This window comes from Christiangramia pacifica (genome assembly GCF_057221535.1).
Window position 1 is genome coordinate 714,203 of record NZ_CM170146.1, and the last position, 922,746, is coordinate 1,636,948.

A 922,746-nucleotide genomic window follows, 5' to 3' on the forward strand; every position below is an offset into this window, starting at 1 on the left:
AAAATTAATAGACGCTGCGAAAAATGCGAATGTTAAGAAATTCGTGATGCTAAGTTCTATGGGCGCTGATGATCCTTCAAAAAATGAAGATTTAAGGCATTACCTGGAAGCCAAAAAAGAGGCCGACGAATATCTTCGTGAAAGCGGATTGAACTATACCATCGTTCGTCCAGGAGCCCTTACCGATGATCTTGGACTGGCCAAGGTTAAAGTAGCAAAAGGTTCCTTGAATGAAAGAGGTGAGATCTCTCGAGATGATGTTGCTTTTATTCTGGTAATGTCGCTGGCAGATCCATTGGTAAAAAATGTAACCTTTGAAGCCATCGAAGGTGAAGAATCCATCAAAACTGCACTTATTGAATTAAGTACTTTATAATCAAAACAAATATTTAATAGAAAAAGCCACGATCTCTCGTGGCTTTTTCTATTTCCAAATCTTCAAAAAACTATTTCTCCTCACCTTTTCCAAAGGCATCAATGATCTTGTCTGCAATCACCGTAGCGAGGCCTTCGTGAGATTCTTTAGTCCAACCGGCAACGTGCGGACTAAGCAAAGTGTGCGGCATGAACATCAATTCTCTTAACGCCTCAGGAATTGGATCTGCGGCACTAATAGAAACGTTTTTCTTGTTTCCGAAAAGACTTTCAAAAGAAGCTTTTTCATACTCTAAAACATCAAGTCCTGCTCCCAATACTTTTCCTTGTTTTAAGGCTTCAACAAGATCTGCCGTCACCACGCTCTTTCCCCTGGCGGTATTGATGAACCAGAATGGCTTTTTAAATTTCGAGATGAATTCTTTATTGAACATATGCTCGGTCTTTTCAGTAAGCGGAATATGGAGGCTTACCACATCGGCTTTTTCAAAAAATTCATCATAATCTACCTGGCGCGCATTTCCATCTGAAATTCCTTCCTTGATATCGTAAAAAATCACATCTACCTCAAAACCTTTCAGTTTTTTTGCAAAGGCTTTTCCCATATTCCCGTATCCTATGAGACCTACGGTTTTACCATCAAGTTCCACTCCGCGGTTCTCTTCTCTTTGCCACAGCCCTTCACGAACCTCTTTATCAGCTTTATTAAGCCTGTTAAATAACGATAATAGCATTCCCAGTGAATGTTCCCCTACAGCATTTCTATTTCCTTCAGGAGCTGAAAAAAGCTTTATTCCTCTTTCCTCAGCATAATCTACATCAATGCTTTCCAGTCCCGCACCAACGCGTGCAATAAACTTAAGGTTTGGCGCTGCATCAATAAATTCCTTATCTATCTTATAACGGCTTCTTATCACGATACCGTCATATAAATGTTGATTTTGCAGAGTTTCTTCTCTGGTTTGTTCGTAACCTTCAATATTGTGATGCCCGGCTTCTTCCAGCTTTTTCATCAACGTGGGATGATTCGTGTCGGCATGCAGAATAATCATATTCTTTTCTTTTTCTAATTAATATTAAAATAGCATTCTTCATAGTTTCAGCTTTTTAGCTAAAACGGAACTTGCAAATTTAAAGAATGATTTTCAGCCCCCGAAAAAATAGGGAAGGCATTCTAGAAACCGAGGATGGTCTTGGCGAGAAAAAAGAAGATAAAGATCCCGAAAATATCATTACTGGTCGTGATAAAAGGCCCGGTGGCGATCGCCGGATCAATTCCCTGCTTATCCAAAATAATAGGAACGAAAGTCCCTATAAGTGCGGCTATGATGATCACGGTGAGTAAAGCCAGAGCAATGGTAAAACTTACGATCTGTGGCTGCCCCACAATATATCCGAATATAATGACCAGGGTTCCCAGGGCAACTCCATTGATCAAAGTAAGGCCAACTTCTTTGATAAGCCTGTTGAACAAGCTGCCTTTCAAATTATCATTTGCCAGACCCTGCACGATGATCGCGCTGGATTGAACTCCAACATTCCCGGCCATTGCGGCAATAAGCGGAGTAAAGAAAAACAGTTCCACGTAGTCTGAAAGTGCTTCATCAAAACTTTTCATTACATATACGGAACCTAATCCTCCAAAAAGTCCGAGGATCAACCAGGGTAAGCGTGCGCGAGTAAGTCTCCATATACTTGCATCTGCCTCTACATCTTCAGAGATACCGGCCGCCATCTGGTAATCCTTTTCAGCTTCTTCCTTAATAAAATCTACAATATCGTCGATGGTAATTCTACCTACAAGGCGATTCATTTCATCAACTACAGGAATGGCTTCAAGGTCATATTTCTGCATGATCCTGGCGACTTCCTCTCCTTCGGTATGCACATTTACAAAGTCTACCTGCGGAATATAAATATCGCTGATATTGGCGTTGCTGGAGGCGGTAAGCAGATCTTTTAAGGAAAGGCGACCTTTCAGCTTATTTTTATCATCTACCACGTAAATTGAATGAACACGGGTAACATTTTCAGCCTGTTTACGCATCTCTGCCATACAACCGGTCACACTCCAATTTTCATTGACTTTTACAAGCTCCTTCGCCATTAAACCACCGGCAGAATCTTCATCATAACGCAATAGCTCCACGATATCATCAGCGTGCTGCTCATCGGTCATTTCAGAAATTACATCCTGCTGTAATTCAAGGGAAAGTTCAGAGATGATATCTGCCGCGTCATCGGTATCCATCTCGCTAAGCTCAGAGGCGATCTCCTTCGGAGAAAGATTTTCAAGAATACGTTCTCTAACGCCTTCTTCCAGCTCCATAAGAGCCTCAGCAGTTTTTTCACTATCAAGAAGCTTTATCAGGTAGGTCGCTTCTTCAAGATTCAATTCAGTTAGAATTTCAGCAATATCCGCGTGGTGCACATCCTCGAGGTGCAGCAACAATTCCTCATCGTTCTTTTCTTCAATGAGGTACTGGATCTTATCTATTAATTCATCACTTATTTGAAACTGCATGCGGCTCAATTTTTTTTGTCAGTTCTATAAACTGCTGGAAACCGAGTTGTTCCGGCCGAAGCCCAAAGATAGCATCTTCCCTTAAATTATCAGGAAGATTAAGACTTTTTAAACTATTACGAAGGGTCTTTCTACGCTGGTTAAATGAAGTTTTAACGATCCTAAAAAACAATTTTTCATCACAGTCAAGGCTGAAATTTTCTTTTCTCTTCAACCTCAACACACCGCTGTCTACTTTTGGCGGCGGATTGAAAACTGAAGGTGGCACTGTAAACAAATATTCCGCTTCATAAAACGCCTGGGTAAGTACACTCAGGATCCCGTAAGTCTTATTACCTTCTTTTTCACAAATACGTTTGGCCACTTCTTTCTGAAACATCCCGGAAAATTCAGGGATCTGGTCTCTCATTTGAAGAACCTTAAACACGATCTGAGTGGAAATATTATAAGGGAAATTCCCTATTACAGCGAATTGCTCCTCTCTGAATATCTGGCCGAGATCATGTTTTAAAAAATCTTTCTCATGGATCCTTCCGCGCAGGTGCAGGTAATGACTTTCCAGGTATTCCACGCTCTCAGTATCGATCTCGATGACGTGAACTTCGGTATCCTTTTCCAGCAGATACTTGGTAAGCACGCCCATTCCCGGTCCTATTTCCAGCACTTTATCATAGCCTTGAAAACTTAGGGTGTCAGCGATCTTTGCCGCGATATTCTCATCGGTAAGGAAATGTTGTCCCAGATGTTTTTTTGCTCGTACATCAGATGAATTTCCCTGAGGAGCGCGGTTCTTATTTTTCATATTCGAATTTTAGAACAGGGATTACTGCTCGGTGATCACTTCCAGTTCGGTTCTAAAAGCTACGAATTTACCTTCAAAGGCCTTCGATTTTGAACGAAGTTCTTCCGCATTTTCTTCATAATATCGCTCCAGCATTTCCTTGCTCTCTGCGGTATACTGAACAGAATAGGTGATTCCTCCCATCGGCTCCTGCACCATCACTTTGGTCATAAGCGCCTTGGTGAACTTTTTCGTGTCCAGCATATCCGGGATATGCTCTTCTTTCATCCATTTTAACCAATCGTCATGAATATCTTCCTGTACGTTCAGGGTTACGTTATATATGATCATTACTGAAATTTTAGAATTTTGGAATTACTCTATGGCATCCCCGCGAAGCAATCGATATTTTTTACGCGCTTCAACAAAGTAAATACTGTCGGCAAAGTTAAAGATAATTTGCTCGTAAAGCGACTTTGCCTTTTCTGGATTCTCAAGCTGATTCGCATAGAGTTCGGCAAGAAAATAATGCGCGTTATCAGAAAGGATATCGTCATTAAAAGAATTGATGATCTCTAGATAATTTTTTTCGGCTTTTTCAAAATCCTGCTCTTTTTCATATAATTTCGCCTGACTCAATAGTGCCTCGTCTTCGATCTTCTCTCCTTTATGATTTACGAGAATCGAATCCAGGGCTTTGATGGCTTCAGGATTTCGCTTTTGAAAGGCGAGAAGGTCTGCCTTCGCATATTTCTTTAAAGCGGTTTGGGTAGAATCTTCCAGGGAATTATCACTGATAAGCAAACTAAGTTCCATCGCGTCATTGGCAATCAACTGTGAAGTAGAAGATTTTAAGATATCAAGCTGGGTTTTCGCCCATTTAAAATCGCCCTTATAGTAGCTTGTTTTTGCCACTTTAAAGCGGGCATCCTGTGAAATTACATCATTCTTTACCAGATTCTGGATCTGCGAATAATAGATAAGCGCTTCATTGAATTTCTCCTGAACCACAAGAATATCAGCCATGGCCATTTTCACTTTGGCCAGGTTAAAATTATCTGGAGTGATCTCGCCAGATTTTTTTAAAAGTTCTATCGCTGCTTCCTTTCTATCCTGGCGAAAGGCCATAAAGTTCGCGTAATCTATCTGAACGTCCAGCGTTTCAAGATTGTATCCATATTCTTCCAGAAGAGTTTTAAAATCTTCCTGAACTTTGGCCAGGCCATCTTTACCGGCAGTTTCCAATTCTATCTTCAGTAAAAAATGCCTTGCCTGAAGGTTGAATGTTCGAGATGGTGACTCTTCAATGGCGTAGGAAATGATCTCTTTGGCAGTATCATATTTTTCAGCTTCCCGGGCCAGAACGGCAAGATTTAAAATACCCTGCAAGGAATTTTCTCCTCTTTTAAAAATCGCTCTTTCCTGCGCGAAAGCTTTATCAAAATCCTTTTGCTGAATGAATAGCCAGCTCAGCATTTCATTATATAATAGTTGTGGCTCTTCCTGAAGTCTTTTCAGCAGAAGTTTTCTAAAGATAATATTGGCTTCAGACTGAGAATCATCGGTGATATAACGGTTGAACTCCCTATTGGCAATGCCATAGAACTTCATATCATCTTCAATAAGATCCAGGTAATTGCTGAACATTTCCTCGATCTTTCCCTGTTCACCATAAATACGCGCCAGCTGCAGGTTGTAATTCCTGTCTGAACTCATTTCCATCGCTCTTTCATAGGCTTTGGCAGCATAATCCAGTAAATTGTATTGTTCAAAACTCCTCGCTATGGAATAGGCATAATTTGGTCTTGCTTCAACAGACTGCAGCGCTTCATCATAAAAACGGGTAGCTTTCCCTTCGTCATTCTGAAGTTCAAAATTGTGACCTAATTCTATGAGAATAGCCGGATTATTGGCTGAGCGTCCAAGACGCTCCATGAGCAGTCTTTCGGCTACTTCAAAATTTTCCATTTGCTGGTTAGAAGAAACCAGACCATTGAAATAAACAGGGTTCGCAGGATTTTCTTTGTAAAGTTGCTGGTAGATCTTCAGGGCTTTTTCATATTCGCCCTGGTCAAAAAAGTTCTTTGCCAGCTGTTCACTTTGAGCATAAAGTCCACAACCGGCTAACCACCATAAAGCTATAAAAACAAAACAGCGCATATGTAAATATAAACATTTGCGCTGTTTTAATATGGTGATAGTGAGATTAATCTATGAGGTCGAAACCACAGTAAGGCACAAGTACTTCAGGTACTTTGATACCATTTTCGGTTTGATAGTTCTCCAGGATTCCTGCGAGCACTCTTGGTAATGCCAGCGCACTACCGTTAAGCGTATGAGCAAGTTCCTTGGTATTCTCTTTCGTTCTGTATCTTAATTTAAGCCTGTTGGCCTGGAAGTTCTCAAAATTGGAAACTGAACTGATCTCCAGCCAGCGATCCTGTGCTGTAGAAAATACCTCGAAATCATAGGTTAGCGCAGCGGTAAATCCAAGATCACCTCCGCACAGTCTCAAAATACGGTATGGTAATTTTAGTTCTTTCAGCAAACCTTTAATATGTTCTACCATGGTATCTAAGGCAGCGTAAGAATTCTCTGGAGTTTCCAATCTTACGATCTCCACTTTATCAAACTGGTGCAGCCTGTTGAGTCCGCGTACATGAGCACCGTAAGAACCGGCTTCTCTTCGAAAACATGGTGTATATCCTGTACAAAGCACCGGAAAATCCTTTTCCTCCATGAGGTTGTCACGGAACATATTCGTCACTGGAACCTCAGCCGTTGGGATCAGGTAAAGGTCATCGCCGGTCACGTGGTACATTTGCCCTTCTTTATCTGGCAACTGACCAGTTCCAAAACCGGAAGCTTCATTTACCAGTAAAGGCACCTGGAACTCGGTATAACCAGCTTCAGAAGCCTTATCCAGGAAATAAGTGATCAAAGCTCTTTGCAGCCTCGCTCCCTTTCCTTTATAAACAGGAAATCCTGCCCCGGTGATCTTATTTCCGAGGTCAAAATCTATAATATCATATTTCTTGGCCAGTTCCCAATGCGGAAGCGAACCTTCAGCCAGCACTGGAATATCACCTTCCTTGAAAACCTCTTCATTATCATCTTCACTCATTCCAGCCGGAACAGATTCGTGCGGGATATTTGGAATGGTAAAAAGCAGGTTCTGAAGTTCTGCGATCGTGGAATTAAGCTTTTCTGAAAGTTCTTTGGATTCTTCCTTCAGCTTACCGGTCTTTTCCTTGAGCATATTGGCCTTCTGATGCTCACCGTTCTTAAACATCATTCCAATTTCCTTGGACATTTTATTTGAGCTCGCAAGCGTGTCATCCAGTTTTGCCTGGGTAGACCTTCTGGTCTCATCCAGGGTTAAAACCTGTTCAAAGATATCTTCAGCATTAAAGTTCCTTTTTTTAAGGGCTTTAATATATTCTTCTTTATGTTCTGCAATATTTGAAACCTGTAACATAAGGCCGGGTTTTATTTACCGTTCATATTTTTTCTAAGCCGCAAATGTAACAAAAGCAGGCAAGATATTTACTCTGAATTGGAAGGAAGAATCCAGTCGTGGTGTTTAAAATGCTGCCACTTTTCTGCAGCCAGATCTACTTTAGGATCTATAAGCGGTTTGTATTCTCCACCGTTTACACTTATTTTACCTTCCACATAAACTTCCACCTCTTTGCCCTGCTCGGCGTATTCTTTTTCCAGACGTTGGGCAAACTGCCAGATCATATCTGGTTTGGTAGAGATGGATCGCAATTGTTTTCTGGAGAGGTAATTACTTTTATCTACGTAAATGGTGTCTGAAGTTCCTTTTTCAACTACTTTAAATGAAGCCCTTCCGCTTTTTCCCCGCAACATCATACGCCAGCTTAAACGGTGACCTTCTTCTGTCCAAAGCACATCATCCTGAAAGAACCAGTGCCTAAGAGGCAAGGAGATTTGAACGATGAACCAGACCGCCATGGCACCGACCAATATATTTCTATAGGAAGGCACGATGATCTCTCCTTTATCGTAGTATTCTTTCTTATTCCGCAGGAACCATTTATTGATCTTTTTGGAAGGGAAGAAGAAAATGCAAAAAGCCAGGGACATATAGGGGAAGATCCCTATATGGAATATAAAACTATTGAATAGATGGAAAAATATCGCGGCCAGAAAAATAGGCAAGCGTGTAGGTTTCCATAATAACAGCGGAATGATCAAAAGGTCAAATAGCAGTCCGAAATAAGCGATGGCATAACGTATCCAGCCCTGCTGAAGAAATTCTCCCACGAGCCAGTAATCGGCTTTGGAACGCATCAAAAGCGCTGGGAAACTACCATCCAGCCAATCAGGATACATTTTCGCAATTGAGGCATAGGTATACACGATCCAGAGTTGCAGCACGATGACTACCCAAACCCAGCGCGGCATCGATATTTTACTAATTTCGGGCCTAAATTTCGCATCCAGTGAAAACCAGCGATGGGCTGGCAGAAAGCTCATGATAAAGCACAATAACATCAATAAATAATAGTGGTTATTGTAAGATGATTTCTGCATCAGGTAAACCGCAGACCACATGATGCCATAACAGATAATACTCATCCGGTAACGGAATCCCAGCATCACGAAAATTCCGAATATTCCCATTACCCCGTAATACCAGAGCATCCCATTGCCCGGCAAGGGCTGTAAAAATTCGAAACCTATAAAATTGAAAGTAACCGATGGTTCTATAAGCGTTCTTCTAATCCAACCAGTCCAGATCGCTCCAAAAGCTTCTATGGCGATCAACAGACCAAAAAGCGCACGGAAAACCACCAGCGCAGAATTATCGACCTGTTTAAAAAGCCACCTGTTAAGCATGGTTATCTTTTAAATATTGTTTGGAAAATGCCTGGTCCTGCTTCATGGCAACTTTTAGATCGTCTACCGAAGCAAATTTCTTCTCGTCACGAATTCTCACCAGCATTTCTATTTCGATTTCCTTACCGTAAAGGTCTTTATCCAGATCAAAAAAGTAAGATTCAATGGTCTTTTCTTTTCCGCCCACAGTTGGATTGGTACCGATATTCATCATGCCGTGCACCGTTTCTCCGTCAATCTCTGTTCGCACCACGTAAACCCCGTTCTTCGGAATCAGTTTATAATCGTCAGCAATTTCAAGATTGGCGGTTGGAAATCCCAGATCTTTCCCGATACCACGACCTCTGACTATTTTGCCATTGAGCGTGAAGGGATGTTTCAAATACAAATTGGCTCTTTCTACCCTGCCCTCGAGCAAGGCAGTCCTGATCTTGGTTGAACTTACGGCGACCTGCTCCACATCCTGCTGGGTGATCTCTTCTACTTCAAAGCCGAAGTCTTCCCCAAATTGCTTCAGGTCATTGATATCTGCGGTACGGTTACGACCAAACCTGTGATCATAACCAATAATTATTTTCTTGGCCTTTAGCTTGTTCACGAGGATATCACGAACAAATTCCAGCGCAGTAAGCCTGGAAAACTGGTGCGTAAATGGATGGATCACGAGATGATCTATCCCGGTTTCCTCTAATAATCTTTTACGCTCCTCTATGGTATTGATCAGTTGGATGCCGCTTTCTTTTTGCAGCACCATCCTGGGATGCGGGAAAAAAGTAAGCACCACCGAATCCAGGTTGTTCGCACTGGCAGAATTCACGAGTCTTTCTATGATCTTTCTATGTCCTGCATGAACTCCGTCAAAAGTACCTATGGTCACTACCGTTTGGCGTTCACTTATGAATGAGTTTGCTCCTTTATGCTCTTTCAAATTCTGCTATTTTCCGTTAAATGAATTCATGGTATTGGAAACTCCCGCGGTTCCGAAAGATTGTATCAATTCAGCCGATTTCTTCAAACGCTCCGGCATTTCTTTTTCCTCTTCATCGCTCCATTCTCCCAATACATAATTCACCTGGTTCCCTTTCGAGAATTCATCGCTGATCCCGAACCTGAACCGGTTGTATTTGGTGGTATTGAGTTGCGCCTGGATATCTTTGAGACCGTTATGCCCACCATCGCTGCCTTTTGTTTTTAATCTTAAGGTTCCAAAGGGAAGGTTAAGATCATCGGTCACCACCAGTAGGTTTTCCAAAGCGATCTTTTCTTTTTGCATCCAGTAATTCACGGCTTTCCCGCTAAGGTTCATATAAGTGCTGGGCTTTAGCATCACGAAAGTTCTTCCTTTATGCTTAAAGCTGGCTACATCACCAAGTTTCTGGGTCTCAAAAGTCACTTCCTTTTCACGAGCCAGTTCGTCCAGGATCTTAAAACCAATGTTATGTCTGGTATTTTCGTATTTAGGGCCAATATTTCCCAGGCCAACGATCAAAAATTTCTTCATGGGATCTATTTTCTCCCCGGTCTCTTTCTTTCCTAAAATCCTTCCGAAGAATGAAAGCATCCAATTAGTGTTTTGGTAAAGATAAAATTAATCAGATACTTTTAAATCAGAAAGACGAAAACCGAAGTTTTAATTTCAATTTCTACCGCAATTTTCCTTCCGCAGAAAAAACGGCTGTAATAAAAAAAGCATTCCGAAATAGGAAAAACCTACCAAGGAATGCTTTTAGAATATATTTAAAGAAGTTTACTCTTTATCTTCTCCCTCTTTAACAGCTGCCTGATCATCAACTTCAGTTGCTGGTACTTCATCTGCTGCTACATCATCTTCATCCTCATCATCTTCAAGTTCAACGATGTTACGAGATGTTCTAACCTGGCAAATTACAGTGTTATCTGGATGCTGGATCACATAGTCTTTACTATCTACTCCAGTTACGTAAAGCTTCTGACCAATTTTAAGTTTAGTCACGTTCGCTACGATATAATCTGGAAGATCTCCTGGCAATCCTCTTACTTTTAGACGACGAAGGTTGTATCTTAAAACACCACCGTTCTTAACCCCTCTTGCAACACCTTCAGTGTGGATTGGGATTTCCATAGTAATTGGTCTGTCATCAAAGATCTGGTAGAAGTCGATATGCAGAATCGCATCACTTACCGGGTGAAACTGGATATCCTGAAGGATAGCATCGTAAGATTCACCACTTCCTAATTTGATTTTTACTGTGTGTACGTCTGGTGTATACACTAAGTTCTGGAATGATATTTCCTCTGCTGCAAAGTGTAGTGGATCACCTTCTACCCCGTACAATACGCAAGGAACCTGTCCAGCATTACGTAGAGCTTTCGTTGCCTTCTTGCCTACGCTTTCTCTTTTAGATCCGTTGATCGTAATTGATTTCATTATAAATGATTTAAGTTAACAAATGTCGTCAAGTTCAGGGGAACCGCCTTCATTTGCATAAAAATTTTCAGGCTGCAAAAGTATGTTTTTTTATTTATCTATAAAACCCTGAAGCTTAAAAAGTTCTGCGGAAGCAGGCTTTAGTTTTCTGAAGTGGTCAAAATTAATAATTCTACCTGAACATCTGTAGCTTAGCCAGCATTTTTCCGCCGAAAATCTGAACCGGGAAAGCATTATTTCACATAACCTTATCAACCAGACCCGCCGAATTTCAGTAAATTGAAGGTTCAACTATTTCAATCAACTGAAGCTACTTCCCATGGAAAACGATCAAGACCAGAAAACCTCCACCAAAAGGATCGCCGCCATTGACCTTGGAACCAATTCCTTTCATGCCGTAATCGTGGATATTTATCCAGACGGCAGTTTCAGGACCATCGATAAACTCAAGGAGATGGTGATCCTCGCAGAAAAAGGCATGGAAAACCACCTGAGCGAGGAAGCGATGCAACGTGGGCTAGATGCTTTAAAACGTATCAAATTCCTTTGCGACAGCCAGGAAGTGGAAGAAGTGCTTGCCTTTGCCACCAGCGCCATCAGGGAAGCCAAGAACGGCGGTGAACTCATTCAAAGAATACAGGATGAAATTGGCATCCAGGCACGGGCGATCCCGGGTAAAATGGAAGCTGAACTCATTGGTTACGCAGTAAGGCACAGCATTGCCATGAGCGAGGAAATGGTATTGATGGTGGATATTGGCGGTGGCAGCGTGGAATTTATCGTGGGGAACAACCAGGAATTTCTTTACCATAAAAGCCTGAAACTCGGGGTGGCGAGAATGGCGGCGAAATTCGTCAAGAATGACCCTATTTCCAAAGACGAGATCAAAAACCTGCGGAAACACTATAAAAAGGAACTGAAAGAGATCAAAAAGATCCTGAAAGAACACGAGGTAAAGACCATGATAGGCTCTTCCGGAACCATGGAAAACATCGGGGCGATGGTGGCGAGCAGAAATTCGCATACCGCCAACCTCAGCCTGAACGAACTCAGTTTCCCGGCTTCAGAATTCAAGGAACTTTATAAGGATTTTATTCAGCTGGACCGGAAAAAGCGCAAAAAGATCAGCGAGCTGGATGAAAAAAGGATCGATATCATCAACCCGGGAATGGTGCTGGTAAAATATATTCTGAAAAAGTTTGATATCGAGACCATTAAAATTTCTGAAGCTGCTTTAAGAGATGGGATGATCCTGAACTTTATCAAGCAGGAACGCCCAAAACTGGATATGGTGGCAAGCTTTCCCGAACCGCGAAAAAGAAGCATCCATGAATTGCTGAGAAAGACCAACTGGCTGGAAGCACATTCCCGACATGTAGCCACGATGGCGCTTCAGCTTTTTGATGAATTCCAAGAAGAACTGGAACTGGAAGATACAGATCGCGAATTGCTGGAATATGCCGCACTTCTGCACGATATCGGCTATTATATTTCGTATCGTAAACACCATAAACACGCCCTTTACCTCATCATACATTCAGACCTGCGCGGGTTTACCGAAGATGAGATCAATATCATGGCCAATGTGGCGAGGTATCACCGCAGGTCGCTTCCGAAGAAAAAACATTTTTTATATAAAAAACTGGAAAAACCAATGCGGAAAAAAGTGAAAAGACTTTCCGGGTTATTACGGGTAGCAGACGGACTGGACCGCAGTCATTACCAGAACGTGGAACGACTGGAAATTAAGAACAGCAACGAAAAAGTGTATTTTTACCTAAGCACGATGGGCGATCCCGAACTAGAGATCTGGGGAGCAGAGCAGAAATCGAAACTATTTCAAAAAGTGACCGGTAAAAAACTGGAGATCTACGCTGTGAACAAAAATGAACGTGAGCGCAGCCAGAATCTTACCGGCAATAAAGTTTCTTAAATATCAGGTTTGCTGAAAACAACTTCAGCAAATGGGATTACATAATGAATTTAGAACTGATAGACTCATTGTCCTGAACGCGCTTCATCACATCGGCAAATAGTTCAGCACAGCTTACTACTTTGATCTTACGGCTTTCCTGTCTTAGAGGGATAGAATCTGTCACGATCAATTCCTGCAGTTTGGACTTTTCAATACGGTCATAGGCTTCGCCAGATAGTACCGGGTGCGTACAGATAGCGCGAACACTTTTGGCTCCGCGTTCCATCATAAGATCGGCAGCCTTGGTAAGCGTTCCGGCAGTATCTACCATATCATCTACCAATACCACGTTCTTCCCGGTAACATCCCCAATAAGTTCCATATGCGAGATCACATTGGCCTTGGCGCGTTGCTTGTAACAGATCACCACGTCGCTTTCCAGCGCTTTGGAATAGGCATAAGCTCTTTTTGAACCACCCATATCTGGTGAAGCAATGGTGAGGTTATCCAGGCCAAGTTCTTTAAGATATGGCAGGAATACGGTGCTGGCATACAGGTGATCTACCGGCTTTTCAAAGAATCCCTGGATCTGGTCTGCATGCAGGTCCATCGTAATGATACGTGTGGCCCCGGCAGTTTCCAGGATGCTGGCGATCATCTTTGCGGCGATAGGCACACGAGGTTTGTCTTTACGATCCTGTCTTGCCCATCCAAAATAAGGCATCACGGCGGTAATATGGCGGGCAGAAGCTCTTTTTGCCGCATCCAGCATAAGCAGCATCTCCATAAGGTGATCGCTTCCCGGATGGGTGGAACCAATGATAAAAACGCGGGAACCTCTAACCGACTCTTCAAAGGAAGGCTGGAATTCACCATCGCTGTAGGTGGAGGTGATCACGTTCCCAAGTTTGGATCCATAAAATTCAGCGATCTTTTCAGCGAGTTCCCGGCTTTGGGTACAATTAAAGATCTTAGCTTCTGTTGCAGGCATGTTGTGTTGTTTTTGTTGTGTGTTTGTTATCGTTGCCTGCAAATTTAAAAATTTATCCTTGCGAAAAGAGAATAAAACTCACTGCTTACGAAGAAAGCTGGATTAAATAAGGGAAAGCCCTTAGAAATAGAAAATTGACAGGCTTAAGGGTTAGATTAAAATGAAAACTGTAGTTTTATAAAAACTCGTATTATCCCGGAACATACCCTTCTAAAAGTGTATTTTCCTATTTATATAACGAGTTGTAACGCATAAATTATTTGAGATTTGAACATACAATCTTTAAACCGACTGATTAAAATTCTAGTAATTTTTTCTACAATAATTTTCTCTGGTTGTATAGAGGAAAAAACTATAGAAAGAAAAATTAGTACTCCGAATTCTGAAAAAATTGATTCAACTAAAAAACTTGAAATTTCAGGTGTATGGAACTTGAATAATAAAGTTTACAGTAAAGAACTCTCTCTTTCCGAAAATAATACTTGGAAAAGAATCACTTTAACTGATGAACTTGATACTATAATTGAAAAAGGAAAATTCACGGTTGCAAAAGATAGTGCTGTGTTTTTTAGACATTTTGGGACTCAACATTGGCCAAATAATGACACTATAAATGATTATCAAACTTCACTAGGAGCATTCGTATTATTTCTTACCGAAAATGGTGATTTAAAAGATAATCAAGAAGATTATGATCAAACTTATGTGAAGGTAAATTAACGCGTTACAACAACGGTTCATCGCCAATAAGCGGCACCGTTAGATAGAAAATAATTAACTTGACCAACAAACCAATACTAAGCCGACTAATCCGCGTCCCCTACTCCGCCAACTGGCGATAACCGAGACCGTTGTACTTCATTATTTTACGAGCAAATCCATAAAAATTATATCTTTAGAAAAACTCATTTCTAATGATAAACTTCTTTAGAAAACTTCGTCAACAACTAATTGTTGAAAATAGGTTTAGTAAATATCTTATTTACGCATTAGGTGAGATTGTATTAGTCGTAATTGGAATTTTGATGGCACTTCAAATTAACAATTGGAATGAAAATAGAAAAGATTTAGCACGTGCTCACCATGTTTTAACTAATTTAAGTGAGGAAATTAGACAGGATTCAATCTACTTTGATAATGTGTACAATGCTGAAAAAGATATTTTTTTAAATGGTGCTGAAGTATTATTTAACTTACATTCAAGTAAATTAAACTCTAAAGAAATAGATTCTTTAGTTGGAACTTCATTTAGACATGCGTGTTTTACTCCGGCTATAAAGTCTTTAAATAGTGCGTTTAACGAACTCATGGCCTCTAACTTACTATCTCATATAGAATCGGAGGATCTAAAATATAATTTGAAAGAATATTACGGACAGATTGATTTCCTTAAAAGATATTCTGAACAATCTTACCAACTAAGCAATGACCTTATTTATGAACTATCTCAGTATTATGAAGTAATTCCATTACAGGTAAACAATACAAGGGGGATATCCAATTTCTCTGGAGCGGCAGAAAGCCATTTTACTGCTACGTATGATTTAAAATCTTTTAGGAGTAATAAAAGTTTAAATCCGAAACTATATGACATGATTGATATTCATAAAGACAGGTTGGGTGGATTAGAAATCTTGCAAAATTTATCGATAAAAATTCAAGAGGAAATTCTCATAGAATTAAAGAAAAAATAACGAAGCACAACAGCGGTTCATCTCAAATTACGGGTAATTGAAGAAAAAGTGTAATTTTAGAAACCAGGAAAGAAAACGGTAATCCGACAAGTCCGCGTCCCTACTCCCGCAACTTGTGATAACCGCAAACCGTTGTGCAAAATTTTAAACAATGAAATACCTTCTGATTTTTACATCTATTTTAATGATGAAATTATGCTCATCTCAAGAAATTAGTAAAGTCAATTTAAAGGGAAAATGGATATTAACTGAAAAAAATAATTCTCTAAATAATTTGGATACAAAACTGTCCGAAAATGGAAAAGAAGAAATAGATAATAAAGAAAATCAGTTTGTTACTTCTTTGATATTTAAAGAAAATGATTCTTTGATTTTAAATCAAATGGGACAAGAATATCGAACAAAATTTGAACTAAAAGACTCAATTTTAATTTTAGGAAATAGGAAATATCACATTATTGAAGTCGATCAAAATAATTTGTACCTAAAAGATGACTCTGAACTAATACCGACAGAATATCTATATAACAAACAAAATTAAAAATGAAGGTTTACGGTAAATGCAAAAATTGCAAAAATGAAGTATCCTATCGAACTGAGGCAAATACTAGAGTAGAATTTGCTATGAGAGATGGAGAAATTAAAAATTTAGAATGCAAAAATTGTAAGAATTCTAATGAATTTCATATTGATCAGTTATATGCAAAACCTTCAAAATCTGCTCAACTGATTGCTGGTTTAATTTTTTTGATTGGTACACCTTTAACCTGGATTTTAATTAATCCCGTTTTTGAATCAAGTCGCAATCATTATGTGATTTATATTATTGGTGGATTTCTCCTTATTCCTGTTTTTGCATTTGCAGTATTAAATAAACAAGATCAAAGAAGAGTAAGCGAATTTAATAGAAGAAAATTAAAAGGTAGAGTTCATAATTTGGGATAAAAACTTTGCACAACAGCGGTTAATCTCAAATTCCGGGTATTTAGGAAAAAGTGTAATTTTAGTGACCAAACAATAAAACGGTAATCCGACAAATCCATATCCCTTACTCCGCCAACTGGCGATAACCGAGACCGTTACATCCAAGTTTTTATGAGAAATTTTCTACTTCTAATCTTTCTATTTTCTATTTCAGAATCCATAATTGGTCAAAATCTAGAAGGAATTTGGATGTCTTACAATGACAAAATCATAAATAAAAACGAAGGGCAATCAAGTAACATTGAGGGTGTAATTATAAATTTTGATCAAAATGAAATAAGTCAAATCGCATCCGACACTTCATATCAAATTAGAATTAATCAAAATGAAAGTTTTATCGAGAGTGAATTTGCTAATCTAAATTCGAAGTATAAACTATATCAAACAGATTCCCTAGAAATTGAAATTGCTTCAAATACAAATTCAGTTTTTCATCCACTAAATCTTAATTACACAATAAATTCTACAAGAGAGAAAATTGAGAATTTAATTGTTGGAGATTGCTGGAGAATTCTAAACGATTCGATCAAAACAAAATTTCTAAATAATATTCATCCGATTAGTGATCCGAATGGAAAGATCAAAATATTAGAAACAATTTGGAACCAAAGCAGACCATTGGTTGGAAATTGGTTTATCGGAGAAATCAAAAACAACTTCTTTCTTTTCCTGACAATAGAAGATACAACTGAAAGAAATATCTATCAGATTATATCTGTAGAAAAAGATAAAATTGATTTGATTCCAATGCAGGAACATCATTACAAGCTAAGAGAAATAAAAACCTGTATGTAACAACGGTTCATCGCCAATAGCCGGCACCGTTAGTAAGAAAATAATTAACTTGACCAACAAACCAATACTAAGCCGACAAATCCGCGTCCCCTACTCCGCCAACTGGCGATAACCGAGACCGTTGTATACAATGCTTTTAAAATTTCTAGTTATGAGAAAATTTCTGACTTTTTTTCTATTAATATTCTGTACTTCTAATTTAGTTCTGGGGCAAAACAAGGAAGAAGAGTATATATTAACCAAAGAAGATAACGCAAAATGGTTTAAGCAATTGAGAAAAGAAAAATTGAATTTTGATATAATAAAAGAACGCATTGATTCAGACCAAGAAGTTTTTTATTCGCCTAAAAAAGATTTAAAAGGGAATACCTATATCAAAAAGGGATTTGTTGAAAAATCAAATCTAAGACCGCTTTACATTTTCACAACCGAAAATATTGATTTTATCGAATCAGATAATTCTCAATTTATTCTTCCAGATAATCCATCTAAGAAATTAGTAAAAAAAATAAAAAAGCTAAAAATAGGAAAACATATTAGTGGAATATCTACACTTAATAGCAATACTGCTCGTGCCTTATTTGGTGACAAAGCTCAAATAGGAGTGATTAAAATAAAATTAACTAAAGAAAGATTTTTAAGAAGATTAAAAAGAGTAGAATAAAAATTCTGCTTCAGCACTGTATACAACAACGGTTCATCGCCAATAAGCGGCAACGTTAGAAAGAAAATAATTAACTTGACCAACAAACCAATACTAAGCCGACAAATCCGCGTCCCTTACTCCGCCAACTGGCGATAATCGAGACCGTTGTGAGCAATTTGAAAAAATCGCGATGAAATTTAAAATATTACTTTTTTTTACAATAATATCGAGCGGAATTTATGCTCAAAATGACAGTATCCAAAAAGAACGATACGAAGTCATAAAAGCAATTTACAAAAACGGAAAACCGACTTTGGATAAGAATTTTCTGCAATATATGGGAATTGGAGTTCTGATAAGCAATTCGGAAGTGATTGACAATCTACTAGGACATTGTATCGATATGAACGAAAGAGAAACTTACTCATTTTCTGAAATTGTTACGCCCAATGAAATTTCAAAAATGCGTGACCAAATTTATTGGTTCTCACAATACCGAACCATTGACTCAACAATGTTGACTGACAATTTTACTATTGTGGATGACTGTGAAAATATAAGACCTGCTATAACTTTACCTTTAGTTTATAACGATAAAGCAATTGTCTATCTTAATAACAAACGTAATGAAGAACAATTACTTGTGTTAATAAAGGAAAATGATGAATGGATAGTTCGTTGTCGAAAGAATATATATGTGAGATTTGATGACTGACAAAAAACTGCATACCACAACGGTTAATCGCCAATAGCCGGCAGCGTTAGAAAGAAAATAATTAACTTGACTAACGAACCAATACTAAGCCGACAAATCCGCGTCCCTTACTCCGCCAACTGGCGATAACCGAGACCGTTAGAGGCAATAATTTCAAACATATGAGAATTACATATTTTTTTATTTTATTATTTGTATTAAGTTATTCAACTCAACAAAAGGGATTTGAAGAATATGATGATCTACTATATAAAGGACTAATTGAATATAAAGACCAAGAATATAAAAGCGCTTTGGATCATTTAGAACAAGCTATAGCAGTTTTACCTAAAGAAGATGAACAATCATATTTCTACGCTGCTGCAGCAGCATTTCATTTAAAAAAAGATGAAAAAGCTATTGATTTACTGAAATCAGCTTTACAGAACACTTATGTAAATAAAGATTATTTCAACAGTTTTAAGGAGTTCAATCCATTCCGAAATAAAGAAATTTTCAAAGAATTAGATGAGAATTTTTCCAGACACACTCAACATTTTTATTCCAATTTAGAAAATCCCGAGATTTTCAAAGAACTTGATAGTTTATTAGATGCTGATCAAAAAGTTCGCAAAGATGGAAGTTCTAAAGAAGAAATGATGAAAATTGATTCAACAAATATTGTGCGCCTGATGGAAATTACTAAAGAATATGGATGGCAAGAAAAAGGTCAATTATTACTATGGCACCAAAGAGGAACCCACAATGAAAAAAATTGGATTTGGGATTATTTTAGACCATTCATAAATAAAGAAATTGAAAATGGCAAAATCAGAAAAAGCTTCTGGATTCGATATGAAGAATTTCTAAATGTAAGGAATAAGAAATATCAACTTTACGGCATGTATCCTCATAATTATGATATGATTCCCTTAAAAGACCCAAAGAATGTTGACAAAAGAAGAGATTCAATAGGTTTACCACCTTTATGGGTAATGAAAAAAGTTTATGATTGGCCTTTACCAGATAATTACGAAAAAATTACATCCTCTAACAACGGTTAATCGCCAATAGCCGGCACCGCTAAAAAGAAAATAATTAAATTGAGCAACGAATCAATACCAAGCCGACAAATCCGCGTCCCTTACTCCGCCAACTGGCGATAACCGAGACCGTTGTAAGAAATTTTTAAATGAAGTGAAATTATTCAAAAGCTATCCGAATTTAAGCCGACTACTTCTTTTTGTGGTCTTAGTTCTTATAGCCCTTTTCCTTCCTGACTTCATTTATCCTTCTAAAGAAATCAAAGATATATTTCCATTTGTAGGATTAATATTAATTATTCTGGCAAATTGGACATTGTACAGAACTGAAAATAAAAATCTTAATGAACTCGGATTCAATTTTAAAATTCAAAACTTAATATTCTGGATAATAGGTTTGTTACTTGGAATCTCAGCTGTACTTATTGGTTACTATTTAAGATCTTTTCTTACAGGAGATAAAATTATCCTCAATGAGAATTTCAGTATTTATGATATTCTAAAACAACTTTATTGGATTCTACCGACTGCTGCAACGCAAGAATTTATAGTTAGAAGTTATGGCTATAAAAAACTGATTTCAACTTACAATTTAAAAATAGCTAATATTATAGCTATTCTCATTTTTATCTCATTGCATAATGTGTTCAATATTGGGATATTTGGAGCAATCTTTTATTCAATTTCCATAATAATTGGTCACTTTGTTTTCGCAAATGCGCTTTTAAGATCAGGAACCATTTTATTTGCTATTGGAATACATTGGGGTAGTAATGTTGCTAACAACCAGCTATTTACAGATGATAAAATTTCTACTTCAATTCTATTTTTAGAGAAAGCTTTACAAGAAGAACCTTCAGGATTTAATCCACTTGGAATATTACTTTATATAATTACATTGAATATTGGATTCATTTTGCTATGGATCTTTCTTGTAAGATGGAGAAAACCTAAAAAAATTCAACAATAAAAACTACTTACAACAACGGCTCATCGCCAATAAGCGGCACCGTTAGAAAGAAAACAATTAACTTGACCAACAAACCAATATTAAGCCGACAAAGTCGCGTCCCTTACTCCGCCAACCATTGTAAAACATTTTGAAAAAGACAATCAGTATAATATCGTTTTTATTAATTCTCTCTTGTTCCTCTGAAAAAGAGAAGATTGAAAAAAGCACTGATATGATCTATTTAAGCGGAATTATAGAAAACTATATGTTTGAATGTACTGATGCTAATCAATTAGAAGTACATACTAAAGCTAACTACAATCCAATTGACTCTACAATGACTTTTTTTGTCGGAAAATCAAAATCAGACTTTATTAAGAAGTGGAATATTCCTTTGGACAAAGTGTATCTTAATTTAGAAAACATAAGTTCGACATCTGACCTTTGGCGTTCTTTAGAAATCATAGGAATTAAACACGTTTCAGTAATCAACTATATTCACAAAGAAAACTCAGAAGTTAAACTGACTAAATCGTTCAATATTTATTTATTTGATTGGTGTGATGAGAAAAAACAAGAGAACTTTATAAGTGCATTAAAACGAATAACTGAATTGAGTAAATTGAAATAACCAAAACGATTTACAGCAACGGTTCATCGCCAATAAGCGGCACCGTTAGAAAGAAAATAATTAACTTCACCAACAAACCAATACTAAGCCGACAAATTCGCGTTCCCTACTCCGCCAACTGGCGATAACCGTAACCGCCGTTCTATGCAATTATAAAAATTGAGATTTGAGAAAATTATTTTTTATCCTAATCCTTCTATTAAATGTAGCCCTGGTAATAGCACAAAGGTCTGATTCAGGGAAAGTTTTAATAAAAAACATAAAACTTATTGATGGAACTGGAGGTCCAATTCAAAATAACACAACTGTTTTAATTGAAAATGGAATATTTAAGAAGGTTTTCAATTCCTCGGATTTCAAAATACCAAAAGGTGTAAGGATTATAGACGGTAAAGGAAAAACCATGATTCCTGGTTTAGTTGGTGTTCATAATCATCTTCATATTCCCGGTAATCCTTTTCTGGGGGAAATTGCAACTAAATTATATTTAGCCTCTGGTGTTACAACTATTCAAACCTGCGGAGCAGCTTCACCTAGCAAGGAAATAGAAATTGCAAGAAAGATAGAAACAGGCGAAATTTTAGGACCTGAAATTATTCCTAGTGGACCTTATATTACTGGTAAAGGTGGAAATCCGAACATGATAATTCCTCAAAATGAAGATCAATTAAGAGATACTATCAAATTCTGGACAGCTAAAGGCGCCAAGTGGTTTAAGGTATATAGAAATATAGAACCTGAATTCCTTAAAATAGTAATCGACGAAGCTCACAAAAATAAATTAAAGGTTACGGGGCATCTTTGTTCCATTACATTCAAAGAAGCTTCAGAAATGGGTATAGATGCTATTGAACATGGGTTAAATAGTGTTTCAGACTTTAGAGGTGATAAAGAGGTTGGTAAATGTTCTGGTTCGAGAGAATATATAGATGAATTAGATCTAGATTCGGAAGAAGTCGAAGACCTACTCGATAATTTAGTAGAAAATGAAACTGTTCTAACTTCAACTCTGAGTATTTATGAAGCAAGTATTCCTTCAAGAAGTTTCATCGATGAGCGTAGTGCAGAAATAATGTCAGAGTCATTTCGTAATAACTTCAAAAATATAAGCAATAGTTCAAATAAAGAGGTAGGCAAAACCAGAGAAAAACGTTTAAAGCGAATAATGGAATTTGAGTATCAATTCTATAAACAGGGAGGAATACTTTCAGCAGGTGTAGATGCAGGCCGGCATGTTTTACCAGGATTCGGGGACCAAAGAAATTTCATACTATTAAAAGAAGCTGGTTTTACAACGCAGGAAGTAATAAACATAATGACTAAAAATGGAGCTATAAAATTAGGAAGGACAGATATTGGAACAATAGAAACTGGGAAAAGAGCCGATTTAATAATCTTAGATGGAGATCTGGAGTTTGACGAAAACGCTATTAAAAAAATCTACAAAATTTATAAAAATGGTTTTAGCTACGATCCAGATTCATTACTAAAAGGTCTAAAGGGAAAATACGGAAATTTATAACTGCATAAACAACGGTTCATCGCCAATAAGCGGCAGCGTTAGACAGAAAATAATTAACTTGATAAACAAACCAATACTAAGCCGACAAATCCGCGTCCTATACTCCGCCAACTGGCGATAAATTAGACCGTTGGCGAATTTTTTATATGAAAATCTTATATTCCATTTTCCTATTTCTTTTAATAATTAATTCTCCTATCAATGAAGAGAATTCTGCTATCGGAACTTGGTATAATTGTAGTAAGAATGGCAATTATGCGGAATTTAAAATTACTAAAAATTATCTTTTAGTCACTTATTCAAGCCGGAGAGAAGTTTGGATTTATAAATGTAAGATTGAAAACAATTCTTTAATTATTAGTGATATAGAAAATGAGCCTCCTCCACTTATAAATCCTGATACTTTAATTATTCAAACTATAAGCGATCAAAATATTTCACTTAGGAGTACTTATACCGGAGATCTAGTTAAACTACAAAAAGCTGAATTTGAAATAGAACCGATTGATTCTTTAAATCTCCAAAAGTGGAAGAAAAACGTGCTGTTAGATTTTGAGAAAAGAATACAACTAAAAAATTGTAAAGATTTAAGAACCGAAAGTGAGAAACAAATTCAAGTCATAGACATGGATTCATTGGAAACTGAAAAAAATCCGATTTATATAATTGATAAGAAAACCGGTAAAAAAGACACAATATACTTTTAAAACATTCGCCAACATCGGTTCATCGCAAATAGCGGGTATTGCCGAAAAAGTGTAATTTTAGAAACCAACTAATAAAAAGGTAAGCCGACAAATCCGCGTCCCTTACTCCGCCAGTTGGCGATAACCGGGACCGTTGTATAAAATTTTTAGAAAGTTCGAACTTCGAAAGAAAAAGTACTACAAAGAATTATCCATATACACTTTCCCATCTTTCATTACGAAAATTACATTTTCGATAGAATTCATAAATTCATTTTCTATGTCGCCTTGAATTGCAACAATATCTGCAAATGCTCCAGTTTTTAGAACACCTATTTCCTTTTCTTTTTCAAGAGCACTAGCTGAAAGGTAGGTAGCAGACTGAAGTATATCTAAAGGTTTCATTCCAGCTTCGTAATAAGTTCTAAACATGTCTTTAGAAGAAACACCTCGAGAAACCCCAATATCTGTATAGTTATCTGAACCAGCTACAATTGTAACACCTATTTTAATCGCTTTCATCAATCTCTCTTTCATATTAGACATGTAATCGTCAATCCAAGATAGTTCCTCTGGATTAGAACCTTCAATTTCATAATAACGATTCATATAAGTTCTACTATTTTCAGTCGGAACTAGAAAAACTTTTTTTTCTGCCATTAAACCTAAAGTGGAATCAGCCAGGAAAAATCCATGTTCAATTCCATCAACACCCGCTTTAACAGCCTCCCAAGCAGATCTATTACTAACGGAGTGAGCTGTAACCGTCAAACCATATTCATGTGCAGTTTCAGTAATAGATCGCATTTCATCACTTGTTAATCTTGTATTATTCGGTAAGTTGTCTGCGCAAATTTTTATTACATCAACGCCTTGATTAATATGTTCTCGCACAGCATTAATAGCATCATTCGGACTTTCAATTATGCGGTATTCGAAGTCTACAATTTCCTCGTGCTCACTCTGTACTCCATAAATTTGTCCCCCAGGACCAGACATAATTTGCCCTGCGGCAAAAATACGGGGACCTTCAATAGTACCTTCATTAATCGCATCTCTTATAGCGATATCAAGAAATTGTCCGGAATTCCCGAGATCTTTAATCGAGGTAATTCCTACATCAAGATATGACTTAGCTCTAGCAGATCCTCTTAGAGTTCTTAAAGATTGATTTTCAAGAATTAGTGTGCTAATACTATGTTCTGCAAAATCTTTTTTGGGAGATTGATCAAATAGAACGTGTGTATGAGCATCAATAAAACCAGGAAGTACTAAGTAACCGGAAAGATCAATAGTTTTAGAATTTTCAGGAATTTTTATATTACTCCCAACATTCAGAATTTTATTTCCTTTTACATGAATTATCTTATCCTTTGAAATAGTATTTTGTTGACTATCATAAACTGAGCCTGCAATAATAAATACTTCATCATTTTGAGCTAAAGAATCAGAAAATGAAAAAACTGTTATAATTAATGATAAAACATAAATTTTAGCCATGACAGTATTTAATTATTTCAAAAGATTTCAGGTAGATAATAAATAAAGGTAAAAAACTTTGTAAAACAACGGTTAATCGCCAATAAGCGGCACCGTTAGTAAGAAAATAATTAACTTGACCAACAACCAAATACCAAGCCGACAATTCCGCGTCCCTTAATCCGCCAACTGGCGATAACCGAGACCGTTGGCGAAATATTTTATTTTGATTAGATTTGACAAACAAAGACACCAGAGAAATATTGATTATGCATTGCGATATCGAAATGTAAACTCTAAGGTGAGGAATTAGATTAAAGTTATTTAAAACTTTTTTCTTCTAAACATTTATATCTTTATATAATTAACCCTTTATAGATGCTCTCGCCCTCACTTCTTATAGTTGATATTATTACTTTTATGAAATATGACTTAACAAAGCTCATACACAAGTGAATATGTCTGGTGTCTTTTTAGATAAACTTTTAATTGAAAATACAAGGAAAAGATTTGATCAAATAGAGAATTTGACAGAGTTTGTTTCCTTGCTAAATTACCTTGAACTTAGGGCTTTTAAAGATCGTCAGAAGCCATTAACCGTACCGCATCTTTATTACCTTTCAAAAACCAAAAGGGAATAGGTATGAAGAGTTTAAAATTCCAAAAAAAAGCGGAAAATATAGAAAAATTAAATCGCCAGATGTTAGACTGAAAAGAGTTCAAAGTCTATTAAACATTCTATTACAAATAGTTTTTGAAGGTCAATCCAACTACTCAACAAATGGATTTCTTTTTGGAAAAGATATTAAAAGAAATGCATTACCTCATATCAATAAAAATTACTTGTTGAATATCGATATTGAAGATTTTTTCCCTTCCATCCCATTCAGACGAATTAAAACAGTTTTGGAACTTTCACCTTTTGATCTAGTTGATAATCGGGAAACAATAGGATTTTTAATAGCAAATTTAGGAACTTATAAAAACAGTCTTCCTCAAGGAGCTCCTACTAGTCCAATATTATCAAATATTGTTACTCAAAAGTTAGACAGGAAGGTTGTTCTTTACTGTAAAGAAAAAAGATTAAAATATACCAGATATGCTGATGATTTAAGTTTTTCATCAAACTGGAACGTATTCGATTCAAATGTTATAGAAGAAATTGAAACAATTATTGAATCAGAAAACTTCAAAGTAAATCCTAACAAAACCCGAGTTAGAAATTTTATGCAAAGGCAGGAGGTTACGGGTTTAATTGTAAATACAAAATTGAATGTAAAGAGAGAGTATTTGCAAAAAGTTAGAGCTATGATAAATAATTGGGAAAAAGGAGGACTCTCATTTGCTATTTCCCAATTCAAAAAACACCAACCAGTTGAAAAGATAAACTATAACTTTAAAGAAGTTCTTCTTGGACACTTATCTTTTCTGAAACTAATAAAAGGTAAAAATAACTCAGTAGTTCAAGATCTTCAAATTAGATACAACTTCCTAGCCAATCTTCTAGATTACAGTTTTATTGAAGAAGATAATGTGCGATTAAAAATCGAAGAAGATAATGAGAAAATGGAGAGAATAGCCTCTGAAAATGATCAAAATAAAAAAGACACATTTATATCATTTTGTACATCTGCTTTTCATCAAATAGAAAATTTACTGAATTTCTATTATTGGAAAAAATTTCCAGATATTGATGATTTGAAAGATTTCATGTGGCATAATAATCCTGGTTTTCGAGATAGATTTAAAAAATTAAAAAAACTTAACAAAGAAGATAGACTAAGGCAACTTAACAATTTTAAAACTGTTCGAAGTTTTGATATAAATACACTAGTTTACTTATTTGAAAAGGAATTTTATTTTGATCAGCACATATCATATAAGAGGAAGATTACTCATTTAAGAGAGATTAGAAATGATGAATCACATCGCTGTACAATTTTAGATACGGATGAAAAACTAATCAAGGATAGATATGAAAAAATTCAAAAGGAGAAAGAAGTAAAAAAGAAAGATGGAAAACAATTCAAACTATCAGCAGCCCAGAAAAAGGATGAAATGAACTATTTAACTTGGAAATATATTCAAGACAAAAATTATAAGAATGTGAGAAATGTTCTTCGAATGGTAAGAGATAACATAAAAAATACTTTGCCTAACATCGGTTCATCGCAAATAACGGAATCTCCTCAAAAAATTCTAATTTTAGAGACCATAGAAGAAAATAGCTAATCCGACAACTCAGCGTCCCTACTCCCGCAACTTGCGATAACCGTAACCGTTGTAAGCCATTTGAGGAAGATTCAAAGATAAATAATGAACGAAAATGAAACAAATCGACTTTCACGACTAACTGCAATTTTAACGCAGTTACAAACGAAACGACTTTTGACTTCTACAGAATTAGCGCATAAGTTTTCAGTAAGTGTTAGGACGATTTACAGAGATATTCGAGCTTTGGAACAAGCTGGGATTCCCATTATTACTGAAGAAGGCAAGGGTTACTCCTTAATGGAGGGATATAAAATTCCACCAGTGATGTTTACGGAAGCCCAGGCCAATGCCCTAATCATGGCTGAACAATTAGTTCTAAATAACAAAGACACTTCATTTATAAAAGATTACTCAGAAGCGATTGAAAAAATCAAAGCAGTTTTAAGATACGGTCAGAAAGACAAGGTGAATTTGCTTTCAGAAAGGACAAGGTATGACCAAAATCTAAACCGAGAAAGAAACAGTAACAACCTTTCCGAACTCCAATTTGCCTTAACGAATTTTCGTCAGACCAAAATAAACTATGTAAATGCTGACGAGAAATTGACCACTCGTATTTTAGAACCATTTGCCTTATTAAGTACAGAAAATTGGCTGCTGATTGCATATTGCCGATTACGTGAAGAATTTCGTTTTTTCCGTTTAGATAGAATTAAAAAACTGCAAGTACTCGACAAACATTTTGAACCACATAAAATGACCTTGCAGGAATACTTTGATAAATTTTATTAGACTCATTTCTACCCCTGACATAAGGCTGTCGCAATCCCATTTTATTTTTGCTTCAAGTTTAACGAGTAACATTATCAAAATGGAAAAAAGAACAATAGATCCCTGGAATTGGGGAGAGCAAACTAATTCAGTTCAAGCAGTAGAGGTGAAAAATATAGAAGGAACACTGTACTGTTCCGGACAGGTTTCAATAGACGAAAATGGAGTGCCAAGCAATGCTGATATGCGCTCACAATTAATCCAAACGATTCAGAATTTAGAAAAGTTAATCAAAGAATCGGGTTATGAATGCAAGAACATTGTAAGATTGAATGTTTACACAACTTCAACACAAGATTTTTTCACAACTTGTATGGATGTGTATGCACCATTTTTACAAAAGTATGGTATAAGACAAGCGACAACATTACTTGAAGTTAAAGGGCTTTTTGCTACTTTAACAGTAGAATTAGAAGCTACCGTTGTCAAGTAATAACGTAGAAACATATTATTTACAGAGCCGTACGGATTGGCGAGATTGGCTATTGAAGAATCATAAAGCCAAGCAATCTGTATGGCTTATGTTTTATAACAAAAAATCAGGAAAAGAGTCTATCAGTTGGAGTGATGCAGTTGATGAGGCTCTTTGCTTTGGTTGGATTGACAGCAAAAAACAAACAATTAACGATTTCAGTTATCGACAATATTTTTCAAAACGAAAGCCTAATAGTACATGGTCCAAAATTAATAAGGAAAAAGTGATCCAGCTCATTGAAGGCGGATTAATGACAGAAGCAGGCCTGCACAGTATTAAGATAGCCAAACAAAACGGTTCATGGAAAATTTTAGATCAAATAGAGCAATTAATTATACCTAAAGACTTTAAAAAAGCATTGATGAGTTATAAAAATGCTTTTAATTATTTTGAAAATCTTAGTAAGTCCAAAAAAAAGATGCTGTTATACTGGATTGCTTCAGCCAAACGACAAGAAACGAGAGAAAAACGTATTAAAGAAATTTCTGAACTTGCTAGCATAGGACAAAATCCGAAACAGTTCAGATAAAATAAAAAACGGCTTACAACAGCGGTTCATTTCAAATTACGGGTGTTACCGAAAACCTCTATAGACAAACCTTGAGCCGAAATACCCTCATCCTGATTTCTTCAACTTGCGATAACCGAGACCGTTTTCTAGAATTTTCAAATTAATGAGCAAAGGTTCAATATATAATTACGTATATTACTGTTATTCAGTTGTTTAAAAATGTGTTGACATGAAAAATAAAATCTTATTCTCAACAGTAATCCTACTTATGACATTAGGAACCAGTATTATTGCACAAACCAATGATTTAAAAATAAAAGAGGCCATGAGTGCAGCCCCGACTTCCATTTCTGCAAATGCAACTATTCTTGACTATCCAAAAGACCCGAAAGGAAAAAAAATTGTTCTTCGAGAAGGCAATAATGATTGGACTTGCTTTCCTGATAATCCCCATATGCCAGGAAAAAACCCAATGTGTGTAGATTCTCAAATAATTGAACTTTTTACGGCGGTTAAAGAAAAAAGAGAACCTAACATAACCAAGACAGGTTTCGGGTATTTTTTAAAAGGTGGAGCACCAAGAAGTAATGCCAATCCCTGGGATACAATCGCTACACCAGAAAATCAATGGATGGAACATCAAGTACCGCATATTATTGTAGTATCACCAGATAAATCTATTCTTGAAGGATTGCCAACAAAAATGAACAATGGAGGACCCTGGGTTATGTGGGCCGGAACACCCTATGCACATATCATGATTCCAGTGCCAGAAAATAATCCGAAGTAACTACTTTCAATATTATTCGCGAAATCTCCTAAGACCTATTGGTGATCAGCAATGCTGTTGACGTTCTAATCAATTATAATCTCAAAAAAAATTGCTACAACAACGTTATATCGCAAATTACAGGTATTCCAGAAAAAAATTGATTTTAGAAATCACAAAACAAAACAATTTAACTAGCACCTTCCTATACACAATCCTGTGACTTGCCATAATTGAAACCGTTGTGAAGATTTATGATGTATGTTTGTGATTGAAAAACTTAGTCTGAGAAAATGCAAAAGTTCAAATCATACCCTTGTATACTGATATTCATAATTTTTGGTATTCAAAAAACAATGGGGCAGACTAAAGAGAGTCAAAATTTAAATTTATCAATCGGATACGGGATTTCCGCACCGTACGATGAAACTGATGTAGTAGGTTCTGGTTTTTTTACACAGGGAGAATATATTTTTAATTTAAAGGAATGGATAGATTTAAGACCTTATGCAGGATTAATTCTAACCTATGAGGATTCTGATAATGAATTATATAAAACTACTTCAAAAGCCTTAATGATCGGAGGTAAAGGAAGAATAACTGCTCCTATTCCATGGGTAGCTCCATATCTTGAATTAGGGATAGGTGCTTCCATTGGTAAATTTGAAACAATAACTCCACTAACAAACTTATCAAAAGATGGCATTTTGATGCATATACCATTTTCAATAGGCTTAGAATTAGGTCCAAAACATAATTTTGATTTAGGTTTTACATATTATTATCATCCAGCCGTTGAACAGTTTTCAGGAGCCATCGCTTTAGGGATATCAATTCCAATAAAGAAAACTTGAAAAGGAAATATTGAAAATGGAACTATTCGTTCACGTCTCTTTCCAAAGAATGTAAATCGCCAATAAGCTGAACCGTTAGTAAGAAAATAATTAAATTGACCAACAAACCAATACTAAGCCGACAACTCCGAGTACATTACTCCGCCAACGTGCGATAAACGCTTGGCGTCGTTAAAAACATTAATTATGAAAAATCTATACCCAATCCTTTTATTAGGGCTCATTGGATGTGCTTCGATCCAGAAATCAGAAAAATCCAAATGCCCCAGGATTTATGAGAATGATTATTCCGAAATTATAAATGAAAAATATAAATCGATCGTTGAGGGGGATACTGTCTCCTATAATGAAATTAGATTTGAATGTGTAAATTCTGCCTTTTATACTCAAAAAGTCATGTATGATAAATTCGGCATTTGGGATGATGCAATTTATCCAGGTAATAGAGATTATCCAATTTTGGTTTGGAAGAATATAGATCTATTCTCAAATGGAAAAAAATATAATGTCTATACGTACGGACTTGAAGAGTGGAAACATATATATGCTTCTGTTATGGTGTTTGACAATGAAAACAATGATCTGTTATCAGATAAATCCGCAGAAAAAGAAAAAATTACGCAGTATTTTTCAAATTTGATTAAACAACAAAATAGTTCCGAAAAAGAATTCTATGATAAATATCGGACTATTGCTGATCTAGATATTGCGGTCGAATAAAAATTTTCCAAAAGCCGATTAGCGCGTCTTATATGCAGTATCTCAACGGAATTTGATAACTTACTACATTAAATAAGAAATCATTCAACGTAATGACCGGTGTGCATCATTTTGGAACTTTGCAACAACCAGGACAATTAGCTTTATCTCAGGAATAAGGTCTTAGATATGATAAAAAAAATAATACTTATACTCGGAAGTATTTTTTTGATTTTACAAACCTATAAGTTGTTGACCGCGATCGAAAATTTAAACATTGATTCGTACTGGCTGGCAATTTTTATAGCCTGGCTTATTAATATGTTTATTACTGGAATATTTGCGTTAGCTGGTTTTGCTTTGCCTACACAAAAATTATTACCAAATTCATATTACCATATCTCCCATCCGAAAAAATTAAAGAAAACTTATAATCAATTAAGAATTGATCTATTCAGAAAGTTGTTGCTGGCTACATTATGGAAAAATAAAAAACAAAGAGAAAGATATTTTAACGGCAAAAAAAATGGAATTCCAAATTTGATAGAGCAATCCATGAAATCTGAATTTGGGCATTTAATTCCATTCGTAATTATTTCATTTTTAGGCGTCTATCTATTGTTAATAGGATTGACCAAATTAGCTGTTTTTACATTATTGATAAATTTTATTGGTAATTTTTATCCGATCATTCTACAAAGACATCATCGAATGAGAATTGAAATTATTGAAAAACGACAGCAACGAAAAACAGCATAGCAACCAACAGAAAGAAAATAATTATCTTGACCATCGAATCATTTCCAGTTAATTTAATTTTGAGTCGTAACAGCTATAAAATACATTTCTGAACATTGAAATTAGGAGAAATCATATTTTATATCGCAATTTCAGCAATTGGAATTAGCCTCCTATACCAGCTTCTAAAGATCATGTTCAGGGGAACCCGCGCTGAAAGGGAATATGAAAAAAGGATCAATGAAAGCCTGGCAGATGAGTATATCATTGAGCCCGAAACAGGTGCAAAACTAACCCTGGAACAAGCCGAATCTGGACACTGGATAAAACACGATAATGAATACAGCACTATCCCGGAAACAGAAATAGAAAAGCTGCATACCGAGGAAGAAAAAGATGCGGAGCGCGCCATCAATTATCTGAGGAAAAGCACAGATTATAAGAGATACCGCTTTTCTGAAGCTGAATTGGAGTTGCTGGAAAACACGAGGATCTTTTCGAAATACGATGACTGGAGTTATTCCAATTGCTTTAAAATAGAATATTGCCATGGTTTTATATTCATGCCGGCGGTGGTGATAGTAGATAAGGTTCCGGGGTATTTTGAAACTACCTATAATGAGTCACAGATCATGGTATGGATGAAATTAAAAACCAACCTGGGGCATCATTATCTAAGAGAAAAATCTGGTACCGAAAAGTTCCTGGATATATTTAAAAAAGAGGATGCCCTGAAATTAAAGAATTACGAATCTTTTACATTTAAAAAATCTGATAACATCTTCAGGGTTAACCAGATCCTGGAAAAATTCAGTAATGTTGAAGGAATCGAAATTGAGATACTTGATAATAACCTTTTCTTTAAAACCCTGAAATTTATCAATAAGACCGAATTGTTGCAGATAGAAAAACTTATAAAAAGACTAGCCTGAAGCATTTTTAATCGGGAAACAAGAAAATTATACGTAAGCGTGAGACACAAAAAGAAAATAATAAGCTTAATTACATTTTGTATGGTGATGATTTCAGGTAATGCCCAGGATCTAAAAGGCAAATGGTTTTTTACCAAGGAAGGGGATACTTATATCATTCCTGAGCATCTCATCCTCGAAATACAAAAGGATAGCATAAAACATTACAGTTTTGATAAATTGTATTCCAGCTTTGCCGTGCAAACAGATAATCATCAGATAAAGTTCAGCAATGGGCAAACCTGGGATCTTGATTTTATAAATGAAAACAGATTTCGACTAAAAGCTGAAGATGAGAAACTAACGATCAATCAGGATTTTGTTCGACTTGTTCCCACAAAAACAGCGCTGGAAAAAGCAGCTATAGAGAAACTGGAATTTAAATTCAACTGGAACGGAGAAAAGATCAAAATTAAATTTGATGAGAGAATTGTAGAAGATCGAGGTAGTAGTCCGCCAACTTCCAGGGATACCCGAATTTACCTGGAAAAGATCGATTCCACCTATTTTATTTCGATTTACGAATTGGGAAAAAGGCAGGAAATAGTTCCTATTAAAGAGATAACTGAAAATAAAATGGTGCTCTACGGTTTTCCGCGGAAACCCTATGAAATTGAGAACCTAAAATAGAACAGATGAAGCAAAAGGACATTAAAACTATTGATCTCCTGGCAAACCTGATGTGGATCTTTTTCGGCATTATAGGCGGAATTACTTATTACCAAAAAGCAGAATATATTATTTGCGGTATCATGGCACTCATCGCTATTTTGTATGCATATCAATTGCTTTTACAGCTCAGGCGGTTATATCTTGAACGAACTAATTAAGATTCGATAGCTTGCAAAAGCATTCTACAGATCATCATTTACCAATACTAACATACCTTTTATAAAATTCAAAATGAAAAAATCACTACTGTTTTTATTATTGTTAACGAGCCTTAATGCATTCTCCCAGAAAGATCCAAAAGAGCAGGTTGAAAAATTCTTTACAGAATATCAGCAGGACGGAGCCAGCGCAGCAGTTGATAATCTTTATAAAACAAACGAATGGATGAATCGCGCCGCTGATGCCATTACAGACCTTAAAAATAAAATGGAGGGCTTAAACCAGGATTTTGTAGGAGAATTTTATGGTTACGAACTGCTCGTAGAGAAAAAGCTGGGTGATAGTTTTGTATTATTGAGTTACCTGGGAAAATATGATCGCCAGCCAATTCGATTTACTTTTGAATTTTACAAACCTGATGAAGAGTGGAAAATTTTTGGGTTGAAATTCGATGCTGATCTGGACAATGAAATCGAAGAAGCTGCTAAGATTTATTACCACGATTTAGACAATTAAAATCACGTTTATAGAACTCAATAATCAGCCGTAAAAAATTTTATTAATCTTTAAGAAGAGCATTAAAACTCTGACTAACAATTAATAATAAAATTTAAGCTATGGCTGTTGAACGAGGTCCAAAAAGTCTACACGAGCATAATAAATTGCTTCTGTATTCTAATCGGCCAAAGTTCAAAGAAGACATCAGGGATAATATTTATGTAGATAAGATTCGAACCGATGGAATACTCTTTGAAAAAATAGAGAAACATCAGTTTGAAAAAGTGATAGCCCAGATCAAGGCCAATGCTAAAAGAGAATTTTTCAGGCAGATCAGGTTTATGGCGATCTCTATTTTCATTAGTTTTCTAATTATGATCTATTTAAAGGATTACCTGGATCAACGATTTTGATCTCAGGAAACTGTAAACTGGCAGTCTAAATTCTTAACTATTAAATTAGCTGTAAAATATGGATTTGGAATAATTATCCTCCGTAGATCACTGCTTCCGGAATTTGGTATCGTTCCTCACCAACTTCAATAATGTAAAGATCATCTTCTTTGGAACATTCCAACTTGGCATTTTCATTCCCCGGCCCTACGAACCCGGTTACTTTACCATTCTTAAAATAAATGATCCTGGAAATACCGTCTAGACCAGTGATAAGAACTTTTCCACTGCCATCACCTTCCCTGATCACCCCATAATTACAATTTTCATCTGGTTTTTCAGCATTTAACTGACAGGGAATTTTTCCGGTGGCATGGTAACTGTTGTTGCCTGTTAAAGCAGCTGAAGGTTCAGGATCTTGTTCCGGCGGGCTGGCAATAATTTCCAACCTGTAATTAGCCTTTTCATTCCTCCTGGCAGCACTGCGCATCAGGTAAACCCTGATCCTGTAATCCCCACTTTTATTGAGAACACCTTCAAAAATGTTTTCACTTACAGAACCATTGAAAATAGCCACGTACTCCTCTTCCGGTTCCATGATATTGAAATAATTGGCTGCATTATCTGTCGCCATACTAACATTCAAGGCCTGGCCTTCCTGCACTTTTAAAAGATAATCTACAATTTCGGAGCCGATGATCCTGTCTTCGATTATTGTGGAATTACTGCCATTTTCAAATTGAATTCGTTCGGTTTCAATTTCCTGGCCTAGCAAACTGCAAATGCCTAAAACCGATATGATTATTGTTGAAACTATATTTTGATAAAGATCTTTTGCCATAATTAAACATTGAAGGATGATGATTTACAACATTCAAATTTGAAAAACTACAGCGTCTAAAATACTCAAATTCAACAATATAATTTTCCAGGTTTTTAAAAATTCGAAAATCTGAAACTTTGCTGTATATCATAAATTAAAGTCCGAATTCAACAACATTATTATTTCAATAGTCGTTACCGTTATATGAAAAGAATAAAATTACTCTTGATATTCCTGGTGATTGGATATTCGTCCAACGCGCAGGATATTCAAAAAAATATGTACATCAGGGACAACCAGAATATGGTCCTGATTCTGAATGATGAAATCATTGGAAGTTTAAATCTACTGGAATCCATTCCAAACAATCAGATTGAAGTGATCAAGGTTCAGAAAGATAAGAGGCTGAGCTCTGAAAACAATCTGTTCTTTGATAATGAACAGGGCGGAATAATGCTGGCTAAAACTGAGTTTGTACTAAAAATCAAAACTCAGGAAGAGCTGAATGAATTTTTCAGCTTAAACCCCGATACAGGGATATATGTAAACGGTTTCTTGCTGGAGCATAAAAATTATAGAATTGCCTTAAAGAGCATCTCGAAAATTGAGATCATAGAACCGGTGAGCCGACCATTGAACAGGAAAGTGATCAATATTACTATTGAATAAATTTAAAGCTCAAATAGTTATAATTATTTACAGGCTAAAATTTAGTATTTCAGAGTCTTAAAAGAAATTATCAAAAAATTTTACGCAACTATTTTAACCAACTTTCATCTATATAGAAACAGATACCATGAAAAACGCTGCTATTATCCTTATTCTCCTAATAACTATTTCTGGATGTTCTAGGAGTGATGAGCCATCAAACACTGATAAAAACAATGCAGCAAAAGTGATCTTCGGGCAGGTTTACGGGATGTGTGCCGGTGATTGCAGAAATCTTTATATGATCAACAGTTCAGGATTGTATAAGGACGGTGACCGGGAATCTGACGAATACGGTAAATGGTCTAATACTACTTTTGAAGAAGAACTCAGTGCAGATGAATTTGAGAAGGTTTCAGAACTTTTAAACATCCCTTCTAGCCTTTTAAATGGCGAAGTTCAGGATAAAGATATGGTCCAGGCCTGGGCAGATATCGATTATTACATATATGTGGAAAAGGATGGCATTTCCAAAGAAATTATATTAGATGAAATACATCCCGATGCCGATCCTGAAATCAAAGCTTATTTCAGGAAATTCGTGAATAATTATGAAGAACTTGGAGGTTATATTATTGATACCACCGGAATACATCGCTATTACTAAAACAATCTATATAGAAACTGAAAAAAACTTCGTTTCAGGAATTTGAAGAAAAAGTTTCCCGTATAATTCGCAACAAACCTTTCCATCTTGATGAAACTATCATCTACAGGATTTTTGCTGATGAGAACCTGCAGATAGGATATGTTTCAGATATCAATGCTGAAATGTTTTCTGCGTATAGCGAAAAAGTAAACAATCAAAGATTTTTTCTCAACACCGTTAAATTGAATATTGATGTACAGGACTGGTTTCAGGAAATTGAAATGAAGAAAATCAAAAGCTCAGATAGAGAAAAGGGTAAAAATTAGAAAATGTTGTTTATAATGCTTTATAATTAATATTATTAAATTGAGCTTACGTATAAAACTAAAGAAACACATGTTCAAAAAAGTACTTTTCACCTTACTATTTGTAAGCATAGCAGCCTCTAATCTTAATGCCCAAACCAGTGATCAACTTATTGGAAAGTGGGTATTCAAAAAAGCCCTAAATGAAGGTATAGACGAAAATGCAATGGCCTATATGAAGGCTGAAGTAATCGATAAGTGGAAATTTGAATTCAACAAAAATGGAGAGTTTAAAACCTCTATGCCGGGCGAAAAAGAAACCGGAACATGGAAGTTGAGTCCGGATTCCAAAACACTTATTTTATCAGGTATAGAAGAAAAACCCTTTCGCTTCAATATTTTAAAATTGACCCAGGAAGAACTCATTTTGAAGCTCAATCTAGGTAAGTTTCTGCTAAGAAGGATTTGATCAGTTCCAAGTTCTTGTATTTAATAAAATAGAATATGATGCAACACTTGAAAATACCTCTATTTTTCTGCCTGTTTTTGATCCTGAATGCCTGTTCTAAAGAGGAGACAAAAGCAGAAATTCCCTTTGAGATTCTCTACGAAGGTGATTTTAGTTATACAGAAGAAGAAAGAATTCAGAAACAGTTCAGGGTTTTCAAAAGTGAAGAAGAATGGCTGGGTTTTTTAGAACAGATCGAAAATTTTAATCCAGGCCGGGCTGAAATATTGGAAAACCAGAACTACGATTTTGAATCAGATAATCTGGTGATCATCATTGGAGAATTCTACAATTATTGCTGTAGTAAGATCAACATTCACGGCCTCTACCGAAAAAATGGTGAGATCCAGGTTGATTTTGACGAAACTGGTCCAACCCTTCTCACAGCCTTGAGTCAGGCGTTTGTCCTATTAAAAATAGATAAAAAGAGTTAGCTGTTTTACATTCCTTTAGGCTAATAAATTATTATCTCACGACCTTTCCAATCCTAATCCAAATAATAATTTAAATTTACTAAGGATAATATGCGGAAACCGACGGATTTCAAGTAAGGTTTTCACCGCAATCAACTCTTATTTATGAAAAACTGGAGCTTTAAAATTAAGGACAATCCTATATCTATTATGGAAAGCCTGAAGTCTTCGTTGAAACCAATCAATGATTTTTCTTTCAATATTGAATCTGAAAATAAATCGGTGATCAATTTTAAAATGAGAAAGCGAATTATGTATACCTGGTATCTGATCTATCAAAACAATCTTATCGTAGACGGAAAATTGCTAAATAACGGCTCCTCAAACGAAACTGAAGTACAGGTTTCTTTTCAGCAGCATATTCTATGGAAGATAATTATAGGTACGGATATTTTGCTAGGTATCGGACTGCTAGCCGTACTTTTCTCCGGTAAAATTCAAGGCATTTCAGTTTATTTGTTAGGGATTGGAGTCTTTGTAGCTGAGGTCTTTTTATTGATACACCTGCGCAAAAAATATGAAAGAAATATCCAGGAATATAAAAACCTGATTTCAGATATTCTAATTAAATAATCATCACAATTTCTATTTTTAAATACATCTCCTTACTACTTTTAATAATCGGACTTCATTGTGGTACGGCCCAGGAATCTGAAAATTTCATCACAAGCTTCGATCAAAATGCTGAATGGATCAGGGAATTTAAAGAATCAGACCAGGCAGGAAGAATTAACCTTCTAAAATATAGAATTACCGAAGATCGACAGGTGCAATACGCCCCTGCAAATCCACATGGAAGAACGAAAAAAGTGGAGCCATATAAAGCATCCACGAGCGTAAGGCCTCTGTATTTCGTCAACTTTGGATCTAAGAAACCGCTGATTTTGCCTGCTAATCTTAACCCTGAAGAATTCAACAAGATAATGTCTATTCTAAACTCTGAACAAATCGCTAAATTGGAACTCGAAGACGATAAAGTTTCAGAAGCACTTTATGGCGCAAGAGGCACCTATGGAATTATTAGCCTGGAATTGAAAGAAAAAGAACAGTTTTTTGCATTAAAGGAAATTATCCATAGCAAGGGCTAATCATTGTGATAAAAGGCATTTTTAAAATTCAAAGCGGAAACCAATCATCCTGTTGCCTTCAAAATTGGAATACGTGAGTTTCAGGTGTTCCTGCTGATATTCAGAAGTGAAAATAAGATTACTCCCCAGGCCAATTGCTGCACCAGCCAAAACGTCCAGAATATCATGCTTTTTAGAATCTATCCGGCTTGCTGCGGTAAATCCTGCCAGCGCATAAGAAGGAATGGCATATTTAAAACCGTAACGGCTGTGTACGAAACCAGCACTATGAAAAACGGTAGAGGTATGTCCTGAAGGAAAAGAATTATCGTTGCTGTTATCTGGCCTTGGTTTATTTATTCCCCATTTAAGTCCGAAAGTAACCGCTTCAGTAAGAATAAGGCCTTTTGTAAACTGCCAGGCTCCTTTTCCATCACCAATTATAAAACTTGTTCCCAGCGTAGCGACCGGAAGAGTATAAAGAATCACATCACCAATAGTCTGCACCGTACCATCCACCGGTTTTGTCTCACTGGTATCCTGGGCTTTTAGCTGTGCAGTAAAAAAAACGATCAGTAAAACTGACAGCAAAAATTTCTGAAACCCGGTTGGGAAATTCTTATTCTTGTAACCCATAAATACTTCCTTTTTGGTAACCTGAAATTATCATAAATATTCGAACAAATAATAGATTAGGCTAATGTTAACAGTGATTTTCAACAGTATTCTTAATTTTCAGGTTTCTAAGAACCAGTCTTCAATCAGAATTCTATGCAAAAACAGCTCCTGGAATTTCTTCGTTTTATCCGCGATTTCATCTACCGGAACTTTAAAAAATATGATCATAAGTTACCATACATCATCACGGTCATCATCGCTTTGATCATTTTTATCGCAGGAACCAAGATCTTTATAAAACTAACGGAATCCCTGAAAACAGATTTCATGGGTAGTTTTGACGGAGCGGTAACTTCAGAAGTTATTAGCTGGCGGCAGGATTGGCTTACCACCTATTTTATAAGCGTTACGAACATTGGGGATGCACTTGGATATATTGTAGTTTTCACCTTATGCACGCTCCTTTTTTACCTCATCTTTAAAAATTGGAAATTCGTTGGGCAGATCGCCCTGGTGCTCGTGCTAGCTTTAAGTTCGAACCTCTTGCTGAAAAGACTTATTAATCGTGCCAGGCCAGATGCAGAGTTTTTAGTGGAAGTAGAAACCCTGAGTTATCCCAGTGGGCACGCCATGATGGCCATGGCATTTTATGGATTTCTGATTTACCTCATCAATAGTTTTAAGATCAGGAAATTCTATAAATTCCTGATCAGTTTATTATTGATCATAATAATACTGAGCATTGGGATTAGCCGTATTTACCTGGGCGTACACTTTCCATCAGACATTATTGGAGGATTTCTGGCCGGTTTTATCTGGGTGATTTTTTGTATCCTGATTTTCAATATTGTAAGGATATTCAGAAGAGATAAATCCGTTTAAAAGTTACAGTCCTTATTTTGCTTCTATGATTTGAGATCTTTCTGAAATACCATTTTCATTGAAAGCTTCAATGGTAAAATAATATTTTTGGTCTCGGTTGAGGCATCTCATAAAGTGCTCAGTTACATCATAAACTAACCAGGATTGGTACAATTTATCCGGTGCGATTCCCCAGCGAATATTATATCCCTGGGCACCTTTTACTGCATCCCAGCTAAAACCAACATCCCTTGGATCTTCCTTGCGGTTTACCGTAAAACCTTTGACCTTTGATGGCTTTTTACCCAGACCTTTACCAAATACCCTAATTTCGGACAGGGCAAAATTGTTACCCGGAACTTCGATATTATTGTAACGAACATACCTAGCCTTTACTGGCTGATCCAAAACTATATAGGCATTTGGGCTATCTTTGTAACTATTACTTCTATCTACTACTTTTTTCCAATTTTCGCCATCTTCTGAAACTTCTATAGTAAATCGATGTTTGAGTCCGTCTACACGTGTATAAATTCCCGACTCATAATCATGAAAATTCAATTGTACAGAATAGATATTTCCCGGGTTCAGCATTTCAATTTCAATCCATTGCTGATCATCATTCGCTTCTGCCACCCAAAAGGATTTCGGACTTTCATCAGTAAGAACTTCGGAAAGTAATTCCCCATTTTCATTCTCTTTCAATGGCATTTCCGTGATTTCAACTTCATCATCTGTGGTGGTACTTCTGCGGACCTGTGTTTTCGAAGATGATACCTTTACTTTTCCTTTATAAGAAAGCAACATCCAGCCATTATGCTCTCCGGCTTTTGTGGGATGGCTCGGCGCGTACCGTGGATAATCACCATAACTGGTATTGGTGTACATCAAACCTTCATCATCAAAGTAAGTAGGAAACATGCAAAGTCGGCGTTCCCAATGCGAATTGGAAGCAAGCGCCATGGTAGCAAAATGCCAGTATTGGCCATTGGTTTGTTTTACCGTGATCCCATGTCCTGCACCGTTCGTAAAACCGCCAGGTTTAAAGCTCATCGGGTTGTTTGGCATATACTCAAAAGGACCCAGTGGTGAATCAGAAACATAAGCTCCGTCACCGTAGACATTAAACTGAGTTCCGGGAGCGGCATATTGCAAATAATATTTACCATCATGCTTGGTCATGGAAGCTCCTTCCATATAACCCTCTTTAAGTGTTGGGTGAAAATTATTCTCGCCAAAGCGTTCCCAACCGTGTTTCTCTTCCACGAGGTTTATAAGATCCTTTTTATCGCCGATTTGCAACATCCTATCATCTCTATCCAGCATTTTTACACGGATTGGATGTACATTGGAAGATCCCCAGTACAGGTAAGTTTTCCCGTCATCATCAATGAACAATTCAGAATCCTGAATATTATTGCTGATAGAAGCCACCGGTTTCCATTTTCCTTTTTGGGGGTTATCGGTGTAAAGAATACTTCCATAACCTGCAGGATCGCCAGCAAAATAAACCAGTGAATCCTTATAATTGAAAGCCGTTGGCGCATTACTTCCCTCGAAGAACCATTTTTCAGGCTCGATAAATTCCCAATTAAGAAGGTCTGTTGAATGCCAGTATCCAAAAGACCTGGTAACGAACATAAAATATTCACCACGAAATTCTACCACTGCAGGATCTGCTCCAGATCTATACGACATATTCCTACTGGAATTGTACACCATGTAAGTGTAATCTATATCCAGAGGATTAATATAACTTTCGGGTATGGCCTCTTGCGATTTCATAATTCCGCAGACCGATAAAAAACATATTGTTAGTTTGAGCGCTTGATTTTTCATGAATGGCGATAAGTTTAGAGATAGACTTACTTTCCGGGAAGGTAAAAGTAAAGAATTGCCATTGCAATTTTTCCTAAAGTATTTCAAAATTATTTATCTTAACCTCCTGAAATCATGTTAATCTACAAGTCTTTCCCCTATCCAAGTACTTGTGCTGCATAAGGCTTTTGGCCATGCAAAAATAAATGTCTAGATGACGAAAGAATTGAAAGTACTGGAATTTTACAAAAAAAGGGAATTGATAGAGTTTGTTAATGAGCACAGAGAAAAACTGGAAATTGTATCCATAAGTTCTTCCCAGGCAGGCACTTCTTTCAGGCATTTTTTATGGTTTTATAAGAATTAATTCCTGTAAGAAATAATATTATGTTTGAAAACAAGAAACAACTTAGAAAAGCAATCCTGGGATTTTTATTTGTGATCCTTGGTAGCGTAGGACAGTATTATACTGAGAATTCCACGACCGAAGTAGTCATGGCAGTAATCCTGGGATTGGGAATTGGGATCCTTATCATGGGATTGTTCCTCGAGAACCGTATTGAATTCTGATGAAATTAAAGATTTATATTGCATCGATTTTCTGGGCACTTACTTTGCTGGCGCTGGTCTTGGCATTGACAGATGTGTGGCAGGTTAATTACTTTCAGAATTTCAAGTTACTCATAGGAATTTTGTTTTTTGTATCCAGCTGGTTGTTAAGATCAACTTTCAGCCAAAACATAATTAGAAATGAAAATTAATTTTATTAAAAAACGGATCACTCATAATTTATTTCTAGGCGGATTCATGCTCCTTGCCGGAATAGTCATGTTAATCAAGGCTGATAGAATCCTGATAAGTTCTCTCTGGATCGTTATTGGTACTTTGCAATTTGCATTCGCTTTATATGAAAGGAAACATCAATACATAACTATTGAAAACGGACTGATTACCAAGCAATCAATTTTTAAAAAGGAAATTGAGATCGATAAAATTGAAAAAGTAAGAAGGTTTAAGAGCAGTTACAAAATAGAAACCGCAGATAAAACTGTTACCATAAATAAAAATCTTATCGAAGCTGAATCAATGTACCGTTTGGATGATTTTTTTAAAAGTCTGAATATTAATACCCCCATAAATTCCGGAATACTCAAATGAAAAATCTTGATCAGAAAAAAACCTATTTTTTAATTGCCCTGGGAATGGGATTAATTGCGACAAGCAGGATCACAGGTCATTATTTAAATGCAGATTCTTATGATTTTCTTTTGGGTGCAATTGGCGGGACAGGAATTGGCCTTTTGATCGTGGCAATCATGAACGGGAAATTCAGGAAAAGTAAAAATGCCTGAAATTAACCTAAATTGAATTTCATTTTAACCACCCAAATTTATGGACACTTCTCGCGGTTATGAGAAATTTGCTGATGAATTTATCAGTCTTAGAGGTAATTCTTCCAATAAAATTGGAAATAAAGAAGTTCAAAAATGGACGAATTCATTACCAGAAAAAGCGAAAGTTTTAGATCTTGGTTGTGGAACCGGGTACCCGCTAACCAATATATTTATCGCACGTGATATGAATGTTTTTGCCATCGATGCTTCAGAAAAATTATGTGCCGAGTTTAAGAGTAATTTTCCAGAAATACCGCTGAAATGTGAGTCAGTAGAAAATTCAGATCTTTTTAATAGCGTATTTGATGGGATTATATGCTGGGGTTTGATCTTTCTTTTAAGTGAAACAGAGCAGGAAAATCTTATCAGAAAGATTTCTAAAGCCCTGAATTCTAAAGGTAAATTTTTATTCACGGCTCCCTGGCAGGAAACAGAATGGAATGACGTTCTAACCGGGCAGAAATCTATTTCACTGGGAAGAGAACGTTACATACAGATATTGGAATCAGCCGGATTAAAATTGATTGCTGAGTTTAAGGACGAAGGTGAAAATCATTATTTCAGTACCAAAAAATATTAATTGCCAGATTAAAAATCTGAGAAATCTAAAATATTAAACAAAACCGTTAGCGTACAATTCTATGAAAAATCAAGTCCTGATATTAATTTTATTTTTAAGTTCCCTGACGGCAAAAGCCCAGTTTTCAGAAAATAATGCAATTTACTATTCAGGGTCTCTTGAATTAGGAAATTACCTGGGAATAGACATGAACGCCAATTATGTTTTGCAGGAAAAATATTCTTTCAGGTTGGGTTTTGCGGGTTTTATTAGAAATCCTGAAGCCGCTCCTTCCGATTATTCTTCCGGACTCCTGGGAGCTATGACTTTTGGGCTGGCAAACCCATATGATCAATTAAATAACTTTCAGGTTGCTGCCGGGAGAATTATCTCCCTGAATAAAAAAGGTACGATCAGAGCAAATCTTACTGCCGGTATCGCTCTCACGAATATCAGGGAGACCTATAACTGGCAGCGGATTGAGGTTGGAGGCTTTTTAACTCCAAATTACAATTATGATTATCATGATTATAATACTTTCAGTCTTATTGTAAATCCAAAAATAGAATTCCCGTTCACCCGGTTCTATGGTTTGACTTTATCACCATTGCTCATCATCAATAAGGATCGAACCTATGTTGGCATTGGAATAGGCCAGATGGCAGGTTTGTTGCGAAAAAAGAATAAAGAGAATTCTGACAACGAGAATTAATTTATCAAACAGCCTGATTAAATTGACAAATTCTTAAGATATAATTACTTCTAATTATCTAATTTTAAGTATGAAGACACCCTTTGCTACATCTGAATTGAGCTTTGCTGAGCTAGAATTCTACAAAGATTATGTAGTCGCGGTCATTGCTGAAGATACCGTTGTCTCAGATATTCATTTTAATGAATTGATCCAGTGCTTTGATGAACAGTACGGGGAAAAGGGTTATGTATATATCTCCAACAGAAAGAATAACTACAATGTTAATCCTATATATTTCAAAAGGCTGGAAACCATAAGCAAAATGAAAGCATTGGTTGTGGTGAACCACCAACCTTCGAGAATTGAGATCAGTAATTTCGAGGAACATTTTTGCCCTATTCCATATATGGTTTTTAATAGCCTGGAAGAAGCTGCCGCCTGGTCTGAAGAGTTTATGAGGAAATAACATTCTGGCACTAAATTCACCTTATAAAATCTGATCAAATAAAATTAATTATCTTGGGCTATCAATTCAGGATGAAATGCAATCCGAATTTTTTAAATTTTTTCAGCAAAGATTTCAAATTTTCCATACCAGATGAAGTATTATTTGTGCGCAGTATTTATGACATTTAGCGTTCTCCTAAATGCCCAGAGATCAACTACCCAGAACCCCCCTGGAACTATAAAAATAAATGATAGTTTATTTATTGATAAGGCACCAGTGAATAATTTGATGTATCAAGAGTTCACCACGAGCTTAGAAAAAAAATGGAATCTGAAAATTCACGATAGTTTAAAAAACCTCGAACTCAAGGAGATGAATCTCAACATTCTTACTTCTGATCTATTTGATCCAGATGATAAATCCTTATACGAAAAAATGATCTACTCGAAAGAATTAGAACTTCCTAAGAACGTTACCACCTTTGAATACCATAATTTCTATGATTATAGAAATAATCCCGCGATCGGGATTTCCAAAGAGCAGGCAGAAATATTTTGTAAGTGGAGAACTGATATGGTGAATTTAAACTGGAGTAGTTTAATAAAAAATGATGCCGAAGATTTTAGGAAAATTGAATATCGGCTTCCTACTCAAGAAGAAATGCGCTTAGCCAAAAAACATTTTATAAATCAGGACAATTATCTAAAAATCTCAAAAAAGTCACCATTAGAGCTGAATTTAGAAGATATTAGAAATAAAAAATTGTTTTTTGAAACTGGTTATTCCGAATATCTAAAAAACGAGAAACCTACTAATGAAGAGGATTACGTGATGTTCAGATGCGTTTGTGAAGTAAAAGGGTAACTTCAGGAAAAATTACTCTCTTGATAAACTTAGATTTTTAGATCATCTTCAGTTTTCTGAAGTAATGGATTAAATAAATCCGAAAACGAACAAATCATTAATTTCCTAAAAAGCTTGATCTCAACATCTAACCGAATTTTCTAAAATTCTTGTTAAAAAAATTCGATTTTTAAAGCAACCAATCGCTATATTCCACATCTATTAGAAAATAATAATTGCTAACACAATAATGACAATATTATTATATGTGTAACCGTTATATACCTACTTAAAATTTACTGCATGAATCTTATCCAGGAACTTATAAAAAAACATACCGGAAATTACCCCAAATCAACAATCACAAAATTCAGTACTCCAAGCGGAGATTTCGTCTATCATCCTGGAAAAGGAATGATTGATCTAAATGGCTCCAAAATCAGCATCAGTTCAAACCAGATTAAATCAACTTCACCTACGCGTGAATCATTTCAGATCAAAGTACTTTTTAAGAATGATTTGAACCCTTACCTGGAAATTTCACCAAAATCGAAATTTCAAAAAATGATAGATTCTATTATGATGCAAAGAGGTCGTAAGTTCATGGGGTGATTCTTTTGGAGGTAATGGCTTTGTAGGATAGAATATAAAGGTTTTGAAAATGTGAAGAATGACAATGCTGGATTCAGAGTCATTAATGTGGCAGCAGTAGCTTATGATGAAGAATAAAAGAAAAATCTAAATGACAGAACTTATGGGAATAGCATGAAAATTTTTAACTTCGTGCTTTATTCCACCAAACTGAAGAATCCGCATCCCTACTTCCGCAGGTTTATCAGTACGAATATTGATACAAATTATTTACGTATTGAAAATTAGATTACACTACAAAGCGAATTTAAAGGAAGAGGGACCCCAAAATACAGAACAGGAAAATTTACATAATCTGGAAGAAGGTGAGAACGAAATTTCAGCGATTGTGCCTAAACTATATTCAAAACGAGTGATTTTCGCCTTTTCCATGATATTTTCCACCATTTTTGGAGCGGTGATACTTATGAGTAACCTTAAAACTAGATCTGAAAAAAAAGGTCGGATTCAGGTACTTATATTTTCGATCATCTATACGATTGGGACCATCATCAGTCTTAATTCCATAAGTTCTACCAAACTCACTATTCCCTTGAACTTGCTTGGTGCTCTGATTCTGAATGAATATTTCTGGAATCGTTACCTGGGGAAGGATATAGAATTTATTAAAAAGAGCTGGATAAAACCTGCTGTAATTTCTCTGATTGTGTGCATTCCATTTGTGCTCGCAGTCTTATACTCCACATAATTTATAGAAAAATGAATAAAAACTGGTTTGGCAGAAATTTTAAATGGGCAGTACCCGTATTTTTCATATTGGTTCTAATCCTGTACCTCGTATTTTCTTCCAGTTTAGGAAAAGTTTCATCAGATCTTGTTCAGGCTTATGCAGATGAATCACTATATCAGGATGCAATTTCACTGGCGAATAAGAATGATGAAGTACAGGAAAATCTGGGATACATTCAGCCTTTGGATAATATGAGCATTTTAAATGGAGAAGTAAATTTCTCCGAAGATCATCAGCAGGTAAGTACTACCATTAAAATTAAAGGCGATAAATCTAATGGTAAACTAGATATTAAAGCCCACAGAGATCTGGACGAATGGATTTATGACAAAATAAATATCCGCATCAAGGATTCTTCAAGTGAAACACAAACCATCGGGGTTATTACATCAATCAAATAAAACTACTATGAGCGAAGGACTTTCTAGAAAAGACTATTTCAAAATTATCATGCTAATGGCTTTAATCTACATAGCCTATATATTAATTAATGATTGGGAACATTTCAAGGCCGGGCTTTTTGGATGGACTCCCTGAAACCATCATATTAAACTCTATATTTATATTCAAACGATTATTATTAAATGAAAGATGTAGAGGAAATTATCAAGAAACTAGACCTTCAACCTCATCCTGAAGGTGGTTATTTTAAAGAAGTATATAGAAGTAAAACTGAAATTCCCGGGCATGTCCTGGGTGAAAATTTTAATGGTGACCGGAATTGTAGCACCAGTATTTATTTCCTGCTGACTTCTGAAAATTTTTCTGCCTTTCACAAAATCAGGCAGGACGAGATCTGGCATTTTTACATGGGATCTGCTATCGATCTCCATGTGATTACCGACAAGGGAGAACATAAGAAATATATTATAGGTAACGATATGGAAGCAGATGAACTTTTACAGTTGGTAGTCCCAGCTGGTGATTGGTTTGCTGCTGAAGTTAACAAACCTGATTCTTTTGCGCTCGTTGGATGCACGGTTTCTCCAGGATTTAGTTTTGAGGATTTTGAACTTCCCTCCAGATATGAATTGTTGAACAAATTTCCCCAGCACCGGGATTTAATTACTAAATTCACCCATTCATAATAATCCTAATTAAGATTTTTATTGGACAATTATTGAATTGAATTCAATATTTTAGAAGAGAATCTTTGAATTTAAATATTATGGCATCTGAAAAGAAAATTACGGTAGAAGTAGCTATCGAAAACGAACTGGATAAAGTATGGGAATTCTGGACCAAACCAGAACATATTACCAAATGGAATTTTGCTTCTGAAGACTGGTTATGCCCTTCCGCAGAAAATGATCTGAAAGAAGGTGGGAAATTTGTTTACAGGATGGAGTCTGAAGACGGAAAGATTGGTTTTGATTTCTCCGGAACTTACGAGAAAGTAGAACCGAAAGAAAAATTAACCTACAAAATGGATGATGGAAGACAGGCTGATATTCTGTTCGAAGAAAAGGATGGAAACACTCATCTGAAGGAGACCTTTGAACCAGAAAGTGAAAATTCAGAAGATATGCAAAAAGAAGGATGGCAGGCCATTCTCAATAATTTCAAAAAATACGCTGAATCCAAGAAGGAATAGATCTCTAAAATGAATGCCATTGAGGAGCAAATCATTGAAACCTGGCTGATAAATCATCGAACCAATCTTCTGTTGTTAAATTCCATAACTGAAGAAAGCCTGGGTTTTACCACCTCAAAACGTGGAGGAGGCTCCATAGGTCATCAATTGGCCCATATCTATAATGTAAGATTCTGGAAACTGGAAAAATTTGACAAGACATTGGTTTCGCATTTAAATACAATTAAAGCGGAAGATATAAAGTCTATTTCCATGCTTAAGAAGTGCCATACAGAAACAGCTGATCTCATTGCCCAAATGCTTGAAACTGGTATAACACAGGAGGGTAAAATAAAAGGTTTTAAACGCGGAGTCATACCTTTACTAGGCTACTTTATACACCATGAGGCTCATCATCGAGGAAACATCCTGCTTACCCTAAAACTCTGCGGATTTAAACTACCCAAAGAACTGAAATATGGCCTTTGGGAATGGAATAAGATCTAAAAAAAGCCGGAAATAATGTCCGGCTCTTATATTACTGGTCATCAAGCTGCACTGCATCTGCATTTGCTCCGAGCTTTTTTAATGTATTGTTGATCTCTTCGGTCATTTCTGGTGGTCCACATACGTAAAACTGCTTATTAAAATCTGAAATATTCTTTTTCAGAAATTCCTCATCAAGGTATGCTTTTGTATACGCGGTATCCTCCTGATCTGTTATTACATAAGTTGCATCATTTCCTAAAATACTATCCAGTTCATTTTTCAGAATAATGTCCTTATCTGTCTTATTAGCAAAAAACAAATGATTCCCTTTTACCTCATTCTTCTTATCCAGATCTCTAAGTATCGCAATATATGGCGTGATCCCAGCTCCTCCGGCAAGGATATAACCTGGTCCTTTATACTCGATAGCTCCCCAGGTATCACGAATGATCAGTTCATCACCTTCTTTTAACTTTCCTAGTTGTTCGGTAACTCCATCATGATCTGGATAGATCTTTATGGTAAATTCAAGATCATCAGATTCATTTAAACTGGTAAAGGTAAAAGGACGCTTTTCGTCTTTCCATTCATCCTTATTTATGGATACCTCTGTAGCCTGCCCCGGCTTAAATTCGTAACCCGCTGGTTTTTCTACAATAAATTGTTTTACGTCATGGGTTACATTCCCAACCGACTTGATTTTTACAATCTTTTCCATAATTTTTCTTTTCAAGTTAGTTTTTTTCAAATAATTCAACCCAAGGTAAAGGGCTGTATTACCATCATTTAACCATAATTAAACAGATTGAAATCAAATTTTAAGGAAGTCTTAGGGATTAAAGAATAGATCGAATACTGTTCGTTATTCACTTAAAGATTTATAACCATTATTTATTCGGAAGAATTGATCTCTTTCATAATATCTGCAAAGATCTGAAATGACTTCACCCGGTCTTCCTGATGATAGATATGGGAAGCAACGATGACCTCATCAACCCCAGTTTGCTTGATAAAATCTTCTGTCTTTTCCTTCACATGAGATTTGTCACCCACAAAGGCATATTCCAGCATACGTTTTAAAGCAGGATTTTCACGCACCGCGCGTAATTCTGCCGTCATTTCTTCCGGCTTCTGAAGATAATCCAGATTCCCGGTAAGCACTCCCACCATCATGCGTAAAGAACTTGTGGAGATCTTTTCAGCTTCTTCCATATTATCTGCTGCCACCACGTTAATTCCAGCAATGGAATAAGGCTCGTCCAGATATTCAGACGGCTCAAATTCCCGGTAATATATCTCCATCGCCTGGAAAAGTTGCGCTGGTGCGAAATGACTGGCAAAAACATACGGTAGTCCTTTTCGTGCTGCTACATGAGCACTATCTGTACTGGAACCTAAAATATAAATAGGAACTTTCACGCCTTCGGCTACGGTTGCTCTTACCTTAGTGGTCGCCTTGTCATTATTGAAATATTTCTGGATTTCATCAATCTCATGAGGGAATTTAAAAACAGAATTCATCCGGTCGCTTCTTATGGCATGCGCGGTAACCTGATCTGTCCCCGGAGCGCGACCTAGTCCCATATCAATCCTATTAGGATAAAGTGATCCAAGAGTTCCAAATTGCTCCGCAACGATAAGCGGTGAATGGTTGGGAAGCATGATCCCTCCGGAACCAATTCTAATTCGGTCAGTTTTAGAAGCCACATGGCTCATCAATACGGTTGTAGCAGAACTGGCGATACTCACCATATTGTGGTGTTCTGCCAGCCAGAATCTTTTATAACCCAGCTTCTCAGCTAGCCTGGCAAGTTCAACACTATTTTCAAAAACCTTATGATGCGGAATATCCTGCCCCACCACTGCTAGTTCCAGAACAGAATAATTTATATTTTTATTTTGAGGCATAATCTTAAATTTAAAAAGCCGGCATCGCTGCAGGCTTTCCATTGGTCTAAAAAATATCGTATCCTTACGTTATTCCTTCTTATTTATGCTTTCACAAGTTGTTCTACTCTTTGTATGAATTGCTCCATTTCAAATGGTTTGGCAATAAAATCGTTTGCTCCTGCGTCTTTGCACTTTCTCACGGCATCGTGCAATGCAGACATCATTAATACTGGCATCCCTGAAATAGTTTCATTCTTGCTAATACGAATTCGTTTACAGATATCGGTTCCATTCACCCCAGAAATCAACATGTCTAGAATAACCAGATCAACCTTGTTCTTTAAAATTAATTCTTCAGTTAATTCCGGTTTATCAGAAACGATGACTTCATATCCATTAAATTCCAGGATTAAATTTAGCATATCACCAATTCCCGGATCATCATCTATTACAAGTATTTTATGACTGGCAGCCATGCCCTATTATTTTAGTTCTTTTTAAGCTACTTCCATTGTAAAGGTAAAAACTGAACCTTTACCTTTTTCACTTTCCACACTAATCTTACCATTGTGGCGCTTCATGATCTCGTTAGCCAAATAAAGTCCTATACCAAAACCGGAATAAGTTTCTTCGTTCTTAAAATCTATACGGTAAAATCTTTTGAAGATCTTGCGCAGGTTTTCCTTATCAATTCCAATACCTGAATCTTCCACACTCACCGCGACCTTATTCTTTCCGACTTTATTAATACTGACTTCTATATCCTGATTAACCGGGGAATATTTGATCGCATTCGTGACCAAATTGATCAAAACCTGGCCAATCCTGTCTTTATCAGCATAGATTTCACAATTAAAATTGTCTTTGAGAACGATATTATAATTAGTATTGGTGTAATTAATGTCCTGGATGGTGTCTAGCACAAGCTCATTGATACTGAATTTTTCCTTCTGAAGCTCCAGTTTATTTTTTTCTATTCTCGAAAGATCCAGCATTTCAGATATCAGCCTGGTTAATCTTACTATTTGCTGATCTATACGTTCCAGGCTTGTTTCAAATGGAATGGATGACCAAGGCATTTCTTCCTTCTTTTTTAAGAGGCTTAAAAGTAATTGAACATAACCTTTTATAGAAGTAACCGGTGTTTTTAGCTCATGACTCACAAGTTTCAGGAAATCTTCCTTTCGTTTTTCTTCTGCCTTGATCTTCTGAATTTCGGTAGCGGTACATATCCATATTTGAATTTTACCCTTTTCATCAAAAATGGCTTCAGCCCTGTTTAAATGCCATTTATATTTCCCTTTTTTATTCAGATAACGGACTTCCATTTCAAAGTCATCACCGGTTTTCAAAGAATGTTTCCAATTCTTATTGAATTCTTCTTTTTCTGAAGGATGAATAAAACTGTCAAGTTCTTTCTGCTCAAATTCTTCCTTGGACAAACCAGTATATTCCAGCCATCCCTGGTTGAAATAATCAATATTCCCTTCAGTATCGATATTGAAAACCTTTTCCGGCATAAGATCTGCCATCTGGCGATACCGTGCTTCGCTTTCCTTTAAAAGTTCTTTTGATTTCACCATTTCAGAAACATCAACGGCCATATTCAAAATGCCATAGATCTTTCCTTTTTCATCACGCAAAGCTTTGTAAGAAAAATTGAAATATCCTGTTTGCAACTCGTCATCAATCATCAAAGCAGCAGGATCTTCCTTACCCCAATATGTTTTCCCTGTAGTATACACCTCCTGCAAAAGATCGTGAAATGGCTGACCTTCCAACTCAGGCAACGCTTTTCTAATAGTGGTTCCAATGACAGATTCATCTTTACCCCATAAATTGATCATCGCCTCGTTGGCCATTTCAATTTTCATGTTTTTCCCGGTATACAAGGCGGTGGCAACGTTTGCTTCCTCAATAATAGACCTTATGCGATGCTCTTTTTCTCTAATTAGATTTTCCTTCAGTTTTTCTTCGTTAACATCGATCACAGTACCAATCATTCCCTCAAATTCACCTTCAGGGTTGTATTTTGGACTACCAGAATCCAGCACCCATCGATATTCTCCTTTTTTATTCCGCAGCCTGAAAGTTGCATAAAACTCATCCCTTTCCTTATTAGCCTTCAGAAAGCTTTTTTCTACTTTTTTCCGATCATCAGGATGAACTGCTTCCAGCCATCCGAAGTTTTTGGCTTTCTCAATTGTCTGGCCGGTGAAATCATACCAGTTCTTATTCAAATATTGATTTTGCCCGTCGGCTCCCGTGATCCAGATTATCGCCGGAACGGTATCTATCAAATATCTTAATTCGTTCTCACTATGTTCCAGTTTCTTTTTAGCTAATACCTTTTCAGTGATGTCGATCGCGTGAACAAAAATTCCTGAAACCTTCCCATTTGCATCCAGAAGTGGCTGGTAAACAAAATCCAGGTAAGAATTTGTAATGGTTTCATCGTCTTTAAAAAGTTGCACAGGAATCTCATTACCTATATAAGCTTCGCCGGAATTATATACCCCATCCAGCATTTTAAAGAAACCCTGTCCCTCAAGTTCAGGTAAAGCTTCTCGAACGGTCTTGCCTATAATATCACGATGCCCAATAACCTGGAAATAGTTATCATTGGCACGATCAAAAATATGTTCTGGCCCTTTTAAAATGCAGATCATGGCCGGAGCCTGTTCAAAGATCTCATTGAAATTCTCCAGTTTATCTGCATGATCAGGCTTCTCTTCCTGAAATGAGATAAGGATCAAACCATAATCTTCAATTTTACTGGCGTTTAGTTTAAATTCCCTGATCGATGATTTTCCCTCATTTAGAACCATTTCAAACCCGAAAATTTTAGATTCTTTACGAAGTTTTGCGATCAACTTTTGAAAATCATCGTTTTCAAACTGTAGTCTTTCAATCAGTTTTTCGTTATCTGAAACATCTAAAAAATTATATAGAGCAGAATTCGCCTCTAAAAATCCAAACGCTTCATCCAATACTAGCAAGGGTTCTTGGATAGTCTCTGTTAAAGACCGAGCCAGAATATTTGCTTTCGGGCTCACTTCTTTATTAATTCCAGATGCTTTTGAGTTTTTAGCCATATGGTTGATGTAACAACTTTTATCGTGATGAAATATTGGTTAAATGTAATCTAATTATTATAGTTTAAATATCAAGTTTTGGGGGACTTAATATTAAATATCTCTTAATTATCGAGTGAAATAGGCGTTCAGAATGAGAAAAGCGAAGTGTTATCTCTAAAATGAAAAAACCCCGTTCAAAACGAGGTTTTTTCTAGTACTCGAGGTGGGAGTATCTTAAATTCCGCTTAGGCCACTTTTACAAGGGCATTCAACTCTCCTATTTTGTAGTGCACCCGAATTAGACACCTTTAACCAAAAATTAACAATTATAAGCTATTATAATAATGTCGAAGGGCAAACATAATCAGTTAAAGGAAAATCTAACTTTTTAATGCTATTAAACCCACCTCTTACATCAACAAGATTATCCCATCCTCTTTGCTGAAGAATGGATGCAGCGATCATACTTCGATATCCTCCCGCACAATGAAGGATGAATTTTTCATTCTTCGGAAATTCGGCTAAATGTTTGTTGATCTCATTTAGCGGAACGTTGATGGCATCTACCACATGTTCTGAATCGTATTCACTTTTTTTACGAACATCAAAAAGTTTTAGCTTTTCTGTAGTCAATTTATGCTGAAGCTCTTCCGCAGAAATTCTATTCAAAACAGCTATTTCTTTACCTGATTTTTGCCAGTTTTCGAAACCGCCATTCAGAAAACCATGGGTATTGTCGTAGCCCACGCGTGACAGCCGAGTGATCGCTTCCTCTTCTTTTCCCGGGTAAGTGACCAGGATTATGGGTGTTTTCACATCTGGGATCATTTCCCCAACCCAGGGAGCAAAATTGCCCTCAAGGCCAATATTGATGCTATTGGGAATGTGACCTTCTGCAAAATCTTCAGCATCCCTGGTATCCAGCATCAGCGGGCCCTCTTCGTTCGCAATGGTTTCAAATTCATCTGGGGAAAGGGCTTTCCCTCCACGATCAATGACTTTGTCGAAGCTTTCGTAGCCCTTAATGTTCATCAAAACATTTTGAGGGAAATATCCTGGAGGTGCAGTAAGACCAGTAAGCAGTTCTTTAACGAATTCTTCTTTGGTCATGTCTTTCCGCAGGGCGTAATTCGTTTTTTTCTGATTTCCCAAGGTATCTGTGGTTTCCTTGCTCATCTTCTTTCCGCAGGCAGACCCTGCGCCATGATTAGGATAGACGATGAGGTCATCATTCAATGGCATGATCTTGTTTCGCAGCGAATCAAAGAGATGTCCCGCGAGTTTTTCTTCGGTAAGATCTGAAACTACATGTTGGGCAAGATCTGGTCTTCCAACATCGCCAATGAACAACGTGTCACCGGTGATGATTCCGTGTTCATCGCCATTTTCGTCGATGAGCAGATAGGTGGTGCTTTCCATAGTGTGGCCGGGAGTATGTATCGCCTTTACCTTGTACTTGCCAATTTCAAAAACCTGTCCGTCTTCAGCAACAAGCGCGTCATAATTGGGTTTGGCTAACGGACCAAAAACGATCTGTGCTCCTGTTTTCGCTTTCAGATCCAGGTGACCGCTCACAAAATCGGCATGAAAATGTGTTTCAAAAACATACTTTATTGTGGCATCGTCTTTTGCTGCGCGATCCAGGTAAGGCTGAACTTCTCTTAGCGGATCAAAAATAGCAGCTTCGCCATTACTTTCAATATAATATGCTGCATGGGCCAGGCATCCGGTATAAATTTGCTCTACATTCATGATTTTGATTTTTAAATGATACTGTAAAAATACCCTGTACTATTTTTAGCAACAGCAACTTAGGTTACAGTAGTTTAATGGCAGCTCATTTCTGAAGCGACCTGTGGAATAACAATAACTTCTGCAGGCGAGATATAGGGAATACCAAGTCCCAGCCCACGAAGAATAAAGAACACAGCGATGACGGCCAGCATAACAGGTATGACTTTCCTGATATGCTGTCTTACTTTTCCTGAAATAAAATTCCCGGCGAGAATAGCTGTTGTCATCAGTGGAATAGTTCCCAAACCAAAAATGGCCATATACAACGCTCCGCTTAGGGCCTGTCCCTGGACCATGGCGCCAAAAAATGCCATGTAAACAAGTCCGCAGGGGAGGTAGCCATTAAGAAAGCCAACGAGAAAAAAGGTCTCAGATCGTTTTTTCTTTAATTCCCGGCCGAGTTTGTTTTTGACACCTCCAATGAATTTCATCCAGTTTTTGCTGAAACCGAGTCTTTCAGGATTTAAACCGGGAATGAAGGCCATTAGTAGCATCAGGATGCCAATGATGATCGATAATTCCTGCTGAAACCCGAAAAAGTTAAGGCTGCTGCCAACCAAACCAAAAAGCAAACCGATGCTGGTATAGGCAAGAATTCTTCCGAGGTGATAACTGCCTATTTGGAAGGTTTTTTTCCAATTACTCTGCCTGTCTACCGGAAGCAAAAACGCAATAGGACCGCACATTCCCACGCAGTGAAAACTGCCCAATAGGCCGAATATGAGCGCAGAAATTAGCATTAATACGTGATTTGTCGTTTTACGAGGTACGTTTTACCGGCATTGGTCCATTCGATCTTTACATTCCATCTTCCCTGTGGCAACCTGCTTTCGCTAATGAAAAATTGCTTTCCGTCTATATCTTCTACAGGAATTTCAAAATCCAGTTTTTCATTGGAAGGTCTATAAAACCTGATTGCTCCAGTTACTTCCTCAAATTGATCATTTTCAGGAAAATTTATGCTGATTCCTTTGTTCGATTGTTTCAACTGAATAGTTTCCTTCAAAAAATTGGCATTAGTTTCAGCATCTATTTCCTGTTGAAAATGCAACTCTTCTTTATAATAGTCCTCCACAACCAGCTCATGGTCGTATTGATCGTCGCTCAACATAGACACTACAAAATACATGATGAAGGAGATGAATGCTCCCATGCCTATCACCAAACCGTGTCCCCAGGTAAATTTTTTCATATTCTTATCAATTAAAGCTTCGTGGTCCCAGGAAAACGGTACTGGTGGTTTCAATGAGTTTTTCATTCTCATAAACGCCAATACGAATCTTGTCTTTTTCCTCCTCCAACGCAGCCCGGTTCATGTTTATAAAAAAAGTTCCTTCCGATAGTCCGCTGGCAGGAACCGTGATAATATCATTTTTCACCATCTCTATTTCGCCGGAATGGGAAATGAGTTCGAAATGTACATTTTCAAAATCCTTCGATGTCTTATTGATCAGTTTGAACGTGTATACATTACTGATGATGTTGTTCTCGCGGTATTCGTAGAGCTGCCCGGGCAAGCGAAGCACATTGGCTTCAATGTCACTTCTTAGAAATAAAAGGCCAATAAGTGCGAAAATGAGCACACTAAGAACTCCGGAATAGGCTTTTAACCGAGCTGTAAACCGGAAGGGTTCTTTTTCCTCAATATTGGCTTCGCTTGCATAGCGTATCAATCCCTTCGGAAGGTCTACTGCTTCCATCATACTGTCACAGGCATCGATACAGGCGGTACAATTCACACATTCCAGTTGCGTTCCGTTTCGAATGTCGATACCGGTGGGACAAACCTGAACGCACTGAAAACAATCGATACAATCTCCTTTTCCGGTTTTGGAACGATCTTCATTTTTTCTGAATTTCGCCCTTCCCTTTTCTTTTTCTCCGCGTTTGTGATCGTAAGCCACAACGATCGATTTATTGTCCAGCAAAACACCCTGAAGTCTTCCGTAGGGACAGGCGATAATGCAAACCTGTTCCCGGAACCAGGCAAATACAAAGTAAAAGATGGTCGTAAAAATAAGCAGGGAAACCAGCGTGCTGATATGTGAGCCGGGACCTTCAGTAATATAGGAAAGCAACCTGTCGCTGCCTATGAGGTAAGCCAGAAACACATTGGCGATCAGGAAAGAAATAAAGTAGAAAATTGCCCATTTTGATACTTTTTTCCGAATCTTTTCAGCATTCCAGGCTTGTTTGTCCAGTCGCATCTGTTTCCCGCGATCACCTTCTATCCAAAATTCAATTCTTCGGAAGACCATTTCCATAAAAATGGTCTGCGGACAGATCCATCCGCAGAAAATTCTTCCGAAGGCAACTGTAAAAAAGATGATGAATACCACTGCAAAGACCATCATGATGACAAAAAGGTAAAAATCCTGTGGCCAGAAAGTGTATCCAAAAATGTTGAATCGTCTTTCCAGTACATTGAACATCATGAACTGGTTTCCATTCACTTTGATAAACGGGGAAATGAAGAGAATGATGAGTAGTAAATAGCTAACCAGTTTCCGGTATTCGTAAAATTTCCCGGAAGGTTTTTTAGGATAGATCCAGGAACGTTTCCCTTCCTGGTCTATCGTCGCTATACTATCCCTAAATTTCTCACTCATTATTCTGGCGCTTCTGTAGTCGCGTTGTCTTCTATGATCACCTCAATAAGGGAATCTTCCTGCTTTACTTGTACTTCATCGATACGTGCATCGGGGTCCACCCAAATGTCACCTTCAGGATCTTTTGGATCTGCAGGCGTGGTTCCATGCAGACTGATGATGTAACTGGCTACCTGGGCGATTTCGCCTGGTTTAAGGTCGGTTTTCCAGGACACCATTCCTTTTCCAGGCCTTCCGCCTTCAGAAATGGTGTGGAAGATATTTTTGATCCCGCCACCCAGGATCCAGTAATCATCAACAAGGTTAGGCCCAATTCCTCCACCGGCATCAACTTTATGGCAGGCTACGCAATTGGCCTGGAAAATCATTTTTCCTGCATTTACATCATCGTTCCCTGTCAATAATTCAACTGTATTCGCATCTATGAGGTCTTTCGCTGTTTTTTTATATTCTTCTACCGCGGCTTTGGCTTCAGCAATTTCGATCTCATATTCTTCTCGTTGGGATTTTCCGTCGAAAATGTGAAATCTCGCCAGGTAAATAAAGGCAAAGATGATACTGGCATAAAAGCCGTATAACCACCATGGTGGCAGGCTGTTATCTAGCTCTCTAATACCATCGTAATTGTGATCCAGCAGGATCTCCTCTTCTTTTTCAAGCGGTTTTTTGTCTAAAAGTTTATCATAGGTGCGTTTGATCCAACCGGTTCGCTTCTCCCGTTTTTCTGAAATTAGCGCGTCATAACGAAGCTGGGCTTCTTCATCTAAAGACCGATACAGGAGGTTTTCAAGGCTTCCTACAGAGACTTCGATGGCGATGGCGATCACGATGATAATGCCAAGAATTAACCATAGAATAGGATAGGTTGCAAATGCCGATTTGTCCCCTGTTTCTAATGCTAATTCTGCCAGCACCACAGCCAGGATCGTTAAACCGGAAATTCTTAAAAATGAGTTTAATCCTTTCATTTTAGCTGAGGTTTTGGTTAGGGTTGGCATTCCAGTGATGCTGATCTTCTGTAGTATCCAGCGGATAATTACTGATCTCTTTGATATGTTCCTTTCTTGCTGTGACAACCCACCAAAGCAGGATGCTGAAGAACAGGAAGAATATGGAAAGCGAGATTAACGGGTAAATTTCAACTCCGTCTATGCTTTCAAGATGTCCTTTTACGAATTTTAACATGACGTGACTTTTAATTGGTTACAGTTGTGATTTCTTCTGAAGTTTCAGCTTTGATATCGGTTCCCAGTCTTTGCAGGTAAGCGATTAGGGCAACGATCTCCCGATTTCTCATCTCCACAAAATCACGATCATTTTCTTTAGCAAAATTCTTTTCGGCTTCGTAAGTAGTGGCAAAATCTGGATCGGCATAAAGATTTTTCTCGATCTGAGTGCCCTGTTCGTTCATCCAGGCCAGCGCTCTATCGATCTCCTCATCAGTATAGGGTACACCGAGTTTTTGCATGGCGATCATTTTATCTTTGGTATACACAGTATCCAGTTCATTCTGAATAAGCCATTTATAGGAGGGCATTATCGAACCAGCCGAAGTACTCTGTGGGTCATACATGTGATTGAAATGCCAGTTATCGGAATATTTTTGACCGATACGATGCAGATCGGGACCGGTACGTTTACTACCCCAAAGGAATGGATGATCATAACGGTATTCACCGGCTTTGGAATATTCTCCATAACGCTCTACCTCACTTCGGAAAGGACGGATCATTTGAGAATGACAGCTCACACAGCCTTCCCTGATGTAAATATCTCTACCTTCCAATTCCAGAGGCGTGTAGGGTTTTACACTAGAGATCACCGGAACGTATTCGTCTACCATCAGCGAAGGAATGATCTGAACCATGCCCCCAATAAGGATCGCGATAGTGGCGTAAATGGTTAGTTTTACCGGTCTTCTTTCCAGCCAGCTGTGATAGGTTTCACCAGCTGTTCTTTTATGGGTTACTTTTGGTAAAGCAGCGGCTTCAGCAAGTTCATCTTCAACTGCTCTTCCGGCTCTTACTGTTTTTACGATGTTGTAGAGCATAACGAATGCTCCAACAATGTATAAACTACCACCTATAGCTCTCATCCAGTACATGGGGATGATCTGCGTAACCGTTTCCAGGAAGTTCCCGTATACTAGCGTTCCATCTGGGTTGAACTGTTTCCACATGGAAGCCTGAACAAATCCTGCAACATACATAGGAAGCGCATAGATGATGATCCCGAGTGTGCCTATCCAGAAATGCACATTAGCCAGTTTTGTAGACCAGAGTTTGGTTTTGAATAACCTTGGAACCAGCCAGTATACCATACCGAAAGTCAGGAAACCGTTCCATGCCAGTGCGCCAACATGAACGTGGGCGATCACCCAGTCGCTGAAGTGTGCAATCGCATTCACATTCTTAAGCGAAAGCATCGGCCCTTCAAAAGTAGCCATACCATAACCAGTGATCGCCACGACCATGAATTTCAATACAGGATCTGTTCTTACTTTATCCCACGCTCCGCGCAGCGTAAGCAGTCCGTTGATCATTCCTCCCCATGACGGGAATATCAGCATTACTGAAAAAGCAACTCCAAGGTTCTGTGCCCAATCCGGAAGTGCTGAATACAACAGGTGATGCGGTCCCGCCCAGATATATATAAAAATGAGCGACCAGAAGTGCACGATAGATAGTCTATACGAATAGATTGGCCTGTTTGCCGCCTTCGGAACGAAATAGTACATTAATCCCAAAAACGGAGTGGTAAGGAAAAATGCCACGGCATTGTGACCATACCACCATTGAACCAATGCATCCTGAACACCAGAATACACCGAATAGCTTTTCATAGCATGAACGGGTAATTCAATATTGTTGAAAATGTGAAGTACAGCTACCGTTACAAAAGTTGCGAGGTAGAACCAGATGGCCACATAAAGATGACGCTGCCTCCTTTTTAAAATGGTGCCAATGAGGTTAATACCGAAGGCGACCCAGACCAGAGCTATTGCAATATCGATTGGCCATTCCAGTTCGGCATATTCCTTCGAGGTGGTATAACCCAAAGGTAGCGATATCGCAGCGGCCACGATAATGAGCTGCCACCCCCAAAAGTTAATATTACTCAGCGCATCGCTGAACATTCTCGCTTTCAGTAATCGCTGGGTAGAATAGTAAACACCGGCAAAGATGGCATTTCCCACAAAAGCGAAAATAACGGCATTGGTATGCAAAGGCCTTAACCTTCCGAAGCTAAGCCACGATATTCCGTCGGTCACATTCGGGAAAATGAACATGAAGGCGAGGAGCAGCCCCACAGACATCCCGATGATCCCCCAGAACATCGTGGCAACGATAAATTTCTTTACGATCCTGTTATCGTAATAAAATTGCTGTACTTCCATAGTTGATCAGATTTCAGTTTGATTTTGAAGATTTATGAGTAGAATTTTTGTCTTTGACCAGTTCGTCTTCGAAGAGCATGCGCACTGAAGGCGTGTATACATCATCATATTGTCCTTTTTTCACAGAAAGGATAAAGGCTATGAAAAAGATCACCGCAACGGTGACGCTTATCGCCAGTAACATGTAAATAATTTCCATGACTTATGATTGTTCCGTAAAAGTAATTTTGATGTTGCTTTCAAAAAATGACAACCGTCAGCTTTCCAGTTTTCTCTTTTTTAAATTCCTGGAAATCCATTGCGTCGCGATCGTAGTAAATGCTACAATGCTTATAGAGCTTAAGGGCATTAATATCGCCGCGACAACAGGTTCAAGATTTCCAGTGACTGCGAAAGCAAGGCCTGTGATGTTGTAAACAAGAGACAGTAAAAAGCTGATTTTGATGATTTGCATGCCTTTTCCAGCCAGGTTGAAATAGGTGTCAAAATCTGATAAAACTGAAGCGTCCATTATACCGTCGCAGGCTGGCGAAAAGACGTTGATATCTTCTGAAACGGCAATACCAATATCACTTTGAGCCAGCGCCCCGGCATCATTGAGTCCGTCGCCCACCATCATCACTTTCCTGCCACCATGCTGTAGCTGTTTGATGAATTCTAGTTTATCTCCCGGTTTCTGGTTAAAATGCAAACCAATATCTGGAGGAAGTGTGGCTCTTAAATGTACTTTTTCACCATCATTGTCTCCTGAAAGTATGATGAGGTATTTGTGTTTTGACAATTTTTGAAACAGGTTCGCTATACCTTTTCGATAGGTGTTCTTAAAGCTGAAACAACCTTTATACTGGTCATTCGCATTAATATGAACAGCTGTTTTCGTGCTTTCTGAATCACTCAATTTCAGGTCTCCGGTGAATTTGGCAGAGCCAATACGCATTCGTTTTCCCTGAAAATCACATTCAATTCCTGAGCCTGCATATTCCTTATAGGTGTCTGGAGTTTGAATTCCATTCTTATCCAGGATAGCATAGAGCGAACGGCTCAAGGGGTGAGAAGAAGCCTTCAGACTACCGCTCAGCATTTGCATTTCTTCTTCGGAAAGACTGATGCCTTCGTAAACTGCCGTGTTCAGGCCGGTGGTGGTAATGGTTCCTGTTTTATCAAATACTACCGAATCTATTTCTGCCATGCGTTCAATTACCGAAGCATCCTTTAGGTAAAGTCCGTTTTTGCCAAATACCCTCAAGAGGTTTCCCAGGGTAAAAGGCGCGGCAAGTGCAATGGCACAAGGACAGGCAATGATCAAAACCGCTGTAAAGACAGACCATGCCTTGGAAGGATCAAGAACCATCCATGCTGTGGTGGCCAAAATGGCAATGCTCAATACAGTAATGGTAAAATTTTTACTGATCTTGTTGGTTAACGACTGGAAACCGGATAAGCGATCTTTTTTGAAAATTTCATTGCTCCATAGTTCGGTGAGGTAGCTTTGTTCTACAGGTTTTAAAACCTTCAGTTTGAGGATGCCGCGGTTTTGCCGACCGCCGGCAAAAACCTTGTCTCCTTTGTTTTTACGTACAGCTTCGGCTTCGCCAGTGACAAAACTGTAATCGATATTTGCTGAACCTTCCAAAATTTCAGCATCCATGGGAATAAGCTCTTCATTTCTGATAAGTATCGTATCCCCTTTTTGAATTTTGTAAACCTGAACCTGTTCTTCCTTTTCTTCAGCAGAAATACGCGTGATGGCAATGGGAAAATAAGAGCGATAATCCCTTTCAAAAGAAAGAAATGAATAGGTTTTTTGCTGAAAAAATCTTCCGAGGAGAAGAAAAAAAACGAGTCCGCTAAGGCTATCGAAAAATCCGGTGCCGTGATCCAGTATAATATCTGCAGAACTTCTAATAAAAAGCACGGCAATTCCTAACGCAATGGGTACATCGATATTTAGCATTCTGGATCGTAACCCTTTCCATGCTGAAATAAAGTAATCGCTACCAGCATAGAAAACCACGGGAAGTGAAAATGCGAACATAAGCCAGCGAAAGATATTCTTAAACTGGTTCAGCCAGAATTCCTCGATCTCAAAATATTCAGGAAAAGAAAGAAACATAATGTTTCCAAAAGCAAAACCGGCAACTCCTAATTTATAAATAAGACTTCGATCTGCAATTCCTTCTTTCTTTTCAAAATTTTCGAGTGAGATATTGGGTTCGTAACCAACCTGGGCAAGCAGCAGGACCAGAGATTTCAGGCTGATCTCTTCAGAAGAAAAGGTAATTCTGACTTCTTTCTTTGGAAAATTAACCTGGGAATTACGCACTCCTCCATGCAGTTTTCCAAGATTCTCGAGAATCCAGATACAAGAGCTACAATGCATTTTCGGAATCTGAAATGATACTACTTTTATTTCACCTTCATTGAAATCCAATAGTTTGGAAACGATCTCTTCATTTTCCAGAAAATCGAATTTCCCAGCACTGAATTCAGGAGAAATCCCCGGATTCCTTTCCATTTCATAGTAATAGGAAAGATCATTTTTCTCGAAAATTTCATAAACAGTTTTGCAGCCGCTACAGCAGAAATTTTTCGAATCATACATAATGGTTTCAACGATGCAAGCATCGCCACAATGGTAACAAGCAGCCATATTAGCTAATTTTCCTGCTACAAATTTTAGAAACTGAAAAGGTTAAAAAAATGACGGATGTCAGTTATGATTTAATTCGGGAAGAAATTATTCCTGTTTTCCGATAGGATAATCCTCATAGAAATCGTCAAAAGTTTTCTCAGTTGAGTAATCATCGGTTAAAATGTGGTAAACGCTAAAAATTAGGAGCGCCTGACCTCCTACAACAAGAAAAAAAACAATAGGAAATTTGGTGTTAAGAACCGAAAGAATCACCAGAACAATTAAAACAACAGTAGTGATAGATAGCAATATGATTCCTCTATTTTTCATATTGCCTAAATTACCATTTTAAGAAACGAATACTCCTAAATATCAGTTAATTAAGATTTTAAATTTTAAGGAACTTTAAACGGTCATCGAGAACAATTGCCTGTCTGGAGTGTTCCTTTTTAGGCGAAGATCAAAAGCCATACATACATTGCGAACAAAAGGTCTACCAGGTTTTTTGATTTCAATAGTATTTCCATCCATTTTCAGAAGACCGTCATTTTCCATTTCCCGAAGATTTTCTTTAATAGAGTCGTAATCTATGATCCTGGCTTCTGCTGAATTCCAGGCAGTTTTCAGATTGCACATTAAGTCAAGAATATGTTTACGAATGAGCAGATCTTCCTCTTCCAAAATATGTCCTCTAAAAACCGGAAAAATGTTGTTATTAACTAGATCCTGATATTCCTCCACTCCTTTTACATTTTGACCAAATCCGTACCAGCTATCACCTATTGCTGAAACCCCAAGGCCTATCATTAACTGAGTCTTGGAATGCGTGTATCCCATAAAATTTCTATGCAGTGTCTTATTCTCTACAGCGACATATAGACTGTCGGTTTTCAGTGCAAAATGATCCATACCAATTTCAACATAACCAGCTGCCTCCAGCATATGTTTCCCAGTTTCATATTGTTTGCGCTTTTCGGCCGGTGAGGGAAGATTTTCCTGACTAAATCCGCGCTGGCCATTTCCCTTAATCCAAGGAGTATGAGCATAGCTATAAAAGGCAATTCGATCTGGCATAAGTTCTAAAGTATTCTGAATAGTATGAATTACGTGAACCGTCTTCTGAAAAGGAAGTCCGAAAACTATATCATGCCCAACGGAAGTATATCCTGCTGCACGCGCATTTTCAGTCGCCTGCTTAACTCTTGAGAAAGGTTGAATTCTGTTAATGGCTTTTTGAACTTTTTCATTATAATCCTGAACACCATAACTCACTCTTTTAAAGCCAAGAGAATACAACGTTTGCAAATGGGATAGGGTAGTATTATTGGGGTGGCCTTCAAAACTCAGTTCAGTTTCACCTGATTTATAAGCTGTTGAAAATATACCTTGAATTAAGTACTTCAAATTTTCCCAAGAAAAAAAGGTGGGGGTTCCGCCCCCAAGGTGAATTTCCTTTATTTTGGGTTTACCACCGAAAATAGCAAGATAGAGCTCCCATTCTTTCAACAAACTTTTGATATATGGAGTTTCAACATCGTGATTTTTGGTTATTCTTTTATTGCATCCGCAGAACGTACAAAGACTTTCACAGAATGGCAGATGAATATAGATGCTTACGCCTTCTGAGGCATTACTCTGCTGAAAACTTTTTTTTATCCTTTGCTTCCATTCTCTAACCGAAAATGATGTATGATCCCAATACGGAACCGTAGGATAACTGGTATAGCGAGGGCCGGATATATTGTACTTGGAAATAAGACTTTGTACCATTATTTGAATTTTAAATTCAAAAATAACTTTACCGAAAAAATTAAAATATGAGAATGATCATATTTTTGCCAACATTTCTATAAACAACCCCGTGCGGCTAAAAAAGCAAATCTAACTTCGTTCCAAATTTATAACGAAATTGGGTAATCTTAGAAAGAATCCAAGGGGGAAAAGCGAATTTTAATTATGGTTTTGTTCAAGCCAGGTGCAGTAATCTTGTTTAACTTCTGGATTTTTAGAAAAAAAGATTTGATAGGATGCAAGCTCCGATTCAGAAATATTTCGATAGATCTGGAATTTCTCTTCTTCTATATTTTTGTTAGCATATATAAAATATCCAAGGCCAGATAGTAAAAGGACCAGAATACTTCCAAATAACACAAGAATATAGTTGGGTATCAGAATGGCTCCTTCCAATCTAACATTGATATCATTAAGTAACTTATCTTTTAGTTTATTAGCCTCTTCCTGCTTTTGAAGAAAACTCTTTAGATTATCCTCAATAGCAGCTGTACTGATAGGAATGCTCATTTCATTCAGCTCTTTGGATAATGCTGCCAGTTTTTCAAGGGAATTTTTAAAATCGGCCATTTCATCGGCCATCAGTTCCATGATCTCATCTAGTTTTTTCATAATAATTAATATTTAGTACCCGATGCCCATACCAGCATCAAGTCCTCGTTTGATCCCCTGCTTAGCTAGGTCTTTAGCGATCTTACTAGCCATATTGGTGCTCAGTTGAACGGTATTATTCACCAGCTTTAAAGTTTTCGGTACCTCTTTGAGTTTGCCGTAACTGTTATTCTGAGAGATTTCTGCGATTAGTTTGCTTCCACTCATGGACCGGTGCACCTCGCTTCCTTTTAAATTCGCGCCCTGGTATTTGAACCGGAAGCCCTGCAGCTGATTGGATTTATTGATACTCGGAATGACCTTTACATTAAGTGTATTCATTTTTTGTATGTAATCATCCAGGGATTTTGGCCGGGACTCCAGAGCTTGGTTATTAATATGTCTAATGGCCAATCGCTGCCATTTTAATTCCTGTAGCTTTTGTTGTTGTACCTCCCTGACCCGGGTAAGTCCTAATTGTTTGGCTACATTATCTGCTGCGATTTGACTTCGTTTTCCTATAAAGCTGTCTTTATAAACTTCTCCTTTTAAGCTGATACGGTTCGCATAGATATGAATATGGGTGTGCTCTTTATCCTTATGAACAAAACCAATAGCCTGGTGATTTTTAAGATCCATTTCTTTAATAAATCCCTGGGTGATCTTTTCCAAGTCTCGATGGTTTAATTCTTTTCCATTTTCTATGGTTGGACTTACCACAAAACTCAGGGTATTTTTAGTACAGCGAGCATTCTGCGATTGAATGATCCTGAATTCATCGGTAATCTGTTTTGGAGTTTCACCCGCCAGGTGTTCTTTGAGCACCACTTCGGCCTCCTTCTCCTGATTCCATCCATATTCGATGGAAGCCTGGGTTCGTGATATGGATTGTCCTTTTCCGATCATCGCTTAAAATTGTAAAGGTGTTGCCGTATTTCTTCAGCCAGGGCTTCTACATTCCTGGCTAGTTTGGGATCTCTTTTCTTAAACATATTACTAATCCGCATAAAGTTGTTTTTATACTGGATGAGCATCTGGTAACATTCCAATTGTTCCGGAGTGATTCTTTCTACCATATTAATTTCAAAGGCGGTGGACCGTAGATATTGAGAAAGTGAAATTCCTGCCCTGGCCGCTCTTTTTTTGAGTAGCTTTTTCTCGTAGATCGAGCATCGTATCTGGATGACTTCCCGTTTCATAGTCCTGTCTTTTTTAATCTTTGCAACCTCCGGGCGCAAAGCAAGATTGTCATGACAATGACACATCTTGCTTTGCTACTCAAAAAAGGTTTTCAGCTCGTGGAAATCCTGTGTCCACAAGCTAGTTTTTCATTGAGATCTTTATGGTTTTTATAGCAATCACTTTGGTCTTTTATATGGGGATAATACCGCAATAATTCGGTGGTATTGTTCCTTCCTGAAGGATCATTATCCAGGTAGAGATCTATGCTTTTATAGCTCTTAAATATGGGGGTGATCTGAGCTAAAAATGATAAGGAGTTTAAGACAATGATATCCGAGTTATTTAATTCTTCCGGATATAATTTCGCGATGGATAACAGGTCAAACATTCCTTCACAAACCACCAGGTGATTCTTCTCATTTTGAAGCCAGGTATAACTTTTTGGAGAACTGGAGGTTTTAAAATACAGATTGCGAAGTTCCCAACCATTTTCATTATTCTGAAGTCCGATAGCATAATAGGTCTTTCCATGACATTCATACCATACTTCCTTACAGTATTTTCTGGCTACCTGTAAAGAGATGCCTCTGGATTGCACATACTTCTTTAAATAGCTCCTGGTGATTGGTTTGACCTTTACAATGGTATTACCGCTATCCCTTTCTAAAGTATCTGTAACTGGTCCTTGAAATGAATATACAGGTAGCTCATCAGACAGGAATTGAAGGGCATCGGCAACACTACAATTAGAAATCTTGCAAACCAGATCGATGACATTTCCACCTTCACCTATTCCGAAGTCATACCACCGGTTCAGTTTTAAAGACACTTTGAAAGAGGCCTGTGTTTCTGACCGGAGGGGACTCAGAAACCAGGCTTCTTTTTCCCTTGTCCTACTGGGAAAGTGCCCCAGTTTTGCGAGCGTTTTTACGATGCAAATACTGCGGGCTCTTTCACAGGTTAGTTTTCGCTCTCTCATGATCCTTAATTTTAATTACATCTACAACAGCTGAATGAAGTTGCTGTTGAAATAAAAAATGTATTATGGTGATTGTCTTATTCATTTCTTTTCTGTTTTACCTAAACAAAGCCCTCACCCTTGGACGGGGTTTTGTTTAGGTAAATCGATGAAAGACGGTCCTACTTTTTTATTTCAATAGCATTTTGATTGTTAGTATTTAGCTTTGTTTAGTATCTCATCTGTCTTCTCTTAATTTCTGTCATCATTTTCATTTTGATGACAGTTTGATGACAAAATGATGACAGCCTTAAGCCTTACTATTACTGATCTCATCCTATTCTGTCATCAATTCATCAAAAAAAAGGAGAGAATCAGAAGCTTTTCCCTGAAAAGTCTGTTTAAAAATGATGAAACGATGACAGCGCATGGGAACCCCCGTGAACACTGGATGTTCCCTGTCATCATTTAGTCATCAATTCATCATTTTTCTTTGTGCCGGCAGGTTTTAGCCTAACTTCTCTTCCTCAAACTGCTGCTCTAAGAACATTTTAGTTATCGTGAAATAGCGTCCTTTGGCTTCCTTCCAGTTAATATCTCCATCAGCGTAGGTGACAAACCTCAGATAGCCGTTAGAGTTGGGTTGATTGGTAAGTTTCCAGTCTTTTTTGAAGATCTTGCGGATCTGGGTCAGGTCGGTTCGGATCCGCGATTTTCCCAGGGCATTTAAAACATCCACCGGACATACTTTAATCTCCTCAGAATTATCTGTTTCCATGATGGCCAGGAATAAGCTGGCCATCTCTTTCTCCACCCGGTTCCTATTATTATGAACCAGCCTTTTTAAGGCTTTTGTTTCCAATTGTTCCGGGGTAAACCACATGCGAGTCTTCTTTCGTGTTTGCAATTTCCGATTCGAAAGAAAGTATAGAAATGTCGGGATCTCCCGGTTAAGCTTTTCGAGTAATTCGGTCTCTTCCTTTTCTGCCTTCGGTACTTTCAGGACCCAGAAGCGGGTCTCATGCTGATCGATCTTGATAAAGTTCTCCTCATTATTGCTGCAGAGTATAAATTTGCCAAAGAATTCTACTTCCCGTTTGTCCTTTCCTTTTGCCTCGAGCTTGTTATAATTAGTGGTACTCAGGTATTTGATTCTTTCGGTGAGTTCTTCTTTATTAAATAAGACTTCATCGACACAAATCAGCAGTTTATTGGTCCAATCTGAATTGAACTGGCTACTGAAATCATCATTAAGCAAATACGTAAGATTACCCTGGAAAATATTCTTTAGCCATTTTAAAAAGGTGCTTTTTCCTGTAGAGCGTTCCTGAGAGACCAGACAAAGGATAGGAAGGATCTGAGTGGGCTTGGTATAAAGCAGCTGCAGGTAATCCAGACCTAGTTCAAAATGAGGTCCGAAAATATGTTTGACAAAGGCTAAAGATCGTTTGATACTTCCTTCTTCCAGGGTATGGCTCAAAGGAGCATAAGTGTTATAAAAATTATGGAAGGTCGATTGAAAATTAAGATGGTCGGGAATGCAGGTGAAGCCATCAAATTTGGGAATCTGGGCCAGAAAGGTCTTTCCGTGATCCTGGCGGATGGTTTCGATATTCCAAAGAATCAAACTTTGATTCGTGTGTCCTGAAATGGAAGGGATCTGTACCAGTTTATAGTACTGAGTGCCGACTCTGATGTAAGTGTTTTTCTGCTTCACAATAGACCTGTAATTACATGATCTATTAAAAGTAAGAAATTCTAAATTAATTAAGAATTATTCAGTTATTTGTGCCTTTTGTTGCGTATACATCAATTTAAATCAAAATAAGCCAAATAACATTAATTTTTCGTAATTGAAATAAAATGCTCCTGTAAATGATTTTAATTCATTTTAAATAAAATTATGAACATTTTTTCGATTATTTAGGTGCTAGCCTTTCTTTTAGAAGTTCCATATCTTCGCTAAGCTTTCCATCTAAAATTTTGGCATAATGTTGAGTAGTTTTTAGCGATCGATGTCCTAGCATTTTACTTACAGATTCTATTGGGACACCGTTTGATAAGGTTACTGTTGTAGCGAAAGTATGCCTGGCCATATGAAAAGTTAGATTCTTTTTGATTTTGCATCCATCTGCGATTTCCTTAAGGTAACTATTCATTCTTTGATTAGTATAAACAGGCAGTAATCGGTTATCAGGAAAGACAATATGCTCATATTTTTCTATGAGCCTTTGAGCAACGGGTAGTAAGGGAATGCTACTAAGTGTTTTAGTTTTGGTTCTCTTTGTCCTGATCCAAAGGTTTCCATCAATTCCTTTAACAATATCATCAGAATTCAATTTTTGAACATCAGCGTAGGATAAGCCCGTATAACAGGAAAATAGGAAAACATCCCTCACATGCTCAATCCTGGGAATCAAAAATTCCTTTTGCATTATTTTGATGATTTCCTCTTTAGTTAAGAATTCACGATCTCTTGCTTGAAGTTTGAGTTTGAAATTGTAAAATGGATCCTTCTCCAACCATCCATTCGCATAGGCTACCCTCACAATTTTTTTGAGATAGGAAATGTACTTAAGAGCGGAATTATGGGAAAGGGCTAATTCTGTTTTGAGGTAATAAATAAAAGCATTTACAAACTTTGTATCGATTTCCTTTACGGGATAATCTTCCATCTTAAAGTTGGAAGAAATATATGATTTAAGATGTTTTTTGGTTGTTTCATATCTCTGAAGTGTTCTGTAAGAGTAATCTTTACCAACCAATTTTTTCATTCTTGAGTTATGTTCTTCAAACATTTCAAGAATAGACTTCTTATCATCGCTATTTCCTAAATATTCATTCTTAATTCCTACAGCAGTTATTTCCTCTCCCTTTTCTAAAAGTTTCTGATAGATTTCGTAAATCCGATTTTTAATAATATCAAGGTTTCGATTAATCTGCTTAGCTTCAATAGATGATCCAATAACTTTATTCGCTTTCGAATTCCATTTGGACAAAGGAGCCTTTCGCAGCGTACTAGCCTCAGCTCTCTTACCATCATAGGTAATCCGAAGATATACCATAGCATGAGTAGCGTTTTTATCTTTACTCTTCCTTACATAGAATAATACCGATAAGAGATCTTGCATTTTTCTTCAATTTTCCGATATACATATATCAGATAAAAAAGAAATTAAAAACTCGTAAATCCTTATTTAACAGTGCTTTAGGCTCCATTCGGGCGCACCTAATTTTATTAGCTGAGTGCGCCCGAATTAGACACCTTTTATATACTTTTAATTGGTATTACTTAATATTATAAAAAATGAAAAACCCCTTAAACAGTGAAGTTTAAGGGGTTTTAGTTTAATTTGAAATCTTAAAAGTACTCGAGGTGGGAATCGAACCCACACTCCCGAAAGAACTGGATTTTGAATCCAGCGCGTCTACCAATTCCGCCACTCGAGCAATAATGGACGGCAAAAATATAAAAAAATTGTTTTAGAAAAATGGAAACTTAATTATTTCTTGAAGGATTTGAATTGGTAATTAAAACAATCGGTTTAATTAAGATTGGGAGAAATAAGACCATTGGTCAAACATTTTGCTACCAGCTCTGTAGTGTTGGCGCAGCCACTTTTCTGCAGAATATTTCTACGATGCGTTTTTATCGTATGGTGGGAAAGATTCAATTCGTCTGCGATCTGCTCAGCGTTTTTACCTTTCGATAAACTCTTGACTATTTGCATTTCTCTTTCTGAAAAAAGTTCTCCCAGATCTTTTTTTCCGCCTTCACAGAAATCAGGATGAAATGTTCCCTTTGAAACATCCACGTTATAATAGGACCTCCCGCCTTCCATATTCAAAAATGATACCGCCGAAGTGCTGGTTACTTTAAGGTGCGAAACGTCAGTTTGTATACAGAAAACGTGTTCTGGAGTTCCATTTTCAAGAATGCTAAGCGGCATCGCCTGGTAAAGCATCGTCCTAACCTGCCCATCTGCATTTTTCATTCGGTAGGAAAACATATTCTTATAATCCAGCACCTGTTCCCGATCGATAAAAGACGTGTAAAAGTCTTTGATCACCCTGCTCTTAAGATTAATATTTTCAATTTCATCCGGATGAACAGTGTGAAGAAGGTCGTTCATCTCTATGGAATCTTTATCCTTATCTACAAATAACTTCACCGAATCTGAAATATATTCGATCTTGAAATTATATAGATTTACAATATACAAGTAAGAATTTCCCAGGGCGAACATATTAGCGAACCTTTTGAAATCTTTGGTGATCTCAAATGGACGATAATTTTCAATACGGCTGGAGTAGGCATTTTTCCAGTAATCTGAGATCTTCTGCAGCTCGTCTTGCATATAGATTTTTGATTTACTAGAGTAAATATAAACAATACTGAAATTTAAACATATAGACCGTATCGGCTTTTTGTAATTTTGACCGATAAAAAAAGCCTTCAGAAAAATCTGAAGGCTGCCAGGTCAAATATCAATGATTAGTTTTGGTATTCTTTGCAAATGCTGTTTACCCCAACAAAACATTATCGGAATTTCGTCCCTACACAATTTTCCGGAAGCAAAAAAACCTTTACAGATCATGAAATTAGACCTTGCTAAGATAAAATCTCGCATAGGTTTCTGAAATACCACAATTGAGGTATTTTAAAATATATTGATTTTTAGACAATTACCTCTTGAAAGCCTTTCATCTTTGCATTTATATGAATAAGTTGTACTTTCGAAACTTTGCTAATAAACATCTACTATGTCGCAATTTTGGCTGTACTTTGAGCTTGGGCTGGATCACGTCCTGGACTGGCAGGCATACGATCACGTCCTTTTTCTAATTGTACTGGTAGCCTCTTATGGATTTAGTACCTGGAAACGGGTTCTCTGGCTGGTAACGCTTTTTACTCTAGGGCATACATTAGCATTGTTTCTTTCAGTTTATGAAATTGTTCGAGTGGATGCGAATTATGTTGAATTTCTAATTCCGGTTACCATATTGTCGACTGCTATTTTTGATATTGCCACTGCCGGAAGAAAAGTAAGAAATACCAATTTCAGCCTTTTATATTTCACTACCGCTTTCTTCGGAATTATACACGGACTTGGCTTTTCCTCTTATTTTAAAATGATCGCTTCTGGTTCACAAAGCAAATTCTGGCCACTGGTTGAATTTGCACTGGGAATTGAAATGGCCCAGGTGATCGTAGTGCTGGCAGTCATGATCATAGGATTTATCCTGCAGAATTTGCTGAACGTATCAAAAAGAGACTGGATCATCGTTACTTCTTCAATAGTAATTGGGGTTATTCTCCCTATTCTCGTAGAAAGCTATTTAGCACTTTAGATTAAAAGCTTTTGAACTCAATTTTTCATAATAATCTTTTAATTTGCAGCATATTATTAATTTCTGAAAGCTAGACCTTTAGAGTTACCATGAATAAGAAAAAACAACTAAAATTCGATAAAGCATATTTGAGAATTGCCCGAGAATGGAGTAAATTATCTCATTGTAATAGAAAACAGGTTGGTGCGTTAATTGTAAAGGACAGGATGATCATTTCTGACGGATATAATGGAACTCCAACCGGTTTTGAGAATTTTTGTGAGGATGATGAAGGTTATACTAAATGGTATGTGTTGCATGCGGAAGCCAACGCGATCTTAAAGGTGGCCGGTTCCACGCAATCCTGTAAAGATGCGACCTTATATATAACCATGTCACCCTGTAAGGAATGTAGCAAATTGATACACCAATCTGGTATAAGCCGACTGGTTTATCAAATAGATTATAAAGACAATTCCGGACTCGAATTTTTGAGAAAAGCCGGGGTTGAACTGGAACAAATATCAGAATTAGAAGATTGAAGGGAAGGAATAAAATATACACGCCACTATTATTGAGCATCGCATGCGCCATTGGCCTCATCCTCGGTGCAAGGCTGGATTTTGACCCTTCCGATGAACTTTTTTCAGCTAATCCAAAAAAGCAAAAATTAAACAGGCTCATAGATTACATAGACTACGAATATGTAGATGATGTAAATACCGATAGTATCGTAGATGTTACGGTTAACAAAATCCTTGAAAATCTCGATCCGCATTCCGTTTATATCCCAAAGGACGAATATGCGCGGGTCACCGAAAATATGAAGGGTGATTTTGTGGGAATCGGGGTAAGTTTCTACAAAATTCAGGATACCATAGTTGTGATCAAGGCCCTGGAAGGAGGTCCTAGTGAAAAAATTGGAATACGCGGCGGAGACAGGATTCTTTACGCCAACGGAGAGAAATTATTTGATAGGCAAATAAGTGATGATAGTATTACGACTCAGTTAAAAGGCAAAGCTAATACCAAAGTCACTTTAAAAATTTTGAGAAAAGGGATTGAAGACCTACTCACCTTTAAGCTGAAAAGGGGAAAAGTTCCATTGAAAAGTGTGAGTGCATCTTATATGCTTACTGAAGATCTAGGATATCTAAAGATAGATCGCTTTTCAGAAACTACTTATGAGGAATTCAGCCAGGCTTTAAAAAATCTGGAAAAGGAAGGTGCTAAACAAATAGCATTGGATCTTCGCGGTAATCCTGGCGGTTATCTTTCTGAAGCCATCAATATTGCAGATGAATTTATAAAAGATGATAAACTCATTCTTTTCACTAAAAATAAAAGCGGAGCGATTGAAAAAACTTTTGCCCAGCGAAAAGGAGATTTTGAGAATGGGAAAGTATTTGTACTCATCAATGAAAATTCAGCTTCTGCAAGCGAGGTTGTTGCCGGTGCGCTTCAGGATAATGATGTGGGTACGATTGTGGGGCGACGCTCTTATGGAAAAGGACTGGTTCAACGGGAAATGGAGCTTGGAGATGGTAGCGCCGTAAGGTTAACCATTGCCAGGTATTACACTCCTACTGGAAGATCTATCCAGAAACCTTATGAGAACGGAAACGACGCTTATTTTAATGATTATATGCGTCGATATAAGAATGGTGAACTTAATAGCCAGGATAGTATTGTGGTAAACGATTCTCTCAGGTATATAACTCCAGGTGGCAAGATCGTTTATGGCGGCGGCGGAATAATCCCAGATATTTTTGTTCCCAAGGATACCGATTCAGAGAAGGAAAAACTTAGCCTGCTTTTACGCGGAGGCTATATGAGTAGATTTGTATTCGATATCCTGGAAAAGAACCGTGAATTTTATAATTCCATTTCTAAAGATGACTTTAGAGAAAAGATAGAAATCACCGATGAAATGGTACAGGAATTTGACCGATATGTAAGAAATATCAACATTGGAATTGAAAAAACAAGCCAAGCACGCAAACCTCTCCTAAAGAAATATTTAAAGGCTGAAATAGCCCAACAACTTTTCGGAACTAATGCATTTGAACGGTATTTAAATGAAGATGACCGATTAATTGAGAAAGTAATTGAGTTGTCCAAAGAAAAATAATACTTTGGATATTCGATGGGAAATTTTTTACAATATCTATCGGCTATCTGGCCATTAACACCATTGTTCTTATTTATTATCGCAGTGTCTTTCCGACTACTGGATAATAGCACCTACCTGTTTCTAAAAAAGGACATTCTGGTAAATACTTCCAACGTTTCCAGAAGAATCTTGAAAAACCAGATAAATTCGAGTGATGACGACAGATTTATCAGGCAATTAAAAAGAGCACTGCTATTTAGAAACTTACAACAAAGCTTTTTAATACTTGCAATCGTTACTTTGCCACTGAGTTTCCTTTTCTATTTCCTAAGATAATTTATCGTGAATTTTGGTATGTTTACCATCATTCCAGTCGGTTAGAATATCTGTTGCAACAGCAGCACCACTGCCACTTGCAATAGCATACTGACTACGCCAGCCGGCCAGCGTACCCGCCACGTACAATCCAGTTTTAACCAGATGATCTTCATTCTTCAACTGTACCCGATCTTTGGAAACCTTTGCTTTTTTATGCGGAATTAAATAATTTTCCAATCCCTTAATTCGGAAAGGACTGGTGTAACCTACAGCGATCACAACTTTGGCTGAAGTGTACTCATTCTTAGTGGTAGTCACCCGATAACCACCGTTAATTTCAGTGATTTCCTTCACCTTTTCCTTGACGATTTGCTGCATCCCTGGATAAAGATCTGACAACTGGGTCACACCGGCTTTCAGCAGATCCATTCCCTTACTTCCGGCAGGAATCCCGAAGGCATTATTCAGTAAAGCAGATTGTAAATGTGAGGATCTCTGGTGCAGGATAATTCCTGCTTTCTTATTTTCAGCAAATGGCTTTTCCAGAGCTGAACCAATAACCAGGGCACAGGATAGTCCTGCTGCACCTCCACCAACGATCAAAACATCATAATCCATGATTACTCATGCTTTTTGGTGATGGTTCTAGAAACCAAGAGAATAGACATTAAAACGATCACACATAAACTTGCTGCGATCACGATTAAAGCATTTCCGCTATCCCCTTCCAGCAAATTATCAAGATCTAAAGAGGTAACACTGATCCCAATAAAAATAACGGCTAAAAATATTATGGTGTAAATAAGATACTTCATGAAAACAAATTCTGGATGTTGGCAGCAAAAAGCTTCACGGCTATAGCCAGAAGAATCACTCCAAATACTTTCCTGATTACATTGATACCCTGACTTCCAAGAATCTTCTCGATCTTTCCAGAAGATTTTAAAACCAGGTATACAAATATAATATTGATAATGATAGCAACAATGATATTTACTGTTTCATATTCTGCCTGAAGTGATACCAGTGAGGTCATGGTTCCGGCACCAGCGATCAAAGGAAAAGCCAATGGAACAACGGAAGCTGTCTCTGGCGCATCATCCTTATACAGGCTTATCCCAAGGATCATTTCCAAAGCCAGGAAAAACAAAATAAAAGAACCCGCTACCGCAAATGAATTTACATCTATTCCAATGAGGTTAAGTATCTCTTTACCTAAAAAAAGAAATACCACCATGATTATCCCAGCGACGATCGACGCTTTTTCACTTTGAATATGCCCTACTTTTTTACGCAGATCTATAATGATCGGGATGTTCCCAATAATATCTATTACAGCGAAAAGAATCATACCTGCAGTGAATATCTGCCTGAGATCTAATACTTTAAACATAACCTACTCTTTTTCAAAATTGCGTGCAAAAGTACTTGATCTTATCTGATTGGCAATTCCGAAACCATGTTAAATTTATATGAATTTTATCCTGAAAATTCTTCTATCTAATGGCTAGAAAATTATCTTTGCGGCATGTTTCAATTAGGTAAAACTTTAGTCTCTGAAGAGATCATTAAAAATGATTTTGTGTGTAATCTTTCTGCCTGCAAAGGCGCCTGCTGTATAGATGGTGAAGCCGGTGCTCCGGTAGAACCAGAAGAAAGGGCGATCATGGAGGAAATTTACCCAAAGGTGAAACCTTATTTGAGAGAAGAAGGTATTGCCGCCATTGAAGAACAGGGAGTTTATATAACTAGGGAAAATGGCGAAATTGAGACACCTCTAATCAACGGCGCAGATTGCGCTTATGTTACCTTTGATGATAAAGGAACTGCATTATGCGGAATTGAGGAAGCATATAACCAGGGTGATATCGACTGGAAAAAACCGGTCTCCTGCCATTTATACCCGGTTAGAGTTCAGGAATATTCTTCATTTTCAGCAGTGAACTACCATCGCTGGGAAATTTGTGATGATGCCTGCAGCCTTGGCGCAGAACTACAGGTTCCTATCTACAAATTCACTAAGGACGCTTTGGTACGAAAATTTGGCGAAGACTGGTACAAAGAATTGGAAGAAGTAGCCAAAAATTTACCGGCAAGAAAATAATTTAAAGTATTAATATTCAAACATATTAGTTTCAGCATAAGTATGAAATTTTGTATATTTATATGCTTCAATCTTTTAAAAAAAAAGAATCATTTTCTGATTCTTTTCATTCCCCCGGAAAAATTTTTGATTAAATAACGAACTCTAAAATTGCCTTTTGGAGTCAGATTTTAATATTACAGAATTAAAGCGTTATCTATTCCAACAATTTTTATAGGTGGCCAACCAAAAAATTAGTTCTGTTTTCTAGAAAACCGGTTTTCCCAAAAAGCCGGTTTTCGCTTTATTACCCATCATTTTCAGACTTATTTTCAAATGAAATTCAGCTTCAAAAACAGGTTATATAACACCATGCTCATTTTTTGGTCATAAAATTATTAACAAATTATAAGTGTTTGTATTTCAATATTTTAAAAACCAAAATTAACAAGAAACTATGAAAAACCGATGTTCTTAAGTGTTGAAAACTTTGTTGAAAACGTTTGAGCCAAATTCTTTCATTATACGTCTCATTTTTAAATATTTGTTAAACACTTTTCAATAAAAAATAGCTGAGACCGAAAAAAATCTAAGAATTATGGCCCAAACAGAACCCATTTTACAGGAAAATAAAGATCGATTTGTGATCTTCCCGATCAAACATCACGACATCTGGGACTGGTATAAAAAAATGGAAGCTTGTTTTTGGACTGCTGAGGAAATTGACCTGCATCAGGATCTAACCGACTGGAATGACAAGCTGAATTCTGACGAGCGTTATTTCTTAAAACATATTCTTGCTTTTTTCGCTGCTTCAGACGGGATTGTAAATGAAAATCTTGCTGAGAACTTTGTAAACGAGGTTCAGTATTCTGAAGCTAAATTCTTCTATGGTTTCCAGATCATGATGGAAAACATTCATTCGGAAACTTATTCGCTTCTTATCGATACTTACGTTAAGAATGATAAAGAAAAGGATCAGCTATTCAAGGCGATTGAAGTGTTCCCGGCAATTAAGAAAAAAGCAGACTGGGCTTTGAAATGGATCGAGTCTGATTCTTTCGCAGAAAGGCTTATCGCATTTGCAGCGGTGGAAGGAATATTCTTCTCCGGAGCTTTCTGTTCAATCTTCTGGTTGAAGAAACGTGGATTAATGCCAGGATTAACTTTTTCTAACGAGTTGATCTCGAGAGATGAAGGTATGCACTGTGATTTCGCCGTACATCTACACAACCATCACCTTGTGAACAAGGTGCCAAAAGAAAAAATTAGAGAGATCATTATTGATGCTCTTAATATAGAACGTGAATTTGTAACTGAATCTCTTCCAGTTAGTTTAATAGGTATGAATGCCAAGTTAATGACTCAGTATCTTGAGTTTGTAACAGACAGGCTACTGGTTGAACTTGATTGCGAGAAAGAATACAATGTTTCAAATCCGTTTGACTTTATGGACATGATTAACCTGCAAGGTAAAACCAACTTCTTCGAAAAACGCGTAAGCGAATACCAGAAGGCAGGCGTTATGAATAAAGACAAAGAATCAGATGAGATCAGTTTTGATGCTGATTTCTAAAGAGCAACTGCGCTGCGTCCCCCAACGTGGCGCTAGTTGAACTTTATTTTTTTCACCCGAAATTTTAATTTATTAATCCGGAGTTAACCACCGGCCAGGGATGCTAGTTCCTAATTTCAAGGCAAATGCATCACTAACTAAAACTGTAGCGTATGTACGTAGTAAAAAGAGACGGCAGGAAAGAGCCAGTCATGTTCGACAAAATTACAGCAAGAGTTAAAAAACTTTGCTATGGCCTTAATGAACTTGTAGATCCTGTAAAGGTAGCCATGAGGGTTATTGAAGGGCTTTACGACAATGTTTCTACCAGTGAACTGGACAACCTGGCGGCGGAGATCGCAGCTACCATGACCACTTCTCATCCTGATTACGCAAAACTGGCTGCAAGGATTTCGGTTTCAAACCTTCATAAAAACACAAAAAAGACCTTTTCTGAGGTGATGACAGATTTATATGAATATGTAAATCCAAGAACCGGAGAAAAGGCAGCTTTACTTTCAGATGAAGTGTATGAGGTCATCATGGAAAATAAAGAGAAATTAGACTCTACCATTATCTATAATCGTGATTTCGGGTATGATTATTTCGGATTCAAAACCCTGGAGAGATCTTATCTTTTAAAACTGAATGGGGAAATTGCTGAGCGCCCGCAACATATGCTGATGCGTGTTTCCATTGGAATTCATGTTAATGATCTTGACGCAGCCATAGAAACCTATGAGCTGATGTCCAAAAAATATTTCACTCACGCTACCCCAACACTTTTTAATTCAGGGACTCCCAAACCACAAATGTCTTCATGTTTTCTATTAACCATGAAAGACGACAGTATCGACGGGATCTATGATACTTTAAAACAAACCGCTAAGATCTCCCAGTCTGCTGGAGGAATTGGTCTTTCTATTCACAACGTAAGGGCTACCGGTTCCTATATTTCAGGAACAAACGGTACTTCTAATGGTATCGTCCCGATGCTTCGTGTATTTAACGATACCGCGAGATATGTAGACCAAGGTGGTGGAAAACGTAAAGGTTCGTTCGCCATGTATATTGAGCCGTGGCATGCAGATATCATGGATTTCCTGGATCTGAAAAAGAATCACGGAAAAGAAGAAATGCGTGCAAGAGATCTTTTTTACGCAATGTGGATGCCAGATCTTTTTATGAAGCGAGTTGAAAAGAATGAAAAATGGACATTAATGTGTCCGAATGAATGTCCTGGACTTTTTGATACTTACGGCGAAGAATTTGAAAAACTTTACCACCAGTATGAAGAGGAAGGTAAAGGAAGAAAAACCATTAAGGCGCGCGAGCTATGGGAAAAGATCATGGAATCTCAGATCGAAACTGGTACACCTTACATGCTTTACAAAGATGCAGCGAACAGAAAATCTAACCAGAAAAACCTGGGAACCATTCGCTCTTCAAACCTATGTACTGAAATTCTTGAATATACCAGCGAAGATGAAGTTGCCGTTTGTAACCTTGCTTCTATAGCGCTACCAATGTTCGTTAAAGGAAACGAATTTGATCATAAAGAACTTTACAAGATCACCAAAAGGGTAATTAGAAACCTGAATACAGTGATCGACAGGAATTACTATCCTGTAAAAGAAGCTGAAAATTCCAACATGCGCCACCGCCCGGTGGGATTGGGAGTTCAGGGACTTGCCGATACCTTTATTAAACTGAGAATGCCTTTCACTTCAGATGAAGCGAAAAATTTAAATCAGGAGATCTTTGAAACTCTGTATTTTGCTTCAGTGACTGCCTCTATGGAACTGGCAAAAGAAGAAGGTCCTTATTCAACTTTTGAAGGGTCGCCAATTAGCCAGGGTGAATTTCAATATAATCTTTGGGGAATAAAAGATGAAGATCTAAGCGGAAGATGGGATTGGGCAAAACTTCGCAAGCAGGTAATGAAGAACGGGGTGCGAAACTCACTTCTACTGGCTCCAATGCCAACAGCTTCTACTTCACAGATCCTTGGTAACAATGAAGCTTTTGAACCGTATACTTCTAATATCTATACCCGAAGAGTACTTTCAGGAGAATTTATCGTGGTAAATAAACATCTACTGGAGGACCTTGTTTCCAGAGATCTCTGGACAGATGAAGTTAAGAATGCGATCATGAGAAATAACGGTTCTGTTCAGGATATAGATATTATTCCAGACGATCTAAAAGAATTATACAAAACGGTTTGGGAAATGAGCATGAAAGATATCATCGACATGTCCAGACACAGAGGATATTTTATAGACCAGTCACAATCGCTGAACCTTTTCATGGAGAACGCGAATTACAGCAAACTAACCTCCATGCACTTTTACGCATGGAAGAGCGGACTAAAAACCGGAATGTATTATCTTAGAACCAAATCTGCGGTGGATGCCATTAAATTCACTCTGGAAAAAGAAAAGAAAAAAGAACCCGTGGCAGTTGCAGCGGAAGCTCCTCAAAAATCAACAGAAAAACTCCAGGCTGAACCACAACCTGTAATTTCAAAACAATCTGAAGAAGAAGGAGCTCTAACACCAGAAGAACTTAGAGCGATCATTGCTCAGTCTAAAGAAGGTGAAGGTGACGACTGTCTAATGTGCGGATCATAAAAATTTGGCTAATTCAAATTTGAATTAAGAAGGGGAGGTAGTTATTACTTCCCTTTTTTAATACTTTTGAGCCAATACAAAGTAATTATTATGAATTGGGAGCAACTCTTATCGCTAAAGCGTTCCGGAGATACACTTAAAAGACTTAGAAAAGAACAAAATGAGACCAGGTTAGGTTTTGAGGTTGATTATGATCGTATCATATTCTCTTCAGCTTTTAGAAGTCTTCAGGATAAAACCCAGGTCATCCCACTTTCAAAAACAGATTTTGTACATACGCGCTTAACGCATAGTCTTGAAGTTTCTGTAGTTGGTCGTTCTTTAGGAAGGCTAACGGGTCAGAAATTACTTGAAAAACACCCGCATTTAAAAGATACATATGGCTACCAGATGAACGATTTTGGGGCCATAGTAGCTGCCGCGGCTTTAGCTCACGATATAGGTAACCCGCCTTTTGGTCATTCTGGGGAAAAAGCTATTGGAGAATATTTCAGCCATGGAAATGGTAAAAGATTTAAAGATGACCTCAGCGAAAAAGAATTTCAGGACCTGATTAAATTTGAAGGTAATGCGAACGGTTTTAAGATTCTCACGGAAAATCGTCCGGGAATTGCTGGTGGTCTAAGGCTTTCTTACGCCACTTTAGGAGCGTTCACAAAATACCCAAAAGAATCTCTTCCGCATAAACCGTCAAAAAAAATTGAAGATAAAAAGTTTGGTTTCTTTCAAAGTGAACGTAACACTTTTGAAGATGTAGCTGAAGAATTAGGATTGAAAAAGACCAGAGACGGTGATGATATTGGATATTCCAGGCATCCACTTGCTTTTCTAGTAGAAGCTGCAGACGATATTTGTTATACGATCATAGATTTTGAAGACGGTATCAATCTTGGTTTGATCGATGAAGATTATGCGCTGGAATACCTTATTAAACTGGTAAAAGATAATATCAATACAGGTAAATACAATCAGTTGCAAAGCACTGCGGGCAGGCTTGCGTACCTCAGAGCACTAGCTATTAATACCTTGATCACCGAAGCTGCAGATATTTTTCTTAAAAATGAGGAGGCGATCCTAAAAGGAGAATTTCATGAATCTCTATTCGATAAAAGCAGTTATGAAGCCCAGATAAAAGATATCATCAAAATAAGTGTCGAAAAGATCTATCAGAGCGAGGAAGTCATAAGCAAAGAGATCGCCGGTTACAGAATGCTGTCTTACCTGCTCGATATTTATACGAAAGCGATACTCCCGGGAGAAGAGGAACAAAATTCAAATTTCACAAGACTGGTATTAAAATCGGTACCGGAGTTGAATTATCTTGGAGATGAACATAGCACTTATGAAAAACTGATCGGGATTTGTTCATATATCGCTTCCCTTACCGACGGACTTACGGTTTCATCTTTTAAAAAGTTCCAGGGTTTAAATACATAAAAAGAGCAAAAATTAAATTTTTATGACCATTACCATACCTGGAATTTAATTAATTTTGCTTGCAGGTCATACTGAAAAAACTCCATTACCTTCCTATTCAGGAATTAGTGCCCAAATTATCAATGAAAAGAGTTACCAAAGTACTTAAGCAAAATCATCAGGAAATTATTGAAGCCTGGGAAAAGCTTGTTCTGGATCACGTAGCAGCCGCCAAACTGGCCAATAAAATTGCTTTACATGATCACATCCCTAACATTCTCGATGATATTATTGACATCCTGGAAAGGCATGATGAGATTGAATGGAATATAGAAGATTATAAGATTTCTCAAATTGAAGCCAATAGCCTGGAACATGGAAGACACAGGGCTACTACGGCTGATTTTACCGTAGAGCAGATCCTTCATGAATATATGATCTTCCATAATGTGATCATCAGGATATTTAACGAAAATGACCTTAAAGATCAGAATGCTTACCATCTTCTGAAATGCTGTATAGACAAAGCTATGCTGAAATCTGTAGAGTCTTTCACCAAGTCTATTCAGGAAATGCAGAATAAGCTGATTGGAACCTTGGCTCATGATATTCGGAATCCACTTTCAGCTGCACGCCTTGGTGTTGAAATGCTGAATCTGGACACTACTCCGGAGAGAGTGGAAAGAGTTCAGAAATTAACTATGAACAGTGTGGATAAGGCGCTAAGCATGTTGGAAGGATTACTGGATTCAATTTCAGTAAAAGCCGGCGAAGGCATGATGCTAAGTTTTTCTGAGGTCAATATTTTCAGAGATATTCAAACTGTATATGAAGAAGCACAGGATATCTATACTGAAAAAATAGAATTTCACTGTAAAGACGAAGACCTGAATGGTGTTTATGATTCAACTGCTATTCGTAGATTATTAGAAAACCTGATCACTAACGCAGTTAAATATGGCGATACAGATAAACCTATTACTCTGAAAGTGGTTAAACTGGATGAGAAATACCTGCAACTTTCGGTGCACAATTATGGTAAATCTATTCCGGAGGACAGGCAACAAGAGATTTTCAACTTTTTAGGACATACCACTGAACAAAATAAAAAGAATCTTCAAAGTTGGGGAATTGGGTTAACCCTGGTAAAAATGGTAGCCGAAGCCCATGGTGGAAAAGTAAGCCTGAGAAGCGAGGAAGATTTTGGAACTGAATTTAGCGTAAACATCTCCCGAACTCTGAATCAGCCAGGAAAACACCGCACTAAATTAAATTTCATTCAGAATTCATAGACAACGCCAACACCAAGCATCTGTTTTAGCTGAATACGCGGCCCGGAAGTTTCGAGTTTACCATCACCATTTTTGTCTTCTTTGAACTTTACGTCGTCATCGTATCGAATATGGGTACCAACATTTGCTTTTACAAAGTCATTCACTTTCATATTTACCGCTAATTGCCAGTCTACATCAATATTTCCAAATTTATTCAGGTAATCTGAATATAGGCTCAACTGGTTATTGACGTCTATATTTTCAAACACTTCCTTACTAAAATCACTGGTCACCAGGAACCCGAATTCCGTTCGCATCCTCTCTCCTTCCCTGATTATGTTGCCCAGTTCATCTGTAACAGCAGGATCAACCCCGAACATTCCTTCGTTTGCCAGTTTTTGATCCAGAACAAAGGTAGATTTAAAAGTTAGGGGCGATAGATAAACCGTGAGATCTTCTTCGGGATGCGAGAACTCTGTACCAACCCCCAGAAAAGTATAACCAGGAGCCATGAACTTTGAAATGGGAACCTCGGTATCCGGATATTTATACCCATTAGAAAACTGCGTATTGAAACTGAATTTCCCTGAATAATACCAATTAGAAGTACTGTCTTTTCTGAATCCGAAAGAAGAGCTTAAACGCAACTCATCTTCTGTTTTTCTGATCTCTCTCCCTTCCTGGGCATTAATCCCATACCTCATGGATGCTGAATTTCGCCAGAGGGTTAGATCTTTTTCAAAATTTCGGTCAAATCCGGCATAGAAAAGTGCCGATACAGAATTGTTACCTCCAGAATTCCAATTCACAAAAGCCACCTCACTAAGATTCATTCCGAAAGTATTCTTTTCAGTCCAGTAAATAAGCATGGAATCTGAAGCGGTAGTATCTTTTGCAACAGTTGAAGTAGTGTCTTTTACTGTAATATGTTTGAATTCAGATGCTAAAGAGTTTAGTGATGTAATACAAAAGAGGAAAAGTAGAATTTGGAATTTCATTTAACGGTCAGGGTTTTCGGAATTGCGAAAATAAAAAAATCATATCATAGATTCCAGCTTTCGCTGTATTCCTTGAACGTTAATTTTTGCGATTTCTTGTAAATCATCTACACTTCCTTGCTGAATAAATTTATCTGGAATTCCTAAAAGCTCGATAACGCCTTTGTATTGTACGCTCGCAGCATATTCTAAAATTGCAGAACCAAAACCTCCATTGATTACACCATCTTCAATAGTAACGATCTTAGAAAATTTCTTGAAAATTTTATTCAGAATTTTCTTATCTAATGGCTTTGCGAACCTTATATCGTAATGTGCAATCTTATCTTTCGCTTCTATACCTTCAATAGCGCTTTCTACATTTTTAGCCATATTCCCCAGGGAAATAATGGCAATTTCTGAACCATCTTTTAGACATTCAGCTTTGCCTATTTCTATTTTTTCAAACGGAAATTTCCATTCTTGCAATACTCCCCTTCCTCTGGGATATCGTATGATCATTGGCGAATCCAGACCAGCTTGAGCTGTAAATAACATATTCCGTAGCTCCTTTTCATTTCGAGGGGCTGCGATAATTAAGTTGGGAATAGGTCGCGAATATGCGATATCAAAAACTCCGTGATGTGTTGCTCCATCTTCACCTACCAACCCTGCACGATCCAGACAGAAAACCACTGGTAAATTCTGTAATGCCACATCATGAATTAGTTGATCGTATGCACGTTGCAAAAAAGTAGAATAGATAGCGCAAAAAACGGTGAATCCCTGAGTCGCCAGGCCCGCAGATAAAGTGACCGCATGCTGTTCTGCAATTCCCACATCAAATGCCCTTTCAGGAAAAGCTTCCATCATATATTTTAAGGAGCTACCAGTGGGCATGGCCGGCGTGATCCCAATAATCTTCTCATTTTTTTCCGCCAGCTCAATAAGGCTTAATCCAAAAACATCCTGGTATTTTAAAGGAAGTCCATCAGTATCATATTTCAAAAGTTCTCCGGTATCAGGCTCAAATTTACCTGGCGCGTGATATTTCACCTGATCCTCTTCTGCCTTTTTGAGCCCTTTTCCCTTTCTGGTGATAACATGAAGAAACTTCGGTCCTTTAATGGCTTTCATTTCCTTCAGCACCTTCAAAAGACCTTCGAGATCATGTCCATCTACCGGTCCGAAATACTGAAAGTTCAAAGCTTCGATAATATTATCGCTGAAAGGTTTATAACCTACCCGAGCTTTGGTAAGATATTCTTTTAATGCACCCACGCTAGGGTCTATGCCTATCGCATTGTCATTAAGTATCACTAAAAGATTAGCTTTGGTAACGCCTGCGTGGTTCAAACCTTCAAATGCCATTCCGCTGGCAATGGAGGCATCGCCAATTACCGCAATATGTTGCTTTTCAAAATCTCCCTTGAGGTTAGAAGCTATTGCCATTCCCAAAGCTGCTGAAATAGAAGTTGAGGAATGGCCTACACCGAAAGTATCATATTCACTTTCTTCCCGTTTAGGAAATCCGCTAATTCCATTAAGTTGTCGGTTGGTTTCAAAGACATCACGACGACCGGTAAGAATTTTATGTCCGTAAGCCTGGTGGCCTACATCCCATACCAGGAGATCTTCAGGTGTATTGAAAACATAATGTAAAGCGACCGTAAGCTCCACAACTCCAAGGCTGGCTCCTAAATGGCCTTCTTTAGTTGCGACGATATTTATAATAAATTTCCGAAGTTCCTCAGATAGCTTTTGAAGTGCTTCCAGGTCCAGTTTTCTAAGATCTTCTGGGGAATTTATATTTTTAAGGATCTCGGTCATACCCAACAAAGTTACATTAAGCAAACTGAATTCCGAATAACTTATCAAACCGTAATGGCCAAAATTTATATCTTTCACCTAAAACTTTTACGATGATTTCTCCTTTCAACGATGAATATTTTATGAAAAAGGCTCTGGAAGAGGCCGAATACGCTTACGAAAAAGGAGAAATTCCTGTGGGTGTCGTGGTAGTGGTCAACGACAAAATCATCGCCCGCGGACATAACCTTACTGAAACCTTGAATGATGTAACAGCGCATGCTGAAATGCAGGCCATCACGGCAGCAGCAAACTTTTTGGGCGGAAAATATCTTCAGAATTGTACTATGTATATAACTCTAGAGCCCTGCCAGATGTGTGCCGGCGCATTATATTGGAGTCAGATATCGAAAATAGTTTTTGCCGCTGAAGATGCGCAGCGAGGTTACCGCAAGTTCGGGGTGCAATTACACCCGAAAACTGAAGTAGTAAAAGGAATAATGGAAGAGGAAGCCTCCTCTTTATTAAAACGCTTCTTTATCGAGAAAAGAAACCTGAATTAAAAAGCGAAACCCTGGTAAAAAACGAGCTGAGCTAATCCAGAACAATTTGGATAAAAAAGGTTTCGCTCTTGATGTTACAGATCTTCAGGCAGCTCAGTTACCTTGATATAATCTACATAAAACTTATCCGGTAGCGCCTGGTCATCAATATCGGCTCCACCAAGATTACCTCCAACAGCCATATTGATCAAAAAGTAAAAATCCTTTTTAAATGGATAGTGCTTTTTATCAAATTGCTCCGGATTGAATTTATAAAGTTGCTCATCGTCAACAAAAAACTCAATATATTCTTCAGTCCATACAGCCTTGTAAGTATGAAAACCTTCATCAATTCCTTCGATTTTAGTCTTTTTAGTGTTGATAGTGTTTCCGTGGCTTGCCGGTGTGTGAAGTGAAGTAAATACCTTCTGCGGTTCACGCCCAATATATTCAAGAATGTCAATTTCACCACTGGCAGGCCATCCAACCTCGCTAATATCTGCACCCAACATCCAAATAGCTGGCCAGAGGCCCTTACCTGTAGCTACTTTTGCTCTAACTTCGATCACTCCATAGGTAAATTCAACATTCCCTTTGGTATTGATCTTTCCTGAATAATACTGATCATCCTTTTTCAGGGCCGTAATTATAAGATTTCCATCCCTGACCTCAACATACTGGCGATCGTAGATCTGCGCTTCATTATTACCCCAACCGCAGAGATTTGGACATCCATCTCCTTCCTCGTAGTTCCATACATCCATATTGAGCTTATCACCTTCAAAATTTTCCTCGAAAATGACTTTATCTTGTGCGCAAGCCGAGAATAAGGATCCAGCAACAAGACCGGCTGATAATATTATCTGGGAATATCTTTTCATTATTTGCTAAAATTAAATTTTACAGATTGTAAATCCTGAGAATTTCCTCCAACCATCAATTCGAATTCTCCATTTTCAGCTTCCCATTTTTCCGAAGCGGTGTAAAACTTAAGCATTTCCTCATCAATAGTGAATTCTACTACTTTAGATTCTCCCGGTTCCAGCTGAACCATCTCAAATCCTTTTAATTCCTGAATGGGCCTGGTAATACTCGCCACCATATCTCTAAGATATAACTGAACCACTTCTTTACCGGCAGTATCTCCTGTATTTGTAATTTTCACAGTTAGAGTTGCTTCCTCACCAGCTTTCAATTCTTCGGAAGAAATTTCTGGCTGAGCATATTCAAAATCTGTATAGCTCAATCCGTAACCGAAAGGATATAAAGGTCCGTTTGTAATATCTGTATAATGAGAATAAGTCACATGTTGCTCACTGCTTGGCCTACCCGTATTTTTTCGGTTGTAATATAATGGCTCCTGCCCAACGGCTCTTGGGAAAGAAACAGGAAGTTTTCCTGAAGGATTGTACTTCCCTAAAAGCACATCTGCAATGGCATTTCCGCTTTCTGAACCTAATTGCCATGCTTCTACGATAGCCGGAATATTTTCTGCTGACCAGTTGATTTCCATAGGTCTGCCGTTGATGAGCACCAACGCGATATTCTTATTTACTTTGTAAATTTCTTTTAAGAGTTCTTTCTGAAGTCCGGCAAGACCAATATTTGCCTGGCTTCGGCCTTCTCCAGATTGAAAAGCATCTTCTCCAAGAACCATAATCACCAGGTCCGCAGATTGAGCATTTTCAACCGCGGCAGGAATTCCAGATTTATCTTCTTTGTTAATATCCAAAGGCATTAAAAAACTACGTTCACCCTGCCCCAAAGTAACACCCTTGGAATAAGTGATTTCAGTAGAAGAAGTGTCGACAGCATTTTTCAAGCCTTCCAGCACAGATACTGCTGAATTCATTTCTCCCTGTGCTCTCCAGTTCCCGATGGGCGTATCCTTGTCATCTGCCAAAGGCCCGATAACGGCAATTTTTTTTACTGAAGATTTTATCGGTAGCAGATCATTCTCGTTCTTTAATAACACGATCGATTTTTTCGCAATATCTCGAGCGGTAGCCTTATGCTCGTCATATGGTACAGATAACTGAAGCTCAGGATTACTGTATTTGTAAGGATCGTCAAAAAGACCCATTTTGAATTTTACGCGAAGAATTCTTCTAACTGCATCATCGATAATTGCTTCATCAACTTTGCCTTCAGCAACAAGCTTTTCAAGTCCTGCCTGATAAGCTCCACCCTCCATATCCATATCGCTTCCTGCTTTTACAGCAATTTCTGCAGCATGAATTTTATCTTCAGCGAAACCATGCGGAACCATTTCTGCTATAGATCCCCAGTCTGAAACCATAAACCCGGTCCAGTCCCAGGCTCCCTTCAAAATTTCTCTTTGCAGACTTGTACTTCCGGTTGCAGGGATACCATCAATGGTATTAAATGAGTTCATGAAAGTAGCCACTCCAGCATCAGCTGCCGCTTTAAACGGAGGTAATACTACATTATGAAGTTCGTTCTTACCAATGTTCACGGCATTATAGTCTTTTCCGCCTTCTGCGAGACCGTATCCCGCGAAATGCTTTGCCGTAGCCGCTATAGTTTTTGGATCTGAAAGATCATCTCCCTGATAACCTTTGATTTTGGCAACGGCAACCTGTGAAGTCAAATAAGGATCTTCTCCTGAACCTTCCATGATTCTACCCCATCTTGCGTCACGAGAAATATCGATCATTGGTGAAAATGTCCAGTTTACGCCTTCTGCCACAGATTCCAGGGCAGCGATTCTTGCAGATTCTTCAGCAGCTTCCATATCCCAGCTGGCAGTTTCTCCAATTGGCACCGGGAAAATTGTTTTGTAACCATGGATAACATCATAACCAAAAATAAGAGGTATCTTGATCCTGGAATTTTCCATATTTAATCGTTGTGCTTTTTCAGTCGCTTCAACAGAAAGCACGTTCAACATTGAACCAACAAGGCCTTTTTTAAGCCTGTCTTCTTTTTGTTTATTTCCGGTTTCTGATGCCGGACCGGTAAGATCCCAGCTCCCATTATACTGGATCATCTGCCCTACCTTTTCTTCCAGCGTCATCAAATTCAATACAGAATCTACTTTCGCTTCCACATTCTTTACTGAACTAGGAATTTTAGAATTTTGGGAATGTAGACCTAAGGTTCCCAGAGAAAGGGATATTATTAAGAATACTTTTTTCATGATCTTGAAATTAAATGGTAGAAGAAAAATTCTCTTCCACTATTATTTTTAATAGAGTTCCGGAAATAAGTTTTAAGCATCAATTAACTAAAAAGCAATTTTTTAAAACGACATCTTTTGTAAATGCTTAAATCTCCTATTTTCTTCTACTTGCTTATTAAAACCCAGTCTACCAGAACTTCTGCTTTTCCTTTTTTTATCAGGTCAACTGTAGATTCAGGTAGTCCGTTATACGGTTTTTCAACTCCATTAGTCTTGTAAGGATAAGCTCCACCCAAGGCCAGGTTCAGAATAAGATATTTAGGATTGTCAAATGCCCACTCTCCGTAATTTTCCACCATTGGTTTGGTTACACGATAGATCAATCTGTCATCAACTTTAAAATTTATTTCCTCAGCTGTCCAATCTACAGAATACACATGCCAGTCGGTCACATCTTCTCCTTCCGGAAAAAAGTATTTATTTACCAAAGGAGTTTCTCCAGAATATTCCGGGCCATGCATTGCGACGCCAATCCAGTCTTTCTCTCCTACGTATTCCATTATATCAATTTCCCCGGTATCTGGCCAATCGCCTCCGCCAAGTGCCCAGAAAGCAGGCCAGAATCCTGAACCTTCAGGAAGTTTCATTCTTGCCTTCGCTGTACCGTAAGTGAACATTACCTTGTCGCGAGTATTGATCCTACCAGAGATAAAATCAAAATCATTTCCACGATAATTGATATAATCGGGACTGTAGTGAGCTTTCAGGATCAGTGCATTTTCAGCTCCCTTTGCTTTGGTTCCTTCCGCTAGAAAAATAGTTGCCGAGGAATCTACATAAACCTGCTGTTCGTTATTAACCCAAAAATCGGTTCCAACAACATTCCATTTTTCCCTATCCAGTTCGCTTCCAGAGAAATCATCAAAAAACAAGGTATCCATTTCAGCCCTGCTCTGAGTATCCTGAGCAAATAAAATTCCGCTGAAAATTAAGGCCAGTGCGGGTATTAATTTTAAAAATAAACGCTTCATATATAACTATAGAATCTCTAATCACCTAAAGATTCAGATCCATGAAGACCCTCCAAATACTGTGATTAGGTTATTAAGACATAAATAAATCCCGGAGCCGAAACTCCGGGAATTTAAAGCCTAAACAAACAATTACTGATAAACTCTTATATAATCAACTTCCATTGAAGATTCCTGGAAGTCATCTGCTATTTCACCACCAAGGCCTCCGCCCATAGCTACGTTCATAATAAGGAAGAAATCCTTATTAAATGGAAGAGAAGCTTCATTGGTAAATGTGAAGAACTCTTCTCCGTCTAGTAAGAAAGTAATATTTTCTGAAGTCCATTCTACCGTGTAAGTATGGAATTCTGAAGATGCGTTTGCAATATCTTCTCTTCCAACTACAGCATTACCACCGGAATTTCCAGGGAAATGAAGTGCTGACGATGTTTCACCAGGATTATTACCAATCCACTCCATAATATCGATCTCTCCGGTCTCAGGCCAACCAACTTCATTAAAGTTAGCACCAAGCATCCAGATAGCTGGCCAGGTTCCTCCGCCTTCCGGCATTTTGGCTCTAGCTTCAACTCTACCGTAAGTAAATTCGAATTTATCCTGAGTAGTAATTCTACCAGAAGTAAAATCGTATCCGCTTTCAGCTTCTCTTCTGGCAGTGATGAAAAGACTACCGTCCTGAACAGTTACATTATCTTCAGTGTAATACTGAACTTCATTATTACCCCAACCGTCTGTACCATTTCCAATCTCATAGTTCCAAACGCTTGTATCTAACGCATCTCCATCAAATTCGTCTGACCATAAAAGATCTTCGAACTGAGTCTGAAATGGCTCCGGCTCTTCTTCACCACCTCCTCCAGCAGTTTGCTGTGCGTAAGGAGTAGTTGTAAATTTAAGATACCAGGCCAAAGCAGGATTATTACCCATAACCGCTCTTACATACATTGTATTTGCAGTGATAGACAATACTTCGTAATTGCTGGCTCCAATGTAATAACTCATAAATCCGCCACCACCAATCTGGATTTCAGTTCCAGTAGAAGCTTCCGCAGGAATTCCCGAGGATGCAGGGGCAAGCGTTACAGATTTTTCACCTGAAGTATCCAGTGCAAGACATTCATCCTGACCGGCAGATCCACCAAATTCACCTGCATAATCCACATTAAAGAAGGTAAACCCATTATTATCAAGTTCGTAAGTTATATTCTCTCCATTTTCAGAAAAAGTGATCTCATCTGTATAAAAACAAGAACTTAACTCATCTCCGCCTTTTTCGAATGGTGCGGCAGTATAATAAATTGGAGTATAGAAATCTGGTGCTCCAGCTTCTGTTGGTCCTACTCCTAAGTGACCTGCCTGAGCAGATGCAACATACCAGGTTTTAGAACTTCCTCCGGTTAAAAATTCTTTGGTATCAGGATCTGAGAAATCACTTCTTACTTCAACCTCTACAGATTTAGAGCTACTAACTCCTCCCTGACCATAAGCTACAACGGTTACCAGGTAGGTGTTCAAACCTGTCCTGGTAAAACGTTTGGTATAATTTCCATTTGGTGCAACCGCAGATGAACCATCAGAGAAATTAAACTTGTAAGTGATCGCATTGTTCGCAGACGCGTTGAATTCCACAAGTCCGGAACCGTCGTCACTTATTTCTGAACTGATACTAAGATCTGTTGGGACCAAAATGGTGTCCAGTGTTAGATCATCTTCCTGGCAGGAAAACAATCCAAACAACAGAAATAGTATTCCTATATTTTTAAACATCTTCATAATCGTGAATTATTCTAATTAGATAATGTGTATTCGTCAAAGTAGTATACAGATCCGTCTCCGTTATTTCCGAAATCGAAAAACAATACCACTCTTGAGTAGTCTACAGATGTATCTGCAGTGCTTAGATCGAATTCAAGTATTTCCCACTGGTTTGCAACTGTAGTTACCGCGTCAACTTCATAGAAAAGACTGCTATCATCAAAGTTTTCAAACTTAAGTCTTACGGTAGCACCTACTTTTGGAGACCATACCTTAACCTTCATTTTATTGTAAGTATCAAGATCTAGAGGCATACTCTCTTCATAGAAAGCACCAGCCCAAACTTCTGAACCGTCAGTCTTTGTTAATTTCGCAACTTTTGCTGAAGTATTAACTCCAGATGGATCTGGATTCTCTATGATCTCAATAGGCTCAATTCCACCAAAAACAGTATAAGTTGGTGCATCACCTTCAAGGTCTTCAAGAACCATATCAGGAGCCATTTCTATTCCACCATTTGTGGTCTGGATCTGGTCATAGTAATAAGTTGAATCATCCCCTGCGTTTCCAAAATCAAAGAATATCACAACCCTTACAAAATCTGCATCAGGAGCACCGCTAAAATCAAAATCAAGATTTTCCCATTCATTAGCAACAGTTGTCGTCATATCTACTTCATGAGTTACAGATGCATCTGAATTTTCCAATTTAAGTTTTACCACAGCACCTACTTTTGGAGACCATGTTTTAACTCTAATCGTACTGTAAGTATCCAAATCTAGTGGAGCAGCAGTTTCAAAGAAACCTCCTGCCCAAACTTCAGAATTTGCAGTTTTTACCTGCTTCGCAACTTTAGCTGTAGGATTGATAGGAGATGGATCTGGGTTATCAATTACCTCTGTAGCCGCAATATTTCCGAATACGGTAAATGCAGGCTCAGTTCCTTCAAAGTCCTGAACCATATTTGATTCAAAAGCAGCTCCGGATTGTTTGAAATCGTCAAGATAGAAAGTACCTGCAGTTGTTCCAGGACCGTCGATGAAGATCACCATAGTTCCATACTGACCTGTTGGTACAAATGGTTCTCCAACACCCTGATTCCCGTCGATGTAACTCTTAATTGCATCTGTAGCAAAGTTGAATGAAAGCTCTTCCCATCCAGAACCTGTATGGTTAGCAGAAACCTCTGTTTGACGTTCACCATTAATTCCACCTTCGAACTTTAATAGCACCGGTACAGCAACATCAGACCAAACTTTTACAGTGATCGTTTTAGCGCTTCCGCTGAAATCTACTGGTTCACCAAGGTTATATGCTCCACCTTCATAGTTTACACCAGAATTTGTAAGAGCACCTACTTTAGTTTCAGCAGTATTTGCTCCTGAAAGATCAGGGTTTGTTACCACTTCAAAACTAGCCCCGTTAAATACTCCAAGAGCATAGTTTACAGTTGGCTCATCATAAGTAATCGGGAATTTTACCGGATCATTAGCTTCTGGTACTACCACTTCAACAGTAGTTTCTGTAGTAGCAACACCAGCACCACGAGCAACAACTCTAATAGTGTAGGTTCCTGGATCATCGTAAGAATAAGGAATGCTTTCTCCAGGCATTAATTGAGTAGGCTCTTCATCTTCTGAATCTGTGAAATACACATCAAATAAGGTAGCGTAATCTGCAGAAGCACTAACCGTAATATTCTTAGGATCGCTCGCTGGCTGATCTACAGTAACTTCAAGATTTTCTGGCGCTCTAAACGCGATAGTCAACATCTGGTTGAATTCGCTAGTAAGACCTGTTGAACCAACTGCTACAACCGTTACCAAATATTCTCCCTCATCATAGACATGAGTAAGTGTTTCTCCCGCCATTGCGATTGTTGGAGTTTCATCTTCCACATCTCCAAAATAGACTTCAAAGGTAGAAGCACCTTCACCGCTAGGGGTAACTGTAACTGTTCCTGTATCATCCTGCATTACATCAAAAGATGCGGTAACATCTGTTGGTGCAGAAATTTCCTGAAACGCATAGTTCATAATTTCGTCATCCTCACATCCTGTAAAAAGGAGTGCCGAGATGGTAAGCATTGCTAAGAATTTGAATATTTTCATCTTTATTCGTTTTAATAATTTTTTTAATAACCTGGATTTTGTTCCCAATTGTTCCCTGCAAGTTCAATTTCAATTGCCGGAATTGGGAATAATTCGTGCTTTCCTGTTTGGAAACCATCTATTTCAGCTGCAGCTCTTCCTGTTCTAACCAGGTCGAAGAAACGATGTCCTTCGCCTACAAGTTCAAGTCTGCGGTCTTCATAAATCTGGTTCAGTAGATTATTTCCTGAAAGCGTAACATCTTCAAGTCCTGCTCTATTTCTAACCTGATTCAGATACATTCTTGCTTTATCTTCATCTGGTGATGCCTTTTTGAAATTAGCTTCAGCAGCCATTAAAAGAACATCTGCCAAACGAATCGCACGATAGTTATTAGGGTTAGTAAGGTTCGCATCTCCTGTATTCAGGTCACCCTGTCTTGCGATATACTTTCTGTTATAGTATCCTGTATGCTCGTAACCTTCAGAATAAGTTGCTCCTGTTTGAGCTGCCCAGGCTTCAATATCCAGAATGGCAACATCCTTTCTGATATCATCATCTGTAAAGATATCAACCACTTCCTGTACCGGAACGTTGAAACTGAAACCTGAATCGAAAACAGGACCAGAGTAATTTCTAATTCCGTTGAAACCTACAGCAACGTTACCTTCACTACACTGAAGACATCCAAAACCGGCTCCTTCTTTATCTGAATACTGTACTTCAAAAATCGATTCTGAGTTATTTTCTCCTTCAGGCTCAAAAATTGAATCATAATCCTCTACTAAAGAGTATGGACCATTGATCACAGGTTCAAAGGCTGCAGCAGCTTCTGCAAATTTATTCTGATACAAGTATGCCTTACCAAGCAATGCCTGTGCTGCACCAGAAGTAATTCTTCCCTTCACCGCCTGAGTTGCTGGTAAATTAGAAGCAGCGAACATAAGATCTTCTTCAATTAGAGCATACACATCCTCTTTCGGAGACCTGGCAATATCAAATTGCTCACCAAACTGAATTCTTTCGTTAACCGCCAATGGCACATCTCCAAACCATTTTACAAGCTCAAAATAGTAATAGGCTCTTAAAAATCTCGCCTGGGCGATGATTTCATTTTTCCCTTCAAAATCTATTTTGTCTTGGAATTCCAATACATAATTTGCACGGTTCACACCAGCGAACATCCAGCTCCAGATATCTCTTAACTGCTGGTTTACCGGAGTATGCTCCATATCATCTATTTCCTGAATACCCGGTACATCGGTAGCACTTTCACCACCGGCAAGGGTATTATCAGAAGCTATTTCTCCCAGCATTACGTTTAGATACGTTGACTGTAATAAGTCGTACGCTCCTACCAATGCCAGCTCATATTCTTCAGGAGTATTGAAATAATCTTCAGAGTTTTCATCCTGACTATCTACCTCCACGAAGTCATCACTACATCCAGCCAGCGCAAGAAAAGCAAAGGCAAGGATCCAATTGATTGTATATAATTTCGTTTTCATCTACTTAAAATTTCAAATTAATTCCTAACATATAAACTCTAGGCACCGGATAGAATCCCTGATCTATACCTCCACCAATTGGAGCACCATTAGATGCAGAAGGATCGTATCCTTTATATTCTGTAAGAGTGAATGCGTTATTTACAGAGGCATAAACTCTAAACTTCTCCACTCCAGTATTTGCAATCAAATCTGGGTTTAAAGTGTATCCTAACTGAACGTTCTGTAACCTTAGGTAAGAACCGTCTTCCACATAAAAATCTGAAAACAGATTATTAGTGTTTGCTCCAGTAGTTACTCTTGGGAAACTATCTGTAGAACCTGGTCCTGTCCATCTTCCCAGGTAAGAATTAGTTCTGTTAGTATTTGGCTGATTACGCTCGTAGTTTCTTACGATCTCATTACCAAGTGATGCATAAGCATAGGTATTGAAATCAAAGCTTTTATAAGTAAATCCAATATTCATACCCATAGTAAGATCTGGAATCGGGTCTCCAATATTCACACGGTCATCTGAATCAATGATCCCATCTCCGTTCTGATCTACATATCTAATATCTCCGGCCTGGGCACTGGTTTGCTGAGCACTGTTATTTACTTCTTCCTGAGACTGGAAAATTCCATTCGTCTCAAGTCCGTAGAAATAACCTAAAGGCTCACCAGCTTCCATTCTCGATGGTGGCTCCTGTCCAATTCCAAATACACCTCCAGTTAAGAAACCATTTTCACTGTCTACAAAAATTACTTCGTTTTTCAGTGCAGTAAGGTTGTAATTGATATTGAATTTAAAGTTGTCATTTACATTCTGGTTATATCCAATAGCAAATTCAAAACCCTGGTTTTCAACAATACCACCATTTATAACCGGTGGAGCTGCTCCGGGAGCACCTACACCTAAAATTCCTGATACCTGGGAAACTACAAGAAGATCTTCTGTTCTTTTCTTAAAGTAATCCATGGTAACATCCACTCTCGAATCGAAAAATCTTGCATCCAAACCGATATCAAGAGTTTTCTGCTTTTCCCATTTAATTTCAGGGTTTCCAAGCGCACCTCCTGCTTTACCGAATACCAGTTCATCATCAAAAACGTAGGTTCCTTCTCCGTTCAATAATGATGTATATCTGAAGGCAGGAATTCTATCGTTACCGATTATACCGTAACTACCTCTCAATTTCAGAAAACTTAAAATATCGCTTCCTGATAAGAACGGCTCATCTGAGATCACCCAACCTACAGATCCTGAAGGGAACCATCCAAATTTGTTTTCCGGACCGAATGCGGTAGAACCGTCACGTCTTACAAGACCTGAGAAAAGGTATTTACCTCTGTAATCATATTGAACTCTTGAGAAGTAAGAAAGTAATCTTGTATCAAATTCGTCACCACCGTTCTGGTAGTTATCCAGTACTTCGGCAGCATTTGCTACACTGGCACTTCCATAATCATTGGTTGGCAATTCAAATCCGGTTAAAGAAGAAAATTCTCCCATAGATTTGAAAACAGACATACCTAAAAGTACCTTCAAGTTATGATCTCCAAAACTGTCATCATAAGTTAAGAAATTATCCCAGGTATAATCGCGATAGATATCGAAATTTTCTGTGATGCTATTACGGTCTACGTTAAAAACTTTACCAGATCCGTAAAATACTTCCGGAGAAAAATACCTTCCATCAACTTCTGAATAGTTGAACTGGAATTGCGTCTTAGCGGTTAATTTATCCCATAAGGTATATTCAAGACCTCCAACACCACTAATTTTACTAATATCAGTATCGTTATAGGTATTAGCGATCTGAGCTAAAGGGTTAATCACCTCGTTTCCTAAACCTTCAGCCAGCGTATAATCTCCATTTTCATCAAAAATCGGAAGATTAGGATTCATGTTTACCGCGTTGAATAATACCGAACCTAAAGCGTTTTCAGATAAAGTATTTCTATTTGAATTTGTATAGATCCCCGAAAGATTCAATTTCAGGTTTTTAATTACTTCCAGGTTATAGCTTCCTCTTGCAGTAAACCTATCAAAACTTGACTTACCCTTACCCACAATACCATCCTGGGTAAAGTAACCAGCTCCAACAGAATATTTCGATTTTTCACCTCCACCTGAAAGGTTCAGGTTAATATCAGAAATTGGTGCTGTAGAAAACACCTCATCCTGGTAGTCTACTCCTTCTCCAAGATTTCTGAAATTAGTATATGGAGGATTCTGACCTCCAGCTGCGTAAGCTTCGTTGACAATAACTGCATATTCCGTAGCATTTAATACAGGTAATTTTCTGGTTGTCTCTTGGATACCTGAATAAGCATCTATCTCAACTTTCAGATCTGTATTATACGTACCAGATTTGGTAGTAATCAAAATCACCCCATTTGCAGCACGTACCCCATAGATACCTGCCGTGGCATCTTTTAAAACGTTTATGCTTTCAATATCATTTGGGTTAATAACACTAAGATCTTCAATAACGTTACCATCTACTAAAATCAAAGGTCTGTTATTACCATTGGTACTGATACCTCGAATATTAATTGTGGATGCACTACCAGGAGAACCTGATGTTGAACTCACATTAACCCCGGGAACAGTACCTTGTAGTGCCTGTTCTACCCTCGTAGGATTAAGGTCTTCAATAGTTTGAGAACCTACTACGCTCACAGCTCCAGTAACTTCTTTCTTGGTTTGTGTACCGTAACCAATTACCAAAACTTCATCTAGAGCTTCAGAATCGGCACTTAATACCACATCAATAGTTTGTTGATCGTTAACCGTGATCTCCTGGGTACGAAAACCAACATAACTGAATTGTAATACATCTCCAGTTGAAATATCATTTACTGTGTAGTTACCGTCAAAATCTGTAGTCGTTCCTCTTGACTCTCCCTTTACAATAACATTTACACCTAGTAAAGGCATGTTGTTTTCATCAGATACTGATCCGCTAACCGAAAACGATTGCGCATAAGCCCCAAAAAACCCGCTTAGAAATACAATCAAAAGACAGGTAAATTTCCTCATGTGTTTAATTATTAAAATTGCTTTTTCAATATATTAACATAATGTTATGAGGACGGGAATTCAACCTTTACAAAAAATCTACAATTGCCAAATCGGCAATATAATCAGTGTCAAATTACGGATATCTCAATTCAAACAAGACTTCAGGGAGGATATCACAGTTTCAAATCAAACTGTTAAATATCAATATTTTATACGTTTGTAGAGGTAATGTAGAGTTATTTTTATATAATGTAAAGGTTATAAAGCGAGTATGTAGTCAGTTAGATTCGTTTCACGGTCTAAATTCATCTTTTTACGCAAACGATATCGTTTGATCTCGACACTTTTCACTGAAATATTTAATAGTGGAGCGATCTCTTTAGAAGAAAGATTCAATCTCAAATAGGCGCATAATTTTAGATCATTTGAAGTTAATTCCGGATGCTTTGCTTTTACCTTCTGGAAAAAATCTTTATCAGCATTACTAAATGCTTTTTTGAAAAATTTCCAGTTGTCTTCTTCGCTAATATCTTTATCAATCGTTCTGATAACAGATTTAACCTTGGTAGAATCTTCAGATTCCTTTAATTTCTCTTTTATACTTGTAAGAAACTCATTCTTCTTAATGAGACTCATCGTGGACACGGCCAACTCCCTATTCTTATTAGCCATATCCTGTTCCAGCTTTTCATTCCTGAGTTTAATGATCTCTCGTTCGGCTTCAAGATTCTTCATTTTCAAAGCACGCTCATTTTCCGCTACACTTTTCCTGTGATGCCTTTTATTAACAATATGCACCAGGTAAAGAATAAGCAGGAATATCAGGAAATATCCTAAAAGTGCCACACTACTCAGATAAATAGGTCTACCAATACTAAATTGATACGAAACTACTTCAGTTTCCTTATTACCAATTCGGGCTTTGACCTCAAAAACATAATCTCCAAAATTCAGGTTCTTAAAATTTGCCTCAGAAGAAGAGCTCCAATCAGACCAATTTTCACTTAATCCAATTAGTCGGTAACTATATTGCAATTCCTGGTATTTATCATGGACAGGAGAACTAAAATGAAAACCTATATTATTGTGTTCATAATCAAATTCACCAACGTCATCAATTTTTGCCTTCTCCGCAATTGCATCCAGCGCACTCACTTCAATTGATCTAATTGAAATAGAAAGATCATCATTTTTCTCATCCAGACCTTTTAATCGTAAATATCCATTGGCAATTCCCAGCAGAAAATTAGAGTTATCGAAACCTGAAATATTCTCGTATCCCACGGCAATATTTCTAAAATTCTGATCTATAAAAATTGATTTTAAATTATAATCATTACTGATCTGAGCTGGTTCAATATAAAACACACCTCGATTCGCAAAACCCCATAGTTTAGAATCTTCATCACTAACCATTTTACCAGATAACCTGTTGATGTCAAAAACCATGGTATTCAAACGATTATTCTCAGAAAAAGCATTTTCCCCACTCTGGAACTGGTAAATTTTTTCTTTAGAACTATAGTATAAGGTATCATTGAACCTGAATAAGCTCGAAGTTATTCCTGACTCCCCCGGAAAAGTATAATTCTCAATGCTTTTAAAATTGGTATAATTCTCACCAATTTCCATTTTGAAAACTCCTTTATGTTCATTGCTGATCCAGACATTCTGGTCTTGGTCTATTTCAATGAATTTCGAAGAATGTGGAAAGTTTTCCAACATCGGGGTCACCTCATAAGAATCACCTGCTTTCTTTAAAAAACTAATACCGTTATAATGGCCTTGAATCAGAACATTTTCTGAATACCCCTTAATTAACCAAGTACCGAGGCGATCACAAATTTTCGTTGCCTTTCCATTTTCAATTTTAAACGTACCGCTGTTATGACCGCATAAAATGTCGTTTTCAACTCTATCAATGAACCATACCTGACCTTCGGTTCCATCTACTAATTCAAAATTATCTTGATCACTTTTTTTGTGATACAAACCCTGATTGGTACCAAGATACAATTCGCTTTCATCTTGAAATGAAGCGTAAACAGAACCTATTTCACCAGCATTATCCTGGAATGATAAAAAATTGGAGTTTAAATCGATGTAACTGATCCCGAAATCCAATCCCGCCCAGATATTTCCCGAAGCATCTAGATATAAATCCAGTACGGTGTTGTTCAACAAAATGTTACTCTGATTAAAAGTATTGATGATTTTTCCGTCAGGATCTATTTGCACCACACCTTTTCCAACCGTCCCGAGAACAATTCCGCCGTTTTCAAGGTCTACTGCATCAAGAATGTTAGGGTTCCCCAATTCCTCGTTGAATTGCATACTTCGGTTAACTAAATACTTTCCATTCCAGGTGAAAAATTCAGATTTTCCAGTGATCAAAGCGAGCTCACCATCCTTCTTGTAAAGATGCATTATCGCTCTTTCTCCAAGTAAATCAATAGGAATCACCCCTTCCGGATCGCCATTAGTGAATTTGTAAAGCCCGGCTCCTACATATTGAAAAAATAATTCGTTATCGAGTTTGAAAATTCCCGAAATAGGTTTTCCCAAGGGGTTGTCAAGTTTTTGGATGCTATCCTGCGCAGGATCGTAAAAATAAATTCCCCCAAAACTGCGGAAAATGATAAGATCATCCAGAAATTCTATATCCCAGAATTGTTCGCCATCGCCAACAGCCCCATTAAATTTTGGGATAAGGCTGGTATATTTCAGTTCACCAAATTCATCTCTCTCCCAGAAACCGGCTTCCATATAGGCACCGGTATAAATTCTATCCTCTACAACTTTTATGGATCGAACAATGGTGTTATTCGGAACAGGATATAATTCCCACTTTTCACCGTTATATTCAAGAAGTCCGGTACTATTAGCGAAATAAAGATTTTTATTGGCATCCTGGGCGATCATCCAGTTTTGATTTCCGCCGGAATATTCATTGGGACCATAATTAACCACTGGTGGTAATTCCTGACCACTCCCAAAGTAAAAACTGAATAAGATAAATATTAAAAAGAGCCTATTGTTCAAGAGAAATTAAAATTTGGTTCCGAAAGGTAACTATCGGTGACAAAACAATAAAATTTAAGAAAACTCAAGCCAATAATTTATTAGTAAAATTTTTAGGCTTGGATGTTAAAGTATTATAAAGAGCTATGACATCCTAAGATTATTAGATTTTTTTGAAGGTTACTAAAGGCACTACAAGACATTTTCAATCAAACAACCTACTCTTATATGAGCTTCAAAGAAAAACTACACAAAAATAAGTTTTCCAAAAACATTACATTTTTAACCTTATCCCTGATTTTTTCGGTTATTTCTACGCAGGCACAGCAGAATAATGATAATAAAGGTGAAAAAGTACATTCGGTTTATATTACCTCTAATACAGGGTTAAGAAGCAATGAAACCAATAAAAAAATATTAACTGAGATCGTCCAAGCATCTCAACAAGAAGATTCTTCAAGTTTAGTTATTGTTGGAAATCTGGTTCCTGAAACAGGTTATCCTAATAAGGATAATGGCAGGGATGAAGTTCAGGAATATCTTCAGGCCAATTTACTGGATCATATTAAAGATTTTAAGGGAAATATAGTTTTTACACCTGGTTATAATGAATGGCAGGATGATGCCCCAGATAATATTGATGATCTGGAATCTTTTTTACAGGATAATTCTAGAGCTAAATTCTGGCCTAATGATGGTTGCCCAATTGAAAGTGAAAGCCTTAGTGATGATGTCCAGTTAATAATGATCGATTCTCAATGGTATATAGAAGACTGGGATGAGCATCCATATATCAATAACAAATGTGAGATCAAAACAAGAGCTCAATTCAGGGAAGAGTTCAATGATGAGTTGGAGGATAATCAGCGTAAGACCGTATTAGTGGCGGTACACCATCCTGTGATGACGCAATCCAACATAGGATTTTTTCAAAAGATCATAGGTTACGGAACTCAAACTGAAAGAAACCCGCAACTTAAAGAGTTGATGGGTACTCTTGAAACCTTAGCCAGACAATATAATGATGTAATTTTTCTTTCCGGAAAAGATCACAACCTTCAGTATGTAGTTGATGATAATATAGAGCAGATCATCGCCGGAATTACCGAAAACCCTAAAAAAGCTAAGCCTGAAAAAGACAATGGAGATTTTGCAGCTTACGATCTTGGATATGCTAAAATGAATATCTTCAAGGACGGAAGTTCTAATGTTGAATTTTTCAAATTAACCGAAACAGGTCCTCAGGAAATATTCAAAACACAAATTACCCGTGAAAGACCAACTCTGGAAGAAGTAGAATGGCCTGAAACAAAACTCGGAAGCACTAAGATGGCTTCCGTGTATACCGATGAAGAAACTGACAAAGATGGATTATTCAAAGCCATATGGGGAGAACACTACAGACCTTTATACAGCCGGGATTTTAAATTTCCAGTATTGTACCTGGATACTTTACCTGGAAATCTCGAAGTTTTAGGAGCCGGTGGTGGTCACCAGTCGAGATCTTTAGGTTTTGAAGATGAAGATGGCCATGAATATACCATGAGAGCCTTAAAGAAAAGCGCTTTACAATTTCTTCAAACTACAGTTGTTACAACACACTATGTAGAAGATTATCTTGAAAACACCGTCGCTGAAAGATACGTTCAGGATTTTTACACCACAGCATTTCCATATGGAACTTTTCCTGCGGGAGAGTTTATGGATGCTTTGGATATTTATCACCCGAATTCTGATCTTTATTATGTTCCGAAGCAGGAAGCTCTTGGAGTATATAACGAAGAATATGGAGACGAACTCTATATGTTCGAATATCATGTGGGCGGTGAAAATAAAGATCTTGATATTTTCGGAAACGCTGATGATATTTTAAACACGTCAGATCTTCTCCTTGAAATGAGAGAAACCAAAGATGCTTATGTAGATGAAAGCATGTTCATTAGAGCAAGGCTTCTGGATATGTTACTTGGAGACTGGGATAGGCATGAAGGACAATACGAATGGGCAGAATTTGAAGATGAGGATGGTAAGAAAAGATATCTTCCTATCGCAAAAGACCGTGACCAGGTTTTCCCGAAAACCGATGGATTTGCTCTTGCTTTATTACGAGTTGGATTTCCACAATTTCGAGCTATGGAAGAATACAGCCCGATGGTAAAAAGACCGAAATGGTTTAACATTGCAGGTTACCCGATAGACAAAGCATTTATCAGAAATGCAGACTGGCAGGATTGGAAGGAACAGGTGGAATACATACAGAATAACATTACAGATGAAGTTGTTCAGGATGCTTTTGATGTATTACCACAAGGTCTTGTAGAGGATCCTTACGTAGCTGAAATCAAGGAAACTTTAAAAGCTCGTAGAGGAAATCTGGAAAAAATCGCCCAGGAATATTACGAGCATCTGGCTGAATTTGATATGTTCACCGGAACGGAAGAAGACGATAAATTTTTGGTTACAAGAAAACCAGATGGCATCACCACCGTTCAGCTAATGGATGAAGATGAAGAGGTGATCGCAGAGAAAAGCTATGATTCAGATATGACCAGAGAAGTTTGGATCTACGGTCTTGATGGTGATGATGAATTTAAAATTGTTGGTGAGGGATCTAATCTTGTGCCTTTAAAGGTGATTGGTGGAGAAGAGAATGATATCTATGATTTTCAAAATAAGCGTAGAGCAAAACTATACGATTATAAAAGCAAGGAGAACACCATCAAAACACCGGGAGCACGTAAAATGCTGACCGATTCTTATGACATTAATAATTACGATCCTAGGAAAAAGAAGATAAGACAGTTTACTTTCTTCCCAATTGCCGATTTCAATTCAGACCAGGGATTCAGTCTTGGAGTAAATAACACTTACACACTAAAAGGTCTGGTTAGAAATCCTTTTACTGCGCAACATAATGTTTCAGCGAGATATTATTTCGCTACACAAGGTTATGATGTTGGTTATAATGGAGAATTTGCACATATTTTCCTTAACTGGAATCTTGGTATCGAGGCTTATCACTCAAGTCCGAATTTTGTGATCAACTATTTTGGAACCGGAAATGATACTTTTTATGATCAGGATGATGTTTCCCGAGATTTCAACCGAGTAAGAATTGAGCAATGGAGGTTTGCTCCTTCTCTCATCTATAGAAAAAATGAATTGGTAAGCTTCAATATCAAACCAATGATTGAAACTATGGAAGTTGCTTACGATGCCAATAGATATATAGGAGAGAATTTTGATCAATCAAATGATGTTTTTGAAAGCCAGGCGTACGCAGGTGGTGAATTAAACTATAATTATTTTAATAAAGATAGAGTCGCTTTCCCATCACGCGGAATGGAACTGGACCTAACTGCCGGTTACAAAACGAATATCGACGGGAATGATAATAAGTTCGCTTATGTACAACCCATGTTAGCGCTAAACTATCCGCTTCATGAGAGTGGTTTTGCTGCGATAGCTACAAAAATTGGTGGTGAAGCGATACTGGGTGACAACTATGAATTCTATCACGCTGCAACCCTGGGAGGTGGCAACAAAAATAGTTTAAGAGGTTACAGAAATGAACGTTTCAATGGTAAATATGCTTTCTATCAAAATATTGATATCCGTAGTGGAGTAACGCAATTTAGAACTAATTTCGTTCCTATTCGAATGGGAGCCAGTGTTGGTTTTGACTACGGTAGAGTATGGGTAGAAAATGATGATAGCAACGAATGGCATACAGATTACGGTGGATCTATATTTATCAATGCATTTAAAGCATTTACCGGAAATATTGGTTATTACGTAGGAGACGAAGGAGGGCGAATTAATTTCACCTTTAATTTCGACTTCTAATCAATCGGATAAATTTTTAATTATCGACCACGTTGTTCTTTGCAGCGTGGTTTTTATTTTAAAGCAGGTCTGCCAGTTCATTTAGTGTAGAAACAATTAAATCTGGTTCATCTGAAAGTGGATAAATTGTTTTCCCTGGTCTTTCGATAAATGCTGTTTTTAGTCCGGCTCTCATAGCTCCAGTCACATCCCAACCATGAGCTGCAACCATCATCGTGCTTTCTGCTTGAGATTTTGATTCTTCCAGGGCATATAAATAGCTTTCCGGATGCGGTTTGTATTTCTTTACAGTATCCACACTCAGAACCAGGTCAAAATATTCATATAAACCTGAATTGGAAATCTGATCATTCAGAACTTCGGGTTTTCCATTACTGAATGCCACCAATTTATAACCACTGCCCTTTAATTTCTCTAAACCTGGCTTAATATCCGGATAAGGCTGTAGATCTTTTATGGGACTAAGAATTTCTGAAATTTCTTCCTCTGAAAAACTCAGGGATTCAATTTTTGCATTCATTTTCAATACAGCAGCGGCAATTTCACTGAAATCATGATAGTCACCAGTAATACTTTCTACCAGAGAATAATGCAGTAACTGTGAAAACCATTTATCTGCTATTTCTTTATTCCCAAAGGCTTTAGCTATACTTTTTTTCAATGGATTCAGATCGAGCAAAGTCTCGTTGACATCGAAAATTAGAGTGTTGATTTTATCACGCATAGATTTAAAGGTACTAAAGCAATTCAGATAATGAAATTAAGATGTGATAAGAATGAAATATCTTAGATCAACTATAATGTAACCATCTATTAAAAACGTCGTCCTGTTTATATAACGCTAAATCAATCAAAATGAAAAAATCATCAACAACTATTTCTAAGACTATGTACCTGTTTTTTATTCTCTCCGTCTTTTCTCACCTGGGTCTGGCTCAAAATTCAGCCAAAGCCGAAAAGATTGATGATTTGATGAATCAGTATACAGATTATCTGCAATTCAACGGTTCTGTACTGGTTGCTGAAAATGGAGAAGTAATTCTCAAAAAAGGCTATGGCCTGGCGAATATGGAATGGGATATACCAAATGCTGCAAATACCAAACACCGTCTTGGCTCCATAACTAAACAATTTACCTCCATGCTGATCATGCAATTGGTAGAAGAAGGAAAACTGGAATTAGACAGGACGGTTACTGCATACCTGAAAGATTATCCTAAAGCAACCGGTGATAAAATCACTATTCACAACTTACTAACCCACACTTCCGGAATTCCAAATTACACGTCCTTTCCTGGATTTTTTCAAAATGATAGTCGGAATCCATATACACCGAAAGAGTTCATTAAAAAATTCGCTGACTCCAGCCTGGTATTCACTCCGGGAGAAAAATTTGAATATAGCAATTCGGGATATTTTCTCTTAGGAGTTATCATTGAAGAGGTAACAGGTAAAACCTATGAACAAAATCTGAAGGAAAGAATTTTCGATCCATTAGAAATGAATGATACAGGTTTTGATCATCATAGCAAGATCATCAAAAACAGGGCAACCGGATATGAGCAAAGAGGATCAGATTTCATTAACTCCCCGTACCTGGATATGAGTATTCCTTATGCTGCGGGTTCTATATATTCAACTGTTGAAGATCTTTACAAATGGGACAGAGCTTTGAAAAACAACCGACTTTTAAAAGCAGAAAACAAGCAAAAAATGTTTAAATCTTATATGCCTTTGGGACCTCAAAAAGGGGTAGGTTACGGTTGGTATGTAGGTTTGCAGAATTTTGGAAATGACACCGTTAACATTACAGGTCATGGCGGCGGCATCAACGGTTTCAATACACTGATCACCAGAATTCCAAAGGATGATAATTTGATCGTTCTACTGAACAATACAGGAGGTAAATCTCTGAATAAAATTACAACTGCCATAGGCAATATTTTATATGAGAACGATTACCAAATGCCGCAAAGATCTGGTGCGATAGTTTTAAGAGAAGAAATTACCGAAAATGGTTTGAATTCCGGACTTGAACTGTACCATAAAATTAAAACGGACGAAAATTATAACTTTGATGAATCTGAAATGAATTCTTTGGGTTATCAGCTTTTAAGATCCGGAAAAACTGAAGCAGCTATTGAGATCTTCAAATTAAATGTGGCTGCCAATCCTAAATCCGGAAATGTTTACGACAGTATAGGTGAGGCATATTTAATAAATGGCAATGAAAACCTTGCTTTGAAAAATTACAAGAAATCTTTAGAATTGGATCCTAGCAACACCGATGCTCAAAAGTTCATTAAAAGCCTTGAGAAAAAGGCTGAATAATTACATTCAGTTAAAGTATGAAAAAAATTATGCGGTAAATCTACTTTCTAAAAAGGAGAAGGTGGATTTGCCGTTACTTTTTCAGAGGTGGTCATTTCATTATCTACAAAAGCCGAGCTGGAATAGGTTCTAGAGGTAAGTAAATAAACAAGAAATGCGATTGCTATGATCATTAAAGCTTTGCACAGATAGCTGAGTAATAATACTGGAAGATCCAGATCATCCCCGTCAAATATTCCTGCGCGGAATAACAGAGTTTTCATATAAAGTGATTTAGGGCAATAACTTCTTATAGATAAATATCTATTCTCTGTAGGGTCTTGGTAGGGTCTTGGTAGGGGCTTTTGCAATTTACTAAGTACAACCGATGAAATTTTTAACTATTGTAAATACTTATTAACCAAACTATTAACAATCGCCTGCTTTTTTGCCTTATCAGATGTATTTAAGCAAACTTTTAAAATCACAAAAGGCCCTTTCATACGTGAAAGAGCCTTTGTAGCCTCACCAGGGCTATATACCCTAGCCCTCTCCCCTTTATTTACGGGGGTTTTGCTTGTTCATCTTTTGAATGTAGACGATCTGTGAATTTTTAACTCACTGATAATCAACTTTCATAACAAATTTACTCAAATTAATTGAAAAAATATTTGTTGCTAATCTGACCACATCTAATTTTGAATCAGTATCTCTAATTTTTACTTTAAAGGCCTGAAATATGGAAAATTTGTCATTAATAAAAAAACTACTCCCTTCCTTCACTGTAAGATTCCCTTAATTCTTCGCTAACTTCTTTAGCGTGGCCCCGTAGCGATCGCTGCAGGGGTTGCCCTGGCAACACTTTAAAATTTTGCAAAATCCGCCCTGTCAAATGCTGTATCTCAAAACTATCAACAACCTAGAGTGGCTTTAACCTCTGAAGGTCGCGCTTATTCGCCCGTAAATGCATTATTAGGTGAATATCCAGGGGCAGTTGTAAAAACTAAAGTAGTTGAGCCATTGGATTAACTCAAAGGAATGATTGCAGGTGTTTCTGGAGGTGGTAATGTGCATGTAACTGGAGAATTTAGAATAAGAGACCGGGAATTGATAGCAAAAGTAGACAGTGCCCGCAGAAACCAATCTAGAAAAGGTTAAAAAAAATATAAATCCCGTCGGGTGTTTAATCGATTCCGGTTCTTGAAGCCCCTGGTATTTTTTCGGGGGATATTTTTAACGTGTTTGCTTTCAATGAATTACCGATAAATATTTTAACATAGTCAAGGGCCAATTCTTAAAATGGTAGCCAATCCTCATCTAGATAATTTTTTAAATAAGTAGCATTTTCCTGTGTTTCCATAATTTCAATATATAATCCATGTAAATCCTCTTGAATCTTCTCTCTTTCCCTAATATTATCGGCAAAGTCTTTTTGGGCTTCAAGTAAACGTTTATCTTTTTCGAGAATTGATAATTGACTATTGAGATTATTGAGTATTTTATGTAGCATGGAACTTGGGAAACTATCTAGGTTTTCAAAAATAATAGTTAAGATCATAGGAGGGATATGCGCCCTGAAATCTTTTTTATTTATAACTTCAAGGTACTTTTTAGCTACATCTAAAGTACTTACTATGGAAGTATCTATATGTTCCGGTTCGAAAATAAAATTTTCTGCATCCAAATCTGTATTTAGATACTTATTAGAATAATAAGGCCATTGGGCCAAACTATACATCCAGAATCGATAGCGAGTTTTCTCATAAAATTCTTTACTCAATTCATGTCTGGGATAAGCAATTCGGCTGGGATTATCCTTTTCCTGGATACACCAATCGGCCTTAACATCGTCACAGATAAAAATTATACTTTTTTTATTCTCGGAAGCATAATCAATTAGTTGCTTCCAAATATAAAAATCTCCGTATTTCTGAAAACCTTCTTTGTCCCGGTCCATATATCCAGGAGGAATGAAATCTGAATATCTTTCTGTTGCTTCTTTCCCTAAGTCAATTTTTTCAGAGTATTTATAATCATTACCCAGGAAAAAGTATGACTTAACTGCATCAAGAACATCGTCCTTATTTTCTAGACCAACTATTTCTTCCCGAATCACTTTAATATGTTCCTTTACTTTTTCTTCAAATTCTGATTTATCATTTTTGAGTTCATCAATGTAATTACGGAATTTATCTAAATTAGATTTAAAATCTGAAAAAATTGTTTCAGGTAAGTGCGGATGTCTATCAGATTTTTTAGTCGCAGTATTAATCTGATTTAGCAATTTTTCAATCTCAGTAAACGAAGATTTAATATTCTTGTATTCACTGTTGATACTTGATAGATAAGAGTTTTCTATTGATTTATAATTAATGTTTTTGTTGTTATCCTTTAATGGCTCATAAATAGTTTTCTTTCTATTTTTTAAATATTCAAATTGAACCTGGCCAGGGAGCATTAATCTATCTTTTAAAGGCCCCTTAAATGTGTTATAAATTTCTTCTCTCGAATTTTTAGGGATGTCATAGAAATTTAAAAGAGCTGATGAATCGAAAACAACTATTGCATTTTGCCATAATTGCTTTTCAGATTCTTTTGAGAGTTCGAATAATTCGGATATACTTTTATTAATCACTTTTAAAAACTTAAACCGATTTATTAACCGACAAAATCATCAGAGGTAGCTTCAATTATTTTTATTTGAAGCTCTTCTGAAAATTCATCTTCATTAATAATTGAATCTAAAATTTCATGTAATAAATCCTTTTCAATTCTATTATCTGCTACATGAACAGTAATATTCTCCATTTCTATTATGAAACGATCTATACAGTATTCAAGCCCATTTATTTCTAAAAAATATGCTCCTAGCACAACACTACTTCTTTTGTTGCCATCACTAAACGCGTGATTTTTTATGACCGAAAAAACTAAATGAGTGATTTTATTCTCAAAAGTCGGATAATATAAATCGTTCTTTATATGATATAAGACACTCTCTAATAGTCCGAGATCATTTTCGCCTAAAGCGCCTCCTGTTTCTATAATTACAAAATCATGGAGTTCTACTGCATGTTCAAGGTCGAAATAATAACACTCCATTATCTCTCCTTAAGCCTTTTGAATACATCGATGTTTTCCTTTAGCCTTTCTTCTAGCGACATGCTTTTTTCTCCTAAAAATTTTTCATATTCCTCAGCAGTCAGATGAGTGACATAATTTTTTAGTTTTTCATGTAAAGCATCTCGGAATGCCATATCTCTACTAGCCATTAAGGTTCTGGCTTTTTCTAGAAGTGGCCTAAAAGCAGCACTGTGAGTCCTTTCAAACTCTTTGAAAAGTATATTAGCTTCAGACAACCTGAATTTCTCTCCTGTTTCCTCATGTTTAGAACATAAGAAATCTGCAAATCCATTTTCATAAGCAGCAATTAGATCTAGTACTTCAGAATACATGGTATCTCTAGCTGAATCCTTGGATTTTAGTTTAAGTATTTGTTTATATTCTTTGGCATTTTCATGAAAAATACTTTTGTAAACAGAATCTGTAAATTGTGCATATTTCCATTTATTCTCTACTATACACCTATCCAACGCATCGGTAAAAGCCTGCCGGTAATTAAACTCGCGTAATGCACTCGGCAAGAATTCTTCTTCTCTTTGATTAATATACTTAGTACTCCCACCCAGCTTAGAATTAATAGTGTCAATTACTATGTCTAAAATGAGGGAACGCAATTGTCTGGCGTGATCACTTTCTGTTAATAACATTCCTATATTTAAAAAAGCACGGAATGTTAAAACCCCTATTTTAGGGACTTTCGAGATGTTACCGACATCAATGTCGGCGACATCCTCCGGCACGGAATTGTCACTTGCTGATTGATTTGTAATGAATTGATTATATGCTTCTTTAAAATCCTGCAGACGCTTTCCGGAAAGAATTTCATAACCATTTGTTGCAAACTCCTCTTCATGTTGGTCCAGGTACCTCTCAATTGTTCTTAAATCAACCTGAAAAAAATAAGCAACTTGGCGCTTTGTATAACGTATGGAACCCTCAAAAGGAATACCTGGAAAACCTACTTCCCTTTCAATTTCTAGAAGTGCAAACCTATTATTTAGAATATTTTTCCGGTGTAAATCGGAAGTTGTTAGATCTTTAGACATTATCGATAATTTCAGTAAGAAAAATTCAAAAACCAAGCTTAATATAACTAAAAGAATGAAAGCAAAATTAATTCAGTAAATTCTAAATAATTAATCTAACACGCAATTACTGTTAATATTCTACTTCCACAAAATAAAGAATGCCCTCTCATAAAACCTATAAAGAGGGCGTTTCTTTAATTATAATGTAACATCATCAGGGAAATATACCTGACACTCTCCCCTTCATTTATTGGGTTTTCTCTTGTTTATCTTTTGAATGTAGACAATGTGTGAATTTTTAACTTGTAAGCTTCCCTTAAAACCGAACTGTTTAAAAGTAGAATAACTCTTAATTTTAAACAGTATGAAAAAAAGTAAATTTTCCCCTCAGCAAATCTCTAAGATCCTCAAAGAATTCGATAACGGTAAAACAGCTGCCGAGATCAGTCGTGAATATGGTGTAAGCACCGCTGCTTTTTACAAATGGCGAGAACGTTTTAGCGGAATGAATGGCAAAGAGCTTAAGCGACTCAAAGAACTTGAGGAAGAGAATCGTCGACTCAAGCAAATGTATGCCACCCTTTCTTTGGATCATGAGATGGCTAAAGAGATCATCGAAAAAAAGCTCTAAAGCCTTGCCGTAAGCGAACCATAGCTAAAGAACTTGCTCATTACGGTATAAGCAGGGCGTGCCGTGTTTTAAAAATGAGCAAGAGTGTGTTTTATTATAAACCTCTCCCTAAAGATGATAAACCCATAGAAGAAGCCTTACAGCAAAAGGCAGAGAAGTATAGTGAGGAAGGTTTTTGGATGGCTTATGAGCGACTGCGTAAGGAAGGAAAGCCGTGGAACCATAAAAGAGTTTATCGTGTCTATAAAAACCTTGGCTTAAGCTTAAGGCGTAAAGTGAAGAAAAGATTACCAGCAAGAGTAAAAGAACCCTTAGAAGTACCTGAGACCCTTAATCATACCTGGAGTATGGATTTTGTGACAGATGTCCTGGATAATAAAAGAAGGTTTAGGGCCTTTACTATTATTGATGATTATAACCGGGAGGCACTTCACATAGAAGTAGATTTTTCCTTGCCCAGCAATAGAGTTATTTGGGTATTAAACCACCTAATTAATCGAAGAACAAAACCTCAGAAAATAAGAATGGACAATGGTCCTGAGTTTATTGCTAAAATAGCTTCAGAATGGAGTCAGATGCATGGAATCAACTTCCAATATATCCAACCAGGAAAACCTACACAGAATGCTTTTATTGAACGATTCAATGGAAGTTATAGAAGAGGAGTTTTAAATAAATACATTTTTGAAGATCTGGATCAGGTACGAGAACAAACACAGGTATGGATGGATGATTACAATAATCAAAGACCTCACGATGCATTAGGAAAAATGGCTCCAATAGAATATGCAGAATTTAATTCTCTAATAGCAACTACAGATAAAATCAAAAACAATAATTTTATATCATCAAGCAGTTCTAATTAGGGGGAGCTTACAAACTCACTAACAATCAACTTTCAATCACAAAATTGTGATAAATTAATTTAAAATTAATTTTCTCAGAAGGAGTTTTTTAGATCATAATTTTTGAAATGGCTTAATTAAAACAATCCCCTATTTTAGTTTATTTCCTTTATTTAAAATAAGACCTTTGGTAGATGAGATATTTCATTTCAGGATAAAAAGTCTTCTTTTGTTGGTTACCTAAAAAGCTGTGATTACCATATATAAATAGAGAGAAATCATTAATGCCATTCATTTTTTAAGATTAGCATTTGAAAAAATGTAAAGTAAATCGTTATTACAAAGGCTCATCATAGTTTTTAACCTTAGGCGTAAAGAAATGGTCCCAATTCTGGGACGTTGATCCAAATCTTTGACTGTTTTTTATTTCATCAGCTTTTATCATCCAGTTTTGGGCACAGGCTTTCCAGTTTATAATCGGGTTTTTACCATTTAATTTCCAGCCTATGGATTCATAAAAAAAATAAAAGCTTTTAGCCTCCAGAGAACTTCTTTTTTCAGATTTAAAATATGCTATAACTACCTGTTCATTTTTTGGACAGGTACCTGTTCAGAAACTGAACAAGTCCCGTCCATTTTTTGTTCAGGTAGTGTATCAAATCTGAACAGTTCCACGAGTGTCCCAATTTTTGGACTACTACTGGCATAGTATTGGACATATCCCCACCTTTTTAGCTCCCTGAGCAGTTTATAATAGGTTGTCCTCGAACGTATTTTGGCCAGGGACCTCACCTGTTTACTGTTCACCATAATCGTTTTCGGAAAATGTTTTTGATTCCATAATTCAAAAAAGGCCAGGTATAAGCTTCGATGTGAAGATGAGATATTGTCATCCTCAGAGAATTTCCGCAAGACTCCATTCAGATGCCGTATATAGTTGACCTCACTCATTTTTATATGTTTCCAGATTTGTATAGTGCTTAGCTTCCTAATATATTTTCTGAAAATTCATTTTTAGTTGGCTAATCGTGGTATACATGATATTTAGATTTAAGATGTTTTATTTCAGAAGATGCCAGGGCCAGTTTCCAGTAGGGTTTTCCAAAGCTTGGTTTTACCTCTTTCAGCCTGCCCAGGACTTTTCGGATGTCGTTATGATCTCTCTCCGGTGTGGTTTGCGGAAGTGGAGGCTGATTCCTGGTTAAGTTCTCAAAAGCTTCTTCAAACGAGTTAGTGATTTTCTTTTTAGATGGAGTTGGTAGCTCCTCGAAGATTGCCTGTAGCATTCCTTTGGTGGGAAGGGTTTGGTTCTGTTCAATATCCCGGATAATTGCTATTAAAGCATCGATACGTTTTTTCATTACAGATTCTAAAGTCTGCATTTTTGGTCCAATCTTCTCAGATGGCGATATATTGTTTCCTATAAAAAAGTCGATCATAAGCAGTAAGGTCATCGATTGGGATTGACCAATTTCACGACTATATTTTCGGAATCTTTCCGCTACCGAACTTTTAATTTTGAAGGTTGCAAAGCCTTCTTTTTCATATCCTTTATCCATTTTTTAGTAAAAAATCAGCCTGTTTATGAGGTCTCCGAGAATTTTTTAGTAAAAAACTTTCTACTCTTTTTTCTCTATCATATAATTTGACTTCAGAACCATTCATTTGAGATGAACTCAAATGAAAAATGTAACGTAACCTTGCTTTGCAGGTTACCCTCTTGCTATTCGATTTCGTCCCGCTCGCGGGACAAAATTTTCATACAGGTTGGTTTGCACCAACTGCTTTTTTTAAGTTATCCAAGGAGATGCTAAATAGCTTTGAGCTCGTTTAATTTTAAGAGTTTCGAAGATGAAGAATTATCAAAAATTCAAGGTTTCGGATCATTCATCGAGAATATGAAAAATGAAAAAGGTGATCTTAACAGACCACCTTTTAGAACTGGGGACAAAGAAAGTTCATAATATTCCTTCATTGGCGAAGGAGTAGTAATCACCATCCGGGGTTAAGATCAGGTGATCGAGGAGTTTAATATCAAAATACCGGCAGGCTGTTTGAATTTTTTGAGTAATTTTTTGGTCTGCGGTGCTTGGACGAAGGGTTCCTGAGGGATGGTTATGTCCGATAATTACCGACACCGTTAAGCTCTTGAGTATGACGGCAAAGAGAATCCGTATGTCTACCAGGGTTCCGGTGATTCCGCCTTTAGATACTTCATAGATGCCTTTTACCTTATTAGCATTGTTCAGGAGTATGACTTTAAAACATTCCTGTAGTCCTATCTGGTCTTTATCCCAGTTATTATACAGGATAGATGCTGCGCTCTCAGAAGAGGTTATTTTAGGAGCTTGACTAATTTTAAAATTTCCCTGATACCTTATAGATATTTCATTAACTTTAGTTTTCATATTACTAGCTTTTAAATGTAGATAGTTTAGAAGTGAATAAGAGGGCGTGAATTGCAGTCAACGCCCTCTGTTTTTTACTACGAATCTGATTCATTCGCATTTATGGCATTTCCTAAAAGAAGGATTTCGTTTGCGACTACTTCGGTGACATATCTTTTTTCACCTTCATTAGTTTCATAGGATCGTGAGGTTAATTTTCCTTCAATGGCAATCTCTTTTCCTTTGCCTACATATTGTTCTACAATCTCCGCGGTTTTTCCCCAGGCAACAATATTGTGCCACTGGGTATTTTGCACTTTTTCCCCTTTTGAATTTTTGAAGAATTCATTGGTAGCAAGAGAGAAGGATGCTACTTTTTTACCACTGTCGAGGTTTCTGACTTCGGGAGCATTTCCTACATTTCCGATTAACTGAACTTTGTTTCTGATAGTACTCATAACGTTTAGTATTATGGCCTGTAAACAGACCTAATTAATAAAAATTGATTTACTTTTTTTATCCGGAGCTTTTCCTTTTTGATCTTTCGTTCTGATTGCCGATATGATTCTATGGAGTGAGCTCATGATATTCTTATTTGATTTACTTCTTTCAGTGCCGTATGCTATGTCCTTTTTTGATGCAGATAAAGATTCAGGATATAGAATTAGAGAGGGATTATAAAAGGGCAGACGAAGTCAACCGGCTTATGCAGCCCGGCTAACTTCTATATCCTGGTATTTCGCATAAAGAAAAAAGGAAAGCATACCGGGCAATTAGAAGTTGAAATTGGAAAGGTGAGTGAATGTGAAACAGGCTAAAATCAGAATATTTTCGAGAGAAAGAGATTTAATTCAGACTCTTTTTAATGGTTTGTAAACGTGAGGTATAGAGTTTTTAATAATTTATCCAGTTATCAATTTCTACCTTAAAGAACCTTATTATGATTGGAATCTGAATCCAGCGAACTCCTTCAAAAATCTTCGAGCTGGAATGAAGCGTTCCGAATTTTTCATCGGGTGAGCGTAATGGAAATTGAAATTTTTGAAGGTGTTCAAGATCATTTTTGAGAAGCGCTTTTCCCCGTATGAAGCTTTTGCGAAATGCAGTGGGAATGGGCTGATAGATTATATGCTGATATAGGAATATTAAAAAACTCTTATAGTTGGTATATTCAATACCTAAAATACCAAAGAAACTTGTGTACCACTATTTTTTATATTGTCAACTTGTATTTTTCCACCATGCAAGGTCATAATTTGTCTAGATATACTTAGACCAATACCACTTCCTTCCTTTTTGGTTGTAAAAAATGGAACAAAGATTTGATCTTTAATTTCCTCAGGAATACCCGGGCCATTATCAATTACGGCGATTATAGTTTTTCCATTTGGTTTCTTACTAGCCCTAACCAATATTTTAGGTTTAGAAGTTTTTTCACAGGCTTCAACTGCGTTTAATATAAGGTTAATAAGTATCTGTTCAAGTAAATAGGAGTCTGCCTCGACTTCCAACTTTTGATCCGTAACTTCGAAAATTAGCATGTTTTTATTTCTAACGCGCGTTTTCATTAGCTGCGCGATGTCATGAAAAAGATCTTTTAGAAGAATTGTTTCCTTGTCAAGGCTAGTCACTTTATTTAGGCTGCGATAGGTTTTGGCAAATTTCATCAGGCCTTCGCTCCGGTTTTCAATACTGCTCAAACCGGCGTCCAGGTCTTCTAGATCAAGTTCTAGGAGTGAATCATTAATATTTTTTCTTACCGAAGATTTTAGGGTACTTGCAAGCGAAGAAATAGGCGCAATTGAATTCATGATCTCATGGGTCATTACGCTCAGTAATTTCTTCCAGGCTTCTGATTCTGTTTTATTGATTGTATCATCAATATTATGAACCACAATCAACTTACAGGATTGTTCTTCCACTTTAAAAATGCTGTGGGAAGCGATGACCTTAATATTCTCATTGCGAATTTTTAGGTCCAGGTTTACTGGCTCGAGATAATAATGCTCAAATAATTCCTCGTATATTTCTGGTGTGCGCGATCTAATAAATTTGACGTTTTTGAACTCAGGAACATCCATTAATTGCTGAAAAGCCTCATTGATCCAAAGTGTTTCACCAGATTTCACATCATAAGCCAGAATCCCGATATCGATCATTTCAAGGATTTTCTGAAGGTAGAGGTATTGCACTTCCTTTTCCGAATTCATTTGGCGAACGGTCTGGTTCACCCTGTTGAAACCAATATATAATCGACGAATGTCTTCCGTTTTTTTTTCAGCTAAATAATTACGAGAGAAATCCCGGTATTTTACCGCCTCGAAAAAATCGTCGATGACCTCAAAGCGTTTACTGAAATACCTGAAAAAGTTATAGATCACAATAATAAAAACCAGCAAACATATCGAAAACCCAATCCAGTTATGTTTAAAAAAAAACCAAGACATTGCCAGCGAAATGGCTGCAAGTAAAATCGCTCGTATCGTAATGGCGATATGATAACTTTTAAAGATCATATTTATCCAACCTTCTGTACAGAGCAGCACGGGTGATCCCGAGTTCTTTTGCCGATTTTGAAATGTTTCCCTTATTCTTATCGATCACCTTCAGAATGGTGTTTTTTTCAACCGTTTCCAGTCGCAAATCGTTAATTTCCTGGATCTCCGGTACCGATTCTATTGCTGAAAAAGATAAATCTTTATCTGCAAGAATGGAATTTTCAGACATGATCACTGCCCGCTCCACGATATACTGAAGCTCCCGAACATTGCCGGGAAACGGATGCTTTTTTAGTTTTTCCAGGAAACTTTTTTCAGTTTTAAAAGGTCCTTTAGCATACTTTTCCGAATAAAAATCCAGGAAATAACGCGTCAATAAAGTAATATCGGTTCCCCTTGCGCGAAGCGGTGGCATCACAATATCAACTGTGTTTATTCGATAAATAAGATCTTTTCGGAATTTTGATTCATCTGAAAGTTCAGAGATCTTCAAATTGGTAGCGCAAATGAGTCTGATATCAACCGGTACAGCTTCATTTGAACCTAGAGGTGTAATAGTTCGGTTTTGTAATACAGTAAGTAATCGTGCCTGTTGCCTTAAGCTGATGTTTCCGATCTCATCCAGGAAAAGTGTTCCGCCATTAGCGGCCTCAAACCTTCCCTTACGATCATCCCGTGCATCGGTAAACGCACCTTTTTTATATCCGAATAATTCACTTTCGAATAAAGTTGAGGTTAGCGCTCCAACATCAACTTTTACGAAAGGCTTGTTCTTTCGTTTCGAATTTTCATGGATGGCTTTGGCTACAAGATCCTTTCCGGTGCCATTTTCACCAAGGAGCAGCACGTTCGCGTCGGTTGGAGCCACTTTTTCTATCTTGGTAAAAACCTTTCTGATCTCCTCACTTTCACCAATGATCCGGTCATCTCCAGCTTTTGGAATGATTTTAGCTCCAGGCTTTTTCTTTTTCCTGACCATTTCAGTAATCGACTCGATCACCTTTTCGTTCTTCCAGGGTTTGATGATAAAATCGGAAGCGCCTTCCTTTAAAGAGCGAATAGCCAGGTCGATATCCCCATAAGCGGTGATGAGAACAACATCGGTTTCGGGACTTAGCTCCTTTATCTTAGTAAGCCAGAAGATACCTTCATTTCCAGTATTTACTAGTCCATTAAAATTCATATCCAGGATGATCAGGTCGAATCTTTGTTCAGAAATAATAGCGGGAAGATGGGCAGGTTTCTTTTCAACAGCGATCTCTGCCACATGAGACTTTAATAAAAGTCTCATTGCAATAAGCACATCAGGATCGTCATCGATCACCAGAATTTTAGCGTCTTTTAGCTGCATGACACAATATTACAATTTATTCAAGGCATGATGAATTTTCAAAGCCCGAAAAAAAGGATAGGTTAAAATTGTTTTAAAATCGAACAGGAAGTGTCACAAATTCGAACACTTTATTTGAGAGGACTAAATTTAAATAATTGACAATCAATTAATTGTATTTTTGGCATCAATTTGACTAAGAATTAGGTGAAATTGAAGATTTATGGACATACCATTAGAAAAGAAAAGATTCACACCTAAAAGAATTGCGATGATCGCAGGAGTCGCAATTATAGTGATTTTAATTCTCTTCGTTATTTTTTCCTCTACAGGCAATTCAAAATTGAATGTCGAAAAAGAACGTATCACAATAAGCAATGTTAAGGATGGAAATTTCCAGGAAAACATTCCGGTAAACGGTGTCGTACTACCCATTAAAACTATTTATTTGGATGCGATGGAAGGCGGCCGTGTGGAAGAACGTTTCGTAGAAGACGGCGCCATGATGAAAAAAGGCGAACCCATCATTCGCTTATCGAATACCGATCTGGAATTAAGTCTTGTCAATCAGGAAACACAGGTTTATAACCTCCTTACCCAAATTCAGCGTACCCAAAATGCTTCCCGGCAGAACACCATTAATAGGCTCAATCAATTAACCGACGTAAAAAACAGCCTGAAAGAAGCGAAGAGAAAATATGATCTGAACTCCAAATTGTACGAAAAGGGAGCAATTGGCAGACAGGATTATGAAGAGTCTAAAAACAATTATAATTATCAGAAAGAGCGTCTAGAACTTACAGAGCGCGTGTTGGTACAAGATTCGGTTTCCAGTAAAACGGAAACCACTCAGGCTCGGGAATCCTACGAGCGTACCAGAAAAGCGCTGGAGCTTATGCGGAAAAAGGTTGAAGATCTCGTGGTAAAAGCCCCGGTTGACGGACAGTTAACGGCGCTGGATGCAGAAATTGGTCAGTCAAAATCTAAGGGAGAGCGTCTGGGCCAGATCGATGTGATTAGTTCTTATAAAGTTCAGGCTGAGATCGATGAACATTATATTTCAAGAATATTCAACGGTCAGATCGGTTCTTTCACATTCAATGGAAAGGATTATAAGCTGGAGATTAAAAAAGTGTATACGCAGGTTTCAAACGGCCGCTTCAAAGTAGATATGCATTTTGTTGACGGCGTTCCTGAAAATATTAGGAGAGGGCAAAGCCTTCAGATCAAACTGGCATTGAGCCAGGAAAAGGAAGCAACGCTTGTGTCCAAAGGTGGGTTCTTTCAGCAAACCGGAGGTAACTGGATCTTTAAAATTTCAGAAGATGGAGAAACCGCATATAAAACACCAGTTAGTTTGGGAAGCCAGAATACCGAATATTACGAAGTCCTGGAAGGTTTGGAGCCGGGAGATAAAGTGATCACTTCCAGTTATTCCAATTTTGGAGACGTGGACGAACTGGTAATCAATAATTAAAGCATCAATAAAAAAAACGGACGAAATATTTAAGAAATGATCAAAATCACTAACCTGGAAAAATACTACAAGACAGAAGAGGTTCAAACCATTGCGCTTAACAAACTGTCTTTTGAAGTGAAAGAAGGCGAATTTGCTGCCATTATGGGACCTTCAGGCTGCGGAAAGTCTACCCTACTAAATATTCTTGGAATGTTGGACGATCCGGATGGCGGCAGCTATCTTTTTAACGGAATTGAAGTGGCCGGCTACAATGAGCGTCAGCGAGCTAAATTGAGAAAACATAATATCGGCTTCGTTTTCCAGAGTTTTAACCTCATCGATGAACTTTCTGTATTTGAGAATGTAGAGCTTCCCCTGATCTATACCGGGGTTAAACCTGCAGAAAGAAAAGAACGCGTTCACGCAGTTTTGGAAAAAATGCAGATTATGCACAGGAGAAAGCATTTTCCGCAGCAATTATCGGGAGGGCAGCAACAGCGTGTAGCCGTAGCCAGAGCGGTAGTGAATAATCCAAAGATCATTCTTGCCGATGAGCCTACCGGAAACCTGGATAGCAGCAATGGTAACGAAGTAATGGATCTATTAACCGACCTTAACGAAGCCGGAACTACCATCATCATGGTAACGCATAGCGAACACGACGCAAAATTCAGTCATCGAATCATCAGGATGCTGGACGGTCAGAAAGTCACTGAAAATGTACTAGTCTAGGGATCATTCATCAATCAAAAAATTAAAAATTATGTTTAAACTTTATCTCAAATCAGCTTTCAGGAATCTATGGAACAGGAAATTTTACAGTTTCCTGAATATGCTTGGCCTAGGGGTTGGACTCGCAACCAGCGTCATGCTCCTTATGTGGGTGCAGAATGAGTGGAGTTTTGACAAGTTTCATGATCAATCTGAAAATATCTATCGTGTAAATTCCCGTTTTAAAACCGAAGCTGAAGATAATGTCTGGTCAACGGCTCCGGGGCCGGTGAAGGTTTATGCACGGGATATTCCGGAAATCGAAGAGCTGGTACGAATCAATTTGGCCGATGGCATCACAATTGGTGATAAGGATAACAAAAAGAAGTTTTACAAAAAGACGGTCGCCATGGCCGACGAGAATTTCTTTGATGTTTTCAGCTTTCCATTTTTATACGGTTCGAAAGAAGGCGCGATGGACAATCCTTATTCGGTTATTCTCACCAAAGAAACTGCCGAGAAGATATTCAAAGATGATCTGGAAAACGCTGTTGGAAAACAACTCATCTCGAATGGCGAAACTTTCAACATTAAAGGAATTTTAAAGGAAATCCCTAAAAATTCTAGCCTTCAGTTCGATGCTGTGATCCCTATGTCTTACTATGCGGCCATGTTCAAAGCCAGCGGGGGAAATGGAAGATGGAAAACCATCGATACCGATGTGGGAAATTACTCTTTTGCTTCGTTCGTCAAACTTTCAGAAAATGCCAATCCGCAAACAGCTGCATCAAAAATATCTGCCTCTCTTGCCGATGCGATTGGAGATGAAGGAGATTTCAATATTACCTTTCAACTTCAACCGCTCGAAAAGATTCACCTCATCAGTGCAGACGGAAATGATAGTTCAGCAACTCAGGTAAAAATCATCATGCTGGTTGTGATTATGCTTCTTGCAATTGCCAGCATCAATTATATAAATATTTCAACAGCGCAGGCCATCAAAAGAGCAAAGGAAGTCAGCGTTAGAAAAATTATTGGTGCCAATAAGCAGCAATTATTTTTTCAATTCATATTAGAAACCAGCCTACTATTCCTGTTTTCGATTGTACTGGCCATTGGCTTAATTTATTTCCTAATGCCCGTCTATAATTTTATCGCAGGGAATCAGCTGATTTTCTCCATAACCGATGGCAAAGTATGGGAAGTGATCGCAATTAGTTTTTTTGCCACGCTAATAGCTTCCAGTATCTATCCCGCTATTTTATTGTCTTCTTTCAAGCCATTAGAAAGTCTGCGCGGTCGTGTAAAATCAGGTTTAAAAACCGGGACGCTTCGGAAAGGCCTCGTAGTTTTCCAGTTTTCCATGGCTATCGTTTTACTTATTGCGACTCTTTTTATGTCCCAGCAAATGGATTATATGAAAAATCGTGATCTGGGATATGCTAAGGAGAATGTAGTCATGGTTCCGCTGAATTCTGATGCGCGAAATCACCTGGATGCGATTCAGAATAATTTAAAAAATTATGAGGCGATTGAAAATGTTGCAGTTACCAGTTTTTCTGATTTCAGCAGTATTCAAGGTTCTACAGGAGATTTAGACTGGGAGGGTAAATCTCAAAACAGCTCTTTGATCATTACGCAGATTTATGTGGAAAAGGAATTTATTCCAACTATGAAAATCGATTTGTTGGAAGGCCACAATTTTCGTGGTACTCCGGCTGATACTTCTTCATTTATTCTGAATGAGACTGCGGTTGAGCAGATGGGACTTCAGAAACCATATTTAGGTAAAGAAATAACTTTTCATTCAAGAAAGGGAAAAATTATCGGCATCGCAAGAGACTTTAATTTTAAACACCTGAAGGAAAAGGTGTCCCCGCTCATTATGTTCTCCTTTTGGAGTATCAAAAATCAACTGGTTGTTCGCACCAAAGCCGGACAGGAAAAAAAGGCAATCGCAGCATTGACTTCAGTGTTCGCAAAATACCCCGGAGAAGAACCTTTTAGTTATTCATTTATCGATGAACAATTCGATGCCAGATATAAAGCTGATGAGCAATCGGAGACTTTATTCAAAGTTTTTGCCGGAATTGCCATTTTCATTTCCTGCCTCGGTCTATTCGGTCTTTCCACCTATACCGCGCAGACAAGAAAAAAGGAAATTGGAGTAAGAAAAGTATTGGGAGCAAATGTTACTACGATCGTTTCCCTTTTATCCAAAGACTTTTTGAAACTGGTTTTTATCGCCATCCTAATTGCATCGCCGATAGCATGGTGGTTTATGCAGAAATGGCTGGAGGGCTTTGCTTACCGGATCAATTTAGACTGGACCTTCTTCCTGCTTGCAGGATTCCTGGCTATTCTAATCGCCTTACTTACTGTTAGTTTCCAGGCAGTTAAAGCCGCTATTTCAAATCCCGTTAAAAGTTTACGAACCGAATAAAACATCATCAATCAAAAAAAATCATGATCAGAAATTATTTCAAAATAGCGTGGAGAAGTCTCTGGAAAGAAAAGACTTTTACTTTTCTGAATGTATTCGGACTTTCTGTAGCGTTTGGTGTGGCAATCCTGCTTTCCATGTATGCTTTATTCGAGTTGTCTTATGATAAATTCCATGATAAAGCCGATAGGATCTACCAGGTGTATCATTCTGAACAATCTAAAGATGGTCCCAGAGCGAGTGTTTCTAAGCCGGTTCCTTTTGCTCATGCATTAAAAGAAGAAGTTCCCGGCGTGGAAAAGATTACCCGTTTTAATGGCGGAGGCGTGATTGTCAGCCGGGGAGAAAAGCAATTAAGATTGCAATCGGCATTTGTAGATCCTTCATTTTTTTCCATTTTTAGTTTCCCGGTGATCGACGGGAATTCCATTCCAGTTTCAGATAAATCTGAAATTGCGTTAACCCGGGAGGCAGCGCAAAAGATCTTTGGAAAAGAAAATCCAATTGGCAAATCAGTTTCTGTTTTTATCGATGACCTAGAAATTCCCTTTACAGTTTCCTCTCTAATAAAAAATATCCCTGACGAGAGCAGTCTCAATTTTGAAATAGCGATCAATTTTACGCAGCAGTCGGAAAGAATGTACGGAAGGAATATCAATCGCTGGGATAATGCCAATCACGAGGTGTATCTACAATTGGCGGAAGGTGTTTCTCCTGAACAATTTGAAAAATCAACCACCGATTTTACCAATCGCCATTATGCCGACGATATTGCCAGTGCTAAGCGCGACGGGCTGGAACCTGATGTAAATGGTAATTATTTTCAGCAGCGACTACTTTCCATCAAAGATTATCATTTTGCACGGGAAGATGGCGGAGTTGCCGTGGCTAATCGAATTTATCCCTATCTCGTTTTGGGAATTGCTTTTTTGATTCTTTTTATCGCCAGCGTCAATTTCATCAATATGAACATCGCCAAAAGTTCGCAGCGCCTTCGGGAAATTGGAATGCGTAAAACCCTTGGTGCGGGTAGAGCTCAGTTATTTTTACAGTTTTGGGGTGAAAGTTTGCTGGTATTTTTAGGTGCTTTATTACTCGGTCTGGGGTTTTCAAAAATATTGCTAAAATCTTTCCAAACGCTTTTCAATACAAGCGCTTCTTTTGAAAATGTTGTCAGTTTCTGGAATCTTTTCGGATTTATTGCCGCTGTAGTAATTGTTACTTTCATAGCCGGCGGGTATCCGGCTTTGCTATTAAGCAAACTTGGCACGTTAAAAGCACTCAAAGGCAAACTGAATCTCGACGGTGGAAATGTCGTTCGCAACTCCCTTATTGTGATCCAGTTTAGCATTGCAATTTTATTGATTAGTGGGACGCTCGTTCTTTGGAACCAGTTAGAATTCATGCGGAATAAGGATTTAGGTTTCAAAAAAGAACAGGTCATAACTTTTCCGTTGAATGGCAAAAACGATGATTTCAGAAATATGCAATTGCTTCGGAATGAACTTCAGGATGAATCTGATATCAAAAGTTTAACTGCCGCCAACAGCAATCTGGGAATGGGCCGCGATCGCTCCACGACCACCAGTGTGATGGGTTTTGATCATCATAACAAAACAGTGCGTACCAATGTGATCACTGCCGATTATGATTACGTGCAAACTATTGGCCTTGAGCTGAAAAAAGGGCGTGGTCATGATCGCTCCTATGCTTCAGATAGTCTTTCCATTCTTATTAATGAAGCGATGGCAAAAGAAATGGGCGATGAAGATGTGATGCACGCTGCGATTTACCTAAATGATTCGGTTAAATATTCCGTAGTAGGAATTATTAAAGATTTCAATTTTCAGAATTTGAACAAAGAGATCGAGCCCCTTACTATTTTCCTGAATCCACATTGGAACATGCGCTATGTTTATGTGAAAGTTGCTCCCGATAACTTAAATGACTCCTACAATAAAGTTAAACTTGCCTGGAATAAAATAGAACCAAATTCGGAATTCCTGGGATCATTTATCGATGAAAATATTGATCGCACACTGGAAAAAGAACGGAGCATGACCACTATGATCACCAGTGGTTCGATCATTGCCATCATACTTAGTTGCGTAGGCTTGTTTGCGATCTCCTTGTTAGTGGTATCACAACGACGAAAGGAGATCGGTATTCGAAAAGTAGTTGGTGCCAGTGTAGGTAAGATCACCATTATGCTGACATCAGACTTTTTGAAGTTAGTGGGAATATCCTTTGTTATTGCCACCCCAATAGCCTGGTATTTCAGCAAGCAGTGGCTAGAAAATTATCCATACAGAATAGACCTGAATATCTGGATCTTTTTAATTGCCGGTATTATCGCGATTGGAATTGCCATTTTCACTATCAGTTTCAGGACGGTCCGGGCAGCAATCCAAAACCCGGTGAAAAGTTTACGAACTGAATAAAACCATCAACCAGTCATCATGATTAAGAATTATTTCAAAATAGCGTTCAGGAATCTTCGGAAAAATAAACTCTATAGTTTTATTAATATTGGTGGTCTTTCATTAGGTCTTACCGCTTGCATTTTAATCATGTTCTATGTTTCCCATGAACATAGTTACGATCAGTTTCATAAAGACGCAGATCAAATTTTCACATTGCGAGGGAAATCGCTTTTCGGCAGTGATACGGTATTCATTCAGAATTTTAGTGCGGCTACTGCAGAGATGACCAAAGAACGATCAGCTTTTGTTGATGAAAGTATCAGGATTTTTGAGGAATATAAGCCGCTGGTCATCAGAAGAACCGGGAACGATCCTAAAAGTTTTTCCGAAGAAGGTTTCTTTTATACCGATCAAAATTATTTCGATTTTTTCTCATTTCCACTTTTGAAAGGAAATGCTGAAACTGCTTTGAAAGATCCTTTCAGTTTGATCATTTCCGAAGAGATCGCCACGAAGTATTTTGGAGATGAAAATCCTATCGGGCAAATATTGCAGGTTGAAAAAGACACGTTGTATACGTATACCGTTAAAGGAGTCATAGCCAAAAGTCCGTCGAATTCCAGTATTCAGAATAAATTTATTGCTTCTATTTCCAGCCTGCAAAAATCTAAGGGAAATGAAAGACTTTTTAGTCCGTCAATCGTTCGTGGCGGTGCCTTCAAAACATTTTTTAGGATCAACGACATTTCGAAGGACGACAGGGTTGCGCAGGCCATCACTCAGCTTAGTCAGGAAGGAAACGAGGAATCGAAAGACGAGTATTTCTTATATCCTTTTACTGAAACGCATTTAAATTATACAAATAATAGCGGAATTGGATACCTGGACGTTTTTCCTCTCATAGCCGGGCTGATCTTATTATTGGCACTCATCAATTATATGAGCCTTACCACCGCAAGGGCGGCGTCAAGATCTAAAGAAATTGGGATCAGGAAAGTTAATGGTGCCAGTAAAAAGGAAATCGCTTTTCAATTTTATATCGAATCGGCCTTATTTATAAGTCTATCATTTGTAGTGGCGGGATTGCTAAGTTTCCTGCTGAAAGATTTTTTCTTCAGTTTACTTGATATAAGCATTGACAGCAGCTTTTTTCTAAACGGAAGTTTTATTGCAATTCTCATTTCCGTCTATTTCCTGAGTATTCTGGCAGCCGGACTGTATCCCGCGATCATCATGTCATCTTTCAGGCCTGTAGATAATTTCAGGAAAATTCAGAATGAATTGGGCGGAAATGTGGTACGTAAAGTATGCACCACTTTGCAGTTTGTCATTGCGGTCATCCTAATAATTGGAGGGATAACGATCAAAGAACAGATGAATCATTTGCAAAGTGTCAATACCGGTTTGAATCGATCTGAAATTCTCATGATCCCCCTAGAAAAAAGTATGGGTACGAAAATCCCGGCATTCCAAAATGAGTTGGAGAAAATTCCTGAGATCAAGGGCACTTCAATTTCCGGATATCCTATATATGGAGGATACGACATGTTCTATGCTTCTTCGGAAAACACCGAACCAATGGCGCTACCTTTTATGAATGTAGATAAAAACTTTTTTGATGTGCTGCAGGTAGAATGGAAAATGAAGCCAAACGATTTAATCATGGCTGAACAACCTAAAAAGCTTGTCATAAATGAACGGGCTATTGAAAAGTTTAAACTGGATCAGGATCCACGTGGGCAGAATATCGAAATGGCAGGAGCTCCTTTTGAAGTAGTAGGCGTGGTGAAGAATTTTCATTATTCGTCTTTAGATATGCCTATTGATGCGCTTGCGATGATGGTTTTAAAAAACGATATGAGCTCGAACGATTTTGATTCTGGAAATCTATATGTAAAATATGAAAAAACTGCGGTTCTCCCAGACCTGATTAAAAATATAGAAACCACTTATAAAAAGTTTGATTCAGAAAAGGAGTTCAGTTACCGTTTTATGGACGATGCTTTTAATTCTATGTTTAAATCTGAACAAAGACTGGCTCACATTTTCAATATTTTTGTGGTTTTAACGATCATTATTGCTGGTTTGGGGTTGTTGGGGCTGGCCACTTTTTCTGCTCAAAAAAGAATTAAAGAGATCGGGATTAGAAAGGTTCTGGGTGCCAGTGTGATCCAAATCACATCCAGTTTATCACTGAGTTTTTTAAAGATCGTCTTCGTTGCAATTATTATAGCCGTTCCAATCGCGTGGTTACTGGCAAAAAACTGGCTGAATAATTTTGTTTACCGAATAGACCTGAATATCTGGATCTTTCTCCTTGCCAGTCTGACTACGATGTTCATCGCAATTCTAACTGTCAGTTTCCAGGCCATTAAGGCAGCCAGATCAAATCCTGTTAAAAGCCTTAGAACCGAATAAAAATCATCATTAAAAATCAATCATTGTGATCAGGAATTACTTAAAAACCGGTTGGAGAAATATCATCAAGAATAAAGGCACATTTTCGGTCAATATTATCGGGCTGGCGCTGGGAATCGCGTCTGTGATCATGATCATGCTGTATGTTTCCAGCGAGTTGAGCTACGATCGCTTTAACGAAAAGGCAGACCGGATCGCCCGGGTTGTTTTCAGAGCTAATATTAATGGTGAGAAGATGAATGAAGCGGTGGTCATGGCCCCTGTGGCGCAAACCTTAAAAAATGATCTTCCGGAGGTTACCGATGCGACAAGACTGGCAAAATCTTATAATAACCGGCTTGAATACAACGGGACTTATTACGGCCAGAGCAGCATGGGCTACGTAGATCCGAATTTTTTCAATGTTTTCACGTTACCGATCATCAACGGTAATCAAAAGACTCCGCTAGATAAGCCTAATTCCGCGGTAATATCAGAAACACTGGCTAAAAACATTTTTGGAAGCGCAGATCCGGTTGGAAAAACTATCAAGGTAACCAATCGTAATAAAGATTATACCGTGTCCGCGGTGATGAATGATATTCCTGAAAATTCTCATTTTCACTTCGATATTCTTGCGTCTACTCTTGGTTATACCAATGCTAAAAAAACTACCTGGATGCAATCGGACTTTTTCACCTATCTGGTTCTGAAAAAAGATGCTGATATAGCCGAAGTAGAAGCAAAACTACCGGCGATCACCAAGAAGTATATGGGACCGCAGATGATTGACGCCATCGGGATGTCTTATGAAGAATTCCAGAAGGATAATGAACTGGGACTTTTCCTTCAACCGCTGACCGATATTCACCTGTATTCCGATTTCTCTGATGCAACTACTCTGGAACAGGGCGGAGATATTAAATACGTTTATATTTTCAGTATTATCGCCATTTTTATGCTGGTGATCGCCTGTATCAATTTTATGAATCTGGCTACAGCATCGGCGTCAAAGCGATCTAAGGAAGTAGGAATTCGAAAAGTTCTTGGCTCGAATAAAAAACAGCTTATTTACCAGTTTTTAGCAGAAGCTTTTATTTCAACTGTTCTGGCAACAGCTCTGGCCATAATGATTTTTGCAATTTCATTGCCGGGATTCAATCAGCTAGCTGGAAAAAATATTGAATTTTATTCTCTTGTCAAACCTATTTATATTCTTTGGTTATTTGGATTGATCTCATTGATCACTATTCTGGCAGGGGGGTATCCTGCTTTTTACCTCTCATCTTTCAATCCTTTAAATGCGCTGAAGTCCAAATTTTCCGGTAACGGAAAGAATTCCGGGATTCGTGGAGGACTGGTAGTCTTTCAGTTCGTTATATCCGCAGGGCTCATCCTTGCGACCCTTGTGGTGAAAGAACAGATGAATTATATTCAGGATAAAGACATTGGTTATGAAAAAGATCAGCTACTGGTTGTTCGCAACACCTATTTACTAGGGAATAATGAGGATAATTTCATTCAGGAGATCAAAAACGATCCAAGAGTTGAAAATGTAACGCATTCTGCCTTTGTACCAGCAGGGGAAAGCGATAATGAAATGGGCGGGATTTTCCTGAACGGTGAATTTCTTCGTCGCATGTTCTTCTATAATGTAGATGAGAATTATATCCCGACGATGGGTATGGAATTACTTGCTGGACGTAATTTTTCTAAATCTTATGGAACCGAAAAAGATAATGTGATCATTAATGAAAGAGCTGCGGAAGTCCTCGGCTTTGGAAAAGATGCTATAGGAAAGACTTTCCAGCGGGATACCGACGAAGGTCCGAGAGACATCCATGTCATCGGGATTATTAAAGATTTTAACTGGAAATCACTACACCAGGAAATCGATCCGTTAATATTGAAAATGAATCCGTATGGCGGCATGATCGTTCGCTCAAAAACCGCAGATATGTCCGGTATCATTGAGAATTTGAATTCCGATTGGAACAGCTATAATCCGAAAGAAGCCTTGAATTACAGCATTCTGGATGACTCCTATAATCATACGTATTTAAAGGAGCGGAAAATGGGAACAATCCTAACGCTTTTCGCCATTCTTACGATAATGGTTGCTTGTCTCGGCTTATTCGGATTGGTAACCTTTACAGCAGAACAACGCTTTAAGGAGATCGGGATCCGAAAAGTGTTAGGTTCTTCCGCAGCGCAGATTGTTGCTTTGCTTTCCAAAGATTTTATAAAACTGGTAGGAATCTCATTTTTGATCGCTTTCCCCATAAGTTATTACCTCATGAAAAGATGGCTTCAGGATTTCGCCTTCAGGATCGAGATCAAATGGTATTTATTTCTGCTTGCTGCGATCATTACTTTAGGAATCGCTTTTCTAACCATAGGGATCAAAAGTTTCCGCGCGGCTAGCATGAACCCCATAAAGAGTTTAAAAACAGAATAAAAATTAGAATTATGAAAAAGTCATTATTAACTCAGAACAAAATGCTGATCCCTTTAATAATAGCCATTATAAGCTTTGGTTTATCTAATGCACAATCTGAAACTGTTGAAGTTTCAGGTTTTACCGAAATTACTATCAGTCCTTATATCGAAGTAGATTTCCAACAATCCGAAAACGAATCGGTGGTTATCGAAAATTTTAAAGTAGACAGGGAAAAGATCAATATCGAAGTAAACGGTAAAGAACTTCATATTTACCTGGATGACGCCAAGATCGTTTCCAAAGAAGAGGAGGTTAAAGTAAATGGGCGTGAAATGGATCGTCCTATTTATAACGGCACCGAGGTTCGTCTCACGATAAACTACAAAAACCTGGAAGCCGTGCAAATTCGAAGTGAAGAAGTGATGAATTTTGAAGATGCCATTGGCGTGGAAGATTTTGACCTCGACATTTATGGCTCGCCAAAAGTATATTTTGAAAGTATCACTGCAGAAGATTTAAAAATTGATATGTACGGGGAAAGCTACCTGGAGATCAAGGCTGGAAAAGTAAATTTTCAACGCTTACGCTGCTACGGAAAAAGTGAAGTTAATGCTGTTAAACTGCTTTCTTCGGAAACTAAAATCGCGGCTTATGGCAACAATCATATAGTAGTAAATGTTTCAGATAAATTGAAGGTTTCAGCTTTTGGCGAAGCCAGAATTCAGTATAAAGGTGATGCTAAAGTTAATAACGGGCTCAAAATTGGCGAAACGGTAGTTCAAAAAATTAAATAAAACCTGAAATTCAATCATTCATGTTTAAAAATTTCATCAAAATATCCTGGCGAAGAATAAAAGCCGATAAAACTTTTTCGTTCATCAATATTTTAGGGCTGTCTATTGGTCTTACCATCACCATGCTGCTATTTCTTTTTGTAATGAAGGAGCGCAGTTTTGATCATATGTATACCAATAAAGAGCGAATTTACCGGGTACTTTTTAATACCAAAGATCAGCATAACAATGAGATATGGGCCACGGTCCCGGCAGCTTTAAAACCTGCTGCGGAAGAAGGAATTCCGGAACTTGAAAAATCAGCGAGATTATGGGATCATGATTTCGGGAAAACTGCATCTATCCAGGCCAATAAGGAGAATTATACCGAACCGAAACTGTATTATGCTGATCCCGAATTTTTCGATATTTTCCAACTGGATTTTGTCTACGGAACTGCGAAAGATCAGTTGGAAAGGCCAAATACCGTTGTGTTATCTGAATCTACCGCACGTAAATTTTTTAGTAATTCGAATCCCATAGGTAAAATAATCAATATCGATAATAATCTGAAAATGGAAGTTACCGGAGTTTATAAAGATTTTCCGGCGAATTCCAGCCTGGATGGTAACATTATCGGCTCTTTTAAATCGATTGGTTTTTACAAAAGACCGAGTTGGAGCAATGCCAGTTTTGAAACATACTTTTTACTGAATAAAGAAGCGAAGGCTGCTTCCGTAGCTCAAAAAATGCAACAACTGGTTAATGAGAATGTAGAAAAAGAAGACCAGTGGTATACGTTGGATTTGCAACCACTGGAAAAAATGCACCTGTATTCGGGAAATATTAAAAGTGCATATACTTCAAAATTGGGAAGTATCGAAGAGGTTCGAAATTTCAGTTTGTTGGCGGTTCTGATTTTACTCATTGCCTGTATCAATTATATGAATCTGGCTACGGCGAGATCTCAGAAAAGCACCAAAGACGTTGGAATCAACAAGACTTTAGGCGCTTCATCAAAAATACTGATCGCGAGATTTTTTACAGAAACCGCTTTTGTAACATTCATTGCGATTATTTTGGCACTCATTTTTACATTTCTAAGCCTGCCTGTTTTTGAAAAAATTGTGGGAAGCAGTCTTTCTATGAGCTTTTTGCTATCCTTCGAATTTCTGGGAGCGATCCTTTCCATCTGGCTAATTACTACGCTGGTTGCTGGCTCCTTTCCAGCCCTGCATCTTTCCAGGTTCTCTCCTATGAAAGTGATACGAACGGGAAGGAATAAAGGAAGTTTTACGGCTGTTTTACGAAAAGGACTGGTGGTTGTACAATTTTCGGCCTCGGTGATCCTGATTATCGCCGCGGTGGTGATCTACAATCAGCTGGAATTTATGCGGAATAAAAACCTGGGATACGATCCGGATAATACCATGGCCATTTCCATTGGCGCGGTACAGTCGAATTCTGAAAGAGAAACCTTGATCAACCAGTTTGAAAGTCTTCCTGAAGTTTCTTCTGCGACCATGGCCCAGGGATATCCGGGGATTTCAGTTAGCGGGCGATCCCTGTACAAAAACATGAATTCTGAAGAATCGATTTCCCTGAAAACAAACAGAGCGAAGGGCGGTGTGGTTGAAACGCTTCAGCTTAAATTATTGGCGGGAAAAGATCTTCCGAAGCATAAACATGAATCAGATTCTATCGTAGACGTGCTGCTCAATAAAAATGCGGTAGATTTTCTTGGCCTTACTCCACAGGAAGCGATTGGTAAAAATGTCATCGCTAATCTGGGACCGAACGCCTACGTTATTGGGGTAGTAGACGACTTTAACTTTTCTTCCCTAAAATCTCCTATTGGCGCATATGCCTTTAATAATGGTTTTGAGCCGCTGCGTTATATGCTCGTGCGCTTTCAAAGCAATCAACTGCCGGAAACCCTGGATAAATTCAAGGAGACTTTCGGAAAAATAGCACCTACAGTAGCTTTCGATTATACTTTTTTAGATACCAATGTAGAGCAAATGTATGCGAGCGAAAAAAGAACGGCCAGGGCAGCGCTTACTTTCGCCGGACTCGCAATTTTTGTCGCCTGCCTTGGCTTATTTGGTCTCGCCGCGTTTATGGCGGAGCAGCGTACGAAAGAAATTGGAGTCAGGAAAGTTCTTGGGGCAAGTGTGAGCAGTATCACCCGATTGCTATCCAGAGACTTTATCACATTGGTCTTAATTGCCCTGGTGATCGCCTTTCCATTGGCCTACTGGATGGCTCGTAAATGGCTGCAGGAATTTGCCTATCGTATCGATATAGGCTGGCAGGTCTTCGCCATTGCCGGTACTGTGGCCATTTTAATAGCGGTGATCACCGTAAGCTTTCAGGCCCTCAAAGCCGCAATTTCAAATCCTATAAACTCTTTAAGAAACGAATAAACTATGCTGAAATTAGAACATATCTATAAATGGGTGTCCTCGGGTGGGAGAAGAATTTTTCTTTTAAATGATCTTAATCTGAATGTGGAAGAAGGCGAATTCCTATCTATTATGGGACCGTCAGGTTCCGGGAAATCCACACTTCTCAATGTCATCGCGATGCTGGATGATTTTCAGGAAGGGGAATATTATTTTGATGAAGAAGCCATTCATTCCCTGAAACCGAAAAAGAGAACCGAGATTTTCAACCAGAATATCGGTTTTATTTTCCAGGCGTACCACCTTCTGGATGATCTTACAGTTTATGAAAATATCGAAACGCCGCTCTTGTATAAAAAAGTTAAGAGTTCCGAACGAAAAGCGCTGGTGGCCGATATTTTGGACCGATTCAATATTGTTGGGAAAAAAGATCTCTTTCCGCACCAATTAAGCGGCGGCCAACAACAGCTGGTGGGCATTGCACGTGCACTTATCATTAAACCAAAACTCATTCTGGCTGATGAACCTACCGGGAATCTTAACTCGAAGCAAAGCGACGAGATCATGCAGTTATTCAAAGATTTAAATGAAGAAGGAGTAACCATCATCCAGGCTACGCATTCTGAAAGTAACGCCGCATACGGTTCGCGTACAATTCATCTATTAGACGGAAGCGTCAAGTAATCATAAATTCATCATTTTGACAAAATTCATCATTCTATTTTTATTCATCACTGTTTCTCTAAACGCCCAGAATTCTTCGGAAGCTGAACTTTCCCTGGAAGAGTGTATTCAGATAGCTATCGATCAGAATATTGATTATCAACGTTCCGAGTTGCGTTCTGAAACCGAAGAACTCAATTTTAGAGACACAAAATCCCAGGTTTTACCGTCAATTAATGGAAATTACAGTTACGCGGTAAACAAGGGTAGAAGTATTGATCCTTATACAAACGATGTGATCGACCAGCAATTCAGTTACAGCAATGCCGGGTTGCGATTGAACGCACAATTATTTAACGGATTTGCACTTCGTAACAGCATCCAGCGGGATCGATTTAATATGGAAGCTGCGGAAGCCGAAAAAGAGGCCGCAAAGCAACAATTGATCCTGGATGTTACGTTGGCTTATTTCCAGGTGCTGAATAGTAAAGACCTTTTAGAACTTGCCAGGATCAGGCTGGAAGCTACTGAAGAGCAGAAAAATCGGATTGCCACATTAGCCGAAGAAGGCTCAGGAAATCCTGCCGATTTTACCGATATCAAAGGTCAATTTTCGAATGATGAGTCGGCAGTGGTCGCAGCAGAAAATCAATTAAAGCAGGCAAAACTCAACCTGGCGCAGTTGTTAAATACGAAATCAGAAATTGTTGTGGAAGATTTGCCAGTATTGCCGCAAATGCAAGTTTATCCTCTTTCTGCGGAAGAAGTGTATGCAGAATCGCTAGAGAATTTAGAAGTTTTTGAAGGACAGCGTTTACGATTACAGGCGGCGGAAGAAGACGTAGCCGTGGCCAGATCGCTATATTCCCCGGAAGTTTCAATATTCGCCCAGATGAATACCAATTATTCCAGTCTGGCAAGTTTGTTAAATGAGACCGGCTCGCAGGTAGTTGAAACCGGACAGTTTATCAATATTAACGGAGTGAGTTATGCAGTGCAAACCAATCAGAGTCAATTTTCACAACAGGATATACCTTACTTCGATCAGTTCGAAAATAATCTTAGTTCGGTAGCTGGGATCAGTGTGAATATCCCTGTATTTAATGGTTTCCGGGCTAAACGGCAGGTTTCTCTAAAAAAGCTTCAGCAAGAAGATGCGCGTTTAGCATTGGAAAATACCAAAAATGATTATTTACGAGCCATCAAACAAGCGCATAATGATATGCAGGCAGCTTACAAAGACTACTTTTTGCTAGAGGATCAGGTAGCTGCTTACGAAGAATCTTATCGAGTCAATGAAATTCGATTTCAAAATGGTGTTTCCAATCTTGTGGAGTACATCATTAGTAAAAACAATCTGGATCGAGCTAGGGTAAATTTAGCAAATGTTAAATATGAATTTCTGATCCGAAAAAAGATCCTGGATTATTACCGTGGATATAATTAGTAATCCATCAAACCGGTTACCCCATAATATAAATTATTGCTTACTTTATTTTGTTTATATAATACTCTAACGAATTTTATAAATAAATAAGTGAGCCCACGCGCTGTATATGTTTTCGCATTTAGTGAGTGTCTCTGACCTCACCTTACGGGTGTACAGGCACCCTCGCAACTAAAACTTAGTCTATGATAAGTTCAATACCCGCCTTTTCGGCCTTGTATTTTATCTTAGTGATTAAATTATAATAACTCCAATTTCTAAGCACGAATTCTTCCCCTTTAGCAATCCCGATCTTATCCTCCTGGTTTAATAAAATAAGAGTGCCGGCCTGGTGTTTAATACAGAAATCAATTAGCTTTCTTGTGTAAACATGAACGCGATTATCTACGTAGTTTTTTTCAGCCAGATGGAACTTATCTACCGCCTTTGTTTTTCGTTTCACTCCATGGCCGGATCGGCAATAAGTAGCACCTTTCTGTGCTCGTTTCCGGGCAGCCTGTATGGCCAGCCTTCTATATAGAAATTCTTCCCGGGTGCCAATAGTGAGCCTCGCTTTGCCAGCTTTAACCACTATTGGGTACTCTAATGATAAAGAAGCCTCTGCGATTACTTCCGGTTTGAGTTTATGGTTCTCTTTTTCTATTTCAAATACAGGGAGCCAGAATATTTTCCCATCTTTCAGTTTAATATGGGAAGCACAGAGTTTGATTTCTCCCTTTATAACCCTTTCCAGTAAAACTCGCTTGTCTGTAAAGTCTTTTCCTAAATAGGTTTTTAGCGGAATCTTAAATAACCGAAAGCAAAAGGCTTTTTTCTCTTCATCATAAATCAGTTTACTCATGCCTACCGAATCGAAGGGAAAAGCCATGTCTCTCCTGAAATTCTTTAAGGAGCGTTCCCCGCTCCAGTACTCCGACCTGTTCTTATTAAAAGAACTGTATAAAGACCTTTTCAGATTCGATAATATGTTGGTTGGCATTTCTCCTTTAAAACGATTGGAGATTACCCGGTAGGTGGTATTGATCCGGGAGCCGTTTAAAATGCCGAGATCGTCTTTTTTCTCATCTACTAATTTATACTTAACCCCCTCAGATAAATAAAGGAAATCCTTGAGCATTTCCTGGACATACAGATGAGTAACTATAAAATTAGCTGCTCTGTAGGCCCTATTTTGCCAACGGTATAAAGTGTCCAGTGCCTCTTTTCGTTCTTCATTAGAAGGCAGGTCTACCAATAACTGGATTTTACGAGTGAGTTTCATGGTGCGCTTTTTCATCTCAGGCAGATTCTAATTGTTTTTCGCTCTCCATATATTTGTAAGCAACCGTGAATGCTTTATGAACTTCCTTTTGTGAAATCCCAAGTTCGTCGGCAATCTCAGAAAAGGAGTACTTTTTTACACATCGAAGTTCCAGAACCTTCTCTCCTAGCTCTGTAAGTTCATCCTCTACCTTTATTTCCAGAACTGCAGGCTTCTCAGGATTTACCATATTCCTGATCTCCTGGACCGCCTTTTTGATCTCATTGCTAGCTTCCGTAATACTGGTTCCCATTAATTCAGCAATATCTTTATAGCGGAAACCATATTTTAGACACAGGTTTATTAATTGTCTTTTTTCTGAATCCAGTAAAGGCAATACACTTTTTACTTTCTCAAAATCTGCCTGTGCTGACTCCTGTTCCTTTTGATTTTCTGAATCCTTTACCGGGTCATAACCGGCCATATACTCCTGGTAGTTTTCATAATTTTCCAAATGACCTAGCTGCCTGTAAAACTTATTTCTGGGCCTGGTATAGTAGGAAATACACTCCCTTTTCATCACGAAACGAAGAAAATAAAAGATATGCTCCGGGGACTGGATGGTATCCCTATGCAGCCATAATTTTAGAAACGAATCCTGCACCAGCGATTCTATAACGAATTCATCATCTATGAGCCGCTTGCCAACCCAAAAGATGCGCCTGTTAAACTCTGCATGAATATTCACCAGAGCATCTGAATGCCCCTGTTTTAATAATTCAAAATTATCAACCCGCATAAGAATGTTTTTTAAATGATTACTAAACCAATAATTCTAAATCAACAGCATCTTGTAGGGATTGAAGCTGTGCCATTAAACCAGTTCATGAAAAAACTAGCCTAAATTAGGTTTGCGAGTTCGAATAAAAATTAAGAGAAGTAAGCTTTGAAAAAGCGTTGAGAAGAATGCATTTTTAAACAAGTAAAAAGGCGTGAGAACTCAACTTATCGTACTAGAGGTACTGGTATACCCACACACAAATAAGCGGTTACTCACGCCCGGGTCGTGAGCATCCATGCTTATCATCTCGTGTGTTTAAAATTACCAGTTTTCTAGTACAAGAATCAAAGCGAATGCTTCTAATATTTTACTTTAAGAAGTTCGCAAATATATTAATATGAAGTAAATATAGTAATAAAATTTTTAACTCGTCCGATCGGACGAGATTAATTTAATCCTAACCTATTCCTTTGTTAATATGGCAAAGGATATTAATAGAGCTATTTGTAATTATATCACTGAAGAATGGATTGATCCCTTTCTGAAGCAAGGAGGATCTCAAGTAGAATTTGCCGACCGTCATAATATTTTAGAGAGCACCGTCAGAAAAATAAAAAGCAACTCCACGTACCGTATTCCTGTTGAAACACTTTTTAAAATATGTAAAGAACGTAGAATCTGTATTTCTGATTTTTTTAAAGAACTTGAAAGAAAAATTCCTGATATAAAATTAAAAAAATAGGTTCTATATCTGTGGTATATTTATTTTCCTCTTAGTCGAAAAATTTCCAATTCCGTTTATCCATAAAAAATTTAGGTTAAAGCGTTATATTGCCACAGATATAACGAGTTATGCGCAATCGCAAAACAAAAAGATGAAGGTAAATTTTCAAGACAAATTAACTGAAGATGAAGTTGTTGAACTATTATCAGAACAGCTTCAAAAGGAAGGCTGGACTATAACGAAACAGTGTTTCGGTCAAACTCGTGGAAATGATATCGAAGCAATAAAAGATAAAGAAAAATTAATTATTGAAGCAAAAGGAGCTAAATCGAATGATTATTCTCCTACCAAAAAAAGAGATTATTTTAAAAGTGGTCAAATAAAATCACATTTTGGGAGAGCAATTGTAAAAATAATGTTAGAAATTGAGAAAAATCCAGAATTCATTTATGGAATTGCTCACCCAGATGATCCATTAATAAAGAAAACCATAGGGAAAATAATTCCACAACTCGAAGGATTAAATATTAAACATTATTGGGTTAAAAAAGATGATTAAATATAGAGTAAAAGGAAATTTTCTATCAGACAGTAATAAAGTGCAAAATATATGCTCTGATTTCTTTGTAAAACATAATAATCCTTTTGAAGCAAGAAATAAAGCTGTTCAATATTTCAGAAATTTCGTTGAAGTATTATTAATTGATTTTAAAGCAGATTTTGATAAAATTTTTCAACAAAAAAACTCAATTGAGATAGATGGAAAATCGCTTGAATACGTCTCAAAATATGGATTAAGTCTTGAATATACATTGGATGAAGTCCAATTTTATTTGATTGATTTTTGCGGCGCAATAAATGCTGACACATACGACAGTATAGCTATAGGGTTAGAAAGTGAATTGGAATATTACAAAAAGTATTCATTTGAATATAAAAATTCACAAAAGATTACCTATTGCAATCAAGGGGAATGGACCGAAGGCTTTACTGAAGATGAACCCAGTACATTTGAGATTTTAGAAACCACTACCAAGTTTGATGATAAGTCAAAACCATATTGGTGGCTTAGTCTAGATGAAAAGAAGAATTTATTAAAAAGAATAATCCATGATGCCCAAATTGAAAAATCTTTAAGTGTTGGGGAAAATAGTTTTACAGAATATAAACCTACATTACTATATAATTTCAAAACACAAAAAGCTTCCATTGGAGTGAAAAATGTAATTGCTAAGGTTATCTGTAGTTTTTTAAATTCAAATGGGGGCAAACTATATATTGGTATAAATGATAATGGAAAAATTCAGGGATTAGATTATGATTTTTCTCTTAAAAATAAGGAAGATGAATTTGACTTTTTTAGAATTGAATTTGATAATTTGTTATTTCAATTTTTTGATAAAAGCGTTTATCATTTTATAAAGGCAGATTTCAATTTCGATTATGAAAAACCATTCTTCGTGGTATCTGTCAAGCCAAGCGATAATCCGGTTTTCTTAGTCAATCATAAAGATGGTCAAAAGGAATTTTACATAAGAACAACTACTTCATCAATCAAAATTAATGACCTCCAAGAAGTTGTGAAATATTGTATTTCACATTGGAATAATCGTAATAGCGACAGCGCATAACATCGCATATTCGCAATTGCGGCCATTCAGCTAAAAGAAAGTTTATAGAAATCAAGGAAGTTTAAAACTAAATCGGACAAATCCGTATCTTCATTACCACAACTGACGAATATACGTGACCGTTGGGCGCAATGCTTTTGAAAATTTAGAAATTTGAAGAATAATTACCAAGACAAAATAAAAGTCCTTACTACTCTTAGCTTAGCATCTACAGACGCAAGAGAAGACACCTTAAAATCAGTAATAATTACTACCCTTAATGAGCTAGGTGAAATAGAAAAAAACAATCTCAATTCGTTTATAGAAGAACATTTTGGTTTTAAACCTTATAAAGAAGAGGTTAATCTCTTATTGAAACAGTTAGAGGAGTCATCAAAAATCAAATTTTTAAACGACAAAATTAAAATTACTGAGGAACAAAAAAGAGAGCTGCGTGCCGCAGAAATAAAATTAAGAGATAAAGATAAAGCCAGATTCAACAATTTTAAAAACTTCATAACTGATGAAGGTTTCGAGGAAATAGATAAAGATGATCTAAAAAAATTGTGGGATACTTTTATTGAATATTTATACAATAATTTCTTTGATTATGGAGAAGAAGCACTAAAACGGTTGCACCCAAATATTAGTTATAATAAAGTATTCGAAAAGGAAGATGATTATTTACAGGTTGCTTATAAAAAATTAAAAAGTAAAAAATTAAATACGGTTTTCAAACTTGCAGTAGACAAATTTGCCGATTATGCATCACAGGATGACATCGATTTTTTAAATGATCTTGCCCAAAAAACATTGAGCTTTACTTCGCTAGGTGTTGATCCAAACTTATCGAAAACCGCTCTAGACATTTCCTTGGTCGATTGGGTTCTATACCTAGATACGAATGTTTTATATTCAATTTTGAAACTTCATTTCCATCCCGAAAATGAAGCGACAATGGCTTTAATTAATTTAATTAATGAGAATAAAGATCATCTAAATGTGGTTCTAAGATATTCTGAACTGACAAAAAAAGAACTTCGAGCTAAAAAAGATGATTTTAATCTTCTCGATGAGAAATTGACAGATTCAGGTATTAAAGCCGCTATAAATTCGGACAAAATAGACGAATTTTCCAAGCAATATTATCAAAGTTTATTAGTAGACAGAGAAAGTACACTTCACCCCTCCAAAATAGTCGAAATATCAACTTCAATTTTGATAAATAGTCAAATTGATATTGCCAGAAATTCAAAAAGAATAGAGCACTTAGGAGAAGACTATTTAAATGAGAAAATTCAGGAGTATAGAAGATACATCGATCAAAAAAATGATTATAAACAAGATTTTTTAAAATCAAAAGGGCTTACATTTCATCCAATTTTTAAGAGTGATAAACAAATAACCCATGACATCACTTTAAGAGAACTCATTTTAGACTTAAGATTCTCAGTAAAAAAGAAAAATCAATTAAAGGATCTGGATTTCAATTCAGTAAAATATTTTGGCTTAACATTGGACAGTCTACTGATAGATTATGATTCATATCAAATTCAAAGATTCGAGGATGAAAGATCTTTTCCAATATTTTTCAAACCTTCCTTTTTGCTAAATCGATTAGTACGAATTCTACCAATTCAGACTAAAGATTATAAAAAAGCATTTCTAAAAGCGGTTACGTCAAAAGGCTTTAATAAAGATGCAAAAAAGTCTAGAGATGTTTTAAAGATTATCAATTACTTAAAATCTCAAGGGATAGATGACGAAAAAGTCATTTATAATTTAATTTCAAAGGATTTATTTATAGAGAATTACAGTAAAATTGATAGTGAAAATCAAAAAGAGTTAGAGGAATTTTTTGAATCGGAATTAAATAAACAATTTAAAAAACGAGAAAGGGAACTTGAAACTACTAAGAAAAAACTAGAAAAAAGGGAATCTGAAGCCCACTCGGCTACAGAGCAAAGCAAAAATCTAGAAAGTAAAAAAACTGTTTTAGAATCTGATTTAGAGGTCTATAAAAAAGCATTAAAGAAATTAAGATCAGATGTTAGAAAATTAGAGAAAGCTAATACGGATTCTCAAAGTCAAACATCCTTTAATTTTGAGGCGGAAGATTCAAAGAAACAATTGGAAGAATCTAATCAACAATTATCTGAAACTCAACAAGAACTTTTAAATCAATATAAAAATCAGGAGAGGATTTTTAAAAATGCAGAATTTAGAAAATGGCAGAACAAAACATGGTGGAATCTCATATGGGTCATTCCCATTACGATTTTAGGCTTAAGTGCTGTTATATATCCAAATCTGTATTTTCAGACTGATGCCGACACAACCACAATTAGAGTAGTTTTAGGATTTCTCCTATTATTGATAGATGGAATCTTTATTAATATAATAAAACTTCGATTTTGGGATGAAAAAAATAAATCGGAAAAAAAGGGTAATATCGAAATTCCATCCGAACTTCAAAATAAGATTGATTCGTTTAAGCACTAGCGCCCAACAACGTGTAACGTAAATGGCGGGTTTCATCGAAAAGAACTAAATTAGTTTCCATAACAAACAAAGCCGTAACCCGACAAATCCTCGTCCCCAACTTCCGCTACTTGCGTTAACCGGAGACGTTACCTGCAAGCTCTTTTTAAATGAAAACAATAAACGAATTAGAGTTTAGAAAGTTATTAGAAACTGAAGATTCAGTAAAACATATAGATTATAATATTGATGTAGAAAATTCAATTGAAATTGATATTTCCAGGATAACGCCAGAAAATAAGTTTGTTAATTGTTCATTTGAAGGTGAAAGGATAGATTTTATAGATAATATGGAGTCTTGGGCAGACAATCCTTCCCACGTTCTAAACTTTGACAATTGTGAAATATTAAATCCTGTATTTTTTAAAGATTGCTCTCTTCTTGAGCTTAGTTTTACATTCCAAAATAAAAACATTGAAAATCTTCACATTGCAGCAAAAAGAATACTCATTTTAGTCTTTAATGGGAATAGAAATAGCAAGGATTACAGATTAAATGCAACAATTCACGAAACAACCATATTAAAAAGATTAGAATTCTCCGACCTTAACTCTACAGGTCAATTATTAATACATCGCTCTAATATCCAAAAATCTGATTTCAGAAATTCAAATTTTGGAAGGGTTGAATTAACAAACAATGAATTTGATTCTAATCTATTATTCAACGGGAATTTTATTAATGATAGTTACATAAAGAACAATATTTTCAAGGATGTTGATTTCACAAGAACTAATTTTGGAACAGACGCCGTTTTTAAAAAGAATATTTTTAATGGAGTTGCATTATTTTCAAATCTTTCTAATAGAAATAGAACTCATATAATCTTTGAGAACTGCGTTTTTAAAAATTACAGTGATTTCAATAGATCCAATCTGTATAAACTAACAATAGATAATTGTAAATTTTTAGAAGTTTCTTCGATCCAAGAAGTAGAATTAGATTCGATGGTATTAGATAGAACAATCTTTGAAAACTTAGTTTTCTTTGATGATCTTAATATTCTTAGAATATATAAATGTAATCAAAGAACGATAAGAAATATAAAGCAACAATTACTCAGAGCAGACAATAAAATTGATTACGATAAATTTAGAGCTTATGAACTTAATTCTTATCAAGAGACCTTAAAGAAGAAACTGAAGCAACAAAATGTGGAGAAAAAATCATCTTTAAAAAGAGACCTCCTAATTCTAAAAATTAACCAGTTTTATTCTAATAACGGTACTGATTGGATCAAAGCAATTATTACAACAATTATATTAGGGGTAACATTTTATACTCTCTTTTTTGCTTCAATAAATTATAATAAGGATTTTGATATTTTTGAATATAATCAGTATTTCACTGGATTATTTAGGTTTTTTTTAATTACGGATTTTTACAATCCATTAAAAGAAGAAAGAGTTTTCATTTCTACAGCAATAAACTGGCTTCCGTTTATTCTAGGAAAAATTGCAATCGCAATTGGAATTTATGAGATGATAGTTTCATTTAGAAAATTTAGGAAATAGAGCCAGAAGGTAACATCAGTTAAGGCAAATAGTTTTTGTGTGAAATTGCTATTGAGAATTGAAATAAAGATTCTTAATTCAAGAATTATGGGCTCTTTGCTTTACAATAATAAACAACTGATTTAATTTTCTTAAAACCTTTACCAGCATAATTCTATCCCATTCCTTTATATTTGTTCTATTCCCTCCCTACAGGAATACCCGTTATCACTGTTATGCAATATTTCCTAATTTTAAGGCTACAATAGAACAACCTAGCATAAATGGCAAAAGCAGACATCGACTTTGAGAAAGAACTTTGGGATGCGGCGAACGAACTTAGAGGCGCAGTATCTGAGAACAACTATAAAAATTACATTTTACCCCTCGTTTTCGTCAAGCATTTAAGCGAACGCTACGAGGTAGTTAAGGATGAATTGAAGGATCTTATGCAGGATCCGGAATCTGATTATTACACCAACGATAAAGAAGAGATTAATTATGTACTGGAAGACCGGGATGAATACCGTTCCCGTAACGCCTTTAAAATTCCTGAAAAGGCTTCCTGGACTTATTTAAAAGATAATGCCGAGCAGGATGATATCAAGGTGAAGGTTGATGATGCATTTGAAATTGTACAAAACCTGTTGACCGAATATAATCCTCAGCTTCAAAACCTGTTGCCTCGAATATTTGTTCGTAGCGAGTTATCTCCTAAGCAAACCGGCGGAATCATTAACCTTCTCTCCCATTCCAAGTTTTCTGAAAAAGAGAATCCTGAAAGCGATATTCTTGGTCGTATCTATGAATATTATATTGGCCGTTTCGCGATGGCTGAAGGTTCTGGTGCCGGGCAGTTCTTTACACCGGGTAGTATTGTAAGATTACTGGTAGAATTACTGGAACCTTACAAAGGACGGATCTTTGATCCTGCCTGCGGAAGTGGTGGTATGTTCGTGCAGAGTTTAAAATTCCTGCAGGAACACGGAGGAAACAAAAGCGATATTGCCATCTACGGACAGGAAATGACCGCACAGACCTTGAGGTTATGTTTGATGAATCTTATGCTGCGGAATCTTTCATTTGACATCAAGCTTGGAAACTCTCTTCTACAGGATAAATTTCCCGACCTGAAAGCCGATTATATTATCGCCAATCCTCCGTTTAATGTGAGCAACTGGCACCCGGAAGATCTGCCTGATGGTGATCCCCGATTATTTGGACCGAGGGAAGAATTCACCACCGACAGTAGCGCCAATTATATGTGGATGCAGACCTTCTGGTCGCATTTAAGCGAAAGCGGAACAGCTGGTATTGTAATGGCTAACGGAGCGATGACCTCCAATAACAAGGGAGAGAAAAATGTACGCCAGCATATGGTAGATAGTTCTATGGTAGATGCCATAGTTAGACTACCGGATAAACTGTTTTTAACCACCGGAATTCCCGCCTGTATCTTTATTCTCAGCAAAAACCGTGATGGCAATGACGGCAAGCACCGAGAGCGAAATGATGAATTGCTTTTTATTGACGCTTCCAAAATGGGAAAAATGGCCAGCCGAAAACTACGGGTTTTTGAAGATAAGGACATTGATAAAATTGCCGAGACCTATCATAAATGGCGTAATGTCAGGCTGAGCGGAGTCGAAGCCTATGCAGATGAAGAAGGGTTTTGTAAAGCAGCCACGATTGAAGACGTACAAAAGCAAGATTATAAGCTGACTCCTGGAATCTACGTAGGTACCGAAGCCGAAGAAGACGATGGAATTTCTTTTGAGGAAAAAATGGAAACTTTAAAAGCTCAATTAATGGGGCAATTTGAAAAAGCAGAAGACCTAAAAAAACAGATAATTTCCAATTTTGAAAAGATTTAATCCAATGAATAATAATTGGGAAAAAGTTACATTAGGTGAGATTGCAAAAGTTCAAACTGGACCATTTGGAAGTCAATTGCATAGCTCTGATTATGTACAACATGGAACTCCACTTGTAACGGTTAAAAATTTAGGCGAGCGAAAAATAAATAGGGATAATCTTGATGGTGTTTCCGATGCTGATAAGAAAAGATTAAAGAAATATACTCTTAAAAATGGTGACATTGTTTTTAGTCGCGTTGGAGTAAATATTGATCGAAGTAGCTTAGTTACCAATGAAGAAGATGGATGGATTTTCTCAAGTAGTACCTTAAGAGCTAGGCCAAATGTTGAAAAAATCTATCCAGACTATCTCATATACTATTTAAATAGTCAAAAATTTAAAAATTATATTAGGACAGTTGCGGTAGGTGCGACGCGACCTTCTTTAAACACCTCGATTCTCTCCAACTCACCTTTAATCATACCTCCATTAGAAGAACAAAAAGCTATCGCCTCAAACCTTTCTGCTTTAGACGATAAGATCGAGAACAACCTCCAGATGAATAAAACCCTGGAAGAAATGGCAATGGCTCTTTATAAGCACTGGTTTATAGATTTCGGACCTTTTAAGGATGGGGAGTTTGTAGATTCTGAATTAGGGGAAATTCTGAAAGGTTGGGAGGTGAAAACGTTAGATGACGAATTTAATGTATCAATCGGTAGAACTCCACCAAGAAAAGAATCAAAATGGTTTAGTGAAATTTCGGGCGTAAAATGGGTTTCAATTAAGGACATGGGCAATTCCGGAACCTTCATAAGTAAAACTTCAGAATACCTAACAGAGGAAGCAGTAAAGGAAAAAAGAGTTCCAATTGTAGATCCACAAACAGTTTTATTGAGCTTCAAGTTAACTGTAGGAAGAATTGCTATTTCTACTGAGAGAATGGTCACTAATGAAGCGATAGCTCAATTCAAACAAAATGAAAATACGGTTGTTTCGAATTATTATCTGTACCTAGCATTGAAAAACTTTAATTTTGATTCATTAGGAAGTACATCTTCAATTGCAACTGCGGTTAATTCAAAAACGATTAAAGGTATAAAGATTGCTATCCCGACAAAATCAGTGATAAATAGGTTCAATCAAGAAGTATCACCGATTTTCGAAATGATAGAAAATAATACAAAACAACATGAAACACTTTCTAATATACGTGACACTCTTTTACCTAAACTAATAAGTGGAGAAGTCCGGGTTAAAGATGTAGAGAAAACCTTATCTGAAGTGCTATGACACAAATGATAGAAATTACGGTTCAGAATGCGGCCATAGAATGCCTGCAGGAATTGGGATATACCCACCAGGAAGGAAACTTTTTAAACAGAGATCTTAAAAAGACGGTAGTAGAAAAAGATCTAAGAAATTTTCTTCAGCAAAATTATCCAGACGTACCTGCAACCGTTATAAACGAAGCGATGGCTGCCTTTACCCAACACCAGGGTATGGACCTGGACCATCGCAACCGTGATTTCCATCGTAAAATGACACAGGGCGTTTCCATTAGCTGGAAAGATGCCCAGGGCAAGGAACAGGCCCGGCATATGTATCCTATTAATTACCGGCAACCAGAAAAGAACAAATTTGTTGTTGCAGATGAAGTGAAGGTGATTGGTAAGAACAGCCGTCGTGCAGATCTGGTGATATTTATCAACGGCCTCCCTTTAATTGTCTTTGAATTCAAGAATATGTTTGATCCTGAAGTCGGGGTAGAAAATGCTCACGGCCAGATAGGACATTATTTGTTAGACATTCCGCAGTTATTCGATTACAATGCTATTACCGTGGTTTCAGATGGAATGGAAACCTTGCACGGTATGTATACCTCTTCTCTAAAGTGGTTCGCCCCATGGAAGAGTATTACCGGGGAAGACGTTGAAAATAATGAAGAATTTCAGCTGGAAACGTTATTGAAGGGGTTATTTCCAAAAAAAACGCTGCTTAATTATCTGCAAAATTTCATTTTCCACGAAGATCACAATGGAAAGATCATAAAGAAAGGTGCGAAATACCATCAGTATTGGGGAATTCAAAAAGCAGTTGACAGCGCCGTTGATAATATCAAGCCTAATGGTGATGGACGATTAGGTGTGATCTGGCATACGCAGGGTTCAGGAAAAAGTATCTCTATGGCCATCCTTACCGGAATTTTACGCCAAATGCCGGAAATGAAGAATCCTTCTATTGTAATTCAGGTAGACCGTTCAGACCTGGATCAGCAACTCTATGAAAATTTTGTCCTCGCTAAAGACTTGGTGGGAGAAGTTCAGCATGCAGATACCACTGCAGAATTAAGAGATCTATTAAGTTCAGATGGCGGCGGAGTGATCTTTACTACTATTGAGAAGTTCCGCTTAAAAGATCTCGAAAACGGAAAAGAAAATCAGCATCCGGTATTATCTGAACGCTATAATATTATCGTGATGGCCGATGAAGCGCACCGTACACAATACGGTTTTCATAAAGGTGGTTTTGCGCAAAATCTTAGGAGGGCTTTACCGAACGCTTCATTCTTAGGTTTTACCGGTACACCGGTGGATAAAAAAGATGCCGATACCGAGCATGTCTTCGGAAAAACTATTCATACTTACGATATTGAACAGGCGGTAAAAGATGGTGCAACTGTTCCGATTTATTATGAGCCAAAAATGATTCCGCTAAATATCAAAGCTGAATATTTTAAGGAACTGGATGAGACCGAGGAAGATGAAGACGATACAAACAATGCCGTTTGGGCGGCTATTGAAGATGCCGCCGGTGCCGAGGATCGGGTAGCTAAATTAGCCACTAACATCCTGGAGCATTATACAGCCCGTACCGAAAGCCTGGAAGGAAAAGCTATGGTGGTGTGTATGAGTCGGCGGAATTGCGTGAAAGTATATGATGCGTTAACGGCGCTTGAAGGTTGTCCTGAAATTGCCGTAGTGATGACCACCAATATCGGGAAGGATCCTAAAGAATGGAACAAACATTCCAGAACCAAAGATGCTATGGAAGCTATTAAGAAACGCTTCCGAAATCCTGAAGATCCTTTAAAAATAGTGATCGTTAGAGATATGTGGTTAACCGGTTTCGATGCGCCTTGTGTGCATACCATGTATGTAGATAAGATCATGAAAGGTCATAACCTAATGCAGGCTATTGCCAGGGTGAACCGTGTATTCGAAGATAAACCTAGCGGACTTGTGGTTGATTTTATCGGAATTTCAGGTCATCTGGCTTCTGCTACTAAGAAATACACCGGTGGCGGTGGAAAAGGAAAACCAGCTGTCGATATCGAACTTGCTGTTAAGCTTTGCTTTGAAAAGCTTGCTGAAGTCAAAGACCTCATGGGCGGATTTGATGCAGAAGATATCAACGCCATGAAAGACATGGATAAACTGAAATGGTCCAGGAAAATGGTAAACGATCTTCTGAAAAATGACGCCATAACCGATAAATTCTTGAAAGAAGAACGCAATTTATCGGAATTGGTAGCAATGACCAGTTCAGATTCCAGGATCTGGGAGATACAGGAAGATGTGGGAATTATTCAAAAGATTCGTCAGACCATTAGAAAGATCAAGTTCCCTCCCGGCCCGCAGCGCGAAAAGAATGAAAGAATAAAGGATCTTATCAGCAAATCCCTAGAATCCCAGGAAATTGTAGACCTGGCAAAAATGTATGATCTGGATAAGATCGATATCTCAATTATTGATTCCAGATTTCAGGCTATTGTTAAGGATAAAGGAGAAGAGAATATAAAAATTGAATTACTGAAGCGGATCATCAATGATGAGCTGAAGGTAAGAATGCCTAAGAACATCAAAAAGATGAAAAGGCTAAAGGAGGAGCTGGATAAGGTACTTAGCGATTATCACAAAAACAGTCTCGATTCCATTGCCGCTATTAAACACCTTCTCGACATTGCAGAAGAATTCCAGAAACAGGATAAACGGACCAAGGAATTAGGCCTTACTGAAGACGAACTTGCTTTTTACGATTTACTTTCAGCCAATGAAAAGTTATTGAATAAAGAAGGCCCTATCCAGGATCTGGTTCATAAGGTGGTTGAGTCCGTTAAAAAGAATCTTCAACTCGACTGGACAAAAAAGGAAGAAGCAAAGGCTGCTATTCGATTAGCTGTTAAAAAAGAACTCAGAGGAAAAGTTCCTTTCTCGGAATTAGATAAACTACTTAAAGAAGTAATTGAGCAGGCTGAAGGGCAGTATAAGGATTGGCCCTTGGAAGCATGAAATTGAGTTAAAATTCTCTTTGGAAGAGAATAATTCTCTTAAGAATAAATTAAATGGGTAGAAAAGCCACAAGTATAGACAAGCAAATCGAACTATTGAGGGATCGAGGTATGATTCTGGATTGGAAGGAAGAAAAAATTAAAGAAATTCTTTTGGATATAGGCTATTACAGATTGGGCTTTTACTGGCAACCCTTTGAAATCGATGATAAACATAATTTGAAAGATGGGACCAAGTTTTCTGATATTGTTAGTCTGTACTATTTAGATGTGGACTTAAGAAACCTGCTTACTAAGTATATTAATAGAATAGAAATTAATTTTAGAACCAAGCTTGTATATTATGTTTCTAACAAGTACAAAGAATCTCCTACCTGGTTTGTGGATAATCATGTTATGTCCAAATCCTATATAGAAAATTTCGATAAATATTACGATGAGGAGTTTAAAAGAAACAATAAGCCTATAAAAAAACACCATGATAAGTATATAAATGATAAATATGCGCCAGCCTGGAAAACTATTGAGTTCTTCACATTCGGTGGAATTTTAAAAATCTTCACGTCTCTAAAAGATGACGGAATAAAGGAGCGTATTTCTAATACTTATGAGATAAGAGACATTCGTAAGTTTATCAATTTTATGACGACTATTAAGCAGGTGCGAAATGTTTGTGCTCACAGTGCTGTGATTTTTGATTTTAATACTCCTCGGGGTATTAATCGAATACCGGCATTCTCGTTCAATAACAATAATAGACATTCTCTTGATTCATCAATGAAAGTTATAAAGTACATCTTATCTCAAATTTCTGAAACTAGATCTCAGGACATGGAACGAGATATGGTCAAGCTTTTTCTAGAGAATTCTAGTAACCCTGTAATAAAGAATATCATTGAAAGTAAAATGGGATATAAATATTAATTCTCATTAAATTTTGCTATATTTACTAAGGTGTATATATTTGCACCTCAGTGCCCGGCTATACAATAGCTATAGTCCTGCACTATAAAATAATAAAGATAAGCCCGAACTAGCTTCGGGCTTTTTTATTGAATTCAAAATAGGAGAATAAAGCTATACCTGTGTATAAATTCCATCTAATCCAGGTTTTTTGTTCCCCTTCTTTATATCAATTTGCTCTTCCAGCTTTGCCATATCATCGCTTAATTTTCGCTCCACCACCTTAGCATAAATTTGAGTGGTAGACAATTTCTTATGGCCTAATATTTTAGATACAGTTTCAATCGGCATACCGTTAGACAAGGCCACTGTAGTGGCAAAAGTATGCCTGGCAAGGTGAAAAGTTACATGTTTTTTCACTTCACATAATGTAGCAATCTCTTTTAAATACTGATTGACCTTTTGATTAGATATTGCCGGTAATAAGGTATCGGTTACCTGGCAACTTACGTCTTTTTTATATTTTTCGATAATTGTAACCGCTTTTCTCAGTAAAGGAACTTTAACTGAATTTCCATTTTTCATCCTTCTGGTTACTATCCATAACTTTCCATTAATTCCAATGGTAAGGTTTTCAGGTTTCAGTAATACGAGATCTCCATAACTTATACCAGTATAGCAGCTAAATACAAATAAGTCCCTTACCCTATCTAATCTTTCTAAGCTCAGATTCTTCTTTTCTATCTTATGAAGATCTTCAGCAGACAAAAATTCTCTTTCCCGTGGCTCTAATGTGGATTGAAAATTTATGAATGGATTTTTATCAATCCATTCCATCCGGTAAGCTAGTGAGATCATCTTCTTTAGCCGTTGTATATGTTTCATTACCGCATTATGCTGTAGATTTTTTTGGTAATGTTTTGGTTTCACAACTCTGAGAAAGTTCTCAAACTTCAATACAAAGTTATAGTCTAATTCCTGCAGGTAATAATCCTTCCTCCCAAACTCCTGTTTAATAAATTTCCGGATATAATTCTGGCTGGTATCATAAAGCCGCCTGGTATTCGGCTTTAATTTTGAAAAACAGGTAGTATTATGGTACTCAAAAATATCCTCCAAAGAGTACAGTTTTTCAGTCTCTCCAAAGTACTTTTTCTTGATATTTTCCAGGGATCGAACCCTACCTTCTATTCTCAATTCCTGGTAATATTGGAAAAACCTAGAGTATTCCTGGTCTAAGAACTCATTGAGCTCTAAATCGAAAGCGTCAACACCGGTTGATCTTTGCTTCTTAGAATCCCATAAATCAACATCAACTTTTCGCTTTAAACTGATATTTAACTTCTTCTTATTCAGAGATATACGGACATAAATAGAGGCTAGTCCATTCTTCGCTCGCTGAGCATGTATCCAGAAAAGTACCGAAAATGTAGACGAAGTTCGCATGATTTGACGTGTTAAAGTGAAACATTATTACGAAAGTCAAATCAACAATAGCACGCGTTGCGCCAGTTCAAGATAAGATTTTTTTATGACAAAAATGTAGACGATCTGTATTCCAAAATGGCTGATTTCAGACGATATCACATAATATCAAAAAAAATTAAAACCTTGAAAATCAAAAGATTAACAAGGTTTTGGTTTAGGCTATACCCTTTCCAGTAGCCTCACCAGGAATCGAACCTGGATCTAAAGTTTAGGAAACTTCTATTCTATCCATTGAACTATGAGGCCTTCGAAGCAAAAATAAGCGGTTATTATGAAATATATAAGTCAGTTTTAAAATTTCTATTCCAACATTGATTCATCCATTTTCCCAGCATATCGGTTTGCAATACTATATTTGCTAAAAACGATATTGTGAAGAATTTATATACATTTTTACTTTTAGGCTTTTGTTTCATCTTATCTGCTTCGGCCCAGGTAAACGATGATAAATTGGGTGCCTGGTATATGTATGTTTGGAATGTGGGCATTAATGAATCAAAATTTGGTTTTGAGGGTGATATTCAATATCGAAACTGGAATCTAGCCGGCGACCTTGAACAATTATTGCTTCGTGCCGGCGCCACCTACAGCGTGAATTCAAATTTGAAATTGACCCTTGGATACGGGCATATAACTATAGGTGAATTTGGGAATTCTAATGAAACCTCTTCAGAAAGCCGAATTTACCAGCAGGCTTTGATTCCACATAGAATAGCATCCAGGATCTTTTTAAAACACAGGTTCAGATACGAACAAAGATGGGTGGAAAACCAGGATCTTAGAACGCGTTATCGATATAACTTTTCTCTGAACATTCCTTTAAATCAGCCAGATCTCATTAAAAATTCTGTTTATATCGCCTTATACAATGAGCTTTTCATAAACGGAGAACGAAATATTGGCGATGGAAGAACTGTAGAAATATTTGATAGAAACAGGCTTTATGGAGCACTGGGATATGCAATACAGGACAATCTGAAAGTTCAACTAGGTTTTATGGAACAAACCACAAACTCGTTGAGCAAAGGTCAGTTACAATTGAGTTTGCACCACAGCTTCTAATATCATCACCCTTTTATTATCTTTAGACAAAACTGAAAATACTATGAAAAACTTATACCTTTTATTATGCCTGATCATTCCTTTCACAGGTAATTCCCAGAGTGTCGAAAATATTTCAAAAGATGCATTCGCCCATACATTTTCAATTGTTGCCAGAGATACTGTAACCGGTGAAATGGCAGTTGGTGTACAGAGCCACTGGTTTTCAGTTGGTTCTATCGTTTCCTGGGGAAAGGCAGGAGTAGGAGTAGTTGCCACACAATCTTTTGTGAATCCTGCATATGGCCCTGAGGGTCTTGAACTTATGGCAAACGGAGTTTCTGCGGAAGAGGCTCTAACCCGCCTTATTGAAAAGGATGGTGGAAGGGCGTTTAGACAGGTTGCATTCCTGGATGCTAACGGAAATGTTTCAGGATATACCGGCGAAAAATGTGTGGAAGCAGCCGAAGATCTACAAGGAAGAAACTTTTCAGTGCAGGCCAATATGATGCTTAACGACAAGGTTGTTCCTGCCATGGCAGAAGCTTTTCTTCGATATGCTGATTATCCATTGGCTGAAAGAGTAGTAGAAGTTCTAAAAGCTGCACAGGAAGCAGGTGGCGATATTAGAGGTAAGCAATCTGCAGCTTTGGTGGTTGTGGGACCTGAAAGAACAGAAAATGAATGGGAACAGAAAAAGATAGATCTTCGAGTAGATGACCATGAAAATCCTATCATTGAATTATCAAGGTTACTGAAAGTTAATCGCGCCTATGAGCACATGAACAAAGGTGATCTTGCGGTGGAGGATGGCGATATGGAAAAAGCTCTTGAAGAGTATGGAGCTGCTGAAAAAATGTTCCCTGAAAATCTGGAAATGAAATACTGGAAAGCAGTTGCCTTGGCTAATAGCGGTCGCCTTGATGAAGCAAAACCGATCTTTAAATCAGTTTTCGCGGCAGATGAGAACTGGAAAGAGATGACCACCAGACTTCCAGCATCCGGAATTCTAACTGTTTCTGAAGAGGAACTTCAGGAAATTATCGAATAATTTGAATATATTTATCTGTATAATACCTTAGTTATGAAAAGATTAAAAATAAAAGCCTTATTACTGATATTCTCTTTTTCCCTGCTGACCGTTGGCTGCAAGAACGAAGATAAATCCGCAGAAAAAGAAGAAGCTCTTACCGAAAAGAATTCATCTGAAGAGATAAAATCTAATATGGCCAATAGTAATGACACTAAATATAATCCTGCTCATGGTGAAGAGGGTCATCGTTGTGATTTACCAGTAGGTGCACCGCTAAATACTGCAAGCACTTCGAATACTACCCAGGAAATGACCACTTCCCCGGTTAGGTTGAAAAGCGCCACTCCAAAAATAAATCCTCCTCACGGTGAACCAGGACATGATTGTTCAGTTCCTGTAGGAGCTGAGTTAAAAGGATAAAATAAAAAAGCCCGGAAAAATTTCCGGGCTTTTTTATTTTGATTCTAGCTTAATTTTCCAGCATTCCTGCTCTCTCCGCATCCCTCGGTTCAGGCCAGGTCATTTGCTCACCGGTTCTTTTACTTTTCGGCAATTTCATCTTTTCTCTTGAAGTTTTCTCAGGATCCTCACTGGCCATATATGCAAGTACCGCGGTAAGGATCACATTGTTTCTAACATCATCAAATACGATCTTATCATAAGTATCGCGGTTCGTATGCCAGGTATAATTCCAGTAAGACCAGCTTAAAGAACTCAGGTTGAAAGCTGGGGCACCCGCAGCAACAAAAGAAGCATAATCTGAACCTCCTCTTCCTGGCGTTCCCGGGAAGTTGGTTTCAATATGCTCAGTTACATTCTCTGGCACTTCATAAAGCCATTCTCCTAAATAATCATAAGCGTTAAGAAATCCGTTTCCGGAGATATTTACCACTCGCCCGGTCCCGTTATCCTGGTTAAATAGTACCTGCATATTTTCAACGATCTTAGGATGATCTTTAACAAAGGCCCTGGAACCATTCAAGCCTTGCTCCTCGCTGCCCCAGTGTCCTACTAGAATTGTTCTTTTTGGGTTAGGATATAGTTTTTTTAGAATTCTCATGGTTTCCATCATTACCATGGTCCCGGTACCGTTATCTGTAGCACCAGTAGCACCATCCCAGCTATCAAAATGAGCGGAAAGGATCACATATTCATCTGGCTTCTCGGTCCCTTTAATTTCGGCAATAGTATTGAAAGTTGGTACTTCCCCCAGTTCCTTAGATTCAGCTACCAATCTTATTTCAGGTTTATTTCCATATTCAGCTAATCGGTAAAGCAATCCATAATCTTCAAGAGAAAGATCGATCGTAGGAATCTCTTCAGTATAAGCCGAAAAAACCTTATTTACTCCGAAACCTCTGGACCAATAAGAACTGATAATTCCTGCAGCACCTGCTTTTTCCAGAGCTTTTGGCAGATCTCGACGTGAATGTCCTGTTTTCTCCATTCTTTTATCCCAAACTGAACTTAAGGAGTCTCTTTCAGATTTCATTTTCTCGAATGAGGCATCAGTAGCCCATTCTTCCCAGTTATCATCAGGCCTACCGGTTGGTTGAGGCATTGAAATAAGCACAAATTTCCCTCTTACTGATTTGATCTGTTCCAGAAAATCAAGAGAATCCTTCGCCTCAGGAATTATTACAACCTCAGCTGTTACAGGTTTTTTCCCGGTAGAGGGACTCCACGCCAGCTGTCTTCCTTCCAGACTTTGAATTCGTGGAGAAACAAGATCGATATGAGTAATTCCTCTTTCCCAGCCTTTCCATTTTCCCCATTCCTCGTTTCTAGCTGAAATATCCCAGCTTTCGTATTTTTTAACTGCCCAGTCGTGAGCATTTTTCATTTGTGGCGTTCCCACTAATCTTGGACCAACCACGTCCAGAAGCTCATGGGCGATTTTCTCCAGGTGAGAATTATTTTCTGCTTCATTAACGATCTTTTCTACCATCTCTTGCTGAGATTGGGCAGTGAGCACAGAAACTGAAATTAATAATAAACTTAAAAGGCTGAATTTTTTGATCATAAGTAAATTTTTAGTTAGAAAATGGTAATACAATATCGGTATTTTATTGAAAAGCTTTGAATTTAGACACTTACTGGCTGGTAAGGTTTAAAGAGGATATAAAAATTAGTTATATTGGCACTCCTTAAATTTAAGATTAGCTATGTCTAAAAGCTTGAACGCCCTCGTATTTTTCCTTTTAGGAACTATACTCTCATTTTCCCAGACTTCAGAACTGAGCGTTGAAAAAATAATGCAAGACCCCAACTGGATAGGAACTTTCCCTAGTTCAGTACGCTGGGGAACACACGGAGAAAATATCTATTTCAGATATAATCCCGAAAAGAATGCCGAAGATTCTCTATACCGCATCAACATTAACAATCCTGAAAAGATCCTGAAGGTTCCATCAAGAGAACAACAGGATCTCATCCCTCGTAATGCTGATTTTAACGATGCGAGAACCATGAAGGTCTTTTCTGAAGATGGCGATCTTGTCCTTTACGATATGAAGGCGAAAAAGAGAAAAAAATTACTGGATCTTTCATTCAATATTACTGATCCTGAGTTCCTGGCAGATAATTCTAAAATTGCCTTTAAAGCACAGGACAATATTTTTGTTTTCGATACTGAAGAAGGAGGTATTCAGCAACTTACCAACATCAAATCTGGATCAGAATCAAAAAAATCAGAAAAAAGCGCCTCCGAAAAAAATTCCTGGATAGAATCTGAAAATCTGGAATTGCTGCAGATAGTAAACCAGCGAAAAGAAGCGCGTGAAAGTTCAAAAGCATATAGGGAATCTGTAAAGGAGGAAGAAGATTATACATTTTACCTGAACGATCGTGATGTGCAGAACCTGGAAGTTTCTCCGAATGCAAGATACGCCACCTTCAGCCTGATTAAAAGAGAACGTGGTGAAAGCACCAACGTTCCGAATTATGTAGACGAAAGCGGTTATACCAAAGATATTTCAGCAAGAAGTAAAGTTGGAGATATGCAATATACTGCTGAACTGGCTCTTTACGATTTTGAGAAAGACAGCGTTTTTATGATCGATTTTAGCGGGCTACCAGGAATTTCAAAACTGCCTGATTATACTTCAGACTATCCAGATAAAGAGTGGAAAGAAGATCCCAGAGAAATAATCCCTAGTACTGTGAAATTTTCAGATAATGGTGAAAAAGCGGTGGTAAATTTGCGATCTACAGATAATAAAGATCGCTGGATCGCACTTATCGATCTGCAAAAAGGGACGATCAGATCAATTGAACATCAGCGAGATGAAGCATGGCTTGCGGGACCTGGAATTGGATATACTTATTACGGTTATGAGACGATGGACTGGTTGCCAGATAATAAGCATATCTATTTCCAAAGCGAGGAAACTGGTTATTCCCATTTATATGTTTTAAATACTGAAAATGGTAAAAAGAAAGCTCTTACTTCAGGTGAATTTGAGGTGTTTGATCCATTTATTTCCAACGACGAAAAACACTGGTATTTTACTTCTTCTGAAGTACATCCCGGAGAGAGACATTTTTACAAAATGCCACTGATGGGTGGTAAAAAGACAAAACTTACCAGCAAAACAGGTAATAATGAGGTGAGTCTTTCCCCTGATGAAAAATACATGGCAATTACATATTCCTATATGAATAAGCCGGAAGAACTATATCTTAAAAGAACTGGGGCTGAAGGTGAACCAAAGCAACTCACAGATGGGCAAACAGAAGAATTTGCGGCTTATGACTGGAGAGAACCAGAATTAATAGAATTCAAAGCCAGCGACGGCAAAATGGTTCCGGCGAGACTATATGTTCCGGAAGAATCTGCAAAAAATAATGCGGCCGTAGTTTTTGTTCATGGTGCGGGATACCTTCAGAATGCGCATAAATGGTGGTCCAGCTATTTCAGGGAATATATGTTTCATAATCTTCTCACCGATCTTGGATATACGGTGATCGATATAGATTACAGGGGTAGCGCAGGATATGGCAGAGATTGGAGAACAGGGATTTATCGTTATATGGGTGGAAAAGATCTCAGCGACCAGGTTGATGGCGTAAAATACTTAATAGAAAATCATAATATAGATCCTGAGAAAGTGGGTATTTACGGCGGAAGTTACGGTGGATTTATTACCCTAATGGCCATGTTCACTGAAGCCGATACGTTTAAAGCTGGTGCAGCCCTGAGATCTGTGACAGACTGGGCACACTATAATCATGGCTATACTTCTAATATTTTGAACGAACCTTCCAATGATCCCATCGCATATCGTAGATCTTCTCCAATTTATTTTGCTGAAGGTTTAGAAGGCGACCTTTTGATCGCCCACGGAATGGTAGATGTAAATGTTCATTTTCAGGATGTAGTGAGACTTTCGCAAAGATTGATCGAACTAGGTAAAGAAGACTGGGAAATGGCATTATATCCGGTAGAAGATCACGGATTTGTTGAGCCAAGCAGTTGGACCGATGAATATCGCAGAATACTTAAATTATTTAATGAAAGCTTGTTAAGTAAATGATAGATATCGAATTTGTAAGGAAGCAATTTCCGGCATTAGAAAGGGACTTTATTTATATGGATAATGCCGGCGGTTCGCAGGTATTAGGCAAAGTTGCCGAAAGAATCAGCGGTTATCTTCTGCATCATAATGTGCAATTAGGCGCCTCTTATAAAGTTTCTCAGGAAGCAGGAAAAAAGCTTAGTTATGCCACTTCCAGAATTTCAGAATTATTAAATGCTTCAAGACCGGAAGAAGTCGTAATCGGATCTTCCACTACTATGCTATTACGAATCTTGAGTTTAAGCATAAGCAAGCAATGGAAAAAAGGAGATGAAGTAATTGTAACCGATACAGATCATGAGGCAAATATTTCTCCATGGATGGATCTCAAAGAAAAGGGAATAGAGGTAAGAATCTGGAAGGTAAATCCTGAAACCCTAGAATTGGATCTTTCAGACCTTCGCAAATTGATGAATAGCAGAACCAGGTTGGTTGCAGTTACTCATGCCTCCAATGTTCTGGGAACTATCAATCCTATAAAAAAAATAGCAAAAGAAGTGCATAAAGCCGGGGCATTGATTTGTGTGGATGGCGTTGCCTATGCTCCGCATAGAAAAGTAGATGTACAGGAGCTTGACGCCGACTTTTATACTTTCAGCTGGTATAAAACCTATGGACCTCATCTGGCAGTGATGTATGGAAAATATTCCAAACTTCTGAAACTGGATAGTTTAAATCACTATTTCATAGGAAAAAAAGATGTGCCTTATAAACTGCAACCGGGTAATTTTAATTTCGAACTCACTTACAGCACCCTGGGAATTATTGAATATTACGAAGACCTGTATAGACATCATTCCAGGTCGAAGTCGGCAGATTTTTCTGAAAAATTAGACCATACATTTGATCTGATTGCTGCTCATGAAGAAAATCTTGCGTCAATTTTACTTGAATATTTGAACAGCGTTCCTGAAATTAAAATTATTGGCCATCCAAAACCAGATTCAGATTTACGAGTTCCAACGATTTCCTTTGTTCATTCTACTTTCAAAAGCAATGAGATCGTAGAGAAAGTAGACGAGCACAGGATAGGGATCAGGTTTGGTGATTTTTATGCGAAAAAACTAATTCAGACCCTCGGTCTGGAAGATAAGAATGGAGTGGTAAGAATTAGTCTTGTCCACTACAATAGTCTTCAGGAAGTAAAAAGATTGGTAAGCGTTCTGAAAGATATTTTTTAATACGGTAAATTTTAAAGACTCTTAAAATAAAAGCGGGAACCAATTGGTTCCCGCTTTTATTTGATTTAAAGTTTCTTCAGATCTTTAGTTTCAGACCTATCGGCCTCCTTAATGCTGATCGCGTAACCACCACCTGGAACAGATAGCTGTGATAATTTTGATTTATTATTTACTCTATATTTCTTGATTTCATAAGCCTGAGGATTGGTCTTATAATGTGCATCTTTGGTATCCGCATAAATTGTAGCAATATAATCCTTGCCTTTGTCCAGAAAATCAAATTTAATATTAGACGTTCTGGCGTCATTACCATTTACATTTCCAACATACCAATCATTTGTTCTTTTTGCTTTTCTGGCAACGGTAATGTAATCACCCGGTTCAGCCTCCAGATAAATACTTTCATCCCAATCTATAGCTACATCCTTGATGAATTGAAAAGCGTCCGGGAATTTCATATAATTTTCAGGAAGGTCTGCGGCCATCTGCAACGGACTATACATGGTCACATAAAGAGCCAGCTGGTTCGCGATGGTGCTGTTCACGTGAGAATTATTATCTGGATTCAATTTACTAATATCCATTTCAAAGATCCCCGGAGTGTAATCCATGGGCCCTCCAATTAATCTTGTAAATGGAAGCACGGTCACATGATTCGGTTTTGAACCTCCGAAAGCCTGAAATTCAGTTCCTCTTGCCGATTCATTTCCGATTAAATTAGGATAAGTTCTCCTTAAACCGGTTGGCCGCACAGCTTCGTGTGCATTCACCATCACCTTATAATCTGCCGCTTTTTTAACCGCATATAAAAAATGATCAATAGCCCATTGCCCGTAATGGTGCTCCCCTCTTGGAATAATATCTCCCACATAACCACTTTTAACCGCAGGATAACCGTATTTATTCATAAACTGATAAGCTGTATCCAGGTGGCGCTCATAATTTCTTATCGCTCCGGAAGTCTCGTGGTGCATAATCATTTTAACACCCTTGCTTTCAGCATAATCCTGAATCTCTTCTACATCAAAATCTGGATAAGGAGTTACAAAATCGAAAACATAGTCTTTAGATTGCCCAAACCAGTCTTCCCAACCTTCATTCCAGCCTTCAACCAGAACTGCATCAAAGCCATGCTCTGCAGCAAAATCTATATATTCCTTTACATGTTTTGTATTGGCGGCATGCTTTCCATTAGGTTTAGTTTTCGTATAATCTGTCTCTCCAAGTTTTACGGAAGCCAATTCATCTGTATAAGCCCAAGAACTTTTACCCGTGATCATTTCCCACCAGACTCCGATATATTTTACAGGTTTTATCCAGGAAGTATCATCCAGTTTATTTGGTTCGTTCAGGTTCAGGTTCATGTTAGAGGAAAGAATATCCCTGGCATCGTCACTAACCATGATTGTTCTCCATGGAGAAACTGAAGGTGTTTGCAAATATCCCTTGTTCCCTACTGCATCTGGCGTTAACCATGATTCAAAGATCATAGTTTCATCATCCAGGTTTAAATTCATCAATGAGTAATCAACCAATGCTGCTTCATGAAGATTGATATAAATATCCTCATCGGTTTTCATCATTAATGCAGTCTGCACACCCGTTTTTGAAAATTGTTCCTGGGAAGCATTTGGCTGCACGGCACCATCAAATTTCGCTCTGATCTCTGAAAGCTTGGATTCTGTATAATCATATTCCTGAGAATCGTAATCTCCCGGGATCCAGAAAGCGGTATGATCGCCGGTCATGGCGAACTGAGTATGTTCCTCTTCCAGAATAAAATAAACGAGGTCTTTCTGCTCCGGAAATTCATATCTAAAACCAAGACCCTCATTAAACATTCTGAAACGTATAATTAATTTTCTGCCCGTTTCATTCTGAGCTAATTGAACCTCGAGCTCATTGTAGTGATTTCTTATTTCTTTAGATTCTCCCCAAACAGGCTTCCAGGTTTCATCAAAAGATGACTCCTTTGTACTTTCAATTTCAAAATCTGATCGCAGATCTTCTTCGTCCTTTAGAGCCAGACCAAGCTTACTGGTTTTGATCACCTCTTCCTCATCAAACTTCAGATTGTAGGTTGGAGTTCCATCCTCATTTAGAGAAAATTCCATTTTTAGATCTCCATTTGGAGATTCCAGGCTCTGAGCAATGGATAGATTTATTGCTGCTATTAACAACAGACTTAAGGAAATAATGTTCTTCATCATAGTTTTAATAAGAAAGGCCCGATTTGTCCAGGCCGCTGAGTTATAATTGTGTTTTTAATTGATTATCCGATAGCTTGTTTCAAATCATCGATAAGATCTTCTTCATCTTCAATTCCAACACTTAGCCTGATTAGAGAATCCACGACACCAGTTTGCTCTCTTTCAGCTTTTGGAATGGAAGCATGCGTCATACTCGCCGGATGACCAGCTAGTGACTCTACACCTCCTAAAGATTCGGCTAGGGTAAAAACCTTTAATTTTTCAACGATTTTTGTAGCGCTCTCCAAGGTATTTTCCCTGGTAGTAAAAGAGATCATACCTCCAAAACCTGACATCTGCTTTTTAGCAATATCATGGTTAGGATGATCTTCAAATCCAGGCCAGTAGACTTTATCTATTTTTGGGTGATCTCTCAAGAATTGTGCAATTGCCGCACCGTTTTCGCAATGACGCTGCATTCTTAAGTGAAGCGTTTTAATACCACGAAGTACCAGGAAACTATCCTGTGGACCACATATGGCCCCACTGGCTTTCTGAATGAAGTATAACTTATCGGCCAGATTTTTATCTTTTACTACGAGTCCACCCATTACCACATCACTATGCCCACCAAGATATTTGGTAGCGCTATGCATGATAATATCAGCTCCAAGATCCATAGGTTGCTGTAAATAAGGAGTAGCGAAGGTATTATCAACCGCTAACAGAAGATCGTGCTTCTTAGCAATTTCAGAAACGGCTTTAATATCGATGATATTCATCATAGGATTGGTAGGTGTTTCAATCCATATCAGTTTGGTATTATCGTTAATATGCCCTTCTATTTTTGAAGCATCCTGCATCCCGACAAAGCGAAATTTAATTCCGAGATCTTCAAATATTTTAGTGAAAAGTCGGTAGGAGCCTCCATAAAGATCATTAGTAGAAATGATCTCGTCTCCTGGCTTAAAAAGCTTTAAAACAGCATCGATCGCCGCCAGTCCCGAACCAAAAGCAAGTCCGAAATTCCCATTTTCAATACTAGCGAGTGATTTTTCCAATATTGACCTCGTAGGATTACCACTTCGGGAATATTCGAAACCCTTATGACCTCCGGGGGTGCTTTGAGAATAAGTACTCGTTTGATAAATTGGCGGCATCACCGAACCATAAGCCGGATCTATGTTATGCTGTCCTCCGTGAATCGTTTTAGTATTGAATTTCACCTTCTGAAAATTTGGATAACAAATGTAGTGAGCATGTTGGGCAATCACAAAATTGCCTTTACCTTTATCCTGTTATTTAACACCTGCCAATTGTGAGAAGAATTATATGGCCTTTATTAATGGTATTGCTATGCCTGGCCTGTGCTGATGAAAAGAAAGAAATTGATGAAGATGTGGAAATGGAATTGTCTTTTTCCACTAAAACCATTGAAAAAAGACTAGATGATTGTAAACCTGAAGATGGCGAATGCACTTTCATAAGCCTTATTTATCCCATTGCCAAGAATGCAGGAAATATATCTGAAAATATAAATAAGGAAATTGAACATTTCCTGATCAATACTATAGATTATCAGGATGAAGGTGGAGCAGAAAAACCAGAGGAACTGGCAGAAAATTTCCTGAAAAACTACCAAGAAACTGCGCTTGAATTTCCTGATTATGAATTACCATGGGAAGCAACCATCAACGGAAAAGTAGATTACAAATCAGATGAATTGATCTCCATGAAATTCAATACCGATATTTTTACAGGTGGCGCCCATGGATACAGAAGCACTCGTTATTTGAATTTCAACCCGAACACAGGTAAAATATTGAACGTTCGGGATATTTTCAATGCTGAATTCAAGGATTTTGTCGAAAAGGATTTCAGAAATAAAAAAGATATTCCAGCTAATGAAAATATAAACAGCACCGGAATGTTCTTCGAAGATGATGAATTTCACCTCCCTCAAAATATAGGGATCACCGGGAAAAAAGTGATTTTACATTATAATGCTTATGAGATCGCACCATATGCGGAGGGTAATTTCATATTATCATATTCAAAAAGTGAAATCGAACCGTATTTGAAACTGAATAAAGATCAGCCAAAAGCGTGATCTTAAAACAGCTCTTTGGTTGAAATTTCCGTTCTTTGCAGCATAAATCATATGTCATGAAGAAAATATACCACCTTTCCACCTGTGATACCTGCAAAAGAATTTTGAACGAACTTGAAGTTCCGGAAGCGTTCATTCTTCAGGACATTAAAACACAAGAGATCACCAGCGATCAATTAGAAGAGATGTACAATCTTTCAGGTAGCTACGAATCGCTATTCAGTAAAAGAGCCAGGCTTTATAAAGATAAAGACCTAAAGAATAAAGATTTGGAAGAGGACGACTTTAAAAATCTTATTCTTGAGCATTATACCTTTCTTAAAAGACCGGTTATTATTAATAATGATGAGATCTTTATAGGCAATTCGAAAAAAACAGTAGCCAGCGCTAAAGAATCTATTCATGGATAAAAGCCGAATTCTGGCTATTTTGGCCGCCTTCCTGGCAAGTGCCATTTATGGAGTTAACCACACGATTGCCAAAGGATTGATGCCACTTTACATTGAGCCTTTCGGATTTATTCTATTGCGGGTAAGCGGAGCGGCGATACTCTTCTGGATCATCAGTATTTTTGCACCCAAGGAGAAGATTGCAACATCAGACTGGCCGAGGATTTTAGGCTGTGCAATTTTCGGAATGGTGATAAATATGCTGTTTTTCTTTAAAGGTTTAAGTCTTTCCACTCCTATAAACAGTTCTGTAATTATCACGCTTTCACCAGTGATGGTGCTCATCCTGGCCTCTATCCTTATTAAGGAACGAATAACCTTATTGAAAACTTTGGGGATCATTATCGGGATGGCCGGAGCATTGGTGCTGGTTCTGTTTAGCACGGGCGAGAATTTCAATGCACCTAACATACCTCTTGGAAATGTTCTATTTATCGTAAATGCATTTTCCTACGGACTTTACCTAATCCTGGTGAAACCGCTTACTAAAAAGTATCGCGCCATCACTCTGATGAAATGGTTATTCTTGATCGCTATTTTTATTAATCTACCGGTGACCTATTCAGAATTTATGGATGTTGAATGGGCCAGCCTGCCCTTCGATGCGATCTGGAAAATGGGATTTGTAGTATTAGGAACCACTTTTATGACCTATTTACTTAATATATATGCCTTGAAGCAATTGTCACCCTCAACGATAAGCGCTTTTATCTATTTACAGCCGTTGATTGCGATCACCTTTGCTATTTCGGTAGGTGCAGATAAATTAACCTGGATAAAAGCACTAGCTGCAGGACTCGTTTTCATTGGAGTTTATATGGTTAGCATGAAAAAGACCAAGGTTAAATCATAAAGTGTTTCATTACCAAACACTAAAATTATTATTCCAGGTTAAAGCTGCCAAGCTACCTAGAACAGCAAATACTCCAACAATCGATATTAAAATTGTCCCGATAGTAGATAAAGTATAATTCTTAGCCTGAACCTGATCAATATTTAAAGTTTTCAAACCATAGCTGTAAAACTTACCGTTACTGGTGCCAATAACTCCCAGATCCTTAAGCTTTTTCGATGTACTTGAGTTTCCCCGCGTATAACCATAGAATTCTCCCTCCTTATCAGCGATCCATTTGAACTTTAATTTATCCCCTGCATCGGTTTTCACCCTCACCTTCCGATTAGTTTCTGATGCCTTTTCCAGACTAATATTTGCGGAATGATAAATATTGCAACTTTGAAAAATAATGAGGATAGCGAGAAATCTCGCGCAGAATTGCATTATGAATTTTGAACTTTTCATACGCTTGAAATTTTGCATTCAAGGCTGAAAGTTAGGATAGAATTGCCAGGGATACTGTAAAGTTACTGTTTTACAGCAAATTAATATTATGAAGCCCGGATTATTTTTCTGAGTTCCGTTGAAGATATCAGGTTTTTAATTCCAATTTTACCCTCAAAATATTCAAAAATTTCGTCCTCATTAAGGGAGTAGATCTCTTTCAAACCTCTTATGATCGTAAGCAGATATTGATCATCCGGCGGATTAATTTCATTTTCCAGAAAAATTTCACTGGTAAAGCTCACAATTGGAGCACCATCTATTTCCCCAAGGTATAGAAGAAGTCCGTACCGGCCATCCTTTAAACAATTATAATAGCCTTTCTTTCTAAGCTCACTGAAATCTATGCTTATTTCTCCTTCGAACTTCAACTCCTGTCTCACTAAATCTCTAAACTGACTGGCATTTATCAAATATGTTCTACCCAAGGTATTGGCCGACGAATTTTTTTCAGGTTTTAAAAAGCAAATACCGCCTCCATTCCATGTAGGAGATTTCATAGCGAAATAAAGTTCATGATCTATGGTAATGACACGGCTGTCCTTTGGTTCGGTTTTATCTGCGCAACCAGTGAAGTTTTTTAATGCTCCGGGCGGTGTCCCACCACTGATGTAGCACATAAATCGCTCTTTCCTGATGTTCGAGCCATAACATGCATACCAGACCTCCTTTACTTTCTCCTCCATAGAATTACAGAGCTTGTAATTCTTCCGGAGAAATGTTTTCAGGACGTTTTCCGAATTTACGTGTGTCTTCTTTAGTTAAGGTTCTAAAATCCTTGGTTTTTGGAGTATTATTAAGATTGGCAAAAAGCTCTTCTGGTAATTTGGTAAGTTTCCGTTCTTCAAGGTCAATCCATGAACCCATCATTTCACAGGTAGCACAATTCCTTCCCTTGTGATCATAGATCTTATGTACAAATTCAAAATACATCCCGTCTTCAGAAAGTCCGCTAAGTTCCAGAGTAACCGTAACCGGTTCACCAGCAAAAATTTCCTTGAAATAATAAACATGCTCATAGAAGACGATAGGTCCAAGATTGTAATGCGATAATTGCTTCTGGCCGAATCCATTTTCCATCAAAAATCCCATACGGGTATGGCTCATAAAATTTATAAACGCTGAATTTGCCAAATGCCTGTTAGCATCCAGATCGCTCCATCTTATTTCGAATTTCTTACTGTACATAATCTTCAATTTATTCAAAACTACCAATAATTATTATGCATGCATACCATATTTTACCTAAGTTTATATTAAAATTGAATTAGAATGCCGCTTATAACTGGAAATTATGTTCCACCGGGAATATTCAAAAATGCCGATGCTTCCACCATTTACGCGGCAACCCTGAGAAAAGTTGAAATTCCGATCTACGAGAGAGAAAGAATTGAGCTTAGCGATGGTGATTTTATAGATCTTGACTGGAGTAATTCCAGGAAGGAAAAATCTGATAAATTGGTAATTCTGCTACATGGGCTTGCAGGAAATACTGACAGACCTTATATGAAAGGAATGGCTCGAATTTTCAATCAAAATGGCTGGGATGCCGTGGCTATGAATTTTCGAGGATGCAGTGAGGAACTGAACAGGTTTTTCAGAAGTTACCATGCAGGTGCAAGCGACGATCTTGCTGAAGTTCTCACCCATATTCTCACTTTGAATAAATATGCTAAGATCGCCCTGGTTGGATTCAGTCTTGGCGGAAATATGCTGATGAAATATCTCGGTGAAAATCGCAGTCTACCGGCAGAGATCATTGGAGCTGTTGGCGTATCGGTGCCATGCGATCTTTCAGGCTCACTGGGAGCCATCAACCGGATGCGTAATTTCGTTTATTCAAAACGGTTTGAACTCAATTTGAAGCAACACCTACTGGCCCGTGCGAAGAAATTTCCGGATCATATTCAGAAAAAGCAAATCGCTGCCTGCAGTTCTTTGAGAGATATAGATGATCTATATACCTCAAAGGCTCATGGCTATAAGAATGCCGAAGATTACTACCAGAAAACAAGTGCGAAAAACTTTTTACCCGGAATTGAAAAACCAGTTATGATCTTAAGCGCGAAAAATGATTCTTTTTTATCTCCCGAATGCTATCCTAACGAGATCGCTAAAAATTCTGAAAATCTTTACCTGGAGATGCCCGCATATGGTGGCCATGTTGGTTTCGTGACCAAAGACAAGGCTTATTATCATGAAAAACGAGCCTTTGAATTTATTAGTTCTTTGGAATAGCTCGCGATTTTGTTCGGTTTTATCAAGACCTTAATCAATTGGAGATGCTATAGAATTGATTATCTTTGCGCAAGCTTTTAAAATTCAGGCATGATTCAATCTATGACAGGCTTCGGGAAAAGCGTTACCCAAATTCCCAATAAAAAAATCACTGTAGAGTTAAAATCTTTGAACAGTAAGAATTTTGACCTGAATGCTCGCATTCCTTCGCAATACCGCGAAAAAGAATTAGACCTTCGGAATATCATTTCAAACAGTTTGAGCCGCGGAAAGGTGGATCTTTCGATCTATGTAGAATACACCGGTGAACAAACTTCTACCAATGTAAATACTGAAGTGGTCAAGAATTACATCGATCAGTTACGAGACATTGTAAATGCAAGCGAAATTGAACTTCTTAAGATGGCTGTAAAAATGCCAGATTCGCTTAAAACTGAAAGAGACGAGATAGATGAAGAGGAATTCCAGGCGATCGAGGAAGCTGTGGAAGCTGCACTTAAAGAGATCAACAACTTTAGAACAGATGAAGGTAAGGCTCTGGAAAAAGATCTTCAACTTCGAATTTCCAATATTCAGGAACTCTTAAATGAAGTCATTAAAATTGATCCAGACAGGGTTGAGGCAGTTCGCGAAAGACTTCGAAAAGGAATTGAAGATATCAAAGAACAGGCTGACGAAAATCGCTTTGAGCAGGAGATCGTTTATTATATTGAAAAATTTGATATAACCGAAGAAAAAGTAAGATTGGATAATCACCTTGATTATTTTCAAAAAACATTAAATACAAAAGACTCTAACGGTAGAAAACTTGCTTTCATTTCACAGGAAATTGGGCGCGAGATCAATACCATTGGTAGTAAATCTAATTATGCCCCTATGCAGCAACTAGTGGTGCAGATGAAAGACGAATTGGAAAAAATTAAAGAACAAATTCTAAACGTACTCTAAATGAGCGAAGGGAAACTTATCGTATTTTCAGCTCCCTCAGGATCTGGTAAAACAACGATAGTACGTCACTTATTAAAGCACCAGGAATTAAAGCTGGATTTTTCCATATCGGCAACTTCTCGCGAGCCGAGAGGTAATGAGGTGGATGGACAGGATTACTATTTTCTTTCTTTAAAAGATTTCAAACAAAAGATCAAAAACGACGAATTCCTGGAATGGGAAGAAGTATATAGAGATAATTTCTACGGAACATTAAAAAGTGAAGTAGAACGTATCTGGAAAAAAGGCAAACACGTGATCTTTGATATTGATGTTGTGGGAGGACTGGATATTAAGAATATTTATCCGGAAAGAACGCTTGCTGTTTTTGTAAAACCACCAAGCATTGAAGAATTAAAGATTCGTCTAAAGAAAAGGAAAACCGAAAGCGATGATAAGATAAGTATGCGAGTCGCTAAGGCCTCTATCGAGTTGGCCACTGCTCCTCAATTTGATTTTATCATTGAGAATAACCATCTTGGAACTGCATTAAAAGAAGCTTACAACCTGGTTTCTAATTACGTGGGCGCTGAAAAACTTGAAGAATGAATAGAAAGGTAGGCTTGTTCTTTGGAACTTTTAATCCTATTCACACCGGTCACCTGATCATTGCCAATCATTTGGCCGAATATTCAGATCTTGAAGAGATCTGGCTGGTAGTAACTCCGCATAATCCCCATAAAAAGAAAAGTAGCCTTCTTGATAATCATCATAGGCTTGAGATGGTTTACAAAGCTTGTGAAAGCTATGATAAGCTTAAACCGAGCAATATAGAATTCGATCTTCCACAACCAAACTATACGGTAAATACGCTGGCCTATTTACAGGAAAAATTTCCAAGCAATGAATTCTGCCTCATCATGGGGGAGGATAATCTGAAAAGCTTTCACAAATGGAAGAATTCAGAAGTAATTGTGGAGAATCATGAAATTTACGTTTATCCTAGAATTGCTTCTGGTGAAGTTGCTGATGATTATAAATCACATGCAAAGATCCATCGTGTAGATGCGCCAATAGTTGAAATCTCTTCTACCTTCATAAGAAAATCGATCAAAGAATCTAAAAATGTAAGACCTTTTCTGGATGAAAAGGTCTGGCAGTATATAGATGAAATGAATTTTTATAAATAGGTAAAAGACTGTTTAAAAACCTATGTTGAATCTTCAATTTAGCTGATTGAACCTACTTTTTTCATTGTGGAACTACAAGCTATAGAACGTCGACTGCTCTCAGTTTAACATTCTCAAGACTCTTAAACAGTCTCTTTTCTTCTATCTTTTTGAATCCATTGGAGGTATTCTTAGTACCTGTCCTGGATATATTTTGTCTGGATCCTGTAGCATCGGTTTGTTAGCTTCAAAAATCAACGGATATTGATTTGGATCTCCGTAATGCTCTTTTGAAATTTTGCTTAAAGTATCTCCTCTTTCTACCGTATGGAAAACTGCTTCCGGCTCAGTATTCTCAACATCAAGCCTGTCATCTACCTGAGCAATTCCTTCAGAATTACCTACGACAAGTATGATCTTTTCACGGTTCGCCTGATCCAGAGCTTTACCGGTAACGATAGCCATGTCGTTTTCAATATGAATTTTTAAGTTCTCAGCTTTCAAATTTAGGTCTTTGATAGTTTCTTCTAATTTTCTAGCTGCTTTTTCATTTTCTTTTAAATCGTCTTTGGTTCCTGCTTCAGTAGATTTAGGTTTATCTATTCCAAAAATCTTTTTTCCTGCGTCTTTAATGAATGAAAATATTCCCATTATAATGATTTATAGTTAGTTATTTAAATGTACAAAAGTGATTCAATTTTGTGAGTTGAAGCCGTCCTAAAGTTTTCCAAAAAATTCTTCTGAAATTAAAAAGACCGCTTCTCACGAAACGGTCTTTTCAACTAAATAACCAACCAAAAAAACTAAGAATGTTCTTCCAAAAAGATGAATAGAAGAACAATTTAATAACGGAGGCATTTTAGTTAGATTGTATAAATGAGATTTATTATATGTTAAACTTTAAATGCAGAATTGTTGAAATATTCTCAATAATTGCTATGATTAAAAGCGAAATACTTTAAATACTTCCAAATTTGACTATTTTTGGAAAAGAGAATGTAATTATATGAATAAAGCTCCGAGTTTTGGTGTCATAGGAGGTGGTAGCTGGGCCACTGCAATTGTAAAAATGTTATGTGAGAACCTTGAACAGGTGAACTGGTATATGCGGAGTGTATATGCCATAGAGCATATAAAAAAGCAGGATCATAATCCTAATTACCTAAGCTCCGTAGAATTTGATGTAAAACAACTCAATCTGAGCAATGATATTAATGAAACTGTTGCAGCTTCAGATTATATCATTTTCGCTATTCCTTCAGCATTTTTAAAACGGGAGTTAGATTCTCTTACAGTACCGCTAAAAGACAAGATCGTTTTTTCAGCGATTAAAGGTATTGTTCCTGAAACCAGTCTTATCGTAGGCGAACATTTTAATGAATATTTTGAAGTACCGATGGAAAATATTGGAATTCTTACAGGACCATGTCATGCGGAAGAAGTTGCCCTGGAAAGATTATCTTATTTAACCGTTGCCTGCCAGGACGAGAAAAAAGCTGAAATAGTCGCCGGTTATCTTGGGAGCGATTACATTACGTGTAAAATTAGTGATGATGTAATTGGAACCGAATATGCTGCAGTACTTAAAAACATTTACGCCATTGCCGCCGGAATTGCTCATGGTTTGGGGTATGGTGATAATTTCCAGAGTGTATTAATGAGTAATGCCATCCGGGAAATGAAGAAGTTCATTAAGAAAGTTCATAAGATGAAACGTAACATCAACGATTCAGCCTACCTCGGAGATCTTTTAGTAACAGGTTATTCTATATTTAGCCGTAACCGAATGTTCGGAAATATGATTGGAAAGGGATATACGGTAAAAAGTGCACAGATGGAGATGAGCATGGTTGCAGAGGGATACTATGCCACGGAAAGTGCCTACAAGATCAATAAAGAGAAAAAGGCCAAGACTCCGATCATAAATGCTGTTTATGCTATTCTTTATGAAGGTAAAAATCCTAAAAAGGTATTCAATAAGCTGGTAGATAAGCTTGATTAATGAAAGATTTTACTTACAGAATTACCTTATCTCGCTGAATTTTAATCTTTTCAGCGATTTTTTTTGCATTAATTCAAATTTTATGTATTACTTTTGCCCTAACCAAATTCTAATCAACCCATTATCATGAACAAAAAGTTATTAATGTTAGGTCTAGGACTGGGCGTATTCTTCGTTGGATGCCAGTCAGACCCGGTAACTGAAGACCTACAATCAGAAGAAGTTACTGCAGTTAAATCTGTAAAAGAAGCTAATGTGAACAAGATTCACGAACCAGGATTTATTGGAGCGATCCATGAGCCAGGTTTCTTAAAGAACGGTTTCGAAGATTGTGACATTTTCCCTATTTACGAAGGATCAAAAGATCTTCACGTTGCAAAAGGTGAAGTTATGGACTTCAGCGACCACACCCATTTAGAAAACCTGCGCGTAGCTGGTGAACTAAATATCTGTGGTGAGATTGAAACAGAAAAAAATACGATTATCAGACGTAACGGTGAAATGACCACTGTTGGTCTTGCGATCATTGGTTCAGAAGAAGAACCTAAGGATCTTGTGATCAACTACGGTGGACATTTCAATATTAATGGAGCTCTTGTAGTGACAGGAGACCTAATCATCAACACTGGTGGTACGTTACAATTCCTTAATGATGATCTTGAGCACAACTACCTTTGGGTAATGGGAGAGATCAGACAAGCTGACTATTCTTTCTTACAAGGTGAGTACAACTTGTATGAAGAAGAGCATGATCACGATCACGAACACTAAGATCTGATGACGATTATTATAAAAATTAAACCGGCGTAATTGCCGGTTTTTTTATGGAAAGAATTTTCTTATCGGATTTTTCATACACTTTATCGAAAAGTACTGTATTTCAAGGAGTTTCTATTTGTTACTCCAGTTAAATTGCTATTTTTACTTGCCCAAATACATTAACCTAACCAATCTTATGACTAGAAAATTACTAGCCCTTGGACTTTTTTCGGCACTATTTATAACTGCCTGCCAGAAAGATGATACAACAACTTCAGAAATTACAGATCAGAGATCTGATTTCAACACTACTACAGACGCCTCAGAATTAGCCAATGCAATTAATCTTAGCGAAACTGGTGTAGTTGGTGTAGCCAGAATAAATAATACCAGAGAGGCAGAACCAGCCTGGATCTTTGGGATTGAACAAATAGCACAACTTGACCCTCCAAAACTTAATGGAGAACTGCTTCGAGCAACCCATGTGGATGTAAAAGGAGATTTTGCCTATGTTTCTTATAATAAAGAAGGCGCTATCTATTTAGGAGCCATAGACATTGTTGATGTAAGCGATAAATATAATCCGGTGCTGGTAAGCAGGATGAAATCCAACATTGCAGATATCAATGCACTTTACGTAGACGGCAATAATAACATTGTTTTTACCGGTGCATCCATAAACGGAGAAGGAGCTAACCATACTTTACTTGGTTATGTTTCTACCCAGAATGGTAAGTTCTCTACAGATTTTAATCTTGATTACGGCCTTGCCGGTCACACGGGAGTACATGTGCTTGATTTCGACGGAAAAACTATTCTAATAAGTGGAAATTCTGGAATCGTGGGAAGCTACCAATATTCTAATGGAGACAGTGCTTTTGAATCTCTTGCCGAGATTGGTCTGGGAGATCTTAGGTCTGCAGCCAGCAATAACGATAAATTAGCAGTTTTAAGTGGTGATGACGGCTTGATTGACTTTAGTCTTGACGATGAGTTTATCGAGAATAAATCAATAACAACCGCCTCACTTACTGCTGAATCTAAAAGAACTATTGCCTGGTATAACAATCATGTACTGGTTTCTGAAGGCCTTGACGGTGCAGGAATTTATGATCTAGAAGCCGGAGAAAAAACCACCAGCCTGCCGCTAAAAGTTCATCCTGATGCTGGAACGGTTAGCGACGAAGATAAGGTTACCAATGCTGTATCTACAGATGGGAATTTCATCTACATGGCTAACGGTGGCGCCGGACTAGATATTATTAAATTAAATGATGCACTGAATCCGATTGCTGAAGGAATCGCAGAGATAGATGGTAGTGCTAATTTCGTCCAGGCGAAAGGAGAATATATTTACCTGGCCTCAGGTTCAGGATTAAAAATCTTAAAGATTATTGCCGGCTCAGAAGATGCTCTTAGATCAGATTTTCTTAGCTGTGAAGACTATGAACCATATACCGGCGATAAAAACCTTAATGTACCCTCTAATTCAGAAGAAGTATATAGCGGTACAATGAACCTTAAACACCTTAGCATTGAAGGAACGCTGAGCTTTTGCGGAGATATGCTAATTGAAAAGAGCGCTAATCTAAGCAGTTCTTCAAAACTTAACCTTTCCGGAAATTTCAAACTTGGAAATTCTAAATCTTCAGAAAACCTGGTTATTAATTCAGAAAGCGTATTCAAAGTAGAAGGATTGGTTGAAATTCACGGTGATCTGAATATTGAAAGCGGAGGAAGACTGGAATTTGTAGGATCAGATTCTAAGATCTTTGTTTCTGGTGAAGTTAAAATCAAAAGCGGCGGAGAGGTAATTGGAGACTTCGAAGATCTTAATGATAAATTCAATTAGTTTAGGTTAAAACAAAGTTGAAGAAAGAAGCCTCCGTTTTTATTTCGGAGGCTTTTTGATTTATTACAATTACGTATATACTATTTTGCTAATATTCCCTTCTCAGGGATAATGGGAATTTTTCCGGCAAACTTTTCATTGATAGTATTCGGCTTGAAAAGAAAAGTCTTTTCCATCATTTTGTTTCCGGCGAAGTATGTAAGCTTAAATTCATTATTCAGTTTAAGCACACCGTCCTGTAAGTATTCGATTTTGGCAAAATTCTTTGCCGGCAACACCTCGATCTTGTGTCTCATGACCGAAGTTTCCTTTTTCTTATCAAAACCCATAGAAACGATCAGTACCATTTCCAAGGCTTCATTAGTATCATTGATGAGATAAACATTCCATTCGTACGCTTCAAATTCTTCATTAAAGACTTTTACCGCGGCCACATGAACATCTTTTACCTCTGGTATCTCGATATCTTTCTTCAAAACTTATCTTCTGCTTTCTTCTTTATTTTCAGCCACAGGATCCATAGAACCACCGCCGCCACTGCCAGTAAAATAAGACCAAGGGTTATTTTGATAAGGGCAATTACAAAAGTGACATAGATAATGACGCCAATTATAATGATCGCTAAAATTAAGACGCCATATTTCTTCATTATAGTGCCGATTTAAATTGTTCCAGGAACCTCAGGTCGTTTTCATAGAACATCCTGATGTCTTCTATTTGGTATAATAACATTGCTATACGTTCTATTCCCATTCCAAAGGCGAATCCAGAATACTCCTGTGGATCTATATTACAGTTTCTAAGCACATTTGGATCTACCATTCCGCAACCCATGATCTCCAGCCATCCGGTTCCCTTGGTGATGCGGTAATCGGTTTCCGTTTCAAGTCCCCAATAAACATCTACCTCGGCACTTGGCTCGGTAAATGGGAAATATGAAGGTCTCAACCTGATCTTTGATTTGCCGAATAACTGCTTGGTGAAATACAAAATGGTTTGCTTCATATCTGCGAAAGAAACATCCTTGTCTATATATAAACCTTCAACCTGGTGGAATATACAGTGAGACCTTGCTGAAATTGCCTCATTTCTGAAAACTCTTCCCGGAGAAATCGTCCTGATAGGCGGTTTATTTTCTTCCATATATCTCACCTGAACCGAAGAAGTATGAGTTCTAAGAAGAATATCCGGATCTGTTTGGATAAAAAAAGTATCCTGCATATCTCTTGCCGGGTGGTATTCCGGAAGGTTAAGCGCCGTAAAGTTATGCCAGTCATCTTCCATTTCCGGTCCTTCAGAAACATTAAAACCTATGTTCGAAAATATTTCTGTGATTTGATTTTTTACAATTGATATTGGATGACGCGATCCTATTTCAACAGGTTCAGCCGGCCTGGAAAGGTCTCCATAAACACCTTTTTCTTCCTGGCTGTTTTCCAATTCTTCCTTCAAAGCATTTACTTTTGCCTGAGCAGAAGTTTTCAGCTCATTGATCGCCTGACCAAAATCTTTCTTTTCCTCGTTCGGAACATTCTTAAACTCAGCGAAAAACTCATTCAGAATTCCCTTTTTTCCGAGATATTTAATTCGGAAAGCTTCTATTTCATCTTTCGTCTTAGCATTAAAGCTTTCAACATCAGCGATATGTCCTTTAATTTTATCGATCATAGGTGATTTCGTTTCGGAAGCGCAAATTTAATAAAATTTAAAGCTAAACCTTCCCATTTTAAAGGCTTATTAAATATTCTATTTATCTGAAGGTAGCGTTGCAGGGGTGAGCTTTTCAATATAGATATAATTCATAAGGAAAAATACAGATAACGCGCCGAAGGTATGCCATAGCCAGTGTGTTCCCATCGGAAGGATCACCATAAAATTGTCGAGTATCCTGAAACTGATCGCCAGGCCAAAACTTAGAAAAGCCGCCAGTACAAATCCCCAGTGATGCAATTTTGTAGTGTAGAAATAGACGATTATTGGAAGTAACAGTCCTATAGCTGTTGCAATATATCCTACAGAGGTTTGAGAATGTGGAGAAAGTGGAATGAATCGCACACCAAACACCAGAAATAACACCGAAAGTATTAGAAAAAGACGCTTCTTCTTTGAAATTTTCAATTTGATGGTGTAATAAATTGAAACCGCAAGGCATAGTACTACGATCGGGAGCCAGTCCATATACATCCATACATCGTGACTGCGTGTGGCATGGTAAACCGTCCCACCAATAAATCCCATAAATAAAACCGGTAGACTCCAGGCCAGAAACCGATGATTTGCATAATCCCTGTAAACTCTCAATGAGAAATAGATGATTATGAGGAGGAAGAAAATATTGCTGTACGTATTAAAAGGCTCTACAGGCAACCTTCCTGCTAAAGTTTCCTGGTAAATTGGGCCGCTATCCTGCGGAAAAGAAAGAAAAAGCATTCCCGGGTTCATTCAGGAAATATAGTCTTTTTCCATAAAATATTGTACGATAGCCTCTTTCATTAAAACGCTTTGTTCGCCTGCTTTTAATGCCGGTAATTCTTCCTTGATTTTGAAATGTGGCCAGCCATCATCATCATAAAAATCGAATTCATAATAACCATAAGGTTCTAGTAAAGTGCAAATTGCAATATGCATTAAATCGATCTTGTGATCTTTCTTATATCTCTTATGAGGCTGTCCCAGTTCCTGTACTCCAACCAGATAGATGATGGCATCCAATTCCATTAATTCTCCATCTGCGAACTGATCTGAAAGTTTCTTCTGTACTCTCTCCCACCTCTCTTTTAATTGTTCATCTCTTGCCATATCGCAAAGATACTATCTACATTTTATAATTATTATATTTGATTTATGAATACGGTAGATATTATTTTGAGTCTGGTACTTTTATACGGACTGGTGCGAGGCTTTTTCAGGGGATTGCTTGCCGAGCTGGCTTCTCTTGTGGGAATAGTTGCCGGGATTTATGGAGCTGTACATTTCTCCCATTTTCTGGGAGAATTCTTATCTGAAATTGTAGAATGGAAAGTACAGTATATCAACCTCATTAGTTTTGCCATTACTTTCATCTTGATAGTTTTTCTGATTTCTCTCGCTGGTAAAATGCTTACTAAAATTGCAGCATTCGCAGCGCTAGGAATCGTGAACAAACTACTTGGTGGTGTTTTCGGGTTGATCAAATCTGCTTTCGTAGCCAGTGTAATTATCATGTTCTTTAAAGCTACTAACGAAAGAATTGAAATTGTTGAAGATAAAACGCTGGAAGAATCTATACTTTACCAACCGGTTGCTTCAATTGCACCAATTATACTTCCAACGATTTTAAAACAGGTTAGGGAACAGGACCTCTTGAATGATGATACCGAGGAGCCTTTAAAATAAAAGGTCTGAAACATTGAACTGCTCCAGACCTTAAATATCTTTTTCATAGCCTATTCCAGGCCGAAAGAGAAATTACAACAAAGTAACTTTACCGTTAGAAATTGAATAAACTCCTCCAACGATCTTTATTTCTCCATTATCTTCCATTTCCTTTAGAATAGGACTCTTTTCTCTGATTCTATCAATAGTTAGCTTTACATTGTTTTCAACAACTCCAGCTACGAACGAATCATTTTTAGAATTTCTTTCACCCTCTATTTTTGTTGCTTCTACAGCTGGCTTGATATTGCTTAATAGATGTGTGATATTTCCCAATTCCACATGGTCACATGCAGCCTTTACCGCGCCACACGATTCATGTCCTAACACCAAAACCAATTTGCTTCCCGCAACTTTGCAGGAATATTCCATACTTCCCAGAATATCTGTATTTTCAAAATTTCCTGCTACCCTGGCAGTGAAGATATCTCCAACTCCCTGGTCAAAAACTGTTTCTACAGGCACACGAGAATCTATGCATCCAAGGACAACCGCCTGCGGCCATTGACCACCACTGGTCTTACCAATTTGAGAAGCATAATCTCTCTGGTGCATTTTATTTTCAGTAAAACGCTTATTCCCGTCCATAAGGTCTTGCAGGACAGCATCCGGAGTCAATTCGGATTGTTTATTCTTATCTATAATTTCAGTAATCATAATTCAGTTTTTAAAAGTTCAATAAATTCAATTTCAGCAATTCTTCTGAAAATTCAATTTAAGCTGGTTTTTTATCTAATTCAAAAAATTGCTGGTAACTCTCAGGGTTTTCAACGGTTCCTCTTTCAGAAATTATCTTGATATCAATATTCTTCTCTTTGGCTTTGATCTTAAAATCATCCAGAATATCAATAATATCATTATCCAGATATCTCGTTTTAGTAACATCCATGATCAGGTATGAGTTTTCTTCAAGGTTATTTAGTTCTTTAAGAATTGCACCTTTATTAATGAAAGTTACTTCTTCAGCAAGTCTCATTTTAATCGTTTTACCTCCATTTTCCACATTCTCGATATGCAGGAAATACGAATTCTGGTAGCTTTTAATAAGTATCACAAAAATTCCAACTATTAGTCCAAGGCTGATACCTATTAGGAGATCTCCAAATACAATTCCAATAATGGTAACCATGAAAGGAATGAATTGTTTCCAGCCCGCTTTATACATTTGAGCGAACAAGGCTGGTTTTGCCAGTTTGTATCCTACAAGGAAAAGGATCGCTGCGAGTACTGAAAGTGGTATGTAATTAAGAATATTTGGAATGATTAAAACAGATATCAGTAACAAAAATCCATGCATGATCGCAGACATTTTAGTTTGTCCGCCAGACTGGATATTCGCAGAACTTCTAACGATTACCTGTGTAATTGGTAAACCACCAATCAACCCTGACATGACATTACCGGTTCCCTGTGCGAAAAGCTCTCTATTGGTTGGTGTGGTTCTTTTATGCGGATCTAATTTATCGGTAGCTTCAACACATAAAAGCGTTTCCAAACTTGCTACCAGTGCGATCGTGAATCCCGTGATCCAGATCTGGGCAGTGCCTATCATTTCAAGAGAAGGCAAAGTAAACTGGCCAATGAATGAATCGAAACTATCCGGAACAGGAACATTTACGAGGTGTTCTGCAGAGATACCCCAAGTTTCTGAATTCTGTGTTACCAAATAATATATGATCCCAACGGCTACCGCCACTAACGGCCCCTGTACCAGTTTAAAGAATTTACCTTTCTTGGAAAGAACTGCTTCCCAAAGTATAAGAATAAACATCCCTATGAATGCGATTAGAGTTGCACCCGGGCTAATATTATTGAACATATTGAACAGTTCTGAAAAGGTATTTTCACCGTCTACCTGGAAAAAGGCCCAGTCTCCCTGAGGATCATCGTCATATCCGAAGAAATGAGGAATTTGCTTTAAAATGATGATTATACCAATACCGGTTAGCATTCCTTTGATCACAGAATTCGGAAAATAATAACCAATAATACCGGCTTTTAGTAATCCAAATCCAATTTGAATAACTCCCCCTATAACAACCGCCAGTAAAAGGTTTTCATAACCCAAATTGGAAATTGCCGCAAGAACGATGGCAGCTAATCCAGCCGCCGGTCCACTCACTCCCAGACTGGAACCACTCATGGCTCCAACCACTATACCACCTATAATACCGGCAATAAGACCCGAAAATAATGGAGCTCCACTCGCGAGGGCAATTCCCAAACACAGAGGAATAGCCACGAAAAATACCACGATACTTGCCGGAAAATCTTTATTGAGATGTTTAAACATAATACACTTGTTTGTACAGGATTGATTTGCCTGTATGAAATTTTATAAATAATTATTCAGAAACCTGTTATAAGTTACTGTAATCGCCCTGAACTAAGCTATTCTCGGATGAAATAAATTATGCAGATTTGGGAGGCGGAGAAGAGATGGAAAGAAATACTTTATAGCCATTCTCTTTGTAATAATGACCATCAACCTTTCTTATCTGAAGAAAGTGAATGCTTTCATAATTTGAAACCACTTCTTCAATAGTGTATTCTAAACTTATCTGATTTTTGGAAGAACTTTCTTCTTCATTTACATTATAGGCAATGGAAATATCCACGTTTCTATCTATTAGCGCAATTGCTGTTGGCGCAAAAAGAAAGGTGATGAATATAAAACCAAGTATGTAAGCGAATGTCTTCACGATATCAAAAGTAACAGAAATTTGTTAAACAATTAATGTTTATGATACCGATAAGTTAAATCAAAATCAAATATTCTTACAACTTTTTAATTTCCGAAGAATTTATCCAACCCTGGGCGCCGTTAGAAAGCTCAATTCTTGACCATTCCTGATAGTCTTCCAGAACCTTCGCTTTTGTACCCTCATGTAGTTCAAAGCTCGGCTCTGCCCTGAGCGTTGGCTCGTCACGAACTTCTATCTCATCTCCAAATATGATCGCATATTGGTTATCCTGAATGAATGATTGCTGCTGAAATGCAAATATTATCGAAACGATACAGAGAATCAATGCAAGGGAAGCTCCTGCAAAGAATAATCTTTTATTTAAAGATTTGTAAGAAAAATGGTATAATAAAAACATGAACACAAAAACAACAGAGAAAATAATTGCAATGATCGCCCACGTATTATAAGAGAATGCGGATATTATATCGTTGAACCAAACCGAAAATCCCGTTTCCTGAATTTCTTCAATATCATCGATGGCCATATTCCTGGCGAATTCAATATTATTCTTTATATCAGCGTCTGCGGGATCTAATTGCAAAGCTTTTTCATAATAATAGATGCTTGGAGCGACATGATTCATTTTATAATGCGCATTCCCCAAATTGAAGTAGACCTCGGCTGAAGTTTCACCGTTTTCCAGGATCTTCTCATACTTTGAAATGGCCGTTTCGTAATCACCACTTTGGTAGGCCGAATTTGCTTCATCAAAAATATCCTGATTCTGAGAAAATCCGGCAATACTTATAAGAACGAATAATAATAACAACTTTTTCATCTTAGATCTGTTTATCAAGAGTTGAAATTACACTTACAGCTTTATCATAATCCTGCTGCATCGCATCTGAAGAAGCAGGAGTATACCTGGCAAATTCGCAACTTTCTAATAAGCCTATAAATTCTGAATTCGTTTGAGCATCCACATCTTTTTCATCCAGTAATCCGGCAATTCTTTCTTTACTCATTTCACCAGTTTGAATACCTAGTTTCGCCTTCAGATAGTTATGCATGGATCTTTCGAGCGCCAAATAGAATTCCTTCTGATCACCAAGATTCTTCTTTGCTTCAGATAAATATTTCCTGGCAAGCTTATCAGCTCTTCTAATCCTATTCCCTCTAACATCATTCGCCCTACGCTCACGCTTTTTTCCGAAGAGTATGAATAATGGGATCGCCACCAATGGTAACACCAAAGCGCTCCAGAAAGCCGCTGAACCAAGAAAGCTTTCACTCTCCACAGGTTCCAGGCTGGTATTTAACTTTATGAACCTGAATTGACTGCCGTCTATGGCTACCGTTCTTTTATTGACTCCAGACATCCCTGAAGGCTCATTTCCGGCAAGCGGACCTTTCTCCACATTAATGTAAAGCTCTTCTGAAGTCTGAGTTTTGTAAGTCTCCGAAGTAGGATCAAAATAAGAAAAAGAAAGCGGCGGAATTGGATATTTTCCCTGTCGCGTAGGAACCACGGTGTAGGTTTCTGATATACTTCCCTGCATCCCGCTTAGATTCGTATTAACATTTTCCCGGCGTTCTGGATCATACATTTCCAAGGAAGAAGGCGCGGTTAATTCAGGCAGATCAAAAAGTTTTAAATTTCCATTTCCTCGAACCTCGACTTTTGCCTGCAGACTTTCACCCGCATTTAACGCATCTTTACTGGTTGTCACGTTGAAATCAAATTTACCAACGGCACCGGTGAAATTAGCCGGTTTTCCTGCTGGTAATTCTTTAACCCTGATTTTCTTATTATCAGCAGCAACAGTTTTATTTACGGTTTTATAAATTCTGCTGCCAAAAATGTCTCTTCTTTCGCTTGGTACATCCACAGCAATGGAAAGTGTAAGCGGTTCAATATTTAATTCACCAGTTTTCTGAGGATATAAAATGGTTTTTCTAAGAACGACATATCTATATGGTTCTCCTCGATATTCACCGTTCTCAACGCGTAACTGCTGAATATCTATACTCTGACTCCAAAAATCATTGTATTTAGGACTGTCAAGCTCCCTCCAATTACTAACGCTTACCCTTGGACTCACGTAAAGTTTATAAACCACGGTGATCGCTTCATTGAGATAGGGACTACCTTTGGACACTTCAGCAACCAGGTGCAGGTTATCTTCTGCGATCATTTCTGAATTATCCCCATCTGTAGGTTTATCTACTGCAGAAGTGATCTGAACGCTGATCGGTGAAGTTTTGTAGGTCTTATCATCGATCACAATCTCTGCCTGACCTATGCCAAGTTTTCCTGTTTTCTTAGGCTGAAGGTAAAAGCTATAAGTTTTGGAATAAGCCATTTTCCCATTAAGGATGCTGGTGCTAATTTTTTGATTGGGACCACCAACAACGGTGAAACCATCAAATGAAGGTGGTTTGAAGTTATCACCATCTTCATTCATCTCGAAATCTACTCTTAACCGTTCATTAATTCCCAGCTTTTCCCTGCTCACTTTCGCTTCAAATCTTACCTGGGCTTGAATTAGCCATGAAGCAAACAATAAAAAACTTAAAATTAAATACTTCACTTTCATCTTTTGTCCTCCTATAGAATCACTTTTTTGTCGGATAAACTTCTAAAAAGTTACCAGTCTTTTTCAGATTTTACTTTTACACCTTTAGCTTTTTCAGCGTTTATTTTATCCTGAACCTTTTTTTCTTCGTTGTTCATCGCATCCAGCAAATTCTTTATTTGCTGTGGAGATAACTGTCCCTGAGTTGGTTTTGGCTGCTGCTGCTTTTCTTTGTCGCCTTTGCCCTCATCTTTCTTTTCCTCATCACCCTTATCCTTTTGCTGATCTTCGTTTTGGTCTCCTTCTTTCTTATCTTTTTCGTTCTCTCCTTCATCCTGTGGCTTCTGATCTTCTTTTTGATCTTCACCTCCTTCTCCATCTTTCTGATCTTTATTCTGCTGATCCTTATTCTGATCTTCGTTCTCTTTATCTTCCTTGTTTTGATCCTGATTTTGATCCTGGTTCTGCTTCTGTTGTTCCAGTTTCTGTTTTGCTAAAGCCAGGTTATATCTAGTCTCATCATCTGATGGATCTTTACGTAAGGCTTCTTTAAAAGCATTTACGGCTTCCTGATAATTCTTTTGTTGCATAAAAGAATTACCAAGGTTATGATAAATACGATGTTTTTCTTCTCTTGTTGCATCGATTTCCGCAGCTTCCTTCAAGCGCTGCTCCGCATTCAGCGATTTCTCTTTGGTATAATAGAGGTTACCCATATTATACCTGGCATTTAAATTTGAAGGATCTTTTGAAATTGCCTTTCGGTAAGAGGCTTCAGCCGCTGCAAAATTATTTTCATAAAGTGCTTCCTGTGCCTCCGCGATATATTTATCGGATTCTTTCTTAATTTTTTCAGGATCTTTTTCCTGGGAAAAACCGGAAGTAATTCCGAAAAGGATCATTAATCCTAGAAAATATCTGTTTAGTAAACTATTTTTCATCTCCTGTCGCTCCTTTATTCTTTCTCTCATTGAAAAGGTTAAGTCTTTTTAACCAGGCGGTACTGCGCTCAAGTACAAAGATATCAAGAAATAATAATGCCAAACCTATCCCCAGAAACCATTGAAAATGAGATTTATAATCAGCGAATTGTTTTGCTTCAAATTCAGTCTTTTCAATATTCTGTAATTCTTCATTAACGCGGTCTACCACCTTACTGGTTATATTACCTTCAATATAATTTCCGTTGGTAGAATTCGCTATTTCTTTAAGAGTCGTTGGATTGAGTTTTGTAATTACAGTTTCTCCCTGCCTGTCTTTCTTATAATTCTGAATAACTCCATTCCGCCTTATTGGAATAGGACCTCCCTTTTCTGTTCCCACTCCAATCGTGAATATTCGAATTCCTTTTTCTGCAGCCTGTTCCGCGATATCTTCCACATTACCTTCGTGATCTTCACCGTCACTGATAATGAATAGAACCCTGTTGGTTTGCTTGTCATCATCGTAATAGGTGGTCGCTAATTCTATGGCTTCACTAATGGCAGTTCCCTGCGAGGAGATCATATCTGTATTTAAAGCCTGCAGAAACATTTTGGCAGCTGAAAAATCTGTAGTAATAGGTAACTGCGGATAAGCACCACCGGCGTAGGCAATGATACCAACCCTGTCACTACCCAGCGAACCAAGAATCTGACTCACCAACTGTTTTGATTTTTCCAGCCTGTTGGGTGCAATATCTTCAGCATCCATACTTTTGGAAACATCTATTGCGAAAACAATATCTACGCCTTCACGTTTTACTGTCTCCATTTTTGTTCCCATTTTTGGATTCACCAGGGCAATCACCAGACAGGCGATTCCCAATATTACAAGTAGTAGTTTTATTATAGGTTTTGAACGGGATCTATTAGGCGCCAAGGATTTGAAAAGCTCAGAATCTGCGAACTTTCTCCTGGTTTTTTTCTGCCAGAATATGAAAATAAGGAATAACAGTACGATTACTGGAATTACCAGTAATAACCAAAACCATATTTTTTCTTCCAGTACGAACATCTATATAAATCCTCTAAATATTGTAAGTCTCAGAAAAATTTCGAAAAGTAGTAAACCGCCGGCTAACAGAATCAATGGCCTGTACTTTTCATCGTAATTATAATATCTGAATTCCTCTATTTCAGTTTTTTCCAGGGAATCGATCTCATCATAGATCTCTTCCAGCTTTTCGTTATTGGTCGCGCGAAAATATCTTCCTCCAGTATTTGCAGCGATCTCTTTTAGCAGATCCTCATCGATATCTACCTGAACCCTTCCAAACTGCAATCTTCCTGTTGAAGGAGAAACCCCTATAGGCGACAATGCCATTCCATTACTACCAACTCCAATTGTATACACTTTGATCCCAAATTCAACGGCCAGTTCACTGGCAGTATTAGGATCTATGAATCCGGCGTTATTAACCCCATCAGTTAATAAAATGATCACTTTACTTTCGGCTTCGCTGTCTTTAATTCTGTTAACCGCAGTCGCTAAACCAGAACCTATAGCGGTTCCGTTTTCAAGCACATTATTATATTCAATATCTTCCAGCGCTTCCAGAACGATAGCTTTATCACTGGTAATTGGTGTCTTCGTAAAACTTTCACCGGCATATACCACCAGGCCAATCCTGTCCCCGGGACGATCTTTAATAAATTCTTCAGCCACATTTTTTGTTGCATCCAGCCTGTTTGGCTGAAGATCTCTTGCCAGCATACTCGCCGAAACATCTATGGCCATAACAATATCAATACCCTGAGTACTGCTACTTTGCGTAGAAACATCTACAGTTCTTGGTCTTGCCATCGCCGTAATTATCAAAGCGAGGCATAGCAACCGTAGCACAAATAATACGGGGCGAAGTTTCGGTAGAATTCCAGATTTCATTTTGAAACCTTTGGTGCTGGATATTTTCAATTCCGGCGTTTGCCTATTTCGCTTCCAGACATACCAACCTATAGCTAGCGGAAGTAGCAAGAATAACCAGAAAAATTCTGGGTTCTCGAATGTGAAATTTGCAAACATTATTCGTTCAGATTATTTATTTCCACCGAGTTGATGATCCTTTCAGATATCTCCTTGGCGTACTGATCATTTTCATTAAAGATCACCATGATCTGCTCAAAACCTCCCTTTTCAGCAAAATTCAGGATGACATATTCATTTGGAATAGATTCTCCCGTTACTGGATTTTCGGCATCAAGGCTTCCAAAAACCTTCATTCCTTTAGCTCCATTTAGGGTAGTGAAATCTTCCTGTTTCATTACAATATTTCGTGCTCCCTGACCTTCAAGGTTGGTATAAATTCCTTCAACGGCCTTTTGCAGGTCAAATTTCACTTCTCCTTTGAACTTGATGGTACTCACCATCGTATAATAATTACTCAGTAAGCTACCGTAGATAAAAGTTTCAGAACCAACCATCATTCGCTGAACTTCAGGCGGCATTTCCAGTTCGGTACGTACTAGAACTTTAGGGGTTGTAACGGCAACTGTAGGGTTTCCGTATTCACTTCTAATCCATTCGCCCTCCAGCAATTCCTTAGTGGGATGGCCCAGATAAGTGTCTTTCACATAGGTATATCCCTTAGTTGCTACAAGTGCCGTAATTCCAAAAATGATGATCACTACTCCAGCAACCACCCCAATAATTATTCGGCGTTTTTTTTCTTTCGGGCCTGCTCCTTAATAAATGCTTCATCCTGCATTAATTCTTCTTGGGTTGGTTCAGGAACCGAGGCTCGAAGGTCATCAATAATCACCTTGGTTTTAGATCTGTCTTCTTTGGCAGTGATCACATCTGGTTTAGATCTGGCAAATTTCGCAAGGTCGGCTCTTCGAAGGATCTTCTCAAAATCTGTAATCGTACCATCGGTTAACTTTAGTTTTCCTTCAGCCTTTTGTGCTCTTAAATAATCTATAAGCTCATTCGTAGTTCTTTCCAAACCATGGTCATAGATCTTTCTATCCAGATATTTTCTTATCGCAAAACTCAACTGAGAATAATATTCCTTGATTTCCCTGTTTTCAAGCAAGTGAGAATTATCTAGTTTCTGAAGTTCTGCCATTGCTTCCTCATAGGGTGGAAGTTCATTTTCTTCGGCATCTTTTTTCTTTTTCCTAATAATCAAAAAGACGACAATCCCGGCGATTAAAAATATAGCAAGTAACCACCACAACCAATCTGGAACACTGAATCCAGGATCTACCTCAACCGATGGTTTGATTGGATATAATTTTTGCTTGGTGGTATCCACAATAACATCATTGACCTCAACAGCAAAAGAATCTGTTTTGAAAGAATTATTGCGGATCAAAATCTCCTGACTCGGGATCACATATTTTCCTGAATCAAACTGGGTTAGGAAATATTCTTTTAACAGCTTATAATTTCCATTTTTTCTTATAGTATCAGGATCTAGCGATTCTACCATTTCCATAGGTGAAAAAGACTCGCCTTCCGGAAAAACCACTAGATCTTCCGCACTGGTTTCCACTTCGATCTGGTATTTAATCTGTTCACCAATTTTTATCGAAGTTGAATCTATAGATGCTGAAACCTTTGATTGCGCATTGGTTTCAGAAAAAGAAAAAAGAATGCATATTAAAAACAGAAATCCCATCTTTCCTGAGATACTGATTTTTGAATATGTAATAGTATTATTCTTCAACATTTCCTTTTACGTCCTTCTTTTAAAATACCCTAGTAATTTCTTTACATAGCTTTCGTCTGTGCGATTGTTGATCACTCCAGCCCCACTTGACGAAAAACTTTGATGAAAGTAATTTACCCGGTCATTGTAATATTTGGAATATGACTTTCTCACACTTTTTGAACCTGTATTAACAGTCATATATTCGCCAGATTCCTCATCCCTCATTTGCACCAGCCCTAGATTTGGAATGGTCTCTTCCATTTTATCAAAAACCCTAATCCCTGTAACATCGTGTCTGCCTGCAGCAATCTTCAATGTATGCTGATAATCATCATCCATAAAGTCTGAAAGAATGAAAACAATTGCCTTTTTCTTCATCACATTGGAGAGATACTTCAACGCAGCCTGAATATCGGTTTTCCGGTTCACCGGTTGGAATTCTAATAATTCCCGGATAATTCTGAGAACATGAGATCTTCCTTTTTTCGGCGGAATATAAAGTTCGATCTGGTCTGTAAAAAGCATCAGCCCGATCTTATCATTATTATTGGTTGCTGAAAAAGCCAAAGTCGCGGCGATTTCAGTAATTACATCTTTCTTAAATTGTTGCTGGGTCCCAAACATTTCTGAACCGGAAACATCCACCATTAACATCATGGTAAGTTCTCTTTCCTCTTCAAAGACCTTTACAAAGGGTTCATTATACCTTGCGGTCACGTTCCAGTCTATACTTCTTACATCATCTCCAAACTGGTAGGCTCGCACTTCGCTAAATGTCATTCCGCGTCCCTTAAAAGTAGAATGATATTCCCCGCCAAAAACATGATCGCTCAATCTTCGGGTTTTAATTTCAATCTTTCTAACTTTCTTTAGGAGCTCTTTTGTATCCATTTCTTCAATAAACAATTTTCATTGGTCAGGAATTTTTTATTCAGACCTGTTTGTGTAGTGATAATTGTTAATTGCTACGGAACTTCAATCTCGTTGACGATCTTATTGATAAGATCTTCTGAAGTTATATTTTCTGCCTCTGCTTCGTAGGTAATTCCTATTCTATGTCTTAATACATCATGCACCACGGCACGGACATCTTCAGGAACCACGTATCCGCGGCGCTTAATAAATGCATAACATTTTGAAGCGATGGCCAGGTTAATACTACCCCTTGGTGAAGCACCAAAATTTATCAATGGTTTAATATCTTCAAGATTGTATTTTTCAGGAGTACGGGTAGCGAAGATGATATCCAGAATGTATTTCTCGATCTTTTCATCCATATAGACATCCCTTACCGCACTTTGTGCTCTCAGAATCTGCTCGAGATCAACCACAGGATTCACTTTTTCAAATCCTCCTTTTAGATTGGCCCTGATAATCAGCTGTTCTTCGGCCATCTGCGGATATTTGATCACAGTCTTCAGCATAAAACGGTCTACCTGAGCTTCCGGTAAAGGATAAGTTCCTTCCTGCTCTACCGGGTTTTGGGTCGCCATGACCAAAAATGGCTTATCTAATTTGAAAGTCTCATCTCCAATAGTTACCTGCTTTTCCTGCATAGCTTCCAGTAAAGCCGACTGTACCTTGGCTGGAGCACGGTTTATCTCATCTGCAAGTACAAAATTGGCGAAGATCGGTCCCTTCTTGATACTGAAATCATTGACCTTCATATTGTAAATAAGAGTACCCACAACATCTGCAGGCAAAAGATCTGGAGTAAACTGGATCCTGCTAAAACTACCGTGAACGGCCTGGGAAAGTGTATTAATGGCCAGGGTTTTTGCAAGTCCCGGAACACCTTCAAGCAGAATATGACCTTGCCCAAGCAATCCAATAAGCAACCGCTCTACCATATGCTTCTGGCCTACGATCACTTTATTCATTTCCCTGGTTAGCAGGTCTACAAAAGCACTTTCTCTTTCAATTTTTTCGTTAATACTGGCGATATCAACAGATGAATCGTTTTCCATCATGATTTTCAGATTTTGATGTCGTGAATATACGTACTTGTTGTAAGCGTCGCAAATTGGAAATTTATTGGATTTAGGGTTGTTAAACTTAGGTTAAAATAAAAAGGCAGTGCTTTAAAACACTGCCTTTTGAAAAAATTTTTCGGTTGCTAATTACAGCTCGATTTCACCAACATCGGTTGTTTCATTCGGCTTCACTTCAACATCTGACACTGCGAAAACAGTAAGTCCGGAAGAAGCTTCAGGAATTACCTCAAGGTCGTATGTACCAGCTGGCACTCCATTAAGTGCGAAATTACCACTTCCATCTGTATAAGCTGAAATGGTAATATTACCATTTGTAATTTTTACAAGACTCTGAACATTACTTTCAATACTAGCAGGTATAATAACAGTACCAACTACCATTCCGGCATCAGCTTCAGCACTCAATCTAATTACCGGTTTAAGATTATAACCTCCGTTACCAGTTGTTACAATTGACTCTTCAACATCAAAATCAAGAAGAAAAGCATAGTTTTCACCTTCTTCAAGTTCCTGATTCAATTGTAATTTTAATCCTGATTGTTGTGCACTTGGAGTATTAAGAGGTTTCGATTCACCGTTAACCACCACGGTATTATTTGAACCTAAAACAAGTCTAATCTGACTTGCGTAACCAGCAGGCACTTCAGAATCAGCAAGAATTTGAGAGATTCCTCCAGTTAATTCTAAAAGATCGTAAACTCCGGTCTGAACGTTATCAAGACTTACCCAACCTTCGCTATCCATCTCTCCTTCGGCTTCGGCATCAGCTTCTACCATAACCTGTACATCCTGTACATCAATATTTACTTCATCATAATCTCCGGGAGCATCGGTTAATCTTACAGTCATGTTAGCGGTTCCACCATTTGCAGGATTACTGGAATCGTCATCACTACAACTTGTTAGTCCCAACGCAATTACCGTTGCAACCATTAAACTCTTTAAAGTTCCATTTTTCAAATATCTCATAAGTAGATTTTTTTAGTTCTGTAGGGCTAACGGCAACCTTTGTGCAAGATTTCATTTGAACCGATGGATTTAACTTTTTTTAACGGAACTTAACCTTGCTTTAATAGACTTATAGTGATTGCTAAGTAATACTTTCTTACATTAGAAACTAAAATAAAATTTTATGAAAACAGCCCTGATAACAGGCGCCACGAGCGGAATTGGTAAATCAACAGCTATACGGTTTGCCCTGGAAGGATTTAAATTAATTTTATGCGGAAGACGCACCGAGCGCCTAGAGCAGTTAAGGCAAGAACTATCTGTGGAAACTTCGGTACACATCCTCAGTTTTGATGTGCGGAATCGAGACGAAGTTCTGGAGAAAATTGCTTCTATACCCGAAGAATTCAGAGACATTGATGTTTTAGTTAACAATGCCGGAAATGCCCACGGGCTGGATCCTATTCAGAGTGGAAGTATGGATGACTGGGATGCCATGCTGGATATTAACGTAAAAGGATTATTATATGTAAGTAAGGCGATCATTCCAGGAATGATGGAAAGACAAACCGGTCATATTATAAATATCGGTTCTACCGCAGGTAAAGAAGTGTATCCAAACGGAAATGTTTATTGCGCCAGCAAACATGCTGTGGACGCGATAAATCAGGGAATGAGAATTGACCTGAATGGTAACGGAATTAGAGTAGGCGCAGTGAATCCCGGACTCACTCAAACTGAATTCAGTGATGTAAGATTCAAAGGAGATTCAGATAAGGCCGATAAAGTTTACCAGGGTTTTAAAGCTTTACAACCCGAAGATATCGCCGATATTATTCATTTTGTGGTTACCAGACCGTATCATGTGAATATTGCCGATCTTACGGTAATGCCAACAGCTCAGGCTACAAGCACCATTCTGGATAAAAAAGCATAAAATGAGGAAATGATCAACAAACGACTTCTTATTAAAAACCTGTTGGCTCATAATGATGAGAACAGTTTTTATGATAAAAAGAGACAGTTGAACATTGGTGAAAAGGAAGGCAAGGCAAAATTTTTAAAACATATTTGCGCTCTTTCAAATTCAAATCCTGAAAATAATTCATACATCGTGATTGGTGTGGAAGATGAGGATAATGAGATTGTAGGAATAGATTTTTTTGATGACAGTAAAATTCAAAACCTCGTAAATGCATACCTGAGCAATCCGCCTATCATTTCTTATGAAAATATTCCCTTTCCACATTTGCCAGATCACCTCGTCGTTGGATTGGTGAGCATCAGGCCTAATCATGGAAAGATCTGTTCCTTCCGGAAGAATATCTGGAAATATTATGGAGGTTCAGTTTTTCTTCGAGATGGAAGTATTAGCATGCCTAAGGTTTTTGATATCGAAATTAAGGATGGTAACTCTTCCATAGTAGCGTCCATCGAAAACCATTCTCACAACAACCTGGAATATACGCTGGATGGTGTTTTTGATTTTATGAAAAAGCGACGGGATTACAACCCTACTTATAAAGTTTTTAAAGAATATTTTGTGGTTTGTTGGGCTGGAAAGGAAAAACGGATCAAAGACGAGAGTTACTTTTCCAGGGTGGATATAGAACTCATCAACGAGCAGGTAAAACTTTTTTATTCAGATCTGGATGAAGTGAGCATCATTCAGAATAACGATGCCTTTAAAATTATTGAATATGTTCATCTTGGTCTGCACGATCAGTTTAAATACTATCCTCTTGAAGAAGTTACAATTAGTTTCCGGGATAATGGCAATTATGATATAGACAGTCAGTTGTTATTTGAACCGCCGAGATTTGATAAAAAGACACTTTATCATATTTACAATAGCAATCAGGCCGTGATCAAAAAACTGAAAAAAGGTTATGGGTTAAATGCCAGCGACAAAAGAGATTTGAAAAACCTGCCTTCGACCTATTTATTATGTTATTTAAATAATTTTACCGAAGCTTTAACCAAGCTTGAGGAGGCTAAGCCTTATCTTAAAAACTATAGTGAGGAAGTATATAATTCTTATAAGGAGAGTATGCGAATTTTAAGAAAGGTGAAATACAATTAGAATGTCAAGAAAGTTAGTATTTGGAGATTTGCATGGCGGTCTCAAGGCACTTGTGCAACTATTGGAAAGAATAGATCTCTCTCCAGAAGATCAACTTATCTTTTTGGGTGATTACGTAGATGGCTGGAGTGATTCCGCAAATACGGTTACTTATTTGATTGAACTGGCCAAGCAGAATTCCTGCATTTTTATTAGGGGGAATCATGATGATCTTGCGCATAAATGGCTGGAAAGTGGTGAAATGAATCAGAAGTGGCTCGAACATGGAGGACAGTCCAGTATCGATGCTTATCGCACTTTTACCGAAGAACAGAAACTGGAACATATAAATTTTTTCCGCGAAATGTTCAATTTTTATAAGGATGATGAAGACAGATTATTTGTGCACGCGGGTTTTACTAACCTTCATGGGCCAGATTTTGAATACCATGATACAGGATTTTATTGGGACAGAACTTTATGGGAAATGGCACTGTCTATGAAAGAAAATCTTACGCCTGGCGATCAATTCTATCCTAAAAGACTGCAACATTTTAAAGAAATTTACATAGGCCATACTCCGGTAACCCGCATAGGAGAAAGCTTTCCGGTTAATAAAGCCAATATATGGAATGTTGATACGGGAGCTGCTTTTAAAGGTTCAATTTCAGCATTAGATATTGATTCCAAGGAAGTTTATCAAAGTGATCCTGTACATACGCTCTACCCTGATGAACAGGGGAGAAATTAGGTTATTTTTATTACAGCATCTAACTGCATATTCATATATTTGACGTTCAATCTTTTCCATTTTTAAAAATCATGGGATTTTTTGGAATTTTGAAAAACTGCATGCTTATTGCAGTAGATATTGAATAATAGGTTTTAAAGCAAAAAACGGCCTAAACTTTTAAGAATAAAGATTTAAAAAATGGCATTAGACAATATACGTTTAGAAGTAATGCAAACGGTTGAAAAATCTGTTCAGGGTTTTATTGACCAATATCTAATTCCGGTTGATGAAATTTGGCAACCAACAGACATGCTTCCAAATCTTCAGGACGATCAGGGATTTGAAGAAGTTCACCAGATTAGAGAAGAAGCGAAAGAATTAGGATATGATTTCTGGGTGGTTCTTGTAGCAGATATGGTAACTGAAGAAGCACTTCCTACATATGAATCATGGCTAATGGATATGGAGGGTGTTGAACAACATGGAGCCAAAAGAGGTGAACAAAATGCCTGGGCAAAATGGGTTAGACATTGGACTGGTGAAGAAAACAGACATGGTGATACTTTGAACAAATATTTATATCTATCCGGAAGGGTTGATATGAAAGAAATTGAAAAGACCACACAGCATCTTATCAATGACGGTTTTGACATCGGAACGGGAAGAGATCCATACAGAAACTTCGTTTATACAAGTTTTCAGGAGTTAGCTACCAATATTTCTCACAAACGAGTGGGACAGCTAGCTAAGAAAAAAGGAAATAAAATGCTCGGGAAGATGTGTAATATCATCGCCGGTGACGAAATGAGACATTACATGGCTTATAGAGAATTCGTGAAAACAATTTTCGAACATGATCCAAGTGAGATGATGTTGGCTTATGTAGACATGATGAAGAAAAAGATAGTAATGCCTGCACAGTTTATAAGAGAATCAGGACAGGGAATTGCTGAAGCCTTTGAAAACTTTTCAAATGCTGCACAAAGACTAGGAGTTTATACTACCTATGATTATATCGATATTCTTAAAAAACTGAATGGTTACTGGGAGATCGATAAAATGCGTTCACTAACAGACGAAGCTGAAAAAGCGAGAGATTATTTGATGGCGCTTCCAGATAGAATGACAAGAATTGCAGACAGGATCGCAATTCCCCAGGATCAACACAAGTTTAAATGGGTTGAAGCCAACGGAACGATCTAAACTCATATAGATTTAAATAAAAAAGCCCGGTTGAAATTCAACCGGGCTTTTTTATTGTATTATACTTTATCTATGCTGATTTTGTAACGCTGTCTTTCCAGACCTTATAGCTTACCAGGTCTTTTTCCATCAAATTCAAACAGAAGGCGATCACTGCCGCATCATCCAAGTAACCCAGAACAGGTATAAAATCTGGGATCAGGTCTATAGGAGATAGCACATATAAAAGTGCGGCTCCGGCAGCAGCTATTATATTAAAGGGAATTTCACGATATTCACCGCTTGCATAGTCTCTCACCAGAGAAAATAGAAGCTTGGCATCGTCCATATACCTTTTAAGTTTTCCCTTGTTCTCGAATTTACTAAGAATTTTCTCTTCCTTATCAATCACTTTTTCAACGTCCTCTTTCTCAAATTCTTCCGTTCTTTTTAAGTGCTCTTCCTTCGCTTTTTCTTCTGAAAATGTGCTCATAAAATTTTATCATTAATGCAGACCGAAAATAAAGATTATTCGTCCTTATATCAAAAATCACGTTCTATTTAAGTTGGATTTAACTATGAAGGCCATTCAATTATAAGTTCAATCACTTGATAATCAGAAATAAAAAAGCCTGCTTCCGTTAGAAAACAGGCTTTGATTACACTTAAAAAACTAAATTATAAATCGAACTTTATCCCCTGTGCCAATGGCAGTTCAGTAGTATAATTGATCGTATTTGTCTGTCTTCTCATATAGACTTTCCAGGCGTCAGAACCAGATTCTCTACCGCCACCGGTCTCTTTTTCCCCTCCAAAGGCTCCACCAATTTCAGCTCCAGAAGTACCTATATTAACATTCGCGATTCCACAATCTGAACCTTCCGCAGAAAGGAATCTTTCCGCCTCTCTAAGATTATTGGTCATAATTGCTGAAGAAAGCCCTTGTTTTACTCCATTCTGAAGTTCAAGAGCATTACTTACATCTCCTTTATACTTCATAATATAAAGAACCGGTGCGAATGTTTCATGCTGAACAATCTCGAAATGATTTTCAGCTTCTGCGATCGCAGGTTTTACGTAGCATCCGCTTTCGTAACCTTCACCTTCAAGCACTCCGCCTTCTACTAAAATTTTTCCGCCTTCTTCAACTACTTTGTCTAAAGCAGCCTGGTAATTCTTCACCGCATCTTTATCGATCAGCGGACCAACGTGATTATTTTCGTCTAGCGGATTTCCAATTCTAATCTGTTTATACGCATTTACGATCGCATCTTTAACTTTATCATAAACATCTTCATGCACGATTAGTCTTCGTGTTGAAGTACAGCGTTGTCCACACGTACCTACTGCTCCAAATACAGCACCGATCACTGTGTTTTTTATGTTCGCGTCAGGAGTTACGATAATAGCGTTATTTCCACCCAATTCCAGAAGTGATTTTCCTAAACGGGCTGCAACTGCCTGTGCAACGATCTTTCCCATTCTAATAGAACCGGTAGCTGAAATAAGCGGTACTCGCTCATCTTTAGTCATCATCTCACCAACCTTGTAATCTCCGGTGATCAAACTGGAAATACCGGCCGGCACATTATTCTCTTCAAAAACTCTCGCCGCAATATTCTGGCAGGCAACAGAAGTCATTGGTGTTTTTTCTGAACCTTTCCAGATGCAGGCATCCCCACAAACCCAGGCAAGCGCAGTATTCCAGGACCAAACCGCTACTGGAAAATTAAAGGCTGAAATGATTCCAACCACCCCAAGCGGATGATATTGCTCATACATCCTGTGTCCCGGACGCTCACTATGCATGGTAAGACCATAAAGTTGTCTGGAAAGGCCTACCGCAAAATCACAGATATCTATCATCTCCTGAACCTCTCCAAGACCTTCCTGATATGATTTACCCATTTCATAAGAAACCAGTTTCCCAAGAGGCTCCTTCAGTCTTCTTAATTCATCATTGAACTGTCTAACCACTTCACCTCTTTGTGGTGCCGTCCAGGTTCTCCATTCTTTAAAACCCTTTTCAGCGGTATTGATCACCTTTTCATAATCTTCTTTAGTAGTAGACTTTACCTTTCCTATAAGTGCTCCATCAACCGGAGAGTAAGATTCTATAATATCACCGTTGCTAAACCAGTCGGTTCCGGTAGATGTTCCGTTGTTGATGTCGGTTAAACCTAAATCTTTCAGGGCTTGTTTAATCCCGAATTCTTCAGCGATTTTACTCATTAATTTGCGTTTTTATCGATTAATTTGTGTAGTTGTTGCGAAAATAGTAAAAATAAACCGCTATTCCTTAACTGCTGTGAACCGCTCATCAACTGGCATAACCTCCCCGCAATTATCACAGGTTCTAAGCTCCTTACTACTATAAAAATCCCTGAAATGATTTAAAAAATCGGTTTCGATATCATGAAGCGGGAAATAAACTTCGTGTAGTTTATGATTGCAATTATCACAAAACCACAACAATCCATCCTTACCATCTTCATTAAGCCTTTTTCGTTCTACCACCAACCCAATAGAACCATCATGCCGTACCGGCGAGTGAGGAACTTTAGCCGGATGCAGATACATATCTCCAGGCCCTAATTTCATGGTTTTCTTCTTCCCATCTTCCTGAATATGAACTTCTATTTCACCTTCTAACTGATAAAATAACTCTTCCGTTTCATTATAATGATAATCTTTTCGTGCATTAGGTCCTGCGACGATCATCACAATATAATCTCCAGATTCTTTATAAAGATTACGATTTCCTACTGGCGGCTTTAGGCTTTCCCTATTTTGCTCGATCCATTTATTTAAATTAAAAGGTCCTTCTACTGGCATAACAATTATTTTACTTAAAATTACTGAATATGCTTTAAATTAGATGGTTTTCAGGATACTTATTTAGATTACCTACTTCATTTCAAACCTGAATTTTTCATATTTTGATTAACTTCCACAGCAAAACAATCTTTATGAAAAATCTACTTCTCGTTTTTAGTCTTATCTGTCTTATTTCTTGTAATGATACAAATCAAAATCAGCAGGAAAACCCTGAACCGAAATCAGAAAAGAAAACTGAAAATGACAGCATTCAGAATTTTGGAATTGTAATTCATGGTGGTGCGGGAACGATCTTGAAGGAAAATATGAGTGATTCCCTAGAACAGGCCTATAAAGATAAACTGGAAGAGGCGATAAGAACTGGTCATGAGATCCTGGCAAATGGTGGTTCTGCAGTGGAAGCGGTTCAGAGAACGATCAATGTTATGGAAGATAGTCCGCTTTTTAATTCAGCCAAAGGAGCCGTGTTCACGAACGAAGGCAAAAACGAACTTGATGCATCTATCATGGACGGAAAAACACTAAATGCAGGGGCAGTTGCTGGCGTTACTAATGTAAAAAATCCAATAAACCTCGCTATTGAAGTGATGACTAATTCTGAACACGTTTTGCTTTCAGGAAAAGGAGCAGAAGATTTTGCAAAAGAAAGAGGTCTTGAAATTGTAGATCCTGAATACTTCTACACAGAAAACAGGTTTAAAGCAATGGAAAGAGCAAGAGATCGAGAAAAAGAAAAAAGTAATAAAACTGCCTTTTATGACCCATTTGTAAAAGATGAAAAATTCGGAACGGTAGGTTGTGCGGCACTGGACAAAAATGGAAATCTCGCGGCTGGCACCTCCACCGGAGGTATGTCTAATAAAAAATATAATCGTATTGGCGATTCACCTATTATTGGCGCAGGCACGTATGCCAACAATAAAACCTGTGCGATTTCCAGCACAGGTTGGGGAGAATATTTCATCCGCGGAGTCGTAGCTTATGATATTTCAGCCATGATGGAATATAAAGGAGTTACTCTTCGCGAAGCCGCGAGTGAAGTTATTCAGAAGAAACAACCTGAATTAGGTGGAAATGGTGGAATAATTGCCATTGACAATAGGGGTAATGTTTCCATGGAATTCAATACCGCTGGAATGTATCGCGCAACGATGAATGCTGCAGGTGATCTACAAATTGGTATTTACGAAGAATAGAATTCAATAAAATGAAATTTCAACCCGGGCAAATGTCCGGGTTTTTTTATGTCCGAACATTTTAACACACATTTAAGTTTGTTTAGTTCGGTAATCACCGAACCAATACTATTTTTGCAAACTAATTTAGAATTCACACTATGGAATGTTGTTCTCCGGAGAAGAAAAAACTGATCGAGGAAATTGGTGTGCACTTTGAAAAAGTACACAACCTTGCTCCCTTAGCTGCCAGGATCTACGTTATCATGATCCTTTCACCAAACGACGGACATACTTTTGATGAGATCATTGAGATCACTCAAGCCAGTAAAAGCTCGGTTTCTACTCAGTTAAATCTGCTTATGCAAACCAATAAAGTAGAATATTTCACCAAACCGGGTGATCGTAAAAGATATTTCAGAGCGAGCAAAACTTATCTGAAGAATACCTTAAAGGAGAATCTTGACCAGATTAGTGAAGACATCAGACTTATTGAAAAGATTCACTCCTTTAATGCCACCTATAACAAAGAGAAATTTGAAAAAACAGGTGGAGTAGCGATTTTATTTAAAGAATATCTCATTGCACAAAAAGAAAATCTCGAGAGAACCATCGAGAAGATGAATGAATTAACCATCAATTAAATATCCCGAAAATTACAATTCAAACTATGAAAAAGGCAATCAAATATATAGCTGTGCTCGCAATTGCAGTAAGTTCAACTTCCTGTGGCGGCGATCAGAATTCCCAGGCGCAGGCAGCACCAGCGAATCAGGTTTTACCCTTCCCGGTAACTGAAGTTCCTACGCGAACTGTAACCGGATTTACAACGTATCCTGTGAACATAGAAGGTGTGGTTAATAGTGAGGTAAGAGCTAAAGTCACAGGCTACATCACTGATGTTCTTGTAGATGAAGGAGAGAAAGTTAAAAAAGGTCAGACACTTTTTAAATTGGAAACACAATCTTTAAACCAGGATGCAGCAGCTGCAAAAGCGAATGTTAATGCCGCTCAGGTAGAAGTGGACAAACTAAAACCTTTGGTTGAAAAGAATATCATAAGCGAAGTTCAGCTTGAAACGGCCAAGGCAAAACTTGAACAGGCCAGAAGTAATTATAATAGTATTGCAGCCAATATCAGTTACGGAAATATCAAAAGTCCGGTTGATGGCTACGTTGGGTCTATAAGATTACGAGAAGGTGCGCTGGTTAGCCCTAATAGTCAGGAACCACTAACCACGGTTAGTGATATTAGTAGGGTTTACGCCTATTTTTCCATGAATGAAGTGGAATATCTTGATTTTCTTCAGAATTACGAAGGTTCAAATATTGAAGAAAAATTAGGTAATATGCCAAAAGTGCAACTCAAACTAGCCAATGGTTCTACCTATAGTGAAGAAGGTTCAATTGAAACGATCAATTCCCAGGTGAACGAAAATACCGGGTCTATTTCTTTTAGAGCGGTTTTCAATAATCCATCAAGATTATTAACAAATGGTAATAGTGGAAAGATTCTAATTCCAAAAACTTACGAAAATGCGGTAGTCGTGCCGCAGGCTTCTACTTACGAACAACAGGGCAATATCCTCGTTTACAAACTGGGTGCAGAAAATAAGGTGAATTCATCTATAATCGAAGTGATCGCCAATATTGATAATATGTACGTGGTGAAATCTGGAGTTGAAGAAGGAGATAGCATCGTAGCAAAAGGACTTTCAAAATTGCGACCAGACACAGAGATCAAACCTCAGCCTACTCCATTTGATAGTGTTGCCAAACCAATTGAAAAAGTATTCAGATAAGCTTTGCTGAAAAAGAAAAATTATGCTAAAGACATTTATAGAAAGACCCGTGCTTTCCACGGTGATTTCCATCATCATAGTAATTCTGGGAGTACTGGGACTTTCCAATCTTCCAATAACCCAATATCCAGATATTGCTCCACCAACAGTATCTGTAAGTACCGCATATCCCGGAGCTAATGCTGAAACCGTTCTGGAAAGTGTGATCATTCCAATTGAAGAACAGCTGAATGGTGTAGAAGGAATGACTTATTTAACTTCTACTGCTACCAATAATGGTACTGCCGAGATCACTGTATTTTTTGATCAGGATGTAGATCCTGATATTGCCGCGGTGAATGTTCAGAACCGCGTGGCGCGAGCTAATCCCTTGCTTCCTGCAGAGGTGAAACAAACCGGTGTAACCACCCAAAAGCAGCAGACCAGTGCCCTGATGTTCTTCTCGGTTTATAGTAGTAATGAAGATTATGATGACACTTTTATTCAGAATTATTTGAAGATCAATGTAATTCCTGAAATTCAAAGAGTTAACGGAGTTGGAAATGTGCTTGTTTTCGGTGGTAAGGATTATGCGATGCGAATCTGGCTTCAGCCAGATAAACTAGCGGCCTATAATCTGGTTCCTTCCGATGTAATTGGTGCTTTAAATGAGCAAAGCCTAGAAGCCGCAGCCGGTTCTCTTGGGGAAAACAATGGAGAAGCCTTTTCTTATACCATTAAATATAGCGGAAGATATAATTCTGAAGAACAATACAGCAATATCGTAATCAAAGCCCTGGGAGACGGACAATTTCTAAGACTAAAAGATGTTGCCAAAATTGAACTGGATGCACAGTCATATAGCGGAGGTTCAAAAACCAAGGGTATGCCTGCGGTTAATATGGGAGTTTTTCAAACCAAGGGATCGAATGCAAGGGATATTATCCTGGAAATCGAAGATCGTTTGGCAGAAATAGAGAAAGATCTTCCTGAAGGGCTGGAATTATATGTTCCTTACAATACCAATGAATTCCTGAACGCTTCCATAAATAAAGTGGTACATACACTTATTGAAGCCTTTATTTTAGTTTTCCTGGTGGTATTCATTTTTCTTCAGGATTTTAGATCTACCCTTATCCCGGCCATTGCAGTTCCGGTTTCAATTATTGGAACATTTTTCTTTCTGAATTTATTCGGTTATTCCATTAACCTGTTAACGCTTTTCGCACTGGTACTGGCGATTGGTATAGTGGTGGATGATGCTATTGTAGTTGTGGAAGCAGTGCATTCCAAATTAGATGAAGGAGCGAAAAGTGCCCGAAAAGCTACCACAGATGCCATGCACGAAATTTCTGGGGCGATCATTTCGATAACTCTGGTGATGGCTGCGGTTTTTATCCCCGTTACCTTTATACAGGGTCCAACAGGGGTGTTCTATGAGCAGTTCGGAATCACTTTGATCGTGGCTATTGTAATTTCAGCGGTAAACGCGTTAACCTTAAGTCCTGCCTTATGTGCTTTATTTCTAAAGACTCATGATGAAAAGGAAAAATCGAAGAAAACTTACCTGCAAAGATTCTACGATGCTTTTAATAAAGGATTTAATGCGACCGTTAGCCGATATGGTCAATCTTTAAGCTATCTGTACAGAAATAAATGGATCACGGCAGTAATTTTGATCCTGGCCGTTGCCGGTATCTGGTGGGCTTCATCAACAACTCCATCGGGCTTTGTTCCAGATGAAGACAGGGGTTTGATATTTGTAAATGTGGAACTACCTGCGGGGGCCTCAATTGACAGAACCCAGCAAGTAAACGATCAACTATATCAAAAAGTAAAAGATCTGGAAGGAATTCAGGGAGTTTCTATTATTTCAGGTAGGAGTTTGATCAATGGAGCCGGTAGTAATTATGGTCTTGGTTTTATCAAATTAGAAGACTGGGATCAAAGAGATTCAGATGAATTGTCTGTTCAGGCGATCACGGGTAAACTTTTCGGTATTGCTTCAACAATTCCTGAAGCTAATATTATTTTCTTCTCACCTCCCAGTATTCCTGGTTTTGGTAATTCTTCAGGTTTTGAGGTAAATCTATTGGACCGTTCTGGTTCAAGTTTTAATGAACTGGATGCGGCTAACCAGGAATTTATTCAGAAGTTATCTGCAAGACCTGAAATTCAGTACGCGCAATCTTCGTTCAACACCAATTACCCGCAGTATGAACTAGAACTGAATGTGCCTTTGGCGAAGGAAAAGGGAGTAACGGTAAATGAAATTTTCTCTACCCTGCAAGGATATATCGGAGGAGTTTATGCAGCTGATTTTTCAAAATTTGGAAAACAATATCGGGTGTATGTGCAGTCTTTACCTGAAGATAGAGCTGATAAAAGCGATCTAAATAAACTTTACGTGCGAACTTCTAGCGGAGAAATGGCGCCGGTAACCCAGTTTGTAAATTTGAAGAGAGTTTATGGGCCACAATCTGTGACCAGGTTTAACCTGTTTAATTCTACAAAACTTTCTGGAGCTACAAATCCAGGATTCAGTTCCGGGGATGCTATTAATGCTATTGAAGAAGTCGCTTCAACTTTGCCAGAAAATTATAGTACGGCCTATTCAGGTTTAACCAGGGAAGAAGTGAATGCTGGAAATCAGACTACCATGATATTCCTGCTTTCCATTGTGTTTGTTTATTTCCTACTGGCAGCGCAATACGAGAGCTACTTATTACCATTTTCAGTGTTATTATCATTACCTCTGGGAGTCTTCGGAGCTTATATTACTACAAAATTCGCCGGACTTCAGAATAACATCTATTTCCAGATAGCATTGATCATGTTAATTGGTCTGCTGGCGAAAAATGCGATCCTGATTGTTGAATTTGCGATTCAGAGAAGACGCCGTGGCGAATCAATTTCAGATGCCGCAATTCATGGGGCAAAGGCCAGGTTAAGACCAATTTTGATGACCTCATTTGCCTTTATTCTGGGGCTGCTCCCACTTGTTTTGGCTAACGGTGTTGGAGCTGAAGGAAACAGGTCTATTGGAACAGGTGCAGCCGGCGGACTTTTAATTGGAACTATTACCGGGGTATTTGTGATACCAATTCTTTTCATGCTATTCCAATGGCTACAGGAAAAAGTTGGGAAGAAACCGGAAGCAGTTCAAAATAACTAATAAGAAAAGTATCATTTATAATGAGACGAATATATAATATCAAATTCCTAATTGCCGGTATTGGTTTACTCAGCCTGCAGTCCTGTTTTGTGGCGAAAGATTATGATCAGCCAGAGGTGGTAGAGGAAGAATATTTCAGAACAGATAATATTGAGAAAGACAGCCTGAATATCGCAAATGTTTCCTGGAAAGAAATGTTTACCGATCCTGTACTTCAGGATTATATCAGCAAAGGACTGGAGAATAATATCGACATCAGGATCGCACTGCAACAGATTATTGCAGCGGAAGCTTATGTAAAACAAGGAAAGGCCGGTTATTTACCTACGGTTAATGGTAATGCCACTTTCACCCACCAGGAATTATCTCAGAACAGCCAGTTTGGTAGTTTATTCAGCTCCCTGGACCAATATCAACTAAGCGCCGACCTGAGTTGGGAAGCCGATATTTGGGGTAAAATAAGAAGTCAGAAACGAGCTTTTGATGCAAGCTACCTTCAGAGTATCGCGGCACATCAGGCAGTAAAAACAAGGCTTATCGCCAGCATTGCTTCTACTTATTACCAGTTATTATCGCTGGATGAGCAGATAAAGATTACGGAAGAAACGGTGTCTACCAGAGAGAATAGTCTTGAAACGACCAAGGCTCTAAAAGAGGCAGGAAATTTAACTGAAGTAGGCGTAAAACAGACTGAGGCTCAGCTTTACACAGCGCAGGGAATTCTGATAGATCTTAAAAATCAGGAGCGTTTGCTGGAAAATACTTTATCTATTTTACTCGGAGAAGCTCCTATGCAAATCGAAAGAACAGAACTTAAAGATCAGGAAATTTCCACTGAATTGAATATTGGCGTTCCCGTTCAATTACTTAGAAACAGGCCCGACGTAATTGCCGCGGAATATAATTTTATGAATGCGTTTGAACTTACTAATGTTGCAAAAAGTAATTTTTATCCGTCAGTAACACTAACCGCAACAGGCGGTTTACAGGCTTTAGATTCCGGAGATCTATTTAGTGCCAATTCACTTTTTGCGACCGTAATTGGCGGACTCGCTCAGCCAATTTTAAACGGTAGAAGAATTAAAACCGAATATGAAGTTTCTCTTGCTCAACAGGAACAGGCCAGATTAGAATTTCGTCAGGCTATTTTAACAGCTAGCAAGGAAGTTTCTGATGCGCTGTATTCTTATGAAGCGGCCACCAGCAAAATTGAGGTAAAACAGAAAGAATATGAAGCTTATGGACTAGCTACAGATTATTCTGTAGAACTTTTGAACAACGGCCTCGCAAATTACCTGGAAGTTCTTACGGCAAGAGAAAATGCCTTGAATTCAAGTCTTGATCTTGCGAACGCAAAATATAATCAGCTCAAAGCTATGGTAGACCTTTATGAGGCACTTGGTGGCGGCTGGAAATAACTTTTTTTTGTTAGTTGTTGGTTGAACGTGACCTCAGGCTTTCGGGTTTGAGGTCACTTTTTTTTAACCGATTTTTAAATAAGAAAATGCCGCATATTGGCTAAATTTATTTCAAAGTAAACAGATATGAAAAGTAGTTTCAGTGATATTATAAAAAGTGAAACCCCGGTTTTGATAGATTTCTTCGCCGATTGGTGTGGACCATGCAAAACGCTCGCTCCTATTTTAAAAGAGGTTAAAGAGGAACTTGGAGATCAGGTAAAAATCGTCAAGATAGATGTGGATAAAAATCAGGTGCTTGCTTCTAAATACCAGGTTCGTGGTGTACCTACCATGATTTTGTTTAAAAACGGAGAACTTGTTTGGAGACAGTCTGGAGTACTTCCCAAGCACGAGATTAAAGATAAGATCACTTCAGCCTGATTACAAATCCTTGAGTGGTGGCACGGTAAGCTTTTCAATATCCCAATTTGCTAATTCAGCTCCTGCGCGATATGAGCTTTCAAGAAACTGCAATAAAACTTTGCGTGGCTCTTCTTCCTTAGCAAGTTCAGCGTAGGTCAAAATCGCCATGGGACTATTGTTATTCATGATCCATTTAGCATTTGCAGGTTTCAGCTCCTGTTTATCTATCCTATCAGGAGCAGGGTATGTATAGGAATAAAAAGCTGGCTCGGGAACATTATCATCTCCAGCCCAAAAACCAAAGCTTATACATTCATGGCTGTAAGCCTCTTTGTCAGAAATCCTAGCTTCCTCAGACATTTTCGGTGCATCTTTTCCGGAAAAACGTGTTACGGCAAGGTCCATGGAATGCCAGTAAAGCTGTACAGGGCAGGTTTTCCCATAAAACCTACCGCTAAATTCCTTATAAACAGAATCTACCCAAAGAAAAGTTCTCCAGAATAAATTGCTGTATTCCATATCGTAATGATGAATATCTGTGATCTCTGAAAATTCTTTCTTTATATTAAGATCATAAGGCCTACCCTTAATTTTCACATCTATGTCAAGATCCCCCAAAAAATTTAAAATGTTATTGTAGAAGGTAGCAACCGCCAGGCCCTTGTAAAGCTCAAAACTTTTCATTTCTCCACTGCTCTTTACGATCTGAAGCTTGCTTTGTAAAATATTTAGATTTAGAGAAAATGAATCAAAACCATCATTTATTGGAATAGATGTGGTAGTAAAACCTTTATCATACACATATAAGGTAATATACCACCAGTGATTTTTCCGCGGAGTAAAACACATCCTAATCTTTCCCAGAATTTGAAAAAACAGGTGCAGAGTTAATTTTTTCTGCTCGTTACCCGAATAGGTCAATTCCGGTAATTTGTTTTTTGTGTTCATGATGTTATTTGAGTTTACCGCCTTTAGCTACCCACCATGGGTGAACTTCAACAACCAGTCTTCCTGCTTTCACCATAGGATCTAAATTTGCGAGACTATCTGCTTCTTGTTGGGTAGCTGTATTAAAAACTACAATTCCTCTTAGGTCACTATCATCTCCCATGGGACCGGTTAGACTCGTATAGCCTTCCACAGCCATTCTTTCCAGATGTGCCATGTGCCGTTTCTGTAATTCAGCTGCTTCAGTAGAATCCTGTTTTCGATTAGGTCCCGATTTCAGGAAAACCATGTAATATTGCTGCATTAAATACGTGGTATCGCCTTCCTTATAACTGAAAGTCTGGTAACCTCTCTTTTTAAGATTGGCTTCAATTTTTGCTATATCCGGAGAATTACTTGCGGTACTATCTGAGATGATATCAAAATTCTCAGAAGAACTATCCTTTTCTGATTTTTCGGCGCATGAAAGAAAAAAAATCACACTAAACAGGAATATCAACTTTCTCATCTTACCAGGTTTTAAATGGTTTAGCTATTAAGTTCGAGTTATAATAATTTTTATTTCCAGTAACCTCTTCTCCTAACCAATCGGGTTTTTCAAATTTATCATCTTCTTTTTCAAGTTCGATTTCAGCAAGCACAAGACCGGCGTTACCTCCAAGGAATTCATCTACTTCATAGGTATGGTCACCAGCAGAAATTAAATACCTGTATTTTTCAATTTTTCCTGGTTCGCATAATTTCAATAATTCCTTCGCCTCCTTCAATTCGATTGGTTTTTCCCATTCAAATCTGGTTAAGCCGTTCTCTGAGGACTTTCCTTTGATGGTCATAAATGCCTTATCCCCGCTTATTCTGATCCTGATAGTCCTTTCCGGATCGGTATTCAGATAGGCCTGCACAAAAAGTGTTTTCTGAAAGGCCTGCTTTTTGAATCCATCTGATCTAACTAAAAATTTACGCTCTATTTCCTGCATTCAAATTAAGTTCTGTCTGCTATTTCTCTTATTTCATCTGAAGGTATCCTGCCAGCAGGATACTCATTATTTGCCAGGTAGATCATCGCTTCAACGATGGTTGAAGGATGAATACTTCTGTATTTTTTCAGGCTTCCAATCAATAAATGATCACCAACGATCATTATCTTTTTCCAAATGTATTCCATTGGCCTGCTTTCTTCCCGGTTGCCTCTTATCAAGGAAGGTTGTAAAATATAGGTTTTAGGAATTTGCTGTTCCAGAACAGCTCCTTCCATTTCTCCCTTTACCCGGTTGTAGAAAAACCTACTTTTTTCATCGGCTCCCATTGCCGAGATCACCTGGAAAGTATTAATCTTATTTTGATGTGCTAATTTTGCTGCTGTTGCCGGAATTCCAAAGTCCACCATCCTGTAGGTATCATTATCAGGTGTTTTATTTTGAGTACTTCCGATACAACAATATACTTCGTCTGCCGTAAATAGGCCTGCGAACTTCTCCAGCTCAAAAAGGTTGATCAGGTATTCCTCAATCTTTTCAGACTTAAATTGCACGTGATTCCTGGAAAAAACCTTTATTTTCCTGTACCTGGGATCATTTACCAGTTTTGATAAAAGCATGCTGCCCGTCAACCCGGTAGCTCCCAAAATAATGGCTGTTTTCTGTTCCATTTTGAATTTAGCTCTCTTTCAAATATAGCTTTAAAGATTGAATACTCGCAAATAGCTTTATCGGCCATTTTCCGAAGTATTCTATCTTATTCAATTAATAATTATCAAGTTCATTAAATTTGTCTCGTGGAAAAACTTCGCAAGATCATTCATATTGATATGGATGCATTTTATGCCTCTGTGGAACAACTTGACAACCCGGAACTTCGTGGAAAACCTGTAGCGGTTGGCGGAAGTTCACAAAGGGGCGTAGTGAGCGCGGCCAGTTATGAAGCACGCAAATTTGGAGTTAGAAGTGCCATGAGCAGTATCATTGCTAAAAGGAATTGCCCTGATCTTATTTTTGTAAAACCAAGATTTGAAAGATATAAGGAAATCTCTTCACAGATTAGGGAAATTTTTCATGAGTATACAGATCTTGTAGAACCGCTGTCTCTGGATGAAGCATATCTCGACGTAACTGAAAACAAAAAAGGGAATCCCAGCGCTACTCTTATTGCCCGGCAGATCAGGGACCGAATTAAAGAAAAAACCGGTTTAAATGCTTCGGCAGGTATTTCAATTAACAAGTTTATTGCCAAGGTGGCCAGCGATATCAATAAGCCAAATGGACAAAAAACCGTTCAACCGGAAGAGGTTATAGAATTTTTGGAAGAGCTTGATATCAGGAAGTTCTATGGAGTTGGTAAAGTTACCGCGGAAAAAATGTATCGCCTTGGAATTTTCACCGGAAAGGATCTCAAAATGAAATCTGAAGAATACCTTAGTCAGCATTTTGGGAAAAGCGGGAGCCATTTTTATAAGGTGGTTCGCGGAATTCATCATAGCGAAGTAAAACCGCATAGAACCAGAAAATCCCTTGGAGCCGAAAGAACTTTCAATGAGAATATTTCTTCGGAAATTTTTATGCTGGAACGTCTAGAGAACATAGCCGAAGAAATAGAAAAACGTCTTAATAAAAGTAAGGTTGCTGGAAAAACAATTACTCTGAAGATCAAATACAGTGATTTTACCCAGCAGACTCGGAGTAAAACAATTAATTATTATATCTCCAGCAAAGAATTGATTCTGGAGATCGCGAAGGAGTTATTATACCAGGAAAAAATGAAAAACTCGGTGAGACTTCTCGGAATTAGCCTTTCAAATTTAAATACCGAAAAAGGAAATCAAAAAGAGGAAAAGAAAGAAATCTTTGTACAGCTAAAGTTCAAATTTTAAATAAAAAGGCCCGGATTTGATCCAGGCCTTAATTTATTATTTCTAAATAATTCTATTCTATTTCAGAAACTCTAAGAGTATTCACCATTCCCTTAGCTGTAATTGGCATTGCCGCAAGGTTGATTGTGAAATCACCAGTTTCTACAAATTTGAACTTCTTAGCCATATCATTAATATCATCAATGGTTTCATCTGTACTTACAAACTTGTCATAGTAGAATGCTTTTACTCCCCAAAGCAGGCTTAATTGATTTAAGATCCTTTTGTTTGAAGTAAAAACAAGAATATGAGCCTCTGGCCTCCAGGCCGAAATCTGGAAAGCTGTATAACCGCTATTGGTTAAAGTACAAATCGCTTTCGCTTTGATCTCGTTGGCCATATGAGCCGCATGGAAACAAACTGCTTTTGTGATATATCTTTTGGTTCTAACATGTGGTGGTTCATGCGGAACTTTAATTAGCGGCGAATTTTCTACACTTTCAAGGATTTGCGCCATCTTTTGAATAACCTGAACCGGGTACTGACCAACAGATGTTTCTCCACTCAGCATCACGGCATCGGCACCATCCATAACAGAATTGGCAACATCATTCACCTCTGCCCTTGTTGGCGTTAGGCTCGTGATCATTGTCTCCATCATTTGAGTTGCAATAATTACCGGAATTCTGGCTTTCTTGGCAGTAAGAACTAATTTCTTCTGAATTAAGGGAACCTCCTGTGCAGGAATCTCTACTCCAAGGTCTCCACGCGCCACCATGAGTCCGTCGCAATAAGCAACGATCTTATCGATATTTGCAACTCCTTCCGGTTTTTCGATTTTAGCTACGATTGGAATTTTATATTTTGAATGCTCTTTAATAAGATTCTGAAGTTCCATAAGATCTTCGGCATGTCTTACGAAAGAAAGCGCCATCCAGTCTACGCCCATTTCACAAGCGAAAATGGCATCTTTTACATCCTTTTCAGTAAGTGCCGGAAGTGAGATATTTGTATTGGGAAGATTTACTCCTTTTTTAGATTTTAAAGGTCCTCCCTGGATAACTTTAGTTTTAACCTCATCCTTCTTATTGGTTTTCACCACCTCAAAGATAAGTTTACCATCGTCAAGAAGAATTCTTTCCCCGGCTTTTACATCCTTAGGGAAGGAATCGTAATTCATGTAAACTCTTTCTGCTGTTCCTTTGAATTCCTTTCCGGTCGCAAAGACAATCTGATCGCCTTCATTCACCACAACTTCCTCCTTCATCACCCCAACTCTAAGTTTTGGTCCTTGAAGATCTCCAAGAATAGCAGCATTGAATCCATCCTCTTCGTTCAATTCCCTGATCATTTTGATCCTTTCTCTAACATCGTCATAATTTGCATGAGAGAAATTGATACGAAAAACATTCACGCCTTCCTGCAGCATTTTTCTTAATACATCCTTACTACTGGTTGCAGGGCCCAGCGTTGCGACTATTTTTGTTTTTTTGTTGGTAGGCATTATTCGAATATTAGATTTTGTTTGGATTTTAAATTATCAATATCAATCGCATATGCAGCCTGAACTCCGGGTATTTGCCCTATTTTGTTCAAAACACGGTTAAATTCCTTCGGTCTTATTTCTTCACTAATCTTTAAAAAATAATCAACCTTGTTGTATTCAGGAATCAGATTTACTTCCTGAGGACTCAATTCCTCTTCTTCGAAAAGTGAACCAGAACTAAGAATTCTTTTCGGTTCACCCTTAAATCTATTTGCAACAAGATCTAAGCTATAATAGGAATTTGGGTCTTTATGTGAATACAGAGCATAAAAAGCATCATATTCGTTATGATTAAAGTCAATATCTCTTGGCTCTCTTTCAAGCCTGACTTTAAGATACTTATTTAAAAAATACGCCATTTTATATCCTTCAAGTGAGGAATAAATGGCGATCAAATTAAAATACTCATCTTCAACTTCCAGAAGCGTTTTATGCGATTGCATAAACTTATACTTTAAGGTTAAAGATAATATATGATTAACAAAATGAAGATATTAAGGCCTTAAAATTCATAATTTTTTACGAAAACGTTTTAGTTTAAGTTAAATCTTCAAAATTTAATCCATTTTATTCTGAAGAGCATAATAGGCTCTTTTTGAGGCTTTTTCTTCAGCTTTCTTTTTTGAAGTAGCTCTTGCCTTAGCAACAACGCGATTTTCAATACGCAGTTTTACCGCGAAATGTTTAAGTTCATCATTCCCGGTATCTTCATATACATTAAAATCAAATTCCTTCTTTTCTTTCTGGCACCATTCAATCACCAGGCTTTTATAACTGATCACTTTTCCTTCCAGTTGCTCGATATCTACATAAGGATCTATTACCCGTTCATAAATGAAACGCTCACAATATTTGTAGCCCCGATCCAGGTAGATCGCTCCAACTAATGCCTCAAAAAGATTGCCGTGAATATTCACACCAAATTGCTCCTTTGGGATATTAGTTTGGACGTGCTTGATCAATCCAAGATCCTTTCCCAGTTCATTCAGGTGTTTACGGCTAACCACTTTAGACCGCATTTTGGTTAAATATCCTTCATTACCACCCGGGACAGCTTTGAACAAATGTGAAGCCACTACTGCGCTAAGCATGGCATCCCCCAGAAATTCCATGCGTTCAAAGTTGATCGCATTTCCTTCTTCATCCTTTCTATTCAAGGAACGATGAGTGAAGGCCTTTTTGTAATGAGTGAGAGATTTTGGTTTGAAGCCAAGAATTTGAGATAGGGTATTAAAAAAATTCCCGCCTTGAGAAGAACGGGAATTTAATATGTTACGAATAACACTCATTGTTTATTCGTCAAGTTTCTTAAACACCACACAAGCATTGTGACCTCCAAAACCAAAAGTATTACTCATTACGATCTTTACATCTCTCTTTTGAGCCTTGTTCAAAGTAAGGTTCAATTCTGGATCAATGTTTTCATCGATATGCTCGTGGTTAATCGTAGGAGGAACAATTCCATGCTTCATGGAAAGGATTGCCGCGATCGCTTCAATAGCTCCGGCTGCTCCCAGCAGATGCCCGGTCATAGACTTGGTAGAGTTGATATTCATCGTTTTTGCATGTTCACCAAACACTTTGGAAATCGCTTTCAATTCAGCAACATCTCCAAGAGGTGTAGAAGTACCATGGGTATTGATAGCATCAACATCTTCAGGCTTTAATCCGGCATTTTTAAGACAATTCTTCATTACAGCAACTACTCCATCTCCTTCAGGGTGTGGCGCAGTCATATGGTAGGCATCTGAAGATAATCCTCCGCCCAGTACTTCAGCATAGATCTTGGCTCCTCTTGCTTTTGCATGCTCATATTCTTCTAATATAAGCGCTCCGGCACCTTCACCAAGTACAAATCCATCTCTCGTGGCATCAAAAGGTCTTGATGCAGTTTCAGGACTGTCATTTCTTGTGGAAAGGGCATGCATTGCGTTAAATCCGCCCATTCCTGCTATCGCTACTGCAGCTTCAGATCCTCCTGAAACAATTACATCACTAAGTCCCAATCTAATATTATTCAAGGCATCTATCATAGCATTTGCAGATGATGCACAAGCTGAAACGGTGGTGTAATTTGCTCCCATAAATCCGTGTTTGATCGAAATATTACCAGGAGCAATATCTGCGATCATCTTCGGAATAAAGAAAGGATTGAATCTTGGAGAACCATCGCCCTCCGCATAATTGATAACTTCGTTTTGAAAAGTTTCAAGACCACCTATCCCGGCTCCCCAAATCACGCCGACGCGAAATTTGTCTACCGTATCAAGGTCAATTCCTGAATCCTCGATAGCCTCGTCTGCAGATACCATCGCATATTGAGCAAATCTATCAAGCTTTCTTGCTTCCTTACGATCAAAATGATCAAGAGGATTGAAGTTTTTGAGTTCGCAAGCGAATTTAGTCTTGAACTTTTCGGTATCAAAATAAGTGATAGGTGCACTACCACTTTTACCGTTTTTAAGCCCTTCCCAATATTCCTCTAAATTGTTACCAATTGGGGTTAAGGCACCAAGGCCTGTAACTACTACTCGCTTTAACTCCATATGGTGTGTTGATTTATTTCTTAGCGTCTTCGATATATGAAATTGCCTGACCTACAGTAGCAATGTTCTCTGCCTGATCATCTGGGATCTGAATATCAAATTCCTTCTCAAATTCCATGATCAATTCTACTGTGTCTAGTGAATCAGCACCCAAGTCGTTGGTGAAGCTGGCTTCGTTTACAACTTCATTCTCGTCAACTCCTAATTTGTCAACGATAATAGCTTTTACTCTTGATGCAATGTCTGACATAATTTTTTATTTTAATTTTGATTAGGTGGCAAAAATAAAAAACTTTATTTTAAAACCGATTTTTCCTCTAAAAATGTGATGGTAATTTACATAAAATTCATTGAAAGCAATTAATTTTACATCCTAATAAATGTTAACAGCCTTATTTTGAGTGAGAAAGAAAGTGGAAACAAAAAAAAGATTGTAATATTTGCTTCAGGTTCTGGCACCAACGCCGAAAATATCATCAAATTCTTCCAAAATTCAGATAAAACCGAAGTTGTAGCGGTACTTTCTAACAAAAGATCTGCAGGCGCATTGAAAAGAGCGCACAACCTCAATGTAAAAGCATTGCTGTTTGATCGCGAGGCTTTATATCACACAAATGATGTTTTAAATATATTGAAAGATATGAATCCGGACCTTATTGTACTGGCTGGATTCTTATGGCTTTTCCCATCTAATATAATCAGGGAATTTCCTGAAAAGATCATCAATATTCATCCTGCGTTGCTTCCAAAATACGGCGGAAAAGGCATGTACGGTTCCAGAGTTCACGAAGCTGTGATTGAAAACAAGGAAAGTGAAAGTGGAATTACTATTCATTATGTCAATGAAAAATATGATGAGGGAAATACCATTTTCCAGGCTACTGCCTCAATTGATCCTGAGGATACGGCCGATAGCCTCGCAGATAAGATTCATGAGTTGGAATACAGACATTTCCCAGAAGTTATTCAGCAACTACTAGAAAAAAACGATTAGTGCAAACTCCTAAAGTACATATATACACCGACGGTGCCGCGAGAGGAAATCCAGGGCCCGGAGGTTATGGTATCGTTATGGAATGGGTTGGCAAACCTTACCGCAAAGAATTTTCTAATGGATTCAAATTAACTACAAATAACAGGATGGAACTTTTGGCTGTTATTGATGCTTTGAAGAAACTAAAGAATCCAGGAACACCCGTAAAGGTTTTTACAGATTCAAAATATGTAGCAGATGCTGTGAATAAAGGCTGGGTTTTTGGCTGGGAGAAAAAGAACTATGTAAACAGGAAGAATACAGATCTTTGGATAGAGTTTATGAAACAGTTCAGAAAACACCAGGTTCAATTTCAATGGATCAAAGGTCATAATGACCACCCACAAAACGAGCGATGTGATGCCCTGGCCGTTTCAGCTTCCAAAGGAAAAAATCTTCCGGAAGATAATGGATATAAAGCTTAACATTTAGTCTGGGATTTGAGGTTTATACCTTGAAAAACAAACTGTATATTTGCAGCGTCATTTTAAAACCCGTTATGAGTAAATTACTTATTGTTGGAACCGTTGCGTTCGATGCTATTGAAACCCCATTTGGAAAAACCGATAAGATCCTTGGTGGTGCAGCCACCTATATAGGTCTTTCAGCGGCTAATTTTGATATAAATAGCGCTGTGGTATCTGTGGTAGGAGAAGATTTCCCTCAGGAATACCTGGACCTTTTAAAAAATAACAGAATCGACATAGAAGGTGTTGAAGTTGTTGAAGGCGGAAAAACTTTTTTCTGGAGTGGTAGATATCACAATGATCTTAATAGCAGAGATACACTGGATACGCAATTAAATGTACTTGCAGATTTTCAACCAGTAGTTCCTGAGAATTTTAAAGACTCTGAATATGTAATGCTGGGAAATCTTCACCCACTGGTTCAACTTAGTGTTTTGGAACAGGTTATAAACCCAAAGCTTGTAGTACTGGACACCATGAACTTCTGGATGGATAATAGCCTGGATGACCTAATGAAAGTCATCGAAAAGGTGGATGTTATTACCATAAATGATGAAGAAGCAAGACAGCTTTCAGGAGAATATTCACTGGTAAAAGCTGCGCGCAAGATCGAAGAGATGGGACCTAAATATGTTGTAATTAAAAAAGGGGAGCACGGAGCTTTACTTTTTCATAAGGAACAGATCTTTTTTGCCCCGGCATTACCGCTGGAAGAAGTTTTTGATCCAACTGGAGCTGGAGACACATTCGCAGGTGGATTTATTGGATATCTTGCAAGAACCGGGGACATTTCCTTTGAAAATATGAAAAGCGCCATTATTTATGGCTCGAATCTTGCCTCATTCTGTGTAGAAAAATTCGGAACAGAGCGGATGCAATCGCTTACGAGCGATGAGATGAGTAAGAGACTTGACGAGTTTAAGAAACTTACACAATTTGAAACACAACTTGATTAAATATAACGCCCTGTAATTTCAGGGCTTTTTTTGTGACAAACACAACTAAATTCCAAAAAGGAAACTAAGATATGAGTGATGCTTTAAAACACGAATGCGGAATTGCACACATAAGGCTTTTAAAACCTCTTGATTATTATAAGGAAAAATATGGGACGGCATTTTATGGTGTAAATAAAATGTATCTGATGATGGAAAAGCAACACAACCGTGGTCAGGATGGTGCAGGTTTTGCCAGCATTAAATTGAATACTATTCCGGGGGAAAGATATATTAGCCGTGTTCGTTCAAATCAGGCACAACCTATTCAGGATATTTTTGAGCAGATCAACCAGCGTATTAACGACGAGATCAAAGCGAATCCTGAACTAGCTGATAATACTGAACTTCAGAAAAAACATATCCCTTATTTAGGCGAAGTTTTCCTGGGGCATGTTCGCTATGGTACCTTCGGTAAGAATAGTATTGAAAGCGTTCATCCCTTTTTACGGCAGAATAACTGGATGCACCGAAATCTTATTGTAGCCGGAAACTTTAATATGACCAATGTAAACAAGCTTTTTAACAACCTTGTTGAATTAGGTCAGCATCCTAAAGAAAGAGCTGATACGGTTACGGTAATGGAAAAAATTGGTCATTTCCTGGATTCTGAAGTCCGTAAATTATATAAAAAGCTTAAGAAGGAAGGATATTCAAAAGTAGAAGCGTCACCAGTTATAGCGGAACAACTGAACGTCGCAAAAATCCTCAAAAAGTCTTCAAAGAACTGGGATGGTGGTTACGCCATGGCCGGACTTATAGGGCATGGAGATTCTTTCGTTCTTCGTGATCCTGCGGGAATTAGGCCTGCTTATTATTATAAAGATGATGAAGTGGTTGTGGTTGCTTCAGAAAGACCGGTGATTCAGACTGTTTTCAATGTAGATTTTGAGGATGTTCATGAATTACCTCCTGGAAATGCCATTATCACCAAGAAAAACGGAGATGTTTCCATTAAGGAGATCATTGAACCCTTAGAGCGCAAAGCCTGTTCTTTTGAAAGAATTTATTTTTCCAGAGGTAGTGATGCTGAAATTTACCAGGAACGTAAAATGCTGGGTAGACTATTGATGCCAGATGTGCTGAAGTCAATTGAACATGATACCCTGAAAACGGTTTTCTCATTCATCCCAAATACGGCGGAAACTTCCTTCTACGGTATGGTGGAAGCTGCGCAGGATGAATTGAACAAGCAAAAGAACGAGGCAATACTTGAAGAAAAAGAAACGCTAACCGATGCCAGACTTCAGGAGATACTTTCTCATCGTCTTAGAACTGAAAAGATCGCGATAAAGGATGTTAAGCTTAGAACTTTTATAACTGAGGACAGCAGCAGGGATGACCTGGTAGCTCATGTCTATGATGTGACTTATGGAGTGGTTAAACCAGACGATAACCTAGTAATTATTGATGACAGTATCGTGCGAGGTACTACTCTTAAGAAGAGTATCATCAAGATGATGGACAGGTTGAAACCAAAGAAGATTGTCGTGGTTTCTTCCGCACCTCAAATTAGATATCCTGATTGCTATGGTATAGATATGGCCAGGCTGGAGGATCTTGTCGCTTTCAGGGCTGCTCTTGAACTATTAAAAGATAATGGCCAATATGAGCTGGTGGAACAAGTTTATAATAAGTGTAAAAAACAAGTAGATCTTGATGACAAGGAGGTTCAGAATTTTGTTAAAGAAATTTACGAACCATTCACCAATGAAGAAATTTCTGATAAAATATCTGAATTATTGAGCGATGATGATGTGAATGCAGATGTAAAAGTGATCTATCAGACAGTGGAAAATCTACATAAAGCCTGTCCAAAAAATTTAGGAGATTGGTATTTTACGGGAGATTATCCCACTGCTGGAGGTAACAGAGTCGTGAATAGAGCATTTATGAACTTTTTCGAAGGTAAAAAGGATCGAGCTTATTAGAAATTTACCTTTTAACTAATATAATTGCACTTAATCTAAAATTCTTTGTGTGTAGGACAATTCTATCTACATTAGTATTGCCATAACATAAGTAGGTTAAGTTCATGGTAGATTTGGGGCAAAAAAAGGTGGAATTCATTCCGCCTTTTTTTATTTCTACTCATTCCTAATTGCAATTATTTCAAGAAATTCATCGTCGGAATACCTTCATATTTTTGATTTTCAGCATTTTAACTAATTTTCAGGTAGTTCATCTAAAAACTGAAACTGCAAAGATTATTCGTTTTATATTTACTATACCATAGCATAAGTAGGTTAAGTTCATGGTAGATTTGGGGCAAAAAAAGGTGGAATTTTAATTCCGCCTTTTTTTATGGAATTAATTCAGATTAAAATCTATACCTGAGATACCAATATTATCTATAAACGGTACAAAAAACTGAAAAACAGTATTTTAACTAATTTTCAGGTAGTTCGTCTAAAAACTAAAACTGCAAAGATTATTCGTTTTATATTTACTATACCATAGCATAAGTAGGTTAAGTTCATGGTAGATTTGGGGCAAAAAAAGGTGGAATTTATTCCGCCTTTTTTTATGGATATAATTGAAGTGAGGACATAAAAAAAGGCCGCTAGTAGCGACCTTTTTCAGTTTATATAGCTTTAATTATTTTGCCTTAGCGTAACGACTTGAAACTTCTTTCCAGTCGATCACATTAAAAAATGCATCTATATATTCAGGACGTTTGTTCTGGTAATTTAAATAATAAGCGTGCTCCCATACATCAAGACCTAAGATTGGAGTTCCTCCACATCCAACTTCAGGCATAATTGGGTTATCCTGGTTTGGAGTTGAACAAACTTCAACTTTTCCTCCACTGTGGACACAAAGCCAGGCCCATCCTGATCCAAATTGTCCAGCTGCAGCCTTTGAAAATTCTTCTTTGAAAGCTTCAAATGAACCATAAGCTGAATCTATTGCACTGGCAAGTTCGCCTTCTGGCTTTCCACCACCATCAGGAGACATAATTTCCCAGAAAAGGCTGTGGTTATAAAAACCTCCACCATTATTACGAACTGCTTTATTAGACATATCAAGATTTTTTAAAATGTTCTCGATATTCTTTCCGTCCATATCAGTTCCTTCAATAGCGTCATTCAACTTTTTGGTATAACCAGCATGATGCTTATCATGGTGAATTTCCATAGTTTTTGCATCTATATGTGGCTCTAATGCGTCAAAGGCATATTTTAATTTTGGTAATTCAAAAGACATAATTATCTGATTTTTTAGTGATTAGTACTTAAACTCACCCAAATTTAGCCATTAAGGGTTTTAAAGGAAATTTTTTAGTGTTATAAAATACTTAAAAGCACCAGCCACTAAAAAGGACTTTTTATTTTAAATTTAAATTTTTAGCATCTTTACCAAATTCAATAATAACGTCTTATTTGAAAAATACCTTTACAATTTATAATGCCTCAGCAGGCTCAGGTAAAACCTTTACCCTCGTAAAAGAATATCTCAGCATTCTTTTCAATTCTCCTAAGCGAGACAGGTACAAAAATATCCTGGCTATTACCTTTACGAATAAGGCCGTTGGAGAAATGAAGTCCAGGATAATTGAAAGCCTGGCCGCTTTTTCAAAGCCTGAAACTACTTCAGAAAACAATCCTTTATTTAAATCTATAATTGAAGAAACCAGGTATCCTGCTGAGATTATAAGACAGAAATCAATCGATATTCTCAAAAGTATTATTCATAATTATGCTGCTTTTGAGATCTCTACCATCGATGGGTTTACTCATAGGGTCCTGAGAACTTTTGCGAGGGACCTGGGAATTCCAATGAATTTCGAGGTAGAGCTTGGCGCTGATGAAGTTCTAATGGAAGCTGTTGATAGCCTTATCAATCGTGCTGGTACCGATGAAAAATTAACTAAGGTGCTGGTGAATTATACATTAACTAAAACTGATGACGACAAAAGCTGGGATATAAGCCGGGATCTTTTTAATATTTCAAAGCTGCTGATTAATGAAAACCATCAAAAGCCTATTCAGCTTCTTAAAGAAAAAACTCTGGAAGATTTTGAAAAATTTGGTAAAAAACTCCGAGCAGATATTAAGATCGCGGAAGAAACCATCAAACTTTCTGCAGACTCTTTCTTTGAGTTGTTGCATAATCAAGGAATCCAGGAATCAGATTTTAGCGGACAGTATGTACCTAAACATTTCAGAAAACTGCAATCGGGTAATCTTTCAGTGAATTTCCAGGCGAAATGGGCAGAGAAAATCGCTGATCAGCCTTTATACCCCAAGAAAGCCAGTGAAGACGCGAAAATGGCCCTGGATGCTAATCAGCCACAAATCGCTGAAATCTTCGACGCCTCTAAAAAGGCATTTTTCAGTATAGAGTTCCTAAATGAGATCAGAAAAAATCTAATCCAGCTTTCCCTGTTGAATGAAATTAACCGGGAAGTAGAAGAAATCAAAAAGGAGAAAAACCTGGTACTTATTTCAGAATTTAATCCGAAAATCAGCGAGCAGGTTAAAGATCAGCCTGCACCATTTATATATGAAAGACTCGGTGAACGCTACCAGCATTATTTCGTTGATGAATTTCAGGATACATCAAACATGCAATGGGAAAATCTCATACCATTGATAAGTCATAATCTTTCCGGAACTGAAACCAAGTCAAGTCTCACTATCGTGGGTGATGCGAAACAAAGCATTTATCGCTGGCGCGGCGGTAGAGCGGAGCAACTTATAGACCTAAGCAACCTGGCAGACAGACCATTTCAATTGGAACAGCAGGTTGTGAACCTTCCCGATAATTACAGAAGTGGTTCTGAGGTAGTAAATTTCAATAATAGTTTTTTCCAGTATGCGGCATCAGTTCTAAGCTATCCTGAATATGCTGACCTTTTCAAGGCCTCCAGGCAAACTCCAAAAAAAGGAGATTTCGGTTTTGTGAACATCAGTTTTGTTGAAGTTGCCAATCGTGAAGAAGAAATGGAGATCTATCCCGAAAAGATCCTGGACATTATAAAAAGCCTGGATGCGAAAGGGATGAACAGAAAAGATATCTGTATACTTACCAGGCGCAGAAACGAAGGGGTGGCTATCGCAGAATTTTTGAGCGATCATGGTATTCCCGTAATTTCCTCGGAAACCTTATTACTGGCACAGTCTCCAAAAGTTCGGTTTATTATTCATCTTCTGGCCTATTCCATGAATCCCGAAGATGATCAGCTTAAACTCTCAATATTTGATTATTTGGCTGAAAATTTTGTAGAGACTGAAGAAGCGCATCTTCTTCTCGTGAAAAGTCTACCTATGCATGGAACCGCGTTTTTTGATTGGTTGAAAGAGCGGAATATAGACTTCCAAATGGAGGAATTAAAAAGACTTTCCCTGTATGAATCTGTTGAATATATCATCCGCTGTTTTAGTTTAGTCGAAAAATCTGATGCCTATATTCAGTTCTTTTTAGATTTTGTATTCGAGACTGCTCAGAAAACATCCAACAGTCTCAATGATTTTCTGGAAAAATGGGAGCAGAAAAAAGATAAATTAAGCATTGTGGTTCCCGAAACAGATAATGCCGTGCAGATCATGACCATTCATAAATCGAAAGGTCTGGAATTCCCGGTAGTTATCTATCCTTTTGCAAATTCAGATTTACAGGATACGCGTAATGATAATTTATGGCTGAATATAAATGATGAAAATATCCCGGTAGCTTATGTGAGCGCATCGCAAAAAATGCTAAACTGGAATGAAAATGCTGCTGATGCCTACAAGGATCTTATTTATAAAAATGAACTGGATACCCTTAATGTCCTTTATGTAGCTTGCACCAGGGCCGCTCAGCAACTTTATATTCTTTCAAATTATCATCAAAAAGCAAAGTCCTCCCCTAATATTTCAGATTTACTTTCAGATTATTTAAGATCTTCTGGAAAATGGAACGATGGTTTGGAATATGAATTTGGTGATCCAGATAATATAATAAATACAGGATATTCAGGAAATAACAGCGTTTCTAATGAGCATTATTTTTCTTCTGCAACTCAGAATAAGGCAGTTCATATTGTGACCAGATCTGGGTCATTATGGGATTCCACGCAACAGGAAGCTATTGAAAAAGGAGAGATCGCTCACGAGATCCTGGCGCGTATCAATCATTCAGATGATATGGAAAAGGCTTTGCAATGGGCGGTAAATTCAGGCTTGATCACGGAAATTTCAAAAGAAGAAATTTCTGAACTCATTTCAGGAATTATTTCGCATCCGGAATTAAAACAATTCTATTCAAATAATGCTACCAGCCTGAATGAAAAAGAGATCATTACTACGGAAGGACAGCGTTTAAGACCTGACCGAATAAATTTAGAAGGCAATAAAGCTATAATTATTGACTATAAAACCGGAGGATTTGTAGATACTCATACCAGGCAGGTTAGCAATTACGCCAATGCCCTTGGCGCTATGGGATATGAAATTGAAAAATGTCTATTGGTTTATACCAATAATCCCATTATCATTAAGAATGTGTAAAAGAAATTTAAATTTGTGAATTATAACAGGAGCAAACTCCTGTTTAGAAAAGATTAAAATTAATCAGACCTAAAAGAACCGATTATGTACGGAAAGATAAAAGAACACTTAGAAAAGGAAATTGAAGAGATCAAGAATGACGGACTTTATAAAAGGGAAAGGATCATTACCGGAGCCCAGGACGCAGTAATTAAAATATCAACCGGGCAGGAAGTGATCAATTTTTGCGCGAATAATTACTTAGGACTTTCTTCTCATCCGGAAGTTGTTCAGGCGGCGAAAGATACCATGGACACGCATGGTTTTGGAATGTCCAGTGTAAGATTTATTTGTGGAACCCAGGATATTCATAAAGAACTGGAGCAAAAAATCGCCGATTTCTATGGGACGGAGGACACTATTCTTTATGCTGCATGCTTTGATGCTAATGGAGGTATATTCGAACCTTTATTGACGAAAGAGGATGCAATCATTTCAGATTCATTGAATCATGCCTCGATCATCGATGGAGTTAGATTATGTAAGGCTGCAAGATACCGTTACGAAAACGGGAATATGGAAGATCTTGAAAAGCAATTAAAAGATGCAAACGATAAAGGCGCAAGATTTAAGATCATCGTTACTGACGGAGTATTTTCTATGGATGGGCTGGTAGCTCCTCTGGATAAGATTTGTGACCTGGCAGATAAATATGATGCACTAGTCATGATTGATGAGTGCCATGCTACAGGTTTCATTGGTGAAAATGGAATTGGAACTCTAGAAGAAAAAGGAGTTTTAGACAGGGTAGATATCATTACCGGAACTTTAGGAAAGGCGCTTGGTGGTGCCATGGGCGGTTATACTACTGCTAAAAAAGAGATCATCGAGATATTGAGACAAAGATCAAGACCTTATCTATTTTCAAATTCACTCGCGCCGGCAATCGTAGGAGCTTCGATCAAAGTTTTTGATATGCTTAAGACAGATGACAGTCTACGCAAAAAACTAAAAGATAATACAGCTTATTTCAAGAAAGGTATTAAAGAGGCCGGATTTGAAATTATTGATGGTGAAGCTGCAATTGTTCCGGTTATGTTGCATGATGCCAAATTATCTCAGGACATGGCAGACAAATTACTGGAAGAAGGTATTTATGTAATTGGATTCTTTTATCCGGTGGTTCCGAAAGGAAAAGCTAGAATTAGAGTACAATTATCTGCTGCTCATGAGAAAGAACATTTGGACAAGGCAATCAACGCATTTAAGAAGGTAGGTAAAGAACTAAAGGTCATTTAAAAATTTTTAGACTTCAAAAAGTTATTATTTTATTATCAAAACTGTTGATATTCAGGTAATAAAATGCGTACAAATCGCTTGGAAACGCGCTGTAATTAAGAAAACTTTATTATTTTTACTTTTGTTAATATGCATTAAGCATATACTTTTGCTTACAATTAACACTTAAAACTAAACTATTAAATATGAAACATCTTAGCAAAATTGTACTGGCCACATTACTGATATTTGGCTTTACTTCGGTTAAGGCACAGGATGCTGACAACCCATGGGCAATTGGTATTGGAACCAATGCAGTTGATTTCTATCCTACAGGTGAAGACGCACCTCTAGGTGGTATGTTCGATGAGTATTTTAACTCTGGAGATCACTGGAACATTCTACCTGCTGTTTCTAAATTATCTGTATCTAGATATTTAGGAGCTGGTCTTGTAGGTGAATTGACTGGTACTATCAATCAGCTTGACAAATACGGAGACAGATCTATTCCAGATCTTTCTTACTATGCAGTAGATCTTGGATTAGACTACAGCCTTAGAGCAATGCTAAATGACGGATGGATTGATCCTGTTGTTGGTATTGGTGGTGGTTATACCTGGATTGGTGATCAGGATGGAGAGGATATCTCAAATCTTGATGCTGCTACTTTAAACGGAAAAGTAGGACTTAACTTTTGGTTTTCAGATCACGTAGCTCTTACTTTAGAGTCTAAGTATAAGCACGTATTTGAAACTGAAACTGCTACTCATTTCCAACATGCTGCTGGTATCAAATTCATCTTCGGAGGAACTGATACTGACGGTGACGGAATCTATGATAAAGATGACGAATGTCCTGAGCAACCAGGTCTAGAAGAATTCAATGGTTGTCCTGATACTGACGGTGACGGAATCGAAGATCGTCAGGATGCATGTCCAAATGAAGCTGGTCTTGCTGAATTTGACGGATGTCCTGATTCTGATGGTGACGGTGTAGCTGATCCTGATGATGACTGTCCTGAAGTTGCTGGTCTTGCTGAAATGAACGGATGTCCAGATTCTGACGGTGATGGTGTAAGAGATGATGAAGATGAGTGTCCAGAAGAAGCTGGTCCTGCTGAAAACGACGGATGCCCATGGCCTGATACTGATGGTGACGGTGTACTAGACAAAGATGATGAGTGTCCAGAAGAAGCTGGTCCTGCTGCATCTAACGGATGTCCAGAACCAACTGCAGAAGTAATTTCTGAACTTAACGAATATTCTAAAACTGTACTTTTCGACTTGAATAAAGCTACTATCAGAACTGAATCTGAAGATGCTCTTAATTCAATCGTTGAGATCATGAATGAGTATCCACAAACTATCTTCCACATAGAAGGACATACAGATAGCACTGGTAGTGATGCTTACAACATGAAGCTTTCAAAAGAGCGTGCTGCTTCAGTTAAATCTTTCTTACAAGAGAATGGAGTACCTGCTAACAGATTGACTTCTGAAGGTTACGGTGAAACTCAACCAATTGCTACTAACAGTACTGCAAAAGGAAGACAAGATAACAGACGTGTTGAAATTTCTTTAGACAAGGATAAAGAGATGAAAGATAAGTCTGGTGAAAACATGGAAGAGGAAGAAAACTAGTATTCCTTTTTTAAAACATCTTAAAAAACGCTCCGCATTGCGGGGCGTTTTTTATTTTAGGCCTATGGAATCATTTATACGCGAAGTTCTACAGAAGCTTAAGGATGCTGAAACTCCTCTATCAGATATCGTTTTTATTCTTCCCAGTAAGAGAGCCGGTTCATACCTGCTAAAAGAGCTTGCAGAAATTTCAGAAAAGAATATCTTTTCTCCGGTTATTTATAGCATCGAGGAGTTTACTGAAGTCATTTCAAATCTTGAGTCTATAGATAATACTATCAGTTTATTTGAATTCTACGAGGTTTATAAACAACTCACCTCAAAAGAAAGCCAGGAGGATTTTGAAACTTTCATTACCTGGGCACAAAGCCTTATTCATGATTTCAATGAAATAGATCGCTATCTCATAGATCATCAACCATTTTTCAATTATTTATCAGGAATCCAGGATATCAATCACTGGTATTTAAAAGAAGAAAAGACAGATCTCATTAAAAGGTATCTTCAATTCTGGAAAAGTCTGCCAGACTTTTATGAAGCCCTTTCAAATAGACTATTGTCTAAGAATCAGGGATATCAGGGACTTATTTACAGGCAGGCTGCTGGAAATATTGTTGATTATATTTCCTCAAATGATCAAAAACATGTCTTCATAGGTTTTAACGCTTTAAATGCAGCGGAACAACTTATCATTCAGAAAATGTTGGCTGCAGGCAAGGCAGACGTTTACTGGGATATTGATAAACTGCTTTATGAAGATGAAGATCATGGAGCCTCAATATTTATTAGAGACTACCTCAAAAACTGGAAATTCTACCAGGACCACAAGCCTGCTGAATTTTTATCTAATTACGAAAAAGAAAAAAACATTGAGCTGATTGGTGTTCCTAAGAATATTGGTCAGGCGAAATATCTAGGGGAAATACTTACCGGATTAACCCAAGAGCAATTGGAAAATACGGCCATAGTCCTTGGAGAAGAGGAGCTATTATTACCAGTTCTAAATTCACTACCTGAAGAAATCACCGAATTGAATATTACCATGGGATTTCCTGTGAAAAATGCTCCGATTAATTCTTTATTTGAAAGTCTTTTTCAGATTCATTTCAATCAAACCGAAAACTTTTATTACAAGGATATAATTTCTATCATTAATCATCCTTCCTTAAACCCTATTCTTCAGGAACCAGCTGAAAAGCTCATGGTAAAGATAAATTCAGAAAATCGGGTGTATATGGAACCAGAAGCCATTATCGCATCTTTTCCCGAAGAGTTTAGGGTTCTGATAGCAGCATCTTTCCAGCCAAAAAAAGATTCGGTTTCAAAATTTCTTGAAGATGCACAAAAAATCATCCAGGCTTTAAAAACTTACCTCAGGGAAAAGGATGATAAAATTGGTCTTGAATTTCTTTATCATTTTCATGTGCTATTCAATAAACTTAGCACCCTGAATGAAAAATATCCTCATTTAAAATCTATAAAAGCTTTATATGGTTTTTACCGGGAAATGGTAAGTACAGAAACCCTGGATTTTCAGGGTAGACCTTTTCAGGGTCTACAATTAATGGGAATGCTGGAGTCTCGCGCGCTCGATTTTGAAACAGTGATCATTACGTCTTTGAATGAAGGTGTACTTCCTGCAGGAAAATCTGATAATTCATTTATTCCTTATGATCTTAAACAGGAATATAAACTGCCTACGTATCGTGAAAAAGATGCTGTCTATACTTATCATTTTTACAGGTTGATGCAAAGAGCTAAAAATGTATTCCTTCTATATAATACTGAAGCAGACGGGCTTAATTCAGGAGAAAAAAGCAGATTTATTACCCAGCTTGAAATTGAAAATCAGCCAGCCCATTCTTTGAGAAAAATTTTAATAAGTCCTGAAGTTCCAAGATTGAATAAAAATTTGAAGAAAGTTCATAAAACTCCTGAAATGATGGAAAGACTTAGATCGCTGGCATATTCAGGATTTTCACCTTCCGCCCTTACTACCTATATCCGTAATCCACTGGATTTCTATCATCAATATATTCTTGGAGTGAGAGACCAGGATGAGGTTGAGGAAACCGTAGCTTTTAACACCCTGGGAACGGTAGTGCACAATGCCCTGGAAAATTTATATAAACCTTTTGAAGGTAAAATGATCACTAAAGAGGTGATCACTGAATTTTCGAAAAGAGGCGATTCTGAAATTGCTAATGAATTCTCCTCTACTTATAGCAAAATACCGCTGGAAAAAGGGAAAAATCTACTCATTTTTGAGGTTGCTAAACGCTATTTACAAAATTTCCTGAAGTTTGAATTAAAAAGGATTCGGGAAGGTGAAGAAATTGAAATCGTTCAGATCGAAAAAGATCTCAAAGTAGAACTTCCCATAGAAAAACTGCCTTTTTCGGTTTATCTTCGTGGAAAGGTAGATCGATTTGAAAGATCTAATGGATTACCGAGGATTATAGATTACAAAACCGGAAAAGTTGAATCGCGACATTTAAATGTTACCGACTGGAGTGAAATAACAAAAGATTATGACAATTACTCCAAAAGTTTTCAGGTTTTAACTTATGCTTCCTTGATTGCGCTGGAGAAAGACCTTAAATTCCCCGCCGAAGCAGGAATAATTTCATTTAAGAATCTGAAGTCAGGATTTTTAAAATTTGAAAAGAAAATTGCAGGAACAAAACAAAAAGATGCCTTGATCACCGAGGAAACTTTAGAAATGTTCCAGACAGAATTGAAGAATTTAATCATGGAAATCTGCGATCCGGAGATTCCATTTGTAGAAAAGGAAATTAAAAAGAAATATGGAAGTTTCTAAAGAAAAGAATATTGTCATAGAAGGCAAGCATAACAGGCCGATCGTTGCAGATCTAATTTTTAAAGATGATGGCAAACCAAAACCAATTGTAATCTTTTGTCATGGATACAAAGGTTTTAAAGATTGGGGTGCCTGGGATAAAATGGGTGAACAGATGGCGCATGAAGGATTTTTCTTCGTGAAATTTAATTTTAGCCATAATGGAACAGACCCGGAGAACCTGACCGAATTCAAGAATATCGAAGCTTTTGGAGATAATAATTACATCATTGAGCTTGATGATCTTCAGAAGGTTTTAGACTGGATTCTATTACCAGACTTCAAGTTTGCTAAGCAGATAAAACCAGATGATATCAACCTGATTGGTCATTCAAGAGGTGGTGGAATAGTTTTGATCAAAGCTGCAGAAGATAAAAGGATCACGAAGCTAATCACATTAGCCTCTGTTTCAGACTTTGGATCTCGTTTTCCTGAAGGGAAAAAACTGGAAACCTGGGAAAAAAAAGGGGTTCAGTATATAGTAAATACTAGAACTGGGCGTCAACTACCTCATCATTACCAGTTTTACAAAAATTTTAAAGAAAACAAGGAGCGACTTAATATTAAAAAGGCGGCTAAAAAACTCGAAATTCCGCACCTGATTGCCCACGGAAGTAGCGATACCAGTGTTTCCATAGGTGAAGCAGGAAATTTATTCGAGTGGAGTCCTGCACCAAAACTGTTACTTGTTGAAAATGCAGATCACGTTTTCGGCACCAAACATCCATGGGAAAAAGAGGAATTACCCAAGGAATTCAAACACGTTATCAATAAAAGTATTGATTTTCTAAAAACTGATTCCAAGACTCTTTGGGATGAGTATGGAGAAAATAATGACGAATAAAAAATAAAAAAAACCACTGCAAAAACAGTGGTTTTTTTGTGGAGAATATCGGAGTCGAACCGATGACCTTTTGGCTGCCAGCCAAACGCTCTAGCCAGCTGAGCTAATCCCCCGGCTTGGAGCAAATGTAGCAAAATTTGTGAAATATAGAAATGTTTATTTTTTGGGTTGAAAATGATAAGAAAGGCTGTAATTACTGAACTTCCCGAGATCAAGAACCTAACAGAGGCCTGTGCTGATGCGATGATAGCCAGGGGAATTTATCAATGGAACGAGCATTATCCTTCTCTAGAGAAACTTTCAAAGGATATTGAACGTGAAGAATTGTACGTAATAGAATTTAAAGATGAGATTATTGGGATCATAGTGATTACTGATGTTATGGATGAAGAATATATTCCTATCACATGGCTGAGCAAATCGAACAATAATATTTATATACATCGCCTGGCAACACATCCAAATTTTTGGGGCAAAGGCCATGCTCAGAAATTAATGGATTTTGCTGAGGATTATGCCCGGGTAAATAATTTTGAATCCATTCGGCTGGATACCTTCAGTGAAAATAAAAGAAATCAGAAATTTTATGAAGTGCGCGGCTACCAGAGATTGGGTGAAATTTATTTTCCAAAACAAAGCGAGTCACCATTTTATTGCTACGAATTGCTTATTTAAGCTAGTGCATTCTATATTTGCTTTTCAGTACAGTCGCCCTTGGAAAATTCAGTAAGTTTTAGAAATATCAATAAGATCGCCATTCCGGCTATCATCGCAGGAATTGCAGAACCACTGATCTCCCTTACCGATATCGCTGTAATCGGTAATGTTGAGAACAATTCAATTGAAGCCCTTGCTGCGGCTGGAATTGTTGGATCATTCCTTTCGGCAATCATATGGATTGTAGCTCAGACGAAAACAGCCATTTCTGCCATTGTTTCCCAGCATTTAGGAGCCAATAGACTGCATGCTGTAAAAACGCTCATTCCGCAAGCTATATTTTTCAATTTTCTTTTTAGCCTGCTTATTTATGCTACAACGGCATACTTCGCTAAAGGTATTTTCAGTGCTTATAACGCTGAAGGATTAATTCTTAGATATTCAGAAGATTATTATCAGATCAGGGCATTGGGATACCCTCTGACGCTCGTGACATTTGCGATTTTTGGAGTCTTTAGAGGTTTACAAAATACGCTATGGGCAATGAAATGCAGTCTCACCGGGGCTGCAGTAAATATTGCACTGGATTATCTGCTGGTTTATGGCATTGACGGATTTATTCCACCTATGCACCTTAAAGGTGCCGCGTACGCCAGCCTTGCCGCTCAAGGAACCATGCTTGTCATGGCTTTCTGGTTCTTTTTTAGGAAAACTCCTTTTCACCTTAAACTGAGTTTTAATATTAATCCGCGGATGAAAGGCCTGCTCCTAATGGCTGCCAATCTCTTTATTAGAACCGCAGCACTAAATTTCGCTATTTATCTCGCGAATGCATATGCCACAGATTATGGCAAGAACTATATAGCTGCCCAAAGTATTTTGATGAATATCTGGTTGTTCTTCAGTTTCTTCATAGACGGTTATGCTAATGCTGGAAATGCTATCGGTGGGAAATTACTTGGAGCTATGGATTATAAGAACCTTTGGGAACTCAGTAAAAAGATCAGCAAATATGCTGTTTTTATCGCGTTGATATTGATGGCACTCTGTGCCATATTTTATGAGCAAATTGGCTTATTATTTAATAAAGAAGCTAGCGTTCTGGCACTTTTCTCATCAGTTTTCTGGATCGTACTCTTAATGCAGCCTGTCAATGCCATTGCCTTTATGTTTGATGGAATTTTTAAAGGCCTGGGCGAAGCAAAATACCTACGGAACGTTTTATTGGTAGCAACCTTTCTCGGCTTCACGCCTACACTGCTCATTTCAGATCATTTTGGTTTAAAATTATATGGTATCTGGATCGCCTTTTTCGTATGGATGCTCATAAGAAGTAGCACGCTGGTTATTTATTTCCGAAGAAAATATCTGCATAAGGAAGTTTAGATTCTGTTAAGTAGAAGGTTGCTTTTCTGCAATATCATTAACTTTGATGAAAACAGAATATTTATGACAACCAGCCGCGAGAACGGAAGTTTATATACCCATATTGAAAACAAGATCGCTGTCCTTGAATTTGGACATCCTGCAAGCAATTCTTTTCCCTCTGTACTTTTAGACAGACTGGAAAAGGAAATCAACAAATTATCTGAAGATGATTCAGTAAATTTAATTTTATTGAAATCTGAAGGTGAAAAAGCCTTTTGTGCGGGTGCCTCTTTTGACGAACTTATCGAAATTGAAGACCTTGATACTGGTAAAAAATTCTTTTCCGGTTTTGCCAAGGTGATCAACGCCATGCGCAACTGTAAAAAACTGATCGTTGGTCGCGTTCAGGGTAAAACTGTTGGAGGTGGAGTTGGGCTTGTTGCTGCCTGTGATTATGCCATGGCCACAGAAGCTGCCGCGGTTAAGCTTTCAGAACTTAGCATTGGTATTGGTCCGTTCGTTATTGCTCCGGCGGTAGAAAGGAAAATTGGCGTAGACGGACTTGCTGAAATGACACTTGCAGCTCACGAATGGAAAAATGCTTACTGGGCGAAGGAGAAAGGACTTTATGCTAAAGTTTTTGATGACCTGAAGGAACTGGATAAGGAAGTAGAGATTTTCACAGAGAAACTGGCTTCATATAATCCAAAGGCACTTTTAGAAATGAAAAAGATCCTCTGGAAAGATACAGATCACTGGCCAGAATTGCTGGATGAAAGAGCAGCGGTTTCGGGTGAATTAGTGCTTTCAGAATTTACAAAAACCGCACTTGCTAAATTCAAGAAGTAAATGCTTTTGCTTGATTTTATTTATATAGCAACTAATATTCTGAAGTCTAATGAGCTTGGTAAATTTCTTATGGAGAATATTTACCTCATCGTTGGGCTTGTTGTTGGAATAATTGTAGCGATTGTAATGCGTAACACTTTAAAAACCAAACCATGATGCAGGAACATTTACCTAAAGATAAAGATCCTAGTGAAGTTCAGGAATGGGGTTGGACAATACAGGAATTTATAACCGAGAATTTCTGGTATTTACTAGCGATACTGGTATTATTGGCATTATTCTTCTTTGCCCGTCACCGCTGGAATGTTAGAAACTCTAGAAAATATAAGAATTAATGAATCAGGATACCTGGGAATTTTTTAGCTTTTTAAGTGGAATGGGCTTCTGGCTGATTTTGGCCATTATTCTAATTGTACTATTTGTTTATAAAAGGTTCAAGAACTAATTATCTCGTTTTTAACCAGCCCGTAATACTCAATCTTGGGACTTTCACAGGTTTCACCTCGTGTTCCAGTTCCTGGCTTTCAAAAATTACTACTCTACCCGGAAATGGATAAATATCAACTTGTTTTTCCTTTCCGTCCTCATCAAAATAAATAGCTAGTTCTCCACCATTTTCCGGCTTCCAATCCTCTTTGTTCAGATAGCAAACCATGGAAAGTTTTCTTCTGCCATCATTCTGAAAAGTATCCAGGTGGCGCTTATAAAAAGTTCCTTCAGGATAAACGGCATAGTGAAATTCTTTTGTGAGAATACCCATAAAACAGGTTCTGTTCAGGTATTCTACCATAGAATTTATTTTTCTGAAATAAATTTCTTCCGCATCTCCTTTTTCTGCTTCATTGATCCAGAGAATAAAATCTCCACGAATGGAACGCGCGATTACCTCGCTCGTCTTATTTCCAATGGCCGCTTTCTTAAAATTTTCCTCTTCATATTTACTTAGAAGGTTATTTCTAAGAATTTCAACCTCTGCGGGATCAAAAAATCCGTCGACAATACTATATTTTTTTTCCAAAAGATCGTCGATGATCCTTTCATATAGCGGGTTTTCCTTAAATTCTATCTGTTCATAAAGTTCCTGATCTGTATTTTGCATCACTTGAAAAATTTCGCAAATATACTTCACAAAGTAAATTCTTAAACGTTAAAAATTGAGACACTAAAATTCAATTATCTTTGTACCAAAACATGCTGAAATGAGCAATATTAGAATCACCAAACAATTTTCTTTTGAAACCGGTCATGCACTGTATGGATACGATGGAAAATGCCGTAATGTTCATGGGCATAGCTATAAGCTTAGTGTTACTGTAATTGGTAAGCCAATCACCGATAGCGATAACTTTAAGTTCGGGATGGTGATAGATTTTGGAGATCTTAAGAAGATCGTGAAATCTGAAATTGTGGACCAGTTCGACCATGCCACGGTTTTCAATAAGAATACCCCACATGTGGAGCTAGCCAAAGAATTAAAAGATCGCGGGCATCATGTAATCCTGGTTAACTACCAGCCAACCAGCGAAAATATGGTGATAGATTTTGCTGAAAAGATCAAAAAACATCTGCCTTCTCATATCAGTCTGCACTCTCTAAAACTACAGGAAACCGAGACCTCTTTTGCCGAGTGGTATGCGAGTGATAATAATTAGGGCGCAACTCTTCTGGGTAGGGCTTTTCGCTTATGCTCCCTCGAAAATTCAGGAACTCACCGCTACTATCCCTTGCGCATTTTAATAAATCAATCTAAAGGAATTCAGCACTCATATTATTGATCCTGAAACAAGTTTAGGATGACTTTTAAACAACAATCCAGATTTCTATATCTTTACCTCCAATAAATCATTTATGAATATCCCTCAAGGTAAAAAGATCTACTTTTCAAGCGATAATCATCTCGGCGCTCCAACCATGCAGGAAAGCCGTGAAAGAGAAGCTGTTTTTGTTAAATGGCTTGACAAGATCAAGGATGACGCTGCGGCTATCTTTTTACTTGGTGATCTTTTCGACTTCTGGTTTGAATACAAACATGTGGTTCCAAAAGGATTTGTTCGAACCCTGGGGAAACTTGCCGAAATTAAAGACAGTGGTATTCCCGTTTATTTCTTTGTAGGGAACCACGACCTATGGATGAATAATTATTTTGAAGAGGAGTTGAATATTCCTGTTTACCATAAACCAAAGGAGTTTGAATTCAATAATAAAATTTTTCTAGTCGGTCATGGAGACGGCCTTGGTCCCGGAGATAAAGGTTATAAACGGATGAAGAAAGTTTTCACCAACCCGCTTTCTAAGTGGCTCTACAAATGGTTGCATCCAGATCTTGGAGTTCCACTTGCTCAATACTTTTCGGTTAAGAACAAAGCTATTTCCGGAGAAGAAGATATGGAGTTTCTGGGAGAAGATAAAGAATGGCTGATTCAATACTGCAGAAGAAAACTGGAAAGCAAACATTACGATTATTTCCTTTTCGGGCATAGACATTTACCACTGGAAATAGATCTCAATGGCAAATCAACCTATATCAATACCGGAGACTGGATTAGTCATTATACCTATGCAGAATTTGATGGAGAAAAGCTTAGCTTGAAAAAGCTTAATTCTTAAACGCTTTCCCTGATATCTTTCAGTTTCAACTGGATCTTCGTATTACCATTCCAAGTATTTTCATCAAGACTATAGACCGCGTCAAACTTTCTTCCTTGTTCGATGATCTTCAATTTAGAACCAAGATTAAAGCCAATAACACCAAATGTGGGTCCCATTTCCTCCTGCCTAACCTGACACTTTAAATGCGTTTTATCCTCGCCAACGCATTTACCAAATCCTGTATCTGTCAAACCTTTACTAATGAAAACCGGCGACATATTTCCAGGGCCGAATGGCGCGAATTGTTTCAGGATCCGGTAGAATTTTGGCGTAATATCTTTCAGCTGTATTTCAGCGTCGATACTAATTTCTGGGGTGAGTAAAGACCGATCAATAGTTTCTGAAACCACTTCTTCAAACTTCTGCTTGAAATTGAGATATTCAGATTCCAGCAATGTGAGACCGGCAGCATATTTATGTCCGCCAAATTGTTCTATGTATTCTTTACAACCTTCCAGAGCCTCGTAAACGTCGAAACCTTTCACAGATCTTGCAGAAGCAGCCAGTTTTTCTCCACTTTTTGTAAAAACTAACGTAGGCCTGTACCATGTTTCTGTCAGTCGGCTGGCAACGATCCCGATCACTCCCTTATGCCAGTTTTCATCGTAAACTACGGTAGTTAATCTTTCTTCCTCATTTTGCTGAATAATCTGCTGTTTGGCCTCTTCAGTAATTGTTTTGTCGGCACTTCTTCTATCTGTATTATACGCTTCGATCTCTTCGGCATATTGCCCTGAAATCGTTTCATCTTCTTCGGTTAATAGATTTACCGCATGTAAGCCGTGTTTCATCCTTCCCGCGGCATTAATACGTGGCGCAACTATAAAAACAACATCGGTAATACTCACATTCTTGCGATCCCCCAGCAAACTGCTGATCCCTTTTCTAGGAGCGACGTTAATTACGTGCAAACCATGATAGGCAAGTATTCTGTTTTCACCAGTTATTGGAACAATATCGGCCCCTATCGCGGTAGCAACGAGATCCAAATATGGCAGAAGAGTTTCTTCCGGCTCATTGTTTTTTCGGGTGATCGCCTGAATTAGCTTAAAACCGACTCCGCATCCGCAAAGTTCATCATAAGGATAAGTACAATCTACTCTTTTTGGATCCAGAACGGCAATTGCATCTGGAATTTCAGAGCCGGGACGGTGATGGTCACAGATCACAAAATCGATACCCTTTTTCTTTGCATATGCAACTTTTTCAATCGCCTTTATTCCACAATCCAGAGCGATGATCAAGTGGATATCGTTATCCTCTGCATAATCTATTCCCTGGTAAGATACACCATAACCTTCTTCATAACGATCTGGAATATAAGTAGTCACATTTGGATAGCGGAATTTCAAAAATGATGACATCAGCGCCACACTTGTAGTACCATCTACATCGTAATCTCCATAAACCATGATGTTTTCACCATTCGCCATAGCCTGCTCGATCCTGTCTACGGCTTTATCCATATCCTTCATCAGGAAAGGATCGTGAAGGTCTTTTAGATCTGGTCTAAAAAATTTTCTGGCTTCCTCAAAACTGGTGATCCCTCTTTGAACAAGAAGTTTCGCTACCGGAATTCCCACACCTAACCTGTCTGCGAGAGCATTAACGGTAATAGGGTCGGGTTTGGGTTTCAAGGTCCAGCGCATAGCATAAAATATATAAAGAATTGATGCCGAAATTAGCAAAAAACAAGTTACCGGAATTTAATTATTCAGCTTAATATATCCCGAATTTTAACCTGTAATTCTGGAACTACCTCTTTCTCAAACCATGGATTTTTCATTCGCCAGAACCTGTTCACGGGCGATGGATGTGGTAAGGTCCAGAACTCAGGAAGATACTCTTTATAATTCTGAACTTTCTGGGTGAGATTCCGCTGTTTTCCCAAATAATAGTCTGCCGCATAAGATCCAATAATGATCTTTAATTTCACGTTTTTCATTTGGTCCCAGACGGGATTATGCCAAAGTGGAGCGCATTCTTTTCTTGGTGGCAGGTCGCCAGTCTTAGCTTTTCCGGGATAACAGAAACCCATGGGTAGAATTGCAAAATTATCTACCTTATAAAATGTATCCTCGTCTACTCCAAGCCATTCCCTAAGCTTTTTACCACTCTGATCTTTCCAGGCAACTCCAGATTCATGAACCACTCTTCCCGGCGCCTGACTAATTAATACAATTTTGGAATTTTGATTTGCTTCAATTATAGGGTTTGCTCCTAACGGCAGATGATCTTTACAAAGTTTGCATTGTTTTATTTCCCGGATTAGATCTTTCAAAGAGATTAAGATTTTCCTTCTACCACTATCACAATCTCCCCTTTGGGAGGATTATCTGTAAAATGCTGAAAGACTTCCTGCGCAGTACCGCGAACTGTTTCTTCATGCATTTTAGTGATCTCCCTGGATACAGATACCCTTCGATTTTCTCCAAAATATTCCACAAAATTTCCAAGAGTTTTTATCAGTTTGTGAGGAGATTCATATAAAACCATCGTTCTGGTTTCTTCAGCCAGAAACTTCAGCCTGGTCTGTCTTCCTTTCTTAACCGGAAGAAAACCTTCAAAAACAAATTTATCATTTGGAAGTCCACTGTTTACCAGGGCCGGAACAAATGCGGTAGCCCCCGGAAGACAATCTACTTCTATTCCAGCTTCCACACATGCTCGTGTAAGCAGAAATCCCGGGTCGGAAATGGCCGGAGTTCCTGCATCGCTGATAAGAGCAATAGTTTCACCAGATTTGATCCTGGAGACGATACTGTCTACCGTTTTATGCTCATTATGCATATGATGACTGAACATCTGCGTCTGGATCTCGAAATGTTTTAAAAGCTTACCACTGGTCCTGGTGTCTTCAGCAAGAATAAGATCTGCTTCCTTTAAAACCCTGATGGCTCTGAAGGTAATATCTTCCAGGTTTCCAATAGGTGTTGGAACCAGAAATAGTTTTCCCATAAATCAGTTATTCCTATTTGCTGAATTTATTTTCGATATGAGCCATAAATCGCTCTTCGTAGTTTTCCTTTCCTTCCCAATGATTGTAATCTGGCTTCACCACTTTTTCTATGAATTTCGTAGCTTCTTCAAGGCTGGTGAAAGTATTTAGCTGGGAAAGAACGCGATTGTAATCGGCGGTATTTCCATCGAATAGATGTTTGATATAAGCTAGTCGTTCATTTAAACCAATATTGATCCCTTTCTTCAAACGATCGTTCAAGGATCTTGGTTTATTATTCTTTTCCACGTGATTCACCGGTTCAAAATCCGGTAAATTATCATAGTCTACTCCAATATTTCTGAAATCTCTTTTTTCCTGCTCTGGCTGAGCAGGTTTTGGTTTTTCAGGAGCAGCATTGATGCTGTTCATCATATGATCCACCTTTTCTGTTTCCGGCGGCATTTGTGCTACAATGTCCTTTATTTTCTCAGTATTTGGCTCTGTAATGGCCTCATAATCTTCATTATATTCGGTTCCATCAGGATAAAATTCATCATAAGATGGTGGTTGCGGCGCCTTAGGTAGAGGTTCTTCTACCTGAACAGGTTTTGAAGGTTTATCCTCTGTGTTGAGATGTTTTTCAGTGAAAGCTAATACAGTAAGTTTTTCATAAAGATCCTTCGTCATTTCCTTTAATTGTTCTGCATCCAGTTTACCTTTTTCATTGATAATCTTTTCAGCAATTCGAACAAGATCTGCTTCGATTTTCTTTTTCATAACTTTAATGATTCACCCTTAGACAGGGTTGTATTTTTAATAAATTTGTTCCACCTTTATGCGAAAGAGGTATTTCCCCGTTTCGATTTGAAAAATACAAAATGTTTCTCGAAAATACAGTAAATCACGAAGAGCAATTTGGCTGGATTGAAGTTATTTGCGGCTCTATGTTTTCAGGAAAAACAGAAGAGTTGATACGCAGACTGAAGCGAGCAAAATTTGCAAAACAGAATGTAGAGATCTTCAAACCTGCTATAGACACCCGCTATGATGAAGAAATGGTGGTGTCTCACGATTCCAATGAAATTAGATCTACTCCGGTTCCTTCAGCCTCGAATATTCGTATTCTGGCAGATGGATGTGATGTTGTGGGAATTGATGAAGCGCAGTTTTTTGATGATGAGATCGTGACTGTTTGTAATGACCTTGCCAATCAAGGGGTTCGAGTGATAGTTGCAGGACTTGACATGGATTTCAAGGGAAATCCTTTTGGTCCCATGCCTAACCTTATGGCGACCGCAGAATATGTTACCAAAGTTCATGCGGTATGTACCAGAACCGGTAACCTGGCGCAGTTCAGCTATCGTAAAGCGATAAATGACGACCTTGTATTTCTTGGTGAAAATGAGGAATATGAACCATTAAGCCGTGGAGCTTATTACAAAGCAATGCTTCGTGAGAGGGTTAAGAAACTGGATGTGAAAGATGCCGAAGAGTTGAATCAAAAACCCAAAGAAGAAAATGCCTGAAGCCAAAGAAACCGTTCTGGAGATCAATCTGGGAAACCTGGCGCATAATTATCGATTTTTAAGGTCTAAGATAGACAAGGATGTGAAGTTCATGTCGGTCGTAAAAGCTCATGCTTACGGAAGTGATTCTGTAGCCATTGCTCAAAAACTGGAAGAACTTGGAACCGATTATTTTGCCGTGGCCTATGTTGAAGAAGGGATCCGGTTGAGAGAAAATGGTATTACGAAACCCATTCTTGTTCTTCATCCACAATTCACTCACTTTGAAGAGATCATCGAGAATTGTCTGGAACCAAATCTCTATAGTGAAAAGATTTTAAGGTCTTTTATTTCGACCGCAGAAAAGCTTAATCAGAAAAATTATCCTGTTCATATTAAATTGAACACGGGTTTGAATAGGTTAGGTTTTGATCAGCCGGAAATTGAAATAGTAAAAGAACTTATTTCAAATACTCCCACACTAAAGATCGCTTCAGTCTTTTCTCATCTTGCTGCAAGCGAAGACTGGCAGGAAAGAGATTTTACGGTTGGCCAGATAGATCTCTTCAGAAAAATGAGTTGGGAGATCATTAAAGATCTTGATCATGAACCGCTTTTGCATATTTGCAATACTTCCGGGGTAATAAATTATCCAAAAGCTGCCTTTAGCATGGTGAGAACAGGAATCGGACTTTATGGTTACGGCAACGATGAAACGGTAGACCCATATTTAAAACCTGTGAGCAAATTAAAAACCATTATTTCCCAAATCAGAAAACTTGATAAGGGCGCTACGGTAGGCTATAACAGAGTTTTTAAAGTTGAAAAACCTTCAAAAATTGCAACGCTACCAGTTGGCCATGCAGACGGGATTAACCGGATTTACGGAAAACAGAAAGCCGGAGTTTACGTAAATGGCAAATATGCTCCTATCGTGGGGAACGTATGCATGGATATAATTATGATAGATGTCACCGGGATAGCTTGTGAGGAAGGGGACGAAGTAATCGTTTTCGGCGGACCTCAGCATCCGGTAAAATTTGCTGAAGCTGGAGGCACGATTTCCTATGAACTGATCACCGGAATTCAACGCCGGGTAACCAGAAAGATCATTCCGGAATAACATTAAATTATTTCCATTAGAAATTTTTCTATAAATTAGGCTCAACTAACTACTAATACTTAAGTATGAGCTTTTATTCAGATTTTAAAGCATTCCTTTTAAAAAAGGATATTGTTGCCCTGGCCACTGCGGTTATCATTGGAGCTGCTTTCAATAAAGTAATTTCTTCTGTTGTTGCAGATGTTTTTATGCCGATAATAGGTTTGTTGACCGGAGGAGTAGATTTCACCCAGAAATTCATATCGCTGGATGGTGAAAGTTATGCCAGTCTTGAAGCGGCTCAGGAAGCAAATGCCGCGGTAATTACCTACGGAAATCTGATCCAGGCTATCATTTACTTTATTTTGGTAGGTCTGTTCATATTTCTATTTTTAAGAGCCTACGAAAAGACAAAGAAAAAAGAAGAGGCAGCAGCTCCGGCAGGTCCAACCAAAGAAGAGATTTTGCTTACTGAAATTAGAGACGAATTAAGAAAACAGAACCCATAAAGAAGTACGCTTACCGCTACACTACTTATTTTAACTATAAACCCCCGGAACAACCGGGGGTCTTTTTTTAACAAAATCGGGAAATGCGTACAAATTTTTAAAACCAGAACAATTTTTTGGTTTTAAATCCATTAGGTTTATATGCAACTAATACCTTTGCATTCAAAATTTTAAAAAATAGCCATTAATATGAAAGTAGCTGTTGTTGGAGCCACCGGAATGGTAGGAGGCGTAATGCTAAAAGTCCTGGAAGAAAGAAATTTTCCACTTACAGAATTAATTCCTGTAGCCTCTGAAAGATCTGTGGGTAAAAAAGTGAAATTCGGAGAGAAGGAATTTGAAGTGGTAGGATTGGAAGAAGCGGTGAGTATAAAACCGGAAATCGCCATTTTTTCTGCAGGTGGAGACACTTCCCTGGAATGGGCGCCAAAATTTTCCGCGGCGGGTACTACGGTGATCGATAATTCTTCTGCCTGGAGAATGAACCCGGAAAATAAGCTGGTGATTCCTGAGATCAATGCTGGCTTACTTACAAAAGCAGATAAGATCATCGCGAATCCTAACTGTTCAACTATACAGCTTTTAATGGCTTTAAAACCACTTCATGATAAATATAATATCAAGCGAGTGGTTGTTTCAACATACCAGTCTATCACAGGAACCGGAGTGAAAGCAGTACAACAGCTGGAAAATGAATATTCCGGAGAAAAAGGGGAGATGGCGTATCCATATCCAATTCATAAAAACGCATTGCCGCATTGTGATGTTTTCCAGGATAATGGTTACACGAAAGAGGAAATGAAACTAAGCAATGAAACTAAAAAGATCCTTGGAGACGATTCTGTAAAAGTGACCGCTACCGCGATAAGAATCCCAGTGGTTGGAGGACATTCAGAATCTGTGAATATTGAATTCAGCCAGGATTTTGATGAGGCAGAAGTCAGAAAACTGCTAAGCGAATTCCCTGGCGTTACGGTACAGGATAATCCTGCCGTGAATACCTACCCAATGCCTATCTATGCTGAAGGTAAGGATGATGTTTTCGTAGGAAGAATTAGGAGAGATTATTCTCAACCAAATACGTTAAATATGTGGATCGTTGCAGATAACTTGAGAAAAGGTGCGGCTACCAATGCTGTTCAGATCGCTGAATATTTGCTAGAAAACGACCTGGTTTAATCCAAAAGAATTAAAGTTTATTTAAAAGCCTGCATCTATTCAGATTCAGGCTTTTTTATTCTTATTTTTAGGCAACCAATGTAGAAAACGATGAAAAAATTTTATCCATGTGTGCTTACTGTTAGCTTATTCTTCAGCGCAGTGAATGCACAGAGTCAAAACCAGAACAAATTGAATTATCCTGAAACTAAAAAAGTAGATACGGTCACCGATTATTTCGGAACAAAAGTAAAAGACCCTTATCGCTGGCTGGAAGATGACCGAAGTGAAGAAACTGAAAACTGGGTCAAGGCCGAAAATAAAGTAACTTTTAATTACTTAGAAAATATCCCTTACCGCGATAAGTTGAAAAAGCGACTCACCAAACTTTGGGATTATGAAAAATTAAGCGCGCCTTTTACCGAAGGAGATTATATCTATTTTTTCAAAAATGACGGTCTACAGAACCAGAGCGTGATGTACCGCAAAAAAGGTGAAAACGGAGAGTCAGAGATTTTCCTGGATCCCAATAAATTTAGTGAAGATGGAACCACTTCGCTAGGTGGAATGAGCTTTTCAAAAGACGGAAAAACTTTTGCGTATGCGATTTCTGAAGGTGGAAGCGACTGGAGAAAGATCATTGTAATGGATGCTGAGAATATGGAAATTCTAGGTGATACTATCAAGGACGTGAAATTCAGCGGAATGTCGTGGAAAGGAAATGACGGATTCTTCTACTCCAGCTATGATAAACCGGATGGCAGCGAGCTTTCTGCCAAAACAGACCAGCACAAACTTTATTATCATAAACTTGGAACTCCACAGTCTGAAGACAAAGTGATCTTTGGTGGTACTGAAGATCAGAAACACCGATACGTTGGTGGTGGAGTTACTGAGGACGATCGTTACCTTACCATTTCTGCAAGAAATTCAACTTCCGGTGGAAAATTGTTCCTTATGGATCTCACCGAAGAAAATCCGGAATTGGTAACGATTCTGGATAATGAGAATACAGATTCTTACGTGATCAAGAATGATGACAGTAAATTATATATCGTTACCAATCTTGATGCACCAAATAAAAGAATAGTAAGCGTAGATGCTGCAGATCCATCGCCGGAAAACTGGGAAGATTTTATTCCGGAAACTGAAAATGTTTTGAGCCCATCAACAGGTGGAGGATATTTCTTCGCTGAGTATATGGTGGATGCAATTTCACAGGTAAAGCAATATGATTCTGAAGGAAAACTTGTTCGCGAGGTTGAACTTCCAGGTATTGGTTCTGCTGGAGGTTTTGGAGCCAAGGAAGAGGAAGAAGTACTTTATTACTCGTTTACCAACTATGTAACTCCGGGAACTATTTACAAATACGATATCGAAAAGGGAACTTCTGAAGTTTACAATAAGCCGAATATCGATTTCGATCCTGAAAATTATGAGAGCAAACAGGTGTTTTACGATTCCAAGGATGGAACTAAAGTACCAATGATCATTACTTATAAAAAGGGAACTGAATTAAACGGTAAAAATCCAACTATTCTTTATGGCTATGGTGGATTCAACATCAGTCTAACACCTGGCTTTAGCACTGCGATGAGTGTTTGGCTTGAACAAGGCGGGGTGTATGCCGTACCAAACCTTCGTGGAGGTGGTGAATACGGTAAAAAATGGCATGATGCCGGAACCAAGTTAAAGAAACAGAACGTTTTTGATGATTTTATCGCTGCTGCTGAATATCTCATCGATAACGATTATACTTCCAGTGACTACCTTGCGATTAGAGGTGGTTCTAATGGTGGATTACTTGTTGGAGCTACGATGACCCAACGTCCAAAACTTATGCAGGTATCTTTACCGGCCGTAGGTGTTATGGACATGTTGAGATATCATACTTTCACTGCCGGAGCAGGATGGGCTTATGATTATGGTACTTCTGAAGACAGTAAGGAAATGTTTGAATATCTGTATGGATACTCTCCAGTCCATAATGTAAAAGAAGGTGTGGAATATCCTGCAACCCTTGTAACTACAGGTGATCACGATGATCGCGTGGTGCCTGCTCACTCTTTTAAATTTGCGGCAGAATTACAGGATAAACAAGCTGGAGACGATCCGGTTCTTATTAGGATTGAAACAAAAGCGGGACATGGTGCCGGAAAACCTACCAGTATGATCATTGAAGAATATGCTGATATCTTTGGATTCACGCTATATAATATGGGTTTCAAAACCTTACCGAATGAACTGACCAAAATTAAAGGATAGTCTTATTCAAATACCAAAAACTAAAAGCGCGGATTATGTTCCGCGCTTTTTTTATTTTAACTTTCGAATATCTATTTGATCTCTATGCTAAAACTCCAGAATGTAAGCTTCGCCTACGATAAAGAACCAATTCTAAAAAATATAAATTTCAGCCTGGAAAAGGGGCAGAATATCTCAATTATTGGGCAGAGTGGATGTGGAAAAAGCACGCTTTTAAAACTTATCTACGGTTTGTTGCATACCGATGGTAAGATCTTTTGGAATGATAAAGAACTGTTGGGACCAAATTACAATCTGGTACCGGGGGAACCTTTCATAAAATATCTTGCACAGGATTTTGATCTCATGCTTCCGTTGACCGCTGCTGAAAATGTTGGAAAACACCTGAGTAATTTCTATCCTATAAAAAAGAAAAGAAGAATCAAGGAATTGCTGGAAGTAGTAGAGATGGAAGATCTTGCAGATAAAAAAGCGAAACTGTTGAGCGGTGGTCAGCAACAGCGAATTGCTCTAGCAAGAGCACTGGCCAAAGAACCCGAAATTTTGCTTTTGGATGAACCATTTAGTCATATAGATCACTTTCGTAAAAACAACCTCAGAAGGCGATTATTTTCCTATTTGAAAGAGAAAGAAATAACCTGTATGATCGCTACGCATGATAGCACTGACGCACTATCTTTTGCCGACCGGACTTTTGTGCTGAAAAATGCAAAAATTTATGCCGATGGTACCCCGGAAGAATTATACACAAACCCACCAAATAAATATGTAGCTTCACTTTTTGGTGATGTAAACCATATTATGCTAAAGAATATCATGGAGGGTAAAAATGGTCGAAAAAGAGCAGTATTATATCCTCACGAAATAAAGATCGTTTCGAAATCTAAGATACAGGCGGAAGTACTGAATACTTATTTCCAGGGAGAAAGCTTTCTGATTGAAGCCGATCTTAACGGAGAAAAGATATTAGTAGATCATTCTAAGGAATTGGAAAAAGGTAAAAAGATCTACCTGAAGATTACTGAAGAATTAGTTCAGGATCGAATTAAATAACCTCCAGAATTTCAATTTCCTTACCGTTCAGGTTAAAAAAATCACCTTTAGTTTTTCCAAACAATTTTTGAGCGACCGGAGCTTTGATACCAATGGCATAGAATACTTGATCTTCCACCCTAATCTCTCCAGCAGGAATTGAAATAAAATAATTCGCAGACTTTGTGATCACTATACTTCCAAGCACTATTTTTTCTGTGGATTTCTGATCTTCTATTCTCTGCAGAATCATGCGTAGCTGGTCGTATTGATGATGTTGAACGCTCAACTTATTCCACTCAATGTTGATCATTTCTCTACTCGTCTCATACTTGTCACCCGCACTGCTTTTAGATTCATTTTCCAGATCTTCCTTAAGACCGTTCATCGCATTTCGTACCACAAGAATTTTAGTATCCAGGTAATCATAGCAAGCCTGAATCAGCTTTTCTTTTGAAACATTTTTCATTAATCAAGAATGAATTTTCCGTAATTCTGCATTTGTCGCACGATCCAATTTTTCCTCCCTTGGATAAAATCTGATGCCGGATTGGCCCTGTATTCTCTAGGATTTGGCAGCACCGCCGCTATTGCAGCCGCTTCATAAGATGATAGGTCTTTTGCATCCTTTTTGAACCAATGTTGTGAGGCAGCCTGAGCGCCATAAACTCCCTTCCCCATTTCTATGCTATTCAGATATACCTCCAGAATTCGCTCTTTAGTCCAGATGATCTCGATCAAAAAAGTAAAATAAGCTTCCATTCCTTTTCGAAACCAGGTTCTGCCTGGCCAGAGAAAGACGTTTTTGGCAGTTTGCTGAGAGATCGTGGAGGCACCCCGAATTTTTCTTCCGGATCTGTTATCTGCCATCGCTTTTTCAATAGCTTCAAAATCGAATCCGCTATGTTTTGTAAAGTTTTGATCTTCGCTTGATATCACGGCAAGCTGTAAATGACTGGAAATATTTTCCATAGGAACCCAGTCATGCTGTATCGATTCCTCGGGGTTTTCAAAATATCTTATGGCCATCAATGGTGTGAATGGCACCGGAACCCATTTATAAACTACGACGATGAAAATACTGAATAGAAAAAGCCCCAGTAGAAGCTTGAATATAAATCTGAATAACTTTTTTATCATGGTTTTAAGACTAGTTCTGCAATTTCTTTTCCTACCAGGCTACCAATTGCGATTCCCATACCGCCTAGTCGAACTCCGCAGTATATATTTTTCTCAATTTCTTTTATCACAGGTTTCTTTTGCTCCCCAACCCCCATGATTCCGCTCCATGCCTGCTCTATTTCATATTCGGTATCAGGCAGCACACAGGTTTTTAAAAGTTCTTTTAAATTATCCTGAATTAAGGAAGTTAAACCTGTTGCTGAAGTTTCTTCAGCCTTGAAATCAAGATTTCTGCCACCTCCAAATAAAACTCTATTCCCAATATTACGGAAATAATAGTAGCCTTTGTCTAAATGAAAGGTTCCTTTGAATGGAATGTTTTCAATTGGTTTGGTAATTAAAACCTGAGCACGGGCGGGTTTGACTTCTTCAATCCCCAATTTGGAAGCAAAACCATTTGTCGCGATGATCAGCTTTTTTGTACCGATCTCAAAATTCTCTGTAATGACTGAAACCTGTTCAGGATTAGATTTGAATCCAGTCACTGAAACACCATTGAGAATCCTGATATTATTTTCAGCCACTTTTTTCACCAGGGCAGACATCATTTTACCGGTATCTAACTGGCCTTCATATTTATTAAAGATCAATTTTGGCTGAATTTTTCTAAAGCCAAAATTATTCTCTGCAATCTCGAATACTTCAGAATGGAAAACAGGCTTTAGAAGATCATTTACTTCCGGTATTCTTTTCAGGCATTCTTCATATAGATCTTTATCCGCTTCAGTGAATAGTTCATATCCTCCCAGATTCTGAAAATCTACATTATCATCACCTAAATTCTTCCGAAGCAATTCCAGGCCCTTTTTTCGCTTTTTACACAATTGCATTACTTCTTGCCTCGAATGGGTCTTAAGGTCGTCCAGGATCTCTGAAATACTCCCAAAACAGGCAAAACCAGCATTCTTGGTACTCGCTCCTTCCGGCAACATGCCTTTTTCTAAAATCAGGATCTTGGCATCCGGCAAAGTATCACGTAATGTTAAAGCACAATTTAGACCGGTGATCCCGCTTCCAACAATGCAATAATCGATATTCGAGAACCACGAATCAGTTTCCCAGAAAGAGAAATTCATAAATTGGTTTTAGTAATGCTGAAATTACAAAATATTAGATATAAAAAAACCCCGGAAAAACCGGGGCTCATTTTTATTCTTCCAGAGGTTTCATTTTAAAATCCTCCATGAATTTTGTCGTATAATTTCCTTCCACATAATCTGGATGATCCATCAATTGGCGATGGAAAGGAATCGTGGTCTTAATACCTTCAATTACAAACTCATCCAGTGCACGCTTCATCTTATTAATCGCTTCTTCCCTCGTTTGAGCAGTAGTGATCAATTTTGCTATCATGGAATCATAGTTTGGCGGAATGATATATCCGCTGTAAACATGAGTATCAATTCTTACTCCGTGTCCACCCGGCGCGTGAAGATTCGTAATCTTTCCTGGCGATGGCCTGAAACCATGATAAGGATCTTCCGCATTAATTCTACACTCGATAGAATGCAATTGTGGAAAATAATTTTTTCCTGAAATTGGCACTCCGGAAGCTACTAGAATTTGCTCACGAATCAGATCGTAATCAATTACCTGTTCTGTAATTGGGTGCTCTACCTGGATACGTGTATTCATCTCCATGAAGTAGAAATTTCTGTGTTTGTCTACAAGAAATTCAACCGTTCCGGCTCCTTCATATTTAATGAATTCAGCAGCTTTTACGGCAGCTTCACCCATTTTCTTACGCAGGGTATCGGTCATGAAAGGAGAAGGAGTTTCTTCTGTTAATTTCTGGTGACGACGCTGAACAGAACAATCTCTTTCAGAAAGGTGACAGGCTTTACCGCTAATGTCTCCCACGATCTGGATCTCGATATGGCGTGGCTCTTCAATAAGCTTCTCCATATACATCCCGTCATTCCCAAAAGAAGCATCTGCCTCTTTTCTGGCAGATTCCCACGCTGGTTCAAGATCTTCCTCTTTCCACACAGCACGCATACCTTTACCACCACCACCGGCAGTAGCTTTCAGCATTACAGGAAATCCTATTTCCTTAGCCAGTTTGAGACATTCATCGTAATCTTTTAAAATCCCTTCAGATCCTGGAACACATGGAACTCCTGCAGCACGCATTGTTGCTTTTGCAGTCGCCTTATCTCCCATCTTGGCGATCATTTCTGGAGATGCACCGATAAATTTAATCTCGTGCTCTTCACAGATCTTTGAAAATTTCGCGTTTTCAGAAAGGAATCCGTATCCCGGATGTATCGCATCTGCATTAGTTATTTCTGCAGCCGCGATTATATTTGATATTTTAAGGTAAGAAAGGTTACTCGGTGCCGGTCCAATGCAAACTGCTTCATCAGCAAATCTTACATGTAAACTTTCAGCATCGGCAGTAGAGTATACTGCAACCGTTTTAATACCCATTTCTTTACAGGTGCGAATCACGCGAAGTGCGATCTCACCTCTGTTGGCAATTAATATTTTTTTGAACATACCTAGTTGCTTTTAAAGTTCTGAAGCCCTTGAAAGGGCTTGCAGTTGTTAAAACGGGCAGTAAATTATGACGGATCTACTAAGAATAATGGCTGATCAAATTCAACCGGAGAAGAATCATCTACCAATACTTTTACGATCTTTCCTGAGACTTCACTTTCAATCTCGTTGAAAAGTTTCATCGCTTCGATGATACAAAGAACATCTCCTTCTTTAACCGTATCTCCAACCTCAGCAAAAGTAGGCTTGTCTGGAGAAGGTTTTCTATAGAATGTACCAATAATTGGTGACTTCACGGTGATGTATTTTGAATCGTCATCTGCAGCGGGCTTAGATTCCTCTTTCTGAGGTGCGCTTTCTTGTGGAGCAGGAGCTTGCTGCTGTTGAGGTTGTTGAGCCGGCATTTGTGGCATCTGCTGCCCTCCCACCGGAACCTGCTGTACTATGGTAGTTTCCTTTTCGTCTGAACCTGTTCTAATAGTAATTTTTACATCTCCTGTTTCCAGTTTTACCTCACTTGCGCCAGATTTGGCTACAAATTTTATCAGATTCTGAATTTCCTTTAAATCCATAATAATTGGTGTTAGTTTTTTTTATGAGTTATAAGCCCATTTCAGGTAAGCAGCTCCCCATGTGAAGCCACCTCCGAATGAGGCAAATATTAAGTTATCTCCTTTTTTAAATTGCTTTTCGTAGTCGCTAAGTAAAAGTGGTAATGTGGCGGAAGTAGTATTTCCATATCTCTCGATATTCATCAGCACTTTATGCTCATCGTTAAGGTTCATTCTATTTGCAGTTGCATCAATGATACGCTTGTTAGCCTGATGTGCTACCAGCCAGTTCACATCTTCGTTAGTGAGTTCATTTCTTTCCATGATCTGAGCACTAACTCCGGCCATATTTGAAACGGCAAATTTGAAGACAGTTTTCCCATCCTGCTTCACAAAATGTAATTTTTCGGCAACCGTTTTTTCCGTAGGAGGCATTAAAGATCCCCCGGCTTCAATTCTTAATGAGTTTCTACCAATAGAATCACTTCTAAGAATTTCATCCTGAAGTCCCAGGCCTTCATCGTTAGGCTCCATAAGAACAGCTCCCGCACCATCTCCAAAAATGATACAGGTAGTACGATCTGTATAGTCTATGATAGAAGACATTTTATCAGCGCCAATTACAAGCACTTTTTTATATCTACCAGATTCAATATAAGCGGCACCAGTAGACATCGCATATAAAAAACTAGAACAAGCTGCCTGCAGATCATAAGAAAAAGCGTTGATCGCTCCAATTTCTGATGCCACATGAACTCCTGTCGCCGCAACGGGCATATCTGGAGTGGCAGTCGCCATAATAATAAGATCTATTTCTTTCGGGTCCAGGTCGGTTTTTTGAAGAATTTCCTTTGCTGCCTGGATTGCTAAATATGAAGTTCCCTTGTTCGGGTCTTTAAGAATGCGCCTCTCTTTAATTCCTGTTCTGCTGGTGATCCACTCATCGGTCGTTTCCACCATTTTTTCCAACATTTCATTGGTCAAAACATCTTCAGGCACATAGCCACCTACAGCGGTTATAGCTGCTGTGATTTTATTCATAAAATTGGATTTAATTCACCCTTCACCGGTCTATAAACAATATCTTCATTCATAGAAAATTACTAAAATTAATTATAACCGGCGTGCAAATTAAGGTCTTTTTAGGACTTAATCAACTAAAAACAAAAAACTCCCACGATGTGAGAGTTTCTGTATTTTTTGAAGCTCTGAGTCCTAGATTAAGCCTCTACTTCTTCAGTATTGTCGATTAATACCTGACCACGGTAGTAAAGTTTACCTTCGTGCCAGTGAGCTCTGTGATACAAGTGTGCTTCACCTGTTACAGAATCTACAGCAACTTTTGGAGCTGAAGCTTTATAATGTGTTCTTCTCTTATCTCTTCTGGTTTTCGAGATTTTTCTCTTTGGATGTGCCATGGCTTCCTGTTAATTATTCGTTTAGTAAATTTTTTAATTTGTCCCAGCGAGGATCTATATCGTCCTCATTTTTCTTTTTCTGATTTTTCAAACTAAGCTCTTCTAGCTTATCAAGTACGTCAGATTTTAATGTTCCGTCTTCAACGCCCGGATGAATTCTTTTTTGCGGTACAGAAAGCACCACTAATTCATACACATATTGCTGAATATTCACTTCATATTCACCGTGAGGTATTATAAGCAAATCTTCATCATCATTATTGAATTCATCTCCAAATTTGATCACCAGAAACAATTGATTGTCTATTGGCTGATCATAGGGTTCATTAGTAAGATCGCAGTTTACATTCACTGTTCCTGTCGCTCTGAAAGTAAGCTCCATCATGGTGCTTTTCTTTTCGAACAACAGATCGATCTTAACATCTGAACTGTTGAATTCCTCGTACTCAAAATGTTCAAAGAACCTGTTATCTAACTCATACTCAAACTGGTGCTTTCCAAGTTTTAATCCCTTGAAAGGAATTGTAAACTCTGCTAAATTCCTCATCTCTCCTCAGTTTTGAGTGCCCTAAGTTTCCGTTAAGGCGGGTGCAAAGATATAAAAATTAATCAATTATGTAGTTTTTATAAACAAATTTTTGTTTATATCTTCTTACCTTGTTTTTTCAACGGATTCTCCGTCAAAACCTTGTATTCTTCTCTTGCTTTAAATATTTCTATCCCTTTAAAAACAGCTTCTTTAAAGGAATTTATATTTGCCTCATTCTTACCTGCGATTTCAAATGCCGTACCATGATCTGGTGATGTTCTTACCTTATTTAAACCAGCAGTAAAGTTAACTCCCCTTCCAAAGGATAGGGTTTTAAAAGGTATCAATCCCTGGTCATGATATGAGGCTACAACTGCATCGAAATTTTTATAATTTTTCGAACCAAAGAAACTATCTGCGGAATAAGGCCCAAAGACCAGATCTCCTTTATCCCTGATTTTCTTGATCGTTGGTTTTAGCGTCTCCTCGTCTTCTTTCCCAATTACACCGTTATCTCCGCTATGCGGATTAATTCCTAAAACCGCAATTCTAGGTTTCTGAACCCTGAAGTCCTTTCTTAAGGTATCCTGGATCGTTTTGATCTTTTTTTCGATAAGCTCTGGAGTAATTACTGAAGAAATGTCTTTTAAGGCCACATGATCTGTAAGCAAGCCAATCTTCAGATTATCTGTGATCATAAACATCAGGCTTTCTCCTCCAAGCTCCTTAGCCAGGTAATCTGTATGCCCCGGAAAATTGAATTTATCAGACTGTATGGTCGCTTTATTAATTGGAGCCGTCACCAGGACATCTATTTCATCTTTCTTAAGAGCTTTGGTGGCCGCCTCCAAAGACCTGAAAGCATAGTCACCAATCTTCAAATCTTCTTCCCCAAAATTGATGTTCACATTTTCTTTCCAAACATTTATCACGTTCACTTTTCCGTCTATAGCATTTGTTGGATGATCTATCCCCTGAAAATGCATGGATAACCTGTAATGTTTCTTTAAAAAATTGAGAATCTTGGAAGATGCAAAGATAATCGGGGTGCAAAAATCCAGCATTCTGGAATCGTCAAAGGTTTTAAGCACAATTTCACTTCCAATTCCATTCAAATCTCCAATGCTAATTCCTAATTTGATCATTTCGCCTTGTTTCATAAACTTTCCCGATATAATATTTTAATTTTACACACAAATGTAACCATTATTATAGAAAACAATGTTCACAGGGATAGTTGAAGAAATAGGCGAAATTACAGGGATTAAAAAAAACGGATCGAATCTGGATCTTCAGGTTCTTGCGAAAATGACGCCAGAGCTAAAGATAGACCAAAGTGTTTCTCATAATGGTGTTTGTCTTACCGTAGTTTCAATTCAGGACAAATCTTATACCGTTACTGCGGTTAAGGAAACCCTTGACAAAACCAATATTGGAAAACTTGAGCAAGGTTCCCCGGTTAATCTTGAAAGAGGGATGAGGCTTGGTGACAGGCTAGACGGCCATATAGTTCAGGGACATGTAGATCAAACCGCTACTTGCATCGCAAAAATTGAAAAGGATGGAAGCTGGGAATTCACATTTGATTACGATCCTGCGGCTGGAAACCTGACTATTGAAAAAGGTTCTATCACAGTGAACGGTGTAAGTCTTACCGTGGTCAATTCAAAGAAGAATGAATTTAGTGTAGCTATAATTCCATACACTTACGAGCATACAAGTTTTAAGTTCTTAAAAAAGGGTGATTTGGTGAACCTTGAATTTGATGTAATTGGAAAGTATGTTAAGAGGATAAGCGAATTCTCCTAAGCAGTCTCAAAATTGCGAAGTTTATAGCAACCGTACATTATTCCTACAGCCATCAAAATATAGACATAGTCATCAATAGGAAGGCAAAGCCCTACTGGAACAGATGGACCTCCTCCGTTTCCGTTACCATTCCCCGGGTCACAAGGCGGACCTTTATGACGCTTTTCGGTTGGAGCAGGCGGTTCTTTCTGAGCATAGGCGGTTCCTGCCACTCCAATAAATAGCGCCAGAATAAGGAATATGCATTTAATCTGCCCCATTGATGTTAGGTAATTTTTTTCGGCATATGCCTGAAATTTCAATTTTCTAATAACAATTTCTCGCCTAAGGTAAGAATTTTCCATCATCGATTTGCCTTTGGCAAAACCAAAGCAAATTTTCACGTCCAATCCATTACCTATAAATACGGAATTTTAGAATATTTAGTTTTAGTAAATGATTATAAATCAAATACTTTTTTTGTATTATTATCACTTATCTCACTAATAACCAACATCTTCCTAATCTTCAAATGTAAATAATAAGTGAATTCAATTCAAGGTTTATTCACTAATTTTCCTACGATGATTGCATTTCAAAACTAATTCCCGTTTCAATATTCAGAAATGAGAACTATTGCTCTCCTAGCTTTTAATTAGATTACAAGTATATTCACTGAAATAGCTAGCAGCAAATTAAAAACTGAAACTTTCCCAATAGCACGAAAGCAGTTTCAAAAGGCTTGGTGAAATCTATTATTCTGACTCGTGAATAAGTTCTGATGGAGTTAAAAAAACAAGTTAAAGGAGGGTAAAACTTTTTCAGAAAGAACCGCAGGTTTATTTAAAAAATTTGAAACTCGCCTAATGCCGACAAATTTGTGTTTGTCAACTCAGTGATTGCAAATTCCTGACCTAATAGAAATCAGATCATATGGCTATAAATTATAACATCCTTAGCCTTCTATAAAACATCCATTATCTGGATCATCATATCAAAGGTTTCTAATGTTTATATTTTCAATTGAAAAACCCTAAAGCTATTTTTGAATTCTTAGAACTGTTCTAAATCCTAGATGATCTGATCCTGAATCCATTGTGGAACCCATTCTTGCGGAAATTCTATAACTGGAACAATAGGATTTATTACATAAAAAAGAGCCGCCTTTGATGACCTTTTCTTTCTGATACGGACTATCGGGATTATTATATACAGTAGATCCCTTTGGATTCAAAAGTTCACCTTGTTGTAAAGCGGTATTATAATAATTGATGTCAAAATTGTCTTTGGTAAATTCCCATACGTTACCGGCCATATCATAAATTCCAAGACTGTTCGCTGGAAAAGATCTTACTTGTGATGCATATTTATAACCGTCTTCTGGAATATTCTTCACTGGAAATTGTCCCTGCCAGGTATTCGCTTCTTTGTTTAATTTGCTTTCATCATCTCCCCAGGTATAAATACCTCCATTTAATTTTCCATGTGCTGCTGCTTCCCATTCAGCCTCCGTAGGTAGATCTCGATTAGCCCAATTCGCATAGGCCAGCGCATCTTCATAAGCTACGTGAACTACCGGGAAATCATCTTTACCCTCTATAGAGCTCTCAGGACCTTGAGGATGTTTCCAATTTGCTCCTCGTTTCCACTCCCACCATTGGCTGTAATCGTTCAGGTTATTGACATTTTCCAGCTCTTTTCTGAAGATCAAAGAACCAGGCTGTAAAATGGTATCATGTGGTTTCGGAGTTCCCGGGGGCAGTTGTTTTTTCATTTCCTCCCAGTCAATAGGTCTCTCAGCTACTGTTTTATATCCAGTTTCCTCCACAAATTTTTTGAATTCTGCATTTGTGACTTCCGTTTCATCAATGAAAAAGCCATCTACAGCTACAGGATGTGCCGGCTTTTCACGAGGTAAAGCGTAAGGATCGTTATCCTGCGCCCCCATGGTGAATTTCACTCCCGAAACCCAAACCATTCCTTCCGGAGCTTCAATACTATCAGGCTGCTGTTGTAGTAGATCTTCAACGTCAACAGTTTTATTTGTTGAAGAATTTGTTTCGACTTTTTCAGTAGTTACCTTTTTTGCTTCCTTATTGTCGTTTTTACAGCCACTGGAAACCAGCACAATGGAACAAAATAATATGAGTGATATTTTTTTCATGATTGTTTACTCTTCTGAAATATAATAAAAATGAAAAAAGGCAGCTATTACAACTACCTTTCTCCTAGTAAAAACCTAAACTTTAATCTTCTGAATCGTCTTTTCCAGACTTTCGTGCTTTCATTTGTTCTTTGGTAAGAACTTCTTTAAATATCTGCTGCATGTACTTTTTATTCGCTTCTTTCATTTCTTTTTTATCAGCACCATCTTTTTTGAGTTTCCTGGTTTCCATGATCCTTTTAACCTGAAGATCATAAATCCTTTCTCGTTGTTCCTCATTCAATGCAAGGCTGGCATCACCGGCAACAATTTGCGAATTCAATTCTTCTACTTTTTCCTGAGCTTTTTCTTTTACTTTGTCATTCTGGGAAAAACCTGTAGCCATCATCCCGATAGCCAGCAACAGGGTAAAAACTAATTTTTTCATTTTTTTTTTCTTATTAAGTGTAAATATTCTTCGGTCACACCTTTCTGAGGTGTTAATACGAATTCAAATAAACTACCTCCATAGATCTAACATTATAGCTACCAAGATCCCTGGTGGTAATATCCAAAACCTGAGAGTTCCCGGTAAGGTTATCTCCATCATAAACAGTAACCTCATAATCGAAAGGCACCATTACTGAAGTAATATTGTTCATTCCCATAGAGCTGAGATCTGAAGAATTATAAGTCCCTACAGCCAATCTTGCGGAATCACCAGTATAATCAGCCCCGGCATATATAGCGGCCTGATCTGGATCTAAAATAGCGTCTCTAACCGGAATACCTGCAACATCGGTAGTACGGTTTAACCAGGAATTGGTTTCATAATCGTAATATTTATTACCGGCATTTACCGAATGAGGAATATTATATTTTTCGAGTGTTCTGGTCATAAAGCTTGCAAAATCCACCTGTTCTTCAACTGAATACTCGTTTTCCTTGTTATAATTTCCAGCCATCCAGGCTCCAACCCAGCTTACGTGTCCGGTTTCATTCATCCATTGCACAGCAGTTTCAATTGGTCCTGTTACATTTTCTCTCTCTTCTGCAGTACTACCATCTACCCAGTATTTTTTACTCTGACTTTTCTTAGGTCCAGCCGCATACAAATGCCATTCTGCCATCACATAAGGATCGTCACCACCAGGAATTTCAAGAAATTGCAGATATTCCGGATTAGAAATACTTACCGGCGGAAATATGATGTTTCTGGTGGGATTGGTTGATCGAATAGTGTCATACACATCTTCATAGAAACTGTTCATGGCTGTGTAGTCTTCTTTATACCTCCCTGAAATTTCCACAAGTACATTAAATCCTAATTCCGGCCCAAAATCTTTTAACTCATTAGCCATATTTCCCCACCAATTAACAAGATGTTCTCTTCCATCTTCATCTGATGTAGCTGTTTCTTCAAGATAGTGACCCTGATAGGCAATAATTGGATAAATCCCGTTATCAATACTCTGAGAAATCTGGTTTCTAAGATCTGTAATAAATTGTGCATCAGGATTCTCTTCATTCATTCTTATACGAACATTGGTAAAACCAGCATCCGCAAAATCTTGCGGAACCTGAGAAGAATAAAGTTCCATGTACTTGTTGAATTCAGACCAGGTTACATCGAAACCTACGCCAAGCTCTGAAACATATTCTGCCGCCGTAATCGCATCGGGGTCGATCAATGTTCGATTTTCATAACAAACCACCTGCACGGTTAAACTACTTTGCTCGTAAGAAGTAACATTTACAGAATTAGGCAATGGATTCGATACAAATTCTGAAAATTCTGAATCTGTTGGTGCGATCCAGATCTGTGTATCGTTTTCATCATATACCGAAAAATGTACTAACTGGTAATTTCCAGGAGCAAGGTCTAAATTTTCAGTTTCAGAATCTGAAGCAAAATCAACTCTTTGAGGATTGGCAATGGATCCTACATTTTCTGCGCCGGTTAGCACTACTTCCGCATATGAAGGTGTATTTTCAGAACAATCTGGTAAATCTGCAGTGCTTTGTCTATTTAAATTTGAAGAAGTTAATTCGATCTGAAATTTGAGGCTTGTATTGGTATCGGGAAGATTTTCTTCTTCTGAAGTACAAGACGTTATTGCGAGTAACAGTAGTGCAATATTCAGCTTTAAGAACAGGTGTTTTAGCTTTTCAGATCTTAATTTCATAATTGTATTGTTTATTGAACCAGTGCCTCTTTAATCTTATACACCATATTTCGAAACAGGCCTATCTTAAATTGATTTCCTGCATTTTAAATGCATAAATAGCAAGAAATTTATGGTGTTCTATTCTGGAGTTTGGATCAGGACCTCCAAAAGACCTGTGAATCTTAAAATTATTACAAAATTAATTCCCCTTTGCAAACTCTTTACACCATCAAGTGTATTATGGAAAGGGGAATTATTTTTGTTTAACAGCTTTTATCAAAATTAGCTGTTCTTCATTATTTTTTTACCCTTACGCTTAGCTTTGCGCTGCTCTTTTGAAAGAATATCTTTATTGATCTGCTTGTTATATTCTTTGCTGATCTTCTTTCTTTGTTTGTCGAAATCCCCGCTTTTTTCAGGGTAATCATCCTTCAAATCGTTGATTTCTTTTCGCATCTGAGCATAGAGTTCTTCAATTTTAGCTTCCTGATCATCAGAAAGTGCTACATCAGCATTTCCCGCTTCTATCCATTCTGAAAGTTTCTCCATTTTATTTTCAGCCTTTGCTTCGGCTTTTGGAGATTGACTGAAAGCAGAAATGCTTACGGTTATCATTAAAATTAAACTCATTATTATCCTCTTCATTCTTCTAAATTTTTATGATTATTATTCAGTTAATTATGAAACCCACGGCCCATGGTGGGCCGTGAATTCATATATCTTACTTTTAAACTTTTCAAGTAAGAATCTTGAAAATTCTATTGATTCGCAACTCGAATATTATCAAGTCTCCATCTAGTTGCATTATTACTAGCATCAAAAGCTCCTATAGTCGCTTCATGTCTAAACGCTACGTAAAAATCACCAGAAACATTAATTGACTGAGTAATTCTTCCAAACTCCTGTCTTCCAGGACCTGAATTGTTTTGATCATGAGTTTCAAGTAAAGTCCAAGTTCCATTATCAAAAGATCCATTTGAATCTTCAGAATAATACACCTTTAGGGTTGAAGCATCAGAACCAGCAGACTCGGCAATATCATAAGTCAGATTATAAGCACCACCGGTAGAAGTTGTGAATAAAGGACTCACAATCACATTATCGACAGTTCCGGCTGAAGTTGCCCCTCCATCGTCTTTATTTACATAACCTCCCTGAAGTCCCCATGTGGAAGAACTTGTAACATCAGACTCAGCGGCAAATTTATCATTACCTGTAAGTGAAAATGTAGTGCTTTCTGGGTCCGCAACCGTTGTTGCTGCCAGAATTTCATTCATATAGTTATAAGTCTGAACATTATCATCTGCAGTAGATGATTCGAAGCTTTCGAAATAGGAAATAACATCATCAGATTCACTTCCGGTATCTCCGCCTCCAGTAGAATCATCGGCCTCTACCTGGATGTTATCAATTCTCCAACGTGTACCTTCATCAGCAGCGTCAATTACAGCTCTAAATCTAAATGCGACATAGAAATTACCTGACGTGCTAACAGTAGCAAATCTTCTCTGGAATTCCTGACGTCCAACACCATCTGCAGTTAAATCTTCTTCTGAAACCTCATCAATCATTGTCCAAGTTCCGTTTTCGAAAGATCCATCAGAATCATCAGAAAAATATACCTCAACAGAATGATTGTCATGACTTTTTATATATCCAACATCATAAGTTAATGTATAGTCTCCGGCAGTTGCTTGAAATGCTGAAGTTTTCACCACATTGTCAACGGTTCCGTTACTAGTTTCAGCGGCATTATTTACATATCCATACTGGATACCGTATGCTGTTTCAGTTACAGTTGCATCTGCAAGAGTTGGGAAGGTGTTTTCCAGTAAACTTGCAGTTCCTGGCTCAGTCACAGTTTCTCCTGAAAGATTTTCAGTCGAGTAACCAAAGTCGGCTAAAGTTGATTCTGCTGTAGCAGTATTAAAAGTTTCTGTGTAAGGTATAGCAAAAGAACCGCCGGTAACTCCACCGTCTCCTCCACCAGTATTTCCTCCGCCTGTTCCAAACAAGTCTGGGCTATCTGTAGAAGTACATGCATCTCCTTCGTAGAAAATATAAGGGTCAATGTTGGTTTCACCATCATGAAGCGCTTTAACATCAGAATCAGTTATTACTCCGCTTCTAATAACAGCACCATCCATAGAAATTTCAAAATAATACTGGTCTTCACCATCTAGATCTGGAAGTGCCATACAAAGAGCTTCTCCAGGTGTGTTTGCCATATCCATATAAAGAAGACTTCCAGTATCGTCGCTACCTGAATAAACTGTTGTGCTAAAACTAGCATCACCAGCACCACAAGTATTTCCTGCAATACAAAATTCAATTGCTGTATGAGGATCTAAAGAAAAGAATAGATTTCCAAATTCATTCAATATTCTGTTTTCAAAACATAAAACGTCTACGCTCACTTCGTTGTCTACTCCAGACAATACCTCAAATGAAAGAGGCAGTGGTTCTGGTACAAAATCTTCAAAGTTTCCAGTTGATGGAGCGATCCAAATTGGATTATTTTCAGCATCATAAACAACAAAATATGTTAGAGTATAATTTCCAGCAGGAATATTGGTTAACTCATCATCTTCTGCGGTAATAAACTCTCCTCCTGCATCTACAAGATCTACTCTGTAAGGTGCAGCTACCGAACCTATGTTAACCGGACCGGTAACAATAACGTCTACGTATGCAGGATCTGCATCAGAACAATCAGGCAAATCTTCAGGAGCCCTGTTCTGGTCGTTCATCATTTCATTTAATACAGCGCTAAAGCTTACTGTACCAGTGTTCTCATCAGCCGCATCATCATCCTTGTTACAGGAGGTAAGAGCGAAAACTGTGAACGCAATCAATGCGATTTTTCCTAGTAATCTGTTCATCATTAAATTTTTAGTTTATTAATTGTTTTAGCGTAGGTTATAGGTTAATTGATAGATTTTTAAATTATTCATCGGAAATTCTAATATTATCGAACCTCCATCTGGTTCCATCATCGCTAGTATTTGCATCTCCAATTACTGCAGTTATTCTTATTGCAACATGAAATTTTCCTGAAACCGGTATAGTTACCGTTCTTCTATCAAAAGCATTACGGTCTGCACCCATAGTCGCTTCTGTAAAGCTTTCAGCCATAGTCCAGTTTCCATTACTAAAAGAGCTTCCATCACTATCAGTAGAATAATATAATTCTACAACAGCCGAAGAATTTGGTTTTGAGTAGCTGGCATCATAGGTGAAACTATAAGAACTACCATCATCTGCTCCTAATTCTGGAGAGATCACAACATTATCTATACTACCACTGGATGTTCCGTCTGTTGTTTTATTCACGTAACCCATTTGAATTCCCCAATCTGAAGTTGCATTCACGTCGTCTGCATCTGAAAATTTTCCATCCGCATTATTCAATGAAATCGAAGAACTTTCAGGCATTGCCACTGTTGTTGCTGAAGACACCTCTGATGCATATCCAAAATCTGATAATTGAGGCTCTGTCAAATCCTCAGCACTCTCAAAAGTTTCCAAGTAACTGTATGCTGCACCACCGGAGTTCTCGGTTTCGTCATCCTGAATGGTAAATGTGAATGTAGAATTATTTGGGTCTATCTGAAGGTCGCCACTTGCATTTGCAATATTCAGAATAATCGTTTCATCACCTTCTTCTTCTTCATCATCGATCAATTCTAAAGTAACTGAAGCGCTCGTTGCACCATCTTCCAAATTAACAGTTAAAGGATTTGAGGTGTCCCCATTCAGATAACTGAAATCTTCTCCCAAAATAGCCGTTGAGGAATTGCTATAATTAATTTCAAATGTTTGATTTCCTACAGCAGGTTTAGATAAATTGATATTTAAAATTACACTGCCTGAATTTTCAGCAGCCATATTTGCATTACTTGCATCAAAGCCAAGACTTGCAAAAGGCGATTCATCATCTTCCAGTATTGTAACAGTAGCTATCGAACTTTCTCCGATTTCAATTTCTCCTGAAACTTCCAAGATCTGAATATTGAACTCTTTATTATCTTCAAATTCCTCATTATCCAGTGCAATTACCCTTAATGTTGCAGAATCGGCATAAGCTTCTACATTCAGCGTAACTTCACCATCTTCGTTAGCTCCTTCAAGGATATAATCTTCACCATAAATAGCATCACCTCCACCGGCAACTACTTGGATCGTTCCACCATCTGTGGATAGGTTATTGAAAGCAATTGGAATGTCAAGTGTGTCATTTTCTTCAACTTCATATTCAAGTGGATCAAAACTTACTTCCGCAGTCATTCTTTCTTCATCATCAAGAAATATGATTTGTAAAAACCTGTTTTGCCCGAGCTCAAAATTTTCAGAAGGATTGGAAAGCCTGATCTCGATCTCTCTATCCTGATTTAGTATAGTATTATCAATAGGAGTAATGTTGAAAAATTTTGTGGTTTCAGATTCAGCAAAAATCAATTCGAATGTTTCCCCTGGTTGATCTAGCGTATAATCTTCACCCAAAATAGCTCCTTCAAGGCTTACCGTTACCGAACCACCAGAATGATATCCGTTGTCCAGATTGACTGGTACTCTTATAGGATCTGGTGAAGATTCTACAATTCTATAGGTCTCATCCGAAAAGAAAACTTCGGCTCCTCCTGCGTCACTTAGAGAATCATCGTTACCACAACCCAGGATCGTAAAAAACAATCCAAAAAGGAAAACCTGAAATGCTATTTTTTGAGTGTTCATCATCTTGCTTTCCCAAATGTGGAAATTAATAGGAGAAATAAGGTTCAATAACTGTCTGAGATGTTCCATAATTTGTCAAATTGAGATATAATGAGGGGTTTGAGTATGTTTTTAGTATTAGAAAGTGAAAAAATTGACGATAATTAGTTCGGCTGAACTACAACGATTTCGCTTATTTGGTATCCTATTCGTTCAGCACGCAGGAATAATTTTTCCCCTTTTTCAAGTTTTAAAGGTTCGGTATATAATTTCCAATTTGCATCGAATCCTATATCCGGATTTTCATTTTTAGAAATCAGATATACGATTGATGAACCTGGAGTAGATGAACTAACCGAATATTTATCATTTTCAAATTTTACTTCCGGTGCCTTGGTCAAGGGTTGCTCTCCATCAGGCCACATTAATCTTATCAATTTGTTTTCCGGCATTTGTCCCAGATCCTTATGCTGAAATAAATATTCGTGTAATATTTCTCTATGCTTTTCCAGCACTTCCTGCATTTCTGGCTTTTCGGAAATATCATTGACGTTATAAGGATCAGACTTTACGGCATATAGTTCTTCTTTACCTTTAGTTGAAAACCATTGTTGTTGAATAGAATCCAGTTCATTATTATCTCTCATTTTTATCAATTTGGGCATCATGGGCACCTGCATTCTATAGGAAATATCTTTATAGCGCGTCTTTTCTGGATAAAAGTTGAAGATATACAGGTAATCCTTCGTTCGAATTGCCCGCATTCTATCGGTTACTTCATCAAAACGGTCTGAAGTTCCTAGAACAAAATCCCTCGGATTAGTATCAAATTCACCGGCAAACGCCTTTCCATCTAAATATTCAGGAGGTTGTATCCCGGCCAGGCTTAATACTGTCGGACCAAAATCTATCGCCGAGATCATTCGATCTGTTTTTCCTGTTTTTCCAATTCCCTTGATCATAAACGGAATTTTTAATCCGGAATCGTAAATCGCTCTTTTCTCCCTGGGAAGTGGCCCACCATGATCACTGTAGAAAAAGATGATGGTATTATCATAAAGTCCATCTTCCTTCAACTGCGCAATAATTTCTCCTACTTTCTGATCCATTATTTCGATATTACTGTAATGCCGGGCAATGGTTTTCCGAGTTTCAGTATTATCAGGAAAATAGGGCGGCACCGTAACATCTTCCGGTTTTACCTTGAGCGGTTTATCGCTGTATTTCCATAGTTTACTTTCGTGCGTATCATCGATATTAAAAACAGAAAAGAACGGTTGACCATCCTCCTTACCTCTCCAGTGCGCATCCCGCCCATTTTCATCCCATGAAGAAATTGGTGCTGCAAACTGGTAGTCTGTTTTAGGATTGTTTGTGCAATAATAGCCTTCAGCTCTCAAGTACTCCGTGAAGGTTTTTACTTCAGAAGGAATTACTGCTGAATACTGTCTAATAGGATTGCCTTCAATATCTGTTCTATCGGTTTCTTCATATTCGCGAGAACCCCAGGCAATCACATCTTTTCCGGTACGCATGTGCATTGTACCAATACTAATTGGCTGCATCCCTGTGATAATCGCCGAGCGTGTGGGTGCACAAACGCCTACCACTGCAAAAGCGTTATCGTACACAAGACTTTCTTTAGCCAGGGCATCTAAATTTGGAGTTTTAGCAGTATTATCTCCATAGATTGGCAGATCCGGACTTATATCCTCACAGGTGATCCAGAGAATGTTAGGTTTATCATTTTGAGCTGATGCCGTTTGAATGGCAAATAAGACTAAGATCAGTTTGAAAATTCTCATAATCCGATATTAATAGTTTTTGGTCCTCCTGGTTTTATTTCGAAAGTTCCAGTCACTTGCTTATTTCCCTGAATGGTCACATATTCGTAGGTGCCATAATAACCTCTTCCCTCAATTTTCCCATTTTCAGGTTCAGCAACAAAAGTTGTATTGAATTCGTTCGCCATCAGTTTATAAAAAGCCAAACCCATGGCTCCTGGTTTCCAGTCTTTATTGAAAATATCCACTTTCCCTTTCTGATTTTCCTGAAAGCCCCAAAAAAGAAATTCAGAAACATTAGGATGAGAGAAAGCCGCAATAATAAAGTCACGGGTATATTTTTCACGAATTTCAGGATCTTCGATATCCATGGTGAATTCAGAAATACTGATTTTTTTATCCAATTGAGCGTAGAAATCAAGGATCTCAAGCACTTTCTCGGGAGTAGTAAGGTCTGAGCCTATATGACTCTGAATTCCGATCCCATCCACCAAACCATCGGTTTTTTCATCAATTCTTTTAATGAAATCGTAGTACCACTGTTGTTTCTGCTCATCCAGTCCGCCTTTACTAATGATTCCATATTCATTCGTAAAAAGTGCAGTTCCCGGATCCAATTTATTGGCAATCTTAAAACCATCGTATAGAATATCTTCAGAACCGGTGATATTTTGTAAATCTTTATTGGTATAAACTTCATTCACCACATCCCAGTTATCGATTTTTCCCTTAGTTTGAGTGATGATGTCTTTAACATGAGAGGTGATCATTTCCCTGATCTTTTGAGGATCATCCTGATTTTGCTCATATTCATCTGTCAGATATCGGAATCCAGGCCAGATCAAAACATGACCTTTTATCTTAATACCTTTTTCTTCAAGCTTTTCTATTGCTTTTAGAGTGATCTCCCGTCGTCTTTTTACATCCCAACGTTTTATCTTCAGATCGTTCTCGAAAACTACCTTATTGAAACCCTTTTGAATATATTCCAGCATCTTTGGATCTTCTAAAATAGCATCTGCTCCAACTGCTGCACCCCAAGAAAAATCATGGTTAATTAACCTTATCTGAACCGGGTTTTTTATTTCAGAATTCCCTTTTTTATTGAAATTAAGGGTGAATTCTGTAGTTCTATGTTCCTTAATACGTTCAAAGGCTTCTTTTCTCCATTCGGCATCATCTTCCATTCCCGCATAGGTTATCTGGGTTTTAGGAAGACTTTCCAATGATTTGTTGCCGAAATATTCAAATTTCAGGTCTTTGATCTGAAACTTCTGTGGACGGTAACCATACTGAATAACGAGCCCTAATTCTTCAGCTTTGGTGTTCTTACTCAATTGGAATGGAATAAAATATTCTTTCCACTCACCACTAAAACTTAAGGTATATTCCAGGTTGTCCTTGTAACTATCACTCTGCTTCAGGATCCAGTGGGTACGGGCTTCTCCTGTTTCAATTTCCGATGAAAGGGTTTTAGCTTTGAAGGATACCAGGAAAACCTCGTCCTTTTTGAAATCCTTTCTAGCTTTTAAAGGAATACGGGTTGATAATTTGTAGATGAATTGAGGCTGTTCTGTGGTTTCAAACTCCAATATTTGCTCCTTTTCATTCTCTAATTTCTGGACCTTTCCAAAGGGGCCTTCGCTGGGACTTAGATATTGTAATCTATCCTGCTTAATAATATCTTCGCCTTGCTGTGCAAGAGAAGGCTTTGAAATAAGTATTAAAATTAGTATGTAGAGTAAATTTCTAATCTTCATTAAATTCCTTTTTCCAATTATTCAAGTTTTTATGCAAATCCTGAACGAGATCAGGATGTGCTTTACTCAGATTATTCTGTTCTCCTTCATCATTTTCAAGATCATAGAGTTCTATTCTATTTTCCTCATAAAAATCAACCAGTTTCCATTTACCAGATCTAATAGCGGAAGCGTTGGATTCTCCAGTATTCACAGGCCGGGCTTTATCTGAATGCCAAAAAACCGTTCTATCTTCCCAGGTTTCCTCATTTTTTAGGACAGGTAAGAAACTCTTTCCATCAACCGCTTCAACTTGTTCACCACTCACGATATCTAGTATGCTGGGTAAAATATCCATCAGCATCACGATAGACTTTTCCTCTTGACGAGGTTCCAATTCATTTTTCCATTTTACAAACAACGGAACACGCACACCTCCATCATATAACCAGCCTTTTCCTGCGCGCAGCGGATAGTTGGAAGTAGCAAGATTTCTTTCTTTAAGTCCGTCATTACTGAGTCCGCCATGATCTGAAGAGAAAATAATGATGGTGTTATCTTCCAGTCCAAACTTTTTCAGAAAGTCCAGAAGTCTACCCACATTTTCATCCATATTTTCAACCATTCCCGCGTACTGAGGATTATCCTGCCTCATTTTGGTCCTTCCGGTTCCTTCGGAAATATATTCAGGAAGATCTCCAAAATCATGAGATGCAATTTGCTTCTTATTCCTTTCGGCATCTGCCTTCTTAGCTTCTATTGGCTGATGTACGGCATAATGATTTAAAGCGATGAAAAATGGTTTTTCAGAGTTCTTTTCAATATGTGCTATCACCTGATTAGTTAAAACATCGTTGAGGTAATCTCCTTTTTTACCAACCTCATCCACATCGGGGATCGGTGTTTTATTCGATTTTACATGTTCTTTACTTGGCTTATTGAAAGGGTAGAAATAACTGATGGGCGAGCCGGCTTCTCCAGCTGCGAAGGAGTAATCAAACCCAAACCCTTTTGGACCGTTCACTCCCGATCCCAAATGCCATTTTCCAAAGAAAGCCGTGTGATACCCAGCCGCATCGATCTTTTTAACCAGGTTTTTTTCCTGAGGGATACTTCCCAATTCAAATCCGTCATCGGGAACTCCATCGCCGGTAATTGGCCAGGTAGCTGTTATCATAGCATACCGCGATGGCACACAGCGGGGGAAATTTGCGTAGGCATTCTCAAAAACCACAGATTCTGAAGCTAGCTCATCAATATTTGGAGTCTGATAAATCTCTGAACCATTCACGCTTAGATCGTGGTAGCCAAGATCATCGATGTGAATCATGATGATATTTGGTTTTTCAACTATAGCTTTTTTCTGAACTGGTTGTGAATATGTTCTGCAAGCTTCCAATAGCAAAACCAATGAAATCACGAGGATATTGAGAAAAACTTTCATAGAGGTTACTTTTTAAAATTTTTATAATTCATATTCTAACCCTAAATTCAAAACAGAAAATTTTATGTCGTAAAAATCTGATACCTGTAAACTGTGTGAATATCTGGTATTTATAGCAAGCCGTTTCGACAATTGATAACCAATTCCTATTCCCAAGGCTACTTCAAAATTTTTAGCTTCATTAAAAGAATCTAAATAAATTTCATCTTCAACTACAGACTCTATACTTTTCTGTACCCTACTAAAAGTATATCCAAATTGAGGACCGGCCTCCAATACAATTTTGGAAATTGGCCTATATCTCGCCATTATAGGAATTAAAATATTATAATCATTTACATTAGTCTTTATACTCCCAACTCTAGGAGCTTCCAAATGATCTCTTACTTCAATATCTTCAATGGAAAGCCTGGATCCCTGTAAAGAGAATAGAATTTCTGGCTGAACAGATAAATTTTCAATAATTTTAAAATTGGAAAAGCCTCCCAAATAAAACCCAGGTTTTCTTTCCTGAAAATCAACTCCTGGAGTTATATATTTTGAAAAATTCCCTCCTGCTTTTATACCAAATTCCCAACGTGAATTTTGGGCAATTGATTTAGAAGAGAATAACAGTCCAATACAAATCGTTATTAAAAATTTAATTTTCATATCACTTTTGGTTAGTGTTTATTTTTAGTTCCTATTATAATTTTTGAAAGCCTTGTTCAAACTTGGTTTCTCATAACCTGTTTCCATTTTCCAGGCTTCAAGACTATTCTTCAGATCCTCAATTACTTCAGGATATTTTTCAGAAACTTCCTCTTTTTCATAGGGATCTTTATTCAAATTGTAAAGTTGATACTTCCCTTTTTCCACATCTTCGGTCATTTTAAAGCCGTCTTTCTGGATCACATTCACCCAACTGGAAGCGAATTCATCCAGATTTTCGTTGTAGCGGGCGTAATTGGTATATTCCCAGATAAGCGCTTCGCGTTTGGTTTCTTCAGCCTCTCCTAACAATATGGGCGATAAGTTCTCTCCATCCAGAATATATTCTTCATCTAGTTGACTATTTGTGAGACCTGCGATTGTAGGATAAAGATCCACATGAATGATGGGTTGCTCACTTTTAGAGTTTTCAGCAATTTTCCCAGGCCATTTAAAAATATAGGGAACTCGGATTCCGCCTTCAAAAGTCTGACCTTTAAATCCGCGGTAAGGTTTATTAAAGAGTTCTCCATCGGTTTTATAATGCCCGTTATCTGAAACAAAGATCACGATGGTTTCCTTTTCAATATTTAGATCTTGGATAGCTTTTATTAACTGACCTACATTTTCATCCAGACTTTTAATCATCGCCAGAACTTCCAGATCTTCTTTTGAAAGCTCCTTGTTTCCAGCATATTTTTTTTGAAAATGCTGAAGGTATTCTGGTTTTGGTTCCAGCGGTTTATGCACCAAGTAATACGGCATATACAGAAAGAATGGTTGTTGATCTTCAACCGAGGCTTCCATAAATTCAATACCCTTTTCAGTAATAAAATCTGAAGAATACAGCGAATCCGGTTTTTCGATAGTAGTTTCTGAATGAATCTTGAAATTATAATGCCCGGTAATTTCCAAGGCTTCATCAAAACCCTGATTTTCCATCGCCATGCTCTTTCTTCCCAAGTGCCATTTTCCGAAACCAGCGGTGCGATAACCGTTTTGATCTAAAATCTCAGCAATCGTGATTTTTTCTGGCGAAAGCCCCTTTCCATCAGAAGTTCTGTTCACCTCAGGTGGAAGATACTTCATGTTTTTGATAGTTTTTGGGTCATCTTTATATCGATCAGCCACTCGATATACCTTATGTCTTGGCACATATTGGCCGCTCATAATTGAAGCTCTTGATGGTGCACAAGTGGGATCGCTGGAATATCCGTTTGTAAAATGCATTCCTTCAGCAAAAAGCTGATCGATATTGGGCGATTCTACGAATTCGTTTCCGTAGGCATGTAACGCGTTGATGCCGAGATCATCGGCAAGAATGAAAACCACGTTCGGTTTTTTAGATTCTTGGCCAAAAGCTAAAAAGTTCACTAAGAAAAACAGTATGTACAATCTATTCTTCATTATCCTTTTTTTATCCAAAATAGCTGATCCCAGATCTCAAGACCTTGATTATCTAAATTCGCTCCTTCCTTACCTGTACCGTTTTGAATAATTTCGGTTAATTTATATTCAAGTTCTTTTTGAACTTTTTGATGCTCCTCATTTCCAAAAAGATTTTTCGATTCTGAAGGATCTTCGGCTATATGATAAAGACTGCTTTTCTTAAAAGAGCGTGTCATGTCCATTTTCCAACCATCCATCCTTATCGAAAGCCATCCACCGAAATTTGTATAAATCGAAGCCTCTCTTTGGTAACTACCCTCACCGGTTATTAAGGGTAATAAACTATAGCTGTCCACAGCCTCAGTTTCATTAATACCAGCATTTAGCAAATCTGAAAAAGTAAGGAAAAAGTCATTCTGCATTACCGGTACATCTATTGTTTTCGGCTCTATTCCTGGCCAGCTGATAATGAACGGAACGGCGTGCCCCCCTTGATGCAGGGAACCTTTACGACCTCGAAATTCATAGCTTGGCTGATGATCAAATTTTGATTCAAATTCTATGGGGAAGGATGATTTAGAAGCGCCATTATCTGCTGTAAAAATGATGATGGTGTTTTCCTCCAGTCCTTTGGATTTCAAGGTTGAAATTATCTGCCCCACAGCATCGTCTATTTCGGTTATAAAATCCCCATAAGCTCCTGCCTGACTTTTACCATGAAATTCTTTGGTTGGCAACACCGGCGTGTGTGGCGCCGTAAGCGGAACATAGAGGAAAAATGGTTTTTCTGAATTCGTATTTTCTATATAATCAATCGTTTTTTCGTTTAAATGAGGAAAAACATTTTCGGGATCAAAATTGGGCATTGCATTGCCAGATCTCATAAATTTTTGATGAGCTTCGTGGCCTTCGTCTTTTTTTCCCTGTCCTTTCCAGGATTGAATTGGTAACTCAACAACCTGGTTATTTTCAATATAAGTATAAGGCGGCATGTCCAGTGACGCGTTAATTCCGTAGAAATAATCGAAGCCTTGATCTAACGGCCCGCCCGTGAAGGGTTTTGAAAAATCAATTTTGGAATAAGAATTACCGGCTAACCAAAACGGATTATCTGGATCTTCCTCCAATTTTTCCCCATCTTTCGACTTCCAATCCCAGCCTAAATGCCATTTACCAATTATGGCAGTGGTATAACCCTGCTCCTGAAACATCTCTGCAATAGTTTTTGTTTTGGTATTAATCATGGCCATACTATCTCCATGAAGAATATTTTCCTTTAGCCTGGTTCTCCATGAGTACTGCCCCGTGATTAAACTATATCTGGACGGAGTACAAACTGAAGCAGAAGAATGTCCTTCCGTAAAATGAATTCCATTTCTCAGAAGTTTATCGATATTCGGAGTCTCAATTTTTGAATTTGGATTAATTGCTGAAATATCTCCTACGCCCATATCATCGGCCAGTATGATAATGACATTCGGTTTTTCCTGAACTTGGGCAAATGAGTTCAGGAAACAAAGAAGAATTAATATACAACATAACTTCTTAGTCATTCATAAATATTGAAAGTTGTTATTTCAGTTTTGTATTTCGAATCGTTCACTCGAAGTCGAATGCCAAATACCGGTTTCCCGCTCAATTTGATTCGAAGTCCTTCGCCTATGATGTCTCCGTCAAATACTTTATTCCAATTACCATTTTCATCTTTCGTCTCAATATCGAAATCACGTACGGAATGTGTTCGAATATGTTCGCTTAGCAAAATCGTCTTAATATTCTTAGGCTGAAGAAAATCAAGAGTTAGAGTAGGATTTTCGTCATTCTCGGCCGGAGACCACCATTTTTTTAGATGAATACCTTCACTAAACACATTACCTTCGGTTTTGTATAAAACTTGAGGATCATCACGATCTGAAGAGCTTGCTGAAATTTCAAATTCTGAAGCTGCTACAGGCTGTGCTTTCCAGGTAGTAATTCGGTCAAATTCTGAAGGATCTTTTTCCAGTACAAGTTTTACGATATTGTCCAGATTCTGCTGATATATTTCCTTTTCAAAAGAAATTTTCAGCTTGCCATTTTCTATTTTAAAATCCTGAAATCCTTCTGCAATTCCTTCCGCAGATAGAATTTTTACAGGCAACTCCGGAAACTCAAAAACGGCTTCAGCATCTTTTGAAATTTGCTGTAAAAAATGGAGATACAAGGTTTTTTCCTGCTGAGTGGAGGCTCCATAATCACCGCCCATATAGATTCCGCGTTGAGTATTTTTCAAAGTATGACCATACTTTTCCATCCATTCCCCCACTTTCTGCACTTCTTCAACTTCTTCAGCCACAAACTCACCTTTTCCATCGGGTCCTAGATTCAGTAATAAATTACCTCCATTTCCCGCCACCTGGATCAGCATTCCAAGAACGCCTTTATAGGTTTTGATAGGGCCTTCCGGGCTGTAAAGCCATTTATCGGTCATGGTCAAGCAGGCTTCCCAATAACGATGATGATCAATGGGGCCAAGCGATTGCTCAGGCGTGTCGTAATCTCCCCGATCCTCTAGCGGCCAACCAAATCCATTACGGGCATTGCTCAAGATTCCAGGTTGCCATTCCTTTATTTGCTTATAAATATGATAGCTATCCCATTGCCAGTATTTCGTTGCGAGATGATCCCAAAAAACTCCGTCTATCTTCCCATAATCGGTGAAAAGAGTTTCCAGGTGTTCTTTCATGTATGGCAGATACTTTTCATAATGATCATCCCTTAAGTTATCAGGATGAGTCCAGTCTGGCTGAGAATAATACCAGAACAATTTTACATCGTTCTTATGAGCGGCATCGGCAAGCTGCTTACAAATATCCTTGCCATAGGGAGTATTCATTATATCATATTCAGTGTTTTGCGCATCGAAAAAGCAAAATCCGTCGTGATGCTTTGCGGTAAACACAATGTATTCTGCACCCCATTTCTTTAACTGTTTCATCCATCTATCTGCATCGAAATTAACCGGGTTGAATTTTTTATACAGGTTGCCATAAACCTCAGACGAAACTCCATTTTTGGCGGGCTTGCCTGCTCCCGGTCTATCACCATTACGACCCCAACTTAAGACATTAGTTTCCAAAAGTGCCGGTCCCCAGTGAACGAAAATTCCAAATTTGGCGTCCATATACCATTGCATTTCAGCTTCGGTAGCATATAATTCACGTTGCTGATCTGCAGTGACGATCATGGAACTATCTTTTGGGGGAAATTGCCACTGCTCTTTGTATGCCTTTTGAGAATGTATACTATTGACACAAAAGACAATAAATATTAAGTATATTATTTGTTTGAAGTTCCACATCAAAGAAATCTATAATTAATCTTAGCTAAGATTTAATCCTATAGTTTTAATTATAATTGAGCGCTATTTTCGGTTTAAGAGCGGCCTTAATACTTCAAAAGCTGGTGTGGGCCTGTGCTTTTCATCATAAATAGACTGAAATTGCCCTAATCCTTTTTTATCCCTGGTGGAGACATCCCAAAGATTTAAGGTAACTTCACCGTTCTTAGACTTTTCAAGTAATACATTTACGATTCGATCATAAACCATACGCTGAATTTTTCTTTCCTCCTTCATTTTAGAGGTGTCTTCAACGAGGTAGTCCAGCTCGGTTACATGAAAAGCAAGATCATTCGCATGTGCCCAGTCAATTAACTCTGCTAGTCTTTTCATGGAAACATCAATATTATCAACAAAATCCTTTCTTTTCGCTCCCATCATTAAATGAGCCTGCCAGCCAATACCGTCTACTCGATATCCTTTTTCCCTTATATACAGAACATTTTCCTTAACCTTATCCCAAACCTCAGGTTCCATACCTTTATGCTGATTGTAAACTAGCTTAATATTTGGTGCGTGGTTAGTAGCTATTTCGAATGCTTTTAGAATATATAATGGAAAGCCGTTTTCATCTTTACCCATTGCCAGCCAGGGGTTCTCCCATTCGTCAGTTCCGGGTTTTGGTCCAAACCATGAGCCATCTCCCTCTACAGTTTCATTCACCACATCCATCCATTTAACCACAGGTTCCTGATTAAATTTCATGGTGAAGGCAGTCATGAACTCCTCAAGATTTTGAGCCAGTTCTTCGGGGGTACGATCATCTGCTTTCGCCCATTTTGAAGCCTGCGGACTAATTGGGCCGTGTAGCCTCACAACTAGATCATTTTTTTTCGCGAATGCTATGAATGCTTCAATTTTACTCCAGTCCCAAACTCCCGGTTGCGGATGTATTTTGGTTTGTTTTGCGGCGTTTGCCGGAGTCAGATATTTGAAATGTTTTAAAAAAAGTTCTTCTTTTTTTGTATTTAATTCCTCATAATTCAACGTCGCACCAATCAGTAATTCTGAGGAATTATTAGCTTCCTGAGCAGGTAGGGCTGCCCAGAAAAACATAATAATTAGCGATATATTGAATTTTTTCAGAATCATAATTTTAAAGATTAATCGGCTTTTTGCCACCTTCTGCGAAGATTATCTTCAACCAGCTGTTCTTTTTTCCAGTCCTTCAACTTTTCCATCAGTTCCTTCGTTTTCTGAGGTTCCTGACTTGAGATATCATTCTCTTCGCTGATATCCTTTTTAAGGTTATACAATTCTTTTTTCTTCTTTTCCGGGAAATACATCAGTTTGTAATCGCCAGATCTCACTGCAGAAGCTTTTATATCACCGGTACTATGTGGTCTTGCTTTTCTGGAATTCCAGAAAACCGTTCTGTTCTCCCAGCTTTCCTTTCCTTCGATAACTGGCTTAAAGCTTTTCCCGTCTATTCCTGGCACCTTTTGATTGGTTGCAAGATCAATTAGAGTAGGGAATAAATCCATAGCCATCACGATAGATTTATCATCTTCTCTTTCCTCAATTTTATCATCCCATTTGATGAATAGTGGCACTCTCACTCCTCCTTCATACAAATGACCTTTTCCGGCACGCAAAGGATTATTGGTGGTGGCCAGGTGACGTTCTCTACTGTTCCCGTCGTTAGAAAGTCCGCCATGATCTGAAGTAAATACAACGATGGTGTTCTCATCGATATCCAGTTCCTCCAGAAGGTCCAGCAAGCGTCCAACATTCTCATCCACATTTTCTACCATTCCGGCGTAATCTGGATCATCCTGACGCATTTTTCTTCTTCCTTCTCCTTCTTTGATATATTCCGGAGTATCCCCATAATCATATGCGGCGATTTCCTTTTTATTACGTTTTTTATCTTCCGGTTTTGCTTCCAACGGAGTATGCACGGCATAATAGGCCAGAACTGCCATAAATGGCTGTTTCTTTTCAGCATTCTCACGAATGAAATTCATAGAAGCATTGGTAAGCATGTCTGAAACATAATCTCCATCTTTACCGTCTTCTTCTATATTAGGAACAGGATCTTTCTTGTTCTCTTTTGATTTTGTGTTGAAAGGAAAGAATCTGGTATCGATTCCACCAGCTCCTCCAGCGGCATAGGAATGTTTAAATCCGAATCCCTTCGGATCGTTCCCGTCGCCGTCATTTGAAGGAAGTTCTCCCAAATGCCATTTTCCAACATAAGAAGTATTGTATCCAGCCTTATTGAAGATCTCTACAAAATTTTCCTTTTCAGGAACATTAACGCGTAAGTTTCCTTTATCCTCATTTACAGGATATAATCCTGTCATGAACGCATATCTGGAAGGCACGCAACGCGGGTAGTTTACATAAGCATTGGTAAAACTGATGCCTTCTTCAGCAATATTGTCAATATTAGGTGTCTGGTAGATCTTCGAACCTGTATGACTAAGGTCATGATAGCCAAAGTCATCTGCCAGAATAAAAACAATATTAGGTTTCTCCTGGGCAGACGCCATGGCAAAACATCCAACTACAAAAATTGTTATTAAAAAATATCTTAGTTTATTCATTATAATCTTCTTTTAAGTTTTCAAGATGATCCTGAAGTTTTTCCTGAAGATCTTCCTGAATGTCATTATATTTTTTATCTCCAATAAAACTTTTAGTTTCATTAGGATCTTTTTCATAATCGTATAATTCCTTTCCAACTATCAGACTTTCATCATACTTATCATAGCTTCGATAACCTTCGCTATACCATTCGGTGTATCTGTATTTATCTGTTCTGATAGTGTAGCCCATTTTGTCCTTATCTTTTCCACCTCGGCCATATTGGCTAATTGCATAATCTTTATCCACACCGGTGGCATCATCACCATCCATTAGTGGTACTAATGAAACACCTTCAGCCTGATCCGAATTTTTTACGTTTGCCAATTCAAAAAGTGTTGGGAACATATCCAGTAACTCTACCGGTTGATCAGATTTAATATTCTTTTCTACTCCCGGTCCTGCAAACATTAATGGAATGCGAGTGGCCTGTTCAAAGTTCGAATGCTTACACCATTCAGTATGATCTCCAAGATGGAAACCATGATCACCCCAAAGTGCGATCACTGTATTCTCAGTAATTCCAAGTTCATCCAGTTCATCCAGAAGTTTTCCCAGCTGTGCATCGATGTAAGAAACACAGGCATAGTAACCGTGAATCAGTTCTCTCTGTTTTGCTTCACTAATTTTATCTCCAACATCAAGGTCATTATCGATATCTGTATAAGATCGCAACTCACCGAAATTATGGTAAGCGATCATGGGAGTATTCTCAGCCAAATCCTGAAATTCAGCCAGTTCAATTTTATCCCGGTCATACATATCCCAATATTTCTGAGGAGCTACAAAAGGAAGGTGAGGTCTTTGATAACCAACGGCCAGGAAAAACGGTTTGGAACCTTTATTTAGCATTCTAAGTTTTTCTAAAGCTTCTTTAGTATACACTCCATCCTGGTAAGCTTCGTCACTAACATCAGCAGATTCAGTGGAAGGTTTTAAACGATTGAAAACATACTTTCCAGCCCATCCTTTCTTGTTCTTGTCTTTAAATTCCTGCGCTAATTTTTCCATTTTAGCTTTAGTTTCAGGATTTTGATAAGTGTTCATTGCTGGCTCACCATATGCCGGATCGTAATCTTCAGGAATTACATGCGGTATGCTCCAACTTTTACCATCATGCCCTTCGGAAGAAGATCCCTTGTGGTATATTTTACCAATCCCTGTAGTTTCATATCCCTGGGAAATTAAATATTCCGGCATGGAAATAAGATCTGGTGCCGTTTTTCTGAAATCTGAATGCAGGTCCCAGACTTTTGTTCTGTCTGGATAAGTTCCTGTCATCACACTGGCTCTTGAAGGGCCACAAACTGCATACTGAACGTGAGCATTGGTAAATGTGATACCCATTTTGGCCAGTCGATCAAAATTGGGCGTTTTCATCTGGGTTTCCCCATAGTTGCTCAACAATGGTTTTAAGTCATCTACGGCGATAAACAGAATGTTCTTTTTCTCACCTTCCTGGGCGAATGTTAACCCTGAACAGGTAAGGCATAAAAATATTAGTGCAATTATTCTTTTCATTATTTTTCAGACTTTTCGTTAATGATGTCCTCTACGGTTTCACCTTTTCTTTCCACGATATCACCAAAATCCTTATCAGTGATCTCCCGGAATTTTTCCAGAGATTCATCATCGTGATACTTTTTCATCAAACTTTTCAGTTGAGATTTTAAATCTTTTACAACATCTGCATATTCAGGATCATCAATTATATTCTTTAATTGTTCAGGATCTTTTTCATTGTCGTAAAGCTCCCATTCATCAATATTATAATAGAAATGTGCCAGCGTATACTTATCGGTACGAACTCCATAATGCGGCTGAACATGATGCCAATACGGGAATTCATAATAGTGATAGTACACTCCTTCACGCCAGTCTTTCAACTCTTTACCTTCCAGAGCAGCTGCAAAACTTTCGCCCTGAACTTCATTATTGCTCTTAATACCAGCTACATCCAGCAGGGTTGGTGCGAAATCTATATTTGCTATTAGATCTGTATTTTCTGTTCCGGCCTTTACTTTGTTAGGATATCTCACGATAAATGGCATTCTCAAAGACTCTTCATATATGAATCTCTTATCGAAAAATCCATGATCACCGAGATAGAATCCCTGGTCTGATGTTAAGACGATCATCGTATTATCAGCAAGACCATTCTCATCAAGATAATCCAACACCCTGCCAATATTGTCATCTACAGATTTTATTGTGGCGAGGTAATCTTTAATGTAAGTCTGGTAACGCCATTTTCTTGCCTCCTCTTCACTCATTCCATCAGGAATAACAACTTCTCCTCTTTTTGCACCATATAGTTCCCAACGTCTTCTTTCACTACCTTCAAGACTGTCTGGTGTTTCCAATTTCATATCTCTACGATGGAAGAAATCCATGGTCATATCTGTATCTCCCGCAGTTTTTTCTCTTCCGGCATAATCATCATCAAAAGTTGACGGATAAGGCAATTCCTGGTCTTCCCATAGGTCTTCATATTTTCTATCTGGTTCCCATGGCCTGTGCGGAGCTTTATATTGAAGTACCATCAAAAATGGTTTATCATCTTTCGTGTTCTTCTGAAGCCAATCCATCGCGAAATCGGTGGTAAGATTGGTTGCGTAGCCTTCTTCCTTAACCTCTTTCCCATTTTCATTATATACCGGATCCCAGTAATGTCCCTGCTGACCTGCAGATGCATGATATTTATATTCATCAAATCCTTTAGGCTCACTACCTAAATGCCATTTTCCAAATAAGCTGGTCTTATAACCCGATTTCTGAAATTCCTGAGGAAAAGTCCATTTGCTGGCATCAAATTTCCCTCCGCTTTCATTTTTATAATATCCATTCACATGGCTATAGTTACCGGTTAGGATTGCTGCCCGGCTGGGACCGCAGATCGCATTAGTAACCAGGACATCCTGAAATAACATTCCTTCGTTAGCCAATCGGTCGATATTAGGAGTATCGGCGATTCCCTTAAAACGATCATTATAAGCTGTGATCGCCTGGGTTGTAAGATCATCTGCCATGATGTAGATGATATTCGGCTTTTGATTTTCAGATTCCGTCTTATTCTTTTCTTTTCCCTTTCCATCGTTACAGGAAATAGCGGAAATACTGATAAGAAGGAATAAAAAACTGGTATAAAATTTCAATTTCATAACTATTCTGTTAGGTCAATATTTTTTGTTACTCTGAATTTTGTTGTCTTAAGATCTTTGTCTGCCGATGAATTTCCAACCATCACTGTAAAGTCCCCTTCCTGAACGATGTATTTGAAATCCATATCATAAAAGGCCAATTTCTCTGGAGTGATCTCAAATTCAATAGTTTTGGACTCTCCCGGCTCAAGCTCGATTCTTTTATAGGCTTTCAATTCTTTTATCGGTCTGGTCACAAGGCTATAATCATCTCTAATGTATAACTGCACGACTTCTGAACCTTTCATTTTTCCTGAATTCGTAACCTGAACACTTACCACAGGATTAGAACTCAAATCAGTCTCTTCCATTGAAATTTTAGGTTTTGAGATATCGAAAGTGGTATAGCTCAATCCGAAACCGAATGGATGTAAAGGTGTTTTTGGAGTACCGTGGTATTTGTGCTTATACGTAGACGGTTTGTGATTATAGATCATTTGTAACTGACCCACAGATCTTGGCACTGTTAAAGGCAATTTTCCTCCCGGATTATAATCACCGAATAAAACCTCAGCTACTGCCTGACCGCCAAAACTTCCTGGTTCCCATGCGTTCAAAATTGCGTTTGCGTTTTCCTGTAACCATGGCTCTGAAATCGGGCTACCACTAACGTATACCACAATAAATGGTTTCCCGGATTTCTGAATTTCCTTCGCTAGTTTTAACTGATTTCCTGATAGTTGTAAAGTAGCTCGGTCTATATTTTCACCGGTTGTTTTCTTGCTCCACTCGTGTCTAAAACTATTTTCTCCAAGAACAAGCACCGCAACATCTGCATTTTTCGCTTTTGCTGCTGCCGAGGCAATCATATCGTCAGTGATTTCTTTTGAACGTTCACCAACATCAAAATAATCTACACTATGACCTTTTGATTCCGCCAGATCCTTAATTCCTTCATATACGGTTATGAATTTATCTTCTGGTTGTGGAGAAGCCCAGTCACCAAGAGTCGTCATATTATCCGCGTTTGGTCCCGTGATAAATAGTCTTTTACCTGATCCTTTTAGCGGAAGAATATTATCATTCTTTAAAAGAGTCATCGCTTCTCTGGATTGTTGTAGGGCTGTTTTTTGATGCTCTTCGGTATAGATAGAACTTTCAACTTTAGCCTCATCAACCATCACATTTTCAAAAAGACCTAATCTGAATTTTGCTTCCAGAATAGCTCTGCACGCCTGGTCTACTCTTTCTGATGGAATTGTTCCTTTTTTAACGCCTTCTACTACATGATCAAAAAATTGCGGCCCGTGCATATGCATATCTAAACCGGCAGAAACGGCAAGTTCAGAAGCTTCCTGAAAACTTTCAGCAACCTTATGTAAATTTGAAATTCTTGATACATCATTCCAATCACTTACGTAGAAACCTTTAAATCCCCATTCTTCTCTCAAAAGATCATTCATCATGGCTTTATCCATATGAGCTGGGATTCCGTTAACCTCATTATGTGCCGCCATTATTGAAAAAACATTAGCTTCCTCTATCGCTCTCTTGTATGGTGGAAGAAATACTTCATACAATGTTCTTTTGGAAACATCGGTTGGAGCAGAATTGATTCCATTTACCGATTGACTTCCCGCAATAAGATGCTTTGCGCATGCAATGACATTCTCATTTCCAAATTCGTCAGATTGCAATCCTTTTACGGTGGCAACTCCCATATTTCCTACCAGGTATGGATCTTCGCCAAAAGTTTCCCCGGTTCTTCCCCAGCGTGGATCTCTCAACACATCAATATTTGGAGTAAAAGACCAGTGGCTTCCGGTAGCTCTCATCTCTTTCGCTGTTTCCTGACTGGCTTTAAATTGAAGTTCATCATTCCAGGTTGCAGCCTGAGCTATCGGTGAAGGGTAAACTGTTGTTCCTTCCACGAGGGCATCCCCATGAATGGCGTCTATACCTATCAAGAGGGGAATTCCCAAGCGGGATTCCATTGCCAGTTTTTGAAGATCATTAGCTTCTTCAGCATGAAGAATATGGAGAAAAGATCCAATCTTACCTTCTTTGATCAGGTTTCTAATATCGTCTGCATCGATACCTGGATAAAATCCCTGGGCATCACTTTTCTTCATTTCTTCCTCGGTCAGATTTCCGCTTGCCATTAACATATGCTCAATACCTACATATTGAGACATCTGCCCAGCTTTTTCTTCAAGCGTCATTCGGCTCATAAGATCATCCAACCGTTCATCCACGCTAAGTGAACTATCCTGATACGGAAATTCCTGCGAGATCATTGCTGTAGGGGCAATGAATGTGATTAAAATTGCTAAGATTAATTTCTTTGCGTTCATTCTAAATTTAAATTGGGGTTTAATATCCTGGGTTTTGTTCGTTTACTTCCGGATTTCGACTTAACTCATTAAATGGTATTGGTAAAAGCATGTTCTTTCTGTCATCAGGATACCTAAAATCTCTTATGTTATCATATTCAGTTTGTAGACTATCGATGAAGTTGTTATGAAGCTGTACGACCTCTTCTAAGAAATACTCGTATCCATACCTTCTGGTATCGAACCATTCGTGGCCTTCACCTAACATTTCATATTGTCTTTCTTTTCTAATTCTTTGTCTGAATTCATCCTGCGTCATACCACTCCAGTCTGCAGGTTGCTCAGCCATTCCTTCTTCAGTATTTCTAGCCCTGGCTAAAACCTGGTTCACATATTGGTAAGCGTTTGCCGGCCCACCCAACTCATTCTCTATCTCAGCAAGCATTAGAAGAATATCGGCGTATCTTAGTTTAAAGAAATTTCTCTTGGTGGTCGTTCCGTTATAGGTTTCATCAAGATATTTCCTCAAATATGGGAACCCATCATTACCGTTGACCTGAAGTGGATATACTTCTGCCTCTCCTCCGGAGCTCAGGGGATAAGTGTTATAGATAAAAGTTTCATCAATTCTAGGGTCGCCCGGATATTGTTCAGAGTGATTCGTAAAGGTTTCTTTATTAGGTTTCCAACGACCGAATGTTCTGATAGTGGATGGTAAATAAGCACTATTACTTGGTGTAAAACTTCTTGGAGCTTCAGAATTTCTTATAGCACCAGTATGACCATATTGTATTTCGTAAATAGATTCTTCAGTATTCTCAATATCAGGATCAAATAATGTAGCATAAGTTGGAGCGAGACTATATTCCCCTACCACCTTTAAAGCTTCCTCCTTCGCCTGGTTATATAAGGACTGATCACCATTTTCACTTGCCAAAGTGAAATATACCTTAGCCAAAAATGCATTAGCAGCAAACTTTTTAGGTCTACCTTCTAACTCAGGATTTTCAGGTAATAATTCTTCCGCTCTTTCAAAATCACTTATTATTTGTTCGTAGACATCTGCTTTTGGAGATCTTGGTAAATAAAGTGTTTGATTATCTACAGGTTTTGTACGAAGTGGAATATCTCCAAAAAATCTTACCAGGTCAAAATATGTTACCGCTCTGGCAAAATAAGCATGGCCCATTGCGGATTCTGCGTTTGGCAAGGCTGAATCTTCCAAATTGGCGATCAACGTATTCGCAGCGTTAATAGCAGAATACATTTGAGGCCACATATCTACCAGCCAAATATTAGAAGGAGATGTATTCAATCTTGTAGCGTCTTCGCTGGCACCTTGCTGGGAATAAAATTTTCCAGAGACAGGAGCGATAAATCCGTGATATGCTGAGCCATGATATGCACCACTAGACATCGCCAGATAAATCCCGTTGATCGCAGTTTCTACTCCCTGTTCTGTTGAAAAAACCTGGTTTTCTGAAAAATCAGTTTCAGGAACTTTTTCCAGTTCTTTTGAACATGCTGTAAGAAGTAAAGAAGCAACGGCAAGAACAATTATTGAAAAAGGTAATCTATCGTTCTTAAAAATCTTCATTTGTGAAATATTAATTGTTTTCATCATTTTCGTTTTTAGATCAGATCTTAAAATCCAACATTAAGGCCTAACGTAAATCTTCTTTGGTTTGGAAATGAATTCCTGTCAATTCCGGTTCTCAGAGGATCGAAAGAATAACTGTCAACTTCAGGATCAAATCCAGAATAATCTGTCCAAAGTGCCAGGTTTTGCCCTGCAAGTGTTAGACTAACTGAATTTAAAAAAGAGTCACTGCTCAAAGGAACCTGGTAACTTACCGATACATTATTCAACCTCACAAAACTAGCATCCTCAAGAAGCCTGTCTGTAAAGTCTATATCTGTCACGTAATTATACCCAACTCTAGGATATTGACCATCTGGATTATCTGGTCTCCATGCATCGAAATAGGCATCAGTTCTAATGTTATTTGAATTTGGCTCTGCATAATCTGTACGCTGAAGGTTAGCGTTTGCTATGTCATTTCCCTGAACACCATTAAAAAGAATATTCAAACTCCAGTTCTTGTAGTTTACGGTAGAACCCAGACCAAATGTATAATCTGGATTAGGGTCTCCTATGATGGTTCTGTCAGCATCATTCACTACACCATCACCGTTCTGGTCAACCATATAAACATCTCCAAGTTGCGGCGAGATTCCCTGGAATTCTGGAGCATTGGCCAATTCAGCTTCGTTGCTGATGATTCCATTTGTTTCATATCCAAAGAATACTCCGGCTGCCTGACCTTGTAAAAATATATTGGCAGCACTTTTAAAATAGTTACCACCAGAAATATTATTTCCAAGGAAACCAGATCCCGTTAATGTTCCAAAGTTTGAAACAGGAAGGCCAAGATTTCCTACCTCATTTCGGTTAAAAGAAATATTACCATAAACATTCCAATTAAAGTCTTCTTTTTGAATAATATCTGCATTCACTGCAAATTCGATCCCTTTATTGATCAACTCTCCACGGTTAGCCGGGAAATCTGGGAATCCTCCGGCAGATCCTGGCAAAGGATAGTAAAGTAAAAGATCAAAAATGTTCTTGTAATAAGCATCTATTGTGAAGTTATACCTGTCATCTACAAAACCAAGATCTAAACCAATGTTGTATTGACTTGTTTTTTCCCAGGTAAGATCAGGATTTACCAGGTTAGCAGGAACTGAAGAGGTCACTGCTTCGTCACCATTGGCATATACAGTTTGTGGAATGGCATATCTTGCAAAGAAGGAATATGGATTTATATTTTGATTACCGGTTAATCCCCAACCTAAACGGATTTTGGCCTGAGAAAGATCTTCAAAATCTTTAAAAAATTTCTCTTTTTCAGCTCTCCAAGCCAGTCCTAAAGATGGAAAATGTCCCCATCTATTTCCTTCTGAAAAATTAGAACTTCCATCTGCCCTGTAATTTACAGTCAGAATATAGGTGTTCTTATAATTATAGGTAACACGACTAATTGCTGATAGAATTAGTTCATCTTGTTTTCCAAGGAAGTATCTATTAAATAGTTTGGCTGAAGAAATACCATCTGCGCGTAAATCCTGTAAAGGAAAACCACTTCCTGAAATAGCATTTCTTTCTACCGAATTATTATCTACAATAAAACCGGCCATTACATCCAGCTTATGTCCTTTTTTGAATTTATTGTTGTATTCAACAAGGTTATCGATATTGAAACGGAAACGCTTTAATTCACTAAGTCCAGCTTCACCTCCTACTTCAACTCCACGTCGTAGATTAAGCCCGTAATATACAGTACGGTCCTTATACCTGTAATCACCACCAAGGTTGATGGAATAATTAAAGTTCTTCGCAAATTTCCAGTCCAGCTTTACATTGGCCAGTGTTCTGAATTCAGTCGCGATATCGTCATAATCTTGAAGCCAGGCTAATGGGCCTTCAAACACATCTTCCAGATCTGCGCTTACCACCTCATCTGGCCTATTTGATGCCACTCCAAAAAATGGTGCTCCGGAATAAATATTTCTAATCAGGTTATTATTTGTTCCACCAAGGTTATCCGTTCCTTTGGAAGCAGAATTTTCACTTAAGGAAGCAGATATTTTAGTTCTAAGTTTCGTCTTTTCATTAAGGTCCTGAACTAAATTTAGGTTGATATCTCCAGTACGAGCAAAAGTTCTTGGAACGATCCCTTCATTTTTGGTGTAACCACCCGATAGAAAATATTTAGTAGTTTCAGAACCACCACTTACAGATAAACGGTAGGTGTTGCTAATGCTGTTTCTATATACAAAATCACTCCAGTTAACTGGCACAAGTCGAGGAATGATCGCAGAATTAGCAATCATATTCTCATCAGAATTCTGATATTCAGCAATTGTTCCATCAGAATATATATAATAATTTGGGTCGAATCCCTGATTAGCACGATACTCATTTTGGTAGTCTATATAATCATCAGATCCCAAAACTTCGATATCATTCGTGATCTTCCCGACCCTTGATTGAATACTGAAGTTGAATTTCGCATTTCCAGTTTCTCCCTGTTTGGTCGTGATGATTATAACACCATTTGCACCACGCGAACCATAGATTGCTGTTGCCGAAGCATCTTTTAAAATTTCTACACTTTCAATATCCTGAGGATTCAATCCTGTGATCCCTGCCTGTGGTGACAAATATGAATTTCCACCGGTTAAGGGATCTGAAACATCTTCTGTCGCTGAATTAACGATAATACCGTCAATAACATATAAAGGTTGTGAGTTACCGGTAAGTGAGTTGGTTCCCCTGATTTTTATACTTGTTGGAGCACCCGGTTCAAAACCATTGGAGCTAACATATACACCTGAGGCTCTACCCTGAAGATAATTTTCTACAGAATTCGCTTGATTTAATTGTTCCTGGTTAGGTTCAAGTGAGGTAATTGCACCGGTTACACTTCCACGTTCCTGCTGACCATATCCTACAAGCACCACTTCATCAAGGCTTTCAGTATTTGCGGAAAGCTCGACATCGATTACCTGGGAACTTCCCACGGTTTTTTCAACTGGGTCATACCCAAGAAAACTAAATACCAATACTGCATTCTCATTACTTACGGTAATTTCATATTCACCATCAAAATTGGTCACTACACCATTAGAAGTTCCTTTCTCGATAACAGAAGCCCCCGGAAGCGGAATTTCCTGATCGTCTTTTACCGTTCCCGTTATTGTTTGCTGAGCCCAAATCGAAGTACTCAATAATAAAAGGAACAATGAAAAAATGCTCGTTTTTAAATTCATGATAGAGTGTTATAATTTCAGAATCCTAAATTAGAGTTAAAGCTGATAATTGAGGTATGAATAAAATCAAAAAGGGTTCAAAAACAGTCTAAATAATGAAACCATTGTAATTTAAACCCCTGTTTTCTAAGGATTCAGTAATAATTAATGTGAAAATTAAAAAATCTTTAGATTACAATTAATCTGCCTCATTCTTCAAACTTGACCTAAATTGACTTGGTGAAATGTCAAAGAATTTCTTGAAAGAAGTACTAAAATATTTCGGGTTGGAGAACCCAGATTCGTACGCGATCTCTTTGATGTTTTTATTCGTTTTTATGAGCAGGTTCTTCGAATATTTAAGTCGGGTATTTATGATAAGATCCTGTGGAGAAAGGTCGATCAAATTCTTCAATTTCATATAAAGTGAAGTCCTGCTCATATTGAACCTTTCACATACATCATGAACCGAAAAGTTTTCATCCTTGATCCTTTCCAGTATGAAGGCTTCGATTTCCTTGATGAATTTCTCATCATTTTCATTCTTGAATTTTACCGCCGTTTCGAGTTCAGATTCCTGCTGATATTTCTTTTGAAGTTTCTTCTGCCATTTAAGAGCATTAACGATCTTGGCTATAAGAAGGTTAATATCAATCGGCTTTTCTAAATATTCAGAAATTCCTGCCTCAAGACTTTCAATTTTCTGTCCACGATTTTGAAGTACCGTTAGCATAAAAATAGGAATGTGGTTCAGGTTGATATCTGCCTTAACTGCACGTGCCATGGTGAGACCATCCATCTCTGGCATTATAAGATCGGTGATAATAAGATCTGGATATACCACGGCAGATTTTTCGAGGCCCTGTTTTCCATTCTTCGCTTCAAATACCTGGAAATAATTTCCTAAAATACGCTCTAATTCTTTTCTAAGTTCATCATTATCTTCTACCAGCAATATTTTGCTATCGCTGAATTCAGTGAGAATTCCCATATCTGCGAGATGAACATCTTTCTCGTTAGATTTATCAATGATGGAAGTTTGCCTGTAGAAGGATTTTCTATTTTTCAGCAGGACATAGAATTCTGTACCTTCATTTTGTTTGCTTTCAAAAGTTATTTCTCCATCTGTTTTACTCACAATATTCTTAACCAGCATCAAGCCAAGTCCTGTACCGGGTTGCTGGCTATTCACAACATTTCTAGCTCGATAATAGTTTCTTAATATATTCTTTTGCTGATCTGCAGGAATACCCATTCCATTATCTGCCACGGTGATCTTTAAAAAATCATCTGAACCAATTTCCAATTTTACCTTGATTATACCACCCTCGTAAGAATATTTAATTGCATTGGAAACAAGGTTAAATAATATCTTATTGAAATCTTCCTTATTGAAATAGAATAACTCTTTTTTCCAGTTGTTACTGAATTCAATATTTAAATTCTTTTCATCCAGAAGAGGTTCAAAGTCAGACAACATTTCTTCTACATGGGTTTGCAGGTCAATGGCATCTACCTCATCTACATCTGGACCAGTAGATTTTTGATAGGTTAACATCTGCTCGAACAGCGAATTGATCCTTTTAATAGTCCCTCGTATCCGCTCATCGCTTTTTTGATCAGACTTGTTTTTAGAATAATTGTCTAAAGAAGATAATAATATGGTTAAAGGTGTTTTTATCTCATGGGTAAGGTTATTATAAAAATCTACCTGCTGCTCGGCATTCCTTTTATTAACGAGTTGAGTAGTGATATAAATGATCAGCGCAAAAAGCCCAACCACAAAAAAGAAATAAAATATGGATGCCAATGGAGATGCATACCATGCATGACCGATATTGATTTTTACTTCTCTCACAGGCCCAAATTCACCAAGCCTGTTTGCAGCACGAACTTTAAAGGTGTATTCTCCAGGATTGATATTTGTATAGCTAACCGTATTCTGTGAACTTGGTTTTGTCCATTTATTATTAAAACCTTCCAGCATCCAGCTATATTTTACTTTTGAGCTGGCTTTATGTAAAACTCCTACGAAATCGAAGCCGAAGGAATTTTGATCATGATCCAATTCAATCTCATCTGTAACATTGATGGAACTCTTCAATGGTCCTTCTCCTGGTTGAATAACTATATTTGAGATCATCAGATCCTCCAGGTAAACTCTTGGTGCTCTACTTTGCTCGTTGATTTGTGATGGTTTGAAAACGCTTGCACCATTAGTACCTCCAAAAGCGAGTCTTCCGTCATTCAGCCTGGCAAAACTACCATAATTGAATTCCGTACTGGCCAGCCCGTCACTTTCATCATACATTCTAAGGATGGTGTCATTTTCATTAATTCGAATATTAACCAGCCCGTTAGTTGTACTTGCCCAAATATTTTCCTCTTCAGAAATAAGTATTCCCTGAACAATATCTGAAGGCAAACCTTTTTGAATATTTAAATTCGTTAATTCACTCGTCTCAAGATTATAGAAAACCAGTCCTCCACCGTTGGTAGCTAAAACCAGGAATTTATTATTGAAAGGTTCAACGGAATTAATTGTAAAATAATCGAATGGATTGTTTCCAGGGGTTAGAATTTCATAATCTAATAATTCACCCGTTTCCCTGTTGAGCTTTTGAACACCATTCCGCCCTGCAACAAGTATAAAATTTCCAAAACCATCACTAATATTGCGAATTTGATCTGCCTCGTATGTTTTGATTTTATTTTCTGAATCAAGTCTGGTCAATTTTCCATCAATTCCACCAAACCATATATCTCCAGACTTATCTTTGTGAATGTCGTAGATCTTGTTCAGGCTGAATTCAGAATAGTTCGAAGATGAATAATGTTCTGTTTCAAAACTGGAAATATTCATCTTGAATGCTCCACTATCATAAGTTCCAACCCACATATAATTGCCATCAGGTTCTAAGGCAAGAATAATTTCTGAATACTCTATGGATGGTCTATCGCTAAAATTAGGAATCTGCTTCCAGGTATCGTTTTCAGCATTATAAATGGAAATTCCATTTTTGGTTCCGAACCAAATTCTTCCTAAAGCATCCTGAGCGATAGACCTCACAAAGTTGCTTGCAAGGCTATTCTCTTCATTTATTATATGCCTGAAGGATGTAAAATCACTGTAATTAGGATTGTAAAAATTCATTCCACCACCGTAGGTAGCAATCCATAAAATCCCTTCATGGTCTATATGTATGTCATAAATACCATTACTGGATATTGAGTTTGGATTATTCTCATCGTTTTGAAATACTTTGAAATCCTCGAAATCCAAGTCAGTTATGATCAATCCAGCACCATCGGTGGCGATGTAAACCTCACCATTAGAAACGATCAGGTCAAAAATTGGAAAGTCTCGTACTCCAGTGGGAAGATCTATTTTTTCAACAAATTCAAAACCTAAATTCACCTTGATAAGACCATTATTACGAGTTCCTATCAATAAATTTTCTTCATCAAGGATGGCAAGATCTGTTACAAAATAGTCATCACCGATCTGGGATAGTTTCTTCAGATCACCGCTATCACGGTTCAAAATATATAATCCGTTCCTCGTTCCTACTATTATTTCTCCATTAATAATATGGATGGTTTGCACCTGGGTTACATCACCATAACGTTTTACCTCTAATGAGTCTGTACTTTTATTTATTTCCCAAACTCCGTTGTAAGCCGCAAACCATATATTATTTTCCTCGTCTTCTGTAATAAATTCAACCAAAGACGGTTTGAGCCTGGTCTGGGCATTGACTTTTTGAAAGTTGTTCTTTGATTTATCATAATATGCGATCCCATCTTCACTACCTATCCATACTTCATCTTCTGAATCTATAAAAATGCTTTTAACCCTGGAATTGAAATCTTCAGGTAAACCAGAATATTTATTGAAGTTCTTCGAGCTTTTCGAATTATACCTAATGACTCCTTCTTCGGTAGCCATCCAGATATTCCCAATGCTATCCTGTGCTAAAGCATAAACAATACTTTGAGATACACCTTCCTCGGCACTTAATTGTTGAAAGGAGTATTGCTCCTGAGCAAAGCCCGATGCTATGGAAAAAAAGAATAATAATCTAAGAACTATATTTTTCAAAATCTGATTCCTTGTGACCTGGATTAATTAAAGTTTGGTGATAGAGTTTATGAATATAACTACAAACGAAGAGTTTTCATAACTGCATACATCACAATAGGTTTGAAAATTAACAAAAACCTTCCAATGTAAATCAATCGAACCTTTTTTAGGAATCTAAAATTTATATTGAAATGAAATTGCTATGGCTTAACCTAAAACCCTTTAATTATGAAATCATCTCATGTTTTAAAATTGTCAAGCGTCCTGGCTCTTTTTCTTTTTTCATTCTGCTCTACAAATGAAATTCAAGTCCAGGAAACGAATCTTCAAACTTCAGATTTAACCTTCAATACAAGTGGCTCGGCTATCTTACCTGAAGACTATGTCCAGGATCTTGGAAAAGGATTCGATGTTACCTGGTCTGAATTTTCAAAATACATGGATCTCTACAGTGAAGATGCGGTAATTGATTTCAGCAATGCCGGCTTCAAGAATGTTCGAATTAGAATGAACGACCCGAATCCCGATCAGGTATTTATGGACAGGTTGAAGATGCAGGTTGACCATTGTCTTGCGCATGGTGTGTATCCGATACTGGCTTATCAAGGGCATTATCTTGAAGAAACGGCCACTACAGATGAAGAGGCTCGGCTACATCTAACCGAATGATGGCGTAAAATGGCTGAAGAATTCCAGGACTATCCACCTCAACTCACTTTCAATATTATGGTGGAAATCTCCGGAAGATATAAACTGGATTATGCTGCAATGAATAGTTTCTATGTAGATGTATTAGCAGCTATTAGAGAGACCAACCAAAATCGAATTGTAATTTTCCCACCAGTGAAAATATCAGATCCGGAATACCTGCAGTTTTTAGAGATTCCTGGTGAGAACGACCAGTTTACCATGGCTGAGTGGCATTTTTTTGCTGCGGGTCCCAGAAAGGATCCTTCCAATAAGAAATACTGGCTTGACGGTAAAACGGCAGAGGAAAGAGCCAATGTTACCGGGCCCATCCAAACTGCGGTGAACTGGATGAACCAAACCGGATATAAAACCTGGGTTGGTGCGTGGATGTCTGGAAATTACAATAAAGGCAATGATTTTAGCATTCCCGATCAGGTAAGCTTTTCAAGCTTTATGACCCGTGAACTTGAAAATGCAGGAATTCCATGGTCCATTAACGCAGGTAATAAGTTCTATGATTACGCTACGAATAAGTGGTTTACCACCACCGTAGATGCAGCCGGTATTCCAGTAAGAGATGCTTTGATCGATCCCTATAAGATCAGTCTGTACAGCGGTTCAGATTATTCTGGCAATTCAGTTAGGATGGCTCCAGGTGTCTATAACGAAGCATATCTAAGATCTATAGGATTTTTTGATAATGTTGGATCTATTATGATCCCTTTCGATTTCAAAGTAAGTATCTATAAAAATGATAATGCTAAAGGAAAAGCGGATGTGTATTCCATGACCGATAATAATTTTAATAAGCCCTTTAGCTCTATAAAAATTGAATATTTAAACAGTTATTAGGTCATTCTTGGACAAAACGAAATCAGGTTCTAATCAATATTTTTTGATGTAATAACTGACTTAATAAAAAAGCCTCACATTTCTGTGAGGCTTTTTTTAGTGGTCCCACTTGGGCTCGAACCAAGGACCACCTGATTATGAGTCAGGTGCTCTAACCAACTGAGCTATGGGACCTGATACGTATTCGTATCGCGAGCGCAAATTTAGATAATTGATGCTTACGCACCAAACAAAATAATTCTATTTTTCCTGACACAATTCTACCAACACACCGTTCGCATCTTTGGGATGCATAAAGGCAACCAGCTTATTATCTGCTCCCGGTTTCGGAGTTTCATTCAACAGCCTGAATCCCTCACCCTTAAGTCTGTCAATTTCGGCATCAATATCATCCACATAGAATGCCATATGGTGAATGCCCTCTCCGCGTTTTTCAATGAATTTAGCAATGGGACTTTCAGGATTGGTAGCCGCCAGTAATTCTATCTTACTCTCCCCAACCTTAAAAAAAGAAGTCGCCACGCCTTCACTTTCCACAGTTTCGGTTTTATAATGTTCGGCGCCCATCAAGGCCTTATAAGTTTTGTTTGCGGCATCCAGGTCTTTAACGGCTATTCCTATATGTTCGATTCTCTTCATATCTGTAATTTTATGGAAACAAATATCATTAATTAATGTTATATGATTCAAATTCATCCGGATGAAGACAAATCACAGTTAAAAATTTTACTTTTGTAGCATGGAAGAAACTAACAGACAAAAAAAGATAGGTGGATTGTTGCAGAAGGATCTGGCAGATATCTTACAGAATTCTCTGAGAGATAGCGGCCGTACAGGAATCTTGGTTTCTGTTTCTAAAGTTCGCGTAACTACAGACCTTTCTATCGCAAAGGCTTATGTAAGCATATTCCCATCTAAGCACCAGGAGGAAGTGATCAAGGAGATCAATGAAAATAAATCTCAGATAAAACACGAGATGGCGCAGCGCACCAGGCACCAGTTAAGAAAAATGCCTGATCTCAATTTCTATATAGACGATTCCCTGGAATATATAGACGGAATTGAAAAGTCTATAAAAGGAAAAGAAGATCCCGTGGCCAATCCAGACCTTTTAGACAAGAGGAAAAAATCTTAATTTGAAGTTTCCGCTGTATATCGCCAAAAGGTATCTTTTTACTAAAAGTAAAAGCAATGCCATCAATATCATCACGATCATTGCGGCTATTGGCGTTTTCGCGGGTGCTTTTTCACTATTTATCGTTCTAAGCGGTTTTTCAGGACTCCGGGATTTCAGTCTTTCCTTTTCCAATGAATTTGATCCGGATCTTAAAGCGGTTCCCAAAGAGGGAAAAGTGATCAATATTTCTGAAGACCAGATGACGCAACTTCAGAAAATTGAAGGCGTGGAAGATTTTAGCAAGGTCATAGAGGAGCGCGTTATTCTTAGTTATAAGTCTAAAACGAATCCTGCCTATATTAAGGGTGTGGACGAGAGATACCGTAGGGTGAACCAGATAGACAGTTCCATCGTTTATGGAACCTGGCTTACCAAAAGCGAACCTCAGGTTGTGATAGGCAACGGACTTTCGAAATTGCTGGATGTGGGAACTTTCAATTATCAAAATCTTCTGAAGATCATGGTGCCTAAGCCCGGAAAAGGTGCAATTACCATGACCAACCTTCAGGATGCGTTTAATACCCGCCAAACTATTGTCAGCGGTGTCTATAGCGTAAATGAAGAGCTGGACGATAAATATGTTTTTACTCATCTCAATTTTGCCAAAGATCTGCTGAATTTAAAAGAAAATGAGTTTTCTGCTGTTGAATTCAAATTGAAGCCGGAATCTTCCATCGAACAGGTTTCTGAAGAGATCAATAATATTCTTGGCAATAATGTAACTGTAAAAACAAGAGCCGAACTGAATGATGCACTGAATAAAATGTTGAATTCTGAAAACCTCTTTGTTTATCTCATTTTTACGCTGGTACTTACCATTGCGCTTTTCAACGTGGTTGGATCTATCATCGTTATGATCCTTGATAAACGTGAAAATATTAAAACGCTACACAGTTTGGGTGCTACTCCCAAACAGATCAAGAATATCTTTCTTTTCCAGGGAATGCTTATGACCGGTCTGGGCGGAATTTTTGGCCTGGCAGTCGCAGTGGTTCTGATACTGTTACAAATGCAGTATGACCTCGTAATGATCACACCAAACCTGCCTTATCCGGTTCAGATGAAAATAGAGAATGTCTTTATAGTACTTATCACCATTTTCACGCTTGGCTTGATCGCTTCTTATATCGCCGCTGGAAGAAGTAAAAAAGCGCTTGCCTAAGCGAACTGATAATCTGAGAATTCCTTCTCTACCTCATCAAAAGCCTTAAAAACGTCTACGGAATCATCGCTGGTTACCATTTTCATACGATATTCTTTGAAGTGCGGAATACCTTTGAAATAATTGGTATAGTGACGGCGTGTTTCAAAAACACCCAGTTTCTCCCCTTTCCAGTCGATCGCCATTTGTAAATGTCTCCTGGCAGCGTCTAGACGCTCAATCATGGTAGGCGGAGGTAAATGCTTACCGGTTTCAAAATAATGCTTTACTTCTCTGAAAAACCATGGATAGCCAATACTTGCTCTACCAATCATCGCTCCATCCAAACCATACTGATCACGCATTTCCATTGCTTTTTCAGGCGAATCTACATCTCCGTTTCCAAAAACAGGGATATGCATTCTCGGGTTGTTTTTAACCTCTGCAATAGGTGCCCAATCGGCTTCACCTTTATACATCTGTGCCCTGGTTCTACCATGAATGGAAATTGCCTTACAACCCACATCCTGCAACCTTTCTGCAACTTCAACGATCTTAATGGAATCATGATCCCATCCTAATCTTGTTTTAACAGTAATAGGCAGATTGGTATGTTTAACCATGGCATCGGTAAGGGAAACCATAAGATCTATATCCTTAAGAATACCTGCACCGGCTCCTTTGGAAACCACCTTTTTGACTGGGCATCCAAAATTAATATCTATAATATCCGGACCAGATTTTTCCACGATCTCTACAGACTGAAGCATGGATTCCAGGTTGGCTCCAAAGATCTGGATACCAACAGGCCGTTCCTTTTCGTAAATATCAAGTTTCATGGTGCTTTTCGCTGCATCGCGTATAAGCCCTTCAGAAGAGATGAATTCCGTATACACAACGTCTGCTCCCTGTTCCTTGCAAAGTGCACGGAATGGCGGGTCACTCACATCTTCCATCGGTGCTAAAAGCAACGGGAAGTCTCCTACATCTATATTTCCAATTTTTGCCAAATCCTCTGTTTTTCAGGTGGCAAAATTACTAAATAAAATGAATTGTATAAAAATGTTAGGATAAAGTACTAGTCCAGAACCTTTTGATCCTGTAAACGCTCGCTTTCTTCAGCATTGATAGCGCGGCTGTTATCATTCAGTTTAAAATTACCAAATTTATAGATAAGCCCTACTCTCAGCATTCGTGATTCGGGTTTGGCGAAGAATCCATTGTTCTGATTTAGATATTGCGATTTTAAAGGAATATTCATCGAATTAAAAGCGTCTTCAAGATTTACGGTTGCCGTTAGCCTGGAATCGAAAAATGTCTTTTTCAATCCAAGAGTCAGTCCGTATTGCGGTTCGTCAAATTGGTAAGATCCTGCGATATACTTCGGAAGAAAAGTCCCGATCACTTCCGCAGAAAAAGTTCCGTCTTTTCCTAAAATAAAATAGTTATATGCCTGAATGTATGTGCTGAAAACATCGTTTTGAACCAATTGCCCACCACTTTCCAAGGCTGGAAATTCGTTTTCCATATAGAAGAAAGATCCGTAAGCAGATAAAACCCACCAATCCTTTAAGTAAGAATAGTAAGTTACATCAAAACTGAACTGTTGATCATAGTTCATATTCAGGTTTACACTTCTAAGTGTTCTGTTCCGGTTATCCTGAAAAGGTAAAAGTGCCATCGCATTATCTGCCCTATCCCAGTAAAGATCAAAAAACCAGGTATTATCATAACTATAATTAAAGGTGATCTTATTAGAAAAGGAAGGCATTAAATTTGGATTTCCATCCTGGAAATTATTCTCGTTGATGAAATATCTGTATGAATTCAGACTTTGAAATCTAGGTCTGCTGATCCTTCTGCTATAATCCAGGCTAAAAGAATGTTTTTCTGCCGGAGAATAAGAAAGATAAAAGGTTGGGAACAGTTCAAAATATTCCTGATTGTTTACGATACCAAATGTTCTTGAATCTCCCTGAACATCTGTATATTCACCTCTTAAGCCTAGTTTTACTGCCCACTTCTCCCAATCTTTGGAAAGACTTGCATAAGCGGCGTAGATATTTTCATCATAATTTAAGCCGTCTGACAGGGCCGGATCGAAACTATTCAAGTCATTGTTTCGGTCGAAAAAATCCTGTCCGCTTTCTGAATTCAATCCGGAATATTTTAATCCGGTTTCAAAACTTGTTGAACCAATGGGCGTGGAAATATCGATCTGACCCGTGTAAATATCACTGTTCTGATAAGCCATCGTCGCAAACGTATTCTGATTTAATAGGCTATTATCAGCAAGAAAATATCTTGTTTGGATATCCTGGTTTTGGTCGTCATTATATTTAATGTAATTCGCCACTGCTGAAAAAGTACCGTTTTCTCCTAGGTTGGTATTATAGGTAGCACTCAATAATACATTTTCGGTCTCGTTTTTCAATTGACTATCTGTGGTAAATAAAGAGTCAAGAGAATTTGAAGTATCATAGATCTCGGTTAGCCCATCGATATCTGATCTTCTGTCTGGAGCTAGTAAGACATTCGCACTTAAGCTCAAAGTACTTGCTTCACTTAAGTTAAGATCGATTATGGTACTCAGGCTATGGGTTGAATTTTCAGTATCTCTTTCAAAATCGGTAAGCCATCTCGAGTCAACCTCTCCTCCATCCGGATCAAAAAATTCAATATAACTATCGTCGCGCTTAAACTCATCTCTGCCATTATAATTGTAACTGGCGTAAATATTAACCCAGTCGTTCTTATAATAATGGCTGGTTCCAATATTATACTTTGGTACAATAGCCGTAGTGTGAGAAGCATTCAAACTTCCTTTATATCCAATGGAAATATTCTTTGATGTGGTAATATTCAATATCGTTCCACCCTCAGCATCGTATCTGGCTGGTGGATTGGTGATCACTTCTACAGATTTCACGTTGGTCCCAGAGAAACCTTCCAATAATTGCTGTAATTCCTGTGATGAGAGATATACTTTCCGATCATTTATATAAACGGTAGCCTGCCTATTCTTTACCAGTAGATTTCCCTGGCTAACTATAACTCCGGGCGTTCTTTTTAAAATATCGAAAGTGTTTCCGGTGGATAAAGTTGAATTTTCAACATCAAAAACAAGCCTGTCAACCTTTCTACTTATTTTCGGTCTGCGGGCATTTACCACAACCTCATCAAGATCATCGGAAGACTCCTGAAGAGTGATCGTTTTTAATTTTGTGTTGCCTTTCATCTTAATCTTCTGAAGACTTTCAGCATAACCGATGAAAGAAACTTTTAGAATGTAGGTACTGTCCTCAATATCTTCCACAACAAAACTACCATCCTCTTCAGAAATTGTTCCTTTATAAACACTGGTAGAATCTTCTGCACTCAATAAAATAACATTGGCAAAAGCAACCGGTTCTTTTTCCTGATTCTGAATATTTCCGCTAAGTGAATTCTGTGAAAAGAAAACATAAGGCATTAGCAGGAAAATAAGGGGGGTGAACTTGGTAATATTCATTAGGTTTTTGGTCAGTTTTTTGGCAAAAGCTCAACAAATATAAAATTTCTACAATTCTCAACAACAATTTAATATTTATAGATTACTGAAAATAAAATTGTTAAGGATTAGAATTCAGTGAGGTATTCAGGTTCTTTTTTCCCGAAAAGATCAGTTTTCAAGTAGTAATTCTTTGAAAACTATACGTTTAAAAAAACATTTTCTCAAAGTATAGAATTGCAGAAGATATCTAGTTAAACGATTTAGCAGGAAGATAACTTTTTAATACAAAATCTGATAATAAATAAATATAACCTTTAGAGCTAAAAATTATTCTGTTGGATCCTCGCTTGAATCCATGAAGATCTTTTCATCTGTCAAATAAGTAAGGCCTTTACTCTCTGCCCCCAGAAATCTTTTAGTTCGCAAATACCTATTCTTATTAAAAGAATCAAATGCTTCAGATTTTTCATCCATGCTGCTGATGTGAACATCACCAGATGAATGTATAAATTCATTATTTCCTATCCACATCCCCACGTGCACCACTCTTTCTGAAGTGGAATCTGTCGCCGGTCGTCCAAAGAATAACAGATCTCCAACCGCCAGCTTTTTAAAATTTCCAACCGAATCTATTAGTTTTCCCTCTCTTACCTGCTGGGAAGCGTCTCTAGGTATGACCATTCCGTTCATAAAGAAGATCGTTTTGGTAAATCCACTGCAGTCTACTCCTTTTGCAGAAGTTCCTCCCCATAAGTACGGCAGTCCCATCATCTCTTCAGCCGTGCTTACTAGTTTTTCTTCTGAAGCCTCCAGGTCTTTTAACCACTGAGAATAGATTGAAGATTCTTCTTTGGAAATAAATCCGGATTTTCCGTCAGGATATCGAACCTTATAAAATTTAGCATTTTCAGCTTCCATTTCCAGAATGGCACCAAAAACAAGATCTGAAACAGGTTTAGAATCTTCTGAAGCCTCTTGATAAGACTGACCGTAAGCTTCCTGGTAAATTATTTTTTCCGAAGATTTCCAGGCATCGAAGTCGGCTTTGTTCATCGTGGTAATTCCGCCATGATCAACCCAGGAAAGGTATCCGTCTGGTGTTTGAATATAATACCATTCCTCAGTTCTTTTCCAGATCTTCACCGGCGTTCCCAGGGTCGCCTGTGTAACAAGTTCTGCCGAATGCTTTCCTTCACCCCGAAGATTGGCTACAGAAATATCGATGACCCCAAAAATGGTGTCTTTAAGATTTGATGCAGGAAGCACCTGTACGCTGTCTATGAACTCAATATCTTCAGAAGTTAACCTGGTAAATAATGAATCTTTGGCTTCCGGCATATTGGTTTCACCTTTTAAAACCATTTTCCCGTTATTCATTTCAGATTCAATATTGAAAAGAGCCACCCGTTTATCTGGAGCAAAGTTTTCCTTAACAGATTCAATATGACCTTCAGCAACGATCTTATTATCTCCCCTGCGGTGATTATTACAAGAGAAAAGACCAAGGATCAAAATTGACACTATTAACTTCTGATAATTCATATTCTAAATTTTAGCTCAAGGTAATAAATTCTCGATTTTCAGTTCTTTAAAACTACTTTGGTTACCGGTGCGATCAACTGCTGTAATTCCAATTTGCTCTAGTTTTTTTCCATTGCTGAATTTAGCAATCCTTAGCGGCTCTGAATTCAAATTCAGAATTTTAAAATCCCAGTTGGTATTCTCATACCGGTAATAAACCACACATCTGAAAATATCTTCAATATTCTCTTTTTTCCATTTTAGCAAAATGGTTTCCTTAAGATCCTGTAATTCAAATTTCGGAGGTTCCGGAGCTTCATTATCCAGCCACGGACTTGAAGGTACGAGAGCATTCCTGGAATAAGGACCGTTTTTCAAAGTGTTGGCCAGGCTGTCATTTTTCATCAATGGCCCGATATTCCAGTGCACCGTACCGGGGTTGTCCCGTAAAATACCTCGTGAAATTAATATCTGAGAAGCGATCTCCCCTTTATTTTCTTCCTCATCTTCCAAACCAAGATTGATTCCGGGCCAGAGGTGTCTTCCCACGACATTTTCAGATTCCCACCAACCAAGCAAAACAGGAAAACTCTGACCGATCTGCCTTGTAGGCCAGTATAGTTGTGGAGTGAAATAATCTATCCAGCCTTTATTCAGCCATAATTTGGCATCAGCGTAAAGTTCTTCATACTGGTCCATCCCGCTAATACCTTTGGGAAAACCCGGTCTCCAGATTCCAAAAGGGCTTATCCCGAATTTCACATAAGACTTTTCCTCTTTAATCTCCTCTGCTATTCTCTCAACAAAATCATTTACATTTTTTCTTCTCCAGTCTCCTCTAGAAAGATTTCCTCCGGAAGCTAAATATTCCTGCCAGCTTTTTTCATCAGGAAAATCTTTTTTACCGTTATAGGAAGCATAAGGATAGAAATAATCATCAAAATGAACACCATCAATATCATAGCGCTCTACTATATCCATTACCACCTTTGCCGAGTGTTCCTGAACTTTACTGCTTCCTGGATCCATCCACCACATTCCATTTTTAAGCTCTCTAACCAGTTCGGGGTGCGTTTTAACTATAGACTTCTCCCCTATTTCTTTCCCCGTGGTATGATGTGCCCGGTAAGGATTTAGCCAGACGTGCAATTCCATCCCGCGCGAATGGGCTTCTTCGATCCAAAATTTTAAAGGATCGTAAAAAGGCTCAGGAGCTTTGCCGCTTTTCCCGGTTAAAAAGTAAGACCATGGTTCCAGCTCACTTTCATACAAAGCATCTGCCTGAGGCCTCACCTGCAAAATGACTGCATTGAAATTATTTTTTTCCAGGATATCAAGCATTTCGATCGCCTCCTTTTTTTGCGCGGCAGACGATAGAGTATTTTTACTTGGCCAGTTAATATTCGCCACGGTGGCAATCCAGGCTGCCCTGAATTCTTCAATATTTAATGGTGGAGCTACAAAATCCTCATTTTCAGTTTTCTCATCTACTTCCTTTTCTTCTGGAATTTCGACTTCGGCAGCTTCCGGTTGAGCCTCCTCAATTTGAGTATTTTCGGACTCCTTTTTTATTTCTTTGGTCGCTTTACACGCATTCAAAAGCAGTATCAATATTAAAATACCGCAGAGTTTTACCAATTGGGATAATTGTTGAATTCCAGGCATTATTTTTCCTCGCTTTTGTATGCTTCCAATGCTTTTCGAACGCTTTTATGTTTTAATAAAAGTTCAGCTGCTGCATCTTTGTCAATATCTAATTCTTCCATAATCATTCTTGTGCCGCGGCCTACCAGTTTATCATTAGATAACTGCATATCCACCATCTTATTCCCCTTCACTCTTCCAAGTTTGATCATCACAGAAGTCGAGATCATGTTCAAAACCATCTTTTGAGCAGTTCCCGCTTTCATTCTTGTGCTCCCCGTTACAAATTCTGGACCCGTGATCACCTGAACGGGAAATTCTGAAACTTCTGCCAACGGACTTTTTGAACTGCAGGTAACACATCCGGTAGTTATTCCGTGAGTCCTGGCGTCCCTGATCCCTCCAATCACGTAAGGCGTGGTGCCTGAGGCCGCAATTCCAACAAGAACATCTTTTTCTGAGATGTCATATTCCTGAAGATCTTTCCAGGCTTGTGAAGTATTATCCTCGGCATTTTCCACCGCATTTCTCAATGCCGTATCACCACCGGCAATTAGACCTATAACAATTCCAGCGCTCACGCCAAATGTCGGCGGACATTCAGAAGCATCCAAAACTCCAAGTCTTCCACTGGTTCCTGCCCCTATATAAAAAAGCCTTCCTCCTATTTCAACTTTAGGAACGATCTCATCTACAAGTTTTTCGATCTCCGGAATCACTTTTTGAACACTTTGCGCGACGCTTTGATCTTCCTTGTTGATATTATTCAGCAATTCTGAAGTGCTCATCTTTTCCAGATGGTCGTAATTTGAGACTTTTTCGGTGTCTGGACTATGCTTTTCCATTTATCTAATTTATTCTAAAAACTCTGTAAATATGGGCTTTCAGCAATTTAAAAATAGGATCTAAATTTCTGTAACTAAAGCCGATTCCGCAAGAAAACAAACATAAACTTGAAATTTTATTTAAGACTATTAATTCAATTATATTTGTACTCTTAAATTCACCTGATTAGAACAGGAGAAAGGATTCAAAATTTGGAGATGAAGAATATTCGAAACTTTTGCATTATTGCACATATTGATCACGGGAAAAGCACCCTTGCAGATCGTTTATTGGATTATACCGGTGCTGTAACTGAACGTGAAAAACAAGAACAACTGTTGGATAGTATGGATCTTGAAAGAGAACGTGGTATTACCATCAAATCTCACGCGATCCAGATGGATTATATCCATGAAGGCGAAGAATATGTGCTGAATCTGATCGATACTCCCGGTCACGTAGATTTCTCTTATGAAGTTTCCAGATCTATCGCTGCCTGTGAAGGAGCCTTGCTGGTGGTTGACGCCGCACAGAGTATTCAGGCACAAACCATTTCGAATCTTTACCTTGCTTTAGAAAATGACCTGGAAATAATTCCTGTTTTGAATAAAGTGGATCTGCCCAGCGCAAATCCTGAAGAAGTGACTGATGATATCGTGGATCTTTTAGGTTGCGATCCTTCAGAAGTAATTCCTGCCAGTGCAAAAACCGGACTTGGAATTAAGGAAATTCTTGATGCGATTATCAGCCGAATTCCTGCTCCAAGCGGAAAAGTTGATGCGCCGTTGAGAGCTCTTATTTTCGATTCAGTTTATAATCCTTTCCGTGGAGTGGAAACTTATTTTAGAGTGATCAACGGGTCAATCAAAAAAGGTGAGAAGATTAAATTTGTCGCTACAGATAAGACTTATGATGCAGATGAAGTAGGGACTTTAAGATTAAAACAGTTTCCTAGAAAAGAAATAAAAACCGGGGATGTGGGATACCTTATCACCGGTATTAAAGATGCCCGTGAAGTGAAAGTGGGTGATACCATTACCAGCGCTGCAAATCCTACTACAGAAGCGGTGGCAGGATTTGAGGATGTAAAACCAATGGTTTTCGCGGGAATTTATCCTGTAGATACTGAAGATTATGAAGAATTAAGAGCTTCTATGGAGAAACTTCAACTGAACGATGCTTCGCTGGTTTTTACTCCGGAAAGTTCTGCAGCCTTAGGTTTCGGTTTCCGTTGTGGATTCTTAGGAATGCTTCACCTTGAAATCATCCAGGAAAGACTGGAACGTGAATTTGATATGACCGTAATCACTACGGTTCCTAACGTGTCTTATTACGCATATACTAATAAAAAACCGGATGAAATTGTACTGGTAAACAACCCGTCAGACCTTCCGGAACCTTCAACTTTAAACAGGGTAGAAGAACCATTTATCAAAGCTACGATTATCACGAAAGCAGATTATGTAGGAAATGTAATGTCGCTTTGTATCGAAAAAAGAGGTGAGATCACTAATCAAACTTATTTAACCACTGAGAGAGTTGAATTGACTTTCGATATGCCTCTGGCAGAGATCGTATTCGATTTCTATGACAGGCTTAAAACGGTTTCCAGAGGGTATGCTTCTTTCGATTACTCACCAATCGGGATGAGAGAATCAAAACTGGTAAAAGTTGATGTACTTCTAAATGCCAACAAAGTAGATGCACTTTCCGCATTATTACACGTAGATAACGCTTACGATATTGGTAAGAAAATGTGTGAGAAGCTGAAAGAACTTATCCCGAGACAGCAATTTGATATTCCAATTCAGGCGGCTATTGGCGCGAAGATCATTGCCCGAGAAACGGTAAAAGCCCTTCGTAAGGACGTTACCGCAAAATGTTATGGTGGTGATATCTCGCGTAAGAGAAAACTTCTTGAAAAGCAGAAAAAAGGTAAAAAACGTATGCGCCAGGTAGGAAATGTAGAAATTCCTCAGGAAGCTTTTATGGCCGTTCTTAAACTGAACGACTAAAACCTGAAAATCATAATATTACAAACCTCCCTGAAGTCAAATTTGGGGAGGTTTTCTTTTGTTATTCAATTTCATAAATTTGTGATTCTCACATAATTTTTAAGAAAAAGAATATGGCCGGACACAGTAAATGGGCGAATATAAAGCATAGAAAAGGAGCACAGGATAAGAAAAGAGCAAAGCAATTTACCAGGGCAATCAAGGAAATTACCGTTGCGGTTAAAGAGGGCGGAGGTCCTGATCCTGAGTCTAATCCCTCTCTTAGAAATGCCATTCAGAATGCCAAGGGTGTGAACATGCCCAAGGATACCATTGAACGTGCGGTAAAGAAAGCCAGCGGCGCAGATGCCGACAATTATGAAACCGTGACCTTTGAAGGTTATGGGCCCAATGGAATCGCCATTTTTGTGGAAGCTACTACAGATAATACCAATAGAACAGTAGCTTCAGTAAGATCTATTTTCTCTAAAAATGGTGGTAACCTGGGGACAAATGGATCCCTTGAGTTCCTTTTCGATAAAAAAGGTGTTTTCGTCCTTGAAAAGGAAAAGATCGAAATGGATCTCGAAGAATTTGAGCTGGAGCTCATTGAGGGTGGCGCCAGTAAGATTGAAAAAGAAGACGAGTTTGTAACTGTCTATACTGAATTTACCGATTTCGGATTGATGTCTTCCAAACTTGAAGAGCTCGAGATCGAACCAAAAAATTCTGAAGTTCAGCGTATTCCCTTAAATACCGTTGAATTACCAGTTGATGAATCCATCAAAATTCTGAATCTTGTAGAAAAATTTGAAGATGATGATGACGTTCAAAACGTTTATCATAACCTTGAAATTACCGATGAAGTAATTGCTGAAATGGAAAAGGAAGAAGCTTAATCCTGTTCGATATTCTCTTCGATATTTTCTTTTTCCTCGCTATCGCCAGGCTCCATCTGTTTACCTAGATAAACAAGCATAAAACCTTCTTCTATCTCAACTTCCATGCTATTTGAAGGGATAATACTCAATTCTCCTTCATTATTTTTAACAAATAATGGAATGATATCAGGATCTGTTTTACTGATCTCTATTAGGCCTTCATAATGCTCTTTAGAATTAAGATCGATCTCATGGATGGAAGGATATTTTCGGGCCAGGTTCGTTAATTTGATATAATCATCGGTCTGGGAGAAAAGTCCTTCTTTTGGATTGTTTTCAGGATCATACATTTCATCTGAAGAAACTACCCTGAAAGATCCATTTTCACCAAAATGCTTGCGGAATTTGTCAATGGCGTTCGTATTCACTTCAGAGTTACCAGTAAGTGCCATCAAATAACCCACATCACTTAACTCAATATTATTGATAAGATCATCAGAATACACGTTTTCCTGTATAGCATCCAGTCCCAACTCTCTTGCCTTTCTAATATTTGAACCGTTACTGTCTACAAGTACTACATGCCTGTTATTTTTTTTCAGATAAGAACCGATAAGCCTTGAAATAGTTGAAGCACCAATAATCAGAATACCCTGAGAGTTCTTCAGGAATACACCTACTAATTGCGCAAAAAGTCTTGCGGTAGTAGCATTTAAAAGAACTGTTCCCAGCACTATCATGAATACCAGTGGAGTAATATATTCAGCTCCAGGAACTCCCTGGTTAGCCAGTTCAATACCGAAAAGTGAAGCAATACCCGCAGCCACAATACCTCGAGGTCCAACCCAGCTGATGAAAAGTTTTTCATTGGTTTTTAATGAGGAACCTATACTACTCACAAAAACACCTAGTGGTCTTACAATTAACACTACTGTAGCGAAAAGTATCAGTGCTTTAATATCATAAACCAGCAACAGATCTTCAATATTGATGTTTGCTGCAAGTAGAATGAAGAGTATCGAGATTAATAGAACACTTAATGATTCTTTGAAATAAAGCAATTCTTTAAGGTTAGGTAAGTTGATATTACCCATCACCATTCCCATAACTACTACGGCTAAAAGTCCACTTTCGTGCGCGAACATGTCTGCAAGTACAAAAACTCCCAGAACTGTAGCCAGCGTTAAAACATTCAACAGGTAGTGCGGAATTACATTTTTCTTGATAGCAAAAGCAAGGGCGTGAGCGAAAGTAAATCCAAACGTGAATCCGAATAAAACGATCTTTCCAAACTCCATCATGGCTGTTTCGGTGAATTCAGTTCCCGTTCCGGCGCTGATGAATTCAAACATCAAAACCGCAACAAGAGCCCCGATAGGATCTATCAGAATTCCTTCCCATTTCAGAATGGCAGAAATATCTTTTTTTAGCGGAATATTCCGAAGAATTGGTGTGATAACCGTTGGTCCTGTTACAATTATAAGGGCTGCAAAAAGGAAACTTATCTGCCAGCTTAAATTAAAAATTAGGTGTGCGGCGATACCGGCACCAAAAAAGGTAACGATCACGGCAATGGTTATAAGCTTCAAAATTACCGGGCCAACATTTAGAACTTCACCTTTACGTAAGGTCAATCCACCTTCAAAAAGGATAATTCCAATGGCCAGAGAAACGAAATAAAATAAACTCTGCCCGGGGAAAAGTCCGGAATCTCCATCCCAGATTGGTTCAATTAATTTGGAACCATCTGCCGTAAAAAATGTAGAAAGCGGCCCAACAGCCAGTCCTACAAGAATCAAAGGTAAAATAGCCGGGATCTTAAATCTCCATGCTACCCATTGAGCCAAAATACCCAAAATCACAATTCCCGCCAATTCAATCATAAGTTCTTCGTTTGCTTATTGAAGCTAAAAATATTAAAAATGTTTTACTCTGAAAGCTTATTCTGTCAAGCCTTTTAATAAAATGTTCCTGTTAAATGAAATGAAAATAATTCGAAAAGGCTACAAGATTTTCTATTTTGCGTTGAATTTTTAAAAATTTCGCAATGAAACTATATCCTATTGAAGCCGGAAATTTTAAACTTGACGGAGGCGCCATGTTTGGGGTAGTACCTAAAAGTCTCTGGACAAGAACAAATCCGGCAGACTCCAACAATATGATAGACATTGCTGCTCGCTGTCTTTTAATTGAAGACGGTGACCGGTTAATGCTTATTGATACCGGAATGGGTGACAAGCAGAGCGAAAAATTCTTCAGCTATTATTATCAATGGGGCGATCATTCTATAGATAGATCATTGAAAAAACATGGTTTTCATCGGGATGATATTACCGATATTTTCATGACTCATCTTCATTTTGATCATTGTGGAGGAAGCATCCAATGGAATAAGGATCGTACAGGTTATGAACCGGCATTTAAAAATGCCAGATTCTGGAGCAATAAAGAACACTGGCTTTGGGCAACTCAGCCCAATGCTCGTGAAAAAGCCTCTTTTTTAAAGGAAAATATTATTCCGATGGAGCAAAGTGGAAAGCTGCATTTTCTGGAAAGAGAAAAAGATAAAAGTTTTGTACAGGCAGATAACCTGGGCTTTGGTGTATTATTTGTAGATGGACATACCGATAAACAAATGATTCCGCATATAGATTATCAGGGGAAAAAGCTGGTTTTTATGGCAGATCTTTTACCAACGGCTGGTCATATTCCGTTGCCGTATGTAATGGGATTTGATACCAGACCACTGCTTACTTTACCTGAAAAGAAAAAGTTTTTGGAAACTGCGGCAGATGAAAATTATTACCTTTTCATGGAACATGATGCGCATAATGAGATTATTACCCTGAAGCACACCGAAAAAGGTGTAAGATTAGATAAAGTACATACCTTCAACGAATTATTTAACTAAACTACAAAATGAAAATACCTTTTTTTAAGCCATTGCTGTCTATAGTTGCAGCCGGAATTATTACCGGGTGTAGCAGTACAGCCCCGAGAGTAGTTTCAACACCGGTTAGCAATATAGATTCCATCCCATTAAAAGTTCAGGATCTTTCAGATGCTGAATTAAAAGACTGGACGAACGCTGATCTTACCAAGGATACTATTCCTGGAATGAGTGTGAATAAGGCTTACGCTGAAATTATTAAAAACAAGAAGCCTTCTCCGGTAATCGTAGGAGTGATAGATAGCGGCGTGGATATTGAACATGAAGACCTGAAATCTGTCATATGGACGAATAAAGATGAAATTCCAGGGAACGGAAAAGATGATGATAACAATGGTTATATCGATGATGTTCACGGCTGGAACTTTTTAGGAGATGCTGTGGCTGAAAACATGGAATTTGCTCGAATTTACAGACGTTTGAAACCTAAATACGAAGGAAAGTCTGAAAGCAGCATAAGTACAGCAGATCGTGAAGAGTACAATATGTATAAGTCTGCAAAAGCCGAATATGAAAAAGAATATGCAGAAGCATTGGATACAAAAGAGCAGTATCAGCAAATAAAGACTCAGATCACTTCAGCCCACAAGGCAATTTCTGATGTGCTGGGAACTGAAGATTATACTAAAGAGCAGGTTTCAGACTATAAGCCGGCGACCCAGCAAATGACACAGTATAAATCCATCATTACCCAAATTCAATATAATGTGAATGAAAATATTCCGGAAGCCCTGGAAGAACTTCAGAAGGCGATAGATTATAATAATAACCGCCTGTCTACAAATTTCAATTTGGAATTAGATGGTCGGGCAACAGTAGGAGATGATCCTTACGATATCAGTGATACCGATTACGGGAATAATGAGGTTCAAGGACCGGAAGCAGATAAGGAAAATATCAAACATGGTACTCACGTTGCCGGAATCATCGCAGCAGACAGAAGTAACAATATTGGAATTAAAGGAGTTTCCAGCAATGCAAAAATCCTTGTGGTTAGAGCAGTGCCAGACGGTGATGAGTATGATAAGGATATCGCATTAGGTATAAGATATGCAGTTGATAATGGCGCTAAAGTGATCAACACCAGCTTTGGAAAATACTATTCTCCAAATCCTGAATGGGTTATAGATGCAATAAAGTATGCTGCAGAAAAAGATGTGCTAATTGTAAATGCTGCAGGAAATGAAGGAATTGATCTTGATAAGAAAAGAGTTTATCCAAACGATCAGGATCCTGAAAACCCAACCGAAGTGGCCGATAATTTTCTTACTGTCGGAGCGCTTAATTATGAATATGGTTCAGGTTTGGTTGCAGAATTCTCCAATTACGGAAAATCGAATGTAGATGTGTTTGCTCCTGGAACCAAGATCTGGTCTACCACACCAAATAATACCTATGAATATTTGCAGGGAACTTCCATGGCTTCACCGGCAGTAGCTGGAATTGCAGCAATAATCAGAGGATATTATCCTCAACTTACAGCCGCCCAGGTTAAGCAGGTCATCATGGACAGTGGCCTAACTACCAAAGCAACCGTAATGGTGGGTGGAGACAGTAATAACACCAAGAAATTTGATAGTTTATCTACTTCAGGAAAAATGGCAAATCTTTATAATGCACTAATTTTAGCCGACCAAATCTCGAAAAACAATTAAAATGAAGAAAATACTTTTTAGCTTTTTATTGATCACCTGTGGTTTTATTCAAGCCCAGAACAATACTTCTTACTGGCAACAGCATGTAGACTACAAAATGGAAGTAGACATGAATGTTGAAAATTTCCAGTATACAGGAACACAGGAACTGGTTTACACTAATAATTCACCAGATACCCTGGACCGAGTTTTTTATCATCTCTATTTCAATGCTTTTCAACCGGAAAGTGAAATGAACGCCCGCCTGGAAAGTGTAGCCGATCCAGATGGCAGAATGACCATGAATAAAGGAACAAAAGAAAATCCTGAGATCGTAAGCAGAATTACCGGGCTTTCACCTGAACAAATTGGTTATTTAAGAGTTAATTCGTTAACCCAGGATGGTGCAGAATTGACTTACGATGAGGTTGGAACCGTATTGGAGGTAGAACTTGCTCAGCCAATCTTACCTGGTAAGAAAACTACTTTCAAAATGGAATTTGAAGGTCAGGTTCCGGAACAGATAAGAAGATCTGGAAGAAATAGTGCTGAAGGAGTAGCGCTATCCATGAGCCAGTGGTATCCTAAATTAGCCGAATATGATTACCAGGGATGGCACGCCGATTCTTACATCGCCCGTGAATTCCAGGGTGTTTGGGGAGATTTTGATGTGAAGATCACTATCGATAAAGATTATACTATTGGAAGTACCGGATATCTTCAGAATCCACAGGAAATTGGTCATGGTTATGAAGAAGAAGGGACTAAAGTAAAGAAAACAAAAGGGGATAAGTTAACCTGGCATTTCAAAGCACCTAAAGTACATGATTTTACCTGGGGAGCAGATCCTGAGTATATTCATGATAAATTAGTAGCAGAAGATGGCACAGTACTTCATTTCCTATACAAAGACAATGATGAGATCAAAGAGAACTGGAAAAATCTTCAGCCGAAAACTGCTGAATTATTAGCTTATTATAATGAACATATAGGTCCATATCCATGGGATCAGTACTCCGTAGTTCAAGGTGGTGATGGTGGTATGGAATATGCCATGCTTACCCTGATCACGGGAGAGCGTTCTTTTGGAAGCCTGGTGGGAGTAACTGCTCATGAAATGGCTCACGCCTGGTTCCAGCATTTATTAGCGACCAATGAAAGCATTCATGAATGGATGGATGAAGGCTTTACTTCGTACATTTCTTCAGAGGCTGAAAATGTTGTGATGGGAACCAATGCTGAGAATCCGCATAAGGGATCTTACAGAGGATACAATTACCTGGCAAATTCTGGTAAAGAACAGCCCCAAACCACACATGCAGACAGATATGCAATGAATGCACTTTACGGAGCTTCTGCTTATTCTAAAGGAGCTGTATTTCTTGCGCAATTAGGATATATCATCGGAAAGGAAAATCTTGATAAAACCCTGAAACGTTATTATAACGAATGGAAATTCAAGCATCCAACCCCAAATGATTTTATCAGAATTGCTGAAAAAGTTTCCGGAGCTGAATTAGACTGGTATTTACAGGATTGGACGCAAACCACCAATACTATTGATTACGCAATTGGAGATGTGGAAAGTGAAAATGGTACCACTACGGTAAATCTTCAAAGAAACGGTTTAATGCCGATGCCTGTAGACCTGAATGTTACTTATACTGATGGTTCCAAAGAGACATTTTACATTCCATTGCAAATGATGAGATGGGAAAAGCCGGCTAAAGAAGGAGTAAAAACTACGGTAAAAGATGACTGGGCATGGGGATTCCCAACTTATGAATTGGAAATTCCGGTTTCTGAAGACGAGATCGCCAGTATTGAAATCGATTCTTCACAATTAATGGCAGACATCAATAGAAGTAACAACGTTTGGGGAAAATCTGACGATAATTCTGAAACAGAGGATTAAAACCTGTTACTTGAATATTCTAAGAACCCTTTCTTCCCGGAAAGGGTTTTTTATTTTCAGGATGCTTACTTTTGATATATGAATGAAAGTTTTGGAAAAGATCAGAAACTTAAAAGTAAAAAGCAGATAGACCTTCTTTTTATGGAGGGAAAGAATATAAAATCCTATCCTCTTAAACTCATCTATGCTCCCATAGACAATTCAGAAAAACCTGGATTAAAGACCGGTGTTTCCGTTCCGAAAAAACTGGTGAAGACAGCGGTAAAGCGTAACAGAATTAAAAGAATGATGCGCGAGGTTTTCAGAAAAAATAAGTATCTTGTTACTAACGAGTTAACTTCTTCTTACGCATTCATGTTCATCCATATCTCTCGCGAAGAAATGCCTTATGAGAAACTGGAGAAAAGTATGAAATGGATCCTGGAGAATTTTAAGTATAATATTTAAGGTTATGAAAAAGCGCTTCAGCAGAATCATTATACTTCCGATAGTTCTAATCGGAATATTCATTGGTACCGCCAGTTTTAAATCAGATTTTTTCGAGATCGCTAAACAAATAGAGATCTTCACTACTCTTTTCAAGGAGATCAATATGAATTATGTGGATGAGACCAATCCAGCTCAACTCATGGATACCGCTATTAAATCCATGCTTACAGATCTTGATCCTTATACAAATTACTGGAACGAGCAGGATGTAGAAGCTGCCAGAATCAACAGCGCGGGAGAGTATACAGGGATCGGTGCCTTAGTAAAAACTGGCAAAGATGCGATCACGGTCATGGAAACTTACAAAGATTATCCTGCAGATAAAGCCGGTTTAAAGGCTGGAGACGAAATTATAAAGATCGGTAATATTAATGTGGCTGATTTTAAAGAAGATGCGGGAGAATTGCTGAATGGAGCTCCAGACAGTAATATAAATATTACTTATAGACGTCAGGGCGAAATTAAAACCACGAGCCTGAAAAGAAGTTCTGTAGAGCTTGATGCTGTGCCTTTCTATAAACTACTGGACGATAATTCTGCTTATATCGTATTATCAAAATTCAACGCAAAAGCATCAACACAGGTTGCACAGGCTTTTAAAGAACTCAAAAACCAGGGAGCTGATAAGGTGATTCTGGATCTTCGAGGGAATCTTGGCGGACTGCTTAATGAAGCTATCAATGTTAGTAATATTTTTATTCCGAAAGGAGAATTGATCGTAACCACGAAATCTGTCATTGAAAAATACAACCGTGAATATTTCACTGAAAAAGAACCAATAGATACCAAGATTCCTTTAGTAGTGTTGGTAAACGGTAGAAGTGCTTCTGCCAGTGAAATTGTAGCCGGAGCGATTCAGGATTTGGACAGGGGAGTCATCGTTGGTGCAAGAAGTTTTGGTAAAGGTTTGGTTCAAAGACCTAAAGAACTAGCGTATGGAACCCAGATAAAGATCACTATCTCCAGATATTACACTCCTAGTGGCAGATGTATCCAGGCGCTGGACTATAGAACCAGGAATGAAGAAGGAAATGCAGTTAGAAAAAGGGTAGAAGATTATAACGAATTCACCACCAGAAATGGCCGTAAAGTGTATGATGGAGGTGGAATTTTGCCTGATGTGCAATTGGAAACATCAGAATTCAGTGATATTACTCAATCATTGCTTATTCAGGATGCAATTTTTGACTATGCGACCAAATACTATTATTCGCATGACCTGAACGATCCTGAAAATTTCAATTTTACCGATTCAGATTTTAATGATTTTAAAAGCTTTTTACAGCAATCAGATTTTGAATATCAAACCGCTACAGAAAGAGAATTGTCAGAAATGATGAATAAAGCGGAAGAAGAGGAGTTAAGATCAAAGATTTCTTCTGAAGTTGATAAAATAAGATCTCAAATTTCTGAATTCAAGAAACAGGAATTGGAAAATAAAAGGCCGGAGATCGTTAGTCTGCTTACAGACGAAATCATCAAAAGATATTTTTACAAAGAAGGATTATACGAGTATTACACCAAGAACAATCCTGAAATCACCAAAGCTCAGTCTATACTCCAAAATCCTTCTGAATATTCTAAAATATTAAAATAGAGTATTTTGGAAAAGTTTCTTTTCTTCTTTGAATCTATGCCCAACTGGCAAAAGCTGGTCTGGATACTCCTGATACTATCAATTTTCTGGATCCTTGAAGGTTACTATGCCCTAGTAAAATTTAAATATGATAAATGGAATCACGCCAGAACAAATTTTTTTCTTCTTGGATTAGTAATTCTTATCAATGTAGTATTTGGAATAATTACCGGTGGACTATTTATCTGGCTGGATGATAGTCAGTTTGGTTTGTTAAATATGATAAATCTGCCGGTTTGGACAGAACTACTTTTAGCGATCATGGTTCTGGATCTTATCGCCCAGTATTTTGTTCACTTCCTTCTTCATAAGGTAAGGTGGATGTGGAGATTACATCTTATTCATCATACAGATACTCATGTAGATGCCACCACCGGTACAAGGCATCATCCGTTTGATTTTATAATAAGAGAAAGTTTTGCGGTAATAGCAGTTTTCATAATGGGTATGCCTGTATCTTTCTATCTGTTTTACAGGATACTAAGTGTTTTTTTCACTTACTTCACCCATGCGAATATCAGAATTCCAACGAATGTTGATAAAGCATTAAGCAATGTTATCGTTACTCCAAACATGCATAAATTTCATCATCACTTTGAATTGCCCTGGACAGATAGTAACTATGGAAATATGCTTAGTATATGGGACAGGATATTCGGAACCTTTGTCTATGATAAAACTGAAAAGATCAGGTATGGAGTAGACATTGTTGAAGACAAAAATTCTGATGATTTTGCATACCAGCTGAAAATTCCTTTTAATCGAAATATTAAAACGAAAAATTAATTTTTGACCATAGCGATATGCGGAATTCCATCTTCCAGGTATCCTTCGCCAACTGTTTTGTATCCGTGGAAATTATAGAATTTTATCAGATATTGTTGAGCAGAAAGTTTGATATGAGAAGTATTGAAATATTCCTGGATCGCTTTGTCTGATGCTTCCATAATATCGTGACCATAACCAAACTTTCTTTCTGATTCTTTTACCACAACACGACCTATGGCTGCTTCTTCAAAATAATAACCTGGTTTAAAACAACGAGTATAAGCTACGATTTCATCATTCTTGAAACCAATTATATGCAGCGCTTCCTGGTCTTTACCATCTATGTCCTGATAAACACAATCCTGTTCAACTACAAATACTTCAGATCTTAATTGTAAAATATCGTAAAGTTCAGCGAGTTTTAGATCACTGAACTTTTTTACTTCAATGCGTAAATTCATAGGTTATCAACAATACTTTTTCGAAGGAATCTTATCTACTCTTCTTTGATGACGACCACCTTCAAATTCAGTATTAATAAAGGTTTCCATCATTTCGGTAGCTAGTTCTTCAGATACGAACCTGGCAGGAATACTTAAGATATTAGCATCATTATGCTCACGAGCCAATTTGGCAATCTCTACATTCCAGCATAGTGCAGATCTAACACCCTGATGTTTATTAGCGGTCATGTTAGCTCCATTTCCACTACCACAGATGATTATTCCCAGATCTGCTTTCTTGTTCTCTACATCTTCAGCAACAGGATGTACAAAATCGGGATAATCTACACTGTCTTCGCTATTCGTACCATAATTTGTTACTGTGTGTCCTAAAGATTCAAGCTTTTCCTGGATCATTTGTTTGTAACCAGTTCCTGCATGATCGTTTCCAATAGATATTTTCATAGTGATGTTGTTTGCGGCAAAGTTAAAAAAAGACAGTATTAACCAACTTAATTTTCATTGTTAATTACTTTACAGAATAACTTAATTTTCAGCGGTTTAAAATTGACATCAAATTGTGAAAAACATCTGATGAATTAATTAAAAAGAAATTTGGTTTTTAAGAAAATAATAACAATACCAGCATTTAATTGAATAAATCAAATAATAACTACAGAAATTTTTAGATAGTTATGAGCACTTAAAAACACGTTATTGACAAGTGTTCATTTTAAACTTTTCAATAAATTTTATTAAAACAATTTTATGAACTTTTGTTAAGTAAATCTTAAAACACTAAGAATATCAATCACTTAAGAATTAACACCTATGTTGATAAACTGTTATCAAAAAATCACAAGTGAAAAAACAAGAATTGATCAGAAAAATTATGCTACAAATTAACACACCATCATATACCATCATTTAATTTTTTTAAAAAAGAAGAAATAAATAATATGATATATAATGTTTATAACTAAGATTGATGAATGGGATATTTTAAGATGAGGTTTGTGAGTCTAAGATTCTATTATTTGTTTTGTCTTAAATAGTTTAGAATAATGGCGGAAGAACAAACATGAATCTTAAAGCGAATGGATAACTGAAAGATAAGTCTTGTTAATACTATAAATTTCTGATAGCTAGATGTTTATGAATTATAATAGAATTTTGGACTGAAGTATTAAATTCGTTGATCAAAGAGGCCAGGAAAAAATAATTTTTAAAACGAAATAATCTTAGCGTAGATATAATTCACTACTGAATGCTTAAGGCAACACTTTTACTTTGATCTTTTTCTAAATTGATAAAAATCTCAGTTTTTTTATTTAGAGATTTATGAATGCTAGTCACAAAAAAGATTAGCCCAAGAAGAAATATCAGGAAGAATAATGCCGAGTATTTTGTTGACTTACTAATTTTCATAATGTATGTCGTAAAATTAAGGGGGCTATTCTTGGGGAAAGTTAATTCTAAATTAAGAAAAAATTAAGAAATAAAAATTCTCTATGTTAAAAAGATTAAAAAAATAATTTTTTAGAACAATTTGAAAATCAGTGAGTTTCAAATAATTGGTACTTAACAAAACTTTAAAATGAAAAAGTTCCTGTCTGGTAATTATGGCGTAATTTTATCCTATACTAAGTTATAATGAGTAAAAAGAAGAAAACGAAAACTAAAATACAAGGCAATCTTTCCAGAAGTATCATCGATATACTTCGAAACAATTCCGGGAAAACATATAATTACAAACAAATAGCTTCAGTTCTTGGAGTGAATGATGCCAGCAGTAGGAATCAAATTATAAAGAAACTTGCCCAATTAGCCGCGAAAAAAGAAATACAGGAAGTTGAACGCGGAAAATTCAAAATAGAAGGAAATAAGAATTACTACACCGGTGTTCTGGATCTTACTACCAAAGGTTACGGTTATGTAATGGTGGAAGAATTTGCCGATGATATATTTATTGCAAATAAAGATCTGAATGCGGCTTTTGACGGTGATACGGTTGAGATTTATATTTATAATCGCAGAAGAAAAAAGCGTTCTGAAGGTGAGATCACTAAAATTCTCAAACGTAAAAGAACCGAATTTGTAGGAACTCTGCAGCAGAAAAAGGACTTTGGGTTTGTGGTCATCGATGATAAATCTATGTATACAGATTTTTTCATTGCTGGAAACAAGCTGAATGGAGCTGAAAATGGGGATAAAGTGGTTGTGGAATTTGAAGAATGGCCAAAGAAAGCAGACTCTCCCTACGGAAGAATTACCCGTGTATTGGGAACTCCGGGAGAGCATCATACAGAAATACATTCTATCCTGGCTCAATATGGTTTACCGCATGAATTTCCAGAAGAGGTGGAAGAATTTGCCAATCAAATAGATACTTCTATCAATAAAGAAGAAATAAGTAAAAGAAGGGACATGCGGGATGTGCTTACTTTTACCATAGACCCAAAAGATGCCAAAGATTTTGATGATGCGTTGAGTTTTCAACAACTGGAAAATGGCAATTATGAAATAGGAATTCATATCGCTGATGTATCGCATTATTTGCAACCTGGAACTATTCTGGATGAAGAAGCCTACGATCGGGCAACTTCAGTTTATTTGGTAGACAGGGTTGTGCCTATGCTGCCCGAAATCTTATCAAATAATGCCTGTTCTTTAAGACCTAATGAAGAAAAATTTACTTTTTCCGCAGTTTTCGAGATCAATGACAAGGCACAGGTTAAAAATCAATGGTTTGGCAGAACAGTAACCTATTCTGATGAACGTTTTGCTTATGAAGAAGCTCAGCATATCATTGAAACCGGAACTGGAACCATTCCTCAGGATATTTCAATTAGAAATCATTCATATTCAGTTAAAGGTGCTTTGGTTGAAGCAGTTGTTACCTTGAACAGACTTGCGAAAAAGATGCGTGCCGCCAGGATGAAAGACGGAGCGATTTCTTTTGATAAAGTTGAAGTAAAATTCAATTTGAATGAGGAGAATGACCCGGTTGGCGTTTTCTTTAAAACAGCTAAGGATGCCAATAAACTTATTGAAGAATTCATGCTGCTGGCCAATAGAAAAGTAGCTGAATATATAGGAAAACAGAGTCCGAAGAAAACTTTTGTATACAGGTGTCATGATGAACCAGATGAGCAAAAACTTGCTTCTCTGCAAACCATTGTTGGTAGATTTGGTCATAAATTAAATCTCAAGGATAGAAGTACTACCACGTCTTCACTGAATAAATTACTGGAAGATGTACAGGGTAGGAAAGAGCAGAATATGGTGGATACCTTAGCTATCAGGACGATGAGTAAGGCATATTACGGTACGGAGAATATCGGGCATTATGGTCTCGCTTTCGACTATTACACGCATTTTACTTCACCAATTAGAAGATATCCTGATGTGATGGTGCATAGATTACTACAACACTATTTGGATGGAGCTAAATCTGCCAGTGAAGAAGAATATGAGTCTAAGTGTCATCATAGCAGCGAAATGGAGAATCTTGCTACCAATGCGGAAAGAGATTCCATCAAGTACATGCAGGTAAAGTTCATGCAGGATCACGAAAACGAAGAATTTCTGGGAGTTATTTCAGGTGTTACCGAATGGGGTATTTTCGTGGAAATCATCGAAAACAAGTGTGAAGGAATGATTCGTCTAAGAGATATGAATGATGATCATTATGAGTATAATGCAGATGAATTCGCTGTGGTTGGAAAAAGAACCGGACAGTCTTATACTCTTGGAGATGAAGTTTATGTGAAGGTGAAGAATGCAGATCTGGTGAAGAGACATCTTGATTTCACTTTAATTGGAAATAGGGAAGAAGTTGAAGCAAATTGATCTCTAATTTTTTAATTTCTAGGCTTTAACAGCAGCTAATTATCATAAAAGAACAAAAAGTTTACATTTGCAAAACAACTTAACTGTATGTTACAGGACGTTTTAGCAGCATTACCGCTGGGTTTCTTTTTAGCTTTTTTATTCGGACCGGTTTTTTTCGTATTACTGGAAACAGCCGCTATTAAAGGTTTTAGAGCTGCTTTTTCTCTGGATCTTGGAGTAATATTGGCAGATATGATCTTTATCGCCATAGCTTATTTTAGTACCACGAAGCTTCTTGAAAGTCTGAAGGATGATCCAGCCTTATTCATTTTTGGCGGAATGATTCTGGCTACTTATGGCTTAATGAGTTTTCTTCAAACTAAAAAGACCATACATACAGATGATGAAACTCCTGAAATAAGAAAACTGGGTAAAAGCGATTATTTTGGGCTCTTTGCGAAGGGTTTCCTGCTTAATTTTATCAATATTGGGGTTCTGGGCTTCTGGCTTGGAGTAATCATCGTATTTGGCCCTAAAATGGATATGCAGACGGATAGGATCACTGTCTTCCTTCTTACAGTCCTGATAACTTATCTAATTGTAGATGTATTTAAAATTCTTCTAGCCAAGAAACTTAATCGAAAACTGACACCGCATAGGATCTATATTATGAAGAAAGCGATAAGTGTCATACTCATCTTGTTCGGTGTGGTATTAATATTTCAGGGAGCATTCCCAAGTCAGGTTGATGAGATCAAGGATCAGATAGAGGAAATAACGCCAAAGGATTCTTTGATAGGAAAGCTTGAAGATCTGGGCAATCCTCTAGATAATAAATAAAAAAAGCTTCCCGGTTAAAGGAAGCTTGTTGAGGCATCGAGCGGATTCGAACCGCTGTACAAGGTTTTGCAGACCTCTGCCTAGCCACTCGGCCACGATGCCCTGAATAGGGTTGGCAAATGTAATAAAAATTTTAAGTTTCAAAACTAAAATCTACCTCGATTTCGTTCTGCTTACCGTCACCATTGCCACATTTCCACCAATCGGCGGATTAATCTTTGAAACATCAACCTTAGCCTTCTGAACCATAATGAGTTCCTTCAAAACTCTGTTAAGAATTCTTTCCGCAACTGTTTCCAATAGTTTAGATCTAATGGCCATTTCTTCTTTTACGATCTTGTTCAAATGAACATAATCGATGGTATCACCAAGATTATCTGTTTTAGCCGAATGAGAAAGATCTCCATGAACTTTCAGATCAACCCGATATTCGCTTCCAATTTTACTTTCTTCATCCAGGCACCCGTGATAGGAAAACACCTTGATATTTTTCAATTTAATTACTCCCACTCCAATTTTTTTGCTAAAATATCCATTAAAATCCTTTTTTAGGAGTTTCTCCCACAACAACTTTTAGGCTATTAATATAATTACCTTTTTTACCAATCAAAAAACAGGTGTAAAGGTACTTGGGTTTGACATCTAATTTCAATTCTGAAACTTCTACTGCGCTCCCTTTTAATTTCCATATGACTTTATGATTTTTAGGAGAAACCGAATGATCATCACTCAATTTAGGATAAGTAAGAGCAGAGAGATCTGTAGATTCTGAATTGTTCGTTTTTGCTATGGCATTTATCTCTTCTACACCGGCAGCCAGATGGATCCAGCGAATCTTTCCTTCATTTTTTCCAACTTCAAATTCATCATTTAGAATTCGCATTTGAGGTAGATTTCCATTTGGATAAATGGCTTCTTCACCCTCAACGATCTCATGAAGTTTCATTCTGGTGGTTTTTTCATTGATCTCCTGATCCTTTTTTGGAAATCCGTTAAGGATCAATGTATAAATCCCATTTTTACCAATCCCAATTTTCTTCTGAAGTAAAATCTGATTATTTAGTAAAATTTCAACCTGATAACTTCCAGAATTCAGCTTATCATAACTTGTTAATTCACCATAATTCAAGGTCTCATTTCGAATTAAACTGTCATTTTGAATAAATCTTACCTGAATTTTCTCTTCTGAAAATATAAACTGCCCGATTCTCAGCTGCGCCGGTTTTTCAGGATTTGAGGAACATCCTTGAAGTACCAGGAATATCATCGAAAGGAGTATAAATTTAATCTTCATCCTGGTCGTTTTTTTGATTTAACTTATCCCTTTTCTTCAGAAGGTAAGGTCTACCCAGGACGATTAATAATACCAATCCTAGGATTCCTGCGAGGGCTATAGGCTTGGAAATAACCAATCTGAAGATCAGGGCTAGTCCTACGAGACTGCCTAAAATAATTCCAACCAGCGGTATCCATTTTCTTTTTTCAGACTCACGGTAGGCTATCCAGTTTACAATTCCAAAAGTAAATAAGAATGCAAGGCTGGCAGCCTCTACCAGAGAACTCAATGATCCTATGATAGCCAGTAAACCTGCCAGAATTCCGATAAATATTATAGATCGGTCTGGTACATCATTCTTATTGGTATGATCAAACCAGGAGGGAAGTTCATTTTGTGAGGCGATTCTTTTTGCCAGGTTAGCTGTTGAAAATAAGGTCGAGTTAATTGCCGCCGCAGTAGCAAATCCCGCAGCAACGGTCATTACAATAAGTCCGGTTTTTCCAAAAGCTGATTCCGCAGCAACAGATAATGCTATTTCCTTAAAACTGATGAGAGAGGTAGCTCCTCCAATCATGGTAGCACCAATTGCCACCGCTGCGTATAAGATTACCACAAATATTACTGCACTCATGAGAGTGGGCATAAAGCTTTTTTCAGGATTATCTATTTTATCGTACTCGTAGGTTAATAATTGAAATCCTTCGTAAGCCATGAAAATCGCTGCACCACCAAAAAGACTTGACCATGCTGGTCTGGGACTAATTCCGGCGGTTAGTTGAGAGACATCCCAATTGGTAATTCCGTACATTCCCAGGGCTAAGAGTACGAGGAGATTAACAGATACGATAACAATTTCAACCTTCGTAAGTTTTCCAACTCCTGCAAGGTTCAGAATAATCAAACCAATTACTATTCCCGCGGCTAGTAAGCGCATCACCAATGGATTTCCATGAAATGCAAAGGACAAATAATGCCCAAAAGCATAAGCATATACCGAAATTGTAAGGATATACCCGATAATTAATAGCCAGCTTAAATTTCCGGCCATTTTTTTATCATTTACCTTTTCCAGGAATACAAAAGCTCCACCTTCTTCATGGAATTTATTGGTTAGAAATACATAGCTGTAAGCTGATGGAATAGCAATAAATCCAGTAAGAACAAATGCTAACCAGGACCATTGAGCTGAAATGGCAATCACAACACCCAGAACGGTATATATACCGCCACCAACCATACCACCTGCGGCAAGAGCCCATACCGATAATGGCTTTAACTTAGAAGAATTATCGGCCATCTTAAATTAAAATATTGGAATTTATATCGGATAGAAATAAGGTAGTTTTCGGCATATTATTGAAATTCAAATTACTCTCTAAATTACTAAAACAAAATAATCTCGAAGATTTCAGCTTTATGTTTAGGTTTATTTTAACTGGAATAACTCTAATGATTATAAATACTGAGCTTTCTTAAGCATTAGTGTGCAGGCGACTTAAAATTTGATAAATTTGCGTCTTATTATAAATCAGTTATGGCCGAAGGAAAAAAGTCGCTCAACTTTATAGAGCAAATTATAGAGGAAGATCTAAGCAATAATTATAAAAGAGAGGACCTAAAATTCAGGTTTCCCCCTGAACCAAACGGGTATCTTCACATAGGGCACGCTTCTTCAATCTGTTTAAATTTCGGACTCGGAGAAACTTACAATGCTCCGGTAAACCTGAGATTTGACGATACCAATCCTGCCAAAGAAGAGCAGGAATATGTAGATGCGATAAAAAGAGATATTGAATGGTTAGGTTTTAAATGGGCAAAGGAATGCTATGCCTCAGATTATTTCCAACAGCTTTATGACTGGGCGGTTGAAATGATCAAAAATGGTGATGCTTATGTAGATAGCCAAACTTCCGAAGATATTGCAGAGCAAAAAGGAACTCCAACTCAGCCAGGAAAAGAAAGTCCGTATAGAAATAGGTCTGTGGAAGAAAATCTTGATCTTTTTGAAAAGATGAAGAATGGAGAAACTCCTGAAAAAGGTGATGTACTACGTGCTAAAATAGATATGGCGGCTTCAAATATGCTGATGAGAGATCCTGTGATGTACAGATGTCTCCATAAAAGCCATCATAGAACGGGAAATGACTGGAAGATCTATCCTATGTATGACTGGGCACATGGTGAAAGTGACTTTATTGAACAGATCTCACACTCATTTTGTACCCTGGAATTTCTTCCTCACCGGGAACTGTACAACTGGTTTATCAGCAAAGTAAGCAAACCTGGAGATTTTGAGCCAAAACAACGTGAATTTGCCAGAAGAAATTTAAGCCACACTATTGTTAGTAAAAGAAAATTACTGCAGTTGGTGGAAAAGGGGATTGTTGATTCCTGGGATGATCCAAGAATGCCAACGATTTCCGGACTTAGAAGAAGGGGTTATACGCCAGATTCCATTAGAAAATTCGCTGATTCCATTGGAGTTGGTAAAAGGGAAAATCTTATTGATGTTTCTCACCTGGAATTCTGTGTAAGAGAAGATCTGAATAAAAAAGCACCTCGTGTGATGGGCGTTTTGGATCCCGTAAAACTCGTAATTACCAATTATCCGGAAGGTGAGGAGGAATGGCTGGATGCAGAAAATAATCCTGAAGATGAATCGGCCGGAAGTAGAAAAGTGCCATTTTCAAGAGAACTTTATATTGAAAGAGAGGACTTTAAGGAAAGTGCCAATAGAAAATTCTTCAGATTAACTCTTGAAAAAGAGGTGAGATTAAAGAATGCTTACATCATCAAAGGTGAGAACGTGATCAAAGATTCCGAAGGAAATATTACAGAGATTCACTGTACTTACGATCCAAAAAGTAAAAGTGGAAGTGGCACTGAAGAATCATTGCGTAAGGTAAAAGGAACCTTGCACTGGGTTTCAATTAAACATGCCGTAGAGGCTGAAATAAGGCTTTATGATAGGTTATTTACTGAAGAAACACCAGATGGAGTGAAAGATAAAGATTACCTGGATTTTGTAAATCCTGAATCTTTAAAAACGGTTACTGGATATTTGGAACCGAGCCTCAAAGATGCAAAAGAAGGCGAAAATGTACAATTTCAGCGTATAGGATACTTCTGTGTGGACAGGGATTCTACCTCGGCAAAACCAGTTTTTAATAGAACCGTTACACTGCGTGATTCATGGGCTAAGATCAAGAATTAGATTCGTCAGGATTTATTTTAAGAATAATTTAGCATTGGTTTTTTAACATATTAACCGGTTATTAACAGCCTCAGGTAGCTCTATCCGTTATCTTTGGTTGAATAATAACTTAAAATTCAAAAACTTATGGCAAGTACAGGAAATACCCTTTTAGCATTAATTACAGGAGCTGCGATTGGCGCAGGAGTAGGATTACTTTATGCTCCAGACAGCGGTGAAAAAACACGTAAAAAGCTTAAAAAAGATGCTCAAAAGGCTCAGGATAATTTGAACAAGCGTTACCATGAAACTTCTTCAAATTTGAGCGAAAAGGCCAAAAAAGCCAGAACGGATTTTGAGGCTAGATTGGAAGAGACCTTATCTTCTGCAAGTCATAAAGCAGATGATATTCTTTCAGCAATGGAAACGAAACTTGAGGAATTAAGAAAACAAAATGCTAAATTGCAAAAAGATAAACCAAGCAATTCAGGTGGAACATCACCGGATAAAGCTGTAGTATAATCTTTATATGGCATTTGAGAAACTATCTGACAGTGTTCATGATTTAAATACTAATATTCAGTCTTTTTTACAAAGTAATTCTGAATATTATAAGCTTAGAGCCTTTAGACAGGGAATGAAAGGAGCAACGTCTCTGGTTCGTTTTCTGGTTATGGGTTTTCTTTTGAGCACTGCTGGTATTATGCTTTCCTTTGCTATTGCAATTGTGCTAAGTCAGGCAATAGGCATTCCAAGCGCCGGATATTTTATCGTGGGCGCTTTTTATATGATCGTATTTGTTTTAATCTTTTTCTTCGGAAAAGAGCCTATTGAAAAGCTTGTTCTTAGAAAATTCTCTAAATCAGTTTTTAACGAAAATGACGACGAATGAGAGTATATTCATCTTTTGAAGAAATAGATAAAGATCTTAAGATTCTGAAACTTCAGACTGAGATCGATAAGGAAGAAATCAAGTTGAGTATAGATCAAACTAAGGAAAGTCTGTCAGTCAAATCTTTGATAGGTAATGCGTTAAGTAGTTTAGCGCAGAAAGCTTTGCTTTTAAAAGCAGTTTCGAAGATAACCGGCGTTCAAAATGTCTCTGGTTCGAGAATTAGGGAGTAAAGATTCAATATTATAGATAAATTAAAGCCTCCAATTAGGAGGTTTTTTTTATTCTTTTTTATCTTTCGATCTTCGATTTTGCTCTTTCATTGCTTCTCCAATTTGATTGGAGGCTGTAAAAGAAGCCACCATATTATTCAGCATATCACTTCCTGCCTGAGGTGAATTAGGTAATAAGATCAAATTACTGTTAGTCTCTTCTCCAATAGCCTGAAGTGTATCGTAATGTTGAGTTACTACGATCAATGCGGAAGCTTCCTGGGAATTAATTCCAACATTGTTGAGAACATCTACGCTTTCTTCAAGGCCTCGAGCTATTTCTCTGCGCTGGTCGGCGATTCCCTGACCCTGAAGTCTTTTACTTTCAGCTTCCGCTCTAGCTTTAGCCACAATTTTGATACGGTCTGCCTCAGCATCATATTCTGCCGCTACTTTTTCCCTTTCCGCGGCGTTAATACGGTTCATGGCAGCTTTCACCTGCACATCAGGATCAATATCTGTAACCAGTGTTTTGATAATATCATATCCGTAAGACTGCATAGCTTCATTTAATTCGCGATTTACCGCGATAGCGATATCATCTTTACGTTCAAAAACGTCGTCTAACTTCATTTTAGGCACTTCTGCGCGCACAACGTCAAAAACATAGGCAGTTATTTGGTCATGAGGGCTTTCGAGCTTGTAGAAGGCATCATATACATTATCCTTTCTTACCTGGAATTGAACTGAAATTTTAAGTTTTACAAAAACATTATCCTTTGTTTTGGTTTCGACAAGTACATCCAGTTGCTGGACTTTTAAATTGATTCTTCCGGCAACCTGGTCTATTAACGGAATTTTTAATTGAAGTCCGGAACTTCTAATACTGGTAAATCTTCCAAATCTTTCAATTACGGCGGAAGTTTGTTGTTTCACTATAAAAATTCCGGAAAAAATGACTAATAAGAGAAAGATTCCCAATAATGGCCAAAGAACTAAATTGAGCATGTAAATTTTATTTGTTTATGAATGCTTCAATTTAAGAATAAAAAGCCTGAATCCTTATAAAATTTAAAAACCGATCATTTCAACTAAAATGATCGGTTTCTCTCATAAAATATTATGAAATTCTATATTGTATCTATAGCTTTCTGAATACGGGCTATACTCTCTTCTTTTCCGATAAATTCGGCTATTTTGTAAAGATCAGGTCCTTGCAGAGCGCCTACCAGAGCAATTCTAAGCGGCATCATCACCTTCCCGAATCCGACTTCTTTTTCTTTGATCCAGGATTTTACATTTTCCTGTAACGGCTCAGCCTGAAAATTATTTAAAGTGCTGAGATAATCCTTTAGATCTGCCATGAGTTTTGAGGTTTCCTCTTTCCAGGCTTTTTTCGAATCTTTCGGGTCAAATGAAGTGGGAGCCACAAAAAAGAAGAATCCCTGTTCCCAAAGATCTTCAACAAATACAGCACGTTCTTTAATAAGAGCCACGACATCTTTTACATAAGTTTTATCAGCGTTGATTTCTTTTTCCTTCAGAATATCGTCAAACTTTTCGGCAAGCGAATCATTATCTGCCTCCTGCATATAGTGTTGCTGAAACCATTTTGTTTTTTCAGGATCAAATTTGGCACCGCCTTTATGAACTCTTTCTAATTCAAAGGCTTTGGTAAGTTCTTCCAGTGTAAAAAATTCCTCTTCAGTTCCTGGATTCCATCCCAGAAAAGCCAGCATATTCACTACAGCTTCAGGAAAATATCCATCTTCACGATATCCAGCTGAAATATCTCCGGATTTCGGATCTTTCCATTCCAGAGGAAATACCGGGAATCCCATTTTATCTCCATCTCGTTTGCTTAATTTTCCTTTTCCCTGAGGTTTCATAATTAGCGGAAGGTGTGCAAACTGAGGGGCATTCCACCCAAAAGCTCGATAAAGCATATAGTGAAGAGCAAGGGATGGTAACCACTCTTCACCACGAATTACATGAGTGATTTCCATCAAATGGTCATCAACGATATTCGCAAGATGATAGGTAGGCATTCCGTCACTTTTGAATAAAACCTTATCATCAAGTATATTGGTATCAATTTCCATTTCTCCGCGAATTACATCCTTAAGAAACAATGTTTCATCTTGCGGAGATTTGAACCTTATCACATACGGCTCTTCAGAATCTATTTTTTTCTTAACTTCTTCCTGAGAAAGCGACAGAGAATTTTTCAGTTTTTCACGGTTATGCCAATTGTAGATAAAAGTTTTTCCTTTTTCCTCGTGATCCTTTCTATGAGCATCCAGTTCGTCTGCAGTATCAAATGCATAATAAGCATTTCCAGAATCGATTAGTTTTTCGGCATATTCTCTATATTTATCTTTGCGCTCACTTTGTCTGTAAGGTCCAAAGCCTTTCTCTTTTCCCGGGCCCTCATCATAAGGAATTCCGCACCAATTAAGGGATTCAACGATGTAATCTTCAGCTCCTTCTACATATCGGTTTTGATCTGTATCTTCAATTCTTAGTACAAAATCACCATCATGTTTTTTAGCAAATAAATAATTATATAAGGCCGTTCTAACTCCACCTATATGCAATGGTCCGGTAGGGCTCGGAGCAAATCTTACTCTAACTTTGGAAGACATATTTCTATAAATTTTGCTCGCAAAGATACAACCTTATTGAACCAATCCTAAACCTGAAGCCAGCATCCTTCATATGAGCTAATTTTATTGTATTTTTAAGCAAACAATGCATGAAAATGGAGAATTTCGGGCTGGTGCAGGAAAAACTGGAAGCTTTCATAAAAAAGTATTATCTCAACTTAATGCTTAAGGGAAGTTTATTGTTTATCGCTACGGGTCTCATCTATTTTTTACTAATCATTGGTTTGGAACATTTTCTCTGGTTATCTACCACCGGCAGAACTGTTTTATTCTGGGTATTTATACTTGTTGAATTAGGCCTTGTCATCTATTTTGTTGGCATTCCTTTATTTAAACTTCTGAAAATTTCCAAAGGGATTAACCAATACCAGGCTTCGGAAATAATTGGCGATCATTTTCCGGAGGTAAACGATAAACTGAAGAATTTGCTTCAGCTGAAAGACGACTCTAGAAGATCAGATCTTTTACTGGCAAGTATCGATCAAAGATCAAAAGAGCTTACTCCAATTCCATTTGGGAATGCCATAGACCTGAAAAAAAATCAAAAGTATTTGCGTTTTGTTGTACTTCCAGTGCTGATCATTGGGGGATTAATTGTCGCTGGTAAAACTAATATCATAACCGATAGTTTTGAACGGATTTCAGATTATAACCAAGTATATTTAAAACCAGCTCCTTTTAATTTTTTAGTTCAAAATAGCCATCTGTCCGGTAGGGAAGGGGAGAGTTTTAAGTTACAGGTAAGAACCATTGGTGACTACAATCCTGAGTCGGTAAAATTACTGACCGATGATCAGGAATATTTTATGAAAGAAACATCCCCGGGAATTTTTGAATATGATTTCACAGAGCTTAATGAGGATATTGAATTTAGGTTGAAATCGAATGAAGTAGCTTCTGAAGAGAAAATTTTAAGAGTAATCAAGGTTCCTAAATTGCTCAATTTTGAAATGAACCTGGATTATCCATCCTACACTGGTTTGAAGAATGAAACTTTATCCGGTTCTGGAAACGTGACTGTACCGGAAGGCACCAGAATCAACTGGAATTTTAATTCCAGAAATACTGAACTAATTAATTTCAAGTATGGAGATTCAGTAATCAAGATCGAACCAGAAAATGAGAACTCAAATTACCAAAAGAGAATTTTATCTGATCTTGAATATACAGTGAGTGGTTCTAATAAGAAGGTAAAAAATTATGAACCCTTGGACTATAACATTAGGGTTGTTAAGGACGCATATCCTGAAATTTCGGTTTCCGGTGAAAAGGATTCTCTAAATTCTGATATTCAGTATTTTAAAGGTGATATTTCTGATGATTATGGCCTGAGCAGACTACAATTGGTATATTATCCATCAGTTGAAGAGAATAATGCTAAATCTATTAATATTCCTATCTCCAGAGAGAGTTTTGATGAATTTCACTTCAGTTTTCCCGGTAATATTGAACTTGAGCCAGGAGTTGGATATGAATATTATTTCAAAGTCTTTGATAATGATGCGGTAAACGGTGCGAAATCTGCTAATTCGCAAATTTTCTCCTTTCGAAAGAAAACCCTTCAGGAACTTGAAAATGAGAAACTGCAAGATCAGGATAACGCTATAAAAAATATAGGAGATAAACTTGAAGAGTTTGAAGAATCTGAAAAAGAACTAGAAGAAATATCCAGAATAGAAAAAGAAAATGAAGATTTAAACTATAGCGAAAGGAAGAAGCTGGAGGAATTTCTAAAAAGACAAAAGCAGCAGAATGAGATGATGAAATCTTATTCAGAAAAACTGGAAAAAACACTTGAAAAGAATAAGGAGAATGAAGATTCTTCCATGGAGAAAGAATTAAGCAAACGTCTTCAGAATAATGAAAAAAGGCTTCAGGAAAATGAAGAGTTGCTGGAAGAATTACAGAAGTATTCAGAGAAGATAGCTAAAGAAGATCTTGGTAAAAAACTGGATCAACTTTCAAAACAGAACAAGTCAAATCAGCGGAATCTTGAACAACTTTTGGAACTTACCAAAAGGTATTATGTAGAAGAAAAAAAGCAGAAGATTGCCAGGGATCTGGAAAATCTCGGAAAACAACAGGAAGAACTTTCGAAAAGAAATGAAGAGAATACTTCCGAGAAACAATCAGAATTGAATGAAAAATTTCAGGAATTTCAGAGGCAAGTGGATGAACTGGAAGAGGACAACAAAGGTTTAAAACAACCTCAGGAATTAGGTCGGGAAGAACAGGATGAGGAAAGCATCAAGAAAGATCAAAAGGATGCTAAAGACAATCTGGAACAGGATAATAAATCTGATGCTAAACAAAAGCAGAAGGATGCTTCAAAAAAAATGATGCAAATGAGCCAGAAGATGAAGGAAGGTTCTAAAATGCAGGGTGGTGAACAATTAGAGGCCGATGCGGAATCTCTAAGGCAGATTTTGGATAATCTTATTGTTTTTTCTTTCGAGCAGGAAGACCTTTTGGATACCTTCAAAGAAATTAGACAGAACAATCCCAAATATGCAGGAAAGCTAAAAGAACAAAGCAATCTTCGTGAAAATTTTAGGCATATAGATGATAGTCTTTACATGCTGGCTATGCGTAATCCCATGATCAACGAGGTTATTACAGATAAACTTACCAACGTGGAATTTGATCTTGAGAAGTCTATTGAGCGCCTTTCCGATAATGAAATTCCGCAGGGCACGGCTAGTCAGCAATATGTAGTAACCGGTGCTAATGATTTGGCAAATCTGCTGGATAAGATTCTTGATTCCATGCAGCAAATGATGGCCAATCCACAAGCAGGACAGGGAGATAGCGGTGCGGAATTTCAGCTCCAGGATATTATTAAAAAACAGGAAGACTTGATGAAACAAATGCAGGATGGATTGGGTGGCAAACCTAAACCTGAAAATTCTGATAGCTCGGAGCAAAAGGATGGAAATTCCGAATCTCAGAACGGTGAATTGTATGAGATTTTCAAAGAGCAGCAGATGCTTAGGATGCAGATGGAAGAATTAATGAAGGGAAAAAATTCTGAAAATGGGAATGATCCCTCTGCCGATATGAAGAAAATCGAGGAACAATTATTAGATAAAGGTTTTGATCCTGAAACCTTAAGAAGAATGCAACAGTTACAATATGATCTCTTGAAATTTGATGAGGCTTTGCAACAACAGGGTTTGGATGAAAAACGACAGTCTGAAACCAATAATATTAATTATAATAATCCACTTAAGGATCAGATTGATAGGGCTAAAGAATATTTTAATTCTACTGAAATTTTAAACAGACAAATCTTACCTTTGCGCCAAATTTATAGAGAGAAAGTAAAGGATTATTTTGGAAAAGGGAGAGATTAATTTTTTTAGCGAAAATGATTTTATTCTGAAGAACGAAAATGACCATCGTTCCTGGATTGAAAGTTGCATAGAATCCGAGGATAAATTTGTAGGTGACATAAGTTTCATTTTTTGTGATGACGAATATCTTCACAAAATTAATCTGGAATATTTATCTCATGATACCTATACCGATATTATTAGCTTTGATAATACCGTCGGAAATGTTTTACAGGGTGATATTTTTATAAGTACTGAAAGAGTCCAGGATAATGCCGATTCGTTTGAGGTTAGTTTCGAGGATGAATTGAAAAGAGTTTTAATTCACGGGGTGTTGCATTTTTGTGGTTTTAAGGATAAAACTGAAAGGGAGAAGGAATTAATGCGACGCAAGGAGGAAGAGAAAATTGAATTGTTCCACGTGGAACAATAATTGATAAAATAGGATATGTTCGAAAAGCAGTATGATGTTATTGTAGTTGGAGCTGGGCATGCCGGAAGTGAAGCGGCCGCTGCTGCAGCCAATATGGGTAGTAAAACACTACTTATCACAATGAACCTTCAGAATATCGCTCAAATGAGCTGTAATCCGGCCATGGGTGGAATTGCTAAAGGTCAGATTGTTCGTGAAATTGATGCAATGGGTGGTTATAGTGGAATTGTTAGTGATTCTAGCGCTATTCAGTTTAAAATGCTGAACAAGTCCAAGGGACCAGCAATGTGGAGTCCAAGAGTTCAAAGTGATAGAATGCGTTTTGCTGAAGACTGGAGAATGAAATTAGAGCAGACTCCAAATCTTGATTTTTATCAGGAGATGGTGGCAGGATTGATTATTAAGAATGACAAGGTTGTTGGAGTGAAAACTTCCCTTGGATTGGAAATAATGGCTAAATCTGTTGTGTGTACTAATGGTACATTTTTAAATGGACTAATTCATATAGGGGATAAACAATTTGGAGGTGGTAGAGCAGGAGAAAGAGCTGCAACCGGAATCACTAAGGATTTAATTGATGTTGGTTTCGAAGCTGGAAGAATGAAAACCGGAACCCCTCCTAGGGTAGATGGAAGATCGCTGGATTATTCCCAAATGATTGAACAACCTGGAGACGATATTCCTGGTAAATTTTCTTTTTCTGATGAAACACAGCCTTTAAAAAAACAACGATCCTGTTATATGACTTATACGTCAAACGAGGTTCATGAAATATTGAAGGAAGGTTTTGATAGGTCTCCAATGTTTAATGGTCGAATAAAAAGTATTGGCCCGAGATATTGTCCTTCAATCGAAGATAAGATCAATCGGTTTGCAGATAAAGATAGACATCAACTTTTTGTAGAACCTGAAGGGTGGAATACTGTGGAAGTTTATGTGAACGGATTTTCAACTTCTTTGCCAGAGGATGTTCAGTTTAAAGCTTTACGTTCAGTAGCTGGATTCGAGAATGTAAAATTCTTCAGACCCGGTTATGCAATAGAATATGATTATTTCCCACCAACCCAACTTAAGCACACCTTGGAAACTAAATTAGTGGAAGGTTTGTACTTCGCGGGACAGATCAATGGTACAACGGGTTACGAAGAAGCTGCTTGCCAGGGAATGATGGCGGGGATAAATGCTGCTTTAAAAGTTCAAGAAAAAGATGAATTTATTTTAAAGCGTAATGAAGCATATATAGGTGTTCTTATAGATGATCTAATTACGAAGGGAACAGAAGAACCTTATAGAATGTTTACTTCCAGGGCAGAATACAGAACTTTATTAAGGCAGGATAATGCAGATTTCAGATTGACTGAGAAATCTTATAATTTAGGATTAGCTTCTGAGGACCGTATGCGCAAAATGGAAGAAAAGAAAGAGAAGTCTTTTAAGTTTGTTGAGTTTTTGAAAGATTTAAGTGTAGTACCGGAAGAAGCTAATCCTGTTTTAGAAAAGAGGAAATCCTCTCCTATGAAACAAAGTGATAAAGTCTTTAAAGTATTTTCCAGACCTCAGATCACTATGGAGGATGTTAAAAATTTCAGTGGAGTAGAGGAATTCATTTCTGAGAATGAACTTGATGAAGAGATGATCGAGCAAACAGAAATCCAGGTAAAATATTCCGGATATATTCAAAAGGAGAAGAATAATGCGGATAAATTAAATCGTCTGGAGGATATAAAAATCCCTAAAAATTTCGATTATTCAGATATCAAGTCAATGTCCTTCGAAGCAAGAGAAAAATTGAAAAAGGTTCAGCCAGCCACAGTTTCTCAGGCATCAAGAATTAGCGGGGTAAGTCCTAATGATATTTCCGTACTTCTGGTATATATGGGTAGATAATTTTGATGTTCCACGTGGAACAAAATTTTAAAAATTGAACCAAACTACTAAAGAAAATAAATCAAAGTTTGATTCCGAAACTATTTTGATCTGCAAAGATCATTTGGTTTCTGGTGAAAAATTTGAGATTAGGGAACATAAAAAAGGAATTTTAAAAACCTTTCCTGTTCCAAATGATCTTTCAAAATATTACGAAAGTCAGGATTATATTTCTCACAGTGATTCTAAAAAAGGTTTACAGAATTGGCTTTACCAAATTGTGAAATCTTATATGCTTTCAAAAAAAGCTGAATGGATTAGGGAATTTTATAAAAAGGGAAGCATTTTAGATTACGGTGCGGGTACTGGAGATTTTCTAAAAGAGATGAAAAATCTTGATTGGAAAGTAGAAGGAATTGAACCAAATAATTCTGCCAGAGATCTGGGAATCTCCAAAGGTGTAAATCTTAAAGAAAATCTTTTAAAAATTGAAAACGAAGTTTTCCATGTAATTAGTCTTTGGCATGTTTTGGAACATATTCCGGATTATATTTCTAAGATTTCCGAATTGCATAAACTTTTGGAAGATGACGGGATTTTAATTATTGCCGTTCCTAATTACAAATCTTACGATTCAAAATATTACAAGGAAAATTGGGCCGCCTGGGATACTCCCCGGCATTTGTGGCATTTTTCCAGAGATGGTCTCAAAACTGAAATTGAAAACTTAGGTTTTAATCTGGTGAACGAAAAACCTCTCAAATTCGATTCTTTTTATGTGAGTCTGTTAAGTGAAAAGAATGGGAATGTCAAAATAAATCCTATCAATGCCATCTATCGAGGTTTACTTTCCAATTTGAAGGCAAAACAGACCGGGGAATACTCTTCAGTTGTTTATTTCTTCAAAAAAGCATCAAAAACGAAAAATTAAGCGTTTTAAGCGCTTTTTATCCTCTAACGTAGTAGTTGGCCGTCTAGAAAAATTATCTATTCTTAAATCGCATTTAAATTAAATGAATTATGATTAAAAATTTTTATAGTTATTGCGTGATCAATCAGAAATAACTATAACCGCTTCTTATTTTACTTTTACACTAAAAATACTTTTATACATTTGCCTCACAAAATGAAAAAATTATGATCAGAAGATTTATTGGAATTGCAGCTGTTGCAATTATGATGGTATCATGTAATGAGCAAAAAACTGCTTATGTTGATACAACAGTATTGGTTAAAGAATATAAAGAGATTAAAGATGTTGAAGCGAATTTGACATCAAAATCAGATTCTGCGAGAAAACAATTGGATTCAGTTGCTAGGGTTTTTCAACAGGAAGTTCAGGCTTATCAATCTCAAATGGGATCTATGTCTGAATCTCAACGTAAAACAAGAGAGCAGGAGTTAATGCAAAAGCAACAAATGCTGCAGCAACAACAGCAGATGGTAGGAAACCGTCTTAGAGATGAAAACAGTAAGATCATGGATTCTATGGTTACCAAGATCAAGGACTATGTGAAGGAATACGGCGAGGAGAACAACTATACTTATATTTTTGGATCTAACGAAAGTGCCAATATCATGTATGCGGAAGAAGGTCTGGATATCACTCAGGATGTTCTTAAGGAACTTAACGAGGGCTATGGAGGATCTACTACAACTGAAACTGACGAAATAGAAGACGAAGAATAGATCTTCAATAACAAAATAAAAAAGGCTTCAGATTTCTGAAGCCTTTTTTTATGCTATTTGATCAGGAAGGTTTTAGCTTAAAATATACACTCCAATGATCGAGACCACGAAATAGCCGGTAAGCGTGAATGCTCCAGCATAATCTTTTGCTATCCTCTGTCCGAATAAAAGCATTAACAGGGTGACACATGCAAGTACACAAGTGTATAGAGCAAATGATGGTTCATTGTAAGCTAACAGATGAAAAATTGCTGCGATGGATAAAATCCCTGTAATTATTTCAATGATCATAATTATACCCACCATAAGTGGCACCATACCTGAAAGCATAGTCCCAGAAAAATGTTCTTTAAGCCATCCTGTATTTCCTTTCCAGTCTGCTGCTTTATCTATACCTGATTGCAAAAAGGTGATGAGAATAAAAATTAAAATTAGAATTTCGGTGATGTTTGAAGTAAGGTTTTCCATTTTGTTAGGCTGCTTTTTTATGTAAAAATCTGGTTAGTTTAATTGAAAGATCGGTAAGAATTATTTTCGCGTTCCCATTTCTTTCAATATGATAAATTGCCGTTTCGAGAGCGTTGGTAATGTCGCTGATATTATTACCGTGCACGAATGGCGCAAAATTTTCTAATTTGAATTTTTCGGCGGAAGGTTCCAGGTAAACAAGTGTTTTTGCTTTATAGTTCATCAACAAAGATTGCCTGAAGAAATCTATACAATAAAGAAGGAAACTTTTTTGAGTTTCACGTCCTAAGGCAGCGATCTCTTCGCTCCAGGAAACCAGCTCCAGTACCGTAGATTTATTGCCTTTTGCTTTAAAAGCGCTCCTAACCCAACTTATAAACCAGGCTTCAAATTGCTCGTCGCCAGAATTTTTCCTTAAAATATGGATGGCTTTCGTATAATCCCCATTTGCCTGGTGAGCAATCTTTTTTGCATCGGTAGGGCTGCAATTCTCATTATCCTCGAGAGTTTTGGCAATATCGGCTTCACTAAGAGGAGGGAAATATAGGCTCTGGCACCTGGATCTAATCGTCTGGATGATCTGTTCCTCATCTTCAGCAATTAATATGAAAACAGTATTATTAGGTGGTTCCTCAATAAGCTTAAGAAGCTTGTTGGCTGCTTCCATGTTCATTTTTTCAGCCATCCAGATGATCATTACCTTAAAACCGCCTTCATAAGCTTTTAAAGACAATGATTTAACGATATTCTGGGCTTCATCTACGCCAATTTTTCCTTGTTTGTTTTCAACTCCCAAATACTGATACCAATCATATAAACTGCCGTAAGGATTTGTTTTCAGAAATTCCCTCCATTCATCAAGAAAATGTGAGGAAACAGGATGACTTTTAATTTTATCATTTACCGCAACCGGAAAAGCGAAATGAAGATCTGGATGCGACAGATTTTTAAATTTCAAATTGCAGCTTTGTGAAGCCGGATTATCATTTTCTCCACCGGTATTTTTGCAAAGAATATATTGGGCATAGGCGATAGCCATAGGCAGAGCGCCACTTCCCGGCTTTCCTGTAAAAAGTTGGGCGTGAGGAATTCTGTTTCTGTCGGCAGTGGTCGTCAGGTGATTTTTTATATGCGGAAGACCTATTACATCGTTAAAAAGCATACGCAAATATAAAATTATATAAGCTTTATTATCTTCGGAAAAAATTATATTTGTAAGAAAGCAATACTATGAAAACATTAGACGACTACAATTTTAATAATAAAAGAGCACTTATTAGAGTGGACTTCAATGTTCCATTAAATGAAGAAATGGAAGTAACCGATGCTAATCGAATTGAAGCGGCAAAACCAACGATTATTAAAATTCTGGAAGACGGTGGAAGTGTTGTTTTAATGTCTCATTTAGGAAGACCAAAAGGAAAAGAAAGTAAATATTCACTACAGCATATCACTAAAAAGGTTTCTGAAGTTCTTGGTGTTGAAGTGAAATTTGTTGAAGATTGCGTGGGAGAAGAAGTTGAAAATGCCGCGAAAAACCTGGAATCAGGTGAGATCCTGTTATTGGAAAATCTTCGTTACCATGATGAAGAAACCGATGGAGATGAAGCCTTTGCTGAAAGCCTTTCCAAATTAGGTGATATTTATGTGAATGACGCATTTGGAACTGCGCACAGAGCACACGCTTCTACTACGGTAGTAGCTAAATTCTTTGAAGATAAATGCTTTGGATATCTATTAGCTAAGGAGATCAAAAGTCTTGATAAAGTATTGAATAGTACAGAAAAGCCTGTCACCGCAGTATTAGGTGGTGCAAAAGTTTCTTCTAAGATTACAGTTATAGAGAATATTCTTGATAAAATTGATCACCTTATAATTGGAGGTGGTATGACCTATACGTTCATCAAAGCTCAGGGAGGCCACATTGGTAATTCCCTGGTTGAAGACGATAAGCAGGAACTTGCGCTGGAAATTCTTAAAAAAGCCAAGGAAAAAGGAGTGGAAGTACATCTTCCAGTTGACTCGGTGATTGCAGATAGCTTTTCTGAACAGGCCAGCACTCAAACCGAAAGCGTAGACAATATTCCTGATGGCTGGATGGGATTGGACGTTGGTCCTCAAACTATCAGAAATTTTTCCAGTGTAATCAAAAAATCTAAGATCATCTTATGGAACGGACCTTTGGGAGTATTTGAAATGGATACTTTCGCCAAAGGAACGATTCAATTAGGTGAGGCCATTGCTGAGGCTACCAAAGAAGGGGCTTTCTCACTTGTGGGAGGAGGAGATTCTGTTGCTGCTGTTAAAAAATTCGGACTTGAAGATCAGGTAAGTTATGTTTCTACCGGTGGTGGCGCCATGTTAGAGATGTTAGAAGGAAAATCCTTGCCGGGAATCGAAGCGATCAAAAATTAAAGAGGTACGAAGTTTGATAAATTTTACGTTGATTAATGTAAAATGAATTTATGCTGAAACAAAAATTATTGATGTTGTTGCTCCTCGTGGGAGTATCTGCAATGGCTCAGGAGAAGAAAAAGGAGAGAGTTGAAAAAGCCAATTTCAGAGTTCAGATATTTCAAAAGAGTGATGATACAGAAATAAAACTGGCTCAACCAGACCCTGAATTTAGGGATAAATTGCCAATTTCTGCTGCAATAAGAGATTCGTCTAAAGTTAAGCTCGCCGATCTTCCGAAAGCCAAAACTATTGATTCCCTTTGGAAGAGGGAATTGACTAATTCTGATCTTTACGAAACAATGCAAAAAAGCATTAGAGAGCAGGATTACGAAGATGTAGTTTATAAAGACCTTCCTACAGACACATTAAAAGCGAGATTGGCAAAGCTTAATGCCAGAACACCTTTTAATGTTGAATACAACCCAATTTTAGAAAGTGTCATAAAATCTTATCTGAAAAGGAATAAACAGGGGATGGAAAGATTGATGGCTCTTAGTCGTTATTATTTTCCAATGTTCGAACAGGAACTGGATAAATACGATATTCCATTAGAAATAAAATACCTTGCCATCGTAGAATCTGCCTTGAATCCGCGAGCCAAATCCAGAGTTGGTGCTACCGGTCTATGGCAATTTATGTTCACCACAGGGAAGATGCACGGTCTGGACGTTAGTTCTTATGTTGATGAACGTATGGATCCTGAAAGGTCTACGGAAGCGGCTGCGCAATACCTGGCAAGCCTCTATAAAGTATTTGGAGATTGGGATCTTGTATTAGCCTCTTATAACTCAGGTCCGGGAAATGTATCCAAAGCAATTAGAAGAAGCGGCGGTAGTACAGATTACTGGCATTTAAGAAGATTTCTTCCACGTGAAACAGCCGGATATGTTCCAGCATTTTTGGCAACTTTATATTTATTTGAATACGCTGATGAGCACAAATTTCAGCCGTCTAATCCCGATGTAGTTTACTTTGAAACTGATACCATTCAAGTAAAGCAATTACTTTCTTTTGATCAGATTAGTAAGGTAACGGGAGTTGAAAAGGAAATGCTTCAGTTTTTGAACCCGAGTTACAAATTAGATATAATTCCCTTCGTGGAAGATGAACAGTACAGTTTACGACTGCCTAAACCAGCCACTGGAAAATTCGTTTCGAATGAAAGTGCGATCTATGATTTTGCAAAAAATGATCTAGAAGAGGAGAAAAAGGAACTTCCGAAGTACGTTGAAACCGAAGATCGAATAAGATATCGGGTAAGAAGCGGAGATTATTTAGGAAAGATCGCTGAAAAATATGGAGTAGGGATAAGCAGTATCAAGCAATGGAATAATATGAGAAGCAATAACCTTCGAATTGGCCAGTATTTGACCATATATCCAAGGAAACCGGTAGAAGTTGCTTCCAGTTCAGGTTCTTCAAATTCCAGTAAAAGTTCGAATCCAAGATTTTATACAGTAAGGCGCGGAGATTCGCTTTGGAGCATTTCTAAAAAGTTTCCGGGCGTTACGGTACAGAATTTGAGGTCTTGGAACGATATGAACACTAATAGCCTTAAACCGGGAATGAAATTAAAGCTTTCCAAAGGTTAAGGGCGTTAAATCAAAACCGAAAAAATGAAACGTAGCCTAATCCTGCTAGCCAGTATTTTCCTTTTAATTTCCTGTAATAACAGCGAGGAAAAATCCTCAGAGAAAAATGACCGGATTCTTTCTGATTCTTCCGGAAATATAAATCAACTTACCATAGTCATAGATAATGGACTTTGGGAAGGTTCAGTAGGAGAGGCGATAAGAACAAACCTGGCTGCACCGGTTGATGGGCTGCCTCAGGAAGAGCCTTTATTCAGTTTAAGTCAAATACCACCAGAGACCTTCACCGGATTCGTTAGAAACAGCCGAATCTTCTTAAAAATAGAAGAAGGCGGTAATAAAGGAATGGATCTTATTAAAGATGAATTTGCCCGCCCTCAAACGGGTATCGTGGTCCAGGGAAATAGTTCTGAAGATATTATCGATGTCATCAATAAAAGATCTGATTCTATCATCAAACTTTTGAAGAAAACAGAGCTCACCGAAAAGCAACGAAGAATTAGAAAATCCCTGAATAAGGATGATGCGCTGAGTGAAAAATTCGGTATAAACCTTAAATTTCCTACTGCTTACAGATATGCCAAGGAAGAAGATCATTTCTCTTGGATCAGAAAAGAAATTCCAAAGGGAAGTATGGAAATACTGGTGTATGAAGTGCCAATCAACAAGATTGAAAACGACTCTAGTGTGATAGCGAATATCATTAAAATGAGAGATTCAATCGGAGAAGCCCAGATTCCTGGAAGACTTGAAGGATCTTACATGATCACAGAAAAAGCCTATGCTCCATACCTTTTTGAAACAGAAATAGACGGTAAATTTGCGTACGAGACTCGTGGAACCTGGGAAGTTCAGAATGATTTTATGGCTGGTCCATTTGTAAATTACGCGGTGAAGGATGAGAAGAACAACAGGTTCGTTATACTGGAAGGATTTGTATTTTCTCCTTCTAGAGGAAAAAGAGATAACATCTTCGAGCTCGATGCGATATTGCAATCGGCGAAGATTGATTAAATAAAAAAACCCAACTGAAAAGTTGGGTTTTTTTATGCTTTATGATTTCAGAGATTATTTATTCTCTTCAGGTACTTTTTTACTTTCATCTGGATTTGTTCCATTTTCATCATCTTTGGAAGCGTCTTTGAATTCTTTAATTCCACTACCAAGACCTCTCATTAATTCAGGAATTTTACGTCCTCCAAAAAGCAACAATATCACCACTACAATTAAAATTATTTGCGGTGCTCCTATAGCCAAAGGCAAAATAAATGCGTTCATGTCTTTTAATTTAGTTCTACAAACTTAACAAGAATTCAGCAATATAAACGTTAATAAGACAATAAATTGCTAAGCGATACAAGTAACACCAATAAGTCTTTTGCAGAAGTATGGCAGGAAATTATTTAATTTATCTTTGTAATACTTAATAACGGCTATGGCTCAAAATAAGAGAGAAAAAAGGAAGTTCGCTAAAAAACTTCTTCATAAGTATAGAATGGTTGTTCTTAATGAAGATACTTTTGAGGAGCGATTTTCATTTAGATTAACCAGACTGAATGTCTTTGTGGCTGTGGGATTATCAGTTATATTTCTAATTGCAGCAACTACTGTACTCATTGCTTTTACTCCATTAAGGGAATATATTCCTGGCTATTCTTCGGCAAAATTAAAAGAAAGAGCGGCTAATCTCGCCTATACTTCAGACTCCCTTCAAAATGTGATCCGTCTGAACGATCAATATTTACTATCTATTAAAAATGCTCTTACGGGAGAGCTGGATCTGGATCAGTTGAACCGCGATTCCATTTTAAGTCAGCCCATTACAGATATTGAATACGAAGAGATCAACCGTATTAAAGCAGATTCTTTGCTGAGAGAGGAAGTAGCGCAGGAAGACAAATACAATATTTTACCAACGGCTACAGATAATATCAATTTCTCTCTTTTTCCCCCAGTAAAAGGATCTATATCTGAGCCCTACAGTATTGAAGATAAGCACTACGCTGTGGATGTTGTTACAACACGGAATTCCCCGATAAAATCTGTTGCAGATGGCCGAGTGATCTTTGCTGAATGGACTGCGGAAACCGGCTACGTGATATTGGTAGAACACAGTTATGGCTTACTTTCGGTTTATAAACATAATGCCTCTTTAACCAAATCTCAGGGAGATATGGTGCGCGGGGGAGAAGTGATTGCTACCGCAGGAAATACAGGGGAATTGACCACCGGTCCTCATTTACATTTTGAACTATGGAACGAAGGAAATCCGGTAGATCCTTCAGAATATATTGATTTCAATTAATTTATGTCTATAAAATCTTTCGCAGCAAAAATTTTCGCCTCCCAAATCAGAAAAAAGATAGATAAATGGGCTTCAAACCCTCATGAAACCCAGCAAAAGGTATTTCAGGATTTAATTGAAAAGGCCAAAAATACCAGGTTCGGGGAAGAACACGATTTTAAGAATATTAAATCTCATTCAGATTTCATTCAAAAAGTACCTATCAGGGATTATGAGGAATTGAAATCTTATGTAGACCTCATGGTGGAGGGAAAAGATGATATATTATGGCCGGGAAAGCCACTATATTATGCTAAAACTTCCGGAACTACCAGCGGGGCGAAATACATTCCACTTACAAAAGAATCCATGCCCACGCATATCAATGCTGCGCGAAATGCAATTCTATGCTATATCCATGACACCGGAAATTCGAAATTTGTTGATGGCAAAATGATATTTCTTCAGGGAAGTCCGGAGTTGGATGAGAAAAATGGTGTAAAACTGGGAAGACTTTCCGGCATCGTAGCGCATTATGTACCGGGTTATCTTCAGAAGAATAGAATGCCTAGCTGGGAAACAAATTGTATCGAAGACTGGGAAGATAAAGTTGATGCAATCGTTGAAGAAACAGTTAAAGAAGATATGTCTGTAATTAGTGGGATTCCTTCCTGGGTGCAGATGTATTTTGAACGGCTAATTGATAAAACCGGTAAAAAGGTTGGTGATATTTTCCCGAATTTCAACCTATTTATTTACGGCGGAGTCAATTATGAGCCCTATAGATCGAAATTTGAAAATCTAATCGGTAGAAAAGTAGATAGCATTGAATTATATCCTGCTTCTGAAGGGTTTTTTGCCTTCCAGGATAAGCAAAACGAAAAGGGAATGCTGCTTCAGCTAGATTCCGGAATGTTCTACGAGTTCGTAAAAGCAGATGAATTTTTTAATGAAAATCCGGAAAGATTGCTTCTTAAGGATGTTGAGGTTGGGGTAAATTACGTAATGATCATTTCTTCCAGCGCCGGATTATGGGCTTATAATATTGGAGATACCATTCAATTTACTTCTACCACTCCTTACCGGGTAATGGTATCTGGTAGAATCAAACATTTTATTTCAGCTTTTGGAGAGCATGTCATTGCTAAGGAAGTGGAGGAAGCCATGCAGGTTGCCGTGACTAAAACGGGTGCCGCAATAAGTGAATTTACAGTAGCGCCGCAAATAAATCCGGATGGTGATGAGTTGCCTTATCATGAATGGTTTATAGAATTTGAGCAGGAACCGGAAGATTTGAATAAATTTGCTGAAATTATCGACAGGTCTCTTCAGAAGCAAAATTCCTATTATCTGGATCTTCTGGAAGGAAATATTTTACAGAGACTGAAAATCACGAAAGTGCCGCAGAACGCTTTTCAGGAATATATGAAGTCCATTGGAAAGCTGGGAGGACAGAATAAGCTCCCGAGATTGTCTAACGACCGTAAGATTGCGGACAAACTAAATGAGATTATTTAAAAAACTACTATGTCTATATTAAAATTACAGGGCAGAACGAGAGCACAGGAAAGCTCAGGTGCGATTGAGCGCATGTATATTACCATGAGACACCTTTTTAACCGCGGTTTTTATAAGCCAATGGGTGTTTCCGGAGAAACTTTAAGAGAATCATTGCTTACCCTAAGACCTGAAATTTACGGATCTATTGCTAATGACAAAGCTGAGCTGGAAGGTCTTCTTTATGTGATAGACAGGCTGCCACAGGGAATTGAAGAATGCAGGTTCATCAATTTAACCAGTGATGAGGGTTATGGAAATTCACATTTCAAGCCGATCGTACCTCCAAAAAGAAGGAGAAACTGTTACCGTATTGATGAAGAACAAATGAATATCGAGATCACCAGAGGTAGATCTGAAATTTATGATATTCTTACCCACCTTACATTTCTTTTTATCGAGTCACATAAGATCATGAAAAGGGTTTTAATCGATGAAGAGGGAAGTGTAAACCGCGATTGGGAAAAATTGGAAACTGCCGTAACGCAAACGGAAGCATTAACGCAGGCGCAAAGGGAGGTTGCCTTAACACATACCGCAAGTATTTTGGGTAGAACATTTCTTGAAATAAGCAGGTTATATCCAAAATTTTCAACTCCTGATAATCCTGATCGTTTTCTGAGAGTGATCTGGTCTTTAGGAAAAATGGCCATTCGTGAAGCGGTTAAAAATGAGAAGAGGATCATCACTTTCAGTCCGGTTTTAAGGGAACGTTTGGGACACCATATTCACGGTGAGATCTGGTCTAATGATATCAAACTAAAGCTTATTGAAAATAAGCTGATGGAAAGACCTATTCATATCATCAGCGCGAATATGCATAGTGTTATGAATACTCTTTATACACCGTGCGCACTGAAAACTGAACTTAAAAAGAAAAAGCCACTGGATATCTATGAAGAACTTTCTGATAGCGGGAATGGTTCTTTAAGGAATAAGGTTACTAAAACTGCTCTTGATAAAGGAATGTTCTTTATCGAGGATAAGAGCGGAACCAATATAGATGTTCAAATATTTGATACGGCAAAACTTGTAGATGGTTTTTCAGGAACTAAATTCAGCGAACTGAAAAATGAAGAAAAACCGGTTATTATCGTGATGGATTATGCTTTTGGAGAGCAGGCTTATGAAACCATGGATGAGTTATTGAAACCTTTTAATCATGAAGATAAAGAGGTGAAAATGAATGTAAAGTCAATTTCCATCATGGGGAAAGCCGGAATCCTGGAAGGAGGAAAAGGTGATATCATGATTCCTGATGCTCACCTTTTTGAAGGAACTGCAGATAATTATCCTTTTGAAAATCAGTTAAAAAAATCTGATCTCGAAGGTCAGGGTATCAATGTGGTAGATGGTGCGATGATCACGGTATTGGGAACCTCACTTCAGAATAAAGATATTTTAAGGTTTTTCCATGATTCAACCTGGAATGTTTGCGGTCTTGAAATGGAAGGTGCGCATTACCAAAAGGCGATCCAGGCTGCATCCAGATTGAGAGGAAGTATAGATGAGGAAGTAAAGGTTAGATATGCCTATTACGCTTCAGATAATCCTTTGGAAACTGGAAGTACGCTGGCTTCTGGCGGTCTTGGAACTTCTGGTGTAAAACCAACGTATCTAATTACTGAAAAGATCCTTGAACAGATTTTTAACTCATAAACCAGAAGTATGCAGGTAGAAGAAACTCCTTTAAAAGATTGTTTTCTTATCAAACCTAGATTATTCGAGGATCAACGTGGAATCTTTTTGGAAACCTATCAGCGTCAGAGATTTGCCGAACTTTCCGGCTTAGATGAAGAATTTGTTCAAGATAATCAGTCGGTTTCGAAATATGGAGTTTTACGCGGAATGCATTACCAGAAAGGTGAATTTGCACAAACCAAAATTGTTCGGGTGATTTACGGAAAGGTTCTGGATGTGGTGGTTGATCTAAGACCTGATTCACCAACATTTAAGCAGGTTTATTCGGTAATTCTGGATGATGAAAATCTATACCAGTTATATGTTCCGAAAGGTTTTGGTCATGGATTCCTGACGCTTTCAGAAAAATCTGTGTTCGCCTATAAATGCGATCAATACTACACACCGGGTTCGGAAGGTGGAATAATTTATAATGATCCAGACCTGAATATCGACTGGAACTTTCCGGAAAGAGAACTGATCTTATCTGACAAAGATCGGAAGTTGCCGACTTTTAAAGAAAGTTTTGAATGATAACAGTTTTAGTTACAGGAGCGAACGGGCAGCTGGGACATTGTTTTCAAATGCAAGCAAAAAAATACCGGAATTTTAAGTTTATATATTGTTCTTCGGAAGAACTCGATATTACATCAAAAGATGATCTGAGAAAGTTTTTTTCTGAAAATAAAATAGAATACTGCATTAATACGGCAGCTTATACAAATGTGGAGCAAGCCGAAAACGAACCTGAAAAAGCATTCCTGGTAAACGCGGAAAGCGTAGGAAATTTGGCTGAAATTTGTGCTACAAAGGATGTTATCCTCTTTCATTTTTCTACAGATTACGTGTTCAATGGTAAAGCTAATAAGCCATATAAAGAGAGTGATGAGGTAGATCCTATCAATGTGTACGGAGCTTCCAAACTGAAAGGTGAAGAAGAGATACAGTCTAAAATGACTGAATTTTTCATTTTCAGAACTTCCTGGCTTTATTCAGAATTTGGACATAACTTTTTCCGGACTATTTTAAGAAAGGCAGACGAAGGTGCTGAACTTAATATCACAACTTCCCAAAAAGGAACACCCACCAATGCTAATGATCTAGCCGCGTTCGTCCTGGATTTAATTTCAACCGAAAATAAATGCTTCGGAATTTACCATTTCAGCAATGAGGGAGAAGCTACCTGGTATGATTTTGCTGAAGAAATTTTGAACTATTCAGGAAAAATGAATCAGGTAACATTGAATAAGACAGGATTTTTTAAGACCTTGGCTGTAAGACCTGAATATAGTGTGCTTTCGAAAGAAAAGATCACTAAGATTTTCGGGCCTGTAAAAGACTGGAAAATAAGTCTCCATGATCTTTTAGATACGATAGATTAATTATCTGGTTCAAAAAATGGCGAAAAGAATACTTATTACGGGAGCAGCAGGTTTCTTAGGTTCTCATCTTTGTGATAGATTTCTAAAAGAAGGTTATGAAGTGATCGGTATGGATAACCTTATCACCGGGGATCTTAAGAACATTGAACACCTGATGAAGGTTCAGAACTTTGAATTTCACCATCACGATATCACCAAATTTGTTCATGTTGCCGGTGAACTTGATTATATCTTACATTTTGCTTCACCAGCTAGTCCAATAGACTACCTTAAAATACCAATCCAGACTTTAAAAGTAGGATCTATCGGAACACTTCATTGTCTAGGACTTGCAAAAGAGAAAAACGCTAGAATTTTGATAGCTTCAACTTCTGAGGTTTATGGAGATCCATTAGTGCATCCTCAGGACGAAGAATATTACGGAAATGTCAATGCCATTGGACCCCGTGGAGTTTATGATGAAGCAAAACGATTCCAGGAATCCATCACTATGGCATATCATAATTTTCACGGTCTGGAAACAAGAATTGCTAGAATATTCAATACCTATGGTCCAAGAATGCGATTAAATGATGGTCGTGTTATTCCAGCTTTTATTGGTCAGGCATTGAGAGGAGAAGATTTAACGGTTTTCGGGGATGGTTCGCAAACTAGATCTTTCTGCTTTGTAGATGACCAGGTAGAAGGTATTTACAGATTATTATTAAGTGATTACTCGCAACCTGTAAACATTGGAAATCCTGACGAGATAAGTATTTTGGATTTTGCCAAAGAGATTATTAAACTTACGGGTACAGATCAAAAAATAGTCTTTGAAGATCTTCCGAAAGACGACCCTATGCAAAGACAGCCCGATATTACTAGGGCTAAAGAAGTGCTTGGCTGGGAACCAAAGGTTTCCCGCGCAGAAGGAATGAAGATCACTTATGATTATTTCAAAAGTCTGAGTCAGGCAGAATTACAAAAGAGGGAGCATAAGGACTTTTCAAAACACATTAGACGGTAAAATGGAGAATAGGGGACTGGTATCAGTTATAATGCCTGCTTATAATTCGGAGGCCTTTATAACTGAATCTATACAGTCGGTTATTAATCAGGATCACCAGAACTGGGAATTGCTTGTTATTGATGATGCCTCTACAGATTCCACGATAGAAATCGTTAAATCTTTTGCTGAAAAGGATGCAAGAATTCATTTGTTATCCAACCCAACGAATTCCGGAACGCATCATAGCCGAAATAAAGGCATAAAAGCAGCTTCAGGTGTCTACATTGCCTTTCTTGATGCCGATGACCTCTGGAAGCCTGAAAAGCTTTCAAAACAGCTTAAAATATTATCCAAACCTAATGTAGCTGCTTGTTTTTCCAGTTATGACCTAATTGATGAAAATGGCGATCTGCTAAATAAAAAAGTACAGGCCTTACCAGTTTTACATTATGAGAAATTGCTGAAAGCGAATTATGTTGGTAACCTAACCGGAATTTATAACGTGGATATTCTGGGAAAGATCTATTGTCCTCAAATCACTAAACGCCAGGATTGGGCTTTGTGGTTAAAGGTTATCGACGAAGGCGGACCAATTGAAGGTATCCAGGAATCGCTAGCATTTTACCGGTTGAGAAAAAATTCGATCTCGACCAACAAAATTGAAATGCTTAAATACAATTTCAAAGTTTATCATGAGGTATTAAATTTCAGCTTTATGAAAAGTATTTGGAAAATGCTCATCTTTCTGAGAGAACAGTTTTTTATCAAGTCAAAGCAGGTAAAACCTATTTCAACAAGGAAGTAAACTGCTTTAATTTTCCGCTTCTGCTGCGTTTTAAAATATCCTTTCTTTCAAAATTGATCTTCAAATTTTCACCCACATAAGTTGCGATGGCTTCCAGGATTTTCTTGCGTTGATCGGCGGTAAATTCAATTTTGCTTACATATTCAATATCAAATTCATCTATTTTCGTCTGAATGATTACAAACTCTTTTATACGCCCGTTATCTTCAATAATGGTTTTGGTAACGTAATAGAAAGTTAGACCCGGAACTACTTTTCCATCGGGTAACCGCGCAATATCATTGGTTCTTCCTATAAGCTTTTCGAGAATTGGCTTTTTCAGGGAACTGTTTTTTGAAAGAGAACCAATATCCCCGATATCATATCGAATCATCGGGTGAGCTTTATTATAGAGAGAAGTGATCACTACTCGGCCTTCTTCGCCATAAGGCAGAATTTCATCATTTTCACCGAGGATCTCTACATATAGATCTTCCGAATTCACGATCCAGTTATTGTGGGCATCTTCAAAAGCAATTAACCCGACTTCACTCGCGCCGTATTCATTGATCACAGGTACGCCCAGTGAGTTCTGGATAAGCTCCTTATCTTTTTCAAAAAGCCTTTCAGAAGTCACTATACAAATTTTAAGGCTCGGGCAAAGCTCTTTCAGAATAATGCCTTTTTCTTGAAGAAACCTGGCAAAGAGTACAATCGCACTAGTATAACCATTCAAATAATTAAAATCTGATTTTTTAAAGCGTTCCAGAAAATCCTCCATTTTCTTCTCGCTGAGGTCAAAAATATTGAACCTTCTTCTCAGGCTTATTCTGTCCTTCAATCGCTCCTGAATATTGCCATAAAAATCAAGCGGAATTCCGTAGAATCTGGCCTGCAGGGACTTATTAAGGTCTATATCATACCAGCGATACCTATCCTGAAATCCAGCCCAGCTTAAAGCATGAGCGAAGCGATTCTTAGCGAAAATAAACGGGGTGCCACTGCTTCCGGAAGTTTTACCCACGTAGGCAGTTTTAGAGTTATAGGTAGAGCTAAGCCTTTCTTTCAATGGCTGTTGAAGATCAGACTTCTTCATGATCGGAACCTTCTTCCAGTCATCAAAACCATCCCAATTGAAGAATTCTCGATAAAAATCGTTGTGCTGAATATGATAATCAATGATCGCATTTCTCTGCTTTCGTTGATATTTAGCATAGTGCTCTTCCGGGATATTCTGTATGTTTTCCAGCGTTTGCTGCGCCCTTTTGATGGGGAATTTATTCAGCTGTAAAGAAAGTTTAAACCAATCCAAGGGCAGTAAAGCTTTTTTAACGAATTTATTGGTGCTTCAATTTACAAACAATTATTTTTGAGGCAACATTTAAAACACAACTACATGAATATTCTAATCCTAGGCTCGGGTGGTAGAGAGCATACATTTGCTTACAAGATCGCTCAAAGCAGTAAATGCAGAAATTTGTATGTGGCTCCTGGTAATGCCGGGACTTCAGAGATTGCAGAGAACCTTCCGGTGAATCCAATAGATTTCGCAGAAGTTGGTAAAACTGCCCTGGAAAAGGATATTGATATGATCGTAGTTGGACCTGAAGATCCCCTGGTAAAAGGGATCGTAGATTTTTTCAAAAATGATGACAGGTTAAAGAAAATTCAAATCATCGGGCCGTCCAGTCGTGGCGCCTTACTGGAAGGAAGCAAGGAGAGAGCAAAGGAGTTTATGGCTATGTATGATATTCCAACCGCGGCGTATGAAAGTTTTAGTTTTGAAAGTCTCGGTGCAGGAAAGAATTTCCTGGAAACGCTGAACCCGCCTTATGTTCTGAAGGCTGATGGTCTGGCTGCCGGAAAAGGAGTATTGATTATTGATGACCTTGAAGAAGCTAAAAAGGAACTGGAAAATATGCTTTCCGGAAAATTTGGTGCAGCTAGTAAAAAGGTAGTGATAGAGGAATTTCTTGATGGAATAGAACTTAGTGTTTTTGTGCTTACAGACGGGAAAAACTACAAGATTCTGCCCACGGCAAAAGATTACAAAAGAATTGGTGAAGGTGATACCGGCTTGAATACTGGTGGTATGGGCGCAATTTCCCCCGTACCTTTCGCAGATGAAACGCTGATGCAGAAAATTGAAGAACGGATTGTCAAACCAACGGTGAAAGGTTTTTCTGAAGAGGATATAGATTATAAGGGTTTTATTTTCATAGGCCTTATTAAAGTGAATGAAGAACCTTACGTCATCGAATACAACGTGAGAATGGGAGATCCGGAAACGGAAGTAGTTCTTCCAAGAATTAAATCTGATCTGGTAGAATTACTGGAGATGACCTGGAAAACTGATCTGGATAAGGCTGACCTGGAGATTGATTCAAGAACGGCTGCTACGGTAATGATGGTTTCTGGTGGATATCCCGGTTCGTATGAAAAGGGAAAAGAAATTTCAGGAATAAAAGAAATTGAAGATTCAATCATTTTTCATGCAGGAACAAGAAACGATGAAGGCAAAGTCTTAACTAACGGAGGAAGGGTGATCGCCCTGACGTCTTTTGGTGAGGATTACAAAAAGGCACTAAAAAAATCTTATCAAAGTGCAGATAAACTACAATTTGATAAGATGTATTTTAGAAAGGATATAGGTTTTGATTTATCCTAGGAAAGAGTGAGAAGTAGATTCTCTGTTCTCTTCATTTCTATCGTTAAAAATTTTCAATTGCTTCATCCAGTAAAGGAAAGCAAGGAAACCAACGATCATGAATATCCAGTTGAAGATGTTTGCAAGAAACCAGGAATCAAGTTCAAGTGCTCTTAATGCATCTAGAGGATAGAAAAGTATATTTTCAAAAAGCCACGCTATTCCCTCAAAAAAATCTCTCATTGTGTAAACTTTGTTTGTGAGTACAAAAATATAAAAAACCCTAATGCTAACAAGCTTTTTTAGTAAATCAAAACCCATAAACCTTTCGGTGATCATTTTGCTGCTCTCTGTTTTTTACATTGGAGCGAGCTTTACAAACTGGACAAACGGTTTTGATTGGCTAAAATTTTTTGAAAAAACAGGAGTTTTTCTTCTATTGGTGTTAAGCGTTCTGGTACTCAATTTTATAGCAAAGAAAAATGAACTAACTAAGCGAAGCGCCTTTAAAACCTTGCTTTTTACGATATTTTGTATCTCCTTCAGCAGTCTTTTGAGAAACGAAGCCGCTATAATATCCAACCTCTGTATTCTTTTCGGCTTAAGGAGGATCATTAGTTTAAGGTCTCATAAATTCATTCAGAAAAAGATCTTTGATGCGACCTTCTGGATAAGCATCGCCACACTTTATCATTTCTGGTCTGCTTTGTTCTTTTTACTAGTGTTCTTTGCGATTCTGAATTTCGCTTCGAGTTTCAAGAACTGGCTGGTTCCATTTGTAGCATTTTCAGCAGTGGTTTCACTAACAATTTGTTTTCACTTACTAGCTTATGACCAGCTATATTCATTTTCTGATTGGTTCCAGGCAAGTAATTTCGATTTTTCAAAATATGGGGAATTAGAGCTTTTAATTCCTTTGAGTATTATTCTGGGCTTATTGATCTGGACCTTATTTCAATATTTTTCGGCCATACAGAAAGCAAGTGTAACCCGAAGACCGGTGTTGAGTATGATCCTTTTTAGCCTGGTAATTTCTGCTGGCGTTGCCCTGTTCTCACCAACTAAAAATGGAAGCGAATTAATCTTCTTCTTCGTGCCTTTGAGCATTATCGCTTCCAATTACTTCGATAGTAAAAAGGATAAGATCCTAAAGGAGATCATTCTGATAACCTTAATTCTTATGCCTTTTATCGTTGCATTTTTCATTTGATTCTAATGTTTACTACAGGTTTCAGCCGAAACTCTTTTTAAAAATAATATCTTTGTACCTACTTGAAAATTTTAAATTTTCGAGGGTGTTAAATCAAGAATCAGAAGAAATTAATCATATGTTTTCAGATAAAGCTAATAGCATTTTTCAAGAAGTGATCGAAAAATATCACGAAATAGACCAGGTAGATCAGGAATTCAAAAATCCTTACGACGCTGAAAAAGAATTATTAGAACACTTGTTGTACAGAAAATGCTGGATAGATACGGTGCAGTGGCATTATGAAGATATCATTCGTGACCAGAATATAGATCCTGTGGCTGCATTAGCGCTAAAACGGCAGATAGATGCTTCTAACCAGGACCGCACGGATACGGTGGAATATATTGACAGTTATTTTCTAGAGAAATACAAGGATGTGGAGCCAAATACCGATGCTACCATCAATTCTGAAAGTCCCGCATGGGCAATAGACAGGCTTTCCATTCTGGCTTTGAAGATCTATCATATGGCTGAAGAAGCGAATAGAACTGACGCATCCCAGGAACACCAGATGAAGTGTAAAGCAAAACTAGATGTGTTATTGGAGCAAAGAGTCGATCTTTCTACGGCTATCAATCAGCTTCTGGAAGCAATTTCGAAGGGAGAAAAGTACATGAAGGTTTATAAGCAAATGAAAATGTATAATGATGATGAACTAAATCCGGTACTTCGAGGCAATAAATAATTTTACATGAACGGCTCAGGGCAATCTTCAGCTAATAAAAACGGTAATATAAAGCATATTCTTGCCATTCGTTTTTCGGCGATGGGAGATGTTGCGATGACCGTGCCTGTACTGAGCGTTTTTGTCCAAACTTATCCTCATATTCAGATTACCGTGCTTACCAAGCACTTTTTCAGACCACTTTTCAGTCATCTTCCAAATGTAACTGTATATGAAGCAGATCTGAAAGGCGTGCATAGCGGAGTTTTAGGCCTGGGAACACTCGCTACTGAACTTCGTGATGAAGAAATTGACGCGGTTGCAGATCTTCACGATGTTTTGCGTACTAATGTGCTAAGGTCCCTTTTTTATTTCTACGGAATGCCTTTCAAGCAAATTGATAAGGGACGGGCTGATAAAAAGGCACTTACCAGGGATAATAATAAGGTTTTTAAAGAGCTGAAGTCATCGCACCAGCGCTACGCAGACGTTTTTAAGGAATTAGGTTTTCCTCTTGAGCTTTCTGAATATAAACCACCACAAAAAAGGAAGTTATTGCCCAAGGTGTATGATATTGTTGGCAAACAGTCTCAGAAATGGCTTGGCATAGCTCCATTTGCACAACACGATTCCAAATGCTATCCTGAAGACCTGATGGAAGAGGTGATCTCTGAATTATCTTCAGGCGGGAAGATCAAAATCATCTTATTTGGAGGAGGAGAATCGGAAAAACAAAAACTGGAAAACTGGGAACAAAAATTTCAGAATACCGTGAGCGTTGTTGGTAAGTTGAGGTTTACCGAGGAATTGAGTCTTATTTCCAACCTTGATCTTATGCTTTCCATGGATAGTGGAAATGCGCATCTGGCTGCAATTTACGGAGTACCGGTAGTGAGCCTTTGGGGAGTTACCCATCCTTACACCGGCTTTAAAGCTTTTAATCAGCCTTTGGAAAACTGTATTTTACCAGACCTGGATCTATATCCAAAGATTCCGACTTCAGTTTATGGAAATAAATATCCGGAGGGCTACGACGATGTGATGCGCAGCATTCCTCCGGAAAAGGTTATTCAGAAGATCCTGGAAATAATCTAGATCTTAAACGTCGTCAAAATCTACTTTTAAAGTAGGTGTGGTTGGATGTGCCTGGCAGGTTAACACAAATCCTTCATCGATCTCTTCATCAGTAAGGATCTGGTTTTTGCTCATTTCGGCTTTTCCTTCAGTTATTCTGGCCATACAGCTACTGCAAATACCGCCCTGACAGGAATAAGGAACATCGATATCATTTTCCAGTGCTACGTCCAGTACAACATCTGTTCTGTCCATAGAAAAAGTAAATTCCTCATCGTCTACCATGATGGTAACAGCGGTTTTTCCGTCTGTATCTCCTTCAATTTCTTTTTCTTCAGCAGTTGTCGTGAAGAGTTCAAATAAGATCTGATCATCTTTAACTCCATTATTTTTCAGGACTTCAGAAACGTGATTGATCATTTCTTCAGGTCCGCATAAATAGAATCTATCAAAAGGATGATCCTTGAATTTATTCTTTACAACATAGTTTACCGTACTGGTCTCAATTCTTCCGAAATGAGAGTTTTCCTCCCTGGTTCTGCTGTAAATAAATTCTACAAAAAGCCTGTCTGGAAATTTTGACTGGAGTTCTAGTAGCTCTTTGAAGAAAATAGTATCATCAATCGTTTTATTACCGTAAGTAAGTACAAACCTGCTTTTAGGTTCATCGCGGAGTACAGATTTTATGATAGAAAGTATTGGTGTAATTCCACTTCCTGCTGCAAATGCTGCGTAATGACCTGCTTCATTTCCAGGTTTAAAAACAAATTTACCTTCCGGCGGATGTACTTCAAGTACATCACCTGCTTTTAATTTGTTATTGGCGATTACAGAAAACTTTCCACCTTCAACCTCTTTAACTGTCACTTTGAATTCATTGGAATTTGGAGCACTGCATAAAGAATATGCCCGTCTTAATTCCTCTCCGTCCAATTCGGTTTTAATGGTAATGTATTGTCCTGCAGAGAAATTAAATTCTTCTTTCAGGTTTTCAGGTATCTCAAAAGATAAACTTACCGCCTGGGATGTTTCACGAATTATTTCCTTTAATTTTAGCGGATAGAACTGACTCATTATTTTTTATTTGTGCGCAAAAATACAAAGTATGGTTGTTTTAGAAATGTAACAAAAGTTTAAATTTCCATACCAATTGAATAAATAGCGTTTTTTATGTTCAAAAAATTTATCTGGCTGGAATGGAAATCTTTCCTTAGATCTGCCAGTTTTGGAAAAAGCTTAGGCTTGAAGATCCTGATGGCATTTCTTGCCCTTTACTTTTCAACCGTGTTCTTTTTCCTGGGAATTGCCTTATTTCCTATGCTGAAGGAGTTCTATCCGGAAAGCGATCCGTTGAAGGTTGTGAACGGTTTCTTGCTCATTTATTTTCTTTTTGAACTTCTTTTCAGGTTTTTATTACAAACGCTACCGGTAGTAGATATTAAACCTTTGATGGTAATACCTATCAAAAAAAGTAAGGTGGTTAATTTCGTGCTTGTCAAGTCGCTTTTCTCTTTTTATAATTTTCTGCCGCTATTGCTGATAGTTCCTTTCGGAGTTTTCTGTATAGTTAAAGAAGATTATCCGGCGCAAAATATGCTGGGTTGGATGGTCGCGGTTTATGCAACAATTTTATGCGTCAACTACTTGAATTTCATCATAAAAAAACGCTTTACAGAAAATTTGAAAGCGCTTATTCCAGTGATATTCTTAGGACTGGTACTCACTTTATTAGATTATCTGGAAATTTTTGAAATTACAGAATTTGTAGGTCGAATATTTAATTATCTCTATAATCAGCCATATTTAGCAATCATTCCAGTTGTTTTGCTTCTTTTACTTTATACCTGGAATTTCAAAAATCTTTCTGGTAAATTCTACCTGGATGCGGGATTAAAGGGTAAATCAAAGAGCGTAAATACCAAAGAATTTGGATGGACTAAGAGGTTTGGCAGCATTGCACCATTTCTTCAGCAGGATCTCAAGCTTATCTGGAGAAATAAAAGACCTAAAACTACTGTTTATCTTTCCCTGATTATTTTAGGGTATGGGATGATATTTTACCCGAATGATGCCTATCAGGATATGCCAGCTTTTTTTGTTTTCGTGGGAATTTTTATGACCGGAATTTTCATGATCAATTTCGGACAATTTGTGCCTTCCTGGGATGCAGCTTACTATCCCATGATCATGGCCCAAAATATTCCGATGCGACAGTATCTTGCCTCTAAAATGATGCTGATCACTTTCAGCGTAGTGGTCTTGGCAATTTTAACGACGCCTTATATTTATTTCGGCTTGAATATCCTATTGCTGAATATTGCGTGTGCCATTTACAATATAGGCGTGAACGTGCCTATGTTACTATTCGCAGGTTCATTCAATAAAAAGGCCATAGACCTTGATAAAAGTCCATTTATGAATTACCAGGGTACGGGAGCCAGCCAGTGGCTGGTAAGCATTCCACTTTTAATACTTCCGATTTTCTTCTTCTGGCTGATGAATAAATTCGTTAATTATGAAGCGGCGATCGCGCTGATTTCAGGATTAGGAATTATAGGACTGATCTTAAGACCAAGCCTGCTTTCATTTTTGGTACAGAGGTATCGCAAGAGAAAATACGTGACCATCGAAGGATTCAAACAAAAAGGAGACTAAAAAAATTATCATGATTACAGCAACTAATTTATCGAAAGTATATAGCGGAAATAAAGTCCTAGATATTGAACATCTCGATATTCCATCAGGGCAGAATTTTGGTCTCGTGGGAAATAACGGAGCGGGAAAAACCACTTTTTTCAGTTTACTTTTGGACCTGATTCAACCAACTACGGGGAATATTTTCAATAATGAGATCACAGTAAGTCAGAGCGAAGACTGGAAGCCATTTACATCCTCTTTTATTGATGAAAGTTTCCTTATCGGTTACCTGACTCCGGAAGAATATTTTTACTTTATCGGTGACCTTAGGAACCGTAATAAGGCCGATATCGATTCATTTCTTACTCAATTTGAAGATTTTTTCAATGGAGAGATCATCGGAAGAAAAAAGTATTTACGTGATCTGTCTAAAGGAAATCAGAAAAAAGTTGGAATCGTAGCAGCTCTAATCGGTGATCCGGAAGTGGTTATACTTGATGAACCTTTTGCGAATTTAGACCCGACGACCCAGATCAGGTTAAAGAAGATCATCAAAGAACTTTCCAAGGTAAGCGGCACCACGGTTCTAATCTCAAGCCATGATCTAATTCATGTAACTGAAGTTTGTGAGCGCATTGTAGTTCTGGATCGCGGAGTGATTGTTCGTGATATGGAAACTTCTGAAGCTACCCTTAACGAACTTAAAGAATACTTTTCAAGAGAAATTGCCGAAGGCTAGACTGGCACTTATTGGACTTTAGAAAAAGAAGTTTACTTTTACATACTAAACTAGTTGTATCAAAGTTATTCATGATACCCACAATAGGTTCATTTTGAATACGTTTACTCGAATTACTCTTTTTCTATTGCTTTCTGTGGCCATTTTTAGCTGCTCCAGGAAGAAAGACACCTTCATAAACAGGAATTATCACGCGGTAACTGCTGAATACAATACATTATATAACGGTGAGATCGCTCTGGAACAGGGGAGAGAGGAGATCAACCAGAATTACGCAGATAATTATTGGGATATTCTGCCCATAGAAAGAATGGATGTAGATGATAAGATCCTGCTTCCTGACAGTGTACGAAATCAGAATTTTGGTAGAGCCGAAGAAAAAGCGGTAAAGGCGATACAGAAACATTCCATGCAAATTAGCGGAAAGGAGAGGAATCCGCAGATGGATGAGGCATATTTGCTTTTAGGAAAAGCCAGGTATTTTGATCAACGTTTTGTACCAGCCCTTGATGCCTTTAATTATATACTATATCGTTACCCGGCGAGTGATAATATCAATCACGCCAGGATCTGGCGGGAAAAGACCAATATCAGGATTGGAAACGAAAAGCTTGCCATTGAAAATCTGAAAAAGATTCTTAACTCAGACAGGCTGAAAGACCAGGATATCGCAGATGCAAATGCGAGTTTAGCCCAGGCCTATATCAATTTGAAATATATTGATAGTGCGGTGAATCCGTTGAATACGGCCGCAGAATTTACCGCTGTAAATGCTGAAAAAGGTCGCTACTATTACATAATTGGTCAGCTGCATAATCGTTTAGGGGAAACGGCCACGGCAAATGCTGCTTTTGACAGGGTAATAGATCTTAATAGGAAATCTCCCCGCATATATTTTGTAAACGCTTATGTTCAGAAAGCCAGAAATTTTGATTTCAATTCTGGAAATAATCAGTATCTGCTGGATCTTTTAACCGAACTTGAAGAAGATCGAGAAAACAGGCCATATCTTGATAAGATCTATTTTCAATTGGGGGAATATTACAGCAGGCTGGATTCCACAGAAACCGCTTTAGCTTATTACAACAAGTCATTGAGAGCTCCTTCTAGCGATATTTATCTAAAATCAATCAATTATGAAATTTTGGCGAATATCAATTTTGATCGTGCTGAATACCAGGATGCGGGAAAATATTTTGACAGCACACTGACTTATATGTCACCAGATCTTTTGGAATATCGAACCATTAAGAATAAAAGATCGAATCTGGATGATGTGATCAAGTATGAACAGATCGCTGAAGAAACAGATAGTATTTTAAGATTAACAAAGCTTTCCGAAGATGAAAGAATCGCATACTTCACCGAGTATACCGATTCCATGAGGGAAAAAGCGCTTAGAGATATTGAAGCCGGGGAATTACCTGTTTACACCGCTGGAATTGGTGCTCAGAATAGTTTTCCTTCAGCAAATGTCCCGCCAGCAGGTCCTAATAGCGGAAATACATTTTATTTCTACAATCCGTTGAGGGTATCAAAAGGAGCCCAGGAATTCATGCGTGTTTGGGGAAGCAGAGAACTTTCAGATAACTGGAGATGGGGTTCTACCGCATTAAACCAGAGTTCAGTGAATGCTCAGGAGCGCTTGATGGATATCAATCTGGATAATGATCCTATTTACGATCCCATGATATACGTAAACCAGATCCCTTCAGAACAATTAGTTCTGGATAGTTTGGCCACGCAACAGAATCTCGCTTATTACCAACTGGGAGTTATTTACAACGAAAATTATAAAGAGTACGATCTTGCTGCAAAAAGGCTGGAATTCTTACTAGGAAATAGTCCGCAGGAAAGATTAATTCTGCCTGCTAAATATAATCTTTATAAAATTTACGAGGCGCAGGGAAGGTTGAACGAACAACAGGCTTTGAGAAATGATATTCTTCAGAATTATGGAAATTCGAGATATGCCGCTTTTATCAATAATCCGGAAAGTGTCCAAAGAGATGAAAATAGCCCGGAAGCTTTATATAATAATTTGTATAAAAAATATGAGGCTCAGGAATTTGAAGAAGTAATCAAAATTTCTAACGAATATGTTTCCCAATTTACGGGAGATCCTATTGTTCCAAAACTGGAATTATTAAAGGCACGTGCCACAGCCAGGTTAATGGGTGTGGATGCTTACGAACAGGCCCTGAATTATGTTGCGGTGACTTTCCCTCAAAGTAAAGAAGGGCAGAGTGCACAGCAGATCCTGAATACTACTATTCCGGAGTTAAAATCTCTTGAATTCAGTTCAGATAGCCTTCAGAATAAATACAAACTTATATATCCGGTTTCCGTAGATGAAATGGAGGAAAGCGAGGAATTAGCTAAAACAATTGAAAGCGCATTGTCAGAATTGGACTACAGTCAATTAAATGTTTCAATTGATCTGTATGACGTTGATCGTAAATTTATTGTAGTTCATGGATTAAGCTCTAAATCTAAAGCTTTAGGATTTCAAGAGCTACTTCGGGAAAATAAAAAATATAAAATAGCAAGGGAAGCTTTTGTAATGTCGGCGGAAAATTATAGAATTGTACAAATTAAGAAAAATTTAAGATTTTACATGGACAACTTCTAAACCCTACAACTTATGTTTTCTGATACCAAAAAGACCAAAACTGCTTCAAACCAAAACGAACAAAATAGAATTGCTGCCGGCACCTTAATTACTGGGGAAATTTCTGGTAAGGGTTGCTTTAGAATCGAAGGCACCCTTGAAGGTAGTTTGAAGACTCCGGGAAAGGTGGTGATAAGCAAGGGAGGTTTGATCAATGGAACTCTGGAGTGTGAAAATGCAGATATTGAAGGGAATTTTAAAGGAAAACTGTTCGTGAAAGGAACTTTGAGTTTAAGAGGCCCAGCCAATATTGAAGGTGAAGTGATCGCAGGTAAATTGGCGGTAGAGCCTGGAGCGGTATTCAATGCCACTTGTGAAATGAACGGAGGAGTGAAGCCACTTCAACAAGACAATGAAAAAAGATCAGCGTAATAAATACCTCGGCTTTGTAAATATTGCTTTTCAAATGGGCATTATTATCGCCGTCGGTGTTTTCTTGGGAATTTGGCTGGACGGCAAATTCCCCAATAAATATTCTGCTTATACCATTTCCCTTTCGCTTTTAGGTGTGTTCATAGCACTCTACCAGGTGTATAGGTCGGTTAAAAACCTGAACGAAGACGAATAGATGCAAGACAAACTAATTTCATTTCTGAAATCCTTTATCCCGTTTTCAATTTTACTCCTAATTATTCAGTTTTCGGTGGTGAATTATGTACTCGAAATTGAATTCTATTATTCCACGATCGCAATTTATTCTTTTCATATATTCGCTACCTTCCTTATATATCTTTCTCTAGTTTACGTTAATAAAACCTTTAGTGATAAAACGGGGTTTGCCTTTATGGCGTGTAGTCTGCTGAAAATGCTTGCGGCAGTTCTGTTTCTGCTACCCATGATGCTGAATGATGTTCCCAATCCTTTTCAGGATCTAATGGCTTTTTTCATCCCTTATTTATTATACCTGATCTTCGAAACAATTTACGCGGTAAGGCTTATAAATACTAAATAACAATCTGTCTTTCAGTAAAATCGTTAAAATTGCCGAAAGACCTAAAAAAATATACGGCGGGCTTTCAGATAAAAATTAAAAGTATACCTTTGCACGGAAATTTAGAGCCCATAATTTTAAGTAGAACAGGTACTATGACAGCACGGAAATCTTTAGTGATTAGCTTGTACTTTGCGATAGCATTTACTATTTCCCCATTATTTTCTTTTGCTCAGGAACACGAGAAGGAGGAAACGTCACTTCAGGAAGCTGAAGAAAAGTTTAACGCAACCGAGATGATCATGCACCATATTGGTGATGCTCACGGTTGGCATTTCTTTGGAGAAGGGGATAGTTCAGTTACACTTCCGTTGCCCGTGATACTTTATACTGATAATGGGTTGGTGACATTTATGTCCAGCGAATTCCATCATGATACTGAAGGGCATCATATTGTTGAAAAAGACGGGATGCGTTTTGTAAATCTTCATGAAGATATTTATAAGCTGGATGCAGGTGCTGAAACTGTTGAATTTGATGCGGAGCATCATCCTGTTAATGCTTCTAAACCATGGGATCTTTCTATCACTAAGAACGTTGCTGCAATGTTTCTTACCGTGATCCTGATGATCCTTTTCTTTTCAGTTGGATTAGCCAGACATCACAAGAAAAACGAGCACGCTCCTAGAGGATTTAATAACATTCTGGAGAGTCTTGTATTATTTGTGAGAGATGACATTGCAATTCCTCAGATCGGAGAGAAAAAATATATGAAATTCATGCCTTTCCTATTAACCGTGTTCTTCTTTATCTGGATCACGAACTTAATGGGACTATTACCTGGTGCTGCAAACGTAACTGGTAATATCGCAGTAACAGTTTCTTTAGGTCTTTTCACCATGTTGATCATGATCTTTAACGGTAATAAAGATTTTTATAAGCATACTTTCTGGATGCCAGGTATTCCAACCTGGGTAAAGCCAATTCTGGCAGTAGTGGAAGGTCTTGGATTGCTTATTAAACCAGCTGCACTTATGATTCGTTTGTTTGCGAACATTACTGCAGGTCACATTATCATCCTGAGTTTGATCGGTTTGATATTTATTTTAGAAAATGCAGGTATTGCCGGAGTTTCGGTTCCGTTTGCCTTATTTATAACAGTATTGGAATTGTTAGTAGCATTCCTTCAAGCGTTTATTTTTACGATTCTGTCTGCCCTATTTATCGGGATGGCAGTTGAGGAACATGAACATCATTAATTTTAATTTTTAATTTTTTCAACTATGGAATTATTGTATGTAGGTCTTGCAGCTTTAGGAGCTGGACTAGCGGTTCTTGGAGCCGGAGTAGGTGTTGGTAAAATCGGTGGTTCTGCCATGGATGCTATCGCACGTCAGCCAGAAGCTTCTGGAAAAATCCAGACAGCTATGATTATCGCTGCTGCACTTGTAGAAGGTGTTGCTCTTTTTGGAGTAGTTGCCTCTTTACTAGGTGTATTAAGATAATTAATTTCAAAGAGTCCCTTTCGCAACGGTTGGTTGCGAAAGGACTTCTTTAAATGATGTTTTTAACTATTATTATTTAAAACTATGGATTTAATAACTCCCGAAATTGGCTTGTTCTTCTGGCAAACCGTTGTTTTTTTAGTTCTGCTTTTCCTTATGGCGAAGTTCGCCTGGAAACCTATTCTTAATTCAGTAAGAAACAGAGAGCAGTCTATTAACGATGCGTTGGCTTCAGCTGAAAATGCTCGTAAGGAAATGCAGAATCTTAAATCTGATAACGAGCAGCTTATGAAAGAAGCTCGTGCAGAAAGAGATGCGATCCTTAAGGAGGCCCGTGAGTTAAAAGAAAAGGTGATTACTGATGCTTCTGAAGAAGCTAAAGTAAAAGCTGATAAAATTGTTGCAGACGCTAAAAGAAGCATTGAGCTTGAAAAGCAATCTGCAATGGCTGAACTGAAAAATCAAGTTGCTGAACTTTCAGTAGAAATCGCTGAAAAAATCGTTCGCAAGGAGCTTTCAGATAAAAAAGAACAACACCAGATGATCGAAAAGATGATCGGTGATGCAAAGCTAAACTAAGTTATGAGAGGAACCAGAGCCGCACAACGTTACGCAAAGGCGATCCTTTCTTTAGCAAAGGATAAAAATTCGGCGGAAGCTGTAAATAAGGATATGATCTCGATCTCCAGAACCGTTTTGAACAGTAGAGATCTTGAAAATATGCTTACCAGTCCTGTAGTAAAAGACAGTATCAAGAAAAGCGCGCTGCTTAAAATTTTCAAGGATCTTGATGCCGTTACCAAAGGCGCGATAGATATCCTGCTGGAAAATGGTAGAATCAAGATTCTTCATTTGGTAGCGAGGCAGTATATTATCTTGTTTAATGAAATGAATAATGTACGGCAGGCTGTTGTTACAACTGCGGTACCTCTAGATAAAGAACTAGAAGCTGTGATTCTTGCCAAGGTAAAAGAATTAACAGGTTCAGAAGCCAGTCTAAAAAGCATCGTAGATGAAAGCATCATCGGTGGATTTGTGCTAAGAGTTGGAGATTTGCAATATGATGCAAGCGTTTCAAGAAATCTTACAAGACTGAAAAGAGAATTAAAAGACAACACATACGTTTCAAAAATTTAATTAAAACCGGTACGCAATAGCGTGCCATTTTATCTTGAATAATTATGGCAGAAGTAAATCCTGCTGAAGTATCAGCAATATTAAAACAACAATTATCAGGTTTTGAATCCAAGGCCTCTCTAGATGAAGTAGGTACCGTTCTAACCGTAGGTGACGGTATTGCGAACATTTATGGATTGGCTAATGCTCAGTATGGAGAATTGGTTCAGTTCGAAAGCGGTCTGGAAGGGATCGTTCTTAACCTTGAGGAAGACAATATTGGGGTAGTACTTTTAGGTCCTGCAAAGGAGATCAAAGAAGGTTCTACTGTAAAAAGAACTCAGCGAATCGCTTCTATCAATGTTGGTGAAGGAATCGTTGGGCGTGTAGTTGATACTTTGGGTGCTCCAATCGATGGGAAAGGTGCCATTGAGGGAGAAACTTTTGAAATGCCACTTGAGCGTAAAGCTCCTGGGGTAATTTACCGTCAGCCGGTAACAGAGCCACTTCAAACTGGAATTAAGTCTATCGATGCCATGGTGCCGGTAGGAAGAGGACAGCGTGAGTTGGTAATTGGTGACCGTCAAACTGGTAAAACAACAGTTTGTATCGATACCATTCTTAACCAGAAAGAATTTTACGATGCTGGGGAACCAGTATACTGTATATATGTAGCTATTGGTCAAAAGGCTTCAACAGTTGCTGCAATTGCAAAAACTCTTGAAGATAAAGGAGCATTAGCTTATACAACTATTGTTGCGGCAAATGCATCAGATCCTGCTCCAATGCAGGTTTACGCTCCATTCGCAGGTGCTGCGATTGGTGAATACTTTAGAGATACAGGTCGTCCTGCATTGATCGTTTATGATGATCTTTCTAAGCAGGCGGTAGCGTATCGTGAGGTGTCCCTTTTACTTCGTCGTCCACCGGGACGTGAAGCATATCCTGGGGATGTATTCTTCCTTCACTCAAGACTTCTTGAGCGTTCGGCTAAGGTAATTGCTGATGATACGATTGCAAAGCAAATGAATGACCTTCCAGACAGTCTTAAGGATAAAGTGAAAGGTGGCGGATCACTTACTGCTCTACCAATTATCGAGACTCAGGCGGGAGACGTTTCGGCATATATCCCAACCAACGTAATTTCGATTACTGATGGGCAGATCTTCTTAACGTCAGATTTATTCAACTCTGGGGTTCGTCCAGCAATTGACGTAGGTATTTCAGTATCTCGTGTTGGTGGTTCGGCGCAGATCAAATCTATGAAGAAAGTTGCTGGTACTTTAAAACTTGACCAGGCTCAGTATCGTGAACTTGAAGCTTTTGCTAAGTTTGGATCTGACCTTGATGCAGCAACCATGAACGTAATTGAAAAAGGTAAGCGTAACGTGGAAATCCTTAAGCAGGGTCAAAACGATCCTTACCCGGTAGAAAATCAGATCGCTATCATTTACGCAGGTTCTAAGAACTTGTTGAGAGATGTACCTGTTGAGAAAGTAAGAGAGTTTGAAAGAGATTATATCGAATATCTTGATGCGAAGCACAGAGATACGCTAGATACTCTTAAAGCAGGTAAATTAACTGATGAAGTAATTGACACTTTAACTCAGACTGCTAAAGAACTTTCGTCTAAATACAAGAACTAAATTTAAAATTCAGGATTTTAAAATTTTGAATTTATAATTATAACAAATGGCAAACTTAAAAGAATTACGTAGCAGGATCACTTCGGTTTCCTCAACGATGCAGATCACCAGTGCCATGAAAATGGTATCGGCTGCAAAATTGAGCAAGGCTCAGGATGCAATTACATCTATGAGACCTTATTCGGAAAAGCTGACCCAATTGCTACAGGATTTAAGTGCTACTCTGGATGATGACTCTGGAAGCAAATTTGCTGAGGAGCGTGAGGTTAAAAAAGTTCTTATAGTTGCTATTTCCTCTAATAAAGGTTTAGCCGGTGCTTTTAACACCAACATCATCAAGAAGGTAAAGACTAAGATTCAGGAAGAATATCAGGGAAAAGATGTAGATCTTTTAACTCTAGGTAAAAAAGGAAATGATATTCTGAAGAAAAGCTTTGATATTTATAAAAATAACAACGCGATCTTCGATGATCTTAGTTTTGAAAATGTATCTGAAATTGCTGAAGAGTTGATGCAATTATTCCTGGATGGAAAATATGACAAAATTGAAGTGGTTTATAACCAGTTCAAGAATGCAGCGACTCAATATGTAATGGATGAACAGTTACTTCCTATCGAGAAATTTGAAAGTGAGGATAATAAGCAGCTTGATTACATTTTTGAACCTTCAAAACTTGAGATCGTTAAGGATCTAATTCCTAAATCTCTAAAAATGCAACTTTTCAAGGCGCTTAGAGATTCATTTGCAGCAGAGCATGGCGCACGTATGACGGCGATGCACAAGGCAACTGATAATGCGAAGGAGCTTAGAGACGATCTTAAATTATCTTATAACAAAGCCAGACAGGCTTCTATTACCAATGAGATCCTTGAGATCGTTGGAGGTGCAGAAGCTCTTAACGGATAAAAGTAATTCTGAAGTAAATTCAGAACAACGAACAAAAAAGCCCTCAATTTAGAGGGCTTTTTTATTTGGTATGAGTTTTGTTTTTATACCTTCAAATCTAAAAACCTTACGATATGAAAAATGTATTACACTTTATGGCAGGAATATTTATTTTGACTGTTTTCGCTTCTTGTGGCAGCAATAAAGATCTTCAGGAACGTGCTCCTGCACAATTCAATGAAGTATTCTATACCTATAATTCAGATGGAATTCAGTTAAACATTCCGGTAGCAGCAATCCAGGATGAACGTGTAAGTATGGATGCGGTATATTTTCATGGAATGAAATCTCCCTTGAAAAAAAGTGAAGAAAAGCCCAATCTTTATGTGGCAAATTTCCGCATGGGCACTGGAGATATGGTAATGGATGAAGACCCGAAGAAAGAATACGGGAATAAACCACCTCAATTACCTGAAGAAAGCCCATTTTCAATAGATGATGATGAGGCGATTCTCGTTTTTACTCAGAACGACAAGGTTAAATACTACAAGCTAACAGGGATTGTGGAAAAGGAATAATGCGAAAGCTTTTATAATCCTGATTTATTCAGATATTTGTAATAAACCAACCTGCTCCTGTTGAGTACTTTAAAAAGATTTTTTCAAGACACTCTTATTTACGGTTTTGCAACGGTATTTCCCAGACTGATGAATTTCGTGCTGGTACCGTTGCATACTGATATCTTACCTGCAGAGGAATATTCAGTAAATACGGTTTTCTATGTTTGGGCGGCATTCTTTAATGTTTTGCTCACTTATGGAATGGAAACCTCCTTTTTCAGATTCTTTAGCAGGGCTAAGGAAAAATCTAAGGTGTTCTCAACCGCTTTCATTGCGCTTACGGTAAGCACAGTACTTTTTGCTGTTGGTGTCTTTGTTTTTCAGGAACAACTTATCAATTTGCTGGATCTTGATCCTTTCTATTTCCAGATCTTATTCAGCGTTTTGGTTCTGGATACTCTGGTTGTGGTTCCCTTTGCATATTTGAGAGCAACTGGAAGACCGGTGAAGTTTGCCGGTATTAAAGTGATCAATATCCTGATCGTGGTTCTGCTGAACTTTTATTTTCTCTGGTTCGTCAGGGATTTTCCGCAATTTGCACCTCAGATTATTTTAGACAATTACGGTCCTAAAGACATTGTAGGATATATATTCATTGCCAATTTGGCGGCCAGTGCAGTCACATTTTTACTATTACTGCCTTATTTTTTTAAAACGAAGATCAGTTTCGATTTTTCGATTTTCAGGCAAATGTGGAAATATGGCTGGCCAATTATGGTGGCCGGGATCGCATTTGTCATTAATGAAAACCTGGATAAATTGTTAATTAAGGATATGATTTCAGATGAAATCATGGGAGCCTATTCCGGTTGTTATAAGTTGGCTGTTTTTATGACCATTTTCGTCCAGGCTTTTAAAATGGGTGCGGAACCTTTTTTCTTTAATCATGCCGAAAAAGAGAATGCGAAAGAAACTTATGCAGATATTCTGAAATATTTCGTGATATCTGGAAGCCTTATCTTTTTGATCCTGGTTTGTTTTATTGACTTTTTCAAGAACCTTGTTATCCGTGATCCGGAATACTGGATGGCGATCAGTATTGTTCCGATCATACTTTTGGCAAACCTATTTCTCGGCATCTATCACAATCTTTCGGTATGGTACAAACTTACTGACAGAACGCGTACAGGAATGTATATCTCCATTCTTGGAGCATTTATAACTATCGGTTTGAACCTGTTATTAATTCCTGTTCTTGGATTTATCGCCGCTGCCTGGGCAACTCTGGTCGCTTATGGAAGCATGATGCTGGTATCTTATTTTCTTGGAAAGAGATATTATCCGGTGCCTTACGATATCAAGAGAATTGCAGGATATTTAACGCTTTCAGTAATAATTTCAGCAATCTCATTTTATGTCTTCCCCGGAAATTATTTAGTTGGAATACCGTTATTATTAGTATTTATCGGGATAGTCTATTTTTCAGAAAAAGAACAAATTCTCAAAATCATACAATCTTAAATCATGGAGATTAAAATTATAAACAAGTCGGCTCATAAATTGCCGCATTACGAAACAGATTTTTCTGCTGGGATGGACCTTCGAGCTAATATTGAAGAGCCGATAACTTTAAAACCCTTGGAAAGAGCTATTATAAAAACAGGACTTTTTATGGAGTTGCCTTTAGGTTTCGAAGCCCAGGTAAGACCTCGTAGTGGTTTGGCAGCAAAAAAGGGAATCACTGTTTTGAATGCTCCAGGCACAATTGATGCTGATTATAGGGGAGAAATAGGGGTGATACTTGTAAATTTGTCTAATGAAGATTTTGTGGTGAACAATGGCGAACGAATCGCTCAAATGGTGATCGCAAAACACGAACATATATCCTGGAACGAAGTAGATATTCTTGGTGAAACCTCACGTGGAGCCGGGGGATTCGGAAGTACGGGACACAAATAAGAATTAATTTAAAAAGTAAAAATGAAAATTATTGTACCAATGGCAGGTCGTGGTTCACGACTTCGTCCACATACTTTAACTGTACCAAAACCGTTAATTCCTATAGCGGGGAAACCAATTGTACACCGATTGGTGGAAGATATCGCTAAAGTTCTAGATGAAAAGATAGATGAAGTAGCTTTTATCATTGGTGAGGATTTTGGTGAGAAGGTTGAGCAGGATCTGATGAAGATTGCGAACAGCCTTGGAGCTAAAGGAACCATTTACTACCAGGATAAACCTCTGGGAACCGGTCACGCGATCATGTGTGCTAAAGAATCTCTTACAGGTCCTGCGGTAGTAGCTTATGCGGATACCCTATTCAAAGCCGATTTTAACCTGGACAAATCTGCAGATGCAGTGATGTGGGTGAAAAAAGTAGAAAATCCTTCAGCATATGGTGTGGTAAAGCTGAATCAGAACAATGAGATCACCGATCTGGTTGAAAAACCTGAAGAATTTGTTTCAGACCTTGCAGTGATAGGGATCTATTACTTCAAGGATGTGGAAGTTTTAAAAAATGAACTTCAGAATGTACTGGATGCAAAGTTAACGCGTGGTGGTGAGTATCAGATCAACGACGGGATCGAAGCAATGCGTAAGAATGGATTGAGATTTGTACCGGGGAAAGTTGATGAGTGGATGGACTGTGGTAATAAAAACGTTACGGTTGAAACCAATGGAAGAATGCTTAATTTCCTTCACCAGGACGGAGAAAAGCTGATCTCAGATTCGGTGAAGATCAAGGATTCTGAAATTACTGAACCTTGTTATATTGGTGAAAATGTAGAATTGATCAATGCGAAAATAGGTCCGAATGTATCAATTGGAGACGGAACTAAAGTCGAAAATTCAACGATAAAGAATAGTCTTATTCAGACTTTTGCAGAGGTGAAAAATGCAAAACTGGATAATGCGATGATTGGAAACCATGCGAAATTTGATGGTGATTTTACCCAGATAAGCATTGGTGACTATTCAGTACTGGAATAAAAACTTTTATGAGAAACCTGATTATCATCCTGATCACGGCCCTGTCCATACTTCCTGTGAAATCACAGGAGGTGCCGCAGCTTTTTCAGGATGTTAACCAGGATGATCTCGGGAATGTAAGCGATGAGTTTCAGGAATTGTTTTTTGAAGCGCTAAAGCAAAAAGGCATTGAGAACTATGAAAAAGCGATCACTGCTTTAGAGAAATGCCTGACACTGGATACTGAGAAATCTGTTATTTACTTTGAATTAGGTAAGAATTATCGGGAACTGGAAGAATTTGACAAGGCAATTGCTAATTTTCAAAAGGCAAGTGAACTTGAACCTAAGAAAGAATCTGTTCTTGTTTATTTATTTCAGACCTATGGGATGACTGAAGATTATGAAGCTGCTATTGCCACACTTCAGAAACTGATTCCCTTAGACCCAACTTATGAAGAAGATCTCGCAAATCTTTATCTTCTGAATGAAGATTATGATATGGCTCTTGATCTTATTGATAAACTGGACGAAAAGCTGGGAGCTAATACCTACAGAAATTCATTAAGACGACAGATTTTCGCTCGCACAAATAATACCGGTGCACAGATCGAAAATCTGCAACAAGGAATTTCAGATAATCCCGATGTAGAACAGAATTATCTAAATCTTATTTACATCTACAGCGAAAACGGGGAAGAAGAAGAGGCCTTTAAAGTCGCTCAGGAGCTTTTAGCTACAAATCCCGGCTCTACATTAGCACATCTTGCTCTGTATAAGTTTTATCTGAATAAAGGCGATACAGAAGCTGCAGTGGCTTCCATGAGGATCGTTTTTGAAAGTGAAGAGATCGATGCTGAATCAAAGTTTAAAGTATTGAACGATTTTCTGAATTTTGTTCAGGAAAATCCTGAATATGAAGAAGATCTTATTGAAGTTGCCGGAAAATTATCAGAGTGGGAAGATGCCCCCAAACTTTTTGAGCAGCTTGGGAATTATTATCTGAAAAGAAATAATCGCCAGGATGCGTTAAAGTTTTTTGAATTAGGCTTAAAAGAGAACCCTGAAAACTTTGAATTAACCAGGAATACACTTCTTTTGCAGCTGGAATCTGGAAAGTATGAAACAGCTCGCGATCTAAGTGCAGAAGCGCTGGAAAGTTTTCCGTCGCAACCAATGTTATATCTATTCCAGGGAGTGGCCATGAATAAACTTTCGCAGTTTGAAGATGCCGAGGAGAGTTTGAGCGATGGCCTGGATTACCTGATAGATGACAGGTTGATGGAGATCGATTTCTACTCACAGCTGGTCATTAGTTACAATGGTATGAAAAATGCTGATAAAGCTGAAGAGTATCGCCTTAAGGCAGAAAATTTAAAAAAAGAAATTAACTGATGTTAAATAGAATATTCACCCTAATCCTGATTTCGGTATTTGCGGTTTCCTGTGGAAGCAGTAGATCTGCTGGAAAGATCGCTACAAAAGATGCTGAAGCAGTTTCAGTAATAAAAAAACATTACACTTCAGAAACGCAATTCAAAACGGCGTCAGGGAAATTGCGTGCGGTTTATCAGGATGATGAAAAAACCCAGTCGGTGAATTTAAGTTTCAGGCTGGAAAAAGATAAAGCGATCTGGATGAGTGCAAGTATTCTAGGATTTCCGGTAGCTAAGGCTTATATCACTCCTACAAGCGTAAGCTATTATGAAAAAGTAGGCCAGACTTATTTTGATGGTGATTTCAGTTTGGTGAGTGATTTTCTGGGAACACCTCTGGATTTTCAGAAACTTCAGAATTTATTGATAGGTCAGGCGATTTATGACCTTCGCGATGAGGAATATGATTTTGTACAATCTCCGAGAGGTTTTCAGTTTGTGAAAGAGGATGGCACTTCAATTAAAAAGATGTTTTTGCTAAATCCGGCAAATTTCAAAGCTGACGCACAACAATTGGCCCAGGAACAGGATAACAGAAGTTTAACGGTTACCTACTCAGATTACCAGGATGTCGACGGATTGATTTTTCCGGATAATATTAAGATCATTGCTAACGAAGGTGGTTCAAGCACCAATATTGACCTTACCTATAGATCTATCAGTTTCAATGAAGAAGTTAGTTTTCCGTTTGATATTCCATCAGGTTACGAAGAAATCAGTTTAAAATGATTGAACTTAAGTTTTCAAGATCCTTATTTTTCCTATTATTTCTCTCCCTTGGCTTTCAGTTCGCCAATGCACAAACCAATCGTGAAGAACTTGAGAAAAGGAGAATAGAACTGCGAAATGAGATCAGCCGTATTAATGAGCTAAGAATTTCCAATCAAAAGAAGCAACGTTCCGTATTGGGGCAGGTGGAAGATCTTAATCAGCAGATTAAAAGCACTGAAGATCTTATAAAACTTACCAATCAGCAGGCAAACCTGCTAACCCGCGAAATAAGCACGAACACTAATAAAATCGGGGAATTAAGAAAAGAGCTTGAAAAGCTTAAAGAGGATTATGCGAGAATGATCGAAAAATCCTATAAGAGTAAATCCCAGCAAAGCAGGGTAATGTTCCTGTTGTCTTCGCGCAATTTTCTGCAGGCATATAAGCGTTTGCAGTACATGAAACAGTATACTAATTTTCGTAAGCAGCAAGGTGAAGAGATCAAGGCTAATACGGCAGAATTACAAAAACTGAATGCGAGGCTTGTTCAGCAAAAAGAAGAGAAGGAAAAACTGATTGCGGAAAATAGGAAAACCAGAGCCGATCTGGAAAAGAATAGAAAATCGCAGCAAACCCTGATGGCTACTATCCGAAAAAGAGAAGGCGAATTTGCATCCCAGATTAGATCCAAACAAAATGAGATCGATGAAATAGACCGGGCGATCGATAGAATGATTAGAGAGTCTATTGCCAAGGCAAATAAGGAGAGTGGTTCTACTTCCCGAAGTACTTACGAACTTACACCGGCAGCGAAGGCGCTGGCAGCAGATTTTAATAATAACAAAGGAAAATTACCATGGCCGGTACAGTCTGGTGTGGTTACCATGCGATTTGGGAAACAGCCTCACCCAGTAGTAAAATCTGTTATGGTAAATAACAATGGGGTTCGGATTGATACCGATAAGGGAGGTAAAGCCCGGGCAGTTTTTAATGGAACCGTAAGTGAAGTTCAGGCGGTAAAAGGTGCCAATCAGGCTGTGATGGTTAGACACGGGGATTACATCACCATTTATAATAACCTTGAAGAGGTATTTGTAAAAAGAGGAGATAAAGTTACCACCGAGCAGGAAATAGGAAGAGTAGCGACCAGCAGAACTACGGGTAAAACCACTTTACACTTCCTTATTTATAGAAATGACCAGAAGATGGATCCAGCAGATTGGATCTACAGGATGTAACTACTAATCTTCGAAAAGAGCTTTTAGTTCGGTTGCGTCAGCAGGTTTCATTTTCCCAGCAAGTACGAGGCTTAATTGTTTTCTACGTAAGGCGGCTTCAAACCTTTCTTTTTCTATTTCGCTTTCAGGCTCCAGTGCTGGAATTTGAATAGGAGTACCGGTTTCATCAACCGCAACAAAGGTGTAAATGGCTTCATTCGCTTTGGTTCTGCGACCACTTTCTCTATCTTCCACCCAAACATCAATATAGATCTCCATAGAGCTCTTAAATGCTCTTGAAACAGCTGCTTCAACAGTCACTACACTACCTAAAGGAATAGCTTTATTGAAAGCAACGTGATTAACAGAAGCGGTTACTACAATTCTTCGGCTATGTCTTCTGGCAGCAATACTTGCTGCTCTATCCATACGCGCAAGTAACTCACCACCAAAAAGATTATTTAGCGGATTAGTTTCACTAGGTAAAACAAGATCAGTTAATGTAGTACGTGATTCACTCGGTGATTTAGCCTCCATATCAATTTTTTTGCAAAAATAAGGAGGATAGGTGAGAGTAGGCCGTTAACAAAGTATTAAATTACAGTTCCTGTACTAATAGCCAGGCTGCATCATTAGTTCTTTTTACTTCGTAAAGTTTATTGATCGCTTCTCTTCTGGTTTCGTGACTTGAATAAACTACCTGGTGTAAACCGTATTTATTAGCCCCAATATATCTGGCTTTAAAGCCCTCTTCTCGAAGCTCATCCACTTTTTTGTGAGCATTTTCTTCAACTCTGAAGGCTCCAGCAACCACATGAAAATCTCCATCTTGCTTTTCAACCTCAAATGTTACTGCAGGAAGCGGATTGTCTATAACGAAAGTAGCTTGCTGGATTTGTTGCTGAAGTTGATTTTCAGCTTCCTGTTGCTCGGCGATATTATGCTTGGAAACCTGACTGCTGTAAATATTTAAACCTGCAAAGCTTGAAATTCCAAGAGCTAGAAGCCCTATCGCTGCATATTTTAGAACTGAAGATCTTCTCTTTTCAGGAGTAAATAACAACGGTGCTTTTTCTTCAATTTCCTCAACCTGCTTTTTATAAACTTCGCGTTGAACAGGAATTGTTCTGTAAGAATCCAGTCCAAACGACTGAGTAAGGAAATTGATCTTTGAAAATGGCTCAAATTGTAGCTTATCTTCATTGTCCAGGTAGAACTTTCCAATATTTGCTAATTCGGCTTTAGCTTCATTTTGCAATGAATTTTCCAGGTCATACACGAATTCCTTGATCATGTTATTCGCGGTATTATATTTTACAGATTCAACCTCTGCTATATAATTTGCGAGCAATCCGTCATTTTTGATCAACTGCCTATTGAAGGAAATAACCTTGTTTGGCGGATAAAATTCGTTGGAATCGCTGTCTATGTATGCTGACTGCTTTTGCGAAAGGAAAGCACCGAAGCCTGGCAGTACTACGCATTCGTATCTATAAAGCAGATCCTGGATGTGATTGGAAATATTCATTGGTCGCAAAAATATAGGTTATTGGCAGTGCTATAAAGTTACCCAAAGAAATTTTATTAACAAATGTTTTTTTCTGTAATTTTATTCAAATTGACCTGAATGAATTCTGATGACTTAATTTATACGCTGGCATTGCAACATGTTCCAAATCTGGGAGATACAACTGCCAAAAAGCTGATCAGAAAATTCGGAAAAGCTCAAGACATCTTTCGCGAAAAGAAAGCTAGCCTTCTGAAAATTGAAGGAATTGGAAAGGTTAGAATTCACGAATTATTTGATTCTTCCCATCTGAAAGCGGCCGAACAGGAACTAAAATTTATAGAGCAAAACAATATTAGGGTTCATTATTTCCTGGGAGATTCTTATCCCGATAAATTGAAGCACTGTCTCGATGGCCCAATTCTTTTATTTTCTCGAGGAAATATTCAATTATCAAAAAAGAGGATTATTAGTATCGTGGGAACTCGGCAGATAACTTCCCACGGAATAAGTTTTTGTGAGAAATTGATTGAAGACCTGGCCATTCTTGATCCTGTAATTATTTCAGGATTTGCCTATGGTGTGGATATCACCGCTCAAAAAGCGGCTGTTAAAAATAATCTTCAAACCATCGGCTGTCTCGCCCACGGATTAAACCAGGTCTATCCCAAAATGCACAAAAAGTATATGACCGAAATTGAGGAAAACGGAGGCTTCTTTACCGACTTCTGGAGCACAGATAAATTTGACCGTAATAATTTTTTAAAGAGGAATCGCATTATTGCTGGATTAAGCGAAGCAAGCCTTGTAATTGAAAGCGCTGAAAAAGGTGGAGCGCTGGTAACTGCAGACATAGCCAATTCCTACGACAGGGAGGTTTTTGCTGTTCCAGGCCGCCCTACAGATAAATTCAGTACTGGTTGCAATAATTTGATCAAATCACAGAATGCTCATGTTTTAACATCTGCAGCAGATCTTGCATACATCCTGAATTGGGAATCTAATAAAGAACAAAAGCCAGTTCAGAAACAACTGTTTATAGAACTTGAAAATGATGAACAGAAGCTCTATGAGTTTTTAAAATCTCAGGGAAAATCTGAATTGGATACGCTTGCTCTCAATTGCAACCTGCCGACTTTTAAAACCGCCTCATTGCTGTTAAATATGGAACTGAAAGGTGCAGTCAGGCCGCTGCCTGGCAAACTGTTTGAGGTTATTTAATACCCTGCTTTTACTCTTACCTTTTTGAGTACTTCGTTCGCCACAACTTTTGCTTTTTCAGCGCCAATTTCTAAAGCTTTATCCACTTCCTCCAGGTTATTAATATAGTATTCGTATTTCTCACGCGCCACTTGAAATTTTTCCTTTACCAGTTCGAACAAAGCCTGTTTTGCATGTCCATATCCATATCCTCCGGCTTCATAGTTCTTACTCATTTCAGCGATCTGTTCTTCCGAAGCCATAATTTTATAGAGGGCAAAAACATTGCAGGTATCCGGATCTTTAGGATCTTCAAGCGGAGTACTGTCAGTATCGATGCTCATTATCTGTTTTCTAAGCTTCTTGTCGGTCTGGAAAATATTGATGGTATTGCCTTTAGATTTACTCATTTTGGCGCCATCGGTTCCCGGGATGTACATCGTATTTTCCTGAACTTTGGCTTCAGGCATCACGAAAACTTCTCCCATTTTCGCCTGAAATCTGGAAGCGACGTCCCTGGTCATTTCAATATGCTGTAATTGATCTTTCCCAACAGGAACTATTTCTGCGTCATACAAAAGAATATCTGCCGCCATTAACATTGGGTATGAAAATAATCCGCTGTTCACATCTTCCAGTCTGTCTGCTTTATCCTTGAAAGAGTGAGCAAGGGTAAGACGCTGATAAGGAAAAAAGCAACTCAAATACCAGGATAATTCGGTAACCTGGGGAATATCGCTCTGGCGGTAAAAAACACTTCTTTCAATATCCAGTCCGCAGGCAAGCCAGGTCGCTGCAACAGAATAGGTATTTTGCCTAAGTGTTTCAGCATCTTTAATTTGAGTAAGCGAATGCAGGTCTGCAATAAAAATAAAGGAATCATTACCTGGATGATTCGCCATTTCAATTGCCGGTATTATTGCTCCTAAAAGGTTCCCAAGATGAGGGGTTCCCGTACTTTGTACGCCTGTAAGTATTCTGGACATTGACTTCTTGAATTTTGTTGCAAAGGTAATTTTTTTATAGAATTCGCTCGTTTCATTTTACTACTTTTGAAGACTATGAGTTTTATAAAATCGGTGCTGATCTTTTTATGGCGAATCTGGTTCTACATTTTGATGGTCATACCTATACTCATCATGCTTCCCTTTTTGATCGTTTTTACTTCTTCTGAAAAATTTTATCCTCAATTCTTTGTCTGCGCACGTATATGGGCAAGGATCATTTTATTCGGAATGGGATTTTCGGTAAAAACTGAAGCAGATCAGATTCCTGAGAAGCATAAAAGTTATATGCTCGTGGCAAACCACGCATCTATGCTGGATATTATGTTAATGCTAGCCGTTATAAAACAACCTTTTGTATTTATCGGAAAAAAGGAATTGGGTAGAATCCCGGTTTTCGGATTTTTCTACAGAAGAACCTGTATTCTCGTGGATAGAAAGAATCAGAAAAGTAGAATGGCTGCTTTCGAAGAGGCACAACGCAGATTAAAACAGGAAAATAGTGTTTGCATCTTTCCGGAAGGCGGAGTTCCAGATGATCAGTCAATTGTTTTAGACCAGTTCAAAGATGGCGCTTTCAGGCTGGCGCTGGAACATCAGATTCCGATTGTCCCTATTACCTTTCACGATACGAAAAAGAGATTTTCTTATAAATTCTTTACCGGTGGGCCCGGAAAATTACGAGTGAAGATCCATAAATTCATATGCACTGAAGGTTTAGAGGCAGACCAGAGAAAAAGTCTGAGAGATAAAACCTATCAGGTGATTCATCGTGAATTAACCAATCCGTCTCTTTAAAATCTAAAACTTAAGCCTGAATACACACCGAAATTCACCGGTTGCACATTGTCTACACGGTCAAAAGTATTGATCTGGTATTTGAAAATTGGTTCCACGTTAATGCTGAATTTATCCGTGATCTTATAATCCATTCCTAACCCGATATTCGTACTAAAGCTGGTTCTATTAATGTTGGTCGCTTCACCAAGATCTGTCTTCATTTCTCCTGAAACCAGTTGCACCATGTTGTTATCCAAAAACAAGCTACTTCCTCCTCCAATGATATTCAATCCGAATTTTTTATCTATCAGTGCGTATTCAATTTCCACCGGTACTTCAATATAACCGAATTGCTGATTGAGCTCGCCGGGAGTAGCTATAGCAGTAATTAAGCTATTATTTTCGTTATTACCGCCAAAACTAGGCAGAGGAGCGGGTCCTGTACCCGAAGTTGAAGGTGAAGGAGAATTACTTCTTATTTCGATATTATCCTCAACGGGACTAATATTTTCAAAACCATTGGCCATGGCAGACGGTGAGTAAAGTATGCCCTGGGTGTTCTTGTTGATATCGATCTTACTAATTCCAGTTCTAATTTTAAGTTTATCTGAGATCTTATAGGCGAACTTCACACCGTAAGCCAATGTAACTTCAGAAGAAGATGAATTATTCGCTAGTTGATTGGAAAGTTCATTACCGCTACCAATATTCTTATAAATAACCGGTGCAGCAAATGTTGAAAGTCTCATTTTCTTAGTGTCGGCCTCCGCAATTTCCGTTTCCTCATCTTCCTTAAGTTTATTTTCTTCCTCCACTTCGGCAAGAGCATTCTTTTCTTTCAAAATAGATTCCTGTGCTATTGAATCCTTAAACTTTTTATTTTCTTCAGACGCTGCAAGCGATTCTGAATTATTCGAATCACTAGAGTTATCTATAATTTGAGAATTTCTCTCTTCCTGTTTTGAGGAAACCTCATTAGAATTTTGGGTATTAGTAGCTATTCTTTCTTCAGATTGCGAATCTTTAGGCTGAGAAGTCTTTGTGTTCTTTCTTCTATAATTATTCTGCGTTTCGTTTTTATCTGTATTTGCAATGGAAGTGTTGGTATCTGTACTTGAATACATTTCTTCCCCAGACTCTATATTCCCGGCCTGTTTATTTGATACAATTTCTTCCGAATCAATATTTTTTTCTCTGGCATTGCTCGAAGATCCTTTCTGGGCATTTTCCTGTTCCGAAGATTTTTCAGTTTCATCATATACTATCTGAGGTTCTCCGCCAGTAGTATCCTGCATATTGGTAAAAAGTAAACTGGCAAGTACGATCGCTAAAACAGCTGCAACACCGCCAATTTTGAACCATAAAGGAATTACAAATGTTCCTTTTTCATCTTTTTCATCAAGTCTTGTTGAAATGTTTTCCCAAACCTTTTCGTTTGGCTCCATTTCAAAGTCCTTGAACTTCTCCTGAAAAATCCGGTCTATGTTTTTCTTTTCTTTCATGACGATTGAGCCGAATTTCTAATTTGTTCTTTTTTTTCAATTTTTTCCCTCAAAGCCATTCTGGCCCTGGCCAGATTAGATTTTGAGGTTCCTTCAGAAATATGGAGCATTTCCGATATTTCTCTGTGGGAATAGCCATCCATAACATACATGTTAAACACCTGTCTGTAGCGGTCTGGAAGCTCTTGTACGCATTTTAGTAAAAAATCTACCGAAAGATCATCTGTTTCAACTTCTACTTCTTCTTCCTGAAGATAATCTTCGTTGGTGATCCCGTAAACCTTTTGTTGTCGATGCTTCTGAAGAGCTGTATTGATAAGTATCCTTTTCATCCAGCCCTCAAAAGATCCCTGATCTTTATACTGATTTATTTTCTCAAAGATCGTTACAAAACCATCCTGTAGATTATCCTGAGCTTGCTGGTAATTATCTGAATACTTAAGGCATAGACCAAAAAGCTTTGCCGAATAAAGTCGGTAAAGCTCTTCCTGTGCATCTCTCTCATGCTTTTTGCACCGGTAAATCAGGTCCTTTAAACCCACAAATTATATTTGTTAGTTATAGTTTAGGTTTCAGTTGGTGTTTCTGTTTGAACTACAGGAATGGTTACTTCGTTATAGACCGGGTTATTTCCAGATACACCGGTCCAAAAATAAAAGGTATAAGGTTCAGTTTGATCAATGGTAATTGAAAATTTACTTGAGCCTGCACCTCCAGGAGTTTCTCTGTCACATCCATCTTCAGAAACGACCGAAGTTACAATTGAAATATAAATATCCCTTCTGTCTTCGGGACTATTTCCTCCTCTTCTGGCATCAAGTGCCTGAAACAAATTACATTCTGTAGGCAATAGATAATCAACCTGAACATCATAAGTTTCACCATAAACGAATTTGTCCGGAAGATCGTTGTCTACGATCTCTGCTAATTCATAAAACGTATTAGGAGCGTCATCACCTAAAGAGCAGGAGCTTAGGATAATGCTTAGGGCTAATACAAACAATCTTTTCATACTATTTCTGCTTTTTCATATAGATGCAGAATTGTTAAAAGGGTTGCGTGTATAGCAAAAAAAATCCCCTTTCGGGGACTTTTATTATTCTTTAGCGATCTTGATCGCATTCTTGATCTTTTCTTCGAGCTCTTCCATGAGGTCTGGATTATCTTTCAGCAGTATTTTTACCGCATCACGACCCTGACCAAGTTTTGTGTCTTCATAACTGAACCATGAACCGCTTTTCTTTACGATCTCGTAATCTACTCCAATATCGATGATCTCTCCGATCTTAGAAACACCTTCACCGTACATAATATCGAATTCGGCAGTTTTGAAAGGAGGTGCAACCTTATTCTTAACAACCTTTACGCGGGTTTTGTTACCCATTACGTTATTAGAGCTGTCTTTGATTTGAGTAGATCTTCTAATATCTAGCCTAACGGAAGCATAAAATTTAAGGGCATTACCACCGGTGGTTGTTTCAGGATTCCCGAACATTACCCCAATTTTCTCTCTTAACTGGTTAATGAAGATCACTGTACAGTTAGTTTTGCTTATGGAAGAAGTAAGTTTTCTTAAAGCCTGAGACATCAATCTTGCATGAAGTCCCATTTTAGAGTCTCCCATTTCTCCTTCAATTTCGCTCTTTGGAGTAAGCGCAGCTACCGAGTCAATAACTATAATGTCAATTGCTCCGGAACGTATCAGGTTATCTGTAATTTCAAGCGCCTGCTCTCCATTATCAGGCTGTGAAATGATAAGATTATCAATATCTACATCCAGCTTTTCGGCATAAAACCTGTCAAAGGCATGTTCCGCATCAATAAAAGCAGCAATTCCACCCTTTTTCTGAGCTTCAGCGATAGCATGTAGTGTAAGAGTGGTTTTACCCGAAGATTCCGGACCATAGATTTCAATTACTCTACCTCTTGGATATCCTCCAACACCTAAGGCAAGATCAAGACCTAAAGAACCTGTAGATATCGCGTCTACATCTGCTACAGCCTGGTCGCTCATTTTCATAACCGTACCCTTACCATAGGTTTTGTCCATTTTGTCAAGGGTCAGTTTTAGTGCCTTTAGTTTCGCGTCTTTTTCTTTATCGTTGCTCATGAATGTATTTTATAATTGTGAAATTAAGGTCTGCTAAAATAAGATAAGTTTTGTTGCAATACAATAAAACTTAAGGATGATTTATGGAATAATTCCAAAAATTTGGACAACTTTTAAACAGGTTCCCTTATATGGCCGATTCAGTGAAAAATGTATCTTTGCAAAAATTTTCTTTAACACTTAAAATATTAGTATAGCATGCAACTGTACAATAAATTGAGCGCTAAAGAAAGAGAAGCTCTTTTAGAAGAAGCCGGAGAAGACAGGCTAACGCTCTCTTTCTATGCTTATGCAAAGATCGGAAATCCCGAATTATTTAGGAATCACTTATTTATTGCCTGGGACCAGATGGAGGTTCTTGGACGAATCTATGTAGCTCACGAAGGTATTAATGCCCAACTTTCTGTTCCTGCAAAAAGATTTAATGAATTCAAGAAATTTCTTGACGAGATCTATTTCCTGGAAAACGTTCGATTGAATATCGCCATAGAACATGACATCAAATCTTTCCTGAAACTCAAAGTTAAGGTTCGAAACAAGATCGTTGCAGACGGTTTGAATGATGAAACATTTGATGTGACCAATAAAGGAATTCATGTGGATGCGGAAAAATTCAACGAATTGATCAGCGATCCAAATACAGTTCTGGTAGATATGAGAAATCATTACGAGAGTGAAATTGGTCATTTTCAGGGCGCTGTTACTCCAGATGTTGATACTTTTCGAGATTCCCTGCCAATTATTGAAGAAGATCTTAAGGAGCATAAGGAGGATAAAAACCTGGTGATGTATTGTACAGGTGGAATTCGTTGTGAGAAAGCCAGTGCCTATTACAAGCATCGCGGATTCAAAAACGTCTATCAGCTCGAAGGCGGAATCATTGAATATACGAGACAGGTGCAAACAAAGAATCTGGAAAATAAATTCATCGGTAAGAATTTCGTTTTTGACCATAGACGTGCCGAAAGAATTTCAGAAGATGTGATCGCCAGTTGTCATCAATGTGGAAAACCTTGCGATACGCACGTGAATTGCGCTAACGAGGCTTGTCACCTGCTATTTATTCAGTGCGAGGAATGTGCTGAAAAAATGAACAATTGCTGTTCAGATGACTGTAAAGAAATTGCAGCATTGCCTTATGAAGAACAAAAAGCACTTCGCAAAGGAAAAGGAGCAAGCAATAAGATCTTTAAAAAAGGAAGATCTGAGGTTTTACGTTTCAAGCAATAGGTTTTTTCTAAAATGGTGGTGCCAATTAATATTGGTATATTTACTGTTGAAAATTTTTTATGAACCTCAAGGAGGTGCTTTAAAATGTGCATCTGGCTGAAATAAGGCCCGTGAAGATGAAGGAGATTCTGCGATATTGCCTTAAGGGCTGGACAGAATGATGGATTACATGCACAAAAGCGGCTTCCTCAATATATATAATATATGGCTTGCACAAGTTGCTCGACCGGTAAAGACGGTCAGCCGAAAGGATGTAAGAACAATGGAACCTGTGGAACCGATGGCTGTAACAAGCTTACGGTATTTGACTGGCTTTCAAATATGTCTCTTCCGGGAGGGGTGGAACCTTTCGATTTTGTTGAGGTCCGTTTTAAGAACGGGCGTAAACATTTCTTCAAGAATACTGAAAATCTTAGTTTAAGCATTGGTGATGTGGTGGCTACTGAAGCCAGCCCGGGTCACGATGTCGGAATCGTAAGTCTTACCGGTGAGCTGGTGAGGGTTCAGATGAAAAAGAAGAAAGAAGATCCTAATTCCGGAGAAGTTTTAAAAATATACCGAAAAGCATCTCAAAAAGATATTGACGTCTGGCAGGAAGCCCGGGATCGCGAGGAAAAGATAAAACAGCGCTCCAGGCAGATCGCCATCAGGCTCAAACTGAGCATGAAGATCAGCGACATAGAATTTCAGGGTGATGGCTCAAAATGTACATTTTATTACACCGCTGAAGATCGTGTAGATTTCAGGCAGTTAATTAAAGAATTTGCTCGTGAATTCAATACTCGTATTGAAATGAAGCAAATCGGACTAAGGCAGGAAGCTGCCCGTTTAGGCGGAATTGGTTCCTGTGGTCGTGAACTTTGTTGTTCCACCTGGCTTACTGATTTTAGATCTGTAAGTACTTCCGCGGCCAGATATCAACAGTTATCACTTAATCCGCAGAAACTGGCGGGTCAATGCGGTAAGCTTAAATGCTGTTTGAACTACGAATTAGATACTTATCTGGAAGCATTAAAATCTTTTCCGAAAACTGACGTTAAGTTAAAGACGAAAAAGGGGACTGCCGTTTGTCAAAAAATTGACATTTTCAAAGGTCTTCTGTGGTATGCTTATGAAGGAGAGTGGATGAACTGGCATACTTTAACGCCAGAACAGGCAAATAAGATCATCGCTAAGAACAAAAAAGATGAATCTGTTGGGAGTCTCGAAGAGTATGCATTAGATCTGCAATTGGAGGCTAATGACAAGAAAAGTTTTAGCAACGGAATTGGTGAGGATAGTTTAACGAGATTTGATAAACCGAAGCAACAACACCGTAAGCGCAGAAACAACAAGAACAAAAAAAGGAAAAAACATAAAGGGAATACTTCAAAGTCTAAAAATGCGTAGTGCTTTATCTGTTTCTTTTTTGATTTTTACGATCATATTAATTTCATCCTGTGACCGTAACAGGGTTTATGATGAATATAAATCTTTGCGAGGCTGGCATAAGGACTCGCTGGTAAATTTTGAATTGAATAACATTGACTCTACCAAGGTTTATGATCTTTTTATAAATGTTAGAAATAACAACGATTACCAGTATAGCAACCTTTTTTTGATCACTGAAATTAAGTTTCCGCAGGGAAAAGTGATCAGTGATACACTGGAATATGAAATGACGAAGCCAAATGGAGAATGGCTGGGAACAGGCTTCGGAGATGTGAAGGAAAATAAGCTTTGGTACAAAGAGAATGTAAGATTTGATGAATCCGGAAAATATACTGTAAGCATTCAACAAGCAATGCGAAAGAACGGAGAGGTTGACGGAATTAAGGAATTAGAAGGGATCACCGATGTAGGATTCCGCATAGAAAAAAGAGACAATTAATTTTTGCAAAATAAATGGCCCGCACACCAAAAAAAACTAAAAAATCTACTCAAAGTAATCGCAAGTATATTGTTGGATTCTGGACCCTTTTTGGAGTAGGTATCCTGGTTGGAATCTTCATTTTCCTTTTGGCAGGATGGGGAGCATTCGGAAAAATGCCAACCTTTGAAGAATTAGAAAATCCTGAAACAAACCTGGCTACAGAGATATTTTCAGCTGATGGAGAAACTCTGGGAAAATATTACAGCGAGAACAGAACTCCTATTAAATACGAGGATCTGCCAGATCATCTTGTTCAGGCTTTAGTTGCCACTGAAGATGAACGTTTCTATCAGCATGCGGGGATAGATGCTAAAGGTACGGTTAGAGCAGCAGTATATTTAGGTCAAAGAGGAGGAGCAAGTACGATTACTCAGCAGTTGGCCAAGCAATTATTTACTGCAGATGTTGCCCAAAATGATTTTGAAAGGGTATTTCAAAAAGTCAAGGAATGGGTGATTGCAACCCGCCTGGAAAGGCAATATACCAAGGAGGAAATCATCACCATGTATTTTAATAAATACGATTTTGTTTACCAGGCTGTTGGTATACGATCTGCTTCAAAGATCTATTTTGACAAAGAGCCAAGAGAACTGAAGATCGAGGAGTCTGCCGTTCTTGTAGGAATGCTGAAAAATTCCGCTTTATATAATCCTATGAGAAGACCGGAACTGGTACTTTCCAGAAGAAATCAGGTGCTTCAGCAGATGAATAGAAACGGATTTATTTCTGAACAGGAAATGGATTCTCTTCAGAAAACTCCGATGAAAATAGAATTCACTCCCGAAGGTCACGATGAAGGAATGGCAACATATTTTCGTGCGTACCTTCAGAAGTTTATGGGAGATTGGATCAAGGAAAACCCAAAGCCAGATGGAAGTGAGTATAGTCTTTATCGCGACGGATTAAAAATTTATACCAGTATCGATTCCAAAATGCAGGAATATGCTGAAGAGGCTGTTTCCAGACACATATCTCATTTGCAAAAGGAATTCGACAGACAGAATGAAAGTAATTCAACCGCTCCTTTCCGCGATATCGACAAAAGTGAGGTTGAAAGCATTGTAGAAAGTGCCATGAAACGTTCTGAACGTTGGAGAAAGATGAAAGCCAATGGAAAGTCTGAAGAGGAGATCAGGAAATCATTTACCGAAGATGCAGAAATGCGTGTTTTTAGTTGGAATGGAACTATAGATACGGTAATGACACCCCGAGATTCTATTTTATATTATAAATCGTTCCTTCAGGCAGGAATGATGTCTATGGTACCTCAAACGGGTGAAGTAAGAGCCTGGGTTGGTGGAACCAATTTTAAACATTTTAAGTATGATCACGTAAAGCAAGGGAAAAGACAGGTTGGATCCACGTTCAAACCTTTTGTTTACGCAACAGCTATCGATCAGTTGAAGTTTTCTCCATGCGATACTTTACCAAGATCAAGGTTCACCATTGAAGCTGGTAAACACGGTAACCAGAACGACTGGTCTCCAAAGAATGCTGGAAATAGCGATTATGATGGAATGATCACGCTGAAGAATGCACTGGCGCAATCTGTCAATACCGTTACTGCAAGGCTAATTGATAAAACAGGTCCGGGACCAGTTATAGATTTAGCTGAAAAATTAGGTGTAGATGTATCTAACATTCCTAAAGTGCCATCAATTGCACTCGGGGTAGCAGATCTAAGTTTATTCGAAATGGTGTCTGCCTTCAGTACGTTTGCCAACCAGGGAGTTTATGTAAAACCTGTCGTAGTGAATAGAATTGAAGATAAGAATGGAACTGTTTTGTATCAGCACGTTCCAGAAACCAGAGATGTACTAAGCAAAGAAGCTGCCTATGTAACTACAAACCTTCTTGAAGGAGTTACGCAGTCTGGATCTGGAGTAAGACTTAGAGGAACCTGGGCTGGAGAAAGAATTGATTATAAAAGGGCGGTGACTGGATATCCTTATGATTTTAAGAATCCTATCGCAGGTAAGACCGGTACAACACAGAACCAGAGTGATGGTTGGTTCATTGGTATGGTTCCTAATCTGGCCACAGGGGTTTGGGTTGGAGCAGAAGATAGGGCGGTACATTTTCCTACGATTACTTACGGTCAGGGTGCCACGATGGCTTTACCTATCTGGGGAATGTATATGAAGGATGTTTACAAAAATGAAGACTTAAAGATTTCTAAGGAAGCATTTGAAAAACCGGAAAATCTAAGCATTGAGGTGAATTGCAACACTTATAAAGCAGATCAGAATGCTGATAATTCTGTTCCTGACGAGCTCGATTTTTAGATATTCGGCAAAGAACAACCCTTAATTTTTCATATAATTCAATTCGCGCTCTGTATTCGTTGCGACCACATTTTTATTTTCGTATTTTCGGGTAAAATTCTCAAAAAATGATCATAAAAACGGTTGATAATGTACAGGACGCGGTAAAAGGCGTTAAAGACGGAATGACATTTATGTTAGGAGGTTTCGGTCTATGCGGAATTCCTGAAAATGCGATCTCAGAATTGGTTCGTATGAATGTCAAAAATCTTACCTGTATCTCAAATAACGCCGGGGTAGACGATTTTGGACTCGGGCAATTACTTCATAAAAAACAGATAGATAAAATGGTTTCTTCTTATGTGGGAGAAAACGCCATTTTTGAAAAGCAAATGCTTAGCGGTGAACTGGAAGTGGAATTGATTCCGCAAGGAACATTAGCTGCCAGATGCCAGGCTGCCCAGCAGGGCTTTCCGGCAATTTATACACCTGCAGGTTATGGAACCGAGGTTGCTCAGGGAAAGGAAACCAGAGAGTTCGACGGTAAAATGTATGTTTTGGAAGAAGCTTTTAAAGCCGATTTTGCTTTTGTAAAAGCCTGGAAAGGCGATAAAGCAGGGAACCTGATTTTTAAAGGTACGGCAAGAAATTTCAATCCAACGATGTGTGGTTCTGCAACCATAACCGTAGCTGAGGTTGAGGAGCTGGTGGAGCCGGGAGAACTTGATCCTAACCAGATTCATATTCCGGGAATATTTGTTCAGAGAATATTCCAAGGGAAAGATTATGAGAAAAGAATTGAACAACGCACCGTAAGACAAAAAGCATAAACATGGCATTAGATAAAAACGGAATAGCGCAAAGAATCGCTAAAGAAGTAAAGGATGGATATTATGTAAATCTGGGGATTGGAATTCCTACACTAGTAGCCAATTTTGTTAGGGATGATATCCAGGTTGAATTTCAAAGTGAAAACGGAATCCTGGGAATGGGTCCCTTTCCTTTTGAAGGGGAAGAGGATGCCGATCTTATTAATGCCGGTAAACAAACGATCACGGCGTTGCCTGGAGCTAGCTTCTTTGATTCAGCGATAAGCTTTGGAATGATCAGAGGTCAGCATGTAGATCTAACTATTCTTGGCGCAATGGAAGTAGCCGAAAATGGAGATATAGCCAACTGGAAGATTCCCGGTAAAATGGTTAAAGGTATGGGTGGAGCAATGGATCTTGTTGCTTCTGCAGAAAATATTATTGTTGCTATGATGCATACCAATAAGGCTGGAGATTCAAAACTGCTGAAGAGATGCTCTCTCCCGCTTACCGGTGTTGGTTGTGTTACGAAAATTGTAACCAACCTGGCAGTTCTGGAGGTAACTAAGAATGGTTTTAAGCTTCTTGAAAGGGCTCCGGGGGTTAGCGTAGAGGAAATTAAAAACGCTACAGAAGGAAAATTGATCATAGAGGGCGATATTCCCGAAATGCAATTGTAATAAGATTTCTAGATGTAAAAAAGCCGGATTATAGATCCGGTTTTTTTTATTGAAAAAATTGAATTTCATCCTCTTTATGTGCATTTAATGATCCCTCTAAAACCAAATAGGCCATAGAAGATGTTTCTCATTTTCCTAATATTTTCAGTTAAACGAACAAAACCCTATAGACAAAAGACACAATTTAATCGTTAAAATACATAAATTAACTTTAATTTAGTAATAATTTCCTACTTTCGGGTTTATTAATAACCAAATAAAACCCTACCACATTGAGGAAAAAATTACTCTTTAATTCATTGTTGTTCGCAGGCCTTTCTTTAGGCGCCTTCCAGGCCCAGGCCCAGGATTCGGACAAGGATGTAAAACAAAAATTTAACGACGAAAAAGGGAAACCTACCCTTATCGTATTTAAAGAAAAGTCAAATTCTAAAGCCAGTGAGTACAAAAAACTCTTTAAAGAGCAACTTCAATTAAATGATCGTTCAAAATTTAGAAAGATCAAAACTGAAAGAGATAATCAGGGCTTTACCCATGACAAGTATCAATTATTCTATGACGGAATAAAGGTTGAATTTGCGACTTATACTATTCACTCGGAAGGCGGAGATCTCCAGTCTATGAGCGGTGAATATTATAAGATCGAGGATGTAGACATAAAATCTACTATTTCAGAGCGCGTTGCTTTTCAGAAAGCCGTAAAGCATATCGGAGCGAAATCTTATTTATGGCAGGATCCAGAAAGTGCTGCTAAAATAGGTTATGAAAAACCGCAAGGTGAGCTGGTATTGTTGCCAACCATGAAATTTGAAGCGGTAAATGAAAAGAGCTTTAAAGAAGAAGTTCGGCTGGCATACAAATTTGATATCTATGCAACAGATCCTGTAAGTAGAGGTAATCTGTACATAGATGCCAAGAATGGTCAGGCATTACTTTATGATGCAACCATTAAGCACATCGGTAAATTCAGTCATGCAAATAAAAAAGGATCTTCAGCATCTAAAAAATCTACATTTGAAAATACGATGTTTGCTACAGGAACTGCCGCCACAAGGTATAGTGGTTCTAAAAACATCCAGACCTCTTTAAGCGGTTCATCGTATATCTTAAATGATGTTACTCGAGGAAACGGTATCAGAACCTATGATATGAATACTGGTACCAATTATAGCAATGCTGTGAATTTTACTGATAATGATAATAACTGGACTGCCGCAGAATATGATAATGCTGCAAAAGATAATGGTGCGTTGGATGCTCATTGGGGTGCGGAAAAAACTTACGATTACTTCATGAACGCCCACAATCGAAATAGTTTTGACAACCAGGGAGCTGCGATTAGAAGTTATGTGCATTATGATAATGCTTACGATAATGCTTACTGGAATGGTAGCGTAATGACCTATGGTGACGGTAGCGGTACTTATTTTGATATTCTTACTTCTTTAGATGTCGCCGCTCACGAGATTGGTCACGCTGTTTGTACAAACACTGCAAATCTTGCCTACCAAAAGGAGTCTGGCGCGATGAACGAAGGATTTTCAGATATCTGGGGTGCCTGTGTGGAATATTTTGCTGCTCCTAACAAATCTACCTGGTTGATCGGGGAAGATATTGAAAGAAGATCTGGAAGCCAATCTTTACGTTCTATGAGTAATCCAAAAGCTGAAGGTCAGCCAGATACTTATGGTGGCACTTACTGGAAAAATCCAAACTGCACGCCAACAGATCAAAATGACTATTGTGGTGTTCATACCAACAGTGGTGTCTTAAACCATTGGTTCTATATTCTTTCAGTTGGAAAATCCGGAACTAATGATCTTGGTGATTCTTATGACGTAAATGGAATAAGTATTGAGAAAGCTGCGCAGATCGCTTACAGATTAGAAAGTGTATACCTTTCAGCAAATTCTACTTTTGCCAATGCCAGAACTTATAGTATCCAGGCAGCTACAGACCTTTATGGAGAGGGATCTCCTGAAGTAATCGCTACCACCAACGCTTTTTATGCGGTTGGAGTAGGTGCTCCTTACGGCGATATGAGTTACTGTTCTTCTAAAGGTAATAGCGTTGCTGATGAATATATCGGGAGAGTACAGTTAGAAGGTATTGATAATACTTCTTCAGGTTCCAACGGATATACAGATTTCACTTCTATTTCAACAGATCTTTCCAAAGGAAGTACCGCTACTATCACGGTAACACCAACCTGGACGGGAACGGTTTATAGCGAAGGTTATGCAGTTTGGATAGATTATAATCAGAATGGTGATTTTGGTGATGCAGGAGAATTGGTGTGGAGCAAAGCTGCTTCAAAAACCACTCCGGTTTCAGGTTCTTTCACTATTCCTACTTCAGCAGCTAGTGGCGCTACACGAATGAGGGTTTCCATGAAATACAATGGAATTCCAACTTCTTGTGAAGCATTCTCTTACGGAGAAACAGAGGATTATACGGTAAATATTGGAGACGGAGCTCCAGATACGGAAGCACCTTCTGCACCGGCAAATCTTTCAGCTAGCGGAACTACGCAAACCTCAACCTCTCTTTCATGGAATGCATCTTCAGATAACGTAGGAGTTGCCGCTTATGATATTTATAGAAATGGAAGTTATTATACTTCTACTAGTTCAACAAGCTATACCGTAAACGGACTTTCCGCAGCGACTTCTTATAGCTTCTATGTAGAAGCCAGAGATGATGCTGATAACGTTTCAGCCAAGTCCAATACTATTTCTGTGACAACGCAGAGTACTTCAGTTTCATATTGCAGTTCCAGAGGGAACAACTCAAATTATGAGTGGATAGACCTGGTACGTTTAAATGAACTGAATAATGTAACCGGAAACAACGGTGGTTATGCCGACTTTACTTCGTTGAGTGCAAGCCTGCCGTATGGATCAAATACGATCTATATCAGCACAGGTTTTGCAAGTTCTTCTTATACGGAATACTGGAAGATCTGGATAGATTATGATAAAGATGGAAATTTTGAAGCTTCAGAACTTGTGGTAAGCGGTTCATCTTCAAGCAGTGGTACATTATCTGCATCTTTCACTGTGCCAACAACTGCAAGTGCGGGACCAACCAGAATGAGAGTTTCCATGAAATATAATTCAGCACAAACAGCGTGTGAAGCGTTCTCTTATGGAGAAGTTGAGGATTATACTGTAAATATTGGGCAGTCTAGCGTGGCTATTGCTCAAACCTTCAAAACTGATGCTATACCGATGGGGAATGAGCCGAACATTTTCAATGCCAGCTTGTATCCAAACCCTGTGGTTAGTGGTAATCGTTTGAATGTAAATATTCCTGATGGAAGAAAGCTCGATTATAAGATTTTCAATTCAGTTGGTTATGAAGTAGCCAGCGGAAAACTTAATAATCAGGTGATCAATGTTGCTAAACTTACTAGTGGTACTTACATCGTAAGATTTAGTGATGGCCAGAAGGAATTCGTTAAGAAGTTTATCAAACTTTAAAGATGAATTGCCCCAAGAAAAAAGCCGGATCTCAGATCCGGCTTTTTTTATTTGTTATAACATCGAGGTTGATGTTTCTTCAATATTTACAAGAAAGTCTATTGCATCTGTTTGTGAAATCAGTTCTCCTCTTGAGTTAGCCTGAGAGAAATACTCGTACCAGCCAACCTTGTCCAGGTTACTTTCCAGTACTTTTACTTCTTCTACTGAAGGCATTTTCCAAACGGTCATGTACCTGTAATCACTTCTATAAGGTGTATGTTCATCATTTTTTGCCCAACCAAGGTTTTCTACTCCGCTTGCTTTCATGTTCTTGATGCGCGCATGCATGTCATCCATCAGTTTTCTACGTTCATCATGACCCAGTTTCATCCATTTAGTGGTAACGTTCCACATTTCAATATATAAATACATAAATAAAAATTTATTGGTTCTGTATTTATTAAAGTTACGGATTTAAGAAGTTAATCGATATTTCTTCACTTCTGAATAACAGTATTTTAAGAATACTTTATACTGAAACGATCTCAGATTCACCAAGAAGATTCTCCTGCCTCAGTTTCAAGATTACCTGAGCGATCGCTACCACATCTCTTTCGCAATACTCTACGATGCGGTCTAATTCTCCTTTTTCATAATAGACTTCCCGAACCATGGATCCATCAATATCTTCTTTAGGTGACGGAATTCCCAGCACGTGGGTAAGTAATTTCAGAGAAGTGTAGTGTTTGAAATCACCAAACTTCCATAACTCCAAGGTGTCCAGATGAGGTACTTCCCAGGGTTTTTTTCCGAATAGATTTAATTTTGAAGGTAATCTCATATTATGGATAAGCATTCTACGGGCGATATACGGAAAATCGAATTCCTTACCATTATGTGCGCAGAGAAGGTGATAAGGCTGAAAAAAATATTCTTCCAGCAAGGCAGTAAAGTCCCTAAGCAACTTTTCTTCCTCTCCCTTAAAACTGGTAAGCCTAAATTTTCTACTACCATTTCTAAAGCTGAAAAAACCTACGGAAATACAGATAATCTTTCCGAATTCACTCCAGATACCGGCCCTTTCATAAAATTCTTCTGCGGTATATTCTTCTTTTCTCTGGTATCTGGATTTTTCTTCCCAAAGGACCTTCTTTTCATCGTCTAATTCAGAATAATCTCTGAATTCCGGCACTGTTTCTATATCCAGGAAAAGAACGTTCTCCAGGTTGAGTTTATGAAGCATTTTCTAACATTTTATAAGTCTCATCAATATACATATAAAAGTCTTTGTAATGTTTGTCTCCGTCCTTACTTCTAATCAGTTTTCTGCCCAGTCTAACAATAACCAGGTTATCTTCAGGAATCATAATAACGTACTGGCCTAAAATACCGCGCATATAGAAAATATCTTTGTCCATGTAATCGCTCAACCAGAAACCATAACCATAATAAGGCGTTTTTTCGAATCTTGGTTTGGACGCTAGATCTATAAAAGCTGAATCCAATACTTGCTTACCGTTCCAGGAGCCGTAATTGATAAATAGTTTGCCCAGTTTACCAAAGTTTCGAGCATTACTGGAAATACAGCAATAAGCCTTTTCCATTCCAGATTCCCTGCTGTCTATTTGCCATAAAGCCTCATCATTCATCCCTAGAGGTTTCCAGAAACTTTCACTCAGATATTCACTAAGACTTTTTCCGGTAGCCTTTTCGATCACCATTCCCAGTAGTTGGGTATTCCCGCTTAGATATTTGAATTCCTGTCCGGGAGTTTCCACGACTTCAAGTTCCAAAACCTGTTCACGGATATTTTCATCAAAATAAGCTCGGGCAGTGGAGGCAAAAGGATTGTAATAATTTTCATCCCAATTGAGACCTGAAGCCATAGAAGATAGATCGCCAACAGTAAGCTCTTTATCAAATTGAGGATAAAAATCGGAAACCGGTTGCTCGGTATTTTCAAGAAAACCATCCTGAATTGCTTTGAACATTAAAGCAGTCACAATGCTTTTAGCCATGGAAAACGAATTCGTTTTGGATTTGCTCGAATATCCGTTGTAGTATTTCTCGAACCAGAGACTATCATTTTTTATGATCAGGAAAGCAGCGGTTTCTAGCTCCTCATTCAAACTATCTAATTTTGAAGTCGGTTCCATAGAATTAAAATCTTGCTTCAATGGCCAATTCTGTACTTCATCTGAATTTTGAATCACATGGTTTTCAAAATATGGATAGTCGTCTATAAATGCTGTTTTGTGTCCTGTGAGATAAGTCGTTTTAATGCCCTTGAAGATATACTTGTAGCCGGTGGCATACAAGATCAGACAAACAAGTAAAAGACAAGATATTATGAAGGCTATGATCTTGAATAACTTTTTCATAACAGGAATGTAAGATTTTTAAAATAGACTTTGCTGTTTTGGCGGATTCTCATGATCCAACAGCCACTTTTTACGGTATAAACCGCCGGCATATCCCGTAAGCGAACCATCACTTCCGATAACTCTGTGACACGGAATTATGATCCATAATGGGTTTTTTCCATTCGCGGCAGCGACCGCTCGTATCGCTTTTTCATCGCCTAATTCCTGGGATAATTGGAGATAAGAAGTAGTTTTTCCATAAGGAATTTCTACTAATTGCTTCCAGACTCTTTTCTGAAAATCCGTTCCCTGGGGATTCAAGTTTAGGTCAAAGGTCCTTAATTCACCTTTGAAATAAGATGCTAACTGTACACAGGCAGGTCCTAAAACTTGAGGTATATTTTTAGAAATTTCACCCTCATCAAAAACCTGAACCGAAAAAATTCCATTTTCATCACCGCTAATTTCAGCAATTCCAAGCGGAGTGTTAATCCTGGCTTTCTCCATTGGTTTTAGGTTCTCCCTCGACGGCGTTCTCAGTTTCCTGATCTTGTTTTCTCTGGATCAATCCAAGACGTTTAGCGCGCCTTTCCCAGTTTTTCCTGGCCAGCATCTGCATATCTTCCACGCTATCGCTCTCGTCCATTATTTCAAGCCCTAACAGGGTTTCAATAATATCTTCCATTGTAACAATTCCGGTTACATTACCATATTCGTCTACGATCATGGAAATATGCGCTCTTTTCTGAACAAAGATCTCAAAAAGCTCCGGGATAGGAGTATTATCCTTAGTCACCAGAATATCTCTTTTAATGCTGCTCAGCGGTTGCTTACCACGATCTTCGATCATTTCTTCAAGTACATCATCTTTCAGGATAAACCCTGAAACATTATTTGATTTATCCTTGAATACAGGAATTCTTGAAAATTTCAGGTTTTTATGGGTCTGGTGAAATTCTTCCAGGGTAATACTCTCGTCTTCGGTAATCGCAACTGAAAATGGTGTCATCACATCTTTTGCTTCCACAGATTTAAACACCAGTAAGTTTTTGATTACGGTGGTTTCGCTTTCTTCAAAAACTCCATCTTCTTCCGCAGCATCGGTAATGGCAGCAAATTCCTCCTTACTCATCGTACTTACGTGTGCAGATTTTCCAATCAATTTAGTGGTTAGCATCATTAGCCATAAAATACCGGTATATTTCAGAGGAAAGATCATGATTTTAAGAGCTTTCGCTGTGAAATTTCCTAAGGATTGCCAGTAAGTTGCTCCGATCGTTTTTGGGATGATCTCCGAAAGTACTAAAATGGCCAGTGTCATGATCGCAGAAACTATTCCCACTGCATTACCTCCATCTCCGAAGGTTTTTTCTGCCTGAACACCTACCAGAATTGCACCAACGGTGTGAGCAATGGTATTTATGGTAAGTATTGCAATCAGCGGCTTATCTATATCCTGCTTCAAATGAGCTAGGGTGGTAGCATAAGCTTTCCCTTCCTTCTTTTTGATCTTGATAAATGAAGGTGTGATACTAAGAAGCGCTGCTTCCAGTATTGAACACATGAAAGAGAAAAATATTGATAATACGGCAAAAGTGATAAGTAAACCCATACGCCTAAATGTCTATTAGACTGGCTAATTTATATATTCTGAAAGCATTTTTTTACAAAGAAATGATAAAAGGGAATAAAAAAGCCCTCCTTATTTCAGGAAGGCTGATAAGTATCAAGCAAAGACGGTACTTAGAAGGCAAGATTTTTTTGCAAAATCTCATCCCATTTTTGTGCTTCATGTAATCTTATTTCAGCATCTGTGCTTTCGTAGTCATCTTCATCATAGAAAACAATCTCCGTAAGTCTTGCAGAATCTCTTTCCAGAATTTCCAGTCCAAGATGAATAATATGCTCTTTCCTGTTTTGATCTTTTAATATTCGCTTCGAAATATTGATCTTATTGACTTTTTTCAAGTCTATTATTTCATGATCTATTTCGGTTTTAGGATCGATGACCACAAGCTTTTTATTGTTGCTGTCCAGACCAAGGCTTAGATGGCCGAAAGTTTCGAAACGGTCTATATTCAGTCCATGCTGAGAAGCCAGTTTGTTCAGTTCGTTTCTTAATTTCGATTCTCTTGATTTTTGTTTTATTAAAACATAGATTATTGGGAACATGAAAACTATAAGCAGCGCTGTTCCTATCATTATTGAAAATTTGTCCATTTTTATAAAAATTAAAGTAATTGCATACGATCCCGGAATCTTTTGATCGCGGGATACTTTTTAATCAATAAAACTCTAATTATTTACCAGAAGGAGTGAAAAGGATAGATCTGAGTCTTCAGAATATTTCGGAGATCTGTCTGAAAATCAGGATGTAAATCAGACTCAGAATAGAGACCGTGTGAAAAATTTTGTGCTTGATAGTCCGGGTAAAAAGGAAAAAAGTCATTTTCAAATTCTGATGAATTCTGAAAACTAATTTCAGAGATACTTTCCTCAATTAGAACCGCCTGCTTGTTAAAAGAGACCTGGAAAAATTCTCCTTTTCTCGAATCCAGATCCAGATACGGTTCAGAAAAAGCAAAAACATTTGTGGTTGAGGTAAGAATAAACACCTGCAACAACAAGATACCCAGAAAAGTATGTTTCTTATTTTTCACTATACAAAGCTACCGCTAAAAACGATTCGTAACTTTAAAATTTAGTTATTTTTTTGTGATTAGGAGATCAATTTCACGGCATCTTTTGCGAAATAGGAAGCGATCATATCTGCCCCGGCACGTTTGATGGCTGTTAACTGTTCTAATATTACTGCATCATGATCTAGCCAGCCTTTTTCTGAAGCAGCTTTGATCATGGCGTATTCCCCGCTTACCTGGTAAACAGAAACCGGAACATTTACTGTATTCTTTATATCTCTAACGATGTCTAAATAACATAATCCAGGTTTTACCATCACTATATCTGCACCTTCATCGATATCCATCAACGTTTCTCTAATGGCCTCATCACGGTTGGATGGATCCATTTGGTAGGTCTTTTTATCTTTCGGAATATTCTGAGCTTCCACAGGAGCTGAATCCAGGGCATCTCTAAATGGACCATAAAATGCAGAGGCATATTTCGCCGAATAGCTCATGATTCCCGTATCGTGAAAACCTTCATCTTCAAGTAAGCTTCTTATCTCGAAAATACGTCCATCCATCATATCGCTCGGTGCAACAAAATCGGCACCTGCTTTTGCATGAGAAAGCGACATTTCGGCCAGAACTGCTGAGGTGTCGTCATTTAAAACATTTCCGTCATCTATAATTCCGTCATGCCCATATTGTGAATATGGATCAAGAGCTACATCGGTCATAACGATCATATCAGGAACAGCATTTTTCACAGTTTTTACAGCTCGTTGCATAAGGCCTTCAGGATTGATGGCTTCCTTTCCTGCGTTGTCTTTAAGGTCTTCAGCAACCTTTACAAAAAGTAAAACAGATTTTAATCCAAGCTTCCAGAGTTCTTTTACTTCTTTTTCAATATTGTCAAGACTATACCTAAAATATCCGGGCATAGATCCTATCTCTTCTTTTACATTTTTCCCTTCAACTATAAATAGGGGAACGATAAAATCATTTGGCGAGATAATAGTTTCTCTAACCATAGATCTTATAGCTTCGTTAGTTCTTAATCTTCTATTTCTGCGTAATGGAAACATGTCTTTAATTTTTTATTGAATCTATCTTATCGTTGATATTATCTGAAAGTTCTTTCACCCTTTTCGGTGCATCAAACCTATAGCCGATAAAGGCCTGAAAATATGGAATATTATCTTCGGTATAGGTAGAACGATCTGAATTATGGTTTAAAATCAGGTAGCTATACTGCGCTCCGGCATAAAAGTCTGAAAAATCATATAAAAGCGCACCTCTAAAATTTAAATCGTATAGGAATGAAGTTAAACTTTCAGCATTGGAACCACTGGAAAAATTCGCGCCAATTCCCGCGGAAGCACCTGCAGATAGCAATAAATTTTCAGTAGGAACCCAGTTATAATAATAGCCGGGATTAATTGCCACATCTGTAGAATGGTATTTTTCGTCCACTCCCTGATCGCCTTCATTTTCAATGCGAATTTTGTAATTGGTATAATAATAAATTAATTGAGGAATAAAAGAACCGGCACTTTTTACCTGTTTTTCATCTTGATTTGTAATAGCTCTGAACGAAAAATTCTCGTTAAAAATATAACCTGTGGTACCACCAATTTTGAACGATTTTGTTTTTGGAAGGTAGACTTCATTAAAAGCATTTTTTACGTAAAAGCCTTTTTCGCTATAAACATCTATGGTTTGCATCCATTTTCCAAAATAGCTCCGCAAGTTGATATTGAATAAACGCGAACCTTCATTATCCTCATTTTCAGCCAGGAAATCTGGTGCGTAAGAGTAGGAAAGGCTCAATCCTCTATAGGATACTTTGGATCCTATTTTATCTTGTTTGTTAGGAATTAAAGAGATTGACTCCGCTGTATTTCTGTTGCTTAGTTCAAAGGAGTTAGAAGTATTTACATAGAAAAGCCTTGCCGTGAACTTATCGGGAAAACTCTGGATGTATTCGCCCTTAGATATAGAATCGGTTTGTGATTCAGAATTTTGAGCTCCCAGAGCTAAAAACGAAAAAAGAAGTAATACTGAAAAAAAAGATTTTAGACCCATGATCTTGGAGTTTTTAGAACCTCCAGGAGTTTAGCTTCAGGACTACCTTCTTGCGGGTGATGATCGTACACCCATTGTACATGTGGTGGCAAACTCATAAGAATACTTTCTATACGGCCATTTGTTTTAAGCCCGAATAAAGTTCCTTTATCGTGAACCAAATTAAATTCCACGTAGCGACCTCTTCTTATTTCCTGCCAGGTTCGGTTTTCTGAAGTATAAGATAGTGATTTCCTTCTTTCTACGATTGGTACATAGGCATCCAGAAAAGAATTTCCAATATCGGTAACAAAATTAAACCAGTCTTCAATTTTCATATGACTGTCACCTTTTAAATAATCAAAGAATAATCCACCAATTCCTCGTGCTTCATCACGATGTGCATTCCAGAAATATTCATCACATTTCTTCTTATATTCAGAATAAAGTGAAAAACCATGTGGTGTACAGGCAGTTTTAGATACCTGGTGGAAATGTCTTGCATCTTCCTCAAAGAGATAATATGGAGTAAGATCCTGTCCACCTCCAAACCATTGGTCTATTACCGTTCCATCCTTTTCATACATTTCAAAATATCTCCAGTTCGCATGAACTGTAGGGACCATCGGATTTTTAGGATGCAGCACTAAACTCAATCCACAAGCGAAAAAATCTACGTCGCCAACTTTAAAATACTTTTGCATAGCAGGGGCAAGCGCACCGTAAACAGCAGAAATGTTTACTCCGCCTTTTTCAAATACTGCGCCATTTTCAATAACTCTTGTTCTGCCGCCACCGCCTTCAGCGCGTTTCCAAATATCCTCCTGGAATTTTGCTTTTCCGTCTACTTCTTCAAGTTTAGAAGTAATTTTATCCTGTAAATCCTGAATATATTGGTAAAACTTCTCTTTCATCTTTTGAAATTTCAATCTTCTATATAGACCAACTCATTTTTTATTATCATCATATCTTCGATGGAAGATATTTTTAAAGCATTCTGACTCATTAGTCTGAATTCCTGAATATGATCATGATCGGTTTCGAATTTTGCTGCAAAGAATTCCCTGCCAATCCTATTGTTATGGAGATCCATGGCTCTGGCCAGTTCAGCATTTGGAGAGAGATCCTCGTGGAGGTCGGTTATCTTTTTGCTCCATTCAATAGCTTGCTCAACAGAACCTGTTCTACGGTAAGCTTGTTCACAAAGCATATAGTTCCATAACGCATGTCTGAACGCATTAGCCTTGTTGTCTCCATGATGTTTTTTTCCAAAACAATCATTACAGGCTAGAATCGTATTCCTGGTTCCTTGGTAGGTCGGAAGAATTAAAAAAGGCTTTGTTATAAAAACACCTCCTAAAATGAAGAAGCTTTTAAAAGATAAACTCCGAAGCCTTTTAACGATCATTTATCCCCTGTATTCTTTCACCGCATCTACAAAAGCCTTGGCATTGTCTACCGGAATATCCGGAAGAATTCCATGACCAAGATTAGCAATATATCTGTCTTTACCGAAAGCTTTGATCATATCGTTTACCATGTATTTGATCTCGATAGGCTTAGAATATAACCTCGCGGGATCAAAATTTCCCTGTAAAGTGATCTGGCCGCCACTTAAATATCTTGCATTTCTAGCTTCACACGTCCAGTCGACTCCTAATGCTGAAGCTCCGGACTGAGACATTTCTTTTAAAGCAAACCAGCATCCTTTTCCGTAAGCGATCACAGGTACCTCATCTTTAAGAGCATTGATGATCTGCTGCATGTACTGCCAGGAAAATTCCTGGTAATCCTTAGGTTCCAGAAGCCCGCCCCAGGAATCAAAAAGCTGTATTGCATCAACACCTGCTTTTACTTTTTCTTTTAGATAAGCGATCGTTGTATCGGTAATTTTCTGAAGTAAAGTATGTGCAGCTATCGGCTCCATGAAACAGAATCTTTTCGCCTTATCAAAGGTTTTCGAACCCTGTCCCTGTACACAATAACAAAGGATCGTCCAAGGTGAACCGGCAAAACCGATCAGCGGAACTTCATCATTTAATTCCTGTTTGGTAAGCTTTATGGCGTCAAATACATATTGTAATTCCTCATTTACATCAGGAACGATCACATTATCTACCTTCTTTGCAGTGTTTACAGGATTCGGTAACCATGGACCAACACCTGGTTTCATTTCTACATCGATGTTCATCGCTTGTGGCACTACCAGGATATCACTAAATAGAATAGCAGCATCAGGACCGATCTGTCTGATAGGCATAACAGTGATCTCGGTAGCTAATTCTGGAGTTCTGCAACGAGTGAAGAAATCATATTTTTCCTTTAGTTTCATGAAATCCGGTAAATATCTTCCTGCCTGTCTCATCATCCAAACTGGTGGACGCTCTACAGATTCTCCTTTTAATGCTTTTAATAACAGGTCGTTCTTAATCATTTCCTGATGTTTTTATTTGTCTTTAAGATTCGAGACAACTTTTACGATCACATTTTCTATAGCCGGATTAGAGCCTGTAATGACCGTTTCCGTATGTTTTCTGGCTTCTTCTGCAGTGGTTTCTCCAATACAAAAGGCAGTCGTTTTAAGCTCATTTTCCTGCGTAAAGCTCTGTACCGCACTGGGGCTGAAAAATAGAATTCCGTCGAATTCAGATTCAAATCTTTCAACGCTTAACCCGGTTTTATAAACTGTGGTCTCTTTAAAATTTATGTTATGTCTTATCAATATTTCAGGTAATTCATCTCTGCGCTTGTTACCGCTGAAAAACTGAAATTTTTTATCCTTGTATTTATCAATGATCTTATTGGCGAGATCTTTGGCGTTTGCTTCAACTTCTATTACCGAAATATCATTATTCCTGGCCAGCGCCGCAGTTTTTTCCCCTACGCAAAAGCAATTTTCAATTCTAACATCTTTTTTCTGAATAGCCTTTACAGCATTCTTGCTTGTGAAAATTGCATTGGGTATGATCTTCTCATTTATATTGAAATCTATGAATTCTATTAAAATAGCATCATATTCTACAAGGCCAATGCCTGCATTCAGCAATAATTCCTTTTGATTTACAGCAAGCTTTTTTGTAGAAAGCACCGTTGCCATAGATCAGTTGTTTAATACAGATTTGATGCTCGCCATTAATTCTTTTCCGCCATTATTCAGAATTTCAAGAGCGCATTCTTTTCCCATATTTTCAATTTCTTCATACGGAAGAGCTCTTTCTACCTCAATTTTCTTTTTTCCGTCAAGGCTGAAAAGCGCTCCGTGAAAATGAATATGACCATTTACCTTTTTTGCTAATGCTCCAATTGGTGCGGTACAACCGCCTTCCAGGACTTTCAAAAATTCTCGTTCTATATGTACACAAACCTGAGATTCTTCATGATTCAGCATCGCCAAAGCCTCACGGCAATAAGGATCATTTTCCATTGCTACAATAAGCATCGCTCCCTGGGCTGGTGCAGGAATCATCCAATTAAGGTCTATAAAGTTTTCAGGTTTAATCTCAATTCTTTCGAGGCCGGCAGCAGCGAAAATTGCACCATTCCAGTCGTTGTCTTCCAGCTTCTGCATGCGTGTATTAACATTTCCGCGAAGATCCACGACCTTATGTTCCGGGAATTTGTGCAACCATTGCGCTTTCCTTCTAAGACTACCGGTTGCGATCGTCCCGTTCTCATTTTCCAGAAATTCCACTCCTTTATGAACAAGAATGTCTTTATTGCTGGCTCTTTTCATTACGGCACCTTCCACAATGCCTTTTGGCAGCGCAGTAGGAACATCTTTCATGGAATGAACGGCAATATCAACATCCCCTTTGATCATTGCGACGTCAAGGGTTTTGGTAAAGATGCCGGTAATTCCCATTTCGTATAAGGGCTGATCAAGATTAAGATCCCCTGTGGATTTTACTGGAACAAGTTCAGTTTTATGACCTGTTTTTTCTAGAGCATTTTGAACGGTTTTCGCTTGCCATAGGGCCAGTTCGCTGTCTCGCGTACCAATTCTAATTACTTTGCTCATTTTCTAACTTCTTCAAGCTGAAAAACCTTTTGGATAAGTTCCAGGCTTTCATCGGTAGTTTCCGTATCTCCTTTTAGATGATTGGCGAAGTGCTTCATGATCTTTTGAATGATCCTGTTGCTCACGATTTCTGCCTGTTCATCATTAAAATCGGTTATTTTCTTTCTCTGAAAATCGAGTTCTGCATCTTTCATCATTTTCAGCTTTTTCTTTAAAGCTTTGATGGTTGGTGCAAATTTTCTCGTTTCCAGCCACTGGTTAAAATCTTCTTCCACTTCAGCGATGATCTCCTGTGCCTGTGGAATGAATTGCTTCCTTCTTTCCAATGTCTCATCTGTCATTTGGGAAAGATGGTCAAGATGAATTAGTTTCACATTTTCCAGTTCATCTACATCGTCTGAAACATTTTTCGGGATAGAAAGATCCAGAACCAGTAATTCTTTTTTAGGATAAATAAGCTCTTTTGAAATAGTTGGATTTTGAGCACCTGTAGCGACAATCAAAATATCCGAATTTCTAATTTCTGCCTGTAGATCGGCGTAATCCTTGACGATCAGGTTGAACTTTCCAGCGATCTTTTCCGCTTTATCCTTTGTCCGGTTAATAAGAGTAATATGATTGTTCCTGGTATGTTTTACCAGGTTTTCACAAGTATTTCGTCCTATTTTCCCGGTTCCGAAAAGCAAAATGTTCTTTTCTGAAACATCTTCTATATGCTTCAATATATATTGTACCGAAGCGAAAGAAACAGAAGTTGCCCCGCTAGAGATCTCTGTCTCGTTCTTTATTCTTTTACTGGCCTGGATCACCGCATTCACCAAACGCTCCAGAAATGCATTCACCAGACCTAATTTCTTAGATCTTACGAAAGCTATTTTTAACTGACTGATGATTTCAAAATCTCCAAGGATCTGGCTGTCCAGTCCTGTACCGACTCTAAAAATATGAGAGATCGCCTGCTTGTTTTTATATACGTAAGCTACTTTTTCAAACTCCTCAACGGTTCCGTGAGTATGTTCACAAAGTAATTTTATCAATTGAAAGGGATGTTGCGCAAAACCGTAGATCTCGGTTCTATTGCAGGTTGAGGTGACCAGAATACCATCAATACCTTCGTCTCTAGCCTGTTCCAGAAGCTTTTGCTTTGATTCTTCAGTAAGACTGAAATGTCCTCTGATCTCGGCATCAGCTTTCTTGTAGCTTAAACCAATAGTATAAAAGTGCTTTCCTCTAGAAATATGATAATCTTCCATGTATCTGTTTAGGATGATACGCGTGCAAAAATAAGACAAGGCTAAATCAAAAAGTAACGCTGGAAGCACTAAATGTGTCGATAGATGATAAATATCGTTAATTTAAGACCGAAAACTTCAAAATGCCATACTTTTGTAGTAATGATAGCCTGTTTCAGGTAATTTGTTTAGACTGATTCTAAATAGATAAAAATTGAATAATATGGAAGATCATTTAAAAAATAACGCTGTAAGTATCTCTGAGGAGATAAAGATAGAAGATGGTTTTTTTATTCTGAAATTTCAGAACGATACCAGAGGTAGTAAACTTATGTCCAGAGATATAGACAATAGTTTTATTCAGTTTCATTTCAATGTAAAGGGTAACAGCAGGTTTCTTTTTAATAACGGGAATTATGAGTTGCCGCTACAGGAAGAGAATTCTTTGCTTCTCTATAATCCACAGAGGGATCTGCCTTTAAATGTTTCTATGGAACCGGAATCCTGGCTTATTTCACTGGTTATTTCTATAAAAAAGTTTCACGCATTATTTTCTCAAGAAGCCGATTACATCACTTTTCTCAGCGCCGACAACAAGGATAAGAAATATTATAAGGACGCGGCAATTTCACCTTCCATGGCGGTGGTGCTGAATCAATTGATGAATTTTAATCTTACGCCAAGTATTAAAAACCTATATTTCAAGGCTAAGGCATTTGAACTGCTAAGCCTCTATTTCAATAAAGCTGAAAATCCAGACCTGGAACAATGTCCGTTTCTAAGCGACGAAGAGAATATTAAAAAGATTAGAAGAGCCAAAGATATTGTGATCTCAAGAATGGCCGAACCACCAAGTCTTCAGGAATTATCTGATGAAATTGGTCTGAGCTTGAAAAAATTAAAAGAGGGGTTCAAACAGATCTATGGCGATTCGGTTTATAGTTTTCTATTCGACTATAAAATGGAATATGCCCGTAAATTATTGGAAACCGGCGAATACAATGTAAATGAAGTAGGCTTAAAAGTGGGTTATAGCACAGCGAGCCATTTTATAGCAGGATTTAAAAAGAAATTTGGAACGACTCCGAAGAAATATACACTTTCAGTAAATTAAGCCATGCGTTACTACTTACTCATTTTCTTACTTTTTTCCGGCTTTTATTTAAAAGCGCAGGACAAACAGGTTTTGATATTTTCAAAAACAGAAGGTTTTAGACATTCTTCTATCGAAACCGGAATTCAGGCTATTCAACAACTAGCTAATGAAAACGGATTTAAAACCATAGCCAGCCAGGATAGCAGATTTTTTACGGAGAATGACCTGAATGACTTAGATCTGGTCATATTTCTAAATACAACTGGCGATATTCTTAACCTGGACGAGCAGAATGCTTTTCAGGCCTATATGGACAATGGCGGTAATTTTTTCGGAATACATGCCGCTGCAGATACCGAATATGGCTGGCCCTGGTATACAGATCTTGTAGGAGCAAAGTTTAAAAGTCACCCAAAAATTCAGGAAGCAAAAATTCTTATTGAAAACAGAAATCATGTTACACTGAAAGATTTTCAGGAGGAAACCTGGATTAGAACAGATGAATGGTATAATTATGAAGATATTTCTAAAGGCCTGAATATTTTGATGAGCCTGGATGAAACATCTTATGAGGGTGGAGAAAATGGGAAATTTCATCCAATAGCCTGGTATCAAAATTATCGCGGCGGAGGCATTTCAATTTACACCGGTGGAGGTCATACTTCTGATTCTTATACGGAACCGGAATTTCTTGATCATTTGGAAAGGTGCATCAAATTTGCCATGTCCAACTGATCATTATCTGATCATAGAAAAGTCCGATGAAAATTCTATGAAAAGAACCCTATAGAATATTATTTTTGAGCTGAAAAAGAAAAATTATGAGTAAAGGTGTACTGCTGGTTAACCTGGGGTCTCCCGAAAGTACCGACCCAAAAGATGTAAAAAAATACCTTGGCGAATTCCTGATGGATGAGCGGGTTATTGATGTTCCTTTGTGGGCTAGAACGCTCCTGGTAAAAGGAATTGTTCTTAACACGAGACCAAAAAAATCTGCTGAAGCTTATCAGAAAATATGGTGGGAAGAGGGATCTCCGTTGATTGTTCTTTCAGAAAGACTTCAATCCAAGGTCGATGAGCAAACTTCTGTACCTATCGCTTTGGCTATGCGTTATGGTACACCAAGCATAATGCAGGGATTGCAGGAATTACATGATAAAGGAGTAAACGAAGTCTTGCTATTTCCATTATATCCGCAATTCGCGATGGCAACTACAGAAACTATCTTGGTGCTTGCCGAAGAACTCAGAAAGGAACATTTTCCTGAAATGAGGTTCACTACAGTCCCACCGTTTTACAATCACGCAGATTACATCAGGACTCTGGGAAACAGTATCGCTGAAACTCTGAAAGATAAAGAGTACGAACATATTTTATTTTCTTATCACGGAGTTCCTGAGAGACATATCAGGAAAAGTGATGTCACAAATTCGCACTGTAAGATCGATGGCTCATGTTGCCAGACGGCATCAACAGCCCATCAATTTTGCTATCGTCATCAATGTTTTGAAACTACAAGGCTTGTTGCCGAATACCTCGAGCTGAAACCAAATACTTTTAGCGTCTCCTTTCAATCAAGGCTTGGATTTGATCCATGGCTAAAACCTTATACAGACAGAACGATTGAAAGATTCGGAAAACAGGGAATGAAAAAACTGGCCATTGTTACTCCGGCATTTGTTTCAGATTGTTTAGAAACGCTGGAAGAAATCGCTATGGAAGGGGAAGAGATTTTCCATGAAGTTGGTGGAGAAAAATTCACCGTGGTACCTTGCCTTAATGACCGTGAAGATTGGGTTAAAGTTTTATCACGTTGGATAGACGAATGGGCTCACCAAAAGCCTGTTGAAGCCTGATGGCAGTCAAGAATTCTAAAGAACTGGGCGAAAAGCCTATTGGAAAGCTTCTTATTCAACAGGCGCTTCCTGCTTCCGTTGGAATTCTTGTAATGTCCTTAAACATACTTGTCGATACCATTTTTGTTGGAAACTGGATTGGTCCTATCGCTATTGCAGCCATCAACGTTGTGCTACCGGTATCTTTCTTTATCGCCGCTTTAGGTATGGCGATTGGTATTGGAGGTTCTTCTATAATTTCCAGGGCACTGGGAGCCGATGAACACGGGAAAGCCTTGAAAACTTTTGGAAACCAGATCACGCTTACAATTTTATTAGCAATAGGGCTGGTAATTCCCGGACTTATTTTCGTAGATGATCTTATACCGGCTTTTGGTGGAAAAGGCGAAATATTTGATCCTGCAAAGATCTATTATATCATCGTTCTATGCGGAGTTCCTCTCCTGGCGCTGGCCATGATGGGTAATAATGTGATTAGGGCAGAAGGTAAACCTAGATTCGCCATGACGGCGATGATTATTCCTTCAGTTGGAAACTTAATACTCGACTATATTCTAATTAACAGGCTGGATATGGGAATGGAAGGTGCGGCACTTGCAACCACTGCTTCATATCTGTTTTGTCTGGGTTATATTGTCTGGTTTTTCCTTTCTAAAAATTCGGAATTGAGATTAAGCTTTTCTCACTTCCGCCTTGATTTTCCAATTTTAAAAGAGATTTCTTCTTTAGGTGTGGTGACACTTGCACGGCAGGCTGTGGTAAGTGTGACCTATTTATTGATGAATAATATTCTCTTTGACCTAGGTGGTGAAGATTCGGTTACTGTTTATGCAATTATCGCCAGAATGCTCATGTTCGCATTATTCCCCGTGCTCGGAGTTACTCAAGGATTTCTTCCCATCGCAGGCTTTAATTACGGCGCTGAAAAATTTTCGAGGGTAAGAAAGAGTATCAATACGGCCATATTATATTCCTGTTTAATGGGTTTATTGATCTTTTTGGGAATTATGTTTTTCGCCCCGGCGCTCGTAAAAATCTTTACTCAGGAACCATCAATAATAGAGCAAACTCCATCTGCCATGCGTTGGGTTTTTGCTGCAATACCAATCGTAGCTATTCAGTTAATTGGTGCGGCCTATTTCCAGGCGATAGGTAAGGCGGTTCCCGCATTTCTGCTAACGCTTTCCAGGCAGGGATTTATATTCATTCCTTTAATTTTAATACTTCCGAATTACTTTGATGAAATTGGTGTCTGGATCTCTTTTCCTATAGCTGATGTCCTGAGTACGATAGTGACAGCTTATTATTTGAACAAAGAAATAGTAAATACCCTGAAATAATCGATGAACTTCAGGATTTCTTTAATTCCTTATCTTTAAAACTGCGCTAACCATATTTTTATGAAGAGAAATCTCTTAGAGTCTTTTATTGGACAAAAGCCTTTCCATACTATCTTAGCTTCTAAAATGAACCATTATCACTTTTTAAAAGCCTGATGGAATACTATAATTATATTAAAGCCCTACACCTGATCTTTGTGATCACCTGGTTTGCGGGTTTGTTCTATATCCCGAGACTTTTTGTTTACCACATAGAAGCAAGTCAGAAAAATGAACCTGAAAAAACGATTCTTACAGATCAATTAAAATTGATGACCAGAAGGTTATGGTATATTATCACCTGGCCATCGGCGATCCTGGCAAGTATTTTCGCCTTCAGCCTGCTCTATATGATCCCGGAATGGTTGCAGCAGCCCTGGATGCATGTAAAACTCGCGTTTGTGGTATTGCTATACGCTTACCATTTTAAATGTCATCTCATCTTTAAAAAATTTCAGAAAAATGTAATTACCTGGACTTCAAACCAGATGAGGATCTGGAACGAGGGTTCCACACTTATTTTATTTTCAGTAATATTCCTGGTTATCGTTAGGGATGCCATTAACTGGATCTACGGCGTCATTGGAATTTTTCTTCTGGCCATCATGCTGATGTTGGGAATTAGGATTTATAAACGAATCAGATCTAAAAATCCTGAGGCCTGAAATGGTGCGATAATTGTAACAATTGAGGCAACTGGCTACTATGAAACTGCTAAAATTATCCTTACGAACCCGGATTTTTATCTCCATGATCTTATTGGTGCTTGGAGCTTCGATCCTGATCTTCGGGGTAACAGTTTATCAATATAAGCAAGAAGCTGAAAATTATCACGAAGAACGTCTGGAGAGAAAACAAAAGGCGATCCTGGAGAACATCAAATTTATTCTGGCCAGTACTACTTATGTCGTAGACACGGAAAATCTTGAACCTATCTTTAGTGAGAGACACAAAATAGATGAGATGGCTGAGGTTCATGAAATGCAAATCCATATCTATGATCTCGACGGAAGGCTGATCATAAAATCTGATGAATCTTTTTTTAAAGATACCACGGCGTTAAAAATACCAAATGAAATACTGGCTAAACTGGATGTTTCTTCGGATAAGACATATTTGAAGAAAACGGAAATTAACGGTCAGAAATTTCAGTCTTCTTATACCTATATTGTTGACCAGCGATTTAAACCTCTGGCTATACTTTATTTGCCATACGTTCCCGATGATAGCTTGTTAAATCGTGACCTTAATAATTTCCTGGTGAGAATGGCTGAGGTTTACCTATTTATGCTGCTAATCGCGATCATTCTTTCCTTTTTCCTTTCAAAATATATTACCAAATCTTTAAAGATCATATCAGAAAAGATCAACCAGACCAGGCTTGATAAACGAAATCAGAAGATCGAACTTTCTAACGCAACAGAAGAAATTTATGCGTTGGTCTCTGCATATAATAGTATGATCGATGAATTGGAAGAAAGTGCAGTAAAATTGGCAACTGGTGAAAGGGAGCAAGCCTGGAGAGAAATGGCAAAACAGGTAGCCCATGAGATTAAAAATCCGCTTACTCCAATGAGGTTAAGCGTGCAGAGTTTTCAGCGAAATTTTGATAAAAATGACCCTGAGATAGATCAAAAAGTGGCAGAGTATAGCGATACTTTAATTAACCAGATCGATACGATGAGCTCAATCGCTTCGGCATTTTCCAATTTCGCTAAAATGCCGGCGCAGCAAAATGAAACGCTAAACGTTCCGAAGATCGTAAAACTTGCTCTGGATATTTTCAATGAAAAATATATCGAGTTCAAGTGCGAAAAAGAAGAGATTCTGGCTAAGTTTGATAGAACACAATTAATCAGGGTGGTGACCAACCTTGTAAAAAATGCTACTCAGGCACTTAAGGATGTTGAAGATCCACATATTCTGGTAATGGTAGAAGAAGAAGAATCTACAGTTTGTGTGTCGGTTTCAGATAATGGTTCCGGAATTTCCGAAGAGAACAAAGACAAGGTATTTGAACCTAAATTTACCACTAAATCCAGCGGGATGGGTCTCGGACTCGCAATGGTGAAAAATATTGTGGAGAATTATAACGGGACGATCAGTTTTGTTTCAAAACAGAATAAAGGCACTATATTTAACGTAAGATTTCCAAAATAAAATTTATGAGTTACAATAATATTTTAGAAGAGATTGATGATAATATTCTTACCATCACTATAAACAGACCAAAAAAATTAAATGCCCTTAATCGTGAAACCATTCAGGAACTTCATGATGCTTTTAAAGCGGCAAAAGCCAATGACGATGTTAAACTGGTTATCATCACCGGTAGCGGAGAGAAAGCTTTTGTAGCAGGCGCAGATATTAGTGAATTTGCAGATTATTCCCCGAAAGAAGGTAAAAGACTTGCAGCGGAGGGACAGGAAAAGCTGTTCAATTATGTAGCGAATTTTTCAAAACCAGTAATTGCAGCAGTGAACGGGTTTGCCCTGGGTGGCGGACTTGAACTTGCTATGGCGGCACACTTCAGAATTGCCAGTGATAATGCGAAAATGGGTCTTCCGGAAGTTTCTCTTGGAGTAATTCCTGGATATGGAGGTACGCAACGTTTACCACAATTAGTTGGTAAAGGAAGAGCTATGGAGATGATCATGACTGCAGGGATGATAGATGCGAACCAGGCTTTGCAATACAATCTTGTAAATCATGTGGTGGCTCCTGAAGAATTAATTGAATTCACAGAAAATATTGCTGGAAAGATCCTGAAGAATTCAACAGTGGCCATTTGTGGTGCGATAAAAGCAATAAATGCGAATTATGAGCACGGTGTGAACGGATTTGAAACTGAAATCAATGAATTCGGACGTTCATTTGGAACCGAGGATTTTAAAGAAGGAACTACGGCATTCCTTGGAAAAAGAAAAGCTGATTTTCCAGGGAAATAGAATTCTTTCCAATTAATAAAGCAAGAAAACCCCGTCATGCACGGGGTTTTTTGATTTTGGAGGCTATCTCCGGGGTAATGCAGAGGCAAGGATTAATGAAAATTTTTGAGTCGTTTCACCTGGCAAAATAATCCTTGCAATTTTGAATATCATATTGGTTTTTGGAATACATTTAATATGCTAAAATTTAAAAATCAAGCCTTTTTTAGTAACTAATATGAAAACAAAAAAGAATTATATTTTCATTACTATTTTACTGTGTTCAATAAACATTGTTGCTGCTCAAAAGACCTCAAAAGGTTATTATATCGATAATAATAATGATACGATACAGGCTGAAATTAGAAATAAACAGGGATTTTTCTCTGGTGCAACCAAAGATTATTTTATTTCGGTAATAGAAGTGAAAGATCACCAAGGAGAGTTCAGAAGGTTTCTACCAGATGACATCAAAGCTTATTCAATGACCGATAAGGGAATCACCTATGAAATGTATTCCAAGCCTACCAAAAAAGGTAAAAAGAAATTTCTTGCTCCGGTAATTATCGGTCCCAATACTAATCTTTATAAATATTCAATTTTCACAACTGGTGGAGCCATCAATAATTCCCAAGTTTTCTACACTTTTGAAAGAGCAGATGGTGAAATCATGTTTTTAAATAATGTGATGAAAAAAAGCTTAAAATCTGAATTAAAGAATTTCTATAAAGATTATCCTGTTGCCCAGGCTGAGATTGAGACAAGATTTAAGTATTGGTTAGATTTTGAGAAAGATTTAAAAGCAATTCTTGCTATAGTAAATAACTCTTCTAAACTATAAAACTTGTAAAAAATCCATGAAATAGGATAAATTCCATATTTTTGTGATATGTCTATAGAAAGATATATCAAAGGTCGTGGAGCTCAGCTCAACATCTCCAATAAATTTCATGAACACAGCCATGAAATGAGAGATGATTTTCTTAATTATTGTGCTGCGGAAGGGGATGAGTCAAGTTCTTCCAAAACCACGATCATAGATACCTTCCCAAAGAGTATTGTAAACAAAGTTACAAGTCCAGATGTTGGTATGGATTATTCGTTAAATCCATATCAAGGTTGTGAACACGGCTGTATTTACTGCTATGCCCGAAATTCTCATGAATATTGGGGCTATAGCGCAGGACTGGATTTTGAACAGAAGATCCTGGTAAAGCGAAATGCAGTAAGTCTTCTGGAGCAAAAACTAAAAAGCAGATCATGGGAGGCTAAACCTATCGTACTTTCGGGGAATACGGACTGTTATCAACCCGTTGAGAAGGAATTGAAGATCACTCGATCTTTATTACAAACTTTTCTGAAGTACAGGCATCCAGTAGGGATTATTACTAAGAATGCACTTATTCAAAGAGATCTGGATATATTGAAAGAGCTAGCGCAGGATAATCTTGTGAGCGCTGCAATTTCCATCACTTCGCTTCAGGAAGAAACAAGGAGAATACTGGAACCAAGAACAGCTTCGATCAAAAAAAGACTGGAGACGGTGGAAAAACTTGCGAATGCCAATGTTCCGGTTACCGTGATGATGGCTCCCATAATTCCATCTATTAATAACCACGAAATTTTACCACTGGTTAAGGAAGTTTCAGAAAGAGGAGCGTTAAGGGTGGGCTATACGATCGTAAGGCTGAATGGTGCGATCGGTGAAATATTTTCAGACTGGATTAAAAAAACCATGCCTGATAGAGCTGATAAAGTCCTGCATCAAATTGAAAATATCCATGGTGGAAGTCTTAACGATAGTAGGTTTGGTACGAGAATGAAAGGGGAAGGAGAGTTTGCAGACCAGGTAAAACAACAATTTAAAATAGCCAGGAAACTTTATATGCGAGAAGAAGAACGTCCTAAACTTAATTGCAAACTTCATGCTGAATTCAAGGATGGACAGATGAAGCTATTTTAAACACGAATTTCTTCAGAATTAAGTATCTTAAAAACAAAAAAAGATGCCTGAATTACCAGAGGTTGCCTACCAGAAAATGTATGTTGATTCTACTAGCATGCACAAGAAGATCGTTAATATTGAACTAGGAGCAGATAAGATCTTTCAATCGCCAAAAAAGGAATTTAAAGAAAGGCTTTTGCAAAATGAGTTTTCTGAAACTTACCAGATAGGGAAGTATCTTCTAATTGAATTAAAGCAAAAGGGAATGCTGGTAATTCATTTTGGGATGACCGGAAAAATGGATTATTTCAATCATGATGAATTTCATAAACACGCTCAACTTACTTTAAGTTTTGAGGACGGCTCTAAATTGTCGTTCATCTGTCCGCGAAAATTTGGAAAATTGTTTCTAACAGATAATCTGGAACAATTTCGAAAACAACAAAAACTAGGGCCACACGCCACCGATCTCACCGAACAGGATTTTATGGACCTTTTCGAAAAGAAAAAGGGAGTGATAAAATCAGCTTTGATGGATCAGTCATTTATCGCCGGACTCGGAAACCTATATGTTGATGAAATGTTATTCCAGAGTGGTATTCATCCAAAATCCAAAGCTGAAAATCTTAGTAAAAAGAACCTGTCCCTAATGTTTGAGAAAATGGTAGAAATTTTGGATACGGTTACCAAAAGCAAAACGGAAGGAATTAAAATACCAGATAGCTACTTGAGGCCGCATAGAAATGCAGGTGAAGATTGCCCCAATGGAAAAGGAGAAATAGAAATGATCAAAGTTGGAGGGAGAAGTACTTATTTTTGCGCAAGCTGCCAGAAAAAGATTTAATCTCTATCTTTTTCCCGTCCACTCTGCATAGAATTGCTCGAGATATAACTCCATGAATTCATGGCGTTTTTCTGCGATCTTCCTGCCGGTTTCTGTGTTCATCCTATCTTTTAACAATAGTAGCTTTTCATAAAAGTGATTGATGGTGGGCGCCTTTGAAGTTTTATATTCCTCTTTGGTCATATTCATTTTAGGTTCAATTTCAGGATCGTAAAGACCTCTACCTTTAAAACCTCCGTAATTAAATGCCCTCGCTATTCCAATGGCCCCAATAGCATCCAGCCTGTCAGCGTCCTGTACAATATCTAATTCTGCAGAAGTGAATTTCTGAGCTGTATTTCCGCCTTTAAACGAGATATTTTCAATGATCTTGACTACATGTTCTATAATTACCTCAGAAACATTCTGAGATCTTAAAAAATCTGAGGCCACTTTTGGACCAACGGATTCATCACCACCGTGAAATTTGGAATCTGCAATATCATGAAGTAAGGCTCCCAATTCAACAATCTCAAGATTGGCATTCTCACCTCTTGCGATCAAACGTGAATTATTTAAAACCCGTTCTATATGAAACCAGTCATGACCACCTTCAGCTCCTTCAAGAGTATTTTTTACGAATTTGATAGTGTTTTTGATCAACGAATTTTGAGGCATAAAAATGGTTTACTTGATATCTGCGGTAATAATTCTTTCCACTTTCGCAGCGAGCGCTTCAGGATCTTCTGAACCTATTTCGATAGGTTCATGTGTTTTGAGATGAACGTGAACTCCGAGATCTATTGGGAAATTTCCATGTTTGAAAAGCTTCCAGGAATTATTGATGGTAACAGGAACAATAAGCGCTTCTGGTAATTTCTTGAATAACATCATCATCCCGTTTTTTCTGAATTCCTTAGGAGCACCTGTTCTGCTTCGGGTTCCTTCAGGAAAAATTACGGCTGAACGTTTGGTTTCCTTTAGATAATCACCAAACTGGCTCATTTTTAGCAGTGATTCTCTTCGATTCTTTCGGTCTATCAAAACGGAGCCACCATGTCTCAGGTTAAAGGAAATACTGGGAATTCCTTTTCCAAGTTCTTTTTTGCTCACGAATTTCGGGTGATGTTTTCTAAAATACCAGATAATAGGAGGAATGTCATACATTCCCTGGTGATTGGATATGAAAATGCAGGTTCTGTTTACCGGAATGTCGTATTCATTTTCAACTGTAAAGCTGGTACCAAGAATGTTAAGGCAACGCATTAGGAAAAAGTTGAAAATATCCACGCTTTTTTTATGAGCCTGGTATCCGCCCAATTTAAGGCATAACCACTGAATAGGATGGAAGATCAGCAGGTTCAGAAAAAAGAAAAAATAAAAAAGTACCGAAAGAGGGTAGGATAAAATTTTTTTCATCTTGATTTAAAAGTACAAAAATAGCCTTTTAAAGAAAATGACCGAAAATTCTATTCGTTCATTATGCGTGCGCACTCACTATTTACGCATCCTATATTTTCCGGAGGTCCTACCAACGAGCAATCTGAAGAGATACCGAATTTTTCATTGTATTCCTTTTCCAGCTCAGTATACTGCTCAACCATAGCTCCAAGTTTATCGCGATCTATAGATTCCGAAAAGATCACATAAGAACTGGGCCCACCACAAGGCTTATTACCTAAAGGCATAGAATCGCAATCTTCAGGATTTTCACACTTACCCTGCGCAATCAAATTTTCTATTTTCTGAAAACGATCACGCAATTCTTCTTCATAATCCTGTCTGGAATCAATTCCCTTTTCAGAACAGGAATTGAATAAAATTAATAACAGGCAAAAAACTAAAAATTTCTTCATGCTATTTAGATGTTCAAAATTTCTATTCGTTGCGTTTAGATACAAAAAAAGGCTGGAAAATTTTTCCAGCCTATTAGTTTTATAGTGAAGATCTGACTAACAGAATTCGTTGTAAGCTCCAATAAGGTTTTCTGCGATCATATCTGCAGGACGTCCTTCAATATGATGACGCTCTAACATATGAACTAATTCACCATCCTTGAAAAGTGCCATAGATGGAGATGAAGGTGGAAATGGCACCATCATATCTCTTGCTTTTTCTGTAGCTTCTTTATCTACACCTGCAAATACGGTTACCAGGTTATCTGGTTTCTTAGCGTTCTGAAGAGATAATCTAGCTCCCGGACGTGCATTCGCTGCAGCACAACCACAAACTGAATTCACAACCACTAACGTAGTTCCCTCCAATTTCATCGCCTTTTCAACATCTTCTACAGTGTGTAATTCCTGAAAACCAATGCTGGTAAGATCTTCTCTCATTGGTTTTACTAAATCTGCTGGATACATATATATTTTCTTTTTATTAAACTTTAGTGAGTCACAAAGATACCAAATTAAGTTCAGGTGAACATATCTCAAATTATTATGTGCTAATAGGTTCAATTTATAACTACCTGCAATAACTGATAGGTCTGGATTACCAATTAAATATTGAAAATGTTATCTTAGCGGCTAAAGAAAATTGCCCGATGATCAAATGGCTTGCCGCAGTTCTGGGATATATGTACTTCAGGTTTCCCGGTGCTATTCTTGGATTTATAATAGGTTCGTTGCTGGATAATTATATTCGGTCTTCCGGGGGCATTTTTAATTCGATGATGGGTGAAAGGAAACAAAGTGTTTCTCCAGGCGATTTTGAGCTGAATCTTCTATCCCTAAGTTCTATTGTAATTAAAGCTGATGGGAACGTTTCCCAGCAGGAATTGGATTATGTAAGATCTTATTTTATCCAGGCCTACGGAAAAGAGCGGGCGAATGCTACTTTCAGGACTTTCAATGAAGTGGTTAAGAACAGGCAGGTTTCGGCATCTAATATCGCCAGGTATCTTGCTGCTAGAACTAAATACCCCACAAGGCTTCAGATCATTCATTTTTTATTCGGAATCGCAAAAGCTGATGGTCTTGTAAGTGAAGCTGAAGCTAATGTGATTAGCGATATTGCCGGATATTTGCAGGTTGGAAGAAGGGATTTTGAAAGTATCAAGGCTATGTTCTTCAAGAATACCGATTCAGCTTATACTATTCTTGAGATCGATAAATCTGCCAGCGATGCGGAAGTGAAAAAAGCTTACCGGAAAATGGCCAAAAAGTATCATCCTGATAAACTGGGCCATATGGATGAAGCTTATCGTAAAGGAGCTCAGGAGAAGTTTACCAAAGTTCAGGAAGCTTACGAGCAAATCCAGAAAGAGCGAGGGATGTAAAAGAACAGCCCCCCGATATAAACCGGGAGGCCTTCCAACCAAGACTAGTAGAGAAAAAACCCGTGGTCAGGAAAATGACCGTTTACTAGCCTCTTATCAATGCCTTCATATTTTCTGTAGTAAGGTATTCGTGACTTTTTCTTAGCACTCTAAAATTTTTATCCAAAACCAGCACTACTGGAAAAGTTATTGGTTTTTCTTTACGACCGGCCAGAAGCAACGGAATTTGATGAATACCGTTCCTTTGAGTTTTAGCCTGTTCATTCTGAAAGACCTGCCCTTCAAATTCAATTCTACCTGTAGATTCTGCGTTCATTTTAACCGCGTAGAAATCCTGGTTCAGTTTTGAAACCACTTCAGAATTTCTAAATGCATTCCGATCCATTTTTTTGCAATATGCGCACCAGTCTGTATAAAAATAGATCACAACAGGTTTAATTTCGGTTTTCAAGGCTTCATCCAACGCTTCAAATCCTATCCAGTTGATCTTTTGCTGTTGAGCACTTATCAACTGTAAGCTGAAGAAAGTACATATTAGAATGATTCTTTTCATCTTCATTTTCCTAGTTATGCAGGTTTCCAAATTTAATTCCGAAGAAAAAAGTACGGGGCCTTGATGGTCCATAGATGTAATCTGAATCCCGTGTAGGGCCGGAATCAAAATCATCCTGATATGCATCGAACACATTTTGAACTCCCGTACTTAGATTGATATGAAAATTCTCTGTAATGTCTATATGCTGACTCAATTTAATATTCATGTCCCAGAAAGCAGGAGATTCTCTAAGCTCCAGAAATCCGTTGGAGTTAATCACCTTGGGGATGGTCATTCTACCCGTATAAGTGCCGGTAAGGTCCAGGGCAAAATCTTCAAAAGGAGAAGTATTTACGTTTAGATAGCCGTAAAAATCTGGATTCCTTACAAATTCGCTAATGATAATATCTTCTTCTGATGGCGAACCCACGCTAGCTTCAAATAGAATCTGATCTTCTTTATAAATAGATTGCTGGTAAGTTCCTCCCAATTGAAAAGTAAGATCTGATGATGGCGAAACGCCGATTTCAAAATTTGTCCCTTTGACGTATGCGCCACTTCCATTTCTTACTTCCTTTAAAATTGAACCATTAGGAAGACTTGCACCTGTGCTAACCGTGGTAAAAGGATCTTTTAGTTCAGTATAAAAACCTTCCAGCAGAAAATCGGTTTGTAGCTTAATAATGCTTTTTGAATAATTTAAAGAAGCTGTATAGGCATTAGAATATTCAGTTTTCAAATCATTTGATAGAATAACAAACTGCGGTTCTCCTCCCACTGACGAAATATGAAGATCTTCATTAAATGCTTGCGGAGCTCTGAATCCTCTGGCATACCCTCCACGAAACTGTAATTCTTCCGTGATATCATACAGAAGCGTTAAGCGCGGACTCAAGACTGTCTGATCTATTTTAGATTCTCGTTGAATATCTCCGACTGAGTAATTTCCGGATACAGAAATATGATCAAGCCGGGCACCTACCAATGCTGTAAATTTCTCTGACGGTTTCCATTCATATTGCCCAAAAGCAGCATAAGAATTTACTTCCTGATCTATAAACCTCTGATACCCTCTGATATCATCTTCGGTATTGCTATGATTATATTCAATTCCTGTGGTTAATACATCTTTATTCTTAAAATTACGGGTAAACTGAAATCCTCCAAGCATTGCTAAATCACTGGTGTTTCCATAAGCATTTGAAGCGGTGATGCTATCCTGCGCAGTTCTTCCTCCACCAAGACCGCCGTAAAAACTTTCCCGATCTGTATGTTGCCCAGAGATATAAGCTGAAAAGTTATTCCGCATATCCCTGTTGGAAAATTCATAGGTTAGTCCGCCAATAAATGTGTTGTGATCTAACTGCTCGGTGATATCAGTAAGATGAGGTGCAAGATCCAGCCTGTCACCACCACGCCTGTATTCTTTTAGAGTGGTGATATCTAAAGTAAGTTTACTCAATTCTGAAGGTTTCAGAAATGCCTTTGCCCCAAGTGTATTATTTGTGAGCTCAGTAATTTCAGTAAAACCATCTCCATTCGCATCGTAAGATGATCTGTCCCTGTTCATCCCATAAATAGTAATCCCGCTGTTCAGGTCTTCAGCTACTAGAGAACCTGCAATATTGAGACTACGGTCTGGAATTTTGCCTTCTATAAATGAAATATTGTTGTTGATATTCCAGGAATTTAGTACAGGCTCTTTGGTAATGATATTGATAGTGCCAGCAATCGCATTGGAGCCAAATAAAGCGGAACCGCCACTTCGAACAACTTCCACCCGGTCCAGAATGGAAGTAGGAATCTGTTCAAGACCGTAAACACTGTTCAGCGCACTAAAAACTGACCGACTATTGATCAAAACCTGGGTATAACTTCCGTCCAGTCCATTCAGTCTAACCTGGGTAAATCCACAATTCTGGCAATTGGTTTCTACTCTAACACCCGGTTGAAAATTCAAGGTTTCAGCGACAGATATTGATTGTGTGGCATTGAATAATTTCGAATTCAGGACATTTACAATTACCGGAGCTTCTTTCAGGTCGATCCTATTTCTGGTCGCGCTTATGACCACCTGGTCGAGTCCTAATGCATCTTCATCTAAATTGATATGAAGTTGCTTATCTATATATTTTTCTGGGTTGATCTGAACTTTTCTGGTTTTAAATCCTATTGCTTGGATTGTTAGTTCTACTTGTTTATTTTCTAATTCTAGGGAAAATTCACCTTCTGTATTGGCGCTTGCACCAATGTTAGTTCCAGAAATAAAGATATTAGCGAACGGGATTGGTCTGTCACCATCAGTCACATCTCCTTTTATTTCAATCTTTTGCGCATTCGCTGCTGAAAAAATTAGGCTCAATACGATTCCAGCTAATAGCTTCATTTAAAATTATTTTAAGCAAAAGTATAAAAAAGTTTTAGACTTGTCTAAAAAATTGATTTATCAATTAAAAAATGTATTTTTGACCTGATTAAAATTTAATTCATGTTCAGCTTATCCGAAGAAAACTATCTGAAAGCCATTTTTCACCTGGAAACAGCATATAAAAGCGGAGTGAGTACTAACGCACTTGCGGAAGAAATGCAAACCAAAGCGTCTTCTGTCACCGATATGATCAAAAGACTTTCAGATAAAGATCTGGTTAATTATAGGAAATATCAGGGTGTGAAACTTAGTGAGGCGGGAAGAAGCGCAGCAATTGAAGTTATAAGGAAACATAGATTATGGGAAGTTTTCCTTGTGGAAAAACTAGGTTTTAACTGGGATGAGGTTCACGAAGTTGCCGAGCAATTGGAGCATATTAAATCTGAAAAGCTTACGAATGAACTGGATAAATTTCTTGAATTTCCTAAAAGAGATCCTCATGGAGATCCAATTCCAGATGCGAAAGGAAATTTCAGCGTCGCAAACCGGCTTCTACTTTCTGAATTGGAAAAGGGAGAGACGGGCCTATGTGTTGGCGTAAAAGACTCCTCTGCAGAATTTCTTCAGTACCTGGATAAGAATAAGATTTCGCTTGGTAAGGAAATTAAAATAGTAGAGAAGGAAGATTTTGATCAATCAATGCTGATCAAAATGAATGGAAATGAATTAAGGATATCAAACCAGATATCAACTAACCTATTTATAAAAACGATATAGAATGAACGCTATAATTGAATTCTTTGAATCTATAGATCCTGTGTATGCTGCTTTCCTGGCCACACTTTTTACCTGGGGACTTACCGCTTTAGGTGCATCTCTGGTATTTCTTTTCAAAGGCATGAATCGCGCGTTTTTTGATGGAATGCTTGGATTTACCGGTGGTGTAATGGTAGCAGCGAGCTTCTGGAGTTTGCTGGCACCGGGAATTGAAATGAGTCCGGGAGAAGGATTTCAAAAAGTGGTGCCGGCAGTAGTAGGCTTCGGATTGGGAGCCTTATTCATTTTTGCACTGGATAAAATTCTTCCTCATTTACATGTTAACTTTAAAATGAGCGAATCTGAAGGAATTAAAACTCCCTGGCATAAATCTATATTATTAACCCTCGCTATTACTTTGCATAATATCCCGGAAGGACTTGCGGTGGGAGTGCTTTTTGGCGGAGTTGCTGCAGGTTTTGAAGGAGCGAGTATAGGTGGTGCCGTAGCTTTGGCTATTGGAATAGGTTTACAGAATTTTCCAGAAGGATTTGCCGTAGCCATGCCTTTGCGAAGACAGGGATTGAGTAGGTGGAAAAGTTTTAATTACGGGCAGATGTCTGCAATTGTAGAGCCTATTGCAGCAGTACTTGGAGCATGGGCTGTATTAACTTTCGAGCCTATATTGCCTTATGCACTATGCTTCGCCGCAGGTGCAATGATATTTGTAGTGGTAGAAGAAGTGGTGCCCGAAGCTCAACAGGGGAATTTTACTGATATTTCTACCATGGGATTCATCGGTGGTTTTATGATCATGATGACCCTTGATGTTGGTCTTGGTTAAGCTTTTGCAACATTGAGCTGATTTTGTCGTCTTTATAGAAAAGCCTATGAAGATTTCAATATTTTTCTTTGTTCTGTTTCATTCAGTATTTACGATTGCACAAGATCCTGATACGCCGAAATATAATTTCCACGATCAATTACTTTGTCTTGGAGATAGCATGAATTTGGGAGATAAAGAGATAAAATTCAAAAAAGTCGTTTCAGATTCAAGGTGTCCAAAAGGAAACGGAATAACCTGCATCTGGGCTGGTGAAGTAACTGTTTTGGTTGAACTTTATGAGAATGGAAAATTTGTAGGTGAAAAGATCATTGCCGGGACAAATCTATCGAAAGGACAGAATGAGATTATTACTAATGCTGCAATTTCTTTGAGCGAGTTCTTTGATTCTGAAAATTTGAAGATAAATAGTGTTCTGGTGTCTCCATATCCGGAAGGAAGAAGTAAGATCGCTCCGGAAGAATATAGTCTAAATCTGCAGGTTGCAGAAAAGCTGAATTAGATCTAATCTAATCTCCGCAGCCGCAATCTGAAACTCCACAGGAACCGGATTTCTTTTTACCACCTAAAAATGCTGGTTTCCACACAAATTTTGTGATAAGGTAGCCTGTAGCAAAGAGAAATGTTACGAAAACCAGTATTTCTTGTAAAAGTTCCATGGCTTTTAAGTCGTTTTATTTTTTTTGACCTTACTAATTTAATAATTGAAATGCTATAAGGGCCACTAAATAGGCAAACCCACTCATGATCACCAATTGTAAAATTGGCCATTTCCAGGTATTGGTCTCTTTCTTAACTATCGCCAGCGTACTCATACATTGTAAGGCAAACGCATAAAAAAGCAATAAACTCACACCACTGGCAAAAGTGAACAATGGTCCGCCGAGAACGGGATTGGTTTCGGCTGCCATTCTATTTTTAATTGTTTCTTCTTCATCACTTCCTACACTATAAATAGTAGCAAGAGTTCCCACAAATACTTCCCTTGCGGCAAAAGAACTGATGATGGCAATACCGATTTTCCAGTCATATCCCAGGGGAGCAACTACAGGCTCGATTCCTCTTCCCATGATCCCGATATATGAATTCTTTAGTCTGAAAGAAGCGATCTCTTCATCCAGATCTTCCTGCGGAACCATGTTTTCTGAAGAATATTTAGAAGTCACGATCTCTTCGGCATTTTCAAAATTTTCACCGGGTCCGTAACTCGCCAGAACCCATAATATCACTGAAATTGCTAAGATGATCTTACCCGCTCCAAACACGAAAGATTTGGTTTTTTCCACTACATTGATAGCCACATTTTTGATCATGGGCAATTTATAGTTCGGCATTTCGATCACAAAATAACTTTTCGATTTTGTCTTTAAAATCCGGTTTAGGATCCACGCCGAGAATATTGCCATTCCAAAACCGAGCATGTATAAGATCATCAGGGTGATTCCCTGCAAGTTGAGTCCTATAAATGTTCTATCGGGGATCACCAGCGCGATAATTATAAGATATACCGGTAGTCTTGCCGAACAGGTGGTGAAGGGAACTACTAGAATGGTTATTAATCGCTCTTTCCAATGTTCAATATTTCTTGTGGCCATAACCGCAGGTATAGCGCAAGCAGTTCCAGATACCAAGGGCACAACACTTTTTCCACTTAACCCGAAACGCCGCATAATCCGGTCCATTAAGAATACCACCCGACTCATATAACCGGATTCTTCAAGAATGGAAATGAATAGGAATAAAAATGCGATCTGTGGAATAAATATTACGATTCCACCAAGTCCGGGTATAATTCCTTCTGCGATCAGGTTGGTAAATGAACCATCCGGGAAAGTGTTTTTCGTCCATTCACTTAAAGAAGCGAAGGCCGCATCTATCATGTCCATGGGATAACTGGACCAGCTGTATATCGCCTGAAATATCAATAATAAAATTCCGAAGAAAATGAAATAACCCCAGACTTTATGCGTAAGAATACGGTCTAGTCTTGACCTTAGATCTGTCGCGGCATTTTTATCTACGACCATAGTTTCCCGAAGCACTCCATTAATGAACTGGTACCTCAAAATGGTTTCTTTTTGCTGCAGTCGTTTCAGGTCGCTGATGGATTTTGTATTGAAATCTGAGTTATTTTTCAATTCACCGCGGTTCACATTTCCAAAATTCACATCCTGCGTAATCACCAGCCATAGCTTGTAAAGCGACTGATTTGGGAACGCTTTTCTCAGGTTTCCGAAGTATTCCGGATCTATTACAGAAGCATTTACGCATGGTTCCACGGGAATATGCCTGTAATTGATGATTAGCTCTTTCAAGTAGTCAATACCCATTCGTTTGCGGGCACTAACCAACGCAATTTTGGTTTTCAGTCTTTCTTCCAGCAATTCAATATCCAGAGAAATCCCTTTCCGATCCATCCGGTCTGCCATATTTACTACCAGGATCGTAGGAATTCCAAGGTCTTTTATTTGTGTGAAAAGAAGTAGATTTCTTTTAAGATTTTCCACATCACTTACCACAACAGCAACATCAGGGAAATCCTTATCATTTTTATTCAGAAGTAGTTCGATGACTACATTTTCATCAAAAGAGGATGCGTTTAAGCTATAAGTACCGGGAAGATCAAGAATATGAGCCTTAAGGCCTCGGGGAAGTTTACAGATTCCTTCCTTTTTTTCAACCGTTATCCCAGGATAGTTCCCTACTTTCTGGTTCAGGCCTGTTAGCTGGTTGAATACAGATGTTTTACCGGTATTGGGATTTCCAATTAAAGCAACATTAATTTGCTTACCCATATTAGCCTATTAATTCAATTTCTATTAGTAAAGCGGTTTCTTTTCGAATCGCCAGGTGACTGCCATTTATGTTCAGGTACATGGGGTCATGAAAGGGCGCAGTTAGAACCAGCTCTACTTCGTTCCCGGGAAGGCAACCCATTTCAAGAAGCTTTAGAGGTACCATATCTGCGGAGAATTCCTTGATTATTCCGCGCTGGCCTCTTTTTAAATTAGCAACCGTCACCTTCACTTTTTATTTAGATTGATTTTAAACAAGGCAAAAGTAATGGAATTTAGACCAATACAAAAGTTAAAGACGGAAATTATTGAGCAAATTCAGACTTCAGCACTTTAAGGTCGTGCATAAGAGTTTCTATGGCCTCAGGATCTGTCCCATCGTAAAAACCACGAATTTGCCTGTTCTTATCTACAAGAACGAAATTTTCTGTGTGGATCATATCATAAGGACCTCCGTCACCGGTAGATTTTGTGGCGAGATAAGATTTCCGGGCGAGGTCATAGATCTCTTTTTTATCACCGGTTACCAGATTCCATTTTTCATCTATAACTCCTTTTTCTGCCGCATATTTCTTTAGAACTGGGACACTATCGGCCACTGGAAAAACCGTGTGGGATAAAAGAAGAACATTCTCATCATCTTTGATTTTTTCCTGGATCTTGATCATATGATCTGTCATTACAGGGCAAATGGTTAGACAGGTGGTGAAAAAGAAATCGGCAATATAGATCTTGTCCTTATAAAAATCTTCCGTAATGGTATCGCCATTTTGATTTACAAGTTTAAAATCGGCGATCTTATGATATTTTCTTACATATTGAACGGTAGAATCTACGAGCTCTGCATTTACCATATCAGGCTGATAAATTGGAAGCCTCTCATCAGGCACTTTCAGCGTATAAATTATATAGACGATGATCGCCGAGAGAATCAGGAAAACTATGGCAAAGGTTTTGTAACGAGCAAAAAACTTAAGCATAAGTTCAAAATTTCTGCAAAGTTATGGCCTGCGGGCTAATTAGTCGAATTCTTCCGCTTAAATTTTTCTGAGGAAGAAATCACTTGAAACTTAAACTTTTGTAGGAGCTTTTAAAAACTTACTTTTGTGCGATTTTAAATTTGAAGTTAGCTGATGGATCCATTTTTAGTAAAAGCCATACAATTAATATTAAGCCTTTCCTTTTTGATCGTTCTTCACGAATTAGGTCACTTTGTTCCGGCAAAACTTTTCAAGACCAGAGTAGAGAAATTCTTCCTGTTCTTTGATGTGAAGTTTGCCTTGTTCAAGAAGAAAATAGGGGATACGGTTTATGGTATTGGTTGGTTGCCTTTGGGAGGATATGTAAAAATATCTGGTATGATCGATGAAAGTATGGATAAGGAGCAAATGGCTGAACCACCTAAAGAATGGGAATTCAGAAGCAAGCCGGCCTGGCAAAGGCTTATTATCATGCTTGGAGGGGTTACCGTGAACCTCGTGCTTGGATTTCTTATTTATATGATGATCATGTTCGTCTGGGGAACCGCTTACGTTGGTCCAGACGATATGCCGGAAGGTTTTGCCGTGGTTGATTCCTTTAAAGAATATGGTTTTGAAGATGGTGATAGAATTCTTGAAGTGAACGGAAAGGAGTTCGAGAATAGCCTGGATATCAATAAGCATCTTTTTATGAGAGATGTTCAGAATATTAAAGTGATCCATAAAGATGGTTCTGAAGAAACAATTACAATTCCTGATGAGATAGGTATTCAGATGTTTCAACAGGGAGTGATGCAACCATTTGTGCCAATTCAGGCGCCGGTATTAGATTCGATCCAGACCGGTCTGGCTGCGGAAAAAGCCGGATTAAAGAAAAATGACAAGATCATTTCTATCAATGATAAAGAAATTGGATACTGGCATGAGATCGCCCCGGTGACTACCGAAAGTAAAAACGAAGAAGTAGAACTGGTTTACGAAAGAGATGGCGAAATCAAAAGTACCAAGATCACTCCGGATGAAGAAGGAAAGATAGGCTTTATCAAAAATTACGAATTCGACATTAAGCGTAAAGAATATGGATTCACTGAAAGTATAAGCAAAGGATTTGATTATGGTTACTGGACGCTGAGGGATTATGTTTATCAATTTAAATATGTATTTACTAAAAAGGGAGCATCTCAATTAGGTGGTTTCGGAGCGATTGGCGGGCTTTTCCCTGATGCCTGGAACTGGTATGGATTCTGGAATACCACGGCATTGCTTTCAATCATCCTGGCATTCATGAACATTTTACCTATTCCGGCGCTAGACGGCGGACACGTAATGTTCCTATTGTATGAAATGGTTACAGGAAGAAAACCAAACGATAAATTTATGGAAGTAGCCCAAATGGTTGGATTCTTTATTCTGATAGCACTGGTGCTTTATGCCAACGGGAACGATATCTACAGATGGCTATTTGAATAATCATCTTAGTTTATAAAATTGAAAGCAGCCTTACCGGGCTGCTTTTTTCTTTTTTAGAAAATAAATTCCGATTTTTTTAATGAAGCCATTTCTCTAAATTATTGACTATCCGTAAGATTCAAATTCAACTAAAAATTCTTCGAAAAAAATCGAAAAAATCTTTTGACAGCATTTAAAATTTGATTTATATTTGCAACCGCTTTCAAAGCAAAACATTCCTCCTTAGCTCAGTTGGTTAGAGCATCTGACTGTTAATCAGAGGGTCCTTGGTTCGAGCCCAAGAGGAGGAGCAACAAAAGCCGTTCAATCTGAACGGCTTTTTTGTTTATGTATTCTTCTCAATTGATCCTAGCTCGATCTTCATTATTAATTTTAATTTAATATACCCTTGACAATAAGGTTAAACTTGACAGTTTTATTTGTGTTCTTACAGAAACACACTTCAAATCGTTAAAGTTTTTGTCGACTATATACATTTAGTGTGTAGGGCTGCCTTTTCAGGTGGCCTTTTTTTATTTTCCTAAATTGTAAAAAACTTATTCCTTAACTGTTAGGAAACATTTAGTTAACCTTGGAATTGTTTCTTTGCCGGCGACAAAAACTTTAATACGATTTAAATGAAATATGCTATCTGCACACTTTTTCTGTGTGTTTTTACATTCTTCAGTTTACAGTCTCAGGAGATCAGCGATACCAAATTTGGTAATGGATTGATCAACTTCACTGCCAAGGACAGTTCTTTTTATGTAAAATTTGCTCCTAGAATTCAATTTAGAGCTCAGACTAGTTGGAATCATAATGGTGAGAATTATGACGATCCCCAACAAGCATTTTTAATCAGGAGAGCAAGGTTAAAATTTGAGGGCTGGGCGCTAACTCCAAAATTGAAATATAAAATTGAATTGGGACTGTCTAATAATGATATTTCCGGTGCTTCTGAATTTAATCGGAATACTCCAAGATATATTCTGGATGCAGTAATAAAATGGAGGTTCTATGAAAATTTTGAACTCTGGGCGGGACAAACAAAATTGCCCGGAAATGTGGAGCGTGTAGTTTCTTCTGCAAACCTTCAGTTCATAGATCGCTCTATTTTAAACAGTAGGTTCAATATAGATCGTGATATCGGTTTGCAACTTCATCATAAGAGCAATATAGGGAATTCGATTGTCATCAAGGAAAAACTGGCTCTTTCTCAGGGAGAGGGTAGAAATGTAACCGTTGGCAATTTGGGTGGATTACAATATACCGGGAGACTGGAACTCCTTCCTTTCGGAGAATTTACTAAAAAAGGAGATTATATAGAAGCTGATCTCGAAAGAGAAGCTACCCCAAAATTAATGCTGGGAGCCGTATACGATTTTAATGATAATGCGGTAAAAACCAGAAGTAATCTTGGTAATTATATGATTCTTGAAGATGGAAGTCTTTTCCAGACAGATATTACAACTTTTTTCCTGGATGCCGTTTTCAAATATCAGGGTTGGTCTATGCTGGCGGAATATGCGAATAGGGAGGCAGATGAGGCGCTGGTAATTCGCGAGGGCATTTCTAATTCTCCGGATTATGTAGTTGCTGTGGGAAAAGCATTTAATATTCAGTCAGGTTATTTATTTGATAATAATTACGAGATTGCCGCCAGGTATTCTACTAATGATTTTGATGAATTCACCAATTATCTGGATCAGGATGAATATACACTTGGAGTATCTAAATATATTGTGGGTCACAAATTAAAAGTTCAGGCAGATCTCACTTACAGTGAAATAGATAATTTAAAAGACAGAATTGAATTTCGGGCAGGTTTCGATTTTCACTTCTAAAAAATAACAATTTGGTAACAGTAAATCCCTAAAATCATTGGATACTTGCACCGCTTTTTAAAAAGTTAAAAATGGAAAATATTTATTTGTTGATGTTGGTAGCGTTAGTGGTTCTTGCCATCGCCGATCTGGTGGTTGGAGTAAGTAACGATGCCGTAAATTTCCTGAATTCAGCTATCGGGTCTAAAGCTATTTCCTTTAAAACGATCATGATCGTTGCCAGTTTGGGGATTTTCTTTGGAGCAGTATTTTCAAGTGGAATGATGGAAGTTGCCCGTAAAGGTATTTTCATGCCGGGGCAATTCTATTTTGACGAGATCATGATCATATTCATGGCCGTCATGATTACAGACATACTCCTGCTCGATTTCTTTAACACGCTCGGGATGCCAACCTCTACAACGGTTTCCATTGTATTTGAGTTACTTGGAGCTGCGGTGGTGATGGCACTTATCAAGGTTAGTGCTTCAGATTCTCAAACCATTGCAGATATTGCCGGTTATATAAACACTGATAAGGCAACAGAAATTATTTCCGGAATATTCCTTTCGGTGGTAATTGCTTTTACTATTGGTGCACTGGTACAGTGGCTTTCAAGGCTGGTATTTTCATTTGAATATGAAAAGAAGATCAGGAATTTCGGAGCTATTTTCGGCGGAATTTGCCTTACAGCAATTGGATATTTTATCTTTTTCAAAGGACTGAAAGGAACTCCGTATTACGATAATTTTAAAGATGTACTTGCCAGCCAGTGGATCACAGTAGTTCTGGTAAGTTTTGTTTTCTGGACACTCTTCTCATGGTTGTTCATGAAAATTTTCAAGAGGAGCATTCTTATTATCGTGATCGCCATCGGTACTTTTGGTTTAGCACTGGCATTTTCTGGAAACGACCTGGTGAACTTTATTGGTGTTCCTATGGCAGCCTATCATTCCTATGAGGCATGGGCAGCATCTGGACAGGCGGCGTCAGCATTTTCGATGGAAGTTCTAAGAGAGAAAGTTCCTGCTGAACCAATTCTACTTTTCATTTCTGGAGGGATAATGGTGCTTACCTTATGGTTCTCTAAAAAGGCCAGAAGCGTTGCAGAAACAGAAATCGGTCTTTCCAGACAGGGTCATGGAAGTGAAAAATTTAATCCGAATATTCTATCCAGAGCGGTCGTTGCTGGTAGTACCAAATTAGCAGACGGACTTAAAACGATTATGCCTTCAGGAACTAGAAAGGCAATTAGCAGAAGCTTTGAGAAACCAGATGAAATTCTGGTTGGAGATAAAGCGGAAGAACAGCCAGCTTTTGACATGATCAGGGCATCAATAAATCTTACCGTGGCCGGTGTTCTTATCTCGATCGCGACGTCTTATAAATTACCATTGTCAACCACTTATGTGACCTTTATGGTGGCAATGGGTACTTCCCTGGCAGATAAAGCCTGGGGTAGAGAAAGTGCGGTTTACAGGGTTGCCGGAGTATTGAATGTAATTGGAGGATGGTTCTTTACAGCCTTCAGTGCATTTACTGCCGCGGGAATTTTAACTTATATCATTTTCTTAGGAAAAGGTCCTGCAATCGCCATTCTTTTATTGGCAGCTATAGGACTTCTAGTGAGAAACTATATTTCTCATAAGAATAAATCTATTGAAAAAGCTGATAAATCTGGACTTAAGAAATCTGAAAGCAAAACTGTTCAGGGTATAATCCTGGAGAGTGCTGATAATATTTCAAACGTAGTTTCAAGATCCAACAAGATCTTTTCAGATGTATTTACCGGTTTGTCTAAACAGGATAAAAAGAAACTGAAGAAGAGCAAAAAAGGAGTGGCTAAACTGGAGGCTGAAATTGAAGATCTTCGAGATCATATTTTCTTCTTCATCAAAAGCCTGGATGAAACCAGTGTGCGTGGTAGTAGTTTCTATATTACGATTCTTGGTTATTTAACTGATATTGCTCAGTCGCTGGAATATATCTCTAAAAAGAGTTATAAGCACGTGAATAACAATCACAAACCTTTGCGTTACAACCAGATCACAGATCTTAAGGAAGTCGATGATACGCTAAGTGAGCTTTTCAGAAAGATAGACAGAATCTTTACTGAGAAGAAATTTGAGGAGATCAGTGCTATAGTTGCTACAAAGGAAGAGTTACTGAATAATATTTCAGAAAAGATCGAAAAGCAGGTTGCTAGAACCAGAACCGAGGAAAGCAGCCCGAAGAATACTACCTTATATTTCAATCTTCTCGTAGAGACTAAGGATCTGATGAAAGCCATTATGAATTTAATGGAAGAGTATAACTCAAGTTATAAGAAAGTATAGGTATTTAAACTTGAATAAACCCAAGCCACCTTTAAGGTGGCTTTTTTATTTATCTGAACGAAAATTCTCAATCAAAATACTAAGGATATATTTACTTACGGAAAACCATATTTTCAAATGTCTTTAATCGGCTATTTTGGGAGTTAAAAGATAGAATATTTAGAAAGGCGTTAAATAATTGTTAGTTCCGTAAAACACTTTTATCACCTGTAGGAATAAATATATTTTGCCGGCACCCCAAAATTCTGCTTCGATTTTACCTACTGAATCGAAACATTTATATGACATTATTGAAAAGTGTATTCCCAAAATACACGACTACCCCAACATTCTTTAGTGGCTTATTATCGAGCCGTATTTTTAAATTTTTTATCGTAGCAACTATTTTATCTGGCTTTACCAGCTGTAACCCTATCGAGATGGTAAATCCGGATACTTATGGAGACAAATGGAATAATACCTATTTATGGTTCAAGCCAGGCGATATGGAAACCATTTACATTTCAGATAGTGGTGATCCAGAAACTGCAGAGCCCATTCCAAATGATAGTGATTTTCTTATTGAATGGGACAAAAAAGGTGAGATTTACAAGTTGAGGATCACTTCTTATTACCAGGATATTGATTTCGCCTGGTTCACTGGATATGATGCTGAGAGTTCTTCCGACGAAATTCCATGGGTTCAGGACGGGAATACGATAGAACTTCAGAGCGCTAAACTGTTACCATCTGAAAATGGAACCTATCAGATCTCCATTTCAGACGACCGGGAAAATTAAGCTAGGTAAATCTAATTCCAGTTTTATGCATGAATTTTTGTAATTTATCCATTAAAAAATAGGATGAAGAAGCAATTACATGATATTGAACTGGAAGTTGAAAAAGGGGATATTGCAAATCAGCCAGATCTGGATGCGGTGGTGAATGCCGCAAATGCTGAACTAGCACCTGGTGGAGGAGTGGCTGGAGCAATTCACAAAGCTGCCGGCCCCGAGCTCTATGAAGCGTGTAAGCCTAAAGCGCCAATAAAACCCGGTAAAGCGGTAATTACGAAAGCATACAATTTACCAAACGATTATGTTATCCATTGCCTGGGACCTGTTTATATACAGGATGAGCTGGAAAGAGATCTACTGGCAGCTTGTTACCGAAATAGCCTTCGATTGGCGGAGGAAAAAGAATTGAAATCTATTGGCTTTCCAGCAATTTCCACCGGTATTTTTGGTTATCCACCTGATAAGGCGGTAGAGGTAGTTTTTAATACAGTTTTAGGAGAATTGCCGGGAATCGAACATCTCAAAAAGATTAAATTTGTGTTATTCAGTGAGGAAGACCTTCAGTTGTATCTGAACAAATTGGAGGATATAAACGCTGACTAACCAAATCCTAAATTCATGAATAACTTCTCTGCAACTTATACAGACCAGTATCAGTTGGCAATGGCCCAGGTTTACTTCAAAAAAGGTCAGAAGGATCACACCGCGATATTCGATTATTATTTCAGGAAACTGCCATTTAACGGCGGTTATGCGGTTTTTGCTGGCCTGGAAGATCTTTTGGAAGTGATCTCTAATTTGAGATTTAATGGAAGCGATCTTGAATTTTTGAAATCCCAGGGATTTGAAGACGATTTTTTAAAATATCTTAAGGATTTCAGATTCAAAGGCAAGATATATTCTGTTGCTGAAGGAGATATTGTTTTTCCAACCCGGCCAATCTTACAGGTCGAAGCGAATATTATCGAAGCTCAGATCATCGAAACCGTCCTGCTGAATCTATTGAATTTTCAAACCTTAATTGCTACAAAGGCGAGCAGGATAAGATTGGTTGCTGGCGATGCGAAATTGCTCGATTTTGGTTTGCGTAGGGCACAAGCTACCGGAGGTTATTTTGCGACACGTGCCGCAATTATTGGAGGTTTTGACGGTACCAGTAACGTGATCGCAGCAAAAAATTTCAATATTCCTGTCTCGGGAACGATGGCGCATTCCTTTATTCAGAGTTATGATAATGAACTGGAAGCTTTTAGGGATTTTGCCAAGGGCAGACCTGAAAATTGTGTTCTGCTTGTAGATACCTATAATACTTTAAAAAGCGGTGTTCCAAATGCGATTAAGATTGCTAAAGAAATGCAGTCCAGAGGAGAGAGATTGCTAGCCATTCGTCTGGACAGTGGAGACCTTTCCTACTTCGCTAAGGAAAGCCGAAAGTTACTGGATGAAGCGGGTCTGGATTATGTTCAGATAGCAGCTTCAAACCAGCTTGACGAATATGTAATCAAAAGTTTGCTGGAACAGCAGGCTCCAATCGATATTTTTGGAGTGGGAACAAACCTGGTTACGGGTGATCCCGATGGAGCCTTGGACGGAGTTTATAAACTTGCCTTTTCCAATGGGAAACCGAGAATAAAAATTTCTGAAAGTATTTTTAAAGTAACGCTTCCGCATAAAAAGCAGGTTTTCAGAATGAAGGATGAAAATGGAAAATGTATTGGAGCAGACGCTATTGGTCTCTATCATCAAAATGTAGTAGAAGAAATGTTTCATCCCTTCGAGCCCTATAAATCCATGAATGTGGATAAATTTCAGCAGGAAGCACTATTGCAGAAAGTGATGGAAAATGGAGAAATCCTGATTGAAAAGAGAAGCCTGAAAGAGATATCTGAATATAGTATTACCAGGTTGTCTGAACTGCCTATAGAATATAAACGCTTCAACAATCCGCACATTTATAAGATCGGGATCAGTGAACTTTTAAGAGATGAACGAGAAAAATTAATACGATCTTCCAAAGAAAAATTAAAATGAAAACGCTTGTTATAATAGATGTTCAGAATGATTTTATGCCGGGAGGAGCACTTGCGGTTCCGGAAGGGGACAAAATTGTTCCGCTAATAAATGAGTTACAGGAAAAATTTGATTTGGTCATCGCAACACAGGACTGGCATCCGGAAAAGCATGCTAGTTTCGCTACTACACATAAAAACGCAAAAGAGTTTGAAGTGTTAGATCTCAACGGTATTCAACAGGTCTTATGGCCGGAACATTGTATTCGAAATACCAGGGGAGCTGAATTTCATCCTGACCTAAAAACTGGTAAGATTGAAGGTATTTTTAGAAAAGGAACTGATATCTCTATTGATAGCTATAGCGGATTTTATGACAATGCAAACTTGAAGTCTACCGGGCTTTCAGGATATCTGAAAGAAAAGAAGGCCAATGAGCTTTATTTCGTGGGTCTAGCTGCAGAATATTGTGTAAAGTTTTCAATTTTGGATGCATTGGGTGAAGGCTTTTCGGCAACCCTGATCGAGGATGGAACACGGGCATTGAGCGATGACGCTTTTAAAAACGCAAAACAGGATATTCTTGAGAGAGGCGGAAAAATAATCAATTCCTCAGCACTCAAATTTTAGAAGTCGAGGTAGTAGATATAGCCAATATTAAACCAGAGTACGAAATCATTAAATTTGTTCTGTGGCCCCTGGACGTCCAGTCCTTCTAGTTTATCGGTGTCGTAATACATGGCTCGTGCCTCTATCTGCAAATCATTAAATCTTCCCAATCGGTAGCGTAATCCGCCGCTTCCCAAAATTGCAAAGGTACTACCTTCTTCAAGGAAAAGTCCGTCTTCAAAGGTCGGGAATAAAACTTTTGGGCTATTTAAAGGTCCTAATTCAGAATATGCATCAGGGCGATAATGAACATAATGTACTCCCAGGCTAATATAAGGAGCGAAAAGAACGGCGAAATCCCGGGCTTCTTTTATTCCGAAGAGATGGTATTCCAAGGAAACTCCCGCTTGTATCAACTGAGTTTTACCATGCATGGCTCTTAGTTGCCTTCCGCCTTCCGTATTTTTCTGGGCAACCGGTCCATAATGATCTAAATTGGATTGTAAATAATCTATTTCATTTCTAATGCGGAAATGTCTTGTAAACCATAATTTGGTGGGGCGGCAACTACATTCAGGTTTGAATGCAAAGTTCATGTAGTGAACCAGTCCTACTCCAAAACCTTCGTTATCAAGATTGTTCCGCAGGTTGTAACGTTCTCCATAGTCTGTAAAAAAACCGGCGGGGCCGGTGATCAATCCTAATTCGTTGGATATACGCAATTGACCGTGAGCAATCCCCGACCAAAGCGAGAAAATCATACTTACTATTAAGAATGCCCTGGTTTTAAACATCTGAGTTGGCTTGCAGTAATGGCAAATATAGCAAAACTACAATAACGAAAATTTAATTAAACTTAGTATTACAAAGGCTTGGAAAGTTAAAAGTTAATTTTATATCAAATGATAGAATGAAACTTTTAATCGTTAAAGAATATTTATATTTGCTTCACTATTTGGACATAAAATTTATAATTTAATAATAGCGCCCATCATTATGGAAAAAAACATCAAAAATTTCCTGGAAAAGGTGTCAACCAGAAACCAGAACGAGCCAGAATTTATGCAAGCGGTTCACGAGGTGGCAGAAACGGTAATTCCTTTTATAGAAAAAAATAAAAAGTACCAGAACAAGATGCTTCTCGAGCGAATGGTAGAGCCTGAAAGAGTGGTGATGTTTAGAGTGCCTTGGTTAGATGATAATGGTGATATTCAGGTGAACCGTGGTTTCCGTATTCAAATGAATTCGGCAATTGGACCGTATAAGGGAGGTTTGCGTTTTCACCCATCTGTAAACTTGAGTATACTTAAATTTCTTGCTTTTGAGCAGGTATTTAAAAATAGCCTTACTACCCTTCCAATGGGTGGAGGTAAAGGAGGGTCAGATTTTGATCCTAAAGGAAAGTCTGATAATGAGGTGATGAAATTCTGCCAGAGTTTTATGACAGAACTTCAAAGACATATTGGGGCAGATCTTGATGTTCCTGCTGGGGATATTGGAGTTGGTGGAAGAGAGATCGGATACCTTTTTGGTCAGTACAAAAGAATTCAGAATGAGTTCACCGGAATTTTAACCGGAAAAGGACTTTCTTACGGAGGGTCTCTTATAAGACCTGAGGCTACAGGATACGGAAACGTATATTTTACTCAGAACATGCTAAAAACCAAAGGTGAGAACATCGAAGGTAAAACCGTGGTTATTTCGGGAGCAGGAAATGTAGCTCAATACGCTGCTGAAAAAGCAACTCAGCTTGGAGCAAAAGTGGTGACCATGTCAGATTCTGGAGGATTCATTTATGATCAAGATGGAATCGATGCTGATAAACTTCAGTTCATCATGGAACTTAAAAATGTGAAGAGAGGAAGAATTAGTGAGTATGTAGATAAATATTCTTCTGCTGAATATCATGAAGGAAAAACACCTTGGGGAATCAAGTGCGATGTAGCCCTTCCGTGTGCAACTCAGAATGAACTTGAAGAAAATGATGCAAAAACATTGGTGAAAAACGGATGTATTTGTGTTGGTGAAGGAGCAAACATGCCATGTACTCCTGAAGCTATCGAGGTTTTCCATAAAGAGAAAATTTTATTCTCTCCAGGAAAAGCTTCTAATGCTGGAGGTGTAGCGACTTCAGGTCTTGAAATGTCTCAGAACTCTATGAGATATAGCTGGACTTCAGAAGAGGTAGACAAGAAACTTCACGAGATCATGAACGATATTCATGAAAAATGTGTGGAGTATGGTACAGAAAAAGACGGTTACGTAGATTACGTAAAAGGAGCAAATATTGCTGGTTTTGTTAAGGTGGCTGATGCCATGCTGGCCCAGGGAGTTGTTTAATTTCGTACACTACTTAAATATACAGAGCCGCTTGAAAAAGCGGCTTTTTTTATAAATTCACGGCAAATATTTCATGATGCTTGTTCATACCAAGGCTATTATCATTAGTGCTCTGAAATACGGTGAAGCCGATCTTATCGTTAAAGCTTACACACTTTCAGACGGGCTCTGTACTTATATGCTGAAGGGAGTTTTAAAATCCAGGAAGGGTAAATTCAAAGCATCGATGTTTCAGAGCCTTACTCAACTGGATATTGTAGCGAACCACCGCGGAAGTGGCAAAATGGAATATTTAAGAGAGGCGAAAGTAACCGGGAATTATCAAAGTCTTCATACCCATCCCGTAAAACAGGCGATGACCATGTTTCTTGCGGAAATGCTTCGGAATGCAATAAGAGAGGAAGAAAGTAACGAACCACTTTTTCATTATTTGGAGTATAGTTTCCAGGTCTTGGATACTTTAGACAAGATTGCCAATTTTCACCTTTTATTTCTTCTGAATCTAACCAGGTATTTAGGTTTTCAGCCGGAGACAGGGATGGAGGATCTACCGATATTCAATTTACTGGATGGTGTTTTTCAAGAAATTCCCACGAACGATTATTGCATTGGAGGTAATAATGTAGATTTGTTGAAAAGCCTTTTGGGTACCGATTTTGATACCCTTCAAAATATTAAGCTAAACCAATCCTCGCGAAATGACTTTCTGAATATGCTGCTTTTATATTACGAATTACATATTGAAGGGTTTCGTAAACCAAAGTCACTTAGTGTCTTAAATGAAATTTTCGGTTAGATGCGATTAAGTTTATTTTCTCTTTTCTTTTTCATTTTTTCAGTTGCCACAGCCCAGGAAATTACGGTTCTGGATGCTGATAGCGGTGAGCCGGTTGTGAATGTAGCTGTCTTCAACCAGGATAAATCAGTTTCTACTGTGACCAATATTGATGGCAAGGCAGATATTTCTGATTTTGAGGATACAGAAGTTATCATTTTCAAGGCCGTTTCTCACGTAGAAGCTTTCCGCCGTAAAAGAGAAATTCAGTCGAATGATAATATTGTACTGCTAAAATCGCTGGAAAATCAGCTGGACCAGGTTACACTTTCTGTAGCCCGGTTTAAGCTAAATAAAGATGAAATTCCGCAAAAGATCATCAGTATATCACCATCAGAAATTGAATTGGCAAGTCCGCAAACTTCTGCCGATCTGCTGGAAAGTACCGGTCAGGTTTATATGCAGAAAAGCCAACTTGGAGGTGGAAGTCCTATGATCAGAGGATTTGCTACCAACCGACTATTGTTAACCGTAGATGGTGTTCGTATGAATTCTGCAATTTTCAGAAGTGGGAATCTTCAGAATGTAATTTCTGTAGACCCGATGCTGGTTGAAAGCGCTGAGGTGATTCTGGGTCCGGGTTCGGTAGTATATGGAAGCGACGCCATAGGTGGAGTGATTAACTTTTATACGCTGAAACCTGATTTCAGTTTTACCGGGGAAACTTCATTTTCCGGAAATATATATACGAGGTTTTCAACCGCAAATAATGAGAATACAGTTCATGCAGATTTGAATATTGGGAGAGAGAACTGGGCATTTAAAACAGGCATCACGTATTCAGATTTTGGAGATCTTAGAATGGGTGAGCATGGTCCTGATGATTATTTAAGAACCGATTACGCGGAGAGGCAGAATGGGATTGATGTGATGCTACCCAATGAAGATCCATTGGTTCAAAAGCCAACCGGTTATAACCAGATCAACGTATTGCAGAAGATCAAGTATATGCCGGTCAAAGACTGGGATTTTAATCTGGGACTTCTTTACTCAAATACTTCAGATTTTCCCAGATATGACAGGCTTTACAGAAAACGCGACGGGGTTTTACGATCAGCTGAGTGGTATTATGGTCCGCAGACATGGTTTTTGGGTAACCTGAACATTAACCATCGTAGTAAATCTGAATTTTACGATAAATTTCAGTTTACAGGAGCTTACCAGTATTTTGCTGAAAGCCGGAATGACAGGAATTTTGGTGATCCCGTTCTATTTTCTACGGAAGATAATGTAGATGCTTATTCAGCTAACATTGATTTTGAAAAGAATTTTTCCAATAGCAAATTATTTTATGGGGCAGAATATGTGCTGAATAACATTAATTCTATAGGTAGTTTCAGAAACATTGAAACTTCGGAAACCGGGGAAACTGCAAGTAGGTATCCAGATGATTCCAATTGGCAGTCTATGGCGATCTATACCAGTTACCAATGGAAATTGGCCGAGGATTTTTCTTTGCAATCAGGTTTACGATACAATCATATCCTGGTAGATGCTACATTTGATGATCGTTTTTATGATTTTCCATTTGAAGAAGCAGATATCAGCACTGGAGCACTAACTGGAACGTTAGGTCTTAACTGGAGAATGAATGATTTCGTAGGCTGGAGATTAGGATTTTCAACTGCCTTTAGAGCTCCCAATATTGATGATATAGGTAAGATTTTCGATTCTGAGCCTGGTTCAGTAGTGGTTCCAAACCCGGGTCTTAAACCTGAATATGCCTACAATGGAGAATTAGGCGCCGATTTTAATTTATCTGACAATATTCGTTTAGGGCTTACCGGATTTTATACTTATCTGAACGATGCGATGGTTCGTCGCGATTTTGATCTGGACGGTGTCACGGAAATAGATTACCAGGGAGAACCGAGTAGAGTCCAGGCAATTCAGAATGCCGCCAATGCTTATGCGTATGGAATTGAAGCCGGATTGGAAGTGGATTTTTCGGTAGCGCTGAGGCTTAACTCAGAATTCAGCTATACCAAAGGAGAAGAAAACGAGGGTGGAGACTACGTGCCTTTGAGACATGCTGCACCAATGTTTGGGAATACCCATTTGATATGGAATAAAAGAAGGCTGAAATTTGATCTTTTCGCAGAGTATAACGGTCAATTCGATTTTGAAGACCTTGCGCCTGGAGAGCAGGATAAGGCCTATTTATATGCGCTGGATGAAAATGGTAATCCGTATTCACCTGCTTGGTACACCCTGAATTTAACAGGGCAATATAAATTGAATACTAACTGGCTGGCCACCGTTTCTATTGAAAATATTACCGATCAGCGTTACCGTACTTATTCTTCCGGAATTGCAGCAGCAGGGCGTAATCTCATCATTGCGCTTTCCTATAATTTTTAAAGGCTTTAGATGAAAAGCGATTAATTCTCAGCTTTTTAAGTTTTTTCTTAAGATTAATAACACACGTATTTTACTGTAGATTAATATCATCTTTTGTTAAAAATCCTTATTTTCGCACATCATTTGAAAAAAGTAGGAAATGAGCAGAAGGTTCCCTGAATACAAAGGTCTTGACCTGCCTAAGGTGGCAGAGGAAATACTCAATTATTGGGAAGAAAATGATATTTTCGAAAAGAGCGTATCTACCCGTGAAGGAAAGGATTCATTTATATTTTTTGAAGGTCCGCCTTCAGCTAATGGATTACCTGGTATTCACCATGTAATGGCGCGTTCTATTAAGGATATTTTTTGCAGATATAAAACCCAGAAAGGTTACCAGGTAAAACGTAAAGCAGGTTGGGACACACATGGTCTTCCAATTGAACTTGGCGTGGAAAAAGAACTTGGAATTACCAAGGAAGATATCGGGACCAAGATAAGCGTTGAAAAATATAACGATGCATGTAAGAATGCAGTAATGCGTTATACCGATGTCTGGAATGATCTTACGAAGAAAATGGGTTACTGGGTGGATATGGAAGATCCATATATCACTTACAAATCTAAATATATGGAAACAGTTTGGTGGCTGCTTTCCGAGATCTATAATAAAGATCTTATCTATAAAGGATACACCATTCAGCCTTATTCACCAAAAGCTGGTACTGGGCTTAGTTCACATGAGCTAAATCAGCCAGGAACTTACCAGGATGTGACCGATACCACTGTTACTGCGATGTTTAAGGCAATTCCTGAAACACTTCCGGAGTTTCTGAAGAATACGGAGAATCTTTATTTCATCGCCTGGACCACAACTCCATGGACGCTGCCTTCGAATACTGCCTTAACGGTAGGTCCAAAGATCGATTATGTAACGGTTAAAACTTATAACCAATACACTTTTGAGCCAATAACTATTATTGTCGCGAAGGAACTTTCTGGAAAGCAATTCGATAAAAAGTTTAGAAAAGCTGAATCTGAAGAAGATTTAAAATCTTACTCCAAGAAGGATAAGAAAATACCTTATTTAATAGGCGAGAGCTTCAAAGGAAAAGATTTGGTAGGAGCGAAATATGAGCAATTGTTGCAATACGCTCAGCCAAATGACAATCCTGAAAATGCTTTCAGAATTATTTCCGGGGATTTCGTAACTACAGAAGATGGTACCGGAATAGTGCATACAGCTCCTACTTTTGGTGCAGACGATGCCCTGGTGGCTAAGCAAGCAACTCCTGAGGTGCCACCGATGTTGGTGAAGGATGAAAATGGCAATTTAGTTCCGTTAGTAGATCTTCAGGGGAAATTTAGACCTGAAATGGGTGAGTTTGCCGGAAAATATGTGAAGAATGAATATTATGACGAAGGCCAGGCTCCTGAAAAATCTGTAGACGTAGAATTAGCAATCAAGCTGAAAGAGGAAAACAGGGCTTTCAAAGTTGAAAAATATGTTCACAGCTATCCAAACTGCTGGAGAACAGACAAACCTATATTATATTATCCATTGGATTCATGGTTTATCAAAGTGACCGAATTCAAGGATAGAATGCATGAGCTAAACCAGGGAATTAACTGGAAGCCGAAATCTACCGGAGAGGGAAGATTTGGAAACTGGCTCGCAAATGCGAATGACTGGAACCTTAGCCGAAGCAGGTATTGGGGAATTCCATTGCCAATCTGGAGAACCGAAGATGGTACCGAAGTAAAGGTAATGGGATCTGTAGCTCAATTGAAGGAAGAAATGGCAAAAGCCGTGGAAGCCGGAGTTCTGGAAAAGGATATTTTCGAGGAATTTGAGCCTGGAAATATGAGTGAAGATAACTATGAAAAAGTAGATCTTCATAAGAACGTGGTAGATACCATTACCCTGATTTCAGATTCAGGGAAGCCAATGAAACGTGAGGCAGATCTTATCGATGTTTGGTTCGATTCTGGGTCCATGCCGTATTCACAATGGCACTATCCTTTTGAAAATAAGAAAAAGGTTGAGGATAAGTGGCGCAAAGCTGACTTTATCGCTGAAGGAGTAGATCAGACTCGTGGTTGGTTCTATACATTACATGCAATCGCAACCATGATTTTTGATGATGTTGCCTATAAAAATGTTGTTTCCAACGGACTTGTTTTGGACAAGAATGGCCAGAAAATGTCTAAGAGACTCGGGAACGCGGTAGATCCATTTGAAACGCTAGCGGCTTACGGGCCTGATGCTACGAGATGGTACATGATCTCCAACGCAAATCCATGGGATAACTTAAAATTTGATATTGAAGGTATCGGGGAAGTTCAACGTAAATTCTTCGGAACTCTTTATAATACATATTCATTTTTTACGCTTTACGCGAATATTGATGAATTTACCTATGCTGAAGAAGATGTAAAACTGGAAGAAAGGCCAGAAATTGACCGTTGGATCCTTTCAGAGTTGCATACGTTGATCGAGAAGGTAGATAAGTTCTATTCAGATTATGAGCCTACAAAAGCTACCAGGGCGATTTCAGAATTCGTTCAGGAGAATTTGAGTAACTGGTTCGTAAGATTGAGCAGAAGAAGATTCTGGAAAGGTGATTATGAGAAAGATAAGATCTCCGCATACCAGACGCTTTATACCTGTCTGGAAACTGTTGCGAAACTTGGAGCACCTGTAGCACCGTTCTTTATGGACAGATTATTTAAAGATCTTAATGCTGCTACAGGAAAAGATAAAGCTGAATCTGTGCATATCGCTGATTTCCCGGTTTATAAACCAGAATTTGTTGATAAATCTTTAGAGCGAAAAATGGAAAAGGCTCAGACCATTTCTTCACTAGTGCTTTCGCTTAGAAAGAAGGAAATGATCAAAGTGCGTCAACCTTTGCAAAGAGTAATGATTCCGGTGCTTGACGAGAGTCAGAAGCAAGAGATTCAGGCAGTTGAAGACCTTATAAAATCTGAAGTTAATGTTAAGGAAATTGAACTTATCGATGATGCTTCAGGTTTATTGGTAAAGCAAATAAAACCAAACTTCAGAGTTCTTGGCCCAAGATTTGGTAAAGATATAAAGTTGATTGTCAATAAGATAAACAACTTTACTTCAGAAGATATCGCTAAGATTGAACGCGAAGGAGAAATTGAAGTTGCGGTAAACGAAAATTTAGTTAATTTGTCCCTCGATGAAGTGGAAATTTCATCACAGGATATTGAAGGATGGTTGGTTGCCAGCAGTGGCAATCTAACAGTAGCCCTGGACGTTAGTATCAGTCCGGAGTTGAAGAAGGAAGGTGTTGCCAGGGAACTGGTGAACAGGATCCAGAACCTCCGCAAGGATTCAGGCTACGAAGTGACTGATACAATAGATGTTACCCTACAAAAGGACGGCATTATCGAGGATGCCGTGAACGATAATATAAGTTATATTAAAAACGAAACATTAACTGCAAACCTCGAATTTGCAGAGGTGGTAGATGAAGGCGCTGAAGTTGAATTTGATGAAATTGCCACCAAATTGTTTATTAAAAAACATTAAAAGCCATGTCTACAGAAGTAAAAGAACGTTACAGCGATGCTGATTTGGCAGAGTTTAAAACTCTGATTAAGAAAAAGATCGAAAAAGCGCAGGAACAACTTGCGATCTATCAAAATGCTTACAAGAACGACGGTAATAACGGTACAGATGATACTTCGCCAACATTCAAAGCTTTTGAAGAAGGTAGTGAGACCATGAGCAAGGAAGCAAATTCTCAATTAGCGATCCGTCAGGAGAAATTCATCAGGGATCTTAAGAATGCCTTGATGAGAATTGAGAATAAAACTTACGGAGTTTGCAGAGTTACCGGTAAGCTTATTGCGAAAGAAAGGTTATTACTGGTACCACACGCAACACTTAGCATTGAGGCTAAGAATATGCAGCGTTAAACCAGGGATTTTAAATACAGAACGTCCAGTACACCTATGTTCTGGACGTTTTTTGTTTGATAGATAGATGAAGAAGGAAATAATTGTTGGTTTTTTACTGCTATTTCAAGGCGTGCTTTGCCTGGCGCAAAAAGATACCCGCGAAACCATTGATGCTCACCAGATTGAAAGCATCCGTATTGATACTGATGAGGTTTATCTTTTAAATCTCATCGCCAAAGAAACTTCTCAAATCAAGATCAGTACTCATTCTGAAGGTGAATACTTCAATGACATATTATTGGAAACTGAGATAGTGGGAAATGAACTGATCATTAAAACGAAATATCCTAAACAACTTGCCGGCGGATTTGATAAACTAAGTGCGCACAAAGTTTTTTCTCTTGAAATAAAACTTGAAATACCTGAAAATCTCGAAGTTATTATAAATTCCAATATTGCTTCTCTTCAGGGTAAAGGGGACTTCAAATCTGTATACGCCGACCTGAAACAGGGCTACTGTAAACTTCTGGATTTTTCCGGAAGCGCTGTCATAAATACTTTTTCAGGCAATATTCTTATCGAAACTAATTCAGGATTAATTGAAGCGGAAACCCGGAATGGAACGTTAGATATTCCTGAATTTTTGCCCGGGCGAAAGCCTTTAAGGCTCACAAGTATAGACGGTGATATTATGGTGCGTAAAAACTAAATAATATTAGTATTTTTGACCCGTTTTCAACTAAAATATTTTCATGTCCCTTAAAAAAGCCGGATTTTTCATTGTTCTGATTCTTTTAATAGATCAGGTTTCCAAGTTTTATATAAAAACACATTTTGCTCTAGGAGAAGAGGTAGAAGTATTTGACTGGTTCAGTATTTTATTTGTTGAAAATGAAGGTATGGCCTGGGGAACTAAAATACCAGGACAATACGGTAAACTCGCCTTAACTCTTTTTAGACTCGCAGCAATTGTAGGTATTGGTTACTGGCTTTGGGATGCAGTGAAAAAAGGAGGTTCAAAAATATTAATTTTTTCTATTGCCCTCATCTTTGCAGGGGCTTTTGGAAATATTATAGATTCAGTATTCTACGGAATCATCTTCGATGACAGTTACGGGCACGTGGCGACCTTTTTGCCGGAGTCCGGAGGATATAGCTCACTTTTCCATGGAAAGGTGGTAGACATGCTTTATTTCCCTCTATGGAAAGGCTATTTACCTGAATGGATCCCGTTCTGGGGCGGACAGTACTTCACATTCTTTGAGCCGGTCTTCAATATTGCAGATTCAGCAATAAGCGTAGGAGTAGCGATGCTTTTAGTATTCAATAAAAGAGCATTCCCTAAAAATGAAAAAGAAGAATAAAAATTAAGCGGCAGTCTTTTCGAAGATCTTTTCGAATTTTTTCAATTCAATCGGCTTGATAAGATAATCTGTTACCAGGTTAAAAGATTTTGCTCTTTCCAGGTCACGTGGATCTATAGAAGAACTCACTACATAAAGAGTGATCTTTTTATTCAAGTTGTTCTTGATCTTGATGAATTCATTTAGAAATTCCCAACCATCCATAACCGGCATGTTTAGGTCCAGGAAAATAATATCTGGAAGCTTATCCTCGTCGGTTACCGTTTCCATGATATTCTTGAAATAATCTAAAGCTTCTTTACCATTTTTGTAGATAAGCAGGTTTTCCGAAAGCTTCTTGATCTCTATGATCTTCTTTACTAAATTCACGTATATCTTATCATCATCAATGATACACGCTAGTTCTACTTTTTGCCCCATAATCAATAGAATCTAGAATTTGATTTTAAAAGTAGTACCAATATCCAAGGTACTACTCACCGATATCGTCCCCCCAAGGGCTTCTACCTGGTTCTTTGTTATAAATAAGCCAATTCCTTTCGCCTCGGGATTGCTCTGGTGGAATGTTTTATACATGCCAAACATCTTATCACCATACTCATCGAGGTCAATTCCCATCCCATTGTCGCTAACTTCTAAATACTCTTTATCGTTCTCGACATAGGTCTGAATAAAAATGACTGGTTTACGCCCCGGTTGTCTATACCGGATTGCATTCGTGATTAAATTTAGTAAAATACTTTCAAGATACTCAGGGATATAGCGTATTTCTTTCAAATCCTGAAATTCAGCGACGATTTTTGCATTTTCTCGATTAATGAGTGATGAGATTGATGCTAAAACGATCTCTAGAGCTTCATCAAACTTAATTTTCACCTTCTCTTTTCGAAGCGAAGTTTGAATACTAACGATGTCATTTAACCTAGAAATTGCAGAATCCAGGTTACCGGCAACGTCTTCAACATTGGCCAGAAGATCCAGTTTGTCCCTATCGGTTTTAGATTCTCTAAGCAGTTCAACTATGAGGCTTAGGTTGCTACTATGAGATCTAAGATGATGTGAAACTATATGAGCAAAATTGAAAAGTCTAGAATTTTGTGTGGCGATGATATCCAGTGAATTCTGAAGGTTTAATTCATTGCTCTTATTTTCATCAATGTTTTGCAATACCCCACGAATACCAATCACCAGTTGTTCATCATTATAAACTGGTTTTCCGGTTAATCTCACCCAGAATTCCCTATTCTGAAAAGAAACCATTTTAAGCTCCAGTTTAAACGGGATTCCGAAGTTTTCGCATTTATCAAAAGCGTTTCGCATCCTATTATGATGCTCTTCTGCGTAAAACTTCATACGATCTTCGTAGGCCGGTTGAAAATCTCGTGGGCAGTCTATGATCTTTTTAGAAACATCATCCCAGTAGATATTCTTATTCACTGTATCCACATACCATCCACCGGTAGAGGTCATTTCTGCAGTTTCTCGGTAGTAAAAGAAATTTTCCTCGATCGTATACTGGTCTCTTTTACTCTGGTGAATATTAACGAATAAAAGAACCGCGGACTCACGGAATTCCCGCGCGGTTTTACTTTTTTGGTTCTTACACTCAAACCAGCGGTATTTTCCGTTTTCCAACTTTATCTTGATCTCAAAACTGAAAGGTTCTTCTTCCTTGATCAGTTTTTCAAAATGTATTCTGAAATCGTAACGATAATCGGGATGTAAAATGTGGTTGATGAAGAATTCAAATCTATCTTCTTCGATTTCCGGTTTCCCAACCAGGATATTGAAATGCTCAGACCATGATATCTCTTTGGAAAATAGGTTGATCTTCCAATAGGCAATATCAAAATCTTCCAGTATGCTGTTTAACTGTAGATCGGTTAGCATGCAATAGATTTGTTCAGGTTAAAAATAACGTATTAACCTTATCAATACAAAAATTATTTATCTCCGAATTTATAGATGTTTTCTGGTGTTACACAGTAGTTTAACGGAATGTCGCTGCTAAAGACTTCTGTTATTTCATCCACCGGTTCAAAAAATGAAAGGCCTATCTTCACTATATTTGGCCTGCATTGCCCTAGAAACCGATCATAAAAGCCTTTGCCGTAGCCTACCCGATGACCATTTTTATCAAAGGCCAATAGCGGAACAAAAACGACCTGAAGTTTTTCAGTATTGATCTCAATTCCGTCTTCAGGCTCTGGAATATTCCACCTGTTTTTCTTTATGACCGTTTGATCTGTGAGTAAAAAATGGGTTAATTCTCCAGTTTCAGCATCAGATTTTGGAATAATCACTTCTTTATCTTTCCCTTGAAGTATATGTAATAGAAATTCTGTATCTACTTCTTTCTGTTCCGCGATACTGAAAAAAATATGGTAGTACCTGTAATTCCAGATGGGTAATTCGAGAGTTTTATTGGCGATTTTGAGGCTGAGTTCTTCTATTTCATTTTCATTCAACTGTAGTCGGAGTTCCTTGAACTTTTTCCGAAGGTTATCCTTCTGCATGATCCTCAGTTTTTGGTTGCATGGAAATATGGAAAATCGCATCACCCTGGTAAACGATAGGAGATTCATTAACATTGATAACATAACCTTCGCTGGAAGATTTAATCTTATGTCTGAATTTTCCGTAGGGGTCTGTGATCGTAGCAATGTATTCGCCTTTTTCAACATGTTTACCACAAGGAATTTTGACGTGTAGAAGTCCGCTGTACTTTGCGCGAAGCCATGAGCTGTTTTCAATAAGTACAGTTTCTTTGCGAACATCTGGATATTCAAATTTTGTGGCCAGCATATCCAGATGACTTAAGATTCTCATGGCTCCTTCAACACCGTATTTGGCAATATCTTTATTGCTATCCAGAGATTTTCCACCTTCAAAAAGCAATACCGGAATGCCTAATTTAGAACAGGTTTCACGATAAGACTTAGTGATCGTTTTGGAATGAATGGTGAATGGAGCATTGAAAATTCGGGCATATTTTATGCTTTGCTCATCACCTTTTTTCACTCTTATTTGGGGGGCGTTGAATCTCGCCGCACCTCCAGTATGGAAGTCAAGACAGAAATCTGCAATGGGAAGTATTTTTTTTACGAACTGATAGGCAAATCTGCTGGCCAAAGAGCCATTTTTAGTTCCGGGAAAAACTCGGTTAAGATCTCTACCGTCAGGGAATTCCCTGGCCATATTTAAAAAGCCGAAAATATTGACAATCGGGATACAGATAATGGTTCCCGTTTTCGGTTTGTTTATTCCCTTGGAAATGATCTGCCTAACGATCTCTACTCCGTTGATTTCGTCTCCGTGAATTCCCGCGGTAAGTAAAACCACAGGACCTGGCTTTTTAGAACGTTCAATAATAACAGGGACCTCTACAGAAGTGGTAGTGTAGAGTTTAGCCATATTGAAATTTATAGTGGTGCCCTTTCCGGGAAGGACCTTTTCACCTAAAATTTCAAGAACATTGTCCTTGGTTATACGAGGCATATATTAGACGTTTCTTTCTATATATCTAATGATGGTTTTAGCGATGTCTTTACCAGTAGCTTCTTCAATTCCTTCCAAACCAGGAGAACTGTTCACTTCCAGAATTAGCGGTCCACGGCTACTCTGTAGCATATCTACACCTGCAACGCCGAGAGCCATTGCCTTAGCTGCTTTAATGGCGGCATTTTCTTCCTCATCTGAAAGCTGGATTACTGATGCAGATCCACCTCTGTGAAGATTAGATCTGAATTCTCCTTCTTTTCCCTGTCTTTTCATGGCTCCAACCACCTGGCCGTCTACCACAAAAGCTCTGATGTCTGCTCCGCCGGCTTCCTTAATAAATTCCTGAACGATAACCCGTGCCTGCAAACCATTGAAAGCTTCTATTACCGATTCTGCTGCATTTTGCGTTTCAGCCAGAACCACTCCAAGACCCTGAGTTCCTTCCAGCAATTTGATGATTACCGGAGCACCACCAACATGATCCAAAATTTCAGTAACATCCTTGGAATAATTAGTGAAAACTGTTTTAGGCAATCCTAACCTTGCCCTGGAAAGAATCTGTAGACTTCTCAGTTTATCACGGCTTCTAACCAGTGCCTGGGATTCTGTAGTAGTAAAAGTTCCCATCATTTCGAACTGTCTAACTACCGCAGTTCCGTAAAAAGTTACTGAAGCACCGATTCTGGGAATTACTGCATCTGTATCGTCAAGAAAATGATTTTTATAAAAAATACTTGGTTTTTTCTTTTCAATGACCAGATCACACTTAGTGGGATCTATTACTTCAACTTCATGATTTCTTTTCTTTGCTGCTTCAACCAGTCGGCTTGTGGAATATAGCTTAGGGTTTCTTGATAGAATTCTTATCTTCATCTAACTTCTTATTAAAAGACACATCTATTAACTCTGTGTCTACTATAAATTTTTTGGTTAAAAATTTTCTGCCGATCAATACCGGATACCTCATTTCCTGTCTATCTGACAATGAAAGTGAAATTTTAAACACCTTATTGAACAACTTGATATTGGATTGTACCATATATCTTTTCTGGATCATACCATTACTGCTTCGTACGAAAACAATATCATAATCATCAAAAATGAATTCTTTATTGTTGTAAAGAGGATGTTCCTCATCAAGAAAGGTACAATGAATTCTATTGTCTTTCTCCACAATATTCTCACAATGAATTGATGAAGTGTATGCTCCTGTATCGATCTTAACGGCGATATCGTTGAGATGTAAAGCTGGAAAGTCTGCTTTATCAAACCTGCCAATTACGATTTTCTCCATATTGCAATATACTAAAAACCCATGAATTAAAGGGCTTGGCAAAGTAAAGCAAAGTTTGGGCACATATTCAAATTCTTGGGCTTTAAACCATAATTTTTAAATGTGAAACTGAAAAAAGTTTATCTGGCTCTTATTAATGTTTTAAATTTGAGGTAATGGAAAAACCTGCTCTGGAAGTTCAGTTAAAAACTCTGCCCAACAGCCCGGGAGTATATCAGTATTTCGATAAAAACGGGAAGATACTTTATGTGGGAAAGGCCAAGAACCTTAAAAAAAGAGTCACTTCATACTTTAATAAGAAACATGACAGCCATCGCATAGGGGTGATGGTGAAGAAGATCTACGAAATTAAACACATTGTTGTTGAATCTGAAACCGATGCACTTCTTCTGGAAAACAATCTTATCAAAAAACACCAGCCTCGATTCAATGTGATGCTGAAAGATGATAAGACCTATCCCTGGATATGTATTAAAAATGAACGGTTTCCCAGGGTTTTTCCAACCCGGCAGTTGATAAAAGACGGGAGTGAATATTATGGTCCTTTTACCAGTTTTAAGACTGTAAATACTTTGTTGGATCTTATAAAGGGCCTGTATAAACTACGAACCTGCAATTATGATCTCGCTGAAGATAAGATTAGGGAAGGGAAATATAAGGTCTGTCTGGAATATCATCTCGGAAATTGTCTGGGTCCCTGTGAAGGTTTCCAGGCGGAAGAAGAATACAATAATAATATCGAGGCGATACGGCAGATCGTTAAAGGAAATTTCAAAGATTCCCTGCAAAGATTCAGATCACAAATGAAGGGGCACGCTGAAAAGATGGAATTTGAAGATGCCCAGCGAATAAAGAATAAGATCGATGTTCTGGAAAATTACCAGTCTAAATCTACCGTGGTAAATCCAAAGATCAGTAATGTTGATGTATTTTCTATCGTTAGCGACGAAGGCTACGGTTATGTGAATTTTCTTCAGTTATCTCATGGGGCCATCATTAGATCTCATACCATCGAAATGAAGAAAAAACTAGATGAAGAAGATCGTGAACTTCTGGAATTGGCAATCGTGGAGATAAGACAGCGATTTAATTCAAATTCTAATGAGATATATGTTCCTTTCAAAGTTGATGTTGGAGAAGAAATAAAAATTGTGGTCCCTAAGCTTGGCGATAAAAAGAAAATCGTGGAGCTGTCTCAGCGAAATGCAAAATATTTTAGACAGGAGCGTTTTAAGCAGATGAAGATTGTAGATCCAGACAGGCATGTGAACCGAGTGATGGCTCAGATGAAGGAAGATCTTCGACTCAGTAAAGAGCCAAGACATATAGAATGTTTTGATAATTCCAACATTCAGGGAAGCAATCCGGTAGCGGCTTGCGTGGTTTTTAAAAATGGAAAGCCCAGTAAAAAGGATTATCGTAAATTTAATATCAAGACCGTAGAAGGTCCCAATGACTTTGCTTCGATGGAAGAGGTTGTTTTCAGGAGATATCGAAGATTGCTTAATGAAGGAGAAGATCTTCCTGAACTCATTATCGTGGATGGTGGAAAAGGGCAGTTATCAAGTGGTGTAAAGGCTTTAGAAACATTGGGGTTACGGGGAAAGATCGCGATCATAGGAATTGCAAAACGCCTTGAAGAAATTTTTTATCCTGATGACTCAATTCCTTTGTATCTTGATAAAAAATCTGAAACCTTAAAGATCATTCAGCAGTTAAGAAATGAAGCACATAGATTTGGAATCACTTTCCATCGCAATAAAAGAAGTAAAACTGCGCTTAATACAGAGCTGGAATCGATACAGGGAATTGGAGAAAAAACAGTGGTGGAACTACTAAAACATTTCAGATCGTTGAAAAGGGTCAAAGAAGCTTCATTAAAGGAGCTGGCCGATGTTGTTGGATCTGCCAAAGCAGGAATAGTTTATAATCATTACCATACCGAATAGATGCGTAAAATTCTGGTCTTTTTATTATTAAGTTTCACTTTGCTAGGCTATAGTCAGGAAAAAGAGAAGCCGAAGATAGGCCTGGTTTTAAGTGGAGGTGGAGCAAAGGGCCTGGCACATATAGGCGTGTTGAAGATCCTCGAAGAACAAGGCGTAAAAATAGACTATATAGGTGGTACGAGTATGGGCGCGATCATTGGCGGACTTTATGCTTCGGGTTATTCAGCCAATGAACTTGATTCAATTTTCAACGGCACTAAATTCGATATTCTCATCCAGGATGATCTTCCTAGAAGAGCCAAAACATTCTACGAAAAGGAAGATTCAGAAAAATACGCGATCACACTACCTTTTGATAATTTCGATATTTCCTTCCCAACAGGGCTTTTTAAAGGTCAGAATATTTACAATTTGATGTCCAGGCTTACTATTCATGTTAGTGATGTGAATGATTTTAGCGAATTGCCCATACCATTCTTTTGTGTGGCGGCTAATGTTGAAACCGGCGAGGCGGTGATCCTCGATAAAGGTTCGCTGGCAAAGGCGATTTCGGCGAGTGGGGCAATTCCAACTTTATTGAGTCCAATCAAAATCGATGATCAATTATTAACCGATGGTGGTGTAGCCAATAATTATCCGGTAGAAGAGTTGCGTAGAAGGGGCGCAGATATTGTCATTGGAGTAGATGTTCAGGACAGCTTGGTGAAAAGAGAAGAGCTTAGAAGTGTTTTCGAGATCATGTCCCAGATCAGCAATTTCCGAACGATCAATGACATGAAGGAAAAAAAGCCGTTGACAGATATTTACATAAAACCTGATATCAGTCCGTTTTCAGTAATGTCTTTTGAAGAAGGAAATGCGATCATTGATTCAGGGCGTGTAGCTGCTTTAAAATTACTTCCTGAACTAGCCAATTTGGTAAAGGATGGCCAAAAATACGAACGGGAAAAGATCAAAAAAGTGGATACCTTCAATATTAGCGCTTTAACGCTGCGGGGAAATAGCAGCTATCCTCGAGCGTATGTTCAGGGAAAATTAAAACTGGATTATGATGAGCCTTATAACTTTGATGACCTTAATATAGGACTGAATAACCTTTCAGCAACAGGAAATTTTGAAAGGATCAATTATCAGTTAATTCCCGAAGATGATGATGGAAATTATGTACTGGCAATGCAGATCGAAGAAAGCGAGAATAAAATGTTGTTGCGCTTAGGGCTGCATTACGATGAATTATACAAAAGCGGCGCACTGGTGAATCTTACCCGCAAAAGTTTACTTTTTGCCAATGACGTCGCCTCCATGGATTTCATCGTTGGAGATAACCTTCGATATAATTTTAATTATTACCTGGATAAGGGTTATTACTGGAGCGTAGGTGTAAATTCAAGATATAATACGTTCGAGAAATATATTAATCTGAATACCATTAGACAGGTTGAAGATGATTTCGATCTGGAAGAGCTTCGGGAACTGGAAGTGAACGTCAAAGATTTTACCAACCAGATCTATGCAGAAACTTTGTTTCAGCAGGTATTTTCAATTGGAGTAGGGCTGGAACATAAATATTTAAAATTCAGCAGTGCCACTTTCAATGATCTAAATCAGAATAGCGAACTCATTTTTGATAATAGTCATTATGCAAGTGCCTTCGGGTATCTAAAATTTGACTCATACGATAATAAATATTTTCCGACCAAGGGAATCAGTTTTCATGGAGATTTCCATGTTTACCTGTATTCTTCAGACTATAATGATAATTTCGCTGAGTTTTCTATCGCCAAAGGTGCGATAGGTTATGCAGTCACGCCATTTACAAATCTTACCGCTCGAATTTCTACGGAAACCGGTTTCAAAATCGGAAATGATGGAACTGAAGTTCTTGATTTCTTCCTGGGTGGATATGGAAACGACTTTATTAATAACATCAAACCTTTTTACGGGTATGATTTCTTAAGCCTGTCAGGGGATAGCTATATCAAAGCGCTTTTCGAGGTGGATTATCAGATCTTTCGGAAGAATCACATTATCGCAGGATACAATATTGCGAATGTAGAAGACCGCCTATATACTACAGGTAACTGGTTAAGTACTCCAGATTATACTGGTTTCGCGCTAGGTTACGGCATAGATACGTTTATGGGGCCGCTGGAAGCGAAATATACTTACTCTCCGGAAATCAAAGAAAGTTACTGGTTCTTCAGTCTTGGATTCTGGTTTTAAGATAGTTGCTTAGATGCCAATAATTTATCTTTTCAGCTCTGGTTTTTAGACTAGATTTAAGATTGTTTCGCTAAATTTTCATGATATTTGTGTAAAACGAAAAATAAAGTCGATTTTATCGCATTCTATTAAGAATTCGTGAATTTTTAAGTCGATTTAAAAACATATAATTATGCCTTTTTATCATAAACTAGGTAAAATTCCACATAAGCGCCATACTATTTTTAGAAAGCCGGACGGCAGTTTATATTATGAGCAATTATTTGGAACTATTGGTTTTGACGGAATGTCTTCCAATCTATATCATGAACATCGCCCAACTCAGGTTAAAGAGATTAAGGGAAGTTATGATGTTACTCCTAAGATTGCGGTGGATAACAACCTTAAATCTTATCGTTTCAAGGGTTTTCAGATCACTCCGCATCCAGATTATTTAAAAAGTAGAAAGCCGGTATTGACCAATTCAGATTGTGATATTATTCTGGCTTCACCTCAAGGCTCTACCGAAGATTATTTCTATAAAAATGCAGATGCAGATGAACTTCTTTTTATTCATAAAGGAACCGGCAAACTGAGAACGCATCTTGGAAATCTGGATTTTAAATATGGTGATTACCTTCTAATCCCACGAGGAACTATCTATAAAATAGATTTCGATGATGAAGATAACCGTTTATTTATAGTAGAATCCAGACGACCAATTTATACTCCAAAAAGATATAGAAACTGGTTCGGGCAGTTATTAGAACATTCTCCATTTTGTGAGAGAGATCTAAGGCAGCCGCACGAACTGGAGACAAATGATGAAAGAGGAGATTTTCTTATCAAGATAAAAAAGCAGGGAAAAATTTTCGATATGGTTTATGCCACCCATCCTTTTGATGTGGTGGGATACGACGGATACAATTATCCTTATGCTTTTTCAATTCATGATTTTGAGCCAATTACGGGTAGAATTCACCAACCACCACCGGTTCACCAGACTTTTGAAACCGATGCCTTTGTAGTATGCAGTTTCTGTCCGAGAAAATATGATTATCATCCGGAAAGTATTCCGGCACCTTATAGCCATAGTAATATTGATAGCGATGAGGTATTATATTATGTAGATGGTGATTTTATGAGCCGAAACGATATTGAAGCTGGTCATATTTCGCTTCACCCTGCAGGAATCCCGCATGGTCCGCATCCGGGAGCCGTGGAAAGAAGCATTGGTCAGGTTGAAACAGAGGAACTGGCGGTAATGGTAGATACTTTCAAACCATTGAAACTAACTGAAGATGCTATGGAAATAGCAGACGAAACTTACCATAAATCATGGTTGGAAGAAGAGGATCGAGAATAAAATGAAAGAAGATTTATCAGCACAGGATAGAGCGATGTGGTAAAATTTTGAAGCCAATAATCAGAATTTTAAAATATCAATAATCCTTAATAAAATTAAATAAAATGTCGACAGATAGCACATCATTAAATTTAGAAAAAGTAGTTCCGGAAGCAGAAGATTTTTTACCAATTCTTGGAACCGACTTCGTAGAACTTTATGTGGGAAACGCTAAGCAGGCAGCATATTATTATCAACATGCCTGGGGTTTCCAACCAATAGCATTTGCCGGACTGGAAACCGGTAAGAAAGACAGTGTTTCTTATGTAATGCAACAGGGAAAGATCAGGATTGTTCTGACTTCTCCTTTATCTCAGGATGGAAGCATCAATGAACATATCAACAAACACGGCGACGGAGTGAAATTCGTAGCGCTTTGGGTTGATGATGCCAGAAAAAGCTACGAGGAAACCACGAAACGAGGCGCGAAATCCTATGTGGAGCCCTATGAGCTGGAAGATGAAAATGGAAAAGCGGTAATCTCTGGAATTCATACTTATGGAGAAACCATTCACCTTTTTGTGGAACGAGGAGAATATGAAGGTCCGTTTTTACCAGGATACCGAGTTTATGATACAAAAGCAAAAGCTTCCGAAACGGGCCTAAAATTTATTGATCATATGGTTGGAAACGTTGGTTGGAATGAAATGAACAAATGGGTTGAATTCTATGGTAAAGTAATGGGATTTGCTCAGTTAGTTTCATTTGACGATAAAGATATTTCAACTGAATATACTGCCTTGATGAGTAAGGTGATGAGTAATGGAAATGGTCGAATTAAATTTCCAATTAACGAACCGGCAGAAGGGAAGAAAAAATCTCAGATCGAGGAATACATAGATTTTTATAATGGAGCCGGTGTTCAGCATATTGCGCTTGCCACAGATAATATTATTGAAACTGTAACCCAGTTAAGAGATAGAGGAGTTGAATTCCTTTATGTTCCTGAAACTTATTACGATGACCTTCTAGATAGAGTTGGAGAAATAGATGAAGACCTTGAGCCATTAAAGGAGCTTGGTGTTCTTGTTGATCGTGATGATGAAGGGTATTTATTGCAGATCTTTACCAAGCCTGTTTTAGACAGACCAACTATGTTCTTTGAGATCATTCAGAGAAAAGGAGCTCAATCCTTCGGAAAAGGTAACTTCAAAGCTCTTTTTGAGGCAATTGAGAGAGAGCAGGATTTGAGAGGTACATTAAATTAAGACTAAAAAACTGCTAAAACTTAGGTGGTCAAAACATTTTTTTGATAATCACATAACTTTTGAGTTAAAGTTTATTTAAGGTTTGCGGGTAAGGTAGAAATACAAGACTTTTGCACCGCATTTCTGGAGTGGTTACCAGGAATGGATTAAATTTTTTTCATAATTTAAGTTTTAGTTGGTTAATAAGATAAAAATCCCCGTCATTAATTTGATGGGGTTTTTTGTTTTAATACTTTTGGAATAGTAATTGTAATCAGCGTATTAAGCGGATAAATACTGAAACTTAGAACATTATTATGATAAAAAGACTTTTTACAATTACCTTCATATTTTTCTTGTTCACAACTCCCCGAATTTCTGCTCAAGATGCTTTTGAGGATGGTGAATGGTTTAAATTCCGAATTCATTACGGTTTATTCAATGCCAGTTACGCCACATTGCAGGTTAACGAAACCACTCTTAATAATAAGCCTGTCTATCATGTGCAGGGAGTTGGTAAATCTACTGGTTTACTAAGTTTTTTCTTCAAAGTAGATGATGATTATCAGACCTATATAGATAAAAGGACAGGAAAACCTTACAAATTCATTCGAAAAATAAATGAAGGAGGTTATACCAAGGATCTCGAAATAAACTTTGATCAGCAGGCTAACAAGGCACACGTATATAATCGTGAGAACAACGATAGAAAAACATTTTCTGTACCCAATAATGTACATGATATGTTGTCTTCATTTTATTATATTCGCAACCAAATTGACAATGATAAGCTGAGGACAGGAGATGAGATGAGGTTGAATATGTTCATCGATGATGAGAACATAGATTTCAAGCTTGTTTTCCTGGGGAGAGAAGTTATCAAAACAAAATTTGGAAAGGTTGCTACCTTAAAATTCAGGCCGTATGTACTTGCAGGTCGCGTTTTTAAGGAAAAAGAAAGCCTTACTTTCTGGATTAGTGATGATAAGAATAAGATCCCGGTAAAAATAGAAGCCGATCTCGCTGTTGGATCTTTAGATGCAGACCTGGAATCATACAAAGGATTAAAGCATCAATTTAGCATCATAATGAAGTAAATATGGAGATAAAACCCGAAATCGCGGAACGAATTTTAAAGCTGGAAGAAAAGTTTAGGAATTCGGGACAGGATATGGGTTCTTATCTGGACGGTCTTCTTTACGACCGTTATCTGTCCTACTGGGATTATATAGAGGTAGATACACTTCTAAGTCTTCAAAAAACAAATACGCATTTTCCTGATGAGATGATTTTTATTACATATCATCAGATCACTGAGCTGTATTTCAAGTTAATAATTCACGAGCAAAAGCAAATTATAGAAAGCACGACGCTAACGGCACCGTTCTTTATTGAAAAGCTGAATAGAATAAACCGATATTTCAGAATTCTGATCGATTCTTTCGATGTGATGATTAAGGGAATGGAACGTGAACAATTCCTGAAATTCAGAATGGCGTTACTACCTGCCAGCGGTTTTCAGTCAGCACAATTCAGAATGATTGAATTGTATTCCACGCCTTTAGAAAATCTGGTTTTATCTGAGATTAGGCAGGATTTTTCTTCGGCGAATTCTTCCGAAGAGCTTTACGAGAATATTTACTGGAAAAGAGGTGGTATAGATCTGGAAACAGGCGAGAAAACGCTTACTTTAAAACAATTTGAAAAAAGATACACTCCCCGGTTTTTAAGAATTGCGAACGATGTAAAAGAAAGTACCCTTTACCATCGTTATTTGCAGATGCATGAGGAAGACAGGAATAACGAAGATCTAATTCAGGCATTGCGAAATCTGGATGTGAATGTGAATATCAACTGGTTGTTGATGCATATGGGGGCAGCTTATCGCTATCTTAGCAAGGACAAAACAACCGTGAAAGCAACCGGAGGAACCAACTGGAAAAAATTCCTTCCGCCAAGTTTTCAAAGAATTTCATTCTTCCCGAACCTTTGGTCAAAAGAAGAATTGGAAGATTGGGGAAAACAATGGGTAAATCATACTTTTAATACTGAAAATAAAAAGTAATAAATTGAAAAAATTAAGCTTACTGTTATTGATGATGCTGGCATTGATTGCCTGCAATGATGAAGAAAAAGACCAGGCGGTGAAAGAAGTGAAAAAAGAAAAGCTTCCACCGGTGGAAAAAGAATATGGTTTTGTTCTTAATGATTTTGAAGTGGTTAAAGACACCATTGAGTCTGGTGATAGTTTTGGTTTTATCATGGATCAGAATGGAGTTGGACATGGGAAGGTTTTTGAAATCTCCAATAAAGTAAAAGATACTTTTAATCCAGCCAGGATTACTGCCGGGAAGAAGTATATGATCCTTAAGGCTAAAGATTCTGCCAGAACTCCACAATATTTTATCTATGAGAATGACCTGATAAATTATACAGTAGTTGCGCTGGGAGATAGTATTTATGCACAGAAGAAAAAGCGACCGGTAAGTATCAAAAGGAGAGAAGTTTCCGGGGTGATCACATCTTCACTATCAGAAGCAATGCAGGCGCAGGGTCTTAGTAATCTTTTGGTCTACGAATTATCAAATATTTACCAATGGAGTATTGACTTTTTCAAACTTCAGAAAGGTGATCAATTTAAAATGGTTTATCATGAAAAATATATTGATGACACTATTTTCGCCGGGGTTGAAAAAGTAGATGCAGCTGTTTTCAAACATTCAGACAGGCCTTATTATGCATTCCGATATTTAAGCGATTCCATTTCAGGGAAACCAAGCTTTTATGATAATGAAGCAAAAGCTTTGCAGAGTTTCTTTCTGAAAGCTCCTCTAAATTATTCCAGAATCTCATCGAGATATACTAAAAGACGATTTCATCCGGTGCAAAAGAGATGGAAAGCACATTTAGGTACGGATTACGCTGCACCATACGGTACTCCAATTGTGAGTACGGCTAATGGAACGGTGATCGCTTCCAGTTATACTTCCGGAAACGGAAACTATGTGAAAGTGAGACATAATAGTAAGTATACCACGCAATACCTGCATATGACGAAACGGAATGTTCGTAATGGGCAAACTGTAAAGCAGGGAGACGTGATTGGTTATGTTGGAAGTACCGGACTTGCTACCGGGCCTCACGTTTGCTATCGTTTCTGGGTGAATGGCAGGCAGGTAGATCCTTACCGCCAGAATCTGCCTTCAGCAAAGCATATTGAAGATGAGCTAAAGGATGAATACTTCGCTTACATAGAGCCACTTAAAGAAGAGTTAGAAAAAATTCCCTACAAAAATATATAGATGAAAAATATAAATCCAACCACTACACAAGCCTGGAAGGAATTAGGAGATCATTATAAAAAGATCAGAAATGAGCATATGAAAGATATGTTCAAAAATGATGAAAAGCGTGCGGATAAATTCACGATTCGCTGGGATGATTTCTACGTAGACTTCAGTAAGAATAGAATGACGGAAGATACTCGCAGTTTATTGCTGAAACTGGCAGATGAATGTCATTTGAAAGAGGCAATCGACGATTATTTTTCAGGAGAAGCAATTAACCAGACTGAAAATCGCCCGGTATTGCATACTGCCTTAAGAGCAGATAAAAATGCAGATATTAAAGTTCATGGTGAAAATGTTGTACCTGAAGTTCAGGAGGTGAAAGAAAGGGTAAAGAAGTTCAGTGACGATATCATTGGCGGTAAACGTAAAGGATACACTGGGAAAGCTTTTACTGATGTTGTGAATATTGGAATTGGTGGTTCAGACCTTGGGCCCGTAATGGTGGCTGAAAGTCTCAAGTTTTATAAGAACCATCTTAATGTGCATTTCATTTCTAATGTTGATGGAGATCATGTTCATGAAACCATTAAGGATCTCAATCCTGAAACCACACTTTTCCTGGTGGTTTCCAAGACTTTTACAACGATGGAAACACTTAGCAACGCCACTACGGTTAGAGAATGGTTCTTGAAATCTGTTCCAGAAAAAGAAGTTTCCAAGCATTTTGTGGCAGTTTCTACCAATCTTCAAAAGGTGGAAAATTTTGGGATCGATAGAGAAAACATTTTCCCGATGTGGGATTGGGTTGGCGGAAGATTCTCTCTTTGGAGTGCAGTTGGATTGTCAATTAGCCTGGCCATTGGTTATGATAATTTCGAATCTTTACTCAAAGGAGCCCGAAAAATGGATGATCATTTTAAATCTACTCCGTTTGAAGAAAACCTTCCGGTGCAATTAGCATTGATCAGCATCTGGTATAATAACTTTTTTGAAGCTGAAAGTGAGGCGGTGATTCCTTATTCTCAGTATTTGGATAAATTTCCTTCCTATCTTCAGCAGGCCATTATGGAAAGTAATGGAAAAAGCGTAGACAGAAATGGCGAAAAAGTAGATTATCAAACCGGAACAATTATCTGGGGTGAGCCGGGTACTAACTCGCAGCATGCCTTTTTTCAATTGATCCACCAGGGAACCAAGTTGATCCCGACAGATTTTATCGGTTTCAAGGAATCACTATTTGGAGACCAGTCACACCAGGATAAACTCATGGCGAATTATTTTGCTCAAACCGAAGCTTTACTGAATGGTAAAACCGAAGCTGAAGTGGAAGATGAGCTAACGGCGAAAGCCTTTAGTAAGGAAGAAATAGACAGGATCAAGTCATTCAAGGTTTTTGAAGGAAATAATCCTACGAATACAATACTTTTAGAGAAACTTACGCCTGAAAGTATGGGAAAATTGATCGCTTTATATGAACATAAGATCTTTGTTCAGGGAATTATCTGGAACATATTCAGTTACGATCAATGGGGTGTGGAATTAGGTAAGCAACTTGCTAACAAAATTCTTGCGGAATTCTCAACCAAAGACTTAGATAATCACGATTCCTCTACTAAAAATTTATTAAAATTTTATTTAAGTCAATAATACTCAGTTTGTTAAAAACCTGTTAGTAGTTTTAAAGTGCCTAATATCAGGCACTTTCTTTTTTTATATAGATTTGCAGCGGCAGAATGTTAAAGTTAAATATCTTAACATTTGGATAAAGTATAGTCCCTAGGAATTATCTTTTTTTGCCACGAATTTTTTAATCAAACTCAAACAATTAAACAAATGAGGAAATTATTACTGTTAGCGATGTTATTTGCGTCTGCTACAATTTTTGCTCAAGGAACTGTTACCGGAAAGGTGATCGATCCTGAAATGGATGGCCCTCTTCCTGGTGCCAATGTAATGGTGGTAGGAACTAACACCGGAACAACAACAGATTTTGATGGTAATTTTACGCTTAAAGTTGACCAGGCTTCTGGTAAGATCGAACTTAGTTTTGTGGGTTACAAAACAAAGACCGTAGATTTTTCAGTTAGCAATGGAGCAACAATAGATTTAGGTGAAATCGTACTATCTCCTGATGCTGATGCACTAGACGAAATTGTGGTAACGTCTTTCAACCTTGCAATTGATAGAAAAACTCCTGTGGCGGTTTCAACGATCAGCGCTGCTGAAATTGAAACAAAGATTGGTAACCAGGAATTTCCTGAGGTACTAAAATCTACTCCTGGTGTTTATGCTAACAAAGCTGGAGGTGGTTTTGGAGATGCTGAGCTTCGAATGAGAGGTTTTGAAGGTGAAAACATTGCTGTAATGATCAACGGTGTTCCTGTAAACGACATGGAGAATGGTCGTGTTTACTGGAGTAACTGGGCTGGTCTTTCAGATGTAACAAGAACAATGCAAACTCAAAGAGGTCTAGGAGCTGCTAAAGTTGCTGTACCTTCTATTGGTGGTACTGTAAACATTGTTACTAAAACAACAGATGCAGAAAAAGGTGGAAACATTTACGCTGCCACTGGTAATGATGGATATACAAAATTTGGAGCTACTGTTTCTACAGGAGTTTCTGAAAACGGACTTGCAGCTACCGTATCTGCTTCAAGAACTGTTGGTGATGGTTATGTAGACGGAACTGAATTTATTGGTTACAACTACTTCGTAAACATCGCTAAGGAATTAGGTGATAATCATGAGATCTCTTTCACTGCTTTCGGTGCTCCACAGAGACACGGACAGCGTCAGAACAGACACCTTATTCAAACTTATCGTGAGAGTGACAGAGGAACTAAATTCAATGGAGACTGGGGTTATTTGAATGGCCAGGTTACTCATATTGAAGATAACTTCTACCACAAACCACAAATGTCATTGAACCACTACTGGGATATCAATGAAAGAACTCAATTATCTACTGCTATCTACGCCTCTTTTGGTACTGGTGGTGGAGGTGGATGGGCCGGAACCAACAAATTTGGACTTGATTCTAAGTACAGAGATGGTTACCTACAACCTGTAAACCTTGATCTAATTGTAGATGAGAACGTAGCTAGAGGAGCTGAAGGATCTGAAACTATCCTTAGAGCTTCAAGAAACGACCACAACTGGTTTGGAGGTATTTCAACACTATCTACAGATCTTACTGAAGATATCGAACTTCTTGCAGGTATCGACTTAAGATACTATAAAGGAAAGCACTTCCAGGAAGTAACAGACCTTCTTGGTGGACAGTATTACTTTGATGATTCTAACGTTAATAATCCGGTTAACCTGGCTCAGGTTGGAGATAAGATCAGCTACTGGAACGATGGTATCGTTCTTTGGGAAGGTGGATTCCTTCAGGCTGAGTACTCAAAAGGTGATCTAGATGCATTCGTATCTCTTGCAGCTTCGAATACTTCTTATAAGAGAGTTGATTATTTTAACTACCTAGATTCAGATCCACAGCAGGAAACTGACTTCGTGAACTTCTTTGGATATCAGGTAAAAGGTGGTGCAAACTACAACTTTACTAAGAGCAGCGGTCTTTTTGCAAATATTGGATATTTCGAAAAAGCTCCATTTTTTGACGCAGTTTTCCTTAATTTCGTGAATGACATTAACCCTGATGCTGAAAATCAAAAGATTTTTAGTACTGAACTTGGATATACTTTCAGAAATTCAGTACTTAAGGCTAATGTGAACATTTATAGAACTGTATGGAGCGATAGATCTTTGATCTATTCTTATAACAACCCTGATGGTTCTCTTGGTGTAGCGAACATCTTAGGTGTAAACGCACTTCACCAGGGTCTTGAATTAGACTTTGAGTACCGTCCGTTTGATGGTCTTAGTGTAACTGGTTTCGCATCTTTAGGTGATTTCACCTGGAAAGATAATGTAGAAGGTGTTCAGATCTTTGATGAGGAACAAAACCTTATTGATGAGATCAACCTTTTTATCGAAGACACTAAAGTAGGTGGTACTCCACAAACTACTGCAGGTCTTGGAGTAGATTACGAATTCCTTACAGATATGAGATTCAGAGCGAACTACAACTATTTCGCTGAATTCTATTCTGATTTTGATCCTGTAAGCAGAACTAATCCTGATACTCCAGAAGTATGGAAAACTCCAGATTTCGGAACTCTTGATGTGGGTCTTACTTACGATTTCTCTGTAGCTGGATTTGATGCTACTTTGAATGCGAACGTATATAACATTACTGATACAGAATATATTGCTAATGCACAAAATGGTCTTGGAAACAATGCACGTACAGCCCTTGTATGGTACGGTTTCGGAAGAACTTATACTGTAGGAGCAAAACTTAATTTCTAAAAAAATAACAATGAAAAAGTCATTTAACTATCTATTGGTATTGTTAGGATTGGTTATAGTTAGCTGTAACCCTCTTGATGATATTCATGACGAAATTGACAATGAGCTGGATAGCCAGCTTGCTGTTGCACAGACTGATTACGTTCTTACTGAGGACGATTACGATGATTTAGGGCAAAGTTTTCCTAACTTCAGTTCTGTTGAAGATGCAAGAACTTTGATTCCTTCGCTTCTTTCAGACCTTTACCCAACTTACGGAGATGGTTCTATCATCAACGTTGGTTTCGATCTTTACAATCCATTAAGAGTGAACGATTACACTCTTACTGCTTCAGATTACGAAATGGTAGACCTTAGTGTGGACTATTTTTCTGGAAGAGGAGAGATCATCGATTTTCTTGATGCTAAGTATCCTCAAGCTGAACAGGGAGACTTCGTAGAACTTACTTACAATTTTCTTGCTGAAGAGATCGCTTACTCATTGAATGATGATGATTATGATTTCGTAGGTGAAGAGTTTGGTGAAACTTACCCTGGACCTGCTGGAAATGCTGCTCAATTTGGAAGTTTTGATGTAAGAACTACAAGTGACAATTACTGGAGTGATGACATGCTAGTTGAAGCTTTAGGAGCTGTGATTTCTGAAGAATTCGGAGATGTTGCTGGTCAGAAATACAATGTTTCTTACGCAGTTTACAGCGGAAGCGTTGAAACTAGAAGCATGACTATCCAGTTTGACGGTAATACTTATGTATCTGTTGGAGGAGCTGTTTATGAGTTCTCTGATGAAGATTACGATGCTGTTGGTGCTGAATTCGCTGAAGCTTACCCAGGACCTGCTGGAAACGTTGCAAGATTTGGTTCTTTTGATGTAAGACCAAGCAGTGACAATTTCTGGAGTGAATCTATGCTACTTGAAGCTATTAACTTCACACTTAAAGCTGCTTATCCAGATGCTGAAGATGGAAGCAAATTCGCTGTTTCTTACGCTATCTATAATGGTTCAGTTAGTACTGCTATCATGAACGTGGTTCTTAGCGGTGACGATTATGTAATGGATGCTGAGGCTTCTGTTTCAACTATCGAAGAAACTACAGTATTCGCTTACACTAACGGAAACTGGGATGAGCCATACATGCTTCCTGCAGATTCTTATACAGAAGAATTTGGTCAGAGATTCTCTAACTTCGGTGATGAGGAAGAGGCGCTTATGAAAATAGGAATCTTCTTAGGAAGAGAATTCCCATATGCTCAGGAAGGTGAATACAAAGCTGTAGGATATAGATTCTACAACGGTGAAGCTACAGTTACTGAATATGTGAACTACGTATTTGAAGGTGGTGAGTGGAATGCGATCCCAACGGTAACTTCTGAAACTCTTCAGTTTGGTTACGAAAACGGAATGTGGGTTCCAGATAACACTATTAAGTACACGCTTTCTGGTGACGATTACTCAATCATCGCAGACGCTTTAAGCGGAAACGAAGCACTTGCTACGCAAATCGCAAGTATGGAGCGTTACGGGAACTTTGACCGTCGTCCGGGAGCTTCTGCTTACTGGGATGATGCATCAGTACTTCTTGCAATGCAGGCTTTCTTAAATGAGATCGCTCCTGGAGCAGAAGAAGGACAGAAATACGTATTGACTTTCGATATTTACAATGGAACAAATACAACAGAATCTATCAGCCTTATTAAAGAAGGTGGTGAATGGGTTCGTTTCTAAGTAGAAATTGAATTTCTATAATATTAAAAACCTCTTATCCTTTGGGTAAGAGGTTTTTTAATTCATTGATTTATATGATATTTGCAATCCTGATATAAAAATCTACAATGAAAAAATTTATGTACCTGGCAATGAGTATTGCCATTCTTGGATGTTCTTCAGATGATAGCCCTGCGCCAACTCCAGAACTGCAGCCAACAGTTAAAAACCCAGTTGCTGTAGATGATAGTTTTAGTGCAGTGGAGAATGAAGATGAGATCATTTCTAAAGACGATATTTTAAGTAACGACACGGTAGTAGACAATGCGCTCATTACCGGGTTTGATTCAGAAACGGAAGAAGGAGGAACGGTTGCAGATAATCGCGACGGAACTTTTACTTATTCTCCGGCAGACGATTTTATTGGAGAAGATACTTTTGAATATAATCTTTGTGTTCCTGGAGATAGCGACAGATGTTCTACGGCAACAATTACGATAGTTGTTTCAGATGCCGGTACTCCTGTAGCTCAGGATGATTCCTATGAAACCACAGAAAACCAGTCTTACAATATCACAAATTTCCTGGATAATGATAACCTGGTTGATGGAGCTTCATTAACCGAGATCAATACCGATGGAACTAATGGAACTGTTGAAATTCGTGAAGACGGAAGCTTAAGGTATACTGCGGTAAATGGCTTTTCCGGCGAAGATACTTTTACTTACACGATCTGTGATGATGATGAAACTCCAAATTGTGCTACGGCAACCATTACGATAAATGTTCTGGATGAAGGTGATCCTTCCGCCAGTGATGATGAAGTGGTTGTTGAAAGAGGAGCTTCCAATGTGATTTTTGAAAACTTGCTTTCTAACGATGATCTTACCGATGACGCTGTATTGACTTCAGTAGACGATTCAGGTTCTAATGCAACCATTAGTCTAACAGACGAAGGAACTGTGATGTACACACCTGCAGCCGGATTTACAGGAACAGATTCATTCACCTACACGATCTGTGATGATGATGACACTTGTTCAGAAGCTACGGTAACCGTAACGGTGGTAGACCCTGTTAGTTTTGATATTCCAGATGCTTTGGAAGATTATTATTCAGGAGTGACATTCTCAGTTGATCCAACTTTACTTTACCAGGAGTTATCCAGCTATACAGATGCACAGCATACCAACAGGCTGGAATACTACCAAAGACACGATTATTTATACGATGCAGATGCAGATTTAAATGATGATAGTATGGTAGTTCTAATGTATTCAGGTGAATTGAGACCAGATGATGAATACCAGCTGGGGGACCTTAACGAAGGTGAAACTTATAACACAGAGCATATCTATCCGCAATCTAAACTGAATACCGAAGAGTCTAAAAATGACCTCCACCTGCTTAGAGTTGTAGATGTAGATGTGAATTCTGAAAGATTGAATTATCCATTTACTGATGGTAGTGGAACTTACAAACTAGTGAATGGCGATTCATGGTTTCCGGGAGATGACTGGAGAGGTGACGTTGCCAGGATCGTGATGTATGTGAACTTGAGCTATGGTGATGATTTTGATGAAGTGGGTAATCTCGAGCTTTTCCTAAAATGGAATCGTGAAGATCCTGTTTCGGCATTCGAAATGCAACGTAATAACGTGATTGAAGGTGCTCAGGGGAATAGAAACCCATTTATTGATAATCCATACCTGGCAACCTTAATTTGGGGCGGACAGGCAGCTGAAAATCGCTGGGAATAATACCGATTGCTTTTAGTAATTTAGCAACGACCTAAAAATTAGATTAATTATGTACGAAACTATTCAGTTTATACACTCTTACTGGGCATACCTGGTTTTATTAATGCTTTTGATCGCTAGTTTTAATGCTATTGTTGGTTTTGCAACGAATAAAGAATATTCAGCTACCAATTTCAGAATAGCGCTCTTTACGTTGATCGTTTCTCATATTCAGTTATTGATCGGGATCGTGCTTTACTTTACTACGCCTTATTTCAGCATGTGGGCTGAAGAAGGAATGGGCGGAGTGATGAGCGATGCTACGTTGCGATTATACAATGTGGAGCATCCGTTAATGATGATCATCGCCATTGCTTTGATCACTGTAGGATATTCTAAACATAAAAAGAAACTTACTTCCAGACCAAAATTTAAGATGCTGGCCATTTTTTACGGACTCGCATTTGTGGTGATGCTTTCCAGAATTCCATGGAGTGCATGGTTGTAAACCATTCTTAGAAATTTAAAAAGCCCGGTTATTACCGGGCTTTTTTTATGGATTGTTGATAGGCCTAATTAGATGGATATAAACCGGAAAATGATCGCTGTAACCTCCTTCATACCCCGAATATCCATAGGTTCTGGCCGGATAACCTTTAAATTGACCTGAGTTAGCAACTAAGTAGGCCTGATTAAATATTCCTGCCCTATAAAATTGAAATCCGGAATCACTTTGCCTGACCAGGTTTCCAGTCATAAATATCTGGTCAAAAAGATTCCATGAATCCCTGTATGCTAAACTCCCTTTACCATTTTGAAGCATTTTTTCCATAGGATTGAAAAGATCTGAATTAGACTGAATATCAGCTTTTGCAGCTTTAGTGTTCAGAACTTTCTTAAAACTCTTGTTAGTAGGGTCATCATTAAAATCACCCATGGAGATTATTTTGGAATCTGGATTTATCCGTATTAAAGAGTCGATAATCCTTTTATTAAGATAAGCTGCCTTCTCTCTTTTATAGGCACTTCGGGCCTCACCTCCTCCACGGGACGGCCAGTGATTTACGATGAAATGAATTTCCTCTTTATTCAAAAGTCCGCTTATTACCAACTGATCCCGTGTGTAATCCCTTTTTGATGGATTATCAGTTTCATATATCACTAATTTTCTTGCTTTAGTTTCTAATAGCCTAAAGAATTCTTTTCTATACAATAGAGCAACATCCACGCCTCGCTCATCTGGCGAATCAAAATGCACGATTCCATAAGAATATGCTATTAAGTTGGGATGGTCTGCCAAATCTTCCAATACCTTCCTGTTCTCTACCTCGCAAAGTCCGATAATGGCGGGTGGAGATTTACTTAGATCACTCCCAATTTCGGAAAGTACCCGACTTATATTATCAATCTTCTTTTTATACTTAGCAGTATTCCATACATCTTTTCCGCCCTCAGTTCTATCATCATCAAAAGTATCCGGGTTATCAATCGTGTCGAATAAATTTTCAACATTATAAAAGGCGATCGTCTGGATTTGATATTCTCTGTATTCCTGCCCGCTAGCAGGGTGAAAAAGCAAATATGTACTTATAAATAGTAAGTTTTTGATCAGGCTGTTGCAGTAAATTCTCAAGTTTTTTAAAATTAATTGACTTTTTTAAAGTACTGAAAATAAGTTTATTATATATTTAACCGATAGAATAATTCAATTTTATTTTGGGGCAGATAAATGTACATAAAGGTTGTTTTGGTCTTTGTAGCCATGTTCACAGGCATGTCTTCAAATTCCCAGCAATTTATCTTAGGAGGTAAATTTGTAGATACCTTTACCGAAGTGCCCTTACCACAGGTAAAAGTTTCAGTAGAAAGCGTTTTTTTAGAAACCTATTCCAATTCGGATGGAGAATTTCTATTGGATATAACCAACCTACCGGCCGGTGATTTTATACTTCGAGTAGATAAGCCGGGATATGTTTTGAAACGGATACCATTCAAATCATCAGGTGCGAGTAGGTCATTAGAAACCATTCTATTAGAACCCGATCCTGCTTTTGAATTGATAAATCAGAACACGATTAGTTTATCTGATGCAGAATTACTTTCTGACGAAACAGAATTTGATAACATTTCCGGTATCCTGCAATCCTCCCGTGATGTATTCTTGAATGCAGCTGCTTTCGATTTTAGTCAGACTTTCTTTAGACCGAGAGGTTTGGGATCAGAATATGGAAAAGTGCTCATAAACGGCATGGAAATGAATAAGCTTTACGACGGCAGACCTCAATGGGCTAACTGGGGAGGCTTAAATGATGTTCAGCGTAATCAGGTTTTTTCAAATGGGATTTCCGCAAATGATTATCAATTCGGAGGTCTTGGCGGCACTACCAATATTATCATGAGGGCGTCCAGATATCAGAAAGGCGGAAGGTTGTCAATTTCAGGTGCGAATAGAAGTTACACAGGTCGATTGATGGCAACTTATGCTTCTGGAGAGAAGGATAATGGTTGGTATTATGCGTTGTCAATTGGGAGGAGGTTTGCAGAGGAGGCTTATATAGATGGAACTACCTATAGTTCCAATTCTTTCTTTTTTACTACTGAAAAGAAATTGTCCCAAAATCACTCACTAAATTTATCAGGATTTTATACCCCGAATACAAGGGGGAAGTCCTCAGCTTTAACGGAAGAAATCCTGGAGCTCAAAGGAGCGACCTATAATCCATTTTGGAGTTACCAGGAAGGAAAGATCAGAAACTCCAGAATTAGAGAAACCAAAGAACCTGTATTGATGTTGCACCATTTCTGGCAAATCGCAGAAAATGCAATGCTTTCCTCGGGAATTTCCTATCAGTTTGGGGAAATCTCAAATTCAAGGATAGATTATGGAGGAACAAATTTGGATATTAGTAATGGCCAGACAAGTTATTATGGTGGTGGAATTAATCCTGATCCCTCGTATTACCAGAAATTGCCTTCTTATTTCCTGAGGTTTCCAGATTCTCAAAATTTTGAATCGGCTTACCGGGCTCAAAATGATTTTATTCAAAACGGGCAGCTGGACTGGAATTCACTTTATTCGGCAAATTCCAATTCTGAAAATGCTATTTATACGCTTTCGGAAGACGTAAATAGCGATAGATCAATTCAGTTAAATTCTAATTTTAACTGGAAAATAAATAATAATCTCAGTTTAAATTCCACTTTAAAATATCATTCTTTAACAAGTGAAAATTTTGCCCGGATCAAGGATTTATTAGGTGGAGATGGCTTTCTGGACATAGATGTTTTTGTACGAGATGAGCCCGGATCTGTGTTAGGTCTGGCTGCCCAGAGTGATCTCCAAAACCTCAATAAAATAGTATCTGAAGGGGAACGATATAAATATGAATATTTGATCGATGCAGAAGAAACTGAAATATTTAACCAGCTGCAATGGTCGCTAAGAAAATTTGAATTTTACCTCGCTGGAAATATTGAATCTGTTAAGTATCAGCGAACAGGTATTTATCAAAATGGAGTTTTTCCTGAAAATTCGCTTGGAAAAGGGGAGGCAGTAAATCTCTTCAACTACGGAATAAAAAGCGGTGCTATTTTCAAAATTTCAGGAAGACAGAATTTTGAATTGAATACTGCCTTTTTCACCAAGGCGCCTGGATTCCGAAATGTATTTATCAACCCTAGGCAGAATGACTTTTTAGTCGGTAACTTAAATAATGAAAAAATTCTTTCCGGAGATCTGTCTTACAGGTTTAGATCCTCTTTTCTGAATTTTAGAATAACCGGATTTTTCACCGAAATCGCTGATATTACGGAAGTTTCATATTATTTCGCAGAAGGGTTGTCCGGTTTGGAACAGGAAAATACTACCGCTTTTGTTCAGGAAGTATTAACGGGAATGGACAAAAAATACTACGGACTTGAAGTAGGCGCCGAGTCCCAGGTGACATCTACAATAAAATTGAAGACGGCTCTTGCTTTAGGAGAATATTTATATGCCAATAATCCTGACTTATCGCTCTATTCTGCAAGCTTTGACCAGCCGCTAAATTTCGGAAAGGCATACTTAGAAAATTACCATCTGGCTGGAGGACCACAAACCGCTGCCCAAATTGGGTTTGAATATCGTGATCCCGATTTTTGGTGGTTTGGAATTTCCCTGAATTATTTCGCTAACGGATTTGTTGATATAAATCCCCTAAACCGCACGGTAAATTTTCAGCAGGATTATGATGGTTTGCCATTGCTGGATTATAATCCAGAGATTGCCCGGCAATTACTGAAGCAGGAAAAGTTTGATGATTATTATCTGACAAACCTGGTAGGCGGAAAGTCCTGGAGAATTAAGGATAAATACTTGGGAAGTTTTCTAAGTCTGAATAACATTTTTGGAATCTTTTACAAAAGTGGTGGTTATGAACAGGCGCGGAATTCCAATTACAGAAATTTAAAGGAAGACCAGGATCGGGAATTACCTCTTTTTTCAAATAGATACTGGTTTGGCCAGGGAATTACCTTTTTTGCTAATGTGTATTTGAGATTTTAAATGATGGACGATGAAGAATATTAGATTTTTAAGCTATTTGGTTTTCACCCTGTTTTTTAGTTGCGTTAAAACAGATGATTTTGAATTACCGGATTTGGCGATTAATGAAGTGGAAATTGAGGGCAATCAAACCAACATAGCATCAGTTAAAGGAAATTTCAACTTTTCCACAGAAGCGATCTATACTTTTAATGATACTGATACCTGGTTTGAAGCTTATGTAATTTCCGATGATGCCGGCGGGAATTTTTATAAGGAATTGATAGTTCAGGATAAACCTGAAAATCCAACTTCAGGTATACAGATTTTGGTAGACCATAACTCTCTATTCGAAACATATAATTTCGGTAGAAAGATCTATGTCAAACTTGACGGATTGAGCTTAGGATATAACAATGGAGTTCTTCAACTAGGTATTCAGAATAGGGGAGATGTAGTGGCAATTCCTAATTCTCTGATAGATGAACATATTTTCAGAACTGAAGTAACCGCAGAGATCAAACCGCTTCAGATAAATTTATCAGATCTGAATCCTGATCTTAAAAATCTATATGTAAAAATTGATGAAGTTCAATTTGATCGAAATTTAGTCAGGGAAAATCAAGTGTATTCTTTTGCTTCCAGCCCTTCAGATCAATATGATGGTGAGCGGCAACTGGAAAGTTGTAATACTGGTGAAACAATCCTGATGAGTACGAGTACTTTTTCAAATTTTAAAATGCTTCTTATTCCTAAGGGTTCCGGTAGTATTGAAGGAATTCTAACGCGTGATTTCTATGATGAACATTTCGTGATCGTAGTTAATTCTCCCGGCGCTCTGCAGATGAATGAAGAACGTTGTGATACCGATTTTCTGGATTGTGGTAATAATTTTTCTGAAGGATCAAAAATACTTTTTGAAGAGAATTTTGAAGGAGTAACATCAAATACCACCTTAAATAGTAGGGGATGGACGAATGTTAATGTAAGTGGAGGCGAGAAGAAATTTACCCCAACCCTTTCTTCCGGAAACAGGATTTTAAGGATTTCAGCATATAATACGGTAGAGAGTCCTTTAGAAGCATGGCTGGTTACCCCGGCTATTGATCTCAATAATTCTGAGATGGAAATGCTGAGCTTTGATATTCTTTCCTCTTATGATAAAGGGTTGATTCTTGAAGTTTTCATCACCCAGGATTTTACCGGAAATCCTGAAGAAACTGAATGGGTTGAATTGGATGCGAATATTCCTTTAGGACCTTCAAGTTCTAATGCTACTATTTTTAAAAATTCAAGTATAGATATCTCCTGCCTGGAAGGTGAAATATGGATCGGTTTCAGATATCTTGGTTCTACTTATGATAAAACCACAACTTATGACCTGGATAATATTCGCGTAACTGGAAATTAAAAAGCTCCCTTGCTATCATTGCAAAGGAGCTTTCTAAAGAATTTGTTTAATTATTTTATTCTGCTTCTACAGGCTCTTCTTTTTTTCTGAAGTCTAATGGCTGTAAAACTTTTAAAGCTTTATCTACCGAGTTGATCTTGTCAAAGGTGAGCAAGAGTTTTAAGCCGCCACGGGTTTCTTTTTCTTTCATCGTGCAATTCTGCCTGTGCGTTTGTACGTATTGAAGCACTTTCGTGAAATTATTGGTCTGGTAGAACCTTGATTTCTGGTCGGCGATAAAATAACCAACCATTTTGTTCTTTTTCATCACCACTCTTTCCAGCCCAATCTTTGCAGCGATCCATTTGATTCTAACTGAATTCAGTAAATCTACAGCCTGGGTTGGCAGTTCCCCAAACCTGTCTACCAGTTCACCCTCAAATTTCTGAAGTTCTTCCTCGGTTTTCAGCTCGTTCAGCTTGGTATATAAATTCAGTCTTTCCGTGATGTTATTAATGTAGTCATCAGGGAATAAAAGTTCAAAATCAGTATCTATCTGGGTGTCTTTTACAAAATCCTTCTGCTCTACATCTTCAGTTTCAGCATAAAGATCCCTAAATTCATTTTCTTTTAATTCCTCGATCGCTTCGTTCAGAATTTTTTGATAAGTATCAAATCCAATATCATTTATAAATCCGCTTTGCTCACCTCCTAAAAGGTCACCAGCCCCACGAATTTCTAGATCTTTCATGGCGATATTGAATCCGCTTCCCAATTCTGAAAATTGCTCCAATGCGGTAATTCGCTTTCTCGCGTCTTCGGTCATTGCTGAATATGGCGGAGTAATAAAATAACAGAAAGCTTTCTTGTTACTTCTTCCAACCCGGCCACGCATCTGGTGAAGGTCTGAAAGTCCAAAATTATTAGCATTATTGATAAATATGGTATTTGCTTCAGAAACGTCCAACCCACTTTCAACAATGGTTGTTGAGACAAGTACATCAAATTCTCCGTTGATAAAGCTCAGCATCAGTTTCTCCAGTTTCTTACCTTCCATTTGCCCGTGTCCCACGCCAATTTTTGCATCTGGGACCAGTCGCTGTATCATCCCGGCAACTTCTTTAATATTCTCCACTCTGTTGTGAATAAAGAAAACTTGCCCGCCACGCTGAATTTCATAAGAAACTGCATCCCGAATGGTTTCTTCAGAAAAACGTATCACATGACTTTCAATAGGATATCGGTTAGGTGGAGGAGTGGTGATCGTGGAAAGATCCCTCGCAGCCATTAGACTGAATTGCAGCGTTCTTGGAATTGGAGTGGCCGTTAACGTTAGCGTATCCACATTTTCCTTGATTGTTTTCAGCTTGTCTTTTACAGCTACCCCAAATTTCTGTTCTTCATCCACGATGAGTAAACCAAGATCCTTGAATTTTACCGCTTTACTAACCAGTTGGTGAGTTCCAATAATGATATCAACTTTACCATCTTCGAGATCTGCCAGCGTTTGTTTTCTTTCTTTGGCGGTTCTAAATCTATTCAGGTAATCTATACGAACCGGAAAATCTTTCAGCCTTTCTGAAAATGTCTGGTGATGCTGAAATGCCAGAATCGTAGTTGGAACCAAAACCGCTACCTGCTTGTTATTGTCTACCGCCTTAAATGCCGCCCTGATGGCAATTTCAGTTTTACCAAACCCAACATCTCCACATACAAGGCGATCCATGGGGCGTTCATTTTCCATATCGGCTTTTACAGCCGCGGTAGCTGAACTTTGATCTGGCGTATCTTCATACATGAATGAAGCTTCGAGCTCATGCTGTAAATAAGAATCCGGGTCGTATTTAAAGCCCTTTTCCATTCTTCTTTTCGCATAGAGCTTAATAAGATCGTAAGCGATATGCTTAACCCTTGCTTTGGTCTTTTTCTTTAAATTCTTCCAGGCATTACTTCCCAGTTTATAGATCTTGGGAGGCTTCCCATCTTTCCCATTGAATTTAGAGATCTTATGTAAAGAGTGAATGCTTAAATAAAGGATATCGCGTTCGCCATAAATCAGCTTGATCGCTTCCTGTTTCTTGCCTTCCACGTCTATTTTCTGAAGTCCGCCAAACTTCCCGATCCCGTGATCAATATGCGTTACATAATCTCCTACCTCAAGATTGGTCAGTTCTTTTAAGGTGATCGCCTGCTTTTTAGCATAGCCATTCTTCAAATGAAATTTATGGTAACGCTCAAATATCTGGTGATCTGTATAACAAACGGTTTTAGAATCTTCATCGATAAAGCCCTGGAACATTGAAAATACAGGAGTCTGATATTTCACTTCTTTCTCCTGATCTTCAAAAATATCGTGAAATCGCCTTGCCTGTTGTTCACTTACGCAGCAAATAAAATTGGTATAACCTGCTTCCTGATTTTCAACCAGGTTTTCAATGAGCAATTCAAATTGTTTATTGAAAGAAGGCTGCGGCTTTGTATTAAAAACAATGCTTTTATCGGTTTTTAAAAATGCCTGCGTGCTTAATTCTACGGAAGAATAGTCCAGAAGTTGCTTTTTAATCAACTCCCCGTTACAAAACAATTCTTCCGGCGCACTGTGCTTTACATCTTCTGAAAGTTGTTTAAAAGCCTCCTCAGCTTTTTTATAAAGTTTATCGGCCTGAGCCGAAAGTAAGTCCAGGTTTTTTATGAAAACAATCGTCTTTGCTGAAATATACTTGAGAAAACTTTCTCTAACTTCGTCCAAATGCTTGTTTTCTACATTCGGCATTACCGAGATCTTCTTCTTTTTATCTGTTGAAAGCTGTGTTTCCACATCAAAAGTCCTGATACTATCTATTTCATCGCCAAAAAATTCAATTCTATAAGGTTCATCATGACTGAATGAGAAAACATCGATAATTCCTCCACGAACCGAAAATTCTCCCGGTTCGGTTACAAAATCTACTCTTTTGAACTGGTATTCAAAAAGCACTTCATTAACAAAATCAATAGAAAGCTCATCTCCAACTGTTATTTTCAGGGTGCTTCTATCCAGTTCTTTTCTGGTAACCACTTTTTCGAATAAAGCATCCGGATAAGTAACGATTAGCGCTGGTTTTTTCCTTGAATTTACCCGGTTAAGAACTTCTGCCCTTAAAAGCACGTTGGCATTATCAGTCTCCTCGATTTGATAAGGCCTGCGGTAACTACCGGGATAGAATAGCACGTTTTTTTCTCCTACTAGCTGTTCCAGATCGTTCAGGTAATAAGCGGCTTCTTCTTTGTCGTTAAAGATCAGTAGAAAGGGATGTTCAGATTCTTTGAAAGCATTTGAAACCACAAATGATAACGCGGAACCAACAAGACCTTTTAAATGAATATTTGGATGATTTTTTTCGGAAGAGGCAATAGCATTTTGCAGTTCTTGCTGTTGCGAGGACTGTGCAAATTTCTGGGCGATAAGACTTGTACTCATTACGGCAAATATAATTTCATACAAATTGCCTTACAACCAGTTAAATGATATTTAACGATTAAATAGCATTTTAAATATTTACCATTTTTCTAACGTAGAATGGCTTGAAACTTATCTATTTTCACTCAAAATGAGTAAGTATTATGGGTATCGAAAAGTTTGATGTATTTGTTATAGGCACCGGAACAGCGGGAAAAAGTGTTGCCAAGGAATGTGTAAAGGCTGGTTTGAGAGTGGCTATCGCTGATAATCGCGAATATGGAGGGACCTGTGCAAATCGAGGCTGTGATCCTAAAAAAGTTCTGGTGGGACTTACTGAAATCATGAACAGGGCAGAGAAGATGAAGGGTTATGGTATTGCTGAAATGCCCAAAATAAGCTGGAAAGATCTGCAGAATTTCAAGAAAAAATTTACCGAAGCTGTTCCAGCAGCGACTGAAAATGATTTGGAAGCCCTCGGAATCAAAATGTATCACCAGTCGCCTAAATTCATTGATGAAAATACTATTTCTGTAGAAGGTAAAACGGTGATCTTCGAAAAGCTCGTGATCGCCACGGGAAATAAACCATTAGAATTGTCTATTCCCGGAAGAGAATTGCCTATTACAAGCGATGATTTCCTAGATCTTGAAGAATTGCCTGAAAGCATGATTTTTATCGGTGCGGGCTATATCGGGATGGAATTTGCTCATATTGCAGCTCGCTGTGGAGTTGAAGTTACCGTAATTGACGGAGAATCTGCACCTCTTAGCAATTTTGATCAGGATATGGTAAAATACCTGACCGAATGTTCGGAAAAGCTGGGTATTAAATTTATTTTCAATGCTCGCGTAAGCGAGGTAGAAAAACTTCAAAAGAATTACCGTGTCATGGCAGATCAAAATGGTAAGGAGATTTCTATCAAGGCCAGATGTGTGGTAAATGCTGCGGGAAGAGTACCCTCTATAGACGAACTGGAGTTGAAAAAAGGAAATGTAGAATTTTCTAATAAGGGGATTACGGTAAATAAGAATCTGCAAAGTATAAGTAACAAGAATGTTTACGCCTGCGGAGATGTTTCAAATAGTGAAGGTTTACCTTTAACTCCGTTAGCATCTCAGGAAGCAAGAGTAGTGACAGCCAATATTCTTGACCTTGACAGGCCTCATGAATATGATTATCCGCCGCAGCCTTCAGTAGTATTCACGCTACCAAATTTAGCTTCAGTTGGGCTTAATGAAAAACAGGCCAGAGAAAAGGGTTATGATTTTAGAGTCGAAACCAACAATGTCCCCAAATGGTTCAATGCAAAACGTATCAATGATGATATTTATGCTTATAAAACTCTGGTAGACAAAGAAAGCGGACTGGTTCTTGGTGCGCATTTGGTAAGTAATGAAGCCAGTGAAACCATCAATATGTTCGTGATGGCTATGTGTGGAAAACTGGATTGCAGGACTTTAAAAGGCATGATCTTTACCTATCCAAGCTGGTCCAGTGATATTAAATCTATGATCTAGAGGCTTTCGCCTTGCGTCAATTTATACATTGGGTTAGACTTTCTGTTCTTGAAACCATGGTATCCCGCATAAAGGGCTAAAATGATTGCTCCACCAAGAGCGACATTTGCGATTAATTCCTGGCCTTCCAGATGTCTCACATAGATCGCGATTAATGCCCAGATTCCTACGGCAGCAAATTCACGCATGTTACGCAGATAGATCATTAATAAATTTAGGATAACTGCGACCGTGATCATAATCAAAGTCCATTGAACTTCTGAAAATATTGCACCATCCCAACCGCTTTCAATAAGCCAGGCAGCAACATTTGCAATACTGGCAACTGCAATCCACCCTGAAAACAGGCAAATAGGCCACCAGTAAAATGCGATTGTTTTGAATGGTGCGTCCCAGGTTTCCATGTTATTGTTTAAAATTAGCTTAGAAAGCTTAGCCATGACAAGAAACATCAGTACAACAGACATTCCTGTAAAATCGTATAGCCAGGTTACGGTCCATAGAGCTGTTCCTATGTTTGCTACAATGAACCAGAAAGAAGAATTTTTTATGAAATCTGTGTATTTACCATTTGTAAATGCCTGATAGATCATAAAAATAGAGGAGGCGAGAAGGCTGAAAAATATTAATCCCCATATAGAAAACGCGTAATCTGCCGGGGTAAAAAGATTTGAATATTTGTCGCTAACTTCTCCAATCGTGGTGTTATTGATCCTGCCTGTTTGTGCATAAAAATTTATGACGATATTCAAGAGGACTGAAAGAAAATTTAAAACGGCTAATTTTTTTATCATTTTAGGGTCGATTGTAGGTTAATTAACGGGGATTACTTCTTTACCGGTAATTGCGAAAACTCGATCTCCATCTTCCGGTTCCATAAAATAATTACCGGTAAACTCTCCAAAAGCTGGTAAGATCATTTGATCCTGACTCTTGAAAAAGCAAGATAGTTTTAAAATTTGTCTTCCATTTCCCCTCATCTTAAATCCTGGATGAATATGTCCGCAGATATTAAAATGGCCCTCCGTTTTTTCAGGGTGATGACTTAGATGAAAACCATCAACTTTAACGTCTGAAAATATCTTTATTCCTAGTTCTTCATATTTCAGAGGTGAAATAATATCATGATTTCCTGCAATTAGATATACCTGGTTGTCTATATTGTTAACCCATTCTTCGAACATATTCCACTCCATATTCAAGGAACTATGGAATAGATCTCCTAGAAAAACAATATGCTCTGGATCAAAATCCCTTCGAAGAATATCCAGTTTTCTAAAGTTTTCGGCGATCGCTTTAAATGGAACGGCGCTGCCATGTTTTCTAAAGTGCGAAACTTTTCCAAGATGAACATCGGCCACTAAAAGAACTTCCTGTTCTGGCCAGTAGGCGGCTCCAAAAGGATGTAATACAAAATCCTGATTCCGGATCTTAATATTCAAGCTCATCTATAATTTACAAAGTATTTCCGCCGCCTTTTCCAGCGTTTCATCTGTCTTTGCAAAACAGAATCTCAACTGGCTGTTATCCTTCTCGTTAATATTAAAGACAGAAACCGGAATGGATGCCAATCCGTATTCTTTTACTAATCTTTCGGCGAAATTTACGTCATTTTCGTCGGTTATTCCAGAAAAATTTAAAAGCTGGTAATAGGTCCCTTTAGATGGTGAGTAGGTAAATTTGGAATCTTTTATAAGATTCAGAAAAAGATCCCGTTTGGTTTGATAAAATTTAGAGAGTTCCAGATAATTCTCCGGATTCTTAAGGTATTTGGCATACGCGCGTTGCATTGGATGATTTACAGAAAAAACCGTGACCTCATGAATTTTTCTAATTTCCTTCATCAATTTTTCAGGAGCGACGCAATAACCAGTCTTCCAGCCAGTATTATGAAAAGTCTTTCCGAAAGAAGCGCAAACAATAGATCTTTCTGCCAGTTCCGGAAATTTTGAGGCACTTTGATGCTGCTCCTTATCAAATATTAGATGTTCATAGACTTCATCGCTTAAGAGAATGATATTGGTGCCGGAAAGAATTTCCTTTAACTGCAGCATATCTTTTTCCGAAAGGATAGTTCCGGTTGGGTTATGCGGGGTATTAATGATGACCATTCGGGTGTTTGAAGTGATGGCCGACTTTACTTCTTCCCAATCCACTTCATAATTTTCGCCCTTTAATTGAATCTGCACCGGAATACCTCCACTTAATTTGACTGTTGGTTCGTAGGTGTCATAAGCCGGTTTCAAAACGATCACCTCATCGCCTTTCTGCACAAAAGCGGTTATGGCAGCATAAAGAGCTTCCGTAGCGCCGGATGTCACGGTAACCTCGGAATTTACATCATACTTTTTTCCGTACAGAGATTTAATCTTTGCGGATATCTGCTCTCTTAATTCCTGTACGCCGGTATCTGGAGGATATTGATTATACCCATCATTCATGGCCTGCGTAACCAGATCTTTTAATTCCTGATCTGTTTCAAAATTTGGAAATCCCTGCGATAGATTTATGGCATTATGATCGTTCGCCATTTTACTCATTACTGAGAAAATACTGGTCTTTGTTCCGGGTAATTTTGAGTTGATCTTAGATATTGCAGACATTCATCAATTTTTAAATAAAATGCATAAAAAAACCCGGACTACAAAGTCCGGGCTTGTCTATATTCAAATTAATAGCAAATTACTTCACGCTCGCTTTTAAATATTCTCTGTTCATTCTTGCGATGTTCTCTAAAGAAATTCCTTTAGGACATTCGATTTCACAGGCGCCGGTATTGGTACAGTTACCAAATCCTTCTTTGTCCATTTGCTCCACCATTTGCAGAACTCTACGGTCTGCTTCAACTTCACCCTGTGGAAGAAGTGCAAACTGGCTCACTTTCGCAGAGGTAAATAACATGGCACTAGCATTCTTACAGGCAGCTACACAAGCTCCACATCCAATACATGTTGCCGCGTAGAAAGACATATCAGCATTTTCTTTTTCTACTGGAATTGAGTTGGCATCCTGAGTATTTCCCGAAGTATTCACAGAAATATATCCACCAGCCTGCTGAATCCTGTCAAAAGCGCTACGATCTACTACCAAATCCTTAATTACAGGAAATGCTTTAGCTCTGAAGGGTTCAATGACGATAGTATCACCGTCTTTGAATCTTCTCATGTGTAACTGGCAGGTTGTAACTCCGCGATCTGGTCCATGTGGTTCTCCATTGATCTGAAGATTACATGATCCACAAATTCCCTCACGACAGTCGTGATCAAAAGCTACAGGTTCATCTCCTTTTTCGATAAGTTGCTCGTTAAGAACATCCATCATTTCAAGAAAAGACATATCCGTAGAAATGTCTGAAACCTGATAGGTTACCATTTTTCCTTTTGTATCGGCGTTTTTCTGACGCCATATTTTTAGTGTAAGGTTCATACTTTAAGTATTGAGTATTTAGAAATGAGATCTGATATAAAGAATCTCATGTCTCAAATCTATTTATAGCTCCTTGTTTTCACTTGGATATTTTCATAATCTAATTCTTCTTTATGAAGAATAGCATCTGCGGGATTACCTGTGTATTCCCATGCTGCTACATACATAAAGTTCTCATCATCACGAAGGGCTTCCCCTTCTTCGGTCTGGTATTCTTCTCTAAAGTGACCACCACAAGATTCATTTCTATGTAGTGCATCTTTAGCGAACAATTCTCCTAGCTCAAGGAAATCTGCAACACGACCGGCTTTCTCAAGCTCCGCGTTCATTTCCATAGTTCCTCCAGGAACTCTTACGTCTTTCCAGAACTCTTCACGAAGTTCCTTGATCTCTGTGATCGCTTCCTGAAGTCCTTCGGCATTTCTAGCCATTCCAACTTTGTTCCACATGATCTTTCCTAGAATCTTATGGAAGTGGTCTACAGATTTAGTTCCTTTAGTATTGATCAGTTTCTCAAGTCTTTCACGAACTTCAGTTTCAGCTGCATCAAATTCTGGAGAATCTGTTGGAATTGCTCCGGTTCTAATATCGTTCGATAAATAGTTTCCTATAGTATAAGGCAAGACAAAATATCCATCAGCAAGTCCCTGCATTAAAGCAGAAGCACCAAGCCTGTTTGCTCCGTGATCTGAGAAATTCGCTTCCCCGATCGCGTAACATCCTGGAATAGTTGTTTGCAGGTTATAATCAACCCAGATTCCACCCATTGTGTAATGTACCGCTGGATAGATCATCATTGGAGTTTCATATGGATTTTGATCTACGATCTTTTCGTACATCTGGAAAAGGTTACCATATTTAGCTTCTACAACCTCTTTACCTAACTGCTTAATTTTAGCATCTGAAGGATTATCAATTTTCTTAGTAGTCGCAGCTTCCTTTCCATAACGCATGATCGCTGAACTAAAGTCAAGATAAACGGCTTCCCCGGTTTTGTTCACACCAAAACCTGCATCACAACGTTCTTTGGCTGCTCTGGAAGCAACATCACGAGGCACTAGGTTACCAAATGCCGGATATCTTCTCTCTAAGTAATAATCTCTTTCATCTTCTGAAAGCTCGGTCGGTTTTTTCTTTCCGGCTCTAATCGCTTCAGCATCTTCTTTTTTCTTCGGAACCCAGATTCTACCATCATTACGTAAGGATTCAGACATCAACGTCAGTTTAGACTGGTGATCTCCAGAAACAGGGATACAAGTTGGGTGAATTTGAGTGAAGCAAGGGTTCGCAAAATAAGCTCCCTTTTTATGAATTTTCCAGCTGGCAGTAACATTACTTCCCATGGCATTAGTTGAAAGGAAAAATACGTTTCCGTATCCTCCTGAAGCAATTACCACTGCGTGAGCTGAATGTCTTTCTAATTCTCCAGTTACAAGGTTTCTTGCGATTATACCACGAGCCTTTCCGTCAACCTTTACAATATCAAGCATTTCATGCCTGTTGAAAGATTTGATCTTTCCACGGTTGATCTGGCGGTTCATTGCAGAATAGGCTCCAAGTAATAACTGTTGTCCTGTTTGACCTTTAGCGTAGAATGTCCTCGATACAAGAACACCACCAAAAGAACGATTATCAAGAAGACCACCATACTCACGTGCAAAAGGAACTCCCTGAGCAACACACTGGTCAATAATATTACCAGATACTTCAGCAAGCCTGTAAACGTTGGATTCTCTTGAGCGATAATCTCCACCTTTTACAGTATCATAGAAAAGACGGTAAATAGAGTCACCATCTCCCTGGTAGTTCTTAGCTGCATTGATACCTCCCTGAGCTGCAATAGAGTGTGCTCGACGAGGAGAATCCTGATAGCAGAATGTTTTTACGTTATAACCAAGTTCAGCAAGAGTTGCCGCGGCACTACCACCGGCAAGTCCTGTACCCACAACGATAACGTCAATATTACGCTTGTTCGCAGGGTTAACTAGGTCTATTGCATTTTTATGTTTGGTCCACTTTTCTGCCAATGGGCCTTTAGGTGCTTTTGATTCAAATATTCCCATAGCTTAAATTTTTTCTAGTACAAAGTGAATATAAAAAGGAATTACTGCAAATGCCAGAGGCACTAATACCGCAAAGGCAAGTCCAACCTTTTTAATAAAACCGTTGTATTTAGGATGATTAACACCAAGTGACTGAAATCCGCTTGCAAAACCATGAGACAGGTGAAAACCAATGGCAAGCATTGATAATGCATATGCAATTGCCCAAATAAGGCCATATTGCGCATCCTGAAAGGTTTTTACGGTCAATGTGTAAAGATCTTTTACTTCCTCTCCGTTAGCTGTGGTGTAAATAGTATCGTCTAATCCTCCAAATTTCATCTCAGCCCAGAACATGCTCATATGAACAATGATAAAAGCTAAAATGATTGTTCCAAGAATTCCCATGTTTCTTGAAGACCACATGGTATTTGTTGAAGGTTTGAAACTTACATAGCCCTGAGGTCTAGCTTTACGATTGTGTATCGTAAGAAGTAAACCGTCAATTGCGTGAAAAATGATACTTAAGTAAGTAAGGTAAGATAATACCTTTACTGCGGGATTGGTGGTCATGAACAATGCATATTCATTGAACTGATCTTTCGCCGCTTCACTAACAGGTTGTAATAATTGTAAATTTCCGAGAAGGTGACCTACTAAAAACAGGCACAGAAAAAGGCCTGTGAAAGCCATCCAGTATTTTTTCGCCAATGATGACTTTAAAAGCGCAGATTTCGCCATAAATGTTTTGAATTATTTAGATAAAGTGGAGCAAAAATAAGCTTCCTACTAATTTTTAACAAACTTTGGAGGCCTTTTTACGGTCTATTTAGAACTAATTTAAAGTAGTTTATAATTTGTTGAAGCTTTGAATCACAGAGGCTTGCAGATTAGACGATTAAACGATTCTTAAAACTATTCTGAGTTTTAAAAAATGGTGATTTGGCAAAAGCTTAACTGCGGCGAAAAATGAAATTTTGTAATTTCCTATTTCATCCATTCTCTAATGAAAAAAAGAACGAAAGAAATTATCAGATCTCTCTCAGAGATCTTTGAAGGGGAGCCCTGGTATGGCGATTCGGTAATGCGAAAACTGGAAAATGTTCCTTATGTGATCGGCTACAAAAGTTGCTTTCCTGAATCCCATAGCGTTGCTCAGATAGTTGGGCATTTGATCTCATGGAAAATTTTTGCGGCTGAAAAGCTTAAAGGAAACAAAGATTATACAATTGAAATTGATTCAAAGGAAGACTGGCCGGAAATTCATGTTCACTCTCAGAAAGAATGGGAAGAGCTTAAAAGAAAACTGGTAGCAGCTCAAAGTGAGATCTACAAAATTCTGGAAAAGAAAGAGGATGATTCGTTTTTGGAAGAGAAAGTGAGTGGAAAAGAATATCATTTTGGATACTTGTTAAACGGAATTATTCAACATGATATTTATCATATAGGGCAAATTGGTTTAATTGAAAGTCAGCTGAAGAAGAAAGAATTAGACTCAGGTGTTTTTAAAGCTTAAAAACAGATTGTTTAAATGGATTTTATAGATTATTACAAATTACTTGAACTGGACAAATCGGCAACGCAGCCCGAAATCAAAAAGGCATACCGCAAGCTTGCCAGGAAATATCATCCAGATCTTAATCCTAATGATAAGGATGCACAGGCTAAATTTCAACAAATAAATGAAGCTCATGAAGTATTGAGCGATCCTGAAAAGCGTAAAAAATACGATGAGTACGGTAAAGACTGGAAACATGCCGATCAATTTGAAGAAGCTAGAAAGCAACAGGCAGCTTCCGGTGGATTTGGCGGAGGTTTCGGTGGTGGACAAACTCATTCTTATTCCGGGAATTTTGATGACGATACTTTTTCAGATTTTTTCGAACAAATGTTTGGTGGAAGAGCAAGGGCAGAGGGAGCTCATCGTGGAAGACATTTTAAAGGTCAGGATTTCAATGCCGAACTTCAGCTACGTTTAAGCGAAATTTATCAGAGTCAGAAACAGACATTAACCGTAAATGGTAAAAACATCAGGCTTACTATTCCTGCCGGCGTTGAAAATGGTCAGACTATTAAGATCAAAGGTCATGGAGGCCCTGGTGTTCAGGGTGGTCCAAAAGGTGATCTGTATATCACCTTCAATATTCTGAATGATACTTCTTTCAAAAGAGAAAAGGAGAATTTATATGCAGATAAGGAGATCAGTCTAACAACTGCCGCGCTTGGCGGTGAAATAGAAGTGAATACTTTTAATGGTAAGGTTAAACTCAAAGTAAAACCGGGAACACAGAATGACAGTAAGGTGAAATTAAAGGGAAAAGGATTTCCGAGGTATAAAAAAGCAGATCAGTTTGGAGACTTGTACATTACCTATAAAGTAAAAGTGCCCGAAAATCTTACCGAAAAGCAAAAAGAATTATTTCAGGAACTTAAAAATACAGGATTATGAGAAATGAAGATCTAATTCCTGCGGAAGAGATTTGCGTGCGTTATAAAGTGGAACGCAATTTTGTAAGCTCGTTAAATGAAAGCGGGATCATTGAAATTATTAGAATTGAAGAGACCGAATATGTTCATTGTGATCACCTGGCCCAGTTTGAAAAAATGATGCGTCTGCACCATGAACTTGAAATCAATATGGAAGGTCTGGAAGCGATCAATCATCTTTTAAGGCAGATACAAGACCTGCAAAAAGATAATTTACGGTTGAGAAACAGGTTAGGATTATATGAATAAAATGAATACTATAAATAACAATGGTAAAACATCAATTCATTTGGATCATTTGGGATCCTGATCTTATCCTGAAATATTAGACCTAGTTTCTCCAATAATTTTCTGGAACCTACATTTTCTTCCAGCGTGATGGCGCCCAATTCTTTCAGCCCGAATTCATTTGCAGCGGCCATTTTTAGTTTACTCGCAGCTTCGAAAGCATATCCTTTTTTCTCGAATTCTGGCAGAAAAGCAAAGCCAATATCTACGCTATCTAATCCCTCTCTATCGTACAATCCACAAGTTCCAATCTTTTGCTGATCAGATTTCCTGATGATGGTGTTGTTAGAAAAACCTAATCTTTTCAGCTGAGTGTGCATTTTTGAGGAAATATAATCTTTGGCATCCTGCACATTTTTGATATTTCTATCCCCAATGAATTGTATCCATTTAGGAGTATTTAAAAGTTGAAAGATGAATTCGGCATCATCAAAAGAAGTGGGCCTTATAAGTAGTCTTTCAGTTTCAAAAGATTTATAGTTTTTCATCTATTTCACCTCGAATTCGGTTTCTGCAGACTTGCCGTTGGCATCTATGATCATTTTATACTTACCTTTTGGCAGATAATACTTCTCGTTTTCAGCTTTCGAAATAGTCAATTTCTCATTGTCTTTTTCAAGATTTCTTGCAGCTTTTTCAGTAATGCTAAGATCATAACTTTCATTGTTGAATCCTTTTTCCGAATCAATCTCCATGGTCTGCAATAATTCATCTTTCTCAGATCTAATGGATATTTGTGCTTTTCCATCTTCAAAAAGATAAAATGTAAAATTCAATTCTGGCTGGTAAGGATCCATCCATTTACTGTACGAATTTCCCCAGCGAGAGGAAAATCTAATATCGCTTTCTGAAGAAATAGTAATTGCATTTTTCATTTTTTCAGCATCAAAATCGGAAAGGGACGAGATATCTGCGATATAAATAGAACGACCATGAGTCCCGATCACAAGATCCTGCTCTTGCTCCTGAACTCTAAGGTCATGCACGGCAACATTTGGAATATTAGTTTGAAAAACCTGCCATTCTTTTCCCTGATCCATACTTACATAAACTCCGTTATCTGTTCCCAGGTAGAGAACATTTTCATTTGAAGGATCTTCTCTAATCACGTTAACCGGCGACAATGGTAAATTTCCATTGATCTCTTTCCAGGTCTTTCCAGAGTCATTAGACATATAAACATATGGCTTAAAATCATCGAATCTATAACCGTTTAGAGTTGCATAAACTCTATTTTTTTGATGCGAAGAAGCAATAACCCTTGAAACCCACAGATCATTGGGTAAGCTGTTACTAATATTATTCCAGCTAGCTCCGCCATCATCAGAGCTGTATATAAAGCCGTCGTCACTACCTGTATACAATTTTCCAAATTGCATTGGTGATTCAGAAATTGTAGTTAACGTTCCATAAGGAACATCCCCTTGTTTTCCGCCACCCGTAAGATCTTCTGATATTGCTGTCCAGTTCTCACCCTGGTCCATACTGCGCATTAGTTTATTACCTCCCATATATAATATGTCCTTATTGTGGGGAGATAATAATATTGGCGTTTGCCAATTATAGCGATATGGACTTTCCCCTAACTCGTGCTTTGGATGTATATAAAGGCGATCTCCGGTTTCGCGATTTATTCTGAAGTAATTTCCAAATTGAAATCCGGTATAAACAATATCAGCATTCCTGTTGTCTATTTCTACCTGCATCCCGTCTCCGCCAAGAAGGCTTTTAAAATTGTAATCACCAGAAGCGCTCCAGCCGGTTGACTCTTCATTTGTATGAGGTCCTAACCAAACGCCGTTATCCTGAAGGCCGCCATAAACATTATAGGGTTTTTCGTTGTCAACATTCACCGTGTAAAACTGACCTACGGAAGGAGAATTATTTTTGATCCAGTTTTCACCATCATCATAAGTAATATTAATTCCGCCGTCATTTCCATCAATTAAATGTCCGCTTCTGTTGGGATTAATCCATAAGGCATGATGATCTGCATGAACATTTTCAGCATTGATGGAAGTGAAAGTCTTACCTCCATCCTTGGATTTTAAGATTGGTACTCCATATATGTAGATCGCATCTTCATTTTGTGGATCAACGTGGATCATTCCGAAATAATAACCATAGCTATAGTACAGGTCATCTAAGTAATCTTCATGAGTAATATTCCATGTTTTTCCGCCATCATTGCTTTTATAGACCTGCGCACCAATAACTGGGGAGTCGATTAATTGTGAATTCGCATCTTCCAGGTAAAGGCTCAGGTCCTTTGGTTCTGCTTTGCCTTCCCGAATGATTTCCTTGACAGATTCTGCGGTATATTTTTCCTGAAAATCATTTTCACGTAAATACTGCTCCAGCTCCTCATTGTCTAACTTTAGAAAGTTTGATTTTTTCATATTGCTGAAATCATCTTTTTTCAAAGCTTTTTCAGATTTCTTCTCTTTTTCTTCAATTTCCCTTTTCTCCTGATTATCTACAATCGCATAAAGTGTGTTTGAATCGTAAACGCTGAGACCAATTCTTCCAACTCCGTTTCCGGTTGGAAAGCCAGAGTCTTCGGTAGATACTTTTTTCCACGTGTTCCCGGCATCAGTACTTTTATAAATCCCGCTGTTCGCTCCACTTTCTCTGAAATTCCAGGCTTTTCTGTCCTTATCCCAGGCGGCAGCATACATCTCCTGAAAATTTTGAGGGTTGACCGCAACATCTATAATTCCTGTTTCATCATTGATATATAAATTCTTTGTCCAGGTTTTCCCGCCATCGGTAGTTTTAAAAATACCTCGTTGTTCATTTTTGGAGTAGAGATGTCCGGTAACTCCAACCACGATTTCTTCAGGATTTTCAGGATTTATAAGAATTCTGGAAATATGATGTGAATCTGGCAATCCCATGTATTCCCAGGTTTCTCCCTTGTCATCAGATTTTAAAAGTCCGATTCCTGCATAGGTAGACCTAGAAGCATTTACTTCTCCTGTCCCAACCCAGATGGTTCCGTTCTTCCAATCTACTGCAATATCACCTATATTTTGTGTAGGGCTATTATCCATAATCGGCTTAAATGATGTACCGTTATTATTGGTGTACCAAAGTCCGCCACTAGCGTATGCGGCGTAAAATTCCGTTGGATCTTCAGGGTTTACGGCTATATCAGTAATTCTACCGCTCATTACTGTAGGGCCAATGTTTTTCAGAGGAATGTTCTTAACCAGGGACTCGTTGCCTAATCGCTGTTTGTTTTCAATTCCGGTTTTGATCTCTTCACCGCTAGTGGATTGATTCTGAGAAAATAATGAAGTAATACTAATTAATAAAATACTTAAGAGGAGGTATGTTCTTTTCATGGTTTTAAATGTAGAATCTAAAAATAGTAAATCCTTAGTGTACCTGAAATTTTAAAAGGCTTTTATAGCATTTGCGTTTAATTCCTTTTAATTTTGGAAAAATTGAAAAGATTTATTTATGAAATATGATAGAATAGATTCGAAACTCTTTATAAAAAACCGTAAAAACTTCATGGAGAAGATGAAGCCGAAAAGTTTGGCGGTTTTTAATTCAAACGATATTTACCCGATTGGTGCAGATAGTACGATGCCTTTTCAGCAGAATAGAGATATTTTTTATCTGAGCGGTGTAGACCAGGATGAAAGTATTTTGGTTCTTTTTCCAGATGCACCGGAAGAAAAGCATCGCGAAATTCTTTTTTTGACGGAGACTAACGAGCATATCGCAGTTTGGGAAGGTGCAAAATTAACCAAAGAAGATGCGTTTGAGGTAAGCGGTATAAAGACTGTCTACTGGATGAAAGATTTTGAGAAGATCTTTTTTGAAGTAATGACGCAATGCGAGACCGTTTATTTAAATACGAATGAGCATTACAGGGCGAATCATGATACTGAAACAAGGGATGATCGTTTTATTAAATGGTGTAAGGATAAATATCCTGCACATCAGGTAGCAAAGGCGAATCCTATCCTTCAGAGGTTACGTTCAGTTAAGGATCCTATTGAATTAGATCTAATGCAAAAGGCTTGTGATATCACTGAAAAAGCTTTCAGAAGAACTTTGAAATTTGTGAAGCCCGGAGTTTGGGAATATGAGATCGAAGCGGAGTACTATCACGAGATGATCAGAAATCGTTCTAAAGGTTTTGCTTATACTCCAATTATCGCTAGCGGAAACAATGCAAACGTGTTGCACTATGTAGAGAACAGGCATCAGTGTAAAGATGGTGATCTTATCCTTTTGGATACGGGAGCTGAATATGCCAATTATTCGAGTGACCTGAGTAGGACGATTCCGGTTTCTGGAAGATATAACGACAGGCAGAAGCAGGTTTACAATGCGGTGAATAAGGTTAAAAAGGAAGCAACAAAAATGCTGGTTCCAGGAACTATGTGGAAAGAATATCATGTTGAGGTTGGAAAAATGATGACTTCTGAATTACTGGATCTGGGTCTTTTGGACAAAGCTGATGTTCAGAATGAAGATCCGGACTGGCCAGCATACAAGAAGTATTTCATGCACGGGACTTCTCACCATATTGGTCTTGATACCCATGATTACGGAATTCTAACTGAGCCCATGCAGGCAAACCAGGTATTTACTGTAGAGCCAGGAATATACCTTCCGGATGAAGGTTTTGGAATTCGCTTGGAAGATGATGTGGTGATCCAGGAAAAAGGTGAGCCATTTAACTTGATGAGAAATATTCCTATTGAAATTGAGGAGATAGAAGATATTATGAATTCCTAACAATTAGATCCTTAAGGATTATTTAAAGTTTGAAATTTGCCGCGAATTCCTGAATTATTATTCTTGAATTCGCGGTTTTTTAATTTGTAGTATGAGTGAGATTGTAAGTAAAGGAGCAAAAATTTATTTTTCAGTTAAAGGTGAAGGGGAGAAAGTTCCATTAGTTCTGTTGCATGGATTTTTGGAAGATTCCAAAATCTGGAACCCAATTGTTAAAGAACTCCAAAAAGAACGGCAGGTTATTTGCATTGATTTACCCGGACATGGGAAATCTGATGGAATCGCAGAAATACATAGTATGCATCTCATGGCTGAGGTTGTTCATGAAGTGTTAAATCACCTGGGAATACAGGTAGTTAGCATGGCCGGTCACAGCATGGGAGGTTATGTAAGTTTGGAATTCCTGAAAAAATTTCCTATGATATTAAAGAGCGTTATGTTGATTAATTCAACACCAGTTGAGGACACTGTAGAAAAGCGCAAAATACGTGAAAGATCTGTTAAATTGGTCGGGAGAAATAAAGATACTTATGTAAGTATGGCTATCTCAAATCTATTTCCTGAGGAGAGTAAAAGAAAATTCTCTGCGGAAATTGAAGAATTGAAATTCCGGGCGATGAAAATGAAAGCTGAAAATGTACAAGCGGCTCTAAATGGAATGAAAATTCGTACAAATTATTTAGAGGAGTTGAAGAGCTTTGAAAAACAGAAGATCATCATTGCCGGAAAGCAGGATCCGATATTGGATATCAATGAAATAGCAAAGGTTTCAGAAGAATGTGGATGTGAATTACACACGCTGGATCGAGGACATAATTCCTATATGGAAGATATGAACAATTTAAGAACAATTATGCTTTTCATCGATTAATTAACGCTTTTTGTCGGAACATTAACTTTTTTTTATACTTTAGAAATCTAGAAACCAGAAATTTAACCTTATATGAAAAAATCGCACCCTACTTTATTTTCATTTGCAAAGGTTCGTTGCAATATTTTCGGTCATAAATTGAGAGTATCTAAAAACATCACTAATCACGTTCACGAGTATGAATGTAAAAATTGCGGGATGGAAATGACAGATACTGCAGACGGACTTTTAGCACGACTTACCCCAAAATTCAAGGAGACAAATGCTTATCTTGCGAAAATCCATCAAAGACGCAAGAGAGTATTTCTAGCCAAAGCTTCTTAATTTTCTTCCTCTAAATATTCTATAATTCTCTCTTTGGTTTCGAAATTGTAACCCATATAAATGGGTTCAGCATTTTCTGAAGAATGTTGGTATACCAAACTAAAAGCGCGGCTATTTCCGTCAAGTTCATAGAGACTTATGCTAAATGCCTTTACGTTTTCTACCGGTATAACCTTTACACCATTGATTTTATAACCTTTAACTGAAAAATTTCGTTCTGGTAAATAACTGGGATTGGTTGAAACAAAATGGTAATCCTTTGATATTTCAGTATTGTAACCATTAATTTGGATTACAGTAATATTAGCGGTAATTACTTCTGCAGAGGTATCTTTAGGGTATAACCTAATAGCATACATATAATCCTTCTTAGTAGTTAAGTCCTCAAAATCATAGAGATTTTCCTTGGAACAGGATATAAACAGAATGCACCCGAGTAAGGCGATCGCGGTATTTCTCAAAACTTAATGTTTTTTTACAATATATTAAGTAAGTCTATTAATTTGAATATAATTACTACAAATCTTCATTTATCATCAATTTTCCTTTCAAATTATTCTTTTTTCTTTTCATTTTCTCAATAACTATTGATGGTTATGCTCAAAATAGCGACTTTGAGGCGGGGCTTCTCAATGTTGGGGTTGGAAGTATTATTGGCGGCTTAGGAGCAGTTATAAATAAAGATCCTGAAGAAAAATTTGGAAAAACCCTTTTAAGAGGTATGGGACAGGGAGCTCTAGGTGGATATTTCGTTTTTGAAAGTAAGCGACTTGCACGGGAATTTTCTAGAACCGGTAATTACGAATACGTTTGGCCTTCTAAAATTGTAAATGCTGCTGGAACTTCGATTATTGAAAATGCCGCAGCGAATCGCGATTTCAGGGCTCGATGGCATTTAAATATTGGCTTTAATAGAATTGAAGTGAACACTAAAGATAACTTCAAAATCAGTTATAGGATAATGCCTTTCGATTTATTAGGTACCGCTTATCAATCTTTAGATTCTAGAGTAGACTGGAAATTAAGCCTGTATACGGGAACCTTTGTTTTTAGAAATAATGGAGTAGGAAGATTAAGCCATTTTTCGGGTGTAGCTTTGGGGAATAGTATAGTCTTATGGGATGATATTACAGGAAATGTTTTGCTTCCTCATGAAATTATTCATACTTATCAGTACGAACAGTTTTCCGCAGTAAATCCAATTTTCCTTAATCTTGAGAATAATCTAATGGGTAATTTTTTTGACCTTGAAAAATATAGCCAGATTTTTTATTCAGATTATAACTTGCCTTTCTTTGGTTTGTTGTACATAATTTCCAATTCCAAATTAGATAATAGCGGGATATTTGAAAAGGATGCAGATTATTTTGGGCATTCTGAAGATATCCAAGAGATTATCTTCAGAAATTAATCCTCTTTATCTTCCATAGAATTCCATCCCCTGGCGATCAAAGGTAATTTTTGATTCGCTCTGGTGACAAGATGCATACCTTCATTTTCCTCTGTCATATGTCCAATAACCGTTAGATGCGGATTCCCTTTTATTTTATCGTAATCATCCTGTGATATCGTGAATAATAGTTCATAATCTTCACCGCCGCTTAGTGCGATCATGGTGCTGTCTATTTCAAATTCCTCACAAACAGAGATTACTGCCGGATCTAGTGGAATTTTCTCTTCATAAATATTAGCTCCGAGTTGGGAGTTTTTACAAAGATGTATCACTTCAGAAGAAAGTCCGTCACTTATATCAATCATCGAGGTTGGTAAAACTTCCAGGTCTTTAAGAAGTGGTGGAATATCTTTTCTAGCTTCCGGTTTTAGCTGTCTTTCAATAAGGTAAGTGTATTGATCTAGATCCGGTTGAGAATTTGGGTTGGCCTTAAACACTTCTTTTTCACGTTCCAGAACCTGCAAGCCCATGTATGCAGCGCCAAGGTCGCCGGTTACAACCAGAAGATCATTTGCTTTCGCGCCATTTCTGTAAACGACTTCTTCTTTATTGGCAATTCCCAATGCGGTTACACTTATCAATAAGCCTGAAGTGGAAGAAGTGGTGTCGCCGCCAATCACATCGATATTATAGATTTTAGAAGCTAATTGAATTCCTGCGTATAGTTCTTCAAGAGCTTCTACTGGAAATCGGTTTGACACAGCGATAGAAACGGTTATTTGCGTAGCTTTTGCATTCATCGCATAAACGTCAGAAAGGTTCACCATCACCGCTTTGTAGCCCAGATGTTTTAAAGGCATATAGGCAAGATCAAAATGCACGCCTTCAACCAGCAGGTCGGTGCTTATGATGGTTTGCTTATTCTCAAAATTAAGTACCGCAGCATCATCACCTATTGCTTTTACGGTTGATTCCAGTTTTGGACTGAAATTCTTGGTCAAGTGATCAATTAATCCAAATTCACCTAATTCTGAAAGGTTTGTCTTGCTTTCCTGACTATTCTCAAACATGCGATTGAATTTTAAAATGCAAAAGTACGATTATAAAATTCAATGAAGAAGAAAGAGACGAAAGCTTTGAGACTTGACAGATTCTGTTTGATATGGCGATAATTTCGCGAAATATTTTGATTGACGGGCTCTATAATTCAATTCTTAAAACATATGCTTAGTCTATGGTAAAACGTATGGTTTGTAGTATATTTGTGCCCAATTTAGAATTAATCTTTATAGCTTATGATTAAAGTTAGCGAAGAGGCTAAAAAGAAAATTTCCGCCCTGATGACTGAGGATGGTTTCAATCCTGAAGCCGACTATGTGCGAGTGGGAGTGAAGAGCGGAGGTTGTTCTGGTTTATCTTACGAATTGAATTTCGATAAGAGCCAGGCCGAAGGCGATAAAGTCTTTGAAGACAACGACGTAAAAATCGTTGTGGATAAGCGCAGTGTTCTTTATCTGGCTGGGACTATTCTGGAATATTCTGGAGGTCTTAACGGAAAGGGATTTGTATTTAATAATCCAAACGCACAGAGAACATGCGGATGCGGTGAAAGTTTTTCACTGTAAGATGTACCATCAATCAATTGATGTGATTAAAAATTAGAATTAGAAAGAATGGCATATACTGAAGACGATTTAAAGAAAGAGCTCGAAACCAAAGAGTATGAGTACGGATTTTATACCGATATAGAATCTGATACTTTTCCAGTGGGCTTGAACGAGGATATCGTGCGGGCAATTTCTAAGAAGAAGGAAGAACCAGAATGGATGACCGAATGGCGATTAGAAGCTTTTCGTGAATGGGAGAAAATGGAAGAGCCAGATTGGGCGAACGTAAATTACCCAAAACCTGATTTTCAGAATATCTCTTATTATTCGGCGCCAAATAAAAAACCGAAATACGATAGTCTGGATGAGGTTGACCCAGAATTACTGGATACTTTCAAAAAGCTTGGTATTTCGTTAGATGAGCAGAAGAAGCTTGCCGGTGTTGCGGTAGATGTGGTAATGGACTCTGTTTCTGTAACTACAACATTCAAAAAGACACTTGCTGAAAAAGGTATTATTTTCTGTTCTATTTCTGAAGCTATCAAAGAGCATCCTGAGCTGGTAAAAAAATATCTTGGAACCGTAGTTCCGAAGAAAGATAATTTCTATGCCGCTTTGAATTCAGCTGTATTTAGTGATGGTTCTTTCTGTTATATTCCAAAAGGTGTTCGTTGCCCTATGGAACTTTCCACATACTTCAGAATTAACCAGGCAGGAACCGGTCAGTTTGAAAGAACTCTTGTAGTTGCAGATGAAAGCAGCTATGTGAGTTACCTTGAAGGTTGTACTGCTCCTACGAGAGATGAAAACCAGCTGCACGCGGCGGTAGTAGAACTTATCGCTTTGGATGATGCCGAGATTAAATACAGTACTGTTCAAAACTGGTATCCAGGAAATAAAGAAGGTAAAGGAGGAGTTTTCAACTTCGTAACCAAAAGAGGACTTTGTGAAAAAGGGGCGAAAATTTCCTGGACTCAGGTAGAGACAGGATCCGCAGTTACTTGGAAATACCCTAGCTGTATTTTAAAAGGAGATAATTCTGTTGGAGAATTTTACTCCATTGCAGTTACAAATAACTTCCAGCAGGCAGATACCGGAACTAAAATGATCCATCTTGGAAAGAATACCAAGAGTACGATCATTTCCAAAGGTATTTCTGCAGGTAAATCTCAAAACTCCTATCGTGGACTTGTTCAGATAAATGGTAGAGCAGATAATGCTAGAAACTTTTCACAATGTGATTCTCTATTGATGGGGAATAAATGTGGAGCACATACCTTCCCATATATCGAGGTGAAAAACAAATCTGCTCAGGTAGAGCACGAGGCGACCACCAGTAAAATTGGGGAAGACCAGATCTTTTACTGTAACCAGAGAGGTATTGATACTGAAAAAGCGATTGCATTGATCGTAAATGGATTCAGTAAAGAAGTTCTGAACAAATTACCGATGGAATTCGCAGTGGAAGCTCAGAAACTACTTGAAATTTCCCTGGAAGGGTCAGTAGGATAATTAACAGCGCTAAAAACTGTTATGAAAAAGTTATTTGGATTACTGATATTAAGTTTGATTCTTTTTTCCTGTCAGGATGAAGAGCGCAAGGAGCTAATGAGCGGCCCGGAGGTTGAAAAGGTTCCGGATAGCATTCAGGTTCTGGAAGGTGATTTTATCTATACGGCGGATGCCGCGGTAATTAGAGGAAACAATTTTGTGTACGGAGTAATGCTTGACTCAATGAGCCAGGTACTTTCAGACAGAATTGCGCCCTTGAAAAATGATGATTTTCAGATGATCCCGGTAACAGTTAAAGCGAAGATTGTTCCGAATCCAGAGCAGGAAGGCTGGGATGAGGTGATCGAGATCCTTCAGATCGTTGAAGTTCCGGAAATGGAAAAAGTTTCAGACACAATAAAAGAATAAAAGAAATTTTAAATATCTGCCGAGGCAGATTCAGAATAGATAGACATGCTTAAAATAAAGAATTTACACGCCAGCATAGAAGATAAAGAAATCCTAAAAGGTATTGATCTTGAGATTAAACCTGGAGAGGTTCATGCAATCATGGGACCTAACGGATCTGGAAAAAGTACTCTTTCTTCAGTAATCGCCGGGAGAGAGGAATATGAGATGACTGAGGGAGAAATGATCTTTGAAGGTGCAGATCTTCAGGAAATGGATCCGGAGGAAAGAGCTCACAAAGGTATTTTCCTTTCTTTTCAATATCCAGTGGAAATTCCGGGAGTTTCAGTAACCAATTTTATCAAAACCGCCATCAACGCCCAGCGTAAAGCTCATGGGAAAGAAGATATGCCGGCAAATGAAATGCTGAAAATGATCCGTGAAAAATCTGAAATGCTGGAGATAGATCGTAAATTTTTATCTCGTTCTCTAAACCAGGGATTCTCTGGAGGTGAGAAAAAACGTAACGAGATCTTCCAAATGGCAGTTCTAAATCCAAAACTTTCCATCCTTGATGAGACCGATTCAGGTCTAGATATTGATGCATTGAAAGTAGTAGCAAATGGGGTGAATAAGCTGAAGAATGAGGATAACGCGGTATTGCTTATTACTCACTACCAAAGATTATTAGATTATATCGTTCCAGATGTGGTTCATGTAATGGTAGATGGAAAGATCGTGAAGTCAGGAGGGAAAGAACTTGCGCACGAACTGGAAGAAAGAGGTTACGACTGGGTTAAGCCGGAAAAAACAGTTTAATATTCAGTTTTCTGAATTTAGATTGTTTAATATGAAATTTGAAAGTAATGGAATTAAAAGATAAACTTATCTCATCATTTTTAGCCTTTGAAGAAGGCCTGGAACCTGATAATGGAATGGACGCCATTAGAAATGAGGCTATCAAGAATTTTGAAAGCCTTGGTTTTCCAGATAAAAAAGATGAGAACTGGAAATACACTTCATTAAAATCTGTTTTAAAACATGATTACAGTGTGTTCCCAAAGAAAGAAGATGCTATAGAATATAGAGATATCAAGAAATATCTTATTCACGATATCGATACCTATGATCTTGTTTTCATTGATGGGATCTATTCTTCGCATCTTTCACAAACAACTCACGAAAAGATCGATGTGTGTTTGATGTCATCTGCTTTGAACAAGGATAAATACAGACCTGTGATTGATAATTACTTTAATAAAGTAGCTCCAAAATCAGGCCTTAATTCCTTGAATACTGCATTTGCCAGAGAAGGAGCTTTTATTCATATTCACAAGAACAAGCAGGCAGACAAGCCTATCCAGATCATAAATTTTGCAACTGGAAATGAATCTTCTTTACTGCTTCAGCCTAGAAACCTGATAGTTGCAGAGGAGAATTCTCATGTTCAGATCATTGAAAGGCATCAGAGTCTTACAGATCATCCAGTTCTAACGAATTCGGTTACCGAGATCTTCGCAGATAGAAGAGCGATGGTTGATTACTATAAGATTCAGAATGATAAATCTTCTGCTTCGTTAATAGACAATACTTTTATTGATCAGAAAGATGAAAGCAACGTATCTGTGCATACTTTTTCTTTCGGTGGAAAACTTACGCGAAATAACCTGAATTTTTATCAGAATGGTGAGCGTATAGATTCAACCATGAAAGGTGTTACGATCATTGAAGATAAGCAGCATGTAGATCATAATACACTGGTACATCATATTCAGCCGAATTGTGAAAGTCACCAGGACTACAAAGGCATTTTTGGAGATAGCTCTACAGGAGTTTTCAACGGTAAAGTGCTTGTTGAAAAAGAAGCGCAGAAAACCAATGCATATCAGTCTAACAATAATATTCTGGCAGATGATAGGGCGACTATCAACTCCAAACCACAATTAGAGATCTTTGCTGATGATGTGGCTTGTAGTCACGGTTGTACCATTGGTCAGCTAGATGAAGATGCTTTATTCTATCTTCAGTCAAGAGGAATTCCAAGAAAGGAAGCTCGAGGATTGATGATGTATGCATTCGCTAATAATGTACTTGAAAGCGTAAAGATCCCAGAAGTTAAGAAGAGGATCAACAAACTTATCGCTTCAAAACTTGAAGTAGATTTAGGGTTTAACGACCTGTAATATTAATTCAAAAAAACTTTAAGGATGAGTCAGCAAACTCAGGCTAAGACTTTTGAGGTCGAAAAGATCCGAAAGGATTTTCCAATTCTTAACCGCGAGGTTAATGGCTATCCTTTGGTTTATTTTGATAACGCAGCGACAGCGCAGACGCCTAAAAAGGTGATGGATGCGATCGTTGATTATTATTCTAATTACAACGCCAATATTCATAGAGGCGTACATTCACTTTCGCAAGAAGCCACAGATAAATATGAACAGGCCAGGATAAAAATCCAGAAACATTTTAATGCGGAAAAGGCTCACGAGATCATATTTACTTCTGGAACTACACATGGAATCAATCTTGTAGCGAACGGTTTTTCTTCTATTCTAAAGAAAGGTGATGAGATTTTGGTTTCTGCAATGGAGCATCATTCTAACATTGTACCGTGGCAGATGTTATGTGAAAGAACCGGGGCAAAGCTGAAAGTGCTCCCAATGAATCAGAAGGGTGAGCTTATTTATGCTGAATTCGAAAATCTGATCAATACCAATACAAAATTAGTTTTTCTAAATCACGTCTCCAATGCTCTGGGTACTGTGAATCCAATAAAAAAGATCATTAACAAAGCTCATGAAAAAGGAGCTGCAGTTTTGATCGATGGAGCTCAGGCAGCACCTCATATCAAGGCAGATGTTCAGGATTTGGATGTAGATTTTTATGTGGTTTCGGCCCATAAAATGTGTGGTCCAACAGGTGTTGGTGTTCTATACGGAAAAGAGGAGTGGTTGGAAAAACTACCTCCCTACCAGGGTGGAGGAGAAATGATCGCTACGGTTTCTTTTGAAAAAACTACCTATGCCGGATTACCGCATAAATTTGAGGCTGGAACGCCAAATATCTGCGGAGGTATCGCTTTTGGAGCGGCCTTGGACTATATGAACGCCATCGGTTTTGATGCCATAGCAAGTTATGAGCATGAATTGCTCGAATATGCTACGAAAAAGCTTAAAGAAATAGAAGGAATGAAGATCTATGGCGAAGCTTCAGAAAAGACCGCCGTGATCTCCTTTAATATTGAAGGTTTGCATCCTTATGACATAGGTACTCTGCTAGACAAAATGGGAATTGCCGTTCGAACCGGTCATCACTGTGCCCAACCTGTGATGGACTTCTTTAAGATACCGGGAACGGTTAGGGCTTCATTTTCTTTTTACAATACTTACCAGGAAATTGACCGTTTTATCGAAGCGGTTAAAAAAGCCAAAATGATGCTTCAATAGCATCATATTTGTTAAAATTATAGATATTTTTAAGATTTAACATTTGTTCTCAGCCGACGAATAGCTTGATTTGTGGGGTGAACTACTCATTTCCGTTAATGTTTTCTTTTATTTCCGTTAAGGATTATTTAAAACTTTGGCTATATTCGGCACGTATTTTTCAGCAAAACATCTGAAAAAGTGCCAAAATGCTTAAGCTTAAACCAAACAATTAGCAAGTCGATATTTTCAATTTTTTTGGCCTATACATTTCAGAAAATGATCGACGGGAATTAATTTTTTAACCCAAAAACATTTATTTAATGAAAAGAATTTATTTGTTGGCCTCGGCCCTGACCCTAGTCTTCGCATCTTGCCAGAAATCTTCAGACGAACCTGTTGAAGAAACTATGGTAAACCAACAAGAAACTTTCGCTCTAGCTGATGATCAGTGTGGAACAATGGGAGTTTTAGATGAGAAGATCGCTGAGAATCCGGAACTGGTTGCTAAAATGGCTGCGGTAGAGGAACACACTCAAAAAGCAGTAAGCAATGGATTAACCAAGCGCCTGGCAGCAGACGGAAAAATTGAAATACCAATTGTTTTCCATGTACTTTATAATAGTGCAGATGAGAACATCCCACTTTCTCAACTTCAGGATCAGGTAACTGCTCTTAACGAAGATTTCAGCATGAATAACCCTGGAAGAAACACAATCCCTTCAGAGTTTCAAAGTGTAGAAGCAAATGTTGGAGTACGTTTCGTATTGGAAGATGTAATTCGTGTGAAAACTAAAAAACGCCAGTGGAGACCAGACGATTCTATGAAGTTTTCTTCAAGTGACGGATCTGATGTAGTAAACCCACAGGAATTCCTTAACATCTGGGTAGTAAGCAATATGCCTTACAGAGGAGGTAACATTCTTGGTTACGCTCAATTCCCAGGAGGTAGCTGGGCTACAGATGGTGTTGTAATGGATCACAGATTTACCGGAACTACTCAGTATTCTACTGGTAGAACTGCAACTCACGAAGTTGGTCACTGGTTAAACCTTCGCCACATTTGGGGTGATGGTGGATGTGGAGCTACAGATTACGTAGCAGATACTCCAGATTCTGACGCTCCTTCAAGAGGATGTCCTTCTTACCCAACTGTAAACTGTGGAACTGCAGATATGACTATGAACTTCATGGACTATTCTGATGACCCATGTCTAAACATGTTTACTGAAGGACAGAAGTCTAGAATGCTTTCTGTATTCACAAACGGAGGTTTCCGTGCGACTATGGCTGACTAAGCTTTCAGTTAATAATAATTTAAAAAGGCACCCTTGTGGTGCCTTTTTTTGTAATATGTATCTAATCAAATAAAATTACAGTTATGAAAATTTCGATATTAGCTATTATACTTATGTTCTTTTCTACCAACAATTGTTCTAATCCAGATACTGCCTCTATAGAATCTTTCAGTTACGAAACCTTCACGCGTGGGTCTTCAACCATGTATAAAGTTACGCCAAATGAAATTTCTGTAAAGAGCACTGGCCTGAATGCTGAGGAGAATTCCAACAGCATTACTTCAGAAGAATGGTCTGAACTAATCAATATTGCTCAGGAAATTGATGCCCAGAAAATGAGTCAGCTAAAAGCGCCAACAGATTCAAGAGCTTCAGACGCGGCTTTGCATGCAATTTTAAGTGTTCGTAAGAATGACACTATTTATAAGACTAACTCCTTCGATCACGGGAATCCACCAAAGGAAGTAAAGCCATTAGTTGAGGCTATTTTAAGATTGGCAGAAAATGTTGAATAGCACTTCTTCTTATTGTACTTTTGTTTAAAATTGAAATATGACGATTCAGGAAAAACAACAGGAGGTTATAGATGAGTTTTCGATGTTCGATGACTGGATGCAGCGTTATGAATATATGATAGAGCTGGGAAAATCGCTTCCTCTTATTGATGAGAAATACAAGATCGACGAAAACCTTATTAAAGGTTGCCAGAGTAAGGTATGGGTTCATGCCGAACTTGAAGGAGATAAACTTGTTTTCACCGCTGATAGTGACGCGATCATCACCAAAGGAATTGTAGCGATTTTAATCAGGGTTTTTTCAGATCAGCATCCTTCAGAGATCATTGAAGCAGATACTCAATTCATAGATGAAATAGGATTGAAAGAACATTTGTCTCCAACCAGAGCAAATGGTTTAGTGAGTATGATCAAACAATTAAAAATGTATGCCGTAGCATACCAAACGCAATTGAATTAGAATGGAACAGGAAATAAACACGCAGGAATTAGGAGAAAAGATCGTTACCGTTCTTAAAACAATCTATGATCCAGAGATCCCTGTAGATATATACGAATTAGGGCTTATTTACGATGTGATGGTGAGTACAGATTACGATGTGAAGATTTTAATGACGCTTACCACGCCAAACTGCCCGGTTGCTGAAACACTTCCGCTAGAAGTGGAAGAAAAGGTGAAGTCGCTGGATATGGTGAAAGATGCAGAAGTGGAGATCACATTTGATCCGCCATGGAGTCAGGATCTAATGAGTGAAGGGGCGAAGCTGGAGCTAGGACTTTTATAAAACCTTATTATGGCGGAAGAGATTGTAAATCGAGTCGCTCAAAGTAAATTGATAACCTTTAATCTTGAGGATCATTATCCACAAGGGGAAAGGTTTCTTTTTGATTTAAGCCAATGGCTTTTTGAGGGATTTGTGCTGAAGGAAAAAGATTTTAGAGAGCAGGCCAGGTCTCACGACTGGAGTCAATACCAAGATAAATTCGTGGCTTTGAATTGTGCTACAGATGCTATCGTTCCTGCATGGGCCTACATGTTGGTTACAACTTACCTGGAGCCTTATGCTAAGAAAATAGTGATTGGAGATTTAGAGAATCTTGAAAGTCATTTATACCAGGAGATTATTAGCAATCTGGATGTTTCCGATCTTGAAAATAAATCGGTTATCGTTAAAGGTTGTTCCAATAAGCCTGTACCGAAAAATGCCTATATTTTTCTCATCAATAAATTACAACCGGTGGTGAAAAGCCTGATGTATGGTGAAGCCTGCTCATCGGTTCCATTGTATAAAAAATCAAAAAATTAACTATGACCAAAAAATTACTATTTGCTTTTTCGTTACTTCTTTATACCGGAATTGCAATTTCACAGGAGGAAGAAGCGAAAGACTCTATCCCGCCTAACGGATGGACTAAAGAAGGGAACGTACAGTTGCTTTTCAATCAATCAGCTTTCAACAAAGAATGGACTGGTGGAGGAACATCAAGTATTGCCGGAAACCTTTCGGTGGATTATCAGTTCAATTATAGAATGAATGATTTTACCTGGAATAACCGGATTTTTGGAAATTATGGTCTTACTAAGGTGAAGGATGATGAATTTATCAGAAAGACAAGTGACAGGCTGGAATTAAACTCAATCGCTGGCAAGCAGATCAAGGAAACTGAATTCTATTATTCATGGTTCCTAAATTTCAGAACACAGTTCGCCAAAGGATACGAATTCAGTGAAGATCCAGATACTGGCGAAACTTTAAGGACAGAAATCACTGACTTTATGTCTCCGGCATATTTACAAACCGGTCCTGGCATCATGTGGAAAAAGAGCGATGATCTTTTCATTAATCTTGCGCCGGCTACTGCCAGATTCATATTCGTGGATGATAGCTTTACTACCGGGCCAGATTATGTGGATGGAGACTATTTTGGAGTTGATGAAGGAGAATCCATGAGATTTGAACTTGGCGCAGCTTTAAGCGCTTACTCAAAATACGAGATCGTGGAAAATGTTAATATGGAGCATACATTATCTCTCTATTCCAACTACCTGGATAAACCTGGAAATATAGATATTGATTATCTGCTTAATGTAGAAATGGGAATTAACGATTACCTTTCTGCTAACCTTGTTTTCCAGGCAGTTTACGATGATAATGCTGTTGGAGCATTTCAGATTAGAGAAGTATTTGGGCTTGGAATCAATTTCGGATTCTAGAAGATCAAAAATATTGAAATTCAGGGCTCGCAGGTACGCGGGCCTTTTTCAGTTAAAATTTTGTTGAAGTATTGTGGATGCTAATGGAGTAGCATTGTATTGATTACCTTTGTGTTTATGATTGAAAAAACCGATTTATCTTATGAAAGAACCGTCCTGATTGGTATTGTGACCAAAGATCAGGATCAGGAGAAACTGGAAGAATACCTTGACGAACTGGAGTTCTTAACCTATACCGCTGGAGGGGAAGTTATAAAACGATTTTCCCAGCGATTGGAGCGTCCAGATCCCAAGACTTTCATTGGATCGGGGAAGATGGATGATGTAAGAGAATTTGCTAAGGAGAATGATATAGGTGCCGTAATTTTTGATGATGAGCTTTCTCCAGCGCAGCAGAAGAATATTGAAAAGATCCTGAAGTGTAAGATCCTGGATAGAACAGGGCTTATTCTGGATATTTTCGCCCAAAGAGCTAAAACAAGTTATGCGCGTACGCAGGTGGAACTGGCACAATATGAATATTTGCTTCCAAGACTTGCGGGTATGTGGACCCACCTTGAAAGACAGCGTGGTGGTATTGGAATGCGTGGTCCCGGGGAAACAGAGATCGAGACAGACCGTAGGATCGTAAGAGACAAAATCTCACTTCTTAAGAAAAAACTTCAGACAATAGATAAGCAAATGGAAGTTCAAAGAGGTAATCGCGGACAACTGGTTCGTGTGGCCCTTGTAGGTTATACCAATGTTGGAAAATCTACTTTAATGAACGTTATTTCCAAAAGTGACGTCTTTGCCGAAAATAAACTCTTTGCAACCCTTGATACTACCGTTAGAAAGGTAGTTATACGCAATCTACCGTTCCTTTTAAGTGATACGGTTGGATTCATTAGAAAACTGCCTACACAGCTTGTAGAGTCTTTTAAATCGACTTTAGACGAAGTTCGCGAAGCAGATTTGCTTCTGCACGTGGTAGATATATCTCATCCTAACTTTGAAGAACATATAGAATCTGTAAACCAGATATTGACCGAGATAGAGACCTTGGGGAAACCTACAATCATGGTATTCAATAAAATTGATGCTTATGAACCGGAAACAATAGACGAAGATGATCTTATCACCGAAAAGACTTCTGCGCACTATACTTTAAAAGAGTGGAAAAAAACCTGGATGAACAAAGTTGGCGATAATGCCCTTTTCATCTCCGCATTGAATAAGGAGAATATGGAGCATTTTCGTAAAAAAGTTTACGAAGCTGTGAGGGAAATTCATATTACCAGGTTTCCTTATAATAACTTCCTATATCCCGAATATGACAAATACGGAGAGCAGAAAGAATAGCTTATTAAAGTTTTAACTCATTTCTGAAAGTATATCTTTAAATTTATAAGGATCAAATACTTATAAATCATGAAACGTATCAATATACTTTTGCTTGCAATCATTATTAGTTTTTCTATTAATGCACAGTCATTGGATGGTTCCTGGACTCTTGTTGAAGAAAACGGTCAGGAAGTCTCTGATATGGTTGTTAACAGGATTTATCAAGACAACTATTTTGCCGAGACTGCGAAAAAGATTACTTCTAATAAATTTTTATGGGCTCTTGGCGGTGAATATGAAACTGATGATTTTCAAACCACGCTCGATTTTAATACCAAAACACGGGAATTAATTGGCAAAACCATCCAGCTGTCTTTGAAATTTATGGATGACGAAACTGTAGAGATAAGCGATGGTGATTCTGTACAGGTTTGGGAAAAAATATCGACTGATGAGAATGATCTGGATGGTAATTGGGTCATCACCGGCAGAAAGAGAGATGGAGTAATGAATACCATGAAGCCTGGCGATAGAAGAACTATCAAAATTCTTGGCGGCGATAGATTTCAGTGGGTTGCATTTAACTCGGCTACCAAAGAATTTTATGGAACCGGAGGAGGAACATATTCTGCCAAAAACGGAAAATATATAGAAAATATCGATGTTTTTTCCAGAGATAACAGCAGGATAGGAGCCACTCTGGAGTTCGATTACGAACTCAAAGATGGGGAATGGCATCATTCCGGTAAAAGTTCTAAGGGAGATCCTATTTATGAGATCTGGTCAGACTATTCATCGGCTTATTCTAATTAGAAATAATTCCTACATATTTTCTGATTCAACAAATTCTGACGATCATTTTGAAGGATTCGTCTAAAATAAGTGTAACTTATTGAAAAACAGACATTAAAGTATTAAATTATTGATACTTAAGACCCTGCGTTTATTAATTTAATTCAGGGTATCATGCGTTTTCTTTTCAAATTACTCGTAATCTCATTGATTTATATTTCATGCGATTCTTCAGATGAAACTATTCAGGATGAATTTTTAAATAATCCTACTTCAATAAATACGGAAAATCTCGAGGAGTATATCCTGATAAATATTGAAAGCAAGCAGCTCATTTTTGGAGCTGACAGGAAAAATGAAGATGAATCTGATATTGGAGCTAAACTAGTTACTAAATTTGCTTCGTCCGGCGAAAAATACCATTCCCTCATTATCTGGGGAAGCCTGAAAGATGATAATTCCAGGGAATTTCAAAGAATAGGTGCGAGCATTGATAGATTCGAAGGTGTTGGTTTATATGAGACCGGAACCACTAGGAAAAATAATTGCAATTTTTTCCATTTCGGGATCTCCTGGCATTCGCACTATGATATTGAAGAAAGCGGCTTTATTGAAATAACTTCAGCAGGAGAAGAGAATATTACCGGCAATTTTGATATGGTGCTTTATAATGCCAATGACAGGTCTCAGTCAAAAAATATTTCAGGAGAATTCTCGCTCAAGTTAGAGTGATCAATTCAGCGGTTTTGAAAATTTAAACCCAAGTTCATTCTGAATCTTATTCGAGCTTATCTTTTTGCCTTTGGAAACTTCGGAATGATCGAATTCTGGTGCCGCCAAATCCCTTTCTGAAGCTATCCTGGAATAATATTTTTCTTTTGTAGGATGATCTGGATACACCAGGTTCCAAACCGAATTATCCTTATCCTTATCCAGTAATTTAAAGATCGCGGCAATACAGTCTTCCTGGTGAACGAGATTAATGGGGGCTTCCGGATTTTTCACGCCTGTTCTACCTGATAAATGATTTACAGGATGCCTGTTCTCCCCAATGAGTCCTCCAAAACGTAAAATTGAGGTATTAAAATTTTCATTATTCATTAAAAGTAACTCAGCATTCCGAAGTTGCACCGCAATATTATCTGAATCATTCGTTTCAGCATCTTCATTATAAACAGGAAAATTCTCGGTATCCTCATAAACTGAAGTCGAACTTGTAAAGATCACCCTTTTCAAATAAGATTTTTCGATGTAAGGAATAAGCTTCTTGATCTTTTTTACAAAATTAGCCTCTGGATTTTTACGTAATCCTGGCGGAATATCGATAATAAGAACTTCAGTTCCAGATAAAAATGACCTGATATCACCCTGGATTCCTTTTTCAAAAAGCTTTATGGAATAAGGAACTACACCGGCAGATCTCAATTCGCTCATTTTCTCCATCCTCGTAACAGAACCTCTTACTTCATGATTTTTATCCCGAAGTCTTTTACCAAGTTCCATTCCTAACCATCCGCATCCAAGTATCGATATCTTCATTTTAATCTTTTATCCTTATTGTTTTCTTTAAAATTGTGGCATCATTTAAAACAAATGGCCTCGGAATTATACCTTCCGGACGTTCTTTTACCTTTAGTTCCTGATTGCCGATAAGGTCGTAAGCAGATTCATATAAAACAAATTCTGGCACATCTCCCTTTTCTATACTGAATTCCAGTCTTAAAGTATCCTGGTTCGAAGCATAATAGGTTAAAAGCCTTTCTCTCCAGCGCCTGGTAAACATATGAAAAGCATTTTCACCTAAATAAACATCGTCAGCTTCGAGTCCGTTTACCTTAAAGCTTTTAAAGTCTACATCTTTTGTTTCATAGATCTCCATTCTATTGATCTTTCGGTTGGGAGCGATCTTTAATAAATAGTTTTCATTACCTAAACTATCCTGGGCTTTTTTCTCAATACTAATGCCCGGTTCCGGGATTTCAATAAACGGCGCTTGAGCTTTAAATGTAAAACTACTTCCGTATTTACTGCTGAAATTGGATTCTATATGTGAACTCACTTCAGGATCTTCTCCAAAAAATTCCTTCGTCCAGTCATCTACCATTTGATCATAGGAATACCAGGTTGAGGTATTTTCATCCAAATCCTGCAGATAAACCAGACTATCGGGTTTTGGACTTTCAGCACTAAAATCTGAATGATAATGTGCTACGAATATAAGCACATTAAATATGAGAAAGCAAAGAACGGCAAAGGATTTAAGCCTTCTGAAGTATCCGAAGAGCGGGAGAAATAGTAGAAATAACAGGCTAACCAGAATAGCGGTCACAAATAACATTTTTAATCCTAATGCTACCGGCAGACTCCAGATAAATGGCAATAAGATAAATATGGCCGGGCAGGAGAGGAGCACCATCAAGATCCTGTTTGGTTTTTTCTGCCTTATCATCACAAAAAGCTGGATGAGTCCAAAATAGACCGGAATTATAAAATACGCTGCTCCCTTTAAATAAACCGCAACCAAAGCACAAATGATGATCCAGATATTTAATGGAGCCACAAAAACGGAGGCAGTTCGGAGACTTTTCCGAAGTAAATGATAGGTCATAAAACAAACCGAAAGCGCGAGAAATATCGATAAGGCGATGTAGGTATAGCCGTTATAAGTAAAGCCATGCTCCATTTCAGAATATTCCGGATAAACGAAAAGGCAGAATTGCCAGAACGCCCAAACCAGTAACCCTGAAAAAATCAGGCTCAAGAATACAGGAATGAAACCTTTCAGAATAGCTATAAAATCAAGCCGAGCTTTGCTAATTCCATAGATCACCAAAACCAGGAAGATGATAATGGCGAGAATAAGCATGGGCATAATCCAGAAAAACGGATACTTAACAAATTCACCAAAAGGCAAACTAAAATAGATGAGATCGCGATCACTGGAAAGTTGGTCAAGATCGGTATTGCTGAAATAATTGAGCAAAGGCATGAGATAACTTCCCTGGTGAGCAAGAGTTTCCTTATCCAGGTTTGCCAGTATATCTGTGGCGGTGTGATAATCAAAATGATCATCTATAAATGCGAAATTATAACCATTTATATTTCCCTGTTCCCGCAATACAGTAAGGTCTGTATCATTTGGGAGCATCTTATAAATGCTGTAAGCCAGTGAATTTGTAACCGGATAATTGGTTTCTGCTTCTTCAAAGGCTTCTATCAAACGGGCGTTTTTACCATTTGTTTCCAAAAGCATGAATGGATTGCCGCCGCTTCCACGTGCTTCAAAATTTAATGCCAGCTTTGCATCTTTCGCCCACGGATGATCTTTTATAAAAAGGCTAGCTCCATTTAAACCCAATTCTTCACCATCGGTAAACAATAAAATAATGTCATTTTTATGTTCCGGATTTTTTTCAAGAAAAGCTCTGATTCCTTCTAGAATCGTTGCAACCCCACTCCCAGCATCACTGGCGCCATAAGAAGAATGCATGGCACTATCATAATGTGTCATAAGCACCAGGGCCTGTCCATCACCTGTTCCATCTATCCGGGCCAGAATATTCTGTGGTTTTACAAGAACTCCATGCTTATTAAGATTATAACCTTCCTGAGTCTGGACCTCTAGGCCCATTTCCTGTAACTGATCAACGATATAATTTCTGACTTTACTATGCGCGGGGCTTCCAACATAATGCGGAGACCTGGCAATTTCTTCCACATGTTCAAATGCTCTGGCGGTAGAAAATTCGGTTAAGTTGTGAGAGCTATCAGGTTTGTAATCAGGCTGGTCAAAATTAAAGCTCAGCCAAACCGCAACGATGATCAGAAGAAATGCGATTAAGCCAGAAAATCTGTTGTTCATGAATTAAGTTTCAAAAATCTTAAAGTTAAATAAGTTTTTGATTATTAGGCAAGGAATTTACTTCTGAGCATGCTAATCTAAAAATCGTTATATTTAAGTAATTAGTAATCAAAAGTTTATAAGATGGGAATCAAAAGTTTTATGGGTAAGCGAGCTGCCCCGGAAAAACCTGCCGAAGCTAGGATCTCGGTTAGGGATTATATGACGGAAAACCTGGTGACTTTCAGGGAAAATGAGAATATCATGGATGTGATGGAAAAACTCATCAAACATGGAATTTCCGGGGGATGTATCGTTAATGAAAAAATGGAATTGTTAGGGATAATTTCAGAAGGAGATTGTATGAAGGAGATCTCAGACAGCCGTTATTATAATATGCCAATGAGCGACCTAATGGTTGGGAAAAGAATGAATACCAAAGTAGAAACTATAGACGGAAATATGAATGTGCTTGAAGCCGCGCGGAAATTCACCGAATTACGTTTCAGGCGTTTTCCTATAGTGGAAGATGGAAAATTAATAGGACAGATAAGTCAGCGAGATGTGCTTAGAGCCGCGATAAGGCTTAGATCTCACACATGGAGCCATTAATTCTTATCGCGACGCATTTCTGCTCGTCGCATGGGCATAGAATCTATCAGACTGAACAATTTTTCAGTTTGAAGGACCTCGTTTTGCCTCAATTTGATTCCGCCATCCAGGCCAATTAGCACGATTTCAAAATCTTCTTTTGATTCTTTTTCTTTTTCAAAAAGATCAGATTTTTTCCAGTCTGATTCTATAGGGAAAATTTCCTTGATCTTGCCAGGAACGCACTGGATTAGTATTAGTTTTCTTTCTTTAAAAGCGTCCTTATTTTTTTTGAATACTTCCAACTCTCGCTGAAAAGTTTCATTTTCCATATTTTGAGTGAAAGCGACCACAAGCCGGTTTTCCCATTGATAATCATTAATATTTTGAGAGTTCATGGAAGTAAAGAAGCAAATTAATATTCCGAAGATAACATATGTTTTCATGCCATTAAGTTAAGCATTGAGGCCGTGAATGATTCTCAAAGAATTATTAATTCCTTTTAACTAATGCATAAAAATCATTTTCAAGTTTCAGGTAGCCCTGGTCATAAACAAAGAAATACTGGTTTCCCGTTTTAGTAGTGTAGATACTAGTAAAGAATTCGAAATTGAACCCCTTGGCCAGTAATTTAGTTCTGGAAACGGAAGTTTTTTCATTAGGATTGAGTTCCTGCAAAATTCGATAATTCTTACGAAGCAGATTATTGGTATTTCGAATAAGCTTGCTGGAGTCTTTGTTCGCATGGTTATGGTAAGAGTTTCTACAGTAGTCACTGCAAAACTTTTTATCTGTGCGTCCCACAATTTTTTCTCCACATTCCAGACAGGATTTTTCCATATCGGAATATAGCTAAAAAAAACAAGTCATTTAAAATCAGCCAATTTCAGCTAGATCTTACTTTTACTATTCTGATGCCGAGTTAAAATCTGAACTTCTTTTTTTGATGAGGTAAAATCCATTTTCATTGTTACGTTCAAATTCAGCCCCTTCGATAGTCAATTCTGTAATTATAGTTTCGTCGCAGCAACCTTCCTCTATTCTTTCAGCTTCAACAGAAAGACTGAAAATTTCTTCATCATTATGACTAATCAAGTAATCGCTATTTTCAGAAATGAAGATTCTAAAAAAGTTAATATCATCTTCTGAGAAGAACATAAAATCAGGTTCCGTATCTGAAGCAGTATTGGTAATCTCAATATCTTCTGCGGAAAGCATTGTTCCTAAAAGTTGTTCGCCCGTTTCTATATCCACTATCTGAAAATCGAGAATAGCCACCGGTTGGGCACATAAAACTGTAGAGCAGTCCTGATTGTCATCATCGTCGCTACAGGACTGAATGAAAATTACGGCGATTAATAAGATGATCTTACTGATAGTTTTCATAGGAAGCTATTTATAATTTATAATTATCTAGACGGTATTTTAGCCGATCGAAATATTACCGGAAAATGTCGGTGTTAATATTTAGATGTATATTTAGTAAAAAGGTTGCTTTGAAAGTCTCCTGTAAAGTTTAAAGACAGCAGAAATTTTGGTAAGCTTACCTTTTTTAGCATTCATATTAATCATGGTAATTATTAATATATCTGAAAAAAATTCTACTGCCAGAATATTGCAAGCCTTCTTGAAAAACCGATCGATATTCTTATGGATGCCGTAACCAGATTGCAAAACCGATCGACATCCAAATCATTTAATAACCTCGTTTACCATCATCTTCTTATTTCAAATGCGATTTATATTAAAATCGTGCTTAGAGGATTGGAATAGTATGCTTTTTAGATGCTTAACTAAACCAATAACAAAATTAAGGTCAGAATGATGCCGCCAATCGTAAAAAAAATTCCTTTTCTGAAAATCTTTGTGGACGGCATGAACATCCAGAAAGCCGAGATCACAAAAAATAACAGGCAAAGTCCGAAAATTATATTTAAGAAAAATAGGGGTTTATTCGTATTGGCTTTATGTAATTTGGTAAAACTTTCAAGAATAACCGGCAGCTCTTTAACCTTATAAGTCGCAATTCCAGTAGACCTGTCTAAAACACCCTGTTCAAAGTAAACTTTATTACCCTCACTGCGCTCGATTTTGAAATCCCTTATCCGCAGGGTTTTTCCTAATTCCTCTTCATTCAGGTCACCGGCAATTTCTTTTTCCACTGTTTTTTCAATTTTAAAAGCATCGGTGCTTCTAAAAATCAGGACGATTCCGCTGATAGCATACATCGCCATGATACCGGCGAGGAAAAATCCCAGATAGCGGTGATATACTCTGAATTTATTACTGATCTTTTTATTGTTCATATAGTTTTATAAAAAGCATAAAAATATAGAAGCTTCTGAAATAAAAGCTAACTGAAATTCTCAAATTATCGATTAACCATTTACAAACGTTTACAAACGAAAGTAAACAGATACAAATACTTTCCAGACGAATAAAGCATAGCACTTGGTACATCTTTGTCTCGTTGAAATGAACGAATGATTTTCAGCTGCAATAAATTCTATAGTTATGAGCACTTTAAGAAACACAGTACAATTAATTGGTCATGTAGGGAATGATCCGGAGATCGTTAATCTTGAATCAGGTAAAAAACTGGCTAAATTTTCAGTAGCCACGAATGAGAGCTATAAAAATTCCAAGGGAGAAAAAATTACCGATACGCAATGGCATAATATTGTCGCCTGGGGTAAAACCGCAGAACTTGTAGAGAATTATGTTCCAAAAGGGAAGGAAATAGGTATCGAAGGTAAGTTAACCAGTCGAAGCTACGAAGACAAAGAAGGGGTTAAGCGATATATTACTGAAGTGGTATGCAACGAGATCTTACTACTCGGAAAATAAAAATAAGAAAAATTAAAAACCCCGCTTTTGAGCGGGGTTTCTTTTTTTAGTTGTCCATCTGTTCTTTCATTTTATCTTTCTCGATGGTTTTAGGCTTGATCGGGTCGCCGTTTACATCGATCTCAATGATCTCATCGAAATCCAGCTCATCGAGTTTTGAAGCTATCTTTGCACGGTCTCCAATAATGAACCAGTTCACTTTATCCGGATCTACCATTTCCTTACTTACCTTTTGAATATCTGCAGCGCTCAGGTTGCGAATACTCGCATCATAAGTCTTATAGTAATCATCTGGCAGGTCATACTTCACAATATTTTTAAGTGAATTATTTACAGAAGCATTGGTTTCCCACTGTCCTGGAAGTGCGAGAACCTGGTTAGTTTTAACCTTCTCCACTTCTTCAGCAGTTGCTGGTCTGGAAGTGACAAACTCTGTGATTTCTTTTTTAAGTTCGGTTACAGACTCCGCAGATTTGTCGGTTTGTACAGGAGCATAAACTAGGAATGGTCTTTCTTCTTTTGTTCCCATGACAAATCCACCTGCGCCATAAGCCCAGTGCTTGTCTTCTCTTAAATTCATATTGATCCTCGAGGTGAATTCTCCTCCAAGGATATTTACCATTTGCTCCACAGCATATTCTGGCTGCTCCCCGTATTTTCCAGTTAAATGTCCGGCGATGATTACAGATTGTTGTGATTCAGGTCTGTCCATCAAATACAAGGTGTTCTTAGTGTTCGTTTTTGGTTTGTTAAAAGTTACCTGAGGCACATCGCCTTTTTTCCATTTTCCTAAAGATTTTTCCAGGTATGATTTTAATTCAGCCATTTCTATATCACCTGTAACTACTAAAGTTGCATTGTTTGGTTTTATCCAGGTGTCATAGAAATCTACCACATCTTCTCTCGTTAGTTTTTCAACGGTATCCTCATATCCGGAACCGGTTTGCGGAATGCTGTAAGGGTGATCTTCTCCATACAGATATTTATTCATCACTCGCATGGCCATGGTAAATGGCTGAGATTTTTCTCTTTTAATACCATTTAACTGTTCCGTTTTAAGCCTGTCAAATTCTTTTTGCGGGAATGATGGATTTAATAGCACATCTGAGAACAGCTCTATACTTGCTTCCAGACTTGGTTTCAATGTTCTTAAGCTAACTGTAGAGAAATCCATATCAGAATAAGTAAATAGATCTGCTCCTAATAATTGCAGTTGCTCGCTAATTTCAAGAGAATTTAAATTCTCAGTTCCTTCATCCAAAAGGTTCATCGCCAAGGAGGCTGTTCCCGGGCTGGAAAGATAATCTGATTTATAACCTGCATCAAACATTACGTCCATCACGATCGTTGGTACTCCTTCACGTTTAGCAAGGACGATCTCCATTCCGTTCTTTAAGGTAGAACGCTCAACGTCTGGGAATTTTGAAGGTTTTGCTTCACCAACTTTTGGTAAACTCGATCTATCTACAGAGGATTCAGTGATAGAATATTCAGGAAATGGTTTTGCAATAAGCGTATGCTTTCCTTTGGTCAGCCACTTTTTGGCGGTAGCCTGCAAATCCTGAATGGTAGCATTTTCTATATAATCAAGTTTCTGCTTGTAGTAGTCTGCATCTCCATGATAAGTTTCGTTTGAAGCAAGTATATCTGAAACTCCTCCAAAACCACCAATACGCTCCATTCCTTTGATGAAATTCGCGAAATATTCAGCTTTTACCCGTTTTAGCTCAGCCTCTGTTGGACCTTCCTCAATAAATTTATTGATCTCAGAAAGCATTTCGCTCTTTACCTTTTCAAGGTCAGCGCCTGGCTTTACATTTGCCTGAGCCACGAACAAACTGGCGATCTCTGAAGATGCCTGGTAAGCCTGCGCATAGCTTGCAATCTGATTGTCGTAAACCAGATTTTTGTAAAGTCTGGAATTCTTTCCGCTACTCAATATAGCCGAAATCAGATCAAAATAAAGGTCTTCTTCTGAACCGAATTCAGGCGAATTCCATGCATAAAGTACTCTGCTTTCCGAAATTCTATCTTGATAAACCTGGTAAGTATCGGATGGGTGTTCTGGAATATTTCTTTCCTGTCTTTCAATCGTTGGCCCTGCAGGGATATCTCCAAAATACTTAAGAACTTTTTCATGAGCTTCCTCAGGCGTGATATCACCTGCGATAGCTATCACCGCGTTGTTCGGACCATAATAAGATTCAAACCACTCTTTTACATCGTCTATAGAAGCAGCATTAAGATCTTCCATTTCCCCAATTACGGTCCATGAATATGGATGTCCCTTTGGATACATGGCTTTGGTAAGATAATTCCATTGCTGGCCATAAGGCTGATTTTCTCCCTGCCGCTTTTCATTCTGAACCACTCCACGTTGTTCATCAAGCAGTTCCTGGCTAATCACACCTTTAAAATGCCCCATTCGGTCTGATTCCAGGAAAAGAACCTGGTCTAAAGCGGCTACCGGTACATTTTGAAAATAGTTAGTTCGGTCGGAATTTGTAGTTCCATTTACATCAGTTCCACCAATCCTTTCAATGGCCTGGAAATAATCATCTTTGAAATTTTCGCTTCCATTGAACATTAGGTGTTCAAATAAATGGGCAAACCCACTTTTTCCAGGTTTTTCATTTTTGGAACCAACGTGATACCAAACGTTTACTGCAACGATGGGTGCTTTATGGTCTTCGTGAACCAGTAAAGTTAAACCGTTGGGCAGAACGAAGCGTTCGTAATCGATATTGATATCGTCTGCCTTAAAATTTTGTGCCTGTGATGATCCTATAATACATAGGAAGGCAATCAAGATTAGTCTTCTCATAATTGATAATTGATTTGAATTTTTGATTAAAATGTTGAGTAGGGCTCTTAAATATAGAAATTAAAATCTTAGAAAAGAGCTATTTGCAACCTTCAGATGAAATTTTGAAGTAAATTCTGTGATCTCTGAAACTGTAGTATTACAACCCAATCAATCTAAAAATAGATCTTCTGGGCAAGTCGGTAAGTATTTGCGTGAGCTTCGATAATATGCTTGATCTCTTTCGAGTATCCTCCACCCATACTGCATTCAACAGGAATTTCAAAATCATGACAGGTTTGTAGAACAAAGCGGTCACGTTCTTTGCAACCATTAATAGAGCAGGAGAGACGTCCGAGCTTATCGGTCTCGAGAATATCGACGCCACAGAGATAAAAAATAAAATCCGGATTGGTTTTCTCAATAAGTTCCGGGAGCGTCGATTTTAGTCTTTTTAGATACTCTTCGTCTTTTGTTCCATCGGGTAGCTCAATGTCCAGATCTGAATTCTCTTTTCTGAAAGGATAATTTCCTTTACCGTGCATAGAAAATGTAAAAACAGAATCATCATTTTTAAAGATCTCGGCGGTTCCATTTCCCTGGTGCACGTCAAGGTCTACAATTAGTATTTTTTCAGCTTTACCTGTTTTCTGAAGATATCGCGCTCCAATTGCCTGGTCGTTCAAAAGACAAAAAGCTTCAGCCCTATCTGTAAATGCATGATGTGTTCCCCCGGCGATATTCATGGCTATTCCATTTTCCAGAGCAAAATCGCAAGCTTTGATGGTTCCATCAGCAATGATCTGTTCCCTGTCTACCAGTTCCTGGGAAAGTGGAAAACCTGAAACTCTGACCTCTTTTTTTGATAACTCTAATTTCAAAAGCCGATTAAAATAATCCTCACTATGAACCGCGAGGATGGCTTCTTTTTCAGGAAAATCGGGTTCAAAGAAATTCGCTTCTTCGCAGGTGCCTTCATGCAGCAATTGTTTTGGCAGCAGATCATACTTTTCCATTGGGAAGCGATGTCCTTCCGGCAGTGGATGTTTGTAGATAGGATGAAAGGCGATCTTGAGCATGGAGATAAAAAAAGCCTCACAATGGTGAGGCTTGAAATATTAATTTATAGTAGTTCCACTTTTAACGCCATCTTCATCAGGGTTTACAAAAACCAGTTTTCCTTCGGAATTTTCGGTCATTAAGATCATTCCTTCACTTTCCACTCCGCGTAATTTTCTAGGAGCAAGATTTACCAGTACGGTGACTTTTTTCCCGATTATATCTTCAGCTTTAAAATGCTCTGCGATGCCTGAAACTACGGTTCTTTTGTCTATTCCTGTATCTACTTTAAGAACCATAAGTTTTTTTGTTTTCGGCATTTTTTCAGCTTCAATAATGGTTCCTACGCGAAGATCCATTTTGGTGAAATCTTCAAATGTAGCGATCTCTTTCTGAGGCTCTGCTTTTTGATCTTCCATAGCATTCGCAGTTTTGGTAGCTTCTAATTTTTCCAGTTGTTTCTCCATTTGTTCATCTTCGATCTTGCTGAAAAGTAATTCTGCTTTCCCAATCTGGTGACCTGAAGGAAGCAGAGCTTCTTTAGTCCCGATAATATCCCAATCTGGCGTATTATCTGAATTTTCATCCACATGATTCAGCATTTTCTTCAATTTCGCTGAGGTAAATGGCAGAAACGGTTCACTAATGATAGACAGTGCAGAAGCGATCTGAAGGGCCACGTACATAATCGTTTTTGTACGCTCCTCATCAGTTTTCACCAGTTTCCATGGCTCTTCGTCTGCAAGATATTTGTTACCAAGTCTTGCAAGATTCATTAACTCTGCCTGAGCTTCTCTAAACCTGTATCTTTCAATAGAACTTGCGATCACAGATGGATAAGCTTTAAGTTCAGCTATAGTTCTTTCATCAACTTCAGAATAGGCTCCTGGTTCAGGAACAATTCCGTTGTAATATTTGTTAGTAAGCACCACCACACGGTTTATGAAGTTACCGAAGATGGCTACCAGTTCATTATTGTTTCTTGCCTGAAAATCTTTCCAGGTAAAATCATTGTCTTTAGTTTCCGGAGCATTTGCCGTTAAGACATATCTCAAGACATCCTGCTGTCCCGGGAAATCTTCAAGGTATTCATGCAGCCAAACTGCCCAATTCTTGGAGGTAGAAAGTTTTTTACCTTCCAAATTCAGGAATTCGTTGGCAGGCACATTTTCAGGAAGTATATAATCTCCATGAGCTTTCAGCATTACCGGGAAAATGATACAGTGAAAAACGATATTATCTTTTCCTATGAAATGAACCAGTTTGGTGTTTTCATCTTTCCAGTAAGGCTCCCAATCTTTTCCTTCTCTTTTTGCCCATTCTTTGGTAGAAGAAATGTAACCGATAGGAGCGTCGAACCATACATAAAGCACTTTACCGTCCCCACCTTCAACAGGAACAGGAATTCCCCAGTCGAGATCACGGGTTACCGCACGTGCACGAAGTCCATCATCAATCCATGATTTCACCTGTCCGTAAACATTCGATTTCCAGTCGGCTTTATGACCTTTCAGGATCCATTCTTTCAAGAAATCCTCATATCGATCAAGAGGTAAAAACCAGTGACGCGTTTCTTTTAAAGTTGGAACAGCACCGGTGATCGCCGATTTAGGATTGATAAGGTCTGTTGCGTTCAGAGAAGTTCCACAGCTCTCGCATTGATCTCCATAAGCTTCCTCATTTCCACATTTAGGGCAGGTTCCGGTAACAAATCTATCTGCCAGAAACTGGCCTGCTTCTTCATCGTATAATTGCTCGGTAGACTCTTCAATGAATTTTCCGTCGTCATACATTTTTTTAAAGAATGCCGAAGCTGTCTCATGATGTGTTCTTCCAGAAGTACGTGAGTAATTATCAAAACTTACCCCAAAATCTTCAAAAGACTTTTTAATGATCCCGTTGTATTTATCAACTACATCCTGCGGAGTTACTCCTTCTTTTTTCGCTTTAATGGTAATTGGAACACCATGTTCATCACTACCACAAACAAAGGCAACATCGTGCCCCTGCATTCGAAGAAAACGGGAATAAATATCTGCCGGAACATAAACGCCGGCTAAATGTCCAATATGAATAGGCCCGTTTGTATAAGGTAAGGCCGCTGTAATCGTAAATCTCTGAGGATTTTTGTTCATTATTCTAAGTCCTTTTTAAAGAGCCGTAAAGTTAAGCAAAGGCGTTCGATTACGCGTTAAATTCTTGTAAAAGGCCAAAGCTGTGAAGAATAACTTTCTACTTTTACCCAAAATCAAATCGAAATGCGCAAAATTCTTATAGTTCTAAGCTTACTTTTAATCGTGGCTTGTAATAGTGCAAAAAAAGGAACTTCTTCAGCTAACGCCAAGTATACTGTGGAAAATCTTGGAAAAATGAATGCGCAGGATATTGAGAGAAATTATCCGGATGCGAATATTGAGGAAGGAACAGATATGTTTGAAGAAGGAACTGAAGAAAGAGCATTTTCAATTTTATACCCTGGAACTGAAAATGAATTGCATATCACCTGGCAGGATAAGAACCGAACTGAAATTCAGGATATTCGTTACACAGGAAATGGTAAATGGAAATCTGAAACCGGAATCGACATTGGAACCATGTATTCTGAGTTAAACGAGCTGAATGGTAAGAAAGTATCCTTTTATGGTTTCGGTTGGGATTACAGTGGAGCTGTGGATTATAACGGTGGAAAACTGGAGAAAAGTGGAGTTCGTGTTTTCCTGGAACCAGGAAATAAACCGGGAAATAAATTTTACGGGGATAAGATCATAAAAGCGACTCCTGAAGAGATTGAAGCGCTAGATCTAAAAGTTGGATCTATAATGATCAACTACTCGATATAAAGAATGAAGCATGGCAGAGCATAACGAACTTGGGAAAAAAGGGGAGAAGCTGGCCATTGAATATCTTAGGTTAAAGGAATACGAGATCCTAGAACAAAATTACCGCTACCAAAAAGCTGAAATAGATATCATCGCCAAAAGAGGTAATCTCCTGATTGCGGCTGAGGTTAAAACCAGAAGCACACCGGAATTTGGGAATCCACAGGATTTTGTAAAACCAAAACAAATTCAGCAGCTGGTAAAAGCTATGAATTTCTATGTGGAAAATTCCGGTTTAGAAGTAGATGTTCGTTTCGATATTATCGCCATCATTAACAATAAAGCCGGAACCAAGATCGAGCATATTCAGGATGCTTTTCTTTATTTCTGATCGTTTTTAAACTCGAAAACTATTCTTTTGTCATCATCCGAGATCTCAGCGATAAGCCTTCCATTTTCAAGGTGATAATTTATTTTTTTCGGAAAGGGATTTTTAGGATTTACCGCGGTAAATGAACTGTAAGAAACTGAAGCTATGATAAAATTAGTAGTATCGGCATTCACACCAGTGACTTCATAGATCCAATTACCGTTCTTCTTTAAAATTCTAAGATCTTCCCTAAATACTGTGTCATTATTTTTCATAGCCAGGCCTCTGCCTGTATATATTCCATTTGAAGATTTTTCCCAGCTTTCCGTAGTAATTATATCATTTTCATCATTGAGTCTTATCCAATTCCCCAAAAGCCATTCAAAATTTTCATCCTGAATTGAAATTAAGTTCTCTTCAGAAGAAAAATCTGCACTTGTTAAAAATGCAGACAGGAATACGATAAGGAATTGCAATTTCATTTTTCAGACTTTTAAGACCCTGAAAAATAAGCAATTATTTCAAATGAAATTATGCTGATCTGTTTAGATCTTTATTCCAAGTTGTTCAAACATGAAGTAATATTCGTATAAGGTTTTAGCCTCCCAATCTTCCTGAGAAAGCGCCCCTCCATGACCCGATCCTGGCGTTACGTACATATGATATAAACCTTTAGGATCTGCCTTCTCCTGAAGTTTTGCCAGAAATTTATAGGTGTGCAATGGTGGAACTCGATCATCTGTATCTCCAGTTATAAGTAAGGTATTTGGGTAAAGTTTGCCATCTTCAATATTGTGAAGTGGAGAATATGATCTTAAATTTTTGTAATCCTCAGGATTATCCGGGCTACCAAACTCATTAAGATTACTGCTCATACCACCTACGGTGAATTTACTAAACCTAAGCATGTCGTAAGGACCAGCCTCAGCTATCACGGCTTTAAAAAGCTCCGGACGTTGTATAGCAGATGATTCAACTAATAAACCTCCGTGGGAAGCTCCAGTGATCACAAGTTTTTCCGGACTGGTATAGTTATTATCGATAAGATATTCACCTGCGGCAATGAAATCATCAATAGCTTTTTGTTTATTGAGTTTTCTTCCTGCCAATGCCCATTGAGTACCTTTTCCACCACCTCCTCTTACGTTAGGTACAGCCAGAATTCCGCCATGAGCAAGTAAAAGTCCTGTAGTTTTTTCGAAAAATGGCTCTACCGTGTTCCCGTATCCACCATAACCATACATCAGAACGGGATTTGTGCCATCCAAAACGGTATTCTTATCACAGGTGATATACATGTCTACTTCAGTGCCATCCTTTGATTTATAGGTCACATATCTGGTTTCTAAATTTTCCACACCAAAGGGTACGATCACAGTTTCCGCCGGAATGAATTCCAGGGTTTTTAAATTTAATTGATACCAGGTTCTTGGATGATAAAAAGAGTTGATACTAAAATCTGTGTATTCTGCTTCATCAGATGTTTCATAAAAATGACTCAGCCTTTTACCTTTTGGGAAATCAAACTTACGAAGTAACTCACCTTGCATATCAAATATCAGTGCAAAGTTCTGCCCTTCTTTTCTGTAAATACAGGCTAGTTTATTTTTACCAAGTTTATTTACATATTGTAGTCCTAAGTCGTATTCTGGAATGAATTCGGTTAGTTTGTTTGGAGTATTGATATTAGCCAATAAGACTTTACCGTTGGGAGCTCCAATATTTGTTCTTAAAAAGATGGAATCATTCTTTGTGTAAACTATTTTCAACTCCTGTTTATCGTCTGTTGGATACACTATAAATCTTCTTGGAAAGAAACTTTCCTGCGTTAGATCAGCGATGGAAATAGATCTAAACCATTTACCTCGTGAATTTACCGGATGATACAAACGTAACTTTTCATTCAAAATATCGAAGCTAAATCCATTCGTTCCGGTAGTATCAGGATTCTTGTAAACCAATTCCGGTTTAGCGTCAGGTTTTGTTAATGAAAGCTTTTTAAGCTCCTGTCCCGTGGCTTTATCTAAATGCTCTCTGCCTATTTGTGGCGCATTATAATCTTTATAATAAAGATCACGTCCGTGCCATTCGAAATTGGAACCTGTTCTAATATTCTCTAAGGTAAAAGGAAATTTATTTCCCGTGGTAAGGTCAAAAACATATCCTGTGGCCCAGTCACTTCCATTTAGCGATACGGCTAGAGCTATTAAATTCTCTTCTTCATTAATGCTGTGGTGCCTATAGAGAACATGGTCGTTTTTATTTTCAGTTAGTTCGTCACCTTTAATGAGTTTTTTCCAGTTATTCTGTGTTTCCAGCTTGTAAAAGAAATCTAATGATCTTGTATAGGGATTCCATTCTTCCTTAGTTTCGAATTTGTCTTTTTTAGACTCCACTTCAACATAATCTCTGGTATTTTCTCTTTGTATCCTATACATAGCAGCAACCTGTCCCCTGAGACTCCAGAAATTAGTTTGTCTGCTGGATTGCTTTTTAGTAATTTTTGCCTGTTCCTCTAACCAAGACTTTAAATCTGAATTATTAGAATCTTCCATCCATTGATATGGAGTTGCAACCATATCATCAAAATAAACGTTAGTGGTGGAATCCTTAGGCGCTTCGGGATAGTCGTAAGCTTTTTGAGAAAAAATAGTAAAGGAGGTAAAAACCAGGAATAAGGTGGCGAAGTATTTCATTTCGGTACTAAAACTTGAATTTGGGAGCATTTCTAAGCTCAAAAAAATCTTAAAATTTTCACAAAACTAATAAAATCTTACATAGCTCTATCATGTTCAGGTAAAATTTATCACTGTTAGGATTATAATTCAGGTTGGTAAGATTTCAGTTTAAAGCAAAAAAAGACCGGTTTTAAACCGGTCTTTTAAGAATTATTTATGCCTGAAATTACCAGATTCTAACTCTGTCTTCTGGCTTTACATACATTTTATCACCTTCTTTTATCGCAAATGCATCATACCATGCATCGATATTTTGCAGAGGCACATAAGCTCTGTACATTCCTGGAGAATGCGAATCAGTTTTAATTCTGTTTCTTAAAGCTTCGTCACGCATTTTTGTTCTCCAAACAGTTGCCCATGAAAGGAAGAAACGTTGTTCTGGTGAATAACCGTCGATCTTTCCAGGGTTTCCGTTCTCCTTCAAGTGAAGTTGAAGTCCGTCATAAGCTGCGTTCACACCACCAAGGTCACCAATGTTTTCTCCAAGGGTGAATTTACCATCGATGAAAACACTATCCATAACTTCAATAGCACTGTATTGCTCAGCAAGGTCGTTTCCTAAACCTTCAAACTGCTCAAGATCTTTATCTGTCCACCAGTTATTCAGGTTTCCTTCTGCATCAAAACGAGCTCCACTATCATCAAATCCATGAGAGATCTCGTGACCAATCACAGCTCCAATACCACCATAGTTTACAGCAGCATCAGCCTTGTAATCATAGAATGGAGGTTGTAGGATAGCCGCCGGAAAAACGATCTCATTGTAACGAGGATTGTAATATGCATTTACTGTTTGCGGAGACATGAACCATTCGTCCTTATTTACCGGCTGACCAAGATCTGCCATATTCTCTGCAACTCTCCATTTTTGAGCGTTCAGCATATTCTGAAAGTAAGAACCACCATCAGCTGGGCTCACAATTTCTAGTTCGCTATAATCTCTCCACTCATCAGGATAACCAATCTTCACATTGAAAGTGCTTAATTTCTCCAGCGCTTTTTTCTTAGTGTCCTCGCTCATCCAGCTAAGGTTATTGATACGGGTTTCGTAAGCTTTCAGAATGTTATCTACCATCTCCTTAGCAGATTCTTTAGCTGCCGGAGGGAAATGTTCAGCTACATATAATTTTCCAAGCGCTTCACCAAGAACTCCATTAATTGAAGCCAAAGCTCTTTCGTTTCTTGGTCTTTGTTCTTTAGCCCCTCTTAAAGTTTTGCTATAAAACTCCCATGATTCTCTTTCCAAATCTGTAGTCAAAGTAGAAGCAGCATCATTGAACAGGTTCCATTTAAGGTAAGTTTTCCATTCGTCTACTGAATTTTCAGCGATTAGACTTTGTAGAGCCTTCATGTATTTTGGCTGAGAAACAATAACTGTATCAAGGTCTTTAGCTCCAATATCTTCAAAATATTCACTCCATTGAAATGCCGGAGTCATTTTCTGAATTTCGGCAACCGTCATTGGATTATAAGTTTTTCTGGCATCACGACGCTCTACCTTATCCAATCTTGGTTCTGCTAGTTCAGTTTCAAAAGCAAGAATAGTTTTGGCTGCTTCTGAAGCTTCTTCTTCAGAATAGTCAATATACTGAAGCATATCAGTTATATACGCCTTGTATTTCTCTCTTTTATCTTTAGAATCTGAATCGTTCAATAAATAGTAATCTCTTTCTGGAAGTCCAAGACCTGAAGGGCTTAAATAAGCAGCGTTCATATCTGAATTCTTACTATCGGCTCCAACGCCAAAAGAGAAGAATCCTGCGCTTCCATATTCGCTCATCTCCACAAGAAAATCCTGAAGATCTTCCTTAGACTGAATTGAATCGATCTTAGCCAGGTAAGGTTTTACAGGTTCAACTCCCTGCTCGTTTCTGGCTACGGTATCCATAATGCTTTTATAAAGATAAACCGCTTTTCCTGAATCTGTAGATCCATCAAGACTGTCGCTTTCCGCAGTTTTGTTCAAAAGAGCTAAAGCATCTTCATCGGTTCTCTGGCGAAGTTCATCAAAACTTCCCCATCTTGTACGATCGTTAGGAATTTCAGTACTATCCAGCCATGCACCATTTACATAACGGAAAAAGTCTTCATTTGGGGTAGTAGTAGTATCCATGTAAGCAAGATTGATTCCATGGATCTCTTCATCTTTTTCTTCCACTTTTTTATCGTCGTCGTTACAGGCTGTAAAAAGTCCAGCTCCAACTAAGGATAAAAGAAGAAATCTGTTTATTTTTTTCATTGTTTTAATTGATAATTGTAAATACGCCCGCTAAAGTAAAAAATCCGCTAAAAATTCAAAGGATTTCTCAGCGGATCTTTGGTCTTAAGTTATTGCGATTCAAAATCTAACAAAATCAGTAATCAGTTCGATTTTGATGTTTTTTAATTCCTTTTTAGCTTCTTAATGAGTTTTTTGTCGAAGTTTTCTTTCATTTCAGTTAGTTCCTTCACATTTTCATTGGGAACCGCGATGGATAGAACATAATGGTGAATTTTCCATTTGCCATTTTCTTTCATCAAAACGCCGGAGCCACGGCAAATCCCCATTTGAGTATCCAGCAATTCATCGAACCAGGCCACGCGAGTATTTTCATGCACGTATAAATTACGTTGCAGGGTTGAAAAACTCCAGGCTTTACCGGAGTCAAAATAGGGTTTGGAAAATTTCTTGAATTCCGGAAGCGTCCAGTTTTCTGTGGCATCTGTTCCTATAAATACCGCGTCTTCTGTCATCAGGTTAAAATAATCTTCGAAATTGGCAGCAGATGCGGCTTTATGCCATTCTCCTATGGTTTTATTGATCTGGCGTTTTACGGCGCTAATGTTTTCTTCGGTTTTTTTTACCTGGGCATTAAGATTGTTATAAGCAAATAGGGTCGTAAATATGATTGTGAAGAATAGAGATTTTTTCATTGGTCGAATGTTTTCTAAAAGTTACAACTTTTAGCGATAGGTTAATAATCTTCTGAAATTGAATCCTGTTCCCTTTCTAACTTTTCAAATTCATCAAGTTCTTTTTCAAAATCTTCCAGCGACTTCAGGAAAATTTCATTCATCTGAAGTTTTAAATTAGTGAATTCATCATGTAGTTCTTTCGTGGTTTTAGCAATATCTTCAGCATCCGGCTCCTGTTTCCCAGAATATTGTTTCAACAACTGCGCTTTGGTATTCACCACATTCAGCCTGGATTCAACCGCGACAGAATTTAAACTATCCGGAATTGAATTTTTAAGAGATTCCATGATCTGCGCTATAAGAGGCGCGTTATTCTTTACTTCATTTATGCTTGAATTTTCTAATTTCCTGATCTCATTTTGGGCAGTGATATATTCAACCCAGTTCAGGGCAAATTTTCTAGCTTCCGGTTCCAGGTTGAATCGGCCTTCTTCTATTTTCAGTTTTTTCTGAAAAGCGGTAGTATCCTTCTCTTGCTCCATGGAAGCCTGCCCTTCCTGATCAGATTTACAGGAAATAATACTAATTATGAATAAAAAATAAATCAGTTTATACATATTGGGAAATTCAAAGTATGACAAAGTTATTCAATATTTGCGGGATATATTCAGAATAAAAACCCATTGAAGGATTCTTAATAAAGAACGTCAAGAAAATACTAAGATTACTGATTCCTCTGTATAAATAAATATATTTGCAAAAAATTTAATTTATGGCCGGAAGGATTTTAATTATTGGTGCCTGCGGACAAATTGGTACTGAGCTAACCTTGAAGTTAAGAGAAAATCATGGTAACGATCAGGTGGTCGCCAGTGATATCAGGGAAGGAGCAGGAGAGTTAATGCAATCTGGGCCTTTTGAGATACTTAATGCTACAGATGAGGCTCACATAAGAAAAGTGATCGCAGATTACGAGGTAAAAGAAGTTTACCTGATGGCTGCCATGCTTAGTGCTACTGCTGAAAAAGCGCCAATGAAAGCCTGGGATCTAAACATGGATTCCTTGTTCCATATTTTAAATATTGCCAAGGAAGGTATTATTGATAAAGTTTTCTGGCCTTCCAGCATCGCAGTTTTCGGTCCAACCACTCCAAAAGACGACACCCCTCAAATAACCGTTATGGAACCGACTACAGTTTACGGTATAAGTAAGCAAACCGGTGAAAGATGGTGTGAATATTACCATCGTAAATTTGGAGTAGATGTAAGAAGTATCAGATATCCAGGAATTATATCTTATAAAACTTTACCGGGTGGTGGTACAACAGATTATGCAATAGAGATTTTCCACCAAGCATTAAAAAACTCATCTTATACAAGTTTTCTTGCTGAAGATGCAGCGTTGCCTATGATGTACATGGATGATGCGATCAAAGCTACCGTTGATATTATGGAAGCTCCGGCGGAAAAGATCAAAGTAAGATCTTCTTACAATCTGGCGGCAATGACCTTCACACCAAAGATATTAGCGGAGGAAATACAAAAACATATGGTAGATTTCGAAATCACCTATGAGCCCGATTTCAGACAAAATATCGCTGAATCCTGGCCATCAAGCATCGATGATTCAAAAGCTAGAGAAGATTGGGGCTGGAAGCATGAATTTGATCTTGAAAAGCTTACGGAAACCATGTTAAATGGTGTTGAAGAAAGCCTTAAAACTCAAAATTAGAAATAAGAAAAGCCGCTAAAAAGCGGCTTTTTTACTCTGTAATCAGAAAAAATATATTATTCGATCACGCGTACTTCTGTAGCGTTCACTCCTTTTCTTCCTTCTGTTTCTTCGTACTCAACTCTATCACCTTCCTGGATAGTTTCACCGTTTAAACCAGTGATGTGTACGAAAATGTCTCTTTTGGTGTCGTCGTTAGTAATGAATCCATAACCTTTAGATTCATTAAAAAATTTTACTGTGCCTTGCATAAAAAATAATAATTAATAAAGCACAAACATAATGGATAAATTCTTAGAATAGGCTGAAAATCAGTTTTTTTTATGATTTTTTTTGTGAGAGTTTAGTCAATTCCTTTGTCTCGCATTTTTTTCATATTCTCCTCAGACAGAGTGTAATCCTTTAATTTTTTCCCTCTCCAGCGAACAATTAAAAAAATAGGCATCAATATAAATGCACTTACAAGAACCGATATTCCAATGATTCTGTCTCCGGTTAAAATTCTATCAGTTAACCTGAAATAGAACCCAACGCCTATAGCTATTAAAATTGCTATTCCCAGAATCTTCATGAAAACTTTCATTTCTAAATTTCTTTTTAGTCTTTTAAACTGTTACTTCAATTAATTTCTGTCTATAGGCAGTAAGGAGTTTTGATTTTGATATAAAACCAACATATTTTCCTTTTTCCACCACCGGTAAATTCCAGGCTTTACTATCCTGAAATTTCTTCATGATCACTTTCATCCGGTCATTTTCGATATCGATGGTTTCAGGAGCCTGTTGCATAATATCCTGAACTTTTACCTCTTCGTACAATTTCTCATTGAACATGATAGACCTGATGTCATCTAATAAGATGATCCCCATGAATTTACGATCTTCATCGATAACCGGAAAAATATTCCTGGAGGATTTAACCACGCCCTGGTGAATCACATCACCAAGATTCATGTCTATTTCCAGCGGAATAAAGTTTTTCTCTACAACCTGAGAAATATTCATAAGCGTTAATACGGTCTGATCTTTATCATGGGTAAGAAGATCGCCTCTTTGCGCTAATTCCATCGTGTAGACGGAATGAGGTTCAAATTTGGTGGTGATCAAAAATGAAATTGCAGCTGTGATCATAAGCGGAATGAAAAGTTCATAACCGTGGGTAAGCTCAGCAATTAAGAAAATTGCCGTGAGTGGGGCATGTAATACTCCCGCCATTAAACCAGCCATTCCTACCAGCGTAAAATTACTCACAGAGATCTGGTGTTTAAAAATCCCAAGATTATTTATGATTAGGGCGAAACAGTGTCCCATGGCACTTCCCATAAACATTACCGGTGCAAAGATACCACCAACTCCACCAGCACTAAAGGTCAGGGCAGAGGCGATGATCTTAAAAATCACCAAACCAGCCAGCAGGAAAATTACCACCCAGATATTTTCGAGATAGGCGTTGAAAAGATTTGTTCCCAAAGCCTGTAAATAGTTTTCCTGAAGCAAGTTATTTATCACATTATAGCCTTCCCCGTATAGAGGCGGAATGAAGTAGATCAAAATTCCCAGTCCCAGTCCGGCTATAATCAGGCGGACAAAAGGGGATGATATTTTCGCTAAAAGCTTAGTGGAACCGAAATAGATCTTCGAAAAATATACTGAAAATACCGAAGCAAGAATACCCAGAAGAATGTAATAAGGCACTTCAGAAATGGTAAAGGCATCCTCAAGTTTAAATGGTAAAATAATTTCACTTCCGAAGAAGAAATAGGAGGTAAGGATCGCTGAAACTGAAGCTATAAGCAATGGTAAAAGGGAGGCAAGGGTTAGATCCAGGCTGAATACCTCAATAGCAAAAATGATAGCTGCAATAGGTGCCTTGAAAATAGATGACATTGCTCCGGCCGCGGCACAACCAATTAGCAAAGTTCTTGAAGCTTGGTTCATCAGGAATATCCTGGAAATGTTCGAACCCAAAGATGCTCCTGTGGCAACCGTTGGTCCCTCCAATCCTACTGAACCTCCAAAACCTACAGTAATTGGGGCGGTTATTAATGAGGCGTACATCTGGAATCTTTTCATGATCCCTTTTTGCCTGGAAATAGCATATAGGGTGGTGGGAATTCCATGACCCACTTTTTTTCTAAGAACAAATTTTATGATGAGATAAACGATCAGTAAACCAATGACCGGAAATATGAAATAAAAGGCATCATGATAATTTGCCACAAACTCCCCTTCCAGTAAGGACTGAATTAAGTGCGTGAGGTTCTTGATAACTACAGCAAAAATCCCGGCTACAAAACCAATTACCGCACTCAGGATCATTAAAAATTGACGATGCGTAAGGTGCCTGGATTTCCAGTTCAAAAATTTATGCAATAATGAATTTCTGAATTTCGTCACTCTCCAATAATTAGGCCTGTGAATATAAAAAATCCCGCAATACGCGGGATGTTTTTCTTATAATTTCAGTTGAAGATGTAATTCTTTAAGTTGGTCTTCATCAAGTTTAGCCGGAGCGTCTATCATTACATCACGTCCAGCATTATTTTTAGGGAAAGCAATAAAATCCCTGATGCTTTCCTGGCCTCCAAGGATTGCCACAAGTCTGTCAAATCCAAAAGCAATTCCACCATGTGGCGGAGCTCCATATTGAAATGCGTCCATTAAAAATCCGAATTGCTCTTTTGCTTCTTCAGGAGTAAACCCAAGATATTTGAACATTTGAGATTGTGTTTCCTTGTCATGAATTCTAATTGAACCACCTCCAATTTCGTTTCCGTTGAGAACAAGGTCATAAGCATTTGCTCGAACTTTTCCAGGTTCCGTTTCCAGAAGCGCAAAATCTTCCTTTTTAGGAGATGTAAATGGATGATGCATAGCGTGGAATCTTTCAGTCTCTTCATCCCATTCCAAAAGAGGGAAATCAACTACCCATAATGGAGCAAATTCATCAGCTTTTCTTAATCCAAGTTCATTACCAAGATGCATTCTCAAAGCACTAAGCTGAGTCCTCGTTTTCGCAGCGTCTCCAGCCATAACGAGGATAAGATCTCCAGGTTTTGCCCCGGTTGATTCTGCCCAGGCTTTAAGATCTTCCTGAGAATAAAATTTGTCTACTGAAGATTTTAAAGTTCCGTCATCATTATATTTCGCCCAAACCAGTCCGTTAGCACCAACCTGAGGCCTTTTAACCCAGGAAATAAGATTATCGATCTCTTTTCTGGTGTAGCTTGCCGCTCCGGGAACCGCAATTCCAACCACCAATTCCTGCTGATCGAATACATTGAAACCTTTATTTTTAGCCAGGTCATCTAATTCGGCAAATTCCATCCCGAAGCGAATATCCGGTTTATCATTACCATATTTTTTCATCGCTTCAGCATACGTCATTCGAGGAAATTCAGCAACTTCCACTCCTTTGATCTCTTTCAACAAATGCCTGGTCAAGCCTTCGAAAATATTCAGAATATCTTCCTGGTCTACAAATGCCAATTCACAGTCTATTTGTGTGAATTCCGGCTGACGGTCGGCCCTTAGATCTTCATCTCTAAAACATTTTACGATCTGGAAATATTTATCCATTCCACCAACCATCAATAATTGTTTGAAAGTTTGAGGTGATTGCGGAAGAGCGTAAAACTGACCTTCATTCATTCGGCTTGGCACCACAAAATCACGAGCTCCTTCCGGCGTAGATTTTATTAAGTAAGGTGTTTCTATTTCGATAAATCCTTCGTTGGAAAGATAATTTCTAACTTTCATGCCCACCTGGTGGCGAAACATGAGTTTATTCTTCACCGGATTTCTTCTGATATCCAGGTAACGGTATTTCATTCGAAGGTCTTCACCACCATCAGTTTCATCTTCAATAGTAAAAGGTGGAGTTTTGGAAGAATTTAGAATATTGAAATTTTCTACCAGAACTTCAATTTCTCCCGTAGCGATATTAGGATTTTTAGACTCCCGCTCGATAACGGTTCCTTCAACCTGAATAACAAATTCTCTCGCCAGGCTTCCGGCCTTATCCATTAACTCTTTTGAAGAACGTTCCTCATCAAATATCAACTGAGTCAATCCATAGCGATCGCGCAAATCAACCCATATCATAAACCCTTTATTTCTAACTTTCTGAACCCATCCGGAGAGAGTTACTTTATTACCTATTTGTTGTGCGTTTAATTCACCGCAGGTATGACTTCTATACATTTTATCCTTCAAATTTAGAATGGGCACAAAAGTAAGAAGTTAAACACTTTTACTGAACCATTAATGCCGAAAAATTATGCAATATTATTTCAATGTTACCGAATATTGATACACTAACTATTTGATTTAAAGGCTATATAAGCTCCAATGTTAACTTAATGTTACGTAATTATTGCTTATTTGTAAACTTTGATTATATTTGTAATATTAATGTTAATAGAAAAGGAGCTATGAAGACTATAAAAAATATACTTATGGCAACTGTTTTCCTAGTAGGAGGAGTTGCGATGGCACAAGATAAAGACCCTAAACCTGCATTTGAAAAGCAGGGAGATCTAATTAAAGGAACGTTTTATTATGAAGATGGAAGTATTAGACAGGAAGGTACGTACAAGGACGGCAGACTCCACGGAGAATGGATTTCTTACAACCAAGATGGTGAAAAGACAGCCATCGCGAATTACAAGGATGGTGAGAAAGACGGAAAATGGTTTTTTTGGACTGAAAATAAACTTACAGAAGTGGACTATCAAAATAGCGTAATTGCCTCAGTTAATAGCTGGAAAAGCGAAAGTTCTCTGGTTAACAACTAAGCAGAGAGTATAAAATTATAAAAAAAGCCCGAAGCATTGCTTCGGGCTTTTCTTTTGCTATTATTTAAATTTATTCGGCATATTCAACCTGTTCTGTGTTCTTTTTGGTAGTTGAAGAAACAGTGCCGCTTCTTTTAGAATGAATCCACATTTTGATTCTTATCGCCATATAAAATAATAGCGGAACAATGATTAGGGTTAAGAAGGTCGCAACCAGCAGTCCGTAAATTACGGTCCACGCCAATGGCCCCCAGAAGATCACATTATCACCTCCAAAGTAGATATTTGCATCAAATTCGCTGAATAAGGAGAAAAAGTCAAGGTTTAATCCAATTGCCAGAGGGATCAGTCCTAGAATTGTAGTGATCGCGGTTAACAATACTGGTCTTAAACGTGCTTTTCCAGCCCTGATTATAGTTAGAAGAAGTTCATCTTTTGATAAAAATTCTTCATCCGGAATTCCCAATCTTAACTTTTTCCTATCAATGAGCAATTGCGCATAATCGAGTAATACCACACCGTTGTTCACCACGATACCAGCTAGCGAGATGATTCCCATCATGGTCATCATAATTACGAAGGCTGACCCGGTTATTACAATTCCGCCGAATACACCTATTAAACTCAGGAATATCGCGATCATAATAATCAGAGGTTTTGAAACCGAGTTGAACTGGAAGATCAGAATCAGGAAGATCAAACCTAAACCGCTAAAGAATGCTCCCATTAGAAACGCCTGCTGTTTGTTCTGTTCTTCGATCTGACCCGTGTAATCGATCTTGATATCATCAGGAACTCCGTGAAAATTCCTCATTTCGTTCTGTATCTGGCTTACAGCAGCACCTGCATCTGTATATCCTGGAGATAAAGCCGAATATATTGTCACCACTCTACGTGTATCCCTATGCTTAATGGCGCTGAATCCGGATTTGTTGCTTTTGGAAGTAACTGCCGAAACAGGAATTTCTCTAAGCTGTCCTTTATTATTTCTGAAAGTTATAGTTTGATTGAATAAAGCACTATTGTCATACCTGCTGTCTTCATTAAATCGAACATAGATGTCATAATCTTCCCCACCTTCTTTATAAACTCCGGCTTTGGTTCCGAAGATTGAATTACGAAGTTGCTGACCAACCTGTCCTGCGCTTACTCCAAGTTCCCCGGCTTTTTCACGATCTACTTCAACCAGCATCGTTGGCTTATCCTTATTAACATCGATCTTTAACTCATCAATTGCAGGGATGTTTTTAGTATTGATATATTCCCGCATTTGCTCAGCAAGCACGATAAGTTCATCGTAATCATCACCTTCCAGCTCAATGTTTATTGGAGGCCCTGCTGGTGGTCCGTTCTGATCTTTTTCTACGGAAATTAATACACCAGGATAGATACCTGCCAGTTCTTCCTGAACTTTCTGGCGAAGAATCTCACTATCCTTTCCTCTACGATATTTGTATTCCCGCATGGAGGCTGTTATTTTACCTTTGTGTGGCATTTCAGCAGCAGATCCGCCATCAGTCTGCGGATTTCCTGCACCTTCTCCAACCTGGGAAACGGCGCTTTCCACCATGAAGTTATAGCCGTCGTCCATATATTCATCACCATTCAGAACTTTATAAACTCTTTGTTCTATCTCTTTAGTGATGGCATTGGTTTTCTCAATATCGGTTCCTTCAGGATATTCGATATATACAATGATCTGGTTCGGCTTATTATCAGGAAAAAATTCCACCTTCGTACGTTGCGAGGATAGTGAAGCCCCAAAGGTCATAAATGCCACGATCAATAGTAGAAATGTAGCTCCAACTATCCAGTAAGGACGTTTCTTTTTAAACGATGAGGTAAGTCTTCTCTCGTACCAGTTTTCCAATTTTACCAAAGAACTCGTCTGGAATTTATTAGCCATTTTTCTCAGGAATAGCCTGTAAACCCATAACATGATGGCAGTAAAGATCATCAAGGTTCCTAGTGCACGATATTCTCCACCGAAAATGAGAATCAAAAGTCCTATTCCGGCGATAATGCTGGAAATCCTGATAATGGTTTTTAAAGGCATGTTTCGGTCTTCGGTACTCATAAACTGGGAAACCAGTACAGAGTTAAAAAATATCGCCACGAATAATGAAGATCCTAATACTACCGATAGTGTGATTGGGAAATACATCATGAACTGCCCCATTAATCCTGGCCATAATCCAAGCGGAATAAAGGCTGCCACTGTAGTAGCCGTAGAAATAATAATAGGAAAGGCAATTTCACCGATACCTTCTTTGGCGGCTTCAATCCTGCTATAGCCTTCCTCATCCATGAGTCGGTAAACGTTCTCAACCACCACAATTCCGTTGTCCACAAGCATTCCCAGTCCCATAATTAGTCCGAAAAGGATCATGGTGTTCATGGTATATCCCAACTGATTCAGGATCATGAGTGACATGAACATAGACATTGGGATCGCGAAACCTACAAAAAGTGCATTCTTAAATCCAAGGAAAAACATCAGAACGGTCACCACCAGGATAATACCGAAAATGATGTTGTTCACAAGGTCGTCTACCTGACCAATAGTTTTAGACGACTGGTCATTGGTGATGGAAATATCAAGATTAGAAGGAAAAACATCTGCCTGAGCTTTTTTAACGATCTCCTCGATCTTTTCAGCAGCAGTAACCATGTTCTTACCTGATCGTTTTTTTACATCAAGCATCACTACCTGATGACCAAATTCACGAGCATAAGTGGTTTTGTCTTTTTCCTTGAAGGTAATATCTGCAACATCCTTTAGGTACACATTATCACCATCTTCAGATTTCACCACAAAATTTTCAAGAGCTTCAGGATCTTCAATTTCACCTAAAATTCTAATGGTACGCCTTTGTCCGCTGGTTACATAATTTCCTGCAGACATCGTCATATTCCCATTATTTATGGCGCTGGTAATATCATTGAAACTAACCGAAGACGCCATCATTTTGTAGATATCTACAGCAACCTCAATTTCCTTATCCTGAGCACCACGAATATCAACTTTTTTGATCTCGGGTAAATTTTCGATCTCATCCTGAAGATATTCTCCAAACTCCTTTAGCTTCATTACGGGATAATCTCCCGAAATGTTGATATTCAGAATTGGCATTTCTTCAGATAAACTCAATTCGAAAACATTGGGTTCTACCTTAGCGCCATTGAAAGTTGGCCAGTCTTCTCCTGAAGTTTCCGAATCTATTTCATTTTTTACCTTCTGTTTGGCAAGTTCAACTGAAATATCTTCATCAAACTCCACAATGATCATGGAGTAATCTTCCTGAGAAGTAGAAGTAATCTCCACAACATTACTCACCGTTTTAAGCTTATCTTCCAACGGGTTCGTAAGTAGTTTCTCAATATCCTCGGCAGTATTTCCGGGATATAATGAACTAACGTATATCTTTGTTTCCTTTACTTCCGGAAAACTTTCCCTTGGCATGCTGAAATAAGCAGAAATACCAAAAAAAAGGATAAGGATCATACCCACATAAATCGTGGTTTTGTTCTTTATCGCCCAAGAAGAAAGAGCAAACTCTTTTTCCAGATGTGTTTTCTTTTTCGCCATAATTAGCTTAGTAATTGATTAGTTTGACGGTTTGTCCTTCTTTCACACTACGTGCACCTTCCTGGATGATCATGTCGCCATCCTCTAAACCTTTAAGGACTTCGATCTTGTCGCCCTGAGATTTTCCAGTTTCAATGATCACTCTTTTCGCTACAGCGTGATCATTTTCCAGTTCATCCAGAACATATAAATATTGCTGACCTTCAGCGTTTTCAGAAATAATGTTTTGAGGTACAAGAATGGCCTTTTCATTCGTATAATCATTAATTCTTACTCTTGCCGTAAGGTTTGGTTTAATATTCTTTTCTTTATTCGGAACTTCGATCTCGGCATCAAAAGTTCGGTTATTTGGGTTAATGTAACTTCCGGTTTGCTTGATCTTAGTTTCGACGGTGTCTCCCAGAACAGGGAAAAATACTTCCACAGTTTTACCTTTAGTTACGTCAGAAATGTACCCTTCCGGAATATCAGTTTTAATGTACATATCGTCCAAATTCACAATTCTTAGAATTGGCGTTTGCCCAGGATTAACAACATTACCCTGCTCGGTAATAATGTCATCAATAACTCCTGAAAACGGTGCGGTAACTACAGATTTTGCAACCTGGCTTTTCATTTGATTTACCGCGTTCACCTGGCCTTCGTAATTAGACTTTGCCTGAAGGTATTGCATCTCACTACCAATTTGCTGATCCCAAAGGCGCTTTTGACGCTCAAAAGTAGTTTTCGCAAGTTCCAGCTGCGTCTGCATTTGTGCCAGTTGCTGGCTCAATCCACCATCATCGATTCTCGCTAAAGTTTGTCCTTTAGATACTTTTTGACCTTCTTCAACATAAACTCTCTGCAGAACCCCGCCCATTTCGGCATTGAGCACCACGTTCTTTTTAGTTTCTACGCTTCCCTGAAGTTCCAGGTAATGATCAAATTTTTCAGACGCTACCGCATAAGAAGTTACCAGCGGAATATTTCTTTCCGGATTAATTTCCTTCAATTTTGCATCCAGTTGTTTGATCTCTGTTTCCAATGCAACAAGTTGATTGGTGAGTTCATCTCTTTTTTGCTGAATTTTCTCGGTGTCGTTGCTTTCCAGAACAGCTTCTGTAGAGTTGTTTTTTTCCTCACCACAGGAAATCAATATTAAAGGAAGTCCAACTAAAAGAATTAACTTTTTCATATTCGTATATATAATTGGGAGATTATTGTTCATCGTTATAAGTTCTTGTGTCCAGTAAATTTTCGAGTTCTGCTTTGGCGGTGATAACATCCAGCATTGATTGTAAGTATTCTTGCTGAGCTGAATAAAGCTGTCTTTGTGCTTCGGTTAGTTCAAAACTGCTGGCAATACCTTCAAAGAATTTTATCTGGTTCTTATCTTCAATTCTTTCAGCCAGTTCCAGATTCCTGATAGAATTCTGGTAATTTTCGATACTGAATTCATATTCGCTTTTTGCCATATTGATCTGGCGTTTTACTTCATTTTCTGTACGTTCCAAATCCAAGATGGCCTGTTCATATTCCAGTTCCCTCTGCTGAGTTCTGGAACTTCTCATTCCACTACTGAAAATTGGAATATTTAGGCTTACACCTAATACAGACTGACCAAAATACTCCTGATCGCTATTTAAAAATGTAAACTCATTGCTAAAGCCCTGGTAACCATAATTCACGAATCCGCTTAGAGTTGGTAAGGCTTTTGCTTTCTGAAGTTTCACCTGGATCTCAGCAGATTCAGCTGAATTTTTTGCGATCCTGTAATCAATATTTTCTTCAACAGGAATAGTTCTGTTTAAAATTTCAGGATCATAGAATTGCATCGCCAAAGCATCAAGATCATCTGTAAGAACTACTTCATTTTCAACCGGAATTCCCATGCTAAGATTTAAGAGTTCATAAGATATATCACGCATACGTTCGCTCCGGCTCAAATTATTCTTCAACCTTAATAATGTTATTTCCAATTGCTCCACATCTTCCTGCTCGGTTAAACCATTTTCGTAGATCTTCTGGGTATCGTTATAATTCTTCTGAACCGTTTCTACGTTATTTTCGATGATTTCAACACTTTCTTCGGCTAACAAAACATTGCCGTAGGCGTTGATGATCGCATTTTTTATTTCTAAATCGGTTTTTGTTTTGGCATTTTTAGAGATCTGTAGAAGTGTTTTTACTGACTGAATACCTACGATATAAGATCCGTCAAAAATTAACTGGTTCCAGGTTCCTGTAGCATTCATGCTCTGCTTAGTACCAAACGTAACCGGGGTGAAAGTTCCAGGCTCTCCACCGGTTATTTCTGCAGGTAAAAGAGTAACTGGTTGTTTCAAATAATTCTGATAATCTACCGAACCGTTTATCTGAGGCAATCCCTGCGCTATGATCTCCCATTTTTGCTTTAATGCGATATCTACATCTTTCTGCGCGATCTGGGTTTGATAGTTATTTGTTAACCCAAATTCTATAGCCTCATTTAAAGAGAACCGAAAGGTTTTCAGGCTGTCTTCCTGAGCAAATATTGTTGCTGATATCAGCATTAGAAGACTAAATATGTTCAATTTCTTATTTCTCATCGTTATTGATTAGTTCTTCAAGAATTTCAATTCCTTTAGGTGTGCAAATGGCTCTTAGATGGTATTCTAGAAAATACTCCATTAATTTTGGATGGCTGTATTCTTCAATCGGAAAAAGATCGGTATCCTTAATTCCCATAATTCCTACGAAGTGAATTCTGCTGATAAAATCTACCGGAATATTCTTTCGATAATATCCACCTTCAATACCTCTCTGGATGTTGTCCATCATACAGTTCTCTAAAAGTTCAAATTGTTTGTCCTTTAAACTTTCATAGGCTTTTGGATAATATTTCTGCAGCTGGTAATGCGGGGAAGTCTTTTCTCCTTTTAAATGATGAATCACAAAATGCTTGATATCGTAATTTTCCTTAATCGGATTCTGTTTTTTCTCCCTTATCTCGTCAATTCCACAATTAATTTTGTCTACCACGTGTAAACTGGTTGCAACCACGAGTTTGTTTTTGGTAGAATAGTGCGTGTAAATGGTCTTTTTAGAAATCCCCAAAGCTTCGGCAATATCATCCATCGTCACACTTTTAAAGCCATATGTTAGAAACATATCAGTGGCTGTATTTAAAATATTCTCTCTCACTTCATTCCTAAATTTGAGGCAAAAGTAATTCTAGGAAACTTTATAAACAAAAAAAGTTTCCAAAGTTTACCATTATTTAACATGAGCTTTAAATTTGAATTAGTTTCAATTATGGTATTTTAGCGGAAAATTTTTCAATTCATGCTTGCCATTTCCCAGTATAGAGAAGCTATCATCGACTATCTCCACGAAAAGATAAGGGTAAAGGAACCTGCTAATTTATATGAGCCAATGGTTTATATCTTGGAGCAAAGTGGGAAAAGATTGAGGCCGGTTCTGGTTTTAATGGCAACTGAAATATTTGATTGTAACTATAAAAAAGCTTTGGACGCCGCCCTGGCCATCGAGATTTTTCATAATTTTTCGCTCGTTCATGATGATATCATGGATGCGGCGCCTTTAAGAAGAGGTAAAGAAACCGTGCATGAAAAATGGGATACCAACACCGGTATTCTTTCCGGAGATGCTATGCTTATAAATGCTTACCAGCTTTTTGAAAGTTACGAGGGAGATACATTCAAAGAATTATCTAAACTTTTCACCAAAACTGCCATTCAGGTTTGCGAAGGGCAGCAGTATGATATAGATTTTGAGACCAGGGATAATGTAAGTATCGAGGATTACTTACTAATGATCGAATATAAAACTGCGGTTCTCGTAGGAGCTTCACTCCAGATGGGTGCGATCGTTGCGCAAACTTCACAGGAATGTAAGGAGGCGATCTATCAATACGGAAGATTATTAGGAATCGCATTTCAGCTTCAGGATGATTATCTGGATGCTTTTGGAGATCCTGAAACCTTTGGTAAGCAGCCAGGCGGAGATATCATTGAAAACAAAAAGACCTTTTTATATCTGAAAACCCTTGAGCTGGCGAGCAAAAGCGAAGCTCTTCAGTTGGAGCATTTATATACCATTTCTCCTGCTGAAAATTCAGGGAAAATTGAAGCTGTAAAATCACTTTTTGAAAGTAGTGGAGCGGCTGAACTCACCAGAAAAGAAATTGAGAATTACACTGATAAAGCTTTTCAGATCCTCAATAAAATTGAACTATCAGATGAAAAGAAGGAGCCGTTGCGTAAATTTGGCGAAATGCTAATGGAGCGTCAGGTTTAAGCATCCATTCTTTAAACTATTCATTTAAAGCAATCAAGCTTTATAATTTCGGGCACTGTTAAAATTCCTATAATCCAATAGAGAATTATCATAATGCCTACAAGCTGTTTTTTTTAAAAATTGTATTTTTGCTATGTTTTTATAAACAAAAAGAAACATTTGTTTCAATTTTATGGATAGATTTTCATTTCTAAATGCTGCTCATACTGCATATTTCGCAGAACTTTACGATCAATATTTAAAACATCCTGATAGTGTAGAGCCCAGTTGGAGGGCTTTTTTTCAAGGTTTTGACTTTGGAATGCAACAAGATGGTGTTTCTGAAGAAGTATTGGGGGAAGCTCCTGTAGATTTTGATGAAGGAGAGATACCAGCACACGTAATTAAAGAATTTCAGGTAATCCGCTTAATTGACGGGTACAGAACCAGAGGGCATTTGTTCACCAAAACAAATCCTGTAAGAGAACGTAGAAAATATTCCCCAACTTTAGATATTTCCAACTTTGGCCTTGAAGAAAGTGATCTTCAAACTACTTTCAACGCCGGTGATATTTTAGGAATAGGTCCTACGACTTTAAAAGAGATCATCAGGCATCTCGAGAGGATTTATTGTGAGTCAATCGGGATCGAATACATGTATATTCGAAAGCCCGAAGAGATCGAGTGGATTCAGAATAAACTGAATATAAATGAAAATCATCCAAAATTTGATGAGGCTCAGAAAAAGCAAATTTTGAAGAAGCTGAATGAAGCAGTTTCTTTTGAAAGTTTCCTTCACACAAAATATGTTGGTCAAAAGCGATTTTCACTGGAAGGTGGAGAAAGCTTAATTCCCGCTCTGGACGCTTTGATCGAAAAAGCAGCCGAGTTAGGCGTAAAAGAATTTGTAATGGGAATGGCTCACCGCGGTAGGCTTAATACTCTTACAAATATTTTCGGAAAAAGCGCTAAGGATATTTTTAGTGAATTTGATGGTAAGGATTATGAACAGGACATTTTTGATGGGGATGTGAAATATCACCTTGGATGGACTTCTTGCCGCACCACAGATAATGGAAACGAAATAAATATCAATATTGCTCCAAACCCTTCACACCTTGAAACCGTTGGTGCCGTGGTAGAAGGAATTTCGCGGGCAAAACAAGACCGTCGTTACGAAGGAGATAATTCCAAAGTCCTGCCAATTCTCGTTCACGGAGATGCTGCGATAGCAGGTCAGGGGATTGTATACGAAATTATCCAAATGGCCCAGCTGGAAGGTTATGAAACTGGCGGAACCATCCATATCGTTGTAAATAACCAGATAGGTTTTACAACCAACTATCTCGACGCAAGAAGTTCAACGTATTGTACAGATGTTGGAAAGGTTACCCTTTCTCCAATATTGCACGTAAATGCAGATGATGCTGAAGCGGTGGTGCATGCAATACTTTTTGCACTGGATTTCAGAATGAAATTTAAAAGAGATGTCTTCATTGACCTTCTTGGATATAGAAAATACGGTCATAATGAAGGTGATGAGCCTAGATTTACTCAACCGAAACTTTATAAAGCAATCTCCAAGCATGAAAATGCTCGTGACATCTATTTCGAGAAACTGAAAAAAGAGGGTGTAGCTGATGATGAGTATTTGAAGAAACTTGAAGATACCTATAAAGCTTCATTGGAAGAGAAACTTGAAGATTCCCGAAAAGAAGAAACAACAAGGATCACTCCATTTATGCAGGATGAATGGGAAGGTTTCGAGAATGTTCAGGAAGATGAGATGACAGAAAATGTAGATACTACATTTGACCTCAAGAAGTTAGATGAAGTAGCAGAGGCCATTTCTCAATTACCTGAGGGTAAAAAGTTCATGAGGAAGATCCAGAAGATCATAGACGGAAGAAAGAAAATGTATTTTGAAGACAATAAGCTTGATTGGTCTATGGCAGAGCACCTAGCTTATGGTTCTTTAATGACCGAAGGTTATAGCATCAGAATAAGCGGTCAGGATGTGGAAAGAGGGACATTCTCTCACCGTCATGCCGTAGTTAAAGTAGAAGATAGTGAAGAAGAAATCATTCTTCACAATAATATAAAAGAGAGAGATGGAGATTTCTTCATCTATAATTCATTACTTTCAGAATATGGAGTTGTAAGTTTTGATTATGGTTATGCCATGGCAAGTCCAACAACACTGGCGATCTGGGAAGCTCAATTTGGTGATTTTGTAAATGGAGCTCAGATAATGATAGACCAGTATATTTCAGCCGCTGAAGATAAATGGAAGTTACAGAACGGGTTGGTAATGCTACTTCCTCATGGTTATGAGGGTCAGGGAGCAGAGCACTCTTCCGGTAGAATGGAGCGTTTTCTTCAGCTTTGTGCGAAGGACAATATGTATGTTGCCGATATTTCGACACCGGCGAACATGTTCCATATTTTAAGGAGACAGATGAAGGCAAAATTCAGAAAGCCATTAATCATTTTTACTCCTAAAAGCTTGTTACGTCACCCAAAGGTGATCTCAACAAAAGAAGAATTTGCAAATGGAAGTTTCCAGCCTGTTATTGATGACAGTGAAGCAAATGTTGAAAAAGTGAAAACCCTGGTATTTTGTACTGGTAAATTCTATTATGACCTTCTGAAGCATAGGGAAGAGAATGATCGTGATGATATTGCTCTAATAAGAATAGAACAATTATTTCCATTACCTGTTTCGACTATGAAAGAGATGATGGAGAAGTATAAAAATGCTGATGATGTAGTTTGGGCTCAGGAAGAACCTAGAAACATGGGTGCATACGGGCACTTGTTACTACATTTTGAAGAAGCACGTAAATTTAGAGTTTGCAGCCGTAAATTTTATGGGTCACCTGCAGCTGGTAGTTCCGTGCGATTCAAAAAACGTCATGAACGCGTGATAAATAGCGTTTTTGACAAGAATTTAAATGAAGAAGAAAATAATTAAGAATCAATTTCCTGAATTTCAGGAACCAAAATAGACAATAATCATGGCCTTAGAAATGAAAGTTCCTTCACCCGGGGAATCCATCACTGAAGTTGAAATAGCCCAGTGGCTGGTAGAAGACGGGGATTACGTTGAAAAAGATCAGGCAGTAGCCGAAGTTGATAGTGATAAAGCAACGCTGGAACTTCCTGCGGAAGCTAGTGGGATTATAACACTGAAGGCTGAAGAAGGTGATGTGGTAGAAGTTGGTGAGGTGGTTTGCCTTATTGATACTGAAGCTGAAAAACCAGGTGGTGGTGATTCATCAGACGATAAGCCAGCGGAAGAGGAAGAAAAAGAGCGTCAGGAAAAAACTGAAGATAAAAAGGATAGTGATAAGGCTGATGCCAAAACCGAAACTCCTTCTAAATCTAGTACGCCAAGTCAAAAACAGGATACTTACGCCACTGGAAGTCCTTCTCCTGCAGCTAAGAAAATTCTTGATGAAAAAGGAATTGATTCTAAAGACGTAAAAGGTACGGGTAGAGACGGTCGCGTAACCAAAGAGGATGCCGTTGAGGCTAAAGCTTCTATGGGTAGTCCTGGTACAGGTTCCAGAGCAGAGGAGAAGAAGAAGATGTCTATGTTCCGTCGTAAGCTTGCTGAAAGATTAGTAAGTGCGAAGAATGATACTGCTATGCTTACTACCTTCAATGAGGTAGATATGTCTCCGATCTTCGAATTAAGAAAGAAATATAAAGAGGAATTTAAAGATAAACATGGCGTAAGTCTTGGTTTCATGTCATTCTTCACTTTAGCGGTTATTCGTGCATTGGATGAATATCCAGCAGTTAACTCTATGATAGATGGAGATTACCAGGTGAGCTACGATTATAAAGATATCAGTATTGCCGTGTCAGGGCCAAAAGGTTTAACTGTGCCGGTTATCAGAAATGCTGAAAATCTAAGTTTTCGTGGGGTAGAGGCAGAAGTTAAAAGACTTGCTTTAAGAGCTCGTGACGGAAAAATTACGGTTGATGAAATGACCGGAGGTACTTTTACCATCACTAATGGTGGAGTATTTGGATCTATGCTATCAACTCCGATTATTAATCCTCCGCAAAGTGCAATTTTAGGAATGCATAATATTGTGGAAAGACCGGTTGCTATAGATGGGCATGTTGAGATCAGACCTATCATGTACGTAGCTTTATCTTATGACCACAGGATTATTGATGGTAAGGAGTCTGTAGGTTTTCTGGTGGCCGTTAAAGAGGCACTCGAAAATCCTGAAGAATTGCTGATGGATAATGACGTGAAAAGAGCTCTTGAACTATAAAATTGAGTTGATATATAAAAAAAAGGTCCGCAATTGCGGACCTTTTTTATTCTCTAACAAAAATTAAAACAAAACTAACAAACGGATTACATTCAATGCTAAAACTCCCACCACCAAGATGGCTATAATAACGAAAATGAGCTGGGAAAGTGTTTTAGATTTGATAATGCTTAAATTAAATTGTAATCCACTCAAATTTAATTTTTTAACCCGGTTGCGTCAAAGGGGATTTTTCCCTTTATTTCAAATATAAAGCCTTGTTTTTGTAATCTATTACGGCTTTCCCTTTTTTGAGAATATCTGCACCAATAATTCCGTGTACTTTTTCCGCCTTATGATTTACGAGAGCTTCGTTTACATGTTTTAAGTCGAAAAGAACAAGGTCAACTTTTTTCTTTTTCCAGGTATTTATTTCCAACTTATTTTTCTGCGAGATCTGAGTAAGCATATTTGTGGCACCTGCACCGGCTGCCTTTACATCGCTGTCTTCGGAAAGTAACTCAAAATGCTCTACTGCTTCTATTCCTACACAGGTGCTCGAAGCTCCTGTGTCTAAAATAAAATTACCTTTTATATCATTGATCTTCGCTTCAATTTCCAGGTGATTAGTTTTGGTGAATCTTAGTTTGATTCGGTGATATCCTTTTTCTTCAAGAAGTTTTTTCAGAGACATTCTTTTTTCTACAAATATAGTTTTTTCAACCGTTTAGCTCAATTAGATAGGCTTACTTTGAAATTCGAACCCACCAATCTTGGATCGGTTTGAGTGGCAAGTCTGGATATCCATTTTGCTTCTATGGATACATATCCAAGATCACACATTACTTTTCCAGAGCATTTATAAATACCATCACTTCTAATAGGATATTTCTCTGCAGCATTAGGGAAAAGCACTACATCAAAGATATCTCCGAGGATATCATAAAAAGTAGCGAAATACATGTACTTGCCATTTGAGGTCCCAGTCTTTCTATAATCAACCAGATTTCCATAGATCTCAACATTTTTACCAATATGATGCTTCAGTTTTTTAGCAGTTAATGAATTGTGCATTGGTTCAGCTAAAAGATCAAAATGATTACATAATGGGAAACCCAATAATTGCATTTGGTCATAAGCTTCAATAATTTTTGAATATTCAAATTCCGGAAGTTCAAATTCACGATGTTGAGGTTTGAACAGGAGGGCCTGGTTACTTTTAGGTTGGGATTTATTCAGTTTAAAGTAAGCGTTCCATAATAATTCATGTTTGTCTATTCCGGTAAACCTGAACGCATTGATCTTCAATAAAAGACTTATCTGTTCAATGGAGATATGAATCCGATCAATAAAATCATCCAAAGACTTGAACTCTCCAAAGAATTGCCTGTTTTCTAATATTTGTTGAATGGTCCTGTTTTCAAGCTCCTTAATATAACCCAAACCAAGATAAATATCACTTCCGAAGATCGTATTAGGGTGATCGCTTTTGTTTATACAGGGAGCATGAATTTTACCTCCGCAATTCCTTATTTCCTGAATATAAGTTTGAAGATTGTAAAACCCCCCACCGTTATTGATCGCTGCAACCATAAATTCCAGAGGAAAGTATTTTTTTAGGTATAGGCTCTGATAACTTTCCACAGCGTAGGAAGCAGAATGTCCCTTCGGAAAAGCATAACCTGCAAAAGAGGAGATCTGTTCCCAGACCTCATTGGTTAGCTGAACTGGATATCCCTTGCGGGCGCAGTTTTCCCGATAGTTCTGTTCGATTTTTTCCATCTGACCTTTAGAAGTTTTCTTACCGCTCATTCCTCTTCGAAGAACATCTGCATCATCCAGATCCAGCCCGGCGAAAATATGAGCCACTTTCATCACGTCTTCCTGGTATACCATAACCCCATAGGTGTCTTCCATGATTTCCAGCATTACCGGGTGTGCCTGTTTTTTTCGTTCCGGATCGCGATGTCTTCTGATGAACTCTTCTTTCATTCCGGCACTGGAAACTCCGGGCCTGATCACTGAACTTGCCGCCACCAGATTCATATAGTTGTCAGTTTGCAGTTTGGTAAGTAATCCGCGCATGGCGGGAGATTCTACATAGAAAACACCCATGCAATCTCCAGTTTTTAAAAGTTCATTGATAGCAGGATCTTCTTTAAAAAGTTTGATGTTTTCAATATCTTCAATTTTGGCATCCGGCTGATTCTGTTTTATGATCTCCAAAGCATCTGTGATCTTGGAGAGTCCACGTTGAGCCAGGATATCGAATTTATGAATCCCAACATCTTCTGCAATATTCATGTCTATTTGTATGGTTTGAAAACCTTTTGGAGGTAGAAAAGTACCAGCATAATTATGTATAGATTCGTTCAGAATCAATATTCCTCCTGAGTGTACGCTAAGGTAATTCGGGAAACCATCGATCAATCGACTATATCTTAAAACAAGTTTTTCCAGGTGGTCAAGATCTTTATAGTTATAAAAACCCTGAGAAAGCTTATCTATATTCTCTTTGGGCAAACCGAAAACTTTTCCCAGTTCTCTGGCAACAGCCCGGCTTTTAAAAGTAACATAGGTTCCCATCAGTGCAGTGTGATCATAATTTCTAAAAATGAAATCGGTTACATCATTCCGGTCTTTCCAGGAAAAATCGATGTCAAAGTCTGGTGGAGAGCTTCGGTTGGGATTAATGAACCTCTCAAAATAAAGATCGAGTTCTATAGGATCAACATTGGTAATGCCTAGAATATATGCCACCACAGAATTTGCGCCACTGCCTCGTCCTACAAAAGGATATTTTCTTGAGCGGGCATAATTCACTATTTCGAGATTTATCAGGAAGTAAGAAACAAAACCAAGGTTTATAATGGTGTTAAGTTCCTTTTCAACCCTGTCCATAATTTTTTTTGTCTGAACAGGATATCGTTCCGGTAATTTCTGATAGCATAGATCTATAAGTCTTTTTCTGTCTTTTTCAGGGTCTTCCAGCACAAGTAAATTCCGGTTCTGACCCTTTCCAAATTCAAAGCTTACATCGCAGGAATCCATTAATTTTTCAGTATTTATGAGAATATGCGGAAATTCCTGGAACTCTTTTCTCAGTGCCTCCTTCGGAATCATTTTGTGAGATGGGGAGCCCTGTTCGCTTTGAGGGAGCTTACTCAGCAGTGTGTTATTATCGATAGCCCTCAGTAAGCGGTGAGCATTGTAATCTTTCTTATTTCTAAAACTTACTGTTTCAAAAACAACTAGTTTATCTTCCAGTTTTCGATATGCTGAAAATTTCAGTTTCCGAAGGTTATTGATGGAAACACCTATAAATTCATTGTCTTTAAAATTGGTCTTTTTTAAACTATCAATTTTTTCAAAAGGATAAATGATAAAGCAGTCGGGCAGGGAAGGAGCAATATCAGGAAATTTCTTTTTTGCATGTATGTATTCTGAAAGATGTGCATTCAACTGCCGGTAACCCTCATTGTTTTTAGCGATCCCTACATATTGCTGTACCGCTCCATTTCTGTAATCTATTCCCACTACCGGAGTAATTTTAAATTTACCAGCTATTTTCAGGAACTCCAGGCAGGCTGTAGAAGTATTGATATCGGTAAGCGCAAACCTGTTAACCTTATTTTGTTTGGCCAGATTACACAAATCGGTTACAGGAAAAGTTCCATAACGTAACGAATAATATGTGTGACAGTTTAAATACAATCCTTGCTATCAATTTTCATTTTAAAATATAAAATACTTCCTGTCTATAGATCACTGTTTCCTGTGAGCAAGGACGATAGGTGGCTCTCCGTTAAACGGATTACCCATCCTTCCAATCGTTCTTGCGTCCATAGAAGTAGCCCGCATAACACTGTGTTCTCCAAATCGATTTTTTATCTTATCCAAGGAGTGATATAGGTTCAGCATTTCTTCAGAATCATCAAAAAGATTGATTTGATAATGACCGCCCACTAGTCCGCTGAAACGTACGCCAATCAATCTGATTAATAGCCGGCGAGTGTAGAGTTTTTCAAAAAGCTCTTCCACTTTTGGAATCAGGATATGATCTGCACTGGTATAAGGGATCTTGATCTGCTTGCTGTGAGTTTGGAAATCTGAATACCTTATTTTCACACTTACGATAGAAGTAAGCTTATTTCCCCTTCGTAACTGATAGGCGAGACTTTCGGCCATCGCTACCAGTGTGCCATGCAGTCGGGTCATATCTATCGTATCGCGATTAAAAGTGCGTTCTGTAGAGATGGATTTACGCTCGTGAAAAGGAATGATTGGCGGATTGTCTATCCCGTGAGCTCTTTTCCAAATGGTACGCCCATTTTTACCCAGAACACTTTCCAGGACTTCTACCGGCATCTTCTGAATGGTTTCAATTCTACGCACTCCCAGGTTCAATAATTTCTGAAAGGTTTTATTCCCGATCATCGGAATTTTGTTTACAGCAAGAGGCGCTAGGAAACTTTTCTCTGTACCGGCTTCAATGATCTTGCGGGCGTATGGTTTTCCTTCTCCCGTAGCGATCTTCGATACTACTTTGTTTTGTGAGAGTCCGAAGGAAATAGGCAAATGCGTTTCCTTTAAGATGGTTTCCTGAAGTTCTCTGGCAAACTGACTTATTCCGAAAAAACGGTCCATTCCTGTGAGGTCAGCATAAAACTCATCCACGCTGGCTTTTTCAAAAGATGGTACTTTACTACGGATGATTTCAGTTACTTCATGCGAGAATTTAGTATAGGTGGAAGCATTTCCTTTGATGACGATAGATTGCGGACAAAGTTGTCGGGCTACTTTCATAGACATTCCGGAATGAACGCCGAATTTCCTGGTTTCATAGCTGCAGGCAGCAACCACACCACGATCTCCAAGCCCTCCAACAATAAGAGGTTTATCTTTTAATTTAGAATCCAAACGTCTTTCTGCCGAAACAAAAAAAGTATCCAAATCCAGGTGAATAATAGATTTTACATTCTTCATAATTAGGAATAATTCCTTTTAATTGGAAATATTCCAAAATTATAAAATTATTCCGGTTGAAGATGTTGTTGGAGCGTTAAAAATTTTACGCTAATAATTCACTGATTCTCAGCAATAATTTTTTTCGTACCTTAATAGTTCTAACCAATAACCAAAATTATGGAGGGCTCATCAGGTAAACGCAGGTTGGTAAAGAAATATGTGTCTGATTTTATCTTTTCTGAAAAGACACGTTTTGTTCTTGACGGTACAAATTATCAGTTTTCTAATCAAGAACCGGGAGGTAAGTTTATTAAGTTCCGGTTTGAAAAAGCCCCGGGAAGAAAAAAGCGGAAATTTGTATTTAAATGCATCTATAAAATGATGAAGAATTTTCAATCTTCACTAAACTAAAAACTAAAGCCCTTTTAAAAAAGGGCTTTTTTATTTTCAGACATTTCGAAGTCTGTTGTTTATTTTCTAATTCAACCGCAGTAATTGCCAATTAGGAGCATTTTCTTTAAATATCTAGGATTTGGCTTCAGATATCCAATTGTCAATTTTCTGCTCCAGCAATTGTAATGGGATACAACCTGTTTCTAGAACTTCCTTATGGTATTCTCTAATATCAAAATCTTCTCCTAATTGAGATTTTGCTCGCTCTCGTAATTCTTTGATCTTTAACTGGCCTATTTTATAAGACAGTGCCTGTCCTGGATTTGCCATATATCTTTCAATTTCTGAGATCACGCTGGCTTCTGGTTCAGCTTCATTCTCCAAAGAATACTGAATTGCTTCCTCACGGGTCCATCCTTTGCTGTGTAAACCGGTATCCACCACCAATCTTACCGCCCTGTGCATTTCTGCACCCAGAGTTCCAAAATATTGATAAGGATCTGTATACAACCCGAGTTCTTTTCCTAAAGATTCCGAATATAAAGCCCAGCCTTCTCCATAACCGCTGTACCATAAAGTCTTTCGAAAATCCGGCAGATCCTCATTTTCCTGAGTTAACGAAACCTGGTAATGATGTCCCGGTATCGCCTCGTGTAAAAACAGCGATTCGTCACTGTAAATATTATAAGCCGATGCGTCCGGAATCGGGACATAGAATATCCCGGGTCTGGTTCCATCAAGCGATCCCGGATTATATTCTGCACTGGCCGAATTTTCACGAAAAGCTTCAGTTCTTCTAACCTCAAAACCTGTTTTAGGCTTTACACTAAAAAGCTTATCGATATTCGGTTTCATCGTTTCATGGATCTGCTCAAAATGTGCGATCACTTCTTCCGGTTTTTTATAAGGCATTAGCTCCTTATTTTCTCGCACATAATTAAAAAATGATTTCAGGTCGCCTTCAAATCCAACTTCTTCTTTCACTTTTTCCATTTCCTTCGAAATTCGCTCCACTTCATCCAGACCTAACTGGTGGATCTCATCTGCAGTCATATCCGTAGTAGTATAAAGCTTAATTTGATGCTTGTAGTAAGCCTCACCTTCAGGAATATCTGCAATTCCACTAGACTTTCGCCCTTTAGGTAAATAATCCTGCTTTAGAAATGTGTGCATTTTTTTATACTGCGGAATCACTTTTTCAGAGATCATGGTTTTATACTCCTCAGTTAAACGTTCCTTTTCTTCATCTGAAAAACTATCCGGAAAATTATTGACAGGTCCGTAGAACAAGTGATTTTCAACATCAGAATCGGCCATAGATTGCATTTGCGGAATCACTTTCTGAATGAGTGATGCCGGCAGAACATATCCCTTCGCCATTCCTTCGCGCATACTTTCTTCAGCAGAATCCATCCAGGTTAAATAACCATCTACACGTTTCATCCAATTTTCATAATCTTCTATCGTTTTAAATGGTTGTGCACCGGCACCGCTGGCCAGTTGCCCCATAAAAAGGTTAACAGACCACATCTGGTCTATAGGCATGTATTTTGATTTTTTGAATTCCATGGCCGCCAGGTTCATATCACATTCCCATTCCAGAATATCCTTACTCATCTGTTCAGTATCACTAAGATCTTCATCCTTGATCTTCGAGATCTGCTCTTTATAACTGGTATAATAATTTCTAAGGCTGTCTTCATATTCCTGAGACAGGAAATTCGGGAACTGGTCATTATACCTCATATCTCCTGAGGTTGTTGCTGAAATCGGGTTCAATTTTAGCCCTTCTTCATAGTAATTATTGAGAATACTATCGAACTGAGCGCTAACCTGGTTTTCTTCATTTTCAGCTGAATCGTTCTTTTTTTCATTATTACAGCTGGAAATCAGGATGATTATTAGTAAAAGTATTAATGGCTTTTTCATTTTATTGGTGAATATAATTATACAGTTCAAGAGTTTCAGTTTAATTAAGTTCTCAATTTAAGACTTATTCAGGAATTAGCTGAAATGAAAATTTTAACACCTGAAAATAATTTTTCAGGAAATTAACTCTTGAGTCTAAAAATAATATAAATTCACGCCGCAAATTTTTGAAATGAACTCAAGCTTAAACCCTTATGAAAAAACTTTTCTTTTTACTGATCATCGTAATGTCTGGTTGCAGCCCGAAGATCAAATCTAATCTCACTAATGCTCAACCCGAATTATCGGCAGATGAAGAAGTGATTTTTCTTGACCTGAAACATGAGGTTCCGAAGGAAGTTATGAAAATTGGAAGTCTGAAATTCCAGGATACAGGTTTCTCTACCGATTGTAGTTTTAATAGCATTTTAAATAAAGCGAGAATTGAAGCCAGGAAGAACGGTGCAAATATCGTTAAGGTGACCGAGAAAAAGTCACCAGATCTTTGGAGCAGTTGCTACCGACTCAATATTGACCTATACAAATTTGAAGGCAACGTGTCGAGCCTGCCTCAATATAAACTGACTCTCGACTAATCTAATCTAAATTATAAATGAAAAATTTATTTAAAATTCTTCCTCTGGCCTGCCTTTTACTTTTACAAAGCTGCGCAACTATTGTATCCGGTTCCAGACAAGCAATTAGGTTCAATTCTATGCCTGCAGCTGCAACGGTTTACATCAACGAAGTGGAGATTGGAAAAACTCCTGTTGAGAAAGATTTGAAAAGAAATCAGGAATACCAGGTGGCCATAAAAATGGACGGCTACAAACCTTACACCACGACTTTATCGAAGAAATTCAACGAGTGGTATATTGGGAACATCGTTTTTGGAGGAATTATCGGTCTGGTAGTAGATCCAATCACGGGGGCGATGTATAAATTAACTCCAAATGAACTTACTGCTAGATTAGCTGAAGACAAATCTGATATTGTTTTTAAAAGCCATGGAGATAATGTTCATATTAGCGTGAGTCTAACTATTGATCCTGAATGGGAAAAAGTTGGTCAGCTAGAAAGAGCAGAATAAATTTTACTAAATCCTTTTTTGTTGAAATAGCCCTGGAAAATTCCGGGGTATTTTTTTTACAGGAATTCAAGTTCTAACGTAATGCTGCTTATATTTAAACTATCAAAAAGTAACATAATGAAAATAAGAACATTATTAATAGGAGTATTAATCAGTTTAAGTTGTCAGGGTCTTTTCGCTCAAAATTCTGGCAATGAGCTTGATCCCAGTTTTACCCACGTAGTTTATTTCTGGTTGCATAATCCTGACAAGGCAGAGGATCGCACAGCTTTTGAAAAGTCTTTACAAACTTTTTTATCAGACAGTAAATACGCTAAAACAAACTTTATAGGTTTGCCTGCAGGTACTCCAAGAGAAGTGGTTGATGGTACTTTTACCTATTCACTAATTTTGAGTTTCTCATCAAAAGAGGAGCAGGACCTTTATCAAAAAGAAGAAGCGCACCTCAAATTTATTGAAGAATCTGAACATCTCTGGAAAAAAGTGGTGGTCTACGATTCTGTCGGTATCGAAAAAAAATAAAAAAAGCCTCGCAATTTGCGAGGCTTTTTATTTATAAACTAATTTAATAATTAGTATCTGTAATATTCTGGTTTGAATGGTCCTTCAACTTCAACGCCAATATATTCAGCCTGGTCTGGTTTAAGCTCGGTAAGCTCAACACCAATTCTTTCCAGGTGAAGTTTTGCTACTTTTTCATCAAGATGCTTTGGCAGCATATACACTTCATTCTTGTATTTATCAGTATTATTCCAAAGCTCCATTTGCGCCAATGTCTGGTTTGTAAATGAGTTACTCATTACAAAACTTGGGTGACCGGTAGCACATCCAAGGTTTACCAAACGACCTTCAGCAAGGAGGATAACATCCTTTCCGTTAATGGTATATTTATCAACCTGAGGTTTGATCTCTACTTTAGAATCTCCATGATTTTGATTTAACCATGCAACAGCGATCTCATTGTCAAAGTGACCAATGTTTGCTACGATCGTTTTGTCTTTCATCGCTTCAAAATGCTCACCACGAACGATATCCTTATTTCCTGTTGTAGTGATTACGATATCAGCTTTTGGAAGTACGGTTTCAAGTTTCTTTACCTCGAAACCATCCATTGCCGCCTGAAGGGCACAGATCGGATCAATTTCAGTGATGGTAACGATAGATCCGGCACCTTTAAAAGACTGAGCCGTTCCTTTTCCAACATCTCCGTAACCACAAACAACCACTCTTTTTCCAGCTAGCATTACATCAGTAGCACGACGAATCGCATCCACCGCACTCTCACGACATCCGTATTTATTGTCAAATTTCGATTTGGTCACAGAATCGTTCACATTGATTGCAGGCATAGGAAGTGTTCCTTTTTTCATACGCTCGTACAATCTGTGTACACCTGTAGTAGTTTCTTCAGAAAGTCCTTTTATACCTTCAGCAAGCTCAGGATACTCGTCAAGAACCATATTGGTAAGATCTCCACCATCATCAAGAATCATATTTAACGGCTTGCGATCTTCTCCGAAGAAAAGTGTTTGCTCTATACACCAGTTAAATTCCTCTTCAGTCATTCCTTTCCATGCATAAACCGGAATTCCTGCAGCAGCAATTGCCGCGGCAGCGTGATCCTGTGTAGAGAAAATATTACATGAACTCCAGGTAACATCTGCACCAAGCGCAACAAGAGTTTCGATTAGTACAGCAGTTTGAATGGTCATGTGTAAACATCCCGCAATTCTCGCTCCTTTTAGAGGCTTAGACGCTCCGTATTCTTCACGAAGTGCCATAAGACCAGGCATTTCTGCTTCAGCAAGTTCTATCTCGCGGCGTCCATATTCGGCAAGCTCAATATCTTTTACTTTATAGGCGGTATACGGTACTGTTTTAGTTGACATATTATTATATTTGAATATTAGCAAATTTTATGCTTGCAAAAATAAGGAAAAGCTTAGAAATTTTATGCCTCTTTTTAAAACAATAACAGTTGATGAACGTACTAAAGTCTTCATTTGGAAGGTTGAAGAATCTTTTGAATGGCTTTCTGAAGGTGTTGAATTAACTGAACATTGCCAGCAAAGAGTCGATGGAATGAAGTCTAAAATTCATAGACGTGGCTTCATGAGCATCAGGCATTTATTAGCTGAAGCAGGTTACGTAGATCACGATCTTTATTATGATGATCTTGGAAAACCGCATTTGAAGGATGATAAATATATCTCTATTACCCATTCCTTTAATTTTACCGCGATCATCGTTAGTGATAAGGATGTGGGCATCGATATTGAAAAGCAACGCGAAAAGATTCTGAAGATCGCTAATAAATTCACTCCTTTAGATGAATATCACACGCTGGCTAATGAAGAAGCTCTTATTAGAAAACTTACCATTGTTTGGGGCGCTAAAGAATCTGTTTATAAACTGATCGCACAACCGGGAGTCGGTTTTCTACAGCATATAAATGTGACCGATTTTGATTTTGACGATTCTAAGACCACCACGCACGTTCGGTACAACGGACTGGATGACTGGTTTGATATCAATTTCCTGGAATTTGAGAATTTCACCTGTGTTTACGCCATGCCTTCAACTCAAAAAGCGAAAGCCTGATGATCGAAGTTCAAAGTTATCTGGAGGAAATTCAGCAGGCAGCTTATGAAAAAAGGAAATTGCTGGCAGTTCTAATCGATCCGGATAAATTTGAAGAACAGAATACTGCTCAATTTATTCAGAAGCTACCAGGAAACGCCAGCCATATTTTTGTTGGGGGAAGTACAGTAGAAGAGGGCAGAACCTGTGAAGTTGTAAAAGTGATCAAAAACCTTTGCGAATTGCCGATCATACTTTTTCCCGGTGATCATAGCCAGATCTCTTCTCATGCCGATGCTTTACTCTTTTTAAGTCTCATTTCCGGTAGAAATCCTGAATTTTTGATAGAGCAACAGGTTCGTTCCGTAGAAAAGATCAGAAAAACGAATCTGGAGATTATTCCCACCGGTTATATTCTTATTGATGGCGGGAAGGAAACCTCAGTTCAAAAAGTAAGTAATACCATTCCACTGAATCAAAAGGATCTTCAACAAATTGTAAATACATCGCTTGCCGGTGAATATTCAGGCAAAAAACTTATTTACCTGGAAGCGGGAAGTGGCGCTAAAACGCCTGTTTCCGAAGAATTAATTCAGGCTGTAAAGAAAGCGATAAATATTCCGATTATAGTTGGAGGTGGAATTCGCAGCACACAACAACTTCAATTAGCCTATGAGGCAGGAGCAGATCTTGTGGTGATAGGGACAGCCTTTGAGAATAATTCCTTTCAGGTTTAATATTATTCTATTTAGGATACTCCAATTTTCTCTTTCAATTCTGAAGTAAAAAGTATTAAATTTAGTCAGACTAACTAATAACCAGTTAATTATGAGTATGGTGAATCCTGTGGTTTGGTTTGAGATCTATGTGAATGATCTTGACCGGGCAAAATCATTTTACGAGCAAGTATTTCAAACAGAACTTTCGCCTTTGGGAAATCCTACGGAAGATAATTTGCAAATGCTCAGTTTTCCTGGAGATATGGAATCTAAAGGCAGGGCATCGGGTGCGCTTGTGCATGTGAAGGAAGTACAGGCAGGTGGAAACAGTACGATCGTTTATTTTGGAAGTGATGATTGTAGTTTAGAAGAAGCTCGGGTGGAGGATGCGGGTGGTGAATTAATTCGGCCAAAAATGTCTATTGGAGAATATGGATATATAAGTCTGGCCAAAGATACCGAAGGGAATATGATCGGTATCCACTCCATGCAATAAAAGCTATTTTCTCTTAGCTTCCAATATCACTTTAAAGGGATAACTGATGCCTAGAGTGGTGCAAATAATACTTTCTTCATTCTTTGGTTCTCGAATCCTGAGATTTAATTCCAGCCCTTCGGTTTTATATTCTGATGGTAGGCCTATTTCTTTAAATCTCTTCAGGCTGTTTGATGGTGTCTCCAGATATTCAATTTCCCAGTTCTCTCTGCAGTCTACTCCTTCACCAATTACAGTTACATTTACCCATTCTGATTCCAGTTCTTCATTTTCACAGGATGTTAGTATATAGAGGCTTAAAAAAAGAATAGAAAATATACGAAGCTTCATAATGGAGATTTTCTTATAGATGCCTGATTTCCTCAATGGTTGCGTGATTCATTATTTCAAAAGAAAATAGCTAGATTTGGTATGTAAAAAAAGAATGCCATGAATATTTCAGTTGAACTTACACTTACGCCAATACAGGATGATTACGAACCTGCTATCATCAATTTTATAAAAAAAATGAGAGATTCGGGGCTTACGGTAAAAGAAAACCCGTTAAGCACACAGGTTTATGGAGATTATGATGAGGTGATGGGCCTTTTGAACACAGAGATTAAAAATGCATTTGAGGCAATAGACCGAGGCTTGATGTATGTGAAGATCGTAAAATCTGACCGTAGCGAGTATGCAGCCGATTTTTGATTTTTTCTTTGATCAGTATTCGGGTTATCCTACACTATTTATAATTCTGGAGGTTATTGCCGTGATTTTTGGATTCTTATCGGTATGGTATTCCAAACAGAATAACATTCTCGTATATCCAACCGGGATTGTAAGCACTATGATCTTTGTCTACTTGCTTTGGCAATGGGAACTGTTAGGAGATATGATGATCAATGCCTATTATTTCTCGATGAGTATTTACGGCTGGTATGTATGGACCAGAAAAGTAGATCCTGAACATTACACTCCAATTACCTCCACCACTAAGAAAGAGAATATCCAGTCGGTTTTAATTTTTATAGCAACACTGCTATTCGTGTTCGCGGTTTACGAGTTTTTTGATAAATGGAATAACTGGACCGCTTATGTAGACACAGTGACGACGGCAATATTTTTCGTAGGAATGTGGTTAATGGCGAAGAAAAAGATCGAAAACTGGATCTACTGGATCATTGGAGATATAATTTCCACACCCCTATATTTTTACAAAGGTCTTACCTTTACTAGTCTGCAATATCTGTTATTTACGATCATTGCTATTTACGGTTATAAAGCATGGAAGAAAAACTTGCGCAACGACCTGCGTCCTGCATAAAAATTGTTCTTTTTGGTCCTGAATCTACGGGTAAAACCACGCTGTCTGAAGATCTGGCCGCTCATTATGGGGAACCCATGGTAAAGGAATATATGCGTCGATATCTTCAGAAGGTCTGGAATGCTGAAAAACGTATTTGCGAGCCCAGAGATATTATTCCTATTGCAGAAGGACAGATGGAAGCCGAAAATAGGCTTTCCAGAAAAGCAGATGAACTTCTAATCTGTGATACTAATCTTTTGGAGCTAAAGGTTTATTCTGAAGCATATTACGATGGTTACTGCGATCCGCGACTTCTTAAACATGCGTTAAACAACCACTATCATCTCTACTTTTTAACGTATATTGATGTTCCCTGGACTCCTGATGATTTAAGGGATAAGCCTCACGATCGTGAGGGGATGTTCCAAAGATTTCAAAACACTTTAGAGGAACATCAAAAACCTTATTTCATACTGAAGGGAAACCGGGAGGAGCGTTTTAAAAACGCAGTGAAAAAGATTGACCAACTAATAAATCAAAAAAAACGTGGAATTTAAGGAAAGAGATATTTTACAAATTGAAGATAAAGGGCTTTCAACCAAAGCAGTGAAAGAACAGATCGAGATCTTTAAAAGAGGAAATATCAAAGTAAATATAACCGAGGCAGCAACCGTTGGAAAAGGGATCAGTAAAATTGAATCTACAGAAAAACATGAACTGATCGAATTCTATGATGCTGAAAAAAATAAGCACAGTATTCTAAAATTCGTTCCAGCTTCCGGCGCAGCTTCCAGGATGTTCAAAGCGTTGCACACTTTTAACGATGAATTTGATCCTGAAAAGCATGAATTACGTGAATACTTAGATTCTACCGGGGATCCTGATCTGCAGAGATTTTTCAACAACCAGGATAAGCTTCCTTTTTATGATCATACCATTAAAAAGGCCAAGAAGAAACATCCTGATTATGCTGAACTTTCTCATGATAAGCAGCATAAGATCTTTGTGGAAACAATATTGAATTCAGACGGACTCTACCTTGGAAATCTTCCTAAAGGACTGGTTCCATTTCATAAATACAATCAGCATATCGCCACTGCGTTTGAAGAACATTTAGTGGAAGCCGCCAAATATGCTGAAGTGGACGGTGTGGCTAAAGTTCATTTTACCGTAGCAAAAGGAGATAAAGATAAGTTTAAGGGAGAATGGAAAGAAGTGCGTGAGAGAGTAGAGGAAAAAACCGGTGTGAAATTCGAAATTGAATATTCGTACCAGGACCCTAAAACCGACACTATTGCGGTTGATAACGATTTTAAACCTTTCAGAACCGAAGAAGAAGATCTATTCTTCAGACCTGGCGGTCACGGAGCCTTGATCGAAAATATGAATCAACTGGAAGAAGAGATCGTTTTCGTGAAGAATATTGATAATGTGGTTACTGAAGATAAGGTTCAGAATGTAGTAGATCACAAAAAAATGCTGGGAGGGAAGCTGTTCAAAGTGCAGAATAAGATTTTCGAATATCTAAGAGCATTGGATAGTGGAGACGTAACTTCTGATAAATTAACCGAGATCCATCAGTTTTTGAGCGAGGAACTATTCTTGAAAAATTCAGATTCCGGGGAAACCACTGCGAAATATCTGAAAGAAAAACTACATCGCCCGCTTAGAGTTTGCGGTATGGTAAAGAACGAGGGGGAACCCGGAGGCGGACCTTTCCTTGTTCAGGATAAAAATGGAGAAATTTCACTTCAGATCATTGAAGGTGCCCAGATTGATAACGATAACCCTGAACAGGCTAAAACTGCCCGTGAAGCTACACATTTTAACCCGGTAGATATCGTTTGCAGTCTGAAAGATCACAAAGGTGAATCTTATGATCTTAATGCATACGTAGATGAGGATATGAGTTTTATAGCAGATAAAACCAAGGATGGAAAACCGCTAAAAGCGTTAGAGCGTCCAGGCCTTTGGAACGGCGGTATGGCGAAATGGAATACTATTTTTGTTGAGGTGCCTGTAGAAACCTTCAATCCCGTGAAAACTGTTTCAGATCTTCTGAAAGAATCACACCAGCCAGGATAATATGGATGAGGAGATCATTCTAAATGAACTGGATTTCAAAGCCGTTAGAAGCTCGGGTCCGGGTGGTCAGCATGCAAATAAGACAGCTACGAAAGTAGAGCTGAGTTTTGATGTTGGCAATTCGGCAGGATTAACTGAAAAAGAGAGGAATAGGATTCAGGAAAAACTGGCGGGAAGAATTAATAAAGATGGTCTCTTAAAAATGAGTAGCGAGGACTCCCGAAGTCAGCATACTAATAAAGACCTTGTAATAGGCAATTTCCTTTTTGAATTAAAGGAGGCTTTAAAGAAACCAAAACCTAGAAAGAAAACGAAGCCAACCAAGGCATCTAAAATTAAACGTTTGAAAGAGAAAAAGAAAAAATCTGAAATCAAGGCAAATCGCAAAGATCCATTAAAATAAAAACTGTGGATTTATTCCTCAATCCTGAAACAATTTCTACATAAATTATGGGGAAATAATTAATTGTAAATTTCTCGAATATTTATTAATTGGCTGTTAATCAAGCAATAAAGGAGATCAAAGCTTGATTTTTAGCAGTGGTATGATTTTTACAATGTAATAAGTAGGTTAGTATTGGGAATGGAATAAATTGACAACTAACTAATTTATTCTGTTTTATAATTTAGATTTTCGGATTGAAAAGGCTCCAAATGTGGAGCCTTTTCTATTTTCTACTGTTTTATAATCCGGGAAGATTGATCGTAGGTCAATTAAATGTGGAAATGATTCCACAATATTGATTGCAATATCTGCAATTTTCTACATAATATTTTGTGAAAATAATAATGACCAAATCAATATGATTCTGTTTTACTGGTGTTTAGCTTAAATCGCTCATAATGGCATAATTATTCTATTATCTTTTACATAACCAAATGATCTAGACCAAAAAGATCAATTAAACCTTGAATTATGAAAAAGACAGTAATGAGTATAATGACCATGGGAGCATTATTTTTTGCAACAGAGCGAATGAACGCTCAGGTTGAGGACGTGGAAGAAATCGAGACCGAGGTTGAAATGGAAGTAGAGCAGGAAGAGTTCACTTCTTTAGATGTAATGGAATTACCACAGCCAGTTAAAGATGCGGTGATGACAGATTATAATGGAGCAGTAGCTTCAGAAGCTTGGGTGAAAACGAAAAACAACCTAAAGATCTACAAACTAAAATTGGATGTCGAAGGCGAGAAAGAAGAGGTTTTTGTAGATCAGGATGGGAAGTGGCTTAAGGAAGAAGACACTGAAGATAAGGGAAAATAAAAGTCCGTTAGTGGAGAAACCAACTCCAGGACAACAGATCAATGGAAGTTAAGTAGTATTTCTACCCCGGCAAACTTGCAAAAAAGTGACTGTTTTCAGGATAATTCCTGATAGCTAACAACCAAAAACTAACACTAAAAAGGTCGCTTTTTTGCTTGTTTTTTAAAACACACGAAAAATCTGTAAAATGGAAATTAGAATTTAGACGATTTATATAATTAGGAATTGTCAGAAAAGAGAGGTTGAAAATCATCCTCTCTTTTTTTATGCTTTCTTTTAAAAGTTAATGATTTAAAGATTATTACCTTTGCCTAGCTTTTTAAAATTGATTTATGTCTAAAGTTCTGGTCGTTGAAGACGATGTTGCATTTGGAACCATGTTAAAAACTTTTCTTGAGAAAAGGGATTATAAGGTAACTCTTGTCTATTCAGCTTCTGAAGCCTTCAAAAAAATTTCCTCGGAAAAATTTGATCTTGTACTTACCGATGTCAGATTACCAGACAATGATGGACTGGAAATCTTGAAAAATGTTAAGGCTGAAAATCCTGCGACCCAGGTGATTGTCATGACTAGTTATGCTGAAATAAGCATGGCTGTAAATGCAATGAAAGAAGGGGCTTTTGATTATGTTTCAAAACCTTTCAGACCAGAATCTATATTACAAACGATAGAAAATGCGCTTCATACTAATGAAGTCGCTCCAGTTGCCGAAAAAGCGAAACCAGCCAAAAAAACTCGTGGTCCACTTCATGAGAATCTGGATCTCGTAAAAGGAGTTAGTGAACCTTCCCGAAGATTAAGTGATTACGTTGAACTGGTTGCGCCTACTAATATGTCGGTTTTAATTACCGGTGAAAGTGGAACAGGAAAGGAGCAGATCGCGAAAAGTATTCACTTGCAAAGTAAGAGGCATTCAGCGCCATTTATCGCCGTAGATTGTGGAGCCATACCAAAGGAAATTGCCTCAAGCGAATTCTTCGGACATTTAAAAGGTTCCTTTACCGGTGCCATCAACGACAAAACAGGTCATTTTGAAGCTGCTAATGGTGGAACCTTGTTTCTTGATGAAATTGGGAATCTAACCTACGAATTACAGGTTCAATTGCTAAGGGCACTACAGGAACGAAGAATTAAGCCTGTAGGAAGTAATAATGAGGTTGAGGTAGACATTAGAGTTGTAACGGCAACCAATGAAGACCTTTCGGAAGCCGTTAAAGAAGGTGATTTCAGGGAAGATCTTTACCACAGGCTGAATGAATTTTCAATTAAAGTTCCGGCTTTAAGGGAGAGAAAAGAAGATCTCATGCTATTTGCAAACCAGTTCCTTGATGAGGCTAATGCAGACCTTGAAAAAAATATTCTTGGATTTACTGACGAGGCAATTCACGCTTTCAGAAATTACAATTGGCCAGGTAACTTACGTGAGTTAAAGAATATGGTAAAGCGTGCGGTTTTATTAACGCAGGATGATCTCATTCCATTGAAAGTACTTCCCCATGAAATTGCTACCTCTACTCGTACCAATGAGAATGATTACGGCTTGTTCAAAAACAAGAATGAAGAGCAGTTAATTCTGGATGCACTTGAAAAGACCGGCGGTAACAAAAGTAAAGCTGCAAGAATGTTATCTATAGACAGAAAAACACTTTACAATAAATTAAAGCAGTACGGTATTAAACTGTAATTCCTTCCTCAAGACTTGACATCAGTTGGTTGATCTTTCTCTGGAAAGTGGAAAATTCAGATTTGCTTATTTTTTCTCGGGCTTCCATTTTAACAAGAACAGCAACGATCTCTTTTGCTTTCATTTGGCGAAGCATAGGCAACATACGATGAGCAATTTTCCCTATCTGGTCTATATCATTCCTTTGAAATGCCGCCTCCAATTCCTCCAGGCTACTTTCCGCACCCTGAATGAACGCCTGAATGATCGTTTGCATAGCGTCATCATCCTGTCCTGAAAATTGATAAATATCGCTTAGATCGTAGTTTTCAGATCTCAATTTTGAGTTCTGAATCTCTTTTGAACCATCAGGCTTTTCATATTTCAATTCAAGAATGTCGGCAATACTTTTTTTCAGCTCGTCCGGTTTGTAGGGCTTTAATAATTTATTGTTGAAGCCCAATTGCGTATATACATTTTTCTGAATATCTGTTCTACCCGATAATGCGATCACAGGAATATCTTTATACTGGTCATTACTTCGAACATGCTTTATAAGCTGAAAACCGTCCAGAATTGGCATTTGTATATCGGTTAGAATGATATCAAAATCAGAAGATCTTAATTTTTCTAGAGCTAACTTACCGTTTTCAGCAGTTTCAATTTCAAATCCCATAGATCTTGCTACTTCTACCGTCAGGGAAAGTTGTCCCGGTTCATCATCAACTATCAATGCTTTAAGACCTGTAGTCTGAACAATTCTTTCTTCCTCGATTTGTTCAGCTTTTTCTTCTCTTTCAGCTTCTTCACGATTTTCCGAAAGTTTTACTACCGGAATGCTTATAATAAATTCACTTCCTTTTCCCTGTTCGCTTTCTACCCTAATCTCACCTTCGAGTAATTCCGTTAATCTTTTAGTGATCGCCAGTCCAAGACCTGAGCCTCCAAATCTTTTTTCAATACTGCTGTTTTCCTGAGAAAACTCCTCAAAAATACTCGCCTGCATTTCCTTGGAAATTCCGATCCCGGAATCCTTTACGCGAATTTCCAGGATGTGGTCATTGCCAGATTTTTCCTGTAGTTCAGCAGCGATAAGGATGCTGCCTTTTTCAGTAAATTTCCAGGCATTGGAAATAAGATTTGCCAGAATCTGCTTGATCCTGAAGGGATCACTTTGAATCTGAACATTGGTTTCTTCAGATACTTCGATAATGATCTCTACATCCTTGCTCTTTTCCGCTGGAATAATATTATTTACAGTATCCCTGATCAGTTTTTTAGGATTGAAAGAAAGCTTTTCCACAAGCATTTTTCCGGCTTCTAGTTTAGAAAGATCCAGTAAATCGTTAACCAATCTCAAAATGAATTGAGAAGATTTTTTTATCTGGGTGAGGTAATGCTTTTGCTTTTCGTCCAGGGGCGTTTTTTGAATAAGATCGGTATAGCCCATCACTGTGGTTAGCGGGCTGCGCAGGTCATGGGTGATCGCTGCCATAAACTGCTCCCGACTGGCCAGAAGGGATTCGGCAAACTCTTTTGCTTCTTCCAGTTGAACCCGGTAACGTTGGCTTCGGGTGATGTCCCCGATAATATTGATGATAAAATAGAGGATAATAAGTAAAATTATACATCCTCCCAGGAAGATGATATTGGAAGTTTTATTCAGCATATTCTGAAAAACCTCCGCTCTTTCTACTGAGTTTTCACGTTCTTTTAATTCGAGTTCAGACAGCAAACTTTGTAGTTGCTGGTTTAGGATAAGATCGTTGTTAAGTAGTTCATTTTCTTTTTGAATCACTTCATTCTGAAATTGCCTGTTTGCGAATTCAAGGTCGGTAAGCACCCGTTTAACCGATTTCACCAGGGAGTCAAGCCTTTGCGTGGTAATCTTTTCAGCATTATCTTCTCTTGAATATTCCAGCCACTTGACCAATACATCCTTCTGATATCCTTTCAGATTTCGAAAACGATTCTCGTAATTATAGTCTTTGAAAGATGCATCGATATTCCTGAGTTCGCTAAGTGCCTTCGAGTAATAATTGGTATTTCTGTCGCTATCCCGAAGAGCGACCAGTTCTTTTAAGTTCTGTGTTTTTTGATCCAGTAATTTGGTGATACTATCGGCTTCCTTCTCCAGGTTTATATTTTCATAGGTTTTCTCCAGACGATATAATTTAGATTTTATGGTATCTATCTGGGCATTGTAAAGATCAAGTTCTGACTCTTCTCCGGTCTGGATAAGTCTTCTGCTGGTATTCTCAGATTCGTTCAGGTTAGTACTAATTTCACTAACCAGGATAAGTTGCTGATTATTCTCGGTATTAGACTGTGCAATTTCAGAATATGCAATAACCTGGTTGTAAACATACCAGACAGCGAGTCCGGCAAGGATGGCAACGATAACGTATCCGGTAACTACTTTGGCGGTGATGGAGCGTTTGGCACTAAACATTACACAGGTTTTGATCCAAAATTAAGCCAATTATGGCAATTCTCTCCAAATGTATTGTATTTCTAAAAAAGCATATTACATTTGCCGAACAATCTCATAAGGGGTGCCCAAATGGGCTGAGATCATACCCAATGAACCTGGGCAGGTAATGCTGCCAAGGGAATTGCACGAAAGTGCAGTGTATGTACTCCTGTTATTGCCGATTGGCAGTTTCAGGATTTTTTTATTTAAAATTTAAACGAAAAGAATAATCGCCCCTTTTATTCGTAATTATTGCTACGAATGAAAAATGTATTATTTTTTGCAGGCCTGTTCTTACTATCCATACAGGCTTTTGCACAGGAATTTAAACTCTCAGGGACTGTAACCGAGAATGGAGATCCACTAAACGAAGCATCGGTCTACGTAAAAAGCACTGGTGCCGGAACAATTACCGATGAAAATGGTTTCTATAGTCTTAGTCTCGAAGAGGGGAATTACACCATTGTCTTTGTCTTTGGAAATCAGGTAAGTAAGAAGGTAACTATTAATTCAGATCAGGTTCTTAATGTGGATCTTTCCGGGGCAGAAGAAACTCTGGATGAAGTATTTCTTTCCGCAGTGAGAGTTACCGAAAAATCTCCGATTACCTATAGTAATTTAAGTAATGAAGAGATCGCCGACAGGAATCTTGGGCAGGATATCCCCGTTTTGATGAATTATATGCCTAATGTGGTTACAACTACAGATGCTGGTGCTGGTGTTGGTTATACCGGGATCCGTGTTCGAGGTAGTGATGCCACGAGAGTGAATGTAACTATTAACGGTATTCCTTATAATGACGCGGAAAGCCAGGGAACCTTCTGGGTAAACCTAGGAGATTTTGCTTCTTCCGTTGAAAATCTTCAGTTACAAAGAGGTGTTGGAACTTCTACCAATGGGGCCGGCGCTTTCGGTGCCAGCCTGAACATTCTTACCGATTCCTATAAAGAGGAAGCACAGGGAGAGATCGCGAATAGCATCGGTTCTTATAATACCTTCAAACATACGGTAAAATTCAGCACAGGATTGATCAATGATCACTGGTCTTTTGCTGGAAGAGCATCCAAGATTAGAAGTGATGGATATATCGATAGGGCGAGTAGTGACCTGAAATCATACTTTTTGCAAGGTACTTTTGTAGATGAGAATACGCTGATAAAAGCACTTACATTTGGGGGAACCGAAAGAACTTACCAGGCCTGGTATGGAATTGATCAGGAAACTCTTGAAAATGACAGAACCTTCAATCCTGCTGGAATCTATACCGATGAAAATGGGAATACAAAGTTTTACGATAACCAGACCGATAATTACAAGCAGGATCACTATCAGCTTCTATGGAATCAGGATTACGGAAGCAACTGGTCTTCAAATATCGCTTTGCATTATACGTATGGAAGAGGTTATTATGAAGAATATAATGAGGATGCAGACCTGGTTGAATTTGGATTACCGTCATTCACTTCAGATGGAGAAGAAATTACAACTTCAGATATTGTGGGGACCAAATGGCTGGATAACCATTTCTACGGAACGGTTTTCAGTTTGAACTACCAGAATTCCAACTGGGACGTGACCTTTGGTGGTGGCTGGAATAAATATGAAGGAGATCACTTTGGTGAAATGGTTTACAGCAGGTTTGCCAGGAATAATGATCCTTACGAGCCATATTATTTCAACCAGGCAGATAAAACCGATTTTAATATCTACGGGAAAGCCAATTTTTCTATAACTGAGAAACTTGCCGGATATGCAGATCTTCAGCTAAGAACTGTGCATTACGAAACTGATGGTTTACTGGATGATCAATCCAGGTTTTTGAATGAAGATGATTTCAGCTTCTTCAATCCTAAAGCAGGTTTAACTTACCAGTTAAATCCATATAACCAATTCTATTTTTCTTATGCGAGAGCTCATAGAGAACCAAGCAGGAATGACTATGAAAATGGCGATCCGGAACCTGAAGAATTGAACGATTTTGAATTGGGATGGAGACATAATTCGGAAAATTTTAAACTGAATACCAACCTTTATTATATGGGCTATCAGAATCAGCTGGTACTTACAGGTGGAATTGACGATGTGGGAGCTTTTATAAGACAGAATAGTGGAAAAAGTTACCGTTTGGGCCTTGAGGTAGATGCGACAGTTAGACTTTCTGATAAATTTTCTGTAAGACCAAATATTGCGGTAAGCAGAAATAAAAATGTTGATTTTGTATCTCCGTTCAATGGAGAATTGGTAGAATATGGTGATACCGATATTTCGTATTCTCCAGAAATCGTTGCCGGGAATATCATCAATTATCAACCGGTAAGCGGACTGGAGCTGAAACTTCTGTCAAAATACGTTGGAGAGCAGTACATGAGCAATGTGGAAGCAGAAAACTCCAAACTCGACAGCTATTTTGTGAACGATTTCAATGTTCAGTATACCTGGGAAAATGCCTGGTTGTTCAGGGAAATTGTTCTTACAGGATTGGTAAATAACTTCCTGAATGAAAAGTATGTTTCTAATGGATACTATTACACTTTTGATGTTCCCAATGATGATGTTCCGTCCGGAGTGCAAACTTTAGATGGAGCAGGGTTTTACCCGCAAGCCACTACTAACTTTTTGTTGGGATTAACGTTGAAGTTTTAAAAGCTTCAGCGGTTTTAGCTGCCTCCTTTTCAAAATGTAGGGTTTTGAGAGGGAGGCTTTTTTAATTAAAAACCTCGATGGTATTACCTGATCTTTGCACACGATAAGGTTTCATAGTATAGGGACCATCTCCTTCCACGATCTCACCAGTAATTACATTATATTGATTTCCCTCACAAGGGCAGGTCGCGATTACACCATTCACCGTCATTGCTGAACAATTATTTGCCGGATGGTTTGGATCACTTAGCTCAAAAGCTGCATACTGTGAGTTATTAATGTTATAGATCACCACGCCGCGAACCCCGTAATTATAGGTAGCGAAAGCGTTACCAGGAAATTGAAGATTATTATATTCCGGAAAACTAAGATCAAGCTGAAATCTGAAATTTAGATCAGGCAGGTTTGGATTAGTTCTAACTTCATCATCAGAGCCTGAACAAGCCGTGAACATTATAAAAATTGCGATATAGCTGAATAGTTTTTTCATGTAAAATAGCGTTGGAACGAAAATAATATAATTGTTCTGAAAGATTAAATTTCTTACATTTGTTTAAAGAAATCCCGGTAAAAATGGGATTTTTTCAGTTAATGATGCAATAGTTTAAACACGGTGAGGTAAAGCTTTATAGATCCCGTGCAATCCCGCATCCAGGGATTCAATTATTACTAAAATCATTATAAGGTATTTTTTCGGCTCTGGAGGGTCTAACCCACTGGCTGCGAAATTTAAAACGATAAAGTTATGAGTAAAGTATCTTATTACACCCCTGAAGGGTTAAAAAAACTTAGAGATGAGCTCAACCAGCTCAAAGATGTAGAAAGACCAAAAGCGTCTCAGGCGATCGCCGAGGCCAGAGATAAAGGAGATTTGAGTGAAAATGCTGAATATGATGCAGCAAAAGAAGCTCAGGGATTATTAGAAATGAAGATTTCCAAACTGGAGGAAGTCGTTGCTAATGCCAGAGTGATTGACGAATCGCAACTGGATACTTCTAAAGTTCTGGTGCATTCACATGTGAAGATCAAGAACCAAACGAACGGAGCTGAAATGACTTATATGCTGGTGGCGCAGAGTGAAGCCGATCTTAAATCAGGTAAGATCTCTGTAGATTCTCCTATTGGAAAAGGACTTTTAGGAAAACAGGTTGGAGATACTGCTGAAATTGAAGTTCCACACGGAACTGTGAAATTTGAAGTTGTAGAGATCTGGAGAGAGTAATTCTTTCCTTATCAGTTAATATTAGATCCTTTTCTTTCATCTGAATTTTCGGATTTTGGAAAAGGATTTTTTAATTTTAAATAAAAACCAACCTAATTATGTCAACACTGTTCACGAAGATTGTAAAAGGAGAAGTACCTGCTTATAAAGTAGCCGAAAATAGTCAGTTTTTAGCATTCTTGGATATCAGGCCGAATGCCAAGGGGCATGTGCTTTGTATTCCGAAGAAGGAAATTGACAAGATCTGGGATCTTGAAGAAGAAATGTACCAGGAATTGATGCGTTTCACTCGTCGTGTTTCAATAGCTCTTGAAAAAACTGTGTCCTGCAAAAGAGTGGGCATGGCCGTAGTGGGTCTCGAAGTTCCTCATACCCATGTTCATTTAATTCCGCTGAATAGCATGAAAGACATGGATTTTTCGAATAATGTGGAAATGAGCGATCAGGAATTCAAGGACCTTGCAGCAGCTATTAATTCGAATATAGAGCTTTGATCAATTTTTCAGATTATAAATTAAGCCTTGAAATACGGATAGACTGGAGCGATCTCGATATCTATGAGCATGTAAATAATGTTTCCTATATGCGTTTTCTGCAAAGCGGTAGAGTGAATTTCTGGGAAGCTTCAGGAGTTCACGAATTTTATAGAAATACCAATCAGGGAACGATGCTCGTGTCTACCAAATGTGATTTTAAAAGATCATTATACTATCCTGGAAAAGCAATTATTAAAACAAAACTTGATTTTATAGGAAAAACTAGCTTCGGTTTAAAGCATATTATCCTGAATGAAAAAGAAGAATTATGCGCTGAAGGGAATGATGTGATCGTTTGTTTTGATTTTGATAAAAATGAAACTTTTCCGGTACCGGATTGGCTTAGAGAAAAATTCTCAAAGCTTTAAACTTTTTTCAGGCTTATCTGGAATGTTGTTCCTTTATTCAATTCACTACGGGCAACCTTGATCTTTCCTTTATGATATTCTTCAATGATCCTTTTGGCAAGTGATAATCCAAGTCCCCAGCCACGCTTTTTAGTGGTTTGTCCAGGCTCAAAAATAGATTTATACCTGTTTTTATCGATACCTTTACCAGTATCTGTAATGTAAATATGCGCCTGCTTCAGGTCTTGTTTGATCTCAATTAATAGCTCGCCTTTTCCACGCATGGCATCAATGGCGTTCTTCACCAGGTTTTCTATGGTCCAGCTATAGAGTTGCTCATTCAGCATCACGTTAATAGGTTGCCTTGGCGTTCTAATGCTGAAATCGATGAGATTGGAACTTCTTGTTTTTAGATATTCAAAACTCTCCCTGGTAGACGCCACGATATCGGTTTGCTGTAAATTAGGCAAAGATCCAATCTTTGAAAATCTTTCAGTTATCGTTCGTAAACGATCTATGTCTTTTTCCATCTCCTCCACGTAAGATTGATTGACATTTTCAGATTTCAAGATTTCTGTCCAGCCTATTAATGAGCTTAGCGGAGTTCCAATTTGGTGCGCCGTTTCTTTGGCCATTCCCGCCCATAGTTTATTCTGTTCGCTTGATTTTGTGGTAGTATAAAAAAAGTAAACTACACCAATAAATAGAAATCCGATCAGGGTGAGCCCGATGGGATAGTACTTTAATTTATTCAGTGCGGGAGAATTGCCGTAATAAAGATATTGAACCTGCCCTTCACCAAGATCTATTTCAATAGGCTCATTTTCGTCTTTCAGATCTTCCAGGTAGTCTTTGATTTCATCGGGATCTTCAGCAATTGAAGGTTCCAGGTTTGTTGTATAGGCAATTTCCCCATTTTCATCTGTATGAATAATTGGGATGGTGGTATTATTGTTAAGAATCTCAAGAATAAGGCTAAGGTCGGCATCTTCAGGAGCATTGCTAAGTTCCTCCTGTGCCTGGGCCCAGATATTCATTTTGGCCCGTTCATCTTCTTTGAGTCGCTGAAAAAAAATACTTGTATTCCAGAGCACCAGGACGATGACCACAAGGCAGGAAATAATGATAAACCAGCGGTTAAAGCTGCGTTCGTCGGGTAGATTCATGTAAGTTTCCGGCTTTTAATCCAAAATAAATATAAGCGTTTTAAAACTATTTTTATTGTAAAGCATTGCTTTTCATTCCTTACTCGATTCTTTATCTTTGACAAAAATTAATCTATGCTAACTATAGAACCTAAGGATGTAAGCGTCGGTAAATTACATCAATACCTGCTGGGAGCGATCGGGCCAAGGCCAATTGCTTTTGCCAGTACGATTGATGAAGACGGAAAACCTAATCTTTCACCTTTCAGTTTTTTCAATGTCTTCGGTGCGAATCCGCCGGTATTGATATTTTCTCCAGCACGTCGCGGAAGAGATAATACAACCAAGCACACTTTTGAAAATGCTAAGAAAATTGATGAGGTGGTGATCAATATTGTAAATTATGATATTGTTCAGCAAATGTCACTTTCCAGTACCGAGTATGCTGAAGGAGTGAATGAATTTGAAAAGTCTGGATTAACCATGCTGAAATCTGACCTGGTAAAGCCTTTTCGCGTAGCTGAATCTCCAGTTCAAATGGAATGTAAGATCAAGGAAATCATTGAAACTGGTACTGAAGGTGGCGCAGGAAACCTGGTAATTTGCCACGTGGTAAAGATGCATATCAAAGACGAGATTCTGGATGCAGACGGTTATATAGATCAGCATAAAATAGACCAGGTCGCCCGTATGGGAGGAAACTGGTATACCAGGGCGAAATTGGGAATGTTCGAAGTACCGAAACCACTTTCAACTTTGGGAATTGGTGTGGATGCTATGCCTGAGGAAGTTAGAACCAGTAAATTTCTTACCGGAAATGACCTTGGAAAACTAGGAAATGTAGAGTCTTTACCTGAAAATGGGGAGATCGAACAATTCCTTAAATCAAATCCGCAAGAAGCCGAACTTGTTAAAAGCGGTGATAAAGAAAGAATTCATAAACAGGCTCAGACTTATCTTGAGAAAGATGAACCTGAAAATGCCTGGAAAATATTATTAGCAAAATAAACGAGACAATGGAAGTACAGGGAAAAATTAAATTGATTGGAGATACAAAGTCATTCGGAAGTAACGGATTTCAGAAAAGAGAGGTGGTCGTAACTACCGAGGAGCAATATCCGCAGCATTTATTGATCGAATTTGTCCAGGATAAATGTAGCCTGCTGGATGCTTACCAGGTAGGGCAACCGGTGAAAATAGGAGTGAATTTAAGAGGTCGTGAATGGGTAAGTCCACAGGGAGAAACTAAATACTTCAATTCTATCCAGGGATGGAGAATTGAAAATCTTGCTGCTCAGCAGCCTTCAGGAGGTTCTAACGTACCGCCACCAGACCAGTTCGAACCTGCGAGTGACCTGAATGATGAGGATTATGATGATCTTCCATTCTAAACAAAAAATATAAGATTTTAGAAAGTCCGGTGCTTATGTATCCGGACTTTTTTATTTTTCAGTTTCAAAAAAATAGTTTATTGTATTTCATAGCTCCAGATCAGCCATTTCCACCAGTAAGTTTTGCAGATGATGATGGCCTGCTGGCGGTAAGTCGTGAATTAAGCCCCGAACGTCTCAAAGAGGCATATTACAAAGGGATTTTCCCCTGGTACAACGAAGGTCAGCCAGTGCTTTGGTGGTCGCCAGATCCAAGAATGGTGCTTTTTCCGGAAAATCTCAAAATTGCAAAAAGTATGAGACCGCTATTAAATCAGGGTAAGTTTCAGGTTACGTTCAATCAGGAGTTTGAAAAAGTGATGGACAATTGCGGAAAAGTTTTCAGAAAAGGGCAGGATGGAACCTGGATCACAACAGCTATAAAAGAGAACTACTTGAAACTTCACCAGGAAGGAATTGCTTTTTCGACTGAAGTCTGGAATGGAGAGGATTTAGTTGGCGGACTTTATGGAATTTATTTACTTGATAAAAAGATGTTCTGCGGTGAAAGTATGTTCGCTAAGGAGAGTAATGCCTCAAAATTTGGGTTTATCAAATTGGTGGAAAAGCTTAAAACTGAAGGAGTGAAAATTATAGATTGCCAGGTCTATACAAATCACCTGGAAAGCCTTGGAGCTGAAGAAATTCCTCGAGAAGAATTTCTGGAATATCTTAAATAGATATTTTCTTTCCTAATTGCTTGATTTCTTCATGTCGAAAACAATCTACCTGGTGATCATTGACCATTCCGGTGGCCTGCATATGAGCATAGATAACCGTAGAGCCGACAAATTTGAAACCTCGTTTTTTCAGATCCTTGCTTAACTTGTCACTAATTTCAGTTGTTGCAGGAGCTTTCTTGTAATCTTCAATTTCGTTCTGAACAGGTTGACCATCCACGAATTGCCAGATGTATTTACTAAAACTGCCAAATTCATCCTGAACCTTCATGAATTCACGCGCATTGGTAACTGTAGCCCTGATCTTCATCTGGTTTCTAATAATGCCCGAATTTTGCATCAATTCAGCGATCTTAGCATCTTTATACTGCGCTATCTTACGATAGTCAAAATTGTCAAAAGCCTCTCTAAAATTATTACGTTTCCTAAGCACAGTGATCCAGCTTAAACCCGCTTGAAAAGTTTCCAGGGTGAGAAATTCAAAAAGTGTTTCATCATCAAGTACAGGCACTCCCCATTCGTGATCGTGATAAGCTTCATATAAAGGGTCACCAACGCACCAGCCGCAACGGTTAACTTCTTCCATAGTTTCTAGGATCTAAAATGATAAGTAATGGTTCCAATTTGTGAATCTCTGCCGGCAAGTTTGGTAAACCTGGCTCCCGCCGAATATTCCAGAGCGCGATCTGTAAGACATTCGTTGGTGGTAGTTGAACTGCCTTTATTTACTGAAGAATCTATCACATAACCATTAGCATCAACCGTAATATTGATCACAACCTTACCTGCCGTATCGCAGGTGTACACCGGATTTGGGATTTTTACGGCATTTCTTCCTTTCAACGAAAATGAGATTGAACTGTAGTCGTAAAGTGCAGATTTTTGCGAGGCTTCTTCTGCTGAATCGTCACCATCAGAACGTTTTTTCTTTTCTTCAGAATTCTTCTTATTCAGGGCATAATTTCCATCGGAACCTTTGGTGTCTGTATTTTCAGCCTGCTCCTCTTGCGCAGAGTTCTTTTCAAAAATCTTGTCGAGTTGATTTTTAAAATCGGCCTCTCTGGTTTCTTTATCCTGGTTGTAAGCCTGGTGAGTCTGAATATTTCTTCTATTCTGTTGCTGCGCTTGCGGCTCTTCAGGTTCGACTTCTTCTTTCTCGGTTACTTTGAATTGTTCGAGATCAACAAGCATCTCTGCCGTTTCCTGGTTGTTGTTGGCAAGCTTAAAATTATACAAGGCCAGCATCAACACGGCAAATGAAAGCACTGTAAGGATAAGCGCCTTATGCTTGTCGAAAAATTTATCGAAAAACTCCATACCTAATTAACAGTCAGTAGACTTAATTATTCTCTCGTGAAGGTAGCAAATTTTCAAAATACTCGAGATCCATGGCTTTTTCTACAGAATGATCTCCAATTTTGGTTCTTCTGAGTTCCGAAAGATGAGCACCACTATTCAAAGCCTGTCCGAATTCGTGTGCCAGGCTCCTAATGTAAGTTCCCTTGCTGCAAACTGCTCTGAAATGAACAAGAGGAAAATCTTTTGAATCGATCTCAAATTCAGAAATTTCCACCTTTCTTTTCTTTACTTCAACTTCCTTGCCTTCGCGAGCATATTCATAAAGTCTTTTCCCATCTTTTTTTAAAGCTGAGAAAACTGGCGGTGTTTGCTCAATTTCACCGATGAATTTTTTAGAGGTTTCCTGAAGCTGTTCTTCAGTAATATGATCTGTGGGGAATTTTTCGTCAATTTCGGTTTCCAGATCAAAAGATGGAGTTGTAGCTCCTATGGTGATCGTTCCGGTATATTCCTTTATCTGACCCTGAAGTTGAGGGATCGTTTTAGTAAATTTTCCTGTGCAGATGATCAAAAGTCCTGTTGCCAGCGGATCCAGAGTTCCGGCATGACCAACTTTTATTTTTTTGATATTACAGCTCTTTCTGATAAGCCATCTCACTTTGTTCACCAGCTGAAATGACGTCCAGTTCAGCGGCTTGTCAAAGAGAAGTACTTGTCCGGCTTTAAATTCTTCGGGAGTAATTTCCTTATTGTGCATATGCAAAAATAATGGCCGCAAGTCCCACCACAAAACAATACACGGCAAACCATGAAAGTTTACTTTTCTTTACCAGTGCGATCATCCATGTGCAGGCAACGAGTCCGGCGATAAATGCAGCGACAAATCCTATCGCCAGGATAGAAAAATCGGCTGAACTTTCCATTAATTCACCGCTTAATAGATCTTTGGCGATCTTTCCGAAGATCAGGGGCACAACCATTAAAAAGGAGAATCTGGCTGCCTTTGTTTTGTCATTCCCCAACAATACAGAAGTTGAGATAGTAGCTCCACTTCGAGAAATACCTGGTAACATGGCAATAGCCTGTGAAATACCTATCACAAATGCATTGCTATAGCTAACACTTTTTCCTGTATTCTTGGCTTTATCGGCCAGCCATAATAAAAGAGCAGTGATCAATAGCATAAACCCAACAAATAGAATATTTCCGCCGAATAAGGCCTCTAGTTGTTCTTCAAATAACAATCCTACCAGCACGGCCGGTATCATGGAGATTATGATCTTTAAACTGAATTTCGTTTCCTCGTTCCATTTAAAACTTAATAAACCACCAATGATCTCAAATACATCTTTTCTGAAAACAACAAGAGTGCTTAGGGCGGTCGCAAAGTGAAGGACCACGGTGAACAACAAGGATTCTTCAGGTACACTTGTATCGCCTAAAATAGCTTTTCCTAATTCTAAATGTCCACTGGAAGAAACGGGTAAAAATTCGGTTAGTCCCTGGATGATCCCAAGGATCACGGCGTCTAATACGTCCAAGCTTTTTATTTTTTATTCGGATTCAACAAAATGGCGTAAACCTCGATGGCAAAACCAATTAGCACCAAAGCCGGTGCAAGTCGAATTCTTTGAAAATTATAGATAGCATCATTAAATTCATTCGGATCTTCGCTACCGCCTCCAGACATTAAAATAAAACCCAGCGCGATCACGGCGATTCCTATGAACATGAAAGTGTAGTTCTTCTTTCCGAAAACGAATCCGGTATTAAAACTACCTCCGTTATGTATTTCTTTATCCTTTTTCATCTTCTAATAATAAAGTTCGTCTGTTTTCAGATTAAGAAAGCGGGAAGTCGCAAAATACGTACTTATCCATGTAATTACAATTCCCATCAGGAAAATCCCGGAGAATAAAATCACAAGCATTTTAACGTCACCCAGAAGGTTCAGCTCTGTAAAACTGTTGTTCAGGTAATATAAAACCGCAGCCATTCCAATTAAGGCTAATATGGCCCCTATAAGACCAAGCTTTACGCTTTGCCAAATAAATGGCCTTCTAATAAAGCCTTTGGTAGCACCAACCATCTGCATGGTTTTAATGATAAATCTTTTTGAATAAACCGCCAACCTTATACTGCTATTGATCAATAACACGGCGATAAAAGTAAAGACAGCGCTGGCGATAAGAACCCAGAAACTGATCTTTTTCACATTATCGTTTAAAAGTGCGATCAAAGGTTTATCATACACGACCTCGTCTACAAAATTCTTTGAAGTTAGATCTGCAGCGATCTGGTCTACCTGTTCTGAAGATACAAAATCAGCATTCATATATACATCTATAGAATTCTGAAGTGGATTATATCCCAGGAATTCCATAAAGTCCTCGCCGATCTCTTCACTATGAGCTTCGGCCGCTTCTTCCTTAGAAACATACGTGGTAGACTTGGTATAGTCTGCCATGGCTAGGCTTTTTTTCAATTGTTCGATCTCCACTTCTTTTGCATTATCTTTTAGATAGACCGTAAGAGCGATCTGCTCTTTAAAATGATCGGCGACTTTTTTAGTGTTCAATACCAACAAGCCCAGCATTCCTAAAAGAAACAATACCAAAGAAATACTGATAACTACTGAAAAATAGGAAGATATGAGGCGGCGTTTCTGATACCTTTCAAAAGATGTGGTCATAGAGTTACTTCAGATTTTTTGTAAAAATAAGAAAGTTCAGCTTTCTCAATCTTTAAAACGCTGAAACTTTCTGATTTATTCTTATAAGGTTAAATTTGATAAAAACGAAGATATGGAAATACTGGTATACGGAATTGGTGGCGTGGGCGGTTACTTTGGCGGAAGACTTGCAAATGCTGGTTTAAATGTTAGTATGATTGCCAGGGGAGAGCATCTCAAACAGATCCAGAAACATGGTCTAAAGGTAGAAAGTATTAAAGGTGATTTTAAAGTAAAACCGAAATTGGCTACTGCAGATGTTTCTGAAGTGCCAATACCAGACCTGATCATCCTCGGAATTAAATCCTGGCAGATCCCACTGGTAGCATCAGAATTAAAGTCAATTTTGAAAGAAGATACAGTGATATTGCCACTTCAGAATGGAGCCGATAATTATGAAAAACTAATTCAATTTCTTCCGAAGAAAAATGTCCTCGCCGGACTTTGCTTTATTGTAAGTTTTGTGGAAGAACCAGGAAAGATCAAACACGCAGCTTACGAACCTAAGATCGTTTTTGGAGAAGCAGATAGTACACAGTCAGATCGGGTGATGAAAATTCATGATATTTTGGATGAAGCCGGAATTGAGAACGATGTTCCAGAAAATATTCAACTGGAGATATGGAAAAAATTCCTGTTCATATCTACTGTAAGTGGAATCGCCGGACTCACGAGAGTTCCAATAGATAAGATAAGGGATAGCAAATATCTTTATCAAATGATGAGGAATACGGCGAAGGAAATCATTAAAGTTGGAAAAGCAAGAGGAGTCCCTTTGACTGAAAAACACCTGGAAATGGTTTTTGAGATCATTAATTCACAGCCGGAAGGCACCACCGCTTCTACGCAACGCGATATCATGAACGGCAAACCTTCAGAACTGGAAGATTTCAACGGTTTTATTGTGAAAGAGGGAGAGAGGCTTGGAATAGAAACTCCGGTGAATCGCTATATCTATGAGTGCCTGAAACCTATGGAAGAAGCTGCACGAAAAACCAAGGAATAAGGTTTCCAATCATTCCGCATAAGTCCTTTAAAATTGTATTTTTGCAATTCAGAAATTTATCGTCAAGCTGAACTCGTTTCAGCTTCTCAATTTTAGACTCTGAGCCAGATTCAGAGTGACGCCAAGAATAAGACAAGAAAGACAGAAGATGAGTTACCACTTTAATAAGATCGAAGAGAAATGGCAGAAATACTGGGCCGAAAACCAGACTTTTAAAGCCAGCAACAATTCTGATAAACCGAAATATTATGTTTTAGATATGTTCCCTTATCCATCGGGAGCTGGACTGCATGTGGGTCACCCGCTAGGTTATATCGCCAGTGATATCTATGCTCGCTTCAAAAGGCATAAAGGTTTTAATGTGCTGCATCCGCAGGGATATGATAGTTTTGGTCTTCCGGCAGAGCAATATGCTATTCAAACCGGTCAACATCCTGCGGTAACCACTCAAAATAATATAGCTCGCTATCGTGAGCAATTAGATAAGATCGGATTTTCTTTCGACTGGAGTCGGGAAGTAAGAACGAGCGAACCGGATTATTACAAATGGACGCAATGGATCTTTATTCAGCTTTTTGAAAGCTGGTATGATCAGGAAGCTGAAAAATCACGTCCGATTTCTGAATTGGAAGAGATATTTGCAGCTGAAGGTAACTCAAGAGTAAATGCTGCTTGCGATGATCATGTTGAAGAATTTACTTCAGATAACTGGAATGCTTATTCTCAGGATGAAAAAGAGGAAATTCTACTAAAATACCGACTTACTTATTTGGCAGAAGCTGAAGTGAACTGGTGTCCGCAATTGGGAACCGTTCTGGCGAACGATGAGATCGTGAATGGAGTTTCTGAGCGAGGCGGATATCCTGTCGTAAGAAAGAAAATGACCCAGTGGAGCATGCGAATTTCTGCTTTTGCGGAAAGATTGCTTCAGGATCTTAATAAAATTGACTGGACCGAAAGTTTAAAGGAGAGTCAGCGAAACTGGATCGGTAAATCTGTAGGTGCCCAGGTAGCATTCAAGGTGATGAATTCAGATCACAAATTTGAAGTTTTCACCACACGTCCAGATACCATTTTCGGAGTTTCTTTTATGACGCTTGCTCCCGAGCATGATCTTGTAGAAAAGATTACCACAGAGGATAGAAAAGAGGAAGTTCAGGAGTATATCGATGCTACGGCTAAAAGAAGTGAGCGTGAGCGTATGGCTGATGTAAAAACAATTTCTGGTGCATTTACCGGTGCTTATGCCGAACACCCTTTCACTAAAGAACCGGTACCGATCTGGATCGGGGATTATGTACTTGCAGGTTATGGAACCGGCGCAGTCATGGCCGTTCCTTGTGGTGATCAGCGTGACCATGATTTTGCCAGACACTTTGATCTCCTTATACCAAACATTTTCGAAAATGTAGATGTTTCTCAGGAAGCTCATTCTGGTAAGGAAGGAACGGTGATCGCGAATTCAGATTTCCTTAGCGGGTTGGAATATAAAGAAGCTTTAAATAAAGTGATCCTTGAACTTGAAAAAACAGGTCAGGGCTATGGTAAAACAAATTACAGGCTTAGGGACGCGGTTTTCAGCCGACAAAGATATTGGGGAGAACCATTCCCGGTTTATTATGTAAATGGTCTGCCGAAAATGATCGGCTTAGAGCACCTTCCTTTAAGATTGCCTGAAGTTGAAAAATATCTCCCAACCGAAACCGGTGAGCCGCCATTAGGAAATGCTACCGATTGGGCCTGGGATACGAAAAATAATAAGGTGGTATCAAATTCTGAAATAGATGACGAATCTGTTTTTCCTTTAGAATTGAATACCATGCCGGGATGGGCAGGAAGCAGCTGGTATCTTTTCAGATATATGGATGCCGGGAATCCTGATCGTTTTGTTTCCGAAGATGCTCAAAAATATTGGGAAAACGTAGACCTGTATATCGGCGGAAGCGAACATGCTACCGGTCACTTATTATATTCAAGATTCTGGACTAAATTTTTGCATGACCGAGGTTGGCTGACTGTAGAAGAACCATTTAAAAAACTGATCAACCAGGGAATGATCCTTGGAACCAGTGCTTTTGTTTACAGGCTGGAAGGTGAAAATGTGTTCGTTTCTAAAAACCAAATTAAAGGTAATAATGTCCAGCCAATTCATGCAGATGTTTCTTTGGTAAACGCTTCTGACGAACTTGATATTGAAAGTTTTAAAAAGTGGCGTCCTGAATTTGCTGATGCTAAATTCCTTACGGAAGATGGAAAGTATATCGTTGGAAGGGAAGTGGAAAAAATGTCCAAGTCTAAGTACAATGTGGTAAACCCGGATGAGATCTGTAAGGATTATGGCGCTGATACCTTGAGAATGTATGAAATGTTCCTTGGTCCGCTCGACCAGGCGAAACCCTGGAATACCGCAGGGATTACCGGAGTGCATAATTTCTTGAAAAAGCTTTGGAAACTTTATCATAATGGCGAGGAGTTCTCGGTTTCAGATGATAAGGCTTCTGCAGATTCCTTAAAAACACTTCATAAAACCATTAAAAAGGTGACTGAGGATATTGAGGAATTCAGCTTTAATACTTCAGTTTCAACATTTATGATCTGTGTTAACGAACTTACTGCTCAGAAGTGCAATAGCAGAGAGGTTCTTGAGCTACTTGCTGTTCTTATTGCACCGTATGCTCCGCACATCGCGGAAGAACTTTGGCAGAAGCTAGGGAATTCAGAATCTGTTACTACCGCCAAATATCCTGAATTCGAGGAAAAATATCTGGTAGAAAGTAAAAAGAACTATCCGGTTTCTTTTAATGGAAAAATGAGGTTCACCATGGAACTTCCATTAGATATGTCCAAAGACGAAATTGAGAAAAATGTTTTGGAAGACGATAGGACGAAAAATCAACTTGATGGATCAGCCCCTAAAAAAATAATAGTTGTTCCGGGTAAAATTGTGAATATCGTAGTTTAACCCCCTAAAAAATATCTATTAAGGGTGTTGAAAGTTATTTTTTACTTTTAACACCCCTATTTTTATTTTCTTTATTATTTTTCGGAATCTAAATCTTCTATTATGATAATCGGGATTCCAAAAGAAATCAAAAACAATGAAAGTCGGGTAGGAATGACGCCTGCCGGGGTACTTGAACTTACCAAGCTTGGCCATAAAGTCTTAATTCAATCTACTGCGGGTGATAGCAGCGGATTTGATGATGAAGACTATCATGCGGCCGGCGCTACAGTATTACCTACAATCGATCGTATATATGCAAAAAGTGATATGATCGTAAAGGTAAAGGAGCCTATTGAGCCTGAATATGAATTGATCAGGGAAGGGCAGATCATTTTTACCTATTTCCATTTTGCTTCAAATCAGGGCTTAACCGAGGCTATGATGAAAAGCAAATCTATTTGTATCGCATATGAAACGGTAGAGCTTTCAGATGGTACCTTGCCATTATTAACGCCAATGTCTGAAGTTGCCGGTAGAATGGCAATTCAGCAAGGAGCTAAATATCTCGAGAAACCTGTGAAAGGTAAGGGGTTATTGCTTGGCGGTGTTCCTGGAGTTCCTCCAGGGAAAGTTTTGATACTTGGAGCAGGAACTGTAGGGATCCAGGCGGCAAAAATGGCTGCGGGTCTAGGTGCACAAGTGACTGTACTTGATGTGAATATGAACAGGTTGAGGTATGTAAATGATATTATGCCTAGTCACGTGGTTACGGAATTTTCCAATGAATATAATATCAGGAAGCATATCAAGACCAGTGATCTAATCATTGGCGGAATTTTGATTACTGGTGCCAAGGCTCCGAAACTTATTACCAGTGATATGCTTAAGCAAATGCAACCTGGAACCGTGATCGTGGATGTGGCCGTGGACCAGGGAGGTTGTGTGGAAACCACGAGGCCTACTACTCACGAGGAGCCGGCTTATATAATTGACGATGTAGTACATTATTGTGTAGCGAATATGCCAGGAGCTGTGCCGCATACTTCTACAATTGCACTCACCAATGTTACTTTGCCTTATGTATTGCAATTAGCTGAAAAAGGTTGGGAGCAGGCATGTCAGGATGATGACGCACTGGCCAAAGGTGTAAATATTGTAGGAGGGAAAGTTACCTTCGAGCCTATTTTGGAGGCTTTTGACTGGAATAAATCTTTTGCTTAGTTCAGGTAAAGATCAATAAGGCCTTCAGGAGTGACCACCCTGATCTCCTTATTTTTCTTATCAACCTTTTCGATGAATTCATCGTTCATGGGAATGAGGATCTGTTTTCCGTCGTTCTCAATTTCGAAAAGAGCCTGGGCGGTAGAATCATTTATAGATATAATCTTGCCGATATTTCCATGTTCGGTATCTATTACATCGAAGCCAATGATCTCATGGAAGTAAAATTTATCTTCCGGTAGTTCGGGAAGCATGGATAGCGGAAGGTAGATATCAGCGCCAACCATATCTTCTGCATCTTCTTCAGTATCTATATCTTCAAATTTAGCACGTAGAAGCGTGCTTTTGTGCAGATAAGACCTTTCAATAAAAAATGGAACCAGATTTTCGTTGTATTCAACGAGAACTGATTCCATTTTTGTGTAAGTTTCAGGTTCATCGGTATCTAATTTTATTAGTACCTCACCCTTAAAGCTAAATTTCCCAACGATTTTTCCAAGATAGAAGCATTCTTCCTTAGTCATCGCAGGTGGCTGTTTTAAGCGTCTTTTTTCTCTTCAGTTTTAGCTTCTTCTGCAGTTGCAGCGCCAACTTCTTCTTCAGCAGCATCTACGGTAGCTTCATCTGTAGCTTCTGCAGTTGCAGCTTCAGCCTCGGCTGCAGCTTTTGCTTCTGCCTCTTCAGCTTCTTTAGCTTCAGCTTCACGCTTAGCGTTCGCTTCTTTTTCAGCTTCCAGAGCTTTTGCTTTTTCAGCTTCTTTAGCTTTCTCTAAAGAGTCTTTTTTAGCATCAACTTTTCCTTCCTTCTCTTCTAACCAAGCTTTGAATTTCTCTTCAGCCTGCTCTTCAGTCAAAGCTCCTTTTTTAACTCCTACAGCAAGGTGTTTTTTAAGAAGAGCTCCTTTGTAAGAAAGGATAGCACGTGCGGTATCGGTTGGTTGAGCACCATTTTGTAACCATTTTACAGCTCCGTCTACATCAAGTTCGATTGTAGCTGGATTTGTATTAGGGTTATAGATTCCCAATTTATCCAAAAATTTACCGTCTCTTTTTGCGCGGGTGTCCGCAGCAACAATCCAGAAAAAAGGTTTTCCTTTTTTACCGTGTCTTTGTAATCTTATTTTTACTGGCATAAAAATTAAATTTTGGGGTACTCGACCCCGATTATTAATAAGTGTGCAAAGATACTACATTTTTCTAATTTTCAAGTCTTTCCAATATTAATTTCTATAGCACGAATTGAAGCGCTGATTTATTTTGAAAAGTATCATTTGGCAATAATTTTGGTTAAAAAGTCAGGGAGCTGTTAAATGAGGTTAATTAGTGCTAAACCCTGTTAAATAGGTTGTTGAGACGATATTCTGAACTTATCTTTACTCAAAGAAAAATTGAAAAAAATAAAGCTATGAGTTATTCAAATGAGATTTCCAAAAAACTAAATGAGTTACTGGAAAAGAATTATGATGCTGAAAAAGGTTACAAATTAGCAGCAGAAAAAGTAAATAATCAACGTCTAAAAACATTTTTCTCGCAACGTGCAGAGGAAAGATATGATTTTGGACATGAATTGAAATCTGAGATCCGCAACTTTGGGGAGAATCCTGATAAAGGAACAAGTCTTGCAGGAGATGCGCACAGATCATGGATGAATCTAAAAGCAAGTTTATCAAATGATAAAGATGAGGCTGTACTTGAAGAAGCAATTCGTGGAGAAAAAGCTGCGGTAGAGGAATATGAAGATATATTAAAAGAGTCTGAAATCCCAGCATCTACAGGAAATATTCTTCTTAAGCAGAAAAATGCGATCATAGCTTCATTAAATGAAGTGAAAACCCTGGAAGATCAGGCGTAGATATTAGATAGATACAATGATGCGAACCATGTTTGATTGAAGTAGTAGTAGTTTTTAGTGTTCGTATCAGGCCTCACAAAATTTCTGAATTTTCAGATTTTTGTGAGGCTTTTTTTGTGGTTAATAATTCCTGAAAACTAAGTTTTAATTCAGCCTTAAAGTTCCTTATTTTAGCCCGGATGATTCTGTTTTTTGAATCGTCTCATTTTCTTCTGAATAAGCTAAAAATTACAAGGAATGTACCTCATTTTTGATACCGAAACAACCGGACTTCCCAAGCGTTGGGATGCCCCATTAACAGATTCAGACAACTGGCCGCGATGTATTCAGATCGCCTGGCAGTTGCATGATGAAATGGGGAATCTAATTGAAAATCAGGATTACCTGGTCCAGCCGGAAGGTTTTGATATTCCTTATGATTCTGAACGTATTCACGGAATCTCCACTGATCTAGCAAAAGAGCAGGGAATTCCCTTAGACGAGGTGTTGGAAAAATTCAATGCCGCTTTGCAAAGATCAAAGTTTGTAGTTGGTCAGAATGTTGGGTTTGACCTTAATATCATGGGTGCTGAATTTATCAGAAGAAATTTTGAGAATTCTCTTCAGGAATTGCCGGTTCTGGATACCTGTACTGAAACTACCGCGGAACTTTGTAAAATTCCGGGTGGTAGAGGAGGAAAATTCAAACTACCCACCCTTACTGAACTTCATGAATTTCTTTTTGATGAAGCATTTGCAGAAGCACATAATGCCACGGCCGATGTAGAGGCTACCACGCGTTGCTTCCTGGAACTTGTTCGTCAAAGAATCTACACCGTAGAAGAACTGGATGTTCCTTCAGATTATTTCGAAAGATTTTCAGAAGAGAATCCAAATAGAATAGAACTGATTGGGTTGAAGCATATCAATCTTAAAAAGGCTTCAGACCAGATCAGGAAAAGACTGGAAAAACAGCAGCCTTCAGATGATATTTCCCACGAGGAGATCCAGGAAAACCTGGAAAAACTGGATGAGGTTCCGTTTGCGCATCTTCACAATCACTCGCAATTTTCAGTTTTACAGTCCACTATAAGTATCCCAGATCTTGTTGCCGCTGCGGCCGAAGAAGATATGAACGCGGTTGCTCTGACAGATCACGCCAATATGATGGGAGCTTTTCATTTCGTAAAGGAAGTTGGGACTTATAATAAGAGTGTAAAAGAGCATAATGAAACTGCTCAGGAAAATGGTGAAGCATTAAAAAAACCACTTAAGGCAATTGTTGGTTGTGAATTTTTCGTTTGCGAGAATCATACCGATAAAAGCAGAAAAGATAATGGTTATCAGATCGTGATGCTGGCTAAAAACAAGAAGGGCTATCATAACCTGGCAAAAATGTCTTCCAAAGCATATACAGATGGATTCTATTATGTGCCACGTATAGATAAGGAAGTCATTAAACAATATAAAGAGGATGTGATCGTGCTCACTGGTAACCTTTATGGGGAAGTGCCAAGTAAGATCCTGAACGTTGGAGAGAAGCAGGCGGAAGAAGCGTTGCTCTGGTGGAAAGAGGAATTTGGTGAGGATCTTTATATAGAACTCATGCGTCATAACCAGGAAGATGAGAATAGGGTGAACCCTGTATTGGTTGAGTTTTCCAAAAAACATGATATTAAACTAATTGCCACCAATAATACCTATTATTGGAAACAGGAAGATGCTAATGCACATGATATTTTGCTTTGTGTAAAAGATGGTGAAAAGCAGGCTACGCCAATTGGTCGTGGCAGAGGATATAGATATGGATTGCCAAACGAGGAGTATTATTTTAAGTCTGGCAATGAAATGAAGAAGCTCTTCAAGGATCTCCCGGAAGCGATTAGTAACATTCAGAAGATCGTAGATAAGATCGAACCTTTTGAATTGGCCAGAGACGTCTTACTTCCTGCCTTTGAAATTCCGGAAGAATTTCAAAGCGAAGAGGACCTGGTAGACGGAGGAAAAAGAGGGGAGAATGCCTTTTTAAAACATATCACGTTTGAAGGTGCGAAAGACAGATATGGAGAGATTACTGATGATATCGCCGAAAGACTGAATTTCGAATTATCGGTAATTGAAAACACAGGTTATCCCGGTTACTTCCTGATTGTGGAAGACTTTATTCGAGCTGCCAGGGAAATGGGAGTTTCGGTTGGACCGGGTCGGGGATCGGCTGCAGGTTCTGCCGTGGCATATTGCCTTGGAATTACCAATATTGACCCTATCAAGTACGATCTGCTTTTTGAGCGTTTCCTGAATCCGGATCGTGTAAGTATGCCCGATATTGATATTGACTTTGATGATGAAGGTCGAAGCCGAGTGATGGATTATGTGATCAAGAAATATGGAGCCAATCAGGTAGCCCAAATCATCACATACGGGACCATGGCTGCAAAGTCTTCTATTCGTGATACCGCGAGGGTATTGGATCTTCCGCTTATGGAGGCTGACAGGATCGCAAAACTTATTCCGAATACCAAGCTGGGGAAGTTATTTGCCATGGATGATAAGACAATCAAGTCTAAATTCCGTGGTGATGAAGTAGAGAAGATCAATGAACTTTTTAATATTTCTGAAGGAGATGACCTGGAGGCTGAAACCGTAAATCAGGCAAGAGTCCTGGAAGGTTCAGTTAGAAATACGGGTATCCATGCCTGTGGAGTGATAATTACTCCGGGAGATATTACTAATTATGTTCCGGTTTCGGTGGCTAAAGATTCAGATCTATACGTAACACAGTTTGATAACTCGGTGGTGGAAAGTGCGGGACTTCTTAAAATGGATTTCCTGGGTCTGAAAACACTTACCTTAATCAAGGATACGGTTAAGATCGTAAAAGGTAGACATGATATAGACCTGGATCCAGATAGTTTTCCGTTGGATGATGAGGAAACTTATAAACTTTTCCAGCGAGGAGAAACCATTGGGATTTTTCAATATGAATCTCCGGGGATGCAAAAGCATATGCAGTCATTAAAACCTACCGTTTTTGATGACCTTATTGCCATGAACGCTTTGTACCGTCCGGGACCGATGGAATACATCCCTAGTTTCATTGCTCGGAAGCATGGCGACGAGGAGATCTCTTATGACCTGCCGGAGATGGAAGAATACCTGGAGGAAACCTACGGAATTACGGTTTATCAGGAGCAGGTGATGCTCTTGTCACAAAAGCTTGCCGGATTTAGTAAAGGTGAAGCCGATATGCTTCGTAAAGCGATGGGAAAAAAGATCGCAGCCTTACTCGCTCAGCTAAAACCTAAATTTATAGAAGGAGGGAAGGATAAAGGTCATCCGGAAGAAATTCTGGAAAAGATATGGAAAGACTGGGAGGCCTTTGCTTCCTATGCCTTTAATAAATCTCACTCCACCTGTTACGCGTGGATCGCTTATCAAACAGCTTACTTAAAAGCACATTATCCTGCGGAATACATGGCTGCAGTGCTTTCCAATAATATGAACGATATCAAGCAGGTTACATTCTTTATGGAGGAATGTAAGCGCATGAAGCTAAAAGTACTTGGGCCAGATGTGAATGAATCTTACTATAAGTTTTCTGTAAATAAGGATAACGCGGTTCGTTTTGGAATGGGAGCGATCAAAGGCGTTGGAGCCGGTGCGGTGGCAACCATTGTGGAAAACAGGAAAACTAAAGAAGGTCCGTACAGGTCAATTTTTGATATGGCCAAAAGAATCGACTTGAGAGCTGCTAATAAAAAAGCATTTGAAAATCTCGCGTTGGCTGGAGGATTTGATGGCTTCGGGAATACGCATAGAGCGCAGTATTTTCATGATGATGGCAGCGGAATGAGCTTCCTGGAAAAAGTGGTGAAATACGCTCAAAAATTCCAGGAAAATCAAAATTCATCACAGGTTAGTTTATTTGGGGAAGCCAGTGATGTGCAAATTCCCGAGCCGGAAGTTCCCGGTTGTGAAGAATGGGGAACCATGGAAAAGCTGCGTCGTGAGAAAGAAGTTGTAGGGATTTATATTTCAGGTCACCCATTGGACGATTTCAAGATAGAGATGAATTATTTCTGTAACGGGAAATTATCAGATTGCAGAAACCTGGAATCTATCGTGAACAGAGAACTTACTATGGGATGCGTGGTGGTAGATGTGCAGCATCGTGTTTCCAAAAATGGTAAAGGCTGGGCGATATTCACGGTAGAGGATTACGATGAATCATACGAGTTCAAGATTTTTGGGGAGGAATATCTGAAAATGAAGCATTTCTTTGTTCCGAATAATTTCATACATCTTAAGATCTTCGTCAAAGAAGGCTGGACCAATAAGGATACCGGTAAAAAAGGAGAACCCAGAATACAATTTAGAGATATCAATCTATTACATGATATTATGGATAAGAATGCTAAAAAGCTAACTATCCAGATGAATATCGATGATCTTAAAAATGAAAAGATCGAATGGCTTAAAGATACTTTTACAGCTCATAAAGGTGATTGTCATTTGAATTTTGTGGTCTACGAGATGAAGGAACAGGTGAAATTAAGGATGCCCAGCAGAAAACAAAAGATCAAGATCTCTCAGGAATTAATAGAAGCCCTGGAAGCAGAGCAATTCATGTATAAATTGAACTAACTTAATTGAATCATCCTGAAGTAGTCCCAGGGTTATCAAATTGAGAAACTTAAATAAGTATAAAATGACGAGTTTATATAATGGATGATGGTCTTGGCCAGCGATTGAGGCAAGCTACCGTGTAGTGTCGAAGGCTAGGTTGCAAAACAAATTATTGATATGTAAAAATTCCTTATAAAACCTGCCAATATGCTAATAGTCAAATATAATATTGGTGGTGTAAGGAATAATTATTTTATTGACTACTTTTACGAATCAAATTAAAAACACAGAAAAAACAATATATTATGGCTGTTGAAATAACTGACGCAAATTTTGAAGAGCAGGTACTTAAAAGTGATAAACCTGTAATGGTAGATTTCTGGGCTGCTTGGTGCGGACCTTGTAGAATGGTTGGACCAATCATCGACGAAATTAGCACTGAGTATGAAGGTAAAGCTGTTGTTGGAAAATTAGACGTTGATGCTAATCAGGAATTTGCTGCAAAATATGGTGTAAGAAATATTCCTACTGTACTTGTATTCCAAAATGGTGAAGTTGTAGGACGTCAGGTTGGAGTAGCTCCAAAACAAACTTATGCTGATGCAATTGACCAGTTATTGTAATAACTGAAAATTGAAAAAATACGAGCCTCGCAATTTGCGGGGCTTTTTTTATTCATAAAGTATAGGTAATTTCAGGACTCTAATGGATATAGAAAAAGAACTTCACGAAACCGGCGGATTTTTAAACCTTGACCTTCTGGCGAAACAGGTGGTGGAAGGTTATATTTCCGGAATTCATAAAAGTCCGTTTCATGGATTTTCTGCAGAATTTGCCGAGCATAAGATCTACAACAACGGTGAAAGCACTCGGCATATAGACTGGAAACTTTTTGCTAAAACCGATAAGCTTTATACCCGGCGCTACGAAGAAGAAACCAATTTGAGATGTCATCTTATTCTGGATAATTCCGCATCCATGCATTATCCGGTAATAAAGGCACAAAGCTTGAATTCCTTGAATAAAATTGGTTTCAGTGTCCTGGCATCTGCATGTTTAATGGAAATTTTAAAGCGTCAAAGAGATGCAGTGGGGGTAAGTATTTACAGTGATGAATTTGAATTTTACGCTCCAGAGAAGTCCAGCGAGCGACACCATCATATGTTGCTGCATAAGATGAATGAGATACTATCGGGTTCTTCTAATCGCAATAGTACAGATACCTACAAATATCTCCATCAGATCGCTGAAAAACTGAAAAGACGGTCCCTTATTTTTCTATTCACTGATATGTTCCAGGCAGATGCAGATGAGGAAAAACTTTTTGAAGCCTTAAGACACCTGAAATATAACCGTCATGAAGTTATCCTGTTCCATGTAATTGATCATAAAAGAGAACTGGATTTCAGTTTCGAAAATACTCCTCGTAGATTTACCGATGTTGAAACTGGTGCCGAGATAGATCTTTATTCAGATAATATTCGGGAAAATTACCGAAAAGCTGTTCAGGAATATCTTTCAGATCTTAAAATGCAGTGTGCAAAATATCGAATAAAGTATGTGGAGGCAGACATCAATAAAAATTTTGACAATATTATGACAGCTTATTTACTTGAAAAACAAAAGTTTGGATAGAGGGTTAAATTTTACTTTGAAAAATTTTAAAAAAAGGTTTGGTGAATCTAAAAAGGGGCGTATATTTGCCCTCGCAATAACGCAACGGTCTGGTAGTTCAGTTGGTTAGAATACCTGCCTGTCACGCAGGGGGTCGCGAGTTCGAGTCTCGTCCAGACCGCAAAATTGCAAAGAAGCTCCTCTTAATGGGGGGCTTTTTTTGGCACTAAAGATTAGTTGTGTTGTTTGTCCCAGGAGACTGGGATGTGTAGTTAACCAGTTGATATCCTATGTTGTGAGGATTTGGTTAACCAATGAAAAGCTTTTTTCCGTTTGAACGGGAAGAGGCTTTTTTGTTTTTGTTTAATTTCTGGTTTTCTGTCAAAAAAGGTAACAATTTAATCCTTAGTTGCAATCGGTTGTTTTCTTGCCACGTATTTTTGTAATTCACATTTGGAATACATTTTCATCTGAAAAGGTGCCTTTGTCTGTCCTTTAAAGTATCAGATGTCATGGTCAATTTTTTATTTTACGCTTCAATAATTCTCGCGGTTCTCGCGATTTTTATTACCATTTATCTTCTCGTAGTTCATTTTAAAATTGATAAACGCTTCCGCAGAAGATAATAGTTTCGATCTACTGCATACTTTAATTATTTCCTGAAAATTTTAATGCTGATTCATCTGTTTTGGTTAATCGTAAATCCCTGAAGACATAAAAAGGATTATGGTTTAATTTCATTAAATTTGGGGCATCTCAAATTAATTTATCACCTATCAGTATTTCTAATTCATGATAAATAACCTCCTTAAGAAAAGCATACTCTTATTAATTTTTATAACCGGCTTTTTTACTCAGGCTCAGATCCTCGATCCTGTGCAATGGGAAACCCAGGTAAATAAAATTTCAGAGACTGAATATGAGCTTGTAAGTTTAGCTTATATCGAGTCAGGCTGGCATTTATATGCTCAGGATGTTCCTGAAAATGGTCCTATTCCAACTTCATTCGATTACAAAATAGAGGGTGAAAAAATACGGTTGATTGGGGAAACCAGTGAGGAGGAGGGAAAGGAAATAGATGATCCCGTATTCGAAATGCGGATTAAATATTTTGAAGATCAGGCGAAATTTGTTCAGAAAGTATCTCTCAATAAACCAGTTGGAGCTATAGACGGCACTGTAGAATTTATGGTGTGTGACGATGCGAGATGTTTACCTCCAACCCAAGAAAAGTTGACTTTTATAATCAATCCTGATCTCGTTTCGGAAGATGAAATAGCGAATGAGAATGAAGCGATAGCGGCCGAAACATCAGAAGATCAAATTGATCAGTTTGAAACAATTGAAAATAAAGACAAGCGCTCTTTCTGGGGAATTTTTATCATAGCTTTTCTTTCAGGATTTGCCGCTTTGCTAACTCCATGCGTATTTCCGATGATCCCGATGACGGTTAGTTTTTTTACTAAACAAAGTAAATCAAGAGCTGCGGGAATAAGGAACGCCATTTTCTACGGAATTTCTATTGTTGTGATCTACGTTCTGTTAGGAACACTGGTCACGGTGATCTTTGGCGCAGATGCTTTGAATGCGTTATCTACCAATGTATGGTTTAATGTTATATTCTTCGTGCTATTAGTAATATTTGCCATTTCTTTTATGGGCGCTTTTGAAATTGTTTTACCGAGTAGTTGGGGAACAAAGATCGATTCGAAAGCCGACAAAGGCGGATTGGTTGGTATTTTCTTTATGGCACTTGCCTTAGCCATTGTTTCATTTTCATGTACCGGTCCGATTGTTGGAACTCTGTTGGTAGAAGCCGCTTCTAAAGGAGGAGTAGCGCCGATTATAGGTATGCTTGGATTCTCCCTGGCGATAGCCCTGCCGTTCGCCTTATTCGCAGCTTTCCCGGGCTGGATGAATTCTTTGCCAAGATCTGGTGGATGGCTTAATACAGTAAAAGTTACTCTTGGATTTTTAGAATTGGCCCTGGCTTTTAAATTTCTTTCTAACGCCGATTTGGTTTTACAACTTCATATCCTGGAAAGAGAGATTTTCTTGGCGATTTGGATCGCTATTTTCGGGATGCTGGCTCTATATCTTTTTGGTAAGATCAGACTGCCGCACGATTCAAAAGAAGAGCATATTTCGATAGGAAGATTTATTACCGGATTAATAGCATTGGTCTTTACCATATATCTGATTCCTGGATTGTGGGGTGCCCCATTAAAAATTATCAGTGGTTTTCCACCGCCGATGCAATACAGTGAATCTCCAGATGGTCTGGGCGGTTCAAGTGCCGGAATAATTTTAGATTTTGAAGGGCTTCCGGAAGGGGCTGAATATGGTCCACATGACATAATTTCTTTTCATGATTATGAGGAAGGTTTGGCTTATGCCAAAAGTAAAGATCTCCCAATCCTGATTGATTTCACGGGACATGCCTGTGTTAATTGTCGCAAAATGGAGGAAAGGGTCTGGAGTGAACCACAGGTTTTGGAAACTTTGATGAAAGATGTAGTTCTAATATCGCTATATGTGGATGACAAGAGAAAATTGCCTGAAAGCGAACAATATGTGTCTGAAACTACGGGGAAAGAAATAGAGACTATTGGAAATAAATGGAGTGACTTTCAAATCTCACGTTACAAAGCCAATGCGCAACCATATTATGTATTAGTAGATCATAATGAAGAAATGTTGATCGCCCCTTCTGCTTACGAACCCGATGCAGAAATTTACTACAACTGGTTAAAAAAAGGAATTGAAAAATTTGAGGAAGAGAGTGGATCCTCTAATAGCCTTGGTGAAGGATCAGGAAGTATTTTCCAGTAGGGCGGCTATTGTTTTTTCTTTCGGTAAATTCCAAGAAATGCTTTTTTGGTTAGTTCTCCCTTTGAATTGTAAATTTCCCAGTTTTGGGTGACACTTCCATCAGGATTTTTCGTCCAGGTGATCTGGTTGTAAAATCGACCGTTTTCATCACCTTGTAATTTACTTTTCAAAATCATTTTATTCGGTTCCGCTTTTCCTTTCAATTTTAAGATATTCCCGGTGTTGCTTATCCAAAGTTGATTCCAGGTTTCTTCCTCGGGATCAAAATAATTATAGCTTTTTCCAGAACCGCCATTTGTGCTCTGCCAGTTTTCATTCAAAATGCAATTATCTTCCAATTTCTGAACCAGGTTTTCACCAACTTTTTTTCCTTCTGTATTGAAAACATCCCAATCTCCAACCCAGAAGTCAAATTGTCCATATTCCGAAGTACAGCAGGCACAATCTGAATTTTGAGAGTAACTGAATAACGGAAACAACATTATTATAAACAGAAATTTTTGAATCATTTCATTAAAGATTTGAAATCAATTTAATGAAATGATCCATATTTATTTCTGAAAGTGATGTGAATAGTCCGGATTATGATGCTGAAATCAATTAATTCTCCTGCACGGTTTCACGATCCCAACCTCTGTCTACATTTAGTTTCTTCTGTTCTTTTATACTCTCTTTTCTAAGCTCATAAAGTGTATAGGCCATGTAGCCGGCGTATAGAACAGAAAATATTCCTATTCCCACTTTACCTCCTTTAATAGCTGCTTTTTTTCCTGATTTATAAATGACTCCTCGAATTAAGAATTTGCTTCCTAACTTCATCATATTCCCGATTCCCATAATTTTTTTATTTATAATTTTAAAAACCAAATCAGGATTCTCCTGTTGATTTTATATTTCTATTTTTAAAATGATAGCATTCTATTAGCCAAATTGCTAAGAGAATACGTTTTTAATCTGCTTCTAAAAATTCAAGCCTCGAATTTGGAATAAACCAGCCTTTTTCTTCAGAAACTGTCTATTCCATGTTATAATCTTTATCTCTCATAAGGTGTGAATTAAGTATTCAATTAGCGTTAAAAATATTTCAAATAACACATATTTAACTCCGCTAAACTATTCTGAAAAATTGTTAGTTATATATTCGTAAAAAAATAGAACCTTGAGAAAAACAAGTCTTTATACACTGTTGTTTTTAGCAGCCGCATTTTTTTCCTGCAGTAATGATGATGATCAGAATACAGACGTGGTCACTTCAGAAACCGCCCATCTCTACGCTACTACCCATAGTGGTCAGGTTCGGCGTTATGATATAAATGATGGAGTGGTTACTAATTATTCTGTAGCTTCTACAGATATTGAAGGTTTTTACTATTCTTCGGAAGATGATAATTTTAGTATAGTTTCCAGGTCTTCCAATCAAATCGAATCTTATAAAAATATCAGAGAACTTGGAGCTGGAGGGGTTTTAAATCCGGAAATTGGGAGAGTCAGCACATCAGAGGTTGAAAGTCCAAGAGATCTTGCCGTAAGTGGTCAATTCTATGTCGTTTCAGATAATACAGATCTAGATGGTGATGAGACCACACCGGAAGGAAGGCTTTTCATATATGTGAAAACCGAATCTGGTTTTGTGCTCAGGAACGTGTGTATCACGAAATTCAAGGTTTGGGGAATCGAATTCGTCGGTTCAGATCTTTATGCGGCGGTTGATGAAACTAATAAAATTGCGGTTTACAGAGATTTTGTCCAGTCTAATGCCGGCTTCCGTATCATAAATGCTGATAAGATCGTCGGGTTTCAGGGTCTGGTAAGAACTCATGGCCTGGATTTCGATAATGGTACGATGGTGCTTTCTGATATTGGAGAGTCAGAGTCTGCTATCGATGGCGGTTTGCACATTATTCAGGACTTTGAAGAAAAATTTTCTAATGCCACCAATGGCGGTTTCATAAATATTGATGATCAATTAAGGATTGCCGGCGGAAATACCTTATTAGGTAACCCGGTAAATGTGGTTTATGATGCAGACTATAATGTGATCTTTGTTGCTGAAGTTTTAAATAATGGCGGTAGAGTACTCGCATTCAATGATGCTACATCAATTTCTGGCAATATTGCTCCAGATTTAAAATATGAACTTGCCGGAGCTTCTTCTGTTTTCTTTTTTACAGAATAGCGTACTTTCAGGCTTCCATAAAATAGATTTTTTCCTCCTGAATCTTCGGAAAATTCAGGTATTTCAAAGCTTCTCCTTTCGGTTTTAATTCAAGTTTAACGAGCGGAAGAAAAATTTGATATACTTTTGCAACTACAAACCGACAGATTTATGGCTAAGAATTTAGTGATTGTTGAGTCTCCTGCGAAGGCTAAAACCATAGAAAAATTTCTGGGAACAGACTATAAGGTTGCTTCCAGTTTTGGGCATATAGCAGATCTTCCAACCAAAGAAATTGGGGTAGATACTGAAGGAGATTTTACACCTAAATATATTGTATCCAAAGATAAAAAGGATGTAGTAAGGAAATTAAAAGGCCTTGCAAAGGATGCTGAAATGGTATGGCTCGCGAGTGATGAAGACCGGGAAGGAGAAGCGATCGCATGGCATTTGGCAGAAGAATTGAAACTAAAGGACGAGAAGACCAAACGTATCGTTTTCCACGAAATTACAAAATCTGCTATTCTTCGTGCAATTGACAATCCGCGTAGTATAGATTATAATTTAGTAAATGCTCAACAGGCAAGACGAGTTCTTGACAGGCTGGTAGGTTATGAACTTTCTCCGGTATTGTGGAGAAAAGTTAAAGGAGGTCTTTCTGCAGGTAGAGTTCAATCGGTTGCGGTTAGACTAATTGTAGAAAGGGAAAGAGAAATCCAGGATTTTACTCCGGAAGCGTCTTACAGGATCGACGCTGAATTTTCAACAGAAGATGGAAAATCTTTTAAGGCGAAAATCCCTAAAAATTTTGAAACAAAAGAAGAAGCTGAAAAGTTTCTAAAAGATAACATAGGTGCAAACTTTAAAGTAGCCGACCTTACTACAAAGCCGGCTAAGAAAAATCCTGCACCTCCATTTACTACTTCAACTCTTCAACAGGAAGCAGCAAGAAAATTATATTTTTCAGTAGGTAAAACCATGACCCTGGCACAACGATTATACGAGGCCGGGCATATTACCTATATGAGAACCGATAGTGTAAACCTTTCTGAAGACGCTAGAAAAGGGGCCAAAGAAGAAATTCTGAAAGCATACGGGGAGAAATATTCAAAAACCCGACAATTTAAAGGTAAGTCGAAAGGAGCGCAGGAAGCTCACGAGGCGATAAGACCTACAGGTTTTCAAAAGCATTCAATTTCTGGAGAAAGGGATCAGCAGCGGTTATATGAATTGATCTGGAAAAGGGCGATCGCATCTCAAATGAGTGATGCTCAATTGGAAAGAACGAATGTGAAGATTGAGGCAGATAAGCATGACAATCATTTTACTGCAAACGGAGAAGTTTTGAAATTCGACGGTTTCCTGAAAGTTTATCTGGAAGGAAGCGATGATGAGGATGAAGAGCAAAGTGGAATGTTGCCTGCATTGAAGGTGCAGCAACCACTAAACAATGATTACATCACTGCAACCGAAAGGTTTACCCGCCCACCGTACAGGTATACGGAAGCTTCTTTAGTGAAGAAACTGGAAGAATTGGGTATTGGTAGACCATCTACCTATGCTCCCACAATTTCTACGGTACAAAGCAGGAATTATATAGAAAAAGGTTCCGTAGATGGAACTGAAAGAGAATATGTTCAGTTTAAACTGAAAAATGATAAGGTTTCTGAGAAAAAATTAACCGAAACCGTTGGTAGTGATAAAGGTAAATTGGTTCCTACGGCTACGGGAATGGTAGTAAATGATTTCCTTGTAAATCATTTTTCCAACATTCTTGATTACAATTTCACGGCAAAAGTTGAAGAAAGCTTCGATAATATTGCTGAAGGAAATGAGGAATGGACTACGATGATGAAGGAGTTCTATAAAGATTTCCATCCGCATGTACAGGATGTAGCTAAGAATGCAGATAGGGAAGTGGGTGAAAGAATTCTTGGTGAAGATCCTGAAAGTGGTAAACCGGTAAGCGTAAGGTTAGGAAAATTTGGACCAATGGTTCAAATTGGTAGTGTAGAAGATGATGAAAAGCCAAAGTTTGCCAGTTTAAGTCCAGATCAAAGCATGGAAACCCTTACTTATGAAGAGGCTATGGATCTTTTCCAGCTTCCGAAGAAATTAGGGGAATATAAAGGAGAAAATGTAGAAGTGAATAATGGGCGATACGGTCCATACGTGAGATTCGGAAAGAAATTCGTTTCTTTAGAAAAAGGTGAAGACCCAATGAATGTTGACTTTGATAGAGCCATGGAGCTTATCAAGGAAAAAGAAAAGGCAGATGCGCCTATTTACGAATACAAAGAATTGCCTGTTCAAAAAGGTGTGGGAAGATTTGGACCTTATTTGAAATGGAACAATATGTTCATTAATGTGAACAAAAAATATGATTTCGATAATCTTTCAGGAGACGATATTGAAGAACTTATTGAGGATAAGCTGAAGAAAGAACGAGAAAAACTCATTCAGCACTGGGAAGAAGAGGGAATTAGAGTAGAGAAGGCAAGATGGGGAAGATTTAATGTCATCAAAGGTAAAACAAAGGTTGAATTACCGAAAACCACGAAGGCTGATGAACTGACTCTTGATGAAGTGAAAGAAATCCTCGAAAAGAACACAAAGAAAAAGAAGAAGCCTGCAGCTAAGAAAAAGTCTACAGCGAAAAAGAAAACTACCAAAAAGAAAACCACTAAAAAGAAGTAAAGTATGGAGTTCGATTTTCTTAGTCCGGTGCATAATGATCTACTGGATGAGATTAGCCATTTGAATCAGCAAACCATTGGTGCTCAAATAAAACTTCATACCGAAAGATCAGGATCTCCAGATCTTGAAGGAGTAAAAGTGGCGATTTTTGGGGTTTGTGAAAACCGCAGAGCGGTTAGAAAAAACGATACTCCAGATTTTTATAACATAAGAAGTCAGTTTTACAGGCTTTATCCGGGAAACTGGAAGATAAAGCTGGCCGATCTTGGAGATATTAATCCTGGGGCAACGGTAGAAGATACTTATTTCGCAGTTCAGTCGCTCGTTGAAGGTCTTATAAAACAAGATATCATACCTGTAATAATTGGAGGAAGCCAGGACTTAATTTATGCTCAGTACAGAGCCTATGATAAATTAGATCAGATGGTTAATCTTGTAAATATTGATAGCAGATTTGATCTTGGTGATGCTGAAAAGATGATTTCGAATCAATCTTATGTAGGAAAAATCGTAGTTGATAAGCCTTATAATTTATTTAATTATTCAACCGTAGGATATCAAACTTATTTTAATTCTCAGGAAGAAATTGAATTGATGGAAAGGTTGTTTTTTGAAGCCTACAGGTTGGGTGAGGTGACCTCAGATATTACGCTGATGGAACCTATTTTCAGAAATGCTAATCTAGTTGGTCTTGATCTCGGGGCGATAGATTCTGCCTCAGCGAATACAGATTATTTTAATTCGCCAAACGGTTTTGACGGAAGAGAAATTTGTGCGCTTTCCAGGTATGCAGGAATTAGTGATAAAGTTTCTTCTTTTGGGGTTTATGAATATCAGAATCATCTTGGAAACCTTTCAAATATGCTGGTTTCACAAATCGTCTGGTATTTTATTGAAGGAGTGAATTATCGTACTAACGAAAATACTATTTCCGCGAAAAAAGAGTTTATAAAATACCAGGTGCCTATAGATGACGAGGTTCTGGTATTTTTCAAAAGCCCTGTTAGCGGGAGATGGTGGATAGAAATTCCATTTTTATCTAATGTGAATACTAAATTAAAAAGGCATACGTTATTACCTTGCAGCGAAGAAGATTATCTCGAAGCTTGCAATCAGGTAATTCCGGAACGCTGGTATAAAGCCAAAAGAAAAAACGAAGTCTAAAAAATTATATTCAGACATTATTCTGATTTACTGTATTTTTATCTGAAATATTGTTTTTTAAAAAATAATTAGATAGGTTTACTGCCGTAAATCAAAATGTCTTAACCTAAGATAATTATGAAGAAGTATATTTCGCTCATTGCTGTTCTAGCCTTGCTTTCGAGCTGTGGCGGTGGCGATCGTGGACAGCTTGTAGGTGCGGAGGGAAAGAAGTGGAATCCGGAGAAGCCTTATGGTATGACATTGATCCCTGGCGGTGCATTCATTATGGGTAAATCTGATGATGATATCGCCGGACAGAAAAATGCACCTCCTAAAACGGTTACCGTTCGTTCCTTTTATATGGACGAAACCGAGATAACCAATTCAGAATACAGACAATTCGTGAATTACGTAAGAGACTCTATAGTAAGGGTTAATCTTGCGATCATGGCCGAACTTCAGGGGGCAACTCCGGGAGATGATGCTATTGGAGAATATGCTTTTGCTGACGCTGAAGAAGGAGAAATGACCCCGTATGAAGAGTATATGTTAAATACATATGGTCAGGGTGGTCCAACTGATGATTATGCGAACAGAAGATTAAATAAAGATATCGATATTGTATGGGACACTCAGGATTATCCAGATGTGTACTATGCTGAAGTTATGGATTCCATGTATATCCCAATGGATGAAGTTTACAACGGTCAGCGTACTATTGATGTAAAGAAATTAAAGTTCAGATATTCTTACATGGATATCCAGTCTGCTGCGAAAACTCAAGGCAAGAGAAGCAATTTTATCAAGAACGAAGAAGTGGCTATCTATCCTGATACTACTGTTTGGATCAAAGATTTTAATTATTCATATAATGAGCCTATGCACAACGATTATTTCTGGCATAGTGCTTTTGATGAATATCCAGTTGTGGGAGTTTCCTGGAAACAGGCAAGAGCTTTTACCCAATGGAGAACAAAATATCATAATGATTTCCGTCGTGAGAAAGGTGATGCTAATGTTCCTTCTTACAGATTGCCTACAGAAGGTGAGTGGGAATATGCTGCTAGAGGAGGACTGGAAGGAGCTTCGTATCCATGGGGTGGTCCTTACACATTAAACGATAGAGGATGTTTTATGGCGAACTTTAAACCATTACGTGGAGATTATGCGGCAGATCAGGCTCTATATACTGTTGAAGCAAAATCTTACGATCCTAACGATTACGGTCTTTACAATATGGCTGGTAACGTGGCAGAGTGGGTAGACTCGTCGTACGATCCGGGATCTTATGAATATATGTCTACGATGAACCCTACCGTGAATAATCCCGAAGATCGTAGAAAAGTAGTACGTGGAGGATCTTGGAAAGATGTTGCCTATTTCCTTCAGGTTAGCTCAAGGGATTATGAGTACATGGATTCAGCAAGGAGTTATATTGGTTTCAGAACTGTTCAGGATTACCTAGGAACAGATGTGACCCTTAACCAGAAGAATCCTTAATTAAAATTGAACTTAAACCTATCAATAAAATCAACTAAGAAAATCTAAACATTAGAGTTATGGCAAATTCAAGAGCAACAAAAAAAGTGACCAACATGGTGTATGGTCTGGGAGCATCGGTGGTAATACTTGGTGCACTTTTCAAAATCATGCACTGGCCGGGAGGTAATGCGATGCTTATTCTAGGTCTTATCGTAGAAGCTTTGGTTTTCGCATATTCTGCATTCGAACCGGTAGATGATGAATTAGACTGGTCACTTGTATATCCAGAACTTGCCGGTGGCGAGGGAAGAAAAAGAGATGCTGTAGTTGTTGAAGAGAAAGAAGCAGAGGGAATGCTTTCTAAAAAGCTAGATGCAATGCTTAGAGAAGCTAAACTAGACGCTAACCTGATGGCCTCATTGGGAGAAAGTATTAGAAATTTTGAAGGAGCCGCTAAAGGAATTGCCCCTACTGTTGACTCTATGGCTTCTCAGAAGAAATATAGCGAAGAACTCAGTGTAGCTGCCGCTCAGATGGAAACACTAAATAATATTTATAAAGCTCAGGTTCAATCTGCAGCTAAACAAGCTGAAGTAAACCAGGAAGTTGCAGACAACGCCGGTAAACTTAAAGCGCAAATGGATTCACTTGCAAACAACATGGCTTCTCTTAACAATGTTTACGGAGGTATGCTAACTGCAATGAACGGAAAACCAAGAGTCTAATTGATTTTTCAATTAAGCTGTTTTATTAATTTCAAAATAACTAATTAGACATGGCATCCGGAAAACAATCGCCAAGGCAGAAGATGATTAACCTAATGTACCTGGTTTTCATCGCCATGATGGCACTAAACATGTCCAAAGAGGTTCTTACCGCTTTTGGACTGATGAATGAAAAACTTAATGCTTCTAACGCAACTGCAACTACTCGAAATAATGCTTATATGGCAGGTCTTGCAGCAAAAGTTGAAGAGCAACCAGCAAAATATACTTCCATAAAAGAAAAAGCTGATAGAATTGATGAGCTTTCATCTAATTTAAATCAGTATATCGATAACCTGAAGTCTGAATTAACCTCAGAACTTGAAAAGGAAGATAATGGAAAGTGGGATTATGAAGAAATGGATAAAGCAGATCAGTTAGATGAAATGTTTTTCCAGAGTGGAAGAGTATCGCCTAAGGGTGAGGAATTCGTTAATCAAATTGACACTTATAGAGAAGAAGTTGCTGGAATTTTAGAAGAAAAATATCCGCAACTAGCTCAGAAAATTAGAAATGAATTCGCTACTGAGGAAGTTACAGATGGTGAAGGTGTAACGAAACCATGGTTGGATTACCACTACCAGGGATTCCCTTTAATCGCATCTTTAACTAAAATGACTCAAATTCAGGCAGACGTAAAGAGCGCTGAAAGTGAGATTCTTTCTGCAATGCTTTCAGGTCAGTTACAGAGTGACGTTTCTTTAAGTAACTATCAGGCTATCGTAATCCCAGACAAACCTGCTTTCTTTAGTGGTGAAAACTTTACAGGTAAAGTAGTACTTGGTAGATTCGATAATACGCTTCAATTTGAAAATGTAGTTATCAATGGTAAGGAAGTTGAAAATACACAAGCTGGACAGGTAATGTTAGAATTCCCTGCAGGTAATGTGGGAGAGCAAAAAATTACTGGGGAGCTTCAGTATATGGAAAATGACTCATTAAAGAGTATTTCTATCGCGGACTCTTATAATGTAATTCCATTACCGAACTCAGCCGTAATTTCTGCGGATAAAATGAACGTAGTTTATCGTGGTGTTCAAAACCCGATGACTATATCTATTCCTGGTGTAAGCAATGTTAGTGCAAATGCACCTGGACTTAGAGCTGCCGGCGGAAATGGTAACTATCTAATGGATGTTACTACGCTACAGGCTAGGGAAGTTACTATTAGCGTTAGTGGTACACTACCTGGAGGTAAATCGGTTTCAGATAAAAAGACTTTTAGAGTAAAGGATATTCCAAGACCAGTTGGGACGATTCGTGGAGAAGATGGTTCTGTTTCTATGCAAAGAAACAGTTTAGAAATTGCTACTGTTGGAGCAAGTCTACCTGACTTTGATTTTGATCTGAACTTAAACGTTGCCGGTTTTAAATTTAAAGTTCCGGGACAACCAACTGTTCAGGTTAACGGTAGCAGACTGGATGAGAGAGCGAAAGCAGCACTTAGACGTGCTGGAAGAGGTGAATCTGTAACGATCTATGATATTAACGCGTCTTTAGCTGGAAACTCAAGCTATAAGCTTAAAAAAGTTGCTCCAGTAATTATAGAGCTTACAAACTAAAAATTATTAAAAATGAGCTTGAAAGAAATTTTTGTATATGGTTTTGTGATGATGCTGGGTGTATCTTCTTTCGGTCAGGCAAACATCCTGAACGCCGATAAACCTGAGAATATCGGGAAGAAATCGGAAGCTCAGGCTTTAGTAGATGAGGAAGATAAGCCACTTGAGTATGGTTATGTAGGAGATCGTGACATCTTATGGTCTAAAGGAACATGGGAAATCATTGATCTTGATGAACGGGTGAATTTTCCGCTTTATTACCCTATTGATACCAATAATATCGGCACTAACAGAAGATCGCTTTATGATGTTTTAATAAAAGCTATTAAAGAAGGTAAGATTGAAAATGTATATGCAGATTCTTATTTTACTGAAAAGCGTACTTTGAAAGATATCGGTGCTACTTTATCTAAGGTAGATACAACAGACCTTGGTATTGAGCAATACAATGCTGGTGAAGAGGTGGATGCACAATTTATTGATCGTCGTGATCTTGGATCAGCTGATATCGCTGAATATCATATTAGAGGAATGTGGTATTTTGATAAACGTCTAGCTGAATTGAAGTATAGATTATTAGGAATTGCTCCGGTAGCTCCAGATGTTAACTTCATAGATTCGGGTCAGACAGATTTAGTTGAATTATTCTGGGTGTGGTATCCTGATGCTCGTGAAGTACTCCACGACGCAAAAGTTTTCACGGGAGGTAATACTTCGCAGGTAATTTCTTTTGACCATTTGCTGAATGCGAGAAGATTTGACGGAATAATTTATAAGGAAGACAACGTTCAGGGAGATCGTGAGATCGATGAATATATAGCTGAAAATGCCTTTATGCAGTTGTTAGAATCACAGCGTATTAAAGAGCAGATTCGAAACTTTGAACAGGATATGTGGAGTTACTAAATTCTACTGAAAATTTTTAAAAGGCGCTCCATTGAGCGCCTTTTTTATTTGCCTTTGAAAATGATGATCAGGCTTAATATCTTTACGTCATGATAGATTTTATAGTTGTTGGTTTAGGTTTAAGCGGACTCGCAATTTCCGAAGAACTTGAGAAAGCGAATAAGAGTTTTGTGGTTTTTGAAAATAACTCCCAGAAATCTTCTTACGTTGCCGGAGGTATTTTTAATCCTGTTATTCTCAAAAGATTCACACCCGCCTGGAATGCGGCAGAACAAATGAAAACCGCGCTTCCATTTTACCGACAATTGGAAAAGAAACTGAATGTAAAGCTGGTTTATGAATGGAATATTTACCGAAGATTTCATTCGGTTGAAGAACAGAATGACTGGTATGTAGCAACTGATAAACCAAAACTTTTAGAGTTTCTGGATCCTAAAACCAGGAAGAATACCAATCCAAATCTAAACGCGGAATATTCCTTCGGGAAAGTGCTGAAAACCGGAAATATTGATACCGAAACCTTGTTGAATTCTTACAGGAAGCATCTCAAATCTGGAGAAATTTTTAATGAAACTGAATTCGATTATGAAGAATTAAGAATTTATGATGATCATTTTGAATATGGAGAAATTGAGGCAAGGAACGTTATATTTTGTGAGGGATTCGGACTTAAAAAAAATCCATTTTTTAATTACCTGCCATTAAGAGGTAATAAAGGAGAATATATTATCATTAAGTCTCCTGAGCTGAAACTGGAATTCGCGGTTAAATCTTCAGTTTTTATAATGCCTCTAGGAGAAGATTTGTATAAAGTTGGGGCAACTTACGATCATCAGGATAAATCTTCAGAACCAACCTCTCAGGCCAGGGAAAAACTGGTAAATGATCTGAATAAATTAATAAACTGCGATTTTGAAGTGGTAGACCAGGTTGCAGGTATCCGTCCAGCGGTATCCGATAGACGCCCCATTGTTGGTGAACACCCGGAAATCAATAATATGTATTGCTGTAATGGATTTGGAAGCCGGGGTGTTCTCATAGCGCCAAATACGGCCAAAGCATTACTCGATAAAATTGAGAACAAAATTGAACTGGATAAAGAGATTGACCTCTCCAGGTTTACCCGGAAACATTATACAGCGAACTAAATCTTTCCTGCACTCTTTTTATAACTGAAAAAGAGATTAATCCAGATATTTCGGGATAATCGCATTATAACAGGCATAAATACCACCAGGGTTCCTACAATGGCAAAAAATGATGTCAAAAGGCTTGCCTTGAGAAAAAGATAAGCGATGATAAAAGCAGCAACTGAAAATGCGATACCAACTCCGTAACTAACATACATGGCGCCATAAAAGAATGAAGGCTCAATTTTATATTTTGTACCGCAATTACTGCACCTTTCGTGCATATCATAAACCCTGGTAAGCTTATATGGATTACTTTCTTTGTACATGCTCTCTTCGTGACAAACAGGGCAGGTTCCGGTAAGAATACTGTAGATCTTGGTGCCTTTAAGAAACTTCATATCATTTTTTTAGCATAACAAATTTAAGCATCTTTGCACCAATCTTAAAGTTACATTGGTTACAAAATGCTGAATATTCATAATCTATCAATATCCTTTCAGGGAGAATATCTTTTTAAGGAAATTAGCTTCAGGCTTGGAGCGGGAGACAGGGTTGGTCTTATCGGGAAAAATGGTGCAGGAAAGTCTACTTTATTGAAGATTATTTCAGGAGAGCAGGAGTATGATACGGGACAGATCGCTAAAGACAAAGAGCTTAAAATAGGTTTTCTTAAGCAGGATCTTGATTTTGAAAAAGGAAGAACCGTAATCGATGAAGCGCACCAGGCTTTTGAAGAGATCAAAATGCTGGAAGCGAAAATGGCTGTAATTAATGAGCAGCTTGCCACCAGAACCGATTATGAAAGTGAATCTTATAACGATCTCATCCAGGATCTAAGTGAGATCACTCATCAATATGAAATCATCGGCGGTTATAATTATGAAGGTGAAACCGAAAAAGTTCTCCAGGGTCTGGGATTTGAAAGAAATGATTTTAATCGGCTTACAGAGACTTTTTCCGGAGGATGGAGGATGAGGATTGAACTTGCCAAGTTGTTACTTCAGAATAACGATATTCTCCTTCTGGATGAGCCTACCAACCACCTTGATATTGAAAGTATCATCTGGCTGGAAAGTTTTCTGAATAACTATCCGGGTTCTGTAATGTTGGTTTCTCACGATAAAATGTTTCTGAATAACGTTACGAATAGAAGTATTGAAATTTCGCTGGGAAGCATTTATGATTACAGAAAACCCTATTCAGAATTTATTGAATTCCGAAAAGAGTTAAGAGAACAGCAACTGGCTGCTCAGAAAAATCAGCAAAAGGAAATTGAAAATACTGAAAAGCTGATAGATAAATTCCGTGCAAAAGCTAGTAAAGCTTCAATGGCGCAATCTTTAATCAAAAAACTGGAGAAGGTAGACAGGATTGAAGTCGATGAAGATGATAATTCGGTGATGAGCGTGAACTTTCCGGTTTCAGTAAATCCTGGAAAAGTAGTCATCGAAACTGAGCACCTGGAAAAATCTTATGGCGACAAAAAAGTTTTGAGAGATGTAAACCTTTTGATCGAACGCCAGAGCAAAATTGCTTTCGTTGGGCAGAATGGTCAGGGTAAAACCACTCTCGCAAAGATTATTATTGGGGAAATTGAACACGAAGGTAAACTAAAGCTTGGGCATAACGTGGAGCTTGGGTATTTCGCCCAGAACCAGTCAGATTACCTTGATGGTGAGAAAACGATTCTTCAAACCATGGAAGATGCTTCCAATGAAAAAAACCGAACCAAGGTTCGGGATATGCTTGGAGCATTTCTTTTCCGCGGAGATGAAGTTGAGAAAAAAGTAAAAGTTTTATCGGGAGGTGAGCGAAACAGGCTGGCACTTTGTAAAATGCTGTTGGAGCCTTTCAATGTTCTGGTAATGGATGAGCCTACCAACCACCTTGATATTAAATCGAAAAATGTTCTGAAAGACGCGTTGAATAATTTTGAAGGGACTTTGATCATAGTTTCTCACGACCGTGATTTTCTTCAGAATTTAACGAGCAGGGTTTATGAGTTCAGAAATCATAAGATAAAAGAGTATCTTGGAGATATAGATTATTATCTCGAACAGCGTAAGCTTCAGGATATGAGGGCGGTAGAGAAAAGTGACAAGGTCAAGGTTTCCAAGTCCAAAAATAATTCTGATGAAAAAACTTCCTTTACAGATCAAAAAGAGCTGAAAAGGCTGAAAAATAAGCTAAGCAAGACAGAAGCCAACATCACTAAAATTGAAAAAGAGCTGAAGTCCAAGGACAGACAACTTGCAAATAATTATGAGGAAACCATAACCAAAGCTGATTTTCTTACCAATTATAACAAGTCGAAAAAGAAGCTGGAGAAATTGATGGAGGAATGGGAAGAGCTTCAGCTTAATATCGAACAGATTAGTTAGAAATAACTTTTTTATACCTTTCAATTAAACTTTAAGGGCTCAGAACAGTCCTAGAATTACTATGGATAAACGCAAGATCATTCTCACGGTTTTGGGCGTCGTGCTCATTATTGGTGCAATATTTGGCGCAAAGCTTATTATAGATAGCAAAGAGCAGCCTAAAGCAACCCCTAAAAAAACGGTAAAAACAGTTTTTGTTGATACCATCACAAATTCAACTATTCCGATCAATATTCCGGCAAATGGTAACCTTGTTGCCAAACGTCGTGTGGAACTTTTTGCGGAAGTACAGGGAGTTTTCAGATATAGTTCTCATCCTTTCAGATCTGGACAGGCATATAAAAGAGGGCAAACGCTTTTGAAAATTGATGCCGCGGAATATTCTGCCAGCGTACAATCAGCTAAAAGTGATCTTTACAACCAGATCACTGCGATCATGCCAGACCTGCGAATGGATTATCCTGAAATATTTCCAAAATGGCAGGAATACCTGAACAATTTTGATGTAAATAGTTCAGTTTCCCCGCTACCTGAACCTTCCAATGACCGCGAGCGTTACTTTATCAACGGAAGAGGAATTAATACGGCATATTTCAATATTAAGAACCTGGAACAACGTCTCGTCAAATATCATATTACCGCTCCTTATGACGGAGTGCTAACCGAAGCTCTTGTTACCGAAGGAACACTTATTAGAAATGGTCAGAAGCTGGGAGAATTTATAGATCCGGAAGTGTACGAACTCCAGGTTTCCATAGCCAAACAATACGCAGATCTGTTGAAAGTTGATGAAAAGGTGAGTCTAACTACTAATACTGGTGATAAAACCTATACTGGTACGGTGAGTCGTATCAATGCAAAAATTGACCAGGCTACTCAAACTGTAAATGTTTTCATCGAAGTTAAAGATGAAAGCTTGAAAGAAGGTATGTATATGCAGGCCAATCTTGATGCTAAAAAAGAAGAAAATGCTATTGAAATAGATCGTAGCCTGGTGAATGATAGGAATGAGATTTTCGTGGTAAACGATTCAATTTTAAATAGTATTGAAGTAAATCCTGTTTATTTCTCTGATAGAAGAGCTGTGATAAAAGGCGTTCCTGATGGTTCTGTGATACTTTCAAGACAGGTTTCCGGTGCGTACAACGGTATGTTGGTGAAAGTTGCGGAAGAGGATGCCGCGAAAGTAAATAAAGCAGATCAGGTGAATTCTGAAAGTTCTAATCAATGAGAAAGATCATAAGCTACTTTATCAAGTACCATGTTGCGGTAAACATAATGATTGTCGCATTTCTGATATTTGGTATAGTTGGAATGTTGCGAATGCAGTCTTCCTTCTTCCCATTGATAGAATCTGAAATCATTAATATTAATATTACTTATCCTGGAGCAGCACCTGAAGAAATTGAAGAGGGAATTGTTCTTAAGATCGAAGATAACTTAAAAGGCCTTGTGGGCGTGGATCGGGTGACTTCAACTTCCAGGGAAAATGGTGGAAGTATCACCGTAGAAATCGATTCCGACGAAGATATAGATGTCATGCTTTCGGAGGTGAAGAATGCGGTAGATCGCGTTCCTAATTTCCCGACAGGGATGGAGCCGCTGGTGGTCGCCAAGCAGGAGAATATCCGGGAAACATTTGATTTCTTTATAAGCGGTGAAGGTGTAGATCTGGCCACATTAAAGCAGATCGCCCGGCAGGTGGAATACGACCTGCGAACTATGGACGGACTTTCACAGATAGAATTATCAGGTTTTCCAGAAGAAGAGATCGAGATCGCGGTGGACGAAAATGATCTTCTGGCCTTCAATCTCACCTTTGCTGAAGTTGCCCGTGCAGTATCTGAAGCCAATATTTTGACTACCGGAGGTAGTATTAAAACACAGGAAGAAGATTTCCTGATTCGTGCTGATAACCGCTCTTATTACGGAAAGGAATTAAACAAACTGGTAGTAAAATCACAGCCAGATGGTACCACGGTAACGCTTGAGGATGTTGCCACGATTCGTGACCGTTTTTCTGAAACGCCTAATGCATCTTACATCAACGGCCGGATTGCCGTAAGTGTAAATATTTCTACTACCAATAACGAAGATCTTATTTCGGCTGCTGAAAAGGTCAGGAATTATGTTGAAGAGTTCAATCAGAAAAATGACACTTTACAGATCATAGTTGAAGATGACCGAAGCATTACCTTAAACCAGAGAACTCAGTTGCTTATTGAGAATGGCGCGGTTGGAATCTTGTTAGTGCTGTTATTTCTATCCTTCTTTCTGAATACAAGACTGGCTTTCTGGGTAGCATTTGGGTTGCCTATCGCCTTCCTGGGAATGTTCATTTTTGCAGGTTCTTTCGGGGTAACGATAAATGTACTTTCTCTCTTCGGAATGATCATCGTGATCGGTATTCTGGTAGATGACGGGATCGTGATCTCTGAAAATATTTATCAGCATTATGAAAGAGGAAAAAAACCGGTGCAGGCTGCCATAGATGGAACCATGGAGGTATTACCGCCAATACTATCAGCAATTATTACCACAGTGCTGGCTTTTTCTACCTTTTTGTTCCTAGACAGTAGAATTGGAGAATTTTTCGGAGAAGTTTCAACGGTAGTTATCCTTACGCTGGTTGTATCGCTTGTTGAGGCACTTATTATTTTACCCGCACATATTGCCCATTCTAAGGCACTTGTTCGGGAATCTGAAGAAGAAAAAAGAAATAAAAAGGGAATTGACAAGTTCTTCCTGAAATTGAGAAAATTCAATGAATATGGGGATAGACTAATGGGATATTTGCGGGATAAGCTCTATGAGCCAGTTATACGCGCAACTGTTGCCAATCGTTTCCTCAGTTTATCTATTCTGATTACTTTATTCATTTTAACTGTTGGTTCAGTAATGGGAGGCGTAGTTAGCGTTACCCTCTTTCCGAGTATCGCCAGTGACCGGGTTAGTATAGATTTATTAATGCCGGAAGGGACGAATCCAAAAACTACCGACAGTATTATTTCTATGGTTGAAGATGCTGCCTGGAGAGTAAATGAAGATTTTACGGAAAGGCAAACCGACAATAAACAGGTAGTGCAAAACATTGTGCGTCGTGTAGGACCTGGAAATAACAAGGCATCCTTGAGAGTGAACTTACTTCCGGGTGAAGAGCGTGATTTTGGGTCACCAGAAATTACCAACGCAATTCGGGATGAAGTTGGTCAGGTTTATGGAGTTGAAAGATTGACCTTTGGTTCTGGAGGTAATTTTGGCGGTAAGCCGGTATCTGTATCCTTATTAGGAAATAACCTTGAGGAACTGGAACAAGCGAAAGTGGAACTTAAAGCCGCAATGGATGAAAATCCCGTTTTAAGAGATGTTACCGATACCGATCCTGAAGGAATCAAAGAAATTACTATAGATCTTAATGAGAACGCCTATGCGCTGGGATTAAATTTACGTGAGGTGATGAGCCAGATCAGGGCAGGATTTTTTGGATTACAGGCGCAGCGTTTTCAAAGAGGACAGGATGAAATACGAGTGTGGGTAAGATATGATCGCGAAAATCGGGAATCTATCAATGATCTTGATGACATGCGAATTGTAACGCCAGATGGTAACCGTGTTCCTTTTGGTGAGATTGCCAGTTATGAAATTAGAAGAGGTACCGAATCTATTAGTCACCTGGAAGGTTTAAGGGAAATTAGAGTGGAGGCAGATATGGAAGATCCTGATGCCAGTGCTACCGATGCCATCGCGAATATTGATAAAAATATTTTACCGGACATTCTTTCAAAATATCCAAGTGTTTCGGTTTCCTATGAAGGTCAGAACAGGGAAGCTGAAAAGCTGACTAAATCTGCTGAAAAAGTATTCCCGGTAATTTTATTCCTAATCTACGCTGTGATCGCTTTTACATTTAGAAGCTATAGTCAGCCGTTTTTACTTATGCTAATGATTCCATTCAGTATCATTGGAGTTGCCTGGGGACATTTTATTCATGGCTTCCCCGTAAATATTCTTTCGCTTTTAGGAATCATTGCTTTAATTGGTATTATGGTAAATGATGGTCTAGTATTAATAGGGAAATTCAATACTTACTTGCGGGAAGGAATGAAATTTCAAACAGCGCTTATTGAAGCCGGAAAATCTCGCTTTAGAGCAATTTTTCTTACATCGTTAACCACAATTGCTGGGATTGCACCGTTATTACTTGAAAAGAGCAGGCAGGCACAATTCCTGAAACCTATGGCTATTTCAATTGCCTACGGAATTTTAGTGGCTACTTTCCTAACCTTACTGGTCCTTCCACTTTTATTGTCTATCACTAATTCTACAAAAGCCAGGGCAAAATGGTTGACAACAGGAGAGAAGGTGAGCAGGGAATCTGTGGAACGTTCAATCAAGGAAAAGAACGAAGAAATTAAGCGTAATAACGAGATTGAAGAGGCTAACGGCGAGAATAATTCAAATAATGATCATCAATCTCAGGGTAAATAAGATTTAATGAGACCATTAAAAATTATAATATTTATTTCGGTAGTATTACTGGGAAGTTTAGAAGGATTCGCACAGGATACTCTTTTGACAAAACAGGAAGTAATTGCTCGCGCGCTTGAGGAAAATTTCGGAATAAAGTTGGCGAAAAATGAAGTTGCCATTGCAGATAATAACCAGAGCATCTGGAATTCTGGCTATTTACCGAACATTTTTGGTCTGGCAGGAGCCAATTATGACCTTAACAACCGGCTTACAGAACCAAATGAAGGTGACATAGTAGACCAGCGTGGTATTGAAAGCAACAGATATAATGCTTCTATAAATATCGGATACACGTTGTTTGATGGATTGGGCAGGTATTATAATTATCAGAGTTTAAAGGAGCAGTATGATCTATCGGAACTTCAGGCCAGAGAAACCATTGAGAACTCGGTGCTCCAGATCATGAGCGTTTATTACGAAATTGCGCGGCTTACAGAGAATATAGATGTTCTGGAAGAAACTTTGGCAATCTCCAAAAACAGAGTGACCAGGGCGCAATATCAGTTCGAGTACGGGCAGTCCAATAATCTAGTGGTTCTGAATGCGAGAGTAGATGTAAATAACGATAGTGTTGCACTTCTGGAAACTCAGCAACAATTAAAGAATACAAAGAGGGATCTTAATGTATTGCTTAATCGGGAAATCACGGCAAATGAATTTGCAGTGGATACTACTGTTAATTTCGTTTCTGAACTTGAGTTGGAAAGTTTTATTGATCAGGCTAAAGCAAACAATGTTTCTATCCTGCAAATTGAACAGAATTTGGAGATCAGCGAATATGACATAAAGATCAATAAGTCGGGTTATCTACCAACTATAGATCTTAGTGGGTCATATGGATGGAATAAGAATAGAAGTGCTGCTACAGCCTTCTTTCCGGGCTCTACAACCACTACAGATGGTTTGGCTGCGGGAGTGAGCCTACGTTGGGATTTGTTCGACGGAGGTAGAACCCATGTGCTTATTCAGAATTCTAAGATCAGGTATGAAAATCAGGAAATCAGGAAGAAGCAAATAGAGAACGAGGTGGTGAGGGACATTGCTAACGCCATGGGAACTTATGAGAATAAGCTTTTTATTCTCAGGGTTCAGGAAGAAAACGTAAAAACGAATCTGGATAATTTTAATCGGTCTGAGGAGCAGTATAAATTAGGTAGAATTACTTCTATAGAATTCCGCCAGGCACAGATCAATTTGCTGGATGCGAGAACCAGTTTAAATCTGGCAAAGTATGATGCGAAACTTTCAGAACTGCAATTACTTCAGCTTACCGGGCAATTGTTGAACGTAGAACTATAAACATGTACGAGCACTTTTTTCAATGTCCATATTGCTGGGAAGAGATTTCGGTTCTTTTGGACCCGTCTATTCGGAGACAGACCTATATTGAAGACTGCGAGGTATGTTGCCGGCCTATTGAATTTCAGGTGGCATTTGAAGATAATGAGCTTGTAGAATTTCAGGCTTCAGATATAGAGCAATAAAAAATATTCTTTTCTTAGCAGCTTTCCGTTGAGATATTTGGTTATTTTTACGGGGTACTCTACACAAAATTAAAATGTTAGCAACCTTTGACCTTGCCGGCCATGTGGTCGGGCTGATTGTAGATCGTGATCTTACAAACGATATTGTGGATAAAGTGATCACTGAAATAAAAAGCAAACTGGAGATTCACGACAAGATAAATGTCTATATCGAACTTGAAAAAGGTAGACACATCACGTTCAAGGCACTTTGGAAAGGAGTAATGTTTAAATATTCAAATGCTGAACATTTTGATAAAGTTGCTATCGTAACCGATAGCTCATGGTTCCAAAACGCTGTAAACCTGTCGGATAGTCTACTTGACGTTGACGTTCGAACATTTGACCTGCAAGACCGCCTGGAAGCCATCCAGTGGATCTCTTTATAATTTTGCAAAAAAGTTTGGTGTAATCAGAAAAATGATATTATATTTGCCGTCCAATATCGCGGGATAGAGCAGTAGGTAGCTCGTCGGGCTCATAACCCGAAGGTCACTGGTTCGAGTCCAGTTCCCGCTACTAGCAATGACAAGGCTTTACAGAAATGTAAGGCCTTTTTTTATGGACTGGGTACAACATAGGTACAACATTTTTGGAAAGCCAAATTTGAATAGAAAATAATGTTAATTAACATTATTTGGGGATATTTCCTATCTCATTCGAAGTGTAACTTAGTAATTTGAAGGATTTGTATAATTCTCTATTTCATTAAATAGCTTATTAAAAAACAATGTTCTAATTCTTCAGTATAAGATCTTGGTAATTTTTTAATTGAAATTATTATCAAATTATGTGATAAACCTTTTTAAATCTGTTCCTATTCTTTTTGCACAATCTGTGCATTGATTTTTTTTTATCTTTGTAGTGTGAAAATTATCGCTGTCATATTATCTCTATATATATTCGGGCTTAACTTATTAGCCTGTAATGATAGTGACACTTCACAAGTGATTTCTGATTCAGAAGTAACAGTGGTTGCTACGCAGAATTTAGATATCGACTATTCACATGATAAAGTAGCAGATTTATGCCCTCCTTTTTGTAGTTGCCATTGCTGCCATGTGCATACAGTAGATTTCGGTTCTTCAAATTTCAAGGCTTTGATTATTGAAATTCCATCAAAAGCCTTTGTCCATTTTGACAGCTCAGTGGAAGAACCTATTCTTTCCTTTTTAGATCCTCCAAAAGTTTAATTCAGTTTTTTTAAAGGATAATTATATCCTTTTTTGACCAAATCCTGGTTCTCATACTAGATCCTTGGTCCTATTGATAGATTTTGTTAGGCACAAAATTATTATCAAGAATTTTAACTGAATTAAATTTTTATTTATATGATTAATAAGATAATCGCATTTTCCATTAATAATAAATTTATTATTGGACTACTTACCTTAGCGCTGATAGGGACGGGTATTTGGTCCATGATGACCGTCAACCTGGGATCGGTGCCAGATATTACTAACAATCAGGTTCAGGTGATCACCCAGTCGCCAAATCTTGCCACAGAAGATATTGAACAATTTGTAACCTATCCCGTAGAACTTTCGATGGGTAATTTACCTGGAGTTACAGAGATTCGCTCTATTTCACGGTTTGGACTTTCGGTAGTTACTATTGTTTTTAAAGATGATATGGGAACTTATCTCCCTCGTCAACTAGTACAGGAAAAACTTAATGAATTGGGAGAAACCATTCCCGATAAATTTGGAAGTCCTGCTATGGGACCTATTTCAACCGGATTGGGTCAAATTTATGAGTATACCATAAAGCCAAAGGAGGGATACGAAACTGAATATTCTCCCATGGAACTACGAACTATTCAGGACTGGATAATCAAGCGACAACTTACCTTGCTGGAAGGTGTGGTGGAAGTAAATTCTTTTGGAGGCTCCATAAAACAATATGAGGTAGCAATCAATCCTGAGAAATTAAACAGTATGGGTATAAGTATCTCTGAGGTTTATGAGGCGCTGGCCCGAAACAATGTGAATACCGGTGGAGCTTATATTGAGAAAAATAAAATGTCAAATTTTATTAGAGGTGAAGGTTTAATCCGTTCACTGGAGGATATAAGGAAAATTGCTATTACTACCGAAAATTCTATTCCGATAACTATTGGAGATGTTGCGGAAGATGTTCAGTTTGGAAATCAGGTACGCTACGGAGCTTTCACTCAAGACGGAGAGGAAGCCGTAGGCGGGATAATAATGATGTTAAAAGGCGCCAATCCCAATGCCGTAATTCAGGATGTTAAAGATAGGATGGCAGAAGTTGAAAAGTCACTTCCTGAAGGTTTGACCATAGAGCCAATTATTGATCGGAGTGAATTAATAGCACGAACAACCGATACTGTTAAAACAAATTTACTGGAAGGTGCATTGATAGTGATTTTTGCCCTGGTATTGTTATTAGGTAGTCTAAGAGGTGGACTTATTACTGCTACCACTATTCCCTTATCACTGCTTTTTGCTTTTATTTTAATGAAACAATTCAATGTCTGGGCCAATCTAATGAGTTTGGGCGCTATTGACTTTGGAATCATTATAGACGGTGCAGTGATTATCATCGAGGGAACCGTGTATGAAATACAAAAACGGATAAGATCTGGCAAGGTGAAATTCAATCAGGCTAAAATGGATGAAGTAGCCTATGATGCTGGGAGCACGATGATGAGTTCCGCATTTTTTGGACAGATTATAATTCTTATTGTATTCACGCCTATACTTTTTCTTACGGGGGTAGAAGGTAAAATGTTTAAGCCGATGGCGTACACTTTCGGTTTTGCCATGATAGGTGCTATTTTCTTATGCCTTACCTATGTCCCTATGATGTCTGCCCTATTTATGAAACCCATTCAGAATAAAAAGAACTGGTTTGGAAGGTTTGAACGCTGGCTGGAAAGGATAAGTGATAAGATAATTGGTGGAATACAAAGGGTATATATGCCTTTACTGAAAGGGGCATTAAAACTGAAGCTCATTGTTGTAGGTGCTGCTGCTGTTCTACTTGTATTAGCCGGTTTCCTTTTTTCCAGAATGGGAGGAGAATTTGTGCCTCAACTGGATGAAGGGGATATTGCAATGCAGGCTTTAATCAGACCAGGAAGTTCATTAACAGAGTCTATTGAAGTTTCCAAAAAAATAGAAAATATCCTTCTAGAAAATTTTCCTGAAATTAAAACAGCAACAGCAAGAATTGGAGTAGCGGACATCCCAACAGATCCAATGCCGATGGATATCGCAGATATGTACCTGATTCTTGAAAAAGATAAGGATAATTGGACAACCGCTGAAACTAAAGAAGGACTTATAGCGCAAATCAAGGAAAAACTCAATAAAGAACTTACTGGGGTAAACCTTGTGTTTACGCAACCTGTAGAATTAAGGTTCAACGAATTATTAGAGGGGGTTAGAGAAGATATTGCGGTTAAACTATATGGAGAGGACCTGGGGGTGTTGTCGGAAAAGGTACAGGAAATGGCTAATATTATCCAGACCGTACCTGGAGCAGGAGATGTTAATCCTGAACGAACATCTGGGCTGCCACAAATGACCGTGAAATTTAACCGTGATAAAATTGCTCAATATGGCCTGGATATCCAAAAAGCAAATGATTATATAAGTACTGCTTTTGCGGGAGGAACCGCAGGAGTCATTTTTGAAGGAGAAAAGCGATTCGATTTAGTAGTAAGATTTGATGAAGAACATAGAAAGAATATTGATGACTTGCGTGGAATGTATATCGATCTTCCCGACGGAACTCAGGTACCGATAAAAGAAATAGCAGATATCGAATATGTTCCGGGCCCTATGCAAATTTCGAGAGATGATACCTACAGAAGAACCTATGTGGGTGTAAATGCCCGGGGAAGGGATGTAGAGTCAGTCGTTAATGATATTCAGCAAAGATTAGATGAAGAATTAGAATTACCTCCCGGGTATTATATAACTTATGGGGGGGAATTCGAAAATCTTCAGAGTGCTAAGGACCGCTTGATAATTGTTGTACCCATTGCCCTTTTCTTGATATTTGTTCTTCTATATTTTGCCCTAAAATCGTTTTCCCAATCTGTCATGATCTATATAGCCATACCCCTCGCTGCCATTGGAGGTGTTTTTGCCCTTTGGTTGCGGGGAATGCCATTCAGTATTTCTGCTGGGGTAGGTTTTATTGTATTATTCGGGGTTGCAGTTTTAAACGGGCTGGTACTAATAAATAGATTCAATTCTTTAAAAGAAGAAGGAGTAACCAGTATAAAAGATAGAATTTTTACAGGAACCAAAGAACGAATACGACCTATTATGTTAACAGCAACAACAGATATTTTCGGTTTTTTACCAATGGCATTTTCCACATCAGCCGGTGCAGAAGTTCAACAACCACTTGCTACGGTGGTTATAGGTGGGATGCTTACAGCTACACTGCTTACGCTGGTTGTATTACCAGTACTATATACCCTTGTAGAAAGAAAACGAGAGAAAAAAGAACAGAATAAACTAGGTTCTTCCAATTCGCGATCTTTAGCTACGATTTTGATAATTGGCTTAGTTTTAGGCGGAACCTTTTCTGTAAATGCACAATCTGATGCAATGTCATCTGAATATTCACAACAGGATTCTTTACAAACAATTAGTTTGGAGGATGCAAAAGAAATGGCAATCAAAAATTTTCCACAGCTCCAAGCTGCCCAGCTCGAAATTGAAAGTGAGGAAGTATTGCGCAAAACCGCCTTTGATTTTGGAAACACCCAAATCTTTACAGGAAAAGAAGAAGTAGGAAATGGCTCTGATGGGATCTATACCCAAATTGGCGTCCAACAACAAGGCATCGATATTTTCGGAATAGTGCCCCGGTTAAAACTACAGAAAGAAAGGGTGGCACTTGCTGAAAATGCCTTAGAGCTATCTACTATTGAAATTGAACGTGAAGTAAGCAGGGCCTGGACATCTGTTTATACAAGTAAAAAGAGGTATCAGGTATATAAGAAAATGGATTCTATTTTCGAAGATATTGAAAGGGCGGCTAGAATCAGGTATGAGACAGAAGCTACCTCTAAACTGGAATATCTTGCCACCTCAAATCAGGGGAATGAGGTGAAAATACAGTTAGAACAAGCTTATCGAGATTACCTGAAATCAATACAGCGCTTAAACCTATGGTTTGTTAGTGACACAATTTACGATGTACCAGATTTGCCTGCTGAAGCATTGGATGAACCTTTAAACTTTCTGGTAGAGTCTCTTGAAAATCATCCCTTACTACAGGTTTCAGAACAAAGAATTGACGTGGCAAAAGCGGTTACCAGAGAACGAAAATCTGAATTTTTGCCCAAATTTCAGGGTCAATACGGTAGGCAGGAAATAGCCGGGCAATCGGGTTTCTTTCAATATCAAATAGGAATTCAAATTCCACTGTTTTTTGGGCCGGAATTAGGCCGTACCCAGGAAGCACAAGTGAATCGAAAGATTGCAGAGCAAAACTTTTACCAGGATAAACTCGAACTGGAAATCGCCTATAAAAATATGCGGGAAGACTACATCAAATGGAGAAACTCATGGAATTATTATAGGGATGAAGCGCTTCCTTTAGCACAGGAACAACAGGATGGGTCGGTATTAGCATTTAAGGAAGGTGCTATAGATTACGTAACCTTCCTTCAAAATATAAGAGATGCCATTAGAATCGAAGTAAATGCCTGGAGTGCTTTTAACGATTATCTCGACAGCCGTTACCAACTGGAATATTACCTTAAGAATTCAAATTAAAAATTAAAATAAGAAAATCGATATGAATACAAGATCAATAAATATTTTAATGCTTGCCTTAACGCTCAGCATATTCTTTGGATGTAAAGAAAATCCTGAGGAAGGGGATGACGCTTCCAGTGAAACTGCAACTACTAATACCGAAGAAGGTGAAAATCACGGTGAGGAAGGAGATGAAGAACACGGTGAAGAAGAAGGCGGGATGCGTTCAGTACATCTTTCAGAGATGAAATTCAATAGTTTGGGCATCAAAGTAGATACCTTACCTAAAAAAGCTTTGTCCGGTATTGTGGAAGCCAATGGCCAGTTAGAAGTGCCGCCACAATATGAAGCTACCGTTACGGCAATTTTAGGCGGTAATATAACTTCTATAAAGGTTATTGAGGGGGATAAGGTAAATAAAGGTCAGGTGTTGGCTTATCTTTCTCACCCAAATTTAACCAGAATGCAGTCTGATTATATTAATGCATATAGTAGGATGCAATTTTTGGAAAAGGAATTTGAAAGACAGAAACGTTTATATGAAGCAGAGGTAGGATCTGGAAAAACTTTTCAACAGACCCAATCCGATTACCAGTCTGTACAAGGTGAAGTACGGGGGTACGAATCACAATTACGCCAGTTAAACCTAAATGCTTCCCAGGTTAGAGACGGTGAATTATATGAATATATTCCGGTAGTAAGCCCAATTGGAGGTTATATAGAAAAAGTACTGGTGCAGATAGGACAGTATGTGGAGCCGCAAACCAGCATGTTTATGGTAGTTGATAATGAACATGTTCATGCCGATCTAATGGTTTTTGAAAAAGATATTTATAAGGTGAAAGAAGGCCAAAAGATTGCGTTTACACTGGAATCGGTTCCAGGCAGTAATTTAACCGGGGAAATTTATTCAGTGGGGAAACAATTTGAACAAAACCCCAAAGCGGTACATGTGCATGCAGAAATCGATAATAAAGAAGATTTTCTAATTCCGGGGATGTATATAAACGGAAAAATCAGGACGGGTGAAGAAGCTGTTCCTGCCTTACCGGAAGAAGCAATAATTGAAGAAGAAGGAAATCCCTACATCTTTACGGCCCAAAAACACCAGGAAGATGGTGAAACCGAGTGGGAATTGAAACCGGTGCAGGTAAGAACGGGAATAACTGAAGATGGTTGGGTTGAAATTAAACTGCTGGAGCCTCTGCCTGAAGGTACTTTGGTTGCTTATAATAATGCCTATTATCTGGTCTCTGAAATGCAGAAAAGCCAGACTTCCCATGGTCATTAAATTAAAAAAAATAGATGGATGGACTCTCTGTTAAATGTTTGTCTTGATTAAAATTCCAGAGGGTTCATCCTTAATACTAAATTAAAACCACAGTAATGAAAGAAATAAAAGCATTTATAAAGCCAAAACGGGTTCAAATAGTGATAGAATCCCTTAGCGAAAGCGGATTCAAAAGTATGACGCTGTCTCAGGGGGAAGGTACCGGAGCATTTAAAGCAAAAGGCGCATCACCTTCTTTAGATTTCCGTGTAACCGACAGCCCGGTGGTAAAGTTAGAACTGGTATGTCAAAATGAAGAAGCACAATCGGCTATCAATATCATCCTGGAAAACGGGAAAACACCGGATCCAGGTGATGGCATCATTTATTTGTCTGACATTGAAGATGCTTTCAAGATAAAAACCGGGGAATCCTTAAAGCGTTAAATTTTCTAAACCCTTTTACGCCCAATGGAAAAAATAGTAAAAAAGTTAGAAAGCAAAGGCATCCGCCCTACGGCAATGCGCCTGATGACCTATAAACGGTTGGCACAATTGAATGTGGCCATTAGTTTAGGCGACCTTGGGAAAGATTTCGAAAGCTCGGAAAGGAGTACGCTTTTCCGTACTATGAAGACATTTGAAGAAAAAGGAATTGTGCATCAAATTGAGGATGGCACCGGCATCATTAAATATGCCCTGTGTGAAGACAATTGTGAATGCGAGGTGGGTAACGACCTTCACTTACATTTTCATTGCAATAGTTGCGGGGAAACCGTGTGCCTTACAGAACATAAAATCCCTCAGATAAATCTGCCCGAAGGTTACGTGGCAGAGGATATTAATCTGGTGGCTAAGGGAGTCTGTGAGAAATGTAGCAATGACTTGGATTAAGTTTTTTGATTTAAAAAATTGGAACAATGATGAAAATTTATAAAAAAGAAAACAAGGTATATATGGTAGCTCAAAATAGATTGGATGCTACCGATTATGACAATTTGATATCTCAATTAAAAAACCATATACAGGCAAACCATAAAGTATACTGGTATATTGAAATGGAAAATTTTGAGGGGTGGACTGCAAGTGCGTATTGGAAGGGCATTGAACTGAAACTTCCGAATGAAGAACGCGTTAAAAAGGTTGCATTGGTGGGAATTACAAAATGGCAGGAACAGTTTACCGAAGTTTTGATACCCTTTACAAAGGCACATATTAAATTCTTTAGCCTTGAAGAAAAACATTTGGCCAAGGAATGGATGGAGAAAGGAAATCATTAAAAAAGTTAAATAAATTTAAACAGAAAGATTATGATGGACAACTGGAATTTTGGGGGAATGCACTGGATATGGTGGGGGCTTTGGATAATCCTCATCTTTTGGATATTCTTAATTCCTTATCCCACCCCGGGACAAAATAGACGGAAGGATAAGGCTATGGAAGCCCTGAGAGAACGATACGCCCGGGGCGAGATAAGCGATGAGGAATTTGAACAAAAGAAGAAAGTCCTTCAGGATAAGAAGAAGTAGTTATAAGGCACAGGCATCGAAAGCGATGGCACCTATGGCTTATAAAAGAAGGTAAAAATGAAAAAACGCAAAGTATTTGTTTTTATATTCATTGGATTAGCCCTTGGCTTATTTATAATACAGCCCCTGGTTATTTCACTCCACATGTATGACATGCAGGGAGGTAATGGCGAATGGTGGAAATCTCTGCTTGCTTCATATCAGCAGGAAGTTAGTTCATGGGATTTGGATCAAGCCATCATCAAATTGCTATTTGGACTGCTGGGCATTGCCTTGTCGCTTATGTTTATGGTCAGGCAAAGAATATTTCAATTGACCGGAAGAAGAGATAAGCTGGAGGAGATCAGGGAGCTGATTGCGGCAGGAGAAAACCAGCAAGTAGAATTTAAATCTACCTTGAGATGGGATTTGAGGCAGTTTAAACCGAATAAGGCTTTGGAGGACGTAATAGCAAAAACAATTGCCGGGTTTATGAACACCCAAGAAGGGCATTTAATTATCGGAATTGATGATGAAGGTAGTATTCTGGGGCTGGAACAGGATTGCGGTACTTTAAAAAAACCTGGCAAGGACGGGTTTGAGCAATATATAATGCAATTGGTGTCCCTCAAGTTCGGCACTCATTTTTGCCCTTTGGTTAAAGTGGCCTTTTACCAATTCGAAGAAAAGGATATCTGTTATGTAAGGGTTCACAAATCACAAAAACCTGTGTATTTGAATTTGGGCGATCGTTCGCATTTCTTTATCAGAACCGGGAACGGAACCCGCGAGTTGGATATGCCTGAGGCTCTGGAGTATTTGGAGATACACTTAAATTAATATAAACCCTATAAAATTGAAAAAATGATATAGGTATTGGACATAGAAAAAGAAAACTTGATTGCTGCTAAAATCAATGGTAGAATCACGAAGAAGGATATAAAAAACCCATCCGCTAATCCACAATATCATCGAAAAAAGTCATAAAATTTGTAGGCGAAAAAAATAGCAGGAATGGGTCGTTAAAGCTACTCATTTCTTTACCGGTTCAGAAGTCAAATATTTTGACCTTCAGGATAAGGAACAAGCAAAAAACTGGATACAAATAACTAAGGATATGAAAAAACTAAAAATCAAAATTCCCGTAATCCTTCCACAGGTACCTAATGAAAAAGACGCTTGTGTGGAAAGGCTAATTAAGGAACTGGAAGCCGAAAATGGCCTTGAAAAAGTCCACATAGCGGATGATCAGGAAGATACGGTGCCACAATTGTGCTTTCATTACGATCCGGATATAATTTCTATTGACCGCATTCAATCATTGGCAGAAAGAACCGGGGCTGAAATTACCGCGAAATATGGACATTTGCTTATAGAGGTTGAGGGGATTAGACATACCCGGCATGCAAGGACTATAGAAAAGAGTCTGTTGAATATCAATGGTGTTTTGGAAGCTTCCGCCAATGCCGGAGGAATGATCCGTTTAGAATATGATAAACGGGAAACAAGTTTTGATGAGATAACTACAAAGCTCGAAAAAGAAAACCTACAAGTTAAAAAAAGCTCCTCTGCTGAGAATAAGGGCTTTAAATCTGCCGAAAAGAATCCTCAAAATTTAAATAAAGAAAAGGTAAGGGATATAGAAGAACAAAAGCATAAAGATACTGATCTCCAGAATCATAGAGAAGCGGATAGCCACGGGGCCGGGGAAGAACATTCCCACGCCCACGGAGGTATTTTTGGGAAAAACACCGAACTTATTTTTGCTATTATTTGTGGTGCTCTTTTGGGTATTGGTTTTGGTTTGTCCTACGTAACATCAATACCGGAATGGGTCAGCTTATCCCTATACATAGGTGCCTACTTTTTTGGAGGTTACTTTACAGCAAAAGAAGCCATACAGACCGTAGCCAAAGGTGGATTTGAAATTGATTTTCTCATGTTGGTCGCAGCTATAGGAGCAGCTATTCTTGGGGAATGGGCTGAAGGAGCTTTGTTATTATTTCTCTTTAGCCTGGGGCATGCCTTGGAGCATTATGCAATGAACAAAGCACGAAAATCTATAGCTGCACTGGCAGAACTGGCGCCAAAAACAGCTTTGGTTAAGAAAAATGGTAAAACGGAAGAAGTTGGTATCGAAAAACTCAATATTGGGGATATCATTGTGGTGAAACCAAATAGTAAAATATCTGCAGATGGCGTAGTGGTAGATGGGCAGAGTAGTGTTAACCAGGCTCCAATAACCGGGGAGAGTGTACCGGTAGATAAAGTTCCCGTAGAAGATGTTGAGAAGGATTACTCAGAGGTAGATGATATTAAAGATGAAAACCGCGTTTTTGCCGGAACGATCAATGGGAACAATACTTTGGAGATTAAAGTTATCAAAGCAGCCAAAGATTCAACGCTTTCCCGATTGGTGAAACTGGTTAACGAAGCTCAGACTCAAAAATCGCCTACCCAGTTGCTCACCGATAAATTTGAAAAATATTTTGTGCCGTCCGTCCTTATTTTGGTCGGGATTCTTTTGTTTGCTTTTTTAGTTATTGACGAACCCTTTAGCGCCAGCTTTTACAGGGCGATGGCCGTATTAGTAGCTGCAAGTCCCTGTGCGTTGGCAATCTCGACCCCAAGTGCTGTATTAAGTGGAGTGGCCAGAGCTGCCCGTGGCGGGGTATTAATTAAAGGAGGGCGCCCTCTGGAGGACCTGGGGGTTATTACCGCCCTAGCCTTTGATAAAACCGGAACTCTAACGGAAGGAAAGCCAAAACTTACCCAAGTGGTGCCACTTGGGGATATTTCAGACAATGAACTTCTCAAAATAGCAGTAGCCGTGGAAGGTCTTAGTGATCACCCCCTGGCCAAAGCTGTAGTTCGTGATGGAAAAGAGCGTCTGGAAGGCGAGGAAATCCCAAATGCCTCTAATTTAGAGGCAGTTCTGGGTAAAGGGATTAAAGCATCATTTGGCAATGATAAAATCTATATAGGTAACCTCGACCTGTACGAAGGGCTTGATGAGAGTACACCTTCCGAAAAAATAGCTACGAAAGTGCGTGGTCTTGAAGGTGGTGGAAATACAACAATGCTTATACGAAAAAATGAAGAATATATAGGCATCATTGCATTAATGGATACCCCTCGTGAAGCCGCCAAGGGAACCCTTAAAAAATTAAAAGAAATAGGAATTAAACGAATGATCATGCTTACTGGTGATAACCAGAAGGTAGCAGACGCAGTAGCAGAAGAAATAGGATTGACCGATGCCTGGGGTAGTTTATTACCGGAAGAAAAAGTGGATGCTATAAAAGAATTAAAAGAAAAGGAATCCAAGGTGGCAATGGTGGGCGATGGCGTTAATGATGCCCCTGCCATGGCAAACAGCACTGTAGGAATAGCTATGGGTGCTGCGGGAAGTGATGTAGCCCTGGAAACGGCGGATATTGCGCTAATGGCCGATAAGTTGGAAACCCTGCCCTTTGCCATAGGTTTAAGCAGGAAGGCAAAGGCGATTATCAGGCAAAACCTTTGGGTTAGCCTTGGTATTGTGGCCCTGCTTATACCTTCAACCATATTCGGCTTGGCAAATATTGGAGTGGCGGTAGTAATCCATGAAGGTTCGACGCTTCTGGTGGTTTTTAATGCGTTAAGGCTTTTGGCTTATAAAAAAGATTAGATCCGGACTTAGACTGTTTTTCGAAAGAATATAAAATGACAAAAACGGAAAAAAAATTATCGTCAAAAGGGATACGTCCCACTGAAATGAGGTTGAAAATTTACAAATACCTCAAAAGGAAAACTTATGCAGTAAGTTTAAATGAAATGCAAAAAGTCTTTATCAATAAAAATATCAAAACAGCCAATAAGACCACTTTCTACAGGGCGATAAAGCTCTTTGAGAAAAAAAGCATGGTGCACCAAATTGACGATGGAACTGCTTTTGCAAAATATGCGATTTCCGATGAAAACGCCAAAGGTAAACACAGTACAGATTTACATATGCACTTTCATTGTACCAATTGTAAGAAAACAATCTGTTTACCAAATAAAATATCGGAAGAGAGTTTGCCAAACCAGTATGAGGTGAACGATGTGAACCTAGTTTTAAAAGGGATATGTAAAAACTGTAGTAAAAAATAATAGGTGGGAGTGCCTTAAGCCTGAATCCCAGCCCCCAATGGTCAAGCTTAAGGTTTTTTCCACCGTAACTAACTTAAAAAAATGTGAATATGGAAAAATTTGATGTAACTATAATAGGATCTGGCCCGGGCGGGTATGTAAGTGCGATCCGTTGCGCCCAATTAGGATTAAAAGTAGCCATTATTGAAAGGTACAACACGCTTGGCGGCACCTGCCTTAACGTGGGCTGTATCCCGTCAAAAGCCTGGTTGGAAGCCTCTGAGCATTATTACAAACTCAAGCATCAATTCGAAAATTTTGGGATTGATGTTAAAGAGGCCAATGTCGATATCCTGAAAATGAACCAAAGGGTTCAGGATGTGGTACAGGAAATCATCAATGGTGTTGATTATCTGATGAAAAAGAACAAGGTTGCCGTCTATCAAGGCCACGGCACCATCAAGGACAAAAACACGATTGAGATTAAGGGCGGGGACAAAACGGAAACCATAACAACCGATAAAATCATCATTGCCACAGGGTCCAAACCCGCTTCACTGCCCAATATTAAAATAGACAAAAAGCGTATCATCTCTTCCACCGAAGCCCTTGCCCTACAGGAAATCCCCAAGCACTTAATGGTCGTTGGGGGTGGCGTTATCGGTGTTGAGATAGGTTCCGTATTCGCCCGCCTGGGTTCAAAGGTTTCCATAGTAGAATATTTTGATAGCCTTATCGCCACTATGGACGGCGCACTGGGACATCAATTGCACCGTTCCCTTAGAAAACAGGGAATTGATTTTTATTTGGAACATAAGGTGACAAACGCAACGGCAACTGAGGATAAAGTAGAATTGAAAGCGGAAAATCTTTCCGATAAAGAAGAAATGAGTTTAGATGGCGATTACTGTCTTATGGCCATTGGCCGAAAACCATACACCGCCAGTTTAGGGCTTGAAAATATAGGAGTGGAAACCAATGAGAAAGGACAGATAACGGTAGATAAAAACCTTGAAACCAATGTCAAGGGTGTGTATGCCATTGGGGATGTAATCCGGGGGGCAATGCTTGCCCATAAAGCCAGTGAAGAAGGCGTTTTTGTAGCCGAAAGCATAGCAGGTCAAAAGCCACATATCAATTATTCCCTTATCCCAAATATCGTGTACACCCAGCCTGAGGTCGCCGGTGTAGGCTTGACGGAAGAAGAACTGAAGAAGACCAATAGAAGTATAAAAACGGGCTCTTTTCCCTATAAGGCAAACGCACGGGCGAAGATAAGTATGGATACGGATGGTTTTATCAAGGTAATCGCAGATAAGGAAACCGATGAGATATTGGGCGTGCATATGATAGGCCCTCGCATAGCAGACAGTTATACCGAAGCGGTGGTAGCGATGGAATTTAGGGCGGCTGCCGAGGATATTGCAAGAATGTCACACGGTCACCCCACATTTTCCGAGACCTTTAAGGAGGCCTGTCTGGCAGCTACCGAAGACAGGGCGTTGCATATTTAAAGTTGACCTAACAGTAAGTTCTTAAAAATTAAGACGCTACTGAGCTTTTTGAAATATTAAGGTTTAAGTAATGAACTCAAAAAACAGATAAGATAAAATGGGGCAATCAGTTCGAAATCAATCCACTATTGGGTATATCAGGGAAACGGCAACAAAGTTCCTCGACAGGGAAACAGCTGGGGGGATTTTTTTAATAATTGCTACTATAGTTGCCCTTCTTTTAGCTAATTCAAAGTGGGCAGGTGCCTATCATCATTTTCTTGGCGATGAATTGCTTTTTGAATTTTCCGAGCATCTTAGTTTTGGGCTAACAATTGAAGAATGGATCAATGATGGCCTAATGGCAATTTTCTTTTTGGTTGCCGGCCTTGAATTGAAGAGGGAGGTTATGGTGGGGGAATTATCTTCAATTAAAAAAGCCTCAGCCCCATTGTTGGCAGCTTTAGGTGGCATGGCAGTTCCGGCCCTCATTTTTATTAGCCTAAATTTAGGCACTGAAAATATAAAGGGTTGGGGCATCCCTATGGCTACCGATATCGCATATTCACTAGGGATTATTGGCCTACTGGGAAAAAATGTCCCCAGGCAGTTAAAAACATTTTTAATAGCCCTCGCTATTGCTGACGATATAGGTGCCATATTGGTGATAGCATTGTTTTATAGCAACGAGTTGAGCTGGATATACCTTGGATCGGGCATGGGGGCATTTGGGTTATTATTATTAATGAATTGGACTGGGATCAAAAATTTGATTTGGTATATTATTATTGGGATCATCTTATGGTATTGCTTCCTTAATTCGGGGATCCATCCAACTATTGCGGGAGTACTTTTTGCCATTACCATTCCAATAGTGCCCAAATTAGACAGTAAAATATTAAAAGAAAGGACCGCCACAAACGTTACTAATCTTGAGAAAACAGAGCTGGAAAAATTAAATCCTCTTCAGGATAAAAAACAACAAATAATTTTAAAAGCTATTAAAACAGATACTGAGAATTCAAGGCCTCCTTTGCTCAAACTGGAAAATTCCCTTGTTGATTTCAATGCTTTCTTTATCATTCCAATTTTTGCAGTCGCGAATGCGGGAGTAAAGCTCGATGTAAATTTAATTGAGGTTGTTTCCGGTTCTTTAGGGCTGGGGATCCTTTTGGGATTAGCTATTGGGAAAGTAACAGGGATTGGTATTTTTACATTGATCGGGCAAAAACTTGGAGTTTCCGAATTACATATTACACTAAACTGGAAACATATAATTGGAATTGGTATGATCGCGGGAATTGGCTTTACCATGTCCCTTTTTATTACCAATCTCGCATTTAATGATCAGGAATTGATTAAAATTTCGAAAATAAGCATTTTGATAGCTTCATTACTTGCAGCTATTGGCGGTGCGGTAATTCTCTTATTAACTTCCAATAAAGGAAGGAAAAATATAGTTAAGTGATATGGGAGAAATGAACAAAAGTACTTTTATAGTAAGTCAAATGGACTGTCCTTCAGAAGAACAGATGATCCGGATGAAATTGGAATCTTATGCTCAAGTGAAATATTTGGATTTTGATATACCCAATCGAAAACTTGAAGTATATCACCTTGAAGGGAATGAGGAAATCAAAGCCTCGATTTCAGAATTAAAATTAGGTGATAAATTTATGGGGACCGAAGAAGCCGAGCCTCCCGTAATAGAAGACCAATCCAAACAGAAAACAATCCTTTGGTGGGTCCTGGGGATAAATTTCGGCTTTTTCATTATCGAAATGACCACGGGGTGGATTTCTTCTTCTATGGGCCTAATTGCAGATTCTTTGGATATGCTGGCAGATTCGATAGTATATGCGCTAAGTTTATTTGCAGTAGGTGGTGCCATTTCCAGAAAAAAGAAGGTGGCAAAATTCAGCGGCTACTTTCAAATTGCATTGGCAACACTTGGTTTTGCAGAGGTATTAAGAAGGTTTTTTACAAGTAGTGAAACACCAATGTTCGAATGGATGATCATAGTTTCCATTTTAGCCTTACTGGGGAACCTTATTTCGCTCTGGTTGATAAATAAGGCCAAAAGTAAGGAGGCGCATATGCAGGCCAGTGCTATTTTTACGTCCAATGATATCATCGTAAACGGCGGGGTGATACTGGCCGGGGTGCTGGTCTATTTTCTGGATAGCAAATGGCCCGATTTGGTAATTGGCGGCATCGTTTTCACGTTTGTAATGCGGGGCGCCATAAGAATTTTAAAATTATCTAAATAATGCAAATATATGTTGCACAAGACGTTGGGCAAGAATAAGGAAATTATGAATAAAAGTAGTGTAGCATTATTAATTTTACTGTTGTTGGTAATAGACCAGGCCATAAAGATTTATGTGAAGACCCATTTTTATTATGGCGAGGAATATTTTGTGTTTGGCCTGGATTGGTTTCGCTTACATTTTTTGGAGAATGCCGGCATGGCCTGGGGCTTTAAATTTGGCGAAGGTTATCTGGCCAAATTTGTTTTAATACTATTTCGCTTCGTAGCCGTTATTTGGGGGACCTTTTATATCAAAAAGATGATACGTGAAGGATATGCAAAAGTCTTTATAATCTGTGCCGCATTTATATACGCAGGTGCATTGGGCAATTTGATTGACGGTGCATTTTACGGACTGATTTTTGAAAAAAGTGATCCCGCACTTCGCAATATTGCAGAAATATTCTCCTCAGGCGGTGGTTATGCCGGATTTTTAAATGGCAATGTGGTGGATATGTGGTACTTCCCTATTATTGATACAAGGCTTCCGGAATGGCTGCCATTATGGGGAGGTAATGAATTTACTTTTTTCGACCCTGTATTCAATACCGCAGATGTTTGGATTAGCACGGGAGTGATTTTACTCCTGATCTTTCAAAGCCAACAAAAAAAAGACCAGAAAATATCGGATAAGAAAAAGTTGAAATATACTGAAAGTAACAGGACAATTATAAAAATCGATTAGTTATGAACGCTTGGCTTTGGGTAGTAGTATTGGGATTGGCAGCTTGGGCTGCCCATTGGGGTGCTGATCAACTCCTTACCCCTTTAAAGATGCTGCGCAAACAATGGGGGCTTACTGCTTCTGCAGGGGCAGCTTTCCTGGCTATTGTAACAGCGAGCCCTGAAGTGGCGATAAATATTACGAGCGCCGCCCGTGGGGTATCTGATATCGGGTTGGGGAATTTGCTTGGTTCCAATATCATTTCCATTCCGCTCATGGTAACCATTGCATACTTTGCTTCCAGAAGAAAGTTTAAAAACAATAAGGAGCATCAAAAACATTTGGATGCCAACCTGCTGGCCCTGAACAAACGTTCCGTCTCGGTATTATCTATCCCCTATCTGGTAATTATCGGGTTGGTGGCTATATTAACGCTTCCCAAAGCCTGGCGTGGATTACAACCCATTGATGGGTGGATCATGCTGGCTGCCTATGCGGCTTTTTTAACGCATGCCATTATAAAAGGCAGGGAAAAGGGTCAGAAGGTAGAATGGGATAAAAAGAAAATATGGCTTTCGGTTGCAGGGGCCCTGGCCATAGCCGTGGGGGCTTTTTTTATTGTAAAAGCTACCGAAAATATTGTTTCGGCACTGAATATTTCCGAAATTGTTGGAGGGTTGTTTATCACCGGAATTATGACTACCGCCCCTGAAATATTCAAAACATGGAGTGTGGTAAAGGGAGGTGAAGTGACTGCGGGTACCACCAGTGTGATTGCAGATAATGCCGTTACCATGACAGTGGCATTTTTCCCCCTGGCACTGGTAACGACCCCAATCGAAGATTTCCAGTTGTTTTGGGTCAACCTGGCTTTTGTAGGACTGATGCCGCTTTTATATTCAGTATTTGTCCATCAAAGCAAGGAACTTCACGGGTTCAGCAGATGGCAGATATTCGTTTTCGATGCAGCGTATATTGTATATCTTTTAACTATGGTGTTTTTTGTTCTAAAACTATTTTAAAAAATGAAGGAGGATTTATTTAAGGATTACCAGGAGAGGCTTAATGTGCTGGATGAAAATATTAGAGCAGTAGCATTAAAATATGCAAGGGATTTCTATTTGAACAAAAATTGTTCAAAAGAAGAGGCTATTGAGCGTGGCATCGTAAAGGCAGAGATGGAAAAAAGGAATTTAGATAGAAATGGATAATATATTACTAATAGTATTATGGCAGAATTAAAAAAATCTCTGGGTACTCTTCGCCTTACTTTTTATGGTGTAGGTACCATTGTTGGTGCTGGAATATATACTGTAATTGGTGCAGCCGCTGGACAGGCGGGAACAGACCTTTGGTTGAGTTTTATTTTTGCCGCCATTGCGGCCAGTGTCTCGGCAATGTCGTATGCAGAGCTGTCCTCTACCTATCCTAATGCCGGTGCAGAATTCATTTTTGTACGGAAAGCTTTTCCAAAAATCGACATTCCATCTTTTCTAACAGGTTGGACGATTGCATTTCACAGTTCGGCCACCATCGCCGCGGTGCTACTTGCTTTTTCAGGGTATTTCAATACGTTTTTTAACATCCCTTCCTTACTGGTTAGCTATGCTGTGCTACTGATTCTTGCATTTATAAGCATTACGGGCATCAAAAAATCATCTACCGCCAATATCATTATGGTCAGTATTCAGCTATTGGGATTGTTTATTCTTATTGCGGTCGGACTTTTGGAAACAGGACCACCAAAATCAGAATTTTTTAAAGTGGAGTCCTTTTCCGGCACCCTGGCAGCGACTGCTACCTTATTTTTTGTTTATACCGGCTTTGAGCATATGGCAGCATTGGGTTCCGAGGTAAAAAATCCGGGCAAGACGATTCCGAGGGCATTTTTATTGACAATGGTGTTTACCACAATTATATACCTACTAATATCTTTTACGGTACTCAATATAAGTGACCCCGCAGAAATAGCAAAGGTAAATTCCCCATTGTCGCTGGCCGCTTCAAATTTAAATTCCTGGTTGCCCGTAGCCCTGGCAGTTGCGGCACTTTTTGCTACGGCTAATGCGGCTTTTAGTGGCATTATTTCCATTAGCAGGTTGCTTTTCGGTATGGCAAGCGTGGGCGAGCTTCCAAAATTTATGACCAAGACCAATGCACAGAAAGTACCCTGGGTAACTACACTGGTGGTTATGGCTGCGGTAGCGGCATTTTTGTTATTGGGAGATATTAAAATTGTCGCAGGAATGTCCTCTTTAGGGGCGTTACTCGTTTTTGTAGCTGTGAATATTGCACTCATCGTTTTGCGTTATAAAGCACCTGACAAAGAAAGACCTTTTAAAGTTCCCCTTTCCATAGGGAAAGTACCTATCCTACCCATTTTGGCCATAATTATTAGCCTGTCTCTGGTAGTTCAGTTTAACTGGCAGGTGTATGTTGCTTTTGTGGGAGCAATTATAGTGGGCATCGTGCTGGATTATTTTTTGGACAAAAAGTCAAAGAATGAGATGGATCCCGAAAAAGAAAAAGAACTGTTCAACCATTAAAATGAAGCTATGGAATGGACCTTTGAAGAATTTAAAACCAGTTTGGATGGCCTCCATCCTGCAGTGAAGCAAAAAGCCCTGGAAATTGCTAAAAGTCTGGTTATAGAAAAGAATTATACTAAGGGAAATGCCATAAAAGAAGGAATTATGAAAGCTGAAGAATGGTTTTACGATTTAGGCGGTTAATAATTAATAAAAATAGATATGTTACAAATTATAGAGATTTCAGGAGATAATATTATTGCAACCAGAGCATCGGGAGATTTATCCGAAATGGATATTGAGAAGGTACATCCCATTATTCATGCTATTTTGGACAAAGGATTAAACGTACGCTGGTATTTTGAAATGGAGAATTTTACCGGCTGGGATTTTCCAGGCCTGTGGGAAGATCTAAAAATGGATACTGCCCACGCAAAAGATTATGAAAAAATCGCCATGGTAGGTGATAAAAAATGGCAGGACTGGATTACAAAGTTCATGAAACCTTTTACCAATGCTGAAGTAAAATATTTTGACTTAGAGGAAAAGGAGATTGCCAAAAAGTGGATTAAACAATAAAGCTTTTATTTAAACAATTAATTGAAAAACTGAATGTATAATTAAAATTAAAAAACCATGAAAATAATAGTTCCGATTGATTTTAGTCAAAGTTCCAAAATTGGAGTTGAGTATGCCATAAAGGTGGCCGAATCTTTAAATTCAGAAATTATCTTTGTTCATGCCTATTCTGAAGGTTATCAATATGCCGGATACGGGGCTATAGTTTATCCGGTTCCCGACAACTTTAGTTCTTATCAGAAATTGTACAAAGAAAAAATGCTGGAATTTCTCGAAAATTTTCCACGTCTGGCGACAATAAAATATAAGAGTATGGTAGCCCCAGGAAGACCTTCAGATATAATTTATCAATTAGCAACAGAAGAAAAAGCAGGTTTGATAATTATGGGGACAGAAGGTGCAGGTGAGGTAGAAGGTTACCTTGCAGGAACTACCAGTGAAAAAGTGAGCAAGGATGTACCCTGCCCTGTGCTGGTTGTACCTGAAGATTTAGAAACTTTTGGTTTAAAAAGAATTTGTCTGGCGCTGGATTCAGATAATCTGAAACCTGATAGGGAACTAAAGGTTCTGGCTGATCTATTAAAGGCATTTAACGCGCGCCTTTTTATATTTCATTTTGCTAAAAGTAAAGATGAAGTTATTAAAGAACAGGAGATAAAAAACTATTATGAGGAGTTTTTTAATCTACAGAATATTTCTGTTCACCTTTTTTCCGAAGGGAAAACTGAAGATAAAATAACCGGTTTTTTGAAAGATAATGCCATAGATATTTTGGCGCTACTTTACAGGAAACATGCCTTTATAGAAAAACTAACTGAACTGGGGCTGAGACGGAAAATGATTTTCAAATCAGAAGTTCCTGTACTTATTTTAAAATGATAGTAGGATTGAAAACAAATCTGCATTTTTAAGTTTATGAAGTCACTATTTTTTAGAAATTAACTGAATTCCTGAGCTTCATACCTTCAGTAAGACCACAGAATTATTTGTGAAATATTCCTATGGTATCCTAGGTGCCCTAAATTAAGGCAATTGTAAGACTACAGTACAATGAATTTTTATCTAATTAGAGGGAATAAACCCTTTTTAAAGCGATAAGTTTGCAATTTACCCAAAAGAAAGTGTAGAAGAAAAATGTCAAAATATAGGAGAAATAGAAGAAAGAAGAAGGGTCAAAAATCTTCCCGGAATAAAATAACTAAAAAAGAAAAGCTTTTTGGAATTTTTTCATTAATCCTTTTGGTCATTGCATCATTTTTATTGTATTTTTTTGTCTTAAAAGACTTTATTCATAAGCCCTGATTATTTAAAAATGTTTACCTACCAACTTTTTCTTAATCTAATGATTCTATGGAATTCATTATTTTTCTTTTTAAAAGTTGAAGTTTTAAGAGGCGTAGAAAATTGACCTTTTGTAAACAAAATACTTCAATTAAAAACCGATTCCCTGTAATATAAGGAATCGGGAGTTCTCTGGTATTTCAATTCAAGTACTTCTAAAGGAGGGGCGACCAGAATTATACTCATATTATTGAGAACCTTCATAATACTCCTAATAGGTAGGCTGTCTCATAGGAGTAAATACAAAGCTTCCAAGTTAGAAACTTTAAACGTACAAACGAGGTTTTCGCCGTTGGTAAATCTTTTAAGAAGCTTAATACTATATATTCCTACAACTTTAAAAATATATTCTTAAGATAATAACTTTCAATATTTAGATTATTAAAAAATAAATTTTAGATTTGTCTAAATAATATTTTAGGTAATGAAAATAGAATGGTTAAGTCTAATTATTTTTATCGCTTTTTTTACATCCTGTGAAAAATTAGCTGATGAATATGGTCCTGTTCCTCCAAAGGAAAATGAACTTCTTGATGGCCCTGTAGAAGGATTATCAGTTGAAGAGCAGATTCAGTTCTTGAATGGGGATATAGCGTTCAATGATGAAGTATTTACCGCAGAAACTGGACTCGGCCCCGTTTTCGTAGGTACTAGCTGTGTTAGTTGTCATTCTGGGGATGGTAAAGGTCACCCGTTTAATCAATTTATAAGATTCGGTCAAAGTGATACTTTAGGAAATCCTTTTGCAGACTTTGGGGATGGTAAAAATCAATTACAGAATAAAGCAATTCAGGGGTTTCAGCCTGAAAAGCTACCTCCAGGAGCACCCTTCACAACCTTGGTTGCGCCTGCGGTCACAGGATTAGGTTTTTTGGATGCTGTTCCAGATGAAAGTATACTTTCTCTAGCCGATCCTTATGATGAGAATGGCGACGGAATAAGTGGTAGAGCTCATTTCGCATATCCTCCTGAATATGTTCAAATTCGGCCAAATAGTATTTCACGTGGAGGTAAATATATTTTTAGGTTTGGTAAAAAGGCAATTAGTTATGACTTATTGCATCAAACAGTAGGTGCGTATAATCAAGATATAGGTATTACATCATTATTTGAACCTATAGATCCTTATAGCGGGCTGGAAGAGGACCCGGAAATCAGTACTCAGGTAGTTAACGAGGTGGTTTTTTATTTAAAAACCTTAAAAGCTCCGATACCTCGAAATCAAAATGATCCTGATGTTGTATCTGGCAAACAAATTTTTTCCCGAATTCAATGTGCTGCCTGCCATACCCCAAGCATGAAAACGGGATATTCGCCTATCGAAGCACTATCTAATAAAGGATTTCATCCCTATACAGATTTACTACTTCATGATATGGGTCCTGGTCTGGACGATGGATATACCGAAGGTTTTGCTGAAACATCCGAATGGAGAACCCCTCCGCTATGGGGAATTGGCCTTTCTGAAAACTCACAAGGAGGAGGTTTGTTTCTTTTACATGATGGCAGGGCAAGAAGTATTGAGGAAGCCATTTTGATGCATGGCGGTGAAGCCAAAAATTCAAGGGATGAGTTCAATGCCCTATCGAATCAGGAAAAAAAGCAACTACTTGAATTTATAAATTCATTATGATGAAAAGAAAAAAATTTATCCAAACCCTTTCCTCTGTTGCTATAACAATACCAAGTTTAGGTTTTTTACATTCATGCAGTGGAATTTACTATGCTACAGCAAAGGAAGAGGTAGATAAGTTAACCATAGCGAAGCATGAGTTTATTCTTGAAAAAAATAACAAGGTGTCTAAAAGAGAGTTTGTCCTTATACAAAATAACAAATACAGATTCCCTATTTGTCTATATAAAGTTGGTGAAGACTATATAGCTTCCTTACTAAAATGCACTCATCGAGGGTGCGAGCTTAATGTTGGTGGGGGTATCTATAGTTGTCCTTGCCATGGAAGCCAATTTTCCAATGAAGGAACCGTATTACAAGGACCTGCTGAACAAAAACTAAAAACATTTCCAACGAAAACAGACGATGAAAACATCTATATTTTATTCTCCTAATTATTTGATCATTACCTTAATATTGTTCACCCTCAGTGGAAATTTAATAGCCCAAAACGAGGATGATATACTTAAAAGAACGAAGTCAGATACAACAGATACTCAACTTAACATGGATGCGGTATACAATCGACCAGCTCTAACAATAAATAAAGCTCCGGTATCTATTGGGGGATATCTTGAAGCCAATTCGATATATGCAGTGGAAGATGGATTGACAGAAGGATTATCTTTTCAAGCACGACGTTTAACATTATTTCTGTCTGCCTCAATTAACAAAAGAATTAAATTTTTAACGGAAGTAGAGTTTGAAGAGGGAGGTAAAGAGATTGCCATAGAATTTGCTGCTATGGATATCTCCTTTGATCCTCTTCTCAATTTACGAGGTGGAATAATCTTGAATCCAATCGGTGCTTTTAATCAAAATCACGATGGTCCTAAATGGGAGTTTGTAGAAAGACCTGATGTGGCAGTAAAATTACTACCCGCCACTTTTTCTAATGCAGGTTTTGGAATGTATGGTAAAACAAATACTGGAGATTGGATTATCGGATATGAAGCATACCTCTCAAATGGATTTGACAATAGTATAATTAATAATTCAAAAGATCGAACCTCTCTTTCATCCGTTAAAGAAAATGAAGAGCGTTTTGAAGAAAATTTCAGCGGTGACCCTTTAATTACTACAAAACTCGCTATAGGAAATAGAAATATAGGTGAGGTTGGTTTTTCTTATATGGGCGGTACATACAATCGTGTAATGGAAGATGGACTACAGATAGATGAAAAGAATAGGAGGGTGGATGTCTTCGCTATTGATCTTAGCACTACTATTGAATCAACCGGCACTTATATTGTTGGAGAAGGCGCTTATGTGTGGGTGGATGTGCCAAAAACATTTACGCAACAGTTTGGAAATAAACAAGCAGGATTTTTTCTGGATGTAGTTCAACCAGTGTTGCAAAAGAAAATGTTCGGTTGGGAAAATGCATCCTTAAACGTCTCCGCTCGGACAGATTATGTTGATTTTAATATTGGTAACTTCACTCAAACTAATACAAATATAGGGGATGATTTAATTGCGGTTACTCCTTCCATAAGTTTTAGACCGTCACCTGCAACGGTTTTAAGGTTGAATTATCGTTATCAGTGGCAGAATGACATTTTAAATAATCCAGCCACAAAAACGGCCACCTGGTACCTAGGTTTTAGCACCTATTTTTAAGAATGATATGCTTTTTTAACTAATGGAGTGGGCTGCTCGGGGTAGCATGATTAGTTTATCTTTCGGATAGTATAATGAATGGTCTGGGCAATTATCAGCCCCTCGCGCACTATGTAGGAATCTGCTCCGTCATCTATTTGTGAACTGTCTGAATATGCAGTCCATTCCAGAAAAGCTATTTCATCTTCAGAAAGAAAATTGATATAGTTAAACTCCGCTTCGGGGAAATCCTTTATCAGCATTTTATTTAATTCCCTTAGTCCTTCATGTCCTTTATAAATACCATGCGTAGTAAGCAGGATCAAATCTTTGGAAAAGTTTTTCTGCAGATCCTCTTCTATAGATCCCTTTTTAGAAAGTTCCAGATGATCTTTTAATACTTCTTCTGTAGTTCTCATAGGCTAAAAATTTTATATTTAAACTAGGCTTTAAAAAATTGTTTGCAGCACATTCTATTTTTTGGGATCATCCCTTATGGACACCATTTTTCTTGTTGAGTTCCAAATACCGATCACTGCTGCCAGTATGATTATATTTTTCATGACATACTGACCTTTCATGGTTAATACAAATGGGAAATGGGAAAACATTTGTTCGGGAAAAATGAAGAAGGTTGAAAAAGTTCCTAACATATGCAGGAAAAGTAAGCCTAAAGCCCATTTCAAAAACTTCCCCGATAACAAGGATATGCCAATAAGGCTTTCAAAAATAGCCAATATAGGCATACAACTTCCTTGTGGAAAGAATTGGCCGGTGAGGGTACAAATGGTTGAGGAAGCCAAATCTTCCGCCGGGCTTAGCCCAACAAAAAATTTAACCATCCCAAACCAGATGAAAATTATGCCAATGCTCCACCTTAAAAAGGTTATGGCCTTACCAGAATTAAAATGGATTTTGTATTTTATCATTTAGTTGATAATTTTATTTCTGTTTTTAAAAGTTGTGCGGCTACAATCGTAAATACTACCTGTACGCCCGCAAAAATAATTAACGCCTGATCTAACCCTAGTTTCAATAATTCCCCAAAAATCAGACTACCGATACCAAAGCCCGTAAACAATGCAAAAACGTTGAGTCCCATTGCTTGTCCACCCTGTTTTTTGCCGCCCAATTCGGTTACTATACCTGCAAATAAAGGTTGCGTGAGGTCGTATCCGAAAGAAATCAAGGTGACTGCAAGGGCTGCAACAAGAACGGGTATTTCCAGAGCGAGACTGGCTGTTGCTATGGCTGCTGTTGCCAAACCTATTAAAATAATCGGATAACGCCCCCTACGATCAGCTGTGCGCCCTATAAGGGAACCAAAGAAAAATCCTGGCAGGCCATAACCGAGAATGGCCAAACCAATTTCTATTGGCCCCAGATCATACTTTTGCACAAAATAGACCCCTAACCAGGTATAAATACCTGAATGGAAGATCCCGTTCCAGAATACGAATAAATACGTCCTTAGCCCCCGCCGGAAAGCAAGTAGCCTGTAAAACCCACCTAACATGTTTTTTAATGAAGTATGGCCGGATTTATGAGGTTCCTGTTTCCAGCCCATTCGGGCTACTTGTATCCATAATGCCAAAGCGGCCAATAGTGCAGTTGCCAAAAATAACATGCGCCAGCCTGTATAAGGTTCCAACATTACCCCGGCGGTAGAACCTAAAGCCATTCCTCCTTCCATAGCGGCAAATAAAAGTCCCAGGGGTCTCCCCCTTTCCGAAGGTTTGAACATATCTCCTACAAGGGCCAGGGACATTGGCACCACACCGCTTGCCCCTAAACCCGTGAGCAATCGTAACAGGATGAGTTGTGAAGCAGATTGCACCAGGGCGGTTATCGCTGTTAATACAATAAAAGCCAGGAGGGATATTTGAAGTATGCGTTTTCTTCCAAATTTATCGGATAGGAGGCCATAAAAAAGTACTGAAACTCCATAAGCCAGCATGTAAGCGGGTACTATAAGACCAATCCGCTGTTCTGATACATTAAAAATAGTTGCCAGTTTAGGAATAAGTGGCGCTATCATATACGCCTGAAAAAATATTAAGCCCGCTGCCATGACCAGGGGTGGAAAAATGGTTTTTAATGGTTTATTTGAATTGGGATTTTCCATTACTCTGTATTATTTTTACTGGGAATTTTAAAGCTGTTATATTTATTTGGCTTCTTGAATAAACTGCCATCTCACAGTTATAAAGATGTCAAACATAAAATCTAACCTGGGGTGGTATCCTAATGTTAGCTTCCTTATTAAAAAAAGGAGCAACTTTTTAGCCGCTCCTATTGGAAAAAAAAATCCTACAACTGTTTTTTAAGCTGCCATTTTTTTACAGCTCTCGGCACAGGCATTGCATTTTTCTGCGCATTGCTTGCAAACTTCACTGTCAAACTTTGCACATTCATCAGCACAGGCTTTACATAAGTCGGCACAAATAGCACATAGCCGTTTTGAGTAATCAGACTGGCTGGCTAACAGCTGGACGCACGCACTGCATAAAGCAATACAATCCAGACAAAATTTGTGGCATTCTTTCATGTCTGGTTCCCCCAAATGTTGGTCAAGGCAAATTCTCGCCGCAGTAATGCAGGCGTTGCAATCATCGATACATTTTTGCATTTCTGAACTTAATGGTTTCATAATTTAAATGGTTTTAGTTACTTCCTGATCTGTTCGGAAATCAGAAATAAAAGATTAAGAGCCGAACCTCTTTTCAAATATCGACTCATAGCCCGGGGGGTAGGCAAGCCGATTAATAAAGATTTAACATTTTAATTTGATTAAAAAAAAAGGCAGCCAAAAATGGCTGCCATAAAAAGTTTCAGATTTTAATTTCAGTACGATGGTTTTGCTAACTGGCTTTTCCTATTCCTGCTTCGATAAGTTTTTCTTTGCTTATACCATTGTTTGTACAGCACTCAAGCAATTTTCCATCAACCGCCACCGCGGGAATTCTCTTTACACCGTACTCCTGCACTTTATCTATACAGGTCTTATCCTCACATTGTTCCACCAGGTTATAGGTGGTAATCTCGCAACTATCGCAGGATAATTCTTTTACCATTTTCACTACCGGATCGCATACCGGACAATTTGCCGTAAATATTTCTACTTGTCTTTTCATTTATATGAATTTAATTTAACAATCAGTTTTATCCTTATTTTCAAAGAACAGTTCAAAGATAAGAGCGGAACCAGGGTGGTCTCCAAATAAAAAAACCTGTTTTTGTAAAACAGATTTTAAATAGTATTAAATTAAATAGAAGAATATTTTACTCTGGTCTATTTTCAGAAATATAAGATTCTAGTCTTCGTTTAAGTTCATCAACCTCCTTCATTTTATCGGTAAGGCTGTTAAGCTCAAGATCAGGGAATTGTTTTCTTATGAATTCAATTCGCTCTTCATTACCGCAATTACCGGGACAGGCCTCCACCGTTTCTGAAATTGTAATCGCCAGCGCTTTGCGGTACACTTCATCTAAAAGAAGAAAATGCGCCTTATCAAGCCCTTTTTGCGCAGCTTTGAACTGGATCAGGATCTTTTCTGGATCTTTATTTTCATCCAGCATTTTTATAAGTCCGTTAAGCTGGCCGCTGATGCTCTGCAAGCGGGTTTTTATATCTTTACTTAGATCTCTAGGAATCATATTTTTAATTTTCAGCAAGATACATCTGGTGTGGGGGAGGTCTCCAAAAGTATTTTAAATTTTTAGCAGCAATTTGTTCCTTCCTGAATGGGTGGACAGGCAAGAGTACCATAAGAACAATAAACGCAGCAATCACCTTCCTTTGGTTTCAATAATTGACTGCAATTTTCGCATTGGTAAAAAAACTGACAGGCTGTTGTGGGCATTTCTTCTTCTTTTGTATGTCCGCAACCAGGACATGTAATGGTAGATACTAGTTCTATTTCCATAATCTTTTTATTTTTAAAGCATATGAGGGATATCTGATGACAATGTTGGATATGTAAATATCATTGTTCTTAACTCATTGATTTTTATTTTGGTCTTTATCGCCATGGCGAATAAATTGATGGTTTCCTCCGCGTTAGGGCCTATTAAATGGGCGCCAAGAATAGTCTGATTTTCTTTATCAATAATGGTTTTGTAGGCATATTCCTGAACATTTAATCGTTTTGCATTGAACCAGCTTTCCGCATTGTTATAATTAACTTGATATTCAATTTGTTGTGATTTGGCTTCTGCTTCGGTCAATCCTACTGATGCCAGTGTGGGTAACGTAAAAACTACGGAAGGCATTGGGGGATAATTGACTTTTTTCTTGTTCCCTTTAATGAGGTTTGAAGCCACAACATGTCCTTCCATCACCGCAACAGGGGTAAGGGGCAAGCCTTTAGAATCTGCCGAATCTCCCGCTGCATAAATATTGGAGTTAGAGGTGCTTTGAAGATATTCGTTGACTGTGATTCCTTTTTTTGAAAAAGATATCCCTGCTTTTTCCAAATCTAAATCAAAAATCGCTGGAGGACGACCGGCCGAGTTAAAGACAGATGCTGTCTTATAAGCTGACTCTTTTCCATCTGATTTTCCTGTTACTACATAATGGCCTTCTTTCTTTTCAATTTTAGAGACGTCGGTTTTCAAAACCAGTTTAATTCCTAGCTTTCGGGTTGCATCCACAAGATGTTGTAAAATGTCACGATCAAAGTTTTCCAATGGAAATTCTCCGCGATGTAATATAGTTACATCGGCACCGGCCCGCGCAGCGATATGAGCAAATTCAAAGGCAATGTAGCCACCTCCAATACATAAAAGTGATTTAGGTAGCTTTTTCAGGTTAAGGAATTCTGTACTTGAAAGTGCCAAATTTCCACCTTCAAAATCCAGTACCCGGGGTTTTGCACCTGTTGCGATTACGAATTTATCTGCTTCAATAACTTCATCTCCTACCTGTAAGGTGTTATTAGATACAAATTTAGCTGAAGTGTGATAGGTGTCTATGTCTTTATTCTTATATCCTTTTTCAATTTTAGGAGGCATGGCATCCACAAAAGATTGCTTAAAAGCCATAATATCTTCCCAATTGACTTCAGGTACGGTATCTATTCCATTTCCTTTAAGCCTTTGCGCAAAATCACGTACTTCAGTTGCTCCTATAATCACCTTTTTAGGATCACAGCCTCTTAGGGCACAGGTTCCACCGTAGGGAAGTTCATCGGTAATTCCCACCTTAAGGCCTTTGGAGGCACATTTATTAGCAACGGTCATACCTGACATCCCGGAACCTATTACAAATACATCATATTTTTTCATCTACTTCTCTTCTTTATTTTCTGTAACGATTACTTTATAACCAGTTTTATTTATTGCTTCTCGAATTGCGACCAAATCAACTTTAGTTTTATCATATTCTACCACGGTATTGGCATTTTCGTAACTCGCCTTGACTGATAAAATACCATCCAGATTATTTACCTCACTTTCTACGTGGGCTTCACATCCTGCACAGGTCATTCCCTCAACTTCAAAGGTGTGCTTTATTATGTTTGATTGAGAAACATACACTATATCCTTACTGGGCTGTGAATAAAATATATTGGAATAATAAGGGAAAGCCAGCATCAATCCGGCAAATACTGTAACTATGAATAGAAAATTTTTGGACTGCCAAAAAGATGGTTTTGCTTCCTCGTCGCAGGCACAATCTATTTCTTCTTGTGTTTTAGGTTTCAATTTTAAATACCAGGCCAAACCAAGAATTCCTATAGTAAGCGCAATCAAATAAGGACGAAAAGGTTCTATCCAGGAAAAAGTGGTTACAAGTCCACTACTACCTGCTAAAATTGCCAGGAGGGGAGTAATACAACATACGGAAGCTGTTACTGCAGTAATTATGCTCAAATATGCCGGACTATTTGATTTTTGGGAAGTTTTCATTTTACGCAGTTTTTTTAACCATTTTGATAGTAGTGAAAACAGCATCAAGTACAGCTGTTTTATCCTTCACTAAAGAATAATATAAGGTTTGCCCATCTCTTCTTGAGGAGATAAAACCCGCATCTTTAATTTTCCGGATGTGTTGAGAGATTGCCGGTACGCTCATTTCTAAAATATCAGCAATATCACAGGGACATAATTCGTCTTCCATGTTCAAGAGGAATAAAATTTTTAAACGCACCTCACTACCAGCAATAGATAGTAGTTTGGTCATATCCTGAAAATTATCATCCATTTTTTCAAGAACATTTTTACAATTGAGAAGTTGTTGATGATCAGCTTGGGCTCTTGTACACGAAATTTCCATGGTTAATTTATTATTTAGATTTCAAAGGTATAATAAAATACGTATTTAAGCAAATACTTAAATAATGTAATTAACATATTCTGCTTTATACATTTAAGAGATTATGACCATTATCTATGAGTTGTATAGCAGTCAGCACATTACCGCTTCATTTCGCTAAATACTCCATTTTGGGTAAAGAGCTTTCTTAAGAATATCTTGAGCATCCTTTTCATTTTTTCTCTTGATGTATTCGATAAATAATAAGTTGTGCTAATCTTATAGCCTTATTCTATAAACTAAGTAACAAAGGACGCCCGCTTAATAGGAATTCCATTTATTCATTTACTTCGCTTCCGGTTGTTTCTCAATTTCAGTATTTCCATTTCCTTCCCGGCCGTTGCTGTCCCTACCTTTTTTGTAATGCAAAATACCAATATTTAGAAGTTAGTACAGGTTGCATAAGCCAGTCGTCCCTCCTTTTTATAAACCTTCCCTAATTCTAAATATTGAAAATGTATCAGCATCAAAAAAGGTAACAGCAAACGGCTCTATAGGAAGTAAATCAACAAATAACAATTATGAAATCATTTCAAAACAACATACCCGGAAGCGAAATAAAAAAATTAAAAAAGGAAAACGCTCCGGATATAATAAGTAAATCAATGTTTAATCAACCTATATAAAAAAGCAGGTATCTAAATCTTTTAATTATGAGTAATCTAAGAAATCAAGTACAGTTAATCGGAAACGTGGGGAATGCCCCTGAAATTAAAAACTTCGAAAGTGGTAAAAAAGTAAGCAGTTTTTCACTGGCTACCAATGAATACTATCACAAGGAAGGAGAGAAAATTCAACAAACCGACTGGCACAATGTAGTGGCCTGGGGAAAACAGGCACAGCTTATCGAGAAATATGTTGATAAAGGTAAAGAAGTGGCTATCCGTGGCAAACTAACTTCCAGATCCTATGAAACCCAAAGCGGAGAGAAACGATATGTTACCGAAATTTTAGTAAGTGAAATCCTCTTTCTTGGAAATAGAGAAATTACTGATTAAGAACCCAAAAAACAAAGAGGGCGTTCCCTTCGAAAGTTGCGCCCTCTTTTAATTATTAACCCTTTAAATAAGCTAATAATGAAATCCAAAGTTAATGAAATAGCGATAAGCTACAGCGGAAGTTTAAAAACAAATTTGCTTCCAAAAATAACCAGTTCCAGGTGTGCGGCAGAATTAGCCTTTGAGCAATGGAATAAAAATAATATTGAATTGCAGGAAACTTTTAAAATTATACTGCTCAATAATGCTAATAAGGTTAAAGGAATTTATGAAGTTTCGAATGGAGGTATTACCGGAACCCTGGTCGATGTTCGAATCCTATTTGCAGTAGTATTAAAGTCCTTAACCACGGCAATAATTTTATTGCACAATCACCCCAGCGGAACCCTTAGACCAAGTGAAGCAGATAAAAGCCTGACCAGAAAAATTAAAAATGCGGCATCATTTTTTGATGTTAAAGTACTGGATCATATTATTCTTATTCCTGATGGTAATTATTACAGTTTTGCGGATGAGGGAATTCTGTAATTTACCTGGCCAATGCTAACCAGATTTTAAACACTTCTATTTTTAGAGGTGTTTTTTTGGCTTAAGATTTCTCAACGAATCTTAAGCAAAGCAGCTCCAAAAGAAACACAAAAATAGTCTGGTTGGTTGTGCTCAAAAATAAGGAGCATTTCACATTCAGTTCAAGTAAAAAAGGAAAATCCGCTGTTACCTGGATTTTCCTTTCTATCATTAAATGAAAAATTCAAATGATTATAAATATAGAAAAAAATTATTCGTTAGGTATTCTTTGTCTTGATTTTATAAAAAAAATGTATCTTTATTTCGCTGATCTTCAGCATTCAAATTTACGCAGGGCTATCTATTTTTGACTTTCGCCGATAAACCTGCACATCAAAAAAAATATTAATCCGGAAATTTTTTCCGGGAATTGGCAAGTGGCTTTTGACTGTCTATTAAGACAGCCAACAGTCCAAATTGTACGGAATTTTTGTCCCGCGCTGCGGGACGAAAAGGAGTAGCAAGAGGGTAACACGCTACGCGATGTTAAGCACTCCTTTTCGTTTTTAAACAACTGTAAACCAGTTGTTTAAAATTTATTTAAATTCCTGAGTTTAAGCAATTTGCGACAAATGGCTTGCCAATGCCCATATTTAGGGAAGAATTTGCGACAAATCGGCGAATTATGGACTCATTTATCGGCATCAGGTTCAAAAAGGAAACAGCTAAACGTTTTCAGGAATTTTCAAGAACACACTTCAAATCACACACCGAAGCCCTGGCAACAATGCTCGACTTTTTCTTCTATAATGAAATTTCCCCCCACGAAAAATTAGGGCCAACCGGCAGGACTATCGAAGCTTCTTTTAAGAAACGTATCAATGCAGTTATTGCCATTATGCGTGATATGGAAAAAACGCAAACTAAGCCTACAGCGGCGATGATCGCCTCACTTTTCCAAACCGAAGTGCCCAAGCAGAAACCCTTGATCCTAGAAAAGAAAATCCTCCGGGAGAAACAGGAGGGTGTTTCAAAACAGGAACAAGATAGTCTGGAGGAGAGAGATAATTCTGATAATATCCTGTAAAATTTCCTGCTATGTATATCACGATCACACCTCAAAAATTAGGTGGGAATTACTCCCAAAGTTCGGCCGGTTTTGTTAGCTACCTCGAAAAAGAAAATGAAGGGGTAGCCGAAGGGGCAAAGGAACATTTCTTTAATCAATATGAGGATGCCATCACCCCGGAGAAAGTTGTCAAAGAAATTGATAACAATACCGCTAAGCTCAAAAAGAAAGAACCGAAGTTCTATTCTATTACCGTTAGCCCTTCCAGATACGAATTAAAACGGCTGCAAAACAGTAGCAAGGAACTAAAAAGGTACACCCGGGAATTGATGAAGGATTATGTGGCCTCTTTTAACCGGGAAATAGACGGAAGGCCGATTAATATCAATGATATTAAATATTACGCTAAAATCGAACATCGCAGGAGTTTTAAAGGTACAGACCGCCAGGTTCGTGAAAACCAGCCTTACGCCACTAAAATTCTTCAACTCAAAAGTGAGATCCGAAAAATAGAAACCGGGCTGATGCAGGGAAGTATTCAGAAGCGGGAAAAGGAAATTGAGAAACTGGAAGCAAGGGCTCCACATCGGCAAGATGGTAAGCGAATCGTACAGGGAATGCCCAAATCGGGAAACCAAAGCCATATCCATATTATCGTAAGTAGAAAAGATGCTTCTAACTCGGTTAGCTTATCCCCGGGAAGTAAATACAAAGCTTCGGAAGTTAGCTTTAATGGCAAGACCGTTAAACGAGGATTTGACCGGGATCGCTTTTTTCAAAAGGCAGAAAAGACCTTTGATAAAACTTTCGGCTATCAGCGCAATTTTGTGGAAACCTATACGGCCCGAAAGGAATTTATCAAAAACCCGAACCACTATTTTACCGCGCTAATGGGATTACCCGCTAACGAAAAAGCATTTGCTTTTAAGCTTATCCGGGAATCGGGTATCTCGATGATGCCGAGCATTCCAACCTCCCAGGCACAACTTGCCCTCAAAATCTTCAATAGGCTTAAGAAAGGGGTGGAGGTAGCCGTTAAATCAAGTTCAATTGGTATTTAATTTAAATGTTATGGACATAGAAAACCTTCTTAGACTGCTTCTGATCATCGGGCTGATAAGCATATTATTCTATATATGTTTTAAGCTGATCAACCGCTTTGCTTTTATTTTGAATTTATTCTTAATGGTGGCCCTAGGCATTTATGGGGTCCAGGATAACCAGTGGATTCCGGCTTTGTTATTCCTGGGGTGTCCGTTGCTCCTGATCAATACCCTGATGTATGTTTTTTTACATACTCACCAGGATAATAAAAAAATCAATAAAAAATACCAGGTCGGTTTTGCAACCACCAAAGGAAAATTTAAACTGGAAAATATTAAACGGGGTGCTTCCGTTATTGGCTCTGCCGGAAGTGGAAAAACTGAAAGTGTAGTATATGGTTTTTTAAAGCATTTTCAACAGGAAGATTTTTGTGGGGTGATCCACGACTATAAGGACTTTGAACTCACTGAAATGGCCTACCCGCTTTTTAAAGACCGGGAAATTCCCTTTAAGATTATTTCCTTTGATAAGATCCTCCATCGGGTGAATCCCATCGCTCCACGATACCTGGAAAATGAGGAAAGCGTCAATGAAGTCTCCCGGGTACTGGTGGAAAACCTACTTGAACAACGAGAGTCAGGTACCTCGGGGACTACAAAATTTTTTAATGATGCCGCAGAAGGGCTGATCGGGGGACTGATCTGGAAATTAAAAAGCGATTACCCTAAGTTTTGCACCCTCCCGCACCTTATCGCTATTTACCAATACCTGGATACCGATAGCCTTATCCAATTTTTGGAAACTAATACTACTTCGCGTGCAATGGCCGATGCCTTTATTAGCGGTAAAGATTCTGAGCGGCAAACGGCCGGGGTGAAAAGTACCCTAGCCAATGCCCTTAAAAGGATCAGTACCCAACAGATCTTTATGGTCCTTTCTAAAGATGAAGTTCCACTTCATATTAATAGTGAGCAAAACCCTTCGGTTATTTCCGTGGTCAATAATCCCAAATACGAGGCTTCCTACTCCCCGGTCATAGCCACTATTATCCATACCATCACTAAACAAATGAGTGTGCGTAACTCTAAAGCTTCTTTCCTGCTGATGGAAGAGGCGCCGACCTTGCGTTTGCTCAATATGCACAGGATCCCGGCAACCTTGAGGAGTTATGATATCGCTACTATTTATGTAATGCAGGATAAGATCCAAAACGATATGATGTATGGGGATAAAGCCAGTAAGGCAATCCTGAGTAATCTTTCTTACCAGTTCTTTGGAAAGGTAAATGACCCCGATACCGCCAAATATTACGAGCGCTTTTTTGAAATTGTGAAAAAGCCCACGACCAGTGTCAACCGCGGGTACAGTCTTGATTTTGATACGAGGGTAACCACCGGGGAGAAAGAGATTCCAAAAATCCGTGCCGATGTTTTCTTTCGGTTAAAACAAGGAGAGTTTATAACCTATGCAGACGGGAAGGATAAAAAAGTACAGTTTAAATTGCAGAAGATTTACCGCGATCTACCTGCAGCTAATGATCAAAAACCTTATTCTAAAACTGATTTAGAAGCTAATTTTGAAAGGGTGTATAAGGAAGCCAAATCGATATTTGAGTAAGCTGAATATAGTTTTTAATTATCATTCATTTTTGATAATTGTCAAGTAAATAATATAAAAAACTTGACAATTTATGGATCAATTCACTATCTTTGCCATACTATGAATATTGCGACATCCATAAAGTTTCAAGTAGCTCGTATAAATACCGGGAAGGTATTTACCTATGATAGCCTATCCATTCCCCAGAATGAATTCTCTGCTGCTGCAAAAGCTTTAAGTAGGATGGCTGCCAGGGGTGTGATTAAAAGATATAAAAAAGGGATGTATTATAAGCCCAAACAAACTATTTTTGGGGAAATAAAACCAAGTGAGGAAGAAATACTTTATAGTTATCTTTTTGAAAATGGTGAGCCAATTGCATACATAACAGGCACTCGGTTATATAATGAACTTGGCCTTACTACTCAAATTCCTACAACGCTAAGAGTGGCCAGTTGGGATAAGATGATAAAAACCAAGATTGGAAACCTTGTTGTTAAGCCTGCTAAAAGTTATGCACCTGTTTCCAAAGGAAATATTCTTTTCTTGCAATTACTGGACGTAATGAAAGATTTTAAGAAAATTCCGGATCTGGATAAAAAGAAAGGGGTTGATTTTTTAAAGAAAAAAATCAAAGGGCTTTCTAACGCCGATAGAATGCAACTAGTTAATCTTGCTAAATCCTATCCACCCAAGGTGAGGGCATTTTTAGGAGCTCTTCTTGAAGCACTCTCTTTTAATGAAATGAGTGAACCGCTTAAAAACACCCTTAATTATTTAAGCAATTATGAATTCGGAATATCCGAAAAAATACTGACCACCACTACAAACTGGAAGATCTCCTGATGAAATTACATGATTTTAAAAATGCATTTCAGGGGGCTATTGTAGCTACTGCTCAACATTTTGGAATTTCTGAAATCTATGTGGAAAAGGACTATTGGGTTACTTTAGCACTTAAAGAGATTTTCACAAATGAATCAACCAGGGAGCTCGCCGTTTTTAAAGGTGGAACATCCCTATCTAAATGCTTCAGGATTATTGAGCGCTTTTCCGAAGATATCGATTTGGTCGTTATAAAACAGGAGGGGGAAACCGATAATTCCCTAAAACGAAAACTCAAAAAAGTCACTGGTGCACTGGAACCGGTTATGACTGTTATTCCTGACCATCCTTTAGAAAACAAACGAGGCAAAATTAGAAAAGTGGTTTATGGTTATGATAAAGTAGGCGTGGAGGGTGCCTTCGGCCAGATCCGGGATCATATTGTAGTGGAAGCTTCAAGTCTTGGGAAATCCCATCCTTCAGAAATAGTCAGTGTCCATTCTATGATTACCGCCTTTATTGCCACGACTAATAATGTAGATCTTATCAATGCGTACCACCTTGAACCTTTTAAGGTTAGGGTATTAAGTATAGAACGTACCTTTTGTGAAAAAATAATAAGCCTGGTCCGGTTTTCCTATACCGAAAATCCTTTGGAAGATTTAACAGATAAGGTTCGTCATACTTATGATTTGCATCAACTGCTGCAACAAGATAAAATCGCTTCGTTTTTGCAATCTGATGATTTTGAAAAAATGCTGCTGCAAGTTGGCAAAGATGATGATAAGGCCATTCCCAATGATAAGGAGTGGTTACTGAAACATCCGTCCCAGTCCCTGTTCTTTAGCCAATATGCTCTCAATAAAATGAAAAAAGCACCCTCAGTTGAATCCTTACAAAAAGTTTACATTCATGCAATTGAGAATGAAGATTATGAGACTTGTGAAGCTATTTTGGAATTTTGTCAGGGGAAAGGGATAAAACTTTAAAATAAGTATGTATCATGAGGTACTAGAAGAACATTCTTCTGAAGGTGAAAATGAATAATACCCGTTGATTTATACTTGCTTCGGTTTTGCAATATATTTAGACGAATTTTGGAGAAAAATACGCTTTGGGTTAATTTAATCTTCTATAAGAAAGGAAAAACAATATAGGTGTAAATGATTTTTTACTACCATCTTAGAGTCAAAAACCTATAAGTAATTTCGGCAGTCAAAATTGACAACCAAGTAGAATCTATCTGATAAATTGATAAAAGATTTGTGATTGAAAAAGAATGATGATAGGAGGTAAGTCTTTTTGGTGACGGTAATGACAGATATGTGAAAATTTATAGCACCAATTATATCTGCTTAGAGGCCACAACATTCCAAAAATAATTAAGGGGAATAGGCATTTTTCTTTTTGTGAAAATTTCTTGGTGAAATCAGTATTTAACCCAATATATTAATGTGTAGTTCAATAAATCAAGCAATTAGCAAAAATTGTATTAAAATAAGAGGCTATTTCATAGTACTCGAAAGAGATAATGCTGAGATAATCAGAGAAATAAAATTTTGCTTAAAACTGTAAAAACCAAGCAGAATTCTGTAAGGTTTCAATTGCTGAATCTCCAGTTTAGGAAGGCTCTCTTAATATTTATGATATAGGATATGTTAGAAATTCTCGCCAACAAGTCTTATAAAATTAAGCCCCGCCTAACACGGAGCTTAATTGCAGATTAATATTAGATAACGCTGTCTCTATCAGCCGAAAGCCGCCCCCATCATCTGCTAGGTGTTGGCCACTCTTTAACCGCTATCTTAAACTTGAATTCAAAAATAATGATTTTTAAAACAACCAGATTTTGCGTGGTTGGTTCCAAACTAATACGTTCTAAATTGTCTTAATTTTTTAAATTAGTCCACGCTTAACGCTTCCCTGACCACGTTGAGCTACAAAGGTACTATCTAAAAATTGATTACACTATCCAATGCATCATCAGCTTCCTTATGAATAAAGTTCGCTTGATAATTTATAGTGGTAGTCACCGACGAATGACGGTAAAGCTTTTGCAGCATTTGAATTGGGATTTTATCCCCAGAAATATTCCCAAAGCTGTGCCGTGCAATATGCATGCTCATTTTTTTCTTGATCTTCAGTTTGGATGCCACCCTTTTTAGTAGTCTGTTTAGGTTCCTATTTACACTTTGAGTCCTAATAGAAACTCTGTGAGTATCTGATAAGTCTGTATCCTCAAGGTAGTCAAAGATCAAATCCTGTTGGCAATCTTTTTTACGATATTGTTTAAAGATGGCCTCAGCCTTATCCGGTGTTTTAAGTGTTACCAGTTTACTGTTTTTGTTCATACGGTACATTAATCTACCATCATTAAAATCTGACCATTTTAATTTTAATACATCACCTACTCTGATCCCAGCGAAATAAAAACTGATAAGCCATATATGAACAGCTTTTTGCTGAGGTTCGGTCAGGTTAACGGCATTTTCCAGGCGTTGTATCTCTTTATGGTTTAAACCAATTTTCTGAGTTTCTGGAATTTTGATCTGAATTTTTCCTTTTCCGAAGGGATACAAACCTCGGTCAATTAAAGATTCAGATATGGCAAGATTATAAATAGTTCGTATTAAAATCAGGTAGTTCACTACCGTACGCGGTGAACGCTTTTTATCGTGAAGTAAATAGGCTTCAAATTTTTTAAGGAGTGAAACAGTTATCTCATTAAAACCTAATTCGTTTTTTTTTATAAATTTTTTTAGCTTTTTTAAGCGACCTACCTCAGTATCATACTGATGATGTCGATTCCTACTTTTTAAATTTTCCAGATGCTTATCTGCAATTTCAAAAAAATCAACTTTTTTATTCTGTGTTATTTTCTTTTTTATGGATTCAACATTCTGGTATTCTCTATTACTTTCAGCTTCAAGAACCTTTTGATTTGCTTCGGCAATTTTCGATATAATAAAATTATTGATGTAATTCGCATTAGGATGTTTTTTCCTCACACACCTATTCCTTTTATCCCAATACTTTTCTTCAATGTATTGGCCGGTTCCCAGAAACGTACTTTTTCTGTCTTTTGTGATCCTAATTGTTATGGGGAATTTGTTTTCTGAATTCTTCTTTTTTCGTAAAACTGCTCTAATGGTTGCCATAATAAATACATTGAGCTATAAATATAGCAAATTACGGGTACAACATAGGTACAACATTTATTAGTTTTAAGCCTTATATTTTAATATTGAAAAATATTAGTATAATTATAAGTCAATGAAAAACAGGTGTTTTGGTTCATTTTGGAGGGTGGAGGTTGAAAACTCATAACCCGAAGGTCACTGGTTCGAGTCCAGTTCCCGCTACTAGCAAAGACAAGGCTTTCGAAAAATCGGAAGCCTTTTTTTATTTCAACTAGTACAGAATAAGTACAGAATAGAGCATTTTTCATATACCAGTTTTTTCTAATATCAATTGCTTTCTTTTAATATTAAATACTATTAGAACCCAAGCGGAAATTAAAAGCTAAGTCTTTTAAATGAAATAGATTGACCATTCTTTAGAATCACCATTAGACCTATTTTAAATATAGTAATCAATTTTCATAACCCGTTCAGCACTTTTCTCAACTTTTCTCGAAAAGTTCCATTACGGGAAAAGAGCTTCCTTTCTAATATCTTGGACAAGATCCCCAATTTTAACTTTCCATTCCGTTAACCCTTTCCGATACTCTGAAGGAACATTTCATTCCCGAGCCAAAATGGTGAATTAAGTCCACTAAATCAGAATTGCATTTAATCATTTGGCGCCACTTCCTATGTTTTTATACTTCACCAAAGCCTATAGACCTACCTCCGCACCCTCACCGTCATACCCTTTTTTTGAAAGCAAAATACCAACATTTGGAAGTTGAACGGACTGCATAAGCCAGTCGTTCCTCCTTTTTATAAGTCTTTATCAATTCCAAATATTGAAAAATGTATCAGCAACAAAAAAAGGTAACAGCGAGGGCGCTATAGGAAGTAAATCAAAAATGAATCTCATGAAATCTTATAAAAACATACAGAAGGAAGCGGCACCAAAGAAAACAAAAAAGGAAAACCCTCAAGATATAATAAGTAAATCACTTCAAAAGAATATCAAAGCAAACTATCTGAAAGGTTCAGGTAGCATTTTAATTAACCTGCCTGTTGGAAGACAGGTCTTTAAATCTTTTAATTATGAAAACGCTTAAAAACAAAGTTCAGTTAATCGGAAATGTGGGGCAGACCCCGGAAATCAAGAATCTTGAAAGTGGTAAAAAAGTAGCTAGCTTCTCCATTGCTACCAATGAATTTTATAAAAATTCAAAGGATGAAAAAATACAGGATACTCAATGGCATAACATCGTAGCCTGGGGTAAAACCGCTGAAATCGTGGAAAGTTATGTTGCCAAAGGCAAAGAAATAGCCATTGAAGGTAAACTAACCAATCGCTCCTATGAAAATAAGGAGGGGGAAAAAAGATACGTAACCGAAGTAGTAGCCAGTGAAATTCTTTTGCTGGGAGGTAGGAATGCTAATAATAATCATTAGCAGTTAAATAAAAGAGGGCTGGAACTTGCTCACGGTAACGCCCTCTTTTTCATTTCAACTCTTTAAATCAAATTAAAATGAAAGCACAAGTTAATGAAATATCGATAAAATATCAGGGTAATTTTAAGATCTCACAGGCACCAAAAATAACTTCCTCAGTAAATGCGGCAGAGCTATTATTTGATACGTGGAATAAAGACCAGATAGGACTGCAGGAATGTTTTAAAGTCATGCTTTTAAACAATGCTAATAGAGTAAAAGGTATTTTGAAGTTTCTACCGGTGGGATTACCGGCACCCTTGTAGATCTGCGTATCCTGTTTGCAGTAGTATTAAAGTCATTAGCGGTGAATTTGATAATTTCGCATAATCACCCTTCAGGAACTTTAAAACCCAGTGAGGCAGATAAACGCCTGACAGAAAAAATTAAAAAGGCAGGGGAACTTTTAGACATTAAAATCCTTGATCATTTAATCCTGACCCCCGATGGTGATTATTTTAGTTTAGCAGATGAAGGCATACTTTAAATGCTATTATATATAATCGCAAAAATTACCTAAAGAACATCTCTGAAATTCCAGAGATGTTTTTTTATGCTTTGAAAATTTCAATTGATAAAAATTCCTTATCTTTAAAATGCTGATCTTCAGCGTTTATATTTACGTATAGTGAGCCTATTATTTTGACTTTCGCTGCTCCCTATACCCATCAATTTATTTTATAAGGAATCTTGAATTCTAAGAAAAAGGCAATTGGCGTTTAGCCAGATTGTATAATTTTTTTGTCCGCCTGGCGGGACAAAAAGGAATAGCAAGAGGGTAACACGCGATGCGATGTTAGACACTGCTTTTTTATTTTAAAATACTGTAAATCAGTCTTTTAATTGTATTCAGGATTTACTGAAAATTGAAATTTGCGGCAAATGGGCTTGAAACCCCAGTAAACAGGCAGGTATTTGCGGCAAATTGATAAAAACAGCGAAAATATGGAGCCTTTTAAGAATATTCGATTTAAGAAAAAAACCGCGGAACGTTTTCAGGAATTTTCACGTACCCATTTTAAAACCCATTCAGAAGCCCTGGCTACCATGCTTGATTTTTTTTTCTACAACGAGATTTCTCCGAAGGAAAAATTAGGTCCTACTGGAAGAAAAATAGAAAACTCATTGAAAAAAAGAATGAATGCGATTATCGCCATTATGAAGGATGTGGAAAAAAATAAAGCCAATCCAACCCTGGCGATTTTGCAATCCCTATTGGAAGGGAATGAACCGAAAAAGAAAACGTTGATCCTGGAAAAAAACAGTTCCCGGAAGGAAGATCAGAATAAATATTAAAAAACTGAATCATGTACATCACTATTTCAGCTCAAAAATTAGGCGGCACCTTTTCACAGAGTTCAGGGGATTATGTGGATTATCTGGAAAAAGAGAATGAAGGTGTGGAACAGGAGGATATGGAACATTTCTTTAATCAGGACAGGGAGGGTATTTCTGCGAGGGAAGTAGTTCAGGAAATTGACGGAAATACTGCAAAATTGAAAAAAGTCGAACCTAAGTTTTATGCCATTACTGTAAGCCCGTCTTCATATGAACTAAAAAGATTGCAAAACAGTAGTGAAGATCTCAAACGCTATACCCGTGAGCTTATAAAGGATTATGCCGCATGCTTTAACCGTGAAATCAACGGCAGGGCAATTACAGCAAATGATATTAAATATTATGCGAAAATCGAACATCAGCGGGCTTTTAAAGGAACGGATCGCCAGGTAAAAGAAAATCAGCCTTATGCCACCAAAATACTAAAATGTAAAGACGAGATTCAAAAAATTAAACGTGGTGTAAAAGAGGGTAATATTCCAAGCCTTGAAAAAAAGATCGTCAAATTGGAAAAGCAAGCACCACATCAGCAGGGAGGGGAACGAATTGTTCAGGGGATGCCCAAGGAAGGCAACCAAAGCCATATCCACATTATTGTTAGTCGAAAGGATGTCTCCAATTACTATAGTCTGTCCCCCGGAAGCAAATACAAAGCTTCGGAAGTGGAAATGAATGGGAAACTAGTGAAAAGGGGTTTTGACCGTGATCAGTTTTTTTCCAGGGCAGAACAAACTTTTGATAAAACCTTTCAGTATCAACGAAATTTTGTCGAAACCTATCAGGCCAGGAAAGAGTTTATTAAAAATCCGAAAATGTATTTCTCCGCGCTTATTGGTTTACCGACCAGTGAAAAAGCAATCGCGGTTAAGATGTTAAGGGAATCCGGGATGCCCATGCTACCAACGATCCCCGCCAATAAGGTGCAGTTGGCTTTAAAAGTATTTAATAAAATAAAACAAGGGGTGGATACGGCTATACGCTCCGGTTCAATAGGAATCTAATTTAAAAATTATGATAATGACGCTATCTACTATAATTGCCATGCTGCTAGTACTTCACATCCTGTTTTTTCTGATTTACAGGATCTCCAGATTCGCTTTTATGATTAACCTTATGATCACCGTCATTATGATATTTCTTATGGCATACCCAGGTCTGGATTTAAATGATTTATCTAGTCTCGTGCTTTATTATGGCTGTCCGCTATTATTGGGAAATACCGCCCTCTATGTATTCATTAATAGGGAGAATGATGGGGCTTCTGAAGCAAAATACAAGGTGGTTTTTAAAATAAACCATGGAAAATTTCAGATTAAAAATATCATGCGAGGTGCTTCTATTATTGGAGCTGCCGGAAGTGGTAAAACGGAAAGTGTGGTGCATGGTTTTTTAAAACATTTCAGCAACTATTCCTTTAGTGGGGTGATCCACGATTATAAGGATTTTGAAATTACGGAAATGGCCTATCCACTTTTCAATAATCCCGATATTCCCTTTTATGTGGTTTCCTTTGATAAAATACTGCATAGAGTAAATCCCATAGCACCCAGATATCTGGAAAATGAGGAGAGTGTGAACGAGATTTCCAGGGTGCTCATTGAAAATCTTTTGGAGCAAAAGGAATCTGGCGCGACCGGTACCAATAAGTTCTTTAATGATGCTGCGGAAGGCCTGGTTGGCGGACTCATGTGGAAACTTAAGACTTCCTATCCCCAATACTGCAGCTTGCCACATTTAATTCTGATTTATCAAATTCTGGATACCGATAGCCTGATTGCTTTTTTGGAGACCAATCCTACTTCGCGTGCCATGGCCAGCGCATTTATTAGCGGGAAAGATTCAGAAAGGCAGACGGCAGGGGTAAAAAGTACGCTGGCCAATGCCCTGAAAAAAATCAGCACCAAACAGATTTTTATGGCCTTGTCAGCAGATGAAGTTCCCCTCACTATAAATCATCCGGAAAACCCGGCAGTTATTTCCCTGGTGAACAATCCCAAGTATGAAACTGCCTATTCCCCGGTGATAGCGACTATACTGCATACTATTACCAAGCAAATGAGTGTTCGAAACTCAAATCATTCATTCCTTTTAATGGAAGAGGCTTCCACGATTAGATTGCTGAATATGCACAGAATCCCGTCTACCTTGAGAAGCTATGATATCGCTACGGTTTATGTAATGCAGGATAAGATCCAGAATGATATGATGTATGGCGATAAAGCCAGTAAAGCTATTTTAGCTAATTTATCCTATCAATTCTTCGGAAAAGTGAATGACCCGGACACCGCAAGATATTATGAGCGATTTTTTGAAATCATCAAGAGTGAAACCAAAACGGTGATGCGGGGGACAGGTCTTGATTTTGATACCAAAATATCAACCGGAGAAAGGGAAATGGCCAAAGTGAGGGCCGATTCTTTCTTCCGTTTAAAACAGGGGGAATTTATTACATACGCCGATGGGAAAGATAAAAAAGTACAATTTAAAGTTCCAAAAATCGAACGAAATTTACCGGACGATTCCATATTTTTTTCAGAGGCACAAATAGAGGCTAATTTTGAGAGGATTTACGAGGAGGTGAGGTCGATATTTAATTGATCAATCTATGATACTAAATTATTACATTATAAAACTATAATCTTAGTGGAGATAATTATATATTATTCAGCAGTATTTTAGATTATAAAAAACAGCAATAAAGAATGATAGATGATTATAAAGATGAATTTCTTTTGAGATTAAAAAAGAGCTTACTTTTTATTACATTAAAGAAAAAATGTCTTGAAAAAGATTCAGAGGTTATAGCACTTGTAGAAAAAATGACCTCATTTGCTTTCCAAAGAACGAAAACCATCGTGCGACATATGGGTGAATTCACTCTACACGATGGAGACCATTTATTTCGTGTATTACACCTAATGGAAAGGCTCATACCCCAAGAAAAAATTGAAAAGCTTTCACCACCAGAATTATTACTGCTTATTGCCGGTGCCTTTTTTCACGATATCGGTATGGCACCAAATGAAAGGGAAGTTTTGGCTTGGAAAAAAATATGGGATAATGAGCCTGATTTAGATGCTGAAGAAAAAAGCTTTCATGACGATTTTAAAAGATTTTATAACTCTAGACCTGAAGATGAAAAAAAATTGAATGAACTGATTTCTAAAGATCAATTTTCTCAGGCAGAACTTGTAAAATCTTATTTAATTACAGAATATATTCGGCAAACTCACGCTGACAGAGCTAGAACAATTATAGAAAAAGACTGGTCAAATAAAGTAGTGTACCGAGATACTGATTTGACAGTAGATCTTGCACAGATTTGCTATAGTCACAATGAGGATGCCTTAAAACTTTTGGATCTAGATAAAAACCTAGTTTGTGGTCCAGAAATTTATGCTTGTTTGCCTCTTGTGGGGGTTATTTTGAGATTAGCGGATATTCTGGATTTTGACGGAAAGAGAACCCCGAAAATTTTGTATTCTCATTTGTATGTGAGAAATCCAATTTCTGTAAAGGAATGGAATAAGCACAGAGCCGTTGAGGCATGGGAAATTAGTCCTGACTTGATACAGTTTAGCGCAAAATGTTCTCATCCAGTAATTGAAGCATCAATTCACGAATTTTGTTCAATGATTGACCACGAGCTTAGTCTCGCAAATAATGTAATATCAGCTTTAAATGATTTCCATTTTTCAAAGGAGAGAGACTTACACTTAAAATTACCCTTGCAGGTAAATAGAGAAAAAATTAGGACTAAAACAGATATAAAAAATAAGCCTCTATACATCTATAAGGATACCAAATTTAACCTTAGCAAAACCCAAGTAATTGACCTTTTAATGGGAACTAAACTTTATGGAAACCCAGAGGTTGCATTACGTGAGTTGCTACAAAATTCTATTGATGCTTGTTTACTAAGAAAAGCACAGGAAAGCACGTGGGGAAATTTATACGAGCCAGAGATTTTGGTGAAGTACTATACCGAAAATGGAGATAATGTTCTTGAAGTAATAGATAATGGAACTGGTATGGATGAAGACATAATTGATAATTATTATTCCAAAATCGGTTCTTCTTTTTATAAATCTAAAGACTTTTACAACCTAAAAGCAGAATCAAATGCAGAGTTTTACCCAACATCCAGATTTGGTATTGGTATTCTATCTTGCTTTATGATTTCTGATGTATTGATTGTTGATACCAAAAGAGTGTATGGTCCTCATAGATCAAGCGATTCATATAATATTACGGTTGAGGGTCAGGAGAGTATATTTTGGATAAAAGATGGTAAGCGAAACAAACCAGGAACCACCACAAAATTAATTTTAAGAAAAAATAAAAACCCTTGGGAGGATATGTCCGAGGGTAAGTTCATAGAAAATGTCGAAAGTGTTATTCCAAATCCCCCTTTTAATATAAGAATTGAAACTAACTCATATGAAAAAACTAGAAATATCAATAGTTTTAAAGAAATTACCTCTTATGAGTTGAAGGATTATTCTTGGGAACAAAATGAGAACATTAGGTTCATTGAAATCAAAATTGATCGAGAGGATATAGGAATTCTTGGTTCCGCTACTGTGGCAATTTTGGAAAGCCATGATAAGCCAGTCAAGTATCTTGAACTCAATTCTAGAGATATTGAGGTCGAGGGAAAAACTTTCACACTTGAGAGAGAGCTTAAAATAAGTGTTAACTCAATAGATGAGAGTTCCAGGTCAATCACAATAAGTGATGACGGAGATATTAGAACTGATAATTCTTCTAGCGATTTGACAAAGTCAAAATCTCGCCTTTCTCTTCATGGAATTGAAGTGCCAGCTAGTCTGTTTCCGGAATCTTGGCGGATGAAAAATAATCAGGTTAAATTAAGTTGGCCATTTCCTTTGATTTTAGTAGTAGATGTTTGTGGAGAAAGGGATTTAGATCTCAATTCACCAAGAACAGAAATTATTGTAAGTGAGAAGTGGACGGATTTTGAGGAACAATTAGCCAAAATAATTTGTCAAGGAATAAGAAATAAAGTCTCATCGGTTTATTGGAAGGAACTTGTAGAAATCTTTAAATCATCCGTTAGAAGTAGTGATAATTTCAAAAGAGCTCTAAATAGTTTAGTTTGAAAAATCACCTTATTAGTACGAAGTTGCATTGGGCATATTAGATACATTTAAAATATATTTTAACCTACGGCAATTTTATTATTACTATAAGATTTCTATATCCACAATGAAATTCTGCATTAGGGATGATTGAAAAATGATGATATTTTAGACTATTATTTTCTTGTGCTTTGTATTCGAAGCGAAACTTTCAACTTTTTTATGTTGTATATTATCAACAATAACTATATTTTTGTGGTAAATATACATCAAAATGAATTCTAAGAAATCAATTCTTTTACCGAAATATCAGAAAGTATTCGAACAGTTGGGTGAGAATATAAAGCTCGCCAGAAAACGAAGAAAGCTGACTACAGAGCAGGTTTCTGAACGTGCGGGTATTAATCGTACCACACTTTATAGAATTGAAAAAGGAGATCCGGCAGTTGCCATAGGTTCTTATTTTAATGTATTACGGGTATTGAATTTAGAAGACGATTTTAGAAAGCTTGCCGTGGATGATGAATTCGGTAGAAAATTACAAGACCTTGATTTACTATAAGAAAAATGGCTAGAGGAAAATTTGACATATATGTATTTGCAGATTGGGCATCCTTGGAAAAGCCAACCTTGGTAGGCGTACTTTCGGCTCATTTTGCCAAAGGGAAAAAAGCATTTAGTTTTGAGTATAACAAGGATTGGTTAAAGACCGATGCGCAGCGATTATTAGACCCGGATATAGAATTTTACTCAGGGCCACAGTATCCAGCCAATAAAGAAAACTTTGGAATATTTTTAGATAGTATGCCAGATACTTGGGGGAAAACTCTAATGAAAAGACGAGCTGCACAAGATGCTAGGGCGAAAAACGTAAAAGCGGATACTTTGTATGAAATAGATTATCTGCTCGGGGTTTTTGATGAGAGTAGAATGGGTGCTTTACGCTTTAAAACAGAACTCGAAGGCCCATTCTTGGATAACGATACACTAAGTCCAACACCACCTTGGTCATCACTCGGTGAGCTTCAGGAGGCGGTAATTCAGTTGGAAAATGATGACCAAAGTGATGCGATTAGAAAATGGATAGCAATTTTGATCGCACCCGGTTCTTCTCTAGGTGGTGCAAGACCAAAGGCTAATATTCTTGATACCCAAAAGAATTTGTGGATTGCTAAATTTCCATCTAAGACTGATACAGTGGATAAAGCGGCTTGGGAATTTTTAGCCTATAAATTAGCCATTGCTTCTGGTATAGAAATGGCAGAATCTAAAATTGAAAAGATAAACGGTCAATACTATACATTCTTGACCAAGCGATTTGATAGGGATAATGGTAAACGAATCCACTTTGCCTCAGCAATGACAATGACAGGAAATACGGAAGATATCATTAGAGATAAGACACCTAGTTATTTAGAAATTGTTGAGTTTATTGAGAACTATGGTGTTGATGTGGAAACTAATTTACACCAACTCTGGCGAAGAATTGTGTTTAATATTGCTATTTCAAATTCGGATGACCACCTAAGAAATCACGGATTTATTCTAACCGAAAAGGGTTGGGTTTTGTCACCAGCTTATGATTTAAACCCTTCAATTGAAAAAGACGGTTTATCCCTTAATATAGATATGGATGATAATGCTTTGGATTTTGAATTAGCTAAAAGCGTAGGTCAATATTTTCGTTTAAGTGATAATGAAATGGAAACCATTCTTGACCAAGTGTTATCTGCAGTCAAGGATTGGAAAAATGTAGCAAATAAAATCGGAATCAAAAGCGCAGAAATTGAATTAATGGCTGGTGCGTTCAGGTGGTAAAAGATAGCGAAAAAATCAGATGAGTTATACATCAATTAAAAATGATGAACAGAAAAATTATGGGTTGGTTCGTAAAACGGATTTAAACTTACGTGCAAAATATCCCGAACTTAAAACCTTGATTCATCAAACTTCAGATGGCTCTTTTGTTATTTATATTAAAAACAGAAAGGTTGATTTTGTTACTATTGAAGAAGAGTTCGAAAAGTCTATCAAACCTATTTTCCTTCCGGTTAAAATTTCTAAAAGAAAACCAAAATACAAGACTAAATTAGTTCCAAGTCTAGAGGATAGAGATATTCCTAAAGGATTGCAGGGTGTATTAATGCCAATGGCTCGATGGGCAGATATCTTGATGTCTAAGTTCCCAAATGTCAATTTTTATAAAATCATAGATGAACCAGGTATCTTAAATATTCATATTGCTAACTACTGGATCGAACAAGACCGTACCAGAAAAAAACAATTTTTAACAAGGTTAGAAGAAGAGAAACTTGTGAACTTTCTGAAGAAATACCAGAGTGGGCTGGAATTTAGAATTCATATCGATGAACTTGAAAGTCCCCCAACTCAGAAGAATGGGTTTTCAAAAGATGAGACTTCTGTTTATTATTGCAGCACTATTGTTCGCAATAAACCTAAATATATCCAACGTGACGAATCAATATGGTACGATAACATCAATGCCATTTACGAAGGTAATTCGATCCAAGTAATTATAACAAATTTGAAAAAGGAAAAGGTAACCCTACCTTAGAAACCATTTTAAAACTTGCTAGCGTGATGCAAATTGATCCTAAAGATTTATTTGATTTTGATTTTGATATCAAAAAGCATAAAATTGAGATGTAGTTTTATTTTTCCTGAAAGTATAAATATTCTAAAAAAAATTAATCCCTCATTTTTCATACCTCCAGATTTCCATATAGGAGTATTTTAAAACAAAAATTATCTAAAAGGACTACTATCAAAAGACTAAGTGGAGAAATAGAAAGGGAGAGGCCAATCCTACCTTCGAAACATTGATATCTCTGGCAATAGTTTTAGAAGTTTCTTTTAAAGAATTATTTAATTATGAATAATTCGTGATACTTTAATTACCCAGGCACATTGTAGATTAAACAGTTATATTGCTTTGAACCGCCTTGGGTAATATTATCAGAATTATGTTGAAAGAGATTGAAAAAGCTGGAAAACCTTATCTATTCAGATATAGACCAAACAATGATTTTACATTAGATGAAATAGAAAATTCATATGTTTATTTTCAAAAAAGAGAATTATTAAATGATCCTTTTGATTCAACACCAGACTTGATAGAATTAAAAAACATTAATATCGATAAACTCTTCAAAACATTTGAAAATATAGTTGGAAAGAAACAAGTAGAATATATTGAAAAAAAATTAAGCTCATCACAGGTAGAGGAGACGATTAGAGAGTCAATTCCTAATTTCATTAATAAACACGGAATAGCTTGTTTTTCACTGCTTCCTGGAGTAAATATGCCATTATTGGCAAATTATGCTAATAGTCATCAGGGCTTGTATTTACAATACAAATCAGATTTAGATTCTGACTTTTTCAAAGGTTTGAGGCTTATGAACTATAAAAATGAATTAAAAAAAATTTCAATTGAATTGCTAGAAAATGAAAATGATATTTTCGAAATTTTTTATCTAAAACAAGAAAATTGGGCTTACGAAAAAGAATTAAGATTAGTAAAAGAAAAATTCGGAAAATATAATATTAATAGAAAAGCACTGAGAAATATAGTATGTGGATATAAGTGCCCGGATAACTACATTGAAAATGTTTTAAAAGCAAATAAGCTTAATAAACACGTATCCGTATGGAAAATGGAAAAACCTTCTGAACATAATAGATTAAAATTAGATTTAATAGAATAACATTGCCCAAGGCGGTTCATGGCAAATAAAGACGGATTTAGCCGAAAAAGTGTAACTACAGAAGCTGAAAAGAAAATGGCAAGTCGGCAAGTCCGCGCCCCTACTTTCGCAACTTGCGATAACCGTAAACGTTGGGCTTAATACTCTTAAACTTGATTTTAATGAAAAGAATTTTGATTTTAGTGGTATTATTTATCGTTTATTTTGATTCATATGCCCAACATTTTGATTCTATTCCAAGCGAAATAGTAATAAGTTAATCATTTGTTATCACTGATTCAGGATTTAAAAATTTACAGAAAAAACAGGATTCTTTAATAATAAAAGAAATCTCAGCTACTGATCAAATTTCTCAAGCTAAAAATGTTTTAGGACAAATGAATGAGTTTATGAAAAATACTCCAGAATCAAAAATTATATTGGAAATAAAGAATGATTCTATTTGGCGGCATCAAGTAGAAAAAGAAATAATGATCGGAGATTATATAATGATTGAAAAAGGAAAAGGAGTTTTAAATTATTATTCAAAAGATAAGTCTACGAATTACAGAAAATATGATCTATTTGAGAACCAAATTGATATTGAAAAGTCAGAAAATAAAGAGGATAAAAAAATTATTGATGGATTAGATGTTTTCAAAGTCAAGCTCATCATAAAACAACCATTTAGCGACTTAGGAAATACAATTTATGAAATGTATGTAACCGAACAATTGAATTTGCCAGCGCATTCATATCTTAATCTTCCAAAATATTATCAAAATTTATTTCCACTAGAAGTCATAAGTTGGGAAGAAAATTTACCTGGGATTTTAGAAAAATATGAAGTGATGAACATAAAGTACTAAGCCCAACATCGGTTATAGTAAATAGCGGGTTTTGTCGAAAAAGTGTAATTTAGAAAACCAAGAAACAAAAGGTTGAGCCGACAAATCCACATCCCTTACTCCGCCAACTGGCGATAACCGAAAACCGCCTGGAGTAATATATCCACAAAAATTGATTTCTTCAGATTTTAATATGAAAGAGATATATAGAATTATAGTCAATTTCCTAGCTGAGAATTATTTGACCCTTATAATATTTCTTCTCGATAGTTTTTATACTTTTTTTTAATTTTAGAGGCTTGTATAATTGGTTTATTCTAAAGAGAGAATTGGTCCACATTCTCGAAAAAGACTCAATTGAGCTAAAAATTTACTGATCAATCTAACCTAAGTAGTTACTGCTAAATTTTAGACACTTTAATTAATCTTTATTTTGGAATCCTATCCTTTCTAACTTACTTCAATTATAACTGAAATAACCTGTTTTATTGGGGAGCTGTGATATAAAATTGCAACGTATTTGGATAAGAATTTTAAATGCGCATTTGAAATTATCAAACACACATAATGCATGAACCAAAGCCTTAGGTAATATATTTTTATTATCCCTTTTGGGAATATGCCCGATAGGTTAGATATTTTATTAAATGTATTTATTACATTTAATAAAATATCATTATATTCGAATAAATCTTTTATTTATGATTCCCAGATTTGTAACTTTTCTATTGTTATGTTTGGTTACCATTTCTTTTGAATCCTGCACCAGCAATAATTCACAGAAATATTCCCATTATCTCTTTGCGTATTTTACCGGAAACGGTGAAGGTGAAGAGGCAGTTCATTATGCGATAAGTTCTGATGGATATAATTATTATGCGCTTAATGATGATAAACCAATTATCAAAACAATTGATTTTAGTAAAGCGGGAGGAGTACGGGACCCTCATATTCTCAGGGGTGAAAACGGAAAGTTTTACATGGTACTTACCGATTTAAAATCTGCTAAAGGTTGGACCAATACAGCGATGCTTTTGTTGAGATCTGATGATCTGATAAACTGGGAATCTTCATTAATTGATATTCCCGAAACCTATTCAGAGCAATTTTCAGATGTAAACAGAGTATGGGCTCCCCAAACCTTTTATGATGAAGAAGAAGGAAAGTATATGGTTTATTTTTCTATGCTTCAGCCGGGTAGCTATGATAAGATCTATTACGCCTATGCAAACGAGGACTTCTCTGCACTTGAATCTGAACCAAAGCAATTGTTTTTTAATCCGAATGAAAAAGCCACGATCGATGGCGATATTGTTTTAAAGGATGACAAATATTACCTGTTCTATAAAACTGAAGGCGAAAGTGATAAAGGTATTAAAGTTGCAATTTCAGATAGTTTGACCAGAGGTTATAAGCCGCTTTCAGGAAATGTAGACCAAACTGATAAAGCAGTAGAAGGTTCCGGGGTATTTAAACTCTTGAATTCTGATAAATACATCCTTATGTATGATATATATATGGATGGGAAATACCAGTTTGCTGAAAGTACAGATCTGAAAAATTTCAAAGTGGTAGATCAGAAAGTCTCTATGAATTTTCATCCCCGTCATGGTAGTGTTATCCCCATCACCCAAAAAGAAACCAAAAGATTACTGAAAAAGTTTCCTTCCAGTAATATTCCGGGAATCTCTTCGGTGTCTGGAAAAAAAGTGAAATCGAATAATGTGGTTATTAATAAGGACCAGGATTCTATTTTTATTCCTGTAAGGCCAGGAACAGATCTTTCCCATTTTCAGCCTGGATTTCAGTTGATAATGACAGATGCTATTGAACCTAGAAATCCTCAGAATTTTGAAAATGCTCCTGTTGAGTACAGGTTAACAGTTGGGAATGAAACTAAAACTTATCGGGTTGCCGTTTCAGTAAATAATAATCCGATTATAGAAGGATATTATGCCGATCCGGAAATTCTGTATTCCAATAAAACACATAAATATTATCTCTATCCTACTAGCGACGGATTTAACAACTGGTCGGGTGCCTATTTCAGAACCTTTTCTTCTGAAGATATTATCAATTGGAAAAAGGAAGATACTATCCTGAATTTAAGGACTGATGTATCGTGGGCTAATAATAATGCGTGGGCTCCAACAATTGCGGAAAAGGAAATAAACGGAGATTATAAATACTTCTTTTATTTTACTGCGGAGCGGAAAATTGGAGTGGCAGTTTCCGACCATCCAGCCGGCCCTTTTAAGGACAGTGGGAAACCTTTAATCGATTTTAAACCTAGAGGAATTCATGGAGGTCAGGAAATTGACCCTGATGTTTTCAACGACCCGGTATCAGATAAAAGTTATTTGTATTGGGGTAATGGCTATTTGGCAGTAGCGGAACTAAATAAGGATATGATCAGTATAAAACGAGAGACGATCAAAGTACTGACTCCAGATAATACTTTTAGGGAAGGTGCTGAAGTCTTCTTTCGTGATGGTAAATATTATTTTCTATGGTCTGAGGATGATACCCGAAGTCCCAATTATCGAGTAAGATATGCAACTTCAAATTCGCCACTAGGTCCATTGAATATTCCTGATAATAATCTAGTCCTTCAGAGAGATGATGACAAACAGATTTATGGAACTGGTCATAATTCAATTATTAATATGCCAGGAACTGATAAATGGTATATCATTTATCATAGATTTACTAGACCTAAAGGGATCCAAATGGGTGATGCTGCCGGTTTCCATCGTGAAGTAGCCATGGATAAAGTTGAGTTCAAAGATGATGGCAGTATTGTTGAAATAAAACCAACTTTAGAAGGAATTATTAAATAGCCAATTGTGGCCCAATAAAATAATTATGATAAAAAAATCAAGCATTTTACTACTTCTTTTCTTTTGTTTAAACATTATTCACGCTCAGGAAAATACAGCTCCATACGATTCTTTTCATCCCGGAGAATCATGGAAAGATTCAAACGGGAAGCATATTAATGCCCATGGAGGCGGAATTATGTTTCAGGATGGTATTTATTATTGGTTCGGCGAACATAAAGGAAAACGCAGCCAGGCAAGGGTGGGGATAAGTGTCTATTCTTCTAGTGACCTTTATAATTGGAAATATGAAGGAGTAGCTCTATCTGTCGAAAAAGATCCGAATTCTGAAATCACTTCCGGGAGTGTGATGGAACGGCCAAAAGTGATTTTCAACGAGAAAACAGAAAAATATGTTATGTGGTTTCACCTAGAGCTGAAAGGACAGGGATACAGTGCTGCCAGGACTGGTGTCGCGGTAAGTGATACTCCAACAGGTCCATTTAAATATTTAAAATCCTACCGACCCAATGCCGGTTATTGGCCTATAGACTTTAAGGAATCTTGGAAACGGGAGTTTGTAGAAGGAGAGATAGGTGAATGGTGGACGGATGAATGGAAAAAGAATTTACTGGAAGGATCCTTTGTACGCCGGGATTTCGAACAAGGACAAATGTCGCGCGATATGACCATTTATATAGATAATGACGGAACCGCTTACCATATTCATTCCTCGGAAGAAAACCAGACACTACACATTTCAGAACTAACTGATGATTATATAGATTTTACCGGAAATTGGGTTAGGGTACAACCTGGCGGACAAAATGAAGCACCGGCTATATTTGAAAAAGATGGCACTTACTATATGATTACTTCCGGACTTACAGGATGGGATCCTAATGCTGCTAGATCCTTTAAGGCAAATTCTGTAATGGGACCTTGGGAAACACTTGGAAATCCTGCCCGGGGAATAGATGCTGATAAAACCTTTCATTCTCAAAGCACCTATATTCTGCCAGTACAGGGAAGAGAGAATGCTTTTATTTTTATGGCCGATAGGTGGAATCCAGACAATCACATAGATGGGCGGTATATCTGGCTACCCATCGAATGGGAAGAGGGAAAGCCAGTTATTAGATGGTATGATGAGTGGAATCTTTCTCATTTTAAGAATAATAAAGAAAAAGAATAGGAGAATAACCTTATTGAGCAGAACGAATTAATGAGAAATGACCTTTAAAGGTACTTCCGTCTTCCAATTTCACCTGGTACCAGTAATCATTTGCAGGCATCATTATTCCGTTAAAGTTTCCATCCCAACCTTTACTTGTAGGATCAACTTTCCTTAAAAGTTTACCATATCGATCATAAATTAATATAAGAGCATTCTGCGGATTGGATATTCCTTTAATATTCCAGTGATCATTAAAACCATCACCGTTTGGAGTAAAATATTTTGGAATACCAAAAAGAAATAATTTCAAGCTACTGTTTCCGCAGCCATTTTTGTCGTTGATATAAAGAATATGGGTGCCTGAACTTACATTAAAGAAAGTTTCTTCATCCTGATAACTTCCTGCAGGATCATCAAGTGCATATTGATAATCTCCTATTCCCAAGAGCTCCGGATCTAGAATTTCTATCTGATAGGTATCTCCTGTAGCTGTAATGTTTAAATTATTATTATTAATGTTAGCTGGACCGGAATCAAGAATTTCGATCATTTTTGTTTCCGAAGTACACCCTTCGCTGGAAGTTGCAAAAACCGAATATACACCTGGAGTTGTAACGGTTAAATTTGGAGCAGTGCTCATTAGGGTTCCATTTTCATCATACCACTGATAATCATAACTTCCGGATATATTAAATGGTTTTAAATCATAGGAAGGGTTTAAGGGACAGATCTGGCCTAAATTATTCAAATCAAATTTCGGTAATTCATTTACCGAAAGTTCTATATAAGGTCCAATAGCATAGCATGTGCTTGTATTCTCATTTTTTATCCTAACAAAAATTTCCTGATGGCCTGGTTTTTCATTGAAGAAATTATTTTCTTCGGTAATAGGATTTAACTTATTTAAAGCATCGTCTACAGTATAATAAAAGGTAAGCGAGAAATTTTGGTCAGCGGGCAAGGCATTGAGTATGGGTGTTCTGGCTTCACTGAGATCAAAAAGATATTTACCATCATTAATGCCATCATCATCACAAGCGCTTAAAATATGAACAAAACCTGGCGGAAGGGAAGAGGAGGAGACTTCAAGATTTATACGCACAATTTCGTAACAGGGTGTTTGGTCGGTTACCCTTGCAAAAACAATTTCAGTTGTGGCATTGCTAATCATTGCAGATTCCAGTTCATCAATTTCTGATTGAGCATCGGGCAGGGAACTATAAAAATTCAACTGGTAATGAGTATCATCTGTTATTAGTGGTATAGCTTCTTCCAAATTAAATGTTGAAGAAACATTTGGAGAATTATCTGAAACACAATTGGTGAGCGTAACCACCTTTCTTACGTTGACTGGATCGTAGTAAGTAACTGTAATTCGCTCCCGTAGACCTTGGTAGCAGCCTACTGGTCCGGCCGAAACGTAAAGATCTGTTATTGCATTTACTATAGGATTGTATTCATTTCCCTCGTGTATGGGTGTGCCACCTGAAGCTTCAGTGAACCAATAGATTGTTCCGTCACTTGCCTTGGCATTGACTAAAACTTCACCTGTTCCGCAGGTATAAGCATTTGTGGTTTCTGTAATAGATGCTGAATAAATACGGGTGCTGGCCGAAATATTGATTTCCGGATCACCGGGCATTCCGCCATATTCTACAATATAGCCCTTGGGATGATATTCCCATACCTCTTGAGGATCCCCTTCGACTCTCAAATCATTCCATGCACCTCGAGTACCTACAGATGGATCTGTGATATGTACGTAATCCTCACCCGGGCCGCCATGTGCATTATCTGGTTGGTTGATATTCCAATTTGCAAAAGTTGTGGTAAAGCCCGATGCATCTCCATTCCAAAATATAACTCCACCATTCAACCCTTCCGGTCCGGTAACCCATTTCCAAATACCTTCTATTGCTTCGTCGGTTCCGCCAATCCAACCAGCACCATCTGCCTGTTCTCCACAAAGTTGAGCTTCTTCGGATGAAGTAAGAGTAGCTAAATAACCTTGCAGGCCATTATAAGTGCGTTGTTCCGCTTTATTTCTAGCATCTTTCCACGAGATCCCTAAATCTGCTACATACTCATAATAATGTCCTGTTGAAGAAAGGTAATTAGCCTGACCTGTTGTGATTGAAAAAACTCTTTCACCGGCTATGGCCCTGTTATTACTTTGAAAATTGACATTGTATAAAGCATTAATCAAATCATTCAGGGGAGCCCCAGGGTTTTTAGATAATTTCAGTTTTCCCGTAGTCCTATCCCAACTCGAGGAGATATTAGGATGGTTACCAGTTAGAAGCAGTCTATCGTATTGCGCATCGTATCCTTCAGAAATTTGTATATATACACCATTTACGGGCGAGGAAGTTGGATTTTGAATATTAACGGCAGTTACGATTGGAATTGTTGATAATGGGCAGTACAACTGATTTCCACTAGCCGTAAGTATAGGAGCCTGAGCAAATGTAATAGCTGTCCAGAGTAAAAAAAGCCACAAGAAACTTTTAATACGGTTCATCATACATTATTTTGTAAATTTAAAGGGTTGTGAATACCTGACTCATATTTTAGCCCTATTTAAATTCGATTTTCGGTTCTTTTGAACAGCTTGTTAAGGCTTAACTCAAACGGTTTAATCTATTATCATTAAACAATTTTTGAAAGGTTTTTACTTATTAGATTGATATATTCTAACATAATCAACCATATATTTTCCAGGAAATTTTGATTTAGAAGGATCTCCACCATTTCCACCAATCGCCAGGTTTAGTAAGATATAATGAGGTTGATGAAAGGGATTAAATCCATCTGGATTAGTAGTGGTTGATAAATCTATTTCGTTCAATAATTCATCATCTAGAAAAATTCTTATGTAATCCTCCGTCCAGTCCATTTTCCATATATGAAATTTCTCCTCCCACTTCGGATCTTTCTCGATAAATTTTGAAAACGGGATTTTCTCACTATCCCAAGAGACATTTTCCATACTGCTTTTCCAGGCAGCATTTGCGAGAATTGCCGGTTCTTGATTCACTAAATAAAATTCCATAATATCAATCTCACCATTAGATGGCCAGGGTTTATTAATACCTAGAGTCCAGATTGCAGGCCACATACCTCGGGAAGTATCAATTTTGGCTTTTACTGTCATCACTCCATATTTGAAGCTATATTTCCCGCTGGTATTTATACTTGACGAAGTATATTCTGCATATTCGCGATTTTTCCGCCAGTCATTGCTATTTACTTTATACTGATCATTTTTAACCTGTTCCCTGCGTCCTTCAATTATTAGAATTCCATTTTTAATGAAAACGTTATCTTTTTGATACCATTGCAGTTCCTTATTTCTAACAAAACCCTGTTCATAAGACCAATATTCAGGATTCGGTTTGCCAGAAGCATTAAATTCCTCTGCCCAAACAAGCTTATAACCTTTAGGTAGTTCAGATTCTTTTTCCTGGGCATAGCTATTCATAAAACTTAGAATAAGGCAGAAAACCAAGAATTTTGGAGAAGTTACATTGTTAATCATTTTTTCTGTTTTTCAAGTTCTTGTAATATTCCTTTAGCGTATAGAACGCTTTTTTCTTATTTCCTTTATCGTCTATGAGCCCTTTACGATTCCAGCCTTCCTGAAATATTGGGTTATTCCTTCGTGGCGATTTGAAATCTACAAGAAGCCATGGGGAAATTCCAGTGTAGTTTTCAGGCATTCGTTTCATCATTTTTATGGTTTCCTCAAAATACCATTCCTGGAACTCTTCTGTCCAGCGCTGTTCTTTGCCACCGTGATATCCTCCTTTAGCTCCAGCACCTGTTTCACTGAAGAATAATGGTTTATCATAGTCGAGGTCCCAATTGGAATTTTCTTTAGCATTGGGCAGGTCTCCATACCAACCTAAATATTCATTTACCGAAACAATATCTGTATATTCCCCTAACGGGTCGTCGACAAAATTTTTATCTCGATTGTAACCAACTTCAAGTGCGGCAGATATTAATCTGGAATCATCCAGTTCTCTGGCGGTGTTGATGAGGTTTTTCATAAAATTGGTGCGAGCTTCGCTAACCGGCGTCTCATTCCCAACTGACCAGATAATGATGGAGGCCTTATTCTGGTCCCGAATAATCATTTCTTTCAGTTGTTTTTGAGCTTTTTTATAAACATTTTTATTTTCAAAATTTATTGTCCAGTATACCGGAATTTCGCTCCATACCAGCATCCCAATAGAGTCTGCCATTTTGGTCATATATTCGTTATGAGGATAATGAGCGAGTCGAACCATGTTGGCATTCAGCTCTTTTGCCCAGCCAAACAATTGTTCGGCATCAGCCTTATTCTTAGCGCGTCGCTCATCCTGCGGAATTTCTTCATGTATACTTATCCCTCGTAGAAAGAGTTTGTCGCCGTTAAAAAGAATATTTTTTCCTTGAACTTCGATTTTTCTGAACCCTATTTTATCCTGAAGAATAGTTCCTGCAAAACTGAATGTTACTTCATAAAGTTTAGGATTTTTAGGAGACCATAATTTAATTTTTTTTGAATCAAATTGGAAGCTGGCTTCCTCTCCATGGACTTCTACTTTTTCCTGTAGTTTTAATTCTGGAATTGTAATAACCACCTCACCTTCAGAAGGTTTATTAAATTTTAAAGTTCCTGAAAGAAGAAATTTCTGGGCTTTGATGGATTTTTTAATATCTTGACTTTGGTCCAAATGCAGAGAATAATTCTGAATATAACTTTCGGGCATTATAAGTAACTTGACATCTCTTGTAATTCCACCATAATTCCACCAGTCGGTATTTACGGTAGGGATTTCATCAGGATGCCTTTTATTATCGACCTTAACGACCAGGTAGTTATCTTTTATCTTTAAAAGACCTTTAGGGATTTCAAAATTGAAAGGGGTGAAGCCGCCTTTGTGCATCCCTAATTTTTTTCCATTTAAGTAGACATGTGCTTCATAATTCACAGCTCCGAAATAGAGATGATATATATATCCTTTCTTTATCTCAGAAAGATCAAATTCACGTTGATACCAAACGGTTCCTTCATAATATTTAAAAATATCATCCTGCGAATTCCAGTCACCGGGAACCTGAATCGTATAAGGATCTTTGTAACCATGTTCTTTGCGATCTGATTTGTTTTTTACGACCGGTTGGTGCCAGTAAGCTTCACTATCATTTTCATTTCGTTCCTGCCAACGATAATTGTAAAATCCGGTTTCGTAAGGGTCAAGAATATAATGCCAGGAACCGTTCAGGGAAATATTTTCCCGATTAGTTGTATTTATGATGAGATCCTCCTGAGCGATTAAGGGAATCGCCCAGATCAATATTAATAAAAAGCACCATTTCGATCTCATCATCGTTATTTTATTATTTAGCACTCAGAGATTTATCTTCAGAAATTAAAGACATACTATAGGTATAAGTATAATGGTCATCCATTAACCTGTATTTTTCATGTGGAAGAGCGCCCCAGCTATTATCCCCGCCAAGCCCGCGTTGTTTTAGGTCTATATGGAGGAATACTTTATCTTGTGGTTCCAGATCGGTTGGGTGGCGTTGTGCTTTCCATTCGCCGGCGTCTAGTTGTTCGGTAGGGATATCCAGGGCACTAAAACCAAGGGGCTGATGGCCAACGATTTTCAATCCATTTCCATGAGTATCTTTTAAAGTAAGCCAGCGAACATCGGTTTTATAACCCGATTCCTGTGGACGAATGTATGTCCAGGTAAACTGGTTGGCCACTTTGTCTTCATATTGTCCAACAAACGACGAGGTATTTCTGTCGGCATAATTTTCCCAGGGACCTCTACCATAGTAATTCAAATTATTATAATCGCCTGGCAATACCACACGCATCCCAAACCTTGGCAACTCCGGCAACTCTTTTCCGGTCATGTCTATACTGGAAGTAACTTTAATATCCCCGTTGTTCTCAATAAAATACTCAACAGTATAAGGCACCTGGACTTCGGCTAATTCATAAGTTACAATTACCGCTACTCCCTTGTCGTTATGTTTGCCCACGTTAACATCTTTTACTTCGGGATTTTGATGGGCATGTTTCCAGGCTTTAAGTTTTTGGGGCATTTTGTTGCCAAAATCATTATCTGTTGGAGCACGCCAGAAATATGGTTCTGGGAATTGGGAAATCACCTTAAAATCCTCGTTTTTAAAACTATATTTTTGAAGCTTTCCTGTTTCCAAATTTAGTTCGCCGATAATTTTATCGGTACTAAAATGAAAAACATCTCCTTTAATCGAATGTTTTAAATTTTGGCTCTCTAGTGAATTATTCTCTCCAGTAAAAAAAGTTTTATCTCCAATACTAAATTGTTCTCTGGCGATCTCATGACCTTCCGGAACAAGTTCAGTGGTCTCTAAAGTATAGGCATGAACATTCAGAAAATATTCCCTATCATCCAATTTTGGAAGATCAAGTTGAATTTCTTTTTTCTGGTTAGGTGCTACGGAAACCTTAAAATTACCTTTTTCTACTATTTCGCCATCGGCGAATAATTGCCATTTAAAACCATATCTGTCAAGATTCGTAAAGTTGAATTTATTAGTAACAATTAGGTTTTTTTTATTTTTAAGTTGAAAATTAATGTTTTGGTGAACTTTTTTTACTTCCTGAAGGGCAGGATGGGGATTACGGGCGGCGTCAACAAGGCCGTTAGCATTAAAATTTTCATCATTTTGAAGATTTTCTCCACCCAAATCGCCACCATAAGCCCAGAATTTTTCTCCTTCTTTGGTCTCCGCTTCCAGTCCTTGGTCTACCCAGTCCCAGATAAAACCTCCTTGCATATGACTGCTGCTGTTAATAATATCCCAGTATTCCTGGAAGTTCCCGTTACTGTTTCCCATAGCATGTGAATATTCACACATAATATATGGCCTTTTCTTATCTTCAGATTCGGCATATTCTATCATGTTCTTTAATCCTGGATACATCGGAGCAACTATGTCGGTATTCCTGTTTTCCCCGGCTTGTTCAAATTGGACCATTCTGGTAGTGTCACGTTCTTTAATCCAGTCATAGGCATCATAAAACACCTGCCCGTTACCACTTTCATTACCCATTGACCAGATGATAATTGAAGGATGATTTTTACTCCTTTCAACCATTCTCTTAATTCTATCCAAATGTGCAGGAGCCCATTCTTTTAGATAAGCGGGGTGTTTAGATTTGTCAAAACCAGCCTGCCATTCTGCTCCCATACCATGGGTTTCAATATTGGCTTCATCAACGACATACATTCCATATTTATCAGCCAGTTCGTACAACTCAATCCCGTGAGGATAATGACTCATCCGAATCGCATTGATATTATTACGCTTCATTAGTTCAATATCCTTTATCATCATCGCTCTGTCTGGAACGTGGCCTTTTGTACCGTGGTGCTCGTGCAGGTTTACTCCTTTTACAGTGATGGGTTCCCCGTTAACCATTAATTGTGCGTCTTTGATTTCGACTTTTCTGAAACCTGTTTTCCCTGAAATCACACCAAGAATCTCCCCTTTTTTATTTGAAAGGGTGATCAGGTATGAATAAAGATTAGGAAATTCTCCACTCCATTTTTGAACATTTTGAATGTTTGTGGAAAATTTCACCTTTTCATCAGCTGATAGTTTCTTTTTTTCTTCTGAAAAAACCTTTTCACCCTCAGGACTGAAAAGTTCTATTTTCACCGCGGTCTTTTTTATTTTACTACCCTCAAACTTTCGAAGATCCACAGTTAAGTTGAAGATTCCGTTTTTGTACTGATCATCAAGATTAGCGGTTACCCAGTAATCCCAGATGGTGGTTTTTGGAATGGCTTGCAAATAAACATCTCGTTCAATTCCGCTTAAACGCCAAAAATCCTGATCTTCCAGATAGCTTCCATCATGCCAGCGGAAAACCTGCACTGCCAACAGATTCTCTCCTTCTTTTAAAAAAGGAGTGATATCAAATTCTGCCGGGGTCTTAGATGCTTTGGTCATCCCTACTTCTTTCCCGTTCAAATAAATCTGTGCATATCCCGAAATGGAACCGAAATGAATGATAATTTCTTTTTCATCCCAGCCCTGTGGAATGGTAAATGTAGTGCGATAACTTCCAACCGGGTTATATTTTTCATCGATATAGGGCGGATTTTTAGGGAAAGGGTAGGTTACATTTGTATAAATGGGAATATCATATCCTTCTAATTCCCAGTTAGAGGGAACAGAAATGTTTTTCCAATTCCCATCATTTAGTCCAACTTCATAGAAATCTTTTGGCCTTTGAGTCGGGGTCTTAACAATATTGAATTTCCAGGTACCGTTCAGGCTTTTATAATATTCCGAGGCTTTTTTATCAGCTTCTTTTGCTGTTGCTTCATTCTTATATAAAACGAACTGGGTGTGAGCTTCTTCTTTGTTTCTGTCCAAAATTTGTGGATTTTCCCATTCATTTTGTTTGTGCTGAGCCATGCATGTAATTGTGATCAGTACGAGGAAAACCGTTAATATTGTCTTATTCATTTTCATTGTTTCTAAATTCATTTTTTAAATCTTTCCAAACTTTGACTTCTTTACTGCAAGAGCCATATTATTAGAGTTTCCAATTTGACAACAGAATATTTGGAAAATTTTTAACCTGGCATGGAGCCTATTTAAAAATTCCAATGATATATTGCTTCCTGGTCTTCATACCATAGCGTAAAAAACCGATAATATGATTTTGTAGAATTTGGGAAAATTGTGTTGCAAGAGAAAAAGAATTAATTTACGTTTCCTACGATGGATTTAAAATACATCTTTGGAAAAAGCGGTATCCGGTTTATCCAGATACCGTTTCTATTTCCTTTAAATTCACATGGCTAATTCAACTTCCTTAATTCAAATTTCATTTAATACCGAATTCTTTTCTTTTATAATCATACGAATCATTAAAAAGTACGTGATGCTTTTTAAAATTATTTTTTAATAATCCGAATTGTTTCTACAGGGTCAGAATTAACTCTAATTAGATAAGTTCCAGGTGGCTCATTTTCAATATTTACAAAAACTTTTTTATTCTCAATATTATAAACCTTTCTAGATATGAGTGCCGAGTTCATATTGTAAATTTCTAACATTACTTTATCAGAATTCGTTGGGATGGTAATTTCGAAAAGTCCTTTTGATGGATTTGGCGAGGCAATAACAGCATCCAAAAGTGTGATCTTTTTTGAGAGAGTTCCTTCGCAATCCTTTGAGGATTTAACTTCCAGAAGATCGTTCATTTTTACATCAACCTCAAATTCCTTTTCATCGGTCTGGAATTGTAATATCCCATTTACAACAACATTATATGGAGCGGTTCCTGAAGTAACCTTAACATGCATTTTGCTGGAACTTGTCGCAATTCTACCAGTCATCATTTCACTTTCAGGAACTTCAACAAAATAACATTGCTCCGTCTTTGCTTCTGCAACTGAAATACAAATATCGAAAGTTGATTCTGTCAATTCAGTTAATGTTAGAGTATTTCCTGTGAATGAATAAGGGACTCCGTTTACGGTCGCACTGTATGTTAAATCAGACTTTCCAATAATTGTTATCTTTCCATTGTTTTTGTCCGGACATGTTTCCCCGGATACTTCAATTGAAAAGTTATCGCTGGCGAGTTCAATTTGTGTAAGTTCTTTTATTTTTTCTTCACCCAATGCATAATTGAAAATTTTAAAATCGTCTATCATCGCATTTAAATTTGGATCGGGCCACTGAGATTTTCCAATGTAATTTTGGGTTGTTAAATCCAACATAGAAGGTTTAATTGTCATAGCTTCATTTCTTCCGGCTTCAACACCATTAACGTATATAATACCCGTCGAACCTTCTAAGGTAACAGCTACGTGAGCCCATTGGCCAGTTTGGGGACTAACGTTTGTATAGATATACTCTTCTTTACCAGCATTTTTAAAAGCAAAAAAATATTTTCCGTCGCCCGCGTTCTGGGGAGTTAAAAACATATAAGTATCAGTACCATCACCAAAGTCAAATATTCGAACCCAATTTTGGGAAGAATCCAACTTTACCCATGATGAAATAGTAAAATCACTAAGGTTTTGCACTACACCATCTTCGATTTCCATATATGATTCAGTAGATCCGTCCAGGTAAATACCACCATCATGGATGCCCGACTCCCATTGGACCGACGAATTTAGAATAGCTTCATAACCACCCCATTGATCGTGAGGACTTGAACCTTCATTTTCGTTGAAATCATAATATAAGTGTTGACCTGCCTTTGGTTTAGCAAGAATTATAGAAGATTCTTCACTTTCACCTTCATCATTGTATGCTGTTATTTTGTAGTAATACGTTGTCCCGTTTTCTACGTTAGAGTCCTTATATTCATTTTGGTCTACAGTTGCTACGGTTTCAAATGAGCCATTTGCTGAAGTAGAACGTTTTACATAAAATTCAGCATCATACATAAAATCCCACTTCAATTTTACCTGAGCATCACCAGAACTTATTAAGATATTAGAAACAGCATCTGGGGTTTCTATGGAATTTGTCTTAACAGAAATTGGAGAGCTGTCTTCGCTTTCTCCTCCGGAATTTAACGATGAAACCTTATAATAATAGGTAGTGTTCATATCCAGTCCTGAGTCCTGATAGTTCGTTTCTGCTAGAAATGAGGCTATTATTTCGTAAGAACCATCCTCAGTATCTGCCCTTTTTAAATTATAACTTTCGGCATTCTCAACATTAGACCAACTTAAATTGATAATGGAACTGGAAACGGCCTCTCCGGATAAATCAGCAGGTGTTGAAGGAATTTCGCTTTGTTCGAAATATAATATTTCAGAAACCGATTCTGCACCATCCTTACCTATCACTCTTAGTCTATACTCAGCAGCATTTTGGACCTCATCATCATAACTTAGTGCTGAATAATCTGAAGATTCATAAACAACTGAGAAGTCGGTTTCTCCTTCTAGCTTTCTTTCTAAAATATATTTATCTACCAGTTCATTATTTAATCCTTCCCATTTTATATTAATATTCTGATAATCAACAGATAAATCATAACTTAATGAATCTTTCAATGGTGTCCAGGTGGGAACATATTCTAGGGACGGGAAATAAGCTTTTCTTGATTCCAGATTGGCATAATATTCACCAGCTGGAGTAAGTACTTTCATGGGATTGCCCTCATTTTCGGGTGATATTACAGTTGCTGTTTCCAGCCATTCATAATTTTCCCAATTTGGATTTCGTGATTTGAAGCTGTCATCAATTGTTATAATTATTGCCCTGGCATCCTGCACCCAGTTATAAATCGAATAACGCTCAACATATTCTTTACTTTCTAACACGTTCAAAACTGCTATAAGGTCATTTCTATGTTTAACTGCATTTGCATCGGTAATCATTTCCGGATCATCGGGAAAATTATTTTCTGTCCAGTTCGCGCCAATATTCCATTCTGTAATCCATATTGGGCGCTCGTACTGGTTGTATAGGTAATCCAAATCGTTTGACCATTGTTCTGGGGATTTATTCCAATAAGCATGAATAGCCAGAAAATCTATTCGATAGTTAAGAGCTTCAGCTCTGGTCATAAAATCGTCAAGCCACCCATTAAAGGGATCTGAAGTTGCTGGCGACCCTAATCTTAAACCAGTTTGCATAAAATTAGGCCATCTTTCAATGGCGGTTTCCACGCTAATGTCTGCCTGGTCTGACCTATCTGGTTCATTGTATCCCAGCACATGAGTAGCCCCAGATTTAGCTATAATTTCCCCCCATCCCGGCCAGTCTAAATTTTGTTTTATCGGTACATACTCTAGAAAAGGTTTTGTACTTCCATTTGCAGACCAGTCATAATACCAGGAACTATTAGTAGCATTGATTTCTACCTCATTCCATCCGGCCCAGCCTTTTTTGGTAACATAGTCGTGAAGGGGCATTACTCGTATAAAAGATATTGTTCCCTTTAAATAAGGTGGGAGGGAAGCAACTTCCAAACCGGAATCATCAGCTCTATATACTCTGCTATATCCGGTTCCATCAGAATTAGAAGCAAAGGTTACCATATAACCTTTCTGTAGTTTGAAAGAGTTGATAGTATTCTCTAAAGAGCCTAAATCCTTGTGAATAGCGAAAACTTCATATTGTTTTAAATTTCCACCAAAGTTTTCTTCTGAATACACTTCAAGTGGTGTCTGAGCACTAAGCTTAAAGGTAAATAGGCTTAAAATTATTATTAAAAATGTATAGTTTTTCATCGTGTCGTTATTAATGTATTGTTGTTCAGAATCTCAATAAAAGAGATGTTTTAGATTTGCAGCGGTTATTCTACCGTAAAGTTCCAAATCTGACCAACGGTTGTGCCTCCATTACCATCATTTGCAATTACTTTCCAATAATATGTTCCCTGGGTTGTTGCCTCAACAGTCAAAGAATTATCGGTTATATCGGTTGCCACTTTTTCAGTAGGAGGATTATCAGTACCAAAGTAAACATCGTATTCGAGGCTGTCGTTCTCATCAGCATCTGAAGCTGTCCAGCTTAATTCAACTGAACCACTTGAAAGTATTGCCTCTAATTCTGGAGAAATTAAATTAGGAGCAAAGGGTACATAGTTTGTAATTCCATCCCCTTCAGTATAGAAATTGAAAACTTCTGAATATTCACTTGAAGCATCCTTTGTATCGGTTGCTTTCATTCTCCAATAATACATCTTTCCTCTTTCAAGACTGATTTGCTTATGGACATCTAAAGTTGTAGCAGTTTGTAAGCCTTCAGAAAAACTATTATCCGTAGCAACCTGTACTTCATATTTAACTACATTTTCCTCTGCATCTATAGAAGCTTCCCATTGAAAATCTATATCATTTTCAATACATATAAGATTGTTCGAGGGGTATAATAAAACAGGAACACTTGGTGCAGTATTAGCTGCCGGCTCTGGTGGATCTATACCATCATCTTCACTGCTGCATGATGCTACCAATAAATTAAGACTTAAGGCTAACAGGTAAAATTTCTTCATTTTGTAAGTATTATAATTACGTATTTTTTAATAACAATAATTGTAATGGATAACGGTCTGGTGATTCATTAAGCCCTGGGTTAATTCGGAGCTTTTTCAAATTCTGCGAATGGACATTATATTCTTAAGGCTTATAAATGCCCAACCTATTTTAGCCTGGGCATTGAAGTTTTATTAGGATTGGAATATCTACTTTACAAATAGTTGAACATTGTCAAATCCGCTCCAACCATCACCTCCATCAGTCGAGATATTTTCAAACATAATTCCTAGTTTGGCACCTACAGATTCTGCCGAAGCCTCTGCTGTTATTTCTAAAACAGCCCGGTCATCTGTTATATCAAATGTTTCAGTTGCTATAATATTTCTTATTCCGTCACCAGTATCGTAATAAATACTTACAATAAACTGAGAACTATTCCAGGTATTCCATGCTTCTACATTTACTTTAAATTCTTCACCGGAGGCAATAGTATGATCTGAAAGTTGGTATACTGCAGGGTCACTGCTCATTCTATAAGCGAACCAGTTACCATCCTCTTCTTGGCTATCGATTCCGGAATCATTTGCTACTGAATCGGTATTCCAACCGGGGACATTCTCCCAATTTGCATTTTTCCCATCTGCGGGAAGTGAAAAATCTGCATTCTCAACATCCTGTTCTGTGAAATTCGAGGAACCTGCTGAACCTTCTACAGATAACTGAACATTATCAAATCCACTCCATCCATCGCCTCCGTCAGTAGACACGTTTTCAAACATAACTCCGATTTTAGCGCCTATAGATTCTGAATTAGCAGTAGCTGTAAGTTCTAAAACAGTACGGTCATCCGTAATTTCAAATGTTTCAGTTGACAGTATGTTTCTCGTTCCGTCACCGGTGTCATAGTATATCGTTAATATGAACTGAGAGCTGTTCCAGGTATTCCATGCTTCTACATTCAATTTGAACTCCTCACCTGAAGCGATAGTATGATCTGTAAGCTGATATACCGCAGGATCACTGCTCATTCTGTAAGCGAACCAGTTCCCATCTTCTTCCTGGCTATCAATTCCTGAATCATTTGCTATAGATTCTGAATTCCAACCGGGCACATTTTCCCAGTTGCCTTGTTTTCCATCTGCAGGAAGTGAAAAATCTGCATTTTTTATTGTTATACCCATTGGACCGGTTACTGCAGCAGCTACCATATTAGTTACTGTTGCGTTTGGTGTTCCTTCTGTTCCTGTTACGGTTAATGTTACAGAGTATTCTCCGGGTTCAGCATATGTATGCACAGGATTTTCTTCTGTAGATGTATTTCCATCCCCAAAATCCCATTCATAAGAAACGCCACGTTCAGACGTGTTGGTGAATGTTACAGTTGTATCATCTGCTTCATAAGTAAAAACTGCGGTAGGATTAGTTTTTACCACACTAATTGTTTGTGAATAGTTTTCATTTGAAGTACCCTCGGCACCCACGGCCGTTAATGTGACAGTATATTCTCCTTCTTCACCATATGTATGAGTAGGATTTATTTGGTCTGAGGTTTCACCATCTCCAAAATCCCATTCCAGAGAAACAGCGTGGCTCGTATTGCTTTTGAAGGTAGCTTCAAGATCATTCATTTCGACAGAAAAATCTGCCGATGGATCATTATAAGTAAAATCATCGTTATCACAGCTCACCGAAATGGATACCAGAATGACCAGTAGAATCTGTTTAAAATTATTTTTTAATATATTTTTCATAATTTCTCAGTTTAAAGTTTATTCTACCTTTTTAAAAGCTAAATCATTCCATGTGAGATCATATGGTTGGTTTGAACCACTTTTTATGACTATATAAAATGTTTCAGGAGTATCGAAAGTGTAAAGACCATTTTCTGGAAGCTGGCCACCGGCATTAAATTCTGAAAGAGAATAAGTGCCGGACTCTATAGGACTTTCATTCCATGTGCTATAGGCAACTTCATGATCATGACCAGGATTATAATCTACTCCTTGTTCTGGCTCTACAGTACTAAAACTTAATTCGCTCCACACTTCATCTATCACTGAATTCACGGTTAAAGATCCACTCAATTGATAGGTACCTGCTTCCACTGTAACTTCTTGATAAATATGAGATCCAGTTCCTTCACCCGCCCCAGAAAAATTGATCGTATTGTTAGTTATGGTTACGTTAATACCACCAGCTTCTTGTCCTACTTGATCAATCCAAGCATCCATATTTATCACACCGGCATCGAAAGCTGTTCCACTTCCACTACCATCGCCACCACTGTAAAACTCTAATTCGGCGATATTGGCATATTCGTCAGGTGAGTAATAATATATGTATCTGTAACTTTCTGTGCCTGTTAATGAAATTTCAGTAAGTTCACCAACAGTTGGCTCTTCTTCAATAGTATATAGAACATCATAATTATTTAAATAATCTGGGTCATTAGACCCTCTTATTTCTGCCCCAACCATTCTATATGCATAATCTGTTCTGGGAGCATATTTAACAAGTTGTACCACTGAATTGTTGTCAGCGCCTAAATCATAACCTACGTATCCTTCGGCTGTAGGTCCGTCTACAAATGTATCTAGATTGCCATCAAAAGCTGCACTTACGTAGGTGTCTGGATTATCATTCCATGAACTTTCATGACCAATAATGGTTCCTTCTAATTTTGTTAAGGCTACTCCAGCGGTTACTTCTTTAGTAACTACAGCTGGTGCAGTGCCTTCAAATCCTGTTGCAGTTAAAGTAACCAAATAGTTCCCGGCAGCAGTATATTCATGAGTCGGATTCTGTTCCGTTGAAATATTACCATCCCCAAAATCCCATTCAAAGGAAGTAGCAAAGGTTGTATTGGCGGTAAATTTTAATACCAAGGGATTGTCTGTACTTGCCGAAGTTGAAAAATCAGCTGTTGGATCAGTTAAGTTAATAATAACGGCTTTTTCAACCACATCTGGAGTAGACCCAGGTTCACCGTAAGCGGTTAATGTCACAATATACTCCCCTGTTTCAGCATAAGTGTGGCTCGGATGTGCTATTGTAGCGCTTTCTCCATCTCCAAAATCCCAGCGAAGAGAATCACGATCTATAACTTTGCTGGTAAACTCTACCAAATATGGGTTTACGTCACTTGTGGTCATTGTAAATTCAGCTTTTGGATTTACAATGTTTGATACCATATCATCTTCATTACACGAATAGAAAATTGATAAGAGCAAAGTCAATACTAGCAGACCTTGTAAATGTTTTTTATGATTTTTCATCTTATGTTATTTTCAACAATTAAAAACAATGATTTTATAAATCCGTTGGTGGAGTATTGGCCTGGGGTGTCCACCCTGGGTTCTGATAAATCGGAGAATTACCATCCTCACCTTCAGTGATAAGGAAATGCTCCGCTGCAATAGGATTCAGGTAATGCGCCATCGTCCAGCTATAACCGTTATAAACTAATTCATTACCATTTTTTTGATATGGCCTTAAATATTCACTTAATGCCGGAGAGGAAACTCCGGAAGAAGCGCTACCATAGTTGAGTTGAGAATCAGTATACCATTCCTGCATTGGGCCCCATAATTTAAAGCCTTCTATTTGGTAAGGCTCAGTAATCAGTTGGTCCAATGCTCTCCATCGCTTTAAGTCCATCCAGCGTAGACCTTCAGCCATTAATTCGTTTCTTCTTTCACGACGAATATTATAAAGGGTGGCATCTACTAGTTGCCCTGCGGAATATGCGCCCCAGCCATTTTGGGCCTCTATAGACATTTGAGTATTCGAAATAGTTTTTTGAAAGTCGGGATCTACTCCTGCACGGTTTCTTATCGCTCTCCAATAAGAACTGGCCTTCCCGTCTATAGAACCATTTAATTCGTAACTAGCCTCTATATAATTTAAATAAGCTTCGGTCGCTCTAAAAACTATAGCTCCTGTGTAACCACCTCCGTTTGCACAATGGTCTGCATCATAGTTTAATCCTTTACGAATGGAATATCCTGTACTATAACCCTGCTCTACGTTTGTATTTGTTATTTCAGGAATAGTTTCAATTTCATTACAATGTGTTCCAAGTGGTGATTCAAATAAGGTGTTTATCTGACCTGGTTCTTTTAAAAATAATCTAAGCCTTCCGTCTCTATTTTCTCTTACGTCTGATATGTAATCATCTCCTTGATAACCAGATTCATTAGCGTATATTGGAAGACCATTTTCCATTAAGAAACTGTCCACCAAACCACGAGTTAATCCCACTCCATGATTACCTCTGGACGCATATACGGGTACATTATGTGTGATGCCTATACCATTATCATAGCTTCTCCATAATAAAATTTCACTATATTCAGACATGTCTACTGCGCTGAACATGTTAAAGTATGGATTGGAAGGATCTGCGGTTGACTGCTGTAAAACTCCATTGTTAGGAGTAAGAGAGTAAGAATCTGCAACTGCCGAAGATGCCTGCATAGATTGTTCCAACAACCATTCAATTTCTGCATCTATACTTCCAGCTTGGAATTGATAATCTTGATTGTATGCTACATCAGCACCAGGCCAACCTGGACCATTCGGTACGAATGCTGTCCCTTTAAAATGTTTTAACCAGGTACCTTCATAAAGCGCTACCCGTGATTTGAGTAATTGAGCGCATGCTCTATTTAACCTGTTCTTATTGCCATCAGGAGAAGTAGATTGCATTAAATCTATTGCTTTATCTAAATCTGAAATGATGAATCTAACCACCTCTGTTCTAGGATCACGCTGACTGGCCTCTGTCAAGGTTTGCGCATCACTTTCCAGTGTGGTAGTTACAATTGGGAAATCACCGAGAGTGATGACTTTTTGGAAATATTCCCACGCCCTGAAAAAATACATTTCTCCAATGTAATGCTCTACATTCGTTGAAGTTCCTGAGATCTCACCAGCTTCCCAACGGGGTATAACTGTTTCTAAGAAGTAATTAACTTGATATATGTTTCCAAAACTCCAGTCCCCACCAGACTGGCCAACTCTCCATTGACCTGGAACATATCTGTTATCGTAACCAAAGGAAGCTTGGTTATCTGTATTATTATCAATTTCAAAGGTACCAAAAGTAAATTGACCATGAGTAGGAAGCATGCCATATCTTTCAATGGAATAGGCTGCCAGTTGAGATTCATCCTGAAGGTAGGATTCTGGAGTAACACTGGAGAGAGGAGCTCTCTCGAGAAAATCCTTTTCACAGGAAGTTAGTAAAGTAAATCCTCCCAAAATCAATAATAGAATAATATTATATTGCTTTTTCATTTTCATACTTTTTTAAAAATTAACACTCAATCCATAAGAAAGGGTTCTGTTTAAGGGATAATTATTCCCTGAAGAAAAATCATCAAGAGTTTCTGGATCAAATACTTTTGTCAAATCTGTTCCGGTCCATAGGTTTTCCCCAGATAAGTAAATTCGTAGCTTTTGGATACCTAATTTTGTAATTACGTTTTGAGGTAAACTATAGCCAATCTGTAAGTTCTTAAGCCGAATGTAAGAGGCATCTTGAAGGTAGCCGGTTTGGGCTTGGTGGTTTTTTCCGTTAAAAAGAGGTCTAGGATAATATGAGTCAATATTCTGGCCCAGAGGATGACCAGCATCGGCTCTATAGTAGTCGATATGCGGTTCTAAACCGGTGGACCACCATCTACCCCAATCCCAGGCTCCCCAGAAATAGTAACTGTTAATGTAGTAATCACGTTTTAAGATACCTTGGAAAAAAACTCGAATATCAAAATTTTTCCAATCGGCACTTAAGTCTAGTGAGATTGAATAGCGGGGTGTACTGTTACCAATCACTTTTAAATCTCCATGATCTCCTTCAGTGTAGGATCCCGAGTCTATCTTCCCATCTCCGTTTAAATCACGATACATAATATCTCCTTGCGCCCATTGACTACCTAAGGCGTCCTGTCCTCCATTAGGAAGTGAAGCTAAGTGAGCCTCCATTTCTCCTGCATACCTGGCAATATCAATCGTTTCATATCCCCAGATCTCGTTAATATTACGTCCTTGTACATAAGTGCCCAGATCTCCAGTAGGGTTAGGGTATTTTGTTATTTTAGTTTGTGAATCTGCCAGTAAAACATTTATGTTATATCCAAAATCATTTTCCAAGCGGTCCCTCCAGTTTAAATTAAGTTCAAAACCATAGGTCTTTAAGTCAGTGTTATTTTCCCTTGGAACTGCAGTACCTAAAATATCTGGTAATTCTGGAGCCGGCCCTATCATATTCATAGTATAACGGGTAAAATAGTCAAATGAACCAGAAAGTCTATTGTTAAAAACGGCTACGTCCAAACCTGCATTCCAACTCTTCACGCGCTCCCAGGTTAAAGATGAACTTACTAAACCAGGAGCAGAGCTAGTATTTGGTTGCATACCGTTTACCAGCCAACTTCCATTTGATGTTCCAATAGGCATTGTAACATATGTAGGATAATAATTAGGTTGTCCATTCGAATAAGTGACATTTTGATTACCAAGCTCTCCGTATGATCCCCGAAATTTAAATGTACTAATCTTTTCTTTTAATGGTTCCCAAAAGGGCTCTTTCGCTACATTCCAGCCTGCAGATACAGAAGGGAACCAATTCCATTGTTCATCATTTCGAAATCGGGATGTCCCGTCATAGCGAAGATTTCCCTCTATTAAATACCTTTCCTTATAATTATAATTGAGACGTCCAAATACTCCTCGGGTTGACCAGTGATTGTAATCCCCTGCAACTCCTGGTGGAACTACTGCGCCATTTGCATCTGTACCACTGGTTGTGTTAAGAGTTGGGAGTGATGGAACAATTATCCCATCCCTTTCGGCGGATAAGAATCGCATTTTAGATAATTCTGATTGAAAACCAACTAAAAAATTAAAGTTATGGCCATCTCCAATTTCCTTTGAATACTCGTTCAATAATGTAGCATTTAAATAATTCTCTCTATAACCCTCTTCATGAACTAAATTTGAAATACCATAAGGAACAGGGTTGCCATCGACATCATGATTATAAGTTTTTTGCGTATCCCAGTGACGAAAATTATTCTGTGTTCTGTAACTCATTCTTCCTGTAATTAACCAGTCTTCTACAGGTTCGAATACTAATTCACCTTGTTGGTATAGCCAATCAGTCTGACTTTTATCCCTCCCTCCATCTGATAAGCCTAAAGCGGGGGATGGTGAAGAATATAAGAATCCATTTGGATCGTATACAGGAAGTATAGGCCATGCCTGGCGTGCTAAATTCTCCCACAAACCATCGTTAAGAGCTGATGGTCTTGCAAAATCTTCACGAACCCATCGGTTACTAAAACTAACTTTTAGCCGGTCTGTTATTTGAGCATCTAATTTTAAAGTAGTGGTATAACGGTTAAAGGTATCCGTATTAAATTCCATCAATCCATTTTGGTCTAAATAATTTCCTGAAGCATAATACTGAATATCCTCAGTGCCTCCACTAACGCTAACATTGTGCTCTTGTGAGAATGAAGTGTCTTTATATATCACATCATACCAATCGTTGTTAGCTTGTCCCAAAGCATATCCATCTCCCCATAATTGCGGGTTATTTGGATTTTGAATAATTTCGTCATTGGTTAGTCCCTGCTGATAGTTTTGAATTGCCTGTAATCTTTCTTCAGAGAAAAACGGAGATTCCCCTCCATTCATATGAGCATCATTGAAAAATAAGGCATAGGTATAGGAATCCATCATATCGGGAACATTAATTGGCGAACTTAACCGAACATTGGTATTATAGTTAACGACCGGCTTACCTTTAGTCCCTTTTTTAGTGGTTACCAATATAACGCCAAAAGGTGCGCGGGAACCATAAATAGAAGAAGCAGCAGCATCTTTTAAAACCGAAATACTTTCTATGTCCTGAGGATTTATGGCATTAATGTCTCCTTCCATTCCATCTATTAAAACTAAAGGAGCTCCGGAAGAATTACCAATGGTTCCAGTACCACGTACATTAATGGTTGAGCGATCTTCCAAACTTCCACCAGTGGAGGAAATATTTAAACCTGCAACCAGTCCTTGTAACATTTGAGTGGCATTTTGGACTGGCCTATTTTCTAATTTTTCGCCATCGACTACACCAACGGCACCTGTAAGGTTTATTTTTTTCTGTGTTCCGAAACCAACCACAACAACTTCATCCAGTTGGCTTAGATCTTCTTCTAAACTAACATCGATAATATCCCTACCATCAACAGAAATTTCTTTTGTTGCATATCCCATAAAGCTAAAAACTAATATTCCATCGGATGGGACACTAATTTGGTAATTTCCATCAAAATCTGTAACCGTTCCATTAGAGGTATTTTTTTGAATAACAGTAACCCCAAGTAGTGGCATTCCATCCTGATCCGAAACTGTTCCAGATATGGAAGTATCTTGTCCATAAAAGTGACATACACTTAAAAAAAAGAATATGAAATATGTAACAGCAGATTTTTTATTCAAGTAATTTGATTTATTCATATGTCTTACTTAATTGGTTAAAGGTTTTTTTAACATTCTCTTAATCCTGTGTTAAAATGTTATACAAGTTTGGCAAAAATGGGATTTAATTAGGGGGGATAAATCGCTAAATAATGGGTGGTAAATCGTTCAAACCTATTTTTATTGTGAATTATTTAATTTTGGAGTCTAATTATTGAATCTTAAGTAAATAAATGGATAAATTTTTTCGGATTTTTAGATAAGGAGCTAATACAACGTTTTCGTAAGAATTATTAAGTTTTGATCTATATATTGTGGCAATTCCTATTTCGAAATTCGTTAAATAACCAATTTAAATTTTTATATCTGTATTAATATTTTTTCTTTCTTGGTAAGAAATTTTATTAGAATACCTTTTCAAAAATAGATCTAAAAAGCATGAAGAAATATGAATTGAAATTAGTTATCGGTACACGTTATCAAGAAATTGCTTCTTAAATTGATATGTACTGACGGATTAATTTTTGTAGAATGGATTCAAAACTTTATAAAAGCTTTTTTATTATGATCTCTTCTTTTGCAAGACCCTCAGAAGAAATTTCGATATTTATATCTTCTTTGGCGGTCTCTGAAACCTTAATATAAGCACGTAATCTTCCCTGAAAGGTCTTGTGTTTGCTTGTCTGATATGATTCATGACTATCTCTGTTTCCACTTTCCAAAGCTAAAACATTGGCTGGCCCATCAATCTGGAAATTTATTACAGTATCCTGGTCGGTTATTCTTGAACCACTTTCATCAATTAATAAAAGGTCAACAATTATGATGTCTTTATTCTCAGAATAGTTCTTTCGGTTTGTTGAAATAGACATCTTCTTAACTCCTTGGGGAGTACTCAATTGATATGAGGCTACTTGTTTACCATCCCTATATGCTTTGGCTTCCAGTTGCCCTTTTTTGTACGGAACTTCCCAGTAGACCATTTTCCCAGGAATATAATCGGCTTGTTTCCTGCCTAAAGATTTACCGTTAAAGAAGAGTTCCACTTCCTCTGTATTACTATATGCTGTTACGTACTTAGTTTGCCCGGTTGTACCTTTCCAATCGAATTGAATATTTCTCCTTATATTCACATTGCTCTCGCTATCGGTCACACCTAAATAAACCATGGGCTTGTGGCTCCAAAGGCTCTGACGGAAGTAAAAGTCAGGTTTTGGTTTTCCGGCTAGGTCAAGAATGCCTGCGCCGCTACTTCTATTTGGCCATTCTCTAGCCTCACCATTAAAATCAAAAGCGGTCCATAGAAATTGAGAAGAAATATAATCGTTTTCAGTTACTGCCAGCCAGGCTTCCAAGCTATCACCATTTTCGCTTCCGTAGATCACCCGGTTAGGAAATGCTTTGTGATCCTCTTCATATCTATATTCCTGATAATTATAACCTACTATATCCAGTACCTGAGGATAGATAGTATGATTAGACATGGTCAAGGCAGCGAGAGCTGCCGTTATTGCTCTGGTAGTATCGTACATTTTAGCAGCATTCACCAGCTCATTGGCTAGCTTTCCTAATTCAGATGCAGGTGGATTGTTTGGGTTATAACCCTTTCCATAGATTTGCGGATTGCGACCTTCATCCAATACAGGATGGCTATATGGGTCATTTGGGTAATCAATTTCATTTCCGATACTCCACATAATAATAGAAGCATGATTTCTGTTTCTACGGATCATGTCCTGAACATTACGCGCACCCCATTCGGAAAAATCTTCGTGTGAGCCATCATTTCCGGGATTACCGACATTCCATCCGGTTATCCATTTATTCTTTCCGAATTTCCACTCGTCAAATGCTTCATCCTGTACCAGGAAACCTAGTTCATCAGCAAGATCATACATATAATCCTGATGGGGATAATGGCTCATTCTTATGGCGTTCGCACCAAGCTCTTTCAGAGTCTTTAATCGCTCTCTCCAAATGGCTTCGGGAACGGCGGCCCCCAAAGCGCCAGCATCGTGATGGATACAAACACCTTTAATTAGCATATTTTTACCGTTAAGAAAAAATCCTTTATTGGAATCAAACCTAAATGACCTGAAACCAACCTTCTCCTTCCAGGTATCTGCAAGTACCTGATTATCCTTCTGAAGACTAACCTTTAATTCATAAAGATTTGGATTCTCCGGAGACCATAGGTTGGGATTTTCAACTTCTAAATCCAGTTCTATATAATTTTGTTTTTCTGGTCTTAATGACAGTGTTTTTTCAGAAGTAGCTACAGCGTTCCCATTGTTATCAAGAAGTTCTGCTTTAACCGTTGATTTCACGATTTCATTGGTCTGATTTCTAATTTCTATTGCAATTTTAGCCATTCCATTTTCTTCGGAAACTTCAGGAGTGGAAAAGAATACTCCCCATTGCGCAAAATGTGTAGGATTCTGTTGAATAAAATAAACATTTCGATAAATTCCAGAACCAGTATAATATCTAGAATCTGCATATTCGTTATGATCTACTTTTACCAGTATATCATTATATTTGGCGTTTAAATAGGGGGTAAGGTCGTATTGGAAAGGAATAAAACCATTTGGTCTTTTTCCCAGGAAATGACCGTTGATCCATACTTCGCTATTTTTATAAACACCGTCAAAATAGATTGCATATACCTTTTCTGGATCATAATTGGGAATATCAAAGTTCTTTTTATACCATCCAATTCCGCCAGGAAGAAATCCTGTGCCGCTGGCCCATTTTGAATCGAAAGGTCCTTCGATACTCCAGTCATGAGGGAGTTCTAAATCTCTCCAGTCTGAACTCTTAGAAAATACTGTAGTGCTGTCTCCTTTTTGAAATTGCCATTCCTTATTAAAATCAGATTTTGTATAGTCTTGGGCTGAAATTAACAATGAACAGAAAAAACTGATCAGGATAAAAATAATTCTTTCCATTCGAAAATTTAAGTTCTTTATACAAGGATATCATACTAATCCAAAAGGCCACAGGGTTTATTGGGTCAATTCAGGGGGGTAAATCGTGCATTGTTATGAAAATCTTAAATTATTCGGTAATTATTTAAAATATTATGAATATTAAGCTTTAAAATCTGATGGATTTTTACCAAATCGTTCTTTGAAAATCTTTCTGAAATATTTAATGTTATTAAAACCTACCGCATAGCAAGCTTGGGAAACTGTGTGCTTTTCATGAGCGATTAAATCCGCAGCTTTGTCAATCTTTAGATTTCTAATATACTCATTAATGCTTTGATCGGTTAGCGCTTTTAATTTACGGTAAAGGGATGCTCTGCTCATTCCTATGTCTTTCGCGATATCCTTTACATTATCGCTATCGTTTGCTATATGTTCCCAGATTGTTGTATCTAATTTTTTCAGAAAAGTTTTTTCTTTTGACACTAAGCCCTTCGAAACTTCACCTGATACGCCTGTAGAATCTATTTTATTTTTGAACGACTCTTTTAAGGACTCCCGGCTTTCTAAAAGATTATGAACCCTTGTTTTTAAAAGTTGTGTGTTGAATGGTTTGGTAATATAATCATCAGCCCCTTCCTCGTAACCTGTATTCATACTCTCAATGGCCGTATCCGCAGTCAATAGTATTATTGGGATATGACTTGTTGCAAAATTCCCTTTTAAATCTGCACAAACATCAAACCCACTTTTTTTAGGCATCATTAGATCTGAGATGATTATATCAGGTACATATTTTTGAGCCTTTTTCACCCCTTCCATTCCATTTATAGCATGAACTATATCATATTCTTTTTTGAAGATGCTGTTTAGAAAACTTAATATTTCCTCATTATCATCAATAATCAAAATAAGTTTTCTTTTATCATTGGAGGTGAGAGATGCGAGCTCACTATCGAAATTAAGACCTTCATTTATTTCAACCGGTTTCTCTAATTCTTCCAGTTCCTTCCTAAAATCTTCTTTTGAAGGAAATTCCGTTTCTTTAATTGGAATATTTAGACAGAAATTAGTTCCTTCATTAATTTTACTTTTCACCGAAATATTACCGCCATGCAGTTCAGCAAAACTTTTGGATAAAGCTAGTCCCACTCCTGTACCTGCTCTGTTTTCGGCAGTATTTGCTCTATAATACCATTCAAAAACATGTTGTAATTCGTCTGGATGGATGCCTTTTCCAGAATCCTGAACCTCAATTTGAAAGCCATTTTTATTATTGGTAAAGATTACTTCAATGTGATCACCTTCATCACAATACTTTAAGGCATTTGAAACCAAATTGCTTACAATTATTTCAATTTTTTCAATATCAATTTTATAAATTCTGGATTCAACTGGTCCAACATAGTTAAGGGTAATATTCTTGTCTTTTGCCAGTGGAGAATAACTCTTTACCCAACGCCGGACTCTCGAAGGTAGATCATGGGGTTCTAAAATAATTTTTGACATTCCCTCTTCGGCTTTTCTAAACCTAAGGAGCATATCGATAGATTTATACAACTTCTTAGCATTTCTTTGAATAAATAATAAATCTTTTTTAGTTTCTTTTCCGGGATGTTTCGAGAGTAAATTCTGAACGGGAGCTAAAATAAGGGTTAAAGGAGTTTTTAATTCATGAGAAAAAGCAGTAAAAAATCTAAAACGTTCTTCATTCAGGTCATGTTCCAGAGAACGCTGTTTTCGCTCAAATAACAATGAGTTTTTTAATTTGATGCGTTCTGAATAATACCTCATAATTAACCAGATACTCAGTACGACTAATAAAACTATAATGATGTAGGCTGGAATCGTTTTCCAAAATGGCGGAATTATGTTAATGTGAAGACTTTTCGTGTTTCCTTCCCCTAAACCGGAATCTGTTTTAACAATAAAATTGTATTCCCCTGGTGGAACACTGGTGAAATTTGCAGTTCCGGAATTTTGATTATCTATCCAGAAGTCGTTGTAATTTTCTAATCTATAGGAGTAGGTTAGGTTTTTAGCCGTGGGGTATTTTAAAGCCGCAAAATCAATCGAAAAGGTACTCTGGTTATAGGCTAAGTTAATGGTATCTACATAAGGTAAAGCTTCCTTCAATATGTCATTTTTATCGCTATCAAGTATATTAATATCTCTGTTTAAAACTCTTAGACCTATAAATCTAAGTGGTAATTCATTTTCAGAAGGAGTAAAATCTTTAGGATCAAAGATGTTGAGACCGTTATTACCTCCAAAAAACAGTTTACCCTGCTCATTCATTATGGCGGCCCCAATATTAAATTCCCCTTCCTGAATATTATTGAGAGAACTAATGTTTAATATTTGGTTAGTCTTGGTGTTATATCTATTAAGGCCGTTATAACTGCCCATCCATATATAGGTAGAATCCTGACGAATCATACTATTAACAGTGTTATTACTTAAACCATCTTTTTCAGTAAAACGTTGTATCTCTTTTGATTCAGGATTTATTCTTAGAAGGCCTCCATATCGGGAACCTGCCAGTATATCACCCTCGGGTAAGATTAGAATGGAAAAGATTACATTCGTCATTCCTTTGAAATTCGACTGGTTGTATTCGACTACCGTGTCATCCAGTGGATTATACATTATAATGCCGGAGCCGTAGGTCGCCAGCCATAAATTACCTTTTTTGTCTTCCGCTATAGATCTTATATCTATTTTTCCAAGGCGTTCAATATAATTAAACTCATCCCGGGTAAAATTATATTTAAATAAACCTCCTCTATTTGTACCAATCCATAAAATTTTTGCCTTGGATTCGTAAATGACTCGAACATCACTACCATTGGAAGTAGAACCCTGTAAATAATGCCTAGTCTTCCCGGTTTTAGGATTCAATAAATTCAAACCTCCCTGGTATGTTCCTACCCATAAGGAATCTGGGGATTGCTGATAGATAGAAATTAAATAATCATTACTAAGACTGGAGGGATCGTTTTCGTTATGCTGAAAATGTTTTATTCTTCCTTTATCAGGAGAGTAAAGGTCTAAACCTCCACCATCTGTCCCTATCCACACTTGATTTTCGGTAGCTTTTGCAAGTGATCCAATTCTATTATGACTTATAGAATTGGTTCCAAAATTCTCCTGCTTTATTAAGTTTATTTGTTCTCCGCCAGGTTTTACGAAAGTCACTCCGATAGGAGTGGAAAGCCACATATTTTTATCTCTGTCTTTAAAAATTGCCCCTACAGTCCGATTAAAAACACTCTTCCCATCATTCCGCGGCAGATACCATTTAATTTTAAGTTGATTTTTTTCAAGTAAGCTTGAAATATTAAGAATATTAAGTCCGCCATTTCTAGTTCCAATCCACATTCGGCCAAATTCATCTTCCTGAAAACTTAAAATTTCATTATCACTAAGTCCTTTCTGAAATTCAAGTGAACTTTCTAAATAGACGGATTTTCGATCATGGGTTCTTACAACAAGACCATTACGCGTTCCAATCCAAACATTTTCCTGTGAATCGATATAAATTCTATTTACAACCTGACTGGGTAACTTCAAATCTGTCAGGTCTGAGGAGTGCTTGATTTTATGATTCTTAAGTGAAATTTTCCATAAACCCTTATCAAAGGATCCAATCCAAATTATAGAATCTGCCTGAATTTCAATCGTAGAGATTTCTTTAGAAGGGATACTTTCATTAGATTCTAGATAAGCTTGTAAACTTGAAATAGTATCAAGTCCATCATTAGCTACTTTTATACCATTATGATAGGAAGCAACAATAATATGTCCATCGGGAAGTTTTTTAATTACGCTGGCATTATTATAAAGGCCTTCTTTTTCATCAAGTAGGCGAAAAGAATTTTTTCGAAGGTCGTAGAGGTTCAAACCAGCATCTGTTGCAAGGAATAATTTCTCATGAGTAATTTCAATATCCTGGACATAATTGTTTGCTAATCCGGGAGTTGTCTCATCAATTTGATTTTTAAACTGTAGGAAATTCTTACCATCATATCTATTTAGTCCATCATACGTTGCGATCCAAATAAATCCTAAGGAATCCTGGGTGATGTCATTCACGAAATTATGAGATAGTCCAGATGACACGTCCAAAAGATGAAAATTCAAATTTTCTTCAGAAACATTCTGCTTATAATTTTGCTGACCCATTGCAGTACAGCAATTCAACAATATAAATACGTGAAGAAAGTACGACATTTTCATTTTCCCAGTGATAGTTTCAATAAATTCAATGACTTTATTAATGAAATTAATGTGATTTTTAAGTGTTTAAAATATCAATTGATTTAATGCTGTTGCAGATCTCCATGTATAACAAATAAACATCGAATCTAATTTGAATATTTGTGAGAAATCCTCTAATTAAGTGTTATGAAAATAATCCAGCATCGTAAGATCAGGAAATTTTTTAAACGACCATATTAAAAGTTTTAATTAACTTAGAATTACAAGTTAAATGAAAAGCCTTCCGTCTTTTTTCTTTTGTATTTAAGTTCATCAAACTTATGCAGGAATGAACCTTTCCTAGATGAACTCATATCCTTTTCATCAAGTTTTATTAAAATGTCCATAGAATTAATCTTATTGATAAAATTTCTTTTGTCAATTTTTTCATTAAGTATGGATTCATAAAGTTTTTGTAACTGGAGCATGGTAAATTTTGTTGGTAGTAATTCAAAACCAATGGGCTCTTTCGAAGTTTTATATCGAAGTCTACTAATAGCATGTTCTACCATTATATTATGATCAAAAATGAGTAGGGGAGATTTTGATACGCTAAACCATTTTGCCGAATATTTTTCTATAAGTTCTGGATTATGTTCTTCAATATTTATTAGAGCATAGTATGCAACCGATATTGTACGTTCTACCGGATCACGATCTAAAGCACTATAACTTTGAAGCTGTTCCATATATACATTGCTAATTCCGGTAAGAGTGCGCAATATTCTATCAGCCGCCTGATCCAAGTCTTCTTGTTGCTTTAGAAATCCACCCATTAAAGACCATTTACCTTTTTCTGGTTCAATGTCTCTTCTAATAAGAAGAATTTTCAAATCTTCTTTGTCAAAACCGAAAATTATACAGTCTACGGCTAGCAGAACTTTATCCTCGCTGGAGTAATTAGTAATCATCAATCAAATGTAAAAATTTTATAGAAATCCAAAATTTAAGTATTACAGTCATATACAGATCTTTGTCAATTTTAAATTCTTAAATAAAAAGAGCCAGAATTAAAAAAAGTAAAAATTCCTTAATTTTTTCTGAACTTTCATTACATTAGAAATGTAAAAATAACATTTATTTCTAGGAATGAAGTTCCGATTGACGAATCTTCCAATAGCTATACCTAATTAAACGTCAAATTTAACTTTTAAAACCTATACTTAAGATAAGGTAGCTGGAATGTTAACAGTGTCGGGATAGAAAAATTGATCTTAAATCAGGTCGTGTGGTTGCTGAAGCAAATCTTAAGGTAGATTGTCACAAAAAAAGAGTAAAAATGGCTGGTTCGGGTTATGCGAACATTGATATGAAATAATATGGCTGTAACATTTAAAAAATCCTATAAATACTTTAAAGGAATGCGAATAGGTTGATGCTCGTTACTTCAGGTAATCAATAGGGCCACTGGACTATCTGGATTTTGCACGGAACTTTAATGGTATACTTAGCGGATCTTAGAATATTTCCGAAGAATATGAAATAGCTAGAGTTAAGGTGCTTTCGACATTTATTATATAAACAAATCACTTCAGAAGGGTTTAAGATCATAACTTTTTGATAGTTCCTAAAAAAAAATACTTTAGAAATGAAAAAAAAAATATTAGTAACAGGGGGCTTAGGCTTTATTGGTTCACATACTGTAGTAGCCCTACAAGAAAAGGGGTTTGAGGTAATAGTAATTGATAACCTTTCTAATTCCTCTATAGATGTGTTGGACGGTATTACGAAAATTACCGGTAAAACTCCAGAATTTTTTAACCTTGACCTTAAAAATAAAGAGAATGTAACAGATTTTTTTGAAAATCAAAAGGATTTGGAAGGGGTTATACATTTTGCAGCCTCCAAAGCGGTGGGTGAAAGTGTGAAGAAACCATTACTGTATTACGAAAATAATCTCTGTAGTCTCATTAATATCCTCAATTCAATTTATTCTCGACCTGGATGCAAGCTTATTTTCAGTTCCTCATGTACAGTATACGGTCAGGCAGATGAATTGCCAATTAATGAAAATGCTCCGGTAAAGAAGGCAGAGTCTCCATATGGGAATACTAAACAAATTGGGGAGGAGATCATCGAGGACACTTGCAGAGTTCAAGAAAATTTTAAGGCAATTTCCCTGCGATATTTCAATCCTATTGGAGCTCATGAGTCGGCGGAAATTGGAGAGCTACCTATTGGAACTCCCCAGAACTTGGTGCCATATATTACACAGACAGCAATTGGCCAGCGCCAAGAATTAGCTGTTTTTGGTGACAATTATCCTACGGAAGATGGAACTGCGGTGAGGGATTATATTCACGTTATGGACCTGGCCGAAGCACATGTAGCCGCATTAAATAGATTAATAGAAGAAAAAGAAAAAGCCAATTATGAAGTTTTTAACCTGGGTACGGGCCACGGCAATTCTGTTTTGGAGGTCATAAATTCATTCGAAAAATCAACGGGACAACGGCTACCTTATAAAATCGAAGGTCGTAGGCAAGGCGATATTACCGCGGCCTATGCCGATACCAGAAAAGCTAATAAGGAGCTTAAATGGAAATCCGTTCGCTCCTTGGATCAAGCTTTAAAGAGTGCTTGGGAATGGCAGGTGAAAGTATCCCAAATAAAGAAATAAGTAAAGTAAATATAGTTTGAAGCTGTTTTAAATAAGTCTAGGATCAAATAAAAGATGTATATAAAAGAATTAGCATCCTTCCTATTCCTTTTAGAACATATTAAAAGCTACAATACAACAAGAATATAGCAAAATGAAATATTCCAAAATATTTAGGGATTTTAATCCCGAAATTAAAGTATCCTCTCCGGGAAGAATAAATCTTATTGGAGAGCATACCGATTATAATAATGGTTTTGTAATGCCTACGGCAATAGATAAAATGATTTTTTTCGAATTAAAAAAAAATGATTCAAAGAATATATGCAGGATATATAGTGAAACTTATGATAGTTATTTTGAATTTCACCTAGATGAAATCTATAAACAGGAAGCAGTTTGGAAGAACTATTTACTAGGTGTTGTCGATGAAATTTACAAAGCAGGAAAGAAGCTTTCGGGATTTGATTGTATTGTGAAAAGTGAATTGCCTATAGGAGCTGGTATAAGTTCTTCGGCAGCATTGGAATGTGGTTTCGCTACAGGCCTGAATGAGCTTTTTACCTTGAATTTTTCAAAATTGGAGATCGTTAAATTATGTCAGTTAGCTGAAAATAATTTCGTGAGATCTAATTGTGGGATCATGGATCAGTTTGCATCCGTTATGAGCAAAAAAGATCATATTATCCTACTGGATTGTCGAAATCTGGAGGCTGAATTTATTCCCGCAGATTTTGAGGATTGCCAAATCCTCTTACTAAACAGCAATGTAGCCCATAGTTTAGCAGATAGTGAATACAATACACGCAGGAAAGAGTGTGAACTAGCTGTAGAATTAATACAAAAGTGGCATCCGGAAATAAACTCCCTCAGAGAGGTTGACTTTTCTACGCTTGAGGAATATAAAAATCAGCTTTCAGAAAATACCTACCGGCGATCTCATTACGTAATAAAAGAAAACGAACGGGTTCAACAAGCTTCCAAATCCATAAAAAAAGGTAATTTAAAGGAATTTGGTCGCTTGATGTATCAATCCCACCGCGGTCTTCAGTACAACTATGAGGTGAGTTGTCCGGAGCTGGACTTTATGGTGGATTACTCGGAGGAAAAAGATTTTATATACGGATCCAGAATGATGGGAGGGGGCTTTGGAGGTTGCACCATCAACTTGATAGAAAGAGAAAAAATAGATTCCTATGTCAAGGAAATCAGAGAAGCGTATTTCAAAGAATTTAATATTAAAATGGATGCTATTTCAGTTTCTCCGGGTTCTGGAACAACTATTCATAAATACTTATACAATAAATAGCAATGAGTAATATATTGAACAATAGTCCACATAGAAGATATAATATTTTAACGGGAGAATGGATACTGGTTTCTCCCCATCGAACCAAACGACCTTGGCAGGGAAAAACGGAAGATCAAAAGGCAGTTAAAAAGGAAAGCTATGATCCTTCATGTTATTTATGTCCTGGTAATAGCAGGGCCAGCGGAGATAGTAATCCTAATTACAAAGAACCATTTTCTTTCGTAAATGATTTCTCTTCCTTGTTAACGGAGACACCTGTAAATAGTATAAATGAAGGTCTTCTAAAAGCTGAAAGTGAAAGAGGGGTGTGCAAGGTGGTTTGTTTTTCGCCCGATCATTCACTTACCCTCCCTTTAATGGAATTGGAAGAAATCACTAAAGTGGTACAAGTATGGAAAAAAGAATATCGGGAATTAGGCTCTAAAGACTTTATCAATTACGTTCAGATATTTGAAAATAAAGGTGCAGTAATGGGATGTAGTAATCCTCACCCTCATGGCCAGATTTGGTCACAGTCATCTATTCCTGTAGAAATCAAAAAGAAATCTAAGAAGTTTAAGCAGTTTTGGAATAAAAACCATAAAAGTCTTTTAAGTTCTTACCTGGAGCAGGAACTGGCTCTTGGAGATCGAATTTTGGGTGAAAATGAATATTTCGTGTCGTTGATTCCCTATTGGGCTGTCTGGCCTTTTGAAGCCATGATTATTCCAAAGCGACATATTCAACATATTGGGATGTTAAACGAAAAGGAAGAAAGAGCTTACGCTGAAATTTTAAAAATGCTAACCATCAAATATGATAATTTATTCAATACTTCTTTTCCTTATTCCTCTGGTATACATCAAATGCCCACGGATGGGAAGCAATATCCGGAATGGCATTTTCATATGAGTTTTTATCCACCACTATTACGTTCGGCCACCGTGAAAAAATTTATGGTAGGGTATGAGATGTTTGCAGGACCACAACGCGACATAACGGCTGAAACAGCTGCCCAGAGGTTAAATGAATTGTCTGAAATTCATTATTTAAAGAAATAACTATTTCATGGAGAATAAAATTACTTTAAAACAACTTTCCAAACTACTGAATGTTTCGATTAGCACAGTCTCAAAAGCATTGAATGATAGTCCGGAGATCAGTATTCAAACCAAAAATCGAGTTAAGGAACTGGCAAAACTCAATCATTACCTGCCAAATGCAATGGCACAAAATCTGAAAACAAGTTTCACAAAAACAGTTGGAGTAGTGATTCCGGCAATAATGCCTCACTTTTTTGCTAAGGCATTACATGGGATTGAAACCAAGGCAAGTGAACTAGGATATCGCGTGATTATCTGTATTTCCAATGAATCTATTGGAAAAGAAGCAGAAAGCATAAATACACTTATTGCAGGACAAGTAGATGGTTTGATAATGAGTCTGTCGAAAGAAACACAAACAAAACTCGAATTGGAGCATTTAAAAGTGATTTCTAATTATAAAGTTCCACTCGTTCTATTTGACAGGGTTCTGGCAGAAATAGATTGTGATAAGATTCATATCAATGATTCCTTACAATCTGAACAGGCTACTATGGAATTGTATAAATCTGGTTGTAGAAAAATTGCATACTTTTCAGCAATTTCTTCTACAAGTGTTGATAAGGAGCGCAAAAACGGCTATATAAGTGCGATAAAAAATTTGAATATGAAAAGGACGATCATTGATTTTGATACAAATCATTTTCCGGGAGATGAACTTGAGAAGCTTGTCCACGTGTATGGAATTGACGGAATTATAGCCTCTGATGAACTGGCTGGAATTTTAGTGATGAAAAATGCCCGAAAGAAGGGGCTTCGAATTCCTGAAGATCTATCCGTTATTGGCTTTACAAATGGACTGATGGGGGAACATTTTATGCCTTCCTTAAGCACGGTAGACCAACATGCGGAGGAGCAGGGAAAACTGGCTATGGAGTTGGTTGTAGATAGGATTGAGGGAAAGGTAGATTGTGATCCCTTAGAATATAAAATTGAAACTTCTATTATTCACAGAGAGTCTACTAAAAATTAATTACACTATCTAAGGCATCATCTGCATCTTTATGAATAAAGTTAGCTTGATAGTTTAAGGTCGTTTTTAAATCACTATGGCGATAAAGTTTTTGAAGCATCAAAGGATGTATTTTATCTCCCGCAATATTTCCAAAACTATGACGCGCAATATGGTTTGATAAATTTTTATCAATATTACATTGAGCGGCAATTCTTTTTAAGTGCTTATTGAAAAGTTTTGTTGCATTCCGACTCTTAGTAAAAATATCTTCTGGGTCGTTGACATTAGCCAGCTTTAAGAATGGAAATACAAAACCTTTATTTTCATTTTTACTAATTCGATAGAAACTTAATATTTCTTCGGCTTTCTCAGGAACTTTTAAGCTAATTGGTTTTTCATTTTTATTCATCACATAATAAAGACGTCCATTTTTAAAATCTGACCATTTCAACTTGACCACATCCGAAATACGAATGCCGGCAAAATAGAAAGATATTAACCAGACATTTTTAGTATGCCGCATATGGGAGTCATTTTCAACGTTTAAAGCCTCGATTTTTTCAATTTCTTCTTTAGTTAATCCTATTTTGTTACCCGATCCAATTCTTATTTTTTCCTTTTCTCCGCCGAAAGGATAAAATTTCGGATCCACAATTCCTTCTTTAATTGCGACATTGAAAATTGTCCTAATAAAAATGAGTTGATTTGTAATGGTTCTGGTTTTCTGGCCAAGATATGCAGCACAAAATGTTTTGAACTTATCTAGGAAGGCTTCATTTATTTCTCGAAACTTCAATTTTTTATTTTTTTTGAAATAAACAACCCCATCTAGGAAGTTGAATTCTGATTTCCTAGCTTTACTTACTCTATCCTTTCTTCTTTTAATAATATTCTTTATAGCAGTGGTTTTACTTAAAGAAGGTTTGTGATTAAGAAATTCCTCTAAATTATATAAGATTGATAATTCTGATTTTGCAACGGAAAAAGTACCACGATCATATTTGTTTTTAATTCGCTCTGATGCAAGTGTAAAAAAGGATTTCGAACCACCAGGTCCCTTCAATTTTTGCTTTACTTGTTTCGGAGTGATACTATCCTTGGAATCAAAATATATATCGTGGGCTTTGGTAAGCTTTTTCATGAGAAAATTATTCAGTTTTTGTGAATTCGGGTGAGTCCGCTTTACTTTTCCCAAATCCTTATCCCAATCCTTTTCTAGTACATAATGTCCGAGCCACTGATAATTTGTTTTGTAATTTTCACTAATACGAATAGCAAGAGGAATTGTTTTATCTTTCCGCATCATGTTTCTTCTCAACACAATTTTTATACTTGCCATAATTCATTTTTTGAGTGAGTATTAAAGATAGTAAAAAACTAGTACAGAATAAGTACAGAATAATTTGATTTTAATTGGTTTTTATTGAAACCGAAAAAAATTGACTGCATTGATATTAGTACATTATACGGTGTTTTGTTGAATTTTGTAGTTTCATTCTGTCAAGCTCATAACCCGAAGGTCACTGGTTCGAGTCCAGTTCCCGCTACTAAAAAGAAAAGCCACTCAATTCGAGTGGCTTTTTCATTTTTCATAGCAATATAATTCTTTCAGAATTATTTGGCAGTATATCCAAATCTCTGTCCGGCTACAGATACTCCTACCATCGCTCCAGCTTTTGGCATAGTAGCAACCGCAATTCCATCTACAAACTTTATAGTTTTAGATTTTCCTTTTTCAATGATTACAGCAGTAGCATTACCAGAAAGTTCGTATTCTCCGTCTTTAAAATCTTCTAGGTCTTCCTGAGTTTCGAAGAAAAGTACTTCTCTGTAAGCTTTACCACCAACTTGTAATCCCACATCAACCTGTTTCAGGTTAGAGTAACCTACCACAGCTCCATTTTCATAAACTACTCCGTTTCCAGAAGCTCCTCCAATGATATATGCTCCTTTCCCTACGTTAGGGAAAATCGCATATCCTGCAGATTCACTAAATAGTTCCTGAAGATTATCGTCTGCCTGCAACATGGCAGCTTTAGCATCTCTTGAATCCTGCATCAATGCATCCACATCTCCGCTTCCGCTTTTTCCTGGTCCGCAACTGGTAATTGCTATAAATAGCATCAATAGTCCAGCTTTAGATAAATAACTGTTCAAATTTTTCATAACTTTTTAATTATTTTGGTTGTTCAAATTTACCCAACGAGAGACGCTAACCTGTTAATTGGAAGTTATTTGGGATTAATTTAATGTGTAGTGTGAAAAAATGTTAAGCTGTAAAATGGCATTATTTAAACTTATGGAATAAAAAAAAGCCACTCGAACGAGCAGCTTTTTTAAATTAGCAATTCTACACATAAGCACTATTCTCTATTCAATAGCTCTTTAAATTCTTCGGAATTGAACATCGCATTGGCATCATGTCCAATATTCGGCACCTCGATTTTCTCCTGGTTATTTTCAGGATAAAAAGTTTCAAAAAAATTGAAAATATTTCTACCTCTTTCCAACCTGTTCGAACCAAGTAAAGTTGCGGCACAATCTGTAGTATTCAGAGTTCCCTCTGTATTAGTGTCATCAGTTCCTAATAAATAAACAGTATTTCTGGAAATCTGCTGCTGAAGGAGATCTTCCATGCTCATTCCATCTACATAAGACGGGGCAGTTTCGTAACCATAAGGCCAGAAATTATAACCTGTGCAGTCTGTTGGTGTATAAAATTCATTCGTAGTCTCATTATATCGTCTTCCGTCAGGATAGTAGAAATACTGGTTGTTCGCTACGATATACTGAAATTGGTATTCTGAATAAATAGCTTCGGAAGTATTAACTATCGCGTAATGCTGAACCATCGCAGCTCCAGAACTATGTCCTGCAAAATTCATTTCCTTTAGATTTGGAAATTTTTCGGTGTCGGCTAAATAATCCACTAAACTATCAAGTACAGAAAATGAACTGATATCCTGGCCCGAATTTGCAGAAATTGCTCCTTCTCTCCAGTTAGTATCCCAGAATAGTTCTCCTTCCGTAGCATTTGTTTCTTCCTTGAAATAAGGAGCGATCACCAGAGTGTTTTCCAGTTTTCCCAGATCTCCAACTGCATTGGTCATATATCTGAAATATTCATCGGCATCCCTGTTTTGCCCGTGGATCACCACCACAACTTTCTCTATGTTCTCCCAGATAAAATCGCTATCAGAAATTATATCATAAGAACTGTAAAATTCAAACTCAGCTCCATCCATAATTTCTATGCTTTGCATACATTCTTCTGAAGCTGTGATACATGGAGTTTTTGATTCTTCTACCTCTTCAGTTGTGGTAAAGCTTCTGGAAAATCCAGTATTCAACTGCTCTCCATTGTCACCAAGAGAACCTGGATCTATATTGAGAGTATAAGTTGATCCTGGATTAAGGCCAGAATAATTTATCTGAACTTTTGAACCTGCATTACCTAAAGTAGTAGTGTAATTAGCTGTTCCCTGGGCATCTGAAAAGTTTAGAACCTGTTCCAGGGCCTCGGCATTTAGGACATGGGAAAATGCAACTTCAATAGTTCCATTCAAAGGTATATTGGCAGGAGAATCATTAAATTCTGTTCCATTGATAGTTGCTGAATAAATCGATAGTTCATCCAGGGAATCGTCATCAGTGGCGCAACTCACAAAAATGCTAGTCAGCACTATCAAACTCAGGATTCGTATAATAAATTTCATGTTTTTCATTTTAAATTTTATGGAGCGGAAAGACAATACTTCCCGCTCTGGCTAATTCTATTCACAAATTGGGTAAGGACAGGCTGAACTTTGGGTTGAGGTAGAACCACCTGCGCAATCGAGTCCGCCAGTCATAAATTCCCCGTTCATTTTATACGCCCAGGATCCTGAATACTCCCAGAATTCTCCGGTTCCATCTACATCTGCATCTCCGTAAGTTTCTACTACCACTTCATTGTTGAATAATTCTATGGCATCATCTCCATTCTGACTTACGGAACCATTCGATTCAAGCACATATTCAAATTCATCTGTACAGTCCCCGAAATATGCGGCTATAGTTCCAGGCTCTCTGGCCAGAAGAATATCATCGCCTTCTTCAACTGAAATTACCGGGAAAGTATATTCTGGACCATCAGTTCCGCCTCCATTGTTAGCGATCCCAACACTGTAAATACTTAGATCTTCAATATCTTTGTTCGCTTTCAAATGAATGGCTTTACCGCCATTGGTTCCGCTGCCATCCCAAAGAAGTGCTAATACTCCTTTGATCTCCAGCGCTTCTTTACAAATTGGATATGGACATGGAGAATTGCTATTCAGAGTTCCTCCCACAGTACAATCTATACTACCGGTGGTCCATTCTCTTCCTATTTTATAAGCCCATGAACCTGAATACTCCCAGGCTTCTCCGGTTCCATCCACATCAGAATCTCCATAAACTTCGATGATGGTATCACCGCTGAATAGTTCAATGGCATCATCACCATTTTGACTAATAGAGCTATTAGACTCCAGGATCTCGGCGAATTCGCTACCGCAGTCTTCAAAATATGCGGTTAGAGCTGCAGGATTACGTGCTACGAGAACATTATCTCCTTCAGAAAGCGAAATGGCCGGGAAAGTATATTCAGGTCCGTCTGTTCCATTTCCGTTATTGGCCACCCCAAGGCTGTAAAGGCTTAAATCTGCGATATCGGCGTTGGCAATAACATGTACAGCTTTACCGTCGTTTGTATCTGCACCGTCCCAGGTAAGGGCAAGCACTCCTTTAAGCGATAATGGTGGCAATTCTTCTGTAATATTTATTTCCACTTGAGTATTGTCATTATCAGTTGCATTCTCAATACTGGCAACGGTGATAATGATGGATTCATTATCATCATTTTCTGAATCTGGAGAGGTGGTAATTTCAAACGTGGTGGAAATTTCACCTGCTGGAATTGTAAATTCTGTCTCACTTACGGAATAGTCTTCACCGAGTGTCGCTGTACCTCCAAAATCCAGGGTAAAACTGATGTCATCTTCAGAATCTTTGTCTAATTCTGCAGTTACCGTAAAAGTTTCAGCGCTTTCCTTCACCTGATCTGCTTCGGCAGAAAGTTTTATCACCGGAGGCACGTAAGCAGCGGTCTTAAAATTGATATTGATGGCCTCTTTCAATTCTTCGCCATCAGTTCCATAAGACCCGGCTGGAATTATGATAGTATAATCAGTGTCATAATCCAGGCGTGTGGTAGGCGTGATAGTGATCGTGGAATTTGTATTGGAAAATTCAAGTTCGTAATTCGCATCGCTTCCACCGGTATTCAGCTGAAGAGCAGAGCTAAGCGCTTCAGTATTTAAACTATGCGAGAAAATCAGGGTTAAAGGAGATTCCACCGGAATATTTTCGGCTCCGTTGGTCAACTCATCTTCACCAATATTTTGTTTCAGTAATCGAAGAACTCCATCATCTGTTATTGTGGCGTCATCGTCATTAGAGCAGGCTGCAAAAGCCAGAAAAATGAAGATCAAGACACTTGTTTTAAGAAGTGCGCTTGTTTTAGATTGTATAATAGTTTTCATTACTTAAATTTTTTAGATAGTTATTCTGGATTATGGATTTTCAATTACAAATTGCTCGCTAAAACCGAAGGGATCGAAATCCCAGAGAAATGGTAGCAGGAGGTAAACCATGGCGGTAAGTATTAATATAGATATCAGGTTCATCCAGATCCCTGTTTTCACCATGTCTGGTATTCTTAAATAACCCGAACCGAAAACCACGGCGTTAGGCGGAGTGGCCACCGGTAACATAAATGCACAAGATGCGGCCACCGTGGTAGCAACGAGCAACATATATGGGTTAAGGTCTAACTTCAATGCAATTGGAGCGAGAATTGGCAATAACATCGCGGTGGTCGCCAGGTTTGAAGTAAGCTCGGTGATAAAATTCACGCTGAAGATTACTATGAGTATCAGCAATAATAGCGGCAAGGCTTCTAGTAATGTCATTTGCATTCCAAACCACTGTGCCAACCCGGTAACCTCAAAACCTGAGGCAAGAGCCATACCTCCGCCAAAAAGAAGAATAATACCCCAGGGCATTTTTACAGCCTCTTTCCAGTGAATGATTCTCTTTCCTTCTTCTCCTGAACTCAAGGTGAAAAGAGTGATCCCAGCGATCATGGCAATTATAGTATCGTCAATTCCCGGAAGAAATTTTTCTAGGATAAATGATCTCGTGATCCAACATATCGCAGTGATGATAAAAACACTCATTACGATCTTCTCTTCACGTTTCATCGGGCCGAGTTCAGTAATAAGTCTTTGTATTTCCTTTTTCCCACCTGGAAATTCTTTTTGCTTAAAATTAAATGCAATGTGAGTGATATAGAACCAGGAAATAATTAGTAGTATAATAGATATCGGCAAACCGAACTTTAACCACTGGAAGAAAGAAATATCGATATTATAGATCTCCTGAATGTATCCAGCGAAAACAAGGTTTGGCGGCGTTCCTATTAAAGTGGCGATACCACCAATAGACGCACTATAAGCGATACTCAGCATAAGCGCTTTTCCAAATAGCTTATTTTCATCCATAATGGTTGATGGATTGTCTTTAAGCTGCGACACTATAGACATTCCTATGGGAAGCATCATTACCGAGGTTGCTGTATTTGAGATCCACATAGACAGAAATGCGGTAGCTACCATAAAACCCAGGATAATATTCTTCACGTTCGTACCAATCAATTTGATAATATGAAGTGCCATGCGCTTATGGAGATTCCATTTTTCAATAGCAATGGCCAGAATGAATCCTCCCATATACAGGAAAATGTATTTGTGACCATAAGATGCTGTGGTTGTGGAAAGGTCCAGAGCACCGGTTAATGGAAATAATACGATGGGGAGTAGGGCAGTAACAGCAATAGGGACTGCTTCTGTCACCCACCATAAGGCGATCCAAATCGTTGCGCATAACACGTCATAAGCTGATTCGGGCATACCTTCAGGTCCGCCGATAGCTTGAAGGACCATGAATATTACCGGTCCCAGGATCAAAAATATATTCTTGTTGATCTTCATTAATGAGCTGCTTTAAAGGATTCCATGTCAAAATCTTCTACTAATTGCCTTAGAAATGCTCCGGTTTCCGGAAGTACAAAACATAAGTACAATTTGTCTCCTTCAGAATCTTCAATGGTTAATCTATTTGGAATATCAAGCACCGAATTGCCTGTAAAATATTTGTAATAGGTTAGAGCGATAAGATAAGAGCCATCTGAAGAAGGATGCTTATCATCAAAATACATCTTAAGATCAGGCCTTGCTTGCTGAGCCTTCAAAAAAATCGTTCCGACAGGAACCACTTTAACTCCACGCTTATTTCCCAAATTTATATAAGAGGAACTGATGGTTTCCTGCATCAACGGGTTTGAATCATACGCCCAGGTCATAGACAACAGAGGCTCAGCATTTTTTTCTCTGATAAGATCTATCAATTTGGTCGCATAGGTTTCAAATCTGTCCGGAGCATCTATTGTACTCATGCTATGATCCTGAAGCACTACATAGTCAAACTTCACATTTTCCAGAATTTCCATGGTTTTAGTCCCTTTTTCCTCGTTCCAGTGCTGGGCGAGATTGCTTCCTCCAACTGTAGATTGAGAGGTTTGCAGATCAACTCCCTGATCTTTAGCCATGGCTTCCACCATTTGAGGCATATTGTAGAAATAGGTGAAACTATTACCTACAAAAAGTACTTTTTCAGATTTCTCCTGAGCTACAACGGCAGCCGGAAATAGTAATAATAGAAAGCAAAGCTTTAGTAAATATTTGTTCAGTTTAATTTTCATTTTACTTATGAATTGATATCAGTAGGTTCGAAAAAATTAGGGATTGGGCTTGGTGAATTGTCATTTCTGTCAATTTCTGTCTGCGGATATAAGAATCGCTGAGGTAATTGATCGCCCGAAGATGGTTGCACGGGAACTCTAACATTGGTTTCATTCAATGTCCTTCTCAGATCATTAAAAGGATGGATTAATCCAAAAAGGGTGACATATCTTTCTTCCAGAATTTCTCTCAATAAAGCATCTTCCGGGCTCAAACCGTCAGTATTTTCAATTCCACCTGAATTGAAATCTCCTGAGGCATAGGCTTCATAATTGATATTGGTGTCATCTACATTCATCAAATATCCTCCGGCATCCATAAATGCGCGAAAATCGTTTAATTCCTGCAGTCCGGTATCAAATCCTTGAGATCTAAGTCCTGCCTCTGCCAGGATAAGCAAATTTTCCTGGTAGGTCACAAGCGGAGCAGGAGCTGTTTGAGCTGCAAATCCATCTTCAGTATTAGGTTGAACACCCACACTGGTGATATTGAAAAGGTAATTAAAACGTGCTGTTTCATCTGTTTTGGAATTTCCGCGATAGTTGGCCGGAATTGGATTGGTTGCCCCGGGTTGCATCAGGCTGGTCATGAATTCTGAAACAATTACATCTGCCTGTCTAACTTCTACTGCAAAAAACTGGTAATTAAGATTGGAATTATCTGCCGCGGTACCGTGTGGAGCATACATGCTATTTTCCATTGAGCTAATTCCATTCTGGGCTGCCTGGTAAGCCAGGTCATATTGTTTAGTCTCTAAGTAAAATCTCGCTTTTAAAGTATATGCGGCTTCAATCCATTTATTCGGAGCTCCGTCATAATAAATATCTGAACCCCCAACAGGTCTTCCTCCTCCCATTTGCAGATTAGAGATAGCTTCGTCTAATCTGTCCTGAATTTTCTGGAACACTGCAGGCTGATCTTCATAAAGCGGATCTGTATTTTCAAGGTTTGCTGCTTCGTCATAAGGAACGTCTCCGTAAAGGGATGCGGCGGTTCCTATGATATAAGCCTGCATCGTCTGGGTAATACCAAGACTAACCGGACCGATGTTATTTTCGAGCACGGCATTCTCTGCTTCAACAGCGTTTCTGAAAGCATTCACATAAAGGTCATACCATAAAGCATCAAAATCGCTGGTGGTTACATTGTATTGTGTAAATCCAAGATGTTGGCGATCTATCCCGGTATATTGTCCCGCAAAAAGAGCTGATCTTCTGGCAGATTCACCGGTTTGTACAATAATGTTTCCAACTTCAGCACCCGTGAGAATGCTACCATATGAGCTTTCAGTCAGATTATTTGGATCGTCATTGATCCCGTCTACAACTTCACTACAGGAATATTGAAGACCTATAACCAGAATTAAAATTATATATCGTTTCATTTTTCGGGTGATTTTAAAATTTAACATTAAGATTTACCAGGTAAGACTTTGTTCCCGGGTTGTTGAAATAATCGATTCCTCGGGCAGCACTCACCCCAGAAAGGTTGGTATCAGGATCATTTCCTTCGAAATCTGTCCATAATACCAGGTTTCTACCGGTAAGAGTAATTTCAATAGATTGTAATTTGGTCGTGTTCTTTAGCCATTCTGAATCCCAAAGGTAGCCGAAGCTTAGTTCACGCAACCTGGTCCAGGATCCATCTTCAACATATAATTCATCATTTCCTCCGCTAAAGAATCCTCCCTGGCCATTATACCATGATTCTGTAAGCGCGACCGGTCCTGCTCCAAAATCCTGAACATTTCCACGGAAGGTTTCTCCAATGTTGATCACATTACCTTCTGAAGTCAAATAGTTCCTTTCGGCCGTCACGCGGTTTGCCGTGTCATACCATCTTCCAAGATCTCGTAGAACTGATTTGGTTCCGGCAAAGATATCTGCTCCCTGGTAGGTTTCCAATAATGCAGATACTCTAAAGTTCTTATATTTTATTGCGGTAGATAAAGATCCCTGCCAGTCTGGATTAGGATCTCCAATTACTCCTTCTACCTGGTCCTGTACCGGGAAACCATTTTCATCCAACACCACATTTCCATTTTCATCTCTCAAACTCCTGGATCCCCAAAGCACTCCTAAAGGATATCCTTCCACGGCTCTTGAAGAAACTGCAGAAAGTCCGCCAAGGTTAAAGCTTTCGATTCCGGCAAGATCGGTAACTTCATTATCGATGGTTGTAAAATTTGAATTAATGCTCCAAGAAAAATCATCCGTCAAAATGATCTGATATCCTAGATCCAACTCGATACCTTTATTCTGAATTTCGGCTCCGTTCGCATAAATTGAACTGTAACCTGTTGAATTGGCAACCGGAAAATCCAAAAGCACATCTTCCGTTTTATTATCGAAATAAGTACCGCTTATTCGCAATCTGTCTTCAAGGAATCTAAGGTCGACACCAAATTCAATTTCTTTTTTTCTTTCTGGTCTTAATGCGCTATTTCCTCTGTTTGCTGAAGGTACAAAAGCACCATTTCCATAAAGGGTTAGGTCCAGGTCACCTCCATAACTATCTCCGAAAGAAGGAGAAACAAAAGTATTAGACGTATTATAACGTGATGGTTGCACACCAACCTCACCATAAGATGCTCTCAATTTACCGAATGATAGAATGTCATTATTCATATCAAGGATTTCCGTGAATTGCCAGGCTAGCGAAGCCGATGGGAAGGCGAAGGTATTGTCCACATCATTTCCAAAAGTAGAAGCAGATTCCACTCTAATAGTACCCGTGAAATATAGCATTTCAAGAGCATTCAGAGAAAGTGAAGAATATACGGCAGCTGTTCTTTCGTGGCCTTCACTGCTCGTAACCGACCTGTTTTCTGGCAGAGCATTGTCTATATCCCTAATTCCGCTATCTACATCTATAAATTGAATAAAATTCGTCGCACTGGAACCTTCTACACTTCTGGATTTTGAATTATAATTGAATCCTGCCAGAAAAGTTCCGCCTAAATCGTCATTCAGCTGATATTGCGCTTTGGCAATATAATCCATATTGAAAATGGTATTCGTAGCCAGTGAATTATCTATAAATCCAGAACGGTAAGCCCCAGCTGCAGATCCAGGTGTGAAAAACTCACCTCTTTCCTCACTGTAATGGTCTAAACCAACTCTAGCGATTAGATCTAACCAGGAAACTGGTTCGGCGGTAAGTTCAAAATTTGTGATGAAACGATCTACTTTAGATTCGTTCTCCTGTTCATTAATAGTCCATAGTGGGTTATTATAGGTTGGAGTTCCATCAGCTCCAAGCGGTTCACGGTAAGATCTATGTCTGTCTGAAACCGGTGAAGCATCAGGTCCTGAATAATAATTACCTCTGTATCCGGAAATATCAAAATCTGCCGGGGTTCTTAATAAACCAAGATAAAGTCCTGATGAACTTGAACCTTTTCTAATTCTATTGGAATTTGTTCTTGCATAGGTAGAACTAAAATCGAGACTTATAATTTCATTGAATTTATGTCTCGCGTTTAATCTGGTAGTGGTTCTTCTATAATCGGAATTATTGATAATGATTCCCTGCTGGTCAAGATCACTTATACTGAAGAAAACCGAGCTTTTTTCATTTCCTCCGCTTAAGCTGATATTATTTTCCCAGAAATATCCATTGTCAAAAATCTGGTCAAAATTAGAATCGTCATAGATCTCTTGGGAATTCTTATTGACAATAGGGTAGTAAATTCTACCATCCTGATCTTCGTAAAATTCTCCGGAAGTATCAAAATCGTCCATTCCGCCGGCACGTTCTGAAATTCTATCTCCATAGGAATCTCTTGCCCGCTGATCATATACTCCGCCATCACCCTGACCATATTCGGTTTGCAAAGGATATTTCTGATTGATCACATCATAAGAAAAGGTAGTAGAATAATTGATCTGAAGTCCCTGATTGTAACTCCCATCCTTCGTGGTAATGATCACAACACCACCAAGCGCCTGTGTTCCCCAGAGAGCTGCCGCGGAAGCACCTTTTAAAACCGAAATCGATTCAATATCATTAGGGTTGATATCATTAAGCCGGGATTCCTGACTAACACCGCTACTTTCTGAATTTCCTCTCACGTCATTACTAATCGGGACACCATCCACAACTATTAGCGGCTGACTGTTCCTTGTAATGGAAGACAAACCCCTGATCTGAATATAAGCACCTGCACCAGGATCTCCTGAGTTTCTTGAAATTCGAACTCCTGAAGATTTACCTGAAAGTCCGTTTAAAAGTGTACTTTCTCCAGATTCGCTCACGGTTTCTCCGTCAACAGTGGAACTTGCATATCCCAACTCATCGCGTTTCTCTTTAAAACCCAGGGAATTGATCACCACACTTTCCAGCGATTCAACATCTTCTTCGAGAACAACATCAATATTGGTATCGTCTCCTACATTTACCACTTTTCTTTTAAAACCAAGGTATCTAAATGTAAGGGAAGCATCTTCGCTCGAAATCGTTATCGTAAATTGGCCGTCAAAATTCGTGGCAGTTCCGTTTTGAGTATCTGTTTCCAAAACTGTAACTCCGGCTAATGGCATACCATATTCGTCCTTAACCGTTCCTGTTATTTCCTGTTGGGCAAATGCCATTTGGGAAAAGGAGAAGAGTAAGATCAGAAAAGATTTAGTAAAAAAGTATTTCATTGGATTGGTTTTTTTAAAGTACTTATTAATTAATCGTACCTTTAGGATCTGTTATTATAACCTTAAAAAACTGTTACGTTTGTTAGCAATTATATAAAATGATAGCCATATAATTATCACTTTAATAATTTTTAAGGATTTTTATCAAATTTTATTGATTAATATTTAATATGAGTCAGGAAAATACAGCCTCTTTTCATCAAGAATTCGTTAACAAGCTGGAATCTATATACGGAAGTTTCAATTCCGAAAAAAACAAGTTTGAATCTACGAGTAATTCAAAAATTGCCCGAGATCTTTGTTATAGCGATTCACAATTTTCCAGGTTAATCAATAACACAGCTTCTGAAGGTGAATTTAAGCGAGCTTTAAGAAATGTAAACCGGCTTCTGAATGAAAAAAGGCTGGAAAGCGAGCACACAGCCACAGAAAAATCAGATTCAGGACCGGGTAGAAACTGGATATTTTATGTTTTGGGAGGAATTATCATTGCTTTAATGATCTATCTGGCTTTTCAATTTTTAGATAATCCTAAAGAAGTGGAGGTTTCTGAAAAGGCTTCACGTGCCCAAATGTTGGAATGGAGCTTTGAAAATCAGTATATCAAACCTTATGTGAAATTAAAAGAGCTTCCGGCAGACTGTAATTATCCATGTTATAAATACCAGGGAAAGTGGAAGTTGAAAAGTGAATATAGAATTCCTTTTTTCAGGGAAAGAAATGGTTTTCACTATGTAGCGAAAGATGCGGTGATGTATGCAAGATGCATGGACGAAAGCAGTAGCGACGGGACTTTGTTTGAAGGATATGAATATCAGTTACACGAGATCTGGTATGATAAAAGGGAATTTCCCATAGATTCATTTTTGGTGGAAGGTAATAAAACGAGGACCAGGGAAGATTATAATAACGCTGATCTGGCTCAAAATGAGAATTTTGTAAAGATTGCTTTGGTACATACTTTTTTCAGAAACGAATTTTCTATAGACAGTACGATGATCAATAGAAAAGGGAAGGCCATTGGTAGGGACATTGAATTCTTAGCGGAAGAAGGTTTACAGGAAAAGTTAGGTTCAGAGAATTTGGTGAACGAATTGAAAAGTGAAATTAATTCTATAGCTAAGAACAGGCTGGAAGACTTTTCAAAACCTATTAGTTGTGAGCCGACAAAAGTTCCAAATATCGACTTTAATTATATCGAGAAAGATGATGAACTGGTCTTTAAATGCCAGTTCACCACCGGTAGATTTCTGGTTGATTATGAAAAGACCTTTGTTTTGGAAGACCAGTATATCAACAATATTTGCAGGTAATTAAAAATCGAATCGCTGAGGTCCACCTCTTCTAATTTCTTCACTGGCGTAAGATTCAAACTTTTCAAAATTCTTTCTGAATGCGTTTGAAAGTTTAAATGCAGCGGTATAGTAAGCCTTATCATCTTTCCAGGTGGCACGCGGACTCAATACTTCATCAGGAACTCCAGGACATGATCTGGGTTGCGCAACCCCAAATACGGAATGGATGTGATACTTTTCGTAAGAATAGGTTTTATCCAGTTCACCATCAAGAATGGCGTTCACCATTGCTCGAGTATACTTCAGTTTTATCCTTGATCCAACACCGTAAGCTCCACCAGTCCAACCAGTATTAATAAGCCAGACATTAGCGCCGCTTTTCGCGATCTTTTCGCTCAGCATTTCAGCATAAACGGTTGGATGCAATGGCATGAATGGAGCACCAAAACATGCTGAAAAAGAAGGAACGGGATCTACTATCCCGGCTTCAGTTCCTGCAATTTTGGAGGTATACCCAGATATAAAATGATAAGCCGCCTGGTGAGCAGTCAATTTTGAAACCGGGGGCAAAACACCAAAAGCATCTGCAGTTAAGAAAAAGATATTTTCAGGATTTTCACCAACCGATGGCACCTGGATATTATGAATATGATCTATGGGATAACTTACCCTTGTATTCTGAGTAATGCTGGTGTCAGTAAAATCTACCTCACCATCGTGAATTATTACATTTTCAAGTAAAGCCCCTTCTTTAATCGCGTTATAGATATCCGGCTCAGAATCTTTATTTAAATTGATGACCTTCGCATAACATCCTCCTTCAAAATTGAAGATTTTATCCTCAGGAGTCCAGCCATGCTCATCATCACCGATCAACTTACGGTTTGGATCTGCAGATAATGTTGTTTTTCCAGTTCCGGATAGTCCAAAGAAAATGGCAGTGTCATTCTCCTCTCCCACATTTGCAGAGCAATGCATGGGTAATACATCATGTTCAGTAGGAAGTATAAAATTAAGAGCAGAAAATATTCCTTTTTTAATTTCGCCGGTATATCCGGTTCCTCCAATGAGAACAGTTTTTTCTGAAAAACACAAGATGGCGAAATTAGCCTGCCTAGTGCCGTGCTTTTCCGGGTCTGCTTTAAATCCCGGAGCATCAATAACGGTCCAGTCTTTTTTGAAATTTTCGAGTTCCTTTTCTTCCGGCCTAATAAACATATTATAGGCAAATAGGTTGGACCAGGCGTATTCGGTAATAACTTCCAGTTTTAACTGATATTTTTCCAGGGCTCCGGCATGGGCAAACCTTGTGTAAATCTCTTTATCTTCCAGATATTCGAGAACTTCTTTTTTCAGCCGGGTATATTTTTCAAATGAAATGGGAATATTGATCTCACCCCAGTGCACTTTTTCCCTGGTTTGATCTTCATCAACTATAAATCTGTCTTTCGGAGATCTCCCGGTAAATTTTCCTGTATTAATGGCAATGCTGCCAGAATTGGTTCTCTGACCTTCTTTTTGCTCTTCGATGATCTTTACCAGTTCATCGGGTTTTAGTTGGTGATGAGCATTTTTAGCATTGTTGTACAATTCCATAATTATGCTTTGTTGTTATTGATATCTCAGCAATGTGGCTAAAAAATTATTAATAAAGGTAGTTTTACAGGATTTTATCAAATTTTATTGAATTTTAAAATCGAAATTGGATCGTTTTCTAAAAAATTCTTTCCCAAACCTTCGAAATCTTCAAGATATCTGAAATTTGAAGAGAACATCATTCTAAGTTTAATAGTTGTAAATTTCGGAAGCATTCATTTAATTCTAACATTATGAAACTGAAAATCTGCTTTCTAAAGATCTTTATATTTTTTAATATTCTGAATATTTCCGCCCAGGGTGAACTTGGTATGATCGCTCTAAAAGGTGCAACGGTTTTCGATGGAAACGGGAATTCGATAGAGAATGGAACAGTCGTCATAGAAAATGAAAGAATTGTTAGCATTGGAAATGCAGATCTTGAAATTCCAGAAAATGCACAGATCATTGATGTTGAAGGGAAGTATATTATGCCTGGCCTCATTGATGCTCATATACATTTTTTCCAGACTGCATTTTTTGATTCACGTCCCGATGCAGCAGATCTTAGAGATACGATCCCTCTGGCAGATGTTGTAAAATATCAGAAAGAAAATCCGCAAAGATATTACCAGGCATATTTAAGATCTGGAATTACGGGAGTTTACGATGTTGGAGATTACTTATGGACGCTTAAATTTCAGACAGAAAATGATCAAAATGCTCTTGCTCCGCATACCGCCTCAGCCGGACCACTTATCACTCCTGCTCCTAAACAGCTCATCGGGATTTTTGACGTGAACGGGGAAAATACGTTTATTCATTTAGAATCTGAAGAACAGGGTAGGAAAGCGGTTATTAGAAATACGAAAGAAGGAACCACAGGAATTAAAATCTGGGGATTTGATCCTAATAATTCAGAATTCGTCAAAAATATCAAAGCAGTTGCTCAAGAGATAAAAAACCAGGATACAAAGATGATCGCCCATGCTACGACTCTTGAACAAGCTAAAATGGCTATGGAATTAGGAGCGAAACTACTTGTGCATAGTGTGGAAGATACTTTGATAGATAATGAGTTCCTGGAATTGATGAAAGCGAATAAAACTATGTATAATCCTACGCTTATAGTAAAAAGAGGTTATTATAATACTTATAACGCGATGCTTGGAAATGGTTTTGAAATGAAAGACCCGGGGATGATAGTCGATGCAAAGACCAAGAATATGATCGAAAATGCTACGGAATTCAAAAAGTTTTTATCAGAAGATCAAATCCAGTCCTTAACCGATAGACTTCCGCAAATGGATAATAATATGAAATCTGGTAGAAAGACGATGATGAAAAATCTGAAAAAGGTATATGACGCCGGTGGAACCATTGTAGTAGGAACCGATGCTGGAAATCCGGGAACGCTTCACGGCATATCTTACATCGAAGAAATTGAAACCATGCAGGAAGCTGGGATACCGGCGAAGGACTTAATTGTCATGGCAACCAAAAACGGAGCCCTGGCGATGGATAGGCTGGATGATTTTGGAACACTGGAGACAGGTAAGTTTGCAGATCTAATTATTCTGGAAAATGATCCGTCAAAAGATATCTCCAACTTAAGAACTATTACTCACGTTATGAGAAACGGAATTCTTCGAAATGTTGAGGATGCTGAAGATTTCAAACCCTAAGCGTTAAAACCTAAACTTTCACATAATCAATGTGTTAAACTTCCTGTTTTATGTTTAGTGCTAACATTTAAACTTTTTGAGTTAATGTAAACAGTTCTTAAAAAATATATTTGTTAGTGAATTTAGTTAAAAATTAAAAGGGGTTTGGTATTGTAGGGAAATCGACCCCTTTTTCTATTAGATTAAGCTTTAAGGGAAATAATCTAAATTTTGTTCAAGAAATACTCCGGGAGGGGTATTTTTTTGTTTTAATACTATCTGATCTAAAGGTTGTAAATTATAATTATCTATTAAAATGTGATCAGGTTTCTGCATATGTAAATCTTTTATTTAACTTACTTATTAGCTATCCAATAAAGAAAAGAAAGACAATGACCGAACAGGCAAAAATAACAGATGCAAATATTGATATTACCATTCCTATTAAAATAGGATATCCGGTTCTAAACAAGTTTTTAAAGCAAAAACTGGTAGGAGAGATCATCAGTAAGGAAGATGAAGAGGGCAATAAATCTAATTATGCACAGATCCTTGATATTAGCATGGAACAGAGTGAATTAGAGGAATTTGATCTTTGTTTACATATCACTCTGCAAACCCTTACCAGCCTTTTTAAAAACAAACAGATCAAATTATTATTTCACGCTTCCCTTGAACTAAATAGGGAATTGCAAAAGATTTGTTTAAAAGACTATGAGGTTGATGGGAAAACCAACAATTGGATCGCCAACCAACTTCTGGAAACTGCGGTAAATAAATGGATGTATGCGAAACTAAAAGAGAAAATGAATTTCAATTTTATGCCGCATATTGAAGAGCAGATGGATGCTTTAAATGAGAAGCTGGAAAATAAACTCGAAGCGAAAGAAGGAATTCATCTAATTGGATCTTTAGAAGGCCTGGAAGTTGCAAAATTCTATGCCGGTGAATCAGATCTATGGATTTCTATGAACATGAAGGCCAGCGGTGTAGTGGAAGTTGAAAAAATAAAACTGGATTAAATTTACGATACAGAATGCGATTGAATGATTATATAGATCATACTTTTCTTAAACCAACTGCTACAGAAACAGATATCAAGAGACTTTGTGCAGAGGCTATGAAATTCTCCTTTTTTGCAGTTTGTGTGAACAGTTGTTATGTAGGCCTGGCCAAACAATTTTTAATAAATTCAGAGGTGAAGATAGCGGCAACTATTGGATTCCCTTTAGGAGCAAGTTCTACATGCTCCAAAATTGCTGAAGCTGAAAAATGTATTGAAGATGGAGCTAACGAAATAGACATGGTTATCAATATAGGATTCTTGAAAGATGGGAAATATGATGAAGTCCAGAAGGAGATTTCAGCAATTAAGAAAGCAATCGGGAGTAATGTTCTAAAGGTTATCATCGAAACAGGTTATCTGAATGAAGACGAAATTTTGGAAGCGAGTGAACTGGCTTTAAAGGCAAAAGCCGATTTCGTGAAAACCTCTACCGGATTTGGTGAAAGGGGAGCAAGCTTGGAGGATATCAAATTAATGAAAAAAGCAGTTGGTAATAATTTGAAGATCAAAGCCTCAGGAGGAATCAGGGATAAGAAAACTGCTGAAAAGTATATTGAGCTTGGAGTGTCTCGAATAGGTACATCTTCAGGTATCCAGATCGTATCTTAAAAAATTTGATCAGCTTATGAGTCTACATATTGAAGCAAATTCCGGAGAAATTGCCGAGAACGTTTTGCTACCTGGCGATCCGCTTAGGGCGAAATGGATCGCAGAAAATTATCTTGAAAATTCTTTCTGCTACAATAAAATTCGCGGCATGTATGGTTATACAGGAAATTATAAAGGAAAACGGGTTTCTGTACAGTCCACCGGAATGGGAATTCCTTCTGCGATGATCTATATTAATGAACTTATCAGGGAATATAAGGTTAATAGTCTGATAAGGGTTGGCAGTGCAGGTTCTTATCAGAAAGAGGTTGAGCTAATGGATATCGTGATCGCCATGTCTGCTTCCACAAATTCTATAATCAATAAAGAGCATTTTCAAATGAAAGATTTTGCTCCAACAGCCGATTTTGACCTTTTTATTAAAGCTGTCGAATCTGCAAGGAGTAAAAACATAGAATTTAAAGCTGGGAATATATTGTCTTCTGACATTTTTTATGAAGATGATCCCGATGCTTATAAAAAGTGGGCCGAATATGGAGTTCTTGGCGTAGAAATGGAAACATCCGCGCTTTATACTCTTGCAGCGAAATACGGCGTAAAAGCCTTATCCATTTTAACCATTTCAGACTCTCTCGTTACCAAGGAAGAAATTTCGGCTGATAAGAGGGAAACCAGTCTAAGCGAAATGGTTGAGTTGGCTTTGGAATGCTTCTAAAAACTGAAATCAGATCTTGAAAGTGATCACCGGGATCGCTGCATGATTGGCAATATCTTCCCCAATACTTCCAAAGAAAAAATGCCCAATACCTTTCCTGCCATGAGTTGGCATAGCAATAATATCAACTTTATTTTCATTGCAGTAATTAAAAACACCTCGCTCTACAGTATAGTCATCATAGAAAATTATTGATTCATCCATATTTTTCTGATCCATGCTGGCATCAATTAGAAAATTCGTAGCACGGGTTTTCATTTCACGAGTGTTCATGAATTTCTCAGGAATATTGATGAAAAGCACTTTTGGCTCGAGACCAAAGATCTTGAAGAATTTTCGTGCGTGTAAAAAAGAATTTAGCGTTTCCAGTTGAAAATCAGTTACGAAAATGGCCTTATTAAGCTTGAAGTTTGGAATTCTATCTTTGATAACCAATACCGGAACCTCAGAAGTTCTGACCACCTTTTCTGTATTGGACCCGATAAAGGCTTCTTTAATTCCTGAACTTCCGTGAGAACCCATTACAATAAGGTCTGCATCGTATTCCTTTGCCACTTCATTGATTTCAGAAAAGACCCTGTTGGTTTTTACAGCCTGACTTACATCTAGGTCCTGCAGGTAATCTTTATCAAGAAGTTTATCGAATCTTTTTTTGGTAAGTTTCATGAAATACAAAGCGTTGAAAACTTCCTGTTTTTCATCATGGGTAAGAAAAGAATCAGGTATTCCCATTAAATGCAAAACCACAATCTCTGCATTTTGCATCCTAGCGATATTAGCGGCTACTTCAAGGGCATATTCAGAATGATCTGAAAAATCTACGGGTACAAGGATAGTTTTCATTTTTTCTATGTTTTAATACTCAAATTTAATGACCATAGATTCGTGAAAACATGATAAAAATCAGGTTTATGGCAATTAAGTTTCAATTGCGATTTTAAGGCGGGAAGGGAACAGGTTTAATTCTAAAAAAGATTTTACCTTTAAAATACGAAATTAAAAAACAGGATTTGCGCGAATTTTTCAATAACAAAGAAGATGTTTTTGATACGCTTTTTCAGGCGGCTTCAGAAGGAATTATTATCGTTGATGCGAAACAGCATGTAGTGGCAGCCAATAAAGCGGCAGATGAAATTTTCGGATATGAGCATGGAGAACTCATCAATAATCATCTCGATGTATTAATTCCTAAGGATTACCACCATGCTCATCATGGCCATTTTAATAAGTTCCTGAAAGATTCCGAAAAGAGACAGATGGGGCATGGCCGTGATCTCTATGGTGTTAAAAAGAATGGTGATCTTTTTCCGGTGGAAGCAGGATTGAATCCATTCGAAATAAACAGCGAAAAATTTGTGATGTCCTTGGTGATAGATATCAGCGTTAGAAAGGAGACCCAGCGCCAGATCCAGGAGCTAAACAATGAACTTGAAAGTAAAATTCAGCAAAGAACGCAGGAATTAATTGAAACTGTTCAGGAATTAAAAGATCTGAACCTTGATCTTGAAGAGGAGATCAAGAAAAGAAAACTGGCTGAAAAGAGGATAAAAACAGCGCTACAGAAAGAGAAGGAATTGAATGAACTGAAGACCAAATTCCTTTCCCTGGTGTCTCATGAATTTAAAACTCCTTTAAGCGGAATTTTGACATCTGCTACATTAATTGAAAAATACACCCGGGAAGAACAACAGGAAAAACGGGAGAAGCACCTGCTTACCATTCGCAATAAAGTGCATTATCTCAACAATATCCTTAATGATTTCCTTTCCATAGAGCGTTTGGATAGTGGCAGAGGACAGTATAAGTTTTCCAGGTTCGGCTTGAGAAAGTTTATTAACGAGGTAGTATACAATGCAAATATTACGCTCAAGGAAGGCCAGGAAATAATCTATCCCAAGGATATTGAAGAGGTTGAATTATACCAGGATGAGAAGATCCTTGAACTTATTGTTTCAAACCTCCTGGGAAACGCGATCAAGTATTCTTCTGAAAATACAACGATCTGGTTTGATATACAATTTCAGGATGGCAATATTATTTTCGTAATAAAGGATCAAGGCAGGGGTATACCTGAAAAAGATCAGAAGCATATTTTTGAAAGATACTTTAGAGCAGAAAATGCTTTGCTAGACCAGGGCACCGGGATAGGTTTGAACATCGCAAAGTCGCATATATCGAACCTTGGAGGAAAGATAGAATTCGAAAGCGAGGAAAATATGGGTACGACCTTTACCGTCCAGGTGCCTATAGACAAATCTTAAAATCATAATCAGCTAAGAACCATGAAGAAATTGTTATTAATTGAAGATGATACCACAGTAAGAGAAAATACTGCTGAATTACTGGAACTTTCAGATTATGAAGTAGTAACCGCTCCCAATGGGAAGATCGGGATCGAAAAGGCACTTCAGGAAAAGCCTGACATTATTGTTTGTGATATTATGATGCCTGAAGTTGACGGCTACGGTGTTCTGGAAGCTTTGAGCAAGAACGTAGAAACTGCAAATATTCCCTTTATTTTTCTATCTGCGAAAACAGAACATAAAGATATTCGGCGCGGTATGGATCTCGGGGCCGATGATTATTTAACCAAGCCTTTTGAAGAAGAGGAGTTATTGAGCGCTATAGAAAGTAGGCTGGCCAAAATAGCAATTTTAAATTCTTATCGGCAGGAAGAACCTCAGCCTGAAAAAAATGAAAAACTTAAAGATCTCGAAGATCTTAAAAGGGTTTTTTCTGAAAATGAATTACTGTATTTTAAAAAGGGGGAGAATGTTTATGAAAAAGGAAAGCATTCTAACTTTTTCTACCTGGTAGATCGTGGAGTGATAAAAGTATATCGAGCCGATAGCCAGGGAAAAGAACTAATCACCGAATTGTATAAAGAGGGAGATTTTTTTGGAAATCACGCTACAGATCCTCATTCTTCGTACGAGGATTATGCAACGGCAATGGAAGAATCAAAAGTTTACGCTGTTTCCAGGGAGGAATTTCACAGGCTGCTGGCGGAAAATCCAAAGATCAGCATGCAACTGGTAGAGAGTTTAAGCCATAATATGTCATATCTCAAAAACCAGCTGATGGATATGGCTTATGGCTCGGTTCGGAAAAAGACAGCAAACACCATTCTTTTATTTGCCGAGCGCATAACCAAACATCCTTTAAAAAGTATCAGGATCTCTCGTGCAGATCTTGCGGGTGTTGCCGGTATGGCTCCGGAAAGTCTAATCAGAACGCTTTCTGAATTTAAGAAGGAGGGATTGATAGAGATCGAGGGCCGTAATATTAAACTGCTCGATTCAGGGGCCTTAAAAAAAGTGAGATAATTAAATTTTTTCACTTACTGATTTTGGTCATTTTTTAAGAAGCTTTCTACGCTTAAATTCGCTTGTATAAGTGAATAAAATGAATGTCCTGCTACTCACCGATTTTTCGGAAACATCAGAGAACGCTATGAAATATTCGGTGGAATTCTTACAGAATTCTGCCGCGACTTTTCATTTGATGAATATTCATGAATTTGATTTTCAAAGAATCAAAGGGAAAACTCTCGGGAAAAAAATTCAAAAGACTCTACAGGACCTGGAAGAGCAGATTTTGAATTTGGCTTCTTATTCACCTAATCCAAAACATCAGTTCAAAACGATATTTTCTTCTGAAAACCTCATTAACGCGGTTCGAAGATCTTTGCAGGAATATAAAATTGATTTGATCTTTATTGGAACTCAGAGTCAGCAAGCTCATTCCCATCCGTTATTTGGCGATCATGCCTACGAACTGGTTCGAAAGATCAAGTGTAATATTTTTGCGATCCCTACCGGATGTAAATTTAGAAAACCTGAAAAAGCGGTTTTTCCTGTGGACGACAGTTTGCTTCCGGAGAATTATAAAAAAGATATTTTAGAGAAGATAGAATACTTCAGATCACTGGAATTTACCTTGATGGAGATAAGTAATAATGATTCGATTTTCAAACTTGGTAAAAAAGAATCCCATCCAGGGAGGTTTACGAAAAAGCTTTTCAGGCAAATCCAGAAGCAATATGATTTTATTTTCATCATCGGCAAAAACCTGAATCTTTGCGACCGGCTCCTGCATTCGGAATATGGCTTTTCGGCTAAAATGCCCATTCAAATTCCCATCTACGTTTATCACGGTTGAATTAAAAAAGGTTGCTTTTTCAAGAATTTATTTAATGGAATCCTGTTTGAAAAAGCAACCCTTTCAAAAATGGTTGGTTAGTAGTTTTTAGCCGGACATTTGTATTCCGGCTCCGGTTGAATTGTGTCATAAAATATTGATCATAATAAAGGTCGTACTCACCAAAAGGCTAATTATTAATGAGTTAAATACGAATTTTGGTTTTAGCTGGGCAAGTACTGAAGCATTATACCACATACAAACAATAACGATCATAGCCAATTGAAGCATTTCTGGAACCCCATGTCCATTCATTAAGGTTAGCATGGCGGCTATAGATCCAACACAGGTTGAAAGAATGATTCCGGTAGTGGCTCCAGCATAAAAATCTCTGGTAAATTCTGATAGTTGTTTTTGATAAAAAGTCATGATTTCTAGAGTTTGAATTACAGGATAAAATTAGGGCTGTATTCAAATTTAAAATATGACAGAAATCATACTTTTAGGAATTTTCAGGTGTTCAGTCTTTCATAAGCCATTCTCGAAAGTTCTTCCCTGTGGTCTGGATGTGAAATAGATATAAGAGCTTCAGCTCTCTGCTTCAGATTTTTTCCAAATAGATTCACTACGCCGTATTCTGTGGCAATATAATGCACATGAGCTCTCGTAGTGGTCACCCCTGCGCCTTCTTTTAAATAAGGTACTATCTTGGAAATTCCATTTTTTGTTACTGAAGGCAGCGCGATGATCGCTTTACCACCTTCAGAGAGCGCAGCACCTCTGATAAAGTCCATCTGACCGCCCACTCCGGAATACTGAACTTTTCCAATAGTATCTGCACAAACCTGGCCGGTAAGGTCAATTTCAATCGCTGAATTGATCGCTGTAACTTTCGGATTTCTTCTTATGATCGCGGTGTCGTTTGTATAAGCAGCTTCCTTGAAATGAACCAGCGGATTGTCATCAACAAAATCATATAATTTAGGAGAGCCAACCGCAAAACAGGTCACAAGTTTTCCGGTTTTCACCTCTTTTTCCTCACCGGTGATGACACCTTTTTCAATCAGAGGAAGAATTCCATCTGAAAACATTTCAGTATGAATTCCCAGCTTTTGATGGTTTACCAGGTTATTAAGCACCACATTCGGGATTCCGCCTATACCCATTTGCAAGGTGGCGCCATCTTCAACCAGGTTGGCCACATGCTTTCCTATCTGTTTTTCAATTTCAGTAGGCTCTGTAAGGTGTGCTGCATGAATTGGCTGATTAACTTCTATCGCTGCATCCAGCTGGTCTATATGAATTACCCCATCACCATGAGTTCTCGGTACATTGGGATTGATCTGTGCGATCACTTTTTTAGCATTCTGAATAGCCGGTAGGGTTATGTCTACCGAAACTCCCAGGGAACAGTATCCATGCTTATCTGGCGGTGAAACCTGAATAAATGCAAAATCCAGCGGTAAAATGTTTCTTCTGAAAAGAATATGTATATCACTCAGAAATATCGGGATATAGGCACCATAATTCGAATTTACAGCTTGTCGAACATTTCCGCCTACAAAACAGGAGTTGGTCTTGAAAGATTCGTGATAAGGCGTTTCGGTATATAATGCTTTACCTTCCGTATGGATCTGTATGATCTCTACATTTTTCAGCTCATTATATCTTTCACAGAGCGCATCTATGAGAACGTTTGGTGTCATTGCCGCTCCCTGTACGAAAACGCGTTGATTAGATTTTACTTCCTTTACCGCATCCTGTGCAGATACTATATTTAAAGTTTTCATGGATATGATGTTCTGTTATTTCTAATATAATTCCCTGACTTTCAGATCAAATTTTATCTGGATCATTTCGTCAACTTCAATTAATCCTAATGCCTTGGTTGGTGGCTTCAGACCAAAATCCCGAATATTGATATTGAATTTTCCGCGGAACCGTTCTTCTTGCAATTGTATGGGCAACTGGTAAGCTCTATCTTTTCCAGCGAGCTTTACCCGGATAAAAGCTTTTACGTGTTCTGAAGATATTAATTCTACACGAGAAACTTGAATATCGATGGATGGGTAGACTTTATTATTCAATAGATCCTGAAAATCGGAATTCATTCTCTTATTGCCACAATCAAAACCATTGGTTAGCAATTTTAATTTTAGATCACGAAAAACTATTTTATCATCTTCATAGGAATAGCTGAAGGTTCTTGGCTCGCAAATTAGTTGGATATCAAAGTTGCATTTAAACTGGTTTATATTCGTTCTGCCAATAATGGTCAAGGTGCTTTCAGTTAAAATGCTAATATTTTCTTTCTCAAGATCTTTTTGTGAATAAACTGAGAGAGAAAAGAACAGGATCATCAAAAATGTTGGTAGCGTTTTCATTTGATATGAATTTGTAACGCCAAATCGGGTAGAATATCGATAATGAGATTCTACCCGATAGCATCATTCAAACATTAGAAACTAATGGCAGCTTCAACCATAAATCCGTTGAATTTTCCATCATTGTGAATATCGGTCACGGGATAATCGTTGTACTTTTGGTTGACATATTCTAATTTCATCAGGATATTTTTTGTCATGAACCAACCCGCGCCTAATTGAAATCTATTGATATCTACGTCATCGCCACTTTGGAGTTCTCCCTCGGCAAGACTGTATCTTCCTCCCAGGTAAAGGTCTTCAGTTTCACCAAATCTGTAGATCAATTCCCCCGCATAATGGTTCCAGGTTCTTTCGCTGGCTTCAGAAGCCGATTTTCCCTGTGCTCGTTCATAGATTCCGAAAAATTCAAGTCCGCCATATTTCAGGAATGGATTGATCATGATAGATGTCAATTCATTTCTAAGTCCGGGATTTATGCGGCCTGCTCTAAAGCCGTCGCCATTTCCATCAATATCTGTGAAGATTGTATAATACCTGCTTCCAGAACGGTCACCACTATATAAATAAGCGCTGGCGGTTTGGGCGGTATGATAAACAGATCCGGTTAATCTTAACCTCAGGTCTTCGCTAACAAAATCATCATACCCAAATTTTGCCACGAAAGAAGGACTGGTGGTTTCAGGATTTTCTACAGACTGGTTTAGTTTACCATTGGTCATACCAACCATTCCCAACCAGCCATCACTAAAATAATATACTTCGGCGCCTACTTCGGTTGTAAAACTATCCATCAGGTAATTTCCCACAAAAGGATTGTAAAGCGCCATGGCATTATCTGTTCTTCGGAAATGAGCATCACCGTAATTCACTTCCATATGCCCTATTTTAATTCGAAGTTTATCCATGATATCCTTGGCAAAACCTTCACTGATAAAATCCAGTTTATCAATTTGAATATACCCTCCTTTTACCCATGCTTCCGGGTGATGTTGAGAAGAAAGATAGGTTCTTAGATGCATTCTAACTCCGTCATAAAGAGCCACATCAAGATCTAGGTTTGCTGTAGCCAGGTTGAAGTTCTTCCCGATTTCTTCTAAAACCGGAGTCGCTTCATTGCCTGAGTTTTCATGCTCCAGTCCCTGAAACTGAATTGTGGAAGCTCCGCCAATTCTAACTTGTACACCATCAAAAGTATTTAGACTGTCTTTAGGTGCTTCAAATTGATTAATTCCTCTCTGGTCTGGCGCTCTGAAATTATCAAGATCGCGTTTGTTTTGTCCAGCTGCAGTAGAAGCTATCATCACAATTAGCACCATACTGAAATATTTAGTAATAGTTTTCATATCATTTATTTTAAGGTTGAAGAATTATTTATTGAATTGAGCTCTGAATTTTACTTTGATCACATCACCCGTTTTGATGGAACCGAACATGGCTGTAGGCGGTTCTATTCCATAACTCGTCATTTTTATCTCATGTTTACCGTTAATAATGATCTTGTTATTTTCCATGTCGAGGTTGAATTTTAGATCGATATCCTTCTTGACTCCCGCGATTTGAAGCTGTCCCGTGGTATTTACCTGGTATTCTCCTTTAGATTTTTCGGTAAAACCCTTAACAGATTTCAATTGGTAGGTAATAGATTTATGCTGATCTGTTTTCAGTGCTTTATAGGTATTTTTATCCATACCGCTTTTACCGCTTACCAGGCCTTCTGCTTTGATGGTCATTTCCATTGATTTGATCTCTGAAAGCTTTTCATCAGCTTTTTCTATGCTAAGAATTCCGGTGCTTCTGGAAGCCTCCATTGTCCAGTCGTGAATATTGGAAGTTCCGTAGATGATTATGCTTGATGCATCATTATCAAATTGAAAGTTTTGAGCGTTCACACCTAATCCCATCAGGAGGATGAGAATTAGAAGTTTTAAAGAGATGAAAGGTTTCATATTGATCAGTTTTAAAATCAATACAAATTTGGGAAAGGAAGGTCTCTTGAATAATGACGAATGTCATGTTTCCAAACCTTTTACATTATTGAAGGGTTTGAACCTGTTTCAAAAACGTAGGGGAAAACCCGTAATTTCTGTCATTTTTTAAACTGCTGGTTACGGAATAGAATTAATTTGTAAATTTATATGTTGTTGATCGTTAAAAGGGTTGACACGAAGGCTAACGAAATATGCGATTGTATGTTTGTTAGCCTTTTTTTATTTCTGCAATCTCAGGTGTATGAAAATTCTTTCTTTATTTTGTTAATATCGTCTTAATAAATACACTCTAAAACTTTACAAAACAGCAAGTTGTAATTACAGTAATTCCTAAATTAACCCTGATTCAAACAACTAAATTTTGAGATTTGGGGCATTTTAAATTTAGAGTTTTGTATTCCTTTCTATTTATTCTAGGAATTGCCGGTACGTCTATCGGACAGAACTCAAATTCAGTAAAAAGGGTTAAGGCTGTTGAGCCTTTTATTAAAGCCGAAGAAGTGCATATTCAGCAGGATCTGGGAGATAATCTCTGGATCACTACTCCCATGAAAGTCATGGCCTACAATTCTATTGAGGTAAAAGACTTCAATAAATTTAGAGGAGTACCCAAAGAAATAGGCTCCATTTTTCTGGAAACCTATACCGATTCTAAAAATAAAGTCTGGCTTTCGGGGAATCGCGGACTTGCATTTTTTAATGCAAAGAAAAATGCATTTTCATTTGTTAGTGATATCACCGGGAAGATCTACAGCATGCTTGAAGATCCTGGTAAGCAACTTTGGCTAGCTGCAGAGAACGGTATTTTTAAGCTGAATATCGATTCTAAAGAAAAAGATTATGGAATTTCTAGATTTCTTTCAGAGAATACTGTAGCCTCAGATATTATATTATTTGGAGAGAAGATCGTTTTTGTAGGACCTAACGGAATTTTAACCATAGACAGACGCTCTGGGAAATTCAATAAACTGGATATGGGGTATCTCCAAAACCTGAATATTACTAGCGCGCTTGCCCTTGATGATAAAATCCTTTTCGGTACCAAATCTGGCGGTATTTTAATGACCGATGCTCAGCTGAAAAATGTTCAAAAGGTTTACACGATCCCATACGAAATTTCGAGTTCTGAGATCACAGATCTGGAAAAATTTGATGATGAGGTGATCATTTCTACAAATGGAAATGGCGTTTTCAGGCTGAATAAGGATTTGAGAAGAATTGAAGAATCTACTGAGAATTACCCGGAAAATATTTATCAGCTTGCTTTTAACCAACAGAATTCTTTGTGGATGGTTGCGAAGGAAGGATTGTTTCTTCAGAATTTTTCAGGTTTTGCCATTGATAAATTAAAGAATGACCCGTTGGTATATTCCAGCCTGGCAGATGATTTTGTCACTGCGGCTCAAACAGATTCTAATGGAAATGTTTGGTTTGGAACCGGAAAGGGATTAAGCATTTGGTACCCGGAAACCGGTCGCTGGCGACATATTAAAAACCTTAATTATGCCAGGCAGTTAAATGAACCGGATAATATTACCGATATTGTGGCTACTGGTGAACATATTTGGGTGGCTACTGCAGATGACGGTGTTTACAAGATCAATATTAATACGCTATTAAGAGCTCATTATTCTGAAGATGCCTTGTTTAAAACGAAGGTTAAGCATGCAAATACTTTGTTTGTTGACGCTTCAAAAAATATATGGGTAGGAGGAGAGGATACTTTTGTGACGAGGATCAGTCCGGCGAATGAAATCAAAAACTATCCTATTAAAGAGGTAAAAGCGATTGCAGAATTAGGTCCGAAAAAGATGATTATTGCGACCCGTTCCCGGGTTCATTCTTTAGATCCCAACTCGGGTAGAATTACTGATCTTGATGCTTTAAGTGCAAATCAGGATCTACTGTATTATTCTATGAACGATCTAAAAATCACCCATGACGGACTAAGTCTTTTCGCTACCGAAGGCGCCGGACTTCTTAGCTATGATTTTGAAAAGGAAGAAGTTGAAATAATTGATTCTGAATCTGGCTTACCATCTAATAATATTACCTCGCTTCACGGTGACCTGAAAGAGGGATTATGGCTGACAACAGATAAAGGTTTGGCATTTTATAATCCCGAAAATAAAGAGGTAAAGGTTTTTTCAGAGTTGAACGGTCTTAGCAGTAACGAACTTACTTCAGACATAGCGATGCTAAAAAATGGAGCTTTGGTTATTGGAAGTCCAAAAGGAGTGAATGTTTTCAAGCCAAAAACCATGTTGGCGCAGCAGGAATTCAAACCAAGGCTGGAATTGAAGAAACTGACGCTTCCTTCGGAAAAAGATGAAAAAAAGTCAAACATTTTTCTTAGCGGCAAAAACGAGGTTTCCATAGACGAAACTAAAGGCTTCAGAATTGAATTTGCGGGCATTTCGCATCTCGCTCCAGAATCGATCGTTTACTCCTGGAAACTGGAAGGTCTGGATGAAGAATGGAGTAAACCATCTTCGGTGAATACCGCGAGTTACTCAAATCTTGCCCCGGGGAATTATATTTTTAAAGTAAGGAGTAAACTAGGTGACGCTGCCTGGACAAAACCTGAGAATCTTGAAATAAATGTAGAGGCTGTTGCTGGCACGATAAGTAGCATTTACCTTTTTATGGGAATTAGTGCGCTGGCATCGATCGCGATCTTTGTTTTTGTATTCATAAAACGCTCAAAGAATGCCGATCAGTTAGCCAAAGCTGAATTACGGGAACAGCTTCAGAAAGAGTTTAAAAAACCTGTAGAAAGTGCCGTGAAGTCTCTGAGTAAGATCTCGGCTTCGGCTGAGCCGGGAAGTCATGATGATCTTCAGCGCTACGCAGCAAGATTTGATGAATTATTTAACCAGATCCTGAATTTCAGCTACCAGGAATCTGTTTACGAAATTTCAAGGATCAATATGCAGCAACATCTTCCGCAGGTGATAAAAGAAATTGAGCCCGTTTATAAAATGAAAGATCTTGAAATGATCGTAAATGATCAATGGGGAGAATCTGATTTTTATTATAACCTGGAAATGTTGGACAAGATTATTTTTAGCTTAATATCTGGTAGCGCAGGCTATTCTATTAAAGAAGGCAAAGTTTTGATGAATTTGATCCAGACCAGTATTGGAGATCTTAAAATTCAGATCACTGATAATGGAAGAGGAATTCCAGAGCATGACCTGAAGATTTTGGAAAAGAGAAAGTCCTTAAACCCGAATATGAAGTTCAGAGATAAAAGCGGACTGAGGTATATTCTAAAGGCGCAGGATCTCATTGCAAAAGCGGGAGGAAGTTTTAGTTACGAGACTGAAAAAGATGAAGGTTCTACCTTTACCGCAGTACTGAAAAATAAAAAGGAGGATTACCGTAAAGTTCCGGAAAGAGCTGCAGCGATATTTAAGGCAGAAAAAACAAAAGCTGCTCCAAAAACCGAATTCCCAACCGAGATCACCAATCTTAGTGAAAGCAAGATCCTGATCATAGAAAGCGATGATGAAACCAGGAATCTTCTGGTGAACAGTATTGGTAAATACTGCCAGATCTATCAGGCGGTAAATGCAGAAGAAGGTATTGAGAAAGCAGGGATGATTTTTCCGGATATTATAATATCAGCAACGGTTTTACCAGACATGAATGCGTTTCAGCTTTCAAAAATGCTTAAAAGAAATATCGGGCTTAATCACATCAATATTTTTCTAGTTGCTGATGAAGAACAGATGCTTAGCAAAGATCAATTAGAAGATATGGTTGAGGTGATTAGAAAGCCGATTGATATTAATCTTCTACTTTCCAAGATCACGAAAATATTAATCTGGCAGCGTGATTTAAGAAATTCTTATGTGAAATCTCATGTGGAAGCCACCGAAGTGAAATTCAAAAATGAAAGCGATGCAAAATTCATTACGAACCTTAGCGATATCGTGGTGCAGAATATAAGGAATGAAAATTTTTCAGTTCATGATCTCAGTGCTGCTTTGAGCATTACCAGCAATACGCTTTTCATGAAACTAAAAAGCCTGGTAAATCTTTCACCGCAGGATTTCATGGAATTCACTAGGCTTAATTATGCCCGAGACCTGATGGAGCATACTGATATGAATGTCATGGAGATCGCCTACAAATCTGGATTTTCCAGTCCGAAATTATTCTATAGTTCGTTTAAAAAATTCTATGGCTACAGTTTGACAGATTCTCTAGAAGATAGATCAGTTTAGTATAGTGCCCTGACAAAAATTAGCCTGTCTTCATCATTTGATGAGACAGGCTAATTAATTTATAGTGAAGACTGATTATCCTACTAAATGCAGGTCACTGAAGTCTTTATCTACAAGGATTGTTTTATTTTCGGCATTGTATTGCAGATCTTCTAGCGGAATTTCTTCATTTTCGTAGATCACTTTTTTAATTTCAAAAGGTAATCCGTGGAATTTTAATCTGAATTTTGAGTAAGGTGCAGAGTATTTACCGCTCTTATGCTGCTGAACTATAATCCCATCTTCCCTACCGGTTAATTTGAAAGTTCTCAAGCTGTAGATATTCTGGCGATATTCATAGCCGTCATGCGCATCTTCATAAAACTCTGAACTTTCCTTACCTAATTTGTAATAGATTTCCAGGTTGATCTCCTCCATGTCCAATTCATCAACATACTGTTGAACAGGATATTTTGGAATTACCGCACCTTCTTTGATATACATGGGTACAATATCCAAAGGAGCGTCTACCCACATTTCCTTACCACCGGTAACTAGCTTGTCATTCCAGAAGTTGTACCATTTGCCACGAGGAATGTACATTCTTCTTCCCTGTACATTTGGCTCCTGAATAGGACAAACCAGAATCTGATTTCCGAAAATAAATTCGTCTGACCTGTAGTGTGTCTGGACATCTTCCTGATCAAAGTAAACCAGAGGTTTTAAAATTGGAGTTCCTTCATGAACATATTTCTGAAAAGCAGTATACAAATAAGGCAATAACTGGTATCTCAGCTCCACATATTTTCTCGAAATATCCAGTACTTCTTCTCCAAAGAACCAAGGTTCCTGTTCACCATGATCTCCGGAAGAATGCACTCTACAGAAAGGATGGAAAACTCCCAACTGTAGCCATCTCGCGTAAAGCTCTCCTGAAGGTTGCTCGGCAAATCCTCCAATATCAGATCCTGCGAAGCTCATTCCACTCATGCACAATCTTTGTATCTGAACATTGGCCAGCCATAAGTGTTCCCAGCTAGCCACATTATCTCCAGTCCAGGTGGAAGTGTATCGCTGCCCTCCGGAATAATTCGCCCGAGTAATGATGAATGGTCGTTTAGGAAAATTAAATTTCTTAACACCTTCATAGGTCGCACGAGCCATTTGCATTCCATAAATATTATGAGCTTTTCGGTGGCTGCATCTGTGGCCGTCATAATCATGTCTAACATCCAGGGGAAAAGTTTTTCCTGGAACTTCCATTACGGCAGGTTCGTTCATATCGTTCCATACCCCTTTTACGCCAATGTCTCCGATTAATTCACGGTAGAGTCCACTCCACCATTCTCTTACCGCAGGATTTGTAAAGTCTGGGAAATAACATTCTCCAGGCCAAACTTTTCCGCGCATATATGGACCATCTGCTCTTCTACAGAAATAATTTTTATCAAGAGCTTCTTTAAAAATATCGTAATTCAGGTCGATCTTGATTCCCGGATCTATGATCGCAACTGTTTTGAAACCGTCGGCTTCCAGTTCGCTTACCATTCGTTTTGGGTCAGGAAAATATTCCTTATTCCAGGTAAAGCATCTGAAACCATCCATATAATCAATATCCAGGTAAATAGCGTCACACGGGAAATTCAGTTCCCTGAATTTTGAAGTGATCTCTTTTACTTTGCTTTCCGGATAATAGCTCCATTTACATTGATGAAAACCAAGCGCCCACATAGGTGGTAATTCAGGTTTTCCGGTAAGATCTGTATACGTTGTTAACACATCAGACATCTGTGGTCCGTAAATGAAGTAATAATTCATTTCTCCACCATCTGCCCAGAAACTGGTAACATGTCTTCTCTCGCTGCAAAAATCAAAATGCGTTTTAAATGTATTATCGAAGAATATACCGTAAGAAAGATTTCCGTGAAGTCCCATATAAAATGGAACAGCTTTATATAACTCGTTGGTGTCCTTTCCGTAGGCATATTGATCGGTATTCCAAAGACTAAGGCGTTTACCTTTAAGGTTGAAGTTTGTTGGCTTATCTCCCAGACCGAAGAAATTTTCCTGGTCTTTTGAAGATTTGCTCATTTTTACAAAGTTTCCACCGAATTCAAAACTTTCTTCCCAGTGAAAACCGAGTTCATCTTCCAGAATCGTTTTGCCATTCAAATCATACATTCCTACCCGGATATCATCACGGGCAACTTTGCAAATGAATTTTTCAGTGGTAACAATAATATGGGTATCGTCTTCTTCAACTTTTAGCTGGTTGAAACCATGTGGATGATCTGCATCTACTGCGTAGGAAAAGTCATCCTCAAAAATACCATTGGTAGAATATCGAAGTCTCAACATATTATCACGCAGTACGGTAATTTGAAGTCTAACTCCGTTCTTCGTGATAAAATTTATGGTATCCTGATCGTGCTCATATGAGATCAATCCGCTAGGGTATAGGTTCCCCTTGTGTTCAAGTTCTGTATTGGTAATCATAGTTTTGCGGTCTTATTAGTCGGTTACAAAAGAAGTTTATTCCTTTGAAATATGCTATGCTTAATTATAAAATTTCAAATACTACGCAGCCAAGTGGCGGTATAGTTATTTTAGCTGAATGCTCTCTTCCGTGAAAAGAATTCTTATTGGTTTTAATGCTCTTATTTTTGATTCCCGAACCACCATATTTTTTATCATCTGAATTGAAAACCTCTTTGAGTTTTCCACCCTCAGGAAGCCCAATATTGTAATCTTTTAATACGGTTGGAGTGAAATTACAAACAACCACCAGTGATTTTTTAGGATCTTCTCCTTTTCTCAGGTAGCATAAAACTGAATTCTGACTATCGTCGTAAGAGATCCATTCAAATCCTTCAGCAGAAAATTGCTTTTCATGTAAAGCTGGTTTAGATTTATAAAGTTTATTTAGATCTGTCAGAACCTTTTTAATTCCCTGGTGAGGTTCGTAATCCAGTAAGTGCCAGTCCAGGCTAGTATTATAATTCCATTCTTCATACTGACCAATTTCAGCACCCATGAAGAGCAATTTTGCTCCGGGATGCGTGAACATATAAGAATAAAGAAGTCTCAGATTGGCGAATCTCTGCCAATAGTCACCTGGCATTCGTCCTAATAATGATTTTTTACCGTATACTACCTCATCATGACTTAGCGGTAAAGCGAAGTTCTCCGTAAAAGTATAGGTCATACTGAAGGTGATATCATTTTGATGATATTGCCTGTAAATCGAATCTTTTTTGAAATATTCAAGCGTATCGTGCATCCAGCCCATCATCCATTTCATTCCAAATCCGAGTCCGCCAAGATCTACAGGTCTCGAAACCATTGGGAAAGAGGTAGACTCTTCAGCGATAGTTTGAACGCCTTCAAAGCTTTTGTAAACTTCCGTGTTTAGATCACGTACAAAACTGATGGCATCCAGGTTTTCCCTTCCTCCATGCTCGTTAGGTTCCCATTCCCCATCCTCACGTGAATAATCAAGATATAACATTGAAGCTACGGCATCTACTCTTAAACCGTCTGCGTGATATTTGTCCAGCCAGAAAATCGCATTACTAATTAAAAATGATCTTACTTCATTTCGTCCATAATTGAAGATCAAACTTTTCCAGTCTGGATGATAACCTTTACGTGGATCAGGATGTTCGTATAAATGGGATCCATCAAATTTACCTAATCCGTGTTTGTCTTCCGGAAAATGTGAAGGCACCCAGTCCAGAATAACACCAATCCCGGCTTTATGAAAAGCGTCGGTGAGATACATGAATTCCTGTGGATCCCCGAAACGAGAAGTCGGAGCAAAATATCCGGTCAACTGATAACCCCATGAAGGATCGTATGGATATTCCATGATCGGCATGAATTCTACATGCGTAAAACCAATCTCTTTAACATAAGAAACCAATTCATCGGCCATTTCCACATAAGTTAATGAACGATTTTCATCCATATTTTTACGCCACGAACCTAGATGAACTTCATAGATAGAAAACGGACTGCTTAGTGAATTTTTATCTTTTCTGGAAGACATATATTTTTTGTCCTTCCACTTATACTCAAGATCCCAGACGATAGAAGCTGTATTTGGCGGATGTTCACATTTAAGAGCATATGGATCTGCTTTTTCCAGCTTCATGTCATTGATATTCGAATGGATCTTGTATTTGTATTTCGCGCCTTTTTCCACTCCCGGAATAAATCCTTCCCAGATCCCGCTTTCATCCCATCTCACATTTAATGGATGTTCTCCCTCCAGCCAGTAATTAAAATCTCCAATTACGGAAACAGCTTTGGCAGATGGTGCCCATACTGCGAAGTAAACGCCTTTCTCGCCGTTAACTTCCATAATGTGTGCACCAAATTTTTCATAAAGCCGGTAATGCTTACCGGCTCTAAAAAGTGATATATCGAAATCTGAAAATAAAGAGTGTACCTGTACTTCTTTTTTCATAGTTGGTTTTTAATTTTTCTTATTCTTTAAAATACTGGCAATTCCTCTCAAAGGAATGATCGTCCATCTAGGTCTGGAATTTAATTCATATCCCAGCTCATAGACTGCTTTTTCCAGTAAGCAATAATCGAGTAAAAATTCTATTTCCTGTTTATAACCAATATTTAAATTTTCAGCCTGCACTTTATGCACATAGGTTTCCATAAAAACGCCTATCATATATTTATAAAGCACTTCCCCGGCTGCAAACATATCTTCCTGGGAGGTTGAAAAACTTCCGTCGTTATTAAAGATCGTTGAATATATAGCATAATGGAAAGATCTGAACATTCCTGCCACATCTTTTAATGGAGGCTGCTTAACTTTTCTATCCTGAATTGTGCTTTCCGGCTCTCCTTCAAAGTCCAGCAGGTAAAAATCATCGTGATCTACCAGCACCTGTCCCAGGTGATAATCCCCGTGAATTCTTATTCTTTCACTTTTCATCCTGGTCCAGTTGAAATTCAGAAAATGTTCCCTGATCTCTTTTTTCTTATCCAGGAATTCTTTTGCCAGTTCCAGCGCTTCGCCATCGAGCTTATGCATATTATTCTCGATCGTATTCAGCCTGTTTTGGAACATGTAGATAAGCCTGTTCTTAAGCCAAACCGCATAATCCCCATTATATTTGGTGGGAGTGAAGGCGGTATCCTGCATATCGCTGCCTAATGCAATGTGCATTTCTGCAGTTCGCTGGGCTAATTTCGAGACTTTCAGGAAAATGTTCAATCCGGCGAAATCTATTATTTCAGGCGGGATCGAATTGATTGGTTGTCTTTGATAAAGAGGAATGTCTGGTAATTTCTTAACCTTGATCTTCTTCTTTTCGATATTGATAAACACAGATTTTAGCTCTTCCAGCATATATTTCCATGCATCACCCTCATTTTCGATCAGGTCTTGCATTAAAGCGAGTGTAATGGTGTCGCCATTATCGAGGTCAAGATTGATGCTTCCAACATAGGCAGGAATATTTCTGAAATTACTTTTTTCAGTTAGGAAACGACTGATCTCATAATCCGGATTTTTACTGGTATAGATCCTGCGGAAGAATTTCATGACCAGCTTGTCATTATAGATGATCGAAGTGTTGCTTTGCTCACCACCCATGAATTTTGAAGACTCGTACTTCATGGGTTTCATGGTTTCAGACCGGTGAAAAAGTATCTTTTGATGATTATTTTCCGCGGAATAACCCATGATCCTATTGAAAACAACGATCCTGAAATCTTCAATATGTAAAGCATCGATTAGATGACCTTCCACACCCTGAAAGGTGACCGGCGCAATAATGGTTCCTGTTTCAAGATCAGCCTTTTCTCCGGGTATAAAACTAACTGGAATAAAATAGTCCTGGAAAAAAGCCTCACTAAAATTGATCTCAATTAAAACCCCGAAAAATGTGTTGTTCTCTGAGCTAAGCTTACAGTGGTCTACAACTTCAATATATTTTAAGGTACTTGATTTTCCGGCATACCAGCGTTTTTTCAGAATATAATCCTCAAGAATTTCAGTGCTGAAAGTCTTGATGAATTCCTGATCTTCGAACGCCGTTTCCCAGGTGCTCTTAAACTGAAAATCTGAAGTATTTACATTGGTATTTGCCTGCTTTGACATTTTTTAGTTTTTAATTATTTTGAATAAATGGAAAGGCATTCCCGGATGCAATTCCACATAACACCATTCTTGATCCCAATTGTAAGAGTTGCCTGTGATCTGATCTTCAACAGTTATCGATTGACCATGATCCAGGCCTAATTCATGTCTAGGAACTTTTACCGATCCCTGCTTAGAATAATAAGGATCCAGGCTTACAACCATTAGAGTTTGGTTTTCCCTTTTCTGATCATATTTGTAATAGGCTATGAGCCCTTCATCATGAATTTCGCAAAATTGTATATTATTGGTTTGCTGCAGGGAGGCGTTATTATTACGTGCGGCATTAATCTTGGAGATTACACGCATCAGTTTGTTCTCAGCTTTCCAGTCCCAATGGCTTATCTGGTATTTTTCTGAATCTCTATATTCTTCTTTTCCCGGCACGGCATCTGAAATCATAAACTCATAAACGGGGCCATAGATCCCGGTATTGGAACTTAGCGTGGCTGCCAGAAAATACCTGATCATAAACATAGATTCATTTGCTCCCTGTAGATGGTATGGGTTGATATCTGGCGTGTTTGGCCAGAAATTCGGTCTGAAATATTCGCTTAATTCGGTTTTGGTTAGCTGGTTCACATATTCTGTGAGCTCATGCTTATTGGTTCTCCATGTAAAATAGGTGTAAGATTGTGTAAAACCTTGTTTTCCCAGTTGCTCCATGATCTTTGGACGGGAGAATGCTTCCGCAAGAAAAAGAACATCAGGATGTTTCTTCTTGACTTCGGCGATTAACCAACCCCAGAAATAAAATGGTTTGGTATGCGGATTATCCACCCTGAAAACCTGAATTCCTGCTTCTTCTATCCAGTAAAGTACGATATCAAGAAATTCCTTCCACATTTTCTTCCACTCATCAGATTCAAAATAAATAGGAAGTATATCCTGATATTTTTTCGGCGGATTTTCAGCATACTGTATGGTACCATCAGGTCGCCATTTAAACCAGTTCGGATGTTTGTTTACGTAAGGATGGTCTGGTGCTGCCTGCAATGCGAAATCCATCGCGACTTCAATACCCAGATCCTGTGCTTTTTTAACCAGAGATTTAAAATCCTTTAAAGATCCAAGTTCCGGATGCAGATCTTTATGGCCGCCATGTTTTGAACCAATTCCCCAGGGAGAACCAACATCATTATCCTCTGCATTGGTAGCATTGTTTTTTCCTTTACGGTTAACTTCTCCAATAGGATGAACTGGCGGAAAATACAGCGTGTCGAAACCCATTTCTGCTACCCGTGGTAAAATTTTCTCGCAGTCTGCAAATGTTCCGTGTTTTCCTTCTTCTGAAGATGCTGAACGCGGGAAAAATTCGTACCAGGTACTGAATCTGGCTTTTTTTCTGTCTACGTAAACAGGGAATTTTTTGGTTTCAAAAGGAACAGCTTTATATGGATACTTTATAAGTATATTTTCAAGTTCTTCATCAAGGCATATGCTAACGGCTTCTTCGTATTGATCTTCATTGCTGAAAGCCGCGATCCCACGTTTGATCAATACAGAATCAGATTTTGTGGATTTTGGTAGAATCTCCTTTAAAATTTCCGCGCCTTCCAGCAATTCCGATTTTACATATTGAGAATCCTCGATTTTCTTAATAATTCCATGACGCCAGTTAAGCCCGTGGTCTTCCCATCCCTCAATATAAAATTCATAGTTTCCCTGGGTTTCAACCTGGAATGCACCTTTCCAGGAATCATTTTCATGAGGCTGCATCCTGGTCTCATTCCAGTTACGTTTTGCCGAATGTTTATAATGTATGGAAGCCTGTATGATATCATGACCGTCTCCAAAAATATCTGCCTGTACATCTACAATCTCATCAATTACTCTTTTAACGGGGTAATCACCACAATTAATGACCGGGCTAATGTTTTCAATTACAATTCTGCTCTTCTCTAGCATATAGATCCTGAGTTTTAATTTTTTGATCGTCAGAATCTTAAATTTAATAAAGAGTTTTTGAAAATGGCATCAATTAGTAAACTTGTTTGTTTTTTTGACAATTAATTAAGTTTTAGATGCTTAGGCAATTAGATAAATTGCGATATTCTTTGAAATATGCTTAAAAAATTGGAATTTAGTTAATGCTCCACGTTGCTTATTCAATTTAGGCTAATCAAAAACTAATCATATGAATATCAAAAAATTAAAATTTTTGGGTGGAGCAGCTATCATTGCGCTTCTTTTCTTTTTTATTACTTCCTGTAAATCTAATGAGGAGAAAGACGAGAAATCTTCTGAAGAAATTCAGCAAATGGAACAGGTTGAAAAAAAACCTGAAGCTCAATCTATGACCATTGTAACCAATGCGATGGAATTTAAGACTAAAGATGAATGGAAGTCGGGTTGGACAACCATAAAATACCGCAACAATTCCAATGAAACCCATTTTGTGCTTTTTGACAAGTATCCTGATGGTAAGACTATTGAAGATGCTGAAAGAGAAGTGGGGCCGGTTTTTCAGGAAGGAATGGATTATTTGAATAAAGGTGAATTTGACAAGGCCAATGAAGCATTTGGGAAGTTGCCCGAATGGTTCCAGCAGGTTGAATTTACCGGTGGCGTAGGTTTGATTTCGGCTAAAAGCACGGCGCAATCCACTGTTTATCTTGAGCCTGGCACATACATTATCGAATGTTATGTAAAAATGGCCAATGGTGTCTTTCATAATACCCAGGGAATGGCAAAACAGATCAATGTGGTGGAAGCTGACAGTTCCGATTCCGGGATAGAGGAAGATTATACTATTCAGGTTTCAGGGATTGAAGGAATTAGTTTTAATGCCAGGCCTTCTTCCGGGGAAAAGACCTTTAAAGTTGAGTTTGGTGAGCAGAAAGTACATGAGAATTATGTAATGTCTGACGTACACCTGGTATGGATTGATGAAGGTGCCGATCTGTCTAAACTGAATAGCTGGATGAACTGGGCAGATCCAAGCGGACTTCAAACACCTTCGCCGGAAGGTTTTAAATTTTTAGGCGGAATGCAGGAAATGAAACAGGGTGGAACCGGGTATTTTACGGCAGAGCTAAGACCTGGCAATTATGCTTTGATATCTGAAATTCCAGATCCGCAGAGTAAAGGGATGCTCAAAACTTTTAAAGTGGAATAAAGTAAAAACCGGCATTGAGCCGGTTTTATTTTAGCTTGTTCGCAAACTGTCGAGTTTATTTGGAGGAATAGGAGCAGGAACAGCATTTTCAACGGGATTTGTACTTTGAAGATACTTGAACATAGATTCAAGATCTTCATCATTTAATTTTCCTAAATTTTGCCACGGCATAGGAGGTAATATCATTCTTCCGCCTTTATCTCCTTTAAGCTTTCCTTCCCGCATGGAAGTTTTAAACCTTGCCATTGTCCAGTTCCCGATTCCGGTATCATCTGAAGTTATATTTGCAGCGAAGGAAACACCCCAGGGTCCAACCGCTGCGGTGAGGTCACCGCTCATCAACATCCACCCATTCTGCAAAGCTTCAGAATTTATAGGCGGTAAAGAATCTCCCGCCTGGTAACCGCTTAAGGCGAGCTCTGGAATCTCTTCAGGACCGCGTTCGGTCATTCTTTTTGGTGAATGACAGTCATGACAACCTATGGTTTTTACGAGATATTCACCTCGTTTAATACTGTCGTTCATGGTCATTTTTTTCTCTTCGGGAACTTCCTTGTAATCTTTGTTATTACAGGAAGTTCCTGTTACTAGAAAAAACATGGCGATCAATAGATTAAATACCAGACTTCGCCTCAATAAAGAAATGGAAAATGTGTGAAACATAATTAAAATATTGGTTGTTAGTTAAACTGAATTTAATTCAACTTTTTGATATCCAATAAAATAACCGATGAATAAAAAGCTTTTTCGATGATCTGCAACTTCTTGATTCTGTTTGCTGTGTAGAAAACTATAAGAATTCTATTTTTGCTTTATGAAAACAGATAATCTGGAACAGGGATTTTTTGGGATAGGTATTCAAAATGGTAAAACTCCTGAAAATCTTGGTGTATTATGGCGTTCAGCCCAGAATATGGGAGCCAGTTTTATTTATACCATTGGGAACAGGTATTCAAAACAGGCCTGTGATACGCACAAAGCGGTAGGAGCCATGCCATATTTTCATTACGATACCTTCGAAGATTTTTATGCTCATCTTCCTAAGGGAGCAATGCTTGTTGGAGTTGAATTAACTGACGATGCTCAACCGCTGGAAGAGTTCACGCATCCCAGAAGATGTGTTTATCTTTTAGGTGCCGAAGACCACGGACTTTCCAATGCTGCAATTGAAAAAGCACATTTTCTGGTGAAATTCAAATCAACATTGAGTTTGAATGTTTCCGTGGCGGGAAGTATTGTGATGTATGACAGAGGTATGAAATCTGAATTCTCTACCTGATTTTTAGCTCTGAGTTTCTTTTTCTTCCTGGAAAAGGTTTTTTTCTTTGATCATCTTAGCGGTGAGACCGGGAACCATATCTTCCCATTTAGGATCTCCTTCTCGAATCATTTCGTAGACTTTTCTCGGATGAATATCAAGTGATTCCTCATCGTAATCTTCAATATCAATCACCTTATCATTATCCATGAAAAATTTGTAAAGTTCTTTGACCCTTGGATGAACCTTTAAATTCTTGCTATTTATGATCTCGCCGGTTTCTTCATCTCTAATTGGGTACAGATAAACTTTCAGGCTTTTGAAAAATAATTTTCCAAATGCTTCCAAAATACCACCGCTTAGATGTCTGTAATATTTTTCACTGAATATGTCAATTAGATTATCCACACCCATGGCCAGACCAAGTTGCTTCTTAGTGTGTAGCGAGAAATATTCCACTACTTTATAATATTCCTGAAAACTGGATATCATTACTGTTTGTCCAGATGCACATAAAAGATCTGCCCTGTCCAGGAAGTCTTTTTCGTCAATTTCACCTTCCGCTTTCAAATTATTTAAGGTCATTTCAAAAATGATAACCGTCTTTTCGGGGTCCACATCTTCCTCTTCCAGAAATAATTTCCTGGCAGAAATGTACATGTTAAGGTTGAGGTTTGTAACGGGTCTGAAACTCCCTCTTAAGGTTAGAATATTCTTTTTATATAAGACGTTCGCTGGCAGAATATTGTTGCCGTCCTTTCCGAACATAACGGCCTCTGTAATTCCTTCTTTTACCAGTTCCAGGCTCATTAATCTATTATCAACATCCTTGAAAACCGGACCTTTAAAATTGATCGAATCGATTTCAATTTTATCTACCGAAAGATGGTCGTAAAGTTTTTTTATAAGCGTCTTAGGATCATCGCTTTGATAGAAAGCAGCGTAAATAAGGTTCACGCCCATAATTCCTAAACTAATTTGTTGCTGTGAAGCATTATTCTCATGAAACTGAACATGCAGAATGATCTCACTATATTCCTGTTCCGGTTCGCGCTGAAATTTGATCCCTAACCAGCCATGACCTTTATATTTTTTGGCCCAGTCTATAGTTGCTACCGTATTGGCATAACTAAAGAACAATTTATTAGGATATTTTTTCCTGGATAGCCTTTTTTCAATAAGGTCTGCCTCATAATCGATCATGCGTTTTAGGCGTGCTTCGGTCACATATCGGTTTTGGGGATCTAACCCATAAATAGCATCACTAAAATCTTTATCGTAAGCACTCAGGGTTTTAGCGATCGTTCCCTTAGGATTGCCTGCTCTAAAAAAATGACGAACTGTCTCCTGTCCGGCGCCAATTTCAGCGAAAGTTCCATAAATATTTTCGTTGAGGTTTAACCGGGTACATTTATTCTGAATAGATAGAATATTCTGAAATTCATCTTCACTTAGCTCAGCCATCTAGTAATATTTGATTTTAAAGGTTTCTGAAAGTTAGGAATATTATATTTTTTGTTGGGGCATTTTAAGTAATGTTTAAAAGAAAATTAGAAGATTTAAGGCTTTTGGAAAAGCTCTGAGATTTAAAGATTTTGTCTAACTTTAGAAACCAACAATTTACAGAATGCAAAAAATAATTCCTATACTGGTCCTCCTGCTATTTACAACTATGATGAACTCACAAAATAAATTTCAGCTTAAAAAAGATCACGACGCCATTCTGGTAAAAGATGTGGCCGCTTCTGCTAAATTCTATTCTGAAATTCTCGGATTAAAGGAAATTCCTAATGGTGGATTGCCAGATCATATTCGCTGGTTTGAACTTGGAGAAAAAGTTCAAATACATTTGATTGAAAGTGAAGATCTGCCAGAAAAGCACAAGGGTGTGCATATGGCTTTGAATACTTCAAGCTTGCCTGATTTGATGGATTTTTTAAGAAGCAAAAATGTTACTTTTGAAAACTGGCTGGGTGAAAAGGATACTACCAACACCCGTCCCGATGGCATCAAACAGATCTATCTTCAGGATCCTGACGGATACTGGATCGAGATCAATGATAATTCGCTTTAGTTTTTATCTGTAGCAACCTTATAAGTAGGATCTTCCATAATGTTTACTTCAATTAGTGCATCTGCATTTTGAAGTAATCTTCGGCAGTCATTGCTCAAATGTCTCAGGTGAACTTTTTTCCCGACCTTGCTATAGCGCTGGGTCACGTTATTTAAAGCTTCAATGGCCGACATATCTGCTACCCGGCTATCCTTAAAATCGATGATGATCTCTTCAGGATCATTAATTACATCAAATTTTTCAGCGAAATTGGTGGTAGAAGCAAAGAATAACGGACCATATATTTCATAATGTTTTACTCCATTTTCATCGATATGCTTTCGCGCTCTAATCCGTTTAGCGCTTTCCCAGGCAAAGAACAGGGCGGAAAGGATGACTCCAACCAGTACGGCCAAGGCAAGATTGTGCAATAACACTGTGATCAATGCTACGATGATCACCAGGAAAATATCCTTTTTAGGTACCTTATTGAAGATCTTTAAACTTGCCCATTCAAAAGTTCCAATTGCTACCATGATCATTACTCCTACAAGAGCCGCCATTGGTACCTGTTCTATTACCGGTGCACCGAATAAAACGATCACTAAAATTGTAAAAGCTGCGATGATTCCGGATAATCTTGCTCTGGAACCTGCAGAAAGGTTCACCAGGGTTTGAGCGATCATCGGGCAGCCACCCATTCCAAAAAAAAATCCATTCAGCACATTGGCGCTTCCCTGGGCAACACATTCGCGGTTTCCACTACCTTTAGTCTGAGTAATTTCATCTACAAGATTTAAGGTAAGTAAACCTTCAGTCAATCCAACCGCGGCCATGATCATAGAATATGGAGCTATGGTCTCAAAAGTTTCCCAACTCAATGCAATATCTGGAATATGAAATGGTGGGAATCCACCACTTACAGATGCGATATCCTCTACGGTTTTAGTGTCTATTCCCAGAAAGTAAACCAGGATAAACACCACAATTATGGCAACCAGAGATGAAGGAACTGCTTTGGTAAGTTTGGGTAATAATATAACGATGGCGATGGTAAGTGCTACCAGGCCAGCCATAATATAAAGTGAAGTTCCCGTAAGCCACACGATCTCACCGTTCACCACGGTTTTAAACTGATCCAGTTGTGACATGAAGATGATAATTGCCAGTCCATTTACAAAACCAAACATCACCGGGTGAGGTACAAGTCGGATAAATTTCCCGAGTTTGAAAACACCGATAACGATCTGAATTACCCCGGCTAAAGCCACGGCGGCGAGCACGTAGTCCAGTCCATGAGATTTCATTAAAGCGATAAGAACGATCACCGTTGCGCCGGCACCTCCAGAAATCATTCCGGGTCTACCTCCAAATATCGCGGTAACCAGTCCCATGATGAATGAAGCATACAATCCCATAAGTGGAGGGAATCCTGCCAGGATAGCAAAAGACAAAGATTCTGGGATCATAGTCATCGCTACGGTTAATCCGGCAAGCACTTCCGTTTTATAGTTAACTTGTTGCTTGAAGTCGAATAAGTTCAAAACTTTTTTCATATCTGGGCTTTTTCGGCTTGATTTTTTGAAGCGGCAAAAATAGGCATTAAAAACAGAAGGACAACCCTTATATGATCTGGATTATTATTTTTATTAAATTATGATTTTCAGTGCTTTATATTAAAAATTTCAGAACATCTATCATTAATATTCTGAATATTCAAAGTGCTTTTGCTCCTATTCGGTAGAAATTCAATAAAGATTAGGTAACAGATTACAAATGAAATACCTTTGCAAAAATTATCATTATGGCACATAAAGCCGGATTTGTAAATATTATTGGTAATCCCAATGTGGGAAAATCAACCCTGATGAATGCTTTCATTGGGGAGAGGCTTTCTATTATCACTTCGAAAGCTCAAACTACCCGTCATAGAATTCTTGGAATCGTTAATGGTGAAGATTTCCAGGTGATCCTGAGTGACACCCCTGGAATTATTAAGCCTGCTTACGAACTTCAGGCATCCATGATGGATTTTGTAAAATCTGCTTTTGAGGATGCCGATGTATTGATCTATATCGTGGAGATAGGAGAGAAGGCATTGAAAGATGAAGCTTTCTTTAATAAAATTGCAAATTCAGAAGTGCCGGTATTGTTGCTTTTGAACAAGATTGACAAATCTAATCAGGAACAGCTGGAAGAACAGGTAAGTTACTGGACTGAAAAAGTGCCTTCTGCTGAAATCCATCCAATTTCTGCATTGGAAGGATTCAATATCTCTGAAGTTTTTAATAGAATTATAGAATTGCTTCCGGAGTCTCCTGCTTTCTATCCTAAAGATACCCTTACCGATAAACCGGAGCGTTTCTTTGTAAATGAGATTATTCGTGAAAAGATCTTAATGCATTATAAAAAGGAAATTCCTTATAGCGTTGAGATCGAAACAAACGAGTTTTTTGAAGAAGATGAAATCATAAGAATGCGAAGCATCATTATGGTTGAAAGAGAAACTCAGAAAGGGATCATTATCGGGCATAAAGGTTCAGCTTTAAAAAGAGTTGGAGTAGAGGCCAGAAAAGACCTTGAAAAATTCTTCGGAAAGCAAGTGCACCTTGAATTATACGTGAAGGTGAACAAAAACTGGCGTAGCGATTCCCAGCAATTGCGAAGATTCGGGTACACAGATAAGAAATAAACTTTTCAGCTAAATACAGGAAAAAGATTAATTGGTTTAAAACCATTAATTTTGCTCCCTGAAATCAATTTATAGTTATGGGCAATATTGTCGCCATTGTGGGTAGACCTAATGTAGGTAAATCAACTTTTTTTAACCGTCTCATTCAACGTCGTGAAGCGATCATTGATTCTGTGAGCGGAGTTACCCGAGACAGGCATTATGGAAAATCTGACTGGAACGGTCGTAAATTTTCTTTGATAGATACTGGAGGTTATGTAAAAGGGAGTGATGATATTTTTGAAGAGGAAATAGATAAGCAGGTTGAACTGGCTATAGACGAGGCAGATGCGATCATTTTTATGGTTGATGTGGAATCTGGCGTGACTCCAATGGACGAAGAAGTTGCCGTTCTATTAAGAAAGGTGAACAAGCCTGTTTTGCTGGCAGTGAATAAGGTTGATAATAATAAAAGACTTGCCAACGCAGTTGAATTCTATTCTTTAGGTCTTGGCGAGTATTTCCCAATTGCCAGTACAAATGGAAGTGGAACAGGTGATCTTCTGGATGCTTTGATCGAGGCTCTGCCTGAAATTGAAGAAGAAGATGAATCTGAACTTCCAAGATTTGCTGTAGTGGGAAGGCCAAACGCTGGTAAATCTTCTTTTATCAACGCCTTGATAGGTGAAGACCGATATATAGTAACTGATATTGCGGGAACTACAAGAGATTCAATTGACACCAAGTATAATCGATACGGATTTGAATTCAACCTGGTAGACACTGCCGGGATTAGAAGAAAAAGCAAGGTTAAAGAAAATCTTGAATTCTATTCGGTAATGCGATCTGTGAGAGCGATTGAAAATTGTGATGTTTGTCTATTGGTCCTGGATGCTACCAGGGGATTTGATGGACAGGTTCAGAATATTTTCTGGCTGGCGCAACGAAACCATAAAGGAATCGTGATCCTGGTGAACAAATGGGATCTAGTAGACAAGGAAACCAATACCATGAAAGAATACGAGGCGATGATTCGCCGCGAGATTGAGCCATTCACAGATGTACCAATCATATTTATTTCTGTATTGACCAAACAAAGAGTTTTTAAAGCTATAGAGACAGCAGTAAAGGTTTTTGAAAGCAGAAGCAATAAGATAAAAACACGTCAGTTGAACGATGTGATGCTTCCAATCATTGAGAAATATCCACCACCGGCATATAAAGGTAAGTTTGTAAAAATTAAATTTTGCATGCAATTACCAACTCCTCATCCTCAATTTGCGTTTTTCTGTAACCTTCCGCAGTATATTAGAGATCCTTATAAAAGGTTCATTGAGAACAAATTACGTCAGGAGTTTGATTTTCAAGGCGTTCCAATTACCATCTTCTTCAGAAAAAAATAACGGTCTGGGTTAAACCTTCGGAAATATAAATAGTCTTACGAAAGGCCAATAATTCTTCTATAATTGAGTTATTGGTCTTTGTATTTTAATCTAACCTATTTATTGAATGCGTTTTTACATCAGTCTCCTCGGAATTCTAATTACCACAGTAAGTTTTGCACAAGAATTTCAAATTTCCGGAAGAATTATAGATCAATCTTCCATCCCGCTCGAATCTGCAACTATTTATACCGAAACACCTGCAGATAGTAGCCTGGTAACTTATACTATTTCCGAAAAAAATGGTTCTTTTTTACTCAAAGGAACTACCGAAGCAAAAAAATTAAATCTTTTAGTGAGCTATAATGGATTTGCGCCCTATGCTCAGCAAGTCACCGTAGAGGAAAAACTTGAACTAGGTGATATTCAGCTTAAACCTATGGATAATGCGCTTGATGAAATCAGTATCACAGCTAGCAGGGCTCCTATCACTATCAAAAAGGATACGCTTGAATTCAATGCAGGATCGTTTAATACCAGACAGGATGCTAATCTGGAAGAATTGATGAAAAAACTTCCGGGAGTTGAAGTAGATTCAGATGGAAATATCACCGTGAATGGAAAACCTGTATCCAGGATTCTGGTAAACGGTAAGGAGTTTTTCGGTAATGATCCAAAGATTGCCACCAAGAACCTTCCGAAAGAAATTATTGACAAGATCCAGGTAACAGATACCAAAACGAAAAGTGAGGAATTCACCGGTAAGGCTGGAAACCCCGATGATAAAACCATTAATATCGAATTAAAGGAAGATAAGAATAAAGGCTATTTCGCCAGATTAACTGCGGGTGGAGGAACCGATGAACGTTATGAGCTTAGCGGAATTGCGAATTACTTCAAAGATGATCTCAGGTTGAGTGTGCTTGCGAGTTCTAATAATATTAATAGTTCAGGTTTCAGCTTTGATGAGGTATTTGATATGATGGGTGGAAATGCCCGCTCCATCAGATTCAACAGTAATGGTAGTTTCAGTATCAACGGAAATGGTTTTGGAAGTAATAACGGGATCACCAAGTCTGAAACGGCAGGTTTTAATTTTGTGAACGAGTGGGATAATGACATGGAATTAAGTACCGACTATTTCTACGGCCGGAACGATACCGAAACCAGGACGAGAGTAGAAAGAGAGAACATTCTTCCAGATTCACGGTATTTTACAAATTCCCTGAGCAGCAGCAATCTTATTAACGATAGTCACCGGGCTAATTTGAGATATGAAGTTGAGTTTGACACGCTTACCAAGTTATCTATTGCGCCAAGATTTAACGCCAATACTGGTACTTCTTTCAGAGACCGTTTTGAAGAAAACCTGGATGAGAATATGATTTTGCAGAATTCTACCACGGTAGATGAGATGGAAGATCTCAACAGTGCTGATTTCACAAATAACATAGATTTCATCAAGCGTTTTGGTAGCCGGGGTTCTTACCTGCAGTTAGACCTTAGTCATTCACACAGTAAACAGGAAAATGAAAACTTTTATTTTTCAGAAAGTATCTATGAAAATTCACCAGAAAGAAACGAGGTGCAGGATCAGTTGATAGATCAGGATGAAAACACTAATTCCTTCAGTATAGGAGCGTCTAAAAGAAGTGTTCTTGCTGAAAAGCTGTTCCTGGATGTGAATTATGACTTCTCCACATCAAAAAATCAAAATACCAGAAATGTGTTTGATGCTGTAAACGGCGAGTACTCTAGTTTCAATGAAGCATTGAGTAATGATTTTGAGGTAAGAAGTTTCAAACATACCCCGAATGCCGGGATCAACTATGAAGGTGAGACCTGGCGGGTAAGTACAGAAGTTGGTCTGCTTAGTACCAGCTTAAAAACCGAAAATTTCATCAATGATGTAAGCTTTGATAATACTTACAATAATATTTTTGTAGATGCTGATGTTCGCTATTCTTTAGACCGTTCAAAAAGCCTAAGTGTTGGGTATAGCACTAATGCTGATGTTCCTTCAATTAGACAATTGCAGCCGGTGGAGGATAGAACGAATCCTTTCAATATAATTGTTGGAAATCCCGAACTGGAACCAACTTTCAACCAAAGAGTGAATTTTAATTTCAGGAATTTCGACTTTGCCTCCAGAAGCGGATTTTTTGGTTACATGTATTTAAACTTTACTAATAACCAGGTGGTAGCGACCAGCAGTGTAGATAATTTCGTAAGAACTACTACTTATACGAATGTTGACGGGGTGGTTAATGGAAATCTTGGAGGTTCTTATAGTAAAACTTTTAAAAAGGATGCGAGAGAGCTTCGTTTAAGATTGAGAATGAATACCGGTTATAACCGAAATGTTGGATTTATCAACGCGGTAAAATATAGATCAGATCAATATAATATAAGTCCGGGATTAGAACTAACCTACGCGATCGATGAAATTTTGGAGATCAATCCTTCTTATAATCTTAATTACAATGATATTTCTTACGATATCAACAGCGGTAGGGATCAAAGTTATACCAATCATACGCTTTCTCTTGAAACGACCACTTACTGGCCAAAAAATGTAGTTTTTGGAAACGATATTTCTTATAACCAGTTTGGAAACGTATCTCCAGGATTTGATAATACTTCCCTTTTGTGGAACATGAGTCTCGGATATCAATTCCTCAAAGATAATGCAACCTTAAAGGTGAAAGTTTACGATCTTCTCGATCAGAATGTTGATACCAGAAGATTGGTGGGAGATGATTATATACAGGATGTGAATAATCTTGTATTGCAGAGATACGCAATGCTGAGCTTTACATATAAGCTGAGTAGTTTTGGTGGAGGTAAAGGACCTCAAAATGGAGGCAGAACCAGGTTCATTAGAATGTAGAACGAGCTAAATTTGATAATTTAAGGATGTAAAAGTCCGATTTTTCCATAGTACATTTTGTAATAATGTTGTACGCCTAAAATATCGTAGGTTCACCGATTATTTTTTGAATACGCCTGCTAACTCCTTATATTTAAGAGAGTTGAATATTAATTCAAAACAAGCAAGGCTTATGGAAATTTTTACTGATTTTGTTCAAAATTATAACAGATCGCTGCAGGGCTTGAATGTATTCGCTAAAATTGGAGTAACTCTTGCTTTAGCATTGATTCTTGTAGCCGTTGCAAGTGCAATCGTAAACGTGATTGTGCTGAACTTATAATTTCTGAATTGCAGATTTTACATCTTAACTAAAAGACCGTCGATTGATTTTTATTAATCAGTAGACGGTCTTTGTGTTTTGTAGAAATATAGTAGAAATATAAAAGTATATAAATAAAAAAACCCGATTCAACTGAATCGGGTTTTTAAAGGTGGTGCCTCCAGGAATCGAACCAGGGACACAAGGATTTTCAGTCCTTTGCTCTACCAACTGAGCTAAGGCACCAGTTGCTTGTTTAAGCGGTGGCAAATATAATTTCATTTTTAGGAACTCACAAAGGAAATTTTAAAAAAATGCTTTTGTATTTTTGTCAATCAAAGAAAAACTGAATGAATTTAGTGATTGATGGCGGCAATACCTTTATAAAGACTGCTGTTTTTCAAAACAATAGACTTTTGGAAAAGCAGGTTTTTAAAAAGGAAGAATTTTTGAAAAATTTTCATCAGCTGCAAAAAAAGTTTCCAGAAATAGAAGATTCTATACTTTCCAGTGTCACTTCTCTCGATCCGGAAGTAGAAAAAAAGGTCAGAAATTCCTATTCCCTAATCAATTTGAGCGCAGAAACTAAAATTCCGTTCAAAAATCAATATGCTACTCCAGATACCCTTGGGAAAGATAGAATTGCGTTAATTGCTGCTGCGGTCAATTCTTATAGAGGAAAAAATGTTTTGGTGATAGATGCCGGTACCTGTATCACCTATGACATTAAAACTTCGGATGAGGTTTACCTCGGGGGAGCAATTTCCCCGGGTTTGGAAATGAGATTTAAAAGTTTACACAAGTTTACCTCAAATTTACCGTTAGTAACAGCGAAGCCGGAAGCTCATTTGATAGGTGATACTACAGAAAAGAGCATCTTATCCGGAATTATTAACGGGATTGAAATGGAATTAAAAGGAACAGTAGAAACCTATAGCGCTAAATTTGAAGATTTAACAGTTATTTTCACGGGTGGAGATAGTCAAATTTTGTCTATACCATTAAAAAATAGCATATTTGCCAACTCAAATTTTTTGTTAGAAGGACTTAATTTCATTCTAGAATTTAACAAGACTCAATGATAAAACGATTTATAGTAATCGTAGCTTTATTTTTAGCTTTTACTGCAGAAGCACAGGAAAACGTATCCTCACCTTATTCATATTACGGTATCGGTTTGACGAACTTCAAGGGAACTGTTGAAAACAGGTCTATGGGAGGTTTGAGTATTTTCAATGATAGCATCCATATGAATATTCAGAATCCGGCCAGTTACGGAACGCTGAAAATCACAAATTTTACAGTAGGAGCCAGTCACGACAGAATTAGTGTTGAAACAGATCAAAATAGCGATAATGCCAAGATAAGTTCACTGGATTATTTAGCCCTTGGTTTTCCAATTAGCGATCGCGTTGGAATAGGTTTTGGGGTGTTGCCTTATACTTCTGTTGGTTATAGAATTCTGGATGTGGAGGAAGGCTCCGCTAGTTTCTTAAATGGTCGAGGAGGTATGAACAAGGTTTTTCTATCTGCCGGTGTTGCGGTAACTGATGAATTGAGCCTTGGTGTAGATGCGAACTATAATTTTGGGAATTTTCAGAATACTCAAAGTATAAATCGTGAAGAGCTTCAATATGGAACAACAGACATAAACAGATCTGATATCAAAGGTTTCAATTTTAATTTCGGAGCTAATTACCAAACTGATATTACTGAGGATTTAGAACTTCATGTTTCCAGTACATACAGACCGGCCATGGATCTGGATTCAGAAAATTCGAGGGCGATCTCTACGATCGATTTTACTGCTGGTGCTTCCAGGGTGATAGACGTGAGAGAGCTTGATCTTACCAACACACAATTTGAATTTCCCTCGAAATTTGTATTTGGTGCAGGTATAGGACAGGAAAACAAATGGTTTGCCGGAGCCGAATATTCTACCATCGGATCTTCCTCATATGAGGACAGTTTCAGGTTTAGAGGAGATGGTGGTACTTATGAAGATGCTTCTCAATTCTCTTTAGGAGGATTTTATATTCCTAACTACAATTCTTTTACAAGTTATTTTGAAAGAGTGGTTTACAGAGCTGGATTTCGTTATGATGAGACTGGATTAGTGGTCAATGACGAGTCTATTAATGAGTTTGGCATATCTTTTGGATTAGGATTACCAGTCGGAAACTTTTTCTCTAACGCAAACCTCGGAATCGAGCTAGGACAAAGAGGTACCAAGAATTCAGGTTTAGTTCAGGAGAACTTTTTAAGACTTTCTATAGGACTGTCTTTAAATGACAAATGGTTCACGAAAAGAAAATTTGATTAACCACACAATAAAAAAAAGATGAAAAACAAATTTCTAGCACTAGTAACGGTTGCCATTTTAGGTTCGGGAGCTGCAAGTGCACAAGATTGTGCTACTATGGCCGCTCTGGCATATGATGATGCAAAAGCAAAAAACTACGACGCTGCTTATCCAGCTTTAATGAAAGTTAAGGAAGAGTGTCCTAAATATAGTCTCGCTACTTATCAATATCTTGAAAGAGCGATCGAAGCTAAAATTGACAAAGCAGAAGAAGGAGATAAAGAAGAATTGATCGAAGAATTGATCGATGTTTGGGAAACCAGATTAGAACTTTATCCTGGAAAAACTGAAAAAGGTAAAGTATATACAGATATCGCTCAGTTGATGTATGATAATAAAATGGGATCTAAAGACGAACTTTTCAAAGCTTTTGATAAAGTTTGGGTAGAGGATAAAGAAAACTTTACCAGTCCTAAAGGTCTTTATGCATATTTTGACCTTGTAGTTGAAATGCAGGATGAAGGAAATAGAACTCTTCAGGATGTATTTGATATGTACGATAGAGTATTTGCTAAGATCGAAACGGAAGAGAACGCTGCTGCTGAAAACCTTGCTCCTTTATTAAAGAAGCAGGAAGAAGGTGGAGAGCTAACTTCTAAAGAAGAAAAGCAAATTAAATATGCTGAGATCAACCTTAAGAACTACAGTAATGTAAAGGCTGCTCTAAATGCAAAATTAGGTGCTCGTGCAGATTGTGATAACCTTGTGCCACTTTACAAGAAAGACTTCGAAGCTAAGAAAACCGATGTTAGCTGGTTGAAAAATGCCAATGCAAGACTTTCTGCAAAAGATTGTACTGAAGATCCACTATTTGTTCAGGTTTCTGAAGCACTTCATAAGTTAGAGCCTTCGGCGAAATCTGCATATTCTTTAGGACAGTTAGCTGAAGCTGATGGTAATGGATCTAAAGCTCTTCAATATTATAACGAAGCTGCTGAATTAGAGACTAACAAGTCAGATAAAGCGAAGATCTACTATAGAATTGCTAATAACTACAAGGATAAAGGTAGCTATGGTCAGGCAAGAAGTTTCTATAGAAAAGCATTAGAAGCTAGGCCTTCAATGGGTAGTGCATACCTACAGATCGCTAATATGTATGCGAAAAGTGCTAACAATTGTGGAGAAGATGCATTTACTAAAAGAGCTGTATACTGGTTAGCTGCAGACTATGCGTCAAGAGCTGCGAGAGTAGATCCTTCTATCGCTAGTAATGCAAACCAGGCTGCTGCTGCCTATAGAGGTAGAGCGCCACAGAAATCAGATGTATTCCAGTCAAGTAAAAATGCTGGTGATGCGATTTCAATAGGATGCTGGATCGGTGAGACCGTTCGTATCCCGAACCTATAAGATGAAACTCACATATAGTAATATAATTTCAGGCATTGTCACGCTAATAGGCGTGACAATGCTTTTTTCATGCGAAGGTAATTTACAACAGGTAAGGGCCTTTAGTTTAGAGGAAGATGCTCCTCAGGCAATTGCCGAAGGCATCAATTTAAAATTTACAGATTCAGGAAGATTGGTTGCTACACTTAAAAGCCCCAAGATGCTGGATTATACCAATAAATCATTTCCTTATCGTGAATTTCCGGATGGTGTGGAGGTAGAGTTCTTTGATGAAAAGAACAGAAAGAATACGGTAAATGCAGATTACGGGATCGTTTATGAAGCGACGAAATTAATAGATTTGCAGGGAAATGTGGTTATCATTACTGCCGATAGTACAAAACTGGAAGCAAGCCAGCTTTTCTGGGATCAGGATAGAAGCTGGATTTTTACAGATAAACCAAATACCATCAGATTTCCTGACGGTTCTTACACAGAAGATCTTGGTTTTGATTCTAATCAGGATTTCACTAATTTTCGTTCAAGAACCAATACGGGTATACAAATCATAGAAGAAGAAAAAGAAGATGAGTAAATTTTTCAGATATTTTGAGTACGCATATTTATTATTTGCGGCTTTCTTTCTTTTTGAAGCCTTTAGAATATGGGGTGACCAAAGAAACCGAGCTTATCTTTTCATATTTTTTGTTTGTGTGGCCATTTTTATGTTCTTCTTTAAAAGGCGCTTTAGGCGTAAATACGAAGATCGTAACAAATAACCTGAATGGAGGTTGATATACTTATTATAGTTTGTTCTCTACTGCTTTCCGCTTTTTTCTCAGGAATGGAGATCGCTTACGTTTCTTCCAATAAGATCTTTATAGAAATTGAAAAGCGTCAGAATGATTTTCTGGCGACGGTTCTCAAGCGGCTTACCAAGAAACCTTCAAAATTTATTGCGACCATGCTCGTGGGTAACAACATCGCCCTGGTAGTTTATGGATTTTTTATGGGAGACCTGTTAATGGCCTGGTTAAACGGTATCCAGACAGATAGCGGTGTGCTTACCTATATCATTGATGATCTAAGCCTGGTGACCCAAACCATTATTTCCACGCTCATCATTCTTTTAACTGCAGAATTTCTTCCGAAGGTGTTCTTTCAGATCTACGCCAATACCATGCTGAAATTTTTCGCAGTACCGGCTTATATTTTTTACCTACTATTCAGCTTTGTTTCGTCATTTGTTATCTGGATATCAGATATTATTCTGAAAAGATTCTTTAAAACCGATGGAGATGAAGTTCAACTGGCTTTTAGTAAAGTAGAATTGGGGAATTTTATCAGTGAACAGATGGAAACTGTAGAAGAACAAGATGATGTGGATACCGAAATACAGATATTCCAGAATGCACTTCAGTTTTCAGATATAAAGGCCCGGGAAGTAATGATCCCAAGAACCGAAATTATTGCCGTAGATCAGAATCAGGCACCAAATGATCTTGTGGAAACTTTTACTGAAACCGGACTTTCTAAAATTCTGGTTTATAATGAAACTATCGATGATATTATAGGCTATGTTCATTCCTTTGAGCTTTTTAAAAGGCCTAAATCTATAAAGTCAATTTTGTTGCCAGTGGTTTTTGTTCCGGAAACCATGTGGGTAAAAGATGTACTCAATATTCTTATCAAAAAGCGTAAAAGTATCGCTGTGGTGATAGATGAATATGGTGGTACAAGCGGAATGATGACGGTAGAAGATATCGTGGAAGAGCTTTTTGGTGAGATTGAAGATGAACACGATTCCGCGGTTCTTATTGAAGAGAAGATTGATGAAGATCACTATAAATTTTCAGCCAGACTTGAGGTAGATTATCTTAATGAAACCTATAAAACTGAAATTCCTGTCGGAGAAAACTATGAAACACTTAGTGGTTTTATCGTGAATCACACTGAAGAAATTCCGCAGCAGGGAGAGGTTATAAATATTGAGGATTTCGAAATAAAAATCCTTGAAACTTCCAATACTAAAATCGAATTAGTAGAGCTGAAAATCAATCCTGAAGATTAAAGTTGGAAAGTTAAGAATTTGCTAATTTTAAATTTTATTATTAGCCTAAAAACCTTATTTTCGCCCCCTATATTTCGATAAATTTTAAATTCAAATGGCAGTATTAAATAAAATCAGACAAAGGTCTGTTTTCTTGATTATCATCATTGCATTGGCTTTATTTTCTTTTGTATTGGCTGATGTGATACGTAATGGAGGACTTAGCTCTCAGAATTCTCAGAATGTGATCGCCACAGTAAATGGTGAAGAAATCAGTAGAGAAGAGTTTGCACGTGAAGTGGAGAACTTTGAAAGAAACATGGGTAACAATATGAGTACCACTCAGGCTGTTAACCGTATCTGGGATCAGAAATTAAGACAGGTGATTCTTGAGGAGGAAGTTGAAAAACTTGGAATTAGAGCTGGTGAAGCGCAAGTGACTCAACTGGTACGTGCTCAAATGGCGAACAATCCAAACTTTATGAATGAAGCTGGAATGTTTGATGAGAATAGATTAAGAGAATATGTTGCAAACCTTAAAGAGACTTCTCCTCAGGCTTATGAGCAATGGCAGCAATTCACTTCTAATCTTGCTCAAACTGCCAAAATGAATACTTACTACAATATGGTTGGTGCCGGAGTTGGTGCAACTTTATTAGAAGGTGAGCAGGCTTACAGACTTCAGAATGATAACATCAATATGAAGTTTGTACAAATTCCTTATTCTTCTATTCCAGACAGTGAGGTTGAAGTAACTAAATCTGATATCAAATCTTACCTTGAAGATCATTCTTCTCGTTACGAGACTGAAGCTTCTCGAAGCATGCAGTATGTAATTTTTCAGGAAAGTGCTTCTGGAGACGATAAAAGTGAAGCGAAAGAATCTCTTTCTTCTTTAAGAGGACAGAGAGTTGAATATAATGCTGCTGTTGGAGCAAATGATACGCTTTCCGGATTTGACAATGCAGACGATTATGCTGAATTTGTAAGTAATAACTCAGATCTGCCATATGATAACAGGTTCAGATTCAGAAATGATTTTTCAGGAGAAAATGCTGAAGCTTTATTTAATTTAAATGAAGGTGAAACTTTTGGTCCTTATGAAGAAAATGGATACTGGAAGCTTAGTAAAGTAATTGAAACAAAAAATATTCCTGATTCTGTAAAAGCAAGTCATATTCTTGTGACTTACCAGGGTTCTCAACTAGGAGCTAACGTGAGTCGTTCTAAAGAAGAGGCTCAGGCGCTTGCAGATAGTATTGCAGGAGTTGTTAGAGGTGATAGTGCTAAATTCGCAGAATTAGCTTCTGAATTTTCTGCAGATACTTCTAATAAAGAACAGGCTGGAAATCTTGGATATTTTACTCCGGGAACTATGATCCCAGCTTTTGATAACTATGTTTTTGATAATAAAACAGGAGATGTTGGAGTTGTGGAAACGCCACTTGGTTACCACGTGATTTCTATTGAAGATCAAACTGAAGCTGCCAGAGCAGTAAGAGTTGCAACGATCGCCAGAGAGATTCAGGCTTCAGAAAAAACGATGAATAACCTTTTCAATGAAGTGACGAAATTTGAAATTTCTGCTTCAGATGGTGACTTTGCCGAAGTTGCAAAAGAAGGAAATTATGAGGTGCGTACGGTGAAGGATGTAAAAGCACTTGATGAAAATATTCCTGGAGCGGGACCACAACGTAGAGTGATCCAATGGGCTTTTGGAGATGAAGCAAAAGTTGGAGATGTTAGAAGATTTGAAACCAATAATGGTTATATCGTTGCACAACTTACATCCAGCAGAGATAAAGGTCTTATGAGCGTTGAGGAAGCGTCTGGAGAAGTAACTCCAATCTTGAGAAAAGAGAAGAAGGCTGAATTGATCAAGGAAAGATTAAAAGGAAGCTCATTACAGGAAATTGCCAACAGTCAGGGTGTAAGTGTTCAGACTGCAGATGCTGTAAACTTGAACAATCCAACGCTAGCTGGAGCAGGTGAGGAGCCGGAAGTTGTAGGAGCTGTATTCTCTATGGAGCCAGGGAAAGTTAGCGCTCCAATCGCAGGAGAAAAAGGAGTGTATGTAGCAGAACTTGTAAGTAAGTTCGAAGCACCTGCAATGGATTCTTATAAAGGATTTGCTCAGCAAGAAAGTGCATCTCGTAGAGCACAGGCTACGATGAGAGTATTTGACGCTCTTAAAAACAAAGCTGAAATTGAAGATAACAGAGCTAGATTTTACTAGTATTCTGAATCGATATAATAAAAAAAGCCTCAGCATTTGCTGAGGCTTTTTTTATCTGATAAGTTCCTGATAATCGAATATGGTATGATAACCTTTATTCTTGAAATATCCTTTTTCAGTTTCGGTTCCTGTAGCGAGGATGAAATCTCCGCCCCAACCTCCGAGGCTTTTAATCAATTCAGGATAATCCGGAAATAAGTCATGCTGAATTCTAGGTAGGTTGATCGCTTTTGAAATCAGAGTTTCGTGGATTTTTAGAAGCATCTTAAACTCTTCCAGGCTTTCGCACTGAATGACTTGTTCAGTGATGCCAGAGATCTTCTCAATAAGACTCTCGATGTCCTTCTTCGGCTGATTTCTATAGTGTGCGATCGCTTCCCGGCTATTTTGCTTTCTATTCAAGTAAACAAAGAAAAGCTGGTCTTTGAATGTAGGGTTGAAATCTGCAGTAAAGCTTACCGGACCATTAGAAGTTTTCTGATAGGTAATTGGAAATTCACTTTTTGCTGCAGAAATATCATAGCCGCTGCCTCCAAAGCTGTTCTTTAGTAGTTCGTAAGGATCTATTTCCAGCCATTGAGCTATGTTATTAATCAGCGTTGAGGATGTTCCAAGACCCCATTTTCGGTTGAAATTCATATTCGTTGCAACATAATATCCTTTATCTTGAAAAGCTTTAGGAGCTTTTTGGTATGCTGCCTGGAGAATCTGTTGTAAGCGTTTTTCAGTTTCGTCGTGTTCAGGAGTATTATTTTCTGAAAATGAAATTTGAAATTCGCCATCTTCGATCTTAAAATTTGATTGAAACCAGATCTCTTGATTTTCATCATAGCTTTTCCATGAAATGATATTTTTATCAGCTTCTGAAATTTTCAAATCCTGATACTTCTTGGTAGGTAATGCAAGCGCTTTTGCTCCGTTAAGTACAGCATACTCGCCGGTTAATAAAATCTTTCCGTTGCTTTTAAATTCTTGCATTAAGACCTCATTTTTTCCAGTTGCTCAATTACACTGCTATGGGTTATAGTGTGATGAGTAAAATATTCTACCATTTCCGCCTTTTCTTTATCGGTCGCCTGGTTCTGATTTAAAATATTCATCAGGTGCATTTTCATGTGTCCCTGCTGAATTCCTGTGGTTGTTAAGGATCTTAGCGCAGCGAAATTCTGTGCTAGGCCTGCGACTGCCACTATTTCCATCAATTCGCTTGCAGATGGATTCTGTAATATTTCCAGAGCAAGTTTCACCAATGGATGCAGGCTGGTAAGTCCGCCAACCGTTCCAAGCGCCAAAGGAATTTCCATCCAGAACTTAAAGATTCCGTTTTCAACGCTAGCGTGGGTAAGACTGCTATATTTTCCATCCTTAGAAGCATAAGCGTGTACACCTGCTTCAACGGCACGGAAATCGTTACCCGTTGCCAAAACCACAGCGTCTATACCATTCATGACTCCTTTATTGTGAGTGACTGCCCTGTAAGGCTCAATTTCAGCAATTCTAACAGCCTGAATGAATTTGTCTGCAAACTGCTCCCCGGTCATATTTTCGCCTTCGGAAAGTTGTTCTACAGGGCAGGAAACTTCGGCTCTTACGATACATTCCGGAACATAATTGGAAAGAATGCTCATGATCACCTGAAGATCTTTTTCTTCCTCAGTGAAATATTCCGATTCTGATGCTTCTGTCTGTAAAACTTCAGCAAATTTTTCCAGGCAGGAATTGATAAAATTCGCACCCATGGAATCTCTCGTATCGAAGTTTACAAAGATCTGATAATAGTTTTCAAGTTCTTCGGTCTTATCGACCAGGTTAATATCCAGAATTCCACCGCCTCTTTTTTCCATGTTCCTGGTGATAGGCTTTACGGATTCCCGAAATTTTGGTTCCAGATCTTCAAACAGCTTTTCCAGCTTTGAAAACTCTCCTTTAAAAATAAAGTGAACCTGTCCAATTTTTTTCTGGTTGATAACGGTCGCTTTAAATCCGCCACGCTCGCTCCAGAATTTACCCGCTTTGCTTGCTGCAGCAACTACAGAACTTTCTTCTATAGCCATAGGCAACACGTGATATTTTCCGTTGATCAGAAAATTAGGTGCCAGGCCTAGTGGCAGGTAGAAATTAGAAACTGTGTTTTCAATGAATTCGTCATGAAGCTTTTGCAACTTTTCGTCTTCATTCCAGTATTGTTGAAGCACAGAGACCGCTTTATCATTATCAGATAAATAATTTTCTGCCAGCCATGCTATTTTCTCGTTTTTATTAAGTTTTGAAAATCCGTTTACGGGCTTTGTCATTTTAATTTTATTTCGGGAGCTCAAAGATACAAAGCATATTTTTAGAGACCTATAAATTCGTCTGGATGAAGTGACTAATGCTCATTTTTTCTTAACAGATTGTTAGTATTTAACAACTTTCAATAGTCATTTTTTCGTTAAATTTTAGTAAACTTGGCCTGCATTAAATATTTCAAAATTTTTATGAAGTTCCCTAAAATACTTGTTGCCTTTATTCTGGCAACAACCTCCGTGCTTACTGCACAGCAAAAAGAAGTAAGTCTTGAAGAAATATGGAGCGGCACGTTCCGAGAAGAAAGACTTCAATCCCTGCAATCCCTCAAAAATGGTGAAGAATACGTAGTTCTAAACAGAGACCGCGAAAGCGGTGCTTCGAGTATAGATGTTTACAGTTACAAAACTGGAAAGAAGACCAGGACTTTCATAAATAGCAGCGATCTGGATGCGATCAAATCTTTTTCCGGGTTCAAATTCAGCGAAAATGAAGATAAGATCTTATTATCTACTGAAGTGGAGCCAATTTATAGAAGATCTTCCAAGGAGATTTTTTATGTATATGATGTAAAATCGAAAGAACTCACAAAACTAAGTGAAGACAAGGTTCAGGAAGCTTCTTTTTCACCAGATGCATCTAAAGTCGCCTATGTTTTTGAAAACAATATCTATGTTCTTAACCTTAAGACCAACGATAGAACTCAGGTTACCAGTGATGGTGAAATTAATAGTATCATCAATGGTATTACAGACTGGGTTTACGAAGAGGAATTTTCTTTCGTAAAAGCTTTTGAATGGAATCCTACCGGTGAAAAGATAGCTTATCTGAAATTTGATGAAACCAATGTTCCGGAATTTTCCATGGATATGTTTGGAAAAGATCTTTATCCAACGCAACAGGTTTTTAAATATCCGAAAGCTGGTGAGGCGAATTCAAAAGTAAGCCTGCATATGTATGACCTCGAATCTCAAAATTCAGAAAAGATCAACCTTGGGTCTAAATATGAAGAGGAAGAATTTAAGGACTTGTATATCCCAAGAATCAAATGGTCTGCAGAACCAATGATCCTTAGTGTTCAGGTTTTGAACAGGCATCAGAATAATCTTGATCTGATTTTTGTAGATGCAGAAGATAATGAAGCCGAATTGATCTTAAATGAAACTGATAAGGCTTATGTTGATATTACTGATAATCTTACTTTTCTTGAAGATAACAGCTTTATCTGGACTAGTGAAATGGACGGTTACAACCATATTTATCATTACGATGAGGAAGGTGAGTTGATAGACCAGGTATCAGGTGGAGATTGGGAAGTGACTGATTATTATGGTTACGATAAAAAAGCCGATAGAATTTATTATCAGAGCACCGAGAACGGAAGTGTGAATCGAGACGTTTATTCTATTAAGCCAAACGGAAAAAGCAAAAAGAGACTTACTGAAGGAACAGGGAAGAATTCAGCTTCTTTTAGTGCAGATTATACTTATTTCATCAATTCGTTCACAAATACTGAAACTCCTTCAGTCTACACTTTGCACAGAGCCAAAGATGGAAAACAGGTACGTGAGATCCTGAACAATAATCAACTTCTGGAAACAGTTAAGCCATACGGTTTTTCTCCTAAAGAATTGTCTACCATCAATATCAACGGAAACGATCTGAATATGTGGATGATCAAACCAGCTGATTTTGATGAAAATAAAAAATACCCATTATTGATGTTCCAGTATTCCGGTCCTGGATCGCAGTCTGTATCAAATTCTTATTTCGGCACGAATGATTACTGGTATCAATTATTAGCGAATGAAGGATATATCATCGCTTGTGTAGACGGAAGAGGAACAGGTTTTAAAGGAGCTGAATTCAAGAAAGTAACTTATCAGGAACTTGGAAAATTTGAAGTGGAAGATCAGATCTCTGCGGCGAAGAAACTTGGAGAAAGAAAATATATTGATTCCGATAGAATTGGAATCTGGGGTTGGAGCTACGGAGGTTTTATGTCTTCAAACGCCATTCTTAAAGGGAATGATACTTTTTCTATGGCAATAGCTGTTGCACCGGTGACAAGCTGGAGATTTTACGATTCTGTATATACTGAAAGATATATGAGAACTCCTCAAGAAAATGCTTCCGGATATGACGATAATTCGCCTTTGAACCATGTTGAAAAACTAAAAGGTGATTATTTGTTGATCCATGGTGGAGGAGATGATAACGTACATGTTCAGAATACCATGAGAATGGTTGAAGAGCTGGTACAGGCAAACAAACAATTTGACTGGGCGATCTATCCAGACAGGAATCATGGGATTTATGGAGGGAATACAAGACTTCACCTTTATAATTTGATGACCGATTTTATACTTGAAAAACTTTAAGAATCTAACCTATAGACATGAACAAAGCTAAAGCAATTGAAAATCAGAATGAGTTATTTGGCCATCCGGTAGGTCTCTATATTCTTTTCTTTACCGAATTATGGGAGCGTTTCTCTTACTATGGAATGCGTGCCTTATTCACCCTTTTCCTGGTTGCAGAAACTACTGCAGATAATCCTGGATTTGGATGGACTAACCAGGAGGCTTTGGAGCTTTATGGTTGGTATACCATGTTGGTTTATGTTTCCTCGATTCCTGGAGGTTGGGTTGCCGATAAATTGCTTGGTCAGAAAAAAACTGTATTGCTAGGAGGTATTCTTTTGTGTATTGGTCACTCGGTCCTGGCTTTTGATTCGGAACCTAGTTTTTATATAGGTTGTTTATTTATCATTCTTGGAGTAGGAGGTTTGAAACCAAATATTTCTTCCATGGTTGGTGGACTATACAAGCAGGGTGATGAGAGAAGGGACCTTGGTTTCTACATTTTCTATATGGGGATTAATATCGGTGGTTTTCTTGCACCTATCGCCTGTGGATTCCTGGCTCAGAAATATGGATGGCACTGGGGATTCGGTCTGGCTGCGATAGGAATGTTCCTTGGTCAGGTAGTTTACATGTGGGGCCAAAAGCACTTGAAGCATGTTGGAAATCTAATTTCTAGAAAAAACGAGGCCGATAAAGCTATTTTAGATAAACCTCTTACGAGTATTGAAAAAGACAGGGTGAAAGTGTTATTGCTTTCTTTCTTATTGATCATTCTTTTCTGGGCGGCATTCGAACAGGCTGGTGGATTAATGAACCTTTATGCTCAGCAAAAAACAGATCGTTCTATATTAGGATTTACGGTTCCAGCATCCTGGTTCCAGTCTATTAACTCTTTCTTTATTATTACCCTTGCTACTGTTGTTGGATCCTTCTGGTTCAAATGGAAGAAAAAAGGTAAAGAAGCTTCCTCAATCTTTAAGATGGCGATGGGTATTATTATCATGGCCTTAGGATTTGGATTTATGAGTATGGCATCTGTTCAGTATGAAGAAACAGGATCATCAGCTATGTACTGGTTGATTTTAGCTTATTTATTCCATACGATCGGAGAGCTTTGTGCTTCACCAGTTTCGCTTTCTTTTATTACGAAACTTGCGCCACTAAAATATGCATCAATAATAATGGGTATGTATTGGGCTGCTACAGGTCTTGGTAATAAAGTTGCCGGACTTATTGGTGAATCTGCGCAATCACTAGGTGAATTTGAAGTATTTACAGGAATTGCGGTGATCTGGTCACTAATAGGTCTTATCGTGATCTTATTATTGAAACCTCTGAAAAGACTTACTCACGGAGCAGAAGATGCTACCCTTGAAGACGGAATTCCAAAAGAAACTACAGTCGAATAATCTTTAATATTTCTTAGCGATGGATATCACTTTATGGATAATGATCATTGGGTGGGTATTTGTACTAATCTGGGTACCCTTTATTATTTACACTAATAAAAACGCTCATCCAAAGGCACTTTTCGTGTTATTCTTTGCTGAAATGTGGGAGCGCTTCTCTTACTACGGAATGCGGGCGCTTCTGGTGTTGTATATGACCAAGGTTCTTTTTATAGACCTTGCACAAAATGTTGCTGAAACTGAAGCCTACGGGATTTACGGATCATATACCGCTATGGTGTATTTATTCCCGGTTCTTGGTGGACTCGTTGCCGACCGACTTCTTGGTTTTAAAAAGACCATTATTTGGGGCGGACTTTTAATGTCTTTGGGGCATTTCACGCTTGCTCTACAGGGAATTGAAGGCCTGGAAGGTAATATGCCATTTTTCTTCGCTGCTCTGGCCTTGATCATTGTTGGAAATGGATTTTTTAAACCAAATATCAGTTCATTTTTAGGGACATTCTATGATACCGATGACCCTAGAAAAGATGGTGCATTCTCTATATTTTATATGGGCGTGAATATCGGATCTTTCCTGGCTACATTAACCTGTGGATATGTTGGACAGCAAATTAACTGGCATTACGGCTTTGGGTTGGCTGGAATCGGAATGTTATTAGGATTGATCGTCTTCTATATCGCTTCCAAAACTGATATGTTACAAGGGAAAGGCGGCCAGCCGGAAGAAGTGACCAGTGGTGAAAGAAAATTTCTTGGTCTAAAACCAGATTACGGAGTTTATATAATCTCTTTACTTGCTATTCCTGTTTGCGCTTATATGCTAGACCTGGATGAAGCAATGTCTGCCGCAATGATCGTAATATCGCTTTTGATTGTAGCTTATTTACTTTATCAGGCACTTACCGCAAAGAATAAAGTGGAAGGTCAGCGACTGCTTGTAGTGATCGTTCTTTTCTTTTTCCACGCGATTTTCTGGGCATTGTTTGAACAGGCCGGGGGTAGTTTAACCATATTTACAGACAAGAACGTAGATCGATTCGTGGGCGGGACAGAAATACCAGCTTCAATATTTCAGAGTTTAAATCCTCTTTATATAATGTTGTTGGCACCATTATTCTCCTGGATGTGGTTAAAGCTTAATAAAGCTGGCAAAGAGCCGAGCACTCCAATGAAGTTTGTTTTGGGTCTGGCCCAGTTAGCTTTAGGTTTTTTAGTGATAGTTATTGGAGCAAAATATTTTGCTTCTGGCGACGGACTCGTGTCCATCGTTTTTCTTGCGGTAATGTATTTATTGCACACCATGGGTGAATTGTCTTTATCACCAATCGGACTTTCTATGGTTACCAAGTTGTCTCCAGCGAAAGTAGTTGGATTTGTAATGGGGGCCTGGTTCCTTTCCATCGCTCTAGCCAATAAAATGGCTGGGTTAATTGGAAAGCTAACAACCAGTGAAGAAGTGACAGACGATACTCCTGCTTCGGTTACATTAGGTATTTATTCAGATACTTATTGGATCTGGGGTTTCTGCGTAGTAGGTGCAGCAGCTTTGCTATTACTTCTACTTGTTCCGCTTTTGCGTAAATGGATGAACGGAATTCATTAAATTTGGGAATGCTTTTTGCTTTTCCTAATTAAAAATTTGATGAGATGAAGAAATTACTCCTTTTTATCTTTTTAATTTCCGCGGTTTCTGCGATCCAGGCCCAGGAGATTAACTGGATGAGTATGAATGAAGCTCTGGCAGCACAAAAGAAAAAGCCGAAGAAAATCTTTGTAGACGCTTATACCACCTGGTGTGGGCCCTGTAAGATGCTGGATAAAAATACATTTTCTAATAAGGATGTTATCGAGTACGTCAACAAGCACTTCTATGCTGTAAAGTTCAATGCTGAAGGGGATGAAGTGGTGAATTTTAAAGATAAGGTTTTCAAAAACCCAAATTATGATCCGGAAAGAAAAGGTCGTAATTCTGTTCACCAGTTTGCATTGGCAATGGGTGTAAACGCTTATCCAACCATGGTTTTCTTTGATGAAAATGCTGGTTTTCTTACACCTATCAAAGGTTATCTTACTCCCCAAAAGCTCGAAATCTTTTTGAAGATTTTTGCGACTGATGATTATAAAAAAGTGAAAACAGACGAAGAATGGGCAAAGTATCAGGAAGAATTTGAAGGTACTTTTTCCAGCTAATTTTCTTTTGAAGTTATAATATAAGCTCCCTTTTCACCAGTGTGATGAAAAGGGATTTTTTTATTTGTAGCAGTAAATTTCCATTTATTTACGTAAGAATGATAATTGCTTCCATCGGCGATGATCATTTTCGGCTTGAGTTCTTAAATAATTCTTTCAAGATTAACTTTTGGTGAATTTCTCAGAATCAGCAAATCAGGATAAAAATTCGGGATATTATAATTTGCAGCCGTGTCAATAATAAGAATTAGTTGACCAGATAAATTCTGGATTTTCGGCAAGGGTGTTGTTTTAATGTGATCAATATTTCTCTCTCTGGAGTAATCTTCGATAATGCTGGATGTTAATTCCTGGTCTGAAGATAGGATTTTAAGAGAATCAGCTTTCTTCATAGATATTAATGATTCTTTAGAGCGATGAAAAATTACGGTTTCAGAATAGGGCATTTCAAAATATTTAAAAATGCTTACCAGCTGGAAAATTAGAATACTAACCAATAAAAAGCTCAGGTTGTAAAAAGTCTTTTTCCTAATTAGAAAAATAAAAGCTACTATCAAAAGGTAAACAGCGGCAAGCTGATACGAGCTGAAATTAATATTGCTTATGATCATAGATTCCTTGGAAGCGATCCATTCAATAAAATTGTTCATGGAATTTAAAAGCAGATCAAAAATTTCAACCAGAAATTCCGGAAGCAGATCTGTAAAAGCTAGAATGATTATAAGTATTCCGAAACCGAGAAGAATGCCTAAAAACGGGATTATGATCAAATTGGTTACAAGAAATAACCCCGGAAATTGATGGAAATAGAATAAACTTACCGGGATCACTCCAATCTGCGCCGCCAGACTCACCGAAGCTAATTTCCAAAAATAATCCAGGATCTTGTTTTCCGTTTTTAGCAAATTATAGATTAGTGGCTGAAAGATGATAATGCTGAAAACGGCTAGGTAACTCAATTGAAACCCAACCTGGAAAAGGTAATACGGATCTATGATCAGCAAGAAAAAAAGTGAAACGAATAAACTGTTGAGAACACTCGTTTTTCTTTTTAATTGAAGCCCGATAGCGATAAAAGAAAACATGGTGACTGCTCTCACTACCGAGGGGCTTAAACCGGTGATCACCGCAAAACTCCAAAGTATCATGATCAATAAAATGATTCTGATTATTCTTCCATAACGATATCGGTTTAGCCAGAGCAGTAAGAAATTCAGGATATAAAGCAGGATGCCAATATGAAGCCCGGATATTGCCAGTATATGTATGGCACCGGCAGCAGCATAATTTTTATAAAGGTCGTTGTTGATCTCTCGGCGCTGACCAAGGATCAAAGCCTGATAAACGGCAATTTCATTTTCGCCAAAATGGAGGGTTTTAAGTTTGTTTATTATTTCTTCTCTGAAATTCCATGCTTTTGCTTTTAGATCGCCTTTAGAGGTATTTAAAATACCAAAGTCAGACTTTGAAAGGCTCATTTGCCTTTCTATCTTCAAATGGCTCATATACTTTTGGTAATCGAACTGGAAAGGATTCAGTGGCGATTTAATCTCTTCGGGATGCCAGGGAACTATGATGCGAGCACCTGGTTTTAATTGAGAAATATTGCTTGTGTCTTTCTGAATATTCAGAAGCAACTTTCCCCTAATCTTAATTGTTTGACCGTTATTTTCCAGACTTTCGGTTTCGGCTATAAATCTTTCAGAAAAAGTGGTTGGTTTTAATTCCTCGGTAATTTTTAAAATCGCAGTATGTTGATAATTATCATTTAAGGGAATATTCAGATAATGCTTCTTTTGGTTGGAAGGAATATGAAAAGCTACAATGGTTATTCCCAAAGAAACTATAAGGAAAAAGGCAGAAATTCCGAACAATATATCTCTAAAAAGTAATTTTCGAGCGCGCCATAAGCTTATTAAAAATATGATTATGGCTACAGCAGATAATACCAAGGCAGCCACTAATTTTATTTGAAAATAGAACGCGAAAAGTATTCCCAGAATTAAATAACCGGAGAGCCTGATAAAAATAAACTGGAAATCCTTCAAAGGTTGATTTTTGCAACCTGAAGGTATGAAATAATCAAATTACTCGTCTCGCCATAACGAAATTATTATACCAGTAAGATTCTGATAATGAAGATATAATAACTCCTTTGGAGGTGGAAGAATGTATAAAATAGATGCCATTTTTATCAACTTCAACCACGAGACCTACATGATTGATGACCTTTCGGTTTTTATTGGTTTCGAAGAAAAGTAAATCTCCAATATTAACTTCTTTCAGATAAAGTCGTTTACCTTCCAGCGACATTGCCCTAGAGGTTCTTGGTAACGAAATCCCTTCTTCCAGGAATGATACATAGATCAAACCGGAACAATCCATTCCCTTTTTATCTGCACCGCCATATTTGTATTTGGTCCCTTCAAATTTTTTGGCAGTTTTTACAATCTTATAGACAGTATTATTTTCCGGCTCGGCAGAAGGAGTGCGATCGTAAGCCTGAGCAGTTTCTGTTCTTGGTGTTTCTCTGTTTGCTTCTTTTTTGGTTGTTACCACTCTCGATCTCGAAGAGCCACAGGAAGCAAGAAGGAAGATGCTGAAAATTAATATTACCGATTTAAAAACTTTCCTTTTCACAACTTTCTTATTTGATATTACTATAGATCAGTTCAGCTGTTTTTTTACTCGCACCTATACCGCCAAGTTTTTGTTCAAGTTCAAAATAGTCCGTGAATATGCGTTTTCTATTCTCTTCGTCTAAAATCTTATTTAATTCCAATTTTAGATTACCGGCATTAAATTCATTCTGAATCAATTCTTTTACCACTTCACGGTTCATGATCAAATTAACCAACGAAATATACTCCAGATTAATTATTCTTTTAGCGATATGATAAGAAATAAAACTTCCTTTATAACATACTACTTCAGGTACTTTGAAAAGCGCGGTTTCTAAGGTAGCCGTTCCGGAAGTTACTAACGCGGCATGCGAAATGCTTAGTACATCATAAGTTCTATTCATGATGATCTTAACATTAGACTTCTGGTTGAACTTCTGATAAAATTCTTCATCCTGGCTTGGCGCACCAGCAATCACAAATTGATAATCTTTAAATTCTGAGGTAATGCTTAACATAACTTCAAGCATTTTATCAATTTCCTGTTTTCGGCTTCCGGGTAGAAGTGCAATTACAAGCCTGTTATCCAATTCATGTTTCTTTTTAAAACCATTAATATCAACTGGTGGGCGATTATCTATAGCGTCTAAAAGAGGGTGACCAACAAAATGAACTGGAAAGTTATGTTTTAGATCATAAAAATCCTTTTCAAAGGGAAGGATTACATACATTTCATCTACATCTCTCTTAATTTTTTTGATCCTGTTTTCTTTCCAAGCCCAGATCTGAGGTGAGATATAATAGTTTGTACGATATGATTTTTTCTTCGCCCATTCCGCGATTCTCATATTGAAACCTGGGTAATCAACAAAAATGATCACATCGGGATGGAAGTTTTCGATATCCTGTTTACAGAATTTTATATTTCTGAAAATAGTTCGAAGGTTCATGATCACTTCAGAAAAGCCCATAAATGCCAGTTCCCGATAATGTTTTACCAGGGTGCCTCCTTGTTTAGCCATAAGATCTCCTCCCCAGAACCTGAAATTTGCTTCTGGATCAACTTCTTTTAAAGCTTTCATGAGGTTAGAAGCATGGAGATCTCCGGAAGCTTCGCCTGCAATGATATAATATTTCATATTAAAAGAATTTGAAGATTGCTACGCCTATCGCTACACTAACTGTGGCTAGTAAAACACCACGAGCATGGTAATTCTGTTTCTTTTTTAGGAATACAAAAAATGGAACAAAATTGAGTGCGGCGCCCAGGGCGATAATTTTCCCCAGATATCCATTAGCAACCGCATCGTTTAGAGTTGCATCGAGTTCAGAATTGGAAAAAAGAGTGATGTATAAAATCACTCCGGCGATATTTGCAGCAATTCCAGTTAAAAACCCGGTAAATATATTCTGTTTAATCATTGAGTGACCAGCTGCTTAAATCTTTGATAAAATGATGTGCGGTAAGATCAAATTGTACCGGAACTACAGAAACATAGCCTTCTTCCAACGCTTTTTCATCAGTGTCTTCACCATCATCTTTATTAACAAAAGTTCCGGTAAGCCAGTAATATTCACGCCCCTGCGGATTCGTTCTTTTATCAAATTCCTCTTCCCAGTGAGCATTTGCCTGACGGCAAACCTTTATTCCTTTAATTTCAGATTCCTTTAGTTTTGGAAAGTTCACGTTGAGAACCACTCCTTTAGGGAGTCCGTTTTTTAAAACATTTTTAGTGATGGTTTTGATAAATTTTCTTGTAGGCTCAAAATCAGCATTTAAAGAATAATCAAGCAATGAAAATCCGATAGCTGGAATTCCTTCAATTCCAGCTTCAACCGCAGCACTCATCGTTCCAGAATAGATCACATTAATTGATGAATTTGAACCATGATTGATTCCGCTTACACAAAGGTCTGGTTTGCGATGCAAAATTTCCTGGGTGGCGATCTTCACACAGTCGGCCGGAGTTCCAGAGCAACTATATTCTTTGTGTTTATACGATTCTTTAATGGTTACCTGTTCGCAAAAAAGAGTGTCGCTAATGGTGATGGCGTGACCCATTCCACTTTGCGGGCTATCTGGGGCAACCACTACGACATCTCCCAGTTCTTTCATTACCTCCACAAGTGTTCTTATTCCAGGCGCGGTTATCCCATCGTCGTTAGTGACCAAGATAAGCGGTTTATTCTTGTTCATGCTTCATTATTTGGTTCTGCTAAAATAAGAATTTAAATATGGAAAGCTTATATTAGTACATTGACAAATTAGTGTGTGTGATTTGACTCATTGGCACAGTTTTTACTACTATAATGGTAACCAAACGATGACGAAATTAAAACGAGTTATGAAAAGGAATTTTAAAATATTAGCAGTCGTTCTTTTAATGGCTGCGGCTTCGTGTAGCTTTACTACAAAGAAGTTTGAAGACCCTAATAAGGATAAACTACTTATAGATCTAATTACTTATGTACTAAATCAGGGTCATTATGATGCAAAAGAAATTAATGACAGTTTTTCAGCTAATGTATATGAAGATTACTTAGAAGGTTTGGATCCTTCAAAGCGTTTCTTCTATAAAGAAGATATCGAGCAATTTGACGAATATAAACAAAAGCTGGATGACCAGATAAAAGGTAAGAATATTGACTTCTTTAATTTGACTTATGGTCGTTTGGGTGAAAGAATGGAAGAAGCAAGATCGCTTTATAAAGAAATTCTTTCTGAACCTTTTGATTTCTCTGAAAATGAGAAGATAAATACATCTTACGATAGCCTGGATTATGTTTCTTCAAAGGAAGAAATGAGAAAACGCTGGAAAGAACAGCTGAAGTTCAATACTCTTATCACATTCTACGATCTTAAGCAGGATGAAAAAACGAGAAAAGAGGCTGATGAGGCTTACGAAATGAAGTCTGATGCAGAATTGGAAAAAGAGGCAAGAGAAACCACGCTTTCTAATATCGACAGGTATTATGATTTCACTGATGATCTTGAAAGAGAAGATTATTTTTCAGTGTATATCAATTCAATAGTAGAGGAATTTGATCCTCATACTTTTTATTTCGCTCCGCAGGATAAGGACAGGTTTGATATTGCGATGTCTGGAAAACTTGAAGGAATTGGAGCTCGTTTGATCAAGGATAGTGATAATATTACTATTACAGAAGTAATTTCTGGAGGTCCGGCCTGGAGAAGTGATGAGATCTCTGAAGGTGACGTTATTCTGAAAGTAAAGCAGGAAGATGAAAAGGAGGCCGTAAGTATTGTTGGTATGAGACTGGATGATGCTGTAGACCTGATTAAGGGCCCAAAAGACACAAAAGTTACTCTTACTGTTCGTAAAAAAGTGATGGGTAATATTGAAGAAGTGACTTTGGTTAGAGATGTGATCGAAATCGAGGAAACTTATGCAAAGACATCGATGGTTGAGAAGGAAAATAGAAAATTCGGGGTGATCAATTTACCTAAGTTCTATTTTGATATGACAGATTATGATGAGCGCAATGCAGCTTCTGATATAAAAGAAGATATCATTCGTTTGAAAAAAGAAGGAATGGAAGGACTCGTTCTTGACCTAAGAAATAATGGTGGTGGATCTTTAAAAACTGTGGTGGATATCGCCGGAATGTTTATTGAAGAAGGACCTATCGTTCAGGTGAAATCCAATGGTCAGCGTAAAGAAGTGTTGAAAGATGAAGATCCTCAGGTGCTTTGGGATGGACCGTTAGTAATCCTTGTAAACGAATTATCTGCCTCAGCTTCAGAAATTCTTGCAGCTGCAATGCAAGATTATAAGAGAGCGATCATTATTGGAAGTAAACAGACCTATGGTAAAGGAACTGTTCAAAATGTAATTGATCTTAACAGGTGGTTGCGAAATAATGATATGGGAGACATGGGAGCTCTTAAGATCACTACTCAAAAGTTCTACCGAGTGAACGGAGGTTCTACACAGCTGGAAGGGGTAAAAAGTGATGTAGTGGTTCCAGACAGATATAGTTTTGTTGACATTGGCGAAAAAGACCAGGAGAATCCTCTTCCTTGGGATAAAATAGACGCAGCAGATTATGAGATCTGGAATGGTTATGTAGGATATGATGATGCTATCGCTGCAAGTAAAAAGAGAATGGAAACTAATGAGCAGTTAAAACTGATCGAAGAAAATGCCAAATGGGTGAAAACTCAAAGTGACGATAACAGCTATTCTTTAAATTACAACGATTACGCGCAGGAAGCTGAAAAGAATAAGGAAATGGCCAAACAATTTGACGCTATTAAAGATTACAAGACAGATCTTACCTATAATTCACTTCCTTACGAAGAAAAGCTTTTTACCACAGATACTATTCTGAAAGAGAAGAGACAGAGATGGCATGAGAGCTTAAGCAAGGATGTTTATATTGAAGAAGCAATTAATGTGCTATCTGATATGAAAATGAATAACATCACTAGAAATAAACTGGCTGATGCGAATTCAAAAAAGAAAGTAAAGAATTAAAATTCTATAAATAAATAAAAACCCGGAAGGTGATTTCCGGGTTTTTTTATGCTTTATATTATGAAAAGAAAATACGTATATCCTTTCCTGATTTTGCTTGTTGCCGCTATACTATTGATGGTTGATAAATGCTCCTAGTAAGAAAGCCTGTCAGAATCCAGCTTTATAAAAATGAATAGTAAAATGGTGAATCCCCAGAGTCCGGAACCACCATAACTGAAGAAGGGCAGAGGGATTCCAACAGTTGGGAAAACTCCAATGACCATCCCGATATTCACGAGAAAGTGTATAAAGAGAATTCCAATTACCGAATATCCATAAACCCTGTAAAATTGATTGCGCTGTCTTTCGGCAAGAACTAAAAGTCTGAGTAAGAGCAATACAAATAAGATCACCACCATGGCACTTCCCAGGAATCCCCATTCTTCGCCTACGGTACTGAAAATATAATCGGTATGTTGTTCGGGGACAAAGTGGCCTTTGGTTTGAGTTCCTTCCGTCCAGCCTTTTCCAAGCCATCCACCGCTCCCTATAGCGATCTCACTTTGATTGGTATTATAACCAATACCTCTGGAATCAACTTCTTTTCCCAGAACAATATTGAACCGATCGCGGTGACGCTGTTCAAAGACATTTTCGAAAATATAATTTACCGAAAAGCTCAGCGCGACTGAAATAATTGCAAAAAGCGTGATTAAAAGCCTTCCCGGACGTTTTTTTCTTTTCCTGAAGAATATGAGGAGGCCGATGGCGAGAACCGCTACACTCACCCATATTGGCCCTATAATAAGGGTTAAAATAAATACTGCTACTGCTGAAAGACCCGTAACCAGGTAAAACCCGGATAAACCTTCACGATAAAGTGGAAAAAAGAAAGCAGCATATACCAATGCACTTCCGGGATCGGGTTGAGGAACGATCAGCAATGCCGGAATTGCGATAATAATAAAAGCTTTAACCTGGTGACTTAATCGCCTGATGTTTGTTTGAATATCACTCAGGTATTTGGCCAGCGCCAGCGCAGTGGCAAATTTGGCAAATTCTGAAGGTTGAAGACCAAAACTTCCAAAAGAATACCAGGAGGTTGCTCCGGAAATCGTTTTTCCAAAAACAAATAATCCTGCCAGTGACAGCAGGGAAATAATATAGATGATACTTGAAAAGCGTTGATAGAATTTGGCTTCTATAGACAAAACTATAATGATCAGGAAAATACTTAAACCTATAAAAAGAGCCTGTTTTCCATAAGGTTGATCAAGATCGAAAAATGAACCTGGCGTACTTCCAAGTGATGCGGAATATATATTGGCCCAGCCAAAGCAGATTAAAATTAGGTAAATAAAAATGCTGATCCAGTCGAATCCTGCTGCGCTGCTTTTCGCCATTTACTGATTGATTATAAAAGGTTCCCCGCTTAAAGGTTTTTCGTATTCGTTTTCAAGGCTGTGGCTAAGGATCCATTCTTCCATATCAGTCCTGGTAATGGTTCCCTTCATGTATTTTTCGATCATCAAACTCGCAATTCTTCCGGCATACCTGCTTCCCCAATATCCATTTTCAACGAAAACTGCTATTGCGATCTTAGGATTTTCAACAGGAGCAAATGCCACAAAAATAGAATGGTCAGTCAGCTGAACTCTTTTACCATCGATTTTCGTAAAGTTTTCAGCCGTTCCGGTTTTTCCTGCGATCTCGACGCCAGGAATTCTAAGGGTAGAAGCGGTACCACTTTTGTAAACCTCATGCATTCCTTCTATTACCGGTTCAAAGTTTTTTGCTTCGATTGTGGTATAGTTCTTTTTCGTGAATTTTTCCTCTTTGATCGGCTGACCATTGATTTCTTTCAGAATATGAGGCGTATAATACCATCCTTTATTGCTGATAGTTGCGGCCATATTGGCAAGCTGGATAGGTGTCATTAAAACCTCACCCTGTCCAATAGCATTCGAAATAGTAGCCGTAGCAAACCATTTATAAGTTGGATAGTTATAGATCTGGTTATAATATTCTGAATCAGGGATCTTCCCGGGTTGTCCGGTGCTGAGGTCATTACCCATGTACTGTCCCAGTCCGAAGCTTTTTAGATGCGCATTCCAGGCATCCATTCCTTCCTGAGGAGTATTATACTTTTCAATAATTCTGCGATAAACGTTGGCAAAATATGCGTTACAGGACTGAGCGATTCCCGGAACCATGGATAACGGGCTTCTGTGCGCATGACAGCCTAATTTTCTTCCTCTACCATAGGAGTAACCGTGATTACAGGAGAAAGCGTCATCTGTGTCTACCACGCCCTCCTGTAAACCAATCAGCGCATTTAATGTTTTAAATGGTGATCCTGGAGGATATTGAGCTAAAAGTCCCCGGTCATACAAGGGCCTTGCAATCGTATCGTAATACAACTCCGTGAAATTAGGCGAACGTTTACGTCCCACAAGTTTAGCTGGATCGTAAGTAGGAGCTGTGATGAGCGCCAGGATCTCACCTGTTTCAGGCTCAAGTGCAACAATACCACCTCGCTTATCTTTCATTAATCGCTGACCGTAATCCTGCAGGGCGGCATCCACAGTAAGCGTAATATCCTTTCCTTTTTCAGGGAGCGTATCATAGATTCCCTCTTTATAGGGGCCAATATCACGGTTAAAACGATCCTTCTGAATATATTTTACCCCTTTTACTCCACGAAGAAGATCTTCGTAGGTTTCTTCCACACCAGCACGGCCTATAAGGTCACCAGAAATGTAATAGGGATTCTTGTTTACAATACTTTGGTTTACTTCAGCTATATAGCCTAAAACATTGGCACTATGATCTACCTGGTAATCTCTTAAAGAACGCTTCTGGATATAAAAACCTTCATAATTTCTCATTTTCTCCTGAAGTATCGCATATTCACTTTTGGTAAGCTGCGGAATAACTACAGATGGAAGCATGGGTGAATAGATTCGCGCCTTGTCAAGTTTTTTCTCAAGATCTTCTCTTGAAAGATTGAGGATATTACAGAATTCTGTGGTATCGAATGGCTTTAGATTTCTAGGGATCACCATCACATCATAAGACGGCTGATTGGAAACCATTAATTCACCATCCCGATCATAAATATAACCTCGCTGAGGATAATCATACACCACCTTAATGGCATTATCCTGTGATCGGATAGCCAGCGAAGTATCTACTACCTGGAGATAAAATAACCTTCCAATAAATAGTATACCTGTAGTTAAAATGGTTATATAAAGCAGTACTTTTCTCATCTATATTTCTTGCTGAACAGGGTAAGGCTTAAAAGTGTTAGGATTACCGTGAATATACTTGAAAATAATGTTTTTTTCAGTATCAAGAGTATATGATTTAGGCTGAACATTTCCAAGGAAAATAGAACAAAATGATGGATGATTACCATCAAAAAAATATAGCTCAGTTTCGCACCAAAAGGTGTGTTCGCCAATCTAATATTCTGGTGATCATAACTAATCCCGAAAGAGAAACGCAATAAATTCGGTCTTACAAAAGCAGCAACCAGGCAGGCAGCAGCATTTATTCCACCGCTATCTTCAAAAATATCCACGCTTATTCCCAGCAAAAAGGAAAGAAATAAGAATAGACTTTGGTTTCCTGCGAAAGGATAAAGTAGGATGAAAAGCACGTATAAATATGGGTTGATATAACCTGCAAAATTGATATTATTCAGGATCAAAACCTGTAAAAAGATCAGGATTATAAATCGGGCAATATTTGAAAATAACTTACTATTCATCGGTGGTCTCCTGCAAATTTTCTATAGCTTCCCTGTTCACATTTTCAATGACATACACATAACCAATATTCGTCATATCATTAAATAATTTGATATTGATCGTGTAGTAACTTTGTGTCTGATCCAGCGTAAAATCTTCGATCTTACCAATTGGCAATCCTTTTGGAAAGATCAACGAGCGCCCACCGGTGATTATTGTATCTCCTTTTTTAAGAGGAGCCTGTCGTGGAACATCGATGAGCTGAACAATATTTGGATCATTCCCATCCCAAACCAGACTACCAAAATGATTGGTATTATTCAGCTGGGCATTGATCCTCGATCTGCTATTCAAAATTGAAATTACCCGTGAATAGTTATCATTGATCCTGTCTACGATTCCTACAATTCCCTGACTGGTAATTACACCATATTCAGGTTTGATCCCAGAACTCTCTCCTCTGTTCAGGGTTAGATAATTGTCTTTTTTAGCAAAATTGTTATTAATAACTCTCGCAGTTCTGAAAAGATAATCGCCTTCAAATGAAGTGCTATCCAGTTGTTTTTCTACAGAAATGCTATCATTGATGTTAGAAATAATGTTTCGGAGCTTATTGTTTTCTTCCAACAGCCTCTCATTGTATTCATCAAGATGCAGATAGGTATTGATATTGTTAGACCAGGAATAAATCCCTCCTGTCACAAAATTTGCAGAACTTATAAATCGGCTTTTCTGAAATGCGTGATTCTGAATGGTAAGAAAAATTGATACAGCAAGCAGGATTAAGAATAAAATTGAATTCTTATTCCTTATAAGAAAGTTGAAAATCTGCTGCATAAATTAAGCTTCTCCTACTTGATCAAAATTCCTTTATATCTGTTCAGCGTTTTTAAGGTAATTCCAGTACCACGAACTACTGCTCGTAAAGGATCTTCTGCGATATAAACAGGAAGATCGGTTTTCTGAGATAAACGTTTATCCAGGCCTCTTAACATAGATCCACCACCAGCAAGATAAATACCTGTATTATAAATATCGGCAGCAAGTTCCGGGGGAGTTTGTGATAAAGTTTCCATCACCGCATCTTCAATTCTTAGAATTGATTTATCAAGAGCTTTAGCAATCTCACGGTAAGAAATATTTACCTGTTTTGGCTTACCTGTTAAAAGGTCTCGACCCTGAACGCTCATTTCGTCTGGCGGAACTTCAAGATCTTCAGTCGCTGCACCTATCTGAATTTTAATTTTTTCCGCAGTACGCTCACCCACATAAAGGTTGTGCTGAGTTCGCATATAATAAACGATATCATTGGTGAAAACGTCACCGGCAATTTTAACCGATTTGTCACAAACGATACCACCCAAAGCGATTACCGCGATCTCGGTAGTACCACCTCCAATATCCACGATCATGTTTCCTTTTGGTTGCATGATATCTACTCCAATACCAATCGCTGCGGCCATTGGTTCGTGAATTAGATAAACCTCTTTACCGTTTACTCTTTCTGCACTTTCTTTAACCGCACGCATTTCCACTTCAGTAATTCCTGAGGGAATACAGATCACCATTCTAAGGGCGGGCGTGAATAGCTTTTTCTTTAATGCTGGAATTTCTTTGATGAACATCGTCAGCATTTTTTCGCTGGCATCAAAATCGGCAATAACACCATCTTTTAAAGGACGTATGGTTTTGATATTCTCATGAGTCTTTCCTTGCATCATCGCGGCTTCCTTTCCAACGGCAGTAATCTTACCGGAAGTTCTGTCGCGGGCTACAATAGAAGGGCTATCTACAACAACTTTGTCGTTATGTATAATAAGAGTGTTGGCGGTACCTAAGTCGATTGCAATTTCTTCAATGAGAAAGTCAAAAAATCCCATAGTGTATTTTAAGTATTGAGGTTTGGGTAAATGTACTAAAATTAATGTTTAAAATGGCGCGTTCCTGTCATCACCATAGCGATATTATTCTCATTGCAATAATCTATGCTCAGTTGATCTTTAATAGATCCTCCTGGCTGGATTACCGCAGTAATTCCTGCGTTTCCGGCGATCTCTACACAATCTGGAAAAGGGAAAAATGCATCGCTGGCCATAACTGCTCCCTTTAGGTCAAAATTAAATGACCTCGCTTTGTCTATACTCTGGGTAAGGGCATCAACTCTTGAAGTCTGTCCTGTCCCACTTGCGCAAAGTTGCTTGTTTTTCGCTAGAACGATGGTATTAGATTTAGTGTGTTTGCAAATCTTTGAAGCAAATATCATGTCAGATAACTCCTCTTCGGTAGCTTTATTATCTGTGGCCTGTTGAAGATCTTCCATGGTATCAGATTTTAAATCCTTATCCTGAACTAAAACGCCGTTCAGGCATGTTCTAACCTGACTTTTTGGAAGTTCAATATCTTTTAGAACCAATATAATCCTGTTCTTTTTTCCTTTTAAAATTTCTAAGGCTTCGTCTGAAAATGATGGAGCGATCACCACTTCGCAGAAAAGTTTGTGGATTTCTTCAGCAGTTTCGGCGTCGATTTCCACATTGCTGATCAAAATTCCTCCAAATGCTGAAACTGGATCTCCTGCCAATGCATCTACATAAGCCTGGTGGATGGTATCCCGTTGAGCGATTCCACAGGCATTATTATGCTTCAAAATAGCGAAAGTTGGAGCCTCACCTTTGAACTCGTTCATAAGGTTTACCGCTGCATCTACATCCAGTAAGTTGTTATAAGAAAGCTCTTTACCGTGCAGTTTGTCAAAAATAGCATCAAAGTCTCCGTAAAAAGTTCCTTTTTGATGCGGATTTTCACCATACCTCAATTCCTTTCCAGTAAGTTCACTTTGCTTAAAAGAATTAATCTCACCTTCAGCATTGAAATAATTGAAAATTGCAGAATCGTAATGTGAAGAAATATTGAACGCCTTCGCAGCAAATCTCTTTCGGTCTGCTAAATTTGTTTCCCCATTTTTTTCATTCAGAAGATTTAAAAATTCCTGGTAATCTTCTACGGAAGAAACACAGGTCACATCTTTAAAGTTTTTAGCAGCTGCACGAATAAGTGAAATACCACCAATATCGATCTTTTCGATAATATCCTGTTCTGATGCTCCGGAAGCAACCGTTTTTTCAAATGGGTAAAGATCCACAATCACAATGTCTATCTGCGGAATTTCATATTGTTCCAGTTCTTTTACATCGCCTTCATGATCCTGACGATTAAGAATTCCTCCGAAAACTTTTGGATGTAATGTTTTAACCCTTCCTCCAAGAATGGAAGGATAGGAAGTAACATCCTCAACAGGAATCACATTGATGCCCAGGTCTTTGATGAATTTTTCGGTTCCACCGGTAGAATAAATAGTGATTCCAAGATCATCTATTTTTCTAACGATGGGTTCTAGTCCGTTTTTGCTAAAAACTGAAATTAAAGCAGATTTTGCTTGTTTTAATTCGCTCATTGTGTTGTGTTTGTTAAAGCAGCAAAAGTAACTAATTAAGCCAAAAATTTGAAAGTTGAAAGAATGAATTCTCGATAAATTTTGTAACGAAAAATTACATCATGCGTCCTATCTTTAAATCGTCCAAAAACCGCTGATTTTATACCATGCTAATCTATCTACGCGTACTTAAGGAAAGCTTTAATTTTGCAATTAGCGCACTTAAGAATAACCGTTTGCGAACTTTTCTTTCGCTTTTAGGGGTAACTATTGGTATATTTTCGATCATTGCCGTGCTGGCAGCGGTAGATTCCCTTAAAAAGGATATTACCGGTAGCCTGAGTGCTTTGGATAACTCTACTATCATTGTTATGCGTTTCAATTTTGGTCCATCAGATATCCCAAGATGGAAGCGTGAACAATTTCCTGATGTTACTTATGAAGAATATCAGTATTTAAAGAAGAATCTACCTGATGTGGAAGCGGTGAGCTTTGTATTGGGTGTACCGGGAAATACATCAATTAAATTTCAGGATGTAACCAGTTCAGGAGTGGGATTTGGAGGTGTTACCCACGAGTATTACGATATTGAAGCCATGGAGCTTGAAAGTGGAAGGTTCTATAACGAGGCGGAATCTGTAAGTGGGTCTCCGGTAATCGTGCTTGGTCATGAAGTCGCTTCGAATTTGTTTGGAACAATTGATCCTATTGGTAAAGATGTTAGAATACAGGGTAGAAAAGCGACGGTAATTGGTGTTCTGAAAAAGCAGGGTTCTTCAATTTTCGGAGAATCACGAGATGGACAGGCATTTGCACCGGCAAATTTCGCACGCAGAATCTACGGAACGGCAAAAAACACAGTATTCCCACAAATCGTATTAAAACCTGAAGATGGTGTGGATAATGCGGAATTTATTGCCATTCTTGAACAGCAACTTCGCAGTCTCCGCGGAATCAAACCTGGTGACGTAAATACCTTCTTTGTCAATCAACTTCAGGGATTTGCTGATTTTATTGATAATATCACGGGTCAGCTGAATTTGATTGGACTCGTAATTAGTGGATTTTCCTTACTTGTTGGGGGCTTTGGTATTGCCAATATTATGTTCGTAAGCGTGAAGGAAAGAACGAACCTTATTGGAATTCAGAAATCCTTAGGAGCGAAGAACAAGTTCATTCTTTCTCAATTTCTTTTTGAAGCTATTATACTTTCAGTAATTGGAGGAATGGTTGGATTATTTATTGTCTGGCTCGTTTCTATAATTGCATCTCAATTTACCGGTGATTTTGAATTCGTATTATCACCCTTAAATGTATTGATAGGAACTGCAGTTTCCGCCATGATTGGTTTGATCTCCGGAATAATCCCTGCAATATCAGCTTCTAAGCTTGATCCTGTGGAGGCCATTAGAACTGGAATGTAAAAGTCTCGTTAATATTGAAATGTCTTCTGACATATTTTTCCTTAAAATCTTATAAAAAGAACTAAAGTTAGTTAAATGCCTAATTAGCAGTGATTCCCTTGCCTATATTTAAATCAAAAATCTGGGAAAATGGGAAATGAAATTGAAAAAGATTATCTATCGTCTGTAATGCAATTAATAGGATTTTTTATAATTCTATTTGTCATTATTGCCTTTCAATTTTAGAAAAATATTGAACTACAAAGTTCAACTTGCCTACACGCTATGAATAAAGAAAGCCCCGAATCAACGAGGCTTTCTTTTTTTGTTTATAGTTGTAAATATTACAGGATTTCAGAAACTTTTTCATTTACCCATTCCAGGAACATTTCATCTTCGTGGGAGAAAGGATCTTCGGTATGACTATCGATATCTATCTGCCCAATATTTTCTCCATTAAGAAATAATGGAATGACGATCTCAGCCTTAACGTGGATACTACAGGCGATGTAATTGTTCTGAGCCTTTACATCTGGCACCACGAAATTTTTATTTGATACTGCAACCTGTCCGCAAATTCCCTTTCCAAAAGGAATGATCTCGTGATCTGTAGGTTCTCCGGCGAAAGATTTTAGTTTTAGCTCATCTTTATCTCCATTCTTAAAATAAAAACCTACCCAGTCGTAGTAGGGGATGTTTGATTCAAGAACTTCGCAAACTTGCGTTAGACGATGGTCTACATCTTTATTTTTATCCTGAAGAATCTCTTCTATTTGTGGTTTTAGCTTATCAAAAGTCATATTAACAATCTTTAGTGCAAAAGTATTCATTTTCTCATGTAAAGGGAGCACTCTAATTCAATAAATTTGTTAAAAACGCCTCCGAAATTTGCTCAGTCTTTTCAGAAAATACCGACTAGTTCTTAGATTCATTTTTATCTTTCTTGGTAGTTATTTCCTGTTTTCGAGTCTCTACAATGGTTTTTTGATTTTATATGATACTGAAACTCCAGTACCAGATCCCATAACGCAATTGGTTGCGAGACAAAGCGGAACGGTAATGCAGGGGTTAGGCTATGAAAATGTTGATGTAGTTATGCACTACACAGGCCTTTCCATGAAACTGATGGTTGGAGATTATTTTTTAGCCGGCATCGTGGAAGGTTGTAATTCCGTTAGCATTATAATCTTGTTCGCCTCGTTCGTGCTGGCATTTTTCGGCAAACCGGTACTCACCTTTCTCTATTTGTTTGCTGGTTCGGTCATAATATACACAATCAACATTCTAAGAATTGTAATACTCGCCGTTAGTATTTACGAATATCCGGAATATTCAGGTTTCATGCATTCCATATTTTTTCCGCTGGCCATCTACGGAACTGTTTTTCTCCTCTGGCTAATATGGGTTAGAATTTATTCTCGATGGAAAAAAGGCTGAACAGAAACATACTACGATTTTTTCAAATAGGTCTGCTGGTCTTACTACTGGCTGCTATCAGGTTTTTTGAGCAACAGCTTTTCTACGACCCGCTGATCATTTTTTTTAAATCAGATTATCTTTTGGGGATCATTCCACCTATGGACATGGCGAAATTAATGTTCAATTTAACCTTGAGATATTGTCTCAATTCCGCAATCTCTCTGGCTATCATCTACTATAGCTTTAAAGATTTCAATATTTTGAAATTCTCTGCGCTGATGTACGCAGTTTTATACATTCTCGCAACGGCGATTTTTATTTTCCTGGTACTAAATATCGAACGGGAACATTACCTCGCACTTTTTTACGTGCGCCGTTTTCTGATCCATCCATTATTTTTGCTAATTCTATTACCTGCCTTTCATTATTACAGGTTGAAGAACTATAAGAAAATTTAAATACGAGCTCAGACCTCCATTTTATTTTTGTTCTTCAATAACCAGTCCTTGAAATTTAGTAATCCGGGATATAATTTTCGGGTAGCGTTTACATCTCTAATGGTGCAGAAATATTCTTCCTGCTCAACTTTAAATTGAAACATGTTTCCCAGATCATCCGCACCTGGAAAATCAAAACTTCTATAGACTTCGGGTGAAATTGCATTGTAACTGACCTCTTTGCCATAAATTTCTGAGAAAAGAGTAGCCATTTCCTTTCCGGTTAAATGCTCTCCGGCGATCGCTACAATCTTATTCTGAAATGTTTTTCCGGCTTTAAATATAGCATAGGCACACTTTCCAATATCTTCAGCTGCAATGCCCGGTAGCTGTTTATTATCCAGTGGTAAAGTGATGGCCAGATTTCCCTTTTCATCCTTTTGTGGTCCCATCCCGAAATTGATAAAATTATCCCAGTAAAAAGATGTGAATAATAGCGTATAGGGAACACCACTTTTCGCAAAATATTCGTCAGCCTCGCCTTTAGCATCAAAATGAGGAACCTTATATTTCTCCATCAACGTTGGCATTCTATCATCATCCAGAGAAATCCATTTTCTGGTATCTTCCAGCGTAGACCAGATAATATGCTTTAATCCGACCTCTTTTCCAGCCTCCGCCATATTCTTGGCCTGCTGCAACTCTTTTTCCGGAGAGAAATGTTCCCAGAAATTCGTCATACAATAGGCTCCATAAGCTCCGTCGAATGCTTTAATGATACTTGCTTTATCATCGAGGTCGGCTTCTACGATCTTGGCACCAGATTTTTTTAACTGCAATGCTTTCTCAGAATTGGCATTACGAGTAATCGCTCTAACTTTAAAACCTCCTTCAGGATCTTCCAGAATCGCTTGAACTAATCCTCCTCCCTGTGCGCCGGACGCTCCCACTACCGCAATTATTTTTTTATCTTCCATCTTTTTATTGGTTTAAATTACTGAATACTATAAAGTTACGTATAACTATTCGTAATTTTCTATGAGTATTTTCTGACTCTTTGTATCCTTCTGAAAAAAAATAAATTGAAATTAATTTCGATTAAATTGAAACCTGATCCCCCTGTTTTGATGTAGGTTTACACTGATATTCAGGTCAAAATATCTGGTAATCAAAAAAAATGTATTTTTGTAGGCAGTGAAAAAAGCTTTTCAACATATTATTTCTTTATGCATGGCCTTTATGGTGATGTTGTCTACAATGTCTTTCACGGTTGATAAGCATTTCTGTGGAAGTCACCTTGTTGATAAGGCCGTATTTTCCAAGGCAAAGAACTGTGGAATGCAAATGTCTGCTAACGCTGAATCTCATTGTTGTACCAATGAAAAGGTATCGGTAGAAGGTCAGGATGAATTAAAGATCTCCTTTGATTCTTTTGATTTTGATCAGCAATTATTTATTACCACATTTACTTTTTCCTATTTAAATCTGTTTGAGAGTTTACCAAAGCAGATCATTCCTTTTAAAGATTATTCACCTCCCTTACTGGTTTCAGACATTCAGCTGGAAGACCAGGTTTTCCTTATTTGATCATTAGAATTAAGATTTTAACCACGCATCTTATGCCGTGGCAACTTGCCTTATACGCTTAATTTCTAATTTTTAATAATGGAATAATGCTGAATAAAAGCATCAAATATTTAATCGAAAACAAACTTATTGCCTTTATTTTACTGGCAGTGCTGGTTGGTTGGGGAATCATGAATTCACCTTTTAACTGGGATACAGGTTTGCTGCCGAATGATCCCGTGGCCGTGGATGCAATTCCCGATATCGGTGAAAATCAACAGATCATTTTTACCGATTGGGCCGGTCGTTCACCACAGGATATTGAAGACCAGATCACCTATCCGTTAACCACGAGTTTACTTGGTATTCCGGGCGTGAAGACAATTCGTAGTTCTTCCATGTTCGGTTTTTCCAGTATCTATATCATTTTTGAAGAAGATGTTGAATTCTACTGGAGCCGAAGTAGAATCCTCGAAAAGCTGAATTCGCTTCCCGATAATCTTTTGCCTGAGGGTGTAAGCCCCACGCTGGGTCCAGATGCGACGGGGCTTGGGCAGATCTTCTGGTATACACTTGAAGGTCGAGATAAATACGGAAATGTGACCGGTGGCTGGGATCTTCAGGAGTTACGAAGTATTCAGGATTATTATGTGAAATATGCACTTTCTGGGGCTAGCGGTGTTTCAGAAGTTGCCAGTATTGGTGGTTATGTTCAGCAATATCAGGTGGATGTAAACCCAGAATTGATGCGTCAATACGGGATTGGTCTGGACCAGGTGGTCATGGCCGTAAAAGAAAGCAATCGCGAGATCGGTGCGCAGACTTTGGAGATCAATCAGGCAGAATACCTGGTACGTGGACTCGGATATGTGAAGTCGGTGGAAGATATAGAAAATGCCGTGGTCACTTCGGAAGATTACACCTCTATTAAAATAAAGGATATCGCCAATGTTTCCATGGGTCCTGCTTCCCGTCGAGGAATCCTGGACAAGGAAGGAGCTGAGGTAGTTGGTGGCGTTGTGGTTGCCCGTTACGGAGCGAACCCATTGGAAGTAATTAATAATGTCAAAGCTGAAATCACCGAAATTAGCTCCGGTCTGCCTTCAAAAACACTTAAAGATGGCACCGAATCCCAGCTTACTATCGTTCCATTCTACGACAGAACAGAGCTGATCCAGGAAACCTTGGGAACCCTAAATGAAGCACTTACCATGGAAATCCTGATCACGATCTTAGTGATCATCATTATGGTTTTCAATTTAAGAGCTTCCATTCTAATTTCAGGTTTGTTACCGGTTGCTGTGCTTATGGTTTTTATTTCCATGAAGATCTTCGGTGTGGCGGCAAATATTGTGGCACTTTCAGGAATTGCGATCGCTATAGGAACCATGGTGGATATGGGGATTATCCTTTCTGAAAATATCATCAGGCATCTGGATATGAAAGATGATAGGCCTATTAATCAGCTGGTGTATGATGCCACTGCTGAAGTTTCCGGAGCGATCTTAACCGCTGTGCTGACCACGATTATCAGTTTTATTCCTGTATTTACGATGGTTGGAGCAGAGGGGAAGCTATTCAGACCATTGGCTTTCACGAAAACCATGGCGCTCACCGCTTCTATTTTAGTCGCACTATTCTTAATTCCGCCAATCGCTGCGATTCTTTTCAAAAAGCGAAACTTCAGAAGAGAGGTTGGCTATATATTTCCTGCAATCCTCATCATATCCGGATTCGCAGCAATGATTTTTGGATACTGGATAGGAATTGCTCTCGTTGCTTTTGGAGTAATAGATCTGCTACTGAAATTTGACAAAATTGATAATACTCAGAGTAAATTGTTCAAGATCATAATTTCAGTGATCACGATCGTATTATTGCTTTCAGTATACTGGAGACCACTTGGACTGCAAAACAGTATTTTCCTAAATCTAGTTTTTGTAGCAGTAATTAGTTTTGGACTTCTCAGCGTATTCTATCTCTTCAAAAAATATTATGTCAGGATCTTAACCTGGACACTGGCGAATAAAGCTCTATTTCTTGCAATTCCGTTAGCTATCATAATTCTTGGGTTTTTTATCATGAAAAATACCGGGAAGGAATTTATGCCTTCCCTTAATGAAGGCTCTTTTCTACTGATGCCAACTTCATTGCCGCATTCCGGCGTAGAAGAAAATAAAAGAGTGTTGCAGCAACTGGATATGGCTGTAGCTAGCCTTCCTGAAATTGAAACTGTTGTTGGGAAGGCCGGACGAACAGAATCTGCATTGGATCCGGCTCCATTGTCTATGTATGAAAATATTATTCAGTATAAAACTGAATATATGGAGAATACAGATGGCGAAAAACAACGGTATCGCGTAAATGAAGATGGATATTTTGTGCTGAAAAATGGAAAGCTTGCTGCAAATCCAAATTCTGATTTGGATAATCAGGAAGAATATCAGGATTCGCTAATCAGTAATCCCTTAAGATTAAATGCTTCCCAATTGATTCCCGATGATGATGGTGAGTATTTCAGAAACTGGCGCCCGGAAATTAAATCTCCGGATGATATCTGGAATGAGATCGCCAGAGTTACAAAACTTCCCGGGGTAACTTCCGCACCAAAACTTCAGCCTATTGAAACCCGTTTGATCATGTTACAAACAGGAATGCGAGCTCCAATGGGAATTAAAGTGCAGGGTCAGGATTTGCAGCAGATACAGGAATTTGGGATGAAGCTTGAAAATATTTTAAAAGAAGCTGAAGGGGTTAAAGACGAAGCGGTGTTTGCAGACCGGATTGTTGGGAAACCTTACCTGCTCATTGATATTCAAAGAGAGAAACTTGCCAGATACGGAATTTCTATAGATGATGTGCAACAGGTCTTGCAGGTGGCTATAGGAGGGATGCAACTTAGCCAGACGGTTGAAGGTCGGGAGCGATATGGAATTCGTGTACGTTACCCGAGAGAGCTTAGAGAAAATCCTCAGGATATTAAGGATATTTATGTTCCGGTGGAAGGTGGAGCACCGGTGCCGCTCGGAGAATTGGTTGAAATCAGGTATGAGCAGGGTCCACAGGTAATCAAAAGTGAAAATACTTTTCTTACCGGGTATGTGTTATTTGACAAGCTTGACGGTTTCGCTGAGGTTAATGTGGTAGAAAATGCCCAGGAGCTTATTCAGCAGAAAATTGATGACGGCGAGTTGACCGTTCCTGCAGGATTAAAATACAGGTTCACTGGAAATTATGAGAATCAGCTTCGAGCGGAAAAAACTCTTTCTCTGGTGGTTCCACTATCATTATTGATCATTTTCTTGATTTTATATTTTCAGTTTAAATCAGTGTCTACTTCTCTGATGGTTTTTGCTGGCATCGCGGTAGCTTTTGGCGGTGGATTTTTGATGATCTGGTTTTATGGACAGGATTGGTTTATGGATTTCAGCCTGTTCGGAGAAAATATCAGGCAATTGTTCCAAATCAAAACCATCAATTTAAGTGTTGCGGTCTGGGTTGGATTTATTGCCTTATTCGGAATTGCTACAGATGATGGTGTGGTAATGGCGACATATTTAACCCAGACCTTCGAAGCGAATGATCCAGATAATAAAAAACAGATCAGGCAATCTGTGATCGAGGCAGGGGAGAAGCGAATAAGGCCATGTTTAATGACCACTGCCACGACCATTCTCGCTTTACTGCCAATCTTAACTTCTACAGGAAGAGGTAGCGACATTATGATCCCAATGGCAATTCCTGCCTTTGGAGGAATGTTGATCGCTTTGATTACCCTTTTCGTAGTGCCGGTATTATTTAGCTGGAGAAAAGAGTCTCAACTTAAAATAAGAAGATCATGAAAAACATAATCTTAATAATATTAATTCTTCCTGTTTTTATACAGGCACAGCAGCTAAGAGAATATCAAAATAGAGCGCTTCAAAACAATCCGGAGATTCAATCTTTGAATTCCTCAGTAGAAATTGCTGAAGAGCGAATCAATGAAGCTAATACTCTTGGCGATACTGAATTTGGTCTTGGATATTTTGTTAGCGAACCAGAAACCCGAACAGGTGCCCAAAAATTCAGAGTTTCGGTTAGGCAAATGATGCCTTGGTTCGGGACTATAGAATCCCGAAAAGAGTATGCGGGGTCTATGGTTAGCGTGGAAGAAGCTAATCTTGAGATTGCGAAAAGAAATCTGGAATTGAATGTTTCACAGGTTTATTTTGATCTCTATGAGTTGGAAGAAAAGCTGGGAATCCTTCAGCAGAATATCGACCTTCTGGAAGTTTACAGGACCATGGCTTTAAATTCTATTGAAGTGGGGAAAGCTTCAGCAGTTGAAGTCTTGAGACTGAAAATGAAACAGAATGATCTGGAAGAAAAGATGGAAATGATAAAACTTCAGCAGGACGCCTTAAAGATCAGCTTTAATAGATTATTGAACGAAGACGCTGTAAACGTGGAAGTTCAGGATACCTTGATAATTCCAGTTCAAAAGACAAAAGACATTGATCTGGCTTTACATCCTGAGTTGCGACGCTTTGATAAGTTCGCTGAAAGTATTGCAAGTTCAGAAAAATTAAATCAGCAGGAAGCTGCTCCAAAAGTGGGATTTGGATTGGATTATGTAAGCGTTCAGGAAAGAACCGATATGGATTTTTCAGATAATGGCAAAGATATTTTCATGCCGATGGTCTCTTTTTCGGTGCCGATCTTTAATAATAAATACCGCTCGGTAAGCAGGCAGAACGAATTAAAACAGGAACAGATTTCCTTCGACCGCGATGCGACTTTAAATGACCTTCAAAGTAGATTAAGTGAAGCTATTAACGAAAGAGCTTCCGCCAGGATAAAATTTGAAACTCAGGAAAAAAACCTGGAGCAGGCCAGTGATGCTGAAGAATTGCTCTTGAAACAATACGAAACCGGCACCATCGATTTTGATGATGTGCTGGATATTCAGGAAATACAATTAGATATACAGATGAAACTTATCGAGGCGGTAACCACCTGGTTCAAGCAAGACGCTGTGGTGAATTACCTAACCGTTAATACGCAATAAAGATGAAAAAATTTATAATCTATTTAATGTTGATCATTGCCGGCTTAGTGTTGGGGTATATTATTTTTAATGATTCTTCAGATTCAGAAGATCATGATCATCAACAAGCCGATGCGGAACAAATGTGGACCTGTTCCATGCATCCACAGATCATGCAGCCGGAACCGGGAGATTGTCCCATCTGTGGTATGGACCTGATTCCTGCTGATGCTTCCGCAGACGGTTTAGGAGCAGATCAATTTAGCATGACAGAAAATGCCATGAAACTGGCTAATATTGAGACTAGTGTGGTAGGAGAGGGAAGCGGACTTGAAGGAGATATGATGCTTTCCGGAAAACTGGAAGTAAACGAGGATGAAAAGGCAGCGATGCCGGCGCATTTTAACGGCAGAATTGAAAAACTGTATGTGAATACGGTAGGAGATAAGGTACGTGCCGGTCAGGTTATTGCGAATGTATATTCTCCGGAGCTGGTTGCCGCACAACAGGAATTGATCACAGCAGCTAAACTTAAGAGTTCTCAACCGCAGTTGTATCAAGCTGTACGGAACAAGTTTAAGAACTGGAAGATTAGTGAGGCTATGCTGAATGAAATTGAAAATTCCGGAAACGTAAAAACTTCCATTCCAATTTATTCTCACGTTAATGGAACGGTTACAGAGATCATGGTAGAGGAAGGTTCTCACATAAATGACGGAATGCCTATCCTAAAAGTTTCTAATCTGAATTCTGTCTGGGCAGTTTTTGATGCCTATGAATCTCAGATCTCGAATTTGGAGGAAGGTCAGACGATGGATATTTCAGTAAATGCTCTCCCGAATGAAAATTTCAGTGGAAAGATCTCATTTATTGATCCTTTGCTGGATAATAATTCAAGAACGGTGGAAGTACGCGTGGTTCTCAATAATCGGAATAACAAATTAAAACCAGGAATGTTCGTAAAGGCTAAAGTTGAAAATGCTGAAAGTTCAACTCAGGAAAGTCTGGAAATCCCAAGGAGTGCCGTAATGTGGACTGGAGAGCGTTCCCTCGTTTATGTGAAAACCAAGGAAGATCATCCTGTTTTTGAGATGCGGGAAGTGAAGCTGGGAAATTCGAGCGGTGAAACTTACCAGGTGATAGAAGGTCTTTCAGCTGGTGAAGAAATTGTGACTAACGGTACCTTTACGGTAGATGCCGCGGCACAATTGCAGGGGAAAAAGTCAATGATGAACAATACTTCTTCAAAAACTTCTGAATTGACGATGGATATGAAACTTTCAGCAACATTTCAGGAGGATTTAAAAAGAATATTGCAAGGCTATTTCAAATTGAAAGATGCTTTGGTTGCTTCAGATGAAGAAAAAACTTCAGAAATTGCTTCTGAATTGCAGAAAAAATCGGAAGAACTGGATGCAGGCAGTTCCGCAAAAATGGTTCAATCTCATTTAGATAAAATCAACGAGATGCTGGCGAAGATTTCCAATAGTAAAAGCCTGGAAAGTCAGCGAGAAAATTTCAGGATCTTATCACAACAGATGATCGCGATCGCAGGAAGTATTGATGATCTTGATAAAACTATTTACATACAGCATTGCCCGATGGCGAATAATAATAAAGGCGCCGATTGGCTTAGCCTATCTTCAGAGGTTAGAAATCCTTATTATGGGGAGGCCATGCTAACCTGCGGTGAAGTAACTTCTGAACTTAAATAATTAACCAATAATATCAATAAAATGAATTCCAAAGACAACGAAATGCACAAAAGCGGAAATAATTATAACCGGTTTTTTCTAATGTTGGGGCTGTCTTTTATGGCAATGTATATCACCATGTATTTCAATACCTATGAGATTGATCATGTTTATTTTAGCCTTACACGATTTTATATGACCTGCCTGGGAATTTCAACAATGGCCGTAATTATGCTATCGCTGATGCTTAAAATGTATAGAAACAAAAAGAAAAATATCGCGATTTATGTGGGTAGCCTTGTGCTATTTCTAGGAGCACTGGGATTGGTCAGAGCACAGGCACCTATTGTAGACGATGTTCTTTACATGAAGGCGATGATTCCGCACCATTCCATAGCAATTCTAACCAGTAAAAGAGCGGAAATTGATGATCCCGAAGTGAAAGAACTTGCAGAGGGAATCATTAAAGCACAGGAGAAAGAGATCGCAGAAATGAAGAAATTAATCGACAAACTGGAGAAAGAGCAATAATGGTTAAAAGAAAAACTGCTTTAAATATTAGAAAAGCTCACAGGTATCTCGGAATATTTATTGGGATACAATTTATAATGTGGACGGTGAGCGGATTGTATTTTAGCTGGACAGATCTTGATGAGATTCATGGAGATCACTTTAAAAAGGAAAAACCAATACATTCGGCTTTTTCAGAACTTAGGAGTCCGACAGACCTGGATCCAGATTTAAAAGTAACTTCGGTAAAACTTCAGGAAATTTCAGGAGAGCCTTATTACTATATCAACGATGAGGTCCTGATGGATGCCCGGTCTGGAGAAAAAATAAAAGAGATCAATAAAAAACAGGCGCTGGATATCGCTTCCAGATATATGAAAAATGATCTTGAAGTTTCAGGCATTGAAAGGATCACAGAAACTGGAAAGCATCATGAATACCGGGAAAGACTACTTCCGGCATATGTGATTTCCTATAAAACCGATGAAAATCTTAAGGCTTACGTGGGCGCATTAACCGGAAATTTCAATACTGTGCGTCATCGGGAATGGCGCTGGTTCGATTTTTTATGGATGACCCATACCATGGATTACGAGGGAAGAGACGATTTTAATAATTTGTTGCTACGAGCATTTTCCCTGTTAGGACTTATCACGGTTTTAAGCGGATTTCTTCTTTGGTATATTTCTTCACCTACAGTGAGAAAGATCCTGAAGCCGGTGAAAAAGAAAAAGTAGCGATTGTTAATTTGAGAAATATAAAACGTCAAATATAAATACCTAATAATTAGAAATATGAAAATGAAAGTAAGAAGTTTAATCACCATGAGTTTAATATCAGGGAGTTTAGTTTTAACCTCATGTGGTGACCAAAAAAAGGAGAATAATGATCAGGTTTCTGAAGAGAAACATGAAATGAATGATCATTCTGAAGAAATGAAAGCAGACAAAGTTTCGGAAGAAGCTAATGCTGAGTTCAAGGATCAGAATGTAACTCAGGCTTATGAAGAATACCTTTCAGTTAAAGATGCGTTGGTTGGAACTGATGCAGCCGCGGCGGGTAAGGCTGCTCAAAACCTTCAGAAGACCCTGGCGGAAGCTAAGCCGGAGATCGCCGAAATTGCAGGTAAACTTGCAGATACTGAAGATGTAAATGCTCAAAGAGAAGTATTTTCAGAATTAACAGCAGCGATGGAACCGGTACTTAAAGATGCGATCTCTTCTGGAAAGATCTATAAGCAATTCTGCCCGATGGCATTTGAAGGGAAAGGGGATTACTGGTATTCTTCTTCAGAAGAGATCAGGAATCCGTATTTCGGGGACAAAATGTTGAAGTGCGGGAGAGTTGATGAAACTATCATGTAATAAGCATTTTAATATCAGGCTGGAGCAGTTCAGCCTGATATTTTATAAATTTAATAGCGAATCCAACCAGAAATCGATTTGGAAGAACATAAAATCAATATCAGGAATGTTGTCTGCCAGCGTTGTATCATGACGGTGGAGGGAATTTTCAACAGGCTAGATATACCCTTTTCTGAAGTGAGTCTGGGTGAGGCGGTGCTTGAGAGAAAAATTAGCAGTATCGAGAAACATCAAATTCAGAAAGAGTTTGAAAAAGTTGGCTTTGAAATCATCCAGGATCGCAATGAACGCCTTATCAACAACATTAAATCTGTGATTATTGAGGAAGTTTATTCTGATGATCCTTCCAATCAGAAACTATCCAGTCTGCTCAGTAAGGAACTGAATTACGATTACAGTCATATCACACATATTTTTACTGAAAATGAAGGCCAAAGCATTCAGAAATTTTATAATGCGGTGCGTATTGAAAGGGTAAAGGAATTGCTTAATTATGATGATTGGAGTATTGCCATGATCGCAGATAATTTGGGATATTCTACTCCAGCATATTTATCTACTTCTTTCAGAAAAGCTACCGGGTTCACTCCTTCAGAATACAAAAATCTTCACATAAAGGACAGAAAAAGACTTGATTCTGTTTAAGTAATCTTAAAACTGAAAGAAGTTAGCATAATTTTAAAACCGCAAGGCTCAACTCTTGACTAAATTAGAGGGAAACCAATAAAATCAATTAGTTATGAGAAATGAGAAACTGATCAGCGCACTTGGAAATTGCATAAACCATTGTAATTATTGTGCCGATGCATGTCTGGATGAAGACAATGTGAAAATGATGAAAGATTGTATTAGAACCGATCGTGTTTGCGCAGAAGTCTGCTCTACGTTAAACCAGGTTCTTGCCACTAATTATAAAGACGTACAAGGCTTGGTTGATTATTGTAAAAAAGTTTGCCAGGCCTGTGCCGATGAATGTGGAAAGCATGATCATCAACATTGTAAAGACTGTGCGGAAGCCTGTAGAGAATGTGTAAAAGCATGTGAGGCTTACGTCGCATAAAACTAAAAACTGCCTGAATCGAATTTCAGGCAGTTCTTTTTTGACTAAATTTAAATTGAAAGTATTCTGCCTGATTTCGAAACTCTTCTATTTCGAACTGTCGTATTTTAGTAGTGCAAACATCCCTTAAATTCTAGAGGGATCATCATTCATAAAAAATGAAACATACATATAAGATCACCGGAATGAGCTGTAATGGCTGTAAAACTCATGTAGAAAAATCCCTGAGTAAAGTGGAAGGTGTTCAGCAGGTAGATGTGAATCTGCAGGAAGGTTCGGCAGAAATAGAGATGGAAAAGCATATTCCATTAGATAAATTCGAAAAAGCACTGGTAGAAGGAGGTGGGAATTATCATATCATGATGCCAGATAATACTGGTCATAAGTCTGATAAGCCGATGACCCATACCTACAAGTTGACCGGGATGACCTGTAATGGTTGCAGGTCTCATGTGGAAAATGCATTAAATGAGGTTGATGGTGTGATCAATGCTTCAGTGAATCTCGAAAAAGCGGAAGCAGAGATAAGCATGAAGCATCACATAAATGTTGAAAAGTTTGAAGAGGCTTTGCAAAAAAATGGGGGAAATTACCACATTATGATGCCGGGAGAAGAACCGCGTAAGCATCATAAAACATCTGATAAAAAATCTAAATCTAAAACTGAAAAAGGAACCGGAACCTGGTATTGTCCCATGCATTGCGAAGGAGATAAAACCTATGATAAACCCGGAGACTGCCCGGTCTGTGGAATGGATCTGGTTGAGGAAGTAAGTGCCGCTCCGCAAACTACTCAATACACCTGCCCGATGCATCCAGACGTTGTTAAGGATGAACCTGGAGATTGTCCCATCTGCGGAATGGATCTCGTTCCCAAAGAACCGGAAGCCTCGGCAGAAGAAAAAGGCTATAAGAAACTACTTAAAAAATTCTGGATTGCGGTCGCATTTACCTTACCCATCTTTCTCATTGCGATGTCTGAAATGATTCCGGATAATCCTCTTTATAAGCTTGTCGATATGAAGGTCTGGAACTGGATACAATTCGGACTTTCCTTACCGGTGGTTTTTTATGCCACCTGGATGTTCTTTGAAAGAGCGTGGCGATCTGTAAAAACCTGGAACCTGAATATGTTTACTTTGATCGGGATTGGAGCCGGAGTAGCTTGGGTTTTCAGTGTTTTCGGACTTTTATTTCCCGACTTTTTTCCTGCGCAATTCAAAACTGAAATGGGAACCGTGCACGTCTATTTTGAAGCTGCCACGGTGATCCTGACACTTGTTCTAATGGGTCAGGTTTTGGAAGCAAGAGCTCATAGTAGAACCAATTCTGCAATCAAGGAATTACTGAAATTAGCTCCAAATACAGCCGTTAGAGTAATTGATGGAAAGGAAGAAACAATATCTGTAGATAAAATTCAGCAAGGTGATATTTTAAGAGTAAAACCCGGAGATAAAATTCCGGTTGACGGTAAGATCGAAAAAGGTAAATCCAGTATTGATGAGTCCATGATCACGGGTGAACCAATTCCGGTAGATAAAAAGGAAGGAGATAATGTTAGTTCCGGGACTATCAACGGGAACCAGAGCTTTACCATGACCGCTGAAAAAGTTGGCGACGAAACTCTGCTGGCCCAGATCATCAAAATGGTAAATGAAGCGAGTCGTTCCCAGGCTCCAATTCAAAAACTGGCAGATAGGATCTCGGCTTATTTTGTACCGATCGTGGTAGTAATTTCCGTGATTACCTTTATTATCTGGGCAATCTACGGTCCCGAACCATCTTACGTTTATGCATTGGTAAATGCAATTGCCGTATTGATCATTGCCTGCCCATGCGCACTGGGATTGGCTACGCCAATGTCTGTAATGGTGGGAGTTGGAAAAGGAGCGAAAAATGGTGTTTTGATCAAGAATGCTCGCGCCCTGGAAGAAATGAACCAGATCGATACCCTGATTATTGATAAGACCGGAACGATCACTGAAGGGAAACCTTCCGTGGAAAAAGTAGTTTCTGTCACTTCAGAATATTCTGAAAATGAGATCGCACGTTTGATCGCTTCGGTGAATGCACAGAGTGAGCATCCGCTGGCAACTGCAACCGTAAATTATGCCAAAGAAGCTAATATCGAACATGGCGAAGCTTCAGGATTTAATGCCGTAACCGGGAAAGGTGTAGAGGCTGAATTCGAAGGAAAAAAACTGGCTTTGGGTAACGATAAATTGATGCAGGCTGATCATATTGAAATTTCAGAAAACACCTTGAAAAAAGTTTCTGCAGAACAGGAAAAGGGTAAAACTGTCTCATACTTATCGGTTGATAACAAAGTTGTTGGATTCGTAACGATTTCAGATAAGATCAAAAAAACGAGTTTGGCCGCTTTACAGGAATTACAGAAAGAAGGGATCAAAGTGGTCATGTTAACTGGTGATAATGAAAAAACAGCTGCTGCTGTAGCCAAAGAATTGAATCTAACCGATTTTAAGGCGGAAATGGTTCCGCAGAATAAAATGGATGAGGTCAAGCGGCTTCAAAATGAGGGTAGGAAAGTTGCGATGGCTGGTGACGGGATCAATGATGCGCCCGCGCTTGCTCAGGCTAATATTGGGATCGCCATGGGAACCGGGACCGATGTCGCTATTGAAAGTGCTGAGGTCACTCTGGTAAAGGGTGATCTTAAAGGTGTGCTGAAAGCTATAAAACTGAGCGAAAAAGTAATGCGAAATATCAAGGAAAATCTATTTTTTGCCCTCATCTATAATAGCATTGGAGTGCCAATTGCCGCGGGAATTCTATATCCTTTTTTCGGGATTCTATTATCGCCAATGATCGCCGCGCTAGCCATGAGCTTTAGTTCAGTATCGGTGATAACAAATGCCTTGAGATTGAGAGCCGCAAAACTAACCTAAAATTAAATTATGCAGGATTTTTTAAGTAAATGGGGCGAAGCCGCCTACACGACCTCAGGATTTTTCTGGATGGCCTTATGGGCATTTGCCCTGGGTTATGTAATTAGCAGCTGTATCCAGGTTTTTGTGACTGAAAAAAAGATGCAGGAAACTATGGGAAAAGAAGAATCTAAAGGATTGCTTTTAGGAATTTTTTTTGGATTCATAAGCAGTTCTTGCAGTTTTGCAGCGCTGGCATCTACTAAAAGCCTCTTTAAGAAAGGCGCGAGTTTTGTCTCTTCCATCGCTTTTCTCCTGGCGTCGACCAATCTGGTTATAGAATTGGGAATTATCATTTCGATCTTCCTCGGGTGGCAGTTTGTTGTAGGAGAATATCTTGGAGGAATTATTCTGATTTTGATCAGTTGGTTATTGATTAGAATTATCAATCCTAAAAAGCTGATCAAAAAAGCCAGGGAACGACTGGATAGCGAAGATGATGATAGCGATGCTTCAGATAAATCCTGGAAGAAAAAGATAGAATCTGAAACCAGTTGGGCCAAAGTTTCCCAGCAATACGGGATGGAGTGGAAGATGGTCTGGAAGGATGTGACCGTTGGATTTACCATTGCTGGGATCGTGGCAGCTTTTGTACCTGACTCTTTCTTTCAAACTTTATTTATTAATAGTGGACAGGGCACTACCGATTTCAGCTTTTTCACGATTCTGGAACATATTATCGTGGGTCCGGTTGCTGCTTTTCTAACCTTCATTGGCTCTATGGGGAATATTCCGCTGGCAGCTTTACTTTTTGGGAAAGGAGTAAGTTTTGCCGGAGTAATGGCCTTTATTTTCAGTGACCTGGTGGTTTTTCCAATTTTAAGGATCAACGCGAAATATTACGGCTGGAAAATGAGCTTTTTTATCCTGTTCCTGTTATTCGCTTCTCTAATTGGAGCGTCACTGCTGTTGCATTACGGATTCGATTTGTTCAATTTATTGCCAGACCCTTCTTCGGTCAAAATTCAGGATTCGGAATATTTTAAAATTGATTATACTTTCTGGCTGAATATGGCTTTTTTGGCTATCTCCGGATATTTGATCTACCTCGGGTTCTTTAAGCGAAAGGATGTGATGTTCATGAAAGAAATGGCGCCGAAAAGTGAGCTGCTGGAAAAAGTTTTAAAATACCTCGCGCTCATTTGTTATTTATGGCTTGCCGGCGGACTCATCGTGAAGTTCTTTGTAAATTAAAAAAGGAACCCGCAAAGGTTCCTTTCAAGCTAACAAACAATTAAAAAATCCAAATTCTAATTTTTTCTTTCTCTCATTGGGGCTCGTCTTCCTTTTTTTCTTTTCTCCTGAAGTTGCTCCCATTTTAAATATTGCTCTTCGGTAAGGATCTCGCGCAATTCTTCCTTTTGCTCTTGATTCATTTCCATACGCTCTTTTCGCAATTCTGCTTTTTCCTCCCGGTCTGCCTGTTTATTTTTATCGATCTCTTCTTTCAATTCTTTATTTGCTTCAATTCTTTTTGCAAATAACTTTTTCAGTTTTTCTTCCTGCTCTGCATTCAAATCTAACTGCATTACCAACCTTTTTGCTCTAAGAGTTGCCATTTCATCCTGAGACATTTCAGCTCTGGCAGTAGCTCTATCCTGCGCAAATACTGTGACTCCAATAAAAAGGAATACTACGGTAATCAACTTTTTCATAATATGAATGTTTAAGTTTCTGATTGTTTGACTTTTAAAATTAAAAAAGGTTTAAAAACTAAAACAGGACTTTTGGTCCTGTTTTGAGAAATTCTAAATTTCAGACTAATAATCGTCTGAATCTCTTTCATTTTTATCCTTGTCTTTTCCTTTGTTCTTTACTTTATTTTTTCCTTTTGCTTTATAGCTATCTTTATTTTTCATTTTCTCCCCTTGCATTTTCATTTCTCGCTTATGCATAGGTTCCCAATCTTGATATTGTTCAGGGGAAAGTATCTCTCTCATTTCTTCTTGGAAGTCGCTCTGGATTTTCATCTTTTCCTGCTTCTTCTCCTCATTATAACTTCCCATATTGCCTCCTTCGCTCATCATAGCAGCCATCATTTCTTTCTGCCTTTCCAGTCTTTTCATCTGAGCCTCCCTAATCTCTTCCTTTTGTTCCAGACTTAGATTCAGCCTTGTGGTCATTTTGTCGGCATACATCATTGCGTGAGCTTCACTATCAATATGCTCTTTACTCATTTTATGAGTTTTAGAATGCTTAGGCATTTTATCCTTTTCATTCCCTTGAGCCAACGCTCCAAGAGAAATAAAAGCTACGATCATTATTAAGCTTATCTTCTTCATCACTTTGATTTTTAAAGTTGTTCTATTAAAATTAAAGCTTGAAGAGTTAAGTAGATAATGCTTTAACAAAAAAAAGCTACCGTTTTAACAACGATAGCTTTTAATCCTATTGTATTATAATTTTTAATTTACCGGATTGAGAATCAGGTCAATTCTTTTTAATACATCCTGTAAATGATACCTTGTTAAAGTGTCTCCAGAACTATACTGTGAATTCTTAAGCTGACGCTCAAGTGATTTTAATTCACCACGTACAACCGGTCTAATATCACTTTGGGAAACGTTTACGTTACTTCTTGTAACCCAGTCTCTCCATCTTGCAGGAATTTCATCCTGCTCCTCATTCATCAAGTGCTCCATTCTTTCAATATAGGCACGTTGAAGGTTTCTGCGGTATCTGTCTATTTTCTTTCCTGAATAAGCTTCACTCCAGATACCTTTTCTCAGGTCGGTCATCATATCAAGAAGAGAATAAGCTTCATTACCATTGATCTCTTCATTTTCCATCAATCTGGCCATTCTACCAAAATCAAGGATATCATTCAGAGCTCTTTGTTGCATATTTCTGATACGCTCAATATTTCCGTCGAATTCAATCTTATTGAAAATATCCTGGTTGATCAGCCATTCCGGAGTATCAAATAATTGCTCCTGTAAAAAGCTCATCGCTCTTTCTTGCGTTTCCTTATCTACATGAGTGTAAACAGCGCCTTCCTGGTCGTAAGTTTTGTAATATTCGTAAACTCCACCAATATTGGCCGCAACGTGTCCCATATATCTGTTGTACTGTGCAAGCACCTGGCCGTACAGGTCATCAAGATCTTCATAATCTTTACCGTCTTCAGCAGTCCATTCGATAAGTTTAGGTACAATTCTCTTCAGGTTTTTAATTCCATATTCACTGGCAAGCATCGCATCATCTCCAAGATCTTCGGTTTGAGAACTTGGGTCTATTACTCCACTTTGCTGTCTTCCGAATCTATATTTTGGATCTCCCGCATGTTCCAGGATCCATTCGTCAAGAATTTCCTTTTCTTCCATTCCTTCTTTCTCAGGAATTGGACGGTAACCCCATTCAATAGCATATTTATCATATGGTCCAATTTCAGGCATTAAAGCTACATCACCGTCTTCTGGCTGAGCGATATAGTTGAAACGAGCATAGTCCATAATAGATGGCGCGGTACCAAATTCTTTAGTGAATTCAGGATCTCTTAGATCTTCCACGGCATAAGCAACACTACTTCCCATATTGTGTGGCAGACCTAAAGTATGGCCAACCTCGTGAGAAGAAACAAAGCGAATCAATCTTCCCATCACTTCATCTTTGAATGCAACTCCCTGAGCATCTTCATTGATCGCTGCAGTTTGCACAAAGAACCAGTTTCTAAGAAGCGTCATTACATTATGATACCAGTTGATATCAGATTCCAGGATCTCTCCTGAACGTGGATCACTTACGTGAGGTCCGTTTGCATTTGGAATTGGAGAAGCAAGATATCTAACTACAGAATATCTTACATCTTCGGGGCTCCAGTCTGGATCTTCTTCTGGAGTTGGAGCATCTTTTGCAATAATGGCGTTTTTGAAACCAGCGGCTTCAAAAGCTACCTGCCAATCTTCAATTCCTTGTTTGATGTAAGGTACCCATTGCTCTGGAGTGGCACGGTCTATATAGTAAACGATAGGTTCTTTTGGTTCTACCAGTTCACCATTTTTAAACTTTTCCATGTCCTCATCCTTCACTTCAAGTCTCCATCTGTCAAGGTATTCAATAGTTTTACTTTTTTGGGCAGCAAGACCATAATCGGTTTGTTCTGTAGTAAACCATCCTACACGCTCGTCAAAATATCTTCTTTCCATAGGAACCTTCGGAAGAAGTATCATAGAATTGCTGAATTCCATAGAAATTGAACCGGTGCTTTCATTGGAAGGCGGCTCACCTGCGTTGTAAGTTTTAATATGTCTTATTTCGATGTTTTCAGGATAACTTCTAATCGTATCTATAAAAGAACGACTTTCATCCAGCCTCGAAACTTTATATTGTTTTCTTGTTCTATCCTGCATTCCCAGTGCCTGAACATCCTTTGTGTAAAGATCTGTTACATCGATCACCGTTGTTTTGCTGATAGAATCTTTTCCAATAGTCTGAATATCAAATGACTGAATGATAGGTTCAAAATTTGAATTTACCACAGCCTCATGAACAGGAAGAGAATCATTGGCATAGATATCATAAGAAACTACTCTAAGCAGAACTTTATTTCCTTTTTTCTGCCAGCGATGTACCTGCGTATTTTGCTTTCCACCGCCAAAACCAATTCCGCTTGCAGTTTTTGCGATACGGGTAACGGTTAGCATTTCACGATTGAAAAGGCTGTCTGGAATTTCGTAGAAATATTTCTCATCAACTTTATGAACGGTAAACAAACCTTCGTCTGATTTAGCGTCTTTAGTGATGACCTTGGCGTAGGGTTTTAGGTCTCCATCTTTTTTGTCTCCTTTTTCTTCGGTCTGAGCGGTTTCAGATTTTTTGCTGGAAGGCTGAAATACCGCACAACCTGATACAGACAAAGAAAGTGCTACAAGCATGAGCCTGAGACTTTGTTTTTTGATCATAGAAAAGTAATTATTTGGTTAATATGTTAAAATTTGAAAACAGTGTTTCTCCTCAAATGAGAATGAACTGCCTATTAGGTAATGGTTTGACTGCAATTTAACCGAATGGTTTAAAATTCAAATGTTAAAACCTGGAAATCTATTCTGAAATAAAAAAGCCCTGTATTTCTACAGGGCTTTTCAATGAAATATGATAAAAGTTATGAGATTTTCATGCTCAATACTTCTCCTTCTTTAAAAACATCTATCATTTTGTGTTTTCTAAGGCCTTTTACCGCCTTATCCCATTTTTTATTACTTAATCCAGACTGGTCTTTGATGGTATCAAGTTCATGAACTTCATCGTTTTTAAGAAGTTTGTAAACTGCTTTTTCTTCATCGGTCAATTCTACCTGTTTTTTTTCAGGTTTCATTTGCGGGAAGAACAATACTTCCTGGATAGATTGTTTATTAGTTAAGAACATGATTAACCTGTCCATCCCGATTCCAAGACCCGATGTTGGAGGCATTCCGTATTCTAAAGCTCTTAGGAAATCGTTATCAATAAACATTGCTTCATCATCACCTTTTTCTGAAAGTTTCAGTTGTTCCTCAAATCGCTCACGCTGATCCAAAGGATCATTCAGCTCAGAATATGCATTGGCGATCTCTTTTCCGCAAACCATAAGTTCAAATCGTTCGGTAAGCTCAGGATTATCCCGGTGTTCCTTACATAACGGACTCATTTCTTTCGGATAATCTGTAATAAAGGTTGGTTGTATAAAGTTTCCTTCACATTTTTCACCAAAGATCTCATCAATCAATTTTCCTTTACCCATGGTTTCATCAACTTCGATGCCCATGCCTTTTGCAGCTTCATAAAGTTCTTTTTCAGATTTCCCGGTTATATTGAAACCAGTAAATTCTTTAATAGCATCGGTCATGCTCAAACGCTTGTATGGCGCTTTAAAATCGATCTTGTGTTCACCAAAAGTAGCTTCGGTGGTTCCATTCACGGCTTTGGCGCAATGTTCCAGCAGTTGCTCGGTAAACTCCATCATCCAATTGTAGTCTTTGTAGGCTACATAGATTTCCATCGCGGTAAACTCCGGGTTATGCGTTCTATCCATTCCTTCATTTCTGAAGTTTTTTGAGAATTCATAAACTCCGTCAAATCCACCTACAATCAGTCTTTTCAAATAAAGTTCGTTGGCAATTCTAAGGTAAAGAGGAATATCCAGCGCGTTATGATGCGTTACGAATGGTCTGGCTGCAGCTCCACCCGGAATAGATTGAAGAATTGGAGTTTCCACTTCAAAATATTCTCTTTCATTAAAGAAGTTTCGCATGGCATTGAATAGCTTTGTTCTTTTCACGAAGATCTCTTTAACCTTTGGGTTCACGGCAAGATCAGCATAACGTTGGCGATATCTCTGCTCCGGGTCATTAAACCCGTCGTAGGTATTTCCTTCTTTGTCTGTTTTTGGAAGTGGAAGCGGTCTAAGCGCTTTGCTTAAAAGGTGGAAATCCTTTACCATTACGGTCATTTCTCCAACCTGGGTTTTGAATAATTCCCCTTCAATCCCGATGAAATCACCTATATCAAGTAGTTTCTTGTAAAAATCATTGTATTTAGATTTGTCTTCACCGGTACAAATTTCATCTCTGTTGAAGTACACCTGGATTTTGCCTTTGGAATCCTGAAGTTCAGCAAAAGATGCTTTTCCCTGGATTCTTCTGGACATCAACCTACCGGCGATCACCACTTTTTTACCTTCTTCAAAATTTCCCTTAATATCCACGGTAGTATGGTCTACCGGAAATAGATCGGCAGGATATGGATTAATGCCGGCTTTTCTTATGGCCGTTAATTTCTCTCTTCTAATCTGTTCCTGTTCTGATAACTGCTGCATATAATTTTTTTTATGCATTCAACAAAAATGCGGATGCAAATATAGTGACTATCAGGCTGCCGCACAACGCAATTAAAAGCCGAAATAATAATTCTATCTTTGCATCAAAATTTGCTTTTTAATGAGTGTTTGGAGAGTTATTCTATCAGTATTATTTCCGCCGCTAGCCGTTTATGATAAAGGTTGTGGATCAATTTTGATCGTTTTGATATTGACAGTCTTGGGATGGATTCCCGGGGTGATAGCTGCTTTGATCATTTTAAATAATCCAAAGTCATAGATCATGAACAAGAAGGTGGAAGTGCAGAATCTGGGAGTGAAAGATTATAAGGAAACTTGGGATTACCAGGAAAAACTTTTTAAGGATACACTGGATCTGAAGATCAAAAACAGGAGGGAAGAGCAGGATGAACCTACCAGGAATTATCTATTGTTCGTGGAACATCCGCATGTCTATACCCTTGGCAAAAGTGGAGACGCTTCAAATTTACTGGTTTCTGAAGCAGAATTAAAAGCAAAGAATGCCACTTTTTATAAAATAAACAGGGGCGGTGATATTACCTATCATGGTCCCGGCCAAATTGTGGGTTATCCTATTTTAGACCTGGATAATTTCTTTACCGATATTCATAAATACCTAAGGTTGCTTGAAGAAACAGTGATCCTCACCCTTGCCGAATACGAAATTAAATCCGAAAGAAGTCCGGGTGAAACCGGGGTATGGCTAGATGTGGGAACTCCATTTGCCAGAAAGATCTGTGCGATGGGAGTTAGAGCGAGTCGGTGGGTGACCATGCATGGTTTTGCTCTGAATGTAAACGCAGATCTAGGCTATTTTGATAATATTATACCCTGCGGAATAAAAGGTAAAGCAGTTACTTCCCTGAATGTTGAATTAGGTAAGAAGGAGGTTAATCTTGAAGAAGTTCAGGAAAAATTGCTGAAACATTTTCAGGAGCTCTTTGAGGCCGAAATGATTACTGCATAGATCAGAGCTTATAAAGTAAAATTTCGTCTTCATCTCCTTTTACGATTAATTCTTTTCTAGAATCCAGATCGGCGTTAGAAATGTCAACTTCTGAAGTTCCGTAAACCGGGAAACCGCTTAACAATTCTCCGTTTTTGTCAAAAACATAAACTTTTTGTGCCTGTAGATCGGTTAAAGCAACATAAGTTTTTTTACCCGACTGAAATATTTGAGGATCAGTATAAAGTCCGAATTCTAAAGAAATTTTGTTTTCATTGATTGAAAGTTCATTCTCATTCAGATAAACCAGGAGGTCATCATTGGCGTCCAGCCTGTGATTCTCTGCCAGTCCCAGGTCCTTTCTCGACACTGCGCCGCTTTGGGTAACCGTAACCAGATTACTTTGGGGTTCGGTAGTGATGAATTTTCCATTATTACCGTACCATTCATTTTCAGAATATTCAAAATTCTCGTTCACGGGCACTCGAATACTCCCCTGTCGGCTTAAAATATTGAGACGTCCAGATTCTTCCGCGACCAAAATATAGTCCTTTGAACCAAGCCTGATATGTTTTGGAGCTTTGACGATATTGGATTTGGCGGATTCAAAATCAAAACCTTTGATTGATTTTCCTTTCGGCCCAAGCATATAAATCTTTTTATTCTGAGTAAGCACGAACCTGTATGTCCTGTTATTATCGTAGTCGAATACAGCAAGAGGTTGAGTTAACGGCTCATTGAATTTTATAGGAAAGGGTTTTACGGTATTTCCATTCCTATCTAATATTTCTAGGTGATATCCTGTAGAAAAAGCAATTTGTTTATTCCCGTTTTTAAATAGGTCTACTTCGTGAATTCCTCCAGAAATCTGACTATCTAATTTCTTTTTCCAGAAGATCGTTCCTTTATTGGAAATAAGATAAAGAACATTATTCTCATCCTGCACCAGAATGTCTTTTTGATCTGTTTCATGATTCCTGAAAAAATAAGCTTGCGAAGCTACCGGAGCCTCTAATTGAAAAGAAGAGTATTGCTCCACCCCATTGTTGCCATTCTTTTGTTCTTCTGAATTCGAAATAATTGCGTGTAAATGCGCAAAATTATCTTCCTTAATTATCTGGAATGCGGCGAGACTGTTTTTTTTAAAATTTAATTTGTCATTATTATTAACCTCTTTTGCATAATTGAAAAATTCCGGCAATCTGGTCATTAATAAAACAGAATATTCAGAAGACAGGGCAGAGGCAATTTCAGTGTAATAGGTTTTTGTAGCAAGTGTGTTGGAATTCTGAAAATCTGCGATTGCTTTTTTAATGACTTCAACGTTTTCAGAAAAAAGTACAAAATGATCTATTATGGTATAATATTGATTTTCGCTTAGAACCATTAGATCACTGGGAATACTTCGGAAAATCCCGGGATCTGTTGATTCGAAAACTGGAATTCCGCGATAGGTTTCAAATTCTTCTCCAAAGCCCGCAAGACTGGTTTTGGCACTTTCTGTTTCTATCGCATTCAGAACAAAAAGATCTCCCTGCTTCAATTTAATCATCGCAGCTTCTCTTGAATGATCTAATATCTTCGGATATTTTGAAGGAATGGAATCCCCGTGATTTTTTAAAAGGTCTGCGTAAGAAGAGAAACTAAACGCATAAAAACTTAAAAAGTCATCTGGACAGATTTTACTCACTTCTATTTCTTTAGGAGTAAGCCCGGAAAAGTTGCTTAAAAAGTCCTTTTCTTCTCCAGAAACACTAATTCCATTCAGTTTCAATTTCTTCTCTTCAAGATCAAGATCGAGAACTATCCATTCTGATAAATTCTTTAAGCCGGGGAAGTTTAAATTTTCAAAAGCAGCTGACATTTTTTTTAGAGCAGCCTGGTTAAGAAAGATTGAAGTTTTATTTGGGTCGGCTGCGTTATAGACGTTATTGAAAGTCTTTGATTTCAGTACTTCTTTATTATTAGCCAGATCAAGCATCTTTGATTTGGAATTACTGATGATGGTGGTTTCAGCATTTTCGAAAAGAAAGAACTTGGAATTATCAATTTGGATCCGCTGGTAATTTACTCCATCTTCCTCAATGCTTTCCACGCTTTTGTTCTGGATGGAATCCAGCTGAATAAATCCCGAATCTCTTCTGGTAGTGATGGTATATACAAGATTATCTGCGGATAGATCTGAAATGCTTATCCCGGTTTCAGAAGTGAAATTTAAATGTTGAGTAAATTTTAATTGACTGGTCAGCTTTCGCTTCAAGCCAAAATCGCTTTTCCCTAGAAAATTATTTTTCTGTACTTCAGTCAGAAAACCTGGGAAATCGTTTGTTACGAGAATGGCCTCGGCATCCGCCGGAAGATAGCTTGTGAGATTAAAAATTTTTTCTTGTTGTTCAGAACAGGAGAAGAGAGTTAGTATTGTAAGAAATACGAAAAATCTTTTCATAGGTTGGTAGCGGGTTTGGGACAAAAATAGCAACTTAGAAATCAATCTTCAATTGATCTGGAAGTAGTTTAAAGCTTTTTCGGTGATATTTAGTGATTCCGTGCTTTTCAATAGCTGCTCTGTGTTCTTTTGTAGGGTAACCTTTATTCTTTTTCCAGTTATACATTGGAAATTCTTCATGAATAACTTCCATAAATTCATCTCTCGCAGTTTTTGCCAGGATAGAGGCGGCGGCTATACTCATGAATTTACCATCACCTTTAATGATACATTCATGGCTAATGTCTTTAAAAGGTTTGAACTTATTTCCGTCCACAATAATATGGTCTGGATCCAAATTTAACCTTTGTAGAGCCCTGTGCATAGCCATTATAGAGGCGTTAAGAATGTTAATTTTATCGATCTCCTCCATGAAAACATGGTCAATTCCGTAAGCCAAAGCTTCAGACTGAATTTGAGATTTTAATAATTTTCTATTTTTTAAACTAGTGATTTTTGAGTCGTTTAAAAGCTCACTTTGGAAATTGCTCGGTAGAATAACTGCAGCAGCAGTCACGGGTCCCGCGAGGCAACCCCTTCCTGCTTCATCTGTTCCTGCTACGGTTATCTCAATATTATAAAAATCAAGCATTCGTAATTTTGTTTGGATTTTATTGATAGATACTTAAAATCAAGTTGCTGAATTCTTTGAAAGATTCTTTATGATGTTAAAGTATTGATTAGTTAAAATGAATATTTTTTTGGTTTATTAAGAATTTATTATGATTTTTGGCGCTGGCTAATTCAAATTTAACGAAATAATGAAAAAAAGATTACATGGAATTTTAACACTGTTCTTAGTGTTATGTGTGCAAATTGCATTTGCGCAAGACAGAACCGTTACAGGAACGGTAATCGACAGCGATGGTCTGCCTTTACCAGGTGTGACTGTTTTAGTTAAGGGGACCAACAATGGTACTCAAACAGATTTTGATGGAAACTATTCTGTAGATATGAATCAAGGGAGATCTCTTGTTTTTAGCTACGTTGGTTTCAAAACACAAGAAGTGCAGGTAGGTAGTTCAAGCACAATTAATGTTACGCTTGAAGTGGATGCTGCTGCGCTAGATGAAGTAGTTGTACTTGGATATAGTACAAAAGGAGTTGATGAAGTAACTGGATCTTCCGTGAGTATTGGAGGAGAAGAACTTGCTGAAATTCCTGTTCCGTCTGTAGAGCAGGCGTTACAAGGTAAAGTAGCTGGTGTACAGATTTCGATGTCTTCTGGTACTCCAGGTTCTACCCAGGATGTTCGTATTCGTGGTCTTAGTTCCTTGGCACTTAACAACGAGCCTCTTTATGTAATTGACGGGGTGCCGGTTGTAAACAATAACAATAGTGGTAGTGCTAACTTAAGTTCACTTAACCCACTAGCAACTATTAATAGCCAGGATATTGAAAGTATTACTGTATTAAAGGATGCATCTGCAACTGCTCAATATGGAGCTAGAGGTTCTAACGGGGTAATCGTTATTACTACTAAGAGTGGTGCTTCTGGAGAGACTAAATTCACTTTCAATTCAACTGTAGGTTTCCAGAACGATGCTTACAATAAAAGACAGTATTTAACTGGACAACAGCGTTACGACCTTTTAATCGAGTCTCTTGTAAATTCTTACGGAGCAAACGGTGTTAACGGTGATTTCGGTTTTACTGAAGCGAATGCACTTGAATTAGGAGTTGGTTTCCAGATTCTTGATCCAGACGTTCTAGATTTCAACCCTGCAACAGATGGTTACAACTGGGATCAGAACATTAAGAATGAAGATGCATTAACTCAGAACTATACTTTCTCTGCTACAGGTGGAGATGAGAAGTCTAGTTTTTATGCTTCTTTAGGTTACAACAACACTGAAGCTACAGTTAAAAATGTAGACTTTGAAAGAATCAACGGTAGTTTTAGTTTTGATAGAGAGTTGAGAGACAATGTAGATCTTTCTACTTCTATGACTGTTTCTAACATTAGACAAAATCCAATTCTTGAGCAAGGGTCTTTCTTTTCAAACCCTTTCATTACAAGAACATTGATGAATCCTTTTAACCCAAGATTCAACGATGATGGTACTGAGAACATCAACCTACCATTCGGATCTCTTCCAAACATTTTCTATGTTTTAGATAACAACTTCAATAGAAACATGCTTACGAGAGTTATCTCAAATACGAAAGTAGACTGGGAGCTTTTCAGTGGATTAACGTTTAGCAACAGAATTAGTTTAGATTACCAGCTTACTGAATACAAATCTTTCATCAACAGATATGAAGGTGATGCAGATGATTTAAATGGTTATGCTGAAAGTAGTGATGAGAAAAACTTTAACTGGGTTTACCAGGGATCGTTAAACTATGCTTTCACTCTTGGTGAAAATCACAATTTTGATGCTACTGCATTATTTGAATACCAGAACAACCAGAATTCATACCTTTATGGATATGGTGAGAACTTCCCAACTGATGGGTTGATCAATATTGCATCTGCTAGTGCGAACTATGATGCTTTTTCATCTTTCACAGATTGGATTAATGCTTCTTACCTTGGGTTATTAAACTATAACTACGATGGTAAATATGTAGTAGATTTAACTTACAGACGTGAAGGATCTTCAAGATTCGCTCCAGGTAACAGATATGGAGATTTTGGATCTGTAGGTGTGGCTTGGAACCTTCATAGAGAAGATTTCATCAGCAATGATGTTTTCAATACTCTTAGATTAAGAGGTTCTTACGGTATTACAGGTAACAACGCTGTAGGACTTAACGCTTACCAGGCTTTATTAGCTTTTGGAGGTGATTATAATTCAAATGGTGCTGCTACTCCATCTCAATTTGGTAACCCAGATTTAGAGTGGGAGAAAGGTAAAACTTTAGATGTTGGTATTAACTTTGGTATGTTCGATAACAGATTATCTGGATCTTTCGCTTACTATAAGAGAACAACTTCAGATCTTCTTCAAAACGTACCACTATCTTTAACAACAGGATTTGATGGTCAGGATAGAAACGTTGGAGAAATGGAAAACTCTGGTATAGAAGCTCAATTAACTTACGAAGTTATTCGTACTGATGATTTCTTATGGAGTGTAAATGGTAACTATGCTACTGTAGATAACGAAGTTACTGAACTTGCATCAGGTGCTGATGGGGAACCATTAGATCCGCTTGCTGGTAGCTCATATAAAACTACAAGAGTAGGTCTTCCTGCTGCAGCATGGTTCATGAGAACTTGGGCTGGAGTAAATCCAGATAATGGTCTTCCAACTTGGTATGTTAACGGTGTAGATGGAGAAGTTACCTCTAACTACAACGCAGCTGAGAGAGTTTATCAAGGTGCTAGTGCACTTCCAACTTACTCTGGAGGTTTTGGAACTCGTGTTCAATACAAAGGATTCTTTGCAGAAGCTAACGCTTATTTCGCAGGAGGTCACAAAATTTACGAGCAGTATGCTCAGTTTTACATGAGAACTAACAGCTTTACTTTAGGTACTTATAACGGTGCTCAGGAATTATTAGAAAGATGGCAGCAGCCTGGTGATGTAACTGATGTTCCTCAGTTAGCTTTTGGAGGAAGTAACAACTTCCATACAACAAACTCTCGTCACTTATTTGATGGAGACTACATTAGATTGAAGAACGTTGCCTTAGGTTACTCTCTTCCTTCTGGATGGGCTCAAAACATTGGAATTGACGGTTTATCTCTAACATTAAGAGGAACTAATGTGGCTACTTGGGTAAAGGATGATGGTCTTAAATTAGACCCTGAAGTAAGAGCTAATGGTTATACAACTCTTACAACTCCTCCAGTAGAATCTTACTCTTTAAGCGTTAACGTAAAATTTTAAAAAATAACTATGAAATTTAAATATTTATTAATTACAGTATTGGCTGTTGGGCTTTTAGCCTCATGTTCCGAAGAGGATCTAGATCCAACTTTGGCACAGTCAAAAAGTATTGAGACAAGTATCAATACAACAAATGATCTTCAGGCTGTATTGCTAGGAGCCTACGAAAGAATGTCTTCATCTGCTTACTATGGTAGAGATAAAGTTGTTCTTGGAGATATTTTTGCAGACAACGTTTTCTCAAATGCTAACTCAAACCGTTTTGTGGTTGAGGGGCAGATGAATTTAAACTCAGAGTCTGGAATTGTTGAATCTCTTTGGGCTCAGATGTACGGTGTGATCGCTTCTGCGAACATTGTTATCAATGCTGAGAATATCGAAGGAGAGCAATCAGAGATTGATCACTTGAAAGGTCAGGCTTATGCTATTCGTGCATTAGCTCATTTTGACCTGGTAACTTTTTACGGTCAGCAGAACGTAAATGGTGGAAGTGAAAGTTCAGTTGGAGTACCTTACGTAATGACATTTAGAGATAATGAAAACCTTTTCCCTGCTCGTAACACAGTAGGAGAGGTTAAGGAGATGGCCTATGCAGATCTTGATATGGCTTCTTCTTTAATGTCTGCATCTCAAAATGGAGGTCCTGTTTTCATTACTACTTTTGCAGCAGATGCAATCAAAGCTAGAATTGCTACTTATTTCGGTGACTGGCAAACTGCTTTAACATCTTCAAAAGCTGTTATTGATTCAGGAGCATTTGATGTTGCAAGTGAAGATGAGTTTTTATCAACGTTTGCTTTAGAAGGTGGTGTAAATACTATTTTTGAAATCGCTTTCACTCCAATTGACAACCCAGGAATTAACGGTCTTGCTAACATTTACCAGGATACTAACTACGGAGATGTAGTTGTTCTTCCTAATCTAGCTGCAATTTACGGCGATGATGATGTAAGAGGTGTTCAGGATGTAGATGAAGACGGTAACGTAACTGATGCTGGAGTAATTCAAGTTGATGCTGCAGGTCTTTTCCGTAACGTTGGAAAGTACCCTTCTATCGCTCCTTATGATGATAACGTGCCGGTAATTAGATATGAAGAAATCGTTCTTATCTACGCTGAGGCTTTATTAGAAACTGGAAACGCTGGAGAAGCATTAGATTGGTTGAACATGATTCCTATGAATCGTGGAGCTGAAGAATACTCTGAAGCTACAAAGGATAACATTCTTTTGGAAAGAAGAAAAGAACTTGCTTTCGAAGGATTTAGATTCCATGACCTTGCAAGAACTGGTAAAGATATACCTGCTCCAGATGCTGTACAACAGTCTCATGGTGGTCCATCTTACGGTGATTACAACTTTGCTCTTCCTGTGCCATTCGCAGAAGTAGATGCAAATGCTAACATTGATCAGAATTTTGGATACTAATTAATAGTTTCCAATTATAATAAGAACCGCCCTATGAAGGGCGGTTTTTTTGTTTTAATAAACTTCAAGTATCTTTCGTTAATTATTATATTTTTGCCTGCATAGTCTTTAACGGTATGAGAAAAATCCTTTTTTGCCTTTTTATTTTATGTTCTTTTCAAGGCTGGAGCCAGGATCCGGGAATGGGTCAGAGAGGGAACACCACCAAGAAAAAGGATAGTATGCCGCCAATTGAAGATTATAAGATCATATCGGTGAAAAATGATACCGTACACTTAGATACCACGCTTACTATTTTAAAAGATTACAAATTCAATTACCTTCGAAAAGATAATTTTGAACTGTTATCTTTTTCAAATACCGGGCAGCCATATAACAGTCTAAGCCTGAAAAAAGAATACCGGGAAGCATTTCCTGAGTTTGGAGCCAGGGCAAAGCATTTCAATTTTTTCGAAGTGGAAGATGTTAACTATTACCATGTGCCTACTCCATTAACCGATTTATACTTTAAAACAGTTCCGGAGCAAGGTCAGCAGCTGGATGCTCTATTTACGGTTAACACCTCAAAAAACCTGAATATGTTTATTGCCTATAAAGGAACTCGTGCTCTGGGAAGATATCAGCATATTAAAACCAGCGCCGGTAATTTGAGGTTGGGATTTAGCTATGATTCAGATAATAGAAAATATCACGCTAAAGCTCATTTCGCTTCACAGGATTTGTTGAATGAAGAAAATGGAGGTCTGGATAGTTTGTCTGCTACTCAGTATATAAATAGGGAAGAGGAATTTGACGATCGGTCAGTACTTTCAGTAAATTTTGAGGATGCTGAAAATGTCCTTTATGGAAAACGCTTCTTCTTGGATCACGAATACATTTTGACCCGGGTTACCGATTCTACCAATATGCTAAGCTTGCATCATGAATTTGATTTTAGCTATAAGAAGTATGTGTACGACCAGGAGAGGGCGAAAAATGAAATTTTCGGTCAATCTTTTGAAGCTTCTGATTTACGGGATGTAACCAGGATGGAAAAACTTTTCAATGAGGTTTCAGTAAATTATGCAAATTCAGTTTTAGGTAAGATTTCCTTCGGTGCAGGACATACTAAATATGACTATGGGTATAATTCGGTCTTGATAAAACCCGGAGATACTATTGGTAATAAATTAAACGGAAGTTTATTGCATATCTCGGGAGCCTATAAGAAAGAAATTGGTGGTTTTGCATTGAATGCCGAAGCCAGGCTGAACCTTTCAGATGAATTCTCGGGAAATTATCTTCAGGCTACTGCATCTTACGATTTTAATCAGGATAACTCTATACTATTTGGGATTAATCAGAATAGCGCTGCGCCAAATTTCAATTTCCTTTTGTATCAAAGTGATTATTTGAATTATAACTGGCAGAATGATTTTGATAATGAGGTTGCTCAAAAGCTTTTCGCCGATTTTAGATCTAAAAAATTGTTTGATATCTCTGGAAGTCTGGAACAGATAGAGAATTACACTTACTTTTCTACAGATGAAAGCGGATTAGTTAAACCTTTTCAGGCCGGTTCTCAGGTGAGATATCTAAAACTAAGAGCAGAAAAAGAAATAGATCTTGGCTTGTTCGGTTCTTATAACACTATTATGTATCAAAATGTGCTGGAAGGTTTGGACGTTTTGAATCTCCCGGAATTTGTAACGAGGAATTCGATTTATTATAAAGATTTCTGGTTTGATAAGGCCCTTTACTTGCAAACTGGATTTACTTTGAAGTATTTCTCCAAATACGAAATGAATGCTTATGATCCGGTGCTGGCTGAATTCTACGTGCAAAATTCGCAGGAATTAGGCGGATATCCGGTGGTAGATTTCTTTTTTAACGCGAAAGTTGATAAGGCACGAATCTTTTTTAAGCTTGAAAACCTTAATGATCTTTTGGAGCAAAACAATAACTTCACCGCTCCCGGTTATCCATACACCGACTTTTTAGTAAGATTTGGGCTTGTTTGGAATCTTTTTCTATAAGTTCTGAATTTTCTAATTGCTGAATTCGCTTAGAATTAAGGATTCAATTGCATAATTAGAACTGCTTGTTCTAGAAATGCTATTGAAAATTGCGGTTTCAAGCTGTTTTGATAGATTTAAGATAAAAATAACTAAATTTTGGAAAAGCTATTGTGCAATTGAAAAAGCGCTGTATATTTGCACCCGCTTTGGAAACGAAGTGAAGTTCATATAGAGGATGATTTGGGAGTAAGCAATTGAGGGCTTGCGCTTTAAAAAGAAATCAAAAATTTTTATTAAAAAGTTTTGGTTAGAAAAGAAAAAGCGTTGTATATTTGCACCCGCTTTGCGAGCGAGCAAACGTTCAGAGATACAGACTGAGAATGAAGTAAAACGGCCGGATGGGGCATAATTAGAGAGGTTCGAATCCTTGGGTTTTAACTAAGACAGATTGGGAGACCGATCGAAGTTCATTGATATATTGAATTGACAACAATAATAAAATAGCGATGTTTTATTATAGTGTATAAGAATTAAGACTAGAAGAAGTCATACTGAGCAATTTCTTTAGTAGTTGTTGAATATATATAAGATTTAACGATGAAGAGTTTGATCCTGGCTCAGGATGAACGCTAGCGGCAGGCCTAACACATGCAAGTCGAACGGTAACATAGAAAAGCTTGCTTTTCTGATGACGAGTGGCGCACGGGTGCGTAACGCGTATACAATCTGCCTTTAAGCGGGGAATAGCCCATGGAAACGTGGATTAATACCCCATAGTATATAGCCACCTCCTGGTGATTATATTAAACATTTATGGCTTAAAGATGAGTATGCGTCCTATTAGTTAGTTGGTAAGGTAACGGCTTACCAAGACCGCGATAGGTAGGGGTCCTGAGAGGGAGATCCCCCACACTGGTACTGAGACACGGACCAGACTCCTACGGGAGGCAGCAGTGAGGAATATTGGACAATGGAGGCAACTCTGATCCAGCCATGCCGCGTGCAGGAAGACTGCCCTATGGGTTGTAAACTGCTTTTACAGAGGAAGAAACCTCCCCACGTGTGGGGAGCTGACGGTACTCTGCGAATAAGGATCGGCTAACTCCGTGCCAGCAGCCGCGGTAATACGGAGGATCCAAGCGTTATCCGGAATCATTGGGTTTAAAGGGTCCGTAGGCGGGATAATAAGTCAGTGGTGAAAGTCTGCAGCTCAACTGTAGAATTGCCATTGATACTGTTGTTCTTGAATCATTATGAAGTGGTTGGAATGAGTAGTGTAGCGGTGAAATGCATAGATATTACTCAGAACACCTATTGCGAAGGCAGATCACTAATAATGTATTGACGCTGATGGACGAAAGCGTAGGTAGCGAACAGGATTAGATACCCTGGTAGTCTACGCCGTAAACGATGGTTACTAGCTGTCCGGCCTAATTGAGGGCTGGGTGGTTAAGCGAAAGTGATAAGTAACCCACCTGGGGAGTACGTTCGCAAGAATGAAACTCAAAGGAATTGACGGGGGCCCGCACAAGCGGTGGAGCATGTGGTTTAATTCGATGATACGCGAGGAACCTTACCAGGGCTTAAATGCAGTCTGACAGGTCTGGAAACAGACCCTTCTTCGGACAGATTGCAAGGTGCTGCATGGTTGTCGTCAGCTCGTGCCGTGAGGTGTCAGGTTAAGTCCTATAACGAGCGCAACCCCTGTGGTTAGTTGCCAGCGAGTAATGTCGGGAACTCTAGCCAGACTGCCGGTGCAAACCGCGAGGAAGGTGGGGATGACGTCAAATCATCACGGCCCTTACGTCCTGGGCCACACACGTGCTACAATGGTAGGGACAGAGGGCAGCTACCCCGCGAGGGGATGCGAATCTTCAAACCCTATCACAGTTCGGATCGCAGTCTGCAACTCGACTGCGTGAAGCTGGAATCGCTAGTAATCGCATATCAGCCATGATGCGGTGAATACGTTCCCGGGCCTTGTACACACCGCCCGTCAAGCCATGGAAGCCGGGGGTACCTGAAGTCGGTCACCGCAAGGAGCCGCCTAGGGTAAGACTGGTAACTGGGGCTAAGTCGTAACAAGGTAGCCGTACCGGAAGGTGCGGCTGGAACACCTCCTTTCTAGAGCGATGCATTCACTAGAATGCTAGCGACAATTAGTAAGGGAAGTTTAGCATGGCCTTCGGGTCTTGATTCTTATGTCAATTTGATTATATGGACAGTCTCATAGCTCAGCTGGTTAGAGCGCTACACTGATAATGTAGAGGTCGGCAGTTCGAGTCTGCCTGAGACTACTTGAGAGAGTAAGCCATCAGGTTTAACGAGAAGTTCATTTGAAATTAGGAAATTTTAGAGGTTGAGTAGCCGTTATAAGTACTGTTAACTGATAACTGGTTAGCGCGATACTAAAATAATGGGGGATTAGCTCAGCTGGCTAGAGCGCCTGCCTTGCACGCAGGAGGTCATCGGTTCGACTCCGATATTCTCCACAAGGCGATGCCTTGAGATGTAAATCTTAAGTAATTCGCCGCGAAGGAGCGCTGATAATTTTATTATCGGTGGCGATTCGCCACGTTCATTGACATATTGAGAAACAAAGAATACGAGAACACTATTAGATAGAAATATTTAATAACAGTAATACATTATAATACTTCTGTTCTGACTTCGGTCAGAATAGATTAGAGCATTAAGCAAAACGCATACAAGCTAGATAAGGGCGTATGGGGAATGCCTAGGCTCTCAGAGGCGAAGAAGGACGTGATAAGCTGCGAAAAGTCGTGGGGATTGGCACATACAAATTGATCCGCGAATATCCGAATGGGGCAACCCACTACATTGAAGGTGTAGTATCCGCAAGGAGGCGAACCCGGAGAACTGAAACATCTAAGTACCCGGAGGAAGAGAAAACAATAGTGATTGCGCTAGTAGCGGCGAGCGAACGCGCAGTAGCCCAAACCAATGAGTTTACGGACTTATTGGGGTTGTAGGACTGCAACATTGTTTGTATCAGGAATTAGAACAGGTTGGAAAGCCTGGCCATAGACGGTGACAGCCCGGTATAAGTAAGTTGATATAAAGCATAGCAGTATCCTGAGTAGTGCGGGGCACGTGAAACCCTGTATGAATCCGGCGGGACCATCCGCCAAGGCTAAATACTCCTGAGAGACCGATAGTGAACCAGTACCGTGAGGGAAAGGTGAAAAGAACCCTGAACAAGGGAGTGAAATAGATCCTGAAACCATACGCTTACAAGCGGTCGGAGCCACTTCGTGTGGTGACGGCGTGCCTTTTGCATAATGAGCCTACGAGTTACCGTTGCCAGCAAGGTTAAGCAGTTCAGCTGTGGAGCCGTAGCGAAAGCGAGTCTGAATAGGGCGCCATAGTTGGTAGTGGTAGACGCGAAACCGTGTGATCTACCCTTGGGCAGGTTGAAGCTGTGGTAACACATAGTGGAGGACCGAACCCGTTGACGTTGAAAAGTCTTGGGATGACCTGAGGGTAGGGGTGAAAGGCCAATCAAACTCGGAAATAGCTCGTACTCCCCGAAATGCATTTAGGTGCAGCGATATAGTTAGTTTTATAGAGGTAGAGCTACTGATTGGATGCGGGGGCTTCACCGCCTACCAATTCCTGACAAACTCCGAATGCTATAAAATGATGCATATCAGTGAGGGCATGGGTGCTAAGGTCCATGTCCGAGAGGGAAAGAACCCAGACCATCAGCTAAGGTCCCAAAATGTATGTTAAGTTGAATAAACGCGGTTGGACTGCCCAGACAGCTAGGATGTTGGCTTGGAAGCAGCCATTCATTTAAAGAGTGCGTAACAGCTCACTAGTCGAGCGGTCCGGCATGGATAATAATCGGGCATAAACATACTACCGAAGCTATGGACTATAGTTTACTATAGTGGTAGGGGAGCATTGTAACAAAGACGAAGGTGTACTGCGAGGTATGCTGGATTGGTTACAAAAGAAAATGTAGGCATAAGTAACGATAATGCAGGCGAGAAACCTGCACACCGAAAGACTAAGGTTTCCTCAGCTATGCTAATCAGCTGAGGGTTAGTCGGGACCTAAGGCGAACCCGAAAGGGGTAGTCGATGGACAAGCAGTTAATATTCTGCTACTTGCCCCACGTTAAAGCGGACGGAGGCGTAAATTTGGTGCGTACTGACGGAATAGTACGTTGAATCCAGTGGTAACACGGAGATAGTACACAAAAGCTACGGCCGGCGTGATAATCCAGAGGAGCGACTTCCAAGAAAAGCGAGTGGAGGCAACCCGTACCCTAAACCGACACAGGTAGTTGGGATGAGAATTCTAAGGTGCTCGAGAGATTCATGGCTAAGGAACTAGGCAAAATTGGCCCGTAACTTCGGGAGAAGGGTCGCCCCCTTATGGGGGGCCGCAGTGAAAAGATCCAGGCGACTGTTTATCAAAAACACAGGGCTCTGCTAAATCGAAAGATGACGTATAGGGCCTGACACCTGCCCGGTGCTGGAAGGTTAAGGGGAGATGTTAGCTTCGGCGAAGCATTGAACTGAAGCCCCAGTAAACGGCGGCCGTAACTATAACGGTCCTAAGGTAGCGAAATTCCTTGTCGGGTAAGTTCCGACCTGCACGAATGGTGCAACGATCTGGATACTGTCTCAGCCATGAGCTCGGTGAAATTGTAGTATCGGTGAAGATGCCGATTACCCGCTGTGGGACGAAAAGACCCCGTGCACCTTTACTATAGCTTAGTATTGACTTTGAACAAGTGATGTGTAGGATAGGTAGGAGACTTTGAAGCGGTATCGCCAGGTATCGTGGAGTCGTTGTTGAAATACTACCCTTTACTTGTTTAGAGCCTAACTTCCAATGGAAGGACAGTGCTTGGTGGGTAGTTTGACTGGGGTGGTCGCCTCCAAAAGAGTAACGGAGGCTTCTAAAGGTTCCCTCAGCACGCTTGGTAACCGTGCGTAGAGTGCAATGGCAAAAGGGAGCTTGACTGAGAGACATACAGGTCGATCAGGTACGAAAGTAGAGCATAGTGATCCGGTGACACCGCATGGAAGGGTCATCGCTCAAAGGATAAAAGGTACGCCGGGGATAACAGGCTGATCTCCCCCAAGAGCTCACATCGACGGGGGGGTTTGGCACCTCGATGTCGGCTCGTCACATCCTGGGGCTGGAGAAGGTCCCAAGGGTTGGGCTGTTCGCCCATTAAAGTGGCACGCGAGCTGGGTTCAGAACGTCGTGAGACAGTTCGGTCTCTATCTACAGTGGGCGTTAGAAATTTGAGTGGACCTGATCCTAGTACGAGAGGACCGGATTGGACGAACCTCTGGTGTATCTGTTGTTCCGCCAGGAGCACTGCAGAGTAGCTACGTTCGGAAGGGATAAGCGCTGAAAGCATATAAGCGCGAAACCCACCACAAGATGAGATTTCTTTAAAGGACCGTGGGAGACTACCACGTTGATAGGCTACAGGTGTAAAGGCAGTAATGTCATAGCCGAGTAGTACTAATAATCCGTAAAGCTTGATGCGTGATGGCTCTGGAGCCGCAAAACTCCAGAGCCGCCAAATGCTTACCATTATAAAGTATCACCGTTCTTCGCTTATTTTTTGTTTCTTAAGTATGTCAACAATATTAGTGTCAACAGACACAGTTTTAAGCTCGAAGCTTATAACTTACCTTTTAAGGTGGCTATAGCAACGGGGCTCACCTCTTCCCATCCCGAACAGAGTAGTTAAGCCCGTTAGCGCAGATGGTACTGCTATCATTGTGGGAGAGTATGTCGCCGCCTTCTTCTTGAAAACCCTTTATCTCAAAAGATAAAGGGTTTTTTTATGGGGTAATTAGAAATCTTATTTAGTGATCACTCATAAAAAAAGCAGCCTAAATTCGGGCTGCTTTTTCATTTTAATAAACTAAAGTTATTACGCTGATGGAAGATCTCCATCACCTTTTATAGGCAACTTAGATTTGCCCATCAGATATTTATCCACGTTATGCGCAGCCTCTCTACCTTCAGAAATAGCCCAAACTATTAAGGACTGGCCTCTTCTCATATCTCCAGCTACAAATATGTTTATCACATTCGTTCTGTAATTCTTTTCAGATTTTATATTGGTTCTAGGATCCAGACCTAAACCTAACTTTTCGCTTAGTGTTTTCTCCGGACCAGTAAAACCTAGAGAAAGCAGGGCTAGATCACATGGCCATTCTTTTTCAGAATTTTCAACCTCTTTTAACTCTGGTCTCTGTCCAGGTTTTTTAATCCATTCTACCTGTACCGTTTTTAACGCCTTCAATTTACCTTCATTATCCTTAATAAATTCCTTCGTTTGAATGCTCCAGTTTCTTTCCACACCTTCCTCATGAGAAGAACTTGTTTTCAGAGTAAATGGCCAGTAAGGCCATGGATTTTCTGAAGACCTGCTTTCAGGTGGAAGTGGCATGATCTCAAAGTTCGTTACAGAATTTGCCCCATGACGATTTGAAGTTCCTACACAATCTGAACCTGTGTCTCCCCCTCCAATAACGATCACATCTTTTCCTTTAGCGCTTAATCTGTCTTCAACTTCATGAAGTCCATCAACAGCCTCATTATTATGCTTTAAAAATTCCATAGCTTGTACAACGCCTTCTGCATCTGATCCCGGAATAGGAAGTTCTCTTCTGGCTGTTGCACCGCCGCATAGAACCACAGCATCAAAACTCTTAAGATCTTCTACCGAATAATTCTTTCCAACTTCTGTATTGGTCTTAAATTCAATTCCTTCCGCCATCAATATTTCTAGCCTGCGGTCTATTACTTTCTTCTCCATTTTAAAATCCGGAATTCCATATCTAAGTAATCCGCCGATCTTCGCATCTCTTTCGAAAACTGTTACATGGTGACCAGCTCTATTCAATTGTTGGGCAGCGGCAAGTCCTGCGGGACCAGAGCCAACTACCGCAACTTTTTTACCGGTACGGTTTGCTGGAGGCTCAGGCTTTATCCAGCCTTCTTTAAAACCTCGCTCCACAATATACTTCTCGATCATTTCTATGGCCACAGGAGGCTCTATAATGCCTAATACGCAAGCCGACTCACATGGTGCTGGACATAATCTTCCGGTGAACTCAGGGAAATTATTTGTTGCGTGTAAAATTCTCAGTGCTTTTTGCCATTCATTTCGGTAGACTGCATCATTAAAATCTGGAATTAAATTTCCCAGCGGGCATCCACTATGGCAAAATGGAATTCCACAATCCATACATCTTCCACCTTGTTTTTTTAATTCTTCAGTTGGAAGCTCTTTATGAAATTCGTTATAATTCTTAACTCTCTCTTCCGGTTTTATATCTTCTTCCTGAATACGATCGTATTCTAAAAATCCTCTTAACTCTCCCATAAATTTATGCTGTCTTTAAATCTACCTCTTCTTCTTTTTGTTTTTCTGCTTCCAGTTTTTGTAACGCTTTTTTATATTCAGTAGGCATTACTTTGATAAATGCTGTGGAAGCTTCTTCCCAATTATTCAAAATTTCCTTGGCAACTTCACTTTCAGTGTATTGATAGTGATTCACGATCAATTCTTCCAGTTCCTGCAGGTTTTCCTCTGAAGGACCTTCCAATTCGATCATTTCCATATTGAAATTATTCCTGTCCAGTTCATTTTCAGGATCATAAATGTAGGCTGTACCTCCGCTCATTCCCGCAGCGAAATTCCGTCCTATTTTACCAAGAATCACAGCGGTTCCTCCGGTCATATATTCACAACCATGATCTCCAATTCCTTCAATAACTGCTTTGGCTCCTGAATTTCTTACGCAGAAACGCTCTCCACCAATACCATTAATATAAGCCTCGCCGGTAATCGCACCGTACAAGGCTACATTTCCAATGATGATATTCTCATTAGACTTGAAAGTTGCATTTTTTGGTTTTCTGATGGATAGAATTGCTCCTGAAAGTCCTTTTCCAAAATAATCGTTGGAATTTCCTTCGATGTTCAGGTTTAGACCTTTTGCGGCAAATGCTCCAAAACTCTGTCCGGCTGAGCCATTAAAATTCAGCGTTAAAGTGTTCTTAGGCAAGCCTACTGCTCCGTGAATTTTTGAAATCTCGTTACTGATGATCGCTCCAGTTGTTCTATTTGTATTACTAATTGGATAACTCAGAGTGATCGGTTCTTTTCTATAGATCGCTGGATGGGCATGTTTCAAAATTTCGAAATCTAGCACTCCTTCAATATTATGTAACTGCTTTTCAGTATTTGAAAGCGGAACACCGTCAGTAATATTAGGTTTATGCAGAATATTGGAGAGATCAATTCCCTGTGCTTTGTAATGCTTGATAGCACGGTTCATTTCTATCTTCTGACTCTGGCCAACCATTTCTTTCATGCTTCGAAAACCTAACTGTGCCATGATCTCTCTTAATTCCTGAGCGATGAAATACATGAAATTGATCACATTTTCAGGAGTTCCTTTAAAGTTCTTTCTCAGTTCCGGATCCTGTGTGGCGATTCCAACAGGGCAGGTATTCAGGTGACAGGCTCGCATCATGATACAACCCGTAGCCACCAGAGGTGCAGTTGAAAAACCAAATTCCTCTGCTCCCAATAAACAGGCAATGGCTACATCCCGACCAGTTTTCAGCTGGCCATCACATTCTACCACGATCCTGCTCCTAAGATTATTCAGTAATAGTGTTTGTTGAGCTTCAGCTATTCCCAATTCCCAAGGAAGTCCCGCATGTCTAAGCGAAGTTAAAGGCGAAGCTCCAGTTCCTCCATCATAACCCGAAATAAGAACCACGTCTGCTTTCGCTTTGGCAACACCTGCGGCAATCGTACCAACACCCACTTTAGAAACCAGCTTTACATTGATGCGTGCTTCTCGATTGGCATTTTTCAAATCGAAAATTAGCTGGGCAAGATCTTCAATAGAATAAATATCGTGGTGTGGCGGCGGAGAAATAAGTCCAACATAAGGTGTGGAATTTCTCGTTTTCGCGATGTCAGGATTTACTTTTGGTCCCGGTAACTGTCCACCTTCTCCAGGTTTTGCTCCCTGGGCCATTTTAATCTGAATTTCCCTGGCATTTGTTAGGTAATCTATGGATACCCCAAATCGTCCAGAAGCGACTTGCTTTATGGCTGAATTTCGCCAATTTCCGTTAATGTCCTTCTGAAAACGACCTGCATCTTCACCACCTTCACCGGAATTACTTTTTCCTTTAATCCGGTTCATGGCAATGGCCAGGTTCTCATGAGCTTCCTTGCTAATAGAACCAAAAGACATAGCGCCGGTTTTAAACCTTTTTACGATCTCTGTCCATGGCTCAACTTCTTCAATAGGAATCGGATTCAAATCCTTGAATTTGAACATTCCTCTTAAAGTCATAAGCTTTTCATTCTGCTTATTGATGATTTTAGAGTATTCAGTATAAGTTTCGTAACTATTCTGTTTAACTGCCTGCTGAAGTTTGGCAACACTGGCCGGATTGAAAACGTGGCGTTCTCCATTTCTTCTCCAGCGATAATCTCCTCCCATTTCCAGATCCAGATCAGTTTCTGTCTCAGGAGGGAAAAAAGCGTGTTGATAACGTTTCTGAATTTCTTTTTCCACCTCGTATAAACCAATTCCTTCAATCCTGGTTGGTGTATTTGAAAAGTATTTGTTTACGAATTTCTTGTTCAATCCTAAAATTTCGAATATCTGTGATCCGCGATAGGAGAGAAGTGTTGAAATTCCAATCTTATTCATGATCTTAATGATCCCTTTACCAATAGCCACATTGAAATTTTCCACTGCTACTTCAGGATCTTCCACATCGATCTCTTTTCTTTCTACAAGATCATAGATCACCTCATTCACCATATAAGGGTTGATGGCGCTCGCACCGTAGCCGAAAAGTGCGGCGAAATGATGCGGTTCTCTTGGCTCTGCAGACTCAACCACAATTCCGAAAGAAGATCTTCTGTTATAATCCTTCGCGCGGTGATGAACAAAAGAGCAGGCTAGAAGGGATGGAATAGGAGCCAGTTTTGGATTCACATTCCTATCTGAGAGTATGATCACATTACAGCCGGCATCTACGGCTTCGTTAATTTCAATGATCATTTCGTCCAGACGATCCTCAAGTCCATTCATTCCTTTTTCTGCTTCATAAAGCATGGAAATGGATTTTGCTTTGAATCCGGGTTGATCAATATATTTTATTTTGTCCAGGTCTTCATTTGAAATGACCGGATTTTGAATTTTAAGTTTCCTGGCCTGTTCCGGGATAATATCAAATAGATTGAGATCTTCACCGATGGATAGACTGATGTCCGTAACGATCTCCTCCCGGATACCATCTAACGGCGGATTTGTAACCTGTGCAAAAAGTTGCTTGAAATAATTGAACAATAATTGCGGCTTATCCGAAAGTACAGCCAATGGAATATCTGTTCCCATAGATCCAATCGCCTCTTTTGCTTTCGAAGCCATTGGTGAAATAATAGTGGTGATATCTTCGTAGGTGTAACCGAAAAGTTTCAACCTGGTGATATAAGGAATATCTTCTACAGGGGTTTTATTTCCGGTATAAGGTACATCCGCCAGCGGAAGTAGGTTATCCTTCAACCATTCCCTATAAGGTCTTTCTGAAACGATCTTTTCTTTAACTTCTTCATCTTCGATAATTCGACCTTCGATCATATCTACCAGGAACATTCTTCCCGGTTCAAGCCTACCGTGTTTTAATACATTTTCAGGCTTTATGTCCAGAACTCCAGTTTCCGAAGACATTACCACATAGCCATCTTTAGTAACCGTATAACGTGAAGGTCTGAGTCCGTTTCTGTCTAATAATGCTCCGATGTAATTTCCATCAGTAAACGGAATGGAAGCTGGTCCATCCCATGGTTCCATAATACAGGCATTATACTCATAAAATGCTTTTTTATTATCCTTCATGGATGGGTTCTTTTCCCAGGCTTCAGGAACCATCATCATAATGGCTTCTGGTAGTGATCTGCCTGTCTGCAGTAAAAGTTCCAACGCCATATCCATCGATGCAGAATCTGATTTTCCGTCAAGGATAACTGGGATGATTTTTTTCATATCCTCACCGAAAATTTCACTTTCAAAAAGCTCTTCCCGGGCTTTCATCCTACTCAAGTTACCACGAAGCGTATTTATCTCACCGTTATGACACATATATCTGAAGGGCTGAGCAAGATCCCAGGTAGGGAAAGTGTTGGTAGAGAAACGCTGATGTACCAGAGCCAACTTAGTGATCACATCCGGATCATTTAGATCCTTGTAATATTCATTGATATCCTGAGGCATTAATAGCCCCTTATATATTATAGTATTTGTTGAAAGACTGGAAAAGTAGAAATATTCACTTTGTGCCAGACCAGATTTCTCTACTGCATGCTCTGCAATTTTCCTGGCAGAATATAATTTGGCGTTGAAGGTACGATCATCCATTTCTTCAGGTCTACTAACAAAAACCTGTTCAATAGCTGGTTCAACATTACTCGCCATTTTTCCAAGACAGGAGTGATTGACAGGGACTTTTCTCCAGCCAAGAATTTTAAGATCCTGTTTTTCCACTTCCTTTTCGAAAGATTCCCTGCAGATGCCAGCTTGATTTTTATTCTTCGGAAGAAAAACCATTCCAACAGCATATTTCCTTAATTCAGGAATTTCGAACTCACATACTTTTTTGAAGAAATCGTGAGGAACTTCGATTAATATTCCTGCTCCATCACCAGTTTTACCATCGGCGCTCACTGCACCTCTGTGTTCTAGGCGTATTAAAATATCTATCGCCTTATGTATAATATTATTGGTTCTTTCGCCATTTAAATTACAGATAAATCCTGCACCGCAGTTATCGCGCTCAAATAGAGGGGAATAAAGTCCCTGTTCTTTCATTCTCATACGTGTTCATTCTGAATTATTCTTTTAAAGTTAAAGAAAACAGAATTAAATTTTGGCAGATTTGTTGGCTTTCAGGAAAGATTTTAATCATTAATAAATTATTGAAGTTTAAATGAGAAATCTTTAAAAATACAAACTCTTGTTGCGAATTATTTAATGCATTTAGTAGTGAATTTTCTTCTTAAGGGTTTTCCCGTAATTTTTGGAAAGTGAAATTTTAACTCGCGAATAATCAAAATAAAATGTTAATTTTAACTTATTGATAACTAGTGTTCTATATTCTTTTTGAATCTATTTATCAAAATATTTAAAAGCCTCCAGATACTTTACTTTTCTTTTTTTGCTACCAGATAATTATTCTGGATTGTTAAATGTATTCCCCCCGTATGATTTTGTGCCATCCAGGCACTTTCCCTGATCTATGATCAGGTTATGCCCTACTCAGTTTTGTAATTAGATTAATTGAAGCCCCCTTTAATGACTGCCCGGTCTGCTTCCCTAGGTTAACCAAGCTAATGGCCTAACCTTAAAATTTAATTATTATGAAAAAAATTACCAATCAAATGATTTCAATTTTCATATTGATCTTATTTTTGCTTTTAAGCACTGGAAAAATACATTCACAGGTTCTACCAGGATTTAAGGATGGAAATGTTATTTCTGATAATTCGGAGCTGGATTGGGACGATGTTTGGAATGCTTTTATCGACCCAGAAAATTATTCCCTTCCCTTCAATTCCGTTTCGGCAGGGATTATTTTTGATGACATAAATAACCCTAGCGATCCGGATCCAAAACTCACAATTGATAAAACTTTTACGCAGGGTTCTAAAGATCACGACTTCATTGCTGATTGGAGTAATACCAACAATGGTCCTAATGACAAAACAGATATTCAGCAGGCCGGAGCCTTTCTCTATAATGGGGTCCTTTATTTTTTCGGAAATCTATTTGCTGATAATGGAGATGCCAATATTGGTTTTTGGTTTCTTCAGGATGATGTTAGGGAGGATGGTTTTGGATTTACTGGAGAACATGTACCGGGAGACTTATTTTTGGTTGCCTCTTTTACGAATGGTGGAAAACAAGGAAATGTTGCAGTTTACGAATGGCGGGGTGACGGCTCTGGCGATGTTCCCAATAATGGTCAATTACAAACCTTAATAGAACCTAATGGTGTAGACCCTATATTATCGGGGTATGTAGGAGCTGTGCTTAATGTTGAACCGACAGGTACACCATGGTCCTATTTTACCAAGGGAGAAGCAGGGCCTTCTCTAATGCCTATTAACACGTTTTTCGAGGGGTTTATAGATCTTAAAGGGCTTTTGAATAATACCGATTTTGACTTAATTTCAGGTACTAATGCATGTTTTTCCTCATTTCTAGTAAATACTCGAAATTCTGCTTCAGTAGATTCAGCTCTAAACGATTATGTTGCTGGGGGATTTTTTGTGCAACCAGAAGTAGAATTGGAAGGATTTACTGCATGCGAAGGAGACGAGCTAAATATATTAAGGCCTGTAATTGAAGGTGGACTTTATAAACCAGGTGAAACAGAATTTTCATATCAATGGTACAGAAATGGTGAGGTTATTCCAGTAGAGGAAGGAGGAACTGCCCAAAATTACCAGGTTAACGAGTCAGAAGGTGAATATACTTTTAAAGTTGAAGTAATTGGGGATGCTATTGATGGTTTAGGGGACTGTATAGGCTCTGCAGAAGCAGAGGTCACGATTTATAAAGTACCAAATTTTGATGTTGAACCTATAGGTGTTTGTGAGTCTGAGGACACTGAGACTGCTACAGTAGATCTTACCGCCGCCATAAGCAATGCAGACTCTGGAACTATGACTTACTCAGACAGCGATGGAGTTATAGGCGATCCTGAGAATTATTCAGCATCTCTTGGAGAAACAACCATTACAGTTCGTATCAGTAATGATGAAGATGGGGATTTAGATTGTTATAGGGAGAAAACCTTTAAGGTAAATATTTACGACAATCCTGATTTTACAGTTTCCAATCTTGAAGACTGTGAAGAAGGTACAACTGAAAGTCAGACCTTCGACCTTACTTCCGCCATCGGAGCAAATCCAGATTCAGGAAGCTTCAAATATTATGATAGTTCAGCAAAGGCAACTGCAGGACTTGATACTGATGATATTGAGGATCCGACCAGTGTATCGGTTGGCCTTAGTGACAGTCCAAAAACTTTCTGGGTAAGACTGGATAATGATTCTGATGAACAGGAGAATTGTCATACGATCAAGTCTTTTACAGTTAAGGTTAACGACAATCCTGATTTTACAGTTTCTAATCTTGAAGACTGTGAAGAAGGTACAACTGAAAGTCAGACCTTCGACCTTACTTCCGCCATCGGAGCAAATCCAGATTCAGGAAGCTTCAAATATTATGATAGTTCAGCAAAGGCAACTGCAGGACTTGATACCGATGATATTGAGGATCCGACCAGTGTATCGGTTGGCCTTAGTGACAGTCCAAAAACTTTCTGGGTAAGATTGGATAATGATTCTGATGAACAGGAGAATTGTCATACGATCAAGTCTTTTACAGTTAAGGTTTACGACAATCCAGATTTTACAGTTTCTGATCTTGAAGACTGTGAAGAAGGTACAACTGAAAGTCAGACCTTCGACCTTACTTCCGCCATCGGAGCAAATCCAGATTCAGGAAGCTTCAAATATTATGATAGTTCAGCAAAGGCAACTGCAGGACTTGATACTGATGATATTGAGGATCCGACCAGTGTATCGGTTGGCCTTAGTGACAGTCCAAAAACTTTCTGGGTAAGACTGGATAATGATTCTGATGAACAGGAGAATTGTCATACGATCAAGTCTTTTACAGTTAAGGTTTACGACAATCCTGATTTTACAATTTCCAATCTTGAAGACTGTGAAGAAGGTACAACTGAAAGTCAGACCTTCGACCTTACTTCCGCCATCGGAGCAAATCCAGATTCAGGAAGCTTCAAATATTATGATAGTTCAGCAAAGGCAACTGCAGGACTTGATACCGATGATATTGAGGATCCGACCAGTGTATCGGTTGGCCTTAGTGACAGTCCAAAAACTTTCTGGGTAAGATTGGATAATGATTCTGATGAACAGGAGAATTGTCATACGATCAAGTCTTTTACAGTTAAGGTTTACGACAATCCAGATTTTACAGTTTCTGATCTTGAAGACTGTGAAGAAGGTACAACTGAAAGTCAGACCTTCGACCTTACTTCCGCCATCGGAGCAAATCCAGATTCAGGAAGCTTCAAATATTATGATAGTTCAGCAAAGGCAACTGCAGGACTTGATACTGATGATATTGAGGATCCGACCAGTGTATCGGTTGGCCTTAGTGACAGTCCAAAAACTTTCTGGGTAAGACTGGATAATGATTCTGATGAACAGGAGAATTGTCATACGATCAAGTCTTTTACAGTTAAGGTTTACGACAATCCTGATTTTACAATTTCCAATCTTGAAGACTGTGAAGAAGGTACAACTGAAAGTCAGACCTTCGACCTTACTTCCGCCATCGGAGCAAATCCAGATTCAGGAAGCTTCAAATATTATGATAGTTCAGCAAAGGCAACTGCAGGACTTGATACCGATGATATTGAGGATCCGACCAGTGTATCGGTTGGCCTTAGTGACAGTCCAAAAACTTTCTGGGTAAGATTGGATAATGATTCTGATGAACAGGAGAATTGTCATACGATCAAGTCTTTTACAGTTAAGGTTTACGACAATCCAGATTTTACAGTTTCTGATCTTGAAGACTGTGAAGAAGGTACAACTGAAAGTCAGACCTTCGACCTTACTTCCGCCATCGGAGCAAATCCAGATTCAGGAAGCTTCAAATATTATGATAGTTCAGCAAAGGCAACTGCAGGACTTGATACTGATGATATTGAGGATCCGACCAGTGTATCGGTTGGCCTTAGTGACAGTCCAAAAACTTTCTGGGTAAGACTGGATAATGATTCTGATGAACAGGAGAATTGTCATACGATCAAGTCTTTCACAGTTAAGGTTTACGACAATCCTGATTTTACAGTTAGCAACTTGGATTCATGTGAAGATCAGGATCAAAATGGCGCTGATTTAGGATATTACGAATTTGATCTTGATGATGGAGTTTCTACAGAAGAAACTGGTGTTACTTGGGAGTTTTATACCAGCCAGGAGGATGCTGATACAGAGACAAATCCAATAGGTTCAGGCAAAAATGCTTATCGCGTATACCTTTCAGGAGGTAGTGATCCAGCAAGTCCTGAGACAATTTATGCCCGTTTAGATAACGATAATGATGGCGATCCTGAAGCTGGTTGTCACACTATCAAATCCTTTACTTTAAAAGTATATAATAATCCGGATGTTGTTATTTTAGATCCACCTTCGGATCCTGTATGTGATTCTGATATTCAACCCGAAGATGAATTTGGAGATCCAATACCGGTTCAATTTAAGGCTACTGTTAATGGTCAGCCTTGGACAGGAGATACCGGAACATTGACTGGAGTTTGGAGCGGTGACGTTAATGGAGACGGAACTTACAATCCAAATATTTCGAATAGCTTGGATAAAGAGGTGATTTTTACAGTTACCGATAGTGAGGGTAATTGTATTGGTTCCGATAAAATTAACTTTACGGTAGAAGAACCTGTAACTTCTGATTTACCTCCAGTATCCATATGTATAAGTGATATACCGGCTGGTGGAATTAATATTCTGAATAGTTATATAACTCCAAACTTGAATGGTGAAACTATTGATGGAGCGGTATCCTATTTATTAAACGGGGAGAACTTCGATGGTGTCTTTGATCCGACGGAATTAGGAATTTACTCTGTTATTGCTACGTATAACCTTGTTGGAAAGACTTGTCCAACTGATGTAAATATCATATTTACAATTGTTGACTGTCTAGTCTGCGAAACTGCTTTCGCAAAACCTGAAGGGCCAGATAATAACTATGATGAGTCATACTGCTTTATCGATGATAATGTACCAGGTTATGCAGATGTTTTAAACGAGGAAAGGTGGGGCTGGACTAATGGTTATGATAAGGATACTTATATCCTGTGGGAGGAAAATCCATTGGAATTAATTCTATATGCAGGAGCTGGACAATGTGATATTACAAAAGGTGAAATTGCTGGAACAGTGACCGTGACATTTATTCCTACTCCAGATGAACTAGATAGTAAATATGCCGGTTCTTTCACTGTTGAATATGAGGCTTTATATGACGATGCTAGTACAGGATGGTTTATAGAAGGTGGACAATTCTATATTGGTGAAGCACCTTATCCAAAAGGGAGAGGTAAAAATAAAGAATATACCGTTGCACCTGGACAATATAATTGGACTATAGATGTAGATGCAGGATTAAATGTTGTAGCTCCTCCATTAAGCAATACAGGAGTAGATTATATATATATTATTGCTCATGCTGAAGCTTGTAGAACCAATACAATTGAATATGCTCAGGAATTAAGATCAGAAGCAGAAACGCAATATTTTACTCTAGATAAAAATAATAATACAATTGTATATGGAGAGTCATCTAAAGGAGGAAAACCACAAAAATCCACTGCTAGTACTTCATTAGCTGAAACATCAGATCCACTATTTAGCGTGGCTCCGGTACCATTCTATGACGTATTGAATATTGGATATCTGTTCGATTATACTTCGGATGTTACCATCCAGGTGTTTGATCTAAACGGTAGATTATTAGCTACATATTATGATACGGCAGTAAATGCTGATAGTATCTCTAGCTTCAGTGTAGATTTCAGAACGAAGTCAAATCAGATCTACATCGTGAGAATGACTACAGATAGAGAAGTTTATTCTGCAAAAATTATTGCAGGCAAATAATAATTAGTTGAATTAAAAAGAAAGAGCAGCCAATGGGCTGCTCTTTTGCTTTATAATAATTTCAAAAAGATTAATCTTTAAGGATGCTTCTTGAAATAACGATCTTTTGGATCTCAGAAGTTCCTTCATAGATCTGTGTGATCTTTGCGTCCCTCATCAATCTTTCTACGTGGTATTCTTTTACATATCCGTTACCACCATGAACCTGAACAGCTTCTACAGTGACATCCATCGCCGTCTTTGAAGCATGTAATTTTGCCATCGCACCTGAAAGATCATAATTCTGTCCCTGGTCTTTATCCCAGGCAGCTTTCATAACCATATGACGAGCAGCTTCGATCTGTGTATGCATATCTGCAAGTTTGAAAGCGATTGCCTGATGATTGCAGATTTCAGTACCAAATGCTTTACGTTGCTTAGAATAATCTTTTGCCAGTTCGTAAGCACCAGAAGCAATTCCTAAGGCCTGAGCTGCAATTCCTATTCTTCCTCCTGAAAGGGTTTTCATGGCAAATTTAAATCCAAAGCCATCTTCACCGATCCTATTTTCCTTGGGAACCTTTACATCATTAAAGTTCAAAGAGTGCGTGTCACTTCCTCTAATTCCTAATTTTTGCTCTTTAGGGCCAATTTCAAATCCTACCCATCCTTTTTCCACGATAAAGGCATTAATACCTTTATGCTTTTTCTCTTTATCTGTTTGAGCGATTACCAAATAGTAATCGGCAGAACTTCCATTGGTGATCCAGTTTTTAGTTCCGTTTAGAATATAATGATCCCCTTTATCTATCGCAGTGGTTCTTTGCGAAGTAGCATCACTTCCTGCTTCCGGTTCTGAAAGACAGAAAGCTCCTAATTTCTCACCGGTGGTAAGCTTGGAAAGATATTTTTTCTTTTGCTCTTCATTTCCAAAAGTGTCAAGTCCCCAGCAAACAAGTGAATTATTTACAGAAACCATCACCGATGCCGAAGCATCTATTTTTGAAAGTTCTTCCATAGCCAGAACATAGGATACTGTATCCATTCCACCTCCACCATATTCCGGGGAAGCCATCATTCCTAGAAAACCAAGATTCCCCATCTTTTTGATAAGTTCTTTTGGGAATTCCTGTTTCTCATCTCTCTCGATCACGCCCGGTAGTAATTCCGTTTTTGCAAAATCACGAGCGGCATCGCGTATCATTATATGTTCTTCTGTAAGTTTAAAATCCATTTGAAAAGAAATTTATAAAAAACTGATTTTTGGAGGCCAAAGATAGCTTTTTGATACCTATTTTTCAATTGATATTAAGTATTTTTACGAATATGGAAAAATCAGAATACAGGTTGATCGGGGTGATGTCTGGAACTTCTCTTGACGGAATAGACCTCGTTCTTACAGAGATCAACTTCAATCATAAAACGGATTTTTCCATTATTCATTCTGAAACATTTCCGTACTCCCATGAATGGAGAAACCGTTTGTCTGCCGCAGTTAGTCTGGAGCCTGCTGAATTGATCAAGCTTGATGAAGAGTATACATCTTATCTGGCTGAGGTGATCAATAGGTTCATTCAGAAATATGACATAGATCTCCTGGATGCTGTTTGCAGCCACGGACACACGGTGAAACACAGGCCTAAAAAGGGAGTTACGTTCCAAATCGGTAACAGACCCAGTCTGGCTTCAATGATAAATGTTCCGGTGGTTTGTGATTTCAGGGTGCAGGATGTAGAATTGGGAGGACAGGGAGCGCCGTTGGTGCCAATAGGCGACCGACTTTTATTCAATGAATATAAATACTGCATCAATCTTGGTGGCTTCGCCAATATATCCATGGAGAATGATTCTCAGCGGATCGCCTACGATATTTGTCCGGTGAATACTGTCCTTAACCATTTCATGCGGAAATTGAATAAGGATTTTGATGAGGATGGAAAGTTAGCCAGAGCAGGAAAACTAGATGAAGAACTTCTTCATAAACTAAATGAACTAAGATTTTACAAGCTTCAACCACCTAAATCTCTGGGAATAGAGTGGGTGAATTCTGAAATTATTCCACTGCTGGATAAAAACCAGGACGATATCCCATCAGTACTAAAAACTTTTACCGTTCATGCTGCAACCCAGATCGCTAACTCGGTAGATGATGATTCAGATTCAAAAGTCTTATTAACTGGTGGAGGAACCTTTAATTCCTACCTTATTGAAGAAATAGAGTCAAGATCCAAATGTGAATTTGTTATTCCAGAAAAAGAGTTGATCGACTTCAAAGAAGCATTGATCTTTGCGTTGCTGGGAGTATTGAAATTGAGGGAAGAAGTAAATGTTTTGAGTTCAGTTACAGGGGCTAAAATGGACCATTCTTCAGGCCGGGTTTATGAACCCTGAAAATTTTGCCAAATTCGGAATTGAGCCTGCTTAGTTTTTTATATTTGCTTCAAAATATTTCAAAAATGAAAGAATTACTCAAAGTATACGAAAATAAAGAGCCTGAAATTGTTTTTAACTGGAAAGATTCTGAAACCGAGGCTGAAGGCTGGACGGTGATCAATTCTCTTCGAGGTGGAGCTGCCGGTGGTGGTACCAGAATGAGAAAAGGACTGGATCAAAACGAAGTTCTTTCCCTGGCTAAAACAATGGAGGTGAAATTTACCGTTTCAGGTCCTCCAATTGGTGGTGCGAAATCGGGTATTAACTTTGATCCTTCAGATCCTAGAAAAAAGGGAGTTCTGGAGCGTTGGTATAAAGCCGTTTCTCCATTATTGAAAAGTTACTACGGTACTGGTGGAGATCTAAATGTAGACGAGATCAATGAAGTAATTCCAATTACCGAAAATTGTGGTGTTTGGCATCCTCAGGAAGGTGTTTTTAGTGGTCATTTTCAGCCAACAGAATCAGATAAGATCAATAGAATTGGTCAGCTTAGACAGGGTGTAATCAAAGTTCTAGAGAACACTAATTTTTCTCCTGATGTGAGCAGAAAATATACGGTGGCAGATATGATCACCGGTTATGGTGTGGCAGAAGCTGTTCACCATTATTATACTATTTACGGAGGTGATATTAAAGGTAAAAGAGCCATTGTTCAGGGATTTGGTAATGTAGGGTCTGCAGCAGCTTACTACTTATCTCAGATGGGAGCAAAGATCGTGGGAATCATTGATCGCGCAGGCGGACTTATAAATGAAGAAGGATTTAGTTTTGAAGAGATCAAGCAAATGTTCCTGGATAAGGACGGAAATGCTTTAAGGCATAAAGATGTAATGCCTTTTGCAGAGGTCAACGAAAAAGTATGGAAGCTGGATGCTGAAATTTTCGCACCTTGTGCTGCATCTCGTTTAATATCAAAAGACCAAATCACAAACCTGATAGATCGTAAACTTGAAGTTATTTCCTGCGGGGCTAATGTTCCTTTTGCCGATAAGGAAATTTTCTTCGGCCCAATTATGGAATATACAGATGAGCGTGTAAGTCTTATTCCAGACTTCATTTCAAATTGTGGAATGGCAAGAGTTTTTGCTTATTTCATGGAGAGAAGAGTTCAGATGACAGATGAAGCAATCTTTAATGATACTTCCATGACCATTAAAAATGCTATTCAGAATACTTTCGATAATAATAGCAGCAAAACCAATATCAGTAAAACAGCATTCGAAGTGGCTCTTAAACAGCTTGTTTAAAAGTTTGTTTATACATTTTGAGGCTTCGGGTAAATCTACCTTGCTGATTAATTAAATTTGGTTTACAATTAAAATCATATTAGCACGTTACATTAAAAAACCTATTTATACATATGCTTAATTTTATTCAGCAGGACGAGGTGGTAGATGCCGCGCAGGCAACAGAACCAGTCGTAGAAGAGAAGACCTTGTCGTTATTCGATCTTATGTTTAGCGGAGGTCTTGGTGGCCAGATCATCATTATCATTCTCTTTGTTTTATTATTCGCCGCGGTTTATATCTATTTTGAAAGACTTTTCGCCATAAAAGCGGCCAGTAGAGTAGATAAGAATTTTATGCACCAAATTAAAGACAGCGTTCAGGGCGGAAATATTGAATCTGCAAAGATAAGATGTGCCCAAAGCGATTCTCCTGTTGCCAGATTAACCGAAAAAGGGATCTCAAGAATTGGAAGTCCGTTGGAAGATATTAATACAGCGATAGAGAATGCCGGTAGACTTGAAGTTTACAAGCTGGAAAAGAACGTGAGTATTCTTGCCACTATTGCCGGTGCTGCACCTATGATTGGTTTCCTGGGAACAGTAATTGGTATGGTGCTTGCTTTCCATGAGTTAGCAACAAGCAGCGGGCAGGCTCAGATGGGAGCTTTGGCAGAAGGTATTTATACTGCCATGACGACTACGGTTGCTGGTCTTATAGTAGGTATTATCGCTTATATAGGTTATAACCACCTGGTTGTTAAAACAGATAAAGTGGTTCACCAAATGGAAGCTACAGCAGTAGATTTCCTTGACCTTTTAAACGAACCTGCTTAATATGAATTTAAGAGGAAGAAATAAAATAAGTCCGGAGTTTAGCATGAGCTCGATGACAGATGTAGTTTTTCTACTGCTCATCTTTTTCATGCTAACCTCACCGGTGATCACTCCTGAAGCTTTGGATCTCATACTTCCAAAGGCGAAAGGTAAAACTACTAATAAGCAAACGCTGTCGGTGAGTATTACTAAAGACCTTCAGGTTTATATAAATAGTGAAAGAATAAGCAATAGTGCTCTGGAATCTACCTTGAAGAGTAAACTGGCCGGAGAAGAAAATCCAACCATTATTCTAAGAGCTGAAGAAGGAGTGCCTATTGAAAAGGCGGTAAACGTTATGGATATCGCGAACAGAAATAGTTATAAAATAGTTTTAGCGGTTAAACCTGAATAGAATGTCGATGCTGGAAACAAAACACGAGAAGAAATCCTTTACCATTACGGTAGCAATACACGTTGTGCTAATTCTTCTTTTGATATTTTTCGGCCTTACCTATTTAGACCCGCCGCCGGAAAGTGGTATTGCTATAAATTTCGGTACTTCTGAAGTTGGTTCTGGAGACAAGCAGCCTACAGAACCTGTAAAATCGGCACCTAAACAATCTACAGCACAGCCAGTGAAGTCTGAGCCTGTTATAGAAAAGGAAGTTGTGACCCAGGAGATCGAGGATGCTCCGGTAATAGAAAAGAAAAAAAAGGAACCTACACCAGTAGAAACAAAGCAACCTGAACCGCCTAAGGAAGATCCAAAGCCTGTAAAGAAGCCGGAACCAAAACCGGATAAATCCACTAATGATGCTTTAAGCAGTATTCTTAATGGTCCTGAAAGATCAGGAACGGCCACTGGAGGAGAAGGTAATGATAATGTTGCTGGAGATAAGGGAAGTCCTGATGGTGATCCCAACGCCAGTTCCTATTACGGTCAGGGAGCCGGACTAGATGGTGACGGTAATTATAGACTTGGTGGAAGAAAAGCTCTGAATAAAGAAAAATTCGTTCAGGACTGCAATGAATCTGGTATTGTGGTTGTAAAGATCGTGGTAGACCAATCCGGACGGGTGGTTAGTGCCCAGCCAGGAATGAAAGGAACTACAAATAGCGCTGCTTGCTTAACTGGCCCAGCGAAAAGAGCCGCTTTGGCTACGAGATTCAATAGTGATTCAAATGCGCCTTCCAAGCAAGTTGGAACTATTATCTATAATTTTAAACTTACCGAATAAGTGAAAACTTATCACGAAACTGTTGAATGGATGTTTCAACAGTTACCAATGTATCAGCGAATAGGAAAAAAAGCTTTTAAAAAGGATCTCTCAAATACCCTCAAATTAGCTGAGCATTTAGATCATCCTGAGAATAAATTCAAAAGTATTCATGTTGCCGGGACTAATGGTAAAGGATCGGTAAGCCACATGATCGCATCGGTTTTTCAGTCGGCCGGATTTAAAACTGGTCTATACACTTCTCCACATTTAAAAGATTTCAGGGAAAGAATCAGAATTAACGGGATACTTATTCCACAGGAGGATGTTATTGGCTTTATAGAAGAAAACCAAACCTTTCTTGGTTATAATCATCTTAGTTTTTTTGAAATGACCGTGGGGATGGCTTTCGATTATTTTGCCAAGGAGAAAGTTGATATAGCCATAATTGAAACTGGAATGGGCGGTAGGCTCGATTCAACAAATATTATCACCCCAGAATTGTCTGTGATCACGAATATAGGTCTAGATCATACAGCTTATCTTGGAGATAATCTTACGGCCATTGCTGGAGAAAAGGCGGGAATTATCAAAAAGAATGTTCCGGTGGTGATCGGGGAACGCCAGAAGGAAACGGAGCCTGTTTTTATAAAGGCTGCAGAGGAACAGGAATCTCAAATTCTATTCGCGCCAGATCTCAAATTCGATAAATATTACACCGACCTTAAAGGCGATTATCAGAAGAAAAATATAAGAACTGTTCTCAGTGCTTTGAAGTTAATGCGAGAGCTTGGCTGGGAAATTTCAGAAGAGGCTGTTTCAAATGGTTTGAATAACGTAAAACTGCACACCGGTCTTCAAGGCAGATGGGATATTATCAGAGAAAAGCCGAAGGTGATCTGTGATACTGCTCATAATGCGGAGGGTTTGAAGATTGTAATGAAACAACTTCAAAAGGTGAAGTTTGAAAATTTACATATTGTTCTGGGAGTTGTAAATGATAAAGATCTTTCAAAAGTTTTGCCATTACTTCCTAAAAAAGCACACTATTATTTCGCTAAACCCGATGTGCCCAGAGGTCTTGATGCTGCTATTCTCCAAAAAGAAAGTCAAAAATTTGATTTAGAAGGGAATGTCTATAATTCTGTAAATGCTGCGTTTCTTGCTGCGGAGGAAGAAGCCTTAGATGAGGACCTGATATTCATAGGCGGAAGCAATTTTACAGTTGCAGAGGTATTATAACTTTTCAAATTTGTGATATATAGTATTTGGGGATAGGTTTCAAAATAGCAATAACCTGATGCTTAATAGCTTACTTTTTTCAGGGAAATAGAGGCTTCGAGGTATTGAAATTTAATTTCATTTTTCGCTTAAATTGTTTTGTGTAATTCAAAATCTGGTCTATATTTGCATCCGCAATCGCAAGGGCGCGTAGCTCAGTTGGTTCAGAGCACTTGGTTTACACCCAAGGGGTCAGGGGTTCGAATCCCTTCGCGCCCACAGAAATAAAAAGGCTTCCAGTTTTGGAAGCCTTTTTTATGTTCTAAAAATAATTTTAATTTCTTTATATAAATACATTGGGTATTTCTGATTTTTGATATATTTGCATCCGCAATCATGTAAGGGCGCGTAGCTCAGTTGGTTCAGAGCACTTGGTTTACACCCAAGGGGTCAGGGGTTCGAATCCCTTCGCGCCCACAGAAATTATAAAGGCTTCCTATATGGAGGCCTTTTTTTATTCCTTATAGTTTATATAGAAATAAAATTGTCCCTTCCTTTTTGATATATTTGTTCTGAATGGGTGATTAGCTCAGTTGGTTCAGAGCATTACCTTGACAGGGTAGGGGTCACTGGTTCGAATCCAGTATCACTCACATTTTTCAAACCTCACAATGTGAGGTTTTTTTATTTTCTGAATTGATTAACTTTAAAGGATGTATCAATCAATTTCAATATTCATGAAAAAGCTTCTATTCCTTTTCTTAATTCTTTTTTCTATTCAATCTTTCAATGCTCAGAATTCTACCGATGAAGAACAATTGAAGGCATTGGTTCAGAATTCCTTTGACGATGTATTGTCTGATCTTAAAATGGAATCAATACCTGATTATTTTACCGCAGATTTCATTCTTCTTGAACATGGTGAAATTTGGGATATGGATAAACTCAAAAGTATGCTTACTAATGGTTCGATGAATGGAATAGATCGATTGAATGATTTTGAATTTATTGAGATCAAGATATCTGGGAACACAGCGTGGATTGCTTATCATAACAATGCAGAATTTATGAAAGATGGCAATCTTGTTGGCGAGATGCACTGGCTGGAAAGCGCCACTGCTTTAAAAACGGAAGATGGCTGGAGGATGGACATGCTTCATTCAACCAGAAAACCCAAGTCAGAATAAAAATTTAGGCCTTAATGCTGTCTAAAACTCTTTCCAAAGCCATTCCTCTGGAACCTTTTATAAGGAAATAGCAATTTTGAAAATTAGTTTCCTTGAGGTGTTCTTTAAGGCTATCCATAGATTTGAATTTGAAGATAAAATTACTGCTGGTATCCGTCTGTTTAAAATTATCGCCTAGAAGATAAGTTTCAGTAAAATTGCTGTTCTGAACGTAATTAGCTATGACCTGATGCTCCGTTGCGGCAGAGCTTCCGAGTTCAAACATATCGCCAAGAATTGCTATTTTCTGTTTGTCGGTTTGCAACTGTTTGAAATTCTCTAAAGCAGCATGCATACTTGTAGGATTGGCATTGTAAGCGTCCATAATAATAGTATTGCTGCCTTCTTCAATTATTTGCGACCTGTTATTCTGCGGACTATATTTCTGGATAGCATCCTGGATTTCGTTGAAATCAACCTTAAAATAAAGTCCTATACATAAAGCCGCGGCCATATTTTTGGCGTTATAGGAACCGGTAAGCTGACTCTTAAAATCGGTTTTATTATAATTGAGTTGCGCATGTTGTAATCCTGAATGATATTTTACAGAAACATCTGCATTTTTATCCTCACCAAAAGTAAAAGTGTGCTTATAATTCTCGTGTCTTTTTTGAATTTCATCATCAATATTCAGGAATATTAATTTGTGTCTTTCCTGTAGATCCTTGTAAAGCTCTGTTTTACCTTTTACGACTCCTTCAAGACTCCCGAAACCTTCCAAATGAGCCTTTCCGAAATTAGTAATATATCCGTAATCGGGATTTGCGATACCGCATAAAAACTCAATTTCGTTAAGATGGTTAGCACCCATTTCCACGATACCAAATTCAGTTTGGTCATCCATCGAAAGTAAGGTTAGCGGAACTCCAATATGGTTATTTAAGTTACCCTTGGTCGCGATCGTTTTAAATCTTCTGGAAAGAACTGAGTTGATCAATTCTTTAGAGGTGGTTTTTCCGTTACTTCCGGTAATCGCAAGGATAGGAATGTTTAAATACTTTCGATGATATTCTGCTAGTTTCTGAAGGCTTTTGAGAACATCCTTGACAACGATATAATTCTCTTTGTTTTTGGCGTATTCCTTATCATCTACCACCGCATACCGGGCGCCTTTTTCCAGGGCGCTTTCAGCAAACTGATTGCCATTGAATTTTTCGCCTTTAAGAGCGAAAAACATACTGTCTTTTCTAATGTTTCGGGTATCGGTATCAACACCTGCAGATAGCAGAAAACGTTGATGTAGTCGAGCTGTATTCATAAAATAAAGCTATAAAAAAAGCCCTAAACAATTTAGGGCTTTAAGTTTATTTTATGGTAGAGGCTTATTAATTGCTTCTAGCCGATTTGTTTTTGTCAAGTGATTTTGAACCAACTCTGGACATAGCGTTTCTAAATCCAATATAATCTGTCGCCATATCCTGAGGGAAGTAACGGCGTTGAGCAGGATCTAGCCAGTAAGCTCTATCTCTCCAGCTACCACCTTTGTAAACTCTTACTTCATTACTAATAAGTGTTGTTCTTTTCTCCTTGTCATAACCTCTTTCTGTAATTCCTTCTTCAGCACTGCTATCTGCATAAGTGAAGTTGTCATAAGTTGGAGAGTTATACATTCTTTTAGAAGGATCCTCTTCTACTTCCTGAAAAGGCTGGTAATATCTGCTTGAACTTTTATCACCATCCCTAAAATCTCTTTGGTCACTATCTGTAAAGTTAGTTCTCATGTAAGTATCTTCTTCAGTAACCGCAACCTGAGCGATTTCACCAGGTAGGTTTCTTGCAACCAGTTTTCCATTACTCAAAGTATCATATACAATATCATCAGTTCCAACTACTCTCACAGTTCCGTCTTCCGTGATTTCATGTTTAGTATAAACGTTACCACGGTAATAGTTGAAATCGTTGAATTCATCATCTACGATAGGTCTGTATACATCGGCAACCCATTCTGCAACGTTACCAGCCATGTCATAAAGACCATAATCATTAGGCTCGTATGTTTTTACTTCAGCAGTGATATCTGCTCCATCATCACTCCATCCTGCGATTCCACCGTAGTCACCATCACCTTGTTTAAAGTTTGCAAGCTGGTCTCCCATTTTCTTAACATCGCCGTTTCTGGTGTACTGCCCATCCCATGGATACTTCTTTCTACCACGGTAAGTGTTGTAGTTTCTAATTCCAACAAGACCTAGAGCAGCATATTCCCATTCTGCCTCAGTAGGAAGTCTGTATTCAGGGTAAATAAGTCCGCTTTCACGACCTGGATAAACTTTTTTAACTGGATTTCCAGCATCATTAGTTTCGCTTAACCTATCCTGAGATTCATCTCCTCCCTGGCTAATTTCAGTGTTACCACCGTAAGCTTTACTTGGAGTGTGAATATAAGTTTCAGTATTAAAAGTGGAAGAAGCATCTACATCAGTAAGGTGAGCACCTTCTTTAATGAAACCTTCGTCTTCCAAACGATGTTCGTTTACTCGGTCTGTTCTCCACTTACTGAATTCAACTGCCTGTATCCAGCTAACTCCAACAACCGGGTATTCAGCATAGGCTGGGTGACGCAGGTAGTTGGTAACCATTGTTTCATTATATCCTAAACGGTTTCTCCATACCAAAGTGTCTGGAAGCGCTCCATTATAGATGTTTTTGTAATTCTCTTCGCTTGGTGGGAAAACTCTTCTTAACCAGTCAAGATATTCAAGATACATCTTGTTGGTTACTTCAGTTTCATCCATATAAAAAGACTGTACGTGCTGTTGAGTAGGAGTGTTGTTCCAGTCGTGCATCGGGTCATCCTGAACACGTCCCATTGTGTAAGTTCCTCCTTCTACAAAAACCAATCCCGGAGCAGCTTCCTGCTCTTTATAATCAGTATTGTACTGGAATCCGCCTTCATCCGAATTAATGTCCCATCCGGTAGCGCGAGATGTATTTTTGTAATTGTTGGATTTATTACAGCTTAGTAAGCTAACGCCACAAACGACAGCAATAACGGCTTTTAAAGCTACATTCAATTTCATAGTATTCCCTTCTTTATGATAGAAATTTAGGCTTTGCAATATACTAATTAACGATAAATGTACAAGATTATTTTGTTAATTCTAAAAGAGTTAGAAATCACATAACTCTCTGATATGCCATAACCTAAGTTCGTTTTATATTCGGTTTATTATTAGGCTTTTAAGTTTCAATCCTAGTGAAAGATTTTTAACGGCTAAATAACCTAAAAATTATGTGTGATTATAATTTTTATCGAATTTAATGACCTCTTATCTGAAGAGTGCAATAAATTCCATTAATTTGAGTTATATTCAATAACCCCTAATGTAATCACTATCTTAGATTTATTGAGTTTATAGAAGTTGAGAAAGCTTTTTCGTGAACTGGTTCTTTCTTAACAGGAATATTACTATATATTTGTTTATCATTAACTACTATAATGAAAAAAATTACATTCTTTTTGATCGCGGCGGTTTTGTTTGCCGATCTTTCATTGTTTGCACAGGAAAATGATAGGGATAGGGTAATTACCACAGCTGTTCCTTTTTTACTGGTAGCGGCTGATGCGCGTGCTGCCGGAATGGGTGACCAGGGAGTTGCAACATCACCAGATGTTTTTTCCCAACAATGGAATCCAGCAAAATATGCCTTTGCGAATAGAGAAAACGGAGTTGCTGTTTCGTATACTCCATACCTTAGTGAGATTGTAAACGATATATTTCTTGGAAGTCTTAACTACTTCCATAAACTTGATGATCGTAGCGCTGTTGCTGCCAGTCTTAGGTATTTTAGTCTTGGATCAATTGAAACCCGTCAGGGATTTGAAGATCTGCCATTATTGGTTAGCCCAAATGAGCTTACTTTTGATGTTTCCTACGCTCTTAAATTAAGTGAAACATTTTCTATGGCGGTAGCCGGAAGATATTTGAGGTCTGATCTTGGATTACAGGATAATGAGGATCTTGGAGCGGCCTCTACTTTTGGAGTAGACGTTGCTGCATATTATGAAAGTGAGCAGTTGACCTTGAGTAACTTTGATGGTCGTTGGAGATTAGGAGCTGCTATTTCCAATATTGGTCCTAAAATGAAATATGATGATGCTGGTCAGGAAAACTTTATTCCAACCAACCTTAAACTTGGAGCCGGTTTCGATTTTATTTTTGATGCTGATAATCGTTTAGGGACTTATGTAGAATTCAATAAATTATTGGTGCCAACGCCTCAGGATTTTGATAATGACGGTGATATTGATGCTGAAGACGATGAGGAATATAATTCCATTGGATCTATAGAAGGAATATTTAAATCTTTTGGAGATGCGCCTGATGGTTTTTCAGAAGAATTGAAAGAGCTTACACTTGCTCTGGGAGCAGAATACTGGTACAGAGAGAAATTTGCATTAAGAGCGGGTTACTTTAATGAGAGCGAAGATAAAGGATTTAGGAGGTTCTTTTCGCTTGGTGCCGGTTTCGCTTATGAAAACATAATTATCGACGCTTCTTACTTATTTTCAACCTCGTCTGTGCCCAGTCCTTTAGAAGGTACCCTGCGTTTTGGTTTGAGTTTCAACTTCGGGGAAAGCTACAATAACTAAAAGTTAAATCTTAAAACTATCTTATTACTGATGGAAACCTTTCTGGTTTCTGTTACCTTGTTCTTCCAATTATAATTTATGAAGCCACTTACCATTACTTCGCGTTTAGAAGTTTATGAATCTATAGAAGAGATACCTGAGGATGTTCAGAATTTAATGCAACAGGCTATAGAAGTAAGAGATAATGCCTATGCACCTTACTCCAGTTTCAAAGTAGGGGCAGCGATTCTATTAGATAATGAAGAAATTATTATAGGTAGTAATCAGGAAAATGCCTCCTATCCTTCCGGCCTGTGTGCGGAAAGAACTGCAGTTTATGCGGCGGGAGCAAGGTTCCCAAACTCAAGGATTTTAAAAATTGCGATTTCTGCAAAATCACTCAGGCATAAGGTAATTTCTCCTGTTCCTCCATGTGGTGCTTGCAGGCAGGCTTTAGTTGAGTATGAAGTAAAGCAGGAAGAGGTGATCGAGCTATATTTTATGGGTGAAACAGGAAAAGTAGTAAAGGCTGAATCTGTTAAGGATTTATTGCCTTTAGTATTTGATAATTCCTGCCTATAAGGTTTTCGTGATTTTTGCTAGAAAACTGTTTTCGTTTCTTATCGAAAATAGTATTTTTGTTATCCGCTTGGCAAAACCAATCTGTCTGGCCTTTAAATATAAATTTTAGATGAAGAAAATTACAAAAGCCACATATTTAAAGTGGTACGAGGATATGTTGTTCTGGCGCAAATTCGAGGATAAGCTTGCGCAGGTTTATATTCAACAGAAAGTTAGAGGATTTTTACATTTATATAACGGACAGGAAGCTATTTTGGCCGGTGCACTTCACGCCATGGATTTGGAGAAGGATCGTATGATCACGGCTTACCGAAACCACGTTCAGCCAATTGGTATGGGTGTAGACCCAAAGAAAGTGATGGCAGAACTTTATGGTAAAAAGACTGGAACTTCAATGGGACTAGGTGGATCAATGCACATTTTTGCCAAAGAACAAAGATTTTATGGTGGTCACGGGATCGTAGGAGGTCAGATTCCTCTAGGTGCCGGACTTGCCTTTGCAGATAAATATCATAAAAGGGACAATGTGACCCTTACTTTCATGGGAGATGGCGCTGTAAGACAGGGATCTTTACATGAAACTCTTAACATGGCGGTAAACTGGAATCTTCCAGTGGTATTTTGTGTTGAGAATAATGGGTATGCGATGGGAACATCTGTTGCTCGTACTTCAAAAGATACTGAGATCTGGAAACTGGGGAATGGTTATGAAATGCCATGCGGCCCGGTAGACGCGATGGATCCTGTGAAAGTTGCTGAAGCACTTGATGAAGCGATCACCAGAGCCAGAAAAGGTAATGGTCCAACTTTCCTTGAATTGAAAACATACCGTTACCGAGGTCATTCCATGAGTGATGCTCAAAAGTATCGTACCAAAGATGAGGTTGCTGAATATCAAAAGCTGGATCCTATAACGAAAGTGAAGAACGTTATCAAGGAGAAAAAATACGCTACAGATAAAGAAATTAAAGAGATTGATAAACGCGTTAAAGATCTGGTTTCAGAATGTGAAAAATTCGCAGATGAATCTGATTTCCCAGATACAAATGTAATGTACGACGTTGTTTACGAACAGGAAGACTATCCTTTCCTGGCACATAAATTAGACTAGATTATGGCAGAAGTTATCAAAATGCCGCGCTTAAGCGATACCATGGAAGAAGGTACCGTTGCAAAGTGGCTGAAACAAAAAGGAGATAAAGTAGAAGAAGGTGATATTCTGGCCGAGATCGAAACCGATAAGGCTACCATGGAATTCGAATCTTTTTATGAAGGTACTTTGCTTCATATTGGAGTTGAAGAGGGAGATGGTGCTCCGGTTGATGAATTATTAGCCATAATTGGAAAAGAAGGAGAAGATATTTCAGATCTAATCAATGGTGGAGGAGGTGATTCTTCAGATAAGAAAAAAGAAGATAAGAAAGAAGATAATAAAGAAGAAGAAAAGGATTCTAAAGATGAATCTGATTCCGATTCTGATGACGATGGAGATGATGACGATTCAGGATCTGAGGTTCCTGAAGGTGTAGAGATCATTAAAATGCCTCGTCTAAGCGATACCATGGAAGAGGGAACTGTAGCCTCATGGTTGAAGCAGGAAGGAGATAAAGTAGAAGAAGGAGATATTCTTGCCGAGATCGAAACTGATAAGGCGACGATGGAATTTGAATCTTTCTACGAAGGGACGCTTTTAAAAATTGGTATTCAGGAAGGTGAATCTGCAAAAGTAGATAGTCTTTTAGCAATTATTGGTCCCGAAGGAACTGATGTTTCCAAAATTGATACTTCTGGAGGCGGAAAGAAAAAAGCAAAGAAATCTGAAGATAAAGATTCAGAAAAAGACAAAGAAACCGATACTTCTAAAGATTCTGAAAAGCAGGACTCTGAAGAGAAGAAATCTGGAAGCGATTCTCAATCTAAAGACGGCGGAAGAATTTTTGCTTCACCTTTAGCTAAGAAAATGGCTGAGGATAAAGGAATCGATCTTTCTGACGTAAAAGGTTCCGGAGAAAACGGAAGAATTGTTAAGAAAGACATCGAGAATTATAAAGAATCTGCGAAACCAGCTGGGGCTGAAGCAAAATCTGATTCAGCTGAAAAAACAACTGCTGCTGCACAACCTTACGTGCCGGCAGGAGAAGAAAGCTTTGAAGATCGCAAGAATTCTCAAATGCGTAAAGTGATCGCTAAGAGACTTGGCGAATCTAAATTTACTGCACCTCACTACTATCTTACGATTGAAGTGAACATGGAAAATGCGATGAATTCAAGAAAGCATATCAATGAAATGCCAGATGTGAAGGTTTCTTTCAACGATATGGTTATTAAGGCTTCGGCCATGGCTCTAAGAAAGCATCCGCAGGTAAATAGCCAATGGACTGGTGATAATACTAAAATCGCCAAGCATATTCATATGGGTGTTGCTGTAGCGGTAGAAGAAGGTCTGGTAGTGCCTGTACTTAAATTTGCAGATCAGATGTCCCTTACACAAATTGGTGGAAACGTGAAGGATCTTGCCGGAAAAGCAAGAAACAAGAAAATTCAGCCTGCTGATATGGAAGGAAGCACTTTTACTGTTTCAAACCTTGGAATGTTCGGAATTGTTGAATTTACAAGTATCATTAATCAACCAAATTCGGCGATCCTATCTGTAGGTACTATCGTGGAGAAACCGGTTGTTAAGAATGGTGAGATCGTAGTAGGAAATACTATGAAGTTGACTCTTGCTTGTGACCACCGAACTGTAGATGGTGCTACAGGAGCAGCATTCTTGCAAACTTTGAAAACTTACCTGGAAAATCCAGTGACCATGCTGGCATAATTCCAGTCTTTAATTAATAACAAGAATCCCGCCTTATCGCGGGATTTTTTTATCTTTAGCAGTATGAGAAAAATTACAAAATTCAACAGATTCGGCGGATTGCTCTTTATGATGTTATCCGTTCTTGCATGCTCCGGTCAGAATTCAAATAACACGGGCGCAGAAATTGCTAAAATCGAAGTTTCTAAGGACGAAGTTAAGCAGGAACTCACCTATTTAGCTTCCGATGAATTAATGGGGAGAAAAACCGGAACAGAAGGTATAGAAGATGCCGCTAGTTTTATAGAAGGTAAATTCAAGTCTTTCGGTGTCAAACCTTATTTCGAGACTTATCGGGATAGTTTTATGGTAAACGATATTCAGGGCTTCAATATTCTTGGGGTGGTTGAAGGAACAGATCCTGAACTAAAAGATGAATTCATCATTATAGGAGCGCACTACGATCACATAGGCAACGGGAAAGAAGTTGAAGGTGATACCATCGCCAATGGAGCCAATGATAATGCTGCTGGTACAGTTGGAGTAATTCAGCTGGCGAAATACTTTGCAGAAAATTCAGATAATAAAAGGAGTATTATTTTTGCACTGTTTTCTGCAGAAGAAATGGGACTTAGAGGTTCTAGACATTTAGCTGAAAAATTGAAGGCAGACGGTCTTGATCTTTATGTGATGTTCAATTTGGAAATGATTGGAGTGCCGATGAAAGCTAAAGATTACAAGGCTTATTTAACGGGATTCGAAAAATCAAATCTTGCTGAAAAGTTCAATTCATATTCTGAAGATGAAAATGTGCTTGGATTCTTGCCACAGGCGCAACAAATGAGTTTGTTCAAGCGAAGTGATAACTACCCATTTTTTGAAGAATTCAATGTTCCGTCACAAACAGTAAGTACTTTTGATTTTTCAAATTATCCTTATTATCATCATGTAGATGATGAATCATCTTTTCTTGATGCTGAATTTATGGCTTCTTTAATTGAAGACCTGATTCCAGGATTATCTAAAATGGCAAATACAGCTGAGAAAGAAATAAAAATGAACGATTAATGAAAAATATCGTAATTACGGGAACAAGTAGAGGTATTGGTTATGAGCTGGTAAAAATTTTGTCCAGAATGGGACATCAGGTACTGGCTCTTTCAAGAAATGAGAAGCCTGTAACAGATTTAAAACTAGAGAACGTTCACACGTTCTCTTTTGATATAGTAGAAGAAGAAAGTATCAAAAAAGCTACAGATTATATTTCTGAGAAATGGAATTCTAAAGTGGATATTCTAATCAATAATGCGGGAGCTTTACTGAATAAACCTTTTGAAGATTCAACTTATAAGGATTTCGAAAAAGTTTATAAGGTGAATGTCTTTGGAGTGGCAGAAATAACCAGGAAAATGGTTCCGTTTATGAGTAAGACCTCTCATGTGTTAAACATAAGCAGTATGGGTGGAATTCAGGGAAGTATGAAATTTCCGGGACTGGCAGCTTATAGCTCAAGTAAGGGAGCTCTATTGACCCTTACAGAGCTGCTTGCTGAAGAATATAAAGAAAATGGGCCTTCTTTCAATGCCTTGGCGCTGGGTGCTGTTCAAACCGAAATGCTGGAAGAGGCATTTCCAGGATATAAAGCTCCGGTTTCAGCAGAAGATATGGCTAATTACATCGCCGATTTCAGCTTGAACGGTCAGAAACTCTATAACGGAAAAATATTGCAGGTGTCCAATAGCACACCCTGATAGATGAGAGAGATTCTTGCGAAATATTTGCCTGCCAATTCGGTAGAACCGGTTTCAGAACTGATAAAAATGAATGGTGTCCATCTGAAGATCGTAAACGAAAGGGTAACCAGGCATGGTGATTATCGAAGAATGCCAGATGGCACTCAACAGATCACTATTAATGCGAACCTAAATAGATACCGTTTTCTAATTACCACCGTACATGAAATTGCACATTTGATAGCCTTTAAGAAATACGGTAGAAATATCAAACCACATGGTAATGAATGGAAGCATTGCTTCAGAAGTCTTATGCTACCATTTATAAGACCAGAAATTTTTCCAAATTCATTACTTCCGGTAATCGCCAATCACTTTAGAAACCCAAAGGCAAGCAGCGATACGGATGCAGCATTATCGGTGGCCTTGAAAAGTTTTGATCCGGAAAACGATAAAAGCTATATTTTTGAAATTCCTTCTGGAAGTCTGTTTAAAATTCATAACGGGAAGACCTTTAAAAAAGGACCGAGAAAAGTGAAAAGATATGAATGTCTGGAGATGGACACGGGAAGAATTTATTTGTTTCAGCCTAATGCTGAGGTACAGTTGATAAAGGTTTAAAGTTATGACAGGTAGTAAAAAGGATAATTATTATGCAATTCTTATGGCAGGAGGCGTCGGTTCAAGATTCTGGCCTGCAAGTAAAGCATCAAATCCTAAACAGTTCATTGATATTCTAGGGGCTGGAGAAACATTGTTTCAACGAACTTTCAAACGTCTTTCTAAAATCATCCCTTCAGAGAATATTTATATCCTAACGAACGCGAGGTATGTAGAAATGGTAAAGGAACAGATGCCTCAAATAAAGGATGAACAGATCGTACCTGAACCGGAAATGAGAAACACTGCCCCGAGTATACTGCTTGGTGCGATGAAGATATATAAGAAAAACCCAAAAGCTCTTACGGTGGTGGCACCGAGCGATCATTGGATAAAAGAAGAGGATGAATTTATTTCGGCGGTACAACAGGCTTTTGATGAAGTTGAAAATAAAGATAAGCTGGTGACTTTAGGTATCGAACCTGCAGAACCGAACACCGGCTATGGATATATCAAGTACGATAAAGAAGATAAAGAAGATCTTAAGAAGGTAGATGAGTTTACCGAGAAACCTGGGAAAAAGAAAGCTGAAAAATTCATTGAGGCGGGTAACTATGCCTGGAATGCTGGGATATTTATCTGGAGCACTAAATTTATTATAGAGAATTTTGAAAAGCATTTGCCAGAAGTTTACAAGGTTTTAAATAAAGGGGAATCTAAATTTAACACCCAGGACGAGCAGCAATTTCTTGATGATAATTACAAATTGGCCCCCAATATCTCAATAGATTATGGAATCATGGAGAAGTCAGACTCGGTATATGTGATTCCGGCTAAATTTGATTGGAGTGATCTTGGAACATGGACTTCGGTTAAGACAGAATTGCCTTCAGATGACAATGATAATACCGCCATCAATTGCAGATTGCTGGCAGATGATTCAGAGAATAATATTATTTCTACGGCTGATAAAAAGATCGTAGTTTTAAAAGGACTTTCAGATTATATCGTGGTAGAGGACAAAGACATTCTCATGATTGTCCCAAAATCTGAAGAGCAGGAAATTAAAGAATTGCGGGAAACGGTGATGAAGGATTTTGGTGAAGATCTAGGTTAGAATATGGAGAATTCAGAAAATAAAGAAACTAAGGTAAAAGCTTCAGGTACTGAAAATTTGCGTGAAGACGCCAAGGAAATTCAGAAAAAGGCACGTAACTTTTTAAGCCGACTGCTGGATATTCGAGAAGATACAGACAGGGAATCTACAGTTGAAGCGGTTCAGAAGGATATTTCCTTTAAAGGGCACAATGCCTGGATTCTTATATTTTCCATTTTCGTTGCGTCTATTGGGCTTAATGTAAGTAGTACGGCAGTTGTTATTGGAGCGATGCTTATTTCTCCCTTAATGGGGCCAATTGTAGGTATAGGAATGGCTGTTGCTATTAATGATGTAGATACCCTCAAACGTTCATTTGTTAACCTCGGGATTATGGTTGGTTTGAGTGTTTTAACAGCAACGATCTATTTCTTTATTTCTCCTGTAAAAAACGAAACACCTGAATTGGTAGCCAGAACTTATCCAACCATTTTGGATGTGCTGGTTGCAATATTTGGTGGATTGGCACTAATCGTTGCCAAGACCAAAAAAGGAACAATTGCCAGTGTGATTCTTGGGGTGGCGATTGCCACCGCTCTTATGCCGCCATTATGTACTGTTGGTTATGGCATAGCTAATGCGCGTTGGGAGTTTTCTCTGGGAGCTCTTTACCTCTTTTCTATAAACGCGGTGTTCATCGCATTATCAACTTTTGTTGTCTCCAAACTTTTAGGATTTCCATTGGTAAAGTATGCTAATAGTAAAAGGCGCCGTAGAATTGCGCAGATCGCTTCCACTGTTGCAATTATTGTAATGATACCAAGTGTTATCTTATTCGTAAAACTACTTAGGCAACAGGTTTTTGAAAGTAAAGCAACTGAATTTATCGAAAATACGGTGAGGTACACGGGAGTGGAAACTTTGAAATCTACAAGCGATTATAAAGAGAAAAGGATTGATGTGTACATGATAGGGAACACCATTCCCATGGCTACCATTTCAACCTGGCAGGAAAGGCTTGGAGAAATTGAAGCTCTTAAGGAAGCTGAACTTATCGTTCATCAGGGCAATGACCAGAGTCAGGATCTAAATCAATTATCTACTGAAGTGAGAAGCGGAATCCTGGAAGATCTTTATGTGAAAAATCAGGAAGTACTTCAAAATAAGGATAGACGAATAGAATTGCTGGAGTCTGAATTATCGAAATATCGCGGGGACAGTTTCTCCTTTGATAATTTAAGTAAAGAAGCGAAGATCAATTATGAAAATATTGAAGAAATAGGTTACTCCAACCTTATAACCACAAATTTCCAGAAAACTGATACTATTCCTACTTTTACAGTGATCTGGAATGATAAGATCAGGAATGAAGAATTAGCTTCTCAGCAGGAAAAATTTGAGAATTGGATGAGGTTAAGATTAAACCTGGATACTCTTGCGATTAAAAATGTAAGATAATTACAGTCCTTTCAATTGCGCTTCTCGAACTTTCTGGAACAGGTTAGAAGAATAAACGAAATCGGTTACAGTTTTATCATTAGTTTGGAAGATCTCGTCTTTAGTTCCTTTCCAGGCTAATTTCCCATCTTTCAAAAAAGCAATTCTTTCGCCAATTTCAAGTACCGAGTTCATGTCATGAGTAATCAGAACCGTGGTAATATCATTTTCGTGGGTGATCTCCTGAATTAGATTATCTATCACCGTAGCAGTCTGTGGGTCAAGCCCTGAGTTTGGTTCATCACAGAAAAGATATTTAGGTTTATTTACAATAGCTCTTGCAATTGCCACCCTTTTCTGCATACCTCCACTAATTTCAGAAGGCATTTTGTCGCCGGAACCTTCAAGATTTACTCTTTCCAGTACCTCGTGAACTCTTCCAAGCATCTCTTTTCTCCGCTGTTTTGTAAACATTCTAAGCGGAAACATCACATTTTCCTCCACGGTCATAGAGTCAAATAATGCGCCACCCTGAAACAGCATTCCCATTTCGGTTCTAAGCTCGCGCTGTTCCTCATCTGAAAAACTAGAATAAGGTTTACCATCATATTCAATGGTTCCTTTATCAGCTTTAAAAAGCCCAAGCATACATTTCAGAAAAACACTTTTACCTGAACCTGACTGACCAATAATAAGGTTCGTTTTTCCTCTTTCGAATGTATAATCAATCCCTTTCAGAACTTCCTGATTATTGAATCCCTTATGTAAGTTTTTTACCTGTATCATTCGCTAGCTTAATAGTAATTGTGTAACAAAATAGTTGGTGATAATAAGAACTACACTGGTCCAAACGAAAGAAGTGGTTGAAGCCTCTCCAACTTCAAGTGCTCCACCTTTCATATGATAACCGTGATAGGCCGGAACGGTCGCTAAAATGAATGAAAAAAGAAAGGTTTTTATAAAAGCATAGGTCAAATGAAATCCGTTAAAATCATCCTGAAGACCGGTTAAAAACTGATCTGAAGTTACAAAGCCTCCGAAAACTGCAGCGCAATAAGCGCCCGCTATTCCGAGAAACATAGATATCGCGATGACAAAAGGATAGGTGAACATCGCAATTATCTTTGGAAAAATAAGATAATTCTTTGAATTGATCCCCATCACCTCCAGTGCATCGATTTGTTCAGTAACCCTCATAGATCCAATACTAGAGGTAATAAATGAACCTACTTTTCCTGCCATGATAATAGAAATGAAAGTCGGTGCAAATTCAAGGATTACAGACTGTCTCGCTGCATAAGCGACAAGAGATTTCGGGATTAGAGGATTATTCAGGTTTAGTGCCGTTTGAATCGCAACTACCGCCCCGATGAAGAACGACAGAAATGAAACAATTCCCAGGGAGCCCATTATAAGCTCATTAATCTCTTTAAAAATAAGATTTCTGAGAACCGAACCCTTGGTCATTCGGCCAAAAACTCCTTTAAGCATTAAAAAATATTCCCCAATGGAGTGCAGGTAGGTCATTAATTGATTTTTGAAAAGCTAAAATACTAAAATTATGCTCTAAAGTATTTAACGCTTAATTAAACTTTAGCGTTTCAAGTTTAGTATTTTTGAAGCCTATTAAAAAACTTAACCTAATGAAACGGTATTTATTAGCAGTAATATTACTGATGAGTTTGTCGCCTATTAAGGCACAGAACACTGAAGAGAAACCAAAACTGGTAGTGGGAATTGTTGTAGACCAGATGAGGTACGATTATCTCACTCGCTTCTGGAACCAGTTTGGAGAAGACGGATTTAAAAGATTAGTGAATGATGGTTTCAATTTTAAAAATAACCATTTTAATTACGTGCCTACTTACACGGGCCCCGGACATGCATCTGTATTTACTGGCACAACACCAGAATATCATGGGATAATCAGTAACAGTTGGTTTGACAAATTTGAAAACGATACGGTTTACTGCGCTTCAGATAACACGGTTACACCCGTTGGAACTGAAGATAGAGCCGGGAAAATGTCGCCCTGGCGAATGAAGTCAACCACTTTTGGTGATGAAAATCGCCTCCACACGCAAATGAAAGGTAAAACCATTGGTGTAGCTTTAAAAGACAGGGGAGCGATACTTCCGGCTGGCCATACAGCCAATGCTGCTTATTGGTTTCACGGCAGGGATGAAGCTAAATGGATTAGCAGTTCTTTTTATATGGATGAACTACCGGATTGGGTCAAAGAATTTAATGCTTCCGGAAAAGCGAAAAGCTACTTGAAAACTTGGAATACTTTAAGAGATATTGAAACCTATGCGGAAAGCGGCATCGATCAAAATGAATTTGAATTCGGATTTCAGGGAAAGGATAAGGCTACTTTTCCTTATGATTTAAAAGCTCTCGCGGCTGAAAACGGTAATTTCGAATTGATCAAGGCAACTCCTTACGGAAATGATCTTACGGCCGAATTTGCCAAAGCAGCTATCGAGGGAGAGTCTCTAGGAAAAGATTCGATAACTGATGTATTAACCCTCAGTTTCTCAAGTACAGACTATGTAGGGCATAATTTTGGTGTAAATTCCAAAGAAGTTGAAGATACATACATTCGCCTGGATCTTGCCATTGGCGATTTCCTTAAATATCTGGATGAAAATGTAGGGGAAGGAGAATATACTGTTTTCTTGACTGCTGATCATGGAGGAGTTGATGTGCCATCTTATCTAAAAACCAGAAAAATTCCTTCAGGCTATTTCAATGATGTGAAAGGGAATGAGAATATTGAAAAATTTGTGCAAGATGAATTTGATGTTGAAAATCTGATCATGAATATTTCTAATAATCAGGTTTTTCTGGATTATGAGGTATTAATGCAAGAAAAATTAAACTTAAGTGTGGTGCAGCAGAAATTAGCCCATTATTTATTACAGCAGAAGAATATATCCAGAGTCTACACAAGGGATCAATTACAATCTGGAAGTTTTACCAAAGGAATCAGCGAATTAATTCAGAATGGATTCAACCAGGAGCGTAGTGGAGATGTTGTTTTTGTTCTTGACCCGGGCTATATTATTTATCCTGAAAAAGGAACTACTCACGGTTCAGGATTTATCTATGATACGCATGTGCCTTTGATATTTTATGGAAAAGGAGTGAAACAAGGTAGTACAATGGAAAAATCTGTGATTCCAGATATCGCTCCAACGATCTCAGCGATGCTTGGAAATTCGTTTCCCGATGCAGCTACAGGACAACCTCTGGAGATAATGTTGAAAGACTAACCGATCTTCTTTCGTATATTTTCCCAGCGTAATTTTCTTATAAAACGGCCTTCTTCTTCGGAAACGAGAAAAGGTCGTTTTTTGTTTTTAGCCTGAAAATAGCCAGAAATGTAATGCAGGAATGCAAATGGATTCATTTTCATTGCAGCCAGCTTTGCAGAGGCTATAAAGCTTAATAACGTGCCGTATCTAAGCCTGTAAAAAGCTTCTCCCTGCTTCCTGCCGGAATGCTCAAAATAGTTCATTCCGGTAGGTCTTAAATGTTTTACCAGTAAAGATTCATCGGTCACCACTTTCCAACCATGAAATCTCGCAAGAAGTTCATCGGCTGTGTCCCATCCCATGGCAGGTTTCAATTCTCCGATCTGGATAAAACAGTGTTTTCTGTACGCTTTTAATGCCCCACGAATATGATCTTTGCCGGTTAGATTTTCAGGAATCCATTTATCTTTTCGCTGAACACTACAAAACCCGCCGGCCATCCCTGCTAGAGGATCGTTTTCAAAGTGTTTAGTTATATTTTCTAGGTAGTTTTCAGGGAAAATAAGGTCCGCATCAAACTTGCAAATAATATCGAAGTCATCATCAAGTTCGTAAAAGCCTTTGTAAAAAGCATTTATTACCTTACTTCCCGGGGCATGCTCGGTGGAAGAGTTATTTCGAATTAATTTTATAAATGGGTATTTTGCCGCAAATTCCGTAACTATTTCTGCGGTATTATCGGTGGAACTGTCGTCTACCACTATTACCTGATAGGGTTTTAAACTTTGATTTGCTAAAGACTGCAGTGTTTTGCCTATAAAGTTAGCTTCGTTGTGTGCTGGTATAACAATATAGATCTTCAAGGTTTACAGATTAATGTGAGTTGCTAAGATAGAATTTTAGGATAGAAGCCTATTGCTTTTCCGCGTAAACCGCATAGTAGCGCGGAGTAAATTTTCTTAAGATCGGGCGGATGCCGATTTTCTTAACAGGATTTGTCCATTTCAATCTTTCTTTGATCTCCCAGCCGCTTTTTTCAAAAATCCAGTCGAATTGCCAGTCTTCAAATTCATGGTAATGCCTGTCCCATTTATCTGTTTTGCTTCTGTATGCCGGAGAGAACCATAATTTCAAAGGGACACTGGCGATAATCTTATCTGTCTTTATCTCTTTCATGATATTATAAGGGGCGAGGAGATGTTCAAAAATTTCAAATGCCGTAACCAGATCGTATTCATCTTTTTTTACTGCTTCAAAATTATCGTCAAGATCTTCCCCGGAAGTATTGGTAACCTCGTAACCTTCTTCGACCATGATTTCAGAAAATGGATTTTTCACCCCAAGATCCAGGACTTTAGCCGGTGGAGGCACCATTTGCTTTAAAAATTCAAGTGTTTTCTGATAACGCTTTTCAGGAAAAGTATTTTCGTACATTTTAGATCTGGTAAGTGATCGCATTGATATTCATACCTGCACCAACACTGGCAAAAAGCACAATATCACCTTTTTCTAAATTCTGATTTTTGATCTTCCCGCGTTGAACCAGATCAAATAACGTTGGAACAGTGGCAACGCTACTATTGCCGAGTTCATGAATGGTCATCGGCATTACATCATCAGGCGGAGTCATCCCGTGAAGTTTGTAAAACCTATTGATAATCGCATGATCCATTTTCTCATTTGCCTGGTGAATAAAGATCTTTTTCAGGTCGTTGATAGATTTGCCGCTATTTTCAAGGCATTCTTTCATCGCTTTCGGAACGTTCATAAGCGCAAATTCGTAGATCTTCCTTCCGTGCATCTTAATGTATCTTACCTCTTCCGGAGCAGTTGTATGATTAGACTTCCCGAAATAGATATAGTCTGACTCCTGAAAAGAATAAGTGGCAGATTCGTGAGATAGAATTCCAGACTCCTCTTCTGACGCCTCTAAAATCACAGCACCGGCACCATCTGAAAATATCATGGAATCTCGGTCATGTTTATCTACAACTCTGGAAAGCGCTTCAGCTCCAATAATAAGACACTTTTTAGCGATCCCTGCATTTATAAATGCTTTAGCCTGTATCATTCCTTCGATCCAACCCGGGCACCCGAAAAGCAGGTCATATCCTACACACTTCGGATTTTTAATCCTTAAATGTGATTTAACTCTCGTTGCCAGGCTGGGGACGGTATCACTTTGAATTGAATTAGATTTTACATCGCCATAGTTATGCGCTACGATAATATAATCTAAAGTTTCCGGGTCTATACCTGAACTTTCTATCGCTTTCTGGCTGGCAATAACCGCTATATCTGAAGTGTTTAGATTTTCATCCAGATAGCGTCTTTCTTCAATCCCGGTAATAGCTTTAAACTTCCTGATGGTGGTCTCATTATCCTGAGGAAAATTTGAACCATCCAGGTTATAAAATTCGTGTTGGTTAAAGTCAGCGTTTTTTGTTACAACATTTGGTATATAGCTTCCCGTTCCGGTGATTTTGCAGTTCATCTGACTTTCTTATTGTTAATTTTACAATTTAAATAAATAGTATTAATACCCGATTAAAATAGATATTTTTTTGGTCAAAAAAAACCTGCCATCAGACAGGTTTTTCTTTATAACGAAGACTTTACAGTCTTAAGCTTCTGCGTATTCTTCTGTTGGGGGACAGGTACACATTAAATTTCTGTCTCCAAAGGCTTCGTCAACTCTTCTAACGCTTGGCCAGAATTTATTATCATGAAGATGGGCCAGCGGATATGCTGCCTTCTCTCTTGAATAAGGTAAATTCCACTCATCTGAAGTCAGCATATGAATTGTATGCGGGGCATTTTTCAATACATTGTTAGTGTCTTCAGCGGTTAGCTCATCAATCTCTTTTCTGATAGAGATCAAAGCGTCACAAAAACGATCTAATTCTGGTTTACTCTCGCTCTCGGTAGGTTCTATCATCATAGTTCCTGCTACGGGAAATGATACTGTAGGAGCGTGGAAACCGTAATCAATCAATCTCTTCGCGATATCTGTAACTTCAATTCCCTGTTCTTTAAAAGGTCTGCAGTCTATGATCAATTCATGGGCTGCTCTTCCTCTTTCTCCAGAGTACAAGGTTTTATAATGACCATCAAGTCTTGCTTTAATATAATTTGCATTCAAAATAGCGTATTCCGTGGCTTTTTGAAGTCCGCCGGTTCCAAGCATTTTGATATATCCGTAAGAGATCAAACATACTAAAGAAGATCCCCAAGGAGCTGATGAAATCGCCCCTATAGCTTTTTCTCCCCCGGTTTTTATCACTGGGTTACCAGGTAAAAATGGTTTTAATTGTTCTGCAACACATATTGGTCCCACACCTGGTCCGCCACCTCCATGAGGAATAGCGAAAGTTTTGTGAAGGTTGAGGTGACAAACGTCAGCTCCAATTCTCCCCGGATTGGTTAAACCAACCTGAGCGTTCATGTTAGCACCATCCATATAAACCTGACCACCATTTTCGTGAATGATATTCGTGATCTCGCGAATCGCAGATTCAAATACACCATGTGTAGAAGGATAGGTTACCATTAAAGCAGCTAAATTGTCTTTGTGTTTAATCGCTTTTTCACGCAGATCTTCTACATCGATATTACCATTTTCAGTAGCTTTGGTTACCACCACTTTCATGCCGGCCATTACAGCTGAAGCAGGATTAGTTCCGTGAGCAGATGAAGGTATTAAGCAAACATTTCTGTGACCTTCTCCATTTGCTTCGTGATAAGCCCTGATGACCATCAGTCCTGCATATTCTCCCTGGGCACCAGAGTTTGGCTGTAAAGAAGTAGCTGAAAATCCTGTGATCTCGGTAAGCTGATCTTCCAGTTCTTTTAATACGGTTTGATAACCTTCCGCCTGATCAACTGGAACAAATGGGTGTAAATTACCCCATTGCGGATTACTAAGTGGCAACATTTCTGAAGCTGCATTCAGCTTCATGGTACACGAACCTAAAGAGATCATCGAATGATTCAATGAAAGATCTTTACGTTCTAATTTCTTGATATAGCGCATTAATTCAGTCTCTGAATGATAGAGATTGAAAACTTCATGCGTCAAAAATTCTGTTTTTCTTTCCAGATTTACAGGAATCGTGGTTCTGTCAGTAAGTTCTTCGATTTGCTTATTTTCTTTTTCAACTAATTCAGCAAAAACAGCTACAATAGCATTAAGATCATCTGTAGTTGTAGTTTCATTAATAGAAATACAAGCGCTTTCGTTATCAGGATAGTAGAAATTGATCTCATGCTTTTCAGCGAGATTCTTCAATTTAGAAGCGTCGGCTTTAATATGAATAGTATCAAAATATGCCGAATTCAGTTGCTCAAAACCAAGATCCTTCAGATTATCTTCAAGAGTGACCGTGGAAGCATGAACCGTATTAGCAATGTATTCAAGACCTTTTGGCCCGTGGTAAACTGCGTACATTCCAGCCATAACTGCCAGTAAAACCTGAGCAGTACAAATATTAGATGTGGCTTTGTCTCTTTTTATATGTTGCTCTCTGGTTTGAAGAGCCATTCTCAAAGCGTTATTTCCGTCAAGATCCTTAGTTAATCCAATGATCCTTCCTGGAAGGTTTCGCTTATATTCTTCTTTCGTGGCAAAATATGCTGCGTGAGGTCCTCCATAACCTAGAGGGATTCCGAATCTTTGGGTGGTTCCTACAACAACATCTACACCCAGTTCTCCCGGTGCCTGTAATTTTACCAGGCTAAGAATATCTGCCGCAAAAGCGATTTTAATTCCTGCGTTCTGACAGTTCTCCACAAATTCTGAATAATCGAAAACCTGTCCGAATTTTCCTGGATACTGAACTAATGCTCCAAAGTATTCCTCTGAAAAATCAAATTCTTCATGATCACCAACTACCATATCGATTCCCAGGAAATTTGCCCTGGTTTCCATTAAAGAAATGGTCTGTGGCAAAGTTTGTTGAGAAACAAAGAATTTATTTACCTCATTTTTTTTCTGCTTTCTATCACGAACGGCGTACAGCAAAGCCATCGCTTCAGCAGCAGCTGTAGATTCATCCAGTAAAGAAGCATTCGCCAGTTCCATTCCTGTAAGATCACTTACCATCGTCTGGAAATTAAGCAAAGCTTCTAAACGTCCCTGTGCAATTTCGGCCTGGTACGGAGTATAAGCGGTATACCAACCTGGATTTTCCAGAATATTTCTCTGGATAACTGCAGGAAGTATAGCCTGATGATAACCAAGCCCGATATAGGTTTTAAATACCCTGTTCTTTTCTGAAAGCTTTTTAATATGCTCAGCATATTGATTTTCACTCATCGCTTTCGGAAGGTTTAAAGGCTGGTTCAACCTAATATCATCCGGGATCGTTTCGTATATCAATTGATCTAAAGACTCAGCACCTATAGTGTCCAGCATTTCCTGTAGATTTTCTGCTTTAGGACCTATATGACGTAACGCGAAAGAATCTGTTCTCATTAAAATAAAATAGTTGTGTTTTTCGTGCTGCGAAAATACATAAATTCATGCTAATTTTTTAAAGTTTAGCGGTATACAGTTGTTAAGATTTTTCACCCGGAATCATGTATTTGATTTTATATGTAATTTCGTAAAATGAAGTATTTGAAAAATGCTTTCGAATTATATATAAATAGTAGCATCCATGTTTCTTTAGCGGTTGTTGCATTTACGCTGATCACTTTTTTTGAGCATGGTTTAGAACTGGATCTAGACCTAATTTTATTCATTTTCTTTTCATCTATCACAGGCTATAATTTTGTAAAGTATGCGGGAATCGCCAAACTGCATCATTTAAGCCTGGCCCAAAACCTAAGAATCATACAGGTATATTCCGGGATTTGTTTCCTGGCACTTATTTATTTCTGCTTTCAATTAGAAACAGATGTCCTAATCGCTACAGCAATTTTGGGAGTTTTCACTGTGCTTTACGCAATACCGGTATTTGGTGGTGAAAAAAATCTACGAAGTCTTCCGGGACTGAAAATTTTTATAATCGCGATCGTTTGGGCAGGAGCTACTGAGATACTACCGCTTATAAATGCCGAGAAATATCTTGGAACAGACTTAATAGTTGATTTTCTACAACGCTTAATGCTTGTAATCGTTCTAACTCTACCCTTTGAAATAAGAGATCTCAATTTTGATAATGAGGAATTAGGCACGATTCCTCAATTGTTAGGAACCTTTAAAACAAAAGTTTTTGGAACAGTTCTAATAATACTGATTTTCGTTTTAGAAATATTTCAGAAGACTTTTAATTCTAATGAATTTCTGGCGCTATTGTTAATTTTACTCGTGAGTGGAGTTGTGTTGTGGAGATCGAAAGAATTTCAGAAGAAATATTACTCTTCTTTCTGGGTAGAAGCGATACCTATTTTGTATTTAGGAATTTATCTTGTTTTTAAGTTCGTTCTTCCGCAAATTCCTTTTTAATCTGCTCTTTCCACTGCTTTTTCTTTTCTTCGGGACAAGTTTTAAGTTTGGATTCCTTCATCAAATGAGTAAGCTTGGAATTTCTATTGGAAAATTTTCTGCAGGTTTTGCAAAAAGCCAGGTGAAGCATCAGTTTAGCTTTCTCGAATAAATTAGCTTCTTCGTATTGAGCCTTGTTACAACACGTTGCTGCTTCAGAACAATCAACAAAAGAGAACTTACTTTTCTTACTCATAATTAAAACCAGTTTTTTTCTAAACAAGCAGCCAAGGCGGTTCTGGCCCTGTGAATTATAACCCAGAGGTTAGACGGCGTGATATTAAATTCATTACAAATTGCTTCAGTATCAGCTCCATCTATTGTTTTACGCTTGAAAATCTCAGCGTGTTTTTCATTGATAGAATCTAGACAATCCAAGATGGCAAGTCCAAGTTCGTTGTTTTCCATTTCATCTTCTGCAGTCCTGTCAAATTGATCTGCAACCTGCTCTTCCAACCATTCACCTTCATTATAATCATCAGAATAGTTGATCTTTACTTCCGCCTTTCCTTTTCTCGAATTTATTTTCCGGTAGTAATCTATAATTTTTCTTTTTAAGATCGAAATCAGCCAGGTTCTTTCACTTGCTTCACCCTTAAAATTCTTAGCCGATTTTAAGGCAGCCAAAAATGTTTCTGAAATAAGATCGTTAGCTACCTCACGATTATTCACACGAACGATCGTATAATTGAATAGGTAATCTGAATATTTATCGACCCATTTGTTCGGGTCGAGGGTGTTAGCTGACATGATCTAGAATAAATCGGTTCTAATCAAAAATAGCAAAAGAAAGGCTATCTTAAGTTATAGAAAAGATAAGATTTATAGATGCCACTACTGTTTTCAGCTATTTCGAGATCAATCCGGCTCTTTTCAATAATGCGTCTGGTTTAGGTTCTTTTCCACGGAATCGCTTATACAATTCCATAGGATGCTCAGTTCCACCTTTAGATAAAATGTTTTCACGGAATTTATCAGCGATATCTTTGCTGAAGATGCCATTTTCCGTAAAATATTCGAAAGTATCTGCGTCAAGAACTTCGGCCCATTTATAAGAATAATATCCGGCAGAATATCCCCCCTGGAAAATATGGGAAAATGCCGTACTCATACAATTGCTCTCTACATCAGGATAAAGTTTCGTAGGCTCAAATGCTTCCACTTCGTGCTTTTTCACATCATTTACATCTGAAGGGTCTATAGCGTGCCAACTAAGATCAAGCATTCCGAAACTCAACTGTCTCAAAGTTGCCATTCCCTCCAGGAAGTTAGCCGATTCCTTAATTTTCTCGATGTATTGCTGAGGTATAGCTTCACCTGTTTTATAATGTTTAGCAAAAAGCTGCAGAGATTCCTTCTCGTAACACCAGTTCTCCAAAACCTGACTCGGTAGCTCCACGAAATCCCAATACACATTAGGTCCAGATAAGCTAGGATAAGTTGTATCTGCAAGCATGCCGTGTAGTGCATGGCCAAATTCATGGAATAGTGTAGTCACCTCATTAAAAGTTAATAAAGAAGGTTCCTTTTCAGTTGGTTTGGTGAAATTGCATACTATAGAAATATGAGGTCGCTCATTTTTACCATTTTGAACATATTGATTTTTATAAATAGTCATCCAGGCTCCATCTCTTTTTCCTGGTCTTGGATGAAAATCTGCATAGAATAAAGCGACTTCTCCTCCAGATTCGTTGGTAACATCATAGGTTTTGACATCCGGATGATATTTATCTACACTATTGATTTCTTTAAAATTGAGTCCGTATAATTTTTGAGCAACTGTGAAAACACCTTCAATTACATTTTCCAGTTTGAAGTAGGGTTTTAATTTTTCATCGTCAAGATCAAAAAGTTTTTGCTTTAGTTTCTCCCCGTAATAGGCAGAATCCCATTTTTGTAACTGATCTATACCATCCAGGTCTTTGGCGAAGTTTTCCAGTTCTTTAAATTCTCGCTTAGCAGCTGGCTTGGCTTTTTCAAGCATTTCTTCGAGGAAAGACTCTACTTTTTCTGGAGTTTCAGCCATACGCTCCTCCAATACAAAATGCGCATGTGACTCGAATCCTAGAAGTTTTGCACGCTGATAACGTAATTTGGCAATCTTTAAAACATTCTCCTGGTTGTCTAGATTATCGTTATGAAAAGCCCTTGAGCCAAAAGCCAACGCTAATTCTTTTCTCAATTCACGATCAGCTGCATATTTCATAAAAGGAATGTAGCTGGGATATTCTAAAGTAAAAATCCAGCCTTCTTTATCCTTTGCTTTGGCAATAGATTTGGCTTCCTCTTTAAAACTTTCTGGCAGGCCAGTCAATCTGGATTCATCAGTAACCAGGAGTTCATATTTATTAGTTTCCGCCAGTACGTTCTCGCCGAACTGTAATTTTAATTTAGATAATTCTTTATCTATTTCCCTGAGTTCATTTTGTTTTTCATCTGGAAGATTAGCGCCATTTCGGGTGAATGCCTTGTACTTTTTTTCTAATAAAGTGGATTGCTCGACGCTTAGTTCCAAAGAGTCTTTTTTAGAATAAATTTCTTTTACTCTTCTGAAAAGATCCTTGTTGAGAATAACATCATTTTTAAACTCAGAGAGAACAGGGGATACTTCCTGAGCAATTTTTTGAATCTGCTCATTAGTTTCAGCTGAATTGATATTAAAAAAGATGCTGGTCACGCGATCAAGTTTCTTTCCTGAAAATTCCAGCGCTTCGATCGTATTCTCGAAAGATGGGTTTTCATCAGAATTTACAATATCATTAATATCTTTCTTCGCTAGCTCCACCGCCTCAAGAATCGCAGGTTTATAATCCTCGGTCTTGATTTTGGAAAAAGGGGCATATTCAAAATCGGTTAGTAAAATATTCTGAGTACTCATTGATCTATTATTTGTTTAACGTTAATGCTTAAATAAATTAACGTAAATGATGAATTTATTATATTTTTTGATAATTTTGTCGATTCATGTTAGAAACGAACTCATTATAGTACAGTAGTTTACAAAGTTCTGGTTTTATATTTAGAATGGTTAATAAATAATAATTACAGATTAAAAATGTTTACTACTTAAAAGGCCGCATTCGCGGCCTTTCTTTATTTTTTCAGGGATTTGGCTCCTTCTATTACTGTTTGTTTTAACCCTTCCTTATAAACCAGGATCTTATCCAAAACACATTTATCTGAAGCGCCAATAATTTGAGCGGCAAGAATACCAGCATTTTTAGCTCCATCAAGAGCTACGGTAGCCACCGGAACTCCGCCAGGCATCTGTAAGATGCTTAGTACAGAGTCCCAACCATCTATAGAATTTCTTGATTTTACAGGTACGCCGATTACGGGTAGGGGAGACATAGATGCCACCATTCCAGGCAAATGTGCAGCTCCACCAGCTCCAGCAATAATCACTTTTATACCTTTTTCGTGCGCTGTTTTACTGAATTCAAATAGCTTTTCTGGTGTTCTATGGGCAGATACAATATCTACTTCAACTTCCAGATCAAAACCTTTAAGAATATCTATAGCTTCCTGCATTACCGGCATATCGCTGGTGCTGCCCATGATTACTGCGACTTTTCCCATTTTATTTGCTTATCACTTTTATACTGTCTTTTACTTTCTCAGCAACCCGTCTGGCTTTATCCAAATCTTTATCTACAATAGTTACGTGTCCCATTTTTCTGAAGGGTCTGGTCACCTTTTTTCCGTAAATATGGGGAGTCACCCCGTCCATTTTCATGATCTTATCTATATTCTCATAAACTACCTCACCTTCGTGATCTTTATCACCTACTAAGTTAACCATTATTCCACCTACTTTGCTATCAGTATTTCCTAATGGCAGGTCCAGAATCGCTCTAATATGCTGTTCAAATTGGTTAGTGTAAGAAGCTTCAATACTATAATGTCCACTATTATGTGGTCTTGGAGCAACTTCATTAATTAAGATTTGATCATCCTTGGTTTGAAACATTTCAACAGCTAATAGCCCAACATGGCCAAAAGCTTCTGAAACCTTTTCTGCAGTTTTCCGAGCAAGTTCAGCGACTTTTTCATCTATTCTCGCAGGACAGATCACATATTCTACTTGGTTGGCAGTAGGATGAAATTCCATCTCTACTACGGGATAGGTTTTCATTTCCCCTGAAGGATTTCTGGCAACGATCACCGCAAGTTCATTTTTAAATGGAATCAATTTCTCGGCTATACATTCACCTTCAGGTAAAGAATTGAGGTCTTCTCGCTTTTTAATTACAGAAACGCCTTTGCCATCATAACCTCCGGTAGCTCCTTTCCAGACAAAAGGTAATTCAATTTCACTATTTTCTACTGACTGAATAAGATCTTTTGATGTTTTGAAAACATTAAAATCTGCCGTTGGAATATTTTTCTCTCTATAGAATTTTTTCTGTACCGCTTTATTCTGAATTTTCTCCAACGTATCGGCGGAAGGATAGGTTTTAATTCCTTCAGATTCCAGCTTTTTAAGCGCCTCGACATTTACTCCTTCAATTTCGAAAGTCACCACATCAGCCTTCCTTCCAAATTCCAGAACCGTATCATAATCCATCAAATCTCCCTGTTCAAAATAATTACAGGAAATTTTACAAGGAGCTTCTTCACTCGGGTCTAAAACTAGGGTTTGAATGTCATACTTTCGGGTTTCATATAGCATCATTTTACCCAATTGGCCTCCGCCCAGGATACCGAGTTTAAAGTCTGAAGAAAAATAATTTACCATAATTCAAATAGGCTTTTCGCAAAAATAACCTATTCGGAATTCCTGCCATAGATATTCGGTAAGAAATCAAGGGGTAAGGCTTATAGAGATTCCTTATCTTTGCCACTTAAAATTTGACGATTTTGGTGAAATTGCATGATCTTGAATTTGAACCCTATATTTCTGAAAGGGAAATATTCCGAGTGATAGACGAGATTTCAGAAACACTGAACAAAGATTTTGGTGATAAAAAGCCGGTTTTTCTAGGTGTGCTGAATGGTTCTTTTATGTTCGCTTCAGAAGTGATTAAGCGGTTCAAAGGGGATTGTGAGATCAGTTTTGTGAAAATGGGTTCTTATGAAGGGACTGAAAGTACGGGAAATGTTAAAACCCTGCTTGGTTTGAATCAGGACCTGAAAGGTAGACAAGTGATCTTGCTTGAAGATATTGTAGATACAGGAAATACACTTCTAGAAATTGATCAGATTTTAAAGCATGCGGAAGTCGCAGATTATAAAGTGGTGACTTTGTTTTTTAAACCGGATGCTTATAAAAAAAATATTCCTGTGCAGTACAGGGGAATGGAAATTCCTAATGAATTTATCGTTGGTTTTGGTCTGGATTATGATGGTTTGGGCAGAAACCTTACTCAAGTATATAAACGCAAACAATAAAAATGACAAATTTAGTGCTTTTTGGCCCTCCAGGTGCCGGTAAAGGAACTCAGGCAACTATTCTAAAAGATAAATATGAACTCATCCATATTTCAACAGGGGATGTTTTCAGATTTAACATTAAAAATAAAACTGAATTAGGCTTAAGTGCTAAATCTTACATAGATAAGGGGCAGTTGGTGCCAGATGAGGTCACCATCAATATGCTGAACGCTGAGGTTGAGAAAAATGAAGGCGCTAACGGGTTTATTTTCGATGGATTCCCAAGGACGGCAGCACAGGCGGAAGCATTAAGTACATATCTGGAATCTAGAGGGACTGAAGTTCATGCGATGATTGCCCTGGAGGTTGAGGATGAAATTCTTGTAGAGCGTTTGCTTGAGAGAGGGAAAACTTCAGGAAGACCTGATGATGCCGATGAAGGTGTGATAAGAAACCGAATTAAAGTATATTATAACGAAACTGCCATTTTGAAAAATTACTACCTGAAACAGGATAAGTATTACGGAGTTGATGGAGTTGGTAGTATTGAAGAGATCACTGAGCGCTTAAGCAAAGTGATAGACGATTTAATGAAATAAAATAGAATGACTGAAGGGAATTTTGTTGACTATGTGAAAATTCATGTTTTTTCTGGAAAAGGAGGGAAGGGCTCTGCCCACCTGCATAGGGAAAAATATATTACAAAAGGTGGACCAGATGGAGGAGATGGTGGTCGTGGAGGCCACGTTATCATTCAAGGAAACAAGAATCTCTGGACCTTATTTCATTTAAAGTTTAAACGTCACGTTAAGGCTGAACACGGCGAAAATGGCGGTAAACAAAGAAGTTCTGGAGCACAGGGCGCAGATGAGTATATCGAAGTTCCATTAGGAACCGTTATCAGAGATACAGATACTAACGAGATCATTAAGGAAATCACTGAAGATGGCCAGGAGTTTATAGTGGCAGAAGGTGGTATGGGTGGTCGAGGTAACTGGCATTTTAAAAGTTCTACAAATCAGACTCCCAGATACGCTCAACCGGGAATTGATGGACAACAAGTTGATATCACACTGGAATTAAAGGTTCTGGCAGATGTTGGTCTCGTTGGATTTCCGAATGCAGGGAAGTCTACTTTGCTTTCTGTAATTACGGCTGCAAAGCCAAAAATTGCCAACTACGAGTTTACTACTCTTAAGCCAAATCTTGGTATTGTAGAATATCGAGATTTTAAAACTTTTGTGGTTGCCGATATTCCGGGAATCATTGAAGGTGCAGCAGAAGGAAAAGGTTTGGGGCATAGATTCTTGCGGCATATTGAAAGAAATTCCACCTTATTATTTCTGATCCCTGCTGATGCCAAGAATATTAAAAAGCAATATGATATTCTACTGGATGAATTAAAGCGATACAATCCAGAGCTTATGGATAAAGACAGGCTAATTGCCATCTCTAAAAGTGATCTTCTAGATCAGGAATTGAAACAGGAAATGGCTGCTGAACTGGATAAAGAATTAAAGCTTCCTTATATTTTCATCTCTTCCGTTGCACAATCCGGACTTACCGAATTGAAAGATAAATTATGGGAAATGCTGAATAAAGAGCCTGTTTAAATCCTGTTAAACCGATGAGTCTCCGTTCTGATTTTGCTTATTTTTAGTAAAATTCAGATTATGAGACTAATAAAATATTCTTACTTATTACTTTTTATAGCTGCCTGTAATTCTCCACGGGCAGTTTATGATTATGATCAAAAGGTTGATTTTAACCAATACCAGAGTTACGCTATTTATCCAGATCTTCAAACAGGGCTTAGTCAGTTAGATGAATCCAGGCTGTTGGAGAGTCTGAATAGAAAGCTACAGGAAAAGGGGTTTAACAAGTCCGAGGAAGCTAGTATATACGTAAATGTTTATTCTAAAAGATTTGAACAGGATAATCGTAGTCGCGTAGGTGTTGGTGTTGGAGGCGGCAGTCGTAATGTTGGAGTAGGTGTTTCCGGTGGAATTCCTATCGGCCAGATGGATACCTATTTTGAACTTACTTTCGATTTTATTGATGTACAGAATGATGCGCTTATCTGGCAGGCCGTAGTGGAAACTCCTTTTAATTTGAATGATGAACCACAGAAGAGGCAGGAACGTTTCGATAAGATTGTTTCGAAGGCACTGGAAGGCTATCCTCCAAAGAAATAGATTAACAATCAATATAGAAATAAAAAAGCCCTGCAATTGCAGGGCTTTTCACTTTTTGATTGGTTAGTTAGTATCAGTTAGAAAACTTAGTTTTCTTCTTGATCTTCCATTTCCTGATCGTCCATTTCTGGATCGTCCATATCAGTGTCTTCATTCATAGATCCATTTCGGTTAGATACTACAAATACACTTCTACGGTTTTTAGCATATTGCTCTTCAGAACATCCTGTTGGTTCAGTACAATCGTTAGTTGGTCTGTTTTCACCATATCCTTCAGAAGTTAATCTAGCTTTGTCAATACCATTGTCTACAAGGTATTGAACAGTAGAAGCTGCCCTTCTTTTTGATAAGGCCATATTGTATTGATCAGATCCTCTAGCATCAGCATGAGATTCTACCTTCACTTTGATGTTAGGATAATTGTTCATATAAGTTACAACAGAGTCAAGTACAGGTTTAGATTCCGGCTTGATAGTAGCTTTGTCAAAATCAAAATAGATCTTGCTTCCGTCAACTGGAATTACATCCTGACCACTAGTTTCATCAGTTTCAGTTGGAGCTTCAATGATCTCGTTTTCTTCTCTTGTAAATTGGTAAAGATTATCAGTTCCTCTTCTGTTAGAAGCGAAATAACCTGTTTCTTCACTTTCTTTAATTACAAATGCAAAATCATCGCTACCACTGTTGATAGATTTTCCAAGGTTTTCAACTTCAGAAAAATCTCCTTCAGTTCTGAAGATATCAAGATTTCCGAATCCCTGGTGACCATCTGATGTGAAGTAAAGTACATCATCTTCGCTAATGAAAGGAAACTGCTCTCTGTGAGCTGTGTTAACTCCAGCACCTAAATTTTGAGGAGTTCCGTAAGTTCCGTCCTCGTTCACATCTACAACATAAATGTCGAAAGATCCGCTTCCACCAGGCATATCACTTGAAAAGTAAAGTTTACTTCCGTCTGCGCTTAAGCTTGGGTGTTCTACTGAATAGTCTTCACTGCTAAATGGTACTTTTTCAACATTTGTCCATTCACCGTCAACATTTTCTGCACGGTAAATACTGATATGAGCTACACGAACATCATTTTCGTTCTTCACTCTATCTTCATTAGTTCTGTCAAAGAACATAACGTTACCATCCTGGCTGAAAGTAGCTGAACTCTCGTGCTCATCAGTATTGATAGCGTCAGAGAAAAGAACGATATCTTTCATTTCGCCTTCATCATCCATTTCAGCGCTGTAAAGATCCAGCGTTGGAAGTTTGTTCCACGGATAAACCGGACGCTCCTGATTTCTAGTAGAAGCAAAAGCTACACGGTCTCCGTAGAATCCAATTCCGAAATCTGAAGATGAAGCGTTGTTCATCACTTGATCATAGTTGAATTTGTGAGGAACCATTGTATCTAGCTCGCTTGCAAATTCTTCATGGTTCCAATTTTCACCTGTAAGCTCATTCATCAATTCGTCAGCTTTCACATAGTTTCCGGCTGCCATTAAAGTATGAGCGTATCTAAACTGATATTCAGGTTCAATAGCTCCTTCGTGTCTAAGGAAAAGTAATTCATATACTTCAGCTGCGTTCTGCATCTGGTTAGTATAGAAATACGAGTCTCCCAGATTCTGAAGAACCTCCTGAGATTTGTCATTTACATTCTCGTAAGCATCGGCGGCATCCATATATGCTGCCTGTGCAAAAAACTTGTCACCATCCCTTATGTCAGACTTCTGTCCGAAAGCGGTGATGCTTACAAAGATTATTAAAAGTGTACTATATATATTTTTCATGTTATTCGGGTTTTAGAAGAATCTAGGTGATTTGTCATATCCTTTTTTAAGTCCGAATAGATCAAGATCAAATAATAGCATGATCTCGTGTGACCCATCGTTACTTAAATCGTAGGTTGGATAATCGTAAGCATATCCAATTCTAAGGCCTGGAGTTACTTTAAAGTTTACCAAACCGGTTACAGTCTCGTCGAATCTGTAACCTACACCTGCTTCAAGCCTGTCGTATAGTAACACGTTGGCATTTACATCAACAGATAGTGGAGCTCCTTTTACACCTCTAACCATTGTAGAAGGTTTTAATTTGAAGTTCTCACTAATGTCGAATACATATCCACCAGTTAAGTAGTAGTGAATTTCTTCCGTTCCACGATCACGTAATAACTGACTTTCGTCAAGGTGATCTGCAGTTAACAGGTTAGGAGCTGAAATACCTAAATAGTGATTGTCTCCAAACCAGAATGCACCAACACCAAATACAGGGAAAATCTCACTGATGTTTTCGAATGCAGGATCATTAGGATCATTAACAACCAATCCTGAAAGATTTGCATCGAATGTAGTAAGTCCCGCCTTGGCTCCAAAAGATAAATTTGTGTTCTTACCAGTAGGGATTACATAAGCGAAATCTGCGGTGATGTTGTTAGTTTTTTCAACATTCCCGATTTCGTCATGAACTACAGTAAGTCCTAATTCAACTCTCTCGCTAATAGGAGTGTGGGCGAAGAAGTTGAGGGTGCGTGGTGCACCGTCAACATCTGTCCATTGCATTCTATAGATCGCTCCCAGATCCAGCATTCCTGGATCGTCTGTCGCGTAAGCAGGATTCACCATACTCATGTTATACATGTACTGAGTGAAAAGTGGATCTTGCTGGGCTAATCCTTTTATAGAGAAAAGGATAATACCTGCGAATAATAAATATTTTGTGATTATTTTTTTCATTTCGTTCTCTTGTTTATCCTAATTATCTACTTAAGTATGCAGTTCCTCTTACTGGCTCGGTGCTACCATCGTTCCAATTCAGATAGTAGAAATAAGCTCCTACAGGTAGAATATCGCTTCCGAAGGATCCTTCAGTACTATATCCATCCCAGTCAGGCGTATTGGCGTTTCCTTTGTAAACTACGTCTCCGAATCTGTTACGGATCTCGATAGTGAAATTAGGATATTTGTCTCTGATGTTTCTGATCTCAAATGTGTCGTTCAATCCATCTCCGTTAGGTGAGAAACCTTCTGGGATGATAATTGGACAATCATCATCTATAGTCACAGTAACAGCTAATCTTACTGAACTTTCACATCCAGTATCTACATTAAATAGTGTTGCGTAATAAGTAACACCATCCTGTAGTGAAGTTCCACTGCTTAATGCATTGTCACCATCTTCAGAATCGTACCAGGTAATGGTTCCAGCTTCATTGATCATATCTGTAAGATCTGCTATAGTAGCATCATCAAATTCACAGAAGCTAGGATTCATTTCAGAAATAGTTGGAGTGTCTGCATCATTGATTGTTACTGAAATTTCACTAGGTAATGATTCGCAAGCACCATCATCATTTCTTTGAGTCACGTAGTACATTCCGCTTTCCAGAGCATCTTCTGCAGCAACCATCATTGTAAGGTCTTCATCTGAATAATAAGTCAGATTAGTTCCTGTTGCTGAAAGATCTGCGATTGTAGCTTCGTCGGTTGCACAGAAAGTGAATGGGTTGCCATCTACTGCTGGTGCATCTGGAGCTTCTTCAACTGTAATTTCAAATTCAGCTGTATCCTCACCACAATCATTTTCAGCAGGTACTGTATAGATTACAGTGTAAGTTCCAGCTACAAAATCTGCAGGGTTCATCATTCCGTCAGCAATCACATTACCATCATAAGTGAATTCTCCGTTATCATCAGCATCAACTGAAAGGAAAGAGAATAAGTCCTGGGTATCATCATCCATACAAACACTCAGTTCCATGTCCATACCTGCAAAAGCAGATTCTAGAACGGTAATTGTGAATGTTGCAGAAGCTTCTCCTTCTGTACATGGTGAATCATCGGTAAGTGTATAGGTAATATCAAATGTACCCTCTCCAGTCATCATTGGGCTGAAAACACCATCTTCGTATCCTTCAAATGTTCCATTTGGATTTGCATCTTCAGGTAAGAACGAGAATAGATCTACATCATCTCCATTTCTACAGATTGGATCTGGATCTGCAATATCACCGATTTCTGCTGGTATTGAATCGTAAACATTAATAGTTAAGTCAACACTATCAGAACAAGATCCATTTGAAACGGTATAAGTAGTTGTATACTCAACCTGATCAGGATTGGCATTATAAGTGTCTATTAACTCCTGTATTGTTGGGCTAAATGTTCCGTCTCTATTAATTCCTTCTTCTAATAGATTTAGATAAAAATTTCTTACAGAAGAATTGTTTGGAAATAGATCGTCAACATCTGCTCTACAAACATCAGCGCTATTAGGTGCTCCTGCATCTACCGAACTTCCGATAAAAATTGTGAATGTAGTAGAATCACTTGTTCCATCTGTTACACAATCAGCAGAATCATCCACAGTATATGTAATTTCATAACCTTCTTCAGTAGCTTCTAATGAGGTGTCAAACATATTACCGTCAACACCAGTTCCCGTAAAAGTTCCGCCCGGAATAGTTTCATCACTGAAAAACTGGGTTAAATCAATCATCTCTCCGTTTCCGCAAACTGTTTGGTCTTCAATTTCCCCAGCCTCAGCATCACGGAGATCATTAATAGTTATTGATATTGAAACCAATCCATCATCACAAATACTTTCCGAAAGGTCAGTGTATTCAAAGTTGAACGTTTAAAAGTAGTTGAATCGCTACCTGTTGTACAAGGAGTTGTTTCATCAACTGTATATGTAATAGTATAAGTACCGCTACCTACTGAAGGATCAAAAGTATTGTTTGTAACGCCTTCACCGGTAAAAGTTCCACCTACGGTTGCTTCAGGATCATTATTAGTTAGATCTGAAAGATCAATTGAGGCATCATCTGTACAAACATTACTGATGTCGTCAAAGCTTCCTGCGTTGGCTGGTCCGCCTTCAACAACGTTAACCGTTAAATCAACAGAGTCTTGACATCCAGGTTCACCTATTGTATAAGTTACAGTGAATTCGCCTAGACCATCTTCATCAGCATTATAAGCTTCTGTGATCTGTTCAATTGATGGTGAAAATGTTCCATTTCTAGGTACACCCGGTGCTAAGATTGCTAAATAATAATTACGAATTGCATCAAAGCTAGGGAACATACCGTCTACATCTTCTAAACAAAGGATTCTAGAATTATCTGGTCCAGCGTTTGGAGGAGTATCACAATCATTCACAATAACAGTCACTATTGCTGAATCAGTTCCACAGTCATTTGATACTGTATATTCGAAATCACCTGGAGTGTCTGTAGCCGGATCAAAAGTTCCGTCTCCCGGAGACCAAGTTCCACCTTCATCTGGTGTACCGTTTAGGTAGTCAAATAAATTAACTGGCTCATCAGTAGAGCTCAGAGTTACAGTTCCATTTTCTCCTGCATCTGCAGAACCAACAGAAATTGTAAAAGTAGTTGAATCGCTACCTGTTGTACAAGGAGTTGTTTCATCAACTGTATATGTAATAGTATAAGTACCGCTACCTACTGAAGGATCAAAAGTATTGTTTGTAACGCCTTCACCGGTAAAAGTTCCACCTACGGTTGCTTCAGGATCATTATTAGTTAGATCTGAAAGATCAATTGAAGCATCATCTGTACAAACATTACTGATGTCGTCAAAGCTTCCTGCGTTGGCTGGTCCGCCTTCAACAACGTTAACCGTTAAATCAACAGAGTCTTGACATCCAGGTTCACCTATTGTATAAGTTACAGTGAATTCGCCTAGACCATCTTCATCAGCATTATAAGCTTCTGTGATCTGTTCAATTGATGGTGAAAATGTTCCATTTCTAGGTACACCCGGTGCTAAGATTGCTAAATAATAATTACGAATTGCATCAAAGCTAGGGAACATACCGTCTACATCTTCTAAACAAAGGATTCTAGAATTATCTGGTCCAGCGTTTGGAGGGGTATCACAATCATTCACAATAACAGTCACTATTGCTGAATCAGTTCCACAGTCATTTGATACTGTATATTCGAAATCACCTGGAGTGTCTGTAGCCGGATCAAAAGTTCCGTCTCCCGGAGACCAAGTTCCACCTTCATCTGGTGTACCGTTTAGGTAGTCAAATAAATTAACTGGCTCATCAGTAGAGCTCAGAGTTACAGTTCCATTTTCTCCTGCATCTGCAGAACCAACAGAAATTGTAAAAGTAGTTGAATCGCTACCTGTTGTACAAGGAGTTGTTTCATCAACTGTATATGTAATAGTATAAGTACCGCTACCTACTGAAGGATCAAAAGTATTGTTTGTAACGCCTTCACCGGTAAAAGTTCCACCTACGGTTGCTTCAGGATCATTATTAGTTAGATCTGAAAGATCAATTGAGGCATCATCTGTACAAACATTACTGATGTCGTCAAAGCTTCCTGCGTTGGCTTCTTCAACAGGGATTACACTTATAGTTAAAACTGCAGAGTCTGAACAATCACCCTCTCCAATTGTGTAAGTTGTACTAAAATCTCCTAACCCATCTTCATCTGCATTATATTGAGCAACTAATTGCTCTGGAGTTGGGGAAAAAGTACCATCCGTAGGAACATCTGGACCTACAAAAGTTAATAGGTAGTTTCTAACAGCGTCGAAACTAGGAAACATGCCTTCTACATCACCTTCGCATAAGATTCCTGTTCTATCCGGTCCGGCATCTGGGGCGTCTATTAGAATTACAGTAACTTCAGTTCTTTCAACAGCTGGTGTTTCACATGGAGGAAATGGGCTATTTCTGTCATTCACTACTTGTGCAGCGAAATAATCTTCACCGTTTATAAGTTCCACATCATCAGCTAATGGGGAATTAGAAGTTTCACTTCTATACCATCTTATAGCCTGAGTATTTGGTTCAGTTCCTGAAGCCATCAAGTCAGCTACAGTAGCACCTTCACAAAAAGTTTGGTTAGCATCTGCCGTTGGACCAGGAGTTTCAATTGGATCATAACCAACTGCAGCTCTTAAGGATGGACATCTTGATCCAGAGCCATCATCTACCTGTCCAACAAAATAGCTGTCTCCAGCATTTAAAGTAAAAGTTGGATCTAAAGGGGTTTCTCCAAATTCAGTGGCATAAACCTCTAATTGATATCCAGTATCTGCAGAAAAGATATTTTCAAGATCCTGAGCAGTAAAACCTGAATTTTCACAAGGAGAAATAGTGAAATTATCTCTACCATTAGTAATCTCATTTTCTGGTCTTGGTCCTGCAACTACAGTTACTGTAACAGATACTCTCGTGCAATCATCCGTAGAACTTCCGATAAAATATTCTGTACCATTAGTAAGAAGTTCATCTCGATCAATAGGATCTGTGTCGTTCACACTGTCTCCAGTTTCAAATATTTCGGTATTTGCATCACTATCCGTAACCCCATCATTAATAAGGTCTTGAATAGTTTCCAGATAACAGTAATTTTGATCGGCGGCAGGTGTGCCACAATCTTGTCCATAAGAGGACAAGGTACCGATAATTAAAAATAAGGTTAAGAGGTAAAATAGTTTCCCCTTTAACCTCAAAGTAAAATTTTGCATAGGCTAGGTGTTAAATTCAAAATTGGTATTCGGTTAAAACTCATTTAAAGTTGCACAAATATTAAAATAATTTTTAATATGCCGAGTTAATTTAAGAAACATCTTAACATAACGGGTTAAGAAGCCTTAACTTTGTTGAAACACAACTCTTTGGGCGCACTAAATTTATAAAAATTTTATTTATGTTAACAAATTTTAGGTACATCATCGGACTTTTTTACCTTTTTGGCATCCAATCTGTAGCACAGAATGATTTCAAACATGCTGAAAATTTGCTCAATAATGGGGAAGTTGTGAAGGCACGTGAAATTTTTGTTGAATTTGAGGATAATCCAATTGCAATTGAATATCTCGGGGATATAGCCAGTTTTGAAAAGGACTGGGATGAAGCAATAGATTACTATGAGGAATTGATCGAGTTGGATTCCAAAAATGCTATGTACAACTTCAAACTTGGCGGTGCAATGGGTATGAAAGCTTATTATGGTTCTAAATTTCAGGCAGCTTTAATGATCGGGGATATCAAAGAATATTTGCGAAAGGCTGCCGAGTTAGACCCGAACCATAAAGAAGCGAGGAGAGCTTTGGTAGAATTATACATGCAAATTCCAAGTGTGGTTGGTGGGAGTAAAACTATTGCAGAGAGCTATGCTTCAGACCTTGATAGATTAAATGAGGTCGATGCCTTTTTAGCTGACGCTTACATCTACAAAATCCAGGAGTATAATGATCTTGCAAAAAATAAATACAATGATGCTTTACGTGCAGCCATCAGGTATCCAGATCTTATTTCCAGGAATTATCTTAATTACGAATTAGGGGAAGCTGCCGCGATCTATGAAATTCAGCTGGAAGCTGGTAAAAAGTTTCTGGAAGATTATATTTCAGGATATGGATATAAGGATATAAAAACACCTGCATGGGCTTATTTGCGCCTGGCTCAAATTGAAAGACTACAGAATAATCAAAAGAAAGCTTTAAGTCATATTGAAAAGTCCTTGAAGATCGATCCGGATTTTGATAAAGCCCTAATCGAGAAGCAGAAAATTCAAAGACTTTAGGAGCTTTAAATCCTTCTCCAAACTCTTATATTTGTCCAAAATCATTCTATGAAAATTCATTTTATCGCCATCGGCGGAAGTGCCATGCATAGCCTTGCTATTGCTCTTAAACAGAAATCTTACGAAATTTCAGGAAGTGACGATGCTATTTTTGAACCCTCAAAATCACGTTTAAAAGAGCATGGAATTTATCCGGAAAATATTGGCTGGTCTGAATCCAATATTTCTGAAGACCTTGATGCCGTAATTCTGGGAATGCATGCAAAAGACGATAATCCAGAATTGATCAAAGCCCGTGAATTGGGCTTGAAGATCTATTCATATCCGGAGTTTTTATATGAGCAGGCAAAAAATAAAACCCGCGTGGTGATTGGTGGTTCTCATGGAAAGACCAGCATTACTTCCATGATCCTTCATGTTATGAATTATCATGATAAGGAGGTTGATTATATGGTAGGTGCAGCATTGGAAGGTTTGGGTAATCCGGTTCATTTAACGGAAGAGAATGATTTTATAGTAATTGAAGGTGATGAATATCTTTCTTCAGCCTTAGACAGGAGACCAAAATTTCATTTATACCAACCCAATATCGCTTTATTAAGCGGAATCGCATGGGATCACATTAATGTATTTCCAACCTATGATAATTATGTAGAGCAATTCAGGATTTTTATTGCCTCCATAGTGAATGGAGGGATTTTGGTGTATAATGAGGAAGATCAGGAAGTCAAAAGGCTGGCTGAAGAAACTGAAAATCCTATTAGAAAACATCCTTATGCAACTCCGGAATACCATACTGAAGGCGATCATACTATTCTGGATGTGCCTGAAGGAGAATTGCCTCTAGAGATCTTTGGAAGACATAATTTGAACAATCTTGCCGGTGCTAAGTGGATTTGTCAGCATATGGGAGTGGATGAAGACGATTTTTACGAAGCTATCGCCACTTTTAAAGGAGCTTCCAAGCGACTGGAAAAAATAGCAGAATCTGATAATTCTTTAATATTTAAGGATTTTGCACATAGTCCTTCTAAAGTTTTGGCGACGACCGCAGCGGTCAAAGAGCAATTTCCAGATAAAAAAGTGATCGCTTGCCTTGAGTTGCATACGTATAGCAGTTTAAATGCTGAGTTTCTTGAGGAATATAAGAACAGTCTAGATAAAGCAGATGAGGCGCTCGTTTTCTATTCTCCAGATGCAGTAGCTATAAAAAAACTTCAGAAAGTTAGTGAGGACCAGATAAGGAATGCTTTTCAGAAGAATGGGTTGAAAATTTTCACAAATCCGAATACCTTTAAATCAGAATTGAAAAATACCAATTTAGATAATTCCGTTTTGCTAATGATGAGTAGCGGAAATTACGGCGGTTTGGATATGGAAGAATTAAAAGCAATGATCTGAATTTTCAGCGAAGAAAATATTTTCTAATATCTTAATTCATTGTTTATCTTTAACTTAAGATGAACGATGAGAAAACCAATTTCGGAATAAAAAGCTGGGCAGAAGATGATAGGCCTCGCGAGAAATTACTTCAAAAAGGTAAACTTAGCTTGTCTGATTCAGAGCTGATAGCTATTCTAATTGGTTCTGGTAGCCGGAATGAATCTGCGGTAGAACTATCAAAACGTATTTTATCTACTTCGAAAAACAATCTTTCTGAACTTGGAAAGCTTTCTATTAGTCAATTATGTAAATTCAAAGGTATAGGTCCTGCTAAGGCAGTTTCCATCGTCGCTGCCCTTGAACTTGGTAGACGGAGGAGACTGGAAGAAGCCCTGGAGCTTTCTAAAATCAATTCCAGTCAATCAGTTTATGAAATAATGCAACCAATAATTGGGGAGCTACCCCATGAGGAATTCTGGATCTTATATCTAAATAATAGTAATAAGGTCATCGAAAAATTTCAGATCAGTAAAGGCGGTATCACGGGAACCTTGGTAGATGTTCGCATAACGCTAAGAAAAGCTCTTGAAGTAGGGGCGGTTTCGATAATTCTTGTACATAATCATCCTTCTGGAAATCTGAAAGCGAGTGAAGCTGATAAACAATTGACTAATAAATTGAAAACAGCGGCCGAAAGTCTTGACATCAAAGTGCTGGATCATATTATTGTTACCGAAAAATCATACCTTAGCTTTGCCGATGAAGGTATGCTCTAAGACAGCTATTAATGTTATTGATCTACACTCAAAAAGTCACACCTAGAATCATCTATGTTTTCAAGCATATTTGTACACACATTCTGGGTATTCCGATTAAATTTACTTCTAAGATTGAAGAATTTATTGCTCATGATGGCGCTAAACTATCTTATGGGAAGCAGTCATTAGGAAATGAATTTTTTATACAGAAGGTGGAGCTGCTTATGGAACAGGGCTTTTCTGAACTTGAAATTAAGGTTCAACCCTGGGATGATACGGTTTGCTTTTTTCCTTTGCCAGAAGCGAGTGACCTTCCATTTGATATTTTCGCAGCTTCTTTCTATTTGCTGAGCCGTTATGAAGAGTACCTGCCTCATGTAAAAGATGAAGATGGCAGATTTCCAGCGACAGAAAGTTTGGCCTATCAGGAGAGTTTTCTGCACAAACCGGTGGTTGATATTTGGGCGTTAAAATTTAGAGATATTTTGATCGAAAGATTTCCCAATCTTGAATTTTCAGAACGGAAATATAAAGTCGGGACTATCATTGAGTCCAATCACACCTTTATCTTCAAGAACAAAGGTTTTTTGAGAAGTTTTATCGGTTTGTGGTTTGATCTTTTCAAACTGAATTTCGGAAAAGTAGTTGATAGATTGCAGGTTTGGATCAGGATCAAGAAAGATCCAAATGATATTTTTGAAGATCTGATCAGCCTAATAAAAGAGCATAAGATTTTTATGCTATTTATGTTTCAGCTAAGCGATTTTTCCATTCATGATCGTAATATCAGTCATAATAGAATTCCGCATAGGGCGGTGATCAAATCTGTGGCAGATTATGCGAAAGTGGGGCTTTTGATGGGCTACTATGCCATGGAGGAAGTGAGAAGTTTGCGCAAGGAAAAATTGAGGCTGGAAGAAATAATTCACAGTCCCGTGGAGCATGCGATGAATTCTCAATATAACCTGAGACTACCAGATCAATATAATAACCTAACTGAATTAGAGATCAATAATGACCATTCCATGGGTTATCCAGATAATCCCGGTTTTCGAGCGGGAACCTGCACGCCTTATCTATTTTATGATATAAATATGGAGATCACAACTCCTTTGAAAGTTCATCCTTATGCTTTCCACTCTAATGTGGCGGAAGAAATGTCTAAATCAAAAATGAAAGAAGATATATCCAGGATGTTACTCGAAGTGAAGGAGGTTGGAGGAATTTTTCGGGCAGTTTTCAGCAATCATAATTTTTCATATTACGCGGATAATAAATTATATTACTCACTTTTAATGCAGATCCATGAAATTGACTAACATAGAACATGTTTTTTTTGATCTTGATCATACTCTCTGGGATTTCGATAAAAATTCTGCGCTTGCTTTCAAAGAGATTTTCAATAAACAGAAAATTGAGCTGGATATAGATAGCTTTCTGGAAGTATACATCCCCATTAATTTTAAATACTGGGAACTTTATCGGAATGACTCGGTTACGAAAGAAGCTTTACGGTACGGAAGATTAAAAGATAGTTTTGATAGTTTGAAATTCGAAGCACAGGATACCACTATAAATCTGATTGCAGACGACTATATCGAATACCTTCCGAATAATAATCATTTGCTGGAGGGAAGTATTGAAATTCTGGAAAAACTGAAGGCAGATTATAAACTTCATATAATTACAAACGGTTTTGAGGAAGTTCAGCACCGGAAAATGAGAAATTCTGAGATCCTGGATTATTTTGAAACGATCACAACTTCAGAAGAGGCCGGTGTAAAAAAACCACATCCATTAATTTTTGAAAAGGCAATTGCTAAAAGTGGTGCCAGTAAATCAAATTCAGTAATGATTGGAGATAATCTTGAAGCTGATATTATTGGAGCGCATGAATTCGGTTTGCAAGTAATACATCTTGATTATAACGGGCAAGCAGTTCAAAATCAGTATCCTCAAATTCAAAAGTTAAAAGAACTTCTAAATTATTTATAATAATAAAGATTGGGTATTTTCGTTCGCAAACAAAGCCTAGTCGTGTCTTATCCCAGAGTTATTAAAATACCGGTTCTGCTTGGTGTCTTTAGTTTGATGCTGATTTCCTGCTTTAAAGATGTAGATTTTGAGCAATCCCAGGATATCCAGTTAACTCCAGATCTTAAAACCGATCTTCTATATTACACTATTGATCAGACCGATTTTCTTGATTCTGAAACCAATGCTTACACTCCCGTTATTAGAGATACCGTAAGACTTGAATTTCTTGATGATTCCTATATTCAGGATGGTTTGATGCGTGCTGAATTCACCTTCAAACACGAAAATAGATTTCCATATTTGATAAAAAGTCGGATTCGTTTTTTAACTGAAAATGATAGACTTCAATTTGATGTAAATTATGATATTCCTGCCGGTTCTTTGCAGGCACCTTCAGTGGTTGATACTTTACATATTATTCCTGAAAATGAAATTCAAAAAGTTAGGAGATCCATTAAAATGCTTGTTGAACTAGAAATGATTGGAGGAGGAAAAGAACTGGAAGGAGAATTAGATTTTCAGTCTAAAGGCCTTTTCGAGTTTGAATTTTAATATGCGAAAGATTGTTTCAGTCTTATTCCTTTTAAGCGCGCTGCTAGGCATGGGGCAAAACAAACCTTTGCTTTACAACGTAGATGACTTACCCCAATCTTTACTTCAAAATCCGGGAGCGAGGATCGACTTTACCAGACATATAGGAATTCCATTTTTTTCTCAAATTCATCTTTCTGCTGGTTCCACAGGTGTAACGGCTTATGATATACTTTCTGATACCGATACTAATGTTAACGATAAAGTGCGTAATGTAATGAATAACATTACTGCCGGCGATTATTTTTCGGTGAATGAACAGATCGAAATTTTATCAGTGGGTTGGAAAATGGGTAATAAGATGTATTTCTCCGGTGGGATTTACCAGGAATTAGATGTTTTTGCTTATTTCCCAAAAGATCCGGCTGTTCTTGCGTTTGAAGGAAATGCCGATTATATAAATCAGGATTTTGATTTTTCTGATGTTACTTTTACTGGAGAAATGCTCACGGTTTATCATGCGGGTCTTAATTATAAAGTAGATAATCAGCTCACCGTAGGAGGTCGATTTAAATTATATTCTGGAATTTTCAACGCTGAAAGTACCGACAATGAAGGTGTTTTCAGAACAATTGAAACTCCTAATGGTCCAAATTTTTATCGCCATGAGGTAATAGGGCTGAACGTAAGAGTGAATACTTCCGGTTATGCTTCTTTAAAAAATGAAGAAGGGATGACCGTAGATGAAGCGGTTGCAGAATTGTTGAGCAGATCTTTCTTTGGTCAGAATGTTGGGTTGGGAATAGATCTTGGTTTCAATTACCGTGTTACCGACCAATTTTCAATTAACGGATCTATTCAGGATCTTGGGTTGATGTTTCATCAGAAAGATTTGGAAAATTATACGTATTATGGAACTTCACAAACGAATGGACTAACGCCATTATTTCCTGAATTGGGAGATAATGAAAGCACTATCCCGTACTGGGATGTTTTTGAAGAGCGTATAGATCGTGATCTAAATGAACAGACCACGGCTAATGCCTATACTACCTGGAGACCCTTAAAATTTAATGCTTCCTTTCAGTTTGGAACAGGAAAATCTATTCTACCCTGTGATTATCTTATAAGTAAAAAGCCCAGATTTATGAATTTATTCGGAATGCTGATCTCCGGAGTAAATCGCCCTAAAGGTCCGACTTATGGAGTCACAGCTTATTGGGATAGAAAAGTGAATGATAACCTGAGATTCCGACTTGCTTACACGGCTGATGAGTACTCTATCACCAAATTTGGCGCGATGGTCTCTTCACGATTTAAAAATTTTAATGTTTATCTTGCTGCAAACGATATTATAGGATATACCAATCTGGCGAAAGCAAATAGCGCGTCTTTGCAGCTTGGTCTTCAATTTGTATTTAAAGACTTATGAAAAAATCATTATTACTTATAGCTCTTTTTTTTGGAACGCTGATCTCATCGGCACAACAACTGGATAATTATAAATACATTATTATTCCCGAAACATTTGAATTTACTGGAGATGTTGATGAATATAGACTTAATTCGCTAACTAAGTATTTGTTTGAGCAGAATGGCTTCAATACTTTAATGAATACTGAAGACCGCCCTGCAGACCTTCAAAACGATCGATGCCTTGGGCTGAAAACCGTACTGGAAAATAATTCAGGTCTTTTCGTGACCAAACTCACATTTAAATTGATCGATTGTAATGATAGGGTTGTGTATTCTTCAAAAGAGGGGAGAAGCCGTGAAAAAGATTTCCAATCGGCTTACCAGGAAGCTTTGAGAGATGCTTTTACTTCATTTGAAGAAATCGATTATAATTATAAAGCTCCAGATGCCGAGGTTGCTACTGTAAAAAAAGAGCCAAAGCCATTTAAGGTTGAGAAAGCTAAAAAAGAAGAGAAAATTGCAAAGGAAGAAATTGAAGAGTCTGTAAAGCAAGAAATAGTTGATTCAGATACTGAAGAGGAAGATCCGGAAAATGAAGTTCTGGTGGTGGGGATTGTAGAAAATTCTGAATTGGATGAAGAAACTACTGAATTGGACGAAAAAACTTCCGATGAAAATGAAATCTATGAATACGCCGGAAAAAGCTACCAATTAAAACCGATAGAACAGGGGTTGGGATTATTTCAGGAAAATTCTGCAGAACCCATAGCTGTATTGATCGCAACCAATTCCGGTGAAAGCTATATCTATAATTCTTTAACCAATCAGGGTGTGGCCTATTTTGATAATATCGGAAATCTAATCGTTGAATATTTCAGCAGGGCTGAAAACAAAAAAATAAATCAGACATATAAACTTATGGATTAGTATCCATATTTTTTCTGCCATCTTTTTCTTAGAAATTCTCTTTGAGCATTTTCACGTTGATTGTTTCCGGGTTGATATAAGGTCGTGTTCTTGATCTCATCAGGCATAAATTCTGCCGCTACAAAATTACCTTCGTGATTATGCGCATATTTGTAATCCTTCCCGTATCCAATATCTTTCATCAGCTTTGTAGGAGCATTTCTAATAGCTAAGGGTACTGAAAGATTGCCAGTTTTCTTAACAAGTCTTTGCGCTTCGTTAATCGCCATATAAGCTGCGTTACTTTTTGGTGAAGTAGCAAGATAAGTTACACACTGGCTTAGTATGATGCGCGCCTCTGGATAACCGATGGTGTTCACTGCCTGGAAGGAATTATTTGCGATGACCAGAGCCGTGGGATTTGCGTTACCAATATCTTCGCTGGCCAGGATCAGCAATCTTCTGGCGATAAATTTTACATCTTCACCACCTTCGATCATTCGCGCTAACCAGTAGACCGCCGCATTTGGATCACTTCCCCTAATGGACTTTATAAAAGCCGAAATGATGTCGTAATGTTGTTCTCCGGTTTTGTCGTACAAAACGGTGTTTTGCTGAACCTTGGAAAGTACAAGGTCATTGGTAATCTCAACATTCTTTTCTGAAGATGTCACCAGAAGTTCAAAAATATTGAGCAATTTACGAGCATCACCACCACTTAATCGAAGAAGTGCTTCTGTTTCGGTAAGCTTTACATTTTTCTCTGCAATTACCTTGTCTTCTCTGATAGCTCTTTCCAATAAGGCTACAAGATCATCCTTTGAGAACGGTTTTAGAATATATACTTGACACCTGGAAAGTAATGCTGAAATGACCTCAAAACTAGGGTTTTCTGTAGTGGCTCCCACAAGGGTTACCCAGCCTTTTTCTACTGCACCGAGTAAAGAGTCCTGCTGGGATTTGCTAAATCTATGAATTTCATCAATAAATAGAATAGGACTTTTTGTCGTAAAAAGGCCTTCACTTTTTTTCGCTTTTTCAATAACCTCTCTAACATCCTTAACTCCACTGCTAATTGCACTGAGCGTAAAGAACGGTCTGCCAGATTCTGAAGCAATAATATTTGCAAGCGTGGTTTTTCCAACGCCGGGTGGTCCCCAGAAAATCATCGATGGAATTATCCCTTGTTTGATCTGCTGTTTCAATGCGCCATCCTTACCAATAAGGTGTTGCTGACTCAGGTAATCATTGAGGGTTTTTGGGCGTAATCTTTCAGCCAGTGGTTGATTCATAGCAATATAAATGTGACAGATTTACATCCGGATTAGTTTGGATGGTTTTTTGTAATATTAATTAAAATTGAATGAAATTTGAAAGCATCTACTCCTTTTGTTTTTACAAGTGGAACTATCGGTTATCCCTTATTATTTGTTCTGCTTATCTGGATCGTATTCTGGGTTGAAATCAGGTTTGGGGTGAGCTTTAATTCCTACGGAGTAAGGCCAGGGGAATTGATTGGTCTTCGCGGAGTCATATTTTCACCTTTCATTCATTCAGATATCAAGCACCTTTTCAATAATACCATTCCCTTATTTATCCTTTCTCTTGCGCTTTTTTATTTTTACCGGCCCATTAGTTGGAAAGTATTGCTGATAGGAGCGCTTTCCACCGGAATATTAACCTGGCTCATTGGTCGACCTGCAAATCATATAGGAGCTAGTGGGATCATTTACCTTCTCGCTTCATTTTTATTTTTTAAGGGTGTTTTCTCCAAACATTACAGGTTAGTTGCGTTATCGTTGATCGTGGTTTTTATTTATGGAGGATTGGTATGGTATGTAACACCAATTGATCCGAGTATTTCATGGGAAGGTCACCTTTCTGGTTTGCTTAGTGGTTTTGGGTTATCCTTGATTTTTAGAAAAAGTATTCCTGAACCACCTAAATACCAGTGGGAAGAACCTGATTATTCCGAAGAAAATGATCTTTTTATGAGGCATTTTGATGAAAATGGAAACTTCGTGGACAATCTACCAATCGAAATGGAAGAACCTGAAGAGAGCGAATTTAATTATATCTATAAAGAAAATGATAAGGAGAATTAGCGTCTTTGTCTAACTACTTCATATAAGAAAGCACCACAGGCTACTGAAACGTTGAGAGAAGCAATAGTTCCTAACATCGGTAATTTTGCTTTGTAATCTACAGACTTCAATATTGAATTAGAAACTCCCTTTGCCTCATCACCCATTACTATAGCGACAGGCTGATTAAGGTTTAGGTCGTAAATTACATCATCTGTCTTTTCTGTCGCCGCCACGATTTTGATATCGTAGGTTTGAAGGTGGAAAATTGCATCTTTAATATGATTCACTTTGCAGATTGGAATATTAAACACTGCTCCGGCAGAAGTTTTTACTGTGTCTGCATTGATCGGCGCAGAACCTTTTTCCTGAATAATGATTCCTGTGACACCACAACATTCAGCTGTTCTGATGATCGCACCAAAGTTACGTACATCGGTTAAACCATCTAGTAGAATAAATAGAGGAGTAGCGTTAGACTTCTGAGAATCTTCTGCCAGCTTTTCCAGGCTTACGAAACTTACTGGGGAAATGTTTGCAACCACACCCTGGTGATTGCCTTTACTGAGTTTGTTCAGCTTTTCAACCGGAACATAGGAAATGTTGATATTTTCCTGTTTCAGATGCCTGTTTAATTCCTGGAATAAGGGTCCTGAAAGACCTTTCTGAATAAAAACCTTCTCTATATCCTTGCCGCTTTCAATAGCTTCTATAACGGTTCTGATTCCGAAAATTCTGGTTGTTTCTTTCATGCTGCAAAGTTAGTATTTAAAATATTTCTGAAGTTTAATTTTCAGGAATAAAAAAACCACCCTTAAAAGGGTGGTTTCAATATTTAAACTGATCTATTGAGATTACTCAACATCCCAGAATATAGGAGTGTAAAGATCATCAGTACCACCAATGTTCTGTACAGCTGCTCTATAGTTTGTTTCGTTCAACGCGATTTCATCCAATGGATAGAAAATTCTAAGTGGAACTGGTTGATCAGAAAGTGCAGAGTTCACAAGGAAATCTGGGTAATCTAATCTTCTCCACTCAGTCCATCCTTCGAATCCACGGTTGAAAAGAGCGATCCACTTTTGAGTTCCGATCAATTCTTCCCAGTTAGCTGAATCGTAAGCTACACCGTCCTGAGAAAGGTAAGTATCAGCTTCATCTTCAGTACCGTTATAGTAAAGAATGTTTGCAGTTACCGCAGCTTCGTAATGCTCTTGAGGATCACCAGAGATAAATCCTCTTTCAATAGCTTCAGCTAAGAAAAATTCAACTTCAAAATATTGGAAAATAGCACCTTCGTAAGCTGGTTCGAATACAATATCTTCAGAGATGTGAGAGTAGTTTGCATAAGAGTTGTTGTCTCCAATTGGTCCACCTACATACTCACCATCAGCAGTTGTTGTAAAGAAATCATCAATACGAGGATCGTTTACAGACTTAAGGTAATCTACTGAAGTTTCTCCAGCCACGTAATCACCGAATCTATTTTGAAGAACAAAAAGATCATAAATCGGGTTAGTGTTAGGAGCAGAACTTTCATACATAATGATAGCGCTATCATCTGAAGATGTCATTACACCTGCATTGAAAGCTTCGCTAACAGTACTTGCAGCAAGAGACTCGTCAAAATCTGCAAGACGCATACCTAAACGTAGTTTAAGTGATGCTGCAAACTTTGCCCATTTAGCAGTATCTCCACCGTAGTAGATGTCTGCTGATCCCCAAGAATCACCACCGTTAGATAACGTAGCGATATCTTCAGTTACTCTTGAAATAAGATCCTGGTAAATAGTGAATGCATCGTCATAAGCAGGAGCGAATGTTTCATTTACCATGTTAGCTTCAGTATAAGGTACATCTCCGTTAAGGTCTACCAAAGTTTGGTAAGAATATACTTCGATTACATCTATAATCGCTAACTGGTTAGCTTTAACTTCATCTGTAAGGAATTCATCTGCCGCGATTGCTTCACGAGAAGATTGAAGATCCTGTAGGATGTTCGTGTAAATACGTACCCAGAAACCATCAGAAGGGTCACGACCAACGATCTGGTAGTTTGCTTCATCATTATAAGTAGTTTCTGTCCAGTGTTGTGTCCAGATCTTAAGTAGGTTTCTACCAGTGGACATTTCTGACATTAAATCGCCAAGGTTTTTCTCAGCATTTGAGAAAGTTGTGGCTGCCGGCACTTCTGTCGGACTTTTTGGATCCTGGTTATAATCGGTAATATCGTCTGTACAGCTTGTAACAGCGAATCCGATAAACAGGCTAAAAATTAATAACTTTTTCATTATTCTGTTTTGTTTTAGAATTGTAATTGAACGTTTAATCCATACTCTCTAACTGCAGGATATGCACCAATCTGGAAACCTTGTACGTTACCAGCTCCAAAAGAGTCTTCTGGATCAGCGTAAGGTAGATCTTTGTCGATTATCCAAAGGTTTCTTCCAGTTGCAGTGAATTTAACTCCTGTGAAAGGTAGGTTGTCTAAAGTTTTAGATGGTAAAGAGTAAGATAGAGTTGCCTCTCTTAGTTTCACGTAAGATGCATCGTATACGAACTGAGCATCTGGCGCGTTACCGTATCTACCAAGTGGGTTAAGGTATGTAGACATATCAGCTCTTACATCGTTTACAGAACCATCTGCCTGTACACCATCAAGAATGATACCACCACTATCAGGACCATCAGTTACAGGATTTCTTCTAGGATTTCCTAGATCGTTAAGCCCTGCAGTTTCTGGGTAAAGTCCTGTTGCCATACCAAAGTAAAGGTCACCTGTGAAGATGCTTCCACCTTCCTGGATGTCAATTAAGAAACTAAAATCCCAATTTTTATAAGATAAAACGTTCTGGATACCAGCTTTGAAATCTGGGTTGATATCTCCAATAATGTTATCTCTGTTTGCAGTTTTAGCATAAAGACCATCTTCACGAACTAGTCTTTCACCATTTACATACTGGTAATCTGTACCTTTGATAACACCATAAGGCTCACCAAGGGCAGCATTCAATGTAACTCCAAAGAAAGAGTTTACAAGAAGGTTCTGAGAATCCTGGTATAATTTAGTTACTTCACTTTCGTAAGTTGCGAAGTTACCATTGATTCTCCATTCGAAGTTCTCAGTTTTAACTGGAGAACCGAATACATTCAATTCAAGACCTTTTTGCTCAACAACACCTGAGTTTACAACACTACTTGTAAATCCTGCTGCAGGAGAAATAGATACAGGGATGATTTGGTTTTCAGTTTCTTTCTTATAGATAGAAGCGTCAAATCCAAAACGACCACTGAACCAGCTAGTCTCAAGACCAATCTCTAATTCGTTTGTACGTTCTTCAGTTAAGTTAGGGTTCTTAGAACTTGCAGGATTAGAGTACAATGCAGTACCACCAAAACCTGTAACTGCGTTAAAAGTATTCTGTAATTGGTATGCAATTGCACCGTTACCTACTTCACCGTAACCAGCACGAAGTTTACCGTAAGTTAGAGCTTCACTATCAAATAAGTTAGAGAAGATAATACTAGTAGAGATCGCTGGGTAGTTGAATGAGTTATCACCGTCAGGTAGAGTAGAGAATGTATCTCTTCTCAAAGATCCTTCAAGGTAGAATGTGTCATTATAATCGATACTTGCAGTTCCGAATAGACCTAAAACTCTAATATCTTGCTCAGTTTCATTTGGGAACTGGATTGGAGATACAGAGTTGCTTAAAGTGTAAAGACCTTCAAGTACAATTCCACCATTCGTAGAGGCAGAGATTGTATTCAATTTAGTTTGACGGTAGTTAGCACCTAAAGTACTGTTTACTCCAAAGTCACCAAAGTCCTCATCGAAGTTTAAGAATAAATCGTAGTTGAATTCAGTAAAGTTTATGTTGTTTCTGTAATATCTGGAAAGATCAACACTACCTACGTTGTTTCTTTCTTCACGAATTTGATCGTAAGTATCTACAGATACACGTCCCTGAACATCAAACCACTCAGTAAACTCATATCCTAAAGTAGCATAACCAAATAATCTATTTCTAGTATCGTTATTGTAGTTTTCATAACGAGTGTAGTATGGGTTATCCCAGTAAATAGGATTTGTATCGTTTGGTCCAAATGGGTTCCAAGTAATGTTTCTTCCTGTTTGCTCGTAAGCTCTTCTTTGAGCAGCAAGGTCTGTGTTGACAGCCCACCACTGACGGAAGTTTGTCATTAAGTTTTCAGCATCATAACCAGTACCGTAACGTCCAAGACCATCAGTCTTAGTGTAGATAGCTTTTGCGGTTGCAGTTAATTTATCTGAAAGGTTTAAAGTCCCAGAGAAATCAAGAGTGTTTCTGTTGATTTCAGAATTTGGCATGATACCAGTCTGGTTGAATCTTGTATAACTCAATCTTGTAGACCCGCTTTCGCCTCCTACAGATAAAGCTACGTTTTCAATGTCTGTGTAAGACGTTTGGAAAATGTAAGATGGATCGTTAGCTCCAGCAACGTAAGGCTGAGACTGTTGGTAAGAATCTAATTCTGGGTAGAAAGATTCCCATCCGTAAACTAATAAGTTAGGATCGAATGCACTACCGTATGAAGCATCTTCAGTAGTTGGTACTACTAAATCTGCATCACCATCTCCGTTGATGTCTCCTGAAAGGAAACCTCCACCAGGACCAGATCCATAATAAGGACCGTAACCCTGACCATATTCTTTCTGGTACTTAGCGAAAGTATCTGGATCGTAGTTACCTACAGTTACAGTTGTATTAACTGTTACACCAATACCTTTAGTTTTAGAACCATCCTTAGTTGTAATGATCACCGCACCGTTTGCTGCACGAGAACCGTAAAGAGCGGTTGCTGCTGCACCTTTAAGTACGTTTACACTTTTAATGTCATCTGGGTTAATGTCTGACGCGGCGTTACCGTAGTCATAACCACCACCTCCACCAGATTGCGTACCAGTATTAAAAGTGTTGTTGTTTACCGGCACACCATCAATAACGAATAATGCCTGGTTGTTTCCAGTAATAGAAGAGTAACCACGAATAACCACGTTAGAAGAACCACCAATTGAAGAACTCTTCTTTACGTCAAGACCAGAGATCTTACCTGAAAGAGAGTTAACAAAGTTTCCTTCTTTTGCCGTGTTTACTTCGTCTCCAGCTACTTCCTGAGTTGCGTAACCAAGGGATTTCTTCTCACGAGAAATACCAAGAGCGGTTACTACAACTTCGTCAAGAGTTGCAGCGTCAGCTTCCATAACTACATCTACTGTATTACTGCTTCCAACTGTAATTTCTGTAGTGGAAAGACCTACGAAAGAGAAAACTAAAACATCTCCTTCTGCAGCATCGATGGAATAATTACCATCAAAATCAGTTTGTACACCAGTGGATGTACCTTTTACAACGATGTTTACACCGGGTAGCGGAAGACCGTCAGAGTCTGTCACCGTACCGGATACCGTTTGTTCTTGCGCAAAGGTTATTTGCACAACAAACGCCAGTAATAGCGTTAAAATACTACTAAATTTTGCTTTCATTTTTAAATTTGTTTGAATTAGCCAGTGCCAAATGTGCTAATAAATGGTTAATTAAGCAAGCTTTTATTTTTAAAATATGCGAAATAACTTAATCTTTTTTTAATCTGCCATCCTTTCTAAAACCTATACCTTATATATATAATGGGCTTTTAAATCATGAATTTAATGCCCTAATTATTTTGTTAATAAAGAAATGAAGAGTTTTTTAATTATTTAACCTATTCGAAATTAAATAAATGAGATAATATTTGAATTATATTTTTTTATTTCTACCTTTGCAGACCCTTAAAAACAGGGGAGTAAATTTTATTAATAATTAGTGTATAGGAAATTATGCCAACAATTTCACAATTAGTACGAAAAGGAAGAGCCAAAATAACCAAGAAGAGTAAATCGGCTGCTTTGGATTCGTGCCCTCAAAGGAGAGGTGTTTGTACACGTGTGTACACAACAACTCCTAAGAAACCAAACTCTGCTATGAGAAAAGTAGCAAGGGTAAGGTTGACTAACGGAAAAGAGGTGAATGCCTACATTCCGGGAGAAGGACACAATCTACAAGAGCACTCGATAGTATTGGTTAGAGGTGGAAGGGTAAAGGATTTGCCTGGTGTTAGATACCACATTGTTCGTGGAGCGCTAGATACTGCCGGTGTTGAAGGTAGAACTCAGCGTAGATCTAAATACGGAGCTAAACGCCCTAAGAAGTAATTAAAAACTTTTAATGTAAAGAAATGAGAAAAAGACAGGCGAAAAAACGACCTCTTTTACCAGATCCTAAATTTAACGATCAGCTGGTTACACGTTTTGTAAACATGATGATGTGGGATGGTAAGAAATCGGTTGCCTTTAAAATTTTCTATGATGCAATTGCAATCGTAGAAGAAAAGAAACAAGACGAAGAGAAATCTGGATTAGAGATATGGAAAGATGCTCTTTCAAACGTTATGCCTCACGTTGAAGTGAGATCTAGACGTGTTGGTGGTGCTACATTTCAAATCCCAATGCAGATAAGACCAGACCGTAAGGTGTCTACTGCTATGAAGTGGCTTATTAGCTTCGCACGTAAGAGAAATGAGAAATCTATGGCTGCTAAATTAGCTGCTGAAGTTCTTGCTGCTGCGAAAGAAGAAGGAGCTGCTGTTAAGAAAAGAGTAGATACTCATAAAATGGCTGAAGCTAACAAAGCATTCTCTCACTTTAGATTCTAAAACAATATGGCACAAAGAGATTTAAAATTTACTAGAAATATCGGAATTGCAGCTCATATTGATGCGGGTAAAACCACAACTACTGAGCGTATCCTATATTATACAGGTATTAGTCACAAGATTGGTGAAGTTCATGATGGTGCAGCTACTATGGACTGGATGGAGCAAGAGCAGGAGCGTGGTATTACGATTACTTCTGCAGCTACACACTGTACCTGGCCTTATAGAGATCAGGAATATACCGTTAATATTATTGATACACCTGGTCACGTTGACTTTACTGTAGAGGTAGAGCGTTCGTTACGTGTACTTGATGGTGTTGTAGCATTGTTTTCTGCAGTAGACGGGGTTGAGCCTCAGTCTGAAACTGTTTGGAGACAAGCTGATAAATATAGAGTTCCACGTCTTGGGTTCGTAAACAAAATGGACCGTCAGGGAGCAGATTTTTTCAACGTATGTCGTCAGGTAAGAGAAATGCTTGGTGGTAACCCGGTACCTCTTCAGGTTCCAATCGGTGATGAAATCGACTTTAAAGGTGTGGTTGATCTTATTTCTAAGAAAGCAATTATCTGGAATGACGAAGATCATGGGATGACCTATGAAACTATCGATATTCCTGCTGAATTAGAAGAAGATGTAAATAAATACCGTGCAGAATTAGTAGAAGCGGTTGCAGAATATGATGAAGCTTTAATGGAGAAATTCTTCGAAGATGAGAACTCTATTACAGAAGATGAAATCATTGCTGCGCTTAGAGCTGCTACTATAGATATGAGCATCATCCCTATGATGTGTGGTTCTGCCTTTAAAAATAAAGGTGTTCAGGCAATGCTTGATGCCGTGATGCGTTACCTTCCTTCTCCAGTTGATGTAGAAGCGATTGAAGGTACTAACCCTGAAACTGGGAAAGAAGAAAGTCGTAAGCCAAATGTGGATTCTCCATTCTCTGCGCTTGCATTTAAAATTGCTACCGATCCTTTCGTAGGTCGTTTAGCCTTCTTCCGTACATATTCAGGTACTCTTGATGCTGGTTCTTACGTATTGAACGTACGTTCAGGTAAGAAAGAGCGTATCTCTAGAATTTACCAGATGCACTCTAACAAACAAGAGCCTATCGATAAGATCGAGGCTGGAGATATTGGAGCTGCTGTTGGGTTTAAGGATATTAAAACAGGTGATACTCTTACAGATTTAGATCACCCAATTATTCTTGAATCAATGACTTTCCCTGCACCGGTAATCGGTATCGCAGTTGAGCCTAAAACTAAGGCTGATGTTGAGAAAATGGGAATGGCTCTTGGTAAATTAGCTGAAGAGGATCCAACATTTACTGTTAAGACTGACGAGAATTCAGGTCAAACAATTATCTCTGGTATGGGTGAGCTTCACCTTGAGATTATTATCGACCGTATGAAGCGTGAGTTCAAGGTAGAAGTTAACGTTGGTGAGCCTCAGGTAGAGTACAAAGAAACTATTACGAGAAACGCAGATCATAGAGAAGTTTATAAAAAACAATCTGGTGGTCGTGGTAAGTTTGCTGATATCATTTTTGAAATGGGACCTGTAGATGAAGATTTCGAAGGTACTGGTCTTCAGTTCGTAGATGAAATTAAAGGTGGACGTATTCCTAAAGAATTTGTTCCTTCAGTACAGAAAGGATTCCAGGAGGCTATGAAAAATGGTCCTCTTGCAGGATTTACAATGGATAGCTTAAAAGTTGTTCTTAAGGATGGATCTTTCCACCCTGTGGATTCTGATCAGCTTTCTTTTGAATTGGCTGCTAAAATGGGATATAAAGATGCTGCTAAGAAAGCAGGAGCTGTTATCCTTGAGCCAATTATGAAGGTAGAAGTTGTAACTCCGGAAGAAAACATGGGTGATATCGTTGGTGACCTTAACAGAAGAAGAGGTCAGGTAAACAACATGTCAGACAGATCTGGAGCGAAGGTAATCAAAGCTGAAGTGCCGCTTTCTGAAATGTTCGGTTATGTAACTACATTAAGAACACTTTCATCAGGTAGAGCTACTTCAACTATGGAATTCTCTCACTATGCTGAAACTCCTTCTAATATTTCTGAAGAAGTGATCAAAGCAGCTAAAGGAGCAGCAAACGAATAATCTTAAGGAAATGAGTCAAAAAATCAGAATAAAACTAAAATCTTACGATCATAACCTGGTAGACAAGTCTGCTGAGAAAATCGTAAAAACCGTAAAGACTACGGGAGCTGTTGTTACCGGACCAATTCCGTTACCAACGAACAAAAAAATCTTTACTGTTCTTCGTTCACCTCACGTGAACAAGAAATCAAGAGAGCAGTTCGAGTTAAGCTCTTATAAGAGACTACTTGATATTTATAGCTCTTCTTCAAAAACGATTGATGCGTTGATGAAGCTTGAACTTCCAAGTGGAGTAGAGGTAGAGATCAAAGTGTGATAAAACAGTTCCGCGCACTACGGTGCGCGGTTAACATGTCCGGCGCGTTTCGCAAAGGAAAAACGGTGAAAGATACAATTCAAGGCTGAAATGTATTTTTCAGCCTTAAGTTTTTTAAATAAGTAAACAATTAATAATTAATTAAATATGTCTGGGTTAATAGGAAAAAAGATCGGCATGACCAGCATTTTCGACGAGAATGGGAAAAATATCCCTTGTACCGTAATCGAAGCTGGACCATGCGTGGTTACCCAAGTCAGAACCAAAGAGGTTGACGGGTATGAAGCACTTCAACTTGGTTTCGATGACAAAAAGACTGTAAGTAAAGCGGCTGAAGGGCACGCTAAAAAAGCAGGAACCGTTGCAAAACGTAAGGTCGTTGAATTCCGAGGATATAATGAAGATTACAAATTAGGTGACTCTGTTACCGTGGAGCATTTCAAAGAGGGTGAATTTGTGGATATCGCAGGTACATCTAAAGGTAAAGGTTTCCAAGGTGTTGTTAAGAGACACGGATTTGGAGGAGTTGGACAGGCCACTCACGGTCAGCACAACAGATTAAGAGCTCCTGGTTCTATTGGTGCAGCATCTTATCCTGCGAGAGTTTTCAAAGGAATGAAGATGGCCGGTAGAATGGGTGGTGAAAGAGTTAAAGTTGAAAACCTGAGAGTTTTAAAGGTTGTTGCAGACAAGAATCTTTTAGTAGTTAAAGGATGTGTGCCAGGATCTAAAAACTCATACGTAATCATTAGTAAGTAATGGAAATAGCAGTTTTAGATATAAAAGGAAAAGAAACAGGCAGAAAAGCAAAGCTTTCTGATGCTGTTTTCGCTATAGAGCCTAATGACCACGCTGTTTATCTAGATGTTAAACAATACTTGGCTAACCAGCGTCAGGGAACTCATAAAGCTAAAGAAAGAGCAGAGATCGCGGGTTCTACTCGTAAGATCAAGAAACAAAAAGGTACTGGTACTGCGAGAGCAGGTAGTATCAAGTCTCCTATCTTTAAAGGTGGTGGACGTGTTTTTGGACCAAGACCAAGAAATTACGGTTTTAAATTGAATAAAAACCTTAAGCGTCTTGCAAGAAAATCTGCGCTTTCTATCAAAGCAAATGATAAGGCAATTATGGTAGTGGAAGATTTTTCATTTGATACTCCAAAGACAAAGAATTTCATGGAAGTTCTTAAGGCTCTGGGTATTGAAAGTAAAAAATCGCTAATAGTGTTGGGTGACACAAATAAAAATGTATATTTGTCGTCGCGCAATTTAAAGACCTCTGAAGTGATAAGTAGCTCAGAATTAAGTACTTATAAAATACTTAATGCTAAGAATATTGTTTTTTTAGAAGGTTCTTTAGAAGGAATTGAGTCGAAATTAAGTTAATAAACCGTTATGAGCATCTTGATAAAACCTGTTATTACAGAAAAAGCTACCGCAGATAGCGAGATGAATAATCGCTTCACTTTTGTGGTAAGTAACAAGGCAAATAAGATTCAGATCAAAGACGCGATCGAATCTGCTTATGGCGTGTCTGTTACTAAAGTTCGAACTATGAATGTCCGCCCGGATCGTAATACCAAATTCACAAAATCTGGTATGATTACTGGTAAAACTAATGCTTACAAAAAAGCAGTAGTACAGGTGGCGGAAGGTGAAACAATTGATTTATACAGTAATCTTTAAGATTAAACAATGTCAGTTAGAAAATTAAAACCAATTACACCTGGTCAGCGTTTTAGAGTAGTTAATGGGTATGACGCCATTACTACTGATAAGCCGGAGAAAAGCCTATTGGCGCCGATAAAAAAATCAGGTGGTAGAAACAGTCAGGGTAAGATGACCATGCGCTACAAAGGTGGTGGTCATAAAAAACGTTACCGAATTATCGATTTTAAACGTGACAAGCAGGGGATTCCTGCTACTGTTGCAAGTATAGAATACGATCCAAACAGAACGGCCTTTATCGCGTTATTGAACTATCAGGACGGAGAGAAAAGGTATGTTATTGCTCAAAATGGGCTTCAGGTAGGCCAAAATTTAGTTTCAAGTAATGAAGCTGCGACTCCTGAAATTGGGAATGCAATGCCTTTGGCAAACATTCCTCTTGGTACTGTTATTTCTTGTATCGAGTTAAGACCTGGACAAGGTGCTGTAATGGCGCGTAGTGCTGGTGCTTTTGCTCAATTATTGGCAAGAGAAGGAAAGTATGCTACTATTAAATTGCCTTCTGGTGAGATCCGTAGAGTTCTTGCTTTATGTATGGCTACAATAGGAGCTGTTTCTAACAGTGATCATCAGTTGATGATCGGTGGTAAAGCCGGTAGAAGCAGATGGTTAGGTATCAGACCAAGAACTAGACCAGTAGCGATGAACCCTGTAGATCACCCAATGGGTGGTGGTGAAGGTAGAGCTTCAGGTGGTCACCCACGTTCTAGAAAAGGTCTTCCTGCTAAAGGATTCAAGACCCGCTCAAGAACTAAAGCGAGTAATAGATATATTGTAGAACGTAGAAAGACTAGAAAGAAATAATAAGATATGGCACGTTCATTAAAAAAAGGACCTTTCGTTCATTACAAACTGGAACAAAAAGTGGCTCAGAATGTTGAGTCAGGAAAGAAAGCCGTGATCAAAACCTGGTCTAGAGCTTCTATGATTACTCCAGATTTTGTAGGGCAAACTATTGCAGTACACAACGGGAAGCAATTTGTTCCTGTTTATGTAACTGAGAACATGGTAGGTCATAAACTAGGAGAATTTTCACCAACTCGTTCTTTCAGAGGACACGCTGGTGCAAAAAATAAAGGTAGAAAATAATTGAAGCTATGGGAGTTCGTAAAAGAGAAAGAGCAGAGCAAATAAAAGAAGCCAAGAAACAGGTAGCTTTTGCAAAGTTAAATAACTGCCCTACTTCGCCTAGAAAAATGCGTCTTATGGCGGATTTAGTAAGAGGTGAGAAAGTAGAAAAAGCGCTTCATATTTTAAAATTCAGCAAGAAGGAATCTTCTATTCGTCTGGAGAAGTTGTTGCTTTCAGCAATTGCTAACTGGCAGGCTAAGAATGAAGATGCAAATCTTGAAGAAGCTGAATTATTTGTGAAAGAGATTCGTGTGGACGGAGGAAGTATGTTGAAAAGACTTCGTCCAGCTCCACAGGGTCGTGCACACCGAATTAGAAAGAGATCCAACCACGTTACATTAGTGCTTGGAGCAAACAATAATACACAAAGCTAAGAGATAGTATGGGACAAAAAACAAATCCAATCGGAAATCGCCTTGGTATCATTAGAGGTTGGGAATCCAACTGGTACGGAGGTAATGACTACGGCGATAAGTTAGCCGAAGACGATAAGATTAGAAAGTACATCCATGCTCGTCTTTCTAAAGCGAGTGTATCGCGTGTAATCATCGAGCGCACGCTTAAGCTTGTAACCGTTACCATCACTACTGCCAGACCTGGTATCATTATCGGTAAAGGTGGTCAAGAGGTAGACAAGCTTAAGGAAGAGCTAAAAAAGATTACCGACAAGGAAGTTCAAATTAACATCTTTGAGATTAAGAGGCCAGAGCTTGACGCACATTTGGTTGCAGCAAGTGTTGCTAGACAAATTGAGAATCGTATCTCTTACCGTCGTGCAATAAAGATGGCTATCGCGGCTGCAATGAGAATGAACGCTGAAGGAATCAAGATTGAGATCTCCGGACGTCTCAACGGTGCTGAAATGGCACGTTCAGAATCATACAAAGATGGTAGAATTCCATTGTCTACTTTTAGGGCTGATATTGACTATGCTTTAGTTGAAGCACACACTACTTATGGTAGATTGGGTGTTAAAGTATGGATCATGAAAGGTGAGGTGTACGGAAAAAGAGAGCTTTCGCCTCTAGTTGGCCTTGCGAAAAATCAAGGTAAGAAATCCGGAGCCGGACGAGGTGGAAATAAATCACGTCGTAGAAAGTAATTTTTTAAAGGAAAGAAAAAATGTTACAACCTAAAAGAACAAAATACCGTAAGCAACAAAAAGGCCGAATGAAAGGCTTGGCTCAAAGAGGTCACAGACTTTCTAACGGAACCTTCGGAATCAAATCTATGGATTCCAGCTTCGTTACTGCACGCCAGATTGAAGCAGCGCGTATTGCCGCTACTCGTTATATGAAAAGAGAAGGATCTATCTGGATCAAAATTTTCCCAGATAAGCCTATTACAAAGAAACCTCTTGAAGTACGTATGGGTAAAGGTAAAGGTGCCGTTGAATATTGGGCAGCTGTAGTGAAACCAGGAAGAATCATGTTTGAAATTGGTGGTGTACCAATGGATGTAGCTAAAGAGGCATTACGTCTTGCAGCTCAGAAGCTTCCTGTGAGAACTAAATTTGTTGTAGCTAGAGATTATCAAGAATAATATTGGAATTATGAAACAATCAGAAGTAAAAGAATTGTCTGTTGCAGAATTGCAAGAAGAGCTTGGTAAGTCTAGAAAAGCTTATTCAGATTTAAAAATGGCTCACGCTGTTTCGCCTTTGGAGAATCCAATACAGTTAAGAACTGTAAGAAGAGATGTGGCGAGACTTGCTACAGAGTTAACTAAAAGAGAACAACAATAATTGTTATTCTGCTGAAAGATGGAAAAAAGAAACTTAAGAAAAGAGCGTGTAGGAGTTGTTACAAGTAACAAAATGCAGAAATCAATCGTGGTTTCTGAAGTGAAAAAAGTAAAACATCCTATGTATGGAAAATTCGTTTTGAAAACGAAAAAATACGTAGCACACGACGAAAATAACGACTGCAACGAAGGTGATACTGTAAAGATCATGGAAACAAGACCTTTAAGTAAATCCAAGACTTGGAGACTAGTAGAAATAATTGAAAGAGCTAAATAACCATGGTACAACAAGAGTCCAGACTAAAAGTAGCAGATAATACCGGAGCTAAGGAAGTTTTAGCTATCCGTGTATTAGGAGGTACAAAGAAAAGATACGCATCTGTTGGAGACAAAATAGTTGTCAGTGTAAAAGAAGCTACACCTAACGGAAATATCAAGAAGGGTGCAGTTTCAACAGCAGTTGTTGTTCGTACCAGGAAAGAAGTTCGTAGACCAGATGGATCTTACATCCGTTTTGATGACAATGCATGTGTATTGTTAGGCCCACAGGGTGAAATGCGCGGAACTCGTGTATTTGGACCTGTAGCTCGTGAACTTCGTGATAAGCAATTCATGAAAATTGTATCATTGGCACCAGAGGTGCTTTAATACATTAAGATAATGACAAAGCTTAAAATTAAATCAGGAGATACTGTTCGTGTAATTGCCGGAGATCATAAAGGTCAGGAAGGTAAAGTGCAGAAAGTACTTCGTGAAAAGAATAAAGCCATCGTGGAAGGGGTTAATATGATCTCTAAGCATGAGAAGCCTAGTGCTTCAAATCCACAAGGTGGAATTAAAGAGAAGGAAGCTCCTATCCATGTTTCTAACCTGGCGCTTATCGATAAAAACGGTGAGACAACCAGAGTTGGTTACAAAGAAGAGGATGGGAAGAAAGTGAGATTTTCTAAAAAATCTAATGAAGTAATATAGTTATGGCATACGTACCAAGACTTAGACAGGAATATAACGAGAGAGTAAAGAATACTCTTAAGGAAGAATTCAGCTACTCCAATGTAATGGAGGTGCCAAAACTTACGAAAATAGTAATTAGCCGTGGTGTTGGTGGAGCAGTGGCAGATAAGAAACTTATCGATCACGCGCTTGACGAACTTACTGCAATCAGTGGTCAAAAAGCTGTTTCTACTATTTCGAAGAAAGATGTTGCATCATTTAAACTTCGTAAAGGAATGCCAATTGGTGCAAAAGTTACTTTACGTGGATACAGAATGTATGAATTCTTAGATAGACTTATTACTACCGCTTTACCGCGTGTACGTGATTTTAACGGTATCAAATCTAACGGATTTGATGGTAGAGGTAATTATAACCTTGGGGTGACTGAGCAAATCATTTTCCCTGAGATCGATATTGATGCAGTGAACAGAATCGCTGGTATGGATATCACCTTCGTTACAACTGCAAATACCGATAAGGAAGCAAAAGCATTGTTAACTGAACTAGGATTACCTTTTAAAAAGAATTAATTATGGCTAAAGAATCAATGAAAGCCCGTGAGGTAAAAAGACAGAAATTGGTAAAGAAGTACGCTGAGAAAAGAGCCGCTTTAAAAGAAGCTGGTGATTGGGAAGCGCTACAGAAGTTACCAAAGAACTCTTCTCCGGTTCGTTTACATAACAGATGTAAATTAACTGGTAGACCTAAAGGGTATATGAGACAATTTGGTCTTTCTCGTGTAATGTTCAGAGAAATGGCTAATCAAGGTCTTATCCCAGGAGTAAAGAAAGCAAGCTGGTAAAATTATAAATTGGATGAAGGTTCATAAATATTGAAAACCACATCCGCAAATAAAGTTAAATGAATACAGATCCTATTGCAGATTACTTAACAAGAATCAGGAATGCAAATGCAGCAAACCACAGAGTAGTGGAAATTCCTGCTTCTAATGTTAAAAAAGAGATCACAAAGATATTATTCGATCAAGGATATATTCTTAGTTACAAATTCGAAGATAATACCGCTCAAGGTACTATCAAGATCGCTCTTAAGTATGATAAAATCACTAAAGAGCCGGTGATTAAGAAAATTCAAAGAATAAGTAAACCTGGTTTACGTAAGTACGCTGGTTCAACTGAAATCCCAAGAATCCTTAACGGTCTTGGTATCGCTATTGTTTCTACTTCTCACGGTGTGATGACTGGAAAACAAGCCAAAGCGAACAAAGTTGGTGGCGAAGTTTTATGTTACGTATACTAATACTTAAAAGACTAAAGAAATGTCAAGAATAGGTAAAAGCCCGGTTACAATCCCAGAAGGAGTGACAGTAGAGCACAAAGATGGTGTTGTAACGGTAAAAGGAAAATTGGGAGAGCTTAAACAGGAAATTAGTGACATCGATGTAAAAATCGAAGATAATGTAATTACTTTTGAGCGATCTTCAGAAAAAAGTGATCAGAAAGCAAAACACGGTCTTTACCGTGCTTTGGTAAACAATATGATTGAAGGTGTTACTAATGGTTACACTAAAGAACTTGAACTTGTAGGTGTTGGTTATAGAGCTAGCAACCAGGGAAACAAGCTTGATCTTGCCGTTGGTTATTCTCATAATATTGTGATAGATTTGGCTCCCGAAGTAAAAGTGGAGACTGTCTCAGAAAAAGGTAAGAATCCTATCGTGAAGCTTACTTCTCATGATAAACAACTTGTTGGACAAGTTGCGGCAAAGATCCGTTCATTCAGAGCACCTGAACCTTACAAAGGAAAAGGTATCAAGTTTGTAGGAGAGCAATTGAGAAGAAAAGCAGGTAAATCAGCTTAATAAAGTTTAGTTATGGCAGTGTCAAAACAAGATAGAAGAAATAAAATCAGAAAACGTATCCGTAAGGATATCGTTGGAACTGAAAGCCGTCCAAGATTATCTGTTTTTAGAAGCAATAGAGAAATTTATGCTCAGATTATCGACGACGTAGAAGGTAAGACTTTAGCATCAGCTTCTTCAAGAGATAAAGAGATCGCTTCTGCTTCTGCAGATAGAAAAGAGCAGGCTGTAATGGTTGGAAAAGCCATCGCAGAGAAAGCGAAAAAGGCCGGAATAGATACTATTTCTTTCGATAGAGGTGGTTATTTATATCACGGTAGAGTTAAATCATTAGCAGAAGGTGCTCGCGAAGGAGGACTAAAATTCTAGAAAATATGTATCAAGATTATAAAAACGTAGAACATGTAAAACCAGGAGGTCTTGAATTAAAAGATCGTTTGGTTGGAGTACAACGTGTTACTAAGGTTACAAAAGGTGGTAGAGCATTTGGATTCTCTGCTATTGTTGTAGTTGGAGATGAGAATGGTGTTGTTGGGCAAGGACTTGGAAAATCTAAGGAAGTTGCAGACGCTATCTCTAAAGCGGTAGAAGACGCTAAGAAAAATCTGGTACGCATTCCTTTACATAAAGGAACTTTACCTCACGAACAAAAAGGTAAGTATGGTGGAGCAAGAGTAATGTTGCTTCCAGCTGCTGCCGGTACTGGTATTATTGCTGGTGGTGCAATTCGTGCGGTATTGGAATCTGTAGGGGTACATGATGTACTTTCTAAGAACCAGGGATCTTCAAACCCTCATAACGTTGTTAAAGCTACTTTTGATGCCTTACTTCAGTTAAGAAGTGCCGAAACTGTTGCGAAACAGAGAGGTGTTTCATTGGAAAAGGTTTTTAAAGGATAAATCAAGGAATAAGATGGGAAAGATAAAAGTCACAAAAGTAAAAAGTGCAATCAACCGCACGAAGAATCAAAAGCTTGTTCTTGAGTCATTAGGACTTAAAAGAATTGGGCAGACGGTTGAGCATGACGATACGCCAAACATCCTTGGTATGGTAAATAAAGTTAAACACTTAGTTTCTGTTGAAGAAACAAAATAATAATCTCTCATGGATTTAAGTAACTTAAAACCTGCAGAAGGTTCAGTTAGAAAAAATAGCAAGCGTATTGGTCGTGGTGAAGGATCTGGTAAAGGTGGAACCGCTACCAGAGGTCACAAAGGTGCCAAGTCACGTTCTGGTTATTCTAAAAAGATTGGTTTTGAAGGTGGGCAGATGCCACTTCAAAGACGTGTTCCTAAATTTGGATTCACTAACAGAAACCGTAAAGTATACCAGGGAATCAACCTTGATACATTACAAAATCTGGTAGACGAAGGAAGAATTAAGGATACGGTAGATATGGACGTGCTAGTTGAAAACGGTCTTGCCGGAAGAAACGAGCTTGTTAAGATATTAGGTAGAGGTGAATTAAAGGCTAAGTTGAAAATATCTGTTCATAAATTTACGGCCTCAGCGAAAGAAGCTATTGAAGCTGCCGGAGGTGAAGTTGTTACTTTATAATAGATAATCAAATGAAATTCATCAATACGATTAAAAATATTTGGAAAATCGAGGAGCTAAAAAATAGAATTTTAGTTACCCTCGGTTTGCTTTTGGTATATCGTTTCGGGGCGCAGGTAGTGCTTCCCGGAATTGATGCCGCTCAGCTTTCTAATCTGGCTACACAAACAGATGGTGGTTTGCTAGGGCTTCTTAATGCTTTTACAGGAGGTGCGTTTTCTAACGCCTCTGTCTTCGCATTGGGAATTATGCCTTATATCTCTGCTTCTATTGTGGTGCAATTGATGGGGATTGCAATTCCTTATCTACAGAAACTTCAGAAAGAAGGAGAAAGCGGGCGTAAGAAGATAAATCAGATCACTAGATGGTTAACGATCGCAATTACCCTGGTACAGGGACCTGGTTATATTTATAACCTTTTTGCTACTCTACCTGGTGAGGCTTTCCTATTAGGAGATAACCTTACTTTCGTGGTTTCATCGGTAATCATTCTTACTACAGGTACCATCTTCGCGATGTGGCTTGGTGAGAAGATCACAGATAAAGGTATTGGTAACGGTATTTCATTATTGATTATGGTTGGTATTATTGCCACTTTACCACTTGCCTTTATCCAGGAATTCGCTTCAAGAGTATTTGAATCGAATGGTGGTCTGGTAATGATTCTGATCGAATTAGTTATCTGGTTTGCAATTATCATGGCATCAGTTATGCTGGTTATGGCGGTTCGTCAAATACCGGTTCAGTATGCCAGAAGATCTGCCTCAGGTGGATATGAAAAGAATGTTTTCGGATCAAGACAATATATTCCGTTAAAGCTGAATGCATCAGGAGTTATGCCTATCATTTTCGCACAGGCGATTATGTTCATTCCTGTAGCTGTTGCGGGTCTTTCAGACTCAGACGCTGCTCAGGGTGTAACTGCAGCATTTCAGAATATTTTCGGATTTTGGTATAATCTTGTGTTCGCATTATTGATCATTGTATTTACATATTTCTATACTGCGATCACAGTTCCAACAAATAAAATGGCTGACGATCTTAAGAGAAGCGGTGGATTTATTCCTGGGATTCGTCCTGGAAGTGAAACTTCTGAATATCTAGATCGTATTATGTCTCAAATAACCCTTCCAGGATCTATATTCCTGGCTCTTATTGCGGTGTTCCCTGCAATAGTTGTTCAACTGTTGGGTGTACAACAGAACTGGGCGTTATTTTTCGGAGGTACCTCGCTGTTAATTATGGTTGGAGTTGCGATAGATACTATGCAACAAGTGAATTCTTACTTGCTGAATAGACACTATGACGGATTAATGAAAACAGGTAAAAACAGAAAAGCAGTAGCTTAATTATGGCAAAACAACCACCAATTGAACAAGACGGAACTATCATTGAAGCATTGTCTAATGCGATGTTTCGTGTAGAATTGGAGAATGGTCACGTAGTGACTGCCCACATCTCCGGGAAAATGCGTATGCACTATATAAAATTACTTCCTGGCGATAAGGTAAAACTGGAAATGAGTCCTTATGATTTAACTAAGGCTCGAATAACTTACAGATACTAAAAAGTAATTTTCAGCCTTTTATAAATTTTTTATACTTTTGCACTCTGAAAAATTTATGACGGCTAAAATTTCATCGAATGGGTTAAAACTCTGCCGGTGAATAAAAAAGAGATAAGATGAAAGTTAGAGCATCAATAAAAAAGAGAAGTGCCGACTGCAAGATTGTACGCAGAAAAGGGCGCCTTTACGTAATTAACAAAAAGAATCCTAGATTTAAACAAAGACAAGGCTAATTATGGCAAGAATTGCAGGGGTAGATATACCTAAACAAAAGCGAGGAGTTATAGCATTGACCTATATCTTCGGAATTGGCAAAAGCAGGGCTCAGGAGATACTTGCACAGGCTAAAGTAGACGAGAACAAGAAAGTTTCAGATTGGGACGATGATGAGATCGGTAAGATCCGTGAGGCTGTTGGTCAATTTACAATCGAAGGAGAATTACGTACTGAGGTTCAGATGAGTATTAAGCGTCTTATGGACATTGGTTGTTATAGAGGAATTCGCCATAGAGCGGGTCTTCCTTTAAGAGGCCAAAGAACTAAGAACAACTCCAGAACCAGAAAAGGAAGAAGAAAAACAGTTGCTAACAAGAAAAAGGCAACTAAATAGTAAGTAGTATGGCAAAGAAAGCAAATCCAAAAGCTAAAACTCAGAAGAAACGTAAAGTAATCGTTGAA

At 38.1% G+C, this 922,746-nt stretch carries 810 protein-coding genes, 14 tRNA genes, 3 rRNA genes and 1 pseudogene (2 of these 828 only partly in view); 481 read left to right on the forward strand and 347 right to left on the reverse strand.

The genetic code is table 11. The annotated features are described in order from the left end of the window. A protein-coding gene (locus AC2S94_RS03360) for an SDR family oxidoreductase (RefSeq protein WP_484630098.1) crosses the window boundary here: on the forward strand, window positions 1–376 show its 3' portion. The gene continues 275 nt to the left of window position 1, outside the view; 376 of the gene's 651 nt are visible here — the last part of the coding sequence; the start codon falls outside the window, past its left edge; the stop codon is at window positions 374–376. 70 nt (window positions 377–446) lie between these two features. Here the strand turns inward: AC2S94_RS03360 and AC2S94_RS03365 are convergent, their stop codons facing one another. The 10 genes from AC2S94_RS03365 to AC2S94_RS03410 form a co-directional block, all read right to left on the reverse strand. Next, window positions 447–1,427: a 2-hydroxyacid dehydrogenase gene (locus AC2S94_RS03365; RefSeq protein WP_484630099.1), complete on the reverse strand. Its 981-nt coding sequence runs from the start codon at window positions 1,425–1,427 to the stop codon at window positions 447–449. Window positions 1,428–1,549: 122 nt separating this feature from the next. Further along, on the reverse strand, window positions 1,550–2,899 hold the full coding sequence (gene mgtE / locus AC2S94_RS03370; RefSeq protein ID WP_484630100.1) for a magnesium transporter: 1,350 nt from the start codon (window positions 2,897–2,899) through the stop codon (window positions 1,550–1,552). Further along, window positions 2,880–3,701, reverse strand: coding sequence for a 16S rRNA (adenine(1518)-N(6)/adenine(1519)-N(6))-dimethyltransferase RsmA (gene rsmA, locus AC2S94_RS03375; RefSeq protein WP_484630101.1), 822 nt, complete (start codon window positions 3,699–3,701; stop codon window positions 2,880–2,882). Before rsmA ends, mgtE begins: the two co-directional genes overlap by 20 nt. Before the next feature lie 21 nt (window positions 3,702–3,722). Next, window positions 3,723–4,031 carry a DUF4286 family protein gene (locus tag AC2S94_RS03380; RefSeq protein ID WP_484630102.1) on the reverse strand — a complete coding sequence of 103 codons (309 nt, stop codon included), beginning with the start codon at window positions 4,029–4,031 and terminating at the stop codon, window positions 3,723–3,725. A gap of 24 nt (window positions 4,032–4,055) precedes the next feature. Next, window positions 4,056–5,840, reverse strand: coding sequence for a tetratricopeptide repeat protein (locus AC2S94_RS03385; protein WP_484630103.1), 1,785 nt, complete (start codon window positions 5,838–5,840; stop codon window positions 4,056–4,058). Window positions 5,841–5,886: 46 nt separating this feature from the next. Beyond that, a complete protein-coding gene (gene serS, locus AC2S94_RS03390; RefSeq protein ID WP_484630104.1) occupies window positions 5,887–7,158 on the reverse strand; it encodes a serine--tRNA ligase in 1,272 nt (423 codons plus the stop codon). Between the two features lie 68 nt (window positions 7,159–7,226). Next, the gene (locus AC2S94_RS03395; RefSeq protein WP_484630105.1) at window positions 7,227–8,546 is read right to left on the reverse strand and encodes an HTTM domain-containing protein; all 1,320 of its coding nucleotides are present in this window, start codon (window positions 8,544–8,546) and stop codon (window positions 7,227–7,229) included. Further along, on the reverse strand, window positions 8,539–9,474 hold the full coding sequence (locus tag AC2S94_RS03400; RefSeq protein ID WP_484630106.1) for a bifunctional riboflavin kinase/FAD synthetase: 936 nt from the start codon (window positions 9,472–9,474) through the stop codon (window positions 8,539–8,541). The genes AC2S94_RS03395 and AC2S94_RS03400 overlap by 8 nt, the downstream gene beginning before the upstream one ends. A 6-nt stretch (window positions 9,475–9,480) precedes the next feature. Then, the gene (gene pth, locus AC2S94_RS03405) at window positions 9,481–10,107 is read right to left on the reverse strand and encodes an aminoacyl-tRNA hydrolase (RefSeq protein ID WP_484630107.1); all 627 of its coding nucleotides are present in this window, start codon (window positions 10,105–10,107) and stop codon (window positions 9,481–9,483) included. Between the two features lie 186 nt (window positions 10,108–10,293). Continuing rightward, window positions 10,294–10,953, reverse strand: coding sequence for a 50S ribosomal protein L25/general stress protein Ctc (locus tag AC2S94_RS03410; protein ID WP_484630108.1), 660 nt, complete (start codon window positions 10,951–10,953; stop codon window positions 10,294–10,296). Between the two features lie 319 nt (window positions 10,954–11,272). Between AC2S94_RS03410 and AC2S94_RS03415 the strand changes: the two genes are divergently transcribed. Then, window positions 11,273–12,886, forward strand: a complete 1,614-nt coding sequence (locus AC2S94_RS03415) for a Ppx/GppA phosphatase family protein (protein WP_484630109.1) — start codon at window positions 11,273–11,275, stop codon at window positions 12,884–12,886. Window positions 12,887–12,923: 37 nt separating this feature from the next. On the opposite strand, the gene AC2S94_RS03420 is transcribed toward AC2S94_RS03415, so the two are convergent. Beyond that, a complete protein-coding gene (locus tag AC2S94_RS03420) occupies window positions 12,924–13,859 on the reverse strand; it encodes a ribose-phosphate pyrophosphokinase (protein WP_484630110.1) in 936 nt (311 codons plus the stop codon). Window positions 13,860–14,126: 267 nt separating this feature from the next. Between AC2S94_RS03420 and AC2S94_RS03425 the strand changes: the two genes are divergently transcribed. The 12 genes from AC2S94_RS03425 (at window position 14,127) to AC2S94_RS03480 (ending at window position 23,527) form a co-directional block, all read left to right on the forward strand. After that, window positions 14,127–14,579 carry a hypothetical protein gene (locus AC2S94_RS03425; RefSeq protein ID WP_484630111.1) on the forward strand — a complete coding sequence of 151 codons (453 nt, stop codon included), beginning with the start codon at window positions 14,127–14,129 and terminating at the stop codon, window positions 14,577–14,579. 194 nt (window positions 14,580–14,773) lie between these two features. Then, window positions 14,774–15,553 carry a DUF6090 family protein gene (locus AC2S94_RS03430; protein WP_484630112.1) on the forward strand — a complete coding sequence of 260 codons (780 nt, stop codon included), beginning with the start codon at window positions 14,774–14,776 and terminating at the stop codon, window positions 15,551–15,553. Between the two features lie 151 nt (window positions 15,554–15,704). After that, window positions 15,705–16,094, forward strand: coding sequence for a hypothetical protein (locus AC2S94_RS03435; RefSeq protein WP_484630113.1), 390 nt, complete (start codon window positions 15,705–15,707; stop codon window positions 16,092–16,094). Window positions 16,095–16,096: 2 nt separating this feature from the next. After that, on the forward strand, window positions 16,097–16,498 hold the full coding sequence (locus AC2S94_RS03440; protein ID WP_484630114.1) for a hypothetical protein: 402 nt from the start codon (window positions 16,097–16,099) through the stop codon (window positions 16,496–16,498). A 150-nt stretch (window positions 16,499–16,648) separates the two neighbouring features. Beyond that, the gene (locus AC2S94_RS03445) at window positions 16,649–17,332 is read left to right on the forward strand and encodes a hypothetical protein (RefSeq protein ID WP_484630115.1); all 684 of its coding nucleotides are present in this window, start codon (window positions 16,649–16,651) and stop codon (window positions 17,330–17,332) included. Between the two features lie 151 nt (window positions 17,333–17,483). Then, window positions 17,484–17,996 carry a hypothetical protein gene (locus AC2S94_RS03450; protein WP_484630116.1) on the forward strand — a complete coding sequence of 171 codons (513 nt, stop codon included), beginning with the start codon at window positions 17,484–17,486 and terminating at the stop codon, window positions 17,994–17,996. Window positions 17,997–18,168: 172 nt separating this feature from the next. Continuing rightward, on the forward strand, window positions 18,169–18,693 hold the full coding sequence (locus AC2S94_RS03455) for a hypothetical protein (RefSeq protein WP_484630117.1): 525 nt from the start codon (window positions 18,169–18,171) through the stop codon (window positions 18,691–18,693). Window positions 18,694–18,854: 161 nt separating this feature from the next. Further along, window positions 18,855–19,736 (forward strand): hypothetical protein, encoded by an 882-nt coding sequence (locus AC2S94_RS03460; protein ID WP_484630118.1) that lies wholly within the window; start codon window positions 18,855–18,857, stop codon window positions 19,734–19,736. A gap of 133 nt (window positions 19,737–19,869) precedes the next feature. After that, on the forward strand, window positions 19,870–20,685 hold the full coding sequence (locus tag AC2S94_RS03465; RefSeq protein ID WP_484630119.1) for a CPBP family glutamic-type intramembrane protease: 816 nt from the start codon (window positions 19,870–19,872) through the stop codon (window positions 20,683–20,685). Window positions 20,686–20,815: 130 nt separating this feature from the next. After that, entirely contained in the window at window positions 20,816–21,298 is a 483-nt protein-coding gene (locus tag AC2S94_RS03470; RefSeq protein WP_484630120.1) for a hypothetical protein, read from the forward strand. A 166-nt stretch (window positions 21,299–21,464) separates the two neighbouring features. Next, a complete protein-coding gene (locus tag AC2S94_RS03475; RefSeq protein ID WP_484630121.1) occupies window positions 21,465–22,820 on the forward strand; it encodes an amidohydrolase family protein in 1,356 nt (451 codons plus the stop codon). A 146-nt stretch (window positions 22,821–22,966) separates the two neighbouring features. Further along, a complete protein-coding gene (locus AC2S94_RS03480; RefSeq protein ID WP_484630122.1) occupies window positions 22,967–23,527 on the forward strand; it encodes a hypothetical protein in 561 nt (186 codons plus the stop codon). Window positions 23,528–23,704: 177 nt separating this feature from the next. Here the strand turns inward: AC2S94_RS03480 and AC2S94_RS03485 are convergent, their stop codons facing one another. Next, the gene (locus AC2S94_RS03485; RefSeq protein ID WP_484630123.1) at window positions 23,705–25,006 is read right to left on the reverse strand and encodes a metal-dependent hydrolase family protein; all 1,302 of its coding nucleotides are present in this window, start codon (window positions 25,004–25,006) and stop codon (window positions 23,705–23,707) included. 636 nt (window positions 25,007–25,642) lie between these two features. On the opposite strand from AC2S94_RS03485, the gene AC2S94_RS03490 reads away from it, so the two are divergent. The 13 genes from AC2S94_RS03490 (at window position 25,643) to AC2S94_RS03550 (ending at window position 34,789) form a co-directional block, all read left to right on the forward strand. Further along, the gene (locus AC2S94_RS03490) at window positions 25,643–27,217 is read left to right on the forward strand and encodes a reverse transcriptase family protein (RefSeq protein ID WP_484630895.1); all 1,575 of its coding nucleotides are present in this window, start codon (window positions 25,643–25,645) and stop codon (window positions 27,215–27,217) included. Between the two features lie 84 nt (window positions 27,218–27,301). Continuing rightward, window positions 27,302–27,991, forward strand: a complete 690-nt coding sequence (locus tag AC2S94_RS03495) for a helix-turn-helix transcriptional regulator (protein WP_484630124.1) — start codon at window positions 27,302–27,304, stop codon at window positions 27,989–27,991. A gap of 79 nt (window positions 27,992–28,070) precedes the next feature. Then, the gene (locus AC2S94_RS03500; protein ID WP_484630125.1) at window positions 28,071–28,463 is read left to right on the forward strand and encodes a RidA family protein; all 393 of its coding nucleotides are present in this window, start codon (window positions 28,071–28,073) and stop codon (window positions 28,461–28,463) included. Window positions 28,464–28,551: 88 nt separating this feature from the next. Beyond that, window positions 28,552–29,034: a YdeI/OmpD-associated family protein gene (locus AC2S94_RS03505; protein WP_484630126.1), complete on the forward strand. Its 483-nt coding sequence runs from the start codon at window positions 28,552–28,554 to the stop codon at window positions 29,032–29,034. A 211-nt stretch (window positions 29,035–29,245) separates the two neighbouring features. Further along, a complete protein-coding gene (locus AC2S94_RS03510) occupies window positions 29,246–29,806 on the forward strand; it encodes a hypothetical protein (protein WP_484630127.1) in 561 nt (186 codons plus the stop codon). A gap of 272 nt (window positions 29,807–30,078) precedes the next feature. Beyond that, window positions 30,079–30,639: a hypothetical protein gene (locus tag AC2S94_RS03515; protein WP_484630128.1), complete on the forward strand. Its 561-nt coding sequence runs from the start codon at window positions 30,079–30,081 to the stop codon at window positions 30,637–30,639. A 186-nt stretch (window positions 30,640–30,825) separates the two neighbouring features. Beyond that, window positions 30,826–31,359 (forward strand): hypothetical protein, encoded by a 534-nt coding sequence (locus AC2S94_RS03520; protein WP_484630129.1) that lies wholly within the window; start codon window positions 30,826–30,828, stop codon window positions 31,357–31,359. A 168-nt stretch (window positions 31,360–31,527) separates the two neighbouring features. Beyond that, the gene (locus tag AC2S94_RS03525) at window positions 31,528–32,097 is read left to right on the forward strand and encodes a glycosyl-4,4'-diaponeurosporenoate acyltransferase CrtO family protein (protein ID WP_484630130.1); all 570 of its coding nucleotides are present in this window, start codon (window positions 31,528–31,530) and stop codon (window positions 32,095–32,097) included. A gap of 95 nt (window positions 32,098–32,192) precedes the next feature. Then, window positions 32,193–33,008: a hypothetical protein gene (locus tag AC2S94_RS03530; protein ID WP_484630131.1), complete on the forward strand. Its 816-nt coding sequence runs from the start codon at window positions 32,193–32,195 to the stop codon at window positions 33,006–33,008. Between the two features lie 81 nt (window positions 33,009–33,089). After that, window positions 33,090–33,677: a hypothetical protein gene (locus AC2S94_RS03535; protein ID WP_484630132.1), complete on the forward strand. Its 588-nt coding sequence runs from the start codon at window positions 33,090–33,092 to the stop codon at window positions 33,675–33,677. A gap of 5 nt (window positions 33,678–33,682) precedes the next feature. Further along, a complete protein-coding gene (locus AC2S94_RS03540; protein WP_484630133.1) occupies window positions 33,683–33,877 on the forward strand; it encodes a hypothetical protein in 195 nt (64 codons plus the stop codon). Window positions 33,878–33,950: 73 nt separating this feature from the next. Next, window positions 33,951–34,394: a hypothetical protein gene (locus AC2S94_RS03545; RefSeq protein ID WP_484630134.1), complete on the forward strand. Its 444-nt coding sequence runs from the start codon at window positions 33,951–33,953 to the stop codon at window positions 34,392–34,394. Window positions 34,395–34,495: 101 nt separating this feature from the next. Continuing rightward, window positions 34,496–34,789, forward strand: a complete 294-nt coding sequence (locus AC2S94_RS03550; protein WP_484630135.1) for a hypothetical protein — start codon at window positions 34,496–34,498, stop codon at window positions 34,787–34,789. A gap of 73 nt (window positions 34,790–34,862) precedes the next feature. Here AC2S94_RS03550 and AC2S94_RS03555 read toward each other — a convergent pair whose 3' ends face one another. Further along, window positions 34,863–35,609 carry a hypothetical protein gene (locus tag AC2S94_RS03555; RefSeq protein ID WP_484630136.1) on the reverse strand — a complete coding sequence of 249 codons (747 nt, stop codon included), beginning with the start codon at window positions 35,607–35,609 and terminating at the stop codon, window positions 34,863–34,865. A gap of 186 nt (window positions 35,610–35,795) precedes the next feature. Between AC2S94_RS03555 and AC2S94_RS03560 the strand changes: the two genes are divergently transcribed. The 6 genes from AC2S94_RS03560 to AC2S94_RS03585 all read left to right on the forward strand — a co-directional run bounded on the left by AC2S94_RS03560 (window position 35,796) and on the right by AC2S94_RS03585 (window position 39,262). Then, window positions 35,796–36,260 (forward strand): hypothetical protein, encoded by a 465-nt coding sequence (locus AC2S94_RS03560; RefSeq protein WP_484630137.1) that lies wholly within the window; start codon window positions 35,796–35,798, stop codon window positions 36,258–36,260. 127 nt (window positions 36,261–36,387) lie between these two features. After that, window positions 36,388–36,906: a hypothetical protein gene (locus AC2S94_RS03565; RefSeq protein WP_484630138.1), complete on the forward strand. Its 519-nt coding sequence runs from the start codon at window positions 36,388–36,390 to the stop codon at window positions 36,904–36,906. A gap of 378 nt (window positions 36,907–37,284) precedes the next feature. After that, entirely contained in the window at window positions 37,285–37,662 is a 378-nt protein-coding gene (locus AC2S94_RS03570; RefSeq protein ID WP_484630139.1) for a lipocalin-like domain-containing protein, read from the forward strand. A gap of 35 nt (window positions 37,663–37,697) precedes the next feature. Next, window positions 37,698–38,135, forward strand: a complete 438-nt coding sequence (locus AC2S94_RS03575; protein ID WP_484630140.1) for a hypothetical protein — start codon at window positions 37,698–37,700, stop codon at window positions 38,133–38,135. A gap of 144 nt (window positions 38,136–38,279) precedes the next feature. After that, window positions 38,280–38,747, forward strand: coding sequence for a DUF423 domain-containing protein (locus tag AC2S94_RS03580; RefSeq protein WP_484630141.1), 468 nt, complete (start codon window positions 38,280–38,282; stop codon window positions 38,745–38,747). Between the two features lie 194 nt (window positions 38,748–38,941). Continuing rightward, entirely contained in the window at window positions 38,942–39,262 is a 321-nt protein-coding gene (locus tag AC2S94_RS03585; protein WP_484630142.1) for a hypothetical protein, read from the forward strand. 21 nt (window positions 39,263–39,283) lie between these two features. Here AC2S94_RS03585 and AC2S94_RS03590 read toward each other — a convergent pair whose 3' ends face one another. Continuing rightward, window positions 39,284–39,877 carry a phosphatase PAP2 family protein gene (locus AC2S94_RS03590; protein WP_484630143.1) on the reverse strand — a complete coding sequence of 198 codons (594 nt, stop codon included), beginning with the start codon at window positions 39,875–39,877 and terminating at the stop codon, window positions 39,284–39,286. Window positions 39,878–40,012: 135 nt separating this feature from the next. Here AC2S94_RS03590 and AC2S94_RS03595 point away from each other — a divergent pair, with 135 nt between their 5' ends. Next, entirely contained in the window at window positions 40,013–40,741 is a 729-nt protein-coding gene (locus AC2S94_RS03595) for a phosphatase PAP2 family protein (RefSeq protein ID WP_484630144.1), read from the forward strand. A 12-nt stretch (window positions 40,742–40,753) separates the two neighbouring features. On the opposite strand, the gene AC2S94_RS03600 is transcribed toward AC2S94_RS03595, so the two are convergent. Then, the gene (locus tag AC2S94_RS03600) at window positions 40,754–42,505 is read right to left on the reverse strand and encodes a family 43 glycosylhydrolase (protein ID WP_484630145.1); all 1,752 of its coding nucleotides are present in this window, start codon (window positions 42,503–42,505) and stop codon (window positions 40,754–40,756) included. A gap of 247 nt (window positions 42,506–42,752) precedes the next feature. Between AC2S94_RS03600 and AC2S94_RS03605 the strand changes: the two genes are divergently transcribed. The 15 genes from AC2S94_RS03605 (at window position 42,753) to AC2S94_RS03675 (ending at window position 49,937) form a co-directional block, all read left to right on the forward strand. Next, entirely contained in the window at window positions 42,753–42,905 is a 153-nt protein-coding gene (locus AC2S94_RS03605) for a hypothetical protein (RefSeq protein WP_484630146.1), read from the forward strand. A 20-nt stretch (window positions 42,906–42,925) separates the two neighbouring features. Beyond that, window positions 42,926–43,108: a hypothetical protein gene (locus tag AC2S94_RS03610; protein WP_484630147.1), complete on the forward strand. Its 183-nt coding sequence runs from the start codon at window positions 42,926–42,928 to the stop codon at window positions 43,106–43,108. A 180-nt stretch (window positions 43,109–43,288) separates the two neighbouring features. Continuing rightward, window positions 43,289–43,696 (forward strand): hypothetical protein, encoded by a 408-nt coding sequence (locus tag AC2S94_RS03615; RefSeq protein WP_484630148.1) that lies wholly within the window; start codon window positions 43,289–43,291, stop codon window positions 43,694–43,696. Next, window positions 43,693–43,890 (forward strand): hypothetical protein, encoded by a 198-nt coding sequence (locus tag AC2S94_RS03620; protein WP_484630149.1) that lies wholly within the window; start codon window positions 43,693–43,695, stop codon window positions 43,888–43,890. Before AC2S94_RS03615 ends, AC2S94_RS03620 begins: the two co-directional genes overlap by 4 nt. Window positions 43,891–43,930: 40 nt before the next feature. Next, on the forward strand, window positions 43,931–44,512 hold the full coding sequence (locus AC2S94_RS03625) for a class I SAM-dependent methyltransferase (RefSeq protein ID WP_484630150.1): 582 nt from the start codon (window positions 43,931–43,933) through the stop codon (window positions 44,510–44,512). A 61-nt stretch (window positions 44,513–44,573) separates the two neighbouring features. After that, window positions 44,574–45,203, forward strand: coding sequence for a hypothetical protein (locus tag AC2S94_RS03630; RefSeq protein WP_484630151.1), 630 nt, complete (start codon window positions 44,574–44,576; stop codon window positions 45,201–45,203). A gap of 70 nt (window positions 45,204–45,273) precedes the next feature. Beyond that, window positions 45,274–45,651, forward strand: coding sequence for a hypothetical protein (locus AC2S94_RS03635; protein WP_484630152.1), 378 nt, complete (start codon window positions 45,274–45,276; stop codon window positions 45,649–45,651). Between the two features lie 132 nt (window positions 45,652–45,783). Further along, the gene (locus AC2S94_RS03640; protein ID WP_484630153.1) at window positions 45,784–46,497 is read left to right on the forward strand and encodes an SUMF1/EgtB/PvdO family nonheme iron enzyme; all 714 of its coding nucleotides are present in this window, start codon (window positions 45,784–45,786) and stop codon (window positions 46,495–46,497) included. Window positions 46,498–46,779: 282 nt separating this feature from the next. Next, complete coding sequence (locus AC2S94_RS03645) at window positions 46,780–47,088, forward strand: hypothetical protein (protein WP_484630154.1); 309 nt, start codon at window positions 46,780–46,782, stop codon at window positions 47,086–47,088. A 256-nt stretch (window positions 47,089–47,344) separates the two neighbouring features. After that, window positions 47,345–47,815 carry a hypothetical protein gene (locus AC2S94_RS03650; protein WP_484630155.1) on the forward strand — a complete coding sequence of 157 codons (471 nt, stop codon included), beginning with the start codon at window positions 47,345–47,347 and terminating at the stop codon, window positions 47,813–47,815. Between the two features lie 11 nt (window positions 47,816–47,826). After that, the gene (locus tag AC2S94_RS03655; RefSeq protein ID WP_484630156.1) at window positions 47,827–48,258 is read left to right on the forward strand and encodes a cytochrome c oxidase assembly factor Coa1 family protein; all 432 of its coding nucleotides are present in this window, start codon (window positions 47,827–47,829) and stop codon (window positions 48,256–48,258) included. 7 nt (window positions 48,259–48,265) lie between these two features. Further along, a complete protein-coding gene (locus AC2S94_RS03660) occupies window positions 48,266–48,394 on the forward strand; it encodes a hypothetical protein (protein WP_484630157.1) in 129 nt (42 codons plus the stop codon). A 47-nt stretch (window positions 48,395–48,441) separates the two neighbouring features. Continuing rightward, a complete protein-coding gene (locus AC2S94_RS03665) occupies window positions 48,442–48,945 on the forward strand; it encodes a cupin domain-containing protein (protein ID WP_484630158.1) in 504 nt (167 codons plus the stop codon). An 80-nt stretch (window positions 48,946–49,025) separates the two neighbouring features. Further along, window positions 49,026–49,451 (forward strand): SRPBCC family protein, encoded by a 426-nt coding sequence (locus tag AC2S94_RS03670; protein ID WP_484630159.1) that lies wholly within the window; start codon window positions 49,026–49,028, stop codon window positions 49,449–49,451. Between the two features lie 9 nt (window positions 49,452–49,460). Then, window positions 49,461–49,937, forward strand: a complete 477-nt coding sequence (locus AC2S94_RS03675) for a DinB family protein (protein ID WP_484630160.1) — start codon at window positions 49,461–49,463, stop codon at window positions 49,935–49,937. A 31-nt stretch (window positions 49,938–49,968) separates the two neighbouring features. Here the strand turns inward: AC2S94_RS03675 and AC2S94_RS03680 are convergent, their stop codons facing one another. From AC2S94_RS03680 to AC2S94_RS03790, 23 genes are all read right to left on the reverse strand, one after another. Beyond that, the gene (locus AC2S94_RS03680) at window positions 49,969–50,637 is read right to left on the reverse strand and encodes an FAD-binding oxidoreductase (protein ID WP_484630161.1); all 669 of its coding nucleotides are present in this window, start codon (window positions 50,635–50,637) and stop codon (window positions 49,969–49,971) included. Window positions 50,638–50,810: 173 nt separating this feature from the next. Next, window positions 50,811–51,827, reverse strand: coding sequence for an LLM class flavin-dependent oxidoreductase (locus AC2S94_RS03685; protein WP_484630162.1), 1,017 nt, complete (start codon window positions 51,825–51,827; stop codon window positions 50,811–50,813). 83 nt (window positions 51,828–51,910) lie between these two features. After that, entirely contained in the window at window positions 51,911–52,285 is a 375-nt protein-coding gene (locus tag AC2S94_RS03690; RefSeq protein WP_484630163.1) for a response regulator, read from the reverse strand. Between the two features lie 21 nt (window positions 52,286–52,306). Continuing rightward, window positions 52,307–54,904, reverse strand: a complete 2,598-nt coding sequence (locus tag AC2S94_RS03695) for a PAS domain S-box protein (protein WP_484630164.1) — start codon at window positions 54,902–54,904, stop codon at window positions 52,307–52,309. A 318-nt stretch (window positions 54,905–55,222) separates the two neighbouring features. After that, a complete protein-coding gene (locus tag AC2S94_RS03700) occupies window positions 55,223–56,638 on the reverse strand; it encodes an MBL fold metallo-hydrolase (protein ID WP_484630165.1) in 1,416 nt (471 codons plus the stop codon). A gap of 74 nt (window positions 56,639–56,712) precedes the next feature. Further along, window positions 56,713–57,420: a sulfite exporter TauE/SafE family protein gene (locus AC2S94_RS03705; RefSeq protein ID WP_484630166.1), complete on the reverse strand. Its 708-nt coding sequence runs from the start codon at window positions 57,418–57,420 to the stop codon at window positions 56,713–56,715. Beyond that, window positions 57,420–57,872, reverse strand: a complete 453-nt coding sequence (locus AC2S94_RS03710; protein WP_484630167.1) for a FixH family protein — start codon at window positions 57,870–57,872, stop codon at window positions 57,420–57,422. The genes AC2S94_RS03705 and AC2S94_RS03710 overlap by 1 nt, the downstream gene beginning before the upstream one ends. 7 nt (window positions 57,873–57,879) lie before the next feature. After that, window positions 57,880–59,289 carry a cytochrome c oxidase accessory protein CcoG gene (ccoG, locus tag AC2S94_RS03715; RefSeq protein ID WP_484630168.1) on the reverse strand — a complete coding sequence of 470 codons (1,410 nt, stop codon included), beginning with the start codon at window positions 59,287–59,289 and terminating at the stop codon, window positions 57,880–57,882. Then, window positions 59,289–60,257, reverse strand: coding sequence for a cbb3-type cytochrome c oxidase N-terminal domain-containing protein (locus AC2S94_RS03720; RefSeq protein WP_484630169.1), 969 nt, complete (start codon window positions 60,255–60,257; stop codon window positions 59,289–59,291). Before AC2S94_RS03720 ends, ccoG begins: the two co-directional genes overlap by 1 nt. A 1-nt stretch (window position 60,258) precedes the next feature. Next, the gene (locus AC2S94_RS03725) at window positions 60,259–60,474 is read right to left on the reverse strand and encodes a CcoQ/FixQ family Cbb3-type cytochrome c oxidase assembly chaperone (protein WP_484630170.1); all 216 of its coding nucleotides are present in this window, start codon (window positions 60,472–60,474) and stop codon (window positions 60,259–60,261) included. Window positions 60,475–60,484: 10 nt separating this feature from the next. Continuing rightward, window positions 60,485–62,686, reverse strand: coding sequence for a cytochrome-c oxidase, cbb3-type subunit I (gene ccoN / locus AC2S94_RS03730; RefSeq protein WP_484630171.1), 2,202 nt, complete (start codon window positions 62,684–62,686; stop codon window positions 60,485–60,487). A 13-nt stretch (window positions 62,687–62,699) separates the two neighbouring features. Beyond that, window positions 62,700–62,885 (reverse strand): cbb3-type cytochrome oxidase assembly protein CcoS, encoded by a 186-nt coding sequence (gene ccoS / locus AC2S94_RS03735; RefSeq protein WP_484630172.1) that lies wholly within the window; start codon window positions 62,883–62,885, stop codon window positions 62,700–62,702. 57 nt (window positions 62,886–62,942) lie between these two features. After that, the gene (locus tag AC2S94_RS03740) at window positions 62,943–65,336 is read right to left on the reverse strand and encodes a heavy metal translocating P-type ATPase (RefSeq protein ID WP_484630173.1); all 2,394 of its coding nucleotides are present in this window, start codon (window positions 65,334–65,336) and stop codon (window positions 62,943–62,945) included. A gap of 87 nt (window positions 65,337–65,423) precedes the next feature. Continuing rightward, window positions 65,424–65,648: a hypothetical protein gene (locus tag AC2S94_RS03745; RefSeq protein ID WP_484630174.1), complete on the reverse strand. Its 225-nt coding sequence runs from the start codon at window positions 65,646–65,648 to the stop codon at window positions 65,424–65,426. 75 nt (window positions 65,649–65,723) lie between these two features. Next, window positions 65,724–67,088 carry an oxygen-independent coproporphyrinogen III oxidase gene (hemN, locus tag AC2S94_RS03750; protein WP_484630175.1) on the reverse strand — a complete coding sequence of 455 codons (1,365 nt, stop codon included), beginning with the start codon at window positions 67,086–67,088 and terminating at the stop codon, window positions 65,724–65,726. A 180-nt stretch (window positions 67,089–67,268) separates the two neighbouring features. Beyond that, window positions 67,269–67,721, reverse strand: coding sequence for a DUF6730 family protein (locus AC2S94_RS03755; RefSeq protein WP_484630176.1), 453 nt, complete (start codon window positions 67,719–67,721; stop codon window positions 67,269–67,271). 12 nt (window positions 67,722–67,733) lie between these two features. After that, on the reverse strand, window positions 67,734–68,606 hold the full coding sequence (locus AC2S94_RS03760) for a relaxase/mobilization nuclease domain-containing protein (RefSeq protein ID WP_484630177.1): 873 nt from the start codon (window positions 68,604–68,606) through the stop codon (window positions 67,734–67,736). Next, on the reverse strand, window positions 68,603–68,899 hold the full coding sequence (gene mbpA / locus AC2S94_RS03765) for a mobilization protein MbpA (RefSeq protein WP_484630178.1): 297 nt from the start codon (window positions 68,897–68,899) through the stop codon (window positions 68,603–68,605). Before mbpA ends, AC2S94_RS03760 begins: the two co-directional genes overlap by 4 nt. A 92-nt stretch (window positions 68,900–68,991) precedes the next feature. Beyond that, complete coding sequence (locus tag AC2S94_RS03770) at window positions 68,992–69,861, reverse strand: toprim domain-containing protein (RefSeq protein WP_484630179.1); 870 nt, start codon at window positions 69,859–69,861, stop codon at window positions 68,992–68,994. A gap of 487 nt (window positions 69,862–70,348) precedes the next feature. Then, window positions 70,349–71,557 (reverse strand): primase-helicase family protein, encoded by a 1,209-nt coding sequence (locus AC2S94_RS03775; protein ID WP_484630180.1) that lies wholly within the window; start codon window positions 71,555–71,557, stop codon window positions 70,349–70,351. A gap of 202 nt (window positions 71,558–71,759) precedes the next feature. Further along, window positions 71,760–72,971, reverse strand: coding sequence for a site-specific integrase (locus tag AC2S94_RS03780; RefSeq protein ID WP_484630181.1), 1,212 nt, complete (start codon window positions 72,969–72,971; stop codon window positions 71,760–71,762). A 237-nt stretch (window positions 72,972–73,208) separates the two neighbouring features. Continuing rightward, window positions 73,209–73,290 (reverse strand) — tRNA-Leu (locus AC2S94_RS03785). 95 nt (window positions 73,291–73,385) lie between these two features. Continuing rightward, on the reverse strand, window positions 73,386–74,198 hold the full coding sequence (locus tag AC2S94_RS03790; RefSeq protein ID WP_484630182.1) for a response regulator transcription factor: 813 nt from the start codon (window positions 74,196–74,198) through the stop codon (window positions 73,386–73,388). A 406-nt stretch (window positions 74,199–74,604) separates the two neighbouring features. Between AC2S94_RS03790 and AC2S94_RS03795 the strand changes: the two genes are divergently transcribed. The 4 genes from AC2S94_RS03795 to AC2S94_RS03810 all read left to right on the forward strand — a co-directional run bounded on the left by AC2S94_RS03795 (window position 74,605) and on the right by AC2S94_RS03810 (window position 77,620). Beyond that, entirely contained in the window at window positions 74,605–75,192 is a 588-nt protein-coding gene (locus AC2S94_RS03795) for a HupE/UreJ family protein (protein WP_484630183.1), read from the forward strand. An 89-nt stretch (window positions 75,193–75,281) separates the two neighbouring features. Continuing rightward, window positions 75,282–75,713 carry a deoxycytidylate deaminase gene (locus AC2S94_RS03800; protein WP_309562044.1) on the forward strand — a complete coding sequence of 144 codons (432 nt, stop codon included), beginning with the start codon at window positions 75,282–75,284 and terminating at the stop codon, window positions 75,711–75,713. Next, window positions 75,710–77,302 carry a S41 family peptidase gene (locus AC2S94_RS03805; RefSeq protein ID WP_484630184.1) on the forward strand — a complete coding sequence of 531 codons (1,593 nt, stop codon included), beginning with the start codon at window positions 75,710–75,712 and terminating at the stop codon, window positions 77,300–77,302. Before AC2S94_RS03800 ends, AC2S94_RS03805 begins: the two co-directional genes overlap by 4 nt. A 15-nt stretch (window positions 77,303–77,317) precedes the next feature. Beyond that, complete coding sequence (locus tag AC2S94_RS03810; RefSeq protein WP_484630185.1) at window positions 77,318–77,620, forward strand: hypothetical protein; 303 nt, start codon at window positions 77,318–77,320, stop codon at window positions 77,618–77,620. Here the strand turns inward: AC2S94_RS03810 and AC2S94_RS03815 are convergent. From AC2S94_RS03815 to AC2S94_RS03825, 3 genes are read right to left on the reverse strand one after another with little or no spacing between them, the layout of a single operon-like run. Then, on the reverse strand, window positions 77,612–78,220 hold the full coding sequence (locus tag AC2S94_RS03815; protein WP_484630186.1) for an FAD-dependent oxidoreductase: 609 nt from the start codon (window positions 78,218–78,220) through the stop codon (window positions 77,612–77,614). The genes AC2S94_RS03810 and AC2S94_RS03815 overlap by 9 nt on opposite strands. Before the next feature lie 2 nt (window positions 78,221–78,222). Further along, window positions 78,223–78,417: a hypothetical protein gene (locus tag AC2S94_RS03820; protein ID WP_484630187.1), complete on the reverse strand. Its 195-nt coding sequence runs from the start codon at window positions 78,415–78,417 to the stop codon at window positions 78,223–78,225. After that, window positions 78,414–78,995 (reverse strand): MarC family protein, encoded by a 582-nt coding sequence (locus AC2S94_RS03825; RefSeq protein WP_484630188.1) that lies wholly within the window; start codon window positions 78,993–78,995, stop codon window positions 78,414–78,416. Before AC2S94_RS03825 ends, AC2S94_RS03820 begins: the two co-directional genes overlap by 4 nt. Window positions 78,996–79,130: 135 nt before the next feature. On the opposite strand from AC2S94_RS03825, the gene AC2S94_RS03830 reads away from it, so the two are divergent. The 5 genes from AC2S94_RS03830 (at window position 79,131) to AC2S94_RS03850 (ending at window position 86,581) form a co-directional block, all read left to right on the forward strand. Then, a complete protein-coding gene (locus tag AC2S94_RS03830) occupies window positions 79,131–79,706 on the forward strand; it encodes a DUF3109 family protein (protein WP_484630189.1) in 576 nt (191 codons plus the stop codon). Window positions 79,707–80,283: 577 nt separating this feature from the next. Then, the gene (locus tag AC2S94_RS03835) at window positions 80,284–81,261 is read left to right on the forward strand and encodes a ribonucleotide-diphosphate reductase subunit beta (RefSeq protein ID WP_484630190.1); all 978 of its coding nucleotides are present in this window, start codon (window positions 80,284–80,286) and stop codon (window positions 81,259–81,261) included. Between the two features lie 152 nt (window positions 81,262–81,413). After that, window positions 81,414–83,873, forward strand: coding sequence for a ribonucleoside-diphosphate reductase subunit alpha (locus tag AC2S94_RS03840; RefSeq protein WP_484630191.1), 2,460 nt, complete (start codon window positions 81,414–81,416; stop codon window positions 83,871–83,873). 90 nt (window positions 83,874–83,963) lie between these two features. After that, window positions 83,964–85,310, forward strand: coding sequence for a dGTP triphosphohydrolase (gene dgt / locus AC2S94_RS03845; protein WP_484630192.1), 1,347 nt, complete (start codon window positions 83,964–83,966; stop codon window positions 85,308–85,310). 122 nt (window positions 85,311–85,432) lie between these two features. Beyond that, window positions 85,433–86,581 carry an ATP-binding protein gene (locus AC2S94_RS03850; RefSeq protein WP_484630193.1) on the forward strand — a complete coding sequence of 383 codons (1,149 nt, stop codon included), beginning with the start codon at window positions 85,433–85,435 and terminating at the stop codon, window positions 86,579–86,581. Here the strand turns inward: AC2S94_RS03850 and AC2S94_RS03855 are convergent. Both AC2S94_RS03855 and AC2S94_RS03860 read right to left on the reverse strand, forming a co-directional pair. Further along, a complete protein-coding gene (locus tag AC2S94_RS03855; RefSeq protein ID WP_484630194.1) occupies window positions 86,569–87,561 on the reverse strand; it encodes a DUF3078 domain-containing protein in 993 nt (330 codons plus the stop codon). The two genes, AC2S94_RS03850 and AC2S94_RS03855, sit on opposite strands and share 13 nt — an antisense overlap. Before the next feature lie 39 nt (window positions 87,562–87,600). After that, window positions 87,601–89,370, reverse strand: coding sequence for a 1-deoxy-D-xylulose-5-phosphate synthase (locus AC2S94_RS03860; RefSeq protein WP_484630896.1), 1,770 nt, complete (start codon window positions 89,368–89,370; stop codon window positions 87,601–87,603). 92 nt (window positions 89,371–89,462) lie between these two features. Between AC2S94_RS03860 and AC2S94_RS03865 the strand changes: the two genes are divergently transcribed. Then, window positions 89,463–89,912, forward strand: coding sequence for a nucleoside deaminase (locus tag AC2S94_RS03865; protein WP_484630195.1), 450 nt, complete (start codon window positions 89,463–89,465; stop codon window positions 89,910–89,912). Between the two features lie 74 nt (window positions 89,913–89,986). Here AC2S94_RS03865 and AC2S94_RS03870 read toward each other — a convergent pair whose 3' ends face one another. From AC2S94_RS03870 to AC2S94_RS03905, 8 genes are all read right to left on the reverse strand, one after another. Further along, the gene (locus AC2S94_RS03870) at window positions 89,987–90,772 is read right to left on the reverse strand and encodes a glycoside hydrolase family 16 protein (RefSeq protein ID WP_484630196.1); all 786 of its coding nucleotides are present in this window, start codon (window positions 90,770–90,772) and stop codon (window positions 89,987–89,989) included. Then, complete coding sequence (bglX, locus tag AC2S94_RS03875; protein ID WP_484630197.1) at window positions 90,772–93,051, reverse strand: beta-glucosidase BglX; 2,280 nt, start codon at window positions 93,049–93,051, stop codon at window positions 90,772–90,774. Before bglX ends, AC2S94_RS03870 begins: the two co-directional genes overlap by 1 nt. 146 nt (window positions 93,052–93,197) lie before the next feature. After that, window positions 93,198–94,064: a glycoside hydrolase family 16 protein gene (locus AC2S94_RS03880; RefSeq protein WP_484630198.1), complete on the reverse strand. Its 867-nt coding sequence runs from the start codon at window positions 94,062–94,064 to the stop codon at window positions 93,198–93,200. Between the two features lie 132 nt (window positions 94,065–94,196). After that, window positions 94,197–95,840: a family 16 glycosylhydrolase gene (locus tag AC2S94_RS03885; RefSeq protein ID WP_484630199.1), complete on the reverse strand. Its 1,644-nt coding sequence runs from the start codon at window positions 95,838–95,840 to the stop codon at window positions 94,197–94,199. A 14-nt stretch (window positions 95,841–95,854) separates the two neighbouring features. Beyond that, complete coding sequence (locus tag AC2S94_RS03890) at window positions 95,855–97,933, reverse strand: phage tail protein (RefSeq protein WP_484630200.1); 2,079 nt, start codon at window positions 97,931–97,933, stop codon at window positions 95,855–95,857. Window positions 97,934–97,956: 23 nt separating this feature from the next. Next, window positions 97,957–99,420, reverse strand: a complete 1,464-nt coding sequence (locus AC2S94_RS03895) for a RagB/SusD family nutrient uptake outer membrane protein (RefSeq protein ID WP_484630201.1) — start codon at window positions 99,418–99,420, stop codon at window positions 97,957–97,959. 4 nt (window positions 99,421–99,424) lie between these two features. Next, the gene (locus AC2S94_RS03900) at window positions 99,425–102,445 is read right to left on the reverse strand and encodes a SusC/RagA family TonB-linked outer membrane protein (protein ID WP_484630202.1); all 3,021 of its coding nucleotides are present in this window, start codon (window positions 102,443–102,445) and stop codon (window positions 99,425–99,427) included. 240 nt (window positions 102,446–102,685) lie between these two features. Continuing rightward, complete coding sequence (locus AC2S94_RS03905; RefSeq protein WP_484630203.1) at window positions 102,686–105,469, reverse strand: triple tyrosine motif-containing protein; 2,784 nt, start codon at window positions 105,467–105,469, stop codon at window positions 102,686–102,688. A 207-nt stretch (window positions 105,470–105,676) separates the two neighbouring features. Here AC2S94_RS03905 and AC2S94_RS03910 point away from each other — a divergent pair, with 207 nt between their 5' ends. Continuing rightward, on the forward strand, window positions 105,677–109,294 hold the full coding sequence (locus AC2S94_RS03910; protein WP_484630204.1) for a metallophosphatase: 3,618 nt from the start codon (window positions 105,677–105,679) through the stop codon (window positions 109,292–109,294). A 58-nt stretch (window positions 109,295–109,352) separates the two neighbouring features. Here AC2S94_RS03910 and AC2S94_RS03915 read toward each other — a convergent pair whose 3' ends face one another. After that, window positions 109,353–110,018: a haloacid dehalogenase type II gene (locus AC2S94_RS03915; protein WP_484630205.1), complete on the reverse strand. Its 666-nt coding sequence runs from the start codon at window positions 110,016–110,018 to the stop codon at window positions 109,353–109,355. 131 nt (window positions 110,019–110,149) lie between these two features. Between AC2S94_RS03915 and AC2S94_RS03920 the strand changes: the two genes are divergently transcribed. Next, window positions 110,150–111,625 (forward strand): serine hydrolase, encoded by a 1,476-nt coding sequence (locus AC2S94_RS03920; protein ID WP_484630206.1) that lies wholly within the window; start codon window positions 110,150–110,152, stop codon window positions 111,623–111,625. 47 nt (window positions 111,626–111,672) lie between these two features. Here the strand turns inward: AC2S94_RS03920 and AC2S94_RS03925 are convergent, their stop codons facing one another. The 4 genes from AC2S94_RS03925 to AC2S94_RS03940 form a co-directional block, all read right to left on the reverse strand. After that, on the reverse strand, window positions 111,673–111,888 hold the full coding sequence (locus tag AC2S94_RS03925) for a hypothetical protein (protein ID WP_484630207.1): 216 nt from the start codon (window positions 111,886–111,888) through the stop codon (window positions 111,673–111,675). A gap of 1,010 nt (window positions 111,889–112,898) precedes the next feature. Continuing rightward, on the reverse strand, window positions 112,899–114,239 hold the full coding sequence (locus AC2S94_RS03930) for a PIN-like domain-containing protein (RefSeq protein WP_484630208.1): 1,341 nt from the start codon (window positions 114,237–114,239) through the stop codon (window positions 112,899–112,901). Window positions 114,240–114,262: 23 nt separating this feature from the next. Next, window positions 114,263–114,706 (reverse strand): type II toxin-antitoxin system death-on-curing family toxin, encoded by a 444-nt coding sequence (locus tag AC2S94_RS03935; RefSeq protein WP_484630209.1) that lies wholly within the window; start codon window positions 114,704–114,706, stop codon window positions 114,263–114,265. Next, complete coding sequence (locus tag AC2S94_RS03940; protein WP_484630210.1) at window positions 114,706–115,773, reverse strand: DNA-binding protein; 1,068 nt, start codon at window positions 115,771–115,773, stop codon at window positions 114,706–114,708. Before AC2S94_RS03940 ends, AC2S94_RS03935 begins: the two co-directional genes overlap by 1 nt. 346 nt (window positions 115,774–116,119) lie before the next feature. Between AC2S94_RS03940 and AC2S94_RS03945 the strand changes: the two genes are divergently transcribed. After that, a protein-coding gene (locus tag AC2S94_RS03945) for an IS3 family transposase (protein ID WP_484629360.1) occupies window positions 116,120–117,252 on the forward strand; the annotation gives its coding sequence in 2 pieces (ribosomal slippage) (window positions 116,120–116,381 and window positions 116,381–117,252; 1,134 coding nt in all). A 558-nt stretch (window positions 117,253–117,810) separates the two neighbouring features. Here the strand turns inward: AC2S94_RS03945 and AC2S94_RS03950 are convergent. The 6 genes from AC2S94_RS03950 to AC2S94_RS03975 all read right to left on the reverse strand — a co-directional run bounded on the left by AC2S94_RS03950 (window position 117,811) and on the right by AC2S94_RS03975 (window position 123,467). Further along, window positions 117,811–118,182 carry a hypothetical protein gene (locus AC2S94_RS03950; RefSeq protein WP_484630211.1) on the reverse strand — a complete coding sequence of 124 codons (372 nt, stop codon included), beginning with the start codon at window positions 118,180–118,182 and terminating at the stop codon, window positions 117,811–117,813. A gap of 71 nt (window positions 118,183–118,253) precedes the next feature. Further along, entirely contained in the window at window positions 118,254–118,790 is a 537-nt protein-coding gene (locus AC2S94_RS03955; RefSeq protein WP_484630212.1) for a BfmA/BtgA family mobilization protein, read from the reverse strand. A 399-nt stretch (window positions 118,791–119,189) separates the two neighbouring features. Continuing rightward, entirely contained in the window at window positions 119,190–119,639 is a 450-nt protein-coding gene (locus AC2S94_RS03960) for a JAB domain-containing protein (RefSeq protein ID WP_484630213.1), read from the reverse strand. Between the two features lie 77 nt (window positions 119,640–119,716). Continuing rightward, window positions 119,717–120,076 carry a single-stranded DNA-binding protein gene (locus AC2S94_RS03965; RefSeq protein WP_484630214.1) on the reverse strand — a complete coding sequence of 120 codons (360 nt, stop codon included), beginning with the start codon at window positions 120,074–120,076 and terminating at the stop codon, window positions 119,717–119,719. Between the two features lie 720 nt (window positions 120,077–120,796). After that, window positions 120,797–122,134, reverse strand: coding sequence for an ATP-binding protein (locus tag AC2S94_RS03970; protein WP_484630215.1), 1,338 nt, complete (start codon window positions 122,132–122,134; stop codon window positions 120,797–120,799). Beyond that, entirely contained in the window at window positions 122,124–123,467 is a 1,344-nt protein-coding gene (locus AC2S94_RS03975; RefSeq protein WP_484630216.1) for a sigma-54-dependent transcriptional regulator, read from the reverse strand. The genes AC2S94_RS03970 and AC2S94_RS03975 overlap by 11 nt, the downstream gene beginning before the upstream one ends. A gap of 202 nt (window positions 123,468–123,669) precedes the next feature. Between AC2S94_RS03975 and AC2S94_RS03980 the strand changes: the two genes are divergently transcribed. Genes AC2S94_RS03980 through AC2S94_RS04025 form a run of 10 tightly spaced genes read left to right on the forward strand, consistent with a single transcriptional unit; the run spans window position 123,670 to window position 140,607 of the window. Next, a complete protein-coding gene (locus tag AC2S94_RS03980; protein WP_484630217.1) occupies window positions 123,670–124,923 on the forward strand; it encodes an efflux RND transporter periplasmic adaptor subunit in 1,254 nt (417 codons plus the stop codon). A 36-nt stretch (window positions 124,924–124,959) separates the two neighbouring features. Then, window positions 124,960–125,637: an ABC transporter ATP-binding protein gene (locus tag AC2S94_RS03985; protein WP_484630218.1), complete on the forward strand. Its 678-nt coding sequence runs from the start codon at window positions 124,960–124,962 to the stop codon at window positions 125,635–125,637. 31 nt (window positions 125,638–125,668) lie between these two features. Further along, a complete protein-coding gene (locus tag AC2S94_RS03990) occupies window positions 125,669–128,059 on the forward strand; it encodes an ABC transporter permease (RefSeq protein ID WP_484630219.1) in 2,391 nt (796 codons plus the stop codon). A 23-nt stretch (window positions 128,060–128,082) separates the two neighbouring features. Beyond that, entirely contained in the window at window positions 128,083–130,500 is a 2,418-nt protein-coding gene (locus tag AC2S94_RS03995) for an FtsX-like permease family protein (protein ID WP_484630220.1), read from the forward strand. Between the two features lie 18 nt (window positions 130,501–130,518). Next, complete coding sequence (locus AC2S94_RS04000; protein ID WP_484630221.1) at window positions 130,519–132,900, forward strand: ABC transporter permease; 2,382 nt, start codon at window positions 130,519–130,521, stop codon at window positions 132,898–132,900. Window positions 132,901–132,925: 25 nt separating this feature from the next. After that, window positions 132,926–135,337 carry an ABC transporter permease gene (locus tag AC2S94_RS04005; RefSeq protein ID WP_484630222.1) on the forward strand — a complete coding sequence of 804 codons (2,412 nt, stop codon included), beginning with the start codon at window positions 132,926–132,928 and terminating at the stop codon, window positions 135,335–135,337. Between the two features lie 11 nt (window positions 135,338–135,348). Then, the gene (locus AC2S94_RS04010; RefSeq protein ID WP_484630223.1) at window positions 135,349–136,113 is read left to right on the forward strand and encodes a head GIN domain-containing protein; all 765 of its coding nucleotides are present in this window, start codon (window positions 135,349–135,351) and stop codon (window positions 136,111–136,113) included. Window positions 136,114–136,133: 20 nt separating this feature from the next. Beyond that, window positions 136,134–138,518 carry an ABC transporter permease gene (locus AC2S94_RS04015; protein ID WP_484630224.1) on the forward strand — a complete coding sequence of 795 codons (2,385 nt, stop codon included), beginning with the start codon at window positions 136,134–136,136 and terminating at the stop codon, window positions 138,516–138,518. Window positions 138,519–138,521: 3 nt separating this feature from the next. Next, window positions 138,522–139,181 carry an ABC transporter ATP-binding protein gene (locus AC2S94_RS04020; RefSeq protein WP_484630225.1) on the forward strand — a complete coding sequence of 220 codons (660 nt, stop codon included), beginning with the start codon at window positions 138,522–138,524 and terminating at the stop codon, window positions 139,179–139,181. A gap of 16 nt (window positions 139,182–139,197) precedes the next feature. After that, window positions 139,198–140,607, forward strand: a complete 1,410-nt coding sequence (locus AC2S94_RS04025) for a TolC family protein (RefSeq protein WP_484630226.1) — start codon at window positions 139,198–139,200, stop codon at window positions 140,605–140,607. A 178-nt stretch (window positions 140,608–140,785) separates the two neighbouring features. Here AC2S94_RS04025 and AC2S94_RS04030 read toward each other — a convergent pair whose 3' ends face one another. Together AC2S94_RS04030 and AC2S94_RS04035 are read right to left on the reverse strand one after the other, a co-directional pair. Then, window positions 140,786–141,883 carry a nuclease/transposase family protein gene (locus AC2S94_RS04030; protein ID WP_484630227.1) on the reverse strand — a complete coding sequence of 366 codons (1,098 nt, stop codon included), beginning with the start codon at window positions 141,881–141,883 and terminating at the stop codon, window positions 140,786–140,788. Window position 141,884: 1 nt separating this feature from the next. Next, entirely contained in the window at window positions 141,885–142,646 is a 762-nt protein-coding gene (locus tag AC2S94_RS04035) for an RNA polymerase sigma factor (RefSeq protein ID WP_484630228.1), read from the reverse strand. A 460-nt stretch (window positions 142,647–143,106) separates the two neighbouring features. Here AC2S94_RS04035 and AC2S94_RS04040 point away from each other — a divergent pair, with 460 nt between their 5' ends. The 9 genes from AC2S94_RS04040 (at window position 143,107) to AC2S94_RS04080 (ending at window position 156,068) form a co-directional block, all read left to right on the forward strand. Further along, complete coding sequence (locus AC2S94_RS04040; RefSeq protein WP_484630229.1) at window positions 143,107–143,370, forward strand: transcriptional regulator; 264 nt, start codon at window positions 143,107–143,109, stop codon at window positions 143,368–143,370. Between the two features lie 133 nt (window positions 143,371–143,503). Further along, window positions 143,504–143,911: a hypothetical protein gene (locus tag AC2S94_RS04045; RefSeq protein ID WP_484630230.1), complete on the forward strand. Its 408-nt coding sequence runs from the start codon at window positions 143,504–143,506 to the stop codon at window positions 143,909–143,911. Continuing rightward, on the forward strand, window positions 143,904–144,983 hold the full coding sequence (locus AC2S94_RS04050) for an AlbA family DNA-binding domain-containing protein (RefSeq protein WP_484630231.1): 1,080 nt from the start codon (window positions 143,904–143,906) through the stop codon (window positions 144,981–144,983). Before AC2S94_RS04045 ends, AC2S94_RS04050 begins: the two co-directional genes overlap by 8 nt. A gap of 153 nt (window positions 144,984–145,136) precedes the next feature. Next, window positions 145,137–147,464: a coiled-coil domain-containing protein gene (locus tag AC2S94_RS04055; RefSeq protein ID WP_484630232.1), complete on the forward strand. Its 2,328-nt coding sequence runs from the start codon at window positions 145,137–145,139 to the stop codon at window positions 147,462–147,464. Window positions 147,465–147,613: 149 nt separating this feature from the next. After that, window positions 147,614–149,017, forward strand: coding sequence for a hypothetical protein (locus tag AC2S94_RS04060; protein WP_484630233.1), 1,404 nt, complete (start codon window positions 147,614–147,616; stop codon window positions 149,015–149,017). Between the two features lie 263 nt (window positions 149,018–149,280). After that, window positions 149,281–150,870 carry a type I restriction-modification system subunit M gene (locus tag AC2S94_RS04065; RefSeq protein WP_484630234.1) on the forward strand — a complete coding sequence of 530 codons (1,590 nt, stop codon included), beginning with the start codon at window positions 149,281–149,283 and terminating at the stop codon, window positions 150,868–150,870. Continuing rightward, window positions 150,857–152,146 carry a restriction endonuclease subunit S gene (locus AC2S94_RS04070; protein ID WP_484630235.1) on the forward strand — a complete coding sequence of 430 codons (1,290 nt, stop codon included), beginning with the start codon at window positions 150,857–150,859 and terminating at the stop codon, window positions 152,144–152,146. The genes AC2S94_RS04065 and AC2S94_RS04070 overlap by 14 nt, the downstream gene beginning before the upstream one ends. Further along, a complete protein-coding gene (locus AC2S94_RS04075; RefSeq protein ID WP_484630236.1) occupies window positions 152,143–155,145 on the forward strand; it encodes a type I restriction endonuclease subunit R in 3,003 nt (1,000 codons plus the stop codon). Before AC2S94_RS04070 ends, AC2S94_RS04075 begins: the two co-directional genes overlap by 4 nt. 53 nt (window positions 155,146–155,198) lie before the next feature. Continuing rightward, window positions 155,199–156,068 carry an Abi family protein gene (locus AC2S94_RS04080; RefSeq protein WP_484630237.1) on the forward strand — a complete coding sequence of 290 codons (870 nt, stop codon included), beginning with the start codon at window positions 155,199–155,201 and terminating at the stop codon, window positions 156,066–156,068. A gap of 153 nt (window positions 156,069–156,221) precedes the next feature. Here the strand turns inward: AC2S94_RS04080 and AC2S94_RS04085 are convergent, their stop codons facing one another. Both AC2S94_RS04085 and AC2S94_RS04090 read right to left on the reverse strand, forming a co-directional pair. Further along, window positions 156,222–157,493, reverse strand: coding sequence for a site-specific integrase (locus AC2S94_RS04085; protein ID WP_484630238.1), 1,272 nt, complete (start codon window positions 157,491–157,493; stop codon window positions 156,222–156,224). A gap of 216 nt (window positions 157,494–157,709) precedes the next feature. Continuing rightward, window positions 157,710–157,781: transfer RNA gene (locus AC2S94_RS04090), tRNA-Arg, on the reverse strand. A 126-nt stretch (window positions 157,782–157,907) separates the two neighbouring features. Here AC2S94_RS04090 and AC2S94_RS04095 point away from each other — a divergent pair. The 3 genes from AC2S94_RS04095 to AC2S94_RS04105 are packed head-to-tail and all read left to right on the forward strand — an operon-like array spanning window position 157,908 to window position 160,029. Next, window positions 157,908–158,597: a DUF2490 domain-containing protein gene (locus AC2S94_RS04095; RefSeq protein ID WP_484630239.1), complete on the forward strand. Its 690-nt coding sequence runs from the start codon at window positions 157,908–157,910 to the stop codon at window positions 158,595–158,597. Between the two features lie 43 nt (window positions 158,598–158,640). Next, a complete protein-coding gene (locus tag AC2S94_RS04100) occupies window positions 158,641–159,627 on the forward strand; it encodes a DUF1028 domain-containing protein (protein ID WP_484630240.1) in 987 nt (328 codons plus the stop codon). A 33-nt stretch (window positions 159,628–159,660) separates the two neighbouring features. After that, entirely contained in the window at window positions 159,661–160,029 is a 369-nt protein-coding gene (locus tag AC2S94_RS04105; protein ID WP_484630241.1) for a hypothetical protein, read from the forward strand. Window positions 160,030–160,078: 49 nt separating this feature from the next. Here the strand turns inward: AC2S94_RS04105 and AC2S94_RS04110 are convergent, their stop codons facing one another. Continuing rightward, window positions 160,079–161,632 (reverse strand): M20/M25/M40 family metallo-hydrolase, encoded by a 1,554-nt coding sequence (locus AC2S94_RS04110; protein ID WP_484630242.1) that lies wholly within the window; start codon window positions 161,630–161,632, stop codon window positions 160,079–160,081. A 142-nt stretch (window positions 161,633–161,774) separates the two neighbouring features. On the opposite strand from AC2S94_RS04110, the gene AC2S94_RS04115 reads away from it, so the two are divergent. After that, window positions 161,775–164,144, forward strand: a complete 2,370-nt coding sequence (locus AC2S94_RS04115; protein WP_484630243.1) for a S9 family peptidase — start codon at window positions 161,775–161,777, stop codon at window positions 164,142–164,144. After that, window positions 164,141–165,367 carry a cysteine desulfurase-like protein gene (locus AC2S94_RS04120; protein ID WP_484630244.1) on the forward strand — a complete coding sequence of 409 codons (1,227 nt, stop codon included), beginning with the start codon at window positions 164,141–164,143 and terminating at the stop codon, window positions 165,365–165,367. The genes AC2S94_RS04115 and AC2S94_RS04120 overlap by 4 nt, the downstream gene beginning before the upstream one ends. 65 nt (window positions 165,368–165,432) lie before the next feature. Here the strand turns inward: AC2S94_RS04120 and AC2S94_RS04125 are convergent, their stop codons facing one another. Further along, window positions 165,433–167,574, reverse strand: a complete 2,142-nt coding sequence (locus tag AC2S94_RS04125; RefSeq protein WP_484630897.1) for a glycoside hydrolase family 97 protein — start codon at window positions 167,572–167,574, stop codon at window positions 165,433–165,435. A gap of 65 nt (window positions 167,575–167,639) precedes the next feature. Next, entirely contained in the window at window positions 167,640–168,782 is a 1,143-nt protein-coding gene (locus AC2S94_RS04130) for a cystathionine gamma-synthase (RefSeq protein ID WP_484630245.1), read from the reverse strand. Window positions 168,783–168,874: 92 nt separating this feature from the next. Between AC2S94_RS04130 and AC2S94_RS04135 the strand changes: the two genes are divergently transcribed. The 3 genes from AC2S94_RS04135 to AC2S94_RS04145 are packed head-to-tail and all read left to right on the forward strand — an operon-like array spanning window position 168,875 to window position 170,968. Further along, a complete protein-coding gene (locus AC2S94_RS04135; protein ID WP_484630246.1) occupies window positions 168,875–169,666 on the forward strand; it encodes a DUF3298 and DUF4163 domain-containing protein in 792 nt (263 codons plus the stop codon). A 56-nt stretch (window positions 169,667–169,722) separates the two neighbouring features. Continuing rightward, complete coding sequence (locus AC2S94_RS04140; protein ID WP_484630247.1) at window positions 169,723–170,076, forward strand: arsenate reductase family protein; 354 nt, start codon at window positions 169,723–169,725, stop codon at window positions 170,074–170,076. After that, entirely contained in the window at window positions 170,069–170,968 is a 900-nt protein-coding gene (locus AC2S94_RS04145) for a DMT family transporter (RefSeq protein WP_484630248.1), read from the forward strand. The genes AC2S94_RS04140 and AC2S94_RS04145 overlap by 8 nt, the downstream gene beginning before the upstream one ends. A 9-nt stretch (window positions 170,969–170,977) precedes the next feature. Here AC2S94_RS04145 and AC2S94_RS04150 read toward each other — a convergent pair whose 3' ends face one another. From AC2S94_RS04150 to AC2S94_RS04160, 3 genes are all read right to left on the reverse strand, one after another. After that, complete coding sequence (locus AC2S94_RS04150; protein WP_484630249.1) at window positions 170,978–171,415, reverse strand: hypothetical protein; 438 nt, start codon at window positions 171,413–171,415, stop codon at window positions 170,978–170,980. A gap of 86 nt (window positions 171,416–171,501) precedes the next feature. Then, the gene (locus AC2S94_RS04155) at window positions 171,502–172,140 is read right to left on the reverse strand and encodes a hypothetical protein (RefSeq protein ID WP_484630250.1); all 639 of its coding nucleotides are present in this window, start codon (window positions 172,138–172,140) and stop codon (window positions 171,502–171,504) included. A gap of 4 nt (window positions 172,141–172,144) precedes the next feature. After that, window positions 172,145–172,642 carry an acyl-CoA thioesterase gene (locus AC2S94_RS04160; protein WP_484630251.1) on the reverse strand — a complete coding sequence of 166 codons (498 nt, stop codon included), beginning with the start codon at window positions 172,640–172,642 and terminating at the stop codon, window positions 172,145–172,147. An 84-nt stretch (window positions 172,643–172,726) separates the two neighbouring features. On the opposite strand from AC2S94_RS04160, the gene AC2S94_RS04165 reads away from it, so the two are divergent. The 4 genes from AC2S94_RS04165 (at window position 172,727) to nadD (ending at window position 175,809) form a co-directional block, all read left to right on the forward strand. Then, complete coding sequence (locus AC2S94_RS04165; RefSeq protein WP_484630252.1) at window positions 172,727–173,692, forward strand: YheT family hydrolase; 966 nt, start codon at window positions 172,727–172,729, stop codon at window positions 173,690–173,692. Window positions 173,693–173,782: 90 nt separating this feature from the next. Further along, on the forward strand, window positions 173,783–174,640 hold the full coding sequence (locus AC2S94_RS04170) for a YicC/YloC family endoribonuclease (RefSeq protein WP_484630253.1): 858 nt from the start codon (window positions 173,783–173,785) through the stop codon (window positions 174,638–174,640). Beyond that, on the forward strand, window positions 174,641–175,228 hold the full coding sequence (gene gmk, locus AC2S94_RS04175) for a guanylate kinase (protein ID WP_484630254.1): 588 nt from the start codon (window positions 174,641–174,643) through the stop codon (window positions 175,226–175,228). Continuing rightward, on the forward strand, window positions 175,225–175,809 hold the full coding sequence (gene nadD / locus AC2S94_RS04180; protein WP_484630255.1) for a nicotinate (nicotinamide) nucleotide adenylyltransferase: 585 nt from the start codon (window positions 175,225–175,227) through the stop codon (window positions 175,807–175,809). Before gmk ends, nadD begins: the two co-directional genes overlap by 4 nt. Before the next feature lie 141 nt (window positions 175,810–175,950). Here nadD and lysM read toward each other — a convergent pair whose 3' ends face one another. After that, complete coding sequence (gene lysM / locus AC2S94_RS04185) at window positions 175,951–176,439, reverse strand: peptidoglycan-binding protein LysM (protein WP_484630256.1); 489 nt, start codon at window positions 176,437–176,439, stop codon at window positions 175,951–175,953. 355 nt (window positions 176,440–176,794) lie between these two features. On the opposite strand from lysM, the gene AC2S94_RS04190 reads away from it, so the two are divergent. From AC2S94_RS04190 to AC2S94_RS04200, 3 genes are all read left to right on the forward strand, one after another. Next, complete coding sequence (locus AC2S94_RS04190) at window positions 176,795–177,790, forward strand: NAD(P)H-dependent glycerol-3-phosphate dehydrogenase (protein ID WP_484630257.1); 996 nt, start codon at window positions 176,795–176,797, stop codon at window positions 177,788–177,790. Between the two features lie 126 nt (window positions 177,791–177,916). Then, window positions 177,917–178,561 (forward strand): hypothetical protein, encoded by a 645-nt coding sequence (locus AC2S94_RS04195; RefSeq protein ID WP_484630258.1) that lies wholly within the window; start codon window positions 177,917–177,919, stop codon window positions 178,559–178,561. 184 nt (window positions 178,562–178,745) lie between these two features. Next, window positions 178,746–180,401, forward strand: a complete 1,656-nt coding sequence (locus AC2S94_RS04200; protein ID WP_484630259.1) for an LVIVD repeat-containing protein — start codon at window positions 178,746–178,748, stop codon at window positions 180,399–180,401. Between the two features lie 80 nt (window positions 180,402–180,481). Here the strand turns inward: AC2S94_RS04200 and AC2S94_RS04205 are convergent, their stop codons facing one another. From AC2S94_RS04205 to AC2S94_RS04225, 5 genes are all read right to left on the reverse strand, one after another. Then, the gene (locus AC2S94_RS04205; RefSeq protein ID WP_484630260.1) at window positions 180,482–180,877 is read right to left on the reverse strand and encodes a hypothetical protein; all 396 of its coding nucleotides are present in this window, start codon (window positions 180,875–180,877) and stop codon (window positions 180,482–180,484) included. Beyond that, the gene (locus tag AC2S94_RS04210; protein ID WP_484630261.1) at window positions 180,874–181,050 is read right to left on the reverse strand and encodes a hypothetical protein; all 177 of its coding nucleotides are present in this window, start codon (window positions 181,048–181,050) and stop codon (window positions 180,874–180,876) included. Before AC2S94_RS04210 ends, AC2S94_RS04205 begins: the two co-directional genes overlap by 4 nt. Then, entirely contained in the window at window positions 181,050–182,069 is a 1,020-nt protein-coding gene (gene pheS, locus AC2S94_RS04215; protein ID WP_484630262.1) for a phenylalanine--tRNA ligase subunit alpha, read from the reverse strand. Before pheS ends, AC2S94_RS04210 begins: the two co-directional genes overlap by 1 nt. 78 nt (window positions 182,070–182,147) lie before the next feature. After that, a complete protein-coding gene (locus AC2S94_RS04220) occupies window positions 182,148–182,831 on the reverse strand; it encodes a hypothetical protein (protein ID WP_484630263.1) in 684 nt (227 codons plus the stop codon). Between the two features lie 12 nt (window positions 182,832–182,843). Further along, the gene (locus AC2S94_RS04225; protein WP_484630264.1) at window positions 182,844–183,200 is read right to left on the reverse strand and encodes a hypothetical protein; all 357 of its coding nucleotides are present in this window, start codon (window positions 183,198–183,200) and stop codon (window positions 182,844–182,846) included. A 45-nt stretch (window positions 183,201–183,245) separates the two neighbouring features. Between AC2S94_RS04225 and AC2S94_RS04230 the strand changes: the two genes are divergently transcribed. Then, the gene (locus tag AC2S94_RS04230) at window positions 183,246–183,776 is read left to right on the forward strand and encodes a CvpA family protein (RefSeq protein ID WP_484630265.1); all 531 of its coding nucleotides are present in this window, start codon (window positions 183,246–183,248) and stop codon (window positions 183,774–183,776) included. 72 nt (window positions 183,777–183,848) lie between these two features. Here the strand turns inward: AC2S94_RS04230 and AC2S94_RS04235 are convergent, their stop codons facing one another. The 13 genes from AC2S94_RS04235 to AC2S94_RS04295 all read right to left on the reverse strand — a co-directional run bounded on the left by AC2S94_RS04235 (window position 183,849) and on the right by AC2S94_RS04295 (window position 196,674). Then, entirely contained in the window at window positions 183,849–184,472 is a 624-nt protein-coding gene (locus tag AC2S94_RS04235; protein ID WP_484630266.1) for a carbonic anhydrase family protein, read from the reverse strand. Between the two features lie 58 nt (window positions 184,473–184,530). Beyond that, window positions 184,531–186,108, reverse strand: a complete 1,578-nt coding sequence (locus AC2S94_RS04240; protein WP_484630267.1) for a SulP family inorganic anion transporter — start codon at window positions 186,106–186,108, stop codon at window positions 184,531–184,533. A 118-nt stretch (window positions 186,109–186,226) separates the two neighbouring features. Next, window positions 186,227–186,517: a hypothetical protein gene (locus AC2S94_RS04245; protein ID WP_484630268.1), complete on the reverse strand. Its 291-nt coding sequence runs from the start codon at window positions 186,515–186,517 to the stop codon at window positions 186,227–186,229. Window positions 186,518–186,593: 76 nt separating this feature from the next. Then, window positions 186,594–187,340: a tetratricopeptide repeat protein gene (locus AC2S94_RS04250; RefSeq protein WP_484630269.1), complete on the reverse strand. Its 747-nt coding sequence runs from the start codon at window positions 187,338–187,340 to the stop codon at window positions 186,594–186,596. A gap of 1 nt (window position 187,341) precedes the next feature. Beyond that, entirely contained in the window at window positions 187,342–189,099 is a 1,758-nt protein-coding gene (locus tag AC2S94_RS04255) for a BatD family protein (RefSeq protein ID WP_484630270.1), read from the reverse strand. A 50-nt stretch (window positions 189,100–189,149) separates the two neighbouring features. Then, window positions 189,150–190,049 carry a tetratricopeptide repeat protein gene (locus AC2S94_RS04260; protein ID WP_484630271.1) on the reverse strand — a complete coding sequence of 300 codons (900 nt, stop codon included), beginning with the start codon at window positions 190,047–190,049 and terminating at the stop codon, window positions 189,150–189,152. Continuing rightward, entirely contained in the window at window positions 190,009–191,073 is a 1,065-nt protein-coding gene (locus tag AC2S94_RS04265; protein WP_484630272.1) for a vWA domain-containing protein, read from the reverse strand. Before AC2S94_RS04265 ends, AC2S94_RS04260 begins: the two co-directional genes overlap by 41 nt. Next, window positions 191,074–192,081, reverse strand: coding sequence for a vWA domain-containing protein (locus tag AC2S94_RS04270; RefSeq protein WP_484630273.1), 1,008 nt, complete (start codon window positions 192,079–192,081; stop codon window positions 191,074–191,076). Continuing rightward, complete coding sequence (locus AC2S94_RS04275) at window positions 192,081–192,698, reverse strand: hypothetical protein (protein ID WP_484630274.1); 618 nt, start codon at window positions 192,696–192,698, stop codon at window positions 192,081–192,083. Before AC2S94_RS04275 ends, AC2S94_RS04270 begins: the two co-directional genes overlap by 1 nt. A gap of 8 nt (window positions 192,699–192,706) precedes the next feature. Then, a complete protein-coding gene (locus tag AC2S94_RS04280) occupies window positions 192,707–193,729 on the reverse strand; it encodes a BatD family protein (RefSeq protein ID WP_484630275.1) in 1,023 nt (340 codons plus the stop codon). A gap of 6 nt (window positions 193,730–193,735) precedes the next feature. After that, window positions 193,736–194,602, reverse strand: a complete 867-nt coding sequence (locus tag AC2S94_RS04285; RefSeq protein WP_484630276.1) for a DUF58 domain-containing protein — start codon at window positions 194,600–194,602, stop codon at window positions 193,736–193,738. A gap of 74 nt (window positions 194,603–194,676) precedes the next feature. Continuing rightward, window positions 194,677–195,681, reverse strand: coding sequence for an AAA family ATPase (locus AC2S94_RS04290; protein ID WP_484630277.1), 1,005 nt, complete (start codon window positions 195,679–195,681; stop codon window positions 194,677–194,679). A 150-nt stretch (window positions 195,682–195,831) separates the two neighbouring features. Next, entirely contained in the window at window positions 195,832–196,674 is an 843-nt protein-coding gene (locus tag AC2S94_RS04295) for a DUF4382 domain-containing protein (RefSeq protein ID WP_484630278.1), read from the reverse strand. 163 nt (window positions 196,675–196,837) lie between these two features. Between AC2S94_RS04295 and AC2S94_RS04300 the strand changes: the two genes are divergently transcribed. The 4 genes from AC2S94_RS04300 to AC2S94_RS04315 all read left to right on the forward strand — a co-directional run bounded on the left by AC2S94_RS04300 (window position 196,838) and on the right by AC2S94_RS04315 (window position 200,651). Next, entirely contained in the window at window positions 196,838–197,590 is a 753-nt protein-coding gene (locus tag AC2S94_RS04300; RefSeq protein WP_484630279.1) for an SDR family NAD(P)-dependent oxidoreductase, read from the forward strand. Between the two features lie 9 nt (window positions 197,591–197,599). Next, on the forward strand, window positions 197,600–198,736 hold the full coding sequence (locus AC2S94_RS04305) for a DUF5929 domain-containing protein (RefSeq protein WP_484630280.1): 1,137 nt from the start codon (window positions 197,600–197,602) through the stop codon (window positions 198,734–198,736). Between the two features lies 1 nt (window position 198,737). After that, complete coding sequence (locus AC2S94_RS04310; protein ID WP_484630281.1) at window positions 198,738–199,466, forward strand: metallophosphoesterase family protein; 729 nt, start codon at window positions 198,738–198,740, stop codon at window positions 199,464–199,466. A gap of 180 nt (window positions 199,467–199,646) precedes the next feature. Then, window positions 199,647–200,651 carry an acyl-ACP desaturase gene (locus tag AC2S94_RS04315; protein ID WP_484630282.1) on the forward strand — a complete coding sequence of 335 codons (1,005 nt, stop codon included), beginning with the start codon at window positions 199,647–199,649 and terminating at the stop codon, window positions 200,649–200,651. A gap of 70 nt (window positions 200,652–200,721) precedes the next feature. Here the strand turns inward: AC2S94_RS04315 and AC2S94_RS04320 are convergent, their stop codons facing one another. From AC2S94_RS04320 to AC2S94_RS04330, 3 genes are all read right to left on the reverse strand, one after another. Beyond that, entirely contained in the window at window positions 200,722–201,123 is a 402-nt protein-coding gene (locus tag AC2S94_RS04320; protein ID WP_484630283.1) for a YkvA family protein, read from the reverse strand. Window positions 201,124–201,308: 185 nt separating this feature from the next. Continuing rightward, window positions 201,309–202,862: an L-piperidine-6-carboxylate dehydrogenase gene (gene amaB, locus AC2S94_RS04325; RefSeq protein ID WP_484630284.1), complete on the reverse strand. Its 1,554-nt coding sequence runs from the start codon at window positions 202,860–202,862 to the stop codon at window positions 201,309–201,311. A 60-nt stretch (window positions 202,863–202,922) separates the two neighbouring features. Next, window positions 202,923–203,465: a 3-hydroxyanthranilate 3,4-dioxygenase gene (locus tag AC2S94_RS04330; RefSeq protein ID WP_484630285.1), complete on the reverse strand. Its 543-nt coding sequence runs from the start codon at window positions 203,463–203,465 to the stop codon at window positions 202,923–202,925. A gap of 134 nt (window positions 203,466–203,599) precedes the next feature. On the opposite strand from AC2S94_RS04330, the gene AC2S94_RS04335 reads away from it, so the two are divergent. The 6 genes from AC2S94_RS04335 to trxA (AC2S94_RS04360) all read left to right on the forward strand — a co-directional run bounded on the left by AC2S94_RS04335 (window position 203,600) and on the right by trxA (AC2S94_RS04360) (window position 211,439). Next, complete coding sequence (locus AC2S94_RS04335; protein WP_484630286.1) at window positions 203,600–204,664, forward strand: isoaspartyl peptidase/L-asparaginase family protein; 1,065 nt, start codon at window positions 203,600–203,602, stop codon at window positions 204,662–204,664. Window positions 204,665–204,804: 140 nt separating this feature from the next. Then, window positions 204,805–205,287 (forward strand): GbsR/MarR family transcriptional regulator, encoded by a 483-nt coding sequence (locus tag AC2S94_RS04340; protein WP_309562129.1) that lies wholly within the window; start codon window positions 204,805–204,807, stop codon window positions 205,285–205,287. Window positions 205,288–205,313: 26 nt separating this feature from the next. Continuing rightward, window positions 205,314–206,444: an efflux RND transporter periplasmic adaptor subunit gene (locus tag AC2S94_RS04345; protein ID WP_484630287.1), complete on the forward strand. Its 1,131-nt coding sequence runs from the start codon at window positions 205,314–205,316 to the stop codon at window positions 206,442–206,444. Between the two features lie 22 nt (window positions 206,445–206,466). Next, window positions 206,467–209,598: an efflux RND transporter permease subunit gene (locus AC2S94_RS04350; protein WP_484630288.1), complete on the forward strand. Its 3,132-nt coding sequence runs from the start codon at window positions 206,467–206,469 to the stop codon at window positions 209,596–209,598. Window positions 209,599–209,618: 20 nt separating this feature from the next. After that, window positions 209,619–211,016, forward strand: coding sequence for an efflux transporter outer membrane subunit (locus AC2S94_RS04355; RefSeq protein ID WP_484630289.1), 1,398 nt, complete (start codon window positions 209,619–209,621; stop codon window positions 211,014–211,016). A 126-nt stretch (window positions 211,017–211,142) separates the two neighbouring features. Further along, a complete protein-coding gene (trxA, locus tag AC2S94_RS04360) occupies window positions 211,143–211,439 on the forward strand; it encodes a thioredoxin (protein ID WP_484630290.1) in 297 nt (98 codons plus the stop codon). Here trxA (AC2S94_RS04360) and AC2S94_RS04365 read toward each other — a convergent pair whose 3' ends face one another. Genes AC2S94_RS04365 through AC2S94_RS04380 form a run of 4 tightly spaced genes read right to left on the reverse strand, consistent with a single transcriptional unit; the run spans window position 211,440 to window position 214,017 of the window. Beyond that, window positions 211,440–212,369, reverse strand: coding sequence for a DUF5996 family protein (locus tag AC2S94_RS04365; RefSeq protein ID WP_484630291.1), 930 nt, complete (start codon window positions 212,367–212,369; stop codon window positions 211,440–211,442). A 4-nt stretch (window positions 212,370–212,373) separates the two neighbouring features. Further along, complete coding sequence (locus tag AC2S94_RS04370) at window positions 212,374–212,877, reverse strand: YciI family protein (protein ID WP_484630292.1); 504 nt, start codon at window positions 212,875–212,877, stop codon at window positions 212,374–212,376. A gap of 1 nt (window position 212,878) precedes the next feature. Next, window positions 212,879–213,346, reverse strand: coding sequence for a CYTH domain-containing protein (locus AC2S94_RS04375; RefSeq protein ID WP_484630294.1), 468 nt, complete (start codon window positions 213,344–213,346; stop codon window positions 212,879–212,881). Window positions 213,347–213,351: 5 nt separating this feature from the next. Next, complete coding sequence (locus AC2S94_RS04380; RefSeq protein ID WP_484630295.1) at window positions 213,352–214,017, reverse strand: Rossmann-fold NAD(P)-binding domain-containing protein; 666 nt, start codon at window positions 214,015–214,017, stop codon at window positions 213,352–213,354. A 126-nt stretch (window positions 214,018–214,143) separates the two neighbouring features. On the opposite strand from AC2S94_RS04380, the gene dinB (AC2S94_RS04385) reads away from it, so the two are divergent. After that, window positions 214,144–215,235 carry a DNA polymerase IV gene (gene dinB, locus AC2S94_RS04385; RefSeq protein WP_484630296.1) on the forward strand — a complete coding sequence of 364 codons (1,092 nt, stop codon included), beginning with the start codon at window positions 214,144–214,146 and terminating at the stop codon, window positions 215,233–215,235. 52 nt (window positions 215,236–215,287) lie between these two features. On the opposite strand, the gene pyk is transcribed toward dinB (AC2S94_RS04385), so the two are convergent. The 5 genes from pyk to AC2S94_RS04410 all read right to left on the reverse strand — a co-directional run bounded on the left by pyk (window position 215,288) and on the right by AC2S94_RS04410 (window position 219,556). After that, the gene (gene pyk, locus AC2S94_RS04390; RefSeq protein WP_484630297.1) at window positions 215,288–216,718 is read right to left on the reverse strand and encodes a pyruvate kinase; all 1,431 of its coding nucleotides are present in this window, start codon (window positions 216,716–216,718) and stop codon (window positions 215,288–215,290) included. Next, complete coding sequence (locus AC2S94_RS04395) at window positions 216,718–217,203, reverse strand: IPExxxVDY family protein (protein ID WP_484630298.1); 486 nt, start codon at window positions 217,201–217,203, stop codon at window positions 216,718–216,720. Before AC2S94_RS04395 ends, pyk begins: the two co-directional genes overlap by 1 nt. A gap of 114 nt (window positions 217,204–217,317) precedes the next feature. Next, window positions 217,318–218,049, reverse strand: a complete 732-nt coding sequence (gene rnc, locus AC2S94_RS04400; protein WP_484630299.1) for a ribonuclease III — start codon at window positions 218,047–218,049, stop codon at window positions 217,318–217,320. A gap of 3 nt (window positions 218,050–218,052) precedes the next feature. Beyond that, a complete protein-coding gene (gene fabF / locus AC2S94_RS04405) occupies window positions 218,053–219,306 on the reverse strand; it encodes a beta-ketoacyl-ACP synthase II (RefSeq protein ID WP_484630300.1) in 1,254 nt (417 codons plus the stop codon). A gap of 13 nt (window positions 219,307–219,319) precedes the next feature. Then, window positions 219,320–219,556, reverse strand: coding sequence for an acyl carrier protein (locus AC2S94_RS04410; protein ID WP_013069791.1), 237 nt, complete (start codon window positions 219,554–219,556; stop codon window positions 219,320–219,322). Between the two features lie 147 nt (window positions 219,557–219,703). Here AC2S94_RS04410 and purN point away from each other — a divergent pair, with 147 nt between their 5' ends. The 4 genes from purN (at window position 219,704) to AC2S94_RS04430 (ending at window position 223,732) form a co-directional block, all read left to right on the forward strand. Continuing rightward, window positions 219,704–220,300: a phosphoribosylglycinamide formyltransferase gene (gene purN / locus AC2S94_RS04415; RefSeq protein WP_484630301.1), complete on the forward strand. Its 597-nt coding sequence runs from the start codon at window positions 219,704–219,706 to the stop codon at window positions 220,298–220,300. Further along, the gene (gene rnhA, locus AC2S94_RS04420) at window positions 220,300–220,764 is read left to right on the forward strand and encodes a ribonuclease HI (RefSeq protein WP_484630302.1); all 465 of its coding nucleotides are present in this window, start codon (window positions 220,300–220,302) and stop codon (window positions 220,762–220,764) included. The genes purN and rnhA overlap by 1 nt, the downstream gene beginning before the upstream one ends. 74 nt (window positions 220,765–220,838) lie before the next feature. Next, window positions 220,839–221,762: a PfkB family carbohydrate kinase gene (locus AC2S94_RS04425; protein WP_484630303.1), complete on the forward strand. Its 924-nt coding sequence runs from the start codon at window positions 220,839–220,841 to the stop codon at window positions 221,760–221,762. A 71-nt stretch (window positions 221,763–221,833) separates the two neighbouring features. Then, on the forward strand, window positions 221,834–223,732 hold the full coding sequence (locus AC2S94_RS04430; RefSeq protein ID WP_484630304.1) for an amidophosphoribosyltransferase: 1,899 nt from the start codon (window positions 221,834–221,836) through the stop codon (window positions 223,730–223,732). Window positions 223,733–224,399: 667 nt separating this feature from the next. Here AC2S94_RS04430 and AC2S94_RS04435 read toward each other — a convergent pair. Next, the gene (locus tag AC2S94_RS04435) at window positions 224,400–225,008 is read right to left on the reverse strand and encodes a superoxide dismutase (protein WP_484630305.1); all 609 of its coding nucleotides are present in this window, start codon (window positions 225,006–225,008) and stop codon (window positions 224,400–224,402) included. 176 nt (window positions 225,009–225,184) lie between these two features. Between AC2S94_RS04435 and AC2S94_RS04440 the strand changes: the two genes are divergently transcribed. The 5 genes from AC2S94_RS04440 (at window position 225,185) to AC2S94_RS04460 (ending at window position 234,896) form a co-directional block, all read left to right on the forward strand. After that, complete coding sequence (locus tag AC2S94_RS04440) at window positions 225,185–228,295, forward strand: UvrD-helicase domain-containing protein (protein WP_484630306.1); 3,111 nt, start codon at window positions 225,185–225,187, stop codon at window positions 228,293–228,295. Between the two features lie 84 nt (window positions 228,296–228,379). Further along, a complete protein-coding gene (kbl, locus tag AC2S94_RS04445) occupies window positions 228,380–229,573 on the forward strand; it encodes a glycine C-acetyltransferase (RefSeq protein ID WP_484630307.1) in 1,194 nt (397 codons plus the stop codon). A gap of 185 nt (window positions 229,574–229,758) precedes the next feature. Then, window positions 229,759–231,192: an OmpA family protein gene (locus AC2S94_RS04450; RefSeq protein WP_484630308.1), complete on the forward strand. Its 1,434-nt coding sequence runs from the start codon at window positions 229,759–229,761 to the stop codon at window positions 231,190–231,192. 64 nt (window positions 231,193–231,256) lie between these two features. Continuing rightward, window positions 231,257–234,013, forward strand: a complete 2,757-nt coding sequence (locus AC2S94_RS04455) for a PD-(D/E)XK nuclease family protein (protein WP_484630310.1) — start codon at window positions 231,257–231,259, stop codon at window positions 234,011–234,013. Then, window positions 234,000–234,896, forward strand: a complete 897-nt coding sequence (locus tag AC2S94_RS04460; RefSeq protein ID WP_484630311.1) for an alpha/beta hydrolase family protein — start codon at window positions 234,000–234,002, stop codon at window positions 234,894–234,896. Before AC2S94_RS04455 ends, AC2S94_RS04460 begins: the two co-directional genes overlap by 14 nt. Window positions 234,897–234,935: 39 nt before the next feature. Here AC2S94_RS04460 and AC2S94_RS04465 read toward each other — a convergent pair. Next, window positions 234,936–235,009 (reverse strand) — tRNA-Ala (locus tag AC2S94_RS04465). A gap of 61 nt (window positions 235,010–235,070) precedes the next feature. Between AC2S94_RS04465 and AC2S94_RS04470 the strand changes: the two genes are divergently transcribed. The 5 genes from AC2S94_RS04470 to AC2S94_RS04490 all read left to right on the forward strand — a co-directional run bounded on the left by AC2S94_RS04470 (window position 235,071) and on the right by AC2S94_RS04490 (window position 238,105). Continuing rightward, window positions 235,071–235,571 (forward strand): GNAT family N-acetyltransferase, encoded by a 501-nt coding sequence (locus AC2S94_RS04470; protein ID WP_484630312.1) that lies wholly within the window; start codon window positions 235,071–235,073, stop codon window positions 235,569–235,571. Between the two features lie 39 nt (window positions 235,572–235,610). Further along, a complete protein-coding gene (locus AC2S94_RS04475) occupies window positions 235,611–236,939 on the forward strand; it encodes an MATE family efflux transporter (protein WP_484630313.1) in 1,329 nt (442 codons plus the stop codon). 63 nt (window positions 236,940–237,002) lie between these two features. Next, on the forward strand, window positions 237,003–237,770 hold the full coding sequence (locus tag AC2S94_RS04480) for an enoyl-CoA hydratase/isomerase family protein (protein ID WP_484630314.1): 768 nt from the start codon (window positions 237,003–237,005) through the stop codon (window positions 237,768–237,770). After that, window positions 237,771–237,926, forward strand: coding sequence for a hypothetical protein (locus tag AC2S94_RS04485; RefSeq protein WP_484630315.1), 156 nt, complete (start codon window positions 237,771–237,773; stop codon window positions 237,924–237,926). It begins immediately after the preceding gene. Next, window positions 237,923–238,105: a hypothetical protein gene (locus AC2S94_RS04490; protein ID WP_484630316.1), complete on the forward strand. Its 183-nt coding sequence runs from the start codon at window positions 237,923–237,925 to the stop codon at window positions 238,103–238,105. Before AC2S94_RS04485 ends, AC2S94_RS04490 begins: the two co-directional genes overlap by 4 nt. 110 nt (window positions 238,106–238,215) lie before the next feature. Here the strand turns inward: AC2S94_RS04490 and AC2S94_RS04495 are convergent, their stop codons facing one another. Next, a complete protein-coding gene (locus tag AC2S94_RS04495; protein ID WP_484630317.1) occupies window positions 238,216–238,869 on the reverse strand; it encodes a 2OG-Fe(II) oxygenase in 654 nt (217 codons plus the stop codon). A gap of 100 nt (window positions 238,870–238,969) precedes the next feature. Between AC2S94_RS04495 and AC2S94_RS04500 the strand changes: the two genes are divergently transcribed. Further along, window positions 238,970–239,422 (forward strand): 6-pyruvoyl trahydropterin synthase family protein, encoded by a 453-nt coding sequence (locus AC2S94_RS04500; RefSeq protein WP_484630318.1) that lies wholly within the window; start codon window positions 238,970–238,972, stop codon window positions 239,420–239,422. 196 nt (window positions 239,423–239,618) lie between these two features. Then, a complete protein-coding gene (locus tag AC2S94_RS04505; RefSeq protein ID WP_484630319.1) occupies window positions 239,619–240,377 on the forward strand; it encodes a UDP-2,3-diacylglucosamine diphosphatase in 759 nt (252 codons plus the stop codon). On the opposite strand, the gene recJ is transcribed toward AC2S94_RS04505, so the two are convergent. From recJ to AC2S94_RS04525, 4 genes are all read right to left on the reverse strand, one after another. Then, a complete protein-coding gene (gene recJ / locus AC2S94_RS04510; RefSeq protein WP_484630320.1) occupies window positions 240,374–242,068 on the reverse strand; it encodes a single-stranded-DNA-specific exonuclease RecJ in 1,695 nt (564 codons plus the stop codon). The genes AC2S94_RS04505 and recJ overlap by 4 nt on opposite strands. 65 nt (window positions 242,069–242,133) lie before the next feature. After that, complete coding sequence (locus AC2S94_RS04515; protein ID WP_484630321.1) at window positions 242,134–242,700, reverse strand: uracil-DNA glycosylase family protein; 567 nt, start codon at window positions 242,698–242,700, stop codon at window positions 242,134–242,136. A gap of 5 nt (window positions 242,701–242,705) precedes the next feature. After that, complete coding sequence (gene rsmI, locus AC2S94_RS04520) at window positions 242,706–243,377, reverse strand: 16S rRNA (cytidine(1402)-2'-O)-methyltransferase (RefSeq protein ID WP_484630322.1); 672 nt, start codon at window positions 243,375–243,377, stop codon at window positions 242,706–242,708. 13 nt (window positions 243,378–243,390) lie between these two features. Next, entirely contained in the window at window positions 243,391–244,137 is a 747-nt protein-coding gene (locus tag AC2S94_RS04525) for a hypothetical protein (protein WP_484630323.1), read from the reverse strand. A gap of 101 nt (window positions 244,138–244,238) precedes the next feature. Here AC2S94_RS04525 and AC2S94_RS04530 point away from each other — a divergent pair, with 101 nt between their 5' ends. The 6 genes from AC2S94_RS04530 (at window position 244,239) to AC2S94_RS04555 (ending at window position 250,952) form a co-directional block, all read left to right on the forward strand. Then, on the forward strand, window positions 244,239–244,886 hold the full coding sequence (locus AC2S94_RS04530) for a thymidine kinase (RefSeq protein ID WP_484630324.1): 648 nt from the start codon (window positions 244,239–244,241) through the stop codon (window positions 244,884–244,886). Then, complete coding sequence (alr, locus tag AC2S94_RS04535; RefSeq protein ID WP_484630325.1) at window positions 244,879–245,988, forward strand: alanine racemase; 1,110 nt, start codon at window positions 244,879–244,881, stop codon at window positions 245,986–245,988. Before AC2S94_RS04530 ends, alr begins: the two co-directional genes overlap by 8 nt. A 65-nt stretch (window positions 245,989–246,053) precedes the next feature. Then, window positions 246,054–246,476: a large conductance mechanosensitive channel protein MscL gene (gene mscL / locus AC2S94_RS04540; RefSeq protein ID WP_484630326.1), complete on the forward strand. Its 423-nt coding sequence runs from the start codon at window positions 246,054–246,056 to the stop codon at window positions 246,474–246,476. Window positions 246,477–246,665: 189 nt separating this feature from the next. Next, complete coding sequence (locus AC2S94_RS04545; protein WP_484630327.1) at window positions 246,666–247,655, forward strand: aspartate-semialdehyde dehydrogenase; 990 nt, start codon at window positions 246,666–246,668, stop codon at window positions 247,653–247,655. Between the two features lie 90 nt (window positions 247,656–247,745). Then, on the forward strand, window positions 247,746–249,899 hold the full coding sequence (locus AC2S94_RS04550; protein ID WP_484630328.1) for a prolyl oligopeptidase family serine peptidase: 2,154 nt from the start codon (window positions 247,746–247,748) through the stop codon (window positions 249,897–249,899). An 84-nt stretch (window positions 249,900–249,983) separates the two neighbouring features. Beyond that, the gene (locus AC2S94_RS04555; protein ID WP_484630329.1) at window positions 249,984–250,952 is read left to right on the forward strand and encodes an ABC transporter ATP-binding protein; all 969 of its coding nucleotides are present in this window, start codon (window positions 249,984–249,986) and stop codon (window positions 250,950–250,952) included. Here AC2S94_RS04555 and AC2S94_RS04560 read toward each other — a convergent pair. From AC2S94_RS04560 to pdxA, 9 genes are all read right to left on the reverse strand, one after another. Beyond that, window positions 250,945–251,400: a transcription elongation factor gene (locus AC2S94_RS04560; RefSeq protein ID WP_484630330.1), complete on the reverse strand. Its 456-nt coding sequence runs from the start codon at window positions 251,398–251,400 to the stop codon at window positions 250,945–250,947. The two genes, AC2S94_RS04555 and AC2S94_RS04560, sit on opposite strands and share 8 nt — an antisense overlap. Then, complete coding sequence (mtgA, locus tag AC2S94_RS04565; RefSeq protein ID WP_484630331.1) at window positions 251,400–252,071, reverse strand: monofunctional biosynthetic peptidoglycan transglycosylase; 672 nt, start codon at window positions 252,069–252,071, stop codon at window positions 251,400–251,402. Before mtgA ends, AC2S94_RS04560 begins: the two co-directional genes overlap by 1 nt. Further along, the gene (locus AC2S94_RS04570; protein WP_484630332.1) at window positions 252,068–253,189 is read right to left on the reverse strand and encodes an NAD(P)/FAD-dependent oxidoreductase; all 1,122 of its coding nucleotides are present in this window, start codon (window positions 253,187–253,189) and stop codon (window positions 252,068–252,070) included. Before AC2S94_RS04570 ends, mtgA begins: the two co-directional genes overlap by 4 nt. A gap of 73 nt (window positions 253,190–253,262) precedes the next feature. Further along, window positions 253,263–254,612, reverse strand: coding sequence for an acetyl-CoA carboxylase biotin carboxylase subunit (accC, locus tag AC2S94_RS04575; RefSeq protein WP_484630333.1), 1,350 nt, complete (start codon window positions 254,610–254,612; stop codon window positions 253,263–253,265). A gap of 65 nt (window positions 254,613–254,677) precedes the next feature. Continuing rightward, window positions 254,678–255,184 carry an acetyl-CoA carboxylase biotin carboxyl carrier protein gene (accB, locus tag AC2S94_RS04580; RefSeq protein ID WP_484630334.1) on the reverse strand — a complete coding sequence of 169 codons (507 nt, stop codon included), beginning with the start codon at window positions 255,182–255,184 and terminating at the stop codon, window positions 254,678–254,680. Between the two features lie 21 nt (window positions 255,185–255,205). Then, the gene (locus tag AC2S94_RS04585; protein ID WP_484630335.1) at window positions 255,206–256,204 is read right to left on the reverse strand and encodes a beta-ketoacyl-ACP synthase III; all 999 of its coding nucleotides are present in this window, start codon (window positions 256,202–256,204) and stop codon (window positions 255,206–255,208) included. 179 nt (window positions 256,205–256,383) lie between these two features. Further along, window positions 256,384–256,581, reverse strand: coding sequence for a 50S ribosomal protein L32 (rpmF, locus tag AC2S94_RS04590; protein ID WP_026932948.1), 198 nt, complete (start codon window positions 256,579–256,581; stop codon window positions 256,384–256,386). A gap of 13 nt (window positions 256,582–256,594) precedes the next feature. After that, the gene (locus AC2S94_RS04595) at window positions 256,595–257,128 is read right to left on the reverse strand and encodes a YceD family protein (RefSeq protein WP_484630336.1); all 534 of its coding nucleotides are present in this window, start codon (window positions 257,126–257,128) and stop codon (window positions 256,595–256,597) included. Window positions 257,129–257,223: 95 nt separating this feature from the next. Continuing rightward, the gene (gene pdxA, locus AC2S94_RS04600; RefSeq protein WP_484630337.1) at window positions 257,224–258,270 is read right to left on the reverse strand and encodes a 4-hydroxythreonine-4-phosphate dehydrogenase PdxA; all 1,047 of its coding nucleotides are present in this window, start codon (window positions 258,268–258,270) and stop codon (window positions 257,224–257,226) included. A 61-nt stretch (window positions 258,271–258,331) separates the two neighbouring features. Here pdxA and AC2S94_RS04605 point away from each other — a divergent pair, with 61 nt between their 5' ends. Further along, entirely contained in the window at window positions 258,332–258,919 is a 588-nt protein-coding gene (locus tag AC2S94_RS04605) for a riboflavin synthase (RefSeq protein WP_484630338.1), read from the forward strand. Here the strand turns inward: AC2S94_RS04605 and AC2S94_RS04610 are convergent. The 22 genes from AC2S94_RS04610 to AC2S94_RS04715 all read right to left on the reverse strand — a co-directional run bounded on the left by AC2S94_RS04610 (window position 258,916) and on the right by AC2S94_RS04715 (window position 295,323). After that, a complete protein-coding gene (locus AC2S94_RS04610) occupies window positions 258,916–259,179 on the reverse strand; it encodes a hypothetical protein (protein ID WP_484630339.1) in 264 nt (87 codons plus the stop codon). The genes AC2S94_RS04605 and AC2S94_RS04610 overlap by 4 nt on opposite strands. 758 nt (window positions 259,180–259,937) lie before the next feature. Further along, the gene (locus tag AC2S94_RS04615; RefSeq protein ID WP_484630340.1) at window positions 259,938–261,062 is read right to left on the reverse strand and encodes a formylglycine-generating enzyme family protein; all 1,125 of its coding nucleotides are present in this window, start codon (window positions 261,060–261,062) and stop codon (window positions 259,938–259,940) included. Window positions 261,063–261,144: 82 nt separating this feature from the next. Continuing rightward, window positions 261,145–261,489: a hypothetical protein gene (locus AC2S94_RS04620; RefSeq protein ID WP_484630341.1), complete on the reverse strand. Its 345-nt coding sequence runs from the start codon at window positions 261,487–261,489 to the stop codon at window positions 261,145–261,147. Between the two features lie 52 nt (window positions 261,490–261,541). Next, window positions 261,542–263,227, reverse strand: coding sequence for a glycoside hydrolase family 5 protein (locus AC2S94_RS04625; RefSeq protein ID WP_484630342.1), 1,686 nt, complete (start codon window positions 263,225–263,227; stop codon window positions 261,542–261,544). A gap of 264 nt (window positions 263,228–263,491) precedes the next feature. After that, entirely contained in the window at window positions 263,492–263,854 is a 363-nt protein-coding gene (locus AC2S94_RS04630; protein WP_484630343.1) for a hypothetical protein, read from the reverse strand. Between the two features lie 113 nt (window positions 263,855–263,967). Continuing rightward, window positions 263,968–266,094, reverse strand: a complete 2,127-nt coding sequence (locus AC2S94_RS04635; RefSeq protein WP_484630344.1) for a hypothetical protein — start codon at window positions 266,092–266,094, stop codon at window positions 263,968–263,970. A 61-nt stretch (window positions 266,095–266,155) separates the two neighbouring features. Beyond that, the gene (locus tag AC2S94_RS04640; RefSeq protein WP_484630345.1) at window positions 266,156–268,012 is read right to left on the reverse strand and encodes a Calx-beta domain-containing protein; all 1,857 of its coding nucleotides are present in this window, start codon (window positions 268,010–268,012) and stop codon (window positions 266,156–266,158) included. Between the two features lie 74 nt (window positions 268,013–268,086). Continuing rightward, entirely contained in the window at window positions 268,087–269,727 is a 1,641-nt protein-coding gene (locus AC2S94_RS04645; protein WP_484630346.1) for a sulfatase family protein, read from the reverse strand. Further along, on the reverse strand, window positions 269,724–271,466 hold the full coding sequence (locus tag AC2S94_RS04650; protein WP_484630347.1) for an endo-1,4-beta-xylanase: 1,743 nt from the start codon (window positions 271,464–271,466) through the stop codon (window positions 269,724–269,726). Before AC2S94_RS04650 ends, AC2S94_RS04645 begins: the two co-directional genes overlap by 4 nt. After that, window positions 271,456–272,889 (reverse strand): sulfatase, encoded by a 1,434-nt coding sequence (locus AC2S94_RS04655; RefSeq protein WP_484630348.1) that lies wholly within the window; start codon window positions 272,887–272,889, stop codon window positions 271,456–271,458. Before AC2S94_RS04655 ends, AC2S94_RS04650 begins: the two co-directional genes overlap by 11 nt. A 21-nt stretch (window positions 272,890–272,910) precedes the next feature. After that, the gene (locus AC2S94_RS04660) at window positions 272,911–273,540 is read right to left on the reverse strand and encodes a porin family protein (protein ID WP_484630349.1); all 630 of its coding nucleotides are present in this window, start codon (window positions 273,538–273,540) and stop codon (window positions 272,911–272,913) included. A 24-nt stretch (window positions 273,541–273,564) separates the two neighbouring features. Beyond that, window positions 273,565–274,986 (reverse strand): sulfatase, encoded by a 1,422-nt coding sequence (locus AC2S94_RS04665; RefSeq protein WP_484630350.1) that lies wholly within the window; start codon window positions 274,984–274,986, stop codon window positions 273,565–273,567. Further along, a complete protein-coding gene (locus AC2S94_RS04670) occupies window positions 274,986–276,521 on the reverse strand; it encodes a sulfatase family protein (RefSeq protein WP_484630351.1) in 1,536 nt (511 codons plus the stop codon). The genes AC2S94_RS04665 and AC2S94_RS04670 overlap by 1 nt, the downstream gene beginning before the upstream one ends. Beyond that, window positions 276,518–278,194: an alpha-L-fucosidase gene (locus AC2S94_RS04675; RefSeq protein ID WP_484630352.1), complete on the reverse strand. Its 1,677-nt coding sequence runs from the start codon at window positions 278,192–278,194 to the stop codon at window positions 276,518–276,520. The genes AC2S94_RS04670 and AC2S94_RS04675 overlap by 4 nt, the downstream gene beginning before the upstream one ends. Before the next feature lie 177 nt (window positions 278,195–278,371). Continuing rightward, window positions 278,372–279,439, reverse strand: coding sequence for an endo-1,4-beta-xylanase (locus AC2S94_RS04680; protein WP_484630353.1), 1,068 nt, complete (start codon window positions 279,437–279,439; stop codon window positions 278,372–278,374). 11 nt (window positions 279,440–279,450) lie between these two features. Beyond that, on the reverse strand, window positions 279,451–280,896 hold the full coding sequence (locus AC2S94_RS04685) for a sulfatase (protein WP_484630354.1): 1,446 nt from the start codon (window positions 280,894–280,896) through the stop codon (window positions 279,451–279,453). Continuing rightward, on the reverse strand, window positions 280,889–282,457 hold the full coding sequence (locus tag AC2S94_RS04690; protein WP_484630355.1) for a sulfatase: 1,569 nt from the start codon (window positions 282,455–282,457) through the stop codon (window positions 280,889–280,891). The genes AC2S94_RS04685 and AC2S94_RS04690 overlap by 8 nt, the downstream gene beginning before the upstream one ends. Beyond that, the gene (locus AC2S94_RS04695) at window positions 282,457–284,097 is read right to left on the reverse strand and encodes a sulfatase family protein (protein ID WP_484630356.1); all 1,641 of its coding nucleotides are present in this window, start codon (window positions 284,095–284,097) and stop codon (window positions 282,457–282,459) included. Before AC2S94_RS04695 ends, AC2S94_RS04690 begins: the two co-directional genes overlap by 1 nt. A 2-nt stretch (window positions 284,098–284,099) precedes the next feature. After that, the gene (locus tag AC2S94_RS04700) at window positions 284,100–286,430 is read right to left on the reverse strand and encodes a glycoside hydrolase family 3 N-terminal domain-containing protein (RefSeq protein ID WP_484630357.1); all 2,331 of its coding nucleotides are present in this window, start codon (window positions 286,428–286,430) and stop codon (window positions 284,100–284,102) included. A 19-nt stretch (window positions 286,431–286,449) separates the two neighbouring features. Beyond that, entirely contained in the window at window positions 286,450–288,033 is a 1,584-nt protein-coding gene (locus AC2S94_RS04705) for a RagB/SusD family nutrient uptake outer membrane protein (RefSeq protein WP_484630358.1), read from the reverse strand. Between the two features lie 20 nt (window positions 288,034–288,053). Further along, window positions 288,054–291,242, reverse strand: coding sequence for a SusC/RagA family TonB-linked outer membrane protein (locus AC2S94_RS04710; RefSeq protein ID WP_484630359.1), 3,189 nt, complete (start codon window positions 291,240–291,242; stop codon window positions 288,054–288,056). 178 nt (window positions 291,243–291,420) lie between these two features. Next, window positions 291,421–295,323, reverse strand: a complete 3,903-nt coding sequence (locus tag AC2S94_RS04715) for a hybrid sensor histidine kinase/response regulator transcription factor (protein ID WP_484630360.1) — start codon at window positions 295,321–295,323, stop codon at window positions 291,421–291,423. Window positions 295,324–295,533: 210 nt separating this feature from the next. On the opposite strand from AC2S94_RS04715, the gene AC2S94_RS04720 reads away from it, so the two are divergent. Both AC2S94_RS04720 and AC2S94_RS04725 read left to right on the forward strand, forming a co-directional pair. Next, window positions 295,534–295,974, forward strand: coding sequence for a hypothetical protein (locus AC2S94_RS04720; RefSeq protein ID WP_484630361.1), 441 nt, complete (start codon window positions 295,534–295,536; stop codon window positions 295,972–295,974). 9 nt (window positions 295,975–295,983) lie between these two features. After that, window positions 295,984–296,847, forward strand: a complete 864-nt coding sequence (locus AC2S94_RS04725) for a cellulase family glycosylhydrolase (RefSeq protein ID WP_484630362.1) — start codon at window positions 295,984–295,986, stop codon at window positions 296,845–296,847. 100 nt (window positions 296,848–296,947) lie between these two features. On the opposite strand, the gene AC2S94_RS04730 is transcribed toward AC2S94_RS04725, so the two are convergent. Continuing rightward, window positions 296,948–297,021 (reverse strand) — tRNA-Ile (locus AC2S94_RS04730). Between the two features lie 66 nt (window positions 297,022–297,087). Beyond that, window positions 297,088–297,486 carry a methylmalonyl-CoA epimerase gene (gene mce, locus AC2S94_RS04735; RefSeq protein WP_484630363.1) on the reverse strand — a complete coding sequence of 133 codons (399 nt, stop codon included), beginning with the start codon at window positions 297,484–297,486 and terminating at the stop codon, window positions 297,088–297,090. Window positions 297,487–297,586: 100 nt separating this feature from the next. Between mce and rbfA the strand changes: the two genes are divergently transcribed. Together rbfA and AC2S94_RS04745 are read left to right on the forward strand one after the other, a co-directional pair. Then, window positions 297,587–297,982, forward strand: a complete 396-nt coding sequence (rbfA, locus tag AC2S94_RS04740) for a 30S ribosome-binding factor RbfA (RefSeq protein ID WP_484630364.1) — start codon at window positions 297,587–297,589, stop codon at window positions 297,980–297,982. Between the two features lies 1 nt (window position 297,983). Then, window positions 297,984–299,186: an ABC transporter permease gene (locus AC2S94_RS04745; RefSeq protein ID WP_484630365.1), complete on the forward strand. Its 1,203-nt coding sequence runs from the start codon at window positions 297,984–297,986 to the stop codon at window positions 299,184–299,186. On the opposite strand, the gene dusB is transcribed toward AC2S94_RS04745, so the two are convergent. The 5 genes from dusB to murQ all read right to left on the reverse strand — a co-directional run bounded on the left by dusB (window position 299,183) and on the right by murQ (window position 306,668). Next, entirely contained in the window at window positions 299,183–300,175 is a 993-nt protein-coding gene (gene dusB, locus AC2S94_RS04750) for a tRNA dihydrouridine synthase DusB (protein ID WP_484630366.1), read from the reverse strand. The two genes, AC2S94_RS04745 and dusB, sit on opposite strands and share 4 nt — an antisense overlap. Before the next feature lie 68 nt (window positions 300,176–300,243). Further along, window positions 300,244–302,676, reverse strand: a complete 2,433-nt coding sequence (locus AC2S94_RS04755; RefSeq protein ID WP_484630367.1) for a TonB-dependent receptor domain-containing protein — start codon at window positions 302,674–302,676, stop codon at window positions 300,244–300,246. A 309-nt stretch (window positions 302,677–302,985) separates the two neighbouring features. After that, window positions 302,986–304,200, reverse strand: coding sequence for a C40 family peptidase (locus AC2S94_RS04760; RefSeq protein ID WP_484630368.1), 1,215 nt, complete (start codon window positions 304,198–304,200; stop codon window positions 302,986–302,988). A 15-nt stretch (window positions 304,201–304,215) separates the two neighbouring features. Beyond that, entirely contained in the window at window positions 304,216–305,844 is a 1,629-nt protein-coding gene (locus AC2S94_RS04765) for a glycoside hydrolase family 10-like protein (protein ID WP_484630369.1), read from the reverse strand. Beyond that, the gene (gene murQ / locus AC2S94_RS04770; RefSeq protein ID WP_484630370.1) at window positions 305,844–306,668 is read right to left on the reverse strand and encodes an N-acetylmuramic acid 6-phosphate etherase; all 825 of its coding nucleotides are present in this window, start codon (window positions 306,666–306,668) and stop codon (window positions 305,844–305,846) included. Before murQ ends, AC2S94_RS04765 begins: the two co-directional genes overlap by 1 nt. Window positions 306,669–306,866: 198 nt before the next feature. On the opposite strand from murQ, the gene lepA reads away from it, so the two are divergent. Next, complete coding sequence (gene lepA, locus AC2S94_RS04775; protein ID WP_484630371.1) at window positions 306,867–308,663, forward strand: translation elongation factor 4; 1,797 nt, start codon at window positions 306,867–306,869, stop codon at window positions 308,661–308,663. A 113-nt stretch (window positions 308,664–308,776) separates the two neighbouring features. Further along, window positions 308,777–309,541 carry a YebC/PmpR family DNA-binding transcriptional regulator gene (locus AC2S94_RS04780; protein WP_484630372.1) on the forward strand — a complete coding sequence of 255 codons (765 nt, stop codon included), beginning with the start codon at window positions 308,777–308,779 and terminating at the stop codon, window positions 309,539–309,541. Here the strand turns inward: AC2S94_RS04780 and AC2S94_RS04785 are convergent. After that, entirely contained in the window at window positions 309,538–311,406 is a 1,869-nt protein-coding gene (locus AC2S94_RS04785; protein ID WP_484630373.1) for a cation:proton antiporter, read from the reverse strand. The two genes, AC2S94_RS04780 and AC2S94_RS04785, sit on opposite strands and share 4 nt — an antisense overlap. Before the next feature lie 164 nt (window positions 311,407–311,570). Here AC2S94_RS04785 and AC2S94_RS04790 point away from each other — a divergent pair, with 164 nt between their 5' ends. From AC2S94_RS04790 to AC2S94_RS04815, 6 genes are all read left to right on the forward strand, one after another. Further along, window positions 311,571–312,434 (forward strand): MBL fold metallo-hydrolase, encoded by an 864-nt coding sequence (locus AC2S94_RS04790; RefSeq protein WP_484630374.1) that lies wholly within the window; start codon window positions 311,571–311,573, stop codon window positions 312,432–312,434. 8 nt (window positions 312,435–312,442) lie between these two features. Further along, window positions 312,443–314,128: a S8 family peptidase gene (locus AC2S94_RS04795; RefSeq protein ID WP_484630375.1), complete on the forward strand. Its 1,686-nt coding sequence runs from the start codon at window positions 312,443–312,445 to the stop codon at window positions 314,126–314,128. Between the two features lies 1 nt (window position 314,129). After that, a complete protein-coding gene (locus tag AC2S94_RS04800; RefSeq protein ID WP_484630376.1) occupies window positions 314,130–316,022 on the forward strand; it encodes a M1 family metallopeptidase in 1,893 nt (630 codons plus the stop codon). A gap of 78 nt (window positions 316,023–316,100) precedes the next feature. Further along, window positions 316,101–316,469 (forward strand): ribonuclease P protein component, encoded by a 369-nt coding sequence (rnpA, locus tag AC2S94_RS04805; RefSeq protein WP_484630377.1) that lies wholly within the window; start codon window positions 316,101–316,103, stop codon window positions 316,467–316,469. Window positions 316,470–316,473: 4 nt separating this feature from the next. Beyond that, the gene (locus AC2S94_RS04810; RefSeq protein WP_484630378.1) at window positions 316,474–318,108 is read left to right on the forward strand and encodes a S41 family peptidase; all 1,635 of its coding nucleotides are present in this window, start codon (window positions 316,474–316,476) and stop codon (window positions 318,106–318,108) included. Window positions 318,109–318,114: 6 nt separating this feature from the next. Beyond that, window positions 318,115–318,933, forward strand: a complete 819-nt coding sequence (locus AC2S94_RS04815) for a sterol desaturase family protein (RefSeq protein WP_484630379.1) — start codon at window positions 318,115–318,117, stop codon at window positions 318,931–318,933. On the opposite strand, the gene AC2S94_RS04820 is transcribed toward AC2S94_RS04815, so the two are convergent. Further along, the gene (locus tag AC2S94_RS04820) at window positions 318,930–319,376 is read right to left on the reverse strand and encodes a GNAT family N-acetyltransferase (protein WP_484630380.1); all 447 of its coding nucleotides are present in this window, start codon (window positions 319,374–319,376) and stop codon (window positions 318,930–318,932) included. The two genes, AC2S94_RS04815 and AC2S94_RS04820, sit on opposite strands and share 4 nt — an antisense overlap. A 6-nt stretch (window positions 319,377–319,382) precedes the next feature. After that, window positions 319,383–319,823 (reverse strand): ribose 5-phosphate isomerase B, encoded by a 441-nt coding sequence (rpiB, locus tag AC2S94_RS04825; RefSeq protein WP_484630381.1) that lies wholly within the window; start codon window positions 319,821–319,823, stop codon window positions 319,383–319,385. Window positions 319,824–321,011: 1,188 nt separating this feature from the next. On the opposite strand from rpiB, the gene rnr reads away from it, so the two are divergent. Both rnr and AC2S94_RS04835 read left to right on the forward strand, forming a co-directional pair. Beyond that, window positions 321,012–323,210 (forward strand): ribonuclease R, encoded by a 2,199-nt coding sequence (gene rnr / locus AC2S94_RS04830; RefSeq protein WP_484630382.1) that lies wholly within the window; start codon window positions 321,012–321,014, stop codon window positions 323,208–323,210. A gap of 87 nt (window positions 323,211–323,297) precedes the next feature. Beyond that, a complete protein-coding gene (locus AC2S94_RS04835; RefSeq protein WP_484630383.1) occupies window positions 323,298–324,032 on the forward strand; it encodes a LysE family translocator in 735 nt (244 codons plus the stop codon). Window positions 324,033–324,063: 31 nt separating this feature from the next. Here the strand turns inward: AC2S94_RS04835 and AC2S94_RS04840 are convergent. The 4 genes from AC2S94_RS04840 to AC2S94_RS04855 all read right to left on the reverse strand — a co-directional run bounded on the left by AC2S94_RS04840 (window position 324,064) and on the right by AC2S94_RS04855 (window position 326,608). Next, window positions 324,064–324,134, reverse strand: a tRNA-Cys gene (locus tag AC2S94_RS04840). A gap of 51 nt (window positions 324,135–324,185) precedes the next feature. After that, on the reverse strand, window positions 324,186–324,542 hold the full coding sequence (gene folB, locus AC2S94_RS04845) for a dihydroneopterin aldolase (protein WP_484630384.1): 357 nt from the start codon (window positions 324,540–324,542) through the stop codon (window positions 324,186–324,188). A 25-nt stretch (window positions 324,543–324,567) separates the two neighbouring features. Then, the gene (locus tag AC2S94_RS04850) at window positions 324,568–325,326 is read right to left on the reverse strand and encodes a hypothetical protein (RefSeq protein ID WP_484630385.1); all 759 of its coding nucleotides are present in this window, start codon (window positions 325,324–325,326) and stop codon (window positions 324,568–324,570) included. Then, window positions 325,316–326,608, reverse strand: coding sequence for an APC family permease (locus AC2S94_RS04855; protein WP_484630386.1), 1,293 nt, complete (start codon window positions 326,606–326,608; stop codon window positions 325,316–325,318). The genes AC2S94_RS04850 and AC2S94_RS04855 overlap by 11 nt, the downstream gene beginning before the upstream one ends. A gap of 237 nt (window positions 326,609–326,845) precedes the next feature. Here AC2S94_RS04855 and AC2S94_RS04860 point away from each other — a divergent pair, with 237 nt between their 5' ends. From AC2S94_RS04860 to AC2S94_RS04875, 4 genes are all read left to right on the forward strand, one after another. Further along, window positions 326,846–328,525 carry a glutamine--tRNA ligase/YqeY domain fusion protein gene (locus AC2S94_RS04860; protein ID WP_484630387.1) on the forward strand — a complete coding sequence of 560 codons (1,680 nt, stop codon included), beginning with the start codon at window positions 326,846–326,848 and terminating at the stop codon, window positions 328,523–328,525. Between the two features lie 126 nt (window positions 328,526–328,651). Continuing rightward, on the forward strand, window positions 328,652–329,026 hold the full coding sequence (locus AC2S94_RS04865) for a YtxH domain-containing protein (protein ID WP_484630388.1): 375 nt from the start codon (window positions 328,652–328,654) through the stop codon (window positions 329,024–329,026). Between the two features lie 7 nt (window positions 329,027–329,033). Continuing rightward, window positions 329,034–329,396 carry a phage holin family protein gene (locus AC2S94_RS04870; RefSeq protein WP_484630389.1) on the forward strand — a complete coding sequence of 121 codons (363 nt, stop codon included), beginning with the start codon at window positions 329,034–329,036 and terminating at the stop codon, window positions 329,394–329,396. Beyond that, window positions 329,393–329,629 (forward strand): DUF6327 family protein, encoded by a 237-nt coding sequence (locus AC2S94_RS04875; RefSeq protein WP_484630390.1) that lies wholly within the window; start codon window positions 329,393–329,395, stop codon window positions 329,627–329,629. Before AC2S94_RS04870 ends, AC2S94_RS04875 begins: the two co-directional genes overlap by 4 nt. A gap of 48 nt (window positions 329,630–329,677) precedes the next feature. Here the strand turns inward: AC2S94_RS04875 and AC2S94_RS04880 are convergent, their stop codons facing one another. Both AC2S94_RS04880 and gltX read right to left on the reverse strand, forming a co-directional pair. Then, window positions 329,678–330,616: an SPFH domain-containing protein gene (locus AC2S94_RS04880; RefSeq protein WP_484630391.1), complete on the reverse strand. Its 939-nt coding sequence runs from the start codon at window positions 330,614–330,616 to the stop codon at window positions 329,678–329,680. Window positions 330,617–330,738: 122 nt separating this feature from the next. Then, entirely contained in the window at window positions 330,739–332,253 is a 1,515-nt protein-coding gene (gene gltX / locus AC2S94_RS04885; RefSeq protein WP_484630392.1) for a glutamate--tRNA ligase, read from the reverse strand. Between the two features lie 116 nt (window positions 332,254–332,369). Between gltX and AC2S94_RS04890 the strand changes: the two genes are divergently transcribed. From AC2S94_RS04890 to AC2S94_RS04910, 5 genes are all read left to right on the forward strand, one after another. Continuing rightward, window positions 332,370–335,627, forward strand: a complete 3,258-nt coding sequence (locus AC2S94_RS04890; RefSeq protein WP_484630393.1) for a hypothetical protein — start codon at window positions 332,370–332,372, stop codon at window positions 335,625–335,627. Next, window positions 335,608–336,039, forward strand: a complete 432-nt coding sequence (gene ybeY / locus AC2S94_RS04895; RefSeq protein ID WP_484630394.1) for an rRNA maturation RNase YbeY — start codon at window positions 335,608–335,610, stop codon at window positions 336,037–336,039. Before AC2S94_RS04890 ends, ybeY begins: the two co-directional genes overlap by 20 nt. 15 nt (window positions 336,040–336,054) lie before the next feature. Then, entirely contained in the window at window positions 336,055–337,926 is a 1,872-nt protein-coding gene (mnmG, locus tag AC2S94_RS04900) for a tRNA uridine-5-carboxymethylaminomethyl(34) synthesis enzyme MnmG (RefSeq protein WP_484630395.1), read from the forward strand. A gap of 34 nt (window positions 337,927–337,960) precedes the next feature. Further along, on the forward strand, window positions 337,961–338,836 hold the full coding sequence (locus AC2S94_RS04905; RefSeq protein WP_484630396.1) for a class I SAM-dependent methyltransferase: 876 nt from the start codon (window positions 337,961–337,963) through the stop codon (window positions 338,834–338,836). 206 nt (window positions 338,837–339,042) lie between these two features. Continuing rightward, the gene (locus AC2S94_RS04910; RefSeq protein WP_484630397.1) at window positions 339,043–339,594 is read left to right on the forward strand and encodes an OmpH/Skp family outer membrane protein; all 552 of its coding nucleotides are present in this window, start codon (window positions 339,043–339,045) and stop codon (window positions 339,592–339,594) included. 72 nt (window positions 339,595–339,666) lie between these two features. On the opposite strand, the gene AC2S94_RS04915 is transcribed toward AC2S94_RS04910, so the two are convergent. Continuing rightward, a complete protein-coding gene (locus tag AC2S94_RS04915) occupies window positions 339,667–340,062 on the reverse strand; it encodes a DoxX family protein (protein ID WP_484630398.1) in 396 nt (131 codons plus the stop codon). 4 nt (window positions 340,063–340,066) lie between these two features. Then, window positions 340,067–341,224, reverse strand: coding sequence for a DNA polymerase III subunit (locus tag AC2S94_RS04920; RefSeq protein ID WP_484630399.1), 1,158 nt, complete (start codon window positions 341,222–341,224; stop codon window positions 340,067–340,069). 68 nt (window positions 341,225–341,292) lie between these two features. Here AC2S94_RS04920 and AC2S94_RS04925 point away from each other — a divergent pair, with 68 nt between their 5' ends. The 3 genes from AC2S94_RS04925 to AC2S94_RS04935 are packed head-to-tail and all read left to right on the forward strand — an operon-like array spanning window position 341,293 to window position 345,125. Further along, window positions 341,293–342,477, forward strand: coding sequence for a phosphoglycerate kinase (locus AC2S94_RS04925; protein ID WP_484630400.1), 1,185 nt, complete (start codon window positions 341,293–341,295; stop codon window positions 342,475–342,477). Between the two features lie 50 nt (window positions 342,478–342,527). Then, window positions 342,528–344,111 carry a lytic transglycosylase domain-containing protein gene (locus tag AC2S94_RS04930; protein WP_484630401.1) on the forward strand — a complete coding sequence of 528 codons (1,584 nt, stop codon included), beginning with the start codon at window positions 342,528–342,530 and terminating at the stop codon, window positions 344,109–344,111. A 24-nt stretch (window positions 344,112–344,135) separates the two neighbouring features. Next, window positions 344,136–345,125, forward strand: a complete 990-nt coding sequence (locus tag AC2S94_RS04935) for a DUF4837 family protein (protein WP_484630402.1) — start codon at window positions 344,136–344,138, stop codon at window positions 345,123–345,125. Between the two features lie 54 nt (window positions 345,126–345,179). Here AC2S94_RS04935 and AC2S94_RS04940 read toward each other — a convergent pair whose 3' ends face one another. Further along, window positions 345,180–345,389 carry a twin-arginine translocase TatA/TatE family subunit gene (locus AC2S94_RS04940; protein WP_484630403.1) on the reverse strand — a complete coding sequence of 70 codons (210 nt, stop codon included), beginning with the start codon at window positions 345,387–345,389 and terminating at the stop codon, window positions 345,180–345,182. A 157-nt stretch (window positions 345,390–345,546) separates the two neighbouring features. On the opposite strand from AC2S94_RS04940, the gene AC2S94_RS04945 reads away from it, so the two are divergent. From AC2S94_RS04945 to AC2S94_RS04975, 7 genes are read left to right on the forward strand one after another with little or no spacing between them, the layout of a single operon-like run. Next, window positions 345,547–346,416: a M23 family metallopeptidase gene (locus AC2S94_RS04945; RefSeq protein WP_484630404.1), complete on the forward strand. Its 870-nt coding sequence runs from the start codon at window positions 345,547–345,549 to the stop codon at window positions 346,414–346,416. A gap of 3 nt (window positions 346,417–346,419) precedes the next feature. After that, window positions 346,420–347,913, forward strand: coding sequence for a GH3 auxin-responsive promoter family protein (locus tag AC2S94_RS04950; protein WP_484630405.1), 1,494 nt, complete (start codon window positions 346,420–346,422; stop codon window positions 347,911–347,913). Between the two features lie 9 nt (window positions 347,914–347,922). Further along, window positions 347,923–349,611 (forward strand): DUF6909 family protein, encoded by a 1,689-nt coding sequence (locus AC2S94_RS04955; protein WP_484630406.1) that lies wholly within the window; start codon window positions 347,923–347,925, stop codon window positions 349,609–349,611. Window positions 349,612–349,620: 9 nt separating this feature from the next. After that, entirely contained in the window at window positions 349,621–350,166 is a 546-nt protein-coding gene (gene rfbC, locus AC2S94_RS04960) for a dTDP-4-dehydrorhamnose 3,5-epimerase (protein WP_484630407.1), read from the forward strand. After that, window positions 350,163–351,014, forward strand: a complete 852-nt coding sequence (gene rfbD, locus AC2S94_RS04965) for a dTDP-4-dehydrorhamnose reductase (RefSeq protein WP_484630408.1) — start codon at window positions 350,163–350,165, stop codon at window positions 351,012–351,014. Before rfbC ends, rfbD begins: the two co-directional genes overlap by 4 nt. Window positions 351,015–351,030: 16 nt before the next feature. Beyond that, the gene (locus tag AC2S94_RS04970; RefSeq protein WP_484630409.1) at window positions 351,031–352,020 is read left to right on the forward strand and encodes a UDP-glucuronic acid decarboxylase family protein; all 990 of its coding nucleotides are present in this window, start codon (window positions 351,031–351,033) and stop codon (window positions 352,018–352,020) included. Window position 352,021: 1 nt separating this feature from the next. Beyond that, window positions 352,022–352,807 (forward strand): glycosyltransferase family 2 protein, encoded by a 786-nt coding sequence (locus tag AC2S94_RS04975; RefSeq protein WP_484630410.1) that lies wholly within the window; start codon window positions 352,022–352,024, stop codon window positions 352,805–352,807. Here AC2S94_RS04975 and AC2S94_RS04980 read toward each other — a convergent pair. Further along, on the reverse strand, window positions 352,788–354,098 hold the full coding sequence (locus tag AC2S94_RS04980) for a phenylacetate--CoA ligase family protein (RefSeq protein ID WP_484630411.1): 1,311 nt from the start codon (window positions 354,096–354,098) through the stop codon (window positions 352,788–352,790). The genes AC2S94_RS04975 and AC2S94_RS04980 overlap by 20 nt on opposite strands. Window positions 354,099–354,182: 84 nt before the next feature. On the opposite strand from AC2S94_RS04980, the gene purD reads away from it, so the two are divergent. Further along, entirely contained in the window at window positions 354,183–355,454 is a 1,272-nt protein-coding gene (gene purD / locus AC2S94_RS04985) for a phosphoribosylamine--glycine ligase (protein ID WP_484630412.1), read from the forward strand. On the opposite strand, the gene AC2S94_RS04990 is transcribed toward purD, so the two are convergent. Next, window positions 355,446–355,676, reverse strand: a complete 231-nt coding sequence (locus AC2S94_RS04990; RefSeq protein ID WP_484630413.1) for a DUF6341 family protein — start codon at window positions 355,674–355,676, stop codon at window positions 355,446–355,448. The genes purD and AC2S94_RS04990 overlap by 9 nt on opposite strands. A 43-nt stretch (window positions 355,677–355,719) precedes the next feature. Here AC2S94_RS04990 and AC2S94_RS04995 point away from each other — a divergent pair, with 43 nt between their 5' ends. From AC2S94_RS04995 to AC2S94_RS05005, 3 genes are all read left to right on the forward strand, one after another. Continuing rightward, on the forward strand, window positions 355,720–356,643 hold the full coding sequence (locus tag AC2S94_RS04995) for a DUF6427 family protein (protein WP_484630414.1): 924 nt from the start codon (window positions 355,720–355,722) through the stop codon (window positions 356,641–356,643). A 118-nt stretch (window positions 356,644–356,761) separates the two neighbouring features. Beyond that, entirely contained in the window at window positions 356,762–357,370 is a 609-nt protein-coding gene (locus AC2S94_RS05000) for a DUF4254 domain-containing protein (protein ID WP_484630898.1), read from the forward strand. Between the two features lie 6 nt (window positions 357,371–357,376). Further along, a complete protein-coding gene (locus AC2S94_RS05005; RefSeq protein ID WP_484630415.1) occupies window positions 357,377–358,444 on the forward strand; it encodes a glycosyltransferase family 9 protein in 1,068 nt (355 codons plus the stop codon). Window positions 358,445–358,447: 3 nt separating this feature from the next. Here AC2S94_RS05005 and AC2S94_RS05010 read toward each other — a convergent pair whose 3' ends face one another. Continuing rightward, window positions 358,448–359,497, reverse strand: coding sequence for a 2Fe-2S iron-sulfur cluster-binding protein (locus tag AC2S94_RS05010; RefSeq protein ID WP_484630416.1), 1,050 nt, complete (start codon window positions 359,495–359,497; stop codon window positions 358,448–358,450). Between the two features lie 96 nt (window positions 359,498–359,593). On the opposite strand from AC2S94_RS05010, the gene AC2S94_RS05015 reads away from it, so the two are divergent. From AC2S94_RS05015 to AC2S94_RS05105, 19 genes are all read left to right on the forward strand, one after another. Then, a complete protein-coding gene (locus AC2S94_RS05015; protein ID WP_484630417.1) occupies window positions 359,594–361,078 on the forward strand; it encodes a DUF5687 family protein in 1,485 nt (494 codons plus the stop codon). A gap of 10 nt (window positions 361,079–361,088) precedes the next feature. Continuing rightward, window positions 361,089–361,799 carry an ABC transporter ATP-binding protein gene (locus AC2S94_RS05020; RefSeq protein WP_484630418.1) on the forward strand — a complete coding sequence of 237 codons (711 nt, stop codon included), beginning with the start codon at window positions 361,089–361,091 and terminating at the stop codon, window positions 361,797–361,799. 94 nt (window positions 361,800–361,893) lie between these two features. After that, window positions 361,894–364,431, forward strand: coding sequence for a type IX secretion system periplasmic lipoprotein PorW/SprE (gene porW / locus AC2S94_RS05025; RefSeq protein WP_484630419.1), 2,538 nt, complete (start codon window positions 361,894–361,896; stop codon window positions 364,429–364,431). Window positions 364,432–364,443: 12 nt separating this feature from the next. Further along, the gene (locus AC2S94_RS05030) at window positions 364,444–364,842 is read left to right on the forward strand and encodes a bactofilin family protein (RefSeq protein WP_484630420.1); all 399 of its coding nucleotides are present in this window, start codon (window positions 364,444–364,446) and stop codon (window positions 364,840–364,842) included. Further along, window positions 364,823–365,038, forward strand: coding sequence for an AtpZ/AtpI family protein (locus AC2S94_RS05035; protein WP_309562258.1), 216 nt, complete (start codon window positions 364,823–364,825; stop codon window positions 365,036–365,038). Before AC2S94_RS05030 ends, AC2S94_RS05035 begins: the two co-directional genes overlap by 20 nt. Beyond that, window positions 365,039–365,422, forward strand: a complete 384-nt coding sequence (locus tag AC2S94_RS05040) for a hypothetical protein (protein ID WP_484630421.1) — start codon at window positions 365,039–365,041, stop codon at window positions 365,420–365,422. It abuts the gene before it with no gap. Between the two features lie 134 nt (window positions 365,423–365,556). Further along, window positions 365,557–366,660, forward strand: coding sequence for a F0F1 ATP synthase subunit A (gene atpB / locus AC2S94_RS05045; RefSeq protein WP_484630422.1), 1,104 nt, complete (start codon window positions 365,557–365,559; stop codon window positions 366,658–366,660). Between the two features lie 24 nt (window positions 366,661–366,684). Then, on the forward strand, window positions 366,685–366,906 hold the full coding sequence (atpE, locus tag AC2S94_RS05050; protein ID WP_011711113.1) for an ATP synthase F0 subunit C: 222 nt from the start codon (window positions 366,685–366,687) through the stop codon (window positions 366,904–366,906). An 84-nt stretch (window positions 366,907–366,990) separates the two neighbouring features. Beyond that, on the forward strand, window positions 366,991–367,485 hold the full coding sequence (locus tag AC2S94_RS05055) for a F0F1 ATP synthase subunit B (RefSeq protein ID WP_484630423.1): 495 nt from the start codon (window positions 366,991–366,993) through the stop codon (window positions 367,483–367,485). 3 nt (window positions 367,486–367,488) lie between these two features. Continuing rightward, window positions 367,489–368,043 (forward strand): ATP synthase F1 subunit delta, encoded by a 555-nt coding sequence (gene atpH / locus AC2S94_RS05060; RefSeq protein WP_484630424.1) that lies wholly within the window; start codon window positions 367,489–367,491, stop codon window positions 368,041–368,043. A gap of 44 nt (window positions 368,044–368,087) precedes the next feature. Then, window positions 368,088–369,668: a F0F1 ATP synthase subunit alpha gene (atpA, locus tag AC2S94_RS05065; protein ID WP_484630425.1), complete on the forward strand. Its 1,581-nt coding sequence runs from the start codon at window positions 368,088–368,090 to the stop codon at window positions 369,666–369,668. Window positions 369,669–369,714: 46 nt separating this feature from the next. After that, window positions 369,715–370,575 carry an ATP synthase F1 subunit gamma gene (gene atpG, locus AC2S94_RS05070; protein WP_484630426.1) on the forward strand — a complete coding sequence of 287 codons (861 nt, stop codon included), beginning with the start codon at window positions 369,715–369,717 and terminating at the stop codon, window positions 370,573–370,575. Between the two features lie 113 nt (window positions 370,576–370,688). Next, window positions 370,689–371,132, forward strand: a complete 444-nt coding sequence (locus tag AC2S94_RS05075) for a hypothetical protein (RefSeq protein ID WP_484630427.1) — start codon at window positions 370,689–370,691, stop codon at window positions 371,130–371,132. A gap of 60 nt (window positions 371,133–371,192) precedes the next feature. Then, a complete protein-coding gene (locus AC2S94_RS05080; RefSeq protein WP_484630428.1) occupies window positions 371,193–372,635 on the forward strand; it encodes an oligosaccharide flippase family protein in 1,443 nt (480 codons plus the stop codon). A 3-nt stretch (window positions 372,636–372,638) separates the two neighbouring features. Beyond that, the gene (gene dut, locus AC2S94_RS05085) at window positions 372,639–373,073 is read left to right on the forward strand and encodes a dUTP diphosphatase (RefSeq protein ID WP_484630429.1); all 435 of its coding nucleotides are present in this window, start codon (window positions 372,639–372,641) and stop codon (window positions 373,071–373,073) included. Between the two features lie 21 nt (window positions 373,074–373,094). Further along, complete coding sequence (locus AC2S94_RS05090; RefSeq protein WP_484630430.1) at window positions 373,095–374,105, forward strand: sugar phosphate nucleotidyltransferase; 1,011 nt, start codon at window positions 373,095–373,097, stop codon at window positions 374,103–374,105. Window positions 374,106–374,113: 8 nt separating this feature from the next. Beyond that, window positions 374,114–375,478 carry a tetratricopeptide repeat protein gene (locus AC2S94_RS05095; RefSeq protein WP_484630431.1) on the forward strand — a complete coding sequence of 455 codons (1,365 nt, stop codon included), beginning with the start codon at window positions 374,114–374,116 and terminating at the stop codon, window positions 375,476–375,478. Next, window positions 375,478–376,248 (forward strand): lipoprotein insertase outer membrane protein LolB1, encoded by a 771-nt coding sequence (gene lolB1, locus AC2S94_RS05100; RefSeq protein WP_484630432.1) that lies wholly within the window; start codon window positions 375,478–375,480, stop codon window positions 376,246–376,248. Before AC2S94_RS05095 ends, lolB1 begins: the two co-directional genes overlap by 1 nt. Beyond that, the gene (locus AC2S94_RS05105; protein WP_484630433.1) at window positions 376,245–377,468 is read left to right on the forward strand and encodes a murein hydrolase activator EnvC family protein; all 1,224 of its coding nucleotides are present in this window, start codon (window positions 376,245–376,247) and stop codon (window positions 377,466–377,468) included. The genes lolB1 and AC2S94_RS05105 overlap by 4 nt, the downstream gene beginning before the upstream one ends. A gap of 3 nt (window positions 377,469–377,471) precedes the next feature. Here the strand turns inward: AC2S94_RS05105 and AC2S94_RS05110 are convergent, their stop codons facing one another. Beyond that, window positions 377,472–377,984 carry an acyl-CoA thioesterase gene (locus tag AC2S94_RS05110; RefSeq protein ID WP_484630434.1) on the reverse strand — a complete coding sequence of 171 codons (513 nt, stop codon included), beginning with the start codon at window positions 377,982–377,984 and terminating at the stop codon, window positions 377,472–377,474. Between the two features lie 61 nt (window positions 377,985–378,045). Further along, window positions 378,046–378,975 carry an HU domain-containing protein gene (locus AC2S94_RS05115; RefSeq protein ID WP_484630435.1) on the reverse strand — a complete coding sequence of 310 codons (930 nt, stop codon included), beginning with the start codon at window positions 378,973–378,975 and terminating at the stop codon, window positions 378,046–378,048. Between the two features lie 99 nt (window positions 378,976–379,074). On the opposite strand from AC2S94_RS05115, the gene dprA reads away from it, so the two are divergent. Beyond that, a complete protein-coding gene (gene dprA / locus AC2S94_RS05120) occupies window positions 379,075–380,175 on the forward strand; it encodes a DNA-processing protein DprA (protein WP_484630436.1) in 1,101 nt (366 codons plus the stop codon). Here the strand turns inward: dprA and trpS are convergent. Beyond that, window positions 380,172–381,140, reverse strand: a complete 969-nt coding sequence (gene trpS, locus AC2S94_RS05125) for a tryptophan--tRNA ligase (protein ID WP_484630437.1) — start codon at window positions 381,138–381,140, stop codon at window positions 380,172–380,174. The two genes, dprA and trpS, sit on opposite strands and share 4 nt — an antisense overlap. 75 nt (window positions 381,141–381,215) lie before the next feature. Between trpS and AC2S94_RS05130 the strand changes: the two genes are divergently transcribed. Next, on the forward strand, window positions 381,216–381,956 hold the full coding sequence (locus AC2S94_RS05130) for a lysophospholipid acyltransferase family protein (RefSeq protein ID WP_484630438.1): 741 nt from the start codon (window positions 381,216–381,218) through the stop codon (window positions 381,954–381,956). Here AC2S94_RS05130 and AC2S94_RS05135 read toward each other — a convergent pair. The 4 genes from AC2S94_RS05135 to recA all read right to left on the reverse strand — a co-directional run bounded on the left by AC2S94_RS05135 (window position 381,953) and on the right by recA (window position 385,550). Then, complete coding sequence (locus AC2S94_RS05135) at window positions 381,953–383,440, reverse strand: outer membrane protein (RefSeq protein WP_484630439.1); 1,488 nt, start codon at window positions 383,438–383,440, stop codon at window positions 381,953–381,955. The two genes, AC2S94_RS05130 and AC2S94_RS05135, sit on opposite strands and share 4 nt — an antisense overlap. Then, window positions 383,437–383,982 (reverse strand): RNA polymerase sigma factor, encoded by a 546-nt coding sequence (locus AC2S94_RS05140; protein ID WP_484630440.1) that lies wholly within the window; start codon window positions 383,980–383,982, stop codon window positions 383,437–383,439. The genes AC2S94_RS05135 and AC2S94_RS05140 overlap by 4 nt, the downstream gene beginning before the upstream one ends. A 23-nt stretch (window positions 383,983–384,005) precedes the next feature. Further along, window positions 384,006–384,452, reverse strand: a complete 447-nt coding sequence (locus AC2S94_RS05145) for a hypothetical protein (protein WP_484630441.1) — start codon at window positions 384,450–384,452, stop codon at window positions 384,006–384,008. A gap of 84 nt (window positions 384,453–384,536) precedes the next feature. After that, the gene (gene recA, locus AC2S94_RS05150) at window positions 384,537–385,550 is read right to left on the reverse strand and encodes a recombinase RecA (RefSeq protein ID WP_309562282.1); all 1,014 of its coding nucleotides are present in this window, start codon (window positions 385,548–385,550) and stop codon (window positions 384,537–384,539) included. Window positions 385,551–385,748: 198 nt separating this feature from the next. Between recA and trhO the strand changes: the two genes are divergently transcribed. From trhO to AC2S94_RS05185, 7 genes are all read left to right on the forward strand, one after another. Continuing rightward, window positions 385,749–386,780, forward strand: a complete 1,032-nt coding sequence (gene trhO, locus AC2S94_RS05155; protein ID WP_484630442.1) for an oxygen-dependent tRNA uridine(34) hydroxylase TrhO — start codon at window positions 385,749–385,751, stop codon at window positions 386,778–386,780. A gap of 204 nt (window positions 386,781–386,984) precedes the next feature. Continuing rightward, on the forward strand, window positions 386,985–388,169 hold the full coding sequence (locus tag AC2S94_RS05160; protein ID WP_484630443.1) for a PSP1 domain-containing protein: 1,185 nt from the start codon (window positions 386,985–386,987) through the stop codon (window positions 388,167–388,169). Beyond that, on the forward strand, window positions 388,162–388,650 hold the full coding sequence (locus tag AC2S94_RS05165) for a gliding motility lipoprotein GldH (protein WP_484630444.1): 489 nt from the start codon (window positions 388,162–388,164) through the stop codon (window positions 388,648–388,650). Before AC2S94_RS05160 ends, AC2S94_RS05165 begins: the two co-directional genes overlap by 8 nt. Window positions 388,651–388,664: 14 nt before the next feature. Beyond that, window positions 388,665–390,977 (forward strand): penicillin-binding protein 1A, encoded by a 2,313-nt coding sequence (locus tag AC2S94_RS05170; protein ID WP_484630445.1) that lies wholly within the window; start codon window positions 388,665–388,667, stop codon window positions 390,975–390,977. A gap of 107 nt (window positions 390,978–391,084) precedes the next feature. Continuing rightward, complete coding sequence (locus AC2S94_RS05175) at window positions 391,085–391,786, forward strand: CoA transferase subunit A (protein ID WP_484630446.1); 702 nt, start codon at window positions 391,085–391,087, stop codon at window positions 391,784–391,786. A 2-nt stretch (window positions 391,787–391,788) separates the two neighbouring features. After that, window positions 391,789–392,445, forward strand: coding sequence for a CoA transferase subunit B (locus AC2S94_RS05180; protein WP_484630447.1), 657 nt, complete (start codon window positions 391,789–391,791; stop codon window positions 392,443–392,445). A gap of 272 nt (window positions 392,446–392,717) precedes the next feature. Next, the gene (locus AC2S94_RS05185) at window positions 392,718–395,927 is read left to right on the forward strand and encodes a M4 family metallopeptidase (RefSeq protein ID WP_484630448.1); all 3,210 of its coding nucleotides are present in this window, start codon (window positions 392,718–392,720) and stop codon (window positions 395,925–395,927) included. 54 nt (window positions 395,928–395,981) lie between these two features. Here AC2S94_RS05185 and AC2S94_RS05190 read toward each other — a convergent pair whose 3' ends face one another. The 15 genes from AC2S94_RS05190 to hemA form a co-directional block, all read right to left on the reverse strand. Further along, on the reverse strand, window positions 395,982–396,341 hold the full coding sequence (locus AC2S94_RS05190; RefSeq protein ID WP_484630449.1) for a DUF6616 family protein: 360 nt from the start codon (window positions 396,339–396,341) through the stop codon (window positions 395,982–395,984). A 97-nt stretch (window positions 396,342–396,438) separates the two neighbouring features. Beyond that, complete coding sequence (locus tag AC2S94_RS05195; protein WP_484630450.1) at window positions 396,439–397,152, reverse strand: 3'-5' exonuclease; 714 nt, start codon at window positions 397,150–397,152, stop codon at window positions 396,439–396,441. Further along, the gene (locus AC2S94_RS05200) at window positions 397,142–398,290 is read right to left on the reverse strand and encodes a serine hydrolase domain-containing protein (RefSeq protein ID WP_484630451.1); all 1,149 of its coding nucleotides are present in this window, start codon (window positions 398,288–398,290) and stop codon (window positions 397,142–397,144) included. Before AC2S94_RS05200 ends, AC2S94_RS05195 begins: the two co-directional genes overlap by 11 nt. An 18-nt stretch (window positions 398,291–398,308) precedes the next feature. Then, a complete protein-coding gene (locus AC2S94_RS05205) occupies window positions 398,309–398,779 on the reverse strand; it encodes a methylated-DNA--[protein]-cysteine S-methyltransferase (RefSeq protein WP_484630452.1) in 471 nt (156 codons plus the stop codon). Beyond that, window positions 398,760–399,884, reverse strand: a complete 1,125-nt coding sequence (locus AC2S94_RS05210; RefSeq protein WP_484630453.1) for a CNNM domain-containing protein — start codon at window positions 399,882–399,884, stop codon at window positions 398,760–398,762. Before AC2S94_RS05210 ends, AC2S94_RS05205 begins: the two co-directional genes overlap by 20 nt. A gap of 131 nt (window positions 399,885–400,015) precedes the next feature. Next, on the reverse strand, window positions 400,016–400,492 hold the full coding sequence (locus AC2S94_RS05215; RefSeq protein WP_484630454.1) for a hypothetical protein: 477 nt from the start codon (window positions 400,490–400,492) through the stop codon (window positions 400,016–400,018). An 83-nt stretch (window positions 400,493–400,575) separates the two neighbouring features. Continuing rightward, on the reverse strand, window positions 400,576–400,932 hold the full coding sequence (locus AC2S94_RS05220; protein WP_484630455.1) for a hypothetical protein: 357 nt from the start codon (window positions 400,930–400,932) through the stop codon (window positions 400,576–400,578). A gap of 59 nt (window positions 400,933–400,991) precedes the next feature. Then, complete coding sequence (hemB, locus tag AC2S94_RS05225; protein WP_484630456.1) at window positions 400,992–401,981, reverse strand: porphobilinogen synthase; 990 nt, start codon at window positions 401,979–401,981, stop codon at window positions 400,992–400,994. Between the two features lie 4 nt (window positions 401,982–401,985). Beyond that, window positions 401,986–402,981: a DUF4421 domain-containing protein gene (locus AC2S94_RS05230; RefSeq protein ID WP_484630457.1), complete on the reverse strand. Its 996-nt coding sequence runs from the start codon at window positions 402,979–402,981 to the stop codon at window positions 401,986–401,988. Then, window positions 402,972–403,874, reverse strand: a complete 903-nt coding sequence (hemF, locus tag AC2S94_RS05235; RefSeq protein ID WP_484630458.1) for an oxygen-dependent coproporphyrinogen oxidase — start codon at window positions 403,872–403,874, stop codon at window positions 402,972–402,974. Before hemF ends, AC2S94_RS05230 begins: the two co-directional genes overlap by 10 nt. Before the next feature lie 11 nt (window positions 403,875–403,885). Then, window positions 403,886–404,368, reverse strand: coding sequence for a DUF6973 domain-containing protein (locus AC2S94_RS05240; protein ID WP_484630459.1), 483 nt, complete (start codon window positions 404,366–404,368; stop codon window positions 403,886–403,888). Then, a complete protein-coding gene (gene hemE, locus AC2S94_RS05245; protein WP_484630460.1) occupies window positions 404,369–405,394 on the reverse strand; it encodes a uroporphyrinogen decarboxylase in 1,026 nt (341 codons plus the stop codon). A 12-nt stretch (window positions 405,395–405,406) separates the two neighbouring features. Then, entirely contained in the window at window positions 405,407–406,057 is a 651-nt protein-coding gene (locus tag AC2S94_RS05250; RefSeq protein WP_484630461.1) for a uroporphyrinogen-III synthase, read from the reverse strand. Window positions 406,058–406,060: 3 nt separating this feature from the next. Continuing rightward, complete coding sequence (gene hemC / locus AC2S94_RS05255; protein WP_484630462.1) at window positions 406,061–406,978, reverse strand: hydroxymethylbilane synthase; 918 nt, start codon at window positions 406,976–406,978, stop codon at window positions 406,061–406,063. Further along, entirely contained in the window at window positions 406,975–408,231 is a 1,257-nt protein-coding gene (gene hemA / locus AC2S94_RS05260) for a glutamyl-tRNA reductase (RefSeq protein WP_484630463.1), read from the reverse strand. The genes hemC and hemA overlap by 4 nt, the downstream gene beginning before the upstream one ends. 202 nt (window positions 408,232–408,433) lie before the next feature. On the opposite strand from hemA, the gene AC2S94_RS05265 reads away from it, so the two are divergent. From AC2S94_RS05265 to AC2S94_RS05310, 10 genes are all read left to right on the forward strand, one after another. Further along, window positions 408,434–409,324, forward strand: coding sequence for a helix-turn-helix domain-containing protein (locus AC2S94_RS05265; RefSeq protein WP_484630464.1), 891 nt, complete (start codon window positions 408,434–408,436; stop codon window positions 409,322–409,324). Between the two features lie 3 nt (window positions 409,325–409,327). After that, the gene (locus AC2S94_RS05270; protein ID WP_484630465.1) at window positions 409,328–410,041 is read left to right on the forward strand and encodes a ThuA domain-containing protein; all 714 of its coding nucleotides are present in this window, start codon (window positions 409,328–409,330) and stop codon (window positions 410,039–410,041) included. Window positions 410,042–410,127: 86 nt separating this feature from the next. Then, window positions 410,128–411,162, forward strand: a complete 1,035-nt coding sequence (gene hemH, locus AC2S94_RS05275) for a ferrochelatase (RefSeq protein ID WP_484630466.1) — start codon at window positions 410,128–410,130, stop codon at window positions 411,160–411,162. Continuing rightward, entirely contained in the window at window positions 411,162–412,502 is a 1,341-nt protein-coding gene (locus tag AC2S94_RS05280) for an MATE family efflux transporter (RefSeq protein WP_484630467.1), read from the forward strand. Before hemH ends, AC2S94_RS05280 begins: the two co-directional genes overlap by 1 nt. A gap of 155 nt (window positions 412,503–412,657) precedes the next feature. Further along, entirely contained in the window at window positions 412,658–413,206 is a 549-nt protein-coding gene (locus AC2S94_RS05285; protein WP_484630468.1) for a CopD family protein, read from the forward strand. A gap of 40 nt (window positions 413,207–413,246) precedes the next feature. Beyond that, complete coding sequence (locus AC2S94_RS05290) at window positions 413,247–414,701, forward strand: sensor histidine kinase (protein ID WP_484630469.1); 1,455 nt, start codon at window positions 413,247–413,249, stop codon at window positions 414,699–414,701. 5 nt (window positions 414,702–414,706) lie between these two features. Next, window positions 414,707–415,489, forward strand: coding sequence for an enoyl-CoA hydratase/isomerase family protein (locus AC2S94_RS05295; RefSeq protein WP_484630470.1), 783 nt, complete (start codon window positions 414,707–414,709; stop codon window positions 415,487–415,489). Window positions 415,490–415,706: 217 nt separating this feature from the next. Then, window positions 415,707–416,309, forward strand: a complete 603-nt coding sequence (locus AC2S94_RS05300; RefSeq protein WP_484630471.1) for a hypothetical protein — start codon at window positions 415,707–415,709, stop codon at window positions 416,307–416,309. Between the two features lie 48 nt (window positions 416,310–416,357). Continuing rightward, a complete protein-coding gene (locus AC2S94_RS05305; protein WP_484630472.1) occupies window positions 416,358–417,431 on the forward strand; it encodes a PA0069 family radical SAM protein in 1,074 nt (357 codons plus the stop codon). Between the two features lie 43 nt (window positions 417,432–417,474). Beyond that, complete coding sequence (locus AC2S94_RS05310; protein ID WP_484630473.1) at window positions 417,475–418,257, forward strand: DNA-formamidopyrimidine glycosylase family protein; 783 nt, start codon at window positions 417,475–417,477, stop codon at window positions 418,255–418,257. Window positions 418,258–418,260: 3 nt separating this feature from the next. Here the strand turns inward: AC2S94_RS05310 and AC2S94_RS05315 are convergent, their stop codons facing one another. From AC2S94_RS05315 to AC2S94_RS05330, 4 genes are all read right to left on the reverse strand, one after another. Beyond that, on the reverse strand, window positions 418,261–418,914 hold the full coding sequence (locus tag AC2S94_RS05315; RefSeq protein WP_484630474.1) for an HD domain-containing protein: 654 nt from the start codon (window positions 418,912–418,914) through the stop codon (window positions 418,261–418,263). A 9-nt stretch (window positions 418,915–418,923) separates the two neighbouring features. Continuing rightward, window positions 418,924–419,655, reverse strand: coding sequence for a lysophospholipid acyltransferase family protein (locus tag AC2S94_RS05320; RefSeq protein ID WP_484630475.1), 732 nt, complete (start codon window positions 419,653–419,655; stop codon window positions 418,924–418,926). A 50-nt stretch (window positions 419,656–419,705) separates the two neighbouring features. Continuing rightward, window positions 419,706–420,092: a hypothetical protein gene (locus AC2S94_RS05325; RefSeq protein WP_484630476.1), complete on the reverse strand. Its 387-nt coding sequence runs from the start codon at window positions 420,090–420,092 to the stop codon at window positions 419,706–419,708. Window positions 420,093–420,188: 96 nt separating this feature from the next. Next, entirely contained in the window at window positions 420,189–420,599 is a 411-nt protein-coding gene (locus AC2S94_RS05330) for a BrxA/BrxB family bacilliredoxin (protein WP_484630477.1), read from the reverse strand. A 182-nt stretch (window positions 420,600–420,781) separates the two neighbouring features. On the opposite strand from AC2S94_RS05330, the gene AC2S94_RS05335 reads away from it, so the two are divergent. After that, a complete protein-coding gene (locus AC2S94_RS05335; RefSeq protein WP_484630478.1) occupies window positions 420,782–421,516 on the forward strand; it encodes a TerB family tellurite resistance protein in 735 nt (244 codons plus the stop codon). 85 nt (window positions 421,517–421,601) lie between these two features. Here AC2S94_RS05335 and AC2S94_RS05340 read toward each other — a convergent pair whose 3' ends face one another. Then, window positions 421,602–422,069, reverse strand: a complete 468-nt coding sequence (locus AC2S94_RS05340) for a thioredoxin family protein (RefSeq protein WP_484630479.1) — start codon at window positions 422,067–422,069, stop codon at window positions 421,602–421,604. Between the two features lie 10 nt (window positions 422,070–422,079). Continuing rightward, window positions 422,080–424,437 carry a TonB-dependent receptor gene (locus AC2S94_RS05345; RefSeq protein ID WP_484630480.1) on the reverse strand — a complete coding sequence of 786 codons (2,358 nt, stop codon included), beginning with the start codon at window positions 424,435–424,437 and terminating at the stop codon, window positions 422,080–422,082. Window positions 424,438–424,539: 102 nt separating this feature from the next. Between AC2S94_RS05345 and AC2S94_RS05350 the strand changes: the two genes are divergently transcribed. From AC2S94_RS05350 to AC2S94_RS05360, 3 genes are read left to right on the forward strand one after another with little or no spacing between them, the layout of a single operon-like run. After that, window positions 424,540–425,196, forward strand: a complete 657-nt coding sequence (locus AC2S94_RS05350) for a metal-dependent transcriptional regulator (protein ID WP_484630481.1) — start codon at window positions 424,540–424,542, stop codon at window positions 425,194–425,196. A 1-nt stretch (window position 425,197) separates the two neighbouring features. Further along, window positions 425,198–426,019: a ZIP family metal transporter gene (locus AC2S94_RS05355; protein ID WP_484630482.1), complete on the forward strand. Its 822-nt coding sequence runs from the start codon at window positions 425,198–425,200 to the stop codon at window positions 426,017–426,019. A 46-nt stretch (window positions 426,020–426,065) separates the two neighbouring features. Beyond that, the gene (locus AC2S94_RS05360; RefSeq protein WP_484630483.1) at window positions 426,066–426,521 is read left to right on the forward strand and encodes a hypothetical protein; all 456 of its coding nucleotides are present in this window, start codon (window positions 426,066–426,068) and stop codon (window positions 426,519–426,521) included. Window positions 426,522–426,528: 7 nt separating this feature from the next. Here the strand turns inward: AC2S94_RS05360 and AC2S94_RS05365 are convergent, their stop codons facing one another. The 4 genes from AC2S94_RS05365 to AC2S94_RS05380 form a co-directional block, all read right to left on the reverse strand. Further along, entirely contained in the window at window positions 426,529–426,678 is a 150-nt protein-coding gene (locus tag AC2S94_RS05365) for a FeoB-associated Cys-rich membrane protein (RefSeq protein ID WP_484630484.1), read from the reverse strand. A 33-nt stretch (window positions 426,679–426,711) separates the two neighbouring features. Further along, on the reverse strand, window positions 426,712–428,814 hold the full coding sequence (gene feoB / locus AC2S94_RS05370; protein ID WP_484630485.1) for a ferrous iron transport protein B: 2,103 nt from the start codon (window positions 428,812–428,814) through the stop codon (window positions 426,712–426,714). Between the two features lies 1 nt (window position 428,815). Further along, window positions 428,816–429,046: a FeoA family protein gene (locus tag AC2S94_RS05375; RefSeq protein ID WP_484630486.1), complete on the reverse strand. Its 231-nt coding sequence runs from the start codon at window positions 429,044–429,046 to the stop codon at window positions 428,816–428,818. Window positions 429,047–429,119: 73 nt separating this feature from the next. After that, the gene (locus AC2S94_RS05380; RefSeq protein WP_484630487.1) at window positions 429,120–429,794 is read right to left on the reverse strand and encodes an SCO family protein; all 675 of its coding nucleotides are present in this window, start codon (window positions 429,792–429,794) and stop codon (window positions 429,120–429,122) included. Window positions 429,795–429,947: 153 nt separating this feature from the next. On the opposite strand from AC2S94_RS05380, the gene rseP reads away from it, so the two are divergent. The 8 genes from rseP (at window position 429,948) to pncA (ending at window position 438,817) form a co-directional block, all read left to right on the forward strand. Continuing rightward, a complete protein-coding gene (rseP, locus tag AC2S94_RS05385) occupies window positions 429,948–431,264 on the forward strand; it encodes an RIP metalloprotease RseP (protein WP_484630488.1) in 1,317 nt (438 codons plus the stop codon). A gap of 216 nt (window positions 431,265–431,480) precedes the next feature. Continuing rightward, window positions 431,481–431,554 (forward strand) — tRNA-Asn (locus AC2S94_RS05390). A 327-nt stretch (window positions 431,555–431,881) separates the two neighbouring features. Further along, complete coding sequence (locus AC2S94_RS05395; protein ID WP_484630489.1) at window positions 431,882–433,087, forward strand: porin; 1,206 nt, start codon at window positions 431,882–431,884, stop codon at window positions 433,085–433,087. 71 nt (window positions 433,088–433,158) lie between these two features. Then, complete coding sequence (locus tag AC2S94_RS05400; RefSeq protein WP_484630490.1) at window positions 433,159–435,402, forward strand: anion permease; 2,244 nt, start codon at window positions 433,159–433,161, stop codon at window positions 435,400–435,402. A 281-nt stretch (window positions 435,403–435,683) separates the two neighbouring features. Then, entirely contained in the window at window positions 435,684–436,181 is a 498-nt protein-coding gene (locus AC2S94_RS05405; RefSeq protein ID WP_484630491.1) for a hypothetical protein, read from the forward strand. Between the two features lie 63 nt (window positions 436,182–436,244). Then, on the forward strand, window positions 436,245–436,781 hold the full coding sequence (locus AC2S94_RS05410) for a macro domain-containing protein (RefSeq protein WP_484630492.1): 537 nt from the start codon (window positions 436,245–436,247) through the stop codon (window positions 436,779–436,781). 15 nt (window positions 436,782–436,796) lie between these two features. Continuing rightward, entirely contained in the window at window positions 436,797–438,209 is a 1,413-nt protein-coding gene (locus AC2S94_RS05415; protein WP_484630493.1) for a nicotinate phosphoribosyltransferase, read from the forward strand. Beyond that, window positions 438,206–438,817: a bifunctional nicotinamidase/pyrazinamidase gene (gene pncA / locus AC2S94_RS05420; protein ID WP_484630494.1), complete on the forward strand. Its 612-nt coding sequence runs from the start codon at window positions 438,206–438,208 to the stop codon at window positions 438,815–438,817. The genes AC2S94_RS05415 and pncA overlap by 4 nt, the downstream gene beginning before the upstream one ends. Here pncA and AC2S94_RS05425 read toward each other — a convergent pair. Then, on the reverse strand, window positions 438,814–439,590 hold the full coding sequence (locus AC2S94_RS05425; RefSeq protein WP_484630495.1) for a THC0290_0291 family protein: 777 nt from the start codon (window positions 439,588–439,590) through the stop codon (window positions 438,814–438,816). The two genes, pncA and AC2S94_RS05425, sit on opposite strands and share 4 nt — an antisense overlap. A gap of 202 nt (window positions 439,591–439,792) precedes the next feature. Between AC2S94_RS05425 and gdhA the strand changes: the two genes are divergently transcribed. The 7 genes from gdhA (at window position 439,793) to AC2S94_RS05460 (ending at window position 449,608) form a co-directional block, all read left to right on the forward strand. Beyond that, window positions 439,793–441,136, forward strand: coding sequence for an NADP-specific glutamate dehydrogenase (gdhA, locus tag AC2S94_RS05430; protein ID WP_484630496.1), 1,344 nt, complete (start codon window positions 439,793–439,795; stop codon window positions 441,134–441,136). 76 nt (window positions 441,137–441,212) lie between these two features. Then, complete coding sequence (gene recO, locus AC2S94_RS05435; protein ID WP_484630899.1) at window positions 441,213–441,932, forward strand: DNA repair protein RecO; 720 nt, start codon at window positions 441,213–441,215, stop codon at window positions 441,930–441,932. Then, on the forward strand, window positions 441,933–444,332 hold the full coding sequence (locus AC2S94_RS05440) for a TonB-dependent receptor (RefSeq protein WP_484630497.1): 2,400 nt from the start codon (window positions 441,933–441,935) through the stop codon (window positions 444,330–444,332). A gap of 139 nt (window positions 444,333–444,471) precedes the next feature. Beyond that, the gene (gene ileS / locus AC2S94_RS05445; protein WP_484630498.1) at window positions 444,472–447,873 is read left to right on the forward strand and encodes an isoleucine--tRNA ligase; all 3,402 of its coding nucleotides are present in this window, start codon (window positions 444,472–444,474) and stop codon (window positions 447,871–447,873) included. Between the two features lie 5 nt (window positions 447,874–447,878). Beyond that, window positions 447,879–448,262, forward strand: coding sequence for a TraR/DksA family transcriptional regulator (locus tag AC2S94_RS05450; RefSeq protein WP_484630499.1), 384 nt, complete (start codon window positions 447,879–447,881; stop codon window positions 448,260–448,262). Window positions 448,263–448,329: 67 nt separating this feature from the next. Further along, window positions 448,330–448,953, forward strand: a complete 624-nt coding sequence (locus AC2S94_RS05455) for a hypothetical protein (RefSeq protein ID WP_484630500.1) — start codon at window positions 448,330–448,332, stop codon at window positions 448,951–448,953. 43 nt (window positions 448,954–448,996) lie between these two features. Continuing rightward, complete coding sequence (locus tag AC2S94_RS05460; RefSeq protein WP_484630501.1) at window positions 448,997–449,608, forward strand: lipoprotein signal peptidase; 612 nt, start codon at window positions 448,997–448,999, stop codon at window positions 449,606–449,608. A gap of 3 nt (window positions 449,609–449,611) precedes the next feature. Here AC2S94_RS05460 and AC2S94_RS05465 read toward each other — a convergent pair whose 3' ends face one another. The 6 genes from AC2S94_RS05465 to AC2S94_RS05490 are packed head-to-tail and all read right to left on the reverse strand — an operon-like array spanning window position 449,612 to window position 454,403. Further along, window positions 449,612–450,028, reverse strand: coding sequence for a response regulator (locus AC2S94_RS05465; RefSeq protein ID WP_484630502.1), 417 nt, complete (start codon window positions 450,026–450,028; stop codon window positions 449,612–449,614). 12 nt (window positions 450,029–450,040) lie between these two features. After that, window positions 450,041–451,498 carry a sensor histidine kinase gene (locus tag AC2S94_RS05470; protein WP_484630503.1) on the reverse strand — a complete coding sequence of 486 codons (1,458 nt, stop codon included), beginning with the start codon at window positions 451,496–451,498 and terminating at the stop codon, window positions 450,041–450,043. A gap of 53 nt (window positions 451,499–451,551) precedes the next feature. Next, on the reverse strand, window positions 451,552–452,124 hold the full coding sequence (locus tag AC2S94_RS05475) for a 5-formyltetrahydrofolate cyclo-ligase (protein WP_484630504.1): 573 nt from the start codon (window positions 452,122–452,124) through the stop codon (window positions 451,552–451,554). Further along, a complete protein-coding gene (locus AC2S94_RS05480) occupies window positions 452,111–453,106 on the reverse strand; it encodes a succinylglutamate desuccinylase/aspartoacylase family protein (RefSeq protein ID WP_484630505.1) in 996 nt (331 codons plus the stop codon). Before AC2S94_RS05480 ends, AC2S94_RS05475 begins: the two co-directional genes overlap by 14 nt. Before the next feature lie 3 nt (window positions 453,107–453,109). Further along, complete coding sequence (rimK, locus tag AC2S94_RS05485) at window positions 453,110–453,982, reverse strand: 30S ribosomal protein S6--L-glutamate ligase (RefSeq protein ID WP_484630506.1); 873 nt, start codon at window positions 453,980–453,982, stop codon at window positions 453,110–453,112. Further along, window positions 453,951–454,403 carry an ATP-dependent zinc protease family protein gene (locus AC2S94_RS05490; RefSeq protein ID WP_484630507.1) on the reverse strand — a complete coding sequence of 151 codons (453 nt, stop codon included), beginning with the start codon at window positions 454,401–454,403 and terminating at the stop codon, window positions 453,951–453,953. Before AC2S94_RS05490 ends, rimK begins: the two co-directional genes overlap by 32 nt. Window positions 454,404–454,558: 155 nt before the next feature. Between AC2S94_RS05490 and uvrC the strand changes: the two genes are divergently transcribed. From uvrC to AC2S94_RS05550, 12 genes are all read left to right on the forward strand, one after another. Then, entirely contained in the window at window positions 454,559–456,352 is a 1,794-nt protein-coding gene (gene uvrC / locus AC2S94_RS05495; protein ID WP_484630508.1) for an excinuclease ABC subunit UvrC, read from the forward strand. After that, window positions 456,353–458,575: a patatin-like phospholipase family protein gene (locus AC2S94_RS05500; protein ID WP_484630509.1), complete on the forward strand. Its 2,223-nt coding sequence runs from the start codon at window positions 456,353–456,355 to the stop codon at window positions 458,573–458,575. It begins immediately after the preceding gene. A gap of 172 nt (window positions 458,576–458,747) precedes the next feature. Beyond that, window positions 458,748–459,920, forward strand: coding sequence for a homogentisate 1,2-dioxygenase (locus tag AC2S94_RS05505; RefSeq protein WP_484630510.1), 1,173 nt, complete (start codon window positions 458,748–458,750; stop codon window positions 459,918–459,920). A gap of 104 nt (window positions 459,921–460,024) precedes the next feature. After that, window positions 460,025–461,167: a 4-hydroxyphenylpyruvate dioxygenase gene (gene hppD, locus AC2S94_RS05510; RefSeq protein WP_484630511.1), complete on the forward strand. Its 1,143-nt coding sequence runs from the start codon at window positions 460,025–460,027 to the stop codon at window positions 461,165–461,167. A gap of 299 nt (window positions 461,168–461,466) precedes the next feature. Then, window positions 461,467–462,243, forward strand: coding sequence for a DUF3108 domain-containing protein (locus AC2S94_RS05515; protein ID WP_484630900.1), 777 nt, complete (start codon window positions 461,467–461,469; stop codon window positions 462,241–462,243). A 2-nt stretch (window positions 462,244–462,245) separates the two neighbouring features. After that, a complete protein-coding gene (locus tag AC2S94_RS05520; protein WP_484630512.1) occupies window positions 462,246–463,211 on the forward strand; it encodes a tryptophan 2,3-dioxygenase family protein in 966 nt (321 codons plus the stop codon). A 4-nt stretch (window positions 463,212–463,215) separates the two neighbouring features. Beyond that, a complete protein-coding gene (locus tag AC2S94_RS05525; RefSeq protein WP_484630513.1) occupies window positions 463,216–464,448 on the forward strand; it encodes a M23 family metallopeptidase in 1,233 nt (410 codons plus the stop codon). Beyond that, window positions 464,449–466,083, forward strand: coding sequence for a glucose-6-phosphate isomerase (pgi, locus tag AC2S94_RS05530; RefSeq protein ID WP_484630514.1), 1,635 nt, complete (start codon window positions 464,449–464,451; stop codon window positions 466,081–466,083). 186 nt (window positions 466,084–466,269) lie between these two features. Further along, the gene (locus AC2S94_RS05535; protein WP_484630515.1) at window positions 466,270–468,807 is read left to right on the forward strand and encodes a TonB-dependent receptor; all 2,538 of its coding nucleotides are present in this window, start codon (window positions 466,270–466,272) and stop codon (window positions 468,805–468,807) included. A 10-nt stretch (window positions 468,808–468,817) separates the two neighbouring features. After that, the gene (locus AC2S94_RS05540; protein WP_484630516.1) at window positions 468,818–470,533 is read left to right on the forward strand and encodes a hypothetical protein; all 1,716 of its coding nucleotides are present in this window, start codon (window positions 468,818–468,820) and stop codon (window positions 470,531–470,533) included. 107 nt (window positions 470,534–470,640) lie between these two features. After that, window positions 470,641–472,272, forward strand: coding sequence for an Ig-like domain-containing protein (locus AC2S94_RS05545; RefSeq protein WP_484630517.1), 1,632 nt, complete (start codon window positions 470,641–470,643; stop codon window positions 472,270–472,272). A gap of 49 nt (window positions 472,273–472,321) precedes the next feature. Continuing rightward, complete coding sequence (locus AC2S94_RS05550) at window positions 472,322–472,759, forward strand: hypothetical protein (protein ID WP_484630518.1); 438 nt, start codon at window positions 472,322–472,324, stop codon at window positions 472,757–472,759. A 45-nt stretch (window positions 472,760–472,804) separates the two neighbouring features. On the opposite strand, the gene AC2S94_RS05555 is transcribed toward AC2S94_RS05550, so the two are convergent. After that, on the reverse strand, window positions 472,805–473,884 hold the full coding sequence (locus tag AC2S94_RS05555) for an endonuclease/exonuclease/phosphatase family protein (protein ID WP_484630519.1): 1,080 nt from the start codon (window positions 473,882–473,884) through the stop codon (window positions 472,805–472,807). A 96-nt stretch (window positions 473,885–473,980) separates the two neighbouring features. Between AC2S94_RS05555 and AC2S94_RS05560 the strand changes: the two genes are divergently transcribed. Continuing rightward, a complete protein-coding gene (locus AC2S94_RS05560) occupies window positions 473,981–476,794 on the forward strand; it encodes a TonB-dependent receptor (protein WP_484630520.1) in 2,814 nt (937 codons plus the stop codon). Window positions 476,795–476,804: 10 nt separating this feature from the next. Beyond that, window positions 476,805–478,184, forward strand: a complete 1,380-nt coding sequence (locus AC2S94_RS05565) for a DUF5689 domain-containing protein (RefSeq protein ID WP_484630521.1) — start codon at window positions 476,805–476,807, stop codon at window positions 478,182–478,184. A 55-nt stretch (window positions 478,185–478,239) separates the two neighbouring features. On the opposite strand, the gene mfd is transcribed toward AC2S94_RS05565, so the two are convergent. Then, the gene (gene mfd / locus AC2S94_RS05570) at window positions 478,240–481,623 is read right to left on the reverse strand and encodes a transcription-repair coupling factor (RefSeq protein WP_484630522.1); all 3,384 of its coding nucleotides are present in this window, start codon (window positions 481,621–481,623) and stop codon (window positions 478,240–478,242) included. 143 nt (window positions 481,624–481,766) lie between these two features. Here mfd and AC2S94_RS05575 point away from each other — a divergent pair, with 143 nt between their 5' ends. Next, entirely contained in the window at window positions 481,767–483,122 is a 1,356-nt protein-coding gene (locus AC2S94_RS05575; protein WP_484630523.1) for a dihydrolipoyl dehydrogenase family protein, read from the forward strand. Here the strand turns inward: AC2S94_RS05575 and AC2S94_RS05580 are convergent. From AC2S94_RS05580 to AC2S94_RS05605, 6 genes are all read right to left on the reverse strand, one after another. Next, on the reverse strand, window positions 483,119–483,916 hold the full coding sequence (locus AC2S94_RS05580) for a tryptophan-rich sensory protein (protein ID WP_484630524.1): 798 nt from the start codon (window positions 483,914–483,916) through the stop codon (window positions 483,119–483,121). The genes AC2S94_RS05575 and AC2S94_RS05580 overlap by 4 nt on opposite strands. Window positions 483,917–483,934: 18 nt before the next feature. Next, the gene (gene pdeM / locus AC2S94_RS05585; protein ID WP_484630525.1) at window positions 483,935–484,570 is read right to left on the reverse strand and encodes a ligase-associated DNA damage response endonuclease PdeM; all 636 of its coding nucleotides are present in this window, start codon (window positions 484,568–484,570) and stop codon (window positions 483,935–483,937) included. Beyond that, window positions 484,571–485,725, reverse strand: a complete 1,155-nt coding sequence (locus tag AC2S94_RS05590; RefSeq protein WP_484630526.1) for a methionine aminotransferase — start codon at window positions 485,723–485,725, stop codon at window positions 484,571–484,573. Between the two features lie 79 nt (window positions 485,726–485,804). Then, entirely contained in the window at window positions 485,805–486,548 is a 744-nt protein-coding gene (locus tag AC2S94_RS05595; protein ID WP_309562370.1) for a succinate dehydrogenase/fumarate reductase iron-sulfur subunit, read from the reverse strand. Between the two features lie 59 nt (window positions 486,549–486,607). After that, entirely contained in the window at window positions 486,608–488,611 is a 2,004-nt protein-coding gene (locus AC2S94_RS05600) for a fumarate reductase/succinate dehydrogenase flavoprotein subunit (protein ID WP_484630527.1), read from the reverse strand. A gap of 3 nt (window positions 488,612–488,614) precedes the next feature. Continuing rightward, window positions 488,615–489,331, reverse strand: coding sequence for a succinate dehydrogenase cytochrome b subunit (locus AC2S94_RS05605; RefSeq protein ID WP_484630528.1), 717 nt, complete (start codon window positions 489,329–489,331; stop codon window positions 488,615–488,617). Between the two features lie 265 nt (window positions 489,332–489,596). On the opposite strand from AC2S94_RS05605, the gene AC2S94_RS05610 reads away from it, so the two are divergent. From AC2S94_RS05610 to AC2S94_RS05620, 3 genes are read left to right on the forward strand one after another with little or no spacing between them, the layout of a single operon-like run. Beyond that, a complete protein-coding gene (locus AC2S94_RS05610) occupies window positions 489,597–490,106 on the forward strand; it encodes a DinB family protein (protein WP_484630529.1) in 510 nt (169 codons plus the stop codon). 15 nt (window positions 490,107–490,121) lie between these two features. Next, window positions 490,122–491,039: a DnaJ C-terminal domain-containing protein gene (locus tag AC2S94_RS05615; protein WP_484630530.1), complete on the forward strand. Its 918-nt coding sequence runs from the start codon at window positions 490,122–490,124 to the stop codon at window positions 491,037–491,039. Further along, window positions 491,036–491,326 carry a chaperone modulator CbpM gene (locus tag AC2S94_RS05620; protein ID WP_484630531.1) on the forward strand — a complete coding sequence of 97 codons (291 nt, stop codon included), beginning with the start codon at window positions 491,036–491,038 and terminating at the stop codon, window positions 491,324–491,326. The genes AC2S94_RS05615 and AC2S94_RS05620 overlap by 4 nt, the downstream gene beginning before the upstream one ends. Before the next feature lie 8 nt (window positions 491,327–491,334). Here the strand turns inward: AC2S94_RS05620 and AC2S94_RS05625 are convergent, their stop codons facing one another. Further along, the gene (locus AC2S94_RS05625) at window positions 491,335–491,853 is read right to left on the reverse strand and encodes a GNAT family N-acetyltransferase (RefSeq protein ID WP_484630532.1); all 519 of its coding nucleotides are present in this window, start codon (window positions 491,851–491,853) and stop codon (window positions 491,335–491,337) included. Beyond that, window positions 491,854–494,712 carry a WD40/YVTN/BNR-like repeat-containing protein gene (locus tag AC2S94_RS05630; RefSeq protein ID WP_484630533.1) on the reverse strand — a complete coding sequence of 953 codons (2,859 nt, stop codon included), beginning with the start codon at window positions 494,710–494,712 and terminating at the stop codon, window positions 491,854–491,856. Between the two features lie 118 nt (window positions 494,713–494,830). Between AC2S94_RS05630 and AC2S94_RS05635 the strand changes: the two genes are divergently transcribed. The 3 genes from AC2S94_RS05635 (at window position 494,831) to AC2S94_RS05645 (ending at window position 497,318) form a co-directional block, all read left to right on the forward strand. Further along, entirely contained in the window at window positions 494,831–496,123 is a 1,293-nt protein-coding gene (locus AC2S94_RS05635) for an aminopeptidase P N-terminal domain-containing protein (RefSeq protein WP_484630534.1), read from the forward strand. Window positions 496,124–496,214: 91 nt separating this feature from the next. Beyond that, window positions 496,215–496,994 (forward strand): alpha/beta fold hydrolase, encoded by a 780-nt coding sequence (locus AC2S94_RS05640; RefSeq protein WP_484630535.1) that lies wholly within the window; start codon window positions 496,215–496,217, stop codon window positions 496,992–496,994. Between the two features lie 72 nt (window positions 496,995–497,066). After that, window positions 497,067–497,318: a hypothetical protein gene (locus AC2S94_RS05645; protein WP_484630536.1), complete on the forward strand. Its 252-nt coding sequence runs from the start codon at window positions 497,067–497,069 to the stop codon at window positions 497,316–497,318. Here the strand turns inward: AC2S94_RS05645 and AC2S94_RS05650 are convergent. Beyond that, window positions 497,315–497,779 carry a hypothetical protein gene (locus tag AC2S94_RS05650; RefSeq protein ID WP_484630537.1) on the reverse strand — a complete coding sequence of 155 codons (465 nt, stop codon included), beginning with the start codon at window positions 497,777–497,779 and terminating at the stop codon, window positions 497,315–497,317. The two genes, AC2S94_RS05645 and AC2S94_RS05650, sit on opposite strands and share 4 nt — an antisense overlap. A 260-nt stretch (window positions 497,780–498,039) precedes the next feature. On the opposite strand from AC2S94_RS05650, the gene AC2S94_RS05655 reads away from it, so the two are divergent. Then, a complete protein-coding gene (locus AC2S94_RS05655) occupies window positions 498,040–498,729 on the forward strand; it encodes a hypothetical protein (protein ID WP_484630538.1) in 690 nt (229 codons plus the stop codon). On the opposite strand, the gene thiL is transcribed toward AC2S94_RS05655, so the two are convergent. Then, complete coding sequence (gene thiL, locus AC2S94_RS05660) at window positions 498,726–499,781, reverse strand: thiamine-phosphate kinase (RefSeq protein ID WP_484630539.1); 1,056 nt, start codon at window positions 499,779–499,781, stop codon at window positions 498,726–498,728. The genes AC2S94_RS05655 and thiL overlap by 4 nt on opposite strands. Before the next feature lie 225 nt (window positions 499,782–500,006). Between thiL and AC2S94_RS05665 the strand changes: the two genes are divergently transcribed. The 15 genes from AC2S94_RS05665 to AC2S94_RS05735 all read left to right on the forward strand — a co-directional run bounded on the left by AC2S94_RS05665 (window position 500,007) and on the right by AC2S94_RS05735 (window position 512,517). Beyond that, entirely contained in the window at window positions 500,007–500,336 is a 330-nt protein-coding gene (locus AC2S94_RS05665) for a HesB/IscA family protein (RefSeq protein ID WP_309562383.1), read from the forward strand. 48 nt (window positions 500,337–500,384) lie between these two features. Beyond that, window positions 500,385–501,830, forward strand: a complete 1,446-nt coding sequence (gene sufB / locus AC2S94_RS05670; protein WP_484630540.1) for a Fe-S cluster assembly protein SufB — start codon at window positions 500,385–500,387, stop codon at window positions 501,828–501,830. Between the two features lie 21 nt (window positions 501,831–501,851). Then, entirely contained in the window at window positions 501,852–502,238 is a 387-nt protein-coding gene (locus AC2S94_RS05675; protein ID WP_484630541.1) for a hypothetical protein, read from the forward strand. 45 nt (window positions 502,239–502,283) lie between these two features. Beyond that, complete coding sequence (gene sufC / locus AC2S94_RS05680) at window positions 502,284–503,036, forward strand: Fe-S cluster assembly ATPase SufC (RefSeq protein ID WP_484630542.1); 753 nt, start codon at window positions 502,284–502,286, stop codon at window positions 503,034–503,036. 47 nt (window positions 503,037–503,083) lie between these two features. After that, entirely contained in the window at window positions 503,084–504,400 is a 1,317-nt protein-coding gene (sufD, locus tag AC2S94_RS05685) for a Fe-S cluster assembly protein SufD (RefSeq protein ID WP_484630543.1), read from the forward strand. A gap of 24 nt (window positions 504,401–504,424) precedes the next feature. Next, window positions 504,425–505,663, forward strand: coding sequence for an aminotransferase class V-fold PLP-dependent enzyme (locus AC2S94_RS05690; RefSeq protein WP_484630544.1), 1,239 nt, complete (start codon window positions 504,425–504,427; stop codon window positions 505,661–505,663). 302 nt (window positions 505,664–505,965) lie between these two features. After that, window positions 505,966–506,940, forward strand: coding sequence for a zinc metalloprotease (locus AC2S94_RS05695; protein ID WP_484630545.1), 975 nt, complete (start codon window positions 505,966–505,968; stop codon window positions 506,938–506,940). An 83-nt stretch (window positions 506,941–507,023) separates the two neighbouring features. Further along, a complete protein-coding gene (locus AC2S94_RS05700; protein ID WP_484630546.1) occupies window positions 507,024–507,455 on the forward strand; it encodes a hypothetical protein in 432 nt (143 codons plus the stop codon). A gap of 37 nt (window positions 507,456–507,492) precedes the next feature. Next, on the forward strand, window positions 507,493–507,915 hold the full coding sequence (locus AC2S94_RS05705) for a SufE family protein (protein WP_484630547.1): 423 nt from the start codon (window positions 507,493–507,495) through the stop codon (window positions 507,913–507,915). 1 nt (window position 507,916) lies between these two features. Next, complete coding sequence (locus AC2S94_RS05710; protein WP_026914726.1) at window positions 507,917–508,240, forward strand: iron-sulfur cluster assembly protein; 324 nt, start codon at window positions 507,917–507,919, stop codon at window positions 508,238–508,240. Between the two features lie 9 nt (window positions 508,241–508,249). After that, window positions 508,250–508,762 (forward strand): DUF2480 family protein, encoded by a 513-nt coding sequence (locus tag AC2S94_RS05715; RefSeq protein WP_484630548.1) that lies wholly within the window; start codon window positions 508,250–508,252, stop codon window positions 508,760–508,762. Window positions 508,763–508,764: 2 nt separating this feature from the next. Beyond that, window positions 508,765–509,670, forward strand: a complete 906-nt coding sequence (locus AC2S94_RS05720) for a DUF3078 domain-containing protein (RefSeq protein ID WP_484630549.1) — start codon at window positions 508,765–508,767, stop codon at window positions 509,668–509,670. Window positions 509,671–509,787: 117 nt separating this feature from the next. Beyond that, the gene (hflX, locus tag AC2S94_RS05725; RefSeq protein WP_484630550.1) at window positions 509,788–511,011 is read left to right on the forward strand and encodes a GTPase HflX; all 1,224 of its coding nucleotides are present in this window, start codon (window positions 509,788–509,790) and stop codon (window positions 511,009–511,011) included. Window positions 511,012–511,080: 69 nt separating this feature from the next. Beyond that, window positions 511,081–511,806 (forward strand): hypothetical protein, encoded by a 726-nt coding sequence (locus AC2S94_RS05730; protein WP_484630551.1) that lies wholly within the window; start codon window positions 511,081–511,083, stop codon window positions 511,804–511,806. 153 nt (window positions 511,807–511,959) lie between these two features. Next, entirely contained in the window at window positions 511,960–512,517 is a 558-nt protein-coding gene (locus tag AC2S94_RS05735) for a hypothetical protein (RefSeq protein WP_484630552.1), read from the forward strand. On the opposite strand, the gene AC2S94_RS05740 is transcribed toward AC2S94_RS05735, so the two are convergent. Together AC2S94_RS05740 and AC2S94_RS05745 are read right to left on the reverse strand one after the other, a co-directional pair. Further along, entirely contained in the window at window positions 512,518–513,324 is an 807-nt protein-coding gene (locus tag AC2S94_RS05740; protein ID WP_484630553.1) for an NAD(P)H-binding protein, read from the reverse strand. A gap of 1 nt (window position 513,325) precedes the next feature. After that, window positions 513,326–515,647: a M20/M25/M40 family metallo-hydrolase gene (locus tag AC2S94_RS05745; protein ID WP_484630554.1), complete on the reverse strand. Its 2,322-nt coding sequence runs from the start codon at window positions 515,645–515,647 to the stop codon at window positions 513,326–513,328. A 123-nt stretch (window positions 515,648–515,770) separates the two neighbouring features. Between AC2S94_RS05745 and AC2S94_RS05750 the strand changes: the two genes are divergently transcribed. Beyond that, window positions 515,771–516,238, forward strand: a complete 468-nt coding sequence (locus tag AC2S94_RS05750; protein ID WP_484630555.1) for a CBS domain-containing protein — start codon at window positions 515,771–515,773, stop codon at window positions 516,236–516,238. Here the strand turns inward: AC2S94_RS05750 and AC2S94_RS05755 are convergent. The 4 genes from AC2S94_RS05755 to AC2S94_RS05770 all read right to left on the reverse strand — a co-directional run bounded on the left by AC2S94_RS05755 (window position 516,235) and on the right by AC2S94_RS05770 (window position 518,523). Then, window positions 516,235–516,663, reverse strand: coding sequence for a DUF4174 domain-containing protein (locus AC2S94_RS05755; protein WP_484630556.1), 429 nt, complete (start codon window positions 516,661–516,663; stop codon window positions 516,235–516,237). The two genes, AC2S94_RS05750 and AC2S94_RS05755, sit on opposite strands and share 4 nt — an antisense overlap. A gap of 46 nt (window positions 516,664–516,709) precedes the next feature. Next, window positions 516,710–517,057 carry a hypothetical protein gene (locus AC2S94_RS05760; RefSeq protein WP_484630557.1) on the reverse strand — a complete coding sequence of 116 codons (348 nt, stop codon included), beginning with the start codon at window positions 517,055–517,057 and terminating at the stop codon, window positions 516,710–516,712. A gap of 66 nt (window positions 517,058–517,123) precedes the next feature. Beyond that, complete coding sequence (locus AC2S94_RS05765) at window positions 517,124–517,603, reverse strand: hypothetical protein (RefSeq protein WP_484630558.1); 480 nt, start codon at window positions 517,601–517,603, stop codon at window positions 517,124–517,126. A 407-nt stretch (window positions 517,604–518,010) separates the two neighbouring features. Continuing rightward, window positions 518,011–518,523 carry a hypothetical protein gene (locus AC2S94_RS05770; RefSeq protein WP_484630559.1) on the reverse strand — a complete coding sequence of 171 codons (513 nt, stop codon included), beginning with the start codon at window positions 518,521–518,523 and terminating at the stop codon, window positions 518,011–518,013. 208 nt (window positions 518,524–518,731) lie between these two features. On the opposite strand from AC2S94_RS05770, the gene AC2S94_RS05775 reads away from it, so the two are divergent. Continuing rightward, window positions 518,732–519,064, forward strand: coding sequence for a single-stranded DNA-binding protein (locus tag AC2S94_RS05775; RefSeq protein WP_484630560.1), 333 nt, complete (start codon window positions 518,732–518,734; stop codon window positions 519,062–519,064). A 46-nt stretch (window positions 519,065–519,110) separates the two neighbouring features. Here the strand turns inward: AC2S94_RS05775 and AC2S94_RS05780 are convergent, their stop codons facing one another. The 3 genes from AC2S94_RS05780 to metG all read right to left on the reverse strand — a co-directional run bounded on the left by AC2S94_RS05780 (window position 519,111) and on the right by metG (window position 525,061). After that, window positions 519,111–521,888 (reverse strand): M16 family metallopeptidase, encoded by a 2,778-nt coding sequence (locus tag AC2S94_RS05780; RefSeq protein ID WP_484630561.1) that lies wholly within the window; start codon window positions 521,886–521,888, stop codon window positions 519,111–519,113. A 155-nt stretch (window positions 521,889–522,043) separates the two neighbouring features. Continuing rightward, the gene (locus AC2S94_RS05785) at window positions 522,044–522,946 is read right to left on the reverse strand and encodes a histone deacetylase family protein (protein WP_484630562.1); all 903 of its coding nucleotides are present in this window, start codon (window positions 522,944–522,946) and stop codon (window positions 522,044–522,046) included. A gap of 39 nt (window positions 522,947–522,985) precedes the next feature. Continuing rightward, a complete protein-coding gene (gene metG, locus AC2S94_RS05790) occupies window positions 522,986–525,061 on the reverse strand; it encodes a methionine--tRNA ligase (RefSeq protein ID WP_484630563.1) in 2,076 nt (691 codons plus the stop codon). A 123-nt stretch (window positions 525,062–525,184) separates the two neighbouring features. Between metG and AC2S94_RS05795 the strand changes: the two genes are divergently transcribed. Both AC2S94_RS05795 and AC2S94_RS05800 read left to right on the forward strand, forming a co-directional pair. Further along, on the forward strand, window positions 525,185–525,766 hold the full coding sequence (locus tag AC2S94_RS05795) for a hypothetical protein (protein ID WP_484630564.1): 582 nt from the start codon (window positions 525,185–525,187) through the stop codon (window positions 525,764–525,766). Between the two features lie 10 nt (window positions 525,767–525,776). Beyond that, window positions 525,777–526,136 (forward strand): YraN family protein, encoded by a 360-nt coding sequence (locus AC2S94_RS05800; protein ID WP_484630565.1) that lies wholly within the window; start codon window positions 525,777–525,779, stop codon window positions 526,134–526,136. Here AC2S94_RS05800 and AC2S94_RS05805 read toward each other — a convergent pair. The 5 genes from AC2S94_RS05805 to AC2S94_RS05825 all read right to left on the reverse strand — a co-directional run bounded on the left by AC2S94_RS05805 (window position 526,127) and on the right by AC2S94_RS05825 (window position 532,365). Further along, window positions 526,127–526,597 (reverse strand): hypothetical protein, encoded by a 471-nt coding sequence (locus AC2S94_RS05805; RefSeq protein WP_484630566.1) that lies wholly within the window; start codon window positions 526,595–526,597, stop codon window positions 526,127–526,129. The genes AC2S94_RS05800 and AC2S94_RS05805 overlap by 10 nt on opposite strands. Before the next feature lie 63 nt (window positions 526,598–526,660). After that, window positions 526,661–528,811: a prolyl oligopeptidase family serine peptidase gene (locus AC2S94_RS05810; protein WP_484630567.1), complete on the reverse strand. Its 2,151-nt coding sequence runs from the start codon at window positions 528,809–528,811 to the stop codon at window positions 526,661–526,663. Between the two features lie 208 nt (window positions 528,812–529,019). Further along, window positions 529,020–531,092: a M13 family metallopeptidase gene (locus tag AC2S94_RS05815; protein ID WP_484630568.1), complete on the reverse strand. Its 2,073-nt coding sequence runs from the start codon at window positions 531,090–531,092 to the stop codon at window positions 529,020–529,022. A gap of 143 nt (window positions 531,093–531,235) precedes the next feature. Continuing rightward, window positions 531,236–531,766 (reverse strand): nuclear transport factor 2 family protein, encoded by a 531-nt coding sequence (locus AC2S94_RS05820; RefSeq protein ID WP_484630569.1) that lies wholly within the window; start codon window positions 531,764–531,766, stop codon window positions 531,236–531,238. A gap of 41 nt (window positions 531,767–531,807) precedes the next feature. Further along, a complete protein-coding gene (locus tag AC2S94_RS05825) occupies window positions 531,808–532,365 on the reverse strand; it encodes a hypothetical protein (protein ID WP_484630570.1) in 558 nt (185 codons plus the stop codon). A gap of 155 nt (window positions 532,366–532,520) precedes the next feature. On the opposite strand from AC2S94_RS05825, the gene AC2S94_RS05830 reads away from it, so the two are divergent. Then, window positions 532,521–533,480 carry an NAD-dependent epimerase/dehydratase family protein gene (locus AC2S94_RS05830; protein ID WP_484630571.1) on the forward strand — a complete coding sequence of 320 codons (960 nt, stop codon included), beginning with the start codon at window positions 532,521–532,523 and terminating at the stop codon, window positions 533,478–533,480. Between the two features lie 56 nt (window positions 533,481–533,536). Here the strand turns inward: AC2S94_RS05830 and AC2S94_RS05835 are convergent, their stop codons facing one another. The 4 genes from AC2S94_RS05835 to aspS form a co-directional block, all read right to left on the reverse strand. Next, window positions 533,537–533,731, reverse strand: coding sequence for a cold-shock protein (locus tag AC2S94_RS05835; RefSeq protein ID WP_072553653.1), 195 nt, complete (start codon window positions 533,729–533,731; stop codon window positions 533,537–533,539). A 92-nt stretch (window positions 533,732–533,823) separates the two neighbouring features. Further along, complete coding sequence (locus tag AC2S94_RS05840; protein ID WP_484630572.1) at window positions 533,824–534,063, reverse strand: hypothetical protein; 240 nt, start codon at window positions 534,061–534,063, stop codon at window positions 533,824–533,826. Window positions 534,064–534,085: 22 nt separating this feature from the next. Then, the gene (locus tag AC2S94_RS05845) at window positions 534,086–535,876 is read right to left on the reverse strand and encodes a chloride channel protein (protein WP_484630573.1); all 1,791 of its coding nucleotides are present in this window, start codon (window positions 535,874–535,876) and stop codon (window positions 534,086–534,088) included. Window positions 535,877–535,933: 57 nt separating this feature from the next. After that, complete coding sequence (aspS, locus tag AC2S94_RS05850) at window positions 535,934–537,682, reverse strand: aspartate--tRNA ligase (protein ID WP_484630574.1); 1,749 nt, start codon at window positions 537,680–537,682, stop codon at window positions 535,934–535,936. A gap of 230 nt (window positions 537,683–537,912) precedes the next feature. Here aspS and AC2S94_RS05855 point away from each other — a divergent pair, with 230 nt between their 5' ends. Beyond that, complete coding sequence (locus AC2S94_RS05855) at window positions 537,913–538,275, forward strand: toxin-antitoxin system YwqK family antitoxin (RefSeq protein WP_484630575.1); 363 nt, start codon at window positions 537,913–537,915, stop codon at window positions 538,273–538,275. 70 nt (window positions 538,276–538,345) lie between these two features. Here AC2S94_RS05855 and AC2S94_RS05860 read toward each other — a convergent pair whose 3' ends face one another. From AC2S94_RS05860 to AC2S94_RS05875, 4 genes are read right to left on the reverse strand one after another with little or no spacing between them, the layout of a single operon-like run. Continuing rightward, window positions 538,346–541,864: an efflux RND transporter permease subunit gene (locus AC2S94_RS05860; RefSeq protein WP_484630576.1), complete on the reverse strand. Its 3,519-nt coding sequence runs from the start codon at window positions 541,862–541,864 to the stop codon at window positions 538,346–538,348. Window positions 541,865–541,871: 7 nt separating this feature from the next. Continuing rightward, window positions 541,872–543,038, reverse strand: a complete 1,167-nt coding sequence (locus AC2S94_RS05865) for an efflux RND transporter periplasmic adaptor subunit (RefSeq protein ID WP_484630577.1) — start codon at window positions 543,036–543,038, stop codon at window positions 541,872–541,874. Window positions 543,039–543,060: 22 nt separating this feature from the next. Continuing rightward, window positions 543,061–544,431 (reverse strand): TolC family protein, encoded by a 1,371-nt coding sequence (locus AC2S94_RS05870; protein WP_484630578.1) that lies wholly within the window; start codon window positions 544,429–544,431, stop codon window positions 543,061–543,063. Beyond that, the gene (locus AC2S94_RS05875; RefSeq protein ID WP_484630579.1) at window positions 544,421–545,026 is read right to left on the reverse strand and encodes a TetR/AcrR family transcriptional regulator; all 606 of its coding nucleotides are present in this window, start codon (window positions 545,024–545,026) and stop codon (window positions 544,421–544,423) included. Before AC2S94_RS05875 ends, AC2S94_RS05870 begins: the two co-directional genes overlap by 11 nt. 141 nt (window positions 545,027–545,167) lie before the next feature. Between AC2S94_RS05875 and AC2S94_RS05880 the strand changes: the two genes are divergently transcribed. The 3 genes from AC2S94_RS05880 (at window position 545,168) to odhB (ending at window position 550,413) form a co-directional block, all read left to right on the forward strand. Beyond that, entirely contained in the window at window positions 545,168–546,142 is a 975-nt protein-coding gene (locus tag AC2S94_RS05880) for a polyprenyl synthetase family protein (protein ID WP_484630580.1), read from the forward strand. A 172-nt stretch (window positions 546,143–546,314) separates the two neighbouring features. Next, window positions 546,315–549,095, forward strand: a complete 2,781-nt coding sequence (locus tag AC2S94_RS05885; RefSeq protein ID WP_484630581.1) for a 2-oxoglutarate dehydrogenase E1 component — start codon at window positions 546,315–546,317, stop codon at window positions 549,093–549,095. Window positions 549,096–549,138: 43 nt separating this feature from the next. Beyond that, window positions 549,139–550,413, forward strand: coding sequence for a 2-oxoglutarate dehydrogenase complex dihydrolipoyllysine-residue succinyltransferase (gene odhB, locus AC2S94_RS05890; RefSeq protein WP_484630582.1), 1,275 nt, complete (start codon window positions 549,139–549,141; stop codon window positions 550,411–550,413). Between the two features lie 238 nt (window positions 550,414–550,651). Here odhB and AC2S94_RS05895 read toward each other — a convergent pair whose 3' ends face one another. The 4 genes from AC2S94_RS05895 to AC2S94_RS05910 all read right to left on the reverse strand — a co-directional run bounded on the left by AC2S94_RS05895 (window position 550,652) and on the right by AC2S94_RS05910 (window position 557,682). Beyond that, window positions 550,652–551,086 carry a retropepsin-like aspartic protease gene (locus AC2S94_RS05895; protein WP_484630583.1) on the reverse strand — a complete coding sequence of 145 codons (435 nt, stop codon included), beginning with the start codon at window positions 551,084–551,086 and terminating at the stop codon, window positions 550,652–550,654. 38 nt (window positions 551,087–551,124) lie between these two features. Continuing rightward, window positions 551,125–554,106, reverse strand: coding sequence for a DNA polymerase III subunit alpha (locus AC2S94_RS05900; protein ID WP_484630584.1), 2,982 nt, complete (start codon window positions 554,104–554,106; stop codon window positions 551,125–551,127). A gap of 51 nt (window positions 554,107–554,157) precedes the next feature. After that, window positions 554,158–555,378, reverse strand: coding sequence for a DNA polymerase IV (gene dinB / locus AC2S94_RS05905; RefSeq protein ID WP_484630585.1), 1,221 nt, complete (start codon window positions 555,376–555,378; stop codon window positions 554,158–554,160). A gap of 507 nt (window positions 555,379–555,885) precedes the next feature. Beyond that, window positions 555,886–557,682, reverse strand: a complete 1,797-nt coding sequence (locus AC2S94_RS05910) for a DUF885 domain-containing protein (RefSeq protein WP_484630586.1) — start codon at window positions 557,680–557,682, stop codon at window positions 555,886–555,888. A 194-nt stretch (window positions 557,683–557,876) separates the two neighbouring features. On the opposite strand from AC2S94_RS05910, the gene AC2S94_RS05915 reads away from it, so the two are divergent. From AC2S94_RS05915 to AC2S94_RS05925, 3 genes are all read left to right on the forward strand, one after another. Next, a complete protein-coding gene (locus AC2S94_RS05915) occupies window positions 557,877–558,257 on the forward strand; it encodes a hypothetical protein (RefSeq protein ID WP_484630587.1) in 381 nt (126 codons plus the stop codon). 17 nt (window positions 558,258–558,274) lie between these two features. Beyond that, a complete protein-coding gene (locus AC2S94_RS05920; protein WP_484630588.1) occupies window positions 558,275–558,751 on the forward strand; it encodes a PEGA domain-containing protein in 477 nt (158 codons plus the stop codon). A gap of 117 nt (window positions 558,752–558,868) precedes the next feature. Then, window positions 558,869–559,273, forward strand: coding sequence for a Dabb family protein (locus tag AC2S94_RS05925; RefSeq protein WP_484630589.1), 405 nt, complete (start codon window positions 558,869–558,871; stop codon window positions 559,271–559,273). A 50-nt stretch (window positions 559,274–559,323) separates the two neighbouring features. On the opposite strand, the gene ahcY is transcribed toward AC2S94_RS05925, so the two are convergent. Then, window positions 559,324–560,640: an adenosylhomocysteinase gene (ahcY, locus tag AC2S94_RS05930; RefSeq protein ID WP_484630590.1), complete on the reverse strand. Its 1,317-nt coding sequence runs from the start codon at window positions 560,638–560,640 to the stop codon at window positions 559,324–559,326. 64 nt (window positions 560,641–560,704) lie between these two features. On the opposite strand from ahcY, the gene AC2S94_RS05935 reads away from it, so the two are divergent. The 3 genes from AC2S94_RS05935 (at window position 560,705) to AC2S94_RS05945 (ending at window position 562,546) form a co-directional block, all read left to right on the forward strand. After that, on the forward strand, window positions 560,705–561,352 hold the full coding sequence (locus AC2S94_RS05935; RefSeq protein WP_484630591.1) for a 4'-phosphopantetheinyl transferase family protein: 648 nt from the start codon (window positions 560,705–560,707) through the stop codon (window positions 561,350–561,352). Beyond that, window positions 561,352–562,068, forward strand: coding sequence for a phosphoglycerol geranylgeranyltransferase (locus AC2S94_RS05940; RefSeq protein ID WP_484630592.1), 717 nt, complete (start codon window positions 561,352–561,354; stop codon window positions 562,066–562,068). The genes AC2S94_RS05935 and AC2S94_RS05940 overlap by 1 nt, the downstream gene beginning before the upstream one ends. Before the next feature lie 91 nt (window positions 562,069–562,159). Beyond that, window positions 562,160–562,546 carry a VOC family protein gene (locus AC2S94_RS05945; protein ID WP_484630593.1) on the forward strand — a complete coding sequence of 129 codons (387 nt, stop codon included), beginning with the start codon at window positions 562,160–562,162 and terminating at the stop codon, window positions 562,544–562,546. Between the two features lie 3 nt (window positions 562,547–562,549). Here the strand turns inward: AC2S94_RS05945 and AC2S94_RS05950 are convergent, their stop codons facing one another. After that, the gene (locus AC2S94_RS05950; RefSeq protein ID WP_484630594.1) at window positions 562,550–562,876 is read right to left on the reverse strand and encodes a hypothetical protein; all 327 of its coding nucleotides are present in this window, start codon (window positions 562,874–562,876) and stop codon (window positions 562,550–562,552) included. 99 nt (window positions 562,877–562,975) lie between these two features. Here AC2S94_RS05950 and AC2S94_RS05955 point away from each other — a divergent pair, with 99 nt between their 5' ends. From AC2S94_RS05955 to AC2S94_RS05985, 7 genes are all read left to right on the forward strand, one after another. Continuing rightward, complete coding sequence (locus AC2S94_RS05955) at window positions 562,976–563,236, forward strand: YkoF family thiamine/hydroxymethylpyrimidine-binding protein (RefSeq protein WP_484630595.1); 261 nt, start codon at window positions 562,976–562,978, stop codon at window positions 563,234–563,236. Next, on the forward strand, window positions 563,220–563,852 hold the full coding sequence (gene pnuC, locus AC2S94_RS05960; protein WP_484630596.1) for a nicotinamide riboside transporter PnuC: 633 nt from the start codon (window positions 563,220–563,222) through the stop codon (window positions 563,850–563,852). The genes AC2S94_RS05955 and pnuC overlap by 17 nt, the downstream gene beginning before the upstream one ends. Then, window positions 563,813–564,391, forward strand: a complete 579-nt coding sequence (locus AC2S94_RS05965) for an AAA family ATPase (protein WP_484630597.1) — start codon at window positions 563,813–563,815, stop codon at window positions 564,389–564,391. The genes pnuC and AC2S94_RS05965 overlap by 40 nt, the downstream gene beginning before the upstream one ends. Beyond that, entirely contained in the window at window positions 564,381–565,919 is a 1,539-nt protein-coding gene (locus tag AC2S94_RS05970; protein ID WP_484630598.1) for a DUF4301 family protein, read from the forward strand. Before AC2S94_RS05965 ends, AC2S94_RS05970 begins: the two co-directional genes overlap by 11 nt. A 1-nt stretch (window position 565,920) precedes the next feature. Next, a complete protein-coding gene (arfB, locus tag AC2S94_RS05975) occupies window positions 565,921–566,322 on the forward strand; it encodes an alternative ribosome rescue aminoacyl-tRNA hydrolase ArfB (protein ID WP_484630599.1) in 402 nt (133 codons plus the stop codon). A 513-nt stretch (window positions 566,323–566,835) separates the two neighbouring features. After that, window positions 566,836–567,183, forward strand: coding sequence for a hypothetical protein (locus AC2S94_RS05980; protein ID WP_484630600.1), 348 nt, complete (start codon window positions 566,836–566,838; stop codon window positions 567,181–567,183). A 332-nt stretch (window positions 567,184–567,515) separates the two neighbouring features. After that, entirely contained in the window at window positions 567,516–568,868 is a 1,353-nt protein-coding gene (locus tag AC2S94_RS05985; protein WP_484630601.1) for a sigma-54-dependent transcriptional regulator, read from the forward strand. Here the strand turns inward: AC2S94_RS05985 and AC2S94_RS05990 are convergent. Next, window positions 568,858–571,299 carry a hybrid sensor histidine kinase/response regulator gene (locus AC2S94_RS05990; RefSeq protein WP_484630602.1) on the reverse strand — a complete coding sequence of 814 codons (2,442 nt, stop codon included), beginning with the start codon at window positions 571,297–571,299 and terminating at the stop codon, window positions 568,858–568,860. The two genes, AC2S94_RS05985 and AC2S94_RS05990, sit on opposite strands and share 11 nt — an antisense overlap. A 282-nt stretch (window positions 571,300–571,581) precedes the next feature. Between AC2S94_RS05990 and AC2S94_RS05995 the strand changes: the two genes are divergently transcribed. Continuing rightward, a complete protein-coding gene (locus AC2S94_RS05995) occupies window positions 571,582–573,963 on the forward strand; it encodes a TonB-dependent receptor (RefSeq protein ID WP_484630603.1) in 2,382 nt (793 codons plus the stop codon). A 61-nt stretch (window positions 573,964–574,024) separates the two neighbouring features. Here the strand turns inward: AC2S94_RS05995 and AC2S94_RS06000 are convergent, their stop codons facing one another. Then, window positions 574,025–574,453, reverse strand: coding sequence for a Rieske (2Fe-2S) protein (locus tag AC2S94_RS06000; RefSeq protein ID WP_484630604.1), 429 nt, complete (start codon window positions 574,451–574,453; stop codon window positions 574,025–574,027). A 255-nt stretch (window positions 574,454–574,708) separates the two neighbouring features. Between AC2S94_RS06000 and greA the strand changes: the two genes are divergently transcribed. The 3 genes from greA (at window position 574,709) to AC2S94_RS06015 (ending at window position 576,089) form a co-directional block, all read left to right on the forward strand. Next, the gene (gene greA / locus AC2S94_RS06005; protein WP_484630605.1) at window positions 574,709–575,185 is read left to right on the forward strand and encodes a transcription elongation factor GreA; all 477 of its coding nucleotides are present in this window, start codon (window positions 574,709–574,711) and stop codon (window positions 575,183–575,185) included. A gap of 98 nt (window positions 575,186–575,283) precedes the next feature. Continuing rightward, on the forward strand, window positions 575,284–575,679 hold the full coding sequence (locus AC2S94_RS06010) for an HIT family protein (protein ID WP_484630606.1): 396 nt from the start codon (window positions 575,284–575,286) through the stop codon (window positions 575,677–575,679). Next, window positions 575,676–576,089 carry an acyl-CoA thioesterase gene (locus tag AC2S94_RS06015; protein ID WP_484630607.1) on the forward strand — a complete coding sequence of 138 codons (414 nt, stop codon included), beginning with the start codon at window positions 575,676–575,678 and terminating at the stop codon, window positions 576,087–576,089. The genes AC2S94_RS06010 and AC2S94_RS06015 overlap by 4 nt, the downstream gene beginning before the upstream one ends. Here AC2S94_RS06015 and AC2S94_RS06020 read toward each other — a convergent pair. Next, window positions 576,086–577,234 carry a sensor histidine kinase gene (locus AC2S94_RS06020; protein WP_484630608.1) on the reverse strand — a complete coding sequence of 383 codons (1,149 nt, stop codon included), beginning with the start codon at window positions 577,232–577,234 and terminating at the stop codon, window positions 576,086–576,088. The two genes, AC2S94_RS06015 and AC2S94_RS06020, sit on opposite strands and share 4 nt — an antisense overlap. Before the next feature lie 114 nt (window positions 577,235–577,348). Here AC2S94_RS06020 and AC2S94_RS06025 point away from each other — a divergent pair, with 114 nt between their 5' ends. From AC2S94_RS06025 to aat, 3 genes are all read left to right on the forward strand, one after another. Then, complete coding sequence (locus AC2S94_RS06025; RefSeq protein ID WP_484630609.1) at window positions 577,349–578,221, forward strand: flavin reductase family protein; 873 nt, start codon at window positions 577,349–577,351, stop codon at window positions 578,219–578,221. 8 nt (window positions 578,222–578,229) lie between these two features. Next, window positions 578,230–578,604: a DUF3127 domain-containing protein gene (locus tag AC2S94_RS06030; RefSeq protein WP_484630610.1), complete on the forward strand. Its 375-nt coding sequence runs from the start codon at window positions 578,230–578,232 to the stop codon at window positions 578,602–578,604. Between the two features lie 80 nt (window positions 578,605–578,684). Beyond that, window positions 578,685–579,323 carry a leucyl/phenylalanyl-tRNA--protein transferase gene (aat, locus tag AC2S94_RS06035; protein WP_484630611.1) on the forward strand — a complete coding sequence of 213 codons (639 nt, stop codon included), beginning with the start codon at window positions 578,685–578,687 and terminating at the stop codon, window positions 579,321–579,323. Here aat and AC2S94_RS06040 read toward each other — a convergent pair. The 6 genes from AC2S94_RS06040 to AC2S94_RS06065 are packed head-to-tail and all read right to left on the reverse strand — an operon-like array spanning window position 579,316 to window position 583,314. Further along, entirely contained in the window at window positions 579,316–579,909 is a 594-nt protein-coding gene (locus AC2S94_RS06040) for a DNA-3-methyladenine glycosylase I (RefSeq protein WP_484630612.1), read from the reverse strand. The two genes, aat and AC2S94_RS06040, sit on opposite strands and share 8 nt — an antisense overlap. A 5-nt stretch (window positions 579,910–579,914) precedes the next feature. Next, window positions 579,915–580,640: an energy transducer TonB family protein gene (locus AC2S94_RS06045; protein WP_484630613.1), complete on the reverse strand. Its 726-nt coding sequence runs from the start codon at window positions 580,638–580,640 to the stop codon at window positions 579,915–579,917. 22 nt (window positions 580,641–580,662) lie between these two features. Further along, window positions 580,663–581,379 (reverse strand): tRNA pseudouridine(55) synthase TruB, encoded by a 717-nt coding sequence (truB, locus tag AC2S94_RS06050; protein ID WP_484630614.1) that lies wholly within the window; start codon window positions 581,377–581,379, stop codon window positions 580,663–580,665. After that, complete coding sequence (locus AC2S94_RS06055) at window positions 581,369–582,163, reverse strand: undecaprenyl-diphosphate phosphatase (protein ID WP_484630615.1); 795 nt, start codon at window positions 582,161–582,163, stop codon at window positions 581,369–581,371. Before AC2S94_RS06055 ends, truB begins: the two co-directional genes overlap by 11 nt. Before the next feature lie 5 nt (window positions 582,164–582,168). Then, window positions 582,169–582,432: a DUF3098 domain-containing protein gene (locus tag AC2S94_RS06060; protein ID WP_484630616.1), complete on the reverse strand. Its 264-nt coding sequence runs from the start codon at window positions 582,430–582,432 to the stop codon at window positions 582,169–582,171. 3 nt (window positions 582,433–582,435) lie between these two features. Then, on the reverse strand, window positions 582,436–583,314 hold the full coding sequence (locus AC2S94_RS06065; RefSeq protein ID WP_484630617.1) for a cell division protein FtsX: 879 nt from the start codon (window positions 583,312–583,314) through the stop codon (window positions 582,436–582,438). A 112-nt stretch (window positions 583,315–583,426) separates the two neighbouring features. On the opposite strand from AC2S94_RS06065, the gene AC2S94_RS06070 reads away from it, so the two are divergent. The 3 genes from AC2S94_RS06070 (at window position 583,427) to ald (ending at window position 588,524) form a co-directional block, all read left to right on the forward strand. After that, window positions 583,427–584,359 (forward strand): ketopantoate reductase family protein, encoded by a 933-nt coding sequence (locus AC2S94_RS06070; RefSeq protein WP_484630618.1) that lies wholly within the window; start codon window positions 583,427–583,429, stop codon window positions 584,357–584,359. A gap of 148 nt (window positions 584,360–584,507) precedes the next feature. Next, a complete protein-coding gene (leuS, locus tag AC2S94_RS06075; protein ID WP_484630619.1) occupies window positions 584,508–587,321 on the forward strand; it encodes a leucine--tRNA ligase in 2,814 nt (937 codons plus the stop codon). 102 nt (window positions 587,322–587,423) lie between these two features. Beyond that, on the forward strand, window positions 587,424–588,524 hold the full coding sequence (ald, locus tag AC2S94_RS06080) for an alanine dehydrogenase (protein WP_484630620.1): 1,101 nt from the start codon (window positions 587,424–587,426) through the stop codon (window positions 588,522–588,524). Here the strand turns inward: ald and rimM are convergent. Both rimM and AC2S94_RS06090 read right to left on the reverse strand, forming a co-directional pair. Beyond that, window positions 588,521–589,048: a ribosome maturation factor RimM gene (gene rimM, locus AC2S94_RS06085; protein ID WP_484630621.1), complete on the reverse strand. Its 528-nt coding sequence runs from the start codon at window positions 589,046–589,048 to the stop codon at window positions 588,521–588,523. The genes ald and rimM overlap by 4 nt on opposite strands. A 14-nt stretch (window positions 589,049–589,062) precedes the next feature. Further along, window positions 589,063–589,656, reverse strand: a complete 594-nt coding sequence (locus tag AC2S94_RS06090; RefSeq protein WP_484630622.1) for a 30S ribosomal protein S16 — start codon at window positions 589,654–589,656, stop codon at window positions 589,063–589,065. Window positions 589,657–589,928: 272 nt separating this feature from the next. Here AC2S94_RS06090 and AC2S94_RS06095 point away from each other — a divergent pair, with 272 nt between their 5' ends. From AC2S94_RS06095 to AC2S94_RS06120, 6 genes are all read left to right on the forward strand, one after another. After that, window positions 589,929–590,375, forward strand: a complete 447-nt coding sequence (locus tag AC2S94_RS06095) for a ferritin-like domain-containing protein (RefSeq protein ID WP_484630623.1) — start codon at window positions 589,929–589,931, stop codon at window positions 590,373–590,375. A 237-nt stretch (window positions 590,376–590,612) separates the two neighbouring features. Further along, entirely contained in the window at window positions 590,613–594,998 is a 4,386-nt protein-coding gene (gene dnaE, locus AC2S94_RS06100) for a DNA polymerase III subunit alpha (RefSeq protein WP_484630624.1), read from the forward strand. Window positions 594,999–595,285: 287 nt separating this feature from the next. Beyond that, the gene (gene trxA, locus AC2S94_RS06105; protein WP_300433950.1) at window positions 595,286–595,603 is read left to right on the forward strand and encodes a thioredoxin; all 318 of its coding nucleotides are present in this window, start codon (window positions 595,286–595,288) and stop codon (window positions 595,601–595,603) included. Between the two features lie 82 nt (window positions 595,604–595,685). Next, the gene (locus AC2S94_RS06110) at window positions 595,686–596,615 is read left to right on the forward strand and encodes a DUF58 domain-containing protein (RefSeq protein WP_484630625.1); all 930 of its coding nucleotides are present in this window, start codon (window positions 595,686–595,688) and stop codon (window positions 596,613–596,615) included. Window positions 596,616–596,701: 86 nt separating this feature from the next. After that, a tRNA-Asp gene (locus AC2S94_RS06115) sits at window positions 596,702–596,775 on the forward strand. Window positions 596,776–597,386: 611 nt separating this feature from the next. Further along, the gene (locus AC2S94_RS06120; RefSeq protein ID WP_484630626.1) at window positions 597,387–599,426 is read left to right on the forward strand and encodes a protein-disulfide reductase DsbD family protein; all 2,040 of its coding nucleotides are present in this window, start codon (window positions 597,387–597,389) and stop codon (window positions 599,424–599,426) included. Between the two features lie 5 nt (window positions 599,427–599,431). Here AC2S94_RS06120 and AC2S94_RS06125 read toward each other — a convergent pair whose 3' ends face one another. Continuing rightward, entirely contained in the window at window positions 599,432–599,935 is a 504-nt protein-coding gene (locus AC2S94_RS06125; protein ID WP_484630627.1) for a hypothetical protein, read from the reverse strand. A 91-nt stretch (window positions 599,936–600,026) separates the two neighbouring features. Then, entirely contained in the window at window positions 600,027–600,263 is a 237-nt protein-coding gene (locus AC2S94_RS06130; protein WP_484630628.1) for a hypothetical protein, read from the reverse strand. 322 nt (window positions 600,264–600,585) lie between these two features. On the opposite strand from AC2S94_RS06130, the gene AC2S94_RS06135 reads away from it, so the two are divergent. The 8 genes from AC2S94_RS06135 to AC2S94_RS06170 all read left to right on the forward strand — a co-directional run bounded on the left by AC2S94_RS06135 (window position 600,586) and on the right by AC2S94_RS06170 (window position 611,286). Continuing rightward, on the forward strand, window positions 600,586–601,602 hold the full coding sequence (locus AC2S94_RS06135; RefSeq protein ID WP_484630629.1) for a hypothetical protein: 1,017 nt from the start codon (window positions 600,586–600,588) through the stop codon (window positions 601,600–601,602). A 150-nt stretch (window positions 601,603–601,752) separates the two neighbouring features. Next, a complete protein-coding gene (gene topA / locus AC2S94_RS06140; RefSeq protein ID WP_484630630.1) occupies window positions 601,753–604,278 on the forward strand; it encodes a type I DNA topoisomerase in 2,526 nt (841 codons plus the stop codon). A gap of 3 nt (window positions 604,279–604,281) precedes the next feature. After that, window positions 604,282–605,442 carry a formimidoylglutamase gene (locus AC2S94_RS06145; RefSeq protein WP_484630631.1) on the forward strand — a complete coding sequence of 387 codons (1,161 nt, stop codon included), beginning with the start codon at window positions 604,282–604,284 and terminating at the stop codon, window positions 605,440–605,442. Window positions 605,443–605,559: 117 nt separating this feature from the next. Continuing rightward, window positions 605,560–606,924, forward strand: a complete 1,365-nt coding sequence (gene porK / locus AC2S94_RS06150) for a T9SS ring complex lipoprotein PorK/GldK (protein WP_484630632.1) — start codon at window positions 605,560–605,562, stop codon at window positions 606,922–606,924. Window positions 606,925–606,983: 59 nt separating this feature from the next. Beyond that, window positions 606,984–607,631, forward strand: coding sequence for a type IX secretion system motor protein PorL/GldL (porL, locus tag AC2S94_RS06155; RefSeq protein ID WP_484630633.1), 648 nt, complete (start codon window positions 606,984–606,986; stop codon window positions 607,629–607,631). Between the two features lie 50 nt (window positions 607,632–607,681). Beyond that, the gene (gene porM, locus AC2S94_RS06160) at window positions 607,682–609,232 is read left to right on the forward strand and encodes a type IX secretion system motor protein PorM/GldM (protein ID WP_484630634.1); all 1,551 of its coding nucleotides are present in this window, start codon (window positions 607,682–607,684) and stop codon (window positions 609,230–609,232) included. A gap of 12 nt (window positions 609,233–609,244) precedes the next feature. Continuing rightward, complete coding sequence (gene porN / locus AC2S94_RS06165) at window positions 609,245–610,138, forward strand: type IX secretion system ring subunit PorN/GldN (protein WP_484630635.1); 894 nt, start codon at window positions 609,245–609,247, stop codon at window positions 610,136–610,138. Between the two features lie 89 nt (window positions 610,139–610,227). Further along, on the forward strand, window positions 610,228–611,286 hold the full coding sequence (locus tag AC2S94_RS06170) for an NAD(P)/FAD-dependent oxidoreductase (protein WP_484630636.1): 1,059 nt from the start codon (window positions 610,228–610,230) through the stop codon (window positions 611,284–611,286). Here AC2S94_RS06170 and AC2S94_RS06175 read toward each other — a convergent pair. Then, window positions 611,283–611,669 carry a DUF983 domain-containing protein gene (locus tag AC2S94_RS06175; protein ID WP_484630637.1) on the reverse strand — a complete coding sequence of 129 codons (387 nt, stop codon included), beginning with the start codon at window positions 611,667–611,669 and terminating at the stop codon, window positions 611,283–611,285. The genes AC2S94_RS06170 and AC2S94_RS06175 overlap by 4 nt on opposite strands. Window positions 611,670–611,735: 66 nt before the next feature. Between AC2S94_RS06175 and AC2S94_RS06180 the strand changes: the two genes are divergently transcribed. From AC2S94_RS06180 to AC2S94_RS06325, 30 genes are all read left to right on the forward strand, one after another. Next, window positions 611,736–613,652, forward strand: coding sequence for an ABC-F family ATP-binding cassette domain-containing protein (locus AC2S94_RS06180; RefSeq protein WP_484630638.1), 1,917 nt, complete (start codon window positions 611,736–611,738; stop codon window positions 613,650–613,652). A 61-nt stretch (window positions 613,653–613,713) separates the two neighbouring features. Continuing rightward, a complete protein-coding gene (locus AC2S94_RS06185) occupies window positions 613,714–614,883 on the forward strand; it encodes an efflux RND transporter periplasmic adaptor subunit (protein WP_484630639.1) in 1,170 nt (389 codons plus the stop codon). Beyond that, on the forward strand, window positions 614,880–618,140 hold the full coding sequence (locus AC2S94_RS06190; RefSeq protein WP_484630640.1) for an efflux RND transporter permease subunit: 3,261 nt from the start codon (window positions 614,880–614,882) through the stop codon (window positions 618,138–618,140). The genes AC2S94_RS06185 and AC2S94_RS06190 overlap by 4 nt, the downstream gene beginning before the upstream one ends. Window positions 618,141–618,146: 6 nt before the next feature. Next, window positions 618,147–619,481 carry a TolC family protein gene (locus AC2S94_RS06195; protein WP_484630641.1) on the forward strand — a complete coding sequence of 445 codons (1,335 nt, stop codon included), beginning with the start codon at window positions 618,147–618,149 and terminating at the stop codon, window positions 619,479–619,481. 2 nt (window positions 619,482–619,483) lie between these two features. Further along, window positions 619,484–619,666 (forward strand): CPXCG motif-containing cysteine-rich protein, encoded by a 183-nt coding sequence (locus tag AC2S94_RS06200; protein ID WP_484630642.1) that lies wholly within the window; start codon window positions 619,484–619,486, stop codon window positions 619,664–619,666. 74 nt (window positions 619,667–619,740) lie between these two features. After that, window positions 619,741–620,094: a SpoIIAA family protein gene (locus AC2S94_RS06205; protein ID WP_484630643.1), complete on the forward strand. Its 354-nt coding sequence runs from the start codon at window positions 619,741–619,743 to the stop codon at window positions 620,092–620,094. A 57-nt stretch (window positions 620,095–620,151) separates the two neighbouring features. Further along, window positions 620,152–620,224 (forward strand) — tRNA-Met (locus AC2S94_RS06210). 347 nt (window positions 620,225–620,571) lie between these two features. Then, window positions 620,572–620,898 carry a DUF6660 family protein gene (locus tag AC2S94_RS06215; protein ID WP_225573949.1) on the forward strand — a complete coding sequence of 109 codons (327 nt, stop codon included), beginning with the start codon at window positions 620,572–620,574 and terminating at the stop codon, window positions 620,896–620,898. A gap of 138 nt (window positions 620,899–621,036) precedes the next feature. Beyond that, window positions 621,037–625,470 (forward strand): CusA/CzcA family heavy metal efflux RND transporter, encoded by a 4,434-nt coding sequence (locus AC2S94_RS06220; RefSeq protein ID WP_075325750.1) that lies wholly within the window; start codon window positions 621,037–621,039, stop codon window positions 625,468–625,470. Between the two features lie 22 nt (window positions 625,471–625,492). Continuing rightward, window positions 625,493–626,743, forward strand: a complete 1,251-nt coding sequence (locus AC2S94_RS06225) for an efflux RND transporter periplasmic adaptor subunit (RefSeq protein ID WP_173636774.1) — start codon at window positions 625,493–625,495, stop codon at window positions 626,741–626,743. Between the two features lie 95 nt (window positions 626,744–626,838). Next, a complete protein-coding gene (locus tag AC2S94_RS06230) occupies window positions 626,839–627,168 on the forward strand; it encodes a P-II family nitrogen regulator (protein ID WP_057482983.1) in 330 nt (109 codons plus the stop codon). A gap of 24 nt (window positions 627,169–627,192) precedes the next feature. Beyond that, window positions 627,193–627,615: a Fur family transcriptional regulator gene (locus AC2S94_RS06235; RefSeq protein WP_057482984.1), complete on the forward strand. Its 423-nt coding sequence runs from the start codon at window positions 627,193–627,195 to the stop codon at window positions 627,613–627,615. Between the two features lie 26 nt (window positions 627,616–627,641). Next, window positions 627,642–628,001, forward strand: coding sequence for a SpoIIAA family protein (locus AC2S94_RS06240; RefSeq protein WP_057482985.1), 360 nt, complete (start codon window positions 627,642–627,644; stop codon window positions 627,999–628,001). A 30-nt stretch (window positions 628,002–628,031) separates the two neighbouring features. Next, window positions 628,032–628,250, forward strand: coding sequence for an SHOCT domain-containing protein (locus AC2S94_RS06245; protein WP_008615618.1), 219 nt, complete (start codon window positions 628,032–628,034; stop codon window positions 628,248–628,250). Between the two features lie 57 nt (window positions 628,251–628,307). Continuing rightward, window positions 628,308–629,069, forward strand: a complete 762-nt coding sequence (locus tag AC2S94_RS06250; RefSeq protein ID WP_057482986.1) for an AlbA family DNA-binding domain-containing protein — start codon at window positions 628,308–628,310, stop codon at window positions 629,067–629,069. Window positions 629,070–629,346: 277 nt separating this feature from the next. Next, window positions 629,347–631,899: a heavy metal translocating P-type ATPase gene (locus AC2S94_RS06255; protein ID WP_057482987.1), complete on the forward strand. Its 2,553-nt coding sequence runs from the start codon at window positions 629,347–629,349 to the stop codon at window positions 631,897–631,899. A 35-nt stretch (window positions 631,900–631,934) separates the two neighbouring features. Beyond that, window positions 631,935–632,363: a Fur family transcriptional regulator gene (locus tag AC2S94_RS06260; RefSeq protein ID WP_057482988.1), complete on the forward strand. Its 429-nt coding sequence runs from the start codon at window positions 631,935–631,937 to the stop codon at window positions 632,361–632,363. An 89-nt stretch (window positions 632,364–632,452) separates the two neighbouring features. Then, window positions 632,453–633,856, forward strand: coding sequence for a dihydrolipoyl dehydrogenase (gene lpdA, locus AC2S94_RS06265; protein ID WP_057482989.1), 1,404 nt, complete (start codon window positions 632,453–632,455; stop codon window positions 633,854–633,856). Between the two features lie 97 nt (window positions 633,857–633,953). Next, complete coding sequence (gene nhaA / locus AC2S94_RS06270; RefSeq protein ID WP_057482990.1) at window positions 633,954–635,303, forward strand: Na+/H+ antiporter NhaA; 1,350 nt, start codon at window positions 633,954–633,956, stop codon at window positions 635,301–635,303. 10 nt (window positions 635,304–635,313) lie between these two features. Next, on the forward strand, window positions 635,314–636,105 hold the full coding sequence (locus AC2S94_RS06275; RefSeq protein WP_217806691.1) for a cation efflux transmembrane domain-containing protein: 792 nt from the start codon (window positions 635,314–635,316) through the stop codon (window positions 636,103–636,105). 45 nt (window positions 636,106–636,150) lie between these two features. Continuing rightward, on the forward strand, window positions 636,151–636,831 hold the full coding sequence (locus tag AC2S94_RS06280; protein WP_041579156.1) for a lipoprotein signal peptidase: 681 nt from the start codon (window positions 636,151–636,153) through the stop codon (window positions 636,829–636,831). A gap of 2 nt (window positions 636,832–636,833) precedes the next feature. Next, on the forward strand, window positions 636,834–637,832 hold the full coding sequence (locus tag AC2S94_RS06285; protein WP_013073444.1) for a sodium:calcium antiporter: 999 nt from the start codon (window positions 636,834–636,836) through the stop codon (window positions 637,830–637,832). Between the two features lie 3 nt (window positions 637,833–637,835). Continuing rightward, window positions 637,836–638,021 carry a hypothetical protein gene (locus AC2S94_RS06290; RefSeq protein WP_013073443.1) on the forward strand — a complete coding sequence of 62 codons (186 nt, stop codon included), beginning with the start codon at window positions 637,836–637,838 and terminating at the stop codon, window positions 638,019–638,021. An 18-nt stretch (window positions 638,022–638,039) separates the two neighbouring features. Continuing rightward, a complete protein-coding gene (locus AC2S94_RS06295) occupies window positions 638,040–639,356 on the forward strand; it encodes an APC family permease (RefSeq protein WP_013073442.1) in 1,317 nt (438 codons plus the stop codon). 9 nt (window positions 639,357–639,365) lie between these two features. After that, window positions 639,366–639,542 (forward strand): hypothetical protein, encoded by a 177-nt coding sequence (locus tag AC2S94_RS06300; protein ID WP_013073441.1) that lies wholly within the window; start codon window positions 639,366–639,368, stop codon window positions 639,540–639,542. A gap of 18 nt (window positions 639,543–639,560) precedes the next feature. Further along, window positions 639,561–639,917, forward strand: a complete 357-nt coding sequence (locus AC2S94_RS06305; RefSeq protein WP_008615606.1) for a SpoIIAA family protein — start codon at window positions 639,561–639,563, stop codon at window positions 639,915–639,917. A 57-nt stretch (window positions 639,918–639,974) separates the two neighbouring features. Next, window positions 639,975–640,796 carry a universal stress protein gene (locus AC2S94_RS06310; RefSeq protein WP_013073440.1) on the forward strand — a complete coding sequence of 274 codons (822 nt, stop codon included), beginning with the start codon at window positions 639,975–639,977 and terminating at the stop codon, window positions 640,794–640,796. A gap of 886 nt (window positions 640,797–641,682) precedes the next feature. Beyond that, window positions 641,683–642,891 (forward strand): di-heme oxidoredictase family protein, encoded by a 1,209-nt coding sequence (locus tag AC2S94_RS06315; protein ID WP_013073438.1) that lies wholly within the window; start codon window positions 641,683–641,685, stop codon window positions 642,889–642,891. Then, on the forward strand, window positions 642,888–643,325 hold the full coding sequence (locus tag AC2S94_RS06320; RefSeq protein WP_013073437.1) for a QcrA and Rieske domain-containing protein: 438 nt from the start codon (window positions 642,888–642,890) through the stop codon (window positions 643,323–643,325). The genes AC2S94_RS06315 and AC2S94_RS06320 overlap by 4 nt, the downstream gene beginning before the upstream one ends. Continuing rightward, window positions 643,297–644,550: a hypothetical protein gene (locus tag AC2S94_RS06325; protein WP_037317188.1), complete on the forward strand. Its 1,254-nt coding sequence runs from the start codon at window positions 643,297–643,299 to the stop codon at window positions 644,548–644,550. Before AC2S94_RS06320 ends, AC2S94_RS06325 begins: the two co-directional genes overlap by 29 nt. 50 nt (window positions 644,551–644,600) lie before the next feature. Here the strand turns inward: AC2S94_RS06325 and AC2S94_RS06330 are convergent, their stop codons facing one another. Further along, window positions 644,601–644,948, reverse strand: coding sequence for a nuclear transport factor 2 family protein (locus tag AC2S94_RS06330; protein WP_037317185.1), 348 nt, complete (start codon window positions 644,946–644,948; stop codon window positions 644,601–644,603). A 205-nt stretch (window positions 644,949–645,153) separates the two neighbouring features. Here AC2S94_RS06330 and AC2S94_RS06335 point away from each other — a divergent pair, with 205 nt between their 5' ends. Continuing rightward, entirely contained in the window at window positions 645,154–645,462 is a 309-nt protein-coding gene (locus tag AC2S94_RS06335) for a hypothetical protein (protein WP_156284927.1), read from the forward strand. Here the strand turns inward: AC2S94_RS06335 and AC2S94_RS06340 are convergent. The 8 genes from AC2S94_RS06340 to AC2S94_RS06375 all read right to left on the reverse strand — a co-directional run bounded on the left by AC2S94_RS06340 (window position 645,455) and on the right by AC2S94_RS06375 (window position 650,806). Continuing rightward, the gene (locus AC2S94_RS06340; protein ID WP_037317179.1) at window positions 645,455–646,654 is read right to left on the reverse strand and encodes an MFS transporter; all 1,200 of its coding nucleotides are present in this window, start codon (window positions 646,652–646,654) and stop codon (window positions 645,455–645,457) included. The two genes, AC2S94_RS06335 and AC2S94_RS06340, sit on opposite strands and share 8 nt — an antisense overlap. A 198-nt stretch (window positions 646,655–646,852) precedes the next feature. Continuing rightward, the gene (locus AC2S94_RS06345) at window positions 646,853–647,179 is read right to left on the reverse strand and encodes a four-helix bundle copper-binding protein (protein WP_037317176.1); all 327 of its coding nucleotides are present in this window, start codon (window positions 647,177–647,179) and stop codon (window positions 646,853–646,855) included. A 211-nt stretch (window positions 647,180–647,390) separates the two neighbouring features. Further along, the gene (locus tag AC2S94_RS06350; RefSeq protein WP_037317174.1) at window positions 647,391–647,663 is read right to left on the reverse strand and encodes a thioredoxin family protein; all 273 of its coding nucleotides are present in this window, start codon (window positions 647,661–647,663) and stop codon (window positions 647,391–647,393) included. A gap of 148 nt (window positions 647,664–647,811) precedes the next feature. Beyond that, window positions 647,812–648,186 carry a metal-sensitive transcriptional regulator gene (locus tag AC2S94_RS06355; RefSeq protein ID WP_037322012.1) on the reverse strand — a complete coding sequence of 125 codons (375 nt, stop codon included), beginning with the start codon at window positions 648,184–648,186 and terminating at the stop codon, window positions 647,812–647,814. A gap of 62 nt (window positions 648,187–648,248) precedes the next feature. Then, window positions 648,249–648,455, reverse strand: a complete 207-nt coding sequence (locus tag AC2S94_RS06360) for a GDCCVxC domain-containing (seleno)protein (RefSeq protein ID WP_081912600.1) — start codon at window positions 648,453–648,455, stop codon at window positions 648,249–648,251. A 13-nt stretch (window positions 648,456–648,468) separates the two neighbouring features. Beyond that, window positions 648,469–649,815, reverse strand: coding sequence for a dihydrolipoyl dehydrogenase family protein (locus AC2S94_RS06365; RefSeq protein WP_037317171.1), 1,347 nt, complete (start codon window positions 649,813–649,815; stop codon window positions 648,469–648,471). Then, window positions 649,816–650,439 (reverse strand): mercuric transport protein MerTP, encoded by a 624-nt coding sequence (gene merTP / locus AC2S94_RS06370; RefSeq protein ID WP_051935782.1) that lies wholly within the window; start codon window positions 650,437–650,439, stop codon window positions 649,816–649,818. Window position 650,440: 1 nt separating this feature from the next. Then, the gene (locus AC2S94_RS06375) at window positions 650,441–650,806 is read right to left on the reverse strand and encodes an ArsR/SmtB family transcription factor (protein WP_037317168.1); all 366 of its coding nucleotides are present in this window, start codon (window positions 650,804–650,806) and stop codon (window positions 650,441–650,443) included. Between the two features lie 692 nt (window positions 650,807–651,498). On the opposite strand from AC2S94_RS06375, the gene AC2S94_RS06380 reads away from it, so the two are divergent. From AC2S94_RS06380 to AC2S94_RS06410, 7 genes are all read left to right on the forward strand, one after another. After that, window positions 651,499–651,843 (forward strand): single-stranded DNA-binding protein, encoded by a 345-nt coding sequence (locus tag AC2S94_RS06380; RefSeq protein WP_037317165.1) that lies wholly within the window; start codon window positions 651,499–651,501, stop codon window positions 651,841–651,843. A gap of 78 nt (window positions 651,844–651,921) precedes the next feature. Continuing rightward, window positions 651,922–652,371 (forward strand): JAB domain-containing protein, encoded by a 450-nt coding sequence (locus AC2S94_RS06385; RefSeq protein WP_037317162.1) that lies wholly within the window; start codon window positions 651,922–651,924, stop codon window positions 652,369–652,371. Window positions 652,372–653,035: 664 nt separating this feature from the next. Continuing rightward, window positions 653,036–653,437 carry a BfmA/BtgA family mobilization protein gene (locus AC2S94_RS06390; protein WP_156284930.1) on the forward strand — a complete coding sequence of 134 codons (402 nt, stop codon included), beginning with the start codon at window positions 653,036–653,038 and terminating at the stop codon, window positions 653,435–653,437. A gap of 11 nt (window positions 653,438–653,448) precedes the next feature. Next, window positions 653,449–654,480 carry a MobB family relaxase gene (gene mobB, locus AC2S94_RS06395; RefSeq protein WP_156284932.1) on the forward strand — a complete coding sequence of 344 codons (1,032 nt, stop codon included), beginning with the start codon at window positions 653,449–653,451 and terminating at the stop codon, window positions 654,478–654,480. A gap of 10 nt (window positions 654,481–654,490) precedes the next feature. Beyond that, complete coding sequence (locus tag AC2S94_RS06400; RefSeq protein ID WP_156284934.1) at window positions 654,491–656,080, forward strand: type IV secretion system DNA-binding domain-containing protein; 1,590 nt, start codon at window positions 654,491–654,493, stop codon at window positions 656,078–656,080. A 102-nt stretch (window positions 656,081–656,182) separates the two neighbouring features. Further along, complete coding sequence (locus AC2S94_RS06405) at window positions 656,183–656,908, forward strand: DUF6088 family protein (RefSeq protein WP_156284936.1); 726 nt, start codon at window positions 656,183–656,185, stop codon at window positions 656,906–656,908. Then, window positions 656,908–657,876, forward strand: a complete 969-nt coding sequence (locus AC2S94_RS06410) for a nucleotidyl transferase AbiEii/AbiGii toxin family protein (protein ID WP_156284938.1) — start codon at window positions 656,908–656,910, stop codon at window positions 657,874–657,876. The genes AC2S94_RS06405 and AC2S94_RS06410 overlap by 1 nt, the downstream gene beginning before the upstream one ends. 963 nt (window positions 657,877–658,839) lie before the next feature. Here AC2S94_RS06410 and AC2S94_RS06415 read toward each other — a convergent pair. Next, on the reverse strand, window positions 658,840–660,045 hold the full coding sequence (locus tag AC2S94_RS06415; RefSeq protein WP_156284941.1) for a site-specific integrase: 1,206 nt from the start codon (window positions 660,043–660,045) through the stop codon (window positions 658,840–658,842). Window positions 660,046–660,854: 809 nt separating this feature from the next. On the opposite strand from AC2S94_RS06415, the gene AC2S94_RS06420 reads away from it, so the two are divergent. The 15 genes and pseudogenes from AC2S94_RS06420 to AC2S94_RS06490 all read left to right on the forward strand — a co-directional run bounded on the left by AC2S94_RS06420 (window position 660,855) and on the right by AC2S94_RS06490 (window position 676,506). Further along, a complete protein-coding gene (locus AC2S94_RS06420) occupies window positions 660,855–661,118 on the forward strand; it encodes a hypothetical protein (RefSeq protein ID WP_484630644.1) in 264 nt (87 codons plus the stop codon). Next, window positions 661,105–661,458: a single-stranded DNA-binding protein gene (locus AC2S94_RS06425; RefSeq protein ID WP_484630645.1), complete on the forward strand. Its 354-nt coding sequence runs from the start codon at window positions 661,105–661,107 to the stop codon at window positions 661,456–661,458. Before AC2S94_RS06420 ends, AC2S94_RS06425 begins: the two co-directional genes overlap by 14 nt. A 77-nt stretch (window positions 661,459–661,535) precedes the next feature. Beyond that, a pseudogene (locus AC2S94_RS06430) lies at window positions 661,536–661,984 on the forward strand (JAB domain-containing protein). A 458-nt stretch (window positions 661,985–662,442) separates the two neighbouring features. Beyond that, complete coding sequence (locus tag AC2S94_RS06435) at window positions 662,443–662,793, forward strand: BfmA/BtgA family mobilization protein (protein ID WP_484630646.1); 351 nt, start codon at window positions 662,443–662,445, stop codon at window positions 662,791–662,793. A gap of 11 nt (window positions 662,794–662,804) precedes the next feature. After that, window positions 662,805–663,836 carry a MobB family relaxase gene (gene mobB, locus AC2S94_RS06440; protein ID WP_484630647.1) on the forward strand — a complete coding sequence of 344 codons (1,032 nt, stop codon included), beginning with the start codon at window positions 662,805–662,807 and terminating at the stop codon, window positions 663,834–663,836. Window positions 663,837–663,852: 16 nt separating this feature from the next. Beyond that, window positions 663,853–665,433 carry a type IV secretory system conjugative DNA transfer family protein gene (locus AC2S94_RS06445; protein ID WP_484630648.1) on the forward strand — a complete coding sequence of 527 codons (1,581 nt, stop codon included), beginning with the start codon at window positions 663,853–663,855 and terminating at the stop codon, window positions 665,431–665,433. Between the two features lie 104 nt (window positions 665,434–665,537). Further along, complete coding sequence (locus AC2S94_RS06450; protein WP_484630649.1) at window positions 665,538–667,958, forward strand: HD domain-containing protein; 2,421 nt, start codon at window positions 665,538–665,540, stop codon at window positions 667,956–667,958. 253 nt (window positions 667,959–668,211) lie between these two features. Further along, on the forward strand, window positions 668,212–668,499 hold the full coding sequence (locus AC2S94_RS06455) for a helix-turn-helix transcriptional regulator (RefSeq protein ID WP_484630650.1): 288 nt from the start codon (window positions 668,212–668,214) through the stop codon (window positions 668,497–668,499). A gap of 5 nt (window positions 668,500–668,504) precedes the next feature. Continuing rightward, complete coding sequence (locus AC2S94_RS06460) at window positions 668,505–669,755, forward strand: type II toxin-antitoxin system HipA family toxin (RefSeq protein ID WP_484630651.1); 1,251 nt, start codon at window positions 668,505–668,507, stop codon at window positions 669,753–669,755. A 19-nt stretch (window positions 669,756–669,774) separates the two neighbouring features. Then, on the forward strand, window positions 669,775–670,512 hold the full coding sequence (locus tag AC2S94_RS06465) for a hypothetical protein (protein WP_484630652.1): 738 nt from the start codon (window positions 669,775–669,777) through the stop codon (window positions 670,510–670,512). 5 nt (window positions 670,513–670,517) lie between these two features. Further along, window positions 670,518–670,607 (forward strand): hypothetical protein, encoded by a 90-nt coding sequence (locus AC2S94_RS06470; protein ID WP_484630901.1) that lies wholly within the window; start codon window positions 670,518–670,520, stop codon window positions 670,605–670,607. 314 nt (window positions 670,608–670,921) lie between these two features. Further along, on the forward strand, window positions 670,922–671,665 hold the full coding sequence (locus tag AC2S94_RS06475; protein WP_484630653.1) for a hypothetical protein: 744 nt from the start codon (window positions 670,922–670,924) through the stop codon (window positions 671,663–671,665). Window positions 671,666–672,054: 389 nt separating this feature from the next. Beyond that, window positions 672,055–672,513, forward strand: coding sequence for a hypothetical protein (locus AC2S94_RS06480; protein ID WP_484630654.1), 459 nt, complete (start codon window positions 672,055–672,057; stop codon window positions 672,511–672,513). Window positions 672,514–673,193: 680 nt separating this feature from the next. Next, window positions 673,194–675,332 carry a glycoside hydrolase family 43 protein gene (locus AC2S94_RS06485; RefSeq protein ID WP_484630655.1) on the forward strand — a complete coding sequence of 713 codons (2,139 nt, stop codon included), beginning with the start codon at window positions 673,194–673,196 and terminating at the stop codon, window positions 675,330–675,332. Between the two features lie 25 nt (window positions 675,333–675,357). Beyond that, window positions 675,358–676,506, forward strand: a complete 1,149-nt coding sequence (locus tag AC2S94_RS06490) for a glycoside hydrolase family 43 protein (RefSeq protein WP_484630656.1) — start codon at window positions 675,358–675,360, stop codon at window positions 676,504–676,506. Between the two features lie 10 nt (window positions 676,507–676,516). On the opposite strand, the gene AC2S94_RS06495 is transcribed toward AC2S94_RS06490, so the two are convergent. From AC2S94_RS06495 to AC2S94_RS06555, 13 genes are all read right to left on the reverse strand, one after another. Next, complete coding sequence (locus AC2S94_RS06495; protein ID WP_484630657.1) at window positions 676,517–679,009, reverse strand: T9SS type B sorting domain-containing protein; 2,493 nt, start codon at window positions 679,007–679,009, stop codon at window positions 676,517–676,519. 150 nt (window positions 679,010–679,159) lie between these two features. After that, on the reverse strand, window positions 679,160–680,026 hold the full coding sequence (locus AC2S94_RS06500; RefSeq protein ID WP_484630658.1) for a glycoside hydrolase family 16 protein: 867 nt from the start codon (window positions 680,024–680,026) through the stop codon (window positions 679,160–679,162). After that, window positions 680,019–681,866 carry a glycoside hydrolase family 2 protein gene (locus tag AC2S94_RS06505; RefSeq protein WP_484630659.1) on the reverse strand — a complete coding sequence of 616 codons (1,848 nt, stop codon included), beginning with the start codon at window positions 681,864–681,866 and terminating at the stop codon, window positions 680,019–680,021. The genes AC2S94_RS06500 and AC2S94_RS06505 overlap by 8 nt, the downstream gene beginning before the upstream one ends. Before the next feature lie 10 nt (window positions 681,867–681,876). Next, window positions 681,877–685,017: a beta-galactosidase, LacZ type gene (lacZ, locus tag AC2S94_RS06510; RefSeq protein ID WP_484630660.1), complete on the reverse strand. Its 3,141-nt coding sequence runs from the start codon at window positions 685,015–685,017 to the stop codon at window positions 681,877–681,879. Between the two features lie 434 nt (window positions 685,018–685,451). After that, entirely contained in the window at window positions 685,452–688,760 is a 3,309-nt protein-coding gene (locus tag AC2S94_RS06515; RefSeq protein ID WP_484630661.1) for a glycosyl hydrolase, read from the reverse strand. A gap of 65 nt (window positions 688,761–688,825) precedes the next feature. Beyond that, window positions 688,826–689,527 carry a fibronectin type III domain-containing protein gene (locus AC2S94_RS06520; RefSeq protein ID WP_484630662.1) on the reverse strand — a complete coding sequence of 234 codons (702 nt, stop codon included), beginning with the start codon at window positions 689,525–689,527 and terminating at the stop codon, window positions 688,826–688,828. Between the two features lie 189 nt (window positions 689,528–689,716). Beyond that, window positions 689,717–691,261, reverse strand: coding sequence for a PKD domain-containing protein (locus AC2S94_RS06525; RefSeq protein WP_484630663.1), 1,545 nt, complete (start codon window positions 691,259–691,261; stop codon window positions 689,717–689,719). A gap of 18 nt (window positions 691,262–691,279) precedes the next feature. Next, window positions 691,280–692,701 carry a PKD domain-containing protein gene (locus AC2S94_RS06530; RefSeq protein ID WP_484630664.1) on the reverse strand — a complete coding sequence of 474 codons (1,422 nt, stop codon included), beginning with the start codon at window positions 692,699–692,701 and terminating at the stop codon, window positions 691,280–691,282. A gap of 118 nt (window positions 692,702–692,819) precedes the next feature. After that, window positions 692,820–694,808 (reverse strand): RagB/SusD family nutrient uptake outer membrane protein, encoded by a 1,989-nt coding sequence (locus AC2S94_RS06535; protein ID WP_484630665.1) that lies wholly within the window; start codon window positions 694,806–694,808, stop codon window positions 692,820–692,822. Window positions 694,809–694,820: 12 nt separating this feature from the next. Next, the gene (locus AC2S94_RS06540; protein ID WP_484630666.1) at window positions 694,821–698,030 is read right to left on the reverse strand and encodes a SusC/RagA family TonB-linked outer membrane protein; all 3,210 of its coding nucleotides are present in this window, start codon (window positions 698,028–698,030) and stop codon (window positions 694,821–694,823) included. A 506-nt stretch (window positions 698,031–698,536) separates the two neighbouring features. Continuing rightward, on the reverse strand, window positions 698,537–700,939 hold the full coding sequence (locus tag AC2S94_RS06545; protein WP_484630667.1) for a glycoside hydrolase family 2 TIM barrel-domain containing protein: 2,403 nt from the start codon (window positions 700,937–700,939) through the stop codon (window positions 698,537–698,539). 141 nt (window positions 700,940–701,080) lie between these two features. After that, window positions 701,081–705,151, reverse strand: a complete 4,071-nt coding sequence (locus AC2S94_RS06550; RefSeq protein WP_484630668.1) for a hybrid sensor histidine kinase/response regulator transcription factor — start codon at window positions 705,149–705,151, stop codon at window positions 701,081–701,083. Between the two features lie 248 nt (window positions 705,152–705,399). After that, window positions 705,400–706,089 carry an NUDIX hydrolase gene (locus tag AC2S94_RS06555; RefSeq protein ID WP_484630669.1) on the reverse strand — a complete coding sequence of 230 codons (690 nt, stop codon included), beginning with the start codon at window positions 706,087–706,089 and terminating at the stop codon, window positions 705,400–705,402. Window positions 706,090–706,766: 677 nt separating this feature from the next. On the opposite strand from AC2S94_RS06555, the gene galE reads away from it, so the two are divergent. The 4 genes from galE (at window position 706,767) to AC2S94_RS06575 (ending at window position 711,144) form a co-directional block, all read left to right on the forward strand. After that, complete coding sequence (gene galE / locus AC2S94_RS06560; RefSeq protein ID WP_484630670.1) at window positions 706,767–707,798, forward strand: UDP-glucose 4-epimerase GalE; 1,032 nt, start codon at window positions 706,767–706,769, stop codon at window positions 707,796–707,798. A gap of 133 nt (window positions 707,799–707,931) precedes the next feature. Next, window positions 707,932–709,086 carry a galactokinase gene (gene galK / locus AC2S94_RS06565; RefSeq protein WP_484630671.1) on the forward strand — a complete coding sequence of 385 codons (1,155 nt, stop codon included), beginning with the start codon at window positions 707,932–707,934 and terminating at the stop codon, window positions 709,084–709,086. Window positions 709,087–709,088: 2 nt separating this feature from the next. Further along, window positions 709,089–710,129, forward strand: a complete 1,041-nt coding sequence (locus AC2S94_RS06570; protein ID WP_484630672.1) for a UDP-glucose--hexose-1-phosphate uridylyltransferase — start codon at window positions 709,089–709,091, stop codon at window positions 710,127–710,129. A 7-nt stretch (window positions 710,130–710,136) separates the two neighbouring features. Then, entirely contained in the window at window positions 710,137–711,144 is a 1,008-nt protein-coding gene (locus AC2S94_RS06575) for a LacI family DNA-binding transcriptional regulator (protein WP_484630673.1), read from the forward strand. On the opposite strand, the gene AC2S94_RS06580 is transcribed toward AC2S94_RS06575, so the two are convergent. The 8 genes from AC2S94_RS06580 to AC2S94_RS06615 form a co-directional block, all read right to left on the reverse strand. Next, entirely contained in the window at window positions 711,134–712,465 is a 1,332-nt protein-coding gene (locus tag AC2S94_RS06580; protein ID WP_484630674.1) for a tyrosine-type recombinase/integrase, read from the reverse strand. The genes AC2S94_RS06575 and AC2S94_RS06580 overlap by 11 nt on opposite strands. A 275-nt stretch (window positions 712,466–712,740) precedes the next feature. Then, entirely contained in the window at window positions 712,741–713,292 is a 552-nt protein-coding gene (locus tag AC2S94_RS06585; protein ID WP_484630675.1) for a lipid-binding SYLF domain-containing protein, read from the reverse strand. Window positions 713,293–713,489: 197 nt separating this feature from the next. After that, window positions 713,490–714,842 (reverse strand): Ig-like domain-containing domain, encoded by a 1,353-nt coding sequence (locus tag AC2S94_RS06590; RefSeq protein ID WP_484630676.1) that lies wholly within the window; start codon window positions 714,840–714,842, stop codon window positions 713,490–713,492. A gap of 57 nt (window positions 714,843–714,899) precedes the next feature. Then, window positions 714,900–716,690, reverse strand: a complete 1,791-nt coding sequence (locus tag AC2S94_RS06595; protein ID WP_484630677.1) for an Ig-like domain-containing protein — start codon at window positions 716,688–716,690, stop codon at window positions 714,900–714,902. A gap of 30 nt (window positions 716,691–716,720) precedes the next feature. After that, window positions 716,721–718,199 carry an SLC13 family permease gene (locus AC2S94_RS06600; RefSeq protein WP_484630678.1) on the reverse strand — a complete coding sequence of 493 codons (1,479 nt, stop codon included), beginning with the start codon at window positions 718,197–718,199 and terminating at the stop codon, window positions 716,721–716,723. Continuing rightward, entirely contained in the window at window positions 718,199–718,969 is a 771-nt protein-coding gene (locus AC2S94_RS06605) for a hypothetical protein (protein ID WP_484630679.1), read from the reverse strand. Before AC2S94_RS06605 ends, AC2S94_RS06600 begins: the two co-directional genes overlap by 1 nt. Before the next feature lie 5 nt (window positions 718,970–718,974). Next, window positions 718,975–720,393, reverse strand: a complete 1,419-nt coding sequence (locus tag AC2S94_RS06610; protein WP_484630680.1) for a SusD/RagB family nutrient-binding outer membrane lipoprotein — start codon at window positions 720,391–720,393, stop codon at window positions 718,975–718,977. A 13-nt stretch (window positions 720,394–720,406) separates the two neighbouring features. Beyond that, entirely contained in the window at window positions 720,407–723,655 is a 3,249-nt protein-coding gene (locus AC2S94_RS06615; protein WP_484630681.1) for a SusC/RagA family TonB-linked outer membrane protein, read from the reverse strand. A gap of 170 nt (window positions 723,656–723,825) precedes the next feature. Between AC2S94_RS06615 and AC2S94_RS06620 the strand changes: the two genes are divergently transcribed. Continuing rightward, on the forward strand, window positions 723,826–724,968 hold the full coding sequence (locus AC2S94_RS06620; protein WP_484630682.1) for a hypothetical protein: 1,143 nt from the start codon (window positions 723,826–723,828) through the stop codon (window positions 724,966–724,968). Here the strand turns inward: AC2S94_RS06620 and pckA are convergent, their stop codons facing one another. Next, complete coding sequence (gene pckA, locus AC2S94_RS06625) at window positions 724,969–726,546, reverse strand: phosphoenolpyruvate carboxykinase (ATP) (RefSeq protein ID WP_484630683.1); 1,578 nt, start codon at window positions 726,544–726,546, stop codon at window positions 724,969–724,971. Between the two features lie 233 nt (window positions 726,547–726,779). On the opposite strand from pckA, the gene AC2S94_RS06630 reads away from it, so the two are divergent. The 4 genes from AC2S94_RS06630 (at window position 726,780) to deoD (ending at window position 730,579) form a co-directional block, all read left to right on the forward strand. Then, a complete protein-coding gene (locus AC2S94_RS06630; protein WP_484630684.1) occupies window positions 726,780–728,210 on the forward strand; it encodes an amidohydrolase family protein in 1,431 nt (476 codons plus the stop codon). A gap of 371 nt (window positions 728,211–728,581) precedes the next feature. Continuing rightward, window positions 728,582–729,211: a DUF4403 family protein gene (locus tag AC2S94_RS06635; protein ID WP_484630685.1), complete on the forward strand. Its 630-nt coding sequence runs from the start codon at window positions 728,582–728,584 to the stop codon at window positions 729,209–729,211. Between the two features lie 14 nt (window positions 729,212–729,225). Further along, window positions 729,226–729,864 carry a deoxyribose-phosphate aldolase gene (gene deoC / locus AC2S94_RS06640; RefSeq protein WP_484630686.1) on the forward strand — a complete coding sequence of 213 codons (639 nt, stop codon included), beginning with the start codon at window positions 729,226–729,228 and terminating at the stop codon, window positions 729,862–729,864. 16 nt (window positions 729,865–729,880) lie between these two features. Next, window positions 729,881–730,579, forward strand: a complete 699-nt coding sequence (deoD, locus tag AC2S94_RS06645) for a purine-nucleoside phosphorylase (protein WP_484630687.1) — start codon at window positions 729,881–729,883, stop codon at window positions 730,577–730,579. 9 nt (window positions 730,580–730,588) lie between these two features. Here deoD and AC2S94_RS06650 read toward each other — a convergent pair whose 3' ends face one another. After that, window positions 730,589–731,422, reverse strand: coding sequence for a universal stress protein (locus AC2S94_RS06650; RefSeq protein ID WP_484630688.1), 834 nt, complete (start codon window positions 731,420–731,422; stop codon window positions 730,589–730,591). 167 nt (window positions 731,423–731,589) lie between these two features. Between AC2S94_RS06650 and AC2S94_RS06655 the strand changes: the two genes are divergently transcribed. The 3 genes from AC2S94_RS06655 (at window position 731,590) to AC2S94_RS06665 (ending at window position 734,740) form a co-directional block, all read left to right on the forward strand. Continuing rightward, entirely contained in the window at window positions 731,590–732,840 is a 1,251-nt protein-coding gene (locus AC2S94_RS06655; protein ID WP_484630689.1) for a PAS domain-containing sensor histidine kinase, read from the forward strand. 21 nt (window positions 732,841–732,861) lie between these two features. Next, window positions 732,862–733,905 carry a response regulator gene (locus AC2S94_RS06660; protein ID WP_484630690.1) on the forward strand — a complete coding sequence of 348 codons (1,044 nt, stop codon included), beginning with the start codon at window positions 732,862–732,864 and terminating at the stop codon, window positions 733,903–733,905. A gap of 79 nt (window positions 733,906–733,984) precedes the next feature. After that, window positions 733,985–734,740 (forward strand): universal stress protein, encoded by a 756-nt coding sequence (locus AC2S94_RS06665; RefSeq protein ID WP_484630691.1) that lies wholly within the window; start codon window positions 733,985–733,987, stop codon window positions 734,738–734,740. A gap of 126 nt (window positions 734,741–734,866) precedes the next feature. Here AC2S94_RS06665 and AC2S94_RS06670 read toward each other — a convergent pair whose 3' ends face one another. The 5 genes from AC2S94_RS06670 to AC2S94_RS06690 all read right to left on the reverse strand — a co-directional run bounded on the left by AC2S94_RS06670 (window position 734,867) and on the right by AC2S94_RS06690 (window position 739,052). After that, window positions 734,867–735,148 (reverse strand): hypothetical protein, encoded by a 282-nt coding sequence (locus tag AC2S94_RS06670; protein WP_484630692.1) that lies wholly within the window; start codon window positions 735,146–735,148, stop codon window positions 734,867–734,869. A gap of 83 nt (window positions 735,149–735,231) precedes the next feature. Beyond that, on the reverse strand, window positions 735,232–736,509 hold the full coding sequence (locus tag AC2S94_RS06675; RefSeq protein ID WP_484630693.1) for an acetyl-CoA hydrolase/transferase family protein: 1,278 nt from the start codon (window positions 736,507–736,509) through the stop codon (window positions 735,232–735,234). A gap of 21 nt (window positions 736,510–736,530) precedes the next feature. Next, window positions 736,531–737,103 carry a YceI family protein gene (locus AC2S94_RS06680; protein WP_484630694.1) on the reverse strand — a complete coding sequence of 191 codons (573 nt, stop codon included), beginning with the start codon at window positions 737,101–737,103 and terminating at the stop codon, window positions 736,531–736,533. 74 nt (window positions 737,104–737,177) lie between these two features. Further along, entirely contained in the window at window positions 737,178–738,449 is a 1,272-nt protein-coding gene (locus AC2S94_RS06685) for a hypothetical protein (RefSeq protein ID WP_484630695.1), read from the reverse strand. 24 nt (window positions 738,450–738,473) lie between these two features. Then, window positions 738,474–739,052, reverse strand: a complete 579-nt coding sequence (locus AC2S94_RS06690) for a YceI family protein (RefSeq protein ID WP_484630696.1) — start codon at window positions 739,050–739,052, stop codon at window positions 738,474–738,476. Between the two features lie 434 nt (window positions 739,053–739,486). On the opposite strand from AC2S94_RS06690, the gene AC2S94_RS06695 reads away from it, so the two are divergent. Further along, window positions 739,487–743,326 (forward strand): hybrid sensor histidine kinase/response regulator transcription factor, encoded by a 3,840-nt coding sequence (locus tag AC2S94_RS06695; RefSeq protein WP_484630697.1) that lies wholly within the window; start codon window positions 739,487–739,489, stop codon window positions 743,324–743,326. 75 nt (window positions 743,327–743,401) lie between these two features. On the opposite strand, the gene AC2S94_RS06700 is transcribed toward AC2S94_RS06695, so the two are convergent. From AC2S94_RS06700 to AC2S94_RS06715, 4 genes are all read right to left on the reverse strand, one after another. Then, window positions 743,402–745,801 carry a glycoside hydrolase family 31 protein gene (locus AC2S94_RS06700; protein ID WP_484630698.1) on the reverse strand — a complete coding sequence of 800 codons (2,400 nt, stop codon included), beginning with the start codon at window positions 745,799–745,801 and terminating at the stop codon, window positions 743,402–743,404. A gap of 64 nt (window positions 745,802–745,865) precedes the next feature. Further along, window positions 745,866–747,773 (reverse strand): 1,4-alpha-glucan branching protein GlgB, encoded by a 1,908-nt coding sequence (gene glgB, locus AC2S94_RS06705; RefSeq protein WP_484630699.1) that lies wholly within the window; start codon window positions 747,771–747,773, stop codon window positions 745,866–745,868. A 9-nt stretch (window positions 747,774–747,782) separates the two neighbouring features. Next, the gene (locus AC2S94_RS06710) at window positions 747,783–749,429 is read right to left on the reverse strand and encodes a maltokinase N-terminal cap-like domain-containing protein (protein WP_484630700.1); all 1,647 of its coding nucleotides are present in this window, start codon (window positions 749,427–749,429) and stop codon (window positions 747,783–747,785) included. A 3-nt stretch (window positions 749,430–749,432) separates the two neighbouring features. After that, window positions 749,433–751,376, reverse strand: a complete 1,944-nt coding sequence (locus AC2S94_RS06715) for an alpha-1,4-glucan--maltose-1-phosphate maltosyltransferase (protein WP_484630701.1) — start codon at window positions 751,374–751,376, stop codon at window positions 749,433–749,435. Window positions 751,377–751,605: 229 nt separating this feature from the next. On the opposite strand from AC2S94_RS06715, the gene AC2S94_RS06720 reads away from it, so the two are divergent. Beyond that, window positions 751,606–752,586: a hypothetical protein gene (locus tag AC2S94_RS06720; protein WP_484630702.1), complete on the forward strand. Its 981-nt coding sequence runs from the start codon at window positions 751,606–751,608 to the stop codon at window positions 752,584–752,586. 30 nt (window positions 752,587–752,616) lie between these two features. Here AC2S94_RS06720 and AC2S94_RS06725 read toward each other — a convergent pair whose 3' ends face one another. After that, window positions 752,617–753,249, reverse strand: a complete 633-nt coding sequence (locus AC2S94_RS06725) for a diheme cytochrome c-553 (RefSeq protein WP_484630703.1) — start codon at window positions 753,247–753,249, stop codon at window positions 752,617–752,619. Between the two features lie 151 nt (window positions 753,250–753,400). Between AC2S94_RS06725 and AC2S94_RS06730 the strand changes: the two genes are divergently transcribed. Beyond that, a complete protein-coding gene (locus AC2S94_RS06730) occupies window positions 753,401–753,865 on the forward strand; it encodes an RNA methyltransferase (protein WP_484630704.1) in 465 nt (154 codons plus the stop codon). 3 nt (window positions 753,866–753,868) lie between these two features. Here the strand turns inward: AC2S94_RS06730 and AC2S94_RS06735 are convergent, their stop codons facing one another. Continuing rightward, window positions 753,869–755,308 carry a TonB-dependent receptor gene (locus AC2S94_RS06735; RefSeq protein ID WP_484630705.1) on the reverse strand — a complete coding sequence of 480 codons (1,440 nt, stop codon included), beginning with the start codon at window positions 755,306–755,308 and terminating at the stop codon, window positions 753,869–753,871. Window positions 755,309–755,471: 163 nt separating this feature from the next. On the opposite strand from AC2S94_RS06735, the gene AC2S94_RS06740 reads away from it, so the two are divergent. Then, entirely contained in the window at window positions 755,472–755,918 is a 447-nt protein-coding gene (locus AC2S94_RS06740) for a VOC family protein (RefSeq protein WP_484630706.1), read from the forward strand. Here the strand turns inward: AC2S94_RS06740 and AC2S94_RS06745 are convergent. Further along, window positions 755,915–757,453 (reverse strand): SulP family inorganic anion transporter, encoded by a 1,539-nt coding sequence (locus tag AC2S94_RS06745; RefSeq protein WP_484630707.1) that lies wholly within the window; start codon window positions 757,451–757,453, stop codon window positions 755,915–755,917. The two genes, AC2S94_RS06740 and AC2S94_RS06745, sit on opposite strands and share 4 nt — an antisense overlap. Before the next feature lie 248 nt (window positions 757,454–757,701). Between AC2S94_RS06745 and era the strand changes: the two genes are divergently transcribed. The 4 genes from era (at window position 757,702) to AC2S94_RS06765 (ending at window position 763,162) form a co-directional block, all read left to right on the forward strand. Then, the gene (gene era, locus AC2S94_RS06750) at window positions 757,702–758,589 is read left to right on the forward strand and encodes a GTPase Era (protein WP_484630708.1); all 888 of its coding nucleotides are present in this window, start codon (window positions 757,702–757,704) and stop codon (window positions 758,587–758,589) included. Between the two features lie 77 nt (window positions 758,590–758,666). Beyond that, complete coding sequence (gene der, locus AC2S94_RS06755) at window positions 758,667–759,971, forward strand: ribosome biogenesis GTPase Der (protein ID WP_484630709.1); 1,305 nt, start codon at window positions 758,667–758,669, stop codon at window positions 759,969–759,971. Window positions 759,972–760,077: 106 nt separating this feature from the next. Beyond that, window positions 760,078–762,840: an outer membrane beta-barrel protein gene (locus AC2S94_RS06760; protein WP_484630710.1), complete on the forward strand. Its 2,763-nt coding sequence runs from the start codon at window positions 760,078–760,080 to the stop codon at window positions 762,838–762,840. Between the two features lie 172 nt (window positions 762,841–763,012). Next, window positions 763,013–763,162, forward strand: coding sequence for a hypothetical protein (locus AC2S94_RS06765; protein WP_484630711.1), 150 nt, complete (start codon window positions 763,013–763,015; stop codon window positions 763,160–763,162). Window positions 763,163–763,314: 152 nt separating this feature from the next. Here AC2S94_RS06765 and AC2S94_RS06770 read toward each other — a convergent pair. After that, window positions 763,315–763,387, reverse strand: a tRNA-Phe gene (locus AC2S94_RS06770). Window positions 763,388–763,491: 104 nt separating this feature from the next. On the opposite strand from AC2S94_RS06770, the gene AC2S94_RS06775 reads away from it, so the two are divergent. From AC2S94_RS06775 to AC2S94_RS06805, 7 genes are all read left to right on the forward strand, one after another. After that, window positions 763,492–764,223, forward strand: a complete 732-nt coding sequence (locus AC2S94_RS06775) for a type III pantothenate kinase (RefSeq protein WP_484630712.1) — start codon at window positions 763,492–763,494, stop codon at window positions 764,221–764,223. Then, entirely contained in the window at window positions 764,220–765,464 is a 1,245-nt protein-coding gene (bamG, locus tag AC2S94_RS06780) for a BamG family beta-barrel-assembly machinery protein (RefSeq protein ID WP_484630713.1), read from the forward strand. Before AC2S94_RS06775 ends, bamG begins: the two co-directional genes overlap by 4 nt. Window positions 765,465–765,482: 18 nt before the next feature. Beyond that, the gene (locus AC2S94_RS06785; protein ID WP_484630714.1) at window positions 765,483–766,850 is read left to right on the forward strand and encodes a hypothetical protein; all 1,368 of its coding nucleotides are present in this window, start codon (window positions 765,483–765,485) and stop codon (window positions 766,848–766,850) included. A 1-nt stretch (window position 766,851) separates the two neighbouring features. Then, window positions 766,852–767,424 (forward strand): LPS export ABC transporter periplasmic protein LptC, encoded by a 573-nt coding sequence (gene lptC, locus AC2S94_RS06790; protein WP_484630715.1) that lies wholly within the window; start codon window positions 766,852–766,854, stop codon window positions 767,422–767,424. Then, window positions 767,417–767,608, forward strand: coding sequence for a hypothetical protein (locus tag AC2S94_RS06795; protein WP_484630716.1), 192 nt, complete (start codon window positions 767,417–767,419; stop codon window positions 767,606–767,608). The genes lptC and AC2S94_RS06795 overlap by 8 nt, the downstream gene beginning before the upstream one ends. Window positions 767,609–767,613: 5 nt before the next feature. Further along, a complete protein-coding gene (locus tag AC2S94_RS06800; RefSeq protein ID WP_484630717.1) occupies window positions 767,614–768,900 on the forward strand; it encodes a hemolysin family protein in 1,287 nt (428 codons plus the stop codon). 94 nt (window positions 768,901–768,994) lie between these two features. Then, window positions 768,995–771,115 carry a peptidylprolyl isomerase gene (locus tag AC2S94_RS06805; RefSeq protein WP_484630718.1) on the forward strand — a complete coding sequence of 707 codons (2,121 nt, stop codon included), beginning with the start codon at window positions 768,995–768,997 and terminating at the stop codon, window positions 771,113–771,115. A gap of 51 nt (window positions 771,116–771,166) precedes the next feature. On the opposite strand, the gene AC2S94_RS06810 is transcribed toward AC2S94_RS06805, so the two are convergent. Continuing rightward, window positions 771,167–772,093, reverse strand: coding sequence for a GYDIA family GHMP kinase (locus AC2S94_RS06810; protein ID WP_484630719.1), 927 nt, complete (start codon window positions 772,091–772,093; stop codon window positions 771,167–771,169). Then, window positions 772,093–773,433: a hydroxymethylglutaryl-CoA reductase, degradative gene (locus AC2S94_RS06815; RefSeq protein WP_484630720.1), complete on the reverse strand. Its 1,341-nt coding sequence runs from the start codon at window positions 773,431–773,433 to the stop codon at window positions 772,093–772,095. Before AC2S94_RS06815 ends, AC2S94_RS06810 begins: the two co-directional genes overlap by 1 nt. Window positions 773,434–773,592: 159 nt before the next feature. Between AC2S94_RS06815 and AC2S94_RS06820 the strand changes: the two genes are divergently transcribed. The 4 genes from AC2S94_RS06820 to AC2S94_RS06835 are packed head-to-tail and all read left to right on the forward strand — an operon-like array spanning window position 773,593 to window position 779,369. After that, entirely contained in the window at window positions 773,593–775,782 is a 2,190-nt protein-coding gene (locus AC2S94_RS06820) for a S9 family peptidase (RefSeq protein ID WP_484630721.1), read from the forward strand. A gap of 17 nt (window positions 775,783–775,799) precedes the next feature. Continuing rightward, complete coding sequence (locus AC2S94_RS06825) at window positions 775,800–777,176, forward strand: peptide MFS transporter (protein ID WP_484630722.1); 1,377 nt, start codon at window positions 775,800–775,802, stop codon at window positions 777,174–777,176. A gap of 19 nt (window positions 777,177–777,195) precedes the next feature. Beyond that, window positions 777,196–778,782 carry a peptide MFS transporter gene (locus AC2S94_RS06830; RefSeq protein ID WP_484630723.1) on the forward strand — a complete coding sequence of 529 codons (1,587 nt, stop codon included), beginning with the start codon at window positions 777,196–777,198 and terminating at the stop codon, window positions 778,780–778,782. A 44-nt stretch (window positions 778,783–778,826) separates the two neighbouring features. Next, window positions 778,827–779,369, forward strand: coding sequence for a thioredoxin family protein (locus AC2S94_RS06835; RefSeq protein ID WP_484630724.1), 543 nt, complete (start codon window positions 778,827–778,829; stop codon window positions 779,367–779,369). A 143-nt stretch (window positions 779,370–779,512) separates the two neighbouring features. On the opposite strand, the gene AC2S94_RS06840 is transcribed toward AC2S94_RS06835, so the two are convergent. The 5 genes from AC2S94_RS06840 to surE are packed head-to-tail and all read right to left on the reverse strand — an operon-like array spanning window position 779,513 to window position 784,187. Further along, window positions 779,513–781,417: a ComEC/Rec2 family competence protein gene (locus tag AC2S94_RS06840; protein WP_484630725.1), complete on the reverse strand. Its 1,905-nt coding sequence runs from the start codon at window positions 781,415–781,417 to the stop codon at window positions 779,513–779,515. Between the two features lie 34 nt (window positions 781,418–781,451). Then, entirely contained in the window at window positions 781,452–782,009 is a 558-nt protein-coding gene (locus AC2S94_RS06845; protein ID WP_484630726.1) for a C40 family peptidase, read from the reverse strand. 7 nt (window positions 782,010–782,016) lie between these two features. Continuing rightward, entirely contained in the window at window positions 782,017–783,129 is a 1,113-nt protein-coding gene (lpxB, locus tag AC2S94_RS06850) for a lipid-A-disaccharide synthase (RefSeq protein ID WP_484630727.1), read from the reverse strand. Window position 783,130: 1 nt separating this feature from the next. Beyond that, entirely contained in the window at window positions 783,131–783,412 is a 282-nt protein-coding gene (locus AC2S94_RS06855) for a hypothetical protein (protein WP_484630728.1), read from the reverse strand. Continuing rightward, complete coding sequence (surE, locus tag AC2S94_RS06860; protein WP_484630729.1) at window positions 783,405–784,187, reverse strand: 5'/3'-nucleotidase SurE; 783 nt, start codon at window positions 784,185–784,187, stop codon at window positions 783,405–783,407. The genes AC2S94_RS06855 and surE overlap by 8 nt, the downstream gene beginning before the upstream one ends. 148 nt (window positions 784,188–784,335) lie before the next feature. On the opposite strand from surE, the gene AC2S94_RS06865 reads away from it, so the two are divergent. Then, complete coding sequence (locus AC2S94_RS06865) at window positions 784,336–786,489, forward strand: carboxy terminal-processing peptidase (protein ID WP_484630730.1); 2,154 nt, start codon at window positions 784,336–784,338, stop codon at window positions 786,487–786,489. 134 nt (window positions 786,490–786,623) lie between these two features. Here AC2S94_RS06865 and rodA read toward each other — a convergent pair whose 3' ends face one another. Genes rodA through purH form a run of 6 tightly spaced genes read right to left on the reverse strand, consistent with a single transcriptional unit; the run spans window position 786,624 to window position 793,680 of the window. After that, window positions 786,624–787,874 carry a rod shape-determining protein RodA gene (gene rodA, locus AC2S94_RS06870; RefSeq protein ID WP_484630731.1) on the reverse strand — a complete coding sequence of 417 codons (1,251 nt, stop codon included), beginning with the start codon at window positions 787,872–787,874 and terminating at the stop codon, window positions 786,624–786,626. Continuing rightward, window positions 787,875–789,743, reverse strand: a complete 1,869-nt coding sequence (gene mrdA / locus AC2S94_RS06875) for a penicillin-binding protein 2 (protein WP_484630732.1) — start codon at window positions 789,741–789,743, stop codon at window positions 787,875–787,877. Beyond that, window positions 789,740–790,246, reverse strand: a complete 507-nt coding sequence (locus tag AC2S94_RS06880; protein ID WP_484630733.1) for a rod shape-determining protein MreD — start codon at window positions 790,244–790,246, stop codon at window positions 789,740–789,742. The genes mrdA and AC2S94_RS06880 overlap by 4 nt, the downstream gene beginning before the upstream one ends. Next, window positions 790,239–791,063 (reverse strand): rod shape-determining protein MreC, encoded by an 825-nt coding sequence (gene mreC, locus AC2S94_RS06885; protein ID WP_484630734.1) that lies wholly within the window; start codon window positions 791,061–791,063, stop codon window positions 790,239–790,241. The genes AC2S94_RS06880 and mreC overlap by 8 nt, the downstream gene beginning before the upstream one ends. A 14-nt stretch (window positions 791,064–791,077) precedes the next feature. Further along, window positions 791,078–792,106: a rod shape-determining protein gene (locus tag AC2S94_RS06890; protein ID WP_026914537.1), complete on the reverse strand. Its 1,029-nt coding sequence runs from the start codon at window positions 792,104–792,106 to the stop codon at window positions 791,078–791,080. Between the two features lie 41 nt (window positions 792,107–792,147). Further along, window positions 792,148–793,680: a bifunctional phosphoribosylaminoimidazolecarboxamide formyltransferase/IMP cyclohydrolase gene (gene purH / locus AC2S94_RS06895; protein WP_484630735.1), complete on the reverse strand. Its 1,533-nt coding sequence runs from the start codon at window positions 793,678–793,680 to the stop codon at window positions 792,148–792,150. 146 nt (window positions 793,681–793,826) lie between these two features. Here purH and AC2S94_RS06900 point away from each other — a divergent pair, with 146 nt between their 5' ends. Further along, entirely contained in the window at window positions 793,827–795,083 is a 1,257-nt protein-coding gene (locus AC2S94_RS06900; RefSeq protein ID WP_484630736.1) for an ABC transporter permease, read from the forward strand. Between the two features lie 323 nt (window positions 795,084–795,406). Here the strand turns inward: AC2S94_RS06900 and AC2S94_RS06905 are convergent, their stop codons facing one another. Beyond that, on the reverse strand, window positions 795,407–795,862 hold the full coding sequence (locus AC2S94_RS06905; protein ID WP_484630737.1) for a GAF domain-containing protein: 456 nt from the start codon (window positions 795,860–795,862) through the stop codon (window positions 795,407–795,409). A gap of 88 nt (window positions 795,863–795,950) precedes the next feature. Between AC2S94_RS06905 and xrtF the strand changes: the two genes are divergently transcribed. Together xrtF and AC2S94_RS06915 are read left to right on the forward strand one after the other, a co-directional pair. Then, entirely contained in the window at window positions 795,951–796,499 is a 549-nt protein-coding gene (xrtF, locus tag AC2S94_RS06910; RefSeq protein WP_484630738.1) for an exosortase family protein XrtF, read from the forward strand. Further along, window positions 796,484–796,939, forward strand: coding sequence for an exosortase F system-associated membrane protein (locus AC2S94_RS06915; protein ID WP_484630739.1), 456 nt, complete (start codon window positions 796,484–796,486; stop codon window positions 796,937–796,939). Before xrtF ends, AC2S94_RS06915 begins: the two co-directional genes overlap by 16 nt. Window positions 796,940–796,947: 8 nt before the next feature. Here the strand turns inward: AC2S94_RS06915 and AC2S94_RS06920 are convergent, their stop codons facing one another. Continuing rightward, window positions 796,948–797,895 (reverse strand): NmrA/HSCARG family protein, encoded by a 948-nt coding sequence (locus tag AC2S94_RS06920; RefSeq protein ID WP_484630740.1) that lies wholly within the window; start codon window positions 797,893–797,895, stop codon window positions 796,948–796,950. 217 nt (window positions 797,896–798,112) lie between these two features. Here AC2S94_RS06920 and AC2S94_RS06925 point away from each other — a divergent pair, with 217 nt between their 5' ends. The 11 genes from AC2S94_RS06925 to AC2S94_RS06975 all read left to right on the forward strand — a co-directional run bounded on the left by AC2S94_RS06925 (window position 798,113) and on the right by AC2S94_RS06975 (window position 812,283). Beyond that, on the forward strand, window positions 798,113–798,505 hold the full coding sequence (locus AC2S94_RS06925) for an HYC_CC_PP family protein (RefSeq protein ID WP_484630741.1): 393 nt from the start codon (window positions 798,113–798,115) through the stop codon (window positions 798,503–798,505). 86 nt (window positions 798,506–798,591) lie between these two features. Beyond that, window positions 798,592–802,326: an efflux RND transporter permease subunit gene (locus tag AC2S94_RS06930; RefSeq protein ID WP_484630742.1), complete on the forward strand. Its 3,735-nt coding sequence runs from the start codon at window positions 798,592–798,594 to the stop codon at window positions 802,324–802,326. Continuing rightward, the gene (locus AC2S94_RS06935) at window positions 802,323–803,534 is read left to right on the forward strand and encodes a TolC family protein (protein ID WP_484630743.1); all 1,212 of its coding nucleotides are present in this window, start codon (window positions 802,323–802,325) and stop codon (window positions 803,532–803,534) included. The genes AC2S94_RS06930 and AC2S94_RS06935 overlap by 4 nt, the downstream gene beginning before the upstream one ends. A 2-nt stretch (window positions 803,535–803,536) precedes the next feature. Next, a complete protein-coding gene (locus tag AC2S94_RS06940; RefSeq protein WP_484630744.1) occupies window positions 803,537–805,228 on the forward strand; it encodes an efflux RND transporter periplasmic adaptor subunit in 1,692 nt (563 codons plus the stop codon). Window positions 805,229–805,249: 21 nt separating this feature from the next. Further along, complete coding sequence (locus AC2S94_RS06945) at window positions 805,250–805,738, forward strand: DUF305 domain-containing protein (RefSeq protein WP_484630745.1); 489 nt, start codon at window positions 805,250–805,252, stop codon at window positions 805,736–805,738. Next, entirely contained in the window at window positions 805,738–806,454 is a 717-nt protein-coding gene (locus tag AC2S94_RS06950) for a PepSY domain-containing protein (protein ID WP_484630746.1), read from the forward strand. The genes AC2S94_RS06945 and AC2S94_RS06950 overlap by 1 nt, the downstream gene beginning before the upstream one ends. Before the next feature lie 57 nt (window positions 806,455–806,511). Further along, on the forward strand, window positions 806,512–807,081 hold the full coding sequence (locus tag AC2S94_RS06955; RefSeq protein ID WP_484630747.1) for a DUF3347 domain-containing protein: 570 nt from the start codon (window positions 806,512–806,514) through the stop codon (window positions 807,079–807,081). A gap of 78 nt (window positions 807,082–807,159) precedes the next feature. Further along, window positions 807,160–807,726 (forward strand): helix-turn-helix domain-containing protein, encoded by a 567-nt coding sequence (locus AC2S94_RS06960; protein ID WP_484630748.1) that lies wholly within the window; start codon window positions 807,160–807,162, stop codon window positions 807,724–807,726. A gap of 94 nt (window positions 807,727–807,820) precedes the next feature. After that, window positions 807,821–808,141 carry a four-helix bundle copper-binding protein gene (locus tag AC2S94_RS06965; RefSeq protein ID WP_484630749.1) on the forward strand — a complete coding sequence of 107 codons (321 nt, stop codon included), beginning with the start codon at window positions 807,821–807,823 and terminating at the stop codon, window positions 808,139–808,141. Window positions 808,142–808,299: 158 nt separating this feature from the next. Beyond that, window positions 808,300–811,050 carry a heavy metal translocating P-type ATPase gene (locus AC2S94_RS06970; protein ID WP_484630750.1) on the forward strand — a complete coding sequence of 917 codons (2,751 nt, stop codon included), beginning with the start codon at window positions 808,300–808,302 and terminating at the stop codon, window positions 811,048–811,050. 9 nt (window positions 811,051–811,059) lie between these two features. After that, window positions 811,060–812,283, forward strand: coding sequence for a permease (locus AC2S94_RS06975; protein WP_484630751.1), 1,224 nt, complete (start codon window positions 811,060–811,062; stop codon window positions 812,281–812,283). 56 nt (window positions 812,284–812,339) lie between these two features. Here AC2S94_RS06975 and AC2S94_RS06980 read toward each other — a convergent pair whose 3' ends face one another. The 4 genes from AC2S94_RS06980 to lysS all read right to left on the reverse strand — a co-directional run bounded on the left by AC2S94_RS06980 (window position 812,340) and on the right by lysS (window position 817,882). Next, window positions 812,340–812,744 (reverse strand): hypothetical protein, encoded by a 405-nt coding sequence (locus AC2S94_RS06980; RefSeq protein WP_484630752.1) that lies wholly within the window; start codon window positions 812,742–812,744, stop codon window positions 812,340–812,342. Window positions 812,745–812,849: 105 nt separating this feature from the next. Then, the gene (locus AC2S94_RS06985) at window positions 812,850–813,371 is read right to left on the reverse strand and encodes a hypothetical protein (protein ID WP_484630753.1); all 522 of its coding nucleotides are present in this window, start codon (window positions 813,369–813,371) and stop codon (window positions 812,850–812,852) included. A 123-nt stretch (window positions 813,372–813,494) separates the two neighbouring features. Further along, on the reverse strand, window positions 813,495–815,990 hold the full coding sequence (locus tag AC2S94_RS06990) for a zinc-dependent metalloprotease (protein ID WP_484630754.1): 2,496 nt from the start codon (window positions 815,988–815,990) through the stop codon (window positions 813,495–813,497). Between the two features lie 200 nt (window positions 815,991–816,190). Next, window positions 816,191–817,882, reverse strand: a complete 1,692-nt coding sequence (gene lysS / locus AC2S94_RS06995; protein ID WP_484630755.1) for a lysine--tRNA ligase — start codon at window positions 817,880–817,882, stop codon at window positions 816,191–816,193. Between the two features lie 121 nt (window positions 817,883–818,003). Between lysS and AC2S94_RS07000 the strand changes: the two genes are divergently transcribed. Together AC2S94_RS07000 and lipB are read left to right on the forward strand one after the other, a co-directional pair. Continuing rightward, a complete protein-coding gene (locus AC2S94_RS07000) occupies window positions 818,004–818,162 on the forward strand; it encodes a YqaE/Pmp3 family membrane protein (RefSeq protein ID WP_484630756.1) in 159 nt (52 codons plus the stop codon). 3 nt (window positions 818,163–818,165) lie between these two features. After that, on the forward strand, window positions 818,166–818,870 hold the full coding sequence (lipB, locus tag AC2S94_RS07005) for a lipoyl(octanoyl) transferase LipB (protein ID WP_484630757.1): 705 nt from the start codon (window positions 818,166–818,168) through the stop codon (window positions 818,868–818,870). A gap of 1 nt (window position 818,871) precedes the next feature. On the opposite strand, the gene AC2S94_RS07010 is transcribed toward lipB, so the two are convergent. Then, a complete protein-coding gene (locus tag AC2S94_RS07010; RefSeq protein WP_484630758.1) occupies window positions 818,872–821,295 on the reverse strand; it encodes a DUF3352 domain-containing protein in 2,424 nt (807 codons plus the stop codon). Between the two features lie 34 nt (window positions 821,296–821,329). Continuing rightward, window positions 821,330–821,926 (reverse strand): ribonuclease HII, encoded by a 597-nt coding sequence (locus AC2S94_RS07015; RefSeq protein ID WP_484630759.1) that lies wholly within the window; start codon window positions 821,924–821,926, stop codon window positions 821,330–821,332. A gap of 169 nt (window positions 821,927–822,095) precedes the next feature. On the opposite strand from AC2S94_RS07015, the gene AC2S94_RS07020 reads away from it, so the two are divergent. The 8 genes from AC2S94_RS07020 (at window position 822,096) to rrf (ending at window position 834,394) form a co-directional block, all read left to right on the forward strand. Continuing rightward, window positions 822,096–825,173 (forward strand): SusC/RagA family TonB-linked outer membrane protein, encoded by a 3,078-nt coding sequence (locus AC2S94_RS07020; protein ID WP_484630760.1) that lies wholly within the window; start codon window positions 822,096–822,098, stop codon window positions 825,171–825,173. Between the two features lie 9 nt (window positions 825,174–825,182). Continuing rightward, window positions 825,183–826,598, forward strand: a complete 1,416-nt coding sequence (locus AC2S94_RS07025; protein WP_484630761.1) for a RagB/SusD family nutrient uptake outer membrane protein — start codon at window positions 825,183–825,185, stop codon at window positions 826,596–826,598. Window positions 826,599–826,714: 116 nt separating this feature from the next. Then, window positions 826,715–828,613 carry a putative porin gene (locus AC2S94_RS07030; protein WP_484630762.1) on the forward strand — a complete coding sequence of 633 codons (1,899 nt, stop codon included), beginning with the start codon at window positions 826,715–826,717 and terminating at the stop codon, window positions 828,611–828,613. 576 nt (window positions 828,614–829,189) lie between these two features. After that, window positions 829,190–830,719 (forward strand): 16S ribosomal RNA (locus tag AC2S94_RS07035). Window positions 830,720–830,818: 99 nt separating this feature from the next. Then, window positions 830,819–830,892, forward strand: a tRNA-Ile gene (locus AC2S94_RS07040). Between the two features lie 121 nt (window positions 830,893–831,013). Next, window positions 831,014–831,087 (forward strand) — tRNA-Ala (locus AC2S94_RS07045). A 212-nt stretch (window positions 831,088–831,299) separates the two neighbouring features. Next, a 23S ribosomal RNA gene (locus AC2S94_RS07050) occupies window positions 831,300–834,131 on the forward strand. A gap of 152 nt (window positions 834,132–834,283) precedes the next feature. Then, a 5S ribosomal RNA gene (gene rrf / locus AC2S94_RS07055) occupies window positions 834,284–834,394 on the forward strand. The 16S, 23S and 5S rRNA genes sit together here with 2 tRNA genes alongside, the layout of an rRNA operon. Before the next feature lie 130 nt (window positions 834,395–834,524). Here the strand turns inward: rrf and AC2S94_RS07060 are convergent. Together AC2S94_RS07060 and gltB are read right to left on the reverse strand one after the other, a co-directional pair. After that, window positions 834,525–835,985, reverse strand: a complete 1,461-nt coding sequence (locus AC2S94_RS07060; protein WP_484630763.1) for a glutamate synthase subunit beta — start codon at window positions 835,983–835,985, stop codon at window positions 834,525–834,527. Window positions 835,986–835,989: 4 nt separating this feature from the next. Further along, window positions 835,990–840,513 (reverse strand): glutamate synthase large subunit, encoded by a 4,524-nt coding sequence (gene gltB, locus AC2S94_RS07065; RefSeq protein WP_484630764.1) that lies wholly within the window; start codon window positions 840,511–840,513, stop codon window positions 835,990–835,992. Between the two features lie 542 nt (window positions 840,514–841,055). On the opposite strand from gltB, the gene AC2S94_RS07070 reads away from it, so the two are divergent. After that, complete coding sequence (locus AC2S94_RS07070) at window positions 841,056–846,419, forward strand: T9SS type A sorting domain-containing protein (protein ID WP_484630765.1); 5,364 nt, start codon at window positions 841,056–841,058, stop codon at window positions 846,417–846,419. A gap of 70 nt (window positions 846,420–846,489) precedes the next feature. Here the strand turns inward: AC2S94_RS07070 and AC2S94_RS07075 are convergent, their stop codons facing one another. Next, window positions 846,490–847,632 (reverse strand): acyl-CoA dehydrogenase, encoded by a 1,143-nt coding sequence (locus tag AC2S94_RS07075; RefSeq protein ID WP_484630766.1) that lies wholly within the window; start codon window positions 847,630–847,632, stop codon window positions 846,490–846,492. A gap of 92 nt (window positions 847,633–847,724) precedes the next feature. Here AC2S94_RS07075 and AC2S94_RS07080 point away from each other — a divergent pair, with 92 nt between their 5' ends. The 10 genes from AC2S94_RS07080 to AC2S94_RS07125 all read left to right on the forward strand — a co-directional run bounded on the left by AC2S94_RS07080 (window position 847,725) and on the right by AC2S94_RS07125 (window position 854,503). Continuing rightward, window positions 847,725–848,789 (forward strand): anhydro-N-acetylmuramic acid kinase, encoded by a 1,065-nt coding sequence (locus tag AC2S94_RS07080; RefSeq protein ID WP_484630767.1) that lies wholly within the window; start codon window positions 847,725–847,727, stop codon window positions 848,787–848,789. 65 nt (window positions 848,790–848,854) lie between these two features. Next, the gene (locus tag AC2S94_RS07085) at window positions 848,855–850,081 is read left to right on the forward strand and encodes a Glu/Leu/Phe/Val dehydrogenase dimerization domain-containing protein (protein ID WP_484630768.1); all 1,227 of its coding nucleotides are present in this window, start codon (window positions 848,855–848,857) and stop codon (window positions 850,079–850,081) included. A 113-nt stretch (window positions 850,082–850,194) separates the two neighbouring features. Next, window positions 850,195–850,896 (forward strand): MotA/TolQ/ExbB proton channel family protein, encoded by a 702-nt coding sequence (locus AC2S94_RS07090; RefSeq protein ID WP_484630769.1) that lies wholly within the window; start codon window positions 850,195–850,197, stop codon window positions 850,894–850,896. Between the two features lies 1 nt (window position 850,897). Beyond that, window positions 850,898–851,290 (forward strand): ExbD/TolR family protein, encoded by a 393-nt coding sequence (locus AC2S94_RS07095; protein WP_011710754.1) that lies wholly within the window; start codon window positions 850,898–850,900, stop codon window positions 851,288–851,290. A gap of 1 nt (window position 851,291) precedes the next feature. Further along, window positions 851,292–852,116, forward strand: coding sequence for an energy transducer TonB (locus AC2S94_RS07100; protein ID WP_484630770.1), 825 nt, complete (start codon window positions 851,292–851,294; stop codon window positions 852,114–852,116). Then, the gene (locus tag AC2S94_RS07105; protein WP_484630771.1) at window positions 852,117–853,337 is read left to right on the forward strand and encodes a bifunctional folylpolyglutamate synthase/dihydrofolate synthase; all 1,221 of its coding nucleotides are present in this window, start codon (window positions 852,117–852,119) and stop codon (window positions 853,335–853,337) included. Window positions 853,338–853,520: 183 nt separating this feature from the next. Continuing rightward, window positions 853,521–853,595 (forward strand) — tRNA-Val (locus tag AC2S94_RS07110). Between the two features lie 123 nt (window positions 853,596–853,718). Then, window positions 853,719–853,793: transfer RNA gene (locus tag AC2S94_RS07115), tRNA-Val, on the forward strand. Window positions 853,794–853,894: 101 nt separating this feature from the next. Further along, window positions 853,895–853,969, forward strand: a tRNA-Val gene (locus AC2S94_RS07120). An 84-nt stretch (window positions 853,970–854,053) separates the two neighbouring features. Continuing rightward, window positions 854,054–854,503, forward strand: coding sequence for a DUF4440 domain-containing protein (locus tag AC2S94_RS07125; RefSeq protein WP_484630772.1), 450 nt, complete (start codon window positions 854,054–854,056; stop codon window positions 854,501–854,503). Between the two features lie 4 nt (window positions 854,504–854,507). Here the strand turns inward: AC2S94_RS07125 and AC2S94_RS07130 are convergent, their stop codons facing one another. Together AC2S94_RS07130 and gldJ are read right to left on the reverse strand one after the other, a co-directional pair. Then, window positions 854,508–855,800, reverse strand: a complete 1,293-nt coding sequence (locus AC2S94_RS07130; protein WP_484630773.1) for a UDP-N-acetylmuramoyl-tripeptide--D-alanyl-D-alanine ligase — start codon at window positions 855,798–855,800, stop codon at window positions 854,508–854,510. Between the two features lie 67 nt (window positions 855,801–855,867). Next, a complete protein-coding gene (gene gldJ / locus AC2S94_RS07135) occupies window positions 855,868–857,562 on the reverse strand; it encodes a gliding motility lipoprotein GldJ (RefSeq protein ID WP_484630774.1) in 1,695 nt (564 codons plus the stop codon). A 419-nt stretch (window positions 857,563–857,981) separates the two neighbouring features. Between gldJ and porV the strand changes: the two genes are divergently transcribed. The 9 genes from porV to AC2S94_RS07180 all read left to right on the forward strand — a co-directional run bounded on the left by porV (window position 857,982) and on the right by AC2S94_RS07180 (window position 867,384). Continuing rightward, window positions 857,982–859,136 (forward strand): type IX secretion system outer membrane channel protein PorV, encoded by a 1,155-nt coding sequence (porV, locus tag AC2S94_RS07140; protein ID WP_484630775.1) that lies wholly within the window; start codon window positions 857,982–857,984, stop codon window positions 859,134–859,136. Between the two features lie 78 nt (window positions 859,137–859,214). Continuing rightward, entirely contained in the window at window positions 859,215–859,697 is a 483-nt protein-coding gene (cdd, locus tag AC2S94_RS07145) for a cytidine deaminase (protein WP_484630776.1), read from the forward strand. A 109-nt stretch (window positions 859,698–859,806) separates the two neighbouring features. Continuing rightward, entirely contained in the window at window positions 859,807–860,808 is a 1,002-nt protein-coding gene (pdhA, locus tag AC2S94_RS07150; RefSeq protein ID WP_484630777.1) for a pyruvate dehydrogenase (acetyl-transferring) E1 component subunit alpha, read from the forward strand. 3 nt (window positions 860,809–860,811) lie between these two features. Then, a complete protein-coding gene (locus AC2S94_RS07155) occupies window positions 860,812–862,518 on the forward strand; it encodes a pyruvate dehydrogenase complex dihydrolipoamide acetyltransferase (protein WP_484630778.1) in 1,707 nt (568 codons plus the stop codon). 63 nt (window positions 862,519–862,581) lie between these two features. Continuing rightward, complete coding sequence (locus AC2S94_RS07160; protein WP_484630779.1) at window positions 862,582–863,565, forward strand: M20/M25/M40 family metallo-hydrolase; 984 nt, start codon at window positions 862,582–862,584, stop codon at window positions 863,563–863,565. Next, complete coding sequence (locus AC2S94_RS07165) at window positions 863,565–864,248, forward strand: SDR family NAD(P)-dependent oxidoreductase (RefSeq protein ID WP_484630780.1); 684 nt, start codon at window positions 863,565–863,567, stop codon at window positions 864,246–864,248. The genes AC2S94_RS07160 and AC2S94_RS07165 overlap by 1 nt, the downstream gene beginning before the upstream one ends. Window positions 864,249–864,251: 3 nt before the next feature. Beyond that, on the forward strand, window positions 864,252–864,851 hold the full coding sequence (locus AC2S94_RS07170) for a SprT-like domain-containing protein (protein ID WP_484630781.1): 600 nt from the start codon (window positions 864,252–864,254) through the stop codon (window positions 864,849–864,851). Between the two features lie 4 nt (window positions 864,852–864,855). Then, window positions 864,856–865,947, forward strand: a complete 1,092-nt coding sequence (locus AC2S94_RS07175; protein WP_484630782.1) for a mannose-1-phosphate guanylyltransferase — start codon at window positions 864,856–864,858, stop codon at window positions 865,945–865,947. 3 nt (window positions 865,948–865,950) lie between these two features. Next, complete coding sequence (locus AC2S94_RS07180; protein WP_484630783.1) at window positions 865,951–867,384, forward strand: DUF389 domain-containing protein; 1,434 nt, start codon at window positions 865,951–865,953, stop codon at window positions 867,382–867,384. On the opposite strand, the gene AC2S94_RS07185 is transcribed toward AC2S94_RS07180, so the two are convergent. After that, window positions 867,385–868,149, reverse strand: a complete 765-nt coding sequence (locus AC2S94_RS07185) for an ABC transporter ATP-binding protein (RefSeq protein WP_484630784.1) — start codon at window positions 868,147–868,149, stop codon at window positions 867,385–867,387. It abuts the gene before it with no gap. 3 nt (window positions 868,150–868,152) lie between these two features. Then, a complete protein-coding gene (locus AC2S94_RS07190; protein WP_484630785.1) occupies window positions 868,153–868,890 on the reverse strand; it encodes an MlaE family ABC transporter permease in 738 nt (245 codons plus the stop codon). A gap of 116 nt (window positions 868,891–869,006) precedes the next feature. Here AC2S94_RS07190 and pafA point away from each other — a divergent pair, with 116 nt between their 5' ends. Beyond that, complete coding sequence (pafA, locus tag AC2S94_RS07195; protein ID WP_484630786.1) at window positions 869,007–870,638, forward strand: alkaline phosphatase PafA; 1,632 nt, start codon at window positions 869,007–869,009, stop codon at window positions 870,636–870,638. On the opposite strand, the gene AC2S94_RS07200 is transcribed toward pafA, so the two are convergent. From AC2S94_RS07200 to gcvP, 4 genes are all read right to left on the reverse strand, one after another. Beyond that, window positions 870,635–871,483, reverse strand: a complete 849-nt coding sequence (locus AC2S94_RS07200; protein ID WP_484630787.1) for a glycosyltransferase family 2 protein — start codon at window positions 871,481–871,483, stop codon at window positions 870,635–870,637. The genes pafA and AC2S94_RS07200 overlap by 4 nt on opposite strands. Window positions 871,484–871,532: 49 nt before the next feature. Then, a complete protein-coding gene (locus AC2S94_RS07205; RefSeq protein ID WP_484630902.1) occupies window positions 871,533–872,054 on the reverse strand; it encodes a methyltransferase domain-containing protein in 522 nt (173 codons plus the stop codon). 1 nt (window position 872,055) lies between these two features. Beyond that, the gene (locus AC2S94_RS07210; RefSeq protein WP_484630788.1) at window positions 872,056–873,114 is read right to left on the reverse strand and encodes a 3-oxoacyl-ACP synthase III family protein; all 1,059 of its coding nucleotides are present in this window, start codon (window positions 873,112–873,114) and stop codon (window positions 872,056–872,058) included. Between the two features lie 129 nt (window positions 873,115–873,243). Beyond that, complete coding sequence (gene gcvP, locus AC2S94_RS07215; RefSeq protein ID WP_484630789.1) at window positions 873,244–876,093, reverse strand: aminomethyl-transferring glycine dehydrogenase; 2,850 nt, start codon at window positions 876,091–876,093, stop codon at window positions 873,244–873,246. Between the two features lie 135 nt (window positions 876,094–876,228). On the opposite strand from gcvP, the gene AC2S94_RS07220 reads away from it, so the two are divergent. Further along, on the forward strand, window positions 876,229–877,068 hold the full coding sequence (locus tag AC2S94_RS07220; protein WP_484630790.1) for a UbiA prenyltransferase family protein: 840 nt from the start codon (window positions 876,229–876,231) through the stop codon (window positions 877,066–877,068). On the opposite strand, the gene AC2S94_RS07225 is transcribed toward AC2S94_RS07220, so the two are convergent. From AC2S94_RS07225 to AC2S94_RS07245, 5 genes are all read right to left on the reverse strand, one after another. Next, window positions 877,037–877,303, reverse strand: coding sequence for a hypothetical protein (locus AC2S94_RS07225; RefSeq protein ID WP_484630791.1), 267 nt, complete (start codon window positions 877,301–877,303; stop codon window positions 877,037–877,039). The two genes, AC2S94_RS07220 and AC2S94_RS07225, sit on opposite strands and share 32 nt — an antisense overlap. A gap of 2 nt (window positions 877,304–877,305) precedes the next feature. Beyond that, window positions 877,306–877,857 (reverse strand): sigma-70 family RNA polymerase sigma factor, encoded by a 552-nt coding sequence (locus AC2S94_RS07230; protein ID WP_309562583.1) that lies wholly within the window; start codon window positions 877,855–877,857, stop codon window positions 877,306–877,308. A gap of 97 nt (window positions 877,858–877,954) precedes the next feature. Further along, complete coding sequence (locus tag AC2S94_RS07235; protein WP_484630792.1) at window positions 877,955–879,985, reverse strand: M3 family metallopeptidase; 2,031 nt, start codon at window positions 879,983–879,985, stop codon at window positions 877,955–877,957. A gap of 215 nt (window positions 879,986–880,200) precedes the next feature. Further along, entirely contained in the window at window positions 880,201–880,686 is a 486-nt protein-coding gene (purE, locus tag AC2S94_RS07240; RefSeq protein WP_484630793.1) for a 5-(carboxyamino)imidazole ribonucleotide mutase, read from the reverse strand. Window position 880,687: 1 nt separating this feature from the next. After that, window positions 880,688–881,845, reverse strand: a complete 1,158-nt coding sequence (locus tag AC2S94_RS07245) for a 5-(carboxyamino)imidazole ribonucleotide synthase (protein ID WP_484630794.1) — start codon at window positions 881,843–881,845, stop codon at window positions 880,688–880,690. 122 nt (window positions 881,846–881,967) lie between these two features. On the opposite strand from AC2S94_RS07245, the gene AC2S94_RS07250 reads away from it, so the two are divergent. Genes AC2S94_RS07250 through AC2S94_RS07265 form a run of 4 tightly spaced genes read left to right on the forward strand, consistent with a single transcriptional unit; the run spans window position 881,968 to window position 884,675 of the window. Next, the gene (locus tag AC2S94_RS07250) at window positions 881,968–882,498 is read left to right on the forward strand and encodes a phosphoribosyltransferase (RefSeq protein WP_484630795.1); all 531 of its coding nucleotides are present in this window, start codon (window positions 881,968–881,970) and stop codon (window positions 882,496–882,498) included. A 2-nt stretch (window positions 882,499–882,500) separates the two neighbouring features. Beyond that, complete coding sequence (locus AC2S94_RS07255; RefSeq protein WP_484630796.1) at window positions 882,501–883,079, forward strand: adenylate kinase; 579 nt, start codon at window positions 882,501–882,503, stop codon at window positions 883,077–883,079. 6 nt (window positions 883,080–883,085) lie between these two features. Then, entirely contained in the window at window positions 883,086–884,093 is a 1,008-nt protein-coding gene (gene obgE, locus AC2S94_RS07260) for a GTPase ObgE (RefSeq protein WP_484630797.1), read from the forward strand. 60 nt (window positions 884,094–884,153) lie between these two features. Continuing rightward, a complete protein-coding gene (locus AC2S94_RS07265; protein WP_484630798.1) occupies window positions 884,154–884,675 on the forward strand; it encodes a DUF4136 domain-containing protein in 522 nt (173 codons plus the stop codon). 86 nt (window positions 884,676–884,761) lie between these two features. Here AC2S94_RS07265 and AC2S94_RS07270 read toward each other — a convergent pair whose 3' ends face one another. From AC2S94_RS07270 to AC2S94_RS07285, 4 genes are all read right to left on the reverse strand, one after another. After that, complete coding sequence (locus AC2S94_RS07270; RefSeq protein WP_484630799.1) at window positions 884,762–886,456, reverse strand: OmpA family protein; 1,695 nt, start codon at window positions 886,454–886,456, stop codon at window positions 884,762–884,764. A gap of 12 nt (window positions 886,457–886,468) precedes the next feature. Then, window positions 886,469–887,401: a PorP/SprF family type IX secretion system membrane protein gene (locus AC2S94_RS07275; RefSeq protein ID WP_484630800.1), complete on the reverse strand. Its 933-nt coding sequence runs from the start codon at window positions 887,399–887,401 to the stop codon at window positions 886,469–886,471. A 22-nt stretch (window positions 887,402–887,423) separates the two neighbouring features. Beyond that, window positions 887,424–889,163, reverse strand: coding sequence for a T9SS type B sorting domain-containing protein (locus AC2S94_RS07280; RefSeq protein WP_484630801.1), 1,740 nt, complete (start codon window positions 889,161–889,163; stop codon window positions 887,424–887,426). Between the two features lie 68 nt (window positions 889,164–889,231). Next, window positions 889,232–892,180, reverse strand: a complete 2,949-nt coding sequence (locus tag AC2S94_RS07285; protein WP_484630802.1) for a hypothetical protein — start codon at window positions 892,178–892,180, stop codon at window positions 889,232–889,234. A 182-nt stretch (window positions 892,181–892,362) separates the two neighbouring features. Between AC2S94_RS07285 and AC2S94_RS07290 the strand changes: the two genes are divergently transcribed. The 8 genes from AC2S94_RS07290 to AC2S94_RS07325 are packed head-to-tail and all read left to right on the forward strand — an operon-like array spanning window position 892,363 to window position 900,293. Continuing rightward, window positions 892,363–893,241 carry a tetratricopeptide repeat protein gene (locus tag AC2S94_RS07290; protein WP_484630803.1) on the forward strand — a complete coding sequence of 293 codons (879 nt, stop codon included), beginning with the start codon at window positions 892,363–892,365 and terminating at the stop codon, window positions 893,239–893,241. A gap of 48 nt (window positions 893,242–893,289) precedes the next feature. Next, window positions 893,290–894,642: a UDP-N-acetylmuramate--L-alanine ligase gene (locus AC2S94_RS07295; RefSeq protein ID WP_484630804.1), complete on the forward strand. Its 1,353-nt coding sequence runs from the start codon at window positions 893,290–893,292 to the stop codon at window positions 894,640–894,642. A 59-nt stretch (window positions 894,643–894,701) separates the two neighbouring features. Continuing rightward, a complete protein-coding gene (radC, locus tag AC2S94_RS07300) occupies window positions 894,702–895,400 on the forward strand; it encodes a RadC family protein (protein ID WP_484630805.1) in 699 nt (232 codons plus the stop codon). Between the two features lie 11 nt (window positions 895,401–895,411). Then, window positions 895,412–896,701 carry a polysaccharide deacetylase family protein gene (locus AC2S94_RS07305; protein ID WP_484630806.1) on the forward strand — a complete coding sequence of 430 codons (1,290 nt, stop codon included), beginning with the start codon at window positions 895,412–895,414 and terminating at the stop codon, window positions 896,699–896,701. Next, window positions 896,688–897,377, forward strand: coding sequence for a YjjG family noncanonical pyrimidine nucleotidase (locus tag AC2S94_RS07310; protein WP_484630807.1), 690 nt, complete (start codon window positions 896,688–896,690; stop codon window positions 897,375–897,377). The genes AC2S94_RS07305 and AC2S94_RS07310 overlap by 14 nt, the downstream gene beginning before the upstream one ends. A gap of 42 nt (window positions 897,378–897,419) precedes the next feature. Continuing rightward, the gene (locus tag AC2S94_RS07315; RefSeq protein ID WP_484630808.1) at window positions 897,420–897,971 is read left to right on the forward strand and encodes a hypothetical protein; all 552 of its coding nucleotides are present in this window, start codon (window positions 897,420–897,422) and stop codon (window positions 897,969–897,971) included. Window position 897,972: 1 nt separating this feature from the next. Next, window positions 897,973–899,382 (forward strand): DUF5723 family protein, encoded by a 1,410-nt coding sequence (locus AC2S94_RS07320; RefSeq protein ID WP_484630809.1) that lies wholly within the window; start codon window positions 897,973–897,975, stop codon window positions 899,380–899,382. Further along, complete coding sequence (locus AC2S94_RS07325) at window positions 899,379–900,293, forward strand: hypothetical protein (protein WP_484630810.1); 915 nt, start codon at window positions 899,379–899,381, stop codon at window positions 900,291–900,293. Before AC2S94_RS07320 ends, AC2S94_RS07325 begins: the two co-directional genes overlap by 4 nt. Here AC2S94_RS07325 and AC2S94_RS07330 read toward each other — a convergent pair. After that, window positions 900,290–901,564: a replication-associated recombination protein A gene (locus AC2S94_RS07330; protein WP_484630811.1), complete on the reverse strand. Its 1,275-nt coding sequence runs from the start codon at window positions 901,562–901,564 to the stop codon at window positions 900,290–900,292. The genes AC2S94_RS07325 and AC2S94_RS07330 overlap by 4 nt on opposite strands. Before the next feature lie 78 nt (window positions 901,565–901,642). Between AC2S94_RS07330 and AC2S94_RS07335 the strand changes: the two genes are divergently transcribed. Beyond that, window positions 901,643–902,377, forward strand: a complete 735-nt coding sequence (locus AC2S94_RS07335) for a rhomboid family intramembrane serine protease (protein ID WP_484630812.1) — start codon at window positions 901,643–901,645, stop codon at window positions 902,375–902,377. Here AC2S94_RS07335 and rlmB read toward each other — a convergent pair. The 3 genes from rlmB to AC2S94_RS07350 all read right to left on the reverse strand — a co-directional run bounded on the left by rlmB (window position 902,374) and on the right by AC2S94_RS07350 (window position 907,883). Next, window positions 902,374–903,108 (reverse strand): 23S rRNA (guanosine(2251)-2'-O)-methyltransferase RlmB, encoded by a 735-nt coding sequence (gene rlmB, locus AC2S94_RS07340; protein ID WP_484630813.1) that lies wholly within the window; start codon window positions 903,106–903,108, stop codon window positions 902,374–902,376. The genes AC2S94_RS07335 and rlmB overlap by 4 nt on opposite strands. A gap of 102 nt (window positions 903,109–903,210) precedes the next feature. Then, window positions 903,211–904,647, reverse strand: coding sequence for a SusD/RagB family nutrient-binding outer membrane lipoprotein (locus AC2S94_RS07345; protein ID WP_484630814.1), 1,437 nt, complete (start codon window positions 904,645–904,647; stop codon window positions 903,211–903,213). Between the two features lie 14 nt (window positions 904,648–904,661). Further along, window positions 904,662–907,883, reverse strand: a complete 3,222-nt coding sequence (locus AC2S94_RS07350; protein ID WP_484630815.1) for a SusC/RagA family TonB-linked outer membrane protein — start codon at window positions 907,881–907,883, stop codon at window positions 904,662–904,664. Between the two features lie 333 nt (window positions 907,884–908,216). Here AC2S94_RS07350 and rpsL point away from each other — a divergent pair, with 333 nt between their 5' ends. The 29 genes from rpsL to rpsK form a co-directional block, all read left to right on the forward strand. Continuing rightward, complete coding sequence (gene rpsL / locus AC2S94_RS07355; RefSeq protein WP_010230128.1) at window positions 908,217–908,591, forward strand: 30S ribosomal protein S12; 375 nt, start codon at window positions 908,217–908,219, stop codon at window positions 908,589–908,591. 23 nt (window positions 908,592–908,614) lie between these two features. After that, entirely contained in the window at window positions 908,615–909,091 is a 477-nt protein-coding gene (gene rpsG, locus AC2S94_RS07360) for a 30S ribosomal protein S7 (protein ID WP_108172297.1), read from the forward strand. Between the two features lie 6 nt (window positions 909,092–909,097). Continuing rightward, window positions 909,098–911,209 (forward strand): elongation factor G, encoded by a 2,112-nt coding sequence (gene fusA, locus AC2S94_RS07365; RefSeq protein ID WP_484630816.1) that lies wholly within the window; start codon window positions 909,098–909,100, stop codon window positions 911,207–911,209. A gap of 10 nt (window positions 911,210–911,219) precedes the next feature. Next, complete coding sequence (rpsJ, locus tag AC2S94_RS07370; RefSeq protein WP_010519396.1) at window positions 911,220–911,525, forward strand: 30S ribosomal protein S10; 306 nt, start codon at window positions 911,220–911,222, stop codon at window positions 911,523–911,525. Between the two features lie 147 nt (window positions 911,526–911,672). Further along, window positions 911,673–912,284 (forward strand): 50S ribosomal protein L3, encoded by a 612-nt coding sequence (rplC, locus tag AC2S94_RS07375; RefSeq protein ID WP_484630817.1) that lies wholly within the window; start codon window positions 911,673–911,675, stop codon window positions 912,282–912,284. After that, window positions 912,284–912,910: a 50S ribosomal protein L4 gene (gene rplD / locus AC2S94_RS07380; protein ID WP_484630818.1), complete on the forward strand. Its 627-nt coding sequence runs from the start codon at window positions 912,284–912,286 to the stop codon at window positions 912,908–912,910. The genes rplC and rplD overlap by 1 nt, the downstream gene beginning before the upstream one ends. Window positions 912,911–912,919: 9 nt before the next feature. Next, window positions 912,920–913,210 (forward strand): 50S ribosomal protein L23, encoded by a 291-nt coding sequence (gene rplW / locus AC2S94_RS07385; RefSeq protein ID WP_300434119.1) that lies wholly within the window; start codon window positions 912,920–912,922, stop codon window positions 913,208–913,210. 9 nt (window positions 913,211–913,219) lie between these two features. Further along, a complete protein-coding gene (gene rplB / locus AC2S94_RS07390; protein WP_484630819.1) occupies window positions 913,220–914,056 on the forward strand; it encodes a 50S ribosomal protein L2 in 837 nt (278 codons plus the stop codon). A gap of 6 nt (window positions 914,057–914,062) precedes the next feature. Further along, a complete protein-coding gene (gene rpsS / locus AC2S94_RS07395; RefSeq protein WP_011710692.1) occupies window positions 914,063–914,341 on the forward strand; it encodes a 30S ribosomal protein S19 in 279 nt (92 codons plus the stop codon). 8 nt (window positions 914,342–914,349) lie between these two features. Beyond that, window positions 914,350–914,757 (forward strand): 50S ribosomal protein L22, encoded by a 408-nt coding sequence (gene rplV, locus AC2S94_RS07400; protein ID WP_300434116.1) that lies wholly within the window; start codon window positions 914,350–914,352, stop codon window positions 914,755–914,757. 8 nt (window positions 914,758–914,765) lie between these two features. Continuing rightward, complete coding sequence (gene rpsC, locus AC2S94_RS07405) at window positions 914,766–915,485, forward strand: 30S ribosomal protein S3 (protein ID WP_083643381.1); 720 nt, start codon at window positions 914,766–914,768, stop codon at window positions 915,483–915,485. 20 nt (window positions 915,486–915,505) lie between these two features. Then, window positions 915,506–915,925, forward strand: a complete 420-nt coding sequence (gene rplP, locus AC2S94_RS07410; protein ID WP_309562612.1) for a 50S ribosomal protein L16 — start codon at window positions 915,506–915,508, stop codon at window positions 915,923–915,925. A 10-nt stretch (window positions 915,926–915,935) separates the two neighbouring features. After that, window positions 915,936–916,127: a 50S ribosomal protein L29 gene (gene rpmC / locus AC2S94_RS07415; protein WP_011710688.1), complete on the forward strand. Its 192-nt coding sequence runs from the start codon at window positions 915,936–915,938 to the stop codon at window positions 916,125–916,127. A gap of 18 nt (window positions 916,128–916,145) precedes the next feature. Next, window positions 916,146–916,403 (forward strand): 30S ribosomal protein S17, encoded by a 258-nt coding sequence (gene rpsQ, locus AC2S94_RS07420; RefSeq protein WP_011710687.1) that lies wholly within the window; start codon window positions 916,146–916,148, stop codon window positions 916,401–916,403. Window positions 916,404–916,405: 2 nt separating this feature from the next. Next, window positions 916,406–916,774 carry a 50S ribosomal protein L14 gene (rplN, locus tag AC2S94_RS07425; RefSeq protein ID WP_026933550.1) on the forward strand — a complete coding sequence of 123 codons (369 nt, stop codon included), beginning with the start codon at window positions 916,406–916,408 and terminating at the stop codon, window positions 916,772–916,774. A 12-nt stretch (window positions 916,775–916,786) separates the two neighbouring features. Continuing rightward, on the forward strand, window positions 916,787–917,098 hold the full coding sequence (gene rplX, locus AC2S94_RS07430; protein WP_484630820.1) for a 50S ribosomal protein L24: 312 nt from the start codon (window positions 916,787–916,789) through the stop codon (window positions 917,096–917,098). Between the two features lie 2 nt (window positions 917,099–917,100). Then, entirely contained in the window at window positions 917,101–917,652 is a 552-nt protein-coding gene (rplE, locus tag AC2S94_RS07435) for a 50S ribosomal protein L5 (protein ID WP_309562613.1), read from the forward strand. A 2-nt stretch (window positions 917,653–917,654) separates the two neighbouring features. Beyond that, entirely contained in the window at window positions 917,655–917,924 is a 270-nt protein-coding gene (rpsN, locus tag AC2S94_RS07440; protein WP_240095282.1) for a 30S ribosomal protein S14, read from the forward strand. 59 nt (window positions 917,925–917,983) lie between these two features. Beyond that, on the forward strand, window positions 917,984–918,382 hold the full coding sequence (gene rpsH / locus AC2S94_RS07445; protein ID WP_484630821.1) for a 30S ribosomal protein S8: 399 nt from the start codon (window positions 917,984–917,986) through the stop codon (window positions 918,380–918,382). A gap of 19 nt (window positions 918,383–918,401) precedes the next feature. Next, a complete protein-coding gene (gene rplF, locus AC2S94_RS07450) occupies window positions 918,402–918,944 on the forward strand; it encodes a 50S ribosomal protein L6 (RefSeq protein WP_484630822.1) in 543 nt (180 codons plus the stop codon). Between the two features lie 12 nt (window positions 918,945–918,956). Next, complete coding sequence (gene rplR / locus AC2S94_RS07455) at window positions 918,957–919,313, forward strand: 50S ribosomal protein L18 (RefSeq protein ID WP_156274135.1); 357 nt, start codon at window positions 918,957–918,959, stop codon at window positions 919,311–919,313. A gap of 5 nt (window positions 919,314–919,318) precedes the next feature. After that, window positions 919,319–919,843, forward strand: a complete 525-nt coding sequence (gene rpsE, locus AC2S94_RS07460; protein WP_011710679.1) for a 30S ribosomal protein S5 — start codon at window positions 919,319–919,321, stop codon at window positions 919,841–919,843. A 13-nt stretch (window positions 919,844–919,856) separates the two neighbouring features. Further along, window positions 919,857–920,039, forward strand: coding sequence for a 50S ribosomal protein L30 (rpmD, locus tag AC2S94_RS07465; protein ID WP_208012724.1), 183 nt, complete (start codon window positions 919,857–919,859; stop codon window positions 920,037–920,039). 9 nt (window positions 920,040–920,048) lie between these two features. After that, window positions 920,049–920,501: a 50S ribosomal protein L15 gene (rplO, locus tag AC2S94_RS07470; protein WP_011710677.1), complete on the forward strand. Its 453-nt coding sequence runs from the start codon at window positions 920,049–920,051 to the stop codon at window positions 920,499–920,501. Between the two features lie 11 nt (window positions 920,502–920,512). Then, the gene (gene secY, locus AC2S94_RS07475; protein WP_484630823.1) at window positions 920,513–921,850 is read left to right on the forward strand and encodes a preprotein translocase subunit SecY; all 1,338 of its coding nucleotides are present in this window, start codon (window positions 920,513–920,515) and stop codon (window positions 921,848–921,850) included. 2 nt (window positions 921,851–921,852) lie between these two features. Continuing rightward, a complete protein-coding gene (gene infA, locus AC2S94_RS07480; RefSeq protein ID WP_072553873.1) occupies window positions 921,853–922,068 on the forward strand; it encodes a translation initiation factor IF-1 in 216 nt (71 codons plus the stop codon). A gap of 116 nt (window positions 922,069–922,184) precedes the next feature. Further along, a complete protein-coding gene (gene ykgO, locus AC2S94_RS07485) occupies window positions 922,185–922,301 on the forward strand; it encodes a type B 50S ribosomal protein L36 (RefSeq protein ID WP_010519235.1) in 117 nt (38 codons plus the stop codon). Window positions 922,302–922,303: 2 nt separating this feature from the next. After that, window positions 922,304–922,678, forward strand: a complete 375-nt coding sequence (gene rpsM / locus AC2S94_RS07490) for a 30S ribosomal protein S13 (RefSeq protein WP_309562618.1) — start codon at window positions 922,304–922,306, stop codon at window positions 922,676–922,678. 8 nt (window positions 922,679–922,686) lie between these two features. Then, window positions 922,687–922,746 carry the 5' portion of a 30S ribosomal protein S11 gene (gene rpsK / locus AC2S94_RS07495; RefSeq protein ID WP_300434111.1) on the forward strand. It continues 342 nt past the right edge of the window, so the window shows 60 of its 402 coding nt (coding positions 1–60); it begins with the start codon at window positions 922,687–922,689; its stop codon lies off the right edge, out of view.

Bases quoted from the DNA above. Each gene is read 5' to 3' on its own strand.
- AC2S94_RS03365 (WP_484630099.1), bottom strand. From the start codon at position 1,427: ATGATTATTCTGCATGCCGACACGAATCATCCCACGTTGATGAAAAAG.
- mgtE (WP_484630100.1), bottom strand. From the start codon at position 2,899: ATGCAGTTTCAAATAAGTGATGAATTAATAGATAAGATCCAGTACCTC.
- rsmA (WP_484630101.1), bottom strand. From the start codon at position 3,701: ATGAAAAATAAGAACCGCGCTCCTCAGGGAAATTCATCTGATGTACGA.
- AC2S94_RS03380 (WP_484630102.1), bottom strand. From the start codon at position 4,031: ATGATCATATATAACGTAACCCTGAACGTACAGGAAGATATTCATGAC.
- AC2S94_RS03385 (WP_484630103.1), bottom strand. From the start codon at position 5,840: ATGCGCTGTTTTGTTTTTATAGCTTTATGGTGGTTAGCCGGTTGTGGA.
- serS (WP_484630104.1), bottom strand. From the start codon at position 7,158: ATGTTACAGGTTTCAAATATTGCAGAACATAAAGAAGAATATATTAAA.
- AC2S94_RS03395 (WP_484630105.1), bottom strand. From the start codon at position 8,546: ATGCTTAACAGGTGGCTTTTTAAACAGGTCGATAATTCTGCGCTGGTG.
- pth (WP_484630107.1), bottom strand. From the start codon at position 10,107: ATGCTTTCATTCTTCGGAAGGATTTTAGGAAAGAAAGAGACCGGGGAG.
- AC2S94_RS03410 (WP_484630108.1), bottom strand. From the start codon at position 10,953: ATGAAATCAATTACGATCAACGGATCTAAAAGAGAAAGCGTAGGCAAG.
- AC2S94_RS03415 (WP_484630109.1), top strand. From the start codon at position 11,273: ATGGAAAACGATCAAGACCAGAAAACCTCCACCAAAAGGATCGCCGCC.
- AC2S94_RS03420 (WP_484630110.1), bottom strand. From the start codon at position 13,859: ATGCCTGCAACAGAAGCTAAGATCTTTAATTGTACCCAAAGCCGGGAA.
- AC2S94_RS03430 (WP_484630112.1), top strand. From the start codon at position 14,774: ATGATAAACTTCTTTAGAAAACTTCGTCAACAACTAATTGTTGAAAAT.
- AC2S94_RS03435 (WP_484630113.1), top strand. From the start codon at position 15,705: ATGAAATACCTTCTGATTTTTACATCTATTTTAATGATGAAATTATGC.
- AC2S94_RS03440 (WP_484630114.1), top strand. From the start codon at position 16,097: ATGAAGGTTTACGGTAAATGCAAAAATTGCAAAAATGAAGTATCCTAT.
- AC2S94_RS03445 (WP_484630115.1), top strand. From the start codon at position 16,649: ATGAGAAATTTTCTACTTCTAATCTTTCTATTTTCTATTTCAGAATCC.
- AC2S94_RS03450 (WP_484630116.1), top strand. From the start codon at position 17,484: ATGAGAAAATTTCTGACTTTTTTTCTATTAATATTCTGTACTTCTAAT.
- AC2S94_RS03455 (WP_484630117.1), top strand. From the start codon at position 18,169: ATGAAATTTAAAATATTACTTTTTTTTACAATAATATCGAGCGGAATT.
- AC2S94_RS03460 (WP_484630118.1), top strand. From the start codon at position 18,855: ATGAGAATTACATATTTTTTTATTTTATTATTTGTATTAAGTTATTCA.
- AC2S94_RS03480 (WP_484630122.1), top strand. From the start codon at position 22,967: ATGAAAATCTTATATTCCATTTTCCTATTTCTTTTAATAATTAATTCT.
- AC2S94_RS03485 (WP_484630123.1), bottom strand. From the start codon at position 25,006: ATGGCTAAAATTTATGTTTTATCATTAATTATAACAGTTTTTTCATTT.
- AC2S94_RS03495 (WP_484630124.1), top strand. From the start codon at position 27,302: ATGAACGAAAATGAAACAAATCGACTTTCACGACTAACTGCAATTTTA.
- AC2S94_RS03500 (WP_484630125.1), top strand. From the start codon at position 28,071: ATGGAAAAAAGAACAATAGATCCCTGGAATTGGGGAGAGCAAACTAAT.
- AC2S94_RS03505 (WP_484630126.1), top strand. From the start codon at position 28,552: ATGTTTTATAACAAAAAATCAGGAAAAGAGTCTATCAGTTGGAGTGAT.
- AC2S94_RS03510 (WP_484630127.1), top strand. From the start codon at position 29,246: ATGAAAAATAAAATCTTATTCTCAACAGTAATCCTACTTATGACATTA.
- AC2S94_RS03515 (WP_484630128.1), top strand. From the start codon at position 30,079: ATGCAAAAGTTCAAATCATACCCTTGTATACTGATATTCATAATTTTT.
- AC2S94_RS03520 (WP_484630129.1), top strand. From the start codon at position 30,826: ATGAAAAATCTATACCCAATCCTTTTATTAGGGCTCATTGGATGTGCT.
- AC2S94_RS03525 (WP_484630130.1), top strand. From the start codon at position 31,528: ATGATAAAAAAAATAATACTTATACTCGGAAGTATTTTTTTGATTTTA.
- AC2S94_RS03535 (WP_484630132.1), top strand. From the start codon at position 33,090: ATGGTGATGATTTCAGGTAATGCCCAGGATCTAAAAGGCAAATGGTTT.
- AC2S94_RS03540 (WP_484630133.1), top strand. From the start codon at position 33,683: ATGAAGCAAAAGGACATTAAAACTATTGATCTCCTGGCAAACCTGATG.
- AC2S94_RS03545 (WP_484630134.1), top strand. From the start codon at position 33,951: ATGAAAAAATCACTACTGTTTTTATTATTGTTAACGAGCCTTAATGCA.
- AC2S94_RS03550 (WP_484630135.1), top strand. From the start codon at position 34,496: ATGGCTGTTGAACGAGGTCCAAAAAGTCTACACGAGCATAATAAATTG.
- AC2S94_RS03555 (WP_484630136.1), bottom strand. From the start codon at position 35,609: ATGGCAAAAGATCTTTATCAAAATATAGTTTCAACAATAATCATATCG.
- AC2S94_RS03560 (WP_484630137.1), top strand. From the start codon at position 35,796: ATGAAAAGAATAAAATTACTCTTGATATTCCTGGTGATTGGATATTCG.
- AC2S94_RS03565 (WP_484630138.1), top strand. From the start codon at position 36,388: ATGAAAAACGCTGCTATTATCCTTATTCTCCTAATAACTATTTCTGGA.
- AC2S94_RS03570 (WP_484630139.1), top strand. From the start codon at position 37,285: ATGTTCAAAAAAGTACTTTTCACCTTACTATTTGTAAGCATAGCAGCC.
- AC2S94_RS03575 (WP_484630140.1), top strand. From the start codon at position 37,698: ATGATGCAACACTTGAAAATACCTCTATTTTTCTGCCTGTTTTTGATC.
- AC2S94_RS03580 (WP_484630141.1), top strand. From the start codon at position 38,280: ATGAAAAACTGGAGCTTTAAAATTAAGGACAATCCTATATCTATTATG.
- AC2S94_RS03590 (WP_484630143.1), bottom strand. From the start codon at position 39,877: ATGGGTTACAAGAATAAGAATTTCCCAACCGGGTTTCAGAAATTTTTG.
- AC2S94_RS03595 (WP_484630144.1), top strand. From the start codon at position 40,013: ATGCAAAAACAGCTCCTGGAATTTCTTCGTTTTATCCGCGATTTCATC.
- AC2S94_RS03600 (WP_484630145.1), bottom strand. From the start codon at position 42,505: ATGAAATCGCAAGAGGCCATACCCGAAAGTTATATTAATCCTCTGGAT.
- AC2S94_RS03605 (WP_484630146.1), top strand. From the start codon at position 42,753: ATGACGAAAGAATTGAAAGTACTGGAATTTTACAAAAAAAGGGAATTG.
- AC2S94_RS03610 (WP_484630147.1), top strand. From the start codon at position 42,926: ATGTTTGAAAACAAGAAACAACTTAGAAAAGCAATCCTGGGATTTTTA.
- AC2S94_RS03615 (WP_484630148.1), top strand. From the start codon at position 43,289: ATGAAAATTAATTTTATTAAAAAACGGATCACTCATAATTTATTTCTA.
- AC2S94_RS03620 (WP_484630149.1), top strand. From the start codon at position 43,693: ATGAAAAATCTTGATCAGAAAAAAACCTATTTTTTAATTGCCCTGGGA.
- AC2S94_RS03625 (WP_484630150.1), top strand. From the start codon at position 43,931: ATGGACACTTCTCGCGGTTATGAGAAATTTGCTGATGAATTTATCAGT.
- AC2S94_RS03630 (WP_484630151.1), top strand. From the start codon at position 44,574: ATGAAAAATCAAGTCCTGATATTAATTTTATTTTTAAGTTCCCTGACG.
- AC2S94_RS03635 (WP_484630152.1), top strand. From the start codon at position 45,274: ATGAAGACACCCTTTGCTACATCTGAATTGAGCTTTGCTGAGCTAGAA.
- AC2S94_RS03640 (WP_484630153.1), top strand. From the start codon at position 45,784: ATGAAGTATTATTTGTGCGCAGTATTTATGACATTTAGCGTTCTCCTA.
- AC2S94_RS03645 (WP_484630154.1), top strand. From the start codon at position 46,780: ATGAATCTTATCCAGGAACTTATAAAAAAACATACCGGAAATTACCCC.
- AC2S94_RS03655 (WP_484630156.1), top strand. From the start codon at position 47,827: ATGAATAAAAACTGGTTTGGCAGAAATTTTAAATGGGCAGTACCCGTA.
- AC2S94_RS03660 (WP_484630157.1), top strand. From the start codon at position 48,266: ATGAGCGAAGGACTTTCTAGAAAAGACTATTTCAAAATTATCATGCTA.
- AC2S94_RS03665 (WP_484630158.1), top strand. From the start codon at position 48,442: ATGAAAGATGTAGAGGAAATTATCAAGAAACTAGACCTTCAACCTCAT.
- AC2S94_RS03670 (WP_484630159.1), top strand. From the start codon at position 49,026: ATGGCATCTGAAAAGAAAATTACGGTAGAAGTAGCTATCGAAAACGAA.
- AC2S94_RS03675 (WP_484630160.1), top strand. From the start codon at position 49,461: ATGAATGCCATTGAGGAGCAAATCATTGAAACCTGGCTGATAAATCAT.
- AC2S94_RS03680 (WP_484630161.1), bottom strand. From the start codon at position 50,637: ATGGAAAAGATTGTAAAAATCAAGTCGGTTGGGAATGTAACCCATGAC.
- AC2S94_RS03685 (WP_484630162.1), bottom strand. From the start codon at position 51,827: ATGCCTCAAAATAAAAATATAAATTATTCTGTTCTGGAACTAGCAGTG.
- AC2S94_RS03690 (WP_484630163.1), bottom strand. From the start codon at position 52,285: ATGGCTGCCAGTCATAAAATACTTGTAATAGATGATGATCCGGGAATT.
- AC2S94_RS03695 (WP_484630164.1), bottom strand. From the start codon at position 54,904: ATGGCTAAAAACTCAAAAGCATCTGGAATTAATAAAGAAGTGAGCCCG.
- AC2S94_RS03700 (WP_484630165.1), bottom strand. From the start codon at position 56,638: ATGAATGTAGAGCAAATTTATACCGGATGCCTGGCCCATGCAGCATAT.
- AC2S94_RS03705 (WP_484630166.1), bottom strand. From the start codon at position 57,420: ATGCTAATTTCTGCGCTCATATTCGGCCTATTGGGCAGTTTTCACTGC.
- AC2S94_RS03710 (WP_484630167.1), bottom strand. From the start codon at position 57,872: ATGAAAAAATTTACCTGGGGACACGGTTTGGTGATAGGCATGGGAGCA.
- ccoG (WP_484630168.1), bottom strand. From the start codon at position 59,289: ATGAGTGAGAAATTTAGGGATAGTATAGCGACGATAGACCAGGAAGGG.
- AC2S94_RS03720 (WP_484630169.1), bottom strand. From the start codon at position 60,257: ATGAAAGGATTAAACTCATTTTTAAGAATTTCCGGTTTAACGATCCTG.
- AC2S94_RS03725 (WP_484630170.1), bottom strand. From the start codon at position 60,474: ATGTTAAAATTCGTAAAAGGACATCTTGAAAGCATAGACGGAGTTGAA.
- ccoN (WP_484630171.1), bottom strand. From the start codon at position 62,686: ATGGAAGTACAGCAATTTTATTACGATAACAGGATCGTAAAGAAATTT.
- ccoS (WP_484630172.1), bottom strand. From the start codon at position 62,885: ATGGAAATTATTTACATGTTACTGGCGATAAGCGTCACCGTTGCGGTG.
- AC2S94_RS03740 (WP_484630173.1), bottom strand. From the start codon at position 65,336: ATGGCTGCTTGTTACCATTGTGGCGATGCTTGCATCGTTGAAACCATT.
- AC2S94_RS03745 (WP_484630174.1), bottom strand. From the start codon at position 65,648: ATGAAAAATAGAGGAATCATATTGCTATCTATCACTACTGTTGTTTTA.
- hemN (WP_484630175.1), bottom strand. From the start codon at position 67,088: ATGGTACAAAGTCTTATTTCCAAGTACAATATATCCGGCCCTCGCTAT.
- AC2S94_RS03755 (WP_484630176.1), bottom strand. From the start codon at position 67,721: ATGAAAAAACTAGATGAGATCATGGAACTGATGGCCGATGAAATGGCC.
- AC2S94_RS03760 (WP_484630177.1), bottom strand. From the start codon at position 68,606: ATGATCGGAAAAGGACAATCCATATCACGAACCCAGGCTTCCATCGAA.
- mbpA (WP_484630178.1), bottom strand. From the start codon at position 68,899: ATGAAACGGGAAGTCATCCAGATACGATGCTCGATCTACGAGAAAAAG.
- AC2S94_RS03770 (WP_484630179.1), bottom strand. From the start codon at position 69,861: ATGAGAGAGCGAAAACTAACCTGTGAAAGAGCCCGCAGTATTTGCATC.
- AC2S94_RS03780 (WP_484630181.1), bottom strand. From the start codon at position 72,971: ATGCAAGATCTCTTATCGGTATTATTCTATGTAAGGAAGAGTAAAGAT.
- AC2S94_RS03790 (WP_484630182.1), bottom strand. From the start codon at position 74,198: ATGCAAGACGAGCTGCAGAAGATCTCAGATTACTGGAAAAATGCCTAC.
- AC2S94_RS03795 (WP_484630183.1), top strand. From the start codon at position 74,605: ATGTCGCAATTTTGGCTGTACTTTGAGCTTGGGCTGGATCACGTCCTG.
- AC2S94_RS03800 (WP_309562044.1), top strand. From the start codon at position 75,282: ATGAATAAGAAAAAACAACTAAAATTCGATAAAGCATATTTGAGAATT.
- AC2S94_RS03810 (WP_484630185.1), top strand. From the start codon at position 77,318: ATGGGAAATTTTTTACAATATCTATCGGCTATCTGGCCATTAACACCA.
- AC2S94_RS03815 (WP_484630186.1), bottom strand. From the start codon at position 78,220: ATGGATTATGATGTTTTGATCGTTGGTGGAGGTGCAGCAGGACTATCC.
- AC2S94_RS03820 (WP_484630187.1), bottom strand. From the start codon at position 78,417: ATGAAGTATCTTATTTACACCATAATATTTTTAGCCGTTATTTTTATT.
- AC2S94_RS03825 (WP_484630188.1), bottom strand. From the start codon at position 78,995: ATGTTTAAAGTATTAGATCTCAGGCAGATATTCACTGCAGGTATGATT.
- AC2S94_RS03830 (WP_484630189.1), top strand. From the start codon at position 79,131: ATGTTTCAATTAGGTAAAACTTTAGTCTCTGAAGAGATCATTAAAAAT.
- AC2S94_RS03835 (WP_484630190.1), top strand. From the start codon at position 80,284: ATGGCCCAAACAGAACCCATTTTACAGGAAAATAAAGATCGATTTGTG.
- AC2S94_RS03840 (WP_484630191.1), top strand. From the start codon at position 81,414: ATGTACGTAGTAAAAAGAGACGGCAGGAAAGAGCCAGTCATGTTCGAC.
- dgt (WP_484630192.1), top strand. From the start codon at position 83,964: ATGAATTGGGAGCAACTCTTATCGCTAAAGCGTTCCGGAGATACACTT.
- AC2S94_RS03850 (WP_484630193.1), top strand. From the start codon at position 85,433: ATGAAAAGAGTTACCAAAGTACTTAAGCAAAATCATCAGGAAATTATT.
- AC2S94_RS03855 (WP_484630194.1), bottom strand. From the start codon at position 87,561: ATGAAATTCCAAATTCTACTTTTCCTCTTTTGTATTACATCACTAAAC.
- AC2S94_RS03860 (WP_484630896.1), bottom strand. From the start codon at position 89,370: ATGACCGAGATCCTTAAAAATATAAATTCCCCAGAAGATCTTAGAAAA.
- AC2S94_RS03865 (WP_484630195.1), top strand. From the start codon at position 89,463: ATGATTTCTCCTTTCAACGATGAATATTTTATGAAAAAGGCTCTGGAA.
- AC2S94_RS03870 (WP_484630196.1), bottom strand. From the start codon at position 90,772: ATGAAAAGATATTCCCAGATAATATTATCAGCCGGTCTTGTTGCTGGA.
- bglX (WP_484630197.1), bottom strand. From the start codon at position 93,051: ATGAAAAAAGTATTCTTAATAATATCCCTTTCTCTGGGAACCTTAGGT.
- AC2S94_RS03880 (WP_484630198.1), bottom strand. From the start codon at position 94,064: ATGAAGCGTTTATTTTTAAAATTAATACCCGCACTGGCCTTAATTTTC.
- AC2S94_RS03885 (WP_484630199.1), bottom strand. From the start codon at position 95,840: ATGAAGATGTTTAAAAATATAGGAATACTATTTCTGTTGTTTGGATTG.
- AC2S94_RS03890 (WP_484630200.1), bottom strand. From the start codon at position 97,933: ATGAAAATATTCAAATTCTTAGCAATGCTTACCATCTCGGCACTCCTT.
- AC2S94_RS03895 (WP_484630201.1), bottom strand. From the start codon at position 99,420: ATGAAAACGAAATTATATACAATCAATTGGATCCTTGCCTTTGCTTTT.
- AC2S94_RS03900 (WP_484630202.1), bottom strand. From the start codon at position 102,445: ATGAGGAAATTTACCTGTCTTTTGATTGTATTTCTAAGCGGGTTTTTT.
- AC2S94_RS03910 (WP_484630204.1), top strand. From the start codon at position 105,677: ATGAGCTTCAAAGAAAAACTACACAAAAATAAGTTTTCCAAAAACATT.
- AC2S94_RS03915 (WP_484630205.1), bottom strand. From the start codon at position 110,018: ATGCGTGATAAAATCAACACTCTAATTTTCGATGTCAACGAGACTTTG.
- AC2S94_RS03920 (WP_484630206.1), top strand. From the start codon at position 110,150: ATGAAAAAATCATCAACAACTATTTCTAAGACTATGTACCTGTTTTTT.
- AC2S94_RS03925 (WP_484630207.1), bottom strand. From the start codon at position 111,888: ATGAAAACTCTGTTATTCCGCGCAGGAATATTTGACGGGGATGATCTG.
- AC2S94_RS03935 (WP_484630209.1), bottom strand. From the start codon at position 114,706: ATGGAGTGTTATTATTTCGACCTTGAACATGCAGTAGAACTCCATGAT.
- AC2S94_RS03940 (WP_484630210.1), bottom strand. From the start codon at position 115,773: ATGTCTAAAGATCTAACAACTTCCGATTTACACCGGAAAAATATTCTA.
- AC2S94_RS03950 (WP_484630211.1), bottom strand. From the start codon at position 118,182: ATGAGTGAGGTCAACTATATACGGCATCTGAATGGAGTCTTGCGGAAA.
- AC2S94_RS03955 (WP_484630212.1), bottom strand. From the start codon at position 118,790: ATGGATAAAGGATATGAAAAAGAAGGCTTTGCAACCTTCAAAATTAAA.
- AC2S94_RS03960 (WP_484630213.1), bottom strand. From the start codon at position 119,639: ATGAAAACTAAAGTTAATGAAATATCTATAAGGTATCAGGGAAATTTT.
- AC2S94_RS03965 (WP_484630214.1), bottom strand. From the start codon at position 120,076: ATGAGTACTATCAGAAACAAAGTTCAGTTAATCGGAAATGTAGGAAAT.
- AC2S94_RS03970 (WP_484630215.1), bottom strand. From the start codon at position 122,134: ATGATCTTTAAAAGTTATCATATCGCCATTACGATACGAGCGATTTTA.
- AC2S94_RS03975 (WP_484630216.1), bottom strand. From the start codon at position 123,467: ATGCAGCTAAAAGACGCTAAAATTCTGGTGATCGATGACGATCCTGAT.
- AC2S94_RS03980 (WP_484630217.1), top strand. From the start codon at position 123,670: ATGGACATACCATTAGAAAAGAAAAGATTCACACCTAAAAGAATTGCG.
- AC2S94_RS03985 (WP_484630218.1), top strand. From the start codon at position 124,960: ATGATCAAAATCACTAACCTGGAAAAATACTACAAGACAGAAGAGGTT.
- AC2S94_RS03990 (WP_484630219.1), top strand. From the start codon at position 125,669: ATGTTTAAACTTTATCTCAAATCAGCTTTCAGGAATCTATGGAACAGG.
- AC2S94_RS03995 (WP_484630220.1), top strand. From the start codon at position 128,083: ATGATCAGAAATTATTTCAAAATAGCGTGGAGAAGTCTCTGGAAAGAA.
- AC2S94_RS04000 (WP_484630221.1), top strand. From the start codon at position 130,519: ATGATTAAGAATTATTTCAAAATAGCGTTCAGGAATCTTCGGAAAAAT.
- AC2S94_RS04010 (WP_484630223.1), top strand. From the start codon at position 135,349: ATGAAAAAGTCATTATTAACTCAGAACAAAATGCTGATCCCTTTAATA.
- AC2S94_RS04015 (WP_484630224.1), top strand. From the start codon at position 136,134: ATGTTTAAAAATTTCATCAAAATATCCTGGCGAAGAATAAAAGCCGAT.
- AC2S94_RS04020 (WP_484630225.1), top strand. From the start codon at position 138,522: ATGCTGAAATTAGAACATATCTATAAATGGGTGTCCTCGGGTGGGAGA.
- AC2S94_RS04030 (WP_484630227.1), bottom strand. From the start codon at position 141,883: ATGAAAAAGCGCACCATGAAACTCACTCGTAAAATCCAGTTATTGGTA.
- AC2S94_RS04035 (WP_484630228.1), bottom strand. From the start codon at position 142,646: ATGCGGGTTGATAATTTTGAATTATTAAAACAGGGGCATTCAGATGCT.
- AC2S94_RS04040 (WP_484630229.1), top strand. From the start codon at position 143,107: ATGGCAAAGGATATTAATAGAGCTATTTGTAATTATATCACTGAAGAA.
- AC2S94_RS04045 (WP_484630230.1), top strand. From the start codon at position 143,504: ATGAAGGTAAATTTTCAAGACAAATTAACTGAAGATGAAGTTGTTGAA.
- AC2S94_RS04050 (WP_484630231.1), top strand. From the start codon at position 143,904: ATGATTAAATATAGAGTAAAAGGAAATTTTCTATCAGACAGTAATAAA.
- AC2S94_RS04060 (WP_484630233.1), top strand. From the start codon at position 147,614: ATGAAAACAATAAACGAATTAGAGTTTAGAAAGTTATTAGAAACTGAA.
- AC2S94_RS04065 (WP_484630234.1), top strand. From the start codon at position 149,281: ATGGCAAAAGCAGACATCGACTTTGAGAAAGAACTTTGGGATGCGGCG.
- AC2S94_RS04075 (WP_484630236.1), top strand. From the start codon at position 152,143: ATGACACAAATGATAGAAATTACGGTTCAGAATGCGGCCATAGAATGC.
- AC2S94_RS04080 (WP_484630237.1), top strand. From the start codon at position 155,199: ATGGGTAGAAAAGCCACAAGTATAGACAAGCAAATCGAACTATTGAGG.
- AC2S94_RS04085 (WP_484630238.1), bottom strand. From the start codon at position 157,493: ATGCGAACTTCGTCTACATTTTCGGTACTTTTCTGGATACATGCTCAG.
- AC2S94_RS04100 (WP_484630240.1), top strand. From the start codon at position 158,641: ATGAAAAACTTATACCTTTTATTATGCCTGATCATTCCTTTCACAGGT.
- AC2S94_RS04105 (WP_484630241.1), top strand. From the start codon at position 159,661: ATGAAAAGATTAAAAATAAAAGCCTTATTACTGATATTCTCTTTTTCC.
- AC2S94_RS04110 (WP_484630242.1), bottom strand. From the start codon at position 161,632: ATGATCAAAAAATTCAGCCTTTTAAGTTTATTATTAATTTCAGTTTCT.
- AC2S94_RS04115 (WP_484630243.1), top strand. From the start codon at position 161,775: ATGTCTAAAAGCTTGAACGCCCTCGTATTTTTCCTTTTAGGAACTATA.
- AC2S94_RS04120 (WP_484630244.1), top strand. From the start codon at position 164,141: ATGATAGATATCGAATTTGTAAGGAAGCAATTTCCGGCATTAGAAAGG.
- AC2S94_RS04125 (WP_484630897.1), bottom strand. From the start codon at position 167,574: ATGAAGAACATTATTTCCTTAAGTCTGTTGTTAATAGCAGCAATAAAT.
- AC2S94_RS04140 (WP_484630247.1), top strand. From the start codon at position 169,723: ATGAAGAAAATATACCACCTTTCCACCTGTGATACCTGCAAAAGAATT.
- AC2S94_RS04145 (WP_484630248.1), top strand. From the start codon at position 170,069: ATGGATAAAAGCCGAATTCTGGCTATTTTGGCCGCCTTCCTGGCAAGT.
- AC2S94_RS04150 (WP_484630249.1), bottom strand. From the start codon at position 171,415: ATGAAAAGTTCAAAATTCATAATGCAATTCTGCGCGAGATTTCTCGCT.
- AC2S94_RS04155 (WP_484630250.1), bottom strand. From the start codon at position 172,140: ATGGAGGAGAAAGTAAAGGAGGTCTGGTATGCATGTTATGGCTCGAAC.
- AC2S94_RS04160 (WP_484630251.1), bottom strand. From the start codon at position 172,642: ATGTACAGTAAGAAATTCGAAATAAGATGGAGCGATCTGGATGCTAAC.
- AC2S94_RS04165 (WP_484630252.1), top strand. From the start codon at position 172,727: ATGCCGCTTATAACTGGAAATTATGTTCCACCGGGAATATTCAAAAAT.
- AC2S94_RS04170 (WP_484630253.1), top strand. From the start codon at position 173,783: ATGATTCAATCTATGACAGGCTTCGGGAAAAGCGTTACCCAAATTCCC.
- gmk (WP_484630254.1), top strand. From the start codon at position 174,641: ATGAGCGAAGGGAAACTTATCGTATTTTCAGCTCCCTCAGGATCTGGT.
- nadD (WP_484630255.1), top strand. From the start codon at position 175,225: ATGAATAGAAAGGTAGGCTTGTTCTTTGGAACTTTTAATCCTATTCAC.
- lysM (WP_484630256.1), bottom strand. From the start codon at position 176,439: ATGGGAATATTTTCATTCATTAAAGACGCAGGAAAAAAGATTTTTGGA.
- AC2S94_RS04190 (WP_484630257.1), top strand. From the start codon at position 176,795: ATGAATAAAGCTCCGAGTTTTGGTGTCATAGGAGGTGGTAGCTGGGCC.
- AC2S94_RS04195 (WP_484630258.1), top strand. From the start codon at position 177,917: ATGAACAAAAAGTTATTAATGTTAGGTCTAGGACTGGGCGTATTCTTC.
- AC2S94_RS04200 (WP_484630259.1), top strand. From the start codon at position 178,746: ATGACTAGAAAATTACTAGCCCTTGGACTTTTTTCGGCACTATTTATA.
- AC2S94_RS04210 (WP_484630261.1), bottom strand. From the start codon at position 181,050: ATGAAGAAATATGGCGTCTTAATTTTAGCGATCATTATAATTGGCGTC.
- pheS (WP_484630262.1), bottom strand. From the start codon at position 182,069: ATGATCGATAAAATTAAAGGACATATCGCTGATGTTGAAAGCTTTAAT.
- AC2S94_RS04220 (WP_484630263.1), bottom strand. From the start codon at position 182,831: ATGCTTTTTCTTTCTTTTCCGCAGGATAGCGGCCCAATTTACCAGGAA.
- AC2S94_RS04225 (WP_484630264.1), bottom strand. From the start codon at position 183,200: ATGGCAAGAGATGAACAATTAAAAGAGAGGTGGGAGAGAGTACAGAAG.
- AC2S94_RS04230 (WP_484630265.1), top strand. From the start codon at position 183,246: ATGAATACGGTAGATATTATTTTGAGTCTGGTACTTTTATACGGACTG.
- AC2S94_RS04235 (WP_484630266.1), bottom strand. From the start codon at position 184,472: ATGATTACTGAAATTATAGATAAGAATAAACAATCCGAATTGACTCCG.
- AC2S94_RS04240 (WP_484630267.1), bottom strand. From the start codon at position 186,108: ATGTTTAAACATCTCAATAAAGATTTTCCGGCAAGTATCGTGGTATTT.
- AC2S94_RS04250 (WP_484630269.1), bottom strand. From the start codon at position 187,340: ATGAAAAAGTTGTTATTATTATTCGTTCTTATAAGTATTGCCGGATTT.
- AC2S94_RS04255 (WP_484630270.1), bottom strand. From the start codon at position 189,099: ATGAAAGTGAAGTATTTAATTTTAAGTTTTTTATTGTTTGCTTCATGG.
- AC2S94_RS04260 (WP_484630271.1), bottom strand. From the start codon at position 190,049: ATGAGAGAAAGAATAAAGGAGCGACAGGAGATGAAAAATAGTTTACTA.
- AC2S94_RS04265 (WP_484630272.1), bottom strand. From the start codon at position 191,073: ATGTTCGTACTGGAAGAAAAAATATGGTTTTGGTTATTACTGGTAATT.
- AC2S94_RS04270 (WP_484630273.1), bottom strand. From the start codon at position 192,081: ATGTTTGCAAATTTCACATTCGAGAACCCAGAATTTTTCTGGTTATTC.
- AC2S94_RS04280 (WP_484630275.1), bottom strand. From the start codon at position 193,729: ATGTTGAAGAATAATACTATTACATATTCAAAAATCAGTATCTCAGGA.
- AC2S94_RS04285 (WP_484630276.1), bottom strand. From the start codon at position 194,602: ATGGATACAAAAGAGCTCCTAAAGAAAGTTAGAAAGATTGAAATTAAA.
- AC2S94_RS04290 (WP_484630277.1), bottom strand. From the start codon at position 195,681: ATGATGGAAAACGATTCATCTGTTGATATCGCCAGTATTAACGAAAAA.
- AC2S94_RS04295 (WP_484630278.1), bottom strand. From the start codon at position 196,674: ATGAGATATTTGAAAAATGGAACTTTAAAGAGTTTAATGGTTGCAACG.
- AC2S94_RS04300 (WP_484630279.1), top strand. From the start codon at position 196,838: ATGAAAACAGCCCTGATAACAGGCGCCACGAGCGGAATTGGTAAATCA.
- AC2S94_RS04305 (WP_484630280.1), top strand. From the start codon at position 197,600: ATGATCAACAAACGACTTCTTATTAAAAACCTGTTGGCTCATAATGAT.
- AC2S94_RS04310 (WP_484630281.1), top strand. From the start codon at position 198,738: ATGTCAAGAAAGTTAGTATTTGGAGATTTGCATGGCGGTCTCAAGGCA.
- AC2S94_RS04315 (WP_484630282.1), top strand. From the start codon at position 199,647: ATGGCATTAGACAATATACGTTTAGAAGTAATGCAAACGGTTGAAAAA.
- AC2S94_RS04320 (WP_484630283.1), bottom strand. From the start codon at position 201,123: ATGAGCACATTTTCAGAAGAAAAAGCGAAGGAAGAGCACTTAAAAAGA.
- amaB (WP_484630284.1), bottom strand. From the start codon at position 202,862: ATGAGTAAAATCGCTGAAGAATTCGGGATTAAACAAGCCCTGAAAGAT.
- AC2S94_RS04330 (WP_484630285.1), bottom strand. From the start codon at position 203,465: ATGCCAGTAGAAGGACCTTTTAATTTAAATAAATGGATCGAGCAAAAT.
- AC2S94_RS04335 (WP_484630286.1), top strand. From the start codon at position 203,600: ATGAAAAATCTACTTCTCGTTTTTAGTCTTATCTGTCTTATTTCTTGT.
- AC2S94_RS04340 (WP_309562129.1), top strand. From the start codon at position 204,805: ATGGAATGTTGTTCTCCGGAGAAGAAAAAACTGATCGAGGAAATTGGT.
- AC2S94_RS04345 (WP_484630287.1), top strand. From the start codon at position 205,314: ATGAAAAAGGCAATCAAATATATAGCTGTGCTCGCAATTGCAGTAAGT.
- AC2S94_RS04350 (WP_484630288.1), top strand. From the start codon at position 206,467: ATGCTAAAGACATTTATAGAAAGACCCGTGCTTTCCACGGTGATTTCC.
- AC2S94_RS04355 (WP_484630289.1), top strand. From the start codon at position 209,619: ATGAGACGAATATATAATATCAAATTCCTAATTGCCGGTATTGGTTTA.
- trxA (WP_484630290.1), top strand. From the start codon at position 211,143: ATGAAAAGTAGTTTCAGTGATATTATAAAAAGTGAAACCCCGGTTTTG.
- AC2S94_RS04365 (WP_484630291.1), bottom strand. From the start codon at position 212,369: ATGAACACAAAAAACAAATTACCGGAATTGACCTATTCGGGTAACGAG.
- AC2S94_RS04370 (WP_484630292.1), bottom strand. From the start codon at position 212,877: ATGAGAAAGTTGATATTCCTGTTTAGTGTGATTTTTTTTCTTTCATGC.
- AC2S94_RS04375 (WP_484630294.1), bottom strand. From the start codon at position 213,346: ATGCAGGAAATAGAGCGTAAATTTTTAGTTAGATCAGATGGATTCAAA.
- AC2S94_RS04380 (WP_484630295.1), bottom strand. From the start codon at position 214,017: ATGGAACAGAAAACAGCCATTATTTTGGGAGCTACCGGGTTGACGGGC.
- pyk (WP_484630297.1), bottom strand. From the start codon at position 216,718: ATGCCTACCAACAAAAAAACAAAAATAGTCGCAACGCTGGGCCCTGCA.
- AC2S94_RS04395 (WP_484630298.1), bottom strand. From the start codon at position 217,203: ATGCAATCGCATAAAACGCTTCTGGAAGTTGAAGATGAGTATTTTAAT.
- rnc (WP_484630299.1), bottom strand. From the start codon at position 218,049: ATGAGTGTTATTCGTAACATATTAAATTCCCGTTCTTCTCAAGGCGGG.
- fabF (WP_484630300.1), bottom strand. From the start codon at position 219,306: ATGGAGTTAAAGCGAGTAGTAGTTACAGGCCTTGGTGCCTTAACCCCA.
- AC2S94_RS04410 (WP_013069791.1), bottom strand. From the start codon at position 219,556: ATGTCAGACATTGCATCAAGAGTAAAAGCTATTATCGTTGACAAATTA.
- AC2S94_RS04425 (WP_484630303.1), top strand. From the start codon at position 220,839: ATGAGTAAATTACTTATTGTTGGAACCGTTGCGTTCGATGCTATTGAA.
- AC2S94_RS04430 (WP_484630304.1), top strand. From the start codon at position 221,834: ATGAGTGATGCTTTAAAACACGAATGCGGAATTGCACACATAAGGCTT.
- AC2S94_RS04435 (WP_484630305.1), bottom strand. From the start codon at position 225,008: ATGTCTTTTGAATTACCAAAATTAAAATATGCCTTTGACGCATTAGAG.
- kbl (WP_484630307.1), top strand. From the start codon at position 228,380: ATGTACGGAAAGATAAAAGAACACTTAGAAAAGGAAATTGAAGAGATC.
- AC2S94_RS04450 (WP_484630308.1), top strand. From the start codon at position 229,759: ATGAAACATCTTAGCAAAATTGTACTGGCCACATTACTGATATTTGGC.
- AC2S94_RS04455 (WP_484630310.1), top strand. From the start codon at position 231,257: ATGGAATCATTTATACGCGAAGTTCTACAGAAGCTTAAGGATGCTGAA.
- AC2S94_RS04460 (WP_484630311.1), top strand. From the start codon at position 234,000: ATGGAAGTTTCTAAAGAAAAGAATATTGTCATAGAAGGCAAGCATAAC.
- AC2S94_RS04470 (WP_484630312.1), top strand. From the start codon at position 235,071: ATGATAAGAAAGGCTGTAATTACTGAACTTCCCGAGATCAAGAACCTA.
- AC2S94_RS04480 (WP_484630314.1), top strand. From the start codon at position 237,003: ATGACAACCAGCCGCGAGAACGGAAGTTTATATACCCATATTGAAAAC.
- AC2S94_RS04485 (WP_484630315.1), top strand. From the start codon at position 237,771: ATGCTTTTGCTTGATTTTATTTATATAGCAACTAATATTCTGAAGTCT.
- AC2S94_RS04490 (WP_484630316.1), top strand. From the start codon at position 237,923: ATGATGCAGGAACATTTACCTAAAGATAAAGATCCTAGTGAAGTTCAG.
- AC2S94_RS04495 (WP_484630317.1), bottom strand. From the start codon at position 238,869: ATGCAAAATACAGATCAGGAACTTTATGAACAGATAGAATTTAAGGAA.
- AC2S94_RS04500 (WP_484630318.1), top strand. From the start codon at position 238,970: ATGAGCAATATTAGAATCACCAAACAATTTTCTTTTGAAACCGGTCAT.
- AC2S94_RS04505 (WP_484630319.1), top strand. From the start codon at position 239,619: ATGAATATCCCTCAAGGTAAAAAGATCTACTTTTCAAGCGATAATCAT.
- recJ (WP_484630320.1), bottom strand. From the start codon at position 242,068: ATGCGCTGGACCTTGAAACCCAAACCCGACCCTATTACCGTTAATGCT.
- rsmI (WP_484630322.1), bottom strand. From the start codon at position 243,377: ATGGGAAAACTATTTCTGGTTCCAACACCTATTGGAAACCTGGAAGAT.
- AC2S94_RS04525 (WP_484630323.1), bottom strand. From the start codon at position 244,137: ATGAAAAAGAAAATCGAAGCAGATCTTGTTCGAATTGCTGAAAAGATT.
- AC2S94_RS04530 (WP_484630324.1), top strand. From the start codon at position 244,239: ATGTTTCTCGAAAATACAGTAAATCACGAAGAGCAATTTGGCTGGATT.
- alr (WP_484630325.1), top strand. From the start codon at position 244,879: ATGCCTGAAGCCAAAGAAACCGTTCTGGAGATCAATCTGGGAAACCTG.
- mscL (WP_484630326.1), top strand. From the start codon at position 246,054: ATGAGCTTTTATTCAGATTTTAAAGCATTCCTTTTAAAAAAGGATATT.
- AC2S94_RS04545 (WP_484630327.1), top strand. From the start codon at position 246,666: ATGAAAGTAGCTGTTGTTGGAGCCACCGGAATGGTAGGAGGCGTAATG.
- AC2S94_RS04550 (WP_484630328.1), top strand. From the start codon at position 247,746: ATGAAAAAATTTTATCCATGTGTGCTTACTGTTAGCTTATTCTTCAGC.
- AC2S94_RS04555 (WP_484630329.1), top strand. From the start codon at position 249,984: ATGCTAAAACTCCAGAATGTAAGCTTCGCCTACGATAAAGAACCAATT.
- AC2S94_RS04560 (WP_484630330.1), bottom strand. From the start codon at position 251,400: ATGAAAAATGTTTCAAAAGAAAAGCTGATTCAGGCTTGCTATGATTAC.
- mtgA (WP_484630331.1), bottom strand. From the start codon at position 252,071: ATGATAAAAAAGTTATTCAGATTTATATTCAAGCTTCTACTGGGGCTT.
- AC2S94_RS04570 (WP_484630332.1), bottom strand. From the start codon at position 253,189: ATGAATTTCTCTTTCTGGGAAACTGATTCGTGGTTCTCGAATATCGAT.
- accC (WP_484630333.1), bottom strand. From the start codon at position 254,612: ATGTTCAAAAAAATATTAATTGCCAACAGAGGTGAGATCGCACTTCGC.
- accB (WP_484630334.1), bottom strand. From the start codon at position 255,184: ATGGATTTAAAGGAAATTCAGAATCTGATAAAATTTGTAGCCAAATCT.
- AC2S94_RS04585 (WP_484630335.1), bottom strand. From the start codon at position 256,204: ATGAATAAAATCACAGCAGCTATAACCGCTGTAGGTGGCTATGTGCCT.
- rpmF (WP_026932948.1), bottom strand. From the start codon at position 256,581: ATGGCACATCCAAAGAGAAAAATCTCGAAAACCAGAAGAGATAAGAGA.
- AC2S94_RS04595 (WP_484630336.1), bottom strand. From the start codon at position 257,128: ATGAGGAATTTAGCAGAGTTTACAATTCCTTTCAAGGGATTAAAACTT.
- pdxA (WP_484630337.1), bottom strand. From the start codon at position 258,270: ATGAAACAAGGCGAAATGATCAAATTAGGAATTAGCATTGGAGATTTG.
- AC2S94_RS04605 (WP_484630338.1), top strand. From the start codon at position 258,332: ATGTTCACAGGGATAGTTGAAGAAATAGGCGAAATTACAGGGATTAAA.
- AC2S94_RS04610 (WP_484630339.1), bottom strand. From the start codon at position 259,179: ATGGGGCAGATTAAATGCATATTCCTTATTCTGGCGCTATTTATTGGA.
- AC2S94_RS04615 (WP_484630340.1), bottom strand. From the start codon at position 261,062: ATGAAAAAAATATCACTCATATTATTTTGTTCCATTGTGCTGGTTTCC.
- AC2S94_RS04620 (WP_484630341.1), bottom strand. From the start codon at position 261,489: ATGAAAAAATTAGTTTTTACCCTGTTGCTGGCTATCGGGATGATGGCT.
- AC2S94_RS04625 (WP_484630342.1), bottom strand. From the start codon at position 263,227: ATGAAATTAAGATCTGAAAAGCTAAAACACCTGTTCTTAAAGCTGAAT.
- AC2S94_RS04630 (WP_484630343.1), bottom strand. From the start codon at position 263,854: ATGAAGAGGATAATAATGAGTTTAATTTTAATGATAACCGTAAGCATT.
- AC2S94_RS04635 (WP_484630344.1), bottom strand. From the start codon at position 266,094: ATGATGAACAGATTACTAGGAAAAATCGCATTGATTGCGTTCACAGTT.
- AC2S94_RS04640 (WP_484630345.1), bottom strand. From the start codon at position 268,012: ATGGAACATCTCAGACAGTTATTGAACCTTATTTCTCCTATTAATTTC.
- AC2S94_RS04645 (WP_484630346.1), bottom strand. From the start codon at position 269,727: ATGAGAATTTTCAAACTGATCTTAGTCTTATTTGCCATTCAAACGGCA.
- AC2S94_RS04650 (WP_484630347.1), bottom strand. From the start codon at position 271,466: ATGAAGATTAGAAATTTACTCTACATACTAATTTTAATACTTATTTCA.
- AC2S94_RS04655 (WP_484630348.1), bottom strand. From the start codon at position 272,889: ATGAAAGTTTTTCTCAATATCCTCGTGATTTCATTGGTTTTGCTATTG.
- AC2S94_RS04660 (WP_484630349.1), bottom strand. From the start codon at position 273,540: ATGAAAATTAAATTTTTAATAACGATTTGTATTGGACTGTTATTCTCT.
- AC2S94_RS04665 (WP_484630350.1), bottom strand. From the start codon at position 274,986: ATGAAGAATAGATTGTACATACTGTTTTTCTTAGTGAACTTTTTAGCT.
- AC2S94_RS04670 (WP_484630351.1), bottom strand. From the start codon at position 276,521: ATGACTAAGAAGTTATGTTGTATATTAATTCTTCTTTGTTTCCTGAAC.
- AC2S94_RS04675 (WP_484630352.1), bottom strand. From the start codon at position 278,194: ATGATCGTCACTGCAGATCAGCAACGTGAATTATATGCTACCGAAGCT.
- AC2S94_RS04680 (WP_484630353.1), bottom strand. From the start codon at position 279,439: ATGATTCTGAAAAAATTCAATATATCGCTAATTATTATGTTTTTCTGG.
- AC2S94_RS04685 (WP_484630354.1), bottom strand. From the start codon at position 280,896: ATGAATAAACTAAGATATTTTTTAATAACAATTTTTGTAGTTGGATGT.
- AC2S94_RS04690 (WP_484630355.1), bottom strand. From the start codon at position 282,457: ATGAAAAGAATAATTGCACTAATATTTTTATGCCTTACCTGTTCAGGG.
- AC2S94_RS04695 (WP_484630356.1), bottom strand. From the start codon at position 284,097: ATGAAATTGAAATTTTATACCAGTTTTTTATTCCTTCTTATCAGTATT.
- AC2S94_RS04700 (WP_484630357.1), bottom strand. From the start codon at position 286,430: ATGAACGCAAAGAAATTAATCTTAGCAATTTTAATCACATTCATTGCC.
- AC2S94_RS04705 (WP_484630358.1), bottom strand. From the start codon at position 288,033: ATGATGAAAACAATTAATATTTCACAAATGAAGATTTTTAAGAACGAT.
- AC2S94_RS04710 (WP_484630359.1), bottom strand. From the start codon at position 291,242: ATGAATTTAAAAACGAGCATTTTTTCATTGTTCCTTTTATTATTGAGT.
- AC2S94_RS04720 (WP_484630361.1), top strand. From the start codon at position 295,534: ATGAAATCATCTCATGTTTTAAAATTGTCAAGCGTCCTGGCTCTTTTT.
- AC2S94_RS04725 (WP_484630362.1), top strand. From the start codon at position 295,984: ATGGCTGAAGAATTCCAGGACTATCCACCTCAACTCACTTTCAATATT.
- mce (WP_484630363.1), bottom strand. From the start codon at position 297,486: ATGAAGAGAATCGAACATATAGGAATAGCCGTTAAAGACCTGGATGCC.
- rbfA (WP_484630364.1), top strand. From the start codon at position 297,587: ATGGAAGAAACTAACAGACAAAAAAAGATAGGTGGATTGTTGCAGAAG.
- AC2S94_RS04755 (WP_484630367.1), bottom strand. From the start codon at position 302,676: ATGAATATTACCAAGTTCACCCCCCTTATTTTCCTGCTAATGCCTTAT.
- AC2S94_RS04760 (WP_484630368.1), bottom strand. From the start codon at position 304,200: ATGAATTATCAGAAGTTAATAGTGTCAATTTTGATCCTTGGTCTTTTC.
- AC2S94_RS04765 (WP_484630369.1), bottom strand. From the start codon at position 305,844: ATGCCTGGAATTCAACAATTATCCCAATTGGTAAAACTCTGCGGTATT.
- murQ (WP_484630370.1), bottom strand. From the start codon at position 306,668: ATGGAAAAGCATAGTCCAGACACCGAAAAAGTCTCAAATTACGACCAT.
- lepA (WP_484630371.1), top strand. From the start codon at position 306,867: ATGAAGAATATTCGAAACTTTTGCATTATTGCACATATTGATCACGGG.
- AC2S94_RS04780 (WP_484630372.1), top strand. From the start codon at position 308,777: ATGGCCGGACACAGTAAATGGGCGAATATAAAGCATAGAAAAGGAGCA.
- AC2S94_RS04785 (WP_484630373.1), bottom strand. From the start codon at position 311,406: ATGATTGAATTGGCGGGAATTGTGATTTTGGGTATTTTGGCTCAATGG.
- AC2S94_RS04790 (WP_484630374.1), top strand. From the start codon at position 311,571: ATGAAACTATATCCTATTGAAGCCGGAAATTTTAAACTTGACGGAGGC.
- AC2S94_RS04795 (WP_484630375.1), top strand. From the start codon at position 312,443: ATGAAAATACCTTTTTTTAAGCCATTGCTGTCTATAGTTGCAGCCGGA.
- AC2S94_RS04800 (WP_484630376.1), top strand. From the start codon at position 314,130: ATGAAGAAAATACTTTTTAGCTTTTTATTGATCACCTGTGGTTTTATT.
- rnpA (WP_484630377.1), top strand. From the start codon at position 316,101: ATGAATGAAAGTTTTGGAAAAGATCAGAAACTTAAAAGTAAAAAGCAG.
- AC2S94_RS04810 (WP_484630378.1), top strand. From the start codon at position 316,474: ATGAAAAAGCGCTTCAGCAGAATCATTATACTTCCGATAGTTCTAATC.
- AC2S94_RS04820 (WP_484630380.1), bottom strand. From the start codon at position 319,376: ATGAATTTACGCATTGAAGTAAAAAAGTTCAGTGATCTAAAACTCGCT.
- rpiB (WP_484630381.1), bottom strand. From the start codon at position 319,823: ATGAAAATATCTATTGGAAACGATCATGCAGGAACTGGTTACAAACAA.
- rnr (WP_484630382.1), top strand. From the start codon at position 321,012: ATGAGTAAAAAGAAGAAAACGAAAACTAAAATACAAGGCAATCTTTCC.
- AC2S94_RS04835 (WP_484630383.1), top strand. From the start codon at position 323,298: ATGTTACAGGACGTTTTAGCAGCATTACCGCTGGGTTTCTTTTTAGCT.
- AC2S94_RS04850 (WP_484630385.1), bottom strand. From the start codon at position 325,326: ATGAAGATTAAATTTATACTCCTTTCGATGATATTCCTGGTACTTCAA.
- AC2S94_RS04855 (WP_484630386.1), bottom strand. From the start codon at position 326,608: ATGGCCGATAATTCTTCTAAGTTAAAGCCATTATCGGTATGGGCTCTT.
- AC2S94_RS04860 (WP_484630387.1), top strand. From the start codon at position 326,846: ATGGCCGAAGGAAAAAAGTCGCTCAACTTTATAGAGCAAATTATAGAG.
- AC2S94_RS04865 (WP_484630388.1), top strand. From the start codon at position 328,652: ATGGCAAGTACAGGAAATACCCTTTTAGCATTAATTACAGGAGCTGCG.
- AC2S94_RS04870 (WP_484630389.1), top strand. From the start codon at position 329,034: ATGGCATTTGAGAAACTATCTGACAGTGTTCATGATTTAAATACTAAT.
- AC2S94_RS04875 (WP_484630390.1), top strand. From the start codon at position 329,393: ATGAGAGTATATTCATCTTTTGAAGAAATAGATAAAGATCTTAAGATT.
- AC2S94_RS04880 (WP_484630391.1), bottom strand. From the start codon at position 330,616: ATGCTCAATTTAGTTCTTTGGCCATTATTGGGAATCTTTCTCTTATTA.
- gltX (WP_484630392.1), bottom strand. From the start codon at position 332,253: ATGTCTTCCAAAGTTAGAGTAAGATTTGCTCCGAGCCCTACCGGACCA.
- AC2S94_RS04890 (WP_484630393.1), top strand. From the start codon at position 332,370: ATGGAGAATTTCGGGCTGGTGCAGGAAAAACTGGAAGCTTTCATAAAA.
- mnmG (WP_484630395.1), top strand. From the start codon at position 336,055: ATGTTCGAAAAGCAGTATGATGTTATTGTAGTTGGAGCTGGGCATGCC.
- AC2S94_RS04910 (WP_484630397.1), top strand. From the start codon at position 339,043: ATGATCAGAAGATTTATTGGAATTGCAGCTGTTGCAATTATGATGGTA.
- AC2S94_RS04915 (WP_484630398.1), bottom strand. From the start codon at position 340,062: ATGGAAAACCTTACTTCAAACATCACCGAAATTCTAATTTTAATTTTT.
- AC2S94_RS04920 (WP_484630399.1), bottom strand. From the start codon at position 341,224: ATGCTTTTTAACGATGTAATAGGTCTTCCGCATATAAAAAATCACCTG.
- AC2S94_RS04925 (WP_484630400.1), top strand. From the start codon at position 341,293: ATGAAAACATTAGACGACTACAATTTTAATAATAAAAGAGCACTTATT.
- AC2S94_RS04930 (WP_484630401.1), top strand. From the start codon at position 342,528: ATGCTGAAACAAAAATTATTGATGTTGTTGCTCCTCGTGGGAGTATCT.
- AC2S94_RS04935 (WP_484630402.1), top strand. From the start codon at position 344,136: ATGAAACGTAGCCTAATCCTGCTAGCCAGTATTTTCCTTTTAATTTCC.
- AC2S94_RS04940 (WP_484630403.1), bottom strand. From the start codon at position 345,389: ATGAACGCATTTATTTTGCCTTTGGCTATAGGAGCACCGCAAATAATT.
- AC2S94_RS04945 (WP_484630404.1), top strand. From the start codon at position 345,547: ATGGCTCAAAATAAGAGAGAAAAAAGGAAGTTCGCTAAAAAACTTCTT.
- AC2S94_RS04950 (WP_484630405.1), top strand. From the start codon at position 346,420: ATGTCTATAAAATCTTTCGCAGCAAAAATTTTCGCCTCCCAAATCAGA.
- AC2S94_RS04955 (WP_484630406.1), top strand. From the start codon at position 347,923: ATGTCTATATTAAAATTACAGGGCAGAACGAGAGCACAGGAAAGCTCA.
- rfbC (WP_484630407.1), top strand. From the start codon at position 349,621: ATGCAGGTAGAAGAAACTCCTTTAAAAGATTGTTTTCTTATCAAACCT.
- rfbD (WP_484630408.1), top strand. From the start codon at position 350,163: ATGATAACAGTTTTAGTTACAGGAGCGAACGGGCAGCTGGGACATTGT.
- AC2S94_RS04970 (WP_484630409.1), top strand. From the start codon at position 351,031: ATGGCGAAAAGAATACTTATTACGGGAGCAGCAGGTTTCTTAGGTTCT.
- AC2S94_RS04975 (WP_484630410.1), top strand. From the start codon at position 352,022: ATGGAGAATAGGGGACTGGTATCAGTTATAATGCCTGCTTATAATTCG.
- purD (WP_484630412.1), top strand. From the start codon at position 354,183: ATGAATATTCTAATCCTAGGCTCGGGTGGTAGAGAGCATACATTTGCT.
- AC2S94_RS04990 (WP_484630413.1), bottom strand. From the start codon at position 355,676: ATGAGAGATTTTTTTGAGGGAATAGCGTGGCTTTTTGAAAATATACTT.
- AC2S94_RS04995 (WP_484630414.1), top strand. From the start codon at position 355,720: ATGCTAACAAGCTTTTTTAGTAAATCAAAACCCATAAACCTTTCGGTG.
- AC2S94_RS05000 (WP_484630898.1), top strand. From the start codon at position 356,762: ATGTTTTCAGATAAAGCTAATAGCATTTTTCAAGAAGTGATCGAAAAA.
- AC2S94_RS05005 (WP_484630415.1), top strand. From the start codon at position 357,377: ATGAACGGCTCAGGGCAATCTTCAGCTAATAAAAACGGTAATATAAAG.
- AC2S94_RS05010 (WP_484630416.1), bottom strand. From the start codon at position 359,497: ATGAGTCAGTTCTATCCGCTAAAATTAAAGGAAATAATTCGTGAAACA.
- AC2S94_RS05015 (WP_484630417.1), top strand. From the start codon at position 359,594: ATGTTCAAAAAATTTATCTGGCTGGAATGGAAATCTTTCCTTAGATCT.
- AC2S94_RS05020 (WP_484630418.1), top strand. From the start codon at position 361,089: ATGATTACAGCAACTAATTTATCGAAAGTATATAGCGGAAATAAAGTC.
- AC2S94_RS05030 (WP_484630420.1), top strand. From the start codon at position 364,444: ATGTTTTCTGATACCAAAAAGACCAAAACTGCTTCAAACCAAAACGAA.
- AC2S94_RS05035 (WP_309562258.1), top strand. From the start codon at position 364,823: ATGAAAAAAGATCAGCGTAATAAATACCTCGGCTTTGTAAATATTGCT.
- AC2S94_RS05040 (WP_484630421.1), top strand. From the start codon at position 365,039: ATGCAAGACAAACTAATTTCATTTCTGAAATCCTTTATCCCGTTTTCA.
- atpB (WP_484630422.1), top strand. From the start codon at position 365,557: ATGACAGCACGGAAATCTTTAGTGATTAGCTTGTACTTTGCGATAGCA.
- atpE (WP_011711113.1), top strand. From the start codon at position 366,685: ATGGAATTATTGTATGTAGGTCTTGCAGCTTTAGGAGCTGGACTAGCG.
- AC2S94_RS05055 (WP_484630423.1), top strand. From the start codon at position 366,991: ATGGATTTAATAACTCCCGAAATTGGCTTGTTCTTCTGGCAAACCGTT.
- atpH (WP_484630424.1), top strand. From the start codon at position 367,489: ATGAGAGGAACCAGAGCCGCACAACGTTACGCAAAGGCGATCCTTTCT.
- atpA (WP_484630425.1), top strand. From the start codon at position 368,088: ATGGCAGAAGTAAATCCTGCTGAAGTATCAGCAATATTAAAACAACAA.
- atpG (WP_484630426.1), top strand. From the start codon at position 369,715: ATGGCAAACTTAAAAGAATTACGTAGCAGGATCACTTCGGTTTCCTCA.
- AC2S94_RS05075 (WP_484630427.1), top strand. From the start codon at position 370,689: ATGAAAAATGTATTACACTTTATGGCAGGAATATTTATTTTGACTGTT.
- dut (WP_484630429.1), top strand. From the start codon at position 372,639: ATGGAGATTAAAATTATAAACAAGTCGGCTCATAAATTGCCGCATTAC.
- AC2S94_RS05090 (WP_484630430.1), top strand. From the start codon at position 373,095: ATGAAAATTATTGTACCAATGGCAGGTCGTGGTTCACGACTTCGTCCA.
- AC2S94_RS05095 (WP_484630431.1), top strand. From the start codon at position 374,114: ATGAGAAACCTGATTATCATCCTGATCACGGCCCTGTCCATACTTCCT.
- lolB1 (WP_484630432.1), top strand. From the start codon at position 375,478: ATGTTAAATAGAATATTCACCCTAATCCTGATTTCGGTATTTGCGGTT.
- AC2S94_RS05105 (WP_484630433.1), top strand. From the start codon at position 376,245: ATGATTGAACTTAAGTTTTCAAGATCCTTATTTTTCCTATTATTTCTC.
- AC2S94_RS05110 (WP_484630434.1), bottom strand. From the start codon at position 377,984: ATGGAGGCTAAATCACCGAGTGAATCACGTACTACATTAACTGATCTT.
- AC2S94_RS05115 (WP_484630435.1), bottom strand. From the start codon at position 378,975: ATGAATATTTCCAATCACATCCAGGATCTGCTTTATAGATACGAATGC.
- dprA (WP_484630436.1), top strand. From the start codon at position 379,075: ATGAATTCTGATGACTTAATTTATACGCTGGCATTGCAACATGTTCCA.
- trpS (WP_484630437.1), bottom strand. From the start codon at position 381,140: ATGTCCAGAATACTTACAGGCGTACAAAGTACGGGAACCCCTCATCTT.
- AC2S94_RS05130 (WP_484630438.1), top strand. From the start codon at position 381,216: ATGAGTTTTATAAAATCGGTGCTGATCTTTTTATGGCGAATCTGGTTC.
- AC2S94_RS05135 (WP_484630439.1), bottom strand. From the start codon at position 383,440: ATGAAAGAAAAGAAAAACATAGACCGGATTTTTCAGGAGAAGTTCAAG.
- AC2S94_RS05145 (WP_484630441.1), bottom strand. From the start codon at position 384,452: ATGAAAAGATTGTTTGTATTAGCCCTAAGCATTATCCTAAGCTCCTGC.
- recA (WP_309562282.1), bottom strand. From the start codon at position 385,550: ATGAGCAACGATAAAGAAAAAGACGCGAAACTAAAGGCACTAAAACTG.
- trhO (WP_484630442.1), top strand. From the start codon at position 385,749: ATGCAACTGTACAATAAATTGAGCGCTAAAGAAAGAGAAGCTCTTTTA.
- AC2S94_RS05160 (WP_484630443.1), top strand. From the start codon at position 386,985: ATGGCTTGCACAAGTTGCTCGACCGGTAAAGACGGTCAGCCGAAAGGA.
- AC2S94_RS05165 (WP_484630444.1), top strand. From the start codon at position 388,162: ATGCGTAGTGCTTTATCTGTTTCTTTTTTGATTTTTACGATCATATTA.
- AC2S94_RS05170 (WP_484630445.1), top strand. From the start codon at position 388,665: ATGGCCCGCACACCAAAAAAAACTAAAAAATCTACTCAAAGTAATCGC.
- AC2S94_RS05175 (WP_484630446.1), top strand. From the start codon at position 391,085: ATGATCATAAAAACGGTTGATAATGTACAGGACGCGGTAAAAGGCGTT.
- AC2S94_RS05180 (WP_484630447.1), top strand. From the start codon at position 391,789: ATGGCATTAGATAAAAACGGAATAGCGCAAAGAATCGCTAAAGAAGTA.
- AC2S94_RS05190 (WP_484630449.1), bottom strand. From the start codon at position 396,341: ATGTATTTATATATTGAAATGTGGAACGTTACCACTAAATGGATGAAA.
- AC2S94_RS05195 (WP_484630450.1), bottom strand. From the start codon at position 397,152: ATGCTTCATAAACTCAACCTGGAGAACGTTCTTTTCCTGGATATAGAA.
- AC2S94_RS05200 (WP_484630451.1), bottom strand. From the start codon at position 398,290: ATGAAAAAGTTATTCAAGATCATAGCCTTCATAATATCTTGTCTTTTA.
- AC2S94_RS05205 (WP_484630452.1), bottom strand. From the start codon at position 398,779: ATGGAGAAAGCCAGGATTAACACTCCGCTTGGAATTGCTGAAATTAGC.
- AC2S94_RS05210 (WP_484630453.1), bottom strand. From the start codon at position 399,884: ATGGGTTTACTTATCACTTTTGCCGTATTATCAATATTTTTCTCTTTC.
- AC2S94_RS05215 (WP_484630454.1), bottom strand. From the start codon at position 400,492: ATGGACAAATTTTCAATAATGATAGGAACAGCGCTGCTTATAGTTTTC.
- hemB (WP_484630456.1), bottom strand. From the start codon at position 401,981: ATGTTTCCATTACGCAGAAATAGAAGATTAAGAACTAACGAAGCTATA.
- AC2S94_RS05230 (WP_484630457.1), bottom strand. From the start codon at position 402,981: ATGGGTCTAAAATCTTTTTTTTCAGTATTACTTCTTTTTTCGTTTTTA.
- hemF (WP_484630458.1), bottom strand. From the start codon at position 403,874: ATGAAAGAGAAGTTTTACCAATATATTCAGGATTTACAGGATAAAATT.
- AC2S94_RS05240 (WP_484630459.1), bottom strand. From the start codon at position 404,368: ATGATCGTTAAAAGGCTTCGGAGTTTATCTTTTAAAAGCTTCTTCATT.
- hemE (WP_484630460.1), bottom strand. From the start codon at position 405,394: ATGATTAAGAACGACCTGTTATTAAAAGCATTAAAAGGAGAATCTGTA.
- AC2S94_RS05250 (WP_484630461.1), bottom strand. From the start codon at position 406,057: ATGGCAACGGTGCTTTCTACAAAAAAGCTTGCTGTAAATCAAAAGGAA.
- hemC (WP_484630462.1), bottom strand. From the start codon at position 406,978: ATGAGCAAAGTAATTAGAATTGGTACGCGAGACAGCGAACTGGCCCTA.
- hemA (WP_484630463.1), bottom strand. From the start codon at position 408,231: ATGGAAGATTATCATATTTCTAGAGGAAAGCACTTTTATACTATTGGT.
- AC2S94_RS05265 (WP_484630464.1), top strand. From the start codon at position 408,434: ATGGAAGATCATTTAAAAAATAACGCTGTAAGTATCTCTGAGGAGATA.
- AC2S94_RS05270 (WP_484630465.1), top strand. From the start codon at position 409,328: ATGCGTTACTACTTACTCATTTTCTTACTTTTTTCCGGCTTTTATTTA.
- hemH (WP_484630466.1), top strand. From the start codon at position 410,128: ATGAGTAAAGGTGTACTGCTGGTTAACCTGGGGTCTCCCGAAAGTACC.
- AC2S94_RS05280 (WP_484630467.1), top strand. From the start codon at position 411,162: ATGGCAGTCAAGAATTCTAAAGAACTGGGCGAAAAGCCTATTGGAAAG.
- AC2S94_RS05285 (WP_484630468.1), top strand. From the start codon at position 412,658: ATGGAATACTATAATTATATTAAAGCCCTACACCTGATCTTTGTGATC.
- AC2S94_RS05290 (WP_484630469.1), top strand. From the start codon at position 413,247: ATGAAACTGCTAAAATTATCCTTACGAACCCGGATTTTTATCTCCATG.
- AC2S94_RS05295 (WP_484630470.1), top strand. From the start codon at position 414,707: ATGAGTTACAATAATATTTTAGAAGAGATTGATGATAATATTCTTACC.
- AC2S94_RS05300 (WP_484630471.1), top strand. From the start codon at position 415,707: ATGAAAACAAAAAAGAATTATATTTTCATTACTATTTTACTGTGTTCA.
- AC2S94_RS05305 (WP_484630472.1), top strand. From the start codon at position 416,358: ATGTCTATAGAAAGATATATCAAAGGTCGTGGAGCTCAGCTCAACATC.
- AC2S94_RS05310 (WP_484630473.1), top strand. From the start codon at position 417,475: ATGCCTGAATTACCAGAGGTTGCCTACCAGAAAATGTATGTTGATTCT.
- AC2S94_RS05315 (WP_484630474.1), bottom strand. From the start codon at position 418,914: ATGCCTCAAAATTCGTTGATCAAAAACACTATCAAATTCGTAAAAAAT.
- AC2S94_RS05320 (WP_484630475.1), bottom strand. From the start codon at position 419,655: ATGAAAAAAATTTTATCCTACCCTCTTTCGGTACTTTTTTATTTTTTC.
- AC2S94_RS05325 (WP_484630476.1), bottom strand. From the start codon at position 420,092: ATGAAGAAATTTTTAGTTTTTTGCCTGTTATTAATTTTATTCAATTCC.
- AC2S94_RS05330 (WP_484630477.1), bottom strand. From the start codon at position 420,599: ATGTATCCAGCAGATTTAGTAAAACCAATGAGAGAAGATCTTACCAGC.
- AC2S94_RS05335 (WP_484630478.1), top strand. From the start codon at position 420,782: ATGATCAAATGGCTTGCCGCAGTTCTGGGATATATGTACTTCAGGTTT.
- AC2S94_RS05340 (WP_484630479.1), bottom strand. From the start codon at position 422,069: ATGAAAAGAATCATTCTAATATGTACTTTCTTCAGCTTACAGTTGATA.
- AC2S94_RS05345 (WP_484630480.1), bottom strand. From the start codon at position 424,437: ATGAAGCTATTAGCTGGAATCGTATTGAGCCTAATTTTTTCAGCAGCG.
- AC2S94_RS05350 (WP_484630481.1), top strand. From the start codon at position 424,540: ATGTTCAGCTTATCCGAAGAAAACTATCTGAAAGCCATTTTTCACCTG.
- AC2S94_RS05355 (WP_484630482.1), top strand. From the start codon at position 425,198: ATGAACGCTATAATTGAATTCTTTGAATCTATAGATCCTGTGTATGCT.
- AC2S94_RS05360 (WP_484630483.1), top strand. From the start codon at position 426,066: ATGAAGATTTCAATATTTTTCTTTGTTCTGTTTCATTCAGTATTTACG.
- AC2S94_RS05365 (WP_484630484.1), bottom strand. From the start codon at position 426,678: ATGGAACTTTTACAAGAAATACTGGTTTTCGTAACATTTCTCTTTGCT.
- feoB (WP_484630485.1), bottom strand. From the start codon at position 428,814: ATGGGTAAGCAAATTAATGTTGCTTTAATTGGAAATCCCAATACCGGT.
- AC2S94_RS05380 (WP_484630487.1), bottom strand. From the start codon at position 429,794: ATGCTTAAGTTTTTTGCTCGTTACAAAACCTTTGCCATAGTTTTCCTG.
- rseP (WP_484630488.1), top strand. From the start codon at position 429,948: ATGGATCCATTTTTAGTAAAAGCCATACAATTAATATTAAGCCTTTCC.
- AC2S94_RS05395 (WP_484630489.1), top strand. From the start codon at position 431,882: ATGAAATATGCTATCTGCACACTTTTTCTGTGTGTTTTTACATTCTTC.
- AC2S94_RS05400 (WP_484630490.1), top strand. From the start codon at position 433,159: ATGGAAAATATTTATTTGTTGATGTTGGTAGCGTTAGTGGTTCTTGCC.
- AC2S94_RS05405 (WP_484630491.1), top strand. From the start codon at position 435,684: ATGACATTATTGAAAAGTGTATTCCCAAAATACACGACTACCCCAACA.
- AC2S94_RS05410 (WP_484630492.1), top strand. From the start codon at position 436,245: ATGAAGAAGCAATTACATGATATTGAACTGGAAGTTGAAAAAGGGGAT.
- AC2S94_RS05415 (WP_484630493.1), top strand. From the start codon at position 436,797: ATGAATAACTTCTCTGCAACTTATACAGACCAGTATCAGTTGGCAATG.
- pncA (WP_484630494.1), top strand. From the start codon at position 438,206: ATGAAAACGCTTGTTATAATAGATGTTCAGAATGATTTTATGCCGGGA.
- AC2S94_RS05425 (WP_484630495.1), bottom strand. From the start codon at position 439,590: ATGTTTAAAACCAGGGCATTCTTAATAGTAAGTATGATTTTCTCGCTT.
- gdhA (WP_484630496.1), top strand. From the start codon at position 439,793: ATGGAAAAAAACATCAAAAATTTCCTGGAAAAGGTGTCAACCAGAAAC.
- recO (WP_484630899.1), top strand. From the start codon at position 441,213: ATGCTTGTTCATACCAAGGCTATTATCATTAGTGCTCTGAAATACGGT.
- AC2S94_RS05440 (WP_484630497.1), top strand. From the start codon at position 441,933: ATGCGATTAAGTTTATTTTCTCTTTTCTTTTTCATTTTTTCAGTTGCC.
- ileS (WP_484630498.1), top strand. From the start codon at position 444,472: ATGAGCAGAAGGTTCCCTGAATACAAAGGTCTTGACCTGCCTAAGGTG.
- AC2S94_RS05450 (WP_484630499.1), top strand. From the start codon at position 447,879: ATGTCTACAGAAGTAAAAGAACGTTACAGCGATGCTGATTTGGCAGAG.
- AC2S94_RS05455 (WP_484630500.1), top strand. From the start codon at position 448,330: ATGAAGAAGGAAATAATTGTTGGTTTTTTACTGCTATTTCAAGGCGTG.
- AC2S94_RS05460 (WP_484630501.1), top strand. From the start codon at position 448,997: ATGTCCCTTAAAAAAGCCGGATTTTTCATTGTTCTGATTCTTTTAATA.
- AC2S94_RS05465 (WP_484630502.1), bottom strand. From the start codon at position 450,028: ATGGGGCAAAAAGTAGAACTAGCGTGTATCATTGATGATGATAAGATA.
- AC2S94_RS05470 (WP_484630503.1), bottom strand. From the start codon at position 451,498: ATGCTAACCGATCTACAGTTAAACAGCATACTGGAAGATTTTGATATT.
- AC2S94_RS05475 (WP_484630504.1), bottom strand. From the start codon at position 452,124: ATGCAGAAGGATAACCTTCGGAAAAAGTTCAAGGAACTCCGACTACAG.
- AC2S94_RS05480 (WP_484630505.1), bottom strand. From the start codon at position 453,106: ATGCCTCGTATAACCAAGGACAATGTTCTTGAAATTTTAGGTGAAAAG.
- rimK (WP_484630506.1), bottom strand. From the start codon at position 453,982: ATGAAGATAAGAATTCTATCAAGAAACCCTAAGCTATATTCCACAAGC.
- AC2S94_RS05490 (WP_484630507.1), bottom strand. From the start codon at position 454,403: ATGGAGAAAATCGTAATTGGCAGGTTTGATAAAGCAGACTTTCCAGCT.
- uvrC (WP_484630508.1), top strand. From the start codon at position 454,559: ATGGAAAAACCTGCTCTGGAAGTTCAGTTAAAAACTCTGCCCAACAGC.
- AC2S94_RS05500 (WP_484630509.1), top strand. From the start codon at position 456,353: ATGCGTAAAATTCTGGTCTTTTTATTATTAAGTTTCACTTTGCTAGGC.
- AC2S94_RS05505 (WP_484630510.1), top strand. From the start codon at position 458,748: ATGCCTTTTTATCATAAACTAGGTAAAATTCCACATAAGCGCCATACT.
- hppD (WP_484630511.1), top strand. From the start codon at position 460,025: ATGTCGACAGATAGCACATCATTAAATTTAGAAAAAGTAGTTCCGGAA.
- AC2S94_RS05520 (WP_484630512.1), top strand. From the start codon at position 462,246: ATGGAGATAAAACCCGAAATCGCGGAACGAATTTTAAAGCTGGAAGAA.
- pgi (WP_484630514.1), top strand. From the start codon at position 464,449: ATGAAAAATATAAATCCAACCACTACACAAGCCTGGAAGGAATTAGGA.
- AC2S94_RS05535 (WP_484630515.1), top strand. From the start codon at position 466,270: ATGAGGAAATTATTACTGTTAGCGATGTTATTTGCGTCTGCTACAATT.
- AC2S94_RS05540 (WP_484630516.1), top strand. From the start codon at position 468,818: ATGAAAAAGTCATTTAACTATCTATTGGTATTGTTAGGATTGGTTATA.
- AC2S94_RS05545 (WP_484630517.1), top strand. From the start codon at position 470,641: ATGAAAAAATTTATGTACCTGGCAATGAGTATTGCCATTCTTGGATGT.
- AC2S94_RS05550 (WP_484630518.1), top strand. From the start codon at position 472,322: ATGTACGAAACTATTCAGTTTATACACTCTTACTGGGCATACCTGGTT.
- AC2S94_RS05560 (WP_484630520.1), top strand. From the start codon at position 473,981: ATGTACATAAAGGTTGTTTTGGTCTTTGTAGCCATGTTCACAGGCATG.
- AC2S94_RS05565 (WP_484630521.1), top strand. From the start codon at position 476,805: ATGAAGAATATTAGATTTTTAAGCTATTTGGTTTTCACCCTGTTTTTT.
- mfd (WP_484630522.1), bottom strand. From the start codon at position 481,623: ATGAGTACAAGTCTTATCGCCCAGAAATTTGCACAGTCCTCGCAACAG.
- AC2S94_RS05575 (WP_484630523.1), top strand. From the start codon at position 481,767: ATGGGTATCGAAAAGTTTGATGTATTTGTTATAGGCACCGGAACAGCG.
- AC2S94_RS05580 (WP_484630524.1), bottom strand. From the start codon at position 483,916: ATGATAAAAAAATTAGCCGTTTTAAATTTTCTTTCAGTCCTCTTGAAT.
- pdeM (WP_484630525.1), bottom strand. From the start codon at position 484,570: ATGAGCTTGAATATTAAGATCCGGAATCAGGATTTTGTATTACATCCT.
- AC2S94_RS05590 (WP_484630526.1), bottom strand. From the start codon at position 485,725: ATGTCTGCAATATCTAAGATCAACTCAAAATTACCCGGAACAAAGACC.
- AC2S94_RS05595 (WP_309562370.1), bottom strand. From the start codon at position 486,548: ATGAACCTTACACTAAAAATATGGCGTCAGAAAAACGCCGATACAAAA.
- AC2S94_RS05600 (WP_484630527.1), bottom strand. From the start codon at position 488,611: ATGGGAATATTTGAATCAAAAGCACCTAAAGGCCCATTGGCAGAAAAG.
- AC2S94_RS05605 (WP_484630528.1), bottom strand. From the start codon at position 489,331: ATGGCGAAATCTGCGCTTTTAAAGTCATCATTGGCGAAAAAATACTGG.
- AC2S94_RS05610 (WP_484630529.1), top strand. From the start codon at position 489,597: ATGAAAAAAAGAACGAAAGAAATTATCAGATCTCTCTCAGAGATCTTT.
- AC2S94_RS05615 (WP_484630530.1), top strand. From the start codon at position 490,122: ATGGATTTTATAGATTATTACAAATTACTTGAACTGGACAAATCGGCA.
- AC2S94_RS05620 (WP_484630531.1), top strand. From the start codon at position 491,036: ATGAGAAATGAAGATCTAATTCCTGCGGAAGAGATTTGCGTGCGTTAT.
- AC2S94_RS05625 (WP_484630532.1), bottom strand. From the start codon at position 491,853: ATGAAAAACTATAAATCTTTTGAAACTGAAAGACTACTTATAAGGCCC.
- AC2S94_RS05630 (WP_484630533.1), bottom strand. From the start codon at position 494,712: ATGAAAAGAACATACCTCCTCTTAAGTATTTTATTAATTAGTATTACT.
- AC2S94_RS05635 (WP_484630534.1), top strand. From the start codon at position 494,831: ATGAAATATGATAGAATAGATTCGAAACTCTTTATAAAAAACCGTAAA.
- AC2S94_RS05640 (WP_484630535.1), top strand. From the start codon at position 496,215: ATGAGTGAGATTGTAAGTAAAGGAGCAAAAATTTATTTTTCAGTTAAA.
- AC2S94_RS05645 (WP_484630536.1), top strand. From the start codon at position 497,067: ATGAAAAAATCGCACCCTACTTTATTTTCATTTGCAAAGGTTCGTTGC.
- AC2S94_RS05655 (WP_484630538.1), top strand. From the start codon at position 498,040: ATGGGACAGGGAGCTCTAGGTGGATATTTCGTTTTTGAAAGTAAGCGA.
- thiL (WP_484630539.1), bottom strand. From the start codon at position 499,781: ATGTTTGAGAATAGTCAGGAAAGCAAGACAAACCTTTCAGAATTAGGT.
- AC2S94_RS05665 (WP_309562383.1), top strand. From the start codon at position 500,007: ATGATTAAAGTTAGCGAAGAGGCTAAAAAGAAAATTTCCGCCCTGATG.
- sufB (WP_484630540.1), top strand. From the start codon at position 500,385: ATGGCATATACTGAAGACGATTTAAAGAAAGAGCTCGAAACCAAAGAG.
- AC2S94_RS05675 (WP_484630541.1), top strand. From the start codon at position 501,852: ATGAAAAAGTTATTTGGATTACTGATATTAAGTTTGATTCTTTTTTCC.
- sufC (WP_484630542.1), top strand. From the start codon at position 502,284: ATGCTTAAAATAAAGAATTTACACGCCAGCATAGAAGATAAAGAAATC.
- sufD (WP_484630543.1), top strand. From the start codon at position 503,084: ATGGAATTAAAAGATAAACTTATCTCATCATTTTTAGCCTTTGAAGAA.
- AC2S94_RS05690 (WP_484630544.1), top strand. From the start codon at position 504,425: ATGAGTCAGCAAACTCAGGCTAAGACTTTTGAGGTCGAAAAGATCCGA.
- AC2S94_RS05695 (WP_484630545.1), top strand. From the start codon at position 505,966: ATGAAAAGAATTTATTTGTTGGCCTCGGCCCTGACCCTAGTCTTCGCA.
- AC2S94_RS05700 (WP_484630546.1), top strand. From the start codon at position 507,024: ATGAAAATTTCGATATTAGCTATTATACTTATGTTCTTTTCTACCAAC.
- AC2S94_RS05705 (WP_484630547.1), top strand. From the start codon at position 507,493: ATGACGATTCAGGAAAAACAACAGGAGGTTATAGATGAGTTTTCGATG.
- AC2S94_RS05710 (WP_026914726.1), top strand. From the start codon at position 507,917: ATGGAACAGGAAATAAACACGCAGGAATTAGGAGAAAAGATCGTTACC.
- AC2S94_RS05715 (WP_484630548.1), top strand. From the start codon at position 508,250: ATGGCGGAAGAGATTGTAAATCGAGTCGCTCAAAGTAAATTGATAACC.
- AC2S94_RS05720 (WP_484630549.1), top strand. From the start codon at position 508,765: ATGACCAAAAAATTACTATTTGCTTTTTCGTTACTTCTTTATACCGGA.
- hflX (WP_484630550.1), top strand. From the start codon at position 509,788: ATGATTGAAAAAACCGATTTATCTTATGAAAGAACCGTCCTGATTGGT.
- AC2S94_RS05730 (WP_484630551.1), top strand. From the start codon at position 511,081: ATGAAACGTATCAATATACTTTTGCTTGCAATCATTATTAGTTTTTCT.
- AC2S94_RS05735 (WP_484630552.1), top strand. From the start codon at position 511,960: ATGCGTTTTCTTTTCAAATTACTCGTAATCTCATTGATTTATATTTCA.
- AC2S94_RS05740 (WP_484630553.1), bottom strand. From the start codon at position 513,324: ATGAAGATATCGATACTTGGATGCGGATGGTTAGGAATGGAACTTGGT.
- AC2S94_RS05745 (WP_484630554.1), bottom strand. From the start codon at position 515,647: ATGAACAACAGATTTTCTGGCTTAATCGCATTTCTTCTGATCATCGTT.
- AC2S94_RS05750 (WP_484630555.1), top strand. From the start codon at position 515,771: ATGGGAATCAAAAGTTTTATGGGTAAGCGAGCTGCCCCGGAAAAACCT.
- AC2S94_RS05755 (WP_484630556.1), bottom strand. From the start codon at position 516,663: ATGAAAACATATGTTATCTTCGGAATATTAATTTGCTTCTTTACTTCC.
- AC2S94_RS05760 (WP_484630557.1), bottom strand. From the start codon at position 517,057: ATGGAAAAATCCTGTCTGGAATGTGGAGAAAAAATTGTGGGACGCACA.
- AC2S94_RS05765 (WP_484630558.1), bottom strand. From the start codon at position 517,603: ATGAAAACTATCAGTAAGATCATCTTATTAATCGCCGTAATTTTCATT.
- AC2S94_RS05770 (WP_484630559.1), bottom strand. From the start codon at position 518,523: ATGAACAATAAAAAGATCAGTAATAAATTCAGAGTATATCACCGCTAT.
- AC2S94_RS05775 (WP_484630560.1), top strand. From the start codon at position 518,732: ATGAGCACTTTAAGAAACACAGTACAATTAATTGGTCATGTAGGGAAT.
- AC2S94_RS05780 (WP_484630561.1), bottom strand. From the start codon at position 521,888: ATGAGAAGACTAATCTTGATTGCCTTCCTATGTATTATAGGATCATCA.
- AC2S94_RS05785 (WP_484630562.1), bottom strand. From the start codon at position 522,946: ATGCTCAAGATCGCCTTTCATCCTATCTACAAACATCCACTGCCGGAA.
- metG (WP_484630563.1), bottom strand. From the start codon at position 525,061: ATGAACAAAAATCCTCAGAGATTTACGATTACAGCGGCCTTACCTTAT.
- AC2S94_RS05795 (WP_484630564.1), top strand. From the start codon at position 525,185: ATGCGCAAAATTCTTATAGTTCTAAGCTTACTTTTAATCGTGGCTTGT.
- AC2S94_RS05800 (WP_484630565.1), top strand. From the start codon at position 525,777: ATGGCAGAGCATAACGAACTTGGGAAAAAAGGGGAGAAGCTGGCCATT.
- AC2S94_RS05805 (WP_484630566.1), bottom strand. From the start codon at position 526,597: ATGAAATTGCAATTCCTTATCGTATTCCTGTCTGCATTTTTAACAAGT.
- AC2S94_RS05810 (WP_484630567.1), bottom strand. From the start codon at position 528,811: ATGAAATACTTCGCCACCTTATTCCTGGTTTTTACCTCCTTTACTATT.
- AC2S94_RS05815 (WP_484630568.1), bottom strand. From the start codon at position 531,092: ATGAAAAAAATAAACAGATTTCTTCTTTTATCCTTAGTTGGAGCTGGA.
- AC2S94_RS05820 (WP_484630569.1), bottom strand. From the start codon at position 531,766: ATGAAAAAATCTCTATTCTTCACAATCATATTTACGACCCTATTTGCT.
- AC2S94_RS05825 (WP_484630570.1), bottom strand. From the start codon at position 532,365: ATGTATAAACTGATTTATTTTTTATTCATAATTAGTATTATTTCCTGT.
- AC2S94_RS05830 (WP_484630571.1), top strand. From the start codon at position 532,521: ATGGCCGGAAGGATTTTAATTATTGGTGCCTGCGGACAAATTGGTACT.
- AC2S94_RS05835 (WP_072553653.1), bottom strand. From the start codon at position 533,731: ATGCAAGGCACAGTAAAATTTTTTAATGAATCTAAAGGTTATGGATTC.
- AC2S94_RS05840 (WP_484630572.1), bottom strand. From the start codon at position 534,063: ATGAAAGTTTTCATGAAGATTCTGGGAATAGCAATTTTAATAGCTATA.
- aspS (WP_484630574.1), bottom strand. From the start codon at position 537,682: ATGTATAGAAGTCATACCTGCGGTGAATTAAACGCACAACAAATAGGT.
- AC2S94_RS05855 (WP_484630575.1), top strand. From the start codon at position 537,913: ATGAAGACTATAAAAAATATACTTATGGCAACTGTTTTCCTAGTAGGA.
- AC2S94_RS05860 (WP_484630576.1), bottom strand. From the start codon at position 541,864: ATGGCGAAAAAGAAAACACATCTGGAAAAAGAGTTTGCTCTTTCTTCT.
- AC2S94_RS05865 (WP_484630577.1), bottom strand. From the start codon at position 543,038: ATGAAAAAGTTAATTCTTTTAGTTGGACTTCCTTTAATATTGATTTCC.
- AC2S94_RS05870 (WP_484630578.1), bottom strand. From the start codon at position 544,431: ATGAGAAATAAGAAATTGAACATATTTAGTCTTCTAATGCTGATATCA.
- AC2S94_RS05880 (WP_484630580.1), top strand. From the start codon at position 545,168: ATGCTTGCCATTTCCCAGTATAGAGAAGCTATCATCGACTATCTCCAC.
- AC2S94_RS05885 (WP_484630581.1), top strand. From the start codon at position 546,315: ATGGATAGATTTTCATTTCTAAATGCTGCTCATACTGCATATTTCGCA.
- odhB (WP_484630582.1), top strand. From the start codon at position 549,139: ATGGCCTTAGAAATGAAAGTTCCTTCACCCGGGGAATCCATCACTGAA.
- AC2S94_RS05895 (WP_484630583.1), bottom strand. From the start codon at position 551,086: ATGTCTCTGAAAAAACTTCTTGAAGAAAAAGGATATCACCGAATCAAA.
- dinB (WP_484630585.1), bottom strand. From the start codon at position 555,378: ATGAAGAATGTAAAATCTATTATTCACCTGGATTTGGATACTTTTTTT.
- AC2S94_RS05910 (WP_484630586.1), bottom strand. From the start codon at position 557,682: ATGAAAAAGCCATTAATACTTTTACTAATAATCATCCTGATTTCCAGC.
- AC2S94_RS05915 (WP_484630587.1), top strand. From the start codon at position 557,877: ATGAAAAAACTTTTCTTTTTACTGATCATCGTAATGTCTGGTTGCAGC.
- AC2S94_RS05920 (WP_484630588.1), top strand. From the start codon at position 558,275: ATGAAAAATTTATTTAAAATTCTTCCTCTGGCCTGCCTTTTACTTTTA.
- AC2S94_RS05925 (WP_484630589.1), top strand. From the start codon at position 558,869: ATGAAAATAAGAACATTATTAATAGGAGTATTAATCAGTTTAAGTTGT.
- ahcY (WP_484630590.1), bottom strand. From the start codon at position 560,640: ATGTCAACTAAAACAGTACCGTATACCGCCTATAAAGTAAAAGATATT.
- AC2S94_RS05935 (WP_484630591.1), top strand. From the start codon at position 560,705: ATGCCTCTTTTTAAAACAATAACAGTTGATGAACGTACTAAAGTCTTC.
- AC2S94_RS05940 (WP_484630592.1), top strand. From the start codon at position 561,352: ATGATCGAAGTTCAAAGTTATCTGGAGGAAATTCAGCAGGCAGCTTAT.
- AC2S94_RS05945 (WP_484630593.1), top strand. From the start codon at position 562,160: ATGAGTATGGTGAATCCTGTGGTTTGGTTTGAGATCTATGTGAATGAT.
- AC2S94_RS05950 (WP_484630594.1), bottom strand. From the start codon at position 562,876: ATGAAGCTTCGTATATTTTCTATTCTTTTTTTAAGCCTCTATATACTA.
- AC2S94_RS05955 (WP_484630595.1), top strand. From the start codon at position 562,976: ATGAATATTTCAGTTGAACTTACACTTACGCCAATACAGGATGATTAC.
- pnuC (WP_484630596.1), top strand. From the start codon at position 563,220: ATGCAGCCGATTTTTGATTTTTTCTTTGATCAGTATTCGGGTTATCCT.
- AC2S94_RS05965 (WP_484630597.1), top strand. From the start codon at position 563,813: ATGGAAGAAAAACTTGCGCAACGACCTGCGTCCTGCATAAAAATTGTT.
- arfB (WP_484630599.1), top strand. From the start codon at position 565,921: ATGGATGAGGAGATCATTCTAAATGAACTGGATTTCAAAGCCGTTAGA.
- AC2S94_RS05980 (WP_484630600.1), top strand. From the start codon at position 566,836: ATGAAAAAGACAGTAATGAGTATAATGACCATGGGAGCATTATTTTTT.
- AC2S94_RS05985 (WP_484630601.1), top strand. From the start codon at position 567,516: ATGTCTAAAGTTCTGGTCGTTGAAGACGATGTTGCATTTGGAACCATG.
- AC2S94_RS05990 (WP_484630602.1), bottom strand. From the start codon at position 571,299: ATGTTTAGTGCCAAACGCTCCATCACCGCCAAAGTAGTTACCGGATAC.
- AC2S94_RS05995 (WP_484630603.1), top strand. From the start codon at position 571,582: ATGAAAAATGTATTATTTTTTGCAGGCCTGTTCTTACTATCCATACAG.
- AC2S94_RS06000 (WP_484630604.1), bottom strand. From the start codon at position 574,453: ATGAAAAAACTATTCAGCTATATCGCAATTTTTATAATGTTCACGGCT.
- greA (WP_484630605.1), top strand. From the start codon at position 574,709: ATGAGTAAAGTATCTTATTACACCCCTGAAGGGTTAAAAAAACTTAGA.
- AC2S94_RS06010 (WP_484630606.1), top strand. From the start codon at position 575,284: ATGTCAACACTGTTCACGAAGATTGTAAAAGGAGAAGTACCTGCTTAT.
- AC2S94_RS06020 (WP_484630608.1), bottom strand. From the start codon at position 577,234: ATGAATCTACCCGACGAACGCAGCTTTAACCGCTGGTTTATCATTATT.
- AC2S94_RS06025 (WP_484630609.1), top strand. From the start codon at position 577,349: ATGCTAACTATAGAACCTAAGGATGTAAGCGTCGGTAAATTACATCAA.
- AC2S94_RS06030 (WP_484630610.1), top strand. From the start codon at position 578,230: ATGGAAGTACAGGGAAAAATTAAATTGATTGGAGATACAAAGTCATTC.
- AC2S94_RS06040 (WP_484630612.1), bottom strand. From the start codon at position 579,909: ATGGAAGAAGTTAACCGTTGCGGCTGGTGCGTTGGTGACCCTTTATAT.
- AC2S94_RS06045 (WP_484630613.1), bottom strand. From the start codon at position 580,640: ATGGAGTTTTTCGATAAATTTTTCGACAAGCATAAGGCGCTTATCCTT.
- truB (WP_484630614.1), bottom strand. From the start codon at position 581,379: ATGCACAATAAGGAAATTACTCCCGAAGAATTTAAAGCCGGACAAGTA.
- AC2S94_RS06060 (WP_484630616.1), bottom strand. From the start codon at position 582,432: ATGAAAAAGGATAAAGAAATACATAACGGAGGTAGTTTTAATACCGGA.
- AC2S94_RS06065 (WP_484630617.1), bottom strand. From the start codon at position 583,314: ATGACCACATCTTTTGAAAGGTATCAGAAACGCCGCCTCATATCTTCC.
- AC2S94_RS06070 (WP_484630618.1), top strand. From the start codon at position 583,427: ATGGAAATACTGGTATACGGAATTGGTGGCGTGGGCGGTTACTTTGGC.
- leuS (WP_484630619.1), top strand. From the start codon at position 584,508: ATGAGTTACCACTTTAATAAGATCGAAGAGAAATGGCAGAAATACTGG.
- ald (WP_484630620.1), top strand. From the start codon at position 587,424: ATGATAATCGGGATTCCAAAAGAAATCAAAAACAATGAAAGTCGGGTA.
- rimM (WP_484630621.1), bottom strand. From the start codon at position 589,048: ATGACTAAGGAAGAATGCTTCTATCTTGGAAAAATCGTTGGGAAATTT.
- AC2S94_RS06090 (WP_484630622.1), bottom strand. From the start codon at position 589,656: ATGCCAGTAAAAATAAGATTACAAAGACACGGTAAAAAAGGAAAACCT.
- AC2S94_RS06095 (WP_484630623.1), top strand. From the start codon at position 589,929: ATGAGTTATTCAAATGAGATTTCCAAAAAACTAAATGAGTTACTGGAA.
- dnaE (WP_484630624.1), top strand. From the start codon at position 590,613: ATGTACCTCATTTTTGATACCGAAACAACCGGACTTCCCAAGCGTTGG.
- trxA (WP_300433950.1), top strand. From the start codon at position 595,286: ATGGCTGTTGAAATAACTGACGCAAATTTTGAAGAGCAGGTACTTAAA.
- AC2S94_RS06110 (WP_484630625.1), top strand. From the start codon at position 595,686: ATGGATATAGAAAAAGAACTTCACGAAACCGGCGGATTTTTAAACCTT.
- AC2S94_RS06120 (WP_484630626.1), top strand. From the start codon at position 597,387: ATGATAAATAACCTCCTTAAGAAAAGCATACTCTTATTAATTTTTATA.
- AC2S94_RS06125 (WP_484630627.1), bottom strand. From the start codon at position 599,935: ATGATTCAAAAATTTCTGTTTATAATAATGTTGTTTCCGTTATTCAGT.
- AC2S94_RS06130 (WP_484630628.1), bottom strand. From the start codon at position 600,263: ATGGGAATCGGGAATATGATGAAGTTAGGAAGCAAATTCTTAATTCGA.
- topA (WP_484630630.1), top strand. From the start codon at position 601,753: ATGGCTAAGAATTTAGTGATTGTTGAGTCTCCTGCGAAGGCTAAAACC.
- AC2S94_RS06145 (WP_484630631.1), top strand. From the start codon at position 604,282: ATGGAGTTCGATTTTCTTAGTCCGGTGCATAATGATCTACTGGATGAG.
- porK (WP_484630632.1), top strand. From the start codon at position 605,560: ATGAAGAAGTATATTTCGCTCATTGCTGTTCTAGCCTTGCTTTCGAGC.
- porL (WP_484630633.1), top strand. From the start codon at position 606,984: ATGGCAAATTCAAGAGCAACAAAAAAAGTGACCAACATGGTGTATGGT.
- porM (WP_484630634.1), top strand. From the start codon at position 607,682: ATGGCATCCGGAAAACAATCGCCAAGGCAGAAGATGATTAACCTAATG.
- porN (WP_484630635.1), top strand. From the start codon at position 609,245: ATGAGCTTGAAAGAAATTTTTGTATATGGTTTTGTGATGATGCTGGGT.
- AC2S94_RS06170 (WP_484630636.1), top strand. From the start codon at position 610,228: ATGATAGATTTTATAGTTGTTGGTTTAGGTTTAAGCGGACTCGCAATT.
- AC2S94_RS06175 (WP_484630637.1), bottom strand. From the start codon at position 611,669: ATGAAGTTTCTTAAAGGCACCAAGATCTACAGTATTCTTACCGGAACC.
- AC2S94_RS06180 (WP_484630638.1), top strand. From the start codon at position 611,736: ATGCTGAATATTCATAATCTATCAATATCCTTTCAGGGAGAATATCTT.
- AC2S94_RS06185 (WP_484630639.1), top strand. From the start codon at position 613,714: ATGGATAAACGCAAGATCATTCTCACGGTTTTGGGCGTCGTGCTCATT.
- AC2S94_RS06190 (WP_484630640.1), top strand. From the start codon at position 614,880: ATGAGAAAGATCATAAGCTACTTTATCAAGTACCATGTTGCGGTAAAC.
- AC2S94_RS06195 (WP_484630641.1), top strand. From the start codon at position 618,147: ATGAGACCATTAAAAATTATAATATTTATTTCGGTAGTATTACTGGGA.
- AC2S94_RS06200 (WP_484630642.1), top strand. From the start codon at position 619,484: ATGTACGAGCACTTTTTTCAATGTCCATATTGCTGGGAAGAGATTTCG.
- AC2S94_RS06205 (WP_484630643.1), top strand. From the start codon at position 619,741: ATGTTAGCAACCTTTGACCTTGCCGGCCATGTGGTCGGGCTGATTGTA.
- AC2S94_RS06220 (WP_075325750.1), top strand. From the start codon at position 621,037: ATGATTAATAAGATAATCGCATTTTCCATTAATAATAAATTTATTATT.
- AC2S94_RS06225 (WP_173636774.1), top strand. From the start codon at position 625,493: ATGAATACAAGATCAATAAATATTTTAATGCTTGCCTTAACGCTCAGC.
- AC2S94_RS06230 (WP_057482983.1), top strand. From the start codon at position 626,839: ATGAAAGAAATAAAAGCATTTATAAAGCCAAAACGGGTTCAAATAGTG.
- AC2S94_RS06235 (WP_057482984.1), top strand. From the start codon at position 627,193: ATGGAAAAAATAGTAAAAAAGTTAGAAAGCAAAGGCATCCGCCCTACG.
- AC2S94_RS06240 (WP_057482985.1), top strand. From the start codon at position 627,642: ATGATGAAAATTTATAAAAAAGAAAACAAGGTATATATGGTAGCTCAA.
- AC2S94_RS06245 (WP_008615618.1), top strand. From the start codon at position 628,032: ATGATGGACAACTGGAATTTTGGGGGAATGCACTGGATATGGTGGGGG.
- AC2S94_RS06250 (WP_057482986.1), top strand. From the start codon at position 628,308: ATGAAAAAACGCAAAGTATTTGTTTTTATATTCATTGGATTAGCCCTT.
- AC2S94_RS06255 (WP_057482987.1), top strand. From the start codon at position 629,347: ATGAAAAAACTAAAAATCAAAATTCCCGTAATCCTTCCACAGGTACCT.
- AC2S94_RS06260 (WP_057482988.1), top strand. From the start codon at position 631,935: ATGACAAAAACGGAAAAAAAATTATCGTCAAAAGGGATACGTCCCACT.
- lpdA (WP_057482989.1), top strand. From the start codon at position 632,453: ATGGAAAAATTTGATGTAACTATAATAGGATCTGGCCCGGGCGGGTAT.
- nhaA (WP_057482990.1), top strand. From the start codon at position 633,954: ATGGGGCAATCAGTTCGAAATCAATCCACTATTGGGTATATCAGGGAA.
- AC2S94_RS06275 (WP_217806691.1), top strand. From the start codon at position 635,314: ATGAACAAAAGTACTTTTATAGTAAGTCAAATGGACTGTCCTTCAGAA.
- AC2S94_RS06280 (WP_041579156.1), top strand. From the start codon at position 636,151: ATGAATAAAAGTAGTGTAGCATTATTAATTTTACTGTTGTTGGTAATA.
- AC2S94_RS06285 (WP_013073444.1), top strand. From the start codon at position 636,834: ATGAACGCTTGGCTTTGGGTAGTAGTATTGGGATTGGCAGCTTGGGCT.
- AC2S94_RS06290 (WP_013073443.1), top strand. From the start codon at position 637,836: ATGAAGGAGGATTTATTTAAGGATTACCAGGAGAGGCTTAATGTGCTG.
- AC2S94_RS06295 (WP_013073442.1), top strand. From the start codon at position 638,040: ATGGCAGAATTAAAAAAATCTCTGGGTACTCTTCGCCTTACTTTTTAT.
- AC2S94_RS06300 (WP_013073441.1), top strand. From the start codon at position 639,366: ATGGAATGGACCTTTGAAGAATTTAAAACCAGTTTGGATGGCCTCCAT.
- AC2S94_RS06305 (WP_008615606.1), top strand. From the start codon at position 639,561: ATGTTACAAATTATAGAGATTTCAGGAGATAATATTATTGCAACCAGA.
- AC2S94_RS06310 (WP_013073440.1), top strand. From the start codon at position 639,975: ATGAAAATAATAGTTCCGATTGATTTTAGTCAAAGTTCCAAAATTGGA.
- AC2S94_RS06315 (WP_013073438.1), top strand. From the start codon at position 641,683: ATGAAAATAGAATGGTTAAGTCTAATTATTTTTATCGCTTTTTTTACA.
- AC2S94_RS06320 (WP_013073437.1), top strand. From the start codon at position 642,888: ATGATGAAAAGAAAAAAATTTATCCAAACCCTTTCCTCTGTTGCTATA.
- AC2S94_RS06325 (WP_037317188.1), top strand. From the start codon at position 643,297: ATGAAAACATCTATATTTTATTCTCCTAATTATTTGATCATTACCTTA.
- AC2S94_RS06330 (WP_037317185.1), bottom strand. From the start codon at position 644,948: ATGAGAACTACAGAAGAAGTATTAAAAGATCATCTGGAACTTTCTAAA.
- AC2S94_RS06335 (WP_156284927.1), top strand. From the start codon at position 645,154: ATGAAGAAGGTTGAAAAAGTTCCTAACATATGCAGGAAAAGTAAGCCT.
- AC2S94_RS06340 (WP_037317179.1), bottom strand. From the start codon at position 646,654: ATGGAAAATCCCAATTCAAATAAACCATTAAAAACCATTTTTCCACCC.
- AC2S94_RS06345 (WP_037317176.1), bottom strand. From the start codon at position 647,179: ATGAAACCATTAAGTTCAGAAATGCAAAAATGTATCGATGATTGCAAC.
- AC2S94_RS06350 (WP_037317174.1), bottom strand. From the start codon at position 647,663: ATGAAAAGACAAGTAGAAATATTTACGGCAAATTGTCCGGTATGCGAT.
- AC2S94_RS06355 (WP_037322012.1), bottom strand. From the start codon at position 648,186: ATGATTCCTAGAGATCTAAGTAAAGATATAAAAACCCGCTTGCAGAGC.
- AC2S94_RS06360 (WP_081912600.1), bottom strand. From the start codon at position 648,455: ATGGAAATAGAACTAGTATCTACCATTACATGTCCTGGTTGCGGACAT.
- AC2S94_RS06365 (WP_037317171.1), bottom strand. From the start codon at position 649,815: ATGAAAAAATATGATGTATTTGTAATAGGTTCCGGGATGTCAGGTATG.
- merTP (WP_051935782.1), bottom strand. From the start codon at position 650,439: ATGAAAACTTCCCAAAAATCAAATAGTCCGGCATATTTGAGCATAATT.
- AC2S94_RS06375 (WP_037317168.1), bottom strand. From the start codon at position 650,806: ATGGAAATTTCGTGTACAAGAGCCCAAGCTGATCATCAACAACTTCTC.
- AC2S94_RS06380 (WP_037317165.1), top strand. From the start codon at position 651,499: ATGAGTAATCTAAGAAATCAAGTACAGTTAATCGGAAACGTGGGGAAT.
- AC2S94_RS06385 (WP_037317162.1), top strand. From the start codon at position 651,922: ATGAAATCCAAAGTTAATGAAATAGCGATAAGCTACAGCGGAAGTTTA.
- AC2S94_RS06390 (WP_156284930.1), top strand. From the start codon at position 653,036: ATGGACTCATTTATCGGCATCAGGTTCAAAAAGGAAACAGCTAAACGT.
- mobB (WP_156284932.1), top strand. From the start codon at position 653,449: ATGTATATCACGATCACACCTCAAAAATTAGGTGGGAATTACTCCCAA.
- AC2S94_RS06400 (WP_156284934.1), top strand. From the start codon at position 654,491: ATGGACATAGAAAACCTTCTTAGACTGCTTCTGATCATCGGGCTGATA.
- AC2S94_RS06405 (WP_156284936.1), top strand. From the start codon at position 656,183: ATGAATATTGCGACATCCATAAAGTTTCAAGTAGCTCGTATAAATACC.
- AC2S94_RS06410 (WP_156284938.1), top strand. From the start codon at position 656,908: ATGAAATTACATGATTTTAAAAATGCATTTCAGGGGGCTATTGTAGCT.
- AC2S94_RS06415 (WP_156284941.1), bottom strand. From the start codon at position 660,045: ATGGCAACCATTAGAGCAGTTTTACGAAAAAAGAAGAATTCAGAAAAC.
- AC2S94_RS06425 (WP_484630645.1), top strand. From the start codon at position 661,105: ATGAAAACGCTTAAAAACAAAGTTCAGTTAATCGGAAATGTGGGGCAG.
- AC2S94_RS06435 (WP_484630646.1), top strand. From the start codon at position 662,443: ATGGAGCCTTTTAAGAATATTCGATTTAAGAAAAAAACCGCGGAACGT.
- mobB (WP_484630647.1), top strand. From the start codon at position 662,805: ATGTACATCACTATTTCAGCTCAAAAATTAGGCGGCACCTTTTCACAG.
- AC2S94_RS06445 (WP_484630648.1), top strand. From the start codon at position 663,853: ATGACGCTATCTACTATAATTGCCATGCTGCTAGTACTTCACATCCTG.
- AC2S94_RS06450 (WP_484630649.1), top strand. From the start codon at position 665,538: ATGATAGATGATTATAAAGATGAATTTCTTTTGAGATTAAAAAAGAGC.
- AC2S94_RS06455 (WP_484630650.1), top strand. From the start codon at position 668,212: ATGAATTCTAAGAAATCAATTCTTTTACCGAAATATCAGAAAGTATTC.
- AC2S94_RS06460 (WP_484630651.1), top strand. From the start codon at position 668,505: ATGGCTAGAGGAAAATTTGACATATATGTATTTGCAGATTGGGCATCC.
- AC2S94_RS06465 (WP_484630652.1), top strand. From the start codon at position 669,775: ATGAGTTATACATCAATTAAAAATGATGAACAGAAAAATTATGGGTTG.
- AC2S94_RS06475 (WP_484630653.1), top strand. From the start codon at position 670,922: ATGTTGAAAGAGATTGAAAAAGCTGGAAAACCTTATCTATTCAGATAT.
- AC2S94_RS06480 (WP_484630654.1), top strand. From the start codon at position 672,055: ATGAAAAATACTCCAGAATCAAAAATTATATTGGAAATAAAGAATGAT.
- AC2S94_RS06485 (WP_484630655.1), top strand. From the start codon at position 673,194: ATGATTCCCAGATTTGTAACTTTTCTATTGTTATGTTTGGTTACCATT.
- AC2S94_RS06490 (WP_484630656.1), top strand. From the start codon at position 675,358: ATGATAAAAAAATCAAGCATTTTACTACTTCTTTTCTTTTGTTTAAAC.
- AC2S94_RS06495 (WP_484630657.1), bottom strand. From the start codon at position 679,009: ATGAACCGTATTAAAAGTTTCTTGTGGCTTTTTTTACTCTGGACAGCT.
- AC2S94_RS06500 (WP_484630658.1), bottom strand. From the start codon at position 680,026: ATGATTAACAATGTAACTTCTCCAAAATTCTTGGTTTTCTGCCTTATT.
- AC2S94_RS06505 (WP_484630659.1), bottom strand. From the start codon at position 681,866: ATGATGAGATCGAAATGGTGCTTTTTATTAATATTGATCTGGGCGATT.
- lacZ (WP_484630660.1), bottom strand. From the start codon at position 685,017: ATGAATAAGACAATATTAACGGTTTTCCTCGTACTGATCACAATTACA.
- AC2S94_RS06515 (WP_484630661.1), bottom strand. From the start codon at position 688,760: ATGAAAAACTATACATTTTTAATAATAATTTTAAGCCTATTTACCTTT.
- AC2S94_RS06520 (WP_484630662.1), bottom strand. From the start codon at position 689,527: ATGAAGAAATTTTACCTGTTAGCCTTAAGTCTTAATTTATTGGTAGCA.
- AC2S94_RS06525 (WP_484630663.1), bottom strand. From the start codon at position 691,261: ATGAAAAATATATTAAAAAATAATTTTAAACAGATTCTACTGGTCATT.
- AC2S94_RS06530 (WP_484630664.1), bottom strand. From the start codon at position 692,701: ATGGTATCAAACATTGTAAATCCAAAAGCTGAATTTACAATGACCACA.
- AC2S94_RS06535 (WP_484630665.1), bottom strand. From the start codon at position 694,808: ATGAAAAAGCAATATAATATTATTCTATTATTGATTTTGGGAGGATTT.
- AC2S94_RS06540 (WP_484630666.1), bottom strand. From the start codon at position 698,030: ATGAATAAATCAAATTACTTGAATAAAAAATCTGCTGTTACATATTTC.
- AC2S94_RS06545 (WP_484630667.1), bottom strand. From the start codon at position 700,939: ATGGAAAGAATTATTTTTATCCTGATCAGTTTTTTCTGTTCATTGTTA.
- AC2S94_RS06550 (WP_484630668.1), bottom strand. From the start codon at position 705,151: ATGTCGTACTTTCTTCACGTATTTATATTGTTGAATTGCTGTACTGCA.
- AC2S94_RS06555 (WP_484630669.1), bottom strand. From the start codon at position 706,089: ATGATTACTAATTACTCCAGCGAGGATAAAGTTCTGCTAGCCGTAGAC.
- galE (WP_484630670.1), top strand. From the start codon at position 706,767: ATGAAAAAAAAAATATTAGTAACAGGGGGCTTAGGCTTTATTGGTTCA.
- galK (WP_484630671.1), top strand. From the start codon at position 707,932: ATGAAATATTCCAAAATATTTAGGGATTTTAATCCCGAAATTAAAGTA.
- AC2S94_RS06570 (WP_484630672.1), top strand. From the start codon at position 709,089: ATGAGTAATATATTGAACAATAGTCCACATAGAAGATATAATATTTTA.
- AC2S94_RS06575 (WP_484630673.1), top strand. From the start codon at position 710,137: ATGGAGAATAAAATTACTTTAAAACAACTTTCCAAACTACTGAATGTT.
- AC2S94_RS06580 (WP_484630674.1), bottom strand. From the start codon at position 712,465: ATGGCAAGTATAAAAATTGTGTTGAGAAGAAACATGATGCGGAAAGAT.
- AC2S94_RS06585 (WP_484630675.1), bottom strand. From the start codon at position 713,292: ATGAAAAATTTGAACAGTTATTTATCTAAAGCTGGACTATTGATGCTA.
- AC2S94_RS06590 (WP_484630676.1), bottom strand. From the start codon at position 714,842: ATGAAATTTATTATACGAATCCTGAGTTTGATAGTGCTGACTAGCATT.
- AC2S94_RS06595 (WP_484630677.1), bottom strand. From the start codon at position 716,690: ATGAAAACTATTATACAATCTAAAACAAGCGCACTTCTTAAAACAAGT.
- AC2S94_RS06600 (WP_484630678.1), bottom strand. From the start codon at position 718,199: ATGAAGATCAACAAGAATATATTTTTGATCCTGGGACCGGTAATATTC.
- AC2S94_RS06605 (WP_484630679.1), bottom strand. From the start codon at position 718,969: ATGAAAATTAAACTGAACAAATATTTACTAAAGCTTTGCTTTCTATTA.
- AC2S94_RS06610 (WP_484630680.1), bottom strand. From the start codon at position 720,393: ATGAAACGATATATAATTTTAATTCTGGTTATAGGTCTTCAATATTCC.
- AC2S94_RS06615 (WP_484630681.1), bottom strand. From the start codon at position 723,655: ATGAAATACTTTTTTACTAAATCTTTTCTGATCTTACTCTTCTCCTTT.
- AC2S94_RS06620 (WP_484630682.1), top strand. From the start codon at position 723,826: ATGAGTCAGGAAAATACAGCCTCTTTTCATCAAGAATTCGTTAACAAG.
- pckA (WP_484630683.1), bottom strand. From the start codon at position 726,546: ATGGAATTGTACAACAATGCTAAAAATGCTCATCACCAACTAAAACCC.
- AC2S94_RS06630 (WP_484630684.1), top strand. From the start codon at position 726,780: ATGAAACTGAAAATCTGCTTTCTAAAGATCTTTATATTTTTTAATATT.
- AC2S94_RS06635 (WP_484630685.1), top strand. From the start codon at position 728,582: ATGACCGAACAGGCAAAAATAACAGATGCAAATATTGATATTACCATT.
- deoC (WP_484630686.1), top strand. From the start codon at position 729,226: ATGCGATTGAATGATTATATAGATCATACTTTTCTTAAACCAACTGCT.
- deoD (WP_484630687.1), top strand. From the start codon at position 729,881: ATGAGTCTACATATTGAAGCAAATTCCGGAGAAATTGCCGAGAACGTT.
- AC2S94_RS06650 (WP_484630688.1), bottom strand. From the start codon at position 731,422: ATGAAAACTATCCTTGTACCCGTAGATTTTTCAGATCATTCTGAATAT.
- AC2S94_RS06660 (WP_484630690.1), top strand. From the start codon at position 732,862: ATGAAGAAATTGTTATTAATTGAAGATGATACCACAGTAAGAGAAAAT.
- AC2S94_RS06665 (WP_484630691.1), top strand. From the start codon at position 733,985: ATGAATGTCCTGCTACTCACCGATTTTTCGGAAACATCAGAGAACGCT.
- AC2S94_RS06670 (WP_484630692.1), bottom strand. From the start codon at position 735,148: ATGACTTTTTATCAAAAACAACTATCAGAATTTACCAGAGATTTTTAT.
- AC2S94_RS06675 (WP_484630693.1), bottom strand. From the start codon at position 736,509: ATGAAAACTTTAAATATAGTATCTGCACAGGATGCGGTAAAGGAAGTA.
- AC2S94_RS06680 (WP_484630694.1), bottom strand. From the start codon at position 737,103: ATGAAAACGCTACCAACATTTTTGATGATCCTGTTCTTTTCTCTCTCA.
- AC2S94_RS06685 (WP_484630695.1), bottom strand. From the start codon at position 738,449: ATGAAAACTATTACTAAATATTTCAGTATGGTGCTAATTGTGATGATA.
- AC2S94_RS06690 (WP_484630696.1), bottom strand. From the start codon at position 739,052: ATGAAACCTTTCATCTCTTTAAAACTTCTAATTCTCATCCTCCTGATG.
- AC2S94_RS06700 (WP_484630698.1), bottom strand. From the start codon at position 745,801: ATGATTACCAATACAGAACTTGAACACAAGGGGAACCTATACCCTAGC.
- glgB (WP_484630699.1), bottom strand. From the start codon at position 747,773: ATGAAAAAAGAAGTACAGGTACACTCTTTATTTTCAGATTTCGATATA.
- AC2S94_RS06710 (WP_484630700.1), bottom strand. From the start codon at position 749,429: ATGTCAAAGCAGGCAAATACCAATGTAAATACTTCAGATTTTCAGTTT.
- AC2S94_RS06715 (WP_484630701.1), bottom strand. From the start codon at position 751,376: ATGCTAGAGAAGAGCAGAATTGTAATTGAAAACATTAGCCCGGTCATT.
- AC2S94_RS06720 (WP_484630702.1), top strand. From the start codon at position 751,606: ATGAATATCAAAAAATTAAAATTTTTGGGTGGAGCAGCTATCATTGCG.
- AC2S94_RS06725 (WP_484630703.1), bottom strand. From the start codon at position 753,249: ATGTTTCACACATTTTCCATTTCTTTATTGAGGCGAAGTCTGGTATTT.
- AC2S94_RS06730 (WP_484630704.1), top strand. From the start codon at position 753,401: ATGAAAACAGATAATCTGGAACAGGGATTTTTTGGGATAGGTATTCAA.
- AC2S94_RS06735 (WP_484630705.1), bottom strand. From the start codon at position 755,308: ATGGCTGAGCTAAGTGAAGATGAATTTCAGAATATTCTATCTATTCAG.
- AC2S94_RS06740 (WP_484630706.1), top strand. From the start codon at position 755,472: ATGCAAAAAATAATTCCTATACTGGTCCTCCTGCTATTTACAACTATG.
- AC2S94_RS06745 (WP_484630707.1), bottom strand. From the start codon at position 757,453: ATGAAAAAAGTTTTGAACTTATTCGACTTCAAGCAACAAGTTAACTAT.
- era (WP_484630708.1), top strand. From the start codon at position 757,702: ATGGCACATAAAGCCGGATTTGTAAATATTATTGGTAATCCCAATGTG.
- der (WP_484630709.1), top strand. From the start codon at position 758,667: ATGGGCAATATTGTCGCCATTGTGGGTAGACCTAATGTAGGTAAATCA.
- AC2S94_RS06760 (WP_484630710.1), top strand. From the start codon at position 760,078: ATGCGTTTTTACATCAGTCTCCTCGGAATTCTAATTACCACAGTAAGT.
- AC2S94_RS06765 (WP_484630711.1), top strand. From the start codon at position 763,013: ATGGAAATTTTTACTGATTTTGTTCAAAATTATAACAGATCGCTGCAG.
- AC2S94_RS06775 (WP_484630712.1), top strand. From the start codon at position 763,492: ATGAATTTAGTGATTGATGGCGGCAATACCTTTATAAAGACTGCTGTT.
- bamG (WP_484630713.1), top strand. From the start codon at position 764,220: ATGATAAAACGATTTATAGTAATCGTAGCTTTATTTTTAGCTTTTACT.
- AC2S94_RS06785 (WP_484630714.1), top strand. From the start codon at position 765,483: ATGAAAAACAAATTTCTAGCACTAGTAACGGTTGCCATTTTAGGTTCG.
- lptC (WP_484630715.1), top strand. From the start codon at position 766,852: ATGAAACTCACATATAGTAATATAATTTCAGGCATTGTCACGCTAATA.
- AC2S94_RS06795 (WP_484630716.1), top strand. From the start codon at position 767,417: ATGAGTAAATTTTTCAGATATTTTGAGTACGCATATTTATTATTTGCG.
- AC2S94_RS06800 (WP_484630717.1), top strand. From the start codon at position 767,614: ATGGAGGTTGATATACTTATTATAGTTTGTTCTCTACTGCTTTCCGCT.
- AC2S94_RS06805 (WP_484630718.1), top strand. From the start codon at position 768,995: ATGGCAGTATTAAATAAAATCAGACAAAGGTCTGTTTTCTTGATTATC.
- AC2S94_RS06810 (WP_484630719.1), bottom strand. From the start codon at position 772,093: ATGCAAGAATTTAAAAGCAACGGAAAGATTTTATTAACCGGCGAGTAT.
- AC2S94_RS06820 (WP_484630721.1), top strand. From the start codon at position 773,593: ATGAAGTTCCCTAAAATACTTGTTGCCTTTATTCTGGCAACAACCTCC.
- AC2S94_RS06825 (WP_484630722.1), top strand. From the start codon at position 775,800: ATGAACAAAGCTAAAGCAATTGAAAATCAGAATGAGTTATTTGGCCAT.
- AC2S94_RS06830 (WP_484630723.1), top strand. From the start codon at position 777,196: ATGGATATCACTTTATGGATAATGATCATTGGGTGGGTATTTGTACTA.
- AC2S94_RS06835 (WP_484630724.1), top strand. From the start codon at position 778,827: ATGAAGAAATTACTCCTTTTTATCTTTTTAATTTCCGCGGTTTCTGCG.
- lpxB (WP_484630727.1), bottom strand. From the start codon at position 783,129: ATGAAATATTATATCATTGCAGGCGAAGCTTCCGGAGATCTCCATGCT.
- AC2S94_RS06855 (WP_484630728.1), bottom strand. From the start codon at position 783,412: ATGATTAAACAGAATATATTTACCGGGTTTTTAACTGGAATTGCTGCA.
- surE (WP_484630729.1), bottom strand. From the start codon at position 784,187: ATGAACAAGAATAAACCGCTTATCTTGGTCACTAACGACGATGGGATA.
- AC2S94_RS06865 (WP_484630730.1), top strand. From the start codon at position 784,336: ATGAAAAGGAATTTTAAAATATTAGCAGTCGTTCTTTTAATGGCTGCG.
- rodA (WP_484630731.1), bottom strand. From the start codon at position 787,874: ATGGCGAAAAGCAGCGCAGCAGGATTCGACTGGATCAGCATTTTTATT.
- mrdA (WP_484630732.1), bottom strand. From the start codon at position 789,743: ATGAGAAAAGTACTGCTTTATATAACCATTTTAACTACAGGTATACTA.
- AC2S94_RS06880 (WP_484630733.1), bottom strand. From the start codon at position 790,246: ATGAATAGTAAGTTATTTTCAAATATTGCCCGATTTATAATCCTGATC.
- mreC (WP_484630734.1), bottom strand. From the start codon at position 791,063: ATGCAGCAGATTTTCAACTTTCTTATAAGGAATAAGAATTCAATTTTA.
- AC2S94_RS06890 (WP_026914537.1), bottom strand. From the start codon at position 792,106: ATGGGATTTTTTGACTTTCTCATTGAAGAAATTGCAATCGACTTAGGT.
- purH (WP_484630735.1), bottom strand. From the start codon at position 793,680: ATGAGCGAATTAAAACAAGCAAAATCTGCTTTAATTTCAGTTTTTAGC.
- AC2S94_RS06900 (WP_484630736.1), top strand. From the start codon at position 793,827: ATGCTAATCTATCTACGCGTACTTAAGGAAAGCTTTAATTTTGCAATT.
- AC2S94_RS06905 (WP_484630737.1), bottom strand. From the start codon at position 795,862: ATGACTTTTGATAAGCTAAAACCACAAATAGAAGAGATTCTTCAGGAT.
- AC2S94_RS06915 (WP_484630739.1), top strand. From the start codon at position 796,484: ATGGAAAAAAGGCTGAACAGAAACATACTACGATTTTTTCAAATAGGT.
- AC2S94_RS06920 (WP_484630740.1), bottom strand. From the start codon at position 797,895: ATGGAAGATAAAAAAATAATTGCGGTAGTGGGAGCGTCCGGCGCACAG.
- AC2S94_RS06930 (WP_484630742.1), top strand. From the start codon at position 798,592: ATGCTGAATAAAAGCATCAAATATTTAATCGAAAACAAACTTATTGCC.
- AC2S94_RS06935 (WP_484630743.1), top strand. From the start codon at position 802,323: ATGAAAAACATAATCTTAATAATATTAATTCTTCCTGTTTTTATACAG.
- AC2S94_RS06940 (WP_484630744.1), top strand. From the start codon at position 803,537: ATGAAAAAATTTATAATCTATTTAATGTTGATCATTGCCGGCTTAGTG.
- AC2S94_RS06945 (WP_484630745.1), top strand. From the start codon at position 805,250: ATGAATTCCAAAGACAACGAAATGCACAAAAGCGGAAATAATTATAAC.
- AC2S94_RS06950 (WP_484630746.1), top strand. From the start codon at position 805,738: ATGGTTAAAAGAAAAACTGCTTTAAATATTAGAAAAGCTCACAGGTAT.
- AC2S94_RS06955 (WP_484630747.1), top strand. From the start codon at position 806,512: ATGAAAATGAAAGTAAGAAGTTTAATCACCATGAGTTTAATATCAGGG.
- AC2S94_RS06965 (WP_484630749.1), top strand. From the start codon at position 807,821: ATGAGAAATGAGAAACTGATCAGCGCACTTGGAAATTGCATAAACCAT.
- AC2S94_RS06970 (WP_484630750.1), top strand. From the start codon at position 808,300: ATGAAACATACATATAAGATCACCGGAATGAGCTGTAATGGCTGTAAA.
- AC2S94_RS06975 (WP_484630751.1), top strand. From the start codon at position 811,060: ATGCAGGATTTTTTAAGTAAATGGGGCGAAGCCGCCTACACGACCTCA.
- AC2S94_RS06980 (WP_484630752.1), bottom strand. From the start codon at position 812,744: ATGAAAAAGTTGATTACCGTAGTATTCCTTTTTATTGGAGTCACAGTA.
- AC2S94_RS06985 (WP_484630753.1), bottom strand. From the start codon at position 813,371: ATGAAGAAGATAAGCTTAATAATGATCGTAGCTTTTATTTCTCTTGGA.
- AC2S94_RS06990 (WP_484630754.1), bottom strand. From the start codon at position 815,990: ATGATCAAAAAACAAAGTCTCAGGCTCATGCTTGTAGCACTTTCTTTG.
- lysS (WP_484630755.1), bottom strand. From the start codon at position 817,882: ATGCAGCAGTTATCAGAACAGGAACAGATTAGAAGAGAGAAATTAACG.
- AC2S94_RS07000 (WP_484630756.1), top strand. From the start codon at position 818,004: ATGAGTGTTTGGAGAGTTATTCTATCAGTATTATTTCCGCCGCTAGCC.
- lipB (WP_484630757.1), top strand. From the start codon at position 818,166: ATGAACAAGAAGGTGGAAGTGCAGAATCTGGGAGTGAAAGATTATAAG.
- AC2S94_RS07010 (WP_484630758.1), bottom strand. From the start codon at position 821,295: ATGAAAAGATTTTTCGTATTTCTTACAATACTAACTCTCTTCTCCTGT.
- AC2S94_RS07015 (WP_484630759.1), bottom strand. From the start codon at position 821,926: ATGCTTGATTTTTATAATATTGAGATAACCGTAGCAGGAACAGATGAA.
- AC2S94_RS07020 (WP_484630760.1), top strand. From the start codon at position 822,096: ATGAAAAAAAGATTACATGGAATTTTAACACTGTTCTTAGTGTTATGT.
- AC2S94_RS07025 (WP_484630761.1), top strand. From the start codon at position 825,183: ATGAAATTTAAATATTTATTAATTACAGTATTGGCTGTTGGGCTTTTA.
- AC2S94_RS07030 (WP_484630762.1), top strand. From the start codon at position 826,715: ATGAGAAAAATCCTTTTTTGCCTTTTTATTTTATGTTCTTTTCAAGGC.
- AC2S94_RS07060 (WP_484630763.1), bottom strand. From the start codon at position 835,985: ATGGGAGAGTTAAGAGGATTTTTAGAATACGATCGTATTCAGGAAGAA.
- gltB (WP_484630764.1), bottom strand. From the start codon at position 840,513: ATGAGAATGAAAGAACAGGGACTTTATTCCCCTCTATTTGAGCGCGAT.
- AC2S94_RS07070 (WP_484630765.1), top strand. From the start codon at position 841,056: ATGAAAAAAATTACCAATCAAATGATTTCAATTTTCATATTGATCTTA.
- AC2S94_RS07075 (WP_484630766.1), bottom strand. From the start codon at position 847,632: ATGGATTTTAAACTTACAGAAGAACATATAATGATACGCGATGCCGCT.
- AC2S94_RS07080 (WP_484630767.1), top strand. From the start codon at position 847,725: ATGGAAAAATCAGAATACAGGTTGATCGGGGTGATGTCTGGAACTTCT.
- AC2S94_RS07085 (WP_484630768.1), top strand. From the start codon at position 848,855: ATGAAAGAATTACTCAAAGTATACGAAAATAAAGAGCCTGAAATTGTT.
- AC2S94_RS07090 (WP_484630769.1), top strand. From the start codon at position 850,195: ATGCTTAATTTTATTCAGCAGGACGAGGTGGTAGATGCCGCGCAGGCA.
- AC2S94_RS07095 (WP_011710754.1), top strand. From the start codon at position 850,898: ATGAATTTAAGAGGAAGAAATAAAATAAGTCCGGAGTTTAGCATGAGC.
- AC2S94_RS07100 (WP_484630770.1), top strand. From the start codon at position 851,292: ATGTCGATGCTGGAAACAAAACACGAGAAGAAATCCTTTACCATTACG.
- AC2S94_RS07125 (WP_484630772.1), top strand. From the start codon at position 854,054: ATGAAAAAGCTTCTATTCCTTTTCTTAATTCTTTTTTCTATTCAATCT.
- AC2S94_RS07130 (WP_484630773.1), bottom strand. From the start codon at position 855,800: ATGAATACAGCTCGACTACATCAACGTTTTCTGCTATCTGCAGGTGTT.
- gldJ (WP_484630774.1), bottom strand. From the start codon at position 857,562: ATGAAATTGAATGTAGCTTTAAAAGCCGTTATTGCTGTCGTTTGTGGC.
- porV (WP_484630775.1), top strand. From the start codon at position 857,982: ATGAAAAAAATTACATTCTTTTTGATCGCGGCGGTTTTGTTTGCCGAT.
- cdd (WP_484630776.1), top strand. From the start codon at position 859,215: ATGAAGCCACTTACCATTACTTCGCGTTTAGAAGTTTATGAATCTATA.
- pdhA (WP_484630777.1), top strand. From the start codon at position 859,807: ATGAAGAAAATTACAAAAGCCACATATTTAAAGTGGTACGAGGATATG.
- AC2S94_RS07155 (WP_484630778.1), top strand. From the start codon at position 860,812: ATGGCAGAAGTTATCAAAATGCCGCGCTTAAGCGATACCATGGAAGAA.
- AC2S94_RS07160 (WP_484630779.1), top strand. From the start codon at position 862,582: ATGAGAAAAATTACAAAATTCAACAGATTCGGCGGATTGCTCTTTATG.
- AC2S94_RS07165 (WP_484630780.1), top strand. From the start codon at position 863,565: ATGAAAAATATCGTAATTACGGGAACAAGTAGAGGTATTGGTTATGAG.
- AC2S94_RS07170 (WP_484630781.1), top strand. From the start codon at position 864,252: ATGAGAGAGATTCTTGCGAAATATTTGCCTGCCAATTCGGTAGAACCG.
- AC2S94_RS07175 (WP_484630782.1), top strand. From the start codon at position 864,856: ATGACAGGTAGTAAAAAGGATAATTATTATGCAATTCTTATGGCAGGA.
- AC2S94_RS07180 (WP_484630783.1), top strand. From the start codon at position 865,951: ATGGAGAATTCAGAAAATAAAGAAACTAAGGTAAAAGCTTCAGGTACT.
- AC2S94_RS07185 (WP_484630784.1), bottom strand. From the start codon at position 868,149: ATGATACAGGTAAAAAACTTACATAAGGGATTCAATAATCAGGAAGTT.
- AC2S94_RS07190 (WP_484630785.1), bottom strand. From the start codon at position 868,890: ATGACCTACCTGCACTCCATTGGGGAATATTTTTTAATGCTTAAAGGA.
- pafA (WP_484630786.1), top strand. From the start codon at position 869,007: ATGAAACGGTATTTATTAGCAGTAATATTACTGATGAGTTTGTCGCCT.
- AC2S94_RS07205 (WP_484630902.1), bottom strand. From the start codon at position 872,054: ATGTACGAAAATACTTTTCCTGAAAAGCGTTATCAGAAAACACTTGAA.
- AC2S94_RS07210 (WP_484630788.1), bottom strand. From the start codon at position 873,114: ATGAACTGCAAAATCACCGGAACGGGAAGCTATATACCAAATGTTGTA.
- gcvP (WP_484630789.1), bottom strand. From the start codon at position 876,093: ATGAGAACAGATTCTTTCGCGTTACGTCATATAGGTCCTAAAGCAGAA.
- AC2S94_RS07220 (WP_484630790.1), top strand. From the start codon at position 876,229: ATGAAGTATTTGAAAAATGCTTTCGAATTATATATAAATAGTAGCATC.
- AC2S94_RS07225 (WP_484630791.1), bottom strand. From the start codon at position 877,303: ATGAGTAAGAAAAGTAAGTTCTCTTTTGTTGATTGTTCTGAAGCAGCA.
- AC2S94_RS07230 (WP_309562583.1), bottom strand. From the start codon at position 877,857: ATGTCAGCTAACACCCTCGACCCGAACAAATGGGTCGATAAATATTCA.
- AC2S94_RS07235 (WP_484630792.1), bottom strand. From the start codon at position 879,985: ATGAGTACTCAGAATATTTTACTAACCGATTTTGAATATGCCCCTTTT.
- purE (WP_484630793.1), bottom strand. From the start codon at position 880,686: ATGGGAAAAGTCGCAGTAATCATGGGCAGCACCAGCGATATGCCGGTA.
- AC2S94_RS07245 (WP_484630794.1), bottom strand. From the start codon at position 881,845: ATGGTAAATTATTTTTCTTCAGACTTTAAACTCGGTATCCTGGGCGGA.
- AC2S94_RS07255 (WP_484630796.1), top strand. From the start codon at position 882,501: ATGACAAATTTAGTGCTTTTTGGCCCTCCAGGTGCCGGTAAAGGAACT.
- obgE (WP_484630797.1), top strand. From the start codon at position 883,086: ATGACTGAAGGGAATTTTGTTGACTATGTGAAAATTCATGTTTTTTCT.
- AC2S94_RS07265 (WP_484630798.1), top strand. From the start codon at position 884,154: ATGAGACTAATAAAATATTCTTACTTATTACTTTTTATAGCTGCCTGT.
- AC2S94_RS07270 (WP_484630799.1), bottom strand. From the start codon at position 886,456: ATGAAAAATATATATAGTACACTTTTAATAATCTTTGTAAGCATCACC.
- AC2S94_RS07275 (WP_484630800.1), bottom strand. From the start codon at position 887,401: ATGAAAAAAATAATCACAAAATATTTATTATTCGCAGGTATTATCCTT.
- AC2S94_RS07280 (WP_484630801.1), bottom strand. From the start codon at position 889,163: ATGATTGATTTAACCCAGTTTTTCAGTGATGAAACTATTCCGGGCGGA.
- AC2S94_RS07285 (WP_484630802.1), bottom strand. From the start codon at position 892,180: ATGCAAAATTTTACTTTGAGGTTAAAGGGGAAACTATTTTACCTCTTA.
- AC2S94_RS07290 (WP_484630803.1), top strand. From the start codon at position 892,363: ATGTTAACAAATTTTAGGTACATCATCGGACTTTTTTACCTTTTTGGC.
- AC2S94_RS07295 (WP_484630804.1), top strand. From the start codon at position 893,290: ATGAAAATTCATTTTATCGCCATCGGCGGAAGTGCCATGCATAGCCTT.
- radC (WP_484630805.1), top strand. From the start codon at position 894,702: ATGAACGATGAGAAAACCAATTTCGGAATAAAAAGCTGGGCAGAAGAT.
- AC2S94_RS07305 (WP_484630806.1), top strand. From the start codon at position 895,412: ATGTTATTGATCTACACTCAAAAAGTCACACCTAGAATCATCTATGTT.
- AC2S94_RS07310 (WP_484630807.1), top strand. From the start codon at position 896,688: ATGAAATTGACTAACATAGAACATGTTTTTTTTGATCTTGATCATACT.
- AC2S94_RS07320 (WP_484630809.1), top strand. From the start codon at position 897,973: ATGCGAAAGATTGTTTCAGTCTTATTCCTTTTAAGCGCGCTGCTAGGC.
- AC2S94_RS07325 (WP_484630810.1), top strand. From the start codon at position 899,379: ATGAAAAAATCATTATTACTTATAGCTCTTTTTTTTGGAACGCTGATC.
- AC2S94_RS07330 (WP_484630811.1), bottom strand. From the start codon at position 901,564: ATGAATCAACCACTGGCTGAAAGATTACGCCCAAAAACCCTCAATGAT.
- rlmB (WP_484630813.1), bottom strand. From the start codon at position 903,108: ATGAAAGAAACAACCAGAATTTTCGGAATCAGAACCGTTATAGAAGCT.
- AC2S94_RS07345 (WP_484630814.1), bottom strand. From the start codon at position 904,647: ATGAAAAAGTTATTAATTTTTAGCCTGTTTATCGGATTCGCTGTTACA.
- AC2S94_RS07350 (WP_484630815.1), bottom strand. From the start codon at position 907,883: ATGAAAGCAAAATTTAGTAGTATTTTAACGCTATTACTGGCGTTTGTT.
- rpsL (WP_010230128.1), top strand. From the start codon at position 908,217: ATGCCAACAATTTCACAATTAGTACGAAAAGGAAGAGCCAAAATAACC.
- rpsG (WP_108172297.1), top strand. From the start codon at position 908,615: ATGAGAAAAAGACAGGCGAAAAAACGACCTCTTTTACCAGATCCTAAA.
- fusA (WP_484630816.1), top strand. From the start codon at position 909,098: ATGGCACAAAGAGATTTAAAATTTACTAGAAATATCGGAATTGCAGCT.
- rpsJ (WP_010519396.1), top strand. From the start codon at position 911,220: ATGAGTCAAAAAATCAGAATAAAACTAAAATCTTACGATCATAACCTG.
- rplC (WP_484630817.1), top strand. From the start codon at position 911,673: ATGTCTGGGTTAATAGGAAAAAAGATCGGCATGACCAGCATTTTCGAC.
- rplD (WP_484630818.1), top strand. From the start codon at position 912,284: ATGGAAATAGCAGTTTTAGATATAAAAGGAAAAGAAACAGGCAGAAAA.
- rplW (WP_300434119.1), top strand. From the start codon at position 912,920: ATGAGCATCTTGATAAAACCTGTTATTACAGAAAAAGCTACCGCAGAT.
- rplB (WP_484630819.1), top strand. From the start codon at position 913,220: ATGTCAGTTAGAAAATTAAAACCAATTACACCTGGTCAGCGTTTTAGA.
- rpsS (WP_011710692.1), top strand. From the start codon at position 914,063: ATGGCACGTTCATTAAAAAAAGGACCTTTCGTTCATTACAAACTGGAA.
- rplV (WP_300434116.1), top strand. From the start codon at position 914,350: ATGGGAGTTCGTAAAAGAGAAAGAGCAGAGCAAATAAAAGAAGCCAAG.
- rpsC (WP_083643381.1), top strand. From the start codon at position 914,766: ATGGGACAAAAAACAAATCCAATCGGAAATCGCCTTGGTATCATTAGA.
- rplP (WP_309562612.1), top strand. From the start codon at position 915,506: ATGTTACAACCTAAAAGAACAAAATACCGTAAGCAACAAAAAGGCCGA.
- rpmC (WP_011710688.1), top strand. From the start codon at position 915,936: ATGAAACAATCAGAAGTAAAAGAATTGTCTGTTGCAGAATTGCAAGAA.
- rpsQ (WP_011710687.1), top strand. From the start codon at position 916,146: ATGGAAAAAAGAAACTTAAGAAAAGAGCGTGTAGGAGTTGTTACAAGT.
- rplN (WP_026933550.1), top strand. From the start codon at position 916,406: ATGGTACAACAAGAGTCCAGACTAAAAGTAGCAGATAATACCGGAGCT.
- rplX (WP_484630820.1), top strand. From the start codon at position 916,787: ATGACAAAGCTTAAAATTAAATCAGGAGATACTGTTCGTGTAATTGCC.
- rplE (WP_309562613.1), top strand. From the start codon at position 917,101: ATGGCATACGTACCAAGACTTAGACAGGAATATAACGAGAGAGTAAAG.
- rpsN (WP_240095282.1), top strand. From the start codon at position 917,655: ATGGCTAAAGAATCAATGAAAGCCCGTGAGGTAAAAAGACAGAAATTG.
- rpsH (WP_484630821.1), top strand. From the start codon at position 917,984: ATGAATACAGATCCTATTGCAGATTACTTAACAAGAATCAGGAATGCA.
- rplF (WP_484630822.1), top strand. From the start codon at position 918,402: ATGTCAAGAATAGGTAAAAGCCCGGTTACAATCCCAGAAGGAGTGACA.
- rplR (WP_156274135.1), top strand. From the start codon at position 918,957: ATGGCAGTGTCAAAACAAGATAGAAGAAATAAAATCAGAAAACGTATC.
- rpsE (WP_011710679.1), top strand. From the start codon at position 919,319: ATGTATCAAGATTATAAAAACGTAGAACATGTAAAACCAGGAGGTCTT.
- rpmD (WP_208012724.1), top strand. From the start codon at position 919,857: ATGGGAAAGATAAAAGTCACAAAAGTAAAAAGTGCAATCAACCGCACG.
- rplO (WP_011710677.1), top strand. From the start codon at position 920,049: ATGGATTTAAGTAACTTAAAACCTGCAGAAGGTTCAGTTAGAAAAAAT.
- secY (WP_484630823.1), top strand. From the start codon at position 920,513: ATGAAATTCATCAATACGATTAAAAATATTTGGAAAATCGAGGAGCTA.
- infA (WP_072553873.1), top strand. From the start codon at position 921,853: ATGGCAAAACAACCACCAATTGAACAAGACGGAACTATCATTGAAGCA.
- ykgO (WP_010519235.1), top strand. From the start codon at position 922,185: ATGAAAGTTAGAGCATCAATAAAAAAGAGAAGTGCCGACTGCAAGATT.
- rpsM (WP_309562618.1), top strand. From the start codon at position 922,304: ATGGCAAGAATTGCAGGGGTAGATATACCTAAACAAAAGCGAGGAGTT.